The organism is Erwinia pyri, assembly GCF_030758455.1.
GTDB lineage: Bacteria > Pseudomonadota > Gammaproteobacteria > Enterobacterales > Enterobacteriaceae > Erwinia > Erwinia pyri.
Map to the genome: position 1 here is coordinate 3,138,529 of NZ_CP132353.1, position 915,873 is coordinate 4,054,401.

The following is a 915,873-nucleotide window of genomic DNA, read 5'->3' on the forward strand; positions in this document are numbered from 1 at the left end:
ACCACTGCACCGCCAGATTGCTCCAGCAGAGATCAAACTGCGGTGCCGTGAACGGCAGCGCTTCAATATCCCCATTCTGATAATTATCCGCCGTTTGCAGTGAGCGCGCCTGATCCAACATATCTGCTGATAAATCAAGAGCCGTTACCGTATTGCCCGCCTCGCGCCAGCGCTTGCTGAACCAGCCCGGACCGCATCCGGCATCCAGCACGCGTTGCCCCTGCCGTTGACGGGCGAAACCAGCCAGCTGCTCTCCGCTGAGGCGCTGCAGTTCAGCATGCTGATTATAGGTTTGTGCAGCGCGACCAAACGCCCGGGCCACAGCCTGCTTGTTAACGCTTTGCATGATGCAGCCCCTCCAGCAGGCGCTCTATATCTTCCGGCTGATGCGCCGCGCTGAGCGTGATGCGCAGCCTGGCGGTGCCGGGAGGCACGGTAGGCGGACGAATAGCGGTGACCCAGCAGCCCTGCAGACGAAGCGCTTCTGCCAGCGCCAGCGCCTGATGTTCATCGCCCACAATCATCGGCTGGATAGCGGTGCCGGAAGGCAGCAGAGCGAGCCCCAGCGCTCTGGCTCCCTCGCGGAAAAGTGCCACGTTGTGATGCAGGCGCAGTCGTTGTTCATCGCCCTGCTGAACAGCGGTCAGCGCGGCGTGAAGCGCGCAAACCTGAGCCGGAGGCATGGCGGTGCTGTAAATCAGATGGCGGGCAAACTGCAACAGATAATCCGCCGTATCCTCATCGCAGAGCACCGCCGCGCCGCTCAGGCCGAACGCTTTACCAAAGGTCACCACCAAAAGCTCAGGCTTTACCTGTTGCTGCCAGCAGCTGCCGCGCCCCTGCTCGCCGGTGGTGCCAATGCCGTGCGCGTCATCCACCATCAGCCAGCTGCCGTGATGCTTAGCGAGCGTGTGCAGCTCCGCCAGCGGCGCGCTGTCACCGTCCATGCTGAAGACCCCCTCCGTGACGACCAGGGTTTCCCCTTCCGTCTCGCTTTCCAGCAGCCTGCTTAGTGAGGCGGGCTGATTGTGGCTAAAACGACGCAGCGTGGCGGGACTCAGCGAGGCGGCTTCAAGCAGGGAAGCGTGAGCAAGCTTATCAGCAAGGATCCGGTCTGTTTTGCCAGGCATTGCCGTAATAACCGCCTGATTTGCCGCAAAGCCGGAGATAAACAGCAGCGCACGGGAATAGCCGAGCCACGCAGCCAGCCGCTGTTCAAACTCCGCCTGCACCGCATGATAGCCGGTCACATGCCCGGAACCACCAGCGCCCACGCCATACCGTTCAGCGCCCTGCTGCCAGGCGTATTTGATAGTCGGTTCATGGCTCAGTCCAAGATAATCATTGGCGGAGAAATTCAGATAGCGCCTGCCGTCAATTTGCAGGGTTCGCGCATCGCTTTGCTGATTCACTCTGCGCTGGCGAAACTGCCCTTTTTCCCGGCGCGCATTCAGCGCCTGGGTCAGCCGTTGCTGCCAGCTCATTTACAGTGCCGCGTTGTAGAATTGTTCGGTATCGGCATTCAGTAGCTGTCCGGCCAGCGCCTGCTGCTGCTCGTTATCCCCCGCCTCGGTGGTGGTATGGCGTGGGTTCAGTCCCAGCTTACGGAACAGCTGCAAATCTTTGTCTTCTTCCGGATTTGGCGTGGTCAGCAGCTTGCAGCCGTAGAAGATCGAGTTGGCTCCGGCCATAAAGCACATCGCCTGAGTCTGCTCGCTCATCTGTTCGCGTCCGGCAGAGAGACGAACGTGCGAAGAAGGCATCATGATGCGCGCCACGGCGATGGTACGGATAAAGTCGAACGGATCGACATCATCGTTATCGGCCATCGGCGTGCCTTTGACTTTTACCAGCATGTTGATCGGCACGCTCTCAGGCGGCACAGGGAGGTTAGCCAGCTGCACCAGCAGCCCGGCGCGATCGTTAACGCTCTCGCCCAGGCCAACGATGCCGCCTGAACAGACTTTGATACCGGCATCACGCACTTTGCCCAGCGTATCCAGGCGCTCCTGGTAGCTACGGGTGGTGATGACGCTACCGTAGAATTCCGGCGAGGTGTCGAGGTTGTGGTTGTAGTAATCCAGCCCGGCCTGCGCCAGGCGTTGTGCCTGTTCGTCGCTAAGCGTCCCCAGCGTCATGCAGGTTTCCAGCCCCATCTCACGCACCCCTTTCACCATCTGCTCAAGATAGGGCATATCGCGCTCGTGCGGGTTTTTCCAGGCCGCCCCCATGCAGAAGCGATCTGAACCGGCGGCTTTTGCCTTGCGTGCCGAGCTGAGTACCTCCTCAACTTCCATCAGGCGCTCGGAAGCCAGCCCGGTTTTGTAGCGTGAACTCTGCGGGCAATATTTGCAGTCTTCCGGGCAGGCCCCGGTTTTGATCGAGAGCAGCGTGCTGACCTGTACCTGACGGGGATCAAAATGTTGGCGGTGAACCTGCTGCGCTTCAAACATCAGCTCTAAAAAAGGCTTATCAAAGAGGGCCTGTGCCTGAGAAATAGTCCAACGATTTGCCATTGCTTGCTCCAAAAAAGGGTGTGGTGATCCGGCTCTGCCTGGTTATACTTGTAAACTAATTTTTTTAAATTTGGTTTACAAGTTATTTATGACCCCTGCCGATCTCGCCTTTGACCGTGACCATATCTGGCACCCCTATACCTCCATGAGCCAGCCGCTGCCGGTCTATCCCGTGGTGGCCGCACATCAGACCTCTCTGCAGCTGGCCGACGGTCGCAAGCTGGTTGATGGCATGTCCTCCTGGTGGGCGGCGATCCACGGTTACAACCATCCGCGCCTTAACCGGGCGATGACTGCGCAGATTGAACAGATGTCCCACGTGATGTTTGGCGGCATCACCCACCCTTCCGCCGTGGCGCTGTGCCGCAAACTGGTAGAGATGACCCCAGCCGGGCTGGAGTCGGTTTTCTTGGCCGACTCCGGTTCGGTAGCGGTGGAAGTTTCGATGAAAATGGCGCTGCAATACTGGCAGGCGAGAGGCGAGCGCCGTCAGCGCTTTCTTACGCTGCGTAACGGCTATCATGGCGATACCTTTGCGGCGATGTCGGTCTGCGATCCGCAAAACTCTATGCACAGTCTCTATCAGGGCTATCTGCCTTCCCATCTGTTTGCCGCAGCGCCAGCCTGTGGCTTCAGTGATGAGTGGCAGGATAGCGATGCGGATGACTTTGAACGGCTGATCCAGCTGCACGCCGGGGAAGTGGCCGCGGTGATCCTGGAGCCGATTGTGCAGGGCGCAGGCGGGATGCGCTTTTATCATCCACGCTATCTGCAACGCGTGCGCGAGCTGTGCGATCGCCACAATGTGCTGCTGATAGCCGATGAAATCGCCACCGGCTTTGGCCGCACCGGCAAACTCTTTGCCTGTGAGCATGCGGGTATTTCGCCCGATATTCTCTGCGTTGGCAAAGCGTTGACGGGCGGCACTATGACGCTTTCAGCGACGCTGACCACCCGCGAAGTCGCCCATACCATCAGCAACGGCGAGGCGGGCTGCTTTATGCACGGCCCGACGTTTATGGGTAATCCGCTGGCCTGCGCCGTTGCCAGCGAAAGCCTGGCCATTTTGCAGGAGAATCAGTGGCAGCAGCAGGTTTCCGCGATCGAGACGCAGCTGAAGGCCGCCCTGCTGCCGTTGCAGGCGATGCCGGAAGTAGCGAACGCGCGCGTGCTTGGCACCATCGGCGTGATTGAAACGCACCGGCCGGTAAATATGGCCGCCCTGCAGGCCTTCTTTGTTGAGCGTGGCGTCTGGATCCGCCCCTTCGGCAAACTTATCTACCTGATGCCGCCTTACATCATCAAGCCTGAGGCGCTGACGCAGCTCACCGTTGCCATTGCCGCCGCGCTGGATCGCCCTGAACTCTATCTCGGCGCTTAACCTCTTCAGCCCCTCCGGTCTCTACTTTTGACCGGACGGGAGCTTCAACCAATGCCTGATTTTCTCTGTGCTGAGAAGCGCTACAAAGCAGCGAATGCCCTGATGCACTACGCTTTTACGGTGCCAAACCGTAAAGGAGATTATTTATGCCGCAAGATAAACAGACAAATCGCCGGATTGTGCTGGCCTCGCGCCCGCATGGTGCGCCAACTGAAGCCAACTTTCGTCTTGAATCACAGCATGTTCCCGTACCCGGGGAGGGCGAGGTTTTACTGCGCACCGTCTGGCTGTCGCTGGACCCCTATATGCGCGGACGAATGAGCGATGCGCCCTCCTATGTTCCTCCCATCGCCGTTAATGACGTGATGGGCGCGGGCACGGTGGCGGTGGTTGAGCAGTCCAATAATCAGGATTACGCGCCCGGCGACTGGGTAGTCAGCCAGAGCGGCTGGCAGGATTTCGCCCTCTCCGACGGCAAAGATCTCTTTAAGCTCACCGGGCCGGTGTTAAAGCACCCCTCCTGGGCGCTGGGCCTGCTCGGCATGACCGGCTTCACCGCTTATATGGGCCTGCTGGATATCGGTAATCCGCAGCCGGGTGAGACCGTGGTGGTCGCCGCCGCTACCGGAGCCGTGGGTTCAATGGTGGGTCAGATTGCCAAACTCAAGGGCTGTTATGTGGTAGGGATTGCCGGTGGGGAAGAGAAATGCCGCTATGCCGAAGAGGTATTAGGCTTTGACCGCTGTCTCGATCACCGTTCTGACGATCTGGCCGAATCCCTTAAGCGCTATTGCCGTGACGGGATTGATGTCTATTTCGAAAGCGTTGGCGGCAAAGTTTTCAACGCCGTTCTGCCGCTGATGAACACCAAAGGCCGCATTCCGGTCTGTGGGCTGATAGCTGATTACAACAGTACGGAAGCCGCAAGCGGGCCGGACATGCTGCCGCAGTTCCAGAGTGCGATATTGCGTAAGCGCCTGCGGGTGCAAGGCTTTATCATCACCCAGGATTACGGTCACCGTTTTGAAGAGTTCTTCAGTCAGATGAGCCAGTGGGTGGAGCAGGAGCGCTTCGTCTTCCGGGAGGATGTGGTGGATGGACTGGATAATGCGCCAGAAACCTTTATCGGCATGCTGGAGGGAAATAACTTCGGCAAGGTATTGATTCGGGTTGCGGGCGATAACCCCTGAAGGAGCCCTGGAAATGAAACTGTTAATGGTATTAACCTCGCACGATCGTCTGGGCGAGACCGGTAAGAAAACGGGGTTCTGGCTGGAAGAGTTTGCCGCCCCTTACTATGTGTTCCGCGATGCGGGCATCAATGTGGTGCTCGCTTCTCCTGCCGGCGGCCAGCCGCCGTTGGATCCGAAAAGCGACGAGCCGGACGCGCAAACTTCTGACACAGAGCGTTTCCGCCAGGATATTGCGGCTCAGCAGGCGTTAGCCAATACGCAGCAGCTGGAGAATATCGACAGTACTCACTTCGATGCGGTGTTTTATGCCGGCGGACACGGTCCGCTGTGGGATCTGGCCGAAGAGCGCGTCAGCATCGATCTGATTGAAAACTTCTACGCCAACGGCAAGCCGGTTGGGGCCGTTTGCCATGCGCCGGGCGTGCTCCGGCATGTGAAAAAGCCGGACGGGACGCCATTGGTGGCGGGCAAGCGCGTAACCGGCTTCAGCAACACGGAAGAGGAAGCCGTGGGCCTGACGAATGTGGTACCTTTTCTGGTTGAAGATGTCCTCAGATCGCTGGGTGCCAACTATGAAAAAACCAGTGACTGGGGCGTTTATACGCTGACGGATGGTCATCTGGTCACCGGGCAGAATCCCGCATCCTCAGCCGCCGCAGCCGAAGAGCTGCTGAAATTGCTGCACCGATAACACCAGGAGGTGGAATGAAACTGTTTAGCCAGGATTTTAACGATGGCGATAAGCTCCCGGAGCGCCATGTATTCAACGGCATGGGTTACCAGGGTGATAACCTCTCCCCGCATCTGGCGTGGGATGATGTCCCTGCGGGCACCAAAAGCTTTGTGGTGACCTGCTACGATCCCGATGCGCCGACCGGCTCGGGCTGGTGGCACTGGGGCGTGGCTAATTTGTCTGCTGATACCCGCGTACTTCCGCAGGGTGCAGGCTCCGGCGTAGCTGATTTGCCTGCCGGCGCGGTACAAACACGTACGGACTTTGGCAACAGCGGCTACGGCGGCGCAGCGCCTCCGAAAGGCGAAAGCCACCGTTATATTTTTACCGTGTATGCCATTGACGTGGACGCCCTGGAAGTGGATGAGAGTGCCAGCGGCGCTTATCTTGGCTTTAACGTGCATTTCCATCAGTTAGGTAGTGCCTCAATCACGGCGATCTATAGCTAACTTAAACGCTGAGGGGCATAACGGAGCGGAGCTGAGAAAGGCATTGCCAGCTGTTGTGACGTTAAGCTGACTGGCGGGCTTTTACCGGAATGCTGAATTAATTAAGGGGCGAATTTTCGCCCCTTTTCTGTGGCCAGTGAGTTACAGCTGAGTGATAACCACCCACATAGGCCCCTGCCCTACGGCGTAACGCGCCAGCGGCTGCAGTAATCCGCGATCTTCACCAATTTTGTACACTTCAATGTGATGCGATTTCTGCCCCGCCGCGACCACATAGCGGCCAGTATTATCGATATTGAATCCGCGCGGCTGCGTTTCGGTAGGCTGATGCCCTTCAACAGCCAGCACGGCGCCATCCTCGCTCACGCTGAACACGGTGAGAATGCTGGCGGTGCGGTCGCAGCTGTAAAGGAAGCGACCATCTGGCGTCAGATGGATATCCGCCGCCCAGCGCGTTTCACTGAAGCCAGACGGCATCATGTCCAGGCTCTGAACCCGCTCCACTTCGCCATGGGCGTTATTCAACTTCCACACGTCCACGGTGCTGTCCAGCTCATTGATGCAATAGGCATATTGCTGATTGGGGTGGAACACCATATGACGCGGGCCTGCGCCTTCAACGGTGGTGACCTGCGCCTGTTTGTGCGGCAGCAGCTGGCCGTTTTCCTGCAGATCAAACAGGCAGATGCGGTCCTGCTTCAGGGCCGGAACAAACAGCGTCTGATTGCTGAGGTCGATATTGGCGGAGTGGCAGCCATCCATACCGTCAATGACCTGCAGCGGCTCGCCCGGCAGACCGTCGGCACCAATGGGGGTGACGCTGACGCAGGCATCGTTATAGGAGCCGACAAAGATAAAGCGACCCTGGCGATCGGTAGAGATGTGCGTCGGGCTGCCCGGCAGCGAAGCCTGGCCGGCCTCGGTGAGCTTACCCTCACTATCAATCTGATAAGCGACTACGCGGAAGTCCGGGCGCACGCCCACATAGAGAAAACCTTTGTCCGGGCTGACAACCATCGGCTGCACCTGGCCCGGCGCGTCCACTACCTGCAGCAGGGTCAGGGTGCCGTCATCGGCTAACTGCCAGGCGTGGATCTGCTGGCTCTCCGGGCTGGCGGTATAAACGACTTGTTTCATGAATTCTCCTTTTACTGGGTAAGCTGGCCTGTGGCAAAGCGTAGCGTGTTTTTCCCTCCCGCGGGGGGAGTTTTGTGGCGTCTGGTTTTGTTAACCTCGTCACAGGGTGTACACTCACTGGCTCTTGTTTAGCCACTTCCGGAACTGTTTATGAGTTATCGCATCATCGCTTTGGACCTGGACGGCACCCTGTTAACGCCGCAAAAAACCATTCTTCCTGAGTCGCTGGAAGCCCTGAAAAAGGCTCAGCAGGCGGGCGTGAAGGTGGCTATCGTCACCGGTCGTCATCATGTTGCTATCCATCCTTTTTATCAGGCGCTGGCGTTAGATACACCTGCAATCTGCTGTAACGGCACCTACTTGTATGATTATCAAGCAAAAAAGGTCCTGCAGTCCGATCCGCTGCCGAAAGATCAGGCGCTGCGGGTGATTGAGATGCTGGATGAAGCGGCGATCCACGGTCTGCTCTATGTTGATAACGCCATGCTCTACCAGACCGAAACGGGCCATGTCACGCGCACCATCAACTGGGGCCTCTCCCTGCCTGAGCATCAGCGTCCGGTATTCACTAAAGTCGACAGTCTGGCACAGGCCGCCCGTGACGCGGAGTCGATCTGGAAGTTTGCGCTCTCCCATCCTGACACCCGTGCGTTACAGCAGTTTGCCGATCGCGTTGAGCAGGAGATGGGGCTGGCGTGCGAATGGTCCTGGCACGATCAGGTCGATATTGCCAAAGCAGGCAACAGCAAGGGCAAACGCCTTGCGCAGTGGGTAGCCTCGGAAGGGTATCAGATGAGCGACGTGCTGGCCTTTGGCGATAACTACAACGACCTCAGCATGCTGGAAACGGTAGGTCTTGGCGTGGCGATGGGCAATGCCGATGAGGCGATCAAAGCCCGCGCAGGCCGCGTGATCGGCACCAATCTTGAGCCAGGTATTGCGGAAACTATCTACCGGGAAGTGCTGTAAACTAAAGCAGTGAAAGTTGTCACTCGCTTAGCGGCTGCAAAGCAGCGTAAGGGTAGCCGCTGCGAAAAGTGTTCCTGTAGCCGCTTCCCTGCAGCCGCTGCAAAGCCTCTACCTTATGGCGTTATAAGATGAGGCGATAATTGATACGCTTTTGATCTGGGCATAGAGCCACATGCCCGGTTTAATCATCAGCTCATCGCGAGCCCAGGGGGTGATCCGCGCCCACAGCTCGCTCTGCCCTACCATCAGCTTCACCTCTATCTGATCCTCTATCTCCAGCAGTTCCGCTACTTGGGCTGGCACCACGTTGCGAATGCTGCTGTTGACCGGCGGCTGAAGCACCAGCGACACGTCAGCGGACTGAATGCGCAGGCGCAGCGGCGTTTTGGGCGGAGCATCCACCCGGCTGACCCAGATATGCTGATCGCCCAGCGAAAGCGCGGTCATCGCATAGTGCGGATGGTGCTCAAGCACCTGAACCCGCATCACGCTGCTCTGATCCGCTCGCGGCAGCCAGGGCCGCATTGCGCTGCTGGCCCACACTTTTTCAACTGTGCCCAACGCTTTCACGCTGCCGTTGTCCAGCACCAGCACGTTGTCCGCCAGCTGAAGGATCTCCTCCAGGCTGTGGCTGACATAGAGAATGGGCACATCCACCGTTTTTGCCAGCTTCTGCAGGTAAGGCAGCAGCTCACGCTTGCGGGGCAGATCCAGCGAGGCCAGCGGCTCGTCCATCAGCAGGATTTCCGGCGCCGTCAGCAAGGCGCGCCCAATCGCCACCCGCTGCTTTTCACCGCCGGATAACGAGGCGGGAAAACGCGTCAGCAGCGCTTCGATGCCCAGCAATTTCACCAGCGTCTCAAATTCGGCACGCATGCTTTTTGCCATGCCATATTCAAGATTACCGCGGACGCGATAATGGGGAAACAGTCGCGCATCCTGAAATACATAGCCGACCCGGCGCTTTTCCGGCGGAAGGTAGACGGCGTTTTCCGCATCGCTCAGCACCCGGCCATTAAGCTTAATACTCCCCTGCTGCGGTGTTGTCAGTCCGCCAATAGCATTAATCAGCGAGCTCTTACCCGCGCCGGAAACGCCAAAAATCGCGGTGATACCTCTGGCGGGAAGCTGTGCATTCAGAGTCAGCTTGTGGTCGCCAAGCTGCTGCGTAAAATTAAGTTCCAGCATTATAACCCCAGCCGTTTCCGGCCCCAGCGGGCCAGCCATTCAGAGATCAGCAGTGAACAGAGCGCCAGCACAATGGCTATCACACAGAGGCGTGCCGCTGCGCCTTCCGCGCCGGGCGTTTCAATCAGGGTGTACATCGCAGAGGGCAGCGTTCGGGTTTCACCCGGTATATTGGAAACAAAGGTGATGGTTGCGCCAAACTCCCCCAGCGAGCGGGCGAAGGCGAGCACGGTTCCGGCAATGATGCCGGGCAGCGTCAGCGGCAGCGTGATGGTGAAGAAGACTCGCCAGCGACCCGCGCCCAGCGTGCGGGCAGCCAGCTCCAGTTTGCTGTCGACGCCTTCCAGCGCCAGCCGTATCGCTCTGACCATCAGTGGGAAGGCGATAACTGCTGAAGCGAGCGCCGCGCCGCGCCAGCTAAAAGCGAAGGTAAAACCGAACCAGTCGTAAAGGTATTCACCAATAAAACCGCGACGGCCAAAACTGGTCAGCAACAGGTAGCCCACCACCACTGGCGGCAGCACCAGCGGCAGATGGATCACACTGTCCAGCACGGTTTTGCCGGGAAAACGGCAGCGCACTAATACCCAGGCCATCAGGATCCCGAAGGGCAGACTAAAGAGAACCGCCACCGAGGCGACTTTCAGGCTGAGTGCTACGGCCTGCCATTCGGGGTCACTGAGGATCATGATTCAGGCGTAAATCCATATCGTTTGAACACGGCCGCAGCTTCCGGCCCTTTCAGGTAGTTATAGAAGGCGGTGACGGTGGCAGAATTATGATCTTTCACCATCGCCATCGGGTATTCAACCGGCTTGTGGCTCTTCTCCGGGAAGGTACCCACTACCGTGACTTTTTTACTGGCAATGGCATCAGAGCCGTAAACGATGCCATAAGGCGCTTCGTTACGCTCTACCAGCGCCAGGGCAACGCGCACGCTGTTTCCCGGCGCAAGCTGCGAAGAGAGGGTATCCCAGGCACCCAGCTTCTGTAACGCCTCTTTGGCGTAGATACCGGCCGGAACGTGGTCGGGATCGCCCACCGACAAACGCTGCCCTTTCAGCAGGCTTTTCCAGTCGGTATTTTCAGAGAGGGTCACCTGCTGCGGCTTGCTTTCTGTTGGCGCCACCAGCACCAGCTCGTTGCCCAACAGGGTAAAACGGCTGGCTTCATCGATAGTTTTCTTCTGTGCGGCGTAATCCATCCACTGCTGATCCGCAGAGATAAACAGATCTGCGGGCGCGCCCTGCTCTAGCTGACGAGCTAATGTGGAAGAGGAGGCGAAGGAAGAGACAATCTTCACCTCTTTGCCCTGCTGATACTGGTCGGCGATCTCCTGCAGGGCATTAGTCAGGGAGGCGGCAGCAAACACGGTAATCTTCTCTGCGGCGGTCGCCTGCCCCGCCAGGCATGAAAGCGTAGCGGCCACAAATATATGACGTAATGGTACAGACATGGTCTTCTCCAGAGGTTCGTTATGTAGGTTGTAATATAACGATTTTAGTTACCCTGTCATGAAGTTTATCGGCACAAAGCGGGAAAAAGTTAAGCGGGGAAGAAAAAAACGTACGCCCGGCAGGCGCCGGGCGTAGCAGAAGAGATTACTGACGGGTTTTTGCTGGTTGCTCTTTCGAATGACCAATTTTGGAAATCACGTTGAACACTTCACCCAGACCGTAAATCAGGCCAAGGATAATCGCCATCACCACAGGAACCATCAGGATAGCTTCACCCAGACCAATAAGTAATTCCATCATAGGAGCCTCCATTGATGAGCTGGAAAAAAACCATTGTATCTACAGCGGAAAAAAGTGCACTGCCCTTTTTGTGCGTTTTACCTGTTTTTACGCCCGGCAGGCACAAAGGTGTACACTTCCCCCTATTCCTATTCTTGCCGGAGCGAGCGCGACTATGCAGGCTGAACTTTCCCTGATCCTGAAACTACAACAGCGGCTGTTTGCAGACCCAAGACGTATCGAACTGCTTAAGCAGGTGCAGCAGACTGGCTCAATCAGCCAGGGCGCCAAACTGGCCGGTATCAGCTATAAAAGCGCCTGGGATGCGATTAACGAAATGAACACCCTGGCGGACCGCACCCTGGTGGAACGGGCCACCGGCGGCAAAGGCGGCGGCGGTGCGCAGGTCACCCCCTATGGCGAGCGTCTGATCCAGCTGTTTGCGCTGCTGGAACAGATTCAGCAGAAAGCGTTTGATGTGCTCCAGGATGAGGTCCCGCTGGGCAGCTTGCTCGGGGCAATTGCCCGCTTCTCGCTGCAAACCAGCGCGCGTAATCAGCTCTTTGGCACCGTTAGCGAACGCGACACGCAGGCTGTAGTGCAGCACGTTGAGGTTTTGCTGGCCGACGGCAGCACCAGGATTAAGGCCGCGGTGACCGAAACCAGCGCTAACCGGCTGGCGCTGACCAGCGGCAAAGAGGTGCTGGTGCTGATCAAAGCGCCGTGGATTGATGTCACTCCCCACCCTTCAGAGGCGGAGAATCAGCTTGGCGGTACTGTCAGCCAGATCGAAAAAGGCGAGACGCAGAGTGAGGTACTGGTCGCCCTGCCCGGCGGAGAAACGCTGTGCGCCACCCTGCCCAATGAACGGGTCAGTGAACAACAGCTCGAGCAGGGCATGGCGGTGACAGCACATTTCAACGCCGATAAAGTCATTATCGCCACGCTGCTCTGAATCTCACCGCCTGATTTGACAACCAGCACGTCAGGGTTTAATAGTTTCGGTACAGTGCAAAAAATGGAATGAAAAATGGCAACGTTGCATATTTCGCAAGGCACGTTTCACCTTAGCGATACCCGAACCCTTACCCTTGATGACCTGACTCTGCAGGCTGGCGAAAGCTGGGCTTTTGTCGGTGCCAACGGCAGCGGTAAATCCTCTCTGGCTCGCGTGCTGGCGGGCGAACTGAAAAAGGCTAAAGGCGAGCTGAGCAGCAGCTTCGTTCGTCCGGTGCGTCTTTCGCTGGAACAGCTGCAAAAGCTGGTGGCGCAGGAGTGGGAACGAAATAATACCGACCTGCTCAGCCCCGGCGAAGAGGATACAGGCCGCACCACTGCCGACATCATTCAGGAAGAAACGGTCGATCCTGAACGTTGCCAGCAGCTGGCGGCGCTGTTTGGCATCACCCGCCTGCTGGATCGCCGTTTTAAATATCTCTCTACCGGCGAAACCCGTAAAACACTGCTGTGCCAGACGCTGATGGCACAGCCCGATTTGCTGGTGCTGGATGAACCCTTTGATGGACTGGACGTCGCCTCACGCGCGAACCTTGCCCAGGTGCTGGCGGAGCTTCACCAGCAGAACTGCACCCTGGTGCTGGTGCTGAACCGCTTTGATGATATCCCTGACTTTATCGACAACGTTGGCGTACTGGCTGAATGCACGCTGACGCATGTTGGGCCGCGCAAAGCGATCCTTGCAGAGGCGCTGGTAGCGCAACTGGCCCACAGCGAACAGCTTACCGGCATGACGCTTCCCGAGCCTGACGATGCCTCGCTCAAGCCGCAGCTGGCCGCAGATGCCTCGCTTATCGTGCTGCGCGACGGCGTGGTCTCCTACAATGAGAAACCCATTCTCAATCACCTCAGCTGGGAAGTGAAGCCGGGCCAGCACTGGCAGATTATCGGGCCAAACGGCGCCGGTAAATCCACGCTGCTGAGTCTGGTGACCGGCGATCATCCGCAGGGCTACAGCAACGATTTAACGCTGTTTGGCCGCCGACGCGGCAGCGGTGAAACTATCTGGGATATCAAACAGCATATTGGCTATGTCAGCAGCAGCCTGCATCTGGATTACCGCGTCAGCAGCAGCGTGCGCAACGTGATCCTCTCCGGCTACTTCGACTCAATCGGCATCTATCAGGCGGTATCGGATCGGCAGCAGTCGCTGGCCCGGCAGTGGCTGCAGCTGTTGGGCATGGAAAAGCTGGCGGAAGCGCCGTTTCATGGTCTCTCCTGGGGCCAGCAGCGGCTGGTGCTGATTGCCCGCGCGCTGGTAAAACATCCGGCGCTGCTGATCCTTGACGAGCCGTTACAGGGGCTGGATCCGATCAACCGCCAGCTGGTGCGCCGCTTTATCGATGTGCTGATTGCGGAAGGCGAAACGCAACTGCTGTTTGTTTCGCATCATGCAGAAGATGCGCCGCACTGCATCACGCATCGCCTGACCTTTCTCTCTGACGGCGAGAGCTATCGCTACCAGAGTGAGGCGCTGACTCAGGAAGCGCGCTGATAACCGGGCGGCCAGAAAACAGCGCTGGCCGCCATTTCGCCCTTTTCTGAAAATTCTTTTCTCCTGCCTGTTACCCCTGGCTGCCGATAAACCGCGCCACCCCCACTCCGGCCGGACTTTTTTCATGTAACCGCTACCACTAAAATATCGTTCCCGTTATTCAGGCATGGATTTTTTTGCCATCTTTACTGAGAGTTCGGATTATTCAGCTTGTGTAAACGATTCCATTTATCCAGACTTGATCACGCTTTATTCTCCCGCGCTGTGCTATTTTTCTTTAAGGCTATCGACGCATAAAGAAGGTTATCAGGACTCAACATGCAAAAATTTAATCCGGTCGATCACCCGCATCGCCGCTATAACCCACTGTCCGATCAGTGGATTCTGGTCTCTCCTCACCGCGCTAAACGCCCGTGGCAAGGCGCGCAGGAGACCGCTTCCCAGGAAAAACTGCCCGCTCACGACCCGGACTGCTTCCTTTGTCCTGGCAACACCCGCGTGACCGGTGATAAGAACCCCGATTACACCAATACCTACGTTTTTACCAACGACTTTGCCGCGCTGATGACCGACACGCCAGACGCGCCAGAAAGTGAAGATATTCTGATGCGCTGCGAGAGCGCCCGCGGCACCAGCCGGGTTATCTGCTTCTCGCCCGATCACAGTAAAACGCTGCCGGAGCTGACGCTCTCCAATCTGGAGCAGGTAGTACGCACCTGGCAGGAACAGACCGCCGATTTGGGTCAGCACTATCCCTGGGTGCAGGTTTTCGAGAACAAAGGCGCGGCGATGGGCTGCTCTAACCCGCATCCGCATGGCCAGGTCTGGGCCAACAGCTTCCTGCCAAACGAAGCCCAACGCGAAGACGATCTGCAGCGCGATTATTTTGCGCAGCACGGCTCGCCGATGCTGGTGGATTACACCGCCCGCGAGCTGAAAGATGGCAGCCGTACCGTGGTGGAAACTGAACACTGGCTGGCCGTGGTGCCGTGGTGGGCGGCCTGGCCGTTTGAAACGCTGCTGCTGCCGAAGGCGCATATCAAACGTCTGGTCGATTTGAGTGATGCCCAACGCGTCGATCTGGCGCTGGCGCTGAAAAAACTCACCAGCCGTTATGACAACCTGTTCCAGTGCTCCTTCCCCTACTCCATGGGCTGGCATGGCGCGCCGTTTAATGGTGAAGCCAACGACCACTGGCAACTGCACGCTCACTTCTATCCGCCGCTGTTGCGTTCCGCCACGGTGCGAAAATTTATGGTGGGCTATGAGATGCTGGCAGAAACCCAGCGCGACTTAACCGCGGAACAGGCAGCTGAACGCCTGCGTTCCGTCAGTGATATTCATTTCCGCGAGACGGGAGCATAACAATGACCTTACAGACTCTGACCCACCAGATTTTCAGCGACGCTTTTGGCTACGCCGCCGACCACACCATTCAGGCGCCAGGCCGCGTCAATCTGATTGGTGAACATACCGATTACAATGACGGGTTTGTTCTCCCCTGCGCTATCGACTATCAGACGGTTATCGCCTGTGCCAGACGTGACGACCGTCAGGTTCGCGTTATCGCGGCAGATTACGATAATCAGCAGGATATTTTCTCGCTTGATGAGCCGATTGAACCGCTGAAGGATCAGATGTGGGCCAATTATGTGCGCGGCGTGGTTAAGCACCTGCTGAAGCGTAATCAGGACTTTGGCGGCGTAGATATGGTTATCGCCGGAGACGTGCCGCAGGGTGCCGGCCTCAGCTCCTCTGCTTCACTGGAAGTGGCGGTAGGTACCGTGTTCCAGCAGCTCTATCAGCTGCCGTTAGAGGGCGCGGAGATTGCGGTCAACGGTCAGGAAGCGGAGAACCAGTTTGTCGGCTGTAACTGCGGCATTATGGATCAGCTGATTTCCGCGCTGGGCAAAAAAGATCACGCCATGCTGCTGGACTGCCGCACGCTGGGCACGCGCCCCGTGCCGATGCCGGAAGATATTGCGGTGGTGATCATCAATACTAACTTCCGCCGCAGTCTGGTCGGCAGCGAGTACAACGTCCGTCGCGAACAGTGCGAAGCGGGCGCTAAGTTCTTCGGTCAGACCTCTCTGCGTGACGTGAAGCTTGAGCAGTTCCAGGCTCAGGAAGCGAGCCTGGATCCGATGGTGGCGAAACGCGTGCGCCACGTGCTCACCGAGAATGCCCGTACGCTGGAAGCCGCCGACGTGCTGGCAAAAGGCGATCTGGCCAGAATGGCGGTATTGATGGCGGAGTCGCACGCTTCAATGCGTGACGATTTTGAAATCACCGTTCCCCCTGTGGATACGCTGGTTGATATCGTCAAAGCGACTCTGGGCGATCGCGGCGGCGTGCGCATGACCGGTGGCGGTTTCGGCGGTTGCGTGGTGGCGCTGATGCCGCTGGATCTGGTCGAGCAAGTCAAAGCGGCCGTGGTTGAGCAGTATGAAGCTAAATCGGGCATCAAAGAGACGTTTTACGTCTGCAAAGCATCAGAAGGAGCAGGCCTGTGCTGACAGAACAAACTTCCCATGCGCCTGACGGCCAGCCGTGGCACCTCACCACGCTGCGCAACGCGGGCGGCATGGTGGTAACGTTTATGGACTGGGGCGCCACCTGGCTCTCCGCGCGCGTGCCGATGAAAGATGGACACGTCCGTGAAGCCCTTCTGGGCTGCGCCACGCCCGCAGATTACCTGAAGCAGACGGCCTACCTGGGGGCGACCGTAGGACGCTATGCCAACCGCATCGCTAACGCCACCTTCAGCCGGGAAGGCAAAACCTGGACGCTGGCCGCCAATCAAGGGCCGCATCAGCTGCACGGCGGCCCGCAGGGATTCCACAACCGTCGCTGGCAGATTGTGCGTCAGGCAGAACAGGAGGTGGAGTACCAGCTGGACTCGTCAGATGACGATCAGGGCTATCCGGGCAACCTGCTGGTTACCCTGCTCTATCGTCTGGAAGATGACAACACGCTCACCATTCAGTATCACGCCACTTGCGATCGGGCCTGTCCGGTTAATCTCACCAATCATGCCTACTTCAACCTTGATGCGCAGCATGGCGATGCGCGCGGTCATAAACTTCAGCTGCATGCAGATCGCTATCTGCCCGTCGACAGCGAAGGGATCCCTAATGCTGCGCTCAAAGAGGTGGCAGGTACCAGCTTTGATTTCCGTCAGCCAAAAACTGTGGCAGCAGAGTTCCTGCAGGATGAGGATCAGCGTGCCGTGAAGGGCTATGACCACGCTTTTTTACTCAGCCGCCATGATGAGGCTCAGCCTGCGGCTGAACTCTGGTCTGAGGATGGTCAGCTGCAGCTCACCGTATTTACCTCGGCGCCCGCGCTGCAATTTTACACCGGCAATTATCTGCAAGGGACTCCGGCTCGTGAGCAGGGCGTCTATACTGCGTTTCAGGGCATCGCACTGGAGAGCGAGTTTCTGCCTGACTCGCCAAATCATCCGGAGTGGCCGCAGCCTGACTGCTGGCTGAAACCGGGTGAATCGTATCAGTCGGTGACGCGCTACCGCCTGACGGCGGTTTGATACAGCGCATGAAAAACGCGCATCAGCGTCGTCACAGGCTTACGCGGTGCGCAGATTTCCGTTATGGTAATGGCCTGTAAAATTGCCGCCAGGGTGTGACGAGCAATTTCCGGTTTACCATTATCATAGAAACGTCAGATTATTAAGGAGTTAAGCTATGGCTGTAACTAAGCTGGTTCTGGTACGTCACGGCGAAAGCCAGTGGAATAATGAAAACCGCTTTACCGGTTGGTACGATGTGGACCTCTCCGATAAAGGCCGTACCGAAGCAAAAGCCGCAGGTCAGCTGCTGAAAAAAGAGGGCTTTACCTTCGATTTCGCTTATACCTCCGTGCTGAAACGTGCCATTCATACGCTGTGGAACATCCTGGACGAAGTGGATCAGGTCTGGCTGCCGGTTGAAAAATCCTGGCGTCTGAACGAGCGTCACTACGGTGCGCTGCAGGGTCTGGATAAAGCGGAAACCGCCAACAAATATGGTGACGAGCAGGTTAAGCAGTGGCGTCGCGGTTTTGCGGTTACCCCGCCAGAGCTGGATCGTGCCGATGAGCGCTTCCCCGGCCATGACCCACGTTATGCCAAACTGACCCCAGACCAGCTGCCTACCACCGAAAGCCTGGCGCTGACGATTGACCGCGTGCTGCCTTACTGGAACGACTCAATTCTGCCACGCATGAAAAGCGGCGAGAAAGTGATCATCGCAGCTCACGGTAACTCCCTGCGCGCGCTGGTGAAATATCTGGATAACATGAGTGAAGAAGAGATCCTTGAGCTGAATATCCCAACCGGCGTGCCGCTGGTTTATGAGTTCGACGAAAACTTCAAACCAATCAAACACTACTATCTGGGCGATGCTGACGAAATCGCTGCGAAAGCAGCGGCCGTGGCAAACCAGGGTAAAGCGAAGTAATACTCCCCTTCATTGAAGAGAAGTTTCTGAGCAAAAAAAATCCGCCAGTTGGCGGATTTTTTATTTGGCCACTCTGCTAACCGCGACGGGTTTTCACTGCTTCTGCCAGCTGACGAAGCACGGTTTCAGTATCATTCCAGCCGATGCAGGCATCGGTCACGCTCTGACCGTAAACCAGCGGCTCGCCGCTCTCCAGATTCTGATTCCCTTCCACCAGATGGCTTTCAATCATCACGCCGATAATCGCTTTTTCACCCTCTGCAATCTGCTGCGCGACATCATCTGCTACCACCAGCTGCTTCTGAAACTGCTTGCTGCTGTTGGCATGGCTGAAGTCAATCATCACCTGCGGCTCCAGACCCGCCTTCTCAAGACCCGCTTTTACGGCATTGACGTGATGCGCGCTGTAGTTCGGCTCTTTACCGCCACGAAGGATAATATGGCAGTCGCCGTTACCGCTGGTCTCTACGATAGCGGAATGACCATACTTGGTGACCGAGAGGAAACAGTGTGGCGCGCTGGCGGCATTAATGGCATCGATAGCCACTTTAATGGTGCCATCGGTACCGTTCTTGAAGCCAACCGGACAGGAAAGCCCGGACGAGAGCTCGCGGTGCACCTGAGATTCGGTGGTCCGTGCGCCAATTGCGCCCCAGCTCATCAGGTCAGCCATATACTGCGGGGTGATCATATCCAGGAACTCACCCGCCGCAGGCAGGCCGGTGTCGTTGATATCAACCAGCAATTTACGGGCGATGCGCAAGCCGTCATTAATCTGATAGCTGCCGTCCATATGCGGATCGTTAATCAGCCCTTTCCAGCCGACGGTGGTTCGCGGCTTTTCAAAATAGACTCGCATCACTACTTCCAGCGAATCGCTTAACTCTTCACGCAGCTTAAGCAGGCGCGCGGCATATTCTTTTGCCGCTGCGGTGTCATGAATAGAGCACGGGCCAATCACCACCAGTAAACGATCGTCCGTTTTTTTAAGAATATTATGAATGGCCTGACGGGCATCGGAAACGGTCTTTGCCGCCATCTCCGTGGCAGGAAACTTTTCAAGCAGAGCAACAGGGGGGAGCAGTTCTTTTATCTCTTTGATTCTTAAGTCATCATTCTGATAATTCATAATCTTTCCACTATTATAAAAACCGTTCTGCACATCGGGCGCATCAGGCCCAATTTATCGCGTGTACCACGTGCTGTAAATCGACTTTGATTAACTTATTGGTAATCAGATTTGCTGTTTTCCTATCCTGAACTACACTTAACAGCGTGAACATTTAAAAAAAACGCATAAAGATCACCGACTTTCAACAGGGTGAGCCTGTGCGGATGTTATTTCAGCTTTTTTGATATTTTATTCAAACCGCATTTCACAGGGGTTTGGTTAGATCATATTCAAAATTTAACGGAGCATAATGATGAATAAGTTTGCAATCGTATTCCTGACAGCAGCAATGACTTTGGGCAGTGGCGCAGCAATGGCCGCCGGCAGCAACAATGGTACCGCTAACCAGGCAGAAGATGCCGGTGCAGTAGCAGGCAGCGCCAAAGAGAACCTTGCCCCGAATAAAGTCGATAACGATAAAATCAACAACACTGGCGATGCTACTTCCGGTACCCACCAGAAGATGAAGCATCAGAAAAAAATGACGGCCAATGAGATTGACCAGAATACCCAGTGTAAAGATGGTAAATGCCCGGACATCAATAAAAAAGTGGGTCCAGGTGCTGATACCAAAACCGATGGTACTACTCAGTAATACCTGTCTGGTTAACAAGAGGAGAGCGCCAGCTCTCCTTTTTTGTGCCTGTTGCTTCCCCCTGCCATTACGCTATTCTTGAACACCCTGTTTTTGCGCGGATAAATCCATGGTTACGCTACTGCTGATAGACGATCATCCGCTGGTGCAGGTTGCACTTGAAGCAGCCCTGTCGCGCGCTCCTGTTCCCTTTCATCTGTTAGCTGTAGAAGAGGAAAACCGTGCCAGGGAGGTGCTGTCGGCACAGAAGGTGGATGTGGTGGTTCTGGATATTGGTCTGCCTGACGGCGACGGCCTGCAGCTGCTGAAATATATCCGCCGCCACTTTCCGGCGCTGCCGGTGATCGTTTATTCCGCCCAGGAAGAGCGCCTTTATCAACGTCTGGCTGAAGCCGCAGGCGCTACCGGCTATGTCGCCAAGCGTCAGCCAATGGTGCAGCTCCTCTCCGCTATTCTGGCCGTACTTGGTGGCCAGCAGGCTTTCCCCGCCAGCTCCGGTGACGTCACGACCAGCGTGTTGACCAGTAAAGAGCAGCAAATCCTCGGACTGCTGGCAAAAGGCCTCTCTAACCTGCAAATTGCCGCGCAGCTCAATATCAGTAATAAAACGGTCAGCACCCATAAAAAGAACATCATGGATAAAACCGGGGCAAGTTCGGTGGTGGAGCTGGCTGGATTCTGGAAATCCCAGCAGTGAAAGGTCTGGCTCTCTCTCTGTTGCTTATGCTGTGTTGCCTGACCGCTGAGGCGGCGTTACGCCCTGTCAGCAGCGTCACGCTGCCACCGGAGATGATGCCGCTGGAGCAGCCGGCGCACTGGCAGGAGAAGATCCTGCGCGTGGGGATCCTGCGGGATAACAGCACCCCCTGGAATATGGTGGTGGGTCAGGATCTCTATGGGATTAACGCCGATTATCTGGTGGCGCTGACGCAGACTACCGGCATGAAGTTTCAGGTTGAGAGTTATGCTGACTGGCCAGCTCTGCTGCAGGCTTTACAGAAGGGGAAGCTGGATATCGTTTTCGGCGTCCCGCAGCAAACGCTCCCGCCAGGGCTGAGCGCAACGCAGCCCTGGTTTAGCAGCCCGCTGCGCATCTACCGCAGTCGCGATAACCTTCGACCGGTGATGTTTAACTCGGCAGATGCGCAGATTACCGTCAGCCGCGCCACGCTAAGGCTTATTTCTCCTGACTTCGCCAGAAAGCACCACTGGAAAGTCGTGGACAACGATCTGCAGGCGCTTTATGCCCTGCTCAATAATCAAAGCGACTATGTGGTTGCGGATGAAACCAGCGCCGGTTTTTTGCTGAGCCAGCTGCAACAGGGTCAGATTTACCAGCTTGCATCGCCACTCAATCCGGGTGAGCTGCGTTTGCAGGCCGTCACCACCAGCCAGCCGCTCACTGACCGCATCGACACCGCTTTCCGTCAGCTACCCATGGAGGTTGTTAACGGTATCCAGGGCCGCTGGAGCAGCCAGCTTCCCCGCTACCAGGACACCAATACTGCCCACTTATCTCCGATGGAGCGCAGCTGGACAGAACAGCATCCGGTGGTTACCTATGCCGCCATCAGCGATGATTACCCCTGGAGCTACCGCGGTCCCGGCGGCCAGCCCAGCGGTTACAGCATCGAGCTGCTGAATATTATCGGGCAGAACACCGGGCTGCGCTTCCAGCCCTGGTGGGTAAGCAATGCTGAACAGGCGCAGGCGCTGGTTGACCAGGAGCGGGCGATGATCCAGCTTACCCTGCCGCTGACCAGTGACGATGCCATGCGTACCAATACACTGCCGATCTGGCGTGCGCTCTGGGGTGTCTACGTGGGTCAGATGTCACAACCCGTGACCGGCTGGCAGCAGCTTAAAGGATTGAGCGTCGGTATCCGGCGGGGTGATATTGCCCGGCAGCTGATCCCTGCCGGGGTCAACGTTGTCACGTTTGAGGAGAGCAAAACGCTGTACGATGCGCTGGCTAACGGGCAAATCAATGCGCTGGTGGATAACGTTATCTCTGCCCGCTGGCTGATCCAGTCCCGCTACAGCAATACGCTGCGTCTCGCTTTCGCCGCCAGCGATACCGCCTGGCCCATCACGCTTGGCGTCAGCCCTGACTTCCCCCTTTTAAGAACCCTGCTGAACAGCAGCCTGCAGCAAATTCCTGCCGACACCCAGCAGCGTATGCGGGAAAACTGGAGCAGTAACAGTACGGTGCTGGCGGAGAGCGGCGAGAGTCAGATGCGGCCCGTCTCCCTGTTTGTGCTGATAGCCGCGCTGTTTGCCATTCTTTTTCTGTTAATCCTGCTGCTGCGCCGTTATCTGGAGCAGCGCCGGGAGCGGAGACAGCGACGGCAGCTGGAGCTGGAGCGCGAAGAAGCCGAACGGGCTAATCAGATGAAAAGCCAGTTTCTCGCTACGGTCAGCCATGAGCTGCGCACGCCCATGCAGGCGATTCTGGGTCTGCTGGAAGTGGAGGTCTCACGCCAGCCTGCAGCGAAAAATCTCACGGTGATCCACAGCAGCGCCTCCGCCCTGATGACGCTGCTGAACGATCTTCAGGATCACGCCAAGCTGGAAAGCAACAGCTTTACTCTGGTGCCACAGCCGCTGGATCCGGCCAGATGGCTGAACCGTCTTGCGGATTTTTATCATCCTCTGATGCGGCCTGACGGCCCGGTTTTCCGCGTCGAAGCCGTACCACCCTTACCGGCATGGATCCTGATTGACGAGCAGCGGTTGCAGCAGATTGCCTATAATCTGATCGGTAACGCCATTAAATTCACTCGCCAGGGCGAGATACGCGTTACGCTTGCAGCAGATGAGGCGCATCAGCATCTCTGCCTGAAGGTGATCGACACGGGCAGCGGCATCCCGGCGGCTGAGCAAGCTAAGCTGTTTGAACCCTGGTATCAGACCCCTTCCGGTCGTCAGCTCTCGGTACAGGGCAGCGGCCTGGGGCTTTCAATCTGCAAAGAGATTGTGGCCCGTATGGCGGGAGAGATCCAGCTCGACTCTGCGCCAGGGCGCGGTACGACGCTGACGGTTATCCTTCCTCTGCAAACGATTACGGCAGATCGGATCCCCGAAGAACCGCTGCCCGCCGCTTCCTTTAGTCGGCCTCTCAGCCCGCTCAGAGTAGCGATTGTGGATGACCATCCCACCAATCTGCTGGTGATGCAGCAGCAGCTTGCCTGGTTTGGTATTGCAGCAGAGTGCTTTCCTGATGGCCGGGCGCTGCTGGCCGCGCAGCAACACTATGACCTGCTCTTTATCGATTTCAGCATGCCGCAGCCCGATGGCCTGACGGTGGCAAAGATCCTGCGCCGTCGCGAACGTCTGCGATCGCAGCGTAGCCGCATCGTGATCTGTTCTGCCGATGCTGACGTTCTCGCCCGTCCTGCCATAGTGGCGGTAAGCGATAAGGTATTGCTTAAACCCGTTACGCTGCATGAAATTGAGCCGATCCTGGCTGCTCAGTCGATGGCCGGGCTGGAGGAACGACTCTGGACGCTGGCTGGCGAGGATCGCCTCTTTTTCGGCAAAATCCGCGAAACGCTTCAGCGCACAATGCGTGAGGATAGCGACAGGCTGAAGTCGGCGCTGGCTGAACACGCCTGGGATAACGCTGAAAAAGCGGCTCACCGCCTGAAAGGAAGCTGGCAGATGTTAGGCTATGGCGACGGCGAAAACCTGTGCCAGCGCATTATTGAGCAGTGTCGTGCAGGGGAACAAACTGCTGCCGATCTGAATTTATTGATATCATTAACGGAAAGTCTACTCACTGAACTGGAATCTTATGGCGCACACCCACTCTGAAGGAACAGGTAACCGTTCCCGCCTGCTGGCTGCTTTTATCGTCACCGCGCTGTTTATGGTGGCAGAAGTGGCTGGTGGCCTGCTCTCCGGCTCTCTGGCCCTGCTGGCAGATGCTGGTCATATGCTGACCGATGCCGCCGCCCTGTTAATGGCGCTGCTGGCGGTTCAGTTTGCCCAACGTAAGCCGAACGCCCGCCATACCTTTGGCCTGCTCCGGCTGACCACGCTGGCGGCATTTATCAACGCAATAGCGCTGGTGATCATCACCGTGCTGATTGTCTGGGAAGCGGCGATCCGTTTTATGCATCCCGAACCCATTGCTGGCGGCTTTATGCTGGGCATCGCTGTCGCGGGCTTACTGGCTAATTTGCTCTCATTCTGGCTGTTGCATCGCGGGAGCGAAGAGAAGAACCTCAACGTGCGGGCAGCGGCGCTGCATGTTTTAGGCGATTTGCTGGGCTCGGTCGGGGCGATTGTCGCCGCGCTGATCATCATGTACACCGGCTGGACGCCTGTTGACCCGATCTTATCGATTCTGGTCTCTTTACTGGTGTTGCGCAGCGCATGGGCACTGATGAAAGAGAGTTTTCATGAGCTGCTGGAGGGGGCGCCAGCGTCGCTGGATGCGGATAAGCTGAAGCGGGCGCTGACGCTCGGTCTCCCGGAAATTCGTAACGTGCACCATATCCATTTATGGCAGGTTGGGGAGAAGCCGGTAATGACGCTGCATGTCCACGTTATTCCGCCATACGATCATGATGCGCTGCTGCACAAAATTCATCACTGGCTGCATGAGCATTATCAGATAGAGCATGCCACGGTGCAGATGGAATATCAGGGATGTGCAGATGGCGACTGCGAGTTGAGCTGGGGAAGCGGCGGGCACGATCATGCTCATGCCCACCATCATCATTAGACCTCAGGAGAGCGCTCGTGAACCCTGTTCGCGGGCGCTTTTAATCCACAGCCAGCAGCCGTTCAGGGCGATCAGCGTCAGGATGGCGTACTCCAGCGACATCGCATAGACGCCCTGGCGGGCAAAAATCATCACGCTGATGACGTTGATCACCACCCACAGCAGCCAGTTCTCCACATATTTCCGCGTCATCAGGATCATCGCCACAATCGACAACACCATCAGGCAGGAGTCCCAGAACGGGAAGGCGTCCGGCTGCAGTTCTGGCATCGTCACGGTCAGCCCCATGCCCTGCATGACCGCTACCGCTATCTGGGTGAGCCAGGCGAAGACCGGGTTGATATAGAGCGTCATCAGCGCGATCGCCACCACACACACCGCTGCCCAGCCCAACGCTTTCGGCAGCGTCATCCACCGGATCTGCAGCACGTGCTGATTGTCTGCCGTCTGTCTGCTCCAGGCATACCAGCCGTAGATATTGGCGACAAAAAAGAACACCTGTAACAGCAGGCTGGCGTAGAGCTGGATCTGGAAGAAAATCACCGCAAACAGGGTGACGTTAATCAGGCCGAAGGCGTAGTTAATGATCTTTTCCAGGCTGGCCAGCCAGATACAGAGCAGGCCCGCCACGGTGCCGATGGCCTCAATCCAGGAGAGATCGTAACCGCCAGCGCCGACAGGTATATGAACCAAAATATTATGCGTGCTAAAAAAATCCATATTGGCACCTTTTCCTGATCAAGAGGGTCAGGAGTTACCCCTTTAAACTTGCTGCAAAGGTTAACATACGATTCAGCGGGATCAACGCCCCTTCGCGCAGCCCGGCATCCACCTGGATTTCGTGCTCGCTGCCGCCCTGTTCAAGACCTTCGGCAATCGCCTTCAGCCCGTTCATTGCCATCCACGGACAGTGGGCGCAGGTGCGACAGGTGGCACCCTCACCGGCCGTCGGCGCTTCCAGCAACTCTTTCTCCGGGCACGCCTGCTGCATTTTGTAGAAGATGCCGCGATCGGTCGCCACGATCATTTGCGGATGAGGAAGCGTTTTGGCCGCCTGGATCAGCTGGCTGGTGGAGCCTACCGCATCAGCCAGATCCACAATCGCCTGCGGCGACTCCGGATGAACCAGCACCGCCGCATCCGGGTAGAGCGCCTTCATGCGCTGCAGCGCCTGAGTTTTAAACTCATCGTGCACGATACAGGCGCCCTGCCAGCAGAGAATATCGGCACCGGTCTGCCGCGTGACGTATTGCCCGAGATGGCGGTCCGGCGCCCAGATAATTTTCTCGCCCAGGCTGTCCAGATGTTCAATCAGATCCACAGCGATGCTGGAGGTGACAACCCAGTCCGCGCGCGCTTTTACTGCCGCTGAGGTGTTCGCGTAAACCACTACCGTGCGGTCAGGGTGCGCATCACAAAAACGGTTGAACTCTTCGATTGGGCAGCCGAGATCCAGCGAGCATTCCGCCTGCAGGGTGGGCATCAGGATGGTTTTTTCCGGGCTGAGGATTTTAGCCGTCTCGCCCATAAACCGCACGCCAGCCACCAGCAACGTCGTGGCAGCATGCTGGCTGCCGAAGCGCGCCATCTCCAGGGAGTCCGCTACGCATCCGCCGGTCTCTTCCGCCAGCGCCTGAATTTCCGGGTCGGTGTAGTAGTGCGCGACCATGACTGCGTTGCGCTCTTTCAGCAGCCGCTTGATTTTCTCCCGGTAAAACTGCTTATCCTCGCCCGATAAACGGGCAGGCTTGGGCGGGAAAGGATAGATGGCAGTTTCCGGATCGAACATCAGGCTCATATCGCGACTCTCGTTTTTTCAACTTAACCAAATTAGCGGAAATTTGCTTTTCCACGCCAGCCAGTGGCTGGTTTGTTTTATATGCTAAACACGATAGCGGAAATAGTCGCCTGTGTCGCTGAAATTTTCAGGACGATGACGGGATGTGATGGCGATCACTTAAGAACGAAATTGCCAGGCTGCCTGACTTCAATATTGAGCAGGAAGGCTTTGGCCTCCAGGCCGCCAGCAAAGCCCGTCAGCTTACCGTTTGATCCGATAACACGGTGGCAGGGAGCAATAATAGAGATAGGATTTTTGCCGTTTGCCGCCCCTACCGCCCGCACAGCTTTAGGATGGCCGATTTGGCGGGCAATTTCCCCATAGCTGCGCGTTTCGCCAAAGGGAATAGCCACCAGCGCCTGCCAGACTTTTTTCTGGAATTCGGTTCCGACAAAATCGAGCGTAACGGTAAAGGTGGTGCGTTCACCGGCAAAATACTCTTTCAGTTGGCGCTCTGTTTCCAGCAGTATCGGATGCGATGGATTTTCTTCGGTGGCCATCTGCCTGACACGATTGGGGTTTTCATTTTCCCACAGAATAGCGGCCACGCCCCGGTCGCTGGCTATCAGCGTCAGTACGCCCACGGGCGAAGGCATCAATTTATAGAAATAGCTCATTCGTTTTCTCCCTCTGTCACACCCTGTTTCAGGGACAGGCTCTATTATCGCTGAACGCCAGGCTTAAGCTAGCCGTTTTCGGACAGTAAACTCAGATAAGAAGATGTCCGAAAACGGCTAGCGCAGCGCTCTGATTGCCCCTACTCTGCCCTGAAGCCAACATGACGGAACTCGTTTATGATTGATACAGAGATAGCTTACCGGGCCATGACCTCAAGAGATGCGCGTTTCGACGGGGTGTTTTTTGTCGGCGTGACTTCTACCGGCATTTATTGCCGGCCAATCTGCCCGGTGAAACCACCGCGTCAGGAAAACTGCCTGTTTTTTGACAGCGCCGAAGCCGCGGAGAAAGCCGCTTTTCGTCCCTGTCTGCGCTGCCGTCCTGAACTTGCACCCGGTAACGCCCCGGTAGACAACAGCCACCGCGTAGCGGATTTGCTGGTCCAGCGCATCGAGGAGGGGCTGATTGAAGATATCGACAGTCTTGAAGAAATTGCCGCGCAATTTTCGCTGAGTCTCAGGCAGCTGCGGCGCATTGTGCACAAGGAGTTGGGCGTTTCGCCTCTGGAACTGAAGCAGACCCGTCGTCTGCTGCTGGCCAAGCAACTGTTAACCGAGACGATGTTGCCGGTAACGGAAGTGGCCTATGCCAGCGGCTTTGCCAGCCTGCGCCGTTTTAACGAGGTGTTTAATCGTCAGTACCGCATGCCGCCTACGCGATTAAGAAAAGCGGCAAGCGAGGCGGGTCATATGATCAATAGTGAAACCTCTACTTTGCTGCTGAGCTATCGGCCACCCTATAACTGGACCGCCCTGCTCTCCTTCCTGAGCCTGCGTGCGTTAAAAGGGGTGGAGAGTGTGGACAGGCAGAGTTATACGCGTACCGTGCGTCTGGGAGGGCATACGGGCTGGATTCGGGTAACTCAACAGCCTGCGAAGTCGGGGTTGAGCGTCGAGTTCACCCACTCCCTTACGCCTGTGCTGCCTGTATTACTCAGGCGTTTGCGGAATTTGTTTGACCTGGACGCCCATCCCGATCGGATAGCTGCCCATCTTGAGCAGGAGCCTTTGCTGCGGGAGAGTCTGATCAAAGATGCGGGATTGCGAGTGCCGGGCGCCTTTGACGCTTTTGAGATGGTCGTCAGGGCTATTCTGGGGCAGCAGATCACGGTCAAAGCTGCCACCACGATTGGTGGCCGTTTTGCGGAGGCTTTTGGTGAGCCGATCCAGACTCCCTTCCCGGAGCTAAACCAGCTTACACCGCTGGCAGGCAGAGTGGCTGCGGCAACGCTTGATGAGGTAGCCAGCCTGGGGATTGTCAGTGCCCGTGCCCGGACGCTGATAGCGCTGGCGACAGCGTGTGAAAGCGGGGATCTCAGGCTGGATGCCACTACGCATCCTGAACAGGCTATCGTCAGGCTGATGGCTCAGCCCGGTATTGGCGAGTGGACGGCGCACTATATTGCTATGCGTGCGCTTCGCTGGCCTGATGCCTTCCCGCATGGCGATATCGTGATAAGGAAGAATCTGGGCGGCGTGACGGCCAGAGAGGCGGAACGGTTATCACAAGCCTGGCGTCCGTGGCGCAGCTATGCGGTGATGCATATCTGGAAAAATCTGGCGCCGGCTAAGGTTAAGAGCTGAATCGGGGGCGGGAGAAAGGCGACACCGGTTAGCATCGTGGTCGCACAGGTGAAAACCGGCTGTGGGGCCACCCGCCATGTTCGGCTTTGCCGGTGAGTATGATGCTCACACAGGTCAAAACCAGGTGCGGTGCAAAGGCGTCACCATAGGGCACGTTATCCGAGACGCCGTAGTGCAGAATATTAAACCAGCTATCGGGACAGCATTAGCGCAAGCCTGGATGCCACATCCCTGCGGCATACACTCGGCTAATGTGCCCTATGGTGCCACCCAGGAAATTCGGCGTTGTCGGTGAGTTCAGTGCTCACACAGGTCAAAACCAAGTGCGGCCCACCCGCCATCTTCGGCTTTGCCGGTGAGTATGATAGTCACACAGGTCAAAACTAGGTGCGGTGCAAAGGCGTCACCATAGGGCACGTTATCCGAAACGCCGTAAATACATCCATGTAGGCTTGGATGCCGCATCCATGCGGCATACACTCGGCTAACGTGCCCTATGGCGCCACCCAGGAAATTCGGCGTTGTCGGTGAGTTCAGTGCTCACACAGGTCAAAACCAGATTTGCTGCTGGATTCGGATTTGGAAGTTGGTTTGGTTTTCTCTGACAGGCAACACTAACGCTAACGGGAAGGGAGAGGGGGCTGATAAGCAAAAGCTAAGCGGCATGGACGCCGCTTCGCAGCCATCAGGGATGATTTCACGGCGTTTTTGTGTTCAGCCCCCTCTCCCTGACCAGACTACCGGCCCTTCAGGCGACATGCTTTTGAAAATGTAACATCAAGCCTGTATTGGAAAGCTATAAATCGCAGACAGCAAAAATTCTGCGTCGTTAATTGGTTGAGCGTTTACACAGGTCAAAACCAGATTTGCTACGGAGTTTAGATTTAGAAGTTGGTTTGGTTTTCTTTAACAGGCAACGCTAACGCTCAGGGGAAGGGAGAGGGGGCTGATAAGCAAAAGCTAAGCGGCATGGACGCCGCTTCGCAGCCATCAGGGATGATTTCACGGCGTTTTTGTGTTCAGCCCCCTCTCCCTGACCAGGCTACCTGCCCTTTCAGACAGCAGGCTTTTCAGTTCAGGATCCTGTATGTCGCACCGACTATCAGTATTTCAGGCAACAGGCCTTCAATCCATGCAACAGCTGTAAGACAAAGAAAAACCATAAATCGCAGACAGCAAAAAGGCGCCTTTAGGGCGCCTTTCTACACTGGTGGGTCGTGCAGGATTCGAACCTGCGACCAATTGATTAAAAGTCAACTGCTCTACCAACTGAGCTAACGACCCGCTTTCGCGGTAACACTCTGCTTAATGCTTGCTGAAAGACGCTTTGGACAATCTGAACCTGCGGCTCAAATCTCTGACGCTTTACAACTACCACTTAGATAGTGGTGGGTCGTGCAGGATAACTCGGCTACGCCTCGGCCTTCGGCCCGTTGCAACCAGCAACGTTGTTTCGCTTTGCTCTACTCGAACCTGCTGCAGGTTCAAATCCTTCACGCCTGATACCGTATACTGCTTTCAAAGTGGTGGGTCGTGCAGGATTCGAACCTGCGACCAATTGATTAAAAGTCAACTGCTCTACCAACTGAGCTAACGACCCGCATCGAGCGGTTACTGCTGTACTGCTTTTAAAGTGGTGGGTCGTGCAGGATTCGAACCTGCGACCAATTGATTAAAAGTCAACTGCTCTACCAACTGAGCTAACGACCCACTTTTGCGCTGCGAAAACGTTTTAACATATGTCCCGGCAACGGCGGCATATATTACTGATTTACCGATTCAGCGCAACCACTATTTTCAGATAACCTGTTCAACTGACTACCTTTCGTCCGCAAAGACCACAAATACGACGATATCTGGTCAAAGCGTGGCACTTACAGCGCCGCCGCCCGTTTTGCAGCATTTTTCGCAGCATCGGTGTTTGGATAAAGTTTGGACACCTGCTGGTAAACGGCTTTGGCTTTCGCGGTATCGCCCTTCTCCTGCATGATCACCCCAACTTTATATAACGCGTCAGCGCTCTTAGGTGACTTCGGGTAGTTCTTGACCACGGTGGCGAAATAATACGCCGCGTCATCTTTCTTGCCTTTGTTGTAATTCAACTGTCCCAACCAGTAATTGGCGTTGGGCTGATAAGTGGAATCGGGGTATTTCTTCACAAAAGCCTGAAAAGCCGTGATGGCCTGCTCGTTCTGTTTCTTCTCCAGAACCAGCGCAACGGCTGCATTGTAATCCGTATTGGCATCACCGCTCTGTACAGGTGCCGCAGAAGCTCCTGACGCTGCGTTGTTACCCTCTGCGGCATTATCCGCAGTTGCCCCCGCAGAAGCCGCTGCAGCAGCACCAGAGGCGCCCTGAGCGGCGGCACCGCTACTCAACGTATCGATCTGCTGATAAAGATTTTTCTGCCGCTCAGTGACCTGATTCAGCTGATACTGATTTTCCTGAATTTGTCCGCGGAGAGAGTCGATATCGCGCTGTGTGTCGGAGAGCTGTTGCTGAAGTTGCTGAAGAAGTTGCCCCTGAGCATTAGAAATACGCTCAAGAGTCGTGACGCGGTCTTCGACCGAGCCTGAGCCAACGTTACTGATTGACGCCTGGGCATTAGCGGCCCAGGGGGCCGCTACGCCAACCAGTAACGACAGACTCAACAAGTGAAGTCTGAAGTTACTAATCATGTGATTCTCTTAGTATACCAGTACGGCACGACGGTTTTTAGCGTACGCTGATTCGTCATGACCCAGTACAGCTGGCTTCTCTTTACCGTAAGAAACGATAGAGATCTGGTCAGCAGAAACACCTTTGCCCTGCAGGTACATTTTAACAGCAGAAGCACGACGTTCGCCCAGGGCGATGTTGTATTCTGGTGTACCGCGCTCATCCGCATGACCTTCTACGGTCACTTTGTATGATGGGTTGTTACGCAGGAAAGTTGCGTGAGCATCCAGCATCTGAGCAAACTCAGACTGGATGTCATATTTGTCCAGGCCGAAGTAAACGATGTTGTTTTTCTGCAGTTCCTGCATCTGCAGGCGAGCCTGCTCGTCAGATGACATGTTACCGCTGTTCATGCCCATGCTGCCGTTTGCAGAGCCGTCGCCCATACCGCTAGTCTGGTCATTATTGTTATTTTTGTGTGAGCTACAAGCAGCCACTGCGATTACTGGCAGTGCCAGCATTAAGCCTTTCAGCACTTTGTTCAGTTGCATTTCTACAATCCTATTATTGTTTGCCATACATATTTACACATGCATCACAGATACGGCGACCAGGCAGGCGATTTTACCTGTCCATCAGTTGCCGGAAGACGCGCTTTGAACCGCCCATCAGTCGAAACCAACTGCAATATGGATCCCATCCCCTGAGTAGAGCTGTAGATTACCATGGTGCCGTTTGGCGCGAGGCTTGGCGTTTCATCCAGGAACGTGTCCGTTAATTGTTGAACGGCTCCCGTTTCCAGATCCTGTCTGGCGACGTGCTGAGCTCCGCCATTGGAGCTGATCATCACCATTGATTTACCGTCAGAGCTGACATCAGCATCCTGATTCTGAGAACCTTCCCAGGTCAGGCGTTGTGGCGTACCGCCAGCAGCACTGATTTTATAGATTTGTGGACGACCAGCCTGATCGGAGGTGTAGGCCAGGCTCTGGCTGTCCGGGAACCAGGTCGGTTCGGTACTGTTGTAACGGCCATCGGTCAGCTGACGGATTTGACCAGAACCCAGGTCCATCACGTAGAGATTCAGGCTGCCTGTTTTCGATAAAGCGAAGGCCAGCTTGGTCCCGTCCGGTGAGAATGAAGGCGCACCGTTGTGACGTGGGAAGGAAGCAACCTGCCTGATCGCGCCGTTTGCCAGCGTCTGAATAACCAGCGCCGATTTGCCGCTTTCAAAGGTCACATAAGCGAGCTTGCTGCCATCTTTAGACCAGGCCGGAGACATCAGCGGCTGTGGTGAACGGTGGATGGTATTCTGGTTGTAGCCATCATAGTCCGATACACGCAGTTCATATGGGAACTGGCCGCCGTTGGTCTGCACGACGTAGGCGATACGGGTGCGGAACGCGCCCTTAATGCCGGTCAGCTTCTCAAAGGCTTCGTCGCTGGCGGTATGACCCGCATAGCGCAACCACTGTTTGGTCACCTTGTACTGGTTCTGCGCCAGGATAGCACCCGGATTACCCGAGGTGTCTACCAGCTGGTAAGAAACCAGATAGCTGCCATCGGCACCAGGCTGAACCTGACCCACAACCACCGCGTCGATACCTAACGCGGTCCATGCAGCAGGCTGCACTTCAGCGGCAGTAGTCGGCTGCTGCGGCAGACGGGAGCGATCCAGCGGGTTAAATTTACCGCTGTTGCGCAGATCCGCCGCAACGATACCGCCGATATCTTCAGGTGCGGCACCCGGACCATTCCATTTAAACGGCACGACCCCGATAGGACGCGCGGTGTTGACGCCCTGCGTAATTTCAATACGGACTTCTGCATGCGCCACGGCGACAAACAGCAGTAAAAAACTTAGTGCTACACGAAATGCCTGCTTCATCTTTTCTCCCTTACCTGAACGCAATGTCCACGATAATTAGCAGTGTTCCAGCGAATCAATAGTGCATTTATAGAGTATGGCAAGTTGACCTTAGTTCAACCTGCCGGATGTTACCGAATTCTTAAGGCTTGAATCCCAGCGTGACATCTTTAACCGCCTGATAAACATCAGCGCTGGGCGGTTTCGGGATCCGCGCCAAACGGGCTGCGTTTATCGCTGCCTGACAGAGTGCCGGATCGCCCCCTGCCGGAACAGCAGAGATTAACAAGCCATCGGGTGCCAGTTTGATGCGAACATCACAGGTTCTGCCCTTGAAAGTATCCGAATCATAAAACTTGCTCTCAATCGCGCCCCGCACCTGCCCCAGGTAGCTGTCAATTGCCGCCCCGGAAGCACCCGCTTTTTTCTGATTCCCCTGCCCTGCTGCGGCGCCACCGGCTTTGCCCTGCTTAGGCGCATTTTTGCCCGAGCTGAGCCCACCCAGTAAATCGTCAACATCGCTGGTTTCTTTAGCAGCTTCTGCAGCGGCTTTTTTCCTGGCGTCGGCTGCGGCCTTCGCTTTGGCGGCGGCATCGGCTTTCGCTTTTGCTGCAGCATCTGCTTTGGCTTTCGCTGCTTCAGCCGCTTTCTCTTTCGCTTCCTTCGCTGCGGTCTCTTTCGCTTCCTCAGCGGCTTTCGCCTCTTCGGCAGCCTTGGCCTTCGCCTCTGCTGTGGCTTTCGCCTTCGCGTCTGCGGCAGCTTTTACCTTTGCCGCCTCGGCAGCAGCCTGCTTCGCTTCAGAGTCAGCCTGCTTTTTCGCTTCCGCAGCGACTTTTTTCGCCTCTGCTTCCGCTTTTTTCTGGGCATCCGCCGCGGCCTGTTTCGCTTCAGCTTCCGCTTTCTTCTGCGCTTCTGCCGCAGATTTCGCCTGAGCATCCGCCTCAGCTTTGGCATCGGCTTTCGCTTTGGCAGCCGCCGCTTCAGCCTGTTTCTGTTCCTGTTGAGCCTGCTTCGCCGCTTCCTGCGCTTTTTTCTGCTCGGCGGCCTGCTGCTTCGCATCCTGCTGCGCCTGCAGACGCTCTTTCTCTATCTCTTTCAGACGCTGCTGCTCGGCGGCCTGCTTCTGCTGAAGCTCTTCGGCCTGCTGCTGAGCCTGCTTTTTACGCTGCTGCTCGGCGCGTTTGCTGTCGCTCTGCTGGTTCTGCTGCCGATTGTATTGATCAACGATCGCGCCAGGATCGACCATGACGGCATCGATATCGCCACCGCCACCGCCGCTGCTGGCGTCGATGTGTTCGTCAAACGAGCTCCAGATCAGTAACCCAATCAAGATGATATGCAGGATCACTGAAAAGATGATGGCGCGTTTTAACTTATCGTCTTGCTCGGTTGCCTTCGACACTCTCGGTTCCCAAAAACGGTTCGAATGAATTAAATCGGCTGCGTCATTAATCCAACAGACTTAACGCCTGCCTGATGCAGCAAGTTCAGCGCCTTGATGATCTCATCGTAAGGCACCTCTTTAGCCCCGCCGATCAGGAACACGGTCTTCGGATTCGCCTGAATACGGCGCTGAGCTTCGGCCACTACCTGTTCAGGCGGCAGCTGCTCCATCCGGTCGTGATCGACCACCAGGCTGTACTGCCCAACGCCCACCACTTCTACAATCACAGGCGGATTATCGTCGCTGGAGACAGTTTTTGAATCTGTTGCATCCGGCAGATCTACTTCCACGCTCTGAGTGATGATCGGTGCGGTTGCCATAAAAATCAGCAGCAGCACCAGCAGCACGTCAAGCAGGGGAACGATGTTGATCTCGGACTTCATGTCACGGCGTCCGCCGCGACCACGCCTTCTGGCCATGCGTAACCTCAGCTCTTACTTGGTGTTCTCGCTGGAGAACGCCTGACGATGCAGAATAGCCGTGAACTCTTCCATAAAGTTATCGTAATTCTGTTCCAGCTTATTGACCCGCTGATTCAGGCGGTTGTAAGCCATAACGGCAGGGATCGCCGCGAAAAGACCGATTGCTGTGGCAATCAGCGCTTCCGCAATACCCGGCGCCACCATCTGCAGCGTGGCCTGCTTCACCGCGCCCAGCGCGATAAAGGCGTGCATGATGCCCCACACGGTGCCAAAGAGCCCGATATAGGGACTGATAGAGCCGACGGTGCCCAGGAAAGGAATATGGTTTTCCAACGCTTCCAGCTCACGGTTCATCGAGATGCGCATGGCGCGCGTTGCGCCCTCCACTACCGCTTCCGGCGCGTGGTTATTGGCGCGATGCAGGCGAGCGAACTCTTTAAAGCCCGCATAGAAAATTTGTTCAGAGCCTCCCAGCTCATCGCGGCGCGCCTGGCTTTCCTGATACAAACGCGACAGTTCGATCCCGGACCAGAACTTGTCTTCAAAGGCGTCAGCATCACGCCCGGCGGCATTCAGGATGCGCGAGCGTTGAATAATGATTGCCCATGAGGCGATAGAAAAACCAATCAAAATCAACATGATAAGTTTGACCAGAAGGCTCGCCTTCAGGAACAAATCAAGAATGTTCATGTCAGTCACTGCTTGAACTCCGCGACAATAGACTTGGGAAGCGCAATGGGCTTCATTAGATGTGGATTGATGCAGGCGATCAGCACTTCCGCTTCATTCAGCGTCCGTCCTTCTGCATTCACAATTCGTTGTGCGAAAGTCATCGTCGTTCTGGTCATGCTGAGCACCTCACACTGCACCTCAAGTAGATCGTCAAGGCGAGCAGCCGCAAGGTAATCGACCGTGATCCGACGCACGACAAACGCGACCTGCTGTTCCAGCAGAGCCTGTTGGTTGAAATGGTGCTGGCGCAGCATTTCAGTTCGTGCCCGTTCATAAAAAGCGACATAGCTGGCGTGGTAAACCACACCACCGGCATCGGTATCTTCGTAATAGACACGGACCGGCCATCGAAACAGCGTTGTACTCACTCTACATCCCGGTAATGCTTTTTAAACGTTGCTACTATACGCAAGAGCATACGCCTTTGGAATGGATTGCCAGAGGGGAAAGAAAATAATTATCTTTTGGAAACAAACCAGCGAGATTAAGGATAATTCTTAGACGTTTATTGACAAAAACCCACGCAAAAACAGGTTTCTGTTGGTATTAAAGCGCAGGCGGAGAAGGCCTCCACCTGCTGCGCGTCATAAAAAGAAGAAGAACAGCCCGGCAATAAGTACACACCAGGCCGGAAGCGGCGAGAAAAACGTTTGCCAGAGCAGGCGCCGGGGGCGAAAGCCCACACCGTGGATCACCCCGGTACAGACCGCCCACATCATCAGTAAACCCTGCCAGATCGCCAGCGAACTGCTGTTCGCAGCAAACCGTGTCGGATCCCAGAACATACATCCCGCCAGCAGTAGTGCCATCAGCAGGGAGAGAGCCCGCAACGGGCTCTTATCCATCCACTGGTAGAGGCGCCCCTCCCCCATTACGGTTTTCCTTCGTTCTCTTCGATATGTTCAAGGGCCAGCGCGGTGATCACGCCAAATGCACAGGCCAGTAACGTGCCGAGGATCCAGGCAAAATACCACATTGTTCAGCTCCTCAATTAATAGAGAGAATGGGTGTTGGTTTCAATCTGCTCTCTGGTCAGGCGACCGAACATCTTGTAGTAACACCAGGTTGTGTAAGCCAGAATAAGCGGCACAAAAACGATCGCCGCCACGGTCATGATTTTCAGCGTCAGCAGGCTGGAGGTGCTGTCCCACATCGTCAGGCTGGCGGCTGGCACCGTACTGGATGGCATAATAAACGGGAACATCGCCACGCCAGCGGTCAGGATCACGCAGGCCAGCGTCAGTGATGAGAAGAGAAACGCCCATGCCCCCTTTTCCAGCCGCGAACAGAGAATGGTCAGCAGAGGCAATACCACGCCCAGCGCCGGAATAGCCCACAGAACCGGATTCTGGTTGAAGTTAACCAGCCAGGCGCCCGCTTCGCGCGTTACCTCTTTGCCCAATGGGTTAGAGGCCGCATTATGATCCAGTACGGTATTCACAACGTAACCGTCAATACCGTTCACCACCCAGATACCCGCCAGCACGAAGCAGACCAGCATCACCAGTGCGGAGATCTGCGCCGCCGTGCGGGAACGGACATGAAGTTCGCCCACCGTACGCATCTGCAGATAAGTCGCGCCCTGCGTCAGGATCATGGTCAGGCTGACAATACCCGCCAGCAGCGCAAACGGATTCAGCAGCTGGAAGAAGTTACCGGTATAGAACAGGCGCAGATACTCATCCATATGGAACGGTACGCCCTGCAGCAGGTTGCCAAACGCCACGCCGATAACCAGCGGCGGCACAAAGCTGCCGATGAAGATCGCCCAGTCCCACGTCCCGCGCCAGCGCACATCTTCAATTTTTGAGCGGTAATCGAAGCCGATGGGGCGGAAGAAGAGTGAAGCCAGCACCAGGATCATCGCCACATAGAAGCCGGAGAAGGCGGCGGCATATACCGTAGGCCAAGCGGCAAACAGCGCGCCACCTGCGGTGATTAGCCAGACCTGGTTACCGTCCCAGTGCGGCGCAATACTGTTAATCATGATGCGGCGGTCGGTATCTGTCCGCCCCAGGATGCGGCTTAGCATCCCTACGCCCATATCAAAACCGTCCGCCACGGCAAAGCCGATTAGCAGCACGCCAATCAAAACCCACCAGACAAAACGCAACAGTTCATAAGTGATCATGAAAGGACTCCTCTCTGCACGTTATGGGCGGCAGATTGTTCATAGTGGTAACGGCCGGTTTTCAGGCTGCTTGGCCCCAGGCGCGCAAATTTGAACATCAGATACATCTCGGCGACCAGGAACAGCGTGTAGAGCCCGCAAATCAGAATCATCGAAAACAGCACATCGCCCGGCGTCAGCGTGGAGTTCGCCACCGCCGTCGGCAACACTTCCCCAATCGCCCAGGGCTGGCGACCGTACTCCGCGACAAACCAGCCCGATTCAATGGCAATCCACGGCAGAGGAATGCCATACAGGGCGCACTTGAGCAGGAAAGTACTTTTTCCGATGCGGTTACGGATAACGGTCCAGAAGGAGCAGCCGATAATCAGCAGCATCAGCACCCCGGCGCCCACCATGATGCGGAAGGAGAAATAGAGCGGCGCCACGCGTGGAATCGAGTCTCTGGTAGCCTGTTTGATCTGTGCTTCGCTGGCATCGGCAACGTTTGGCGTATAGCGCTTCAGCAGCAGCCCATAACCGAGATCTTTTTTCACCTCGTTGAATTCACTACGTAAGGCAGGATCTTGATTACCGGCACGCAGCTGCTCCAGCAGGCTGTACGCTTTCATCCCGTTACGGATACGCACTTCATGCTGGCCCATCAGCTCTTTCAGGCCTGTGACCTGCTTGTCCACCGATCGGGTGGCAATCAGCCCCAGCGCCCAGGGGATCTGGATCGCGTAGTTATTTTGCTGCGCTTCCTGGTCCGGAAGACCAAACAGCGTAAAGGCTGCCGGTGCCGGCTGGGTTTCCCATTCGGCTTCAATCGCTGCCAGCTTGGTTTTCTGTACGTCACCAATCTCATAACCGGACTCATCGCCCAGCACGATAACGGAGAGGATGGCCGCCATGCCGAAGCTGGCCGCAATGGCAAAAGAGCGTTTGGCAAACGCCATATCACGCCCGCGCAGCAGGTAGTAAGAGCTGATACCCAGGATAAACATCGCGCCGCAGGTATACCCCGCCGCCACGGTGTGGACGAACTTCACCTGAGCCACAGGGTTCAGCACCAGCTCAGAGAAGCTGACCATTTCCATGCGCATGGTTTCGAAGTTGAATTCCGAGGCGACCGGATTCTGCATCCAGCCATTGGCCACCAGGATCCAGAGCGCAGAGAGGTTAGATCCCAGCGCCACCAGCCAGGTTACCGCCATATGCTGCACCTTGCCCAGGCGATCCCAGCCAAAGAAGAACAGGCCAACGAAGGTCGACTCGAGGAAGAACGCCATCAGGCCTTCGATGGCGAGCGGCGCGCCAAAGATATCCCCGACGTAGTGTGAGTAATAAGACCAGTTTGTTCCGAACTGGAACTCCATGGTCAGCCCGGTGGCCACGCCCAGCGCGAAGTTAATTCCAAATAACTTGCCCCAGAATTTGGTCATATCCTTATAAATTTGCTTTCCTGAAAGCACATAGACCGTTTCCATGATCGCCAGTAAAAACGCCAGACCCAGCGTTAGCGGGACAAACAGGAAATGGTACATAGCCGTCAGAGCAAACTGCAGGCGCGACAGTTCGACAATATCCAACATTTTGACTCCTTGCTCCTCACTTGAGGGGGATGACACAGTAAGAGCGGCCCTGAGCCGGGAACGGGACTCTGTTTTTTTTATGAATGCTGTTCGCGGCAGCGCTAAATAAGCGACCAGTAAGATCGAATAAAGCGCTAATATTTAACAATTACGTTAAATAAGGTCGACAAGTGGAAATACTCAACACCCGCGTCTTATCATCCTGATAAAGAACACCTTATGTAGCTGCATCCTTTTTTTGCTACGCAGATCAAATTTGTTCAAAACAGGGGTGAGACGGCAGTATTGATGCAGCACAATTTAATCGAAAAACGCTTTTTATAGCCAGTGATAACAATTGATATATCTCGTAGTTTCTTGATCTGAATTAAAGCTTCGCAGGGTCGCAATATGCTAGAGGGGCTTATTTGTTAATGCGTTGTATTAATTTATGGCGGGAATGAAATATAAAAATAATATCAGATGTTGATTTTTAACCGACAAAAAAAAGGCCACCCGTCGGTGGCCAGTATGCTCTGTTGTCAGCAGCAGATTTACTGTGGCAGAACAGCCTTCACGGCCTCGCCAATATCAGCCAGGCTGCGAACGGTTTTCACGCCAGCCGCTTCCAGCGCCGCAAATTTGTCATCTGCCGTGCCTTTGCCGCCTGCGATGATAGCGCCTGCGTGACCCATACGCTTGCCTTTCGGCGCGGTCACACCGGCAATATAGCCTACTACCGGCTTGGTGACATGCTCTTTGATAAAGGCCGCAGCCTCTTCTTCCGCACTGCCACCGATCTCACCGATCATCACGATCGCTTCGGTCTGCGGATCGTCCTGGAACAGCTTCAGGATATCGATAAAGTTAGAACCCGGGATCGGGTCACCGCCAATACCTACGCAGGTAGACTGGCCGTAACCGATATCGGTAGTCTGCTTAACGGCTTCATAGGTCAGGGTACCGGAACGGGAAACGATACCGATACGGCCAGGCTGATGAATGTGGCCAGGCATGATGCCGATTTTGCACTCGCCTGGGGTAATCACACCCGGGCAGTTCGGACCAATCATACGTACGCCAGCTTCATCCAGCTTCACCTTCACGGTCAGCATATCCAGGGTCGGGATGCCTTCGGTGATGGTGATGATCAGTTTGATACCCGCTTCGATAGCTTCCAGAATGCCATCTTTGCAGAACGGTGCAGGAACGTAGATAACCGAAGCAGTAGCGCCGGTAGCTTCTACTGCTTCACGCACGGTATTGAACACTGGCAGACCCAGGTGCTCGGTGCCGCCTTTGCCCGGGGTTACACCGCCAACCAGCTGCGTACCATAGGCCAGCGCCTGCTCAGAGTGGAAAGTCCCCTGGCCACCGGTGAAGCCCTGGCAGATTACTTTGGTGTTCTTATCAATCAAAATGGACATTATTTCCCCTCCGCTGCAGCAACAACACGCTGCGCCGCGTCACTCAGACTGGTTGCTGCAATGATATTTAATCCGCTGTCGGCCAGTTTCTGGGCGCCCAGCTCGGCGTTGTTTCCTTCCAAACGCACCACAACCGGTACGTTAACACCCACTTCTGCTACCGCGCCGATGATGCCATCCGCAATCAGGTCGCAGCGTACGATGCCGCCGAAGATGTTCACAAATACCGCTTTCACCGCGTCGTCAGACAGGATGATTTTGAAAGCTTCGGTCACGCGCTCTTTGGTTGCGCCGCCGCCAACGTCCAGGAAGTTAGCTGGCTGGCCGCCGCTCAGCTTCACGATGTCCATGGTGCCCATCGCCAGACCTGCGCCGTTAACCATACAACCGATGTTGCCTTCCAGCGCCACGTAGTTGAGTTCCCACTGCGCAGCATGCGCTTCACGGGAGTCTTCCTGGCTTGGATCGCGCATTTCACGCAGCTCTGGCTGGCGGAACAGGGCATTGCCATCGGCACCCAGTTTGCCATCCAGGCAGATCAGATCGCCCTGAGTCGTGATCACCAGCGGGTTGATCTCGACCAGCGCCAGATCGCGCTCCAGGAACAGATTCGCCAGACCCATAAAGATCTTGGTGAACTGGCCAACCTGCTTACCGGTCAGACCCAGTTTGAACGCCAGCTCACGGCCCTGATAAGGCTGAGGACCGGTCAGCGGATCCAGCGCCATTTTGTGGATCAGATGCGGGGTCTCTTCCGCAACTTTTTCAATTTCCACGCCGCCTTCAGTTGAAGCCATGAAGACAACGCGACGGGATGCGCGGTCAACCACAGCACCCAGGTAGAGTTCTTTATCGATATCGGTCGCAGCTTCAACCAGAATCTGGTTGACCGGCTGGCCGTGCGCATCAGTCTGATAGGTGGTCAGGCGTTTGCCCAGCCAGTGTTCGGCGAAAGCACGGATCTCTTCCTTGCTCTTCACCACTTTCACACCGCCCGCTTTGCCGCGGCCTCCGGCATGAACCTGACATTTCACTACCCACGGACCGGCGCCAATCTTCGAGGCGGCTTCTTCAGCTTCACGTGGTGTGGTGCAGGCATAACCGGTGGGTGCCGGTAAACCATACCGTGCAAACAGCTGTTTTGCCTGATATTCGTGTAAGTTCATGATGTTCTATCCATTCAGGTCGGAAAAATCCTGGCCGAATCTGGCAGCTGCCAGCGTGTCGGCCATACAGTAGGTTGGGTGCAGCCGGAGCCGCACCCGACAGGAATTAAACGTCCAGCAACAGCCTTGACGGATCTTCCAGCAGATCTTTAATCGCCACCAGATAGCTGACGGACTCTTTTCCATCGATCAGACGGTGATCGTAAGAGAGGGCCAGATACATCATCGGCTGAATAACCACCTGACCATTAACCGCCATTGGGCGGTCTTTGATCGCATGCATCCCGAGGATCGCGCTCTGCGGCGGGTTGATGATCGGGGTGGACATCAGCGATCCGAACACGCCGCCGTTGGTAATGGTGAAGTTACCGCCGGTCAGTTCATCAACGGTGAGTTTGCCATCACGGCCTTTGACCGCCAGCTCTTTGATTTTCTTCTCAATGTCCGCCATGCCCAGCGCATCAATATCTTTCAGAACCGGGGTCACCAGGCCACGCGGCGTGGAAACAGCGATGCTGACATCAAAGTAATTGTGGTAAACCACATCTTCACCGTCGATAGAAGCATTCACTTCCGGGAAGCGTTTCAGCGCCTCAACGACCGCTTTCAGGTAGAAGGACATGAAGCCCAGACGCACGCCATGACGTTTCTCGAACGCTTCGCCGTACTGCTTACGCAGGTTCATGATCGGCTGCATGTTGACTTCGTTAAACGTGGTAAGCATAGCGGTGCTGTTTTTCGCTTCCAACAGACGCTCGGCAATGCGCTTACGCAGGCGGGTCATTGGCACACGCTTCTCGCTGCGACCAGCCAGGGCTGGTGCAGCAGCAGCCGGAGCTGCCGCAGGAGCTTTAGCGTCGGCGGCTTTCGCTTCTGGTTTCTGTGCCAGATGCTTCTCCACATCTTCACGGGTCAGACGACCACCCACACCGGTGCCTTTAATGGAGGCCGGATCCAGACCGTGTTCAGCGATCAGACGGCGAATAGCCGGGCTGAGGGCATCATTGCTCTCTTCCTCAAGGGAAGCGCTCTGACGCTGTGCCGGGGTGGAGTCGTTGGTTTCCGCTTTAGCAGAACTCTCTTTACCGCCGCTGTTGCCCTCTTTCAGGCGACCCAGCGCCTGACGGGAAGTCACCGTGGCGCCTTCATCTTCCAGAATCGCTTCCAGCACGCCATCGGCTGACGCAGGCACTTCCAGTATCACTTTATCGGTTTCGATCTCGACCAGCACTTCATCACGCTGGACGGTATCACCCGCTTTTTTATGCCAGGTGGCCACAGTGGCATCGGCTACGGATTCAGGCAGGTCGGGAACGAGAATATCTACGCTACTCATTATTGATCCTTTAATTAATTAACGTTCAGCGCGTCATTTACCAGGTCTTGCTGCTGCTGCTGGTGAACGGACATATAGCCAACTGCCGGCGAAGCGGAGGCGGGACGGCCGGCGTAACGTAATGAAGCTCCGAAAGGCACCACTTCACGGAAATGGTGCTGACTGCAGTACCATGCGCCCTGGTTAAGCGGCTCTTCCTGGCACCAGACAAAATCATGCACATGCGAATACTGCTGTAATTTATCCTGTACCGCTTTGTGCGGGAACGGATACAGCTGTTCGATACGCACAATCGCGACATCGGTTTGCTCGTTTTTGCGGCGTTTTTCCAGCAGGTCGTAATAGACTTTGCCGGAGCAAAGCACAACGCGCTTCACGCCTTTCGGGTCGAGATCGTCGATCTCACCAATAGCTGGCTGGAAGCCGCCGTTAGCCAGCTCTTCCAGCGAAGAGATTGCCAGCGGATGACGCAGCAGCGATTTCGGTGACATCACCACCAGCGGACGGCGCATACCGCGCAGCGCCTGACGGCGAAGCATGTGGTAAACCTGAGCCGGCGTGGAGGGGACGCAAACCTGCATGTTCTGCTCGGCGCAAAGCTGCAGATAACGTTCCAGACGCGCGGAGGAGTGCTCCGGTCCCTGCCCTTCATAGCCGTGAGGCAGCAGCATCACCAGGCCACACATACGGCCCCATTTCTGCTCGCCAGAGCTGATGAACTGATCGATAACCACCTGCGCGCCGTTGGCGAAATCACCAAACTGCGCTTCCCAGATAGTCAGGGTGCGCGGCTCTGCAGTGGCATAACCATATTCAAAGGCCAGCACAGCCTCTTCAGAGAGCACGGAATCCCAGACCTTGAAGGTGCCCTGTCCATTATGGACATGCATCAGCGGGGTGTAGGTAGAGCCGTTAGCCTGGTTATGGATCACTGCGTGACGGTGGAAGAAGGTTCCGCGGCCCATATCTTCACCGGAGAGACGACATGGAATGCCCTCATCAACCAGCGTGGCGTAAGCGAGATTCTCCGCTGCGCCCCAGTCGAAGGGTTTGTTACCCGCCGCCATTTCGGCACGATCGTTGTAGATTTTCGCCACGCGAGACTGCATTTCGATCTCTGCAGGCACCGTACTGATACGTTTAGCCAGCTCCTGCAACCGCTTCAGGTCGAGCGTTGAAGGGTAGCTTTCGTCCCAGTCATGATTCAGGTAAGGCGACCAGGTAAAGGAGTGCAGGCTCATCGGACGCCATTCCGGCACCACGCATTCGCCCGCATCCAGCGCGTCACGATACAGATTGACCATTTCCGTGGCATCTTCCAGGCTGGTAATCTGCTCTCTTTCCAGACGGTCGGCATAGAGCTTACGCGGCGATGGGTGTTTTTTGATCTTCTGGTACATCACTGGCTGAGTCGCACTTGGCTCATCCGCTTCGTTATGGCCATGACGGCGATAACAGACCAGGTCAATAAAGACGTCGCGTTTAAAGGTGTTACGGAAATCCAACGCCAGGCGCGTAACAAAAGCTACCGCTTCCGGATCGTCAGCATTCACGTGGAAAATAGGCGCCAGCACCATTTTACCGATATCGGTACAGTACTGCGTTGAGCGGGCGTCTTTAGGATTGGAGGTGGTGAAACCAACCTGGTTGTTGATCACAATGCGAACGGTGCCACCCACCTGGTAACCGCGGGCCTGCGACATGTTCAGCGTTTCCTGAACCACGCCCTGACCGGTCACGGCGGCATCACCGTGGATAGTAATCGGCAGAACTTTATTGCTGACCGGTTCATCCAGACGATCCAGACGCGCGCGCACGGAGCCCATCACTACCGGACTGACAATCTCAAGGTGTGACGGGTTAAACGCCAGCGCCAGGTGCACCATGCCGCCTTCGGTTTCCACGTCAGAAGAGAAGCCCATATGGTACTTCACGTCGCCCGTGCCGAGGTGCTCTTTATGCTTGCCGGCGAATTCGTCGAACAGATCCTGCGGCTTTTTGCCCAGAACGTTAATCAACACGTTCAGGCGGCCACGGTGAGCCATGCCCAGAACCACTTCACGCGTTCCGCTTTTGCCCGCATGACGGATCATTTCGTTCAGCATCGGCACCAGCGCATCGCCACCTTCCAGCGAGAAACGCTTGGCACCCGGGAATTTCGCACCCAGATAGCGTTCCAGCCCTTCGGCTGCGGTCAGCTGCTTCAGGAAGCCTTTTTTCTCTTCGGTGGAGAAAGAAGCCTGCCCCGCCACTGATTCAATACGCTGCTGGATCCAGCGTTTCTCTTCAGTGTTGGTGATGTGCATGTACTCAGCACCAATCGAGCCACAGTAGGTCTGCTTCAGCAAGGCATAGAGATCTGCCAGCTTCATGGTGTCCTTGCCGAAAGCAAAGGAGCCCACGTTGAAGGTTTCCTGGAAATCTGCTTCGGTGAGATCGTGGAAGGCAGGATCGAGATCCGGCACCGATTCCTGCTGCCACAGGCCCAACGGATCGAGGTTAGCCAGCTGATGCCCGCGGAAACGGAAGGCGTTGATCAGCTGAAGCACCTTAACCTGTTTGGCATTGGTATCGGGATCGCTTACGGATGAGGCGTAGCGAGTGGCATCTTTCGCCAGACGGCGGAAGTACTCGCGGGTGCTCGAGTGGAATTGTTCAGGTCTAACCCCAGCACCTGGAAGCTGCTGAAACAGCGATTTCCAGGCAACGTCAACAGAGTCAGGATCGGTTAGAAAGTCCTCATAGAGCTGCTCTATGTAGGTCTGGTTCGCGCCGGCCAGCCAGGAGGAGTCTAGCCAGGGTTTCATCGCGCTGTTCTGCATTGTGATCCCTTAAGCATTGTGTGCTTTATTTCGCCGTGATTATTTAATGGAACATCTCTGCTCCGCGCCGCGTAAGCGGCTTCCCTCGGCCAGGTTCCGCAAAAAGATGCGGGACGCAGCCTGAAAGTTCATCGATACGAGCGCTGTGCGCGACTGCTGGCGCCCGGGCCCGTAAGGGAACCTTGCCAAACCAACCTGAAGATAAGCTTGGCAGGGTTTCCTGGTTAGGTTACCGGGAACCTGATGGTTCCCGGAAGAGAAGCCGTCAGGCGCCTCTCTGCAGCAGCATCGACTTAATGTGGCCGATAGCTCGTGTGGGGTTTAACCCTTTAGGACATACGCTCACACAGTTCATAATGCTGTGACACCGGAATACGCTGAAAGCATCGTCCAGATTATCCAGACGCTCATTCGTCTGGTTATCACGGCTGTCAATCAGGAAACGGTAAGCCGCCAGCAGCCCAGCCGGTCCGATAAACTTCTCCGGATTCCACCAGAAAGAAGGACAGGAGGTTGAGCAACATGCGCAGAGAATACATTCATACAGGCCGTCCAGTTTTTCACGCTGTTCCGGCGTCTGTAAATGCTCGCGAGCGGGCGGATTTTCCCCATTATTCAACAGGTAAGGCTTAATCTTCTCATACTGAGTGTAGAATTGCCCCATGTCCACAACCAAATCGCGGATCACCGGCAGGCCAGGTAACGGGCGAATCACAATTTTTTTACTGCCGCCACCAAGCGCGGAAACAGGCGTGATACAGGCCAGCCCATTTTTACCGTTCATGTTGATGCCGTCGGAGCCGCAAACGCCTTCACGACAGGAGCGACGGAACCCCAGCGTAGGGTCCTTCTCCTTGAGGCGAATAAGGGCATCCAGCACCATCATGTCGCGGCCCTCTTCCGACTCCAGGCTGTACTCCTGCATGCGAGGGGCGTCATCCACATCCGGGTTATAACGATAAATAGAAAATTCGAGTCTCATCGCTTATCTCCGCAAACTAGTAAGTACGTGCTTTCGGCGGGAATGCCGCGCGCAGTTTCGGCTGCATGTTCACCTCACGGCGGGTCATGCTTTCGCTCTGCGGCAGGTAGACGCTGTGGCACAGCCAGTTTGCATCATCACGTTCCGGGTAATCGAAGCGGCTGTGTGCGCCACGGCTTTCAGTACGGAAGTTTGCTGCAACGGCAGTGGCGTAGGCCGTTTCCATCAGGTTATCCAGCTCCAGGCACTCTATACGCTGAGTGTTGAAGTCGCTTGAACGATCGTCCAGACGGGCGCTTTTCAGGCGCTCGCGCAGCACTTTCAGCTCTTCCAGACCTTTCGCCATCGCATCGCCTTCACGGAACACCGAGAAGTTGTTTTGCATGCAGGTCTGCAGGGCTTTACGCAGCTCAGCAGGATCTTCACCGGTGGTGTTATTGTTCCAGCGGTTCATGCGCGCCAGCGAAGCCTCGATATCTTCCTCGGTTGCATCCGCCAGCTCGCCCTGCTCTTTAATGGACTCCTGCAGATGCAGACCCGCAGCACGACCAAACACCACCAGATCCAGCAGCGAGTTGCCACCAAGGCGGTTAGAGCCATGTACGGATACGCAGGCGATTTCGCCTACGGCAAACAGACCCGGCACAACAACGTCTTCACCCTGCTCGTTCACCATCAGCGCCTGACCGGTGACTTTAGTCGGGATACCGCCCATCATGTAATGACAGGTAGGGATAACCGGGATCGGCTCTTTTACCGGATCGACGTGAGCAAAGGTACGTGACAGCTCAAGGATACCCGGCAGACGCGCTTCCAGCACTTCATGGCCCAGGTGGTCCAGCTTGAGTTTGATATGGGGACCCCACGGCCCTTCGCAGCCGCGACCTTCACGGATCTCAATCATCATCGAACGCGCTACCACGTCACGACCCGCCAGGTCTTTGGCGTTTGGCGCATAACGCTCCATAAAGCGCTCGCCGTGTTTATTCAGCAGATAACCACCCTCACCACGACACCCTTCGGTGACCAGCACGCCCGCACCGGCGATACCGGTTGGGTGGAACTGCCACATTTCCATATCCTGCACCGGCACGCCGGCACGCAGCGCCATGCCTACGCCGTCACCGGTATTGATGTGGGCATTGGTAGTGGACTGATAAATACGTCCTGCACCACCAGTCGCCAGTACCGTTGCGCGGGCTTTAAAATAGACCACTTCGCCATCTTCAATATTGAGCGCGGTACAGCCCACAATGGCGCCGTCAGCATTTTTCACCAGATCCAACGCATACCACTCGGAGAAGATAGTAGTTTTGTTTTTCAGGTTCTGCTGATAGAGGGTGTGCAACAGGGCGTGGCCGGTACGGTCAGCCGCAGCCGCAGTTCGGGCTGCCTGCTCACCGCCGAAGTTTTTTGACTGGCCGCCAAACGGGCGCTGATAGATGCGACCATCGTCCAGACGGGAGAAAGGCAGTCCCATGTGCTCCAGCTCCAGAATCGCTTCCGGACCGGTTTTACACATATATTCAATGGCGTCCTGGTCACCGATATAATCGGAGCCTTTCACCGTGTCGTACATATGCCATTCCCAGTTGTCTTCATGGGTATTACCCAGCGCAACGGTGATACCGCCCTGCGCAGAAACAGTATGGGAACGGGTAGGGAAAACTTTTGACAACAGGGCACAGCTCTGGCCCGATTGGGAAATTTGCAGCGCGGCACGCATGCCTGCACCACCAGCGCCGATGACTACGGCGTCAAACTCTCTGACTGGCAAATTCATTACGCACCCCACACTACGACAGTTCCATAAATTGCATAGACCAACACCACTACGATCACCAGCAGCTGCAGCACCAGGCGCATCGCAACTGATTTCACATAGTCCGTCAGTACCTGCCACATCCCAACCCAGCCATGCACCAGAATGCAGAGCAGCGTCAGGAGGGTGAACACTTTCGTAAAGGAGGAGGCGAAGAAGCCGTGCCAGGTGTCATAAGTCAGCGTGTCTGACATCACAACGAAACCAAGGATATAGAGCACGTAGAACGTCATGATAATTGCCGATGCGCGCAGCAGCAGCCAGTCATGGACGCCGTTGCGACCCAGTGCAGAAGCGTTGCTTACCATACGAGGACTCCAGCCAGAATTGAAAGCACGACAGTGATACCAAAACAGATTTGCGCAGAGCGCGTTCCGATCTGCAGCGTTTCACCCAGATAGCCGAAATCCATTAACATATGGCGTACGCCACCGACGATGTGATACGCCAGCGCGGTTAAAATGCCCCACATAATGAATTTGACAATAAAACTGTCCATAACGGCAGCGGCTTGCAGGAAGCCTTCGGGTGAAGAGAGTGACAGGCCCAGTAACCAGAGCAATATGCCAACGGCCACAAAAGTGATCACGCCGGATATGCGATAGAGAATAGACGCTATTGCAGTAACGGGAAACCGGATCGTGGAGAGATCCAAGTTGACAGGTCTTTGTTTTTTCACGGTTTTGCCCACACAGCCTTTCTTATTTTGCTTCCTCCGGTCCTGAAGGTGAAAGCCGATCACTGGCGTGGTCAGACTCAGCACAGGCACCAAAACAGCAACATCCAGTGTTAATTGAAGCGCTAAAACGCTGGGTGGCTCCTGGTGTCAGGGTATTCCGGAGACCTGGCGGAAGTATAGGGGGTTCACAAACTCATTACAATTCCCCTACAAACTTCTTGGGCATATTTAGGTGGAACAGTGATCGCACTCACATTTTTCACAATTTATACAAATTTAATTATCTGATTTGACAAAACTTCAACATTCCTGTTACAAACGGACGATTAAAAGTTCTATGATGCGTAAAAGTTATGGGGATACACTTTCCCCTAAGCACAAGTTATGTAACATTGAAGATATAGTCACATAAAGTATCAGGTAACGGTTACCAACAAGTTACGACCAGACCGGATCTTTAACAACCGCGAAACGCAGTAGTGTTGTGCCCACCCGGTCTGCGCACACGCCCCGTCACTCTGTACCCTGCACGCTAAAAAGATGCCACAGAGTCGATATTTTGCCGTTGTTACGCAGGCGCGGACACAATGCGCTTTTCAGGTGTCAAAGATCTATAGACAAGGCGCAAAGGAGACAGTAAATGGCTGATAAAAAAGCAACGCTAACCCTACCAGGCGAAGCTCCTATTGAACTTGATGTGCTGCAAGGCACGTTGGGCCAGGATGAGATAGATGTCCGCACCCTGGGAGCCAAAGGGTATTTCACCTTTGACCCAGGCTTCACTTCTACTGCGTCCTGCGAATCTAAAATCACCTATATTGATGGTGATGAAGGCATTCTGCTCCACCGTGGTTACCCTATCGATCAACTTGCCGTGCACTCCAACTATCTGGAAGTGTGCTACATCCTGCTGAACGGCGAAGCGCCAACCAAAGAGCAGTTTGAAGAGTTTAAAACTATCGTTACCCGTCATACCATGATCCACGAGCAGATCCATCATCTGTTCCGCGGTTTCCGTCGTGACTCGCATCCGATGGCAGTGATGTGCGGCGTGACCGGTGCGCTGGCTGCGTTTTACCATGACGCCATGGACGTGAACATTGAGCGTCACCGTGAAATTGCCGCGTTCCGTCTGCTGTCGAAAATGCCGACCGTGGCCGCAATGTGCTACAAATATTCCATTGGTCAGCCGTTCGTTTATCCACGTAATGACCTCTCCTACGCTGGTAATTTCCTGCATATGATGTTCTCCACCCCGTGTGAAGAGTATGTGGTGAACCCGATTCTGGAACGTGCGATGGATCGTATTCTGATCCTGCATGCGGACCATGAGCAGAATGCCTCCACCTCTACCGTGCGTACCGCAGGCTCTTCTGGTGCTAACCCGTTTGCCTGTATCGCTGCGGGGATCGCATCCCTGTGGGGACCGGCTCACGGCGGTGCCAACGAAGCTACCCTGCGTATGCTGGAAGAGATCAGCACCGTGGATCACATTCCTGAATTTGTGAAGCGTGCGAAAGATAAGAACGACTCGTTCCGCCTGATGGGCTTTGGTCACCGTGTTTATAAAAACCATGACCCGCGCGCCACCGTGATGCGTGAAACCTGTCATGAAGTGCTGAACGAACTGGGCATGAAGGACGATCTGCTGGAAGTGGCGATGCAGCTGGAAGATATCGCCCTGAACGACCCGTACTTTATCGAACGTAAGCTTTACCCTAACGTCGACTTCTACTCCGGCATTATTCTGAAAGCGATGGGCATCCCTTCTTCCATGTTTACGGTGATCTTCGCCATGGCGCGTACCGTAGGCTGGATTGCCCACTGGAAAGAGATGCATGATGACGGCATTAAAATTGCCCGTCCTCGCCAGCTTTATACCGGCTACGACAAGCGCGATTTTACTTCCAAAACTCAGTAACGATCGCTGCTCTCAACGAAAAAGCGCCGCTTCTGCGGCGCTTTTTTTATGGGGCAAACCAGAACCCGCCTCTCATTCTTAAAGCTGGCAACCGGGGCACCAGTAAAACGGCCGGGATGAGAGCGTGGTTTTCTCAATCACGCCGCCGCAACGTTCGCACTTCTCCCCTGCGCGGTGAAAAACCCTGAAGCGGAACAGTGCGCCATGGTGCTTATTCTCTTTACTCACGCCGCGCGTGTGATAGGAGAGCCGTGGCAGCGCTAACAGCGCTTCTGCCAGCAGCTCAATCTGCTCGCTGGAGAGATCCTGCGCCCGGTGCTGCGGCGCCAGCCCGGCCTGCCAGAGGATCTCCACCCGAAGATAGTTGCCTAAACCGGCCAGAAAAGCCTGATCCAGCAGCAGCGCGCTGAACTGCCGACGGCGGAAACGCGCCGAGAGCAGCCGCTCTTTCACCGCTTCGTTGGTGAGCGTCATATCCAGCACGTCCGGCCCGACCCGCAGCAGAAATGGATGAGCCGCCAACGTATCCCGATCCAGCAGCTCGATCTCTGAGGCGCTGTAAAGCAGGATGGTTTTATCCTCTGCCGCCAGACGCACGCGCAGAATACGACTGGTCGCGGGTTCAGATCCGCTTTTCACCACCCGCCACACCCCATACAGCTGGTTATGGCTGTAGAGCGTCAGGCCGTTAGAGAAGTGGGTCAGCATCGCTTTCCCCCGCGTTTCAATCGCCTCTATCCGCTCGCCAGTCAGCGCCTGTTCGTACGTTTTCATCTGCGGAAAGGCAAACCAGACGTCGGTCAGGGTTTTCCCTTTAATCGCTTTTTCTAACTTGTCCGCCGCGCGGCGAATTTCAGGTCCTTCTGGCATAATTACCTACTGGTTAGTGTGTGGCTCCGCCTTCCAGCCGGATATCCTGATCCACGGTCAGCGCAATACTCAGCGCCATCTCCAGCGCCAGGATCACCGTTGGGGCAGGCATACTGGCGGCACCGGGATGCTTTACTGCCTGCTCAGGCAGATAGGGGATATGAATAAATCCGCCGCGAATGGCATTCTTATGCTGCGCCAGGTAGTGCATTAACCCATACATCACATGGTTACAGACGTAAGTTCCCGCCGTTTGCGAAACCGACGCGGGAATGCCCGCTTCCCGGATCCCCTCCACAATCGCTTTGATCGGCAGCGTGGAGAAGTAGGCCGCCGGGCCGCCTTCTACAATGGGTTCATCAATCGGCTGGTTGCCCGCATTGTCGGGGATGCGGGCATCGTCAACGTTGATGCCAACGCGCTCAATGGTGACGTCGGTTCGCCCTCCCGCCTGTCCTACGGCGATCACCATTTCTGGCTCTACCTCTTCTATCGCGGCGTAAAGCGCCTCCAGCGAAGCGCCAAAGGCACAGGGTAACTGTTTCGCAACGATTTTCGCGCCGCACAGCATGCGCTCATGCAGATGGCTGACCGCCTCCCAGGAGGGGTTGATCTGCTCGCCACCAAAAGGCTCGAACGCGGTAATCAAAACGGTTTTCATCGCAGCCTCACAGGAACATCAGAAAATAGAGAAGGAAGATATTCGCTATTAACAATAGCACGCCGGTAGGCACCTGAGCCTTGATCACCGCGTTGCGGTCGGGCAACTCCAGCAGGGCTGCAGGCACAATATTGAAATTAGCTGCCATTGGCGTCATCAGCGTGCCGCAGTAGCCGGAGAACATGCCGATAGCCGCCATCACCGCCGGATTGCCGTGATGCTGCAGCACCAGGATCGGAATACCAATCCCGGCGGTGACGATTGGGAAGGCGGCAAAAGCGTTGCCCATCACCATGGTTAACAGCGCCATGCCGATGGCATAAGTGGCAACGGCGATAAACCGGTTATCAACCGCAAGATAAGTTTCGGTCAGATGGGAAATTGCCGTCCCTACCCCTGCGCTGGTAAACAGCAGGCCTAACGTTGCCAGGATTTGCGGCAGAATAAAGGCCCAGCCGATAGAGTCAAGCAGACGACGCGCTTCCTGCAACGATTGCGCCGGGCCTTCACGCGTCAGCTTCAGCGCTATCAACCATGCAATCACACAGCCCGTCATCATTGAGAAGAGCGTCACCAACGTGGAGTGATTACCTGCGCCAAATACGCTTTCCTGTAATCCCGGAATATTGTTAAACGCCAGCACGCCGATTACCGTGACCACGGGAATAGCCAGCGCGGGCAGGAAAAGCTTGTTGTGCAGGCGTTTCGCGCTCTCTTCCCGCTGCTCGCTGCTGCGTTGATGATAGGAGCCGAGCTTCACGCCGCCCAGCCCGGCGATCAGCGCCATTACCACTACCATAACGCCAACCACGATATGCAACGAGCGTGCGCCGAGCAGCGTTATCGCCCAGTCGCCAATAAAGAATACCAGGCCATAAAGCGCCCAGAACAGACCGGTAGTCAGGCGCCGCGGATTTGCCTTATCCCGCCATGACATGACCGCCACCACCAGCAGGATAACCCCGGCCAGCCAGAACAGATATTGTTGCTGGAACATTAGCGGCCTCCCTTCGCTTTCAACGCATCGTTATTCAGCGCAGCGAGTTCAGCAGCGATGGTTTTATCCAGGCGCCTCAGGCGCACGGCGTGGATTAAAAAGGCGCAAAGCGCGGTTGGAATGCCCCAGACGGCAATGTGCAGCGGTTCGGTCTGGATCCCGGCCGACTCCTGCATAAAGTTATGCATAAAGATGATTGCGCCAAAGGCGACGAAGATATCCTCGCCAAAAAAGAGGCCGACGTTATCGGTCGCGGCAGACATAGCCCGCAGGCGATGACGTACCTCAATAGGCAATTCGCCATAACGGTTTTCCGTGGCGCCCTCGGCCATTGGTGCCAGAAGCGGACGCACCATCTGCGGATGCCCGCCCAGGCTGGTCAATCCCATCGCGGCGGTGATCTCCCGCACAAACAGATAGACAATCAGCAGGCGCCCCGCCGTGGCGGTTTTAATCTGGGCAATCCACCCCTGTGCGCGCTCTTTCAGGCCGTGACGCTCCAGCAGGCCGATAACCGCCAGCGGCAGCAGCAGGATCAGCGGAAGGTTACGAGTATTGAGGAAACCGGACCCCAGCTTTTCCAGGATATCGCCCAGCGGCATATGGGCAGCCAGCCCGGTGATCAGGCCAGAGACGATCACTACCAGCACAGGGTTAAACCGGAGTAAAAACCCGATCACAATGGCGACAATGCCTGCCAGCGGCCACAAATTCACTGCACTTTCCATTCATCCTCCCGGGTATAAAGTCCTCCGGTATCTGCCGGAGGAGGTCATCGCGTTTTTACGCGTTATTGTTGCCTTAGCGGCTGGTCACCTGAATTTGATGCTGTTCAAAGGCTTTACGCAGCTGGGCAGCAAATGCCAGCGCATGCGCACCGTCACCATGTACGCAGACGGTTTCAGCCTTCACTTTTACCCACTCTCCGCTGAGGCTCTTCACCTGCCCCTGCTGGATCATACTCAACGTCTGACCGATCGCCTGCTCATCGCTCTCAACCAGCGCGCCGGGCTGCGATCGGGGCACCAGCGAACCATCGGCCTGATAGCCCCGGTCAGCAAAAACCTCTTCACGGGTTTGCAACCCCTGCGCCTGAGCGGCACGAATGGATTCGCTGTTCGCCAGCCCAACCAGCACCAGCTGTGGATCGACCGCTTTTACCGCACGGGCAATAGCGTCAGCCAGCTCCGGCTCCCGGGCGGACTGGTTATACAGCATGCCGTGCGGCTTCACGTGAACCAGTGTTCCGCCTTCGCTATGAGCAATCGCCTGGAGTGCGCCAATCTGATAAATCAGCTGCGCATAAATGGTTTCCGGGGGCAGTTGCATCTCTGTGCGGCCAAAGTTCTCCCGATCCGGGAAACTGGGATGAGCGCCAATCGCCACGCCAAACTCCAGCGCCCACAGCACACTTTGCCGCATGGTTTGCGCATCGCCAGCGTGGAAGCCGCAGGCGATATTGGCGGAAGAAACCAGCTGCAACAGCGCGCGATCGTTTTCACACCCTTCGCCCAGATCGGCATTCAAATCAATTTTCATGCTCTACTCCCCATGCCATTTGTTCTAAGGCAAGCTGCTGCTCGCGCTTAGCTTTCAGCGCTTCGTCTAACGTGCAGTAGACAAAATGAATCGGTTCACCGAGGCGGATTTGTGCAAGATGGTAGAGATCGGCTTCGATAACGCAGCCGATGCGCGGGTAGCCGCCGGTAGTCTGCGCATCCGCCATCAGCACAATGGGCTGTCCGTTTGGCGGCACCTGGATCACGCCGGGGATCAGCCCATGCGACAGCATTTCACGTTTGACCGTTCTGGTGAGCGGCCTGCCCTGTAAACGATAGCCCATGCGGTTACTTTGCGGATTGAGTTTCCAGCCGGTGCGCCAGAAGGCTTCGCGGCTTTCAAAACTGAACTCGTGAAATTCCGGCCCCATCATCACGCGAATACGGTTGCCAAAAAGCAGCTGACGAACGCCCACTGGCTTGGTGAAGGTTTTCAGCGGCGTCCCCTGAGGAAGCTGGTCGCCATCCTGCAGCAGGCGGCCTTCAAAACCGCCGAAGCCCGCTTTTGCATCGGTGCTGCAGGAACCCAGCATCGGCTCCAGGGCAAATCCGCCGTCCAGCGCCAGATAGCTGCGCATTCCACGCTGAGGCATTTTTAACGTCAGGCGCTGCCCCTTTTTCACCGCCGTTCGCCAGCCGGTCCAGACCGGCTGGTTATCAATCTCTGCACTGCACCCTGCCCCGGTCAGTGCTATCCAGCCGTCGCGGGAGAACTCAGCGCAAAACTGCCCCAGGGTAATTTCCAGCACCGCGCTGTTTTTGGCATTGCCCACCAGCAAATTTGCGGTCTCCATGGCGGGATGATCCAGCACACCGCTGAGCCCCACGCCATACTGACGCCAGCCGGTGCGCCCGGCATCCTGCAGCGTCGTCGCCATACCTGCACGAATGATTTTCAGCATATCCCCTCCTTTTGCGGCACAAAGCGGACGCTGTCGCCAGGTCTTAAGAAGGTGGGAGGCTGATGATGAGGATTGAACAGCGTGATATCCGTCTGGCCAATAAGCTGCCAGCCGCCAGGAGCGGTAAAGGGATAGACCCCGGTCTGGCTACCACCGATGCCAACCGAACCTGCAGGCACGGCAACGCGAGGCTCAGCGCGCCGCGGCGTATGCAGGCGATCGTCAAGACCTGCCATATAAGGGAAGCCGGGTTGGAAACCGATAAAATAGACCACGTAGTGCGCAGAAGCGTGCGCCTCTACCACCTGCCGGGGTGTCAGGCCGCTAAGCCGGGCCACCTCTTCTAAATCGGGTCCCGCCGCGCCGCCATAAATCACCGGGATCTCTACTTCGCGTGAGGTCATTTCCAGCGCCTCACTGCTCTCCCACCAGGAGTGCAACCACTCAATGGCATCAAGGGCCGTTTTCTGCGGATCGCTCAGCATCACGGTGATGTTATTCATCCCCGGCACTACTTCAATCACTTCCGGGTGGGCAGTCAGTCGTGCTGAAAGCCCCCAGATACGTTGCTGGGCGCTGAGCGTAACGGGGGGTTCAAGCTCAAGCACTACTGCGCGTTCACCTAACAGGTAACAACGAGCTCGTTGCAAAACGCTCCTCCTGACCTGAAATCAAGGCCATCTGAATGATCTGTAAGACAAACAGTTATGCTGAAATGTCAGGAAGGTGTCAACACTGTTGCAGGCGGTTTCACAACCGCCTGCTGAAAATCAGGCAGGATTAGGGATATCGATAAAGGTTACGTCGAGTTCGTAGTGCTCTGCGAGCCACTCTCCGAGCGCCTGAATACCGCAGCGTTCAGTGGCATGGTGACCAGCGGCAAAGAAGTGCAGGCCCTGCTCACGCGCGCTGTGAATGGTCTGTTCAGAAACCTCACCGGAGATAAACGCATCCACGCCAAAAGCGGCGGCGGCATCAATGTAGCCCTGACCACCGCCAGAACACCATGCGATGCGGCGAATAACCTTTGGCGCATTATCGCCACAGTGCAGCGGTTCACGCCCCAGGACCTGACCGATCCGCTGTGCCAGCTCTTCACCAGTCAGCGCATCGGTCAACTCACCCCACGGCAGCAGCTGTTCAATCTGCCCACGCACCTCTATACCCAGTAGCTTCGCCAGTTGCGCGTTGTTGCCCAGTTGCGGATGCGCATCCAGCGGCAGATGCCAGCCAAACATATTGATATCGTTAGCCAGCAGCGTTTTAAGGCGGTTGCGCTTCATGCCCCTGATGATGGCAGGTTCGTTTTTCCAGAAATAGCCGTGATGAACCAGCACTGCATCAGCTTCCAGACGGACAGCTTCATCCAGTAAAGCCTGAGAAGCGGTGACGCCAGTGATGATCTTCTTCACCTCAGCGCGTCCCTCTACCTGAAGCCCGTTGGGGCCATAGTCGCTGAAGGCGGCGCTATTTAACTGCTGATTCACAATCTCTTCAAGTTCTGTATTACGCATAACAATTCCCGGCGTGTTCGTGACCCCACAAGCCCGGCCGCTGTTATCGCGGCGGGCCGGCAGTAAATGTTACAGGCAACAATAGCAAAATTATTTGCGTGCTGCTTCAAACGCCGCAAGCGTACGTTTCCGCGCTTCTTTGTGATCCACAATTGGCGGCGGGTAATCCAGCGACCTCTGATTATTTTCTGCCCAGAGGTGAGGTTGATGAATATATTTTACCGGTACCTCTTTCAGCTCAGGCAGCCATTTACGAATGAATTCTCCCTCTTTGTCGAAACGTTCTCCCTGGGTGGTAGGGTTGAAGATGCGAAAATAGGGGGCGGAATCATTCCCGGTGGAGGCCGCCCATTGCCAGCCGCCATTGTTAGCGGCCAGATCGCCATCTATCAGTTGCGACATGAAATAGCGCTCCCCTTTCCGCCAGTCAATCAGCAGATCCTTGATCAGAAAGCTGGCCGTTATCATGCGCAGCCGGTTGTGCATCCAGCCTGTTGTATTTAGCTGGCGCATCGCTGCATCGACAATGGGATAACCCGTCCTGCCCTGCTGCCAGGCCTGCAGCCGCTTCTCGTCCTCCTGCCACTGCACCTTTTTGGTCCAGCTGATAAAAGGCTGGTTTTTACAGAGCTTCGGCCAGGCAACCAGCAGATGACGGTAGAAATCCCGCCAGATAAGTTCGTTCAGCCAGCTGTAGACGTTGCTGTCGTGGATTCCCTGCGGCTGCTCGGTGAGCAGACGGTGCAGGCACTGACGGGGCGACAATACTCCGGTCGCCAGATAAGCAGAGAGGCGGCTGGTGCCCTCCAGGGAGGGAAAGTCCCGGCTCTCTTTATAGTGCATCACCGGCTGCTGACAAAACTGCCTGAGCTGCTGTAGCCCCGCTTTTTCGCCTGCGGCAAACAATGTGTTGTCGAATTCATCGCAGGGATAGCTGAAGGGGGTAATGGCGGGAATGTCCGTTATCGGGCCATTCTCTCTGGCCCTGGGTGCGGGAACACACTCGGGCAATCCATCCTGAAGGCGTTTGATAAATGCCCGGCTAAATGGCGTGAAGACCTGATACATCTCACGGTTGCCGGTTAACAAACTGCCCGGTGGGAGCAGCAGGCTGTCATCAAAGCCCTGAGTAATGATACCCAGATCGTCCAGGGTTCTTTCCGCTGCGGCATCCCGCTCACGCTCGTTGACTTCATATTGATAGTTGTAGAACAGACGATCGACGTGATGCTGCTGACAAAAGTCCTTCAGCAGTTCAACAGAAGCGGCAAAATCGTGGCACTCAGCGGTATGCAGCGCAATGCCTTTATCGGCCAGCGTCTGCCGAAGCTCCAGCAGGCTCTGATAAATAAATGCTGCCTGCTTCGGGGCCATTGTATGCGCCTCCCACTGCCCCGGCGTGGCGATAAACAGCGCCAGCACCGTGGCATCGGCGTTGCGGCAGGCAGCATGCAGAGCGTAATTATCGTGGCTGCGCAGATCGTTGCGCAGCCAGACTAAATGGGTTGCCATGACTATTCCTGAATAAACTAATGTCCGTAACGCAGGCGCAGCGCTTCGGGATAGGGTTCAAAATAACGCTGCTGCGCCAGATAGGGATCGGGGAACTCGGCCATGTAGTGTTTCAACAGGGTCAGAGGCGCCAGCAGCGGCTGCAGGCCCTGACGATAATGCTCAATCAGCGAGGCCAGTTCCTGCCGCTGTTTGGAAGTCAGCTGCGGGCGGAAGTAGCCCTGCACATGCATCAGCACATTGGTGTGGTTGCCGCGGGTAGCCTGGTTCTTAAGAAGGTCCATCAACCGCTGGCGGTATTCAAAGGCGTAATCCTCAAGGGAGGCCCAGTCAGCCATTGCCGCCACAAAGCGCCCAATTTCGCGATATTCCGGTTGGGAATGGGCAAGCAGAGAGAGTTTGTAACGGCTGTGGAAAGCCATCAGCTTGCTGCGAGTAAGCCCACTGCGCCACATCTCGTTAAACTCATGCAGCGTGTAAATCCGCTCGACAAAGTTTTCGCGCAAAATGGGATCGTGCAGGCGACCATCCTCTTCAACGGGCAGCCACGGCATCTGCGCCATCAGCTCGCGGGTAAATATGCCCACGCCTTCTTTGCGATTGTTGTTATTGTCCGGCTGATAAACCCGCACGCGCTCCATGCCGCAGCTTGGGGATTTGGCACAAACGATGTAGCCACAAAGATGGTGAAGCGTGGCAATACGCTTTTCCGACCAGCTCTGCATTTCATCTGTAAGCGGCTCCCCTTTACCATTACTGAAGCAAAGCGCCGGCGTTCCCTCTTCTCTTTCAGTCAGGCGCAGTGCCGGTCGAGGCGTCGGTAAACCGATAGCCATCTCAGGGCAGGCAGGTTCATAGCGGATGTAAGGGGCGAGATCTTCTGCGGCGAAAGCGCAACGTTTATGGCCGCCATCAAAACGGACAGTATCGCCCAGTAAACAGGCGCTGATACCGACGGGAATTTTCTCGCTCATAGTTGTACAACCTCCAACTTCCTGTAGAGGTTTAAGTGTAGCTGAAAGTTCACTAATAAGCGCGATGTCTCTGAGGAAAGATCGACCTCAGGCGAAAAAAATCCCGCCTTAGCGGGATTTTTTAGTAGAAATCAGAGCCGACGGCTTCCGACTGCGCCAGCCAGACAGGCTGACTGCTGGTTTTCAGCCAGAAACGGTGCAGATAGCTGTAAAAACGGGCACGATCCCGACGAAACAGCATAAAAGGCAAGGCGAGCAAGCCGACCACCAGAACACCTGCGCGACGCAGGACGATTCGGGTTAACGAGTAATGCTGATAAAGATGCATACGTCCTCCGGGAAGCGAAATAATCGTTGAGTAATCTGAGCAAAATAATAGCGCTTACTGTGTAATTTTACTACTCATCCGACCACTAATTTGCTGAAAAAAAGCGCAGCCTGCCGGTTATAGCGTAATTAAGTTACAGAAAAGTTAATTTCAGCCTCAGCCTTAACAATTAATCAACGCCACCGCTCTTAAACTCCCCTGGCAAAAGCAGTAACAGGAATTATGAGGAGAAGGTTTGCAGCCAACAGGCGGCATATTTGATAAATTGAAACCTGTGTCTGAATCTCCGGGCTGGCAGTTCAACAGGATGAAAAGATAGCCGTGACCACTGTGCTGATCGTTGAAGATGAAAAAGAGATCCGCCGCTTTCTGCGTATTGCGCTGGAGGGAGAATCGCTGCGCGTGTTTGACGCCGAGACCCTGCAACGGGGCCTGATTGAGGCTGCCACACGCAAACCCGATCTGGTGATTCTGGATTTAGGTTTACCTGATGGCGATGGCAGCGAGTTTATCCGCGAAGTGCGCCAGTGGAGCGCCATGCCGGTTATTGTGCTGTCAGCCCGCAGCGACGAGCAGGATAAAATTGCCGCGCTGGATGCAGGCGCAGATGATTTTCTCACTAAACCGTTTGGCATCGGGGAGCTGATGGCCAGAGTCCGCGTGGCGCTGCGAAACCGCGACGCCTCCAATGCTGCCACGCCCAGAGAGATCACCTTTGGTGATGTCAGCGTGGATATTGCAGGCAGACGCGTGACTCGGGGTGGAACGGAGTTACATCTGACCCCTATTGAGTTCCGTTTACTGGTAAGCCTGTTGAATCATGCCGGTAAAGTCATGACCCAGCGCCAGCTGCTGAATCAGGTCTGGGGACCCAATGCGGTTGAGCACAGTCACTACCTGCGTATCTACATGGGCCATTTACGGCAAAAGCTGGAAGAAAAACCGGCACAACCCCGCCACTTGATCACAGAAACGGGCGTAGGCTACCGGTTTATGCCCTGAGCGGGCGAGAACGCATAAAAAAAGGCGCTGAATCAGCGCCTTGATAAGTATCGCAGCAATTATGCGTTTTTCAGCACTTCACTGACAATTTCTACTGCTTCTTTCTCAATCTTCTCGCGGTGTTCAGCACCGAGGAAGCTTTCACAGTAAATTTTGTAGGCGTCTTCGGTACCTGAAGGACGGGCAGCGAACCAGCCGTTCTCCGTCATCACTTTTAATCCGCCGATCGATGCGCCATTACCTGGTGCCGCAGTCAGACGTGCAGTGATCGGATCGCCCGCCAGCGTGTCAGCGCTTACCATCTCTGGTGAAAGCTTAGAGAGCGCCGCTTTTTGCGCGGAAGTCGCAGAAGCCTGCAAACGGTTATAGCTTGGTGCGCCAAAGCGTTCTGCCAGCTCGTCATAGTGCTGCTGTGGGTTTTTGCCCGTTACTGCGGTGATTTCCGCGGCCAGCAGGCACATGATGATGCCATCTTTATCGGTAGACCACGGCGTTCCGTCAAAGCGCAGGAAGGATGCGCCCGCACTCTCCTCGCCACCGAAACCGAAGCTGCCATCAAACAGACCATCGACAAACCACTTGAAGCCAACCGGAACTTCAACCAGCTTGCGGCCGATATCATTTACCACCCGGTCAATCATCGCGCTGGATACCAGCGTTTTACCGACGGCAACCTCTTTGCCCCACTGTGGCCGGTTCTGGAACAGGTAGTTGATAGCCACGGCCAGGTAATGGTTTGGATTCATCAGACCAGCCGGGGTAACAATACCGTGACGGTCATAATCGGGATCGTTAGCGAAAGCGAGATCGAATTTATCACGCAAAGCCAGCAGGCCAGCCATCGCGCTTTCTGATGAGCAATCCATACGGATTACGCCATCTTTATCGAGATGCATAAAGCGGAAGGTCTGATCCACTGAATCGTTAACGATGGTCAAATCCAGGTTATAGAACTCAGCGATACGCTGCCAGTAGGCAATACCGGAGCCGCCTAACGGATCTACCCCGATTTTCAGACCGGCTTTCTGAATGGCAGGAATATCAACAATCTGTGCCAGGCCTTCAATGTAGGGCTGGATCAAATCCTTTTCCTGCAGATGGCCACTTTCCCAGGCTTTATCCAGCGCGATGCGCTTCACACCTTTAAGGCCATCCTGGATCAACGCATTAGCACGGTCTTCCACCACTTTCGTGACGTTGGTATCGGCCGGGCCGCCGTTTGGCGGATTGTATTTGATACCGCCATCTTCTGGCGGATTATGTGAAGGGGTGATGACAATCCCGTCAGCCTGCGCGCCACCCGCTTTGTTGTGTTCAAGAATAGCGTTTGAAATTGCAGGAGTCGGCGTATACCCGTTGTCCAACTGTACGATAACATCCACGCCGTTAGCGGCCAGCACTTCCAGAACGGAAATAATGGCTGGCTCAGAGAGCGCGTGGGTATCTTTGCCTACGTAGCAAGGACCGGTGATGCCGTTCTTTTTGCGCTCTTCAGCAATTGCCTGAGCAATAGCCAGAATATGCGTCTCGTTGAAGCTCTGACGCCCTGCACTGCCGCGATGGCCAGATGTGCCGAATTTCACCGCATGCTCTGCGTTGCCCAGATCGGGCTGCAGGACATAATATTGTGACGTTAATTGTGCAACGTTAATCAAATCACTCTGCTGGGCTGGTTGCCCGGCACGGGGGTGATTGGCCATTGGCGATTCTCCCTGACGCTTCTTAATCAGTTAGAGGGTACCGCAAACCTTGTCAGCGAGTTCCGCAGGGAACTGCATTGACTGCATGATATGTTCAACCATGCTGCGTTTGCGATCTGTGTTGGTGTTGGTGATCACCCAATACGGCGTGCCGGGAATATGTTGCGGCTTGGTATGGGTGCCATTCTGTACCAGCGTTTGTTGATTGCCTGCAAAGTAAACGCGCGTGCGGCCAAGCAAAGACTCGGTTGCGGCGGCAAATCCTTTGGGATCCAGATTATATAAAGTCGACAGAATCAGCATAAACCGGTTAACCGCTTTCTTCTGCTCGGCATATTCATCAGAGAGAAGCAGCTCACGCACAGCGCGAACGCGATCGTGTGGGCGACTCTCCGCTTTCACTGATGCGGCCTCTTTGGTCCCCGCCACAGCGCCAGGCGCTACGGGTGCTGCAGGAGCACTCTGACCGGCAGTAAATTTAAGCATGCGGCGCAAAATGTCAGAGGCGCTTTCACCAATATGCTGAGTGTGGCTGGCGATATAACGGTAGAGCTCTTCGTCGACTTCAATAGTTTTCATCTTGATCCAGTACAATTATTGCTGATAAGAGCCGGTTTGCACGGTATGGGAACAGCCCTGCATGACCATCCAGCTCTAACACGAGGATTATAAAGTTAAATCCTGCCGGGGTGTAGCGCCAGCCCCTGATACCGGTAAAAGTCAGAATATGCCGCAAAAAAACTGGCGGGCGGCATCTGGCCGTCACGGCAGGAAAAAGTAAATCTATGATACCCTAACCCCTCGTTTCAACAGTAAGAACTTTGTTATGAAATTGAATAGCCGCTTGCAATCTGAACAATCCGCCCGGTCAGGATCGCCGGTGGTGTTGATCCATGGTCTGTTTGGCAGTCTTGATAACCTTGCGGTATTGGCAAGAGGGCTCAGGGACGATCATCCGCTGATACAGCTTGATCTGCGTAACCACGGCTTATCGGGGCGAGACAGGGAGATGAGTTATCAGGCGATGGCAGAGGATGTGCTGGAAACGCTGGATGCCGAAGGGATCGATCGTTTTATCGTTATCGGCCACTCCATGGGAGGCAAGGTCGCGATGCTGCTGACCGCGCTGGCGCCTGAGCGGATTGAAAAGCTGGTGGTGATCGATATGGCGCCCGTTGCCTATCCTGACCGGCATCATGACGCCATTTTTGCCGCCCTGATGGCCGTGACTGCAGCGAACCTCACTACCCGTAATGATGCCGCCGCGCTTATGCGGGAGACAATAGAAGAAGGCGTTATTCAGTTTCTGCTAAAATCTTTCCATCAGGGAGAGTGGCGGTTCAACGTCCCGGTTCTCTGGGAGAACTACGACAGGATTATCGGCTGGCAGCCGCTGCCGCCATGGTCACATCCGGCGTTATTTATTCGGGGTGAGCTTTCCCCCTACCTGGCTGATGAGCATCGTGAAGCGCTGCTGGCACAATTCCCTGAGGCCCGGGCGCACATTGTTTCCGGCGCTGGTCACTGGGTCCATGCGGAGAAACCTGATGCCGTTTTACGCGCAATCCGTCGTTTTATTGCGCGGTGAAAACAAATCGGTGCCGTTCGGCCTAAATCATTGTCGTCATGACTTTTACTGGGGTATGATGGCGCGCTTAAATTTTGTCGCAGCACAAATTTCAGCCGTCATCAGGCCTGAACCATCAGAACTCCAGCCTTTCAGTATCACGATTCTATGGCAAAAGAAAACACGGACCGCACCACGATCGATCTGTTCGCAGATGACCGTCGTCCGGGGCGACCAAAAACAAATCCGCTGACGCGTGATGAGCAGCTGCGTATCAATAAACGCAATCAGCTCAAGCGGGATAAAGTGCGCGGGTTAAAGCGTGTGGAGCTGAAAATGAACAGCGACGCCGTGGATGCCCTGAACCAGCTTGCCGAGCAGCGAAATATCAGCCGCGGCGAACTGATAGAAGAGATGGTCATGGCGATGTTAGCCAGTCAGAAGCGTTGAAAAGCGGCAGAACCGGCTCTTCAACCTCTTGCTGCTGAAGCACAAAGCGACAAAAGCAGGCGGATTACTCATTTATCCCCCTTGTGCTGTCTGCTATCATTGCCGTTAACTGCAGTAAAGTCGTTACCCTAAATTTTAGTTTCAAGAGGTTATTAAGCGCATGGCACTCGTAGGCATTTTCTTTGGCAGCGATACGGGCAATACGGAAAATATTGCAAAAATGATCCAGAAGCAGCTCGGCAACGAGGTGGCTGAGGTTCATGATATCGCTAAAAGCAGCAAAGAAGACCTTGAAGCCTTTGATATCCTGTTGCTGGGTATCCCTACCTGGTACTACGGCGAAGCCCAGTGCGACTGGGATGACTTCTTCCCTACCCTGGAAGAGATCGATTTCAATGGCAAACTGGTTGCGCTTTTTGGCTGTGGCGATCAGGAAGATTACGCGGAGTATTTCTGCGACGCGATGGGCACCATTCGCGATATCATCGAACCGAAAGGCGCCGTTATCGTGGGTCACTGGCCAACTGAAGGTTATCATTTTGAAGCGTCCAAAGGGCTTGCTGATGATACGCATTTCCTGGGCCTGGCTATTGATGAAGATCGTCAACCGGAACTGACCCGCGAACGTACTGAAAAATGGGTGAAACAAATTTACGATGAGCTCCAGCTGCAGGAAATTCTGCAAGCTTAAGGAGAAGGGGCTGATGTGGGAGGTAACTCACATCAGGCCTCTGACTTTTCCTATAGAAGTAATAGGCACAATTTTGTAACTTTCATCTGCAAAACTGTAGAATATCGCCATCGGTCACCCCGCTTACTTCGTGGCTTTTTCTTAAAGGCACGGCAAAGCGAAATGTAAACCCAGCGCCAGCTTTCCGGACGTAAAGACATCATCATTACCTCCCTTTACAGATTCGCAACGCCCGAGGTGTTCATTTCGAAGCGTGAGTACTATAATGAGGCGTTTTGCGTCGACCGATGTTCAGGGCTTTTCAGCCGCACAGTGACAAGCAAAGTAACAGGACAATATCCGCATGACTGACAATAACACCGCATTAAAGAAGGCCGGCCTGAAAGTCACGCTTCCCCGACTGAAAATTCTGGAAGTGCTTCAGGAACCTGAAGGCCATCATGTCAGTGCGGAAGATTTGTACAAACGCCTGATTGATATGGGCGAAGAAATTGGTCTGGCAACGGTCTACCGCGTGCTGAACCAGTTTGATGATGCGGGGATCGTTACCCGCCACAATTTCGAAGGCGGCAAATCCGTTTTTGAACTGACTCAGCAGCATCATCACGACCACCTTATCTGCCTGGACTGCGGCAAAGTGATCGAATTCAGAGATGAATCGATCGAGGCTCGCCAGCGTGATATCGCCACGCGTCATGGTATTAAGCTCAGTAACCACAGCTTGTACCTTTATGGTCACTGTTCTACTGGCGACTGCCGCGAAGATGAAACGCTGCACGACAAATAATCTGCATTCCTGAAGAAAGCCGGTGAAAATCACCGGCTTTTTTTTGCCTGAAGGAGCAGAACTGCCGACACAAATGCGCTGAGTGATCCCTTCACAGCTGAAGCGTTTACCCTCTGAAACACTCCTCTGCACCATACTGAATGGCAAAAAAAACGCAGCCCTGAGGCTGCGTTGCTTTCAGAAAACCCGGAAGCGCTACTCTCCCGCTTTTGTCCAGGTGTCACGCAGGCCAACCGTGCGGTTAAACACCAGGTTGCTGGCAGAGGAGTATCGGCTGTCAGCACAGAAGTACCCTTCGCGCTCAAACTGATACGGGCTGCTGGCTTCCGCATGCTGCATGCCTGGCTCTACAAAGCCCTGACGAATAACCAGAGATTCAGGGTTGATAGTGGTCAGGAAATCTTCTGCCGCACCCGGATTTGGCACGCTGAAAAGACGGTCATAGAGGCGGAACTCTGCCGGTAAGGCATGAACGGCAGAAACCCAGTGAATGACGCCTTTCACTTTACGGCCATCGGCCGGATCTTTGCTCAACGTCTCTGTATCGCAGGTGCAGAACAGGCAGGTGATATTACCCTCTTCATCCTTCGCCACGCGTTCCGCTTTGATCACATAGGCGTTACGCAGGCGCACCTCTTTCCCCAGTACCAGACGCTTGTACTGCTTATTCGCTTCCTCGCGGAAGTCAGCACGATCGATATAAATCTCACGGCTGAACGGCACTTCACGCGTTCCCATCTCCGGCTTGTTCGGATGATTAGGCATGGTGATGATCTCTTCGTGATTAGCGGGCAGATTCTCAATCACCAGCTTCACCGGATCCATCACCGCCATCGCGCGCGGGGCATTCTCGTTCAGATCGTCACGAATACAGGACTCCAGCGAGGCCATCTCCACGATGTTGTCCTGTTTGGTCACGCCAATACGGCGGCAGAACTCGCGAATAGAACCAGCCGTGTAGCCGCGACGGCGCAGACCGGAAACGGTCAGCATACGTGGATCGTCCCATCCCTCCACAATCTTCTCTGTTACCAGCAGGCTCAGCTTGCGCTTGGACATGATGGCGTATTCGAGATTCAGACGAGAAAATTCGTACTGACGCGGATGGGTTGGAATGGTGATGTTGTCCAGCACCCAGTCATACAGACGGCGGTTATCCTGGAACTCCAGCGTACAGAGTGAGTGGGTGATCCCCTCCAGCGCATCGGAAATGCAGTGGGTGAAATCATACATCGGATAGATGCACCACTTGCTGCCGGTCTGATGATGCTCAGCAAACTTAATACGGTACAGAACCGGATCGCGCATCACGATAAAGCTGGAGGCCATATCGATCTTTGCACGCAGGCAGGCGGTGCCTTCAGCAAAGCCGCCGTTGCGCATTTTGTCAAACAGCGCCAGGTTCTCTTCCACTGAACGGTCGCGGAACGGACTGTTTTTCCCCGGCGCCGTCAGGGTGCCGCGATATTCACGGATCTGCTCAGGGCTCAGCTCGTCAACATAGGCCAGTCCCTTGTTGATCAGCTCAACCGCATAGTGATGCAGCTGATCGAAATAGTCAGAGGAGTAGCGAACGTTGCCCGTCCACTCAAAGCCCAGCCACTGCACGTCATGCTTGATAGACTCCACGAACTCCAGATCTTCTTTGACCGGGTTAGTGTCATCAAAACGCAGGTTGCACTGACCCTGATAGTCTTGCGCAATACCAAAGTTGAGGCAGATAGATTTGGCGTGGCCAATGTGCAGATAACCATTTGGTTCCGGCGGGAAGCGGGTATGCACGCTGTCATGCTTGCCGGTCGCCAGATCTTCGTCGATGATCTGACGAATAAAGTTAGTTGGGCGGGCTTCTGCCTCACTCATCTTAATTTCCTCAGTAATGCTGTCTGATTAGTACGTGAAATAACGGAGTATGATCCACAAAGCCGGGAAGGGAAACAACCGTTTGTTGGGGGAATACGATAAAAAAAGGGCGGGAATTGCTTCCCGCCCTTCTATTGTAACGCAATCAGAGGTTAGCCGTTAATTTCATACAGACGGCTTTCGCCGGCGACAACCGTTTCACCAGCCACCAGCGTAATGCCGGTATAGTCTTCAATGTTGCTGACCACTACAGGGCTGATCATGGAGCGGGCGTTAGCATTCAGGAAGGCCAGATCCATTTCAAGAACGGGTTGCCCGGCAGTAACCTGCGCGCCCTCTTCCACCAGGCGGGTGAAGCCCTTGCCGCCCAGCGCCACAGTATCGAGTCCCATGTGCACCACCACTTCAACGCCTTTCTCTGTTTCCAGACAGAAAGCATGATTGGTATTGAAGATTTTCACCACAGTGCCCGCAGCAGGAGAGACTACCGTGCTGCTTGAGGGTTTGATCGCCAGACCGTCACCCACCGCTTTACTGGCAAAAGCTTCATCCGGAACCTGATCCAGTGCGACCACTTCACCACTCACTGGCGCAACCAGCGTTGCAATAATCCCTTTAGCCGCATTTGGTACGGCCTGAGCCGCAACGGGCGCCACCACCGCTGGCCCAGTACTTGCCGCCGCCACAGAGCCTTTGCTCAGCACCGTCTTCATGGCAGAAGCAATGGTCTCAGCCCGCGTGCCGACAATAATCTGTACGCTCTGCTTGTTCAGACGGATTACGCCTGACGCACCCAGGCGCTTGGCTACAGATTCGTTGACCGCGCTGCTGTCTTTGACGTTAAGGCGAAGACGCGTGATACAGGCATCAATATGGGTCAGGTTTTCTGAGCCGCCAATGGCGCCAATATAGCGACGGGCCAGCGATTCGGTTTCCGTTTCCTTGTTGCCGGTGGTATCGACGTTTACGTCGTAGCCATCAGATTCATCACCGTCAACCGACAGCTCGCGGCCCGGCGTCATCAGATTGAATTTTCTGATGGTAAAGCGGAACACCACATAATAGATAACAAAGAACACTGCCCCCTGCGGGATCAGCATGTACCAGTGGGTTGCCAGCGGATTTCGCGTTGAGAGCACCATATCCACCAGCCCGGCGCTAAAGCCAAATCCGGCAATCCAGTGCATGCTTGCGGCGATGAAGACAGAGACACCGGTTAAGGCAGCATGGATCACATAGAGCACCGGTGCCACGAACATGAATGAGAACTCAAGCGGTTCAGTGATGCCGGTAAAGAAGGAAGCAAAAGCAGCAGCCAACATGATGCCGCCCACTTTAGCGCGGTTTTCCGGACGTGCGCAGTGGTAGATAGCCAGCGCCGCACCCGGCAGACCAAACATCATAATCGGGAAGAAGCCCGCCTGATAACGACCGGTAATCCCCACAATGCCCTTACCATTCTGGATAGACTCTGCGCCGCCCAGGAAGTTAGGAATATCGTTGATACCCGCCACGTCAAACCAGAATACGGAATTCAGCGCGTGATGCAGACCGACAGGGATCAGTAAGCGGTTAAAGAAGGCGTAAACGCCAGCGCCCGCCGAACCCAGCTTCTGAATGCTTTCACCAAAGCTCACCAGTCCGCCGAAAATCAGAGGCCAGATGTACATCAGAATAAAGGCGATCAGGATCATCAGGAACGAAACCAGGATAGGCACCAGGCGACGACCACTGAAGAACGAGAGAGCTTTGGGCAGCTCGACATGACTGAAGCGGTTATAGACTTCAGCTGAGATTATGCCGACCAGAATTCCCACAAACTGGTTGTTGATCTTACCGAATGCAGCGGGCACCTGATCGACGGGAATTTTCTGAATCATTGAGACCGCTGCTGGCGAACAGAGCGTGGTCACCACCAGAAAGCCGACAAAGCCGGTCAGCGCTGCTGCGCCATCTTTGTCCTTTGACATGCCGTATGCCACACCAATGGCAAAAAGCACCGACATATTTTCAATAATTGCCGAACCAGACTTAATAAACAGGGCGGCCAATGCATTACCGGCGCCCCACGCATCAGGGTCCAGCCAGTAGCCAATCCCCATCAAAATGGCGGCGGCGGGCAGCGTTGCTACCGGCACCATCAGCGCCCTACCTACTTTTTGTAAATAACTTAACATTACCTTTCCCCCAGTGAGACCCGTTAAGGCGCCAGTAGTCGTTTTCTGTTTTTATCACGACTGGTTGGTTTCTGAATGACAGTAAAACCACGAACAGAGTGTAAAAAGAAATTAATTCGCTTCGCAAATTAAAACCCTCCTGTTTGTGACTTTTATCACCAAAATAGAGACTATTGTTCGCCTGCTGCTGGCTATCAACCCAAACTTATTTTATGATCCGAATTATCAGCACGGATTTATCCCTCGCGGATAGCGGTCCTGACGCGTTACGCTTTAGTAAACCTGCGCCACAGACACCGTGGAACTCCTTTTTAACTTTGCTTATATGAGGTGACACATGAGACTGATTCCCCTGGCTACGCCGACTCAAGTCGGAAAATGGGCTGCCCGCCATATCGTCAACCGCATCAACGCTTTTAACCCTACAGCCGATCGTCCCTTTGTTCTCGGCCTGCCCACCGGTGGAACGCCACTGGAAGCTTATAAGCATCTTATAGATATGCATAAAGCAGGCCAGGTTAGCTTCAAACATGTGGTCACCTTTAACATGGACGAATATGTGGGTCTGCCAAAAGAGCATCCGGAAAGCTACCACAGTTTTATGTACCGTAACTTTTTCGATCACGTTGATATTCAACCTGAAAATATCAATCTTCTGAATGGCAATGCCCCGGATATTGACGCAGAATGTCGCCAGTATGAAGAGAAGATTCGCGCTTACGGCAAAATTCATCTGTTTATGGGCGGCGTAGGTAACGACGGACATATTGCGTTCAACGAACCCGCCTCTTCGCTGGCTTCCCGTACCCGCATTAAAACCCTGACTCACGATACCCGCGTGGCAAACTCCCGTTTCTTTGATGGCGATGTGGATCAGGTGCCGAAATATGCGCTGACCGTGGGTGTGGGCACCCTGCTTGATGCTGAGGAAGTGATGATTCTGGTGATTGGTCATGTGAAAGCCCAGGCTTTGCAGGCCGCCGTAGAAGGCAACGTGAATCATATGTGGACCATCAGCTGTCTGCAGCTGCATGCCAAATCCGTCGTGGTCTGTGACGAGCCTGCCACCATGGAGCTGAAGGTCAAAACGGTGAAATATTTCCGCGAGATGGAAGCGGAAAACGTAAAAAATCTGTAAGCCATAACGGAACCGGGAGAGAATTATGTACGCTTTAACCCACGGCCGCATCTACACCGGCCACGAAGTTCTTGATAATCATGCTGTGGTCATTGCTGACGGCCTGATTGAGCGCGTCTGCGCCCTGAGCGATCTTCCTGCCGGCGTCACCACGCGTGACGTGGGTGGTGCACTAATTGCTCCCGGATTTATTGACCTGCAGCTTAACGGCTGCGGTGGCGTGCAGTTCAACGATGATATCGCTGCGCTGAGCGTAGAGACGCTGAACACCATGCAGCATGCCAATGAGAAATCGGGCTGTACCAGCTTCCTGCCGACGCTTATCACCAGCACAGATGAGATGATGCATCGTGCCGTAGAGGTGATGCGCGCTTATCTGGCGCAAAACGCCAATACCGCCTTAGGCCTGCACCTTGAAGGCCCGTGGTTAAGCCCTCGCAAGCCTGGCACCCACAACCCGGCGTTAATTCGTACCCCGGATCGGGCGCTGGTGGATTTTCTCTGCGAGAATGCGGATGTCATTGCAAAAATCACCCTTGCCCCTGAGCAGGTGGATGCTGCGGTGATCCGTCAGCTGAGCGATGCGGGTATTATCATCTCTGCCGGCCATTCTCATGCTACTCATGATGAAGCCCGTCGCGGCATTGCCGCTGGCGTAAGCTTCGCCACCCATTTATACAATGCGATGCCGACTATCACCGGGCGTGAGCCTGGCCTGATTGGTGCGCTGTTTGACTCGCCAGAAGTCTACTGCGGCATCATTGCTGACGGTTTACACGTTCACTACGCCAACATCCGCAATGCCAAACGCATTAAAGGTGAAAAGCTGATTCTGGTGACGGATGCCACCGCCCCTGCCGGTGCCCAGATTGACCAGTTCATTTTTGCAGGAAAAACAATATACTATCGCAATGGACTCTGCGTTGATGAGAAGGGGACGCTCAGTGGTTCCGCGCTGACTATGATCGAAGCTGTGGCAAACAGCGTTGAACATGTTGGTATCTCACTGGATGAATCGCTTCGCATGGCAACGCTTTACCCGGCGCGGGCTATGGGTGTGGAGAAAAAGTTAGGTTCTGTAGAAGCCGGTAAAGTGGCAAACCTGACGCTATTCACCCGTGACTATAAAATAATCCAGACTATCGTTAATGGTGACGAAGTCTTAAGCGAGTAGAATCTGAATGACCACTGGCGGCCAGGCTCAAATAGGAAATGTCGATTTAGTTAAGCAACTCAACAGCGCGGCGGTTTACCGGCTTATCGACCAGCAGGGTCCGATTTCGCGCATACAGATTGCTGAGCACAGCCAGCTAGCCCCCGCCAGCGTCACTAAAATTACTCGTCAGCTGATTGAACGCGGCCTGATCAAAGAAGTGGATCAGCAGGCCTCTACCGGAGGCCGCCGCGCGATCTCTATCGTCACCGAAACCCGTGGTTTTCATACTATCGGCGTGCGTCTCGGGCGCAGCGATGCCACATTAACGCTGTTCGATTTAGGCGGAAAGTCGCTGGCTCAGGAAGATTACGCCCTGCCTGAACGCACCCAGGAAACTCTGGAAAACGCCCTGTTTAACGCCATCGCCAGCTTCAGCGAACTGCATCAGCGGAAGTTGCGGGAGCTGATTGCCATCTCGGTGATTTTACCCGGTCTGGTTGACCCGAACAGCGGCATCATCCGCTATATGCCCCATATTCATGTCCACCACTGGCCATTAGTCGCCAATCTGGAGAAACGCTTTAACGTGACCAGTTTTGTCGGGCACGATATTCGCAGCCTGGCGCTTGCTGAGCACTATTTCGGTGCATCACGCGACTGCGCGGATTCCATTTTGGTGCGCGTACACCGGGGTACCGGCGCAGGCATCATCACCAACGGTCACATTTTCCTCGGCAGCAACGGCAACGTGGGTGAGCTGGGACATATTCAGGTCGATCCTTTGGGCGAGCGCTGCCACTGCGGCAACTTTGGCTGCCTGGAAACCATTGCCGCAAACGGCGCCATTGAGAACCGGGTTCGCCATCTTCTTACGCAGGGCTACCCCAGCTCGCTGACCCTTGATGAGTGCCATATGCATCAAATCTGCAAAGCGGCCAATCGCGGCGATGCGCTGGCAGTGGAAGTGATTGACTATGTAGGTCGCCATCTGGGCAAGGCCGTAGCCATTGCCATCAACCTTTTTAATCCGCAAAAAGTGGTTATCGCCGGTGAGATCACCGAAGCTGATAAAGTATTACTGGCGGCTATAGAAGGTTGTATCAATACTCAGGTTCTGAAAGCTTTCCGCAAAAATCTCCCGGTGGTACGCTCAGAAATCGATCATCGTTCTGCAATTGGTGCTTTCGCGCTGGCGAAACGTGCCATGCTTAACGGCATTTTATTACAACATTTACTGGAAGGTTAATGAGCGCTTTGACCCTGACGAGCAGTGAAACCGCCACAATCAAGAATGTTATTTGCGATATTGATGGCGTATTGATGCATGACAATACCGCCGTACCGGGTGCTAATGAGTTCCTGCAGCGTATCCTTGAAAAAGGGATGCCGCTGGTGGTGCTCACCAACTACCCTTCTCAGACCTCGCTCGATCTTGCCAACCGTTTTGCTTCAGCAGGCATTGATCTCCCCGACAGCGTATTTTATACCTCAGCGATGGCAACAGCAGATTTCCTGCGCCGCCAGGAGGGGAAAAAGGCCTATGTGGTGGGCGAAGGTGCGCTGATCCATGAGCTCTATAAAGCGGGCTTTACCATCACGGATATCAATCCGGACTTCGTTATCGTGGGCGAAACCCGCTCCTTTAACTGGGACATGATGCATAAAGCGGCCTTCTTTGTGGCGAATGGCGCGCGCTTTATCGCCACCAACCCTGATACGCATGCCCGGGGGTTTGTGCCCGCCTGTGGCGCGCTCTGTGCCGGCATAGAGAAAATTTCTGGCCGCCAGCCGTTTTACGTGGGCAAGCCCAGCCCGTGGATCATGCGTGCCGCGCTGAACAAAATGCAGGCGCATTCTGAAGAGACGGTGATTGTGGGCGATAATCTGCGTACCGATATTCTGGCAGGCTTCCAGGCTGGCCTGGAAACTATTCTGGTATTATCTGGCGTCTCGACGCTCAGCGATGTGGATGCCATGCCGTTCCGGCCTAGCTGGATCTACCCCTCTGTAGCCGATATCGATATCATCTGATGACTCAACCCGACCTTAGCGTCGGGTTTTTATTACCCGCAACCTGCTCACTATTTAACCCATTTCCGCGCAATATTATCGATTCACTAATAATTACCTCGTTCCACTGACGATCCATCAAAGATTAGCGCAGGCCAACAGACTATTTTTCAGAGAAAAGCTAAAACGCTTGCTCATCGCCTCTGGATAGAGCATTTTCTTATGTATCGGGCGAAACGACGCCCTCTTCATTAACGATTACCATCACCGTTTTGGGATGTTGCAGGAGAGTTAGCTATGTGTTCTATTTTTGGCGTTTTGGATCTTAAAAGCGATCCTGTCGAACTGCGTAAGAAAGCCCTGGAGCTTTCCCGTCTGATGCGTCACCGCGGTCCGGACTGGTCTGGCGTCTATGCCGATGACCAGGCGATCCTGTCGCATGAGCGTCTCTCGATCGTTGACGTGAACAACGGCGCACAGCCTCTCTACAACGCAGACCATACGCATGTTTTAGCCGTGAACGGTGAAATTTATAACCATCAGGCGCTGCGCGCAGAGTTAAGCGATCGTTACGCATTTCAGACCGAATCAGACTGTGAAGTGATTCTGGCGCTCTATCAGGAGAAAGGGGTCGATTTCCTTGACGACCTGCAGGGCATGTTTGCCTTTATCCTGTATGACAGCGTGAAGAAAACCTGGCTGATTGGCCGTGACCATATTGGTATCATTCCGCTCTATATGGGCAATGATGAGCATGGCAACCTGTTTGTCGCTTCAGAGATGAAAGCGCTGGTGCCGGTCTGCAAATCGATTAAAGAGTTCCCTCCGGGAAGCTACATGTCCAGCACCGATGGTGAAATTCACCGCTACTGGCAGCGTGACTGGTTCAGCTATGAGGCCGTTGAGCATAACAAAACCGATGCAGTAGCCCTGAAAGATGCGCTGGAAGAGGCGGTGAAAAGCCACCTGATGTCTGACGTACCTTACGGCGTTCTGCTCTCTGGTGGCCTGGATTCCTCTATTATCTCTGCCGTCACCAAAAAATATGCCGCCAAGCGTATTGAAGATCAGGATAAGAGCGAGGCCTGGTGGCCACAGCTGCACTCGTTTGCGGTAGGTCTGGAAGGTTCACCTGATTTAAAGGCAGCGAAATCCGTTGCTGAGCACCTGGGCACCGTGCACCACGAGATCCATTTCACCGTGCAGGAAGGCTTGGATGCAATCCGTGACGTTATCTATCACATTGAAACTTACGATGTGACGACCATTCGTGCCTCCACGCCGATGTATCTGATGTCACGCAAGATCAAAGCGATGGGCATCAAGATGGTGCTGTCAGGGGAAGGCGCTGATGAAGTCTTTGGCGGCTATCTCTACTTCCATAAAGCGCCTGACGCAAAAGAGTTCCACGAAGAAAACGTGCGTAAACTGCTGGCTCTGCATATGTTTGACTGTGCACGCGCGAACAAAGCTATGTCCGCCTGGGGCGTCGAAGCTCGCGTACCTTTCCTGGATAAAAAATTCCTCGACGTGGCGATGAGCATTAACCCGGCAGATAAAATGTGCGGCAGCAACGGCAAAATGGAAAAACATATCCTGCGTGAATGTTTCTCCTCCTACCTGCCAGAAAGCGTGGCATGGCGTCAGAAAGAGCAGTTCTCTGACGGCGTGGGCTACAGCTGGATTGATACGCTGAAAGAGGTGGCGGCGAAGCAGGTTACTGATCAACAGCTGCAAACGGCTCATTTCCGCTTCCCGTACAACACGCCAGGCTCAAAAGAGGGCTACTTGTACCGTGAGATCTTTGAAGAGCTGTTCCCGCTGGCAAGCGCGGCAGAATGCGTGCCGGGCGGCCCTTCCGTGGCCTGCTCCTCGGCAAAAGCTATCGAATGGGACGAAGCGTTCAAAACCATGGACGACCCTTCTGGTCGCGCAGTAGGCGTTCATCAGTCTGCTTATAAGTAATCCCTGCCTGCAGGTAAAAAAACGGGCCTTTACCGGCCCGTCATTGCGTTGAAATTTGTGGATTACCTTCAGGATTTGTTGCTTTATTCGCCAGGCTGGTTATAAGCCAGACAAACGAAACGTTTCAGGGCAAAAACGGGAAAAAACTTGTTGACGCTTCCAGGTCAACTCCGCATAATGCGCCCCGCAACGCCGATGAAGGTAACGCGCAAAAAGATGGCTACGTAGCTCAGCTGGTTAGAGCACAGCACTCATAATGCTGGGGTCACAGGTTCGATTCCCGTCGTAGCCACCATCTTTTTTGCGGGAGTGGCGAAATTGGTAGACGCACCAGATTTAGGTTCTGGCGCCGCAAGGTGTGCGAGTTCAAGTCTCGCCTCCCGCACCATTTCCGTAAACGGTTTTGCACGGATGGGGTATCGCCAAGCGGTAAGGCACCGGTTTTTGATACCGGCATTCCCTGGTTCGAATCCAGGTACCCCAGCCAGTTTTTTCTGATGGTTTTTGTGCTTTGAAACGGACATTGGGATATCGCCAAGCGGTAAGGCACCGGTTTTTGATACCGGCATTCCCTGGTTCGAATCCAGGTATCCCAGCCAGTCAGGGAAAAGTTTTAACGTTGTAAGCAGTAAAATTAGGCTACTTAGCTCAGCTGGTTAGAGCACAGCACTCATAATGCTGGGGTCACAGGTTCGATTCCCGTAGTAGCCACCAATTTTATTGGGGTGTCGCCAAGCGGTAAGGCACTGGTTTCTGATACCAGCATTCCGGGGTTCGAATCCCTGCACCCCAGCCATAAAAAAGACGATTTGCAGCGCAGATCGCAACACCATAATTGGGGTGTCGCCAAGCGGTAAGGCACTGGTTTCTGATACCAGCATTCCGGGGTTCGAATCCCTGCACCCCAGCCAATAAGTAAAGAAGCCCGCTTTTGCGGGCTTTTTTGCGTCTGGCGTCTGGTGGATATTGCCGCTTCATACCGGCCTGCTGTGGCCCACTTCCTGCATCTGGCAGGCGCTACCACCCGGTGCAGGCAGCAGCTGCTGTCTTTCTGTGTCGCTCTGATGTATGGCCAGCTATGACCTTATCTGCCGGATGAGCGGGACTTTCCCTGCAGCAGCTGGTTTGCTCTGCAGCTACAATCCCAACGCATATTTCAACGCCTGGCGTTTTAACACACCGGAGCGCTCTGCCACCATCAGCCCAAGATTACGTATAACCCGCAGCGGTTTTACCGGCGTGCTGAAGGCAAAATAGAACAGATCCATGCCGCTTTGCATCAGCAGGTTATCCTTCAGCCGTTTGCGCTGATAGCGCTTCAGTACGCCCTCAGAGGCCCACTCTTCCGCCCGATCGCGTGAGGCCACCAGCGTATCAATCAGGGCATCCACGTCACGGTAGCCCAGATTGACCCCCTGCCCTGCCAGAGGATTAATGGTGTGCGCCGCATCGCCCACCAGCGCCAGACCCGGCAACACATAACGGGTGGCATGACGGCGCACCAGCGGGAAGGATCCGGCTGACACTGGAGTGACATGTCCCAACCGCGCGGGGAAATGTGCTGAAATCTCCTGACTGAGCTGCGTCATGGACATTCCCTGAAGCTGGCGAATACGGGCCGGGCTGTCATACCAGACCAGCGAGGCCCAGCGATCGAACAGCGGAAGAAATGCCCGTGGGCCATCCGGCGTAAATTGCTGCCAGGTACAGTCACCCGCCTCCTGTTCACAACGCACGCTAATCAACATACAGGATTGGGCGTAGTTCCAGCCGCGGATCCCCATGCCCGCCAGCTGCCGTACTTTAGAATTGGCGCCATCGGCCCCTACCACCAGTCTCGCCGTATGGCTGTCGCCATTATTCAGGGTCAGCTGCCAGCCCCCGTTGCAGGGCGACAACGTTTCAAGCGAGGCGGGAGAAAGTAGCGTTACGTTCTGCTGCTGAAGGCGCTGCCAGAGGGCGCGCTGCAGCACCGCGTTCTCAACCATGTAACCCAGTTCAGGCAGGCCAAGCGACTGCGCATCAAAACCCACCTGCGCGCTACGCCACTCCCAGGTTTCAAGCTTACGGTAAGGCGTGCTGCGCATAGCCTGTACCAGCGGCCATACCTCAAGCTGCTTCAACAGCTCTACAGAGGCAGCGCCGATAGCGGAGATCCTGATATCAGGATTGCTGGCTGCGTCGAACTCAGCGGGTTCCTGCTGCTCCAACACGGCAACGTTGAATCCCTGCGTGGTCAGGCCGCTGGCGAGCGCCGCGCCTACCATTCCACCGCCTACAATAACGACATCCCATTTTTGCGTTGTGCTGGTCATTAAATTTTTCCTGTCCTGAAAGCGATCCGGGCGCCCTGCACCTACCCTTGTCAGGGCTAATTCTGTTACCCTTAGTGTACCGGATTTTTGGGGGCCGATTGGCATAACCAGCAGAAAAGCCAGCGCGTTGTTCACAACGCCCGCACAGCCTGGCGATATGCCCCCGCACACCCTCCAGTATGATTAATGGCAAGCAGATGACAAAAAAACTCCTGATCAAAACCTGGGGCTGCCAGATGAATGAGTATGACTCATCCAAAATGGCGGACCTGTTAAACAGCACCCACGGCTATACCCTGACAGAGATTGCTGAAGAGGCAGATGTGCTGCTGCTCAACACCTGTTCAATCCGAGAAAAAGCTCAGGAAAAAGTGTTCAGTCAGCTTGGCCGCTGGAAAGTGCTGAAAGCCAAAAACCCCGATATCATTATTGGCGTGGGCGGCTGCGTGGCGTCTCAGGAAGGGGAGCTTATTCGCCAGCGCGCTCCGTGCGTGGATATTGTTTTCGGGCCACAGACACTGCACCGCCTGCCGGAGATGATCAACACCGTGCGGGGGTCAAAAAGCCCGGTGGTCGATATCAGCTTTCCGGAGATCGAGAAGTTTGACCGCCTGCCGGAACCGCGTGCCGATGGCCCGACTGCGTTTGTCTCTATCATGGAAGGCTGTAATAAATACTGTACCTTCTGCGTGGTGCCTTACACACGCGGCGAAGAGATCAGCCGGCCAAGTGATGATATCCTGTTTGAGATTGCGCAACTGGCCTCTCAGGGCGTGCGTGAAGTGAATCTGCTGGGTCAGAACGTTAATGCTTATCGTGGCGAAACCTATGAAGGCGGCATCTGCTCCTTTGCCGAGCTGCTGCGCCTGGTGGCCGCCATTGACGGCATTGACCGCATCCGTTTCACCACCAGCCACCCCATTGAATTTACTGATGATATCATTGATGTCTATCGCGATACGCCTGAACTGGTCAGCTTCCTGCATTTACCGATCCAGAGCGGTTCGGACCGTATCCTGACGATGATGAAGCGTGCCCATACGGCCCTGGAATACAAAGCGATTATTCGTAAGCTGCTGGCCGCAAGACCGACTATTCAGATGAGTTCAGACTTTATCATCGGTTTCCCGGGCGAAACGCAGCACGATTTTGAACAAACCATGAAGCTGATTGGCGAAGTCAATTACGATACCAGCTTTAGCTTTATCTACTCTGCACGCCCCGGCACACCCGCAGCCGATCTGCCGGATGATGTCAGCGATGAAGAGAAGAAACAGCGTTTGTGGATCCTGCAGGATCGCATTACCCAGCAGGTAATGGCCTGGAGTCGCCGCAAGCTGGGCACCGTACAGCGTATCCTGGTCGAAGGGACATCGCGTAAAAATGTGATGGAGCTGACGGGACGTACGGAGTGTAACCGCGTGGTCAATTTTGAAGGAACGCCAGAGATGATTGGTAAATTCGTCGATGTTGAAATCGTCGATGTCTACACCAACTCGCTGCGCGGCGTCGTGGTGCGCACAGAAGAGCAGATGGCACTTCGCGCGGCAGAGACGCCAGCCTCGGTGATTGCGCGTACCCGCAAAGAGAATGAACTGGGCGTGGGCACTTTCCAGCCCTGAACCCCCGAATAAGTGCGGCGCACCTCGCAGAAGCGCCGCCTCAAATCATTGGGTTACCCTTGCTTTGTGGAACTGGTGCCCAAATATCTCCTTCAGTGCTTGCGCCTTTGGCCTGCGCCATAAATACTTTGCTTATGGCTCGCCTGCAAAGGCCGCCCACTATCTCTGAATTGCCATCCTCAACTGGCCCCGAGCGACCCAAAGGATTAGTTTGAATATTGAAACACGCGAAATCACGTTAGAGCCTACTGACAACACTCGTCTGTTGAGCCTTTGCGGCCCCTTTGATGACAACATCAAACAGCTGGAGCGCCGCCTGGGAATAGAGATCAACCGACGCGATCACGCTTTCAAGCTGGTAGGGAAAGCGCTGATAGTTGATGCGGCCGTCCGCATCCTGCGGGATCTCTATGTAGATACTGCGCCCATACGCGGCCATATCCCGGATATCGATCCTGAACAGATTCATCTGGCCATAAAAGAGAGCCGCGTGCTGGAGCAGAGTGCAGAGAGCGTGCCGGAGTATGGTAAAGCGGTAAATATCAAAACCAAGCGGGGCGTCATCAAACCTCGTACGCCGAATCAGGCGCAGTATGTCGCTAACGTACTCGACCACGACATCACCTTCGGCGTGGGGCCTGCCGGTACGGGTAAAACTTACCTTGCCGTCGCCGCTGCCGTAGATGCGCTGGAGCGTCAGGAAGTGCGTCGTATTTTACTGACGCGCCCGGCGGTGGAAGCGGGTGAAAAACTGGGCTTCCTGCCAGGGGATCTGAGTCAGAAAGTCGACCCTTATCTGCGTCCGCTTTATGATGCGCTGTTTGAGATGCTGGGCTTTGAGCGCGTGGAAAAGCTCATTGAGCGCAACGTGATTGAGGTGGCGCCGCTCGCCTACATGCGTGGCCGTACGCTGAATGATGCCTTTATCATTCTGGATGAGAGCCAGAACACCACCATCGAGCAGATGAAGATGTTTCTGACCCGTATTGGCTTCAACTCCAAGGCGGTGATTACGGGAGACGTCACGCAGATTGACCTTCCCCGCAATCTGAAATCGGGCCTGCGTCATGCCATTGAAGTGCTCTCTGACGTAGAAGAGATCAGCTTTAACTTCTTCCACAGCGAAGATGTTGTCCGTCATCCGGTGGTGGCGCGCGTCGTCATCGCTTATGAAGCCTGGGAGGCGGCCGATCAAAAACGTCGCGATGCTCAGGCCGAAGAACGTAAACGTGAAGCGTTGGCCCTGCAACAGGCCGCGCAGGAGCAAAAATGAGCACCGTGATCCTGGATTTACAACTCGCCTGCGAAAAAACAGAGGGCTTACCGGCAGAATCTGATTTTCGTCGCTGGCTGGAAGCGGTGCTGCCGCAGTTCCAGGAAGAGAGTGAAGTCACCATCCGCGTGGTGGATGAAGCGGAAAGCCATGAGCTGAATCATACCTATCGCGGCAAAGATAAACCCACCAACGTGCTCTCTTTTCCGTTCGAAGCCCCGCCGGGCATCGAACTTCCGCTGCTGGGCGATCTGATTATCTGTCGCCAGGTAGTAGAGAAAGAGGCGGCGGAGCAGGAGAAGCCGCTGCCAGCCCACTGGGCGCATATGGTGGTGCATGGTAGCCTGCATTTGCTGGGCTACGACCACATTGAAGATGACGAAGCCGAAGAGATGGAATCGATCGAGACCGAGATAATGCTTGCTCTTGGTTATGACGACCCGTACATTTCGGAGAAAGAGTTACCGTAAGCGGGCCGCTGGCCTGACATTTCCCTGGCTGCGTACTGCAGGCAGGGATCCCTTCACACGACAAGAGTGACAGAAACAAAAACGCCATGAGCGATGACCATTCACAAAACAATGACAGTCCCAGTAGTAAAAAGGGATTTTTCACCCTTATCCTCAACCAGCTGTTTCACGGTGAGCCTAAAAACCGCGACGACCTGCTGGAACTGATCCGCGATTCTGAACAAAACGATCTGATCGACCCGGATACCCGTGACATGCTTGAAGGGGTGATGGATATCGCCGAGCAGCGCGTGCGTGACATCATGATCCCCCGTTCGCAGATGATCACCCTGAAGCGTAACCAGTCACTGGAAGAGTGCCTGGACGTCATCATTGAGTCTGCCCACTCCCGTTATCCGGTGATCAGCGAAGATAAAGACCATGTTGAAGGCATTCTGATGGCCAAGGATCTGCTGCCCTTTATGAGCAGCGGATCGTCACCCTTTAGCATGGAAAAAGTGCTGCGTCCGGCGGTAGTGGTGCCGGAAAGCAAGCGCGTTGACCGTATGCTGAAAGAGTTCCGCTCACAGCGCTATCATATGGCCATTGTGATCGATGAATTTGGTGGCGTTTCAGGCCTGGTGACGATTGAAGATATTCTGGAGCTGATTGTTGGCGAAATAGAGGATGAATATGACGATGAAGAAGATCGTGATATTCGCCAGCTGAGTCGTCACACCTACACCATTCGTGCCCTTACCCCGATTGAGGACTTTAATGAGGTCTTTGAAACCAACTTCAGCGATGAAGAGGTGGATACTATCGGCGGTCTGGTGATGCAGGCGTTTGGTCATCTGCCTGCTCGTGGTGAGAGCATTGAGATTGAGGGCTATCAGTTCAAGGTCGCCATGGCCGACAGCCGTCGCATCATTCAGGTCCACGTCAGAATTCCGGAAAACTCGCCGCAACCGATTTTGGAAGAATAATTCGCAATGGCTATTGCCTCATTATACCAGCGTCAGCGGGTTCGCCTGCTTTTCGCGCTGATAACGGGTGCCCTTGGCACCCTTTCGTTTTCCCCTTACGACTTCTGGCCTGCCGCCCTGGTTTCACTGGCAGGTTTGCTGGCGCTGACGCTTAATCGTTCCACCCGCCAGGCAACCGCCATTGGTTTTGTCTGGGGGATGGGGCTGTTTGGCAGCGGCATCAACTGGGTTTATGTCAGCATCGCAACCTTTGGCGGCATGCCGGGGCCGGTTAACGTCTTCCTGGTGGTGCTGCTCGCCGCCTACCTTTCCCTGTTTACCCTGCTGTTTGCTGCCCTGCTTAACCGGCTGTTCCCGGCCACCTCGCTGGTAAGACTGGTGGTCGCCGCGCCTGTGCTGTGGCAAATCACCGAATTTCTGCGCGGCTGGGTTCTCACCGGCTTCCCCTGGCTACAGTTTGGCTACAGCCAGATTGACGGGCCGCTTAAAGGGCTGGGGCCACTGGCGGGCGTGGAGGGGATCACCTTTGTGCTGATGATGGTGGCAGGGCTGGCAGTCTATGCGGCGATCAAACGTCACTGGGTGGCCGGGCTGGCTGCGCTTGCTCTGCTACTGCTGCCGTGGCCGCTGCGCCAGCTGAGCTGGTATCAGGCGATGCCGGACCGCGCGGTGAACATTGCCATGGTGCAGGGAAATATTCCCCAGTCGCTGAAGTGGGATCCCGAGCAGTTAATCAACACGCTGAAAACCTATACCTCGCTCAGCCGTCCTTACGTTGGCAAAGCGCCGATCATTATCTGGCCGGAATCCGCTATTCCCGATCTTGAGTCTAATCAGCAGCCCTTCCTGAAGTCGATTGATGCCGAACTGCGCGCCAGCGGCAGCAGCCTGATTACCGGGATTGTCGACTCGCGGCTGGAAGATAACCGCTACCATGATTACAACTCAATTATCGTGCTCGGCGGCGAACAGCCTTATAACTACAGCAGCCCAAACCGTTATCAGAAAAACCATCTGGTTCCGTTTGGCGAGTTCGTGCCGCTGGAGACTCTGCTGCGCCCGCTGGCGCCGTTCTTCGATTTACCGATGTCCTCCTTCAGCCGTGGCGCCTATATCCAGCCGCAGCTGAAAGTGGCGGGTTACAATCTTACGGCTGCAATTTGCTATGAAATTGTGCTGGGCCAGCAGGTGCGGGACAATTTCCGTCCCGACACAGATTTCCTGCTGACTATCTCTAACGACGCCTGGTTCGGTCACTCTATCGGCCCGTGGCAGCACTTCCAGATGGCGCGGATGCGTGCGCTGGAGCTGGGCAGGCCGTTGCTGCGGGATACCAATAATGGTGTCACTGCGGTGATCAATGCCGATGGCGATGCTGAAGAGATGATCCCGCAGTTCCAGGCTGCCGTTCTCTCCACCAAAATGACGCCTACGCAGGGGCTGACGCCTTATGCCCGCTTCGGCAACTGGCCAGTCTGGATACTTACACTTCTGTTCGGCTTTGCAGCAGCAATAATGACGCTGCGCAGGCGGCATAAATAACGTTGGCCGCATTTCTGCCAGGGCTGCCGGCAATGCGGATACTTCACTGGCAACCTGAATAGTCATTTTATCTGTAGACTTCTCGCGCTGAACTTCCCGGTTCAGCGTTTTTTTTTGGAACCCTTCCCCTGGCGTCGCCACCAAGTACATCATCCCTCTGCGCTTTATCGAAAACTTTTGGCACGATGATTGCAAAAGATTACGGCGAAATCGCTGAACAGTTTGCACCGCGCCACGGCTAACGCGCCTTCGCACCATTGAGGCACATTGAACGCCCCAGGGCGGAGCATTGTTTAAAAATTGCCTCTCTTTGGTGCGGCATGCTTCGCAGAATAGAAACTTTCTTGTTTCATTGCGTTAACATTCGGCTATGTTAGGGCTGTTCAGAGTGCGATGACGTCTCAGGATAATAAAGAAAAGCAGCAGGATAAAACTACAACCGGCGCAACGAACTGACGCCACTCAACGAAGGAGTTGGAGATGAAATTACGGAAATTGGGGCTGTGCCTGGCACTGGCTGGTCTTGCATCCGGTATCGCCCATGCAGAAGATGCACCACAATCATCCACGTTAGACAAAATTGCCAAAAATGGCGTTGTTGTCGTGGGGCATCGTGAGTCTTCTGTTCCTTTCTCTTACTACGATAATCAGCAAAAAGTAGTCGGCTATTCTCAGGACTACTCCAACGCCATTGTGGCGGCGATCAAAGCCAAACTGAATAAGCCCGATCTGCAGGTCAAAATGCTGCCGATCACCTCGCAGAACCGTATTCCGCTACTGCAAAACGGCACCTACGATTTTGAGTGTGGTTCCACCACCAACAATCTGGAGCGCCAGAAGCAGGCCGCCTTCTCCGACACCATTTTTGTTATCGGCACCCGTTTGCTGGTGAAAAAAGGAAGCCCGATTAAAGATTTCGCGGATCTGAAAGGCAAAACCGTAGTAGTGACCTCAGGCACCACCTCTGAAATTCTGCTGAATAAGCTGAACGACGACAAGAAAATGGAGATGCGCATCATCAGCGCCAAAGATCACGGTGACTCCTTCCGTACGCTGGAGAGTGGTCGCGCCGTGGCCTTTATGATGGACGACGCCCTGCTGGCTGGTGAACGTGCGAAAGCGAAAAAACCAGATAACTGGGAAATCGTTGGGACGCCGCAGTCGAAAGAAGCGTATGGCTGTATGCTGCGTAAAGACGATGCCGGTTTCAAACAGCTGATGGATGAGACCATTGCTAAAGCCCAGACTTCGGGCGAAGCGGAGAAGTGGTTTGGCAAGTGGTTCAGCCAGCCTATTCCGCCTAAAAACCTCAACATGAACTTTGCGCTGTCAGACGACATGAAAGCAACGTTCAAGACGCCAAATGATAAGGCACTGAACTAATAATGAAAATAAGGGCAACCCTGGTTGCCCTCTGATTGTTGAAATCAGGCCCGGACAGACAACAGCCTGACTTATCCGGCGTAACAGCCGGAGAGAGGCGAAGGTGCGAAGTGGTCGTTCCCCATAACGCACAGCAGGGCCTCTCATCAATCTTCAGGGTAGCGTCGCTACCCTTTTTTTCTTCCCGGAGTGATTTATGTCAATCGATTGGAACTGGGGCATTTTTCTGCAAGAGGCCCCTTTCGGTAATACCACCTATCTGGGTTGGCTCTGGTCTGGCTTTCAGGTCACCATCGCCGTATCCGTGTGCGCGTGGATTATCGCCCTTTTAGGCGGGTCGCTATTTGGTATTCTGCGCACCGTCCCTAACCGCCTGCTCTCCACCCTGGGTACCTGTTACGTAGAGCTGTTTCGTAACGTCCCGCTGATTGTGCAGTTCTTTATCTGGTATCTGGTGGTGCCGGAACTGCTGCCGGAAAATATCGGCATGTGGTTTAAATCTGAGCTGGACCCCAATATTCAGTTCTTTACCTGCTCGGTACTCTGTCTGGGTCTGTTTACCGCCGCACGCGTTTGCGAACAGGTGCGCGCCGCGATCCAGTCGCTGCCCTCCGGACAGAAGAATGCGGGGCTGGCTATGGGCCTGACGCTGCCGCAGACCTACCGCTATGTGCTGCTGCCAAACGCCTATCGCGTGATTGTGCCGCCGATGACCTCAGAGATGCTGAACCTGGTCAAGAACTCAGCCATCGCCTCAACCATTGGTCTGGTCGATATGGCTGCACAGGCCGGGAAGCTGCTGGACTACTCTGCTCACGCCTATGAATCGTTTACCGCCATCACCGTCGCCTACATCGGCATCAACATCGTCATTATGCTGCTGATGAGTCTGGTGGAGCGTAAAGTGCGCCTGCCCGGCGGCATGGGAGGAAAATAATGTACGAATTTGACTGGAGCACCATTGCTCCTAACCTTCCCTATCTGCTCAACGGCATGGTGGTCACCCTTAAAATCACCATCACAGCTATCGTGTTTGGCATTATCTGGGGAACCCTGCTGGCGGTGATGCGCCTGTCGAGCTTTAAGCCCATCAGCTGGTTTGCCAGACTCTACGTCAACCTGTTCCGCTCTGTGCCGCTGGTGATGGTGCTGCTCTGGTTCTATCTGGTGGTGCCCAGCTTCCTGCAGCAGGTGCTTGGCCTGTCGCCTAAAACCGATATTCGCCTGATTTCTGCCATGGTGGCGTTCTCCCTGTTTGAAGCGGCCTATTATTCCGAAATCATCCGTGCCGGTATCCTGAGTATCGCCCGTGGGCAGGGGAACGCGGCGCTGGCGCTGGGCATGACCCACTGGCAGTCAATGAAGCTGATCATTCTGCCGCAGGCCTTCCGCGCCATGGTGCCGCTGCTGCTGACGCAGGGGATTGTTCTGTTCCAGGATACTTCACTGGTTTACGTACTCAGCCTGGCTGACTTCTTCCGTACCGCAGACACCATCGGCATCAACAACGGTACCGAAATTGAAATGGTACTGTTTGCCGGTGCGGTTTACTTTGTTATCAGCCTTAGCGCTTCGCTGTTGGTCAGCTATTTAAAAAGAAAAAGGACGGCTTAAATGATTACCCTGAAAAACGTTTCTAAGTGGTATGGTCACTTTCAGGTGCTGACCGACTGCACAACCGAAGTCAAGAAAGGCGAAGTTGTGGTGGTGTGCGGTCCTTCCGGGTCGGGCAAGTCGACCTTGATCAAAACCGTCAACGGACTGGAGCCGATCCAGGAAGGTAAGATCGAAGTGAACGGCACGGGCGTAAACGATAAAGGCACTAACCTTGCTCAGCTGCGCTCTAAAGTTGGCATGGTGTTCCAGCACTTTGAGCTGTTCCCCCATCTGACAATTGTAGAGAACCTGACGATTGCGCAGGTGAAAGTGCTGAAGCGAAATAAAGAAGAGGCGCGGCAGAAAGGGCTGAAGCTGCTGGAGCGCGTGGGCCTGGCTGCCCATGCGAATAAACATCCGGGCCAGCTTTCCGGCGGCCAGCAGCAGCGTGTGGCGATCGCCCGCGCGCTCTGCATGGATCCGATCGCCATGCTGTTTGATGAGCCAACCTCAGCTCTTGACCCGGAAATGATCAACGAAGTGCTGGATGTGATGGTGGAGCTGGCCAACGAAGGCATGACCATGATGGTGGTGACGCACGAGATGGGCTTTGCCCGTAAGGTGGCTAACCGGGTGATCTTTATGGATGAGGGCAAAATTGTGGAAGATTCGGCAAAAGATGACTTCTTCAACAATCCGCAGTCTGACCGGGCTAAAGATTTCCTCGCCAAAATTCTGCACTAAACCCTGTTTCGGGGCGGAAACCTCCGCCCCGGCTTTTACGGCTCGAAAGGCTGACGCTGGAACTGATCGTTGCCGCACTTTGCACAGCGGGTCAGCGTCTCAGGCGTATAGATTGCTCGCGTAAACTGACACTGCTCGCAGACCAGATTTCCCAGCCCCACCACTTCCCCACTCTGGTAGACGCCGTGGTGGTTGAGATCCTGGAACACTTCGCGCCATTCAAGCTGGCTTTTATCGGTGATATCGGCCAACTCCTTCCAGACGCTTTCGCGGATGACCCGCATAAATACGCTGTCGCTGTTATCAGCCTGATTTTCCGTATAGCTGCGGGCAAACTCCTCCAAATCTCTGCGTACCGCGCGGGTGACGTCATCAATCTGGCTGCGGGTCAGCTCGCCCCGATTATTCATCCGCTGCCTGGCACTCTCCACCAGCGCATCGATGTCATGCTCCCCCCGATTGATCCTCTCCGTCAGTGAAGAGACCAGTTCACGATAGTACTGAGCAACCTTGTTCATTTTTTCTCCTGAACGTACCAATACGTTACCTCTCTAATTCTAGCCTCATTCCTCTTTTTGCCACCAGGCGGTGGCGAAATTTGCCTGTGGTATTCCAGCTTGCAGAGAAATGGTGCTTGTCAGGGCGGTTACTGTTGTTGCGCCGGGGCCGAATCAGCTATGCTATGCGGATCTGAACGAACTCATAAAGTTTACAAAGGACCACTGGCTGCCATGCAAGAGCAATACCGCCCGGAAGAGATAGAATCCCATGTTCAACAGCACTGGGATGAGAAGCAAACGTTCAAAGTGACCGAAGAGGAAGGTAAAGAGAAGTACTACTGCCTCTCCATGCTGCCCTATCCTTCTGGCCGCCTACATATGGGCCACGTTCGTAACTACACCATCGGTGATGTGATCTCCCGCTACCAGCGTATGCTGGGCAAAAACGTTCTGCAGCCTATCGGCTGGGATGCCTTTGGCCTGCCGGCTGAAGGGGCGGCGGTGAAAAACAACACCGCGCCTGCACCCTGGACCTACGACAACATCGCCTATATGAAGAACCAGCTTAAACTGCTGGGCTTCGGCTATGACTGGAGCCGTGAACTGGCGACCTGTCAGCCCGAGTACTACCGCTGGGAACAGTGGTTCTTCACCAAATTGTATGAGAAAGGCCTGGTCTATAAAAAGACGTCGGCGGTGAACTGGTGCCCGAACGATCAGACCGTGCTGGCCAACGAGCAGGTTATCGATGGCTGCTGCTGGCGCTGCGACACCAAAGTCGAGCGCAAAGAGATCCCACAGTGGTTCGTTAAGATTACCGCTTACGCCGACGAGCTGCTAAACGATCTGGACACGCTGGAGAGCTGGCCTGAGCAGGTTAAAACCATGCAGCGTAACTGGATTGGCCGTTCAGAAGGGGTAGAGATCGCCTTCGACGTGGCGGAGAGCAGCGAAAAGCTCAGCGTCTATACCACCCGTCCCGATACCTTTATGGGCGTGACTTACCTGGCCGTAGCAGCGGGTCATCCGCTGGCGACACAGGCGTCGGCGTCCAATCCCGCGCTGGCGGACTTTATTGCCGAATGCCGTAATACCAAAGTTGCTGAAGCAGAGATGGCGACAATGGAGAAGAAAGGCATGGCGACCGGCATGTTTGCCATTCACCCGCTTTCGGGTGAAAAGCTGCCGGTGTGGGTGGCCAACTTTGTGCTGATGGAATATGGCACCGGTGCGGTTATGGCCGTTCCGGGTCACGACCAGCGCGACTGGGAATTCGCCACTAAGTACGATCTGACCATTAAGCCAGTGATCCTGAACGCAGACGGCAGCGAGCCGGTGCTGACCGAATCCGCGATGACCGAAAAAGGCACGCTGTTTAACTCAGGCGAGTTTGACGGTCTCTCTTTTGAAGAGGGCTTTAATGCGATTGCAGAGCGCCTGACCGCTAAAGGCGTTGGCGAGCGCAAAGTTAACTATCGTCTGCGCGACTGGGGCGTTTCCCGTCAGCGTTACTGGGGTGCGCCAATCCCGATGGTGACGCTGGAAGATGGCACCGTGATGCCTACGCCAGAAGATCAGCTGCCGGTTATCCTGCCGGAAGATGTGGTTATGGATGGCATCACCAGCCCGATTAAAGCCGATCCTGAGTGGGCGAAAACCACCGTTAATGGTCAGCCAGCCCTGCGTGAAACGGATACTTTTGACACCTTTATGGAGTCTTCCTGGTATTACGCACGTTACACCTGCCCGGATTACGATAAAGGCATGCTGGACCCGGCGGCAGCCAACTACTGGCTGCCGGTAGATCAGTATGTAGGCGGCATTGAACACGCCATCATGCACCTGCTCTACTTCCGCTTCTTCCACAAGCTGCTGCGCGATGCTGGTCTGGTCAACTCTGATGAACCGGCTAAACGCCTGCTGTGTCAGGGCATGGTGCTGGCCGATGCGTTCTACTATCTGGGCGTTAACGGCGAACGCAACTGGGTCTCTCCGGTTGATGTCACCGTCGAGCGCGACGAGAAAGGCCGCATTGTTAAAGCCACCGACGAAGCGGGACACGAGCTGGTCTACGCGGGCATGAGCAAAATGTCGAAGTCGAAAAACAACGGCATCGACCCACAGGTTATGGTGGAGCGCTACGGTGCGGATACCGTGCGTCTGTTTATGATGTTCGCTTCCCCTGCAGAAATGACGCTGGAGTGGCAGGAGTCGGGCGTGGAAGGCGCCAACCGCTTCCTGAAGCGCGTCTGGAGACTCGCCTTCGAGCACAGCGAGAAAGGCCCGACAGCAGCACTCGATATCGCCAGCCTGGACGACGAGCAAAAATCGCTGCGTCGTGAGCTGCATAAAACCATCGCTAAAGTTTCCGATGATATCGGTCGCCGTCAGACCTTCAACACCGCCATTGCGGCGATTATGGAGCTGATGAACAAGCTGGCCCGCGCACCGCAGGAGAGCGAGCAGGATCGCGCGCTGATGCAGGACGCGCTGCAGGCCGTGGTCCGCATGCTCTATCCGTTCACCCCGCACGCCAGCTATGTACTGTGGCAGGCGCTGGGTGGCGAAGGCGATGTGGACAACGCGCCGTGGCCACAGGCTGATGAAGCCGCGATGGTGGAAGATTCTCTGCTGGTGGTGGTGCAGGTTAATGGTAAAGTACGTGGCAAAATTACCGTTCCGGCTGATGCCACGCAGGAACAGGTTCAGGCTCGTGCCGCGCAGGAGCATCTGGTCGCCAAGTACCTTAATGGCGTCACCATTCGTAAAGTGATTTACGTACCGGGCAAATTGCTTAACCTGGTCGTGGGTTGATGTCAGGAGGAATTGTGCGACATCCGATTTTGTCTGTGATGCTGGGTCTTGCGGTGTTGATCACCGCAGGTTGTGGTTTCCATCTGCGCGGTACCACATCGGTGCCGGCAGAGATGAAAACCATGGTGCTGGATACATCGGATCCCTACGGTCCGCTGACGCGTGCCGTGCGTGAAGAGCTGCGCCTGAATAACGTTACCGTGCTGGACGATCCTGGGCTGCGGACAGATATTCCTTCGCTCCGCCTGCAGGGGGCTACTCAGGGCCGCGATACCGCCTCGATTTTCCAGGATGGTAAAACGGCAGAGTATTCTCTGATGATGACGGTTCGTGCGCAGGTTCTGATCCCAAACAAAGGGATCTACCCAATCAGCGCCACGGTCTACCGTTCGTTCTTTGATAACCCGCTGGCCGCGCTGGCGAAAGACTCAGAGCAGAACATCATCTACAGCGAAATGCGTACGCAGGCGGCGGCGCAGCTGGTGCGTAAGCTTCTGACTGTGCATGCCGCTGAGACTGACGCTTCCATCAACACGCTGGACAGCGCACCGGCAGCGATCGAACAGACCTCGCCAGACTCTACGCTGCCAGACGACTCTTACAGCAGATGATCAGGATCTATCCTGAGCAATTAAGCGCGCAGCTCCATGAGGGGCTGCGCGCTTGTTATATTCTGGCGGGTAACGAACCGCTGTTACTGCAGGAATCGCAGGATGCCGTGCGTGCGGCTGCCCAGCAGCAGGGCTTTACGGAACATTTCAGCGTGGCTGTTGATGCCCAGACGGACTGGGACGCTATCTATTCCACCTGTCAGGCGCTGAGCCTGTTTGCCAGCCGCCAGACTTTACTGTTGACGCTGCCAGATAACGGCCCCAATGGTGCCATGGCTGAACACCTTGTCACCCTCTCTTCCCTGCTTCATGCGGATATTCTGCTGCTGCTCCGCGTGGCGAAACTGACTAAAGCCCAGGAAAACAGCGCCTGGTTTAAAGCGCTGAGCACGCATGCCGTACTGGTGCCGTGCCAGACGCCTGAACATGCTCAGCTCCCCCGCTGGGTGGCTACGCGGGCAAAAAGCCTTAAGCTGAACGTCGACGATGCTGCCATTCAGCTGCTTTGTTACTGTTATGAAGGGAATCTTCTGGCGCTGGCCCAGGCGCTGGAACGCCTTTCCCTGCTCTGGCCCGATGGCAAGCTGACGCTGCCGCGCGTAGAACAGGCCGTTAACGAGGCGGCTCACTTCACGCCGTTTCACTGGGTTGATGCCCTGCTGGCCGGAAAAAGCAAGCGGGCGCAGCATATCCTTCGCCAGATGCAGGCGGAAGAAGGCGAGCCGGTGATTCTGTTAAGAACGGTGCAAAGAGAGTTAATGCTGCTGCTGACCCTGCAGCGGCAGATGGCGAGAACGCCAATACGCACGCTGTTTGACCAGCATCGCGTCTGGCAGAACCGCCGGCCGCTGTTCACCGATGCGCTGCAGCGCCTTTCCGCCAGGCAGCTTACGCAGGCCATTCATTTACTGACGCGTATTGAACTCACCCTGAAACAGGATTATGGTCAGTCGGTCTGGTCAGAGCTTGAGACGCTCTCCTTGATGCTCTGCCAGCGCGGCTTCCCGGAGACCTTTTGCGATGTCTGAAAACCATCAGCTACAGGCGTTGTTTGGCGGAACATTTGATCCGATCCATTACGGTCATCTGAAGCCGGTTGAAGCGCTTGCCGGTCAGGTTGGCCTGAAAAAAGTCACGCTGTTACCGAATAACGTGCCGCCCCACCGACCTCAGCCTGAAGCCAGCCCTGAACAGCGCGTTGAAATGGTCAGACTGGCAATAGCAGGCAATGCACTTTTTGATCTTGATCAGCGAGAGATGCAGCGCGATACCCCCTCCTGGACAATTGAGACGCTGGCGGAACTGCGCGCCGAACGAGGCGCTGAGCAGCCTCTGGCATTTATTATCGGCCAGGACTCGCTGCTCTCCCTGCCTAAGTGGCACCGCTGGCAAGAACTTTTGTCGTTATGCCACCTGCTGGTCTGCCGCCGTCCGGGGTATGACGTTAACATGGAGACGCCAGATTTACAGCGCTGGCTGGAAGAGCATCAGGCGGTTTCTGCCACATCGCTGCATCAGATGCCCTGCGGAAAGATTTTTCTGGCAGAGACACCGCTGATTTCTCTCTCCGCTACTGAGATCCGCACCCGCCTTCATCAGGGACAATCTTGCGACGATCTTTTGCCTTCTGCCGTTTCAGCCTATATCTCTGACGCGGGTTTATATCGTAAGCTCTGACCACGTGGTATACTTCGCCGCTCATTTTTTCCAGTAAATCTGGAAGACCCTATTTTGGTTGTCGTCACCCCCGGTGAACGATAACCGCTCCGACTAAAACCCAAGGGGGAACCTTTTGCAAGGTCAAGCACTCCAAGACTTCGTCATTGATAAAATCGACGATTTGAAAGGCCAGGATATTGTTGCTGTTGATGTTCAGGGCAAATCCAGTATTACCGACTGCATGATTATCTGCACCGGTACCTCAACGCGTCACGTAGCGTCGATCGCTGATCACGTGGTACAGGAAACCCGTGCAGCAGGAATGAAGCCGTTAGGCATCTCCGGCAAAGCAACCGCAGACTGGGTGGTTGTGGATCTGGGCGATGTGATTGTCCATGTGATGCAGGAAGAGAGCCGCGAGCTCTACGAACTCGAAAAACTCTGGAGTTAAACGGTGAAGTTGCAGCTGGTCGCCGTCGGCACCAAAATGCCGGATTGGGTGCAAACCGGGTTTCTTGAGTACCTGCGTCGCTTTCCTAAAGATATGCCGCTGGAGCTGGCGGAAGTCCCCGCGGGCAAGCGTGGCAAAAATGCCGATATCAAACGCATTCTTGAAAAAGAGGGCGAGCTGATGCTGGCCGCAACCGGCAAAGGCAATCGTATCGTCACGCTGGATATTCCGGGTCAGCCCTGGGAAACGCCGCAGCTGGCGACCCAGCTTGAACGCTGGAAGCAGGATGGCCGCGACGTCAGCCTGCTGATTGGTGGGCCGGAAGGATTGTCACCTGCCTGTAAGGCGGCAGCCGAACAAAGCTGGTCTCTCTCCTCGCTGACCCTGCCCCATCCGCTGGTTCGGGTGTTGGTTGCAGAGAGCCTGTATCGCGCATGGAGCATTACGGCAAATCACCCTTATCATCGGGAATAGGCATTAAGATCAACCGGATACACAAAAGCAGCGGATGAAATTACAACGTAACTCTTTTCGTGACTACACCGCCGAACAGACACTCTTTGTTCGCCGTGCGCTGATCGCTTTTTTTGGCATCATTGTGCTTTCCGGTATTCTGGTGGTGAATCTCTATCACCTGCAGATCGTTCGCTACACTGATTACAGCACCCGCTCTAATGAAAACCGCATAAAACTGGTGCCCGTTGCGCCCAGCCGCGGCATTATTTTTGATCGTAACGGCCTTCCGCTGGCCCTCAACAGAACCATTTATCAGATTGAGCTGGTGCCGGAAAAAGTCGACGACCTGCAAAAAACGCTGCAGGCGCTGCGCCCCATTGTCGATTTAAGTGATGAAGATCTTGTCGCCTTTGAAAAAGAGCGCAAACGCTCGCGCCGCTTTACCTCTATTCCCGTTAAAACAGGCCTGAACGATGTGCAGGTCGCCCGTTTTGCGGTCAATCAGTACGCTTTCCCCGGCGTGGAAGTCAAAGGCTATCAGCGCCGCTACTATCCCTATAATTCTGCGCTGACGCACGTGCTGGGCTACGTCTCTAAAATCAACGATCGTGACGTAGAGCGGCTCGATAAAGAGGGGAAATGGCCTAACTATGCGGCAACCCACGATATTGGCAAGCTGGGCATCGAGCGCTATTACGAAGATATGCTGCACGGTAAAACCGGTTACGAAGAAGTTGAGGTCAATAACCGTGGCCGCGTGATCCGCCAGCTGCATGAACAGTCTCCGCAGGCGGGTCAGGACATCTATCTCACCATCGACCTTAAGCTGCAGCAGTATATTGAAACGCTGCTGGCGGGCAGCCGCGCGGCGGTGGTGGTCACCGACCCGCGCAACGGCGACATTCTGGCTATGGTGTCGATGCCCAGCTACGACCCGAATCTGTTCGTCGATGGTATCAGCAGCAAAGATTACAATATGCTGCTGAATGATCCTGACCGACCGCTAATCAACCGTGCCACCCAGGGTGCCTATCCACCCGCCTCCACGGTTAAGCCCTACATTGCGGTCTCTGCCCTGACGGCTGGCGTCATTAATAAAAATACCAGCCTGTTTGATCCGGGCTGGTGGCAGCTGCCGGGTTCTGAAAAGCGCTTCCGCGACTGGAAGCACTGGGGCCATGGCCGCCTGAACGTCACCAAATCTCTGGAAGAGTCTGCGGATACCTTTTTCTATCAGGTGGCGTATGACATGGGCATTGACCGCCTGGGCGAATGGATGAACAAGTTCGGCTATGGTCACCTGTCGGGCATCGACCTGGTGGAAGAGACGCCGGGCAATATGCCCACCCGTGAATGGAAAATGAAGCGCTTTAAAAAACCCTGGTATCAGGGTGACACCATACCGGTGGGTATCGGCCAGGGCTACTGGACAGCTACGCCGGTACAGATGAACAAAGCGATGATGACGCTGATTAACGATGGCGTGGTGAAAACACCGCACCTGATGCAGTCCAGTACGGTGAACAATGTTCGCGTGCCCTACCGTCAGCCAGAGAACCCTCCGATTGCGGATATTCACTCTGGTTTCTGGGAAATCGCTAAAGATGGCATGTATGGCGTGGCAAACCGCCCTAACGGAACGGCCAGGAAAAGCTTTTCCGATGCGCCTTACAAAATTGCCGCCAAATCGGGTACCGCGCAGGTTTACGGCCTGAAAGCCAACGAGACCTACAATGCGCATAAAATCGCTGAACATCTGCGGGATCACAAGTTAATGACCGCCTTCGCGCCTTATGACAAGCCTCGCGTGGCTGTCACCATGATTCTGGAAAACGGCGGCGCCGGTCCGGCCGTTGGCACTATCATGCGTCAGATCCTCGACCATATTATGCTCGGGGATAATAATACCAACCTGCCTGACGCCGCCCCTGTGCCGTCAGGTTATGAGGGTGAATAGTCGTGAACGATCGTCACCAAAAACGCACTATCTGGACGCGGATCCACGTTGATCCCACTTTCTTTATTCTGATCTTTGCCCTGCTGGTCTACAGCGCGCTGGTGATCTGGAGCGCCAGTGGCCAGGATCCGGGCATGATGGAGCGCAAAATCGGGCAAATTGCGATGGGTATCGTCATCATGCTGGTGATGGCTCAGATCCCGCCTCGCGTTTATGAAGGGTGGGCGCCCTATCTCTATATCCTCTGTGTGATCCTGCTGATTGCCGTGGATGCCTTTGGCCATATCAGTAAGGGGGCGCAGCGCTGGCTCGACCTGGGCGTTGTCCGCTTCCAGCCCTCGGAGATTGCCAAAATTGCGGTGCCATTAATGGTGGCGCGCTTTATCAACCGCGATGTCTGCCCGCCAACGCTGAAAAACACAGCTATTGCGCTGGTACTGATCTTTATGCCGACGCTACTGGTCGCGGCGCAGCCAGACCTGGGAACCTCTATCCTGATTGCCGCCTCCGGCCTGTTTGTGCTGTTCCTCTCCGGTATGAGCTGGAAGCTGATAGGCGTTGCCGTGCTGTTGGTAGCCGCCTTCGTGCCGATCCTCTGGTTCTTCCTGATGCATGATTATCAACGCGACCGCGTCATGATGCTGCTCGATCCTGAAAGCGACCCGCTGGGCGCGGGCTACCATATTATCCAGTCTAAAATTGCCATCGGCTCCGGCGGGCTGCGTGGCAAAGGGTGGCTGCATGGCACCCAGTCTCAGCTGGAGTTTCTCCCCGAGCGCCACACCGACTTTATTTTTGCGGTACTGGCTGAAGAGTTGGGGTTAGTCGGCGTGCTGGTGCTGCTGGTCCTCTATATTCTGGTGATTATGCGTGGACTGATGATGGCCGCTCGTGCGCAAACCACCTTTGGTCGCGTCATGGCTGGCGGCCTGATGCTGATCTTCTTTGTGTATGTTTTTGTTAATATTGGTATGGTAAGTGGCATTCTGCCGGTGGTAGGCGTTCCGCTGCCGTTGGTCAGCTATGGCGGCTCGGCTCTGATAGTCCTGATGGCCGGATTTGGCATCATTATGTCTATTCACACCCACCGAAAACTGTTGTCGAAAAGCGTTTAAGAGGCGTAAACATGCGTAAGGATTGGCTTTGGATTGCTCTGGCATCGGCGCTGCTGGCTGCCTGTACCACTACCGAACAACAGGCGCCGGTGCCACAGCAACCGGCCTATAACGGCCCCGTTGTGGAGATTGGTGGCGTGGAGCCGCGTTATGAGCCGCAGGATCCCGGTACCAGCCAGGACTATTCGGTGAACGGCAAAACTTACCGCATCGTTAAAGATCCTGCTAATTTTAGCGAAACCGGGCTGGCAAGCTGGTATGGCGAAGAAGCGGCCAGCAATCGCACGGCCACCGGCGAACAGTATGATCCCGACGCGCTGACGGCTGCGCACCCTACCTTGCCACTGCCCGCTTATGTCCGCGTCACTAACCTCGCCAACGGTCGGCAGCTTGTGGTGCGGGTGAACGACCGTGGCCCTTACACGCCGGGACGCATTATCGATCTCTCCCGTGCGGCAGGCGATCGCCTGAATATCTCCAATAATACCCGGGTCAAAGTGGACTATATCAAAGTCGCACCCGATGGCACGCTCTCCGGCCCCGGAACAATTGGTACCACAGTGGCTAAACAGAGCTACGCCCTGCCGCCTCGCCCGGATATTGGTGGTGGCATGACCATAATGGGTGACGGCGCCGCTAACAGCACGCCTGCTGAGCCGGTTGCCACCCAGCAAGCCGACACGCACGCCATTGATAATGCCACCCTGAATGGTGATGGTCTGGGCGCGCCTGTTCGCAGCAGCGGCTTTTTAGGCGCCGCTCAGCCGCTGCGCTCCGGCGTGCTGGAAGGCAGTGAGCCTGCGGTGCCGGTAGCTGCGGCCGCATCAACCGCCGCGGTCGCCGCACCCGCTTCAGCGGCAAGCGGCCATTCCTCTGCAGCTAGCGCTGCTTATGTGGTTCAGGTTGGCGCACTGAGCGATGCGAACCGCGCTAAGCAATGGATGAATACGCTAAGCAAGCAGTTTGGCGTGCCGGGAACGGTGGCAAATAGCGGCAACGTTTATCGGGTTCAGCTCGGCCGTTTCACCTCTCGTCAGCAGGCTACTGCCTTGCAGCAGCGCCTGTTGAGCGAAGCTCAGCAATCCTCTTTTATCACGGTCGCACCTAACGAAATGTAATGCTGCTCCGGCATGCGTTGCCCGTAAATCCTGTGAAGCCTCGCAGGTAAAGACGGATGCCGGGCAGGACTGCTTTTGCTATAGTGAGTCACTTTTTTAACTTAGCCGATGGATGTTGTAGTCCTTAACATGAACAATCTGACCTCTCCCCTGATCAAACGCCTGACGGCAGGTACGCTGATTGCCCTCAGCCTGTCCGCTTTCGCCCACGCCGACGACGTGAATATTAAAACGATGATCCCAGGCGTGCCGGATATTGATGCAGAAGCGTACGTGCTCATCGATGCTAATTCAGGCAAAGTGCTGGCAGAAAAAAATGCGGATGCCCGCCGCGATCCCGCCAGCCTGACAAAAATGATGACCAGCTATGTCATCGGTCAGGCGGTGAAAGCTGGAAAAATCAAGCAGGATGACGTGGTAACCGTGGGTAAAGATGCCTGGGCTACCGGCAACCCGGTCTTTAAGGGTTCCTCGCTGATGTTCCTGAAGCCTGGCGATCGTGTTGCGGTTTCTGAACTGACGCGCGGCATCGTGCTGCAGTCGGGTAACGACGCCTGTGTGGCCATGGCCGACTATGTTGCTGGCAGCCAGGACGCGTTTGTGGGTCTGATGAACAACTACGTTAAAGCGCTGGGCCTGCAAAATACCCATTTCCAGACCGTGCATGGCCTGGATGCGGAGGGGCAGTACAGCTCCGCGCGTGATATGGCGCTGATTGGCCGCGCACTGATCCGTGATGTGCCGGACGAATATGCCGTTTATAAAGAGAAAGAGTTCACCTTCAACAAGATTCGTCAGATGAACCGTAACGGCCTGCTGTGGGACACCAGCCTGCATGTTGATGGCATTAAAACCGGTCATACTGAAGCCGCAGGCTACAACCTGGTCGCTTCCGCAACCGAAGGCCAGATGCGTTTGATCTCTGCCGTGATGGGTGGACACACCTATAAAGGCCGCGAAACCGAAAGTAAAAAATTGCTGACCTGGGGCTTCCGTTTCTTTGAAACTGTCGCACCACTGAAAGCGGGTAAAGAGTTCGCTTCTGAGCCGGTCTGGTTTGGTAACAACGACCGCGTCCAGCTGGGCGTTGAAAAAGACGTTTACCTGACCATCCCCCGTGGCCGCATGAAAGATCTGAAGGCGAGCTACACGCTGAGCAATACGGAACTGCATGCACCGCTGGCGAAAAACCAGGTGGTAGGGACGATTAATTTCCAGCTTGATGGCAAGACCATTGAACAGCATCCGCTGGTGGTGCTGAACGAAATGCCAGAGGGTGGTTTCTTTGGTCGCATCGTTGACTACATTAAGCTGATGTTCCATCACTGGTTTGGCTAAGCGTCACGAGCCTTTCACCTTTTGGCTCTGCACTGCCTCTTGATTTCGGGGTAAATGCACCCCATATTTGAGGTATCACCAGACTCCCGTAGCGTCGGGAGTCTCTGTTTTAGCGTTACCGGAGCCCCTATGAAAACCAATCTTAAAGAACTGCTGGAATTTCCAACCCCCTTTACCTACAAAGTAATGGGTCTGGCGCAGCCGGAGCTGGTTGATCAGGTAGTTGAAGTGGTTCAGCGCCACGCGCCGGGCGACTACTCTCCGGACGTCAAGCCAAGCAGCAAAGGCAACTACCACTCTGTCTCCATCACCATTACCGCGACCCACATTGAACAAGTGGAAACGCTCTATGACGAACTGGGCAAAATCGAAATTGTCCGTATGGTTCTGTAGCCTTAACTGACAAAGGGCGTGGGTTTTGCCCTTTGTCAGCGTTATACTCCCCTTTCTGTTTCCAACCGGACGACGCGTTTTGTCTCAGAATACCTTAATTATCCGCCAGCTGGGCTTACAGCCCTGGGCGCCCATCTCTCAGGCTATGCATGATTTTACTGACCAGCGCGGAGAAACCTCTCCTGACGAAATCTGGCTGGTAGAACATCTGCCGGTATTTACTCAGGGTCAGGCGGGGAAAGCGGAACATTTGCTGGGGCCGGGGGAGATCCCGGTGATGCAGAGTGACCGGGGCGGTCAGGTGACCTATCACGGTCCGGGCCAGCAGGTGATGTACGTTCTGATAAACCTCAAGCGCCGGAAAATTGGGGTAAGGCAGTTGGTAACAGCTCTTGAAGAGACAGTTATCGCCACGCTGGGGCACTTTGGCATTCAGGCTGCGGCAAAAGCCGATGCCCCGGGCGTCTATGTGCAGGATAAGAAGATCTGCTCACTGGGACTGCGCATTCGTAACGGCTGCTCTTTTCATGGTCTGGCACTGAATGTCGATATGGATCTGACCCCGTTTTTACGCATCAATCCCTGTGGCTATGCCGGTATGGAGATGACGCAGCTCAGCGCGCTTAAGCCGGGCGTTACGCTGGCCGATGTCCAGCCGCAGCTGATCGACCACTTTGCCAGAGTGCTGGAGATTACCGCAGTAAGCTGGGAAGCGGCAGAAGCGCTGGTTGAGAAGTAACCTTGCGTGCGGATTTACAATTCCGTCACATTTTATCGTGCTGGCTGGCTGAAACTGCCTCGTCGGGATGATATAATTTTTGCGCTTTTATCAGAAAAGTTGAAATCACTCCCTGAGTTTTATGCGCACGCCAACCTGGAACTTGCAAGATTATGAGTAAACCCATTCAGATGGAACGCGGTGTTAAATACCGTGACGCAGACAAAATGGCCCTGATCCCGGTGAAAACCGTGGTGACCGAGCGCACGGAGATTTTACGCAAGCCGGAGTGGATGAAAATCAAACTCCCTGCGGACTCCAGCCGCATTCAGGGTATTAAAGCTGCCATGCGTAAAAATGGCCTGCACTCCGTCTGTGAAGAGGCTTCCTGCCCTAACCTTGCAGAATGTTTTAACCACGGCACCGCGACCTTTATGATCCTCGGGGCTATCTGCACCCGTCGCTGTCCTTTCTGCGATGTGGCGCACGGTCGTCCGGTGGCACCAGACAGTAATGAGCCACTGAAGCTGGCTCAGACCATCGCCGATATGGCTCTGCGTTATGTGGTGATCACCTCCGTTGACCGTGATGATCTACGCGACGGCGGCGCTCAGCACTTTGCAGACTGCATCACCGCCATCCGGGAAAAAAGCCCCACCATCAAAATTGAGACGCTGGTTCCCGATTTCCGTGGTCGTATGGATCGCGCGCTGGAGATCCTTACCGCTACGCCGCCGGATGTCTTCAACCACAATCTGGAAAACGTGCCGCGCGTCTATCGTCAGGTGCGCCCTGGCGCAAACTATGAGTGGTCATTAAAACTGCTGGAACGCTTTAAAGAAGCGCATCCGGAAGTGCCGACGAAATCGGGTCTGATGGTAGGGTTAGGTGAGACTAACGCTGAGATTGTGGAAGTGATGCGCGATCTGCGCCGCCACGGCGTGACCATGCTGACGCTGGGCCAGTATTTGCAGCCAAGCCGCCATCACCTTCCGGTGCAGCGCTACGTCAGCCCGGCAGAATTTGATGAGATGAAAGATGCGGCAATGGATATGGGCTTTACCCATGCGGCCTGCGGCCCGTTCGTCCGCTCTTCTTATCATGCCGATATGCAGGCAAAAGGACTGGAAGTAAAATAGAGGCACCTGGGCGCTACGCCCGGTCACACTCATTTACAGTTTTCAACAGCAATAAAAAACGGATGACATGGTCATCCGTTTTTTTTATGCACCCGCTGACAATTATTCTTTATGAGCAACCTGTCCCGCAGGTTTTTCTTCAGCAACCGGTGCTTTTTTGGCGGCAGTGTCGTCGTCACTCATAGCCTTTTTAAAGCCTTTGATCGCCGATCCCAGATCGCCACCGAGAGAACGTAACTTATTGGTTCCGAACAGCAACACGATCAGAGCACCAATAATCAGCAGTTTTGCAATACTGATACCTTCCATACTTACCTTCTTGTTTAACCTGACCAGAAACAGGGTCAATGACGTAGAGAATATTAACGCGCAGATTGCGGCTCTTTACAACCGCAATCTGTAACAGAGTACACCCCGGCCCGGGTAGTATCAGATAAAGCGGCTCAGGAAAGCCTGGAAACGGGGGTGCTGAGGATTTACCAGCACCTCTTCCGGCGGCCCCTGCTCTACTACCACGCCGCCATCCATAAAGACCACGCGGTCAGCGGCCTCACGGGCGAAGCCTATTTCATGGGTCACCACTACCATGGTTAACCCCCGATCGGCCAGCGTGCGCATCGTGGCCAGCACTTCGCCCACCAGTTCAGGATCCAGCGCTGAGGTTGGCTCATCAAACAGCATCAGTTTGGGACGAATGGCAAGCGCGCGCGCAATAGCGACACGCTGCTGCTGACCACCGGAAAGATGGCGCGGCCAGGCATCCGCTTTGTCACTGAGTCCTACCGTTGCCAGCAGCTCCGTGGCGTGGCGCGTAGCCTCTTCACGCGACTCTTTATGCACCCCAATCGGCGCCTCAATAATATTTTGCAGCACGGTCATATGGGGATAGAGATTGAACTGCTGAAATACCATGCCGATCTCCTGGCGCTGACGGGCTATTTTACGCGCCGACAGGCGCTGCAAAAGCCCGCTTTTCAGCTCGTAGCCAATCTGCTGCTCGCCCACCATAATCGAGCCCGCATTCATATCTTCCAGATGGTTAATGCAGCGCAGAAAAGTTGATTTTCCCGAGCCGGAAGGACCGAGGATCACCACCACCTCACCCGGCATCACATCAAGATCGATTCCCTTCAGCACTTCATTATCGCCATAACTCTTCTGCACGTTACGTGCCCGTACCAGAGGCTGAACAGAACTCATAGATCCTCCTTACGAACCAGCGGGCGATTGATCATTGGTGTGGTTTTACTGTCGGCGGGCGGCAGACGGCGCCTGGCAACAGTGACGGTCCGCCGCACGCCGCGAGAGTAGTAGCGCTCTATAGCAGACTGCCCGATATTCAGGATTGAGGTAATAAACAGATACCAGATTACCGCCACCATCAACATCGGGATCACCTCGAAAGTGCGGTTATAGACCGACTGCACCGAGTAGAGCAGATCGCCCATAGCGATAACGCTCACCAGCGAGGTTGCTTTAATCATGCTGATAAGCTGATTACCCGTTGGCGGAATAATTGAACGCATCGCCTGCGGAATAATGATGCGGCGCAGCGCACGGGCGCGGCTCATGCCGAAGGCCTGCGTCGTCTCCACCTGGCCATTATCCACCGACTGCAACCCGGCGCGGATAATCTCCGCCATATAGGCCGCTTCATTCAGCGCCAGCCCGGCAATTGCAGCCGTTAATGGCGTGATCAGGTCATTGGTATTCCAGCTGGCGAAAACCGGACCACCGAACGGGATACCAAGAGTGATGTGGGGAAACAGCGTGGACATGTTGTACCAAAAAATCAGCTGCACCAGCAGCGGCGTGCCGCGGAAAAACCAGATATAGAGACCCGACAGCCCTCGCAATAAACGATTATCAGACAGGCGGGCCACGGCCAGCAGCAGCCCCAACAGCGTGCCGAGGATCATCGAGACGACCGTCAGACCGAGCGTCACCTGCAGCCCCTTCAGCACCGATCCTTCGGTAAACCACTCCAGCACCACATGCCACTCAAAATTGGGATTGGTGGCCACCAGCCAGCTTACGTTGGCGGCAATCACCAGCACCACAATCCATGAAACCAGGCGTCCATAACGCGGTGCGCTGCGGGCAGATGCCACGTCACGCTGCTGCACCTCTGCCCTATCCCTGGCTCGTGAATCAGTGGTACTTTTTGTCATTTCGCTGCCCCTTTCGCCAGATTAACCCCCGGCTCCGCGATTTTATTGCCGTCCAGCTTCCATTTTTTCATGATGGCGGCGTAGGTGCCGTTGGCGAACAGCTCTTTATAGCCATCCACCACCACTTTACCCAGCTCAGAATCTTTCGGTACCACAGTGCCCTGGAATATATCGCCAAAACCGTTTTTCTTGCCCTGGCCTGTCAGTTCCAGCTGGCCGTGTGCCTGGTCGACGAAATAGACCAGCGGTGCCTGTGAAGAGAAGAAAGCGTCTGAACGCTTAGAGCGTACCGCCAGAATTGAGGAGGGCTGATCGGTGAAAGACTGCACGGTGACCGCGGGTTTCCCGGCATCGGTACAGAGCTGGGACTGCTTGCGGATCACCTGTTCAGCAGAGCCGGCGGCCATTACGGCAATACGCTTGCCGCAGGTATCCTCCAGACCGTTTATGCTGGCGGGATTGCCTTTCTGCACGGCAAACACCACAAACTCCTGCACGAAGTCGATAAAGTCATTTTTCGCCTGACGATCCGGGTAATCCCCTACCGGGCCAATCGCCAGCTGATAGCGGCCAGATTTAATGCCGGCCAGCACGCCGGAAAGGCCGCTTACCGTGGCATGCTCAATTTTAATCCCCAGCAGCTGCGCCAGCGCCTCGGTCAAATCGGCAGAGGCCCCGCTCATCGAGGTCGGCCCTTCCACAATCTCATAGGGCGGGAAGGAGCCGTTATTCACGGAGGTCATTTTCCCTGCGGATTTAATCTCCGCCGGCAAACGGTCATGCAGAGCCTGGTCCATTTTCTGCGTGGGAATGGCATCTGCAGCCTGGGCCAGACCGGCAGTGATTCCCAAAGCCAGTGCGATGGCGGTGGCGATTTTTTTCATTATCATGTTCCCCGGTGTCGTTATTATTATTTCAGTTCAGGACGGGCAAAACGGCGATTCTCCAGTACCGGCAGAACGTTTCGCGCATGGGCAATCCGGGCCGGATCCAGCTCCGCAAACAGCAGCGCCGGAGCTTCGGCGGCTTTTGCAATTGCCACCCCAAGCGGATCGACCACCAGGCTGTTGCCGATATTGCGTGGGCCGCATTCGCCTACAGCCACCAGGTAACAGGTATTTTCCAGCGCACGGGCGGTGACCAGCACTTCCCAGTGCATCTCTTTCAGCGGACCTTTCACCCAGGCAGCAGGCAGCACCAGCACATCGGCTCCATCCAGCACCAGACGGCGAGCCTGCTCCGGGAAACGCACGTCGTAACAGGTCATCAGGCCAACTTTCATGCCGGCAACGTCAACCAGCGGCGGAACCTCATGGCCCGGCGTGACGTTGCGTGATTCCTGCATCGCAAAGGCATCATAAAGATGCAGCTTGTCGTAGCGAGCCACAATTTCCCCGTTGCGAATGGCGATAAGCACATTCAGCGCCCGGCCATCTTCAGTCGGCACATGGACGGTCATCATGGTGGTTAAATTATTCCCACGGCTGGCGGCATAGACCTCCGTCAGGAAAGGGCCATCCAGCGGCTGGGCAGCCTTCAGCACCAGATCGGGATCGGCGATATCACGTGCCAGCACCCCTTCCGGCAGCACCAGTAGATCCGCGCCGCCCGCTAAAGCCTGAGCCATCAGCCCGGTACAGGTAACGGCGTTTTCCTGCCACTCGCGGCTGACCGCGAACTGTCCTAATGCAACTTTCATCGTTATGCTCCTTTCTTCACGGCCGGAAAGAGATCGTCAGGCGTGAGACGTTGAGAAGTAATACCCTGCTCAAAAAGTTCTTTACCAAAATCGGCAATCATCTTCTTGTTAGCGTCAAAACCTTTTGCGTTCCAGTCAGCAGGTAAATCCTGCGCGGTACGTCGCAAATCATCCAGCAGCCACGGCGTGGTGTCGGCATATTTCTCGCGCTTGTCATTCCACATTTTTGCCGACTCTGCAATCAGCTCGCTGAGCTGCTGTGGCAGTTCCGGGTGCGCTTCGGCAAAGTCAGATTTGAACGCCAGCAGGTGGTGGCCTGGGATATAGCCAACGCGGTTGAAGTACTCCAGCTCAGCCTGACGGAAATCACTCTGCAGCTGACGCAGGCCAGACCCTTTAAGGAAAAAGCCCTGAGGCATAAAGGGGGTGAAAACCGCGTCCAGTTCACCCGCGCGCAGCAGGTCGATCAGCGGGTGTTCTCCCGGCGCGGCTTCAATACGGCCAGAACGACCAAACCCGTTCAGACGATCCACAATCGGATGATCGGCAGTCAGCCGTCCGGCATACCAGTAGGCATCGTCAATATCGACCCCTGCTTCACGGAGCAGCGCACGGGTCCAGGTATTACCGGAGTCCTGCCAGCCCGTGACGCCCACTTTCTTCCCTTTCAGCTGGTCCAGTGAGACGATCGGGTTATCTTCGCTGGTGATAATGCAGCGCTGACGGAACCCACGCATCAGGAAATGAGGCAGCGCCAGCAGAGAGGTTTCCCCTTTCGCAAGGCCCTGCGCATAGCGGCTGAATGAGATCTCAGCGGCGTCATAATCGCTGCTTGCTGCAAGATCGCCGACCAGCGTGCCTACGCGATCAATCTCCAGGGCGAACCCCTGCGGTTTGATGTCGCCAAGTGCCAGCGGCGTGAAGTAATCCCAGTCTCGTACAGCCAGTCTGATGGTGATCATGCTTCTCTCTCTTTGCCCTGAACTGCGCGCCGGAACGGGGCGCATAAAATGTGTGCAATTCCTGCTTGAATTCGATACTAGATCGATAATAATAGCTGTACAATAATTTCTTTGTTACTGAACAAATGGATTTCTTATGACCTCAACGCTGGATCTGCAGTGGTTTGCTGAACGTCTGACTGACGCCTCCGTCAAGGGTATTGCAGGGGTGACGGCAGGATTAATCCGCGAAGGGCAGATCCCGATCGGGACGCATCTCCCCTCAGTCCGTGATTTGGCAGAAGCTTTAGGGATCAGCCCGGCAACGGTTTCGGCTGCCTGGGGCCAGCTGAAAAAGCAAAAGGTGATCGCCGGAAAAGGGCGCAGCGGCGTCTGGGTTTGTGGCGACAACGTTACGCCCAGACCGGTGCGTTTCGAGAAGATCGGTAACTATGGCGATAATATCCGGGCCGATTTAGCCATGGCCTCCCCCGATCCTGCTCTGCTGCCGGATCTGCATCAGGCAATGCAGCAAGGGGTGCAGTGCCCGCAGCTCAACAGCTATCAGCGCGATCCGATATCGCAACCTCTGCTGGCGGCAGTAAAGCCAGGCTGGCCCTACCCCGCTGAAGCCTGGCTCGCTACGGATGGCGGTTTTGATGCGATGAACTGCATTATGCAGACGCTGTTTTCACCCGGCGAGAAGGTCATTATTGAGGATCCAACCGCTACCCGGTTACTGGATATGCTGGATAATGTGGGAGCCGAGGTGATGCCGCTGGCCTGCGATGAGCAGGGGCCGCTGCCCGGCGCGCTCGAACTGCTGCTGAACAAAGGCGCCACGGCGCTGATTTATCAGCCTTCGACACACTCCGCTACCGGGCATGCTGTGAGTGAAGCCCGCAGTGAAGAACTGGCCCGGGTGCTGTCCGGTACACGGACGCTGATTGTGGAAGATGATGGGATTGGCGAGCTTTCAGCGCACCCGGTCTGGAGTCTGGGACGCTATTTCCCCGAGCGCACGTTACATGTGCGCTCCTATTCTAAAGCCTACGGCCCCGATCTCAGGCTGGCAGTGCTGTCGGGGCCTGCCCCGCTGATCAAACGCATACAGTCCTGGCGTAACTTTGGCGCCAGCTGGACCAGCCGTATCCTGCAGCAGGCGGTAGCCTGGATGCTGACCGACCCCACCACCCAGCAGCAGATCCAGCAGGCTAAGCATATCTATGCCCAGCGCCGCCGCCTGTTGCTGGAGGCGCTGGCAAAGCGCGGGCTGTGGCTGCCGGAACGCGACGGGCTGAGCCTGTTCATCCCAGTGGTATCGGAACAGTTTGCGATGATTACCCTGGCGGCAAGAGGGATTGCCGTCCTGCCGGGGGAACGTTGCCGTAGCGGTGGGGGACAGTTTATTCGCGTGAGTATCGCCATGCTCGCCAGTGAACAGGTTGAAAGCATTGCCGAGGCGCTGGTGTTAGCCTGCGGACATGACGCACGATCTACGCTTTCAGATCTTTAATGATGTAACGGGGCGATTCGCTGTAGCCTTCGCGGGCATAGAAGGCATTAGCTTTAATGCGGTGCTCGTGGCAATGCACTTCCATTCTGTCGCAGCCGCGCTGCTTAGCCAGATTTTCAGCATGCTGTAAGAGCTGCTGCCCTGCCCCTTTGCTGCGCTCTCCTTCTGCGATGCAGAAGTAGCTGACGCGTGCAAAATCGCCCTCCAGAGCCAGTTGCGGAATAAAGTGTAAAGAGAGGAAGCCCAGCACGGTGCTGCCGTGAACGGCCACCAGCAGCTCTTCAGTCCGATCATCTATCAGCTGAGCCAGCCGACGCTCGATAAAGGTTTCAGTATTATCATACCCCAGCTCTGTTAACAGGGCGCTCAGGGCAAAACTGTCTTCCGCTTCCGCAAGTCGGATCTTCATCACGCATTCTCCAGGGATGAGCCAGCCACGCCGGGGCTCCTTCGCCTATCTATATAGCCTGAGTGGCAGGATTAGCAAGCATTTAAGTACAGGATAGTGTGACAAGGCTGAGAGAAGATGCGGCGTCCGGCGGTAGAGCATTATTAAGCCTGCTCTCCCTGCATTAATGTTTCCTTAATAATGTTTCGCCACACTCTTTGGTTAACGGGGCCAATGAGATAACGCCATGCATCTGATACCGAAATCACTGAGTGAAGCTTTAGCCGTAGCGATAAGCCTGCTGGCCGTGACGCTTTGGCTAACGCAGTTTCTTTCCCACTGACTTATGACCGCCCTGTCCGCAAGCGAGGCAGGCGGAAAAAGGCAAAAAAAAACCCGCCATCCGGCGGGTTTTTAGAATTCTGTCTGATAACTTAAATAGCGGCAACGTTAGCAGCAGATGGGCCTTTGGCGCCGTTGGTGATTTCGAACTCTACGCGCTGACCTTCAGCCAGAGTTTTGAAACCGTTGCTCTGGATGGCAGAGAAGTGTACGAACACATCTTTGCTACCATCTTCAGGAGTAATGAAACCGAATCCCTTGGACTCATTAAACCACTTAACGCTACCTTTAATCTTAGACATCTATATTACCTTTACATGAAAAATGGACACTAAACTGTGTCGGCAGTTAGTACAGCAATTGCCGAGGCTTTTGTCCAGTAGCGAGTATCGAAAAAGTGATAAATATCGACTTTTTTGCAGATACGCCGCTATTTTATCGCCTTTCCCGCAGCTAAAACTGCCAGCGAAACCAGGCGAAATAGACGTTGCCGTTGTTGTAAGTCCCTGGAATATAAGTCATCTGGAACGTTGCCCTGCTGTAACCGATTGATGCAAGGGGCAGTACCAGAGGCACCGGGATGTACTTCCAGTTATCACGTGCCGTTACCCCCGCCGTGTAGCCCAGGCCGAGGCGAAAATTCGGGTCACTGAGTGGTCGCCAGGTCTTTTCCCAGCCATATCCGCCAATGGGTTCCCACTTGTTATAAGAGTCCTTAAAGGCCATCAGATAAAGACCGTTCCAGTTTCCCTTTTCATCATAATGCGAGATGCCGCCACCCGCTCCCCAGGGACGCTCATTATATTTGTCCGTTTTCTCACGGTCATAGGTCAGCCGGTTATGCCAGGTAACCGCCGGCACGTAAAGATCGTAGCTGTCCGGATTATGCCAGGTCTCACTGACGTTATCGCTTAAGGCCTGCCAGGTGTTGGAAACGGCTGTGGCAACGGTTATCGCCTGTGCGCTATTAGTACAGCCGGCCAGCGTGAGTAACAGAAGGGAGTATTGGATGGGTTTCACAGGTTATCTACCGTTTTACCAGGTGTTGAAAAAGACGTTATTAAACGTCAATAAGTCAGCTCGCAGCGTATTACATCGTCAAAAGGGTATTTTACGCCTTTGGATTAAACGTACCCTGAATAGCGCGTTAAAAAGGCAGCCCTACAGGCTCTGCGCCCTTTGCCCACACAAAATAGTGTCATTTTTAGTTAAGTCATAAGAAAAATCTTTAATCGTCCCTGTAACATCAAACCCGTTTAATATGTAAGGCTATCCTTTGAAATCAGCTTGTTGCAGGTGAATATCACGTAAATGTATTAATTAATAGAATTTATCATTGAGAATGATTTTTTTGATAAAATCTCAGTTACTTGCCACAGGGAGGTCTAAAGCATGAGGTTTTGCTGCTGTCGATGCGGATCGCATAAAATTATCTTTACGACCAAAGGCGATCGCTTCGGGGAACATCATGGTGCGCGCTGTGCATCCTGCAACAAGCCTCTCTCGGTGAGAGATCTCTTTTTCATTACGCATGGCGCCATGATGGATAAGGTGACAGTGCACAAAGCCAGCCTGTCACCTCAAGGTAAATCAGAACAGAACTTTAAAGACGCCGGTGAGAGTCAGTAAGCCTACGATAAAGATAATTGCAATAATCCAGAGAATAATTTTCATTCCATTTCCTTAGCCAAAATAAAAAAAACGACATAGTGCCCCCAGTATAGAAGAAGAATGTTTATTATGCTTAACCCGTTGAAAAACCTCCCTCACTGAACACCGCTGCTCATACCCTGCAATAAATTCTATAAACTCTATTTTTTTCATTGAGTTGCAGTGGCACACCCCGCCCCGGGATGGTGCTATTTTTTTCGCGACAGGGGTCACGATCTGCGCTTTCTTTACAGACAATTCTTAGATAGATGCGCCAGGGATGGCTAGACTGAGGAGTGTCATTTGCTATGGACTCACTTGCTATGACGTATCTGTGACGGTTAACAAGGAGATCTTATGAGCACTATTAACAGCAGTATGGGTCGCTACAGCCTGAAAGCCAAAGAAACCGGCAACCACATTAAAGGCTCCATTGCCATTAACGATGAAGGTGGGTCGCAGTTAACCCTTCAGGAATTTAATGAACACTATCTCGACGACGTGGTAAACAATGTGATTTACCCCGTCACTGGCGGTAACCGGGTTATCGCCAACGCCTTCAGAGAGGAGATGGTAAAAGCCGGGTTTATGCAGCCTCATTAACGCTTTGCGTGACGGGCCCTCAGGGGCCCTTTATCGCGATCGCTGCTGACGCAGGAGGCGATAAAAAGTGCTGCATCTCTCTGCTTATTCCTGATAAAAATCCGGCAGGCCGCTCTGGATTAAGAGACCGCCGCCGGAGAACAACTTATTTACTGCTTTCACTGCCGCCTTGCGCACCTGCGCCACCGCTTCCCTGTATAGCAGAGAGGATCGCGCCCAGGCCAAGCATCTGTAACGCGCTGCCCAGCTTGCCGACCAGGCCATCCTGACCGTTTTGTCCCTCACCGCTGCTGCTCTGCGCGGCAGGCGTGCCGCTTCCGCTACCCGAGCCAGTGCCTGAACCGCTGGCCGAATCAGAACCCTCAGCAGACTGCCCCAGCAATTTCTTAATCATATCCATTATCTGGGTCATGATATCGCCGCTGCCGGCCGTTCCTTCAGAGCCGCTGGTTCCGCTGCCGTTCTCGCTGCCATTTTCTTTGGCAGCGGCGTCTCCTTTGTCGGTGCCGTCAGTCTGCCCCAGCATCTTTTTAATCATCTCCATTAGCTGGGTCAGCATATCGCCATTGCCAGAGGCTTCCTGAGTGTTGCTGTTGCCACTTCCGCTGGCCGCATCCGTACCAGTTTTACCGCCCTCCTCGCCGCCTTTGCTTTTCAGCAGCTGCACGATGGCGTTCAGCAGTTGGGTAATGCTGTTGAGGGTGCTGTTCTGCTCGCCGCTTACCCCCTGACCGCCTTCGCTACCGCTGCTGGATTTTTCTTTCAGGGAGAGCGGGCTTCCACCCTGGTTGCCAAACTCTATGCCATGATCGGCAATCTTACTGAGTGCACTGCTGCCGAAATTTAACGCGCCGTTGGATCCATTTTTTCCGGCAGGGCTGCTTTCGCCATCAAACTTTTTGGCTACGTCGGTAAATTTAGAGCCAATGCCCTCAAGGCCTCCGCCCAATGCGCCATTGGCGCCGCCACCTATTTTCATGCCACTCATGGAAACCTCCAGTGATTGAAACGCGAATTTTAAGTGAGCCAGCCCTGGCTAATGACTAACCATATAAAAGGGCTTGTTCTCATCAGATAGGTGGGGATCCAGCGCTCAGGGTTCCATCCGGACGCAAGAAAGCCTGATTTCATGTAATTAAAATTACGAATGCTTAACGTTTAGCAATCGAAATAATGATCATATTTACATTAGCTTACCTGCAGAAAGCGAAATTTTTGTAGGGATTTCCCTACCTTGTAGCACGGAGATCCCCACAACAACTTCAGAGGAAACTGATAGCCGCCGCATGCCAGGCTAGTAAATAGTGAATGAAATTGAAGGTTCACCGCTGGTCAGGCCGACAGCAGCCAGGTTCTTTTTTGTCTCTAATTTCGCATCAGCTAAATGGTGTAAAAATTCCTCTAAGGGAAGACAGGAGAAAAATATGCTAACGGGTAGTGAAACAAGCGCGAAGAGTGAACTGGTGACCGGGGATATTCATGCAAAACTGCATCCGATGGTCAATACGCTGGCCCCGCTTAAGGTCGATCTGCTGCTGGAAGGGGAAACGGGAACCGGCAAAGACACGCTGACGCGGAGGATCTATCAACTTTCCGGCGCTAAGGGGCCGCTGGTGCCGGTAAACTGTGCCGCCATCCCAGAGAATCTGGCCGAAAGCGAGCTTTTTGGCGTGATGGCCGGTGCCTACACCGGTGCCAGCCACTCGCGCGCCGGCTATATTGAAACGTCAGATAAAGGTATCCTGTTCCTGGATGAGATTGACAGTATGCCTCTTATTCTGCAGGCAAAACTGCTGCGCGTTCTGGAAACGCGCTCTATCCACCGGTTAGGCTCCACGCAGCCTGTCGCGCTGGATTTACGCGTCATTGCCGCTTCCCAAACGCCGCTGGCGGAGCTGGTGGAACAGGGACGTTTCCGCCGGGATCTCTATTTTCGCCTCTCCACAATCAAGATCGAAACGCCTACGGTTCGCTCCCATGCAGAGCTGATTATCCCGCTGTTCCGCCGTTTTACCCAGGAAGCGGCAATGCGTCTGCAGCAGGCTGTTCCGGCACGCTCCCTTGCGTTGGATGAGGCGCTGTTAATGCACAGCTGGCCGGGGAATATCCGTGAGCTGAAAGCTGCGGCTGAACGTCATGTCCTGCGGATGCCGCCGTTATGCCACATCTCCTCAGGAGAAGGAGAGGCTACCCTGCTGAAGGACAGGTTACGCCGGATTGAACGCAGCCTGATCAAAGATTGTTTACACCGCCACGGACACAAAATTGATGATGTCGTACATGAACTAGGGATCCCGCGCCGGACCCTGTATCACCGCATTAAATTACTGAATATTGTCGCCTGATCCCGAGTGCCCTTTACAAAGATAAAAATAAATAGTTTGGAACCCTTTGAATTTTCTTCCCACTTAACCTGTGAATGCGCTGGCATCATCTCCCCTCTGAGGAGAGAAAAACGGACAGCATGATGGCTTCCAGCGCAAATACAGGGCAGCGCTGTCTGCAAGAGACACTGCGATTACCCCACTCCTCCCTTATCAGCACGAGCCAAAAACCATGAAAATAGCCTCCTCACAATCAGGGTTAGCACAACATGACTTTGCTGAGAACTCAGCGCTGCCACAGCCGGAGCAGACCGATATCGACTTTTTCTCTGCACAGCTGAAAGAAGAACCGCAGGTGGAAAAAATCGCTGCGCCTTCAGGGGTAACAAACTTATTTAACGGCCTGGCCAACTCGATGCAAAACAACGAACAGCACCGGAAAGAGACCGTTAAAGATTTGCAGACTGCGGCCCGTTCAAACAACCTGGCCGCCTTCAGCGAAGCCAGCTCCGCGCTCTCTGACTACTACATTGAAAATCTTATGAATGCCAAGATTGTCTCTAAAGGCGTGCAGAGCATTGATAAACTGACCAACCTACAGTAGCGGCTATGATGAAAAATCTTCAGAAATGGTTGCTACTCCTCTCTCTGCTGCTGCTGGCAGGCTGCGGCGACAAAACCGTGCTGTTCAGCGGACTGGCTGAAAATGACGCCAACGACATTGTTGCCGAGCTGAACCAGCATCAGATTGCGGCGCAAAAATTGATCGAGAAAAGCGGCATTTCCGTTTCGGTGGATACGGAAAATATCGAGCGAAGCGTGAAAATTCTCGACTCTGCCGGACTGCCGCGCAAAGCGCGTACCAATCTGGGCGAAGTCTTCCAGAAGAGCGGCGTTATCTCCAGCCCCATGGAGGAGCGTGCCCGCTACATCTATGCGCTGTCGCAGGAGGTGGAATCGACGCTGGCACAGATTGATGGCGTTGTGGTCGCCCGTGTTCATGTGGTGTTGCCCGAGCGGCTGGCGCCCGGCGAGCCGGTGCAGCCCGCTTCGGCATCGGTATTTATCAAATATCACAGCAATCTCGACCCCGACAGTATTGAACCGCGTATCCGGCAGATGGTAGCCACCAGCATTCCAGGCCTGGCCGGGAAAACCAGTAAGGATCTGGCGATTGTATTTGTCCCGGCGCAGACCTATGAAGACCGCATTGAAGTGGTGCAGATGGGGCCGTTCCAGCTAACGCCGGATGAATACTCAACGGTGAAGTGGGTCTCTTCACTCTTCGCCATCATGCTGATGATCGCCTTTGCCATTATGTTCCTGAAACCTGGCAATAAGCTGAAGGTGGGCAAAGCGAAAGATGCCGCCGCGGCTACGGGGAAGTAACTGATGAGCTGGAGCGAGGAGCAGGCCGACCGCTGGCTCGACTGGTGGCAAGTGGGATACTGGCAGCAGGCAGAGAGCAGCTGGCAGGAGAACAGCTTCTTCACCCTGCCCGCTGAGCAGCAGCAGAGACTCGCCTGGCAGCATCCGCAGGCGGTTGCCGCCGCTTTTGGCATTGCTCCTGCTCTGCCGCCGGAGCCGGAGCCGCGGCTGCTGACTTTTATCGAGTTACCTGCCGGTTCGCGCATCCAACTGCTGGCGCTGCTGGCCGGGATCTGTGCCCCGCAGGCTGCACCGGATACGTTGGCTGCCGCCAGCCTTATCTGGTGCCGACGGCTGGCAAAAGCGCTGCGTTGCGAGAGCTGGCTGAGCGCTGACTGTTTTCTTCCCTGGAGTACCGGCAGCCTGATACTGCTGCGCGCGCTGTCAGCGGAGAGCTGGCCGCGTCTGCGGCTGCTGTTTCCGCAGGAGTGGGTAAAACAGGTGGATGAATATCCCGCTGTCGCCCTGCCCTCTTCCCGCCTGAGCGCGCTGTGGGATGCGGCAATCTGGCAAATTCAGCAACCGGAGAGTCCAGCACATGTGGATCCGCAAGAAAATAACCCTGCTGAGTGATCCGCAACTGGCTGAAAGCCGGGTGCTGACGCGTGAAGCGATAGGGGAACATCAGCAGGCGCTGACAGTGATGCAGCTTGCTGAACGGCAGGCGCAACAGCGTCTGGAAGAGGCTAATCGCGAGGCGGAGCAGCTGCTTGCAGAGGCGCAGCTGCGCATCGAGGAAGTGGTAAAAACGCAGGCGGAGCAGCAGCAGCACGATTTTGCTCAGCAGGCGCAGCAGCTGTTTACGCAGTGGCAGGAGCAGGAGCAGCAGTGGCAGCAGGCGCTGATTCCCCGGACGGAAGCGCTGCTGAGCCAGGCGATGAGCGAGCTTCTTGATCAACAGCCGGAGGCGGCCCGTCTGCAGGCGACGCTCGCCCAACTGCTTAAGGCGCAGGGGAGGCAGGCCGCCGCCACGCTGATTTGCGCACCGGCTCACCAGGCCGCTGTGGAAGCCTGGCTTGCCGAACGTCCGCAGCTGGTATGGGAAATCAGCGCTGACGCTGCGCTGGCGCCTGACCAGTTAATTCTCACCACCGGGCAAGGAGAGCTTCATCTCAGCTGGTCACGCATCCGCGAAACGCTGTTACCCACGCATTAACCCGCTTTTCCGCCACCTCTCCTCGCCGTTAACATTTTTTCCATTTATGGGAACCGGCCATCGTTTCGCTCCACTCAACTCCAGACCCCCACAGGAGACACAACGATGAGCAATAACGATGCAATCCAACGTCGCTTAAGTAATCAGTTAAACCATGCCCGCAATGATATGTATCAGTTTGCGGAGCAAAGCCAGAATCAGACCTTAAACGTGGGCGACATCTACGCCTTTCAGAATGAAATGATGCAGGTTTCCAGCGCTAACTGGGCAAGTTCGCAGTATACCCAGTTCAAGCATGGCATTCGTAAGGCAATCATTGATGCCATCAACTGATGTCGCCGTACTGATTGAGCAACAGCTGGATCAGGGCAGCGGCGAGCTGGCGCTGTGGATTGACGACATGCCCGTCAGGCTGCAGCGCCAACCCGGCGGCTGGTTTTACATTATTGAGATGGCTCTGCCGGTGGCGATCAATGGACGGGTACTGGAACTCGCGCTGCGCCTTACTGCCCCTGGGCTGGCCCATTTTGAGCAGGAGAGCGCCGCGCTCTGTTTTAATCCACAGAACGAGACGTTAAATCTGATTTTCCGCCTCAAGAACGATCGGACTGACTATGCCGTCTCGCAACTGGAAAGCCTCTGCAACCAGTGTGAAGTCTGGCAGGAAACTCTGCAAAGTGTGTTAACGCAGCAACGCGTTAAGATGCCCGTATAACAAGGAGAGAAGCGTGCACAAAACGCTGACTGCTTTACGACCGTTTCGCCCGCTGTTACTGGCGGTGGCGATGGGATTATCCGTTTCACACAGCTATGCCAACACCCCCGACGAATGGAAAGATGGCGCTTACGCCTACTCCGCCGATAACACGCCGCTCAGCGTTATTCTGCAGGACTTTGCCAGCAGCCACGGCGTGGATACCAACGTTACCGGCCTGCCGGATACCTTTATTACTGCCCGCCTCCGCTCCGACTCTGCTGAAGCCTTTCTCAACCGTCTGGCGCTGGAGTATCGCTTTCAGTGGTTCGTTTACAACAACACCCTCTACGTCAGTCCCCAGTCTCAACAGACTTCCCGCCGCCTGAAGATCAGCGCCGATGCCGCACCCGATCTCAAACAGGCGCTTGAGGGCGTGGGGCTGCTGGAACCGCGTTTCGGCTGGGGCGAGCTGCCGGATGAAGGGGTGGTGCTGGTCTCGGGGCCGCCGAAATATGTCGATCTGATTGCCGACTTCAGTAAAAAATCGGAACCGGAAGAGCCGAAAGAAGATAAACAGATGATGGCCTTCCCGCTGAAATATGCTGACGTGGCGGATCGCACGATAAAATTCCGCGACCAGACGCTGGTGGTGCCGGGCGTGGCTACCATGCTGAATGAACTGCTGGGGCAGAATTCGGGCGGATCGGCAAGCGGGATGACGATGACCAAAGAGGGTCAGGATGCAGGCGACAGCGCTTCCCAGGCGATGCAGAGTGAAAGTCGCAGCCTGCTTAACCAGATGATAGGCCGCAACACCCGACTGAGTCGTAACAGGGATGAAGCGCGGTCACAAGGCAGCGAGCTGCAGGGCAAAGTTTCCGCCGACGTGCGTAACAACACCCTGCTGGTACGCGACAACAAGAAACTGCGCAGCGAGTATCAGCAGCTGGTGCAGATGATCGACGTGCCGCAGAAGCTGGTTGAGATCGACGCGGTGATTATCGATATCGATCGTAACGAGCTGGCGCGTTTGTCTTCTAACTGGTCAGGTCGCTTCGGCAACGTCACCGGCGGCAGCTCAATGCTGGGCGGCACCAGTACGCTTTTCGTCACCGATTTTAATCGCTTCTTCGCCGATATTGAGGCGCTGGAAGGGGAAGGCACGGCGTCAATTATCGCTAATCCTTCGGTACTGACGCTGGAAAACCAGCCGGCGGTGATCGACTTCAGCAGCACCGCTTTTATCACCGCGATCGGTGAGCGCGTGGCCGATATTCGCGAAATAACGGCGGGCACCAGCCTGCGCGTGACGCCGCGATCTATCGGCAATACGCCAGGCAAGGCGTCGGTCCAGCTGGTGGTAGATGTGGAAGATGGCAAGCTGAATAAAAACACTGATGGCAGCGCGCAGGGTACGGAAAACGGTGTGATCAGTACCCAGGCACTGGTGCAGGAGAAGCGCTCTCTGGTGATGGGCGGCTTCCACACCAAGCAGAGCGGTGATGACGAAGAGCGGATACCGATTTTGGGTAAAATCCCCTTTATCGGCAAGCTGTTCACCTCGAACAACCGCACCGCGTCGCAGCGTGAGCGCCTGTTTATTATTACGCCACATCTGATTGGCGACCAGGTTGACCCTTCCCGCTACGTCGATGCAGAAAACCGTGACCAGGTGAACGATACGTTGCGTGATATCAGCCGTCGCCATCAGTTTGGCGATATGAAGCGCACCATTGAAGGCGCGATGCAGGATCTGGCGGAAGGCCGTGTGCCTGGCGGACTGCAGGCCAGCCAGAACGGTCTGACGCTCAGCTCACTCTGCAACGTCTCGCTTACCTTCCGCAGCAGCGCGAGGCATCAGTGGTACGGCAATGGATCTATGCAGATCGCCGTAGGCGTGCTCACTAACACCAGCGCTAAAGAGGCGCGCTTTGATGAAGCCGCCTGCCGTAACGATCGCACGCTGGCCGTCTCAGCCTGGCCGCATACCTCTCTTAAACCCGGTGAGTCTACCGAGGTTTACGTGGCTTACGATACGCAGATCCCGGCCCGACCTTCACGCGTTTCGCTGTTGAAATCGCAGGATGGCTATCTGCCGGTGGCATCAGGCGCGTCGAACGGCAAATCGTCAACCCGTCTGCTTTCGCGCTGAGAAAAGGAAAAGATAAGATGAGAAAACCGCTGTTGATCCTGGCGCTGGCGCTGTTGCTGACCGCCTGTGCGAAACCAAAGCTGCCCGGCTGTAACGATGTCTCCTGTCGGCCAGTGTCGGACGATCATACGATGACTATCTGGTGGCAGCCCGATATGCGTAATGGCGCGTTCGATTACACCCAGGCTTCGGTTAACGAATGAGTATGAGCATGGCGGCCTTTCTGGATGCCTGGCAGCGCGGCGACGCCTGCTGCCAGGCGTTCCGGCCAGGCAGCGAGCTGAGCTTTTCGCCGCTGCCGCGACCTACTCTTACCCTGCGCATCCACCCTTCTTTCCTGCACGACAAGCTGATTCGCCAGGTTCTGACCTGGCGCTTCCAGCACCCTGCCCGCTACGACGGCTGCTTTATCAGTATGGAGGCGGACGGCTCTCTGGCCGTGCTCTGCCACCCCACGCCCGATGATGAAGCCTATGCGTTAATCGGCAAGCTCACTTCCCTGCTGGATCTGCAGTAGGGCTCCGTCAGGGAAACGGAAATATTGTATGTTGAGGCTAAAATTTAATGATTACCGGGCCGTCCGACTTCCCTGTCCCCGGCAAATTAAGCTGACTTACTGTTTTTCAGACGCTACTTCCTGTTACTATCTGGTTCTTCGTTTATTCAGCAGTAACCAAACAATATAAATACATAGTATTAATGCTGAAATATTCAATATGTTTACCACATAGATAAATGCGCTATGGTATTGCGAAATTATTGAAGCTAAAAGATTATTATCGGCAATATATTTCAACGGTAAAGTAAGATTGCCAGAGGCGACAGCGTTTATCCATTCGGTTATCTGCCCTTCTGAGGGGGTAAACCGGCTGAAGATCGTCGGTAAAGAATCAGTAAGGTATGAAGTTAACAATGAAGCATACAGTGCTACTGCGAGAGCTTCACTGCCGAGGCGAAGCGTGTTAAGTAATCCTGCCGCCATCCCTGCCTGCTCAGGAGCTACGCAACTCAAAGCAAGACCATCAACAAGTCCGGCAGACAGTCCCATGCCTGTACCGATCAGCAAAAGGGGGATAGCCAGTACCCATAGCTCTCTTCCAGGTTGGCTGGCGAAGGTCAGGATAACTCCTCCGGCAATAAAGGAAAGCAGGCTGATAATTAGAATCAGACGAGCCGAAGCGCCATTGGATACCAGTTTACCTGCCAGAACAGGACAGAAAAGAATCGGCAGAGTCAGTGAAACCATCATTAAGCCAGCTTTCGACGGAGGTAATTGCATCACTCCCGTAAGATAGCTTGGATAATAAGTCAGCAACGTGACAAAAATAATGCTGGCAACAACCGGAATAAGAATGAGTCCCACGAATGTATGATTTTTCATAAGGCTGAAATTCAACATCGGATTATCAATCCTGTTCTCGTGGAAATAGAATATTATGGCTGCCACTGCTCCCGCTGCCAGCAATAACAACGTTCTATTCTCTACCCAGCCCCACTGAGCACCTTGCACCAGTGCCAGCATGAACAACAGCAGGCTGACAATAAAGAGAATGGCCCCGGTGATGTCAAAGTGAAATTTTTTACGCGGAACATCACCTGGAATAGCCCGGAAAAGGAGCAGGACTAACGCCAGTATTATTGCATGAACAGCAAATATTGCTCGCCAGTTAATAAAATCCAGAATGAGCCCGGAGATTGTTGGGCCAAAAGTAATACCAATCCCTGCTGTAGTGCCAAACAAGGCAAAGGCCTGAGTTCTCCTGTTTCCTTCAAACTGAGCTATGAGAATGGCACTCCCACACGAGAAAATGGCGGCACCACCAATGCCGGCAAAAGCCCGGGCAAAATCAAGGAACACAGTGCCGGGAGATAATGCTGACATCACGGACGCAACGGTATAAATAGTGGCACCAAGAAGAAAGGCTTTCTTTCGACCGTAAGCGTCGGCCAGTGTGCCCCAGAATAAGGTGAAACAGGCAAAGGTGAGGTTAAAAGCGTTAACCACCCACTGTAAACCCGACAGGCTTGAGTTAATATCAGCGCTAATGGACGGCAGTGCGATAGCTGTTCCTGATATTGAACTGGGCACAACAAATACAGCCAGTAAAATAGCAAATAAAAGAAATTTGTCTCTGCTGTTCTGCGATAAGGACATAACTTTTCCTGATAGTTAAAGAATAACGGGTAATTCATCCGGACGGCGCAGGACAATACCTTCGCTCCATTGCAGATCGTTTAGTCTTTCTGAACGTAATCTCATTTGTGGATACTGGCGAGTCAATACGCCAACCACTACCTTAATTTCCAGACGGACCAGCTCCTGCCCCATGCAGTGATGCATACCGTAACCAAATTGTAAATGTTGCTTGTTTTCACGGCCGGGGTTTATCAGCAATGGGTCGGGAAATATTGCAGGATCACGGTTTGCCAGAAACACATCGGCAAAAATTGCCGCACCGGCAGGAATAAGGCCGGTAGCGAGCTGGATCTCTTGGGTGGCAATACGAGGAAAAGTTGAGGTACTCCCCAGGTTAGTTAAACGCAGCATTTCTTCGACAGCGTCAGGAATTAGAGTTTTTTCCTCATGAAGTTTTTCCCAGAGGTCTGGCATATGGAGCAGTCCGTAGATGATTTTTGTCATCCCCGTCAGTGTGTTTTGATCTCCTCCCAGTAATGCACCCAGTAATATTGCTGTTAACTCGTTATCATTCAGCGGCGGCTGGCAGTTCGCTCTGTTGTTAATAAATCTGGCAATCAAACCATCATCGGTATGGTGTCTTTTACCCTGCACATGCTCCATCACGTAGCTGTAAAGCAATTCAAATTGTCTGACCAGCTCCTGAACATCATCGGGATCAGCAACCTGAACAGTGTGGCTCAGGGCTCGAAAATAACTCTGATCTTCGCATGGGATACCTAACAGGACACAATTGGTATCGGCAGCGACGTGGTCTAGCAGATCAGTGAATAGATCGGGTTGACCGTTACTTTCCATCTCTACGGCATACTTTTGCGTCAACTGTGCAATTTTATCTTCCAGCCACTTCAATCCGCTAAAACTGTAGTCCCTGGCTATAAATTGTTTCATACGAGTATGCTCAGGATAATCGAGATTCAAGAGCATCTCTTTTGGTGTTAGCGTAGGTAATACGCTGGGACCACCTTTTTCATTCGATGGGCTACGGATGCAACTCTTATCTTGCAGTATTTTCTTAACATCGTGGTAATTAATAACATGAAAAGCTTCATGACCACTCAGCAGCCGAATTCTACCCATTCTTTCATAAGTTGCAGCACTAATGACCTCATATCCAGGCTTTGAATCATAATCAGGTATATCTGTAATATAATAATTTTTAACATCCATTTTATTTAACTTCCGTTAGTTTATGTAGCTTATTCAGGCAATCACTGTTACTGATAAAATGAATTGCTCGCCAGCCACGTTTTTCAGCCGACTGACAATTTTCCAGCAAATCATCAATAAGGATGCACCGTTCAGGTGCGACACTGGCAATCTGCTCTGCAATAGAAAAAAACTTATGTTCCGGTTTTCTGCTCTGAACTTTGCAGGAATCAACGATATGCTCAACGACATCATTAAGCCCAATCATTGCCTGCCAGTGGGGCTCCCACTCAATAACATTATTAGTCAAGATACCAACCCGATAACCTGCTTTCTTCATATTTTTAACTTGTTGAATCATAGTTGTATTACCGGGGATTTTATCAAACCATTGCTGTCCAAAATTTTCTAATTCTGCCCGCCTCGTATCTGTAGCAGGAAAGAGGTGAGCCATTGCGGCGCGTAGCCGCGCTCCCCATTGCCGCTCAGTCAGAAAAGCATTTTCAACAGGAGCCAGTACAGGCAGACCCATCTCATCCGCCACAAATTTCATCGCAGCCTGTAATTCCCTGGCTGGAATCCCAGTCTTTTCATAATATATTTCGAACAATTCGGCGATAGGGGGCGATAGAACACCGCCAAAATCGAACCAGTAAAAGTCCGTATTCTTTTTATCAGAAATCATAAGTTGTCCCTTTTATAGAGGGTTTATTTCATGATGATTTTAAAACTAATCACTCCGACAGTATTTTGACTATCATTTTGCATAACAGAAACAGGCACCTGAATGACGTTGTAAGTTGAAATAATATCACTCATGTTAATTACGCATTCAGATATACAACTTAGCTCACAAAAGTGGAGAAAAGATATATCACAGCTATGGAATAAAAGCTGGTTCACTTTAATATCTTCTCGTATAAAAACGGCCATTAGAGCGCTCTGCCGGCACGCCTCTATAATAAACATTGCCGGAACATGGTCCAGAGGATGATCAAATATAGACGAATAAGACTGGTCAACAATCAGAGATGCTTTAAAAAAATTATCGTCTTCCCGAATATCACCAATAACCACATTTCGTGGTATATTGCGCCCTACAGATATGCTACTTACAGGCTTAATATATGAAAACTCAAATGGATGGTGGCTTTCATGTCTGGATCTTAACTTTTTCCAGACCGATTTCTCCATCCAGCCAATATCCATTTTCTTATGAGCACAGAGGGTATTATTTATAAGGATATCCATATCCAGAGTATAACCAAAAAGCACATGCCGACGATATTTATGATTTCTTATTTTAACCTCAACGGTTAAACATTGTGATAATTCACTTATTTGCAGCAGATGGTGATTTATGATACTGAATTTTGCATCATTAAAAATGAATTTGGCAGTTAAGGGCACATCGTAATACTTATGGGTTACGCAAATAGAGGTCTGCCGAAAAATCTCCAGTAGCAGTAAGGCATCATAATATTGATTATCATCGATCAGTTCAGGCTGATCGTTAAAATACATGTGTGATTTTGGCATCACAGCCGTAACCGAAAAGTGGTCAGTTTCGTTCTGATGTGAACTGGTGATGAAAACTTCATTAACTGCCTGCCGGTGTACATACTTTTTATCAATCGTGCAACCGGGGTAAGTTATGGTCGGCGGTTGTTTATTCTTATTTAAATTCTGCACATCATGCATAAGCACTTACTCCATGTAATGTGACACTTATCTCCTGTAATGCTATATTTGATGGTTATCGAACGTTAGAAGAAAATCGAACGTTCGATAACCATCGAACATACAATTATAATAAAAAATTATAAATGTCAATTTTTTTTCAAGATCTCACTTAGAATAAATATTCATAAATATCAAGGGATTAATTTGGTAACTATCAAATGACTAAAGTAAAAAGAGAGAACCATCCGTTGGTTCTGGCGACTGTATTGAAGGCGTTAAGTGACCCAACGCGCCTGAAGATCATTCAGGAACTTATCATTGATGAGGTTGGTGCTGAAAGACACTGTACATCTTTCAGTGGCCTGGCTGATGTTGCCCGGGCGACAAGATCACATCATTTCAAAACCTTGAGGGAAGCTGGCCTTGTTTCATTAATTGACAGAGGTAATGTACTTCTGGCTCAGCTGAGACGAGATGAAATTGAAAAAACTTATCCCGGTCTGCTTGATATCCTTGTAAGTGAACGTCTCCATTCCTGATCTGTTTCTGTATAGGGGAAGTTGAACAGATCTTCCTCAGTGGCTTTGATTTACAGGCTGACACAGTCCCTGTTAGTCCACTGAAGCATCCCGGATAAGGGACATCTGGAGACGTTTCTTAACGGAAAGGGGATCAGAATTGTAATTTACTTTGCGAAGCGGCGGTTGATTCTTTAGAGGAGGCATCCGCTACCGCATTGGTCAGATAATTAGTAAAATCCGTTTTCATTTTCTCCAGCATATCCTGTTGGGATTTCATCTGAATATTTTTCATCTGTTGTGCATAATCAGTCTGGGCACTATCTGATGAACTTAATGATTTAAATGTCATAACATTCTCCCTTCATCACTGGGCGTTGGTATAAAAGAGTGACGCTGTAAAACGGATAAAAAAGGGCCCGAAGGCCCTTTTTTTTACTAATACTGGATTTTATTCTGGTTAGCCGCTGAAGCAGCGGTTGTTGCGCTGTTCGCCTGGCCGTTGGATTTAGCGAGGATACGGTCGGTTTCTGCTTTCTGCAGGTTATCTTCCTGCGACTTCTTCATAATATCAGTCATTTGTGAAGCGTAGTCTGCGCCATTAGTCGCAGTCTCAATCTGATTCTTTGCAGATGAAACAGAGCTGATGCCTTGTGCCACATTGGATGAAATACTTGACATGTTATTATCCTCTCGCTGTTAAAGTATGAATACCCATGCATTCGTAATTTAAGTGGGTAACCGGCCAGAATGGTTCCAAAAAAGAGTAAACTAAATTCACTTTTTTTAATTCCCGCTGCCCACCTGAAAAACTAATCCTCTATCTCCACAATATCGTCCAGCTGCTGATCCTCCAGCTCCTTCAGCAGGCGATAAACCTGCGCTACCGCCTTCAGCGTTTCACGCGGAATATACTCCCCCTCCTCAACGGTGCGGTAGAGCGTGCGCGTCAGCCAGATAAAGCGAATTACTGGCACGTTGCGGCTCTGCGCCTCGGCAATAATATCCTGCGCCTCATAGCCTGCGGCTTTGAACACCATAGAGGGCAGCGGCGTTTCGCCCGGCCGGTAATAGAGGCCGACCGCATAGTGCGTAGGATTGACCAGCACCATATCGGCATCCTCCAGCGCAACTTCCCGCTTTGGTTTTGGCGCTTCGTTGAGGATTTCCTGCGACATTGATCTGCGGTGCCCCTTCATATGCGGGTCACCTTCGCTCTGCTTGAACTCGTTACGGATATCTTCGTGGCTCATACGCTGCTGCTTCAGGAAGAAATATTTTTGCAGGCCAAAATCGATCGCGCTCATCACCAGCAACAGCATCAGCGTTTCCCGCACGATCTTCTTAAAGAGCGCCAGCACGGAAAGCCAGAAGCCGTTAAGATCGTCACCGTACGCCAGCTGAGCCAGCGGCCCTAAATCAGGTTTGATCGCCAGATAGAAGACGGTGCCAATGGCAATCGATTTCAGCACGCTGGTCAGCAGAGTGGTCATCTGCCTGGCTGAGAACATGTTTTTGAGATGCCCGACGGGGTTGATGGCATCAAATTTTGGCTGTAGCGCTTCGGTGGCAAACAGCGGACCAAACTGGATCCAGCCGCCGATTATCCGCAGCAGAAAGATCAGGGCGCAAACGATGCCGCAAAAATAGAGCAGTACCATCAGCCCATCCAGCGCCACCTCCTGCATCGCATGGCCGAACGGATCGTTCAGCCTGCCCAGCGGCAGCATAATCATCGCCTCAAGCCGCTGCATGCCCCCCTCCACCAGGGCAAAAACTGTTTCCATCACGCCGATGCAGATCAGCAGTTTAGGGATATCTGGCGTCTGCCCCACCTGCCCCTTTTTTCGCGACTCTTTGAGCTTTTGCGGCGTGGCGTTTTCGGTTTTCTCGGACACTATTTGCCCCCTGTACCAAACATATCGGCGAGATGCGGGATCAAATCTTTGAGTTCATAAAGTTTTTCGCCGCCCACGTAGTTGAGGATCGGCAGATAGAGCACAAAGAACAGCATGCCCAGCAGGCATTTGGCGGGCATCGCCAGCACCGTTGCCTGCAGCTGAGGGCTGTAGATACTCAGAATACCGACGCTGAAATCCACCAGCAGCAGCAGCGCCACCAGCGGCCCGGCATAGAGCACCATATGCGTGAAGACGCTGCCGAGCAGGTCGAGGTAAACCTTGAAGCCCGCCTCGCTGGGGAACGGCATCCACTGCATGGCGGGCCAGAGGCGATAGCTGTCCCAGATGATCTGCGTGATGGTTGAGAGTCCCAGCCCCACCACCAGCAGCAGAATGATCGACTGCTGCATCAGAAAACCGAGCGGCGTGACGTCCGGCCCCAGCTGCGGGTTAAGCTGGCCGCCCATCAGTGCCCCGCGCTGGTTATCGAACAGCGCGCCCACCGACTCGAACAGCCAGAAAGGCATCGCCATCAGCAGGCCAATCAGGATGCCGATGATCACCTCTTTTACCGCCAGCGCGGCCAGCAGGAACAGGGAGGGATCGTCGATCGAGAGCTGCTGCTGGATCACCGGTGCCGGAAACAGCGCCAGCGCCAGCACGATACCCGAGCGCAGGCCGCCTTTGATGGCGTTGAAGGAGAAGACGGGAGAGAGCAGCAGGCAGGGGAATATTCTCGCCATAGCGAGCGTGACGGCCAGGATAAAATGGTAGCCATCGAACAGGGTGTTATGCCCCATATCAGTACTTCACGTTGGGCATCATGGCAAAGGCGCTCTGCGCCAGCTCCATCAGCTCCACGCCTATCCAGCGGCCGGTCAGCGCCAGCGCCACCCCTACCGCCACCAGCTTGATGGCAAACGGCAGAGTCTGATCCTGCAGCTGCATCACCGCCTGCAGCAGCGAGACAATAACGCCGACGATCACCGCCACAATCAGCGGCGGCGCAGAGAGGACCACCACCAGCAGCATCGCCTGACGAAACAGCGTCAAAATATCCATGCGTCCCTCACATATAGCTGTAGAACAGGCCATCCAGCAGGCGCGTCCAGCCGCTGACCAGCACGAACAGCAAAATTTTCAGCGGCAGCGAGATGGTCATTGGCGACACCATCTGCATACCCAGCGCCAACAGCACGTTAGAGACGATGAGATCCACCACAATAAACGGGATAAAGATCAGAAAGCCGATCTTGAAGCCGTTCTGCAGTTCAGAGAGCACAAAAGAGGGGATCAGCAGCAGTGGGCTGTCATGCTGGACCGAGTCGGCCATCTCCTTTGGCCACATACGCTGGGCGTTCTCCTGCAGGTGAGTAAGAATATCGGGATCGGTATTTTTCACCATAAAGCGCTTTAAGGGTTCAACGCCGTTAGAAACGGTGTAATCGAGTCGGTCGGCAGACTGCGTATCGATCGGCACCGTTTTTACCCGCTGGCTCATCTCGTTAAACACCGGCGCCATAACAAACAGCGAGGCGGCAAGCGCGATGCCGTAAATCGCCATATTGGGCGGTACCTGCTGCACCCCCATCGCGTTGCGGGTCAGCATCAGCACCATCGATATCTTCAGAAAGCAGGTGCAGACAATCATCAGAATCGGCACCAGTGACAAGGCCCCAAGAAACAGGGCCAGCGTCATCGGGTTCAGCGACAGATTCTCCATTGGCTAACGAGCCAGCGGATTGTGGCTGCCGGGTAGCATATGGGTGATTTGCAGGCCCAGCCTGCCTTCCACATCCACCAGCTCCCCCTTGGCTAACGGATAGTCGCCGTGGCAGAGCATAGCTTCCCCTGGCGTCACGTTGCTGATCATTACCATCGAACCCGGGCCAAGTTGCTGTAGCTCCCCCAGCGTGAGCTTCAGCTGTCCGCAACGAACCGACAGGGAGAGCGGTAACGGGGCAAAATCTGTTTCTGCCGCCAGCGGCTCAGCATCCCAGTTGGATTCAGGGGGCGATACGGGCGCGTGCTCAAACTCTTCAGGGGTAAGGGTCACGTTCAATCTCTCCATCTTTGTAAGAATATAATGGGCCATCTGGCCGGGCTGCAGCTGGATCTCCCCATAAAGCAGATGAGAAGCGCAACGGATAACGCCGCGTCCATCCGGGGTGAAACAGGGCTCGGGCGGCAGCAAAACATCGCCTTCACGCAGCGCCAGCAGCGCGTCTGATGAGAGGACGATGTCGCCAACAGCCAGTGGCAAAGTCAGCGTCAAACTTTCCGGTAACGGGCAGAGGGTCCGCTGCCAGCCGCTTTTTGCCAGCAGTGCCGACAGGCTGGTGGCAGAGAGCGCTAACAGGCTTCGCCCCCGCTGGCTGCCCCACTCGACTGACAGGGTCAGCAGCAGGTCGCCAGCTTCCGTTTGGTCTCGCTTATTAGCTAAGTGGCCGAACAGCGCAAGAAGTTCGGCTGAAAGTTGTTGATGCCAGCGCGACCAGTACCAGGCCTGCTCCGGCAGGTCGGCTGGCGCGGTAAAGGTAGGGCAGTGCGACATCAGAGAGAGCACGGACTGAGCATCCGAAAAATGCAGCATACCCACTTCTGACTGCCAGTGGCTCATCTCGCCTGGCTGGCGTCCATCCGCCAGCGCCAGAGAGAGCACGCCCTGCTCTCCCGCCAGCTCAAAGGGGTAAAAACAGCCTGCGCCGATACGCTGACGCAGGCTCGCTTCCTCACTGCTCAGACTTCGCAGAGGCGTTGCTTTCATCCTGCAGACTCCCGATCCTCATCCGCACGGCGCTCAAAGCGTAATTTCACCCGGCAGGCCATTTTCTGACGCAGCGAGAAACGGCAGCGCTCCTGATGGGGCAGCAGCGCCTGCCACGCGCCGGGGTGCAAATGCAGAGCGATATCCCAGCCTCCGCCCGGCAGCGCGGCCATCTGCGCCTGCACATTTCCCAGCTTCGGCAGCATCAGCGTCAGCCGCATCTCCCCCGGCGGCTGCTCTGCCAGGGCGTCTGCCAGCGCAGGCTCTATCTCCTGCCACAACGCCATTGCCGGAGGCGCGCCCGGGAGTGACGGCTCCTCCAGCTGAGCAAATCCCTGCTGCTGATCCGACCCCTGATCCAGCATCAGACGAGGGGCCATCACGTCGTCAGCTTCAAGCAGCGAGCTGAAAAGAGAGCGATCTTCTGCGGCGGGACGACGGGTTTGTTCAGGTTGCAGGCGCCTGCCGGCTGCAGGCGCATTCTGAGCCTGCGCAGGCTGCGGCGCAGCGCGCGGATCGTTGCGTTGGGCTTCGCGATGCTGCAAAAAAAGCTGGCGGCTCTGGCGCTGTTGATCCTTGTGCTGCTGCGCCTGTCGTTCAGTGGCGTGCTGCTGTGCCGCGGTCTGAGAGAGAGAACGGATCATCCTGTTACCTCGTTTTGCTCAAGAAGATATTCCAGCTTCTCAACGTCGCGCTGCCGCAGCCGCGTTTCCTGCTGCGCCTGCTCCACCCGCTGCTGTTGCTCTATCTGCTGCTGCGCCAGCTGATGCAGGCTCAGGCGTTCGTTATCCACCTGCTCCGCCGCCTGCTGCTCGCTCTGCAACGCGCGTTCAAGAAGAAATTTTTGCTGCTGTACGCCACCGTTATTCTGCATAAACGTGGCGCGGATCTGCTGATAGGCGCCCCGCTTTTCCGCAAGGCGCTGCTCCGTCTGATGCGTTTCCCCGATCACGGCCTGCAGCGCCTGCTCCTCTGCCCGCTGCTGGCGCTCGCTGCGGCTGAGCCGCTGGCGGCGAATGGGCAGCAGCAGGTTAAGCGTGCGCTGCAGTTCTGCCGCAGCGGCATCGGTTTCAGCTTCAGGTTCAGGCGGTGAGTGACGGCGCATAGCGGCTTACCTCCGACAGATGAAAACAGGTTTGCTCGAAATCGGACGGGTCGCGCATAGCCTGCTGCAGATAGCCGTTAATGGCGCTCTGCGCCTGCACGGCGGCGTCGGTCAGGCTGTCGTTGCCGGGCTGATACTCGCCAAGACGGATCAGCATCTCCACCTGCTGCCAGGCGGCCATCAACCGGCGTACTGCTGTGGCCTCGCTTACCTGCTGCCTGGCCACCACGTTGGTCATGGTGCGGCTGAGGCTGGCCAGCACATCGATGGCGGGATAGTGGCCCCGCTCCGCCAGTTTACGGGTCAACACAATGTGGCCGTCGATAAGCGACCGCACTTCGTCCGCGACCGGATCGTTCATAGAATCCTGCTCGATCAGCACGGAGTAGAGCGCGGTAATGGCGCCGGTTGAAGTTTGTCCGGCCCTCTCCAGCAGCGTTGGCAACAGCGTATAGACGGAAGGCGGCAAACCGCCGCGCCCTGGCGGTTCGCCCAGTGCCAGACCGATTTCGCGCTGGGCGCGGGCAAAACGGGTCAGCGAATCCAGGATCAGCAGCACGCTTTTCCCCTGGTCACGAAACGCCTCGGCAATGGCGGTGGCGGTAAAGGCGGCACGGGCGCGCTCCATGCTGCTGCGGTCAGAGGTGGCGCAGAGCAGCACCGTGCGGCTGCGCAATTCGCTGTCCAGCTCATGGTCCAGAAATTCGCGCAGCTCGCGGCCACGTTCGCCAATCAGCCCGAAAACAATCACGTCGCACGGCGTATTGCGGGCCAGTTCCGCCAGTAAGGTGGTTTTCCCGCAGCCCGCACCGGCAAAAATGCCGACGCGCTGCCCCACGCCCAGCGTTAACAAGCCGTCGATGGCACGCATGCCGGTAGGCAGCGGGGTGTCGATTCTGGGCCGCTCGGTAGGCGGCGGCGCATCACCCAGCACCGGTTTCACTCCCTCAATCTCGCCCGGCTGCGCAAAGGCGCTGATGCTGCCCGCTTCAATCGGGCGGCCAAAACCATCCAGCACGCTGCCCAGCAGCGCCTCCGAGACCCGAATGCTGTGCGGCTGATAGAGCGGCGTTACCCTGGCGCCCTGGGCAATACCATCCAGCTGGCCCAGCGCGGAAAGCAGCGTGTGGTGCGGATTGAACCCCACCACTTCCGCCAGCACGCGCGTCCCGTTTTTGCCCTCAATGCGGCACAGGTCGCCTATCCTTGCGCCCGGCAGGCTGCTCTCCAGCAGAATGCCGCTGATGCCGGTAATACGTCCGAAGATTTCCACCGGTGCGAAGCGTGCCAGCCGCTGTTGATGTCCATGAAACCACTTATCCAGCTCTGCCTGCATTACCAGTTCACCTTGATATGTTCGCGACCGGCAAATTCGATCTCGCTGGAGGTGATGGCGACCAGGCGAAGGTCATCGACCTCATCACCGATAAAGAGCCGTTCTCCGGCATCGGTCACCACGTTTGCCCGCTTCCCGGTGGTGATCTGCACGATGCGGAAAGGCAGTTTGGCACTGTAGAGTCGGGTGTTATTGACCAGCTTCGGTAGCACGTTGTACTGCGCCTGGAAGCGCACCAGCATGCGTTCCAGAATTTGCAGCTGCTCTTTATTCAGCTCGCCGTTGAGGATCAGCGTGCCTTTACCCATATCGATCTTCACGCCGGGGGTCAGACCCCGATCCCGCAGCATCGCAACCAGCGGCGGGCGGACTTCCTGCAGCGTCTCCAGCACTTTACGGTTAGATCCGGTGGTGGAGGTTTGCGCCACGGTCGGCTGCAGGATCCAGCTGATAATGGTGAAGCTGAGCAGTAAAATCAGGCTGATGGAGAGCGCCTGGACGCCGCGGGAGAAGGTCCGCGAAGGCGCCGGGCTTTCGGCAGTGGCCACTGCGGCAGCAACGGGGGCGGCGGCAACAGGCTGCGGCTCGCGGTTCATCGCTTCCCAGGGCCGGTCCGCCGGCACAAAGCTCAGCCAGGCCTCGCCCAGCGCAAAGGGGGTATCCGCTGGAAGAGGATCGATCGGCTCAGCGCGCTCCTGCTGCAGCGTACGGATGCTGCCTTCCACCGGCTGCAGCAGCCAGCGATCTTCAGCAAAAATCAGCGTGGCATGGTGTGCCAGAACGCCCGCGTCGCTCAGCAGCAGGTCAGCTTCCTGGGCGCTGCCTAACGTCCACTCACCGCCGGTAACGGGTAAGGCCGCCCCCTGATGACGACCTGAAAGTACGCGTAGTTCAAACATAATCAGCTCCTTATGCATCAAAGGACTCGGCTGAATCTTCCAGATCGAGGCGACCCACTACATTAATCGACAGGCTGGACTGCAGTTCTGCAAACGACAGTACCGGCACCTGATGGAATTCATCCTGAAGCAGACCCCGCAGCGGGCTGCGCAGATCCTGCGCCACCAGCAGTACGGCAAAAGCGGGATTCTCCGGCGAGTAGGCGTGACGAAGCTGCGCCAGGATAGCCATGCTCTGCTCCTGGGTCAGGGCGAAAAAGACCTCGCTTTGCGTCTGGCGCAGCGAATCGCGCAGCTGCTCCTCCATCTCCGGCGTCAGCAGCCAGACGTGCAGGCCATCCTCCCGGGTGTACTGGTAGCAGATATGCTCTTTCATCGAGATACGCACCAGGTCGCTCAGCAGGCTGATATCCCGTTCATGCTGGCCATGCTCAATCAGCGCTTCGGCAATGGCGCGAACCGAGCGCAGTGGGATACGTTCCGCCACCAGGTTTTGCAGCACGTTAGAGAAGCGGGCGATCGGCATTACGCGCTGCAGCTCCTGAGCCAGTTCAGGCTGTTCCGCCTCCAGCCAGCCCATTAACGCACGCGTCTCCTGCAGGCCGATAAAATTAGGGGCGCTGGCATGAATGGCATTCTCCATTCGCTGCATCAGCAGTTCATGGAATCCCCAGCGCTGCACCTGCTCATTTTGTAAAAGCGGGTGTTCAGCAGGCAGCCAGATCAGCTCTGCCTCACGCCGCGTCTCTGTACCCACCACCACACCCTCTTCCTCCGCCAGGTGCTCATGCCCCTGACGGCTGACGGCGAACAGCCCGATGTTGAAGGTGCCGATCACGCGGGGAATTTCATAGACCGAGTAGCGGAATTCGTCAGCAGGCAGCGAATCCTGAAACTCGATATCAAAGGCGGGCAGCGTGAAGCCGTAGTTGTAGACAATGCTGTTGCGCATCCGGCGGATAGCCTGAACCAGCTCCAGCGTCTCTGCCGTGCCGCGCGCGCTGCTGGGAAACTGCAGCAGATAAGGCCGCGTCGGGTTGAACTGGCGCAGATCCTCCGTGCCGTTCAGCTCCGGGGGGATCACTTCGTTCTCCATCTGCGGCTGGCTGGAGATCAGCTCCCGTTTCGCCCGCCAGATCTGAAAACTGCCTGTCGCCAGGGTCAGCACCGCCAGTACGATAAAGACGCCGGTGGGCATCCCTGGCAGCACGGCGAAGCCGAACATGCCGATGGAAGAGAGGATCCACGCTTTGGGCTGGCTGGTCAGCTGCTCGGCGATCTCCCGGCCGATATTGTTATCCAGGCTGGTGTCGCTGTCTGAAGAGACGCGCGTGATAATCATCCCGGCGGTCAGAGAGATAAGCAGCGCCGGGATTTGGGCAATCAGCCCGTCACCAATGGTCAGCACCGAGTAGGTGTGCATGGCGTCCCCGGCTGGCATGCCCAGCTGCATAACGCCGATGCTGAAACCGCCAATCAGGTTGATAAACAGGATCACCAGTCCGGCAATAGCATCCCCCTTGACGAACTTCATCGCGCCATCCATCGCTCCGAACAGCTGGCTCTCTTTTGCCAGATCGACACGGCGGCGCTTGGCGGTATTCACGTCGATCATTCCGGCACGGAGATCGCTGTCGATAGACATCTGCTTGCCCGGCATCGCATCCAGGGTAAAGCGGGCTGCCACTTCAGCCACCCTTTCGGAGCCTTTGGTGATCACCAGAAAGTTCACCACCGTCAGGATCAGGAACATTACCATCCCCACGGCCAGGTTTCCGCCAACCACGAAGGTCCCGAAGGCGGCTACGATATGGCCGGCATCCTGCTGCACCAGGATCTGACGGGTGGTAGAGATAGAGAGCGCAAGGCGGAACATAGTGGTCAGCAGCAGCACCGCCGGAAAGCTGGAGAACGCCAGCGGTTTTGGCAGGTACATAGCCAGCACCACCAGCAGCGAAGAGATACAGATATTGAGTGCAATCAGGGTATCAATCAGCCCCAGCGGCAGCGGAATGATCAGCATAAACACGATGGCCATAGCAAACATCGCGCCGATGATTTCAGAACGCCGCATCGCGCCCAGCGCGATGCGGTTCAGGACCAGAAACAGGCTGTTCATTCGCTCGCCCTCACCCTTTCGCCGCGGCTTTGTGCTCGTTATCTACCATTATGCCAATCGCGCTTCGTAACAGCTTCGCCGACTCAGTGCGGTCGTTAAGATTGCGCCAGAGCATCGGCGGTATGGTATTCATCAGCGGCAGCAGACCGTTGAAAAACAGCATTTTTGCGGCGGGCTTTTCTCCGGCAAACTCTTTACCCATACCGGTAATGTCGCGTCCCTGCAATCCGGTTTCGGCGACGTTCAGCAGCCGACGGGTCAGCTCAATACCGCCCAGCGCAGAGAAAGGAATTTTGCCACGGGAACGCAGATCGTCCAGCAGTTTGTCACTGCCAGCCAGCACATGCGTGAGCTGCCCGGCCTCGCTCAGAGCACGATGGATTTTTTGCAGCGAGCGGGAAGAAATAGAGGGTGTCAGCGCGGCAATATCTTCCGAAAGCGCGCGCTGTAACGTATGCAGGCCGGCTTTAAACTGCTCCACGCCATAACGCTCCAGCAGACTGTCGAGCATCACACCAGGCGACTGATGCTTCACAATGCTGTGATAGTAGAGATCGCGCATCCCCTGCTTTTCAGCCGGATCGGTGGTGAAGCTGGCAATAGCGGGCGCGGTATTCAGGCCCGCACGGACTTTATCGCCGAACTTTTCATGCAGCTCATCCAGCCCCTGGCTGGCCGCCGCCGCAGTCTGCATATCGCCGGTGCGGTCGGCTTCCCGCAGCGTCATCCGCAGCAGTAAATCACACCGTGCGGGATCGTTATCTGCCGCCGCTACCAGCGTCTCCGCTTCCGGTTCACTCGTCTTGCTGAGCAGATCCTTCAGCGCGCTCAGGCGGGTCTCCAGCCGATCCTGCTGCTGCCCGTCCAGCATCTGATAAAGCTCGCCCAGCCGTTCAATGCGCTCCACCGCCCCGCGATTACTGCGCAGATGTTGAGTATTGATCTGGCGACGGTTCAACCCTTTGGTTTTTTTCTCCACCTTTTCGCTGAACATCATGCCGATCTCCTCCAGCGAGTCGCTCAGCGAGGCGGCGGCTGACTGCGTATTCACCGGCCGGGCACGGATATCGCTCCCCGTGGCCAGGGGGCTATCCTTCTTGAGCAGCGTTTTTGCCAGGGCCTGCTGATACTGGTAAGCAGATTGAACTTTTATCATCTCGGGCTCGTCATTGATTTCGCGATTCTCTTACGTGGCTAACCCACGCGATAAGTTCCCGAATAAAATGACCTTTAACACCTATTTAAAATGTCTGATTCAGCTGAAACATTAAACCGGCGTTATTAGTGTCAATTGTTGCACAGCTATTTTTCGCTATTGGTCGCTATTTGTCTCAGATAATTCTTAACTCAAATAAAAAATGCTGAAATAATCTGGCGCCGCAGCCTTTTTCTTTTCTGGCACGCTCCTTGCTATATGACAACTCTCAGGCTGTTCATTAATTTCAGGAGCGTAAAGATGTTAACTTCTTCAACCGCAGGAATAGCTGAAGTACCCGTTGTCGTTTTATGGCAGGAGATCCTTTGCCAGCAAAATCGTAAACTGCACAACTTTATTCGTAAGCGTGTTTCCAATCGCGAAGACGTCGAAGATATTGCACAGATGACCTGCCTGGAAGTGCTGCGCAACAGCCATAAATTTCTGGGAGCTTCGCGCCCTGAAACCTGGCTGTTCGGCATCGCCGCCAATCTGATCCGTAACTACTACAAGACCCATCAGAACCGTTTTCTGTTTGACAGTCTGAATGAAGATAATCTGCTGGAGCTGATCCAAGAGTGTGATCCCAGTGACATTATTGCCAATGATGAGCTGCTGGACGTGATGGCGGTATCGATTGGAAAACTGCCGGAAGAGACGCAGCAGATGCTGACTATTCTGGTGGAACGTAACGGCAGCTATCAGGATGTCGCCACCTCACTCGACATCCCTTTGGGTACGGTAAAATCCCGATTGTCCCGCGTGCGCGAAGCGCTGAAAAGCACAATAAGCTGAATAAAGTAAACTTTTCAGACTGAATAACGCCATAAATATTTATCTGCGCGCTGCCTCAACTTTCAGATGAATAACAATGGTCAGCAGAGAAATTATTTGTTGTAATTGTTCCTTACCGACAAATTGTCGGGTGCCCTGTTCTCTGCGGTAATATAATCTATGCTTAGCGTAACGACATTTTTTAACCTTCAGAGAGAGAAATGCTTTCGTCTGAAATATTCAGCCTCAATGTGAGTAAAAATCCTGATGAGAGTCGGGCTATCCTGCCCGACTTTGCGCTTGACAAGGTCAATGACGCTATCTATTTAGTCGGCAAAAATGCCGAGCTGGCCTATATCAATAATAAAGCCTGCGAAATGCTGGGCTACAAATATCAGGAATTGATCCGCTTAAGCTATGCCGATATTGATGGCGAATTGCTGGATCCCGACGTGGCGGGGCTGTGGTGGAAGCTCAGCATGCGCCCGGAAGGGATCCGCTTTACCTCACAGCACAGGATGCGCTCCGGTGAGCTGATCCCGGTTGAGGTCAGCTCCAGCACCTATGAACATCAGGGGCAAACCCTGGTGCTTAACGTGGTGCGCGACGTGCGGGAGCTGAAACAGCGAACCGAACGTTACCTGCAGCAGGAGCAGCAATTTCGCTCTCTGGTTGAAAATTCACCCGATCTTATCGCCCGCTTCGATACTGACATGCGCTGCCAGTATGCTAATCCGCAGGTGCTGGAAGTGATTGGCTGCAGCGAGGAGAAGGCGCGCGGCTGGCGCTTAACCGATACCATTCCTTTTGATGAAGTAGGCATGCGTCTGTTCCGTCTGGTCTCCAATACGCTGGCCAGCGGTGAAAAAAGCGAGGCGGAGCTGGAAGCGCGTTTTGGCGACCGGGCCAGAGTTCTGCACGTTCGCTGCGTACCGGAATATGATTTGCAGGGAGAGGTGATCTCCATTCTGGCGGTAGGCCGCGATATCAGCCGCCTGCGGGAAGTGGAAAATGAGGTGCGTGCTGCGCATCAACAGATGCGGCTGCTGGCGAGCAATCAACAGCAGCGCACCGAAGATGAACGCAAGCATATCGCCCGGGAAATTCATGACGAGCTGGGTCAGCACCTGACCAGTTTGCGCGCCGGCTTGTCGGTGATGGGTATGCAGGCAGATAACCCGGCCCGCGTGGTACAACAAGCGGATTATCTGATGTCGCTGATCGACAGCACGATTCAGGTCGTCAGAGATGTTTCCACCCGGTTGCGGCCCAATATGCTAAACATGGGTCTGGTCCCTGCGCTTGAATGGTTAAGGGATGAGTTTGTGAAAAACAGCGACTGCGCCTGCATGCTGATTGTTCCGGAGGGCAAACCTGTTGCGCTGAGCGATCAGGCTGTGACGGCGGTATTCCGGGTGGTGCAGGAGTCGCTGACCAATATTTCCCGGCATGCGAAAGCGAGCAAGGTCTCGATCATCGTACAGGCGAGCCGCGAGTCGGTGGTGGTACAGATCCGCGATAATGGCCAGGGCTTTAAAATGCAGGCGGTGCGTGAAGACGCTTTCGGCCTGCTGGGCATTAAAGAGCGGGTCGATATGCTGAATGGCTTTGCCTCGATCACCAGCGAACCCGGTCAGGGCACGCAGCTGGAGATCACCCTTCCCCTTTCAGCAAAATAGTCACACTGAGCTGCTATATTCTGCGCTCGAATCAGGCATCTCCAACCAGGGAACCAGCATGAGTGAAGTAATTAGGTTAGTGATTGCCGACGATCACGCGCTGATGCGCGAGGGGCTGAAACAGATTTTTGCGCTGGATGACAAGATAGATGTGGTCGGCGAAGCGGGCGATGGCGGCCAGGTGCTGGAACGGCTGCGGCTCGGCGGGCTGGATCTGCTGCTGCTGGATATTTCGATGCCGGGGATCAGCGGAGAAGATCTGATTAACCGCATCCATTCTCAGTATGCTTCGCTGCCGATACTGGTGCTGAGCATGTTCAATGAGCCGCAGATCGCCCGTCGCGTGCTGAACTGCGGTGCGCTGGGCTATATCACCAAAGATAAGAACCCCGATGCGCTGCTGGCCGCCATCCGTAGCGTAGCCAAAGGCTCTCGCTATATCGATCACGATTTAGCCCAGGAGATTGTCTTTGCTGAATACCAGAACGGCAACCGTGCCTTGCATGAGACGCTAACCACCAGAGAACGCCAGATCCTTCTGATGCTGGCACACGGGGAAACCATCAACGCGATTGCCGATGCGCTGTCGATCAGCAACAAAACCGTCAGCACCTATAAATCGCGCATGATGGAGAAGATGCAGTTCTCAAGCAACGCCGATATTGTGAAATATGCCATCAGCCACCAGCTGGTGCAGTAACCTCAGGCGGCTGGGCTTCAGCCGCTTCCTCTGCGGGCGCTTCCGGCTGGAAATCTCTTCGTAAACGCTTGCTGACCAGAAACACCGGCGAAGCCAGGAACAGCAGCAGGCTGCCAGCCATGCCGCACACTAACAGACTGATGCAGCCTGCCCACCCCTCTCCTGCCGTCACGCCCGCAATCACCAGCGACAAAATAAAGAAAAACGAAAGGGTCAGGCTGACCGGCCAGATGTTGGTGATATCCATATCGCTTAACGCCATTTTTACCGGCTTTTGCGCCCATTTTGCCGCCAGCGCCTCCGTTTTTATCGCTTCATTCACGGCCAGCAGATCGATACAGGGCGCAACAAAATCCTCGGCGGGCAGAGGATTATAGAGCTCGCTGAAGACGCGATCCGTGGGGGGGAACGTCAACGGCCAGCTGCCGCTGTGCACGCCATAAGTGGTCAGCGCGGGAAGAGTGATGCGTGGCCACAGCACAGGTTGCAGATAACGGTCGTTCAGCACGACCCAACTTTGCCGCGTCTGCCCTTTTGTGACGTGATAGAGGCGAAAGCGGTCGGCCGGTGGGTAGTTCAGGTTACTGACGCGTGCGGTAATAAAAGGAATATGACGCTGGCGGCAGTAATTCACCCGGCTCTGTCCCTGGGCGGCCAGCAGCACGCCCAGAGCAGGCAGAAAATACCACGAGGTGCTCTCTGCCGCATGCGGCCCCTCCAGATGCTCCAGCAGTTTGGTTTCACTGGTGGCGCTCAGGTGATCGGGCCACCAGCGCCAGCTTCGCCCGATCACCCGCTCGGTAGGGACGCGGAAAATCCCCAGCGGCTCCGTTTCAGCAGGCAGCATGGCAAAGGGGAAGATTTTGCTGAAAAACGTTAAGGCGTCGTCCGGCCCGTCCCACTCACCGCTCGCTTCCAGACCATGCAGGTTGGCCGTCAGCTCGCCCCACCCCGTTTTGCCCAGCATATCAATCTGGTATTTGGTATCCGCCAGGCGTTTACCCAGCCGCAGGATCTCCTGCGGGATCCCCTTCAGCGGCAGCTCAGGAAGCAGCGGCGCCTGCTCTTTTTCATTTTCCATACTCTTCATCCCCAAAGGCAACTGCCCGCAGACCTGTTAATAAAAAAGGATAATTAACCGTAAAAAAGAAAGGTGTTGGGTGGCCTGCGCCAAAAGGGGCAAAGAGGCTGAACAGCGGTTGTTATAATTATGAGTATAAAATTTGGCTTTAGTCAAAAAAGCAATAACTTTCAAGACGATAGTATACTTAGCAAACCGCTTTGATGGCAACTACCGCAGTAAAATTCGCGTTCCGATCGGGCGAGTTTTTATGGCCCGCCCGGGGAGTTTTAACGACAGCAGCGAATTATTCGTTTAAAAATAAACAGTAAACAGCGCCGCAGGAGAGAGAAATGGCAGATACAGCAGGTGAAATTCGCATCGAGAGCAGCAGGCTTCAACGTTTTGTTCAGGCAATCTGGCAGCATGCGGGCAGCAGAGAGACGGAAGCCCGCCTGGTGGCAGAACATCTGGTCCAGGCAAATCTGGCCGGCCACGATTCACACGGCGTGGGAATGATCCCGAGCTATATGGTTTCCCGTAAGCAGGGCCATCTGCAGCAAAACCAGCATCTGGAAGTGGTGAAGGATGCGGGTGCCGTCCTCACCGTCGACGGGCATAATGGCTTTGGTCAGGTTGCCGCCAGCGAGGCGATGGCGCTGGGGATTGAACGTACGCGGGAATTGGGTATGTGTGCCATTGCGCTACGCCATTCGCACCATATCGGGCGTATTGGTCACTGGGCTGAACAGTGCGCCCGCGCAGGGTTTATCTCTTTCCATTTCGTTAATGTCGTGGGCGACCCGATGGTGGCGCCGTTTAACGGCAGCGATCGTCGGTTTGGCACCAACCCGTTTTGCGCTATCTTCCCCCGCGACGGGCAGCCTCCTCTGCTGCTGGACTTTGCCACCAGCGGTATTGCATTCGGTAAAACCAGAGTGGCTTATAACAAAGGCGTTCAGGTTGCGCCCGGCCATTTAATTGACGGCCAGGGAAACGCCACCACCGATCCCGCCGTGATGCACGAAAAGCCTTACGGTTCGCTGTTAGCCTTTGGGTTACATAAAGGGTATGGGCTGGCAGTAATGTGCGAAATTCTGGGCGGCGCGTTATCGGGTGGCCAGACTACCCATGAAAGCACGCTGCAAAACAGCGTGGAGGCGATCTTCAACAGCATGACCACCATCATTCTTGATCCGAAAGCCTTTGACGCGCCGCAGATGCAGCAGGAGGCGCAGGACTTTATCGACTGGGCGAAAGCCTCGCCTCAGGCGGGCGACCAGCCCATTCAGATACCGGGAGAGTTTGAAGAGGCGCAGCGTGCAGAGCGGTTAAGTCGCGGTATCCCGATCGATGCCAATAGCTGGCAGCAGATCCTTAATGCGGCGCGCGAGGCGGGAATGCCGGAAACGGAAGTAGCGACGTTTTCAGGTTGAGCATCAATGCCAGGCTGGCCCGGCAGCCGCAGCGGGAAAGCTGCGGCTGCATTAAGGGAAGGCCCCGTCTACACCACCATCTGCAACAGCAGACAGCCAATCAGTCCGCACACGGCGATCACCGTTTCCAGTCCGGACCAGGAGCGCATGGTCTCGCTGATGGTCAGGTTAAAGTACTCTTTAAACAGCCAGAAGCCCGGATCGTTAACGTGAGAGAAGATCACGCTGCCAGATCCTACCGCAATCACCATCAGCTCCGGGCTGACGCCGGTGGTGGCGATAATGGGCGCCACAATGCCCCCGGCGGTAATGGCGGCTACGGTGGCAGAACCCAGCGCGATACGCAGCGCAGCAGCAATTGACCAGGCCATCAGGATTGGAGAGATGTTGCTGCCCTCCATCAGGCCAGCGATATATTTGTCCACGCCGCTGTCGACCAGCACCTGCTTGAACGCCCCGCCGCCGCCGATAATTAACAGCATCATGGCGATGATTTTGATCGAATCGGTCAGGGTGCCCATCACCTCATCCATGGTACGGCCACGGTTAAGGCCAAAGGTGAAGAGCGCAATCAGAACCGCAATCAGCGTGGCGATAATCGGGTCGCCGAAAAATTCTGCGTAACCCAGCAGCGGATGGCCCTTTGGCAGCACCATCTCCGCCACGGCTCGCAGCGCCATCAGAATAACCGGCACCAGAGAAGTCCAGACGCTGACGCCAAAGCTCGGCATCTCGGCTTCGGTAAAGGTTTTCTTGTTATAGAGTCCTTCCGGGATCGGCTTGTCGATGCTTTTCAGGAAGCGGGTATAGACCGGACCGGCAAGGATCACGGTTGGGATACCCAGCAGCGTGCCGAACAGCAGCGTTTTGCCCATATCAGCATGGAACAGCGTGGCGATAGCCGTCGGGCCAGGGTGCGGAGGCAGAAAACCGTGGGTGACGGAGAGCGCCGCTGCCATCGGGACGCCCACATAGAGCAGAGGAACGCGGGCAGAAGCGGCGATGGTCAGCACCAGCGGCAGCAGCAGCACAAAACCGACTTCGTAGAACAGCGCAAAACCCACGGTAAAGCCGGTGAGCACCACCGCCCACTGAATATATCTGGTGCCAAATTTTGCAATCATGGTGGTGGCAATACGCTGTGCGCCACCGCAGTCGGCAAGCAGTTTACCCAGCATGGCGCCAAAGCCCATGATCAGCGCCAGGCTGCCCAGCGTGCCGCCGACGCCCGCTTTAATCGAGCCGACAACCTTGTTAACAGGCATTCCCTGCATCACGCCTACCGCCAGCGCGACCAGGATCAGGGCTATAAATCCATTCAGTTTAAAGCGGATCATCAGCAGCAGTAACAGTACTACGCCAATCGCAACGATGACTAATGGCATAAATTCTCTCCGGTGCGTGTTCCTGACCGGAGTCGGGATCACGTAAATTTTCTCCCGCTTTGCGCATGGCGTGACGGGTATCAGTGTCAGGGCAGTCAGCCAGGGCTGACGAGGTGTTACCGGGAACATGTTAACGGTAACACCGTAAGGCTGATACGCCCCCGCAACGGTGAATTTACATTTTGAGATGAAGATCAAACTTTTGTCATCGGAAAGAGAGTGATGAAAATGTCATCTGGAAAGCAGAAGTTTGATGCCTGCAATACCGAAAAACAGCGCGAAGAAACCTTCAATCGCCCGACGACTTTTCAGATAGGCATGACTCAGGGTACGGGTGGAGAAAAGTAAGGCATAACTGCTGAACACCACCACGCCAATACAAGCGCAACCACCTATTATTAACGGCAATATCCAGGGGGAAGCGTCAGCGTGAACACCAAGTGAAATGATTGCCAGCCAGACTAAAATGGCTTTGGGATTGGCGAGATGCAGCAGCAGACCACGCTGATAATATTTTCCTAGCGGTACAAGGGCAGATATTTCATTCGCAGGCATTTCAGCCTCACCTTTTCGCCGGGCGCCCTTTACTGCTTTGCAAGCCATATAAAGAAGATAACAGCCGCCCGCCAGCTTAATAGCAATAAGCGCATGAGTATAAGCTAATAATAAAGATGAAATTCCCGTTGCGACTATCAGTGCCCAAAACAGCGAGCCGGTAATAACGCCAGCAGCCATGCTCAGAGCGGGAAGTCGGCCCTGACGCATAGCGAGGCCCATAATGGCAAGATTGCTGGGACCCGGACTTACCGTACCGAGAAAGTAAGCGGCATACACGGGCAACAACGAGATCAGAAGCGTCATCTTTATCATTCCCTTAACATTCATCAGAAGCACACCTTAGCTGACCAGGTTTTGACCTTCGACAAAAAAATAAGGGTAAAAGCCTGCACAAAAGTAACCAAATGTTTCTTAATGAATCAAAATAAGAAAATAAGCTTTAACATTTACAGGGTTTTTCATATTCACACCTGGCGTAGCGCCTGCTGATGTTTACTGATAACAAGCCACATGGAAACATACAAAATTTACCTCACTAACGGTTAACAATAAAATAACATTACCGTTTACAGAGGGGCTGATTAAGGGATTAATTTCCAATTTGTGCCCTGAGGCAGCGCTATTATGTGCGAAAAAGTTATATATCCGGGAGCTTTTATAAATAAAAGGAAAGTAATTTTCACACCAGTTTTTCACCCTGTCTGCCACCAGCACGGTAAAAAAAGGGTAGCCAGGCAGAAAAATACACTATTTTTACATCACAGCATCATCTGGTATGAATGAGTTAACAGCTTGTCAAAATAATTTAACGCGGTAATGAAACAATTCATCGCAAAGATCTATGCTGTTATAGGCGTGTTCCCGATTACTGTTGCTACTCCTTCACCTGATTTGGTCTTAGGATCAAACCTTCGATGAAATATCCGCTTAACGGCGGCTTCATAAACCTTTTATGTGGCTCTGTTGTTAATAGTCGGTAAATAAAAAAGAAAGGCAATTTTTTTATGTTAGATCGAGGTAAGCAATGTTTGGATTAGATGCGTTCCACCTGGCAAGGATACAGTTCGCGTTTACCGTCTCCTTCCACATCCTGTTCCCGGCTATTACCATCGGGCTCGCCAGCTTCCTGGCGGTGCTGGAAGGTTTATGGCTGAAAACCAAAAATGAGGATTATCGCGATCTCTATCATTTTTGGTCGAAAATTTTCGCCGTTAACTTCGGGATGGGCGTTGTGTCCGGCCTGGTCATGGCGTATCAGTTTGGTACCAACTGGAGCGGCTTCTCGCAGTTTGCCGGAAGCATCACCGGTCCGTTACTGACCTATGAAGTGCTTACCGCGTTCTTCCTCGAAGCGGGCTTTTTGGGCGTCATGCTGTTTGGCTGGAACCGCGTAGGCCGTGGCCTGCACTTTTTTGCCACCTGCATGGTTGCGCTTGGAACCCTGATCTCTACCTTCTGGATCCTGGCGTCTAACAGCTGGATGCAAACGCCTCAGGGCTTTGAAATGCAGAACGGTATGGTTATCCCAGTTGACTGGTTCAAGATTATCTTTAACCCTTCCTTCCCGTTCCGCCTGCTGCATATGTCTACCGCCGCTTTCCTGGCCAGCGCCTTCTTTGTTGGCTCTTCTGCTGCCTGGCATCTGCTGCGCAAAAATGACACGCCTGCAATCCGCAAAATGCTCTCTATGGCGATGTGGATGGCGCTGATTGTGGCACCGATTCAGGCAGTACTGGGCGACGCCCATGGTCTGAATACGCTTGAGCATCAGCCGGCTAAAATTGCGGCGATTGAAGGCCACTGGGAAAACCCACCGGATGAGCCTACGCCGCTGATCCTGTTCGGCGTGCCGGATATGGAACAGGAAAGAACCAAATATGCGCTGGAAATTCCCTATCTGGGCAGCCTGATCCTGACCCACAGCCTGCACAAACAGGTGCCTGCGCTGAAGACTTTCCCGAAAGAGGATCGTCCTAACTCCACCATCGTCTTCTGGTCCTTCCGCGTCATGGCCGGTCTGGGGATGCTGATGATCCTGCTGGGCGTCTGCAGCCTGTGGCTGCGGTTCCGCCATCGCCTCTATACCTCACGTCCATTCCTGTGGTTTGCGCTGCTGATGGGGCCGTCTGGTCTGATTGCGCTGCTGGCGGGCTGGTTCACCACTGAAATTGGTCGTCAGCCGTGGGTTGTTTATGGCCTGCTGCGCACCAAAGATGCCGTCTCGGCGCATGGCGAAATGCATATGAGCATCAGCCTGCTGGCCTTTATTCTGGTTTACTCCTCCGTGTTCGGGGTGGGCTATATCTATCTGATCAACCTGATTAAGAAAGGTCCAAAACCAGGGGAAGGAGGTCATGACGACGAAGGCGGTCCGGGTACACGACACACCCAGGCACGTCCGCTGTCTGCCGTGAAAGAAAAGTTAGCTACGCCGGAAGAGGATAAATAAAGTGGGTATTGATACTTCAATTATCTGGTTTACCATCATCGTCTTTTCGACCCTGATGTATATCGTGATGGATGGGTTCGACCTCGGTATCGGCATTCTGTTTCCGTTCAATAAGGATGCCACCGAACGCGATATGATGGTGAATACCGTTGCCCCCGTCTGGGACGGCAACGAAACCTGGCTGGTGCTGGGCGGCGCGGCGCTTTATGGCGCCTTCCCGCTGGCCTACGCGGTGATTCTGGATGCGCTCTCAGTGCCGCTGACCGCCATGCTGATCGGCCTGATTTTCCGTGGCGTGGCGTTTGAGTTCCGCTTCAAGGCTACAGAAGAGCACCGCGCATTCTGGGATAAATCCTTTATTGCCGGCTCAATTCTGGCGACCTTCAGCCAGGGTGTGGTGCTGGGCACCTTTATCAACGGTTTTGAAGTCACTAACCGCGCCTACAGCGGCCCTGAGCTGCTGTGGCTGACGCCCTTCTCGCTCTTCTGCGGGCTGGGTCTGGTAGTGGCGTATGCTCTGCTGGGCAGCACCTGGCTAATCATGAAAACCGAAAATGAGCTGCATCGCAAAATGACCGCGCTGACCAAGCCTCTGCTGATTGTTCTGTTGGCCATTATCGTGATAGTGAGCATCTGGACACCGCTGGAACATGCGGACATCATGAAGCGCTGGTTTACACTGCCAAACGTCTTCTGGTTTGTTCCTGTTCCGGTACTGGTGGCGCTGGCCTCCTGGGGCCTGATGCGTTCACTGAACCGCCATGCGCACTACTCGCCGTTCCTGTTGACGCTGGCGCTGGTCTTCCTGGGCTTCACCGGTCTTGGCATCAGCATCTGGCCAAATATTATTCCGCCGCATATCACTATCTGGCAGGCGGCCTCTCCGCCGCAGAGCCAGGGCTTTATGCTGGTTGGCGGCCTGCTGATTATTCCATTTATCCTGGCGTACACCTTCTGGAGCTATTACGTATTCCGCGGGAAAATCAACCCGGACGAAGGTTACCATTGATTATTTAGCCGGTATGTAAATGCCGGAAGATGAAAGGTATTAGGAGAAATCTATGAGAGTTGCGACAGAATCTCAGCAAGTGACAAAATCTCCGGCGTGGAAACGCGTCCTGTGGATGATTGTTATCTATGCCTGCAGCGTGATGGCGCTGGGCGTTGTAGCTACCCTGTTCCGCTTTATGATGACCGCTGCCGGCATGAAGTCGCATTGATCCTCTGAATGCCAGTCATGCGCAAAGGGCCGACAATTGTCGGCCCTTTTCTTTACGTTCGTCATAAATAGTCACATAACCGAGGCGGTATAACGCCACGGATGGTCTACGCTTAGAGTTCTTCCATGAGGAATCATGCCAACATAAAGGAGACAGTATGAGTCTTTTAGATAAAGCGAACGATAAAGCAGACGAAGCGCTGGGCAAAGGTCAGGAGCAGTTTGGTAAAGCTGTCGATTCTCCAGAGCATGAGTTCAAAGGGCGTGTGCGCCAGAACGCAGCGAAAGCGACCTATGCTGTGGATGATGCGCTGGACTGCGTGAAAAACAAAACGCAGGAAGCGCCGTTTGTCTCGCTGGCGATTGCCGCTGGCGTGGGCTTCCTGGCGGCGAAGATTTTTGGTCGCCGTTAATCAGCCCGGGGTGGCTTAGCGCCGCCCTCCAGAAAAGGCCGACATTTTCGGCCTTTTTTTATGCCTGCTCTCTGCCACTCCTCTTTTGCCCTACCCTCTTCCCTCCGTCCTGCCACCTCTTCACGTTAAAGTGTGATCCACTTTAAAATTTTGATCTTATTCCATATCTTGCTAATCATTTCAGCACTAATTAAAACAACTAAAACCCCGTTTAATGCTCTTATTCGTTCCGTTAAGGCCGCAGGTTCAGGCTTATGTCAGCACTTCCCCCCTACACAGATCCCCTGAGCAGGAGAAAATGCTTAAGCACGGCCGTAACGTTCCCTGCCCGACGTTATGAAGGACAGTGTTATTCCTATAAAAAGAAGGTGTTTCACAATGAAAAGCAAACTCCCGCAAACCACGTTAAAAAGATCGGTGGCGTTCTGTGGTTTTGGACTGATGCTGGCATCCGGCTCTGCGCTGGCAGATTTTGCGCCGCTAAGCATGGATTCCCCCTATGCATTTGGTGACTGGGAAGGTTACCGCAGCCAGTTAAAAGAGGATGGCGTGGAGTTCCAGGTGAACTACACCATGGAATCCGCCAGTAATTTCTCCGGCGGTTACCGGGACTCGACCACGGCCCGTTATACCGACCAGTGGGGCTTTGGCACCACGCTGGACCTGGACAAGCTGCTGAACTGGAAAGACACGCAGTTTCAGGCCACCATCACCAGCCGTAACGGCCAGAACCTGACGGATCAGATTAACGATCCCCGCTCAGGTGGCCTCTCCTCGGTACAGGAAGTGTGGGGACGCGGGCAAACCTGGCGTCTGACGCAGTTCTGGTTGAATAAAGGCTTCTTTGATAACGCGGTAGAAGTGAAAGCCGGTCGCGTCACCGTGGGCGAGGATTTTGATACCTTCGACAGTAATTTCCAGAACCTGGCGTTTGGCAGCGGCCAGGCAGGGAACTGGCGCGGCGACCGCTGGTTCAACTGGCCAGTGTCACAGTGGGGCGGCCGCGTGAAGTTTAACTTCACGCCAGAGATGTTCTTCCAGGTGGGCTTCTATAATCAGACGGCTTCAAACTACGACACCGCCAACGGTTTCCGTCTGGATACCAGCCCGACGCTTGGCAATATGGTGCCGGTGGAATTAGGCTGGAGACCTTTCCTGGGTGCCGACAAGCTGCCGGGTAACTACCGCATCGGCATGTACTACTCTTCGGTGAAAGGGGACAACTACAGCTCCTACAGCAACGGAGAGTATGGCGAGGAGAACCACGCTTACGGTGGATATTTACTGCTGCAACAACAGTTAACGGCGACAGATGGCGACAATAACCGCGGTCTGGGAATCAATGTTCAGGCCGTAATGAACGACCATAAAACCTCGAAAACGGACAACTACCAGTCGATAGCGTTCGTCTGGAAAGGGCCGTTTGACGCGCGTCCAAAAGATGAGATCGGCGTTGGCGCCGCCCGTATTCACGTTAACGATGACTATGGCAATATGCTGCGCGAAACAAACCGGGAGAATGGGGTAAACGATTACGACAACCCTACTTACCTGCCGATCCAGAGCGGCTCCGAATATAACTATGAAATTTACTACAATGCCCAGGTGACTAACTGGCTGAAACTGCGTCCAAACCTGCAGTATGTCACTTCACCAGGTGCGGTTAGTGAAGTGAAGGATGCCTTTGTCGGCGGCATCAGCGCCAATATCAACTTCTGATTTGGCCCCAGAGGCGGATCGTTCGATCCGCCTCTCTTTTACGTTTAACGCAGCTGCGCCCGCGAGGTAAAGAAGCGGCGGTAGGCCAGATAACCGGCGATAATCGTCGAGAGACTGGCGGTACCCAGCAGCATAAACGTCACCATGATCTGATATTTAATCGCTTTTACCGGATCGATACCGGCAAAGATCAGGCCCGACATCATGCCCGGCAAACTCACCAGCCCCACCGTTTTGGCGGCATCGACCGTTGGGATCATTGCGGCGCGAATGCTGTCGCGGATCAGCTTACCTGAAGCGACTTTCACCGAAGCGCCCAGGCTCAGCATCTCCTGAATTTTCTGCCGGTTATCGGCAAAACGCTGATTAAGATTGCTGTAGCAGAGCCCTACCGCCACCATCGCATTACCGGCGATCATCCCTGAGATAGGGATCACCTGCATCGGCATAAACTCAATTGAGCCGCTCAGCACTAAAATCAGCAGCGTCAGCGTGGTGCTGGTGGTAATAGCGATCAACGACAGCAGAAAAGCATTGCCGATGTTACGACTGCGCTTACGGGCGTTGAGCGCGGCATTGACGCAGATAAACAGCACCATCGCTATCGTTAACAACGCGTTGTTGAGATCGAAGATGTACTTGAGCACATAGCCGACGATAATCAGCTGAACGATGGCGCGGCCAACGCTCCAGACAATATCCTTCTCCAGCCCCAGCTTCTCTCTCTTGCTGACCAGTAGCGCAATCAGCACCAGAACCAGCGCCAGCGCTAGTGACTCGTTGGTAATATTATGCTGACTCATCGTTTCGCTTCCCTGAAGGTGGCATTAATGTCACTACCCGCTGTGCCTGCTCTCTTTCCGCCGCGTCATGCGTGATCCAGATTACCGCCACGTCTTTCTCCCTCACCAGCCCTTTAATCAGCTGGTTAATAGTGCGTTTGTTTTCCTCATCCAGCGCGCTGGTGATCTCATCCAGCAGCAGCACCTGCGGCAAAAACTGCAGATTGCGCAGCAGAGCGACGCGCTGTTTCTCGCCGCCAGAGAGCTGCTCACACTTTTTATCCAGCATCTCTTCGGGCAGATTCACCTTTTTAAGCCACCCCCGGAGTGCCTCCCTGTCCGCTTTTTTCTGCCGGATTTGCCACGGCAGCGCCAGATTGTCATACACCGTCTCGCCAAACAGCGTGGGGGTCTGGAAACAGTAGGAGACCTGCTGACGATAGCGTTCCGGCTTCAGCTCGCTGACAGGCCGACCTTCAAAGCGGATAGCGCCCTGAGAGGGTTCAAGTAATGAGGCGATGATTTTCAGCAGTGTGCTTTTACCGCTGCCGGAGGGGCCGGTCAGCAGGAGAAACTCCCCCTGACTGAGCTGCAGTGAAATGGGGGCCAGCAGCGTCGTGCCATCCTGAGTGTAGCTAATATCCTGCACGTCCAGCAGGGGAGAAGTTTGCGACATGGTCACTCAACCTGATTGAAATAAACGCCCGAATGATAACGCCTGGCGGGGAAAATGCAGGCGTTTTTTCCATTGGAGAAAAGACAAAAAAAGGGCAACCGCCGAAACGGTTGCCTTGGTTCATTCAGCATTCAGTACCCGAATGCCGGGAGGTGCTGTTACTTCGCGTCGTCAGGCAGCGCGTAGGCCACGATGTAGTCGCCCAGCTTGGTGCCGAAGGAGCCATGACCACCCGCTGCAATCAGCACATACTGCTTGCCGTTCACCTCGTAGGTCATTGGGGTTGCCTGGCCGCCAGCGGGCAGGCGGGCTTCCCACAGCGCTTTACCGTTGGTGACGTTAAACGCGCGCAGGTAGTTATCTGCGGTTGCCCCGATAAACATCACGTTACCTGCGGTAGAGATTGGCGCGCCCAGCATAGGCATCCCCATTTTGAACGGCAGTGGGATTGGCGAGCTGTCACGCACGGTACCGATGCGTTTTTTCCACACGATATCGTTCGTTTTCAGATCCACCGCAGAGACATAGCCCCATGCAGGTTGCTTACAAGGGAAGCCCAGCGGCGACAGGAACGGGTTCAGGGTCACGCCGTATGGCACGCCATACTGTGGCTGAACGCCGGTTTCTGTTCCGCTGCCGCCTTTGTCGCCCTCGCCAGGCCAGAGTGGGTTATTTGGACCACGTGGGATCAGACGGGAAACAAACGGCAGCGCCATTGGGTTGGTCACGGCGATCTGGCGATCGGTATCCACAGAGATACCGCCCCACTCGAACATGCCCAGGTTACCCGGGAACACCAGCGTGCCCTGCTCTGAAGGCGGCGTAAACGGACCTTCATAGCGCAGGCTGTGGAACATAACACGACAGATCAACTGATCGTAGATAGTCGCGCCCCACATGTCCGCACCAGAGAGTTTGGCTTTCGGACGGTAGGTCAGCTCAGAGAAGTGCTGAGTAGGATTGACGTGGTCACCCTTCGCAGCGCCCTGCGGCACCGGCGTTTCCGGAGCCGGGACGACTTCCTTACCGCTACGGCGATCCAGAACAAAGATATCGCCCGTTTTGGTTGGAACATACACTACCGGAACGCTGTTGCCGTTTTTATCGGTAATGTCAGCCAGCGTCGGCTGCGCCGGCACGTCCATATCCCACAGATCGTGATGCACGGTCTGGTAGAACCAGGCCAGTTTACCGGTAGTGGCGTTCAGCGCCAGCAAGCCGGTGGCGAAACGCTCCATTTCCGGGGTGCGGTTGCCGCCCCAGATATCAGGCGTTGCCACACCGATTGGCAGGTAAACCAGATCCAGCTTCGCATCATAAGCAGCGGGCGCCCATGAGTTAGGCGAGTTAGCCACGTAATGCTGCTCAGCTTCCGGCAGCACGTTAGGGTCTTTGGCGCCGGTATCGAAGGCCCACAGCAGTTTACCGCTGTTAACATCGAAACCACGGATCACGCCGGAAGGCTCTTTAGTGGAGTAGTTATCGGTGACGGCACCAGCAATCACAATCACTTTATCGGTGATGATCGGCGGTGAAGTTGGCTCGTAAGCACCGGCACGGGCGTTAGGCATGTTCTGCTGAAGGTTCAGCTTGCCATTTTCGCCAAATTCCGGGCAGAGAGCGCCCGTTTCCGCATCCAGCGCATAGAGGTGACCATCGTTCACCGGCAGGATGATGCGGCGTGCGCACATTGCAGGTTTGCTACCCGCTGGCAGCGTTGCCACTTCAGGCGCCTGGTAGTAAGAGACACCGCGGCAGGTCACGTGCTGGAAGGAGGGATCGGTTTTCAGCTGCGGATCAAATTTCCACTTCTCTTTACCGGTAGCGGCATCCAGCGCAAACAGGATCTGGTGCGGCGTACAGAGGTAGAGAGAATCGCCGATTTTGATTGGCGTCACTTCATCGGTAAGCTCGCCCGGATCGGTTGGGCGCTTCATATCACCGGTACGGAAGGTCCATGCTTCCTTCAGCTGGCCAACGTTTTTATCGTTGATCTGCGTCAGCGGCGAGTAGCGCGTTCCGGCCTGAGTACGACCATAAGCAGGCCAGTCTCCGGCAGCGATGCCCTCACCAGACTTCTCAATGTTCGCAGCCTGTTCAGGGCTGAGGGAGCCGTTGATCTCCTGCGGATCGTTAAAGACCGAGTAAGCCAGCGCAATAACGGTCACCACCAGCACCAGGCTCAGCGCGCCACGGGCAAATTTGCCCTGGCTCAGGCCACGGTAGACGAACGGCAGCACCAGCCACAGGCCGAGGAAGAAGGTGACGTCAAGACGCGGCGTCAGCGCCCAGAAATCGGACCCCACTTCCCAGAGCGACCAGACAAGCGTCGCCAGCAGGAATACCGCATAAAGCAGCAGCGCTGAAGAGCGGCGGCGGAACAGCAGCCAGGCGACAACCAGCTCAATCACACCAGCGATGATGTAATAGAACGAGCCGCCGATTTTTGCCAGCCAGATACCCCCAATCAGCAGGTACAACCCGCTGAGGAGGGCGAACACAGCCGTAATCATCACGAGTATCCGTGATAACGGTGTTTTACTTTGCATAGTATGGACCTTACCAAAATTTAACGTCTTCGATTTAGATCGTATGCTAAATCGCAAAAAACACTCGGTTAATACCGCTTATCCATCCCGGTGTTTTGAACCCGCCGCCAGACTTTCGCTGAGCGGCAGGTTGTGCTGGATACTTGATTACAGGAACGTATAAGAGAGCGTAGCGCCCACGCCGTAATTACGCCCTGGCGCCGGCTCGTAGTAACGGCCATTGCCTTCGTTGACGATCACTGAGCCTACATATTCTTTGTCAAAAAGATTATCGACGCGGCTGAACAGGTCCAGAGACCACTTATCCCAGCCAAATTTATAGCCCGCGTTCAGGCCAACCACCGTATAAGAAGGCGCTTTTGCGTTGTTTTCATCATCGGCCTGAATGCTGCTCATGTAGCGAATATCGGCCCCCGCATGCAGCCCCTGCTCCGGCAGCCAGCCCAGCGATGCATAGCCCATGTTTTTCGCTACGCCCGGCAGACGATTGCCGGAAGGGGTACAGTTACCGCTGTCATCGCAGGTTTCATTACGATAGGTGGCATCCAGCCAGGTCCAGGCCATTTTCATCTGCCAGTTTTCAGCAAACTGCTGGTCGAAGGAGAGCTCCACGCCACGGCGGCGCGTTTTGCCTGCGTTCTTATAAACTGAACGCCCCGCTTCACTGTCAGCGACCACCAGCTCGTTGTCGGTGTTGGTCTGGAAGAGCGCGGCGGTCAGCAGGCCATAACCCAGGCGGGTTTTACTGCCCAACTCAAAGGTGTCGCTGGTGGAGGGCTTCAGCCCCAGGTTCAGGCCGGTCTGGCTGCCGTTCACCGAACGGTAGGAGAGTTCATTAATGGTCGGCGTCTCAAAGCCACGCCCCGCTGAGAAATAGAGGTTCCAGGCATCGGTGACCGCATAGTTCAGCGAGCCCATCGGCAGCAGCTTGTGATAGCGTTTGCTGCCGCTGTCATCGCCGTTGCCGGGAGTGACATAGTAGTCTTCAGAATCAAAGCTTACAGTGCTGTAACGCACACCGGCATCCAGCGTCCATTTTGGCGTCAGCGCCCAACTGCTCTGCAGGTAAGGGTCCAGGTTCCACATCACATTCTTTTCGTTGCGACGCTGGCTGCCCTTCTCGCCATATTCCGGCACGCCATTAACCAGGTTGTAGTTTTCAAATCCCTGACGGCGCTCGGTCATGGTCTCGTAATCCAGGCCGCCGATCACGCTGAACGGCACGGAACCGATCTGGTCCTGATGCTTCCAGCGGGTGTCGACGCCGGAATATTTGCGCTCCAGCACAATGACGCCGCCAGCATGGGTTGGATTGCGCTGTGGGGCCTGAGGAATAGACTGATATTGCGTGGTATGGCGCTCCCCGTGCCAGGTGGTCAGGGTGAGCTGGTCGTTCTCGCTCATCTCCCGCTGATAGCGCAGGCCAACCTGGGTCTGGTCAAGACTCTTACGGGTGTTGTAGCTGTCACCGCGTGGCGACTGGCGAGGATCCGCTTTCCACTCTTCGCGGGAGAGGCCGCCCGGATCGTTGGCATCAACCGACACGCTGTTCAGCATCAGGGTGAGCGTGCTGACATCATCCAGGCGCACGCCCAGCTTTGCATTGCCGAGGTTTTTCTGGGTGCCGCTGTGGTCACGGTAGCCGTGCGTGGTAAAGCGTGAGCCGGAAATGGTGTAATTCACATCGCCCGCCTGGGTACCGTCACCGGTAGCGCCGCTGGCTTTAACGCTGTTACGCCAGCTGCCGTAGCTGCCGTAGTAAGTCCCCGCCGTCAGCGTGGTGGGCTGGCTACCGGTCTGGGTATCGATATTGACCACGCCGCCGGAGGCATTGCCATACAGAGCGGAGTAAGGGCCGCGCAGCACGTCGACCTTATCGATGGAGTTAATGTCAATGTTAGAGGTCTGCCCCTGCCCGTCCGGCATAGTGGCGGGGATGCCATCCACATAAACCCGCACGCCGCGAACGCCATACATTGAGCGGCTGCCGAAGCCCCGTACGGAAAGCTGAAGATCCTGTGCGTAGTTCTGACGGTTCTGGATCTGCAGGCCAGGGACGCTGCCTAACCCTTCCGAAAGATTAACCTGCGCCGTGCTGTTGCGCAGATCGTCCCCGCTCACCACGCTGACGGCGGCAGGCGTATCCAGTTCAGACAATCCGCTACGCTGCTTAACAACCATCAGGGTATTGCCCTGGGCAGCAGCATCTCCGCTCTGAACGGTGGGCGATTGAGCATAACTCACGACAGGCTGCAGTAAACACAGCGGCGTAATTAGTAAGGCAGACGTTTTGTTGTTCACAGGATCGGTTCGTTGTTTAAAAGTTTATCCGTCAAAAGCTCCTCAACTGAGTGTACAAAAGGTTTTTTGTACAGCTCATCGCGGTTGAGAAACGCGCACAGCAATGCTGGAAAAGTATACAAGCAGTTTCGAAACTTGCCCGCCAGATCCCCTACAAAATAGAAGGCATTAGCGCAATCAGTCGAGTAAAACGGCTGTTCAAATGCGAAGAATAAGGGGAAAGTGTCAAAATCGGCAAAGAGTGTAGCACTCAATAATTGGTTTGCGAACTTTTGTAGCCTGTTTAGCTGAATTGATTCAGTCACACCCCACAAAATGATAACAAGCTCCTGACAAAGGCGCTCAACGCGCGGTTTCCCCCTCTACTTGCCAGGGTTTTCGGGAGGGGAAATTTAACAAACTCCCCGCTATACTCAACCCATTACACGATGAAAAGGATGCATTATGGAGCGGCAGGATAGAGCCATTTTTAACGAGACGGGATTCTGCCGGCGAGCAGGGAGAATTTCCGTCGCCGCCGCGTTGGTGTTGTTAACAGCCTGTTCATCCGGTGAGCGGGGCATGATCTGTCAGGGAAATCTGCAGACGCTGGATGGCCGCAGCCTGGGCAACCTTGAGGGTAAAATTGTCGATCGTTTCACCTCTTTCAGCGTGACGCTACCGGAAAGCGTAGTGGAAAGCGGCCCTTTGCACTCAGCGGACCGGCAGCAATATGTCCCTTCCGCGGTGACGAAAGAGGGCTGGCTGGCGATGCGGCTCTCTGATACCCGCTTTATGGTGGTGAATGCGCCGCAGGACAAAGTCTTTACCTTTAGCTGCCCTTCCCGCTCGATTTGATCTTTAGCCGCCCGGCAAGGTAGCCTGTCTGCTCTGTTTCTGACCCTACTGGAAAACCGATGAGCACCAGCCAGATGATAGCTAACCGTCACACCTTTTTTGGCCGCGGAAGCCTGCGTGAACTGCTGCCGCTGCTGCAGAAAGAGGTTCAGCCTACCTTACTCTTTTGTGGTCGCTCCTTTCTGCAAAGCGCGACGTGGCAGGCGCTGAAAGACGATCTGACGCCGCTGCTGCTGGGGCATGAGATTGTCAGCCACGAAGCCTCGCCTGATGAGATCGACAGCTGGGTGGCGCGCTGGCGTGGTAAGGTCGCACGGGTAGTCGCCATTGGCGGCGGCAGCGTGCTGGATGCGGCAAAAGCCTTTGCGGCGCTGAGCCAGCATCCGCTCAACACCTTGCGCTATCTGGAAAAAGTCGGCGACACGCCGGTTACTGGCGCTACGCTGCCGCTGATTGCTGTTCCTACCACGGCGGGCACCGGCAGCGAGGTTACGCAGAACGCCGTGGTCACAGACAAAGCCGGGATTAAAGTGAAAGCCTCGCTGCGCCACGCCAACTTTGTCCCTGATATTGCGATTCTGGACCCTGACCTGCTGCGCGGCGCGCCCGATCATGTGCTGGCGTGCTGTGCGATTGACGCCTTCACCCACCTGTTTGAAGCTTACCTTTCCAGTAAAGGCAATTTCTTCAGCCGTCAGACAGCCCTGACGGGAATGCGGGCATTTATCAGCGCCTGGCCGCATCTCAATCGCGATGATGAACAGGGTGACAGAGCGCGCGAGCAGATGATGTTTGCTTCCTGGCAAGGGGGCTTGTCGCTGAGCATGGCCGGTTTAGGGGTGATCCACGGCATTGCCGGAGAGCTGGGGGCGATAAAGGATTACCATCATGGTGAAGTGTGCGGGCGTTTACTGCTGCCCTTCCTGACGATACTCAGTAAGACGGAAGATGAACAGCAGCAGCTGTTAATGGATGATTTAGCCACGGCACTGTTCCCGGGGTTTACCCTGCCGCCAGCCAGAATGTTGCAACACTGGCTCAGGGACAACGCCATCACCCCCTTCTGGCACGATGCGCAGCCGCTGACGGCAGAGGAAGCAGAGTGGATCCTCGCACGCGCCAACAGCAAAAATTCGCTGGTGAGCTACAGCGAAGAGGAGCAGCGATTTATGCTGGAAGAGGCTTACTCGATCGCTTAACAGCAGCGAGCTTATGCCCTCTTTCAACAAGCTGTGGCGTATTGCCTGAATATGCACCCACCCCACTACAAGGCTTTGCCCGCATATAGCGGTTTTATCGCGAAACACACTACGGCGTCCGGGTTGCCTTCCGGACGCCGTTTCTTTACTGTCCGGGCGTTCAGCCCATATTGTTCAGTGTTTCGAGCGCCTCCCCGGACAACGTCAGCCTGACGGCAGCCATATTCTCCTGCAGATGCGTCACCGATGAGGTCCCCGGGATCAACATAATATTTGGCGAGCGCTGCAACAGCCAGGCGAGCGCTACCTGCATTGGCGTGGCATTCAGCGCCTGAGCGACTTCAGACAGCCCGGCAGACTGCAACGGCGTAAATCCACCCAGCGGGAAGAACGGCACATAGGCGATGCCCTGTTTTGCCAGCGTCTCCACCAGCTCATCATCCTGTCGGTTCGCCAGATTATAGAGATTCTGCACGCAGGCGATCGGCGTCATCCGCTGAGCATCTTCAACCTGTTTCGGCGTAACGTTGCTTAAACCGATATGGCGGATCAGGCCACGCTCTTTCAGCTGCAGTAACGCCGCCAGCGGTGCTTCAAGAGAGCCTTCCTGAGGTTTATGCACGTTTAACATGCTCCGCAGGTTGACGACCTCCAGCCTCTCCAGCCCGAGGTTATGCAGGTTCTCCTCTACCGCACGGGTCAGCTCTTCGGCACTAAAAGCGGGGAGCCAGCCCCCTTTTTCGTCCCGACGGCAGCCCACTTTGGTGACCAGAGTGAGCGAGCTGGCATAAGGGTGCAGCGCTTTTTTGATCAGCTGGTTAGTGATATGCGGCCCGTAAAAATCGGACGTATCGATCATTTCAACGCCGGACGCTACGGCTGCGCGCAGTACATTCACGGCGGCAGCTTCATCTGCGGGCGGGCCAAAAACGCCAGGACCGGCGAGCTGCATTGCGCCATAGCCCATCCGGTTAAGTTGTCGATCGCCAAGCGTATAAGTGAGTGAAACAGTCATAGCGGATCTCCTGAGTAAGTGACCCACTGATTGTAGCGACCACGTTACTGTGCAACTATCCGCTAAAATAACGACAGAGTGTACGGGGAGGCGGACAATGAAGCTGGATATCACGCTGTTGCATGCAGTGGTAGCGGTTGCCAAAGCGGGTGGCTTTCGTGAGGCCGCGCGCGTCACCGGCAGTAACCCCTCACGTCTGAGCGATGCGGTGCGGCGTGCGGAGCAGCAGCTCGGCGTGAGGCTGTTCCACCGCACTACCCGAACCGTTGCGCTAACCGAAGTTGGCAGGACGCTGATGGAACGACTGCTGCCCGCCATGAACGAGGTAGAGTCTGCGCTGGATGACATCAATCGTTTCCGTGAAACGCCCGCAGGCACATTAAGGCTCAACGTGCCGGTCAGCGCCTCCCGGCTGATCCTGCCCGCTATCGTCCCCGCCTTTCTGGCCCGCTATCCTGACATTCAGCTGGAAGTGGTGGCGGAGAGCAACGTTCAGGATGTCTTCCGCGACGGATGTGACGCCGGGATCCGCTATGACGAAACGCTGGAGCAGGATGTGATAGCCCTTCCCATTGGTCCACGCCAGCAGCGTTTCGCCCTGGCTGCCTCTCCGGCCTATCTCGACCAGGCCGGGCGCCCCATCCACCCGCACGAGTTGATACAGCACCGCTGCATTCGCGGTCGGTTCGCCAGCGGCGTGGTGCCGGAGTGGGAATTCGAAAAAGAGGGCGAGCTGCTCAAGGTGAAACCGGCGGGCCAGCTGCTGGTAAGTATCGGCAGCGGCATGGATCTGGCCGTGGAGACAGCTATTGCGGGCGGCGGGATCCTCTACCTGTTTGAAGAGTGGCTCAAGCCGGCGTTTGAGAGCGGCAAGCTTGAACCGGTCATGCAGCCCTGGTGGCTGACGTTTCCTGGCCCCTGGCTCTATTATCCTGACCGCCGCCTGATCCCCGCCCCGCTGCGCGCCTTTATCGATTTTGTGCGTGAAGCTGGCAGCTAAAGCCCGCCCTTAGTCAGCTTTTTGCAAGCTAAGCGTAAATTTAGCGTTAAGAAGGCTGTTCTTAAGACTATTCATCTTGTTCTTGGGTGGCGAACTCCCCAAATTGGCTTTATCAACAAAAGGTTGGTCGATACCAACAGGGGAAAAAAGATGAAAAAATCAGGCACTGTTATCCTTTCTGCGCTGCTGTTTGCCACCGCCAGCCTGAGCGCATTTGCTGAAGGTCCGCAGCAGGGTCATGACGAGCAGGTAAAGCGCCCACCGCAGGGCAGCCAGCAGCAGCATGGTCAGCCTGAGGGGCATAACGCACAGCCTCATCAGAGTGAGCATCGCGAGCCGCAGCACCAGCAGTCAAACCATCAGCAGGCACGCCATGCAGAATTCCACCGTGGCCGTCCGCTTCCGAAGAAGTATCGTGGTGAAAGTTATCAGGTTACCGACTGGCATAAACGTGGCCTGAAAGCCCCACCGGCCGGGCATCGCTGGCAGAACGTCGACGGCAACTACGTGCTGATCGCGGTGGCCACTGGCGTAATCACCTCAATTATCACGCATCAGTAACCCAATCTTCTCCGGGAAAGATAAAAAGCCCGCCAGAATCTGGCGGGGCTTTTTTACGGCTATCACCCTGTAGAGCAACGGGTAAATCTGAAGATGCCTGCGCGGGTGATAAGGGAAAGCGCTCTTGAGGGCCGGCACATATTGTCCCAGCCCTCCGGTAAACTTAGTTGAAGGCGTTATTCAGCAGGATAGAGGTAATAATGCCGGTCGCTGCGGCAATCAGCACATAGTTGCCGTCAATATAAGCCCAGTGTTCGCCGCGAGGCGGCTCACGCAGCCCACGCTCGTGCCAGTTACTCACGCGATAATCGTCACCGCGGAAGCGTGGCGGCATGCGTTCCCCACGACGGAAGTCATGGCCCTGCCAGGCAAAGCGGTCGCGCGATTCATAATGACGATCCGGACCCCGTCCACGATCGTCATGGCCATGATAGTCGCCGCGGCCATCATGGCCATGGTCCGGGCCACGACCCGGGCCACCGTGGCCGTCGGGGCCACCGTGTCCACCCTGCTGATGCCACTGCTGTCCCGGAGGCCCATCAGCCTGCGTCACGGCAGAGAACAGGGTGCTCGCTGTAAAGACGGTCATCAAAAGTGCCAGAGTCGTTTTTTTCATGGGTCTGTCCTCAATTTGCTCACGGCTTCTGTTGCGCCGCTGAAGGAGACTATCGACTACTCTGGCCCGGAAAAATAGTTCCTAATGTCTTAAAACCCAGAGACTTACGCTGTTTTACTCCTTCTTATCACTTCCTTAACACTATGAGTGAATTAAGGAGCTGGCTGACAAGAAGGATTTGTGTTAAAGCGGCTCACGCTGGCTGATGGAGCTCCATGATGAACTCCCGGACCTGCTGCGCCTGCAGCATAAACCCCTCCAGGCTTTGTGCAAACAGCCGCTCATCCAGAGTCGCAACGGGAAGCTGGCTGCAGAGCCTGAGGCTCTCTTCAGCATCCAGCGCCAGCCAGCACCCCCGCATGGCATTCATCTCGAAGTTCAGCGCAAGCAGCGTTTTCAACCTCTCAGGAGCGGCATCGCCTTGTAACGTCTCGATCCGGCAGTGAAAGAGCACGCTGTCGCTCCCCTGCGGCAGCTCGATAATCGCCACCTCCTGCTGGTGCCGATCAAACAGGGCGCACACGCCCTCCTTTAAACTCAACGGGGCCTTTATCCTGCGGCCATAAAGGTTCAGAAAATGGTTAAGCTGTTCAGTGGCTGACATGATTATCCCTTGAGTACAAAATCGTTTTCCTGCCCTTGCTGCAAGGCGGCGGCAAGTTCTGTGGTGGCTTTGGCAATGCGTCCATCCAGCGCGTACTGGGTTGGCGTGTTCTGGTTCTCTCCGTAGCTGAAATTGATTTTGCCCAGGTTACGCTTCATGGAAACCGAGGCATTATTCGATCCCCCCAGCAGAAAGGCCGGGGTGGCGAAACCATCCGTTTTGATCTGCGACTTGGTAAAAGCGATCGATTTCAGCCGCAGATTATCCCGGTTGGTCAGCTCGGCCATCATCTCCTCCGGGCTGTTGCCCTGCTCCAGCCAGCGTTGCTCAAGCTGCTCCCTGACTTCATCTTTCAGCTCCAATGTCACGGTAGCGTCGGTGCTGACGTTATCCTGCAGGGTGGCAATCAGCGACTGGAGCTGATGATCGCTGCTCATCAGCTCACGGATTTTGGTGGCGTTGCTGGCGTTCAGCTGTCCATCAAGCAGGTGAGAAAGCTGGTGCCAGAGGCCGTTGCTGTTGACCTTGCTGAGATTGGCATAGGTGGTCTGATACTCGCCGTTCTGCAGCAGTCTCTTGCCCTGCTCCGCCGCTTTTTGCTGACGAAGATGCTTATCCAGATCCCGCAGCACCGCCTGCTGCCCATTATTGAGCGTGGTCCGGTCGCGTGGGGCGAAATGCTCGACCAACTTGTCGAGCTTCTGCCGGGGCGTAAGGGGAACAGCCTGTTGGTCATCGCTTTTGTCCTTGAGCTTCTCCAGCAGCCCGGCGCTGGCGGGATCGCTGAAGCTTTTCCCCAGTGTCTCCATCAGCTTGTCGATATGTACCGGCTCCAGCGGACGGGCATTTTTCGTCTCCAGCGACAGGCTCTGTTTGGTGCGGTTATCGATAGAGAGCTGAACGCTGGCGGCAGGCCCGGCGAACAGCGGCAGGCGCCCGTCGTCGCCTTTTACCAGCACCCCCAGGGGCAGCGCAAAGTTAGCCCCCACAGAGGCTTTATTTAAGCCGCGCGGGCGATTGTTGCTGCGGCTGAAGGTGCTGCTCTCCTCTTTGCTGGTCGTGCCGCGCTCGCGGGTTCCTGAAAGGAGGTTCACCCCGGCATAAGCGCCGCCACCTACCCGGACGCTGGCGGGCGTCTCCTTCTCATGTTTGCTGGTCAGCGGAATACCGGCAGAGGCCAGGGCCGCCGCGGTGGCATCCAGGCTGACGTTCATCACATCGCCATGCTTCACGCTGTGGTTGATGCCGCGATTCATCAGCGTCAGCGGATCCAGCGTCCCTTCGGTCAGCCCCTGAATAAAAGCGGGCAGCTCCGCTTCAGTGATGTCGAAGCTGATGCTGTTCTGCTTTTTCACATCGAACGGCGTTGCCGAGATAGCCCCACCCAGACGCACGGCCGGAGCCAGATTGCGCTCATGATCGATCGGCACGGTGTGCGCAGAATCCTTCATAAAATCGGTCAGCAGGTTATAGCCAATCCCGGTGAAGGCTGTGACTCCCCCGCTACCATCACGGCCAAAGCTGACCGTGACCCCGCCTTCGCCGCGTGTCAGGCTCATGTTGTAGCCGCGATCGAGATTGCCCCTGCCACCCACCCCAGCGACTACCTGCGTCCCTGGCACCCCGGTGATGGTTGTCGCCGCGCCGTAAGCGCGACTGAATGAGATGCTCTCTCCCTTCTCCATCGACAGCACGGTGCCTTCCATACGGCGCGCCAGCGTCTGCTGATCTTCAGCCTGCATCACCGTGCGGGTGGTGACGTTCATGGCATGATTCTCTTTGGTGAAGGCTTTGGTCATGGATTTGATGGCGTCGTAGTTGGACTCCAGCTTGTCGTTACCGGTGAAGCCATGGCTGGTAACCTGCTTAAGAGGATTGCCTTCCCACTCGCTATCCCGTAGCTCGCGAAACTCTCTGCCCAATGCAGTTAACGTTTGTTCACGGGTCTCTCCCTGAAGCGCCATTGCTGTGGTGAGCCGTCCGGTGAGATCGTGCATTTTCGCGTTGGTCAGACCGTCCAGGATCAGACGCGATTTGATCAGCCCCATGGTGTCATGTTTATCACGATGCAGACCGAGGGGGATCTCTTCCGTGGGCTTCTGGTGCGAAAGCCGCACGCCATCAGCCTGCAGCGATGAGAGCGCCAGCTGCGCCAGATTCCCTTTGCCGCTGGGCTGTAATGAGAAGAGCTGGGCCAGTTTTGTCGTTAAATCCTCACGCTGGGTGCTGGCCGGATTCATGCTGCCGGTCAGTGAATCAAGTTGCTCCTTCACTCCGCCCGCTGGCTTACCGTAATGCTGCTGCAACAGGCGAGCCTGATGGGCTGCGCTGTCAGCCAGCGTGGTATTGAATTTCTCCATTTCGCCGAACCATGCGGGCAGGTCAGGTTTGGCGGCAAGGGTTTTGAGCTTCAGGCTCAGCGGCTCTTCCGGCCTGAGCGTGCCCGGCGATTTAAGACGCTGTAGCCGCTGCAAATGCTCGTTAAGCTCCGCCATCTGCTGCTGTTGCTGCTGATAAATCACCGAGAGACCCTGTCGGCCACCGTGGGCATGCTGGATAAGGTTCCCCATATTCTTTAGCGGGCGCGGGGTAGCGATGGTGGGACGAAAGACAAACGTACTGAGACGCGTCCGGAAGGGCGTATGAACTTTATGGCCATCATGGCCGGACTGCCCAAAGGTGTTTACTTCGCGCCTGAAGGTCAGCCCGGTTTTCCCTAATTTTGAGTCACGGGTGGCGGCGCTCAGGCGATCGTAATGCTGATCGGCCAGACTTTCCGCGCTCCGTTCCCCCGGCGAAAGGTCGCCAGAGGAAAGATCGCCAGCCAGCGCTGCCCAGCTACCGTTGTTCAGCGTCAGCGTCTTGCCGTTATCCATTTCCAACAGCAGAGAGCCTTTCTGATTGCCATGAAGCTTCTTTGGCTTCGCCGCTTCAGCCGGTTCGTCGAAAGCGGCCACCGGCAGTGCAGGCATCCGCTCTTCGCGCAGCTGCGAAAGCTCCCCCTTTTCCCATGCCTGCTGCGTCAGGCTGAAAAGCTTGCCCTGGTCGCTGAGCAGAAACAGCTGGTTATCCGGTCCCGTGGCGATATCGCTAAGCTTGTGTGGCTGGGGAGCCTGACGCGAGTCGATAAGGTTCACCGGCCGGTTCATCGCCTGGCTCAGCGCCTGATGGCTCAGCGTATGCGTCATTTTTTTGTCGCGGCGGCTTTCGCTCTCTACCTGATGGAAATGCACGTCGCCGCTCTCCTGCAGCGTCAGGTACCGTCCGCCGTCCAGCACCGCTGCGGCCAGCGTTTTCTGATTTTTATCCAGGCCGGGCAGCGCCAGCTCTTCGCTGACGCTTTTCTTAACCTGATGAAGAGCAAATACATTTTGGTTAAAGTTAAGTTTGTTGCTGGAGAGATTCACTTTAAGGCGCTTGATCTGATTATCTTTGAGCACCCAGGCCTGGCCATCCTGCCCGGCGATAAGACGATCTGCCTTCACTTCTGAAGCTTCCCAGCGGCGGGTGGTTTCATTGAAGAAATGGACTTTGCCCTCCTGCAGGGCCAGTTTGCCCGCCATGGCGATATCCACCACATCCATCCGGCCAGGTGAAACCGACGGCAGCCCTTTCTGGAAATCCATCACCAGGCTGTCGCTGAGATTCCACGCGGATGCAGCCTGTGGCTGACGCGGCGTGAGGTTCAGCGCTATCGCATGCTGCCGATCCATGCCGTCTTTTACCAGCGCATGCAGGCGCCCGCCTTCTCCCTGGATAAAATCGGTGACGTGAAAGCGCTCGCCGGTCACATCCGCAATTTGCTGGTGTAGCTGATTACGCAATACCTGGTTCTGTTCCACGCCGAAATCCAGCGCCGTTCCCTGCTCGCCAGGGCGACTGGCAACCAGCAGACGACCGTTATGATCGGCAGCAATCACCTGGCTGGGGGTTTGGATCAGGCTTGCCAGCGTTGTGCCGGAGGGCGAGAGGGTTAGCGTACGGTGTCTCTCTGCAGGACTGTCTGACTGGGGAAGCCATTTGACACTTTGCTCTTTGCTCTCTTTCCCGCTCAGCAGCAGCAGCGCCTGGCCATCCTGCGCCACGGAAAAGTGGCTGATTTTCTCTTCAAAGCGCGGGCTTTGCGTCTGGTTTTGCAGATTGTGCAGCTGGTGGCTGTCATGAACCAGATAGAGGGCATTATCAGCCTGACGGGTGAGTTTTGAGAGATCCTTCTCTTTATCCAGCAGCGGAAAATCCGCCTGTTTCCAGCCCTCTTCCTGCGACGTCATCTGCCAGAGCTTATCTTTATGCAGGCGAAACTCCGTCGTACCGCTGGCTGTTGTCTGCTGATGCACGCCAGAAAGCTGGCTGAGTATCGCCTTATCGGGCAGCGAGACCTCAGTAGCGGGACGCCCTGCAGGCGCGCCGTTACGGTTGATCCGCACCTTCTGTTGATCCTCATTCAGCGTCAGCGCATGGTCAGTCACTACGGCTGGGCGTCGTCTGGGGAAAGAAGTTCCCGGCGTCTCTTGCCGCTGCCATTCCGGGTTAGCTTTACTGTGCGATAACCCGATGAGACGGCTGGGGGAGGAGTGCAGCGAAAGAAGCCGACCGCTGTCGTCCAGCAGGGCATGCTGCTGCAGATCCGCGCTGGCGGCCACGCTTTGATAGTGCATTTTGGCGTGGCCCAGCGTTTGCCTGACCAGCGCCCGCTGAGGATTGCGCGTTGCCGGTGCCGCAACCAGAATCTGGCGTTTGCTGTCCAGACGCAGAGTGATTGGCGAGGTCGCCCCGGCAGGCGGAGCCAGATGCTGACCGCCTGGCTGCGCGGGTGGAAGTGGAGGCTGCGCAGGTGCTGATACCTGCTGCGCTGCGGGGTGGGCATTTACGTCTGGCGCATTATTCTGCGCAGGCGGCGGAGCAGTCACATCCGGCGCGCTATTCGCGGGTGGCTGAGCATGAAGTGAGTCCAGTCCCGCCTGGAGTTCCCGATCCAGCCAGCCCGCCTGTGAAGTTGAGAGCGAAATATTGAGCCGATCGACTGGCCGCATCTCAATGGCCTCAGCGTTATTTTGCCCCTCCGCTCTGGAGAGGTTGCCTGCTCTGGCGCTGCCTGATGGAGCCGCACTCCGGGCGGCGTTACCCGCCGTGCTCCGGCGGAAAAGTGCATGCTGGGCGAAGGCTTTAAAACGCCCACCTGTCGCTGCCCGCTGCCCGGCGCTCTGGTGAACGCCCTCTCCCGCTGGCGCGCCCTGTTCGCGGGCACTCCTGGCGAGCGTGCCGCCGCCCGTCTGCCTGGCCCGTGCTTCCTGCTGGACCACGGCTCCCTGTCTCTGCTGAACCGTGCCCGTTCGCTGCACGTTTTGCAGTGTTGCTGCGTTGAATGCTGTTCTGATCCCCGATACCACGATTTTCTCCCCGGCGAATGAAAGCGTTTTTTAGCTGATTCTGTGTGGAGAGAAAACCGGGTCGGTTCCGTGACATATTCGTGACAATTACAGATAAGAGTGGCGCTGTCGCGACGAGATCCAGGTCGCAGATTGAGGGGTCAAGGGGAACAGAGTAATTCAGAGGTAAAAAAAGAGAGGCTTTAAGCCTCTCTGTACAGGATGACGAAACGTCTTCAGAGAGAGGTATTGCACCTCTCTCTGAACATGCCCCAAACAGGGGGACCTATTTCTTCAACGTCTTTCTGACTTTCGCCACGTCTTCTGCGGTAACGGCAGAGGCTTTGTTGCTCCAGCCCTGACGAATAAAGGTAGCCAGCTTCGCCACTTCTTCATCGCTCAGACGTTTAGCAAACCCTGGCATCGCCAGCGTGGAAGGCGCTTTCGCGGTGGAAGGCTGCTGCGCACCGGCCAGAATGGTATGGATCAACCCACCCGGATCGCCTGCATTGACAATCGTCGCCTGGTCCAGCTCAGGGAACACGCCCGGCGCGCCTTTACCGTTCACAAAGTGACAGGCATTACAGTTATCCAGATAGAGACGCTCTCCTGCAGAGAGATTTTTGGCTGCCGTCAGCTTCGCTTCCGTTGGGCTGACTGCCGTTTCCTGCGCAGCGGGAGCTGCAGGATTGCCGCCGATAAACTTCACGTAGGCCGCAATAGCTTTCAGATCCGCGTCACTCATATGCGAAGTACTGTGCTCAACGACCGAGGTCATCTCGCCGCCTACAGCAGCTTTATCATTGCGTCCGGTAGCCAGATAATCGACAGTCTCCTGCTCGGTCCAGCGCGGCAGGCCGCGCAGGGATGGCACTTCCCAACCGTTGAGATTACCGCCTGCCAGGAAGCTGCTGTCACTGCTGTCGAGCGCTTTCTCATTCATGCCGAAACCACGAGGCGTATGGCAGCTGCCGCAGTGTCCCAGGCTTTCCACCAGATAAGCGCCACGGTTGACCTCCGCAGAGGCGCCGCCAATAGGCTGGAACGGCTTGTCCGACGCAAAGGCCCAGTTCCAGAAACGCATACCCCAGCGCTGACTGAACGGGAAGCTCAGATCGGTTTCAGGCGCAGCTTCCGCACTTGGCTTCACACCCTGCATAAAGTAGGTGTAGAGCGCATGCATATCCTGATCATTGATTTTGGCGTAATCAGGATAAGGCATCGCCGGATAAAGACGCGTGCCGTCCGGCAGCACGCCTTTACGGACCGCATCATTAAACTGCTGCTCGGTATAGTTGCCGATGCCGTGCTCTTTGTCCGGCGTGATGTTGGTCGAATAGATAGTGCCCAGATTTGACTCAATCGCCAGCCCGCCGGAGAAAGCCGGTTTACCAGGCAGTGAGTGACAGGCGCTGCAGTCACCCAGTCGGGAGATATACTCGCCCTGCTTCACCAGCGCCGCATCATCTGCCTGCGCCATCTGCATAAAACCGGCACCCAGCAGCACCGCATTGGCGATTAAAAAACGCTTCAGTTTCATCTTCATATCGCTTATGCCTGTACCAGTGGACCGGGATTTTTCAGATAGTGCTCTTTGATCGCCTGCGCCGCCATCAGCGTGATTGCGCCAATGGTATCGGTCGGGTTCGCCTGGAAGTTCTGCGGGAACGCATTACCACCCGGCACAAAGACGTTATGAACATCCCAGCTCTGCAGGTATTTGTTCAGCGCAGAAGTCTTAGGATTATCTCCCATCACCGCACCACCCACGTTATGGGTAGAGACATATTTGGTGAGGTCAAAATGCGCATCCATCGGCAGGAAGCTTTCGCTGTAGCTGTCCGGATTCAGCTCTTTGGTGATATTCCCCACAATGCCTTTCAGGTACTGCTGCAGCTTAAGTTCGTTCTCTTTCCAGTCGAACGTCATACGCAGCAGCGGGTAGCCATACTCATCTTTGTAGTTCGGATCCAGGTCGAGATAGATATCGCGATAGGACTGGCAGGTGGTGGTGATGCTGATCTTCATGGAATGGCCGTACCACTCCTCCATCCCCTCTTTCCAGCCCGCTCCCCAGGTTGGCGTGCCTTTAGGCAATGAGGTGCTGATTGGCGTACCCGTTGCCTGAGAACTGTGGATTTTTGCGCCGCCAATGAAGCCCAGTGAAGGACCATCAAAGTTGCCTGGAGAGATATCGTTAAACATCTGTCCGGTTGCGCCAGCGGTAGCAAACGGATTGAAGTTCTTATCTTTAAAGAACAGCGTTGAGCCGCCGTTGCTCAGGAAGGCGTAGTTACGACCCACCACACCCTCTTCGGTAATTGGGTTGTAAGGTTTGCCGATGCCGGAGAGCAACATCAGACGCACGTTACAGAACTGGAAGCTGCTCAGCACCACGATTTTCGCCGGCTGGAAGCACTCGTTACCCTGCGCATCGATATAGATCACCCCTTTTGCGGTTTTCTTATCGTCATGCAGTACTACTTTCATTACGTTGGCATGGACTTCATAAGAGAAGTTATCCATGCGCTTTAACGCATCCATTACCGCAGTTTGCGGCGAGGCTTTAGAGTAGTTCAGGCAAGGATACTTACTGCAATAGCCACAGTAGTTGCATGGCGCGATCTGGTTGCCGTAAGGGTTAGTCCAGGCGCGGGAGACGCAGGCAGAAGGGTTCGGGAACGGGTGATAGCCCATTTTCTTCGTTACTTCAGCGAACATCTTGGTGTTCAGCGTGTCTTCCAGCGCAGGCAGTGGGTACGGCTCAGAACGAGGCCCCTCAAACGGATCGCCCCCTTCCAGGATTTTGCCGCGCAGGTTACCGGTATTACCAGACTGTCCGCAGATACGCTCAAACTTGGTGTAATAAGGCTCAATTTCATCCCAGGTGAAGGGGAAGTCCATGATGCGCATATCTTCCTGCAGAATGCCTGGCTTGTAGGCCTCGTCCGCATAGGTTTTCAGCTTGAGATCGGTTGGGGTTGGACGAAGTAAAACGCCAGTCCAGTGCAGACCCGATCCGCCTACGCCGGTGCCCGGTGCAAAAGCGCCCCATTTACGGGTTGGCAGTGCGGTTTCACTCATGTTGTAGCGAACGGTAACCGCGGCTTCAGCCGGGGTTGCCATCACTTTGTTACGTACGCCGTAGGCGTATTCATCCGCCGGTTTTGGGTAGGCGAAATCTTCGTAAGTTCTGTCGCCGCCGCGCTCCAGCGCGCGAACTGTCAGGCCAGCCATCGCCAGCTCAATGCTCATTAGCGAGCCAGCCCAACCCAGGCCGACGACTACAACGTCGACTTCTTCTTTATTTACAGTTGCCATCTTAAATTAATCACTCTCAAAAATACGGAAATCGCTTACTCAGGCTTGCATGCCCAACAGGCTGACCGGGCCGAGCGGATAAGGCACGTTGTGCTGCTTCACCCATTCGGTAAAGCTGGCCCGTGCGCCAGGGAAGCCGATAGCGATCCACGCTTTCATGCCTTTGTTGCCGCCATAGATAGGATCGGCGAGATAACCATGCTTGGTATCGCTCAGCAGCCCGCTGAAGAACTGCGACCCTTTCAGTGAGGCTTCGCCCAGTTCAGAGAAGTTGATGGTGTTCTTCTGAACCTGAGTCAGCACGGCGTCTTTGTCCGCATCAGAGAGTTCATGGAAGGATTTTTGATGGTTTGTCTGGCACCAGCTCTCAACCAGTTTGATTCCGGTTTTATAGATCTGCTGCGGGCGGAACGGGATCTGATAACCCATAGTGGCGGGAGCGTTAGTATTGAACGGCCCCTGCATATAGATTTCTGAACCCATATCGGTGTGCATCTGCTGATCGATAAAGATCGGCACGTTGGTTTCCAGCGCACCGGGCGCTTTGCCCTTGCCCCCAGCGGGGATCAGACGATCGCAGGCGGCCATGATGAACTGCCACTCATCTGCGCTAAAGAAAATAGGTTTATAATCAACCAATTCAGGGGCGGCCATTTCCGCAGCCTGCGCTGCAGTTATTCCCTTAAGGACCATATCGCCTAGCGGTAAGGCTAAAAGCGATCCTATTAAAAACTTACGACGGGTAGTTTCTTTTTGAAGGAGCATAACACCACGACTCTCACATGCTAATAAAATGTAATTTGAGTTAATTAGTATCGTTATCGACGAATCTTCGCGTAATGTTATGGATACAAGAGTTACAAAATGTAAATTTTAAATTCAACATATATATAGTTAAGTTTTTATCACATTGTTAAATTTTATCCGGGCAATGATAATGCCATGTAATGGTTAAAAAAAGCGCTTAACCCTGGCGTTTATGCTGATTAGCAGCTGAATTCCACTGAAATTACCCGGTTATAATTTATAAGCGTGACAATGCCTGGAGTAAATAAATGGAAAAAACTCGTCTGAGGATAATCTTTAAACTTAACCTCATGAAAACATTTAATTAACAATTAAAGAACATTACCGGTTTATATTTTCCCGGCAACAGATAATTAAAAAATAGCGTGAGGCGATCAGTGGCGATTAAGACGCGAATGAAGGGAGTAAACGTTATTCTCTGGCGTCTGTTCTTCCGGGGGAGCAAAACGAGCGTTATAACGCAGACGAAACGCCTGCATCTCCTGAGCATCCGGCTCCAGCTCACGCAGGAAGGTCATTGCCAGACGAACATGCTCGTTGCTTAGCTCAAGAGGTAACCAGGCATTGCGCAGCACGCCGCGCCAGAACAGCAGGCTCTCTTCTGACTCATCCACAATAAATACCTGATAAATCAGCAGCACGCTGGCGCCGTTAGCGATATGCGCTTCATTATCGCGGGCCAGATACTGTACAAACTCCTCCCCTGCAGTGCGGCCCATGGCGCTGATAAGCGACTCCACATGCACCGGCTCCAGGTTCAGCCGTTTTGTCAGCGCTTTGGTGGCGCGTCGTGCCTGTGAATTAAGCACGCGAAATCCAATGATAAAAACCACGACCAGGGTCGCAAGTATCAGCCAAATCATCAACTATCCTGTTTCAGGCGTGCGCAGCTCCGTTTCATCCGGGCCACGCTGTCAGCGGAGCGTCAGAGTAACAGCAGCCCTGTGGGCCTGGCAACTATGAGAAAAGGCTGCCCTGAGGCAGCCCTGAGTTCACCGTTTCTTCATGCAGCAGAGAGGACATAACCGGCTGCCGCCAAAGCGTTTATTTGCTGTAAGTAGTGCATCTGCTGAAGTGTAAAACGTGCCTAAAAACTCTCTTTGTCTGTTCAGGATACTTAGCTTCAGGCATCCGGATCGGTGGACAACTTTGAGAGCATCCTGGCGCGGTTTCTGCTCCAGATAATAGTAATCGCCCATTGTTATCTCTGTCATAAAGTGCCCGACCAAGAAACAGTACACCCCAGGGCGTGATAAAAATGCCTTTATGTTCAGCTTTTAGCCAGATTCAGAACTATTACCAGGAAAAACTTCAGGTCAACGGCGCAGGGCGGAGGGAGTAATGCCATACACGCTTTTAAAGCGGTTGCTGAAGTGGCTGGAAGAGTTAAAGCCGCAGGCTAACGCAATCTCGGTCAGCGGTTGCAGCGTATGCCGTACCAGCTGGTCGGCCCTGACCATTCTGCGCTGCATAACATATTGATGGGGAGCCAGTTTCAGCGACTGCTTAAACATTCTGGCAAAGTGAAATTCGCTCAGTCCCGCCTGCAGGGCGAGTTCCGCCAGCGTTAAAGAGGAGGCCAGATTCGCTTCGATAAACGCCACAATATTGCGCAGCACCACAGGCGCCAGGCCGCCGCGAACGGCAGGCAGCTTCCACAACACCTCGCTGTAATGCTGCAGAATGTGGGTCATCAGCAGAGAGGAAGCGCTGCTCAGCATCAGATGATTCGCCGGTTGCTGCCAGTCGCAGCTCAGCAGAAAGTGACGGTAGAGCTGCGTAATGCGTTCATCCTCTGCAAAGATCCGCTCATCCAGCGAGAGGGCTGACGGGCTTTTATCCCAGATCTGTTCGGCCAGCTGGCGTAAATGCACGTTGGTGCAGTAGAGGTGCACAAAGGAGAACTCTGAGCGAATATCCCAGGTCGATTCGCTGTTTTCCGGCATCAGGCAAAACCGATCCGGTCCGCCGCCGTTCTGCCAGCCTGCGCGCGTTTTATGCCAGGTATTAAAACCTGCATCCACATAGAGGCTCAGAGTATGGTGATCGCTACGCTGCGTGACGCAGTCAAAATCGTTTCGCCATGCCGCCAGCTGAATACCGGAGCCGAGCTGAATAGTGTCCTGCAGGCGTGTGCGATGCTGACGCAGATTGTCAAAAGCCTGATAAGACATAGCAGGGATTCCTGAAGCAGTAAACAGAGAGTCAGTGTAAGTAGCCTCTGGTTGAGACTCCAGCGCTTATCCCCCTCCCACTAAAAAAAACCGCAAGATTCTGCAAGTCGCCGCAAAGGCGTGAAAGCGCCTTGACGCCTCGCACCCGATACTGACGCCATTGATATGGTGAAAGAGGTAACGATGAACGGACTTTTATATCTGTTGGTGGTGGTGATTTGGGGGACGACCTGGATAGCTATCGTGATGCAGCAGGGCGTGGTGTCGGTGACCGTCTCTGTGTTCTGGCGGTTTCTGGTCGCGGCCCTGATGATGGCTGTAGTGTTGGGGTTGCTGGGTCGGTTACGCAAAATCAGCCTGCAGGATCATCTCTGGTGCCTGCTGCAAGGCTGCTGCGTATTTGGCTTTAACTTTGTCTGTTTTTACCACGCAGCTGCCTATATCAGCAGCGGGCTGGAGTCGGTGATTTTCTCGATGGCGGTGCTCTATAACGCGCTGAACAGCATGCTGTTTTTCCGCCAGCGTCCCCACCCTAACCTTCTTCCGGCCGCCGCGCTGGGTATCATCGGTATTGTTGCGCTGTTCTGGCATGACCTGGCGGCAACCAGCATGGCCCCTTCTCTGCTGACCGGCATTGGCCTTAGCGCGCTGGGCACGTTTGGCTTCTCGCTGGGCAATATGATCAGTACCCGCCACCAGCGACGGGGACTGGAGATCCTCTCCACCAACAGCTATGCCATGTTCTACGGCGCACTGGTGATGGCCGGGATCAGCCTGGTTAACGGCGATAACTTTATTCCCGACCTCTCAGCACGCTATCTGGGATCGCTGTTTTATCTGGCGATATTCGGTTCGGTGGTGGGGTTTGGCGCTTATTTCACGCTGATCGGGCGAATTGGAGCCAGCCGGGCAGCCTACAGCACGCTGCTGTTTCCGCTGGTCGCGCTGACGCTTTCTACAATTTATGAAGGTTATGTCTGGCATAGCAACGCGGTGATTGGCCTGCTGCTGATCCTGCTCGGCAATCTGGTGATGTTTGCTAAACCCGGTTTTTTCAGGCTGCGGCGTCGTGAAGGGGTGCCGAAAGCCTCCTGATGCGAAAAGCTCAGGCTGCTGCAATGGCAGAATATAAAGGCAGAGTGGCTCTCCTTGCCCTACTGAACAAACGGGCCGGTGCTGGCACCAGCCCGTTTGTTTGCAGTGGATCAGCGAGGCGCTTCTTCCAGCACTTTGTGGATCACGGAGGAGAGCTGGTTGATCTCAAATTTCGCCACGTAGCCGTTGGCGCCCACTTTGCGAACGTGATCTTCGTTGGCGCTGCCGGATAAAGATGAGTGGATCACTACCGGGATTTCCCGCAGGGTAATGTCGCTTTTGATATTACGGGTGAGCGTAAAGCCATCCATCTCCGGCATTTCCAGGTCGGTCAGGACCATAGAGATTTTATCGCGGATCGGCACGCCCTCTTCTTTAGCCTGCCGCGCCATCACTTTGATCTGCTCCCAGGCTTCCAGACCGGTGTTGTGCATCTTCGCCGGGATGCCCATCGCTTTCAGCCCCTGCTCCAGCATCTGGCGAGCCACTTTGGAATCCTCCGCCACGATAGCCACAGAACCCGGTTTGATAGCGAACTCTTTCAGCTTGATATCGCCCTCTTTTACTTCACGCACGGAAGGGATAACGTCATGCAGGATCTGCTCAACGTCCAGCACTAACGCCATGGTGACGTTTTGCTTGTCGCTGTTCAGACAGGCGATGCTGGTGATATTACGGCTGCTTACGCCCGCTTCCGCAGCGTGCACCTGGCTCCAGTCCAGACGCACGATATCTTCCACAGACTCCACGGCGAACGCCTGCGTGCTGCGGGCATATTCGGTAACCAGGATCAGGTTCAGCCCCGTAGTTGGCGTACAGCCCACCACGGCCGGAAGATCGATAACCGGGATAATCTGTCCACGGATATTCGCCATTCCCAGCAGCGGCGACTTCATGCCAGCCGCTTTGGTGATGGTGGTCATGGGAACAATTTCACGCAGCTTAAAAACGTTGATGCCGAATAACTCAGATTTTTCTTCGTTGAGATCGGAGCCTAAGCGAAACACCAGCAGTTCAAATTTATTCGATAAGGCCAGATTAGCCCGCTCGTCGATCTCTTTCTGAAAGTTATCCATCGTTACCCTCTACGTTAACAGTGTACGCCGCGGTCTCATGCACTCACGCAGGTCAGGGGCCGGACTCCTGCTTCCTGAACGCCGTTGCGCGCGTCAAATCATTCTTAAAGAGTTATCGGCAGCGCGCGAGAAAAGTACAGGGGAGGTTTATCCCCTGTGAGGGAACAGTGAACAACATCACGACTGGCGCTGTTTACTGCTTTGCCGCGGCCACCAGCGAATCACGCGTTATGTCGGCAATGGTGCTGGCGCTGGTCAGCGTCATGGCAACGCGCATCTCTTTTTCGAACAGGTTAAGTAAATTGGTGACGCCCGCCTCCCCCGCCGTCGCCAGGGCGTAGATAAAAGCGCGCCCCAGCAGAGCCGTGTCTGCACCCAGCGCAATCATGCGCAGTACGTCCAGCCCGCTACGTACGCCGCCATCGGCGAGAATAGCGATCTCTCCTTTTACTGCATCGGCAATGGCAGGCAGCGCGCGGGCTGAAGAGAGCACGCCGTCAAGCTGGCGGCCGCCATGATTGGAGACCACAATGCCATCGGCACCGAAACGCACGGCATCACGGGCATCTTCAGGATCGAGAATGCCTTTGATGATCATCGGCCCTTTCCAGAAATCGCGGATCCATTCCAGATCCTGCCACGAGATAGAGGGATCAAAGTTTGTCGCCAGCCAGCCAATATAATCCTGCAGATTGGTCGGTTCGCCGCGATAGGCGGAGATATTGCCAAGATCGTGCGGCCTGCCGTTCAGCCCCACGTCCCAGGCCCACTGCGGGTGCGTTACCGACTGAAGATAGCGGCGCATCGCGGCGTTTGGCCCGCTCATGCCGGAATGGGCATCACGATAGCGTGCGCCCGGTACCGGCATATCGACGGTAAACACCAGCGTGGAGCAGCCTGCGGCCTGCGCCCTCTCCAGCGCATTACGCATAAATCCCCGGTCGCGCAGCACGTAAAGCTGGAACCACATCGGCCGGTTCATCGCGGGCGCGACCTCTTCAATCGGGCAGACGGAAACGGTTGATAAGGTAAAAGGGATCCCTTTTTTATCCGCCGCACGCGCGGCCTGCACTTCACCACGCCGGGCATACATGCCGCATAATCCCACGGGAGCCAGCGCAACCGGCATCGACAGCGTTTCGTTAAAAAGCCGGGTCTCAAGACTCAGAGAGGACATATTGCGCAGGATACGCTGACGTAACGCAATATCAGCCAGGTCCTCACAGTTGTGCTGCAGCGTATGTTCATCATAGGCGCCCCCGTCGGCATAGTGAAAAAGAAACGGCGGGATCTTGGCTTTAGCCGCTGCGCGGTAATCTTTGGTTGAGGAGATAATCACAGGTGTGCCTCACTTCATAGGGGGAGTAGTCTCTGGAATACGCAGGCTGCGGGCATGGCGCGCTTCCTGCTCGGTCAGGCCATGCAGCGTCCTGGCGACAAATTCAAGATGGAGCAGGGTCGCCTCGCGTGCCGCATCCGCCTCTCCTGCGGCAATGGTGCGGTAGATAGTGAGATGCTGGGCGGAAAGCTGCTCCAGGATATCGGGCTCGGCATACATTTTCTGACGGCTCTGCATCACGGAAGATTGCAGCAGATCGAACAGGCCGCGCATCGCCTGGAGCAGCACCAGGTTATGAGAGGCTTCAGCAATCGCCAGATGAAAACGCACATCAGCGTGCGCCGCAAGATCGGGATCGTCGCGATCGGAGATGATCTGCATCGCTTCGAAACAGAGCTTCAGCCGCGCTTTGTCCTCTGCGGTGGCGCGGCTGGCTGCATGCCAGGCCGTGCTGGACTCAATCGCCATACGCGCCTCCAGCACGTCATACCGGTAGCCGGGATCGTCAGCCAGCAGCGCGCTCAGAGGCGCGACCAGCCGCGCTTCGGTCCAGTCAGCCTGCTCTCTCTGAAGCCAGGTGCCGCCGCCGCGACGGCTGAACAGCACTCCCTGACTGATCAACTGCTGCATCGCCTCACGAAGCGAGGAGCGAGAGACGCCAAACTGCTGCGCCAGCTGGCGTTCTGCCGGCAGCCGGGCGCCGGGTTGAAGCTGGCTTTCATAAATCCAGGCCTGCAGGCGCTCAACAAGAAGCGGGTTGCTCATAGGAGTGGTCCTACCAAAAAGGGCAATTCGCGGAGATTGTTTCTCTTTTAGCGGCTGAGGATCAACAACTCTGTAACATTGCCGGTTGAAAGCATTAGCTCAGTCACAAAGAAGAGGAATTGGTAGGACCAAAAACGGCGTCAGGAAAACCAGAACGGGTAAAAAGGGGGATTTAAATCGGGAGTGAAACTACGCCGGGAGAGCAGGCCCTGCCGGCGTGGAGAGAGTTTATTTCAGTTCGCTGATCATGCAGACAGCGCGAGCGGCTTCCGCGCCCTTTTTGATGAAGTGCTCACTGTAGAAACCGGTGAACTCATCGGCAGGCTGGAAGTTATGCGGCGTCAGAGAGACGGAGAAAACCGGCACATCCGTGGCGAGCTGAACATCCATCAGACCGGTTACCACCGCCTGAGCCACGAAGTCGTGACGATAAATTCCGCCATCGACGACCAGCGCGGCGCAGACAATGGCATCCACATCACCCCGTTTCGCCAGACGCTGCGCCAGCAGAGGCATCTCAAAAGCCCCCGGCACATCCAGCACGGTGATCTGGCACTCTACTTCGCGTGCTGCCATCTCATTTTTAAAGCCGGTCAGCGCCTGATTGACGATATCGGCATGCCAGTTAGCTTTGATAAAAGCCACTTTCAGCGAGGAAACCATTCATTACTCCTGTCAAACGGGCGACGATGACCACCCTGAAGCGGGCTAGTTTAAGCTTCGCCGCCGCAATCGGAAAGCCTGTTTCAAAAACATTTCATAAATGTTGAGGGCTAAGCTACTTATCCTGATAGGGATCGTGCTTGTCATCGTCGCTGTCATCGCGAGTGCGTGGGATCTCGCCATGCTGGTCAGGGGCATCTTTTGCCGGGTGCTGTTGCTCGCCAGGCTGAGGCTTTTTCTCTTCATTACTCATAACATTCTCCTTTAACGTTTTGTTATCTAAGCGTAGTCGATAGTGTCGATCTGCAAAGGACTCTTTGCCTCTCTTCAGCGATGAAAAGGTCATAAAAGACAAATTTATTTACACGTCTGCGAGGCTCAAAGCCTCTGCCATAACAACAGGTTATGAAAAACATGTCCTGACCGCCTTGCACTCCTGAGACAGCATGCCACAGTTAACATGATGTTTTTTAATAGAATTAAAGCCTGACAGGAGGACAATATGCAACGTTTTCAGCAAAAAGTAGTGGTAGTCACAGGGGCAGGCTCAGGAATTGGTGCCGCGGCAGCTAAGCGCTTTGCCAGCGAAGGGGCCTCTGTGGTGCTGGTTGGCCGCACCCGTGAAAAACTCGACAAGATTCTGGCTACTCTCACCGAGGGCGAACATCTGGTCGCGCCCTGCGATGTTGCCGAAGCGGACCAGGTAAAAGCGTTATCAGAAGCCGTGTTAAATAAGTTTGGCAAAGTTGATGTGCTGGTCAACAACGCGGGCGTAATAGTGCAGGGCCGCATTCATGAGGTTGATCTGGATGAATGGAAAAAATTAATGAGCGTGGATTTGGATGGTGTCTTCCACTGCGTGCACTATTTTATGCCGGCGTTGCTGAAAACCCGGGGAAACGTGGTGAATATCTCCTCCGTTTCCGGCCTGGGCGGCGACTGGGGCATGAGCGTCTATAACGCCGCCAAGGGCGCGGTGACCAATTTTACCCGTTCGCTGGCGATGGATTACGGCTCTGACGGCGTGCGGGTTAACGCTATCTGTCCCGGCTTGACGCTGACCGATCTGACGGAAGATATGAAGGATAACCAGCCGTTAATGGAGAAGTTCTACGAGCGTATTCCGCTGGAAAGAGCGGGTCAGCCGGAGGATATTGCCAGCGCCATCGCCTTTATCGCCAGCGAAGATGCCAGCTATATTACCGGCGTGAACCTGCCGGTGGATGGCGGGATTATGGCTTCAAATGGTCAGCCCAAACAGGCCTGATATCCTGGTGAGATTTACTCTGCTACCCTGTCACAGCAGCAGCCCCTGATGCCTCTTTTACCGGCACGGCTGCGGGGCAAAAAAAGGCCCGGCTCTCAAGCCGGGCCTTTTTAATAATGAGCGCAAGCTCTGGCTGCATTACTCAGCAGCGGGTTTACAGTTTGAGTAAACGTAGCTCTCATTTTTGTTTCGCAACACGTAGCTCTCTTTCAGCTTAACAAAGGTGACATCCTTCACTTTTGCCGCCATAGCCGTCTCCCCGTCGTCCATTTTCAGAGGCTGAAGCTCCGGGCTGGTGACTCTTTTCTCTCCGTCGGTTGAGAAAGTGAAGCTGTTACCTTCATCCGTTACAGCGGAATGGGTGTTAACGATGGAAACTTTCGGCTGCTGGCCTGGTGATTCAACGCTGTGCGTCAGGCTGCAAGTTAGCGACTGAGCCGCAGAAGCTGACAGTGAAACAGCGGAAAAAATCGTGATAAGAAGTGCATTTCTTGTACGCATAGGCCTCCCTTAAAGTCTCTGTTAAGGGTAGCAGAGGTTAGCCCCCGACTGACCACCGGATAATTCCGAGAGCGGTCAGCAGGCCGGGGACCCGGTATCCAGGCTCTGACTAGTGGCCCGGCATCCAGGCCCCGCTGGCGATGAACCAAACCAGCAACGCGATGCCCGCAACGCCGACTACCGCCGGGAAGATATAGCCAATTTTCATGCTTTCCTCGTCAACCTCTCAGGGCGGGATTACCAGGGATAATGGCCCCCGGTCATCACCATAAACAGAGCAAAAAAAACCACAATAACCAGTAATGCAGGTATCAGTAAATGTTTCACTGTCACCCCCAGTTTCACGTTTTATTTGTTCAGCCACGTGCCGCCGGAATGCGCCCGTCGCCACAGAAAAAACGAGGTGATAATAGCACAAACGGCGCGCTGCGACCCAAAGCAGATGAGGAGTTGTTCGGTAGGGACGCAGTAGCGGGTGTCAGAAACGAGAGAGGCCGCCCATGGGCGACCTCTGTAATACTGTCCCCACCCGGCGCTTATCTCCGGCACTCTTAATGGCTTAGCTCTTGAAGGGGGCGAAGAGGAGTATCCCGCAAACGCCAGGACCATTCTTAGCGATTATTGCTATTGTTATTATAAACAGACTAATTATTTAAGCGTTAGCACCGGGAACTCTCTAATAAACATCGGTATTATTGCGATTTTATCATTCCGCACTTAAGCTCAATGCCACAGGTTAGGCTGAGAATGGCGCAAGGAGAGTCTTATGTCCGATGAAGAGAGAATCAAAAATTTAGAGGAAACGGTACACCGACTGCGAGTCGAAACCACGGTGCTTAAGGAGATTCTGGGGCAGCAAATTGCGCTGAATAATCTTAACTACAAGGGCAAATTTGACGATGTTCTTGAGGCGCTGGCAAAAGAATATGCAGAGCGGGAAACGGGAGAAGTTGATAATCGCCAAATCCACGACGCTATTCGTGAGTACATCAAATATCAGGCGCCTTCCGTAGAGTAAGAGAAATAAAAAAAGGCCTGCGTCCGGCAGCTTGCCGAACCCAGGCCCTGTTTATCGCTCTCTCTTTACTCTATAGAGTAAAGAGAGGGACCTGACCATTACGCGCTATTACAGCGCCATATCGTGTTGAGCAACAGGTTTTTCCTGCGCTTTGGTCTCAGTCTTCACCGGCTTGCCAGCCTGCATCTCAATAACCGGCGGTTTGGTCAACTGCAGCGCAGCGGCGGTCTCATCCCAGACCTTCTGCGTCAGCGCCACGTTTCCGTTCAGCGTCTGGCCATAGCTTGGAACAATAGTGCGGATCTTGCTCTGCCACTCAGGAGAATTGAACTGCTCCGGGAAGAGTTTTTTCATCACGTTGATAGAGATAGGTGCCGCAGTAGAAGCCCCTGGTGAAGCGCCAAGCAGCGCCGCCAGCGTTTTCTGCTGGTCGGTGACAATCTCGGTGCCCAACTTCAACACGCCACCCTTGTCCGCATCTTTTTTGATGATCTGTACTCGCTGACCAGCCTGAATCAGTTTCCAGTCCTCTTTACGGGCTGAAGGGTAGTACTCTTTCAGCGCGGCAAAGCGGTCATCATCGCTCAACATAACCTGACCGATCAGATATTTCACCAGGTCGAAGTTGTCCAGCCCCACATCAGTCATTGGGATAACGTTTTTGGTGGTGGTTGTGCTCAGCAGATCCAGGAAAGAACCCTGCTTCAGGAACTTGGTAGAGAAGGTAGCGAACGGCCCAAACAGCACCACACGCTTGCCATCCAGGAAGCGTGCATCCAGATGGGGAACGGACATCGGCGGTGCGCCGACGGAAGCCTGGCCGTAAACTTTCTCCGCATGCAGACGGGTAATTTCCGGGTTTTCAGTCACCAGGAACGAACCGCCAACCGGGAAGCCGGCATAGTTATCCGCTTCCGGAATACCGGTTTTCTGCAGCAGCTTCAGCGCCCCGCCGCCTGCGCCGATAAAGACATATTTCGCATCGACCGCGTGAGTTTCACCGCTTTTTACGTCTTTAACCGTGACGTGCCAGGAGTTATCAGCGTTACGGGCGAAGTCAGTGGCTTCGGTGGAAGTTTCGAGCGTGAAGTTATCATTTTTCTTCAGGCTGCCAATCAGCTGACGGGTAATTTCACCGTAGTTAACGTCGGTGCCTGCTGCCGTCCAGGTAGCGGCTACTTTCTGCTGCGGATCGCGACCTTCAATAATCAGCGGCGCCCACTTTTTAATCTGGTTCTGATCGGTAGAGAATTGCATTCCCTGGAACAGGGTGGTTTCCTGCAGCGCTTTATAACGTCTGGTCAGGAAATCCACATTCTTATCGCCCCAGACAAAACTCATGTGCGGCGTGGAGTTGATAAATGAGTGAGGGTTTTGCAGCACGCCGCGCTGAACCTGGCTGGTCCAGAACTGACGGGAGATCATAAACGCTTCGTTGATTTCCAGCGCTTTGCTGTAGTCAATAGAGCCATCCGGGCGCTCAGGCGTGTAGTTTAACTCCATGTTCGCAGAGTGGCCTGTTCCGGCATTGTTCCAGCCGTTAGAGGACTCCAGCGCGACGCCATCAAGTTTTTCAACCATCACCTGTTTCCACTCTGGCTGAAGCTCTTCCAGCAGCGTGCCGAGCGAGGCGCTCATGATACCGCCGCCAATCAGCAGCACATCAGTTTTTTCAGCAGGCGCTTCAGCCTGAACGTTGGCGCAGACCAGCAGGGCCAGAAGAGAGACTACGGGAAGGGCTTTTTTTGTCTGTGACATTTTGGCAACTTACTTAAGCAATAAATGAAAAAAATTAGTCATTTATTTTAACCAAATCATTAACAAATCACAGACGCATTTAGTTACAGATATATTTCTTTAGTTACTTTAATGAAATTACAAATAAAAACAGTGACTTAAATTATTTACCCACTTCTCCCCTGCCATTTGAGATAAGTAAATGCCTGCTCTTAAAATGTGAGTGAAATAAAAGCGTCTTTTGCAGGGTTATATATCTTTTTAACCGTGTAAACATTCAGCCACCATTCAGCACCAGCTTTCAGAGAGCGTCCCGGGCAGCAACCGGCGGCTTGTCAGCGCCGGAAGAGAGAGGAAAGGCGATCCAGATGCCTCAGGGCGACCCCGGATATTTTTTGCGCAGTAAAGCTAGCGGCACTGGCCGGTCACGCTGTCGGTGCCGTTGGGGCAGACGTCGCCAGAGGGCAGTAAGGTGACTAAACCCGATGCGCAGCCTGACAGGATCAGACAGGTGAACAACATCATGATGATTTTCATAAATACCTTTTTAAAAACGGAGTTCTGAGGGGCTGGTCAGCGTGCTGGCAAGGTGCATCTTTGCCTGACACCGGCCTTTTTAGCCCACCAGACATTTATAAGGGGGTTTTGCCAGAAGATCCTTATTTATTGCATTAATCCGCCCTGTTTAAACGCTTGTGGTCAATAAGAGACCAAAAAACCCTGGTTTGTGAAGGCGATCACGCTCGTATTGTTATTGCTTTGTTAAAGTCAGCCCAGGTTACGAATGAAAGTTAATATATTTCGTTCGAAACATAGTTACTCAACCTGGAGGTGTGGTTATGGACGGTACATTTACTTCCGCGAAGCTGCCTGCGGATCACAAGGCGAATATTCGCCTGATGAAGCAGCAGCTGCGTGAGCAGATCGGTGATGTCGAAGGGCTGTTTGAGCAGGTTAAAGCCAAAGTTTTGCGGGCTATTGCTGACGCCAAAGCTGAGGAGGCAGAAACGGGAACCGCCTGGCCGGTGGTTAACTGGAGTGATATTGCCAGTAAAAAGGTCTCAGCAGAGCAAATTGCCGCCATTCATCGCCGTGGCTGTTTAGTGGTGCGGCAAAACTTTGACCGGCAACAGGCGCTTAACTGGGATCGGTCAATGCTGGACTATCTGGATCTGAATGACTTTGACCGCCAGTATCGCGGGCCGGGTGACGCCTTTTTTGGCAGCCTTCAGGCTTCCAGACCGGAAATCTTCCCCATTTACTGGTCAGCAGCGCAGATGGAAGCACGGCAGAGTGAAAAGATGGCTGCTACCCAATCTTTTCTGAACAGGCTGTGGAAGTTTGAAGCTGGCGGCATTCGCTGGTTTGACCCCGATATTAATATCCTTTATCCGGACCGCATTCGCCGCCGCCCGCCGGGAACCACCTCATCAGGGCTGGGTGCACATACCGATTCCGGCGCGCTTGAGCGCTGGCTTTTACCAGCTTATCAGAAAGTCTTTCGTAAAATTTTCACTAATCAGTTCGATGATTACGATCCCTGGGACGCTTCTTACCGCCCTGACGTTAACGAATATGATGTGGATAACACCACTAAATGCTCGGCGTTCAGAACTTTTCAGGGCTGGACAGCGCTTTCCGATATGCAGAGTGGTCAGGGCCTGCTGCACGTTCTCCCCGTACCGGAAGCGATGGCCTGGATCCTGTTGCGCCCCTTACTGAATGACGTACCGGAAGATGAGCTTTGTGGCGTAGAGCCGGGCAAAGTTTTGCCGATTTCAGAAAAGTGGCACCCTGAATTAATGGCCGGATTATGTTCAATCCCCTCTCTTCAGGCGGGTGACTCCGTTTGGTGGCACTGTGATGTCATCCATTCGGTCGCGCCGGTGAAAGATCAGCAAGGGTGGGGAAATGTGATGTATATCCCTGCGGCTCCGCTTTGCCCTAAAAATGTCGCTTACGCAGAGAAGGTTGCACAGGCTTTTGCAGAGGGACTCTCTCCTGGCGATTTCCCTCGTGAAAATTATGAGCAGGCGTGGCAAAACCGCTTTATGCCCGCTGACCTCAATGCTATTGGCCGCAAAAGCTTAGGGCTGGAAGGTTAGCAGGCATCGCCCGACGCAGTAGATCCCGGTCGGGCAAGCTGCCAGAGGAGCGGGTTTTCCCGTATGCACAACGTTGGCAGGCAAACTGCCAGCGCATCAGGTTCTCTGATAAACTGAGCAGGTTATTCTTACAGGTCTTATTGCCGCAATGATGAACAGTCGCCATGAAAAGATAATTCAGCTGGTTAACGAAAGAGGCAGCGTCAGCGTCAGTGAACTCTCTCAGCTTACGGGCGTGTCCGAAGTTACCGTCCGGCAGGATCTCAATACCCTGGAGCGCGGTGATTTTTTACGGCGCGTGCATGGCTCCGCTGTTGCCCCTGAGAGTGAAGATGTCAATTTCCGGATGCGCACCCGCTACAAAATCAAGCAGGCATTAGCCGACTATGCGGCTTCGCTTATTAGCGAGGGCGAAGCGCTCTTTATTGAAGGCGGCAGCACTAATGCCCTTCTCGCCCGCACGCTTGCCTCCCGCAAAGATTTAACCATTATCACCGTCAGTCACGCTATCGCCCATCTGCTACGCGACTCAGAGTGCGAAGTGATTATTCTGGGCGGCCAGTATCAAAAGAGCAGCGAATCTGTGGTAGGGCCGCTGACGCGTTATTGCCTGCAGCAGCTCAATTTTCATAAGGCATTTATCGGCGTGGATGGCTGGCATAAAGAGACCGGGTTTACCGGACGCAACATGCTGCGCTGTGATGTGGTGAATGCCGTGATGGCAAAAAGTACGCACACTATTGCCCTGACCGACTCCTCAAAATTTGGTGTGATCCACGCTTATCCCCTTTCACCGGAACAGAGATTCGATCAGGTGATCACCGACGAGGGATTGCCAGCAGCGATCCGGGAAGAGCTGAAGCTTGAAAACATACCTCTGACGCTGGTTCCGCTCAACGAGCAGCAGTAAGCCTGTTTGAGAAAAGAGAGACTTTTAAAAGAAGACGCACAAGAGGTAACAGGCGCAGTGGACGACTTCGTTCACAACGCTATGTGGCAGGAAACTTGTTACGGTGGATTTATTGTTGATCAGTGAAGCGTGTTATCGCCCCCCTGCTTTTTCTTCACTTCAGGCTGTCTGTTAATTAACGTGCTGTTTTTACGCACTTCCCGGACTGCCTCAAGGCACGCCTTACGTCTGGTATTATCAGATTCACTCGCCGCCATCTGCATCAATTGCCTGATCAGGCTTTCATTACTCAGGGGACGCTGATCGGCGAAAAGGGCAATCACTGCCTCGCCCAGTACGACATCCCTGAGCTGTCGGATCTCGTCATTACTCATAAAACTGTCTCAGGATAAAAATATAAAATACCCTCAGGTCGGGGTCTTATTCAGGTGTTTATCAATTTCCTGCTGTCGATTCATGCTGTACAGACCTGCCTGTCAGCAGGAAATTGATCGCCTGGCCAGATTACTTTTCCCGGCCAAACAGCAGGCTGATCAGTTCCTTGTGGTGTTTTTCCTGATCGGGGGTCGTCGATTCCGATAAACGCGCCAGTAATTTGGTGCAGATTGAAGGCCTGTTTACCGCCATTCCTCCCTGAAGAATCTCCATCACCACCTGGCCCAGCGTTTGCTCAAGAGAAGCGTATTCCCCCTCATTCACGCTGAAATCGTTAGCTGAATCAGAGCTGAGTTCCGCGTTAAACCTGTTGTGATGCATGACCGGATCCTTTTTATCAGATTAATTAACATTTAAAAGGAATAGGAATTTTTTGTACAGCTTCCAAAAACCTGTACAAAATATTAAAAAATATTGCTGAAATTTTAGCATTTAGTGCTGTCTGGTTACCATTTTGTTACTTTTTAGACCTAGCTTTAGATCAGGCTTATTTTAGCTCTTACATAAGGAGTCGCAGTGGACACTGAACTGAAACAAGCAGCAGAAAAAGCAGGTGAACTCCTGCTTAAAGCAGAGTGCAAAGTCGCTACCGCAGAATCCTGCACCGCAGGATTAGTGGGCATGTCTCTGGGTGGCGCCGCGAACAGCGGCGAGTATTTCACCAGCGGTTTTATTACTTATACCGATCACGCCAAACAGAAGTTACTGGGCGTTAATGCAGAGACGCTGGCCATTCACACCGCCGTCAGCGAAGCGGTGGTCAGAGAGATGGTTAAAGGGGCTGTAGCGGTTTCCGGCGAAGCGGTCAGCCTGGCGGTTAGTGGCTACGCCGGACCGGAGGGCGGAGAGGATGGGACGCCAGCAGGCACGATCTGGTTCGCCTGGCACCTCCCCAGTGAACAGGTCCACGCTGAGGTGCGCCATTTTGACGGTGACCCGGAAAAAGTGGTCAAAGAAGCCGCCCTTTTCTCTCTGCAGAGGCTCACTACCCTGCTCTCCGAAGATTCTTCTTTAGCGCAGTAACACGCCATGCAGTAGCGCTATTTCATCTTCCCTTTTCTGCAACCTACAGAGGTTCAGGGAGGGGAGAAGAGATTTGCACAATTCTGAAACTCTTTTCTATGCTTTATAAACCAAACAAGCCGCACAGAAGGAGTAAACGATGAGCAGCAAGAATGGCATCCCCGCCTCACTGAACCAAACCGATGCAGATCGTTTCCCTGCACCGCCGTTTGAACGTCAAAAACAGCCTTTCCCGGGCCTTGCCTGTAAACTGGTGCCGCGTCCCGATCACGGCGAAACCTCTTATAAGGGAAGCGATCGCCTTGCGGGTCGAAAAGCGCTGATTACCGGGGGAGATTCGGGTATTGGCCGCGCAGCGGCTATTGCTTACGCCCGGGAAGGGGCGGACGTCGCTATAAATTATCTGCCTGCGGAAGAAGAAGACGCCCGCGAAGTCATTGAACTTATTCGCGCAGCCGGGCGCAAAGCGGTGGCTATTCCCGGTGATATCAGGGACGAAGCCTTTTGCCAGCAGCTGGTCAAACAGGCCACAACGGAATTAGGCGGCCTTGATATTCTGGTGAACAATGCGGGTCGTCAGCAGTTCCGGGAGTCGATCCGCGATCTGACCACCGAAGATTTCGACGCCACCTTTAAAACCAACGTCTATGCCATGTTCTGGATAACCAAAGCGGCGCTGGACTATCTGCCGCGCGGGGCCTCGATTATCAATACCTCCTCCGTGCAGGCTTATCAGCCAAGCGACACTCTGCTGGACTATGCTCAGACCAAAGCAGCGATTGCAGCCTTCACCAAATCTCTGGCCAAACAGCTTGGTCCGGAGGGCATCCGGGTAAATGCGGTAGCACCGGGACCTTACTGGACGGTACTGCAAGCCTGCGGCGGACAGCCACAAGAGAAACTTGAGCAGTTTGGCGGCTCCGCGCCGCTGGGCCGTCCGGGTCAACCGGCAGAAATTGCGCCGCTCTATGTCACGCTGGCCTCGACGGAAAGCAGCTACAGCTCCGGCCAGGTCTGGTGTTCCGATGGCGGAACCGGCACGCTTTAATCACGCCCTTTCTGCGGCTCTCTTCGGGGAGCCTCAGGTGTAGCCGTAACGGTTACCTCTCCTTCCCCGCTGTTGTTTTTTGGGCAGGTGGTTGCTGGCAGTCACCTCCCGTGAGTGCCTCCCTCCTCTCTGCCGGAAGGTTTTGTTTGCCACAGGAAGCCACTCTGCATGGTTTCCCCCTTACTCTGGAGCACACCTAATGAAAGCCTTAACCTATCACGGACCGCATAAAGTCAGCGTGGACACCATGCCTGACCCGACGATTGAAGCCTCTGACGATATTATTCTGCGGGTGACCGCTACGGCGATTTGTGGCTCCGACCTGCACCTGTATCGCGGGAAGATCCCCGGCACCGGGCACGGTGATATTTTCGGCCATGAATTTATGGGCGAAGTTGTCGAAACCGGCAGAGACGTGACCGCCGTGGCCAAAGGAGACCGGGTGGTTATTCCTTTTGTGATCGCCTGCGGCGACTGTTTTTTCTGCCACCTGCATCAGTATGCAGCCTGCGAAAATACCAATAGCGGTGGCGGCGCCACGCTTAACCGGAAAAAAATTACCCCTCCTGCCGCCCTGTTTGGCTACAGCAAACTTTATGGCGGAATACCAGGCGGGCAGGCTGAATATGTTCGGGTTCCCAAGGCCAATACCGGTCCGTTCAAAGTTCCCGATTCGCTACCGGATGAAAAAGTGCTGTTCCTCTCCGACATCCTGCCTACGGCCTGGCAGGCAGTGAAAAATGCGGAGATCAAACAGGGTTCCAGCGTGGCAATTTATGGCGCAGGCCCGGTAGGATTGCTCAGTGCAGCCTGCGCACGGCTGGCCGGAGCCGAGCAGATATTCATGATCGATCACAATGATTACCGTCTCGCCTTTGCCCGTGAACGCTATGGCGTTATCCCGCTGAATTTTGATGAGAATGATGACCCGGCGGCGTGGATTATTGAAAACAGCGCGGGCCATCGCGGCGTGGATGCGGTCATTGATGCCGTTGGGTTTGAGGCCAAAGGCAGCCTTACCGAAACGGTGTTAAGCAATCTGAAAATTGAAGGCAGCAGCGGCAAAGTGTTACGTCAGTGTATCGCTGCCGTCCGGCGTGGCGGCATCGTCAGCGTGCCTGGCGTCTATGCCGGTTTCATCCATGGCTTTATGTTCGGGGACGCCTTTGACAAAGGGTTAACCTTCAAAATGGGGCAAACGCACGTTCACGCCTTCCTGCCTGAACTGCTGACGCTGATTGAAAAAGGGCACCTGACGCCGGAAGAGATCGTCACCCACCATCTTCCTCTTGAGGAGGCGGCGCGCGGTTACAAGATCTTTGAAAAGCGCGAAGAGGAGTGTCGTAAGGTGATTCTGGTGCCGGGCATGCATACCAGCGCAGCGACTTTGTGAGCAGCTGACAGAAGATGATGCGGGAGGAAAAAATCGACGGCGCGGCTCGGTTATTAACATCAGGTTACAACTCTGCGCCGTTTAATTTTTTAGCTGTGTAAAGAATCGCTCATCTTTAATAATCGGTGGTCCGATAAAAGCTCCTGCATCAAGGGCTTCCCGTAAGAAGAGGCCAAAGCGGAAAAAAATTTGAATATCTCACTTGCAAGGCCTCTCACCTTTGCTAGATTTAATAACGCAAGACGTTCACTGTCTTTAGAAATATGAGACCGTTTTTCTAAGGATATTTTCAGTGGAAACCTTAATCACGAAGAGGAATATTTATGACTCAGCATCGTGGCAATTCAGGTAACTTCGCAGAAGATCGTGAGAAAGCATCAGAAGCTGGCAAAAAAGGCGGACAGAGCAGCAGCGGCAGTTTCAAAAATGACCGCGAAAAAGCGTCCGATGCCGGCAAAAAAGGTGGGCAGAACAGCAAACGTAGCTGACCACTAAGGCGAGGGAACGCCTGTCGGGCGCTGTTTAACCCGAACGCAGCCCGCCATTACTTTACAGGTAATGGCGGGCTTTGTTTTGTCTGGCCCTGACCGGGACGAGAGAGGAAAACAGGCAAAACAAATATTTAACAATAATGCCATTTTTACGGACAAATAGATGTACAGCGCCCAATCTCGCTGTACAAAATTTTCGAATTCATTACGTTACACACTTTGATTTCTGGCGTTTATATGCCACAAACTTATGACCAGGAATAATCCTAATATTATTTAGGCCTTAATACTTTCCCCACACTCTATATTTAGCGTCTATTCTTTAGCTGTAGTCACCCACAGCGTAGCGCTGGGTTTTAAATTATTAACTCTGTATTGGAATGGAGATCAAAATGACAATTAAAACTCTGGAAGACTTGTTTATCCACGATTTATCAGACGTCTACAGCGCGGAAAAACAGATAACTCGTGCTCTGCCTAAAATGGCACGCGCTGCTACTGATGAAAAACTGGTTGCTGCTTTCAAACAGCATCTTGAAGAAACCCAGGGCCAAATTGAACGCCTCGATCAGCTGGTGGAAATCACCGACGGCGTGAAAATCAAACGAATGAAATGCCATGCCCTGGAAGGCCTGGTGGAAGAGGCGCAGGAGATCATTGATTCTGTTGAAGCCGGTCCCGTGCGTGATGCAGGTCTGATTGGGGCGGCGCAGAAAGTAGAACACTACGAAATCGCCACCTACGGCACCCTGTACGCGCTGGCTTCCAAGCTGGGCTACAAAGAGGCCGCCAATTTGCTGGCTGAGACGCTGAAGGAAGAGAAAGCGACGGATGAGAAACTCACCGTTATCGCTGAAAGCCAGGCTTAAGAGAGGAGTTCAACATGACACACGAAGAGAACTATCTGACGTGGGTAAAAGATGCTCACGCCATGGAAAAACAGGCAGAAAGCATGCTGGAAAAGATGGCTTCACGCCTGGAGCATTATCCCGATCTGCGCTCCCGTATCGAGCAGCACATTGAAGAGACCCGTCAGCAGCAGACGCTGGTGCAGTCGGTTATCGATCGCTATGACACCTCCAGCTCAACGCTGAAAGATACCATGGGCAAAGTAGCCGCCTTTGGTCAGGCGATGGGCGGCATGATGGCCGATGACGAAGTAGTCAAAGGTGCTATCAGCGGTTATGTCTTCGAGAATCTGGAAATCGCCAGCTATACCTCGCTGATTGCGGCGGCAGAGCTGGTTGGTGACCATGAAGGCGCGCGTATTTTTGAACAAATTCGCGAGCAGGAAGTGGCAATGGCCGACTGGTCACTGAAGCATCTTCCGGACGTCACGGAACAGTTTATGGTGCGTTCAGCCGCACCCGGTGTGGAAGCAAAAAAATAATCCGCAGCACCAGCGGACGGCCTGCCCTGACGCAGGCCGAATTGATGATTAAACAACCGGAGTGAGCCATGTTCAGACATGTAAAACAATTGCAGTACACCGTACGCGTTGCGGGTCCCAATCCGGGCCTTGCGAACCTTTTACTTGAGCAGTTTGGCGGACCTCAGGGTGAACTGGCAGCAGCCTGCCGTTATTTCACCCAGGGGCTGGGCGATGATGATCCAGGGCGTAAAGATATGCTGATGGATATCGCAACCGAAGAGCTGAGCCACCTTGAAATTATTGGCTCGCTGGTCGGCATGCTGAATAAAGGGGCTAAAGGCGATCTGGCGGAAGGCACCGAAGAAGAAGGTGAACTTTACCGCTCGATTAGCGGCAAAGGTAACGACAGCCACCTGACTCAGCTGCTGTACGGCGGTGGTCCACCGCTGACCAATTCAGCTGGTGTTCCGTGGACAGCCGCCTATATCGATACCATCGGCGAAGTCACGGCTGACCTGCGTTCCAACATCGCTGCGGAAGCACGCGCAAAAATTCTGTACGAGCGTCTGATCAATATGACGGACGATCCGGGCGTTAAAGATGCCCTGGGCTTCCTGATGACGCGTGAAGTGGCGCACCAGATGTCGTTTGAAAAAGCACTCTACTCTATCCGCAACAATTTCCCACCGGGTAAATTGCCGCCGATTGAGCAGTATTCCAACGTGTACTACAACATGTCGGAAGGTGGAGAAGTTCGCGGTAGCTGGAACTCCGATGAAAACTTCAACTACGTGGCCAACCCTACTCCAGCAGTAGATGGCGGCGACGGCAGCGCAAGCGTGATGCTTCCTGCAGAGCAGAAGGCTAATCTGGACAGTATGGCCACCCGTACCGCTTCCGATCCTTCTATCAATCCAGTTACCGGTTCCGATCTCGGTTCCGTAGCGCCGATTGAAAACAAAACGCAGTCCGATACTAAACCTAAGTAAGCACTACTTTTGTTTAAAAGGCGGCCAGCTCTGGCCGCCCTCTTCTGAGATGACTATGTTAAAACTGCTAAAAAACCTCTTCAACAGTCCTGAACAGCTGCTGAGCGTGATGTCGCGTGGCGATATGCAGGAGGCTAAAGATGACAAAGATCGCATCCTGATCGATGAAGATGGCAACGCTGCCGTAAATCTTGAAAGCCCCGAAGTCCATGAAGATTTTGCCCGCCATGTTATGACCCTGCAAAGGGTGAAAATGATCCCTCCGCTAAAATCTGCAAAATCCGATCGTTAGGCTAAGGTTCTAAAGGAATAATAAATTTCTTAAAGGGAATCCTATGCTTCGCCACGTCTGCCTGCTTCTGAGCCTCTGCGCTTTCCCCTTTATTACTTCTGCCAGCACCTTTGTTATGGGTCAGCATCTCCCTCTGGCGGTGATTATTGATGATGGCGTGATCCACTACACTGATGGGAAGTTCAGCTATCAGCCCTGGAACAGTGCGACGCTCACCGGAAAAGTCCGGGTGTTGCTGCATCTGGCAGGCCGCCTCTCGGCAAAAGAGGAGAATGCGGCGCTGACGGAGAGACTGGAGGCGGCAAATTTGCCCAGGGAGCGCTTTCAAACCACCCTTATCGTCAATACTCAGGACGCTATCCCCGGCAGCAGTCTGTTTGTTCGCGCCAGCCTGAAATCGAGTAAAAAGCAGTCGCCGTGGTCACAGTTCATTATTGATAACTCAGGCGAAGCACGACGCACATGGCAGTTAAAGGAAGGGGGGTCGGCCGTGGTGGTATTAGATAAATCAGGGAATATTCGTTTTTATAAAGAGGGTGCCCTGTCCCCTCTGGAAGTGAACCACGTCATCTCCCTGCTCACTACTTTGCTCTCCTGACGCGCTGATTCGTTTTTGCCTGACCGGCACTGAATTGCCTTTTTTTGGCGTGGAATCAGTACAGAAGCGCAATAGTATTCTAGCCTTAGCACTGAGCAACATACTTTTTCCTGATATGGCCATTAATTAAGCACCGGCTTTGACCTTTTTTTGATGCTAATAAGAGTGACCATGAGCTTAACCGCAGAAAAATCTTTTTATTCTGACAGCGAACTGCTGGCAATGCGTGAGGCAGTCAACCTTCGCCTGGATAGCCTGCTGCCTTTAGCGGGGGATCGCGTCAGCGCTGCCATGCGTGAAGGCACGTTAACACCCGGCAAACGCATTCGTCCCCTGCTGCTGCTGCTGGTGGCCCGCGATTTGGGTTGCGCACGGGCGCATTCCGGGCTGCTGGATCTCGCCTGCGCCGTGGAGATGATCCACGCCGCCTCGCTGATGCTGGATGATATTCCCTGCATGGACAATGCCCAGACGCGCCGTGGCCGACAGACTATTCATTTGCAGTTCGGCCAGGATGTGGCCATTCTGGCTGCCGTAGCGCTGCTGAGTAAAGCCTTTGGCACGGTGGCCTCTGCGGAAGGGCTCTCTGCCAGCTGCAAAGCTCAGGCGGTGGCGGAACTTTCAGCCGCAGTGGGGCTTCAGGGGTTGGTTCAGGGGCAATATCAGGATCTGAGCGAGGGGGCAACCCAGCGTTCCGGGGAGGCGATAACGCGCACTAACGATCTCAAAACCAGCGTGCTTTTTGAGGCTTCCCTGCAGCTGGCCGCTCTGGCGGCCGACGTCTCGCCTGCCGTTTCCCAGCAGCTTCGTTATATCGCCCGCGAACTGGGCCAGGCTTTTCAGCTTCTTGACGATCTCTCCGACTGCCATGACGGCACGGGAAAAGATATTAATCAGGATGTGGGCAAATCCACGCTGGTCGCTTTGCTGGGCGTGGAAGAGGTTCATCAGCGCCTGCAAACGCATCTTGAGAATGCCGACCACTATTTTGACGGCGTTTGTCACCACGGTCAGGCAACCCGGCACTTCATGCACAGCTGGTTCAACCAGCAGCTGGCCGCGTTCCGTTAATGCCAGCCAGACCCTACAGGATTTTTTCACCGGAGAGTCAATGAAGAACGCGGAACTGATCCAGCGAAAAAATGATCACCTGGATATAGTATTAAACCCAGCGCAGGCAGTCAGTCAGATTGCCACCGGCTTTGCACAGTGGCGCTTTTCACACTGTGCAATGCCGGAGCTTGATTTCAACGCTGTTGATATCAGCACCTCACTGTTCGGAAAAGCGCTTAAGGCGCCGCTGATGATCAGCTCCATGACTGGAGGTGCCCGGCGCGCGCAGGCTATCAATCTGCATCTCGCGGCCACCGCTCAGGCACTGGGCCTGGCAATGGGCGTGGGATCGCAGCGTGTCGCCCTGGAGAGTAAAGAGGATTATGGCCTCAACAGAAAGCTACGCGACGTGGCTCCCGATATCCCTTTGCTGGCGAATCTGGGAGCAGCGCAAATCAGTGGCCCGCAAGGCCTTGATTATGCCCGCCGGGCGGTAGAGATGATCGACGCGGATGCGCTGATTGTGCATCTCAATCCCCTGCAGGAAGTGCTGCAAACGGATGGCGACCGCGACTGGCGCGGGGTTCTGGCCGCTCTGGGTGAGCTGGTCAACAAACTGGCCGTTCCCGTTGTGGTCAAGGAAGTGGGGGCAGGAATTTCACCTGCGGTAGCGCTGCGGCTTGCTGAAGCAGGCGTGGCGATGATTGATGTGGCGGGCGCGGGCGGCACCAGCTGGGCGGCGGTGGAAGGGGAGCGCGCGCGGGATCCCCGCCAGCGTGCCGTTGCCATGGCTTTTGCCAACTGGGGGATCCCCACTTCTCAGGCGCTTATCGACGTGCGCAAAGCGCTGCCCGGGATGCCCGTTGTCGCTTCCGGCGGCATTCGCGACGGCATCGATGTCGCCAAAGCTCTGCGTCTGGGGGCTGATTTTGTTGGCCTGGCGGCGGCGATATTACCCAGCGCTACCCTCTCCAGCGAGGCGCTGAATGACGCTTTCCTCACGCTTATCGATCAGCTTAAAACGGTCTGCTTTTGCACCGGCAGCGCCGATCTCAACGCGCTGCGCCAGGCTGAGATTTTCTACACGGGAGGCGCAGCATGAGTCACTATGCCGTTATTTCTCCCCCTTTTTACAGCCACCTTCAGGCGCTGGAGGCGTTGGCTCAGGAATTAATGGTGCGTGGCCACAAGGTAACCTTTATCCAGCAGGCTGGAACCATGCCCTGGTTAGGCGAAAAAGGCCCCGCGCTCTATACGCTTAAAACGGATCCACTGCCTGAGGAGACGCTCGCCCGGACGCTTCACCTGGCCTCTCATCCGGGTGGCATGGCGGTGCTGACGCTGATTGAAGATATGGCCCGCCACACGGATATGCTGTGCGAAGCGTTGCCTGCGGTGCTGAATGAGCTGGCGGTAGATGGCTTAATTGTCGATCAAATGGAGCCTGCGGGAGGGCTGGTAGCGGAAGCGCTGGGGCTGCCCTTTATCTCCGTTGCCTGTGCGTTGCCGGTTAACCGGGAGTCGGGCCTGCCGCTGCCGGTGATGCCGTTTAATTACGCCACCAGCCGCAGAAGCCAGAAGATCTATCACTCCAGCCAGCGCGTCTATGACTGGATGATGCGTAGTCACAACAAAGTGATTAATCGTCAGGCCCGCCGTTTTGGTCTCCCTTCCCGCGAAGGATTGCATGAGTGCCTCTCTTCGCTGGCGCAGATCAGCCAGACCATTCCGGCGCTCGATTTTCCCCGTAAGGCGCCGCCAGAAAACTTCTATACTGTCGGCCCGCTGCGCAAAAAAGCCTCCGCTTCCGCCAGCCAGTTCTGGCCCGCCTCTGCGGATCGCCCTTTTGTCTTTGCCTCGCTCGGTACGCTGCAGGGACACCGCTTCAGGTTGTTCAAAACTATCGCTAAAGCGTGCCGCAGCCTGGATGCCCAGTTGCTGATTGCTCATTGCGGCGGGCTGAACAGCGCGCAAGGCGAACAGCTGCAGCAGGCAGGGGCAACCTGGGTAACCGACTTTGCCGATCAACCCGCCGTGCTGCAACAGGCGCAGGCGGTGATCACCCACGGCGGGCTGAACACGGTGGCCGATGCGGTCAGCACCCGAACCCCGATTATCACGGTTCCGCTGGCGTTCGATCAGCCCGGCGTGGCCGCTCGCGTGGCCTGGAGCGGCATTGGCCGCCGGGTCTCCCGCTTTTGCACCAGCGACACGCTGGCGGAGAATCTGCGTAAAGTGCTGGATGATGAAAGTTATCAACAGCGACTATCGGCGATGCAAAAGCAGCTGGCCGCGGCGGGCGGCGCCGCCAGAGCCGCTGAGATTGCCAGCCAGGCGCTCAGCCCGATCACAGAGGCTACGTTTTGAAAAAATGGGACGTCATTCTCGCCGGTGGAGGACTGGCAAACGGACTGATCGCCTGGCGCCTGCTGCAGCGTCAGCCGACTTTATCGATTCTGATGCTGGAGGCGGGCCAGCAGGCAGGCGGTAATCACACCTGGTCATTTCATCAGAGCGATCTCACACCCGAGCAGCTTGCGTGGCTGCTGCCGCTGGTCGCCCATCGCTGGGAAGGCTACGAGGTCGCTTTTCCTGAGCTGAACCGCACTCTGCCCGGCGGCTATCTGACTCTCACCTCGGACCATTTTGCCGTGATGATGAGCCAGGCGCTGGGTGAAAACCTGCGCCTTAACAGCCACATTGTTGACCTTACGCCTGAGCACGTTGTGCTGGACGACGGGCAGACGTTTTATGCCCGCACGGTAATTGATGGCCGGGGCTATCAGCCGAATCCTGCCATGCAGATTGGCTATCAATCCTTTCTTGGCCAGCAGTGGCAGCTTAAGCAGCCGCATGGCCTGAAGTGCCCGATCCTGATGGACGCCACCGTGGATCAGCTAAACGGCTACCGTTTTGTCTATACCCTGCCGCTGACGCCCGACACGTTACTGATTGAGGATACGCACTATATCGACAGTAAAGCGTTTGATGTCGATGAAGGGCGCAAACGCATTCAGCACTATGCCGCAGATAAAGGGTGGGTGCTGCAGACGTTGCAGCGTGAAGAGCAGGGTAACCTGCCAATCACGCTGGCCGGTAAGCCGGAGAGCGTCTGGCAACACGATCGGCGGCAGCCCTGCAGCGGCCTGCGCGCCCTGCTTTTCCATCCCACCACCGGCTATTCACTGCCGCTGGCGGTAGCGCTGGCAGACCTGATCGCCAGCCAGCCGGTGCTGGAAAGCGGCGCGCTGTACGAGACGATCAAAACCTTTGCGCTGCAGCAGTGGCAGCAGCAGCGCTTTTTTCGCCTGCTGAACCGCATGCTTTTTCTGGCCGGTTCACCGGCACGGCGGTGGCAGGTGATGCAGCGTTTTTATCGTCTTGATCAGGGACTCATTGCCCGCTTTTATGCGGGAAAACCCACCTGCTTTGATATGGCTCGCGTGCTCACGGGAAAACCACCGGTTCCGGTTGGTGAAGCGTTGAGCGCCGTGCTGAAGAAAACACCCCGTTTGCGAGCTTTTTAATGAATAAAACGATTGTTATGGGTGCCGGTTTTGGCGGCCTGGCTTTAGCCATCAGATTACAGGCAGCCGGCATTCCCACGCTGTTGCTGGAAGCACGGGATAAACCCGGCGGGCGCGCTTACGTTTATCAGGATCAGGGCTTCACCTTTGACGCCGGTCCCACGGTGATCACTGACCCGACGGCTATTGAAGAGCTGTTCAGCCTGTGCGGTAAACAGCTCGCTGATTATGTAGAGCTGATGCCGGTCACGCCCTTCTATCGGCTCTGCTGGGAGTCGGGCAAGGTGCTGGATTATGATAATGATCAGGCGAAACTCGAAGCGCAGATAGCCCGCTTTAATCCGGCCGATGTGGAAGGCTACCGGCGTTTCCTGAGCTACTCGCAGGCGGTGTTCAGAGAGGGGTATCTTAAGCTGGGCACGGTGCCGTTCCTCTCGTTCCGCGATATGATCAAAGCTGGCCCACAGCTGGCCCGCCTGCAGGCGTGGCGCAGCGTCTACAGCATGGTGGCTTCCTTTATTGAAGAAGATCACCTGCGGCAGGCTTTTTCTTTCCATTCGCTGCTGGTGGGTGGCAATCCGTTCGCCACTTCTGCCATCTATACGCTTATCCATGCGCTGGAGCGTGAATGGGGCGTCTGGTTTCCGCGCGGCGGCACCGGCGCGCTGGTGCAGGGCATGGTAAAACTGTTTGAGGATATGGGCGGCGAAATTCAGCTCAACGCCCGGGTCACCAGACTGGCAGCCAGCGGGAATAAGATCACCGGCGTGGAGCTTGCGGATGGCCGTACCCTTCCCGCTGCGGCGGTGGCTTCAAATGGTGATGTGGTAAACACCTATGCAAAATTGCTTGGTCATACCCCGCAGGGGAAAAGCCGGGCCGGGGCGCTAAAAGGTAAGCGGATGAGCAACTCGTTGTTTGTGCTCTACTTCGGCCTCAATCACGCCCATAACCAGCTGGCGCACCACACGGTCTGCTTCGGCGCACGCTACAAAGAGCTGATCAGCGATATTTTCAACAGCGATATGCTCTCTGAAGATTTCTCACTCTACCTTCATGCTCCCTGCGTGACGGATCCCTCTCTTGCGCCTCCGGGCTGCGGAAGCTACTACGTCCTGGCGCCGGTTCCCCATCTGGGTACGGCAGATATTGACTGGGAGGTGGAGGGCCCGCGGCTGCGTGACCGTATTTTTGACTATCTTGAAGAGCGCTATATGCCTGGTCTGCGGTCGCAGCTGGTTACCCAGCGCATGTTCACCCCCTTCGACTTCCGCGATGAGCTGGATGCCCATCACGGCTCTGCGTTTTCGATAGAGCCCATCCTGACGCAGAGTGCCTGGTTCCGTCCGCACAACCGCGACAGCCATTTTGAGAATCTCTATCTGGTTGGCGCGGGCACCCATCCCGGCGCGGGCGTACCCGGCGTGATTGGATCGGCAAAAGCGACGGCCAGCCTGATGCTGGAGGATGCAGCACGATGAACCAGCAGTTAATGACCCATGCCACGGAAACCATTGAGGCAGGCTCTAAAAGTTTCGCCACCGCTGCCAGACTGTTTGATCCGCAAACCCGTCGCGGTGCACTGATGCTCTACGCCTGGTGCCGCCATTGCGACGACGTGATTGACGGTCAGGCACTGGGATTTGCCGTCCCTACGTCCACGGAGGACCAGCGCTTCCCCGCTCCGGCATCGGTAACCACGCCGGAGCTGCGTTTGCAGGAGCTCCGTCAGCAGACCGCGCGGGCTTTTGAGGGCGCTCCGATGAGCGAGCCAGCCTTCGCCGCTTTTCAGGAGGTCGCGCTGGCACAGGAAATTCCGGCGCGGCTGGCGTTTGATCATCTCGAAGGTTATGCCATGGACGTGCGTGAAGAGACCTATCTCACCTTTGACGACACCCTGCGCTACTGTTATCACGTGGCGGGTGTGGTGGGGTTGATGATGGCGCAGGTAATGGGCGTACGTGATGAGGCTGTGCTGGATCGTGCCTGCGATCTGGGACTGGCGTTTCAGTTAACCAATATCGCCAGGGATATTGTGGAGGATGCCCAGGTTGGGCGCTGCTACGTTCCTCTGGCGTGGCTGGCGGCAGAAAATCTGACGCTGGATAATTACGTTGAACCGTCGCAGCGCAGCGCTCTGGCCCGCGTGGCTCAACGATTGATTGAGGAAGCGGAACCCTATTATCACTCTGCGCAGGCGGGCCTGCACGGGCTTCCGCTGCGTTCAGCCTGGGCGATTGCTACTGCGCGCGGCGTTTACCGGGAAATTGGGGTGAAAATCAGAAACGCCGGAAAAGATGCCTGGCAACAGCGCCAGGGCACCAGCAAGGCGGAAAAAATCAGCTTGCTGATCGCTGGTGCTGGTCAGGCTATCGCTTCGCGCCGGGCTAAGGCCTCCTCTCGTCCTGCGGATCTGTGGCAGCGTCCTCGTTAAACGATTTTGTATGCCGCTGACGAAGCGTCTGCTGGAGCTTAGACAGCGGCGGCGCATAGAGAAAACCAAAAGAGACGCACTCCTCTTTGCCACGCACGGCGTGGTGCAGCTTGTGGGCCATGTATAATCTTTTCAGATAGCCTTTGCGCGGAATATAGCGGAAGGGCCAACGCTGATGAACCAGCCCGTCATGCACGATAAAGTAGAGCGCGCCATAGGCCGTCATCCCTGCGCCAATCCACTGCAGCGGCCAGTACCCGATGCTGCCCAGCCAGATCAGCACCACCGCCAGTACCGCAAAGAGCACAGCATAGAGATCGTTCAGCTCCAGCCCGCCTTCATGCGGTTTATGGTGCGAGTGATGCCAGCCCCACCCCCAGCCGTGCATGATATATTTGTGAGAAACGGTAGCGACAATCTCCATGATGATAATGGTGACGACGACAATCAAAACGTTGCACAGCAGAAGCATAATTCTCTCGCAGATATTTCACATGCCTAAAGCGTAATGCATTCATCTGCGCCTGACAGGATTACTGGCAATAAAGAGCAAAAAAAAGCGCCGTTTGCACGGCGCCTCTTGCTGTTTCGCACTGTTGAGAGCTGAATTTAACTCACAGCCTCACTCTTGATGTTCATATCAGAACTTTTTAGTACCGTTAACATCATCTGTCAGACTTCCGGTCACATTGTCTGTCAGGCGCTCTTCGCCAGCGCGTTCAACTTCCACTTCCTGACGACGCACGCTGTCTTTAACGGTTTCTACACGGGCCGTCTCTTCGCCACGCAGTCCAACTTCTTCTTTAACCCGGGCAGTTTTCGCCACGGTTGGGACTTCGTGAGACTCTTCCACAACAACTGTTTTATCTGACCAGTCCACATCATTCAGATAAGCTGGCTCATCTACCGCTCTGCGGAAGACCTCAGCATGCTGCTCATAAAGCGAGACATCTTCGGCCACTTCATCTTCAACGGTATAACGACGTAATTTCACTGCGCCATCGCTTACCTGACGCTTACCGATTTCAATATTCTCTTCAGCCAGTTTCAGGCCTTCACGCTCAGCATCAACGCTGTTCAGCGAATCACGCCCGGCACCAAACGTTTCACCGACACCTGATAAATTACTGTTCGCTGTTAAAGAGTCATTTTTTTCTGCCAGACTGCCTGTTGGTGAACCCAGACGGTCATTAGTTTCGCCAGCAAACTCACCGCCGCTTAGCGGGCCGCGATCGTTTTCGGTGGAGGCGTAGTCAGCTGCAAAGGCTGAAAGCTCATCTTCAATATGGCTGGCCTGATCTTTAGGCGCTCTTACTGCCAGCAGCACACCGCCTGCCTGCATCGCTTTGCTGTACTCGGCTGCATTATTATCATCAACGTCGTCGCCGAACAGTCGCTGCCAGAAACTTGGATGGCGGATCTCTTTCCCTTCCACCTTCAGGCGCTCACCTGAAATAATATCAATATTTTTTTCTGCAATACCTTCGACGATCAATCTTTGTTTGGCCGATTCTGCCTGCTGAATCTGGTTGAATGCGGTTACGATTTTTTCGTGTGCCATAAAATAGATCCTCGTAGTTTGGTTAATCAGTTTTCGTCTTTGATGATGGTGACTTCCTGATGTCGCAGAGTAACATCCTGCGTATATTTTTCCGATGTCGTGTTTTTAAGGATGTGTATTTCTTCCTTAAGAACTTTCCGACGAACAATTTCAACTTCTTCTTCAATAACAGGAATAATTAGCAGGTCTCCTTCCTGACGCATCTGCGGAATTTCATCATCGGCTAACCTTTTATTAAAAGGAATATGCTTAATATGAACTTCTTCCTGCATCAGTTCAGTGGCCAGCTCCTCCTGCCGGGTGTGGGTAGTGCGGCTTACCTGAACTGTAGCATCCACATGGCGGTGCTTAACAATCTCCGCCTGCTCTTCAGCTAAGGGTAACGTCTCACTGTAATCAGACTGTTCGGCCAATGGCTTTTCACTCTTTCCCATTATATAGAAACTCCTTCAGAGAAAATTTAATCCGCCAGTGGTTGAGTACCCTTTTGCTACCTGCACTACACACTTCGCTTTCACACTTACAATGGTAGACGAGCAAAAAAATAATATTGTGATTAAGAGATGTAAAAATGTAACAACAATTTAATGAGGATATCATCCTGATAAGCGAGACTGAATAAATAGTGTCACCTGAAATTAATCTGAACGAATTATCAATCTTATTGTCCTGAGCAGCTTATTAATGGAGATAAGTATGCCAGGTGAATCATAAAATTACTGGCGGTACTAATTGCTTTGATCGACATTATTCTTCGGCTTTATTCAGACAAGCAATCTAAATGAACTATGCTTTTTTCCTGACTTAAAAACAGGAGAAAGCAATGAAATACAGACAACTTGGCCGTTCCGGTTTACTGGTGTCAGAACTGACGCTGGGAACGCTGACCTTTTGCGGAAAATCGGGTTTTGAAAAAACGGGCAATGTGGATGTCCGCCAGGCACGCCGCTTCCTGGATATCGCGCTGGAACAGGGCGTTAATACTGTAGACACTGCCGATCTCTACTCGCTGGGCGGCGCTGAAGAAGTGGTAGGTGAAGCGCTGGAAGGTCAGCGCGACCGCGTTATTCTGGCGACCAAAGCGCGTAGCCCGTTAAGTGAAGATCCGAATAACAGCGGTGCCAGTCGCTTCCATCTGATCAAAGCGTGCGAAAACAGCCTGCGCCGTCTGAAAACAGACCATATCGATCTCTACCAGATCCATAACTGGGATGGCATTACGCCGGTTGAAGAGACGCTGCGGGCGCTTGAAGAGCTGATCCAGAGCGGCAAAATTCGCTACTTCGGTACCTCTAACTATACCGCCTGGCAGATGATGAAAACGCTGGGCAGCGCAGAACGAAACCATCTCAATAGTCCTGTCAGCCAACAGATCTATTACACGCCGGAATCGCGTGAGGCAGAATTTGAGCTGCTGCCCATGGCGCTGGACCAGAATATCGGCACGCTGATTTGGGGACCAATGGGCGAAGGTTTACTGACGGGTACCGTACAACGTCATCAAAAAACGCCGGACAGCTCGCGCCAGGGTAATGGCTGGCCTGAACCCTACGTTCACGACATGGAGCATGCGTGGAACGTCATTGACGTACTGGGTGAGGTGGCGCAGGAGCTGAATGCCTCTACGGCGCAGGTCTGCCTGGCCTGGCTGCTGACCCGCTCCGGCATCAGTTCGCTGATTATTGGCAACCGTACCGAAGAACATCTGCGGGAAAATCTGGCTGCTGCGGAGCTGACACTGAGTGAAGCGCAGCGCAAACGGATTGAACAGGTTACGCGCCCGGCGCCCCGCTATCCTTACTGGCATCGCTTTACCAGCGGCATGGACCGACTCGATCCCTCGGAAAAAATGTTCCTGGATGAGTATAAAGAGACGCTGGATAACAGGAAGGATCTGGAAGCGAAGTAGCCTTTTCTGCGCGCGATAAATTTTGAAAACATACTTATCGTGCGCATTGCTGGCTAAATATCAATCTACAGTATCTATCTGAACATATCACTGTATGGTGGGGACTCTCATCTCAGATGAGCTGAGAATTTGATTACCCCTTGTACCGATTCTATACCTGTGTAACGCAGGTTTTTTTGTACACACAGAATTCATGAACAGGCAGGATACTCCTACTATCCTGCAAGTGAGAAGAAGCCTGCTCCTGAGCAGGCTTTTTTTCGTCTCTCAGAAAGCCCCGGCTGGTAAACGCCTTAAATCAACGGCGCGACAGAAGCCAGAGATTTGCACCCTGCGGAATTATTTTCAGCGCCGCATCAGACTTCAGGCTCTGAAATTGCACGCTATAATCATTGCCTGGCTAACGATTTTGGAGGCGTGATGAGCGATTATCAGTGTTACTTTCTGGATGGGCAAAACAAGGGAGAGGTAAGAGCCTTCCCCACCCCCCTGAGCGATGGCGGAAAAGTTTCTCCGGTTGAGTTGGAGATACAAAGCCTGGGTGGAAGAAGACCTCCCGGACAGCATCCTACCGTTCCGGAATACAATACCCTCGCCGTTTATCATCAGGGAGAAACCTATTTTCTGGGCACACAAAACGACCGCATTGAGTCCCGACAGCTCGCTTTGCAGGAAGCTATTGAGGCCGGTTTGCAGCCCCATGGTTAGTTATCAAAAAAAGATATAAGACCTGCGATATTTGAATAATCATGATTTTCTTCCAGGCTTAAGGGGTACTTTTTAACGGAGGAGAGATTATGCTTACGCAATATCAGGAGTGTATTGATGCCTGTTACCTGTGTGCTGCGGCATGCGATAACTGTGCGGCCTCATGCCTTAATGAAGAAAACCTTGAAATGATGCGCGACTGCATCCGTCTTGATATGCAGTGCGCGAACATCTGTCGGCTTTCGGCACAGTTTATGGCGCTTGAAAGTGACTCAGCCAAAAAACTGTGCGCGCTCTGCGCCGAAATTTGCCAGCAGTGCGGGGATGAATGCGGTAAACATCAGCACGATCACTGCCAGCATTGCGCCAAAGCGTGCCATGCCTGTGCTGAAGCCTGCAGAAAGATGGCTGCCTGATAGCAGCCTGCCGGTACAGCCCGCCAGACGCGGGCTTTTTTGTGGGCCGATTTCGTAGGGTGATTAACCGTGGCCTGCCCCGGGAATAACATTATTGTCAGAGAGTGAATTTCATCTCACAAAACCACTTCAGCCCCTCTTGAGCACTTTTTGTACCTGTCTCTCCCTCAAGTTTTAGAGGGGATTGTCGATAATGTGTTCGCCTGATGCTGCAAGCTGACGGATGAAAAAATAAAAGATGAACCACAGCAAAACTTAGCCCGCCTCGTTGCGGGCTTTTTTGTCCCTGCTGCAGCAGGTCCCCTCACGTCAGCAATACCTGTCCTCATCACCAGAAAACTCTGAACTTTCAAACCTAAGAATCTCCCTGGAGTATTTGCCCCAGATGCCGCGTAGGCTGGTTAATCTACACACGCAGATGATTGCGGGTGTGGTTCAAGAGTAATAATCACTTCTTTCCCGACCTTTATGGTCGGGTTTTTTTTGACTACAAATGCAGCTCACTCAGCGCAGACTCTACTGACAGATCGTCATCAACCTCACTTAGCAACAGCGCCATCTCACGCACGCTATCGTTTGACAGCTCCCTGCCCTCTGCCAGAACCTGATGCACAGCTTCGCCCAGCACTTTCACCACTTCTTCTTGCGCGTTAGCCATGGTCATAAATCCTCTGTTGGTTGAGTTATAGTCACCAATCAGACCCAGTAAAAAACAAATACTCTTCAATATCAACAATCAGAACTTCGTTCACCGCTATTAAATAGTCAGGAGTTCCGATAAATGGCGTGAGCCGGAGCCACCTGTGCCGAAGATCTGGCAAACTATTCCCCCCTTTTTCCTGGATCACCCCCAGTCCCCACACGTATTCGCCAGCAAGAATCCTGACATGATGAGTCTTTAAGACGATGCAAAAAGCTGATCTTTTATCAGGATCCCTGTTGCCATACTTAAGTGTATATTAACAGTGGGGGCTTTCCCCTTCGGCAAGACTACACAGGAATAATTATGAAAAAAATCACAGCAATCCTTCTGGTTTCAGTGCTGGGCATGATGTCAGCCTCAGCTTTTGCCTGCCCAAAAGGTCAGCATCCACATGGTGGAACTGGCTCACATCATAAAGGCGGCTACTGTTCTTTTGATTAACAGGAGTGTGGGCAGGGAAGCCCGGAGAGTAAGAATGGTCGGGTGACGGGGCGGGCGATTGCAGAAACTGGTTTGGGTTCCTGTCCCTATGAATAGAAAAAGACATTCATACAACAGAGTATATTTTCTGCAGGAATCATAGAGAGCAGCTTTACCGCGAGCGGGAATAGAGGATTTTAGATTTCGCGACCTCAGGTATATCTGGACAAGCTGGTTGATTCAGGCTGGCGTTCTACTATCCGCGTTGCAGGATATGGGGGGATGGGAAAGCATTAAGATGGTACAACGTTATGCTCATCTGGCGCCGAACCATTTGACCGGGCATGCACGTTAAATTGATGCGATTTTTAATGTCCGTGTCCCAAATCTGTCCCACAAGGAAAATTTGAAGTCAGGAGAAGGTGGGTAACTCATTGAAAAGTAATGGTACGCCCTACAGGATTCGAACCTGTGACCTACGGCTTAGAAGGCCGGTGCTCTATCCAACTGAGCTAAGGGCGCATGGAGAACTGAGGCGAATTATACGGTGCGAACCTGCTGAGTCAACGATTTATCGGGCGGAAGCGGTCTGTTGCTGCACTATTGAGCAGTCTTGCCTGAAACTGTGCCTGACAGCAGCGCCCGCTTCTGACAAAATAGGCACCAATCCCCGTATTAACTCAACACAGATGGATCCCCTCTCTGATGGTAGCAAAGATTATTGACGGTAAAACGATTGCGCAGCAGGTGCGTCAAGAGGTTGCGGAAAAAGTTCAGCAGCGTCTGGCGGCCGGAAAGCGTGCTCCCGGCCTGGCAGTTGTGCTGGTGGGTGAGAACCCCGCTTCGCAGATTTATGTCGGCAGCAAACGCCGCGCCTGTGAAGAGGTCGGCTTCCTCTCCCGCTCTTACGATCTGCCCGCCTCCACCAGCGAAGCCGATCTGTTAGAACTGATCGACAAGCTGAATAACGACAGCGAAATCGATGGGATCCTGGTGCAGCTGCCCTTGCCGGCAGGCATCGATAACGTAAAAGTGCTGGAGAGCATCGCGCCCTCGAAAGATGTGGATGGCTTCCACCCTTATAATGTTGGCCGCCTCTGCCAGCGTGCGCCAAAGCTGCGTCCGTGTACGCCTCGCGGCATCGTGACGCTGCTGGAGCGTTACAACATCGATACTTTTGGCATGAACGCCGTTGTGGTTGGCGCCTCTAACATTGTCGGACGCCCGATGAGCATGGAGCTGCTGCTGGCTGGCTGCACTACCACCGTCACCCATCGCTTCACCAAAAATTTGCGCTTCCATGTGGAGCATGCCGATCTGCTGGTGGTCGCGGTAGGTAAACCAGGCTTTATTCCGGGTGACTGGATCAAGCCAGGCGCGGTGGTGATTGACGTGGGTATCAATCGCCTTGAAAGCGGTAAAGTGGTGGGTGATGTCGATTTCGCGGCGGCTTCAGAGCGCGCCTCTTATATCACCCCGGTTCCAGGCGGCGTGGGTCCGATGACCGTGGCGACGCTGATTCAGAATACCCTGCAGGCCTGCGAAGAATTTCATGATGGAGCAGTAAAATAATGGCAACGTTCTCTTTAGGTAAACATCCCCATGTCGATCTCTGCGATCTGCTGAAGCTGGAAGGTCTGGTGGAAAGCGGCGCGCGCGCCAAAACGCTGATTGCGGAAGGCAATGTGACCGTCGATGGCGTGGTGGAAACCCGCAAACGCTGCAAGATTGTAGCGGGCCAGACCGTGGTATTTGAGGGTCAAAGCATCACGGTTACGGCGTAAGCCTGCCGATCACCGGCGGCGTTTCGCTGCCGGTTTCTCTAAAGATCTTCGCGCCGAATCCAGTTTAGTCATTTCCCCTCTACACGCGCTATACCTTACCTCTTCTCAGGCCATTGCCGATCGACTTCAAAGTATCACTATTTCCTCTTGCTCAATGTGAAAATCTTGTTGCAGCAAAATCGCACTTCTCTCACGATAGGTAGAACGTTCTACTAAAACGTTCTACCTACAATAATAGGGTGTGAAAAGCGCCATCAGGGGGAAGAGAGCATGAGTCTGATATCAGGGTTTGTTAGATCGTTATCAAAGTTATCCATGATTGGCCGCGCGTTGATGCTGCCGATCTCATTGCTTCCGGCCGCAGGGCTGCTGCTGGCCTTCGGCGACAAGTTTCACCTACCGCTAATGATGAATGCAGGGGGCGTGATTTTCGATAATCTGCCGTTACTGTTCGCCATTGGTTCAGCTGTAGGTCTGGCTTCGGAGTCAGGTATCGCCGCCCTTTCGGCCGCCGTATCGGTATTTATCACGAATATCACCATCGGGACTCTGTTAGGCATTACGCCGGAGATGGCTTCCCAGGGCGGAAAATACGCCATGGTGGTAGGGATCCCGACACTGCAAATGGGCGTGTTTGGTGGATTGATCTGCGGTATTCTCGCGGCCTGGTGCTATAACCGTTTTCACACCCTGCAACTGCCGGAATTTCTAGGTTTCTTCTCGGGTAAGCGCTTCGTTGCCATTGCAACAGCTTTTCTCTCCTTCGTGCTGGGGCTGTTGCTGCCGTATGTCTGGCAGCATGTCCAGACCGGAATCGATGCGCTCTCCGTGGTCGTTAACGGCAATAACCAGGCCGCCTCAACCTTTATCTTTGGCCTGGTCGAACGCGCGCTGATTCCGCTCGGTCTGCACCATATCTGGTATCCCTCTTTCTGGTACTCGTTTGGCGACTATACAACCCTGAGTGGCCAGGTGATCCACGGCGACCAAACTATCTGGTTCAAAATGCTGGAAGAAGGAAGCAAAACCTTCAGCAGTGATACCTATCAGAATGCGGGCAAGTTTATGCAGGGCGAGTTCCCGCTGATGCTGTTCGCGCTGCCTGCCGCCTGTCTGGCGATGTATCATGAAGCGCACACCAAAAATAAGAAAATCGCCTCCGGTATTCTCTTCTCCGCAGCTCTGACCTGCTTCCTGACCGGGATCACCGAGCCGGTAGAATTTACCTTTATTTTTGTTGCGCCTGTCCTTTACGTCTTTAACGCCATCATGGCTGGCGTGGCTTATATGTCGATGTACCTGCTGCATGCACATATTGCTAAATCGTTCTCCGCAGGCCTGATTGACTATATCTCCTTCGGCATTCTGCCCTCGTTTAACGGCTATCAAACCAACTACCTGGACGCCGTGATTGTCGGCGTGCCGATGGCGTTTATCTATTACTTCACCTTCCGGTTCGTCATCCGTCGTTTAGATGTTAAAACACCAGGACGTTCAGAAGTGACTGCCACGACTGATGATAAAACCGATGACGAACTGGCTACCGAAATTATTACTCTGTTGGGCGGTGCGAAAAACATCGACTCCGTGGGTGCCTGTATCACTCGTCTGCGCCTTGAAGTAGCGGAGAGCGAGAAGGTGGACAGAGACGGGCTGAACAGTCTTGGGGCTCGCGGCGTGGTCTTCGTCGGTGACAATGGCATTCAGGTGATTTTCGGTGCGAGGGCACAATTTATTGCCCAAAGCATGTCTGACAGGACGGGCAAATAATAAGATGTCAGTCTGACACGTCTCCTGTAATCTGGGGGACGTTGTCATTTCAGGCGGACAGGGACGCGATTTCAGGGAGGGGATTTGAAGAAAGTCAGTATCACAGATGTCGCAAAACGCGCGGGCGTATCGGTTTCTACCGTCTCTCTGGTGCTGCGTCGCAAAGGAAAAATTTCGGACGCGACTATAGAGAAAGTTCAGGCCGTTATTAACGATATTGGCTATGTCCATAACGTCGCCGCCGCAAACCTGCGTTCAAATACCTCCAATCTTATCGGACTGATCCTGCGGGATTTCAGCGACAGCTTTTCGGTTAAAGTGATGGCAAGCCTCGTTCAGGAGCTGGAAAAACAGGGTTATATGGTTTTTCTCGGCCAGCCGCTTAACGAGGATGAACATCTTGAGCGCTGCCTGCTCTCGTTCAGGCAGCAGGGGGTGGCCGGGGTGATTTATCTCTCCTGTGACGTGCGGTCATCACATTTGCCCGAAAAAATTCGCGACTGTTCACTACCGCTGGTGGTGGTTTCTCAGCTGAAGCTGGTAGAAGAGTGCAATCTGGTGATGCGCGATAATCGCCAGGCAGCGAGTCTGGCCGTGCGCTATCTGATAGAGCGCGGCCACCGTCAGATCGCCTATATAGGCGGTACCGAAGGCGATCTCATCCGCCAGCAGCGTCTTGCAGGATTTCGCAGTGCCATGAACCAGTATGGTCTGATCTTAAGGGAAGAAGCGACACCCGCCTGTAGTGATGATACGCGTGCAGCGGGTATCGCTACCCGGCAATTGCTGGAAAAACATAACACCTTTACCGCCCTGCTCTGCCACTCTCCCAATGCCATGATTGGCTCGATTGCCGGTATTCATCATGTGGGGCGCACCGTAGGCAAAGATGTGTTTTTAACCCAGCAGGTGGCGCTGATCGGCTTTGAAGATATGCTGCACGTTAATCTGACCTCGCCGTCGTTTACGTATGTTTCTTCTGCCAGTGAAGAGTCAGGACGACAGGCCGCCGCGCTGATGATCCGCAAGCTGCAAGATCCGGAACTGCAAACGCAACGTATCACGCTTTCCGGACAGCTTATCGCACGGGAATCGGCCTGAACCGCATCATTCTTTCTGTTAATAAGCACTTATGTGCTGATGGGCAATTCAGACTGAAATGAAAAAGGGGCTTTCGCCCCTGATAGTGATACGCATTGAGATTACTTGCGGCGCCAGCTGGTTCCCTGCGGGCCATCTTCCAGCACGATGCCCATAGCCACCAGCTTATCGCGGGCCATATCTGCCTGCGCCCAGTTTTTATCTCTGCGGGCTTCCAGTCGCATTCTGATCAACGCTTCGATCTCGGCCACTTCGTCATCATTGCTCTGCGCGCCGTTTTGCAGGAACAGTTCCGGATCCTGCTCCAGCAGTCCCAGCACGCCAGCCAGCTCGCGCAATTTTGCTGCAAGAGCGTTGGCCGCCGCCATATCTTCCGCTTTCAGACGGTTCACTTCACGCGCCATATCAAACAGGGTGGAATAGGCTTCCGGCGTGTTGAAGTCATCATCCATCGCTTCGCGGAAACGGGCTTCAAACACTTCGCCACCGGCTGGGGCTGCCTGAGCGTCAGTATTACGTATGGCGGTATAGAGGCGTTCCAGCGCGGAACGGGCCTGTTTCAGGTTCTCTTCGCCGTAGTTCAGCTGGCTGCGATAGTGGCCGGACATCAGGAAGTAGCGAACGGTTTCCGCATCAAAATATTCCAGCACGTCGCGCACCGTGAAGAAGTTGTTCAGCGATTTGGACATCTTTTCGCGGTCTACCATCACCATGCCGGAGTGCATCCAGTAGTTCACGTATGGGCCGTCATGGGCGCAGGAAGACTGGGCAATTTCGTTCTCGTGATGCGGGAACATCAGATCGGAGCCGCCGCCGTGAATATCAAAATGCTCGCCCAACTGTTTGCAATTCATGGCTGAACACTCGATATGCCAGCCCGGACGGCCTGCGCCCCACGGAGAAGGCCAGCTTGGCTCGTCAGCTTTGGACATTTTCCACAGCACGAAATCCATCGGATTACGCTTGACGTTGGCCTCCACTTCCACGCGGGCGCCAGCCTGCAGCTGATCCAGATCCTGGCGGGATAGCAGACCGTAATCGGGATCGCTGGTGACGGAGAACATCACATCACCATTGCTGGCAACGTACGCATGATCGCGATCGATCAGTTTAGCGACGATCTCGATGATCTCTGCAATATGGCGCGTGGCACGGGGTTCCTGATCGGGTGGCAGGATATTCAGCGCAGCGAAGTCCTTGTGCATCTCCGCAATCATCCGGTTGGTCAGCACTTCCACCGTTTCGCCGTTTTCATTGGCGCGTTTGATGATCTTGTCATCAATATCGGTGATATTACGCACATATTTCAGCGAGTAGCCGAGATAACGCAGGTAGCGAGCCACCACATCAAAGGCGACGAAGGTCCTGCCATGGCCAATGTGACACAGGTCGTAAACGGTAATGCCGCACACGTACATGCCGATCTGACCAGCATGAATAGGTTTAAATTCCTCTTTTTGACGACTCAGGGTATTAAAAATCTTTAGCATTGAGACATTCCGTTTTGACGTGTGCGGGTTAAAACCAGTGGTATATTCTGCCGTATTGTTATCGTAAGCGCCACGCAAAGCAAGCTGGTCCAGCCCGCAACGTGGTGAAACGCCTGATACGTGGTCAGGTTCTGAACACTCATTCAGTCAACAATAAAGCGTATGACTGACGGCAGGCTTCGGCAAAAGATCCTTAATCAGCCAGCATCATTTTCTACCGAAACGGCGGCACCGGGATCGGACGTGAAAGGGGGCGCTTTCTCAGAAAAGAGATCGAAAATTTTATAGATTTTTGTATCAAACAGCGAGACGGTCTCAACCTGTTCCATCGGGATGACATGCCGGAAATGCTGAAGATTAAGGGGAACAGAATCAGCGGTAATATCTTCGCTCAGATAGAGCTCATAGTAGCGATGCTGCTCGTAATAACGAAGCGTGTCTTTATCGCGGTAGCCGCTGATGTAGGGAATAATAGCGAGATGCTGAGTCTGAGAATGTTCAGTTCGCGGAGCTGCGACGTAACCGATATAAACTTTTCGCGATTTCAGGGTGACAAACACCAGCTTGTCTTCATCTATAGCCTGGAGTAACAGTGACTCTACGCCATCCTGCGCAGCCACCTCTCGATAAGCGGCCTGCCGTTTGCTCTCATCCTCAATTTGATGCCTGGCTTTTATTCCCGCCTCATAAGCGATAAGAGCAGAAGCGCCTAAGGAGAGCCAGAAAAAGAGCGGATAAGTCAGGAAGGTGATCTCAGTGAGCCATGAATAGAGATCGGCGTGGAGCGCAGGCCAGATCAATCCGAGCAGTTCGATAATAGCGGTGAGTAACAGCAGCAGCAGAAGAAAGCCCAGCACCAACCCAAATCCCTGAATAGCGAATTTGCAGCCGTGCATGGCAACATAAAAATAGGAGGCCCAGCCGTTGCTTCTTGCCTGACGGATCCGGGATTGATAATGATTTTCCGTATACCAAAACCCACAAACCAGAACAATCATGATAACCAGAGGCCCCATCGGTTAACCTTATCCTTTTCTGGCCAGCTCTTCCATTCGGGCGCGCATAGAAGCCTGCACCTGTCGGTTGTTCATATTTAACGAGGCGTTGCCGTTTGCATCGGTGGTAATTTTACTCTCAACAGATTGCTGCACATCCTGACGTGTAGCGTTTTGCATCATTTTCCCGGGCGCAGCTAACAGTTTGCCCAGCCCACGTCGCAACAGATCGCTCATATATCCTCCTGCCAGGGTATTAACTTTTGGCGATGAAGGTAATATTAGCCCCATCAGCCCTGCCGCATCTTCTGTTTTTTCTTTAATGCGTGGTGTACCGCATTTTATTGTACCGCGCAACAAATAACCACTTGTCAAAGCGCGTTAATAAACAAATAAAGCCAGGCGTGCGCTTTATTCTGTAGGGAATGAGATCAGCCTTTGACCCCGCCAGCTTTATGCAGTGGTGCTGACTCGTCATCACATTTTGTGATATAAAAGCCCTCTGTTAATAGCGTGCTGGCATCGCAAGGTCGCCGGCACCGCCTTCCCATTCACCACTCCAACCTTTACAGGATGAGAATATGGTCACTTTCCAGACAAATCATGGCGATATCGTTATCAAAACCTTCGATGACAAAGCGCCAGCTACAGTTGCAAACTTCCTGGATTACTGCCGTGAAGGTTTCTACGACAACACCATTTTCCACCGTGTTATCAACGGCTTCATGGTTCAGGGCGGCGGCTTCGAGCCGGGCATGATCCAGAAAGCAACCAAAGAAGAGATCCGCAACGAAGCCAGCAACGGCCTGAAAAACACCAAAGGTACGCTGGCTATGGCGCGCACTCAGGCGCCTCACTCCGCTACCGCGCAGTTCTTCATTAACGTGGCAGACAACGACTTCCTGAACTTCCGCGACGAAAGCCTGCAGGGTTGGGGTTACTGCGTGTTTGCTGAAGTGGTTGAAGGCATGGACGTTGTTGAGAAAATCAAAGCAGTGGCTACCGGCCGTAGCGGCATGCACCAGGACGTGCCTAAAGATGACGTTGTGATCCAGAAAGTCACCGTCAGCGAATAATGCCTCACGCGCTGTTTATCGCAGATCTGCATCTGTGCAAAGAAGAACCGGCAATTACTGCCGGTTTTCTTGCTTTTTTACGCCGCGATGCGCTGAAAGCGGAGGCGCTCTATATCCTCGGCGACCTGTTTGAAGCCTGGATTGGCGATGACGATCCTGAGCCGCTGCACGCTGAGATCGCCGCCGCACTGCGCGAGCTTCAGCAACAAAACATCCCCTGCTACTTTATCCACGGTAATCGTGACTTTCTGATAGGTCGTCGCTTTGCGGCTGCCAGCGGCATGACGTTGCTGCCGGAAGAGCAGGTAGTGACGCTCTACAATAAACAGATCCTTATTATGCACGGCGATACGTTATGTACCGATGATGAAGGTTATCAGCGCTTCCGGCGCAAGGTGCAGCAGCGCTGGCTGCAAAAGCTGTTTCTGGCTCTGCCGCTGTTTGTCCGTCAGCGTATTGCGGTAAAAATGCGTGCGGGCAGTAAAGAGGCTAACAGCAGTAAAGCGAGTGCCATCATGGATGTGAATGCTCAGGCTGTAAAAGAGACGATGGCCCGCCAGCGGGTGAACACCTTAATTCACGGTCACACTCATCGTCCTGCCGTTCATCAGCTTGAAGTAAACGGTCTACCCGCTAAACGCCTGGTGCTGGGTGCCTGGCATACTGAAGGCTCGATGATCCTCGTCAGCGAGCATGAAACCACGCTTATTTCCTTCCCTTTCTGACCGGCAAAAAAATGGGGCAAATGCCCGCCTGAAGCCTGGGCAAACGTTTTCCTTGCTGCACAGTCATGCTATTCTCTTTGCCCTTCCCATCTGAGTGCCTGGGCAGTCAGATGATGTATGTCAAATCACAGGAGTCAGACCCGCATGTCATCCAACGCCGCACCGGCCCGCATTGCTATTGTTATGGGTTCCAAAAGTGACTGGGCAACCATGCAATTTGCCGCGGACATTCTCACCAGCCTGGCCGTGCCCTTCCAGTGTGAAGTGGTTTCAGCACACCGTACGCCGGACAAGCTGTTCAGCTTTGCCGAACAGGCTGCGGATAACGGTATTCAGGTGATTATCGCGGGCGCAGGCGGGGCAGCGCATTTACCGGGCATGCTGGCAGCGAAAACGCTGGTGCCGGTGCTGGGCGTGCCGGTGCAGAGTGCGGCACTGAGCGGCGTGGACAGCCTCTACTCTATCGTGCAGATGCCACGCGGCATTCCGGTGGGCACGCTGGCCATCGGTAAAGCCGGGGCGGCCAATGCCGCTTTACTGGCGGCGCAAATTCTGGCTATCCATGATGCCGACCTCTCTTCGCGACTGGCCAACTGGCGTCAGACGCAGACGGATGAAGTGTTGAATAACCCGGACCCGCGGGAGGAAGCATGAAGCCGGTTTGCGTATTAGGCAATGGTCAGCTTGGCCGTATGCTGCGCCAGGCGGGTGAACCGCTGGGTATCGCTGTTTATCCTGTCGGGCTGGACGCTGAGCCGGAAGCGCTGCCAATCCATCAAAGCGTGATTACTGCCGAAATCGAGCGCTGGCCCGAAACCGCGTTGACGCGCGAATTGGCGAACCATACGGCGTTTGTGAACCGCGACATTTTTCCCCGTCTGGCCGACCGGCTGACGCAAAAGCAGCTCCTTGATCAACTGGGCCTGGCAACAGCGCCCTGGCAGCTGCTGGCAGAGAAGGCAGAATGGCCGCAGGTCTTTGCCTCCCTGGGCGAGCTGGCGATCGTTAAGCGCCGTACAGGGGGTTATGATGGCCGGGGTCAGTGGCGTTTACGGGCTGGTGAAACAGAGAGTCTGCCAGCTGACTGTTACGGCGAGTGCATTGTTGAACAGGGTATTAATTTCTCAGGTGAAGTTTCTCTGGTTGGCGCCCGCGCCCACGATGGCAGCACCGTATTTTATCCGCTGACTCACAATCTGCATCAGGAGGGGATCCTGCGCACCAGCGTTGTGTTGCCTGAACCCGATCCTGCCCGGCAAAAACAGGCTGAAACCATGCTGTCAGCCATTATGGATGAGCTGCAGTATGTCGGTGTGATGGCGATGGAGTGTTTCGTGGTGCCGCAAGGGCTGCTGATTAACGAACTGGCTCCCCGGGTACATAACAGCGGCCACTGGACACAGAATGGCGCATCCATCAGCCAGTTCGAGCTGCATCTGCGGGCGATTCTGAACCTGCCGCTACCGACGCCGGTGGTCAGTACCCCATCGGTGATGGTGAACCTGATTGGCACAGCGCTGAACCTGGCCTGGCTGCATCAGCCGCTGGTGCATCTGCACTGGTATGAAAAAGAGGTGCGTCCCGGACGTAAAGTGGGTCACCTGAACCTTTCTGATATCAGTAAACCTTCTCTTCAGAAAGCGTTAAACAACCTGGTTACTCAACTGCCGGAAGAGTATGCCAGCGGCATCGCCTGGGCGGTGGAGAAGCTGGAGGCGTAAATCTGGCGCGGATAAATCGCCCGGCAAAGGGCGATTTTCCTGCCAGGGCAGATAAAGGACAGTGCGCTACTGTACTTAAGTATGGCTATCTATTCGCTTCTGAAAATCGTATTGTATTCAGGAAGAAAAAATATAAATATTCTTGATTATTAGTACATTAGATTTAATTTGCCAACACCAAGGGAACCAGTACCAAGCCGGAAGCGTTACAAAAGGTAAAGTAATCTTTCCTTTTGCTTCCCGAGTGCGATCTGGTTCACCCTCTAAATCTGCCCGTAACACCCCGTTTTTCCTGAATGTTCTCTCCCCTCTCTAACGCTTTATCAAGCGGTGCTGTTGATCCCTCTATGCTGCCCTTAGGGTTATGCGAAAGATTAAATATATGTTAAAGTCGCGCATCATCGATGGAAGCACTATTTTCCCAGGGAGATAATGACATGGCTAAATTATTTTTTAATAATCAGGCTATTAACACGTCAATCAAGGATTATCTGGAAAGAAAACTGGTTCAGTTCAATAACATTAAATATGCCTATGCCATTATGAGTAAAAGAAATCCTGCGGATTTCAGCATTATCTCTAACCGGCAAGAGTGGTTTAAGGTTTATATAGAGAACAACTTCCAGTTTATCGATCCGGTGTTAATGACTGCTCTGTATCGACTGTCGCCTTTCTCCTGGGATGAAAACCTGATGCTGAATCAGGGGGTGAAGGTGCCAAAACTTTTTGATATGGCGCGTAACCACGATATTATCAATGGTTACACCTTTGTGCTGCACGACCATAATAATAACCTGGTTGTGTTGTCGATCATGCTGGATAAGCACTGCGACGACAATATTGAAGAGTTGATTCAGCTTAATAAAAACAAGCTGCAAATGATCTTAATCACCACCCATGAAAAACTGACTCAGCTCTATCAGGAGCAGGCCAGAAAAGCTGATTTTGAAGAGATGAATACCCGTGAGATTTTTTCGAACCGGGAAAATGAGATCATCTACTGGGCCAGCGTGGGGAAATCCTATCAGGAGATCGCTCTTATCCTGGGTATCAAGCTGACCACGGTGAAGTATCACATGGGGAATGCGGTGAAGAAGCTTGGCGTGACCAATGCAAAACACGCCATCCGGCTTGGTATTGAGCTAAATCTGATCAGGCCTGTTCTCCCTGATGGGGAAGGTTAGCGGCCAGCTGTCCAGTTCACAGCGGAGTGAAGGAACCCTGGACTCCACCAGCGACATCAGGGTTTTCTGGTTTCCTTCATCCACCGGCATGAAAATCAGATAGATATTCTCTTGCTTCTCCGATTTGCTCTGCTCCACTACCGAGACATCCCAGCCTGATTTTCTGAAGATCAGATACATGGGATGGCTCACAATGGCGTATATCCCCTCATAGCCATAGTGGCGGGCATAATTAATCATGGAAAGAAACAGCAGAGCACTTACCGGCTGCTGGCGAAGTTCCAGATTTTGAACACGCTCTTTGTCGATAAACAAACGGCTGGCTTCCACATAATTCCCCTGCGGTAGCTCAACATTTTTAAACCAGTTTTTAAATGTGCCGGTAATCATATTAGGGTATTTAATTTCGATAAATCGCAGGCTGCAGATACAGATCTCTTTATAAATACCGAAAATATAAGTCGTGCGGGGATTATCATATTCATCCGACTCCATATTATTTTCAGCATTGACCAGCCAGTTAAGCCGATCTTTAAACACCTTTTTTCTCAGCGTGAATAGCTCTTTTGATTTTAATTCAGAAAGAAAACTATAATTCACATCAAGCAAATGCAACATAATCATTCCATCCTTAGCTTAGCTTGCCGCCAATAATACCCTTATCATTCCTCAGTCACCAAGGATTATCCTGCGCCTTTGCTCCCTCGGCAGGTGAAAAGAGGTTGGGCAGAGCATAGTGTCCGGCAGGAAAGTAAAAGGCCGGTTTGCACCGGCCTTGATAATGGTGGAGTCAGGCTGGCTAAACCCCATTAAAGCCGCGGAACAGCGCTTTGCCTTTCAACAGCCGGACGCCAAGCCAGCCCCCGCACAGGGAGAGCAGGATCGCGCCGGTCAGCGGCAGCGCTAACCACAGCAGGAAGTCTGGCTCCCACGGGAAGTCGAACACCTTGCGTTGCAATCCCCATAATGCCGCTTCCGCACCCGTTGCGGCGGCAACGCCTGCCACTGCGCCCAGCAGCGCGAATTCGCACCACAGCGTCCCCCGCAGCAGCTTTTTGCTGGCTCCCAGCGTACGACAGACCACCAGCTCCTGCCTGCGCTGGCGCATACCTACCTGAATCTGCGCCAGCAGCAGCAGCACGCCGCAGGCGGTGACCAGCACCACCATGATTTCCAGCGCCTGGCTTACCTGCGCCAGCACCTGACCAATCTGGCGCAGGATGCTGCCAATATCCAGTAAGCTCAGCGTCGGGAACTGCCGGTTTAACTCTGCCAGTAGCGTATTGTTGCCTTCCAGATGGAAGCTGGTGAGCCAGGTAGCGGGCTGGCCATCCAGCGCGCCGGCAGGGAAGATAAAGAAGAAGTTGGGTTTCAGGCTCTCCCAGTCTACTTTACGCAGACTGGTGATTTTCGCCGAGAAGTCCTGGGTATCGCCAGTAAAGGTCAGGGTGTCGCCCAGCTTCACCCCCAGCCTGCCTGCCAGCTCCTCTTCGACTGAAACTTCGCCTTTGCCCGGCGGCCAGCTCCCTGCCGTTAACGGATTGTGATCCGGTAATTGTGCCTGCCAGGTCAGATTGAGTTCCCGGTTAAGGGCGTTATCCATCGCCGGATCGGCCGGTTTGCCATTAAGAGAGGTCAACCTGGCCCGGACAATCGGATAGAAGGTTTGCGGCATGACGTGATGTTGTTCCAGGAACGCTTTTACCTGCGGCACCTGGTCCTGAGTCATATTGAGCAGGAAATAGTTCGGGCTGCCTGGCGGAAGCTGCTGCTGCCAGCGATCGAGCAGATCGCCGCGCATCACCAGCAGCAGGGCCAGCAACATAAACGACAGCGAAAAAGCTGCCAGCTGACTGAGGGTGGTCCAGGGCTGTCGCAGTAACCGGTTGATCGCCAGCCGGAACGCCAGATTACGGACGCTAAGCCGACGCAGCAGCAGCAGTCCTGCCCACCCGATAGCGCCCAGTAACAGCGACAGCAGCACGATACCGACGACCAGCGCCCAGAGCAGCTTACTGCCGCCCACCAGCATCGCCAGCAGCCCAATCACCACCAGCGCCATCGCTGGCAGGTAATATTTCAGCGGCCAGACGTTGGCAACCGCATCGCGCCGAAGAACGCGTAAGGGCTGCGTCGCCAGCAGTAAACGGTAAGGGCGCAGCCCCACCAGCAGAGAAATAATAAACAGTGAGCCGATGGCCCACAGCCAGGGCCAGGCGCTGGCTGGCGGTAACTCCCCAGGTAAAACAGGCTTCAGCATCTGCTGCAGCAGCACTTCAAAGCCCATCCCCATCGCGCCACCGCAGAGGGCTGCCAGCAGCAATACCGCCAGCCACTGTCCGACAATGAGTTTTCTTAACGCTGCGCGATTCGCCCCCAGCGTTTTCAGCACCGCCACCAGATCGTAGCGGCTGCGGCAATAGTGACTCATAGCGACCGCTACGGCAGCTATCGCCAGCAGCAGCGTCAGCAGCGCCGAAAGCAGCAGAAATTGTTGCGCCCGCTGCATCGATTTCCCCAGCGCATCTTCCGAGTTCTCAACGCTTATCCAGCGCTGTTCCGGCTTGATGCGGGTTTCGATATAGCGGTCATAGGCGCTGAGCTGCGCTGGCGTACCCGAAAATTTATAGCGCCACGTGACACGGCTGCCGGGCTGTATCGCCCCGGTCTTGCCCACGTCAGCCAGATTCATCAGCAGCCTTGGCGCGGTCTGAAAAGGGTTGAAGCCCGAATCAGGCTCCTGAATCACCTCCCCTGCCACGCGCAGCGTGGTATCACCCACATCAAGGTTCGCCCCGGTCTTGAGATTCAGCAGCGCCAGCAGGCGCGGAGCCGCCAGCACCGTTCCCACTGCGGGTTTCACTCCTGCCGGTTCTGTTGCCAGCTTGCCGAACATCGGATAGAGATCGTCCACCGCTTTAACGGATGCCAGCTGCGGCGTATCAGCAGCAAAGGTCATGGTCATAAAGGTGAGCTGACGCCCTACCTGCAACCCCTCTTTGCGCGCCGCATCCAGCCACTCCTGCGGCACTTCGCGTGAGCTTTGCAGCGTTCTGTCACCGGCCATAAAGTCGCGGCTTTGCTGAGTCAGCCCCTTCTCCATTCTGTCGCTGAGCGAACCTAAAGCCAGCACGCAGGCCACCGCAAGGGTCAGCGCCAGCCAGACTATCAGCAGCGAAGGTGATTTCCATTCGCGCCAGAACCAGCGCCAGATCATGCTTCCTCCCACAGCTTGCCGTCACGCACCCGCAGCCGCCGGTCGCAGCGAGCGGCAAGCTGCTCATCATGAGTCACCAGGATCAACGTGGTGGCAAAATCGCGGTTGAGGGAGAAGAGTAAATCGGCGATACGATCGCCCGTTTTACGGTCCAGATTACCCGTCGGCTCATCGGCAAACAGCAGTGCAGGCCGCCCGTTAAAGGCTCTGGCCAGCGCCACACGCTGCTGTTCCCCACCTGAAAGCTGCGACGGCAAATGCGTCAGTCGCTCTGCCAGGCCAAGCTGGGCCAGCAGTGCCTGAGCCTGCTCACGGCTCTGACGATCGCTCTCGCCTTTTAACAAGGCTGGAAGCTGAACGTTTTCCAGAGCATTTAGCGTGGGCACCAGCATAAAGGACTGGAAAACAAACCCGACGCTTTTTGCCCGTAGTTCAGCGCGCTGCTCTTCATCCATCTGATGAAGCGGCGAGCCAAGCAGAAACACCTCGCCTTCAGAACCGTCATCCAGTCCCGCCAGGATCCCCAGCAGAGTAGACTTCCCGGAACCGGACTCGCCGATCAACGCAATGGTTTCAGCCGGTTTGACAACCAGCTCAACTCCGGTAAGGATGGAAAGCTGATGATCACCCTGACCGACGGACTTACTAAGACGATGAACTTCAAGAATGTTTTCCGCTGGCATTACCCTGTCCTGTTATTACTGGCTTTAATGACGCAGATGGCGACGGCGGCAGACAAGCTGCTGGTGCTGGGCGACAGTTTAAGCGCCGGTTACCGGATGTCTGCCGCCACCGCGTGGCCTGCGTTACTCAATGATAAATGGCAGAAATCCCCGGCCATTATTAACGGTAGCATAAGTGGCGATACCGCCACCCAGGGGCTAGCGCGGCTGCCCTCTTTGCTGAAACAGCATCAGCCGCGTTGGGTACTGATAGAGCTGGGAGGAAACGACGGATTACGCGGATTCCCACCGCAGAAGATCGAGCAGGATCTCAGTAAAATTATTGCTCAGATCAAGGCCGCAAATGCCCAGCCGCTGCTGATGCAAATTCGTTTACCGGCCAATTATGGCCGCCGCTATACCGAATCTTTCAGTGACATTTACCCGAAGCTGGCGAAAGAGTTTTCCGTTCCGCTGGTGCCCTTCTTTATGGAGCAGGTCTATCTGAAGCCGGAATGGATGCAACAGGATGGGATCCACCCTAATCCCGATGCGCAGCCCTTTATTGCCGGCCTGATGGCAAAAGAACTGGCTCCCCTAGTTAAGCACGAGTAACGGGGTTTGCAGACGGCTCACAGGTAAAGTTATGCAAAAAATCATAGTAATAACCGGCTGTTCCAGCGGTATTGGCCTGGTGGCCGCCAACGATTTATTACGCCGTGGCTATCAGATTTTAGCCGCCTGCCGGAAGCCGGAAGATGTACTGCGCATGAACGATCTTGGGTTTACCGGCATCGAGCTGGATCTGAACAGCAGCGAGAGCGTGGAGCGGGCTGCCGCGGAAATTATCGCGCTGAGCGGAAACCGTCTTTATGGCCTGTTCAACAACGGCGGCTATGGCGTTTATGGCCCGCTGGAATCGATCGGCCGCCAGCAGTTGGAACAGCAGTTTGCGACTAACCTTTTTGGCACGCACCAGCTGACAACCCTGCTGCTGCCCGCTTTGCGTGCCAGCGGCGAGGCGAGAATAATCAACACCAGCTCCGTACTGGGGCTTATCTCTACGCCGGGACGGGGCGCTTATGCTGCCAGTAAATATGCGCTGGAAGCCTGGTCGGATGCGCTACGGATGGAGCTGCACGGCAGCGGTGTGCGCGTCAGTCTGATTGAACCTGGCCCTATTCACACCCGCTTTACCGATAACGTCAGCCAGGCTCAGCAGGATAAACCGGTAAAAAATCCCGGCATCGCCGCCCGCTTCACGCTACCGCCTGAGGCAATTTTACCGAAATTACGCCATGCTTTAGAGAGCAGGCACCCCCGCCTTCGCTACCCGGTGACCCTGGTCGCGCAGGGTATGACGGTGTTACGCCGTTTGCTGCCGGGCTGGATGCTGGATCGCATTCTGCGTGGGAAATAAGCACAAAGCGGCGATAAGCCTTGAAGCGCCGCGCTGTGCCCCAATAAAGTAAGAAACCCTGTAAAAGAGACGAATTCATGTCACCACAAGCCGCAATAGTTACGATTAACGAAACCAACCTGCAACAGACACTTGAGCAGTCGATGCAGCTGCCGGTGCTGTTCTATTTCTGGTCCGCCCGTAGCCAGCACTGCCAGGAGCTGACGCCCGTTCTGGAGCGCCTTGCGCAGGAGTATGCCGGGCAGTTTGTGCTGGCAGAGCTGGACTGCGATGCAGAGCCTGCGGTAGCGCAGCAGTTCGGCCTGCGCTCTGTGCCTACCGTCTATCTGTTCCAGGATGGCCAGCCGGTTGACGGCTTCCAGGGGCCGCAGCCTGAAGAGGCGATCCGCGCCCTGCTGCAGAAAGTGCTGCCGAAAGAGGAGGAGCTGAAGGCGCAGGAAGGCATGCAGCTGATGGAAGAGGGTAAAGTGCTGGATGCGCTGCCGCTGTTAAAAGAGGCCTGGCAGCTGAGCAACCAGAACAGCGAGATGGGGTTCCTGCTGGCAGAAGCGCTGATTGCGCTGAACCGTAGCGAAGAAGCTGAGGCCGTGCTTGCCGTGGTGCCGCTGCAGGATAAAGATACCCGCTATCAGGGACTGATGGCGCAGATCGATCTGCTGAAACAGGCTGCCGATACGCCAGAGATCCAGCAGTTGCAGCAGCAGATTGAACAGGAGCCGGAAAATGCCGAGCTGGCGACCAAGCTGGCGGTGCAGCTGCATCACGTAGGGCGTAATGAAGAGGCGCTTGAGCTGCTGTTTGGCTTCCTGAAAAAAGATTTAGGCGCGGCTGATGGCCAGGCGCGCAAAATGCTGCAGGAAATTCTGGCAGCGCTGGGAACGGGAGATGCGCTGGCGGCGAAATACCGTCGTCAACTCTACGCCCTGCTCTACTAAAACTTTACAACCCATCCAGTATGCTGCTGGACGGGACTGGGCCGAATGAATCGGCCCATGTAACAACAATCCGGAGGTTATATGCTGACTGTGATTCCCGTTATTATCGTGCTGGCCCTGATCATCGTCTGGTCAGGGATCAAAATCGTCCCACAGGGCTATCAGTGGACCGTGGAGCGCTTTGGCCGCTATACCAAAACGCTGCAGCCCGGCCTGAATCTGCTGGTGCCTTTTATGGATCGTGTGGGTCGCAAGATCAGCATGATGGAGCAGGTGCTCGATATCCCCTCTCAGGAGATCATCTCAAAAGATAACGCCAGCGTGACCATTGATGCGGTCTGCTTTACGCAGGTGGTGGATGCCCCGCGCGCCGCTTATGAGGTGAGCAATCTTGAGCTGGCTATCGTTAACCTCACCATGACCAATATGCGTACCGTGCTCGGCTCTATGGAGCTGGATGAGATGCTCTCACAGCGCGATAACATCAACACCCGGCTGCTGCGGATCGTGGATGAGGCGACCAATCCGTGGGGGGTGAAAATTACCCGCATCGAGATCCGCGACGTCCGGCCACCGGCGGAGCTGATAGCCTCCATGAATGCGCAGATGAAAGCGGAACGAACCAAGCGCGCCGATATTCTGGAAGCGGAAGGCGTCCGTCAGGCGGCGATCCTGCGGGCAGAAGGTGAAAAGCAGTCACAGATCCTGAAAGCCGAGGGGGAGCGTCAGTCCGCGTTCCTTCAGGCTGAAGCGCGTGAACGAAGCGCCGAGGCGGAAGCGCGCGCTACCAAAATGGTCTCTGAAGCGATTGCCGCTGGCGACATTCAGGCCATCAACTACTTTGTGGCACAGAAGTACACCGATGCTCTGCAAAAAATTGGCACCTCAAACAGCAGCAAAATGGTGCTGATGCCGCTGGAGGCCAGCAGCCTGATGGGATCTATCGCCGGGATTTCCGAGCTGCTAAGCGAGACCAAAAAAGATCGGGGCGTAAAATGATCGCCGAGCTGATAGCCAACCCGTGGTGGCTCTGGCTGTCGGTGGGCGGCATCCTGCTGGCTGCTGAAATGCTGGGCGCCAGCGGCTATCTGCTCTGGAGCGGCGTGGCGGCGGTGCTGGTCAGCGTGCTGGTCTGGCTGGTACCGTTACCCTGGGAGTGGCAGGGACTCAGCTTTGCCCTGCTGACTATCCTTTCCGCGCTCTGGTGGTACAGATGGCTGAAAGGACGCGATCGGCAGCAGCCCCCCTCCTCGCTTAATCAACGCGGCAATCAGCTGATTGGCCGCGAGCTGACGCTGGAGGAGGCGCTGATTGATGGCTTCGGCCACGTGCGAATTGGCGACAGCGGCTGGCGCGTGCAGGCGACAGAAAACCTTCCGGCCGGCACGCCCGTCACGGTGGTGGCCGTGGAAGGCGTGACCCTGAGGATTGTCAGGCGCGCAGGAAATCGTGCCAGCGTCTGACCAGATAGTTATGCTCATCCATCACCGAATTCCAGACGCCAATATGGCTCATCCTCTGCAGGTAACTGCCGCCGTCGCGACGTTCACCTCTGGCGATAAGCGGTTTCCCGTTGGCATCAGGCAGCTCTTCCGTGGCCGCTTTCCCCTCATACCAGAAGTCCCACTCTGCAGCAGAGAGATGTGCGCGCGATCGTTCCGGATTTGAGATGTAATAGCCCTGTCGCGCCATCACCGCGCCGGGCCAGCCCGATTGCCACCAGTTCAGGTAGGCATAAGCCGCATCCCTGATTTCTCCTGTGGCGCAGCGCGACAGAGAAAGCCCGCCGTACCAGGCGCGATACCCTTCACGCGGCGTAGCCAGCCGGTAGCCGCTCTGACGAAAATGGTGGCGGAACCAGGTGGGCGCCCACAGGCTCTGTATGCCGATCTGGTGGTGCTCAGCCAGGGCAAAAGCCTGCTCCGGCGTAGACCAGAAGGCAGCAAAATGCCCCTGCTGCTGCAAACGCACCAGCACGCCGGTCAGGTGGTCTATCTCTTCCAGGCTCAGATTACCCACATCAGCAAACTCACCCAGCCCGGCGCCCTGTACGGCCAGCACCGCGTCCAGCGCGCCAATCGCCGCATCATCCTGCAGCGCAGCCTGCCCGCAAAAAGCGGGATGCAGCAGCCAGCTCCAGCTCTCCTCCTCATGGCTTAACCCGGCGGGTAGCTGGTCTGGCCGCCAGGCAAAGCTGTCAGCGTTGTGAGTCAGCGGCAGCATGCTGATAAGCCCGGATGGCTGCCCGGACAGCGTGCCATCCTGCTGCACATAGAGCCGGTTCACCGGGACGCTGCCCTTGCCCGGTTTTCCGCCCGGAATAAGCGTCCCCAACTTTGGCAGATCGTTAATTTCGTCCCAGTGATGCAGACGGCTAATCTCAAGCGGCTGGATAGCGCGGGCGGGCCAGACAAAATCGATATTGTGGAACCACTGATCGTAGAGATCGTAGCTTTCCGGCTCCATCACCGCGATACGCTGCGCATCTGCCACGCTGTGGAGCAAATACTCTATTTTGATGCCCAAATCGCGCTCTGCCCGCAGCCGGAGCTGCTCCAGCAGGGTTACAGAGGTTCCCAGTACGCGCAGTGTGACCGGATTTTTCGCCATAACAGCGGAGTTCATGACATTTCACCCATAAAAGAAGGCAGCGGAAAACGCATAACGGCGCACCTGCAGTATTGAACTGCGATGACAGTGTATCTCATGCCTGTGGCATAATGCTTTTTTCGGCAGCGGGGGAACAGGATCCGGGATGCTCAACGACAGCGAAAAGGTGAAAATTGAGGCCAGGGGGCCGGCGCGTTATGAAACGATCCGCCAGATCCTGCATGACGCCATCACTTCTCCTCAGGTTCCCCGCGGGCTGGTTCTGCTTGAAGGACCACTGGCAAAGTTGTTTGGCACCAGCCGTGTGCCGGTCCGGCAGGCGCTGAGTCTGCTTCATGAGCAGGGAGTGATTACCCGGTTTGAGGGGCGGGGCTTTATTGCCGCCCGTCAGGATGAAGCGGTTGAGCCGCAGCGTATAACGCTGACCCGCAGCGTGCTGGGGCTGGACCAGCAAAGTGAACTGGTTGATACCCGCAGCACCGGTGAAAAAGTGCTGCAAAGCCTGCAGGAGGCGCTGGCAACCTGCATGGTTTTTGGCCATTACCAGCTGGACGAAGCCCGTGCCGCCGGGTTTTACAACGTCAGCAGAAACAGCATCCGCGAAAGTCTGATGCGCCTGCGTGATAAAGGATTAGTGGAAAAAGAGCCTTATGCGCAATGGCTGGCAGGGCCGCTGACCGCCAGAGAGATCGCTGACCATTATGAGATCCGCGCCAGCCTTGAATCGACAGCATTGCGAAAAGCGGCGCCGCACCTGACGCAGCAGCAGATCCTGCAAAACCTCGCGCGTCTGAATAAGCTTGAAGGAAAACGGGTCAGTTCCGCAGAGCTTGAAGAGATCGAAGATGATCTGCATCTGTTTTGCCTGGCGCCAGCGGGCAACCGCACGATGATGCAGATCCTCCGCCAGAGCCAGTCGCCCCTGATTGTGACCCTGATCTTTTACGAGAGGCTGGCCATCCCGATAGATGACTCGATTATCAGTGAGCATCGCAGGGTGTATGAGCTGCTGCTACAGCAGCAGTGGGATTTAGCCGCTCAGGCGCTGCGCGAACACCTGGAACGGTCGCAAACCAGAACGCTGCAAAAGCTTAAGGTGCTTTCCATTCTTCCGGTGCCGGAACTGCCGCCCTATTTGGTTCGTCTTAGCTGAAGACTCAGGCCGTTTTCGGGGTATGGCAGCAGCCCGCCAGGTCATTGATGATCGGGCACTCGGCGCTCTCATCGCCTGGGCAGCTGGCCGCCAGCGCAAGCAGACGTTCGCGCATCTGCGTCAGCTCCTGAATATGCGCTTCGATCTCCGCTACTTTATCCAGCGTGCGTGCTTTAACATCGGCGCTGTGGCGCTGAGGATTGTTAAACAGCTGTACCATCTCGCGGCACTCTTCCAGGTTGAACCCAACCTGCCGCGCCTGACGCAACAGCATCAGCTCTTCCAGATGCTTCGCGGAGTAGCTGCGATAGCCGTTTTCACTGCGCAGCGGCGGCGTAACCAGCCCTTTCTCTTCATAAAAACGGATAGCCTTACTGGTTAAACCGGTTTTTTTTGCCACCTCGCTGATATTCATCTTCACTCCTTGACCTTCACCTTGATGGAAGGTTTATTCTTTATTACTACTGTAAAACCCCAGTGGGGTCAAACCAGATAAACGGGAGTTCAGAACATGTCACATACTACGATACTGGCGCTGGATGGCTTGTCCTGCGGCCACTGTGTAAAACGCGTGAAAGAGACGCTGGAACAGCGTGCGGATGTGGAGCAGGCGGAAGTCTCGATCGCTGAAGCCCGGGTCACCGGCAACGCCCAGGCGAGCGATCTGATTGCTGCCGTTGAGCAGGCGGGCTATCACGCCAGCCTGGCAGAGGACGCAGCTTCCCCAAAGTGTGAACCGCTGACAGAAACAGAATCTCAGCCGGAAGCGCTGGCAGCGGCCCCTCAACAGCTTCCGGCGACCCAAAGCTTCCATCTGCTGATTGATGGCATGAGCTGCGCCAGCTGTGTCGGTCGCGTTCAGAGTGCGCTGCAGAAGGTGAGCGGCGTCACTCAGGCGCGGGTCAATCTTGCCGAGCGCAGCGCGCTGGTGATGGGCGATGCCGCACCTGAGTCGCTGGTCAGCGCCGTAAAAGAGGCGGGCTATGGCGCAGAGGTCATTGAAGATGACGTCGAGCGGCGTGAGAAGCAGCAAAAAACCGCCCAACAGGCCGTACGCCGCTTTCGCTGGCAGGCGGCCGTTGCGCTGACGCTTGGCATTCCTCTGATGCTCTGGGGGATGGCGGGCGACAACATGATGCTCACCCAGAGCAACCGCGCAGGCTGGCTCGCCGTGGGGATTATCACTCTGCTGGTGATGATAGTGGCTGGCGGCCATTTTTACCGTAGCGCCTGGCGCAGCCTGTTGAAAGGCACCGCGACGATGGATACCCTGGTGGCGCTGGGCACCGCAGCGGCCTGGCTCTACTCCATCACGGTGAATCTGTGGCCTGATGCGTTTCCTGCTGAAGCGCGACATCTTTACTATGAAGCCAGCGCCATGATCATTGGCCTGATCAATCTTGGCCATATGCTGGAACAGCGTGGTCGTCAGCGGGCGTCAAAGGCGCTGGAAAAATTACTCGATTTAACGCCGCCAACCGCACGCGTTATCTCCGATGAGGGCGAACGCGTCCTGCCGCTCAGCGACGTACAGCCCGGCATGACCCTGCGTCTGACCACCGGCGACCGGGTGCCTGTCGATGGAACGATCGCTCAGGGCGAAGCCTGGCTGGATGAGGCGATGCTGACCGGCGAAGCGATGCCGCAGCAGAAACAGAGCGGTGATGATATTCATGCCGGTACGGTGCTACAGGATGGTAGCGTGCTGTTTACCGCCAGCGCTGTGGGTAAGAACACAACCCTTTCACGCATCATAAACAGCGTGCGTCAGGCGCAAAGCAGCAAGCCGGAAATCGGCAGGCTGGCCGACAGAATTTCAGCGGTGTTTGTGCCTGTTGTCGTGGCTGTTGCCCTGCTCAGCGCAGCAATTTGGTTCTTTGCAGGCCCGGCGCCTCAGGTGGTCTATACCCTGGTGATCGCCACCACCGTGCTGATTATCGCCTGCCCCTGCGCCTTAGGGCTGGCCACACCGATGTCGATCATTTCGGGTGTCGGACGTGCTGCAGAGTATGGCGTGCTGGTGCGGGATGCCGATGCGTTGCAGCGGGCCAGCACCCTCTCCACGCTGGTCTTTGATAAAACCGGCACGCTGACAGAGGGAACACCGCGCGTGGTGGATATCACGCTGTTTAACGGCGCTGATGAACAGCAGGTCCTCGCCTGGGCAGCCGCGCTGGAGCAGGGTTCTTCTCATCCCCTTGCCCGGGCGCTGTTGGAAAAAGCGGGCGAGGCCTCCCTGCCCGCAATTGAGCAATTTCGTACAATACCGGGAATGGGCGTAAGCGGTAAAGTTAACGGCAGTGAGCTCTGGCTGGGTAACAGCGCGTTAATGGAACAGCAGCATAGTGTGACAGACGACCTTCGCCTGCAGATTGACGCGCAGGCGGCTAAAGGCATCACCCCGGTGATGCTGGCGGCAGCGGGCCAGATAGTGGCGCTCTTCTCTATTCGCGATCCGCTGCGCAGCGAGAGCGTGTCCGCCCTGAAGCGCCTCCGCCAGCGCGGTTACCATCTGGTGATGCTGACCGGGGATAATAAAATCACCGCTCAGGCCATCGCTAAAGAAGCGGGAGTGGATAACGTCATTGCTGGTGTGCTGCCCGAGGGCAAAGCGGAGGCGATACGCGACCTGCAACGGCAGGGCCACCGCGTAGCGATGGTGGGCGACGGCATCAATGATGCGCCGGCTCTGGCACAGGCGGATGTGGGGATCGCCATGGGCAGCGGCAGCGATGTGGCGATTGAAACCGCCGGAATAACGCTGATGCGTCAGGATCTGAATGCCGTGGCAGATGGCCTGGCGATAGCCAAAGCAACCTTACGCAATATGAAACAAAACCTGCTGGGGGCGTTTATTTATAACGCGCTGGGGATCCCGATTGCGGCCGGTATTCTCTATCCGCTGACCGGCACCTTGCTGAATCCGGTGGTGGCCGGGGCGGCAATGGCGCTGTCATCAATTACCGTGGTCAGCAATGCAAATCGCCTGGTGAGGTATAAACCGCCAGCAGAATAGCGGCGATCTCTCCCGCAGGCCTGCGCCTTTTTTACCTGTTACTCAGTCAGTTAAACCGTTAGCATGAGCTGAACACTGAGAAGGCGGAAAGTATGGGAAAACTCTTGCGAAAGGTGGCGGCGATCTGGCAGAAACTGTCGCCAACGCGCTATGTCTATCCGGCGCAGGATGCGACCACCGGCCAGAGCCAGCTGCATCTGGTGGGCAGTATCCATATGGGTACGCAAGATATGATGCCCCTGCCTGCTTTACTGCAGGCGCGGTTAGCTCAGGCGGATGCGTTAATTGTAGAAGCTGATATCACCGCCAGCACCTCCCCTTTCGGCGAAAGTGAGATCTGTGCGCCGCTGGCGGAGCGTTTAACGGCTGATGAGCTGGCCCGCCTGCAGCATTTCTGCCAGGAGGTGGCTATCAGCCCGGAGGTGATCGATACGCTGCCAGCCTGGCAGGTCGCGCTGATGCTGCAGGCGCAGCAGGCACAGCGTCTGGGCTTACGGGCGGAATATGGTATCGACTTCCAGTTACTGAAGGCGGCCAGGGCGCTGCAAAAACCGGTGATTGAGCTGGAAGGCCCTGAAACTCAGCTGGCCCTGCTGAAAGCGCTGCCGGATAACGGGCTGACGCTGCTTCAGGACACGCTGATCCACTGGCATACCAATGCCCGGCTGCTGCAAACCATGATTGGCTGGTGGCTGGAAAGCCCGCCGGGTCAGAAGCAGAAGGCGCTTCCCACCACCTTTAACAGCACGCTGAACGACGTTCTGATGCTGCAAAGAAACCAGCGCTGGGCGGAGATGTTAGCCGCGTTACCGCAGGGTAAATATGTGGTGGCCGTGGGCGCGCTGCATCTCTATGGCGATGGCAACCTGCCCGATCTGCTGAACGGCAGATAAAAAAAAGGCCAATATCGCTATCGGCCCGTCAAAGAGGAATTTTTTTATGATTTTAGTTATCCGCCAGCAATCAGGTTGCTGACGGGGGGCAGATTGTCGCCTAAAGCCTGGATTTTCGCCACTATTTTTCACCGTGAAAGGGCCACTACGATCGCTGCAGAAGGAGACCATCTATGACGCCCGCCGTAAAACTTCTCGAAAAACAGCAGGTCAGCTTTGAACTGCACGCCTACGAGCACGACAATAATGAAACACATTTTGGTGATGAAGCGGTGCGTAAACTCAACCAGAATGCAGAGCAGGTCTATAAAACGCTGTTGGTGGCGCTGAACGGGGACAATAAAACCCTGGCGGTGGCGGTGACGCCCGTTGCCAGCCAGCTCGATTTGAAGCAGGTGGCGAAGGCGCTGGGAGCGAAGAAAGTGGATATGGCCGATCCGCAGATTGCCCAGCGCACCACCGGCTATCTGCTTGGCGGCATCAGCCCGCTGGGGCAAAAAAAGCGGCTGCCCACGGTGGTGGACAGCCTGGCGCAGCAGTTCCCGACCATTTTTGTCTCTGGCGGTAAGCGCGGGCTGGAAATTGAACTCTCTCCGGCAGATTTAGCCCGGCTGCTGAATGCCCGCTTTGCGGATATTGCCCGCAAAGCATAGCGTTTTGCCAGGCTATCCTTCATACATCTGCGGTAAAAACAGTGGATAGCCTCAGGAAGTCCCGCCAGCCGGGGGAAGCGATTTACTCCGCCGTTTGTGCCAGCAGTTGGTCAATCATCCAGCGCCCGGCGGGGCCTGGCGGCGAGCTTCGTGACCAGGCGACATCCACCGAAATTTTTTGCGGCCAGCCGGTGACCGGAAGCTCCCGCAGGAGCTGATGACCAAACTGCTCCACCAGCCAGCGCGGCAGAATGCTCCAGCCAAAGCCCTGCTCCGCCATCTCCAGCAGCAGCAGATAAGAGGGCGCCGACCAGATCCCCTTCCCGGACTGATAGCGCTCGCTCTCAATCCAGGTATTAAGGCAGAGCTGCCGCACATTTTTCAGCTTTTGCTCGCTGACCCGGGGCTCCTGCGCCAGCGGATGCTCATGATGAAGATAGATCGCCATCTGCGCCTCCACCTGCAACCTTGCCGTGGCGATCTCTTGCGGATAATCAGGCTGCACGCGGATCACGCCGATATGTGCCCTTCCCGCCTGCAGCAGGTCGATCACATCGGCATCTTCAGCGATCATGCATTCAAATTCTATCTCCGGATAGCGGGCATCAAAACGCTTCAGCAACGATTCATGGTAATCCGCCTGCCAGAAGTCAGAAATAGCGAGGCTGAGGCAGGGCTCAACTTCTCCTGCCAGCCTGACAGCCAGTTCATCAAGCTGCGCGCTGGCCCGTAAAATTTCCTGCACCTGAGCCAGTGCGCGCCGTCCGTTGTCAGTGAGGACTGGCGAACGCGCCTCACGGCTGAAAAGAGCGAACCCTAAATCGGTTTCCAGATTCGCCACGGCGGTGCTGATGGTGGACTGGCTTTTGCGCAGCGCGCGGGCGGCGGCAGAAAACGAACCGCTCTCCACAGTCTTCACAAAGGCCAGTAAAGATTCCGGTGAGTATCGCAACGAAGTATCGCTTTTTTCGATAGAACATCATTTTATCTTAGCAAAGAAAACCGGGAAAATAGCGTTCAGTTTCAACCAGGGAGTATTTATGCGTACCAGAACGCTGAAAGAACGTTTTTGTCATGCCGCAGGCTTCGAGGTGCTGGCGATCCTGCTGGTTTCCCCACTTGCCGCCTGGATCATGGAGAAGCCGCTGTTTCAGATGGGTGCGTTAGCCATCATGCTCTCAACGGTAGCTATGGTCTGGAACATGCTTTATAACGCGGGTTTTGACCGGCTGGTGCCCCCTGGGATGAAGCGCGGGCTGAAGCTGCGTATCCTGCATGCCGTGGGCTTTGAAGGCGGCTTTATCGGCATCGGGTTACCGATTGCGGCCTGGATGCTGGGCACTGGAGTGTGGCAGGCATTTTTACTGGAGGTCTCTTTCTTCCTCTTCTTCCTGCCCTACACGGTGGCCTATAACTGGGTGTATGACGCCCTGCGCGCCAAAGTGCTGGCGCGAAAGCAGTGTCAGGCCTAGTCCTCACGATAAAAACGGCACCGTAAAAGGTGCCGTTTTTTTGTCTGCTATTTTATCCCCCTGCTGACTTCAGACGGAGGCGCCGGGAGTTTTTCTGATTCTATCAGCGCTTAATTCATGGCGGTATCAATTCTGAACAGACGCCAGATTTTAGGCTTTGTCGGTTTCTCTTTTACCGGCTCAGGCGCTTTTTTCTGATAAACAATCTCTCCTTTCGGCGCATAAGCTGCGGCTTCCAGCGGTGAATGGGTCTGAATATATTGCTTCAGCACCTCCGCATCAATAAACCCGGTATTCACATAGCTGGGTAACTGGTTAACAGGCGGATAACCGTCGCCCCCTGTGGCATTAAAGCTCAGCGTCGCCATACGGTAAGTTTTTTCTGGATCCAGAGGCTCGCCCTTGATTTTGATCTCGCTCACGCCGCTGCCATCGGCAATCAGGCTGACGTTGGCAAACTGCGCATAGGCGCCGGAATCGACCTGCTTGTTCGCCACCACGGCGAGATATCTCTCCACCTCACTACCTTTCATCTCTACATAGGTCAGCGTATTGCCGAACGGCTGTACCTTGAGCAGATCTTTATAGGTAATGGTGCCGGACTCAATCGAGTCCCGGACGCCGCCGCCGCTCATGACCGCGAAATCAGCTTTAGTCCGCTCTATCTGCGAAGCCAGGAGCACTCTGGCGAGATTGGTCTGAACAAAACGCACCTTGCTGCGGTCGCCCTCAAGATGGCCGTTGACGCTGCCAATTTTCACCCCCAGCTGCGCTTCCCCTTTTTTCTGGAAGGGGGTCAGCAGCTTCATCATCGCCGGGTTTTTGGCGATCTCCGGGGTGTAATTGACCCAGGTTTCACTGCCGTCGGCGTTTTTCACTTTGTGCTTCAGATTTATCGGCACCAGCTCGTAATGTTCCAGAGTCAGCTTACCGTTAAGGAAAGTGAAGTCAGCGCGGCCAATATATTTGCCCCATTCATGAGCCTGGACAATCCAGGTGCCGTTCTGGCGATCTGGCTGACAGGGCGTTCCCGGAACGTAGTCAGCCTGTTTGACATTCTCTTTCGCCATGCAGACCGGGTCCTGCGAATGGCCGCCAACAATCATATCCAGATAGCCTGCGGGCAGCTCACGCGCCATCTCAACATCGCCCGGTGCGTTGGATCCATGATTGCCGTTATCGTAGTGGCCCATATGGGTCGCCGCGATAATCACGTCCGGCTTCTCGTTTTTGCGTAATTCTTCTACCACCGCTTTGGCTTCAGCGGCAGGTTTATGAAATTCCATATCGGTGAAGAATTCGGGATTGCCGATCTTTGCCGTGTCGTCGGTGGTCAGGCCGATAACCGCAATTTTCAACCCGACGCGATTAAACAAGGCATAGGGCTGGAACAGGCGCTTGCCGGTGCTTTTCTGATAAATGTTGGCCGAAAGCAGCGGAAACTTCGCCCATTTTTGCTGCTGGCGCAGTACGGAGAGCGGATTATCGAATTCGTGATTACCGATAGCCATCGCATCGTATCCCACCAGATTCATGCCGCGAAAATCGGGTTCGGCATCCTGCAAATCAGATTCCGGCACGCCGGTATTAATGTCCCCACCCGACAGGATCAGCACCTGCCCGCCATGCGCCTGCACGTCATAACGGATCTGATCCATCATGGTTTTCTGTGCAGCCAGGCCATATTCGTCGCGATCGTTTGGCCAGAAGTGACCGTGATGATCGTTGGTGTGCAGGACCGTAAATTTATAGACCCGATCTTTAACCCAGGCCTGCGCCAGCAGGGGCGTAGTGAGCAGGACCAGCGTCAGGGCAGGCAGAAGCTTTTTTTTCAATGAAAGCACAACGGATCTCCTTGTTATGAATCGCTCAAACGCAAAGCGTTTGTCAAAATTTACGGCATGAATGTCATTTATTTGTGACTATTCGTCGATTATGCCGCAGGATAATCGTGCGGGCCAATGCTGATGCCTTATCTCTGCCCATTTTACCGGCCCGCAAAAAAATAAACGTCATCATCATCCCAACTGTCTGGACGCACGGGTTTCTCATGGCAAGCGAACGTACTTTATCCTCTTCCTCTCTTCCCGCCAGGCGAACAGCCTTTGGCATTCTGGGCGCAATCAGCGTTGCTCATCTGCTTAACGACATGATCCAGTCGTTGATTCTGGCTATTTACCCGCTGCTGCAGAGTGAATTTACGCTGAGTTTTGTGCAGGTAGGGCTGATCACCCTGACTTTCCAGGTGACCGCTTCGCTGCTTCAGCCGGTTATTGGTTACTACACCGATAAACATCCGCAGCCCTGGTCACTGCCGATTGGCATGGGCTTTACGCTTGGCGGGCTGATCCTGTTAGCGATGGCTGGCAACTTCCCCACCATTCTGGTGGCGGCAGCCTTAGTGGGCACCGGCTCCTCAGTGTTCCATCCCGAATCTTCCCGCGTGGCGCGAATGGCCTCCGGGGGGCGACATGGTCTGGCGCAGTCCCTGTTTCAGGTAGGCGGTAACTTTGGCAGTTCACTCGGACCGCTGCTGGCGGCACTGCTTATTGCCCCTTATGGCCGCGGCAACGTCGCCTGGTTTACCCTGGCTGCCCTGCTGGCCATTGTGGTGCTGCTGCAAATCAGCCGCTGGTATCAGGCCCAGCAACGAGTCGCTAAAAGCAGTGCCGCGCCGCAGGAGATAACCACCTTACCCCGCCGTAAAGTTGCGTTCGCCATCTCAATTCTGCTGGTGCTGATTTTTTCAAAATACTTTTATCTCACCAGCCTCAGCAGCTACTACACCTTCTACCTGATGCAGAAGTTCGGCCTTTCGGTGCAAAACGCCCAGTTTCACCTGTTTGCCTTTCTGTTTGCCGTGGCGGCGGGAACGGTGATCGGCGGCCCCATTGGCGACAAAGTTGGCCGTAAGCGGGTTATCTGGGTTTCCATCCTTGGCGTTACGCCCTTCACCCTGCTGCTGCCGCACGCTTCGCTGGCGTGGACAGGCGTGCTGTCGGTCATTATCGGCTTTATACTCGCCTCCGCTTTTTCCGCCATTCTGGTCTATGCCCAGGAGTTAATGCCTGGCCGTATCGGCATGGTCTCGGGGCTGTTCTTTGGCTTTGCCTTCGGCATGGGCGGTCTTGGCGCGGCGGTATTGGGCGTGGTCGCCGATCGCAGCAGTATTGATGTTGTTTATCAAATCTGTGCCTATCTTCCGTTACTGGGCATTCTTACCCTGTTCCTGCCGGATAACAGCAGGAAATAGCCGGTCCCGGCGCGGGATAATTGCGATCCGCGCCGCTTATTTTCTGCAACGAATCTGGCCCCCTTCTGCTAAACGTTGAGAAACGTCGATTACCTCTCTTTTTTCCCGCATACCCTCTTTTTATCCCTGTTATTCCCCTTTATATCAAGCAGTGAAGCGAAATATGCCATACACTTAAAAATTACAACCGGACACATTTGCACACAAAGGAGAGAGGCATGCACCACACCACCCCGCTTATCACCACCCTTGTTGGAGGCCTCGTCCTCGCCTTTCTCTTCGGTATGCTGGCCAACCGTCTGCGTATCTCGCCGCTGGTGGGATACCTGTTAGCCGGCGTTCTGGCTGGCCCTTTTACCCCAGGCTTCGTAGCGGACACCAATCTGGCACCTGAGCTGGCCGAACTGGGGGTGATCCTGTTGATGTTTGGCGTTGGCCTGCATTTTTCTCTGAAGGATCTGATGGCGGTAAAGTCGATTGCCATTCCCGGTGCTGTTGCACAAATCGCGGTAGCTACGCTGCTGGGAATGGGGCTCTCCTGGGCGATGGGGTGGCCCTGGCTCACCGGTCTGGTGTTCGGATTATGTCTCTCAACGGCCAGTACGGTGGTGCTGCTGCGCGCGCTGGAAGAGCGGCAGCTTATTGACAGCCAGCGCGGGCAAATCGCCATCGGCTGGCTGATTGTGGAAGATTTAGTGATGGTGCTGGCGCTGGTGCTGTTACCCGCCATTGCCGGCATGTTTGAGGAAGGCAACGCCAGCCTCTCTATTGTGCTGCTTGACCTGCTGGTCACCATCGGCAAGGTAGTGGCCTTTATGGTGCTGATGATGGTGGTAGGGAAACGCGCGGTGCCGTGGATCCTTGCCCGCAGCGCGGCTACCGGCTCGCGCGAGCTGTTTACTCTCGCGGTACTTGCGCTGGCTTTAGGGATCGCCTTTGGCGCCGTAGAGTTCTTTGACGTCTCCTTTGCGCTGGGCGCCTTTTTCGCTGGCATGGTGCTGAATGAGTCTGAACTCAGTCACCGCGCTGCCCATGACACCCTGCCGCTTCGCGATGCGTTCGCCGTGCTGTTCTTTGTCTCGGTAGGCATGCTGTTCGATCCGATGATCCTGCTTGATGAGCCGCTGGCGGTACTGGGCGTGCTGGCGATTATTGTGCTGGGAAAATCGCTGGTGGCATTAGTGCTGGTGCGGCTGTTTGGCCATTCGCGCCGTACAGCGCTGACGATTTCCGTCAGCCTTGCGCAAATTGGCGAGTTCGCCTTTATCCTTGCCGGGCTTGGCATTTCGCTTAATCTGCTCGCTGCGGAAGGTCGCAATCTGGTGCTGGCAGGCGCGATCCTGTCGATTATGCTTAACCCGGTTCTGTTTGCGCTGTTGCAGCGTTATCTGGATAAAACCGGCCCCCTGGACGATCGCATCCTTGAAGAGGCGATTGAGGAGGAGAAGCAGATCCCAGTGAACCTGTGCAATCACGCCATCGTGGTGGGATTTGGCCGGGTGGGCAGCCTGCTAGGCAAGAAGCTGATGGAAGAAGGGGTTCCTATCGTGGTGGTGGAGAACAGCCGCACCCGAGTGGAGGCGCTGCGGGAGCGAGGCATCAGCGCCGTGCTGGGCAACGCCGCACGCGCAGAAACGATGGACCTGGCACGTCTGGAGTGCGCCCGCTGGCTGCTACTGACCATTCCTAACGGGTATGAAGCGGGAGAAATTGTTACCGCCGCGCGGGAAAAGCGCCCCACTATTGAGATTATTGCCCGCGCGCATCATGACGATGAGGTGGATTATATTACCGAGCGTGGCGCAGATCGGGTGGTGATGGGGGAACGGGAAATTGCGCAAAGCATGCATCTGTTAATGCAGACGGATGCAGAAGAGATCAGGGGCCACTGTCCGGTCTGAACAGCTGCCCCCGTTACGTCCTGCAGATAACGGAGGCGGAAGATTACCGTTCCCAGTAAGACTCTTCCAGACTGTCTTCCCGCTCCGGCAGGCCGCGCGTCAGGCGCGGCGAATGCTGGTTCAACACCTGATAGCTGACGCGGTTGGCATATTTGCAGACCTGCGCCAGCGAGGAGTAGGTCAGGTAGCTGCGCCCGTGCTTGCTGGAGTTAGGGACATTCAGACGGTGATAATTATTCGCCGTAATGTCGTGCAGCATCGCCGCCAGCGCGCCGTCACCCGCACCGTTAGTGTTCATGATTTTTTCCGGCCCGCCCATGTAGGGCGCAATGTGCGAGAAAATGCGCAGCGGCTGCTGGCAATCCTGATGACGCATCGCGCGGCTGAATTCGTACTGGTTGAACTCTGGTATCGCTCCCGGCAGCAGAGGATGCTGCGTAACGCGCTTGCCCTCCTCTTCCGTGAAGCCCGCCATAAACAACCCGTTCGGTCCGGCGGTGCAGAGCACTAAATCGACCCAGTCGAGCGCCATGTCGGCGGCCATTAATGGGTCGCTCAGCCCCGTCAGCGCTTCCGCTTCATCTTCGTTCATCGCCAGGATTGAAACGTGCTCGCGCAGAAATTCACGCCAGAACTGGGGATTGTCGCCAATCACATATTTCGTGCCCAGCGTCAGCACCACCGGGACGTTATGCTTTTTAGCAAAACCGATCGCCTCCATGGTCGCATCCGGCATCGGCTCGCCTGGCGCGCAGCGCACCAGATAGGAGGTCAGTACCAGCGCGGATGCGCCCGCAATCACCTCTTCCGGGATGCTCTCTTTTTTCAGCTGATTCATCAGTCCGGGACTGATGGCAAACGTGCGCTCGCCATTCTCGCCAATCAGCGTAAAACAGCGACCGATAGCGCCGTCCACACCCTGCAGATAGTTGAGATCGGTCCGGCTGGAGGTGTTGCAGAGGTAGCGGTAGGCGTAGCTGCCGATCTGCACGCTGCTGCACATCACGCCAAGCAGTACCGACCGGTCGTCGGCCAGCACCGAATAGTTATGCAGCGTGTTGCCGATGGTGCCGCCGGCAAACTGGTGGGTGATCAGGTTTTCCCGGACCAGCTCAGCGTAGAGCGCCTCTGCAACCTCATCAGTTATCACCAGCGAATGGCCGCTGCTCAGGCCGTAACGGGCCACAAATGCATCATCGACTTTGGCTTCAATATCTACCAGCGTCTGGTCGATCCCCACGATCCAGCTGCCCGTCACCTCCTGCTCAGGCTGCGCCTGTTGCAGCAGCGGATCGCGTGCACTCACCGGGAAATAGTGCTTGGATTTGCGCTTACCGGGAAATTTCATCTGGCTATCTCCGCCCGTTAACCAACTCGACCATCATATCGATATGCAATGCATCATCATTCAGGGCAGGAATATACTCAAATTTGCTGCCGCCCGCATGCAGGAAGAACTCGCGGTTCTGTTCGCTGATCTCTTCCAGCGTTTCCAGACAGTCGGCGGAGAAACCCGGGCTCATGATCTGCACATGCTTAATCCCTTTTGCCGGCAGCGCTTTCATGGTTTCGTCGGTATAAGGCGTCAGCCAGGGCTCCCGGCCAAAGCGGGACTGGAACGTTAACAGCGCATTCTGGCTGGTCAGCCCCAGTGACGTCTTAAGCGCTTCAGCGGTGTCGTAACAGCGCTGTGGATAATCGTCGCCCTCATCGGCGAAACGCTGCGGGATACCGTGGAAGGACATCACCAGCAGATCCGGCTTGCCGTGCGTGGCGAAAGAGCGTTCTACGGAAGCTTTCAGCGCGGCGATATAAGCAGGATGCTCCGCATAATCGCGGATAAAGTCCACCGACGGCAGGCTGCGATACCCGGAGAAGACGCGGGTAATGCCATCCCAGACGGCGGCCACGGTGGAGCAGGAGAACTGAGGATAAAGCGGCAGCACGATCAGACGGTTCACGCCCTGAGCCATCAGGCTGTCCAGCGCGCTTTCCAGGCTGGGATTGCCATAGCTCATGCCCAGTGCAACAGGCATATCCACACGAGCCGCCAGCGCATCACGCTGCCGCTTGCTGTAGACCATCAGCGGAGAACCTTCATCCATCCACACGGAAGCATAAAGCTTTGAGACGCGTGGAGAGCGGATCGGCAGGATCGCGCCATTGAGGAGCGGCCACCATAACCAGCGCGGCGTATCTACAACGCGGGGATCGCTGAGAAACTGTTTCAGGTAGCGTTTAACGGCAGGCGTGGTAGGCGCGTCTGGTGTGCCTAAGTTCACCAGCAGCACGCCGGGTTTGTCTTGCCTCATTACTGTTCCTTATCGGGCATTTCGGGTGATGAAAACGAGACTCATTCTAGCGGAAAAAGGCGGGGGTAAAACCAATTGCTGCAGTAGGGGCCAGGAAAACCTGGCCCCTGACAACTTAACCGAGGATTTTTGCCAGCTCAGCGCTGACTTCAGGCACTTTACGGGTGCCGTCGATTTTGTGATACGCGGTGTTACCGGCTTCAGCTTCTTTGCTGTAGTAAGCAATCAGCGGCGCGGTCATCTGATGATATTCCACCAGACGTTTACGGACGGTCTCTTCCTGATCGTCTTTACGAGTGGTCAGCTCTTCGCCGGTCACGTCATCTTTACCTTCCACTTTAGGTGGATTGAAGGTGACATGATAAACGCGGCCCGAAGGCGCATGCACGCGGCGGCCGACGATGCGCTCAACGATCAGCTCATCCGGTACGGCAAACTCCAGCACGTGATCCACTTTAATTCCCGCTTCCTTCATGGCATCAGCCTGAGGAATGGTACGAGGGAAGCCGTCCAGCAGGAAACCGTTACGGCAGTCTTCCTGAGCGATACGCTCTTTGACCAGCGCAATAACCAGTTCGTCGGTGACCAGTTTACCGGCGTCCATGATCTCTTTGGCTTGTTTACCCAGCTCGCTGCCAGCTTTTACCGCTGCGCGCAGCATATCGCCCGTAGAGATCTGCGGAATACCGTATTTCTCCATAATAAACTGAGCCTGAGTCCCCTTACCTGCACCCGGTGCACCGAGCAGAATAATACGCATTGCGTAAATCCCCTTGCGAATCGCTTAAATTAACTGTTTATCCAAGCCTGGAACCATACCATTATGGTCCTTTATCCACAAGGAACGCAGCCTCTATCCTGCATCGGCATAGCGGGAATGGGCGATCTGACGACGCGCGTACAGCGTTTGCGCAATCACCGCGCTGACAATAACGGCACCACCAATAACTGCCTGAATTGTAGGCATTTCACCCAGAAAAAGCGCCATCCATAACGGCGCCAGCGCGGTTTCCAGCAGCAGAAAGAGTCCGGCATTGGCAGGGGAAACGTAACGGGTCGATAAGGTGATCAAACCCATAGCCAGCGGCATAATCAGCGCCCCTTCGGCCAGTGACCAGCCATATTGCGCAAAAGTCAGCGTTTTCAGACTGGCGCCCAGTTCCGGCCCCATGCAAACCACGATCGCAATGGAAGCCAGCAGGCCGCCCAGCGAAGGCAGACCTACCGTGCCCCCTTTCACCCTGGAGGTGAAAATAAAGGCCAGCGCCATGGAAACAGCCGTGGCCAGCGCGTAGAGATTAGCCAGCGCAGAGTGCTGCTCGCTTCTTCCGGACATCACGATAATCACGCCCACAATGCCGGCTAAAGCGGCAATCATCACGCTTCGGTCGCTTTTGATCTGGAAAAACAGCCGGGATATCAGCGCGGAAATAAAGGGCGTGGAGGAGATGATTACCAGTACGGTGGCCACATTCCCCCGGTTCAGGGCATTAACGAAGCAGGCTGAAGCGATGCAGAAAAAGAGCGTGGAGAGCGCATTATCCCGGGTGAGCCATGGCTGACCCAGTGTGCTGCGGCTTTTGCGCCAGCAGGCCCAAACCAGCAGGCAGACTGCCCACATAAAAAAGCCGCGCAGCGCCACAATCGTCCATGAGTTTTCAATGTTCATCATACGGATAAAGAGGGAGTCGGTACTCAGGATGATGCCGCCCAGGATCCCAATCATATTGCCGTTAACAGGCGGGTTCTGTTTCATTCGCGCTCCCATAACTCTGTGAGTTGTTGTTCGACCTGTGCGGTCACATCAACGGCTTTCCTGCCATCTCCTCTTGCCCAGCATGAGAGGCGGATGGTGCCTGAATGGGGGAAATAACTGGCGCCGGCGGCTTTCACCTTCTGCTGTAACGCCTCGCTTAACGGCGGTACGTTAAAGCAGCTGAAGGGTAAACCGGGATGGCTGACTGAAGTGAAATCCATGCCGCCTACATCCTCCATCTGCACTTTCATTACCCGAGCCACATTGAAAGGCTGCCAGCTCTGACCACAAAGATTACCCAACGCTTCTTCCAGCGGTTTTGAGGAGGCGGTCGACTCTTCAAAAAGCCGGAGTTCGCTGCGCATCAGGGTGCTGAAATGCTCCGGACGCAGGGCAATAATCGCCAGCCCCACGGTTAATGAAGCGTGCTTGTGCATCGGCGCCACAAAGATAGAACTGTTTTCGATCAGCTCACTGTGCAGGTTGGTGGCGAAGCTGTGGGAGCCGTCCACTACGCCTTTGCCTTTGCAGTCGGTCAGGGAGTTCACGGTACCGGTGTAGGGATTAACGTGGGTGATAATCGGAACATTGCCCGGTCCGGTGAACTGCGATGCAGGATGATGAAACAGCTCGCTGATCGGCTGATAGTGGGCATGTTTTGCCAGGCAGAGAGTGGTTTCCTGCTTGTGAAAAAGATGCGAAAGGATCACCAGCCCTACCCGTACTGACTGCACGAAGAAAATATCGTAATCCTGTAGCTTATAGAGGCGGGAGAGCTCTTCCCGTAATTCATCTCTTTGCATACGCGCTCGCTTATAAAATTGCTCGCCGTGGATTTTCTGTAGCTGGGGTGATAATGAGGAGGCGTCCATTAGTTGATCAACTCTTGCTGATAAAGCAGTGGTAAAACGTTATCGCGGAAAATCGATCCTACCGCGATTTCACAAGGTGGCTTGCGATAATTGACCCAGGCAATTTCTTCAATTTCCGATCCGGCACGCGGTTGGCCGGTTATCTCAACGTGATAGACGTGATTTTCAATCGCGGTGGCTTCAAACTCCGCCAGCCCGTGAAAGAGGCCAAAAGGCCGGAAGGCTTTTACCTGCACACCCAACTCTTCCTGCAGTTCACGTTTCAGGCAGGCCAGGTGATCTTCCCCCACCAGCGGTTTACCGCCGGGAGAGATAAAAATGGAGGTGCCACGCTTACGCGTCAGCAGCAGTGAACGCTGCCAGATAATGATGGCCGCGCACTTCACGATGACTTTCATATCAGGCTCCGAAAAAGGACGTAACCCAAAGGTTACGTCTTGGGGTAACGTGGTTTCAGGCTGCTGCACTGGTCGCTTTGTTCATTACCGGCGTGGAGAGCGTTTCACCCGACAGGAAACGGACAATGTTAAGGGCCAGCGGGGTCTTGTCTTTCAGATAAGAGAGGATCACTTCATCGCTTGGCGTGGAGAAGCTGTCGGCAAAAATGCTGATCCCTTCCAGTGATTTGGTAGAGATGCCAAGCTGCAGCAGGCGATATTTCACATCATCCGCCGACTGGGCAAACTCATAAATTGGCGACTGATAGTTGATGTCAAACTGCGCCATCATCTCCATCAGAAACGACTTCGCAACCTGCCGCTGTTCCGGGAACTCCATCTGATAATGGGTGATGCCGTCATTAATGGTGTTGATGTCGTTGCGACGGCAGAAATCGACCAGGTGCGCATGGATGGCCAGTTTCTCGCCCAGCAGCACCAGGTTTTTGCGGTATTTAAGGATATCCTCTTCCAGATGCTCGATAGCGATGGAGCGAAACGCCCCGCTGATATCGGCCACGGTATGGTCCACAACCAGATCGCCAAACCGGTTTTTTAATTCATCTACCCGGTGCGATAAAATGCCACGATGCAGTGAACATCCACTGTTTCCTGACCAGAGGTGTACAGGGATACCCTGTAACATCAGATAACACGCCGCCAGGGTGCTATCCCGACCACCGGTAAACATTACAAGCTGTGTTTTTACGGAATGCTGGTTTGTCATTTTCCTTTCCTTCACGTCGCTGTTGAATGTAATCGTGGGCTAAATTGGGGATAAAATGGCTCTACGGGGAGATTCTGTCGCTTCGCTGTGCCGCAGGCTTTCCCGTCTCCAGAATCAGATTAGGGAAAACAGGCTGGACTTTAAAATGATATAAACAGACACTCACTGTTAGTTTTTCTAACAGAGAATGATTATGTCCGGGCTCCCTTCCCTGCGCGCCCTGCGCTATTTTCATCAGGCCGCGCTGCACCAGAGCTTCAGTCTGGCCGCGCAGTCGCTCAACGTGACGCACAGCGCCGTCAGCCACCAGATCAAACTGCTGGAGGAGTGGCTGGAGAAGCCGTTGTTCTTAAGGGCAAACGGGCGCGTACAGCTCACCTCAGACGGCGAGCGGCTGAAGGTCTGCTGCATGCAGACGTTTAGGGAGATTGAAAAAACTTGTGAGAAGATCCGGGCAAGAAACCTTAACAGCCTGACCGTTTCCTGTGCGCCCAGCTTCCTGGCGCAGTGGCTGATCCCGAGGATCAGCCGCTTCACGGAGCGGCATAAAGATATAGCGCTGACCTTTCAGACGCATGTGGATATTGAGCGGGTGAGAAACGAGCATTCCGATGTGCTGATCCTGAGCCATGAACAGCCGGTGCAGGACGATATCGCCGCGACGCTTATTACCGTAGATTATATTGGCCCGGTTTGTGCGCCCTCTTTCAGCAACCGTTTCACTTATGAAACGGACTTCTCCACGCTGCCGCTGCTGCATGCAGATACCAAGCTGCATGCCTGGGCTGAGTGGGCCAGGAAAACCGGCGCTCGCGGGGATTTTTGGGCGGGCAAGCATTTCGACAATCTTACGCTGGCCATTCAGGCGGCAAGAAATGGGCTGGGGATCATCATGACACCGCAAATTCTGGTCAAAAAAGAGGTCCGTGAGGGCACGCTGATCGCGCCATTAGGCTTTGCGGAAGTAGACAGGGCGACCTGGATGATGGTCAAGGCGTCACGCAAGGAAGAGCGGGAAATTGAGCTGTTTCGCCGCTGGCTGCTGGAAGAAGCGGGAATGGTGGGATAACCGGGATGTGTTCCTGCCCTGGCTTCCGGTGAAACAGTAGGGCGTGATCGGGCAGAGGATCCCTTTACTGCGGGCAAAAAAGGAGCGCATCTCTGCGCTCCCTCAATGCGTTTCGTTGGCTTAGCCCAGCAGCAGCTGGTTCATGCGGCGGATAAACTGGTTAGGATCTTCCAGCGTACCGCGTTCAGCAAACATCGCCTGATCCAGCAGCAGCTCTACCCACTCGGCAAACTGCGCCTCATCCTGCGTATCGGCAGCACGCTTCACCAGCGCGTGATCCGGGTTCAGCTCAAACAGATACTTCACTTCCGGCACAGCCTGACCCGCAGCGGCAAACAGCTTCGCCATCTGCGTACTCATGTCATTGGCTTCGGTGGTGACAATCGCTGGCGTATCGGTCAGACGGTGCGTCAGACGGACCTCCTTCACGCGGTCGCCCAGCAGCGTTTTCACCCGCTCCACAAACGGCTCCAGCGCTTTTTCCGCCTCTTTCTGCTCTTCGCTTTCCTCATCGGCCAGCTTGCTCAGCGCATCGTCGGCTTTACTGACAGACTGGAATGACTTGCCGTCAAACTCGGTGAGATAGCTCATCATCCACTCATCGATACGATCGGAGAGCAGCAGTACCTCGATGCCTTTTTTACGGAAAAGCTCCAGATGCGGGCTGCTTTTCGCTGCGGCATAGCTGTCTGCAGTGATGTAATAAATCTTATCCTGACCTTCAACCATGCGGCTGACATAATCTTCCAGCGACACGGTCTGGGCCGATCCTTCACTGCTGGTGCTGGCGAAACGCAGCAGCTTAGCGATGGTTTCGCTGTTGCTGCTGTCCTCCGCAGGCCCCTCTTTCAGCACCATACCAAACTGCTGCCAGAATTTCTGATACTGCTCTTCATCATCCTTCGCCACTTTCTCCAGCATCTGCAGGGCGCGCTTGCTAAGCGCATTACGCAGCGTCTGAGTGATGCGGCTGTCCTGCAGGATTTCGCGGGAAACGTTCAGCGGCAGATCGCTGGAGTCGATCAGACCTTTCACGAAACGCAGGTAGTTCGGCATAAACTGTTCAGCATCGTCCATGATAAACACGCGCTGCACGTAGAGTTTCAGGCCGTGCTTGTGGTCGCGGTTCCACATATCAAACGGTGCCTGAGTCGGGATATAGAGCAGGCTGGTGTACTCCTGCTTCCCTTCAACGCGGTTATGGCTCCAGGTCAGCGGATCGGCAAAGTCGTGAGAAACGTGCTTGTAGAACTCTTTGTACTCTTCATCGCTGATTTCAGACTTGTTGCGCGTCCAGAGCGCCTGCGCTTTGTTGATCTTTTCCCAGCTGGTGGTGTCATCTTCTTCGTTGTGGCTTTCAATTTCCACCGGCAGCGCGATGTGATCGGAGTATTTGCTGATGATGCTGCGAACGCGCCAGGCATCCAGGAACTCATCTTCACCTTCACGCAGGTGCAGCGTGATCTCTGTGCCGCGATCCTCTTTGGTGATATCCGCCAGGGTATATTCGCCTTCCCCGGCTGATTCCCAGAACACGCCCTGGTCAGCCGCAGCGCCCGCCGCACGGGTGCGCACGGTTACTTTATCTGCCACGATAAACGCGGAGTAGAAGCCGACACCGAACTGACCGATCAGCTGGCTGTCTTTCGCCTGGTCAGATCCCATCGATTCGAGGAAGGATTTGGTACCAGATTTGGCAATGGTACCCAAGTTTTCAATGACTTCGTCACGCGTCATGCCGATGCCGTTATCGCTCAGTGTCAGCGTGCGCTTCTCCTTATCAACGGAAACCCGCACGCGCAGGTCGCCATCGCCCTGATAGAGATCCGGCGTGGAGAGCGCGCGGAAGCGCAGCTTGTCGGCGGCATCAGAGGCGTTGGAGATCAGTTCACGCAGAAAGATTTCTTTGTTTGAATAGAGGGAATGGATCATCAGGTGCAGAAGCTGTTTTACCTCTGACTGGAAGCCACGCGTCTCTTGTCCTTTCATGGTCATTGCTACCTCAACTAATACGGATGGATATAGGTTGAGAAGTAGAGTGGGGGCAAAAGCGAGGATTTCAAGCAGGCACGACGGATCGTGCCGTTGAATGGCTAGAATCTAATCTTGTGACGTCCGGCCAGAGAGTGCGACAGCGTGGTGCCATCGACCATTTCCAGCTCGCCCCCTACCGGCACACCGTGAGCAATGCGGCTGGCTTCCACGCCATATTGCCCGCACATCTCCGCGATGTAGTTGGCGGTTGCTTCCCCTTCCACCGTGGGATTGGTGGCTAGGATCACTTCCTGGATCGTCTCTTTTTCCAGCCGCTGTTCCAGCCTGTCCAGGCCGATATCATTGGGACCAATGCCATCCATCGGCGACAGGTGGCCCATCAGCACAAAGTAGCGTCCGGCAAACTGCCCGGTCTGCTCAATGGCATGAATATCGGCCGGGCTTTCCACAATGCAGATCAGCCCGTTTTGCTGGCGGCGCGGATTGGCGCAGATGGTACAGATCTCCTGCTCGGTAAAGGTCCGGCAGTCGACGCAGTGACCAATCTCTGACATGGCGCGCGTCAAAGCCTGCGCCAGGCGCATGCCGCCGCTACGATCGCGCTGCAACAGCTGGAAAGCCATACGCTGGGCCGACTTCGGCCCAACGCCCGGCAGACAGCGCAGCGACTCCATCAGACTTTCAAGGAGCGGGCTGGTTTGCATCAGAACGGCATCTTGAAGCCAGGTGGCAGCTGCATGCCGTTAGAAACGCCAGCCATTTTTTCTTTCTGCGCTTCTGCAACGCGGCGTGCCGCATCGTTAAATGCGGCAGCGACCAGGTCTTCCAGCATATCTTTGTCATCTTCCAGCAGGCTTGGATCCACTTCCACGCGACGGCAGTTGTGTGCGCCATTGATGGTGACTTTTACCAGGCCTGCGCCTGACTCACCGGTCACTTCCATGGCAGCAATCTCTTCCTGCACCTGAGCCATTTTGTCCTGCATTTGCTGGGCCTGTTTCATCAGGTTACCCAGTCCGCCTTTTCCAAACATAGTTTTCTCTCTCAGATCGGGCCGCATCTCGCTGGCGCGAGCATGCAGCGTTTCAAAGGGGGCGAATACTCTCTTCATCCACGTCTGCATCAAAGAACCGACGCAGCGTCTGAATATGATTATCCGCGATAATCGACTGACGCGCCTGCGCCAGCTTCTCTTCGTAAATTGCCTGACGCCACTCCAGCGGCGTTAACACCGCTGGATTATCATCTTCTGTCACCGTGAGTTCAACCGGCTGACCGGCTGCCTCACTCATTGCTTCTGCCAGCACTTTCAGCGCCGACGGCGAATTAAGGTGGCGCTGGCTGGAACGGAGGTGCAGGCATACGCCGCTTTCCGTCTCCTCTTTCCATGCGTTCAGCGCCATCTGCTGCACCAGTTTCGGTAATGTCAGCGCGGCGATTTCTGCCGCCCAGGCATCGCGTAACACCGATTCGGCGGCCAGTTTCGCCATCAGCTCTGGGGTTTTCTCATGCTCCAGCGCCGTACGCAAGGCCTTTGGTGTGGCAACCGGCTCCGGCTTAACTTCGTTCTGGATCGTCGCTTTCCAGCGATAGGCCTCTTTTTTTACCGGCGCGGCAGGTTCAGCGGCAGCCTGCCGCTTCTGTGCGCGCTCGGTAACTGAAGCCAACCGCTCCAGCGCCGAACTTGCCGGCCGCGCACTTTGCGCTGCCGGCTCACCCTTTTTTGGTTTGGTCGCTCCCTGCTGGCGCATTAACTGCGTTCGCGCCTGCAGTAGCTGACTGGTGGTATCGGGTAAATTGCCGGGTGGTTCCGCCACCTGCCCTGTATGCGGCGGCGTGGCAGCCACCGGCGGCGCAGGCGATGGCGCAGCGGGCTGAGCCTGCGGCGTCATTGCCGGACGGGCAACCGGTTCGGCAATCACCTGTTTCGGATGAAAAGCGAGCGCGCGCAGCAGCGCCATCTCCACGCCCATGCGGCGATCCGGTGCCAGCGGCAGCTCTTTACGCCCTACCAGCAGCGTCTGATAGTAAAGCTGCACATCCGTTGGCGGCAATACGCGCGCGAGTTCGCGCAGGCGCTGCTCAACGGCTGCGTAATCGTCACCCAGTGCAGAAGGAAGCAGCTGGATCATCGCCACGCGGTGCAGCAGGGTCAGCATTTCAACCAGTAACGCTTCCCACTCCACGCCGCGCGATGCTGCCTGATTCAGCAGCGACATCACCTGCTCGCCTTCCGCATTAACCAGCGCTTCAATCAGCGCCAGCGGCTGTTCATCATCCAGCGTGCCGAGCATGGCATTCACGGTGACGGTGGTCACCTGCCCTTGCCCCATGGCAATAGCCTGATCGGTAAGGCTCAGTGCATCGCGCATACTGCCATCGGCGGCACGCGCCAGAAGCTGCAGCGCACGCGCTTCAGCCTCAATCTTCTCTTCGTGCAGCACATGCTCCAGCTGCCCGCGGATCTGCCCGACATCCAGCGCTTTAAGATGGAACTGCAAACAGCGTGAGAGGATCGTTACCGGCAGTTTTTGCGGGTCTGTGGTCGCCAGCAGAAATTTGACGTGCTCGGGCGGCTCTTCCAGCGTCTTTAACAGCGCATTAAAGCTGTGGCGCGAGAGCATGTGCACTTCATCAATCAGATAGACTTTAAAGCGGCCACGGGCCGGAGCGTACTGAACGTTGTCCAGCAGATCGCGCGTGTCTTCAACTTTTGTGCGCGAAGCGGCGTCGATCTCAATCAGATCGACAAAACGGCCCTGCTCAATCTCGCGGCAGTTATCGCACTGACCGCATGGCGTAGCCGTAATGCCCGTCTCGCAGTTCAGGCCTTTCGCCAACAGGCGGGCAATGGTGGTCTTTCCCACACCTCGGGTGCCGGAAAAAAGATAAGCGTGATGGATGCGGCCGAGCGACAGGCCATTAGCCAGCGCTGTCAGGACATGCTCCTGACCGACTACATCAGTAAACGCTTGGGGACGCCACTTGCGGGCCAGTACCTGATAGCTCATTAATTCGCGGAATGTGTTGTGAACCGGAGGGTAATGCTAACACAGCCCCACCTTTACGGCGAGGCTGAACGTCAGGTCTCAGTGACCCGGGAAGTTAACCAGGCTGTAAGAGTCGATGCCCTGCGCCTTCAGGCGGGCTTCGCCGCTTAAGTCGAAAAGATTGATGATGAAAGCGGCGTCATTCACTTCACCACCAGCACGGCGGATCAGCTTAACGGTGGCTTCAATTGTGCCGCCGGTCGCTAACAGATCGTCCACCACCAGCACAACGTCACCGGCGCCAATCGCATCGCAATGCAGTTCCAGCTGATCCGTGCCGTACTCCAGCTCATAGCTTTGAGCAAAGGTTTTGCGCGGCAGTTTGCCTGGCTTACGCACCGGCACAAACCCGACGCCCAGCGCTAAAGCTACCGGCGCGCCGAACAGGAAGCCACGGGCTTCGGTGCCGACAACTTTGGTGATGCCTTTATCACGAAAACGCTCTACCAGCAGCTCGATACTGAGCGCAAACGCTTTAGGATCTTCCAGCAGGCTGGTCACGTCACGAAACAGAATGCCCGGCTTGGGGTAATCCGGGATGCTTTTGATACTGTTTTTAAGAAATTCAAGCTGCTGAGCAGTCGCGGTCATAGTGTTATGCCTGGTAAATACAAATCTGACTCGCGCGGCTTCCTGAGCGCTGACGATCGGAAATCGCAGAGCAAAACGGGTCGGTCAGGGGGAAACCACGCACGAAAACGACCAAATCTATGCAAACCCACGGGCAATTGCAACCATACTCCATAAAATCACCGCTTTTCTTGCCCCTCTTCTACTACCGGTAACCGTAGCATAAAGACGATCAGGGCAGCGAGCAGACAGAGTAACATCAGCCGTACCCACAGGATGTTGACCAGCCACAAGGAAACGGCAAAGGTGATCAGGGTAAAAGTAATCATCCTGCCTTTGGCTTTAGGCGGCAGCGCACGATATTGCTGCCAGTGGCGCAAATAGGGACCAAAAAGGGAACGGTGCAGCAGCCAGTGATGAAAGCGTGGCGAGGAGCGTGCAAAGCACCAGGCCGCCAACAGCAGAAACGGCGTAGTCGGTAACAGCGGTAAAATCACGCCCAGTGTGGCTAACCCCATCGCTAACCAGCCAATAATCAGTAAAATGATACGCTGCATTGCCTGAACCCTCCTCTCGACGAGGTGAGGCTATCATACTCAGCGCAATCTCTGGAGAAACGATAATGAAAAGTGCCCTGCTGCTTCAGCAGCTTGAAGAGAAGCTGGAGCAACTGGCTGAAGCCGTAGCCCCTCACAGTAACCAACGCACGCCCCGCGCCCGGTTCGATGCGCAGCTGTTTCATTCGCACAGCACCCGGCTTGGCGACTATCTGCTGGAGGTCAAAGAGAGCATGGTGATGCTCAGGCAGAGCGTGGCTTATCAGCGCACCGATCGGGTCGCCTGGATGGCAGAGCGCGTGGTGCTGCAAATGAGTGCACTGCAACGTGAGCTGGCCACGCAATCGCTACGGAAAAATGAAGCCGTTGCCGTGCCGGTTAGCGAAAACCTTTATGAAAAACTGGCTAAGCATCAGGATTACGAGCGGCGACTGCAGGGGATGATCGCTGACAGGGAGAGCCAGCTCGGCCACTGCGAGACGCTGATCCAACAGCAAAACATGCAGCGAGAGATCGCCGCGCTGGAGGGCCGTCTTCAGCGATGCCTGCACGCCACCCGGCGTATTGAGCGGGCGATAGAAAAGCGCGAACACTAGAACCGGTTATACTTGGGAAAATTATTGCGTGGAGAGAATGGATGGGCCTGCTTTCGTGGATAATCATTGGATTACTGACAGGTTTCCTCGCCCGACGCTTTTTTCCGGGGCGGCCTGGCGGGCTTATCCCGACGCTGATACTGGCGACGATTGGCGCGCTGATCGGCGGTTACGTTAGCGTGTTCTTTAATTACGGAACGCTGGCTGACCTGGAGCCGCGGGCCATGCTGATCGCCCTTGCTGGCGCGCTGGTAATGGTTTTACTGGTAAAAAAACTGCGGATCTGAACCCGGCCCGCAGAGAGGAACAGAGTATGTCGCTCGAAAGCGCACCTGAAGAGGTTAAACTGGCGGTGGATTTAATTATGCTGCTGGAAGAGAACAATCTGGATCCCCATACGGTGCTGGCCGCGCTGGCGATCGTGCAAAAGGATTTTGAAAAAAAGGTGGCGCGTCAGGATTAAGCCATCACGCCTTACGCAGAGCCGGGCTGTGCTGCAGCATATCAATAAGCACATCAACCAGCTGTGGCGCATCCGCTTCAAGATCAAAGCTTTCCGGCATAAAGAGCCAGTTTTCCATTATTCCCGTGACATAGGCGCGCATCACCACAGCGGTACGCCGTGTTTCGAGGCCAGAGGGTAATTGCCCCGCTTCCACACACTGACGCAGGACATCTTCAATCTTCTCGTAACATTCCAGATAGAGAGTTTGTTGCATCAGCTGCAAAGTCGTCATTTCGCCCACAAACTCACATTTATGGAAAATGATTTCCAGAAGCGCACGTCTGCGCTGGTCCCTCACTGTGGCGACAAGCACATAGGTGATCATTGCGCGCATAACGGAGAGTGGATCAGAAGGGTATTTTAATTGATACTCAAGCTCTAAGTCTTCCAGTCCCGATTCGGACTGTGCCCAGATTTCATTAAGCAAGTCGGTTTTGTTTTTGAAATGCCAGTAAATTGCACCACGCGTCACCCCTGCCGCAGCCGCGATATCAGCCAGTGACGTTTTGGAAACGCCATGCCCGGAAAATCGTTCAATTGCTGCGTCAATAATGTGATTTCGCGTTTCTAACGCCTGTTGTTTGGTTTTTCGTGCCATAGGGTGATTTTTACAAAAAGGTGCACTTACATACATTTGCGAATGTATGTACCATAGCACGACCATAATTTAAACGCAGCAATGGGTTTATGGGTATGTGATCCATTGAACAATCGATATCGGACACTCGAGGTTTATTTATGAACAAAAACAGAGGGATAACGCCTCTGGCGGCCGTTCTGATGCTTTCAGGCAGCTTAGCGCTGACCGGATGTGATAACAAAGAAGCGCAACAGGCCGGGCAACAACAGGCACCCGAAGTGGGTGTGGTAACGCTGAAAAGCGAACCGCTGAAAATCACCACCGACCTTCCGGGTCGCACCTCTTCGTTTCGTATTGCAGAAGTTCGCCCCCAGGTTTCGGGCATTATTTTGAAACGTAACTTTGTTGAGGGAAGCGATATCAAGGCTGGAGAATCACTCTATCAGATTGATCCTGCAACCTATCAGGCAGCGTATGACAGCGCTAAGGGCGATTTAGCTCAGGCTGTGGCAAATGCACAAATTGCGGCGGTAACCGTTAAACGTTACAAACCGCTGTTAGGCACCAAATATATCAGTCAGCAGGATTACGATCAGGCTATCGCCACGCAGAGCCAGACAGCAGCGGCCGCGCAGGGAGCGAAAGCGAATGTCGAGACGGCCCGCATTAATCTCGCCTATACCAAAGTGACCTCGCCTATCAGCGGACGCATTGGTAAATCTTCCGTTACGGAAGGTGCGCTGGTTCAGAGTGGCCAGACCAACGCTCTGGCTACCGTACAGCAGCTTGACCCTATCTACGTTGACGTCACCCAGTCGAGCGAAGACTTTTTGCGTCTGCGCGGCGAGCTGAACTCCGGCAAACTGCAGCAGGTTGATGGTAAAGCTCAGGTCAAACTGTTGTTGCAGGATGGTAGCGAATACGCCCAGGGCGGAACATTAGAATTCTCTGATGTCACCGTGGATGAAACTACCGGTTCCATCACGCTGCGCGCCGTCTTCCCTAATCCGGACCACACGCTGTTGCCAGGTATGTTTGTGCGTGCCCGTCTGGAAGAGGGAACCAATCCAAACGCGCTGTTAGTGCCACAGCAGGCGGTGACCCGTACGCCAACTGGCCAGGCTTCAGCCATGGTCGTGGGCGCGGATAACAAGGTTGAAGCCCGTACGCTGACGGCTGACCAGGCGATCGGCGACAAATGGCTGGTGACCAGCGGCCTGAAAGAAGGCGACAAAGTCATTACTGTTGGTGTTCAGCGAGCTAAGCCGGGTGCGCAGGTTACCCCGCAAGAAGTGACTGCAGACGAGGCCAAAAAGGCTGGTTCTGAACAACCGAAGTCTTAAACAGGAGCCGCTGATACATGGCTAAGTTCTTTATCGATCGCCCCATCTTTGCGTGGGTTATCGCCATCATCATCATGCTGGCGGGCGTGCTGTCGATTCTAAAACTGCCGATTGAGCAATATCCCAATGTTGCGCCGCCGGCCGTGCAGATTCGTGCAACCTATCCGGGTGCCGATGCGAAAACGCTGCAGGACTCCGTTACCCAGGTTATTGAACAAAACATGAATGGTATCGATGGCCTGATGTATATGTCATCGAACAGCGATTCCTCCGGTACCTTGCAGCTTACCCTGACCTTCCAGTCAGGTACCGATCCGGATATCGCGCAGGTTCAGGTGCAGAACAAACTGCAGCTGGCCACGCCATTACTGCCGCAGGAAGTGCAGCAGCAGGGGATTCAGGTTCAAAAATCCTCCAGCAGCTTCCTGATGGTAGCCGGTTTTGTCAGTGATAATAACAACATGACGCAGAATGATATCGCCGACTATGTGGCGTCGAATATCAAAGATCCCATCAGCCGAACCCTCGGCGTAGGGGATACGCAGATATTCGGTGCGCAGTATGCGATGCGTATCTGGATGGATCCGCACAAGCTGAATAACTATCAGCTGACGCCGGTAGATGTGATTAGCGCGATTAATTCACAAAACTCCCAGGTAGCAGCCGGTCAGCTGGGCGGCTCACCGCCGGTGCCGGGGCAGCAGCTTAACGCCTCTATCATTGCGCAAACGCGTCTGACCTCTACGGATGAATTTGGCAAGATCCTGCTGAAAGTTAACGCAGACGGTTCAAGGGTACTGTTAAAAGACGTAGCGAAGATTGAACTCGGCGGTGAAAACTACGAGATTGTCGCGAAATATAACGGTAAACCCGCTTCCGGTATTGGTATCAAGCTGGCAACCGGCGCTAACGCTCTGGATACTGCCGCTGCGGTAAAAGCGGAGCTGGCTAAACTGGAACCTTTCTTCCCGGATGGGATGAAGACCGTTTACCCTTACGATACAACCCCGTTTGTTCAAATCTCTATCAACGAAGTGGTGAAAACCCTGGTTGAGGCGATTGTGCTGGTGTTTATCGTAATGTATCTGTTCCTGCAGAACTTCCGTGCCACCCTGATCCCAACCATAGCGGTACCGGTGGTGCTGTTAGGGACCTTTGCCATTATCAATGCCTTTGGCTACTCGATAAACACCCTGACGATGTTCGGGATGGTGCTGGCGATAGGCCTGCTGGTGGATGATGCCATCGTGGTGGTCGAGAACGTCGAGCGCGTGATGGCGGAAGAGGGCCTGCCGCCGAAAGAAGCGACCCGCAAGTCGATGGAGCAGATTCAGGGCGCCCTGGTGGGGATTGCCATGGTGCTGTCAGCGGTATTTATTCCGATGGCCTTCTTTGGCGGCTCTACCGGGGTTATCTATCGTCAGTTCTCCATAACAATCGTCTCGGCGATGGTTCTGTCGGTGATTGTGGCGTTGATCCTGACGCCAGCGCTTTGCGCCACCATGCTGAAACCGATCAAAAAAGGCGATCACGGTAAAACCACCGGTTTCTTCGGCTGGTTTAACCGCATGTTCGACAAGAGTACCGACCACTACACCAACAGCGTTGGTCATATCATCCGCAGCACCGGGCGTTATCTGGTTATCTACCTGGTGATTGTCGTGGGTATGGCTTACATGTTTGTTAAGCTCCCTTCCGCCTTCCTGCCGGAAGAGGATCAGGGCCTGCTGCTGGCTCAGGCACAGTTGCCTGCTGGCGCTACCCAGGGACGGACGCAGAAGGTACTTGATCAGGTTACCGACTACTTCCTGACCAAAGAGAAAGCCAATGTCCGTTCCGTCTTTACCGTTAACGGCTTTGGTTTTGCGGGTCGTGGACAGAACACCGGTATCGCCTTTGTCAGCCTGAAGCCGTGGGACGAACGTTCCGGTTCTGAAAACAAGGTCGATGGCATTGCCGGGCGAGCCATGCAGGCCTTTGGTGCCATCAAAGATGCGATGGTGATCCCGTTTAACCTACCGGCGATTATCGAACTGGGTAACGCCACCGGCTTTGACTTCCAGCTGATTGACCAGGCTAACCTCGGTCATGAAGCACTGACGCAGGCTCGTAACCAGCTGCTTGGCATGGTCGCCAAACATCCGGATATGCTGGTAGGCGTGCGTCCGAACGGTCTGGAAGATACCCCTCAGTACAAGCTGATGATTGATCAGGAGAAAGCAGAAGCCCTGGGCGTCTCGATCTCCGATATCAATACTACGCTGGGTGCTGCCTGGGGCGGCTCCTACGTTAACGACTTCATCGACCGCGGTCGCGTGAAGAAAGTGTACGTAATGGGCCAGGCCGACTCCCGTATGTTGCCGGACGATATCAGTAAATGGTACGTGCGCAACTCATCCGGTGAGATGGTGCCCTTCTCTGCGTTCTCTTCTGCTAAATGGCAGTATGGGTCGCCGCGTCTGGAGCGCTATAACGGTTTACCCTCGATGGAACTGCTGGGTCAGCCTGCACCGGGCAAAAGCTCGGGTGAAGCAATGGGCCTGATGGAACAGCTCGCCTCTCAGCTTCCGGAAGGGATCGGTTATGACTGGACGGGAATGTCCTATCAGGAACGTCTCTCGGGTAACCAGGCACCGGCGCTCTACGCTATCTCGCTGATTGTTGTCTTCCTCTGTCTGGCAGCGCTCTATGAGAGCTGGTCGATACCCTTCTCGGTTATGCTGGTTGTGCCGCTCGGGGTTATCGGTGCGCTTCTCTTCACCACCATCCGCGGTTTGAGTAATGACGTGTACTTTGTGGTGGGGCTGCTGACAACCATTGGGCTCTCGGCGAAGAATGCGATATTGATCGTAGAATTCGCCAAAGATCTGATGGAGAAAGAGGGCAAAGGGCTGGTTGAATCAACGCTTGAAGCGGTTCGTATGCGTCTGCGTCCGATTCTGATGACCTCACTCGCCTTTATCCTGGGCGTACTGCCGCTGACCATCAGCACCGGTGCAGGCTCCGGTGCACAGAATGCGGTAGGTACAGGGGTAATGGGCGGTATGGTTACCGCGACTATTCTGGCTATCTTCTTCGTACCGGTCTTCTTTGTGGTGGTTCGCCGCCGCTTCGGTAAGAATAAAGAAGAGCTGGAACAGGACCATCCTGTAGAGCATCAACAGCACTAAATCTGATTTACTGCCTGATCAAGAGGCCGCTTATGCGGCCTCTTTTTTTTACCCCTGCCCTGCCCGTTTTCCCGTTGCATTCCTGCACCAGCAGGCGCATACTTATTGTTATGTTATAACATAACCAATTCAGCGAGGATTTATGAAAAAGGGTATCCATCCTGCTTACCGCACCGTCGCCTTTCACGATACCAGTGCAGACACTTACTTCACTGTGGGTTCAACTATCAAAACGGACCGCACTACAGAGCTTGACGGCAAGGTGCTGCCCTATGTGCCGCTGGACGTCTCTTCAGCGTCACATGCTTACTACACTGGCAAGCAGAAAGAGTTTGCTAAAGAAGGTAGCGCGCATCGCTTTAATCAGCGCTTCGGTCGTTTCTTTACTTCCGCAAAATAAGGTCTCGCCATGCAGGTATTAAGCTCGCTGGCTTCGGCCAAAAGACGCCATAAAGATTGCAAAGTCGTGCGCCGTCACGGTCGTGTTTTTGTGATTTGCAAAAGCAATCCACGCTTTAAAGCGGTTCAGGGCGGGAAGAAAAAACGTTAGCTTCTTCTTCACTACCAAAACCGGGCCGCGTTATGCGGCCCGTTTTTTTTTGCCATGTTGATTATTTCATGCTGCCAATCATCGCATTAACGTTGTGCTTAAACGCCGCCACGTAAGTATCCGCCTCGCCACCTTTTTTAGTCAGGGCTTCAGGAAAGAGCTCGCCACCCGGTTTGGCGCCTGAGGCAGAAGCGATCTGCTTAACCAGGTGCGGATCGGTCTGGTTTTCAATGAAGTAGCTATGGATATGCTCGGTTTTAAGCTGTGTGATCAGCCCGGCGACATCAGCAGCGCTGGCTTCAGATTCGGTAGAAAACCCTACCGGTGACATAAAGCTCACGCCGTAACGCTGGCCAAAATAGCCAAAAGCATCGTGGCTGGTAAGCACTTTGCGCTTCGCCCGAGGAATCGCCGCAAAGCGCTCCGCTGCCCAGCTATCCAGCTTATTGAGCTGACTGATGTAGGCCGAGCCACGCTGACGGAAATAGTCTGCATCTTCAGGATCGGCGGCAATCAGGGCATTCATGACATTGCTGGCATAAACCACGCCATTTTTCATGCTGTTCCATGCGTGTGGATCGGTAATGGTTTTTCCCTCCTCTTCCATGGCGCGAGTTGCAATCCCCTGGGAAGCGACGACCGTTTTGCCCTTATAGCCGGAGGCGGTGATAAGGCGATCCATCCACCCTTCCAGCCCGAGTCCACTGACAAACACCACTTCAGTCTGCGCCAGCGCCTGGCTGTCCTGCGGCGTGGGTTCAAAGCTGTGCGGGTCACCGTCCGGCCCTACCAGACTTTTCACCTTAACGTGTTCGCCGCCCACTTCTTTTACAATGTCCGCCAGCACGGAAAAGCTGGCAACGCTATTCACCGTTTTTGCCATCGCCATTGGGGTGAGCATCATTCCCGCCAAGGCCAGTGCTACAGGTAACTTCTTCATACTTTCTCCTTACCAGCTGAAAAGGGGCGCGGACGAAGGATCCCGCCGCATGGCCCCGCTAAAATCGAGATAAAAAACAGAATTGCGGCGCTTAACACCACCGCCGGGCCGGCAGGCAGTGAGAGATAAAAGGAAGCAATCAGTCCGCTAAAGCTTGCCAGTAGCGCCAGAATCATCGCGGCGGCAATCATGGCCGGGAGTTCCCGACCCCAGAAGCGAGCGGCAGCGGCTGGCAGCATCATCAGCCCAACGCACATTAACGTTCCCAGCACCTGGAAACCCGCAACCAGATTAGTGACCACCAGAATCAGAAAGATGCCGTGCACTAACGGAGCGACCCAGCGGTTCTGCGCGCGTAAAAAACCAGCATCAAAGGCATCAATCACCAGAGGACGATAAATCAGGGCCAGCACCGCCATTGATACAGCGGAAATGGTGCTGACCAGCAGAATGGAAGGATTGTCTACAGCCAGAAGTGAGCCAAACAGCACGTGCAGCAGGTCAATACTGGAGCCGCGTAGAGAGACAAGCGTGACCCCTAGCGCCAGCGAGCCAAGATAGAAACCAGCAAAGCTGGCATCTTCCTTTAAGGGCGTATACCGGCTGACCGCACCAGACAACAGCGCCACGGAGAGGCCGGCAATAATCCCCCCGGTTCCCATCGCCACCAGCGACAGGCCAGAAATCAGATAACCAATGGCGGCCCCGGGCAATACAGCATGAGAGAGCGCATCCCCTACCAGGCTCATTCTGCGCAGCAGCAGAAATACGCCTAACGGTGTCGCGCTGAGTGAAAGAGCGATGCAGGCGACCAGCGCCCGACGCATAAAGCCGAATTCAATAAAGGGATGAAGCAGCGCCAGCATCAGGATGCTCCCTGGCTGCGCGGCCGCGTTACCGGTGTGCTACTACCGGACCATTCCGCATGGCTGTTACTGAGACGGAGCGTCTGCGGGAAAAATTTTTCCACGGTGGCCATATCATGCAGCACGACGATAACGGTACAGCCTGCCTGATGGCGCTCCTGCAACAGCTTCATCAACAGTTCACTGGTCTCGCTGTCGATGGCAGCAAACGGTTCGTCGAGCAGTAACAACCCGGCGTTTTGTATCAGCAAACGTGCAAACAGCACCCGTTGCAGCTCTCCACCCGATAAAGTGCCCGGTAATGCAGCGGCAAAATCCAGCATGCCAACTTTACTCAGCGCATCCATAACACGCTGGCGAAGCTCTCTGTTTACCGAGCCAAACCAGCCACATTGCCGCCAGCATCCCATCGCCACCAAATCAAAAACGGTAATGGGAAAAGTCTTCTCGATTTCTGCCTGCTGAGGCAGCCAGCCGAGAGAGGCTTGTGTGCGGGGAAAAATGACTGACCCGCTAACAGGAGGCAGTAAACCAGCCATTGTTTTCAACAAGGTGGACTTCCCGGAACCGTTGGCGCCAATCAGGGCGGTCAGGGATCCTCTCTGGAATTCTCCTTCTAACAGAGGCGTTACTGCTCTGCCCTGATAGCCTGCTCTGAGCTGATTTAAAGTAATCATCAGGCGATTGCCCACCAGGTCAGACCCGTCAGCAGCATAATGATCAATGAAGAGAGGGCCAGGCGCACCAGCGCAGAGTGGGTAAACAACGTGCCGGTATAAAGCAGAGAGTGAGGAAAAGACATAAACGGGACCATTATTATGTTATAACATAACAATTATCATACGTTGACTGCGTGTGAGAGCACTAAAGAAAGTGTATCTAATTATTACTTACTAATAACGTTTAAATTTCTGAGGTTATATAAACTTTTTTCAACTTCCCCCAATGGGAAGTCGCGAAAAAGCGCATTATCTACTAAGATAAATAAGAATCAAATCATTAAGATAGTCAGAATTGTTCCGAACCGACTTGATTAATTCGTCAAGCCGACCAATTATCTCTATAAGCGTTAATTAACTCTATGGGGAAAAAATGCGCAAATCTATTCCCATTCCTGACACTGTTAAAGAACCGGATCTGAATCTCCTTTCGGAAAACATTCAGCGGATTATTCCCAAAATAGAAGCGTCGCTGACCGGTTCGTTGTTGTGGTATTCACAAAATGCGCAATATGTTCCCGACAGCATGAAAATTATTTCTATAGAACATTCAGGGGAATCGCGTTATAAGATGAGATACAGCTTCCGCTGGAACGTTTTTAATGGCTGTCTTGATATTGATGAAGATGAGACCACCACTGAAACCGTGAATTTCGAGTACCAGCCGGGACAACTGATTTTTGATTTCATTCAAACCGAGCAGTCAACGTCAGCGGATGAATTGTAATAGTGCGTAATACCATCCAAATAAAACCGATGACGTTATATTTTTTAATATTTTTAGGTTAAGGTTAATTATCGCTTCCTGGCATACTACACGCTGAAAGCCCGCGCTAACGGCATCTTTCACTCGCTATGGAGGGGAAAAAGATGGACGAATACTCACCAAAAAGGCATGATATCGCCCAGCTGAAATTCGTGTGTGAAAATTTGTATGATGAAAGCCTGGCAACGTTAGGTGACAGTCATCATGGCTGGGTTAACGATCCTACATCTGCAGTCAATTTACAGCTCAACGATTTGATTGAGCATATTGCTGCCTTTACCATGAATTACAAAATCAAACATATCGAAGATAGTGACTTGATTAGTCAGATAGATGAATATCTCGATGATACATTTATGCTGTTCAGTAATTACGGCATTAATGTTCAGGATTTGCAGCGCTGGCAAAAATCAGCGAAACGCTTGTTCAACATTTTCGCAGAGGAATGCGCTCTCGTGCCGATACAGACGAGCCATTCATTTTAGCAACCCTTTATTTTTTCTACGGTTTAACAATGACAGATAAACTCCTTACTAAAACTGATTATCTGATGCGTTTAAGACGGTGTCGTTCTATTGACACGCTTGAGCGGGTGATCGAAAAAAACAAATACGAATTATCCGATAATGAACTGGCCGTATTTTATTCTGCGGCGGATCACCGTCTGGCTGAACTGACGATGAATAAGCTTTACGATAAAATACCGGTATCCGTCTGGAAATTCGTTCGCTAAGGTTTGTTTGATAAGAAAGATAAGGCTGGCAGGTAAAGCAGAATTGGGTGGGGGCCCTGCCAGCTACATCCCGGCACACGCGTCACCTGCTGCGGCTGCTTCCTTCCGGATCTGACCGAGTTCACAAGTTAGCATTGCGGGAGAACCAACCGGGCCCCCATTGAGTGCTCCATCAGATGGAGCGAGGGCATTATCAATGAAGGCTCAGGCAATTGCAAGCCTGTGTCGGATGACCGTTGCTTTCTTGTGCAAATCCCTTCTCTCTGCTATCTGCTTGTTTTCAAAGCCGATGCATCGCGGTATAAGCAGAGTCTGGTAACTTTATGAAATCGCTTCAGATGTTCTGTCGTTTCGATTATTGTTGAGATCGAATCAGGGAGAATTTATGGATCACTTCGATACTTTTCAGCAGCGCATCTACCAAATTCTTGCCGCTATCCCCGCCGGTAAAGTCACCACATACGGCGATATCGCCCGTCTGGCGGGATCTCCACGAGCGGCCCGACAGGTAGGCGGCGTACTCAAACGCCTGCCAGAAGGCAGTAAACTTCCCTGGCATCGGGTTATCAACAGGTTGGGCAAAATCTCTTTAACGGGTGACAATCTGGATCGGCAGCGTCATGCTCTGCTTCAGGAAGGCATTGATGTCAGCGCGGAAGGGAAAGTGGCGCTCAGCCGCTATCGCTGGGAAGGATAACCGCCCCCGCAGGGGCGGAAAAGCTTACATTGAGCTTGGCGCAGGTACCGATGAGGAAGGGGTAATCTGCGTTGGCGAAGTTGAAGGTACGGTGGTCACCGCCCCGCTTTGCGTCGGCATAGCCCTCGAAGGGACCGGAACCAGTAACAACTCCTGCTTATTACCGCCGTTATTAATCACCGGTTTGACGTTATCGGTAATAAACATCATTTTACCGTCCACCGTAATCGCCGCGCTCAGCAGAATGCGCGCGTTTGGCTGAATATCAGCCGGGTTGAACGGCAGAATAAACTTGAAAGGCGCCTGCTTGCCATCCGTCCTGACTGCACGTTGTGACAGAACTTTTGAAGGCTGATCGGCTATAGAAGCATCAGAGAGCGTGACGGTCAGGACCGCATCCGGTGGCAGCGCCACGCGCTGGCGGATATAAACAGTACCACTCACGTTAGGCTGCCGTAGCGTGGCCTGCTCACCCGCTACCTGAGAAGCCAGCGTGGCCGTAGGTACGTCCCTCCCTTTATCAGCACATCCTGAGAGTGCAACCGCCAGCGCGGCACCCGTTAACATTGGCCAGACTTTCATTGATTTAATCTCCTTGCTATCAATGTAGAGGTTGATGTTTCTGTTAGCCTGAAGAGCAGCGGTTTGCTGCCCTGTTGCCTTTAATTCTGGCACAAGTTACTGATCTTTGCCTGGCACCCTTTTTATCCTCCTTTAAGCAAAGATAATTTTTGCTGACCCGTTGACCTTAACTGGTCGGATCTCGCACACTGAAGGCAAGACGATCAATGAGGATGGCCGCCATGAGTCAGGCTTTGCAAAACCTGTTAAATCTGTTGAATCTGGAAAAGCTGGAAGAGGGGCTGTTCCGCGGCCAGAGCGAAGACCTGGGATTGCGCCAGGTGTTTGGTGGTCAGGTGGTCGGTCAGGCGCTCTGTGCGGCAAAACAGACCGTGCCAGCGGACCGGATCATTCACTCTTTTCACAGCTATTTTTTACGTCCCGGCGACAGTCAGAAAGCGATTATCTATGATGTGGAAACGCTGCGTGACGGACAAAGCTTCAGCGCCAGAAGGGTCAGCGCAGTGCAGAATGGACATCCCATCTTTTACATGACCGCGTCATTTCAGGCGCCGGAAAGCGGATTTGAGCATCAAAAATTGATGCCGGAAGTATCCGGGCCAGATAACCTGACCAGCGAAAGCGAGATGGCCAGGCAGTTAGCCCACTTCATTCCAGAAAGAGCGCGCGAGAAGTTCCTCTCTGAAAAGCCTTTTGAGATCCGCCCGGTGAAGTTTCACAACCCGTTAAAGGGTCATGTGGATGAGCCGACCCGGCATGTCTGGATCCGTGCCAACGGCACCATGCCGGCAGATAAGCGGATCCATCAATATCTGCTGGGCTATGCCTCAGACTTCAATTTTCTGCCGGTGGCGCTGCAGCCGCATGGTAAAGGATTCCTGGAGCCTGGTATGCAGGTCGCCACTATCGACCACTCAATGTGGTTCCACCGCCCTTTCGACCTGAATCAGTGGCTGCTCTACAGCGTGGAGAGTACCTCTGCTTCCAGCGCCAGAGGGTTTGTTCGCGGGGAGTTTTATACGCAGGATGGCACGCTGGTTGCCTCTACCGTGCAGGAAGGAGTGATGCGCCTCCGCGAAGCGAAACAGCCATAAAAAAACGGCTCCCGAGGGAGCCGTTCTTCTTTATCTTCTTTCAGCCAGTCTGTTACTGGTTATAAGCATTCTCGCCGTGGCTGTTCACGTCCAGACCTTCACGTTCCTGATCTTCCGGAACACGCAGACCAACAATCATATCTGCCACTTTGAAGGCGACAAAGGCAACCACGCCGGTCCAGACGATGGTGACGCCTACGCTGAACAGCTGGATCCAGACCTGATGGCCCATCGTCACACCCTCTGCGTACCCCACGCCACCCAGTGAAGAGGAAGCGAAGACGCCGGTGAGAATACAGCCAACGATGCCGCACACGCCGTGCACGCCGAACACATCGCAAGGGTCATCAACACGCAGCCATTTCTTCAGGGTGGTCACACCCCAGATACCAGCCAGACCACCCACGATACCGATAATCAGTGCACCGCCCACGCCGACATAGCCACAGGCTGGGGTGATAGCGACCAGACCGGCAATCACGCCAGAGCAGACGCCCAGCAGTGAAGGCTTGCCGCGCAGCGCCCACTCACCGAAGGTCCAGCTCAGCATCGCGCCTGCGGTAGCCATTACGGTGTTAATAAAGGCCAGACCAGCGATTTCGTTGGCTGCACTGGCAGAGCCAGCGTTGAAGCCAAACCAGCCCACGTACAGGATGGCGGTGCCGGTAAAGACCATTGGCAGGTTATGGGGCTTGAAGGCTTCTTTACCGAAGCCAGCGCGTTTGCCTACCAGGTAAGCACCCACCAGTCCCGCAACAGCAGCATTGATATGTACAACAGTACCGCCAGCGAAGTCCAGCGCGCCGTCCTGAGCCAGCAGACCGCCTGACCAGACCATGTGCGCGATAGGCAGATAAGAGAAGGTCAGCCAGATAGCCACAAAGATCAGCACGGCGGAGAAGCGAACGCGTTCAGCGATAGCCCCTACAATCAGCCCCACGGTGATACAGGCGAATGAGGCCTGGAATGAGACGTGGATATATTGATAGAAGGTACCCACCAGCGCCGTCAGCTGAATGTTTTTCAACATAGCCATGCTGAAGCCGCCAAAGAAGGCGTTACCTTCACTGAAAGCCAGCGAATAGCCATAAACCATCCATAAAACGCAGACCATAGCGAAGGTCACGGCAACCTGGGTCATCATGGAGAGAACGTTTTTAGCGCGGATTAAACCGCCGTAAAACAGGGCGATGCCTGGTAAAGTCATAAACAGCACCAGGGCGGTGCAGATCATCATAAAGGCGTTATCGGCTTTATCAGCCACTGCGGGTGCCGCAGCCATCGCAAGCGAGGGTAATAATGCCAGGCTGGCGAGGCCGAATGTAGCAATTTTTTTATTCATTTTATCCCATCCCATCACTATTCTTAGCCCCTACAGCGCAGCTTCGTCCGTTTCGCCAGTGCGAATACGGATGACACGCTGCAGTTCCGCAACAAAAATCTTACCGTCACCAATTTTGCCGGTGTAGGCCGCCTTGCTGATGACATCAACCACTTCATCAAGCTGGTCATCTGCAATGGCAACGTCTATTTTTACTTTTGGCAGGAAGTTCACGCTGTACTCAGCACCGCGATAAAGTTCTGCATGCCCCTTCTGGCGACCAAAACCTTTTACTTCGGTAACGGTAAGCCCTTGAATACCGATAGAGGACAATGCTTCACGCACGTCTTCCAGCTTAAACGGTTTGATTACCACGGTAACCAGCTTCATACGATCCCCTCCAGGTATTGAAAATGGTTGATGCGCCCGACACGGAGGGATTAAAGCAAAGGCTGTGCCATAAATTATAAAATGGCATTTTTCAGACGATTAGTCAGTCCGGCTCTGAGTTTCTTACCTGCATTCTCCTCACACCAGCCAGGCCACAATGAAATCCGGGCAGAAAAAACGCACCATTATGGTGCGTTACGCTTTAATTCTGTGCAGAAGGCGGATTTGAGGGGATCTTTCGCCTGATTGTGGTGCAGCGAAGCGGTAGGAAATTACGCTTCTTCGCCCGCTTCCAGCTCTTCGCCAGCCTGCTGTAACTGGTACATCTGCCAGTAGCGGCCCTGTTTTTCCAGCAGCGCCTGGTGGCTACCCTGTTCCACAGCACATCCACGGTGCAGAACCAGAATGGTATCAGCCTCAACAATCGTGGAAAGGCGGTGGGCGATCACTACCAGCGTGGTCTGTTTACGCACGGCTTTCAGCGCTTTTTGAATCGCCTGTTCAGTACCAGAATCGATATTAGCCGTCGCCTCATCCAGGATAAGGATCTGCGGCGCAGCCACCAGTACCCGAGCCATCGCCAGCAGCTGCTTCTGGCCGACGGAGAGATTATTCCCCTGCTCGCCCAGCCGGGTATGGATGCCGTTGGCAAGGCTGCGGGCGAGTTCGGCGAGCTGCACCGTTTCCAGCGCCTGCCACACCGCCTCCTCGCTGATGTCACGGCCCAGAGTGATATTGGCGAAAAAGGTATCCGCCAGCACCACCGGGTCCTGCTGAACCATCGCCACGCCCTGACGTAACATACTGTGGCTGAGCTGGCTGAGGGGTCTGCCATCCAGAGAGATCTCGCCGTGACGTATCGGGTAGTAGCCCATCATCAGGTTGGCCAGCGTGCTTTTACCGCTGCCCGTGTGCCCCACCAGCGCAACAAAATGACGCGAGGGCACATGGAGCGAGATATCACTTAATACATTGCGCTCGTCACGATAGGCAAAGGTTAGCCCTTTGATCTCTACCTCGCCCGAGGCGAGAGGCCGGGTATCCGCACCATAATGCTGACGGGGCGCGTCGATCAATTCAAAAATTCGTTCCCCGGCAACCACCGCCTGTTGCAGCATAGACTGCTGCGTGGTGAGTTCGATCAGCGGTTCATTAAGGCGGCCCAGGTAATTGATAAAGGCATAGAGTACACCAACCTTTATGCTGCCTTCAGCCGAGAAGCCAAACAGCATCATCAGCCCGCAAAGGATCATGGCAGAGAACAAACTCAGAAGCGGACGCAGTAAAAAGCCATCCAGCTTCAGCGTTTCCATTCTCGCCAGATAGTGTGACCGGCTCGCCTCTCCCATCCGCTCACCAAAGCGGGCCTGCTGGCGAAACTGCTGGATCACGCTCATGCCGTTAATCACTTCATTGAAGCCATTGTTAATATCAGCTAGATAGCTGCGCATCCGACGAACAATGGGGGTGCTGTAACGCTGATAGATCAGCATCACCGTCACCACCGCAGGGAAGATCGCAATCGCTACCAGCGCCATACGCCAGTCAAGGCTGAACATCGCCACCAGCATCGCGCCAATCAACGCTGCGCTGCGTAAAACTGTCGCCACCACTGTGACATAAAGATCGCGGACCACTTCAGTATCATTGGTGACGCGCGAGATAATCTGCCCTACTGGCTGAGTATCAAAAGCGCTTAACGGCTGGCGCAGCGCGGCATCCATCACGTCCATTCGCAGCTGCTGAACCACGCCCACCGCCGCCTGGTTAAACAGTAACGCCTGCCAGTAGTGCAGCGAAGCCGCCAGGATTTGCAACAGAATGAAGCTGACCGCCAGCCCTGCTGCCAGCCCCAGCGGCATGCGGTGTTTAGCCACCATATTATCAATAAAGTAGCTGACCAGAACCGGGCCAAGCACCTCGGCCGCCGCCGCAATCCACAGCAGCAGCACGGCCAGGCCCAGGGATTTTCGCCACGGGGAACCATAGCTTAAAAGACGTTTAAGGGTGGGCCAGAGTTGGGTCATTTTAGCCATGAGGGACCCCCTTTTCGCTCTCTTCATCATCCAGTGCCGCTTCAAGCTGCTGATAGCGGTACATATCCTGATACCATCCTGGCGCAGCCGCCAGCTGCTCATGCTGCCCTCGCTGTGCCACACCGCCTTTTTGCATCACCAGGATTTCGCTGGCTTCCGTCAGGGCAGATAAACGGTGCGCGCTTATGATTACTGTTCTTCCCTGCCCCCAGCGCCGGAGATTATGCAGGATCAGATGCTCTGTCCGCCCGTCTACAGCGGAAAGCGCATCGTCCAGAATCAGGATTTCGGCATCCAGCAACAGCGCACGCGCAATGGAGATACGCTGCTTCTGTCCGCCAGAGAGCATCACGCCCCGCTCCCCCACTTCCGTTTCGTAACCTTCAGGCAGGCGGAGAATATCGTCATGCACGTTTGCCAGCCTGGCCGCCTCTTCAATATCACTCTGCTTAGCGCTGGGCCGCCCCAGCGCGATATTATTGGCAATCGTATCGGAGAAGAGAAAAGGTGTCTGGCTCACTACCGCCAGCCGGCTGCGCCAGCTGTCCAGGCGAAGCTGCGTCAGCGGAATATTGTGATAGCGAATATCCCCCTGATCAATATCGAAATGGCGCTGGATCAGGCTCAGCAGCGTGCTCTTTCCGGAGCCTGTTGGCCCGCAAAGGCCGAGCATCTGGCCCGGCTTCAGGCTGACGTTAACGTGGCGAAGGGAAGGATGCTGAGCGCCAGGATAACAGAATTCCCGGATAGCGATCTGCATCGCCCCGCGCTCTTCAGGCAGCACTTTGGTGCCATCCTCTACCGCAGGCGCTTCAGAGAGCAGAGAGCGGATCCGGCTCCAGGCTGCGCTGCCGCGTTCGACAATGTTAAACATCCAGGCCAACGCCAGCATTGGCCAGATCATCAGGCCAAGGTACATTACAAAGCTGGTCAGCTGGCCCAGCGTCATCTGATCGTGCCAGACCAGCCAGCTGCCGCCGCCAATCGCCAGCAGGTTTGACATGCCAATAGCGATATAGATAGTGGGATCGAAACGGGCATCCACTCTGGCCACCCGCAGATTTTTTTTGCCGGTATCTTTGGCAATGCTGGCGAACTGGCCCGACTGATGATCTTCCAGACCAAAGGCTTTAATCATGCGGATGCTGGTCAGGCTCTCCTGAGTCTGATCGTTCAGAGAGGAGAAAGCCGCCTGGGCAACCTTGAAGCGGCTGTGCAGCTGGTCGCCATAACGTTTGATAACCAGCGCCATAATGGGCATCGGCAGCAGCGCCAGCAGGGTTAACTGCCAGCTGATCTGCGTACTCATAACAAACAGCACAACCAGCCCCATCACCAGCGAATCCACCAGCGTCAGCACGCCCTCTCCAGCGGCAAAAACCACGCGGTCAACATCGTTGGTCGCGCGCGCTATCAGGTCGCCAGTGCGGTGACGAAGGTAAAATTCGGGGTGCTGGCGGCTGAGCTGACGATAGAAATCCTGCCGCAGCTCTACCGCAAGCTGATAGGAGGCGCCGAACAGCAGTACGCGCCAGACGTAACGCAGCAGATAGACCACCACTGCTGTCAGCAGCATCACGCCAACCCACATCATCAGCTGCGAGGTGCTCATTTGCTGCCGGGAAAAGCCGTCAACGATCGTACCCACCACTTTTGGCGGCACCAGTTGTAAAACAGCGATGACGATTAACAGGAGAACCGCCCCAAGGTAGCGGCGCCACTCGCGAATAAAATACCAGCTTAATTGGCTAAACAGTCGCACTGAAAACGTCCCGGTTATGATTGAGCAAGGTCAAAGCAGGCGTCCACCTCATTTCAACGGCAGCGCAGTGGTGTACTTTATCTCTTCCATCGCAAAGCTCGAAGTGACATCCAGTAAACCTGGAACTCCGTTCACTAAACGTTTATAGAAAGCATCATAAGTTTTCATGTCTGCGACCTGAAGGCGCAGCAGATAATCATATTCTCCCGCCATGCGGTAACAGCCCATCACTTCCGGCATTGCCTGCACCACCTCAACGAACTGCTGATACCAGCTGCTGCTGTGCTGTTGAGTTTTGATCAGCATAAAGGCCGTGAGTGACAGATCAAGTTTATCGGCGTCCAGCAGCGCAACACGGGCGCGAATATAGCCCTCATCCTCCAGCCTTTTCAACCGTTTCCAGCAGGGGGTGGTGGTCAGGTGTACCGCATCTGCCAGCGCCTGAAGTGACAGGGTGCAATCCTGCTGCAGCAATGCCAGCAGTTTCAGGTCTGTTTTATCTGTCATTACCGCCTCCGGGAGAAAATTATTCTCTTATCCAGCCATTTTACAGGAAAGAGAGTAAGCCTTTTTTCCGATTAATGCCGTACTCTTAACCAAATTGTTTCGGGGAAAGTACCATGTCAGATCCATGGGTATCACACGCTATTTCAGAGATTAACGCCGATATACAGCGATCGGCAGACACGCATCTTATTCGCCTGCCGCTGAAAGCGTATCCGGGTATCTGGCTTTACCTGAAAGATGAGAGCACGCATCCCAGCGGCAGTCTTAAGCATCGCCTGGCGCGATCGCTGTTTCTCTACGGGTTATGTAATGGCTGGATAAAAAAGGGGACGCCAATTATTGAAGCTTCTTCCGGCAGTACTGCCGTTTCAGAAGCCTATTTTGCCCGTTTACTGGGGCTGCCTTTTATAGCGGTGATGCCTGCCACCACGGCAAAACGTAAAGTCGAACAGATCGCCCTCTATGGCGGACGTTGCCATTTTGTGGACGATCCCTGCCAGATGTATGCTGAGTCTGAGCGGCTCGCCCGTGAGCTGAACGGCCATTTTATGGATCAGTTTACTTTTGCTGAGCGGGCAACGGACTGGCGGGGCAATAATAATATTGCGGACAGTATTTTTCAGCAGATGAAAAATGAGCCGTTCCCGGTACCTGAAAGCATCGTCATGAGTGCCGGAACCGGCGGGACATCAGCCACTATCGGGCGCTATCTGCGTTATCAGGGCTATGCCACAAGGCTTACGGTGGTCGATCCGGAAAACTCCGTATTTTATGACTACTGGCATCAGCGGGATAAGTCGCTGCGCAACACGCGTGGCGGGAAAATTGAGGGCATTGGGCGCTCCCGCCCAGAACCCTCGTTTATCGCCGATGTGGTTGATGAAATGATCCAGGTGCCGGATGCAGCAAGCATCGCCACTATGCTCTGGCTGGAAAAACAGCTTGGCCGTAAGCCTGGCGCATCAACAGGAACCAACGTCTGGGGGGCTTTGCAGGTTGCCAGAAGAATGGCGGAAGAGAAACGTTCGGGCGCGATTGTAACGTTACTGTGCGACAGCGGAGAACGCTATCTGGAGAGTTACTACCATCCTGAATGGGTCGCGGAACAGATTGGTGATATCACACCCTGGCAGCAGATGCTGGAATAAAATGCCGGACTATCCTGTCCGGCAGAGTGCAACAAGCGTCACTGTTCAAACGCCGGACTTCCTGCCCGGCACTAAGGCCTCATTATTCGGGGGAATAGACGAGGTGGGGGGTGGTAAGCCAGTGATTCAGATAGTGCGAAACGCCCTGCGTCTCGCAATGTCCGATAACAGGTAAATGAGGCAACAGCGACTTCAGCTCACTCATCGCATTTCCCATGATGAAACCCCGCCCTACGGTTTCAAGCATTTCGCGGTCATTCATCGCATCACCAAACGCCATGCACTCCGCCAGGGTAAAGCCCAGTGAAGTGGCTAACGAATCAAGCGCCGTGCCTTTGTTACAGCCCGGCGGCAGCACTTCCAGACAATCGCGGGCAGAAAAACAGAGATGAGCGCGGTCGCCCAGCGCATCCCTTAGCTGCCCCTGAAGCCGGCACAGCTCGTTGTGTTCAGCTATAAAACAGATCTTGGTCACCTGATGGGCAGGAATACGCTTGAGATCGGTCAGCGTATAGCGGAATCCACTCATCTGATGCGCCTGCAGAATATGCGGCACGTCGTGCTCCGTCAGCCAGCCTTGATCGTTAAAAACGTGCAGGCTTGCCGTCGTGTTCCAGCGGGTATGGATCACCTCTTCAGCCACCTGAGGAGAGAGATCGCTCGCCGCAAGCAAGTTCCCCTGATGGTCATGCACGCGAGTGCCGTTACCAGAGATAAGCCAGGCGCTCAGCTGGAAATCAGCAATCAGCGGCTGCATCTCCAGCCAGTGTCGACCAGTGGCAAAGGTCAGCAGTACGCCCTTCTCGTTTAGCGCACGCAAGGCGGTAACCGTTTTCTCACCAAGCTGATGATTGGACATCAGCAGGGTACCATCCATATCAAATGCCGCCAGACGCGCCATGATCTCTCCCGTGCCTGTTTTTTCGTCAGGTCAGAGTATCACCTGGTATTTACGGAACTAATAGTGAATACTTTTGCAAAACTATTCCGGGTTTAGAGATGCGCCAGCTTAACCGACTCAATCAGTATCAACGACTCTGGCAGGCGAGCATGGGGGAGATGCAGCAAACCTGCGTGGCAGAAATCGCTTTGCGCTGTATCTGCAGTGAACGCCATGTACGAACGCTGATGAATCAGTGGCAGCAGCTGGGATGGCTAAGCTGGCAGGCAGAGTCGGGACGGGGAAAACGGGGAGAGCTGCTCTTCTTACAGACGCCCGCTCAGCTCAGGGCGGCGCTGCTTCAGCAGCAGCTGGAGCAGGGGTTGTCACACCAGGCGCTTGAACTGGTTCAGCTCGCGCCGGAGCAGCTTAATCATCTGCTAAGACCCTATATGGGCGGACAGTGGCTGGATGACCGCCCCACGCTGCGTATTCCTTATTATCGCCCGCTTGAGGGCCTTAACCCGCTTGAAATGCCCGGCAGAGCGGAGCAGCATCTGGCAGGCCAGATTTTTTCCGGCCTCACCCGCTTTAAAGATGACCAGGTCATACCCGACCTTGCTCATCACTGGCAGTACAGCGCCGATGGCCTGAGCTGGTTCTTCTTTCTGCGTCCCCAGCTTTTCTGGCATGACGGAGAGCGCGTCTCCTCGTTACAGCTGATGAAAAGTCTGCAGCGCATTGTGGCAAGCCCGACAGGCGAACGCCTGCTGGCCAGCGTGAAGTCGGTTTCGCTGCCACAGGCTCTCTGCCTGCGTATCGATCTGCATCAGCCTGACTACTGGCTGACCTGGCGCCTCGCCACCGTTCCCTCTCTGTTAACGCACCCGGACGATCCCCACTCTGGCACCGGCCCCTGGCGTCTGAGCCACTGGTCAGCAGAGCTGGTCAGGCTGGAAAATCATGAGCGTTATCATGGCGCGCAGCCGTTGATGCAGATGATTGAGTACTGGATAACTCCGCCGCTTTTTGACAAAACCCTGGGGACCAGCTGCCGTCATCCGGTACAGATAGCCATTGGCGAACAGCATGAGTTTGCCCTGCTGCGCCCGGTAAGCCGCAGGATCAGCCTGGGGTTTTGTTATCTGGCCCTGAAGCATGGCACCCTCTCCCCTCATCAGGCAGAAAAAATAGTGGCGTTGATCCGCCGTAAAAAGCTGATTGAGGAGCTGCCCCTTGATGAAGGACTGATTACCCCAAGCCAGGGGATGCTGCCGGAATGGCCCCTGCCAGAGGTTAACGAGAGGAAGGATGTCACCTTACCCGCCATGTTGGATCTTCACTATCACCTGCCGGTTGAACTGCATGCCATGGCAGAGAAATTGCGGGAGGTGCTGGCCGGAGAAGGGTGCCAGGTCAGGCTGCATTTTCATCCGACTAAAAACTGGCTGGGTTACACGGAGCTTGATAAGGCTGACCTCATTATGGGCGATCGCCTGATTGGCGAAGCGCCTGAGTTCACGCTGGAAAGCTGGATAAGGCTCGATCCGTTATGGCCTACGGTGTTAGGGAAAGAGGCCTGGTCTCAGCTACTGAATGAGCTGGAACGTATCCAGCGCTGTAGCGAAGAAAGCGAACGCTCGGCAGGGCTGCAGCAGACGTTTCATCAGCTTATGGCTCAGCCTGCTATTACGCCCCTGTTTAACTATCGCTATCAGGTGAGCGCACCGCCCGATGTGGAAGGGATCACGCTGAACGCCTGGGGATGGTTCGACTTTTCCCGTGCGTGGATCCCTCCTCCTCTTCCGCTTGCCTGAGCAGAACTACCCTTATGCCGCCGCAGGCAGTACCATAGGGTGTAACAGATCAATAAGGTGAAAAAATGAAACGTGCAGTGGTGGTTTTCAGCGGTGGACAGGATTCAACAACCTGCCTGATCCAGGCTTTGCAACAGTATGATGAGGTGCATTGCGTCACCTTCGATTATGGTCAACGCCATCGTGCAGAAATCGATATTGCCCGACAGCTCGCCCTTTCGCTCGGGGCACGTGCGCATAAAGTACTGGACGTGACGATGCTCAATGAGCTGGCCGTCAGCAGTCTGACCAGAGAGAACATTCCGGTTCCGGCGTACGATCCGCAAGCCAGCGGCCTGCCCAGCACTTTTGTGCCGGGCCGCAACATTCTGTTTCTGACGCTGGCCGCCGTTTATGCTTATCAGGTTGAAGCGGAAGCGGTGATCACCGGCGTGTGCGAAACCGATTTCTCTGGCTACCCCGACTGCCGTGATGAATTTGTTAAGGCGTTAAATCATGCGGTGGCGCTGGGCATGGCGCGGGAAGTGCGTTTCGAAACGCCGCTGATGTGGCTGAATAAAGCGGAAACCTGGGCGCTGGCTGACTACTGGCAGCAGCTGCCGCTGGTCCGCCATGAGACGCTGACCTGCTATAACGGCATCAAAGGAGATGGCTGTGGCGAGTGCGCTGCCTGCCATCTTCGGGCCAACGGTCTTAGTGAATATCAGGCTGACACTGCCCGCGTGATGGCTGAAATGCAGCGCAAGACCGGCCTACGCTGACAGCATCTCCTCCATCCGGCTTTTAAGCTCCCCCTCCATCGGCTGCGCCTTTTGCGTGCGCAGATCGATACAGACAAAGGTCAGGGTGGCATCCGCAATGGCTTCTCCGTGAGGAGCCAGCGTCACCGTCTGACCGATTACGCCACTTTTACCGCCCAGCTGCACCAGAGTGCTGTGAATATTCAGCACATCCCCCATTACCGCTGGTCGACGGTAATTAATATTGATGTTAACCACCACAAAAGCCAGATGATTCTCCTGCATCCAGTTGAACGACGGCAGCCGCTCTAACCATTCCCATCGCGCCTCCTCCAGGAACTCCAGATAGCGGGCATTATTCACGTGCTGGTAAATATCCAGATGGTAGCCACGGACCTTGATAGTGGTGAACATAACGGCATTGCCCCTTAAAATGAGAGGTCACACCAACTGGTATGACCTCTACAGATTAGCAGCGGTTACTGCCCCAATGCGATCGACAACTCAAACTCGCGAAGGCAGTCACAATTTAAGCCGTGAAAGATTTCTCTCCACCAGCGCATTGCCGATGCCGGGCACCTCCTTTAGCTGTTCTATCGCGGTAAAATCACCGTACTGTTCCCGGTAGCTGACAATGGCCTCCGCCTTTTTTATTCCAACGCCGTTGAGTGCTGCAGCTAACTCTTCCGCGCTGGCCTGATTAAGGCTGATTCGCGCAGCCGCCTCTTTATCCGCAGCGATAGAAACCTGTGACGAAGCGGGGGCTGGTTCTGCTGACTTCACCGGCAGTGCAGCCAGGGTTCCTGCACTCATCATCATCGTGAAACATAACGCTTTGAGTTTATTTTGCATGCTGTAATCCTCCATGTGTTTGACAGCATGGCTACCCTACTGCAGCGAGGAAAAGGAGACAAAGGGAGGAGTAGAAAACTGGAAAAGGCCGCATAAGCGGCCTTTCGGGATACAAATCGTTGCAGGATTTTTGCGAGGCTTACTGGGCCTGTGCCGCTGCACCGTATTTGATTTTTGCTTCTTTACGCAGGTTGCTCAGCAGCGCTTCAAAAGCGATTTGCGCGTTATTCTGCGTCACGCCCTGAACCATTGCTTTCTTCTGCGCATCCGGCAGGGTGCCACTGCGAACTTCATCCAGCGCCAGCAACAGCACGTTGCCTTCACCATCTTCACTGATGCCGTAAGAAGGTTTACCCTTCGCAGGCTGGCTCAGCGTAAAGGCCGCCTGTGTTGCCGCATCCTGACCGTTGCGGGTCAGCGTCTTCTGGCTACCAAAGCTCAGGTTAGCGGCTTTCATCGCCTCATCCCCTTTGCCCGCTTTCAGATCGGCCAGCAGTTTATCAGCCTGAGCTTTCGCTTCTTGCTGTGCCTTCTGCGTCTTCAGCGTATCGGTAATCTGTGCCGTTACCTCAGCCAGCGGCTTCACGGCTTCAGGTTTGTGGGCGCTGACGCGCAGGACAAAGGCGCGATCGCCATCAACGGTAATGATGTCTGAGTTATTGCCCGGCGCGCCGTTCTCACCCACTAAACCACCGTTGAAGATAGCCTGCTCAACCTGCTTAAAATTAAGCTCGGCAGGCGGGTTATCATGGCTGAACCAGCCCGTTTCTACCGCTTTCACGCCGGCGGCCTGTTCAGCACCCACCAGGGATTCGTTGTCGTTGCTCGCTGCATCGCTGACTTTCTGCTGCAGTTTGTAGTAAGCATCAACCGCTTTTTCCTGCTTCACTTTTGCCGCAATATCATCATGCACGGTAGCCAGCGGTTTAATCTGCTGCGGCTGAATATCGTCCAGACGCGCCACCAGGAAACCAACAGAAGATTTGATTACGCCAGAGAGCTGACCTTTCTCCTTCAGCCCGGCGTTTTTCAACTCGTCTGGCGTGGTGTCCGGCTCCAGCCAGCCCATGTCGCCGCCATGACGGGCAGAGATAGGATCAGCAGACTTCTGTTTCGCCAGCGCGACAAAGTCACCGCCCTTTTTCAGCGCATCGAGAACAGCCTGCGCATCCGCTTCAGTTTTGGTCTGAATAATGCTGTAACGGCTGCGCTGGGGCTGGGTGTAATCCCCCTGATGCTGATCGTACCAGCTCTGGATATCCTCTTCGCTTGCTGTTTCCTGCATGGAAGCGGCATCCAGCTTGATGTAGCTGACGCGGAACTGCTCAGGCGACATAAAGCTGTTTTTATTTTGCTCGTAGTAGTTTTTGATCTCTTCCGGGGTAACGCTCTGCTTAGCAGCCAGCGCAGCGACGTTGATCGTAGCCTGACGAACCAGACGCTCCTGAGAAACCAGCGCAGCCAGAGAATCCGTTTCACCGCTGAGCATAAAGTCTGTACCGGTTACGGCTGCAATCAGCTGCTGGGTCGTCAGCTGCTTACGCAGGGCTTCAGCATACTGATCGGCAGAAAAGCCCATCTGATTAATCAGGCCAAGGTATTTAGCATTATCAAATTTACCGTTGGTCTGAAAAGCGGGCTGGCTGAAGATAGCCTGTTTGATTTGATCGTCGCTGATAGCCAGTTTCAGATCTTTGGCATAGCCAGTCAGAAGGGCTTCATCAACCAGCTGAGAGAGCGCCTGCTGGCGGATCTGCTGCATCCAGGCCGGATTGCCAGCGAGCTGTGAGAACTGCTCACCTAACTGCTGCTGCTGACGTGAACGTTCGTTAGAGAAGGCGTTCTCGAGCTGTGCCCGGCTGATTTCCTGTCCGTTAACCTTGGCGGCATAATCTCCGTTTCCCCCAATCAGGTAGTTGCCCACCCCGGTTAACACGAAAGACAGAATGATCAAAGCCAATATAATTTTGAGCACGACATGGTTCGACGCCGCGCGTAAATTGTCCATCATGGTGTGACAACACTCCGCTGTAGTATGAATGTAAACCTTTGCGCTTTCGTCCCCTTTTCCCGGGAACGTTTACGCCTGCGTTGCAAACCGCACGCCGTTAACCGCAACTCGCAAATGTCATTGAAACATAAAAAAAGGCACATCGTGTAGTGATGTGCCCCGTATGGTACATGAGAACGCTCAGACAATCCTCACTCCACCGAAGAAATTGCCGCGGTGGAAGCATACCGCCCTTAGTTTACGGCGTCTTTCAGCGCTTTACCGGCACGGAAGCCTGGTACTTTACCCGCTGGGATGGTGATCTCTTTACCGGTTTGTGGGTTGCGACCGGTACGCTCAGAGCGCTCGCGCACGGAGAACGTGCCAAAGCCAACCAATGCCACTTCATCGCCTTCTTTCAGTGAATCTGACACCGAGCCCATAAAAGCATCAAGTACACGTCCCGCTGCTGCTTTAGAAATGTCGGCGTTTGCAGCAATTTTGTCGATCAACTGTGACTTATTCACTCAATAATCCCCTATTTTATTATTCACCTCGTAGCCGGGCTTCCCACCCGCCACGAACGCGCATCAATTATCTGGATTCAGTCTTGTCATGCCTTACACGGCAGAGCCGTCACTGGCTTAACAGCACTCTAAATTAACGGCACAAAAAAAAGCTGGCAAGTCCCAATTCACCTGCCAGCTCTGGTTTTGGCGTCTTTTTGTCTTATATCACTATTTTGCGGTGGCTACCTGCATCCCGTAAGGGGCATTTTGCAGCGCCAGCGTCAGCACTTCCTCGATGCGCTTCACCGGATGGATATCCAGATCGGCAATCACGTTATCTGGGATCTCTTCCAGATCGCGCTTGTTCTCATCAGGGATCAGCACCGTTTTAATGCCACCACGGTGTGCAGCCAGCAGCTTCTCTTTAAGGCCACCGATTGGCAGAACCTGACCGCGCAGGGTGATCTCACCCGTCATGGCCACATCTGCACGCACCGGGTTGCCTGTCAGGCAGGAAACCAGGGCGGTACACATGGCGATACCCGCACTTGGGCCATCTTTCGGCGTAGCACCTTCCGGAACGTGAACGTGAATATCACGTTTTTCGTAGAAGTCACCATTGATGCCCAGCTTCTCTGCACGAGCACGCACCACGGTCAGCGCCGCCTGGATAGACTCCTGCATCACCTCACCCAGCGAACCGGTATAAGTGAGCTTGCCTTTACCCGGCACGCAGGCGGTTTCAATGGTCAGCAGATCGCCGCCCACTTCCGTCCACGCCAGACCTGTTACCTGCCCAACACGGTTTTCGTTATCAGCACGACCGTAGTCGTAACGCTGCACGCCGAGATAATCTTTCAGGTTATCGGCGTTAATCACGATATGCTTGACGGTTTTATCCATCAGCAGCGTTTTAACCGCTTTACGGCAGAGCTTGGAGAGCTCACGCTCAAGGCTACGCACACCCGCTTCACGCGTATAATAACGAATGATGCTGACAATGGCGCTGTCTTCGACAGTGATTTCATTGTCTTTCAACGCGTTACGCTCAATCTGCTTGGAGAGCAGATGCTGCTTGGCAATGTTAAGCTTTTCATCTTCGGTGTAACCGGAAAGACGAATCACCTCCATACGGTCCAGCAGCGGCGCAGGGATGTTCATGGAGTTAGAGGTCGCCACGAACATCACGTCGGAAAGATCGTAATCCACTTCCAGGTAATGGTCGTTAAAGGCGATGTTCTGTTCCGGATCCAGCACTTCCAGCAGTGCCGAAGCGGGATCGCCACGCATGTCAGAAGACATTTTGTCAATTTCATCCAGCAGGAACAGCGGGTTTTTCACCCCTACTTTTGCCATTTTCTGGATCAATTTGCCCGGCATAGAGCCGATATAGGTCCGGCGGTGACCACGGATTTCCGCTTCATCACGCACGCCGCCCAGTGCCATACGGACATACTTACGTCCGGTCGCTTTAGCGATCGACTGTCCCAGCGAGGTTTTACCCACGCCTGGCGGTCCTACCAGACAGAGGATAGGGCCTTTGATTTTGCTTACGCGGCTCTGGACTGCCAAATATTCCAGGATGCGGTCTTTTACGCGCTCCAGACCAAAGTGGTCGGTATCCAGCGTTTCCTGCGCTTTCACCAGGTCTTTCTTGACCTTGCTACGGGCATTCCACGGAACCTGAACCATCCAGTCGATATAGCCACGCACCACGGTGGCTTCTGCCGACATCGGGGACATCATCTTCAGCTTCTGTAACTCAGCTTCAGTTTTGTCGCGTGCCTCTTTCGGCATTTTCGCTGCATCAATTTTGCGTTTCAGCGCTTCGTTTTCGTCAGGCGCATCGTCCATTTCGCCCAGCTCTTTCTGAATCGCCTTCATTTGCTCGTTCAGATAGTATTCGCGCTGGCTCTTTTCCATCTGTTTTTTGACGCGATTGCGGATACGTTTTTCCACCTGGAGCAGATCAATCTCTGACTCCATCATCGCCATCAGATACTCCAGACGTTCGTTGACGTCTGACATCTCCAGCACAGACTGCTTGTCCGCCAGCTTCAGCGGCATGTGCGCCGCCACGGTATCAGCCAGACGCGCAGCATCTTCAATGCTGTTCAGCGAGGTCAGCACTTCAGGCGGGATCTTCTTGTTCAGCTTGATATAGCCTTCAAACTGATTGATCGCGGTCCGCACCAGCACTTCCTGCTCGCGCTCATCGATATCAGGTGAAGCCAGGTATTCCGCCTGGGCAGTGAAATGATCGCCATTGTCCGCAAGCGTCGTGATATGCGCACGCTGCAGGCCTTCTACCAGCACTTTTACAGTACCGTCCGGCAGCTTCAGCATTTGCAGAATAGAGGCCACAGTGCCTACAGAGAAGAGATCGTTAATGCCTGGCTCATCCGTTGAAGCTTCTTTCTGAGCGACCAGCATGATTTTTTTATCATGATCCATGGCGGCTTCAAGGCAGCGAATCGATTTCTCACGACCGACGAACAACGGAATTACCATGTGCGGATAAACCACTACGTCACGCAACGGCAACACAGGGATTTCAATGCGTTCAGAACGCTCAGGATTCATAGAGCTCTCTCTTAGTTTAATTTCCGCCAGGGTGATGGGAACCGCAACAGGCGAGTAGCAGTTTTACCCACAGGTAGTTGAGTATATGGGGATGAATGTAAGAGATTCAATGTTATCTGCGAGAGAAAAGCAAAAGGGGGAATAAATTCCCCCTTTTAATGATAACTAACTGGAAAGATGTGGTTATTTATTCACCAGAAGCCTGTTGCGCTTCCTGTTTTCCGTAGATCAGCATCGGTTCGGTTTGACCGTCGATCACTGAATCGTCAATCACCACTTTTTCCACATCATCCATTGAAGGAAGGTCATACATGGTATTCAGCAGCGCGCCTTCAACGATTGAACGCAGGCCACGGGCGCCGGTTTTACGCGACATCGCTTTTTTGGCAATCGCCGTCAACGCTTCGTCACGGAACTCCAGGTCTACCCCTTCCAGATTGAACAACGCCTGATATTGCTTGGTCAGGGCGTTTTTCGGCTCGCGTAAGATCTGGATCAGCGCTTCTTCACTCAGTTCGTTCAGCGTTGCCACTACCGGCAGACGGCCGATGAACTCAGGGATCAGGCCAAACTTGATCAGATCTTCTGGCTCCACCTGCTCCAGCAGCTGACCTTCGGTGGCTTTCTCCGCCTTGCCCTTCACCGTGGCACCAAAACCGATACCGGATCCGGTCTCCACGCGCTGAGAAATGACTTTATCCAGTCCGGCAAAGGCACCACCACAGATAAACAGGATCTTGGAGGTATCAACCTGCAGGAACTCTTGCTGCGGATGCTTACGTCCACCCTGCGGAGGCACAGCCGCCACGGTCCCTTCAATCAGCTTCAGCAGCGCCTGCTGAACGCCTTCACCCGACACATCGCGGGTAATGGATGGGTTATCGGACTTACGAGAAATTTTATCAATTTCATCGATATAGACGATGCCGCGCTGCGCTTTCTGCACATCATAATCACATTTTTGCAGCAGCTTCTGAATGATGTTTTCAACATCTTCACCCACGTAACCCGCTTCGGTCAGCGTGGTGGCATCTGCCATGGTGAACGGCACGTCCAGCAGGCGAGCCAGCGTTTCAGCCAGCAGCGTTTTACCGCTACCGGTTGGACCGATCAACAGGATGTTACTTTTGCCCAGTTCAATACCGTTGCTGGTGTCGCCATTGCGCAGGCGCTTGTAGTGGTTATAAACCGCCACGGCGAGCACTTTTTTCGCCCTCTCCTGGCCGATAACGTAATCGTCGAGGTGATGGCGGATTTCATGCGGCGTCGGCAGTGCACTACGCTCACGATGCGGTGCGACTTCTTTAATCTCTTCGCGAATGATGTCATTGCATAAATCGACACACTCATCGCAGATATACACTGACGGGCCGGCAATCAGCTTGCGCACTTCATGCTGGCTTTTGCCGCAGAAAGAGCAGTACAGCAGCTTTCCTGAACCGTCTTTGCGCTTATCTGTCATCAGTTAACCTCTTCTATTATCTTCGTCCGCACTCTGTTGCGGCGATGATGCCGCCTTGCGGCACCCTCATTCGTAGCTCAATCCCATCTTTTACTATAGACGACGGAGAGGCATCGGGCTTACGTGCGATGCGTCAGAATGGAATCTACCAGCCCATACTCTACAGCTTCGCTCGCAGAGAGGAAACGATCGCGTTCCGTGTCTCTCTCTATTTCTTCAAGAGTTTTACCCGTATGTTCAGCCATCAGCTCGTTCATACGCTGCTTCACTTTAAGAATTTCACGCGCGTGGATTTCAATATCCGTCGCCTGGCCCTGATAGCCGCCCAGCGGCTGGTGGATCATCACACGGGAGTTCGGCAGGCAGTAACGCTTACCTTTGGCGCCTGCCGTCAGCAGGAACGCGCCCATCGAGCACGCCTGGCCCATACAGATGGTGCTGACGTCTGGCTTGATGAACTTCATGGTGTCATAAATCGACATCCCTGCAGTGATCACGCCACCAGGAGAGTTGATATAGAGGTGAATATCTTTTTCCGGGTTCTCAGCTTCCAGAAACAGCATTTGGGCGACGATCAGGTTCGCCATATGATCCTCGACCTGACCGGTCAGGAAAATAATCCGCTCTTTAAGCAGGCGAGAAAAAATGTCGTAAGAACGCTCTCCGCGAGAGGTTTGTTCGACCACCATCGGCACTAAAGCCATATGAGGTGCAGTTTGTTCACGTTCGCCACTGTATGACATTACCGTCTCCTGGATTTTTCATTAGGCAACACTCCGTACCAATTCTACTTGAGTGCGATCCGGAACACTATGTTTCCATTACACTCCCCACTTTTTACGGGGACAATCAAGACAGAGGGTGATACGCCATAACGTTCTATTTGGGGATGCTGCCCCGCTGATTCAAGCATAACAACGTTTTAAGCAACTGCTAACCAGGAAAAGTAGCTTAGTCGATATTTTGCCGGTTTAATGAACGAATAGAGGTCAAATGGCACATCCGGGCAACGGATAAAATAAAAAAGCCCGCGGTCATCACAACCGCGGGCTTTCAATTAGCTTTCAGATTCAGTAAATCAGGCTGGTTGCGCCTGGTTCATCAGTTCCTGGAAGTTAGTGGCTTTTTCGGTCACTTTGGCTTTTTCCAGCACGGCTTCAACAGCCTGCTCTTCCAGCGCAACGTTACGCATATTGTTCATCAGCTCGTTGTTCTTGCTGTAGAACTCAACCACTTCAGACGGATCTTCGTAAGCGGAAGCCATCTCTTCGATCAGCTCTTTTACGCGATCTTCGTCAGCTTTCAGTTCGTGGGTACGAATCACTTCGCCCAGCAGAAGGCCAACCACAACACGGCGCTTAGCCTGCTCTTCGAACAGCTCGCGAGGCAGCTCTAAAGCCTGCTTCTCGTTGCCGCCAAAGCGCTGTGCAGCCTGACGACGCAGCACGTCGATTTCGCCGTCGATCAGTGCCGCTGGCACTTCGATGTCGTTAGCGCTGACCAGGCCGTCAATAGCCTGAGTCTTAACACGGTTACGCACGGCGCCTTTCAGCTCGCGCTCCATGTTTTTACGCACTTCGGTACGCAGACCAGCAACCGAACCATCTTCCACGCCGAAACGCTTGATAAACTCTTCGGTGAATTCTGGCAGCTCACGCTCTTCCACTTTCTTCAGAACGATTTCAAACTTCGCTGCTTTCCCTTTCAGGTTTTCAGCGTGGTAATCGTCCGGGAAGTTAACGTCGATAGTGAAGGTTTCGCCCGCTTTGTGGCCTACCACACCCTCTTCGAAGCCTGGGATCATACGACCCTGGCCCATAGCCAGTACGAAGTCAGTCGCTTTGCCGCCTTCGAACTCTTCACCGTCTACAGAGCCGTTGAAATCGATAGTGGCACGATCTTCTGCTTCTGCTGCGCGGTCGGTCTCTTTCCAGGTGGCCTGCTGCTTGCGCAGGGTATCCAGCATGGTGTCAACGTCGGCGTCAGTCACTTCTACAACCGGTTTTTCAACTTCGATTGCGTCCAGACCTTTCAGCTCTACTTCCGGGTACACTTCGAACTCAACCGTAAAGGTAAAGTCTTCACCCACTTTGTATTCGCCTGGCATGTAGCTTGGCGCGCCAGCCGGATTAATTTTCTCTTTGATGATGGCGTCAACGAAGTTGCGCTGCATCAGGTCGCCCAGAACGTCCTGGCGAACAGAAGCACCGTAGCGCTGAGCTACGACAGTCATCGGCACTCTCCCTTTGCGGAAACCGTCGATACGTACCTTTTTCGATACGTTGACCAGCTCACTTTTCACCGCATTTTCAATCACGTCTTTATCAACGGTAATCGTAACGCGACGGCCCAGGCCCTGAGTTGTTTCTACTGAAGCTTGCATCTTATTACCTCAAAAAATCACGTGCTCGGTCAACTTCAGACCCTCCCTGCTCCGCAAGAAACAGGATAGAGACTAAGAACCGGGACGGCTTCTGATGTCAGAACCGCATTCCCTGTTACCAGAAGCGTCCCGAAGACATTCCGGAAAAATAGACGCAGCATTATAGCGGCATCGTCAGGGCTAGTCGAGGCTGCTTACCGCCGACATTCCGTCAACTTCACACCTTTTAGCGGATTAACGGCAGAAAAGTGGAAGCCCGCAACGATTTTGCCTCAGAAATGACAAAGCGGCCCGCAGGCCGCTTCAGGTGAAAAATGTGCAATCAGGCCAGCATTCCTGCTCCACGACAGTTTGGTGATGAAGGAACGGTATCCTGCAATCCTTCCCACTCCTTGACGGTATAGGTATGTAATGCCAGCGCGTGAACGCTTCCAGCCAGCTCATCCGCCAGTGCACTATAAATAGTACGATGACGCATAAGAAACCGCTGGTTGATAAAGCAATCGCTGACGATAATCACTTTAAAGTGGCTTTCTGCTCCCGCCGGGACGTTATGACGATAGCTTTCGTCATGCACTTCCAGATGAACAGGCGCAAACGCCGTTCTTAACTTTTCTTCTATTTCTTCGCGGATCATATCTGGACTCCTCTGCGATGATGAGCTTTGCCCCATCCCCCTAAATATTAGCTGGTTTTTTATCTTTTCCGACACATTTTGATAAAAATAACCGGGACCCGATCCCCGCTACCCTGCCCTTTCCGCCAGAATAGCAGCAGGTTGATGATGCTGTGCAACAACATTTTTTGCCGGGCTGGCGTAAAAAAAGTGCAAGGCGATGAATTTACGCGCTATCAGGGCTTCCTCTTGATACAGGCGATGATATGATGACCGCAGTTTTGTCAGCATCACACCTTTTGTCATCGAGAAAATAAGCATGTTAAAAAAAATAATTTTCCCTCTGCTGGCCCTGTTTGTTCTGGCTGGCTGTGCAAGCAACAGCAATACGATCACCGTTTCCCCTAAAATCCAGCTTCCGCAGCAGGATCCAAGCCTGACAGGCATCACTGTCAGCATCAACGGCGCCGATCAGCGTAGCGATCAGGCGCTGGCTAAAGTTAACCGTGACGGACAGTTAGTTACCCTGACGCCTTCCCGCGATCTGCGCTTCCTGCTTCAGGAAGTTCTGGAGAAGCAGATGGGCGCTCGCGGTTATATGATTGGGCCGAATGGCGCAGTTGATTTACAGATCATCGTTAATAACCTCTATGCCGACGTAACCCAGGGTAACGTGCGTTACAGCATTACCACCAAAGCGGATATCTCTATCGTCGCTACGGCTAAAAACGGCAACAAGCAGGTCAAGAACTACCGGCAGACCTACAGTGTTGAAGGCGCTTTTTCAGCCACCAACGCGAAAATCACCAACGCGGTTAACTCAACCGTTAGCGACGTGATTGCAGATATGGCTCAGGACACCAGCATCCACGAGTTTATCAAGCAAAACGCCCGTTAATTGGCCTGCGCCCGTCGGGATCCCGACGGGCTCTGTTTTAAGGTTTGTATGCCCAGCCACTACCTCCAGATCTTCACCCAACGTAATGCCGCCCTTCTTCTTATCCTTGGCTTCGCTTCCGGTTTGCCGCTGGCGCTCACCTCCGGCACGTTGCAGGCCTGGATGGCGGTTGAAAATGTTGATATCAAAACAATAGGCTTCTTCTCTCTGGTCGGACAGGCTTACGTCTTCAAATTTCTCTGGTCTCCGCTGATGGACCGCTACACCCCCTCGTTTCTGGGACGTCGTCGCGGCTGGCTGCTGATCACCCAACTTCTGCTGATTGTTGGCATCGCTTTAATGGGCTTTATGCAGCCCTCTGCAGATCTGACGCTGCTGGCGGCCCTGGCTGTGCTGGTCGCTTTCTGCTCCGCCTCGCAGGATATCGTTTTTGACGCGTGGAAAACGGATGTGCTGCCACCGGAGGAGCGAGGAAGCGGCGCGGCGGTGAGCGTACTGGGTTACCGGCTGGCCATGCTGGTTTCAGGTGGGCTGGCACTCTGGCTGGCTGACCGCTATCTGGGCTGGCAGGCGATCTGGTGGCTGATGGCGGCCATGATGGTGCCCGGAGTGATAGCCACGCTGTTAGCGAAAGAGCCCGCCGATGTCATCAACCGGCCGCACACGCTGGAGGAGGCGGTAATCGCCCCGCTTCGCGACTTTTTCAACCGCAATAATGCGTGGCTGATCCTCTCTCTGATCGTTCTTTATAAGCTTGGTGATGCCTTTGCCGCCAGTCTGACCACGATCTTCCTGATTCGGGGAGTGGGATTTGATGCCGGCGACGTTGGTTTGGTCAATAAAACGCTGGGGTTAATCGCTACGATCATCGGTGCCCTCTACGGCGGCGTATTAATGCAGCGCCTGAGCCTGTTCAGAGCGTTAATGCTGTTCGGTATTCTGCAAGCTATTTCCAACCTCGGCTACTGGATCCTGGCCGTGACGGATAAACATCTTTACAGCATGGCGGCAGCCGTATTTGTGGAGAATCTTTGCGGCGGTATGGGAACCGCAGCGTTTGTGGCGCTACTGATGACGCTCTGCAATAAATCTTTCTCCGCGACTCAGTTTGCCCTGCTCTCCGCGCTCTCTGCCGTTGGCCGCGTCTATGTCGGCCCGGTAGCAGGCTGGTTTGTTGAGGGATGGGGATGGCCAACCTTTTACGCGTTCTCCGTCGTAGCGGCGTTGCCTGGGCTACTTCTGCTTGCAGGGTGCCGTAAAACGCTGGAGCATGCGCAAACGCATCAATCCTTCCTGCCACGTACCCGTTTCCAGACTGGCTACCGCTGGGCATTAGGGGCGTTAAAAACCGGGGCGGTTCTGGTCATCTCCGGGCTGCTCCTGCTCGCTTTACGCGCAACGGATGTTCTGGATGCGGGTGCACTCATTAGCGTTCTGCTTGAATCAGGTACGCTTCTGGCGCTGTCAGGGATTGTGGCCGGAAGCCTGCTGGACTTTTTTGCCCAGCGTAACGGAGAGAGCGAAAATTAAAATTACTTTTTGTCACTCTATAAAATTATCCCGCTACGTGAGCACAAATTTTTAACAATCTCACCCGTTAGCAGAGCTGGAAAAACGGTGGCATCGTACGATATGCTGCCGTTTTTTTACAATCAGCGAGGCGCACTTTTTCAGCTGTTCCATTATTTCCCTGAACGTTTTCATCTTTACATTAGAATCTCTGTCTATATTAAAAACCGGTGCGTTATTAGTATTGTTTAAAGTAAATCTCACAAATGATGCAGAGATGTTAAATATTTGAGTGACAGGTTCGCTGTTTATAGCAGAGGGCATCCCAAATGCAGGGTTATCATTGGTTTTTGTTATATTAGTAGCAAACCCTTGCTGCGATTCATAATTTGTCACCCCCAGCAACATCTGTGACAGTGTTTGCAAAAGGTGTCAACACGGCGCTGACACAAGATGTTGCTGGTTTACAGTACTGAAACGTTCCCGTAAAATGCCGCCACACTTAAACGACAATAGAGCCCTTGTCATTGAGGTCGTTAAATGAGACTCATGAAATACAATAAAAGTTTGGGGATTTTGTCATTAATTGCAGGCACTTTATTGTTAAGTGGCTGTGATAGTGCGTTATTGAATCCCAAAGGACAGATTGCACTGGAGCAACGCTCGCTGATCCTGACAGCCTTCGGCTTGATGATGATCGTCGTTATTCCCGCAGTCTTAATGGCCGTGGTGTTCGCCTGGAAATATCGGGCATCCAATACCAATGCAAAATACAGCCCTAACTGGTCACACTCGAATAAAGTGGAAGCCGTGGTCTGGACTGTTCCCATCTTAATTATTCTTTTCCTGGCTATCCTGACGTGGAAATCTACCCACGCGCTGGAACCGGGTAAGCCTATAGCTTCAGATGTGAAGCCAATTGAGATTGATGTGGTTGCACTGGACTGGAAGTGGTTGTTCATTTATCCGGAACAGGGTATTGCGACCGTGAACCAGATCGCGTTCCCGGCCAACACGCCGGTGAGCTTCAAGATCACGTCTAACTCCGTTATGAACTCCTTCTTCATTCCAACCCTCGGTAGCCAGATTTACGCTATGGCGGGGATGCAGACTAAACTGCACCTGATTGCGAATGAACCAGGTACGTTTGACGGGATCTCCTCCAACTTCAGTGGTCGCGGCTTCTCTGGTATGAAGTTTAAAGCGATTGCCACCCCTGACAATGCTGCATTTGAGCAGTGGGTAGCGAAAGCGAAACAGTCACCTAACACGCTGACGACTATGGATGATTTCGAGAAATTGGCCGCGCCAAGCGAAAACCATCCGGTGCAGTTCTTCTCAACGGCGAATCCTGAATTGTTCACCGAGGTGATTGGTAAATTCAAGATGAACCACGGGAAAATGGACATGTCTGAGCACGAAGGCATGGACATGAGCGAATCCGCTAAAGCGGGAGCCGAGGAATAATACGATGTTGGGAAAATTAACCCTTGATGCAGTACCGTATCACGAACCTATTATCGTGGTTACGATTGCAGCCATCATTCTTGGTGGTCTGGCTGTCGCCGGAGCAATAACTTACTTCGGTAAGTGGCAATATCTGTGGTCAGAATGGCTGACGTCTGTTGACCACAAACGACTCGGTATCATGTATATCATTGTGGCTTTCGTGATGTTGCTGCGCGGCTTTGCCGATGCGGTGATGATGCGTAGCCAACAGGTGCTGGCTTCGGCTGGCGAGGCCGGATTCTTACCGCCCCATCACTACGACCAGATCTTCACCGCCCACGGCGTGATCATGATCTTCTTTGTAGCGATGCCGTTTGTTATTGGTCTGATGAACATTGCTGTTCCTCTGCAGATCGGTGCGCGCGACGTGGCCTTCCCGTTCCTGAACAACCTGAGCTTCTGGTTCACGGCTGTGGGTGTGGTGCTGGTTAACCTGTCACTGGGCGTGGGCGAATTTGCTCAGACCGGCTGGCTGGCCTATCCGCCGCTTTCCGGCGCGGAATACAGTCCGGGGGTCGGCGTTGACTACTGGATATGGAGTCTGCAGCTTTCGGGTATCGGTACGACATTAACAGGTATTAACTTCTTCGTTACTATCCTGAGAATGCGTGCGCCTGGCATGACCATGTTCAAAATGCCGGTGTTCACCTGGGCTTCGCTCTGTACTAACGTGCTGATCATTGTCTCCTTCCCGGTTCTGACCGTGACGCTGGCACTGCTGACTCTGGATCGTTATCTGGGCTTCCATTTCTTCACTAATGAAATGGGCGGCAACATGATGATGTACGTAAACCTGATTTGGGTTTGGGGACATCCGGAAGTGTACATCCTGGTTCTGCCGGTCTTCGGGGTCTTCTCTGAAGTGGTGGCTACCTTCTCTAAAAAGCGCCTGTTTGGTTACACCTCACTGGTATGGGCGACGGTGGTTATTACCGTTCTCTCCTTTATCGTGTGGCTGCACCACTTCTTCACCATGGGCGCCGGTGCGAACGTTAACGCCTTCTTCGGTATCATGACGATGATTATCGCCATTCCGACCGGTGTTAAAATCTTCAACTGGCTGTTCACTATGTACCAGGGCCGCATTCAGATGCACTCTGCTATGTTGTGGACCGTAGGCTTCCTGGTCACCTTCTCTGTAGGTGGTATGACCGGTGTTCTGCTGGCGGTGCCGGGTGCGGACTTCGTGCTGCACAACAGTCTGTTCCTGATTGCTCACTTCCATAACGTGATTATCGGTGGTGTGGTCTTCGGTTGCTTTGCTGGTGTGACTTACTGGTTCCCGAAAGCGTTCGGCTTCTGCCTGAATGAAAAATGGGGTATCCGCGCCTTCTGGTTCTGGATTATCGGTTTCTTCGTTGCCTTTATGCCGCTGTATGCACTGGGCTTCATGGGGATGACCCGTCGTCTTAGCCAGGAAATCGATCCACAGTTCCACTCTCTGTTGGTGGTTGCTGCGGGCGGTGCCGCGCTGATTGCTTGTGGCGTGCTGTGCCAGATTACACAGTTCTGGGTCTCTGTACGTGACCGTGAGCAGCTGCGTGATGTGACCGGTGACCCATGGGGCGGTCGTACGCTGGAGTGGGCAACCTCTTCACCACCACCGTTCTATAACTTTGCTGAAGTACCTGTGATTCACGAGCGCGATGCGTTCTGGGAAATGAAGGAAAAAGGCGAAGCTTACAAACAGCCTGCGCGTTACGAAGAGATCCACATGCCGAAAAACAGCGGCGCTGGTGTGGTTATCGGTCTGTTCAGCCTGATATTTGGTTTCGCGGCTATCTGGCACATCTGGTGGCTGGTAGGTCTGTCGTTCTTCGGTATGATCTTAACCTGGATCATCAAGAGCTTTGACGAAGACGTTGATTACTACGTTCCCGTTGCCGAGATCGAAAAAATCGAGAATCAGCACTTTGACGAAATTAGCAAAGCAGGTCTGAAAAATGTCGACTGAAACTCTGACTAAACACCACGACGCCCATGCGGAGCATGGGCATCACGATGCAGGAGCCAATAAACTCTTTGGCTTCTGGATCTACCTGATGAGCGACTGCATCATCTTCGCAACGCTGTTTGCGACGTATGCAGTCATGGTCAACAGCACCGCTGGCGGCCCGGCAGGTAAAGATATCTTTGAGTTACCGTTTGTGTTGGGCGAAACAGCGCTGCTGCTGTTCAGCTCTATCACCTACGGATTTGCGGTAATCAGCATGGAAAAAGGCACCAAATCAACCGTACTGGGTTGGCTGGCGCTGACGTTCCTGCTGGGTGCAGGCTTTATCTCAATGGAAATCTATGAGTTCCATCATCTGATTACCGAAGGCTTCGGTCCGCAGCGCAGCGGCTTCCTTTCAGCATTCTTCACGCTGGTAGGTACGCATGGTCTGCACGTGACTTCCGGTCTGATTTGGATGCTGGTACTGATGTATCAGGTTGCCACTAAAGGTCTGACCTCTACCAACCATACACGTGTGATGTGCCTGAGCATGTTCTGGCACTTCCTGGACGTTGTCTGGATTTGTGTATTCACCATCGTATATCTGCTGGGGGCCATGTAATGAGCAAGACATTAAGCGATCATGGTACCTCGCACGGTAGCGTGAAGACCTACATGATCGGCTTTATTCTGTCGATCATTCTGACTGCCATTCCTTTCTGGATGGTCATGAGCGGCGGCGCGTCTAAGGGAACTATCCTGGCCGTTGTTATCGTGACTGCAGTCATTCAGGTGCTGGTGCATCTCTATTACTTCCTGCACCTCAGCACCTCTACCGACCAGCGTTGGAATCTGGTGGCAATTATCTTCTCTGCCGTCATCATTCTGATCGTTGTAGTGGGCTCTATATGGATTATGTGGAACCTCAATTACAACATGATGGTCCACTAAAGAGCTGCCGTGATGATGAAGCAATACCTGCAAGTAACGAAACCAGGAATTATTTTCGGAAATTTAATTTCTGTAATCGGGGGATTCCTGCTCGCCTCTAAAGGCAGCATCGACTATCCCCTGTTTCTCTCCACCTTGGTTGGTGTCTCGTTGGTGGTCGCATCAGGTTGTGTCTATAACAACTTCATCGACCGTGACATCGACGTAAAAATGGAGAGGACCAGGAATCGAGTGCTGGTAAAAGGCCTCATTTCTCCGACAGTCTCTCTGGTTTATGCAACCGTTCTGGGTATTGCTGGATTCGCGTTGCTGTATTTCGGAGCAAATCCGCTGGCCATGTGGCTGGCGGTGATGGGCTTTGTGGTTTATGTCGGCGTTTACAGCCTCTATATGAAGCGCAAGTCTGTGTATGGCACGTTGATTGGTAGCCTTTCCGGCGCTGCGCCGCCGGTGATTGGCTACTGCGCTGTCACCAACCAGTTTGATGCTGGCGCGTTAATCCTGCTGGCTATCTTTAGCCTGTGGCAGATGCCGCATTCCTATGCGATTGCTATCTTCCGCTTTAAAGATTACCAGGCAGCGAATATCCCGGTTCTGCCGGTGGTAAAAGGTATTTCGGTCGCAAAAAATCATATTACGCTCTATATCCTGGCGTTTATGATTGCTACCCTGATGCTGACGCTGGGAGGTTATGCGGGCTACAAATATCTGATTGTTGCTGCAGCGGTTAGCGTGTGGTGGTTGGGCATGGCGCTTTCAGGCTATAAAACGCAGAATGACCGCGTTTGGGCCCGTAAGCTGTTTGTCTTCTCCATTGTGGCCATCACGGCGCTCAGCGTCATGATGTCAGTAGACTTTATGGCTCCGGCCTCGAAAGATCTGCTGACGATGGTCAGATAGCACAGACCTCATCACAAAGGGCGCGATTATCGCGCCCTTTCTTTTTGTTACCACTTCTCGATAAGTATCATTTTACCCGCCCTGCCCCGCCGCCTAAAATACGTCGACCAGATAAACTGAGGTAGTAATGAACGATAATAAAATGACTCCAGTCGAGCTGCGTGCGACATGGGGTTTGGGGACGGTATTTTCCCTGCGCATGCTGGGCATGTTTATGGTACTGCCGGTCCTGACGACTTATGGCATGGCATTACAGGGAGCAACAGAAGCATTAATTGGACTCGCCATTGGCATCTACGGTTTAACGCAAGCCGTATTCCAGATCCCCTTCGGGCTTTTATCGGACCGTATTGGCCGTAAGCCTCTTATCGTTGGTGGATTACTTATTTTCGTTCTCGGCAGCGTGATTGCCGCCTGCACCACCTCCATTTGGGGCGTCATTCTGGGCAGAGCATTGCAGGGTTCGGGCGCTATCGCTGCGGCGGTAATGGCTTTGCTCTCCGATCTGACCCGGGAACAGAACCGTACTAAAGCGATGGCCTTTATTGGCATCAGCTTCGGCGTTACCTTCGCCATCGCTATGGTGTTGGGGCCGATCATCACCCACGCCTTAGGCCTGCATGCTCTGTTCTGGATGATTGCGATCCTGGCGAGCTGTGGGATCGTTATTACGCTTCTGGTGGTACCTTCTGCGCCGAATCATATTCTGAACCGTGAATCGGGCATGGTTAAAGGGTCTATCAAAGATGTGCTGGCAAACAGCCGTCTGGTAAAACTGAACTTCGGCATTATGTGTCTGCATATTTTATTGATGTCGAGTTTTGTTGCCCTGCCGGGCGAATTTGAGCGGGCCGGCTTCCCGGCGGAGCAGCACTGGAAGGTTTATCTGGTCACCATGCTTATCGCCTTCTGCGGCGTTATCCCTTTTATTATTTATGCAGAAGTGAAGCGCCGCATGAAGCGGGTATTTGTCTGCTGCGTGGCGCTGATGCTGATTGCTGAAATTGTGCTGTGGGGTGCAGGTAATCACTTCTGGACGCTGGTAGTTGGCGTGCAGCTGTTCTTTATTGGTTTCAACCTGATGGAAGCTATTCTGCCATCATTGGTGAGTAAGGAATCTCCTCCGGGTTATAAAGGCACGGCGATGGGGCTCTATTCCACCAGCCAGTTTATTGGTGTAGCCATCGGCGGCAGCATGGGCGGTTGGGTCTTTGGTCATTTTGACGCGCAGAGTGTGTTCCTGGTGGGTACCCTGGTAGCGGCGCTCTGGCTGATAGTCAGCTGTACGATGAAAGAGCCGCCTTATGTCAGCAGCCTGCGAATTATGCTGACTGAGAGTTCGCTGGAAAAAGCGGAGCTGGAACAGAGGATTAGATCGCAACCGGGCGTGGCAGCAGTATTTATCGTCCCGGAAGAGAAAAGTGCCTATGTGAAGATCGACAGCAAGGTGACTAACCGGGCGGAGATCGAGAAGCTGGTGGCTGACGCGGCTTAGTAATTAATGTGAGTAAGGGATTACTCACAAGCGAGTTATCCGGGTGCTGTTATACCTTGCCCGGCCAAATCCGGGTGCGATGGTAAGGTGTCACCCTGTTGCTGGTTTCCAGTATGTTGTAATTAAACTGCATGTCAGAAGCGGGTTCAGTGACATGGCGTCACCCAGAAGATTCGTCGTTGTCTTTGATTTCAGCGTTCGCACAGGTCAAAACCAGCTGCGGTCCACCCGCCATGTTCGGCTTTGCCGGTGAGTATGATGGTCACACAGGTCAAAACCGGCTGCGGTGGAAAGGCGTCACCATAGGGCACGTTATCCGAGACGCCGTAAATACCTCCCTGTAGTCTTGGATGCCGCATCCCTGCGGCATACACTCGGCTAACGTGCCCTATGGTGCCACCCAAAAATCCGGCGTTGTCGGTAAGTTCAGTGCTCGCACAGGCCAAAACCAGCTTTGAAGCTAGGTTTGGATTTTGATGTAGGTTCGGAATTGGAATTGGAATTGGATTTTGTCGTGGGTTTGGGTTCTCTAACAGGCAACACTAACGCTCAGGGGAAGGGAGAGGGGGCTGATAAGCAAAAGCTAAGCGGCATGGACGCCGCTTCGCAGCCCCCACGGATGGGTTCACGGCGTTTTTGTGTTCAGCCCCCTCTCCCTGACCCTATTACCCTGCCGTCCAGACAACGTGCATTGCGCTACTTATCCTGGCAAGGCTAACACTTCAGACTTTTTCCCTTAGCCGCTCTCCCAGCCTTCAAGCGTCGTCAATCAGTCGCGGAAGTTTTTAAACTGGAAAGGCTGGCCCAAATCACCGCCACGCACCAGCGCCATTGCGCCCTGCAGATCATCGCGTGATTTGCCCGTTACACGGATTTCATCGCCCTGAATCTGCGTCTGCACTTTCATTTTGCTGTCTTTGATCAGCTTAATCAGCTTTTTCGCTACGTCAGAGGGAATGCCTTTTTTCATTTTGGCTTCCACACTCCAGGTTTTTCCGCTGTGCTCAATCTCTTCCGGGATCTCCAGCGCTGCGCCTTCAATACCACGCTTAAGCAGTTTTTCACGCAGAATATCTACCAGCTGCTTGACCTGAAAATCAGATTCGCTGAGGACTTTGATCGACTCATTGTTTTCAATCAGCTCGTAGCTGGCCGTTACGTTACGGAAATCGAAGCGCGTGGCCAGTTCACGGTTGGCATTTTCTACCGCATTTCGAACTTCCTGCATGTCAATTTCTGAAACGATATCGAAAGATGGCATGATGTATTCTCCAGATCGTAAAGTGACATGCATAATACCCACTTAGGCCCGGTAAAAAAACCATCGTTGATGAAAGCTATAATAAGAATATCGACCTGCGGGTTCCCGGTAAAAGTCGGCAGCCTGGTTGAACTCACGCAACCCGTAAGCGGGGAGGATGAATGAAAATTACCGTATTGGGATGCGGTGCATTAGGGCAAATCTGGTTAGCCGCCCTCGACGCTCAGGGCCACGAGGTCCAAGGGTGGTTGCGTGTCCCCCAACCCTATTGCTCGGTAAACGTCATCGACCTGAACGGCACCGCCATTAATAAGACCTGCATTGCCAACGATCCAAAATTTCTCGCCGAAAGCGACCTGTTGCTGGTTACGTTGAAAGCCTGGCAAGTGTCAGAAGCGGTTAAAAACCTGCAGGGAATAATGCGTGAAACGTGCCCTGTCCTGCTGCTGCACAACGGAATGGGAACGCTGGATGAGCTGAGATCGCTTCCTCAACCTTTGCTGAGGGGCATCACCACCCATGCCGCTAAGCGTGATGGCACGGTTATCGTGCATGTTGCCGCAGGCATCACCCATATTGGCCCCACCTCCCCCGCTGCGGCTGCCCTTAGCGATATAGCGGAGGTGCTTCAGCACGCTTTACCGGATGTGGCCTGGCATAACAATGTAGCCTCTGCGGCATGGCAGAAACTGGCGGTGAACTGCGTCATTAACCCGCTGACCGTACTGTACGACTGCCCCAACGGCGAGTTGCTAAACCATCTGCCGGAAGTAACCGCCTTGTGTAATGAAGTGGCCATGGTGATGGAGCGGGAGGGCCAGCATACTTCACGTGAGGCGTTACTCGACTATGTGCTGGATGTGATCAACACCACCGCCGCCAACACCTCTTCCATGCTGCAGGATATTCGCAGCGAACGCAGGACGGAGATTGATTACATCACGGGCTACGTGATTCGCCGGGCGCGGGCGCAGGGTCTGGCGACGCCTGAAAACAACAGGCTTTATGAAATGATTAAGCGAAAGGAACAAGATTATGAGCGAGAACGTATCGGTACTGGTTTGCCTGGCACCTGGGAGTGAGGAGACGGAAGCCGTCACCACTATCGATTTGCTGGTGCGCGCAGGGATCGCGGTTACTACGGCCAGCGTCACTGACGATGGCAGCCGCGAGATCCGCTGCTCGCGCGGCGTACGGCTTTTGGCAGATGCTCCATTAGTTGAAGTAGCCGATAATGATTTTGCCGCTATCGTATTGCCGGGCGGTCTGAAAGGCGCCGAAGCTTTCCGGGACAGCCCCTTGCTGGTTGAAACCGTGCGTCAGTTCCACCTTTCAGGCAGGATTGTGGCGGCGATTTGCGCCGCACCTGGCACCGTACTGATCCCGCACAATCTGTTTCCCGTAGGGAATATGACCGGTTTTCCTGGCCTGAAAGAGACTATTCCCGAAGAGAAATGGATGGATAAACGCGTGGTATGGGATCCACGGGTGAATTTGCTCACCAGTCAGGCACCCGGCACCTCCATCGACTTCGCTCTGAAGCTGATAGATCTGATCCTGGGTAAGGATAAAGCGCATGAGGTAGCAAAAGAGCTGGTACTGGCAGCGGGAATTTATGATTACCGGGAGTGGATAGAATAGGCTGGAACATCTGAGGCGTCTCATACGCCTTCGCCACACCGCACGGGATATGTTGCCAGGGCTATTAAAAAATAACCGCTGGCAACAAAGAGGTTTGCACAGGAAGTTGTGCAAACCTTCTCAGGCTAGGGGCGATAAACCTTCACGTTTTTAAAGCCCTGCTCGTGCAGATAGAGCGCCTGCAAGCGGCTCATTACGCCACGTTCGCAGTAGAGCAGCCAGGTTTTGCTCTGGTCCAGATTGCCAAACTGCGTACTCAGCTTGTAGAACGGCAGCCCTTTGACCTCCACGCCTTCCAGATCAAGCGGACGATCGTCCTGCTCATCCGGCGAACGGATATCCAGCACCACATCATTCTCAGCGAAAGAGACCACCGTTTCTACTTCCACCACTTCCTGCTCGGTCTCTTCCGCAATCTGGCGGATATCAACGTTAGTGGCTTCGGCGACCATCTGGTCCAGGATAGCGAAATCGAAGTTCTGCTCTTCCGCCTCAATTTTGGCTTTCACCGCTTTCACGGTTGGGCTTTTTGAAATCACGCCGCAATATTCCGGCATGGTGCGGGCAAAATCTTCCGTGCCGATATGGCGCGCCAGATTAATGATGTGCTCTTTATCATGGGAAATCAGCGGACGCAGGATCAGCGTATCGCTGGCGTTATCGATCAGACGCAGATTGGTCAGCGTCTGGCTGGAGACCTGCCCCAGCGCTTCGCCCGTCACCAGCGCCTGTACGTCGTAGCGCTCGGCAATTTTGGAGGCGGCGCGCACCATCATACGCTTCAGCACCACGCCCATCTGGCCATCTTCCACCTTCTCCAGGATCTCGCCCACCACCGGCTCGAAATTGATCGCCACAAAGCGCACTTTGTGCGAGCGGCCAAAACGATTCCAGAGATAGTGCGCGACCTGACGCACGCCAATTTCATGCGCCGCGCCGCCCAGATTAAAGAAGCAGTAATGCACGCGACAGCCGCGACGCATCAGCATATAGCTGGAGACGCCGGAGTCAAATCCGCCGGAAATCAGCGACAACACATCTTCCTGCGTCCCAATCGGGAAACCGCCAATGCCTTCATAGCGTCCGGTAACCAGAATCAGACGATCGTCTTCAATCTCCAGATTTACCGTTACCTGCGGGTGGTTAAGCTTCACCTGGGCGCTTTCAACGTGCTGATTCAACCCGCCGCCAACGTAACGCTCAACGTCCTGAGAGCTGAAATCATGCTTGCCACGACGCTTCACGCGTACGGAGAACGTTTTCCCTGCAATACGATCGCGGTTAAGCTCCAGCGTCTGCTCAAAGATATTGTGCATATCCGTATAGACGCGATCTTCCACCGCCAGCACGTGGTGAATGCCCGGGATGCGCTGCAGCTCGTCGACAATCACGGCCCGCTTGCTTTCATCTTTGGAACGCACTTCGATATGGTCCCAATGACGTACAACGGCCAGCGTTTCGTCGCTATACTTGAGAACATTACGGATGTTCGTTGTCAGGATTTTGATAAAGCGCAGGCGGACGGTCTGGCTTTTGATAGTAATTTCGGGGAATAACTTAATGATAAACTTCATGGCGGCATGGGTTCGTTGAGCAATTAAGTGCTGAAATGAAGCGCACTTAGCTGGTAAAATCATCGTATTGCAAAGCAGCCTTCGCCCCTTTACATCCAGGCCCGAAGTGTATCACGTCTGACTGCTTCTTCATCCGTTAGCAGCATCATTATTTTGCTAATCATTTCGAGTCGGCTACCATGAGCGACTCCCTGGTAAAAACCGACTGAGCAGAAAGCCATTATGCCAAAAAAAGCCGAACCGCCAGCCAGCTTCGAAACCTCTCTCGCGCAGCTGGAACAGATTGTTTCCCGTCTTGAAAGCGGCGACCTGCCGCTGGAAGAGGCGCTCAATGAATTTGAACGCGGCGTGCAGCTGGCCCGCGCAGGCCAGCAAAAATTGCAGGCTGCGGAACAGCGTGTACAGATCCTGTTAAGCGACGATAAAGAAGCTGACCTGCAGCCCTTCACGCCGGAAAATGATTAATGGATTTTAGCGCTCTTCTGACCGCACACCATGCGCGGGTAAACCAGGCTTTACAACGATTTATCGCGCCGCTGCCGTTTCAGAATTCCCCGCTGGTGGAAGCGATGGAATATGGGGCATTATTAGGGGGTAAACGCCTGCGTCCTTTCCTGGTATATGCCACCGGCGAAATGCTCCACGCTGATAGTGCGGCGCTGGATGCCCCAGCGGCGGCCGTGGAATGTATTCACGCCTATTCACTGATCCATGACGATCTGCCCGCCATGGATGATGACAGCCTGCGCCGTGGCCAGCCTACCTGCCATATTAAGTTTGGTGAGGATACGGCTATTTTAGCTGGCGATGCGCTACAGACGCTGGCCTTCTCTATACTGGCTGATACGCCAATGCCGGGCGTGAGCGCTGAATATCGCGTGGCGATGATCTCTGAACTGGCGCAGGCCAGCGGCGTCGCGGGCATGTGCGGCGGCCAGGCGCTTGACCTCGCGGCGGAAGGCCAGCAGGTTAATCTGGCGGCGCTGGAACAGATCCATCGTCATAAAACGGGGGCATTAATCCGCTCCGCCGTGCGCCTTGGTGCGCTGGCAGCGGGTGAACGCGGCCGGGAAGCATTACCTGCGCTGGATCGCTATGCTAACGCAATAGGATTGGCGTTTCAGGTACAGGACGATATTCTTGACGTGGTGGGCGATACCGCCATCCTTGGCAAACGTCAGGGAGCCGATCAGGATTTAGGCAAGAGCACCTACCCGGCCCTGATGGGACTTGAGAGTGCGCGCGCCAAAGCGTGGGACCTCTATCAGGAGTCACTCAGCGCATTAGATACACTTGCAGCGCAATCCTTTACTACAACATCACTACAAGCGCTTGCAAGTTACATAATTGAACGCAATAAATAACTTTCACAATGAGTCTCTGATGAGTTTTGATACTGCAAAATATCCGACGCTGGCGCTTGCCAGCACGGTAAAAGAATTACGTTCGCTTCCCAAAGAGAGCCTGCCGACACTTTGTGATGAACTACGCCAGTATTTACTCGACAGCGTAAGCCGCTCCAGCGGCCACTTTGCCTCCGGGCTGGGCGTGGTGGAACTCACCGTCGCGCTGCATTATGTCTATAACACGCCATTTGATCATCTGGTGTGGGATGTGGGCCATCAGGCCTATCCCCATAAGATCCTGACCGGGCGTCGTGACCGCATCGGCACCATTCGCCAGAAAAATGGGCTGCATCCGTTCCCGTGGCGCGATGAGAGCGAGTTTGATGTGCTGAACGTCGGGCACTCCTCCACCTCGATCAGTGCCGGTCTGGGCATGGCCGTTGCCGCGGATAAAGAAGGAAAAGGTCGCCGTACTGCCTGCGTGATTGGCGATGGGGCGATCACCGCTGGTATGGCGTTTGAGGCGATGAACCACGCCGGTGATATCAAATCCGATCTGCTGGTGGTGCTGAACGACAATGAAATGTCGATTTCCGAAAACGTCGGCGCGCTGAACAATCGCCTGGCGCAGATCCTGTCGGGCAAAACCTATTCACGTCTGCGGGAAGGCGGCAAAAAAGTGCTCGGTGGCCTGCCTCCTATCAAAGAGCTGGTGAAAAGAACTGAAGAGCACCTGAAAGGGATGGTGGTTCCCGGCACGCTGTTTGAAGAGCTGGGCTTTAACTATATCGGCCCGGTTGATGGCCATGATGTGCTTTCTCTGGTACACACGCTGAAAAATATGCGCGACCTGAAGGGGCCGCAGTTCCTGCATATCATGACCAAAAAGGGCAAAGGTTACGCCCCGGCTGAAAAGGATCCGATCGCCTGGCACGCCGTGCCTAAATTTGATGCCGCCAGCGGCCTGCTGCCGAAAGCTGTTGAGGGCCTGCCGAGCTACTCCAAAGTGTTTGGTGAGTGGTTAAGCGAAACGGCGAAGGATGACCCTAAGCTGATGGCAGTCACCCCCGCGATGCGCGAAGGCTCTGGCATGGTCAGTTTCTCTCGCGACTATCCGGCGCAATATTTTGACGTGGCGATCGCCGAACAGCATGCCGTGACCTTTGCCGCAGGTCTGGCCATTGGCGGTTACAAGCCGGTGGTCGCTATCTACTCCACCTTCCTGCAGCGCGCCTACGATCAGTTGATCCATGATGTGGCGATCCAGAAGCTGCCGGTGCTGTTCGCTATCGATCGTGGCGGCATTGTAGGTGCTGACGGACAGACGCACCAGGGCGCGTTTGATATCTCCTTCCTGCGCTGCATCCCCAATATGGTGATCATGACGCCAAGCGATGAAAACGAGTGTCGTCAGATGCTCTATACCGGCTATCACTACTCGCAGGGGCCAAGCGCGGTGCGCTATCCTCGCGGAACAGGAACCGGTGCAGAGCTGAAGCCGCTCGCCTCCCTGCCGTTAGGCAAAGGGGTAGTGAAGCGTGAAGGTGAGAAGCTGGCGATCCTGAACTTCGGGACCTTGCTGCCAGAAGCGGCGGCAGTGGCCGACTCCCTGAATGCTACCCTGGTTGATATGCGCTTTGTGAAGCCGCTGGACGAGGCGCTGATTGTCGAGCTGGCGGCCAGCCATGAAGCCCTGATCACTCTGGAAGAAGGGGCGATCAAAGGCGGCGCGGGCAGCGGCGTTATCGAATCCCTGATGGCGAAGCGGGTGCTGGTTCCGGTGCTGAATATCGGTTTACCTGACGAGTTCATTCCCCAGGGCACTCAGGATGAGATCCGTCATGATTATCAGCTGGATGCTGAAGGAATCGAACAGCAAATCAGCCGCTGGCTGAATTAATATTCTGCTTTTGCTAAAAAACCGGTGGAAGAAATGGATGACTTCCCCTGTTTTTTAAATACCCCTCTCATTCTTTCCAAAAAATACCTAAAATAACCCTTTCCCCTCGCTCAAGTAATAGCAAATGCTAACATGCACTTTTAAATGATTTACTATTTTATTTAAGACCCTGCTGATGTAACCTCCAGCCTGTTAACTAACAAAGTTAACTATTAAGAAACCAAACATAAGGAATTGTAAAATGAAAGAGCTTAACATTATCGAAATTAATTCCGTCTCTGGTGCCAGCTGGACAAGTGCGTTTGATGGTGCAGTAGTTGGTGCAACTACTTATGCTTTTATTGGCGGTAAATGGGGTGGCTTGAGCATTCTTAACTTCGGTATCGGTCAGGCTGTTGGCGTTGCCTTAGGCGTGATTATTGGTGGTGTTGGCGGTGCTCTTTACGGTGCCACACACACATCCGAGCAGGCAGAGAACTTCTTCAATAATATTGCCATTAACGCAGGTTAATTCCCTTTATTCTTTTAATGTCATGAGGATGTGAATAGATAACCTTATATTCACATCCTTTTAATTAAATAACGAATCAGAAAAGATATTATGAGAAACTTAATAGCTAGCGAAATAAACCATGTTGCAGGTGCTGCCCCCATAACAGGTGCTGAGCTTAATGATTTTTGCCTTAGCGTGTACAATGGAGCGGTAATTGGCGCTACAACGTATGCTTTTCTGGGTGGTAAGTGGGGTGGGCTGGCGGCGGTATTAACCTTTGGTGTCTCCCAACTTATTGGTGTAGGCTTGGGCATTATAATTGGCGGTATTGATGGTGCTATCTATGGGGCAACGCATTCAGCAGAGGAATCAGAAGCCTATTTTATGAATATTGCCAAAAGCTCCGGTTGACTTTAATTAATTTTCAGTTACGGGCGATTGTTTCACACTCTTTCGCCCGATTATTTTTGTTTTGTTCACAGTAAATCAGATAGCTTTAATATAAAAAAGTGATTACTCTCCCATTATATTTCAAACTATTAACACCGTTAAATCATGCTTCCTTGTGCTTAATTCTTATCGACCCACAGTTTTCTGCTGCTATCCTTAGACAAATCTGACTGCGAAAGCCGCCAGTTTGCTAACAGGAGATCACATGAAAACCATTCAACTGGGAACCACGGACCTTACCGTTTCCCGCCTTTGCCTCGGCTGTATGACGTTCGGCGAGCCCGATCGTGGCCGTCACGCCTGGACATTACCCGAAGAGAGCAGCCGCCCGTTGATAAAGCAGGCGCTGGAAGCGGGCATCAACTTTTTTGATACGGCTAACAGCTACTCCGACGGCAGCAGCGAAGAGATCGTAGGCCGCGCGCTGAAAGATTTCGCCCGCCGCGATGAAATTGTGGTCGCCACCAAAGTCTATTTCCCGATGAGTAATCTCTCCGGCGGGCTGTCACGCGCCAACATTATGCAGTCCATTGATGACAGTCTTGGCCGTCTGGGTATGGATCATGTTGATCTGCTGCAAATCCACCGCTGGGATTACAACACGCCGCTGGAAGAGACGCTGGAAGCGCTGCATGACGTGGTTAAATCCGGTAAAGCGCGTTACATCGGCGCCTCATCCATGTTTGCCTGGCAGTTCGCTAAAGCGCTCTATACCGCCGATAAACATGGCTGGACGCGCTTTGTCAGCATGCAGGATCAGTACAACCTGATCCAGCGTGAAGAGGAGCGTGAGATGCACCCGCTGTGTCAGGCTGAAAACATCGCCGTTCTGCCGTGGAGTCCGCTGGCGCGCGGCCGTCTGACTCGTCCGTGGGGTGAAACTACAGCGCGTTCCGTTTCGGATGAGTTTGGCGGCACGCTGTATGACAAAACGGAAGAGAATGACGGCGCGATAGCGGCGCGCGTGGCGGCGATTGCCGAAGACCGGGGCGTCAGCCGTGCGCAAATTGCACTCGCCTGGATGCTGGCGAAACCAGCCGTTACCGCACCGATTATTGGGGCATCACGGGCTGAACAGCTGGATGACCTGGTAAAAGCCACGGAGGTTGAGCTGACCCGGGAAGAGATTATCGAGCTGGAGAGCGCCTATCAGCCCCATGCTGTGGTGGGATTTGAATAGCTGAACTTTGCCGTACAGATCAAAAAGGGCGACCTGCGTCGCCCTAATTATCGCTTTCCGCCTGAAAGGTGAAGCGCAATGTTACCTTCGCGCACGGCAAGACACGCCCCTACCACGCCATATGGTGACCGGCATAGTAGAGGATACCGGCAGAGAGGATGCCGGCAATAATATCATCCACCATGATCCCCATACCGCCATGCACGTTGCGGTCAAACCAGCGGATTGGCCACGGCTTCCACATATCCAGAATACGGAAGATAACAAACCCCGCCAGCACCCACTGCCAGCTGTTCACCGGGATCGCCATCAGCGTTATCCACATGCCGATAAATTCGTCCCAGACGATGCTACCATGATCGTGTACGCCCATATCCTTTGCCGTGCGATGGCAGAGATAGACGCCAAGACAGATACCGAACATCACCAGCAGCGAGTAGATATCCTGCGGCAAAAAGGTCATCAGATACCAGAACGGAATAGCCGCCAGCGATCCCATCGTTCCCGGCACATACGGGCTTAAACCGCTGCCAAAACCCGTTGCCAGCAGGTGCCAGGGATTGCTCATCTTCAGGCGACTTTTCGCCACATCTTTATTTCGCGTCAAAATGATCAAATCCTTTCAGGCTCTTTTCCACGGGCTTGCCCTCCTGCAGCAGCACCAGCCCTTCCGACTGTGGTGCCATCTGTCCGATGCAGGTAAACGGCACGCCGTAGTGTCCCAGCGCTACATCCAGCGCGCCACGGTTAATTTCCGGTACCGTGAAGCAGAGTTCGTAGTCTTCACCACCGCTCAACGCCCAGTTCAGCGCCTGCTCTGGCTCAAAATGGAGCTTCATCACTTCTGAAAGCGGTAAGGCATCCAGATTCAGCCGTGCCCCGCAGTCGCTCGCTTTGAGGATATGGCTCAGATCGGAGATCAGCCCGTCAGAGAGATCGATCGCCGCGCTGGCGAGATCGCGCAGCGCCTGTCCCTGCAAAATACGCGGCATCGGGCGCAGATGACGTTTGATTAGCATCTCATGGGCAACAGGATCGTCAATCTTCATGTGGTGCTGTAACAGCGCTAATCCGGCAGCGCTGTCGCCGAGCGTGCCGGTAACGTAGATCCAGTCGCCGGGACGTGCGCCAGAGCGCTTCAGCGCCCTGCCCTGCGGCACCAGACCGTGGATGCCAAGCGTCAGACTGAGCGGCCCGCGCGTAGTATCTCCCCCGATCAGCTGCATATCGTAATAATCCAGCAGCTCAAACAGGCTGTCGCTGAACGGCTTCAGCCAGCTCTCATCCACGGAAGGGAGCGTAATCGCCAGCGTCAGCCACGCGGGATCGGCGCCCATGGCTGCCAGGTCGCTGAGGTTCACCGCCAGAGCTTTATAGCCGAGATCGGCTGGATGAATATCACGAAGGAAATGAACGCCCTCCACCAGCGTGTCGGTGCTGATAGCCAAAGTCTGTTTTTCAGACAGCGTAAGTAGTGCGCAGTCGTCGCCGATGCCCTTTTCCACATCGCGACGGGAGCTAGTCACGCGATCAAAATAGCGCGTGATAAGTTCAAATTCGCCACATGCCATACAATGCATTCCGGGTTTGAAAAATAAAGAAGGCCGGAAAAACCGGCCTGGGAGGATTACTTCTTGTTGGGGCGGATATAGGGAGCGGCTTTATCCAGTACGCCGTTGACAAACTTATGGCTGTCTTCAGCACCAAATATTTTCGCCAGCTCGATGCCCTCATTGATGGCCACCTTGTAGGGAACATCGGCACGCTTGCTCAGTTCATATAACGAAATGCGCAGGATAGCCTTTTCTACCTGTCCCAGCTCTTCCAGCTGACGGGAGAGGTAAGGCTTCATCAGGCCGTCGAGATACGCGCTGTTGGTTGCAACGCCGCCCAGCAGCTCGCGGAAATAGCTGATATCGACGTCCTTGACGTCTTGCTCCGCCAGAAACTGGTATTCGACATCAGCGATGTCGTTTTTAGACAACTGCCAGGAGTAAAGCGCCTGGACAGCACATTCACGGGCGCGGCGACGAGCAGCAGGTTTCACGAAATTCCCCTTAAAATCAGGCTTTGATGGCTTTCAATACGTTAATCATTTCAAGTGCGGTCAGGGCAGCTTCTGCGCCTTTGTTTCCCGCTTTGGTACCGGCACGTTCGATGGCCTGTTCGATGTTTTCCGTCGTCAGGACACCAAATGCAACCGGGATATCGCTGTTCATAGCGACACTGGCCAGGCCAGAGCTGGCTTCGCCAGCCACATATTCGAAGTGGGCAGTCCCGCCACGAATAACGGTTCCCAGAGCGACAACGGCATCATGCTTGCCAGCTTTCGCCAGCGCACGAGCAGTCATTGGCATTTCATAAGCGCCCGGTACCCAAACCACGGTGATGTTTTCATCTTTCACCTGGCCGATGCGCTTTAACGCATCAAGGGCACCGCTCAGCAGGCTGTCGTTGATAAAGTTGTTGAAACGCGCAATGACAATGGCAACGCGCGCATCAGGAGTAGCAACAGCAGCTTCAATAACGTTCATAATCTTCCTTTCCGGGTTCAGTTATGGCCCCGCAGGGGGGCGGATTCTATCATACTCTTTCCGGGTCTGCTCCGCTTTTAAGCAGCCCGTTGCTTCACGCCGCGCATTGCCGTCAGGCTGCATCCTGCTGGCATGAAGGAGAACAAAATCAGGCTTTAAGCGTCAGGCGTAAATCTGGCCCAACCTGACGAATATCGCTGAAGGTGAAGGCCGGCGCTTCAGCAAGTTGTGCTATGCCGGGTAAATGGCACAAACCGCGCGCCGCATCGCCCAGCAATTTTGGCGCAATATAGAGGATGAGTTCATCAACCACGCCTGCAGCCAGCAGCGCGCCAGCGAGCGTGGCGCCCGCTTCAACCCAGACGCTGTTGATCTGCTTGCGTCCCAGCAGCATCATCAGTGAGACCAGATCCGCCTGGCCGTTATGGCGGGGAACGGTAAACTGCTCTACATTCTCTGGCCAGTTCAGGCCATCGATCTGCTGACGAGCCAGCCAGGTTGCGCCAGGCTGAGAAATTAAACGATGAGCTGGCGTCACCTGATTATGGCTGTCAATAATCACCCGTACCGGCTGACGCAAATCCTGCTGTGCATAAGCTGCCCGGGTATCCGCATCCAGCTCCTGCCAGCGAACGGTAAGAGAGGGATCGTCCGCCAGAACGGTGGCGCTGCTGCTCAGAATGGCAGAACTTTGCGCCCGCAGCCGCTGTACGTCGCGGCGCGCTTCCGGCGAAGTAATCCACTGGCTCTCGCCGCTGGCCATTGCCGTGCGGCCATCCAGAGAGGCGCCCATTTTCAGCTGCACCCAGGGGAAACCGGTGCGCATCCGTTTTAAAAAACCGCGGTTGAGCGCTTCCGCTTCCTGCATCATCAGCCCATGGCTGACCTCAATCCCGGCCTGCTGCAGACGATAGAGCCCACGCCCGGCAACTTCAGGATTAGGATCCTGCATGGCTACCACTACCCGGCTTACGCCTGCGGCAATTAAAGCCTCGCAGCAGGGAGGCGTGCGACCATGATGGCTGCACGGCTCAAGGGTGACGTAGGCCGTTGCTCCCCGGGCCTTTTCGCCCGCCATGCGTAGGGCATGCACTTCCGCGTGCGGTTCGCCTGCACGGAAATGATAGCCTTCACCCACCATTTGCCCGTCGCGGACGATGACGCAGCCTACGTCAGGATTCGGCGTAGTGGTAAAGCGTCCGCGTCGCGCAAGCTCAAGCGCACGCGCCATCCAGATTTCATCAACCATGATTTAGTCCTGTAAACGGGCGATCTCTTCGCCAAACTCACGAATATCTTCAAAGCTGCGGTAGACCGAGGCAAAGCGGATATAGGCGACTTTATCGAGCTTTTTCAGCTCATCCATCACCAGGTTGCCGATCATCTTGCTGGGAACTTCACGCTCGCCCGTAGAGCGAAGCTGGCTTTTGATATGGCTGATGGCCGTTTCCACATCATCTGAACTGACCGGACGCTTCTCCAGCGCTTTCATCAGCCCGCGACAGAGTTTGTCTTCATTAAAGGGCTCCCGGACATCATTGCTTTTCACCACCCTGGGCATTACCAGCTCAGCCACCTCAAAAGTGGTAAAGCGCTCGTGGCAGACCAGACACTGGCGACGACGGCGCACCGACGTTCCCTCCCCCACCAGGCGGGAGTCGATGACTTTGGTATCCACAGCAGAACAGAACGGGCAATGCATGATGCTTCCTGATAAGTCTGGAAATTGATTCACAGTGTAGCGCGAAGTCGCGGGCAACAAAATATCGCGTTGCCCATTTGCCCGCCTTTGTAGCTTATCCCCCCTCTGGCGTGATTAAGCCTGGTTCTTAACGGTAAAAATCGACTTAAGCGCTATAATCAGGGGGCAGTTAAGCGAAATTTTTTCTTTAAACAAGGATTAACCGGAGGATATATGGGTTTGTTTAACTTTGTAAAAGAAGCGGGCGAGAAGCTGTGGGACTCGGTAAGCGGCGGCGACGATCAGAGTAAAAAGCTGAAAGAGTACATTGATAAGCTGGGGCTGCCGGGCAGCGATAAGGTTGATGTCAGCGTGAAAGATGACAAAGCCAGCATCAGCGGCGACGCTATCTCACAAGAGCTGAAAGAAAAAATTCTGGTCGCGGCCGGTAACGTTGCTGGTATCACGTCGGTGGAAGATAACGTTAACGTGCAGCAGGCAGCCACCGAAGCGAAGTTCTATACCGTGAAGAAAGGCGACACGCTCAGCGCCATCTCCAAAGAAGTGTATGGCGATGCAGGCAAGTACAATAAGATCTTTGAAGCTAACAAGCCTATGCTCACCCATCCGGACAAAATTTATCCGGGACAGACACTGCGCATTCCTGAGTAAAAAGCCGGCAAGGAGCTGCATCAGCTATGGCAATTGACGTGAAGATGAAACCTCTGTGGGCAATGGCGGCTTTGATACTGGCAGGCTGTACGACTCCGGCACAGCAGCCGGAGCTGAACAAACTGCATAATCAGGTCGGCAAGCTCAATACCGAAATGCGTCAGCTGACGACGCAGGCGGCCAGCCTTGAACAGCAGAACATGCTGAACAGCGGCTCGGAAAGCGGTGCCTGGCTGCTGCCTGCCACCAATACCGCCGTGCCGCTTAAAAGCCAGCTTGGCGAGGTTCGTCTTTCCCTGAGTCATGTTGAAAGTGAAGCTAACGGCACGCGGGCTGTACTGCATATCCGTTCAGCTGCGGAGAACACTCTCCCCGCCTTCAGTTTCCAGATTGAGTGGGGAGAAATGGATGCCACAACCGGTAAGCCACTGCAGGCAGTCAGCCAGAGCCAGGCAATCAGCATTGCTGATTCTCTGCTGCCACGCAGTGAAATTACCGTGCCTTTACGCCTCAGTAATATCAGCCCCGAGCAGTTGGGCTACCTCAGAGTGCACGACATTGTGGCAAAAAACGCGCCGCCAGCACCATAAAAAAAGGGCCGCTTTCGCGGCCCTTGTTACACACTTTCACCCTTAAGGCAGAATAGAAGGCTGATCTGCACCCTCTTTTTCCACTTTTTGCTGGATCATGTGTTCACGCTTCATCCCCAGTTTCAGCGCCAGCGCTGAAGCGACATAGATAGATGAAACCGTACCGATAGAGACACCGATAAGCATGGTCAGCGAGAAGCCTTCCAGCAGCGCGCCGCCGAAGATAAACAGCATCAGTACCACCACCAGCGTAGTCGCCGATGTCATGATGGTACGGCTCAACGTCTGCGTCAGCGAAACGTTAACGATATCGTAAGGCGTACCGCGACGGATCTTGCGGAAGTTCTCACGGATACGGTCCGAAACCACGATACTGTCGTTCAGCGAGTAGCCGATAACCGACATCAGCGACGCCACAATGGTCAGATCAATCTCAATATGGAACAGAGAGAGAATGCCCATGGTGATGATCACGTCGTGCGCCAGAGCCAGTACGGCCCCCAGCGCCAGTCGCCACTCAAAGCGGAAACCGACGTAGATCAGGATCGCAATCAGCGCCACCAGCAGCGCCATGCCGCCAGCCTGCGCCAGATCGCTCCCCACGCTTGGGCCGACAAACTCAATACGCTTGACCGTGGCGTTCTGCTGGCTCGCCTGGTTGATGATGGTCACCACCTTGTTGCCCAGCTCCTGGCCCGCATTGCCCTCGTTAGGGGACATACGTACCAGCACGTCACGGCTGCTGCCGAAGTTCTGTACCTGAGGATCCACAAAGCCGGACTTCTCCAGCGCACCGCGCAGGGTGTCCAGTTCCGCTGGCTTCTCCAGGGTGATTTCAATCACGGTACCGCCGGTGAAATCCAGACCCCAGTTAAACCCTTTTACGCCCATTACCAGAAACGAGGCGATCAGCAGCAGAGCAGAAATAGTAAAGGCCAGTTTGTCCCAGCGCATAAAGTCATGAACTTTACGCCCGTAGTTTAGTTGTTCAACGCTATAGTCCTGTGCCACAACGCACTCCTCAGATAGACAGCTTGTTGATGCGTTTGCCGCCGTACAACAGGTTGACGATGGCACGGGTACCGACGATGGCGGTAAACATAGAAGTCACCACGCCAATAGCGGTGGTGATAGCGAAGCCTTTGATCGAGCCGGTGCCTACCGCATAGAGAATGATGGCGGTAATCAGCGTGGTGACGTTGGCGTCGATAATACTGGAGAACGCGCCTTTATAGCCTTCATGGATAGCCTGCTGAACGGAACGTCCGTTCTTCAGCTCTTCCTTGATACGTTCATTAATCAGTACGTTCGCATCCACCGCCACCGCAAGCGTCAGGACGATACCTGCAATCCCCGGCATGGTCAGCGTGGCGCCAGGCAGCAGCGACATGATGCCGACAATCATCACCAGGTTAGCCACCAGTGCCGTAGTCGCAATTACCCCGAACTTACGGTAGTAAACCACCATAAATACGATAGAGGCGATCAGGCCCCACAGGCACGCTTCCAGACCCTGAGTAATGTTCTGCTGACCCATAGTTGGGCCAATCGTCCGCTCTTCCACAATCTGGATAGGCGCAATCAGCGCACCGGCACGCAGCAGCAGAGAGAGCTGGCGGGCTTCATTCGGGTTGCTGATACCGGTGATGCGGAAGCTGTTCCCCAGACGAGACTGGATATTCGCAACGTTAATCACCTCTTCCTGCTTCGCCAGGATCGCCCGGCCGTTGGCATCTTTCTTGCCGCTGTCTTTATATTCGACAAACAGCGTAGCCATTGGCTTACCGATATTATCCTTGGTGAAGTTGGACATGATGTTGCCGCCCGCGCTGTCCAGCGAGATGTTCACCTGTGCCTGGTTGTACTCATCCTGGCTCGAGGTGGAGTCAGTGATGTGGTCACCGGTCAGGATCACGCGCTTGTACAACGTGACAGGCTGACCATCACGGGTGTTTTTCACTTCCGAATCACCCGGGACGCGGCCATTAGCCGCCGCGGTTGGATCGACAGTGGTGTTCACCAGACGGAATTCCAGCGTGGCCGTTGCGCCCAGAATCTCTTTCGCACGGGCCGTATCCTGAATACCAGGCAGTTCAACCACAATGCGATCCGAACCCTGGCGCTGAACCAGCGGCTCGGCGACGCCGAGTTGGTTAACACGGTTACGTAGGATAGTGATGTTCTGCTGAACCGCATATTCACGGGCTTCACGCAGACGCTCATCAGTCATCACCGCTCGCAGGGCAGTCTCGCCGGTGCCGTTAATCACCAGATCGCGATGGCGGCCTGACAGATAGCTGACGGCATCATCACGCGCGGCGGCATCACGGAAACGAATTTCCAGACCGTAATTGTCGGTTTTGCGAACGTTGGTATAAGGAATGTTTTTGTCACGCAGATCGCTTCTGAGGTTGTCGATGTTCTGCTCCTGGAGTTTACCCAGAGCGGTATCCATATCGACTTCCATCAGGAAGTGTACGCCGCCACGCAAATCAAGACCGAGTTTCATCGGCTCTGCGGCCAGCATGCTCAGCCAGGTTGGGGTGGCCGGGGCAAGGTTAAGCGCCACGACGTAGTTCTCGCCAAGCACTTTTGTTATGGCATCACGGGCGCGTAACTGCACGTCACCGTTAGCAAAGCGCGCCATAATAGCGCCATTTTCCAGGGCAATTGATTTGCTCTGAATATTCTCTTGTTTTAAGGCATCTTGGATCTGAACCAGCGTCTGCTCACTGGCGGCGCTTCCGCGCGCGCCAGTGATCTGAACAGCCGGATCCTCACCATAAAGGTTGGGAAGCGCGTACAGCAGACCGACGAGTAATACGACGATCAGCATGATGTACTTCCACAAAGGATAACGGTTTAACACGGCAGTTCCCTTAGGGAAAACAAAAAATTAAAGCGCCTTCATCGTACCTTTCGGCAGAACGGCAGCCACGAAATCACGTTTCACCACAACTTCCGTTGTGTCGTTCAGCGCGATAGCCACATAGCCAGTTTCAGCCACTTTAGTGACGCGACCTACCAGGCCACCCGTTGTCAGCACTTCATCACCTTTGGAGATGGAATCCATCAGTTTTTTGTGCTCTTTAGCGCGTTTCTGCTGTGGACGCAGGATCATGAAGTAGAAAATCAGACCAAAAACCACCAGCATAATAACCAGTGAATAGGGGCTTCCCTGAGATGGCGCCGCTGCTGCCACTGCGTCAGAAATGAACAAGCTCATTAAATTTCCCTCATTGTTTAATTATCAGACGTTTAACGGCGGTACCGCCTTGCCCGTCCGCTCATAGAATTCCGCCACAAACTGCTCTAATTTACCCTCTTCAATAGCCTGGCGTAAACCGGCCATCAGTCGCTGGTAATAGCGCAGATTATGGATAGTGTTCAGACGTGCGCCCAGTATTTCGTTACAACGGTCGAGATGATGCAAGTAAGCACGGCTGTAATTGCGACAGGTGTAGCAATCACACTCCGCATCCAGCGTTGCGGTGTCATCTTTGTACTTCGCGTTACGAATTTTCACCACGCCGTCAGTGACAAAAAGATGGCCGTTACGGGCGTTACGGGTTGGCATCACGCAGTCAAACATATCGATGCCGCGACGCACCCCTTCAACCAGATCCTGAGGTTTGCCCACGCCCATCAGATAGCGCGGTTTGTCTTCCGGGATCTGCGGGCAAACGTGCTCCAGAATACGGTGCATATCTTCTTTCGGCTCGCCGACCGCCAGGCCGCCCACAGCGTAACCATCAAAGCCAATCTCTACCAGTCCTTTTACCGAGACATCTCGTAAATCTTCGTAAACCCCGCCCTGGATTATGCCGAAAAGCGCATTTTTATTCTCAAGGGAATCAAAGCGATCGCGGCTACGCTGCGCCCAGCGCAGCGACATCTCCATGGAACGTTTGGCGTAATCCCAGTCCGCCGGATAAGGCGTACATTCATCGAAGATCATCACGATATCGGAGCCGAGATCGTACTGGATCTCCATCGACTTTTCCGGGTCCAGGAAGATCGCATCGCCGTTTATTGGGTTGCGGAAGTGAACGCCTGCTTCGGTGATCTTACGAATGTCGCCCAGGCTGAACACCTGGAAGCCGCCGGAGTCGGTGAGGATCGGCCCTTTCCAGTTCATGAAATCATGCAGATCGCCATGCAGCTTCATGATCTCCTGGCCGGGACGCAGCCAGAGATGGAAGGTGTTGCCAAGAATGATTTGCGCGCCGGTATCGATAACTTCTTCCGGCGTCATGCCTTTCACGGTGCCGTAGGTGCCCACCGGCATAAACGCAGGCGTTTCAACCACCCCGCGATCGAAGATCAGGCGGCCGCGACGTGCGCGCCCGTCAGTAGTGTCTAATTCGAACTTCACAGTGCCTCCACCAGAGAAACAGTCTGATGTTAAGTGTTAACAGCCGTACACCATGTGCGGCCGCGTCTTCACAGGCCCGGAGGCCTGCAGAAAAATTATTCGCCCACTTTTTCGCTGACAGCGTCCGGATTGCGGGTGATATACATCGCATCGCCATAGCTGAAGAAGCGGTACTGCTCTGCTACTGCCTGTTGGTAGGCGTGCATCGTATGGCGATAGCCAGCAAAGGCGGAGACCAGCATGATCAGCGTGGATTCCGGCAGGTGGAAATTGGTGATCAGCGCATCAATCACCTGATAGTGGTAGCCCGGATAGATAAAGATTTTGGTATCGTCGAAAAACGGCGCGATAAGCGCTTCACCGGCCGCCTGTGCCGCACTCTCCAGCGAGCGTACCGATGTGGTGCCTACCGCCACAACGCGATTGCCGCGCGCTTTACAGGCCAGCACCGCATCCACGACCTCCTGCGGCACTTCCGCATATTCGGCGTGCATAATGTGATCTTCAATGCTTTCAACCCTGACCGGCTGGAAAGTCCCTGCGCCAACATGCAGCGTGACGAAGGCCGTCTCAACGCCTTTTTCCCGCAGCGCGGCCAGCAGCGGCTCGTCAAAATGCAGACCGGCGGTGGGAGCGGCAACGGCGCCAGGCTTCTCGCTATAAACCGTTTGGTAGAGTTCGCGGTCAGCATCTTCATCGGGGCGATCGATATAGGGCGGCAGCGGCATATGCCCAACCGCGTTAAGGATATCCAGTACCGCGCGCTCATCATCAAAGCGCAACTCAAACAGCGCGTCATGACGAGCGACCATAGTGGCCTTCACGCTTTCATCGTCCCCCAGCAGCAGCTCTGCGCCAGGCTTGGGCGCTTTCGAGGCGCGAACATGCGCCAGCACACGATGCTCATCCAGCATACGTTCGACCAGCACTTCAATCTTGCCGCCGCTGACTTTGCGGCCAAACAGGCGAGCCGGGATCACCCGCGTATTGTTGAAGACCAGCAGATCGCCCGGATTGAGTTTATCCAACAAATCAGTAAAGACCCCGTGCGACAGCGCCCCGTCCGGCCCGTTCAGGGAGAGAAGGCGGCATCCGCTACGCTGAGCCTGCGGATAGTGGGCAATCAAAGATTCGGGCAACTCAAAAGAAAAATCGGCAACGCGCATGGTCATTCACAGTCAGGGAAATCAGGGCGCACATTCTAGCTGAAAAGCTGCCATTTCTAAACAAGCTAATGCCTGGCGCCCCCAGAACATTCTCAGAGCCGCCTTGATACAGACCTCTTCGCGTCAGCCAGCGCCCCTGGCGTTGTACCTAAGCAGCAAGAGAAGCTGTTCTGGATGGGCTTAAGTGATTCAGGTGAGAGAGCACAGCTAACGCAGGTACAACGTTAATGAATAAGACGATATACTGGTGAGATGAATTTTCTTGCGCATTTACATCTGGCCTCGCTGGCCCAAAGCTCCCTTCTGGGTAACCTGATGGCCGATTTCGTGCGCGGGAATCCGCACAATGAGTGGCCTGAAGCGGTTGCGGAAGGCATTCTGCATCACCGCCGCATCGATGTGATGACCGACTCTCTGCCTGAAGTTCGCGCAGCGCGGGACTTTTTCCGTCCCGAGACCCGTCGCGTCTCCCCTATTACTCTTGACGTAATTTGGGATCATTTTTTGTCACGACACTGGGACAGCATTCAGCCGGAAATTTCTCTGCCAACTTTTCTGGCTCAGGCGAAATCTGTGATCGAACCCGATTTAGCCTCTACGCCGGAGCGGTTCCAGAATCTTAACCGTTACTTATGGAGCGAGCGCTGGATGGAGAAGTATGCCGAGGCGGACTATCTGCAGCCGGTACTGCGCGGCATGGCAAGCCGCCGTCCTCGTCTGGCGGCGCTGGAGGAGTCCTGGCAGGATTTCATCACGAACTATCAGCAATTTAACGATTTTTTCTGGCAGTTCTATCCGGTTATGATGGAAAAGGCTGCCCGCCAGGCGCTTTAAGGGCGCCAGCGGCAATTCTGCTTGTCCTTTTGCTGAAAAGGGCTATTGTATTGAGCTGCTTTAGTAATTTTAATTTTTTGATAGGTTTAACCTATCACAGTAATCGGCGTTTAACGCTGGTGCCTCTACGGGCGTCGCTTTTATACTCCGCGTTGTCTCTTTAATCTAACTACTTCTACAGGAGTGAACATGGTCCTGGTAACTCGTCAAGCCCCAGATTTTACCGCCGCAGCCGTGCTGGGCAACGGTGAAATTGTTGAGAACTTCAACTTCAAAAAACACACTGCTGGTAAAGCTACCGTTGTGTTCTTCTGGCCAATGGACTTCACCTTCGTTTGTCCTTCTGAGCTGATTGCCTTCGACAAGCGTTACGAAGAGTTCCAGAAGCGCGGCGTGGAAGTTGTCGGCGTTTCTTTCGATTCTGAGTTTGTGCATAACGCATGGCGCAAAACCCCAATCGACAAAGGCGGCATCGGCGAAGTGAAATATGCCATGGTTGCTGATATCAAGCGTGAAGTGCAGAAAGCTTACGGTATTGAGCATCCGGATGCAGGCGTTGCGCTGCGTGGTTCATTCCTGATCGACAAAGCCGGTGTGGTTCGCCACCAGGTTGTTAACGATCTGCCACTGGGCCGTAACGTTGACGAAATGCTGCGCATGGTTGACGCGCTGCAGTTCCACGAAGAGCACGGCGAAGTGTGCCCGGCTCAGTGGGAAAAAGGAAAAGAAGGTATGGGCGCATCGCCAGACGGCGTGGCTAAGTACCTCTCTGAGAACGCGGCTAAGCTGTAACAGCCCCGCTTCTGAAAGGCTCGCTTCGGCGGGCCTTTTTTATTTCTGCTTTATTTATTCTGCCGCTTTGCTGGTGGTGCTTTCCCATTCCGGCGTGGCTGAGTTAAGCGGCGATTTCATTGCCGCCAGGATTGCGTTACTGTCGGAGAAGCCGGAGCCGTCAGGTTTCGCCCCCGGACTTTATTCAAGGCAATAACTGAACATGGATGCAAGAGTACTCGTTCTCACCACGCTGGTAACACTGTTTCTGCCCCTCTCCTTCAGCCACTCTGCACAGCCTCCTGATTACAAGCTGGAAAAAGTGGTGGAAATCAGTCGCCACGGGGTGCGTCCGCCCACCGCTGGCGATCGTAAGCTGATGGAAGCGGGAAGCCAGCGTGCCTGGCCTCGCTGGCTGACAGAGGATGGTCATTTAACCGGACATGGCTACACCGCTGCCTGGCTGAAGGCCCGCTACGAAAGCCAGCGTTATCGTCAGCTTGGGCTGCTCCCTGCCGGCTGCCCTGGCCCGCAGGATGTTTATCTGCGTGCCAGCACGCTGCAACGCACCCAGGCTACCGCAGAAGCCTGGTCTGCTGCGGCCTTTCCCGGCTGCGGCGTGCCGGTTCATGCTCTGAGCCATGAGGATCCGCTGTTTTCTTATCCCTCCGGTAAGGCGACCGCGGCAGAAAAGGCACGTAGCAGGCAGGAGGCGCTGGCCGCATTGGGCGGCGATCTGCAGCAGGCCGAAAAGCGTTTGCAGCCTCAGATTGCCGCGCTCAAAAAAGCAGTTTGCCGGGAGAATCAGCCCTGCCCTGTTTTTGAACAACCCTGGGCGCTTAAGGTCTGGTCAAACGGCGGCGTGGCGATAGAGGGGCTGGATACGCTGGCCGCGATGGCGGAAACGCTCAGGCTGGCCTGGAGCGAAAATCAGCCTGCGCCCCTGGTTGCTTTTGGCCATGCCCACTCTTCTGCGGAACTCAGCCAGCTCCTGCCGTTACTCACGGCGAAATATGACTACACCAACGATTTGCCTTCTGCCGCACTCAGGGGAGGCTCGCTGCTGCTGAACCAAATCGTGCAGGCGCTGAAGCTGGATCGCCAGCCGACCCTGGCATCGGATAAAGGTCAGGATCAGGCCGACCTGCCTCCGGACGTTCGCTGGCTGCTCTATGTGGCGAGCGATATCAACATCGCTTATCTGCGTACGCTGATCGACTTCAGCTGGCAGCAGGGAGAGTATCCGCGAGGAAATATTCCGCCTGCCGCCAGTCTGGTGTTTGAACGCTGGCAGAGCAGCCACGGCGAGCGCTTTCTCAGGATCTATTTCCAGTCGCAAAGCCTGGATCAGATTCGTCAGCTGACGCCGCCAGGCCCGCAGGCCCCTCTGCTGGTCACCGAGTGGCAGGGTAAAGGGTGCCGCGTTACCTCTGTGGGGACACTCTGTCCGTTTGACACAGCGCTGCAACAAATTGAGAAGAATATAGATCCGCCTGACGTATCGGTCAGTTACCCACAAAATGCAAGCCAGCGCCATTATTGATGTGTCTGGCTCGCTCAACCTTAGCGGCTTTCGTCACTAAGCAAGCCGGATGCAGGGTGCCTGGCTGGAAGCAGCACGCGGTGATCAGCTACCCGCTAAAGCAGGCCGATGGCATAAGGGGGAACGCCGGTTGGCAGGCATAAAAAAACCGCCCGCCAGGTTTAACCTGAAGGGCGGCTGTTTTCACCGTAAAGCCGTTATGCTCTGGCGATCTTCTTCTTCACAAATCCCCAGCTCGCCAGCAGCAATACTATCCAGCCTGCCCCCACATAGAGCGAGATGCGGGTATCGGGGAAGTAGCCAATCAGGCCGATGATAAAGACCAGGAACAGAATCCCCACCAGCGCGGTAAAGATGCCGCCCGGCATGGCAAACTTCAGCGCTTTAGCCTGCTCTTTGCTTAAGGTCCGGCGGAAACCAATCTGTGCGAACAGGATCATGATCCATACCCAGACGGTGGCAAAGGTCGCCAGCGAAGCGATCACCAGAAACACTTTTTCCGGCATCAGGTAGTTAAGATAAACCGCGACCAGCATCGCCGCCATCATCACCAGTACCGTCACCCACGGAATACCGCGACGTGAGACGGTGGCAAACATTTTTGGCGCGTGTCCCTGTTCAGCCATCCCGTGCAGCATGCGCCCTACGCCAAAGACATCGCTGTTGATGGCGGAAAGAGAGGCGGTGATCACCACAAAATTAAGGATAGTGGCGGCTGCCGCAATGCCCATATGCTGGAAGGTCAGCACAAACGGGCTGCCGTTGGTGCCTACCTGGTTCCACGGAAACACAGACATAATCACAAACAGCGTGCCGACGTAAAACACCAGAATACGCAGCGGCACGGTGTTAATGGCTTTCGGAATAGAGGTTTCCGGATCCTTCGCTTCCCCGGCGGTAATACCGATAATCTCAATGCCGCCATAGGCGAACATCACGATTTGCAGTGACAGCACCATGCCCACTACGCCGTGGGCAAAGAAGCCGCCGTTGGTCCAGAGATTATGGATGCCGGTTGGCTGGCCGCCGTTGCCGATACCCCAGAAGATGATACCGATACCGGCCACGATCATGATGATAATAGTCGCGACTTTAAACAGCGAGAGCCAGAACTCCACTTCGCCAAACACCTTTACCGTGGCCATATTGATAGCGCCGATGATCAGCACCACACTGAGCACCCAGATCCAGTGCGGGACGTCCGGGAACCAGACGCCCATATAGATGCCGAACGCAGTGACGTCCGCGATAGCGACAATCAGAATTTCGAAGCAGTAAGTCCAGCCGGTAATGTAACCCGCCAGCGGGCCAAGATAGTCCTGGGCATAGCGGGAAAAAGAGCTGGCCTGAGGGTTGTTGACCGACATTTCGCCCAGCGCGCGCATGATGATATAGGCAACAGCGCCGCCGATAATGTAAGCGAGGATCACGCTCGGCCCCGCCATTTTCATGGCATCTGCCGAACCGTAAAAAAGCCCGGTGCCGATAGCTGACCCGAGTGCCATAAAGCGAATGTGGCGGGTACTCAGTCCCTTTTTGAGGCTATTTTTTGTCATCTTTCTACTTCTGTTTTTACTCTGTCGGCCTTCTCTGCCCGGGCAGAGAAGGCGTGCTGAAACATTACTCTGCGGTCTTACTGCTGATGCGCATTCACCTGCTCGCGGGCGTAGAAGCGGTCACAGATCGCTACCAGCACCAGCATTGCCAGAGAAGGAGGCAGCCAGGCGAGGCCCTGCTCCGCCAGCGGCAGATGCTGAGTAAAAGCGGGCAGCGATCCTTTCCAGCTGGTGGTTTTCACCGCATCAATAATACCAAACAGCAGGCTGACCAGCATGGTGGGGGCAATAATGCGGGTGCTTTTCTTCCACCAGCTCAGCGTAAAGCTCAGCAGAATCAGCACAATGCAGGGCGGATAAATTGCGGTCAGCACCGGGATAGAGATTTGAATCAGGTGGCTCAGGCCAAGGTTAGAGACCAACATGGAGAAGAGGCCCAGCACAAAGACCAGCTGACGGTAAGAGAGCGGCAGATACTGCTCAAAGAACTCCGCACAGGCGCAGGTCAGGCCGACCGCCGTCACCATGCAGGCGACGAAAATCAGTGCGGCCAGGAAGAGGCTGCCCATGTCGCCAAAGGTCTGCTGCACATAGGCATGCAGGATGGCTGCGCCGTTGGCATTTTGATCCACGATTGAGGAGCTGTCTGAACCCAGTTTGAACAGCGCCAGGTAGACCAGCGTCAGCCCCACACCAGCAATCAGCCCTGCCAGCACGGTATAGCGGGTAAGCAGCTTCGCATCGCTGACGCCGCGTGAGCGTGCCGCATTAACAATAACAATCCCGAAGACCAGCGCCCCTAAGGTATCCATGGTCAGATAGCCATTAACGAAGCCGCTGGAGAAGGCTGCATGCTGATAGGCCTCGGTGGCGGGGGCCAGGCCGCCAGCCGGCCAGATCAGTGCCGCTACGCCCAGTACGGCCAGCGCAATGATTTTCAGCGGCGCAAGAAAGTGCCCTACGGTATCCAGCAGCTTGCCCGGATAGAGAGAGATGCCGATCACAAGTGAAAAATAGACCAGGCTGTAGATTAACAGCGGCAGCGGGCCCTCACCTGTTAAAGGGGCAAGGCCCACTTCAAAAGAGACGGTCGCCGTGCGTGGCGTGGCGAAGAGCGGCCCGACGGCCAGGTAACAGACGGTCGCCAGCACGATACCCGCCGCTTTGCCGATGGGTGTGCTCAGCGCATCAATACCGCCACCAACGCGTGCCAGTGCAATCACGGTAATGACCGGAAGGCCGACTGCGGTAATCAGGAAGCCCAGGGCGGCAATCCAGACGTGTTCGCCAGACTGAATCCCTACCATAGGGGGAAAAATAATATTGCCTGCACCCACAAACAGCGCAAAGGTCATAAAGCCCAGCGCAAGGATGTCTTTGGAAGTTAAACGATTAGTCATAAGCAGAAAATTAACCCGTACTGGTGTTCAGTGAAGTCGCGATGTCAGCTTTATCACCCTGCCCGCACTAAAAACGCCAGAATCGCCGCGCGATACGGAGAAATGTTTTTCCTGCTGTCGTTCTGGTAGCGGATATGTGCTGATTTTTGATCTTTTTACAGGGGGATAACGTAAAAACGGCGCTAAGTAAACCGTTTATAGGGGAGAAAGGCAAGGTGCGATCGGAAAAGCAGAGTGATATGTTGCAAAAATTACTGCATCCAGTGATTCACTTCAGTTTATCGGCTGGATGCCTTACATGATTTGTATTTTTTCCGCGCGATGCGGGGTTATTTTCTGCATGGAGAGAGGCAAAGATGCACGAAAGGCGCGAATAGTCGCGCCTTTTGCACAGAGTAACGCCGCGTTACCAGACTTGTTTAGCGATATCCACTACCAGACGCAGCTTGGCCCACTGCTGCTCTTCGCTCAGGCTGTTGCCCTCTTCCGTTGAGGCAAAACCACACTGTGGGCTGAGGCAGATCTGATCAAGACTGACATACTGCGCCGCTTCAGCGATGCGCTGTTTCACGGTTTCCGGGTTTTCCAGCTCGCCATTTTTGGTGGTGATCAGACCCAATACTACCTGCTGTTTGCCAGGCTTGATGAAGCGCAGCGGTTCGAAACCACCAGAACGCTCGTTATCATATTCCAGGAAGAAGGCGTCGATATTGACGGTGCCAAACAGAATTTCCGCTACCGGCTCATAGCCCCCTTCAGAGATCCAGGTGGAGCGGAAGTTGCCGCGACAGACATGCAGACCAATGGTCAGATCGTCCGGCTTACCTTCGATCGCTTTGTTCAGCACCTGCGCATAGATGTGCGCCAGCTCTTGCGGATCCTCGCCACGCTCAACGATCTGTTTCTTCTGATCTTCCGAGCAGAGATAGGCCCAGACGGTGTCATCCAACTGCAGATAGCGGCAGCCTGCGGCGTAAAAGGCCTGGATGGCGTCACGGTAAGTCTGCGCCAGATCGTCAAAATAGACGTTAAGATCGGGATAAACTTCAGCGTCGATAGCTTTACGTCCGCCGCGGAAGTGCAGCACGCTTGGGCTGGGAATGGTCATCTTCGGCACGGCGTCGCCGCTGATGCTTTTCAGGTAACGGAAATCTTCCAGCATCGGATGTTTGCCAAAACCGAGTTTGCCGGTAACGCGGATGCTGTGTGCTTTGGTCTGCACACCGTTAAACTGAATGCCCTGCTCAGACTCGTAGCGCTCCACTCCTTCCAGACCGTCGAAGAAGTCAAAGTGCCACCAGGCGCGACGGAATTCACCGTCCGTCACCACTTTCAGCCCGCAGGCGCGCTGGTGTGTGACCACATCACGAATGGCTTCGTCTTCGATGCGCTTAAGCGCAACAGCATCGATCTCACCCGCCTGGAACTGCTCGCGAGCCTGTTTGATGGCTGCAGGGCGAAGGAAGCTGCCGACCACTTCGGCACGATACTGGGCTGAATCTCTCTGCATGGTATGTCACTCCTGGCACGCCGATTGTAATTTACCGGCGAAATTATCACGATTCGTTATATGTAGACTTCTGGATGTCTATATGGCTGTGATACAGAGTGTCATGAGAAAGATTCAGCTGCAACCGAGGAAATTTCATCATGCATGAAAAAAATTCATGTTGGTGCTCACTTATTTGGCATCCAGCAGCAGACGCGCCTCGCGACGCTGCTGGTCAGAGAGAGGCAGATAACCCGCCTGAGTCACCCACGCCTGGCCCCGATCGGAAAGCACGTGCTGAAGGAAAGCAGCCGCAATCGGCTCCAGCGGTTTACCGGGCGGTTTATTAACATAAAGATAAAGCTTACGCGCATAGGGATAGCTACCGCTGCGAATAGTCTCTGCATTTGGCGCAATCCACGCCGTTCCGTCACGAGATACCGGCAGCGTTTTTACGCCGGAGAGGTGGATCCCCATACTGGCATAACCAATGGCATTCAGCGTGTCGGCCACGGCCTGCACCACGGCCGCGGAACCCGGATACTCGCTGACATCATTGCGGAAATCACCGTTACAGAGCGCCTGCTGCTTGAAGAAACCCCAGGTGCCGGAAGCGGAATTACGGCCAAAGCGTTGCAGCGGACGTTCAGGCCAGCCGGATTGTGTCAGGTTGAGATCGCCCCAGTGATTGATGGCCGCAGCGGCTCCGCAGCGGCGGGTCACAGAGAAAATGGCATCGAGCTGTTTGGTGTTAAGCCCCTGCAAGGGGTTGTCCTGATTCACCACCACCACCAGCGCATCCATAGCCACCGGCACAGCCAGCGGCGGATAACCATAGCGCGCTTCAAACAGCTGGCGCTCCACAGCCTGCATGGGACGGCTCATCGCGCCGATCTGTGCCGCGCCTGCAGCGAGGGCGGTAGGCGCAGTAGAGGAGCCGGCTGCCTGAACCTGCACATTCACGCCGGGATATTGTCGGTTGAAACTCTCGCCCCACAGCGTCATCAGATTGCCGAGCGTATCTGAGCCGACGCTGGTCAGATTCCCGGCCAGCATCCCCTCTTCGGCCTGCGCCATCAGGCTGAAACAGGTCAGGGCGAGCAGAAACAGCTTTTTCATCTCAGGTATCCGGTTCGATCAACGAACCGCATTCTGAGCCAACTCGCGGCTGACAATCAACCTTGGCGGCAGGATGAAGCTGAAACAGGTCGCCACGCCCGGCTCGCTGGTGATATCGAGACGGGCGTTATGGTGACTCAACGCGTGTTTCACAATGGCCAGGCCAAGCCCGCTGCCGCCGGTTTGCCGTGAACGCGCTTTATCCACGCGATAAAAACGTTCCGTCAGGCGGGGAATATGTTCAGGCGAAATGCCCGGACCATTATCCTTCACCCTGAACAGCGCGCCCTGCGGGGTTTGCTGCCAGCTGATATCAATGCGTGTACCGGGCGGCGTGTGGTTAACCGAGTTATAAACGAGGTTGGAGATGGCGCTTCGCAGCTGCTCGTCGTTGCCGAAAACCCGCAGATGTTGATCGCTGTGGAAATGGATTTCGTGCCGCCCCTGGCTCAAGGTTTCTGCTTCACGCTGCAACAGCTTCAGCATTAACGGCACGTCGACTTTTTCCTGCAGATCGAGCGCTGGCGCGGCTTCAATACGGGAGAGCGTCAGCAGCTGTTTAACCAGCCCATCCATGCGGCGGGTCTGCTCCTGCATCGTATGCAGCGCTTTATCCCGCAGCGGCCCCTCCATGACGGAGTCATTCATCATCTCCAGGTAGCCCTGCAGCACCGTTAACGGCGTGCGCAGCTCATGGCTGACGTTGGCGAAGAAGTTACGGCGGGCGCCTTCCAGCTGATGCATCTGCGTCACGTCGCGCGCCACCAGCAGCCACTGCCCTTCTGAATAGGGCATCACGCGGAATTCAAGATGGCGATGGCTGTTAAGCACCAGGGTCAACGGTCGGGTAAAATCGCGCTGGCGGAGGTAGCGGGTAAATTCGGGGTAACGAAGCAGGTTAAGGATGTTCTGACCGTTATCCTCCGGCCAGCGCAGCCCCAGCATCTGTTGCGCCAGCCCGTTGCACCAGAAGATGGTTCCCTCTTCGGTGGTCAGTACCACGGCATCGGGCAGCGACTCCGCTCCGCTGCGGAAACGCTTAATCAGATGGCCAAGCTCGCGCCGACGCCGACGATTTCTCGCCTGCATCTGGTAGAGGCCATAAAAGAGCGGCTCCCAACTTCCGCGACCGGCTGGCGGCGTCATGCTGCGATCGATCCAGAGCCAGTGGGACAAACGGAGTAAATTAGCGAAGTGCCAGCCCATTACGGCCAACACGGCGATCAGCAGCAGCCAGGGCAGGTAGCCTACCAGCAGCCCCAAAATCAGGGCAGGCAGGCAGGCCAGCAGCAGCTCCAGCAGCAGTCTCTTCCAGGAGAGGCGTTCCAACACGGTAAAGGCTCCAGTGCGAACGATCAGTAACGTGCAGAGAAACGGTAACCTGTTCCGCGAACCGTCTGCACCATGCGATCGTGCCCGGTCAGTTCCAGCGCCTTGCGTAAGCGGCGAATATGGACGTCAACGGTACGATCTTCGACGTACACGTTAGTGCCCCACACATGATTAAGCAACTGCTCGCGGCTGTAGACCCGCTCCGGGTGCGTCATAAAGAAGTGCAGCAGCTTGTACTCTGTCGGCCCCATCTCCAGCGGCTGAGTCTCAGACATCACGCGGTGCGAAGAGGGATCGAGGCTCAATCCCTGTATTTCAATAACCTCTTCCACCGCCATTGGCGAGATGCGGCGCATCACCGCTTTAATCCGCGCCACCAGCTCTTTCGGCGAAAATGGCTTGGTAATATAGTCGTCGGCCCCCACTTCCAGACCGCGAACGCGATCCTCTTCTTCGCCACGCGCCGTGAGCATCATCACTGGGATCTCCCGGGTCATCGCTTCACGCTTCAGGTGCTTAATAAACTGAATGCCCGATCCTCCCGGCAGCATCCAGTCCAGCAGGATCAAATCAGGCCAGGGTTCGATAAGCATACTGACCGCACTGTCATAATCTTCCGCTTCTATCGGTTGATAGTCATTTTGCTCCAGAACGAAACACAACATCTCACGGATTGGGGCTTCATCTTCGACTACCAGAATGCGCTTAGCCATTATTGCTCCTGCTACTGTGACGGAATGCCACTGGATATGCGGCGCCATTATGCGTCAGTTTTATGACAGTTTTATGAAAAAAAGAGCCCCCAGCCCGCCGATTTATAACACTTTTATGAAGGTAGCGGCTGGGGTTTTGCGCAGGGCTGTTTATAATCGTCGGCACTGCTTTGCGCCTCAGAGGGATCCCATGCGAATACTCCACACGTCAGACTGGCATCTGGGCCAGTTCTTTTACACCAAAAGCCGCGCTCCGGAACATCAGGCTTTTATTGACTGGCTGCTGGAACAGGCGGTGGAAAAGCAGGTGGACGCCATTATCGTTGCGGGTGATATCTTCGATACGGGTTCGCCGCCCAGTTATGCACGTGAACTCTACAACCGTTTTGTGGTGAAGCTGCAGCAAACCGGCTGTGAGCTGGTGGTGCTGGGGGGAAATCATGACTCTGTGGCCACGCTGAACGAATCCCGCGAGCTGCTCGCCTGTCTTAATACCCGGGTAATTGCCGCAGCCAGTGACGATCCCGCGCAGCAGGTGCTGATGCTCAACACGCGCGAAGGCAAGCCCGGCGCGCTGCTCTGTGCGATCCCTTTCCTGCGGCCGCGCGACATTACCCTCAGCAGGGCAGGCCAGTCTGGGCGGGAAAAACAGCTGACGCTGCTGGAGGCGATAACCCAGCACTACCAGCGCTGTTGGCAGGCGGCACTGGTAGTGCGTGAACAGCATAATCTGCCGCTCCCCATTATCGCCACCGGCCATCTGACCACCGTTGGCGTCACCAAAAGTGATGCGGTCAGGGATATCTACATCGGCACGCTTGATGCCTTTCCGGCGCAGGCTTTTCCGCCAGCAGACTACATTGCGCTGGGGCATATCCATCGTGCGCAACGCATTGCTGACAGCGATCATATCCGCTACAGCGGCTCCCCTATTCCGCTCAGCTTTGATGAGCTGGGCCGTGAGAAAAGCGTCTTTCTGGTCGATTTTGCCGAAGGCAGGCTCAGTAACGTTGAAGCGTTGCCGATCCCGCTCTTTCAGCCCATGCAGATGATCAAAGGCTCGCTGGAAGAGATTGAGCAGCAGCTTGCGGCGATCCTGCCGCGTGAAGATGGCAAAACCGTGTGGCTCGATATCGAAATTTCCACCCATGCCTGGCTGAACGATCTGCAGCGTCGTATTCAGGAGCTGACGGAGCAGCTGCCTGTGGAGGTGGTGCTACTGCGTCGCAGCCGGGAGCAGCGTGAGCAGGTCATTAACCGTCAGAATAATGAGACGCTGAGCGAGCTGAGCGCGCAGGAGGTGTTCAGTCGCCGACTGGCGCTTGAGGAGCATGAGGATCCGGAACGGCTGGCTCGCGCTACCACGCTGTTTAAACAGACGCTGGCCGAGATAGATGATGAGGAGCAGGCATGAAGATCCTGACGCTGCGTTTTAAAAATCTCAACTCCCTGAAGGGGGAGTGGAAGATCGACTTCACCGCCGAACCTTTCGCCAGCAATGGCCTGTTTGCCATTACCGGGCCTACGGGCGCGGGCAAAACCACACTGCTCGACGCCATCTGCCTGGCGCTTTATCACGAGACCTCAAGGCTGGGTAAGCTCTCGCAGTCGCAGAACGATCTGATGACGCGTGACACCTCCGAATGTCTGGCAGAGGTTGAATTTGAGGTAAAAGGGGTGGCCTGGCGGGCATTCTGGAGCCAGAACCGGGCGCGTGGCGCAGTAGAGGGTAACCTGCAGGCGCCGCGCGTAGAGCTGGCCCGCTGCGAAGACAATAAAATCGTTGCCGACAAGGTCAAGGATAAGCTGGAGATGCTGACCGCCCTCACCGGCCTGGACTTTGAGCGCTTTACCAAGTCGATGATGCTGTCACAGGGACAATTTGCGGCGTTTCTGAACGCCGACGCCAACAGCCGCGCGGAGCTGCTTGAAGAGCTGACCGGCACCGAAATTTATGGCCGTCTCTCCGCCAGCGTGTTTGAACGCCATAAAACGGCTAAAGCGGCGCTGGATACCCTGCGCGCGCAGGCGAGCGGCATGGCCTTGCTGGAAGAGCAGCAGCTCTTACAACTCACAACCCAATTGGATGAACTGATCACAGCGGAGCAGGTGCTTACTTCGCAACATCAGCGGCACCATTTTTTATGGCAGTGGCAGCAGCAGTATCAGGCTGCCCAGCAGGCCGTGAAAGGCGCGGAACAGGCCAGCCAGCAGGCGGAAATCGCCTGGCAGCAGGATGGTGCAGAACTCTCCCGTCTCACCCAGGCAGAGCCAGCAGAAAAGGTGCGCCCGCTCTGGCAGCAGCGCGAGCAGTATCAGCAGGAGTGGCAGCAGCTGGAGAGGCAGCAACAGCAGCTTTCGCAGCAAAAAGCGCTGGCGCAGCAACAGCTTGAGGAGTGTACCCAACAGCTGAAAGTCGCCGATGACGCGCGTCAACAGCATGAGGCGTATCGCCTGCAGCAGGAGACGCTGATTGCCGACAGGGTACTGCCGCTGGATAACCGCATCGCCTCAATAAGGCAGCAGACAGAGGGGCTGGCTAAAGAAGTAAGTGAGTACCAACAATCACTCAAACGCCGTCAGGTTGTGCTGCAACAAAATCAGCAGGCGCAAACTGACAAGCAGGCACAGCAGCAGCTCCACCGGGAATGGCAGCAAAAGCATCCGCATTTTGCCCGCTGGGGAGAATCTCTGCCGCTGTGGCGCGTTCGCTTTGAGCAGCAGCAGCAGAGCGAGAAGGCGCTGAAAGTCCGGCAAACGCGAACGGAAGAGCAGCGAAACAGCGTTCTCCAGCTTCAGCGTCAGCTTCTGCAGGCGGAGCAACAGGCCAGACCGCAGCAACAGCTGCTGGAGCAGGCGCAGGCACGCTTCGCCGGAGCGGAGAAGAGCGCAGCGGCGCAGCGGCAGCGGCATGCAGAAAGCGAGCTGGAGCAGTCGCTGGCGCGGCTCAGCCAGCAGCGCCCACAGCGGCAGCAGCTGGCTCTGCTCTCTGCACAGTGGCAACAGCTTGCGGCCCGCCAGGCACGCCAGCAGGCCAGCCAGCAGGAGAGCCTGAAGCAGCAGCAGCAGGAAGAGCTGCAGCTGGCCGCGCTGCGCAACGACTGGAAAGAGAAATATCAGCATCTTCAGGATCTGGAAAAGCGCTGTGAACTGGAGCAGCGGATCGCCAGCCTGGAGCAGCAGCGCGCCCTGCTTGAAGCCGGGCAGCCCTGTCCGCTCTGCGGCTCCTGCGAGCACCCGGCGGTGGCGGATTACCAGGCGCTTGAACTCTCAGAAAACCAGCAGCGTCTGGCCAGGCTGAGAGCCGAAGTTGAGCAGCTGAAAGATCGGGGCACAGCGAAGCGCGAGCAGTTGAAAAACCTGCAGGCACTGGCCGAAAAAGAGCAGCAGGCGGCAGATGAGGATCGGCGGGAAGCCGGGCAGTTACGCACGCAGTGGCAGACGATTATCACCGCCCTCGCCCTTACGCTGACGCCCGAGCAACCTGAACAAACGCAGGCGTGGCTGGCAGAACAGGAGCGGCTGGAAACAGAGCAGCAGTCGCTGCTGCACAGCCTGCAGCAGAGCGCGCGCGAGCTGCAGCAGCATAAAGATGCCGTAACAAAGCAGCAAAATGCGCTGATGACTTTGCAGCAGCAGCAGCAGTTGACCAGTCAGCAACTGCTTACTGCGCAACAGGCGCTGGAGGAGCAGGAAGGCCTGCTGGCGCAGGAGCAGAAGAGCGTTAACCAGCAGCGCGACCTGTTGCAGACCTCTCTTCATGAAGCGGGGTTAACGCTGCCGCAACCGGGCCAGCAGGAGTCGTGGCTTGCAGAGCGTGAAAATGAGTGGCAGCAATGGATAAAAGCGGAGCAGGCGCTAACTGACCTCCTTCCCCAGCTCACCACGCTGGTGACCCAGCATCAGGCGCTGACGGAAGAGATAGCCAGCGAGCAGAACCGACTGACGCTGCTGGAACAGCGGCTTAAAACCGATCGCGAGTCGCTGGAAAAACTCAGGGAAGAGCGCTTCACGCTGTTTGGCGAACGGGATACCGTGGAGGTCCAGCAACAACTCCGCGCCCGCTCAAAACAGCATGCTGACAGCAGCGAAACCTGCCTTAAGCGCTGGCAGACGCTACAAGGCCAGTTAAATACCCTGAACGGACAGCATAACTCACTAAATGAACACGCTGTTGCACTATCTCAACGTCTGAAAACGGCTCAGCAGACGATGGCCGAAGCGCTCTCAGCCAGCCCCTTCCCGGATGAAGCGGCCTTTATCGGGGCGCTGCTTGATGAGGAAGCGATGCTACGGCTGCGTGCGTTACAGAAACAGCATGAGCAGCGGCGCCAGCAAGCTGCCGTGCTGCTGCAACAGGCGCAGCAGACGCTGGAAAATCTTGTCCGGGCCACGCCAGAAGATATGCCGGAACAGCCAGAAGGTTTGAGTGAAGTTGTTGCCAGCCTGTCGCAGCAGCTGCGGGAAAATGCCCGTCAGCAGGGGGAGACGCGCCAGCAGCTCAACAGTGATGCCGCCCGTCGTCGTCAGCAGCAGGATCTGCTGAGTCAGATAGCGGACAATGAAAAAGAGGTTGAAGAGTGGGGCTACCTGAACCAGCTGATTGGCTCGCGCGACGGCGATAAGTTCCGTAAGTTCGCGCAGGGCCTGACGCTGGATCATCTGGTCTGGCTGGCAAATAACCAGCTTAACCGCCTGCATGGCCGTTACCTGTTGCAGCGTAAATCGCAGGAGGCGCTGGAGCTTCAGGTCGTCGATACCTGGCAGGCAGATTCGCTGCGCGATACCCGTACGCTTTCCGGCGGCGAAAGCTTCCTGGTCAGCCTGGCGCTTGCCCTGGCGCTCTCCGATCTGGTCAGCCATAAAACCAGAATAGAGTCGCTGTTTCTTGATGAGGGTTTCGGCACGCTGGATGCCGACACGCTGGACAGCGCGCTGGATGCGCTGGATGCGCTGAATGCCAGCGGGAAAACCATCGGCGTGATCAGCCACGTAGAGGCGATGAAGGAACGCATCCCGGTGCAGATTAAGGTCAGGAAAGTTAACGGACTGGGTTACAGCAAGCTGGAGACGCCAACCGCGTAAGCGCAGTAGCAGAGTGCGGCTGGCGGCCATTTTCAGAGCCGCCAGTCTCACGGGGCCAAAGCCGCCCGCAGGGTTTTGCAGACTCAGCGTGCAGGAGAGAGATCAGGGCGCCATAAAGGCGCCCTGCGGATCAGATTTTTGCTGCCTTCGCACGCGGGCCAGGCAAGATGCCGCCGTTGCTGTTAGCAGTCAGTAATCTGTTGCTGGTGACGAAAGCAATTTTATGCGCACTGTCGCTGACGTTACTGGCTATCTGCTTCACCGCAGCGGCGATCAGTATCCCGATGACGCCCTGGTTACTGTTGTTCTGCTCGTTGTCGGTAGCGGTGGCCAGGCCACTCCAGATCTGCTTCCCGGTACGAAGATCCACCAGTCTGGCGGTTGCCGACACCTGCGTCACGCTGTCGACCACAATATATTTTGTGCCGTAATCGGTGATATCAATATAGAGTGCCGCGTCCGCATTAAAGATGCTGCGAAGCTTCGCAGCGCTCACGGAGCGGATATCCGTGGCGTTGTTCAATCCATTCTGCTTAAAGGTCTCTTCTACCACCGCTACCGGGAAAACATAGTAGCCCGACTCCGCCAGAGGCTGGGTGACCAGCGAGGTAAAACTGTGCGCGGCGTTGATATCCGGCGTATGGTTTTCAGCCGGCAGTACCAGAATAGAAGCGGGCTTGCTTTCGCGGAAAGCCGAGTAGTCATAAGGCGTTTTTTTGGCGCAGCCGGTCAGCGTCACCACCGCCAGCAGTGCGGCAATTGCTAAGATTTTCTTCATTGTTGTGCTCCTTGCTTGTTACGCATCAGGAAATCCATATAGCCCGCAGATTCAGGAAAAGCGGTTTTTTCAGCGGTAAATTGCTGGAAAGCCAGGTCAGGGTGGCCGGTATCCACATAGAGTAACCCCAGCTGGGCATGCAGCCCTGGCGCCACGGGTTTATTTTTGGCGTGTGCCTGCTGAATAACAGCATTCAGCGTTTCAATCTCTTTTTCCGGCGCTGCCGTATGCTGGTAATAGCTGTACAGAGAAGGCTGGTAATCGCCCCAGTAATAGGTGGTGGTCGATTTTCCGGCGCAGGCCGTTAATAACAGCGCCGTAGCCGCTGCCAGAGTATATTTAATAACGCGCATCTCTTTCTCCTTCTCTTATTTAACCGCGCGCCAGGCGCCCGATTCAATTCCGCTGACCAGATGATTCAGCGCTTCGCGGATCGCCAGATCCATTACTTTGCCATTCAGCGTCGAGTCGTAACTGGCGGTGCCGCCGAAACCGATCACTTCGCGATTGGAAAGCGCATATTCCCCTGCGCCCTGAACTGAATAAACCACTTCAGAGGTGGTGACATCGACAATATTCAGGTTCACTTTGGCGTAAGCGACCTGCGTTTTTCCGCGACCCAGGATCCCCCACAGCTGCTGGTCGCCTGTCTCTTTGCGGCCAAACTCGGTGATATCACCGGTGACGACGTAGTTGGCGCCTTTAATGGACTGTGCGCTGCCTTTGTAGCCCGCTTCCGCCTTGAGCTCCTCAAGGTTGGCGCGGTCCAGCACGTTAAAGCGGCCGGTCTGCTGCAGATGAGTAATAAGAATGGTTTTGGACTGATTGCCCAGACGATCCACGCCGTCGGAGAAAATTCCGTTCATATAGGAGGAGCGGTTATCAAACTTGCCTACCGCGATCGGGCTTTTCACGCCCTGATAAGCAGGCTGGCTGGCGGCAGTGACCTGCGGAGCCTCTATAGAGCGGGAAGATTCGGTGGCGCAGCCGCTGAGAACAGCGCTGCTGAGTAACGTCAAAGCAACAAGGTGATAATGGCTTTTCATTTCTTATCCATGAATAAAGTAAAAACAATCCCGCACCCATTTTACATTTTCGGCAGCCCGCTAAACTCAGCGGCAGAAATAAAACAAACTTCTTGTTATTAACCTAATCATTCATTCTGCCTGGAAAATAGTTTATTTCCGTTACTAAGTAATCTGTTCTATTATGGCAACTGCTCAATGGCGAGGTGGGCGATCGATAAATAGCCTGTGAGTGCTGGAATAATCTGTCAGCGAAAAGCTAACTCTGTAGACTATCGGCTGACATTAAATAATCTTTAGTAATTTGGATAATAAAATGCGTTCAGCTAAACGGAATAAGAGTCTGATCGGGGGCGTGCTGATGCTCTCTCTTGCAGGTTGCCAGATGCCAGATTCCCCGCGTCATCCTAAACTGCCTCCGCCCGGGGATCGGGAGATACAGGCGAATGCGGAAAAAGCCTGCGTGAAGCCGGCAGCGGGATTTACCCATTCTGACTGCCTTTATTTCGCTGCGCTGCAGTACGGCATTCAGCGTAATTTTTATGATTCAGAGCAGTATGCGGGGCGCGAATGCATCCTGACCATTCGTTACAACGAAAAGGGGCACTACGATGTCCAGAGCACCTCAGGGGATGAACGGCTGTGCAAGAAAGCCTGGAGCACGGTCAGCTCGGCAGAAAATTTGCCGCCGCCGCCGCCAGGCATACCAAAAAGTATGATACTGGATTTCAAACCAGGCGGTTAACCCGCCTTTTCATGCTGACGCCACTGCCGCGGACTGATGCCAAACCAGCGGCGGAAAGCGCGGGAAAAGGCGCTCACCTCTGAATAGCCCAGCAGCAGCGCCATTTCAGAGATTGGCAGCTGACGCTGCTGCAGATAGTGTGTCGCCATCTCGCAGCGAACCTTGTCCACCAGCGCGGTAAAACTCAGGTTCTCGTCGCGCAGACGGCGTTGCAGTGACCAGCTCGACAGCCCCATTTTCTCCGCCACCTCTTCCAGTACCGGTTCCCCTTTCAGCAGCACCAGATGAACCTGAGCGCGCGCCTGATCGACAATATTTTGCTGTGAGGTGGTGCTGTTGAGGCGACGGATGGCGTCCTGCATCACCATCAGCAGCATGGGATCGCTCTCCGGCATGGCCCGCATCAGATCGCGCTTAGGGATAACCAGCGAATTAAAGGGTTGATCAAAATAGACAGGCGCATCAAATACTTTGCAGTGCTCATGCCACTGAGAAGGTCGTGGATGTTCAAAATGCACTTCACGCGGCGCCCAGTTTTTGCCAGCGACGTGGCGGATCAGATTCATAAACATACCCAGCGTCAGCTCAGCATCCTGACGCCGACAAAGGATCGCGCCGTGGCGCACCTGATAATCCAGCCGCCAGCAGTCGCCTTTATTGGCCAGGCGGGTCAGCGTATCGTGCTGATGCCAGGGAAAAGCGTTAACCACGTTATGTAACGCCTGCTCCAGCGTGCCTGAACAGAGACCCACATAGCCGATCAGACCTAATGACTGCGGTTTAAACTGCTTGCCGTAATGTAAACCGAAGTTATCAAATCCCGAACAGCGCGCCGCTTCCTCCATGACGCGACAATAATTGATCAGCCCCAGGCTCAGGGTCGGGCTGGCGAGCAGTTCAGGATCGATGCCGCTTACTCCGAAAATCCGATCGACATCGCCACCTTTGTCACTGATAAAATCACTTAAGCCGCTGGCCGCAGCGGCCAGCACGCCGCGATTACTGGCGACGCTGGCCTGCAGCGCCGTCGCCATATCAGGCTGTTTGATCACTCCGGTTTCCATTATCATCGCCTCGGCAGGGGAACACACCCTGCTTATGCAGCAATAATCATACCAATCAGGCCCCCACGGGCAGGTCGCTGGTTTCCAGATAGCGGCGACAGAGGCGCACGGAGTGATCGGCCCAGTGAGGCCCCAGACTCTGCGCCATCTCCGTCTCCGCGTGCGATCCCACCCAGGCCAGCAGCTGGATCCGCCGCTGGATCAACAGGGTGGGCACCCTTGCCATCTCCCGATCGCTGATATGCGCCACCTGCTCATAGCCCCTGATCCAGTGATCGATCCATTCGGCTGCACGGGGATGGTGCTCCACAAAACTGATCGCTGCCGCAAGATCGTGCAGATACCAGCCCATGCCGCAGTCGTCGAAGTCGATTACCCGCGTTTCCCCTTTATGCAGCAGCAGGTTTGTCAGGCGCAGATCGGCATGGATCAGGCCGTAATGGGCAGGATCTTTGCCGAACGCCTGCAGATCTTCACCCACGCGGCCAATGGCTTCTTCAACAACCGGACGATCCTCAGGGCGTAAATTGGGCGCATCCCGCCAGTCTCCCCAGTGGCTCTGCGGGCTGACCATGCTGTGATGATCCCAGATAATACGCTGGAAACCGGCAGGCTTCTGCCAGCTTCTGCTGTGCTGATGCAGCCGGGCGGTAATATGGCCCAGCTGCTGAAAAGCACGGGGATCAACCTCCGTGGTGGGCATCTCGCCCTCAATCCAGTGAAACAGGACGGCGTGGCGCCTGCTGCCGTCCGGCAACAGCAGCGTCTGGACGGTTTCACCCTCTTTATCCGCCACCGCTTCAGGGACGACGATCCCCGTTTCCCGCAGCGCGTCGAGCCAGTGCAGCTCGCTTTCGATATCCGCACGCGCATGATAGTTGCCCCGATGCAGCCGTAACGCATAACGTTTGCCTTCCGCCGCCAGCAGAAACGTGGCGTTCTCTGAGCGGCAAAGCAGGCTCAGCGTTCCCTGCAGCGAAGCGGGATAGCGGGCGACCGCTTGCTGCGCAAGCGTAAACAGCGCGGTGTTATCCAGGTCATCATATTGTGTGGCAGTCATAGTCTGGCTCCTGAGAGGTTAGCGCCGGTTGTGTTACCAGCATGGCGTCGCCAGGCCTGCACCGCTTGACCGCAGACGACCCTCTTTTGACTGTAGCGTGCATCCGGCGCTTTTCTTGCCGCTGAGTTGACAGCAGAGCACAAAATTCCTTACGCCCGCGTCAAGTTTCCCCCCGGCCCCGGCTGCATTATCGACTGACAATAAAATTCATCACGGGGATATCACTATGACAGGCAAGCTGAAGCCCACCCTGGGCACAATACATCTGTGGGGCATTGCGGTAGGTCTGGTCATTTCCGGCGAATATTTTGGCTGGAGTTATGGCTGGGGCGTGGCGGGAACGCTGGGTTTCCTGGTGACCACCGCGCTGATCGCCACCATGTACACCTGCTTTATCTTTAGCTTTACCGAACTGACCACGGCGATCCCCCATGCCGGTGGGCCTTTTGCCTACAGCCGTCGTGCGTTCGGCGAGACCGGTGGCCTGATCGCCGGTATGGCTACCCTGATTGAATTCGTTTTTGCGCCCCCCGCCATCGCCATGGCTATCGGCGCTTATCTCAACGTGCAGTTTCCTGAGCTTAACCCCAAATATGCCGCCGTGGGCGCCTACGTCATCTTTATGACGCTGAATATCCTGGGCGTGAAGCTGGCGGCGATGTTTGAACTGGTGGTCACCGTACTGGCGGTGCTTGAGCTTCTGGTGTTTATGGGTGTGGTGGCGCCGGGCTTCAGCGTGGCGAACTTCGCCGCCAACGGCTGGTCGGGCGGCGAGCACTTCGGTATGCCTGCCCTCTCCGGTATTTTTGCCGCCATCCCATTTGCTATCTGGTTCTTCCTGGCGATTGAAGGGGCAGCGATGGCGGCGGAAGAGGCGAAAGATCCGAAACGGACGATCCCCAAAGCCTATATCAGCGGTATTCTGACGCTGGTGATCCTGGCTATCGGCGTGATGCTGCTGGCGGGCGGCGCGGGCGACTGGCGCAAGCTGTCAGATATCAACGATCCGCTGCCGCAGGCGATGAAAATGGTGGTGGGTGAAAACTCTGGCTGGATGCATATGCTGGTCTGGATCGGCCTGTTCGGCCTTGTTGCCAGCTTCCACGGCATTATTCTCGGCTATTCCCGCCAGTTCTTTGCCCTCTCCCGCGCTGGCTATTTACCTGCGGGCCTGGCAAAACTCTCCCGCTTCCAGACGCCTCACCGGGCGATTATTGCAGGTGGGCTGATTGGCATAGCGGCAATCTTCAGCGACAGCTGGATTAATCTGCAGGGCATGACGCTGACGGCAGCGATGATTACCATGGCGGTATTTGGCGCCATCGTGATGTATCTGATGAGCATGCTGAGCCTGTTCAGGCTGCGCCGCATCGCACCCGAGATGGCGCGCAGCTTCCGGGCGCCGGGCTACCCGATTGTGCCGGGTATTGCGCTGGTGCTGGCGCTGGTCTGTTTGATTGCGATGCTCTGGTTTAACCCGGTCATCGGCGCGCTTTTCATAGCCTTTATGGTGGCTGGCTATATTTACTTCCTGATGACCAGAAACCAGCGTGACAGCGCCCCACGTGACGCTATGCTGACAGGCGAGTAACAATAACGGGCGGCGGAAGCTCCCTTTGATAACAACGTCTGGCGTAGAAAAATGATTACGCCGGGCAGACTCTACAGAGCGGCGGTTGCAAAGGGGATCGCCGCTCTCACCAGTGGTGAACCGTCCGACCTGGGATTACGCCTGCGGCCAGAGCCAGGCAGCGCCGCGGACGCCGCTGGAGTCGCCATGGGCGGCCTTACGCAGGGGTGTTTCGCACTCCCCGCCAAAGACCCATTTTTTCATCAGCTGCGGCACAGTCTGGTAAAGCCGGTCGTTATTGCTCATGCCGCCCCCCATGACAATCACGTCGGGGTCGAGAAGATTCACTACCTGTGCCAGTGCTTTCGCCAGGCGCAGCTCATAACGGCTCATCGCCAGCTCGGCTACCGGATCCTGCTGCTCAAGCAGCCTGATAATCTCTGCGCCCTTAAGCGCCACTCCGCTCAGGCGATGGTAATCGATGGCGAAGCCGGTACCGGAGATAAAGGTTTCGGTACAGCCCTGTTTGCCACAGTAGCACGGCACCTCTTCACGGTAGCGCAGCTCATCTTCATCCATCCACGGCAGGGGGTTATGCCCCCACTCGCCCGCATTGCCGTTGCCGCCAATGTGCGCCTGGCCCTGCAAAGCGATCCCGGCTCCGCAGCCGGTACCGATAATCACCGCAAAAACCGTCTGCTGACCTGCGGCTGCGCCATCAATGGCTTCCGAGACTGCCAGGCAGTTGGCATCGTTGGCGATGCGGACTTCGCGGTTGAGCAGTTTGTGCAGATCTTTATCCAGCGGCTGACCATTCAGCCAGGTTGAATTGGCGTTTTTCACCCGTTGGGTAAAGGGCGACAGCGTACCGGGAATGCCTATACCTACGCTGCCCCGCTCACCCGTTTTCTCTTCCGCCAGCGTCACGAGATCGGCAATCGCTTTTAACGTCTGCTGATAATCATCGCGCGGGGTGGCAACACGGTGGCGAAACAGCGTCTCTCCTGATTCCGCAAGCGCGATCACCTCAACTTTCGTTCCACCTAAATCAATCCCGATACGCACTTGTTATTCCTCATTATTTAACGGTCTCTCTTTTACCTTAGAAGGCCAGAGGCGGAAAGGCAATGAAACGCCGCCGCCGATTCGCTATCATGCGCGCTGACTTAAAATTAGCGCGCCTGATGCGCGCCAGAGAGGGAAAGCATAATGCTGTGGTTTAAGAATTTAATGGTCTATCGTCTGAATCGCGAGATCCCGCTGGCGGTGGATGAAATGGAAAAACAGCTTGAGGCATTCACTTTCACTCCCTGTGGCAGCCAGGATATGGCGAAAACCGGTTGGGTGTCGCCGATGGGTCCGCGTGGCGATGCGCTGACCCACGTTAATAACGGTCAAATCCTGATTTGCGCACGTAAGGAAGAGAAGATCCTGCCTTCGCCGGTGATCAAACAGGCGCTGGAGGCTAAAATCAGCAAGCTGGAAGCTGAGCAGCAGCGCAAACTAAAAAAGACAGAGAAAGACTCACTGAAAGATGAGGTGCTGCACAGCCTGCTGCCGCGTGCCTTCAGCCGTTTTAACCAGACCTTCGTGTGGATCGATACCGTCAATAATCTGATTATGGTTGACTGCGCCAGTGCCAAAAAAGCGGAAGATACGCTGGCGCTGTTGCGTAAAAGCCTGGGTTCGCTGCCGGTGGTGCCGCTGACGCTGGAAAGTCCTATCGAGCTGACGATGACCGAATGGGTTCGCTCGGGTGAAACGCCTGCGGGCTTTGCGCTGATGGATGAAGCGGAGCTGAAAGCGCTGCTGGAAGATGGCGGCGTGATCCGCTGCAAGAAGCAGGATCTGGTTTGTGATGAGATTGCCAACCATATCGAAGCGGGCAAGCTGGTGACCAAACTGGCGCTGGACTGGCAGGAGCGCGTACAGCTACTGCTCTCTGATGACGGCTCGCTGAAACGCCTGAAGTTTGCCGACACGCTGCGTGAACAGAATGACGATATCGATCGCGACGATGTTCAGGCGCGGTTTGATGCAGACTTTATTCTGATGACCAGCGAACTGGCCGCGCTGGTGAGCAATACCGTTGAAGCATTAGGTGGCGAAGCGCAGCGTTAACCGCTGCGTCATTCAATGCGTCAACTCCCCGGCTACAGCATGGTAGCCGGGTCTGCCGCGAGGCAAAAAGTAATTAGTCTTTCAGGTAACGGCAAAGGTAGGAGGAAGGCTCCGCAACCTGCAGATGGAATTCGCTGTGACCCGGCACGTTAAAGATCTGGCCCGGTTCATAGAGTTTCCACTCCGTTTCTCCCTGAAGCAGCACCTTCAGCGACCCGCTGACCACCGTCATCTCTTCCGCCTGGGCCGTGCCAAACGTATATTCGCCTTCCGCCATCACGCCTACGCTGGCGCGCCCGGTACTGGCACTGTCGAAACCAATTGATTTCACTTTTCCGTCGAAGTACTCACTGACGTTGAGCATATAAGCATCCTTAAATTCAGAGAAAACAGAACAGTGTAAAGGGCCGGGAAGGTCTCGTTTACACAAGCAGTTCCGCTGCCAGTTTGGCTATCAGCACATTGGACAGCAGCACGGGGATTCCCAACAATTTCTGTAAAAAATCACGGTGCCGCTGATGGTAGCCCAGGCAGTCCAGTACCACGACATCTGCGCCCTGCTCCTGCAGCAGCAGCGCCGCATCTATCAGGTCGTCATCGCTGTGGTGCCACGGGCTGGCCACGGCAAAATGGGGCTGCTGCGCCAGGCTTTTCCATTTACGTGCCTGCTCAGCAATATACTCCTCCCTGGCCACCACAATCCCTACCTGGTGCCCATCGGTTATCGCATCGACCAGCGGCGGCAGAATACGGTAAGGTTCAAGCAGAATAGCGCTGTCGGTAAAGAGGTTGCTGTACTGTCCGCTGCACAGCATCAGAATAGTCTCGAAGCCCTGCCGTTCAAGCTCGCGGATCTGATTTTGCAGTGCCACTTCAACTTTTTCAGCCGAAAGCACCACATGCGTCCCATCGTTAAGACGCGTCATCACCACTTTTTCATTCTCTGTCGCCGCATAGTGCCGGGCGATCCCCTCTGCCGTCAGGCCATCGAGCAGGCCGACGTGCGTAATCTGTTCTTCGGGCAGGTGTTCAAGTAAAAGGGGGTGGAGATCGCTGCGTGCTGCATGGCCCAAAGTGAGCGCTGCAAGTGAGTGTTTCATCGTTTTACTTTCCGCGTAAGTCGCTTTTTCAGCGGGTGCAACCGTTGGATCCTTAAAGGGAGAGCTAAAGCTTTACTCTGCGGGAATCAACGTTTAAGGCAGTGAAAAAAAATATGATGATGCAGCTATCGGGTCAAGCACTAATCTCAGGCATTCTTGCCTGGCTTCCCTGCCAGACCGGGATCACTCTTTTTCCTGATCCTCATACCGGGCTTTAGCATCCTGCGCTTCCTGCTCCGTTTCATGCTCGCTGATAAGGGTATCCGTTCTCGGGTGATCGGCACGCAGTTCATACCGGGTCACGGTTTCTTCAGTGGTGCCTTTTTTTACCGGAACAATTCGAGCTTCGCGTGGATAGGGCGGTCTACCTGCCATAAATCTCTCCTTAGTCAGAATGAAACAATCTGCCCAGCGGAAACGCCCGGACAAGCTGATGTAACACTAAGTATAGACAAAGACAGGAAAATCCTGAGATAAACCTCGCGGAGTTTGGTGCGCTTGCCAGAAACGTTAGCTGGCACGCGCCAGAGAGAGCATGGTGATAATATCTTCCACCACCCCTTCAGGAGGCTGCATGGCGTTGATCACATAATGTGCCGCTTGCTGGTAAAGCGCATCACGCGCAGCCAGCACGTCAACCATTTCATCAGCGATGGGTCTGCCTGTCAGCGTCGGACGCTGTGCCTGCTCAGGATAAGCCTCCAGCCGCGCGGCCAGAACGCTCGCTTCCGCATGCAGATAGATCACCTGCCCGTGCTCACGCATAAATTTTCTGTTTTCCGCCGCCAGCACCATGCCTCCGCCGGTGGCGATCACCGTGCCGGGCGCCGTTACGGCTTTTAATGAAAGCGTTTCACGCTGGCGGAACCCTTCCCAGCCTTCAGTGGAGACAATTTCAGCCACGGTACGCTGCGTGATCTCCTGAAGGTAACGATCGGTATCACTGAAGGCGTAACCCAGCGCATCAGCCAGTGCCTGGCCAACGGTGGTTTTTCCGCAGCCGCGTGCGCCAATCAGATAAAGGGGTAACGACATAACCTGCAGGTCCTCAGCCTTCACGTCGCGGGGGCTCCACGGCGGCTGGCAGATAGTGATTAACTTTGCGTCGCATCATACCGATAATTTAATCCCGCCACCAGTAGTCCATTTTTGTTTACACCTCCACCCGGCTGAGGTTGTATAAAAAGATTATTTATCAAAAAGTTAAATACCGTAAAATTTACTTTACATAGATAGCGAAGGCGGACGCAGCTTGCAACATTTCCTTACCCGAAGCGCGTTTACTTTCCGGCGGCTGGCCCCAATATAGTAGTTATCATCCGTATCGGAGTAAGCCTCATGCAGAACCAGGAACAACAACTCATTGAAAGTCTGTTCAGCCGTTTAAAACAGGCGGAAACGCAATCCGGCCCTCGTGATGCAGCGGCAGAGAAACTGATTCAGCAGCAGCTGCAGGCGCAGCCGGGAGCGCCCTATTATATGGCGCAATCGATTCTGATTCAGGAAGCCGCCCTGAAGCAGCTCAACAACCGGGTGAGCGAGCTGGAAGCCAGGCTGGCACAGTCGCAGCAGCCCCAGCAGAGCAGCGGCAGTTTCCTCTCTAACCTGTTTGGCGGCGGTAATCAGCGTCAGCAACAGCCTGCCCAGCCGCAGCAGCCGGCGTGGAACAGCGCTCCGCCGCAACAGCAGCCAGCTTATGCTCCCCCGCAGCAGGCCGCCGCGCCTTCAGCTACGCGTGGTTTCCTGGGGGGCGCCCTGCAAACCGCAGTCGGCGTTGCCGGTGGTGTAGTGATGGCAGATATGCTGACCAGCATGTTCCACCACTCTCAGCCGGAAGAGATCGTTAATATCATCAATGAACCGGCGATGCCGCAGGAGAGCTTTGATAATAATCTCGATACCTTCAACGGGAATGATGGCCAGTTTGCCAGTCAGGATGCGGGTTTCCAGCAGGATAACGGCAACGACTTTGGCGGCTTTGGCACGGATGGTTTCGACAACGATGATTTCGGCGACGACGACAGTTTTCTGTAAGTCGCCTGGCGGGTGGGGCTCCCCACCCGTTTGCTCTACTTCTTCTTCTGGTTCTGCAACCATTTATCCAGTTCGTTAGCAAACTGCTGCCGGTCACGCTGATTCAGCGTGGCGGGCCCCCCGGTTTGTACGCCGCTTGCGCGCAGGGTATCCATAAAGTCACGCATCGTCAGCCTTTCGCGGATGGTGGCTTCACTGTAGCGCTCGCCGCGAGGATTCAGCGCAATGGCACCCTTCTCCATCACTTCAGCCGCCAGCGGAATGTCCGCCGTGATCACCAGATCGCCCGCTTCGGCACGCCGGACAATTTCATTGTCCGCCACATCAAAGCCAGCGGGGACCTGCAGAGTAGTGATAAATCGCGAAGGCGGCACGCTAAGCGGCTGATTGGCTACCAGCGTGACGCTCATCTGCGCACGGTCGGCAGCGCGGTAGAGTACTTCTTTGATTACTTTCGGGCACGCATCGGCATCCACCCAGATTGGCATCGCCATTTTCCTTATTCATTGGCTACGGGAATGATGGAGATCTTGCCGTTCTTTTCAAGAATGGCAAATTTAATCTGATCCAATCGTTCCAGGCCACCCGCACTGCGGGCGGAATTCATGATGTCATCTTGTGAAATCCCCGCTTTTCTCGCTCTTTCCGGCAAAAAACGCCCGTTCTCTACCAGAATCAGCGGAACACCGTCAATCAGCATATCGAGCCGGGGAAAACGGGACTTCAGCATGCCGAACAGGATATCCACTACGATCAGCGTGATGATAGTCAGAGAAGCACCGGTAACCGAGAAGTCATTGCCCAGCAGCGCCTGTTGGGTCGCCTCGCTGATAATGAGCAGTAAAATCAGATCAAAGGAGGTCATCTCCAGCAGCGTTCGCCGCCCGGCAACCTTCAGCACTACCATCAGCACCAGATACATACTGACCGCGCGTAATACTGTCTCCATGTTGGCTCCTTAAGGATAAATCCAGTGGGTAAAGTGCACGCTGGTGTCGTCGTCAAGCGTGACCGTAACGGGATAGCGCCCAAATTCCTGCGCCTGAGATCCAATCCAGACGGTAGCGCCATCCTTAAAGCTTGATGAGGAGTAGATCAGCACCAGGCTGTTACTTTTACTCACCGCCTGCTGCGGCTGCGGCTGCAGAGACTGGATCTGGAAGTTATCCATCTCTTCGCCGCTCAGCGTCAAGGTGAAGCGATCGTGATGAGGAGGTTTAACCCGGATGGCCATGGCGATATCGCTGTCGCGCAGGCCAAAACGCTGATACTCCACGCGCAGCGCGCCGTCTGAAGAGGTGACCACGCCATCGCTCAGAAAGCCTTTAGAAAAGAGTCCGCAGGCACCGAGTATCACCAGTGCGAAGAGCAGGAAGCTGCCAATTTTCTGGATACGCCACTCCACGCGCTGCCAGTGCATATTTTCCTGGATCGGGTAGTCACGACTGCGCTCTTCATCTTCTCTGTCAGGATTCATACGCCCTCACTCCTTACACCTTTAGTCGCTTAAGCTTAGCTGAAGGTGGATTACGGTGGGGAATGACGTAAGCTAGAACCCAATGAAAAACTGACAGAAACAGGGAGCACTACCGTGGAAAAGAAAATCGGCTTCATTGGCTGCGGCAATATGTCCAAAGCCATTATTGGCGGGCTGGTCTCAGCCGGAGAAGTTAAGCCTGAAAACATCTGGGTATTCGACCGTAAGCCCGAAACAAACCAGGCGATGCAGGAGAAGTACGGCATCACGCCCGGCTCCAGCGCGGAAGAGGTAGCTAAGCAGGCGGATATTCTGTTTGGTGCGGTTAAACCTAATGTGATTCTGAACGTGCTGAAAGAGATTTCGGGCAGCCTGAATAAAGAGACGGTCGTGGTCTCCATTGCCGCTGGTGTCACCCTGGAGTCGCTGGCAGCGGTGCTGGGCCACGATCGCAAACTGGTGCGGGTGATGCCAAACACGCCAGCGCTGGTGAACCAGGGGATGACGTCGGTCACGCCAAACGTGCTGGTGACCAAAGAAGAAGCAGATGAGATCGTCGCTATCTTCAGCGGATTCGGCAAGGCAGAGCTGGTACCGGAATATATGATCCACGCGGTGGTTGGCGTGAGTGGTTCAGCTCCAGCCTACGTCTTTATGTTTATTGAGGCGATGGCTGATGCGGCGGTGCTGGGTGGCATGCCCCGGGCGCAGGCGTATCAGTTTGCGGCGCAGGCGGTGAAAGGGTCGGCTCAGATGGTGCTGGAGACCGGCAAGCATCCTGCAGAGCTCAAGGATATGGTCTGCTCTCCCGGCGGCACCACAATAGAAGCGGTGAAAGTACTGGAGGAGAAAGGATTCCGTGCGGCGGTAATAGAAGCGATGCAGCAATGCATGGCGAAATCGGAACGAATGAGTAAAAATTGACGCGCGCCACAAACCGGGGGCGATTTAACACCGCCCCCAACGCCCTCAGTAGAGTGCTTTTTCCACCAGCGCAGCTGCTTCCGCCAGGGTCATCGGCTTCTGCATTCTCAGCACCAGCTCTGCGGTAAAGGTGTACATTCCACAGGAGGTGACAGCAGCCAGCTGCCCTTTTTGCCCGTAAAGCGCCACAAACTTCTTCTCCTGCAGCGAGCCGAGGAGCTGATAGTCATCCCACTCCCCTGCGTGACCAACGTACTCATAGCGCGTACCAAACTGGGTTGTCCAGAAGAACGGCACCCGATCCCAGCGATCGTTCTCTCCCAGCATATTTTTCGCCGCAACCCGCCCTTGCTGTTCCGCGACGCGATAATGTTCAATGCGCAGCGTGCCGGAGGCAGTCGGGAAAGTAGCAATATCGCCGGCGGCCCAGACCTCGTCAGCAACCGTCAGCGTCTCACTGGTGGTCAGACTGCCATCCTCATTAAGTGGGATATCATGAATAAAGGATGTGCCTGGCGCGACGCCGGTGGCCAGCAGTACGATATCCGCCGGAACGATCTGCCCATCCTTGAGTTCAACGGCGCTGACATGCCCGTTGCTCTCTTTAAGCGAGGCGATCTCCCCTTCTGTAAACTTCACGCCGTTCTCTTCATGAAGCTCGCGGAAATAGCGCGCTATTTGCTCACCAAACTGCTTTTTAAAGGGAAGCGGGTCGCGAGCAATCACCTGAACCTCGATCTCCTGCGCCCGCAGTGCCGAGGCGAGCTCCATGGCGATAAAACTGTTGCCGATAATCACCAGCCGCCTGGTTTTATCCACCTCTTTCAGCAGCGTGTCGGCCTGCTCTATGCTGCGCAGCACGTGAACGCCAAACAGCGCTTTGCCCTCAAAATCGGGGCGCTGCGGGATTCCGCCAGTGGCGATTAGCAGTTTGTCGTAGCTTAACGTGGCGCCATCAGCAAAATGAAGCAGTCGCCTGGCGGTTTCCAGCCGTTCCACATCAGCCTGAATACGCTCAGCAAAGGGCGCAAAATCCTCCTGCAGCAGCGGCGGCACCTCGCTGATTTTCATCTTGCCTGAGGGAACAAACTTAGTCAGAACAGTGCGGTCATAAGGCGCTTCGCTTTCGCGATCCACCAGAATCAGCTTGCCCGTGAAGCCTTCACGGCGCAGCGTCCAGGCCGCTGCCGCACCCGCAGCGCCCGTTCCCAGGATCACATACACAGGCTGCTGCTGGTTGGCGGCGAATGAGACCAGCGGCGGCAGCGGTTCGGGATCCACCTGTACCATGCCATTCTCTACTCTGACGGGATAGCGCTTGAGATCGCTCAGCGCCAGCGGCTCACACATGCTGCCATCTTCCAGACTGAAATTCGCTTTGTGCCACGGGCAGACCAGCCTTCCCTCATAAATTGCGCCTTGTTCAAGGGGGGCGCCGGAGTGGGGACAGTTGCTCTGGAAAGCCTTCACGGTTTGCTGCTCACGAATCAGAATAATGCCCGTTTCGCCAATCGGCACTCTCACCGGCTTAAGCTCGGGTAAATCCTGTAATACGATGGCATTTTGATAGCTCACGGCAGTTCTCCCTTCTTTATTCTTATTTAGCATCACGGCTAATAAGCCTGGCATTTACCGGGAGAGTGACCAGCAGCAAAAATAACCGAACCGGAAAACAGGAAATAACCCCATGTTTTATAGTAATTTTAAATCTTTAAGAAAATATTAACAGCAGCGTAAAGCTGATCAATAAACCAGCAGGAAAGGGGGGCTAACAGCAGATTGCCCCGCCACCGCTTACAGTGGACGGGGCGGAGAAACTTACTGGCGGGGATGGAGCAAAAGGCGCTGGATATAATTTTCCAGCAAAGTTGTATCTTCGGGATTGACCGCAGGGGTATGTGCCGCAGTTTCCATTGCTGAGGTAATACTCTGGGTCATCTCCTGGAATTGCTGACTATCCAGCTTACGGACCAGCGCCGTAACGACGATTTCTAACGCTTCAACCTGCGCTACCAGCTCTTTGGACTCAGCTTCCTTTGCCGCCAGCTTAACAAGGAGTTCTGCAATAAGATTTTTCATGCGGACGTCTCAGCAAGATAAAGCATGAAGTTATCACCGCGCTAAAAAAAAGAAAACTGATAATCGTGATATATTTTCGTCACTTAAGCAGTTAACCGCTTTCATTTTTACGTTTTGTGAAACGCCGCGCGCTTTAGTGTCATCGAAACGTTTTGCTGGCGTTTTGTTTCACCCGTGACGCCTGTAAGCAGAATAAACCAGAGGCTGTTGACCTCCGGTTCAGGAAGTTAGTAACCCTGGCTGAAACCACCACGCGGGCCGCCGCCGTGACCGCCGCCGCCCCAACCGCCCCCTTGCGGAGGTGGGAAGATACAGCCGCTCAGCGCAGTGACCAGTGCAACAATACTTACAACTTTAATGACTCGACTCATCGTTATTTCCTCATGGTAACGTTGGCGCTGATAGTAAGCGTGCTCTCACCCCCCTTCAAGGCAGAATCATCCTGTTCAGGGCCAATTTTACCGCCGGAAACCACGCTTAACGTTTTCCTGTGAGAACCCTGCAGCAATGCTTAAGAAGCTCCGCATGCGCGCGTTTTAAGCGTGTCTGTTAAAGCGATCTGCTTCGCATGCTGCTGACGAATCTCTTTACATCAGCCTGAACTCAGCGCAATGTGAGCGCATAACATTTAAGGGGATCGTTGATGAAAACAGCCGCTTTACCTGGCCTGCAGCAGCAGCTCTTACGACGCGAGTGGGAAAATCCCAACGTCACGCAGCTCAATCGCCTGCCGATGCATCCGCCTTTTTCGAGCTGGCGCAGTACGGAAGCGGCCAGGGAAGATATTCCCAGCGCCAGCCGGCAGTCTCTGAATGGCGCCTGGACATTCAGCTATTTCACTCAGCCTGAAGAGGTCCCCGATAGCTGGCTGTGGCAAGATCTTGCTGATGCCACCTCTCTGCAGGTGCCCTCTAACTGGCAGCTGGCAGGCTTCGACGCCCCTGTCTATACCAACGTTCAGTATCCGATCCCCGTTACGCCTCCCACTGTGCCTGTAGCAAATCCTACCGGATGCTATTCGCTGCGGTTCCAGTGCGATCCCAACTGGCTGCTCAGTGGCCAGACGCGTATTCAGTTTGAAGGGGTGAACTCGGCCTTTTATCTCTGGTGCAACGGCCAGTTTGTCGGCTATTCCCAGGACAGCCGGCTTCCAGCCGAGTTTGATTTAACCCCGGTGCTGAGTGCCGGAGAGAACCGCCTGGCGGTGATGGTGCTGCGCTGGAGCGATGGCAGCTACCTGGAAGATCAGGATATGTGGCGAATGAGCGGCATCTTTCGTGATGTCAGCCTGCTCCACAAACCCCTGGCGCACTTAACGGACGTTCAGATTGAAACGCACCTGAGTGCGGAATATCACTCAGCCCAGCTCCAGGTTCTTGCCGTCTGTTCTGCCGCTGCTTCTCCGGCCAGTAAAATAGAAGTGCAGTTATGGCGTCAGGGCGTTCTGGTGGGAAGCGCGCGTCAGCCGCTGGGTAGCTGCATCATTGATGAGCGGGGCCGGTATACCGACCGCACAACGCTGGCGCTTAAAGTCGAACAGCCTGATTTATGGAGTGCCGAAACGCCGCATCTTTATCGTGTTACCGTGGCGCTGCTGAATGCCGAGGAAGCGCTGGATGAAGCGGAAGCTTTTGACGTCGGTTTCCGAAAAATAGAGATCGATCGCGGCCTGCTGAAGCTTAACGGCAAACCTTTGCTTATCCGGGGAACCAATCGTCACGAGCATCATCCCGAGCGGGGCCAGGTAATGGATGAAGCGACGATGATCCAGGACATCAGGCTGATGAAACAGCATAACTTCAACGCGGTGCGCTGTTCCCATTATCCGAACCATCCGCTCTGGTACCGGCTGTGCGATCGTTACGGGCTGTACGTGGTGGATGAAGCGAATATCGAGACGCACGGCATGCAGCCGATGAACCGCCTCGCTGACGATCCGATCTGGTTCAATGCGTTCAGCGAACGTGTCACCCGAATGGTGCAGCGCGATCGTAATCATCCCTGCATTATTATCTGGTCGCTGGGCAACGAGTCTGGCCACGGCAGCACCCACGATGCGCTGTGGCGCTGGGTAAAAAGCAGCGATCCCACACGTCCGGTACAGTATGAGGGCGGCGGCGCAGCTACCTCCGCCACTGATATTATCTGCCCGATGTATGCCAGGGTCGATCAGGATCAACCTTTTGCAGCCGTGCCGAAATGGTCACTGAAAAAATGGATTGGCCTGCCGGAAGAGAGCCGTCCGCTGATCCTTTGCGAATATGCGCACGCGATGGGCAACAGCCTGGGCGGCTTTGCTAAATACTGGCGCGCTTTTCGTGATTTCCCCCGCCTGCAGGGTGGATTTGTCTGGGACTGGGTCGACCAGAGCCTGACCCGTTACGACAGCCAGGGGGATGGCTGGCAGGCCTACGGCGGCGATTTTGGCGATACGCCTAATGACCGGCAATTCTGCATGAACGGGCTGGTTTTTGCCGATCGTACTCCCCACCCTTCGCTCTTCGAGGCGCAGCATGCGCAGCAATTTTTCCAGTTTAAGCTGCTTGGCAGTGACCCGCTGAAGTTCCATATTCAAAGCGAGTATCTGTTCCGCCATAGCGATAACGAAATTCTGCGCTGGAGCCTGGAGCATAACGGGATGAAAGTGGCTGGCGGCGAGCAGGAGCTGGCGCTTTCACCGGAAGGCAGCCTGATTGTCGAGCCTGGAGAGCGACCTGACCTGAGCGGAGAAGTGTGGCTGAATGTGGAAGTTATTCAGCCTCACGCAACTGACTGGTCAGCAGAAAATCATCGCGTGGCGTGGGATCAGTGGAAACTGCCATCCCGCCTGGCTATTCCGTCGTTAGCGCTGCCACCTGTTACGCCAACGCTTGAGAGTACGGAGGAGCTTATTCTTATCCGGCATCTTAACCAGACCTGGCAGTTCTGCCGCCGTAGCGGTGAACTGACACAATGGCAGATTGAGGGAGAGCCGCAGTTACTGACCCCACTGCGTGACTGTTTTATCCGGGCGCCGCTGGATAACGATATCGGTATCAGCGAAGTGAGCAATCCTGATCCGAATGCCTGGGTTGAGCGCTGGCAACGGGCCGGTTTTAACCAGCTTGAGAGCGAGCTGCTCGATCTGCAGGCGGACAGCCTGAGCCGGGGTGTCCAGCTTACCTCTGTTCATGCGTGGCAGGTCCGGGGCGAGCTGAAGTTCCTCAGCAAAAAAACCTGTCTTGTTGATGAGTCAGGTCAGATGCATATCTCGGTGAAGGTTTCCCTGGCTGAAGGGGTGCCGCCGCCGGCCAGGATAGGCCTTCGTTGCCAACTCACTGAAGAGATTGAGGAAGTAAGCTGGCTGGGGATGGGGCCGCATGAGAATTATCCCGACCGCCAGAGCGCCGCCCAGTTTTCCCTCTGGAGAAGGCCGCTGGCGGATCTCCACACCCCTTACATCTTCCCTGGTGAAAACGGGTTGCGCAGCGGTACTAAAAGCCTGGCTGCCGGTAAAGTAAACGTCGACGGGAATTTCCATTTTTCACTCAGCCGCTACAGCCTGGAGCAGCTGCGGGAAGTGACCCATCGCCATCTGTTACGGCAGGAGGAGGGGTGCTGGTTACATCTGGATGGCTACCATATGGGCGTGGGCGGAGATGATTCCTGGAGCCCGAGCGTCAGCCCGGAATTTTTGCTCTCCGCCAGCCATTATGCTTACGAGCTGACCCTGAAAGCACGCTGAACAGCCGTGGCCTGACGGTTGATCCGTCAGGTCTGGCTGGCCACCACCCTTTTGCGATTACGCCAGCTTACAATGAGCTGCACGGTGTTAATAAACACCACTGCCGCCGTGGCGGCAAAAACCCAGCGAAAGCCACCTATCGCCGAGACGCCAGAACCGATCAGCGGCCCCACCACATTCCCCAGATACATAAACGACTGGTTATAGCCGAAAATACGCCCGGTTACCCGATCGCTGGAGTAACGCAGCAGCATCGTCTGTACCGCTGGCATCATGGCGCCCTCTGCAAAGCCGAGCAGGAAACGTAACGCACCAAGCTGGAAGGCGCTGCCTGCCCAGGACATCGCCATAAACAGCACAAAAGTCAGCATCAACGCCGCAAAAAGAATCCGTTCCGCCCCAATCCTGTCGCCCAGTTTTCCCAGCTTAGGCGCTGAAAAGAGCGCCGAAACGCCGGGAATGGCGGCTACCACCCCGCTGATAAAGGCGATATTTTGCACATCGGGTTCCAGCTGGCGGACAAACAGCGTCAGAATCGGACTGACAGAGCCGTTACAGAGCTGGATCACCAGCGTAGTCAGGAACAGGCTGATAATCAGGCCGGGATTGCCCAGTGACCGGAACACCATACTGCCGGTCATGTTGTCCTCTTTTTTAACCCGCGGCTGGCCGCCCTCTTTAATCAGGAACAGAGTAATCAGAAAACTGGTGAGCAGCAGCGCAGAGGTGATCAGGAAGACGGCGCGCAATCCTACCCAGTCCGCAAGGAAGCCTCCCATCATCGGCCCCATGATCACCCCGCAAATCTGCGCGGTAGTGACCATACTCATCGCCCAGCCGCTGCGCTCCCGCGGTACCTGAGTCGCTACCATCGCCATTGCATTAGGAATATAACCTGAGGTCAGCCCCATTAGTGCCCGCAGCAAAAACAGCTGCCAGACATCGGTAACAAAGGCCTGCAGGAAAATCACTATGCCCATGCCGAGCGAGGCGCGGAGCAGCATCAGCTTACGACCTTTGCGATCGGCAAGGCTGCCCCACATCGGCGCAACAATAGCAGAGACTAAAAAGGTAACGCTGAAGATAAGCCCCGACCAGAGCGTCAGGGTGCTGGGATCGGTTACCCCGAGTTGCTCAACATAGAGGGGCAGAAAGGGAATAATTTGACTGATGGCCAGGCCGGTAAACAGGCAGCCGAACCAGACTGAGATGAGGTTAACCTTCCAGGATTCCATCTTGTTGTACAAAAAGCCTTATGGCAAAAGTGCGAGAGCAAAGTGTAACAAGCAGGTTTTAGCAGCGAGTGGCAAATAACGCGGTAAGGGTAACTTTGAAGTTTTAACCTGGAATGATGCGCAGTGGCGCAGACGATCCCCTCAGTAACAGGCGAATTATGCCGGTAACGCCCTATTTCTTGCTACGACGTCAGGAAGGATGGTGCGGCAGAGCAGGCGCCTTAAACGCAAAAAACCCGCCACAGGGGCGGGTTTTCGTATTCTCACCGGTCAGCTCAGGCAACCTGGCCGCTGGCGAAAAGTTCTCTGATTACAGCGCAGTTACGTTAGCAGCTGCTGGGCCTTTCTGGCCGTTTTCGATAGAGAACTCAACTTTCTGACCTTCTTCCAGCGTCTTGAAGCCGCCGTTCTGGATTGCAGAGAAGTGTACGAATACGTCTTTGCTGCCGTCGGTTGGGGAGATGAAGCCGAAACCTTTCTCAGCGTTGAACCATTTTACTAAACCAGTCATTTTGTTAGACATATGTCTTTCCTTCAATAAGTATTAAGCCGCAAAGGGCACGGGGTTTGTCAACAGGGTGGACTTATGAGGCACTTAAGAAGGAAGTCAGGAAGAAGAGATATCAAAGATAACCTTTAACTGAAAACTGCTTTACTAAAATTGCTCGCATACGTTGTCTGTTTCAAAACCGACGGTGCATTTACTCATAACCCCGGATGCAGTACAAGCCCTTATCGACAAAAAAAACCAAATAATACTTAACTTAATGTTTTTAAAGAAAAATTATTTTAGCGTGATTTTTGAGCGAGTGAAAATTAACAACCCAGACTACAGTTTCATTACAGTTACCTAACGATTTAGCCGCTTTTCAGCGCCCCAGCCTGCCGCTCAGGGTGGCCATTTTCCGCACAGGCTACGCAATCAGGCCAGCTTAAGGCATGATGATTTCCTGGTAATCTGGCAACAAGGAAAAAAGCATGTTTGAGCTTTTTAAAGCGATTGGTCTTGGTTTAGTCGTTCTTCTGCCGCTGGCAAATCCGTTAACCACCGTTGCGCTGTTTTTAGGGCTGGCGGGTGATATGAATTATCGCGAGCGGAATCGCCAGTCTCTGCAGGCCTCGATTTACGTTTTTATTATCATGACCGTGGCCTACTATGCGGGAAATGCCGTGATGAATACCTTTGGCATTTCCATTCCGGGTTTGCGCATGGCTGGCGGCCTGATCGTGGCGTTTATCGGTTTTCGCATGCTGTTTCCGCAGCAGCAGGCAGGTCATTCCATGGAGGCTGACCATAAGCTGGATGAGATCACGGAACGCAAGGCGGTAAATATTGCCTTTGTCCCTCTCGCCATGCCCAGTACCGCAGGCCCGGGTACGCTGGCGATGATCATCAGCGCCGCCTCGACCATCCATCATGGCAACACCTTCTCTCCCTGGGTTATTACCGTTGCGCCGGTTTTAATTTTTCTCAGCGTCAGCGTTATCCTCTGGATCTGCCTGCGCAGTTCCGGCGCCATTATGCGCCTGGTCGGTAAAGGAGGAATTGAAGCTATTTCTCGCCTGATGGGATTCCTGCTGGTCTGTATGGGAGTGCAGTTCCTGATCAACGGGGTAACGGAAGTGATCCTCAACTGGCCCGGGCAGGGATAATTTTCTCTTTTATCGCGAGCTGACGAGAGAGCGGGCCGTGGCTGGCCTGCTCCACTGCGCTGATAAAAAAAGCATAATGAAAAATATTTCTGATTGTTACTGGATTTCCTGTCGCCGCCATCTAGAGTAATTAAATTCCCCGCCTGATTATTATTCAGGCTAAGTTGCGAATGCCTGTTCTGGCGAATCGGATCGAATTTAAGAAAAGTTTAATTTCCTGATCACATCAGATAGCCGCTGGGCTCTCGATGGCGCATTTCCGGAGGTTTACTATGGCACATTACTCACCAGGCGCAGGCCGGGCAATCACAGACTATTTCAACAGTCCCGCCTTTCACGCGCCCAAAGAGAGTGAACTTCTGGCGGCGATAATGACCGAATTAATGCGTCATGGCAGGCCAACTAACAGCAAAGTGATTATTGCCACGGTAATAGCCAAACTTGAGGGCGAAGTAGATGAAGCGATGCTGCAGGGCTATCGTAATTTGCTGACCCAGCTGTTGGAAGAGAAAGAGCCTTAAGCGGCCCCAACGCGCTTTTCTTTTATTCACGGCAAAAAAAACCCGCACAAGGCGGGAATAAGACGAGTATTGCTTCTGTTTCGCAGTGACCAGAGATCACTTTTATTGCTGCTACCCTACGTAAGGCTTATTGCATTCGTGTGACACGCTAATCCCCTTTCCTGCAATAACGTCTCTCTACAGGCAGGATTGAGGCCACAGGTCATGCATTCTCAATCCCTGCGTACGGGCATGGCTGCAATCAGAGAGCTTTATCCGCAATAGGCACGAGTAATGTTGCCCTGTGAATCACCCATAAAGTTCAGCCGGTTGAGGTTGAAATCCATGGTAACAGCAGAGTTGTAGGGAATGGCCCGGACAGGATGCTCAAAACGCAGGCCATCTATTGAGGAGAGTGGCTTACCCACATAGCGCTGATAGTCAGAGGCGCCGCAACGATCCGCTTCCGGGTCCACCGAGGCAGAACTCCCTCCTTTTTGTGCCGCTGTCTGACAGCCTGACAAAGCAACAAGCGTAGCGATGATGGCTAATTTTCCATATAACTTCATGATTTCTCTCCTGTGCGTTTAGTTCTTAACTCCCCAAAGCCTAACAGAGCCGGGCGACGGATGATAATCGCATTTTCCAGCAGCGGTTTGTTTCTGTGATCCGGGTCGAAATGGCACAAACTGCGCCTTTTTTCACCGTTACCCAGCGCTATAATTTAAGAATAATCTCAGAAAGGAGGAAATATGGAACTGACAATATTTGTCCTTTTCGCGGTCGTTATGACTTTTGTAGCGGTTCGTGTCCGCTAAGTAAAAAAGCCCGTTTCCACGGGCTTTTTTGTTTCTGCGCTTTGCTATCAGACCGTCAGAACCGGCTCCTCCTGCAGCAGCAGCTGGAAGCGTTCAAGGGGCATCGGTCTCCCAAGATAGTAGCCCTGCCCTTCCTGACAGGCGATCGCCTGCAGCTCTTTCAGCTGCTCCCGGGTTTCAATTCCTTCCGCCGTCACCGTCAGAGAGAACGCTTTGCCCAGCCCGATAATCCCTTCCACAATCGACAGCGCCTGCGGTGAATGGGGGAAATCGTTCATATAAGAGCGATCCATTTTCATGCCGTCAAACGGGAAGGTTTTCAGATAGCTCAACGAAGCGTACCCTGCGCCAAAATCATCCACCGTCAGCCTGACGCCGAGGTTTTTCAGCGCCTGCATCACTTCCAGTGCGCTTTGCGGGTTCTCCAGCGTAATGTTCTCGGTAATCTCCAGCTCAAGTCGATCCGGCGCCAGGCCGCTGGTGTTAAGCGCATTTGCCACGCGAGCGGCGAGCTGGCCGCTACGAAACTCAACGGGAGAGATATTCACCGACACATACATCGGCGGAGGCCAGCTCATGGCGTCAGCACAGGCACGGTTAAGCACCCAGTCACTGATATCAATAATCAGGCCGGTCTCCTCGGCCAGCGGAATGAAGCCGTCCGGCATAATTATTCCTGTTGCCGGATGCAGCCAGCGAATCAACGCTTCTCCTCCTTCAAGGCGCCCTTTTTTCAGATCGTAGCGAGGCTGATAAAACAGCTTAAGCTCATCCCCGCTAATGGCCTTGCGTAAGTTGCACTCCAGCTCGCGCCGGTTAACCAATTGTTCAGCCATTTCCGCCGTGTACCAGGTCCAGCGATTCCGCCCTTCGCGCTTCGATTTATAGAGGGCAATATCGGCCAGGCGCAGCAGCTCTTCTGCCTGCATGGCATCTTTCGGCGCCAGCGCAATGCCAAGACTGGCACCGATAAAGATCTCGTGCTGCCCCAGAGTGAAGGGACGCTGAATTTCATCCAGCAGCTGGCGACAGCAGTTACCAATCTCCTCCTCGCCGTGAAGGTTAGAGACGATCAGGATAAACTCATCACCTCCCTGACGGGAGACCAAATCCCCAGCCTTCAACACGCTGCGCAGACGGTGCGAAACCTCGTTCAGCACACAATCCCCGGCAGCGTGTCCCCAGGTATCATTGATCGGTTTGAAGTTATCCAGATCAAGGCTGATCAGCACCAGAGGGCGCTCTGGAGTCGGCTGCGCCTGTAGCCTGCTGAGTAAAAATTCACTCATATAAAGCCGGTTAGGTAAGCCTGTCAGCGCGTCATGCTGCGAAAGATAGTGGATCCTGGCCTGCGCCTCCACCTCACGCGTCACGTCCGAAACCGTGCCGCGATAGCCCACAATCTGCCCGTTAAGCTCTACGGGATTGGCGATCAGATTGCATAACCGGGTTGCTCCCAGCGCCGTGACCGAAAAGCAGCGCAACACGTGTCGTTGTCCATCCGCACGCTGCCGGAAAAGCCATTCTGAGACTGCCTGCTCCTCCTGCTGCAGGATCTCGTCAATGGAGTGACCCAGCATGCGGGAAACATCATAATGCGTAACGGCAGCAAATCGCTTCGACAGGTAGATCAGGATCCCCTGAGCATTGGTTTCCCAAATCCAGTCGGAGGCCGTTTCCGCCACGTCCCGAAAGCGCGACTCGCTGGCTGCAAGTTCACGCTGGCTGTGTACCAGCTGATCGAAGCGGTCATCTGACAGCGCAGCACTGTGCATCGCATGATAAATAACGCGCCTGGCCACCAGCCCGATGATCGCTACCGTTATAAACAGCATCGGCAGCAGAAACAGCAGCAGGCTGCCGCCCGGCTCGCTGGAGTCCCAACGAATGACAACAGGGGCGTCATCAGGGATATCTTCGTTCAGCAAAGGCGGCAGGAAAGCATCCTCCACGCTGTTGGGGATGCGGGCGTTAAGTACCCCGACGCTGGTGCCGAACGCTTTCAGTTTTTCAGGCGTGAAGCGGTTGACGAAGACCATTACCGAAGGCGGGCCCTTTTTCATTTCAAGACCCGGCACTTTGCCCGTAGTAATAGGGGCTGCAGCCACGATGGCTGGCGTAGAGCCAATCATCGCATTTTGCGTCAGCGCACTTTGCTCTTCTGCCAGCGCACGGGCGTGGCGGATCAGGGGCGCAGTATGGATCCCCAGCCAGCTTTCCAGCTGAACATCAGAGAGCTTGCCGTTGATCACCGCATAACTGGTCCTGCCCTGCCCATCAACAACAAAGACGCCTTCATAGTGATATTCAGTAAACAGGCCGGGACCGAAGTTTTGCTCATCAAACGCCCAGACGCGATCGACTTTCAGATGCAGGTTATTCCAGGCTTCGCCCCAGAAAGCGTAATCACGGATGTCAGTCAGAATGTTCTGGCGGCTCTCCTTCCAGGCATTCTGCAACAGGAATGTTTCCTGCTTCACGGCATCCTCGTTCTGGCGCCAGGCAATGCCCGTCACCATCAGCATGGAAAGCAGCAGCACGCTGCTTAACAGCAGCGTCAGCGACATTAACAATCGTCGGGTAAAAAATGTTGTTTTCTGCCCGTCTGCGACGGGCAGCGGGCTAAGTACAGGGGGGTATTTCATTAACTCGGGACCTTATCAAGCAGGCTACTCAACCCTCCATGTTGGTTATGGCCCGTATGGCGTAAAAGAAATCGCTGGTCCTCTCGTCCTCCAGACGCGATCGTCTAATCACTATCGGCCTGGAAGAGCAACAATTTAGGACGTTTTTACAGGAATGCGGGCGCCTCGACAGCTTTGCCGACGCTTGTTACCATCCACCGATCGCCCTCAGAGAAACAGTGCAATGAACAATCATGCCGACAAAGTGACCTGCACCTTACTCTGCATGGGAATGTGCCTGGTCTGGTACACCCTTACCGTGATCGTGAGTGCATTACCGGGCTATTCCGTTCTGGCAGAAACAGGCATGCTGATGCCGCTGCTTTGCGCGGTGGAGTTTTCTGCGTTGGTACCGCTCTATCGCTGGTATAGCAGCCGTTATGCCAATATACCGATCGGCACGTTTTCATGGCGCCAGGCAGTGCTGTTTAGCGTGCTGCTGCTCGGTCTGATCGCTTCACAATCCTTTTATCTGCAGCAGGAGAGCTGGACGGGCGGCCAGTTTGGCGAAGGGCGGAGCAAAGTGATCCTTTTCTCCCTGGCCGTGGTGTTGCTGGCGCCGGTTTTTGAGGAGATCTTATTTCGCGGATTCGTGATGCAGGGGCTGTTGCTCTGGGCGCCGAAGCAGCGTCTGGCCTGTGCCTTACTCACCTCAATCGGTTTTGCGGCTATGCATACGCAGTACACCCATTTTCAGACGCTGATTGCGCTGATCGCCCTCTCGCTGCTGCTCTGTTATGCCAGACTCTTATCAGGCGGACTTCGGCTCCCCATCTTTCTGCATATGTTGAATAACCTAATCGGCGTCTCTCCATGGCTCTGGATAACGTTGACGCAGTAAAGGCCTTGCGCTGAGCGAATATAACCATTCCGGTTTGTTTATAACTTTTTCATCTATCGATAGCGGATAATCTACTATTTGTCTTAGCTACGGGTACTCTACACTCGCAAACAACTTAAAGGTAAGGAAGCGTCATGAAAACTTTAGTTCCCTCAGTTCTCGCCCTTGCGCTGGCCGGTTCGTTTGCCGTGCAGGCGGCGACGCCACCCGATACGCTGGTGATTGCTCAGTCAATCGATGATGCCAGCAGTTTTGATCCGGCAGAAGGCTTTGAGCTGACTTCCGTGCAGGCTTTCACCAATCTTTATCAGCGTCTGGTGCAGTCAGACCCGCAAAACCCGACCGATTTGAAACCCACGCTGGCGACGGCCTGGCAGCCCGGCAGCGATAACCGCAGCATGACCTTTACCCTGCGTGACGGGGCGAAATTTGCTTCCGGTAATCCGCTGCGTCCTGAGGATGTGATCTTCTCGCTGAGCCGCGTGGTGAAGCTGAATCTGGATCCCTCCTTTATCCTGACCCAGCTGGGCTGGACCAAAGAGAACGTGGACGCGCAGCTGGTTAAAGTGGATCAGAACCATGTCAAAATCAGCTGGACGGCTGACGTCAGTCCTACCTATGTTCTGAGCCTGCTGGCAGCGCCGGTCTCCTCTATCGTTGATGAAAAAACCGCGATGGCGAATGCCAAAAACAGTGACTTCGGCAATAAATGGCTGGCCGTTCACTCCGCAGGCAGCGGTCCTTTCCAGATCCGTAAATATATTCCGCATGAAGTGGTGCTGCTCTCCGCTAACCCAACTTCTCCTGGCGGTGCCCCTAAGCTGAAAAACGTCCTGATTAAAAATGTGCCGGAGCCTGCTGCGCGCCGCCTGCTGCTTGAGCAGGGCGATGCGGATATCGCCCGTAACCTGGGCGCTGACCAGATGGCCGCGCTGAAAAACAAAGCGGGCGTAAAGCCGATGGCGATCCCGATGGCTTCGCTCTATTACATGCAGTTTAATATTGACGCTAATCCGGCGCTGAAAAACCCTGCTCTGTGGGAAGCTTCGCGCTACCTGTTTGATTATCATGGTATTGCCGACGATCTGTTGAAAGGTCAGTTCCAGGTGCATCAGGCGTTCCTGCCGGAAGGCTTCCTGGGCGCGCTGAACGACAATCCCTACACCTTTGATCCTGAGAAGGCTAAAGCCATTCTGAAAAAGGCGGGTCTGAACAACGTCAGCTTTAAGCTCAGCGTCAGCAACCAGCCCCCCTACCTGGATATTGCTCAGGCTCTGCAGGCCAGCTTTGCCAAAGGCGGCATTAAAGTTGAGCTGATCCCAGGCCTCAGCAGCGAAGTCGCCACCTCAGTCAAGGCGCACAAATATGAAGCCACGCTGAACGCCTGGGGAGCGGACTATTTTGATCCGAACACCAACGCGGCCGCCTTTGCCTATAACCCGGAAGATGGCAGCAAGACGCTGGCATGGCGTTCAAACTGGCATATTCCTGAGCTGAACAAGCAGACGCTGGCAGCCACCGCGGAGAGCGATAAGGCTAAACGCGTTGAGCTTTACCAGAACATGCAGCGTGAAGTGCAGAAGAATTCGCCTTATGTGGTGGGTCTGCAGGCGCGTAACCTGATCGCGCTGCGCGATAACCTGAAAGGCTACGTTCAGGGGATCAACCCGGATATGGTTTACTACAGCCAGGTCAGCAAGTAATGACGGTTTCTGTTTCCAAAGCCGGGTCCGCCCGGCTTTTCTGGTTGCGAAGTGGACGTCTGTTCACCGGTCTGGCTTCTCTGGCGGTGACGCTGCTGGGCCTGCTGGCGTTCACCTTTATGCTCTCTCATCTGTCGCCGGTTGATCCTGTTTTGCAGATTGCCGGCGATCACGCCAGTGAATCTACCTACGCCCAGGTTCGTCACGATTTGGGTCTGGATGAGTCGTTGCCGATGCAGTTCTGGCATTACGTTACCCATCTGGCCACCGGCGATCTGGGGATTTCACGCCTGACCAATCAGGCGGTGAGCAGTGATTTGCTGCGCACCTTCCCGGCCACCATTGAACTGGCCACCTGCGCCATGATTTTTGGCGCGCTGTTTGGCATTCTGCTGGCGCTACTGGCCGCGTGGAAACCAGGCAGCGTGGTGGATAATCTTGCCCGTCTGATCTCGCTGCTCGGCTATTCAGTGCCGGTGTTCTGGCTCGGGCTGCTGGGGCTGCTGCTGTTTTATGCCGTGCTGCACTGGTCAGCCGGACCAGGGCGCCTGGATGATATCTGGATCTACACGCTGGAACCCAAAACCGGGCTGGTGCTGGTAGACAGCTGGCTTTCCGGTGACCCGGAGATGTTCCGCAATGCGATCGCCCACCTCTGGCTCCCGGTAGTGGTCCTGGGGCTGCTGGCCATGGCCGGGATCACTCGGCTGCTTCGCGCGGCGCTGCTGGAAGAGAGTGGAAAAGAGTATGTCACCCTGGCGCGCGCCAAAGGTGCCGGCCGTGGGCGCATTCTTTTGCTGCACGTTTTCCCTAACGTGCGGGGCACGCTGATTACCGTGCTGGCTCTCTCCTATGCCACGCTGCTGGAGGGATCGGTATTAACCGAGACGGTCTTTGCCTGGCCGGGAGTGGGACGCTATATGACCACCGCCCTCTTCGCTTCCGATACGCCTGCCATTCTGGGTTCAACGTTGCTGATTGGCGGCTGTTTTATCACGCTGAATGCGCTGGCGGATGCTTTAACCTGGCTCACAGACCCGAGAACCCGATGACGCAAAATCTCACCGACCTCGACGTTGCCGCCCCTGTGCGCCGACGTCGTCCCCGCATGACCTCGCTGGCTATTGGCGGCACGCTGGTGGCCGTGCTGCTGCTGGCAGCGCTGCTGGCCCCGCTGCTGGCGCCTTACGATCCCAATGCGCAAATGATGTCGGCACGCCTGCTGCCCCCCTCTGCTGCCCACTGGTTTGGCACCGATGGCTTTGGCCGCGATCTGCTTTCCCGGGTGATTTACGGTTCCCGCCCTACGCTGCTGCTGGTGTCGCTGATCCTGGTACTGACCATCCCGGTGGGGATGCTGATTGGCATCAGCGCCGGTTACCTGGGCGGCTGGACGGAGCGCGTGCTGATGCGCATTACCGATATCTTTCTGTCGCTGCCTAACCTGGTGATCGCCCTCGCGCTGGTCGCCATGCTGGGTCCGGGACTGATGAACGGCGCGCTGGCGCTGGCGCTGACCAGCTGGCCGCCATTTGCCCGCCAGGCGCGGGCGGAAACGCTGGCGCTACGCCGTAGTGATTATCTGGCCGCCGCCCGCATGCAGGGTATTAATGGCCTGCGGCTGATGTTCGGCCATATTCTGCCGCTTTGTATGCCAAGCGCGGTGGTCCGCGCCGCGCTGAGTCTGGGCGGGATCATTCTCTCTGCTGCCGGCCTGGGCTTTCTGGGCATGGGCGTTCAGCCGCCTACCGCAGAGTGGGGATCGATGGTAGCTGAAGGCAGTAAAGTAATTTTCGACCAGTGGTGGGTAGCGGCAGCCCCTGGTGGCGCTATTTTGTTTGCCAGCCTGGCCTTTAACCTGACGGGCGATGGCCTGCGTGACCGACTGGATACCCGAAATGGCAACTGAAACCCCTCCTCTTATCGTCGCCGACAGCCTGCGGATTGCCAGCGCCTCCGGCCAGCCGCTGGTGAAAAACATCAGCTTTACGCTGGGCCGCGAGCGCGTGGCGCTGGTGGGCGAATCCGGTTCGGGCAAGTCGCTGACGGCGCGCAGCCTGATGGGCCTACTCTCGCCGGGTCTTGATCTGCAGGCCGCCACGCTGAGCGTAGCGGGCGAAAACGCCCTGACCCTGAGCGAACGCCGCTGGAGCCAGCTCCGAGGCAGCAGTATGGCAATGGTGATGCAGGATCCCAAATATGCGTTGAATCCTATGCGCACCATCGGCTGGCAGGTTGCCGAACCGCTGAAGTTGCACACCCGACTGAGCCGCGCGGAGATCAAAGAGAAAGTTTGTGACATGCTGGATGCGGTTGGATTACCGGATCCTAAGCAGTTGATGCAGCGCTATCCGCACCAGCTTTCTGGCGGGATGGGTCAGCGCGTCATGCTGGCGATAGCGCTGATTGCCGATCCGCACTGTCTGATTGCCGACGAACCGACCTCGGCACTCGATCACGCCATGCGCGACCAGGTGCTGGCGCTGATCCGTCGTCTGGTGGAGCAACGCAACATGGGATTACTGCTGATCAGTCACGATCTGCAGCAGGTTTCCGAACATTGTGAGCGGGTAATGGTGATGTATCAGGGCGAAATCCTGGATACGCTGCCCGCCGCAGACCTGCCGCGGGCAACCCATCCCTATACCAGTACGCTCTGGTCCTGCCGCCCGAGTAAGGCGACGCAGGGGCAGACATTACCGGTACTGGACCGCACTGCGCTGGAGGCCTGGCGTGAACATGATTGAACTGGCTGAAGTCAGCGTTTCCCATCGTCAGGGATATGAACAACGTACCGTGGTGCATGACGTGACGCTCACTGTACAACCTGGCGAATGTTTTGGTCTGGTCGGCCCCTCTGGCTGCGGCAAGTCTTCGCTGCTGTGGGTGCTTGCCGGACTGAACCCCAACTGGCAAGGCGCGATGTCGCTGGCTGGCCATGCTGTGAAGCCGGGTAAAGCCTTTACCGGCCAGCTGCGTCAGGATGTGCAGATGGTGTTTCAGGATCCTTACGCCTCGCTGCATCCCCGCCATCGTCTTCGTCGTACCCTGGCGGAGCCGCTGAAGCTGCTGAAAGTGGCCGATATCAACGATCGTATCGATCAGGGATTCCGCCACGTGGGGCTGGATCCTGCGCTGGCCGACCGTTACCCGCATCAGCTCTCTGGCGGCCAGCGTCAGCGTGTGGCGATTGTGCGTGCGCTGCTGCTGCAGCCAAAAATCCTGCTGCTGGATGAACCCACCTCGGCCCTGGATATGTCAGTTCAGGCTGAAATTCTCAATTTGCTGAACAGCCTGAAGGCGCAGGATAATCTGACCATGGTGCTGGTGAGTCACGATCCCGATGTGATCGATCATATGTGCGATCGCGCCGTGCGGATGGATAAAGGGTTTATCGTCAGTTAACGGGTTGTGGCTTTACAGGGAGTGAAACGGGCGGCAAAGTGCCGCCCTTGTTTCAGGAGAGGGGCGAACTCCTGAAAATTAAAGCGCTTCAGGAGATGGCGGAGTCTGAAGCGTGCTTGTGCTTATCAGCCTCAAAATGGGCTTTGAACTGCTCGTAAATAGAGATCATATTTGCTGCGTCACCCTGCAATGGGCTGAGTTTGCCGGCACGTACCAGTTCAATTACCAGTTGCAGCGCAGCCTGCTTTGGGCTGCTGGCAGGATGGGAGATTTCAGTTGTCATCGTGGCTTCCATGAAAAGGAGTAAAAGGTAATTTTAACAACATTCCTCCATTCTGGTTAACTTTTTCCAGCTCTTACGCGGGCTGCTTTTACTCAGCGACCTCTGCCCTGAGGCGTTGCCTTTTGCCGGGCAATGTTGATTTATTGAGCCAATTTTTGCCGTACTCCAGCTCCCTTTTCAAAGTTGTACAATTTTCCAAATAAACTTGTACAACATGCAAAAAGCGACTACCTTTCTACGCTGTAACGAATTATGCATTTGCATGTCCTCAGGAAGTGATAGTGGGTTTCCCACTTCCCGAGGCAGCTTTTTGCTGAAAATAATAAATCGATCGTTTAAAAACTATTACCTGCATCCTGCCGTTGTCCTGGCCGGATATTTGGAGAGAAAATGATGCATGCAGAATTACCGTCTTCCCCTCATGAATTAATGGACTATTTTAAAGCCGAAATGCAGGAAGCTGAAAGCGAAGTCGCTATTCTCGGTTCGATTGTTGTTGAAATTTTGCAAAGCGGTAGGTCTGTTACCAATAAAACGATCATTGCGCAACTGCTTCACCGCCTGGAAACCACCAGCGATGTCGTTTCGCTGGATACCTACCGGCATGTGCTGGAGATGGTCGTGCATCAGACGGAAGATGACTTTATTGGCTAATCTCTGCCGCTGCAGCAGGCACTTACTTCTGTAGCGGCTTTACTCCTTAACTCAAATCCTCTTTTGCTGAAAAAAATGTGCAGCAATCTGGTCCTTTTTTTTGCCAACGATCTCTCCTGCTTTATTCACTAATTCACTTTTTTCAGCTTATCAATCATCTAATAAAGCCAAAACACCCCTTCGATCACATTAGCGAAATTAAGACCAGGTAAAATAAGAGTAGTCTGCTGGTGCGCCCCCAGGCTTCGTCCGATATTGACCAGCTGAACTTGCAGTCCCCCCTGCGATAATGCCAGGGTCAATAACGCTGACAACCTTTCCCCGCAAAGCTTGCCAGTCAGGGTAATCTCTTTTTAAACTTTTTCTGGCTCTCTGATATGAATGGATTAACGAAAATTGTTCTCGCCTTCGCGTTTAGCAGCTCCTTAGCGCAGGCTGAGCCCGTTACGCTGACGCTTTCGCAGGAGCAGGATGGTGGCGACGCCGGACGCGCCTGTATGTATATTCACCAGGGGAAAGCGGAATACCGGCTGGTGCAGCCTCAGCAAACCTGCCCTTCCACCCTGACGCTGGAGGTATCAGGCACGCATACCTGATAACGGGCAGTTTTTTTCTTGTCTGGAGATACGTCCGGCTCGGGGAATATGTTACCTTTAGCCGGATGGCGATAATCTGACTCTTATTCTCAGATTATGCTTTTTGACAAGGAGTTAGGCATTGAAAACGATCAATATTAAGCTGCTAACTCTGGTGGCAACATTTTTCGTCATTTTGTTGCATACTGCAGCGCTGCCGTTTGCCCGCTTTCACACCGGCTGGTCCGTAGCGGTAATGTATGAAACGCTGGGCCGTATTGCTTTTCCGCTTTTCCTGCTGATAGCGGGCTACGTTTCACTCAATAAAAATGAGTCGCTGCTCAGCACGCTTAAAACCCGCGTACTTGATCTGGTGATCCCACTGATTGCCTGGTCAGCTATTTATCTGGCTTACAGCAACCTGGTTCACGCTAATAAGGCGCCCGTCAGCCTGCTGGATCTGCTCAGTACTCCCGCTTATCCGCATATGTGGTTCATTTATACAATGATCCTGCTCTATCTGGTGACGCCGCTGCTTAACACGTTCATCACCCATGGCAGCCAGCAGCGGGTAAACTACACGCTGACGGTCTGGTTTGTTCTCGCCTCAGTCTATGTGCTGCTGGATAATGTGAAAGCGAGCCTGCTGGAAAATAGCGTGCTCCCTATACCAAGCAATATTGACATGGTGGTTTATCTCTCTGGTTTTTATATTCTGGGTGGCGTGGTTCGTCGTTTTAATATCACCCCGAAGGTAACCATTTCGGCCATTATTTTTGTGCTGGCTGCGGTACTGACCGCCGTAATGGCTTACTCCTTCTCTAAAAGCATCTACAGGCCAAACGATCTCTTCCTGTTCTATTCGGCACCAACGATGGTCATCATCTCGCTGGGCTGCTTTTTCATGCTGTTAAACGCCTCATTCCGCTATAACCGGCCTGTTATTAAAGCGCTGAGAATTCTTTCACGGTTGAGTCTGGGGATCTTCTTTGTTCATGCCATAGTCCTGGAAGCTCTGGTAGCGGTACTGAAGCTGGATTTCACCGGTTACTCCTCCATCATTACCATTCCTCTGGTGGCGCTGGCCTGCTTTGCCATCTCTGCGGGCATAATTTTTCTGCTCCAGCGCATCCCTTATGTGCGACGCGTGACCTGAACAGACAAAAACGGCCGCTCAGTTGAGCGGCCGTTTTTTCGGCAAAGAGCCGGATTGCCACCTGCCATCAATAGAGTGATGAGGCAAATCTGTGTGGCTGGTTGATCGCTTTCCGCGCGATCCAGTAGAGCAAAATGCGTTCTTCATCGCCATCCTGATCTGCCATCGCCAACAATTTTAGTGCCAGCGTAGCCTTGTTAACCGGCTGTCCCGTGATGCTCAGGTCAACCACCGCTTTGCCTATGATATTACAGACTTCATCTTCACTTGAGGTTGGTAGCTCGCTTTCAATACTCATTCTCTCCTCCTGTTGTGGGTAAACATTAAGCCTGGCAGAGCGCGCGGAGAATGCCATCTCATGGTCACACTCTCTTCACACAACCGTGCTAAGTCCAGCCAAACCCGGCATTTTTTTGCGGTAAATTATCGAGCGAGTGGCAGCGGTACACCCATGCAGGCGGCAGATTGCACAGCACGCGGGTCCGGTTCCAGGCAAAGTATTCAGAAATGAGCGGCTCTGACAGCGAGGTGTACTGGAACTGAACAAAGACGCCCTGCGGACTCAGTAATGAGGCTGCGCGCTCCAGGATGCCGTGACGCACCGCCTTCGGCAGGGATAAGAGCGGCAAGCCTGAAAATATAGCGTCATACTCTTCATTAAGGGCTTCGGCAGAGGCGCCGGTCACCCTCAGCCTTTCATCCTGAAGAGCTGCCAGCTTAGGGTGGAAGCGGCTGTTAGTTTCAAAGGCCAGCAGTTCTGCATCCGGCCGCATCCGCGTCAGCAGATGTCGGGTTAACACACCATCTCCTGCGCCAAGCTCGGCAATGCGTGTGCACTGGCTCCAGTCAACGGCATTTGACATCGTTTTGCACAGAGCCAGAGAAGAAGGTGCAATGGTACCTGTTTTCCGCGGATCGGAGATGAATTCCTTCAAGTAACCGGTTTTATCTTTGATATAAGAAAACGCAGATAACAACATAGTTGAGCCTCTGGCTAAAGGGTGACTTGCAGTAGGCCACAATTAACTTCGTGAGTTCTTAAAACCCTTCACTTCCGCTGTAAAACCAGGAGTAATCGCATAAATTTTTTGCCTTTTATTTCAATGTGTTTATATCTGGCAACAGCTGAAAATATTGGCTCACATCCTGTTCATGTAATAATAAATTTGAGTTAGGAGAAAATAACGGGAAAAGCGGGGAAAAATGTAGCGGTATTTATTCTTAAAACAGCGGAAATAATAAAGTCTGAAATGGCTGCGTATTATGGCCACCCTGACCCAATATTCCATTCCGTCAGCGGCGGCCGGCTCTGAGATAATTCTGTCTTTATCTGAAGATATTCACCTCACCAAAGGCCCTGCAAAGAAAACGCCGTTTTTACTGCGATAAATCACTCTTAAAATCAACGGATCTGTTTCTGTAACCTCTTAATCAGACTGATAATATTCCCTTGTCAGTCGTCCTCTGTTCAACCCTGAACTTTAAAATTATGCTCTGCTTCCTGGCCCCCTGACACCTTCCCGAGGAGCGATAAAATGAGAAAAATGAACGCGCTTGCGCTGTTACTGATGATGGCCACCAGCGCCAGCGTTTATGCTGCACCTACTACTGGCGCAGCGGCAGGAAGTGAAGCCACTGCGATGTCTGATGGCAACTCCAATGCGGTAGGTATCGGCGCAGTGGGTGCTTTACTGGGTATTGCTCTGGCTACCATGGGCGGCGGCGGCGATGGCTCTAACACCGGTACCACCACCACCACTACCGGCACCCAGGCGCACTAAAGCGCATTGCCTGTCTCTTTGACCGTTTACCGGACACTGAGACAGGCCGCTTTTCCCTTCCTCTGCCTTCGGGTTACACGCTCTTCAGTTCACGCAGCACCGCTTCCACTTTTCGACACTCCTCCGCTCTCAGCGGTAACAGAGGCCGTGGTAAGACGGGCGTACAGATCCCCATAATCTCCACTGCGCAATACATGACGCGCAGGCTGCTGAGCGTTTTAAACAGCGTCCACATTGGCTGAAGTTCGGCATTCAGCAGGGCAAGCCGATCGCCATCCCCCTGGCGCGCTGCTAAAGCCAGCGACATCGCCTGCGCGGGCAGTAAACCGCCCAACACGCTATACCAGGTATCGCCTCCGGCTAACATCGCTTCAGGTGCGTGCCAGTCCACGCTGAACCCCAGAGCAAAATCCCGAGGAAAGTGCGCTCTCAATGAGGAGATAAAAGCGCTGTCGGTCCGCTCTGAAGAGGGATACTTCAGCGCCTTGACGCCAGGCAGACTGGCAAGCCGGGCCAGTAAAGCGGGCGTAAAGGTAAAGTGTGTTGTCCCCGGATTGTTATAGATACAGAGAGGTAATGAAGTGCTCTCAGAGACTGCAACAAAATGCTGAAAGACCTCTTCTTCGGTTAGCGGCGTATAGGAAACAGGGGCCAGCAGCAGTGCATCGGCACCTGCCTCTTCAGCATCCTGCGCCAGGGCAATTGCCTCATCGGTGCGGAGTGCACCCGCGCTGACCATAACCGGCACGCTGCCCTGCAGGCAATTTACCGTAGCCTCAATCGCCCTTCGCTTCTCTTCCCGGCGAAGAAAGGCATAAAGCCCCGTACTGCCAAGAAGCCCCACTGAATCGACATCAGCCTGCCTGAGCCGTAGCACGATTTTTTCAAGCGCTGCGACATCAACCTCACCTCCCGTGTTAAGCGGTGTGACAGGAAAAGCAGAAAGCCCATGAAATTGCATTATCACCTCCCTCCTGAGTAGAGACTTTTGTTATATCACCTCTACTCAGGAGGGGAAACGTGCGGCTCATAGCCTATACTTACCGCTGGGTCTGTTTCATCACAGGAGCGAGCGATGTTGATTGGGTTTGTTCTGCTTGTCAGCGCCTGCGGTTACGATGCCTGCGATGCACTGCCCGTGTCAGAGCATATTTTTCCTACTCAGGTAGCGTGTGAGCAAATGGCGGGACGTATTCATCAGCGGAGGCCTGATGCCGTGCTGCTGTGCGGTGAGGTGCACCGGCAGGAAGGTACCGAGATGACGGTGGTGAAGGGAGAGAAATGATCTGCCCGGTAGCTTAACGCCGCAGCAGCTCGTCTCTGCAGGTGAACCTGCAGAGACGGCAAGATTTTATTTAGTCGCGCGGTGCCGGGTGAGGTAATGCTTCACCAGCACAAAGAACAGCGGCACAAAAAATAGTGCCAGTACGGTACCTGCCAGCGTGCCCCCGATAATGCCAGTGCCGATAGCAATACGGCTGTTGGCCCCGGCTCCGGTGGCCACCGCCAGCGGGATAACGCCAGCAATAAATGCCAGAGAAGTCATCATAATGGGTCGTAAGCGCGTCCGCGCCGCCTGCAGCGCGGCACTACTCAGCGAGCTGCCTTGTCTGACGGCCTCTTCAGCAAACTCAATAATCAGGATCGCATTCTTGGAGGTTAGCCCGACAGTGGTTAACAACGCCACCTGAAAATAGATGTCATTGCTCAATCCTCGCAGTGCGACAGCCAGCACCGTCCCCAGCACGCCGAGCGGAACCGCTAACAGTACCGAGAAGGGCACTGACCAGCTCTCATACAGCGCAGCCAGACAGAGAAAGACCACCAGGATCGAAATCGCATACAGCGTGGTTGACTGGCCGCCAGCCTGTTTCTCCTGCAGTGAAAGGCCGCTCCATGCGCCCGTCGTGCCGGCAGGCAGCTGGTTTGCCAGCCGCTCAATGGTATTCATCGCCTCCCCAGAACTGTAACCCTCTGCATTCTGTCCCTGGATCTCATAGGAGGCGGAGCCGTTATAACGGTTAAGACTTTCCGGCCCCATACTCCAGCGGGTAGATGCAAAGGCAGAGAATGGCGTCATGCCGCCCTCGCTGTTACGGATATACCATTTACCCAAATCAGAGGGGGTCGAACGATACTCTCCCTCGCCCTGGACATACACGCGCTTAACGCGTCCACGGTCGATAAAGTCGTTGATATAGGCACCGCCCCAAGCGCTGGTTAAAGTATCGGTCACATCGTCCAGTTGCAGGCCCAGGGCGACCGCTTTATTGGTATCAATATCGACCTGCAGCTGCGGTGTTTGCGGCAGGATATTAGCCCTTACCGCCATCAGCTCCGGACTCTGCGCGGCGCCTTGCAGTAGCCGATCCCGCAGACTTTCCAGCTCGCTACGGGTAGTGCCGCCACTCGCTAACAATTCATAAGTAAAGCCGCTGTTCTGTCCCAGCCCCGGTACAGAAGGCGGCGTCAGGGCAAAGATCTGGGCATCGCGTATTGTTGACAGCGCAGCGGTTGCGCGACCGGCTATCGCATCAGCGGAGTTTTCACGGCCTGGTCGTTGATCCCAGTTTTTGAGCTTGATAAACGCCATGCCTGCGTTTTGCGCCGCACCGCTGAAGTTGAAACCGTTGATGGTGAATACCACATCAATGTTCGCTTTCTCTTTACTCAGGAACCAGTCAACAATCTGTTTGTTTACCGCTTCGGTGCGACTGGCCGTCGCGCCGGCAGGGAGTGTCGCCTGCAACATAATACTGCCCTGATCCTCGCCAGGCAGGAAACTGCCTGGCAGGCGGGTAAACATCACAAACAGCACCACCCCTATTGCCGCATAGAGTGACACCATAATCAGCGGACGGCGCAAGGTACTCACTACTTTGCGGCGATATTTGCGCTCTGTGGCGGAATAGAAGCGGTTAAAGCCGCCGAAGAGCCCTTTACGGTGCGGTGTTCCGGGCCGGAGCAACAGGCCACACAGCGCCGGCGTTAAGGTGAGCGCTACCAGCACTGAAAAGGACATCGCGGCAATAATCGTGACGGAGAATTGTCGGTAAATTACCCCCGTTGAGCCGGCAAAAAACGCCATGGGTAGAAACACGGCTGACAGCACCAGGGCGATTGCGATCAGCGCACCGGAAATCTCTTTCATCGACTTCTCGGTCGCTTCTCTGGCGGGCAGGCCTTCATCGTGCATGATGCGCTCTACGTTCTCCACGACCACAATGGCGTCATCCACCAGCAGCCCGATCGCCAGCACCATAGCAAACAGCGTCAGGGTATTGATGGTATAGCCACCGAGAGCCAGCACGCCAAAGGTTCCAAGCAGCACCACCGGCACCGCTAACGCAGGGATCAGTGTGGCGCGAATGTTCTGCAGAAACAGATACATCACCACCACCACCAGCGCAATAGCTTCAATCAGCGTGATAACCACATCTTCGACTGAGATTTTAATAAAGTCAGTGCTGTCTAATGCGTAAGCCACTTCGTAGCCCGCCGGCATAGAGTGGCGGTACTCCTCCACTTTATTTTTCACCAGCGTAGCGGTATCGAGCGCGTTGGCGCCCGGCGCGAGCATCACCCCGACCCCGGCAGCAGGATGACCGTTTAATCGGGTGGTCATATCATAGGATTCACCGCCCAGTTCAACCCTGGCTACGTCGCCAACGCGCACGATGGCGCCACTTTTATCGCTTTTAACGATAATGTTGCGAAACTGCTCGGGTGTCTGTAATCGCGACTGGGCTCTGACAGTGGCAGTGAGCTGCTGATTTTCAGGAGAAGGCAGGCCGCCGATTTTACCGGCTGAAACCTGAATATTCTGTGAGTGAATAGCCGACGTCACGTCAGAAGGTTGCAGAGAGTAGGAACTTAGCTTGAACGGATCCAGCCAGATACGCATCGCATACTGGCCGCCAAAAACCTGGATATCCCCCACTCCCTCGGTTCTCGCCAGCGGCTCCTGCATATTGCTCACCAACCAGTCGCCAATATCGGTGCTGTTGCTTCTGCCGCTGGTGTCATACAACCCCATCACCAGCAAAAAGTTCGACTGCGATTTGGTTACCGTGACGCCAAGCTGCTGCACTTCGCTGGGCAGACGTGAGAGCGCCTGCTGCACCTTATTCTGTACCTGAACCTGTGCAGTATCAGGATCGGTTCCCTGGCTGAAGGTCACGGTCACCGTGACGTTTCCCTGCGAGCTGCTGCTGGAGGTGAAATAGAGCAGGTGATCCAGCCCGGTAAGCTGCTGCTCAATCACCTGCGTAACGCTGTTTTCCAGCGTCTCCGCCGAAGCGCCAGTATAGGTCGCGCTGATATTCACCGATGGCGGCGCCACATCAGGATATTGCTCAACGGGTAACAAGGTGATGGAGAGTGCGCCAAGCAGCATGATTAAAATGGCGACAACCCACGCGAAGACGGGACGATAAATGAAAAAGCGAGAAAACATCAGAGGGGTCTCTTCCTTTTTAGACGAGCGCTAAGCCTGCATTCCTGCAGATTGTTTATCACAATGGCTGCGCTGATTATAGTGCGTAACCTTCCTGCTAAACACCCTGATGATATCTTTTCTTAATCCACCGCAATAACGCGGCTACGCTACGCCTTGCCCGGTGAACAACGCGCTTAATCTGGTTTTGATACTTAAGTCTTAATCATGTAATCAGTAACTTTTTATTACGTCTGTTACTGCTGCCACTAAGTAAACCCTGCCTAAACAGACCTTATCAATTAGGCTTTTAGTGCGAAAATAGCCGCTCATTTACGCTTGAACTTATACCAGCACTAAACGCATTCTTTTTTCTTCAACAGAATAAATAGCCATTTTCTCTTAAGCTTTCTGTTCATTCCTGAGGACGTTACAAATATGTTAAACGCTTAATTCTTTCTCTGTTTATAACGGTATGGCAGGCGAACGACTGCCTCTCACCGATTAACAGAGAATGGAGTAACGTTAATGACGACATTATCCAGAAGACGTTTTATGGCCTTTGCCGCAGGCGGCACGGTCGCGCTGGCTGCCGGTCAGGTGCATGCTCATGATAACAGCATTAAGGCTTATCCGGCGGGTGGCCAGCCGGGTGGCCGCGATCCTGGCCCTCACGATCCGATACGTGAAGCAGAAAATCCCGATATCGTTGATCCTCCGGCGACCGACAGCGGCACATTGCCTAATCTGCGTTACTCATTCAGTGATGCCCATGTCCGCAAGGGCAGCGGTGGCTGGACAAGGCAGGTATCACAGCGCGAATTAGGCATCTCCACCACCATCGCCGGGGTCGATATGCGTCTGAACGCTGGTGGCATCAGAGAGCTACACTGGCATAAGGAGGGGGAGTGGGCCTACATGACTTTTGGCACGGCACGCGTCACGGCCTTTGATACTCAAGGCGGGTGGTTTGTTGATGACATTGAAGCTGGCGATCTCTGGTACTTTCCACCTGGCATACCCCACTCCATTCAGGGACTGGGACCCGATGGATGCCAATTCTTAATAGCCTTTGATAACGGTAATTTCGATGAGGACAGTACCTTTCTTCTCTCCGACTGGTTTAAACATATCCCGCCAGAGATCCTTGCCAAAAACTTCCAGCTACCGGTGTCGACTTTTTCAAAGCTCCCTTCCCCTGATGAGGAGTATATTTTTGCCGGCCAGGTTCCGGGCTCTCTCTCGTCTGACACTATCCAGGGAGCGGCAAAATCCAAAATCAGTTTCACTCACCGAATGTTAGCGCAGGAGCCTGTTAAGTCCGCTGGCGGCACAGTGAGAATTACCGACTCCTCAAACTTCCCGGTTTCAAAAACGATTGCTGCAGCCCTGGTCGAAATTGAGCCTGGCGGACTCCGTGAGCTGCACTGGCATCCCAATAATGATGAGTGGCAATATTATCTGGAAGGGGAAGGACGCATGGGGGTGTTTGCCTCGTCGGGCAAGGCCAGAACCTTTGACTACCGGGCAGGGGATGTTGGCTATGTTCCCTTCGCCATGGGTCATTACATTGAAAATACCGGCAAAGGTAAGCTACGTTTCCTTGAGTTATTCAAAAGCGATTATTACTCGGATATCTCTCTGAATCAGTGGCTGGCCAGCACGCCGCCGGAACTGGTGAAGCAACATCTGCAGCTTGACGACACATTTATCAGTGCCCTCTCACTGAATAAACAGCCGGTGGTGAAGTAGAGAGATCCACTGAATGATGCACAGGGATATTACAGTCCCAGCTCACTCAGGCCCGGATGATCGTCCGGGCGCCTTCCCAGCGGCCAGTGATATTTGCGTTCCGTCTCGTCGATCGGCATATCGTTGATGCAGGCAAAGCGCTTCGCCATCAACCCATTGTCGTCAAACTCCCAGTTCTCGTTGCCGTAAGAGCGGAACCAGTTGCCTGAGTCATCATGCCATTCATAGGCGTAGCGTACGGCAATGCGGTTGCCTTCAAAGGCCCATAGCTCTTTGATCAGGCGGTAATCCAGCTCTTTTCTCCACTTCCGGCTGAGAAACGCTTCCGCTTCCTGGCGGTTAGTGACAAATTCTGCGCGATTACGCCACTGGGTCTCCAGCGTATAGGCCTGAGCCACTTTTTGCGCGTTACGGCTGTTCCAGCCATCCTCGGCTAATCTCACTTTTTCGATAGCGCTCTCGCGGGTGAAAGGCGGTAACGGCGGGCGGTTTTCAACGTCAGACATTCTCATCTCCTTCAGAATCAACTCGGTTCTGCCGCATTAGCTTTCTCATCGACATAACGCGTAACGGCCAGCAGTCTGTTTACATGCGTCAGCAGCAGATCAACGTCTGACTGCAGAAAGCCTTTGCCAGAGCTTGAGGCCGCCACGATGGCGTTCTGAATGTTTTCAGAAATATTTGATGCACCTTCTTTGCCTGCAGTCAGTAACAGCGCGGCAATCAATAAAGACTGGGCCTCAACTTGTGCAGTCAGTTCCTTCGCATCCACGTCAATTTTGGCAATCTTCATCAACATGTCGATTACTAACTGTTTCATAACCCAGCTCCTGAGATGATTTTTTCATGAAATTACCACCACCTCAGGTAAAGAGTAAACAGGATTTAGCGGTTTACGAAGACTATGAGTCACGTTTTCTCCACTCTTTCAATACGTTAACCTGGCAGGTTAATGAAAGAATATGACATCACTCCCTGCAAATTTTCTGAAAAATGGTGGCAGCAATGGCGAAGCGGCAAAATTAGTCTAGATTTAATCATCCACACGGCCTTCCATCCGGCGTGGTGCTATCCCTCATTTTAATTATTTGCACGACGACGTTATTCCGCCCGCTGTCCAGGGCGGTTTTTTTGAACTACACACAGAGAAAAACGGAGAGGTTAATCCGTCATGGATAAAATGCATTTTTATCAGAGGCTCACGCGCTGGCAGCATCTGCGCTTCAATGACGTTGTTCTGCGCGAGCGTCCCGATACGCAGGCCTGGAACAAAAAGTATGAAATTTACATCCAGGATAAAACCAAACTATCTGCTCAGCTTTACATTCGTACCACGCAACCTGGCGAAGATGTCACTCTCGTCATGGCGGAGTACCTTTCATGGCTGGAGGATTATAACGATGATGAGAGTGTTGTGACCGCAGCGCAGGAGAGCGCACCCGCCTCGCTTAACAAGCTCAAAGAGAGCTGTCGGCCGCGCTCGGGAACGCATCAACCCCGTATTCATACCCCGACACCTGCGGCAAGATATACCCGAAGCCTGTCGTGACCGTCAGGCTGCCGGAAGCTATTCCGGCAGCCTGCTTAAGGCGTTTATCTCATTGCATTCCAAAACTGCTGTCACTGCTCCATCGTCCCCGCCCCTGCCCGGCATCCTGCCAGAATGAAATTTAATTACGTTTTTTCCTGTCAAATTCCCGTTCCTGGATTAGATTAAAAGGTCTGTGATCCCCATCACAGCCAATCAGAATAATTACATAATTCCAGGGAGTAACTTGTGACTGATTCATCTAACAGCGGCAAATCGGGCACGGCAGCGGCTTCACCGCAGTCAACCGAGCCGCTGGTTAAAGTAATTGCGTTTATTGCCACGCTGGGCGGCCTGCTTTTCGGCTATGACACCGGCGTGATTGCTGGTGCTTTACTGTTTATGAAGCACGACCTGCACCTGACCTCGCTGACCACCGGCATGGTGACCAGCTTCCTGATTCTGGGATCGGCCATTGGCGCCATCTGCGCGGGACATTTAGCCGACCGTTTCGGCCGTAAAAAAGTGATCCTGGTAATGGCGGTGATCTTTATGTGCGGCTCGTTGGGATGCGCAATGGCGCCCAACGTCGTGATGATGATTATCTTTCGCTTTATTCTGGGCCTGGCCGTGGGCAGCGCGGCGGCGATTGTGCCGATCTATATCGCGGAAATCGTTCCGGCCAACCGCCGCTGGCAGTTTGTCACGCTGCAGGAGCTGATGATTGTCTCCGGCCAGCTGATCGCTTACACCAGCAACGCGGCGATCAATGAAGTCTGGGGTGGAGAGACCACCTGGCGCTGGATGCTTGGCGTAGCCTGTGTGCCGGCGGTTATCCTCTGGGTCGGTATGCTTTTCCTGCCGGATACGCCGCGCTGGTACGCCATGCATGGCCGCTACCGTGAAGCCCGCGACGTGCTGGAGCGAACCCGCCAGTCCCGTATGGTGGAAAAAGAGATGGGCGAGATCCGCAAATCCATGGACTCCAAAAGCCAGAAGCATGCCCGTCGTCAAAAAACCATTTCCGTCTGGATGAAGCGGCTGGTGGCGCTGGGCATCGGTATTGCCATGCTGCAACAGCTCTCCGGCGTGAACACCATCATGTTTTATGCGCCCACGATGTTGCAGGCTACTGGCCTGGGCACCAATGCATCGCTGCTGGCCACCATCGCCAACGGTGTGATTTCGGTGGTGATGACCTTCGTCGGCATCATGATGCTGAGCCGCTTTGGCCGTCGTCCGCTGCTGCTGGTGGGGCAAATTGGCTGTACCTGTACGCTGCTGGCTATCGGACTGGTCACCTGGCTGATGCCGGAAACGGTGCAGGGAGAACCAGACGTGTTACGCAGCTATCTGGTCCTGGCAGGCATGTTGATCTTCCTCTGCTTCCAGCAGGGCGCACTCTCACCGGTCACCTGGCTGCTGCTGTCAGAAATTTTCCCGATGCGTATTCGCGGCATGGCCAACGGGATTTCCGTCTTTGCCATGCAGATGACCAACTTTTCCATCGCGTTTATGTTTCCGATCCTGCTGGAAGCTTTTGGTCTGACGACCTGCTTCTTTGCTTTTGCCGCTATCGGCGTCGCTGGCGGCATCTTTGCTATTATTTTTGCGCCTGAAACGCAGGGCAAAACGCTGGAGCAGATTGAGAAGCATTTCAAAAAACATCTTCAGGACGAGCCCGCCCCGCAATCAGGGAGCTAAAAATCTGTGCCACGGAGGGCACCTTCGCCTGCTTTCACACTATTCTGATAGAAGTCTGCCGCACTGGCGGCCAGGCTTACTCTCTGTTCATCAGGAAGGATTGCTATGTTCAAGCTTTTGTTTTCCCTTTTCTCCAGCCCTGAAGCGTTGTTGCAGGTTATGAGCCAGCGCGATATCGAAGAGTCGATCGAAGAAGGTGAGCGCATTCTTATTGATGAAGATGGCGGCGCTACGGTCAATATCGCCAGCGCTGAGGTTCATCAGGATTTCGCCCGCCACGTTAATGCGCTGAAGAGGGCCTGAGATGGGAACGGCAATATTTATGGTGCTGATGGTGTGCGGTTACTGGTACACCAGCCGGGACCTCTCCACCCGCTTTAAAGTAAAACGTTCATTTGGCTGGGATGTCTACTTCCTGGTTGCTCTTTATGGCTGTATTTTTGTCCTGCAAGGGGTGATTGCTACCGGTCTTGTCTGGCTGGTGCTACTGGCCGTTTCCGCCCTCTTTAACGCCATACCTGAACTGAGCGACGGCCTGCACCGCCACTGGCAGATTGAGTTTATGAACTGGAGCTTTCTGGGTATCCAGGCGCCGGTGGTTATCATGCTCGCTTTCGCAGTGGCGTTCTGTATCTATCGCTCAAGCTGGTCCGGCAGCGCCAGGCTTAACAGTACAGGCCGTAAAAAACTCTATAAGAAACTGACCCGCGCCAATGGCGTCGAAGGGCTGCTGTTTCAGTGCATGGAGGAGGGAGAACTCGCCTGGGTGACCCTGAAATCCCGCCGCATCTATATCGGCATGATCCATACGGCCACCTATGAAACGACTTCCACTTCAAATTTAGTGCTTATTCCCATGCTGAGCGGTTATCGCGATGGCAAGACGCTAAACCTCAATATTGAGCACAACTACAGCAAATGGTATGCCGAGCACAACATCACCATGGACTCTGAACCCAAGTCCGCCATGGCCTTTCGCAAGGTAATTATGCTGGATCAGGTCGAAAGCCTGTCGCTGTTTGATGCAGCCAGCGCCAGCGCGCTGGCGCTGGAGCCGGAAGAGCCCAAAGTTGAAATTACCCTAGACCAGAAGTGAAACCAGCCAGAAGCCGGCAAAGGTCATCAGCAGCGACCCAATCACATGCGTGAACACAGAAGTCATCGCCCAGAGATAATTGCCGGAGTGCATCAGGGTGACGATCTCCAGCGAGAAGGTGGAGAACGTGGTTAATCCTCCGCAGAAGCCGGTAATGATTAACAGCTTCCAGGCGGGATCGAGTTCAGGATTACGCAGGAAAAAGGCCATCGCGGCCCCGATGATAAAACCGCCGGCCAGGTTTACCGTCAGCGTGCCGGGAGGAAGGCTTGGGAAGAGCGCATTCAGACGAAGCGAGAGCAGCCAGCGAAGCAGGCTGCCTGCGGCTCCACCCACGGCAATTGCAATTAACGACTTGATCATAATCTCCTCAAAAGGGTACACCCCTGCTCTGGAGCACCAGCCTACTCAGCAAAGATTTTTTTGCAAGCGGCATCTGAGGGAGAGGTAAAACAGCTTTCAGAGAGAACCCATTCCTGCTTTTTATTTTCTGCAACAGTGAGTTGATTATGCTTCTTCCCGCCGCGCTAAAACAGGATATGTTACTTGGCCTCTGTTGCCTGCCCGCGATCGTGGTGATTTATCTGGTAGGGTTCAGGTTGGATCAGGTTCCGGCAGCCAGCGTGATGGCCAGCGGCGCGCTGACGCTGGCGTTCGGTGCCAGTAAAACCTGGGGAGGCTCCGCCTTCTCTCTGCTTCTGACCACCTGTATTGGCCTGGCCATCTCTACCTGGCTTGGCTGCCTGACCGGCAACGTGATGCCGCTCTATATTGCAGGCGCCATGCTTTATGCTGGCGTGTATGTCGCCCTCGCCAACGTGGATAACAGCGCCTGGTGGATGGTATTGCAGTGGTCAGTGGCCTACCTGGTGTCGGGGTATTATGCCGGAACGCTGGAGCACGCCTCCGGACGCGCCGCACTGACCGGCTCGGGCGGCCTGTTGCAAATGGCCTTCCTTTATCTGGTTTTCCGGCGCTATCCGTTTCATCGCAAAGATATCAGCCCTTACGCCTGGCTGATGTTTTTCCGGGTTACGCTGCGTAAGTACAAACACAAAATTCATCTGCAATGGTCCGTTTTCTACGCCCTGCTGACGATGTGTCTGGCGTTGAGCACCGTGGAGATTTTTCAGATGAAAAATGGCTACTGGGCGGGAATGACGCTGCTTTTCTGCCTGAGGAATAATTACAAAGATACTTTTTCACGGGTCCAGGCAAGAGTGCTGGGAACGTTGATGGGCACCATTCTGGCGGCGACGCTGATTAGCTACTGGCACAGTCCGCTGTTCCTGGTCTGTGGCTTTATTTTCAGCGGCTATATCGCGTTCACCTTCTCCTATTCGCTGATCTCAAAATCCTATTTTGTCTTTACCTTTTTTGTCACGCTGATGGTGGTGTTTATGATCTCAAGCCTGGGCCTGTCGCAAACGGAAGTGGCCACCCACCGGCTGGAGGCCACGGCGCTGGGCGGCGTATTTGCGCTGATGGGGGTACCGATGACGCGGCTCTTTACCCGCAGACAAATCGTTAAAAAGTCTTCCGGCGATTAGCGTGACTGAGTGTGCGGATCCCACCGGTCGCAAAATGCCTCGATATCAGAGGATTTGAACGCTCCCAGATGCGCCATGATGTCGCTCATCGGCCACTCCCACCAGGCGATTCGTGAAAGCCGCTGAGCTGTCTCACGCGAGAACCGCTCTTTGATCGCCCGCGCGGGCACGCCCCCTACAATCGTGTAGGGGGCAACATTTTTGGTGACCACTGCACCAGCGGCCAGTACCGCGCCATCACCCACCACGACGCCCGGTAACACCGTCACCCCATGACCAATCCAGACGTCATGACCAATAACCACTTTGTCCGCCCGGCGGGCAGCAAAGAACTCCCGGTCGCGCTCTGCGGTGGTGCTGTAATATTCAGGACAGTAGGTAAAGCGGTGCTGCGAGGCGCGACTGATCGGGTGATTCGGCGCGCCCAGACGCACGTTGGCGGCAATAGCGGTGAATTTGCCGATGATCGTATCCGCCACGGTGCAATAAGGGCCGAGATAGGAGTAGTCACCCAGGCTGGCGTACTCAAGGTGAGTGTGAGCCAGAATTTCGCAACAGCGGCCGATCTGAGTCTCGCGCAGGGTCACGCTCTCATCGATAAAGGTCTCGGCTAATTTCGGCTGATGCAGTTCAATAACGGTCATGTGCGCCTCATCTGGTTGGACATCTGGATGAGTGCCGTCCGCTGGCGCTCATCAGGTTACTTTCAGAAGAGGCTACTCTGGCATAGCTTGATGACAGCTTTGTGGAGAGGAGATGACAGAATCATCCCGGGCAGGGCTTCTCTCCTCAGGCGGCAGCTCAGGCGAGGCTGTTGAAGAATGGAATAACAGAACGCCATCGGCCAGTCAGTCTCACCCGCTGTTCTGGCTGGCAGGTGGAGAGGAATCTCTGTCGTTTTCCGCAGCATCTGACCAACAGAGTTCTAAAAATGTCTGCTGTTTTGGTGTCAGTAACCATCCCGCAAAGGGGCCTGTCTCTACCTCCTGGGCGCGATCTTCTGCACTTTTGTCACTCATCTTTAACTCCCCCACCAGATAAGCAGGGCCCAACAGGCAATGCATCCTGCGATGACCCCCAGCCAGACTAATCCTCTGATTGACATGCAATCCCCTATTCGGACCATCTATTACTGTAAAGTGGTAACAGTATAAACAATCACCAGAAGTGATCAACTTTAGGATTAAACTGAAGGCAAAAGAGCGCGTTTTGGTCTCTGTTCTGGCGGCAATTAAAATATCAGCAACTTTGCAGGTTGAATAATGTTCACCCTGTTTACGAGTCAGGAAATCAGCGAGTATCGGGGCTGGTTTCCGCTTCCCCAGTTTCCGCCTCCGTATCAACCATCGCCGCCTGGATATCTTCTTCCGTAATGGTAGGATTCAGCGCTGCGGCTAATGGCGAGCTGGTTAAACTGTCCGGCAAAGCGACATGGGGGATAGGCGCTTCAGTCACGATCTGTGGCGTTCTGCTGGTAAACCAGCTGGTTACGGCGATCACGCCGCCGCAAAGGCAGAAAAAGGCGTAGAGCATATTGCCCCCCAGCGGCTGCATAATCGCCCCGGTGATCAGCGGACCAATACAGGCACCTATCCCAAAGGCCATCAGCAGGCATGCGGTGAGCGAGACCCTTCTCTCCGGCGCGACGCTGTCGTTCGCCATCGCTACGATCAGCGGATAGAGCGAGAACTGCATCATGCTGGTGACAAAGGCTGCAGCCACGGCCCAGAGAAAACTTATCTGCAGACCCAGCGTCAGAGGCAGCGCGGCCAGGGTATAGAGCGCTGCGGTGTACATCAGCAGGCGGTTGCGATCGATGCGGTCAGAGAGCCAGCTCAGCGGGAATTGGGAGATTAACCCGGCAAAAATGGTAATGGCCATAAACAGGCCGGTTTGCTGCGTGCTGAATCCCAGCTGGCTGGTATAGACCGGCGCCATGCCGTAAAAAGCGCCGACGGCCATGCCGGTGGCCAGCGTATTCAGCAGGATTTTAGGGATAGCGCGGAAGAAATAGCCCAGCTCCATAGGGGCTGGCGTCATGGGATGCGCATTGGTGCGGGTAGTCAGGGCAATGGGTACCAGGCAGAGCGCAAAGCAGAGCGCCACAATCAGCAGGCTGGAGCTGCCCGAGCCAATCTGCGTCATCAGCATCACCTGCCCTGCTGAAAGCCCCAGATAAGTCGCCACCATGTAGAAACCAAAAATCAGCCCGCGCTGTCCGGTTTCAGCCCCGTCGTTCAGCCAGCTCTCCAGCACCATATACTGGCACATCATGCAGAGACCGATAATCAGCCGCAGGAATATCCACATAGGCAGGAAATCGGTCAGGCCGTGACCCAGCACAGAGGCGGTGATAATCCCGGCACAGGAAACATAGGCACGGATATGCCCCACGCGGGCGATCAGGTTATGTCCAACCTTGCCCCCCAGCACCAGCCCAAAATAGTTAGCGGCGGTGATGGCGCCAATCAGGCTGCCGCTAACCTGCTCGTGGGCCAGACGCAGCGAAACGTAAGTGGTTAACAGGCCGGAGCCCAGCAGCATTAACAACGTGGTGCTATAAAGCGGTAAAAAAGTGCCGAGGACTTTTTTCATGACGGCTCCCTGTCGCAGTCGTTCCGGGAAAACTCAACCTGAACCGTCAACAGTAGTCGCTATTGCGACAGACAGGCAAGTTGGTAAGCGATCTTGCAGAGCATTCCCAGCGGAGAGAAAAAAGAGCAGAGAGGGCTAAAGTTTTCGGCCAATCTTACCGATGTAGTGGTTACTTAACCTAAACCGCCAACCAAAATCATGTACTTTTTTAAACCTATCGAACTCGTCTTGCTCTCTGTCACGCTGGCCTACTGCTTCACGATGTCTTCCTGGTTCTGGTAGCCTGAGCGTGGCGGGCTGCCCTTCGGCAGGTCAGCGTTCAGGGAATACCGGCAAAGCGCAACAGGGCTGTTACCAGCGCAGCAGCCACGATCACCACAATCAACGGCATTTTTCGCCAGGCAAGCACTACCGCCACCGCCACGCCAAATACCCGTGCCGTGCCGGCAAAATGGTCACCTTCATAGAAAGTGTTTCCCAGCGCTACCGCAAACAACAGCGTGGTGGCAGCATCCGACAGCAGTGCCCGGGAGCGATCCGACAGCGCCATCCGGCTCCCTAACTTCACTCCAGCAAACCGCATCAGGTAAGTTCCAACCGATAAAACGGCGATGCCTGTCACCAAAAGCGCGGCAGATGTCATTATTTCTTCCTCGTCAGTAAACCGAGCATAGAGAGTAAAACCGGCAGGCCGGCAGCCACAAACGGGGTAGCCAGTAGTGAGAGCGCAGCGCCGCTGGAGGCGCGGATCAGCGTGGTCCGGGATTTAAAAGAAGGGATCACCAACGCCAGTAAAATGGCGGGAAATACGGCATCCAGGCCGGTAGCACTGATATCCGGCACCCGTTTGCCAACCGCACTGCCAAGCAGCGCCCCCAGGGGCCAGATGGTCGCCACGCCAAGCCCACAGAGCCAGTAGGCCGCTTTACGCTGCGCAGGCGTGGATTGGGACAAACCAAAGACCACGCTCTCATCATTCATGATGTGGCAGCCAAGCAGCCCCTGCAGGCGTGTACCGACCAGATCGCGAACGGCGATCCCAAACGGGAAATGGCGGGCGTTGACCAGCAGACCCGCTACCGCCGCCGCCAGAGGATTGCCGCCGCTGGCCACAATGGCGATAAACATAAATTCAGAAGCGCCAGCCAGCACAAAGAGGGTTGAGGTTATGGGTACCCACAAAGGAAAACCGTAGGCGCTGGCAAGGGATCCATAGGAGGCGCCCACCACACCAACCGCCAGACAAACCAGGAAAATGGCTTTTTTCGTCTCCGCAGATAAACAGGCAAAACGGGAACTCATCATCAAACAATTACCCAAGCGAACGAATCAGCCATTATAATGAACGCGACCAAACACCTAATCAAGCGAACATTTTGTTCGTTTTAATGAACGATAAGGGCAGGCATGACTCAGCCGATCAGCATAATTGCCAAAAGTCTGGTTCGGGAACGGACGCGGACTGGCCTCTCTCTGGCTGAAATTGCCAGAAGAGCGGGCATAGCAAAATCAACGCTGTCCCAGCTGGAAGCAGGTAACGGCAACCCCAGTATTGAAACGCTGTGGGCGCTCTGCGTCGCCCTGAATATTCCTTTCGCCAAATTACTGGAACCTGCCGCCCATACGACGCAGGTCATCAGGCGTGGAGAAGGGAACAAAGTGGTGGCTGAACATGCCGACTATCAGGCTATTTTGCTGGCAAGCTGCCCGCCGGGCGCACGAAGGGATATCTATTTATTGCTCACCGAACCCGGTTCCGACCGGTTATCCCATCCGCATACGCCAGGATCGGTAGAGCATATTATTGTCACTCAGGGGCGCGCCTTGTTAGGGCTAAAAAGCTCGCCAGAGATATTAACGGCAGGTGACTATATTTGCTACCCGGGCGATCGGGAACATATTTTTAAAGCGCTGGAGCCCGGAACCGTGGCGATTCTGGTTGCAGAGCAGAATTAAGCTTTATTAAGGGCGACTTTCAGAAGCGTCGAACTGGAAGAGCAGCAATCGGAAGCGCTGGGCAGGATGCGCCACCGTGTTAAATGATTATCTCTTGAGGTGGGTAACGCTGGTTGCGTTATAAAGTGACGACCCTGGCCGCAACAGGCGGACCCGTTGCGGCCAGGGGCAAAACGACGCGCTTAAGGCCTTCTGAACAGGGCGATGCTGCGCCCTTCCAGCTCAAAATCCTTCTCTTTATTGATAACCAGACCACGTTTAGCGGTATCTGAAGTGGTTAACTCCAGCACCCACCCCCCTTCCCCGAACTGCGGGATCAGGAACGGCACGTTGCCTTCAAACGGGTTGATCAGCATCAGCACATCGTGCCAGATACCCTCCTCCGCCTGCAGATCGGGACGGCCAAGATAGACACCCAGCGTCAGCCCTTCATCCCACTGCTCCGACTGCTGGAAGCCTCCGCCCGCGTTGAACCACTTGATATCCATGCCATCCCGCCAGTTCTCCCGGCGTAGCAGAGGCTGCTCTGACCGTAGCTTGATGACATGGCGGGTAAACTCACGCAGCGCCTCGCCGGACTCCGTCATATTCTTCCAGTTAATCCAGGAGAGTTCGTTATCCTGACAATAGCCATTATTGTTGCCATCCTGACTCCGACCGAACTCATCTCCTGCAAGCAGCATCGGCGTACCGTGAGAAAAGAGCAGCGTGGCGAGGAAATTGCGCTTCTGACGTTCACGCACCGCATTGATGCCCTCATCATCCGTTGCTCCTTCCGCCCCATAATTATAGGAACGGTTATCGTTGTGGCCGTCGTTGTTGTCCTCGCCGTTGGCGTCGTTGTGCTTCTCATTATAAGAGACGAGATCGTTAAGCGTGAAGCCATCATGAGCGGTGATAAAGTTAACGCTCGCCCAGGGACGACGGCCACGAAGATCGTAGAGATCGCCGGAGCCGAGCAGGCGTGCAGCAAAGTCGGTAGAGACATTGTTGCCTTTCCAGTATTCGCGCACCGTATCGCGATATTTGTCGTTCCACTCCGCCCAGCCAGGCGGGAAGCCGCCCACCTGATAGCCGCCGGGGCCGATATCCCACGGCTCCCCGATCAGCTTCAGCTTAGAGAGGACCGGATCCTGCATCATGGCGTCGAAAAAGCCGCCGCGTTCATTAAACCCTTCCGGCTCGCGGCCCAGAATAGTGCCGAGATCGAAGCGGAAACCATCAATATGCATCGACTCTGCCCAGTATCGCAGCGAATCCATCACCATCTGCAGCACGCGCGGATGGGAGGTGTTCACCGTGTTACCGGTACCGGTATCGTTGATGTAATAACGGTGCTGGTCCGGCAGCGTGCGGTAATAGGAAAAGTTGTCGATGCCCTTGAAGGAGAGGGTCGGACCCAGTTCATTCCCTTCCGCCGTGTGGTTGTACACCACATCCAGGATCACCTCGATCCCCGCATCGTGAAACGCCCGCACCATGTCGCGGAATCCCTGAATGCCCTTCGGACCGAAATAGCGTGAAGCGGGCGCAAAAAAGCCCAGGGTGTTATAGCCCCAGAAATTTTTCAGCCCTTTATCCAGCAGATGCTGATCGTCCGGGAACCAGTGGATCGGCAGCAGTTCAACCGAGGTGATGCCCAGACTTTTGATGTAATCGACCGAGGCGACATGGCCCATCCCTTCATAGGTGCCGCGAAGCTCCTCAGGAATAGCGGGATTTAGCTGCGTAAATCCTTTCACATGGGCTTCATAAACCACGGTTTCCGGCCAGGTTACGTTGGGGCGGTTATTATCCTGCCAGTCGAATTCGTTGGGATTGATAACCCGGCATTTCGGCATAAAGGGCGCGCTGTCCTGCGTGTCATAGGTCAGGTCTTTATCTTCATGCAACAGCTCATAGGCAAAGTGCGCCTCATTCCAGTCGATATCGCCAGCCAGCTCGCGCGCATAAGGGTCCAGCAGCAGCTTGTGCGGATTAAAGCGGTGACCGTTTTCCGGATCGTAAGGGCCATGTACGCGATAGCCATAGAGCGCACCGGGTTGCAGGCCCGGAACAAATCCATGCCAGATTTCATTGGTATACTCCGGCAGCTCCAGCCTTGCGATCTCCGTTTTGCCGCTGGGATCGTAAAGGCAAAGCTCAACGCGCTCGGCGTGGGCGGAGAAGAGCGCAAAATTCACCCCTTCCCCTTCAAAATTGGCACCCAGAACCAGGCCGTGCCCTGCCGTAATTTCATAAGAATGACCGTTTGACATCTCTGGCTCTCCATTAGGTAACAGAAATTCACCTGCAAAGGTAAGTTATTATGTTTTAATCTTTCTATATCAGACTGTTACAAACGTCACGGGCAGATAACCCCGGGCGGTGCCCAGCGCTGTCCGCTCGCTCAGTATCTTCTCTTCTCCGGTCAGAATGTTGCGATAGCGACGATTAGCGAGCCGTTCCGGCAGGAGCAGCTCAGTCTCCGCGCACCAGTCGGAAGCGGCCAGGCTGCCCAACTCGTTAAATACCAGCCGCGGGGCAATAACTATTACCGCCTCATCCCCCTCCGCGCGTGCAAACGCCAGCACGTTTTCCGCCCGCTTACCGGCAGCAGTTAGCGGTAGATAGTCTCCCCGGCGAAACAGCGCGCGCTTCTGCTGACGCAGTTGCAGATGCGTGGCAATGATCTGCTGCTTGAGCTGGCCACTGAGCCAGTGCTCTTGCGTGAAGGCAACAGGTGAAGAGAGCTGTTGCGCAAGCTGCGTGAAATCGGGTTCACGACGGTTATCGGGGTCCACCAGGCTGAAGTTCAGCCCCTCGCTACCCTGATAGATATCCGGCACGCCAGGTGCCGTGAGCTTAACCACCGTCTGGGTAAGGCTGTTAACCAGCCCGGCGTGAATAAAGGGTTGCATCGCCTGGGTAAAATCTTGCAGGAAGGTATGATTCGCTGGTGAAAGCAGGTTCCTGGCATAGCTGAACACCGCCTCTTCATAGACTTCGTTACTGTCTGCCCAGTCCGTGCGCAGCTTGGCTTCCCGCAACGCTTTTTCCACAAATGCCAGGAACCGCTCTTCCAGCGCTTTCAACCCTGATGAATCATCCGGTTGCAGCATCACCGGCCAGGCCCCTGCCAGCGCCTGATAGAGCATCCATTCCACGGCTGGCTTTGGTGCCGGGCCATCTTCAAGCTGGCTGATTTCTGCCTGGTTCATCTTACGCCAGCGGGCGATGCACTCCGCCCAGCGATTCGGGGCTTCTGTCAGCGTATAGAGTCGCGCTCGCGCATCTTCGCCACGTTTGGTGTCGTGCGTTGAGGTACCAGAGAGGGCATCCGGCTGCGTTTCCAGCCGCGTAGTCATCTCTTTATGGAAACGATCCAGCGAGAAGGTGCGCGGTATCGGCTCTGCGCCAACCTCGTTGAGCGCCAGCTCCATGTTTTGCCGGAAGAAGAGCGTATCCTCTACCGATTTCGCCATCAGCGGCCCGGTAAGCTGCTGGAAGCGGGTGCGGAAAAGCGCAGCCTCTGCTGAAGCTTGCTGAGCAACGTCGCCAGAGAGGATCCGGGTCAGGAAATTCAGCGCTTCAGGATCGGGCGCACTCTTGCCGGTGGCGATCCTTCTGGTGATTTTTTGCAGAAGATCGCTGTCTGCCACAGTCAACCCTTCAGGTGTGCCGTAGGTACGGTAAACCGGGAAAGCTACCAGCAGTTCACGCAGAGCAGCCCGAACAGCTTTCTCCTCCAGCGCCGCACCATCATCGCTGGCGACATTCATCGCCAGCTTAAGCAGCGTGGTGAATTCACCCTCAAAGTTTCTGTCCGCCATCAGCAGCTTGGCCAATCGCAGTTCAGCCTGCATATCTACCGGCTTGCCCACCAGCTGGTCATACGCCTGGCGCAGCTCGCTGATCTTGCTGCCATCCACTAACGCCTCAGAAAGCGCAGCGATAAATTCATAACCAGTGGTACCGGAAACGGGCCAGTCAGCCGGAAGCTGCTCCCCTTCGCCGAGGATCTTCTCCACGGTGATGTAACACTCCGGCCCCGCTTCCTGCCGCAGACGCTCAAGGTAGCTTTTCGGATCGGCCAGGCCATCGACATGATCCACCCGCAGCCCGTCAACGATGCCGGAATGCACCAGTTCCAGGATTAACCGGTGCGCATCGTCAAAGACACCCTTATCTTCTACTCGCACGCCCGCAAGACCGGTGATCTCAAAGAAGCGGCGGTAGGAGAGATCGTGCGGGGCATCCCGCCACGACATCAGACGCCAGGGCTGCTGCTCATGTAATTCGGCAATCGCGCTCTTATCGGTAAGGGCGAGAACTTCCGCCTCCCTTCCCTGCCACGACGCGGGCGTGAGGGGGTAAAAATTATCAAAATAGGCCAGCGCAGGCCTGCCGGTTTGCGGATCGGGCCTGATGCTAATCTCGCCATTTTCCAGCACGGTGGCAAAATCATCCCCCAGGAAAGGCAGGGTCAGGCGGCGCGACCAGTTGATATCAAAATAGTGGGCGTAGCGGCTGCTTTCACCATGCTCAATCACGTCGCGCCACCAGGAATTCTCCAGCGAAGCGGCCATATGGTTGGGTACGATGTCGAGGATCAGCCCCAGGCCAGCCTGCTTCAACGCGCTGACCATACGGTCAAACCCTTCCCGGCCGCCAATTTCAGGCTCTATCTCATTGGCGTTGGTCACGTCATAGCCGTGGGTTGAGCCGGTTGTGGCGGTAAAAATGGGCGAAGCATAAAGATGGCTGATGCCAAGCTGTTGCAGATAGGGCACTAGCGCTGCGGCACGGTCGAAAGTCATGCCGTTACGGAACTGAATCCGGTAGGTGGCGGAAGGAATATTCACCTGGCCTCTCCTGTAGCAAAGCGGACAAGAATGCTGTTTTGCGGCAGGCTGTCCTCTTCCGGCCAGGCGAAAAGCGTCTTGCCGGGCTGAAGCGGGATCGGCTGCGCACGCTCGCCAATATTAAACGCCATCGACAGCGTTCCCTGCGGGAACCGCCAGCTGACGGCAACGAAACCTTCTGCTGTTTTCACGATCTCGCCGCTGGCTCTCTCACCGGTGGCAAGCAGCGGCACAATGTGCTGCTGGCGCAGCGCCAGCAGCTTTTTACTGAACGCCAGCCACTCAGCGCCTTGCGGGGCGTGCGGCTTTGACCAGTCCAGTTTCGACATCGTGAACGTCTGCTCTGCGTTAGGATCGGGCACGCTTTCGCCCTCAAAATCGCCGTGGCCTGCAAACTCGCGCGCACGCCCCTCCCGCACCGCTTTGGCCAGATCGCCGTGGAAATCGGTGAAGAACAGGAATGGGTTGGTTTCCCCATACTCCTCGCCCATAAACATCAGCGGGATGTGTGGCGATAAAAGCAGCGTGGCGAGCATCACTTTAGTGCGCCCGGTACCCGCCAGCTCGATCAGCCGTTCTCCCTGAGAGCGGTTGCCGATCTGATCGTGGTTCTGAATAAAATCAACAAAGGTTTCCGGCGGCTGCCCGGTGCTGACTACGCCGCGCTTTTCTCCTGACTGCGGTGAGATTTCACCCTGATAAGCGAAGCCTTCTGTGAGAATACGGGCCACCAGTTTTTCCGGCTCTTTAGCGAAGTCCTGATAATAGGCCTGCGTTTCGCCCGTGGCGAAGACATGGACGGCATTGTGGAAATCATCATTCCACTCCCCGGTAAACAGCGGAACGGAGCCATCCTCACCGCGAGGGTGCAGGAAGATAACGTTGCGGCTGTCTTCGGTAGTGAGATGAATGGGCCTGTCGCTGATTTCAGCGCGGATATGTTCAGCGATATCGATCAGCACATGTTTATGGGAAACGTCTTCAATCTGGTCAATGGCATCAAAGCGGAGACCGTCCAGGTTGAACTCCTTCAGCCAGTAGAGCGGCGCTTCCAGGATATAGCGCCGCACGGCATCCACATCATAAGCGATACCCGCGCCCCATGGCGTCATGCGCTCTTTATGGAAGAAGTCTGGCGCCAGCAGCGGCAGATAATTGCCCTCAGGGCCAAAATGGTTAAGCACGATGTCGAGCACCACCGAAAGACCAACGCCATGGGCAGCATCAACAAATGCCTTCACATCATCCGGCGAACCATAAGCCGCATGGGGTGCATAGAGCAGCACGCCATCGTAGCCCCAGCCCCGGTTGCCGCCAAAGTGCGACAGGGGCAAAAGCTCGATCTGGGTAATGCCGAGGTCGGCTAAATAGGGTAATTTTTCCATCGCGGCCTGAAAGGTCCCTTCAGGGGTGAAGGTACCGACATGCATCTCGTAAACCACCGTTTCCGCCCACGGACGGCCGCGCCAGCCGTTGTTTTTCCACGTGTAGCTGGTGGGATCGATGACCAGCGAAGGGCCATTTACCTCTGACTTTTGCGCGCGCGAGGCTGGATCCGGCACAACCATCCCGTCGCTTAAGACAAAATTATATTCTGCGCCAGGCGGAACGTCCGCAACCAGCAGCTCAAACCAGCCCTCACCCGCTGGCTGCATCTCTCTCTCCTGGCCTGCCAGTCTGAGTGTGACCTGGCGCTGCCCTGTTGCCCAGAGGCGAAAACGCACCTCACCGGAGGCGAGATATTCGGCTCCCCAACTTTTTTGATACGATCTGGACCCCATTCAATTGCCTCGCTTGACTCATAAGTGATCAACGGATGGCACCAGCAGAACAGGGTTCCGCTGATGCGAGCATGCATTGCCTGACGCGATCTGAAGGCCGTAGGGGTTGGCGCTGCTCTGGAAGCCGTGAAGCGGCTGTTCCACAGAGTGGGAACGCTGACCCCTTGTCCGGAAAACCGGGATAAAGCCAGCATACGCAGAGTAATCATAGACCATGGCGTAGGGGTTTGAACTGCCGCTGCGCTTTGCTGAAGCTGTTATGCCGGTTCAGGTACGTGACCCCGTACCACCCGTAGCTGGAAGAGGGAGAAAAGATTCCAGTTCCTTAAGGTCATGACTGCAAAACAGCCTTACGTTGGCAGAAGGCATACAGGCCAGCTCCCGCAACCGCTGCTGATTTTTGCGCCGGGCGTGCTGGTCCGCTGCCATGAACCACTGATAAAACCGCAGCCCTGGCGTACAGTGGCGCTGAAGTCCCTGCATTTCACCGCGGTAAAACCAGGCATCTCCTCCATGCAATAACCAGCCTTCCGCGGTCTTGATGGCGATGCCCGCATGCCCCAGCGTGTGGCCGGCAAGCGGAATCAGCAATATTTCAGGAGGAAGCCCCTCAAGCGCGTTAACCGAGTCAAAGCCAAACCACTTTTCACCCTGTGCCTGATAGCCCGCCCAGCCTGACGATCCGCTCCATTGCGCCGGGCGATAACGTGAACGCGCCAGCCAGCTGTGGCGGGACTGAGCAGTATCAATTTCCTGCTGCATCAGATGTATTTTCGCCTCCGGGAAATCGGTGAGGCCGCCGGCATGATCGAAATCAAGATGGGTAAGAATAATATGTCTGACATCGCTGGCTGAATATCCCAGCGCCTTAATCTGAGATAAAGCCGTTAGCGTTTCTCTTCGCTGAATATTATTCAAAAAGCGGAAAAAACCTGCAATACGGTTATCCGCCATTCTGATGTCATCCCGCCCAAAGCCGGTATCCACCAGAATCAGGCCGTGCGCATCTGTTTCAATAAGCAGGCAATGGCAGGCCAGGTGAGCCTTAATCCCTTTACTGAATCCATCATAAAAGGCGCCACCGTAGGGGCACATGCAGCCACAATTAAGGTGTCTGATTTTCATATCACTCCTTATGCTCCTGACTGAGACCCGAATTTACGGGCAGCGCCAGCGAGTTCACTCTTTCAGCCGTCCCGGCGATCGTTCCCGCCGGGTTTCCGGCTTGCCAGAACAGGCGCAGAGCAGAGATAAAATGCTACCTGGTTATCAGGATTAATAGCCTGCTGACTTAACGCAATGAGGATCATAAATTCACGGTTATCTTAAAGCAGCAATGACGTTTATTAGCCTGAGACTTAGCTGTAAGGGTATACAAAACGGTCGTGGCTGCAGATTGATTAGGATTATTCTTATTCAGCCCGAACGTGCTGATGGAAAAGGACTATTTTTTGCAGAGATAAAGGTGTGAGGTTATTTTAAGTCAGGGCTTTAATATAAATTCCGGCGGGAGAGAGGCAAAAGTATCGGAACATAACGGGTTAATTTCTGATATTACGTTTTTGCTCTCGCCGCCACATAAAGAGAGCCTTAAAAACTCCCGCGTCAAAAAAAGAAGCTGACCTTGCGTCAAAAAGAATTTTGGAGGCGATCACGGAAAGGATCTGACCTGTCGCTGCCCTCTACTTCCTGCCCTCGAACACCATCCTGACCGCCAGGCTCGCCAGCACGGTCCCCATCAGCCAGCGCTGAATTTTTTGCCACGTTGGCCGCTGTGCCAGGAAGCTGGCAACGGTGCCTGCGGCAAAAATAATCATGCCGTTCACCACCATGCTGGTGACAATCTGCGTGGAGCCGAGCGTTAACGACTGTACAAGCACGTGGCCCTGTTCCGGCCTAATAAACTGCGGCAGCAGCGACAGATAGATCACTGCGGTTTTAGGGTTCAGCAGATTGGTAAGCAACCCCATGGTAAACAGCTTGCGTGAGCTGTCCGGCGGCAGCTCGCGCAGCTGAAATGGCGATTTACCGCCAAAAATTGCCTGCCATGCCATATAGAGCAGGTAACAGGCCCCCGCGAAGCGCAACGCATCATACGCCAGCGGCACCGCCATGATCAGCGCGGTGATCCCCAGCGCGGCACAGAGCATATAAAACATAAAACCCAGCGCTACGCCGGTCAGGGAAATATAGCCCGCTTTACGTCCCTGGCAGAGGGAGCGGGAGATGAGATAGATCATATTCGGCCCTGGCGTCAGCACCATACCGAGTGAAATAGCGGCAAAGGGGAAAAGCTGGGAAAGCGTAACCATCGAAATATCCTTATGATGTTGAGCAACCATTACCTGTTACTTCTCCCTGGATAAACCAGAAGCACATCCCTGTGCTGTCCCCTTATCTGCTGGCCCATCCGGCGTGCATACCTGCCCCGCCTTAACCGGCTCAGCGCCAGGCTAGCTTCGTACCGTATCGTTGCCGAATGCGACCCACTTGTAGGTGGTCAGCGCTTCCAGCCCCATCGGGCCGCGAGCGTGCAGCTTCTGCGTGCTGACCGCCACCTCTGCGCCCAGACCAAACTGTCCGCCATCGGTGAAACGGGTGCTGGCATTGACGTAGACCGCCGAGGAGTCAACCTCATTCACAAAGCGATCGGAATGATGGATGCTGCGGGTCAGGATGGCGTCTGAATGCTGGGTGCCATATTCACGGATATGGGCGATAGCCTCATCGAGATCGTCCACCAGCTTCACGTTCAGATCCAGCGCCAGCCATTCGTCACGATACTGTTCATCCGTGACCGCGCTGACCTCAGCCGGACCATTTTGCAGCTGCGGCAGTGAGCGTGGATCGGCATGCAGTCTGATGCCCTCTTCTGCCATGCGGGCGCTCAACACCGGCAGAAAACGTCCGGCAATCGCCGCATGTACCAGCAGCGTTTCCAGCGAGTTACAGGCGCTCGGGCGCTGCTTTTTGGCATTGACGATCACTTTCATCGCTGCCGCCATGTCGATATCCTGGTCAACAAAGATGTGGCAAACGCCAATGCCGCCGGTGATCACCGGAATGGTTGACTGCTCGCGGCACAGCTTGTGCAGGCCAGCGCCGCCGCGGGGGATCAGCATATCGACGTAGCGATCCAGCTTCAGCAGCTGATTCACCAGCTCGCGGTCCGGGCTTTCAATCGCCTGCACCGCGCTTGGCGGCAGGCCATGCTCCTGCAAGGCTTGCTGGATCACGCGAACCGTGGCCCCGTTAGTCCGGTACGTTTCTTTGCCGCCGCGCAGGATCACCGCATTGCCGGTTTTCAGACAGAGGCTGGCGACATCCACCGTTACGTTAGGACGCGCTTCATAAATCACCCCGACAACGCCCAGCGGCACGCGGCGGCGCTCAATCCGCAGCCCGTTATCTAACTGGCCGCCATCCATCACCACGCCAACCGGATCGGCCAGGCGGCAGACCTGACGCACATCGTCAGCAATGCCTTTCAGCCTGTCGGGATTGAGCATCAGCCGGTCCATCAGCGCTTCGCTCATGCCGTTCTGACGCGCATCGGCCAGATCCTGCTCGTTGGCGGCCAGGATCTCTGCGCTCTGCGCTTCAAGACGATCGGCAATGGTCATCAGGACCCGATTTTTTTGCGCGGTAGAGAGCACCGACAGCTGATAAGAGGCCACTTTAGCGGCTTTACCCATTTCTTCCAGCATTTGCTGCTCCTTAACTGACGATCATATCGTCACGGTGAACCGCAACCGGACCATATTCATAACCGAGGATATCGCTGATTTGCTGGGAATGGTGCCCGGCAATCATACGCATCGCGTCACTGTTATAACGGCTTACGCCGTGCGCCACATCGCGCCCCTGCAGACTGCGGATGCGGATAACTTCACCGCGTGAAAAGTTGCCGCTGATCTCACGGATCCCTTTTGGCAGCAGCGAGCTGCCGCGCTCCAGAATGGCAGAGAGCGCGCCATCATCCACGATAAGCTCTCCTGCGGGCGGCGCGCCGAAGATCCAGCGCTTACGATTTTCCAGCGGCGTTTGCAGCGCATGGAAACGTGTGCCCACCGGCTGGCTGTTGATCACATCGCCGATCACTCCTGGACGGCTTCCGGCGGCAATAATCGTATCTATACCGGCACGGCAGGCAACGTCAGCTGCCTGCAGTTTGGTCGCCATGCCGCCGGTGCCCAGACCGGAGACGCTGTCTCCCGCCAGCGCACGCAGCGCATCATCGATGCTGTGAACGTTGTTGATCAGCTCCGCTTCCGGGTTATTACGCGGATCGGCGGTAAACAGCCCGGGCTGATCGGTCAGCAGCAGCAGCTTATCTGCGCCCGCAAGAATCGCGGCCAGCGCAGAGAGGTTATCGTTATCCCCTACTTTGATCTCCGCCGTGGCCACCGCATCGTTCTCATTAATCACCGGGACGATGTGGTTGTCCAGCAGCGCCCGCAGCGTGTCGCGGGCATTCAGAAAGCGTTCCCGATCCTCAAGGTCTGCGCGCGTCAGCAGCATCTGGCCGATATGTATGCCGTAAATAGAGAACAGCTGCTCCCAGAGTTGAATTAACCGGCTCTGCCCCACCGCAGCCAGCAGCTGCTTTGAGGCGATGGTGGGCGGCAGTTCCGGGTAGCCAAGATGCTCACGCCCGGCGGCCATGGCGCCAGAGGTGACAATCACAATTCGGTGGCCTGCCGCATGCTGCTGCGCGCACTGGCGCACCAGCTCGACGATGTGTGCCCGGTTCAGCCGACGCGATCCGCCGGTTAATACGCTGGTCCCCAGTTTCACTACCAGGGTCTGGCTGCTGCTCATTATTTCCTGCCATTACAAAAAAATAAGGTCGAACTGACTTTTTAACAGGTGTGGTGCTGGAAGCCAACAGGGCGCGGCGTAAAAGGGAGAAAAACCGCTGACAGCGGGGTAGACCAAAAGTTCGGCAATAACAAGAAACGTATAGAAATGTAATAAAACTTTAATGTTCGCAGGGTAAAACGTTCCTGCCTTAGGAGAAGTCTGAAGGCCACAAAAAACTTACTCATTCGGGATTGATAGCAAAATGAAGAAAAGCGCACTGGCCATTTTAACCGCCGTACTGGCTCTGTCCACCGCTGCTCAGGCCGCAGAAGTTTACAACAAAGACGGCAACAAGCTGGATCTGTACGGTAAAATCAAAGGCCTGCATTATTTCAGCGATAATGATGGCAGCAACGGTGACAAGTCTTATATGCGTATGGGCTTTAAGGGTCAGACGCAGATCAACGACATGATGACCGGTTACGGTCAGTGGGAATATCAGTTCAATACCAATAACAGTGAAGGCACCGATGCGAACACCGGCAACAAAACCCGTCTGGGCTTTGCTGGTCTGCGGTTCGGTGACTTCGGCTCAATCGACTACGGTCGCAACTACGGCGTTCTGTACGACGTGGAAGCCTGGACCGATATGTTCCCGGAATTCGGCGGCGACGGCACCGCGCGCAGCGATAACTTCATGACCCAGCGTACCACTGGCGTGGCGACCTACCGTAACACTAACTTCTTTGGTCTGGTTGATGGCCTGAAGTTTGCTCTGCAGTATCAGGGTAAAAATGATGACAGCACCGGTCGTACAACGACCTCCAGAGGCAACGGCGACGGCTACGGTATGTCAGCTGTCTATGCCCTGCCTGACACAGGCGTGAGCATCAGCGGTGCCTACACCAGCTCAGATCGTACTAATGCGCAGCAGGCGCAGGCATTTGGTTCTGGGGACAAAGCGGATTCCTGGGGTGCAGGTCTGAAATATGATGCCAACAGCGTTTACCTGGCAGCGATTTATACCGAAACCCGTAATATGACGCCTTTCACCCAGAATACCGTTGTTAACGGTGAGTCTGTATCAATCTCTGGTGCAGCAAACAAAGCACAAAACATTGAGCTGGTTGCGCAGTATCAGTTCGACTTCGGTCTGCGTCCTTCTATCGGCTACGTGCAGACCAAAGGCAAAGATATTGAAGGACTGGGTGACGTTGACCTGGTTAAATACATTGATGTGGGTGCGACTTACTACTTCAACAAAAACATGAACACCTATGTTGACTACAAAATCAACCAGCTGGACGACGACAACAAACTCGGCCTGAACAACGATGACGTTGTAGCGGTTGGCCTGGTCTATCAGTTCTAATTTTCACCCCGTATCCCGCCACTGATACGGTTGCTTTACCCTCGTTATGTGTCTGAAACAAAGGCTGGCAATTGCCAGCCTTTTTTAGTGCTTATTCCGCCTCAGGCGGTCAGCTTGACCGGCTCATCATTGAAACCGGCAGCGGGTTTCAGCCCCAGCTTCATCTCTTCCAGCAGCGCTTTCAGCCGCACGTGGAAATTCCGCAAGGTCTCTTCAAGCCGTTCGTTATTCTCTTTTCCTTTAACCGTCGATGGCTTCCAGTTGCCTTCTTTATCGAACAGTCCAAAGTGGTATTCGTAGGTGAAGTGGTCGCTCTGCGCTTCCAGCTCCATCCACCAGCCCCAGAACTCGCGCAGCTCAGGTGAGGGTTTAACGTTGACGCAAACGGCCAGGCAGTCAAAGAAAAAACGCTCCTCTTCACATTTCGCTTCGCGAATATAGGGACCCAGCGATCCAAAGCGCTTCATTAAGCGGCTTTTAGGATGCCCACTTGGTAACGTCATCGTTTACTCTCCTGTAATGCACCTGTTAATCAATCCGTTAACCCGCTGGCGGCAGGCGATCGGCGAGTTAAGTCTGCTTGTTATAGCAAAGGTTTGAATTATAGCAACTCATCGCGTTAACCGCTTCGCTAACCAGTCGACAATATCACGTAACGCTTTATCAAAGTTGTGCATGGCGGGTGAGAGCGCGATCGGCAGCAGCTTCCCGTCTGCGGAAGAGTTAACTATCAGCTTTGACTCCTCTTCCGGGCTGAAGGGATCGTTGGGCCAGTAGCCGGCAAGCATCGGCGTTGGGCAACGGCGCCCCAGCAACCCTTGTAGCTTGAGGGAGTAGCGGTTCAGTTCGACCCGCAGCGCAGAGTCAGAGGCGGTAGCCATGCCTAAACGGCTGGCAAGCACATCCATATACATTTCCGGTACCCGGTCCTGAACGGCTTTATCGCACAGCAGGGTATGAACTACCGGTCCAAGGCAGGCCACCGCTTTCAGGCGTGGCGATTCAAGATAGGCGAGCCGCACCGCCACGTTTGCGCCGAAGCGAAAGCCGAATGCGCCAACGCGGGTATGGTCCACCCAGGGCACATTCTCTAAATGACGCAGCACCTGTTGATGGAGAAAGCTGGCATCCTGGGTAAGGGTCCACTTCGCTGAGAAACCGACCGAAGGCATATCAATAGTCAGCATGGCAATGCCGCGCGGGGCAAGATAGTCGTGGAACAGACGGTAATGGTCGGTTTGCAGCGAGTCCAGGCTGCCGCAGAGCAGCACGGTCGGATAGGGGGCGCTGACGCCGGGCGGCATATGCAGGAAGCCAAAAATCGGGCTGCCGCCGGGAATGGGAAACTCCAGCTCTTTTAACTCCCCGGAGAGCCGCGAGGTAGCCTCTTCATAGGCACGATTTGCCAGCAGCTGTGCCTGCTCCGCCAGCTCATCCCCTTTCAGATGGGGGTAGCCCGCCACGCCATAGAGGTTGGCGGCATGGAGCCAGCACTGCCCCGCCGCCTCAGGGGTAGCGACTTCGCCCGCTTTCTGCTGCCAGTGGGCAGCCTGCTTCGACCACTCATAGATCCAGTTTCCGCCCCGATAACCAATTACCGTATCGAGCAGCTTATCATCAGTGTGTTCAACCCGACTGTTAGCTATGCGGGCCAGCACTTCACTGATCTCCTGTGTGGGTAATCCCCGCCAGGTCCAGAGCAGCCGGTTGATCATACGATACCAGCCCGCGTGACTCTCGCCCTCCAGCGCAGAATGGATCGGCAGCGGCTTATGGTGATGCAGACGGCGGATTAATGATGAGGTTTCGGGATGCTTAAAACGAGGTTTGAACAGCTCCTCGCTCAGGTTCTTTGGTGACATGGCGTGACGTTCCTCCAGCACAGGGCGTGGGATGAGTCTATCGCAGCCTGCAGCAGTGCGCTAACCGTAAAAACAAAAACGCCCGGCAGAACCGGGCGTTGCTTTGATGCGGGTCAATCAACCTTTCACCAGCGGCGGAATATAGACCACGCCCATATCCCACGGCTGTTCAATCCAGGTGTTCTGCGGGATATCCACCACATAATCATCTACCAGCGGGCGACCGGCTGGTTTGGCAAAGATAGTCACGAAGTGAGCTTTTGGATACATCTCGCGGATCGCCTGCGCGGTTCCGCCGGTATCAACCAGGTCATCAATCACGATAAAACCTTCACCGTCGCCTTCTGCACGCTTCAGCACTTTCATTTCGCGCTGGTTGTCGTGGTCGTAGCTGGAGATGCAGACGGTATCGACATGGCGAATGCAGAGCTCACGAGCCAGCAGAGAAGCAGGGACCAGGCCACCGCGGCTGACCGCGATAATACCTTTCCACTGTTCGGCAGGGAGCAGGCGCTGAGCCAGTTTACGGGCATGAATTTGCAGCATGTCCCAGGTGACGACGTATTTTTCACTCATAAAAGGAGTCCCGACCAATGGTGTTGGCTTAAAAATGTACAATGGGAGAGGTTGCGCGGAATTATAGAGATCTGAGCGGCTAAAAACCAGCGCCGGGCGGCTTTTTTCCATGTGTGAAGTAAGCAACGCCACGGAAACGATGATATTCTTTGCCCATCGCGTCAGAGAGTCTGACGGGAGTCATCCACTTGCTCAATATGCTCGCTATTGGCAGCGCTGCTGGCCGATGGCGTTGGCACAGGAGATTTATCGTGTCTGAATTATCTCAACTCTCCCCCCAGCCTCTGTGGGATATCTTTGCCAAAATCTGCTCTATTCCCCACCCCTCTTATCATGAAGAGGCGCTGGCAGAACACATTCTGTCCTGGGCCAGAGAGCAGGGTTTCTTCACTGACCGCGATGCCGTGGGCAATATTCTGATCCGCAAACCCGCCACGCCGGGTCTGGAAAATCTCAAGCCGGTAGCGCTGCAGGCGCACCTGGATATGGTGCCGCAGAAAAACAACGACACGGTGCATGACTTCACAACGGATCCTATCCAGCCGTGGGTTGATGGCGAATGGGTGAAAGCGCGCGGCACCACGCTGGGCGCGGATAACGGTATTGGCATGGCGTCGGCGCTGGCGGTGCTGGCTGATAAAAGCGTGGAGCATGGCCCGCTGGAAGTGCTGCTGACCATGACCGAAGAGACTGGCATGGTGGGCGCCTTTGGGCTGCAGCCTAACTGGCTGCAGGCTGAAATCCTGATCAATACCGACTCGGAAGAGGAAGGTGAAATTTACATGGGCTGCGCGGGCGGGATTGATTTCACCACCACGCTGGCCGTGACGCGTGAAGCGGTGCCGGCCGGCTACGAGCCGCTGAAGCTGACCCTGAAGGGGCTGAAAGGCGGCCATTCCGGCTGTGATATTCACGTCGGTCTGGGCAACGCTAACAAGCTGCTGGCTCGCTTCCTGTTTGCCCACGCCAAAGCGCTTGACCTGCGTCTGGTCGATTTCACCGGCGGTACGCTGCGTAACGCCATTCCGCGTGAGGCAGTTGCCACGCTGGCGGTGCCTGCGGAGAAAGTGGACGAGCTGAAAAGCCTGGCGCTGGGCTATCTGGAGACGCTGAAGGCTGAACTGAGCCTGAAAGAGAAAAACGTCAACGTCGTTGTTGAAAACGTGGCGGCTGGCGGCCCGGCGCTGACGGCACAAAGCCGTGATGCGTTTTTTGCGCTGCTGAACAGCACGCCAAACGGCGTAATCCGCAATTCAGACGTGATGAAAGGCGTGGTTGAAACTTCGCTGAACCTTGGCGTGGTGTCGCTGAAGGAAGAGGAGGCGAAAATCAACTGCCTGATCCGCTCCCTGATCGACAGCGGTAAAGAGTACGTGGTGGAAATGCTGACCGCGCTGGGTGACCTGGCTGGAGCCACTACCGTGGCGAAAGGCAGCTACCCGGGCTGGCAGCCTGATGCTTCCTCGCCGGTCATGGCGCTGGTAGGCGAAACCTACAAAAAACTGTTTGGCAAAACGCCGAACATTCAGGTGATCCACGCGGGTCTGGAGTGCGGCCTGTTTAAGAAGCCTTATCCTGAGATGGATATGGTCTCTATTGGCCCGACGATTACCGGCCCCCACTCGCCGGACGAGCAGGTGCATATTGAAAGCGTTGGCCTCTACTGGCAACTGCTGACGGCGCTGCTGAAGGCGATCCCTGCTAAGTAAATCGTAGCGGGGCGGAAGATCTTCCGCCCCGATTCAGAGCCCCAGCAACAGCTGCCGCTCAAGCTGAGGATCCAGCAGGGTAACGTGCAGCCCCACCAGCCTGACGCCCCGCTCTGCCCGCCGCTCATCCCAGGTTTTTTTCGCCACCGCGATCAAATCATCCTTATTCAGCTCCTGCCAGACGTGTTCCTGGGTGGTTTGCTGGAAATCGTCGAACTTGAGTTTTACCCCCTGACGCGCAATCTGCCGGTCAGGTTTGATTTTGATTAGCCTGCGCTCCAGCTCCTCAAAAAGCCTGTCGATAACCTCCAGGCACGCTTCCCAGCTGTGAATATCTTCCGAGAGCGTGCGCTCCACGCCCAGCGATTTGCGCAGCCGCTCCGTGATCACTTCCCGCTCATCGATGCCGTTGCTACGCTCCCAGATTACGCGACCAAACTTGCCAAAGCGCTTTAACAGAGCTGCCAGATCGGTTTTCTGCACGTCTGCACAGGTCTTTAGCCCCATCTCCTCCAGCTTCTTTGCGGTCACTTTTCCTACCCCCGGGATCTTCGACAGCGGCAGCGTCACCAGAAACCCGGCGAGCGCATCGGGGGTGATCACAAACTGTCCGTCGGGTTTATTTAAGTCGGAGGCGATTTTGGCCACGAATTTAATGGGAGCGATGCCGGCAGAGGCGGTGAGATTCAGCTCGCGCGCAATGGTCTGGCGGATTTCACGGGCGATAAGCGTTGCCGAGCCGTGGCAATGCGGGCTATCTGTGACATCCAGATAGGCCTCATCTAATGATAGCGGTTCAATCAGTGAGGTATAGCGCGAGAAAATTTCACGAATATGCTGGCTGGCTTCTTTATAGGCGTCAAAGCGGCCGGGGATCACTCTTAAATGCGGACAGAGCTTCAGCGCCATCGCAGTAGACATCGCGCTGTGCACGCCAAATTTGCGGGCGGGATAATTCGCCGTGCTGATCACCCCGCGCTTTAAGTGACTGCCGCCAATGGCAATGGGGATATCACGCAGACTGGGATCGTCGCGCATTTCCACCGCGGCGAAAAAGCAGTCCATATCAACGTGAATGATTTTACGCATATCCCCCTCCAGATGCACTGGATAAGTATACAGTCAACCAGAACGATTTCAACTTGCGTTTGGTGCCGCAAAGCGCAGCGGTAGTGGCGTGCAGGGGAATTTTATTTCTCATTTTCACCTGCACTCTCTTGATAAAAAAATAGACAATGCTAATGTGGCGCAGCGATAGCGGAATTCTCCGATATTGCAAGTAACAGCGCCTGCGGGCGTAGCATCCACCCCTCTTTTCAAGGGAACCAGAATGGGCAAAATCGCACTGCTGTTTGCGATGTTTTTACTGCCAGCCGTCGCTATCGCCAGCGTACCCGTCACACCGGTAACGCCGCTCGCCCCGGTAAGCAAAGAGTTGAAGAAACAGTTACTCGGCACCCCCGTCTATATTCAGATCTTTAAAGAAGAACGTACGCTGGAGCTGTATGGCAAAATCGGTAACGACTACCGTTTGCTCAACAGCTATCGCATTTGTAATTTCTCGGGCGGCTTAGGTCCAAAACGTCGTCAGGGTGATTTTAAAAGTCCGGAAGGATTTTACAGCGTGGGCCTTTCCCAGCTAAAACCGGACAGCCGTTTCTATCGCGCTATAAACGTCGGCTTCCCCAACGAGTACGATCGCCAGCAGGGTTATGAGGGAAAATACCTGATGATCCACGGCAGCTGCGTCTCTATTGGCTGCTATGCGATGACCGATGCCAACATCGACGATATTTATCACTATGTGGAAGCGGCGCTGCGTAACGGCCAGCCACGTGTGGAAGTGAGCATTTACCCGTTCCGCATGACTGACAGCAATCTGCAGCGTCATCGTAACTCGGTTTATTACAGCTTCTGGCAGCAGCTACAGCCGGGCTATGCGCAGTTTGTGCAGAACCGCCTGCCGCCCTCCGTCAGCGTCAACGCGGGCCGCTACGTGCTGAACGGCCCGCTGCTCAGCACGCCCGGATCGGGATCAGCGCTCGCGCTCACCGAGACAAAATAGCGCCCAGTCGCCTGGCTCAATCTTGTGCCAGGTTTCATTGCCCGTCAGGGGCTGAGTGGCGATCACCGTGACCACGTCGTTTGGCGTGGTCTGCTTCTGAAAATCAATTTCCACATCCTGATCCAGCAGCGTCGCTTTGCCAAAAGGCGCGCGTCGGGTTATCCAGAACAGATTGGTGGAACAGAAGGCCATCAGATAACGCCCATCTGACAGCAGCATGTTGAACACCCCTTTTTCACGTAGCTCCCCCGCCAGCTCAGCAATATAGCGGAACACCGCAGGCCAGTTACCCGGCGTGCGCGGATAGCGCGTGGTCAGCTTGTGCAGCAGCCAGCAAAACGCCTGCTCGCTGTCCGTCTCCCCAACCGGCCTGAACTGCCCGGTATCCAGCCCGCGATAGCCTTTCAGCTGGCCGTTATGGGCATAGGTCCAGTTACGTCCCCAGACTTCACGGGTAAATGGATGGGTATTTTCCAGCGACACTTCCCCCCGGTTAGCCTGACGGATATGGGCTACTACCGAGCAGGACTTGATGGGGTATTCCTGCACCAGGCGGGCAATCGGCGAGTTAAAGCTGGGCTGAGGATCTTTAAATGTACGGCACCCTTTTCCTTCATAGAAGGTAATGCCCCAACCATCTTTGTGCGGCCCCGTCCCTCCCCCGCGCTGCACCAGGCCGGTAAAGCTAAAGCAGATATCCGTTGGCACATTCGCGCTCATCCCGAGCAGTTCGCACATAGAAAACCCTCACGTAGCGGCCAGCGGCGCTGGCCTGAATGCTTACTCAGCCATCTCTTTTTCGATCAGCAGGATCAGAATATGGATAACTTTGATGTGGATCTCCTGAATACGATCGGCATAACCAAAGTGTGGCACACGAATTTCCACATCAGCCATGCCATCCATCTTGCCGCCATCTTTGCCGGTCAGGGTAATCACTTTCATGCCCTGCGCACGCGCCGCCTCGACCGCTTTGATAACGTTAGCGGAGTTACCGGAGGTTGAGATGCCGAACAGCACATCGCCCGCTTTACCTACCGCTTCCAGATAGCGGGAGAAGACAAAATCGTAGCCAAAATCGTTGCTGACGCAGGAGAGATGGCTGACATCAGAGATAGCGATAGCCGGATAGCCCGGACGATTTTCGCGGTAGCGACCGGTCAGCTCTTCCGCAAAATGCATGGCGTCACAATGCGAACCGCCGTTGCCGCAGGAGAGCACTTTCCCCCCCGCCTTGAACGAGTCAGCCAGCAGCACCGCCGCGCGCTGGATGGCGTGAATATTCGCTTCATCGCTGAGAAATTTATTCAGCGTCTCTGCGGCTTCGTTGAGCTCTGCACGAATGATGTCCTGATACATAGGGGAAGTCCTTTATAGGTGAGGTTATTGTCAGTTTACCAAGTTGGGAGAGGGGCGAAAAGCGCCCTGCGCCCTGCGCCCTCGCTTTGACTTTTGGTGCGACCGGTTTGTGAGCCAGGTTGTAATTATTATGTAAACAGATTGCTAAGCAAGATTATCTCGATTAAACCTGTAACCAACAGGTCAGACCTCTTACTACTTATGGAGCAACAGTTATGATGGTTCTCAGTATAGTCGCGACGATCGTGCTGATCGGCGCTCTGCTTTATCACCGCGTTCCGCTGCTGTTGAGCAGCGCGATCCTGCTGATCTGGACCGCAGCGTGGGCGATGGCCCACCTCTGGACGCCGTGGCTGCTGATCCCGCTGATCCTTGTCCTGCTGCCCTTTACGCTGCTTTCGCTGCGTCGGGAAATATTTTCGAAGCGGATGCTGAAAACCTTCCGTAAAGTAATGCCGCCGATGTCGCGTACGGAAAAAGAAGCGATTGAGGCTGGCACCACCTGGTGGGAAGGCGATCTGTTTCGCGGCACGCCAGACTGGAAAAAACTGCACAACTATCCGCAGCCACGTCTGACGGAAGAGGAGCAGGCTTTCCTGAGCGGGCCGGTTGAAGAGGCCTGCCGCATGGCTAACGATTTTCAGATCACCCATGAAATGGCCGATCTGCCCCCGGAGCTTTGGGCCTACCTGAAAGAGCAGCGCTTCTTTGCGATGATCATCAAAAAAGAGTATGGCGGGCTGGCTTTCTCAGCCTATGCCCAGGCGCGCGTGCTGCAGAAACTGGCTGGCGTCTCCGGCATTCTGGCCATCACCGTTGGCGTGCCTAACTCACTCGGCCCGGGCGAGCTGTTGCAGCACTATGGTACCGATGAGCAGAAAAATCGCTATCTGCCGCGTCTGGCACGCGGAGAGGAAATCCCCTGCTTTGCGCTTACCAGCCCGGAAGCGGGCTCGGATGCAGGCGCCATTCCTGATACCGGCGTGGTCTGTATGGGCAACTGGCAGGGAGAGCAGGTGCTGGGCATGCGCCTGACCTGGAACAAGCGCTACATTACCCTTGCGCCTGTGGCTACGGTGCTGGGTCTGGCCTTCAAGCTTTCAGATCCTGAACATCTGCTCGGTGAAACTGAGGAGTTAGGTATTACCTGCGCGCTGATCCCGACCGATACGGCGGGCGTGGAGATAGGCAGCCGCCACTTCCCGCTGAACGTACCGTTCCAGAATGGCCCGACGCGCGGCAAAGATATCTTTGTCCCCATCGACTACATCATTGGCGGGCCAAAAATGGCCGGTCAGGGGTGGCGGATGCTGGTGGAGTGTCTCTCTGTAGGACGGGGTATAACCCTGCCCTCTAACTCTACCGGCAGCCTGAAAAGCATTGCGCTGGCTATTGGCGCTTATGCCCATATTCGTCGCCAGTTCCGCCTGCCTATTGGCAAAATGGAGGGAATCGAAGAGCCGCTGGCACGCATCGCCGGGAATGCTTATGTGATGGATGCCGCCGCCACGCTGATCACCTCCGGGATTATGCTGGGTGAAAAACCGGCGGTGCTTTCCGCTATCGTGAAATACCACTGCACCCATCGCGGCCAGCGCGCCATTATGGATGCGATGGATATTGCAGGCGGCAAAGGCATTATGCTCGGCAAAAGCAACTTCCTGGCCAGGGCTTATCAGGGCGCACCGATTGCCATCACGGTGGAAGGGGCGAATATCCTGACCCGCAGCATGATTATCTTCGGCCAGGGCGCTATCCGCTGCCATCCCTACGTGCTGACAGAGATGGCAGCCGCGCAGAACAACGATCTTATCGCGTTTGATAAAGCGCTATTCAGCCATGTTGGCCATGTGGGAAGCAATACTGCGCGTAGTCTGTGGCTTGGAATTACCGGCGGTCTTACCAGCGCTTCGCCCACCCGCGATGCCACACGGCGTTATTATCAGCATCTGAATCGCCTGAGCGCCAACATGGCGCTGCTGTCGGACGTCTCCATGTCGGTGCTGGGCGGCAGCCTGAAGCGTCGTGAACGTATCTCTGCGCGGCTCGGCGATCTGCTGAGCCAGCTCTATCTGGCCTCTGCGGCGCTGAAGCGCTATGAGGATGAGGGACGTAACGAGGCTGACCTGCCGTTACTGCACTGGGGCGTACAGGATGCGCTGAATCAGGCGGAAGTAGCCATTGACGATTTGCTGCGTAACTTCCCAAATCAGCTGGTTGCGGGCATGCTGCGCACGGTAGTGTTCCCGCTGGGCCGTCACTGCCGCGCCCCTTCCGATCGTCTGGATCATCAGCTGGCGCGAATGCTGCAGCTCCCCTCCGCGACCCGCAGCCGTTTAGGACGCGGTATGTACCTGACGCCAGGTGAAAACAATCCGGCAGGTCAGCTGGAAGAGGCGCTGGCAGACGTGATGGCGGCAGAAGCGATCCACGATCGTCTTTGCAAGCAGTTTAAAAAGCCTCTGCCGTTCACCCGTCTTGACGAGCTGGCAAAACAGGGGCTACAGGAAAAATGGATCACCGAACAGGAAGCCAGCGTGCTTATGCGCGCGGAAACCAGTCGCCTGCGCTCTATCAATGTGGATGAATTCGATCCTGAGGAGCTGGCCACGCAACCGGTAAAGCCTGCAGAACCGATAAGAAAGAGTGAAGCAGCTTAACCAGCCAGTAAAATAAGAAAGCCGGGGAAAAACCCGGCTTTCTTATATAAAATAATCACCTGACTTATTATTACCTGCATTAACACCTGCCATAAATATTCACTTTTATTTCTCTCTTAATTTAAAACTAATAAATCCTCTCTAAAGTAATCCTCAAGCGGGAACCTCCAGACACCGGCCTTACTGGCCACAGGTTTTAGGCGATATAAAAAAACAGATAATACCTTTGGCGAGAGATGCCCCATGACTAACACACAACAAGCCATAACCAAAATTCCCGCTGTTACAGCAATATTCTGGTTAATCAAAATAGCGGCAACAACGCTGGGTGAAACCGGCGGTGATGCCGTGACCATGTCTATGGATCTGGGATATTTAACCGGCACACTGATTTTTGCCGTGATTTTTTTAATTGCCGTCACCGTGCAAATTAAATCACCACGATTTAATCCCTTTATTTACTGGTTCACGGTTATTGCTACCACCACAGTGGGTACTACGCTTGCCGACTTTGCCGATCGCTCTTTAGGCATAGGTTATCTCGGCGGCTCAATCATTTTAAGTACCCTGTTAGCCACCTCGCTGTTCTTCTGGTGGGCACTGTGCGGCACGGTAGCCGTTCATTCCGTGAATAACCGCCGTACAGAGATATTTTACTGGATAACTATTATGTTTTCCCAGACGCTGGGCACCGCATTGGGTGACTGGACGGCGGATTCTGCCGGGCTGGGCTATGCCGGCGGCATTGTGCTCTTTGCCGCAGCGCTGATTATTCTGATCGGCTGCTATCTGTTTACCCGCTGGTCCCGCACGGCCATTTTCTGGGCCGCTTTTATCCTGACGCGTCCATTAGGAGCAGTGGTGGGCGATTTTCTGGATAAGCCGCTGGCGCAAGGAGGCCTTGAACTCAGCCGCTACAGCGCATCGCTGGCGCTGATGCTGTTTATTATCGCCGCTATTGCACTCTTGCCGCAGCGCTCTGCCAGTCCGTTGCCAGAGGCCGCATAAATCTCCCGCCAGCACGGATAATGTTCGCTAAAACAGAAAACGCCTGATGCACTGCATCAGGCGTTTCAGAGGCTCGAAGGCGTTAATCTCTCCCGGTGCGTGACCTGCGTTCAGCCGTTCTGACGAACGCGGGCAATCAGCGCATCGCTGTCAGCGATACGATCGGCCGCCAGGATCAGGGTACGGCCCAGAGTAATTGCCTGGCGCACGCACTCAATACGCATGGCGTCATCGTTGATGCTCTTGATATCAGCGACCTGTGACATCCCCACCGTACGTCGTATCACTTCCGTTCCGCAGAAGCCCAGCGTATCGCGCCAGATTTTTTGCAGGAACTCAGCGGCGTAGCCCGGGTAAGCCAGCGCCCGATCCTGCGTTTTTTCTGCCGCCAGCGCCAGAAAACCTTCGGCAAAACTCTGCCAGGTGGCGCTGACGTCTCTGAGACGTTTTTCGCGCGCGTCCGCCGCTTCACGTGGTGCCAGCAGGCCCGGTAGTGCGCAGTAGTTGATCAGGATATTGCCTATCGCGCTGCCAACGTCAAACCCGATGGGACCGTAATAACCAAACTCCGCATCAATCACTTTCAGGCTGCCTTCGGCAACAAAAATCGACCCGCTGTGAACATCACCATGCAGCAGCGCTTCAGCGTGAGAGAGAAAATGGTGCTTAAGCCCGGCCACCTTTTGACGAAGCTCATCGTCATCACGCAGCGAGGCGACCAGCGGCTCCAGGGCGCGGGGATAGCCGTTGCGCTCGTGCACTTCGTAAGGCTCGTTGAAAAACAGCTCTTCCGTGATATCGCACAGTTCAGGGTTGGTAAAACGGATAACATCCGCTTTTTTCTGGTGAGGATGTTGGTAAAAGTCTGAGGTGTGGAACAGCGTCTGCGCCAGATATTCCCCCAGTTGCGAAGCCGCCTGCGGATAATCAACGCCTTTCACCTGCTCGCCGCGCCAGATGGCATGGCTGGAGAGATCCTCCATCACCATCACCGCCAGCGCCGGATTGTAATGCAGGATCTTTACCGTGTGTTGGGGACAATATTGCCCGTGAATTTGCAGCACTTCAGCTTCAATGCGGGCGCGGTCCAGCGTCAGGGGCCAGGATTCGCCCACGCAGCGTACATAAGGCAGCGCCTGCTTGACGATGACGCGGCTGACGCCCTGGCTGTCGAATATCTTGAAGACAAGATTAAGGTTACCGTCACCAACTTCCTGCGACTCAACCAGCGTTTCTGGCTTTTCAACACCACCGAACTGGCGGGCATATTCCACAGCATCTGCTGCCGTGAAGGTACGGTATTGCGACATTCACTCACCCTCTTCGAAACGTTCCAGCCTGACCGACGCGCCCGTCACTTCAGCGCAAATTCCTGGCATAAAAGCCGTTCAGACGTCTATACATCCGTTCAGCATGTTGGCACAATATGCCCTGACTACGCAACCAGGATTTAACCTCTATGCAGACCCTCAGCACAACCAGCTTACAAGTTCGTGATAACCAGCTCTGGATCCTCGATCAGCAGGCCCTGCCGCAGAAAAAAATCTGGTGCCCCACGCCCGGTGTCGCAGAGCTGGTTGGCCATATAAAGGCGCTGAGAGTTCGCGGCGCCCCGCTGATAGGCCTCTCTGCCAGTCTGCTGCTCGCCTTGCTGGCAGAGCAGGGGCTCACCCGGGCTGAGCTGGCGGAAGCGCTTGAAGTGCTGCGGGCTTCGCGCCCTACTGCCGTTAACCTGATGAACAATCTTGATCGGATGAAGCTGGCTCTGGCGCAGGAGAACTACGTTACCGCACTGACCTTTGAGGCGCTGCGCCTGATCGAGGAAGATAAAGCGCTGTGCGACAACATCGCTGCAGCCGGGGCAAAACTGATCCCCCGCGGTAGCCGTTTACTGACGCACTGTAATACTGGCGGACTGGCAACCGCAGGCGTTGGCACCGCTCTTGGGGTGATTTCGCGCGGCTGGCAGGAGGGCAACGTTGAACAGGTCTGGGTGGATGAAACCCGCCCGCTGTTACAGGGGGGTCGTCTGACGGCGTGGGAGCTGGGCGAGTTGGGCGTGCCTTATCGCCTGATCTGCGACAGCATGGCGGCCAGCCTGATGGCGAAAAAACAGGTCGATGCTGTCTGGGTGGGCGCAGACAGAATTGCGGCCAACGGCGACGTGGCGAACAAAATTGGTACCTACAGCCTGGCCGTGCTGGCGCATTACCACGGCGTGCCTTTTTATGTTGCCGCTCCGCATACCACGCTCGATTCGGCCTGCCCGGACGGCAACGCCATTCCGATCGAGCAGCGTGCAGCCAGCGAAGTGACCGGCGTGGCGGGCAGCTTTGGCGAGGTACAGTGGGCCCCTGAAGAGGCGCAGGTTTACAATCCTGCTTTTGACGTGACGCCAGCAGCAATGATTAGCGGCTGGGTGTTGGATACGGGCGTAGTCACCCCTGCACAGGTTGAGGCAGGTATTTTTCAGCCCCACCGTTAACGGCCCAAATCAGGCGTTTTCAGGTAAGAAGCCGCGCGGCGGCACAGGCACTGCTGAATCGATGAAGTTACTGCGCTCGCTTGTGCGCCTTCTCTCACGGGCGATCGGGTCTGACTGGTATGCGGGCTTAGCTTTGTGATTTAATAGTGAATTCAAAGAGTGATTTTTTAGCAAAAAACATTCCCTGTTCCCTGCCAGGCAACAATTTGGTGATCCATGCCTTTTGAAAAATTATTTTCAGCTCTCTCCCTTTCCCACAAAGATGAAATCAAGGTAGCGAGTGAAAGAGATCGGTATGGCACGATTTTTGTGGTCGATAAGAGAAATTATCGGATTATGCGATTCGACAGTATCTTTGAGCAGAGCAAAATGAACAGGAACCATCCTGAGGTGCCGGTTCATAACTACATCAAAGCTATGATGATGTCGACAGCGCTTGAGAAGCCCCAGTCAGCGCTGATCCTCGGGCTTGGCGGTGGCAGCCTGGTTCGCGCTCTTCACGCTTGTGATAGTGATATCCGCATAGATGTGGTTGAGCTGAGAAAAAAAGTTATCACTATCGCCAGGAAACACTTTTTTATTCCTGACGTTAATAATATCGCTTATTTTGCTCAGGACGCCGGATCCTTCATTGAAAAGAATAAAATAAAGTACTCTCACATATTTTCCGATTTGTATTCGGCAGAAGATATGGTTTCCCTGCAGAAAATGGGTGACTTTATTAAAAACTGTGCTGCATCGCTGATGCCTGACGGCTGGCTGGTGATGAATTATCATATTTCCCCCATTCGCTCCCCCTCCCTTTTAGCGCTTTTCAGCGACTATTTTGGCACTCTCTTATATTGCACTACGCCCAGTGGTAATGTGGTCATCTATGCAACCCAATCGGCGAAAGTCGCTGAGACAGAGGTATTAAGAAAACAATGCTATTCTGCCTCTCCCTCTTCGCTTTACGATTTCAGGCTATTATCCACTAAACTTTCTCGCTGGGTCTGAACCTGCAACAGCCTGGCAATTCTCCCCACGATTATCTTTTCTCAGGCTTGATTAGTGAAAAGACGACCTGATAAATAGCACTTAAACGCCCTTTTCCTGTAATAGACAAAAACATTTAAAGCATCATTATTTCAGGCGGCGCTACGGCCAGAGAGGGCTGCCGTAATTTGCATTTTCTTTAATGAAATAATCCTCTGCTCACGATTAAAATTTCTGCCAGAGATACTGTTTCATTTTCTCCGGGATGTGCCAGGATACATCTCATAGCGCACTATTTAAGAGCGCTCTATATAAAACTAATAATGATTAGCGACACCATTTACCAGTCAACACCGGGGAAAACCGATGCAACTTCTCAGAAACTTCACAATACGCCGCGTCGTATTGTGGATACTTATCGCCGTTCTGAGCCTGATGGCACTGGCAACGGGCTACGGAACGCTGCTTATGCGTGAAATTAACCGTCATGCAGACCATACCAATGTCCTGGCACAACAGCTGGTATTTCTGAATCACGCCGGGGCCGTGATGCAGGAAGGCTCAGCAGCAGAAAAGGCGTCATTGTTGTCAGACGTACCAACCGGCGCGGCGTGGGATAATTACAGAAACGCGATCGGCACGACTGCCGGTTATGCGACGGCGGCGCAGGAGCGCCTCACTACACTGCAACAGGAGCTTGTTACCGGTCATGCCGCTTTACAGGCAGAGAGTACCCGGCTTGATCGGGTCTTCCTGATTGCATTGGGTGCCGCCGCGGCGCTGCTGCTATTTTGCGATCGCTATCTGGTCGTGCATCTGGTTCGGCCTGTGGCGAAAATCCGCGCCCATTTCCGGGTTATTGCCGATGGCGATCTGACCCAGGAAGTGGAAGATTTCGGGCGGAACTGCGTTGGGCAGCTGGTCCCTCTGGTCAGGGAGATGCAGCGCAGCCTGCTTGATACCGTGGTTGCCCTGCGTGACAACGCCGTGCTGTTGCACCGTGAGGCGGGAGAGATTGCCGGAGGTAACAGTGACCTTTCCGGCAGAACGGCTACGCAGGCCGCCGCAGTGGAGCAGACCGCTGCCAGTATGGAAGAGATTACCGCAACGGTTAAGCACAGCGCCGAAAATGCCCGCCAGGCGAGTGAGCTGGCTGGCGTTACCACCCGCACCACGCAGAAGGGTGAGCAGATGGTGAAAACTGTGGTCTCCGCCATGGACGGTATTGAGCAGGGATCGGAAAAAATCAGGCAGTTTACTGCCACTATCAACGGCATTGCTTTTCAGACCAACATTCTGGCGCTGAATGCAGCGGTTGAGGCTGCACGGGCTGGCGAGCAGGGTCGCGGTTTTGCTGTGGTGGCTTCTGAAGTGCGGACTCTGGCTCAAAGAAGCGCCACGGCCGCTAAAGAAATTGAGGGACTGATCGCCGATACCCTGGCGCGTATTGGTGAGGGCAGCCGCGCCGCCACCAGCGCAGGTCACTCTATGGATGAGATCCTGCGCGGCGTGGGAAGCGTTAACGAGCTTATCGGGCAGATTGCCCTTGCCTCTGATGAGCAGAGTAAAGGAATTTCCCAGGTGACCCTCGCCGTGGCCGAACTGGACCGCGTTACGCAGCAAAATGCCACGCTGGTTCAGGAGGTATCCGCTTCTGCCGGCAGCCTGAGCGGCAGGACAGAGGCGCTTGGCAGCGTTATCAGCCGTTTCACGCTGCCAGCGATGTGACCTGCTCCGCTATCTGCCGTCACTGTTGTCAGACTTCCTCTGCAACAAAGAGTACAACCGGTTACTCTTAACCTATCGTCAGATCTTATTTTCACTCTGTCAGCGCGCCGCTCTCGTGAGCAGCGCGCTTTTTTAAGAAGAGGCTTCAACGCATGAACTCTCTTCGCTTTAAGGAGCATCCTTTGAAAAAACTTGCCCCCGTTCCCGTCATGGCCAACGTGCGTGAATTGCGACAGGCCGCCGATTTCTCGCAGGAAAACGCCGCAGAACGTTTTGATGTCAGCCTGCGTGTCTGGCAAATGAAAGAGACGCCTAAAAACCCCTCCATGCTCAGCCAGGGCGAATATGAGCTCCTGCTGCTGCTGGCTGGCCGTCATCCCCACTACAGCCTGCTGCCGCACCCGAAAAAATAGCGCGGAACTCTGCAACACCTCTGTTCTTCCCTGGCCCCGGACGGGTACGGATCGGCTATTTCAACGCTTCCCCGCCCTGCCGAAGGTTACGGAAGACGCGGATAGGCATCCGCAATAGTGTCGCCGGTGAAGTTAGCGATCCACCCTTCCTGATTATCGAAGATACGGATGGCGGTGAAATGGGGTGAAGAGCCCATATCAAACCAGTGTGGCGTACCAGCCGGAACGGAGATCAGATCGTTCTTCTCACAGAGGATCTGGTAAATATGCCCATCCAGATGCAGACAGAAGAGCCCGGCGCCCTCGACAAAGAAGCGGACTTCATCTTCGCCATGGGTATGCTCAGAGAGGAATTTTCCCCTCAGCGCCTCTTTCTGGGGATTGTCGGCACGCATGCTGATCACATCCCAGCTCTGATACCCCTTCTCGGCCACCAGCTTGTCGATCGCATGCTGATAAGCGGTGATCACCGCCTCGGGCGCGGGATTTTCACCCAGATCGCGGTCAGCTTCCCAACGTTCGAAACGCACTTCTCTGGCGTTGAGTCTCTGACGAATTTCTTCAGCATCAGTGCTGTGCCAGATCGGCGTGGTCGCTTCGCTGTCAGTAAAAATAGTGAGTGCACTCATGAGGAAAAGAGCTCCAGGTTGATTTGATCAAAGCGGTTTACCTGACGATGGCGGCTTTGCGCATCCGTGTCGCCACGAAGTAACTGCACGGTGTTCCAGCCCGCCTCCTGCGCGGCATCCAGCTCCTGATGAATATCAGATAAAAACAGCAGCTCATGGGCAGGCAGGCCAATTTCAGCCGCAATATTTCGGTAGGCGTGCACTTCACGCTTGGCGCCGACGTGCGTATCAAAATAGCCGCTGAACAACACAGTGATATCACCTTCATCGCTGTAGCCAAATAACAATTTCTGCGCCGCGACCGAGCCGGAGGAATAAACATAGAGATCGATTGATTGCTGGCGCCACTTCTCCAGAGCGGGCAGAACGTCCGGATAGAGATGGCCGGTAAAACTGCCGCTGACGTAGCCATCGTGCCAAATCATTCCCTGCAGGGCTTTCAGCGCGGTGGATTTTCGGTCTTCATCCATAAAACCAAACAGCACGGTAATCAGATCTTCAACCGGCGCCTGAGGCTGTGCAATCTCATCACGCAGATCGGTCAGCGCCTGCGCCACATCTTCCCGATGCTGGAAGGCGGCAATAAAGGCAGCCAGATTCTCCCTTGCATAGGGGAAGAGTACGTTGTGAACAAAGCGGATATCGCTGGTCGTTCCTTCAATATCGGTAATAATCGCGCGGATCATTTGGCCTCCAGCACACGACGTTGTAATTCACACTGGAACAGGAATTCCAGACCTTCAAGATGACGACGCGCTTCGCTCACATCTTTTCCCCAGCAGGTCAGCCCATGCCCCCGCAGTAAAAAACCGTAACGCAGCGGCGTGGCCTCTGCAAACCGGGCGATACGTTCCGCCAGCGCATCAATATCCTGATCGTTATCAAACAGCGCAACCGCTACGGCATCAAGATGCGAGCGCTGTCCGGCCAACGTTTTCTGCATTTCATAACCCTGCAAAACAACCGCGTCGCTTTTCTCAACGCGCGAAAGCACCGTTGCGTTAACGGTGTGGGTATGCAGCACCGCGCCCGCCTCAGGAAACAGGCGATAGATCAGCGTATGCAGTCCGGTTTCGGCCGAAGGCTTGCGCCCGGAGGGAACCCGATTACTGGCAATCTCTACCTGAATGAAATCATCATTTGTCAGTGCGCCTTTGTCTTTGCCCGACTCACTGAGCAGGCAATATTCCCTGTCCTGACGTACGGACATATTGCCGCCCGTTGCGGGCGCCCACCCTTTCGCACCGATCCAGTGACACGCCTCCACCAGCTGATCCAACTGCGGGATTATGCTCATACCTTTCCTTATTATGCCGGGCCTTTTTCCGCCCGGTTAGCGCCATTTGGACGTCTAAGCGTCTCGATTGCCAAATAGTAGCATCGACGCTATAGTGGCAGCAACACAGGGCTGCCAGATCTTAAAAACCGCCAGGACCACTCTTTATGAGCCAGACTTCGCTAATTCCCGAGAGCAAACTGCCTGCACTGGGCACCACCATCTTCACGCAGATGAGCGCGCTGGCGCAGCAGCATAACGCCATCAATTTGTCACAGGGCTTTCCCGATTTTGACGGCCCCGATTATCTGAAAGCGCGTCTGGCACATCATGTCAGCGCTGGCGCGAATCAGTATGCGCCCATGACCGGCGTCCAGCCGCTGCGCGATGCGATTGCCGCCAAGACTGCGGAACTCTATGGCTACAGGCCAGACAGCAATAGCGAAGTTACCGTAACCTCCGGCGCGACTGAAGCGCTCTATGCGGCGATTACCGCGCTGGTGCGCCCGGGTGATGAGGTTATCTGCTTCGATCCCAGCTACGACAGCTATGCGCCAGCCATTACTCTGGCGGGCGGCGTGACCAGGCGTATTGCCCTGCAGCCCCCTTCGTTCCGCGTTGACTGGCAGGCGTTTGCCGCTCTGCTTTCGCCACGCACCCGCCTGGTGATCCTGAATACGCCCCACAACCCTTCAGCCACCGTCTGGCAGAAAAGCGATTTTGCCTCGCTGTGGCAGGCGGTGAAAGAGCAGGAAACTTACATCCTGAGCGATGAAGTGTATGAGCATATTTGTTTTGCCGAAGCGGGCCATGCCAGCGTGCTGGCACATCCGGAGCTGCGTGAGCGCGCTATTGCGGTCTCCTCTTTTGGCAAAACCTTCCATATGACCGGCTGGAAAGTAGGCTACTGCGTGGCACCCGCCGCACTGACCGCTGAAGTACGCAAAGTGCATCAGTACCTTACTTTCTCGGTCAATACGCCGGCGCAGCTGGCGCTGGCGGATATGCTCAACGCTGAACCAGAACATTACCGTGAGCTGCCGGCGTTCTATCGTGCCCGCCGTGACCGCTTTGTGCAGGCGCTGGCCAGCAGTCGGCTGGAAGTTCTGCCGTGTGAAGGCACTTACTTCCTGCTGGCTGACTACAGCGCCATTTCCGATCTGAATGACGTGGCATTCTGTGAGTGGCTGACCAAAGAAGTGGGCGTGGCGGCTATTCCGCTCTCAGTGTTCTGCGCCGACGCCTTTCCTCATAAACTGATCCGCCTGTGCTTTGCCAAGCAGGAAGCCACGCTGGATGCCGCTGCGGAGCGCCTGTGTCAACTTTAAACCTCACCGTGTTACAACAGCCGCTGGTCTGGATGGAGGGCGAAGCGAACCTCGCCTTCTTCGATACGCTGCTGGCGGATCTGCAGGGACGCGATCTGATCATCCTGCCGGAAATGTTTACCACCGGTTTTGCGATGGAAGCGGCGAAAAGCTCGCTGCCGCAGGCGCGCGTGATCGAATGGCTGCATGAGAAGGCTAAAGCCTGCAAAGCGATGGTCGGTGGCAGTGCGGCTATCCAGACGGAAAAAGGGGCGGTGAACCGTTTTCTGCTGGTAGAGCCGGAGGGCAAAGTTCACTATTACGACAAGCGTCACCTCTTCCGCATGGCTGATGAGCATCATCACTACCTGGCGGGCGATCGTCGCGAAATTGTTGAGTGGCGCGGCTGGCGCATTCTGCCTCAGGTCTGTTATGACCTGCGCTTCCCGGTGTTTTCACGCAATGCCAACGACTATGACCTGGCGCTCTATGTCGCTAACTGGCCCGCACCGCGCGCCGCTCACTGGCAGGCGCTGCTGTTGGCGCGCGCTATTGAAAATCAGGCTTATATCGCCGGCTGTAACCGTGTCGGCAGTGACGGTAATCATCATCACTACAGCGGCGACAGCCGGATTATCAGCCCTCAGGGCGAGATCCTGGCATCAGGCGAGGCGCATCAGCCCGCCATCCTTAACGCCGGGCTGTCGCTGGAAACGCTGCGGGAGTACCGCGAGCGCTTTCCTGCCTGGCGTGATGCAGATCCTTTCAGCCTGTGATGCTGAACTAAAGAGTAAAAAAACCCGCTTCCGGCGGGTTTTATTTTGCCGCCCCACGGCTCCTTTCCTGAGAGGGCTGCACGCTTACCGGCTGTTTTGCCACGCTGTTAAAAACGATATTGAGCAGCACGGAAACCAGGCAGGCGGCGCTGATGCCTGAATGGAAAATAGTGCGTACCCAGCCAGGGAAGTGATCATAGAACGACGGCATCACCACCGGGATCATGCCAAAAGCCAGGGAGGTGGCGACGATCACCAGGTTCATGTTCTCTTTGTAATCCACCTTTGCCAGGGTACGGATCCCGCTGGCGGCTACGGTGCCAAACAGCACCACACCTGCTCCGCCCAGCACCGGCATCGGCACTGCCGCCACTATTCTGCCGAGTACCGGCAGGCACCCTGACAGCACCAAAATCACCCCGCCTGCTGCCACCACATAGCGGCTTTTGATCCCGGTAATCGCCACCAGGCCAATGTTTTGCGCAAAAGCGCTTTGCGGGAACGAGTTAAACACCGGGGACAGCGCGCTGGTCAGCATATCGGCCCGCAGGCCGCTGGCGATACGTTTGCCATCCACTTCGGTGCCCACAATCTCGCCAATGGCGATCAGCCCTGCGGTGGTCTCCGTCAGCAGAACCAGCACGATAAGCGTCATCGACAGGATTGCCGCCACGTCGAACACCGGCAGGCCAAAGGTCAATATGCCAGGCATGGCTACCAGATCGCCCTGCAGCACCGCAGAGAAGTGTGTGCTCCCCTTCAGCACCGCAAACAGCGTCCCCAGCACCATCGCCAGCAGCACCGCTAATCGCTTCACCGCGCTGTTTCCTATGCGGTTAAGCAGCAGCACCAGCCCGAGAGTTATCGCAGCCAGGCCAATATTTGCCGTTGAGCCCCAGTCGGGGGTCGTGGGGTTACCGCCCATCGCCCAGCGGGCCGCTACCGGCATCAGTGAAAGGCCGATGGCAGTAATCACCGTGCCGGTAACGACAGGAGGAAAGAAGCGAATGATCTGGGCAAACAGCGGGGCAATCAGCAGGCCAATCAGGGAAGAGGCGATAACCGCACCAAACACCACCGGCAGGCCGCCGCCGCTGGTGACCAGCGTGACCATTGTTGCCACCCCGGCAAACGACACCCCCTGCACCAATGGCAGCCGCGAGCCGAAACCTGGCATGCCCAGCGCCTGTAACAGGGTGGCGAAGCCGCTGACAAACAGCGCCGCCGTAATCAACAGCCCCAGGTCTGCGCCGTGCAGTCCGGCGGCAGAGCCAATAATCAGTGGCGGAGCGATAATACCGCCATACATTGTCAGCACGTGCTGCAATCCCCAGGCAAAGGTTTTCCCTGCCGGATAACGCGTATCTTCTGGCCTGACGCTCATCATGACACCTTTTACTGTTTACCTGTCGCAACAGGCGTTTGTCTTGCCCTCCCTGTGGGCCAGGAGTCAGCCACAGGGAGAGATTGAGTAGCTCAATCAGCTGCCGCGGTAGGTGGACCACGACCAGGGAGAGATCAGGAACGGCAGATGATAGTGACCGCCTGCTTCAGGAAGGAGGAAATCGATCTGCGCGCTGACGTAAAGCGCTTCACGTCCGCTGGCGGCAAAATAGCTGGCGAGATCGGCAACCAGACGATAGCGCCCAGCCGCCAGACCGTCCGGCGTCAGATCTTTAATGCGCCCGTCGCCATCAGTTGCGCCGCTGGCAACGGTTTGCCAGCTTTGTGCAATCTGCTGTTCCAGCAGGATAGTGACGCCAGCCGCCGGTTTTCCCAGGGCGGTATCCAGCACGTGGGTAGTTATTGTGTTCATACGAAAGTCTCCTTAAGGCGCAGCAGGGTGATTTCACGCAGCTGATCCAGCGCTTCCTGCTGCTCCTGCTGCGGATCGTTAGTCAGCCGCCGCCGCAGCTCTGCCAGCATCTCTTCCCCGCTGCGCCCTTTTGCGCGGATCAAAAAAACGCGGCCAAAACGCTGCTCGTAGGCAGCGTTTCCCGCCTGCAGCGCCTGCTTTAACTCCCTGTCCTGCGCATTGACGCTGGCCTGCTCGCCGCGGGAGAGCCCCGCTTCTTTGCTGTTGCCCTGCGCTTTTTCGCCAATACGCGGATGCGCCGATAGCGCCTGATTCAGCGACTGCTCATCCCACTGGCGTGCCAGCGTATCTCCCTGGTTCAGCAATGCCGCCAGCGAAGAAAACGGCCTTGCTGCCACCAGCGCGTCTCGCCAGTCCGGGATTGCCACGCAGTGCGCCAGCTTCTCGCCCGCCTCCGCCACGGGGGCCTGATTGAACTCATCCAGCGTCATTCTCTGCCTCCTGATGCCACCGCAAACACTGCCCGGGCGTAAGCCTGAATGGCCAGAGCAACATCTTTCTCCTGCACCGATTCCGCCGGATGATGGCTGATACCGCGATCGCAGCGCACAAACAGCATGCCGACCGGCCAGCGTTCCGCAATGGCAATGGCATCATGTCCGGCACCGCTCGGCAGCGCCAGGCTGCGGCCCTGTACTTCTGAAACCGCCTGCGTTAAGGCAGCCTGCAACCCTTCATCGCAACGCGTGGCGGGGATGCGGTAATATTCGTCTGAACGGAACGTCAGCCCGCGCCGCAGCGCGATCGCTTCCGCCTGGGTCAGCAGGTCAGAGAGCAGCTCTGCCAGCGGCTGATCTTCAGGCCCGCGCACGTCCAGCGTCAGCGCCACAGCGCCCGGAATGACGTTGACCGCGCCCGGCGAACACTGCAACGTGCCTACTGTAGCCACCAGCTGTGGGCCATGCTTTGGCGCAGCCTGTTCAACGTACACTATCCATTCCGCTGCGGCGGCCAGCGCATCTTTACGGTGCGTCATCGGCACCGTACCGGCGTGGCCCGCTTCGCCGACAAACTCGCAGTTAAGCCGACGCGCGCCGTTGATGGCGGTGACCACGCCCAGCGCAAGGTTCTCCTGCTCCAGGCAAGGCCCCTGCTCGATGTGCAGCTCAAGATAGGCCACAATATCGCTGACTTCACGAGCCGCCTGCTGCACGGCATCCCCATCCAGCCCCACGTCCGCCATCGCCTGCGCCACGGTGATACTGTTGCCATCGGGATGGGTTATCCAGCTTTCCGGCCAGCTGCCGGTAAGACCCCGGCTGCCCAACAGGGTGATGCCGAACCGCGTGCCCTCTTCATCACCAAACCCGACAATTTCAATCGCCAGCGGTAAGCGCATTTGCTGTTGATGCAGCGCCTGCACGGTTTCAATCGCCGTCACCACGCCGAGCATGCCGTCGTAGCGTCCCGCGTTACGAACCGTATCCAGATGAGAGCCGAGCAGCAGCGCCGGTGCGCCTGGCTCAAGCCCCTCATAGCGGCCGCAGATATTGCCCACGCTATCCTGCCAGACGCGCATACCGGCTGCGCGCATCCACTCACCGACCAGCGCGTTAGCCTGCAAATGTTCCGGCGAGAGATAGACACGCGTCAGAAAGCCCGGCGTTTCGGTGATCTCCGCCAGACAATCGCAGCGCGCCATCACTCTGGCGGCCGCCTCTGCCGCGCTGGCGGCACTTATCAGGCCGTCGCTCATCAGCAGCTCCCGTTGGCGTAATGATCCCAGGCTGACTGCATCGCGGCGCCCTGGGTGCTTTTGAAACCCAGATAGTTGAGCACCGACTCCAGCGCGCTCAGGGTCTGCATCACACAATCTTTGCGGGCGTTATAGCCCATGGTGCCGATGCGCCACACTTTGCCGTGCAGCGGACCAAAGGAGGTGCCGATTTCAATACCGAAATCTTCCAGCATCAGCTTGCGAGCCTGGTCGCCGTTAACGCCCTGCGGGATCATCACCCCCAGCACATTGTTCATTTTGTATTTCAGGTTGCCGAAGGTCTCCAGCCCCATGCCCTGAATGCCTTTTAACAGCGCATCGCCGTGCAGCTTGTGCCGCGCGATGCCGTTATCCAGCCCCTCCTGCAGGATCAGTCGGGCGCATTCGCGGGCGCCAAACAGGGCGCTGGTCGCTTCGGTATGGTGGTTCAGCCGCTCCGGGCCCCAGTAATCCATGATCATCCCGAGATCGAAATAGTTCGAGTAGATCATCTCATCATCCCCATCCTGATGCGCCGCCGTGCGGATCCCCTCCTCCACGCATTTACGCTTGCGGATCGCGGCTTCCATCTGCGGGCTGAGGGTGACAGGTGAAGTGCCTGAAGGGCCACCCAGACATTTCTGCATTCCGGCGGAGACCGCATCCAGCCCCCATGCGTCCGTTTCCAGCACGTTACCTGCCAGCGAGGCGGTAGCGTCGGTATAGAACAGCACGCCATACTTTTTGCAGATAGCGCCCAGCTCTTCCAGCGGTTGCAGCATGGTGGTGGAGGTGTCGCCCTGCACCGTCAGCAACAGGCGCGGGCGGACGGTTTTAATGGCATCCTCAATCTGGTCAGGGGTGAACACTTCGCCCCACGGCACCTCGATGGTGTGTACTTCAGCACGACAGCGGCGGGCTATCTCGCACAGCAGATGGCCGAAACGGCCAAATACCGGCACCAGCACTTTATCGCCAGGGCGGATAGCGGAAAGCAGGATAGCTTCAATCCCGGCGCGGGAGGTGCCGTCGATCAGCATCGTCCATCTGTTTTCGGTGCGAAACACGCCGCGATAAAGCTCCATCACTTCGTTCATGTAGTGCGTCATCGCCGGATCGTATTGCCCCAGCAGCTGGCTGGACATGGCGCGCAGCACGCGCGGGTCGGCATTGATTGGCCCAGGCCCCATCAGCAGACGCTGCGGCGGGTTAATCTGTGAGTATTTCATCCATTTTTTCCTTCTCTGACCGAAGCGGCGCTCAGCTCAGGCCGCGCACCGATGAGATAAATTGTTTGAGTTCCTGCGACTGCGGGTTGGCGAAGACGCTTTTGCTGTCGCCCTGCTCCCACACGCGCCCCTGGTGCATAAACACCACGCGGTCGCCCACTTCACGGGCAAAATTCATTTCGTGGGTCACCAGAATAAGCGTCATGCCCTCTCTGGCTAACTGCTCCAGCACCTTGAGCACTTCGCCCACCAGTTCCGGGTCCAGCGCCGAGGTAATTTCATCACACAGCAAAACTTTCGGGGACATCGCCAGCGCACGGGCTATTGCCACCCGCTGCTGCTGGCCGCCTGAGAGGTTCGACGGGAAGTAGTCCATCCGGTCACCCAGCCCCACTTTTTCCAGCATCTGCGCCGCCAGCGTCCGGCATTCCGCTTCGCTCTTTTTCAGCACCCGCCTGGGTGCCAGCATGACGTTTTCCAGCGCGGTCATATGCGGAAACAGGTTGAAGTTCTGGAACACCATGCCAACGGAGCGGCTGATTTCACGCGCCTGAGAATCCCTGTCGGTGATGGTCATGCCGCCCAGCTTGATGCTGCCTTCCTGATAGCCTTCCAGCCCGTTGATGCAGCGCAGCAGAGTACTTTTTCCCGAGCCGCTGCGGCCAATAATAGAGATGACCTCCCCCATATCGACATCGAGATCCACGCCTTTCAGCACGTGGTTCTCGCCATAATATTTCTGCACCTGATTAATGGTGATGAGCGGCATTAAATTTCTTCTCCAGGTACTGGCTGTAGCGGGACAGCGGATAACACATCAGGAAGTAGCCCGCGGCCACCAGCCCGAAAACCTTAAACGGTTGATAGGTGACGTTGTTCAGAATGGTGCCGGCTTTGGTCAGCTCGACAAAGCCAATGATTGAGGCCAGCGCGGTGCCTTTGATCACCTGTACGGCAAAGCCCACGGTTGGCGCAATGCCGATACGTAGCGCCTGCGGCAACACCACGCGGTATAACGTCTGGCCGAAGTTCAGCCCCAGGCAGCGTGATGCTTCCCACTGCCCTTTTGGCAGGGCAAGGATGCTGCCGTGCCAGATATCAACCAGAAAAGCGCTGGTGTAAAAGGTCAGGGCCAGCGAGGCGGCGGTCCACGGCGAAACGTCAATGCCAAACAGCGCCACGCCAAAAAAGGCCAGGAAGAGCTGCATCAGCAGCGGCGTGCCCTGAAACAGCTCAATGTAGGCGCGGATCAGGCGCATCGGCCAGCGACGGCGGGTCAGCCGTACCATCACCAGCGGCAGAGCCACTACGGTGCCGCCGACGAAAGCGGTGAGTGACAGCAAAATTGTCCAGCGGGCAGCCAGCAGCAAATTGCGCAGGATGTCCCAGTCGGTAAAGGTATTCATCCCTGCGCGCTCCCTAACCATTTACGGCCCGCGGCCAGCAGCAGCTGGCGCATCACAATCGACAACGCCAGGTAGATAAGCGTGGTCACCAGATAAACTTCAAAACTCAGGAAGGTGCGCGACTGGATCAGGTTGGCGGCAAAGGTCAGCTCTTCATAAGAGACCTGAGATACCACCGACGAGCCCAGCATCACGATAATGCACTGGCTGACCAGCGCCGGGTAGATCCGCTTCAGGGAAGGCGGCAACACAACGCGCATAAAGGTTTGCCCCCGGCTTAATCCCAGCACGCGTCCCGCTTCCCACTGCCCTTTTGGCGTGACCTGGATCCCGGCACGAATGATCTCCGTGCTGTAGGCGCCAAGGTTAATCAGCATTGCCAGCAGCGCCGCTTCCCCGGCGGTAAGCTTCAGCCCCAGATTGGGCAGGCCAAACACAATAAAGAAAAGCTGCACCACAAACGGCGTGTTACGGATCAGCTCCACATAACCGCCCCAAAGGCGGCTAATCAGAGAAGGTTTTCCGCTGCGCAGGGCGGCGCCAAGGATACCCAGCGCCACGCCGCCAGTGGTAGCCAGAACAGTAAGCTGGATAGTGATCCAGAGGCCGGAAAGCAGTTCCGGCCAGTAAGGCCACAGCGCAGGAAAATCAAGTTGCCCAATCATCAGCAACCCTTACGCGCCGAGGTCTGCAGGCAGCGGCGCTTTCAGCCACTCTTCCGAGAGCGCGTTCAGGGTTTTATCTTTGATCGCCTGCTCAATCAGCCCGTCCACTTTGGCTTTCAGCGCAGGTTCATCCTTACGCATGCCGATAAAACATGGCGAATCCTTCAGCATAAATTTTGGCACCGGCGCTTTATCTGCGTTCTGACGGGCAATGGCGGCTACCACCAGGTTACCGGTCGCCACATACTGCACCTGACCGGAGAGGTAAGCCGAGAGCGTGGTGTTGTTATCTTCATAGCGCTTGAGCTGGGTATCTTTTGGCGCCAGATCGGTTAACACCATGTCTTCCACCGCCCCACGGGTCACGCCGATGGATTTACCGCTCAGCGCAGCGGCGTCTTTCAGCTCAGCCTCTTTCGGGCCGAAAACGCCCAGGAAGAACGGCGCATAAGCGCGGCTGAAGGCGATCGCTTTTTCACGTTCCGGGTTTTTACCCAGGCTGGAGATCACCAGATCCACCTTGTCGGTTTGCAGATAGGGTACGCGGTTGGCGCTGGTAACGGGCACCAGCTGCAACTTAAGTTTCATCTGTTTCGCCAGGTATTTCGCCATATCAATGTCGTAACCCTGCGGCTGCAGATCGGTGCCGACTGAACCAAACGGCGGAAAATCCTGCGGTACGGCAACACGTAAAACGCCACGCTTTTCAATATCCTGCAGCTGGTCGGCCCTGGCCGTCACCTGCGTTAACATCAGAGCCGCGCCCACTACTGCCAGTAATACTTTTTTCATCTGCTCTTCCCCGAATAATAAAACCATGAAACGAAAGATTCTTGAAGAGTTTATTTGCAACTAATGTGCCAGCGAGAAGCGAAGGTGGTGAAAATTTGTTTCTGCCGGGGAAGAAGGTCTGGCGGGAAGGAAATCGTCAGGGAAAAAGGGTGTGGAAACGGGCGGTTAAGCAATTAAGGGTGAAAACCTGCCAGGCAAACGATTGCATTCCTCTTAAAAAAGGTTCCAATCGCGCTCAGGAAGAAGGGGGAGATCGCTGGAGCGATCTGCCCCAAAAAAAGGCAAAGCACCAAAAAGGTGCCCCATTACCGCTGTTCCAGCTCATCCAGCTGGCTGTAAAGATCGGCTATCTGATGGATGCGCTGGCGGCCTTCGCTTAAAAGTTCATGCAGCACAGCGTTCGCCAGCAGATTTATTAAACTATTGGCTGAAGCGTAGCTATCAAAAGCGGAAACGCTGTCCAGCGGCGCGCAGAGCTGCCAGCGGGCCAGCGCGATAACAGCCTGGGCCTGGGGTTCGCAAACCACCACCGTGGGGATAGCGTCCAGCTGTAACTGCTGAAGTAAGGGCTTGATAATGCGTGGGCGGCGACGGAAAGCGAGCACCACCACCATGTCGTTCTGCGTCACTTCCACCAGCTCTTCAGAGAGCGTCTGGCCTGGCTGAGGCAGCACCTGAACGCCCCCTCTTGCCTGCAGCAGCTGCTGCCGCAGGTGCAGCGCAACCGGGTAGGCGTTGCGCAGCCCGACGATAAACACGCGCTTGCTGCTGGCCAGCTGCTGCACCACTTCACCAAACTGCGTGGCGTCGATGCCGTTCACCCACTGTGTCAGATTCGCCATCTCCTGCTTGTAATGCCGGGCGAGTAAGGTGTTGCCCTGCACTGCATCACGGTTATCGGTTAACGGCATCCCGCTCTGACGAAGCGTACGCAGCTCGTCGCGCATATCTTTATATTTTTCATACCCAAGCCGCTTGAACAGACGGCTGACGGTGGCCTTGGAGACACCGCTGAGCCTGGCCAGTTCGGCGCTGTTGTAGCTGATCAGATCGTCAAAATGATCGAAGACAAAATCCCCTACCCGCTGCTCCTGAGGGGAGAGCTGGGGATAGTGGCTTCTCAGACGTTCATCGAGCTGCTTCATAGCGTTGACCTTGTAACTTTTGTTTCAGAGAATCTGCAAACTGCGTGCCGGACGGAAAACTTATTTTGCCGTCAGCCAGCAATTTTGTCTCGCCCTTATGATCAGAGAGGCAATTAACCTTTTCTTGCTGACAAACTGGAACAGCTCTTGCTTCCCTACTCCCCTGTAACCCTAAAATAAGAGACTGGAATGATTCAGAGTAATATCGCCCCGTTGGGTATGGCCGTCGCTCCCCATCATCTTGCCAGCGAAAGCGCCCTGGCCGTCCTGCGTAAAGGAGGCAATGCCATTGAAGCGATGGTTGCCGCTGCTGCCACCATCGCGGTGGTCTATCCGCATATGAATGGCCTGGGCGGAGACGGCTTCTGGCTGATCGTTCCTCCTCAGGGTGAGCCGGTTGCCATTGATGCCAGCGGTGCTGCCGGCTCGCTGGCCGATCTCGCTTTTTATAAGAACGCCGCCGCCATTCCCCATCGAGGCCCTGAAGCCGCCCTGACAGTAGCTGGCACCGTGAGCGGCTGGGCGGAAGCGCTGGCGGTTTCAGCCGAATTTGGCGGTACGCCGACGCCGGTTGCCAGGCTGCTGGCCGATGCCATTCGCTATGCCGCCGACGGTATTCCGGTCACCCAGTCGCAATCCTCCGCTACCGCAAGCAAATACCATGAGCTGGCGGATCAGCCCGGCTTTGCGCAGACCTTTCTTCCCGATGGTGAAGTGCCGAAGGCGGGCAGCCGCTTCACGCAGCCGGCGCTGGCCAATACGCTGAGCCTGCTGACCGAAGAGGGGCTGGAGAGTTTTTATCGCGGCTCTCTTGCCAGAAAAATGGCGAGTGAAATGTCCCGTCTGGGGATGCCGGTTACCCTTGAAGATCTGAATAATCACCGGGCAAAACGCCGGACGCCGCTGCGTATCCAGCATCAGTGCGGCGAAGTTTACAACATGACGCCGCCCACGCAGGGGCTGGTTTCGCTGGCGATCCTTGGTATTACCGACAGTTTAAATATGCGCGATGCCACGGAAACGCAGACCATTCATCGCATTGTAGAAGCGACCAAGCTCGCTTTCAGCCTGCGCGATCGTTATATCACCGACCCGCTGCATATGCAGGAAGAGATGCAGGCGTTGCTGAATTCAGACCTGCTGGCGCAGATGGCAGAAAAAGTCAGTGACCAGCAGGCCGCGCCCTGGGGTACTGGTAAAGGTCCTGGCGATACCGTCTGGATGGGCGTCATGGACAGCAGCGGCCTGGCCGTGTCGTTTATTCAGAGTATTTATCATGAATTTGGCAGCGGTGTAGTGCTGCCAGATACCGGCATTACCTGGCAGAACCGCGGAGCGGCTTTCAGCCTCGATCCCGACCATCTTCTGGCCTTGAAGCCAGGCAAACAGCCTTTCCACACGCTGAATCCCGCCGCCGCGCGGCTGAACGATGGCCGCACCATGGTTTATGGCTCAATGGGCGGCGACGGGCAGCCGCAAACGCAGGCCGCCATTTTTACCCGCCACGTTGTCCAGGGGATGCCGCTTCAGCAATGTGTCAGCGCGCCACGCTGGCTGCTGGGCCGTACCTGGGGCCAGGCCTCTGACTCTCTGAAGCTGGAGAGCCGTTTTCCCCAGGAAACCTTTGAGCAGCTTCGTGCCCTGGGCCACGAAGTGGAGGCGCTGCCCGACTTCAGTGAAGCGGTAGGCCATGCAGGCGCCATCGTGCGGCACACCAACGGCATGCTGGAAGGGGCATGTGACCCAAGAAGCAACGGCAGCGCAGCCGGTTTTTAACAGGAGAAGAGCATGAATCAACATTCGCCCGACTGGGCAGCGTATGTGGCACAGATGGAGCAGGTTCTCGGCGTGACGTTAGATGACCAGCGCCGGGCCGAGCTGCTGGTGCAGTTTACCCGTATTGCCGGTATGGCGACGCCGCTGATGGCTTTTCCGCTGGACGATCGTCTTGAAGTGGCTGGAGTGTATAAAGCATGAATCCAGCCTCCTTGAGTATCAAAGAGTTACAGGGCGCGCTAACCAAAGGTGAGCTTAGCGCGCGGGATATTGCGCAGCAGACGCTCAGCCAGATTGAGCAGCTGAATCCGGCGATTAACGCATGGACTGAGGTGACTCAAGATCGCATGCTTAATGAGGCCGATCGTCTGGATCGTCTGCGTAAAGAGGGGCCGCTGCCTCCGCTGGCCGCAGTGCCCTACGCGGTGAAGAATCTGTTTGACGTGGCGGGCCATGTCACGCTGGCGGGTGCCAGCCTGTTCAGCGATCGTCAGGCGGCGAAGCAGGATAGCTGGGCAGTGAGCAGGCTGGGCAATGCGGGCGCCCTGCTCTCCGGCATGCTGAATATGGATGCCTATGCTTATGGCTTTACCACCGAGAACAGCCATTACGGCGCCACAAGAAACCCGCATGATGTGCAGCGTATTGCAGGCGGCTCCTCTGGCGGTTCAGCGGCGGCGGTGGCTGCCGGGCTGGTCAACTTCTCCTTAGGCACCGATACCAATGGTTCTATCCGCGTGCCGGCTTCGCTGTGTGGGATTTTTGGCCTGAAGCCGACCTTTGGCCGCCTTTCCCGCAGCGGCAGCCAGCCGTTTGTAGCGAGCCTCGATCATATCGGGCCATTTGCCCGCTCCGTTGAGGATCTGGCCGTGGTTTATGACGCCCTGCAGGGGCGCGATCCGCACGACAGTTTCCAGGCTGAGAAAGCGACTCATCCCGCCCACCGGTTACTGGAACATGGTCTGGAAGGCCTGCGCTGCGGCGTGCTGGGCGGCTATTTCCAGACCTGGTGCAGCGATGAAGCCCGCGCCGCCGTTGCGGTAGCGGCCAGAGCGCTGAACGCCGGAGATGAGGTTCTGTTCCCGGAAGCTGAACTCGCCCGTACCGCCGCCTTTATCATTACCGCTTCGGAGGGGGGGAATCACTATCTGCCTGCATTGCGCACTCAGCCTGAGCGGTTTGAGCCGCTTTCGCGAGAGCGTCTGCTGGCTGGGGCGATGATCCCTTCCGCGTGGTATGTGCAGGCTCAGCGCTTCCGCCACCATTTCCGGCAGCAGGTTTTACCGCTGTTCGATCGGTTTGACGTGCTGATTGCGCCCGCCACGCCAGCTACCGCCACGCTGATTGGCGAGGAAACCATGTATATCAACGGTACTGATTTGCCAATTCGCGCGAGCATGGGGATGTTAACGCAGCCCATCTCTTTCCTAGGGCTGCCGGTCACTACGGTGCCGCTGCAAACGCCGGGCGGTTTGCCGATCGGCCTGCAGCTGATTGCTGCGCCATTTAAAGAGGAGGCGTGCCTGCGCGCGGCCTGGGCGTTGGAAAAAATGGGTATTGCGAAAGCGGCGCCCGCCACGTTGAGTGCACAATAATGAAAAGTGAATATATCGATCGTCCGGCAATTTTAGCTGAAGTGACCGCGGCTTTTTACCGCTATGAAGAGGCGCTGATCAGCAATGATACCGTGGAGCTGGATGAGCTGTTCTGGCATGACGAGCGCACGGTGCGTCTGGGCGCCGGAGAGAATCTGTACGGCATTGAAGAGATCAGAGCTTTTCGGGCGTCTCGTCCGGCAAAAGGGCTGGATCGCGAGTTGCGTAATACGGTGATCACCACGTTTGGTGAAGATTATGCCGTGTGCAGTACCGAGTTCATCCGCGAAGGCAGCGATAAAATCGGTCGTCAGCAGCAGACCTGGGTCAAGCTGCCCTGCGGCTGGCGGATTGTGGCTGCGCAGGTCAGTTTGATGAGCTGATTGGGATCTGTTTAAAGGTCAAAACCGGGTGCGGTGGCAAGGCGTTTGTTCAGGAGGCGTTATTCAAGGTCAAAACCTGGGCCGGGGGCAAGGCGTCACCACAGGGCACGTTATCCGGGACGCCGTGAACCCGTCCGTGGGGGCTTGGCTGCCGCATCCCTGCGGCAGACACTCGGCTAACGTGCTCCGCGGCGCCACCCATCATCTTCAGTTTTGCCCGTAAGTATGGTGGCCGCACAAGTCAAAAGCTGACAGTGCCAAATTTATGGCGGCGTTCAATACTTTGCTTTGGCTTTGGCTCTGATTTTGGTTTTTCAAACAGACAACACTAAAGCTATTGGGAAGGGAGAACGGGCTGATAAGCAAAAGCTAAGCGGCATGGACGCCGCTTCGCAGCCCCCATGGAAGGGTTCACGGCGTTTTTGTGTTCAGCCCGTTCTCCCTGACCGGATTGCCTGAACTCGCAGACGACCTGACTTTTCTGTGCACCTTACTGCAAAACTCATAGTAGAAAGGCATACCCCTGGAGACATATTGGGGAGTTTAGTGCTTATACAGGTCAAAACCGGATTCGGGGGCAAGGCGTTTGTTCAGGAGGCGTTATTCAAGGTCAAGACCGGGTGCTGTGGTAAGGCGTCACCACAGGGCACGTTATCCGAGACGTCGTGAATCCATCCCTGGAGACTTGGATGCCGCATCCCTGCGGCATACACTCGGCTAACGTGCCCTGTGGTGCCACCCATCAGATTCAGTTTTGCCCGTAAGTATGGTGGCCGCACAGGTCAAAAACTGACGGTGCCAAATTTGTGACGGCGCAATACTTTGGTTTTGCTTTTAGCATTAGCTTTAGCTTTGGCTTTGATTTTGGTTTTTCAAACAGGCAACGTTAAAGCTATCGGGAAGGGAGAATGGGCTGATAAGCAAAAGCTAAGCGGCATGGACGCCGCTTCGCAGCCCCCATGGAAGGGTTCACGGCGTTTTTGTGTTCAGCCCGTTCTCCCTGACCGGATTGCCTGAACTCGCAGACGACCTGAATGCCGCATCCCTGCGGCATACACTCGGCTGACGTGCCCTGTGGTGCCACCCATCATGTTCGGTGTTGCCTGGGAGTCCAGTGCTCATACAGCTCAAAACAATACTCATTGCTGACAATGGGTTTATTACAGACCACACAGAAGCCTACGGAAAATTACGCCTCCGGCGCAGGATGATGTTCCACCCAGTGATCGGCTATCTGCTGACGTGTGCAGATCCAGACATTGTCATGTTGTTGAATATGATCCAGGAACCGCTGTAGCGCTTTAAAACGCCCCGGACGACCCAGCAGGCGGCAGTGCATCCCTATCGACAGCATCTTAGGCGAACTTTCACCCTCTTCGTAGAGCACGTCAAAACTGTCTTTCAGATAGGTGTAGAACTGCTCTGCAGTATTGAAACCTTGCGGCGTCGCGAAACGCATGTCGTTGGTTTCCAGAGTATAGGGAATAATCAAATGGGGTTTGACCGTGCCGTCCTGGCAGGTAACCTGCGACCAGAAAGGCAGATCGTCGCCGTAGTAGTCGCTGTCATAGGTGAAACCGCCCTGCTCAACCACCAGCCTGCGGGTATTCGGGCTGTCGCGACCGGTGTACCAGCCGGTTGGCGCTTTGCCGAACAGATCGGTCAGCGTGTCTATTGCCTGCTGCATATGCTGGCGCTCTGCTTTGGCCTCCATCGACTGATAGTGGATCCAGCGCCAGCCGTGGCTGACCACGTCATAATCCGCTGCTTTAATCGCTTCCACGATTTCAGGATGACGAGCCAGTGCCATCGCCACGCCGAAGACGGTTAATGGCAAGCCGCGCTTTTGAAACTCATTGTGAATACGCCAGAAGCCTGCGCGTGAGCCATATTCATAGAGCGACTCCATTGACATATGGCGCTCAGGATAGCTGGCAGCGCCGATGATATCAGATAAAAACTGCTCGGAACCTGCGTCGCCATGCAGCACGCTATTCTCCGCGCCCTCTTCATAGTTCAGCACGAACTGCACGGCAATCCTCGCATTACCCGGCCAGGCAGCATGCGGCGGATTGCCCGCATATCCCCGGAGGTCGCGCGGGTAGTTCTTGTTAAAGCTGTACTCTTTTTTCTCTGCGGCATCAGTCATAGTCAAAGTCCTTGCGTCGGTACGCTCACTCCAGCTTCAGGCTGGCAAACTGTCCCGACAGGGTTTTTCTTACAGGATAGTCCAAATCACCATATTTACTGGTGGAGAGACCCAAAGCCACCAGCGACTCGACCATTTTTACGGCGGCGCCGACGCCATCAATCACCGGGATCCCTAACTCAAGCGTCAGCTCACGGGCCAGGGTCGCCATGCCGCCGCAACCAAGCACGATAGCGCCACTGCCATCCTGTCGCTTCGCTTGTATACAGCCCTCTCGTACCTTCTCCTGGGCCAGACCGGTTCCATCCTCCAGCGCCAGAACCGGCAGATCGATGGCATGCAGCGCTGCACAATGGTGCTCAAAGCCATACTGCTGTAGCAAATGCCGGGCAATGATCACCGTTCGCGGCAAGGTGGTGACGATAGAGAAGCGCGTCGCCACCATTGTCGCCATATGCATAGCGGCTTCGGCAATGCCAATAACCGGTCCCTGCGCCAGTTCCCGCGCGGCCAGCAGCCCAGGATCGCCAAAGCAGGCAATCACATGCCCGCTCACGCCCTGTTCGCGGCCCGCCTTGATCTGTTCCAGCACGCCTATCGCTGCAACAGCCTCGTCAAAATGCCCTTCGATGGAGGGCACGCCCTGGCTGGGGCAGACGGCAATAATCTCTGTACCCGGCCCGGCAACTGCCCGTGCGGCCGCGCCGATTGTTTCGGTCATCGCAAGGCTGGTATTAGGGTTGATCACCTGGATGAGCTGTCTCGCTGTCATGCTTTGACTCCAAAATCTGAAAACAGGCGGGCAAAGTCCGGCAGCATTTCACCCCCACGCTCGAAGTGCAGACTGCTTACGATATGATCGAAATGTTGCTGCATTGCGTCAGCCAGCGGTGGTAAGGCTTTTTCTCTCACCAGCTCAATTAACCGGTCATGATCGTCGCAGCGGCAACCCTGCTGCCACGGCGCGCCATATGCCGCAATCACTAAAGAAGAGCGTTGCGACAGGCGGGTCACCATATCGGTCAGCACCTGATTACCGGAGATGGCCTGTAGCTGGATATGAAAAGCCGCTGAAAGCCGGATAGCTGCCGGGCCATCGTGCGCCTCATGCGCCTGCTGCTCCTGCTGGTTAAGCTTCTCCAGCGCCACCAGATGCGGCGGCTGGCAGCGCTCCAGCACCGCTGGCAGATTGGCGCACTCAATCAGCGCCCGTGTGCGAAAGATATCTCTGGCTTCCTCAACGGAAGGCGTGGCGACTTGCGCACCACGTTTGGGCGTCAGCACAATCATTTGCACCGCGGCGAGGCGTTGCAGCACCTTACGGATGCCGGTACGACTGATACCAAATACTTCCGCCAGCGCTTCTTCCGGCAGCTTGCTGCCCGGCGGCAGCTGGCGCTCAACAATCGCCGACATCAGCGCCTGATAGATAGGTTCGTCCTTGTCGGTCAGGTCAGAGGCCGTTTTCAGGCCGGTTTCACTCTTCATTCCCTACTCCGGTAAACATCAGTTCCATAAAGAATCGTACACACGAACTTTAAGTTTTGTATACAAGAAAACGATTTTGGCCTGGATCCTGCAATACCTTGTCACAACCAATTTGCGTTTATCTCTCTTCACAGGAGCAGGTTTCATGCCAGAAAATCAGAATGTCACCCCGGCGTCGGCGGTTGAAGCCCACGCGAACTACAGCCCACGGCTTTGTAACGAAGATCTGGCCCCCACGCGTGACCAGAACTGGAACTGGTACAACATCTTCTCTTTCTGGATGTCCGATGTGCACAGCATGGGCGGCTATGTGGTGGCCGCCAGCTTCTTTACCCTGGGTCTTGCCAGCTGGCAGGTGCTGCTCTGCCTGCTGGTCGGCATCTGTATCGTACAGATTTGCGCCAACCTGGTTGCCCGGCCCAGCCAGATGACCGGCGTGCCTTATGCGGTGATTTGCCGTCAGGCGTTTGGCGTGTTCGGGGCAAATATTCCGGCAGTGATCCGTGGCCTGATTGCCTTCGCCTGGTACGGCATACAGACTTATCTGGCGGCGAACGCCCTGATGCTGGTCTCGCTGAAGTTCTGGCCTGCGCTGGCTCCGATGACGCAATCTGCCTGGCTTGGCCTCTCTCAACTAGGCTGGATTTGCTTTGGCATTATGTGGCTGGCGCAGGCAATGGTGTTCTGGCACGGCATGAATGCCATCAAACGTTTTATTGATGTCGCCGGACCGGCGGTCTATGTGGTGATGGTCGCACTGGCGGGCTGGATTGTGTACAAAACCGGTTTCGACGGCATTTCCCTGACTCTGGCCAGCAAGCAGCTTACCGGTAGCGAACAGGCGTGGCAGATGATTACCGCCACGGCGCTGGTGGTCTCTTACTTCTCGGGTCCGCTGCTGAATTTTGGCGACTTCTCCCGTTACGGAAAAAGCATGGGCGAAATCCGTCGCGGTAACCGCTGGGGCTTGCCGTTCAACTTCCTGCTCTTCTCTGTGGTCACCGTGGTGATTGTCTCCGGCACCCAGTCGCTGTTCGGCCATATGATCACTGACCCGATCGAAACGGTCAGCCGCGTGGGTAACGATCTGGCGGTGGCGATTGGCCTGCTGACGATGATTACGGCCACTATCGGTATCAACATTGTGGCTAACTTCGTCTCACCAGCTTTCGACTTCTCCAACTGTTCACCACAGAAAATCAGCTTCCGCACCGGCGGCATGATTGCCGCCGTGGGATCGGTGTTGCTGACGCCGTGGAACCTGTTTCAGTCACCGGAGCTTATTCACTATACGCTGGATGTGCTGGGCGCCTTTATCGGGCCGCTATTCGGCATCCTGCTCTGCGACTTTTATCTGATTAAGCGCAGCCAGATCTCCGTTAACGATCTGTTCGACGATACGCCAAAAGGCAAATACTGGTATCGCGGGGGCTTTAACCCAAAAGCGATTGCTGCGCTGGTGCCTTCGGTAGTGATTGGTCTGGTGATCAGCTTTATCCCTTCTCTGCATGAGGTGGCGAACTTTAGCTGGTTTATCGGCGTGGCGCTGTCGGCAGGCTTCTATCGCTGGATCGCCCGCGAAGAGCGCGTGGTCAGCAGCCAGGGCTATGGACGCAGCGTGGCCGTAGAGAAGAGGTAACGAAGTGGGGGCGGCTACTCTACTGCCCCAGAAACGACGAAAGCCTGATTCATTGCTGAATCAGGCTTTCTGGATACTTGGCGGAACGGACGGGGCTCGAACCCGCGACCCCCTGCGTGACAGGCAGGTATTCTAACCAACTGAACTACCGCTCCGCGCTTTGTTCCCCGTCGGGAACGGGGCGAATATTACGGGCAGGCCCTCATGCCGTCAACGCTTTTTATGGCAGTTTACGACTGACTGCCTGTTTTTTCACCTTAATAGTGATAACCGCCGCCGCTACGCCCGCCAGAGGCAGCTGCCGCCCTTTTTCATCACTAAGTCCAGACGCGCTTCGTGGGCGCTGATTTCAGCCTCGCTCGCAGCCAGAACGCGCAGACCTGAAGCAGGACGGGTGATGCGGTGAACGGTATCGCCATTGCTCTGCTGCTGCTGATCCCCCTCCATTGAGAAGGTCAGCGACGTTTGTCCGCCGGTCATCGCCAGGAACACTTCGGCCAGAATTTCGGAGTCGAGCAGAGCGCCGTGCAGGGTTCGCTTGGTGTTGTCTATTTCATAGCGTGAGCAGAGCGCATCCAGGCTGTTACGCTTGCCGGGAAACATTTTTCGCGCCATCGCCAGGCTGTCGGTGATCTGGCAGAAGGTCTCCGTCTTGGGAATATTGCGGTTCAGCTTGCTGAACTCATAGTCCATAAAGCCGATATCGAACGAGGCGTTATGGATCACCAGCTCCGCACCGTCGATATAGGCGATAAACTCGTCGGCAATCTCGGCAAAAGAGGGCTTGTCCGCCAGAAACTCGTCGGCAATCCCGTGAACGCCGAAGGCTTCAGGATCCACCAGCCGATCGGGTTTCAGATAGACATGGAAGTTATTGCCGGTCAGACGGCGGTTAACCACCTCCACAGCACCGATTTCAATAATGCGGTGCCCTTCATAGTGCACCCCAATCATATTCATACCGGTGGTTTCGGTATCAAGGACGATGATCCTGTCAGAAGATTTTTGTAGGCTCATGGGTGATAACTCAATGTAAGTGAAGATCTGCGCAGCCAGCTGAGGCACTAAATTAACGCACTGATGGCGCAAAGAATACCACTCGTGACCTGCGCCAGCCATGTTTCTCGCGCTGTTGAAACGTCAGATTTGCTCACCATTTTTTACCCTGACGATGTCAGCCATAATCGACAGAGCGATCTCGGCAGGCGTTTTGCTGCCAATCCGCAGGCCTACTGGCGCGTGGATACGGTCAAGATCGTCCCGACTCATACCGGCAATTTGCTGTAACCGCTTTCTGCGCTTTTCGCTGTTCCGCTCAGACCCCATCACACCCAGGTAAAAGGCCTGGGTATTGATCGCTTCCATCATCGTCAGCTCATCAATACGCGGGTCGTGCGTTAATGAGACGATAGCTACGCTGGCCCCCGCGCCGTTAATTTCCAGCCAGCGCGCGGGATGCTGCGGCACAATAGTGACATTGTCAGCGCCGGTAAAATAGCGTTCAACCTCGCTCAGGCTTTCAGAGCGGTGTTCGCAAATGCGGACATGAAAACCGAGTATCTGCCCGAGGCGGATGCATTCAAAAGCCACCGGCGAATAGCCCGCCACCAGCAGTTCCGGCACGGAACCCACCGGCAGCAGGATGCGGTCTGGTGTGATGCTTAAGAGCGGCAACATTCTCTCCGCGCCCATTACCTCAAAATCTGCCCGTTGAGTCACGACAAGCGTTTTGACCAGCCGCTGTTTGCCCAGTAATGCAGCCTGCATCGCCTGTAACAGCGCCGCGGTTTGCTCATCGGGCGGAAGATATTCGATCACGATTTCCAGGCTGCCACCACACGGCAGCTCAACGGAGGGACGCATTCCCCCTTCGCCATAGCGAATGACCTGGCTGCTCTCGCGATAGCTTCCCGCCGAGAGCTGCGCCAGAAAATCCTCTTCGATGCAGCCACCGGAGAGCGATCCACAATGCTCCCCTTTACTGTTCACGCTCATCATGGTGCCGGGTGCGCGGGGAGAAGAGCCATAGGTGCGTAAGACCGTACAGAGCCAGACCGGCTGCGCCTCTTTATGCCAGCGCAGCGCCTCGTTGATCACCTGTTGATCCAGTCTGATCATGTCCGCTCCTTAGCGGAGAGTGCCGCCGGATAATCCACGTCCAGCAGACAGCCTTCATCTGTAAGCTCGATGCAATGCGTGGGAAAGTTCTGCAACAACTTTTTTGCTCCTGTGTCGCCGCTTAAGGAAGAGAGGTCGGCATAAAACTGTCGCCGAAAGCCAACCGGATGGCCGGGCTGCCCATTAATAACGGGCCGGACAAGCGGATAGTTTTCCAGCGCCTGAATAACCGCCTGGTAGCTGGTTGTCTGTAGCCACGGCATATCCCCCAGGGTAATCACCCAACCGTCATAGTCTGCACAAGCCCTGATACCGGCCGCCAGCGACTCCCCCATTCCCTGGCTTGCGCAGAGGATCAGGGACGCTTTTTCTGTAAGCTGATGGATAGCCCGATCTGAAGGTTGCGAAACCACAAATACCGGCCGCCCCGTCGCCCGTGCGTTTTCCAGCGTGTGCTGCAGAACGGGCTTGCCGTTAAGCCTTGCCAGCAGTTTATTCCCGCCGCCCGACTGACGAAAACGGCGGCCGAAACCGGCCGCCATAACCAGAATTGCACTGTTGATACTCATGCAGAACGCGTTAAATTATTTTGTCGAGGGTAATGGGCAAATCCCGCACCCGCTTGCCGGTGGCGTGGAACACGGCATTACTGATTGCCGCCGCAACGCCAACTATGCCGACCTCGCCCACCGCTTTACCGCCCATTTTGGTGGCCTGATAATCTGGCTCGCCCACATTGATTGTGGTGATGTTGGGGACGTCAGCGTTAACCGGTATCAGGTAATCCGCCAGATTGTTATTGATTACCCTTCCCGATCTCGGGTCGACAATGCCCTCTTCCAGCAACGCCTGCCCCAGCCCCATGATCATGCCGCCAATCCACTGGCTGCGCGCCAGCGTAGGGTTGTAGAGTTGGCCGCAGTCAAAGGCGGCTACCATCCTTCTGACCCGGACGGTACCAAAGTCTTCATCAACCGCCACTTCAACAAACTGCGCGCTCCAGCTGTGGGCTGAGAGATCTTCAGGGCGTCCCATGCTGTTCAGGCTGCCGACCATCTCATCTTTCTCTTTAGCGGAGAGATGGTCGGGGAAGGTGCCGCCCTCTACTTCCAGCGCCTCACTGCCTGCCAGCTCCAGCAGTTGGCTGAACGAGATCTCCCGTGCGGGCGTAACGCCCATCCGAATTGCCCCCTCTCCCAGCGAAAGCTGCTCCAGGCTTGCGCCCTTCAGCGGAGAGCCTTCCAGCTCGGTTGCCAGCGCCAGCAGGCGATCCCGCATTTTATGCGCGGTGACGTTAACTGCCGCCGTGAGGTTCCCGGCCAGCTGCGATCCGCCCGCCACGCCAGCTCGCGGTAATCGCGTATCGCCAAGCTGCACCGAAATAGTTTCGGAGGGGACGTGCAAAATGTCCGCTGCGGTTTGCGCCAGAATGGTATAGGTGCCGGTGCCGATATCTGCCCCCGCGCACTGCACAATAAACTCGCCTTGCGGCGTGAGGATGATTCGTGATTCCGCAGGGAGACGGTTCACCGGATAGGTACCGGTTGCCATTCCCCAGCCGATCAGCTCCCTGCCTTCGCGCATCGACCGGGGTGCCATCGACCGCTTCGCCCAGCCAAACGCTTCTGCGCCTTTCTGGTACGCCTCCTTCAGACGGCGTGAACTCCAGGGTTTGTTCTGCTGGTAATCGTGATCCGCCCAGTTGCGCAGACGCAGCTCCAGCGGATCGATATTCAGGGCGTAGGCCATTTCATCCATTGCCACTTCCAGCCCGAAGGCGCTGGGGTTTTCACCCGGTGCGCGCATCCAGCCTGGCGTCACGGTATTGATCGGCACGATCTGATGCTGGGCAGAGAGGTCAGGAATGGCATACATGCGGGCCGTCACATGGCTGCAGTTTTCCGCAATCATGTCCTGGAGCGACGTTTCATTAAAGCTGCGAAGAATAATTGAGAGAATTTTCCCGTCGCGCGTCGCCCCCATCGCCAGCTGTTGTGAAGTAGCCGGACGCCCGCCCAGCCCGGTAAAGGTTTGCGGACGGGTCAGCGACACTTTCACCGGCCGGTTGAGTTCGCGAGAGGCTACGCAGGCCAGGGCTACGTGCGTATAGGGCACCGGCTTGGAGCCAAATCCGCCGCCAACGTAAGGGGAGATAATCCGTACCTGTTCTCTCTCAATTCCCATCCATTCGGCAATTTCTACCTGCGCCCCGCTCACCCACTGGCTCGGCTCCCAGACGGTCATGCTGCCGTTATGCCAGTGGGCGATACAGGCGTGTGGCTCCATCGGCATGTTGTATTCACGCGGCGTGGTGTAACGCTCGTTAATCCGCACCTCCGATCGCACCATTTCCGCCTGCGCCTGGCCCAGCTCAATATCCTGATCGGGCAGAGGTTTTGGTTCAGCGCCTTCGTCGGTGGCAAAAATCAGCGCAGGGGTTTCCTGATAGCTGACCTCTATCAGCGAGGCGGCATAGGTCGCCTGCTCGAAGGTTTCTGCCACCACCAGCCCAATGTTTTGCCCGTTATGCAGGATGATATCGTCCTGGATGGGCGTGTAAGTAGACTGGGCCGCGCCGCCGTCAGCGATGGCCGTCGGCTTATTGATTTTCAGCCCGTTTTGATGGGTATACACAGCGATCACGCCGGGTACCGCCTGCGCCTTCTCGGTGGAAATATGCGTTATTCGCCCGCTGGAGATGGTGGACTGGATCACCACACCATGCGCAGCGTTTTCAATCTGATATTCAACAGCGTAAGTGGCCCGTCCGGTCACTTTCACTTCTCCGTCACCCCGCGAGCGGGGTGCGCCTAAGCCCTTGACACTCTGCGTCCGTTGCTGCCCCTGAGCGGCTGTCTCGCTGGCCTGTTGGCTCTGCGACGCCCCTTCCAGTCTCTCTTCTGCTGAACGCGCGAGGGGAGCTTGCAACACATCCCGGCGCACTGTAGTTGTCGGTTTGCTCATGCTGTTTCTCCTGCGGCCATCAGCGCCCGGGCGATCACGCGCGGAACCAGTTTTATTTTGTGTGCATTATCAGCAAGGGGCTGAGCCTCGGCGATAACCCGCTCTGCGGCCTGGTTAATCAACGTTTCATCAAAACGCTGCCCTTTCAGCGCCTGTTCAACCGTGTGGGCGCGCCAGGGTTTGGTGGCTACGCCGCCCAGTGCAATACGGACATCCACCATGATGCCATTCTCTACCACCAGCCCAACGGCCGCACTGGCCGCTGCAAACTCATAGGAGCTGCGATCGCGCACCTTCAGATAGGTGGAGTTTTGTAGCGCTGCGCTCTGTGGGATCTCGATTGCGGTAATCAACTCGTCATCCCCCATATCGTGCTCTTTGTGCGGAGCGTCGCCCGGCAGTAAATAGAACTGTTCAATGGGAACCCGACGCTTGATGCCCTGCGCATTTTCAAGGATGACAACAGCATCAAATGCCGTTAAAGCCACGGCCAGATCGCCCGGATAGACCGCCACGCAACTCTCGCTTCCGCCCAGAATGGCATGGCTGCGGTTTACCCCTTTCAGCGCGGCACAGCCGGAACCGGGATTACGTTTGTTGCAGTCGGAGAAAGTGTGCGGGTCACGGTAATAGCCGCAGCGGGTACGCTGGCATAAATTGCCGCCCAGGGTAGCCATATTGCGGATTTGCGGCGAGGCAGCCTGCCACAGGCTGTCATAAATAGCGGGTGCCTGACGCTGGCACGCTTCGTGGCTCGCCAGCTCACTCATATAAACCATCGCACCAAGCGTGATGGTCTCCTCGCTGAAGGTAATGGTGTCCATTCCGGTTAACTGTGTTACCGGGATCAATCTGGTGGGCTGAAACACGTCACACTTCATTAAGTCCAGCTGTGTGGTGCCGCCAGCCAGCAGCTGCGTGCCGGGCTGCTTTTTGAGAGCAGCCGCCTCGGTGACCGAGGCGGCGGTTTGCCAGCTAAAAGGATTCATGCGGACTCCTTAGCCAGCTGTTCAGCGGCTTCTTTGATCGCGTCGACGATATGCGGATAAGCGCCGCAGCGACAGAGATTGCCACTCATGTATTCGCGTATCTCACTTTCGGAGCCAGCGTGTCCCTCTTTAATACAAGAGACGGCAGACATGATCTGCCCGGGAGTACAGTAACCACACTGGAAGCCATCGTGTTTCAAAAAGCTCTGCTGCACCGCATGCAGCGTGCCGTCCGGCTTCTCAAGCCCTTCAATAGTGGTGATCTCTGCGCCTTCTACCTGTGCCGCCAGTGTCAGACAGCTCAGCACTCTACGGCCATTAACGTGCACGGTACAGGCACCGCACTGTCCCTGATCGCACCCTTTTTTGGTGCCCGACAGCGCAAGGTGCTCTCTGAGGGCGTCCAGCAAAGTGACGCGTGGGTCGAGAGAAAGGTGTTTTTCCTGCCCGTTAATCTGCAGGTTAAGGGTGATTTTATCCGACATTGCAAACTTCCCATCGTTAGGGTTGGAAAGGTTCTCAAAAGAATGTGTTGAGAGCGGGGGGTACAGTCACAATATTTATTTTTTTAGACTCAACCTTAAGGTTTAGCACTTCTGGCGTGGTCTGCCGATCTCTTTACCCGACCAACGCACAGCAAGTGACATTTTCACTGGATACGCCGGAAGGGAAGGTGTCGGCAAACATGAAATTAAAGAAGAGGTTATCAGGGCATCAGCGGCTGAATCAGCCAGAAAAAAGGCGTGCAGCTATCAGCAAAATTCGTTCATGCCGCAAGGCGCGTCCTGCAGCGACTAATCCAGTGCTCCGCAGCGCCATTTATGTCAGACTTGCCGTTTTTACGCAGAGATCCCACCAGAAATGACCAAGCAGGTAGAAATATTCACCGACGGTTCCTGCCTCGGTAACCCCGGCCCAGGCGGCTATGGCGCAATTTTGCGCTACGGCAAGCACGAAAAAACGTTCAGTGCCGGCTATTTTCTTACCACCAATAACCGCATGGAGCTGATGGCGGCTATCGTGGCGCTTGAAGCGCTGTCGCAGCCCTGCGAAGTGGTGCTCAGTACGGACAGCCAGTATGTTCGCCAGGGCATTACCAGCTGGATCCATAACTGGAAAAAACGTGGCTGGAAAACCGCCGATAAAAAGCCGGTGAAAAATGTCGACCTGTGGAAAAGACTGGACAGCGCATTAAGCCATCATCAAATCAAATGGGAATGGGTAAAAGGCCATGCGGGCCACGAGGAGAACGAGCGCTGTGATGTGCTGGCCCGGGCGGCAGCTGGCAGCCCGGCGTTTGAAGATATCGGCTATCAGTCCGGATCCTGATGCCCTGCTCCTGTGCGAAACTGACGGGTGGCCCCGACGGCCTGGCTTAATCTTTGCTTAGCGGCGGCCTTCCTGGCTGGGTTAATGATCAGCGGGAAGGTACGCTTGCGGGCCACAATGATGCTCAGGCAGCCAAGCGCAGGAAAATGCGTACTGATCACCTTCCCGCCCTGACGGTTCCAGGGCACCACCTGAAAACGGGTGCGCTGTACCACTTCGTAGTTCAACAGGCTGAGCCAGTCCATTAACCGCATCTGGGTAAACATCCGGCTGTTCCAGGGTATACGTCGATGAATACCGGGGATCAGCTTGCCAATGCCCAGCACGCTGAAGGGGTTGAAGCCGCTAATAATAATCCAGCCATCATCTATCAGGACCCGATCGACTTCCCGCAGGATACGGTGCGGATCGCTGCTCCAGGCCAGGCAGTGAGCCAGCAGGCAGGCATCAACGGACTTTGACTCAAAAGGCAGGCTGATGGGATCGGCCCTGACCTGCAGCGGCTCACCGCTTAATCCCACGCTAACCTGATGGGAGATAGCACAGTTTTCCGTGTCGATCTCCGCACTCAGCGGCCCCACTTTCAGCAGGTGAAAGCCATACATCCGGGCGAGGCAGGGCTGCAGGTGTTTGTTGAGGGCATCGCGGTAAAACTCTCCCCAGGGGATATCGGCCCAGGAGTCAGGTACCTGACGAATTTGGCGTGTTTTAGCGGGCTTCATGCTTTACCATCTTCTTTCCATTTCGGGCAATTCAGAGGCGATGATGAATCTTACCAGCATTCCGGCACTTCAGGATAACTACATCTGGACATTAAATAACGACCGGGGAGAGTGCCTGATCGTTGACCCAGGCGAAGCGGCTCCGGTGCTCTCGGTACTGGAAAAAAATCAGTGGCAGCCGGTAGCGATTCTTCTGACACATCATCATCACGACCACACCGATGGCGTGAAAACGCTGGTAGCGAGATATCCTCATTTAGTGGTGTATGGCCCGCAGGAAACAGCTGACAAAGGCGCGACGGAAATTGTTGTTGAAGGAGATAGCTTTACCCTGCTCGGTAGCACTTTTTGCGTCTTTCATACCCCCGGCCACACTTTAGGACATATCTCATATTTTAGTGCCCCTTATCTTTTCTGTGGCGATACTCTGTTCTCTGGCGGCTGCGGACGTTTGTTCGAGGGAACACCTGAGCAAATGTTTGAATCATTTCAAAAGCTTAAAGAGCTTCCTGACGACACGCTGGTTTGTTGCGCGCATGAATACACATTATCAAATTTGACCTTTTCACATGCCCTTTTTCCTGGGGATAGCGAGATAGCGAGCTATTACCGTGAAATTAAAGAGTTACGGGCAAAAAAGCAGGTTTCCCTGCCCACAAAGCTGGCCACAGAGCGACGAATAAATGTTTTTCTGAGAACTCAAGAGCATGAATTGCAACGACAAATCGGTTATGAAACATCTCCACAACATGAATGGCAAGTATTTGCAACTCTACGCGAGAAGAAAGACCGTTTTTGATTTTTCGGGTTGTGTTGCTATAGACGAGCAAGTATAGTTGCTCGTCTTTTAAGCGAAGAATGACACACACATGAAGGCTAAAGCGATATTACTCGCCTCGGTCTTGCTGGTGGGTTGCCAGGCGTCGAAGCATGACACCAACGTTCCCGAGCAGCATGCACAGAGTTTGTCTTCAGCAGGTCAGAATGAAGCAGAGCAGGACACAGATCGGTTGTTATCACCGCGCTGGCAGGATGATGGAACCCGCCTTACGCAGGATCAAGATTTGTGGAATCTCATCAGTACCGAGCTGAAGATGAAGGTTCCGGAAAACCCCCGGATACGCGAACAAAAGCAAAAATATTTAAGAAACAAGAGCTATCTCCACGATGTAACATTACGGGCAGAGCCGTATATGTACTGGATAGTCGAGCAGATTAAGAAACGTAAGATGCCGATGGAACTAGTACTACTACCCATAGTGGAGAGCGCTTTTGACCCCCATGCGACCTCAGCCGCCAATGCCGCAGGCATCTGGCAGATTGTACCGCAGACGGGGCGAAATTATGGTCTCAAGCAGAACCAGTGGTATGACGGACGTCGCGATGTCGTGGCTTCCACCAAGGTTGCGCTGGACATGATGGAACGTCTGAACAAGATGTTTGACGGCGACTGGTTACTGACCATTGCCGCCTATAACAGCGGTGAAGGACGCGTCATGAAAGCGGTAAAGGTCAATAAAGCCCGCGGGAAACCCACGGATTTCTGGCACTTATCGCTGCCGCGTGAAACCACCATCTACGTGCCAAAAATGTTGGCTTTGGGTGAAATCCTGAAGAACAACAAGCGTTACGGTGTTCGTCTGCCGGCGCCTAACGAATCACGTGCTCTGGCACGCGTGGAAGTAGGCCAGCAGATTGAGCTGACGCAGGCGGCCGAGATGTCGGGCATGTCACTGAGTAAGCTGAAAAGCTATAACGCGGGCTACAAGCGCGGAACGACAGCACCAAAAGGTGGTCCTCAATACATCATGGTGCCGAAGTCGAACGTGGCTAAGTTACGCAACTCGCTGGCAACAGGCGATATAGCGGCGGTACAGCCAACGGCGTTGGCGAACAATACCACCGCCGGTTCTTACAAGGTTCGCAATGGCGATACCCTGTCAGGCATCGCAAAACGTCTGAACGTGACGGTGAAAGATCTGCAGCGCGCCAATAACCTGCGTGGCGCAAGCATCAAACCGGGACAGACCCTGAGCACGGGCGGAAGCGGTAACGCAACCAAACTGGCCGATAATGGCAACAGCATCACCTATAAAGTGCGTAAAGGTGATTCTCTGGCCAGCATTGCTAAAGGGCACGGTGTGAACATCAAAGATGTGGTGCGTTGGAATAACAGCGACGCCTCCACGCTACAGCCAGGCGATAAGCTGACACTGTTTGTGAACACCACTACCACGCCAGACAGTTAAGGTCTCTGCTGACCGATAAAAGCCAATCTACGGATTGGCTTTTTTTATGTATTAATTCTTCCCGCTCTCCTGCAAACGCTCTGTGACCCTCTCTGCGCTTTCGGCAAACTTCCCCGTACAACTGTGATCAAGATCCAGTATCAGCACACCGCCTCTTGTATGGTAGTAATCTCACTGTCTATGTTATCAGCTTGTTTACTTTTTGATCACCCCGGCATTACAAACATAACAACAACAACGATAACCAGGGCGCAGGCCGCTTAATGATGGCGACTGCAGATGACCATGACACTGAAAGGCACCAGATATGACTCTCCCCTCTTCTGAACTGGCTTCACGACAAACGACTGAAGAAGCAAAAGGCGCTACTGGAGAACAGGCCCCCAGGCGTGGGCTGATGCGCCTGCTGCCCAGAGCGCACCCTCTCTCCTGGTGGATGCTGGTTATCACCACGCTGGCGATCCTGATGAACTCTATCGACAGGATTATTCTGCCGACGCTGCTTCCCGCTATCATGACCTCTTTTCATCTGACTGAAGTTCAGGCGGGCTGGCTTAATTCCCTGAGTTTTGTGGGCACTCTGACTGGCGCAGTGGTATTTGGCCTCTTTTCTGACTGGGTTGGCACCGGCCATAAACGCTGTTACAGCTGGTGTGTGGCCGTGCTGGTGGAAATTGTCTCGGGTATTGCTACCGCGTTCTGTAAGTCATTTGGGGCGTTTCAGGCGCTCAGAGTGGCAATGGGCATGGGCACCGGTGGCTCGGAACCCATTAATGTCGCGCTGCTGGGTGAATGGTGGCAGAAAGAGAACCGGGGATTTGCTATTGGTGTACATCATACCGGTTTCCCGCTGGGGCAATTTATCGGCCCCATCCTGATTGCGGCAATTCTCGCTTTTGCAACCTGGCGTGAAGCGTTTCTGTTTATTCCGCTGATTGGCCTGGCAATATTAGTCGCCCAGCTGATTATCGGTACCCGCAAGAATCACCAGAAGGTCAATGACTGGATCCTTGATAATAACCTGACGCCGCCAGTTACTGACTCCTTACAGCAAACCGTAGAGAACGCTTCTCTCTGGGGCAATGCGCTCTCCTGCCTGAAAAACCGTAACTGCCAGCTGGCGATAGTCCTGATTTTTGGCTTTACCTGGGCGGAAATGGGCATCGCCAACTTCCTGACTTTGCAGTTGACCCGTGAAGTGGGCCTGGATCTTTCAACGGCGGCCATTATCTCAGGCGCTTCCGGCCTTACCGGCTGGATAGGTCAGATTTTGTGGGGCAGCTTTTCAGACGTGAAAGGCCGTAAACGATCGCTGAGCTTTATTATCGCTGGCTGGATCCTGGCCGCTGCCCTTTGCATGTTTATCCATTCTGCCGCGCTGGGCTGGGCAATCCTGATCTTCTGGGGGCTGTTCCGCAACTCTCCCTACCCCGTTGCCTACGCTTTACTGATCGACTCTTCACCCCGCGCGGCTGCTTCCAGCATGGGTCTGATGATTGGCCTGGCGGTGGGGATTGCCGGTATTCTGGTCGCCCCGGTCAGCGGATGGATTATTCATAGTTATGGCTTCACCGTTCACTATATGGTGATTGTCGGCGTGCTGCTGCTCTCCTGCGCACCACTCTGGTTTATTAAAGAAACCGTTATCCTGAAAAAGGCCTGATATGACCAGCGATCTGATTACTCTATTGCGTCAACGCCGCCTCATTGAGCTGAATCATCTGTATGAGGAATTTATGCCGGTGTGGCCCACGCACGGGAAGTTTTTCTGCAGCCGTGCGGAGGATTACAGCGCTGGTGATGGCAATTATAACTGCCAGCTAAGTCTGGGCGATCACTGCGGTACGCACGTTGACGCACCCGTGCACTTTATTGAAGGGGGCAAGAGTATTGAGCAGGTGGATGTGCAGCAGCTGACCGGGCGCGGGCGCTGTCTGGATATGTCTCATCTGGCTGAAAACGCCGACATTACCCGTGAGATGATCCAGCGCTGGGAAGCGGACAATGGTGGGATCCTCGCTCAGGATATTGTGATTTTTCGCACGGGTTACGATGAAAAATGGCGATGCCGCCCCCATCAGGCTGCCTTTTTACAAAACTGGCCGGGGCTTTCAGGAGAAGGGGCTGGTTATCTTATTGAGAAAGGCGTGACGGTTTTTGGAACGGATGCCATGTCACTGGATCGCTACAGTAATGAAGAGCACCCCGCTCACCTTGCGGTGCTGGGCGCGGATTGCCTGATAATTGAGAATCTGGCAAACCTGAAAAGCCTGCCGACGGAGTTTATCTTTATGGCGCTGCCGCTGAGGATCAAGGGCGCGTCAGCCTCGCCGATTCGGGCGGTGGCCCTGGTGTAATAACGGCCCCGGTAAGGGGCCGCCTGATTCAGGGCTTAAACGCTTCGATAAAAATAACATCCGTACTGAAACTGCCATCAGGCTGCTGAGCATAGTAACGCTGTACTTCCTCAGAAGCTGATTGCTGATAGGCGCGAATAGCGGCCACCATCACGGCTGGTGTGCGCATGCGCTCAATCCAGCTGCTGAATTCCAGCTGCAGGCGGTGGTGGCTGACGCCGCTGATTGCCAGCCCCGCTTCAGTAAACATTGTCAGCCACTCGCCGGGGTTATAATCACGAACGTGAGAAGTGTCCCGCAGCGCTTCAACGGTTTGTAACCAGATATCCAGCACTGCGTTGCCCGGCGCATTCACATCGATAAAGATAACCTTCCCGCCTGGCTTCAGGACTCGCTTAACCTCGCGCAGTGCCCTCCCCACATCATGCCAGTGGTGGGCAGAATAGCGGCTGATAACGATATCAAAACTCTCCTCTTCAAAAGGCAGGTATTCTGCATAGCCTTGCTGAGTTGTCAGGTGTTCATAACCCCGCTCTTTGGCAGTCTGAGCGACGACGCTCAACATTTTTGCCGAAAGATCGTAAGCCACTACGCTTTTAACATGCTGCGCGGCTACATAGCTGGCATGCCCACCACCACAACCTAAATCGAGTACCCGGGCCTCCTTCTCCGCAAACAGGCGTTCACCTAAACGGAGCAAATCATGCCCGCTGGCATGCACTTCGCTGTTCAGATAAGCGCTGGCCTGGTCACCAAACTGTTTGTCGACGTTATCATGATGATGTGATGTCATATCTCTGCGTTCCTTACTGATGGTTTTGAGTGGTGGGCAGAGCGATGGAATGACCTGCCCGTGACGGCAGGCCAGACATTTCCTAGAGGAGCGCAGGCTTACCGGGATGGAATTCAACGAGTAGGGGATTATGATCGGAGGCGCGGGTCACCAGCACGGAGGCTTCAGCCACGCCCATTCCGCGATAAAAAACAAAATCTAAAGGACGCCCGAACGCTTTCCGCCGGTGGCCGTCTGTGAAGTTGACCTCTTCCAGCCCCATGTCGCGGGCAAAGGTATACAGGGCATTAATACGCTGGCGGCTCCACGCATTAAAATCTCCGGCCATGATCACCGGGCCATTATGATGGATAATCTGTTCGCCTATCGGCCCCAGCTGTTTGCTGTAGACATCAATTCCCAGGCTGAAATTGACGGCATGAATATTCACTACCATCAGCATTTCGTTGTTAGGTAAGGGATAAGCGGTGACCAGCGCGGATTTCGCCAACCTCAACAAAGGTTCGCGCTCGCGCAGCGGGCAGCAGTAAACAGGATGGGCGGAGGCCAGCGTCATAACGCCGGAAGGATGCTGTGGCAGGACAAATGCCGGCACCTGATCGGCAGCCAGATAGTTAGTGGTGGCAAAACGCACCAACTCCGGCGTGGTTTGCGCTTCCTGTAACAGAACCAGATGCGCGTCCTTACCAAAATTTTGCAGCACGGAGAGCCACTCAGCACGCTGCTGTTTGAAAATATTCCATACCAGCACACGCAGCGTGGATTCGCTGGTCAGCGGCGCTCCGGGCGGCAAGGCTTTGCCGACGTGCAGCATTGCACCGGGCGGAAAAATACGTTCCGCTGGCTGCCCTGCTACATATCTCATGGCATAGGTCTTCTTTCGCACTCTACCGGGCCTTAGCAACTGCTGAATGAATCATAGTGTCATTCAGTTATAGGGGCTTTACCGCTGAGTTTCAATCGGATCAGACTAATAACTCATGCCAGTCAGTAAACAAATGCAAACAGCTCCCCGGCACCGCTCCGGAAAGCATACGCTGAACCGCCGGGTTTTTACTCAGGTTACGCCGTTGTATTTTTAAAAGAGAGTAGCTGTACCTTATGCCGCTTTCACTATTTCTGTAGCAACATCACCCTTTGCTGAGCCTTATCACTTTCTTTTACCGTCCCCTGTACTGGCGCACGGTTTCAGCGCATGCTTCAATAACAAAAAGATCTAAAATGCATACAGAGTTTTGCTGCGGGAGCAACAGTGAAGAGTACCTCAGAAGAACTGACTATTTTTGTCGCCGTGGTAGAAAATGGCAGTTTCAGTCGTGCGGCAGAACAGCTGGAGATGGCGAATTCTGCCGTGAGTCGTACGGTGAAAAAGCTGGAGAATAAGTTAGGTGTTGAGCTGCTTACACGCACTACCCGTCAGATCAAACTGACGCAAGAGGGGGAAACATATTTCCGTCGCGTGCAGTTTATTCTGCAGGAGATGGCAGCGGCTGAAAATGAGCTGATTGAGCAGCGACTGATGCCGCAGGGCGTGCTGAGAATTGATGCAGCAACGCCCGTGGTGCTGCATCTGCTGATGCCCATGATCAAGTCTTACCGCGAACGTTATCCGGAAGTCACGCTGTCGCTGGTCTCTTCTGAGACTTTTATTAATCTGATTGAAAGGAAAGTAGACGTGGCGATCAGGGCCGGTAACCTGACTGACTCCAGCCTTCGCGCCCGTCACCTTTTTAACAGTTACCGCAGAATTATTGCCAGCCCGGCTTATCTTCAGCAAAACGGGGTCCCGCAGACGCCTGAGGATCTGATAAACCATGCCTGTCTGGGCTTTGTAGAGCCCTTACACCTCAACCGCTGGCCAGTCGCCAAAAGTGACGGTGAACTTTACGATATTTCCCCTTCCTGCACTTCCAACAGCGGCGAAACGCTTAAATATCTCTGCCTTACCGGGAACGGTATCGCCTGTCTCTCTGACTTTATGATCGATCGGGAGATAGCTGACGGAACGCTGGTGGAGATCTTTGCGGACAGAGTACTGCCCATAGAGATGCCGTTTAACGCCGTCTATTACAGTGACCGGGCGGTCAATATGCGGATCCGCTCGTTTATCGATTTCCTGGGCGAGTGGATCGAAAATGGCAATCAGGGTGCTTAAGGAAGTGGAGACGGTTTAGCCAGTTGAGGGGATTATGAACACTGTCGTTCAGATTTTGCATACAAAAAAGCCCTGAGTCTTATGACTCAGGGCCTCATGTTAAGTGGCGGAACGGACGGGGCTCGAACCCGCGACCCCCTGCGTGACAGGCAGGTATTCTAACCAACTGAACTACCGCTCCACCGATTCTGTACTGACTTCAGAAAAATGCTTCTGATTTCAGGTGTTTCGCCCTTTCCGCGTCACCGGAAGGTCATGATCCCGGAGGATCTAAATTAATGCCTGGCAGTTCCCTACTCTCGCATGGGGAGACCCCACACTACCATCGGCGCTACGGCGTTTCACTTCTGAGTTCGGCATGGGGTCAGGTGGGACCACCGCGCTAAAGCCGCCAGGCAGATTCTGTCATTCACGCCGCCCTCCCAGGCCGCGCAAATCAATCCGTCACAAGCTGAAAATCTCTGTTGCGTCTCTCAGACGCTCACCAGAACGCTTCTGGTGTTGTAAGGTTAAGCCTCACGGGTCATTAGTACCGGTTAGCTCAACGCATCGCTGCGCTTACACACCCGGCCTATCAACGTCGTAGTCTTCAACGTCCCTTCAGGGGTCTCAAGGACCCAGGGAAGATTCATCTCGAGGCAAGTTTCGCGCTTAGATGCTTTCAGCGCTTATCTTTTCCGCACTTAGCTACCGGGCAGTGCCATTGGCATGACAACCCGAACACCAGTGGTGCGTTCACTCCGGTCCTCTCGTACTAGGAGCAACCCCTCTCAATCTTCCAGCGCCCACGGCAGATAGGGACCGAACTGTCTCACGACGTTCTAAACCCAGCTCGCGTACCACTTTAAACGGCGAACAGCCGTACCCTTGGGACCTACTTCAGCCCCAGGATGTGATGAGCCGACATCGAGGTGCCAAACACCGCCGTCGATATGAACTCTTGGGCGGTATCAGCCTGTTATCCCCGGAGTACCTTTTATCCGTTGAGCGATGGCCCTTCCATACAGAACCACCGGATCACTAAGACCTGCTTTCGCACCTGCTCGAGCCGTCACTCTCGCAGTCAAGCTAGCTTATGCCTTTGCACTAACCTCACGATGTCCGACCGTGATTAGCTAACCTTCGTGCTCCTCCGTTACTCTTTGGGAGGAGACCGCCCCAGTCAAACTACCCACCAGACACTGTCCCCACGCCGGATCACGGCGCCAGGTTAGAACATCAAACGTTAAAGGGTGGTATTTCAAGGTTGGCTCCACGCAGACTGGCGTCCACGCTTCAAAGCCTCCCACCTATCCTACACATCAAGGCTCAATGTTCAGTGTCAAGCTGTAGTAAAGGTTCACGGGGTCTTTCCGTCTTGCCGCGGGTACACTGCATCTTCACAGCGAGTTCAATTTCACTGAGTCTCGGGTGGAGACAGCCTGGCCATCATTACGCCATTCGTGCAGGTCGGAACTTACCCGACAAGGAATTTCGCTACCTTAGGACCGTTATAGTTACGGCCGCCGTTTACCGGGGCTTCGATCAAGAGCTTCTCCTTGCGGATAACCCCATCAATTAACCTTCCGGCACCGGGCAGGCGTCACACCGTATACGTCCACTTTCGTGTTTGCACAGTGCTGTGTTTTTAATAAACAGTTGCAGCCAGCTGGTATCTTCGACTGGCTTCAGCTCGGGGAGCAAGTCCCTCCACCTACGCGCCAGCGTGCCTTCTCCCGAAGTTACGGCACCATTTTGCCTAGTTCCTTCACCCGAGTTCTCTCAAGCGCCTTGGTATTCTCTACCTGACCACCTGTGTCGGTTTGGGGTACGATTCTGTGTTACCTGATGCTTAGAGGCTTTTCCTGGAAGCAGGGCATTTGTTGCTTCATCACCGTGGTGACTCGTCATCACGCCTCAGCCTTAAAGCGTTCCGGATTTGCCTGGAACGCAAGCCTACACGCTTAAACCGGGACAACCGTCGCCCGGCCAACATAGCCTTCTCCGTCCCCCCTTCGCAGTAACACCGAGTACAGGAATATTAACCTGTTTCCCATCGACTACGCCTTTCGGCCTCGCCTTAGGGGTCGACTCACCCTGCCCCGATTAACGTTGGACAGGAACCCTTGGTCTTCCGGCGAGCGGGCTTTTCACCCGCTTTATCGTTACTTATGTCAGCATTCGCACTTCTGATACCTCCAGCAGACCTCACAGTCCACCTTCGACGGCTTACAGAACGCTCCCCTACCCAACAACACATAGTGTCGCTGCCGCAGCTTCGGTGCATGGTTTAGCCCCGTTACATCTTCCGCGCAGGCCGACTCGACCAGTGAGCTATTACGCTTTCTTTAAATGATGGCTGCTTCTAAGCCAACATCCTGGCTGTCTGTGCCTTCCCACATCGTTTCCCACTTAACCATGACTTTGGGACCTTAGCTGGCGGTCTGGGTTGTTTCCCTCTTCACGACGGACGTTAGCACCCGCCGTGTGTCTCCCGTGATAACATTCTCCGGTATTCGCAGTTTGCATCGGGTTGGTAAGCCGGGATGGCCCCCTAGCCGAAACAGTGCTCTACCCCCGGAGATGAGTTCACGAGGCGCTACCTAAATAGCTTTCGGGAAGAACCAGCTATCTCCCGGTTTGATTGGCCTTTCACCCCCAGCCACAGGTCATCCGCTAATTTTTCAACATTAGTCGGTTCGGTCCTCCAGTTAGTGTTACCCAACCTTCAACCTGCCCATGGCTAGATCACCGGGTTTCGGGTCTATACCCTGCAACTTAACGCCCAGTTAAGACTCGGTTTCCCTGCGGCTCCCCTATACGGTTAACCTTGCTACAGAATATAAGTCGCTGACCCATTATACAAAAGGTACGCAGTCACACCACGAAGGTGCTCCCACTGCTTGTACGTACACGGTTTCAGGTTCTGTTTCACTCCCCTCGCCGGGGTTCTTTTCGCCTTTCCCTCACGGTACTGGTTCACTATCGGTCAGTCAGGAGTATTTAGCCTTGGAGGATGGTCCCCCCATATTCAGACAGGATGTCACGTGTCCCGCCCTACTCATCGAACTCACAGTAAGTGCAGCTTCGTGTACGGGAGTATCACCCTGTACCCTGCGACTTTCCAGACGCTTCCACTGCTGCACAAACTGATTCAGGTTCTGGGCTGTTCCCCGTTCGCTCGCCGCTACTGGGGGAATCTCGGTTGATTTCTTTTCCTCTGGGTACTTAGATGTTTCAGTTCCCCAGGTTCGCCTTGCAGCACTATGTATTCATGCTGCAATGATGCACGAGTGCACCGGGTTTCCCCATTCGGGTATCGTCGGGTATAACGGTTCATATCACCTTACCGACGCTTATCGCAGATTAGCACGCCCTTCATCGCCTCTGACTGCCTAGGCATCCACCGTGTACGCTTAGTCACTTAACCTCACAACCCACAAGCGTCCCGAAGAACACTGTCTGTTGTAAGCATTTGAGAGACTCGAACGCATCGCTTATTCATTCTTATTACGGAGAATGAACACGACGCGTCGTTTCAATTTTCAGCTTGTTCCGGATTGTTAAAGAGCATAATACTTCGCAGCACACCGTTGCCGGTACGCTCTGAAGTATTTTTGAGTAAACTGCATGGTGGAGCTAAGCGGGATCGAACCGCTGACCTCCTGCGTGCAAGGCAGGCGCTCTCCCAGCTGAGCTATAGCCCCATACAGTTACTGCAGAGACCATCTACTACCACTCAACTGATTACGTTCTTTTCCTTACGGAAAACACGTTGAGGACATCACTCTTTGGGAGGAATGTAATTCTTTTCTGAACAAGGCGTGGCTTCGCGCCGCACAGCTCGCTATGCAAGTGAAGTCACAACGCGGGACAGGAAAGAATTTGGTAGGCCTGAGTGGACTTGAACCACCGACCTCACCCTTATCAGGGGTGCGCTCTAACCACCTGAGCTACAAGCCTGTAGAGGTTTTTTCTGCTCGTTACTTTTTCATCAGACAATCTGTGTGGACACTACGCGGGAAAGTATCTTCAGGTAAGGAGGTGATCCAACCGCAGGTTCCCCTACGGTTACCTTGTTACGACTTCACCCCAGTCATGAATCACAAAGTGGTAAGCGCCCTCCCGGAGGTTAAGCTACCTACTTCTTTTGCAACCCACTCCCATGGTGTGACGGGCGGTGTGTACAAGGCCCGGGAACGTATTCACCGTAGCGTTCTGATCTACGATTACTAGCGATTCCGACTTCACGGAGTCGAGTTGCAGACTCCGATCCGGACTACGACGCACTTTATGAGGTCCGCTTGCTCTCGCGAGGTCGCTTCTCTTTGTATGCGCCATTGTAGCACGTGTGTAGCCCTGGCCGTAAGGGCCATGATGACTTGACGTCATCCCCACCTTCCTCCGGTTTGTCACCGGCAGTCTCCTTTGAGTTCCCGCCATTACGCGCTGGCAACAAAGGATAAGGGTTGCGCTCGTTGCGGGACTTAACCCAACATTTCACAACACGAGCTGACGACAGCCATGCAGCACCTGTCTCACGGTTCCCGAAGGCACTAAGGCATCTCTGCCGAATTCCGTGGATGTCAAGGCCAGGTAAGGTTCTTCGCGTTGCATCGAATTAAACCACATGCTCCACCGCTTGTGCGGGCCCCCGTCAATTCATTTGAGTTTTAACCTTGCGGCCGTACTCCCCAGGCGGTCGACTTAACGCGTTAGCTCCGGAAGCCACGCCTCAAGGGCACAACCTCCAAGTCGACATCGTTTACGGCGTGGACTACCAGGGTATCTAATCCTGTTTGCTCCCCACGCTTTCGCACCTGAGCGTCAGTCTTTGTCCAGGGGGCCGCCTTCGCCACCGGTATTCCTCCAGATCTCTACGCATTTCACCGCTACACCTGGAATTCTACCCCCTCTACAAGACTCTAGCCTGCCAGTTTCAAATGCAGTTCCCAGGTTAAGCCCGGGGATTTCACATCTGACTTGACAGACCGCCTGCGTGCGCTTTACGCCCAGTAATTCCGATTAACGCTTGCACCCTCCGTATTACCGCGGCTGCTGGCACGGAGTTAGCCGGTGCTTCTTCTGCGGGTAACGTCAATCGGTAAGGTTATTAACCTTACCGCCTTCCTCCCCGCTGAAAGTACTTTACAACCCGAAGGCCTTCTTCATACACGCGGCATGGCTGCATCAGGCTTGCGCCCATTGTGCAATATTCCCCACTGCTGCCTCCCGTAGGAGTCTGGACCGTGTCTCAGTTCCAGTGTGGCTGGTCATCCTCTCAGACCAGCTAGGGATCGTCGCCTAGGTGAGCCGTTACCCCACCTACTAGCTAATCCCATCTGGGCACATCCGATGGCGTGAGGCCCGAAGGTCCCCCACTTTGCTCTTGCGAGGTTATGCGGTATTAGCTACCGTTTCCAGTAGTTATCCCCCTCCATCAGGCAGTTTCCCAGACATTACTCACCCGTCCGCCACTCGTCACCCGAAGAGCAAGCTCCTCTGTGCTACCGTCCGACTTGCATGTGTTAGGCCTGCCGCCAGCGTTCAATCTGAGCCATGATCAAACTCTTCAATTAAAAGTTCGATTTGCTTAAACAAGTTAAGCGATGCTCAAGTGTAAAACACTCATAATGAATTTCATTATGTGTTCACTCTTAAGACTTGATATTTTCTGCGCCTTGCGGCGCTGATATCAATCCTGCGAGTGCCCACACAGATTGTCTGATAAATTGTTAAAGAGCGTTGCGGTAAGCACCCTGAGGCGTTACTGCGAGGTGGCGTATATTACGCTTTCCTCTTTCAGAGTCAACCCCTTAATCAGGAATTTTCTCTTCATCTTTCAGCACGCTGAGCGTTTGCTCGTTGCCGTTCGATGGAGGCGCATTATAGGGATGCGCCGTGGGAAGGCAAGCATAAATCTGAACTTTTTTATCAACCGCTGAAACTTCGCGCAGAACGCTGCTTTTTAGCCCTGTTTGATGCGTGCAGGCAGGTCAGCAAGGCTGTTAATTACCCAATCAGCTGCCTTTTCGCCCTCTTCCGTTACCGGCTTTCCGCTGCGAACTAATACATTTATTCCTACACCTGCCGCCTTGCCAGCCAGCACATCATCAATTTTGTCGCCAACCATATAAGAAGCGGCCATATCGATGTTCAGTTCTTTCTGTGCTGCCAGCAGCATGCCCGGCGCTGGTTTACGGCAGTCGCACTGCTGACGATACTCTTCTACTACTGCTTCAGGATGATGCGGGCAGAAATAGATGCCATCCAGATCGACATCGCGATCGGCGAGCGACCAGTCCATCCATTCGGTCAACTGCATAAAGGTATCTTCAGAGAACATGCCGCGCGCGATACCAGACTGATTAGTTACCATCACCAGCGCGTAACCCATCTTTTTCAGTTCCTGCATCGCCTCAATAGCGCCATCTATAAACTGAAAGTTGTCGATCTCATGGACGTAACCATGATCCACATTCATCGTGCCATCACGATCCAGAAATATGGCGGGGACTTTGTCTGTCACGTAGAAACTCCTGCTACTAATGTTGTCGTAGAGTATCGCATGATTGCGCGTAAGGTGAGAACGGCAGTTTGAATGACTTTGATTGATTTAGCCATCTGGATGCCTTAACATCCACTCGCCTTTGCCCCGAGCGAGGCACTCAATACACGCCACGGATAACTGCACTACGATAATAAAATGATAAAACTTAACTCTATCACCAAAGTGTTCCAGCAGGGGACGCGCACGATCACCGCGCTGTCTGATGTCAGCCTGCACGTGCCTGCCGGACAAATTTATGGCGTTATTGGCGCATCGGGTGCCGGGAAAAGTACCCTGATCCGCTGCGTTAACCTGCTTGAGCGACCAACCTCTGGCAACGTTCTGGTTGACGACCAGGAGTTGACCAGCCTGTCAGAAAGCCAGCTGACTCAGGCTCGCCGCCAGATTGGCATGATATTCCAACATTTTAACCTGATGAATTCACGCACCGTGGCCGGCAACGTTGCCCTGCCGCTGGAGCTGGGAAAACTGTCACGCGGCGAGATTAGCGCACGGGTAAAAGAGCTGCTTGAGCTGGTTGGTCTGGCCGACAAGCACGATTCCTGGCCCGCTAACCTCTCCGGCGGACAAAAGCAGCGCGTGGCCATTGCCCGTGCGCTGGCAACCAACCCTAAAGTCCTGCTGTGTGATGAAGCCACCAGCGCGCTCGATCCCGCTACCACACGTTCAATCCTTGAACTGCTGAAAGACATTAACCGTCGCCTGGGCATCACCATTTTACTGATCACGCATGAGATGGACGTGGTGAAACGCATTTGTGATCAGGTTGCCGTCATCAGCAACGGTCAGCTCATTGAGCAGGACACGGTTAGCGAAGTGTTCTCCCATCCCAAGACGCCTCTGGCGCAGAAGTTTATCCAGTCCACGCTGCATCTGGATATTCCGGAAGATTACAGCCTGCGTCTCTCTGCGGAGAATAAGTCCGGCAGCGTACCTTTATTGCGCCTGGAATTTACCGGTCAGTCTGTGGATGCTCCGCTCCTCTCCGAGTCGGCTCGTCGTTTCAACGTGAATAACAATATTATCAGTGCCCAGATGGATTACGCCGGTGGCGTGAAGTTCGGCATCATGCTTACCGAAATGCATGGTACCGACGCCGACACCCAGGCGGCGATTACGTTCCTGAAAGAGCATCATGTAAAGGTTGAGGTATTAGGTTATGTCTGAGGCAATGATCCTTCTTCTCTGCCGGGGTGTCTGGGAGACGCTGGTCATGACCTTTGTCTCTGGCTTCTTCGGCTTCGTGCTGGGTTTACCGCTTGGCGTCCTGCTTTATGTCACCCGTCCGGGACAGATTATTGAGAGCCGCTCTCTTTATCGCTTTCTCTCTGCGGTGGTGAATATCTTCCGCGCTATCCCTTTTATTATTCTGCTGGTCTGGATGATTCCATTCACGCGCATGATTGTCGGGACATCGATTGGTCTGCAGGCCGCTATCGTGCCGCTGACCATCGGCGCTGCGCCATTTATTGCCCGCATGGTGGAGAATACGCTGCTGGAACTGCCAACCGGCCTGATTGAGGCTTCGCGCGCAATGGGCGCCACGCCGCTGCAAATAGTGAAGAAAGTCCTGCTGCCTGAAGCGCTGCCGGGCCTGATTAACGCCGCGACTATTACCCTGATTACGCTTGTCGGCTACTCTGCGATGGGCGGTGCTGTAGGCGCCGGTGGTCTGGGGCAGATCGGTATTCAGTATGGTTATATCGGATATAACGCAACGGTGATGAATACGGTATTAGTGTTGTTAGTTGTTTTAGTGTATTTGATTCAATTCTGTGGCGACCGCATTGCACGTGCTGTCACACATAAATAACAGCTCATTGAAATTAAGGAAGGGATATGTCTTTTAACTTTAAAACATTTGCCGCTGTGGGCGCGCTGATTGGTACTCTGGCGCTGGTAGGTTGCGATCAGAAAGAGAAAGATCCAAACCATATTAAAGTCGGTGTGATTGTGGGTGCCGAGCAGCAGGTTGCTGAAGTGGCTAAGCAGGTCGCCAAAGATAAGTATGGTCTGGACGTTGAGCTGGTCACCTTTAACGATTACGTTCTGCCGAATGAAGCGCTGAGCAAAGGCGATATCGACGTTAACGCCTTCCAGCACAAGCCTTATCTCGATCAGCAGATCAAGGATCGGGGCTACAAGCTGGTGTCGGTCGGCAACACCTTCGTTTACCCGATTGCAGGTTACTCGAAAAAAATCAAATCGCTGGATGAGCTGCAGAACGGCGCGCAGGTTGCTATTCCTAACGATCCAACCAACCTGGGCCGTTCACTGCTGCTGCTGCAGAAAGTGGGCCTGATCAAGCTGAAAGAGGGTACCGGCCTGCTGCCAACCTCTCTGGATGTGGTTGAGAATCCCAAGAACATCAAGCTGGTTGAGCTGGAAGCCCCTCAGCTGCCACGTTCACTGGATGACCAGCAGATCGCGCTGGCTGTTATCAACACCACCTATGCCAGCCAGATCAATCTGACGCCGGCAAAAGACGGTATTTTTGTTGAAGATAAAGATTCGCCTTACGTGAATATGATTGTGGCGCGTGAAGAGAACAAAGATGCAGAAAACGTGAAGAAATTCGTTCAGGCCTACCAGTCTGACGAAGTGAACGATGCGGCTAACAAGATTTTCAATGGCGGTGCCGTTAAAGGCTGGTAAGCGGGCCTTTCTGCGGTTACGACTGCAGCCCCTGCTCTCCACAGTGCAAAAGCGGGCTTATGCCCGCTTTTGCCTTCTTAAGCGCTTGTTATTTCCCCGAAGGCTTGTTTCAATAACGCCCACTTTATCCGAACCAGAGGATTGTCCCATGCGTGTTTTACCGCTCTGTTTGTTAGCCCTCTCGCTGACAGGGTGTTCGTTGCTGCATAAGCCTTATAAGCCTGTCGAACCCTTTAAGAAGACGACGCAAACTCAGTCCGGAGCCAGTAAACCGCAGCCACGCCCTGTTCCGGTAAAATTGTATACGGATGCCAGCGATCTGGTCAGCAAGCCGTTCCGCGATCTGGGCGAAGTATACGGTGATGATTGTCAGGCAACGGCACAGAGTTCGCCGCCCAATCTCAATACCGCCCGTAAAAGAATGCAGATCCGCGCATCAGCCATGAAAGCGAATGCGGTGCTGGTCCATCAGTGTGAAGTCGTCAGCAATGCTCAGGGCTGCTACCGTCAGGCCGTATGCCAGGGCTCTGCACTGAAAGTTTCCAGTCAATGAGTGCGTTTTCCTTCCAGCAAATCGGCACCATACACTCGCCCTGGAAGGAGAAGTTTGCCGTTCCCCGTCAGCCCGGCCTGATTCAGGATGGCGGCGGAGAACTCCATCTGTGCGCCCCCTATAATCAGCCCGAAGCCGTTCGTGGACTGGAAACGTTCAGCCACCTGTGGCTGCTGTTTGTTTTTCATCAGACCATGGAAGGCGGCTGGCGGCCGACCGTTCGCCCTCCCAGACTGGGCGGCAATGCCCGAATGGGCGTTTTTGCCACGCGCTCTACCTTCCGGCCAAATCCCATTGGTATGTCGCTGGTCGAGTTGAAAGGCGTCCGTACGGAAAAAGGGGAGGTGGTGCTGGAGCTGGGGAGTCTGGACCTGGTGGACGGCACGCCGGTCGTCGACATCAAGCCTTACCTACCTTTTGCCGAAGCCATACCGGATGCGCAGGCAGGCTTTGCTCAACAGGCTCCGGCAGCCGCTATGCCGGTAACGTTTTCTCCCCTGGCTCAGCAACAGCTTGCGCTGCATAGCAGGCAATACCTGCATCTGGAACGCTTTATCACTCAGGTTCTGGCACAGGATCCGCGCCCCGCTTACCGGAAAGGCGAAGAGCCGGAGCGTGAGTACGCTGCCTGGCTGCTCGATTTCAACGTGCGCTGGTGCGTTAACGCCACGGGAACCGTAGTGATCGCTCTCGATCCCCGTTAATTTGTTACCCTGCATCTTTTGACTCTTTGGACACGCTGGTACACTAGCCGCCAGAATTTTTTTGGCCCTGCTGTCTTCGTATAGCTTTCCGCTTAAATGGAATCGTAACTCATGCGTACTACTCAATATCTGCTCTCCACCCAAAAGGAGACGCCTGCCGATGCAGAAGTGATCAGCCACCAGCTGATGCTGCGTGCCGGGATGATCCGTAAGCTGGCCTCAGGATTGTATACCTGGTTGCCAACCGGCCTGCGCGTTCTGAAAAAAGTTGAAAACATCGTGCGTGAAGAGATGAACAACGCCGGTGCGATTGAGATCTCCATGCCGGTGGTACAGCCAGCCGATCTCTGGCAGGAAAGTGGACGCTGGGAACAGTATGGCCCGGAGCTGCTGCGCTTCGTGGACCGTAGCGAGCGCCCTTTCGTTCTGGGGCCAACGCATGAAGAGGTGGTGACCGATCTGATCCGTAACGAGCTGAGCTCTTACAAACAGTTGCCGCTGAAGGTGTTCCAGATCCAGACTAAATTCCGTGATGAAGTCCGCCCGCGTTTTGGCGTGATGCGTTCACGTGAATTCATTATGAAAGATGCCTACTCGTTCCACACGTCGCAGGAGTCTTTACAGGCTACCTACGATGATATGTACCGCGCCTACAGCCAGAGCTTCAAACGGATGGGATTAGATTTCCGTGCAGTGCAGGCTGATACCGGCTCTATCGGCGGCAGCGCCTCACATGAGTTCCAGGTGCTGGCACAGAGCGGTGAAGACGATGTGATTTTCTCTACTGAATCTGACTACGCAGCCAACATTGAGTTGGCCGAAGCGGTTGCGCCTGCGGGCGGGCGTGCCGATGCCAGGCAGGAGATGCAGCAGATTGATACGCCAGATGCGAAAACCATCGCGGCGCTGGTCGAGCAGTTCAACCTGCCGATTGAGAAAACGGTGAAGACGCTGATGGTGAAAGCGACCAAAGAGAGCGGCCATTCGCTGGTTGCCCTGCTGGTTCGTGGCGATCATGAACTCAACGAAATCAAAGCTGAAAAGCTCGATCTGGTTGCGGCGCCGCTCACCTTCGCCACCGAAGAGGAGATCCGCGCTATCGTGGGTGCCGGTCCGGGTTCACTGGGTCCGGTTGGCCTGACGATGCCGATCGTGGTGGACCGCACCGTGGCGGTAATGAGTGACTTCTGCGCAGGCGCCAACATTGACGGCAAGCATTTTACCGGCATCAACTGGCAGCGTGATTTACCTTTGCCGCACGTGGCGGATATTCGTAACGTGGTGGAAGGCGATGCCAGCCCGGATGGGAAAGGGACATTGCAGATCAAACGCGGCATCGAAGTCGGCCATATCTTCCAGCTGGGTGCCAAGTACTCTGAAGCGATGAAGGCCTCGGTGCAGGGTGAAGATGGGCGCAATCAAACCCTGATGATGGGCTGCTACGGTATCGGCATTACCCGCATCGTGGCGGCGGCGATCGAACAGAATCACGACGATCGCGGCATTATCTGGCCTGCTGCCCTGGCACCGTTCCAGGTCGCGATTTTGCCTATGAACATGCACAAATCTTTCCGCGTGAAGGAGCTGGCAGAAGAGCTTTATGCTCAGCTGCGCGCCAAAGGGATTGAGGTAATCTTAGACGATCGTAAAGAGCGTCCTGGCGTGATGTTTGCGGATATGGAACTGATTGGCGTGCCGCACACCATCGTGATTGGCGACCGCAATCTCGACAGCGAAGAGATTGAGTATAAATCGCGTCGTGAAGGCGAGAAGCGAATGATTAAAACCAGCGAAATCCTTGATTTCCTGTTGGCTGAAATCAACGGCTAAAACGCTCACTCCCTCGCACTGGGGAGTATAAAGCAGAGAGTAAAACGGGGCGGCTGATACTTTAGCCTCCCCGTTTTTTTCAGGCTGATTGCAGCTTATACGGTACCCGGCCGGATGCAGTGTGGGCTGATATTTTAGCCATCCTGTTTCTTTACGGCTAATTACAGCTGATACGGTTACCCGGCCGGGTGCAGCGTGAGCTGATATTTTAGCCACCCTGTTTCTTTACGGCTGATTAAATCTGATACGGTTATCTGGCCGGATGCAGCGTGTTATGCCCTACCACTTTCACCAGTCACCAGTCACCAGTCACCAGTCACATCTTACCTGTCACCAGAACCTGCTCATTAACGCCGCGATTAAATTTGTACCGGCGCCAGTCGGTAGCTGTTAGCGGTCTCAATGGGTTTCCCCTGGGTATCCATCATCTCCAGCCCATTATCCACCGGGCGGAAATAGCGTTTCTCTCCCTGGTCTGAAACCAGCACCAATTTTTCAGCGGTTCTGCTCCAGCGTCCCTGCTGCCGGGTCTGAACATTATCAGAACCGAGGTATTTCTCGTTCAGGCTGTAACGCCCACCCTGCTGAAGCAGCAATGACACCTCAATACCTTCGCAATCGGCACAGGGGATCACCCCTTTAAACTGTTGTACCGTTGTTTCTGGCTTCTGGCTGGCAGAGACAGAGTCGTGGTTCTGGCAGCCGAGAAGTGAGCCAAAAGAGAGCGTTACCAGCATCGTTATCACAAGTTTTTTCACACAGCCTCTCCGTTTATCAGGGTTATTCCGGCGTGCCGCGCATTTTGCCGCGCAGTGACTTGGTTGAGGCCTTACGCGCCTTTCCTTCAAGCCGGCGTTTTTTAGATGCCAGCGTCGGGCGCGTGGCCCGCCGCGTTTTCTCAACGACGGTCAGCTCCTGGATCAAATTCTCCAGCCGCTTCAGCGCCGCTTCACGGTTCATCTCCTGGCTGCGGTACTCCTGCGCTTTGATAATCACCACCCCTTCCGGGGTTATCAGGTGATGGCTGGCCGCCAGCAGTTTCTCTTTATAGAACTCCGGCAGGCTGGAAGCGCGGATATCGAAGCGCAGATGAATGGCGGTCGAGCTTTTATTGACGTTTTGTCCGCCGTTGCCCTGCGCCCTGATAGCCGTCAGCTCAAGCTCACCGTCTGGAATAGTGACGTTGCGTGACAAAATAATCATGCCAGCTTGCCGTTATTCAGCCAATCCGTAAAGCGCAGCTCCAGATGGTTTTGATCGTCGGAGAGCCAGATCGTACCGTCCTGAATGGTCGCCTGTAAGGTCATCGAGCGTGAAGCCAGCTGCGTCAACGCTTTAAGCTGCTCATCATCCAGGAACCGTACCGTCAGATTATCCTGCTGAGCGAGTTTGCTCTGGTTCTGCTGCCACCAGATCTGCGCTGCACGTCCATTATAGGTATATAACACTACGCTGGCTGAGCGATTACAGGCTCTTTTCACCCTTCTCTCTTCCGGCAGGCCCAGCTCAACCCAGACCTCAATCCCGTTATGATCGTTCAGCAGCCAGATTTCCGGCTCATCTTCCGCGCTTAAGCCTCGGGTAAAGGTGAGTCGTTCATGGGCATTAACCAGCCACGCCAGCAGCCGCAACATCAGCCGCTCCTCGGTTTCTGAAGGGTGCCGGGCCAGAGTCAGACTGCTGTCGAGAAAAACATTTCGGTCCATATCTGCAACGTTTACCGTCGCTTTATAAATGGTCGCTTTAAGTGCCATGGGGATCCTTATCATCAATACCTGCCATTGTAACCCGTTGCGGGAGCAAATCACTCGCCGGTGGGCTGATTTCCCGCAAAAGCCTGTGTTATAGTCGTTAAAGAGCAACCCTGAGTGAGGTGCACATGCAAAAGTATTGTGAATTAGTTCGCCGTAAGTACGCTGAAATCGGCAGCGGCGATCTGGGATACGTGCCGGACGCGTTAGGTTGCGTCCTGAAAGCACTTGATGAGGTAGCGGCAAATTCCGAGCTACACTCTTCCATCAGGGAACAGGCAGCGTTTGCTGCTGCAAACTTATTGGTGAGCGATTATGTTGATGAATGAAGCCTACAAACCGATAAACTGCGATGATTATGACAACCTGGAACTCGCCTGCCAGAACAGCTGGATGCTGGCGCTGGAACTGAAAGATGGTGAAAAATTGAAGGCGAAAGCGACTGACATGGTGTCACGCAAAAATGTGGAATATCTCGCCATCGATCTTTCCGGTGAAGTCCGCGAGCTGCGGCTGGACCATATCGTCAGCTTCAGCCATCCCGACTTAGGCACCGTCGTCGTCAGCGAATCTGACTAATCTCCCGGGCGGAATAGATTCCGCCCCTGCCCTTCTCAGGGTTGCAGCGTGGCGTAATATGCCGCTAAATCGTCAATATCTTCGTCACTCAGTCCCGCGACAAACGCCTTCATCACCTCTGCCTGCCCGCCGTTACGCTCCCCTTTCTTGTAAGCCTGTAAAGCATGCGCCAGATAGGCAGCATTCTGCCCGGCCAGATGCGGATAAAGCGGCACGCTGGCCTTTCCGGCGGCGCCATGGCAGGCCTGACAGGCGCTGGCTTTTTGCTGCCCCGCCTGTACATCGCCCGCGGCCCAGCATACGCCAGGCATAATTAACGCCATCATTAACACGACTCTTTTCATTTATTGCTGTTCCTTTTTCCAGCTAAGGTGCCTGCAGGAGTAGTTTTCCGGATCGCCTTCCCGGGTCACAAACACGCCTGCTGCGGCGATCAACGTGTCGCCATAAAAAAGTAAGGGGGTACGGTCTCGCTGCCAGGGTGGGATCCCTTTCTCCTGCCAGATTTTTTTCAGCGACCGGCCACCCGCCCGGTCGGTCAGATGGAACTTTCCCTGTGCCTGAAAGCGTACGCTGACCTCTTCCTCTTTGAACGGTGCGCGGACCTTCATGCCCTCTTCATCCCACTGCAGCCAGCCTGATTTCTGGGGAAGAGCGAGCGTTTTCTCTTCCTGTGGCCAGGGCAGCACCAGCCCGGCCAGCGGCTGATGCAGGGGCAGCCAGTAAAGCCTGTCGCGAAAGCGGCGGACTTCGAACTGACCCAGGCGCACGCAGGGTTCTGCATCTTGCCGACTACAGGCCACTTCCCGCCAGATACGCACCAGCGCCTCACGCGAGGGCATCAGGCCGTGCTGTAACGCTATCCAGCGCCGGATCAGCGCAGCACGCCGGGCCTCACTCATCGCCAGCAGAGGCGGCCAGGCCAGACCATTTTCCCTGTCCACCAGCTCGTGCAGCGAATCTGCCAGTAACTCATCTAACAGCTGCTCCTGTTCTGCGCAAAGCGCCGCGCTGCGTGCTGCGGCCTGGGAGAAATGGGGCCAGCGGCTGGCCAGCTGTGGGATCACGGTTTGCCGCAAAAAGTTCCGGTCAAAACGGGTATCCTGATTGCTGTCATCCTCTATCCAGCTCAGCGCATGCTCTGCGGCCCAGGCTTCCAGCTGCTGACGGGTATGAGAGAGCAGCGGCCTTAGCAACCTTTGGCCACGGGCAAAGGATTCAGCCGGCATGCCGGATAAGCCCGCTGGCCCGCTGCCGCGTTTCAGCGCCAACAGCAAAGTTTCACACTGATCGTCCTGATGTTGCGCGGTCAGCAAACACTCCGCAGGCTGCAGATGCTGCCTGAAAGCGTGATAGCGTGCAGCCCGTGCCGCTGCCTCGATCCCTTTCCCTTGCGGATCCAGCGTTACGTGAACCACCAGCAGCTCCACCTGCCAGCGGCTGCACTGCTGCCGACAATGCTCCACCCAGCTGTCTGCCAGAGGATTAAGGCCGTGATGAATGTGAATCGCCCGGATCTGCAGCTCAGGATGCTGCTCACGCAGCGTCACCAGCTGGTGCAGCAATACGGTGGAATCCAGCCCACCGCTGTACCCAACCAGCAGCTGCTGGTGGCCATTAAGATGGTGGGCAAGAGAGTGCAGTGACATGAAGGTTCCGTAAAAATTGGCGACCCGGCCAGAGCTGACCGGATCAGAATGGCCCTATCTTACGCCTGATAGAGCTCCAGCGGCAAACCGTCCGGATCGGAGAAGAAGGTATAGCGCTTGTCGGTGACAGGATCGATGCGCACCGGCTCGCATACCACGCCGTGTGCTTCCAGATGCTGTTTCGCCGCGTCAACGTCATCCACGCTGAAGGCCAGGTGGCGCAGGCCGCAGGCTTCAGGCTGCGTAGGACGCGCTGGCGGAAACGGAAAGGAGAAGAGCTCAATAGTGTAATCGCCATTCAGGGCCAAATCCCCTTTCCAGGAGTCCCGCGCTTCACGGTACACTTCGCCCATCAGGGTGAACCCCAGGATGTCACAATAGAAGGCCTTACTGACCTGATACTGATCGGTAATAATGGCGATATGGTGAACCTTTTTAATACCTAACATAATAATTCCTTGATAATGGCTTCCATGCCTTACCTTACGTAGCCGCTGCGGCGCCCACAATGGCACAATTCTGGATTTAGCCCGCTTTGAGTACCCGCACCAGATACTGCCCTTCTTCGGTCAGAGTTGCGCCGTGAATATCCGTCTCGAAACCAGGGTAATGTCGGCCAATGGTGCACAGCATCAGTAGGAAATCGAGCACGGCCCGGCTCTCTTCGGTGATCATCTCTCCCGGCATCACTACCGGAACGCCGGGTGGATAAGGCAGGATCATATTGGCAGAGACGCGTCCCACCATCCTGGCGATATCGACCGTTTCAACGTTACCCTTTACCTGCTGCTGAAACATCTGATGCGGCGTCATTTTCATCTCTGGCAGCGTGGCAAAAGCCTGTAGCATCAGCCGCGGCAGATCGTGCTGGCGGATCAGCGTATGGATCCCCTGCGCCAGATCCTGAATGCGCATATTACGGTAGAAATCAGGATCCTCGGCGTAGAGATCCGGCAGCATATTTTTGACCCGCAGATTAAGATCGTAAGCGCGCTTGAATTCGGTCAGTCCGCGCAGCACGCTCATGGCTTTGGTTTTATCAATGCCAATACTGAACAGGAACAGCAGGTTATAGGGACCGGTTTTTTCCACCACCACCCCGCGCTCGTCCAGAAATTTAGCCACCAGTGCAGCAGGAATCCCCTCGTCCGCCATCACCCCCTGCTCGCTCATGCCAGGGGTCAGGATCGTCACTTTGATCGGATCGAGATACATATGATCAGCATCAGCTTCCGTAAAGCCGTGCCACGCCTCGTCTCCCGGCTGGATCGGCCAGCATTCCGGCTCATCCACCCCTTCCGGCTGCCAGATATCAAAGAACCAGCCGTCGGACTCTTCCCGCAGCCGCTGCACTTCACGACGGAAATGCAGCGCGCGCTCAACCGAGCGGTTAATGAGTCGTTTCCCTGGATTTCCGCGCAGCATAGCCGCAGCTGTCTCAATCGAAGCCACGATAGCGTAGTTGGGTGAGGTGGTGGTGTGCATCATGTAGGCTTCATTAAAGGTTTGCTCGTCATACTCCCCTTTAATATGGATCAGCGAAGCCTGAGAAAAAGCAGCCAGCAGTTTGTGGGTCGACTGCGTTTCATAAATGACTTTTCCCGGCGTGCGCTCGCCGCTCATTCCACTCAGGCCTGCATAGATAGGATGGAAATTGGTATAGGGAACCCAGGCTGAATCAAAATGGATGGAAGGAACCTCCAGCGTCTCTTTAATATATTGGGTTTTATAGAGCAGCCCGTCATAGGTGGAGTTGGTGATCACCGCATGCACCGGCCAGGTTGCCCGTTCCGTCTGCGCCACCTTCAGCGCGATGTTCTCTTTCGTGAATTCACGCTTGGGAATGCCGCCAAGAATACCCAGCGCATTGCGCGTAGGCTTCAGCCAGATGGGGATAATGTCGCTCATCATCAACAGATGGGTCAGAGACTTGTGGCAGTTACGGTCAATCAGCACGGTGCTGCCTGCCGCTGCTGCGTACATCCCGACAATTTTGTTGGAGGTAGAGGTGCCATTAGTGACCATGTAGCTCTGCTCTGCGCCAAACGTGCGCGCCACATACTCTTCGGCATCCAGGTGCGGGCCGGTATGGTCGAGCAGTGACCCCAGCTCGGTGACCGAAATAGAAACGTCAGCCTTCAGGGTATTCGCGCCAAAAAAATCATAAAACAGCGTGCCAACCGGGCTTTTCTGAAAGGCCGTACCCGCCATATGCCCCGGCGTACAGAAGGTGTACTTCCCCTCTTTCACATAGGTAAACAGCGCTTTGGTCAGCGGAGGCGTAATCGTATCAATGTATTCGTCGGTGTACTGGCGGATACGCTGGCCAATCTCTTCCGCTGCCCCCAGGCCATATTCAAAGAACCAGATAGCCATGCGCAATTCATTGACGCTTACATCCATCGTGGAATGGGTATTGATAAACGCATAGAGCGGCAGGTATTCATTCAGCAGCTGAACCTCGCTGCATAAATCCATTCCGTGTTCATCCCAGTCGAAGATGACGCCACAGATGCGGGGATTATGCTCAATCAGCTTCAGCAGATCGTTGGCATCTTTTGGGTAGATGGTCTGGAATCCCTGGCTGTTCAGCGCTCCGTCCAGTTCACGGATGGGTTCATCTTTGTAGAATGCGTTATGCGGTCCCATGATCGCGATAATATTCAATGCTTACCTCCTGGTAAAAATGCTGCAGCGGTAAGCATAGCGAAGATTGCTGCCTTGCAGATGCAAAGCGTTCCAAAGATTGGCCTTATCTCATCACGTTGCCGCAGGGGTAACCAGTAGCCACCAGCCAGAGAGCGCCAGGCAGGGGCCGAACGGTAGCGGTTCACCCCGCTGGCTTCGCCCTGTCAGGCGTAACAGCAGAACAGCCACTATCCCCATTAACGCAGCGCAGAGCAGCAGTGCTGGCAAACGCTGCCAGCCGCACCAGGCCCCCAACGCAGCCAGCAGCTTGATATCGCCATAGCCCACGCCTTCTTTTCCGGTTACCAGCTTAAATCCCCAACAGACAAACCACAGGGAGAGATAGCCCGCCGCGGCGCCAGTTACGGCATCGCTTAGCGGTACCAGCGCTCCCTCCAGATTCGCCAGCAGGCCCAGCCAGAGTAGCGGCAAGGTCAGGAGATCGGGCAACTGCATGTGCTGGATATCGATCGCTGCCAGCGCTATCAGCAGCCAGGCACAGAGCGCGAGAGCAAACGCCGTTTCTCCCGGCGGCCAACAGAGCGCAATCCAGCCGCTGCACAGAGCGGCCAGCAGTTCCACCAGCGGATAACGCCAGCTGATACGCTGCCGGCAACTGTGACAGCGGCCCAGCAGCAGGAGCCAGCTCAGCAGGGGAATATTATGATAAAAAGCCAGCGGGCTGCGACAGCGGGGGCAGCAGGAACGGGGCAGAAACAGGTTAAAGCGCACCGGCTCCTTAGCTTCCTCCGGCGGCAGAGCGCAGAGCTGATGCAGTTCTCTCTGCGCCTGTTGTTGCTGCATCACCGGCAGGCGCCAGATCACGCAGTTCACTACGCTGCCAGCCACTACACCCACTCCGCACATCATTATCAGCCATAGTGACAGCGTCATTGCCTCTACTCCCTGTGAGATTTACCGGTCATCCTAATCCTTCTCAGGGAAGAGAAAATAAGCGGGGTAAAAAACTGGAAGGCGTATTCCAGAGTGATGGCATCCTGGGGTTGTTTGATAAAAAAGGAGGAGTAAAGAGGAAAAAGTGGTGAGCCTGGCAGAGGCATTAGCAGCAGGCAGGCTGCTGTAGTTGGTACAGGATCCGCAGAACGGCTGTTTCCATTCACCGCAGAAGAGCGAACTCAGGCAATAAAAAAAGCGGGTTCTGAACAGGCTCTGGCGGAGATCGTTCCTCTCCGCCGTTCACCCTTCAGAACCCGCTTTTGGCGGTTACACCCTGTCAGGCGTAGCCGTAGTTCATCAGACGCTGGTAACGGCGATCTAACAGCTCTTCTTTACTCAGCATATCAAGTTCAGCCAAATCAGCCAGCAGCTGCGCTTTCATCGATTCGCCAATAGCCAGCGGATTGCGATGCGCCCCGCCTAACGGCTCCGGAATAACCGTATCGATCAGCTTCAGCTCTTTCAGGCGCGGTGCAACAATGCCCATCGCCTCTGCAGCCAGCGGCGCTTTATCGGCGCTTTTCCACAGAATAGAAGCACAGCCTTCCGGCGAAATGACCGAGTAGGTGCTGTACTGCAGCATGTTGACTTTGTCGCCCACGCCGATAGCCAACGCCCCGCCCGAACCACCTTCACCGATAACGGTACAGATGACCGGCACTTTCAACCCTGACATCTCACGCAGATTGCGTGCGATAGCCTCAGATTGTCCGCGCTCTTCAGCACCCACGCCCGGATAGGCGCCAGGTGTGTCAATAAAGGTGACGATCGGCATATTAAAACGCTCGGCCATCTCCATCAGACGCAGGGCCTTACGGTAGCCTTCTGGTGCCGGCATGCCGAAGTTACGACGAATTTTCTCTTTGGTTTCGCGACCTTTCTGGTGACCAATGATCATCACCGGGCGACCTTCCAGACGAGCAATACCGCCAACAATGGCTTTATCATCCGCATAGGCGCGATCGCCAGCCAGCTCGTCAAAATCAGTAAATACGTTGCGGACATAGTCCAGCGTGTAAGGGCGCAAAGGATGGCGCGCCAGCTGCGCGATCTGCCAGGCACCCAAATCGGAGAAGATCTTGCGGGTCAGCTCTACGCTTTTTTCACGCAGCCGCTGCACCTCTTCATCCAGATTAATATCCAGTTTTTCATCCTGACGGCCAACCGACTTGAGTGAATCAATCTTCGCTTCAAGTTCTGCGATTGGCTGTTCGAAATCCAGGTAATTAAGACTCATAATATTCCTGTTTTAGTCAAACTCCAGTTCCACCTGCTCCGACCCTATCAGCGACCGCAATTCATTTAATAAACGATCGCTGGGCGACACGCGCCACGCTGCGCCAAAGCGCAGCTTCGCCCGCGCATCCTCTCTCTGATAGTAGAGATGTACCGGAATGGTCCCAGAACGATGGGGTTCCAGGGATTGACGGAGACGGTTCAAAAGCTGGTCATCAATTTGCCTGTCCGTCAGCGAGATAGCAAGCCCGCGTGCATATTTTTCACGGGCTTCATCAATGTCCATCACATCGCGGGCGGTCATTTTGAGCCCCCCGCTGAAGTCATCGAAGCTGACCTGTCCGCTGACGATCAGGATACGGTCTTTTTCCAGCAGATGCTGGAACTTGTCTAACGCATCTGTAAATAACATCACTTCAAGCCGACCAGAGCGGTCGTCCAGCGTACAGATGCCAATCCGGTTACCGCGTTTTGTTACCATCACGCGGGCCGCCACCACCAAACCGACAGCCATGGTCATTTTGCCACGGTCGGTTGGGTGCATGTCTTTCAGGCGCATTCCACCCACGTAGCGCTCGATCTCTTTCAGATACTGATTGATCGGGTGCCCGGTTAAGTAAAGCCCTAATGTTTCTCTCTCGCCATCAAGCTGAACCTGTTCAGGCCACGGCGTGACGTCGGCATACGACTTTTCAATGTGTTCCGGCTCTTCCGCCAGTACGCCAAACATATCTGCCTGGCCAATCGCCTCTGCTTTGGCATGCTGATCCGCAGCCTTGAGCGCTTCTGGCAGCGCGCTCATCAGCGCGGCGCGATGCGGCCCCAGGCGGTCAAACGCGCCAGACATGATCAGTTTCTCTAACACGCGGCGGTTAAGCTTTTTGGTATCAGTGCGTGCGCAGAGATCGAACAGCTCGCGGAAATAGCCATCCTGATTACGGGCTTCGATAATGGCTTCAATCGGCCCTTCACCCACGCCTTTAATCGCCCCGATACCGTACACGATTTCACCGTCGTCATTAACGTGAAACTGATACAGGCCGGAGTTGATATCCGGCGGCAGCACTTTCAGCCCCATGCGCCAGCACTCATCTACCAGCCCCACCACCTTCTCGGTGTTATCCATATCGGCGGTCATTACCGCCGCCATAAACTCGGCAGGATAGTGGGCCTTCAGCCACAGCGTCTGGTAGGAAACCAGCGCATAGGCGGCAGAGTGGGATTTGTTAAAACCGTAACCGGCAAACTTTTCTACCAGATCGAAGATTTTAATCGCCAGTTCGCCATCTATTCCGCGAGATTTGGCACCATCTTCAAAGCCCCCGCGCTGCTTGGCCATCTCCACCGGGTTCTTTTTACCCATGGCGCGACGGAGCATATCTGCGCCGCCCAGGCTGTATCCTGCCAGCACCTGAGCAATCTGCATGACCTGTTCCTGATAGAGGATGATGCCATACGTCGGCTCCAGCACCGGCTTCAGCGACTCATGCTGCCACTGAATATCGGGATAGGAGATCGCCTCACGGCCATGCTTACGGTCGATAAAGTTATCTACCATGCCGGACTGCAGCGGGCCGGGACGGAACAGCGCCACCAGGGCGATCATATCCTCAAAGCAGTCGGGCTTAAGACGCTTAATCAGATCTTTCATGCCGCGCGATTCAAGCTGGAATACCGCTGTGGTTTCCGAGCGCTGCAGCATATCGAAACTTTTTTTATCTTCAAGCGGAATGGCCGCGATATCGATCGGCGGCTCGCCCTGCTTCTTACGCCGGGCGTTAATCATCTCCAGCGCCCAGTCGATGATGGTCAGCGTACGCAAGCCCAGGAAGTCAAACTTCACCAGCCCGGCATATTCCACATCATTCTTGTCAAACTGGGTAACCGGATGATTACCGTTTTCATCACAATAGAGCGGCGCGAAATCGGTAATTTGCGTGGGGGCAATAACCACCCCTCCGGCGTGCTTACCGGCGTTACGCGTAACCCCTTCCAGCTTACGCGCCATATCAATCAGCGCTTTAACTTCTTCATCAGCTTCGTAAATTTCCGGCAGCTGAGGCTCGGCCGCGAACGCTTTTTCCAGCGTCATCCCCGGATCCGGCGGGATCAGCTTGGAGATGCGATCGACAAAGCCATAGGGGTGACCCAGCACGCGGCCAACGTCACGGATAACCGCTTTAGCCGCCATGGTACCGAAAGTAATGATCTGCGATACCGCTTTACGTCCGTACATCTCCGCAACGTGCTCAATCACCAGATCGCGCTTCTCCATGCAGAAGTCGACGTCGAAGTCGGGCATCGAGACGCGTTCCGGGTTCAGGAAACGTTCAAACAGCAGGTCAAACTCCAGCGGATCGAGGTCGGTGATTTTCAGCGCGTAGGCCACCAGCGACCCGGCACCAGAACCACGGCCCGGCCCTACCGGCACGTCGTTATCCTTGGACCACTGGATAAACTCCATCACGATCAGGAAGTAGCCGGGGAAGCCCATCTGGTTGATAACGTTAAGCTCAAGCTCAAGGCGCTCATCATATTCCGGCCGTTTTTCCGCGCGAACGGTTTCATCCGGGAACAGGAACTCAAGACGCTCTTCCAGGCCTTCACGCGACTTCATAACCAGGAAATCTTCCGTGCTCATATCCCCCGTAGGGAACTGCGGCAGGAAGTATTCACCCAGGCGGATGGTCACGTTACAACGCTTAGCAATCTCTACGCTGTTTTGCAGCGCTTCAGGGATGTCTGAGAAGAGCTCGCACATCTCCTCTTCAGTACGCAGATATTGCTGAGGACTGTAGTTTTTCGGCCGTTTAGGATCGTCCAGCGTAAAGCCGTCGTGGATCGCCACGCGAATTTCGTGCGCGTCGTAATCCCCCTCTTCCAGGAAACAGACCTCATTGGTGGCCACCACGGGAATACCGTGAGCAATGGCCAGATCCACCGCAGCATGCACCCAGGTCTCTTCATCCGGACGCCCGGTACGGATCAATTCCAGATAGTAGCTCTCCGGGAAATGCTCCTGATAGAAGGCCAGGCACTCCCCTACCTGCGCATGGTTGCCGCGCAGCAGCATCTGGCCGACGTCGCCGCGTCTGCCGCCTGAAAGCAGGATTAGCCCCTCTTTCAGCTCAATCAGCCAGTCACGATCGATGATCGGCCCGGCCGCGCCATAGCCACGCTGGTACGCTTTGGAAATCAGCAGCGTCAGATTCTGGTAACCCGTGTTATTCGCAGCGAGCACCGTGAGCTGCGCCAGCTCGTCGCCCATCGCCTCAGAACTGACTTTGAAATCTGCGCCAATAATCGGTTTCACGCCCTGCGCGTGCGCGCCACCGTAGAATTTCACCAGGCCGCACAGGTTAAGGTAATCGGTAATCCCGATCGCGGGCATGCCCATAGAGGCAGCTTTTTTCACCAACGGACCGGTTTTAGCTAATCCATCTACCATGGAGTAGTCGCTGTGCACGCGTAAATGAATAAAACGAGGTTCGGCCATATCGGGATCCCACTTAAGACTGAGGGGTGAAAATTACAGAATCTGTCCGGCTGATGCCGCTACTTCCGCATCCAGTATCGCATTTCTCACCGGCGCAAAACTGCGACGGTGGTGCGGGGTGACGCCATGAAGCGCCAGTCTCTCCATATGCAGCGCAGTCGGATAACCTTTATGCCGGGCAAAACCGTACTCCGGGAATTGCAGGTCCAGCTCGGCCATCTCCCTGTCGCGCGTCACTTTCGCAATAATTGAGGCCGCGCTGATTTCACGCACCAGGCTGTCGCCTTTTACCACGGCCTGAGCAGGCATGGCCAGCGCCGGGCAGCGATTGCCGTCAATCAGGACGAAATCAGGTGTGATATGCAGACCGGCTACCGCCCGCTGCATCGCCAGCATGGTGGCATGCAGAATATTAAGCTGGTCGATCTCTTCCGGCTCGGCGCGCCCCAGGCTCCAGCTTAACGCTTTTTCGGTGATCTCATCAAACAGTGCCAGACGACGCTTTTCCGAGAGTTTTTTGGAGTCGGCCAGGCCAACAATCGGTCTGGCAGGATCGAGGATCACCGCAGCGGTAACGACTGCGCCAACCAGCGGTCCGCGCCCTACTTCGTCTACGCCCGCAATGCAGGTGGCCACAGGATAGATAAAGTCACTCATGGACAGAGCTCCAGTACGGCTGCCGCGGCCTGCTCATCGGCATTCCAGCGGATTTGATGGTGAAGCTCGGTAAAGGTAGCCAGCAACTGGTCACGGGTTTCGCCTTCGGCCAGCAACGGCTCCAGCGCCGCGGCAAGCTGCTCAGGCTGACACTCATCCTGCAACAGTTCTTTCACCAGCTCGCGCCCTGCCAGCAGGTTAGGCAGCGACACATAATCCGTTTTCACCAGACGCTTTGCCAGCCAGAAGGTAAAGGGCTTCATGCGGTAACCCACCACCATCGGACATTTGGCAAGCATACACTCCAGCGCGGCGGTACCTGATGCCAGCAAGGCTGCATCGCTGGCGATCATCGCCTGGCGACCTTTGCCATCCAGTAAATGCATGGGCAGATCGGGTGCGACCTCAGCCTTAATGCGTTCAAACTGTTCACGACGGCGTGGGTTTACCAACGGCACCACGATCTCCAGATCCGGCCATTTTTTCCGCAGGATCACCGCCGTTCTCAGGAAGTCCGCGCTGAGCATCTCAACTTCAGCATTGCGGCTGCCGGGCAGCAGAGCAAGGCAAGGTGTGCCCTCGGCAATCCCCAGCTCCCGCCGCGCTGCCTGTTTATCTGGCTGGACAGGCATCGCATCGGCCATGGTATGCCCGATGAAACGGCACGGCACGTTGAAGCGATCGTAGAAGGCTTTTTCAAACGGCAAAAAGGCCAGCACCAGATCGGTTGAGCGGCCAATTTTAAATACGCGCTTCTGTCGCCAGGCCCAGACAGAGGGGCTGACGTAATGAATAGTGCGAATGCCCTTCTGCTTGAGGCGCCCTTCAAGCGTGATATTGAAATCAGGTGCATCAATGCCGACGAACACATCGGGTTGCAGCTCGGTGAAACGCTGCGTCAAATCGCGGCGAATTTTCAGCAGCCGGGGCAGACGTTCAACCACCTCGACAATGCCCATCACTGCCAGCTCTTCCATCTCATACCAGGCTTCACAGCCTTCGGCCTGCATCAGCGGCCCCGCGACGCCTACAAATCGGGTGTCGGGGTGCTTCTCTTTCAGCGCGCGAATAAGACCGGCACCAAGAATATCGCCGGAGGTTTCTCCGGCGACAAGGGCAATCGTTAAAGGATGCTTTGGCATGAGTTAACGAATCAGACCCCGCGTGGAGCGCGTGAAGAAGTCGTAGAAAGGCTGCACTTCCGGATGCTGCCGCGCAATCTCTTCGATTTCAGGCTTGGCTTCATCCAGCGTTTTGCCGCTGCGGTAAAGAACCTTATACGCGTTACGGATCGCGTGTAGCGCTTCCTTACTGTATCCACGACGCTGCAGGCCCACCAGGTTGATGCCAAATGGTGTAGCGTGGTTGCCCTGGGCGATCACAAATGGCGGCACATCCTGAGCAACGCCAGAGCAGCCGCCGACCATGACGTGCGCGCCGATAATGCAGAACTGATGAACGGCTGTCATCCCACCAATAATGGCAAAATCATCCACTACCACATGCCCGCCCAGCGTTGCGTTGTTGGCGAGGATACAGCGATCGCCAATGATGCAGTCGTGGGCAACATGAGCATTGACCATCAACAGGTTATCGCTGCCGACTTTGGTCAGTCCTTCAGCCTGAGCGGTACCACGATGAATGGTGACGCTCTCACGAATGCTGTTGCGGTCGCCCACCTCAACGCGAGTAGGCTCACCAGCATATTTCAAATCCTGGTTAGCTTCACCGATGGTGGCGAACTGATAGATGGTATTGTCTTTGCCAATACGGGTATGACCATTGATCACCACATGAGACTTGAGAACGGTACCTTCCCCAATCTCAACGTTCGCCCCAATAAAGCAGAAGGGACCGATGTGGACACGAGCGCCAATAGTGGCGCCCTCTTCAATGACGGAACTTGGATGGATTACAGCAGTTTCATCAATCACGGATTATGACTCCCGGCTGCGGGCACACATCATCGTTGCTTCGCAGACAATTTTACCGTCTACGGTCGCCACGCCTTTAAAGCGCGTCAGACCACGGCGGGTTTTCTCGAAGGTGACTTCCATGATCATCTGATCGCCAGGCACCACTGGACGCTTAAAGCGTGCATCGTCAATACCGGCAAAATAGTACAGCTCACCCGGTTCCAGTTTACCCACGCTTTTAAACGCAAGGATGCCGGTTGCCTGAGCCATAGCTTCTAAAATCAGTACGCCTGGGAAAATCGGTTTACCAGGGAAATGGCCCTGGAAAAACGGTTCGTTAACCGATACGTTTTTTACCGCGCGAAGGAACTTGTGCTCTTCAAACTCGAGTACGCGATCGACCAGCAGAAACGGATAGCGGTGCGGCAGCAGTTCAATAATCTCTTCAATTTTCAGAGTATGAGTTTCAGTAGTCAAAATACTCTTCCTGTCCTAAAAATTCTGATGGCATCAATAACACGGCCTGCAAAGATCGTAAGATCACTCGCAGGCCGCAAATCAGTTTCCGTGCGCAAGCCTTCCCTGCTTAGCTTTCTAATTCTACCCTAAGGGTACTGAAGGCTGCTCAGGCTGCTGGCAAGGCGTTTAGTCTTTGTCGACTTTACGCTCGATGGCTTTTAAGCGTTTGCTTATTTCATCGATATTCATGACCAGCGCGGCCGTTTTGCGCCAGGCTTTGTTGGGTTGCAGCGGAATCCCGGAGGAGTATACCCCAGGTTCGGTAATTGGTCGCATGACCATTCCCATTCCGGTGACCGTCACTTTGTCACAAATTTCCATGTGGCCATTAATGACGCTTGCACCGCCAATCATGCAGTAGCGGCCGATTTTCAGGCTACCAGCCATGATGACGCCACCCGCAACCGCGGTATTGTCGCCAATCACAACGTTATGTGCAATCTGGCACTGGTTATCAATGATAACACCATTCCCGATCTGAGTGTTATCCAACGCACCGCGATCGATAGTGGTACAGGCACCGATTTCTACCCGATCGCCAATGATTACGGTACCCAACTGCGGGATCTTCACCCAGTTGCCGCGATCGTTGGCGTAACCAAAACCGTCCGCGCCGATCACCGTGCCGGACTGGATCAGGCAGTATTCGCCAATCTGAATTTCATGGTACACAGAGACATTCGCCCACAGACGGCTGCCTTTACCAATGCGGGTATTCTTCCCGATAAAACAGCCGGCGCCAATGACCACGTTATCGCCCAGCTCTACGCCAGATTCGATAACGGCATTCGCCCCGACAGAAACATGCTGACCCAGCTTAGCGCTGGCATCGATCACCGCGCTGGGCGCGATGTTAGTGGCCGGCTGCGGGGTAGTGTCCAGAATCTGCGCCATGCGGGCATAGGTCAGATAAGGATCTTTTACCACCAGCGCAGCACCCTGAGCGCATTCCAGATCCGCAGCCAAAAGCACCACGGCAGAGGCCTTACAGGTGACGAGCTGCTCGCGGTAACGGCTGTTAGAGAGAAAAGTGATTTGACCGGATTGGGCGGATTGCATAGAAGCAATGCCGGAGATGACGAGGTCGCCATCTCCGTGCAATTCTGCATCCAACTGCTGGGCTAAATCAGCCAGTCGAATTGATGACATCGATTATTTAACCTGTTTCAGAACATCAGCAGTGATGTCTTTAGATTTAGCTGCATACGCCACGGCGTTAGCATCAACAACGACATCGTAGCCTTCATCATCTGCAACTTTCTGCACGGCATCCTGAATACGGCTCAGGATTTTATTGCGCTCTTCTGCCTGACGACGACGGTTATCCTGCTCGAAAGCCTGAGCTTTAGAAGAGAAGGCTTCACGCTGCGCCATCACGTCTTTTTCCATGCGGCTGCGTTCGCTGGCCTTCATGGTAGAGCCGTCACGCTGCAGACGCTGCATCTTGGTTTGCAGATCGCGCTCCATACCCTGCAGTTCAGTTGCACGGCCTTTGAACTCGTTTTCAAGCTGTTTCGCAACTGTCGCACGCGCCGGTAACTGTTGGAAAATGCTGGAAACGTTCACCACTGCAATCTTATCTGCAGCCTGAGCACCAGCGGAAACCGCCAGAGCAATTGAGAGGCCTGCGGCACACAACAACTTTTTCACTATAAACTCCTTACCATCAACGTTTGTGTCTGAGACACATGTGTTGCGCGTTAAGGCAACCGCACAGGTTGCCTTTAAACGGCGCGATACTCACTTAGAAGCTTCCTTGCTGAACCGCGTTACCAGGTTTTACCAATGTTAAACTGGAACTGTTCGGCTTTATCTCCATCATACTTTTTGAACGGCTGGGCGTAAGAGAAGACCAGCGGCCCCAGCGGAGACATCCACTGCAGCGCCAGACCAGCCGACATACGGATATTACCTGGGTCACTGTAGTCAGGAATGCCGGCTGCACGCGTATCAGCGGTGTTTTCCCACTTGGTGTCCCACACTGTACCGGCATCAACAAACAGCGATGTCCGCACAGAGTTTGCATATTTCTCGCTCAGGAACGGCGTCGGGGTGATCAGCTCTGCACTGGCTGTAGCCATGGCGTTACCGCCAACCGCATCGTTAGAATCACACAGTACGCCGGTTGAGCAGGTGTCTGAGTTATTGTTGTAGTAAGCCGCTTTTGGACCAATGGTATTTGAGCGGAAACCACGTACGGTGCTGGAACCACCGGCATAGAAGTTCTCATAGAACGGCAGTTCTTTGCCGCTCAGGCCCTCGCCGTATCCGACTTTACCGCGACCCAACAGCACCCAGGTACGATCCTGATTCAGCGGCACATACTGCTGCGTGTCCAGCGTCGCTTTGTAGAAGGCGTTATCGGAGCCAGGGATAGTCACTTTACCGTTCAGGTTGGTACGGTTACCGGCCGTTGGGAAGAATCCGCGGTCCAGGTTGTTGTATGTCCAACCGTAGTTAAAGGTAAAGTCATCGGCAGCATAATCAGCATCGCTGTTGCGATCCGGGTTCTGACCCACAGAGTTCAGATAGCGGAACATCGCCACCTGCGGCTGCATGTTGGAGAGGTCGTTATGAACATAGCCCAGACCCACACGCAACGTGTTGTTTTCGTTTACCGGGAAGCCCAGCGTACCGTCTAAACCATAACTTTTGTTGGTATAGTCAGAGAGGTCAGCGTCATCCGCTTTAAAGTCGTTATAGAAGACGCGTCCGCCGAGGCTCACACCATCGACCGTGAAGTACGGGTCGGTCAGTGAGAATTCAGCATAGGTCTGATAATCATTTTTCGTGCCGCTGATGCCGACGGTATTACCGGTGCCGAGCCAGTTTTCCTGGGTCACGCCAACCTGGAAGCTCACGCCACTTTCCGTGCCGTAGCCGACGCCAAAGTTGAAGGTACCGGTGTTACGCTCTTTCACCTTATAGACCACGTCAACCTGATCCGGCGAACCCGGCACGCGCTGCGTATCGGTATCTACCGTTTCAAAATAGCCGGTACGGTTCAGACGCTCTTTGCCCTGATCGACCAGGTCGCTGCCCAGCCAGGCGCCTTCCATCTGGCGCATTTCGCGGCGCAGGACGGAATCTTTCGAGGTGTCATTCCCTTCAAAGCGCACTTTACGCACGTAGTAGCGGTTGCCCGCATCGACGTTGACGTGCAGCTTCACGGTTTTATCGGCATCGTTGATTTCTGGCTGCGTCACTACGCGTGGATACGCATAGCCGTAACGGCCCAGCATCTTCTTGATGTCATCTTCCATTTTGGTCACTTTGGCGCCGTTATAGAGCTCGCCTGGCTTAACCTTAGTCAGCGTTTCCACTTCCGCTGAGTGGCCCGCCATGCTGCCGTTAACCACAACGCCGGAAAGCTTGTACTGATCGCCTTCGGTGATATTGATGGTGATGTAGATGCCTTTTTTATCCGGCGTCAGGCTGACCTGCGTCGAATCGATATTGAAACGGGCATAGCCGCGGTCCAGGTAGAAGCTGCGCAGGGTTTCAAGGTCACCGGCCAGCTTTTGCTTCTGGTACTTACGATCGCCTACCACGTTCCACCACGGTACTTCATCACGCAGCTGGAAGCGGGAGATCAGCTCATCAGACGAGAAAGCCTTGTTGCCCACTACGTTGATTTGCTGGATCTTGGCAGAGACGCCTTCGGTAAAGACCAGCTTCAGGTCTACGCGGTTACGCGGCAGAGGAGTAACCACCGCCTTTACGCTGGCGCTGTATTTACCCACGCTGTAGTAGAAGTCCTCCAGCCCCTTCTCAATGGAAGAGATGGTGGTGCGGTCCAGGGCTTCGCCCACGCGCACGCCAGAGGCTTCCAGATTCTGCTTCAGCATGTCATCTTTCACCGCTTTGTTACCGGAGAAGGTGATGCTGGCAATCGTCGGGCGCTCTTTGACCTGAACGATCAGCGTATCGCCGTCGCGCAGGACCTGTACGTCTTCGAAGTTTCCGGTCGCGAAGAGAGCACGAATAGTATTACTGATATCATCATCGGAGACGGTGTCTCCCACGCGGACAGGCATACTCAGCAATGCCGCGCCGACGGCGACTCGCTGCAGGCCTTCGAAATGAATATCCTTCACTACGAAGCCGTCTGCCGCGTATACGGTAGCGCTGCTAAACAGCAGCGACGCTATGAGCAACTTTTTCATCGCCATCGTTGTTATGCATTCTTCCTAACTGGTTCTCACGGTCAGCGGGCACCAGGCCTGCTAAAGACGTGAGAAATCATTGAATAGTGCAAGCCCCATTAACAGCACCAGCAATATAGAGCCAATGCGATAACTGAAGTCCTGAACTCGCTCAGACACCGGCCCACCTTTGATCTTTTCGATCGCCAGGAACAGCAAATGTCCACCATCTAATACCGGCAACGGGAACAGATTGATTATCCCGAGGTTCACGCTGATCAAAGCCAGAAACATCAGGTAGTAGATCAAACCATATTCCGCCGACATCCCAGCACCCTGGGCGATTGAAATCGGCCCGCTGAGATTGTTTAACTTCACTTCGCCGACAATCAGTTTGCCCAGCATGTTTACCGTCAGCTTCATCAGCTGCCAGGTTTTGGCACTCGCCTCACCCACTGCGGCAAACGGGCCATACTGCCTTACCGTTTTAAATTCATCCGGCAGAGGAATAATGCGCGGGATAACCCCAGCGAACCCTTCTGCTTTGTTGCCAGGCTTCACGTCGGGCGTCAGGGTTAAGCGAACAGGGGAACCCTCTCGTTCAACCTCTACAACCAGCGCCTGCCCCGGATTATCACGAACCAGCGCAACAAACCGCTGCCACTGCTCCACCGGCTGACCATCGACTTTAACGATCCTGTCGCCCGCTTGCAAACCCGCCTTACTTGCTGCCGAGTTCGCCTGCACTTCTGCCAGCACCGTTTCGATCTGGGGGCCGCGAGGCTGAATACCCAGCGACGCTACCGGATCCTGCTTATCCGGTTCGAACTGCCAGTTGCGCAGATCGAGCCGCTTTTCTGTGACCAGAGAAGAGCCAAATGGCGCCACGCTCAGCGTCGTTTGCTGGTCGCCAATTTTCGCCACCAGCGCCATACGCACAGCATCCCAGTCAGGCGTTTCGATACCGTCGACGGCTTTAAGTTCCATCCCAGGCGTAATTTGAGCCTCTGCTGCCTGCGATCCGCTTACTATTTCACCAACTACCGGGCGCACGCCGGGGACGCCGATGATAAACACCAGCCAGTAAGCGAAGATGGCAAACAGGAAATTGGCGATGGGCCCGGCACTGATGATGGCCGCGCGCTGCAGGACGGTTTTGTTATTGAAAGCGTGATGGCGGAGTTCTGGCGGCACGCTTTCAACACGCTCATCGAGCATTTTGACGTAGCCGCCCAGCGGGATCAGCGCAATGACGTATTCGGTTCCCTGCTTGTCGCGGCGGCGCCACAACGCCTTACCAAATCCCACAGAGAAACGTTCAACTTTGACACCACAGCGACGGGCCACCCAGAAGTGGCCAAACTCGTGCACGGTGATCAATACGCCAAGGGCAACAATAAATGCCCCCAGGCTCCAGAGAATGCTCAGCATAACGTCCCTTATAGCGTCCTGAAGACCAGCAACAGCAGACAGGCAAAGACCGGCACGGCGGCGGTCAGGCTGTCGATACGGTCAAGGATCCCGCCATGACCGGGGATAAGATTTCCGCTGTCTTTTATACCCGCTTCACGTTTGAACATACTCTCGGTTAAATCGCCCAGCACAGAAGCGAGCGCGGCAACCAGCGAGCAGATCAACAGCGTAGTGATGGGCACGCTCAGCGGCGCCCAGAGGCTGAAGAGCCAGGCGATAATGGCCGAGGTCACCAGCCCTCCAAAGAAGCCTTCCCAGGTTTTACCCGGTGAAACTTTTGGCGAGAGCTTATGCTTACCAAACAGGCGGCCAAACATATATGCCCCTGAATCCGCGCCCCACACCAGCAGCATCACATACAGCAGCCACCAGGCACCGGCAAAATGATCGGTATCGTAGTGATACTGGCGCAGCGTGAGCATGCCCCAGAAAAACGGCACGATGGTCAGGATACCGAACAGCAGACGAAGAGGTTTAGAGGAGCGCCACAGAGCGGCAGAGCCGGGATAGCGCAGCACCAGCAGCAGCGCCACCCCCCACCAGCACAGCGCCGCCCAGAGCGAGCCAGCCACCTGAGGCAGATGCACGGAGTGCTGATAAGCAGGAAGGGTGAACATCATGAAGGCGAGAAGCAGCCCGCACAGGACCGCCAGCCAGATGCGTTGCGATTTGGCGGCGAAGCCCGCAAACTGCCCCCACTCCCAGGCGGCAAGCATGCATACCGCCAGGGTGACAATGGCAAATCCAGGAGGCGGCAGCAAAAACAGCGCTGCAATCACAATCGGGATAAGTATAAACGCGGTAATCAGGCGTGACTTCAGCAAAGATTACCCCCAGTGCGCTCAGGCGCCGCCGGGTGCTGCACCGCCAAAGCGACGCTCTCGTTGTGCAAACGCATTCAGTGCACCTTCAAAGACTTGTTCATCAAAATCAGGCCAGAGAACATCGGTAAAAAAGAACTCTGCGTAGGCGACCTGCCACAGCAAAAAGTTACTGATTCGATGCTCTCCCCCTGTCCTTATTACCAGATCCACGGGAGCCAGTTCATTGAGGCAGAGATAGTCACCGAGGGTTTCTTCCTCGATCTGATCGGGACGGAGTAGACCTTCCTGAACCTGTTCTGCAATTTTTCTGACACCATGAATGATATCCCAACGTCCGCCATAATTCGCGGCAATGTTGAGGGTTAGTCCATTATTTTGTTGAGTAAGTTCCTCGGCGCGGCGAATGCGCTCCTGCAGACGGGCATTAAAACGACCGGTGTCGCCAATAATCCGCAGACGAACGTTATGCTTATGCAGACTTTTTACTTCGCTGTCGAGCGCCCAGACGAAGAGCTCCATCAACGCCAGCACTTCCTGCGGCGGACGGTTCCAGTTCTCACTGCTGAATGCATAAAGCGTCAGCGCATCAAGCTTGTTGCTCACAGCAAAGCTCACCGCCCGACGAACTGACTTCACACCGGCTTTATGGCCCGAGATGCGCAGCTTGCCACGGTTTTTAGCCCAACGGCCATTGCCATCCATAATGATGGCCACGTGACGGGGATTCTCCCCTTGCAGGTCATCGGTTTTTAATTGATTTTCGGACGACATAACGCGTAATGATTTCCTTTAATCAGAAATACAACGGCTTCTGAAATATCTTACCCGCTCGACGTAAAAAAGCCGTGTCTCGCACGGCCTGCGTTACCGCTTCATCGCAACGTGATACTCAAACAGCGGCGGAAGACTATACCATCTCCGCCCCCGCCTCACAAATGGCCGCACGCTAATTGGCTGAATTACCGGGCTTCAGAGAAGCGTGACAGCATGGCGCCTGCCGAGGCGCGCGCCTGCCTGTCAATCTCCAGTACCGCCTCAACGCTGTCAGGTTCCGCACAGGATAACGTCTCCAGCACGGCCGTATTCACTGCGGCTATATCGGTGAAGCGAATTTGCGAATCCAGGAAAGCGGCAACCGCAATCTCATTGGCTGCATTCAGCGTCGTGGTCGCGGCCTGCCCGGCAGAGCAGGCATCGATCGCCAGCTTCAGGCAGGGATAGCGAGCAAAATCTGGCTCGGCGAAGGTCATCGCCCCCATGCGGGTGAAATCCAGTGGCGTAGCCCCAGACGGCACTCGCTGCGGCCAGGCCATCACATGTGCGATAGGCGTCCGCATATCAGGTGAACCTAACTGAGCCAGTACGCTGCCATCACGGTAACGCACCATAGAGTGGATTACCGACTGGGGATGCAGGATAACTTCCATCTGAGCATCGGTCGCATTAAACAGCCAGCGGGCTTCAATATATTCCAAACCTTTGTTCATCATGGTGGCAGAATCAACGGAGATTTTTCGCCCCATTGACCAGTTCGGATGCGCACAGGCCTGATCTGGCGTCATGCGCTCAAGCAGGTGTAACGGCGTCTCGCGAAACGGGCCACCAGACCCCGTGAGGATAATGCTGTCAATGCCATTATCTTCCAGAGAAGCGTACCCTAACTGTTGCTGGAGGGAAGCAGGCAAACTCTGAAAAATGGCGTTGTGCTCGCTGTCCACGGGCAGCAGCTGCGCTTTTGACGCGCTCACCGCCTCCAGAAAAAGCTGGCCGCAGGTCACCAGAGACTCTTTATTAGCGAGAAGCACCTGTTTTCCTGCCCGAATTGCGGATAACGTAGGCATTAATCCTGCGGCACCGACAATTGCCGCCATAACCTGATCAACCTCATCCAGCGCCGCCAGGTCGCAGGCAGCCTGCTCCCCGCTCAATACCTCGGTTGCTACATTCAAACTTTTCAGACGTATTCGCAGGGCCGCGGCGGACCGTTCATCAGACATTGAGGCATAGGCCGGGCGAAACGCCAGACACTGTTCAGCCATCCGCTCAACGTTGTGACCGGCGACCAGCGCCTTCACGGCAAACAGATGCGGATTAGCGCGAACTACCGCCAGCGTGCTGGTCCCGATTGAACCCGTTGAACCGAGGATCGTCAATTGCTTCATGAGGGTGCTCTGTGTGATCACCGACGGCCTGGCTCTCCCGGCCATCAGCTAAGCGAATAAATGCAAAACGCCGTAAGACTGACCACTCAATAGAACGGCAATCTGTACGGCGTTTCATCGGAAAATGACGAACTCAGAAGTCCATCAGCTCCGCTTCTTTTTCTGCCAGCGCTGTATCAACTTTCTTGATAAAGACGTCGGTCATTTTCTGGATATCATCCTGAGAACGACGCTCTTCATCTTCGCTGATCTCTTTGTCTTTCAGCAAAGCTTTGACTTTGTCGTTCGCGTCACGGCGGACGTTACGCACGGAGACGCGGCCCTGCTCTGCTTCGCCACGGACGATTTTAATCAGGTCTTTACGACGCTCTTCCGTCAGAGCAGGCAGCGGAACGCGAATATCTGTGCCAGCTGAGCTTGGGTTCAGTCCCAGGTCAGAGGTCATGATCGCTTTTTCAACAGCGGCGCTGATAGAGCGGTCAAACACGTTGATTTTCAGCGTGCGGGAATCTTCAACGGTGACGCTGGCCAGCTGGCGCAGCGGCGTGGAAGAGCCGTAGTAGTCGACCATGATGCCATCAAGAATGGTTGGCGAGGCGCGGCCAGTACGGATCTTGCTGATAGTATTTTTAAATGCTTCCACGCATTTATCCATGCGCGTTTCAGCATCTTTTCTGATTTCGTTAATCACGTTGGAACCCTTGGATTCTGGTTAGCACGGGTCTTACAGCACCCGTGTCAACATAGTCTTGGTGAATCTGATTATAGTGCGCAACACACTACAAAGGCAGAATATACCTTATTTTACGCAGCGGCGGATATTATTGCGTAATCAGGGTGCCTTCTTTTTCGCCCATTACCACGCGACGCAGTGCGCCTGGCTTATTCATGTTGAAGACACGAATCGGCAGTTTGTGATCGCGAGCCAGCGTAAAGGCTGCCAGATCCATTACCTTCAGCTCTTTATCCAGCACGTCAGTGTAACTGATCTGATCGTACAGGGTCGCATCCGGGTTTTTCACCGGATCGGCTGAATAGACACCATCTACTTTGGTGGCTTTCAGCACCACATCTGCTTCAATTTCGATGCCACGCAGGCAGGCGGCGGAGTCGGTAGTAAAGAACGGGTTACCCGTACCGGCGGAGAAGATCACCACGCGGTTGTTGCGCAGCAGGCTAATCGCTTCTGCCCAGCTGTAGTTATCGCACACGCCGTTCAGCGGGATCGCGGACATCAGGCGGGCGTTCACATAGGCACGATGCAGAGCATCACGCATTGCCAGACCGTTCATCACGGTCGCCAGCATGCCCATATGGTCGCCAACGACGCGATTCATTCCAGCCTGCGCCAGACCAGCGCCACGGAACAGATTACCACCACCGATAACCACACCCACCTGAATGCCCAGTTCTACCAGTTCTTTCACTTCCTGAGCCATACGATCCAGTACGCTTGCGTCGATGCCGAAGCCCTCCGCACCTTGCAGCGCTTCGCCACTCAGTTTAAGCAGAATACGTTGATATACAGGTTTTGCATTGGTCGCCATGGTGTTTTTTCCTGGATGGTTTGGTCGATGTGAGGAGTTAAATCTGATCTATCATCCTCTTAGCACCGGAGAAATGCTATTGGGATGAGACTGAAAATGCGTGGTGCTTACGGCAGACAAAAAAGAACCGCCGATTGGCGGTTCTTATCAATCATTAAGACTGCTTGGACATCGCTGCAACTTCTGCGGCGAAATCGGTTTCAGCTTTCTCAATGCCTTCGCCCACTTCAAAGCGGATGAAGTTAACCACGTCTGCATTTTTCTCTTTCAGCAGCTGGCCCACAGTTTTTGATGGGTCCATCACGAAAGGCTGACCAGTCAGAGAGACTTCGCCGGTGAATTTCTTCATGCGGCCTTCAACCATCTTCTCTGCGATCTCTTTCGGCTTACCAGACTGCATGGCGATGTCCAGCTGAACCTGGAACTCTTTCTCAACCACGTCAGCAGAAACGTCTTCTGGCTTAACGAATTCTGGCTTGCTTGCCGCAACGTGCATCGCCAGCTGCTTAACCAGCTCTTCGTCAGCACCTGTTGCAGAAATCAGAACGCCGATACGCGCGCCGTGCAGGTAGCTGCCCAGTGCATCGCCTTCCAGTGAAGATACGCGGCGAATATTGATGTTTTCACCAATTTTTGCCACCAGCGCAACGCGCTCTTCTTCGAACTGCGCTTTCAACGCTTCAACATCGGTGATTTTGCCGGCAACAGCAGCATCCAGCACTTTGTCAGCAAAGGCCTGGAAACCGCTATCTTTAGCCACGAAGTCAGTCTGGCAGTTTACTTCCAGAATCACACCGTAGTTGCCTTCAATCTTGGTTTTGATCACGCCGTCAGCAGCAACGTTGCCTGCTTTCTTGGCTGCTTTGATCGCGCCAGATTTACGCATGTTCTCGATTGCCAGCTCGATGTCGCCATTGGCTTCGGTCAGCGCTTTCTTACAGTCCATCATGCCAGCGCCAGTGCGCTCACGCAGTTCTTTTACCAGAGCCGCAGTAATATCAGCCATTCTCTAATCCTCGGTTATTCAGCATTTGTTGGCATCCCGCCGGAACGGGGGATACAAATGTCTCTTCTCGGGAGAAACATTCTGCCCCGCCGATTGTGACAATCGGCAAAGCGAATTCGAATAAAATAAAGGGGCCATCCGGCCCCTTACAGATTTACATCTGATCAATAAGGGCTCTCTGAGGAGCGATCCTTATTACTCAGCTTCGGCGAAGGTTTCTTCAGCCTGCTGAGCCAGGTCCTGAGAGCGACCTTCACGCACAGTGGTAGCCACTGCGGTCAGGTACAGGCTCACAGCACGGATTGCATCGTCATTACCAGGAATGATGAAGTCAACGCCGTCTGGATCAGAGTTAGTATCAACGATAGCAAAGACTGGGATACCCAGGTTGTTTGCTTCTTTGATTGCGATGTGCTCGTGGTCTGCATCAACAACGAACAGAGCGTCAGGCAGGCCGCCCATGTCCTTGATTCCGCCCAGGCTGTTTTCCAGCTTGCCCAGTTCACGGGTGCGCATCAGCGCTTCTTTCTTGGTCAGTTTATCGAAGGTACCGTCCTGAGACTGGGTTTCCAGATCTTTCAGACGTTTGATGGACTGACGAACGGTTTTCCAGTTAGTCAGCATGCCACCCAACCAGCGATGGTTTACGAAGAACTGGTCACAGCTCAGCGCAGACTCTTTTACCGCTTCGCTTGCAGCGCGCTTGGTACCGACCATCAGGATCTTTCCTTTGCGGGAAGCGATCTTGTTCAGTTCAGCCAGAGCTTCGTTGAACATTGGTACGGTTTTTTCAAGGTTGATGATGTGAACTTTGTTACGAGCGCCGAAGATGAATGGCTTCATTTTCGGGTTCCAGTAACGGGTCTGGTGACCGAAGTGTACACCGGCCTTGAGCATGTCGCGCATGGAAACAGTTGCCATGATTACCTCTATAGAGTGATTTGGGGTTAAGCCTCCATGTATCCCATACAACCGACCCGTCAGACTGCTTGCGCAGGCTTTAAGGCACCCCGGCGTATGTGTCGATACATGTGTGTTATTTACACATAATGAGAGTTATGCGTTTCCCTGCGAAAACTTCCTCGCAGAGAATCGTCGGCGCGCTTTATACCACAAAGCGGCCTGTGAAGCCAAATTTTGTTAGCAACGCTTTCTCCTGCCACAAACTGCAATTGGCAGAGCAAAGGTGGGCTGCTACCATTGCTGCACTTCCTTTATTATTGTCGAAAATAGCGGCAACTGCGGACAAAATTAATGGCGATTACAATTAAAACCCCTGAAGAAATCGAAAAAATGCGCGTGGCGGGCCGTCTGGCTGCTGAAGTGCTCGAAATGATTGAAGAACATGTTAAGCCCGGTATCAGCACTGGCGAGCTGGATCGCATTTGTAACGATTACATCGTTAATACCCAGAAAGCGGTTTCTGCCAGCCTGGGCTATCACGGTTTTCCGAAATCGGTCTGCATCTCCATCAACGAAGTGGTTTGCCACGGTATCCCAAGCGATGAGCGCATCCTGAAGGATGGCGACATCGTGAATATCGATGTCACCGTGATCAAAGATGAATACCACGGCGATACCTCAAAAATGTTCATCGCTGGCAAACCCACCATTCTGGGCGAGCGTCTGTGCCGTATCACCCAGGAGAGCCTTTATCTGGCTCTGCGGATGGTGAAGCCAGGCATCCGCCTGCGCACTATAGGCCGTGAAATCCAGAAGTTTGTTGAAGCGCAGGACTTCTCTGTGGTGCGCGAATATTGCGGACACGGCATCGGCAAAGGTTTCCATGAGGAGCCGCAGGTTCTGCATTACGATGCGGATGATGGCGGCGTGGTGCTGCAGGCTGGCATGGCCTTTACCATTGAACCGATGGTCAACGCCGGTGATTACCGCATTCGCAGCATGAAAGATGGCTGGACGGTAAAAACCAAAGATCGCAGCCTCTCCGCTCAATATGAGCACACCATTGTGGTAACAGAAAACGGTTGCGAAATTATGACGCTGCGTAAGGATGACACTATTCCGGCCATCCTGACCCACGACGCATAATGCGATTGAAATAAAAAAACCGGCTCCGGCCGGTTTTTTTTGATCTCAGGCTGCTGCTGGCGCTATTGTCGATGTTCTATTCTGACCCGCAGAGCATTGAGCAGGAGCACTGGCGTGACCAAAACCCTTAAGGATTATAAGAAGTCTGGCTCCCCTGCCCACTGGGCAGATGCGGAACTGACGCGCGACTCCCTGAAGCAACACCTTGAGCAGTTCAATCTGCTGCTGGCAAACGCCTTTGACCAGGGCGAAAATGTTGAAACATTGATTGATGCCCGCACGCTGTTTATCGATCGTTTGCTGCGACGCCTCTGGCGCTTTTACGGCTTCCCGGAAAAAGAGGGCATTGCTCTTGTGGCGGTGGGCGGCTATGGCCGCGGTGAGCTGCATCCGCTTTCCGATATTGACGTGCTGATCCTCAGCCGTCGCACCCTCTCTGAACAGGATGCCCAGCGCACCAGCGAGCTGCTGACGCTGATGTGGGATCTAAAACTGGAAGTGGGGCATAGCGTCCGCACGCTGGAAGAGTGCCTGCTTGAAGGGCTGTCTGACCTGACCGTCGCCACCAACCTGATTGAATCGCGTATGTTAACCGGTGACGTGGCGCTGTTTCTGGAGCTGCAAAAGAACGTATTCAGCGACGGATTCTGGCCTTCAGACCAGTTCTTCGCAGCAAAGATTGAGGAGCAGCAGGAGCGTCACAGTCGTTACCACGGCACCAGCTACAATCTGGAGCCGGATATCAAAAGCAGCCCCGGCGGCCTTCGCGATATTCATACGCTGTTGTGGGTTGCCCGCCGCCATTTCGGGGCGACCTCGCTGGATGAGATGGTTGGATTTGGCTTTCTGACGGAAGTGGAGCGCAACGAGCTGAACGAGTGCCAGAGCTTCCTGTGGCGCATCCGGTTTGCCCTGCACCTTACCCTGCCCCGCTACGATAACCGCCTGCTGTTCGATCGTCAGCTTACCGTGGCCCAGCGCCTGAACTACCAGGGTGAAGTTAACGAGCCGGTTGAGCGGATGATGAAGGATTTCTATCGGGTGACCGCGCGTATCAGCGAGCTTAATCATATGCTGCTGCAGCTGTTTGATGAGGCGATCCTGGCGCTCGGCGAAGATGAGAAGCCGCGTCCCATTGATGAAGAATTCCAGCTGCGCGGTTCGCTGATCGATTTGATCGATGAAACGCTGTTCTCACGCCAGCCGGAAGCGATTATGCGGATGTTCTATACCATGGTGCGCATGCAGAACATCAGCGGTATCTACTCCACCACGCTACGCCAGTTACGCCATGCCCGCCGTCATCTTGCACAGCCGCTTTGCACCATTCCGGAAGCGCGCCGCCTGTTTATGTCGATCCTGCGTCATCCGGGCGCCGTCAGCCGGGCGCTGCTACCCATGCATCGCCATAACGTGCTCTGGGCCTATATGCCGCAGTGGGGCAATATTGTCGGGCAGATGCAGTTCGATCTGTTTCACGCTTATACGGTGGATGAACACACCATCAGGGTGCTGCAGAAGCTGGAGAGCTTCGCCAACGAGGCGACGCGCCCGCGCCATCCTCTCTGCGTGGAAATCTGGCCACGCCTGCCGCAGGTGGAGCTGCTGTTGATGGCCGCGCTGTTCCATGACATTGCGAAAGGACGCGGCGGCGACCACTCTGTTCTCGGGGCGCAGGATGTGCTGGAGTTTGCAGAGCTGCACGGGCTGAACTCGCGTGAAACCCAGCTGGTTGCCTGGCTGGTGCGCCATCATCTGCTGATGTCGGTCACGGCGCAGCGGCGTGATATTCAGGACCCGACAGAGATCCAGCAGTTTGCCGAAGTGATGCAAAACGAGAACCGGCTGCGTTACCTGGTCTGCCTGACGGTGGCGGATATCTGCGCCACTAACGAGAATTTATGGAACAGCTGGAAGCAGAGTCTGCTGCGGGAACTCTTCTTCGCCACAGAGAAGCAGCTGCGTCGCGGCATGGAAAACAGCCCGGATCTGCGCGAGCGGGTCCGCCACCATCGCCTGCAGGCGCTGGCGTTATTGCGGATGGATAATATTGATGAGCGCGCGTTGCACCCTATCTGGAGCCGCTGCCGCGCTGACTATTTCCTTCGCCATACGCCAAATCAGCTCGCCTGGCATGCCCGCCATTTGCTGCAGCATGACTTAACGCAGCCGCTGGTGCTGGTCAGCCCGCAGGCAACGCGCGGCGGCACGGAGATTTTTATCTGGAGTCCGGATCGTCCTTATCTCTTCGCCACCGTGGTGGGAGAGCTGGATCGCCGTAATCTCAGCGTGCATGACGCGCAGATCTTCACCAGCCGCGACGGCATGGCGATGGATACCTTTATCGTGCTGGAGCCGGATGGCAGCCCGCTGGCCGCCGATCGCCATGAAATGATCCGCCAGGCGCTGGAACAGGCGATCGGCCAGACCAGCTGGCAGTCTCCGCGCACCCGGCGACAGTCCGCCAGGCTTAAACATTTCAGCGTGGACACCCAGGCGAAGTTTTTACCGGGCCACACAGATCGCCGCACCTATATGGAGCTGATCGCGCTGGATCAGCCAGGCCTGCTGGCCCGCGTGGGGGAGGTCTTCGCCGACTTAGGTATTTCGCTACACGGTGCACGTATCAGCACCATCGGCGAACGCGTGGAGGATCTCTTTATCCTTGCGAACAGTGAGCGACGAGCCCTGGAGCCGGAATTGCGCGAACAGTTACAACAACGGTTGACAGACGCCCTTAATCCAAACGATAAAGTGTGACCCAGATTTAATTTTTAATACCCGTGTGGGCCAACGTGGCGGGGCTGAAACCCGCCTTCCCGCATCGGGAATATGAGTGAAACAGGAAGAAATAATGCAACAATTACAGAATGTTATTGAGAGCGCTTTCGAGCGTCGCGCTGAGATCACCCCGGCTAATGCAGATACCGTTACCCGCGAAGCGGTTAGTCAGGTTATTAGCCTGCTTGACAGCGGTGCCCTGCGCGTCGCTGAAAAGATTGACGGTGAGTGGGTAACGCATCAGTGGCTGAAAAAGGCCGTACTCCTCTCCTTCCGCATCAATGACAATCAGGTGATTGAGGGTGCAGAAAGCCGCTTCTACGACAAAGTGCCGATGAAGTTTGCCGACTATGACGACGCGCGCTTTAAAAAAGAGGGCTTCCGCGTAGTGCCGCCAGCCGCCGTTCGTCAGGGCGCGTACATCGCCCGTAACACCGTGCTGATGCCTTCTTACGTCAACATCGGCGCCTATGTGGATGAAGGGTCGATGGTAGATACCTGGGCAACCGTGGGCTCCTGTGCGCAGATTGGTAAAAACGTGCACCTTTCTGGCGGCGTGGGTATCGGCGGCGTTCTTGAGCCTCTGCAGGCTAATCCAACCATTATCGAAGATAACTGCTTTATCGGCGCACGCTCAGAGATTGTGGAAGGAGTGATCGTTGAAGAGGGCGCGGTTATCTCGATGGGCGTCTATATCGGTCAGAGCACCAAAATTTACGATCGTGAAACGGGCGAAGTGCATTATGGCCGCGTACCAGCCGGTTCTGTAGTGGTTTCAGGTAACCTGCCTTCAAAAGATGGCAGCTACAGCCTCTACTGTGCGGTGATCGTGAAGAAAGTTGACGCGAAAACGCGTGGTAAAGTAGGCATCAACGAACTGCTGCGCACCATCGACTGATCCTCTGCGGGTCACGCCCTGTGGCCCGTAATCTTTTCTTTACAGTCAGCCCACCAATAACCTCTTTCGCGTAACGAAATAACGGATGCTATTGCGCAACAACTGAGCGATAATCCGCGCCGTTGATTCAGAACATTAACCAATATCGCGATCCGGACTGCTATTTCCAACGTTTATCGCTGGAGAACGGGACGAGCGAGCTAAGTGAAGACGAGGCGTAAGCGCGGGCCGCTCGGGGGATTATCTCCATGAGCTTGGCGAGCACTGCACAACGCAGTATTCACGACGCGCAGCCGGAACGACACCAACTTCATTTAGGAGCAAAACTTATGTATGACAATCTGAAAGGCCTTGGTATCTCTTCTCCTGACGACATCGACCGTTACAGCCTGCGTCAGGAAGCAAACAACGACATCCTGAAAATCTATTTCCGCAAAGACAAAGGCGAATTTTTTGCCAAAAGCGTGAAATTTAAATATCCGCGCCAGCGTAAAACCGTGGTGGCTGATAACGCCAGCCAGGGATATAAAGAGATTCAGGAAATCAGCCCGAACCTGCGTTATGTGATCGATGAGCTGGACCAGATTTGCCAGCGTGACCAGGTTGAAGTGGATCTGAAACGTAAAATTCTGGAAGACCTGCGCCATCTGGAGCATGTGGTTTCTAACAAAATCAGCGAGATTGAATCCGATCTTGAAAAGCTGACCCGCAACGGCCGTTAATTTACGGTAAGTTGGCAAAAAGGGCGGAGTGCGAACTCCGCCCTTTTTTATTTAAGGCTGTTCATCCAGCTGCAGCGCAACATAGAGCAGCAGCCTGTCGTCGAAATTACTCAGATTGAGTCCGGTCAGTTCAGAAATCCGGTTGAGCCGATATTCCAGCGTATTGCGGTGGATATAGAGCGCTTTCGCCGTTGCCGAGGGCTGGACGTTATTGCTGAACCACGAGGTCAGCGTTCTGCGTAACAGCCCGTTATTATCCATCGACTTTAGCCTGGCCAGCGGGCGAGAGAGTTCGCCAGCCTGCCAGCCGCCGCGCAGGCTGTCGAGCAATACGGGCAGCACTAAATCCTGATAGAAATAGCTACGCTGTTCAGGCATCCGCTGCTTGCCAACCAGCATCGTAGTGTGGGCGGTACGGTAGGAGCGCGCAATGCTGCCCGGCCCGGTGAAAAAATTCCCCAGTGCAATACGCATCCGCAGATGCCCGCTCTCCTTCATGCGCGACTGCAGCAGCTCCACTCGTTTGCGGTGGTCGTCCGCGTCATACCGACCATGCGCGTTAAACGCCGGTTTTAATACCACCATCTCCGTCAGCGAAACAATCGCAATCAGGTTATCTCTCTCCGGCGTGGTAAGCAGCGTTTGCAGCTGCTGCAGCTCAGACATCGCGCTGTCCACCCCCAGCTGGCCGCTGTCCACTTCTACCACCGCCACTACTCTGGGCTGATTAAGATCGATACGCAGACGCTGAGCCCATTCCACTAATGCGGGTGAAAGCGTATCGCTGCGGATCAGGTTAAGCACCAGCTCTTCACGAAGACGGCTATCCTGCGCCAGCATATGCAGCAGACGCGCCTGCTCCAGCATCATCTCCGCCGTCATGCAGACCAGTTCCCCATAATGCCGCAGCGTTTCCGGCTCGCCAGTCAGGCCAATAACGCCCACGATGTCGCCATCAATGCGCATCGGCAGATTAATCCCCGGCCGCACACCGTGCAGGTGCTTAGCCACGCCCTCATCAATGTCCACAACCCGTGCCTGAGAGAGCGCCAGCAGCGCCCCTTCGTGCATTTCACCAATACGCTCATGGTCGCCGCTGCCGATGATGCGGCCGCGCGCGTCCATCACGTTGACATTGCTGTCAATAATTTGCATCGTGCGGGCAACAATTTCCTGCGCCAGCCGGGCATCCAGATGATAGGTAGCCATTTACCTCTCCAGCAAAGCATCATTCTTTCAGCATACCTGTGGCGCCAGAGCGAAACATTGTGCAACTGCACTAAGCGCGGTGCGGACTGTGAAAATTGCGGGGAGTATCACAAAGAGAAGGGGTAATAACCGGGATTGCAAAACAGCAGTGCCGACGACGAGCGTCGGCACTGAGGAGATTACTGCATCAACAGATAGATGGAGCTGTCGCCACGCTGGATATTCAGAGCCAGTACGGAAGGCTTGGTATCCAGAATTTTACGCAGTTCGCCCAGATTAGCGATCGCCTGCTGATTAACGCCCAGGATCACATCATCTTTCTTCAGGCCAATGCGCGCAGCGGCAGAGCCCGCCTTCACATTATCAACCTTGACCCCTTTAACGCCCTTCTCGTCAAAGTTACTCAGGTCAGCACCTTCAATACCGGTATAAATCGTGGCAGATTCAACCTTGGTCTGAGTGCTTTGCTGCAGCTCGACATTTACGGTCAGAGGCTTGCCGTCGCGGATCAGGCCAAGCGCCATTTTGGTGCCAACCGGCAGCGAGCCAACCTGAGCACGCAGCGCGGCAAAGCTGGAGATCTGCTTACCGTTGATGGAGGTGACCACATCGCCCGCCTTCACGCCCGCTTTGGCAGCAGAGGAGTTAGGCAGAACCTGGCTGACAAACGCGCCACGCTGCGCATCCACTTTCATCGCTTTCGCCAGCTCAGAGTTCAGCTCGGTGCCCATGATGCCCAGCTCGCCGCGTTTCACCTGGCCATATTCCACCATCTGCGCCGTCAGGTTTTTCACCATGGTACTTGGAATGGCGAAGCCGATACCAATGTTGCCGCCGTCCGGTGCCAGGATCGCGGTGTTGATCCCAATCAGCTCGCCGTTAAGATTAACCAGCGCGCCACCGGAGTTGCCGCGGTTGATGGCGGCATCGGTCTGAATAAAGTTTTCGTAGTTTTCAACGTTCAGGCCGCTGCGGCCAAGCGCCGAGACAATCCCGGAGGTGACCGTTTCACCCAGACCATACGGGTTACCGATGGCTACGGTGTAATCACCGACGCGCAGATCGTCAGAATCCGCAATTTTGATGGCCGTCAGGTTTTTCGCATCCTTCAGCTGGATCAGAGCGATATCGGAACGCGGATCTTTTCCGATCACTTTCGCGTCGTACTTGCGGCCGTCGCTGAGCTGCACCTGAATTTTAGTAGCGTTATCAACCACATGATTATTGGTGACGACATACCCTTTAGCGGCATCAATCACCACACCCGATCCCAGCGCGCGGAATTTCTCCTGCTGAGTGTCGGCTCCACCCTGATCCTGCCCCTGTCCACCGCCGCCCTGACACATAGGGGAGCTCTGGAAAGGCGAGCCGTCCTGGCAGAATGGCGAGTTGTCGCCAAAGAACTGCTGGAACTGCTGTGGCATCCGTGGCGTTTTCACCGTGGTACTGCCTTCAACATTGATACTCACTACCGAAGGCATCACTTTTTCTAACATAGGGGCCAGGCTCGGAAGCTGCTGGCTGGAGGAAGAAGCGGTTTCTGCGGCCGAAGCAGTAAGGGGGGTCATCGCCATTCCCAGGCTCAGAGCCAACGCGCCAGCTAAAAGTGTTTTTTTCATGCGTCTGTTTCTCTATATGTCCAATTATGCAACCATTGCTGTGGTCGTGATGATGAGAGTGAAGTTTTAGCGCTAAGTTCATGAAAAAGATTGCGCTAAAGGTAAATATTTATTCTTCATCTTTACAATTCAAGGGGGCAACGTTATTCCACCGCCATCAGACGGCGATACTCATCCCAGGCAAACAGATCTGTCATGCCGCTAACATAATCCTGTAGCATTCTCGCCCGGTAATAATATTCCCAGATGGCGATATCGCCCGCGCGATTATCCAGCCGCCCCATCGCTTCACTATAAGCCAGGCGAAAGCGCGTGGAAAGTTTGTGAAAGAGGCGCGTTTCTATCGGATACCCTTTTAAATAATCTTTTTCAATCAGCTCGCCAAATTCCTGCTGAGTCAGCGCTAATAAAGGCTGATAAATATCTAATAAACCGCTGATAACGCGGTATCCCTGCAGCTCCAGTTGCTCAACGTCCGGATGGTTAAACACATGACGGAAAGCGACTTTTTTGAAAATTTCCAGCAGCTGATTTTGTGCTGTGCCATCCTCCAGCAGCGCCTGATTGAATTTGCCATCAAAAACTTCCGCTAAATTATCGATAAACCGGTTAGCGGCATGCGGTACCAGGCGGGCAACGGTATTCACCCGCAAATACATAAAGAACTGATCTTCACTGCTGCGGCTGGTTTGTGAACTTCTGGATTTATCCAGCGCGTTTGTGACAACCAGGCTAAATAGGTCGCCCGGCTGATGGGCAGGCCACAGCGCAAATAAGTGTTCATAAAGTTGCTCGACGGTGAAAATATTTTTCTCAACCGCATCTTCCAAATCGGCCACACAATAGGAGATGTCATCCGCCGCTTCCATAATATAGGTCAAAGGAAAACGACAATGCGGCTGAAGATCCAGCTCTTTGCATAACCGGGCGACATATTCCGCTTCAGCCAGATAATAGCCCGGCTTTTTCATCAGGTAATCGTGGCCCGGCGGGATGTTTCCTTTGTGCCAGGCGGGACGAGTATATTTCAGGATACAGCCCACCTGCGCCCAGGTCAGGTTCATCCTCAGCAGCGAATGCACCATGCGGATAGCCTGCGCATTACCCTCGAAGTGGGATAAATCTTGACGAATCTTTGCACGAAGATCGTTAAAACCATCCGTCTGATAACGCAGCGCTTCCGGTTCACAGCGATCGGTACGTGCATTTTCGGGCTGATAATCGTTATCCAGCCGCTGGCGGAACCAGTCGTTGATCGCCGATTCGCCAAAATGACCAAAAGGCGGATTGCCGATGTCGTGCATCAGGCAGGCCATCTCGACGATACTCTCAAAAGGCCCGGTTAACTGAGCAAGGCCATAATTTTCCAGCTGTCCCAGCTCTTTCAGCCGGGTCAGGATCTCTTTGGCGATATAGCGCCCCACCTGCTGAACTTCCAGCGAATGGGTCAGCCTTGAGCGGACGGCGGCATTGCGCTCCAGCGGGAAAACCTGGGTTTTCTGTTGCAGACGGCGAATGGCCGCTGAATTGATAATGCGTCCGCGATCGCTCTCGAAGATCCGCAATATTTCATGCTCGCTTTTCACCCCCTGCAGAGGACGATAACGGCGCTGGTAATTGATTTTTTTCCTGAAGTCGATGTCGGTCATGCCTGCTTCCCATTCTGCGGCACCAGATCCATGCCTGTACGCCTCTTGCGGATTATGTCCTTCATCCTGCCATGATAGACTATGCGCCGAAAGCACAGTTTACTTCCACAACATTAGCGAGTATCCCTATGAAAGCAGGCATTATTGGTGCAATGGAGCAGGAAATTACCCTGCTGCGCGACAAAATCGAAAATCGTCAAACGCTGGCCCTGGCAGGCTGTGAAATTTACACCGGCACGCTGAACGGTGTTGAGGTCGCTCTGCTGAAATCGGGCATTGGCAAAGTCTCTGCCGCGCTGGGCACCACTCTGCTGTTACAGTTGTGCAAGCCTGACTTTATTATCAATACCGGCTCCGCTGGCGGTCTGGCTTCTTCGCTGAAGGTTGGCGATATCGTGGTGTCAGATGAAGTGCGTTATCACGATGCCGACGTCACCGCGTTTGGCTATGAGCCTGGCCAGATGGCGGGCTGCCCTGCCGCCTTCACCGCCGATACCGCCCTGATTGAAGCCGCAGAAACCTGCATTAAACAGCTTGGCCTGCATGCCGTGCGCGGTCTGGTAGTGAGTGGCGATGCCTTTATCAACGGCGCAGAGCCGCTGGCACGCATTCGCTCAACCTTCCCGCAGGCCATTGGCGTGGAGATGGAAGCCACGGCTATCGCGCACGTTTGTCACCAGTTTGGGGTGCCGTTTGTGGTGATCAGAGCCATTTCTGACGTGGCCGATCGGGAATCGCACCTGAGTTTTGATGAATTCCTGGTGGTGGCGGCGAAGCAATCCTCTCTGATGGTTGAGACGCTGCTGACCAACCTGTCGCGTGGCTAGGTTCCTTGTTGCCCTGCTGCTGCTGACCTGCTTCAGCGCAGCCGCCGCGCCCAGGGTAATTACCCTGGCTCCGGCCCTGACGGAGCTGGCCTTTGCCGCAGGCATCAGGCCTGTGGCCGTCAGTGCTTACTCAGACTATCCGCCTGAAGCTAACCAGCTGGAGCAGGTCGCCAACTGGCAGGGTATCAACGTGGAACGCATTCTGGCGCTCAAGCCTGATCTGGTGCTCGCCTGGCGTGAAGGCAATCCTCAGCGTCAGGTGGATCAGCTCCGCGCTTTCGGCATCAAAATCGTCTGGATCAATCCCGTTACGATCCGGGAAGTGGCAGACAGCCTGCGTCAGTTAAAGGCCTGGAGTCCGGCGCCGGAAAAAGCCGATCGTGCCGCTGAAGCGCTGTTAAACCAGCAGGCCGCGTTGTACCAGCATTACGCCAGCCTGCCGAAAAAGAGGGTTTTCCTGCAGTTTGGCCAGCGCCCTCTCTTCACCGCCTCTGGCAACACATTGCAGAATGAAATTCTGCAGCTCTGCGGCGGAGAAAACATTTTTGCCGACAGCCGCGTTGCCTGGCCTCAGGTGAGCCGCGAACAGGTGTTGATGAGGAGACCGCAGATCGTCATAACCACAGGCGATGCGCAACGTATCTCTGAAACAGAGGCCTTCTGGCGCCCGCAGTTAGCGATGCCAGCGATCGCCGTCAATGAGGACTGGTTTAGCCGGCCAGGCCCGCGTATTATTCAGGCAGCTCAACAAATATGCAGTCAACTGCACCCGGGCTGAAGGCGTGAAACCGTAAGACCGCAGCAAAGTCGGTTAAAGTTTCAGCAGAAAGTGTCGTTAATCAAATAACGAGGCGGCGAAATATTTTATTCTCGCTGCCCGATTTTGGGCTGATGCCCCTATTTTATCTACACCAGGATAACAGCAAAAATGAAAGCCGTTTATCTGGCCTTTGGCCTAATGATGGCTGGTCACGCCTGTGCTGCATCCATTACGGGCAGCATCGGGGTCAAATTGACCATTTACTCGCAATGTCACATTGACGGGCAAAGTCTTACACCAGCAAAAGCACCTAAAGTCAGCTGCGGCCAGCAGCAATCTGCCCAGCCTAAAGTCACTGAATCGGTAATTTCACAAAATAGTGGAGGCCGCACGGTAGCGAAACTAGTTACGGTAGAGTGGTAAGCGCCCCGGCAGCGAACGTGCCGGGGCAGCAGCATCAGATGCTGAACGAAGAACCGCAGCCACAAGTGGTTTTGGCGTTCGGGTTGGTGACGATAAACCGGGAGCCTTCAAGGCCTTCGGTGTAATCGACTGCGCCACCCACCAGATATTGCAGACTCATCGGGTCCACTACCAGCGCAACACCCTCTTTCTCAATGGTCATATCGCCATCATTTACCTTGTCATCAAAGGTAAAACCGTACTGGAAGCCACTACAGCCGCCACCGGTGATATAGACGCGCAGTTTCAGATCCGGGTTCTCTTCATCTGAAATCAGGTTTTTGACTTTACTGGCCGCTGCTTCAGTGAATTGCAGGGGCAGAGCTATATCGTCACTCATTTAATACTCCAGTATGTATTCGGGCGACTGGTCATAATTCGACCATCTCTGGCACCATTATCTTATATACCAGTATAGCAATCAAGTATCCGCCGTTTTCCCTTCCGGCTGCGTGGCACTCTGTGCTGCCACTTTCTCATCATCTTTTTGCTGCTGGCTGGCCAGCGTGCGCGCCAGCAGCGAGGAGTAGAGCGGCTGGCCGCCAAGAAACTGTGCCAGTAAGGTTGCGCCCAGGCAGGTGATAATCATCGGCAGAATAAGCTGATAATTGTCGGTCATTTCCAGCACCAGCACGATCCCGGTCAGCGGAGCTCTGACTGAAGCGGCAAAGAGCGCCCCCATGCCCGCAATGGCAAACGTTCCCGCTTGCAGGTGATAAGCTGGGAACAGCGAAGCGCTGGCCATACCGTAGGCGGTGCCCAGCAAGGTGCCCAGCGCCAGCATAGGCGCAAAAATCCCGCCCGGCGCACCGGAGCCAAAGCAGAGCAGCGTAGTGGCAACGCGGGTAATAAAAATAAACAGCAGCATCCCGACCGTGTAATTGCCCGCTGCCGCAATCGGGATCAGGTTAAAGCCGCCCCCTGCCGCTTCCGGCTCGATAACGCCCAGTACGCCACATACGCCGCCCAGCACGCCGCCAATAAGCAGAATTTTACGCAGATTACCGCCATGCAGTCGCTTAAACATATCCTGGGTACGGAAAATCAGCGCGTTAAACGCCACGCCAACCACGCCAAACAGCATCCCCAGCAGCAGATAGAGCCAGAGCGTATTGACCGGCGCAATAGCCAGTTTACCCACTTCAATTACCGCCCCTTCCCCGTTGAAGATGCGGAATACCACGCTGGACATGATCACGCCGATAAAGACGGCCTTAATGGAAATAACGCTGTAGCGGAACTGGAGCCGCATCTCTTCGATAATAAACAGGATGCCCGCCAGCGGCGCGTTAAAGGCGGCGGAGAGTCCGGCTGCGGCACCGGTCGCCAGCAGCGAGTGGCGCGCCTCGGTGCTTTTCATGCGGAAAATATCCAGCACCATCCGGCCGATATTGCCACCGAGTTGCACCGTCGGCCCTTCCCTTCCCAGCACCATGCCCGCGCCTAACGCGCCCATGCCGCCGATAAATTTAACCGGGATAACTCGCCACCAGCGCACGGGACGCAGCTCTTCCAGCGCCCCTTCGATTTCAGGAATGCCGGATCCGGACGCTTCCGGCGCAAACTGTCTGACAAGGTAATAGCCCACCATCGCCAGCAGCCCGGAGAGAATAAAGGCCAGCGGGAAAACCAGCACCCAGTGCTGCTCAACAGTCGCCAGCATAGTCAGGCGCTGCGTGCTGACGGCGTTGACGGCCTTCTCGAAAGCGACGCCAACAAGGCCAGCCAGCGTGCCGACGATGCCCGCCAGAATAAGGACCGCTACGGGCGTTTTATCTCCCCGGATCAGCAGGCGTAAAAAATCGCCCCGCCGCACCGGGACGCTGTTTAACTGCTCAGTAGATGACGTAGGTTCGTTCATATCCTGTTCATTTCTCGGTAAAGATAGGTCAATATCTTACCCTTCCCGCTGGCGAAGTCCCGGAAAAATTTCCACTCTGTGGTGGCAAAAGCGCGACTTGCCTTTTATCCCAGCCCCATGTTCCCTTAGAATGGCGAGGTTTTTCTAAATGCATTCTCAGGAGCGGAACCATGAGTAAGTCTGAAAATCTGTATGCCCAGGCGCAGCAGTTAATTCCCGGTGGCGTGAACTCGCCGGTGCGTGCGTTTAGCGGCGTTGGCGGCGTCCCGCTCTTTATTGAACGAGCCGACGGCGCTTACCTGTACGATGCCGACGGCAAAGAGTACACCGACTACGTAGGCTCCTGGGGGCCGATGGTACTGGGACATAACCACCCTGCCATCCGCAACGCAGTCATTGAAGCGGCTGAACGCGGCCTGAGCTTTGGCGCGCCGACGGAGATGGAAGTAAAAATGGCGCAGCTGGTCACCGAGCTGGTGCCCACCATGGATATGGTGCGCATGGTGAACTCCGGTACTGAAGCCACCATGAGCGCGATTCGCCTGGCGCGCGGCTACACGCATCGCGACAAAATCATCAAATTTGAAGGGTGCTATCACGGCCATGCGGACTGCCTGCTGGTGAAAGCGGGCTCCGGCGCCCTGACCCTCGGCCAGCCCAACTCGCCGGGTGTGCCAGCTGATTTCGCCAAACACACTCTGACCTGCACCTACAACGATCTCGATTCCGTGCGCGCGGCCTTTGAGCAATATCCGCATGAGATCGCCTGTATTATCGTCGAGCCGGTAGCCGGCAACATGAACTGCATCCCGCCGAACGATAACTTCCTGCCGGGCCTGCGCGCGCTGTGCGACGAGTTTGGCGCCCTGTTTATCATTGATGAAGTGATGACCGGCTTCCGTGTCGCGCTGGCTGGCGCACAGGCGCACTATGGCGTGAAGCCCGATCTCACCTGTCTGGGCAAAATCATCGGCGGCGGCATGCCGGTTGGCGCCTTTGGTGGACGTCGTGACGTGATGGCTGCGCTGGCGCCTACCGGGCCGGTTTATCAGGCTGGTACGCTTTCGGGTAACCCGATTGCGATGGCGGCAGGTTTTGCCTGCCTGAGCGAAATTGCCAAACCCGGTAGCCATGACAAACTTACCGCGCTGACCACGCAGCTGGCGGAAGGCCTGCTGGCGGCAGCGAAAGAGACCGGCATCCCGCTGGTAGTGAACCACGTGGGCGGTATGTTTGGCCTGTTCTTCACCTCAGCCGACAGCGTAACCTGCTACCAGGATGTCACTGAATGTGATGTGGAACGCTTTAAAAAGTTCTTCCATCTGATGCTGGCAGAGGGCGTTTATCTGGCGCCTTCCGCTTTCGAAGCGGGCTTTATGTCTCTGGCGCACAGCCAGCAGGATATTGAACGCACCGTAGAGGCGGCACGCCGCAGCTTTACAAAATTAGCCTGAGCCCTGGCGGCTGAACCGCCCCGCTCTGAGGTATAAAAAAACGCCTGACTCAGCAGTCAGGCGTTTTTTTTATGCGGTTATTACTCAGGCAAGCAACCTTCCCGCGATCTTCAACAACTTTGCCCCATGCTGTGCTCCCTTCCGGTTCAGCCTGTCAGACTTTACGCAGCAGATAAACAAAGTAGGGGGCACCGATAAACGTTGCCAGCAGCCCGGCCGGGATCTGGTTCGGGAAAGCGACAATCCTTCCGCACCAGTCCGCTATCGCCATCAGGATGCCGCCCATCACCGCTGCCATTACCAGCTGTGGCACAGCGCGACGGAAGCCCAGCATCCGCACAATGTGCGGCGCCATTAAGCCAATAAAGCTCAGCGGCCCAATGGTCAGCGTGGCGGCAGCCGTCAGCGCGGCGGCCAGTAGCAGCAGCGTAAAGCGTGAAGGTTTCAACGCCACCCCCAGCGAGCGCGCCGTCTCGCCTCCCAGCGGCAACAGGGTCAGCCAGCGGCGGCAAAGCGGTACCAGCGCCAGCAGCACCGCGGCCACCACCACCGTCCGCCATGCCTGCGCGGCATCGACGCCATAGGTTGAGCCAGAGATCCAGGTCATCAGGTTTGCCATTCGCGGATCGCCGCTGGCCAGCAGCATCAGCAGCAGGGTAGCGAAGGCGGTGCTGAGCGCCATGCCGGCTAACAGCATGCGTTCAGGGGAAAAGCCGCCGCGTCCGCCTGCCACCGTGATGATCAGCAGCGTCAGCGCCGCGCCCAGACTTCCGGCGGGCAGCAGCCAGCCGAAAGCATCCCCCGGCACCAGGAACAGCATGATCACCACGCCAAAAGCGGCACCGGAGCTGATACCCAGCACTTCCGGGCTTGCCATAGGATTTCCCGTCAGGCGCTGCACAATGCAGCCAGCCACACCCAGCATCATGCCGGTGGCAACGGCAGCCACCAGGCGCGGCATACGCCACGGCAGCAGCTGCTGCCAGAGATCGCCGGATACCCAGCTCCAGCCCTGGGCATCGCGTCCGAAGCTCAGCGCCACAGCACTGACAAGCAGCAGCACTACTGCACCCGCTGCCGCCCAGTACAGCACATGGTGACGTTCCACAGGAACACGATCGCCCTGATCCATCGCCGGTGGCACCGCCGCCGTCCGCAGGCGGGGCAGCAACCAGAGCAGCAGCGGCGCACCAATCAGCGCCGTTGCGGTACCGGTAGAGACCTCACGCCAGTTATCGGTCAGCCAGAGCACCACCTGATCCGCCAGCCAGAGCAGCAGCATGCCAATCAGCGGAGCCAGCAGCAGACGACTGAGCAGGCGTCGTGCGCCCAGCATCTTCGCCAGCAGCGGCGAAAACAAACCGATAAAGCCAATTATTCCCGCGGCGTTAACCAGCTGGGCGCTCAATATAATCGCCAGCGCCAGTACCGCGAGGCGCGCGGCAGAGAGCGCCAGACCGAGGTTTTTCGCTACGCCATCGTCCAGGCCCATTAACGCCATCTGACGCAGCAGCAGCAGAGAGATCGCAAATCCCACCAGCAGCTTCGGCCAGATAAAGCTGACGCTGTGCCAGTCCATCTGGTTCAGCGTGCCGGTACTCCAGAGAAACATGCTCTGCAGCCGTTCATGATTAAACAGCCCCAGGATCTGATTCACCGCCCCGCAGTACATCGACATCACCAGACCCGCAAGGATCAGCGTCACCGGGGAGAGACGTTTTCCCCAGGCGATGCCAAAAACAATAAGGCCCACCGCAATCGCGCCCGCCATCGCCGCAATCTGCTGGGTCACTAACCCGCCGGGCAGGCTCCAGAGCGTCACTACGGTGAGGCCAAGCTGCGCACCCGTAGCCACCCCCAGCGTGGCAGGCTCCGCCAGCGGATTGCGCAGCACCTGCTGGAACAGTAATCCCACCAGGCCAAGCCCGGCGCCCACCAGTAGCGAAAGGCTCAGCCGCGGCAGCAGGCTGTAATGAAACACCATCTGATCCACGCTTTGCGGATCGGCGGACCAGAGCGCGCTCCGCCACAGCGCAACGGGCAGATGCTGGCTGAAGTTGTAATAAGTCAGGCCAGCAGCAAAGAGTATCAGCACCGATAACAGCAGGGCCGGGAAACGTACAGTCGTTTTCATGTTGCCCCCAGCGCGTTATCCAGCACCCGGCAGAAGCGCATTGCCGAGAGCGTCCCGCCGTAGAACCAGACCTGAGGCACCAGGCGGAAACGGTTTTCCCGCACAAACGGCATCGACTGCCAGAGTGGCGCAGCAGCGATCTGCTGCATAATGGCATCATCGCCATGACCGAAACAGACAACTTCTGCTTCGCGGATAGCAGCCAGTCGCTCAATGCCTACCACGGTGCTTCCCCAGTAAGTGGTTTCGCCATGCCAGGCATTTTCAATGCCCAGCGCTTCCATCACTTCCAGAAACAGGCTCCCTTTGCCAAACACCATTGCATGTCGGGTATCCAGGAAGGAGATCAACAGCATGGGCCGCTGTACTCTGGCAGCCTGCCGGGCTTTGGCCTCGGCAATAAACGCGTCAAATTCAGCAAGGTGTTGCCGGGCCTGCTCAAGGCGACCGATTTTTTCAGCGAGCTGCAGCAGCGATTCGCGGGCAACGGTCAGCGGCTTACCGCTCTCATTGCTGAAGGCAAATCCCATGCCGGGTGCAATTTTCTCAAGGGTTTCAGGAGAAGGCCCATAGCCTGAGGAGTAGACGATCAGCGACGGTTTCATCTGGATCATCAGTTCGATATTGGGTTCGGTACGCAGCCCCACATCCACCGTCGAGGCGGGTAATGCTGGCTCCCCCACCCACAGCTGATAATTGTACAGCTCTGCGGCCCCCATCGGCGGCACGCCCAGCGCCATCAGCATCTCGGTGGGACGCCACTCCAGGCTGATAATACGTTTAAGATCCACCGGCTGCTCCGCCTGAGCACGCCAGGCAGGAACAAGAGGAGCGAGCGCCATCGCCATCAGCAGGCGGCGACGAAAATAATCTGGCATAAACAGACCCATCCGTCAGTAAACAAAACTCACCGGCGAACCGCCATTAGGGTGAGGCAGGATCCCCATAGGGATGCCGTAAATTTTATCCAGCACGCTGCTCTGCATAATCGCCGGAGCGTCGCCCTGTGCAATCATACCGCCGTGACGAAGCGCTATCAGGTGGTCACAGTAGCGAGCCGCCATGTTGATATCATGCAGCACCGCTATCACCGTCAGGCCGCGCTCGCGGCTCAGACGCTGGATCAACGCCAGCACCTCAACCTGATGCGCAATATCTAACGCCGAGGTTGGTTCATCCAGCAGCAGGCAGCGGCTGTTTTGCGCCACCAGCATCGCTATCCAGGCACGCTGGCGCTCGCCGCCGGAGAGACTGTCGACCAGACGTTGTGCAAACGGCTTGAGTCCCACCAGCGAGATCGCCTCCTCCACACGCTCACGATCTTCTGCGCCATAGCGGCCCAGCGCCCCATGCCAGGGATAGCGGCCCATCGACACCAGCTCACGCACCGTCATTCCTTCTGCCGCAGGCAGCTGCTGCGGCAGGTAGGCGACCTCACGGGCAAACGCTTTACCTGGCCACTCAGCAAGGGCTTTACCGTTCAGCAGCACCTGCCCTTTTGAAGCTGGCTGATGCCGCCCAAGTAGCTTGAGTAAGGTCGATTTTCCGGAGCCGTTATGGCCGATCAGCCCACAAACTTTTCCGGCGGGAAAAGTCAGCGACAGCGGTTGCAATAACGTCCGCCCAGGGACGGTAAAAGCAGCGTTATCCAGCGTGAAGGTTGTTTCTGTAGCATGCGGATGAGACATAGCGGTCTTCTGATTGGAGGGCGCAGCGAACCGCGCCCGATATAAAGATTAGAAACGGAAGGTTGCGGTACCGACCACCTGACGTTCTGCGCCCCAATAGCAGGCATAGTCACGATAGCAGCTCGCAACGTAATCGCGATCGAACAGATTGTTGACGTTCACCGCTAAAGAAGAACCCGGCAAACCAAAACGTCCGAGGTCATATTTGACCAGGGCGTTAACAGTGGTATAGCTGGCTACGTTGAAGTTTTGGTTGTTATTAGCGCCGGTGCTGTAAAGCCCTTTGCTCTCCCCAACGTAACGTACGCCAGCACCTACCGTCAGGCCAGACAACGCGGTTTCATTGAAGGTGTAATCTGTCCACAAAGAGGCCATGTTCTCAGGCACCTGAACCGGCGTTCTCCCTTTGAGCAGCGTATCGTGAGTATATTCAGCATCGGTGTAGGTATAAGAAGCCATAACGTTAACGTTGGCGTTAACCGCAGCTTTCGCTTCAAGCTCAACACCACGGGAGCGGATTTCTCCTCCCTGATTACTAAACTGCTGCTGCTGCGGATCGGCCGTCAGATTTTTGGTTTTCGTCAGCTGATAAACCGCACCGGTAATAACGATGGGACGATCTTTCGGTACATATTTCACCCCGGCTTCATACTGTTTGGCCCTTGAAGGATCAAACGGCTGCCCCTGGGCGTTGGTGCCGGAAGTAGGAATAAAGGATTCGCTGTAGCTGAAGTAAGGTGCAACGCCGTTATCAAAGACGTAATTCAGGCCACCGCGCCAGGTGAAAGCCTGATCGTGATTTTTCGTCAGGCTGTCGCCGTTACGGTTAAGGGCGGATGTCATCGCATAATCGTAACGGCCGCCCAGCGTCATTACCCAGCGATCCCACTCCAGCTGATCCTGCGCGTACAGGCCGGTCTGTTCCTGCTTGTTGAGATAGTGGTAAGGGAAGTTCAGCGCATAGCTGTCGTTACCATATTGCGGATTCAGTGCGCTCAGCGAAGCAGCGGAGCCAAAATAGCCGTCAATATCATTCCGGGTACGCTGATAATCCACGCCCAGCAATAACGTATGATCCACAGCACCGGTAGCAAATTTGGCCTGCACCTGATTATCGAGCGCAAACTGGTTTAGCGTCTCTTCAGAAAGCGCCACACCGCGGGTAATGGCGTTAGTGGTGGTATCAAAACCGTTACCGTAGATGCTGCGATAGTCGGTACGCAGGTCGGCATAACGTAAATTCTGACGCACGGTCCAGGTATCGTTGAAGCTGTGCGAGAAGTTATAGCCAATCATCTTGGTGTTGCGGGAGATTTTGTTGCTGGCTTCGCCTTCATCAAAATCGGTTGGCAACTTATGCTGATTACCATTGCCATCCGTGATAGGGACAACGGTGCCCTGACGAGGCAACCAGCCGTAATAACCCGTTTGAGGTTCGTTCTGGAAATAGGTCAACAGCGTAAAATTGGTATTCGCATCAGGCTGCCAGCTGAAGGAAGGCGCAACGGTGTAACGCTTCTCCTTCTGCATATCCTGCTGTGCATCCTGGCTGCGCGCCAGGCCGGTCAGCCGGTAGGAGTAAACGCCGTCATCATCAATGGCGCCACCAAAGTCAAAACCGGTTGAAAACAGGTTATCGGTGCCCATCCTGAACTGTACTTCACGCAGCGTTTCTGTTGTTGGACGCTTGCTGACCAGGGAAACGACACCGCCTGGGTTACTTTTGCCATAAAGCACGGAGACAGGACCGCGAAGCAGTTCAGCGCGCTCAAGGAAGTAGGGATCGATGGCAAACTCAGAGTAGTTATCTCCCTGAAGTTTAAGCCCGTCTAAATATTGATTGGTATTTGTCTCGCTGAAGCCACGAATAGACAGGGCATCAATGACGTCAGAGCTGCCGCGATTGCCTGTGAGAACACCCGGCGTATAGTCAAACGCGCCTTTTACGGTCGTGACCGCATGCAGATCCATCTCTTCTCTGGTCACCACAGACACGGACTGGGGGTTCTTCTCAATCGGCGTGTCGGTTTTGGTGCCCGTCGCGCTCTGCTTTGCAGCGATGGTCGGGGCGGGACCCCAGGCACTCTCCTGCGGCACGGCGCTCCCGGCGCTGGCATTCACGGTAATAGTCTCTTCGCCAGCAGCAAAAGCGGAGGAGGAGAGGCTCAGCGCAACAAGCACTGCCAGCCGACGTTTTGAGGTTTTCACTGGCAAAAGCAAAGGATTAAAAGACAAAGTAGCCATTTTGCATTTCTCTGGATGAGATTAACGGAATGTAAACGTAAACGAGAATTATTATTATAACGATTGGATAATATGCGAATTAACGGCGCTACTGCAAGCAGAAATCCCTTGCCAGCAGGCCAAATGCCGCAGGAATAACCCGATGTAAAATGTGGGAAATAACGGGGTAACTGTGAGGTTAAGCTGAAACGTACAAATGTGAGGTTTTCGTAACGGCTGTGCAGAGTAGCGGGCAAAAAAAACCGGCTCACCAGGAGCCGGCTTGTTCAGGTGGGGAAATTACTTGCCGAACATATCCTTGATCCAGCCCGCCACACCGTCGCTGTCTTTCTGCTCGTCCTGCTGCTGCTGTTGCTGCTGAACCTGCTGTTGCTGCTGCTGGCAGAGTGCGTTGGCATCAGTGGTCCAGACCGGCAGAGTGCGCCAGGCGCTGCTGCCCGTACCACAAACGAAGTTACCCGCTGAGTCCACGGTCATCGGCGCAATATCCTCCGGCGGCGTTGGGTTCAGCGGCATGGGTGCCTGATTATCCAGATAGCGACGGTAAATCTGCATCGCCCCGCTTGCTCCGTAGAGTTTGGTCGGCTGGTTGTTGTCACGGCCTACCCAGGTGATAGCCACTTCTTTGCCATCCACGCCGGCAAACCAGCTGTCAACCAGGTTGTTGGTGGTACCGGTTTTGCCTGCCAGATGCGCCTTAGGATAGCGGGCACCTAACGCGCGCGCCGTACCGTGATCGGCGACCTGCTGCATGGTATAGAGCGTCAGATAGGCTGCCTGAGCCGGAACGGCGCGTTCAGCCTGAGGGAAGCTCTGATAGAGCACCGTGCCATCTTCAGCAATCACTGAACGCAGCGCCGAGAGTGGCGCCCGGTTACCGCCGCTGGCAATGGTCTGGAACGCCTGAGCCACTTCAATCGGCGTCAGGTTCAGCGCCCCCAGCAGCATGGCGGGTACCGCCTGCAGCTGATCTTTGTTCACGCCCAGTTTGGTCCAGGTATCCACCACCTGTGGCAGACCCAGCGTCATCCCGAGGTTAACGGTTGGCACGTTCATGGAGTTGGTTAACGCATCCACCAGCATTACCTGCCCGCTGAAGCGCTTGTCATCGTTCTGCGGTTTCCAGATCGAGCCGTTAGGCTGTTTCAGCGCAATCGGGTTATCGGCAATCCAGCTGTTCAGACGATACTTGTCCGGCTGGCTGAGTGCTGTCAGATAGGTCGCTGGTTTAGCCAGAGAACCAATAGAGCGGCGAGCCTGCAGCGCACGGTTATAGCCCGCAAACTGCGGATCGGCTCCGCCTACCATCGCGCGCACTTCACCGCTGAAGCGGTCAACCACCACCATCGCTGTTTCCAGGTCTTTCAGCCCACGCTGCTTACGCAGCGTCGGGATACCATCCTCTACCGACTTCTCGGCAGCATCCTGGGAAACCGGATCCATCGTGGTGAAGATTTTCACGCCGGAGAGATCTTTTACCTTGTCGCCAAGCTTAGCCTGCAGTTCGTTACGTACCATCTGCATAAAGGCTGGCTGCGGGGTGATCACCCCACCCTTCGGCTGTACCCCCAGCGGCCGTGCACTGAGCATGTCGTACAGCTCCTGGTCGATCACTTTCTGCTGTTGCAGCAGGCGCAGCACCAGATTGCGGCGCTCCAGCGCCAGTTGCGGGTTACGCCACGGGTTATAGAGCGAGGCCCCTTTCACCATTCCTACCAACAGCGCCTGCTGATCGAGGCTCAGCTCATCAACCGGACGACCGAAGTAGTAGAGGCTCGCCAGCGGGAAGCCACGGATCTGATCGTTACCCGCCTGACCGAGATAGACTTCGTTCAGGTAGAGTTCAAGGATGCGGTCCTTGCTGTAACGTGCATCCATGATCAGCGCCATGTACGCTTCGTTGGCTTTACGCCACAGCGAACGTTTGTTGGTCAGGAAGAGGTTTTTCACCAGCTGCTGCGTTAAGGTACTGCCGCCCTGCACCGCTCTTCCGGCGGTAATGTTTGCCAGGAACGCGCGACCAATCGAGTAGAGGCTGATGCCATCATGCTGATAGAAGTGACGATCTTCCGTAGCAACCAGCGTATCCACCAGCAGATCGGGGAAGCCAGCACGCGGCACAAACAGACGCTGCTCGCCGTTTGGCGACTGCAGCATGGTGATCAGTCGCGGATCGAGACGGAAGAAGCCGAAATCACGGCCGCTGTCGAGGTTTTTGATCTCGCTCAGGGTGTCGCCGCTGAAGCTGAGCTGCGCGCGGATCTGCCCTTCTTTACTGTCCGGGAAATCAAACGGACGACGGATCATCTCAATGCTGTTGGCCTGCACGGTGAATTCGCCGGGACGAGTCATCTTGGTGACCTGGCGATACTGCGTGCCTTCCAGCAGAGCGATCATCTCTTTCTTGTTGTAGGACATGCCCGGCTCAAGATTGACCATGCGGCCATAGACCGTGGCCGGAAGCTGCCAGACTTTGCCATCAATGCGGCTGCGAATTTGTGAGTCGAGGTAAACCCCGTACACGGCCATCAGCACGATAAAGACCAGCAGCAGCTTAATCAGCAAGCTCAGCCAGCCTCTTTTCTTACCCGATGGTCGCCCTTTTCCTTTACGTGGCACCGGTTTTACCTCCTCGTTATCGTTGTCATCATCCTGAAAATCATCAAAATCATCGTGCTCCTCGTCCCTGCGGCGACCTCGGCCCGCCACTTTGCGCGGGGGTTTGGGCTGTTTTCCTTTGCGCCCAATAGGTTCGCGATCGTCAGACATGCGTTTTCATTCTCCAGGAACTGCCGTCGGCAGGGCCGACTACTTTGTTCTTCGTCAGTTGGCTTCGGAACGGGAACCTTCCGAAACAGGAACTCCGGCGTCTTCGTTCAGGAAGGCGCAGAAAACTTTTTAGTGCGCCGCGTGGGCAGCGCGGTGGCCGGATCGTCCGGCCAGGCGTGTTTGGGGTAGCGGCCTTTCATCTCTTTCTGCACCTCACGGTATGCGCCCTGCCAGAACCCGGCTAAATCGCGGGTAATCTGCAATGGTCGCTGCGCGGGTGAGAGCAGCTCAAGCACCAGCGGTACACGCCCATTGGCTACCAAAGGGGTTTGCGCTTCGCCAAACATCTCCTGCAGGCGAACGGCCAGCGCCGGGGGCTTCTCTTCGTCATAGCGAATGGGAAGCCGGCTTCCGGTCGGCACAGTGTAATGAGTTGGCAGACGACTATCCAGTTGCTGGCGCTGTGACCATGTGAGCAATTGTAATAAAGCGCCGAAGGCATCAAGCTGTTTCAGCCCCCTGGCATCACGCACGCCGCGCATCGCAGGCAGCAGCCACTGCTCCAGCGAGTCCAGCAGATCCGCCTCGCTGGCCGCTGGCCAGTTCTCTTCCGGCAGCCACTGGCGAGCACACACCAGACGGATACGCAGCTGTTCCGCCTGCGGGCTCCAGTTGAGTACCGAAAGACCTTTGCTGCGGATCCAGCGAAGCATGGCCGGATGCAGCTCCTCCTCATCCGGTTTATTCAGCGGCTGCGATTTTATCACCAGCTCGCCAATCTGCTCGCGCCTCCAGGCACGCAGCGTGCCCCTCTCATCATCCCACTCCACTTCCGTTCGCTGTTTCAGCAGCTGAGGAGAGTGGCGGGTCAGCGCCTCTATTTCTGTCGGCAGGGCCTGAAGAATGCGGGCATCAGGCTGCGTGCTGCTCTGTAAAAGCTGCGGCACTATCAGCCATTCATAGCGGGTTAATGCTTCGTCGGTATCGAGCATCGCGCCCATGCCGTTAGCCAGCTGGTAGCGCCCTTGCGTGCCGCGCCGCCGCGCGATCCGGTCCGGAAACGCGCCCGCTAACAGGGGAGCAATAAGGTCGTTGTCCGGCGTGCCACCCTCGCTCTTGAGGCGCCGTTGCAGCTGCCTGGCCCGCTGCTGCCAGTTGGGCTGGCGGCGATGAAAACTGTCACGGAGATCGGCGCTGCCCCGCGCCGGCTCTTCCAGCATCGCGACCAGAAGCGAGGCAGTAGCCACGCTGTCCGCCTCTTTTCCGGCATCAATCAGCATCGCGGCGAAACGGGGTTCGCTGCCCAGCGTGGCCATGCTTCGCCCTTTGGTGGTCAGCATCCCGGCTTTATCCGTGGCGCCAAGCTGGTGCAGCAGCGCTCTTGCCTGGTGAAGATTGTGCTCTGGCGGCGTATCAAGCCACTGGAGCTGGCTGACGTCATGACAGCCCCATTGCAGCAGATCCAGCCAGAGTGAGGCCAAATCACTGTGCAGGATCTCTGGTTCCGCATGGGAAGCGGCACGTTCAGCCTGATCCTTCGCGGTAAGATGCAGGCAAATTCCCGGCTCCAGTCGCCCTGCTCGTCCGGCCCGCTGCGTCATGGAAGCCTGGCTGATGCGCTGCGTCTGCAGGCGGGTCAATCCGGTGCGGGTATCAAACACGCCGGTTCTTTCCAGAGTACTGTCGACAACCAAGCGGATGCCTTCAATCGTCAGGCTGGTTTCCGCAATATTGGTTGCCAGCACCACCTTACGCCGACCTGACGCGGCCGGAAGAATCGCTTTGCGCTGTTCGCTGAGCGACAGCGCGCCATATAAAGGCGTGAGATCAACATCGCTGCCCACCAGGGAGGAGAGATGCGTCTGTACACGCTGAATTTCCCCGACGCCCGGCAGAAACAGCAGCAGGGATCCGCTCTCTTCCCGCAGCAGTTGACTGACCTGGCGCGCCACGGCTTCATCAAAGCGATAATTGGCTGCCAGTGAGGCGTAACGGCGCTCAACGGGCCAGGCGCGGCCTTCGGAAGCGATCGCTGGCGCATCGGGCAGCAGAGTCTGCAACCGCTGATTATCCAGCGTTGCGGACATCAGCAAAATTTTCAAATCGTCACGCAGCCCCTGCTGAACATCCAGCAGCAGCGCCAGCGCCAGATCCGCCTGCAGGCTGCGCTCGTGAAATTCATCCAGGATCACCAGCGACACCCCTTCCAGCATCGGATCCTGCTGAAGCATGCGGGTGAGGATCCCCTCGGTCACCACTTCAAGACGCGTAGCGCTGCCCACCCGGCTCTCCGAGCGCATGCGGTATCCCACGGTTTCACCCGGCTGCTCGCCCAGTATCTCCGCTAATCGCTGGGCGACATTACGCGCCGCCAGGCGGCGCGGCTCCAGCAACAGGATGCGACCAGTGAAGTCCGCCTGTTGCAGGATTTGCAGCGGCAGCCAGGTTGATTTCCCCGCACCGGTCGGGGCCGCCAGCAGCACCTGCGAAGAAGATTGCAGCGCCGCCAGCAGATCGGGTAGCACCACGCTGACCGGTAATGAACTCACGTATTTGCTCCAGAACGTCATGGTCTAAATTTGCCGGGCATTGTAGCATTCCTGTTTCTGGAAAACCGGAGAGCACCATGAGTGAGCAAAAAAGGCTGTTTTTCGGCATCACTCTGCCCGAAGAGAGCCGACAGAGCTTAATCAGATGGCGGGCCGAAACGTTTCCCGCCGAAGCGGGCCGCCCGGTGGCCGCCGATAATCTGCATCTGACGCTGGCGTTTCTGGGCGAGATAAGCGAGGAGAAGGCGCACGCGCTAAAGCAGCTCGCGGGCCGCATCCGTCAGCCCGCCTTTACGCTGACGCTGGATGATGCCGGGCACTGGGCCCGCTCTGGCGTAGTCTGGCTGGGGCCAAAACAATCGCCCCGCGGGCTGCTGCAGCTGGCAGAGCTGCTGCGTTCTCAAGCCGCCCGCAGCGGCTGTTATCAAACTCCGCTGCCCTTTCATCCCCATGTCACATTACTGCGCAACGCTACGCAGCCAGTCTCGCTACCGCCGCGTAATTTTAGCTGGCGGTTTCGCGTCGAACGGTTTGCGCTGTTTGAGTCCCGCTATGCTCAGGGCAAAACGCGTTATAAGCCGCTCGCTGAGTGGGAACTTTCACAGGAAGTGCTATGATTTTTACCCCTGCGTTGCGTCCGGCTACGCTGATTAAACGTTACAAACGTTTCCTGGCCGATGTCATTACGCCAGAAGGCGAAATGTTTACCCTGCACTGCGCGAATACGGGAGCAATGACCGGCTGTGCCACGCCAGGCGACACCGTGTGGTACTCCACATCGGCGAGCCTGACGAGGAAATATCCCCACAGCTGGGAGCTGACGGAAACGCAAACGGGTGACTGGATTTGTGTGAATACCTTACGCGCCAACAGCTTAGTAAAAGAGGCGTTGACGCTGGGGACAATTCCAGAATTTTCCGGTTACGACAGCGTGCGGGCTGAAGTGAAATACGGCGCAGAAAAAAGCCGCATCGACTTTCTGTTACAGGCAAGTGACCGGGTAAACTGCTATATTGAAGTCAAATCCGTGACGCTGTTACAGCAAGGTATTGGGTATTTTCCGGATGCGGTTACCGTTCGTGGCCAAAAGCACCTTCGTGAACTGGCGAAGATTGCTGAAAATGGCGAACGTGCGGTTCTGTTTTTTGCCGTTCTGCACACGGGGATTGAGGACGTTTCCCCGGCGCGTCATATTGACGCACGCTACGCAGAACTACTGGCACAGGCTCGGCAGAGCGGGGTTGAAGTGCTTTGTTATAAAGCCCAATTATCACCAGACGGCATGACGCTGAAAAAGCCGTTAGTTGTGAAGTTGTAAATTCAGGCGCAATTTGCTGTTATAGCATTGCTCATAACGGGCGCCTGAATACGCTTTTCCTCACAGGCTTGTCAAGGCATGTTCAGGAATAATTGCCAACCTTGATCGCTTCTGCTATTTATAGCGACCTGTTTTTATCCCCGATGGGGATCGATAGTGCGTGTTATCCAGGAGAAACAACATGCAAGAAGGGCAAACCCGTAAAACCTCGTCCCTGAGTATTCTCGCCATCGCTGGGGTGGAGCCATACCAAGAGAAGCCGGGCGAAGAGTACATGAATAAAGCCCAGTTGGAGCATTTCAAGAAGATCCTTGAAGCCTGGCGCAACCAGCTTCGGGATGAAGTTGATCGCACGGTGAGTCATATGCAGGATGAAGCCGCCAACTTCCCCGATCCGGTTGACCGCGCTGCACAGGAAGAGGAATTTAGCCTTGAACTGCGTAACCGTGACCGCGAGCGCAAACTGATCAAAAAGATCGAGAAGACGCTGAAGAAAGTGGAAGACGACGATTTTGGCTACTGCGATTCCTGCGGTGTTGAAATCGGTATCCGTCGCCTTGAAGCACGTCCTACCGCCGATCTTTGCATCGACTGTAAAACGCTGGCGGAAATCCGCGAAAAACAAATGGCCGGTTAATGGCTACTGGATTGTGCAGTGAAGCACCTGCTTCACTGCCGGTCTCTTCCTCTATGTTTTCTTCCTATATCGGGCGTTTTGCCCCCTCTCCTTCTGGCGAACTGCATTTTGGCTCCCTGATTGCCGCGCTTGGCAGTTATCTGCAGGCTCGTGCTCAGCATGGGCAGTGGCGCGTGCGCATTGAGGATATCGACCCGCCGCGTGAAGTGGCTGGGGCAGCCAGCCGCATTCTTGCGCAGCTTGAACAGCATGGGCTGACCTGGGATGGCGACGTTCTCTGGCAGTCGAGCCGTCATCAGGCCTATCGCGAAGCATTAAACTGGCTTTCCCGGCAGCAGCGCAGCTATTACTGCACCTGTACGCGTAGCCGCATCCAGCAGATTGGCGGCATTTACGATGGCCACTGTCGGGATCTCAACGCTGGCCCGGAAAATGCAGCGTTACGGTTGCGGGTAGATCATCCGGTAAGCGAATTTCAGGATAAGCTCAGAGGCACTATTCAGGCGGATGCTGGCCTTGCGAGGGAAGATTTCATTATTCATCGCCGCGACGGCCTGTTTGCCTATAACCTGGCGGTGGTAGTGGATGACCATTTCCAGGGCGTCACCGAAGTGGTCAGGGGAGCCGATTTGATCGATCCCACGGTGAGGCAAATTGCGCTCTGTCATGCGTTCGGCTGGACGGCTCCCGATTACCTGCATCTGCCGCTGGCTATCGGTGCGGATGGCCAAAAATTGTCAAAACAGAACCATGCCAGCCCCCTGCCGTCGGGTGATGCCCGCCCTGCTATTGTGCAGGCGCTGCGTTTTCTGCGGCAGCCGGTCAGCGAGGGTTGGCAAGATTTGCCGCTGGCAGAAATCTTGCAGCAGGCGATAACCCACTGGAAGGTAACAGCGATACCGGCAGAGAATGCGCTGTACACGAAAGCGGAAACCCAATAGGTTTACGCTATTACTCATCTTCGCCCGTGGCTGATTTATCGGCTTTCGGGCGGCGTCAGCCCCTTTCCTGCCTGAAAGATGACGCGGATGAGAGATGAAGATTCTCAAATTGGCTTCTCTGAGCTATGATTAGCCGCTGTTTTTTTAACGTTAAGCGTAAATGTCACTATCGAGGTGTCCCATTTTTACCCGAGTTGCTAATTTTTGCCGAAAAGTTCTGAGTCGTGAAGACGAAGCGCCCGCCGAGGTCGGTGAAGTGCATCAGATGACCGTTGTCCCTCGCGATCGTCATACTATCTCGCGTAAAGACATCAGTGAAAATGCCCTTAAGGTGCTCTATCGCCTGAATAAAGCGGGTTATGAAGCCTATCTGGTAGGCGGCGGCGTTCGCGACTTATTGCTGGGTAAAAAGCCGAAAGACTTCGATGTGACCACCAACGCCACGCCGGAGCAGATGCGTAAACTGTTCCGTAACTGCCGCCTGGTTGGCCGCCGTTTTCGCCTGGCACACGTGATGTTTGGCCCGGAAATTATTGAGGTCGCCACCTTCCGTGGCCATCACGAAGCTGAACAGGTGGTGGAAGATCGCAACAGTTCGCAGCGCGGCCAGAACGGCATGCTGCTGCGCGACAATATTTTTGGCACCATCGAAGACGATGCGCAGCGCCGCGATCTCACCATTAACAGCCTCTACTACAGCGTCTCCGACTTCTCGGTGCGCGACTACGTTGGCGGCCTGAACGATCTCCAGCAGGGCATCGTGCGCCTGATTGGCGACCCGGAAACCCGCTACCGTGAAGATCCGGTGCGCATGCTGCGCGTGATCCGCTTCGCCGCCAAGCTGGATATGTCTGTCGCTGCCGAAACGGCAGAGCCCATTCCACGTCTGGCCACGCTGCTGCATGACATTCCTCCTGCGCGTCTGTTTGAAGAGACGCTGAAGCTGCTGCAGGCTGGCTACGGTTACAGCACCTATCTGCAGCTGCGTGAATATCAGCTGTTCCAGCCTCTGTTCCCGACTATTACCCGTTACTTTACGGAGAAGGGTGACAGCAACATGGAGCGGATGATTGTGCAGGTGCTGAAAAACACCGATCACCGTATTCATAACCAAATGCGCGTTAATCCCGCCTTCCTGTTCTCCGCCATGTTCTGGTATCCGCAGCTGGAAGCGGCGCAGAAAATTGCTCAGGAGAGTGGGCTTGCCTATTACGACGCCTTTGCGCTGGCGATGAATGATGTGCTGGATGAAGCCTGTCGCTCGCTGGCCATTCCTAAACGCATCACCACGCTGGTGCGTGATATCTGGCAGCTGCAGCTTCGTCTCTCCCGTCGCCATGGCAAACGCGCCTGGAAACTGATGGAACATCCAAAGTTCCGTGCCGCTTATGACCTGCTGGCACTGCGTGCAGAAGTGGAAAACAACCATGAGCTGCAGCGTCTTACCACCTGGTGGAGCGAATTCCAGGTCTCGGCTCCGCCACAGCAGAAAACGATGCTGAATACGCTGGGGGACGATCCGGTTCCACGCCGTCGTACCCGCAGACCCCGTAAGCGCGTTCCCGGCCCACGCGGCAGCAACAGCAACGTATGACCCGCGTTTATCTCGCCCTGGGCAGCAATCTTGCTGACCCGCTGCATCAGGTGCAGGCCGCACTTGATGCACTGGCGGCGATCCCTGAGACCACGCTGGTGGTCTCTTCTGCTTTTTACCGCACGCCGCCTTATGGCCCGCCCGATCAGCCCGACTACCTTAATGCTGCCGTAGCGCTTGATACCGCCTTACTGCCTGAAGAGCTGCTGGATCAGACGCAGCGTATAGAGCAGGAACAGGGACGCGTAAGGAAAGAGGAGCGTTGGGGGCCGCGCACGCTGGATCTCGATATCATGCTGTTTGGCGACCAGACGCTGGCTACGCCGCGCCTCACCGTGCCCCATTACGATCTCGCTAATCGTGCTTTTATGCTGGTGCCCCTGCTGGAAATTGCGCCAGAGATCGCCTTACCTGACGGCGTAAAAGCCGCTGAGCTTCTCTCTAAGCTGGATGCAAGCGCCATACAGCGCTGGTAGTGCAAACCCCTTCCCCTTCCATTAAGATACGCCCACGAAAACTCGCTTAAAGAGGTTGTCATGAAACCGACCACGGTCTCTACCCTTCGCCAGTGGAAAAAAAGTGGCCGAAAATTTGCCTCGATCACCGCTTATGATTTCAGCTTTGCCAGACTGTTTGCCGACGAGGGCATTCAGGTGATGCTGGTGGGCGATTCGCTTGGCATGGTGGTTCAGGGGCACGACTCTACCCTTCCGGTAACCCTCGCAGATATTGTCTACCATACGCAAAGCGTCAGACGCGGCGCCCCTTCGGCGCTGCTGCTTTCTGACCTGCCGTTCATGACCTATGCCACCCCGGAACAGACCTTTGACAGTGCGGCTCAGCTGATGCGCGCCGGTGCCAATATGGTCAAACTGGAAGGCGGCAAATGGCTGGCTGAGACGGTGAAGCAATTAACCGAGCGTGCCGTCCCCGTTTGCGGCCATCTGGGCCTGACGCCGCAGTCCGTTAATATCTTCGGCGGTTACAAAATTCAGGGGCGCGAGAGCGAGGCCGCAGAGACGTTGCTGGCGGATGCGCTTGCGCTGGAGGCAGCAGGCGCACAGATGGTGGTGCTGGAATGTGTGCCGGTGGCGCTGGCTAAGCGGGTGACCGAAGCGCTCACCATTCCCGTGATCGGTATTGGCGCGGGCAACGTGACCGACGGCCAGATCCTGGTGATGCATGATGCGTTTGGCATTACCGGCGGCCATATTCCTAAATTCGCCAAAAATTTCCTCGCTGATACCGGCGATATCCGCGCTGCCGTCAGGCAATACCTGATGGAAGTGGAAGCAGGGACCTACCCTGCCGAAGAACACAGTTTTCACTAATACAGGAGAAGGTCTGTGCTGATTATTGAAACATTGCCCATGCTGCGCCGGGAAATTCGTCGCTGGCGCCAGGATGGCAAACGCATCGCTCTGGTTCCCACTATGGGTAACCTGCATGATGGCCATATGACGCTGGTAGATGAAGCACGTGAACAGGCGGACATTGTGGTGGTCTCTATCTTTGTGAACCCGATGCAATTTGAGCGCCCTGACGATCTGGCCCGCTATCCGCGCACGCTGCAGGAAGATTGCGAGAAGCTGAATCGCCGCAAGGTGGATCTGGTCTTCGCGCCCGCGCCTGGCGATATCTACCCTACGGGCCTGAGCGAACAGACGTTTGTTGAAGTGCCGGGCCTCTCCACGCTGCTGGAAGGCGCCAGCCGTCCGGGTCACTTCCGTGGCGTATCAACCATTGTCAGTAAGCTCTTTAATTTGGTGCAGCCGGACATGGCGCTGTTTGGCGAAAAAGATTATCAGCAGCTGGCGCTGATCCGCAAAATGGTGGCGGATATGGGCTACGACATCACCATTATTGGCGTGCCGACCGTGCGGGCGAAAGATGGTCTGGCACTCAGCTCCCGCAACGGCTATCTCACCGCAGATGAGCGCAAGCTGGCACCTGCGGTCAGCAAAGTGATGAACAGCATGGCGGCGCGCTTGTCCAACGGTGAACGGCATATTGAGGAGATCGTTGCCGAAGCGGAAACCGCGCTCGCCGTACAGGGCCTGCGGGCTGACGGGTTGGCAATTTGCGATGCTGATACGCTGCTGCCGCTCAATGTCGACAGCCAGCGGGCGGTGATCCTGATGGCGGCCTGGCTGGGTAAAGCTCGCCTGATTGATAATCAGCAGGTTGATTTAACGCAGTAACAAACTTCCGGACGCGGCGATGCTGGCGTCCTTTTTGTTCTCCGGGAAAGGTAACAAGGTTATGAACCGTACTATGCTGCAGGGCAAACTCCACCGGGTGAAAGTGACCCAGGCGGATTTGAACTATGAAGGCTCCTGCGCCATCGATCAGGATTTTCTCGACGCTTCCGGCATTCTGCAATATGAGGCGATCGACATCTACAACGTGACCAACGGTCAGCGTTTCTCAACGTATGCCATCGCGGCTGAGCGCGGCTCGAAGATCATCTCCGTGAATGGCGCAGCCGCCCGCTGTGCCTGTGAGGGGGATATTCTGATTATCTGCTCTTACGTCACGATGCCCGATGCAGAGGCCCGTGAGTGGCAGCCTAAAGTGGCCTACTTCGAAGGCGACAACGTAATGAAGCGCCTGGCAAAAGCCGTTCCGGTACAGGTTGCCTGATCCTCGGGCGGGGGATCGCTCCCCCGCTCTTCTCACGGCAGACTCTGCCTCCTCTGTTTCACACTGTCATACCTTCAAATTCAGGCCTGCTTACTTTTCCCCAGGGGCTGCATCTCAATGTTTTCGCCTGCGGGCGGTGCGGCGGTGCGGGAACTGCCCGGTGCAGCTGAAGAGGATGCTGTTTGTGCGGCAGGCTGGGATGGTGAAGACTGAGCGGAGGGCTGCGGTCTCGCCTGCGCCGTAGTTTGTGAAGCAGAAGCCTGAGCGGAAGGCTGTGGTCTCGTCTGTGACGTGGCCTGTGACGCTGAAGCCTGTGCGGCTGACGGCGGCGGTGCCGCGGGGCGAGAGGTTGAAGCCTGAAACGTCGGCTGAGGCATCGCCGGTGCACTGGGCTGCGATGAGGCCTGAAGCGTTGGCTGCGGTGCGGTCGGTGCCGCAGTCTGACCCGCGGTGGCTGGCATTGCCTGTCCCGGTTGTGACGAGGAAGTTAACCGCTGCCTGACCTGCTCGCTCGTCCACTGCCGGGCATTGCTCATGGTACCAGAAACACTACTTTTCGCGCTGCTCAGGCCACTCCCTACTGCATTGCCGGTTTTGACTGCCCCATCTGCAAATGCGTTAGCCTTTTTTATAAACTGACTTTTGGTCGCTACTGCCGTTTCTACGGTAAACTGCCCCGTTGCTTTCGCCCCACGTTGCACCACATCCACGCTTTTATCCCTGATTTCGCCGGTTTTCTGCCCTAACACGCTATTTACTACCTTATCCGCAAGGTGATCTACCGCCTCATCATTACGTGTGGGAGCCGGTCCTGCCAGCGCCCCTGCCACCCCCTGGAAGGCATAAGCCAGTCCCGCGCCTACCAGATTGATAGCCTGATCCGCAGCAATGTCTTTCATGTTTGTGAGGTCTCCTGCCCCTAATCGATTGGTCAACTCATCGATCGCGGCGGAAGAAGCGGAACTCACTGCCTCACCTACTCCAGTGTTGCGCGCGGCATACCGCACTGCGGCATTTAAGCCAAGCCCCAGGGCTAAAGCGCCGATTTCTGCCAGCATATTTCCTGAAACGACGTTTAACACTCCCTTTGCATAGTTACTGGGCTTTGCCACGCTGACCAGCAGCGTTTTTAGTCTTTCCGCTCCGCCTGAGCTCATCTGCTGTTTTACACTGGTGTTTTTCAACGCCACATATTGTGCTTTCCAGTCGGTTCTTCCCAATAAGTATTCGGGACCATGAGAAGCACTGAATTTGTTCGTTAACACGCCACCCGCTGCTCCAGCCGCCAGACTCAGTACGTTACTGGTATGGGAGACGGCCTGCGGATTATTGTGCGTTAACGTAGCCACGGTTCCGACAACGGCGTTACGGCCGTTAAAACCCTGACTACCTAATGGGGCCAGTCTCAGGCTTTCCCCCAGCCCCTGACGTTTTTTAAGCATTTCCTGCATCTCTGGTTCCAGTTTTTCCGCATCGGCTGCCATCCACAGGGAATCCTTGACCACCGGAGCAAAGACCTTATCGCCTACCGATTTGAGCACCATTGCCGTGGCGCCATCAATCGCTGCCCCCTGCCCCTCTGACTTCATAGAAGCCCCGGCAATATTGGCCCCTAATTTAATGGCACCCGCAGGGTAGCCAGAAATGGAAAATGGAAAAGCTTTAACGGCACTCCCCACCGCCTCACTGATATTATCCATTTTCAATCCTTTCGCCATCGTGGCAGCAACGTCTTCCGCTGTTTCCCCCATCTCGTGCAGTTCACTGGCACGATCCTGAACAAGATGATTCAGATCGCCGCCGCCAGGAAAATAGTGATGCAGCTGGGTAGCAATATTATTAATGGCCTGCTGACGCGCAGCGTCTGCGGGAGTGGGAGCCGCGGTCGAGGGACCGGCGGTGGCGGTGTGTCGGGCACGGGTTCCGCTGGATGTCGCCTGTCCTGAAGCGTGGGTGACAGAAGTAGGTAATGAGTTGATACCAGCCATAAGCATGTTCCAATGTTAAGCAAGTGGATAACAGGCTTGCAGCCTGCCTGAGTTATCGTGACAACACCGGCGCACACTAAGACCAGTACTACGTATTCGCGATATGTGTGTGTGGCGTCAAAAGAGAGAAAGTTTGCGGCGGGATAAGGTTTACTTATATTTAGTGATCGACATCAAATAATCGGGCAGGTTTTCGCGGCAAACAACAGGCGCCCACTCAGGGGTGCCTGTTGAAAGGGGGAGACTAATGAGCAAGCGTGGCGGTATTTTTTGGCGTTTTCTTCAGGGTGAAGAGGAAGTTCAGCATGCCTCTTCGGCGTAACCAGCAAATACTTAACGGCAGCAGCAGGGCACACAGGAAAGCGGCAACAAATTTAAGATCGTTAATCACCATTTTCTCACTGGTGAACTTCACCGCTTTAGCAAATACCTGGATCGCCAGATAGTGCGAAAGATAAAACACAATGGAGTTGACGCCGACAAAGTGCACCAGCTTCACATTGGTATGTAATGCCACAAAGATAAACAGTGGAATGGAACAGAGCGCCAGCGGGGCCATCAGCTGCCACTCCATACCGCTCTCTGAAAGAAAATTAACGGAAGACAAAGCGATAAAGCAGAGCGCCGAGGGCAGCAGCACCATTTTTTTGCTCACTATGCCGGGAATATCGACCTGCCGGTGTACCAGTAAATCCCCAAGATAAAAGAATGGGAAGAGGTAAAATGAGCGGTTGATATGGCCGTTATCAAAACTGGAAAAGAGGCTGCCGGCGGGAATTTCAGGGAGCGTATAACTGAGGATCAGCGCCACTGGAATAACGATATAAAAAGGAATGCGACGCACCCAGGGAATAACGAGGAAAAAGATAAACAGCGAGTGCAGAAACCAGGTAATATCACCGCCGCCGCTTAAATGTGACAGGACAATATTAAGGGGGGACTGCGGATTATTAGAGACCGAATTAAAGAGCAGCTTCAGCCCGCCATAAATCCCTACCCAGATAATAAAGGGGTAGAGAATGCTCTTCACTTTGTTTTTCACAAAGAGATCAAGGCCTTTTCTCAGTCCGCTCTCGACAAAAAGGCCCGAGACAAAGAACATCAGTCCTAATCTTACCGGCTCCAGCAGATGGTTAACGACGTCCGTTACTACGGTGAGGTGCCCGGCATTGCCGTTAACAGCAATTGTGCTGTGCAGGAAAATCACGGCGAGCACACTCATCCCCCGCAGGTTATCCACCCATGTCAGTCTGTTCATATTTTTCCCCGAGCCAGAATTTTTTCAAAAAAAAGCGAGCCGCCTTATGGCTGAAATTATTATGGCCATAAAGTTATACAGACTCTGATAAGCAGGGTTTATTATACATATCCTGACAATCGATAAAATGATCCGAACCGATATTCACAATAAATGAGAATATGCTTAATTGACCCATAATATTGTTTAAAATAATTACTCAGTTAATTCTTAGAATAAGAGAATAAGATTAAACATTATGAACAATACCTTATAAGTCAGGTTCAGCTTAATTTAAAGTGGTACTGTTAATTTTATTACCAGCGGTATGATAGTCATTGCCAGTGAGAAAATAAGTGAAAGAGAAAATCAGGAAAGAAAAAAGAATCGGGAGGTGAAGCGAATGATTTTGTTTACTATCCCTTCCCGTGGCGGGAAGGGATTAACGGAAACGTTTAGGTACGTAAGCCTCTGCCGCGCTGGATTAGCACCCAGACCAGAATGTAAAACACCACAATAAAGGCCACTAATACGCCCAGCGTAAACACCAGCGGCACGTCAGAAATACCCAGGAAGCCATAACGGAAGCCGCTGATCATGTAGACGATGGGATTCAGCTTTGACACCATCTGCCAGAAGGGCGGCAGCAGCGTCAGGGAGTAGAATACCCCGCCCAGATAGGTAAGCGGCGTCAGCACAAAGGTGGGGATCAGGCTGATGTCGTCAAAAGTCCGTGCAAAGACCGCATTCAGCAGGCCCGCCAGCGAGAAAAGGATCGCCGTCAGCAGCAGCGTTACGGCGACCATTGACCATGAATGGACATGGAAAGGAACAAAGAACAGTGAAATAGCCGTAACCAATATGCCCACGCAAACGCCACGCGCCACCCCACCACCTACGTAGCCAGCGATGATTACATGAGTGGGCACCGGGGCCACCAGCAGCTCTTCAATGTTGCGCTGGAATTTAGCGCTGAAGAAGGAGGAAGCGACGTTGGCATAGGCATTGGTGATCACCGCCATCATAATCAGGCCAGGCACGATAAACTGCATGTAGCTGAAGCCGTGCATATCACCAATGCGGGAACCGATTAAGTTGCCGAAGATAATAAAGTAGAGCGTCATGGTGATCACCGGCGGCACCAGCGTCTGGATCCAGATACGGGCGAAACGGTTGATCTCTTTACCCCAGATGCTCTTCAGGGCGACCCAATAAAGATGTGTCATGCTTTCTCTCCTTTGCGACCGTTGACCAGATCGACAAACAGCTCCTCAAGGCGGTTAGCCTTGTTGCGCATACTTAAAACCTGCACGCCCTGATGGCTCAGCTGGCTGAACACGCTGTTCAGCCCCTGCTCGCGCAGCACTTCCACTTCCAGCGTGGCGGTGTCCACCAGCCGGTACTGAAAACCATCCAGCTCGGGTAACGGACTTTTAGGCGCGAGATCGAGAATAAAGGTTTCGGACTTCAGCTTAGAGAGCAGCCCTTTCATAGTGGTGTTTTCCACCAGTTCACCGCGCTGGATAATGCCGATATTGCGGCACAGCATCTCCGCTTCTTCCAGGTAATGGGTGGTGAGAATGATGGTGGTGCCCCTGGCATTCAGATCCTGCAGGAATGTCCACATAGAGCGACGTAGCTCAATGTCTACTCCCGCCGTAGGCTCATCAAGGATCAACAGCTTTGGCTCATGCATCAGCGCACGGGCGATCATCAGGCGCCTCTTCATCCCGCCGGAGAGCATGCGCGCGCGTTCGTTGCGCTTCTCCCAGAGATCGAGCTGCTTGAGGTACTTTTCCGCCCGCTTCAGCGCATCCGGCTTTTCCACGCCATACAGACCAGCCTGGCTGACCACGATTTGCATCACCGTCTCAAACTGGTTGAAGTTGAACTCCTGCGGCACCAGGCCAAGCTGGCGTTTGGCGTTGACCACATCCTGCTGGAGGTCGTAGCCAAACACCCGCACCTTGCCGGCCGTTTTGTTAACCAGCGAGCTGATGATGCCGATGGTAGTGGATTTGCCTGCCCCGTTGGGGCCAAGCAGCGCATAGAAGTCACCGGCTTCTACGTTAAGATCAATTCCCTTGAGGGCCTGAACGCCGCCTGCATAGGTTTTGGTCAGTTTTTCAAGTTCCAGTGCATAAGTCATAGGTAAAAGAGTGCCCTGTTTTGTGTGGTTTTCTTGTTTGCCGTTTTAAATCACGCCGCATTGTCCTATATTACCGCAACGCATTTCGAGTTTTGGTCGACACTAACATGAAAGATATTGATACCCTTATCAGCAACAATCGCCAATGGTCCAAGCTGCTGAAAGAAGAAGATCCTGGCTTCTTTGAGCGTCTGTCACTGGCGCAAAAGCCCCGTTTTCTCTGGATTGGCTGCTCTGACAGTCGCGTTCCTGCCGAGCGCCTGACGGGGCTGGAGCCGGGCGAACTGTTCGTTCACCGCAATGTGGCCAACCTGGTCATTCACACGGATTTAAACTGTCTCTCCGTGGTGCAGTACGCCGTTGAGGTGTTAGAAGTGGAACACATCATCATCTGCGGACATTACGGTTGTGGCGGCGTGCAGGCTGCGGTGGAAAATCCGGAGCTGGGCCTGATCAACAACTGGCTGCTGCATATCCGCGATCTGTGGTACAAGCATAGTTCGTTACTGGGTGAACTGCCGCCAGAAAAACGCTTCGACAAATTGTGTGAAATCAACGTGATTGAACAGGTTTATAACCTGGGCCATTCAACGGTCATGCAGTCAGCGTGGAAGCGCGGTCAGAAAGTGACTATTCATGGCTGGGTTTACGGCATTCAGGACGGCTATCTGCGTGACCTGGAAGTGGCGGCCACTAACCGTGAAACCCTTGAGCAGCGCTACCGTCACGGTATTGCTAACCTGCTCAACGATCTGGAAAGTCCTCGCGACGGCGACGCATAATATAACAGGCCGGGATCGCCGGCCTTAGTCGTTTGTGCGGTGATGCTGAGCGGAAACCTCCGCTCAGTTCAGCTACTCATCCAGCATGACCACTTTGCCCACGTAAGGCAGATGGCGATAGCGCTGCGCATAATCGATGCCATATCCCACCACAAACTCATCCGGAATGGTGAAGCCCACATACTCGACGCCCACCTCCACTTCCCGGCGCTCAGGCTTGTCCAGCAGCGTACAAATAGCCAGGGATTTCGGCTGACGCAGGCTGAGAATTTCACGCACTTTGCTCAGGGTATTGCCTGAATCAATGATGTCCTCAACGATCAACACATCTTTGCCCCGGATATCTTCATCCAGGTCCTTCAGGATTTTCACATCCCGCGTGGTGGACATGCCGCTGCCATAGCTGGAGGCCGTCATGAAATCAACTTCATGCGACACCTCAATTTTACGGCAGAGATCGGCCATAAACATAAAGGAGCCGCGCAGCAGGCCAACCAGCACCATGTCGCTGCCGCTGTCGCGATAGTGTTCGGTAATCTGCTGGCCCAGCTCAGCAATGCGCTCTGCAATCTCCGCTTCGGAGATCATCACTTCTACGGTATGTTTCATAACTTTTGTCGGTTTTGATGGCTTAAGGAAGCAGCGAAGTCTATCACATCTTGCCGCCCCGTTTCCTGTTGTTGCGCAGCACGGGACGGCAATCTTAAAATAGACGTACAGACTTCCAAAGAGGGCATTAGCGATATTTCATCATGCAAAAGGTTTTAACCTTAGAACGATAATTTATTTATTCCCCCCCACCCGCACAGGGTAACGTAAGCTGAACTTACCCCTCTCAGCATGCCTGTCGGCAGGAGATTGCATGGCTTCCTCTCATTCTAAAAAGACCCATATTGGCGCGCGTGAGCTGCATCCGGAAACCCAGATGCTTAACTACGGCTATGATCCCACCTTATCGGAAGGGGCCGTTAAGCCGCCGGTGTTTTTAACTTCAACCTTCGTGTTCACTTCAGCCGAAGAGGGAGAAGCCTTCTTTGATTATGTCTCTGGCCGGAAAGAGCCGCCCGCAGGTGAAGCAAACGGTCTGGTCTATTCCCGTTTTAATCATCCCAACAGCGAAATCGTGGAAGACCGGCTCGCTATTTATGAACGAACCGAGAGCGCGGCCCTCTTCTCCTCCGGCATGTCCGCTATCTCCACCACCCTGCTCACTTTTATCGAACCCGGCGATGCGATTCTGCATTCGCAGCCTCTCTATGGCGGAACCGAAACGCTGCTCAGTAAAACGTTCCGCAAGCTGAACGTGTCGGCGGTGGGTTTTGCTAATGGGCTGGATGAAGAGATCGTCCAGGCAGCAGCCGAACAGGCGATGCAGCAGGGTCGCGTCTCTGTGATCCTGATCGAGTCTCCGGCTAGCCCAACCAACAGCCTGGTGGATATTGCGTTAATCGCGCGGGTGGCGGATGCCATTGAGCGCAAACAGCAGCATCGCCCGATTATTGCCTGCGATAACACGCTGCTGGGGCCGGTTTTCCAGCGCCCCACTGAGCACGGCGCCGATCTGTCGCTCTATTCGCTGACCAAATATGTTGGCGGCCATTCCGATTTAATTGCCGGGGCGGTGATGGGCAGTAAAGCGCTGGTCAGACAGATTAAAGCGTTGCGCAGCGCAACAGGCACGCAGCTTGATCCGCACTCCAGCTGGATGATTGGCCGCTCGCTGGAAACGCTGGCGCTGCGTATGGAGCGGGCAAACGACAATGCTGTTGCCGTGGCTGACTTCCTGCGGGGACATCCCAAAATTGCAAAGCTTCACGCCCTCTCCTTCCTTGAACCCGGCTCTCCGGCTGAAGTGGTCTTCAGCAAGCAGTGCAGCGGAGCAGGGTCAACCTTCTCGTTTGACCTGGCAGGCGGTAAGCAGGCCGCTTTCAACCTGCTGAATACCCTGCAGCTGTTCAAGCTGGCGGTAAGCCTGGGCGGTACGGAATCGCTTGCCAGCCATCCGGCCAGCACCACGCACTCCGGCGTCCCTGCCGACGTACGGGCAAGAATAGGCATCAGTGAATCAACCGTCAGGGTCTCTATTGGGATCGAGAATAAAGAAGATTTGATCGAGGATTTACGGCTGGCGCTGGATCGGCTCTGACCGGGCTTGCTCCGGGTGTAAAGGCTGCACGGGCAGCCTTTACACCGTTTTGCTGCGCAGCTTTTTCGCGATAAATTGATACGTTGAAACAGTCAGCCACCAGGAAGCGAGCACCGGCTGTTTCTTATGCAGCAATTTTTTGGCGTAGTGAAAGGATTCGAAGGCTTTTTTCGGCGGCTCAAGGGGAACATCTTTCCACGGCGACCTGCGGTACATATCGATATAATTTTTGTTATAGCCCGTCTCTTCAATCGAAATACTCCAGGGTTTGGTCTGCCCGGCGTAGTGAATAAAAACGGGCTTTTTCTGGGTGCTTTTGTTCTTTGGAATAAAGTTATACTCCTGCTCCAGGAAAAAGACCTCATCATCCAGAATGATGTTCAGGCAATCCTGATCGGGGAAAGTATATTTTTTATCTTTGATTTTAACAAAGAATTGTTCCGTTACCCCATGATCCCTCCAGGCTTTGGTATTAATCATCATCACACCGGAATTAAAATACTTTTTCTCGCGAGCCAGTCCCAGATAAGTCAGGTACTCTTTGTTCATCCCCTTATCCTGCACTGCAGCGATTGTATAGTCAGCCATATCAATGGCTAACAGCGGTTTAATGCTGCCATTACAGACAATATCGCAGTCCAGATAGAGCAGTTGGCTGACCTCATCATGCAGGATAGTTGAGGCAACGACCCGATAATAGATCGATTTTGGGTAAAAGTCGTACACCTGCAGCCCGTCAAAAACCTTGTTATTTAACAGGTAGATAACCACGCTGATATTGGGGTGGTCAGTAAAGAAAGAGGCGGGAAAAAGCTTGCTGTACTCATCAGTAAAGATATGGAAAGTCAGGTTCAGCTCTGGGTTCATCTGCGCGATGGAAAAGAGGCAGACGCCACAATAGGTGAGATATCGCTTGTCAGTGGTAAATAAAATATTTATATCCGCAACAAAATTCTTGTTGTCTGCATAGACGATCCTTTCCTTTACCAGATCATGTTTATTCATAAGGAGGGTAACTTCAGGTTGCTGAATTTGAGTTAACGTTATGGCTGCTCATCTTATGAGTCAATGTAAAAACCAGCGGGTAACTTAATGCAAATCAGGCAAATAAGAAAATACTCAGGCAGGGCCAGTTTATTACAGAGTCGCCAGCATCTTCAGACTCTGATTATAAATAATGGAATAAATAATAAGGCAAAATTAATTAACAGCTTAAAACTATTAACAGCGCCATTCTAAATTTCTTCCTTCTCAGGCTAATCCTAACCAGTAAACAGTGGCCCTCTTTTAAAGAGGGCCAGAAGCTGGACGTTTTTAGGATTTTTCATTAGGGGTCTGGCTAACAGAGAAAGCCGTTTTATCATCTGCTTCCTTACGCATCCCCTTATCAACGACTGTACAAATTATGCCGTCCCTTCGTCACTCACGGTGAACCCGGTCATCATACCGGTATCCTCATGCTCCAGCAGGTGGCAATGCGCCATATAGGCGTGCTCTTTGCTGGCCGTGTGATCGAAACGGACCAGAACCTCGCTGCGCCAGCCCTCCACACGTACGATATCCTTCCAGCCGCTGCGGTGCGGTGCCGGCGGCTTGCCATTTTCAGAGAGAATGCGGAACTGCATGCCATGTATATGGAACGGGTGCAGCATCTCATCCCCTTCACCAGAGATCGTCCACTTCTCGACAACGCCACGCTTTACGTCAAATGCGGGCTGCGACATATTGAAGGCCGTCCCGTTGATCTTATTGCCGTTGTGGAAATCATAAGCCGCCGTCCGCGATTTTGCCTCTGCCGACGAATGATCCATACCGGCCTGATTCATCTGGCTGTGATCCATGCCGCCCGCAGCACTCTGATTCGCCATTGTGCCGTGGTCCATACCGGCCATCTCGCTCTCTCCGCCAGCAGACTCATCATCATGCGCATCGCCACTCATCCCCGCCATGGCCGCATGACCATATTTCTCCATCAGCGCCAGCATGCCGCGGCGATCGAGTTCAGGATCCATCGTCAGCTGAAGCCAGCGCTCTTTTATTCCCTGCGTTGCCGGTAAGGCTGGCAGATCGACCAGCTTATCCGGCAGCGTACCGCTGGCTAAAATTTGCAGCGGAACGATATGCAGCACCGGCAGCGGCTGATTGAAAGGCGCCAGCGACATGCCCATCTGACGGACGGGCAGCGTCTGTAAATCGAAGGCTTTGCCGTCGTGAGTATCAACAAGGATTTCAAAGCGCTCACCGGGCATCATCGCCAGCTCGCTCATCTGCACCGGCTCAGCAAGCAGCCCGCCGTCGCTGGCAATGACATACATCGGGCGACGATCGCTGGTTGTCAGATTCAGCGAGCGGGCATTGCAGCCGTTCAGCAACCGGAGACGTAGCCAGCCCCGCGGCACCGCGTGCTGAGGAAAGATCTCGCCGTTGGTGAGCATGGTATCGCCAAACCAGCCTACCGCCGCGCTCATGACGTCCAGCTCGTACTCTATTTTGCTGCCGTCGCTGTTTAACCGCTTATCCTGCAAGATGACCGGGATGTCATCCACGCCCCAGATTTTGGGCAGCAGCAGCTTTTCACCCGCGATATCTTTAACGACGATCAGCCCCGCCAGCCCCTGTGCGACCTGATACCCTGTTCTGCCATGCAGATGGGGATGAAACCAGCAGGTTGCTGAAGGTTGACTGGGAGTGAAGGTCACCGTACGGCTCTCGCCTGGCGCAATGACCGCCTGTGGCCCACCGTCCACGTCGCCCGGGATAGCTAAGCCATGCCAGTGAACAGTGGTGGCTTCCGGCAGCGTATTGCGCACGTTAAGCGTCACCGGCTTACCGCTTTCCAGCTCTATAGCAGGGCCAAGCAGATCGCCGTTGTAGCCCCAGGTTGGAACGGTTTTGCCACGCCACACTTTACTGCCGGTACGGGCAGTAATGTTCATCACGCCGCGTGGATCGGGCGTTAAAAGCTGCGGAATGGGCAGTTCCGGACGACGATCGTCAGCGAGGGCAGTGCGGCTCCATAAAGGTAGCGCGCTGGCAGCACCCATTGCGGCGGTTAGCTTAATAAAATCACGACGTTGCATAATCCTAATCCAGACTTAGCAGGAAATTCTTATCGGGAAGCATAAACCCTTCCCTACCGGGAAGGTCAAGCGTTGCTGTCCGGCGGCAGAGAAAATGACCTTATCCGGCGTTTTCTGCCGCAAAATTGTCTGAACCCTGCGAATAACTGTGCTAACGTCACTCTATTACAATCGATTGAGATCAATTATGAAGAAGAGCATCAAGGCTCTGTTGTTACTGAGTCTCTTTGGCTTCTCGTCGACAAGTTTCGCACTTAGTGAGTCAGAAGCTGAAGATTTGGCGGATTTGACGGCGGTCTTTGTCTACCTGAAAAATGACTGTGGTTATCAGGATCTCCCGGATGGCCAGATCCGCCGGGCGCTGGTCTTTTTTGCTCAGCAGAATCGTTGGGATTTGGCGAACTACAGCAGCTTTAATATGAAAGCGCTGGGTGAAGAGAGCTACCGTGACCTCAGCGGTATTGCCGTGCCTAACGACACTAAATGTAAATCTCTGGCACGTGATTCACTCAGCCTGCTCGCCTACGTGAAGTAATCCCCGCTTTTCACCCCACACTGTTGATAATTTGACCGTGCAACCACGGTCAGAGTTAGCTACTATATTGCGCCCATTTTTCGTGGCAGTAATAAGGAGAATTCCACCTTGGCCGATAAAGAGATGTGGTATGAAACCCTTCATACCGGATTTGGACAGTATTTCTCTGTTGATAAGGTTCTGTACCGTGAGCAAACCGCTCATCAGGATCTGGTTATCTTTGAAAATGCCGCTTTAGGCCGCGTTATGGCGCTGGACGGCGTGGTCCAGACCACCGAGCGCGATGAGTTTATCTATCACGAAATGATGACGCACGTTCCCCTGTTTGCGCACGGCAACGCCAGGCGCGTGCTGATCATTGGCGGCGGCGATGGCGCCATGCTGCGTGAAGTGAGCCGCCATAAAGGGATAGAGCAGATCACCATGGTGGAGATCGACGCGGGCGTGGTGACCTTCTGCCAGCAGTATCTGCCAAACCACAGCGCAGGCGCCTATGACGATCCGCGTTTCAGGCTGGTGATTGAGGATGGCGTCAACTTTGTCAGTAGTTGCCGTGAAAAGTTTGATGTGATTATCTCTGACTGTACTGACCCAATTGGTCCGGGCGAAAGTCTGTTTACCTCTGAATTTTATCAGGGCTGCCATCGCTGCCTTAATGAAAATGGCATCTTTGTGGCGCAGAATGGCGTCTGTTTCCTGCAGCAGGATGAAGCCGTTAACAGCCACCGTAAGCTGAGCCACTACTTCAGCGACGTCAGCTTTTATCAGGCCGCGGTCCCGACCTATTACGGCGGCATCATGACCTTTGCCTGGGCCAGCAACAACCCGGCGCTGCGCCAGCTTGATACGACTACGCTGCAGTCGCGTTTCGACGCGGCAAATCTGACCTGTCGCTATTATAATCCGGCGATCCACACTGGCAGCTTTGCCCTGCCGCAATATTTGTTGAATGCGCTGGCTGACCAGCCGGGCATTTAAGGGGGTGAACGAAATTGCAAAAGCTTAAACTACATGGCTTCAACAACCTGACGAAAAGCCTGAGTTTTTGTATCTATGATATCTGCTACGCCAACACAGACGCAGAGCGTGACGGATACATTGCCTACATTGATGAGCAATATAATGCTAACCGCCTGACGGAGATCCTGAGCGAGACCTGTTCGATTATCGGGGCCAACGTCTTGAATATCGCGCGCCAGGATTATGAACCGCAGGGTGCCAGCGTGACCATTCTGGTCAGCGAAGAGCCCGTTGATCCGAAAGATATCGATAACTCGGAACACCCTGGCCCGCTGCCAAACTCGGTGGTGGCGCATCTGGATAAGAGCCATATCTGCGTGCATACCTATCCGGAAAGCCATCCGGAAGGCGGACTGTGCACCTTCCGTGCCGATATTGAAGTCTCCACCTGTGGCGTGATTTCGCCGCTCAAGGCGCTGAACTATTTAATACACCAGCTTGAATCTGACATTGTCACCATCGACTATCGCGTGCGTGGTTTTACGCGTGACGTCAACGGCGTGAAGCACTACATCGATCACCAGATCAATTCGATCCAGAACTTTATGTCTGAAGATATGAAAGCGATGTATGACATGCTGGACGTCAACGTCTATCAGGAAAATATGTTCCATACCAAGATGTTGCTGAAAGAGTTCGATTTAAAACACTATCTGTTCAACACCAAACCGGAAGAGCTGAGCCCGCAGGAGCACAAGCGTATTACCGATCTGTTGTGGAAAGAGATGCGCGAGATCTACTACGGTCGTAACATTCCGGCTGTGGGATTAAAAACGTAGTAAGCATGATAAAACGCAGTAAGCATAAGAAGCGGGTGGCCTGAGGCCGCCCGTTTTTTTGCTTCAGGAATGGGTGAGCGTCAGGCTGAAGGCCTGCCCTCGCAGCGCCGCAAGCCCCTCTTCGCTGAGATGCGAATCGGTAATAATATCGGTGAGATTTTGCAGCGGCGTGACGCAAAACAGTGACCAGGAGCCATATTTACTGCTGTCTGCCAGCAGCACGCGACGGCGGGCATTCCCCAGCAGATCCTCTTTCAGCACCGCCTTCTCCTCCGTAGGTGTGGTAATGCCCTTCTCCAGGCTCCAGGAGTTACAGCTGACAAAGGCCACGTCCGGATAGATGTTCTTCAGCAGCCGTCGGCCATGATCGCCCACGCAGGACTGGCTGGAGTCATCGATGCGTCCGCCAATAATCGTCACCTCTATTTGCTTAAATTCTGACAGGAACAGCGCAATGTGCAGATCGGAAGTGATGACCCGTAGCTGCAGATGGGTCAGCTGACGGGCCAGCTCCAGCATGGTGGTGCCTGCATCCAGAACCACAGAGTCGCCGGACTTCACCAGACTGGCGGCGGCCTGCGCAATGGCCTGCTTTTCAACCAGATTGCGCTGCATCTTCTCAAGCGTGGTGGGCTGCGCAGGAATAAAGCGGTTCAGCGTAACGCCGCCGTGCGAGCGGCTGATAACACCTTCCCGATCTAGCTTGATTAAATCCCGCCGGATGGTAGCTGGTGAGGCAGAAATGGCTGCCACCAGCTGATCGACGGTGACCAGATTATGGCTTTTCAGATAGTCCATAATCTGATCGAGGCGACTTTGTCCCTTCATAGGTCCTTATGCGAGCTGCATAGCTAGCTGAATGGAAATTGCCATGCTCTCAGACTTCGCTTTACCTGTCCAGGCAATATCAAAGGCCGTTCCGTGGTCTGCCGAGGTCCTGATAAACGGCAGTCCGGCGGTGATATTCACCCCATCATAGAAGCCCAGAAGCTTCAGCGGGATATGCCCCTGATCGTGATACATCGCCACCACGATGTCATACTGTCCCTCGTAACACTGCAGGAAAACCGTGTCCGGTGGGCAGGGTCCAGCCACGTTCAGCCCTTTAGCTTTCATCGCCGCAACCGATGGAGCAACAATCTTGATCTCCTCGTCGCCAAACAAGCCATTTTCGCCAGCATGCGGATTGACGCCGGCGACGGCAATGCGGGGATTTTCAAATCCGACGCGCCTCAGGAAGGTGTCTGCCATGCCGATAACCGTTTCAATGCGCTCGCGGCCCAGCGTGTCCAGGAACTTACGCAGCGCAATATGGGTAGTAACGTGAATGACCTTGAGACGGTCGGTATAGAGCACCATCGCATAGTCTTTGCTGTTGGTGAGCTTCGCCAGCAGCTCCGTGTGTCCCGGATAGATATGCCCGGCGGAGTGCAGCGCCTCTTTATTCAGCGGCGCGGTAGCGATCGCCTGAACTTCCCCCGCCATTGCCAGCTCCGTCGCGCGTTTGACGCAGCGGTAGGCTAAATCGCCCGCCTCTCTCTGCACAACGCCCGGCTTCAGCGCCTCCGGATCGGCCAGCGGCTCGTCGATGACGTTGATGATGCCTGGCGCAAAATGGGCGTCGCTGACCTTATCCAGCACGCGTAACTCTGCCTGCGGAGTGATGCCCATCGCCATGATGCGGCGCAGCGTACTGGCGCAGCCTACCACCACGGCTGGCGCCCCGGAAAGCTCGCCTTCAGCCAGTGATTTGATGATGATTTCCGGGCCAATGCCCGCCGGGTCGCCCAGGGTAACCGCAATAATTTTACTCACTCGCCTTCTCCTCAATAAAACGAAAAACGTCCACCAGAGTGGTGTCATCACCAAAACCGCCAGCCTTAGTGAGCACCAGCAGATCGTCTCTTACCTTCAGCAGATGGCCATACGGCACGCAGCCAGCCACCTGCCCTTTAATCTGAAAGCCCTCTGCGCCCAAACCTTTAGCAACAGCGATAGCCACGTCACCGCCTGAGAGATAGAGGGCGGAGGGGGAAAACGCCTGCAGCAGCTCGCGCGTTGAGTCCGCAAGAAAGGCGCAAATCTGGTCGCCCAACTGCTGGCGGCTCAGGTTATAGCGTTCACAGAGTGCGGTAATTTCCTGCCGCTGACCGGACTGCTGGCAGGTTCGGATCACGCAGTGCTCCCCCCGCTGCAGGGCGCTCAAAGCTCGCTGTCGCCAGCGTCCGGCATCCGGCCAGCCGGTAAAAAGTTGTCGGATATCAACATCAACGACGGTAAAGGGGTGATGTGAATCAAGCCTGGCTATCTGCCGTTGCGAGATCTCACTCATCGACCCGATAACAGCCAGCACGGGCGCGCGCCCGATCGCGGGCATCACCACAGGGGCCTCATGGCCTCCGCCCGACAGGGAAAGACTCAGGGCATCGCTCAGCCCGGCAGCCCCCGCCAGCAAGGGACGCTGAGGTAGCTCTGCTGCCGCTGCCATGATGCGCTGCAGATCCTCTTCGCTTTCGGCGTCGATCACGATAAACCGTTCGCCACGCGCCATCGCCCTGGCCAGGACTTGACAGAGATCGGGCTGGCGAACCTGCTGCAAAGAAATCAGCCCGCTGACAAGCCCGCTCTGCTCCGCCAGCCGCTTGCTGACGCTGGCATGAAGGACCGGGGTTTTAGGATCGCTGGCATATTCCGTTTCGGTCAGCAGCACGCCGTTGATAAAGCATTGACCGGCTACCGTGGTGCGCCCCAGCTTAGGTACAGCGGGCACCACCAGTGCAGCAGGCGCCCCGCTGGCAAGCAGCGCTGCTTCAATTTCAGCGCCCGGATTACCGCGCAGCGTGGAGTCCATTTTCTTGAATACCCAGCCCGCCCGGGCGATAGCCTGCCAGCGCTCTACCGCTGAAGAGGTTCGTTCAGCCGCCACCCCGGCGCTGACAGCCCGGCTGTCGGTGCTGATCGCCCAGACGTCCGCCTGCTCGCCCGCAGCCTGCGTAGCAACATCAAACAGGACGTTAACTCTTGCACCCGCGCTGGCAAACCCGCTGCCGGCATCGTTGGCACCGGTAAAGTCATCAGCGACTACCAGCACAGGTGTGCTCCACTGCTGCAACATTTCTTCTCCTGCAATCCTGGCTGAGCGAGAGTCGCTCCGACTGATAATGATTATATTCAATCACGATTGATTATATGTGAGCAAGATCAAATTAATCGAAATCGATTTGTCCTATAAAATTAGGCACTGCTCGTGAGGCTAAGGCGAGTAAATGACGAAATACAATCACCCAGCACCTCCGGGGCGTGGGCAGAGACAAGGTAAGATGAATGAATATCAACAGCACGGTAATCAGTGGCTATCAGACGCTCAATGATATTGGCTATCTGCTTGAGCATAAACAGCACGTCCTGTTAGTGACGGACAAAAACATTGCCGGGATCCCGGTCGTACAGGCGTTGATCAAACAGATCTGCGCAAAAGTGGCAACGGTCAAACTGATCGACTCCGTGCCGCCAGAACCGAGCCAGCACGATGTCGCCGCTATTCTCGCCACCCTGAACACCCAGGGCGTTGATATGGTGATCGGCGTCGGTGGCGGCAGCGTCCTGGACGTGGCCAAGCTGCTCTCTGTGCTGTGCGTGGAGCAGCCTCCAACGCTGGAAGCGCTGCTGGCGGGTGAAAAACCGCAGAGCCGCACCGCTTCCTTACTGATCCCGACGACGGCAGGCACCGGTTCAGAAGCCACCCCAAACGCGATTCTCGCCATTCCGGAAAAAGAGACCAAGGTCGGGATTATCTCTCCGGTGATGCTGCCTGATTACGTGGTGCTGGCACCCGAGCTGACCACCAGTATGCCTGCCCATATCGCCTCTTCCACCGGCATTGATGCGCTGTGTCATTTGATCGAATGCTTTACCGCAACGGTCTCTAATCCGGTCAGCGACAACTATGCGCTGATTGGCCTGAGAAAGCTGTTTACCAGCCTTGAGACGGCGGTGGCCGAACCGCACAACCTGGCGGCACGTCTGGATATGCTTTGGGCCTCTTATTATGGCGGCGCAGCAATTGCCCATGCCGGAACGCATCTGGTGCATGCCATGTCCTATCCGCTGGGCGGCAAATATCACATTCCGCACGGCGTGGCGAACGCCATCCTGCTGGCTCCCTGCATGCGGTTTGTCCGTCCGGCCGCCGTAGCCAAATTCGCTCAGGCATACGATCTGATCCCGCAGGCAGATCTCTCGCTGAGTGAAGAAGAGAAATCCGTAGCGCTGGTGGACTATTTCTCCGCGCTGGTGAAACGGCTGCAGCTCCCTGCCAGCCTGGATGAACTGGGTATCAACGCCGATCACCTGCCCTACCTGGTCGAAGCCGCGCTGGAGGTACAGCGCCTGATGAAAAATGTTCCGGCTCCGGTCACTGCCAGCGACGTCCGCGACGTCTACCTGACGCTGTTCCCGACCCTGACCCACTAACCGATTACGAGGACACCATGAGCAAAAAAATTACCGGCGTGCTGACCGCTATCGTCACTCCGTTCACTGCGGAAGGCGACTACAACGAACCGGCAATGCGCCAGCAAATTCAGCGTCAGCTGGCGGCCGGCAACGGCATTTTCTGCGGCGGCACCAACGGCGAGTTTTTCGTACTGAATGAGCAGGAAAAGCTGGCCGTTACCAGAACCTGCGTGGAAGAGGTGGCAGGAAAAGCCTTTGTTGTGGCGCATATTGGCGAGATCTCCACCCGTGAAACAATTCGCCTTGGCAGGCAGGTGGCGGCGCTGGGCGTTGACGCTGTGTCAGTCATTACGCCCTATTTTGTCCCGCTTAAGCAGCAAGAGCTGATCGCCCATTACGAAGCGGTGGCAGACGCGCTGGATGTGCCGGTTTTCCTCTACAACATTCCGGCTCGTACCGGCAATACGCTGCAGCCAGAGAGCGTGCGTACCCTGGCAGCACACCCGAACATCATTGGTATTAAAGACAGCGCGGGCAGCTATGAAAGCCTGAGCGGCTTCCTGAAGGCGGCAGAAGGCATGGAGAATTTCGACGTACTCAACGGCCCCGACTCGCTGATCCATCAGGGCTTTGTTGAGGGTTGTTCCGCCTGCATCTCCGGGTTGGCTAACGTGGCCCCCAAAGAGATCAACGCTATCTGGGCGCACTTCAGCGCCGGGGATATTGAGGGGTCACGCAAGGCGCAGGAGAACGTCACCGGCCTGCGTACCGATCTCTACAGCGTCGCCTTCTCCCCTGCCGCGGTGAAAAAAGCCGTGGCGTTAATGGGCCATGATGTGGGTGAAAGCCGCTATGCCGTGCGCTTCAGCGCTGAAGAAGAGCAGCGCATTCGCCAGATCGTGAATCAGTATACCCAATAATTTTGCGCCAGCGCGCGGGCGCTGGCTGCCTGACACCAGGGAACACTCTAATGAAAGTGATCTGTACTTCACCCTCATTCGCTAAATATGACCAGCAGCCGATCAGGGATCTGCAGGCGCAGGGATTTGAACTGATCGCCCTGCCTGCCGATGCTCCGCTTAGCGTACTGGCGCCGCATCTGCCCGATACCGTGGCAATGATAGTGGCGTTTACCGAGGTTAACGAGGCGCTGCTGGCGCTGGCGCCGCAGCTGAAGATCGTCTGCAAGCATGGCGTGGGCGTCGATAATATCGACCTGAAGGCTACGCAGGCCCGGGAAATCTTTGTCACCAACGTGCCGGACGCCAACAAGCATGCGGTCGCTGACTTTGCCTTTGCCCTGATCCTCAACGCCGCCCGCCAGATTACCACCGCGGTGACGGAAACCCGGGCGGGCAACTGGCCGCGTATTTTTGCCACCGATGTTTATGGCAAAACGTTAGGGATCATCGGCCTCGGTAACATTGGCAAGCAGGTCGCGCTGCGCGCCAGCGGCTTCGCTATGCGGGTTATCGCTTTTGATTTTTACCCGGACGAAAAGTTTGCTGCTGAACACAATATTGAGTTCGTCACTCTGGACGAGCTGACCGCACAGAGCGACTTCATCACGCTGCACACGCCGTTAACCGATGAAACCCGTAACCTGTTTGATGCCGCCCGCATCCGGCAGATGAAGAAATCGGCGTTTCTGATTAACGTCTCACGCGGTGGTGTAGTCAGCGAAACCGATCTTTATCAGGCGCTGCTAGACAATGTTATTGCCGGTGCCGCAGCCGATGTGTTCGACCATGAGCCTCTGGCGGAACATCCCCTCTTCTCGCTGCCAAACTTTACGCCGACCTCCCATATCGCGGGCTATACCGACGGGGCGATCAGCGCCATTGGCGAGCGCTGCGTGCAGCAGATTATTGCCTGTATTAAGCAGCAGCAGCGTCCGCCGAACGTGATGAATTCGCTTTAACGATCCCGGAGCGCCGTTCCCGCTCCCGGCAAGAAAGCTGAACAACGATTCAGCCAATAATAACCTCTGTACCGGGCTATAACTATGAAAACTCAAGCAGGTAACACCCGTATCCGCTGGTGGATCGCAGGCCTGATGTGGCTGGCGATCGCCATTAACTATATCGACCGTACCGTGCTCTCCGCCGCTGCGCCTCATCTGATTGATGAACTCAGCCTGGATCCGGAGATGATGGGCTTTATCATGGCCGCGTTTTTCTGGTCCTACTCGCTGCTGCAAATTCCGGCAGGCTGGTTTGCTGACCGCTTCGGCCAGAAGAAAGGTCTCGGCCTGGCCGTAGCCTGGTGGTCCATCGCTACCTCGATGATGGGCCTGGCCACCGGCTTCAAATCGCTGCTGGCGCTGCGTCTGGCGCTGGGCGTTGGCGAAGCGGCGGCCTATCCGAGCAATGCCGGGATCACCGCGCGCTGGTTCCCGGACAAAGAGCGGGCAACCGTCTCCGGCCTGTTTGACAGCGCCTCTAAGTTTGGCGGTGCCGTGGCTATGCCGCTGATCGTCTGGATGATCTACATGTTTGACTGGCGTCTGACCTTCCTGATTATTGGTGCGGTCGGGCTGTTCTGGGTTATTGCCTGGTACTTTATCTACTCTGAGAACCCGGAAGAGCACAAGAGCATCAGCCAGCAGGAGGTGCGGCTGATCCGCGACGGTCAGGTACGCAAGCATGGCGACAAAGGCGTCCGGCCCATGAAGTGGTACAAGCTGCTGCGCTACCGCAATATCTGGGCGATGTGTATTGGCTTCTTTACCATCAACTACACCTCCTACTTCTTTATCACCTGGTTACCAACCTATCTGGTGAAAGAGAAAGGCATGGACTTCATTAAGATGGGGATGATCGCCGCGCTGCCGTTACTGTGTGGCATGGTGATTGAGGTGATTGCTGGCTGGGCATCTGACCGTATCGTGCATAAAAAGATCCTGTCGCTGACGGCTACCCGTAAGCTGTTCCTGACCATTGGTCTGCTGATGGCGCTCTGCATCGGTTTCGCGCCGTTTACCGACTCTGTCTTTATGACCGTGCTGCTGCTCTGTATTGCCAAGTCCGGCACTACCGTTGCCGCCTCTCAGGTCTGGGCACTGCCAGGCGACGTGGCGCCGCAGAACAGCGTCTCTATCGTCGCCGGTCTGCAAAATACCGTTTCCAATATGGGCGGCGCTATTGGCCCTATCGTCACCGGAGCTATCGTTGCCGCCACCGGCTCCTTCACCTGGGCGCTGGTCTTCTCCGCCGCGCTGGTGGTGATCGGCATCCTTAACTATCTGTTCCTGCTGGGCAAAGTCGAACCTATCGTGGACCACGAGCAGGTTCATAAACATCAGGCGGTGACCAGCGGAGTCTGATCGCCCCTGAGCTGAAATATTCCCCACCAGACCCACAGCGCTACTCTGTAGCGCTTTTTTACCTTAAACCCCTACCGTGAACGACAAAAGAGCGCAAAGCCATGCCGTTCACCCTCATCGTGAGGTGTCACCATGAGTACATCGCAACAGGAAGTGAACATCCCGGCGGCAGATCACCAACTGCCCACCACCGTGCGCGGCTACGTGCGCAGCTTTGGGCCAGGATTAGTGCTGGCCATGACCTTTTTAGGCACCGGCGATCTCGTCGCCTCCACCGTGGCGGGCGCCAACTATGGCTACGATCTGCTCTGGACGCTGGTGATAGCCCTGCTGGCCCGCGGGTTTATGATCTCTTATATCGCCAAATACACGCTGATGAACCGCTTCGGTGATAACGATATTGTGCAGGGTTACAAGCGGGTCTGGCGCGGGTTTCCGCTGTTTTTCGGTATCCTGATCGCCATTGTGGCGCTGGTCGTGCAGATGAGTTTTCTGCGCGCAGGCGCGGTGGGTCTCTATCAATTGTTCAATAAGACGGGCGGAGAAACCTGGGGCGTCTTTTTGTGGAGCGTGGTGATTGTGGCCATCACGCTGCTGATGATGATGACCCGCAATCAGTATCGCCATCTGGAAACGCTGGCGCGCATCGCTTCGGTGATCATGATTGGCTCATTCCTGTTTGCGATGTACAAAGTCGGCCATTTTGATTTCAGCGGCTTTATGAACGGGCTGACCTTCGGCCTGCCGGAAAATGCCGGCCCCTTCTTTGCGGTGTTTATCGCCGTCTCCACCATCGGCGCCATCGGGGGCTCCACCAGCAATCTGCTCTACCCCGGTTTTATGCGTGATAAGGGCTGGACCGGCCCGAAATACCGTAAGCTTCAACAGCTCGATCTGCTGTTTGGCATGCTGCCGATGCTGGTGATCAACGTGCTGTTCTGGAGCGTGGCGGCGGAGGTTGTGCATGGCTCCGGCAACACTATCGCCGATGAAAATAACCTGTCGGCCATGATGTCCAGCGTGGTGGGGCCAGCCGGACCCTATCTGCTCTGGACCTGCATCTTCCTTGCCAGCTTTACCAGCTTCCCTTCTCAGGCCCGGGGTTTTTGCTCCCTGATTTTCAGCTGCGTGCATCATTCAGGCAAGCTGAGCGAACGGTACGCCACGCCGGATGATAACCCCTGGTTCAAGCGGGTACAGATTGCGGTCTATATTATTCTGCCGGTGATCGTCACCTTGCCAGGCGCGCCGGATTTAGTGGTGCTTAATATCCTGGGCACCAGCGTGGCTACGTCGCTGGTCCTGCCACCGCTGCTGATTGGGCTGTTTATCATGACCAGCCGTAAATCCTTTATGCTGGCAGGCCAGGCAAACCGTCTCTGGGAGCAGGCGCTGCTGGGGATTATCTCTCTGATTGGTATCTGGTCGACGTTCGAAATTGTGCGCAACTTCTTCCGTCAGGTGCTGCATATTCTCTGAGACCAGGTTTCGGCGCGCTCTGCGCGTAAGCCGTGATAACAGAACAGACAGAGGGCGGCTATCCGCTCCCTGTTTTATCGCCCCTGCAAAAACGCCCGGTAAGCGGCGATCACCGCCAGGAAATCCTCCACGCCGCAAAAGCACAGGCTCTCTTCGTCGTAGTAATTCATTCCCTCCTCCATCTCGTCGCCTTCCACGCTGAGCAGGTTGGCCCGGACGATAACCTCTTCTTCATCCAGCCACAGCGTATATTCATGGCCGATGCGCTGCCACTGCCGTTCGCTGCCTTTCACCTCTTTAACGGCGGCCTCTACCTCATCCAGCAGCGCCAGGTTGCCTTCCACTTCCTCATTAAACCAGTGGCCGACCGCTTCATGTCCCATCGACATGCGTACCTTCACCCCGCCGGTAAGGTCGCGTAAAAATTCATATTCCATGCTGCTCTCCTGTTGCCTGCCTGACTTTTCCTGCACTGACAGAGTGCATTTTCCGCGCGCTGTGCGCTTTTAATGGCGGATATCCCGCATTATCGCAGTCTGACCAACGAAAAACAGCGATTTCAGGGCCGTTTCTCACAGTGGCGCGTTTTTTGCGTGTTTCCTGCGTCAGTTGAAAACCCCTTCCCTTTTCATCCAGAACGAGGCTTGACTATGGAATTGAAATGGTTCGAAGATTTCCTGAGTGTTGCACGCTGCTCTACCTTCACCCGCGCCGCCGACGAGCGGCACATTACCCAGTCCGCGCTCAGCCGTCGTATTCGTCAGCTGGAGGAGTGGCTGGGCGTCCCGCTCTTCTGTCGCAAGACTTACCCGGTAACCTTAACGCCTGAAGGTCAGGCCTTCCTGATCACCGCCAGCGAAACGGTCTTCTCCCTGAGCCATCTGCGCAGCGATCTGCATCAGCGCTATGAAAAACGCACCTCCGTATTGCGCTTTGCCATGCTGAATACCCTGTCGCTGACCTTTTTCCCCGACTGGATAGAGCAGCTGAAGCAACAGAGGCAGCTGGGCTACATCCGGCTTTGCGATCAAAAACCCACTTTTGTAGAGCATATTGCTCTGCTGCATTCGGACGAGACTGACTTCCTGCTGACCTATGCCCACGACTCGGTGGCGTTGATCCAGCAGTTAAAACACTATCCGATGCTACAACTCGGCACGGAGCGGGCCATTGCGGTCTGTCGTCCGGACAGTGCAGGCAAGCCGCTCTATCCCATTGGCGTGAATAACGATCCCATACCGTTCCTCAGCTATGGCCATCACTCCTTCTTCGCCCATGCGCTGGCCCACTCCGAGCCGATCAACTCGCTGCCGCTGGAAGCGATTTATGAAAACGGTATGTCGATCAACCTCAAGGCGATGGCGATGGCTGGCAGCGGCGTGGCCTGGCTGCCGGAGAGCCTGCTCACGGCCGAACTAGCCAGCGGCGCGCTGGTGCGGGCAGGCGGCACCTGCTGGGATATGCCGCTGGATATCCGGCTTTATCGCCAGCCGGTGCTGCGGGCGGGATCTGCAGAAACGTTCTGGCAATGCGCGCGGGAGTGCGAGCAAACGCCCTCTGCCGCCTGATGAGCAAAAACTATGCAGTTCCGGAATGGGTCAGGCAAATTGCTCATTGGTAATTGGCCGCCACTCTCTTGCATGCTGAAACCAGCCGGGCCATTCCGGCTCCCTTCTCACCCAATCACGTTCTCTGGGGACAGCCATGCAAAACAAAGAGTTAGTCTGGAAGTTAGTGGATGAACACCGTACCGAATTCTGCGAACTGAGCGATCGCGTCTGGGGCATGCCTGAGATTTGCTATACCGAATACCGGTCGGTGGCGGAACATACCGCCATGCTGAAACAGCAGGGCTTCCGCGTCACGGAAAACGTGGCCGACATTCCCACGGCAGTGATGGGTGAAGCGGGAGAAGGCGGCCCAGTCATTGCCATTCTGGGTGAATATGATGCGCTGCCGGGGCTGAGCCAGCAATCGGGCGTGGCCTATTACTCGCCATTGCCGGGCAACGGTCAGGGCCACGGCTGTGGTCATAATCTGCTGGGTTCTGCGGCGATGCTGGCAGCAACGGCGCTGAAAGAGTGGCTGGCAGAGAGCGGCCTGCCGGGGCGCGTGCGCTATTATGGCTGCCCGGCGGAAGAAGGCGGCGCGGCGAAATCATTTATGGCGCGGGCAGGCGCCTTTGATGGCGTTGACGTAGCGATCACCTGGCACCCCAGTGGGCATCATGAGGTGGCTAAAGCGCTGTCGCTGGCGAACACCCGGATGGACTTCTTCTTTACCGGCCGATCTTCGCATGCGGCCGCCTCTCCTCATCTGGGCCGCAGCGCGCTGGACGGCGTTGAGCTGATGAACGTGGGCGTCCAGTTCCTGCGTGAGCATGTGCCGCAGGATTCGCGTATTCACTATGCGATGCTGGATTCAGGCGGCATTGCGCCGAACGTCGTGCAGGCTAAAGCGGCGGTACGCTACGCCATCCGCTCCCGTGATGTGCAGGGCATGTTCGATCTGAACGAACGCGTGAAGCGTGTCGCCCAGGGTGCCGCGATGATGACCGATACCCAGGTCGAGATCAGCATAATGAGCGCCGTCTCTAACCTGCTGGGCAACCGTCCGCTGGAAGAGGCGATGCAGCGTAATTTTGAAGCGCTGGGAACCGTGCAATTTGACGAAGCAGATCTGGCGTTTGCCGCCGAGATCCAGGCCACCCTCAGCGCAGAAGAGATCGCCAGCGATTACCGCAAAGCCGGGGTTAAACCCACCGATCCAAAACCGCTCAGCGACTTCATCATTCCTCTGGATACCCATGGCGAAACCATGATCGGCTCTACTGACGTTGGCGACGTAAGCTGGGTGATCCCAACCGTTCAGGCGCATGTGCCTACCATGGCGCTGGGCACGCCGGGCCACTCGTGGCAGTTAACAGCGCAGGGCAAGATGCCTGCTGCGCATAAGGGCCTGACCCACGTGGCCAAAATTATGGCCGCCACGGCCATTGACGTGCTGACCGACAAGGTGCTGCTGGCGCAGGTGAAAAAAGCCCATTTTGAGCAGACCAGCGAAACCCCCTATCACTGTCCTATTCCTGCAGAGGTGAAGCCGCCGGTTCAGCCGCGTCCCGAAACCCTGTAATTCGCCTGTCCTCTGGGAGTTATCAATGCCTAAAATAACGACGCCTGCCGCAGCTCTGATGGCTACGGCTGTTTTCAGCGCGGCCTCTCACGCCGCCACGCCGCCAGATTCGCTGGTGATGGCCTGGAATATTGATGCAATCAGTACCTGGGATCCGGCACAGATTGGTGAAGTAGTGACCAATGAAATTGTGCTGAATACCTGCGATACCCTGGTTGCATTTGACGCTAAAGATGAGAAGAAAGTGGTGCCGGATCTGGCGAAAAGCTGGGACGTTTCTGACGACCGTAAGCAGATCACGTTCCATCTTCAGCCCAACCTGAAATTCCCGGACGGCTCCGCCGCCAGCGCCGGTGATTTTGCCTGGTCGCTGCAACGCGCGGTGAAGCTGGGGTATGGCAACGCCGCCACCCTGAAGGAGTATGGCTTCACCAAAGAGAACGTTGATCGGACTATCCTCGCACCGGACGCCTCCACGCTGGTGATGAAGTTCGACAAAGCCTATCCCACCACTCTGATCCTTCAGGCGATTGCCGCTAATAACGTTGCTACGCTGCTGAACCGCAAGCTACTGGAAAAAGAGGCGGTCGGTGATGACCTTGGACATAAATATCTCTCCACGCATACCGCCTGCGTTGGCCCTTACCAGCTGATGCGCTGGAACGCGGGCGAAGGGGTGGTGTTACAGGCTACCGCTAACTACTGGGGCACCCAGCCTGAGCTGAAGCGCATCCTGATCCGTCACGTAGCCGAAACCGGCACGCAGCGTCTGCTGTTAACTCAGGGGGATGTGGATATCGCCCGCGACCTCTCCGCCGATGACCTTAAAACGCTGGATGAAGGCGGCAAGGTGAAGGTGGAGAAAGTCCTCAAGCCGCAGCTCTTCTTCTGGACCTTCAACAATGAAGATCCCATCTTTAAAAATGAGAAGGTCCGGCTGGCGATGCGCTATTTGATCGATTACGACGGTCTGGCAAAAAGCGTCATGCCTTATCTGGGCGTGCCGCGCGCCAGCTTTGCGCAGCAGGGGGCGTTTGGCGCGCTGGATGCCAAAGAGGGGCAGCCGTTCAAACTCGATTTGGTTAAAGCCAAACAGCTGCTGACCGAAGCGGGCTATCCCGATGGCTTCTCGGCCTCGGTGATTTTCGGCACCCTTCCCCACTCCGCGCCTATTGCGCAGAGCATTCAGCAAAACGCGGCAAAGGTCGGCGTGAAGCTCACGCTGGAACGTATGGCGAATGCGCAGCTCTTCAGCCGTGCGCGCGGGCGTGAGTTCCAGAGTGCGATGATGGCCTGGCAGACCTCCGTACCGGACGCCTACGGCAACGCCTCCCGCCTGGTGTATAACCCGGATAATCGCAAAGAAGCCCGCGCCACGCAGTATCCGAGCTGGCGCGCCGCTTACTACGATGAAGCGATGAACAAAGCGGTCAACGACGCACTGCTGGAGCCGGATGAGAACAAACGTGTTGCCATGTATGCCGACCTGCAGCGTGAGCAGATGCAGAAAGGCCCGATGGCGATCATGTTCCAGATGTACAACTCCGCAGGCATCAGCCCGGCGGTGAAGAACTGGACGTGGAACGGGTTCCGCGTGTGGTACGGCGCTGCGGCTAAATAAAGGGGGCGGTCATGTCGCAAGTCTTCACTGAGGTGTCAGAACCTTCGCCGGTGTTCAGACGGCTGAAACGGCTGCTGAAAGGCGCATTCTCCATCTTTTGCACGCTGCTGGGACTGGCGGCACTGACCTTCTTTATTGGCCGTTTGTTGCCGATCGACCCCGTGGTGGCGGTTATCGGCGACAATGCCAGTCAGGAAGCTTACAACCAGATGTTCCATCAACTGGGGCTGGACCAGCCGCTGTGGAAACAGTTTACCGACTATCTGTGGCAGCTGGCGCAGCTGGATTTTGGCACCGCGCTGACCACCAGCCAGCCGGTGGCGCAGGATATCGCCCGCGTCTTTCCGGCTACGCTGGAGCTGGCGACGGTTGCGGCTATTATCGGCGTGGGGCTGGGGATCCCGGCGGGCGTGCTCTCCGCTATGTACCGCAACTCCTGGTTTGACCATCTGATCCGCTTTATTGGCCTGCTCAGCTACTCCACGCCGCACTTCTGGCTGGGGCTGATGGGGCTGCTGCTGTTCTACGCCTCGCTGGGCTGGACTGGCGGGCCGGGGCGCATCGATTTCATGTATGAATTCGACCTGCAACCGGTGACCGGCTTCTGGCTGATCGACAGCATCCTGAGCGGCAACATGGCGGTCTTCAGAAACGTCTTTGGCCATATCATCCTGCCCGCCTCCATTCTGGGGCTCAGCTCGCTGGCCTATATCAGCCGCATGGTGCGCAGCTTTATGATCGAACAGCTGTCGCAGGAGTACATCATTACCGCCCGCGTCAAAGGCCTCTCCTGGGCGCGCTGCGTGTGGATCCATGCGCTACGGAATATCGCCGTTCCTACGCTGACCGTGGTCGCGCTCTCCTGGGCCTGGCTGCTGGAGGGCGCCGTGCTGACGGAAACGGTGTTCGCCTGGCCGGGATTTGGCCGCTACCTCACCAATGCGCTGCTGGCAGGAGATATGAATGCCGTTGTCGGCTGCACCTTGCTGACCGGGGCGATTTTTGTGGCGCTTAACCTGGTTTGCGACCTGCTTTATCGCCTGTTCGATCCACGTACACGTCAGGAGGATCAATGACCGACTCTGTGAACAAATCGCTGCCGGTGCCTGCCCGTTCAACCTTACGCAGCTGGCTCAGCGCGCCCGTACCCGGCTCCCCTTTTCAGGCACGGATGCAGCAGCTCTGGATCCAGTGGCTGCGCTTTTGCGCCAACCACTCCGCGCTGTTTGGTCTGGTGGTACTGCTGGTGATCCTCTTTGCCGCGCTGTTCGCGCCCTGGCTCACTCATCACGATATCTTTGCGCAGGATCTGACGCATCGCCTGCAGCCGCCCAGCGCCAGCTTCTGGCTGGGCACCGATGAGCTGGGACGCGATATCTACAGCCGCCTGCTCTATGGCGCGCGGATTACGCTCTATATCGCCTGTCTGACCGCCGTCATTATCACGCCGCTTGGTCTGATCGTCGGCACCAGCGCAGGGTACCTGGGCGGCTGGGTGGATACGGTGCTGATGCGCCTGGTTGATATTTTCCTCGCCTTCCCCAGTCTGATCCTTGCGCTGGCGTTTGTGGCCGCCCTGGGGCCGGGGATCGAGAATGCAATTATTGCGATTTCGCTCTCTTCCTGGCCGCCGATTGCGCGTCTGGCGCGGGCCGAAACCCTCTCTATCCGCAAAATGGATTACATTGCCGCCGTACGTTTGCAGGGCGCCAGCTCGCTGCACATCATCCTGCGTCACATCATTCCGATGTGCCTGCCTTCGGTGGTGGTACGCGTTACGCTGAATATGGCCGCCATTATTCTGACCGCGGCGGGACTCGGTTTCCTTGGCCTGGGCGCGCAGGCACCCAGCCCGGAATGGGGAGCGATGCTCGCCTCTGGCCGTGAATTTATGCTGAACAATGGCTGGATAGCCGCCATTCCGGGGCTGGCTATTTTGTTCACCAGCCTGGCCTTTAATCTGCTGGGCGATGGCCTGCGTGACGTAATGGATCTCCGCCATGACTGATACTCTGCTGCAGGTCGAGAACCTGAATATCATTTTCAAAGGGGCGCATCAGGATCACCATGCGGTGCGCAACGTCTCTTTTACCGTGGGCCGCGAGAAGCTGGCGATTGTTGGCGAGTCCGGCTCCGGCAAGTCGCAAACCTGCCGGGCGCTGCTGAAACTGACGCCGAAAATCGGCCGCATCAGCGCCGACGTCATGCGCTTTGGCGACATCGATCTGCTGAACGCCAGCGAACGGCAGATGCGAACCGTACGCGGCAACCGCATTTCGATGATCCTCCAGGATCCAAAATTTTCCCTTAACCCCTTGATGCGCATTGGCGACCAGATCACGGAAGCGTACCGTCTGCACAGCAAAGCTTCTAAAAGCGTAGCGAAAGCGCGGGCGCTGGCGATGCTGGAGTCGGTCCATATTCGCGAGGTGGAGAAAGTTTATCGCCTTTATCCCCATGAAATTTCCGGCGGCATGGGTCAGCGCGTGATGATTGCGATGATGCTGATCCCTGAACCCGATCTGATCATTGCCGATGAGCCTACCTCCGCGCTGGATGTCACCGTGCGTCAGCAGGTGTTGAGCATTCTGGACGAGCTGCTGGCGCGGCGAAACACCGGGCTGCTCTTTATCACTCACGACCTTAATCTGGTCTCGCGCTTTTGCGATCGGGTGCTGGTGATGTATGCCGGACGCATCGTCGAAGAGATAGCCGCAAACCGGCTGCATGAAGCGCAGCATCCTTACACCCAGGCGCTGTTAGCCAGCCAGCCGCGTCTGTATCAGCCCGTTGATACGCTGAGCGTACCCACACGCGATCCGGCGTGGCTGAATGGCCCCGCTTTCCGTCATGGAGTCGCGCTATGATCCCTACTCATCAACGCAGTATCGAAACCGTAGATCTTAGCATCGCGTTTGGTCAGGGCAGCCAGCGTCGTAACGTGGTGGACAGGGTCAGTTTTACCCTGGCTACAGGTGAAGCCTACGGATTAATTGGCGAGTCCGGCTGCGGTAAATCCACCATTCTGCGCGCGCTGGCCGGGTTGAACAGCGATTATAAGGGCGCGATCCTCTTCGATAACAAAGAGCAGCAGCCGCTGCGCGATAAGCCTTTTTACCGGCAGGTACAGATGGTGTTTCAGGATCCCTATGCCTCCCTGCATCCGCGCAAAATGGTCTGTAACACGCTGCTGGAGCCGCTCAGGCTGCACGGGATGGACAGGCAGGAGCAGCGCGTCAGCGAGGTTCTGCACTCGGTTGGGCTGAGCGACGCCTTTCGCTATCGCTACCCACACCAGCTTTCCGGCGGTCAGCGGCAGCGCGTGGCTATCGCTCGTGCGCTGATTATGGAGCCTTCCGTCCTGCTGCTGGATGAGCCGACCTCGGCGCTGGACGTCTCGGTGCAGGCGGAGATCCTGAACCTGCTCTCCAGCATGCGCAAACAGCGGCAGCTTACCTATCTGCTGGTGACGCACGACCTGGCCGTCGTCACCCATCTCTGCCAGCGGGTAGCCATTATGCATCAGGGAAAACTGCTGGAGGAGCTGACGGCGGAGGCGATACGCCACGGCAACGCCCGTGAGGCCTACACGCAGCGCTTCCTTGCCGCCAGCGAAGCCTGAGGAGGCCATTCGCCAGACGGGAAGTGAACCCTCTGCGGATGAGCCTGCTGCAACCGCTGTTGAACGATCCTGAGGATGAATGATGACCGTGATTGAAACCATTGCCGCCTGGTGCGCCCGTGAACCCCGCTTCAGCGCCACCGCTCACCGGCTGGCACGTGAAGCAATCAGCGACACTCTGGCCTGTCTTTGCGCCGGAAGGGGAGATTTTTCCACCCTGGCGGTGAAGCAGGCGTGGAAATATGATGCTCATTCTCCGGCGGCTGTGATGGCGCTGGTCAATGCCACCGCTGCCCATGCCATTGACTATGATGATAATTTTGGTCCGGGTATGAGCCACGCCTCGGCGGTGCTGGTCCCCGCCCTGCTGGCCGTGGCGCTGGAACAGAAGGCCAGCGGCGAGGCGCTGGTAAAAGCTTATCTGACTGGCCTTCAGGCCCAGGCCTTTGTCGGCGACCTGGTCAGCCCTTCTCACTACACTGCTGGCTGGCACGGCACCTCCACCATTGGCTGCATTGGCACCGCGGCAGGCGTCGCCTGGCTGAAAGGGCTGGATGAAGCGGGGATCGCCAGAACGCTCAGCATTGCCGTGAGCCTGGCCAGCGGCGTTAAAGGCCAGTTTGGCACGCCGCTCAAACCCTTTCATGCGGGCATGGCGGCACGCAACGCGGTGGAAGCGGCCCAGCTGGCGGCGACCGGCATGAGCGGAAGGCTCGATATCCTCGAAGGTGAAATGGGCTTCTACCAGCTCTTTGCCGGCTCTGAGTTTTCGTCAGAAAAAGTGCAGGCGTGGGCAGCAACCGATCGACATATTATTGAAACCGTTGGCGTGATGCCGAAGAAGCATCCCTGCTGCGGCTCTACGCATCGGGTGCTGGATGCGATTGCCGATCTGCAGGCACAGCACCGTTTCAGTGCCGCAGAGGTTGAGTCGGTGAGCTGCAAAGTCGGCCTCTCTAACCTGCGCAATCTCGCCTATCCCGCGCCGGAAGATGAGATGCAGGCGCGCTTTTCCATGAACTACTGTGTGGTAAGAATGCTGGAGGCTGGCTCACTGAGCGTGGCTGATTTCACCCCTGAGCAGGTGAGCGTGCAGGCCCGCCATCCACTGATGACGCGGATAACGATGCAGAGCTGGCAGCCAAAAGAGGAAGCGGGAGGGGCGAATCTGCCGCATCTGGTCAAAGTAACGCTGCTGGATGGGCGCGTACTGCACCATCAGCGGTTCAGCGCGAAAGGATCGTTGTCCGAGCCGTTCAGTGACCAGGAACAGTGGGAAAAATTCGCCGACTGCTGTGCGCAGTTATCGGATTCGGAAGCGCTTTATCAGCGTATCGGGAAGCTGGAGAAAGAGGTCGATCTGGCATTTTTGCAAGAGATGCTGGTCTGACAGGCGAAAAAAAGGGAGGTCAGCGACCTCCCTTCTCGGTTACACGGCGGTCTGGAAGATCACGCCGTCAGCTTTGTCCGTATACTGCGACAGCTGATCGAAGTTCAGATAGCGATAGGTGTCTACCGCAGTCTTATCTACCTGTAACATAAACTGCTGATACTCATCCGGGGTCGGCAGCTTGCCCAACAGCGAAGCCACGGCAGCCAGCTCGGCTGAGGCCAGGAACACGTTGGCTCCCGTACCGAGACGGTTCGGGAAGTTACGGGTTGAGGTGGAGACCACCGTCGCGCCGTCTGCCACGCGCGCCTGGTTACCCATGCACAGTGAACAGCCCGGGATCTCAATACGCGCACCGCTCTTACCGAAGACGCTGTAGTAGCCCTCTTCCGTCAGCTGCGCGGCATCCATCTTGGTTGGCGGAGCCACCCAAAGACGCGTCGGCAGCTGGCCTTTATGGCTGTCCAGCAGCTTACCGGCCGCACGGAAGTGGCCGATATTGGTCATGCAAGAGCCGATAAATACTTCATCGATCTTCTCGCCCTGCACATCGGAGAGCAGACGGGCATCATCAGGATCGTTTGGCGCGCACAGAATTGGCTCTTTGATTTCAGCCAGATCGATCTCGATCACTGCCGCGTACTCTGCATCCGCATCGCCTTCCAGCAGCGTTGGCGCAGCCAGCCATTTTTCCATGCCCTGGATACGACGCTCCAGCGTACGACGGTCGCCGTAGCCTTCGGAAATCATCCACTTCAGCAGCACGATGTTGGAGTTCAGGTACTCGATAATCGGTGCCTGACCCAGCTTGATGGTACAACCGGCAGCAGAACGCTCGGCAGAGGCATCGGAAAGCTCAAACGCCTGCTCTACTTTCAGATCCGGCAGTCCTTCGATCTCCAGGATGCGGCCAGAGAAGATGTTTTTCTTGCCCTTCTTCTCAACGGTCAGCAGACCCTGTTTGATAGCGTAAAGCGGGATGGCGTGAACCAGATCGCGCAGGGTGATCCCCGGCTCCATTTTTCCTTTGAAGCGCACCAGCACCGACTCAGGCATATCCAGCGGCATGACGCCGGTAGCCGCCGCAAAGGCCACCAGACCGGAACCAGCCGGGAAAGAGATGCCGATAGGGAAACGGGTGTGGGAGTCGCCGCCGGTGCCGACGGTATCCGGCAGCAGCATACGGTTCAGCCAGCTGTGGATAATGCCGTCGCCAGGACGCAGCGAAACGCCGCCGCGGTTCATAATAAAGTCTGGCAGCGTGTGGTGCGTGGAAACGTCCACAGGCTTAGGATAGGCCGCGGTGTGGCAGAAGGACTGCATCACCAGATCCGCAGAGAAGCCCAGACACGCCAGGTCTTTCAGTTCATCACGGGTCATGGGACCGGTGGTGTCCTGAGAGCCAACCGAGGTCATTTTCGGCTCGCAGTAGGCGCCGGGACGAACACCTTCGGTGCCGCAGGCGCGGCCAACCATTTTCTGTGCCAGCGAGTAGCCACGGGTACTTGGCGCCACGTCTTTCGCGATGCGGAACACCTTGCTCTCTGGCAGACCCAAAGCTTCACGGGCTTTGGTCGTCAGGCCACGGCCGATGATCAGTGGGATACGGCCACCAGCGCGAACTTCATCCAGCAGCACTTCGGTTTTCAGCGCGAACGTTGCCAGCACTTCGCCGGTTTCATGGTTCTTCACTTCACCTTTGTAGGGATAGATGTCGATGACATCGCCCATGTTCAGGTTTGCCACATCCACTTCAATCGGCAGTGCGCCTGCGTCTTCCATGGTGTTGAAGAAGATAGGCGCAATGTTGCTGCCCAGCACCACGCCGCCGCCTTTTTTGTTCGGCACGTGAGGGATGTCATCGCCCATAAACCACAGCACCGAGTTGGTGGCGGATTTACGGGAAGAACCTGTTCCGACCACGTCACCCACGTAAGCCAGAGGGAACCCTTTGGTCTTCAGCGCTTCAATCTGTCTGATTGGGCCTACGTTGCCCGCCTCGTCTGGCTCAATGCCTTCACGGGCATTTTTCAGCATCGCCAGCGCGTGCAGCGGAATATCAGGACGTGACCAGGCATCCGGTGCCGGAGAGAGATCATCAGTGTTGGTTTCGCCAGTGACTTTAAAGACGGTAACGGTGATTTTCTCTGCCAGCTCGGGACGTGACAGATACCATTCCGCTTCAGCCCAGGACTTCAGGATTTGCTGAGCGTGCGGGTTACCGGCTTTGGCTTTTTCTTCAACATCGTAGAAGTTGTCAAACATCAGCAGCGTATGAGAGAGCGCTTTCGCCGCAATGGGGGCCAGCTTCTCATTATCAAGCGCGTCGATCAGGGGATGTATGTTGTAACCGCCCTGCATGGTACCCAGCAGTTCTACGGCTTTTTCCGGCGTAACCAGAGGAGAGGTCGCTTCACCTTTCGCGACAGCAGCCAGGAAGCCGGCTTTCACATAGGCCGCTTCGTCAACGCCCGGCGGGACTCGATTGATTAACAGATCGGACAGGAATTCTTCTTCACCCGCTGGCGGGTTTTTCAGCAGTTCAACCAGCGCGGCCATTTGGGAAGCATCTAAAGGCTTAGGAACGATCCCCTGGGCAGCACGCTCGGCAACGTGCTTACGGTATTCTTCTAGCACGACGTTCTCCTCGCTCACATTGTAATTGCTACCGGGTGCCCTCAGGTTCATGGTGTCGATATGCCGTAGGGTAAAGCGCCCGGTTTCGCGAGGGGCAGCATAGCAGCATTTCGCATGTTTGTTAATCTGTTTACAAAAAAGCAACATTATTTGCGCAGTAAAGGCTATCAGCTGGGAGCCGTCGGATATGCTGGTAGCCCGCTTTCTTAGCTGCCTGTACGGCAGTGAACACGTTGCCCCCACCTGCATCAATACCACGGGATTTCTTAGCTGCCTGTACGGCAGTGAACGTAATGTGGTGGGTACTTTTCCAATAATCGTATTTCTAAGCTGCCTGTACGGCAGTGAACTGGAGCGAAAACATCATAACACCGCGTTTTACAAAAACATTTGACCCATATTGCCAAAATACCCTCTTTTTTCACCATTAAATCTAACCATGAAAAATCAGTAAGTTAAAAATATTCGTAAAAAAAGGGTCGGGAAAAGGGTTACTGCGATTGCCGACTGGAAAGCAGAAGCCACTACCCCATATCTGTCTGGAATATTATCCCTGACTCGCCAGCGTTATGGCGATCCACAACATCCACTTGAGCTGCTGAATTTTCCCCCTTCATTCATTCGAATGAATTTCAAATGGGAGTTCTGCGAACAAGGGTAATCTTTTGACGTTGCCTTAACAAGAGATCTGATGCTGGACAGCGATATCATAATAATTTAAGCCGCCAGCGCCGGAGAAAGGTCATCGGTGTTGGTTTTGCCTGTGACTTAGAAAACGATAACGATGATTTTTGCCCCCAGGGACGAGACAGATACCATTCAGCTTCAGCCCAGGACTTCAGGATTTGCTGAGCATGCGGATTCCCGGCTGTGGCTTTTCTTCAAGAACCAGCAATCAGAAGAGCTCATGATGAGCTCTTCTGACCACGCTTAATTTTTCAGGTTGGCGGGAAAATCGGCAGGTAGTTCGCTGGCCGGGCAGTCAATCACGCTGTCATTATTTTCGCCCGCGTCGCGGATAAAGGTCAGGATCGCGAACTCATCAATTACTTCAGTGGGATACGCTGGACCCGCATCACGGTATTTTGCCATCTCTTCCAGATGCTCGTTCTGGAAGCAGACAGTTTTTTCCGGGTTATTCATTACCCAGCGTGGGAAGAAGATGGTGCCGTGAAAGATCTTATCAGTCAGGTTAACGGCCAGGCTGACATCCGTCCCGGTAGGCTCAGTCCAGGAGACTTTATAAACGTCCTGTGCCAGGCGGACGATAAAGGCGTGCTGATTTTTAACCCAGCGATTACCCACCATGCCGCTGTGGATACGATAATCGACGGTGTCGGCATTTTTTATATAGAGCTCGTAGTTCCAGCCGTTGTCATAGGTGTAGACCAGATGTTTGCCGACCAGACCTGACAGGTTGTGTTTATCAAAAGTGCTCATGATTATTTCCTCATTTGTTTGCCTTGAGGTAATTATTGCGCGTTACAAAAACGATTAATAACGCTATTTTTAGCCCATATTCATTCAATTTTTAGATGAGTTGTCATGTACAAAACGACGCTTGAACAGTGGGTTCTCCTCGACTCGGTGGTTAACGAGGGAAGTTTTGCGTTGGCGGCGGAGAAAAATAACCGCAGCCAGTCTTCAGTCAGTTATCAGATTAGTTTGCTGCAGCAGCGGCTCGGCGTGGCATTGCTACAGCCGGAGGGACGCCGAGCCATTCTGAGTGCCGAAGGCCAGCAGTTGCTGGCGCAGGCACGTCCGCTGCTGGCAGGTTTCAATAGCCTTGAGGCGCAGGCTAACGCGCTGCAGCGCGGCGAACCTACCCGCATTGATCTGATGGTTGATGCGATTGTGCCCAAACCGCTGCTGTTTACTGTGCTGCAGCAGTTTCAGCAACGTTATCCGCATGTCCGGGTCTGGTTCAGTGAAATCGTACGCAGCGAAACGGCCGCCAGGCTGGCAGAGCAGCAGGCCGATCTCTGGTTAGTGGCACACGACGGCAACGAACAGTTCGTTGGGGAAAGCCTGTTGAGCGTAGATTTTATCGCTGTCGCTCATCGCCATCATCCGCTACACCAGCAGCCCGCCCCGCTTAGCGCGGCCACGCTTGCCCGCTGGCCCTGCATTACGATCCTCGATCGTCAACAGCAGCAGCAGTCTGAAATCAGCGGTGAGCAGGCGGAAAACTGGTCTTTTACCACGTTGTCGGCAGCCATTGAGGCAGTTCAACATCAACTGGGCTATGGCTGGTTACCGGAGAAGAATATTGAAGCGTTACTGCATAGCGGCGAGCTTCTCCCGCTTCAGCTACTACAGGGTCGGCGGCGCTCTACGCCGCTGGTCCTTCGCATCAATGAGCAGAGGCTGCCCGGAAATATGACCATCGCCGTGCTGGCGCAGATGTTTATCGATCGGGTCGCGGAGGAAAAGCGCCTTGCTGCAGAATAGAAAATGGCTCTTTACGGGCCATTGGTAGCTGCGGGGTGAGCATTATTTTGGGTTATCTCCGTATATGCGGGGTGAGCATTGCTTTGGGTTATCCCCGTATATGCGGGGGAACACTCTAAAGCTAACCACATGATTAAAATCATAATTTAGCCCCAATAAGATCTACCGCGCGAAACCCTTAAATTAAACCCTGTCCAACCTCTCTGATTTGATGCAAAACAGGGCAGCGGTATTTCCCATAAAAAATCCAAAAACAGAGAAAAGGCAGGAATTCGCACGTTAAAAAACAGGCATAAAAAATCCGGAAACGAGGATCGTTTCCGGATTCTGATACGACTGCCAGGCTAACTTAACTTGTCAGCGATGACTATCGGGCAGCCGTATGTCTGCCCAGGCGGTTTATCTCCGCACGCTGAGATAATAACGTTGGTGGTTTTGCTGTCTCGGTGTTCCCTATGCCCGGGGATAAATCACTTTATCAGCTCTTCATAAAGAGCGGGTGTCGGGTATTCCATGCGTGTTCAGATGAAAATTTTCGTCCTTATGATCTTAAGGTCGTCCTCTTACTCCTGTGCAGGAGTTGACTCATTTCAGCCTGAATAACATAATAGCTTCATCAGATGAAGCCATGGAAAGGCTGTAAACTATGAAGCAACTAAGAAAAAAACATCAGGCCACATTAGAGAAAATTTTTGATGTACCAGTGTCCGCTAATCTCAAATGGTCTGATATCGAATCACTGATCCGGGCATTGGGGGGTGAAATCAGTGAAGGGAAAGGCTCTCGGTGCCGTTTCATTCTTAACGGAAGTATTGCTAAATTTCATCGACCACATCCTTTACCCGAGACGGATAAGGGCGCGGTTATCAGCCTTCGTGAATGGTTAGAAAGTACAGGAATAAAGCCATGAGCACAGTAAATCCGAAATACAAAGTCGCGGGACAGCCAGCAGTGATTAGCTTTGTGCCAGAGATTAATGCATTTCGCGGGAAATTTTTAGGTCTGAGCGGTTACTGTGATTTTGTTGCCGATAGTGTTGAAGGTTTAATTAAAGAAGGGGAGCTCTCGTTACGTGAGTATCTTGAAGACTGCCGCGAAGCAGGAATAGATCCTTATGCCCGGAAAGAAAAAATCAAAACACTTACGTTACGTTATAATGAGTCTCTTGCTGAGAGGCTTACCCACGCTGCTGCTGAGAATAATAAATCATTGAATACATTTATTATTGAAACGCTTGAAGAACGTGTGGGCCATGCCTGACGTGCAATGTTTTCTCAGTAGCAAAACAGGGCAGCGGTATTTCCCATAAAAAATCCAAAAACAGAGAAAAGGCAGGAGTCCGCACGTTAAAAAGCAGGCATAAAAAAATCCGGAAACGAGGATCGTTTCCGGATTCTGATACGACTGCCAGGCTAACTTAACTTGTCAGCGATGACTATCGGGCAGCCGTATGTCTGCCCGGGCGACTTACTTCTTCTTCGCTTTCGGGTTTGGCAGGTCAGTGATGCTACCTTCGAAAATCTCGGCAGCCAGACCCACAGACTCATGCAGCGTCGGGTGAGCATGGATGGTCAGCGCGATATCTTCGGCGTCGCAACCCATCTCAATAGCCAGACCGATTTCACCCAGCAGCTCGCCGCCGTTGGTGCCGACAACCGCACCACCGATAACACGATGCGTCTCTTTGTCGAAAATCAGCTTGGTCATGCCGTCTGCACAATCGGAAGCGATAGCACGGCCTGAAGCGGCCCACGGGAAGGTCGAGGTCTCATAGCTGATCCCTTTCTCTTTCGCTTCTTTCTCGGTCAGACCCACCCAGGCAACTTCTGGCTCAGTGTAGGCAATGGATGGGATCACTTTCGGGTCGAAGTAGTGCTTCTTACCTGCGATCACTTCAGCCGCTACGTGGCCTTCATGCACGCCTTTGTGGGCCAGCATCGGCTGACCGACGATGTCGCCAATCGCATAGATGTGCGGCACGTTGGTACGCATCTGCTTGTCGACGCGGATAAAGCCGCGGTCGTCCACTTCCACGCCCGCTTTACCTGCATCCAGGCCTTTACCGTTTGGCACACGGCCAATCGCTACCAGCACCGCGTCATAACGCTGCGCTTCTGCAGGGGCTTTCTTGCCTTCCATAGAAACGTAAATGCCATCGTCTTTGGCTTCAACGGCGGTGACTTTAGTTTCCAGCATCAGATTGAACTGCTTAGCGATGCGCTTGGTGAAGACTTTCACTACGTCTTTATCGGCAGCCGGAATAACCTGGTCAAACATCTCAACCACGTCAATCTGCGAACCCAACGCGTGATAGACGGTTGCCATTTCCAGACCGATGATGCCTCCGCCCATTACCAGCAGGCGCTCAGGCACCTCTTTCAGCTCCAGCGCGGAGGTAGAATCCCACACGCGAGGATCTTCATGAGGAATGAACGGCAGCTGAATCGGACGAGAACCCGCAGCGATAACGGCGTTGTCGAAGTTGATGGTGGTGGCACCATTCTCGCCTTCAACCACCAGTGTGTTAGCGCCGGTGAATTTACCCAGACCGGTGACCACTTTAACTTTGCGGCCCTTCGCCATGCCAGCCAGACCGCCGGTCAGCTGGTTAATGACTTTCTCTTTCCAGGAACGAATCTTGTTGATATCAGTTTGTGGCTTACCAAACACGATACCGTGCTCTTCCAGCGCTTTAGCTTCTTCAATCACTTTCGCGACGTGCAGCAGCGCTTTGGAAGGGATACAACCCACGTTCAGACAAACCCCACCCAGGGTGCTGAAACGCTCAACGATGACGGTCTCCAGACCTAAATCGGCTGCGCGGAAGGCTGCAGAGTAGCCTGCAGGACCTGCCCCAAGTACCACGACCTGAGTTTTAATTTCTGTACTCATCATGACCTCTTAGTTAACCGCTGGGATATTCATTCATCCACCGGTACGTATTCACCGCAAGAGTTTACAGAATTGTTAATGAACTGCAAACCGCTTGATACGAAACGTTTTCAACTACCTTGTCGACTCAACACATCGCAAGTCGGCTATGAGAAGGCCGGCAAACGCCGGCCTTAAGACTTCTTACATCACCAGACGGCGGATATCAGCCATGATAGTGGCGATATAGGCCGCAAAGCGAGCGCCTGCCGCACCATCGATCACACGGTGATCGAAGGAGAGAGACAGAGGCAGCATCAGGCGAGGAACGAACTCTTTGCCGTTCCAGACCGGCTCCATCGACGACTTGGAGACGCCGAGGATCGCCACTTCCGGCGCGTTGACGATTGGGGTAAACGAGGTACCGCCAATGCCGCCAAGGCTGGAGATGGTGAAGCAGCCGCCCTGCATATCGCTGGAGGTCAGCTTGCCTTCACGCGCTTTCTTCGAAATCACCGACAGCTCATTTGACAGCTCGACGATGCCTTTGCGGTTCACATCTTTAAAGACCGGAACCACCAGGCCGTTTGGCGTATCAACGGCCACGCCGATGTTGATATATTTTTTCAGCGTCAGCTTCTGTCCATCTTCAGACAGCGAGCTGTTGAAGCGTGGGAACTCTTCCAGCGCTTTGGCAGCCGCCTTCATGATGAACACCAGTGGGGTGATCTTCAGATCCAGCTTCTTCTTCGCGGCTTCGTCATTCTGCTGCTTACGGAAGTTTTCCACTTCGGTAATGTCGGCCTTGTCGTGCTGGGTTACGTGAGGGATCACGATCCAGTTACGGCTCAGGTTGGCACCAGAAATTTTCTGGATGCGGCCCAGCTCGACTTCTTCAATCTCACCGAACTTGCTGAAATCAACCTTCGGCCACGGCAGCATGCCAGGCATTCCGCCACCGGCGGCAGCTGCTGGAGCTGACTCGGCACGCTTAACCGCATCCTTCACGTAAGACTGGACGTCTTCTTTCAGAATACGACCTTTACGACCGGTGCCTTTAACCTTCGCCAGGTTGACGCCGAACTCACGCGCCAGACGACGAATAACCGGTGTTGCATGTACGTAAGCGTCGTTCTCAGCGAACTCGCTGGACTCAGCCTTAGCTGGCGTCGAGGCTGGCTTAGCCTCCTGCTTAGCTTCCTGTTTGGCCGGAGCAGCTTCTTCCTGTTTCGCAGCAGGCGCGGCGGCTGGCGCTGCACCTTCCACTTCAAAGACCATGATCAGGGAACCGGTGCTGACTTTGTCGCCGGTGCTGATTTTGATCTCTTTTACGGTTCCCGCGAACGGCGCAGGCACTTCCATTGAGGCTTTGTCGCCTTCAACGGTGATCAGTGACTGTTCGGCAGCCACTTTATCGCCCACTTTCACCATCACTTCGGTAACTTCAACCTCGTCGCCACCGATATCAGGAACTTCAACATCTTTTACGCCGCTGGTAGCCGTTGGTGCCGCTGCTGCTTCTTCTTTCATCGCAGGTTTAGGCGCTTCAGCCGGCGCTGAGCCTTCCGCTTCAAAGACCATGATCATGGAACCGGTGCTGACTTTGTCGCCGGTGCTGATCTTAATCTCTTTCACGATACCGGCGAACGGTGCAGGCACTTCCATCGAGGCTTTGTCGCCCTCAACGGTAATCAGCGACTGCTCCGCTTCAACTTTGTCGCCTACCTTGACCATGATCTCGGTGACTTCAACTTCATCAGAACCGATATCCGGCACGTTCACGTCTTTGCTTTCTGACGCGGCCGCGGCGGGTTTCGCCTCTTCTTTTTTCTCTTCAGCTTTAGCTGGTGCAGCTTCTGCTGCACCTTCAGCGGCTTCGAAGATCATGATCAGTTTGCCGGTTTCAACTTTGTCGCCGGTGCTGATTTTGATCTCTTTTACCACGCCAGCCTGCGGGGAAGGCACTTCCATAGAGGCTTTATCGCCTTCTACGGTGATCAGCGACTGCTCTGCTTCAACCTTGTCGCCCACCTTGACCATAATCTCGGTGACTTCCACTTCGTCTGCACCGATATCCGGTACGTTAATTTCGATAGCCATTAATCTTTACCTCTTATGCCAGACGCGGGTTGACTTTATCGGCATCGATATTGAATTTAGCGATCGCTTCCGCCACCACTTTTTTATCAATCTCACCGCGTTTAGCCAGTTCACCCAGAGCCGCTACCACCACGTAAGACGCATCCACTTCGAAGTGGTGACGCAGGTTTTCACGGCTGTCAGAACGTCCGAAACCATCGGTGCCCAGTACGCGGTAGTCGCTGGCTGGCATGAAGGTACGGATCTGCTCGGCGAACAGTTTCATGTAGTCGGTTGACGCAACGGCAGGTGCATCGTTCATGATCTGCGCAACGTAAGGCACGCGTGGCTCTTCCGTTGGGTGCAGCATGTTCCAGCGCTCACAATCCTGACCATCACGCGCCAGCTCGGTGAAGGAAGTCACGCTGTAGACGTCTGAACCTACACCATAATCTTTCGACAGGATCTCAGCCGCTTCACGCACATGACGCAGGATAGAACCTGAACCCAGCAGCTGCACTTTGCCCTTGCTGCCTTCCAGCGTATCCAGCTTGTAGATACCTTTACGGATACCCTCTTCTGCACCAGCGGGCATCGCAGGCATGTGGTAATTTTCGTTCAGCGTGGTGATGTAGTAGTAGATGTTTTCCTGCGCTTCGCCGTACATACGCACCAGGCCGTCATGCATGATGACTGCCACTTCGTAAGCATACGCCGGATCGTAAGAGATACAGTTCGGGATAGTCAGCGACTGAATGTGGCTGTGACCATCTTCGTGCTGCAACCCTTCGCCGTTCAGGGTAGTACGACCTGAGGTACCGCCCACCAGGAAGCCGCGCGCCTGCTGGTCGCCTGCTGCCCAGCACAGGTCGCCGATACGCTGGAAACCAAACATTGAGTAGTAGATATAGAACGGGATCATCGGCAGGTTGTTGGTGCTGTAAGACGTTGCCGCCGCCAGCCAGGATGCGCCTGCGCCCAGTTCGTTGATCCCTTCCTGCAGGATCTGGCCTTTCTCATCTTCTTTGTAGTAAGCAACCTGCTCGCGGTCCTGCGGGGTGTACTGCTGACCGTTCGGGCTGTAAATACCAATCTGACGGAACAGACCTTCCATACCAAAGGTACGCGCCTCATCGGCGATGATTGGCACCAGACGATCTTTGATCGACGGGTTTTTCAGCATCACGTTCAGGGCACGCACGAAGGCGATGGTGGTAGAGATCTCTTTGTTCTGCTCATCCAGCAGCTGACGGAAATCTTCCAGCGCAGGCATCGACAGCTTCTCGCTGAAGTTTGGCTGGCGGGTAGGCAGGTAGCCACCCAGCTTCTCGCGCTGACCATGCAGGTACTTGTACTCTTCAGACTCTTTGTCGAAGGTAACGTACGGCAGGGTTTCGATGCTGGCATCGTCAACTGGCACGTTGAAACGATCGCGGATATAGCGCACGCCATCCATGTTCATTTTCTTGACCTGGTGCGCGATGTTTTTGCCTTCTGCGGATTCACCCATACCATAGCCTTTGATGGTGTGGGCCAGAATGACCACAGGTTTCCCTTTGGTATCCTGCGCTTTTTTCAGCGCCGCATAGACTTTCTTCGGATCGTGACCGCCACGGTTCAGTGACCAGATCTCATCGTCAGACATATCTTTAACCAGCGCTGCGGTCTCGGGGTATTTACCGAAGAAGTGCTCGCGCACGTACGCGCCATCGCGGGATTTAAAGGTCTGGTAGTCGCCGTCAACGGTTTCGTTCATCAGCTGCACCAGCTTGCCGCTGGTATCTTTGCGCAGCAGTTCGTCCCAGCGTCCGCCCCAGATAACTTTGATCACTTCCCAACCGGCGCCAGCAAAGATGCCGTCCAGTTCGTTGATGATTTTGCCGTTACCGGTGACCGGGCCATCCAGGCGCTGCAGGTTACAGTTGATGATGAACACCAGGTTGTCCAGCTTCTCACGGGTGGCGATGGTGATCGCCCCTTTAGATTCTGGCTCATCCATTTCACCGTCGCCCAGGAAGGCGTAAACGGTCTGCTGTGAGGTATCTTTCAGCCCGCGGTGCTCAAGGTATTTCAGGAATTTCGCCTGATAGATCGCGCCGATTGGCCCCAGCCCCATCGACACGGTCGGGAACTGCCAGAAATCAGGCATCAGTTTAGGGTGCGGGTAAGAGGAGAGGCCTTTACCATGCACTTCCTGACGGAAATTGTTCATCTGCTCTTCGGTCAGACGGCCTTCCAGGAAGGCACGAGCATAGACGCCCGGAGAGATGTGGCCCTGGAAGTAAACCAGATCGCCGCCATCTTTTTCGCTACGCGCACGGAAGAAGTGGTTAAAGCACACTTCATAGATGGTGGCAGAAGACTGGAAGGAGGACATGTGGCCACCCAGCTCCAGATCTTTCTTCGATGCACGCAGAACGGTCATGATAGCGTTCCAGCGGATCGCGGAACGGATACGACGCTCTAAAGAAGTATTGCCCGGGTAGTCCGGCTCGTCTTCAACGGCAATAGAGTTGACGTAGTTGCGGGGGCTGAGACCTGCCGCCACTTTTACGCCACCTTTACGTGCTTCATTCATGACCTGGTCGATCAGGAACTGTGCGCGCTCAACACCTTCTTCACGGATGACCGATTCGATCGCCTGTAGCCAGTCGCGAGTTTCGATCGGATCCACGTCATTGTGTAAACGTTCTGACATGGGGGTATTCCTTATCTGTGTCTAATACGTTGAATTGTCTGGAGCCTGTCTCGCTGTGCTCACCCTGAAGTAAAGCACACTGAGACAGGCTCGTCGTTTATGCCTTGCCTGCGACAAGGCACAGTTCCGCGTTATGGTTACGCGTTAGTCCTTACGTTGCTGTAATCGTCGTAAGGAGCGCTCTCGGCGACTCTGCTCGCGACTTCTGTCCAGCAATATTTCCTCGATAAACGCCAGGTGACGGTGTGAGGCTTCGCGGGCCTTTTCCGGCTCACGTGCCACAATCGCCTCGAAAATACTGGCGCGATGACCGCTCACTTTTGCCAGCATTTCCCGGCGCGAGTAGAGCAATTCAAAATTCTGTCGGACGTTCTGTTCCAGCATCGGCCCCATACTGCGAAGGAGATGCAGCAGTACCACATTATGCGCGGCCTCTGTGACAGCGATCTGATACTGCATCACCGCATCCGCTTCCGCATCGAGATCGCCGCTATCCTGCGCAGTCTGGATCTGAACATGGCAGTGGCGAATGCGTTCTAAATCTTCGTCTGTACCACGCAGTGCCGCGTAATAGGCCGCTATCCCCTCCAGCGCATGGCGGGTTTCCAGCAGATCAAACTGGGATTCCGGATGCCCCGCCAGCAGCTCGACCAGCGGATCGCTCAGGCTTTGCCACAGGTTGGTTTGTACAAAGGTCCCGCCGCCCTGACGGCGTAACAGTAAACCTTTGGCCTCCAGACGCTGGATAGCTTCACGCAGAGAAGGACGGGAGACATCAAACTGTTTAGCAAGCTCGCGTTCTGGGAGCAGCTTTTCACCCGGACGCAGGGTCCCTTCCATAATCAGGGACTCGAGCTGCTGCTCGATAGCATCGGATAGCTTTGGTTGGCGGATTTTGCTGTAGGCCATCATCCCTTCTTCTGCCAGTTGCATGAGTAAATTGGTAATACCAATTGCAAAAAGGTGCCCGTAAAGTAACAAAGTATTCACCTCATGTCCATATGGCAACCTGGTGAAACAGGACGCTGGTCTCGTTTTGCCATAAAGGTTTACACCTCCTCAAACGGCGAAAAAACCGTCTGATTTAAATGTTAAATTTTTTAATTTTTCTCAAATCCGGCAGACGGTTAGTGCACAAAAAAACGGCTTCCTATAAGAGAAAAATATGCCCTGTTTCGTACCCGGGAGACAAAAGCAGGTAATCTCACTGAGCGCCTTTTTTTTAAGCACTCTGCCGCACAAAAAGAGAAAGCGAGTGCATTAGAGGGCGCTTATCACTATTCTTGTCGCGAAGGTAGCCTGAACCTCTTTTTCATGCCTCTGGCACTGTAAATTTTTCAATACGTTACCTGGCAGAACTCTCTTACGAAGGCGCGCCTTTGTAGAGAATAATAACGACATCATGAGGTTTACTATGGAACAACTTCAGGGCGACACGTTGAAACGGGGGTTAAAAAACCGTCATATTCAGCTTATCGCATTGGGCGGTGCCGTGGGCACCGGCCTGTTTCTGGGCATTGCCGATACCATTCGTATGGCCGGCCCTTCGGTACTGCTGGGCTACGCCATCGGCGGCTTTATTGCCTTTCTGATTATGCGTCAGCTCGGTGAAATGGTGGTGGAGGAGCCGGTAGCGGGATCGTTCAGCCACTTCGCCTATAAATATTGGGGCAATTTTGCTGGTTTTGCCTCTGGCTGGAACTACTGGATCCTCTATGTACTGGTAGCGATGGCGGAACTCACCGCCGTGGGCAAATATATTCAGTACTGGTATCCCGAGATCCCGACCTGGGCTTCCGCAGCGGTATTCTTTGTACTGATTAACGCCATCAACCTGACCAACGTAAAAGTTTACGGTGAGATGGAGTTCTGGTTCTCCATCATTAAAGTGGCTGCCGTGGTGGGCATGATCCTGTTCGGCTGCTGGCTGCTGTTTGGCGGCCATGCTGGCCCGGATGCGAAAGTCTCTAACCTCTGGGACCGGGGCGGCTTCTTCCCTAACGGCATCTCCGGGCTGGTGATGGCGATGGCGGTTATTATGTTCTCCTTTGGCGGTCTTGAGCTGGTGGGGATCACCGCCGCAGAAGCTGATGACCCGGAAAAGAGCATTCCCAAAGCGACAAACCAGGTGCTCTACCGCATCCTGATTTTCTATATCGGCTCACTGACCGTACTGCTTTCGCTTTATCCCTGGACCAAAGTGATTGGTGGCGCCAGCCCGTTCGTGATGATTTTCCACGATCTCGGCGACAGCCTGGTGGCGAATGCGCTGAACGTGGTGATCCTGACGGCGGCCCTCTCGGTCTATAACAGCTGCGTTTACTGTAACAGCCGTATGCTGTTCGGCCTGGCGCAACAGGGCAATGGCCCGAAAGCGTTGCTGAAGGTTGATGCCCGCGGCGTGCCGGTGATGGCCATTGGCGTTTCTGCCGCTGCCACCGCGCTCTGCGTGCTGATCAACTACCTGATGCCGGGTGAGGCCTTTGGCCTGCTGATGGCGCTGGTGGTCTCTGCCCTGGTGATCAACTGGGCAATGATCAGCCTGGCGCACCTGAAATTCCGCCGTAAAAAGGATCAGCAGGGTGTGGAAACCCGCTTTAAAGCGCTGCTCTATCCGCTGGGTAACTGGATCTGCCTGCTGTTCCTGGCGGGTATTCTGGTGATCATGGCCATGACGCCGGGTATGGCGATTTCCGTCTGGTTAATTCCGGTCTGGATAGCCATTCTGGGCGTGGGCTATATGATTAAGTCCCGCACGCAAAAAGCATAAGGGTCAGAGGGCACTCCGGTGCCCTCTTCTTTGCCTGCTCGTCTCTACTCCCGGACCGCCACCATCGCTTTGCTTTCCGTTGTCACCTCCCCCTATTCTCCAGCCACTCTTACTAATGCTCCTGCCTCCATTAGCGGCAAGACTTAAGTGTTATCCTTCTCACACTTTTAACTCCACAGGCGATTTATCCATCTCTGCGACGCTTTCTGCCAGCACAAAACAGCGCTAAGCCATTAATAATGCACTCCATGATTCCAGTGAGAGAAAAATCCATGAAGAGCGCGGCGCTGACGGTTAGAGAAAAGATTGGATACGGCATGGGCGATGCAGGCTGCAACATGATTGGCGGTGCCATCATGCTGTTCCTTAATTATTTCTACACAGATGTGTTTGGCCTGGCGCCGGCGCTGGTTGGCGTGCTGCTGCTTTCGGTGCGGGTACTGGATGCGGTTACCGACCCCATTATGGGCGCGATTGCCGACCGGACGCAGAGTCGCTGGGGACGTTTTCGTCCATGGCTGTTGTGGATCTCCCTGCCTTATGTGCTGTTCAGCGTGCTGATGTTTACCACGCCCGACTGGACTTATAACAGCAAAGTTATCTATGCATTTGTGACCTATTTTCTGATGTCGCTGACCTATACCGCCATCAATATTCCTTACTGCTCGCTGGGCGGCGTGATCACCAACGATCCTGGTGAGCGTGTCTCCTGTCAGTCCTACCGTTTTGTGATGGTCGGCATTGCCACGCTTATCCTCTCCCTTTCGCTCCTGCCGCTGGCGGAATGGTTTGGCGGCGAGAACAAAGCGCGCGGTTATCAGATGGCGATGAGCGTGCTGGCTCTGATTGGCCTGTGCATGTTCCTGTTCTGCTTTGCGACCGTGCGTGAACGTATCCGCCCCGCCGTGCCAAGCAACGATGACATGAAGGCGGATTTACGCGACGTATGGAAAAACGATCAGTGGGTCCGCATCCTGCTGCTGACCTTCTGCAACGTCTGTCCGGGCTTTATCCGCATGGCCGCGACCATGTACTACGTTACCTGGGTGATGGGCCAGTCCACGCACTTTGCCACCCTGTTTATCAGCCTTGGCGTGATTGGTATGATGGTAGGCAGTACGTTGGCAAAAGTGCTCACCGACCGCTGGTGCAAACTCAAAGTCTTTTTCTGGACCAATATCGCCCTGGCGATCTTCTCCAGCGGATTTTACTTCCTTGACCCGCAGGCCACCGTGCTGGTGGTCGTGATGTACTTCTTCCTCAATATCCTGCATCAGATCCCTTCGCCGCTGCACTGGTCACTGATGGCCGATGTGGATGACTATGGCGAATGGAAAACCGGCAAGCGCATCACCGGCATCAGCTTCTCCGGCAACCTCTTTTTCCTGAAAGTGGGCTTGGCGGTAGCGGGTGCCATGGTTGGCTTCCTGCTCTCTTACTATGGTTACGATGCGGGAGCAAAAACGCAGGCACCGAGCGCCATTAACGGTATCGTGCTGCTGTTTACGGTGATCCCTGGCGTAGGTTATCTGATTACCGCTGGCGTTGTCCGCCTGCTGAAAGTTGACCGTCCGATGATGAAACAAATCCAGCAGGATCTGGAAAAACGCCGCGCCAGCTTCCAGGAGCTTAATGACTATCACGACAGCAAATCCGCTGTTAAACCGGTGAATACATAATGACGACTTCCCTTTGGCAAAATCCGTTTATTGAGCAACGCGCCGATCCGTTTATCCTGCGTGAAAACGGCCGTTATTACTTTATTGCTTCCGTCCCGGAATACGATCGGCTGGAGATCCGCAGTGCGGACACGCTTAATGGCCTGGCCGCCGCCACTCCGGTTGTGGTCTGGCGCAAACCTGAACAGGGCCCAATGAGCGAGCTTATCTGGGCGCCAGAACTGCATAAAGTCGGCGGAACCTGGGTGATTTACTTTGCCGCTGCGCCTACCCGGGCGATTAAAGATGGCCTGTTCCAGCACCGGATGTTCGCGCTGGCCTGCACGGATAGCGACCCGATGACCGGGGAGTGGCGCGAATGTGGGCAAGTTGTCACGCCGATCGACAGCTTTGCGCTGGATGCCACCCATTTTGTGCATCAGGGGAAGAACTGGTATCTGTGGGCGCAAAAAGATCCGCATATTGCCGGTAACTCCAATCTCTATCTGGCCGAGCTGGCGTCACCCTGGGCGATAAAGGGCCAGCCGGTGATGCTCAGCAAGCCAGAATATGAGTGGGAATGCAGAGGGTTCAGCGTTAATGAGGGGCCTGCGGTGATCCGACACGGAGAGCGGCTGTTCGTCAGCTATTCTGCCAGCGCAACCGATGAGAACTACTGCATGGGCTTACTCTGGATTGAGGCGGAGGCGGATCCGCTGAATGCGGAGAACTGGCAAAAATCCCCGCATCCCGTATTCACCACCAGCAATGAAAACCGCCAGTTTGGTCCCGGGCACAACAGCTTTACGGTGACGGAGCAGGGAGAGGATGTGCTGGTCTATCATGCCCGTAATTACACGGAGATTGAGGGCGATCCGCTGTATGACCCTAATCGTCATACGCGCCTCAAAACCTTTAGCTGGAATGCGGAAGGCATGCCGGAATTTGGCACGCCTCCTGCCGACACGGTGTCAGACTAATGTGCCGTAAATCGTCAACAGCGCGACCACCACGACCATAACCAGCGAAACCTTCTTCGCCAGCGCCACGGCCACGCGAGGGGTTTCAACTTTGTCGGTATGCGGGTCGCGGGCCAGCGAGAACTGGGCAAGGCGTGTCAGTACCTGGTACTGCGGCGTATGACGATCGGTGAGTGAGGCAAACCAGGCGGGAAGCGCCCGCTCACCGTGCCCTAACAGCGCATAGGCCACGCCAACCAGCCGTACCGGCACCCAGTCAACCAGATGCAGTACGGCATCCACGCCCGACTGCGAGCGCTCCAGTGGCGAGTGGTGGCGCGCCAGCCAGGATTGCCAGGCGCGAAGAAAAGCGTAGCCCACCAGCAGCACCGGCCCCCAGGGGCCACCCACCACAAACCAGAACAGCGGGGCCAGATAGTAGCGATAGTTAATCCACAGCAGCGCATTCTGCAGCGCACAAAGGTACTCACGCTCATCACATTCCACAGGCAGCCCGTGGATCAGCGACAGCTCTTCCGCCATCGCCTTATGGGTATCCTGATCGTTACGGCTCGCCGCTTTAAGATAAGCGTGATAGTGCAGACGAACAGAACCGGCGCCGATACAAAGCAGACCCACAGCAATCCAGAACAACAGCTGCAGCACGCCAAAAAACAGCCCTCTTAACGCCAGCAGGCACACCAGTACCACCGCCATTGCCGCCAGCGTCATCAGCAGCGTGCGAAACAGGCTGTATTTGTGGCGACGACGAAACATCCCCGCAAGGTGGTGATCGAACTGCCAGTGCTCACCCATCTTGAAAAGACGTTCCCATCCCAGAACTAACAACAAACTAAAAAGCGTCATGCCTGTGGCTCCTTTACTGACGCATCCGGCGTTAAGCCTGACGCGCCCCGAAATCGGATCCAGTCAAAAGCCGGACCGGGGTCAGTTTTTCTGACCGGCGCAATATCACTGTGTCCGGTAATATGCTCAGCCATTTGTGGATAGTGTGCGATCAGCAGCCGGGTAAGAGCCTGCAGAGCCTGATACTGCTCGTCGGTATAGGGCAGCGTATCGGTGCCTTCCAGCTCAATGCCTATCGAAAAATCGTTGCAGGCTTCACGGCCCTGATAAGTTGAAACGCCGGCATGCCAGGCGCGGAGATGGAACGGTACGTACTGAATAATTTCGCCATCACGGCGGATAAGGCAGTGTGCAGAAACCTGCAGATGCGCGATTTCGGCAAAAAAGGGATGAGCCTGCGGATCAAGGTTTCCGGTAAACAGCGCATCGATCCACGGACCGCCAAATTCGCCCGGCGGTAAACTGATGTTGTGAATAACCAGTAACGATGGCGTTTCATTACCCGGACGCTCGTTGAAATGCGGCGAAGGAACCCGCTTCACTCCCGCAATCCAGCCCGCTTGCAGCTGCATGCCCTGCTCTCCTTTTATAACGTAATCATCAGAGTAGCATGAATCATTTTCAGAAAACCAAACTTCTGGTGCGCCTGAAAATGGGCGCTGAAAAATAAAATCGTTTTTTCTGCATCCGGTTTGCCGCCCCCGCCGTAAATAGCTTTGTAAGGCAACCCTGCCTTCTCTTACCCTCAAAGGAATAGCGGCGCCCTGGCTGGCAAGCCGAGGCTAAAAAGGCTAGCATGGCCGGACTCTCTTCCCGACTTTTCGGAGTTCGACCATGACGACCCGCCGCTACGATCCGGACAGCCGCCGCACGGCGTTGCTGGAGCGTATTGAGGATGATATTCCACCAAGCGTTGCTCAGGCCCTGCGTGAAGACCTGGGCGGCGAAGTGGATCCCTGTAAAGATATCACCGCCAGCCTGCTGCCCGCTGAGGCTATCTCTCATGCCATCGTGATTACCCGTGAAGCGGGCATTTTTTGCGGTAAGCGCTGGGTTGAAGAGGTGTTTATTCAGTTGGGTAATAAAACCGAGATTACCTGGCACGTTGATGATGGCGATAAGGTCACGGCCGATCAGCCCCTTTTCGAAATTACCGGCCCCTCTGCTTTGATCCTCACGGCTGAACGTACCGCGCTGAACTTTGTCCAGACGCTTTCCGGCGTGGCGACCGAAGTCAGCCGTTACGTGGCGATTCTGGAAGGCACCCGCACTCAGCTGCTGGACACCCGAAAAACGTTGCCTGGCCTGAGAACCGCCCTGAAATATGCGGTGCTTTGTGGTGGCGGCGCAAACCATCGCCTCGGGCTGTCCGACGCTTTCCTGATCAAAGAAAATCACATCATTGCCACCGGCTCGATTCGTGACGCCGTGGAAAAAGCGTTCTGGCTGCACCCGGACGTACCGGTTGAAGTGGAGGTGGAATCCCTGGATGAGCTGACTCAGGCTCTGGATGCGGGCGCAGATATCGTCATGCTCGACAACTTTACCGTTGAGCAGATGCGTGAAGCGGTAAAACTCACCGACGGACGCGCGCAGCTTGAAGTCTCTGGCAACGTCACGGATGAGACGCTTCGCACCTTTGCCGAGACCGGCGTGGACTACATCTCGGTTGGCGCGCTGACCAAGCACGTCCGAGCGCTGGATCTGTCGATGCGTTTCAAATAGGTTTATCCCTCACGCCATCCTTTCGTGATGGCGTGACTCTTTAGCGCATTCTGCGCATTCGCTTCCAGAAAACCTGCCGCCTGCTGCAATAACCGCTGATTCTTTTCGGCACGCCACGGCGTTGTCTGCTTTGCCGATGGCTCAGCGTTCCCGCTGGCGCTATTTTGCCAACCTCTTTACTACACGGAGGTTCAGCATGAAACAGCAGCAAGGATTTACCCTGATTGAACTGATGATTGTGATTGCCATCATCGCCATCCTGAGCGCCATTGGCCTGCCCGCTTACCAGAGCTACCTGCAGAAAGCCGCCCTTACCGATATGTTGCAAACCGCCATCCCGTATAAAACGGCGGTCGATCTCTGCATCATTGAGCAGGGAGGAAGCGGCAACTGCAGCGAGGGCAGCAACGGTATCCCGGCGGGCAAAGGATCACGCTATGTCAGCGCCCTTAGCGTCTCCGCAGGTGTGATTACCCTTACCGGCCAGGAGAGCCTGAACGGGCTCAGCGTAGCGATGAATCCCGCCTGGGACGCAGTCCAGGGGCAAATCAGCTGGCAACGCAGCTGCACCAGCGATCAGGCCAGCCTGAAGGAAGCGTGTCAGAACGTCTTTCGCTTTGAGGATGATACGGAGGTGGCAGAGTGATCCCGCCATCCACGCAGCGGGCGGTGGAAGCCCTCTGTCTACGTCATCAGGCGGTGATCCTGGCGTTTACGCCTGACAAGCTCCACCTGGCGATGGCAGAGACGCCGGATGATGCGCTGATTGCAGCGCTGCGCTTTGCCACGCAGAGCACGCTGGAGATTGAATGCTGGCCGCAGGCGCAGCTGGAACAGTTTCGCCAGGTTGCGGGTGCCACCAGCAGACTCGCACCGGAAACTGAATCGGGTGAAGCCGCACCGGGGAAGATTCAGGCTCTGCTTCAGCTTGCGGTTCAGCGGCGCGCTTCCGATATCCATATTGAACCGCAGCGGGATACGCTGCGGGTGCGGTTTCGTATTGATGGCGTACTGCAAAGCGTTCCCGGTAGTGAGCATCACAATGGCGCGGCACTCCTCGCCCGCCTGAAAATTCTGGCCAACCTGGATATTACCGAGCGCCGCACGCCGCAGGATGGGCAATTTACCACTGAGGTTGAGGGAAAATCCGCCTCTTTCCGCCTCTCCACTCTGCCGACGCAGTATGGCGAGAAAGCGGTAATACGCCTGCTGCAAAGTGAGCCTCACGCCGTTGCGCTGGAAAAACTGGGCATGCCCCCCACCGCGCTGAGGCTCTATCGCCAGGCGCTGGCCCGTCCACAGGGTCTGATCCTGGTAACTGGGCCAACGGGCAGCGGCAAAACGTTCACGCTCTACAGCGGACTGAGCTCGCTCAATTCCCCGGCGCGCAATCTGTGCAGCGTTGAAGATCCGATAGAAATTCCGCTGGAGGGGATTAATCAAACCCAGATCCATCCCAAAGCTGGCCTGGATTTCAACCGGGTTCTGCGCGCCCTGCTTCGTCAGGATCCGGATGTCATTATGCTGGGCGAGATCCGGGATCGGGAAACGGCAGAGACCGCCATCAAGGCTGCGCAGACCGGGCATCTGGTTTTATCAACGCTGCACACCAACTCCACCACGGAAACGCTGACGCGCATGGGGCAAATAGGCATTCCGGGCTATTTGCTCGCTTCGGCGCTGGTATTGATTATCGCTCAGCGGCTGGTCAGGCGGCTTTGCCCGCATTGCCGTAAGCCGGGTGAGGCGGTTGCCCATTTTCCGCCAGCAATCTGGCCCGGCACGGTGCAGAACTGGCAGGCTGTGGGCTGTGAACGCTGCTATTCAGGCTATTACGGCAGGCTGGCACTGTTTGAAATGCTGCCAGTCACTGCCCGCCTGCAAAACGCCATTGCCGCTGAGAGCAGCGCTGAACATCTGGCAGCTATTGCCCATCAGCAGGGACGCAATTCGCTTTTTGTGGAAGGTCTTCACTGTGTAAACCGGGGAGACACCACGCTGGCAGAGCTTAACCGTATTGTGGGAGAAGATAAGGAATGAGGTCAGAGAGCCGCAATGAGTGAGCGCTTTTTGTTTCGCTGGCAGGCGTTGAATAAGCAAGGAGAGCTGCACCGGGGCGCCTGTTTTTGTCAGGATCAGCAGGAGGTGATGGAAAAATTGCTGGCCAGCGCGTTGACGCCGCTGACGCTTTCATCCGGCAGGCGGGTGCGGACAACTGAGTGGCAACTGCAGCATAAAATCACGCTGTTTCGCCAGTTAGCGACGTTGCTGAAAGCTGGAATGACGCTCTCTGCCAGCCTGAACCTGATTGCAGAGGATCATGTGATTGTGTGCTGGCAGGCCTTGCTTGGTCAGCTGCATGACGATGTTGCTGAAGGCGTCCCGTTTTCTGAGGCGCTGGCCCGCTGGCCCGGGGTATTCCCCCCGCTCTACCCCGCGTTGATGTCGGTAGGGGAGATGACCGGACGCATTGATGAGTGCTGCCTGCAGCTGGCAGGCCAGCAGGAGCGGCAGCATCTGCTGCAGAAAAAGGTCACTAAGGCGCTGCGCTACCCGCTGTTTATTCTGGCCCTGGCGCTGGTGGTCACTATTGGCATGCTGGTTTTTGTCCTGCCTGAATTTATGGCGGTCTATCACACTTTTGACGCGCCGCTTCCGGCGTTCACAGTTGCCGTTGTTGCCCTCTCGCAGCTGCTGCAGCGACACGGGCTGGTGTTACTGACGGTAATTGCGGCAGCAGGGATAGCATTACGATGGCAAACCAGACGTTCACCCTACTGGCAGAGGCGTCTGCAACGTTGGCTGTTAGCGCTACCTCTGATCGGCAGATTGTATCAGGGCGGGATGCTCAGCCGGATCTTTATGACCATGGCGTTGACGCAGCATGCCGGACTGACGCTGTTGCAAAGCCTGCAGGCTGTTGAGAAAACGCTGGGCGATCTGCTGTGGCGGGAAGCCATTCAGCAGCTTCAGCATCATATTGCTGGCGGCCATCCGCTACATCAGGCGCTGAAGCAGCACACCCTTTTTACGGCTCTCTGCTATCAGTTGCTTAAAGTTGGGGAAGAGTCCGGTTCACTGGAGAGCATGTTAATCCGGCTGGGAAACCTGCATGAGGAAACGACGCAGGAGTTGGCAGATAATCTGGCAGCCGCGCTGGAACCGCTGATGATGGTAGTGACCGGCTTACTGGTAGGCGCGCTGGTGATCGCCATGTATCTGCCAATTTTCAATCTGGGTGATGCGCTGGGGTGATGTTTATTCCGGGCGATGCCACAGAAAGATTTTTAACCGGGCTGAGGCATGGGTAATGATGTTGCAGCACACATGCCCGGCCCATCCTGATGATGTCGATCTGCCGGGCATATAAGGAGATTAGCGATTAAACACGCGGTTTTCCTGCTCCGCCACACGGATAAACGTGGTGCGTTTGGTCAGCTCTTTTAAACGCTCGGCACCTACGTAGGTGCAGGCCGAGCGTAAGCCACCAAGAATATCCCTGGCGGTGAACTCAACCGGCCCACGAACAGGAAGCTTAACCGTCTTGCCCTCAGCGGCCCGGTAATCCGCCACGCCGCCGACATGCCGCTTCATTGCAGACTCAGAGCTCATACCGTAAAACAGCATAAACTGTTCACCCTGCTCCTCCACCACCGTGCCTTCACACTCGTCGTGTGCAGCCAGCATGCCGCCCAGCATCACAAAGTCCGCTCCGCCGCCAAAAGCCTTAGCCACATCGCCAGGTACAGAACAGCCGCCGTCGCTGACGATCTGTCCGCCTAAACCGTGAGCCGCATCTGCGCACTCAATCACTGCGGAAAGCTGAGGATAGCCCACGCCCGTTTTCACGCGCGTGGTGCAGACCGAGCCGGGTCCGATCCCCACCTTAACGATGTCAGCGCCTGAGAGAATAAGCTCTTCGACCATTTCGCCGGTGACCACATTTCCGGCACAGATGGTTTTGCCCGGACAGGCTTCACGCGCCCGCTTGAGAAACTCAACAAAATGTTCTGAGTAGCCGTTCGCCACATCGATACAGATAAAGTTCAGCGCAGGTGAGAGCGCCAGAATTTGCTTCATTTTGATGAAATCGGCCTCTGAGGTGCCGGTCGAAACCATCACATGCCGCAACACATTTTCCGGCACGCGCGAGACAAATTGCTGCCATTGCTCAACGCTGTAATGCTTGTGCACGGCGGTGAGCACGTCAAAGGAGGCCAGCGCCTCTGCCATGGTGAAGGTGCCCACGGTATCCATATTGGCGGCGATAACCGGCACGCCAGACCAGGCAACACCGGAGTGTTTAAAGGTGAAATGGCGGGTGAGTTCAACCTGAGAACGGCTTTTCAGCGTGGAACGCTTTGGCCGGATGAGGACGTCTTTAAAGCCTAACTTGATATCTTCTTCAATACGCATGGTAGATTTCCTGGTTGATGGCGCAATAGTCAGCAGTAGCCAGCTCCAGTGACGCTATCATACGCACTAAATTCGCGCCGACAAGGGTGCGAATTCAGGTTTTTTTACGCTAAACTCTGCTGACTGTAACTGCTATTCGCTCTTGTGAACTGTGCCTCATTTTTACATCCGTTGCTGCTAATCGTTTGCTACCAACCGCACTGACATCAGAGCCGCGAGAAAAGAGGCTTATGCGCTATACTGTTGCGCTGACCGGTGGGATCGGCAGCGGAAAAACCACCATCGCTAACGCGTTTGCGGATCGGGGCATAGACCTGGTCGATGCCGACGTTATAGCCCGCCAGGTCGTTGAACCAGGCCAGCCTGCCTTAGCGGCTATTGAATCCAGGTTTGGCAGGGAGGTCATGGTTGATGGCCGCCTCGATCGTAAAGCGCTGCGTCAGCGTATTTTCACCTCGGTGGAAGACAAGACCTGGCTCAATGCGCTGCTGCATCCGCTTATTCAGGCAGAAACACGCCGCCAGCTTGCGCAAACCCACTCCGTCTGGTGCTTATGGGTTGTGCCGCTGTTGGTGGAAAATAATCTTCAGCATCTGGCGAACCGGGTGCTGGTCGTCGATGTGGATCGCGAAACACAGATAAGACGCACCGCTGCCAGGGATGGTATCAGCCGCGAACAGGCAGAACATATTCTGGCCGCTCAGGCAACGCGCGAACAGCGCCTTGCCGTGGCGGACGACATTATTGATAACGGCGGGTCACCCGATTCGGTGGCCGCGCGCGTTGCCCAGCTTGACCAGTATTATCGCCAGCTGGCAGGGGCAACTGACCAGGATTAACAGCATGAGCACAACCGTACTATTTGAATATCCGCTGAATGAAAAGATGCGGACCTGGCTACGAATTGAATTTTTAACCAATCAGTTAGAGAGCAGCAGAACTATCACCGACCATCTGGGCGCGTTAACGTTCTTCCGCAACGCAGCGGAACTGCTGGATGTCTTTGAACGGGGTGAGCTGCGCACTGAAATTGTAAAAGAGCTGGAAAAACAGCAGCAAAAACTGCGCGCCTGGGCGGAAATTCCGGGGGTGGATATGGAGTTGATCGCGGCGCTGCGTGACAAACTCAAAGCCTGCTCCACCACCCTGATGGCTGCGCCAAGAATGGGCCAGCTGATGCGTGACGAGCGCCTGATTGGGCTGGTGCGTCAGCGCCTGAGCATTCCCGGCGGCTGTTGCAGTTTCGACCTGCCTACGCTGCATATCTGGCTGCACATTGAGCAGTCACTGCGTGATGCGCAGGTTGCCGTCTGGATGGAGTCGCTGATGCCGATCAGGGAAGCGCTCACCCTGCTGCTTGATTTGATCCGTCAGTCCGGGGAGTTCCGTATGCAAACCAGCCTGAACGGTTTCTTCCAGGATAACGCTGAAGGAGCGGAACTGCTGCGTCTTCAGCTGTCGCTGGAGGACTCGCTCTATCCGCAGGTTTCTGGTCACAAGAGCCGCTATGCAATTCGCTTTCTGCCGTTAGACAGCGAGCGCGGCGAAGTACCGGCACGCCTGGATTTTGAACTTGCCTGTTGTTAAGGGTCTTGCGCTATGAATAAAGATGATGTGATGGTTGTTAACTGCCCCACCTGCTCGAAAAAGGTAATTTGGGATGAGCTGAGCCCATGGCGCCCGTTTTGCAGCAAGCGCTGCCAGCTGATCGATTTAGGTGAGTGGGCGGCAGAAGAGAAACGTATCGCCAGCAGCGGCGATCTTTCAGAGAGCGATGAGTGGAGCGAGCAGGAACCGCATCGCGATTAATGCGCTCCCGCCCAAGCGGGCGGGAGAAGGGTTACTGCACTTCTGCTAACAGCTTCAGAACGATGCTGGCGTTGGCAGGAGGGAACTCCTCCGCCACTAATTCCCGCTGCGCCACCCAGCGCTGGGGCTGTCCTTCACGGCCCCAGGGCTCGCCCTGCCAGCGATCGACAATAAAGAAGTGCAGCGTAACGCGGAAGTTGCTGTCTGCATGCTCCCCCTGGCCATAAGCCGTCGCCTGTTCAACCTCAATGCCCGTCTCTTCCTGTAATTCGCGTTTCAACGCCTCTTCCGGCGTTTCGCCCGGCTCTATTTTTCCGCCCGGGAACTCCCACATATTCGCCATATGAGAACTGGCCGAACGCCGTGCGAGAAAAATATTGTGTTGCCGATCGCGGATAATGCCTACCGCCACTTGCAGATGCTTCATTGCCTTTCACTCTGAGAAACTTAACACTGCGCCACTATTCCAGCGTTGTGCCGGAATGGCAATAAAAAAGGGCTGGAGAAGCTCCAGCCCTTGTTGACTCACCTGCCGTTAAGCAAGACGGCCATGGCACTGCTTGAATTTCTTACCTGATCCACAAGGGCAGGGATCGTTACGGCCCACTTTACGTTCGCCCGTGGCTTCAGCGAGATCTATAGCGGCTTCGGTGTCCGTATCCACATGGCTCAGCTGCTGCTGCTGTGCAAGGCGCTCAGCCTCTTCACGGCGCTGCTCTTCCATCGCTTCCACTTCTTCCGGCATACGCACCTGAACTTTGCACAGGGTGCTGATCACTTCGTACTTCAGGGATTCCAGCATGGCCGCGAACATGGCGAACGATTCACGCTTATATTCCTGCTTGGGATCTTTCTGCGCGTAACCACGCAGGTGAATACCCTGACGCAGATAATCCATCGCTGCCAGGTGCTCTTTCCACAATGAGTCCAGCGTTTGCAGCATTACCCCTTTTTCGAAGTTGCGCATCATCTCAACGCCGACCACTTCCTCTTTGCGATGATACTGCTCTTTCGCCTGCTCCATAATGCGTTCACGCAGCGTCTCTTCATGCAGCTCTGGCTCTTTGTCCAGCCACTCTTTCACCGGCATATCGAGGTCGAAATCGTTTTTCAGCCGCTCTTCCAGACCAGCCACATCCCACATCTCTTCCAGTGACTGCGGTGGAATATAGGTATCGATAGTGGTTTTAAAGACGTCATCACGGATGCTGCTGATAGTTTCAGAGACGTCAGAGACATCCAGCAGTTCGTTACGCTGGCTGTAGATAGCACGGCGCTGGTCGTTAGCAACGTCATCGTACTCCAGCAGCTGCTTACGGATATCGAAGTTACGGCTCTCGACTTTACGCTGTGCGTTGGCAATCGCTTTGGTCACCCACGGGTGCTCAATCGCTTCTCCTGGCTTCATGCCCAGTTTACGCATCATGTTGGAGACGCGATCCGAGGCAAAGATACGCATCAGCGCATCTTCCATCGACAGGTAGAAGCGGGAGGAGCCGTTATCGCCCTGACGACCTGAACGGCCACGCAACTGGTTATCGATACGGCGCGATTCATGGCGCTCGGTGCCGATAATGTGCAGACCACCGGAGGCCAGCACGGCATCGTGACGAATTTTCCAGGCGCTCTTGATAGCTTCAATCTGTTCAGCGGTTGGCGCTTCCAGCTCGGCAATCTCTGCCTGCCAGCTGCCGCCCAGCACGATATCCGTACCACGACCCGCCATGTTGGTGGCAATGGTGACTGCGCCCGGCTGTCCCGCCTGTGCCACAATGTCCGCCTCGCGGGCGTGGAATTTGGCGTTCAGCACTTCATGCCGGATACCTGCACGCGTCAGCTCCTCAGAGACCACTTCTGATTTCTCAATCGAGATAGTCCCCACCAGCACCGGCTGGCCGTTGGCGGTACGCTCACGGATATCTTCGATGATCGCGTCGATCTTCTCTTTCTCGGTCATGTAGACCAGATCCGCCAGATCTTTACGTACCATCGGACGGTTGGTAGGCACCACGATGGTTTCCAGCTTGTAGATAGAGCTGAACTCAAAGGCTTCGGTATCTGCCGTACCGGTCATACCGGCCAGTTTGTCGTAGAGACGGAAGTAGTTCTGGAAGGTAATGGACGCCAGCGTCTGGTTCTCATTCTGGATTTCCACACCCTCTTTGGCTTCAATCGCCTGGTGCAGACCATCGGACCAGCGACGACCCGACATGGTACGCCCGGTGTGCTCATCCACAATAACCACTTCGCCATCTTTGACGATGTAGTCTACGTCGCGGGTAAACAGGACGTGAGCGCGCAGCGCAGCGGTAACATGGTGCATCATCATGATGTTACCCGGCGAGTAGAGAGACTCGCCCTCTTCCATAATGCCTTCGCTGACCATCAGCTCTTCAATGGCGACCAGACCACGCTCGGTCAGGTGAACCTGGCGGGCTTTCTCATCCACGGAGAAGTGGCCTTCGCCCTGGAAGGTATCTGAATCTTCCTTTTCCTGACGGATCAGGCTTGGGATGATTTTGTTCACCCGAATATAGAGTTCGGAGCTGTCTTCAGCCGGACCGGAAATGATCAGCGGCGTACGGGCCTCATCGATCAGGATGGAGTCAACCTCATCCACCAGCGCATAGTTCAGCTTACGCTGTACGCGGTCTTCCGGGCTGAACGCCATGTTATCGCGCAGATAGTCAAAACCATATTCGTTGTTGGTACCGTAGGTAATATCGGCAGCGTAAGCTTCGCGCTTGGCCGGAGCCGGCATGCCAGGCAGGTTGATGCCGATGCTCAGGCCCAGGAATTCGAATAACGCCCGGTTGTTTTCTGCATCACGCTGCGCCAGATAGTCATTCACCGTTACCACGTGAACGCCTTTGCCGCTCAGAGCATTCAGGTAGGCTGGCAGCGTTGCCGTCAGGGTTTTACCCTCACCGGTACGCATCTCTGCGATGCAGCGATCATTCAGCACCATACCGCCCAGCAGCTGCACGTCAAAGTGACGCATGCCAAATACGCGCTTACTGGCTTCACGCACGGTTGCAAAGGCTTCAGGGATCAGGTTTTCCAGCTCTTCGCCTTTCTCAAGACGCGCGCGGAACTCTACGGTTTTCGCTTTCAGCTCATCATCAGAGAGCCTCTCAAAATCGGGTTCCATCTTGTTGATCTGATCAACAACTTTGCGCATGCGGCGCAGGGTACGGTCGTTACTGCTACCAAAAACTTTGGTTAATAATTTGATTAACATAGTAAATACATTCTCTCGGCCACCACCTGATGGGGTGAAGCACTCTGTTTTTTGAAGGGGTTAACTGAACGTAACGTTATGCGAGAGAGCGGGGTCCGGCACGAATGCCCTGAACCTGAGCCAGCCAGAGGCCTGTCTGATAGTGCGTATTAGCTGCAACCTGACGACCGGTCGTCTGACGAATGATCGTCGGCGGCCTGGCTTCGTGGGTCAACAGCGCATTCAGCGTGTCCAGCAGCGCCAGTTTTTGCACTTCAAGCGGGATAACCCGTTCGGCGGTGGGCTGCCTTGCTGGCGTCAGCGTAAAGGAGAGATGGCGGATAACGGTGCGGATGGCATGCTGATGCCAGTAATCCACATTGAAATTAGGACGGCGGACGCTCTCCTGCAGCAGCGCCAGGCTGTCGAAGCGCGCAGCGCTGCTGATATTCAGACTTCGGGAGGCGGTTTCTGGTAAAGTTGTTCTCTCGCTGGCAGCGTGAGGCAGGCCAAGACCGGCCGCGACCATCCCCAACAGGAGATGCGGCCAGAAATAACGTCTGCCAAATTGTCGCCAACGATTTAGAATACCGATCACTGTTTCCGCCGGAGCCTGCTATGCGTGATAGTCGCCCGCAATCAATTGAAAATTTATTCGAAACCACCGAAGGCCAGGGCGTGCTGCAAACTATTCAGCAGCGCGCGATTGCGCTCAATAAGCTTAACCGCGCCGTGCAGGGCATACTTCCTGCTCAGATGCATCCCTGGTGCCGCGTGGCGAATTTCCGCCAGGGCATTCTGGTGCTCGAAACCGCTAATGCCAGTTGGATGATGCGCTTACGCTACGAACAATCCAGCCTGCTGTCAGCTCTACGAGCGCAAATATTACCATCATTGACGGCGATCGACATCACCATAAATCCTTCCCTGGCTGCAAAAGGGCAGGAAAGCGTGCAAAAAAGCGGCAGTCAGTCGGCAGCGGAAGAAAATGCGCCAGGACGTCAGTTGAGCGAACAGAGTGCGGAAATATTGCGGAGTGTAGCGAGCCGGAGCCCGGAAAAACTGAAGAGAATAATAGAACGACTGGCCTCACTGGCCGGAGAGAGTACCAGCTCAACCAGTCGTAATAAGTAGTTCTGACCTATGCCAGAACCAGATTAGGTGCCCTGAAGGTCACCGGCAACTCAGCTTCGTCTTCAAACGTTGCCCATTCCCAGGCTTCCTGCTTAGCCAACACCGCCTGCAGCAGCTTGTTGTTTAACGCATGACCAGACTTGAATGCAGTGAATGCACCAATGATGTTATGGCCACACATAAACAGGTCACCAATTGCGTCCAGCATTTTGTGACGCACGAACTCGTCTTCGAAACGTAAGCCATCTTCGTTAAGAACGCGGTAATCATCTACCACGATGGCACAATCAAAGCTGCCGCCCAGGCAAAGGCCACGGGACTGCAGTGCTTCGATATCACGCATGAAGCCGAAGGTACGGGCACGGCTGATCTGACGGGCGAAGGCTTCAGCAGAGAAATCCATGCTGTAGCGCTGTGAGCTGGCATCGATCGCCGGATGGTTAAAGTCGATGGTGAAATCCAACGTAAAACCATTGTGCGGCCGGAATTCTGCCCATTTGTCACCATCTTCAACCCGGACTGGTTGTTTGATGCGGACAAATTTCTTCGCCGAGTTCAGTTCTTCAATGCCCGCGTCCATCAGCAGATAAACAAAGGGGGCGGCGCTGCCATCCATAATAGGAATTTCAGGCGCGTTCACTTCCACCACGATGTTATCGATGCCCAGACCCGCTAAAGCTGCGTTCAGGTGTTCGACTGTCGAAATACGCACGTCATGCTCATTAACCAGGCAAGTACAGAGCATGGTATCACGCACGGATTTGGCATCAGCCGGGAAATCAACCGGTGGATTCAAGTCAGTGCGACGATAGATGACCCCGGTATTAGCCGCAGCAGGGCGTAACGTAAGCGTGACTTTTTTGCCGGTATGCAAACCGACACCAGTCGCCTGAACAATACGTTTTAATGTCCGTTGTTTGATCATCGTATTATCTCGCAAAATTACTCATCCGACCGCCAGTATAACTTACTGACGGGCGAAGATTTTAACACAAAGAGCGGAGATTCCCAATTCTCAGGAAATTCTTAATCCGCCTGCTTACGCAGGAAGGCCGGAATATCAAGATAATCAGGCTCTTTGTTAGGCTGCGTGCCCGGATCGTTGACCACTTTTGCCGCAGGTTTTTGTTCCTGTGGCAGCGGTGCCATACCGTGCTGCTGATAACGATGATCCATCACTGGCTGAGTCTGCTGCTTGTTGGTTACCAGGGTAATCTCTGGACGTTTGTCCATGCCAATACCGGTAGCAACCACGGTCACACGCAGTTCGTCATTCATTTCTGGATCCAGTGACGTGCCGATAACCACGGTCGCATTGTCAGAAGCGAATGCACGGATAGTGTTACCTACCGTTTCGAACTCATCCAGACGCAGATCGAAGCCAGCGGTGATGTTAACCAGCACACCACGCGCGCCAGAAAGGTCGATATCTTCCAGCAGCGGGCTGGAGATAGCCATCTCTGCCGCTTCTTCCGCACGGTCTTCACCGCAAGCCACGCCTGAACCCATCATCGCGTAGCCCATTTCGGACATCACGGTGCGCACGTCAGCAAAGTCGACGTTCATCAGACCAGGGCGGGTAATCAGCTCTGCAATACCCTGCACCGCGCCTTTCAGCACGTCGTTAGCCGCGCCAAACGCGTCCAGCAGGGAGATACCACGACCGAGCACTTTCAGCAGCTTGTCGTTTGGAATAGTGATCAGAGAATCGACATGCTTGGAGAGCTCAGCAATACCCTGCTCGGCAAACGCCATGCGCTTCTTGCCTTCAAAATTGAAAGGCTTGGTCACCACGGCAACCGTCAGGATACCCAAATCTTTGGCAACTTCAGCGACCACTGGCGCAGCACCGGTTCCGGTACCACCGCCCATGCCGGCTGCGATAAACACCATGTCTGCACCTTCCAGTGCCTGACGCAGTGCTTCACGATCTTCTTCTGCAGAGTTACGGCCCACTTCCGGGTTTGCACCCGCACCCAGACCTTTGGTGATGCCGTTACCGATCTGGATAGTCTGACCCACGGCCGTTTTACGCAACGCCTGAGCGTCAGTATTCACCGCGAAAAACTCTACGCCTTCGATGCGTTCGCGCACCATGTGCTCTACGGCGTTACCGCCGCCGCCGCCGACGCCGATGACTTTAATCACCGCGTCATTGGTTAATTCCATTGGTTCAAACATAATTTCTCTCCGTTATGTGCCTGTCGCCTGGAGATCATAAAAACTCTAGCATGATCCCCTTTTCTCTAAATTAAAACTCTTTTCTCAGCCAGCTGTTGATTCGTTTGAACCAGTTGCCCACTGAGGCTCTTTTTTCTACATCCGCCTCACCGTTAAGGTGAGACTCTTTTCCGTAGTGCAGCAAGCCTACCGCCGTTGAGTAGTAAGGCTCCTGCGCGTAATCCGTTAGTCCTGTGATGTTCAGCGGCTGTCCGATACGCACCTGGGTGTGGAACACACGCTGGGCGCAAGCCGCTAAACCTTCAATCTGTGCCGCACCGCCGGTCAGAACAATGCCTGCCGCAAGATGGTGCTTAACGCCCTGCTGGCGAAGCTGCTCCTGCAGCTGCAGAATCTCGTCGTTGACCAGATTCAACAGCTCGGTGTAACGAGGCTCAATCACCTCTGCCAGCGTCTGCCGCTGCAGACTGCGTGGTGGACGCCCACCTACGCTTGGCACTTCCACGTTTTCGTCTTTGCCCACGATAGAGCCCAACGCGCAGCCGTGACGCACTTTAATCGCTTCAGCATCGGTCGGCGGCGTACCAAACGCGTAGGCAATATCGCTGGTGACCACGTTCCCTGCATAGGGGATCACTTTGGTATGGCGCAGCGCGCCGCCGGTATAGACCGCGATATCCATCGTGCCGCCGCCCACGTCTACCACGCAGACGCCCAGCTCACGCTCATCTTCGGTCAGCACCGCAAAGCTGGAGGCCAGACCGGCGAAAATCAGTTGGTCAACTTTCAGGCCACATCGTTCAACCGCTTTCACGATGTTTTTCGCCATATCATTGTGACAGGTGATCAAATGCACTTTTGCCTGCATCCGCACGCCGGACAAGCCGACCGGGTTTTTGATCCCTTCCTGATAGTCGATCGCATATTCTTGCGGAATAACATGGAGGATCCGGTGCTCATCACGAACACGGACGGATTTGGCGGTATGTACCACATTCTCCACATCTTCCTGGGTCACTTCCTCTTCGGAAATAGGAACCATCCCTATTTCGTTCTGGCAGCTGATGTGTTTGCCCGATAATGCAAGGTAAACCGAGGAAATCTGGCAGTCAGCCATCAGCTCTGCCTGGTCGATGGCGCGCTGCACGCACTTCACCACCGACTCCAGATCGTTCACGCCGCCTTTATCCATGCCGCGGGACGGACAGCTGCCTACACCAATGATATTGACCATGCCATCGGGCAGAATTTCACCTACCAATGCGGCAACCTTCGCGGTGCCAATCTCGAGTCCAACTACCAGTTTTCTGTCCGTCGACTTGATCATTATTGTTTAACCTGTGCCTGATTCTGTTGCTGATTACTGTCGGGGGTCTTGATTTCTGCCGGTGCCCATCCTACTGCTGCGCCAGAGTCATAGCGCAGATCCACGTAGCTGATACGCTTATTCTCTGCCTGTGCCTGTTGCTGCAGCGTGGGATAGAGCTGAATGAAACGTTTTAGCCGCTTCATATCTTCGTTGCGGCCCAGCTCCAGCCGGACATCATCGCTCAACACCAGTTGCCAGGACCGCCGTGCGGTCATCGACGCCACCTTCAATTTAAATTTACTCGCCGCCAGCAGATCGCTCATCTGGTGATAACCAGTCAGCACCTCTGTCTCGCTGCCCTCAGGCCCATACAGCATCGGCATCTCTTCCTTGCCGATGTGGCTGGCTGGCACCGTGAACGACTTACCGTCGGCATCAACCATATGCAGGTCGTTCCAGCGCGCCACGGGCACATACTCAACCAGATGAATCTTTAACTCGTCGGGCCACTGTTTACGGACGCTGACCTGCTGGATCCACGGCAGACGTTCAATCTGCTGTTGGATAATGTCCACATCCTGCGACATGAACGTACCCGGCGCGCCGAGTGATAAAATAGCCTGACGAATATCATCGTTAGTGGTGTAGTGCGTCTGCCCGGTCACCACCAGCCGCGAGAGCGGCAGACGGGAAGCATCATCCATCCACTTCACCACCACAAACCCGCCGGCGAGCATCACGCCCAGTACCAGCGACAAAAAGAGGATACCCGCCAGCCGTGAACCATTACTGCGCCCGGAGCGCGCTTTTTCCTGCGCTTCACGGTTTCGGACATTCAGAGCGGCCTGGGACATATCAGTCGGCCAGCTCCAGAATGCGCGCCACCAGCTGAGAGAAGCTCATGCCAGCTTGCTTTCCAGCCATCGGCACCAGACTGTGGCCGGTCATCCCTGGCGAGGTGTTCACCTCCAGCAGATAAAACTGACCATCTCCGCCCATCATCACGTCTACGCGACCCCAGCCGCTGCAGCCTAATGCGCGCCAGGCTTTAATGACGATGCCGCTGAGTTCCGCTTCCTGTTCAGCAGAGAGTCCGCTTGGACAGAAGTATTCAGTATCGTCAGAAAAATATTTTGCTTCATAGTCATAGAACTCAGAAACCGCGTTTATGCGTATTGAAGGCAATATTTCGTCGCCAATCACCGCTACGGTATACTCAGGTCCGCTTAAAAAGGCTTCCACCAGTACTTCGTCATCGTGGCGGAAAGCTTCGGTCAGCGCAGCCTGAAGCGAGTCAGCCTGGTTAACCCGGCTGATCCCGACGCTGGAACCTTCGCTGCTCGGTTTAACAAAAACCGGTAATCCAAGCGCTGCGATTTTTGCTTCCGTTTCCGCACTCAGTCCGGCATCCATCTCCTGACGGCCAATCGCCACATAAGGCGCGATGGGCAGACCACACCCCTGCCAGAGCAGTTTGGTACGCAGTTTGTCCATGGTGATCGCAGAGGCCATGACGCCACTGCCGGTGTAAGGGATATTCAGGAACTCCAGAACGCCCTGCAGCGTACCGTCTTCCCCGCCGCGGCCATGCAGTGCGATAAAGGCTTTTTCAAAGCCCTCCTCTTTCAGACGCATTACCGGGAAATCACGGATATCAACGGCATGTGCGTCAATACCGGCTTCAATCAGCCCCGCCAGCACCGCCTTTCCCGACATCAGCGACACTTCGCGCTCCGCAGAGGTGCCACCCAGCAATACCGCTACTTTCTCAGCCATGATGTTCCCCTTCTTTCATCTGCGGTTGTAACTTAAGTTCTGACAGCGTACGGGCAATGCGTCCGACGTTGCCGGCCCCCTGGACCAGGATTAAATCGTTGCCGGAGAGCTTAGGCGCCAGCATATCCAGCACGGCATCGTGGTCAGAGACCAGGATAGGATCGACCTTGCCACGTCCACGAATGGTGCGGCAAAGCGAGCGGCTGTCCGCGCCCGGAATTGGCGTCTCGCCGGCTGAATAGACATCCAGCATCAGCAGGACATCTACCTGCGACAGCACATTGGCAAAATCGTCATATAAATCACGGGTACGGGTATAGCGATGCGGCTGGAAAATCATCACCAGCTGCTTGTCCGGCCAGCCCGCCCTTGCGGCCTGAATAGTCACATCGACTTCAGTGGGGTGATGACCGTAATCATCCACCAGCATGGCGGTGCCAGGCTTACCGTTCACATCCTGAATCGGATACTCGCCGAGGAAATCAAAGCGGCGACCGGTTCCCTGGAAGCTCTCCAGCGCGCTGAGGATCTCCTCGTCCTCAATGCCTTCTTCAGTGGCTACGGCCACCGCCGCAGCTGCGTTCAGCGCGTTATGACGGCCAGGTGCATTCAGGGTAACGCGCATCAGCGGCTTGTCATGACGGGCCAGGGTGAAATGTCCCTGCGCGCCATACTGCTCATAGCTTTCAATACGCACGTCAGCATCTTCACTGAAGCCATAGGTGGTTATCTGCCGTCCGACGCGTGGGATCAAATCCCGGATCACCACATCATCAACACAGAGCACCGCACGGCCATAAAACGGCAGGTTATGCAGGAAGTTGATGAATGTCTGCTTCAGGTTCTCAAAGTCGCCCTGATAGGTGTCCATATGGTCAGCTTCAATATTGGTGACAATCGCCACCATTGGCTGAAGGTGCAGGAAAGAGGCATCGCTCTCATCCGCTTCAGCAATCAGATAGCGGCTGCTGCCCAGACGCGCATGCGTTCCCGCCGCCTTGACCAGGCCACCGTTCACGAACGTGGGATCCAGTCCGCCTTCGGCATAAATACTGGAGACCATCGCCGTGGTGGTTGTTTTGCCGTGCGTACCGGCAACGGCGATGCCGTGGCGGAAACGCATCAGCTCCGCCAGCATCTCTGCACGGCGAATAACCGGAATACGTGCTTCACGCGCAGCAATGATCTCCGGGTTATCCTGAGAAACCGCGGTAGAAACCACCACCACACTGGCATTGCTGACGTTTTCAGCGCGATGATTAAAATAGATTGTTGCGCCAAGCTTGCTCAGATGCTGGGTCACCGCGTTAGGGGCCAGATCTGAACCGCTGATTTCATACCCTTCGTTAGCCAACACTTCGGCAATACCGCCCATGCCGGCACCACCGATGCCAACAAAGTGAATGTGCCGGACGCGACGCATCTCGGGCACGATAGAACGCAGTTTTGCCAGTTGTTGTGTATTCATCTCTTCTGCCTGTCAGCACCTGTGGGTGCCGGGTTGCGGGCCGAACCTTGTCGTCCCGTAAATTCTCAGTTAAAGCGCAGCCTTGCTGACTTCCAGTGCGACCCTTTCGGTCGCATCTGGGATCGCTACGGCACGAGCTTTGGCTGCCATTTGCAGTAAAGTCGGACGATCCCAGTGAGCCAGCGTCTCTGCCACTACCTCCGCAGTAAACTGCGGCTGTTCATAAATTTTGGCGGCGCCCGCCTGCTCCAGCGGCAACGCATTCCAGTACTGCTGGCGATCTTTATGCTGGAACGGCACAAAGATCGCCGGAAGGCCTGCGGCGGCCACTTCGCTTACGGTCAGCGCGCCGGAGCGGCACACCACCACGTCAGCCCAGGCGTAAGCCGCAGCCATATCATCGATAAATTCGGTGACCTTATGCTGCGTCTGGTTAACCTGCTCATACGCCTGATTAACCTCAGCCAGTGCGCCCTTCCCTACCTGATGCCAGAGGGAAACCGCATTACCCAGTTTCGCTGCAACCTGCGGCATCGTCTGATTAAGAACGCGAGCGCCCTGGCTGCCACCAATAATCAGCACGCGAACCGGGCCGCTGCGATCGGCCAGGCGCGCTTCAGGAAGAGGCAGCGCCAGCACATCAGTACGAACCGGGTTGCCCACCACTTCCGCATCGGGAAAAGCACCCGGAAACGCCTGCATCACTTTTTTAGCAATTTTCGCCAGCCACTTATTGGTTAAGCCAGCAATACCGTTCTGTTCATGCAGCACCACCGGGATGCCGCAGCTCCAGGCGGCTAATCCGCCCGGACCGGAAACGTAGCCGCCCATGCCTAACACCACATCAGGCCTGTACGCTTTCATAATCGCTCTGGCCTGGCGCACTGCATTAAAAATGCGCAGCGGCGCGCTCAGCTGGGCCTTCAGCCCTTTGCCGCGCAGGCCGCTGATACGAATGAAATCGATATCAATGCCGTGTTTAGGCACCAGCTCAGCTTCCATCCGGTCGGCGGTACCGAGCCAGCGAACCTGCCAGCCCTGCGCCATCAGATGGTGCGCAACTGCCAGCCCCGGAAAAACGTGTCCACCGGTGCCGCCAGCCATCACCATCAGTCGCTTCCCTGTCATCGACTACCTCGCGTAAAGGCCTGCGCTTTCGCCAGGCGCGTTTCATAATCAATTCGTAACAAAAACACGATAGCCGTCGACATAATAATCAGGCTGGAGCCGCCGTAACTGATCAGCGGCAGCGTCAGCCCTTTGGTGGGCAGCATGCCCGCAGCCGCGCCGACGTTGACCAGCGCCTGGAAGCTGAACCAGACGCCGATAGAGCATCCCAGAAAGCCGGCGAAACGCTGGTCGAGCTCAAGCGCACGACGGCCAATGGACATCGCGCGAAAAGCGACGAAGAATACCATTAACAGGGCTAAAACCACACCGATATAACCCAGCTCCTCCCCGATAATCGAGAAGATAAAATCGGTGTGCGCTTCCGGTAAATACTCCAGTTTCTGTACGGAATTGCCGAGGCCCTGGCCCCAGAATTCACCTCGTCCAAAGGCCATCAGCGACTGCGTCAGCTGATAGCCGCTGCCGAAGGGATCTTCCCACGGGTTCCAGAACGATGTTACGCGGCGCATACGATAGGGTTCAGCCACAATCAGCAGGCAGACGGCGAAGATCCCGGAGCCGATAATGGCCAGGAACTGCCAGAGCTTGGCGCCCGCCAGGAACAGCATCGCCAGCGTGGTCACAAACAGCACCACCACGGTGCCGAGGTCTGGCTGAGCCAGCAGCAGCACGGCCAGCACCACCATCACTCCCATCGGCTTACAGAAGCCCCAGAAGTTGTTACGCACCTCTTCCACCTTGCGTACCAGATAGCTGGCGAGGTAACAGAACAGCGACAGCTTTGACAGTTCTGCCGGCTGAATACGCAAAGGCCCTAAAGCAATCCAGCGCGAGGCGCCGTTTACTGAGCTGCCCACCACCAGCACCACCAACAGCATCAGTATCGTCACCATCAGCATGATATTGCTGTAGCGCTGCCAGAACGCCATCGGGACGCGCAGAGTGACCAGAGCCATACACAGCGCCAGCACAATATAGAAGGCGTCACGCTTGGCGAAATAGAACGGATCGTCCGACAGTCGCTGCCCTACCGGCATTGAGGCGGAGGTCACCATAACAAATCCCAGCACCGCCAGACCGATGGTCAGCCAGAGCAGCGTGCGATCATAAAGAACCATTGAGCTGGCGTCGCTCTCTCGCGGGCCCATGACCCACTCTTTCAGACGATTCGTGATGCCGCCGGCCAGACTTAAACCAGGAACACGCATTAGCCAAGCTCCTTAGCCAGTTGAGTAAACGCGTCGCCGCGCTGCTCGAAGTTTTTAAATTGATCCAGGCTGGCGCAGGCTGGCGACAAGAGCACCATATCGCCCGGCTTCACCTGGCGGGCGATTTGCGCCATCGCTTCTGCCAGCGTAGCGGTCTGAACGGCAATCTCCGGACGGAGCGCAGCTAATGCTTCTGCATCGCGTCCAAAGCAGTAAGTTCGTACGTTGTCGCCCTGCAGATAACGGCTCAGCGGGCTGAAATCAGCAGACTTGCCGTCGCCCCCCAGCAGCAGCCACAGGGTGCCCTGCACCTGCAATCCATTCAGGGCGGCTTCGGTACTGCCCACGTTGGTGGCCTTGGAGTCGTTGATCCAGCGGACGCCGTTACGATCCAGTGCGATCTGGAAGCGGTGAGCCAACCCGTTAAATGAAGTTAAAGCCTGCAGGCAGGCGGCACGCGGCAGGCCAACGGCATCAGCCAGCGCCAGCGCGGCCAGCGCATTGGTGTGGTTGTGCTGCCCGACCAGCGTCATTTCGCGGCTGTTCAGCAGTTGTTCACCTTTAAATGCCAGCCAGCTCTCACCAGACTGCGTGGTGAGATGGTAATCCCCCGCTTCCACACCAAAGCTGACGCAGCGGCTGTCCTGGCCCCGCACGGGCAGGGTCAGGGCATCATCAGCATTCACCACACAAACTTCGGCCTGCTCATACACCCGCAGCTTGGCGGCGCGGTACTGCTGCATGCCAAGGGGATAGCGATCCATATGATCTTCAGTAACGTTAAGCACCGTAGCGGCGGCCGCTTTCAGACTGTGCGTGCTCTCCAGCTGGAAGCTGGAAAGTTCAAGCACGTAGAGCTGTGCAGGCTGGTCGAGCAGCATCAGCGCGGGCAGCCCGATATTGCCCCCGACACCAACCTGCCATCCTGCTGCTTTCGCCATCTCACCCACCAGCGTGGTCACGGTGCTCTTGCCGTTTGAACCGGTGATCGCCACCACAGGTGCCTGCGCTTCCCGGCAGAAGAGTTCGATATCGCCAACGATTTCCACGCCAGCCGCGGCAGCATCCATAAGCGCGGGGTGCGCCAGCGCCATACCCGGGCTGGCGACAATCAGATCGGCAGCCAGCAGCCACTCCTCATTCAGGGAGCCGGTCCAGCGCTCAACGCTCTCCGGCAGCTTCTCCAGGCCTGGCGGGGAGACACGGGTATCCATCACGCGTGGCGTCACGCCGCGCGCTAAAAAGAACTCAACACAGGAGAGCCCGGTCAGGCCCAACCCGATGATGACCACTTTTTTACCCTGATAGTCAGCCATTCTTACCGCACCTTCAGCGTTGCCAGGCCAATCAGCACCAGCATCAGAGAAATAATCCAGAAGCGCACGATAACGCGCGGCTCCGGCCAGCCTTTCAGTTCGTAGTGGTGATGAATCGGCGCCATGCGGAAAATACGCTGGCCGCGTAACTTGAAGGAGCCGACCTGCAGGATCACCGACAGCGTTTCCACCACGAATACGCCGCCCATAATCACCAGCAGGAACTCCTGACGAAGCAGCACCGCGATGGTACCGAGCGCGCCGCCCAGCGCCAGAGAACCGACGTCGCCCATAAAGACCTGAGCCGGATAGGTGTTGAACCACAGGAAGCCGAGACCGGCCCCCACAATGGCGGTACAGACAATCACCAGCTCGCCCGCATGGCGTAAATAGGGGATGTGCAGGTATTCAGCAAACTTGACGTTACCGGTGGCCCAGGCCACCAGAGCGAAGCCAGCTGCGACAAATACGGTAGGCATAATCGCCAGACCATCCAGACCATCCGTCAGGTTAACGGCGTTGCCCGTCCCCACAATCACGAAATAGGCCAGCACCACGTAGAACAGGCCCAGCTGCGGCATCACGTCTTTAAAGAAGGGAACCACCAGCTGAGTGGCCGGGGTTCCTTTACCGGCAGCATATAATGCAAAGGCAACACCCAGCGAGATCACCGACATCCAGAAATATTTCCAGCGCGCAATCAGACCTTTAGTGTCTTTACGCACTACTTTGCGGTAATCATCCACAAAGCCAATGATGCCAAAGCCCACCAGCACCACCAGCACGCACCAGACATAAGGGTTGGAGGGATAGGCCCACATCAGCACGGAAACGGTGATGGAGAACAGGATCATAACCCCGCCCATGGTTGGCGTGCCGCGTTTGCTGAAATGCGATTCAGGGCCGTCGTTACGCACTACCTGGCCAAAAGACATCTCCTGCAGGCGGGCAATCATCCGCGGCCCCATCCACAAGGAGATAAACAGAGCGGTCAGCAGGCTGACAATGGCGCGAAACGTCAGGTAGGAAAAGACGTTAAAGCCAGAATAAAAAGTGACCAGATGCTCGGCCAGCCAGACTAACATGTTCCATTCTCCTGTAAGCTCTGTACTACCTGCTCCATGGCGGCACTACGTGAACCTTTAACTAAAATAGTGATAACGGCATGCTCAGCGAGCAGCGCCTGAAGGCGTGCGGTGATGGCCGCCTTGTCCTGAAGATGTTCGCCTGTTCCGCTGGCTTTACTAATGATGTGACTCAACTTTCCGGTGCTTAATACTTTATCGATGCCTGCCAGGCGAGCCGCTTCGCCCACCTCACGGTGACACTCTTCAGCCTCATCACCCAGCTCAGCCATGTCGCCTACCACCATCACCCGGTAGCCAGGCATCTCGGCCAGCACCTGAGCTGCCGCAGTCATTGACCCTACGTTGGCGTTATAGCTGTCATCCAGCAGCAGTTTATTTTCCGCTAACAGCACCGGGAACAGACGGCCAGGTACCGCTTTAAGATGGGTTAAGCCTTTCTGAATGGCGCTTAACGGCGCATCGACCGAGAGGGCCAGCGCCGCTGCCGCCAGCGCATTGGCGATGTTATGGCGCCCCGGCAGCGGCAGCTGGATGGCAACGCTGCCCGCAGGCGTCATCATCACGAAATGGGTGCCGGTACTGGTGACCTGGACATCTGTCGCGGTGAAATCACTGTCGGCCTGCGGTTCCGATGAGAAACGCCACACGGTTTTACTGTGCAGGGTGTTCTGCCAGTGCGGCCAGTCGTTGCTGTCCGCATTTAAGATAGCCGTGCCGTTAACCGGCAAGCCCTGGAAAATCTCCCCTTTGGCTTTCGCCACGCCCGCCAGCGAACCAAATCCCTCCAGATGCGCCGCCGCCAGGTTATTCACCAGCGCGGACTCAGGCCGGGTAATATTGGTGGTGTAAGCGATCTCGCCCTGATGGTTAGCGCCTAACTCAATCACCGCATAGCGGTGCTGTTCGTTAAGACGCAGCAGGGTAAGCGGAACGCCGATATCGTTATTAAGGTTGCCCGCGGTATAGAGGGTTTCACCACATTCCCGCAGAATAGCGGCGGTCATCTCTTTGACAGAGGTCTTACCGGAAGAGCCGGTCAGCGCCACGATACGGGCCTGGGACTGCTGGCGAACCCAGCCCGCCAGCTGGCCGAGCGCGATACGTGTGTCCGCCACAACCACCTGCGGCACAGCAACGGGTAAGTGCTTACTAACCAATAGAGCTGCCGAACCGGCGGCCATCGCATCGCCTGCGAAGTCATGAGCATCAAAACGCTCACCTTTCAGGGCAACGAACAGGCAACCGGCGGTAACTTTGCGCGTGTCGGTAGTGACTTCAGCAATAGAAAGGTCGCTACCGTACAGCGTACCTCCCGTCAGCTCTGCCAGCTTTTGCAAAGTGATTGCGATCATGCCATCACCCCCAATAAACGGGCGACCGTGTTACGGTCTGAGTAATCCAACCGACGCGTGCCGACAATCTGGTAATCCTCATGGCCTTTTCCGGCCACCAGCACGATGTCCCCTTCCTGCGCCTGCATAACCGTGTTAGTGACGGCTTCCGCCCGGCCTGAGACAACGCGGGCACGGCCTGCATCCAGCAGCCCGGAGAGAATATCGGCCACGATGGCGGCAGGATCTTCGCTGCGCGGGTTGTCGTCGGTAATCACCACAATGTCAGAAAATTGCTCGGCAATGGCACCCATTAACGGACGCTTGCCTTTGTCACGATCGCCGCCGCAGCCAAAGACGCACCACAGTTTACCGGTGCAGTGCAGACGGGCCGCCTCCAGCGCTTTTTCTAAAGCATCAGGCGTATGCGCGTAATCGACCACTACCGTCGGCTTACCCGGCGCATTGAACACTTCCATACGCCCGGTTACCGGCTGAAGCTGACTCCCGGTGGCGATTAACGATGCCAGCGGATAGCCCAGCGCCAGCAGCGTGCCCAGCGCAACCAGCAGGTTGCTGACGTTGAATGCGCCCATCAGGCGGCTTTCAATTTCCCCTTCGCCCCAGCTGGAGTCGAAGCGGAGGGTGGCACCGTTGTCGTGATACTTCACGTTAGTGGCTTTCAGCCAGCGCCCATGACAACCCGGCTGCAGGTTATCTTCCAGGGTCACGGCCACGGCGTCCGGCAGCTGTTGCAACCAGCGGCGGCCCACTTCATCATCGGCGTTGATAATCGCCTGGCCTACCTGATGCTCGGAGAACAGCAGCCATTTCGCGGCTTCGTAGCGCGTCATGTCGCCGTGATAATCGAGATGGTCGCGGCTCAGATTGGTAAAAGCAGCGGCAGCAAAAGGCAGCGCAGCCACACGGTGCTGAACCAGCCCATGAGAGGATATTTCCATGGCGGCCAGCGTCGCGCCCTGCTCAACCAGTGCGTGCAGCGTGTGCTGGATATCCACTGCCGATCCGGTGGTATTTTCCGTCGGCACAAGATGGCCATACAGTCCGTTGCCAACGGTTCCCATCACCGCGCCCGTTTCTCCCAAAAGCTGGCCCCACTGCGCCAGCAGCTGGGTGGTGGTGGTTTTCCCGTTGGTGCCGGTCACGCCAATCAGACGAAGTTTTTCGCCCGGCTGCTGATAGAAGCGGCCTGCCAGCGCGGAAAGACGCTGTGAAAGTTGTGCGAGATAAATGACCGGAACACCATGTTTTTCAGCGATATGACCATCTTCGGCCTCACCTTCCGCTTCGGCAATGACGGCAGCTACGCCCTGAGCGATAGCCTGTGAAATAAAGCGGCGCCCATCTGCCGCATGGCCTTTAATAGCGACAAACAGATCGCCGGATGCCGCCAGACGGCTGTCCAGGATCATTTCATGCAGCGCCCGCTCAGGTGCCGCAGGCACCCACGGGGCAAGTAAGTCGCGCAGGCTACGATCGGTCACTGGATCCCTCTCTTCTGTTCTCTGCCATCTCGTTTTTATCTGTCGGGGCGGGTGGCAGCGCATCAGGCTCGATGTTCATGGTGCGCAACACGCCGCCCATGATGGCGCCAAACACCGGTGCAGAGACTGCACCACCGTAATATTTGCCAGCCTGGGGATCGTTGATCACCACAACCAGCGCAAAACGAGGACGGCTTGCAGGCGCAACGCCTGCGGTATAAGCGATATATTTATTGACGTAACGCCCATCCGGCCCAACTTTCTTCGCCGTACCGGTCTTGATGGCGATGCGATAACCTTTGATAGCTGCCTTCACGCCGCCGCCGCCCGGGAGCGCTACGCTCTCCATCATGTGCATCACGGTACGAACCAGCTCTTCAGGGAAGACGCGCTGACCCGACACAGGCGGATCAACTTTGGTAATCGACAGCGGGCGGAAGACGCCATAGCTGCCGATCGTGGCGTAGACTCGCGCTAACTGTAACGGCGTTACCATTAGCCCATAGCCGAAAGAGAAGGTGGCCCTCTCTATGTCAGACCACCGTTGTTTTTGAGGATATAAGCCACTGCTTTCTCCGACCAACCCCAAATTGGTCGCCTTTCCCAATCCAAAGCGCGCGTAAGTATCTACCAGCGCTGAGGATGGCATCGCTAACGCCAGCTTTGACACACCGACGTTACTCGATTTCTGCAAAACCCCGGTCAGGGTCAGTTCGTTATAGCGCGCCACATCTTTGATTTCATGGCCGTTAACGCGATAAGGAACGGTATTCAGTACGCTATTTTCTTTTACCACACCGTGCTGCAGGGCGGTCATCACCACCATCGGCTTGACGGTTGAACCCGGCTCGAAGATGTCGGTGATGGCGCGGTTACGCATCACATCTTTGGTCGTACCGGTGAGGTTGTTCGGGTTATAAGCCGGACTGTTAGCCATCGCCAGCACTTCACCGGTATTAACATCCACCAGTACCGCCGTGCCAGACTCCGCTTTGTTAAAAGCAACGGCATTGTTGAGTTCGCGGTAGACCAGCGCCTGCAGGCGCTCATCAATGCTCAGGGCAAGATTGTGTGCAGCCCGGCTGTCCACAGAGGAGATATCTTCAATAACGCGGCCAAACCGGTCTTTACGCACCGTGCGCTCGCCGGGCTGGCCGGTCAGCCACTTATCAAAGCTTTTTTCAACGCCCTCAATGCCCTGACCATCAATGTTGGTAAAGCCGATCAGATGCGAGGTTACCTGGCCCGCCGGATAATAGCGGCGGGACTCTTCACGCAGGAAGATACCAGGCAGCTTAAGCTTTTTGATGTAGTCGCCAATTGCCGGGTTCACCTGACGGGCCAGATAGACAAACCGCCCTTTAGGGTTGGCGTTAACGCGCGCAGCGAGCTGATCAAGGGGGATAGAGAGCGCATCTGAAAGGGCTTTCCAGCGGCTGTCGAGCGTAATACCGCCCTTATCGTGAAGTTCTTTCGGATCGGCCCAGATAGCATTCACCGGGACACTTACCGCCAGAGGGCGACCCGCGCGGTCGGTAATCATGCCGCGGGCGGTGGGAACGGCCTGGACGCGCAGCGAACGCATATCACCTTCCCGAACCAGCTTATCGGGATTGATAACCTGCAGATAAGCGACGCGGGAAAGCAGCCCGCCCAGTGCGAGTAAAATGCAGCCGCACAGCAACGCAAAACGCCAGCTGACAAAGCTGGCCTGATCTTCATTGCGCTTTAACTTCTTAGCTGCGGGTTTCATTCCATCCCTTATGGTTGTACCACGATGTTTTCCTGCGAAGGATCGACGTGCTGCATTTGCAGTTTTTCCGTTGCCGTCCTCTCCACGCGGCTGTGATCGCCGAGGGCATTCTCTTCCAGAATCAGGTTGCGCCACTCAATATCGAGCGCATCCCGTTCCAGCACTAACTGTTCGCGCTGAGCGGTCAGCAGGCGCGTTTTATGCGCCGTGGTAACCACCAGAACCGCGGAGACCAGCACGGCAACGGCCAGGATAAGCGGGATTTTACCGTGACGAAGAATATCGCCGCCGATAACGCCCGGCAGGCTGTGCCGCTCGTTGCCAATCATGACGCCGTCCGTTCAGCAATACGCAGAACCGAGCTGCGGGCGCGCGGGTTTTCCGCCACTTCCCTTTCACCAGGCATCATTTTGCCCAGCGCCTTCAGATGACGGCCACCCAGCTTGCTCAGCTGCGCTTCTGTCATCGGGATCCCGGCGGGGATCTGCGGACCGCGGCTCTGCTCACGCATAAAGCGTTTTACGATCCGATCTTCCAGCGAATGGAAACTGATCACAGAGAGACGCCCCTCGGGCGCCAGCGCGGAAAGCGATCCTTTCAGCGCCTTTTCAATTTCTTCCAGCTCGCTGTTCACCCAGATACGGATCGCCTGAAAACTGCGCGTGGCTGGATGCTTGAACTTATCTTTCACCGGTGTTGCGACGTAAATCACATCAGCAAGCTCTTTTGTCCGGGTCATGGGCTGTTCACGATTGCGCTCAACGATGGCGCGGGCGATACGTTTGGCAAACCGCTCTTCGCCGAAGGTCTTCAATACAAAGGCAATGTCGCTCTCTTCCGCCTGAAGAAGCCACTGTGCGGCAGAGAGACCTTTGGTCGGATCCATGCGCATATCCAGCGGACCGTCGCGCATGAAGGAGAAGCCGCGTTCAGCATCGTCAAGCTGCGGTGAAGAGACGCCAAGATCCAGCAAAATACCGTCGATCTTTCCGCTCAGCCCCCGCTCTTCAACGTACTCTGCCAGCGCCGAAAATGGACCATGAATAATAGTAAAGCGTGGATCTGAAATCTCCGCTGCGGCGGCAATAGCCTGTGGGTCACGGTCAATAGCATAGAGACGGCCCTGCTCTCCCAGCTGTGAGAGGATCAGGCGCGAATGTCCACCCCGGCCAAAGGTGCCATCGAGATAGATGCCGTCAGACTTGATCTTAAGGCCGTTGACCGCCTCATCTAACAGCACCGTGGTATGTTTGAAATTTTCCTGCATAGCTATAATGACAAATCCTGCAAGCGCTCAGAAAGCGGGTCCTGAGTCGACTGCTCTGCGTCAATATCCTCCCTGACTTGTTGATACCAGGTCTGTTCATCCCACAGCTCAAATTTATTGAACTGCCCAACCAGCATCACTTCTTTGGTCAGGTTCGCATGCTGGCGTAGCGTGGTAGCTACCAACAGGCGCCCTGCATTATCCATCTGACACTCGCTGGCATGTCCCAGTAACAGGCGCTGAACACGGCGCTCTGCGGGATTCATGCTCGATAAGCGAGCCAGTTTACGTTCAATAATTTCCCATTCGGGCAGGGTATAAAGCAGCAGGCATGGCTGGTGAAGGTCAATGGTACAGACCATTTGCCCCTGTGATTCCCCGATCAGCGTTTCGCGATAGCGCGTAGGTACGGCGAGCCGACCTTTACTGTCGAGATTGACTAACGTTGCCCCACGGAACATGCCAGTCTCACCCTCCGATTTCCCCTGTTCACCACTTTACACCACAAATTCCCACCGAGGGAGTTTACGGAGCGGAGGAAATCATTGTCAAGCCGCCAGCTCCCGCAAAGAGAATTATTTCTTTAGCCGTTAAAATGAGGGAGGAGTTAAAAAGAATGGGATTTCGTAAAGAATTCAAAAATAAACTAATGAATAGTGGCAGGAATTTTTGCGCAAAAATGAGTTTGTTCAAAAATATGCCACCGCTGCACTTTCAGGCCTGGGCCTGTAGCGCTGCGACGTGGGCGGCATTTTAGGGTATTTCCTAAGGTAAGCCTACCCTCTTCACGCCGCGCCTGCGCTTAAGCCGCGCTGATTGTCCTGAATTTTTAATAATTGCACGGATTTAGATAAAGACAATCAGGCAGGCTTGTTGCCTTTACTTTTATTTACGTGAAAAAGTGAGAATGAAAAGTACAAAAACTATTAAAGGGAAAAATTTCATCACTGGCGAGAAGTTAATTGAAATGAAAAAAAGGCAGCGGGCTGCCTTTTTATGTAGAAATGTTAACTAACCTTGCGGCTTAACCGTCCGCGACGATAAAGATTACGGCGAATGCGCGTTAATCCCGGCTTCGGTTTACGCGGCTCATCCAGGCTTGCCAGCACTAACTCCAGCACCCGTTCAGCTACATCCCGGTGACGCTGGCCCACCGCAAGCACAGGACAATCAAGGAAATCCAGCAGCTCATGATCGCCGAAAGTGGCGATGGCTAAATCGCTGGGCAGGCGCCCTTCACGCTTAAGCGTGACGTCCATTACGCCCTGCAGCAGACCAAAGGAGGTGGTGAAGAGCGCATCGGGCATCTCATGGGTTTCCAGCCATTTTTCAAACAGCGCCGCGGCAGCTGTGCGTTCGAAGCTGTTAGCGTAGATATAATCGATGGTTCGCTCATCCCCTTTCCACGCCTCCCGGAAGCCCATCTCGCGCAGAAAACTGACAGAAAGCTCCGGTAAAGCGCCCATAAAGAGCACGGAATTTACCGGCTGCTTACGCAATTCAGCTGCCAGCATCTCCGCATCATCCTGATCGGCCCCTACTACGCTGGTGAAGTGTTCACGATCCAGCGCACGGTCCAGCGCAACAATCGGTAAGGGATCGTTAACCCAGCGCTGATAGAAAGGGTGTTCAGGCGGTAACGAGGTTGAGACAATAATGGCATCGACCTGCCGCTGAAGCAGGTGCTCTACGCAGCGCATTTCGTTATCAGGCTGATCTTCAGAACAGGCAATCAGCAGCTGATAGCCACGCTGGCGAGCCTGTCGCTCCAGATAGTTAGCGATACGTGTATAGCTGGTATTCTCCAAATCGGGAATAACCAGTCCTATTGAACGGGTCCGTCCTGCACGAAGGCCTGCCGCCACCGCATTGGGGTGGTAATTATGCTCACGCACCACCGCCATAACTTTCTCGACAGTTTTGTCGCTGACACGATACTGCTTGGCTTTGCCATTGATAACATAGCTGGCCGTCGTGCGCGACACACCGGCCAGGCGCGCAATTTCATCCAGTTTCACAATATCCCCACGCTTACGCCAGAATGGCGCAGAAAATAGCCGCGTCGCGGCTATGGATAAGACATTTGTTACATCTAACAGCAGAATAGTTTAGCGAGCAACCGCTTTTGCTTCTGCGACAGCTTTCAGACAAAAATAAAAAACCCAGCATTACGCTGGGTTAGCAGAAAGCAAAGCGATACCGTGGCCGCTTTTACCGCATGATACGGTCGCCGCGGGAAACGCCAACGATGCCGGAACGGGCAACTTCGACAATTTCCGCCACTTCACGAACGGTGTTCAGAAACGCATCCAGCTTGTCGCTGGTACCGGCAAGCTGAACCGTATAAAGCGAGGGGGTGACATCAACGATTTGCCCGCGGAAGATTTCGGCGCTGCGTTTCACCTCTTCACGGCCGTAGCCGGTTGCCTGGATTTTCACCAGCATTACTTCACGCTCCACGTAAGCGCCCTGGCCCAGTTCGGTAACGCGCAGAACGTCCACCAGCTTGTGCAGCTGCTTTTCGATCTGCTCCAGCACTTTCGCATCGCCTACCGTCTGGATAGTCATGCGCGAGAGCGTGGGATCGTCAGTGGGGGCCACGGTCAGGCTCTCAATGTTGTAGCCACGCTGAGAGAAGAGCCCTACCACGCGGGACAATGCGCCAGATTCGTTTTCCAGCAGTACTGATAAAACACGACGCATAATTAAGTCCTCTCCGTTTTGCTAAGCCACATTTCGTCCATTCCCCCACCGCGGATCTGCATCGGGTAAACGTGTTCCGTCCCGTCGACGTTGACGTCCACGAAGACCAGTCGTCCTTTGCCCAACGCTTCCAGCGCCTGGGTCAGTTTTGCCTCAAGCTCTTCGGGATGAGTGATGCCAATGCCGACATGGCCGTAGGCTTCCGCCAGCTTCACAAAATCGGGCAGCGACTCCATATAAGACTGAGAGTGACGGCCTGAGTAGATCATATCCTGCCACTGTTTCACCATGCCCAGGAAGCGGTTGTTCAGGCTCAGCACCAGAACCGGCAGGCCGTACTGCAGCGCCGTCGACAGCTCCTGAATGTTCATCTGGATACTGCCGTCACCAGTCACGCAGACCACGGTCTCTTCAGGCAGCGCCAGCTTCACGCCCAGCGCAGCAGGCAGGCCGAAGCCCATCGTGCCGAGGCCGCCTGAGTTGATCCAGCGACGCGGCTTATCAAACGGATAATAGAGCGCGGCGAACATCTGATGCTGGCCCACGTCCGAGGTCACATACGCCTCGCCTTTGGTCAGCCGCCAGATAGTTTCAATCACCGCCTGAGGCTTGATTTTCTCGCTCCCGCGATCGAACTCCAGGCAGTGACGCGAACGCCACTGGTCGATGCTCTGCCACCAGTCGCGAAGGCTGTCGAAATCCTGCTCTTTATCGCTCTGCCCTAACAGCTCGATCATCTGCGTCAGAACCTGTTTCGCATCGCCGACGATCGGCACATCTGCCGCCACCGTTTTGGAGATAGAAGTCGGATCGATATCGATATGCAGCACCGTGGCGTTCGGGCAATATTTGGCTAAATTATTGGTGGTACGATCGTCAAAACGCACGCCCACGGCAAAAATCACGTCGGCGTTATGCATGGTCATGTTGGCTTCATAGGTGCCGTGCATGCCGAGCATCCCCACGCACTGGCGATGAGTTCCCGGGAAAGCGCCAAGCCCCATCAGTGAACAGGCCACGGGCAGATTCAGCGTTTCCGCTATCTGACGCAGTTCGCCATGACACTCCGCATTAATCACGCCGCCGCCCGCATAGATAACCGGTTTCTTTGCAGCAAGCAGCGTTTGTAAAGCGCGCTTGATCTGGCCCTTGTGCCCCTGAGTCGTGGGGTTATAAGAGCGCATGCTCACTTCATCTGGCCAGGCGTAAGGCAGTTTATTGGCCGGATTCATCATATCTTTCGGCAGATCGATAACTACCGGTCCCGGGCGTCCGCTGGCGGCGAGCCAGAACGCTTTCTTCATAATGGTGGGAATATCTTCCGCCTGCTTCACCATAAAGCTGTGCTTCACCACCGGGCGGGAGATGCCGACCATGTCGCACTCCTGAAAGGCGTCATAACCAATCAATGAAGAGGGAACCTGCCCGGAGAGCACCACCAGCGGAATAGAGTCCATATAGGCGGTAGCGATACCGGTAATGGCGTTGGTTGCGCCCGGGCCGGAGGTGACCAGCACCACCCCGACGTCGCCGGTAGCACGGGCATAGCCGTCCGCCATATGCACTGCGCCCTGCTCGTGACGGACCAGCACATGATCAATTCCGCCTACGGTTTGCAGCGCATCATAGATATCAAGTACTGCCCCGCCGGGGTAGCCGAATACATGCTTAACGCCCTGATCGATTAACGATCGGACGACCATCTCGGCTCCTGACAACATCTCCATTTTTGCCTCCAGGCTTTAAGGTGGTGATTTATCCGCTCAGCTCCTGAAAATGGAGAACGAGGGCGAATAAGGTCAAAACCTGTGTTTATGCAAAGACGCTGGAAATCATTTCCAGCGTCCGGGTACAGGGTGAATCCCTGGCTATTTTTATGCGTTGATGAAATACCATAACCGTAGAAAAGTTAGCAGGCAAACGCCTGACGCCCGCTTTTACTGAATATCTTCATCGCAAGGCACTGCTGCTTAGCGGGAGTTGTCGACAATTACACTGAACAAAGGGCGAAAGAAAAGCGGTTTCTTCTGGTAAGGAATTCTTTTGCAGTGCGATCGTTTTGTTATTACTGCGGCCCGCGCGCTAATTCAAGTTGACCTGTTCAAACATCGCCGCTTATTTAGCTTTATCTGCTGAGATGAATAATTTTCTAAAGATAATTATCTGAACGCAGCGTGATTACCCTGCTGATTTACCCATAAGTTTTTCCTATGCAACCTATTGATTAAAAAGTTATTCCTCTGAATCTGATTCCTCTTCCGCCCTCTTTAAAGCGCTGCAGATAAAAGCGAAGCCGGCCCCTCTTCCTTTTTGTTCTGCCTTTAGCCGCAGCGCCAGAATAATTTTCCCGCCCCTTTTCAGGCTGAACGATTTTAACCTTACAGCTCAGGTTGACATCGCCCCCGCAAATCAAGTATCAATAAGGGAACAGCAAATTAATGAGGTCTGATTCAATGATTCGTACCGCTCGCCTACTCGGTCTACTACTAAACGCATCTCCATTGCGCGGTAGACTTGTGGGCGAAGAAATGAATCACTGATTCAGGCTTGCAAAACTAAAGAACCCGCGCCAATGCGCGGGTTTTTTTATGCTCGTTTTATGGCGAGGCAAACACGACAAGGAATATGCATATGAGCCAACAAGTTATTATTTTCGATACCACGCTGCGTGATGGCGAACAGGCCTTACAGGCCAGCCTGAGTGTGAAAGAGAAACTGCAAATAGCGCTGGCGCTGGAACGTATGGGCGTTGACGTGATGGAAGTGGGCTTCCCTATCTCTTCCCCTGGTGATTTTGAATCCGTGCAGACCATTGCCCGTCAGGTAAAAAACAGTCGTGTTTGCGCCCTGGCCCGCTGCGTAGAAAAAGATATTGATGCGGCCTATGAAGCCCTGCGCGTTGCCGAGGCTTACCGCATCCACACTTTCCTGGCGACCTCGCCGATGCATATCGCTACCAAGCTGCGCAGCACTCTGCCGGAAGTGATTGAGCGCGCAGTGACGATGGTGAAACGCGCCCGCAACTACACCAACGACGTAGAGTTCTCCTGCGAAGATGGCGGCCGTACGCCAATTGATGATCTGTGCCGCGTGGTGGAAGCCGCGATTAATGCCGGTGCGACCACCATCAACATCCCGGATACCGTGGGTTACACCCTGCCGGAAGAGTACAGCAACATCTTTACCCAGCTGCGCAACCGCGTGCCTAACATCGATAAAGCGATTCTCTCCGTGCATACCCATGATGATTTAGGCATGGCAACCGGTAATGCCGTCGCAGCCATTCAGGCTGGTGCGCGCCAGGTGGAAGGCACCATCAACGGCCTGGGCGAGCGTGCCGGTAACTGTGCGCTGGAAGAGGTGATCATGGCGATTAAAACCCGCAGCCAGTTGATGAACCTGCAAACCCGCATCAACCATCATGAGATCTACCGCACCAGCCAGATGGTCAGCCAGATTTGTAATATGCCTATCCCGGCCAATAAAGCCGTGGTCGGCACCGGCGCTTTCGCCCACTCCTCTGGTATCCACCAGGATGGCGTGCTGAAAAACCGCGAAAACTACGAAATCATGACGCCGGAATCGATCGGCCTGAATAAAATCCAGCTGAACCTGACTTCACGCTCTGGCCGCGCCGCCGTGAAACACCGCATGGATGAGATGGGCTACAAAGAGAATGATTACAACCTGGACAACCTGTATGACGCCTTCCTGAAGCTGGCTGACAAAAAAGGCCAGGTGTTTGACTACGACCTGGAAGCGCTGGCATTTATCAACAAGCAGAACGAAGAGCCGGAATATTTCCGCCTGGATTACTTCAGCGTGCAGTCTGGCTCAAGCGTCATGGCTACAGCCTCGGTAAAACTGGCCTGCGGTGATGAGGTGAAATCAGAAGCGGCTACCGGCAACGGTCCGGTTGATGCGGTTTACCAGGCGGTGAATCGTATTACGGAATTTGATGCGGAACTGGTTTCCTACCAGCTCACGGCTAAAGGCCAGGGCAAAGACGCGCTGGGTCAGGTGGATATCGTGGTGAAATACAACGGCCGCAAATTCCACGGCGTCGGTTTAGCTACGGATATCGTGGAATCTTCCGCCAAAGCGATGATTAATGCCCTGAACAACATCTGGCGTGCCCGCCAGGTTGAGCAGGAACTGCAGCGCAAAGCGCAAACCAACGACCAAAAGGAAGCGGTGTAATCATGTCAGGGACTTACCATATTGCAGTACTGCCGGGTGACGGTATCGGCCCGGAAGTGATGGCTCAGGCCAGCAAAGTGCTGGATGCGGTGCGTGAGCGCTTCAACATGCGCATCACCACCAGCGAATATGACGTAGGCGGCATCGCCATTGACCGCCACGGCGAGCCGCTGCCGCCCGCAACGGTGGCGGGCTGTGAGCAGGCCGATGCGATCCTGTTTGGTTCTGTAGGTGGCCCGAAGTGGGAACACCTGCCGCCTGCTGAGCAGCCTGAACGAGGCGCCCTGCTGCCGCTGCGTAAGCATTTCAAGCTGTTCAGCAACCTGCGGCCCGCCAGCCTGCATCAGGGCCTGGAGGCTTACTGCCCGCTGCGTGCGGATATCGCGGCTAAAGGGTTTGATATCCTGGTGGTGCGTGAACTTACTGGCGGCATCTATTTCGGTCAGCCGAAAGGCCGTGAAGGCAGCGGTCCGCACGAACGCGCCTTTGATACCGAAGTCTATCACCGTTTTGAGATTGAGCGCATCGCCCGCATCGCTTTTGCCTCCGCGCGTAAACGCCGCAACAAAGTGACCTCAATCGATAAAGCCAACGTGCTGCAGTCTTCTATTCTGTGGCGGCAGATTGTTAATGAAGTGGCGAAGGATTATCCGGATGTTGAGCTGAGCCATATGTACATCGATAACGCCACCATGCAGTTGATCAAAGAGCCTTCACAGTTTGACGTGATGCTCTGTTCTAACCTGTTTGGCGACATCCTTTCCGATGAGTGTGCGATGATCACCGGTTCAATGGGCATGCTCCCTTCTGCCAGCCTGAACGAGCAGGGCTTTGGTCTGTTTGAGCCTGCAGGCGGTTCAGCGCCGGACATCGCCGGAAAAAATATCGCCAACCCGATTGCCCAGATCCTGTCGCTGGCGCTGCTGCTGCGCTTCAGCCTGAATGCCGCTGAGGCCGCCGATGCCGTTGAGCAAGCCATCAGCCGCGCGCTGGCGGAAGGTCACCGTACCGGAGATTTAGCCGGTGGCGGCGCCTCGGTCAGCACCGGGGAAATGGGTTCGATTATCGCCCGATTCATTCGCGAAGCCTGACTATGAAAACATTATACGAGAAACTGTTTGATGCCCATGCAGTGGTAGAGACGCCCGGTGAAACGCCGCTGCTCTACATTGACCGGCATCTGGTGCATGAAGTGACCTCGGCACAGGCTTTTGACGGCCTGCGGGCGCATCATCGCCCGGTGCGTCAGCCCGCCAAAACCTTTGCGACGATGGATCACAACGTTTCCACCCAGACGCGGGATATCAATGCCAGCGGCGAGATGGCGCGTATTCAGATGTCGATGCTGATCAAAAACTGTGAAGAGTTCGGCGTCCGGCTCTATGACCTCAAGCACCCTTTCCAGGGCATTGTGCATGTCATTGGCCCTGAACAGGGCCTGTCACTGCCGGGCATGACCATCGTTTGTGGCGATTCCCATACTTCCACGCACGGCGCTTTCGGCGCGCTGGCCTTTGGTATCGGCACGTCGGAAGTTGAGCATGTGCTGGCGACGCAGACGCTGAAGCAGTCCCGTGCGAAGACCATGAAAATAGAAGTGGTTGGGCAAACGGCCCCGGGCATCACCGCCAAAGATATCGCGCTGGCAATTATCGGTAAAACCGGCAGCGGCGGCGGCAACGGCCACGTGGTGGAATTTTGCGGCCCGGCGGTGGAAGCGCTCAGCATGGAAGGCCGCATGACATTGTGCAACATGGCGATTGAGCTGGGTGCCAAAGCGGGCCTGGTTGGGCCCGATGAGACGACCTTCAACTATGTGAAAGGTCGCCAGTTTGCGCCGAAAGGTGCGGAGTGGGATGCAGCCGTAGCCTACTGGCGCACGCTGAAAACCGACAGCGACGCGCGTTTTGATAAAGTGGTGACGCTGGATGCCGCCGATATTGCCCCGCAGGTGACCTGGGGCACCAATCCGGGTCAGGTTATCGCCGTCGATGCGCTTATCCCCGATCCCGCTTCTTTCCAGGATCCGACCGAGCGTGCTTCTGCTGAAAAAGCGCTGGCCTATATGGATCTCAAGCCGGGCATCAAAATGACCGACGTCAGGATCGATAAAGTGTTTATAGGATCCTGTACTAATTCACGGATCGAAGATCTGCGTGCCGCCGCGCTGGTAGTGAAAGGCCATAAGATTGCGGCAGGCGTTCAGGCCTATGTGGTGCCTGGCTCAGGGCCGGTGAAAGCGCAGGCGGAAGCGGAAGGACTGGATAAAATCTTCCTCGACGCGGGATTTGAATGGCGCCTGCCCGGCTGCTCTATGTGTCTGGCGATGAACAATGACCGGCTGAATCCGGGAGAGCGCTGCGCCTCTACCAGCAACCGCAATTTCGAAGGTCGTCAGGGCCGCGGTGGGCGGACGCATTTGCTGAGCCCGGCAATGGCCGCCGCGGCTGCGGTCGCCGGCCACTTCGCTGACATTCGCGAATTACGCTAAGGAATCTCTATGGCAAAGAAATTTACCCGGCATACCGGCATCGTGGTGCCGATGGATGCGGCAAACGTCGATACCGACGCCATTATCCCCAAGCAATTTTTGCAGATGGTGACGCGTACCGGTTTTGGCCGCAATCTGTTTTACGACTGGCGCTATAGCGATGCCGAAGGCCAGATCCCCAATCCCGATTTCGTGCTGAACAAACCCGCTTTTCAGGGCGCCAGCATCATGCTGACCCGTGAAAACTTCGGCTGCGGATCCTCCCGCGAGCATGCACCCTGGGCGCTGACCGATTATGGTATTCAGGCGATTATCGGCAGCGATTTTGCCGATATCTTCGGCAATAACTCGTTTAATAACCAGCTGTTGCTGGTGACATTAAGCGAAGAGGAGGTTGAGGAGTTATTCCAACTGGTCGCCAGCCAGCCCGGCGTAAGCATTACCGTTGATCTTGAACAGCAGGAGGTGATCGCCGGTGAAAAGCATTACCCCTTCACCATCGATGCCTTCCGCCGCCACTGCCTGATCAACGGGCTGGATAACATCGGCCTGACGCTGCAGCATGATGCTGACATTACGGCATACGAGCAGAAGCAACCCGTGTTCTTACGCTAGGGCCTTAATGAGGAGTGTCTGATACAGGGTCAGCCACTCCTCAGACATCCTTCACCTTTGCCGACATCACCAGCGCGCCGAGTGCAAGCACCAGCGCTGCCCAGTAGACCGAATAGTGCCCAAACGTCTCCGCCAGCGCGCCCTGCAGCAGTCCGGCAAGGATCACGCCAGTAGAAATGCTGTTGGTAAACAGCGTGGTCGCCGCGCCTGGCCTGCCAGGCATCAAATCCTGAAAATAGAGCATGCCAATGCCGGCCACAATGCCAATAAAGATGGCGTTGAAAATCTGCAAAGCCATCAGCGCAGCACGCGACTGGAACAGCACCAGTCCCAGATAAAATAGCGCGCCAGCCGCCACGGCAAACAGCATCATTTTTCGTTTGCCAAAACGTTTTACATAGTGACCCGCCAGCAGCATGGCGGGAATTTCCAGCCCCGCCGCTACGCCCATCAGCAACCCCGCCAGCCGGTCAGGCATGCCCAGTACGCTGCTGATATAGAGCGGCATATCAATGATATACATGGTGTTGCAGGTCCACATCAGCAGCGAGGCCAGAAACAGCAGCCGCACATCCCGGTTCTTCCATGCGCTGATTTGCGTAATCACCACTTCCGGCGGCTGTTCCACGCGTGGCACCGAAGGCAGTGCAAACCAGATCAGCGCGATACAGACCACAAACAGGCCTGCGGCGATGGTAAACATGGTGGTAAAGCCGTAATTGAGCGCCAGCGCAAAGGAGAGCGGCGGGCCAATAACCCAGGCCAGCGAGAGCTGCGCACGCATCACCGAGCTGAACATCACCACTTCCCTTGCGGAGCTGTCGGCATACTCACGCGCCAGCGCAAAAATTTGTGGCATCGACACGCTGGCCAGCGCAGAGAGCAGCACGCCGAACGTGATCAGCGTCAGATAGTCCCGGCTGAAGGCAAACAGCAGCGCATTGCCTATCGCCATTACGCAGCAAAACAGGATCAGCATACGGCGATCGCCGCGGTTGTCCGACCGCTTCGCCAGCAGAATACTTACCGCAATGCCGGCTATCGCATTCACGGTGTAGAACAGCCCGACCCAGAATGGCCGCACCGCAACTTCACGCGTGAGGAACAGGCTCAGGGTGGGTGCCTGCAGCGCACCCGCCACCCCGACCATAAACGAGACGGCCATAAAAGCCAGATAAACAGGATTAATACGACGGCGACGCGTAAGCAGCAATTTCATGCCGGGTCCTTCAGGAAGATTAAGCCGCCCCAGCTGAGGCGACAAACAGCAAGCATAGAAGAAAACATGAACCCACGAAAAAAGCCAGCCGGGGTAGCCGCGGCTGGCAGGTGAAACTGCACCTTACTCAGAATGATAAGTGGATGTCAGAGCGCCATTCCGGGGAATGCCTCCCGCTCTTTCATCTTCAGCCAGTATGATCTTAATATAGGGCAAGAAAAACAGACTGAATTTTTTCAAAGGTTCCCCTTTTATGTCCTCTGCCCGTCTGCAACAACAGTTTATCCGGCTCTGGCAAAGCTGCGAAGGCGAGTCTCAGGAGACAACGCTTAACGATCTCGCTCTACAGTTAAACTGTTCGCGGCGGCATATGCGCAATCTTCTTAACGCTATGGAGGCGGAAGGCTGGCTGGCGTGGCACTCCGTCGCGGGCCGCGGCAAGCGTTCAACGCTCCGCTTTTTCTGTACCGGCTTGGCTCTGCAGCAGCAGCGGGCCGAGGCGCTGCTGGAAAACGATCTTATTGACCAGCTGGTGCCGCTGGTCGGCGATAAAAAAGCGGTGAGAAGCATGCTGCTCTCCCATCTTGGCCGCAGTTTTCGTCAGGGAAAGCATATTCTCCGCGTGCTCTATTATCGTTCGCTGCTTAATCTGGCACCCGGCAAGCCGTTACGCCGTTCAGAGACGCACCTCGCCCGACAGATCTTCAGCAGCCTGACCCGTATAAATGAGGAAAATGGGGAAATCGAACCCGATATCGCCCACCACTGGCAGCAGATCACGCCGCTGCACTGGCGCTTTTACCTGCGCCCCGCTATCCATTTTCATCATGGTCGTGAACTGGAAACGGACGATATCATCGCTACGCTGGTGCGTTTAAAACCGCAGCCGCTCTTTTCTCATTTCGATACGATTACCTCTTCAGCGCCCTGGACACTGGATATCACTCTTAACCAGCCCGACGGCTGGCTGCCCTGGCTGCTGGGCAGCGTCAGCGCCATGATCCTGCCGAGAGAGTGGCAATCCCTGCCAGACTTCGCCCGACAGCCGATCGGCACCGGCCCCTATGCCGTGGTGCGCAATCAGCCCTCCCAGCTCAGGATCCAGGCTTTTGATGACTATTTCGGTTTCCGCGCGCTGATTGATGAGGTCAATATCTGGGTCTTACCGGAAATCAGTGAAGAGCTGGTCTATTCCGGCGTGAAGCTGGAAGGCAGCAGCCTGGAAGAGAAATCGGAAGAGAGCCGTCTGGAAGAGGGATGTTATTTTTTGCTGTTTGACCAGCGCTCACCCCTGGGCCGGGATGAAGAGGTGCGCCGCTGGGTCAGCATGCTCTTCAACCCTATCGCCCTGTTGAACCAGGCGGGGCCGGGCTACCAGCGCTACTGGTTTCCTGCCTGGGGACTGCTGCCGCGCTGGCATCATCGGCGGGAGGTGAAGACCCCAGCCAAACCCGCCGGGCTGACTACGCTGACCCTGACCTGGTATAACGACCATGTTGAGCATCAGGGCATCGCCAATGCATTGCGCCCCCTGCTGGCGGAACAGGGCGTGGAGCTGATCGCTCAACAGGTGGATTATGACATCTGGCACCGCGGCGAAGCGGAGAGCGATATCTGGCTGGGCAGCGCCAACTTCACGCTGCCGCTGGAGTTTTCCCTGTTTGCGCTGCTGTATGAAATTCCGCTGGTTCATCACTGCGTGACGCTGGACTGGCAGCAGGATGCCAGGCGCTGGCGTGAGCAGAAGCTGCCGCTGGCGGAGTGGAGTCAGCAGCTTATTAATACCTGGACTCTGCATCCGCTGTTTCATCACTGGCTGCTGCTGGAGGGCCAGCGCAGCATGCGCGGCGTCAGGATGAATACGCTTGGCTGGTTTGACTTCAAATCTGCCTGGTTCGCGCCGCCGGAATCATGAGGCTTTCGCTAAAGCCGGTAAATCACTAGAATGAACCGTTCTCAACGGGGTGCGTTAGCGGTGTTTCATCGCCAGCGCTGAGAAAAACCCGTCGAACCTGATCCGGATAATGCCGGCGTAGGGATTTGAGAGTGTGTTACCTACTCAGATCCTTTGCGACCTCTCACCTTCAAGGAACGCAAAGTGTTAAAAAAAGTACTGCCCCTGCTGCTGCTCAGCGCCCCGGTTTTCGCGGCGAAACCTGTTTTAACCGTCTACACCTATGACTCCTTCTCTGCCGACTGGGGTCCCGGTCCCGCCATTAAAAAAGCCTTTGAAGCCAACTGCGGCTGCGAACTGAAATATGTTGCGCTGGAGGATGGCGTGTCGCTGCTGAACCGTCTGCGGATGGAAGGCAAAAACAGTAAAGCGGATGTGGTGCTGGGCCTGGATAACAATCTGCTGGATGCCGCTGAGAAAACGGGTCTGTTTGCACAAAGCCAGGTGGATACCAGCCAGACAACGCTGCCTGGCGGCTGGCATGATAAAACCTTTGTGCCCTATGACTATGGCTGGTTCGCCTTCGTCTATGACAAAACCAAGCTGCAAAATCCGCCCAAAAGCCTGAAGGAGCTGGTCGAGACCGATCGCCCGCTCAAGGTGATTTACGAAGATCCCCGCACCAGTACGCCAGGGCTGGGGCTGCTGCTGTGGATGCAGAAAGTCTTTGGCGACCAGACGCCGGAAGCCTGGCAGAAGCTGGCGAAGAAAACGGTCACCGTGACCAAAGGGTGGAGCGAAGCCTACGGCCTGTTCCTTAAAGGGGAAGGTGATATGGTGCTGAGCTACACCACCTCTCCCGCTTACCATCTGATCGAAGAGAAAAAAGAGCAGTATGCGGCGGCTAACTTCAGTGAAGGGCACTATCTGCAGGTCGAGGTAGCCGGAAAGCTCAAGGCCAGTAAGCAGCCTGAACTGGCGCAGAAGTTCATGAAATTTATGCTGGAAAAGCCGTTCCAGCAGAGCATTCCAACCGGCAACTGGATGTATCCGGTGGTAAAAAGCACGCTGCCTGTCGGGTTTGATACGTTAACTGTGCCCGCCACCTCGCTACAGTACACGCCGCAAGAAGTCGCCAGCCAGCGCAGCCAATGGATCAATGCATGGCAACGCGCCGTCAGCCGCTGATAGCTGGCTGGCTGGTGCCCGGTACGCTGGCAGCCTTGCTGCTGGTCGCCGTGGCCCTGCTGGCCTTTGCTGCGCTCTGGGCCAGCGCGCCGGAAATCGATCCGGCTCAACTCTGGCAGGATGACTACCTCTGGCACGTGCTGCGCTTCTCTTTCTGGCAGGCTTTCCTTTCCGCCATGCTGGCGGTTGGGCCTGCCATTCCCCTTGCGCGGGCGCTCTACCGACGGCGTTTTCCCGGCAGAGAAACGCTGCTGCGACTTTGCGCAATGACGCTGGTGCTGCCGGTGCTGGTGGCCGTCTTTGGTCTGCTCAGCGTTTACGGGCGTACCGGCTGGCTTGCGGGGCTCTGCTCGTTACTGGGCATCCAGTACACCTTTACCCCTTATGGCCTGCAAGGCATTCTGCTGGCGCACGTGTTTTTTAATCTGCCTCTGGCTACCCGCCTGCTTTTGCAGGCGCTGGAGCAGATCCCCGCCGAGCAGCGGCAGCTGGCGGCGCAGTTAGGCCTGCGGGGCTGGAACCATTTCAGCGTGGTGGAGTGGCCCTGGCTGCGGCGGCAGATGCTGCCTGCGGGCGCGCTGATCTTTATGCTTTGCTTTGCCAGTTTTGCTACCGTGCTGTCGCTGGGCGGCGGCCCCAAAGCCACCACTATTGAGCTGGCTATCTTCCAGGCGCTGAATTTTGATTACGATCCCGGCCGGGCCGCACTGCTGGCGCTGATCCAGATGGTTTGCTGTCTGGGCCTGGTGATGCTGAGCCAGTGGCTGAGTAAAGTGCTGCCTTCGGGTACCGCCAGCCTCAGCGGCTGGCGAAATCCTGAAGACAGCCTGCCGGCAAAAGTGTGGGACGTGCTGCTTATCGCCTGCGCGCTGATTTTACTGCTTCCTCCCCTGCTCGCCGTGATTGCCGACGGCGTAAATCAGGGGCTTCCTGCCGTGTTAGAGCAACCCGCGCTCTGGCAGGCAACATTGACCTCTTTACGCATTGCGCTGGGTGCTGGCCTGCTCTGTGTGATCCTCACAGTGATGCTGCTGTGGAGCAGCCGCGAGCTCAGGCTCCGTCAGCGCCCCGTCTCTGCCCACGCCCTTGAGCTCAGCGGCATGCTGATCCTGGCGATGCCGGGTATCGTGCTGGCCACCGGCTTTTTCCTGCTGCTCAATACCACCGCAGGCCTGCCGGACTCTGCGGACGGCATCGTGATCTTCACTAATGCGCTGATGGCCATTCCCTACGCCATGAAGGTGATGGAAAACCCGCTGCGCGATCTGGCCGAACGCTATAACCGCCTCTGCCTTTCGCTGGATATTCGCGGCCTGAACCGCCTCAGGCTGATTGAAGTCAGAGCCCTGAAGCGCCCGCTCGCTCAGGCGCTGGCGTTTGCCTGCGTGCTGTCGATTGGGGATTTTGGCGTGGTCGCGCTGTTCGGCAATGAGGGCTTTCGCACGCTGCCATTTTACCTTTATCAGCAGATGGGCTCCTACCGTACCCAGGATGGCGCAGTCACGGCGCTGCTGCTGCTGCTGCTCTGTTTCCTTCTCTTTACCCTGATTGAAAAACTGCCGGGACGCCATGCTGACGCTGACTAATCTGACTTATCTCTACAACCATCTGCCGATGCGTTTTTCCCTGAGTATGCAGGCCGGAGAGAGGCTGGCGATTCTGGGGCCCAGCGGCGCCGGGAAAAGCACACTGCTCAGTCTGATAGCGGGTTTTTTGCAGATTAACAGCGGCGAGCTGCGGCTTAGTGGCGAAGATCACAGCCATACGCCCCCCGCCCGTCGCCCGGTATCCATGCTTTTTCAGGAGAACAATCTGTTTCCCCATCTGACGGTGGCGCAGAATATTGGCCTGGGCTTACATCCCGGCCTGAAGCTGAGTCAGGCTCATAAGCAGACTTTGCAGCAGATTGCGCAGCGCGTTGGGTTGGAAACCTATCTGCAGCGCCTTCCGGGCCAGCTTTCCGGTGGTCAGCGGCAGCGTGCTGCCCTGGCCCGCTGTCTGGTGCGTCAGCAGCCGATCCTGCTGCTGGACGAGCCTTTTTCTGCCCTGGATCCTGCTCTGCGCAAGGAGATGCTGCAGCTGGTGGATGAAGTGTGCCGGGAGCGGCAAATCACGCTGTTGATGGTCTCGCACAGCATTGAAGACGCCGCGCGCATTGCGCCGCGCAGCGTGCTGATTGTTGACGGACGGGTTTACTGGGATGGCAGCACCGAAATGCTGCTGAAAGGCGAAGTCGCTGAGGCGGAAGTATTGGGCATCAGCCTGCGCTGAAAGTTACGTCGCCCATAAGCCACCCTTAATGCCCGATAAAGACCTGCCACAACAGCTGGCGGAAAACCGGCATCATCGGATGGAATTGCAGGGCGACAAGGCTTGCCAGGGCGGCCACTATCATCAGCGGCGCCAGCCAGCGCAGACGGCTTGGCGGCAGGTAAGCTGTCGCCCAGTCGCTCTGTTTTCTGGCCCGCAACCAGCGCCAGCCAAGCCAGCCGCCCAGCCATACCAGCAGCGCTACCGCCAGCAGGATCCATTTGAACAGGCTGCTGCTGGCCCCTTTCGGCACATCAATCGCCACGCCAGCCAGAATGCCCGGCAACAGATAGAGCGGCGGCCAGAGCAGGCAGCCAATGATGTTTGGCGGGATAAACTTCTTGACCGGCAGCTCCAGCATTCCCGCTACCAGCGGGATCAGGGGGCGTGTCGGCCCCACAAAACGCCCGACAATAATGGTAAACATACTGTGCTGATGCAGCGCGTGTTCGGTTTTATCCATCAGCCCCTGGTGCTTTTTGATAAAGGACCAGCGGTGCAGCGGACCCTTGAACTGCCAGCCAATCAGATAGGAGATCCAGTCCCCTACCAGACAGCCGATCGTCCCTGCCAGCCAGGCGGGATAGAGGCCAATCTGTCCGCTGCCAATCAGCGCACCGAAAGAGGCCATCAGAACGGTGCCGGGCAGCAGCAGGCCGACCAGCGCCAGCGACTCCAGAAAGGTGATCAGCCCAACGGCCATCAGCGACCAGGCCAGCGATTGCGTGATTAAATGTTCCAGCCAGGCTTCCATACTTTCCATATTCTCTTTCTGTTTGAGGTCGGATTGTCCTGAGCCACCCCCGATCCGTCAAGGTCTGAATTGTATGGAATACTGACAGAGCCGTTGCCGGTCACGAGAACTGTATAAATAAACATGCTATTATTGCTTATTGATTCAGCAAACGGGCTTTCAGGTGAACGACGCACGCGCAGGCTTTCTGCTTACCCGCCACTGGCGGGATACCCCTTCCGGTACTGAGGTGGTGCTGTGGCTGGCAACGGACCAGGGCCCGCAAAGAGTGGTGCTGCCGCCGCAGGAATCGGTGGCGTTTATCCCGCAGGCGTATCAACAGCAGGCTGAAGCGCTGCTGCAACAGGAGCGCCAGATTCGTTTTGCGCCGCTGACCCTGAAAGATTTTCGCCAGCGTCCCGTCGTGGGGCTTTATTGCCGTCAATACCGGCAGCTGCTTAAGCTGGAAAAGCTGCTGCGTGAAAACGGCATCATGGTGTACGAAGCTGATATCCGCCCGCCGGATCGCTTTTTAATGGAGCGGTTTATTACCGCGCCTGTCTGGTTCAGCGGTCAGAAGGCGGGTAACAGCCTGATTAATACCCGCCTCAAGCCTAACCCTGACTATCGCCCGCCGCTGAAGTGGGTTTCGCTGGACATAGAAACGACCCGCCACGGCGAGCTTTACTGCATCGGGCTTGAGGGGTGCGGACAGCGCATCGTCTATATGCTGGGGCCTGAAAACGGCGATGCCAGCAGGCTGGATTTTACGCTGGAGTATCTCTCCAGCCGCCCGCAGCTGCTGGAAAAACTCAACGCCTGGTTTGCACAGCACGACCCGGACGTGCTGATTGGCTGGAACGTGGTGCAGTTTGACCTGCGCGTGTTGCAAAAGCATGCCGATCGTTACGGCGTTCCGCTAAAATTAGGCCGTAATAATGAAGCGCTGGAGTGGCGGGAGCACGGTTTCAAACCCGGCGTATTTTTCGCTCAGGCCACCGGCAGGCTGATCGTTGACGGCATCGACGCGCTGAAATCCGCCTTCTGGAACTTTGACTCTTTCAGCCTGGAAGCCGTCTCGCGCGAGCTGCTGGGCGAAGGCAAAGCGATCAATAATCCCTGGGACAGAATGCAGGAGATCGATCAGCGCTTTGCCGAAGACAAGCCTGCGCTGGCCCACTACAACCTGAAGGATTGCGAGCTGGTTACGCGCATCTTTGAGAAAACGCAGATCATGCCTTTCCTGCTGGAGCGCGCCACGGTGAACGGGCTGGCGGTGGATCGTCACGGCGGCTCGGTGGCGGCCTTCAGCCATCTCTATCTTCCCCGTATGCACCGCGCAGGCTTCGTGGCGCCGGGCATGGGAGAAGTGGCGCCGGAGGCGAGCCCCGGCGGCTACGTGATGGATTCACGGCCTGGCCTGTATGATTCGGTCCTGGTGCTGGATTACAAAAGCCTTTATCCCGCTATTATTCGCACCTTCCTGATCGATCCCGTCGGCCTGGTGGAAGGTCTGGCGCATCCTGATGAAAAGGATTCCGTTGCCGGCTTCCGCGAAGCGCGCTTTTCCCGTACCACTCACTGCCTGCCGGAAATGGTAAACCAGATCTGGCAAGGGCGGGAAGCGGCCAAAAAAGAGGGTAACCAGCCCCTCTCGCAGGCGCTGAAAATCATTATGAATGCCTTTTACGGCGTGCTGGGCACCAGCGCCTGCCGCTTTTTCGATCCCCGGCTGGCTTCCTCTATTACTCTGCGCGGGCACGAGATCATGCGGCAAACCCGGGAGCTGGTAGAAGCAGAAGGTTTTGATGTGATTTATGGTGATACCGACTCAACCTTTGTCTGGCTGAAATCCCCACACGATCACCAGTCGGCTGCGGCAATTGGTCAGCAGTTAATCACTAAGGTGAATGCCTGGTGGCGTGACCATCTGCAGCAGACGCTTGGGCTGGAAAGCGCACTGGAGCTGGAGTTTGAAACGCATTTCAGCCGCTTCCTGATGCCGACCATTCGCGGGGCAGAACAGGGCAGCAAAAAGCGCTACGCCGGGATGATCCGGGAAGGGGAAACGGAGCGAATGGTGTTTAAGGGGCTGGAGACGGTGCGCACCGACTGGACACCGCTGGCGCAGCATTTCCAGCAGGAGCTCTACCGCCGCATATTTAAGAAACAGCCCTATCAGGATTACATTCTTGAAACCGTGCGGCAGCTGCTGGACGGCGAGCTGGATGACCAGCTGATCTACCGTAAGAGGCTGCGCCGTCCGCTGGATGACTACCAGCGCAACGTTCCGCCCCACGTGCGCGCGGCCAGAATCGCCGACGAGCAAAATCAGAAGCTGGGCCGCCCTTTGCAGTATCAAAAAGGCGGGAAAATTCGCTACGTGATGGCAACTTCGGGTCCGGAACCGCTGGAAGCAAGGAGCACCCCGCTCGACTATGATCACTACCTCACAAAGCAGCTTCAGCCGGTGGCCGAGGGGATACTTCCTTTCCTTGAAGATGACTTTGCTACACTGGTAACAGGTCAGTTGGGGCTTTTTTGACAGGTGACGAACGCGCCACCTTCCAGTACCATAGCGCCCTTCCTGACCCTCTGAATATTTCTGCCGGGCATTGAATGCCGGGCGGTCGTGCTATTGCCTGCAATAACCTCTAAGAGAATCGAGCCGAATATCTATGCCTTTTACACTTGGTCAACGCTGGATCAGCGATACGGAAAGCGAATTGGGATTGGGCACTATCGTCGCGGTTGATACGCGTATGGTGACCGTACTGTTTCCTGCCACCGGCGAAAACCGTCTTTATGCCAGAAATGATTCTCCTATCACCCGCGTGATGTTTAATCCGGGCGATACCATCACCAGCCATGAAGGCTGGCAGCTTGAAGTTGAAGAAGTCACCACGGAAAATGGCCTGATGACCTACATCGGCACGCGTCTGGATACCCAGGAAACCGGCGTGGTGATGCGTGAAGTGATGCTCGACAGCAAGCTGGTGTTCAGCAAACCCCAGGATCGCCTGTTCGCCGGTCAGCTCGACCGCATGGATCGCTTTGCCCTGCGCTTTCGCGCGCGTAAATATCAGAGCGAGCAGTATCGCCTGGCGGTCAGCGGCCTGCGCGGAATGCGTACCAGCCTGATCCCGCACCAGCTGCATATCGCCCATGACGTGGGCCGTCGCCATGCGCCACGCGTCTTGCTGGCGGATGAGGTGGGCCTGGGGAAAACCATTGAAGCGGGGATGATCATCCACCAGCAGTTGCTGGCAGGCCGTGCCGAGCGCGTGCTGATTGTGGTGCCGGAAACGCTGCAGCATCAGTGGCTGGTTGAGATGCTGCGCCGCTTTAACCTGCGCTTCGCGCTGTTTGACGATGAGCGTTATGCGCAGGCGCAGCTCGACAGCGACAACGCGTTTGAAACCGAACAGCTGGTTATCTGCTCGCTCGACTTCGTGCGCCGCAACAAGCAGCGCCTGGAGATGCTGGCCGAAGCCGCCTGGGATCTGCTGATCGTCGATGAAGCGCACCACCTGGCGTGGGAAGAGGGCAAGCCGAGCCGTGAATATCAGGTAATCGAACAGCTGGCTGAACAGATCCCCGGCGTGCTGCTGCTGACCGCAACGCCAGAGCAGCTGGGTATGGAGAGCCATTTTGCCCGTCTGCGCCTGCTGGATCCCAACCGCTTTCACGATTTCGCCGCCTTTGTTGAAGAGCAGCAGCATTTTCGTCCCATCGCCGATGCGGTAACCGGCCTGCTGGCGGATAAAGCGCTGAGCCAGGATGAGCTGAATATGCTCAACGATCTGGTGGGTGAACAGGATATCGAACCGCTGCTGCAAACCGCCAACAGCGATCGCGAAGAGAAACTGGAAGCCCGCCAGGAACTGATCAGCATGCTGATGGATCGTCACGGTACCAGCCGCGTGCTGTTCCGTAACACCCGCAACGGCGTGAAGGGCTTCCCGAAACGCGAACTGCATGAGATCCGCCTGCCGCTCCCTTCGCAATATCAGACCGCGATCAAAGTCTCCGGCATCATGAGCGCGCGGAAAACTGTCGACGAGCGCGCGCGCGACATGCTCTATCCGGAGCAGATTTATCAGGAATTTGAAGGCGACAGCGGCACCTGGTGGAACTTCGATCCCCGCGTCGAGTGGCTGATGGGCTTCCTGACCAGTCACCGCGAGCACAAGGTGCTGGTGATCTGCGCCAAAGCCGCTACTGCGCTGCAGTTAGAGCAGGTCCTGCGCGAGCGCGAAGGGATCCGTGCCGCCGTGTTCCACGAGGGCCTCTCCATTATTGAACGCGACCGCGCGGCAGCCTGGTTTGCCTCCGAAGAGGAAGGCGCACAGGTTCTGCTCTGTTCGGAAATCGGATCGGAAGGCCGTAACTTCCAGTTCGCTAACCAGATGGTGATGTTCGATCTGCCGTTTAACCCCGACCTGCTGGAGCAGCGTATTGGCCGTCTTGACCGTATTGGTCAGGCGCACGATATTCAGATCCACGTGCCTTATCTGGAAAAAACCGCGCAGTCCGTGCTGGTGCAGTGGTTCCATGAAGGGCTGGACGCTTTTGAGCACACCTGCCCTACCGGCCGCGCCATCTATGACAACGTTTACGCTAAGCTGGTGGACTATCTCGCCTCGCCGGAAAACACCGACGGCCTGGATGAGTTTATTGCCGACTGCCGTAAGCAGCATAACGCGCTGAAAAGCCAGCTTGAGCAGGGGCGCGATCGTCTGCTGGAGCTGAACTCTAACGGCGGCGAGAAAGCGCAGGCGCTGGCTGAAAAAATTGCCGAGCAGGATAACGACACCGAGCTGGTCAACTTTGCGCTCAACCTGTTCGACATCGTGGGGATCAATCAGGAAGATCGCAGCGATAACATGATCGTGCTGACCCCTGGCGATCATATGCTGGTACCGGACTTCCCGGGTTTGCCGGAAGATGGCTGTACCATCACCTTTGACCGTGGTCAGGCCCTGTCACGCGAAGATGCGCAGTACGTCACCTGGGAACACCCTATCGTGCGTAACGGCCTGGATCTGATCCTCTCCGGCGATACCGGCAGCTGCGCCCTCTCCCTGTTGAAGAACAAGGCACTGCCGGTGGGCACGCTGCTGGTGGAGCTGATTTATGTGGTTGAGGCGCAGGCGCCGAAACATCTGCAGCTCACCCGCTTCCTGCCGCCTACGCCAGTCAGAATGCTGGTGGACCGTAAAGGCACCAACCTGGCCGGCAAGGTGGAGTTTGAAAGCTTTAACCGCCAGCTTAATGCGGTAAACCGCCACACCGGCAGCAAACTGGTCAACGCTGTTCAGCAGGATGTCCACGAGATCCTGCAGCTGGCTGAAGAAGAGGCCGCAGCCCTGGCTCGTGAGCTGATTGACGCGGCCCGTCAGGAAGCGGATGAAAAGCTGAGCGCGGAACTCTCGCGTCTGGATGCTCTTAGCGCCGTCAACCCGAACATCCGTCAGGATGAAATCGAGGCGCTGGAGAGTAACCGAGAGCAGGTTCTGTCGGCGCTGAACGAAGCGGGCTGGCGTCTTGACGCGCTGCGCCTGATTGTCGTGACGCATCAGTAACCCACAAGGGGGCGGTTTACGCCGCCCCGGATAAAACAAGATGATGGAACCCTACAACCCTCCGCAGGAACCCTGGCTGCATATCCTCTATCAGGATGCGCATATTATGGTGGTGAACAAGCCCAGCGGCCTGCTCTCCGTGCCTGGTCGTCTTGCCGAGTATAAAGACAGCGTGATGACGCGGATTCAGCGCGATTTTCCGGCCGCGGAGTGCGTGCATCGTCTGGATATGGCTACCAGCGGTGTAATCGTGGTGGCCATGACCAAAGCGGCGGAGCGTGAACTCAAGCGCCAGTTTCGCGATCGTGAACCGCAGAAAACCTATGTCGCCAGAGTATTCGGGCATCCCGGACAGGAGAAAGGGCTGGTCGATCTGCCGCTGATTTGTGACTGGCCGAACCGGCCTAAGCAGAAAGTCTGTTTTGAAACGGGAAAAGCGGCGCAAACGGAGTATGAAGTGCTGGAGTATGCGGCAGATAATAGCGCTCGCGTACGGTTAAAGCCGATTACCGGGCGCTCTCATCAGCTCCGGGTTCATATGCTGGCGCTGGGGCATCCCATCCTTGGCGATAATTTTTATGCCCATGATGAAGCCAGGGCGATGGCGCCTCGCCTGCAGCTGCATGCGGAAAGGTTAAGCCTCACCCACCCGCAGTACAAGACGCCTGTTACCTTTTACCAGCCAGCCGATTTTTGATCTCAACGCGCGGGATTATTTAAACCCTTTCTCGCGCTTGATCAGATCGTAAGCGGCCTGGATCTCCTGCGCTTTCTGCTTCGCCATCTCCATCATTTGCGGTGGTAAGCCCTTCGCCACCAGCTTATCCGGATGATGCTCGCTCATCAGCTTGCGGTAGGCACGCTTGATGGTGGTGCCATCATCGCTGCTTTTCACGCCCAGCACGCTACAGGCATCTTCCAGCGTCGGCCCACGCCGCGCCTGGCCAAAACCGCCCTGCGAGCCTGCGCCGCCCTGATAGTGCCCACCGCCGCCAAACTGCTGGCCGCTTTCCATCATGCGCAGGAACTGATCGAACTGCGTCTGCGAAATGCCCAGCTCCTCGGCAATCACAAACAGCACTTTTCTCTCATTAGGATGCAGTGAGCCATCCGCGAACGCTGCCTGAATCTGGATCTCCAGAAACATTCTGATCAGATCAAAACGGCCAAAGCAGGCGCTGCGCAGCTCTTGCAGTTTGCTGCGAAGAGGATAGTCGCCCTCTTTTCCTTCGCGAAATGCGCGCTGTGCCGAGTTTCTGGCTTCGCCATGCAGCTGCATGCGATCCATTAACAGAGACGCCATTTGAATATCCGCATCGGTCACACGCCCTTTTGACTTGGTCAAATGGCCCATTACCTGAAACGTAGTGCGGAAAAACAGCGTCTGTCGGGTTTGCTGATTCGCAAAATAGCCCTGTCCCTGAACCGCTCGCGCTTTATCAATCAGGTGGCCGATCAACAGGCCAAACGCTAACCCCCAAAACCCGGTGCCGCTCAATAATCCAAGCACAAGGCCAATTACTTTACCCCAATAGCGCATATACTCCTCAATTCGCCATGCTGAAGGCCAGAAATTGCATTATCATACCTGTCATTCATCCCAGAGCCTAACGCCCAGCTACCAAACCCAGGGATTAACACTAGCGCAACGCAGTTGAGTACGTTAGTCTCTGACCGTTTGTCGGCATGATGCCAGTTATCACGGAATTTTCGATACCGCGTATGAAAAAACGACTACCTACTTTGCTGGCCACGCTTATCGGTTCAGCGCTCTACAGCCAGCAGGGTCTGGCCGACGACCTTGCATCACAATGTATGCTGGGTGTGCCAAGCTATACACGTCCTCTGGTTCAGGGAAAAAATACCAATGACCTGCCGGTAACGATTAACGCGGATAAAGCCAAAGGCAACTACCCGGATAACGCCGTTTTTTCAGGCAATGTCGATATCCAGCAGGGTAACAGCCGCATGCTCGCGGACGAAGTACAGCTGCACCAGAAACAGCAGCCCGGTCAGCCGGCGCCGGTGCGCACCGTCGACGCGTTGGGTAATGTGCACTATGACGACAATCAGGTCATCCTGAAAGGTCCGAAAGCCTGGTCAAACCTCAACACCAAAGACACCAACGTCTGGAATGGTGAGTATCAGATGGTTGGCCGTCAGGGCCGGGGTAGCGGCGATCAGATGAAGCTGCGCGGTCAGAACCGCTATACCATTCTGGAAAACGGCACCTTTACTTCCTGTCTGCCTGGCGACAACAGCTGGAGCGTGGCGGGGACGGAAGTTATCGAAGACCGCGAGGAGCAGGTAGCGGAAATCTGGAACGCCCGCTTTAAAATTGGCTCGGTTCCGGTGCTCTACAGCCCCTATCTTCAGCTGCCTATCGGTGACCGCCGCCGCTCAGGCTTCCTGATCCCGAACGCAAAATATGGCAGCTCCAACGGCTTTGAATTCATTCTGCCCTATTACTGGAACATCGCGCCGCAGGCAGATGCCACCATCACGCCGCACTATATGAGCAAGCGCGGCACGCAGTTGCAGAATGAATTCCGTTACCTGACTCAGGCTGGAGCTGGCCTGATGGAGCTGGATTACCTGCCGAGTGACGATCAGTATGAGAAAGATGCCACTTCGCGCAATATCAAAGATGGCGATGACTCCAAGCGCTGGTTGTTCTACTGGAAGCATGCCGGTGTCTATGACAAAAACTGGCGCTTCAACGTCGACTATACCAAAGTCAGCGATCCGTACTACTTCACGGATCTCGACTCCACTTACGGTAACTCCACCGACGGCTACGTGACGCAAAAATTCAGCGTCGGCTACGCCGAGAAAAACTGGGACGCCACGCTCTCCACCAAACAGTTCCAGATCTTCTCTACTAATGCGTCCCGCGATGTCTATCGTGCAGAGCCGCAGTTTGACTTTAACTATTACCAGAACGACGTTGGTCCGTTCGATACGCATCTTTATGCGCAGGCGGTCAAGTTCACCAACGTTAATGAAGCGCTGCCGGATGCAACCCGTTTGCACCTGGAGCCAACTATCAACCTGCCGATGTCCAACGGCTGGGGAAGCCTGAATACCGAAGCGAAACTGCTGGCTACGCATTATCAGCAGGATGATATCGAGTATTACAACAGCCTGAGTGCCAACCAGGACAATCAGCTGAAAAGCAGCGTGAACCGCGTGATGCCGCAGTTCAAAGTTGATGGCAAGATGGTCTTTGACCGCGATATGGACTGGTCTCAAGGCTACACGCAGACGCTGGAACCGCGTATGCAGTACCTTTATCTCCCGTACCGGGACCAGAGCGATATCCGCGCCTACGACTCCACGCTTCTACAAAGTGACTATACCGGCCTGTTCCGCGACCGCACCTACAGCGGTCTGGATCGCATCGCTTCCGCTAACCAGCTGACCAGCGGCGTCACCACGCGAATTTTTGATAACGATCTGGTTGAACGTTTTAATGCTTCCGTAGGTCAAATCTACTCGTTTACTCCGTCACGTACCGGTCTGGACAGTGCGGACAGTGACGATCGGGGTAGCCTGGTATGGGCTGGTGATACCTATTACCGGATCAGCGACCGTTGGAGCACCCGCGGTGGCATTCAGTATGACACCCGCCTTGATAACATTTCGCAAGGCAACGCCGTACTGGAATATCGCCGTGATGCCGACCGTATGGTGCAGTTGAACTACCGCTACACCAGCCCGGAATATATTGAGCAGACGCTGACCCGTATCAGAAACCCGGGTTATCAGGATGGTATTTCTCAGGTGGGCGCAACGGCAAGCTGGCCGATTGCGGATGCCTGGTCAGTGGTGGGCGCCTGGTATTACGATACCAAAGCAAAACAGGCTGCCGATCAGCTGCTGGGCGTGCAGTACAGTTCCTGCTGCTACGCAATCCGGTTGGGATACGAGCGTAAAATCACCAGTTGGGATACCGACAATCTTAACAGTAAGTATGACAACAAAATCTCGTTCAACATTGAGCTACGTGGCCTGAGTCCGTCTTATAGCCTCGGCACCGGTCAAATGCTGCGTCAGGGCATACTGCCTTATCAGCGCTCTTTCTGATGTTGTGATTATTACTATGCAAACCCGCAGTGCGGATAGAAGAATGGAAAAAGTATGATGAACTGGAGAATGCTGATCCTCGGTGCAGCGCTGACAGCCAGCACCGCGTTTGCAGCACCGCAAGTTGTTGATAAAGTTGCCGCCGTAGTCAATAACGGCGTGGTTTTAGAGAGTGATGTAGAGAGCATGATGCGCTCGGTGAAAAGCCAGGCACAGCAGGCTGGTCAGCAGCTTCCCGATGACAAAACGCTGCGTCATCAGATTGTTGAGCGTCTGGTTATGGATAACATTCTGCTGCAGATGGGGAAACAGGCCGGGATCCAGATTTCGGATGCGCAGGTCGATCAGGCGATTCAGAATATCGCTGCGCAAAATAAGATGTCCACGGATCAGCTGCGTAGCCGCCTGGCTTACGACGGCATGAACTACGGCACCTACCGTGAGCAGATCCGCAAAGAGATGACGCTGTCAGAAGTGCGTAACAATGAAGTGCGTCGTCGCGTCACTATCCTGCCACAGGAAGTGGATTCTCTCTCCAAACAGGTTGCTTCACAGAACAACGCCAGCACCGAGTTAAACCTCAGCCACATTCTTCTGCCGCTGCCGGAAAACCCAACTCAGCAGCAGGTTGATGATCAGGAAACGCTGGCGAAGCAGTTAGTCAGCGAAAGCAAAAACGGCGCGGACTTTGGTAAGCTGGCGATCACCTACTCTGCCGATCCGCAGGCGCTGAAAGGCGGCAATATGGGCTGGGGCCGTATTCAGGAGCTGCCGTCACTGTTTGCTCAGGCGCTGGTGACTGCGAAAAAAGGCGATATCATCGGCCCGATCCGTTCCGGCGTTGGTTTCCATATCCTCAAGGTGAACGATGTCCGTGGCGACAGCCAGAACATCTCCGTTACCGAGGTACATGCCCGCCATATTCTGCTGAAGCCCTCTCCGGTCATGACCGACGAGCAGGCGCGTCAGAAGCTGGAGCAGGTATCTGCGGATATCAACAGCGGCAAAACTACCTTTGCTGAAGCCGCTAAGCAGCTTTCCCAGGATCCTGGCTCTGCCAATCAGGGTGGCGACTTAGGCTGGAGCTCACCGGAGATGTACGACCCGGCGTTCCGTGATGCACTGATGAAGCTGAAAAAAGGGCAGATGAGCACGCCAGTGCACTCTTCCTTTGGCTGGCATCTGATCCAGCTGCTGGATACCCGTCAGGTGGATAAAACTGATGCGGCCCAGAAAGAGCGCGCATACCGCCTGCTGTTCAACCGTAAGTTTGCGGAAGAAGCACAGACCTGGATGCAGGAGCAGCGTGCTGCCGCCTACGTAAAAATTCTGGATCCTAATGCTCAGTAACGTACGCGTTGCGATCACGCCCGGCGAACCCGCCGGGATTGGTCCTGATGTAACCCTTCAACTGGCCCAGCGCGACTGGCCAGTTGAACTGGTCGTGTGTGCCGATCCAGCTTTGCTGCGCGAGCGTGCGGCAAAGCTGGGTTTACCCCTGACGTTAAGAGAGTACCAGCCCGGTATTGCCGCCCAGCCGCAAAAAGCGGGCACGCTGACCGTGCTCCCTGTCTCCACGCCTCAGCCGGTAAAAGCGGGCGAGCTCTGCGTGGCTAACAGCCACTACGTGCTGGAAACCTTGAGCCGCGCCTGCGATGGCTGCCTGAACGGCGAATTCGCCGCGTTGATCACCGGCCCGGTGCACAAAGGCGTGATTAACGATGCGGGCATCCCTTTCAGTGGCCACACAGAGTTCTTTGCCGACCGTTCGCAGTGCGAACGCGTGGTGATGATGCTGGCAACGGAAGAGCTGCGCGTTGCGCTGGCAACCACCCATTTACCGCTGAAAGCCGTTTCAGACGCCATTACCCGTGAAAGCCTGCATGAAGTTATCGCTATCCTGCATGCCGATTTGCAAAGCAAGTTCGGCCTGGCTTCCCCGCACATTTTTGTCTGCGGCCTGAACCCACACGCGGGAGAAGGCGGCCATATGGGGCGGGAAGAGATCGATGTGATTATCCCCGCACTGAACGAGCTGCGTCAGCAGGGTATGCAGCTGACCGGCCCGCTGCCGGCAGATACGCTGTTCCAGCCAAAATATTTGCAGCATGCCGATGCCGTCCTGGCGATGTATCATGACCAGGGGCTTCCGGTGCTAAAATACCAGGGATTCGGGCGCGCGGTGAATATCACCCTCGGCCTGCCCTTTATCCGCACGTCCGTTGACCACGGCACCGCCCTTGAGCTGGCAGGCCAGGGCAACGCCGATGCGGGCAGCTTTATTACGGCGCTTAACCTCGCCATCACCATGATCAAGAGCAGTAATGAATAATCGCGTCCATCAGGGCCATTTCGCCCGCAAACGTTTCGGCCAGAACTTCCTTAACGACCAGTACATTATCGACAGCATCGTTTCCGCTATTCATCCGCAAAAAGGCGAGGCGATCGTGGAAATCGGTCCCGGTCTGGGCGCGTTAACCGAACCGGTTGGCGAGCGTCTGGATGCCATGACGGTTATCGAACTTGACCGTGATTTAGCGGCGCGCCTGCAAACCCATCCATTTTTAGGTCCCAAGCTGACGATTTTTCAGCAGGATGCCATGGCCTTCGACTTCGCGGAGTATGCCCGCGAAAAAGGCCAGTCGTTGCGCGTGTTTGGCAACCTGCCCTACAATATCTCCACCCCCTTGATGTTCCACCTTTTCAGCTATACTAATGCGATCAAAGATATGCATTTTATGCTGCAAAAAGAGGTGGTAAACCGGCTGGTAGCCGGGCCGGGCAGCAAAGCCTATGGCCGTCTGACGGTGATGGCGCAGTACTACTGTCAGGTTATCCCAGTCCTTGAAGTGCCGCCGGAATCCTTTACGCCAGCGCCTAAAGTGGAGTCTGCCGTGGTGCGCTTAATGCCCCATGCGAAGATTGCTAACCCGGTGCAGGATATGCGCCTGCTGAGCAGAATTACCACCGAGGCCTTTGGCAAACGTCGTAAAACGCTGCGTAACAGCCTGGGGCATCTCTTCTCTGCCGAAGCGCTGGCGGAGATGAATATCGACGCAACGCTGCGTGCGGAAAATATCTCCGTGGCGCAATATTGTCAGCTCGCTAACTGGCTGTCTGCGCATCCTCAGCCGCAGGAGAATTAACACAATGATCGATACGCCCCGAGTCTGTGTGCACGTACAGAGTGCTTATATTCCCTCGCAATCTGTACCTGATGAAGAACGTTATGTGTTTGCTTATACCGTTACCATACGCAATCTGGGGCGTACCGCTGTGCAACTGCTGGGCCGTTACTGGCTGATTACCAACGGTAACGGGCGCGAGACAGAGGTGCAGGGGGAAGGTGTGATCGGAGAACAGCCCCATATCGCCCCCGGCAGCGAGTTTCAGTACACCAGCGGTGCCGTTCTCGAAACGCCTATGGGCACCATGCAGGGACACTATGAGATGATCGACAGTGAAGGGGAAACTTTCCAGGTCGATATCCCAGTGTTCCGGCTGGCCATTCCCAGCCATATTCATTAATTCACTTGATTGCACTGGCGCGTCCCGGCTTCGCGGCCCGGACGCGTCCGTCGCCTTTTCCGGAAAGGTTTAATGAGCACATATCTGATCGGCGACGTTCACGGTTGCTATGATGAACTTCACTCTCTGCTGGATCAGGTCGCGTTTGATCCGCAGCAGGATACGCTGTGGCTGACTGGCGATCTGGTCGCCCGTGGCCCGGGCTCGCTGGATGTCCTGCGCTATGTTCGCTCGCTGGGCGATTGCGTCCGGTTAGTACTGGGCAACCACGACCTTCACCTTCTGGCGGTTTTTGCCGGGATCAGCCGCAATAAACCCAAAGATCGTCTTAATCCCTTGCTGGAAGCGGACGATGCGGATGAGCTGATTAACTGGCTTCGCCGTCAGCCGCTGCTGCAGGTGGATGAAGAGAAAAAGCTGGTGATGGCGCACGCCGGGATCACGCCGCAGTGGGATATCGAAACGGCCCAGATGTGTGCCCGCGAGGTGGAAGCGGTGCTTTCCAGCGATACCTATCCGCTGTTTCTGGATGCCATGTATGGTGACATGCCGAACAACTGGGTACCGGAGCTTACCGGTCTTGCCCGTCTGCGCTTCAGCACCAATGCGCTGACCCGGATGCGCTACTGCTTCCCTAACGGTCAGTTAGATATGATCTGTAAAGAGGCACCGGGATCGGCTCCGCCACCGCTCAAGCCGTGGTTTAACATTGCGGGGCCGGTCGCTCGTGATTACACCATAGTCTTTGGACACTGGGCTTCACTGGAAGGTAAAGGGACACCGGAAGGCATTATCGGGCTGGATACTGGCTGCTGCTGGGGCGGGCCGCTGACGATGCTGCGTTGGGAAGATAAAACGTGGTTCGCTCAGCCCTCCAACCGCGAACGGGCGGTGGAAGAGTAGTTGCCGGCTTAACAAAACGCATCCTGCCAGAAAGAGCTCCGGCAGAATGCGTTTCATCACTCTGAAACTAGCGACGCTCCAGAATTTCGAAACAGAAGCTGTGGCTGTTCTTGTCATCCGCATCGTGGAATTCGCTGAACGTTGACTGCCACTCTTCCGGCTCAAAGTCCGGGAACGTCGTGTCGCCCACCACTTCAGCATCAATATGCGTCAGATAAAGCTTGTCGGCCTGCGCCAGAAACTGTTCATAGATCCGTCCGCCGCCAATCACCATCACCTCTTCAGCCTCACCGGCTGCCTGCAACGCTTCTTCGATTGAAGCGACCCAGGTGACGCCCTCAGCCGTAGAGGGCTGGCTGCTGATGACGATGTTCAGACGGTCCGGCAGCGGTCGTCCGACAGACTCCCAGGTACGGCGTCCCATGATCACAGGTTTATTCAGGGTGTTGCGTTTGAACCAGGCTAAATCCGCTGGCAGGTGCCACGGCATAGCGTTATCCATCCCTATCACACGGTCGGCCGCCATAGCGGCAATCAGGCTTATCATCTTGGAAACTCGGTAAGGTGTAAAATTGGCGCCATCATACGTAAAGGCGAAACTTTCGTCGATACCCCTGCAGCGGGATTTGCGTAAAGCTTTTGCAGGGTAACGTTTGCGTGGTATTTGCGCTGGCCAATAGCTGAAAAGTGGTGCGAACGTGCTAGAATCCGCACCTTAATTGCTACAGGACACCACCATGTTAGAGACCAGCTTGATTATCGCCACGATTGCGGCCCTGGGCATGCTTTCGCCCGGCCCCGATTTCTTTCTGATTATCAAGAATGCCGCCCGCTATCCCCGTACTGCAGCCATGTTTACCGCGCTGGGCGTCACCTGCGCCGTGGCCACACATATGGCTTATTGCGTGGCCGGTCTGGCCGTGGTGATCACCACCACGCCGTGGCTGTTTATGCTGCTGAAATATGTCGGCGCGGCTTATCTGATCTTTATTGGTATCCAGGCTTTGCTCTCACGCGGCAGCAGCAAAATGGATCTCAGCAACGTAGCGCCGGAAACCACCTCGCTGAAGAGAGCGTTTCTGCAGGGCTACCTCTGTAATCTGCTGAATCCTAAAGCCACGCTGTTCTTCCTGTCGATGTTTACTCAGGTGCTGAACGTGCATACCGGCCTGGGTGAGAAGATCTGGTACGCGGGGATTATTATTGCTCTCTGTGCTCTCTGGTGGCCTCTGCTGATCGTGATTATTCAGAGCGCTCCGGTGCGCCGTGGTCTGGCGAAGGCGCAGAAGCTGATCGACAAGCTGCTGGGCGGCGTGCTGATCGCGCTGGGCATCAAAGTCGCACTTTCCTGATCTCCCCTGCCCCACCGCGCTCCGATAACCAGAGAAAATACCTCAGCCAACTGCCGCTGGCTGAGGTGAGCGGATTACGCTCCTGATTTAGTCAGACCGGCAAATTCTGCTTTCGCTTTCTGTAACTGCTCTGCAAACGCCGGTTCCGCATGCAGCCTTGCAACCACAGCAGAGGCGACAAGGCGGGCAGCAGTCACGTCGCTCTGCCAGTGGTAGCCGCAAATGACCCGGCTTTGCCCCATTTCATACCCCCGCTTAAGGATCTCCCCCTGCCTGCTGGTATTCACTTCCGCCAGCACCAGCGCCGTTGCCCAGCCGATGGTGGTATGCCCTGAAGGATAAGAGCCATTTTTAGAGAGGGTACTCTCTTCATCCTGGCGGCAGGTTGGTTCGTTATAAAAGGCAAAAGGCCGGATGCGCATATAGTGATCCTTGGCGGAACGGGTAGCCAGATCGCCAGCGTCCTCGCGCATTTTCATCACCAGCCGGTAAATTTCAGGCGTTTTCTGCTTATCAATGGTCATCCCAAACGCCTCTGATAACGCTTCAGCCACGCCGTCACCCGCTACATGAGCATCTTTCCAGGCCTGCTTGCCTCTTGGCGTGTTCCGCAACATTTTGCCCACGTCATACTGAGCTTTGTCATTGAGAAAATCCAGGCTGTCCATGGCGGGCGGCGGTGGCAGCAGCGCCAGGCTGTCGGGGGCCTGCCCCTCTTGCAGATAAAACCGGTCCGGTTGAGTAGTGACATCTTTTGCAGCCAGCGCCGACTGCCCTGCCGCCAGGCAGACCATAACCGTTAACAGTAATTTCTTCATTTTTTATTATCCCAGAGTGTTGTGATACCGCTTCGGTGCGGAATTATGTAACCCATTGAAAAGATTATGCCGAAGAATAATATCGAAGCTAGGGCGTGGAAAACCGTAGCGGGATCACAGGCAAAAAAAATCCCTGCCTGAGCAGGGATTTTTTTACGATCTGGCTGGCTGATGCCGGTTAGCGCATTCCGCTCCCGCTAAAAGCAGGAGCCAGCGCTTACTTAGCCTTTGATCTGCGCATGCATTTCCTGCACGGAGATAACCTGCTCCGTTGGATCTGCACTCAGCGAGTTCGCGGTAGCGAAACCGCCGTTCAGCGTGGTGTCGTAATGCACTTTGTACTGCAGAGCACTGCGGCGGATGAGTTTGGAATCCGCAATCGCCTGGCGTCCTGCCGTGGTGTTGACGATATAAGCGTACTCGCCGTTCTTCAGGCGGTCCTGAATATGCGGACGCCCTTCATGCACCTTGTTCACCAGGCGTGGATTAATCCCCGCTTCACCCAGCACCACGGCGGTGCCGTGGGTGGCATCCAGCTCAAAGCCCAGCTTCTGCAGCCTCGCGGCCAGGTCAACGATGCGCTTCTTGTCGCCATCACGCACCGAGAGCAGCGCACGACCCGACTTCTTCATGTTGCTCTGCGCGCCCAGCATCGCTTTAGAGAACGCTTCCGCAAAGGTGCGGCCAACGCCCATCACTTCACCGGTTGAGCGCATTTCCGGGCCAAGGATAGGGTCAACGCCCTGGAACTTGTTGAACGGCAGCACCACCTCTTTTACCGAGTAGTAAGGCGGGATGATCTCTTCCGTTACGCCCTGCTCTGCCAGCGTTTTGCCAGCCATGACGCGCGCGGCTACTTTCGCCAGCGGCATGCCGGTGGCTTTGGAGACAAACGGCACGGTACGCGCAGCACGTGGGTTCACCTCAATCAGGTAAACTTCGTTATCTTTCACCGCGAACTGCACGTTCATCAGACCGCGCACGCAGAGCTCGAAGGCCAGCTTCTCAACCTGCTGACGCATCACATCCTGGATCTCTTTGCTCAGCGTGTAGGCTGGCAATGAACAGGCGGAGTCACCGGAGTGCACGCCAGCCTGCTCGATATGTTCCATGATGCCGCCAATCAGCACGCGCTCGCCGTCACAGATAGCATCCACATCCACTTCTACCGCGTCATCCAGGAAGCGGTCCAGCAGCACAGGCGCATCGTTAGAGACAGAGACAGCCGTGTGGAAGTAACGTTTCAGATCGATTTCGTCATAGACGATTTCCATTGCACGACCGCCCAGCACATAAGAAGGACGTACAACCAGCGGGTAACCGATGCTGGCAGCTTTCTCTACGGCCATTTCAATAGCGGTCACGGTGGCGTTAGCAGGCTGCTTCAGGCCCAGACGCTCAACGGCCTGCTGGAAACGTTCACGGTCTTCTGCCCGGTCAATGGCATCCGGGCTGGTGCCGATAATCGGCACGCCAGCGGCTTCCAGATCGCGCGCCAGCTTCAACGGCGTCTGGCCACCATACTGCACGATAACCCCTTTTGGCTTCTCGATGCGTACGATTTCCAGCACGTCTTCCAGCGTTACCGGCTCGAAATAGAGGCGGTCTGAGGTGTCGTAATCGGTTGAAACGGTTTCCGGGTTACAGTTGACCATGATGGTCTCGTAACCATCTTCACGCAGCGCCAGTGAGGCGTGGACGCAGCAGTAGTCAAACTCAATGCCCTGCCCGATACGGTTTGGTCCGCCGCCCAGCACCATGATTTTTTCGCGGTCGCTGTTAGGGTTGGATTCGCACTCTTCCTCGTAGGTTGAGTACATATAGGCGGTGTCGGTAGAGAACTCTGCCGCGCAGGTATCAACGCGCTTGTAAACCGGATGCAGATTGTACTGTTCGCGCAGCTTACGGACTTCTGATTCCGAGACGCCAGCCAGCGCAGAGAGACGCGCATCCGCAAAGCCTTTACGCTTCAGGGTACGCAGGAAGTCAGCGGTCAGGCCGTTGACGCCTTCATGAGCAACCTGCTCTTCCAGCTGCACCAGCTCCTCAATCTGTACCAGGAACCAGCGGTCGATATTGGTGAGGCTGAACACTTCTTCCACGTTCATACCAGCGCGGAAGGCGTCAGCTATGTACCAGATACGATCTGAACCGGCATCTTTCAGCTCGCGGCGGATAAGGGTCATCGCTTCCGGATCGTTGCGGTCCACTTTCGGGTCGAAACCGTGAGCGCCCACTTCCAGACCGCGCAGCGCTTTCTGCATCGATTCCTGCAGCGTGCGCCCAATCGCCATCACTTCGCCTACCGATTTCATCTGCGTGGTGAGACGGTCGTTAGCGCCCGCAAATTTCTCGAAGTTAAAGCGAGGAATTTTGGTCACAACGTAGTCGATAGAGGGTTCGAACGAGGCTGGCGTACGGCCGCCAGTGATATCGTTCATCAGCTCATCCAGCGTATAGCCCACGGCCAGCTTGGCGGCGATTTTCGCAATCGGGAAGCCGGTTGCTTTAGAAGCCAGCGCCGAAGAACGGGAAACGCGTGGGTTCATCTCAATGATGATCAGACGGCCATTTTCCGGGTTTACCGAGAACTGCACGTTAGAGCCGCCGGTTTCCACACCGATTTCACGCAGTACCGCCATCGAGGCGTTACGCATGATTTGGTACTCTTTGTCGGTCAGCGTCTGGGCAGGCGCCACGGTGATGGAGTCGCCGGTGTGGATCCCCATCGCATCGAAGTTTTCAATAGAGCAGACGATGATGCAGTTGTCGTTTTTATCGCGCACCACCTCCATCTCATACTCTTTCCAGCCAATCAGCGACTCATCAATCAGCAGCTCGTTGGTTGGCGACAGGTCGAGACCGCGTTCGCAAATTTCTTCAAACTCTTCGCGGTTGTAGGCGATACCGCCGCCCGATCCGCCCATGGTAAAGGAGGGACGAATGATGCAGGGGAAGCCTACATCCGCAGCAACCGCCAGCGCTTCTTCCATGGTATGAGCGATACCGGAACGCGCGGTTTCCAGACCGATTTTTTTCATCGCCACATCAAAACGACGACGGTCTTCCGCTTTATCAATGGCATCAGCCGTGGCGCCGATCATGGTGACGCCAAACTCTTCCAGCACGCCCTGACGCTCCAGCTCCAGCGCACAGTTCAGCGCAGTCTGGCCGCCCATGGTCGGCAGAACGGCATCAGGACGCTCTTTTTCGATAATTTTGCGCACGACTTCCCAGTGGATAGGCTCAATATAAGTTGCATCAGCCATATCCGGGTCGGTCATGATGGTTGCCGGGTTAGAGTTCACCAGCACCACACGGTAGCCTTCTTCACGCAGGGCTTTACAGGCCTGAGCGCCAGAGTAGTCGAACTCGCAGGCCTGGCCGATAACGATCGGGCCAGCGCCGAGGATCAGGATACTTTTTATGTCGGTACGTTTTGGCATGTTGGCTCCTGATTATTTAGCGGTAGAACGGTAAGCTTCGATCAGTTCGATAAAGTGATCGAACAGCGGGGCGGCATCGGCCGGTCCCGGGCTGGCTTCAGGGTGGCCCTGGAAGCTGAATGCCGGCTTATCGATGCGGTGGATCCCCTGCACCGTATTGTCAAACAGTGAGGTATGCGTCACTCGCAGATTGGCAGGCAAGTTGCTGTCATCTACCGCAAAACCGTGGTTCTGTGCGGTGATCATAACGGTACCTCTTTCCAGGTCTTTCACCGGATGGTTACCACCGTGGTGGCCCAGCTTCATCTTCACGGTTTTAGCCCCGCTGGCCAGCGCCAGCAGCTGGTGGCCCAGACAGATGCCGAATACCGGGACGTCGGTTTCCAGGAACGCTTTGATCGCCTCGATAGCGTAATCACAAGGTTCCGGATCCCCGGGACCGTTGGAGAGGAAAATGCCGTCCGGGTTCATCTTCAGAACCTCTTCCGCTGGGGTCTGTGCCGGAACCACGGTCAGGCGGCAGCCGCGGTCCACCAGCATCCGCAGGATGTTGCGCTTCACGCCATAGTCGTAAGCGACAACGTGGAAAGGCAGCTCAGCTTCCTGTTTCGCTTCCGGCAAACCGTCCAGCGTCCAGCTACCCTGCAGCCAGCTGTAGCTTTCACCGATGGAGACTTCTTTCGCCAGATCCATTCCCTTCAGGCCCGGGAACGCCTTAGCCTGCTGCAGAGCAAATTCTGCATCTGGCGCATCGCCGGCAATGATACAGCCGTTCTGCGCCCCTTTTTCGCGCAGCAGGCGGGTCAGCTTACGCGTATCGATATCGGCAATCCCCACGATGTTCAGGCGCTGCAGATAGTCTGACAGCCCCTCTTCATTACGGAAGTTGCTGGCAATCAGCGGCAGGTCGCGGATAACCAGACCCTGAGCGTGTACCTGAGAAGATTCTTCATCAGCGGAGTTGGTGCCGACATTGCCGATATGGGGATAAGTAAGAGTAACGATCTGGCGGGAATAGGAAGGATCAGTGAGGATTTCTTGATAACCGGTCATTGAAGTGTTGAAAACAACTTCTCCCACTGCCGAACCTGTTGCCCCGATGGCCCGACCGTGGAATTGGGTTCCGTCTTCCAGAACCAATAGCGCTGACTTAATCAAAACATCCTCCTGAGAATAAACAGTCACATTATTTGCATATTAATTCATGAGGACCCCATAAATCAATGCAAAAACCGCCTGAGTTCTCGATTTTTGGCAAATTGCGCGCATTCTAATGATCGCCCACCCCATTGTCTACCCTGCAGGTGAGTTTTTCATAGGTTTTTACTCAACTGGTGAGTAAATCGGAAGATTTACTGCAAAAGGAGCACTCATTACGGTCATAAAACCGGTTGCGTTAACAAATGCGCATAAGAAGGGTACTAAGCGGAGGAAAAAGTGGACCAAATGGTCAAAATTAACCTTATAGCGAGATAAAAATGGAAGATAACTTAAGATAATAAAGGTGAGGGAACAAAATATGATAATTAACGCTATTATTACAAAATAAAAAGGGCAATAAAATTATTGCCCATCCAATCAGAACGTTATGATTGAAATAACCACATCACGATGGTGCACAACACTTATAAATTTTCAAGATTAAGCACGCTTCTCATATCATAAAGACCATGATTATGACCGCTTAACCACTCAGCCGCACGAACCGCCCCTTTTGCGAAGGTCATCCGGCTTGAAGCCTTATGGGTTATCTCTACACGTTCGCCAATATCAGCAAAGATAGCGGTATGCTCGCCGACAATGTCGCCAGCACGAACGGTGGCAAAACCGATGGTCTGCGCTTTACGCTCACCCGTATGACCTTCCCGGGCATAGACGGCATGGTCATTAAGATCCCATTCCATCGCATCAGCAATCGCTTCACCCATTGCCAGCGCAGTGCCCGAAGGGGCATCCACTTTATGGCGATGGTGCGCTTCAACAATTTCGATATCAGCGTAATCACCCATCACTTTGGCGGCTTTCTCCAGCAGTTTGAGTACCAGATTAACGCCCACGCTGAAGTTAGCAGCAAATACGATAGCAATATCTTGTGATGCTTCTTTGATGGCCGCTTTACCTGCCTCATCAAAACCGGTGGTGCCGATCACCATCGCTTTCTGATGCTGGCGGCAGAATGTCAGGTAAGCCAGCGTGCCTTCAGGACGGGTGAAGTCGATTAGCACGTCAAAATCGTTCACTACAGCCTGCAGGCTGTCACTGATTTTCACGTTCAGCGTTCCTGTCCCGGCCAGCTCACCAGCATCAACCCCCACCAGCGAAGAGCCTTCACGCACCAGCGCTGCGCCTAAGCACACGCCTTCCGCCTCCTCTGCTGCCTGAATTAACTGACGCCCCATGCGTCCTGAGGCGCCCACAATAGCGAGGCGGATTTGTGCATTGTTCATTTTGAATCCCTGTATAAAGTCTGTGCATGCAAAGCGAAGACAGGTTAACCATGCGCTAACCCTCGCGCCACCTTAAAAGCAGCATAATAAGAATTTTATGCCAGCCGCGATGGATTATCAGTAAAACAAATTTTAGAGGGGTTTTATGGTGTGCCCACTCAAGTCAAAACCGGGTTCGGTGGCAAGGCGTCACCACGGAGCACGTTATCCGAGACGTCGTGAATCCATCCCTGGAGACTTGGATGCCGCATCCCTGCGGCATACACTCGGCTAACGTGCTCCGTGGTGCCCCCCCATCAGAATCAGCTTTGGCAGTATGTTCGGCGATCAAACAGATCAAAAGCTGACAGTGTCAAGCTTGTGCCAGCGCTCAATATTTTAGCTCTGGTTTTGGTTTTTCAAACAGGCAATGCTAAAGCTATTGGGAAGGAAGAGCGGGCTGATAAGCAAAGCATCTGCGACATGGACGTCGCAGCTGAGCCTCCAGGGAGGATTCACGGCGTCTTTGTGTTCAGCCCGCTCTTCCTGACCAGGCCACCATCAACACAGACGACATGCCTTTCTTTAAAAGCAAACTGAAGTTTTCCTGAGAGTGTTGTAGCAAAGTCAACGGCGGTTTTGGCGACTGGCGTCACCGGTAAGCGTGGTATCCGGGACGGCGTAAATCCTCCCTGGAGCCTTGGATGCCGCGTCCATGCGGCATACACCCGGCTACCACGCTTACCGGCGCCACCCTCAAACTCCACTGCTGTTGATAAGCCGGGTGAACACACAGGTCAGAGTCGGGCTTTAAAACAGGCAACACTGAAGCTTGTAGGAAGGAAGAGCGGGCTGATAAGCAAAGGCGAAGCGACATGGACGCCGCTTCGCAGCCCCCACGGATGGATTCATGGCGTCTTTGTGTCCAGCCCGCTCTTCCTGACCAGGCCACCATCAACACAGACGACATGCTTTTATTCAAAGGTAATATTAACGAGCTGATAGCTGTCCTGGCTATTACTCGACCTGACGCACTTCCACACGCAGCTCTTTAGGCACCTCGAAGACGATATTCTCTTCGCGGCCAATCAGCTCAATGGCTGCTTCGCCACCCAGCTCACGCAGACGCTGGATCACTTCCTGAACCAGAATGTCCGGCGCTGAAGCACCTGCCGTCACGCCCACACAGCTCACGCCCTTGATCCACTCTTCCTGAATATCTTCCGCAGAGTCGATCAGCCGCGCCAGCTTCCCGGCACGCTGTGCCAGCTCCGCCAGACGGTTAGAGTTTGACGAATTACGCGACCCCACAACCAGCACCACATCGGCATCTTTTGCCAGCGTGCGAACGGCTTCCTGCCGGTTAGTGGTGGCGTAGCAAATATCATCTTTACGTGGGCCAATGATTTTCGGGAAACGGGCGCGCAGCGCATCGATAACGTCGTAGGTATCATCGACGGAAAGCGTAGTCTGCGTCATAAAGCTCAGGTTGTTCTCATCCTTCACCTGCAGCTTGTAAACGTCTTCCGGCGCTTCAACAAGATACATGCCCCCTTTCGGATTGCTGTACTGCCCCATGGTGCCTTCCACTTCCGGGTGCCCGGCATGACCAATCAGGATCGCTTCTGTGCCCTTACGGCTGGCGCGTGCCACTTCCATATGCACTTTGGTGACCAGCGGACAGGTCGCATCGAACAGCATCGTCAGATCGCGCGCTTTGGCTTCTGCCCGCACCGCCTGGGATACACCGTGCGCCGAGAAAATCAGGATCGAGCCATCCGGCACTTCCCCGATATCCTCGATAAAGATTGCGCCACGCTCGCGCAGACTGTTTACCACATAGCGATTATGCACCACTTCATGCCGCACGTAGATCGGTGCGCCGTACATCTCCAGCGCACGCTCCACAATGCTGATGGCGCGGTCAACACCGGCACAAAAACCGCGAGGATTAGCCAGCAGGATTTGCATTTTTCGCCTCCAGTACCGGATCGATTTCCAGTACTTCAACATCGAAGTGGATAGTCTGCCCGGCCAGCGGATGGTTGAAATCCACGGTGATCGAATCGCCGGAAATTTCGCGGATCACGCCCGGCATTTCATTTCTGTCCATGCCGCTGAACAGCATGATGGCGCCGATTTCAGGCTCGCCCGCCTGAGTAAAATCGCGGCGGGAGAAGTATTGGATCAGGTCCGGGCTACGCTGACCAAAGGCGTCATCTGCGTCGAGCGAAAAAGCGCTCTTCTCACCGACTTTCAGCCCCAGCAGGTGCGACTCCAGCCCTTCAGAGAGACTGCCGTCCCCCAGACTGAACAGGGCTGGTTTGCCATTGTTACGCGTGGATTCCGCCGTAGAGCCATCTTCCAGCTTTAAGGTGAAATGCACCAGCACCGCGCTCTCGCGCTGCACAGAATCAGTCATACCCTGCCCTTAGTTTTTAGCCTGTTTGCCGGACGGGCTGAAAAAACCTTCCAGCACGATCAGTGCGGCACCAATACAGATGCCGCAGTCAGCGATGTTAAAAGTGGCGAAATGCCAGTCGCCCACGTAGAAGTCGATAAAATCGACCACAAAGCCATGATACGCCCGGTCAAACAGGTTGCCCAACGCGCCGCCAGCGATCAGTGCGTAAGCAATATTGTTCAACTTATTGCTGGCTGCGGTGCGGTACATCATCACCAGCAGCGCCACCACAATCGCCACGGCAATGCCGGCAAAGAACCAGCGCTGCCAGCCGCCTTTATCGGCGAGGAAGCTGAACGCCGCCCCGTAGTTATGCGCATAGAAGAAGTTGAAAAATGGCATCACTGACATCGACTCATGCAACATCAGCGTGTTCATAATCCACTGCTTGCTGGCGAAGTCGATGGCAATCACCACCACTATCAGCCAGACCCAGCGTAAACCGGTCGAGAAAATAGGTTTACTCATCAGGCAAACTTACGCTGTTCGCCAGCGCCAGCAATATTAGTGGCACAACGGGCGCACACGTCCGGATGCTCAGCATTCTGACCAATGTCCGTAGTGTAATGCCAGCAGCGTGGGCATTTCTCGCCTTCCGCTTTGTGCAGCGCGATTTTCAGACCTTTCACCAGCTCGCTCTGCTGCGCTTCTTCGTTAGCCAGCGCATAGTCAGCGACCTGAGCACCTGAAGTCAGGAGCACGAAACGCAGCTCATCACCCAGGCTGGTCAGCTTCTGCGCCAGATCCGCATCGGCATACAGCGTCACGGTAGCTTCCAGCGAACCGCCCACGCGCTTGTCAGCACGCGCCTGCTCAATCACCTTGTTGACTTCGCCGCGCACTTTCAGCAGCTCAGCCCAGTAGCTGTCGTTCATCGGCTCGTTATCCGCCAGGCCAAACAGCCCGTCGAACCACTCTTCGGTGAAGACATACTTCGCGCGCTTGCCTGGCAGTTCACCCCAGATCTCATCGGCGGTAAAGGACATGATCGGTGCCATCCAGCGCACCAGCGCCTCGGCGATGTAGTAGAGCGCGGTCTGGCAGCTACGGCGCGCCAGGCCATCCGCTTTCGCGGTGTACTGACGATCCTTGATGATATCGAGATAGAACGAGCCCATCTCAATGGAGCAGAACTGCATCAGACGCTGTACCACTTCATGGAAGTCATAGCTCTCATAAGAGGCGATGATCTCTTCCTGCGCCGCTTTCGCCCGTCCTACAGCCCAGCGGTCCAGCACCACCATCTCTTCTGGTTTCACCAGATCGGTTTCAGGATTGAAGCCGTTCAGGTTCGCCAGCAGGAAGCGCGCGGTATTACGAATACGGCGATAGGAGTCGGCAGAGCGCTTAAGGATCTCGTCAGAAACGGCCATCTCGCCCGAATAGTCGGTAGAGGCGACCCATAGACGCAGGATGTCGCCACCCAGTTTGTTCATCACATCCTGCGGGGAGACGGTATTGCCGATCGATTTTGACATCTTGCGGCCCTGACCATCAACGGTGAAACCGTGCGTCAGCACCTGACGATAAGGCGCTTTGCCTTTCATCGCCGTAGAGATCATCAGAGATGACATAAACCAGCCGCGATGCTGATCTGAACCTTCCAGATACATATCCGGCGTATGGCCGCCAAATTCCGGACGCGCATCCACCACCGAGTAGCTGGTAGATCCTGAGTCGAACCATACATCCAGAGTATCCGGGACTTTAACGTAGTTTTCCGCATCTGCGCCCATCAGCTCTTTGCTGTCCAGATCCCACCAGGCCTGGATGCCATCCTGCTCCACACGCTGTGCCACTTTTTCCATCAGCTCAAGGGTATCCGGGTGCAGCTGTTCAGTCTCTTTATGAACGAACAGCGCCATCGGCACGCCCCAGGTACGCTGGCGGGAGATACACCAGTCCGGACGGTTAGCCACCATCGACTCAATACGCGCCTGGCCCCAGTCCGGGATCCACTGCACGCCTTTGATCTCTTTAAGCGACTGCGCCCGCAGGCCTTTCTGATCCATGCTGATAAACCACTGCGGGGTAGCACGGAAGATGATTGGCGTTTTGTGGCGCCAGCAGTGTGGGTAGCTGTGTAGCAGTTTCTCAACGTGCAGCAACGCGCCCTTTTCACGCAGCAGCTCAACGATCATGTCGTTGGCTTTAAAGACGTTTACGCCATCCAGCGTCGGGTAAGTACCCGGCAGGAATCTGCCGTCCGGCCCTACCGGATTCGCGGTTTCGATGCCATATTTCTGGCCAATAACGTAGTCATCAGGACCGTGGCCAGGCGCTGTATGCACCGCACCAGTACCCGCTTCCAGCGTAACGTGCTCGCCCAGTACCACCGGCGAGGTATGATCCAGGAAAGGATGCTGGAAAGGCTGCAGCTCAAGCTCGGCGCCTTTGGTCTCGCCAAGCACCTGCCACTGTGCAATACCAGCGCGCTTCATCACGCTTTCAACCAGATCTTTTGCCAGGATCAGCGCGCGGCCTTCGATCTGCACCAGCTGGTAGTCAAATTCCGGATGCAGAGAGATGGCGCGGTTAGCCGGCATGGTCCACGGCGTGGTGGTCCAGATAACCAGTGAAATCGGTCCTTCAACGCTGGAAACGCCAAATTTGGCCTGCACTACCTCTTTGTCGACCGCATTGAACATCACATCGATAGAGGGAGAGGTTTTGTCGTAATACTCAACTTCAGCCTCAGCCAGCGCAGAACGGCAGTCCATGCACCAGTGCACCGGCTTGGCGCCTTTGTGCAGATGGCCGTTACCGATGATCTTACCCAGCGCACGAATGATATTGGCTTCGGTTTTGAAGTTCATGGTCAGGTAGGGACGATCCCAGTCGCCCAGCACGCCCAGACGGATGAAGTCCTTTTTCTGGCCTTCAACCTGTTCGGCCGCATATTCACGGCAGGCAGCACGGAATTCAGCCGCGGTGACTTTCTCACCCGGCTTGCCGATCATCTGCTCAACTTTGTGTTCAATCGGCAGACCGTGGCAGTCCCAACCCGGCACGTAAGGCGAATCAAAGCCCGCCAGCCCTTTGGACTTGACGATAATGTCTTTCAGAATCTTGTTAACTGAGTGACCAATATGAATGCTGCCGTTCGCGTAGGGAGGGCCATCATGCAGGATAAAGGTTTTTTTCCCTTTCTTGGCTTCGCGGATGATGCCGTAAAGATTGTCATCATACCAACGTTGCAGCATTCCCGGTTCGCGTTTGGCCAGATCGCCACGCATCGGGAACCCCGTTTCCGGCAAATTCAGGGTAGATTTATAGTCACTCATCAGATTCTCGATTCCGTATTTCGGTTCTGTTTAAACCGGTGTTTTCAGCCCAAAAAACGTTCGGGCGCTCACCACATCTTTAGCAATTTGCTCTTTGAGCGCGTCCAGCGAGGCAAAACGCTGCTCATTACGAATTTTTTTAGCGATCGCCACCTCTATATGGCGACCGTACAGGTCCATTGCAACGTCCAGCAGGTGAACTTCCAGCTGCTGACGCAGGCCGGCGACCGTGGGACGCGTGCCAATATTGGCAACGCCCGGCAGCGGCTTATCGCCCAGGCCATAAACTTCAACGGCATAGACCCCTTTCACCGGCGAGAGATAGCGTCTTAGCGGCAGGTTCGCGGTAGGAAAGCCCAACGTGCGGCCCAGCGCATCACCATGCACTACCCGACCCGAAATAGTGTAGGGATGGCCAAGAAGCGAGGCTGCCAGCGGCAGGTCATCTTCCGCCAGCGCCTGACGCACGGCCGTACTACTGATGCGGATGCCGCCATCACAAAAGGTCTGGGTGCTGATGACGTCAAAGCCATAGTTAACACCAGCCGTCTGTAATAGCAGGAAATCTCCCTGACGACCAGCACCAAAACGGAAGTCATCACCCACGGCGAGAAACTTCACGTCAAGCTTGTCCACCAGCAAATCGGCGACAAAACTGTCCGCGGTCTGCGCGGCGAAATGGCGATCGAAACGCACGCAGAGCACCGCATCCACGCCCGCTTCGCTAAGGTAACGGACTTTGTCCCGCAGGCGGGTAAGCCTGACAGGCGCTTTGTCGGCCGCAAACAGCTCAAGCGGCTGCGGCTCAAAGATCATTACCACCACCGGCAAATTGCGCTGGCGGCCCTCTTCACACAGTCGGGAAAGCAGCGCCTGATGGCCGCGGTGAACGCCATCGAAATTGCCGATGGTGAGTACGCAGCCGCGATGCTGCTCCCTAAGGTTATGTATGCCGCGGATAAACTTCATGGCTGGCTCAAATTTGTGGAAATCGGCGGATTATACCAACTACCGCCAGGAAGGTTAACCCGCGAATGCGGCTTTACTCTGTTTATCCCGGCATTTTCTCCGGCAAACCGCCCCGGCGCGTGGCGTTGACATTTATCTTGTGAATAAGCTGTATTCATTGGCATGAAGCTGGTAGAATCTTGCGCCATCGAAACGTAACCAAGTGTCGTTTGTTTAGCGACGCTTATTTGCACAAATCCATTGACAACCATGGGCGAAAGAGGCATATTCCTCGGCCTTTGAATTGTCCTCATAGAACTATTTGGGAGTTGGACCTTGGCTAATATCAAATCAGCTAAGAAACGCGCAGTAACGTCTGAGAAGCGTCGTAAGCACAACGCTAGCCGTCGTTCAATGTTGCGTACTTTTATCAAGAAAGTCTACGCGGCTATCGCTACTGGCGATAAAGCGGCTGCGCAGAATGCATTTAATGAAATGCAACCAATCGTGGACCGTCAGGCAGCTAAAGGCCTGATCCACAAAAACAAAGCTGCACGTCATAAAGCAAATCTGACTGCACAGATCAACAAACTGGCTTAATCGCCACGCTGTTAATCGGCTTTGATAAAGAAACCGGCGCTGCCGGTTTTTTTATTGGTAATTAAAAATTTGTGAGAAGTCCTTCTGACAAATGCGCTGTACGGCGGGATGCTGGATCATCCGCTCGGCAAAAATTACGTGATACTCCTCCACTACGCTCTCAATCCTGCCCAGTTCGACAATCTCTTTTTCCGCATAAATGTCAGCACCGTAACGGGATGGCGCAACAAAAATCGCATTGTGGCTAGTACCAAAGGCTGTCATCAGCGCGGCATCATCAAACTCGCCCAGAATATCCACTTCCAGTCCCTGCGTCTGAAACCAGTTCAGTAACTGGCGTCCCAGCATGTAACGCCGACCCGGGATCAGCAATTTACGCTGCTCAAGACAGGCTGGGAATGGGAGATCGGGTACCGGCGCCTGACACCAGAAGCTGACGCCACACTCGCCCAGCTTGACGGAAAACAGCCCCGCCTGCTGCGTGGAGTCTATCGGGCAGTCGGAGAGGATCATATCCAGCTTGTGCTGGCTGAGCTGCTCCAGCAGCATCTCATGGGTGGACTCAAAACAGCGCAGATGGATTTTTTCGTCCTCCACTACCGCCGTTTTCAGTACCTGACTCACCAGCCGCTTGGACAAGACATCCGCTACGCCGACATCAAACAGCAGGCTGGCCTCTTTGCGGTAATTAACGATATCCAGCATCTCCTGGCTGAGCTGGAACATCCGGTCGGCATAACGAAAAACTAACTGCCCCAGCTCAGAGGGCACCAGACCTCTTCCCTGCCGTTTAAACAGTTTGCCCTGTAACCGCTCTTCCAGCGCCTTGATCTGGCCGGTAATGGTCTGAGGCGTCAGATTCAGGGCATCTGCTGCTCCCACCACCGACCCGGCTTTGCAAACCTGCCAGAAGTAGTAGAGATGGTTGAAATTGATGTGTGACATACGCGCCTCCCTGATGGCGACATCAAGCGCGACCAGCAAAGGCTGGCCGCGCGCTCATTACCTGAGTTTGGCCCGCAGCAGCGAGTAGCCCACCACGGCTGATACAATCGAACCGGCAAGGATACCCAGCTTGGCCAGCGTCACCATCTCTTCATGGGCGGCATCAAAGGCTAGCGAAGCGATAAAGATCGACATGGTGAAACCAATACCGCAGAGCAGACCAATGGCAGCGATATCCTGCATGCGGGTGCCTTCAGGCAGCGCGGCAACCCGCAGCCTGACCGCCAGCCAGCAGATCAGTGTGATCCCCAACGGCTTTCCGATAAACAGACCAAGAATGATCCCCAGCGGAACATTCGAGAACAGCCCGTCGAAGGAGACGCCAGCCAGCGAAACGCCCGCATTGGCGAAAGCAAACAGCGGCAGAATCAGCCAGCTCACCCAGGGAGCCAGACCATGTGCCAGATGCATGGCCGGTGAATGGCCATTCTCTTTTTTCAGCGGTACGCAGAAACCGATGATGACGCCTGCCACCGTGGCATGAATGCCCGATTTCAGCACCGCCACCCACAGCACCACACCTACCAGCATGTAGAGCGAAATGCTGCGCACGCCCAATTTGTTCAACAGGATCAGCACCGCTGTGGCGGCACCGGCCACGGCCAGCGAGGTCAGAGAGAGATCCTGGGTGTAGAAGAAAGCGATAATCAGAATGGCGCCGAGATCGTCGATCACCGCCAGCGCCATCAGGAACATTTTCAGGGCGGGCGGCACGCGGCTGCCTAACAGGGCCAGGATACCCAGCGCAAAGGCAATATCGGTGGCGGTGGGGATTGCCCAGCCGTTGCTGGCGAGCGGATCGCTATGATTCAGTGCAGCGAAGATCAAACCCGGTGCCAGCATACCGCCCAGGGCAGCAATCAGGGGAAACATCGCCCGCTCCCGGGTGGCGAGCGAACCTGATACCAGCTCATGTTTTACTTCAAGGCCAATCATCAGGAAAAAGATCGCCATCAGCGCGTCGTTGATCCACAACAGCAGATTTTTACTGATATCCAGGCTGCCGAAGCGGAACTCAACGGGCACGTTCAGGATTGAGTGATAAACCTGTTGAGTGCCGGCATTATTCGCCAGGAACATCGCCACTGCCGCGGCGATGATCAGAACCACGCCGCCGGTGGCTTCATTTTTCAATAGTCGTTTTAAAGCTGAATTCATCAGAGCATTCCGTTAACAAAGTGATGAAGGAAAGTACCCTTAGCATACGCCTTTTAACTGCTCGTAAAAAACAGTTTATACCCGGTTATCACCTCAGTATTTCCGAAGTATAACCACAGACTGGTCAATATGCGTTTCTCCAGCGGCGGCCAGACACAAAAAAAAACGGACAGCCTGAGCCGTCCGTTTTATCTCTCTGATCTGAAGTTAGCGGGTCAGATCGTCGAAGAATTTCTTCACGCCGTCTAAGAAGCTTTTCGAACGCGGGCTGTTTTTCTCGCCGCTTGGTCCGCCAAAGCTCTCTTCCAGCTCGCGCAGCAGTGCTTTCTGCTTGTCGCTGAGGCTGACCGGCGTTTCTACCACTACGCGGCACAGCAGGTCGCCCTGCGCACCGCCACGGACAGACTTAACGCCTTTACCGCGCATGCGGAACAGCTTACCGGTCTGCGTTTCGGCCGGCACTTTCAGCTTCACGCGGCCATCCAGAGTCGGCACTTCAATTTCACCGCCCAGCGCTGCCATGGCAAAGTTGATCGGCACTTCGCAGTAGAGGTTATTCTCTTCGCGTTCGAAGATTGGGTGCTTGCGCACCTGTACCTGAACATAGAGATCGCCTGCTGGCGCACCATGCTCGCCCGCTTCACCTTCGCCGGTAAGACGAATACGATCGCCGGTGTCCACACCTGCCGGGATTTTCACCGACAGTGTTTTAGACTTCTCAACGCGGCCGTGACCGTGACAGGCGTTGCACGGATCTTTGATAACCGCTCCACGACCGTGACAGGTCGGACACGCCTGCTGCACGGTAAAGAAGCCCTGGCGCATTTGCACCTGGCCCTGACCGTGACAGGTTGAGCAGGTCTGCGGCTTAGTGCCTGGTTTTGCGCCGCTGCCGTCACAAACTTCACACTCTTCCAGCGTAGGAATGCGGATCTCTTTGGACACGCCGCGGACGGCTTCTTCAAGCGTCAGCTCCATGTTATAGCGTAAATCGGCACCGCGCGCAGCACGCTGCTGACGGCGTCCTCCGCCGAAGATATCGCCGAACACGTCGCCAAAGATATCGCTGAAATCTGCCCCGCCGCCGCCGCCAAAGCCGCCGCCCATGCCGCCCTGTTCAAAGGCCGCATGACCATACTGGTCGTAAGCCGCGCGTTTCTGTCCATCGGTCAGAATTTCGTACGCTTCCTTCACCTCTTTAAATTTGGCTTCGGATTCTTTATCGCCTGGATTGCGGTCAGGGTGGAATTTCATCGCCAGGCGTTTATAGGCCTTTTTGATTTCACGCTCATCCGCTGAATTGGAAACGCCTAAAATCTCGTAATAGTCTCTCTTCGCCATTCTGGTGGTCCTGCCCTTAATATGCATGAACGGGCGTGGAGAAAACTCCTACGCCCGTCAGGTTTCATCAGTGGCCTTTTTCAGGCCACCGTGCCCGCTCAAGGGCGATTATTTTTTGTTGTCTTTCACTTCTTCGAATTCGGCGTCAACAACGTCGTCCTCTTTCTTCGCGGAAGCATCACCGGCATCGGCTGCGCCGCCTGCGGCCTGCTGCTGCTGAGCGAACTCCATCAGTTTGCTGGAGACTTCCATCAGCGCCTGCATTTTCGCTTCGATTTCCGCTTTATCTTCGCCTTTCAACGCCGTGTTCAGCTCGGCCAGAGCCGCTTCGATCGGTGCTTTGTCATCGGCTGGCAGTTGTTCGCCAGCTTCGTCCAGCTGCTTACGGGTGCTGTGCGACAGATGATCGGCCTGGTTACGGGTCTGTACCAGCTCTTCAAATTTGCGGTCAGACTCAGCGTTAGCTTCGGCATCGCGCACCATTTTTTCGATCTCTTCGTCATTCAGACCGGAAGAAGCTTTGATGGTGATCTTCTGCTCTTTGCCGCTGTTTTTATCTTTCGCGGAAACGTGCAGGATACCATCGGCATCGATATCGAAGGTGACTTCGATCTGCGGCATGCCGCGTGGCGCTGACTGAATGCCGTCCAGGTTGAACTGACCCAGTGATTTGTTATCAGCAGCGCGTTTACGCTCACCCTGCACCACGTGAATAGTCACCGCAGACTGGTTATCTTCAGCAGTAGAGAACACCTGGCTGTGCTTGGTTGGGATAGTGGTGTTCTTGTTGATCAGCGGAGTCATCACGCCACCCATGGTTTCGATACCCAGGGAGAGAGGCGTAACGTCCAGCAGCAGCACGTCTTTCACGTCGCCTGCCAGAACACCACCCTGAACCGCAGCACCTACAGCTACCGCTTCATCCGGGTTCACGTCTTTACGTGGCTCTTTGCCGAAGAACTCAGCCACTTTCGCCTGCACCATTGGCATACGAGTCTGACCACCGACCAGGATCACGTCGTTGATATCAGAGACAGAGAGACCTGCATCCTGCAACGCAACTTTCAGCGGTGCGATAGAGCGGCTGACCAGATCTTCTACCAGCGATTCCAGCTTCGCACGAGTCACTTTGATGTTCAGGTGTTTAGGACCTGTTGCATCTGCAGTGATGTACGGCAGGTTCACGTCGGTCTGCTGAGCAGAAGAGAGCTCAATTTTCGCTTTTTCTGCCGCTTCTTTCAGACGCTGCATCGCCAGCGGATCGTTGTGCAGATCGATGCCTGAATCTTTCTTAAATTCAGCGACCAGGTAGTTGATCATGCGGCTGTCGAAGTCTTCACCACCCAGGTGGGTATCACCGTTGGTAGCCAGTACTTCGAAGGTTTTTTCGCCGTCCACTTCATCGATTTCGATGATTGAGATATCGAAGGTACCACCACCCAGGTCATAAACCGCGATAGTGCGGTTGCCCTGACCTTTATCCATACCGTAAGCCAGCGCGGCTGCGGTTGGTTCGTTGATGATACGCTTAACGTCCAGACCGGCGATACGACCAGCATCTTTCGTTGCCTGACGCTGCGCATCGTTGAAGTAGGCTGGTACGGTGATAACCGCTTCAGTTACTGGCTCACCCAGATAATCTTCAGCCGTTTTCTTCATTTTTTTCAGCACTTCCGCAGAAATCTGCGGCGGCGCCATTTTCTGGCCTTTCACATCGATCCAGGCGTCACCGTTGTCAGAACCGGCAATTTTATAAGGCATGATTTTAATATCACGCTGCACTTCTTCGTCCTGGAAGCGACGGCCAATCAGGCGCTTGATCGCAAACAGGGTATTCTGTGGGTTGGTCACAGCCTGACGCTTAGCCGGTGAACCGACCAGAATCTCGCCGTCCTGGGTGTAAGCAATAATAGACGGGGTGGTGCGATCGCCTTCTGCATTCTCCAGTACGCGCGCTTTACCGCCATCCATAATAGCGACACAAGAGTTAGTCGTACCCAGGTCAATACCAATAATTTTACCCATTACACATCTCCCACTTAAATTCATGTCAAATCAGTTTATGAACACTTAATGCGGGCTTTTTTTACCGTTTCAACTGCTGGCGCCGCGCTTTTTTTCCAGGTCCATAACCTTGGATGCCAACTAAGATGGGGCCATCCACCACGGCATCAAGGGGCAGCGATAAAAAAAAGTCATTTTTACCGCCAGCCAGCTCGTGGTTTCCCCTCCCCCGGATCTTCGGGATCCCGCGCCACCAGAAAACACCGGGAAAAATATTGCGGAAAATCAGCAAGATTCGCTAAAAAATCATTTTATCTCTGACTGAAGGACTCAACGAACGGTTGGGCCGAACCGTACAGCCTCTGGAGCAAGCTATGCAGGCTTAACAGTGCACTGGAAACAGAAAAGGCCCCGCGGGGCCTTTTTAAAATGGAAATCTTCTGCTGACATCAATCCTGAATCCCGCTCCTCAGGACGGTTACCTGCAGCGAGGTTGACCATGGCTGATGATAATTTTTATCACGGCCTGCTTTATTAACTGAAGGTATCTGCGCTACCGGCAAGCCGTTGACGGGCGAAATCGCGCTTAAGGCAGAGACCAACCAGTAAGCCCATTGCGGAGAGTGCCAGCACGTAGTAAGCCGGGGCCAGCGGCGTCAACTTCATAATCAGCGTCACGAATATCGGCGTCAGCCCGCCAAAGATGGCATAAGCCACGTTGTAGGAGAAGGCGATACCGGTGAAACGCACTTCGGCAGGAAAGGCCCGGACCATCACATAAGGCACGGCACCGACCACCCCAACGCTGAAGCCAGCCAGTGCGTAACAGGGGAAAAGCATCCCGGGATGCTCACCAACGGTGCGGTAAAACAGCCAGCTGCAAATAGCCAGCAGCAGGCTGCCAACAATCAGCGTTTTGCTGGCGCCAAACCTGTCGGCCGCCAGCCCGGAGCAGATGCAGCCAGCCAGTAACATCACCGTTGCCAGGCTGTTGGCCTGAAGCGCCGACGCTGCCGCAATGCCAAACTGTTTTTGTAACAGGGTGGGCGTCATCAGGATCACCACCACAATTCCTGCCGACAGCAGCCAGGTCAGCAGCATGCTTATCGCGACCTCCTTTTTGCAGTTCAGGATCACCGTTTTAAGAGGAAGTTCAGCCGCCAGCGCTTTACGTGACTGCATTTCGATAAAGATCGGCGTTTCATGCAGCCAGCGGCGCAAATAGAGGGCAATAAAGCCAAAGACGCCGCCCAGCAGGAACGGGATCCGCCAGCCGCCTTCAACAATCCCCTGCGCACCCAGGGTGGTGTTAACAAGGGTGGCCACAACCGAACCCAGCAGAATGCCTGCGGTGAGTCCCGCAGTGAGCGTACCGCAGGCGAAACCGATGCGTTTTTCCGGCACGTGTTCAGCCACAAATACCCAGGCACCCGGCACTTCTCCGCCAATAGCTGCGCCCTGCAGAACGCGCAGCAGCAGCAGCAGGATCGGTGCGGCAATGCCCAGAGTGGCATAGGTTGGCAGCAGCCCCATCGCCAGCGTAGGCAGGGCCATCAACAGAATACTGAGGCTGAACATTTTCTTACGGCCCTGGCTGTCACCAAAATGGGCCATGATGAGGCCGCCTAACGGGCGCGCCAGATAACCTGCGGCGAAAATAGCAAAAGTCTGGAGCTGGCGCAGCCAGTCGGGAATATCCGCCGGGAAAAAGAGATCGCCGATAACGGCCGCAAAAAAGACGAAAATAATGAAGTCGTAAAACTCCAGCGCGCCGCCCAGCGCCGCCAGAGAGAGGGTTTTATAATCCTGTCGGTTTAACCGACGCGCGTTATCGGGAGGCATAATTGTTCAGGCATATCCAGAAGTAGAAGAAAAAAGTATAGTTCGTCAATGTAAAGCTATGCGTACTATACCGTTCATTTCCTGACACACCAGCGCCGCTGGATCTTATGCCTGAATTACGCCATTTTTAGCCGTTTGTTTCGCGCCTGGCACTTTTGGGGCGAAAAGCTGCTACCACCGCCTCGTGCGTTTCCACATAAGGGCCTTCCAGCAGCTGAATACAGTAAGGCACGCTGGCAAAAATGCCGTGAACTTTGGTTTTGCCCTCCGCATCCTTAAGGCCTTCCAGCGTCTCCTGAATCGACTTCGGCTGGCCGGGAAGGTTGATAATCAGCGACTGTTTACGGATCACTCCCACCTGACGGGAGAGGATCGCTGTCGGCACGAAGTTAAGGCTAATCTGGCGCATCTGTTCGCCAAACCCCGGCATCTCGCGGTCAGCAATTGCCAGCGTCGCATCGGGCGTCACGTCACGACGAGCCGGTCCGGTTCCGCCAGTGGTCAGTACCAGCGGGCAGAATAATTCGTCTACCAGTTCGCAGATAGCCTGCTCAATCATCGGCTGTTCATCCGGTACCAGCCGCTTTTCAATGGTGAATGGCGTAGCCAGCGCCTGCGAAAGCCAGGCCTCAAGCGCAGGCAAGCCCTGATCCTGATAGATGCCGTTGGCGGCGCGATCGGAAACTGAAATCAATCCTATACGTAGTGTATTCATCGTGTCGTCACTGTAGTTACGGCCACGCTTTAAGGGCGGACGCGGGTGTCGGGGGGAGTAAGAGGAAAGGATAAACTATTGCAAAGCGGGATGTACAGCGAGTGAAAAGAGTGGCCGGTATGCCAGCCACTCTCAGCGGTTTACAGCAGGTCGGCAATCATCTTGTCGAGTTTGCCCTGGTCGAGAGCAAAGTTACGAATGCCCTGCGCCAGTTTATCCACGGCCATTGGATCCTGGTTATGCTGCCACAGGAACTCAGACTCGGTCATCTTCGCCGGACGCGCTTTCACTTCGCCAGCCCAGGAGAGTTTACGCTCCAGCGTGCCTTCAGTTTCCGCCAGCTCTTTCAGCAGACCTGGGGAGATGGTGAGACGGTCGCAGCCAGCCAGCTCAACGATTTCGCCGGTGTTACGGAAGCTTGCGCCCATCACCACTGTTTCATAGCCGTGCTGCTTGTAGTATTCGTAGATTTCAGTGACGGAAACCACGCCCGGATCTTCATGCGGCGCGTACTCTTTCTTGTCGGTATTCGCTTTGTACCAGTCCAGAATACGGCCAACGAAAGGAGAGATCAGGTAGACGCCAGCTTCGGCACAGGCACGCGCCTGAGCGAAAGAGAAGAGCAGCGTCAGGTTACAGTTGATGCCCTCTTTCTCCAGCTGCTCAGCGGCACGGATGCCCTGCCAGGTGGAGGCCAGTTTGATCAGGATACGGTCGTTGCTGATGCCCGCGTCGTTATAGAGTTTGATCAAAGAGCGGGCTTTGTTGATGCTGCCTTCAGTATCGTAAGAGAGGCGGGCATCGACTTCAGTGGAGATGCGGCCCGGGACCAGCTTCAGGATTTCCAGACCGATGTTGACGGCCAGTTTATCCGCGGCAAAGTTGATCTGCTCTTCTTTTTTGCTGCTCTGATCGCGCGCCCAGCTCACCGCATCATCAATCAGCTTGCGGTATTCAGGGATCTGCGCGGCGCTCAGGATCAGGGAAGGGTTAGTGGTTGCATCTTGCGGCTTGTAGAGCTTCATCGCTGCAATGTCGCCGGTATCGGCAACAACGGTAGTGAGTTGACGCAGGGAAGTCAGTTTGTCCGTCATAGTTGTCATTCTCATCAGAGTAGAGTTATCGGGTTCTTGAAAATCTCTGCCACGGATAATATCACGCGAAACCCGCCATGCAAGGTAAGGTTTCCCGCAGGCCACGCAGTGCTAAATCGTGAATAAATGCGCAGAGAAATCAGCGGTAGCAATGGCAGCGATTACTCCTTTCGCCGCCTGTTTTTTGCTAAAGTAGTGCGCTACTTCGGCTTATTCACACAAGGACTCAGGCATGTTGATGGTTATCTCCCCGGCCAAGACGCTGGATTTTGACAGCCCGCTGGCGACCAAACGCTTCACCCAACCGGCGCTACTGGATGATTCCCAGAAACTGATTGAGATCGCGCGGCAGCTTACGCCTGCACAGATCGCCTCGCTGATGAGCATCAGCGATAAGCTGGCGGAGCTGAATGCCAACCGCTTCAATGACTGGCATCCCCCTTTTACGCCTGACAATGCCCGTCAGGCCATTCTGGCGTTTAAAGGCGATGTCTATACCGGCCTGCAGGCGGAAACGTTTAGTGAGAAAGAGTTCGATTTTGCCCAGCAGCATCTGCGTATGCTTTCCGGCCTCTATGGCCTGCTGCGGCCGCTCGATTTAATGCAGCCTTACCGCCTGGAAATGGGCATCAGGCTGGATAACCCGGCCGGGAAAGATCTCTACGCCTTTTGGGGCGACAGGCTGACTGAAGCGCTGAACGCCGCGCTGGCTGGACAGGGCGATGATGTGCTGATCAACCTGGCTTCCGATGAATATTTCAGAGCGGTGAAGCCGAAACAGCTCAATGGCCGCATTATCAAACCGGTTTTCCTGGATGAGAAAAACGGCAAATTCAAAGTCATCAGCTTCTACGCCAAAAAAGCGCGTGGCCTGATGAGTCGCTATGTGATCCAACAGGGCCTGACCAAACCCGACCAGCTGAAAAACTTTGATGTTGCTGGATACCTCTATTCAGCTGAAGAGAGTAATGAAACCGATCTGGTGTTTAAACGCCGCGAACAGCCATAACTTCTGCATATAGTTGGGGCGGCTCAGCGCCCCTAATCGCCCCTTTTTCTCCTCCAGCCATAGCCTTTTTTTATAAGCCATTTTGTGACAGAACCATTACAACCTGCGGGTCACTCAAGGCGTAATCAGCTATGGGGGGGAAGAGTATGGATCAGCAGGGGTTAGAGAGAACCATCCGCGATCGGATGTGGCAGGCGAGCCATCAACAGGATGAAAACACCCGGGCGGGCGACTGGCACAATCCACTGCCAGAGTCGGCCAGAGAGTGGCTGATAGCTGCGGCGGCGCAGTTTGGCGTGGATGAGGCGCAGCAGCAGCAGTTTGCCGCCAGCGGCGTGATCCGGCTGGATGCGCTGCACATCATTCTGATTTGCCAGAGCGAGGCGCCGGTGCCAATGTGGCTGGCGGTGGGTATTCTGCCTGCGCCAGACGCGCTTCATCCTGAGGTCTGGCAGGAGGCGCTGCTGCGGGCCAACGATGTGGCGATGGCGATGAACGGCATCAGCCTTGCTCTCGATCGGCAGGGTTCAGCCCTGCTGACCAGGCCGCTGGCATTTGATCTGCCTGACCAACCGGATGCGCTGGCGAGCGTGATGAATGATTTTAATTCACTCGCTTCAAGCCTGATTGATCTGCTGCTTTCGCTGGGTCAGCCACCGGCCGTTGCACCAGAAGAAGCTCTGCCGCTTCCCGGCTGGATTGCTGGCTGGCAGCAGCAGTTAACAGAGCGTATGGATGCGCTGGCCCGGGAGGCCATTACCACCAACTGGCACTATCCCCTTCTTCAACAAACATTCGCCCTGTTGGACCTGTCACAGGAAAGCTATCTGCTGGATGGCTGCTTCTGCAAACTCTCCTTCCCGGAACGTCCAGTCTCGGTGCTTGCCGACGGCGATCAACGCCACCTTTTGATCTCTGCGCCGCTGGATCTGGCGATAACGCCAGGCGATGAGCAGCGGCACTATCTGGCTGCTAACCATGAGCTTCGGCTGTTCACCCACTGCTCGCTGGCGCTGTGCGGAGAGAGCATCTGCCTGGTGAGCCGCTGGGATTCGCTGGGGCTGACTGCTGCCGATTTCGCCAGCTGGCTGGCCGATTTTATGACGCTAACCGTGGCGTTTGATCGCCGCCATCAAAGTGCTGCCTGAACGGAGGAGAGAGGCCATGAGTAATTCAATTCAACAGGTTCCCGGTCAGTTTCAGATGAACAGGCCCGGCTCACGCGGTGATGAGGAGAGCGGCCCCCGGCCCGACAATGGCCCCGGGCGCGCCGCCAGAGCTGCTGCCAGCGCAGGGCAGTTTTTCTCCGGGCTGGCGGAAGGAGGCACTGCCCTTGCGGGCCGGGGATCCACTGCCGCCTGGAACGGCATGAAATCGGGAGGAAATGTTGCCTGGGAAAGCACCAAGACGGTGGGGAATGCCACCTGGGGCGGAGTGAAAAGCAGCGGCAACCTGGCTTTAACCGGTGCCAAAATAGCGAGCAATGCCGGTCTGAAAGGAGCAAAAATAGCCGGAAAAACAGGCTGGAACGACACCAAATCATCGGCTGTTGCCCTGGGTAAATTCACCCTTGCTCCGCTACAAAATAAGGCCTGGGGTGCGCTGGGCGGCCATGCCTTACAGCAGATGATTACCTGCGGCCTGCCCACCATGATGCGCGAGGAGGCTTTTATCGAAGCCTACAATATGTTGCTGCCTCATCTGGCAGAAAAACATCCCGCTGCCGCTGTTGGCCTGCAGGCTGCCGTCTCGCTTGCCAATATCGCGGCTCAGATCCATATCCGTGAACCCCGCCTGGAAAGGGATCCGCAGCAAAATCAGGTGGCGGTGCGCGGGCAGTTTGGCCTCAGCCCCGATCGGGCCGGGGTGATGCAGCGCGATAAACCCGCGGAATGGAATCGCCTCAGCGAACAAACGAAAACCGACTCAAAACGCGTTACCGGGCAGCAGATTGCAGCAGAACTGATGAATGTGGGCATGTCGATGGCGGGCGCGCTGACCGGGAATCCCGGCCTGACGGCGCGCGTGCTCAGCACCCAGCTGCGTAATGTTATCTACGCCGGTACGCGGGAATCTTTGCAGGCCACCGGCAGCATGGTCGCCTCCCGTGACGGCAAAGCCAGCTACGGCGTCAGCGATGCCAATATGAGCACCAATGGCGCCTGGTACACGCTGAATACGCTGGCGATGGGCATGCTGCAGGATGGTCTGATTCAAAAAGCGCTGCCGAAAGGCTATACCGTCTCCGGCCCGGAGATCCGCGATGCGTCGGGCCAACGTCTGAGCGGTAAAGCGCTGCATGAGATGGGCGCGATCGTCTCCGCCCTGCGCGCCGCCTGTAATACGGTGATTGAAACCGGCGATGCTTTTTTAGGTAAGCATTACGACGCTAAACAGGTCGGCGATTCGCAAAAGTTCTCCCCTTCCCTGCCGATGAAAGATTATGGTCGCCTGCTGGACCACTCCATTGCCCGTCTTAGCTGGAACAATTTTGCCAACGGCAGCACGCTCGCCTCCCAGCAGATTATGAATGCCATAACCAAAGGGAATATGTCGCCGCTGCTTTCCAGCCTGTTCAACAATGCCGGCACCGCCGCCGCGTTTGGGCTGACCTATAAGGTGGTAAACCAGATCTATCAGGCGCACAGCAAGGTTCGTGGCGCCGTTGCCGCAGAGAGTCAAAACCCGACCAGCACCCAGAACCAGGCTTCGCTCACTGCCGCCGCTGGAAACCAGGCTACCACCAGTACAGGCAATCAGAACCAGGTTACGCTTACCGCCGCCCCGGCAAACCAACCCACGACCACGGGTACGCTGGCCTCATCAGGGCAAAATCCCACAGGTAACTCATCGGCCATTGCAACAGCCGGCGGCAGCTCATCGGGTACAGCACAGCAGAGGATTACTGGAGGGTCGGACAGTTGAAAAAACGGCCCTGTGCAGGGCCGTTGGAGATCGTTGACGCTGTGTTACGCGATTGAGGTTACTTGTGCAGCAGGAAATCACGCAGCGCAGCGAAATCTGCTGCCATCTTGTGCGACAGCAGCGGCAGGTTAGCGCGATCCGCCAGCTCCTGCGGAACAGGCAGCTTGCGGTCGAGGATCTCTTCCACGCTTTCGATAAACTTAGCGGGATGCGCGGTGCCCAGGAACAGACCAAACTCCCCTTCCTCAAGCTGATCGCGCAGCATACGGTAAGCGATGGCTGCGTGAGGTTCAGAGATATAACCCAGGTCAGCCAGCTCGCGCATGGTGGCTTTGGTGGTTTCGTCATCCACCGCGCCGTAGCCGAGATCGGTCAGGCGCCAGGTCTTACGGCGGAAAATCTCTTCCACACGCGGCCAGTTGTTTGGCTGGCTGACATCCATGGCGTTTGACAGAGTGGAAACGGTTGCGTTAGGCAGCCATTCGCTGTTTACCAGAAAGCGCGGTACGGTATCGTTGGCGTTGGTCGCCGCGATAAAACGCTTCACCGGCAGGCCAAGCGACTTCGCCAGCAGGCCCGCCGTCAGGTCGCCAAAGTTGCCGCTCGGGACGGAAATCACCAGCTGATTGCGCTTCTCCTGCGGTAGCTGAGCAACCGCTTCAAAGTAGTAGCAAATCTGCGCCAGCAGGCGGCTGATGTTGATGGAGTTAGCGGAGTTCAGGCCAATCGCCTTTTTCAGCGGCTCGTCATCAAACGCCTGCTTCACCAGAGACTGACAGGCGTCAAAGTCCCCTTCAATGGCGATAGTCTGGATGTTGCCGCCCAGAGTACAGAACAATTTTTCCTGCAGCGGACTGATTTTGCCCTGAGGATAGAGGATCACTACCCGCACGTTATCCATGCCGTAGAAAGCGTGGGCGACCGCTGCGCCGGTATCCCCGGAGGTGGCGGTGAGGATAGTAATCTTCTCATCGGCTCCGCTGACGTAAGAGAGCATCTGCGCCATAAAGCGGCCGCCAAAGTCCTTAAAGGCGAGCGTTGGCCCGTGGAACAGCTCCAGCGCGGAGATATCATCAGTGACTTTTTTCACCGGCGCCGGGAAGCTGAAGGCCGTTTTCAGGCGATCGTGCAGCTGATGCGGCGCAATTTCATCACCAATATAAGCAGAGAGAATTTTGCTGCTGCGGGTAACGAAATCCATTTCCAGCATCTCATCGATGTCGGTGAGCTCAAACTCCGGCAGCTCCAGCGGAAAGAACAGCCCCTGCTGGCTGCCCAGACCCTGTTTAACGGCCTGCGAGAAGCTGACCTGCTCGTTGTGATCCTTCAGATTATACAGTTTCATGCGTTATCCCAGTTTACGTGCGCCTGCCGTATCAATGCGGCAGATGTGAACGAAGCCTTCATCATTTTGCAGATAGTGCTGGCTGAGCCAGTCGGCCATGCGCTGTGCGGTATCCGGTTGGTCACAAACCGCGAACAGCGTAGGGCCGGAACCCGATATGCCGCAGGCCAGCGCGCCAATATCCTGCGCGGCCTGGCGGGCTTCTGCAAATCCCGGTAACAGCCTGGTGCGGTAAGGCTCGGCGATCACATCGCGCATCAGCTTTGCCGCCAGCGCTGGCTGCTGCGTATGGCAGGCATGAATAAACCCACCCAGGTAGCGACCATGCTTAATAATCTCTTCTTTACGGTACTGTGCGGGCAGAATAGCGCGCGCTTCCGCGGTAGAAACCTTGATACCAGGGTAAGCCATCACCCACAGCCACTCCTCAAAGCCTGGCACCTGCTGGCTGATAATCCCATTTTCCTCCAGCATCAGCTGAATGCCGCCGAGGAAGCAGGGGGCTACGTTATCATAATGCACGCTACCGGAAATACGCCCTTCCAGCTCGCCCATCAGCGCCAGCAGTTCGGTGTCGCTGAGCGGCTTGCCGCAGTGTTCATTCATCGCCATCAAACCCGCCACTACGGAGCAGGCGCTGGATCCCAGGCCCGATCCGATCGGCATATTTTTTTCCAGCGTCATCGCCACCGGCACGCGTTTGCCAATCGCTTCACAGAAGCGATCCCAGCATTGCCAGACAATGTTCTCTTCTGCTTTATCAGGCAGCTTGCTGACAAAGCGCCCCTCGTTGCGCAGGCTGAATTCGCTGGCCGCTTCCACCGTGACGCAATCCCCTAACAGGGAACCATCCACCGGTGAGACTGCCGCACCCAGTACATCAAAGCCCACGCTGACGTTGCCAATTGAGGCAGGGGCATAAATCTTGACCATTCTTAAACTCCCAACTTCCATGACAAGGTGCGTAACAGGTCGGCAAATACGCCTGCTGCGGTCACATCGTTACCTGCGCCATAGCCCCTGAGTACCAGCGGGATGGGCTGATAGTAGCGGCTGTAGAACGCCAAGGCGTTCTCGCCATTTTTCACTTTATACAGCGGATCGTTGCCGTCCACGGCATCAATTTTCACCCGGCAGCGCCCGCCCTCTTCAATGACCCCGACAAAGCGCAGCACTTTGCCCTCTTCACGGGCTTGTGACACGCGGGAAGCAAACGCGTCATCCAGCTCCGGCAGTCGCGCCATAAATGCTTCCACATCCGTTATCGCGGTTAGCTCTTCCGGCAGCACGGCCTCAATCTCGATGTCGCTCAGCTCCAGTTGATAACCCGCTTCACGGGCTAAAATCAGCAGCTTACGCGCCACGTCCATGCCGGAGAGATCGTCACGCGGATCGGGCTCGGTGAAACTCAGCTCCCGCGCCGTTTTGGTGGCTTCAGAAAGCGATACGCCCTCGTCCAGCTTGCCAAAGATATAGGAGAGTGAACCGGACAAAATGCCGGAGAAGCGCAGCAGTTCGTCACCCGCATTCAGCAGATTTTGCAGGTTTTCGATAACCGGCAATCCGGCACCTACGTTGGTGTCGTAAAGGAACTTACGGCGCGACTTCGCGGCGGCGGCACGCATCTGCTGATAGTAATTGTATGAAGAGGTATTGGCCTTTTTGTTCGGCGTGACCACATGGAACCCTTCGGCAAGGAAGTCGGCATACTGATCGGCCACTGCCTGGCTGGAAGTACAGTCCACAATCACCGGGTTAAGCAAATGGTACTCTTTCACCAGCCGGATCAGCCGTCCCAGATTGAACGGTTCATTGGCTTTCGCCAGCGACTCCTTCCAGTTCTCCAATGGAATACCGTGCACGTTGGTCAGCAGCGCTTTTGAATTAGCGATGCCGCAGACGCGGAGATCGATATGCTTATTCTTCAGCCAGCTCTGCTGACGATGGAGCTGGTCGATCAGCGCTGCGCCCACGCCGCCCACGCCAATGACGAAGACTTCGATAACCTGATCGGTAGCGAACAGCATCTGGTGCACCACGCGTACGCCGGTGGTGGCCTGGTCATTATCAACCACCACAGAAATAGAGCGTTCGGAAGAGCCCTGAGCGATAGCAACGATATTGATATTGGCTCGCGCCAGCGCCGAGAAGAATTTGGCGGAGATGCCGCGCAGGGTACGCATGCCGTCGCCCACAACGGAAATCACCGCCAGATGCTCCATTACGTCCAGCGGCTCCAGCAGGCCATCCTTCAGCTCCAGGAAGAACTCCTCTTCCAGCACCCGACGGGCACGGGCCTGATCGCTTTGCGGCACGCAGAAGCTGATGCTGTACTCGGAAGAGGATTGGGTGATTAACACCACGGAGATACCGCTGCGTGACATTGCGGCAAAGACTCTGGCAGCCATCCCCACCATGCCTTTCATTCCCGGCCCGGAGACGTTAAACATCGCCATGTTATTTAAGTTGGTGATGCCTTTCACCGGGGTCTCTTCGTCCGAGCTGTCGCCACCGATTAGAGTGCCAGGCGCCTGCGGATTGGCGGTGTTTTTGATCAGGCAAGGGATCTGGAACTGGGCAATGGGGGTAATGGTACGCGGATGCAGAACCTTAGCGCCAAAATAGGAGAGCTCCATCGCTTCCTGGTAGGACATTGACTTCAGCAGCCGGGCGTCAGGCACCTGACGAGGATCGCAGGTGTATACGCCATCAACGTCGGTCCAGATTTCGCAGCAGTCCGCCCGCAGGCAGGCGGCCAGCACGGCGGCGGAGTAGTCTGAGCCATTGCGCCCCAGCACCACCAGCTCACCCTTATCATTACCGGCGGTAAAACCGGCCATCAGGATCATATTCTCAGAGGGGATCTGGCTGGCGACGATGCGGCGAGTGGATTCAGGAATATCCACGGTAGATTCGAGATAGTGGCCCACGGCGAGCAATTTTTCTACCGGATCGATAACGGTGACGCCATGTCCGCGAGCCCGCAGCAGCGCTTCCATTATCGCAATCGACAGCTTTTCGCCGCGACAGATAATCGCCGCATTGACGCTGTCGGGACACTGCCCCAGCAGGCCGATGCCGTGCAGGATCTGCTTAAGCTGTGCAAACTCCTGATCGACAACCGTTTTCAGCCTGTCGTACTGAAAACCGGGCTGCGCTTCTGCGAGGCCTTTCAGCAGGGAGGAGAAGATGTTTTCCGCGTCGCTGATGTTGGGCAAAGCATCCTGACCGCTGATGGTTTTCTCAATCATCGCCACCAGATGGTTAGTGATTTTCGCTGGCGCGGACAATACGGTAGCAACCTGTCCCTGCTTAGCATTACTTTCCAGAATGTCAGCCACGCGCAAGAATCGTTCCGCATTGGCTACTGAGGTTCCACCGAATTTCAGCACTCGCATTATCAAATTCTCCTGAATTTTTGCCGAAAAAAAAGCCCGCACTGTTGAGGTGCGGGCTTTTTTTTGATTTTTCCTTTATGCGTCAGCCCGCACCGTTACCTGGGGTAATGGTGGTGGTAATAATGATTGTTGTCATCAGGCTCTGTTTACGCATTTTAGATTTATCGTCTGTCTGTCTATGAATTCTGTCGGCTTTCAGAAGTAAAGCAAACCGCCAGCCAAGTCAATTTTTTTATCGCTTTGCGGCGGCTGCCAGCCCGATCGACCCGTGAGGGATTTAAAGCAAAAACAGGTCCATTCTGTTAGTGACCGAAATAAACCCAGTAAGAGTCACTACTGAGACGCTATTATTCAGCTTTTTTATCTATAAGTTTTTTTTCTACATCGTGCAGCAGGCGGTGCAGCATCGCGCTGTCGCGCTGTTCCAGCAGGCCCAGACGCTGGGAGAGCCACTCTGCCAGCTTGCGGTCATTACTGACCTCAAGCCGTTCAAGCAACCGATCCAGCCTCTGGCGCAAGGCTGTTAATTGCAGGGCGTCTGCGGGAGCTTCTTTAGAGGCGGTCACCTGCCTGATAGCAGAAAGTTGATAACAGTAGACCATCACCGCCTGCCCCAGATTCAGCGAGGGATAGTCTGCCGCCATCGGGATCCCGGTTAACAGATCCATCAGATCCAGCTCTTCATTGGTCAGGCCCGTATCTTCGCGACCAAACACCAGCGCCACGCTGCTGACCCACTGCTGCTTCTCTTCTATTACTCTCTCTACCTGCTGCGGCGTCGCATAGTAGCGGAACTTTGCCCGGCTGCGGGCGGTGGTGGCGATGCTGAAATCGATATCTGCGAGCGCATCGGCCAGCGTCTCCCAGTGGGTGATCCCGTCCAGGATCTCCCCTGCGCCATGCGCTACCCAGCGTGCCGCAGGTTCAAGATGAGCCTGGCTGTTGACGATCCGCAGCTCATCAAACCCCATGGTTTTCATGGCGCGTGCGGCCGCGCCAATATTTTCTGGTCGGCGCGGAGAAACAAGAATCAAAGGAAAGCGCATAACGTCCTTAATCAGATGGCCCGGAGCCTGGCTTCACGCCCCGGGATGTAAAAACAATTGCCCTGAAAGCAACAAATACATAACATTTCAGGTGCATAGGGTAACTGGTCATAATCAAATTATATGATGGCTTTGCGCTGAATACCTTAATAAAAACAATTATCAAGATATAAACCCATACGCTTCAAGTAATTATCAAATGTTAAATTTGGTGCCATTATCTTTTCAGGTTTGAGCCATCTCGCCGGTAAACAGAGCATATTTGTGAGCTAAGCTGGCATTCTGGTAAGAGTTTTTCACAAAACGGTTAACGTGCTACAATTGGTTTGATATAAGTCAACTTAGCGTTGTTTATTACATTTTGGCCAGGTCTTGTGCTGTTATATTGCTGTTAATGCGGATAAGATATACCCCCATTTTTAAGCGTGCCGGGACAGGGTGCAACCACGATTTACAGGATGCGCAGCCTGGTCTTTAATGACTCAAGAACATATTCTGTACAGCTGTTGTTTTTCTACCGGATAACTTCCCTGCTTTATCTGGTTTCTTTACGGCTGTATGCCCTGTTTCGATTTTGTTGGCAATTTTAGGTAGCGAACACATGCAGACCCCGCACATACTTATCGTTGAAGACGAATTAGTGACTCGCAATACTCTCAAAAGTATTTTTGAGGCCGAAGGCTACATGGTTCATGAAGCTACGGACGGTGCAGAGATGCACCATATATTGACCGAAAATGACATTAACCTGGTGATTATGGATATCAACCTGCCAGGGAAAAACGGTCTGCTGCTGGCTCGTGAGCTGCGTGAACAGGCCAACGTTGCGCTGATGTTCCTGACCGGTCGTGATAACGAAGTGGATAAAATTCTGGGGCTGGAAATCGGCGCTGATGACTACATCACCAAGCCGTTCAACCCGCGTGAGCTGACTATCCGCGCGCGCAACCTGCTTTCCCGGACCATGAACCTGGCCCCGCACAGCGAAGAGCGCAAGCTGGTTGAGAGCTATCGCTTTAACGGCTGGGAGCTGGACATCAACAGCCGCTCGCTGGTCAGCCCACAGGGAGAGCAGTATAAACTGCCCCGCAGCGAGTTCCGCGCGATGCTGCACTTCTGTGAGAACCCAGGTAAAATCCAGACCCGTGCTGATTTACTGAAAAAAATGACCGGCCGCGAGCTGAAGCCGCACGACCGTACGGTTGATGTAACCATTCGTCGTATCCGTAAGCATTTCGAATCCACGCCGGATACGCCAGAGATCATCGCCACTATTCATGGCGAAGGCTACCGCTTCTGTGGCGATCTGCAGGATTAAGTCCACTCAGTGTGTGCTATAGAGGGCCGGAAATCCGGCCCTTTTCTATGCAGCACGCTATTTCCACGGCATAATAGGCACGGCGCTCAGGGCGTTCTTAGGCGAACCATCCACCACTTTATCGGAATAGCTCAGATAGATGAGTGCATTACGTTTTTGATCGTAAAACCGCACCACCTGCAGCTTTTTAAAGACCAGTGAGGTCCGCTTGCGGAAGACCACTTCGCCCTCAGCTTTGCCTTTGGCAATTTTATCGCTCAGTTCAACTGGCCCTATCTGCTGACAGGAAATCGCAGCGTCAGAGGTGTCTTCAGCTAAACCGAGTCCACCTTTAATGCCGCCAGTTTTGGCACGGCTGATATAGCAGGTTACATTTTTGACGTCAGGATCATCAAAGGCTTCTACCACAATCTTATGATCGGGGCCGAAGACTTTGAAAACGGTATCCACCGAGCCAACCTGCTCCGCCCGGGCGGCCATTGACGTTAAAATTACCGACGTGACTATTAACAATTTTTTCATTGTCATAACGTTACCATTGCTTAGAAAATAGATGACATTGTAAGGTAACCTCTTCAGGCACTTGCCGCATGGTAACACCCCCCGTTGTTTGATGTGTATCGGCAGAGGGTATTTATCAGTTCGATATGCAGTCGTTGTATGAGTCAGTAGTGGAATTTTTCCCTGCACCACTTTTATCAGGTAAGGATGATTTATGGATCAAGCCGGTATCATTCGCGATTTGCTTGTCTGGCTTGAAGGCCACCTCGATCAGCCGTTGTCGCTCGACAACGTGGCGACCAAGGCTGGCTATTCAAAATGGCATCTGCAAAGAATGTTTAAGGAAGTCACCGGTCATGCGATTGGCGCCTATATCCGTGCACGGCGCCTCTCTAAGGCTGCAGTGGCGCTTCGCCTGACCAGCCGTCCGATTCTGGACATTGCCCTGCAGTATCGTTTCGATTCTCAGCAGACGTTTACCCGGGCGTTCAAAAAACAGTTTAACCAGACGCCTGCGTACTATCGCCGCTCTTCCGACTGGAACTCCTTCGGCCTGCGTCCGCCGATCCGTCTGGATGATTATCGTCTTCCTGAAGCGACCTATATTACGCTGCCCGAGACCGTGCTGGTGGGTCAGACGCAGAGCTATACCTGCACACTGGAACAGATTTCCAGCGCCCGCGACGAAATGCGGCTGCATTTCTGGCGGCAGTTCCTGACAGAAACCGATATGATCCCGCCCGTGCTCTACGGCCTGCACCAGTCGCGCCCAAGCATGGAGAAGGATGATGAGCAGGAGATCCTCTATACCACAGCGGTGCCGATGGACCAGCTTTCGCAGGCGATGCAGTCCACGCAAACGGTGCTGCTGGAGGGGGGAGAATATGTGCAGTTTTTCTACGAAGGGCCTCGTGCCAGTCTGCAGGAGTTCATTCTGCTGATCTACGGCACCTGTATGCCAATGCTGCAGCTGACCCGACGTCACGGGCAGGATATTGAGCGCTTCCTGACGCACGGCGGCAAAAAGCGCCCTGAGCCGCCGGTGGATATCCGCTGCGAATACCTGATCCCAATTCGCAGCGCGACGGAAACGGCAACAGCATAACAGAGCGGGCGGATTTTCCTTCTGCCCGCGGCCTGAGCCATTCAGCGCTTATCCTGTAGTCAGGCGCTGCTTCCTTCGCCCTCTTCCCGGCACTCTCTTAACGCTGCAGTTCGTCCAGCGCAGGCTGCTCAAGATGCGAGATGTCTCCTGCCGTCTCCACTACCCATCCTTCCGCAAGCCAGGCACTTTGCTGGTGATCCACACGGGAGACAGAGCAGTTACGCAGACGCAGACGACGTTCCGCATGGGCCGGCAGACCCAGCAGCGTACTCACCAGCACCCCCAGCGCCATGCCGTGGCTGACAATCAGCGGGCGGCTGCCCTCGGGCAGTTCCAGACAGGCATTCAGCGCCTGCTGCATACGCCCAGCCAGTTCGGTCATCGACTCGCCCTGAGGAATACGGCCATTTTCGGTGCCGTCTACCAGCGTTTTGCGCCAGCGCTCCTCCTCCTCACTCAGCTCATCCAGCGGCCGCTGCTCCAGCACGCCCATATTCAGCTCACGCAGGCGCGGGTCGAGCTTTACGCCGCAACCACAAGCATCAGCGATGATTTCCGCAGTGTGTCGGGTTCGCCCCAAATCACTGGCAATAACGTGGGTGATGCCGAGATGTTTCATCCGCTCCCCCACCTGATGTGCCTGCTGCACTCCTTTCTCCGTCAGCGCGCTGTCCGACTGTCCCTGAATGCGTCGCGCTGCATTCCAAAGCGTTTCTCCGTGGCGAACAAGATAGACCTGTAACATGCGATTTTCCGTTATACTGCGACAAATTTGCCTGAAGGGTTCAAACAATTATGTACCATGTTGTCGCTGCCACCATCAATCCAGCCAAAATTAAGGCAATTTCTCAGGCATTCAGCGATATATTCGGGGAGGGATCCTGCCATATCGAGGGTGTCGAGGTCGACAGCGGCGTGGCCGCGCAGCCGGTTTCAAACGTTGAAACGAGAACTGGCGCACGTCACCGGGTGATGAATGCCCGTCAGGTTCGGCCTGAGGCAGACTTTTGGGTCGCCATTGAAGCCGGGATTGAAGAGGAGAGCGCCTTCGCCTGGATGGTTATCGAGAACCATAAGCTGCGCGGTGAGTCGCGCTCTGCCAGCTTCACCCTGCCCGCTATCGTGCTGAAAGGCATTCATGAAGGCCGCGAACTGGGCGAAGAGATGGCCAGGCTCACCGGCATTGAGAATATCAAACACAAAGGTGGCGCTATCGGCGCATTCACTGCCGGGCTGCTGACGCGTACCAGCGTCTACCATCAGGCGCTGATCCTGGCACTCTGCCCGTTTCATAACGATATCTACCAGATGAAGCCTGGCGAGGGGTCAGACTTTATCTGATCCGGTCAGCAGCTGCGCCTCCAGCCAGGCCTTCAACGCTGGCGGCGCGCTTTTCAGGCTGTTGGAGCCGCGCGTGATGGTAGCAATACCCACCCCCAGATCGTTTTTCAGCTCGCGCTGGCTCAGCTCACCCCGCATCAGCTCTTCAATGATCCGCAGCCGGGTGCCCAGCGCCTCGCGTTCGTCTGGCGTCATCATCAATTGCAGCAGCGGCAGATGTAATCCATTGCCAAAGGCTCGTTGCAGCAGCGTCACAAAACGCTGCCACTCTTCATTGTGCGGTTCCATGGTAACAGGAACGGAAGATTCGCTCATAGGTAGCCCATACTATTCAACTAGTACAGTAGCATAGCATAGCCCGGAGGGGATCAGTAGCGCCGTTCCCACTCGCCATCCGCCAGAATCTTGTCCGACTTGCCCATGAAATGACGATAATAAGCGTCGTAGGCCAGCACATTTTTCACGTAGCCGCGCGTTTCTGAAAACGGGATGGTTTCAATAAAGGCTACCGAATCAATCCGGCCTGCGCTGTTGCCCAGCCAGGTTTTCACCCTGGAAGGCCCGGCGTTATAGGCGGCGGAAGAGAAAATGCGGTTCTGACCAAACTGCTGATAGACCGACTCCAGATACTGCGTACCAATCTGGATATTGGTTTCCGCATCCAGCAGTTGGCTGCTGTTACTGTAGCCCGGCAGGCTGTAAACCTTCACCGTGTGCTGTGCGGTAGCGGGCATCACCTGCATCAGACCTGATGCGCCCACCGGCGAACGGGCTTTAGGATTCCAGGCGCTCTCCTGCCGGGCGATCGCCATCGCATAGCTCACGGGAATGGCTTTACCAACAGCATAACGCTCAAACTGTTCCTGATAGGCGAGCGGGAAACGCTCTTTGAGGTTATCCCACAATTTGCCGGTAATGGTGGCCTGAACGCTCAGCACCCACCAGTTCTGTTCCCAGGCAAAACGGGCAAGCTGCTGCTGTTGAATACTCGGTTTACTGGCTACCAGATAGCTCCACTCGGTGCGTGCCAGGTTATCCATCCCCCAGTACATCAGCTCCCGCACGCGAGCGATTTCCGCGCCCTGCGTCAGGCTGCCCTCTGGTTCAGGCGCTTGATTTATCTGCAATTGGTAATCCTCACCCAGACGCTGCGCGGCCACCATGGGGTAGAATCCCCGCTCCTGCATCAGCGCATGCAGGATTTTCTGCGCTTCCTCTTTACGCCCCTGCTCCATCAGCAGGTCAGCCTGCCAGTATTGCCACTCATCTTTCTGTTTTGCTTCAATCGGCAGGCGGGCGATCCAGGTATTGAGTCCGCGACGATCGTTGATCCCCAGCGACATTCTGACTCGCCGTTCAATCAGCGAGGTAGAGCCGCTGCGCATCACCACATTATCGCGCCAGCGCGCCTGTTCCGACGTCACATCATTCCCCATCAGACGCCAGGCGACAGCTTCACTGAGATCCTGCTGCTCCTGTTCACTCATCTTTTGCGCAGCGACCAGGGAGGGGATCATTGCCCGCGCATTTTCTGCATCTTCACGCGCTACCCGGGCGAAGGCGAGAGAGGTAGCCTGATGGGTAAAATTGGTTGGCCCCACGGCGCGGGCAAAGGTCACCACGTTCTGCGGATTGTTCTGCAAATCCATCACCGCGTTCGCCATCGTCTGGTAATCTTCCGGCAGCTGTTTAGCGAGGAAATTCACCAGGCTGGTATTCCCCTCTTTCATCGCCAGGCGGATCCGTTCCAGCGTGGTGATAGGCGTTTGCTCACCGGCAGCCTGCCAGACGTTGAACAGCTTGTCACAGGTGGCGGGCAGCGAGGTTCCGCGCAGCCAGATGGTTTTCGCCCCTTCCCAGGCAACCTGCTGTTGCCCGGTGGCCCATTTAGCGTAATACCAGTTACAGCGCGCCGAAACGGGCTTAGGCTCCTCCGGGCTGAACACCAGCAATCCCCGCCAGTCTTCACGGCGGGCCAGTTCATTAACGAAGCGCGTTGAAAGAGAGCGAACCGGCGGCAATGTGGGGTAGCGTTTGATAAAGGCGTTCACCGCCAGACCAGTTTCCTGATCGAGGTGCTGAGCAAATTCGCGGTATTCAAGATAGGGGTAGAGAGGATAGTCACGCAGCGTGGGCATCAGTTGCGCCACGGTCTCCATCTGATTGCTGTCCCAGGCCTGTTTGATTTCAAGATAACGACTGCGCTGGGCCTCCAGAGAGTCCGCCTGCGCCATTCCTGTTACGGCCAGTAAACAGGCCCCTGCTGTCCACAACTGCCACTTGTCCGCCATGACTTTCCCCACGTTACCGCCTCTCTTTATCCTGAACTTACCGAAAAACCTCCTTCATGCTAACCAGGCTTACGCACTCCTGCACGGTTCTGCACAAAAATTTACTTAACTGCGGCCTTTTAAAATGCATTTATGCAGCAAATGTTGCTTTTATTTGTCTGACCTGACTCCCTATCGCCCCTTTTTTGTTCATTCGCTGCCCGCTCAACGTGCACGCTTTCAGAGCCACTAATAATAAATTCATTAAATACAGTGCATTACCATTATGGCACAGCTTTTGCTGTAGTGAATTCAATCTTGTATACCAGATGGAATTCAACTCATGGCCCTGACCACCGGATTCACCCTTAGCGACTGGCAGCAGCATTATCAGCAGCACCCGGACGCCGTTCTCGCCACACTGGAAAGCGTGCTGGACGGTCTCTCTACGGAGGATAACGCCTGGATCTACCTCGCCACTCCGGCGCAAATCCGCGCCCAGGTGGAACCGTTGCTGGCGGCCTGGCATCAGGACCCGTCGTCGCTGCCGCTGTTTGGCGTGCCGTTTGCCGTCAAGGACAACATCGATGTTGCGGGCTGGCCGACTACCGCAGCCTGCCCTGCCTTCTCTCATGAAGCTGCCGCTGACGCCACCGCCGTTGCCAATCTCAAGGCCGCCGGTGCGGTGGTAATAGGTAAAACTAACCTCGACCAGTACGCCACCGGGCTGGTCGGCACGCGATCTCCGTTTGGTGCGGTGAAAAATACCTTTAATCCTGACTACGTCAGTGGCGGTTCCAGTTCCGGCTCCGCCTCCGTTACCGCACGCGGGTTAGTCTGCTTTGCGCTGGGAACGGATACCGCAGGATCGGGGCGCGTTCCGGCTGGCTTTAACAATATCGTTGGCCTGAAGCCGACCAAAGGGTGGTTATCCGCCACTGGCGTGGTGCCCGCCTGTCGCCTTAACGACACCATCTCTCTGTTTGCCCTGACCGTTGAAGATGCCTTTCTCGCTGCAAGCTGCGCAGGTGGTTATGACGCCAGCGATGCCTACTCACGCAGTAATCCGGGCCTGGCCCCCGCGGCTTTACCCGCCGCGCCAAGTCTGGCCGTGCCCGCCACGCTGGAATTTTATGGCGATGCGCAGGCCGAGGCTGCCTGGGAAAAAGCTGTCGCCGCGCTGCAGGCTACTGGCGCCACGCTGCACCCCATCGACTTCTCTGCGTTCCATCAGCTGGCCGAACAGCTCTATTACGGCCCCTGGGTTGCCGAACGTACCGTTGCGGTGGGCGACATGCTGGATCGCCCGGAAGAGATGGATCCGGTGGTGCACGGCATCGTTGCCAGCGGCAATAACTACAGCGCGGTCGATGCTTACAAAGCGGAATATCTGCGTGCGGAACTGACCCGCCAGATCCAGCAGACGCTCAGCCAGTTTGATGCGCTGGTGGTGCCCACCTCGCCCACCATCCATACGCTGGAAGAGATGAAGCAGGAGCCGGTGCGCTTTAACTCCCAGTTTGGCACTTATACCAATTTCACCAACCTGGCGGATTTGTCCGCGCTGGCGCTGCCCGGCCCGTTCCGTGAGGACGGCTTACCGGCGGGGATCACCCTGATTGCTCCCGCCTGGTATGACCGCGCGCTGGCCACTTTCGGCCAACGCTGGCAGGCCAGCCAGGCGCTGAGCCTGGGCGCGACGGGCAAGGGGACTCCCGCCGCTCATGCAGCCCTGCCCCCCTCTTCTCTGCATGTGCGCGTGGCGGTAGTGGGCGCTCATCTGACCGGCATGCCGCTGAACCACCAGCTCACCAGCCGTGATGCGGTGCTGGTTGAAGAGACCACCACCGCAGCCTGCTACCGCCTCTACGCCCTGGCTAATACCAAACCACCGAAGCCTGGCCTGGCGAAAGGCAGCGACGGCGCGGCAATCACCGTTGAGCTGTGGGATATCCCGCTGGCGCGCTTTGGCGAATTTGTTGCGGAGATCCCGGCCCCGCTGGGGATCGGCACGCTGGCGCTGGCCGACGGCCGCCAGGTGAAAGGCTTTATCTGTGAACCCGCCGTGCTGGCTGAGGCGACTGACATCACTGACTTTGGCGGCTGGCGTAACTGGCTGGCGCGCAAGGAGACCCCGAATGTTTAATACCGTTCTGATCGCCAACCGTGGCGAAATCGCCTGCCGGGCTATTCGTACCCTGAAACGTCTGGGGATTACCAGCGTGGCCGTCTACTCCGCAGCTGACAAAAATGCGCAGCATGTGAAAGATGCCGACATTGCCATCGCACTGGGAGGCGAAAAAGCCAGCGACAGCTATCTGCGCATCGATAAAATTCTGGCCGCGGCCCAAGAGACCGGCGCAGAGGCGATCTGGCCCGGCTATGGCTTCCTGTCAGAAAGCCTGCCGTTCGCCGCCGCCTGTGAGGAAGCGGGCATCGTTTTCGTGGGGCCAACGGCCCACCAGATTGGGGAGTTTGGCCTTAAGCATCGCGCGCGTGAGCTGGCCGCGGCGGCAGATGTGCCGATGACGCCAGGCACGCCGCTGCTCAACTCTCTTGAAGAGGCGCTTGGCGCGGCCGACACCATCGGCTATCCGGTGATGCTGAAAAGCACCGCGGGCGGCGGCGGCATTGGCCTGACGCGCTGCGCGGATGCAGAGGCGCTGCGCAACGCCTGGGAAAGCGTGCGCCGCCTTGGCGAACAGTTCTTCAGCGATGCTGGCGTCTTCCTGGAGCGCTGTATCGATCGTGCCCGCCATGTGGAAGTGCAGATCTTTGGCGACGGCAAAGGCAGGGTCATTGCTCTGGGCGAGCGTGACTGCTCGCTGCAACGCCGTAACCAGAAAGTGGTGGAGGAAACCCCTGCGCCACAGCTGCCGCAGGCGACTCGCGAGGCGCTTCTGGCCTCTGCCGTGAAGCTGGGCGAGCTGGTCAGCTACCGCAGCGCAGGTACCGTAGAATATATCTATGACGCTGAACGCGATGAGTTTTACTTTCTGGAGGTGAATACCCGCCTACAGGTTGAACACCCGGTAACGGAGTGCGTGACCGGGCTGGATCTGGTGGAGTGCATGCTGCGGGTTGCCGCAGACGAAGAACCAGATTGGTCCCGGCTGACGCAGGCCCCTCAGGGCGCCTCCATTGAAGTGCGTATCTATGCGGAAGATCCGCTGAAGAACTTCCAGCCAAGCCCGGGCGTGCTGACCGAAGTCTGCTTCCCGGACAACGTGCGCGTCGATGGCTGGATCGATACCGGTACAGAAGTCTCCGCCTTCTACGACCCGATGATCGCCAAACTGATCGTGCACGCGGAAAATCGCGAAGCCGCGCTTCTGAAGATGCAGCAGGCGCTGAGCGAAACGCGCCTGCACGGTATCGCCACAAACCTGGATTATCTGCGTCAGATTGTGGCAACTGAAGCTTTCCGCACGGGTAAAGTCTGGACGCGCATGCTGGACAGCTTTACGCCGCTCTCACCCGTAGTTGAGGTCCTACAGCCCGGCACCTGGAGCAGCATTCAGGATTACCCTGGCCGCCTGGGCTACTGGGATATTGGCGTGCCGCCCTCTGGCCCGATGGATGATTTTGCTTTCCGTCTGGCAAACCGCATTGTGGGCAACGCCGAAGAGGCCGCAGGGCTGGAATTTACGCTACAGGGGCCAACGCTGCGTTTCCACAGCGACACGCTGATTGCCCTGACCGGGGCTGAATGCCCTGCCGCGCTGGATGGCGAGAGCGTGGCTTACTGGCAGCCGGTTGCCGTAAAAGCGGGTCAGACGCTGACGCTGGGCCGTGCCCTGATGGGCTGCCGGACCTACCTGGCGGTGCGCAACGGGTTTGACGTGCCGGAATATCTGGGCAGCCGTTCAACCTTTGCGCTGGGACAGTTTGGCGGCCACGCCGGACGCACCCTGCGCGTTGCGGACATGCTGGCCATCTCTCAGCCAGCGCTGCCGGCCTGTACCACGCCCGCGCCGGTCAGTGAACCGCAGGCCGTTGATGCTTCGCTGGTGCCGCGCTATGGCGATGAGTGGAAGATCGGCGTGCTCTACGGGCCACACGGCGCGCCAGACTTCTTTACCCAACAATCCATCGACGAATTCTTTGCCGCTGAATGGCAGGTCCACTACAACTCCAACCGCCTGGGCGTTCGCCTTGTCGGGCCGAAACCAGGCTGGACGCGCGCCAACGGCGGCGAAGCGGGGCTGCACCCTTCCAACGTTCACGACTGTGAATATGCCATCGGCGCGGTGAATTTTACCGGCGATTTCCCGGTGATCCTCACCCGCGACGGACCAAGCCTGGGCGGCTTTGTCTGTCCGGTGACTATCGCCAAAGCTGAATTGTGGAAAGTCGGCCAGGTTAAACCAGGTGACCGCATTCGTTTCCAACCGATCAGTTTCGAGGAAGCGCACGCGCTGGAGCAGGCGCAGGCGAAAAGCGTGGAGAAGCTGCACGCCACCACGCTGCCCGCTTACGAGGTGCCCTCGCTGGCGGAAACCGAACAGGGTTCAGCAACCGTGCTGGCGGCCATTAAAGCCACTCCCCTCACCCCTACCGCCGTTTACCGCCAGGCGGGCGATAACTACATCCTGATGGAATATGGCGACAACGTGCTGGATCTGGCGCTGCGCCTGCGCGTGCACCTGTTGATGACGGCACTGCGCGAAACCGGCCAGCCGGGGATTGAGGAGCTGTCGCCGGGCGTGCGTTCGCTGCAAATTCGCTACGACAGCCGCATTCTCAGCCAGAAACAGCTGCTGGCCCTGCTGCTTACCCTGGAGAAAGAGCTGGGTGACGTCAGCCAGATGAAGGTGCCCTCGCGCATTGTGCATATGCCGATGGCATTTGAAGACAGCGCCACGCTGGGTGCGGTAGAGCGTTACCAGCAGACGGTGCGGGCAAACGCGCCGTGGTTGCCGAACAACGTTGATTTTATCCAGCGAATCAACGGACTGAGCAGCCGCGAAGAGGTCCGGCAGACGATTTTTGACGCCAGCTATCTGATCCTGGGCCTGGGCGACGTTTATCTCGGCGCACCGTGCGCGGTGCCTGTCGATCCCCGCCACCGCCTGCTGAGTTCGAAATATAACCCGGCACGAACCTTTACCGCAGAGGGAACGGTCGGCATTGGCGGCATGTATATGTGCATCTATGGCATGGACTCTCCTGGCGGCTATCAGTTGGTTGGGCGGACATTGCCAATCTGGAACAAATTCCTGAAAAACGAGCAGTTTGCCGCCAGCGAGCCCTGGCTGCTGCACTTCTTCGATCAGGTTCGCTTCTACCCGGTCAGCGAAGCGGAGCTGGAGGTCCTGCGCGAAGATTTCCGCGAGGGCCGCGCCACTATCACCATTGAAGAGACGGTGTTCGATTTCGCCGAACATACGCGCTTCCTCAGCGAAAATGCCGGCTCTATTGCTGAATTCCGCGCCAGCCAGGCCACCGCCTTTGAGGCTGAAGTGGCGCTGTGGGCGCAGGAGGAGGAAGGCGCCCCATTGACCAGCGAAGAGACATTGCAGCCGCAAGAAGCTGACGATGACGCGCTGCAGGTCAGTGCGGACCTGAATGGCAACATCTGGAAAGTGCTGGTGAAACCGGGCGATCTGGTGGCTGCTGGCGATCCGGTGATTATCGTGGAAGCGATGAAAATGGAGCTGGTTGTCCATGCCCCTCAGGCGGGACGGGTGAAGCGTATCGCCTGCCAGCCTGGCCGCGCCGTCAGCCCGGGTGATGCCCTGCTGTGGCTGGAATAAAGGAGGCAGAATGCAGGAACTTCACGCCAGACGCGGCAGGGCCAGACCGGAAGCACTGGCCGGAAAGGTCTACCAGACGATCAAAAACGACATTTTCGACTTTCGCCTGATGCCGGGCGACCGCTTCAGCGAAAGCGAAATGGCCGAACGTATGGATGTCAGCCGCACGCCGGTGCGGCAGGCCCTGTTCTGGCTGGAGCGGGAGGGCTATGTCGAAGTCTATTTTCGCAGCGGCTGGCAGGTTCGCCAGTTCGACTTTGAATATTTTGAAGAGCTTTACGATTTGCGGATCGTGCTGGAGTGCGAAGCGGTACGCCGCCTCTGCAGCATGCCGCCGGGGCGTGCCAGCGAGTTGCTGAGCGACCTGCAGCTTTTCTGGGCAGAGGCGCCGCGCCTGGAGGACGGCAAGGCGGTGTCACTGCAGGATGAAGCCTTCCATATGGCGCTGGTTGCCGCCGCAGGCAACAGCGAAATGGCGCGCATTCATGCCGAGCTGACGGAAAAAATTCGTATCATCCGCCGCCTCGACTTCACCCGCGAGGAGCGGATTGACGCGACCTATAACGAGCACGCCCGGATTTTGCTGGCGGTTCTGCATCAACACGCTGAGGAGGCCCAGCGCATTCTGACCGACCACATCTCTGTGAGTAAAGCCGAGGTCAGAAAGATCACATTACACAGGCTGCAGCAGGCAAGACTTCAACCGGATTCACCAACATAACCAGTAAAACTCAGGAGTTCGCCAGATGAAAAGACGTTCATTGCTCAAGGTTTTTGCTCTCTCCGCTACGGTTGTCAGTATGGGTTTAGCCTGGGGCGCGCAGGCTGCGGATACCATTAAAGTCGGGATCCTCTCCTCGCTCTCCGGCACGATGGCGATTTCCGAAACGCCGCTGAAAGACGTGGCGCTGATGACCATTGATGATATCAATGCCAAAGGGGGCGTGCTGGGCAAAAAGCTGGAGCCGGTGGTGGTGGATCCCGCCTCCAACTGGCCGCTGTTCGCGGAGAAAGCGCGCCAGCTGCTGACGCAGGACAAAGCCGCCGTGGTGTTTGGCTGCTGGACCTCTGTTTCCCGTAAATCGGTGCTGCCGGTGTTTGAAGAGCTGAACGGCCTGCTCTTCTATCCGGTGCAATATGAAGGGGAAGAGATGTCGCCAAACGTGTTCTATACCGGCGCGGCGCCCAACCAGCAGGCGATTCCGGCAGTGGAGTATCTGATGAGCGAAGATGGCGGCAGCGCTAAGCGCTTCTTCCTGCTGGGCACCGACTACGTCTATCCGCGTACCACCAATAAAATCCTGCGTGCTTTCCTGCACTCAAAAGGGGTGAAGGATAGCGATATCGAAGAGGTGTACACGCCGTTTGGCTACAGCGATTACCAGACTATCGTGTCAAACATCAAAAAATTCTCGGCTGGCGGCAAAACGGCGGTGATCTCCACCATCAACGGGGACTCCAACGTACCCTTCTACAAAGAGCTGGCGAACCAGGGCCTCAAAGCCACGGATGTGCCGGTCGTGGCCTTCTCCGTGGGTGAAGAGGAGCTGCGCGGCATTGATACCAAACCGCTGGTAGGCAACCTGGCCGCGTGGAACTACTTCGAATCGGTTGATAACCCGGTCAACAAGCAGTTCGTTGCCGACTACCGCGCTTACGCTAAGTCGCACAACCTGCCGAACGCCGCCACTGCGGTGACCAACGACCCGATGGAGGCCACCTATGTCGGCATCCATATGTGGGCGCAAGCGGTAGAGAAAGCGGGCACCACCGACGTGGATAAAGTGCGTGCGGCGATGGCGGGACAAACCTTCAAAGCGCCGGATGGCTTCACTCTGACCATGGATAACACTAACCATCACCTGCATAAGCCAGTAATGATTGGCGAAATCGAAGAGAACGGTCAGTTCAACGTGGTCTGGCAGACCGACAAACCGGTTCGCGCCCAGCCGTGGAGCCCGTACATTGCCGGTAATGACAAAAAGCCCGATCACCCGGTGAAATCGACGCAGTAATCCCTCTGACGGGCGGCCTCTTTGCCGCCTGTTCAGGCACGCGCCGGGCGAAAGTATCCGCCCGTGTGGGTTAACTCTGTAGGGGCCGATATGCCGGCCCGTTTCCTGCAACCCTGAGATGGACGGGCATTGCGATGACGATTCGCCCTTTTCTTACCCTGCTGTTTGCGCTGTGCCTGCTGGCACCGCTGGCAGCCTCTGCCGGGCCCGCTGCAGATTTCGCGGCGGCCAGCCGGACAGATCAGATTAAATTACTGCAGGCCTGGGCGGCCACGCCGGATCCCACGCGCCTGCCCTTTCTTCAGGCGCTGCGTAAAGAGCACGTGGTGCTGGATGAGAACAAACAGCCTTTTAGTGACACCGCAGGCAAGCTCACGCCGCTGGATAGCGCGGCCCAGCCTGCTGGTAGCACCAAAAAGCTCTTTATGAATAACCGTCTGCGGGTGATGGTTGCGACCACGCTGGCTGCCCATCAGCTGGTGAGCGACGACGTGGCGACCCGGCTAAGCGCAGCACGTGCGTTGCAAAACGACGCGCAGGCCGATCAGCTGCCGCTGCTGACCCAACGTCTGGCGGCAGAGAAGGATGCTGACGTGCACAGCGTGCTGGCGCAGGCTGTGGCAGGGCTGCAAATTGCCGACGCCAATCCTCAAATTCGCCTGCAGGCGGTGAAGCTGCTGGGTGAAACCAGCGATCCGCAAACTCAGGCAGCGCTTGAGCACTTAACGCAGCCGCAGAACGAGCCGGATGCTGGCGTCCGCGCCGCCGCCGCCGAAAGCCTGAAGCAGATCAAACAGCGCCTGGTGCTGGGCGACCTGCTCGGCCAGGCGTTTACCGGTCTGTCGCTTGGTTCGGTGCTGCTGCTGGCGGCGCTGGGTCTGGCCATTACCTACGGCCTGCTGGGGGTGATCAATATGGCTCACGGCGAAATGCTGATGCTGGGTGCCTATGCCACCTGGATGGTTCAGACGCTGTTCCAGCGGTTTGCTCCTGACTGGCTGGCCTTCTATCCGCTGCTTGCGCTGCCGGTCGCCTTTTTCATCACCGCAGCCACAGGAATGGCGCTGGAGCGCACCATCATCCGCCATCTCTATGGCCGCCCGCTGGAAACCCTTCTCGCTACCTGGGGCATCAGCCTGATGCTGATCCAGCTGATGCGTGTGCTGTTCGGGGCGCAGAACCTGGAAGTGGCCAATCCGCCCTGGCTCTCCGGCGGCGTGCAGGTGCTGCCAAACCTGGTGCTGCCTTATAACCGCCTTGCGGTGATTCTGTTTGTCTTTGGCGTGCTGTTCCTGACCTGGCTGCTGCTGAATAAAACCCGGCTGGGCATGAACGTGCGTGCTGTGACGCAGAACCGCGCCATGGCCGACTGCTGCGGCGTGCCGACGGGCCGCGTGGATATGCTGGCGTTTGGGCTGGGATCGGGCATTGCCGGTCTGGGCGGCGTGGCGCTGTCGCAGCTGGGCAACGTCGGGCCGGAGCTGGGCCAGGGCTACATCATCGACTCTTTCCTGGTGGTGGTGACCGGCGGCGTGGGCCAGCTGGCCGGTACCGTGGTCGCCGCCTTTGGGCTGGGGATCCTTAATAAAGTGCTGGAGCCGCAGATTGGCGCGGTGCTCGGCAAGATCCTGATTCTGGTGCTGATCGTGCTGTTTATTCAGAAACGACCGCAGGGGCTGTTCGCCTTTAAAGGAAGGGTGACCGACTGATGACGCAACCCATAACGCTTACCGTGGTGCAGAAGGCGCCACGCCTCAGCCTGATCGCTGGCCTGCTGGCGCTGACAGCGCTGCTGGTGCTGCCTTTTCTGGCGCTGCTGCCGGTGGATAATCCGCTGGCGATCTCCACCTATACGCTGACGCTGATCGGCAAGATCCTCTGCTACGCCGTCGTGGCCGTGGCGCTGGATCTGGTCTGGGGCTATGCCGGGCTGCTGTCGCTTGGTCATGGCCTGTTCTTTGCGCTGGGCGGCTATGCAATGGGCATGTACCTGATGCGACAGGCTTCCGGCGACGGGCTGCCCGCCTTTATGTCCTTTCTCTCCTGGAACGAGCTGCCGTGGTTCTGGGCAGGCACCCAGCATTTTGCCTGGGCGCTCTGCCTGATCGTGCTGGTTCCGGGCGCGCTGGCGCTGATCTTTGGCTGGTTCGCTTTCCGCTCAAAGATCAAAGGCGTTTACTTCTCGATCATGACTCAGGCGCTGACTTACGCCGGTATGCTGCTGTTCTTCCGTAATGAAACCGGCTTTGGCGGCAACAACGGCTTCACCGGTTTTACCACGCTGCTGGGCTTTCAGGTCACCGCCACCAGCACGAGGATCGGCCTGTTTGTCGCCACCGTGCTGCTACTGCTCGCCAGTCTGACGATCGGCTTTGCGCTTGCCCGCAGCAAGTTTGGCCGCGTGCTGACGGCAGTGCGCGACGCGGAAAACCGCCTGATGTTTTGCGGTTACGATCCCAAAGGCTTCAAGCTGTTTGTCTGGACGCTCTCCGCCGTGCTGTGTGGCCTGGCGGGCGCGCTCTATGTGCCGCAGGTAGGCATTATTAATCCCAGCGAGATGTCGCCGACCAACTCCATCGAAGCGGCTATCTGGGTTGCGCTGGGGGGACGTGGCACCCTGATTGGCCCGCTGCTGGGCGCGGGGATCGTGAACGGTGCCAAAAGCTGGTTTACCGTCGCCTTTCCCGAATACTGGCTCTTCTTCCTGGGGCTGGTGTTTATTCTGGTGACCCTGTTCCTGCCTCGTGGCGTTATTGGGCTGCTGCGCAGGAGGCGTCATGACTGATCAACTTTTCACCCAGCCGCACCCGGCAGACCGCCACCGGGAGCAAACCGATCCGGTGCTTTTGCTTGAGAATATCAACGTCTCCTTCGACGGTTTCAGGGCGCTGACCAACCTGTCGCTGGAAATTGGCGTGGGGGAATTACGCTGCGTTATCGGCCCCAACGGCGCAGGGAAAACCACCCTGATGGATGTGATCACCGGCAAAACGCGGCCGGACAATGGACGGGTGCTGTATGACCAGAATACCGACCTCACCACGCTCTCCCCGGTAGAGATCGCCCGCATCGGTATTGGCCGTAAATTTCAGAAGCCGACGGTGTTTGAAGCACTGACGGTCTTTGAGAATCTGGAGATCGCGCTGAAAACCAACAAATCCGTCTGGGCCTGCCTGCGCAGCCGCCTCAACAGCGAACAGCAGGATCGCATTGATGAGGTACTGAAGCTGCTGCGGCTTGGCGCGGAGCGTTATCGTCCGGCGGGCTTACTCTCTCACGGACAGAAGCAGTTTCTGGAGATCGGTATGCTGCTGGTGCAGGACCCGCATCTGCTGCTGCTGGATGAGCCGGCGGCAGGCATGACCGATGCCGAAACGGAGTACACGGCAGAGCTGTTTCGCAGCCTGGCCGGGCAGCATTCGCTGATGGTGGTGGAACACGATATGGGCTTTGTGGAAACCATCGCCGACCATGTGACCGTGCTGCATCAGGGGCAGGTTCTTGCCGAGGGCTCGTTGCGCGATGTACAGGCGAACGAGCAGGTTATCGAAGTTTATCTGGGGCGCTGAGATGTTACAGGTATCGCAACTCAATCAATATTATGGCGGCAGCCATATCCTGCGCGGCCTCTCTTTCGAGGCCAGGCCGGGCGAAGTCACCTGCCTGCTGGGACGAAACGGCGTTGGCAAAACCACGCTGTTGAAATGTCTGATGGGGCTGATCCCGGCGAAGTCCGGCACCATCAGCTGGCAGGATAAACCGATTAACAACCGCAAACCGCACCAGCGCGTGCAGGCAGGGATCGCCTACGTGCCACAGGGGCGCGAAATCTTCCCCCGGCTTACGGTGGAAGAGAATCTGCTGATGGGGCTGGCGCGCTTTTCCGGTGCTGATGCAAAACAGGTACCGGAAGAGATCTATCAGCTGTTTCCGGTGCTGAAGGAGATGAAGCTGCGTCGTGGCGGCGATCTCTCCGGCGGCCAGCAGCAGCAGCTGGCGATTGGCCGCGCCCTGGCCTGTAAGCCTCAACTGCTGATTCTGGACGAACCTACCGAGGGCATCCAACCTTCGGTAATCAAAGAGATCGGTGCCGTGATCCGCCAGCTCGCCCAGCGGGGTGATATGGCGATCCTGCTCGTTGAACAGTTCTACGACTTTGCAGCCGAGCTGGCCGACAGCTATCTGGTGATGTCGCGAGGCGAGATCGTCCAGCGTGGCCTGGGTGGGAACATGGAAGCAGAGGGCGTGCGGGGTCTGGTGGCTATTTAGCCGCAGCCTCTTCATCCCCGGTATTCATCCACGCTGATGCCATGCTTTTTAAGCTTGTTGTAGAGTCCGGCGCGGGAGACGCCGATCGTCTGCGCCGTCCGCCGCAGGTTGCCTTTTAGCGATGAGAGGACAGCGATGATGTGCGCACGTTCGCTGCTCTCCAGCCGGTGGGGATCGCTCTGTTCCGGAGTGCTGCCGATCTCTTCCGGCAGATCTTCGGCATGGATCAGCAGTTTGTCGCTGAGGTTGATCGCCCGTTCGACAATATTCTCCAGCTCGCGCACGTTGCCAGGCCAGGGGTAACGGCTTAAGGCCACCATCGCCGCAGGCGTAAACTGCACGCTGGCTTTTTTCAGCCGGGTGCACATCTTTTCGCTGAACCACTCCACCAGTTGAGGCACATCCCCTGTACGCTCACGCAGCGCAGGGATCCGCAGCGAGAGGACGTTCAGGCGGTAGAAGAGATCGCGCCGAAACGCGCCTCTCTCAATCGCCCGCAGCAGATCGCAGTTGGTGGCCGCAATGATCCTGACATCAACTTTAACCGGCCGCTGTGCGCCAATGCGCATCACTTCCGCCTCCTGCAACACCCGCAGCAGGCTGGTCTGCGCCTCCAGCGGCATATCGCCGATCTCATCCAGGAACAGCGTGCCCCCTTCAGCCAGCTCGAATTTACCTGCCGCACCGCCGCGCCGGGATCCGGTAAATGCACCGTCCACGTAGCCAAACAGCTCGCTCTGAACCAAATCTCGCGGCAGCGCTGCGCAGTTCACCGCGATAAATGGCCCGCCCTGACGGTCGCTGCCGTTATGGATCGCCTGCGCAAACAGCTCTTTTCCGGTACCGCTTTCACCGGTCAGCAGCACTGTGCTGTCGCTTCTGCTGCTGATCCTCGCCTTCTCCAGCACTTCGGTCAGCGCCGGTGAACCGCCACAAATCATCTCAAAGGTGTAGCTGGCGCCGATACCCATCACCTGGCGGGTGATGGCGCGAATGCGCTGATTATCGCGCAGCGAAACGATGCGTCCGCCATCAGGAGCGGGCATTACCGAGACCAGACAGGCAACGCGAGGCCGCTCCGACGGCTGAAATATCACCTCTCTGTCGTTGCAGAACGTCATATCAGTCAGCCTCAGCCCCTCCGGCAGCAATGCCTCATCGAGATCCCTGCCGGTCAGCTGCAGGCCGCGAAAAATCTGCCGGGCATAGCGATTGATGGTTTTGATCGTGCCGCTGGCATCGGTCACGATCACCCCTTCATTCAGGGTTTCCAGAATTGAGCGCTGCTCGGCCAGCAGACTGCGCAGAACCAGCTGGCGGCCAATGGCTTCCGCCGCCGCCTGCACTGTACCCAGCGTGTGATAGTGAAAATTATCCTGGCTGGCAGTCAGCGTCAGTACGCCGATCATTCTGCCTTCGGCATTACGTACCGGCGCAGCGGCACACTGCCGGTGCCGCTGGCGCAGCTCCTGTTTCCAGTTTTCGCCGCTCAGCAGATAGACCAGCCGCTGCTCATTCAGGCAGCGACCGGTGCAGTTGGTCCCCATCACTGACTCGCGCAGGATACTGCCTACGGGGGTCATATCCAGCCCGCAGTAGCAAAGGGTGACGCCATCGGCATCGGTAAGGTTGATGTGTCCGTCCGGATTGTAAGCCAGCAGGCTCTGCATAATGCCGCCCGCGACCTCAATCAGCTCAGCCTGCTTTTGCAGGATCGCCTTTAACTCGGCTTCAGCCGGGAAAACATAATTGATTGCGCCTGCATCGATCCCCGCCTCACGGCTGGTCTGCCATGAGCGCCGGATCGCCGGGCGGATAGCGTCAGGTTCCAGCCCGGCATTAAAATCCTGCCAGCCCTGCTCCAGCTGCGCGTCACGCAGGCTGGCCTCTGCGCCTTCCGGCAGGCTAACCAGCCCCTCGCACTCTTCGCCCATCGCGTTGAGCAAATCAGGTATATGCATTTTGTTTCCCTCCATTCTGGAATGTCCATTTTATCTACATGTTGAGTTTACATGTCTATTTTGTGTGCACTTTGTGATCGAAAGCCCGCGGATAAGCCGCGGGGCATGGGCTTTTGTGGCTGGCATAACAATTGCTACTCCTTCTGTGGCCGCGTGGCCTTGTGATTTTGCTGTTAACTGCGGAGGCAGAAGATGACCCTTTTTACTCTTTCCGTATGCGCTGAAATGGTTTTTCTGGAATTGCCCTTTATTGAACGGGTGAAGCGCATCCACCAGCTCGGTTTTGGCGTGGAGATCTGGAACTGGCAGAACAAAGACATTCCGGCCTTAAAAGCCACGGGGGCAAAATTTACCTCTATGACGGGGTACCTTTCCGGCAACTTAACCGACGATCGGGAGATAGCCGCGCTGTTAGCGAGCGCAGAAGTGTCGCTACAGGTGGCGGAACAGCTGGGCTGCCCTTCGCTTAATCTGCACGGCACCGGGCTGAATGAGCAGGGTCTGCCGGTAAAGCCGGTAGAGCAAGTGAGTGGCGCAATGTGGCTGAAAGCGGCAGAGACGCTGGGCAAGCTGGCCGCCCTGGCGGAACGCGCCGGGAAGGTCTTTACCCTGGAGAACCTCAATACTGCCGTTGACCATCCTGGCACGCCGTTTGCCAAAGCCAGCGAGGTGCTGACTCTGGTTGAAGCGGTCAACAGCCCCCATCTGCGTATCAATCTGGACCTCTATCACGCCCAGATTGGCGAGGGAAACTTAATCGAGCTGGTGAAACGCGCTGGCAACGCTATTGGTGAAATCCAGGTAGCGGACGTGCCTGGCCGCCAGGAACCCGGTACAGGAGAGATCAACTACCGGGCCATCGCCAGTGCGCTGAGAGCAATGAACTATCGCGGCGTGGTGGCGATGGAAGGCTGGGCCTCAGGTGACAGCGAGAGCGCCCTGCTGCGTTTTAAAGAGCAGTTTTTGTCCTGACCTCATAAATAAAATCGCCCTCAATGAAGGGACGTACCCTACAGGAAATAACACCATGAAAATGACCAAACCTTTACTGCTGATCTGCACCATGCTGCTGACTCCTCTCAGCCAGGCCAAAGAGCAGACCGTTGGCGTGGCGCTGGCGAACTTTGACCTGAATTTTGTCTCTATCCTGCGCACGCAGATGATGAAAGAGCTGGCTAAAGAGAAGATGACCGGTCAGTTTGAGGATGCCAAAGGGGATGTGGCGATCCAGGTGCAGCAGGTAGAGAATTTTATCAATCAGGGGGTGGATGCCATCATCCTGAATCCGGTCGATACCCAGGCGGTGAAGCCGATGATGGAAGCCGCCAGCCGGGCAAAAATCCCGCTGATCTTCGTTAACCGCAAGCCAGAAGTTCCGCTGGGCGCCAATATGGCCTACGTCGGCTCAGACTCTGCCCTGGGAGGCAAAATGGAGATGGAAGCGCTGGCGAAAAAGATGAATTACAAAGGCAACGTCGCCATTCTGATGGGGGCGCTCTCTGCCGAGGAGGCCCGCCAGCGTACCAAAGCCACCGAAGAGGTGATTGCTAAATATAAGGATATGAAGGTGGTGGAGAAACAGTCTGCAAAATGGATGCGTAACGAAGCGGTGGATGTCACCTCCGGCTGGCTGCTGAACGGCGACAAAATTGATGCTATCGCCGCCAACAACGATGAGATGGCGATTGGCGCTATCATGGCGCTGCAGCAGGCGGGCAATAAAGAGGTGCTGGTGGCGGGCATTGATGGGACGCCCGATGCGCTCCAGTTTGTGAAGTCCGGCAAACTTGCGCTGACCATTTTTCAGGACGCAGCAGGCCAGGGGATTGGAGCGGTACAGACGGCTAAGAAGATGCTGGCTGGCGGGAAAGTCGAAGGGACGATCTGGATCCCTTATCAGACCGTCACGCCGGAAAACTACACCAGCTTTATGACGAAAAACGTGAAGTAGCCAGACGCGCGGCTAAGTCCTGCAAAAAGGTCGCCGGTTTCCTTACCGGCGGCCTTTTACGCTTCAGCCAGCCCGGTCTCCACCCTGAAGCTGCGCTGTTCGCCAGGCTCCAGGGTAATCAGGGTGCCCGCCTTTTCCGCCGCACTGGCTCCTTCAGGACGGCAGGTTGCCGGTAACACAAAGGCTGCAACCTGCTGGTCGCTGTTGTGCAGGATCCAGCGGGTAGCGAAATTGAACTCTGCCGTATCGAAGCTGGTGCTGAAACCGTACCCGTCGGGAGAGTGCAGCGAAAACGTCGCCTGTCGGCCATACTGCGCCAGATTATCAGCAAAGAAGACGATCTCCGGGTCATACATTTCCGGGCGCGTCAGCCCGCCGAATGCCTGCGGATCCTCCTGCAGCTGACGGGTATATTCCAGCCAACCCGGCGTAGGATGGACGTGACCCGGAATGGATCTGCGGAGCTGGAACGCACTCTCCGGGATCGTCTGGCTGAAGGTGCCATTCTCCACATAGGCATAATTCATATGGCACATATACTGCAGCGGCATGGCCGCACCTGAGAGATTGGTCACCGCCATTTCAATGAGTAGTCGGGGTCTTTCCGCCAGCAGCGTTACGCCCGGCAAAGCGCGATAGTGGTGCCCGAAGCCTTTGATATATTCCGCTTCTCCCCGCAGGGCAAGGCTCTCTTCATCCAGTACCAGCCAGGCGCTGTCCATGCGCGCACAGGCCATTTCACCGTGTAGCGGGTGATCGTCGTCTGCTCCCGGGCAGCCGTTAGCCAGCAGGCCGGAGTGAAACGCGAAGCAGCCATAAGTATCGATAATATCCTTACCGGGCAGCGGCTGTTTAAAACCGCTGCCCATGGTCAGCCTCTGACCGTCAAACGCCGCATCCCAGACCATCTGGCCGTAAAAGGGCAGCACGATGACGTAGCCGCGGCTGTTTACCATCCGTACCGCTTCGATCCCGGAAGGATAACGGAACAGTTCAACCTTAAAATGGGCGTTATCCAGCAGCGTGCGCGGGGTGTCGCCAAACAGCGCCGGACTTAGTGGCAGCGTGGTTTTCATCGTGCCTCCTCAGCCAGACGACCGCTGGTGGCAACCGGCTCTTTTTTGTGGCGCAGTTCGCCCCAGAAATAGAATCCCACCCAGGCAAAACAGAGTAACGAGACGCCGAACGCCATCTGCATCGAGCCCAGACGGTCAGAGACCAGCCCCTGCAGCGCCGGGACAAAGGCCGCGCCCACAATCGCCATCACGATAAAGGCACCGGCGACCTCAGTATATTTGTTATCCACGGTGGAAAGCGTTCCCGCGTAGATGGTCGCCCAGCAAGGCCCGAACAGCACGCTGACGAAAACGGCGGCATACACGGCGGTGAAGTTGGGCACCAGCATCACATACGCCAGGGTGATCACCCCGACTACCGAATAGGCGATCAGCACCTTTTCAGCACGGAAACGGGTCATCAGGAAGTTGGCGACAAATTTTCCGATAAAGAAGCAGATAAAGCTGTAGATCATAAAGTTAGAAGCGTGCCGCTCGTTAGCCGCCCCCAGGTTCAGCGCCAGACGGATGGTGAAAGACCAGACGGCAACCTGCATGCCAACATAGAGGAACTGAGCGACGATCCCACGCTTAAAGTGACGGTTCTTAGCCAGGTAGCTGAAGGTTTCTCCCAGGCTCGGCAGCTTTTTCCCGGCGCTCTGCGGCTTGCAGTGTGGGTAACGCGTCAGCAGGAACAGCACCATCACCACCACTAACACCATCACCAGATATTTATAGGGCTCCAGCGTGTGCTCCAGCATGCTCAGACGGAACTGATGCAGCTGCTCCGGGTTCATCCCCGCCATCTGGCTGTGCAGGCTGTCGCCATCCTGAAACACCAGATATTTGCCCAGCACAATCCCCATCAGCGCCCCGACAGGATAGAAGGTCTGGCTGACGTTAAGGCGCAGCGTAGCGTGCTGCCGCTGCCCAATCATAGAGCTGTAGGTATTTGCCGCCGTTTCGAGGAAGCTCAGGCCAATGGCGATGGCGAAGATAGCCGCCAGAAACATGGTGTAAGTTGCCATATGGGAAGCGGGATAGAAGAGGACGCACCCGACAATATAGAGCGCCAGGCCCAGCAGGATCGCCACCTTATAGCTGCTGCTGCGGATCACCAGCGAGGCGGGGATCGCAATCAGGAAATAGCCGCCGTAAAAGGCGCTCTGCACCAGCGCGCTGGCGAAATCGCTGAGCGCAAACACGCTTTTGAACTGGGTAATCAAAATGTCATTCAGGCTGGCTGCGCATCCCCACAACGGGAACAGGCAGGAGAGCAGAATAAACTGCAACAGCGGGGTCTTATTTAAATAGCCATCAGGCTGCTGAACGATGCTCTGGTGCATAGCGGATCCTCAGTTAACGGGTGAGAAAACGGTGAAAGGTATCGGCATCGGGATAGGAAAGCTGAGTTCCCCGTCCGGTGACGCTACAGGCGGCATAGGCGGAGGCAGACTCCATCGCCTTAGCCACATCGCCATGCTGGATCAGGAAGTGGGCGAAGCAGCCGATAAAGGCATCTCCGGCGCCGCTGGTATCCACAGCACTGACCGGCGTTGGGCCAACCCGGTGGACTTCATCGCCATGCATCCAGACCGATCCCCGGCTTCCCAGGGTAATGATCAGGTTTTTCAGGCCGCGTCCCAGCAACATCTGCCCTGCCCTGATCACCTCCTCATCCGTAGCGACGGGCAGGCCGGTGAGGATCTCCAGTTCGGTTTCGTTGGGCATGAAGTAGTCGCACTGGCAGGCATACTGAATATCAAGCCCCGCCACTGCTGGCGCAGGATTAAGGATCACCTGAATACCGTGCTGACGTGCAAAGTCGATGGCGTAATAGACCGTTGGCAGCGGAATTTCCAGCTGCAACACCATCAGTCGACAACGCTTAAGCGCTTCAGCCGCGGCATCGATATCCGCTGGCGCAAGGTGTGCATTCGCTCCTTTGATAATCAGGATGCGGTTTTGCGACTGGTCGTCGACAAAGATAGGCGCAACCCCGCTTGAGGTGCCTGCTGCCACGGTGACGTTGTCAGTGTTCACGCCAAACTGCTGTAGATTTTTAACCGTATTCTCCGCGAAGAGATCTTCGCCCACCTTGCTGACCATCATCACCGCAGCGCCAAGCTTTGCCGCCGCAACGGCCTGGTTTGCGCCTTTGCCACCGCAGCCCAGCGCGAAATCGGGCGCTTCTAAGGTCTCACCCGCTTTTGGCATGGTGTTGGTATAGGTGATCAGGTCGACCATATTTGAGCCAATGACGGCAATATCCATGACGTTTTCCCCGTGTAAATTTTCTTCATTAAATGTTGTAGAAATAACAATAACAATCATCTTGTGTGATTTTTGTGACACCCGTCTCAGCCTGAAAATCGTGTTATCAGCGTGATGATTAGAGATTGACGGCCAGCCTGAAATGTTATTATTTTAACAAAACACCCGATCTGCTGAGGAACTCCCCTGTGCAAAACGTTGACTATGCCCGTTATATTGACCACACGCTGCTGGCGGCAAATGCCACCGCGCAGCAAATTATCGCCCTGTGTGAAGAGGCGATGGCCCATCGCTTCTACGCCGTTTGCGTCAACTCGGGTTATGTGCCGCTGGTGGCAAAAACGCTGGAGAAGAGCGGTGTGAAGGTCTGTTCCGTAATCGGTTTTCCGCTGGGCGCGGGGCTGACCAGCGCTAAAGCGTTTGAAGCGAAAGCGGCTATTGAGGCGGGGGCGGAAGAGATCGATATGGTGATTAACGTCGGCTGGCTACAGAGTGGCGAGATTGCCGCTGTGCAGGCCGATATTCAGGCGGTGCGCGAGGTTTGCGGCCCGATCCCATTGAAGGTAATATTAGAGACCTGCCTGCTCAGCGATGCGCAAATCGTTCAAATCTGTGAAATTTGTCGCGCACTCAGCGTAGCCTTCGTTAAAACCTCCACCGGCTTCAGCACCGGCGGCGCGCGCGAAGAGCACGTTCGTCTGATGCAGCAGACAGCCGGTCCGGAGGTGGCGGTGAAAGCCTCGGGCGCGGTTCGCGATCGCCAGACAGCGGATATCATGATCAACGCGGGCGCCACCCGCATTGGCACCAGTTCCGGCGTCGCCATCGTCAACGGCAGTCATCCCGCCGGCGAGGGATATTAACCGTTCTTAAAGGAGTGACTGACCATGGAAACCCGGCGCGATGAGCGCGTAAACAAGCTGTCGTCTGCACTTAAGCGGACCGACAAAATCCACCTGCGGGAAGCCGCGCGTCTGCTGGGTGTCTCTGAGATGACCATCCGGCGGGATCTCAACGAACAGCCTTCGGCGGTGGTGTTACTCGGGGGCTACATTGTCAGCGATCCTAAAAACAGTCAGGGACACTATTTTGTCACCGATCAGCAGGCGCACAACGTCGAGAAAAAACGGCGACTGGGGCAGCTGGCAGCTTCGCTGATAGAGTCTGGCGACACGGTATTTTTCGACTGCGGCACTACCATGCCGTGGATTGTCGATGCCATTGACAACGAGCTGGCTTTTACCGCTATCTGCTGCGCAATGAATACCTTTCTGGCGCTGAAAGAGAAACCCGCTTGTCAGGTTATCCTTAACGGCGGCGAGTTCCATGCCGACAATGCGATCTTTACCCCGCTGGGGCACGGCTCGGTCATGGACAGCCTCTGTCCCGGCAAGGCGTTTATCTCTGCCGCCGGGATTGACGCCGTTCAGGGCGCAACCTGCTACAACCTGAACGAGCTGCCGATGAAGCATCAGGCGATGCAGCGCGCCCGCCACAAAATTCTGGTGGCGGACAGCAGCAAGTTCGGCAAAGTGCTGCCCGCCCGTATTGACGAACTCAGCGCCTTCAGCACGCTGGTCAGTGACGAGACGCCACCGAAGGATCTGGCGAGCAAACTGAAGAGTCTGGGAATAGAGCTGATTACCGCGCAGAAGTAGAGGCTTCAGGCCCAGCGGTTAAGGATCTCCTCACCATCCCGCAGGCGGCGAAGATTTTCACAAACGCCTGCGACGTTGCCACTCAAAGAGTTATCCGTGACGCCGCCAATATGTGGCGTGGCGATCACATTGTAGTGAAACAGTGAGTCCTGCGGGTCCGGCGGCTCCTGCCAGAAGACATCCAGCCCGGCGCCCGCCAGGTGCCCTACTTCCAGTGCGGCCAGCAGCGCCTCTTTTTCAATCAGCCCACCGCGCCCCAGATTAATCAGGAAACTGCCCTGCTTCATCTGGGCCAGCGCCGTTTCATCAATGATATTCCGCGTCGCGTCGTTATCCGGCAGGCTGAGGATCACAAAATCCGCCTCGCTCAGCAGCGCGGGCAGATGCGCCATGTTGCCCAGCCAGTCCAGCTGATGCTCTTTGGCAAAACTCTGGTCGGCGGTTCTTTTCACGCCAATCAGACGGACGCCAAACGGCACCAGCCGCTTCGCCAGCGCCTTACCGATGCCGCCCAGTCCCACCAGACCGACGGTTTTTCCCGTCAGCCCCATGCCTACCGGCAGGCCGAGCTGACGGGTGGCGATCATCTCCGGCAGTTCACTGGCCTTGCGCGCCAGCCCAATCATCATCCAGATACCGAGTTCTGCAACGGAGTCGGCATTGCCGGAGCTGTCTGAGGGGACATTCGCCACCTGCACGCCTTGTGCCTTTGCGCTGGCAATATCCACGCCCTCCAGCCCGGCACCGGCCTGCTGAATAAGCCTGAGCCTGTCGGCGGTTTTCAGCAGCTCCGGCGTCACCTTCGCCATCCCCGGGATCAGCACATCATAGCCTGCCAGGCTTTCTGCGGCGTGGCCTGCAGAAGCGGTGAACTCGACGTCGGGCAACAGCTGACGACACTGCTGAATCATCCCGCCCCAGGCGTTCTCTTCCGCCGCTATCAGAACTTTCATCGATATGCTCCTGCTTTATAAGGCAAAAAATCAGCATAATCTGCTCAGCTCGAAAATCAAACAGTTATCTGATAAATCCTTTTTATCATTAAAAGGATCCGCGCGGCAGAAAGAGAGCCAGCAGGCAACCTCCCGAAAGTTTACTTAAGTCAGCGGCAGAATGGCGCGCATGCAGGCAACGAATTTGCGGCGGGAAGTATGACGGATATCGGCATAATCCGCGGTGGATGGCTGTGATTACCTGCCGAAACCAGTTAAACTTCGCTATCTGAGTGGGCACCCGCTGCCCCAATTAACACACAGACACCAAGAGGCTCATCCTACGTGGCTCAATTCGTCTATAGCATGCATCGCGTCGGCAAAGTCGTCCCGCCGAAGCGTCATATCCTGAAAAACATCTCCCTGAGCTTTTTCCCGGGCGCCAAAATCGGCGTGCTGGGTCTGAATGGCGCAGGTAAATCCACCCTGCTGCGCATCATGGCGGGCATCGATAAAGATATCGAAGGGGAAGCGCGTCCGCAGCCTGGCCTGAAAATCGGTTACCTGCCGCAGGAGCCGCAGCTGAACCTGGAGCACACCGTCCGTGAATCCGTTGAGGAAGCGCTGGCGGAAGTGGTTGGCGCGCTGAAGCGTCTGGATGAAGTCTACGCGCTCTACGCTGAAGAAGATGCGGACTTCGACAAGCTGGCCGCAGAACAGGGCCGGCTGGAAGAGATTATCCAGGCTCATGACGGCCACAATCTTAATACCCAACTGGAACGCGCTGCCGATGCGCTGCGTCTGCCAGACTGGGATGCCAAAGTGGCTAACCTCTCCGGTGGTGAACGCCGTCGCGTTGCGCTCTGCCGCCTGCTGCTGGAAAAACCGGACATGCTGCTGCTGGACGAACCGACCAACCACCTGGATGCAGAATCCGTGGCCTGGCTGGAGCGCTTCCTGCACGACTTCGAAGGCACCGTGGTGGCGATTACCCACGACCGTTACTTCCTGGATAACGTAGCGGGCTGGATCCTGGAGCTGGACCGTGGCGAGGGCATTCCGTGGGAAGGCAACTACTCTTCCTGGCTGGAGCAGAAAGATGCTCGTCTGGCGCAGGAAGCCTCAAGCGAAGCCGCGCGCCGCAAATCCATTGAGAAAGAGCTGGAGTGGGTGCGTCAGGGTGCGAAAGGCCGTCAGTCTAAGGGCAAAGCCCGTCTGGCACGCTTTGAAGAGCTGAACAATACCGATTACCAGAAGCGTAACGAAACCAACGAACTGTTTATTCCACCAGGCGCACGTCTGGGCGATAAAGTGGTGGAAGTCAGCAACCTGCGTAAGTCTTACGGCGACCGCTTACTGATTGACGATCTGACCTTCTCGGTGCCGAAAGGCGCGATCGTCGGGATTATCGGTCCGAACGGCGCCGGTAAATCCACGCTGTTCCGTATGATGTCTGGTCAGGAAGAGCCCGATTCCGGCAGCATCGTGCTGGGCGATACCGTGAAGCTTGCCTCTGTCGATCAGTTCCGCGACAGCATGGATAACAGCAAAACGGTGTGGGAAGAGGTTTCCGGCGGCCAGGATATTATGCGTATCGGTAACACCGAGATGCCAAGCCGCGCCTACGTGGGCCGCTTCAACTTTAAAGGTGTGGATCAGGGCAAGCGCGTTGGCGAGCTTTCTGGTGGCGAGCGTGGCCGTCTGCATCTGGCTAAGCTGTTGCAGGTTGGCGGCAACATGCTGCTGCTGGATGAACCTACCAACGACCTGGATATCGAAACCCTGCGAGCGCTGGAAAACGCCCTGCTGGAGTTCCCGGGCTGTGCGATGGTTATCTCGCATGACCGTTGGTTCCTTGACCGTATCGCCACCCACATCCTCGACTATCAGGATGAAGGCAATATCGAGTTCTTCGAAGGTAACTTTACCGAATATGAAGAGTACAAGAAGCGTACGCTGGGCGCCGAAGCGCTGGAGCCAAAACGCATCAAGTACAAGCGCATGACCAAATAGTGTAAAAACGGCGGTAGCCGTTGGTAACAGGTATATGCGAGATAGATCTTTGAGAGACCGTGAAGTAAGGGCCTGAATGCAGTTACGCTGAAAAAACAGTTCGGGTTTCTGCTGTCTCGTGTACCCAATTACCATCCGAATCAAAAGTACCCTAACTATTGATTCGGCGATCAACCCGCCCCGGCGGGTTTTTTCGTTTCCGGGTACGAGACGACTCGCCGAATAAAAGGATCTTCCGGATCACTTTTCAGATCCCTGAAAGCAATCGCCATTCCCTTACCCGTAAAACCACACTATTATTGCGCCTTACTGATCATACAAGGAAGAATATGATGCAGGGAAAAAGTCGGCTACTCCTTCTGGCGCAGGCCACGCTGACGCTTACCGGCTGTGAGGCCATGCGGCCCGACGACACGCTGGCAGGTGACGTCGACGCTTACAACCACACCGCAAAAGCCATCAACTGGTTCCGCGTCAATGGGGCCGGTGCGCCCGGTATGAATGCCTACGGCGAATCTGGCGGCGCGTGCTGTATTGCCTATTCCCGCACATGGACGCCGGGCCTCAAAGCACGCGTCGAGTGGGAGGCAGATCCTAATCCTTATGAAATTATCCCCAGAGTAAAACAAGGCGCAGGGTTCGAACCCGAGGCCTACGCGCGCCATGCAGTAAAATACCAGCACTTTGTCCGCACCGTGGATATTCCCCGGTACGGCCCTGAGGGCACCTGCGGTATCACCGTTCACTTCCTGCCCTGCGACCAGGTGGAGGTCACCCAGTCCTGCCATAGCCCCAACCATCCCGACAGCCTGATAAAATATCCCAGAAAGATGAAGGAGCCCGCCACGTGCCCACGCTCATAACCCAGCCCGCCTGTGCCCCACCGCCGTTTCCACTGGAATCTGCTGACCGCCGAAAGCTGACGCCCGAAGCCGTGATGCAAAATTACAGGCTCCTGATGCAGGAAGAGCGCGCTTCATTTCCGGGCACGAGAAGACTCGCCGAATAAAAGGATTTTCTGGATCACATTTCAGATCCTTGAAAAATAATCGCCATTCCCTTACCCGTAAAACCACACTATTATTGTGCCTTACTGATCATACAAGGAAGAATATGATGCAGGGAAAAAGTCCGCTACTCCTTCTGGCGCTGGCCACGCTGACGCTTACCGGCTGTGAGGCCATGCGGCCCGACGACACGCTGGCAGGTGACGTCGACGCTTACAACCACACCGCAAAAGCCATCAACTGGTTCCGCGTCAATGGGGCCGGTGCGCCCGGTATGAACGCCTACGGCGAATCTGGCGGCGCGTGCTGTATTACCTATTCCCGCACATGGACGCCGGGCCTCAAAGCACGCGTCGAGTGGGAGGCAGATCCTAATCCTTATGAAATAATTCCTAGAAAAAAGAACGGTTTTCATGAATACGAACCCGAAGCCTACGCCCGCCATGTGGCAAGATACCAGCACTTTGTCCGCACCGTGGATATTCCCCGGTACGGCCCTGAGGGCACCTGCGGTATCACCGTTCACTTCCTGCCCTGTAATCAGGTAGAGGTCACCCAGTCCTGCTATGGTCCACAACACCCTGACAGCCTGATAAAATACCCCAGAAAGATGAAGGAGCCTGCCACGTGCCCACGCTCATAACCCAGCCCGCCTGTGCCCCACCGCCGTTTCCGGTAGAGTCAGCTGGTCGTCGAAAGCTGACGCCCGAAGCCGTGATGCAAAATTACAGGCGCCTGAAGCAGGAGGAGCGCGACTACCATACCCGGAAGTGCGTTGAGGCCGGGTCACGCGGCGTCTACACCTGCAGCAAATGTCTCCATATCAGCCTGTTTTTTGACGGCACCGGCAACAACGAAGCGAACGACACCAAAACGGCCAGGCCGCCGCACCCGACCAATATCGCCAGGCTTTACCACGCCACCACGCAGGACAGGGAACGCGGTTATTATAATTACTACATGCCTGGCGTCGGCACTCCCTTTCCCAAAATTGGTGAACCGGACTATGACAGCATGGGGCTGGCGCATGCGCTCGGGGGAGAAAACCGCATCAACTGGGCGCTACTGCGTCTGGTCGATGCACTAATTCACACCTTGACCGGCGGCAAGCTCGATGATGACGTGGCAAAAAAAGAAATCATCGGCATGGCCGCTCACTGGCCGGTGACCGGCGAGGTGCCGCGCCGCCTCGTCATTAACCGGCTGCTGTCGCCACTGGCCAGGAAGGTTCAGTACCACAAGCCCACGCTGCTTGGCATTAAACTGTTTATTTACGGATTTTCACGCGGCGCGGCCGAGGCCCGGACCTTCGTCAACTGGCTTACCCAGCTTTCTCCCCCGCAAGAGAACGGGCAGTACCCACCTGTCATCACCCTGCTGGGGCTGCCGGTAACCGTCGAGTTTCTGGGCATCATTGATACCGTGCCGTCCGTCGGCTTGCCCAATCTGGTACCGGGCTTTAACGGCCATCAGGGCTGGTCTGACAATACCCAGCACCTGCCGGACGAGGCCGCCTTTCCCGGCTTTGTTAAACGCTGCGTACATATGGTCTCGGCCCACGAGCAGCGTCAGTGCTTTCCGCTCGACTCTGTGCGCCGCGCAGACGGCCGCTACCCGACATACGCCACCGAGGTCATTTATCCCGGCGTTCACTCCGATCTCGGCGGCGGCTATCCGCCCGGCGAGCAGGGCAAAGCCTGCAACGACGTCGGACTGCTGCTCTCACAGATCCCGTTGCATGACATGTACGCTGCAGGCTTTGAGGCCGGGGCTCCGCTCGCCATTCTGCCGGAGCACATTCCTGAGCAACTAACCCAATTGCTCAATTTCCGGGCATTCCCTTCAGGATTTGAGGAAGAATTTAAGCTCACTCACGAGCTGATCGTACGCTTTAACGCATGGCGCACCACGCTGGGCATAACCCCGGAACCCTCATCGACGCAGGTAGGCGACTATCAACCCATCAGGCTGGTTCAGGGACTTGAACACCTCGTGCGTGAGCAGATGGGCTGGCTGACCGCATGGCGCATTGGCCGCTACGGTAAAAATACCTACCTTACGCAGCCCTTTTATCTGCACCAGACCCGTGAAGACGAAGACCCGAAGGTGCTGAAGGCCAATCAGGATGCCCGGCTTGCCGAGCAGAAAATACGCCGCCGCGCCCGGATGCAAAAAGGCGGGGAGGAGGTGCAGGGACTGCCCGACTACGCCCCCAGGACCGAGCAACGCCAGTCCCGCGAAGCCGCTGCTGAGTTTCAGGCTGACTATTTCGGCTGGGATCGGGATCAGCATTCATGGCAACAGGTAGTGCTCGACACAATTCCCGGTCACGCTGTTTATCTGATGCGCAGCCGCGATCGTAAAACCGAATATGAAGCCATGAAGCGTGACGGAGAACGCCTCTTTCCCCGGCTCTACCGGGATAAAATGGGCTGGGTAACCTTTGATGCGACCAGCAAACTTATCATGGCGCTGTTCGACGATCATGTGCATGACTCCCGCGCATGGTTTATGCGCGAAAGCGGCTTACAACAGCGAGAAATGTGGGCCAGTTACTTCCTCTACCGGCTGATTTATTTCGGCCTGACGACCAGCCGCGAACTGTCGCTGGTCTCCGTCAATCGCCAGTTGGTCGGTACCGGTATCGTGCAGGGGGCCGTCACGGTAAAACAGCAGGAGATGACCGCCAACGGAGAGGAAATGCTGGAACGCAGGTTCATTGCCATGAATGGCGATCCGGTAGTCGCCGAACCCGGTGCGCTGGCACTGTGGTCGCCATCAATTTATGCACCCACGATCGCCGAATCACAAAAAGAGATCATCCAGGAGAAAATGTTCGAGCACGGTAAACGGTCGATCCTGGCGCATTGGGTCTAACCCTCGTCACCTTGAAGGCGGGCTGGCGCGCCCGCCTTTACCCCAGTGCGGGCCTTTGTTAGCCGCTCTGACGCGCCCTCACCCGTTCAAGACTGATACTATTTTTGATGGTGCGCACCACGTCAAAATCTGACGTCCTAAGCGCCCTAATCACATCCTGACGCGTTTTTAATCTTACCTGCCAATAGTGAACACGCGGCTAAGTGGGTAAACTCTCAATCAGAGATGACTTATGATAAAAACAGCAAATCATTGATAAAACTCCCGAAAAATGGGTGACTGCAACGCGAAGTCGATAAACCGCGCCAGCGCGGGCGAATTCAGCTTACGACTTGGGTAGACCAGCCACAATTCGTTGCCTTCGACCTGCCACTCTGGCAGCACCTGCACCAATCCCCCATCCGGCACGATATCCTCGGTAAGGAATCTCGGCAGCAGGGTGATTCCTGCATCGCCCAACGCGCACTCGCGCGCATAGACCAGGTTGTCGGTCATATGGATGGGCGGCAGCAGCCAGCGGTAATACTCCTCTTCCCGCTTCAGTAACCACTCGCTCCAGGCGCGATGAGCAATACAGCGATGCGTTGAAAGCTGTTGCGGATGGGTTAACGCTTCATGTTTATCCAGATAACCTTTTGAGGCCACCAGCAGCCTTTCGCAGTAGCCGATGCGCCGCCCAATCAGCGATGAGTCCTGCGGCTGTCCGGTACGCAGCGCCACATCGTAGCCCTCCTGCACCAGATCCCGGACCTCATCCGAGACGGAAACTTCAAGCGTGACGTCCGGATATTCCTGCTGAAAAGCAGCATTAAAGCGCGCCAGTAGCGTGGCGCCAATCCCCGCTGGCGAGGTAATGCGCAGGCGTCCGCTGGGGTTATCCCGCAGGCGTTGTATAGCCATGTTGGCACGTTCGCTGGCCTGCATCATCTCCTGACAGTGCACCAGGTAGCGTTCGCCGGCAAAGGTCAGATTGAGCTGACGCGTGGTACGGTTGATCAGCCGAATACCCAGCGCCTGCTCAAGCTGGCTGATGCGCTGGCTGACGCTGGATTTCGGTAATCCGGCACGCTTTGCCGCCCCGGTGAAACTGCCGCATTCGGCCACCAACGCAAACAGGGCCATATCCTGCAGCTGTTTAAACATAATTGTTCACCTGAAACGAACACTTCGTTAGTTATTGTACGGCTTATCATGAGTCCGCTTAGCTTCTACACTGAATATCACACCTTAAAGGAGATGCGCCATGAGTATTAAAGCGATTGCTATCAATCCAGAAAAACCGCAGCAGTTTATTGAAATTCAGCCGGAAAAACCGACGCCGGGCGAATACGATATGTTGGTTGAAGTAAAAGCCGCTTCGGTCAATCCAGTGGATACCAAAGTCCATAAAGGCGCGCAAAAGAGTGGTTTGCAGCAGCCCCGGATTCTCGGTTGGGATGCCAGCGGCGTGGTGCTGGAAGTGGGTAGCAAAGTCAGTGGCTTCAAGGCTGGCGACGAAGTCTATTACGCGGGTGATCTTACCCGTCCGGGCAGCAATACCACGCATCAGCTGATCGATGCCCGCATCACCGGCCACAAACCTGCCTCACTGAACTGGGCGGAAGCGGCAGCCATCCCGCTGACGGCGCTGACGGCCTGGGAAGGTCTGTTTGACCGCCTGCAGCTTGATAAGGTGGAAGAAGGCAAAACGTTACTGATCGTTGGCGGCGCAGGCGGCGTAGGCTCGCTGGCTATTCCGTTTGCCAAACTGCACAGCAAAGTGAAGGTGATTGCCACCGCTTCCCGTCCAGACTCCGTACAGTGGTGTAAGGATCGCGGCGCGGACCTGGTGATCGATTATAAAGATATGGTCGGCGAGCTGGAGAAGCACGGTCTGAAGCAGGTCGATTACATTTTCTGCCTGAATGACACCGATGGTCACTGGGAGGCGATGGCAAAATTGATTGCGCCGCAGGGGCATATCTGCACCATCGTAGAGAATGAGAAGCCGCTGGAAATGAATCAGCTGAAGCTGAAAAGCGCCGCGCTGCATTTCGAGCTTATGTATACCCGCAGCATGTTTAACACGCCGGATATCGCCCGTCAGGGTGAGATTCTGGATGCCACGGCGAAGCTGCTGGATGCAGGGAAAATCACGACCACGCTGAACAAAACGCTGCAGGGGCTGAGCGTGGAAACCCTGACAGAAGCCCATAAATTGGTGCTGGAAGGCCATATGCGCGGGAAAGTGGTGATGGTTTACTGATCTGTGCGTCGCCAGGATGGCGTTGATATTGTCAGAAGCTTTTGCCTGCTGCGAAGAGCCCAGAGCTTCTGATTATTCAAGCATCCTTTGGCATATCTCCCGGGAAAAAACCTTACGTAGCTTGCAGCATCTGCTTATGGCGTAAAGGGATCCGGGCTGCCAGGCAGAGCGCCAGATGCAGTAATAAATGCCCTCGAAGGAACGGATTCGGTTTGGCCAGCGTTTTACTCAATCTCCAAAGACTGGATAAAACGTCTGGCCGTCAACCTCACAGTGGCGTTCACTCCCTGAAGCCAGCGATAGTCACTCTACTTCGTCACAACCTCAATATACCAGGGCAGGCTAACTGTACAAACATACATAAATATTCGTTGTGTTCGCTTCACATCGGCATACCATTAAGCAAAGATGCTGCTTCGCTTCTTACTCATTAAATCATCCTCTCTAATGCGATCCTGTGCCTACTTAAGCTGACAATGGCCTCGCTGAAGGTTTCCCGTCCAACCCATTGCACTAAATTTCCAAAAATCTGTGCAGTACCTTCCAGTTTTTATTCTTACTTGTCCACTCTGCTGGAATCGCTCCACAGCCGGATCGGCGCGCTGCTGGAAATGCACAATTTTCTTAGCCCGGCCGATCTCTCGGCGTCGCTGGGCTATCCCGATAATGCTGGCCACCCCGACGTGCAGGCGATTATTGAGCAGGCTATCCGCAAGATCTGCGCAGCGGGTAAGGCCGCCGGTTTCCTGGCTGTGGATCCCGCCATGGCAAAAAGATGTCTTGAATGGGGAGCCACTTTTGTTGCCGTTGCCGTAGGCGTAGGCGTAGGCGTAGATACCATGCTTTACAGTGAGGCGCTGGATCGTCGCCTCCCGCTGTTCAAATCCATGGCGCCGGATAAGGCAAAATTAACCTACTGATTTTTCCTGAATATGCTTTCTGCTATTGCAGAAAGGCAGCCGCGGCCAGCCATAAAGGCCGCGCCGCTGCCGCTTCGTAAGGCGTTTTTGTGACCCGTCCCGCAGCCCCTTATCCAGATGCCAAAATTTCCCTCATCCCGCTCCGGTATCCTTGTGCGACTGAACGATGCTCCCCGCCGCTCCACTTTTTATACTGATTTGGCATTACTCTTGTCTCGCCAGTCAGCACGCACCCTTAACCATAACTTCAAACGGCTGACTGCCCTACTTTATGAGGTTTATGGAATGAAAATCAGTCATGTTGAGGTAATCCGCCTCGCCGTTCCCTTTGCCAGCGATCGCCGCTCTATCACGGTGGATGAAACGGCATGGAACGCCGCCTCCCCCGCGCTAAAAAAGATGGAAACGCTGCTGGTGCGCATCGAAACCGATACCGGCCTGCAGGGCTGGGGAGAAGGCTTTGGTCATCTCTGTAACCCTGTGACCGCTCAGGCGTTGCAGAGCCTGGTTGTTCCTTTTTTTCTGAATAAAAACGTGCCGGAAAGTCGTGAAGCACTGGTCGCATTGATGGCGGAAGCGGAACAGGCGCTGCACGCTTTTGGCCGCGGCGGGCCGGTGCGTTACGCCCTGTCGGCGGTGGATATCGCGCTGTGGGATCTGCTGGGTCAGCATCTCGCCAAACCCTTGTGGCAGCTGCTTGGAGCTGAACGTCAACAAATTGGCCTCTATGCCAGCCTGGTGAGCTACAACAACCAGCCGGAAGAGGTGGCATGGCAGGTCAGGCGTGCCTGGCAGGCGGGCTTTCATATGCTCAAACTACACGAAACCGAGTATACCGCCATCGCCGCTGCACGAGCCGCGCTGCCGGAGGAGGCTACGCTGATGGTCGACGTCAACTGCCCATGGACGGTTGACGAAGCAGGCAACCGCGCCCGGCAGCTGGCGGAGCTTAAGCTGGGCTGGCTGGAAGAGCCGGTCTGGCCGCCAGATGACATTGCTGGCCTGGCGGAAGTACGCCGCGCGGGAACGCCGATTGCGGCCGGAGAAAACGCTTCGGGCGAATGGGATTTCGAACAGTTTTTTGCCTGCCAGGCGGTAGATATCGTGCAGCCCAGCGTGGCAAAGGTAGGCGGCATTACTGCTTCGCTGCGCGTTTTTGAACGCGCCAGGCTACACGGGGTAAAAGTGGTACCGCACTGTTTTTACTACGGCGCGGGCCTGCTGGCGACGGCACACCTCGTGGCCACGTTACCTGCCGACATCAGGCTGGAAGTTCCATGGATCCGCTTCACGCCGCTGCTTTATCCGCAGCTTGATTTTGCGCCCACGCTCCGCCTGCCGGACACACCGGGCCTGGGATTCGTTCCCGACGCACAGGTGCTGAAGGCTCATACCCACAGCCATATCAAAATCACTCCGGAGGGCGTTACCCATGTTTAAAAACTATCGCAGCGTTGTAGCGCTGCTCCTGTTCTTCGCCGGGATGCTGAACTATCTCGATCGCGCCGCGCTGTCGGTGATGGCGCCGCTGGTCAAAACAGATCTGCAGATTAACGATGCGCAGATGGGCATTCTGTTCAGCTGCTTTTTTATTGGCTACTGCCTGTTTTGCTTCCTGGGCGGCTGGGCAGCCGACCGCTTTGGGCCGCGCAAGGTGTTTGGCTGGGCGGCCGCCATCTGGTCGCTGTTCTGCGGCGCAACGGCACTCGCCGGTAACTTTGTCCACTTGCTGATTGTCAGGGTGCTGTTTGGCATCGGCGAAGGCCCGATGGGCACCACCACCAATAAGTCGATCTCCAACTGGTTCCCCCGCAAGGAAGTTGGTCGCGCCGTTGGCTTTACCAACGCCGGCCAGCCTCTTGGCGCCGCTGTCGCTGCGCCAATTGTCGGTCTGGTCGGGCTGCAGTTCGGCTGGCGCGTCTCCTTCGTGGTGATCGCCGCGCTCGGCTTTGTCTGGCTGGCGTTCTGGCTGTGGCTGTTTCGCGACAGGCCGGAGCAGCATCCCCGCGTCAGCGAGCAGGAACGTATCGTGATTACCGCTCAGCGCCCGGCCACGCGTGCCGTCGAAGCGGGGGCGGCTCAGCCAACCCGCCTCTGGCACTACGTGCTCTCCCTGCCGGTGCTGGGCGTAGCCGCCGCCTTTTTCTGCTTTAACTACATTCAGTTCTTCTTTCTCTCCTGGCTGCCAAGCTATCTGACCGATTTCCAGCATCTGGATATTAAAAGCATGAGCCTGATCGGCATCCTGCCATGGCTGGGCGCGACGATTGGTTTTATCGGCGGCGGAGTGATTTCGGACGCGCTTTATCGGCGCACCGGCAATTTTCTGCTTTCCCGCAAGCTGGTGATTTTTTGCGGCCTGGCGGTCGCGGCGGTGTGCGTGATGCTGACGGCTTGGGCCAGCAGCGTTACGCTGGCGGTATCGCTGATTACGCTGGCCAGCGTGTTCGCCTATATGACGCCACAGGCCTGCTGGTCGCTGCTGCAGGATATCGTGCCGGCCGAACGCATCGGTACGGCGGGCGGATTTGTGCATCTGCTGGCAAACCTGGCGGGCATTCTTTCGCCCGGCATCACCGGCTTTCTGATTCAGTATGGCGGCGGCTATTCTTCCGCCTTCCTGCTGGCAAGCGTGCTGGCGCTGACCGGGATGCTGCTGCTGGCGCTGTTTGTTCGCCAGCGGAACGTTAACGAACTGCGGGCGCTGGCATAAAGGCTGGAAAAGCTGGCGACGTTGCTGTCGCTGCTGATGGGCCGGAGAGCTCTGACAGCATAAAAATACCTGCCGGAAAAACAAACGGCCCGCATTGATGATGCGGGCCGTTTTATTATCGGGCGTCAGGCTATCGGACCGCTATGCGTCAGGATGCCCCTGCTTCGCGCCCAGCATCTCCTGAACCAGCTCAACGCAGCGCAGGAAGCGTTCATCGTAGCTATCCTGCTCAACGTGCACATAGCTGATGTTATTCTCTTCCAGCATCGACACCAGCAGCGTCTGAAACTCTTTGCGATCCACCGAACTGCCCAGGCTGCGCAGGCCGTCAGCTACCCACGGCACGTTGTTCTCCACCAGAATCACCAAATCAAAGCGATACTCATCAATCAGCGCCTGCACAAACGGGTGCTCACGCCCCTCATATTTCTTGCAGAATGCCTGCGTGGTGACGAAATCGGTATCGATAAAAGCGACTTTGTTGGCGTACTTCACCGCAAAATCGATGTACTGTGCCTGACCCAGCGCGATCTTGTCGTAGTCGGAATACTGCAACGCCATCTCATCGCCGCCAAGATGCGAGAAAACATAATCGCGGCCAAACTCCCAGGCGCTGGTCGTATTAAAGATATTGGCTAACTTGTTGACCAGAGTGGATTTACCGCTCGACTCACCGCCCAGAATTGCCACCGTACGCACAAAGAACGGCTTGACCTCGGTGGGAATATATTCCCAGTAGCGGAACGGATCCTGACGAATTTGCGCGCCGCTGATGCTCATAAACGATCGTTTGGGATCGATAACCACCGCCTCGATCCCCAGATGCTGCTGATACTGCGGTGCATCAAGCTCTTCACTGGTGTAAACCCGGTTCGGCACGATACCGTGATTTTCCATAAAATCGTTGATGCCCCGGCTCCAGACGTCCCAGCCATGCGGATAGGGCTCCATGCCCTCTTCGTTAAACGAATGGATACGGATGTTCTTCTGGTATTTAAATGTCTGCAGCAGCCAGCGCAAGCGGTCGCTGATGGTGGGCTGCTGCGACATGGCGCTGGCTTCAAACAGCTGGCGATCGCGCGGCTCATCATAGCCCATCACGATATGCAGCTCGTCAACCTGGCTACAGGCGCGCTGGATCAGATAGATATGACCGGTATGCAGCGGATAGAATTTCCCGAATACCACGCCGATGGTCTTTTCACGGCGGGGAAACTCCAGCCCCAGAAAACGGTGCAGGGCTTCCAGCTTCTGTGCGCTGGGACTTTTGATTTTGGCGTTAAGGAGCTGGCTGAGATAGCCTTTGGTCATGCCGCTGGCATCCGCAACCTGCTGCAGCGTACACCCCTGCTGGCGGATAGCGCTCTTCAGATAATCGAACGTCGACATCAAATGCCTCCTGCATAACGGGCGGAACCGCGTCCGCCACTATGATGAAAATGCGCTTAAATAACCCGCTGTCTGGCCGGGCCAGACGCCGGTCAAAACAGGCCACAGCCCTTAAAGATCTTCCAGGATTGCCAGCGCATCGGCCAGTTTCTTCACGCCGTAGACCTTCATGTTCTCCGGCGGTTTTTTCGGCACGTTAGCAGCCGGTACGATGGCGCGACGGAAGCCGTGCTTCGCCGCTTCAGAAATTCGCTCCTGCCCGCTCGGCACCGGGCGGATCTCGCCCGCCAGACCCACTTCGCCAAATACCACCAGATCCTGAGGTAAAGGGCGATCGCGCAGGCTGGAGACCATCGACAGCATCAGTGCCAGGTCAGCACTGGTCTCCGTTACCTTGACACCGCCGACGACGTTCACAAACACATCCTGATCGGCCATCTGCAGGCCGCCGTGACGGTGCAGCACCGCCAGCAGGATCGCCAGACGGTTCTGCTCCAGCCCCACCGCTACGCGACGCGGATTGCCCATCATCGAATGATCTACCAGCGCCTGGATCTCCACTAGCAGCGGACGCGTTCCCTCCCACAGCACCATCACCGAGCTGCCCGAAGTGACCTCCTCGCCGCGGCTGAGGAAGATAGCAGAAGGATTGCTCACTTCCCGCAGCCCCTGCTCCGTCATCGCGAAGACACCCAGCTCATTCACGGCACCAAAGCGGTTTTTATGGCTGCGCAGCGTGCGGAAGCGGGAATCGGCATCGCCATCCAGCAACACGGAGCAGTCGATACAGTGCTCAAGCACTTTCGGCCCGGCCAGCGAGCCATCTTTGGTTACGTGGCCGACCATTACGATCGCCACGCCACGGGTTTTCGCAAAGCGGGTCAGGTAAGCAGCGGTTTCGCGCACCTGCGCCACGCTGCCTGGCGATGACTGGATATCGGCCATGTGCATCACCTGAATGGAGTCGATCACCATCAGCTTCGGCTCCTCCTGCTCGGCGATCTGACAGATCTGCTCGATGCTGGTTTCCGACAGCATATTGAGATTTGCCGTCGGCAGGCCCAGACGGTGCGCGCGCATCGCCACCTGCTGAAGCGACTCCTCTCCGGTGACATAGAGCGTTTTCATGCCCTCGGCAAGTTTGCACAGGGTTTGCAGCAGCAGGGTACTTTTCCCGGCACCGGGACTTCCCCCGATCAGGATGGCACTGCCCGGCACGACGCCGCCGCCCAGCACGCGGTCAAACTCTTTGAAGCCGGTAGAAAAGCGCGGAAGCGCTTCGAGGCTGATTTCAGAAAGTTTCTGCACGCGGCTGGGGCCTGCGCTGCCCGCATAGCCAGAGAGGCGCTCGTTACGCGCCACGGCAGGAGAAGCCGCTAAACGCACTTCCGTAATGGTGTTCCAGGCGTGACAGGCGCTGCATTGCCCCTGCCAGCGTGGATAATCGGCGCCGCATTCATTACAAACAAAGGCGCGTTTTACCGCTTTGGCCAAATTGGTTCCTTAACGTTCTTCGTGGATCAGGCTGCCGCTGAGAATGCAGAACACGCCCATTAAATCCGCATGGCGGATGATCACTTCGGTCTGTTGATTCACTTTCGGCTTGGCGTGATAGGCAATGCCCAGACTGGAAGCCTTAATCATCAGTAAATCGTTGGCGCCATCGCCAATGGCGACGGTTTGATCGGCTGCAATTTCAAAGCGTTTTGCCAGCTTATGCAGCGTGTCCGCTTTATATTGTGCATCGACGATGTCGCCCAGCACTTCGCCCGTCAGCTTACCGTCGCGAATTTCCAGCACGTTGGCGGCAATCGCAGAGAGGTGCAGCTTATCCCGCAGGTACTCGGCAAAGAAGGTAAAGCCACCGGAAGCGATCGCCACATGCCAGCCCAGCGCCTGCAGCTTGTGCACCAGTTCAGTCAGACCAGGCATCAGCGGCAGCGCATCACGCACTGTAGTAAGAATAGTGGCATCCGCGTCTTTTAGCGTGGCGACACGCTGCCGCAGGCTGGCGGCGAAATCCAGCTCTCCGCGCATTGCCCGCTCCGTCACCTCGGCTACCTGCTCACCGCAGCCAGCGAGTTTGGCTATTTCATCAATGCACTCAACTTCAATCGCCGTAGAGTCCATATCCATTACCAGCAGGCCTGGCGTTTTCAGATGCGGGATTTTGCCCAGCGGCGCCACATCTAACCCAGCCTCGTGTGCCAGTTGCATAGCCCGCGGCGTGAGAGAGCCAGCCAGGCGCACCACGTGATACTCTTCAACGCGCCAGGCGCTGACAATCACCATCGCCGCACCTAACTGATGCTGAAGCTGCGTCAGGCTCTCTTTTGTCAGTTCGCGTCCATACAGAAGCCAGCCGGTGCGGCCAGCGCGGTAGTCCAGCGGCATCACTTCATCGCCACTGAGAGAAAGAGGTAAACCCGGCCAGAGAGAGACATCGGATGGCAGGTCGCACCAGGTGAGACTATTTGGCATTACAGCTCCTGTAGGGACATATTAACCACGCAAGAGGCTACCTTGTCAGCCCCGCTTCTGGCAACATAAAGCTAAGAGCCAGGGGAGTTAGTTAAGCGTGAAGGATAAAGATGGCAAAGGCCAAACTTAAATTTCGTCTGCATCGTACGGCAATCGTGCTGATCTGCCTCACCTTACTGGTGGTGCTGATGCAGGGTGCCTCCTGGTTCAGCCTCAGCCATCAGATGGCGCGTTCTGAGCAGGTGGATGAGCTGGCGCGAACCCTCACACGCCAGGTGGCTTTCAGCCTGACGCCGCTGATGGAAAACAGCGACGACAATCATCAGCAGATCGCCAATATCATCAGTCAGCTGACCCGCGACAGCCGTATTCTGGATGCCTCGGTTTATGACGATGACGGCACGCTTTTAGCCCACAGCGGCGAAACCATTAACGTGCGCGACCGCCTGGCGCTGGATGGACAGCGTGCGGGCAGCTACTTTAACCATCAGCTGGTGCAGTCGCTGGACAGCGCAGAGGGCCCTCGCGGTTTTCTGCGCGTGACGCTGGATACGCACGTGCTGGTCACGGAATCCAAGCAGGTGGATAACACCACCAATATCCTGCGGCTGATGATGCTGCTGGCGCTGGCTATCGGCATTATTCTGAGCCGGACCCTGCTGCGCGACCGCCGCACCCGCTGGCAGCAGTCGCCTTTCCTGCTGACGGCTAATAATCCGGTAAAAGAAGATGATGATGAGACAAGCGAAGAGGCCGCTCCGCAAGCCGACAAACCGTAATCGGGCCATGCGGTGGAGCGGGCGCATCTTCCCGCATATAGCCCGCGCTGTTTGGCGCAAAGCTCATCGGCAACATATCACAGGCCGGCGTCAGCGTGAGCCCTGACGCCGTCAGGAAAAGCGTAGTAAGCCCGGCCATAATGAATAGATTCCTGAATAGATAATTAGCACTTAATTACCTGAAAATAAAGAAAAGATAAGCAGGAATACGCAGGAATATGAATAGATATTTATAGAGAACGGCAAGTGTATGAGGTCAGTTCTGGCCGGATTGCCCGGCCAGTTTTTACCCCTTAATCAGCCTTGTCGCCCAGCAGTACGGACTCCAGCGCGATCTCAATCATCTCGCTGAAAGTGGTCTGACGTTCAGCGGCGGTAGTCTGCTCACCGCTGCGGATATGGTCAGAAACGGTACAGATAGCCAGCGCTTTCGCACCAAACTCTGCAGCCACGCCGTAGATGCCAGCCGCTTCCATTTCCACGCCCAGAATGCCGTATTTCTCCATGACATCAAACATCTGCGGATCTGGCGTGTAGAACAGATCGGCAGAGAAGATGTTGCCTACACGGGCGCTTACGCCCAGCGCTTTAGCGGCATCCACCGCGTTACGCACCATCTCAAAATCAGCAATGGCGGCGAAGTCATGATCCTTGAAACGCATGCGGTTTACTTTAGAGTCGGTAGACGCGCCCATGCCAATCACCACATCACGCAGTTTGACATCAGCACGCACCGCGCCGCAGGAGCCTACGCGAATGATTTTTTTCACGCCAAAATCGGTGATCAGCTCTTTCGCGTAGATGGAGCAGGAAGGAATACCCATGCCGTGGCCCATGACGGAGATTTTGCGGCCTTTATAGGTGCCGGTATAGCCCAGCATGCCACGCACGTTGTTCACTTCTACGGCGTCCTGCAGGAAGGTTTCCGCGATGTGTTTAGCACGCAGCGGATCGCCCGGCATCAGAACCACGTCAGCGAAGTCACCCATTTCTGCATTAATATGAGGCGTAGCCATCATTCATCCTTTTTAAGTCTTGCCAGCGTCGGTGCGCTGGCCGGTTACGTTTTCGCTGATTACAGCATGCTTTTGCCATATTCCATATCGGAAAGGCCAAAATAGTTAGCGATGGTCTGGCCGATATCGGCGAAGGTTTCGCGATAGCCCAGCGAACCTGGCTTCACGCCTGGCCCATAAATCAGCACCGGAATGTGCTCGCGTGTATGTTCCGTCCCTTCCCACGTTGGGTCACAGCCGTGGTCAGCGGTTAAGATCAGGATATCGCCCTCTTTCACTAAGGCCATCAGCTCCGGCAAACGGCGGTCGAACAGCTCCAGGCCGCCTGCATAGCCCGGCACGTCACGACGGTGGCCCCAGGTGGAGTCGAAATCCACAAAGTTAGTGAACACGATGCTGTTGTCCGGCGCGATTTTCATCTCTTCGATGGTGGCGTCAAACAGCGCATCCAGCCCGGTCGCCTTCACTTTTTTGGTGATGCCGACGTGCGCATAGATATCCGCGATTTTCCCCACTGAAATGACCTGGCCGTTCTGTTCATCAACCAGCTTTTTCAGGATGGTTGGCGAAGGTGGCTCAACGGCGAGATCGTGACGATTCCCGGTACGTTCGAAGTTTCCGGCTTTATCACCCACAAACGGGCGGGCGATCACGCGGCCAATGTTATAACCGCCTTCGGTCAGGGCCTCACGGGCGATTTCGCACAGCTTATAGAGGCGTTCCAGCCCAAATGTCTCTTCATGGCAGGCAATCTGGAACACCGAGTCGGCAGAGGTATAGAAAATCGGCTTGCCGGTTTTCATATGCTCTTCACCTAGCTGGTCAAGGATCACCGTACCCGATGAGTGGCAGTTGCCCAGATAGCCCGGCAAATCCGCTTTCTCTACCAGCAGATCTAACAGCTCCTGCGGGAAGCTGTTCTCTTTGTCGCTGAAGTATCCCCAGTCAAACAGCACAGGAACACCGGCAATTTCCCAGTGGCCCGACGGCGTGTCTTTGCCGGAAGAGAGTTCGCTGGCGTAAGCGTAAGCCCCGATAATCTCCGCGTTCTCATCCAGGCCTGCGGGGAACTTACCCGTCGACTCTTGTGCCGCTTTGCCTAAGCCTAATGCGGTCAGATTCGGCACATGCAGCGGTCCTTTACGGCCTTTGTCCGCTTCACCTTTGAAGCACGCTTCGGCAATGTGTCCGAGGGTATCTGAACCCTGGTCGCCAAATTTGTGGGCGTCTTTGCTGGAGCCGATCCCGAAGGAATCAAGCACCATGATAAATGCACGTTTCATTCTGATCTCCTGCGTCTGTGACGCGATAAGCTTAAATTTTATCGATCGGAACAGTATGACGCTTATCCGGTAATTCTGCGATAGATAACGGGCGTCTCCTGCGGAGCCGTTTCACTGAGTGTGATGGCGCGCGTTACCGCCAGCGCCGCTTCCTGCCAGTCTGCTTCTGTTGCAGCATGGATCACCGCCAACGGACGCTGGCTGTCGGCCATGTCGCCCAGCTGCGCCATCTCGCTTAAGCCAACGCTGTAGTCAATCTGATCGCTGGCCTGACGGCGACCGCCGCCCATCGAGACCACTGCCATCCCCAGTGCCCGCGTATCCATAGCGCTGATAATACCCGGCTTTTCGGCATAGAGCGCTTTGCTGAGCATCGGCGCAGGCAGGTAGCTCTCCATTTTTTCGATAAAGTCAGCCGGGCCTTTCTGCGCAGCCACCATCTTCGCGAAACATTCTGCGGCTTTGCCGTTATCCAGCACCGCCTGCAGTTTGCGGGTAGCTTCCGCCGTGTCCGCTGCCAGCCCGCCGGAAACCAGCATCTCTGCACTCAGGGCCAGCGTGACCTCCAGCAGGCGTGGGTTGCGGTATTTCCCGGTCAGGAAGTTAACCGCTTCACGCACTTCCAGCGCGTTACCGGCTGTGGAAGCCAGCACCTGATTCATATCGGTCAGCAGGGCTGTGGTTTTGCAGCCCGCGCCGTTTGCCACGCCAACGATGGAGTGAGCCAGCAGCTCAGACTGCTCAAAAGTTGGCATAAAGGCGCCGGAGCCTACTTTGACATCCATCACCAACGCATCCAGCCCTTCCGCCAGCTTTTTCGCCAGGATAGAAGCGGTGATCAGCGGGATAGAGTCGACCGTTGCGGTGATATCACGGGTAGCGTAAAAACGCTTGTCGGCAGGGGCCAGGGAGTTAGTCTGGCCAATAATCGCTACGCCCACCTCTTTGATGATCCGTCGGAACGTTTCATCATCAGGAAAAATATCAAAGCCGGGGATCGCTTCCAGCTTATCCAGCGTGCCGCCAGTATGGCCCAGCCCGCGGCCTGAAATCATCGGCACGTAGCCGCCGCAAGCCGCCACCATCGGTCCCAGCATCAGCGAGGTGACATCGCCCACGCCACCGGTGGAGTGTTTGTCCACCACCGGACCATTCAGATTAAGCGCCTGCCAGTTGAGCACCGACCCGGAATCGCGCATGGCCATGGTCAGCGCTACCCGCTCCTGCAGGGACATATCGTGGAAGTAGATGGTCATCGCCAGCGCAGCGATTTGCCCTTCGGAAACGGTATTATCACGCACACCTTTGATGAAGAAACGGATCTCTTCTTCACTCAGCGCCAGGCCGTCTCTCTTTTTTCGAATGATTTCTTGTGGCAGGAACACGTTGCCCCCTGGGGTTTATCTTTGATGAGGACGGCAGATCTGCCGTCCTGATACCGGTTGCGAGGGCGAAAAAGTTCGCCCTACGCTCAGTAAGCTGAATCGCTTTTTGCGCCGCTATGTCCGGCGGCTGTCAGCAGGCTGGCTAACAGGCTGGAGGCACCAAAACGGAAATGACGCGCATCCGCCCAGTCGCTACCCAGAATCTCATCGGCCAGCTTCAGGTAAATAGCGGCATCTTCAGCCGTGCGTACGCCACCGGCAGGCTTAAAGCCAACCTGATGCTTTACGCCCATCTCAGCAATGACGTTGAGCATAATCTCAGCAACTTCCGGTGTGGCGTTGACCGGCACCTTACCCGTTGAAGTTTTGATGAAATCGGCACCCGCTTTGATGGCGATTTCGGACGCTTTGCGGATCAGTTCAGGATCTTTCAGCTCGCCGGTTTCAATAATGACTTTCAGCAGAACGTCTGAATCTTCGCACGCCTCTTTGCAGGCGCTGACGATGTCATAACCAATATCTCCATTACCCGCCATCAGGGCGCGATAAGGGAACACCACATCCACCTCATCAGCGCCATAGGCGATGGCGGCATGGGTTTCTGCCAGCGCAATTTCCAGATCGTCGTTACCGTGCGGGAAGTTAGTCACGGTGGCGATGCGGATATCTGGCGTGCCCTGCTCACGCAGCGTTTTGCGCGCAATCGGGATAAAGCGTGGATAGATGCAAATAGCTGCGGTATTACCCGCCGGGGATTTGGCCTGATGGCACAGCGCGATCACTTTCTCGTCGGTGTCATCATCATTCAGGGTGGTTAAATCCATGAGTTTGAGCGCGCGTACGGCAGCTGCGGTGACGTCGGTCATAGTGTTCTCCAGGCATTGTTCAGGCGGCTTGCCCGTTTCGCGACAGCGAAAGCCGGGGTCCTTGCCGCCAGCGCCCGTTTACCGGGCTGGAATGTTAAAATAATAACGGAAAAGGCAGCACCTCTTCCGTGATGAAATTCACGATCTAAAGAAATAGCACTGCAAGCGAAACCCTTTTGATGTGATTAATATCACATAAAATTGGTTACTGTTGCTGCTCCGGCTCTCTGGTAAGGCTGAAAAACAGGCTGAAACAGGGTTTTGCCAGCAAATGTTATAATAATAACATTTATGGCGCAGTGTAGCAGCGGCAAATGACACCTCGCGCAGCGAAGTTGTCAGCCAGTCAGATTTAAGAGTTTAGCTACTCAGAGCTGAAAAAGGGTGCGGGTGTTCTCACGCAGGGTTTCGGCAATCTCCTGCGGAGATTCTTCCCGCAGTTCACACAGGCTTTGCCAGACGTTTTTCACGCGCTCAGGCCGGTTCGCCTGGCCCTGAAAACCCTGCAGCGGCATATCGGGCGAATCCGTTTCCAGCAGTAAAGAAGAGAGAGGAAGTCGGGAGATCGTGTTGCGGGTTTTACTGGCGCGTTCATAGGTGATAGTACCGCCCACGCCGATGGCGTAGCCCGCGCGGATAAACGCCAGCGCCTGCTGTTCGCTTCCGGCAAAACCATGCACCACGCCACGACGCGGCAGCGCCAGGCGCTTAAGATGCTGTGCTAATTTGTCATGAGTACGGCGGGAATGAAGGATCACCGGCAGGTCATAGCGTTTTGCCAGCCGTAGCTGGGCATCCAGCAGCTGCTCCTGCTTGTCGAACTGAGGATCTTCAATAAAGAGATCCAGGCCAATTTCGCCGATCGCCACCAGCTTTTCCGGCTTCAGCTTCAACCAGTTTTCAAGCTGCTCCAGGTGCGAGTCACGATGCTGAGCGATCGCCATCGGATGCGTGCCCAGCGCGGCATAGAGAGGCTGCCAGCGTTCCGCCAGCGCCATCACGCCAGCATACCGGTCTGCTGAGACGCCCACCACAATGATTTTCTCCACGCCAGCGGCGGAAGCGAGCCTCAGGCTCTCCTCCTCATGCCCGCAAAAGGGGGCGAAATCAAAATGACAGTGCGTATCAACAAATCCTGCAGTCATGCCAGCGAGCCCTCATTGTAATCAGCATCGTTTCCCGCCAGCGGATCCAGAATCACGCCATCACGTACCGGCTCGTTTGCCACTGGTGCAGGCGGGATAACTGGCTGCTGACTGGTCAGCGTATCGTTCTCATTCAGCCATTGACCCAGTGTAGCCAGGAAATAACGCCCGCAGCGACGGCCCAGATGATAATCCTGGTTCAGCGACGCCACGCGGCTGCCCAGTGCCATGCTGGCCAGCACATGCGGCGGAAAGATCTCAATGATATTCAGCTTGCCCGGCGGGTTATCGATGAACGCTTGCGTGGCCCGGTAGCTCTCTTCATGCAGATGCATGATATTCACCAGCGGCTGCAGCGCGCTATCCGTAAGCCAGCGCTCGATTCGCTTCAGCCACTGCGGCGTATAGGTCATCTGTGAGGGTACGGTACGAATAACCACGATGGTTTCCGCACCCCGGCGCGCCGCTTCACGCACCGGAATCGCATCGCTGATGCCGCCATCCAGATAGCTGATCCCTTCCAGATCCACGCCGGGACGGTAAAGCCCGGGGATGGCGCTGGAGGCCTTGATGATATTCAGCCAGTTCGCCGCCGTCGGAGCAAAATAGCCTGGCGAATAGTCATCGCTGCGGCAGGCGCACATATAAAATTCCCGGCCGGAAGAGAACATCTTCTCTCCCGCTTCCATCGCCAGCGGAAACTCCTGGGCAGTAATGTTCACCAGCCAGTCAAGATCGATCAAGTGCCCGCCCCGCACAAAACGCAGCGGATCAAAAAAGAGTTTACTGGTGGTATAACGCGTAATCACCCGGCGGGCATAACCCGGCTGACCGCAGATATAGGCCGATAAGTTTTGTGCGCCCGCAGAGGTGCCCAACATCAGGTCGAAGGGATTGAAGTTAGCCCGCTGAAATTCATCCAGCACGCCAGCGGTGAAAATACCGCGCTGCCCGCCGCCTTCGCAAACCAGGGCGAGTTTACCCGGACGAAAAGGTGTTAACGCCAGCGGCTCAATGTTGCCGAGAGTAACAGGGATGCGTCTGCCCACAGGCGGTATCCTGATGAAGGGGGAATGCGGTGAGGATACAGGGGAAAGAGACGGGCCGTTTGGCGTAATTTGCGGTTGATCAATTTTTGTCTTAAAACGCCGGAGGCCAGTCAGTGACTGGCCTCCGTTGATGCTGTTTTTATTCTCGGGTCTATAACTTCTTGCGGCCGGTGAACAGGCTGATCAGGAAGATAATGATACCGACAACAAAGACGATTTTAGCTGCCCATGCGGCTGTACCAGCAAGACCACCAAAACCTAACGCTGCTGCAATGAGCGCGATAATCAGAAAAATAATGCCCCAACGAAACATAAGCTTCTCCTTACCCTATTGTAGAAATCTTGCTGCCTGATTTATTAAATCCGCCTTGTCCGGCGTGACTCGATTATTGTCTTCAACACTATCGATTCAGGCCACCTGGGGTGGCCCGTCTCAATTTTATGACTTCACAGTCAGATCGTTCTTAACGCTTTTCACGCCATCAATGGCTTTGGCAATCCCTTCGGCACGTTCAGATTGTGCCTGACTTTTCACCGTACCGGAAAGCTGAACCACACCATTGGTGGTTTCCACTTTCACATTACGTGACGGGACGATGTCGTCTGCTAACAGTTTAGCTTTAATTTCGCTGGTCGTTGCCGCATCTCCGGCATAACCGCTGACGCTCGATTTTGTGCTGTCTTTCGCGTGCAGTTTATCGCTGACAGACTTAACGCCTTCAACTTTTTTCGCCGCCGCTACAGCCTTTTCGGCCTGATCCTGCGAAGGAACAAAACCACTCAGTGTCACAACGCCAGAATGGGTTTCTACGGAAATATCTGTGCTTTTGATTGCGTCGTCATCTACCAGAGCGGCTTTCACCTTGGCAGTCACGCCGCTGTCATCCATGTACCCGCCGACTTTTTTCATAGAGCTATCGATTTTTGAACCCGCGCTGTCGGTAGTGGACTGCACTTTAGGAGTCGTGGTGTCTTCTGCCATTGCAGCACCACTTACCAGAGCAGAACCAACCAGTACAGCCATCAGAGTTTTATTCATCTTAGTCATATTCATCGATCATTCCTTCTTCATGTGATTGCACTCACAACTGTGAGCTTTCAGCCACAAACGGCGTGACTGTAGTAGGTAAGACGTTGCAGCAACCGCGCCGCATATTTTGCGTCCGTCAGAATTCAATATAGACGCTAATCAGGATTTCACCGCTGCTTGTGGTTGATATGATGGATAAATGCGCAATAAGCAGGTTTTTTAAGAGCAGTCTGTATAATCAGGACCAGATGGAACCAGAGCAGCCGGGCCAAAAAAAAAGCGATGCACAGAGCATCGCTTTCACAGTATAGACCAGCAATCCCCTGCTGTTAGTGTTCGCGCGTTTTGCGGAACACCACTTCAGGATAACGCTCCTGGGTGATATTAAGGTTAACCATGGTCGGTGCGATGTAAGTGAGGTTGTCCCCGCCATCCAGCGCCAGGTTAACTTCGTTTTTACGCTGGAACTCATCAAATTTCTTCACGTCGCTGCACTCTACCCAGCGCGCGGTAGAGACGTTGACGGACTCATAGATCGCTTCCACGTTGTATTCACTCTTCAGGCGCGCCACAACCACATCAAACTGCAGCACGCCCACGGCGCCTACAATCAGGTCATTATTGTGTACCGGACGGAATACCTGCACTGCGCCCTCTTCCGACAGCTGAACCAGCCCTTTCAGCAGCTGCTTCTGCTTGAGCGGATCGCGCAGGCGGATACGACGGAACAGCTCCGGCGCGAAGTTCGGAATACCGGTGAACTTCATGTTTTCACCCTGGGTGAAGGTATCGCCGATCTGGATCGTGCCGTGGTTATGCAGGCCGATGATATCGCCAGGATAGGCTTCTTCAACGTGCGAACGGTCGCCCGCCATAAAGGTCAGCGCATCGGCAATCACCACATCTTTGCCCAGACGAACCTGGCGCAGCTTCATGCCTTTTTCATATTTGCCGGAAACCACGCGCATAAACGCCACGCGATCGCGGTGTTTCGGATCCATGTTTGCCTGGATCTTGAACACGAAACCGGTGAACTTATCATCCGCCGCGGTGACGGTACGCAGATCAGTCTGGCGCGGCATCGGTGAAGGCGCCCAGTCGACCAGGCCATCCAGCATATGATCCACACCGAAGTTACCCAGTGCGGTGCCGAAAAACACCGGCGTCAGCTTGCCCGCCAGGAACGCTTCTTTATCGAACTCATGGGACGCGCCCTGCACCAGCTCCAGCTCTTCACGCAGCTGGCCGGCAAGCTCTTCACCGATCGCTTTATCGAGATCCGGGTTATCCAGACCTTTTACAATGCGCACTTCCTGGATGGTGTGCCCTTTACCGGTCTGATAAAGGTAGGTTTCGTTTTTGTAGAGATGATAGACGCCCTTGAACAGCTTGCCGCAGCCAATAGGCCAGGTAATGGGCGCGCAGGCAATTTTCAGCTCGCTCTCCACTTCATCCATCACCTCCATCGGGTCACGAATATCGCGGTCCAGCTTGTTCATAAAGGTGATGATTGGCGTATCGCGCAGACGGGTCACTTCCATCAGCTTGCGGGTACGATCCTCAACGCCTTTCGCAGCATCAATCACCATCAGGCAGCAGTCCACCGCCGTCAGGGTACGATAGGTATCTTCAGAGAAGTCTTCGTGCCCCGGCGTATCCAGCAGGTTTACCAGACTTTCGCGGTAGGGAAACTGCATCACCGAGGTGGTGATGGAGATCCCACGCTGCTTCTCCATTTCCATCCAGTCCGATTTGGCGTGCTGGTTAGAGCCACGCCCTTTTACTGTACCGGCAGTCTGAATCGCCTGCCCGAACAGCAGCACTTTTTCGGTGATGGTGGTTTTACCGGCATCCGGGTGAGAAATAATGGCAAAAGTGCGGCGACGGGCCACCTCTTGCATAAAGGGTGCATTTGACATGAAAAAACTCAGTTAGGTGCTGTGCCGCCGCTGCGCAGACGGCGCGGGGCGTATCACAGACAATTAATCATTAATGGCCGGCATTTTCGCCGATCCGGCGGTTATAAACAATGCAGAAGGCCGCGTAATCCCCATAAATGCGTGCAGCGCCGGAAGCACAGGGCACCGGCTGCGGTTTTTTCACCCATTTTGCGGCGGGGAGTCAGGATCTACACTGGCGCGGCCTCTTAATGACTGGACGGAGACTTTAGCATAAGGGATTCAGCCAGGGCGATTAAGCGTTTCCCTGGCCTGCTCAAATTTTTCCCGACACTGGCAGCCTGTAATATGGTCGTTGATCAAGCCTAACGCCTGCATCAGGGAATAGGTGGTGACCGGCCCGACCCACGTCCAGCCCCGCTTTTTCAACGCTTTCGACATGCGGATCGATTCGGGCGAGGTTTTAGCGCTCTGCCACCAGGCCAGGTCCACGACCGGCGGCCGATCTTTCGCTTCCGGCTCAAACTGCCAGAACCAGGCTGCCAGCGAACCCGCCTCCTTAATCAGTTCCTGAGCGCGCTTTGCGTTATTGATGGTGGAGAGGATTTTCGCACGATTGCGCACAATGCTTTTATCTTCCATCAGCCTCGCCACATCCTCTTCGGTAAACTGCGCCACCGCATGGAAATCAAAATCTTTAAAGGCGCGGCGAAAGTTCTCCCGTTTGTTATAGATCAGCTGCCACGACATGCCGGAGTGAAAACCTTCCAGACAAACCTTTTCGAACAGGCGGCGGTCATCCACCACCGGCTGGCCCCACTCGTTATCGTGATAATCGGGCATAGAGGGCTGCCAGTAGCAGCAGACGCGGCCATCTTCAGTCAGGGTCAGACCCGCTTCTTTCAGGTCTGCCAGATAGTGTTCATCCATTCTGTGTTCCTGTTAATGCTGCTAAGAGTGCTCTGTAAAGATAAACGGCGGTCACAGCCCGATGCTATACCTGACATCCGGTGTAACAACCGCATTTGGTTTTTTGCTGAGACAGCAGCTATTTTTAGACCATCAACGGCGAGACGTCTGTGGGCTTTGCTCCAGGATGCGCCATTTTTTATCAGAAAGAGGACTTTCGGTTATGAGCAACACGGATTATCAGCCAGCAAAAGTGTGGTCAGAAAACAAAGAAGCGGGCGGAACCTGGGGAAGCATCAACCGACCCACCGCCGGTGCGCGTCATGAAGCAACCCTGCCTGTAGGCAAACACCCGCTGCAGCTCTATTCCATGGGAACGCCAAACGGCCAGAAGGTGACCATCCTGCTGGAAGAGCTGCTGGCGCTGAACGTCAACGATGCTGAATATGACGCGCATCTGATCCGCATCGGCGAGGGCGATCAGTTCTCCTCAGGCTTTGTGGACGTGAACCCTAACTCCAAAATCCCTGCGCTGCTGGACCGCTCAACCACGCCGCCAACCCGCGTGTTTGAGTCCGGCGCCATCCTGCTTTATCTGGCAGAAAAATATGGCCATTTCCTGCCGAAAGATCCGGCTGGCCGCACTGAAACGCTGAACTGGCTGTTCTGGCTGCAGGGTTCTGCCCCTTACCTTGGCGGCGGCTTTGGTCACTTCTATAACTATGCGCCGGTAAAAATCGAGTATGCGATTGACCGCTTCACCATGGAAGCCAAGCGTCAGCTCGACGTGCTGGACCGCCAGCTGGCAGAACATCGTTATATCGCCGGTGAAGATTACACCATTGCCGATATCGCTATCTGGCCATGGTACGGCGCGCTGGTGAAGGGAATGGTCTATAACGCCGCAGAATTCCTGGATGCGGGTTCCTACAAAAATCTGCTGCGCTGGGCGGATGAAGTGGCGCAACGCCCTGCCGTTCAGCGTGGCCGCATCGTTAATCGCACCTTCGGCGAGCCTTCCGAACAGCTGCACGAGCGCCACGATGCGTCAGATTTTGATCTGCGCACTGAGGATAAGCTGGCTAAGTAACGACGCGCTTCCGGCGAAAGCTGCTGTCAGACCGGAAGGTTGCAGCAGCTTTTTTTTCAGCCAGCCTCAGCTCTGGGCGCTAACCCGCATCAGGCATGCAGGATCACTTCCAGCTCCTGGAGCGTTTTGACCTGCCAGGTAGGCTGGAGACCTTCCGGCCGCGGACGGTTATCGGCATTCAGCCAGCAGGTTGCCAGCCCGGCGTTAATGCCGCCAAGAATGTCTGAGTCAGGATTATCGCCCACCATCATCACGCGGTCGCGCGGCGGGTTACCCATCTGATCCAGGGCGTAGTCGAAGATAGCCGGATGCGGCTTGGCATGGCCAACCTGTTCGGAGATCACCAGCAGATCGAAATAGTCCAGGAAACCTGTACGCTTGAGTCTTGCCTGCTGAAGGGCGGTAAAACCATTGGTGATAATACCCATTTTTACCTTCCCTTTCAGGGAATTAAGCAGATTTACCGCGCCGGCAAGCGGCACGCACAGCTCAGCCATGGCGGCAAGAAAACCGTCGTTCAGATCGAGCGGCGTGACCTTCAGCTTATCTGCCCAGTTCTGAAAACGCTGATGCTGCAACTGCAGCGCGCTGATGGCGCCATTCTGATAATCCACCCACAATGGTTTATTGATCGCCTGATAATCGTCGTAATCGTCAGGACTGAAGACCACGTCATACTGCTGAAACAGACGCTGCAAACCCGCAAACGCGTCGAAGTGAAACAGCGTATCGTCAGCGTCAAACAAGATCCAATCCCACTCTTTAAGCATCTCTTACTCAATCCTTATAAGGTCAGTGCCATGATAATGGCATCTTCTTTGCCGTCCGCCGTTGGGTAGTAATTACGGCGCACCGACACTTCGTTGAAATCCAGCTGTTCATAGAGCGCAATGGCGGGACGGTTTGACGCCCTGACTTCCAGCCACAGGGTCTGGATGCCGCGGCTTTCAAGCTCCGTAATCACATGCTCAAGAAGTTCACGCCCAATCCCACGACGCTGAAAGGCGGGATCCACGGCCAGATTAAACAGCGTGGCTTCGTCCAGCACCACCTGAGTAATGGCAAAACCAGCCATCTGTGCATCTACAGTAAGCTGATAGTTCAGATAACGCTCACCCTGGTTGCTGATAAAAGTTTTTTCACTCCAGGGAAAAGCGTGGCTGCGCTGCTCAATGGCAAACGCGGGCTCAAGATCTTGCGGGGTCAGTAAAGAAATCTGATTCATGTTGAGAAATCTGCTGCCACAGGGCGCGCTTGGCACCGGCATTATGATAAAGCTCCGCAAGAACAGGCGAAGCGATCTGCGATCCGTTCAGTGCAGCCGGGGGCGTAATGCCCAGGTACCAGCTTGCACAACGGGTCTCTGGCAACATCGCCAGTTGGTCAGGGGTCAGGACGGCGACTTCATCTTCGTGCATCAGCATGGCATGCAGCACATCGCGAATCAAAGGATCGGTCAACAGCGGCGGGACTTCCGCCACAATCAGCAGGCGCGTCTGCTCGGGTAAAGAAACCGCTACTTCCCCCTGTAGGGCGCGCGGACGCCGCAGCGTATACTGCGTGATGCCCATTTGCTCTAATAACCAGTCACGTCTGGAAGACATCATTATTCCTGTCTGGTCGCCCGATTGCGACGCTATGCTAGCAAACCCATCGCTTCTGCGCCAACGTTGCCATGCCTGTGGTAGCAACTCGCAATGAAAAGGAATGCAGCTTCTCCGCAGGCTTTGCTGCAACTCCGGCTAATTTGGGTATAATCGCCGCTCTGATTCGTAAGGAGCCACCGATGTCTGCATTTAGCCCGGCCAGTGAAGTGATACTGCGCCACAGTGATGAATTTACTCAACGCCGCGTACTGTTTGCTGGCGATCTGCAGGATGACCTGCCCGCGCAGCTGGACACCGTATTGAGTCGGGTACACACCCAGCAATATCATCACTGGCAGATCCTGAGCCGCACGATGAATGAGCACGCTCAGTATGGCCTGGTGGCGACAGCGGAAACCGTAGCCGGGTGCGACACGCTGGTCTACTTCTGGCCGAAGAACAAACCCGAGGCGCTTTTTCAGCTGGAAAACCTGCTTTCGCTGCTGCCGGTGGGCAGTGACATCTTTGTGGTGGGTGAAAACCGCAGCGGCGTACGCAGCGCAGAACAGATGCTTGAATCCTGGGCAACCCTGAACAAAATCGACAGCGCCCGCCGCTGTGGTCTCTATCACGGTACTCTCGACAAGCAGTCAACGTTTGATGCTGAAGCTTACTGGGATGAGTATCCGCTTGCGCATCTGACCATTAAAACGTTGCCTGGCGTATTCAGCCGTGACGGTCTTGACGCTGGCAGCAACCTGCTGCTCTCCACGCTGCGCCCGCACATGAAAGGCAAAGTGCTGGATATCGGCTGTGGCGCAGGCGTGCTCTCTGCCATGCTGGCCAGCTTCTCGCCGAAGGTTCGTCTCTTTATGACCGACGTTAACGCCGCCGCTGTGGAGGCCAGTAAAGCTACGCTGGCGGCTAACGGTCTGGAGGGCGAAGTGTTTGCCAGTGACGTCTACTCAGAAGTGAATGGCCGTTACGACATGATTATCTCCAACCCGCCGTTCCATGATGGGATGCAGACCAGCCTGGACGCAGCGCAGACGTTGATCCGCGGCGCGGCAAAACATCTGAATATGGGCGGCGAACTGCGCATCGTAGCCAACGCCTTCCTGCCCTATCCGCAGGTGCTGGATGAGACCTTTGGCAGCCATGAAGTGCTGGTGCAAAACGGCCGCTTCAAAGTGTATCGTGCTGTCCTGCAACGCGCAGCGAAAGCGAAGCGCTAAAGAGAGAGCGGCGAAAAAATCGCCGCTGTTTTACCCAGCAAGTTCCTGATTCCCCACCTCAAGCCGCAGAAAGTGACTTTTTACAACGATTCTGGCAACAGCGCTAAATAACTGTTGACGTCCCCCGGAAAATCTCTAGAATGCGCCTCCGTGGTTGCAATACAGTTTACCTGTATTGAAGGTATGCGAAGGTGGCGGAATTGGTAGACGCGCTAGCTTCAGGTGTTAGTGTCCTAACGGACGTGAGGGTTCAAGTCCCTCTCTTCGCACCAACAATCACGTTGTTCATATTACGCAGCATTAGAGCGATGGTGGCGGAATTGGTAGACGCGCTAGCTTCAGGTGTTAGTGTTCTTACGGACGTGAGGGTTCAAGTCCCTCCCTTCGCACCAATGCGGTGATATGAATAAAGAAAGTTCAACAGGATGCGAAGGTGGCGGAATTGGTAGACGCGCTAGCTTCAGGTGTTAGTGTTCTTACGGACGTGAGGGTTCAAGTCCCTCTCTTCGCACCAAGTTGATTCTCTCTGTTTTGCCTCGCTTACTGCCTCTTTTACCTTATGTAACACCTCCTTTTTCCTTAAGCTTTGCCACTACGTTTCTCTTTAATCCTTGTCAGTTCTCTTATTACAGTGCCCTTTCCCTCTGTTTATAGCGCCCCAAATTTCAGGGTTATTGCCGCCACGCCTCCGGCCAGCGCCAGACAGGAAGGCAGCAGCAGATAATGGCGCAGACGTTTGTGAAACAGCATCACTAACGTGGCTAAAAGAGCACTCACCATGACCACTCTCCACCCGGAGAACGAGAGATTCATCAGGGCGATAAGGGGCATCAGTGCACAGGGCAGCAAAACTCCCCAGCCGCTATCAAGCCGTTTACCTGACATCCAGCTGATTCCCCAAAGTCCGCATGCGGCGATCATTGCTGTCAACATCGCTCTACCCACACCTTTTCAAATGATAATGATTACCAATAGCATATAAGAATATTTATCACTCTGCAGCACTTTTGTTGTCATACTGCTGAAACTTTGCGCTCGCTGATGACACTTCTGATGTTAAGTGATAGATTGAAAGCGATTACAATTAAGAAAATCCAAATAATAACAGACAGAAACTATTCCAGGCACGAAATAGTCCACCGTTGCAGATTACCGGTGCGGCTTTTTTCAATGCAGTCACGAGTAGAAAATAATGAAATTACAAAGTTATGATGAATTGCTTAACAGCAAGCATCGGCTGTCGCTGATGCTCTTTCTTTTTTTAAACTCAGTAACGTCCCTATTTTGTTTATGCAGCATCAATGGAAAAATGGCGACTTTCCAGTATTCCCCGCCCACGGTAATTATTGCGTTATTCAGTGCTATAATTGTGGGGTGGATGCTTTTAAAGCCTTCAGGCAAATTTCCGATATTAAATATCGTCGCGATCGTTACCGGTTTACTCTGGACATGGCAAATATACCTTAAGTATGAGTCGGTATTTTATTTCGACGGCAGCTTTTTAGTGATAAGCCTGGTCAGCGTCTTTTTTATCAGCGCAATTGCGTTAGGCGATCACCTGCTGGCTTTCTGTCTGCATACGGCGCCGCCCTCCGTGGCGGTACTGCTGCTGGATCATGGCCAAAACACGGTGCTTATTCTGTTTACCATCGCCTTGCCGCTGATAGGCTTCACGCTGCACCATCTGATGCAGCGCCGCCGCGACAGGTTTACCCGCCGTCTGATGCGCCAGCTCTATGAAGAGAAAGAGACCTACAGCGATCTCAGTATGCTGGACCCGCTGACTGGCCTCTATAACCGCCGTGGGTTAAAAAACCGGCTGGAAAATATTCTTGAAAATCATGCGGGAAGCCACTTTGTCCTGCTGCTGGATATCGACCATTTTAAAGCCTATAACGACAACTATGGCCATGCGATGGGCGATCAGGCGCTGGCTCGCGTCTCTGTTGCCATTCGGGATGCCGTGCGGTCCAGGGACATTGTGGCGCGCTATGGCGGAGAAGAATTTCTGGTGCTGTTAACTAACGTCAATGAGTCGATCGCCCGCAAGCTTTCAGAGCGGATCCGTCAGTATGTCCTTAACCTTGAGATCCCTCATCGCTTCAACGATCGGGTAGCGACCCATGTCACGGTCAGCGCCGGATTTGCGCCATTGTATGAAGAGGATTTTGACAGTGCGCTCGCTAATGCCGATCGCGCGTTATATCTGGCTAAGAATCGTGGGCGTAATACTATTCTTTCCTATGAAGATATTGCCAAAAGCAGCCTGGCTCAGCCAGCTGATGCCATGTAGTTTCCTGCTATGGCCCAGGGATATGGGCCAATACTTTTATTAATCTGATCATTAATTTTAATGCAAATGCCAGAAAAAACGGGAGAGTTTGGGTTAATGAAGCCCGGGTGCAGAAAAATACATTATTACTCTGAATCAAAAATAACCCCCTGACGGATCCCTTTTAATGAAATGCATCTCATTTAATAATGCCCGCAAAAAAAGTACTCTTGATTATTCCTGAAATTGGGAATTAATGGTGATATACCTTTTATTTCCTCCCTGCTCTTTTCTGCAGCTGTTGTTATAAAAAATAAGAAACGTTTCCCTGCCCTTTGCCTACTGTTAAACGCAGCCCGTGCGATCGTCCCCGGCACAAAATGAAGCTTGTTTGTGCAATTTTCCTCAGATAGAATCAAGAACGATTATCGTTTGCACTTCGATTCACTCTGGAAACCTTATGGCTACTCTCATCCGTCAGGCAGTTGAGTATGGTTCACATCCGCTGATCTTTTTGCAGAGCAGCCGTCCGCTGGCGCATTCGCTGCGGGCACTGTTCAGTGAAAACCGTGCATGGTTTCTGGAAAGCGTAAAGCTGGGCGAGGAAGCGCCCGCCAGCAGTATGACGCTGGACCGCTGGTCTGCCCCGGAGAGTTTTGCCCGGCTGAACGCGCTATATGGTGATTTTATCTATCGTGAGCAGCCTGAGCTGGCTCGCGAGCAGAAGCCGCTGCAGTCGCTCTGGGCGCAGTGGTACTTCGGCCTTGTTCTGCCGCCGATGATGATGGCCCTGCTGCTTGAGGAGCGTGCGCTTGATTGCTCCCCTGAGCACTGCCACGTCGAATTCCACGAAACCGGCAGACCGGCGACCTTCTGGTTTGACGTCCGTGAAGATGAAGAGGCGCGCTATCTCTCTCCCCGCCGCCGCATGGATCGCCTGATCCAACAGCATCTTATCCCGGTAGTACGCGGCATTGAGCAGCATGGCGAGATCAACAGCAAACTCATCTGGAGTAATACCGGCTTCACCGTCTGGTGGTTCCTTGGAGAGATAGCTTCCCTGCTGGGCGAACCGCTTAAGGTCGAACTGGAACACGCCTTCTTCTTCTCTAAAACCCTGCTCGATGGGTCAGAAAATCCTTTCTACCGCACCATGCTGCCGCGTGAGGGTGAAATGCAGCGGCGCACCTGCTGTCAGCGCTATCGCCTGCCTGATGTCCAGCGCTGCGGTAACTGCACGCTAAAACCGGTCTGATTTCGCCCCTTCCCGTTTACAGTTCGTCTGCTCTGTGGCAACTTTATGCGCTTCGTTATGTGGGAGAGAAGCATGAGCCTGGAGTCTGTACGGCAGTTCTTTGCCGAGCGCGCCCCCGATATTGGCATTATTGAACTGAGCGAAAGCACCGCTACGGTTGCGCTGGCGGCCCGCGCCCACCATGTGGAACCGGGCCAGATTGCCAAAACGCTGTCGCTGAAGGTGAAAGATCGGGTGATCCTGATTGTGACTCGCGGCGATGCCCGACTGGATAATCGCAAGCTGAAGGCGACCCTGGGTGCCAAAGCACGCATGCTGAGCACGGATGAAGTGGTGAACTGGACAGGCCATCCGGTGGGCGGCGTTTGTCCTTTCGGCCTGGAAACGCCGTTGCAGGTATTTTGCGATGTGTCGTTAAGGCATTATAACGAAGTGCTGCCTGCAGCTGGCTCCATCAACAGCGCGGTTCGCATCGATCCGGAAACGCTGGCTAAGCTGACCGATGCCACCTGGATTGACGTCTGCGAAATCCCTGCCTGACTGGCAGCCCCGGGCGTACACCGTTGCGCCCTCTTATATCCGCTGCATCATTAGCTGGTTGACTGTCGGATCGCCTCCCGCATTCCGTCAAGCTGCGTGCCTTCCGACGGCGTAACCAGCGCATAGTTGTAGTGGTTGTCACTCCAGTATTGCGCCATCAGGTCGCTGGCCCGGCGTTCGCCATGAGGCAGCTTAACGGGTTCGATCGGGCGAATATACCAGGCGACACGGCTCCCTTCCGGGCTCTGATACATCACCAGCGCCGCCGGGCCGTTATCGGTCGCCATCAGTCTTGCCCCCAGTAACCGGTAGCCAAACTGTTCAAGATTGGGCGGCAGCGTGCCGTTGATAAAATAACGCTGCACCCAGGAGGCCAGTTCACCGTTCCCCGCAGACACCACATCCAGATTCGCCGCCGTTGCGCTGCCGAACAGCTTGTAGGCCTGCATCGCATCCTCCATTGGCAGGCGGGTCTGCGCCATCTGCACATTCTTCAGCTGCCAGCCAGACCAGCCGCCCACGCCAAGCGTCATCACCAGTGCAAACGCTGCAGCAGCCTTCCATTGCCGCTGCTGACGAACCCGCTGACGAAGCTGCGAAGGCTCCGGCGTTTCCATCGGCACTGGCTGCTGATGAAGTGCAAGGCGTAGCTGCCGGGCATCCTGCCGCCACCCTTCCACCTTCGCCGCCTCTACAGGATTCTCCGCCAGCCAGCGTTCCACACGCCGGGCGGTTTCTGCATCGAGCTGGCCGTCCAGCCAGGCGTGCAGTTGCTCTTCATCGGGTTGCTGGCCCCTCATTTTACCCTCCTGAATGCGACAGCGGGCGTTTGCCCGTCAAGATGCTGATGCAGTTGTTTACGCGCCCGTGACAGGCGTGACATCACCGTTCCCAGCGGAATAGCCAGGGCCGTCGCCGCTTCCTGATAACTCATCCCCTCCACGCTTATCAGCAGCAGCAGTGCCCTGGCATCCGCAGAAAGTTGTGCAAACTGCTGCAGAGTCTCATCGGCTATCGCCAGCGTTTCCGCAGAGTCGCCGGCGGGCTCCTCACCGGTGAAAAAGCCCAGGATCCGCTGATAGCGTTTGCGCCGCCGCTCACCGTCAATAAACTGCCGGTAAAGAATGGCGAACAGCCAGGCCCGCAGGCTCTCCTCTCCCCGGTAGCCCGGCCAGCGGCTGAGCGCTTTGGTCAGGCAGCCCTGAACCAGATCTTCGGCGCTGTGAGGATTGCGGGTCAGCCACAGCGCAAAACGCTGCAGATGGGGCAGGACGTCCCGGATCTGTTGGTCTGTAAGCGGCGGCATAGCGACTTATCCCCGGCGTTTCGAACCCGTCATACTGCTGAACACGCCGTCCCGCAGGATCAGCCCATGGAGCAGCGCAGCGGCCAGATGCATCATCACCGTGATAAACAGGATCAGTGCAACCCAGGTATGGAGCGGACGCAGCAGTGCGTAAAGATCGTTACTGATCGGTACGATCGGCGGCAGTAAAAAACCCGTCCCCAGAGTAACAGGATATCCTGCCGCCGACAGCATTGCCCAGCCAATCAGCGGCTGCGCCAGGATCAGCGCATAGAGTACCCAGTGAGAGAGATGCGCCGCCGCTTTTTGCAGCCCGGGGATGCTGTCAGGCAAAGGCGGTTTCGCCGTAGTGAAGCGTATCACCAGCCGCACAACTACCAGCAGCAGGATCGCCACCCCCAGCGGCTTATGGATAGCCACCAGCAGGCCGTGCAGAGAGGAGACGGTAGAGACCATCCCCACGCCAATAAACAGCATGGCCAGAATAGCCAGCGCCATCAGCCAGTGCAGCACGCGGAGTGCCGGATGAAAATAGGTGACCTGTTTCATAAGTGTGCTCCCGATGCGCCGTGGGCTTCTTCCTGCGTGCGGCGATTATATGATTTGGCATAAGCGGCAGAACGCGCGTTCAGCAAAGGATCGTCAGAGGCTGCAATACCATCCGGCAGGATCAGCGGATCGTAATTAATGTTATTGCAGGGCCCGCCCTCCTGCGGCACGGTACGGTTCAGAACCAGAGTGCCGGCATTCAGCGTCTGGCGGTCGGCTGGCCAGACCTGGCTGGCATCGTTGCTCACATCCCCCTGTGCTGCCACGGTGAAGATCAGATCCCACTTCAGGGGACCCTGCGCCAGGCGTTTTTCCAGATCCTGCTGAAGGAAATCTTTACTCTGCTTGTCCTGCGGGGAAAGAGCTTGCCAGGCCTGCTGCGGCACCATGCTCCAGCGCACCAGATGGCTTTGCCCGCTTTTGTCGATCAGACGGAAGGCGTTGAGGCTGTTGTAGCGATCCACCGCCCAGCTTCCGGAAGGAATATACTGTTTAACCCAGGTACCAAATGCTTTCGCTTCAGGATGCGCGGCGGCAAATGCCTGCATCTTTTGCGGATCGGGTTTGCCCGTAGCGGGGTCCGGCTTTGAGGCAACAAGCTGATCGTAAAAACCCTGCGGCGTGGCAACCGGGAAAAACGGCATCGCATTCATCCCGGTGCGCCACTGCTGGCCGGAGGCGGCAGTGAAAGCCAGCGCCATACTGCGAATCGGCACAGCGTAATCTGGCGCGCCGGCATTACCGCCAGCAATGGCAAAGCGCCCGATTACCGGCGTGGTGGTGGAGGCTGCAAACAGGGCGGCACGGGAAAGCGAGCTGGCGTTGCCGTTAGCCTCGAATTCTCCAATCACGCACAGACCTTTAGCATGATTGCGCCTGAACCCTGGTTTTTCTCCCGGGCCGTGTTGCAGCGTGTTCACAATTTTATCGGCGGAGAGACGCTGGGGCGCAAGCCAGCCGCCCGCCCATAAAAACAGCAGTACCAGCAGCAGCGGGATCCCTCCTACCAGCGCCAGGCGCAGGATACGCGGAAGTGTTGTCGTGGGTTGGGTCATATTGAGTGCTCACAAATTTAGCCAATGAGCAGATAAAACGAACCAGCAGCGGCTTTATTCCCTCGGGAAAAAAATAATTTTTTGCTACACTCCCCGGCGTTGAGTCCTCCAGGATATTCATGGTTTGTCGCTGATTCAGATGCACCGCTCACCCAACCGCTTCGCAGCCTGGCTCGCGGTGTGCGCCATTTTGCTGTTATTTATTGCTCCGGTGATTTCCAAATCGCTGGTCTCTGAGGCTGGGCGTCACGCCATGATGATGCCCGGCATGGTGATGGCCGACGACGATGGGATGAGCATGCCAGCGGGGGAAGCAATGCCCGCCGGCGATGAGAGCATGACGCCCGCTCATGCTGTGACCCACCAACATGCGATAAGCACGGCATCAGATCGTTCCCTCTCCCACCCTGATGGGATCGACCCGGGTATGATGACCACCATGTCGCCGCTTGAGCATGCGCGAATGATGCAGCATCACCCCATGTCGATGATGGACGACAGCGCCTGTGGTTACTGTGTTTTGCTGGCGCATCTACCGCTCGATCTGACCAACTTACCCGCTCTCTGGTCGGCCCTTCAGGCCGCCAGACTGCCCGACCTGCCGCTGTTCCGCCCCGTGGTGGCGCGGTTTATACCCCGTTTTTTCCATCCTCGCGCCCCGCCCGTTTACTGAGCCCGTGTCGCTTTAACTACACTGCTGCCGTGATTACGGCAGACACCTGCTCATGCCTGATCACAGGCGGATGGAATAATTATGTCAGATAAAATCCTGGCGCACTCTGCACGCGCCGAACAATCCCGGAGCGCACTTCTGCCGTTGCTGCGCCGTTTGCACTTCTATATTGGTCTGTTTATCGGCCCGTTCATCTTTGTCGCTGCGCTGACTGGCGCTCTGTACGTTATGACGCCGCAGCTTGAAGCGGCGTTATATTCCCATCAGCTCTTTACCACCAGCCAGGGGCCGGAAAAAACGCTGGCGGAACAGGTTCGCGTGGCGGAGGAGTATATCGGCCCGGGCGCGACCCTCACCGCCCTTCGCCCAGCGCCCACGGCGGGTGAAACGACGCGCGTGATGTTTACCATGCCGACCAAAGGCCCGGTGACCACGGCGGTATTTGTCGATCCGCATACGCTGGAAATTCGCGGGATGCTGGATGTCTACGGCACCAGCGGCGTGCTGCCGTTACGTACCACGCTCGATTACCTGCACCAGAGTCTGTTGCTGGGCGATTTTGGCAGGAACTACAGCGAACTCGCCGCCAGCTGGTTATGGGTAGCGTCACTGGGAGGTTTGCTGTTATGGGCCACCAGCCGGGCACCGGGAAAAATCAAAAAGGGTAGCCGATCACGCGGGCAAAGCGTGCTGCGGCATCGTTACTGGCACAGCACCCTGGGGATAGCTCTGCTACTGGGATTACTGTTTTTCTCGGCAACCGGCCTCACCTGGTCACGCTGGGCTGGCGAAAACATCTCCTCAATGCGCAGCCATTTTGGCTGGCTGACCCCTTCCGTTAATACAGTGCTGGCTCCCTCTCCTGAAAGCACGTCGACGATCTCAGCTCACGATGAGGTCAGGGAACAGGCTGAGCACCCTGAGCCGATGGGCAGCGGAAGCGCTCACAGCAACCATGATCATCCTGCACCTCTGAACAGCCCTCCCCGGGCGCCAGCGGATGAGCATGCAGAGCACAAGATGCAGGGCATGAAGATGGCTGATGATTCCATTGCCAAAGTCGCTATTTTGCCCGAGCAGTTTGATGCGGTGGTGAAAACTGCGCGTGAGGCAGGCATCTCGGCAGGAAAAATTGAAGTACGCCCCTCAACCCACGCTGATAAAGCCTGGACCGTCAGTGAAATCGATCGTCGCTGGCCTACGCAGGTCGACAGCGTGGCGGTCGATCCGCGCAATTATGCCTTGCTTGATAAAGTGGAGTTCGCGCAGTTTGGTCTGCTGGCTAAGCTCACGCGCTGGGGAGTGGATGCGCATATGGGCGTCCTGTTTGGCCTGCCGAATCAGCTGATTCTGGCGGTATTTGCGCTGGGGCTTTGTGTGATGATCGTGATGGGATATCGCCTCTGGTGGCTGCGCCGTCCGGCCGCAGGCCAGGGAGCCCATCCGGCAGAAACGCTGATGTATCACTGGCGAAGGCTTTCCGTCAGCGCCCGGTTTCTTCTGCTGGTGGCAGCAGCGGCACTGGCTCTGAGCCTGCCCTTAATGGGGATTACTCTACTGATAATGCTGGTGATCGATCTGTTCCGCTGGCAGCGGGCAAACAGGCTAGCGGCTTAGCGAACTGCCAGGCGGCTTTTGCCCGGGCGGCGGTGTCTGCCCGGAGAGCCATTGCCTGTGCGGAGATAGCAGCCTGACTTACAGAAGCTGTGATGCCAGCCTCTGCCTGAAGAATATTGTCAGGCAGATTAACAGGAGTAATTCTCTCCCAGCTTCAGCTCCTGGAGCTGGGATCATTACGCCAGCGCTTTCTCAAGCATGGCTATCAGCAGCCGGTTATCCACCGTTTGCAGCACGTGTACCAGCCCGCCGCCCGGCGCATCAATCCCGACGTTTACCAATAGTGGTTGACGATAACGCCATGACTTGCCACGCGTCTGACCGGGGCGCAGTTCAACATCCACATAGTAATCGGCTGCCGTGGCAACCTGCTGATTCAACAGCCAGGCGATAACCAGCGCATCATGGATCCAGCAGCCGGGAAGTTTGCGCGTCTGAATGGAGTAATCTATCCAGGGTCGCAGCGTTTCGGTGACAAAGTGCGCCAGCGTGGTGTTCAGTTTAGCGATCCGGTTGAGGTCATTATGGGTCATCAGCGTCTGGGTAGTGACATCCATCGGCACCAGCGTAATGCTGGCCCCGCTGGTTAACACCTTCCGCGCCGCCTCCGGATCCAGTCCAAAGTTGGTATCCTTAATGTAGTCATCCAGGGCAAAAACTCCGCCCATGATGGCGATTTCCTGCACCGCATCAATCATCTCGGGATAGCGCTCCATCGCCAGCGCCACATTGGTCAGAGGACCGATCGCCACCAGAGTTATCTGCCCTGGATTTGCGCAAATCAACTTTGCGATAGCCTCTGCCGCTTCCTCTTCCGGGGGCGAAAACCGGCGTGGCTGGCGGACACCTTGCCAGAGGTGCGCGAGGTTGCTGTTGTGAACACGGTTATCCAGCGCTTCCCGCCACGGCTCTGGCGGCTCCACCAGCGCGCGATCGGCGCCTTTTACCACCGGCACGGAAAGGCCCAGTCGCTCCACCAAATCCTTTGCCACATTGAAGCCCTGTTCGCAGGGCGTATTGCCTGCCACAGTGGTAATCAGTTCAAGTGAAACATTGGCCGACCCAAGCGCGAGCGCAAGAGCCAGACCGTCATCTACATTGGCACCGGTAATGCCGTTTCCTGGGTCACAATCAATAATCAGTCGTTTCATTTTTTATTATCATATTTTACGGCTTTGCTCGCGCTTGTTAAAAACGCAGCCGCAGGATTCACCAATTTCCAGCTGATGAGAAAACTCACTCAGCTGCGCCTCGCCTTCCGGGGCGGACAGCATTGCAATGGCCCTTTTCGCCATTTCCTCTACCGGCTGACGCACGGTGGTTAATGAAGGGACATGAAACGCTGACTGTTCCGTTCCATTAAAACAGACCAGAGCAACCTGCTCTGGTACGGAGATGTTGTGCTCTGCCAGCGCACGAATGCAGCCGATCGCCTGCGTTTCGTTAGTGGCAAACAGGGCGCGGGGCAAAGAGCCATTTTTCAGCATCTGTTTTGCCGCTTCATAGCCGCCCTCACGCGAATAACTGGTAGGGAAGATCCATTCCGGGCGTTCGGTAACGCCAAAATCTGCCAGCGCCTGACGCCATCCGGTCAGGCGATCCTGAGTATTAAGCCGCTCAAGCGGGCCGCAAATAATTCCCACCTCTTTGTAGCCATGACTCAGCAGATGCGAGGTGACCTGGTACGCCGCGTCACGCTCATCCACGCGCAAAATATTGACCTTCAGCGCCGGATCGACACGGTCCAGCATCACCAGCGGCGTGCCGGTGGCCTGAATAATATCGATATAGGGATGGCGGTCGACGCTGTTATAAAACAGCCCGTCAACCTGCTGGCTCAAAAGCGTATTAATCAGCTCCAGCTCGCGCTTGCGGCAGTCGCCTGCATCGCCCAGCAGCATAACCATGCCGTTGCTTAACGCTTCCTGCTGTAGAGCATGGGCAAAAGAGGCAATAAAGGTATTGGAAATATTGGGCACAACCAGACCGTAGGTTTTACTGGTTCCGGAAGCCAGCGCTCTGGCCACGCTGTTGGGGCGATAGCCCGTTTTTTTGACCGCCTCAAGAACGCGAAGCCGCGTTGCTTCCGCAACCGGCCTCGGTCCATTATTGATAACGTAACTCACAACCGCTACGGAGGTGCCGGCCTCTCTGGCCACATCTTTACGGGTCGCGCGATTAAGCGTGGTTTTTGCCAATTTTTCGCCTTGTGTCGTGGCGAGCCGTGCGGCCCGCCCTGTTCCCGTCAGATTGCATCTTCAGGGGCATTAAGATCGCGCCCACGGGTTTCCGGGGCAACAAATGTGGTCAGGAAACCGATCCCGGCCATCACCGCAAAATAGGTGGCAATCGGCCACCAGTGCCCGGTCCAGGACAACAGCGCGGCGGCAACCAGCGGTGCCGTTCCACCAGAGAGAATGGAACCCAGCTCTTTCGCCGTCGCCATTTTAGTATAGCGATGGTTCACGCCAAACATCTCCACCCCCCAGGCCGCCTGCACGCCGTAAATACCGAGCGAGGCCAATCCCATGCCTGTAACAATTGTAGCAATCACAATGGCTGGCTCACGGGAATCAAGCATCATAAAGGCCGGGAAAGCGTAGAGGATCAGTAGCAGACAGAAGCAGCGGTAGGTGATGCGGCGGCCAAAGCGGTCGGAAAGCCAGCCGGCAAACGGGATGATCAGGAAGCCGAGCAGCGAGGCGAGAAAAACGGCCGTGGTGGCGACGGACTTATCTACCGCCAGAACCTTAACCACATAACCGATCATAAAGCCCTGCGCCAGATAAGAGGGGCCATTTTCACCCACACGCAGGCCTACCATCACAAAGAACGAACGGCTGCGCTGCCAGAAGCTGCGGTTATCGGCAGGCTGTACGGGAAGCGTGCTTTCACGCTGCGCCAGTACTTCCGCTTTTTTCCGTTCGAATACCGGCGTTTCCTTCAGGTGACGGCGGATCCAGAGCGCCACCAGCGCAATCAGCGAGCTGCAAAGGAAGGGAATACGCCAGCCCCACTCCTGCAGCTGCTGTTGATCCATCTGTACCACCGCCAGCCAGACCAGCGATGCCACCAGCGTGCCGCTGTTTGATCCCAGAGCGATAATTGAGGAGACCAGGCCACGTTTTTTTGCCGGGGCGTATTCACCCAGCATCACCGTGCCCCCGGACAGCTCCGCCCCTGCGCCAAAGCCCTGGCTGAAACGCAGCACCACCAGGCAGGCCGGGGCCCACAATCCAATGGAAGCGTAGCTGGGAATAAGACCAATTAAGGTAGTGGAGGCACCCATCAGAATGATGGTGGAAACCATCACCACTTTGCGGCCTTTACGATCGCCCAGCCAGCCAAAGAAGAGTGCGCCAATAGGCCGGGCGATAAAGCCCACGGACCAGGTAGCAAAGCTGGAGAGAAGCGCCATGGCGGGGGTGGCTTCAGGAAAGAAAACGTCGCCGAAGATGATGCCGGCTGCCAGGCCATAGAGTGCGAAATCCGCATACTCCATCGCTGTGCCAAGCCAGCATGAGAGGGTTGCGCGCCAGAAATCCTTGCGCCCTTCTGCTGTTGTCAGAGACTCATCTGCCGCCGAGGAGGCGGAGAGCGAAACCTTTTGTTGAATTCCTTGAGGAGTAGACATAAAAATTCCCTGATGTGCTGCTGTCTGAATTGCCCTCCCTGGCATGCCCGAATAAACGGGTAAATCCGCCAGCGAGAGCGCTCTTTTTCTGAGCCAAAGGTCAGTAACAGGTCCCCTGGTGTTGGGATGTATTATTCGCTTCCCGTTCGTTGGTTTTCGTAACCAATCGCATAATTAACGTGAAACAAAGTGACCTTCACTAAGCAGTTGAGCAACATGCACCGTGAATTTTTAGTATGGCCTCATTGTATCTACGCGCGTAGATAAAGCAATAGTTTACTGAAAATAAATTAGCATTACTTCACATTGCTAGCTGATGTACATATTAAAAAATCAATAAATTCAAAATGTTAATAATATTCAGAAAGGGAATCACTTATACATAAACCTGTAACACAGCTAATAAACTGTACTAACGATCGAAAACCATACAGCAGTGACTGGCTCAGTCCGGGCCAGTGTAAACAGCAGTATGTTGCAGCAGCATGACGTAAAAGGAATGGAGAGCACTCTTAAAAAGAGGGCGACGATTTGTCTTAGTGAACGTGGCGACATATTCTTGATAAAAGTTACCGGAGGGAAAGGCATGAGCATAATTCTGATGCGTCACGGGAAACCCGATCACCGGGTCGGCGGGCGCTTACCGGCGCTGGCTATGGCGCAATGGTGCGAAGCCTATGACCTCTCTGAGGTCCAGGATTTTCCGCCCGAAAAGAGTCAGTGGGTCGCGGCGATGGCAGATTATGTCGTGACCAGCCCTCTGCCCCGCGCCCGTTCGTCGCTGAAAAAGCTGGGGCTGGAACCCGCCTGTGTTGATGACGTCTTCAGCGAAGTCTCTCTTCCAACCGTATCACTGACCTATCCTCATCTGCCGCCGTCGCTCTGGCTTTCTCTGCTCCGCCTGCTGTGGTTTTGCGGATATGCCGGATCGGTTGAGTCCTTCCAGCAGGCTGAACAGCGCGCCAGCCAGGCTGCAGAGAGGCTGATCGCCTTTTCCAGCCATGGCAACGTTCTGCTGCTGGGGCATGGCATCATGAATAAAATGATTGCCCGTCATCTGCGTAAAGCGGGCTGGCTGGCGGAGAAACATGGCAGCAGCCGCCACTGGAGCACCGCTATTTACCATCCCCCGGTGATCCCGCCGGGTCAGCATTAGCGGCAAATGACTTCAGCACATCAATAAAAGCCCGCAAGGCGGCCGGAACATACCGGTGGCCGGGATAGTAAAGGGCAAGCCCGGGTGAAGGCGGGCTCCACTCTTCAAGCAGCATCCGCAGCCTGCCATTTTCCAGCCAGGGCCTCGCCACGCTATCGGGTAACCAGGCAATGGCCTGACCAGCCGCCGCCGTTTCCGCCATCAGTTCGAGATGATCCAGCATCAGCCTGCCCGGTACGTCAATATGGCGCTCGATGCCGTGACGGGAAAACTCCCAGCGATACCGTTTACCGCTGGGCAGCCGAAAACGGATACATTGATGGCGCAGCAGATCGTCTGGCGTGGCGGGCGTACCGCAGCGCTGAAGATAGTCTGGCGACGCCACGGCGATAAACCGCAACTCCCCGCCAAACGGCACGGCCACCATATCCTGAGGCACATCGTCCAGCAGGCGTACACCGGCATCAAACTTTTCGCTGACGATATCAATCAGCCTTCCTTCCGTAACCAGATCAAGCGAGATAGCCGGATACCGGCGCAAAAACTCAGGCACCACCTGCTGCAACACCTGGCGCGCAGCGCTCTCGCTGGCATTAATGCGCAGAGTGCCTGCTGGCTGCTGGCGGTACTGCTCGACGGAACTCAGTGCGTTATCCAGCCCCTGCAGCACTGGCCGTAGCTGGCCTAACAACTGCGCGCCCGCTTCGGTTGGCGATACGCTACGAGTGGTGCGATGCAAAAGCCGCACGGCCATTTTCTCCTCCAGCGTCCGCAGCATATGGCTGAGGGTTGAAGGCGACAGCCCCAGCTCATCGGCAGCCTGCCGGAAACTACCCCGGGTTGCTACCAGCACAAAAGCGTTCAGGGCGGCCAGATCGGGTTTCTGATTCATGGGTAATTTTCACCAACGCATGCATGACTGGACGGATAGTAGCACTAATCGTGACGGCGTAAGGTTAAGGCTCACCTGAGAGGAGAAGCTTTATGTCTAAAACATGGTTTATTACCGGCACTTCATCGGGCTTCGGCCTGGAAATGACCGAACGCCTGCTGGAGTGCGGCGACCGCGTTGCCGCCACGCTGCGCAATCCCGCCCAGCTGACCTCACTGCAAGCGCGCTATCCTTCCCGGCTCTGGCTGGCGCAACTGGATGTCACCAGCGCAGATAATGTGCGGAAGGTGATGGATGATGCGTTTGCCGAGCTGGGGCAGATTGATGTAGTGGTCAGCAATGCAGGCTATGGCCTTGCAGGAGCGGCGGAAGAGCTTAGCGATGCGCAGATCGTCCGACTGTTAAACACCAATGTTCTTGGCTCGATTCAGGTTATTCGTGCCGCGCTGCCGCATCTTCGCCAACAGGGAGGCGGGCGTATATTGCAGCTCTCTTCGATGGGCGGCCAGGTAACCTTTCCAGGGCTGAGCCTCTACCACACCAGCAAATTCGCTATGGAGGGATTTGTGGAGGCGGTTGCGCAGGAAGTGGCTGAATTCAATATTCAGTTCACGCTTGTCGAGCCAGGCACCGCGCAAACCTCGTTTACCAGAGGCATGGAGATGGCCGAGCCGCTGGCGGCCTATGATCACAGCGGCATCCGTCAGCTGCTGGCAAGCTGGCCGAACGTGGGCGATGCGAAAAAAATGGTGCGTGAAATGATCGCCTCAGCCGACCGCTCCCCTGCTCCACGCAGGCTTACGCTCGGCAGCGATGCCTGGACGCTGGTTCACGCTGCCCTGACGGCGCGCCTGGCAGAACTGGAAGCACAGCGGGGGACAGCCTTCTCTACAGACAGTGATTAACTCACTGCTGATTCATTTTCAGAGGAACAGGCAAGCATCGCAGAGTCCCGGATATTCGCAGACGGACGGGAACATTTTAAGCTTGTGTCAGCTGCCGGAGAGGCCGTCAGCAAGTCCTCTGAAGGAGAGTACTGTGTCTGAACTGAATACAAAAGTTGTGGCTATTACCGGGGCCAGCAGCGGCATTGGAGAAGCAACTGCCCGCCTGCTGGCCGCCAAAGGTGCGCGCGTTCTGCTGGGCGCCCGGCGTACTGAGCGTCTGGCGAAAGTGGTTGATGAGATCCGTGCTGCGGGAGGAGAGGCCCACTTTATGTCGCTGGACGTCACCAGCCTGACGGAGATGGAAGCCTTTGTTGAAAAAGCAAAAAGCCATTTTGGTGGGCTGGATGTCTTTATCAATAATGCCGGGATCATGCCGCTTTCTCCACTCTCTTCCCGCAAGGTTGAAGAGTGGGACCGCATGATTGACGTTAACATCCGTGGCGTGCTGTACGGCATTGCTGCTGCACAGCCACTGATGGAACAGCAGCAGCATGGTCATATCATCAATATCTCTTCCATTGGCGGGCTGGCAGTTTCGCCCACCGCCGCGGTCTATTGCGCCACCAAATTTGCCGTGCGGGCGCTCTCTGACGGCCTGCGCCAGGAGACTGACAGGCTCCGCGTAACGGTAATTTCGCCGGGGGTGGTGACGTCTGAACTGGCCGACACCATCAGTGATGATACTGCACGTGAGGCGATGAAAGCGTTCCGCCGCGTTGCGCTTGAGCCGGAAGCTATCGCCCGTGCCGTTGCTTACGCTATTGAACAGCCGGCGGATGTGGATGTCAGTGAAATCGTTGTGCGTCCAACGGCCAGTCCCTATTAATCCTGCCTCTGCCCGCCACCTGAGCGGGCAGACTTACTATCCTGCCGTGCTGACAGCGGGTTCAAGCCGCAAAATATTCTGCATATAGATCGCCTCCTGCACCGGGCTGCGGCCAAAAAACCGTTTAAATTCGCGGCTGAACTGCGAAGGACTTTCGTAACCCACTTCCGCTGAAGCGGTCGCGGCGGAGATGCCGCCGCGCACCATTAATAATCTGGCATGATGCAGGCGGGTCGATTTTAAATACTGGATAGGCGAACTCTGCGTCACCTTTTTGAAATGCGCATGGAAGGTGGCGACGCTCATCCCTACTTCGCTGGCCAAATCGGCCACCTCAAAATGCTCCTGAAAACGGTTTTGCTGGATATTCATTGCACGGGCAATCTGCGCAAAAGAGCCCTTCTGCGCCAGCGCAGCACGCAGCGTTGCGCCCTGCTCGCCGACCAGCACCCGATAGTAAATCTCCCGCAGCAGCCCGCCACTCAGCACCTGCGTTTCCTGCCTTGACTGAAGTGCCTGTAGCAAGCGCACCACGCTTTCCCCCAGCGCAGGATCCAGCGGTGAAGAGAACATACTGACCGGTTCGCTGCTGCGCGGAGCAGAGAGCGATAAGGTGAGCATCAGTTCAGCCAGCAGCTGAAAATTGAGCCGGAAAGCGACCGCCAGCATCGGTTCTTCCAGGGTGGCTTCGGTCTGGCTGATAAACGGCAGCGGCACGGCGACGACCAGACAGTGCTGGGCATCATAAACGTAAGCCTCATCCCCCAGAAAACCGCGTTTGCGCCCCTGACAGACAATAACGATGGAGGGTTCATACAAAACCGGCGTGCTGTCGAGCGGCATGTCTGAACGCAGAAAGCGCACATCCTCCAGCGCCGATTGCGTATAACCGTTGGTCGGCGCCAGCGCGGTGATCAGCGCAGCCATCTTTATCCGGCGCTCTTCGTTTTGATCGGTTGTCATGTTGAGCTTCCCTGGTCTGTTTCAGCGTGGTGATCAGCCGCGTAATCTTTCTTTAGCCGTGCTGCTTTTCAGCCATGTCAGTCATCCGGGCTGGTATCAGCGTTGTTAAGCGCGTCAGCTTATTGCCTGCGGCTTATTCTGATCTTCAGCCTTGATGATCGTCTTCAATGCCCAGCCGCTGTTTTAGCTGAGTGCGGGAGTCTGCCAGTTTTTTTTCAGCAAGCTCATCATCCTGAATGGCGCGGGCCAGCGCCATGGCCCCAATCAGTTCTGCCTGCACGGAGGAAGCCAGCGAATCTGGCTCGGCATGATCCATCGCCTTTAGTGAACGGGCAATCATCCCATGCATCTCTTCAATTCCCAGCGTAAAGCGATCCCGGGCTTCCTGCGGCAAACGCCTGGCTTCACCCGCCAGCGAAGGCATGGGGCAATTGTGCTCCGGCGTTTTTCGGGTTTCTGCTGCAAGATACCTGTCGATCAGGAAAGAGAGCTGAGCCGCACCTTCCTGCAAAGTGGATAAGCCATTAAGCCTCTGCCTGGTTTCAATAAACATACGATCGATAACATTGGAGACCAGATCGTCACGGGAAGCGAAATGAGCATAAAAACCGCCGTGGGTCAGCCCTACCCGCTTCATCAGCGCCGCCACGCCAATACCTTCTGTCCCTACCACCCGCATAATCGCGGCGGCTTCATCCAGAATACGCTGGCGGGTACGTTCTTTATGGCTGATAACTTCGGACACGGCTCCTCCTTCAGGAACGTTTTTTATAGCAACTGGCTGATAAATAAGTATGTGGCTTTCGGGCGTCTGAGAAAAGCGGACGGCCATTTATTTGCGAAGCGGATTCCGGAGAAAATTATCAGCCTCTTCAGCCTCTTCAGCCTCTCCTGCTTCTTCAGCTTCTTCAGCTTCTTCAGCTTCTTCAGCTTCTTCAGCTTCTTCAGCTTCTTCAGCGCGAGTATACGCATCAGGTCGATAGAATATGACGATGATAATAATTATGATTGTCATCATATTCAACTTTTCAGTTCGTTACAGGCGAATAACTCATTGAAATAAAAATACTTTTAAGAAACACCCTTTCTTTATTTTTGCATTTCAGAGGGAATTGAGCAGCTTGACAGATAATATGATGACCATCATATTAAGCCTCACCATCAAATGATGGCCATCATATTCAGGAGTGCAGCATGTCCATTTCATCAGGCAAAAAAGGTACGGCAATGGTTACTGGCGCATCCGCAGGCATTGGGGCCGTTTACGCCCACCGACTGGCAGAGCGCGGTTATGACCTGCTGCTGGTAGCACGGGATAAAGCCAAACTCGACGTTTTGGCGGCGCGTCTTTCGTCTGAGTATGGCGTACACAGTGAAGTCCTCGCGGCTGATCTGATCAATCAACAGGATCTGCTTCAGGTCGAACAGCGCCTTGCCGGTGATAATGCCATCACCATGCTGGTGAATAACGCGGGAATGAGCGTAGCGGGCGAGTTTCTGGATAATGAGATCGAGAGCGTGCAACAGATGATTATGCTGAACGTGCTGGCCCCTACCCGCCTTGCACATGCGGCAGCTAACGCTTTCAAAATCCGCAGGCAGGGAACCCTAATCAATGTCGCTTCCGTGCTTTCGCTGGTGCATGAGATGGCTAACGGCGCTTATAACGGCACTAAATCTTTTGTTCTGACCCTCACCCGTTCGCTGGAGGCCTCGCTGCAACCGCACGGCGTCCGCGTGCAAGCCGTTTTGCCAGGACTGACCCGCACTGAGATCTTTGAACGCTCCGGCAGCTCTGTTGATGAACTCCCACCACATATGGTGATGGAGGTCGACACAATGGTGGATGCTGCGTTAGCGGGTCTGGATCTGGGGGAAAGCGTCACCATTCCTTCACTGGAGAAAATTGAGAACTGGCACACTTATGACACAGCCCGCGCCGCGCTACTGCCGGATCTGTCGTTAAGCCAGTCTGCGTCTCGCTATCGTCAGGGCTGAGCAGTATTAGAAAAGAGGAGGTGATATTGTTGTCCCTCACCTTTTCCAGGTAAGAAGTGAAGCAGCTCCTTACCTCTGAAAGAAGAAGCGAAGGCATTCCTTATCTCTTGTTTAAGGTAACGATGCTACCTTCCCGAAATATTATCAATGATGATCGGGATGTCACTGACTAAAGCGAAGCGGTTGCGGAAATGAGATTTTGTGGAAGCGGTTGTTAATCAATCAGTTCGGCTGAAGGCCTGAGTGCCTGGAAAACAGCCAACCGGATGATAACTGCTGGATTGCATGCCCAAGTTACATTATAATCCTGCGCCGCAGGCCCCTTAGCTCAGTTGGTTAGAGCACGCGACTCATAATCGCTTGGTCACTGGTTCAAGTCCAGTAGGGGCCACCAAATTTATCAAGGACTTAGACAGGAAACTGGCTGAGTCTTTTTTGTTTTCTGGCATTACAGTTGACGTAATGGGTGATGTAATCCACATGCTACATCACCTGTTATCAGGACACAGAGTACTGAAAGGTATCCTGCGAGTTGAGCCATGTCGTTGTCATTTCCGTGCCGTAGACCTTCAGAGCAGTGGTAACTTAAAATGAACCCTCTCTGTTCAGAAGCGGACCGTAAAGCGTGCCGGCAGCTGCATTATCTGCTCAGCAAAGCGGCTTTATTACGTCCGAAAGTGCCCGGATATCGCTGACCACAAAATCGGGAGCCGGCGCCAGCGGATAAAGAGACTGTCCCTTACGAGTAATGAACGCTGTTTTCAGGCCTGCCCGTTTTGCCCCTCCTACATCCCAGCCATGCGCAGCCACCATCATACAATGCGCGGCGGGTCTGCCCCCCTCGCGTATAGCCCACTGATACACTCTCAGATCAGGTTTATAGACTTGGGGTTGTTCAACGCTTAGAACTCTGCTGAAAAATGACATGAGGCCCGCTGAAACGAGCTGCTTTTCCGCCAGCGCTGCAGAGGAGTTGGTCAGCGCAATAAGGGTAAAGCCCTGTTGCCTTAATGCAGACAGCCCTTCAGCAACATCAGAATGCGCAGGCATTGATGCCAGAACATCTGCAACTGAAACGGGGTCTTCTGTGAGGGTAATATCATAACGTCCGGCCGTCATGGTAAGTACTGCTTCCGCTATATCTCCGAAACTGTGCCAGCTGCCTGTCACCGATTCCACCAGGGAGTAGTGCAACAATGATGTAAACCAGGATTCAGCTATATCAGGCCTGTTCCCCAGTCGTCTCGCCAGATAATTTTTTAATTCAGTGGTGTCCAGAAGTGTCTCATTTACATCGAAGAATATAATGCCACTACTTTTTACTGTCTCATGACTGCATGTCATCTGACCTCCGGTTAATTAACGTTTTTGAAACAAAGAGATGCTAACCCGCAGGTAACGTATCTTAAGGGTAGATTGCTTTATGTGTTTGCTCAACAACGACTACTGGAGCGGCAGGACATGGGTGCCATCCTTATATCAGTGCGCGCCAGAAATGATAACGGCTTCCGGTGGAGAGATGTGGCGTGAGAAACCACGCACAGTGCCCAATTCACAGCACTCCATCGGCTGGAAGCCAGTTCATGCGGGCCCCCCTGCTTCAAAATCCACAGATCATAAATATAAAAAAAGCAGCCCCAAAGGGCTGCTGCATCTGACTCAAGTAAACCCCACCTTAATCAAGTCTCAGGTGGTGCCTTCCCTTCCTCGATGAAATCTTCATCAATCTCATCGCTGTTATTACGGTTATCGCGGCCGGAAAGCAGGTTCCAGCAGGCGATAAACATGGCGGCAATCAGCGGGCCAATAACGAAACCGTTAATCCCGTAAATCTCCATTCCACCCAGCGTGGTGATGAGAATAAGGTAGTCCGGCATTTTGGTGTCTTTGCCCACCAATAATGGGCGAAGAATGTTATCAACCAGGCCGACAACCACCACAAAGAAGCCGACGATAAACAGCCCTTTCCACAGCATGCCAGAAGCAAAAAAGAAGATGGCTGCCGGTACCCATATAATGGCGGAGCCAACTGCAGGGATCAGGGAGAGGAAGGCAATTAATGCACCCCACAGCAAGATACCTTCGATACCGGTGATCCAAAAGGCCAGCGCCCCTAACGCGCCCTGCACGACGGCTACTACAACAGTTCCTTTCACCGTGGCACGAGAAACGGCAGCAAACTTCATGAAGAGATGGTGCTTCACATATTTTGATAGCGGTAACGCCTGGAGGATGACGTTCACCAGGTAAGCGCCATCTTTCAACAGGAAAAACAGCAGGTACAGCATGATCCCGAAACCTACGGTAAAGCTGAACGTACTTTTACCGATCAGGAAGGCGCTGCCGGCAAGATACTGGCTCCCCTGCAGAGCGAACTGCGACAGCCTTTGTTGAATGTTCGTTGCTGTATCCAGCTGATGTTCTGAAAGGAAATGACGCGCCCAGTCAGGCAGATGCTGCATCACTTCTGCAAAGATCACCGGAAGCTGGGTATTGTTATTTTGCAGCTTGGTGTAAACAACGTTGAATTCAATCGCCATTGATGACGCAATCACCACCAACGGCGTGAAGACGATCACACAGATCACCACCAGGGTTAAAAACGAGGCCAACCCGTTTCTTTCACCAATCAGCTGTCTGATTTTCGTTTTCATCGGATGGAAGATCACTGCCAGGATAGCAGCCCATAATACCGAGGAGTAATACGGCCCCAATACATCAAGAAAAGCCACTGTCACAATAAACAGGATCAGAATAAAAAATCCCTTTGTCAGGCCGTTAAATCTCATTTTAGTCCCTCTACACTGCAATTTTGCTCACGAAGCATAGAGCGCATTATACCTTTTGCAATGAAAGAGTTCAGGGACAGTTTTTAGCACCCTTGTTGAAGCAGGCTACAGGCAGGATTAAGTGAACTAAAAAGACTAATTGAGGCGGAAAAATACATCGGCATTATGCAATGCCAGCAGGACTTAACCTGGCTGAATAAGGAGGGTGCCGCTGGATCATGCCGCAACATCCAACAGGCGGGAACGAGTCCCGCCGTTGGGTTGCCTTACCTTACGGCTTCGTAAGCCAGGCTGGCGACAACCTCTGTTCCTCCCTGTTTGATATGCAGTTCGCACAGCGAGCCGCGGGTCAGCCAGGTGAAGATTAACACCGTCACGCAGACCACCAGCAGGCTCAGGAAGAGCAGTTTATGTGCCATCGTTGGCTTCCTTCTTCCGTTGCTTTTCAGCAGGTAAAAGGCTACCTTTATGTTGCTACGCATAAGGGTTGGCCTCACTCAGATTAACATCGTGTGGGGCCTTTCTCTTTCTGTCCCTTACGCATGCTCAGGACAAAAAGATCCAGAGCACCCGCCGTGTAGTTTACCCAATCCCCCTCACCTGTTAATGAGCAGCTCGTGAAAACCCGAGGCGGATCCGCTATTTATGCAACACATATGAAAGTCTGAATAAAGACCGTTAGTGGCAAAATGGCCAGCATCTGAAAGACGACTCATAATAGTGGCTTTACCGTCCATTCCGGGGAAGAAAAATGCTGATAGCACAAGTCTCTGATATTCATGCTTCCCAGGATAACGACAATCTGAGTCGGTTTGACAGAGCGCTTGAATGGCTGGATCAGCTGAGTCCGGATGTTCTGGTGCTGACAGGCGATCTTATTGACGCTGGATGGGGTGAAGGGTACCACCTGATTTCTGAGCGGCTGAAGCTGAAAAAATGGACATCCCTGATTCTGCCAGGCAATTCTGACGATCGCCACCTGATGCGTTCGGTATGGGGAGCGAACCAGTGGGCCAGTGATGCGCCTGGAGACTCCCTGCATTTTGTCTATGAAACCGAGCATCTGCGCCTGACAGGCCTGGACACAACCGTTGAAAACAAAATCTCTGGTAATGTCATCAATCATCTTGCATGGCTGAAAAAACAGCTCCAAAGTGTAACTACACCGCCATCGCTTCTGTTCCTGCACCATCATATTTTTGAATCTGGCATACCTACACTGGATAGCACTATGTGTGACGGTTCCAGCCAGCTTGCCGAACTGCTCAGGCAAATACCCGATAAGCCGCTTGCCATCGCCTCCGGGCACGTCCACCGGCCGGTTGCGGGAATTTTTGCTGGTATACCCGCTTTCATCAGCGGCTCAATTTGTCCGGCCAATCCTCTCTGGTTTGGTTCAGCGAATGTCCCACCGGTAAACGATCCGCCTTCGCTGATGATCCACAGATATGCGGGAAACGTTCTGACCAGTCATCATGTTTCAATTTAATGCTGAAGCCACGCTAAGTTCAGATATTCTGTTTACCACACTGGAGAAGATGTCATGGAATGGTACAGCCAGCAGGGATTTGAAGTTCGTCTTGAATGGAGTCTGTCTGCCGTAGACTATCTCGCTGACGAAACTGACTGTGTGATAGTGGTGGATGTGATGTCATTTTCAACATGTGTGAGTCTGGCCGTTGATAACGGTGCCCATATCTATCCCTATCCGTGGAAAGATGAATCAGCACTGGAATATGGGATCAGTATGGGAGTGAATACGGCCAGCTTTGACCGAAGGTTCAGCGGTAAGGGCTACAGCCTCTCCCCGTTATCAATACAGAATATAAAAAAGGGCGAAAGCCTGGTGCTACCCTCTCCTAATGGTTCAACAATTTCATTCAGGGCAAAAGAGGCAGGGATAGCGGTGTTCAGCGGCTGTTTCAGGAATATCTCTGCAACGGCCAGGGCATGTAGCGCTTTCAAACGTATTCTGGTTATTCCCTGCGGAGAGCGCTGGCCCGATGGCAGCCTCCGCCCTGCGATTGAAGACTATGTAGCTGCAGGAGGCATCACAGAGGCACTGGGGCGTAAAAGCCTCTCACCAGAGGCTCTGACTGCTCTGGCCGCATACCGTTATCATCAGGAACATCACCTCTCGCTACTTCACAACTGTGCATCAGCAGCAGAACTTCGCCTGCGAGGGTTTGAAGAGGACATTGCCCTCTCTCTTGAGGTAGATGCTGGCAAGCTTGAATGCAGAATGTATGGCAACTTTTACAGCTCAGGACAAAAAGATCCAGAGCACCCGCCGCGTAGTTTACCCAATCCTTTCTCCTGATGAGCAGATCGTGAAAACCTGTGGCGGATCCTCTGTTTATGTCAGAACGTTGAAACCTCTTTTTCAGGCAAGCTGGACTGGCCACTGGTTCAGGACAATGCCCCTTTTACGAGCGCCTTCACCAAAGTCTTTCAGCACCGCTTTCACATCCGGATCGATATATTCCGCATTGTCATGATCGACAATCACCACGCTGTTTTCCGGGATCTCTGCCAGCAGACCTTGCAGACGTGGATTATGCATAAAGGTCAGGTTTTGCTGGAAGCGCAGAACAAAGTGGTCGTCATAGCGCGTCAGCTGCATCGCGTTGCGGTGGCTTTTGTAGATGCTGAACAAAATCTGGGTCGCCAGACCGATACCGATACCGGCCAGCATGCCGAATACCAGAATGCCGCCGATGGTTGCCAGGAAAGGAACAGACTGCTGCGCACCCTGCCGGAAATGCTCCACAAACAGGCGGGGCGTCGCCAGCTTATAACCGGTATAGAGCAGCACGGCGGCCAGGCTCGCCAACGGTATAGCATTCAGCAGATCGCTGAAGAGCAGTCCACAAACCAGTAGCAATACGCCATGCAGCAGAATAGAAATTTTACTCTGCGCGCCCGCACTGACGTTAACCGAACTGCGGACGATAACCGCCGTAATAGGCAGGCCACCTAAAAAGCCACTGATCAGGTTACCAATGCCCTGCGCGCGCATCTCTTTATCCGGCGACGGTGCCGGGTTCTGCGGGCGTAGTTTTTTCAGCGCTTCCTGACTGAGCAGCGTTTCAAGGCTGGCGACGATGGCAAGCGTTACCGCCACCATATAGACCGCCGGATTCTGCCAGACGCTCCAGTCAGGGCGTACCAGTTCGCCAGTCAGCGCTGAAATGCTGTCGAAAGAAGGCAGAGAGATACGTGGCAGCGCACTGACAATTTCCGGGAACATCCTGCCTCCGATCACCGTCACCAGGCAGCCGAAGAGTACGGCAACCAGCGGGCCGGGCATCCAGCTCAGCGCCTTGATCTTTTTCAGCGTCGGCGTCGACCAGAACCAGAGGATAAACAGACCAATCCCCGCTACGGCGATGGCCGGGATCGAGACGCTGAAGGCACCGCCGGTGATCATCGAGCTGAGCTCGCTCTCTTCAGAAGACCCTAAAGCCACAGGAATTTGCTGGATTATCAGCAAAATACCGATGGCCGCCAGCATGCCCTTAATTACCGTTCCCGGCACCAGCGTGATAAATCGCCCTGCCCGCATCACGCCCAGCAAGAATTGCAGCACGCCAGCGACGATCAGCGCAAACAGTAACGCTGAGAAAGAGCCGAGCGTTTCAATAGCGCCGGTAACGATAGTGACCAGACCTGCAGCCGGACCGCTGACGGCAAATTTTGACGGGCTGAAGGTGGTGACGACCAGACCGCCGATCACGCCAGTCAGTAAGCCCACAAACGGCGGCAGTCCGCTGGCTTGTGCAATCCCCAGGCAGAGGGGTAAAGCCACCAGAAACACAACCAGACCAGCCGGGATGTCCCGGCGAAGCGTATTCAGATTCATGGAGAAGGTTCCTCTGCACTGTGTTGAATTAACTCTTTCAGATGCCCGGACTGCAGATCGTAGACGCAGCCAAACACGTCCAGTTGCACACCGGCACGCCACGCGTTAAGAACAGGCTCTGCGGCGATAAGGTGAGTGAACTGTGCCAGGACATTCGCCTCGACCAGCTGATTAAGTTTCTCAGTTTCATCCTCGATGCTTGCGGTCTTAGCCAGGCCGGGAGCGAGAGCTTCACGCAGTTGTGTTATGCGCCGCGCCAGCGGGGAGTTTTCGTCGGATAAGGGAATGCCAGGCAGAGCGAACGCCGCCTGTACGCCGCCACAGCCATAGTGACCGCACAAAACAATGCGTGAAACCTTGAGGTATTCCAGCGCATATTGCAGCACGCTCATAAAGTTATCGTCCCCCTCCACCACCATATTGGCGATGTTACGGTGAACGAAGAGTTCTCCCGGATGGGCACCGGTAAGCACTTCTGCCGGTACGCGGCTGTCAGAGCAGCCTATCCAGAGCGAATGGGGCTTCTGCGAATGCACATTCTGATGAAAGTACTGTGGATTGCGTTGGCGGCGCTGTAAGGCCCAACTGCGGTTTTTCACTAACAGGGGTTTAAGTGTCGTCAAAATACAGTCTCTCTTTGCTGGAATCAGGGATCGGGTCAGGCGTTAATAGTTTGAAATAAGTGTTAATCGGGAATTACTCTCTGCATCAGTATGTACATATCTGATGTAATAAGTTCTGACATTTTAGAATGGACTTAATTATTAGGATTTATCCTGGCAGATTAAAATAAAGTGAAATGTAATCTTTTTTAAATTAATTAATAAAATATTGATTTTTTAACTTCAGGAAAAAACAAGTTAAAAAGCAGAAATTCAAGCTACATTAAATCATTATTTTCAATAAGTTATAATAACCACTTATTTTTTATTGTTATTGAGATATAAGTAAAAGTTATTCCTGAAAAGAAAATTCATGAAACAGTCGTCTCATTTTAATATTGTCCTATTAAGGGTTCTGTAACTGCCTGAAGGGAATTAAAACGAGAGGGAATAAGGCTTTTCATCTGTTTCACTATGGACAGATAAGTCAGGTAGTAATAACGCTATTTATCAAGTATCGTCAGAAACACTCTGAAATTTTTTAACATCTTTACACAGAATAAACCCCGCAGATCGCGGGGCTTTATAAACAAGGCTGGGGTGACTGAACTTTTGCCGGTCCTGTTTTTGCCTTAACCAGGGCCAGAAGGCATCAGTGGATCACGGCATTCAGGATCAATACGCCCGCCAGTCCCAGGAATGAGATCAATGTTTCCATCACCGTCCAGGTTTTCAACGTCTCGACCACCGTCAGATTAAAGTACCCTTTAAACAGCCAGAAGCCCGGATCGTTCACGTGGGAGGCGATAACGCTGCCCGAACCTACAGCCAGCACCATCAACGCTGGATCGGTATGGGTAATGGCGATGATTGGCGTAACAATCCCGGCGGTAGTAATAGCCGCGACGGTGGCCGAGCCGAGCGCCACCCGCAGCATCGCCGCCACGGTCCAGCACATCAGCAGCGGTGACAACGACGAGCCTTTCATCAGATCGGCAATGTAATTACCCACGCCGCTGTCCACCAGCACCTGCTTGAATGCGCCACCGCCCGCAATAATAAAAACAATCATCGCGATAGCGGCAATGGAGCTGCCGCACATCTCCATCACCTCTTCCATCTTACGCCCGTTACGCAGTCCCAGCGTCAGCACGGCGACCACCACAGAGATAAACAGCGCAACGGCCGGGTTGCCGATAAATTCAAAGAACTGCCTGACCCCATTTTCCTTCGGCATGGTCAGCTCGCAGACGGCGGCAATCGCCATCAGGATCACCGGGATCACCGCCGCGAAGATGCTGATCCAGAAGCCGGGCATCTCATGCTCTTCGAAGATCTTCGGATTAAATAATCCTTCAGGCGGTTCACGCTCGAAACTTTTCAGGAAGCGGGAGAAAATCGGCCCGGCGACAATCACCGTTGGGATAGTGATAATCAGGCCATAGAGCAGCGTGGTGCCAATATTTGCCCCAAAGATGGTGGCAATGGCCGTGGGGCCGGGATGGGGCGGCAGAAAACAGTGCGTTACCGAAAGTGCTGCCACCATGGGCACGCCTACGTAGAGCAGCGGCATCTGCGCGGCAGCCACAATAGTAAACACCAGCGGCAGCAGCAGGACGAAGCCCACTTCGTAAAACATCGCCAGCCCGACAATCAGCCCGGTTACCACCAGCGCCCACTGCAGATGTTTTTTGCCGAAGGCGGCGATCAGCGTGGTCGCCACCCGCTGCGCTGCGCCGGTGTCCGAAACTAATCTGCCCAGCATAGCGCCGAAACCGAGGATCATTGCCAGGCCTCCCAGCGTGCCGCCAATCCCTTTTTGAATCGATGCCACTACCGCCAGCGGCGTCATCCCTTCCGCCACGCCAACCACGGCAGAGACAAACACCAGGGCAATAAAGCCGTTCACTTTAAAGACGATCATCAGCACTAAAAGCAGGATCACGCCAACCGCTATAATGGTTACAGGCATTGTATTTCCTTGAAGAAAGTCGCCAGAAGATGAATCAGGTGTAGCTGCTTTTCACCGCCTGCGCCGCCTGGCAGGCTAAATAGTTGGCGGCGCATCACACTCCGGTTAACAACACTTTCCGAACGGGCTTTTCGCCGCTACAGTACAACTCATCCGACCACTCACTTCAGGCTCCTATGAACCCTTCTCTGTTCTCGCCGCTGGATCTGGGTTTTACCCAACTGAAAAATCGTCTGCTGATGGGCTCGATGCATACCGGGCTGGAAGAGCATGCTGACGGCCCGCGCCGTCTGGCCGCTTTTTATGCCGAGCGGGCAGCCGCTGGCGTGGCGCTGATTGTGACGGGCGGCATTGCTCCTTCACCTGAAGGGGTAGTTATGGCGGGGGCAAGCGTGCTGAACCACCGGGAGCAGCTTGATAACCATCGCCAGGTGACTCAGGCGGTACACCAGGCTGGCGGCAAAATTGCGCTGCAAATCCTGCACGCCGGCCGCTACAGCTATCAGCCCTCTTTAGTGGCGCCCTCCCCGCTTCAGGCGCCGATCAACCCTTTTAAGCCGCTTGAGCTGACGGCAGAGGCTATTCTGGCGCTGATTGGGGATTTTGCCCGCTGCGCCGCGCTGGCAAAAGAAGCGGGCTATGACGGGGTGGAAATCATGGGCTCGGAAGGCTATCTGATTAATCAGTTTCTCGCCGCGCGAACCAACCATCGTGATGATGAGTGGGGCGGAGATGAAACCCGCCGCATGCGGTTTGCGATAGAAATTGTCAGGGCGGTGCGGGAAGCTGTCGGACGCGAATTTATCATTATTTTCCGGCTCTCCATGCTGGATTTGGTGGAACAGGGCAACACGCTGCCGCAAACGGTGCGGCTGGCAAAGGCTATTGAGTCCGCAGGCGCAACGCTTATCAACACCGGCATTGGCTGGCATGAGGCACGGATCCCGACTATCGCCACCTCGGTGCCTCGCGCTGCCTTTGGCTGGGTGACGAAACAGCTCCGGCAGCATCTGCATATTCCACTCATCGCCACTAACCGCATCAATCATCCCGATGTCGCCCAGGCGCTGCTGGATGAAGGCTGTGCCGATATGATCTCGATGGCGCGCCCTTTTCTTGCCGATGCGCAGTGGGTGGAAAAAGCGCAATCTGGCCGCAGCAGTGAGATCAACACCTGCATCGGCTGTAATCAGGCCTGCCTGGATCAAATTTTTGCCGGGAAGATAACGTCGTGCCTGGTGAACCCCCGCGCCTGCCATGAAACGGAGATGCCCGTTCGGTCAGCGAAGATAACAAAACGTCTGGCAGTCGTTGGCGCTGGCCCCGCCGGCCTGGCTTTTGCCGTGAATGCTGCCTCCCGCGGGCATCAGGTCACGCTGTTTGATCGCGCTGCCGAGGTCGGTGGTCAGTTCAATATTGCCCGGCAGATACCGGGAAAAGAGGAGTTCAGCGAAACGCTGCGCTACTACCGCACTCAGCTGGCGCTGACGGGCGTCAGGCTCAGGCTGAACGAAACGGCGGCGGCGGACCAGCTCGCTGATTTTGACGAAGTGGTGCTGGCAACCGGCGTGACGCCGCGCTGGCCAGACATTCCAGGCATCGATCATCCTTGCGTATTGAGCTATCTGGATGTGCTGCGGGACAAAAAACCGGTAGGGAAACGCGTGGCCTTAATTGGCGCAGGCGGCATTGGCTTTGATACAGCGGAGTATCTCAGCCAGCATGGCGAGTCAACCAGCCTGAACGTGGCGGCGTTTTGTCGGGAGTGGGGAATTGACCAGACGTTGCAGCACCAGGGCGGAATAGTGCCGCCTGTTCTGCCCGAACCAGAACGCGAGATCTGGCTGCTGCAGCGCAAACCCGGCAAACCGGGCGCCGGGCTGGGTAAAACCACCGGCTGGATCCATCGTGCCAGCTTGCAAATGCGGGCGGTAAAGATGTGGGGCGGCGTGCAGTATCTGCAGATTGACGATCGTGGGTTACAGATCCTGCGCGACGGCGAGCCGGTACTACTTGAGGTAGACAACGTGGTGATTTGTGCCGGACAAGAGCCTGAACGGGCGCTGGAAGAGGCGTTACGGGCAGCGGGCAAGCCGGTGCATATTATCGGTGGGGCTGACGTGGCGCTGGAACTGGATGCGCGGCGGGCGATCGCTCAGGGCACAAAGCTGGCGCTGGCAATCTGAAGTCGGCCGCCTTAATCCAACGTAGGTGATGGCAGGATACCTTTGTTCTTTAACGATATCCTGCTCGACAGACTAAGATTTTCACCCCGCGCTGGTTTCGGCCAGTTCTCTCTTTCATCTCAGCATGCTGGTAACAACTTGCCTCCTGCCAGCGTGCCGATCGCTACTTTCCGCTCCACGCCTTCAAATTGGCATCACGGGTTTGCAGCTTCTGTTCTGGCGTGAGCTTGTTATACCCTTCGCCTAACCCGCTTTCCCAGTCTCCGTAGAGCGGATTAGGCAGAATGATAAATTGCGTGCCAAAGAGGCGGTTGTTCTGGTTCACGAAAGCCCGGCGCTGGGCATTGCCCTGATGATAGGTCGCTGCGCCGTAATCGTTGAGATTATCTCCCACATACAGCACCACGTTGTACCCTTCTGCTCTGATGGCATCGAACCGCGCCTGCTTGTTGGAGCTGTCGGTTTTCAGACGCAGCGTTTTGTCATTTACGCCGGTAAAGCCCAACTGCCGGAGATTTTCTGCCGTGGCGGCAGCATCCTGATTATCACGGTTGGAGACATAGAACATCGTGCCACCGTGGCTGTTGACATAGTTGGCAAAGTTGACCGCGCCCGGTACGGCGAGAGCCTGTTTTGCCTGCGTCCAGCCTGACCAGGTTTTATCGGAGAAGGGTTGGTTCGCTTTGACCTGCCATGCGCTGTAGGCGCTGTTGTCGATCATCGTTTCATCCAGATCGACAATCACCGCTTTAGGCTTACCGGTCAGCGACGGCGCTTTATCAAAAGCGAGCGTGGCGAAGTTAAACGCCTGATAAGCCAGCGCCTGATATTCACCCGACTGCTGGAACCAGTTGAGCGCCATAACCGACTGCTGGTTGAGCTGATTAGCGGCATCCGTTTTCTGCTGCGCGCAGCCGGAGAGGGCCAGCGCCATCAGGGCGGCCACGCTTAACGACGTTTTCAATTTCAAAATGCAGGATCTCCTGTCAGGGATAGCGGAAAGGCTTTTAAATAAGTGCCTTAAAACTGTAGCATCTTCCTCATATTGTGAAGAAAATGTTAGTCCGCCGACCGCTGATAAGGACCGGATCATGCCGCAACCCTACTATTCCCCACTCTTATCCCGGCTGACGTGGCTTGAGCACGCTTTCCAGGTTGCCGGAGAACGCCCCCCGGAAGAGAGTATTTATAATCAACAGCGCCACAGCGCCACGGTAGTGCTGGACACAGAGGCGCTGCCGGTCAAAAGCCGCGAGGCGGACGGGCTGATTGGCACAGGCACGCGCCCGGTGACGGTCTATACCGCCGACTGCCTGCCGATTTTGATTGCGGATATCCGCCACAAGCAGGTCGCAGCGGTACATGCCGGTCTTAACGGCGCACTCTCTGGTGTGCTGGTTAATACGCTTCGCCTGTTGATTGAGCGGGGCGCAACGCCAGAGAGCCTGATAGTTGCGGTAGGCCCCGCTATTGGCCCCTGCTGCTATGAGCTGGGTGAAGAGCGCCTTGCCCGCATCGGGCAGGAGACGCCGGATATTGCCCCCCTTCTCGCCTTCACCTCCTCTCAGCCCACCAATCCAAAAGCCCTGCGGCCGCAGGCAGTGGCAACCACACAGGGAGAGTGGTTCGATTTGCCGCTGCTGGCTAAAAGAGTGGCGATGCGTGAAGGCGTGCCGGAAGCGCAGATTGAGCTGAGCCAGATCTGCACCTATTGCATGGCGGAGGAGAAGGCCAGCTATCGCCGTAATACCCATTTTGATCACGGCTATCAGCAGCGCTTTTCCTGGATCCGTAAGCTCAGCTGACTGCACCGAATTCCACGCAGTAAAAAGGCGGAGCGTTAACACGGCCCGCCTTTTTTACGCTGAACCCAGTTGCGATTTAGCGCATCTTCACTGAACGCAGAATAACGAATTTCTGATTAGAGGCGACGGTAGTGCAGTTGCCGAACAGTTTCTTCATTTTGCGGTAGTAATCCAGATGACGGTTACCCACCACACGCAGTTCCCCGCCCTGCTGCAGGCAGCGATAAGAATCGCGCATCATCTGCCAGGCAATATAGTCAGTCAGCGTATTCTGCTGATGGAACGGCGGGTTGCATAACACCGCGTGGAAGGTATTCGACGGGAAACCAGCCAGCGAATTGTTGACCGAGAAGTGGCAGCGATCCATATCGTCCGGACGGTTCACCTCCACGTTCATCTCACTGGAGGCAACAGCCATCCAGGACTCATCAATAAAGTGCACTTCTGCCGCCGGGTTCTGATCCAGCGCCGTCAGGCCAATCACGCCGTTACCGCAGCCCAGGTCGGCGATTTCGCCCTCGATATTCTCCGGCAGATTAGCCATAAAGAAGCGCGCGCCTACGTCCAGGCCGCTTCGCGAGAAGACGTTAGCGTGATTATGGATCTCGTATGGCGTGTCATCCAGCGGCCAGATGGAGGTCATGGGGGCCTCTTCCAGCGCAGGCAACGTTGGCTGGCAGAAGATCAGCCTGGCCTTTTTCACCGCCAGCGAGGTGGTGGTAACGCCCAGCACACGTTCAAACAGGTTGAGTGTGGAAGTATGAATATCTTTGGCTTTACCTGCGGCGATGATCTGCGTCTCTGGCGTCACAACGCTGCGCAGAGAGCGGAGCTGGTGCTCCAGCAAGGCCAGCGTTTTGGGGATCTTCATCAGCACGCGTGCTGGCGCAACCGGCAGCGGAGCAAGGCTGTTGATAAACTTCACGTCGCCTTCATCCATCGCATTCAGATTCAGGTTCTGCCGCGTAGCCAGCTCGCCCATCAGGGAGTCGCTGATGCTGTAGAGCTCTTCGCCGTAAAGCCCACAAGCCAGCGCACCAAAGGTGTCGTTGAACAGGAAGGTCGGTCCGGTAGTCTGGTCGTCTGCCACGTGCTGCAGCAGATATTCATCAGCGGCATCCCACGCCTGCAGCGGGCTCTCTTCGCGCGTTTGAGGGAAACGGTGCAGCGTCAGCGTGCGGTGGCTCAGTTCGAGTTGGCTCATGGGATGACCTTAATGGTAAAATTCCCGCGTTTTATCCCCTAAAACGGGCTAACAGTAAACTTTTTTCTTTCCTGGAGTCTGCATGTCGTCGCTTATTTACCTGCAAGGTTACCCTGAAACGCTGTTGTCACAGGTGCAAACGCTGATCGATCAGCAGCGTCTGGCGGAGGTCCTGCAAAAGCGCTATCCGGCCAGCCACGCCATTACCAGTGATAAAGCGCTCTATGACTATGCGCTGGAGTTGAAGAATCAGAGCCTGCGCAATGCGCCGCCGCTGAATAAAGTGATTTACGACAGTAAAATCAAGGTGATGAAGCATGCTCTGGGCCTGCATACGGCCATTTCCCGCGTTCAGGGCGGCAAGCTGAAGGCCAAGGCTGAGATCCGCGTGGCGACCATTTTCAAACAGGCACCGGAAGCCTTTCTGCGTATGATCGTGGTGCATGAGCTGGCGCACATCAAAGAGAAAGATCACAACAAGGCGTTTTACCAGCTCTGTTGCCATATGGAACCGGACTATCATCAGCTCGAATTCGATACCCGCCTCTGGCTGACCGAACAGGCTCTGCGGGGACGTGAGGGCTGATCGCCCTGCAAGCAGCCGCGGAACGTGGCACGGCACCACTTTCAGGCTACAGGAATTCTTTTGCCTTCTGGATCAGGCTGGTTTTGGTCAGCGCTCCCAGATATCTCTTCTCCTGCGGATTATTCAGCACCGGCAAGCGCTCCAGCGTTACTCTGGCAAACGCTTCCCACCCTTCGGTGATGGTTTGGTTCTCATAAATATAGGGGAATGAATCATCCATGACGCAGCTCACCGGCGAATCCAGCGTGATCTCTTTATCCAGCACTTTCCTGGCGATATCGTGCATCGAGACTGCGCCCATAAACTGACCGGTATCGCTGATGACATAGACAAAACGTTCACGCTTCAGTGAGCTGACCGCCAGCGCTTTTCCCACGGTATCGCCGGGCTTCAACGCGGCGCCCGACACAATGAACTGCGAGATAATGCCGTTATCGAAATCGAATTTAGCGTCGGAGCGGCTGAAGTGATTGCCAATCACCGGATAGGTGCTGCTGGACTGCAGCCGGTAGACGGTCATTGAGGCCAGCACGCAGGCGATCATGGTGGGGAACAGCAGGCTGCTGTTGAGCGTCATCTCCAGCACCATCAGCATCGCCATCAGCGGGGCCTGGCTGACCGAAGCGAGCACCGCCCCCATTCCCACCGCGGCAAAAATCACCGTGTTGCTGACCGGCCAGCCAGCCAGGCTGGCCAGCGTTGCCACTATCACGCCAAGTACCGCCCCTATCAGTAACGAGGGAGTAAACAGGCCGCCAACGGCGTTGGACCCCACTGAAACTGCCGTAGCGATCATCTTCAGCACCAGCAGCACAATCAGCCCTTTCAGCACAAAGCTTCCGGCCATGATTTCCACAATCACTTCATAGCCGTTTCCCAGAATATTGCTGCTGCCTACCGCCATCGCGCCGACGATAACGCCCCCTAATCCCAGCCGGAACGGCAGGCTTTTGATGCGGCCAAAACGTTGTTTGCTCTGGCCGATCAGCCAGATCATCGACCAGCCCACCAGGCCCGCCAGCAGACCCACGATCACCGTCAGCAGAATATTGCCGGGCGTCAGGTCAAACTGAGCGTGGGAAAAAGGGTAGATGGCGGAACGGTAACCCAGCGTCCACATGGTCAGCACCGCCACACCAGAGGAGATAATCAGCGGGATCAGACGCTGTAAGGCGGAGATGCCAAACGCAATCTCCGCCACAAAAATAGCGGAGGCCAGCGGCGCATGATAGACAGAGGAGAGCCCGGCGGCGGCGGCCATTGCCACAATATCGCTGTTTTTCAACGCCAGACGGCGGAAGCAGAACCGCCCCATCAGGCTGCCGCTGAGCGCAGAAAGCTGCACCATCGGCCCCTCTTTACCGATAGAAGCGCCGCTGCTGATGCTGGCAACAGAAGAGAGTGCGCGGAACAGGGAGGTTTTGGTGGGAACGGCGTCGAGCCTGGCGTTGATCACCTCCAGGTAGTCGGTGCGGACCGTCTCTTTCTGTTCAATAGCGGTAGCATAACGCAGGAAAAAACCGGCAATTACGCCGCCCAGCCCAACCACCACCGGCCAGAGATACCACGGGTAGACGCCGATCGCTTGGGTCACATCCTGCTGCGTACCAAAGAGTACGGAGTTGATAAGTTCAATCAACTGGCGGAACCCCAGCGTCACCAGCGTGGCCACCAGACCTACCGGGATAGCAACCAGAATGCTGGTCCAGTTCAGTGCGTGTTTACTGCCCGTCGTCATTATCTTTGCTCACCCTAATGCGCGCATTTTCTCTTATCGTGAAAGAGGATACGGTAAAAATCAAACTGCCTGAGGCAGGATAACAGAGTGCCACACTGCGCGGCGCGCTTCGCTTTTTTTAGCCATTGCCCGCGGCAACTCACGTGCTACTCTGATCGATAACGCCGTGGGCAGGGTCCTCTCCTGCCCCAATTTCGCCCAAAACGTGTGGAGACTGAAACACGCATGATACGCTTCGCAGTTGTAGGGACGAACTGGATAACCCGCCAGTTTGTCGATGCCGCCCATGAAACCGGCAAAATGAAGCTGACCGCCGTCTACTCCCGCTCGCTGGAACAGGCTCAGGCCTTCAGCAAAGATTATCCCGTTGAACATCTTTTTACCTCGCTGGAGCAGATGGCGCAGTCAGAGGCGATAGATGCGGTCTACATCGCCAGCCCCAACGCCCTGCACTGCCAGCAGTCGCTGCTGTTCCTGCAGCATAAAAAACATGTGATCTGTGAAAAACCGCTGGCTTCTAACCTGCGGGAAGCGGAGGCGATGATCGCCTGCGCACGAGACAATCAGGTGGTGCTGTTTGAAGCCTTCAAGACCGCCAGCCTGCCTAATTTCCTGATTTTACAGCAGGCGCTGCCTAAACTGGGCAAGCTGCGTAAGGCGCTGTTGAGCTATTGCCAGTACTCTTCGCGTTATCAGCGCTACCTTGATGGCGAGAACCCCAACACCTTTAACCCTGCCTGGTCAAACGGCTCCATTATGGATATCGGTTATTACTGCCTGGCTACTGCCGTCAGTCTGTGGGGCGAGCCTGAGCGTGTTACCGCTACCGCCTCTCTGCTGGAAAGCGGCGTGGATGCACACGGAACAGCGATCCTGGAGTATGGCGACTTTGACGTCACCATTCTGCACTCCAAAGTCAGCCAGTCTGGGGTGCCGAGCGAGATTCAGGGCGAACAGGGGTCGCTGGTGATTGAGCAGGTCTCTGAATGTCAGCGCGTCAGCTTTATGCCACGCGGTGCAAAAAGCCAGGATCTCAGTTATCCGCAGCATATCAATACCATGCTGTATGAAGCCGAAACGTTCGCCCGGCTGGTGGAAACGAACGAGATCGACCATGCGGCTCTTGCCACCTCACGGACAACGGCAAAGCTGCTGACCGAAATCCGTCGTCAAACTGGCGTCGTCTTCCCCGCTGACGATCTTGCGTCTGTGTAAATATTTCTAAATATGTCCAGTTGTGATTGACCTATGCTGCGCCAGCCCTTATCTTCTGGCGCAGCATAGGGGAGTAACTTCAACGCCGAACGATCGTCAGCACGATATCCACAGATATCCGGTCGTCGGGCAACAGGACGATGTGCCTGCTGTGAGTGAGACCTGGCCTTAACGGAACCTGTTCACCTTCTCTGAAGGAGGCAGCCTTCCACTGAAAGCCAATTCTCATTTTACAGGATATCGCTATGCAATCTGTTGGCACGCCTCTGCTGTGGGGCAGCTTTGCCGTCATCGTCATCATCATGCTGGCTATCGACCTCTTCTTACAGGGGAGACGCGGCGCACAAACCATGTCAATGAAGCAGGCCGCGCTCTGGTCGCTGCTGTGGATCACCCTTTCTCTGCTTTTCGCCGCCGGTTTCTGGTGGTATCTCGACGGCAATATCGGCCGTGAAGTCGCCAATACGCAAACTCTGGCGTTCCTGACAGGCTACGTGCTGGAAAAAGCGCTGGCTGTTGATAACGTTTTTGTCTGGCTGATGCTGTTCAGCTACTTTGCAGTGCCTGCTGCCATCCAGCGCCGCGTGCTGATCTACGGCATTCTTGGCGCTATCGTCCTGCGTACCATTATGATCTTCGCCGGAAGCTGGCTGGTCTCTGAGTTCAGCTGGATCCTTTACCTGTTCGGTGCGTTCCTGATCTTCACCGGGATCAAGATGGGCATGGAGGGCGGCAGCGATGAAGAAAGCAACGTCGGCGACAAGCCGGTTGTGCGCTGGCTGCGGGGCCATCTGCGCATGACGGAAAATATGGAAGGCGAGAAGTTCTTTGTGCGCCGTAACGGCGTGCTGTTCGCCACGCCGCTGCTGCTGGTGTTGATTATGGTGGAGCTGAGCGACGTTATTTTTGCCGTTGACAGTATCCCTGCCATCTTCGCCGTCACTACCGATCCCTTTATCGTGCTGACCTCCAATCTGTTCGCTATCCTGGGCCTCCGCGCAATGTACTTCCTGCTGGCTAACGTCGCAGAGCGCTTCCACATGCTGAAGTATGGCCTGGCTGTGGTGCTGGTATTTATCGGTGTGAAAATGCTGATCGTCGATTTTTATCACATCCCGGTGTCGATCTCGCTGGCAACCGTGGGGGGCATTCTTGCCGTCACGCTGCTGGTTAATGCCTGGGTGAATCATCGCAACGACCAGAAGCAGCTAAGCAAATAATCGTGCCGCTGGCGAAGGGCTGGCTAAGACCAGCCCTCCGTATCGCTTACCGCCAGATCTTCCTTTAATGCCCGCCAATTCTTACCGACCTCAATTTTTCGAGACTTTTCCCTTCCCCTGCCATCACATTTCCTTATACTCACCCGCGCAAACACACCGATGCCGCACTATCCAGCGCAAACGATGCTGGTGCGCATTGTTATTAATAACAAAAATGGTTTTTTATTATGAGTATGGAAAAAAGTCGTCCCGGACTGGTGCAGCGCCTGATGCAGGGAAGCCTGGTGAGCCAAATCATGATCGGCCTGGTGGCCGGGATTGCGCTGGCGTGGTTCTCCAAAGAGAGCGCGCTCTCCGTTGCCCTGCTGGGTACCCTGTTTGTCAACGCGCTGAAGGCGGTTGCGCCGCTGCTGGTGATGGTTCTGGTGATTGCCTCTATTGCTAACCATAAGCACGGCAATAAAACCAGCATCCGCCCCATCATCATCCTCTATCTGCTGAGCACCTTCTGCGCCGCCGTGGTCGCCGTAGTGTTCAGTCATCTGCTGCCGCAGACCCTGACGCTGACCGATGCCAGCCAGCAAATCACGCCGCCCTCCGGGATTCTGGAAGTGCTGAACGGCCTGCTGATGAGCATGGTCTCGAACCCTGTTGATGCGCTGATGCACGCTAATTACATCGGGATCCTGGTCTGGGCAATTGGCCTGGGCTTTGCGTTCCGCCACAGCAGTGACACTACGCGCGCTTTTCTGAATGATGCCTCCAACGCCGTGACTTATCTGGTGCGCATTGTGATCCGCTTTGCCCCCATCGGTATCTTTGGCCTGGTGGCCTCGATTCTGGCTTCGACCGGATTCTCTGCATTGTGGGATTACGCGCACCTGCTCTGCCTGCTGATTGGCTGTATGCTGCTGATGGCGCTGGTGTTTAACCCTCTGCTGGTCTACTGGAAAATCCGCCGCAATCCCTATCCGCTGGTCTTTACCTGCCTGCGCGAAAGCGGCGTAACCGCCTTCTTTACCCGCAGCTCTGCGGCGAATATTCCGGTGAATATGGCGCTGGCGAAAAAGCTCAATCTGAATGAGGATACCTACTCGGTTTCGATTCCCGTTGGCGCGAACATCAGTATGGCGGGTGCCGCAATCACCATTACCGTGCTGACGCTGGCGGCAGTCAACACGCTGGGTATTCAGGTCGATATCAGTACCGCGATCCTGCTGAGCCTGGTGGCTTCCATTTGTGCGTGCGGCGCCTCTGGCGTGGCGGGCGGCTCGCTGCTGCTGATCCCGGTAGCCTGTAATATGTTTGGTATTCCGAACGAGGTTGCCATGCAGGTGGTCGCGGTGGGCTTTATTATCGGTGTGCTGCAGGATTCCGCAGAGACCGCGCTGAACTCCTCGGCGGATATTCTCTTTACGGCCGCGGCCTGCATGGCTGAAGATCGCCATCAGGAACGCCGCGCCTGAAAGGCTGTTGAAGCAGCATTGAGATGCAAAGCGGGCTTCTGCTGAGGAATTTTCACTCTGAGTGAGCTTTGGCAGAAGAGTCAGCCCAGCACCGCTTTACAGCAGGCTCGTCACCCGAGGTGGCGAGCCTGCTCTGTTTCCCTGCTGTGGCCTTATGCCCTCTTCAGAGCGTGACGCCGCTTTTGAAAATCGCCAGCTCCCTGAAATCGTTCTGTTCATTACGGGTCTGGCGACCATTGGCAATCTCCACCAGCGTATCGACAAACTTCTCCAGCAGCACCGACATCTCCGTTCCTTTGATCAATACCCCGGCATCAAAATCAATCCAGTGCGGTTTTTTCGCGGCCAGCTCGCTGTTGGTGGAAAGTTTAACCGTGGGCACAAAACCGCCGTAAGGCGTGCCGCGTCCGGTACTGAACAGCACCATATGGCAGCCTGCGCCTGCCAGCGCGCTGGTTGCCACCGCATCATTACCTGGCGCGCTGAGCAGGTTCAGGCCCGGCTGATGAAGGCGTTCACCATATTTCAGTACATCAACCACCTGACTTTCTCCCGCCTTCTGCGTACAGCCAAGAGACTTTTCTTCCAGCGTGGTGATGCCGCCCGCTTTGTTGCCTGGCGACGGGTTTTCGTAGATCGGCTGATTGTGGTCGATGAAATAGCGCTTAAAGTCATTGATCATACTTACCGTTTTGGCAAACGTCGCTTCGTCGCGGCAGCGGCTCATCAGGATCCGCTCAGCACCAAACATCTCCGGCACTTCGGTCAGCACCGTGGTGCCGCCGTTGGCGATCATCTGGTCGGAAAAACGCCCCAGCAACGGGTTGGCGGTAATACCGGACAAGCCATCCGAGCCTCCGCACTCCAGGCCAAATTTCAGTTCGCTCAGGCGGCCTGGCTGGCGCTGGTCGTGTCGCATAACCTCAAACAGCTGGCGAAGATGTTCCAGCCCGGCCTCGACCTCATCATCATGCTGTTGCAGCGCCATAAAATGTACGCGCTCAGCATCATAATCGCCCAGCGTTTCCCGGAAGATATCCACCTGATTGTTTTCGCAGCCCAGCCCAATCACCAGCACCGCGCCCGCGTTGGGATGGCGCACCATATTTTGCAGCATGGTGCGGGTATTTTCATGATCCTGCCCGAGCTGCGAGCAGCCAAAAGGGTGAGTGAAGAGGTGGACGCCATCAATGCCCGCCGCGTCATTACTCTCTTTCAGAAAGCGGGTAACCATCTGCCTGGCAATACCGTTTACGCAACCTACCGTTGGCAATATCCACAGCTCGTTGCGGATCCCGACGTCGCCATTCTTCCGCCGGAAAATTTGCACCTCACGGTCGCCAGCCTGAGGCGGTAAGGTAGCGAAGTCGGGCTGATAGCTGTACTCATCCAGATCGTTCAGATTGGTACGGGTGTTATGGGAATGCAGCGTCTCACCGGCCGCTACCGGCACGGTGGCATGACCGATGGGCAGGCCATATTTCACCACCAGATCGCCCACGGCCAGCGGCTGAAGCGCACATTTATGCCCCCGCTCCATGCTCTGCTTCAGGATCACCTCCAGCCCTTCCAGGCTCAGACGTTCGCCTTCAGCGAGATCGGTTAAAGCTACCGCCACGTTATCGTTTGGATGAATTTTAATGTAACGCTGCATCTGTTGTTCCTCAGTTCAAACGCATCAATGCCTGACGCATGCCATCGCCGACAATGCGCTGCAAATGTTCTGTCAGCGTGGCGGTCAGGCCGCTGACGCTGTTTAACTCTTCGCCCCAGTGACCCGATGCGCTCAGCACCGCTTCAACCAGCTGCTGCGGCGCCATTTTTCCACTATCGACCTGCTGCCACAGCGTGGCGAACGTTGTCAGCCAGGCTTCATCATCCTGCAAAGCAAAGCTCTCTTCTCCCCGCTTGCCGCGGTAATAAGCCAGCAGGGCGGCAAAAGCAAAGGTGAGACGCGCAGGCGGTTCGCCATGCAACTCACAGTGCCTCAGGATTTGGGGCAGTAAACGGGTGCGAAACTTGGCCATGCTGTTCAGGGCGATAGCCTGTAACTGATGACGGATAAAAGGATTACGGAAGCGGCTCAGCACCGCATCGGCAAAGCTGTTGAGCTCATCAGGATGCTGGGAAAGCGCAGGGATAATCTCCTCTCTCAGCGTGCTGTCAACGAAAGCGGCAATCTCTGCATCGGCCATCGCTTCCCCAACCGTATCCAGTCCGGCGAGGTAAGCGACCGGCATCATGGCCGTATGCGCTCCGTTCAGTATCGCTACCTTCTGCTCTTTGTAGGGTTTGATGTCATCCACCAACCGGATATTCAGTGGAAACTTATCCAGGCAAAGCGCCTGTTCCAGCCAGGCTGGCCCCTGGATCGCCAGCAGATAGTAGATCTCTCCCGCCACCAGGTACTCATCCTGATAGCCCAGCTGCTGCTGGATTTCAGCGGCGTCCTGCGGATAGCCAGTGACAATTCTGTCGACCAGCGTTGAGCAGAAGGTGTTGTGCTGCTCAAGCCACTGCACAAAGGCAGAGGGAAGCGCCCAGTAGTGCGCATAGCGCAGCACCAGTGCCTTCAGCGCCTCGCCGTTGTCATCAATCAGCTCACAGGGCAGCATCACCCACCCTTTATCGCTGGCGCCGGAAAAGTGCTGCCAGCGGGCAAACAGCAACTGCGTCAGCCTGGCGGGAAAACTGGCGGGCGGCGTATCTTCCAGACCGTCGTTTGGGTCATAGTGAATACCGGCTTCGGTGGTATTAGAGAAAACGAAGCGGATGTCCTCCTCCCTGGCCAGCGCCATAAAGGCTTCGTATTGCCGCCAGGGGTGGATCTCTGCATTAACTGAGCGGATAAGCCGCGGTTCGCTCACCACTTCCCCCTGCTCGTTCACTCCACGGATCAGGGTGGTATAGAGCCCATCCTGGGCATTAAGGCTCCGCGTGCTCTGGCTGTTGCGCGGGCGCACTACAACAATGCCCGCATCAAGGTCGGTATGTTCATTCAGCAGGTCAATTTGCCAGCCAACAAAAGCGCGCAGAAAATTGCCCTCACCGAACTGAATGATTTTTGTCGGGTGAGCCCGCCCCGGGAAATTTTTGCGGTTCAATGCTGGCATAGCCCTATCCTTTACCTGAAACCTGAGAGTAAGTCAGCGCTACAGAATGGCCGACCAATGGCTTCATGTTTAAAAGGGAACAGCAGGGTTGTCCCTCTCCTCGCCGGGTAATTGCAGGTTCGATCACACATTCAGGGTTTAATTGTGTATAAAAAACCGTTGTGGAGAGATTTTCGCCAGCAGTAAATAAGGAAAATGGAATACGACTCTGGAAACAGGCCACTCAAAGCTTTTTACAGCCCAAATGCTGATAAATCGCTTTTTTCTAAATATCGTTTTCCCGCCATTCTTTTCAAAATAAGCGCTATAATGTCAGCCTGTGTAAAACTTCTTTTACCTGACTCCCAGGCCCTGTAAAACAACCTTGGCGACGAGTTTCTCCTGTCTCATTCGCCGGTATTTTGTTACAGTTAAGCGCCTTTTCTTATCGTTTGAGACGGTATTCAGGGGGCGTTCCGTTTTTGCCTGTTAACCATAATAGTCTCTGTGTTCAGACTGGGTGCCGCGCTCATAATAACGATTAACTCTTCGCGCCGGCCTCGTGCAGAACACCGTAAACAATGATGTTCGGGAACACCCAATGGATATTTTTAAAGCCCTGGTTCAAGCGCTTTGGCAACAAGATTTCGTCACTCTTTCCGACCCTACTCTGGTGTGGGCCATCTATTTTGTCCTGTTTATGATCCTTTTTCTGGAAAATGGCCTGCTTCCCGCTGCTTTCCTGCCTGGTGACAGCCTGCTGGTATTAGTGGGCGTACTGATTGCTAAAGGGACCTTAACCTTCCCTATGACCTTGTTTATTCTTACCACGGCGGCAAGCCTGGGATGCTGGGTCAGCTATTTACAGGGAAAATGGTTGGGCAACACCCCTACCGTGCAAAAGTGGCTGTCGCACCTGCCCGCGCAATATCATCAGCGGGCGCATCAACTTTTCCACAAACATGGTCTTTCTGCGCTGCTTATCGGCCGCTTTATTGCCTTCGTCAGAACGCTGCTGCCCACTATCGCTGGCCTTTCAGGCCTGAGTAATGCCCGCTTCCAGTTTTTTAACTGGATTAGCGCACTGCTGTGGGTGCTGATTCTGACGGTGCTGGGCTTCGCGCTGGGCAAGACCCCTATTTTTCGCAAATACGAAGATCAGCTGATGTTCTGTCTGATGCTGCTGCCGCTGGTGCTGCTGGTCTTTGGTTTGGTTGGCTCACTGGTCGTGCTCTGGCGCAAAAAGCGCAGCGCGAACAATGAGAAAGGAAATTCATAATGCTGGCTCTGCTCAAACCTTATCTCTCTGTGCGGGTGTTCTCTATCCTCATAGTTTCTCTTGCGGCGCTGATGATGGTGATATTTGTCCCTTCACTTTTCCGTAATGAGACCGCCCTGCAAATTCGCGTCTCGCGTCAGGGCACTACGCTGCCCGATGGGTTTTATGTTTATCAGCGGCTGAATGCCGAGGGGATCCCCATCAAGAGCATCACGCCGGACAATAACTCGCTGGTGATACGTTTTGATACCGAAGAACAGAGCATTGCGGCGGAGAAGGTCCTGCACCAGATGCTGCCCCATGGCTTCGATATTGGCCAGATCGATCCCTCTGGCTCCTCACAGTTAATGAACCGCCTTACCCTGCGAAAGCAGTCGGTAGGCTAATTTTTCGCCGGTTCAGCAAGCTATCCCTAAGAATCTTCTCTCTTTTTGAGCTTTTCAGGTTTTCTGACTATGCTTATCAGGCCAGAGAGACCCGATTCGTTTTTCAGGACTACCGGGTCGTCCAGCGACCCAACACAATGGAAGGTAACAATAAGCATGAAATACCGCACTCTCCTCGGACTCAGTCTGTTTACTCTGACCACATTTGCCAGTGCTGCGGACACATTGTGTCTGCAAAAAGAGCAGGAAATTCAGCATGAAATCGACCTGGCCCAGAAACATGACAATCAACGTCGTGTCACCGGCCTGGAGCGCGCGCTGACGGAAGCGAAAGCGGGCTGCACCGATGAAAAGCTGAAGGCGCAGCATCAGGATAAGATTGCTGAGCAGAAGCAAAAAGTGGCCGAGCGGCAGAAAGAGCTGGAGAAAGAAAAAGCGGACGGCGATGACAGTAAAAAAATTGCCAAGCGTGAAAGGAAACTGGCAGAAGCAGAACAAGAACTGAAGGAAGTTCAGGCTGCACCTTACTAAAGTAAGGGCACCGGACTCTCATTACTGACCATCAAAGGAGTTTGTCATGTCAAAAGATACTACGTCTGAACATCTGCGTGCAGAACTGAAAACCCTGGCGGATACGCTGGAAGAAGTGCTGAGCAACACCGGTGACAAATCCAAAACCGAGCTGGACAAGCTGCGCAGCAAAGCGCAGAGCGCGCTAAAAGATACCCGTGCACGCCTGGGCGACTCTGGTGAGCGTATTGCTCAAACCTCACGTGAAGTAGCCGATCAGGCTGATGTTTACGTGCGTGAAAACCCCTGGACCAGCGTAGGAATTGGTGCCGCCATTGGTGTGGTACTGGGCGTCCTGCTGACGCGCCGTTAATTATGGCAGATTCTCAACAACGCCACGGCCCCGGCAAAGGGGTCATTGACATCGGACAGCGTATCGTCACTACCATAGTGGGGATTGTGGAAACGCGTGTGCGGCTGGCAGTGGTCGAGCTTGAGGAAGAGAAAGCCAATCTGATCCAGATGCTGATCATGATTGGCCTTACTATGCTCTTCACCGCGTTCGGTCTGATGAGCCTGATGGTGCTGATCATCTGGGCAGTCGATGCACAGTATCGCCTGATGGCGATTGGCGTCACTACCGCCGTGCTGTTTGCCCTGGCCCTTATCTTTGGACTCTGGACGCTAGCCAAATCACGCCGCTCTACGTTGTTAAGCGTCACCCGTAAAGAGTTGAAGTCTGACCGGAAGCTCCTGGAGGATGATTGATGAGCCGCGAGCGTGATGAACGCAAAGCAGAGCTGCTGCGTGAAATCCAGCAGCAGCGGCTTGACCTGAGCGCCGGTAAAAAGCGTTTTCTGGCCAGCACGGCCCGCTATGACCATGGCTGGCTGACGCTGGTTGGACTGCGGCGCTATGTGGCTGTGGGAAGCGGCCTGATGGCTATCTGGTCTGTGCGCAACCCGCGCTTTATTACCCGTTGGGCGAAGCGCGGCATTGGCGCGTGGAGCACCTGGCGCATGGTTCGTACCTATCTTCCCCGTCGTTAGCCCCTTCAGCCCTCGCTGAGAGGGGCTTTTTTATTTCTTCCCCCCGTCAGAGTCCAGCAACGTCTGGATCGATCCTGCTATTCAATTTTCCTGAAGAACATCGACAGTTTATCTCGCTTACAATACTCCCCTTTCGCGAATATTATCTCCTGCAACGAACGGTACTGAGCGGTAAACACGCGTCGGGCCTGAATAAAACGTCGCAGGTAAAATTACCTGCCTGATAAAACTTGTTAGGGTGAATCATGAAAAAATTAGAAGATATCGGCTTTTTGGTTGCGCGCATTCTGATGCCAGTGCTGTTTATTGTCGCAGGCTGGGGAAAAATTAACGGCTATGCCGGTACTCAGCAATACATGGAGCACATGGGCGTTCCGGGCTTTTTCCTGCCCCTGACTATTCTGCTTGAATTTGGCGGCGGCCTGGCAATTCTGTTCGGTCTTCTGACTCGCTTTACCGCGATCGTGACTGCCCTGTTTACCCTGATTACTGCGTTTGTCTTCCACGCTGATTTCTCTGTGGATGGAAACTCTATCAACTTCATGAAAAACCTGAGCATTGCCGGTGGCTATCTGCTGCTGTTCATTACCGGCCCTGGCGCAATCAGCCTGGATCGCATCCTGAACAAAAAGTGGTAAGAAACACCCGCTATACTGAGTAGCATCGAAGCGAGGAGACGAGATCCTCGCTTTTTCATTTGTATGAGGGAAGGATCATGGGACAACTGATTGACGGTGTCTGGCACGATAACTGGTACGATACCAAATCCACCGGCGGACGTTTCAAGCGCTCGGAATCGGCATTCCGCAACTGGGTGACTGTGAATGGCGAAGCAGGCCCAACCGGCAACAGCGGCTTTCGTGCTGAAGCAGATCGTTATCATCTCTATGTTTCTCTGGCCTGCCCCTGGGCGCATCGCACGCTGATTATGCGCTCGCTGAAAGGGCTCGAATCACTGATTTCCGTTTCCGTGGTTCATCCACTGATGCTGGAAAATGGCTGGACATTCGACGATGACTTCCCGGCAGCCACGGGCGACAGCCTCTATCAAAACGAATATCTTTATCAGCTCTATCTGCATGCGGACAAAGAGTATACCGGCCGCGTGACCGTTCCCGTGCTGTGGGACAAGCAGCAAAATACCATCGTCAGCAACGAGTCTGCCGACATCCTGCGTATGTTCAACAGCGCTTTTGATGCTGTTGGAGCAAAAGCGGGAGATTACTATCCTGCCGATCTGCGCAGCAAAATTGATGAGGTGAACAGCTGGGTTTACGACACCGTGAATAATGGCGTCTATAAATCTGGCTTTGCCACTTCCCAGCAGGCTTACGATGAAGCGGTTACCGCGCTGTTCCGCTCGCTGGATCGCCTTGAGCAAATGCTCGGCCAGCACCGTTATCTGACCGGTGACAGGCTGACAGAGGCCGATCTGCGGCTGTGGACGACGCTGGTAAGATTTGACCCGGTCTACGTGACGCATTTCAAATGCGACAGGCACCGTATTAGTGACTACCTGAATCTGAATGGCTTCCTGCGGGAAATCTATCAGATGCCAGGCCTGGCAGAAACGGTCAATCTGCCGCATATCCGCCATCACTATTACTGCAGCCATAAAACGATCAACCCGTCCGGGGTGATCTCTCTCGGCCCCGCCTTCAACTGGGATGAGCCGCACGGTCGCGACGAGCGATTCCGTTAATCTTTATGCTGCCGGCAGCAACGAAAACGGCCTCCTTTTCCAGGGAGGCCGTTTTTTATCGGTTTTCAGGCGGCTTGAGTACCTTACCTTGCTTTCGCCGTTGCACGCGGCCAGATTACTGCGCCTTGCCTTGATTCAGGCACGGCACGGCACGTGATTGCTGCGCCTGGCCTTGATTTCGTCGTTGCTTGCGGTTTAGTTGTTTCGCTTTGCCATCAGTTTTGGGATCTCACGCAGGCACCAGGCTTTTGCTTCGCCCATGCTGTCACGCCGCCAGGCCATGATAATGTCAACCTCGCGGGTATATTCCGGGCTGACAACGCGCAGCCGGCCTTCAGCAATATCCTGTTCCACCATCGGATAGGGCATGGAAGCCACCCCCAGCCCGGCAAGCAGCGCACGGTGCTTGTCTTCGATTGAGCTGACGGTCAGCCGTTGTTGTTTGTCCAGCAGCTGCACAGTGAGTACCGGCCGCTCCCGCGCGGTATCTGCGACGGCAATCCCGCGATATTTCACCCTGGTGACCTCTGAGAGCGGCTCTGGCTCGTCATGAATGGGATGATCCGGGCTGGCAACTATCACGCTGATCATGCTGTAGAGCTTGCGGGTATTGATCTCCGACGAGGCGCGAAAATGCATATCCGGTGCAATCACAATATCCGCCCGGCCTTGCTCAAGCCGCTCCCAGGCACCCGCCAGCACCTCAGTGACCAGCGAAATTTGCGTATTGGCTTTTTCGGCCAGCTTATCCAGCAGCGGAAACAGATGGCGGCTGGGCACCAGCGCTTCCGTAACAATCGTCAGGTGGGTTTCCCACCCTCTCGCCAGCGCCTCAGCATCTGTCGTCAGCTTATCGGCCGCTTCCAGCAACACTCTTCCGCGCTCAAGCAGCATCCGGCCTACGTTGGTAAATTTGGTACGATGGCCGGAACGGTCAAACAGCACCACATCCAGCTCCTCTTCCAGTTTCTGCATCGTGTAACTCAGGGCAGAAGGGACGCGGCCCAGCTCATCCGCCGCAGCCGCAAAACTTCCCCGCCGATCAATCGCATCCATTACTCTCAGCGCTTCCAGCGTCAGGGCGCGGTCTTTAGCCATAGCAGTTCTCTGTCAGGAATTTTGAATATACCGAGCAGATTAACTGGCTAACAATCTGCCGTCCAGAAACTTACCATAGAAGGATAATAAACGGTCAGCGAAATGCGCTGACCGGGGAGGATATATGATTACCAGTCGCACCGCGCAAGCGTGTGGCAAGGCTGATTATGGCTGGCTGCAAGCGCGTTACACCTTTTCCTTTGGCCACTATTTTGACCCTAAATTACTGGGCTATGCGTCGTTACGCGTGCTCAATCAGGAAGTGCTGGCACCAGGGGCTTCCTTTCAACCAAGAACCTATCCAAAGGTCGATGTACTGAACCTGATCCTGCAGGGCGAGGCGGAATATCGTGACAGCGAAGGCAATCATGTCACCGCCGGTGCGGGCGAGGCTTTGCTGTTGTCTACCCAGCCTGGCGTAAGCTACAGCGAATTCAATCTCAGTAAAGAGCAGGAGCTGACGCGCATGCAGCTGTGGCTGGATGCCTGTCCTGAGCGTGAGAACGCCGGAGTGCAGCGGATAGCGATGGCTGAGAAGGCCCGTTATATGCTGCTTGCTTCACCTGACGGCGCGGAGCGGAGCCTGCAGCTGCGTCAGCAGGTCTGGGTTCACCACGTGGTGCTGAAGCCAGGAGAGACGCAGACCGTGAAGCTTCACGGGCCGCGCGCCTATGTGCAGTCGATCCACGGCAGTTTGAATGCAGTTGCCAGCTCACAGGCTAAAGAAGAGTTAGTCTGTGGCGACGGTGCCTTTGTCTGTGACGAACAGAGCGTGACGCTGGTAGCTGAGACACCGCTGCGCGCGCTGATTATTGATTTGCCTGTTTAATTTAAGCCGGCACCAGGGAAACTTAGCGACCTGAAACAGAATCAGGCGAAAACAGAGCTGTGCGTTTTTGGTGTGCAGCTATTGCAGCACCAGGGAAAAATTTCATCATCAAAGCAAAACCCCGCTGACGCGGGGTTTTCTTTATGCAGCACAGCGGTAAAAATCAGGCGTCAGATTTACGCAGCGCCGACCAGTAACCATAAAGCTGCAATGCGGCGGGGCTGATCGCAGCCTGACTGCGTTCGTACTCTTCCGGCGTCATTTTATCGATGATCGCAGTCCCCTCTTCTGAAGCATGCAGCGCTATCGCGTCAAGTGCGGGTAGCAGGGTTTCCGGCAGGGTTGACCAGTCATCCAGCCCCACACCTCGCAGATAGCCGAAGCACCACTCTTCCACCACGATGTAATCTTCATCATCAACGGTGCTGTAACCAAACAGCGGATCGAACTGGTCAGGCGCCGTTGCGAGTCTTTCAGCAATATCGTTCTTGTGCTGGAACAGGAGGTCGTTGAACCGGGCCTCTTCCGCTTCATCAGCCCAGCGGGGAATATGCTGCTGTCCGCCCCACATCGCCGTGAGCCAGACCGAGTTCTCCAGCTTATTTGGCCCGGAGAGCACCGCAGTCAGCATGCCGTCCAGCTCAGAGATATCGAGCACCGATTCATCGTTGCCATACTCCAGCAACACTTCATCCAGCCATTCCAGTTGCTCTTCGTTAAGCGGTCCCGTATTCATACTCTGCTCCCCACAAGGATTTACGAACGATCCCTGAAGTTTACCTGCTAATCCTCTTTCCCGTAACGAAGAAAGCAGAAAGCTTGCGTTACCCTGCCCGTTGAAACGCAAAAACCCCGCCGGAGCGGGGTTTCATTGATTGTTGAAGCTGACCGGTAAGCCGCGTTCTTTTCATGGAGAGCGTCGTGGACAGTCATTCATCTACGCTGCTGAAACGCAAAAACCCCGCCGGAGCGGGGTTTCTTTGATTGTTGAAGCTGACCGGTAAGCCGCTTTCTTTTCATGGAGAGCGTCGTGGACAGTCATTCATCTTCATCTACGCTGCTGAAACGCAAAAACCCCGCCGGAGCGGGGTTTCATTGATTGTTGAAGCTGACCGGTAAGCCGGGTTCTGTCGTGGACAGTCATTCATCTAGGCCAGCAATCGCTCACTGGCTCAAGCAGCCTACCCGGGTTCAGTACGGGCCGTACCTGGTGAACCCCTATTTGGCCTTGCTCCGGGTGGAGTTTACCGTGCCACGAACTGTTGCCAGCCGCGCGGTGCGCTCTTACCGCACCCTTTCACCCTTACCTGATCCCACAAGTGGGCCATCGGCGGTTTGCTCTCTGTTGCACTGGTCGTGGGCTTGCGCCCCCCAGGCGTTACCTGGCACCCTGCCCTATGGAGCCCGGACTTTCCTCCCCTCTGTCTGTCTCCCCCGAAGGAGGACGGCAACAAAGCGGCGACTGTCTGGTCAGCTTCGGCGCGGATAATAGGGTATTCCGCGCGGTTTGTCACCCCTCTTGCTGCTCCAGGGCGTACTTATAGAGGGCATTCTTTTTCACGCCGTGGATTTCAGCGGTGATCTGGGCTGCTTTTTTCAGCGGCAGCTCTTTCTGCAGCAGGGCCAGCGTACGCAGCGCTTCCGGGGGCAGCGCATCCTCCTCCGCATGGAATCCTTCCACTATCAGCACCATCTCGCCTTTACGGCGGTTCTCATCTTCCAGCACCCAGGCCAGCAGTTCGCCCACCGGCGCGCCCTTAATGCTCTCCCACGTTTTGGTGATCTCACGGGCGAGCACCACATAGCGATCCGTTCCCCATACCGTCACCATATCCTGTAGACTCTCCAGCAGACGGTGGGTGGATTCGTAGAAAATCAGCGTGCGGGGCTCCTGTTCAAGGGCGCGCAGAGTATCGCAGCGACCTTTGCTTTTGGCCGGCAGAAATCCTTCGTAACAGAATCGATCGGACGGCAATCCGGCCGCGCTTAATGCTGTAATTGCCGCACAGGCGCCTGGCAGCGGTACAACGCGAATGCCGGCTTCGCGGCAACGACGGACCAGATGATAGCCGGGATCGTTGATCAGCGGCGTGCCGGCATCGGAAACCAACGCTATGCTTTGCCCTTCCTGGAGCTTAGCCAGCAACGTTTCTGCCTTATGCTGCTCATTGTGATCGTGCAATGCGAAGAGCCGCGCATTGATGGCGAAATGTTGTAGCAACAGCCCGGTATGACGTGTATCTTCCGCTGCGATCAGGTCGACGCCTGCAAGCACCGCCAGCGCACGTTGGGTGATATCGCCCAGGTTACCAATCGGTGTTGGAACGATATAAAGCGTGCTGGAAGAAATATCATCGCGTTGTTTCATTGTTTGATCCGAATTGCCGATTTAATATTGAGCATCTTGAAAAAAACATCACTGGATACAGTATGCTTCCTTCGAAAGTCATTCATAACAAAGCAGGACGCTGCATGCCTGTTCTGCTGGCCGCCCTGTTTTTTGCCGGGTGTACCAGCCAGGGCCCGCAAACGCCAACGGCGAATGTGCAGGGCGCAGCTACAGGCACCTCTGACTACTACCTGCAACAGATGCAGCAAAGCTCAGATGATAACAAGGTTGACTGGCAATTACTTGCAATCAAAGCGCTGCTTAACGAAGGGAAGGTCCCTCAGGCTAATGACCAGTTCTCCAGCCTGCCGCAGACGCTGAACGATACGCAACGTCAGGAAGCCCTGCTGTTAGAGGCGCAGTTAAAGCTGACGCAGCAGGACGTTAATGGCGCTACAGGGCTGCTGAAACAGGTGGATGTCGCTTCGTTATCGAAAGAGCAGCAGTCGCGTTACTATCAGTTGCAGATTGCTGTGAACCAGGGGCGTCCCTCTCTGGATGTGCTTCGCGCCTACATTGCGCAGGAGCCGCTGCTGGGTAATCCGGCCGATAAGCAGAAAAATATCGACGCCACCTGGCAAACGCTGGTGCAGCTGACGCCCGATCAGGTCAACAATATGGTGATCAACGCGGACGAAAACATTCTGCAGGGCTGGTTAGACTTATTGAGCGTCTACAAGGCTAACAGCAACGATCCGGATATGTTAAAATCGGGCCTTGCCGACTGGCAAACGCGCTACCCTAACAATCCGGCGGCCAAAATGCTGCCAACGGCGCTGAGCCAGGTGCAGAACTTCCAGCAGTCTTCAACCGGTAAAATTGCGTTGCTGCTGCCATTAAGCGGCCAGGCACAGGTTTTTGCCAACGCGATCCAGAAAGGCTTCAACGACGCTAAAAATGGCGTGCTGGCTCAGGCTGCCGCGCCTGCTCCTGCTGACAGTGCGCCTGCGTCGACAGATGCCGCTGCTCAGCCTGCCGCGCAGACTGACACTAACCCGGCAGATCCCGCTGCGGCAGTAAGCCCTTCAGCCGCGCCGACAGAAGCGAACGCCAATGCCGCACCGGAGAGCAACCCTGCTCAGCCACAACCTGCCGCGCAATCCGCTAACGTAGCTGACACCGCGCCGCCTTCCAGCTCTACGCAGGTGCAGGTGTATGACACCAGCACCCAGCCTGTTGATCAGGTTCTGGCGCAGGCGCAGCGGGATGGCGCCACATTAGTGGTCGGCCCGCTGATTAAAAGCAATGTAGAGAAACTTGCTTCTCTTCAGACGCCGCTCAATATCCTTGCGCTGAACGAACCAGAGTCGGTACAGAACCATCCGAATCTTTGCTATTTTGCGCTTTCTCCTGAAGACGAAGCCCGTGATGCCGCTCATCATATGTGGGATCAGGGTAAACGTTCGCCCCTGCTGTTGGTGCCACGCAGCTCGCTGGGCGACCGGGTCAGCAAAGCCTTTGCGGCTGAATGGCAGAAGCTTGGCGGCAACACGGCCCTGCTGCAGCAGTTCGGCTCCATTGGTGAGCTGAAGCAGGGGATCAACAGCGGTGCAGGCTTGCGCCTGACCGGTACGCCGATTACGCCGCAGCCAGAGCAGCCGCAGGGCGTGACCATTGCCGGGCTGACTATTCCAGCCCCGGTGCAGGAACCGGCAGCAACCACAGGTGACAACGGCAGCGTGGATGCGGTCTATATCGTGGCGACGCAGAGCGAAATGGAGCTGATCAAGCCGATGATCTCTATGCGTGTCAGCAGCCGTAACATGGTGCAGATGTATGCCAGCTCGCGCAGCTATCAGGCAGGCGCAGGCCCGGACTACCGTCTGGAGATGGAAGGGATGCAGTTCAGCGATGCCCCTCTGTTGTCCGGCGCAAATCCTGCGCTGATGCAGCAGGCAGCGAAAAATTTCAATAATGACTATTCGCTGGTTCGTCTCTATGCCATGGGCGTGGATGCCTGGACACTGGCTAACCACTTTAACGAAATGCGCCAGCTGCCAGGCTTCCAGATCAAAGGAGAAACCGGCAACCTGAGCGCTTCACAGGACTGCGTTATCAACAGGAAGTTGACATGGAGCCAGTATCGTCAGGGACAAATCGTTCCGGCAACCTGAGTCGCCAGCAAACGGGGGCGGGCTATGAGCAGCAGGCCCGCCGTCTGCTGGAGAATGCAGGTTTGACCTTTGTGGCGGCAAATGTCCGCTATCGCGCAGGAGAGATAGATCTGATCATGCGCGACAGGATGACATGGGTATTTGTCGAAGTCCGTTATCGCCGCAACGCGCTTTTTGGCGGCGCGGCGGCCAGCGTGACCCGCAGCAAGCAGCAAAAGCTGCTCCGTGCTGCGGCGCTGTGGCTCCGAAGCCGCAACAGCACACTGGAGACAGCGGACTGCCGCTTTGATGTGGTAGCGATAACCGGCACCCAGGTCGACTGGTTACCCAATGCCTTTACGGCAGAGTAGTGCTCTCTCAACGACTTACCAGGTGAATGAAGTGCTGGAAAGAATAAAAGTTTGTTTTACCGAAAGTATTCAGACGCAGATTGCAGCCGCAGAGGCGTTGCCGGATGCCATCGCTCACGCCGCGATGACGATGGTACAGTCGCTGTTAAACGGCAACAAAATTCTGAGCTGTGGCAATGGGACCTCCAGCGCCAATGCCCAGCATTTTGCGGCCAGCATGATCAACCGCTACGAGACAGAGCGCCCCAGCCTGCCCGCGATTGCACTCAGCGCGGATAACGTGCTGCTGACCGCTATCGGCAATGACAGGCTGCATGAAGAGATTTACGCCAAGCAGGTCCGTGCGCTGGGCCATGCGGGCGACATTCTGCTGGCTATCTCAACGCGCGGTAACAGCCGTGACATTGTGAAAGCCGTAGAAGCAGCGGTGACGCGCGACATGACAATCATAGCGCTAACCGGATATGACGGCGGCGAGCTCGCCGGTTTATTGGGACCGCAGGATGTGGAAATTCGCATCCCCTCGCACAGAAGCGCGAGGATTCAGGAAATGCATATGTTAACCGTGAATTGCCTGTGCGATTTAATCGATAACACGTTATTTCCCCACCAGGACGTTTGAAGGAGCTTAAATGAAGGCATTATCTGCAATGGCCGTGGTGCTGACCGCACTGATGTTACAGGGCTGCGTGGCAGCGGTTATCGGCAGTGCTGCGGTAGCGACCAAATCCGCCACTGACCCGCGCACCGTTGGCACCCAGGTGGATGACAGCACCTTAGAACTGCGCGTCAGCAATGCGCTCTCCAAAGATGAACAAATCAAAACGGATGCCCACATCGTTGCTACCGCTTACCAGGGCAAAGTGCTGTTGACGGGTCAGGCGCCTTCTGCGGATATAGCCAGCCGTGCGAAACAGATCGCCGTAGGCGTGGATGGTGCAACCGAGGTGTATAACGAGATTCGCACCGGCGATAAGGCGTCGTTCGGTACAGCCTCTTCAGATACCTGGATTACCACCAAAGTCCGTTCACAGCTGCTCTCCAGCGACCAGGTGAAATCGTCCAATGTGAAGGTGACCACCGAAAATGGCGAAGTCTTCCTGCTGGGCCTGGTGACTGAAGCTGAAGCGAAAGCGGCGGCAGATACGGCCAGTCGGGTCAGCGGCGTGAAGCACGTGACCACAGCCTTCACTATTCTGAAATAGCGCAACGCGCCCGTACAGGCCGGAGTGGAGTAGAGACTTAACGTCCCGCTCCCCCGGCCTGCACGCAAGCGTAAACCACGCTGGCACTGCAGGCAGCGACCAGGCGCCAAAACCTGATGTTTCAGCAGAGGCAGAGAGTCAAAGCCTGCTCAGACAATCCATCGCCACCGCCTTGAAGCTGGCGAAATCTCCGCTGTCACGCAGCCTTGTCATCGCCCTTTCACGCATAAACGTCACGAAGAGATCGTAGATAGCCATCGCCTCTTCATACTCCGTTTTGCTGATGGCCAGCAGAAAAATGACGTAAGCCGTCTCATCACCCCAGGCAATGCCCTGTGGAGCCAGCACGGTATAGACCACCGTTTTCTTCGCCAGCAGCCCCAGCGAGTGCGGTAAGGCAATCCCCTCGCCCAGCATGGTACTGACAATCGCCTCACGCTCTTCCACCGAAGGCCAGAAATCGCTCTCCACCACCCCTTCCCGCTCCAGCTGTTGGCACAGCGTCTGGAACAGGGTGGCCTGAGTCATGGGCTGGTCGATAACGCAGAAATGCGCAGCATCGAAGTACTTTTCCAGCATATAGGGGCGGGTGCGATCCACCAGCACCAGCTTGCCGATCTGCTCAAGCTGATACTCCGTGGGAAAAGGCGACATCACCACCACCGGTTTGCCTTTCTCGCTCAGGCGCGCCGTGGAGATCACAAAGTCCTCCTCAACGCTGCTCTTCTGCTCATATTCACGCAGCGAAATGATGCTGCTGAGAACGATCTGCGGATACTTACGGGTCAGCATGGCCTGAATCATACGTACCGTCGAGTTGCCGGTATCACAGACCAGCAGGATCTGCGGATGGCGCTGATAGCCCACGTTATAGTGCCGCTCCAGCCCGACGCCAATATGCAATACCAGAAAACCGATCTCATTTTCGCTAATCACGTAGGGGGTATATTTCCCCCAGCTGGAAACGGCCGCCAGGGTAACGTCATAAGCCATCGGATAGTGCTGTTTGATGTTGCTCAGCAGCGGGTTGGGAATATTGATCTGATAGCGGACGCGGGTGATCATCGTTTTGATATGCGTCAGCAAATCCGCCCGCAGCTGAGGATCGTTTTGCAGATTGAAATTGTAGTGGTTGTTGATGTAGCTGAGGATATAGTCCACCAGCGACTCGCCATCATCGGGGCTGATGGCGCTGGGCGCAATCTCCTCCACCCGCCGTGCGGCAATATTGACACGCAGATAGGCCTCTTCCGCAGGCGAAATCGCCTTGCCGGTAATAGGCCGCATCAGATTGATGATATGGCGGGCGGCATCGCGCACATCCTCATCCACATCCTCTGCGCTGAAGTCCGACAGTGGATAGCCTTCGCTGATACGTCTGACCGCCACGGCGCAATAGAGGCGCAGATAAAATTCGCTGTCATCCGTCATGCGGATATGGAAGCGGCTGAAACACTGATGCAGCAGCGGCTGAAGCGTTCCCAGCATGCCGCTGTTCAGCGCCTCGAGATTTAGCAGCGGATCTTCGCTGTCCTCCTGGGCAATCTGATAGAGCAGATCGGTCAGGCAGGTCCGCATCGCCACTTCGCTGCCAAACAGCTTCATGCCGTAGCGGGGCTTGGTTTCAATTGCCAGCTGATAGCGCCCCAGCCACTCTCTTACTTCAGCCATATCGCTCTGCAGCGTGGCCCGGCTGACAAACCACTCGTCGGCCAGGTCCTCCAGCTTCAGAGAAAAGGCTGAAGTAAGAAATCGGGTTAACAGATAATGTACGCGCGCGGCTGAAGTGCGGGGTACCCGGAGATGTGAAGGTGACTGCTGCTGTAGCAGGCTGTAGCGATCTGCATCCTCAATTTTTAGCTGATAGCCCTCACCGCGTGACAGCACAAAACGCACGCCGTGATCGGCCAGCAGCTCGTTCAGGGTGGTGATGTCCGTACGGACGGTACGCGTGGAAACAGCAAAGCGTCGCGCCAGCTCGTCCTGGGGCAACGTCTCGTTTTGTAACAGATCAAAAAGCTGAGCAAGGCGTTGGTTAGGGAATCTCACAAATGTTCCTGTTGTCAGGGAAGCCTGAAGCGGCCGGAAGACCCCGGCCACAATAGCATTAAGGTGTTAAAACTAACTGCGAAGGCGCGCCCACAGCGGTGTAATCATTGCTGAACGTCAGGGCACCGCTGGCAGCATCCACCTGGAAACGGGTGATGTTATCGCTGCGCTGGTTCATGGCATACAGCGTCTTACCATCTGGTGACAGCGTCAAGGTACGCGTGTAGTCGCCCCGCGTCCACACGTCATCTTTATGACTCAGCGTGCCGTTCGCTTCAATAGCAAAATGGCCGATACTGTTGTGTAAGCGGTTGGCGACATAGAGGTTTTTACCGGCTCTGTCGATCGCCAGACCGGCAGCAAAACTGGTGCCTTTATAGCCCGCAGGCAGTGCGGAGACGGTGGCGGCTTCAGTCAGCCTCCCGGTTTTGCGGTTCAGCAGATAACGGGTCAGCGTGGAGGCCTCTTCGTTGATCAAATAGATCGATTTGCCATCCGGGTGGAACACAAAATGCCTTGGCCCTGCGCCGGTTGAAGAGGCGGCAATCCAGGGCGGGCTGTTAGCCTGCAATTTGCCGTCGCTGCTCAGTCGGTACTGATAAAGGCGATCCAGTCCCAGATCCGTTGAGAAGACAAATTTACCGGTGGGATCGCTGGCGATCATATGCGCATGGGGACCGTTGTGATCGCTGATGGCAAAGCTTCCCTCCACTGCCGCTGCTGGCTTGCCTGCACCCGGCGGGCCCTGATCCTGCTGTGAGTCACTGGCTTCTGCAAGACGACCATCCGCCCTGACCGGCAGCACAGCTTTACTGCCGCTAACGTAATTTGCTACCAGCAGAAATTTCCCGTCTGGCGTCAGGGAGAGGTAGACCGGCCCCGCGCCCTGCGAACTGACCTGATTGAGCTTGCTCAGGCTGCCATCCGCCGCAATGGCATAGGCCACGACAACCCCCTTCTCGCTCTCACTGGCGACATAAAGGGTTTTGCCCTTCGCATCAATGGTGAGCTGAGCAGGATTGGGCAGATCGCTGACCAGCGTTTTACCGCTGAGCGCGCCGCTGGCGGCATCAACCTGAAAACGGTAGACCCCTTCGCCGTTGGGATTATAGCTGCCGACATAGGCAAATTGCGCCTGGGCGACCAGGGGAACCGTCGCCATCAGCGCGACAGAGACGGCAGAGATCAAAGACCAGTTACGCATGGTGTTCCTCGCAGCAGAAGTTCAGGAAAGAGGGATAACGGCGGGCAGAGCGCCCGCCGGTTTAGCTTAACCAACCAGCTTTTTGGTCATCGCCAGCAGGGTGCTGACGTCGGCCGGGCGCGTGTTGCCGCTCTCTTTATCAATAATGGAGCTGTAGATATGCGGGATGATTTTCGGCACGCCCGCCTCAAGCGCGATCTGCAGGATCGCTTCATAGTTTTCCAGATCGATGCCGCCGGTAGGTTCCAGCCAGAAGTCGTGCTCTGCGCACGCTTTTGCCACGGCTTTGAACTCATCAATCGATTTCAGACCGCCCATCGGGAAATATTTTACCGAGCTTGCGCCCATATCCTTCAGCATGGCGATGGCGGTTTCCACCGGCACAATCGCATCGGCGGCCTGAGAACTCAGCGGTCCGGTAGAGATTTTTACCTGGCCCACGCTGCCGGTTGGGGAGATCAGCGCATTCACCACGGTCTGGCTCTGGCCCAACAGTGCGCGGCTGGTTGCTGCACCGGTGAAGACCTGATTAACGTGCTGCGGCTGGATCTCAGCGGAAATGGCGCTGACCATCGCGGACTGGTTAGGATCGCCCGCGCCCAGGCCAACAGAGATCGCATTATCAATCAGAGCGGCATATTCACGCATATCCGCTACGGCACTCTCCACGCTGTCGTAGTTTTTCGACAGCACGCCCACCAGCACATGGCCTTCAGCCGCTTCCCAGATCTCACGGGCATTCTCTTTGGAACCGGCCAGCACGTTCAGACAGACGCGCTCCTGATAAAATTTAGGGGTCAGCGTCATGCGTTTTTTTCTCCTGATAACAATGATTTGATGCAAACATAGATCGTATTCAGCTGCGCAGGGGAGACGCTGCGGACGTCTACCTCAACGATGCCTTCATTGGCTTTATAGCCGCGGAAATAGATGGCGATGTCGCCGGTTTTCAGCGCCTGCACCACTTCGCCAGTGGTATGGCCAATCACCGCTTCATCAAAATGGATTTCGGTGCGGGCGATGTCACGTCCTGCTGCATCCCATACCACGCGGGAAGTAATGCCAGGAAGAGAGTTCAGGCTGTTGATAAACGGCGTCATTTTCTCCACCATCTGTGCACCGGAGACTTTCTCCTGCACCAGATAGTTTTCAATCGCCTGGGTCAGCCCCAGAATGCCCTCTTTCCCTACCTTCATCGCCCGGCCAATACCCATCGACTGGCGCTTCACCCACTCAACCGGCTGTTTACGCCCCATCACCAGCCCGCTGGTTGGCCCTTCAATAGCTTTGGCACCGCTGTAGATCACTAAATCAGCGCCATACTGGTAGTAACACTGCAGATCTTCTTCTGCGGCGGCATCCACAATCAGCGGCACGCCATGCTTGCGGGCAACAACCGCAGCCTGTTCAACGCTGAGGTGGCTCTTCTGCACGCAGTGGTGAGATTTGATATAGAGAATAGCGGCTGTCTGCGGCGTAACCGCAGCAGAGAGCTGATCGGCTGAGCACTCGTTGGCATAACCAGCCTCTACCAGGCGACCACCGCCCAGCGCAACCATGGTGCCCACCGGCGCGCCATAGTTCACGTTATGCCCTTTTGGCACCACAATGTCGTGAGGAACAATCAGCGGGGCGGCGTGCAGATTCTCCAGCAGCCACTCATCATCCTTAACGATCACCGCCGCCACGGATTGCGCAATCCCCGCGGAAGCGCAGGAGACCACCACGGCATCTTCCGCACCCAGCAAATTAGCGATGTACGCGCCGGTTTTATCGACCAGATCCTTCATTTCGAAATAGTGATTCAGGCCATAGTTTACCGTTTCAACCACGTCGGCACTCGGCGTGGAAACGCCCAGGATGGTCATGCGGCCAGAGGCGTTAATCACCTGTTTCAGGCCATATTTTTCATAAATCGAAGACATGATGCTTTTTCCCTTCGTCGGTAATGAACCATTGTCCCGCCACGATGGCGGCCAGCGGCACCAGCTGTTTCTCGCCTGCCACGGACTGCCCTTCGGAGTCGGTAAACAGGCAGGTTTCCTCTTTGAGGTCAAAAATAGTCAGGTCAGCGTCCATGCCTGGCTCAAGCCGGCCTTTGCTGTGCAGTCGCAGCCCTTCTGCCGCCTGGTGCGTAACGCAGGCGATAATTTGCGGCAGGGTCATGCCTACGTTGAAGAATTTGGACATCACATGCGCCAGGGTATAGACCGGGCCATGTAGCCGGTTACGGCAGTAGATATCGGAACTGATGCTGTGCGGCAGAATGCCCCGGGCAATCGCCACGCGAGCCACCTCAAAGCTGAAGCTGGCGCTGCCGTGCCCCACATCCAGCCGGACGCCGCGCTGAATAGCCCGGCTTACGGAAGCGCGAAGCTCCCCGGCAGGCGTCAGGATGCGGTTAGGCTTGCCGTTGTAACAGTGGGTAATAATGTCGCCACCGGTCAGCAGATCGGCTATCTCATCCAGATCCGGCGGGTTGTTGCCGATATGCACCATCAGCGGTAGATCGCCGTTCTCGTGCTGGATCTCTTTCGCACGGATCAGCGGATTGATGCCGTTGGCTCCCACCACGCTGCTGCTCATGCGCGCCTTGATGCCGATGATAAAACCAGGCAGGCGCTGCACCGCATCGCGTACGCCAACCTTGTCTATCTGCTTCATGTCGGCCAGCTCGTTCTGCGTCACGATGCCGGTACGGGCAATGTTCAGCAGCGCATAGACCTGGGTGCTGGCGTTGCGGGTTAGCTGATAAAATTCGTCTACGTCATCGGCGCCGGTACTGCCTGCATCCACCACGGTGGTGACGCCGGTAGATACGCCGATCTTGTCCGCTTCATCATGATAAATAGGGGATTTTGGATAACAGTGGACGTGGGAATCGATCCAGCCAGCGCTCAGCCAGTAACGCCCCGCCAGATCACGTTCCTGGGCAACGCTGCCGCTTACTTCGCCCACTGCAGCGATTTTCCCCTGCTGCACGGCGATGTCGGTCAGGCTGCCATCGGGCAGTCGTGCACGACGGATAATGAGGTCAAACATGGCAAACTCCTTCTTTCACCGGATGCTGTGGCACCCGTCACAGCGGCTTGCCCACTACTTCAGGCAAGCCGCCGTCTCTTCTAGAGAGCAACCGGGAAGAAAGCTCCCAGCAGCATGGCACCCAGGATTGCGCCACCGGTAATCGGCTTGTTCCAGAGATAAAACAGCAGCGCGCCAATCAGCGACCCTAAGCCGATCGGAATCGACGCGGTCATCGCAGAGAGGATGATCAGCGGCCCCAGGAAGCGGCCGGAGGAGTTACCCGCCCCCATCATCACGTCCGCACCGTAGGTGGAGTCGCTGTTATTGATGGTGAACTTACGCGCCAGGATTATCAGATAGCCGATAGCCAGACCAATTACCAGGCCGGTGACCAGCGAAGCGCCAAAGTTGGCGACCGGGTAAACAATGCCCGCCCCCAACAGCAGCGCGGGAACGCCAAGGCCCACGCCGGTCTGGATCGCGCCACCAATGTCCAGGATCCCCACCAGCGAACCCTCAATAATACGGGCAAACAGGAAGCTGGCACCGAAAGCCGCGACCGCGCCGTAGACGCCAGTTTCCATCCCTGCGCGCAGCATCGATACGAAAGCCACTTCGTTAAAGGCACCCAGGCCGTAGGTGTAATACATGTGCGTACCGGCAAAAACCCCGGCTGAGAGCAACCCGACAAAAATCGGGAAAGACCAGTCGGCATACCAGAAACCGCTTTTTGACTCTTCCATTATCATTGTCCTCGTCTTATTTGCCGCTCAGGGAGTTGTGGATCATCTCCAGCCACCCTGGCACGCCAAGCTGGAAGGATTGCAGCATCTTCATATCAAAGCCGCGGAAGAAGCCGCTCAGCACGAACAGCAGGACAATCGCCACCATCATGATTTTGGTCACTTTGTTCCAGCCGCTCTCCTCCACGCCTTTACCGATCAGGATGCCCAGCACCAGACCCGGTACGGCGTTACCCATAATAAGCTGCGCGAGACCGCCGAAGATGGTTGCCCAAAAGCCCGATTTTTTGCCCGCGTCGATAGCTGCCAGCCAGAAAATCACCGGCATCACCGTATTCACCAGCAGGTTTGCCGCTGGCACCAGCACTTTAACGGCGGTGACCTGCAGCGCTGCCGGAACGGCGGAAGCCGTGGAGTTCAGGAAAGCCACGACGATCATGCCGATGATGCCGCAGGCAATCGCCATTTTTTTCGGATCGTGCAGGGTTTCCGCTACGTTGCGGTTTTTCACCATCAGTGCCGACGCGCCCCAGTGTGGGATGATGCGGTGGTCAACATCCTGCGTGAAGGAACCGGCGGCCACAGAGGAAGCCCAGGCGTTAAAGAAGAAGCCCAGGCCAAAGGAGAAGTGAGAGGCGGGATCGCCTTCACAGGAATTCAGTTCACCCAGTGTACGAAACGCCCCCATCCCCTGCGTTGTTGGTGCGTGAAACATACGCGCTGCACCAGCGCCGACGCCCACACCGACAAGACCGCCGATGATGAGCGACTTAAAGAGAATAATTAAAAACATCAGTCTTTCCTTTCAGGCTTGCGCCAACGTTTTTAAGTCATGGTTATTGCTGCCCTTACAGGCAGTGCTTTATTGCGTAATGAAATTGACTTTGTCAGTGTCAATCACCGTTACGTTGACGGTAATATCCAGCTCTACGCTGTAATTCCGTCGCTCTCTTGCCAGAAAGAAAAACAGGAACTTCTCCTTTCTGACACTCTCCCGGGCGTGAACCACGACGACATCCTGGGGTTCAATCCGCAGCAGAACTTTGTTGGTCGCTTTCAGGACCGTGTTCTGTACCCGGCTCAGCGCATCGGCAAAGGCGCGCTCTTTACTGTCACCCTTGCCGCTGACGTTCACCGTGGTGGTGAAGTGCTCCTTCATCAATTAGCTACCGTGCTTCTTGGTCCAGGCCTGCACCAGACGCTCACCTAACTCCTCTTTATCCATAAAACCGAAGCCCAGCACCGTGGCACCTTCATTGATGGCGGTAACGCCCTCGTCAACCGAGCGCATGCCGTGTTTCGCTTTGTAGCCATATTTGTTCTGCGCAGTGATTGCACCTGCACCGCCGCTGCCGCAGAAAGAGATGCCGAATGAGGCGTTCTCAGCCTTCATCACGTCGCCCAGCTTCATATCTGCCGCCACGCCCGGCACAACCACCGCTTTGCCGCCAGCTTTCTCAACGCCCGCTGCCACTTTCTGCCCTTTCCCTAAACGATCGCCGATAACTACGATGACTTGTGACATGCTCTGTTCCTTAATTAATTGAATTTGTAAGTTTTTAATCCGGGATGGCGCCTGCGGTTAGTCGTTCTCTTTTGCCACTTCAAAGTGAACAGAGAGCAGCCAGGCCTCCTCTTTCGGCAGGTTGCCGAACAGATCCACGACCTGCTGCGCCAGCGCCATCGACTCAGGGGAGATATCTTCAAACAGCTCCTCCTCCACTTCCGGCAGCGGTTCGCCGGTCAGGGAGCGCAGCGCCATCGCCTTAACATGCGAGGCGAGCATCTGCTGCTGCACCGCATTGGGGACGATCGCTTTTGCCGCAAACAGGTCAGCAATCTGCGCCATTACTCTCTCTGCCAGCGTCTGAATCGCCTGCTCACTTTCAGCCCCGTTCACGGATACCGCTCCATTATTCACACTGCGCTCCTCGTATTTCGCTCTGGTCCAGCCAGAACGGTGTTTTTTCGCGTTAAAAATAAATTAGCCCCAGCCGGGAAAAGTGTATAGACCGACTTTTTCCACTTCGAAGTGGAAATAGAGCCAGCGGGTGTGGGTCAGGCCACAAAATGGTTATTTCATGCAGAAAGAGGATAAAAATGAGAGATAAGTCACGTTATTCCCGCCAGCCGCGATAATTTCGCGCAGCAGGAAAGAAAAAAGGCATACAGGAAAGCCCCATCAGGCTGATGAGATAGGTAAAACTTATAATGGCGAGGAGGCGCGGAAAACAGGATGGAAATGACGAAATTAAATGGGCCCGGCTGAGCCCTTAAATACCAATACTACTCCAGAGAATTTAACGGAATTTCTTATGATTCTCGTTACGCGTGTCGGCAAATTTTTTCGCTTCTTCTTTCGCGCCCGCCAGGTCGCCACTATTTGCCAGCTTCATGCTGGTATCTATCTGACTTATCAGCTTATCCAGTCCAGCATGAAAGTCTTTCATCTGGGCGCTGTCGGCAGGCTGCCCTTTTAACTTATCGGGCGTTTGCGTTTTGGCATCTTCAGCGGCGGCGCGCATATCGGTCAGCGCTTTTTTAAATTCTGCAACATCATCCGTTTTCGTGACGGTACGCAAGTTGCCATTCAGAATATCCATATCCTCTTCCAGGCTGGCCAGCGCCGAAACGCTGGAGAATAACAAAGAAGCCGTCAACAAAGTCAGTAACGTTCTACGCATGGCGCAATTCCTTATTTTTATGTGAAAAGCACGACAAAAAGGGGTGACCTGTGGCCACCCCATAATAATACGCTTAAATGACGGAATTACTGCCCGGCTATTTTCATTTCTGGCAGCAGCACCGAGCCGCACTGGATATTACTGCGCAGCTCAATATCGCTGCCGACGGTGACCATATTGCGCCACATATCTTTAAGATTACCGGCGATGGTTATTTCACTGACGGGATACTGGATCTCGCCATTTTCCACCCAGAAACCTGCCGCACCGCGGGAATAGTCGCCGGTGATGCCGCTGACGCCCTGCCCCATCAGCTCAGTAACTACCAGACCGGTGCCCATCTTTTTCAGCAGCTGCTCAAAGCTGTCGCCCTGACCAGCTATGCGCCAGTTATGGATCCCACCAGCGTGCCCGGTGCTCTGCAGCCCCAGCTTGCGTGCAGAATAGTTGGTCAGCAGCCAGGTTTGTAGCACGCCATCTTTGATAATATCGCGCTGCTGGGTACGTACTCCTTCGCTGTCGAACGGCGTGGAGGCTAGCCCTTTCAGCAGATGCGGCTGCTCCTGAATGGTCAGCCACTCTGGCAGGATCTGCTGGCCCAGGGAATCGAGCAGGAAAGTGGATTTACGGTAGACGCTGCCGCCACTGATGGCCCCAACCAGATGACCAAACAATCCCGTTGCCACTTCCGCAGCAAAGATGACCGGCGCTTTCATGGTGGAGAGCTTGCGCGGCGAGAGGCGCGACAACGTGCGGCGCGCGCACTCTTCGCCAACCCATTCAGGCGACTGCAAATCCTCAATAGCGCGGCCAATGGTATAGGCATAATCACGCTCCATATCGCCATTGGCTTCCGCAATCACGCTGCTGGAGATGGAGTGGCGGCTGGAAGAGTAGCCCTGGATCATGCCGTGGCTGTTACCAAACACTTTCATGCCGATGTGGCTGTTGAAGCTGCCCCCTTCGGTGTTAGTAATGCGTTTGTCCGCCTTCAGCGCCGCCTGCTCTGCGCGAGCGGCCATCTCAATAGCGCGATCGGGGTCGAGATCGGTCGGGTGATAGAGATCCAGATCGGGGGCATCAAAGGCCAGCAGTTCACGATCGGCTACGCCAGCATAAGGATCGGGCGAGGTAAACTTGGCGATATCGATCGCCGCCTGTACGGTGCGTTTAATCGCCTCGGGGCTGAGATCGGTAGAGGAGGCGCTGCCTTTGCGGTTTTGATGGTAGACGGTGATGCCGAGTGCGCCATCGCTGTTGAATTCTACGTTTTCCACTTCACCAAAACGGGTGCTGACGCTGATACCGGTGGTTTTGGTCACGGCAACTTCCGCCCCATCGGTGCTGACTTTTGCCAGTTCGAGTGCTGTCGCTACCGCCTGTTCGAGGGTTTTACGCTGTTCTGCAACTTGGGAGAGTAATTTCATGGACCTACCATATAATTGATTAGGGCTGCTCTGGCCGCGGTGAAAACGGCAGATTTCCAGATTCATTCGGGATAAGGGTTCATTTGAGTCTAACAGACTCAGAGAACAATTTCGCAGTAGCCTAAGTTTCCTGATAGCATTAGCCTCTTTTTTAGGAACCTCCCATGACTAAACAGCCCGACGACTGGCTTGATGATGTACCCGATAATCAAGAAGAAGAAGATGAAGAGATTATCTGGGTCAGTAAAAGTGAAATAAAACGTGACGCCGAGGAGCTCAAGCGCCTGGGTGGAGAACTGGTTGAGTTAAGCAAGAACTCGCTGGACAAGATCCCGCTGGATGAAGATCTGCGCGCCGCGATTGAGCTGGCGCAGAAGATCAAGAAAGAGGGCCGCCGCCGTCAGATGCAGCTGATTGGTAAAATGCTGCGCTCACGCGATGAAGAGCCGATCCGCCTGGCGCTGGACAAGCTGAAGAACCGTCACAACCAGCAGGTTGCGCTGTTCCACAAGCTCGAAGTGCTGCGTGACCGTCTGGTTGCGGAAGGCGACGATGCCGTGCCGGACGTGCTGGCACTCTATCCCGATGCGGATCGCCAGCAGCTGCGTGCGATGATCCGTAATGCACAGAAAGAGAAAGCCGCCAACAAGCCGCCCAAAGCCTACCGTCAAATCTTCCAGTACCTTCGCGATCTGGCTGAGGCTTGATCCTGAACGGGCGGAATAACCCCGCCTTCAGGAGAGATGCCCCACACCTGCGATCGTTAAGCTTACTGGCGCCGCGGATCTCCCCCTACGGATATAACGAGGGGGCGAATTTCTCCGCCCCCTTTACTCTCTTCACTGCGCCCGGCGCGCTTACTTCGCCAGTCTTTCCAGTAGCTTCTGATGAATGCCGCCAAACCCACCGTTGCTCATCACCAGAATGGTGTCGCCCGGCTGCGCCGTTTTAGCAATCATCTCCACTAATGTATCCACATCCGCGCTCCAGTGAGCAGGCTGCACGCACGCCTCGGCTACTTCTGAAACCTGCCACGGAATGTGGTGCGGCTGGAACAGGAACACTTCATCGGCTCTGGCCAGCGCAGGCGCCAGATCGTCCTTGCTGATCCCCATTTTCATGGTGTTGGAGCGCGGTTCCAGCACGGCAAGAATGCGCGCCGTGCCGCCCACTTTGCTGCGCAGCGCCGTCATGGTCGCCAGAATAGCGGTAGGATGATGGGCAAAATCGTCATAGACCTTGATGCCATTCGCTTCACCACGCAGCTCCAGACGACGGCGGGCATTGATAAAGTCGTTCAGTGCCAGGCCCGCATCTTCCGGTTTAATGCCCACGTGCCGCGCGGCCGCAATCGCCATCATGCCATTATGCATGTTGTGCTCGCCCACCAGCGCCCAGTTCACTTCCGCCACGCGTTCACCGTCCAGCCAGACTTCCCAGCGAGAGGCATCTGGTGTCAGCTTTTTCGCCTGCCAGCGGCCGGACTCACCCACGCTCTCCTGCTCGCTCCAGCAGCCCATGGAGAGCACCTGTTTGATGTTGACATCATGTTCAGGCAGCAGGATCTTACCCTGTCCCGGCACGATACGGATCAGATGATGGAACTGACGCTGAATAGCTTTCAGGTCGTCAAATATATCCGCGTGATCGAACTCAAGATTGTTGAGGATCAGCGTGCGCGGGCAGTAGTGCACGAATTTCGACCGCTTATCAAAAAAGGCGCAGTCGTACTCGTCCGCTTCGATGACGAAGAATGGGCTTTTTCCTAAAGTTGCTGAAACATCAAAGTTTCCCGGCACGCCACCAATAACAAAGCCGGGTTCGAGGCCGCACGCCTGTAAAATCCATGCCGCCATGCCTGCCGTAGTGGTTTTTCCATGGGTTCCGGCGACGGCGATGACCCAACGGTCGCGCAGTACGAAATCATGCAGCCACTGGGGGCCAGAGAGGTAAGGAATGTTACGTTCAAGCACCGCTTCCACGCAGGCATTTCCGCGCGTCATGGCATTGCCGATGATCACCAGATCGGGGGCCGGGTCGAGCTGGGAAGGATCGTAACCCTGAATTAAATCAATGCCTTGTTTTTCAAGCAGCGTGCTCATCGGCGGATAAACGTTGGCGTCTGAACCGGTCACCTCATGGCCGAGCGCGCGGGCCAGCATGGCCAGGCCGCCCATAAAAGTGCCACAGATACCGAGGATATGAATACGCATAATAGATCCGTTAACAGGAAAGTCCGGCGCACAGTGTAGCGTCCCCGCTGCGAGGAAGAAACGGATTTGCCCTATGTTCTTTAGCGTTCAATCGGCTAAACTGCGTACGCATACGTTGGCAGTTTGTAAAGCAGGCTGCTGTTCAACCGCAGATTCAGGGATAGTGTTATGAAAACGTTAGGCGAATTCATCGTCGAGAAGCAACACGACTTTCCTCACGCCACAGGTGAGCTGACCGCGCTGATTTCAGCCATTAAGCTGGGCGCGAAAATCATTCACCGTGATATTAACAAAGCTGGCCTGGTGGATATTCTGGGCGCCAGCGGCGTCGAAAACATTCAGGGCGAACAGCAGATGAAGCTCGATCTGTTTGCCAATGAAAAACTCAAAGCGGCCCTGAAAGCGCGCGGAATCGTTGCCGGTATCGCCTCTGAAGAAGAAGATGAGATTGTGATCTTCGAAGGGGTGGAAAACGGGAAATATGTGGTGCTGATGGATCCTCTGGATGGCTCGTCAAACATTGACGTTAACGTCTCTGTTGGCACCATCTTCTCTATCTACCGCCGCATTACCCCGGCAGGCACGCCGGTCACTGAGGAAGATTTCCTTCAGCCTGGCAACCAGCAGGTTGCTGCCGGCTATGTGGTTTACGGCTCCTCAACCATGCTGGTATACACCACTGGCTGCGGTGTTCACGCCTTCACTTACGATCCGTCACTGGGCGTATTCTGCCTCAGCGCGGAAAAAATGGAGTTCCCGGAAAAGGGTTACACCTACTCCATCAACGAAGGAAACTACATCCGTTTCCCGCAGGGCGTGAAAAAGTATCTGAAGTTCTGTCAGGAAGAAGATCAGCTTACCCGCAGACCTTACACCTCACGGTATATTGGCTCGCTGGTAGCGGACTTCCACCGCAATCTGCTGAAAGGCGGCATCTACCTCTACCCAAGCACTGCCAGCCATCCGCAAGGCAAGCTGCGCCTGCTGTATGAGTGCAACCCAATGGCGTTCCTGGCCGAGCAGGCTGGCGGTAAAGCCAGCGACGGTCAAAACCGTATTCTTGATTTAACGCCAGAGACGCTGCACCAGCGTTCACCGTTCTTTGTTGGTAATACCGACATGGTGAACGATCAGGAGCGCTTCCTGCGCGAATTCCCGGACGCGTAACGCTTTCAGGTCAGCATTGAAAAGGGCGATCTCAGGATCGCCCTTTTTTACGTCGGTTCTCAGGCCGCACTGACCCTGAACGCTGCCATCGACTGCACCAGCTGCTGAGACTGCTCTTCAAGAGACTGGGTAGCGGCCGCAGCCTGCTGAACCAGTGCCGCATTTTGCTGCGCGACCTCATCCATCTGCGTGACGGCCTGGTTCACCTGCTCAATCCCATGGCTCTGTTCCTGAGAGGCGCTGGAGATCTCTTTCATCAGCGTTGTAACCCGCATTACCTCGGTAGCGATTTCATCCATGGTCTCCCCGGCCCGGGTCGCCATTTGCGATCCTTCATTCACTCTGGACTGTGATTCACTGATTAATTCACGGATCTCTTTTGCAGCCGTTGCGCTACGCTGCGCCAGGGTGCGGACTTCGTTAGCAACCACCGCAAAGCCCCTGCCCTGCTCGCCCGCACGTGCCGCTTCCACAGAGGCGTTCAGCGCCAGGATATTGGTCTGGAAGGCAATACCATCAATCACGCCCAGAATGTCGCCGATGCGTCTGGAGCTGTTGGAAATATCCTGCATTTTCTCCATCACGTAGCTGACCACTTCACTGCCCTTATCGGCACTGTCCGACACCGATCTTGCCAACTGGTGCGCCTGACTGGCATTTTCCGCATTCAGCTTCACGGTAGCAGTAAGCTGCTCCATGCTGGCCGCCGTTTGCTCGAGCGAAGCGGCAGACTCTTCCGTACGCTGGGCAAGGTTGAGGTTGCCTGAAGAGAGCTCCCGACTGCCGATATCAATTTGCAGGCTGGCATCCCGCACGCGGCTGACCGACTGTTGCAGAGAAGCCTGCATTTCAGCCAGTGCGGTGTTCAGCCTGCCCAGCTCATTTCGGCCGCCTTCTGGTAACAGCTGCGTCAAATCGCCAGCCGCCACAAATTCCAGGTGCTCAATAGCTGAATCCAGTGGCTTTAGCAGGATCGCCCGCAATAACAGCCAGGAACCAGAGAGCAGAATAACCGTCAGAATGCCGCAGAAAACGATCAGGAGAGTGAGCATCTGCTGGTTTTTTGCTGTTTCTGCCAGCTGAGAATCTGAAACCTGATTCGCAAAGAGGTTGAAGTCTTCCACTGATTTATTGAAGGCAGAGTTCAACGGCGTGAATTTTTCTTCCAGAAGAGTGTAATAAGCATCGGTATTCTGCTGCTTCAGGGCAACCATCATCGGTTGAATACCCTGCTCAAGATAGGTGCTGTAGCTGGTTACGATGGCATCCGCCAGCTTTTTACCTTGTGCGGTTATGGTGCCCGCATCAACAAACTTTTTTAGTTCCTGCCGTGACGTATTAAGGTAGCTTTCGGCCCTGTTTGTCGTGGCGGTCGCGTCATCGATCATGCCGATCTCCATCTTTCTTACCGCTAACGCAGCTGTGGCGCGCGAACGAAGCAGACCGTTATTGGCAAGAAAAAGGCTGTTTAACTCGACGCCCTGAATGCGGTTAACGACGTCCAGCGAGCGATTTCCTTTATTAATGGCACTGATGCCCATCAGGCTGACGCTTAGCAGCATTAACGTCATCAACGTTAGCAAGGCTAATAACCCGTTTCTGATTGAGATTTTTTTAAGCATGATGTTGCGTAATCCTCACTAAAGTTGTTAATCCATGAACCCCCAAAGCGATGAGATTATCGGCAACGAATTCGGCAATCTTTAGCAAAAATGAAGTAAAAACGATCAGAGGTCATACGAGATTGATATAGATCAATTTTGCTTTCTGTCTGAAGAAGCGAGCTTTATCAACGTATAAGACCGGCCGGGCAAAAGGGGTTAACATCATGGCAAAACCGGTTCGGCTGAATTTTTTTTAAACATTATTAAGAGTATTTTTATGAAAAAAATTGCCCTGGCCATCGCGGCCCTGCTGTTTATGTTTAACGCTCATGCCACTATTCATCCGATTGATGCTGCCCAGCAGAGCTGCCTGAATAAAGCCGCAACCACTCTGGCGATGCAGCGCTGTTTTAGCGCGGCGACTGTCGCCTGGGACAAAGAGATGAATCAGCAGTACGCCAGACTTACCGCCCTCCTGAATTCAGAACAGCAAGCCAAATTAAAAAGTGCTCAGCGTGCCTGGCTTAAATACCGTGACAGCTGGCTGGAAGCCGCTAAAGCCCGACTGAGTGATGGCGGTACTCAGGCTTCGCTACAGGCAGGGGCTCAGGAGGTGACGCTGGTTAAAAACCAGGCGCTGGCGCTGAAATCTCTGGCTCAAAGCTGCGGCAATCCGGATGAGTGCAATTAAGCTGTTGCAGCCGTTTGCCCGGCGCAGCCGTCAGCCCAGTACTGGAGCATTCCGAAAGGGTAAAAAGGGGGGATACTTTCACTTTCAGTTGGCTATAATGAGCGTCACTCGATTAAGACTGAATAAAGGAATTAACCATGAGTTTGAACCTGGTTCCAGCGGGCAAAGATATGCCAGAAGACATCTATGTTGTTATCGAGATCCCGGCCAATGCCGATCCGATCAAATATGAAGTCGACAAAGATTCCGGCACTCTGTTCGTGGACCGCTTTATGTCTACCGCGATGTTCTATCCGTGCAACTACGGTTACATCAACCACACTTTGTCTTTAGACGGTGACCCGGTAGACGTGCTGGTCCCTACCCCTTACCCACTGCAGCCAGGCTCGGTAATTCGTTGCCGTCCGGTTGGCGTGCTGAAAATGACCGACGAGTCTGGCGAAGATGCCAAACTGGTTGCCGTACCGCACACCAAGTTGACCAAAGAGTACGATCACATCAAAGATGTGAACGACCTGCCAGAACTGCTGCGTGCACAGATCACTCACTTCTTCGAGCAGTATAAAGCGCTGGAAAAAGGCAAATGGGTGAAAGTGGAAGGCTGGGACAACGCTGAAGCGGCTAAAGCTGAAATTGTTGCCTCTTTCGAACGCGCTGCGAAAAAATAACCTTTCGTATCGTGATAAAAAAACACCGCTCAGTGAGCGGTGTTTTTTTTATGGGTAGTATGCCTCATCAATTATCTGGTCCCATTCCCAGGGGCAGACCTGCGGAAACTGTTTCGCTTCTATGCCGGTCTCTCGCGCAGCAGACAAAATAGCATCACCATAGGCATCATTTACCAGTTCAGGCAGCTCTTTCCTGAGGCTGGGATTTCGACTCAAACGGCGAATAATTTTCCGACGTTGTTCTGCAAGTGTTAATTGCCAGCTACGCCCCTGATATGAGGGCTGATATTGCCATTTCAGTAAATGCTGAAGCAGGACTTCCAACCGTGATTCCAGTTCACGTCGCTCACTGTTACCCATGCTCGCAATTTCCTCAAGCAGGTTCCCTGTGTCTAATTGATCCAGATTACCAGTACGCAGTAATTCAGCCTGCTCAAGTGTCCATCCATAGAAATCATTTTCATAATGAGTAGTCATGATAGGCTCTGCTACAGAATCAAAAGTGGTGGGGTGAGTTTCTCAGCTTCGCTTCTCTTAGTCAAAAAACAGCTGTTTTTTTACACACTGCTTCGCAAATTACTGATAAAAAAACACCGCTCAGTGAGCGGTGTTTTTTATGATTTCTCTTCGGTGGGATCGACCGCATCGCGCAGCAGCCAGTCGCCGCTGACAATCTGTTTTTTCCCGACAACCGAACGCTGATAAACGTAGAGCCACGCGCTACCATAAGGCGTTTGCATCAGCTGACGTTTGTACTCCCCGCCTTTGGTTCTGAGCGCATCCAGCTCACCCAGCATGGACGCATCAATGCGGTAAACTTCGCAATAAACCCGTCCGTTTCCCGGCACCACGCCGGGATAAAGACCCAAACTGTAAAGCTCATAGCCGTCGATCTGATGATCGCCCAGCCACTGCCCGTTGGTCATCCAGTGACTGTTGCCTTGCTTACGCCTTAAGCTGCCATAGACAATTATTCGCATTGCTAGAACTCAAACTGATAGAGCAAATCCAGAGCCTGGTCGAGACCAGACACCGCTTCCAAATAGAGCTTGGGCATCAGGCGATAACGCAAGGTTAACGTCGCCAGTGAATCAAATATGCCAACACCGTATTTTACCTGTAGACCCGGCAGAACATAGCCACTGACCTGGACCTGCTGACTGTCACCGACGCCAGCCGTGTCCAGGGCCAGGTTACTCACACCGAAGGTCTCCCCGATTTTACCCACAACCTGCCCACTTTGCGCAAGCCCCAATCCCACTAAAGCGGAGGTTACTGCACTGCTGTCGCTGCCGGTAGAGTCCAGACCCTGCCCGCGAAGCAGATAGGACAAGGCTTCCTGCTGCGACATCGCCGGGTCAGAAAAGACTTCTGCCTTGGGTTCATCGGCCAGCCCGGTCACTCTGACGCCTGCGGTTACATCATCTTCGGTCGCTTCAGGATTACGGATCGCCTCAATATTAAGATACGGCTGGTCCGGTGGACCGGCAAACTGCAGCTCACCTTTGCGCACAATCAAGTCCTGTCCATACGCATGGAAGCGGCCGGATGGGATGTTGATCTGCCCGTTAAGGCCCAGGCCACGTCTGTCCTGCACCATTTTCAGATCGCCATTCAGTTTAGCTTTCAAGCCAAAGGCGCTGAGCCGCACGTCGTCACCCACATGGATAACCAGATTGCTGTTGATCGGGATCGCGGTGGATTTCGGCGCGATGGGCTTGAGGTTTTTATCCAGCAGCACTTCATCGGAGGAGACCCCCACGGCGCTCTCCGGCACTTCCTGCACGGTAATCCGCGCCCAGGGAATGTCCACGCGACCGTCCAGGTTGAACAGCTGCGGCGTGGCTTCAAACACCAGATCGGGTGAAACGTCCATGCGCACCATTGGCGGCACCGTTACGCGGATTTTGTCCCCTTTCGCCGCTATGCGTGCGCGCCATGCGTCCAGCACGTTCCAGTCCGCGCCGCCACTGAGGGTGAGCTGCCCTTTGGAAGTCTGCACCAGCCCTTCCAGCGTGGAGCTCATGCCGTTGAAGACCATATTCAGGTTGGCGGCGGTGAGGTCAACCGGCATAAAGCTGCCATCGACATCCACATCCTTCAGGCCGAGCTGGCCAAACACCTGCGGCTTTTGCAGAGAGCCGCCGAGCCGCAGCCTGGAGTTCACCATCCCGGCCACCTTCTCACCCTTCATCAGCGCCGGATTAAGCAGCGCCAGCGACAGGTTGGCGATATTGACGTTACCCGACAGCGTGCGCCTGCCCTCCGGATCGGCAATCTGCACGTTGCCATCCAACTGACCGTTATTCGCAATATGGATCAGCCAGTCGAGCTGGGCGCGACCGTTACGCAGCACCGCGTTCAGGTTCAGCGTGTCAAATGCGATCGGCAGCGTGTTGCCTTCCACATCCTGCTCCACCTTCACGCCGTTGCCCTTCAGCGAGACGCGGCCCTGCGGCAGACCGCCGCCAGCGCTCCAGCTTACGTCAGCATCGCCAGTGAAGATGCCGCTGAGCTGCGTCCCCTCGCCGAGGAACGGCTTTGTCATCGCCAGATCGAAGCGGTTAAGCGCCACTTTTGCATGCCCGGAAGGGCCTGCCTCAATGGTTTGCGGCACGCACAGCTCCGCGTTGGGGTTTTGCCAGCAGTGCGGCCCGACAGTGACGGTCTGGCTGCTGTTGAGGTAATCCAGCGCGATAGCGCGGGTTAAGCGCCATTCCCCTACCGGCGTGTCGAAACGGGTATTGTTCAGTGACCCTTTCCAGCGCTGAGTAGCGCGATCGAAGCTGCCGTTCAGGGCGAGCTGGCCGGAAACCGGTTCGCCGATCACGTTCAGCTTCAGCTGATGCTGCTTTTCACTGCCGCTGGCGTCCAGCGTGATTTTTGAGAGAGCCAGCGCATCCTGTTGCAGTCGATCCACCTCAAGAGCCAGCTTGCCCTGTATTTGCTCACCTGAACTGACATCCCCTTTCAGCATCACACGGGCGATAGTGAGCGCCTGCCAGCGCAGGCCGGTTGCGGTCAGGTCAGCGAGTAGCTGCGGCGTTTTCAGGTCGCCGCGCGCTTTGATGGTGCCTTTCGCTACGCCGCCAAGCCCTGGCAGGGCATTATCCAGATGCTGTGCATCAATGTTGGCATCCAGATTAAGCTTGTCGCCCAGCGATCCTTTGAGATCGATATTATTACGACCCAGCACCAGCTTCAGGCCCGGGATATCCCACTGGTTATAGCTGTTGCCGTACAGCGAGCCGTCCGCAGTAACGGCATTCTGCTTAACGTTGCCGCGCAGCTTCAGCTCCGGCACGCGCATCTGCCAGCTTCCGCCGTACAGGCTGCCGCGCGTGGTAATTTTACCTTCCAGCTTCGCAGGCCAGTCCGGGTATTGTTTCACGGTATTGATGCCGGAAAGCGTCAGCTCGCTGCGCCAGCTGATCGCTTTGCTCCAGTCCACCAGCGCGGTGAGCTCGGTATTCCCTTCCAGCGCCGCAAGCCGCAGCTTATCCAGCGCGAACTGTTCAACGTTGCCTTTGCCATCCAGCGTCACGGTGGCAGGTGGAATGCCCTGCCCCTTCAACGCGGTTTTCAGCGACATCACGTAATCCGTCGCTTTTCCTTTAAAGCTGAAGTTAACGTTATCGGCCTGATACTGCGTTTCGCCAGTCAGCGGCCAGCGCAGCTGCGGACTCTGCACATTTATCGAGAGCGGTAAACCCACCTCTGCCAGCCGGGTAGTGGCGTCCATTTGTACCCGCACCGGGCCAGAGAGATTCAGCGCAAGGTTGAGCTGCTCACGCAGACCGCCCTCTACCGTCATTTTGATCTTCTCGCCTTTGATCGGATCGACGTTGAGCGCGCTGTAAAGCGTGAGGTTCACCGGCCAGTTATCGGCAAGCGTGGCCTGGCCCTGCGCGTTCAGCTGGCCCTGTGGCGAATCCACATCCAGCGTCTCCAGATGCAGCAACCTCTCCTGCGTTTTGGCTTTCAGCAGCAGTCGGTTCACGGTGATATCTGTGTCGCCGGTAATACGCAGCTGCTCGCCGAGGAGTTGCTGAACATCAACATCCAGCGGCATTTTGAAGTCCGGCAGATCCGGCAGCAACGGTTTAGCGAACATCGCCTTCAGGGTTTCGCCCAGCGGCTGTTCATCCGGCTTCGGCTGCTGCACTTTCGGCTGTACGACCTCTTCATTAGCTACCTTCGCCGCTTTGGGCAAGGCGATCAACAGGCCCTGAATATGGGTGGGATTCAGCGTCAGCGCCCGTCCCTGCCAGTTGAGTCCCGAGGTGAAATCGGCCAGCGAGATTGCCGTGTCATCGACTTTTACGTTGATGTTATGCAGCGCCAGCTGACGCAGCGTGATGGGATAAGGCGTACTCAAATCGCCGGAGGAGGGTTCCTCTTCTTCTGGCGCAGGCGCAGCGGGCGCCATTTTTTTGCTGTCCACCACCACGTTGACATCTTTCAGCGCCAGGTCATTCACGCAGAAGGCACTGTTTTTCAGACAGCCCAACTGGAGAGCCAGGTGAAATTCCCCGGCGTTAACGGTGACGCCCGGCATCTCATACTGCACGCCTTTCAGCGTAAGATTACGCCAGCCGCCGTCCACCTGTTTGATCGCCAGGCCAGGAACCCAGCGCGCCGCGCCGTTCAACACCAGATGCAGTCCGGTCGTGGTGCCAATTAAAAATGCGATGCCGCCCAGCAGCAGCAGCAGGAAAATCAGGATGCCAATAAGGACCTTTTTCCAGCGACTCATAGTTCAGGCCCCAATCCGATGTAAAACTGTATATCCCGATCTTCATCATCCCCAACCGGTCGGGCAATATCGAGCTTGATCGGCCCCACCGGCGACTGCCAGCGCACGCCGAAGCCTGCGCCAGTTTTCCAGTTACTTTGCTTGATATCATTCACCGCTTCACCAGAGTCAATAAAGACCGCTCCCCACCATTTGCCCGTTACGTTGTACTGATACTCCAGCGAGCCGGTAGCCAGTTTAGAGGCACCGGTCAGCTTACCGTCCTCATCTCGCGGCGAAATACCTTTGTATTTATAGCCGCGAATGCTGCGGTCGCCCCCGGCAAAGAAGCGCAGATCCGGCGGGACTTTGTCAAAGTCATTGGTCTCAATCCAGCCGAGGTTACCGCGCGCCACGAAGCGGTGCTTATCGGCCAGCGTGCGTATCCAGACGTTCTGGGCCTGCACCACGGCGAAGTCGATATCTGAACCCCAGGTGGTATCAGAGACGTCGAGAGAGTAGCGTTGTGAATCACCCCACGTCGGCATTAATCCCCCTCTGGAGCGGGTGCGGTTAACGCTTACACCCGGATAGAGCAGCATGGTGGTGTTGGTGACGTTACCCTGGGTAAAGTGATCCAGACTCCAGCGCAGGTTAATCGCGCGTTGCCAGCCGGAGGAGGATTCCCAGTAGCGGGACGCCGCCAGCGTGGAGGAGTCAGATTTGGTGTCGTTAAGGTCAGTTCTTTTCAGCCCTCCCTGAAGCAGGTAATACTGCTCAATAGGGTTTTTCAGCAGCGGGATCTTGTAGCTGAAATCGAGCTGCTGCTCCGGTGCCGAGACGTTGGCACTGGTAGTAAGGCTGTGCCCGTAGCTGTTGACCCAGGGCTTTTTCCAGGTTGCTTTGACCCGTGGCCCTACATCTGTTGAGTAGCCCACGCCGGTTTCAATGGTGTTTTCCGTGCGTGGACTGACCACACCGTGCAACGGCAGAATTTTGTTTTTACGGGATTTGTCGAATTCAGGCGCCACCACCACAGAGTTAAACCAGCCGGTTGCGGATAAACGGCGGTTCAGCTCGGCCAAATCGCGCGAGCTGTAATAATCCCCTTTTTTAAAGGGCACCAGATTCTGCAGATACTCTTCGCGGATTTGCGAACCTTCAAAACTGACGTCGCCAAAGCGATAACGTTGCCCGCTGTCGTAATCGATGTCCCAAAAGGCCTCCCGCCGCTCCACAGAGACGCCCAGCTGGCTTTTGGCATAGTCACCATCAAAGTAACCTTTGCGCAGCGCCATGTTGCTCAGGGAGCTTTTAAAGCCGTCATAGTCACTGTGGTTCAGAACGCCGCCGATCTTTCCGCGGCCGTTTTTCACCAGCGCCTGATAATCTTTATCTTCACGCGCTTCGCCACGGATGATCACCGTTTCACCCGCCAGCTTCACTGGCTCGCCCGGCGTCACTTTGGCGATCAATACCGGTCTTTTACCGCCTGCAGGCGGAGGCTGAAGATCGAACTCAATGGTTGGATCGTAATAACCCAGCGCTTTAAGGCCCTCTTTAACGGCATCGCTGACGCGGGCGCGAAAACGACCATCGGCCGAAATCTCATCACTTGAGATGGTGGAGAGCCGCGCACGGACGTTTTTTTGTAAATCCCCGGATAACCCTGTCACCTGCAGTCGCACGGTGGCCGCTTCAGCAAAGGGTGCAGCAGCTAAAAGACCTAACATGCAATAGACATGAATTCGTGGCACGCTCACTCCTGATTATGTTGCCGGCCCTGATTCCAGCTGGGCACAACGTCTTCTTAATTTTATTTACTGGCTCTGGATCCTAAGCATGGCAACTTTTTGCCGCTTATCGACCTCTTTTTCCGCGTAAAGCCAAATTGTTGGACTTATTGTGTGCAAAGAGAGCATGGGTTACAACAAGGGATTGTCAATGAATGGTCGCGTCTGAGACGATCCATTGGCAGAGCCGGATTAATCTCATGCTGATCGCTGCCGTAATTGTAAGCGTTGGACACCACGGCTATAATCCACAGCACAGGTGCTGTTACCGCCTGTTAACTGACTTCTGCACCGGCTTTATGCCGATGGCGCAGACATTTTTGGCACGGATAGCCGAGCATCTCATACCGGAACAGGATGTTCGCAGATCCTCATGCGCTGCCCAGGCCAAAAATGACAAGTAATTAACTCAAGGTCGGTTTCGAGCGCTTTCACCTGATAGCCACTGAACCGGGCCATTTTATGGATGTTTTATGTTAGACAGCTTGCTTGTCATCGTACTGCTGATTGCGATCAGTTCATTTTTCTCTCTTTCGGAAATCTCGCTTGCCGCCGCGCGCAAAATTAAGCTGAAGTTGCTGGCCGACACGGGCAATATCAATGCCCAGCGAGTGCTGAAGATGCAGGAAACGCCAGGGATGTTCTTTACCGTGGTGCAAATCGGACTTAACGCAGTGGCTATATTAGGCGGTATAGTGGGCGATTCCGCCTTCTCACCCGCTTTTCGCTCCCTTTTCGAACGTTTTACCAACCCGGTTCTGGCAGAACAGCTCAGCTTTATCTGCTCGTTTACCGTCGTTACCAGTCTGTTTATCCTGTTTGCCGATCTCTTCCCTAAACGCCTGGGGATGATCTCCCCGGAAGTGGTGGCGTTGAAAATTATCAACCCAATGCGCTTTTGCCTGTTTATCTTTCGCCCTCTGGTCTGGTTCTTTAACGGCGGGGCTAACATCATTTTTCGCCTGTTTAAAATTCCGCTGGTGCGCAAGGATGACATTACCTCTGACGATATCTATGCGATAGTTGAAGCTGGCGCGCTGGCGGGGGTTTTGCGTAAACAGGAGCATGAGCTGATTGAAAATGTCTTTGAGCTGGAGTCCCGTACGGTTCCCTCTTCAATGACCTCACGTGAAAATGTGGTGTGGTTTAATCTGCATGAAGATGAAGCGAGCCTGAAAGAGAAGATCGCCAATCATCCTCACTCCAAATTCCTGGTGTGCAATGATGATATCGACCACATCGTTGGCTACGTCGACTCGAAAGAGCTGCTGTTAAGGGTGCTGGGGCATCAGAGCATGGCGCTGAACAGTGGCGTGCAGATCCGCTCGGCGCTGATAGTACCGGACACGCTGACCCTCTCTGAGGCGTTGGAGAGCTTTAAAACCGCCGGTGAAGATTTTGCAGTAATCATGAATGAGTATGCGCTGGTGGTGGGGATTATCACCCTGAATGACGTGATGACGACGCTGATGGGCGATCTGGTCGGTCAGGGTATGGAAGAGCAGATTGTGGCGCGTGATGAGAATTCCTGGCTGGTCGAGGGCGGCACGCCGATTGACGACGTGATGCGCGTACTGGATATCGATGAATTCCCGCAGTCCGGCAACTATGAAACCATTGGCGGCTTTATGATGTTTATGCTGCGCAAAATCCCGAAACGCACCGATTTCGTGAAGTTCCACGGCTATAAGTTTGAGGTGGTCGATATTGACAGCTACCGTATCGATCAGCTGCTGGTGACCCGCATTGATGCGCGTCCAACGGCGGCGGCTGTACTGACTAAAGTGGCTGAAGAGTAAAGGCAGGACACAACAAAAAGGCGCGAACATTCGCGCCTTATTTTTTAGTTGAACTCGGTCTGCAAGCGCAGTACCTGACGGTTCACTTCTGACATCACGCTGTAGTGCTGCTTATCTTTAATTCGTGGGATCAAGATCTTGCCTTTATCGAATTCGAAAGCGCCTACGTCTTTGATATATATCCTGCCGCGAAACAGCGTTTTTACGTATTTGGCTACCTGCAGCGGGTTGTATCGCTGGAAGATCTTCATGCTAATTAATACTCCTGAAAATGATGCGCGCTGCGTCGTGTCCAATCTCGGTACGAATCCTTGCAGCGCAAAGTGGATTCACTATAGACCAACATCGCCTTCCTGAAGTCCGAAAAATGAATTTTTTTACTGTTTTTACACATCATGACAGAGGTCTCTGTGCTTTGGACATGTGCAAACAGTATAAACCTTCAATTGAAAGCGAATTGTGCAGTGTGTTGCAAAGATGTTAGCCCGATGCGACAGCAGCATCTTCTGCGCTTATTATTGCAGGAACATGACTAACTGGTCTGATCACCTTAAAAGGAGAAGCCGATGGCTGCCGTTCGCTTACTTTTTGTTCTTATCTCACTTTCACTGCCTTTTGTTGCTGGCGCGCATGCCTTTAAAGAGGGTCAGCGCGTTCCTGCTATCGGTATTTCCGACAAAGGCGAGATGCTGTTGCAGCAGGATAAATTTAGTTATCAACGGTGGAACAGTGCGAAATTGCCAGGCAAGGTACGGGTGATCCAGCATATCGCTGGCCGCTCCTCCTCCAAAGAGAAGAACGCTTCGCTTATAGAAGCGATTAAGTCAGCAATGTTTCCACACGATCGTTACCAGACTACCACCGTGGTCAACACCGATGATGCGATCCCCGGCACAGGAATGTTTGTTCGCAGCAGCATCGAAAACAACAAAAAGCAGTTCCCCTGGTCGCAGTTCATCGTAGACAGCAACGGCGTGGCTAAAAAGGCCTGGCAGCTGGAGGATGGCGGTTCCGCGATTGTGGTGCTGGATAAAAAAGGGGAGGTGCGATTTGCAAAGGATGGCGCGCTGACACAGGAGGAGGTGAAGCAGGTGGTGGCACTGGTGCACAGGCTGCTGGAGTAAAAGGTGAGATCAAGGCCTGAAGTATAAAGACAAAAGCAAAATAGCTGCGCTGCCTCCCTTCAGCCAGACAACAGTGAGAGTTTCGGGAGGAGAGTGGGCTGATAAGCAAAGGCTAAGCGGCATGGACGCCGCTTCGCAGCCCCCACAGATGGGTTCACGGCGTCTTTGTGTTCAGCCCACTCTCTTCGACCATGCAGCCCGGATTCCAGACTACGAGCGTTTTATCGATCCAGACCAAATGTCCTTCAGCATTTCCGATTCATGCATCTTGCAAAACTTCCCAACCACGAACTTAACTGTCAGAAAATCGACACGCGGAAGCCGGGGTTCAGGAATGATTCGCGCGGCGCATAATCGAGATCCTTGCCCTGCCAGTCATGAACGTGCGCGCCTGCCGCTACAGCAACAGCATGCCCTGCGCCGGTATCCCAGATATTGGTAGGCCCGAAGCGGGGATAGAGCTGCGCTTTTCCTTCCGCCACCAGGCAGAACTTCAGCGAAGAGCCAATCGCCGTGGTCTGATGCTCGCCTAACTGGCTGAGATAATCCTCCAGTTCCGTGTCGGAATGGGAACGGCTTACCACCACCAGCGGCGGACGGGCTTCCCGTACCTGAATCTGCTCGCGGTTTCCGCCCTCTTCTTTCCACGCTTTGCCCTCCGCTGCGGAGTACATTACGCCCAGTACCGGGGCATAGACCACGCCCAGCACCGGCTTGCCCATCTCAATCAGAGCGATGTTTACAGTGAACTCGCCGTTACGCTTGATAAACTCTTTGGTGCCATCAAGGGGATCGACCAGCCAGTAGCGCTGCCAGTGCTGGCGAACCGACCAGCCCGGCGGATCCTCTTCCGATAACACCGGGATCTCTGGAGAAAGTGCGGAAAGCCCCTGAACAATCACCTTATGAGCAGCGATATCTGCCGCAGTAACCGGTGAATCATCTGACTTGTGAGAGACATCAAGCGGCGCCTGTCCGTCATACACCACCATGATAGCATCGCCCGCTTCCCGAGCCAGCTGGCAGATTTTGTCTAACATTTTACACCTCATGATTAGCATCTTAAGACCGCGAATTACCGGCCAGTCTATATCTGCAGACCGATGGCTGAAACCTTAACCGATCATAGCAGCTGAGCGTAACCCCCTCTGGCCCGCATCCTGAATCTGCACGGGGTGAATGATAAAGAGAGGGCTTAATTATCAACAGCATAATGCATATCTTCTTCAGGAACCTCTGCTTTTTATCCCCAGTGGTATAAGCAGTAAATATTTGTAGCCGATCACATTTATATGAGACACAAGGTAACAAGTTCATAAAACTTTGAGATGTTAGAAGGCTGTCGCCCCTGACTAACGGAGAAATGATGTTTTACGGAAAAATAACCTTTCAGACCACGCTCTCTCTTTCGGCCCTTTTTGTCGCAGCTTCGCTTCATGCCGCTACGGTCGATTTCCGCCTGCTGGAAACAACTGACCTGCACAGCAACATGATGGATTTTGACTACTACAAAGATACCCCCAGCGAGAAATTTGGCCTGGTGCGTACGGCCACGCTGATTGAAGCCGCCCGCAAAGAGGCCCCTAACAGCGTGCTGGTCGACAACGGTGATATTATTCAGGGCAGCCCGCTCGGCGACTATATGGCAGCCAAAGGGCTGCAGCAGGGCGAGGTGCATCCTGTCTATAAGGCGATGAACACCCTGGATTATACGGTCGGCAACCTGGGCAACCATGAGTTTAACTATGGCCTCGATTATTTGCACAAGGCGATCGGTGGCGCCAGCTTCCCCTATATCAATGCCAATATCATTGATGTCAAAACCGGTAAGCCGCTTTTCACCCCCTGGCTGATTAAAGCGGTGACAGTCACCGACAGAGAGGGGAAATCCCACCAGCTTAAGATTGGTTATATTGGATTTGTGCCGCCGCAGATTATGGTCTGGGATAAAACCAACCTCACCGGCAAGGTCACGGTGAATGACATCACTGAAACCGCCCGCAAATGGGTTCCGGAGATGCGCAAAGCGGGTGCCGATATCGTGGTCGCCATTCCCCACTCCGGTCTCTCTGGCGACCCCTATAAAGCGATGGCGGAAAACTCGGTCTACTACCTCAGCCAGGTGCCGGGCATTGATGCGATCCTTTTCGGCCATGCGCATGCCGTATTCCCCAGCCAGGAGTTTGCCGGCATTAAGGGCGCGGACATCAAACAGGGCACGCTGAACGGCATTCCCGCCGTGATGCCGGGAATGTGGGGCGATCACCTTGGCGTGGTCGATCTGGTACTGGATAATCAGCAGGGGCGCTGGCAGGTGAGCAGCGCCAGAGCGGAAGCCCGTCCGATCTACGACAAAACGGCGAAGAAGTCGCTGGCCGCTGAAGATCCGGCCCTGCTGCAGGTCATGGAACAGGATCATAAAGCGACGCGCGACTTTGTCAGCAAACCGATCGGCAACTCTGCCGATGTGATGTACAGCTACCTGTCGCTGGTGCAGGATGACCCAACCGTGCAGATTGTGAACAACGCCCAGCGCGACTACGTGCAGCGGTACATTCAGGGCGATCCCGATTTGGCCAATCTACCGGTACTGACGGCGGCTGCGCCGTTTAAAGCGGGCGGTCGTAAAAACGATCCCTCCAGCTACGTTGAGGTGGAAAAAGGCCCCCTCACCTTCCGTAACGCCGCCGATCTCTACCTTTACCCCAATACGCTGGTGGTGATGAAAGTCAGTGGTAAAGAGGTGAAAGAGTGGCTGGAGTGTTCCGCCGGCCAGTTCAATCAGATCGATCCGCACAATAGCCAGCCTCAGTCGCTGATTAACTGGGATTTTCGTACCTACAATTTTGATGTGATTGATGGCGTTAACTACCGCATCGACGTTACGCAGCCGGCCCGATACGATGCCGAATGTCAGATGAGTAATGAAAAGGCATCACGTATCAGAGATCTGACCTTCAAGGGTAAGCCGATCGATCCGCAGGCAACCTTTCTGGTAGCAACCAATAACTACCGGGCCTATGGCGGTAAATTTGCAGGAACGGGAGAGAGCCATATCGCCTTTGCTTCCCCGGATGAGAACCGGTCCGTTGTCGCAGCCTATATCAGCGCGCAGACCAAAGTGCATGGCGAAGTGAAGCCGCAGGCGGATAACAACTGGAAGCTGGCGCATATTGAGAGCAGCACGCCGCTGGATATTCGTTTTGAAACCTCTCCCGGCGAGAAAGCAGAAAAATTTATCCGTGCGCAGGCGCAGTATCCGTTACAGCAAAAAGGAACGGATGAAACGGGCTTTGCTCTTTATCAGGTAGATTTGCAGAAATAACGGGGAATGGGCCAGGCGTACCTGGCCCTTTATCTTACAGGATCTCTAACAGCTCCACTTCAAACACCAGGGTGCTGAAAGGAGGAATTGAGGCGCCTGCGCCACGCTCGCCGTAGGCCAGCTCATGAGGGATAACCAGCTCCCACTTTGAGCCCACTGGCATCAGCGTCAGCGCTTCGATCCAGCCTGGGATCACGCCGCTTACCGGGAATTCAGCCGGCTCGCCGCGCTGTACGGAACTGTCGAATACGCTGCCGTCAGTGAGTTTGCCGGTGTAGTGCACGCGTACGCGGTCCTGACGGGAAGGGATTGCGCCCTCGCCCTGCGTGATCACGCTGAACTGCAGGCCAGACTCGGTGCTGCTCACGCCGTCGCGCTTGATGTTCTCTTCCAGGAATTTCTGACCTTCAACTGCCATTTCCTGCTGGCGCTCACGACGCACCGCATCAGCGCGCTCATGAACTTCGCGCAGCGCACGGTGAACAACATCTACAGGTACAGCAGGGGCGTTCCCTTCCAGCGCATCGCGCAGGCCCGCCAGCAATGCTTCTGGTTGCAGACCCTGCAGACCAGATTCCAGCAGCTGCTGGCCAACCTGTAAACCGATACCGTAACTTGCTTGCGCTTCTACGCTGTCAAAAGAAGGGGTAGTCATGGATTTTCCTTTCATCATTGATAAAACCAGTGCAGAGCATAACAGCGCAGACATCGGGCGTAAAATGGCATCTTCTTCAGGTGACTTTTCGCGGCTAAAAGGAAACAATACCCGGATCCCACGGGCGGAATAAACTCCGCACGCACAATGCGTTATCAGCTATATTTTAGTCGAGGTTAACATGGGCCATCTTGCCCGCAGGCGAAGGAAAAGCCAGTCGCTTTCTCTGAACGGTTGGTTAAACCGGGTAGTAAAAAGCTCACTATTAGCGCGAGGTTCGCGCCAGGAGGAGGACCCCATGCCCAAAGCGTCTTCATCATCACGAGTCCCGCACTGGTTGAGCTGGATTTGGCATCTGCCGGAGTCCGTGCGCTGGATGGATCCGCTGCCGCCGTTTCACCGTCGCGGTATCATCCTCGCTCTGATTGTGATGCTGCTGGCCTTTCTCTGGCCTGCGCCGTCACCCGAACGGCCCCCGATAACGTCTGGCCAGCCTTCGGAGACCAGTATACCGATGCAGGCTGAACTCGAGCCCACAGCACCGGTGCAGAGGCCTTCAACGCCAGCACCAACTACCAACGACTCGCAGGGCACATGGCATAATTATGAAATTGCCGCAGGGCAAACGCTGGCGCAGCTGTTTCGCGATAATAATCTGCCGGTCAATGATGTCTTTGCAATGGCGCGGGTAGAGGGCGACGATAAGCCGCTGAGCAATTTACAAACCGGACAGGCTGTTCGCATTCGTCAGAATGCGCAGGGTGTGGTGAATGGCTTAACGGTGGATACCGACAGCGGACAGATATTATTTACCCGTCAGCCAGATGGATCCTTTGTTCGCGCACAATAAGGCGGCGGGGACAAAAACAAAAACGCCGGCACATGGCCGGCGTTTTTCAGCAGTAACGTCAGCGATTAAGCTTCAGAAACTACGTTTACAATCAGTTTAGCGAAGACTTCGCTGTGAACCTGGAAGTCCACTTCGTGCTCACCGGTGGTGCGCAGAACGCCGTTCGGCAGACGAACTTCGCTCTTAGCCACTTCAACGCCAGCTGCAGTTACAGCGTCAGCGATGTCGCGGGTACCGATGGAACCGAACAGTTTACCTTCGTCGCCTGCTTTAGACGCGAGAGTAACGGTGCCCAGTGCGTTGATTTTCTCAGCACGTGCATTAGCTGCAGAGAGAACGTCAGCCAGTTTGGCTTCCAGTTCTGCACGGCGTGTTTCGAAGAACTCAACGTTTTTCTTGGTAGCAGGAACAGCTTTACCCTGTGGAACCAGGAAGTTACGAGCGTAGCCCGCTTTAACATTAACCTGATCACCCAGGCTGCCCAGGTTTGCTACTTTATCAAGCAGAATAACTTGCATTACCTTATCCTCTTAAAGTCGTTAATAGACAGCGGCCAGTTACTGATGACGATCGGTATATGGCAGCAGGGACAAGTAGCGAGCGCGCTTGATGCAACGAGCGAGCTGACGCTGGTATTTTGCACGAGTACCGGTAATACGGCTCGGGACAATTTTACCGCTTTCGGTAATGTAGTTTTTCAGCGTAGCGATATCTTTGTAATCAATCTCTACAACGCCTTCCGCGGTGAAACGGCAGAACTTGCGACGACGGAAATAACGTGCCATTAGGCTAGTCTCCAGAATCTATCAATTCAATCTGCTCGGCATGCAGTACCGTTTTGTTCAGTCCATTGCGGCCTTGATGGCAGCTAATAAAGCCTGAAACGGTAAGGTGCGTGCCGACCGTTATACTAAGAGTAAGGGCCTGATGGGCTTTGCCGCTGATAATCACCGGCATCCGACACCAGGCTTGCCGGCTGAAACCGGCTTCCACCTGCGATGAACGGTGCTCAAGCACGAACTGGCAGTGTGGAATACCTGACGGGCTTATTTTACGCATCGGCGTCTTGCACACGGTGCCAGACAGCGTCAGCCGATTAGCCGTCACGGTCAATTACTCTTCAGAATCCCCAGTATCTGCATCATCAGAGGTTTCGTTAGCAAAATCTTCGCGACGATCACGACGCTCATCTTTCGCTTTAACCATCGGAGATGCTTCGGTAACCGCGTGCTTAACGCGCATAACCATGCTGCGGATAACGGCGTCGTTGAAGCGGAAGTTAGTTTCCAGCTCATCGATCGCTTCCTGCGGAGCTTCCACGTTCATCAGAACGTAGTGTGCTTTGTGCAGTTTATTGATCGGGTAAGCCAGCTGACGACGGCCCCAGTCTTCCAGACGGTGGATCGTGCCTTCTGCACCAGTGATAGCACCAGTGTAACGCTCGATCATGCCCGGAACCTGTTCGCTTTGGTCAGGGTGAACCATAAATACGATTTCGTAATGACGCATCGAATTTGCTCCTTACGGATTATTCAGCCTCCTGTCAGGGTCAGCCGCGGCCCACGGAAGCAAGGAACGTTATAAGCTGTGCCCCAAACTGTTTACTGGGTCACAACCTGAGAATGCGGCTGAAAAATTGACGCGTAATCATACTGGCGGCTCTGCAGAAACTCAAGGTAAAGTCGAGGCAGGGTGTAAATTATTTGTCAGCGGGGCGCTGCTCAAAGCAGGCATTTCGTGCTTACTGAGTGAGATCAGTCTGTTAGAGAAAAGTCATTCAAAAAAGCTGATCTAAAACAGCAAGAATTACTAATACCTTTTAGCGCGGAAGGGGCTAAACTATACCTGTTGCTTATGACACGACCCTGACGTCAGCGTCAGACGGTTACCTGATTGTGGAGTTCACTATGAAAACCATCGCAATCGCCACTTTACTCGGTCTATTCCTTTCCACATCCGCCCTTGCCAGTACCTCTGGCTGCGAGCAGCAGGTGAAAAGCTACACCAGCAACGCGGCGAACAGTTACGTCTATATAAACCGGATTGCGTCTCCGTTAGACAAAACATCGCATAAAGCCCCGACCACCGCAGCAGAGCGGCTCTCCGGGCAGCTTTGAGAACCTGATTGCATCAGGGCACTCAATATCAGCAGAAACGGCACAGATCCCCGGCCAGGGTTTACCTGAACGGGGCTGCGCGATCGCTGCTGATCGGAATATGCACCACCCAGAGTTACCCGGCGGCTATAAATGCTGCTTATAAAAGGCCGTTATCGCCGTCAGCGCAGGCGGGGTGATGCGATGCCCGACGCCCTGCTCGGTAATAAATGTCAGATTTGCATCGAGCTTCGCTTCACGCAGCGCTTTTTCTAACCTGAAGCTTTCTGCCGCTGGCACCACCTCGTCCGCTTCGCCGTGCCAGACCAGCAGAGGCCGGTTGGCGATCTTGTCCAGCTGTTCGCTGATATCATAACTCGCCAGCGGCGCCATTCTTTCAGCAATCTCTTGTTTCTGCTGCGGCGTTTTTGCCTCCAGCGGAGGAAACAGCGTCTGTGACAGCGACATGAAATAGCCCGAACCCATCATACAGGCCACGCTGGTAATATGAGCGTATCGCGCCATCGCCCCCAGTGCGGTCATGCCGCCCATTGACGCGCCCGCTACCGCAAATCGCCCCTCTTCCACCAGCTGTTGTTCGCGTAACGCCTCCTCAATGATCGCTACTTCATCAATATTGCTTTTGAGGATCTCCCAGAAACGGGTCAGCCTTAATTCTGTGTCGCCGTTGAAGCGTGAGCCATGCATATCTGCATCAGGCATAACTACGCGAAACCCTGCCTTTGCCAGTGCAACGGCAAAATAGGCGTAGACCTCTTTCGAGGAGGCAAATCCGTGCCAGAAAACAAGGGTGGGCAGCGGCGTAGAGCGTTTCCCTGTTGGCGTGGCGTGCAGACACTCAATGCCTGCAAAAGAGTCCGTCGCTATCTCAATCATTAAGCCTCCGGTTGAGAGAAGGTGGCGATGAGGGGCCAGCTCAAAAGCTGGGATTTGAGTTTATTCGCTAAATGGTTGCCCTGCTCACAAAATTAAAAATTAAATGTTTCATGAATGTTGCCGTTAACCGATTCAACCCCCCTAAAAAAATAACAGGTCATCCATGAAAAATTTCTCATTCCGGCGCTGGAGCCTTGGCGTAAAGCTCTCGGTGATCACCTCGCTCAGTGTCGCTATGCTTTTACTTATTCTGACGTTAGCCTTAACGCACAATGCCGCTAAGCAACTGCAAACGTTAACCCAGGAAAATATGGATAACCAGGTCAGCGGTATTGGCGATATGGCGGCCATGTTCAACAGTACGCTTAGCGAAGAGGTGGCCAACTATACGGCGCTCTTCCAGAGTTTTTTGCCCAAACGTTTTACCCTGGATGAAACGCAGCAGATTGCCATTGGCGCAGAACAGACGCCAACCCTGCGCGCAGGCCTGAAAACCCTGAACCTGGATCAGGTGCTGGTGGATGACTTCCAGCAGCGCACCGGCGCCATCTCCACGATTTTCGTGCGTACGGGCGACGACTTTATGCGTATCTCCACCTCGCTACGTAAAGAGGATGGCGAGCGTGCCATCGGCACCCGCCTGGATCACGCCAGCCCGGCCTGGAAACGTGTCCAGAAAGGAGAAATTTATCAGGGCGTAAGCATGCTCTTTGGCAAGCGCTATATCACGCAGTATCAGCCGGTGACGGATGCCAGCGGTAAAGTTATCGGTATTCTGTTTGTTGGCGTCGATATCAGCAAACAGTATGCCGAAATCCGGCAAAAAGTGCTGGATAAGAAGCTGGGTGAAACCGGGCATTTTGTGGTGCTGGATAACGCTGAAGGCAAAAACCACGGTAAATTTGTTTTCCATCCTTCCGAAGAAGGAAAAACGCCGCGCTGGTCAGAAGCATTACAGCAGCAGCTGCTGAGCACCCCTGCCGGTATGGTGGAAGCGCCTGATGAAAATGGCTCGACGCAGATCATGACCTGGCATCAGCTGCCTGAGTGGAACTGGGTTATTCTGGGCGAAGTGAACAAATCGAGCCTGCTGGCGCCGATTGAGCACACCCGCGATCTGTTCCTGATGATTGGCGCCGCGCTGGTGCTGGTGTTCGCGCTCGGCTTTGTGATCACCACCCGTAGCTGGGTCAGCAAGCCGCTGCAGGAAGTCATTGAGCTGGCCCGGCATTATGCCGCTGGCAACCTGCTGGCCACGCTGAATACCCGTCGTCATGATGAGGTGGGCCAGTTGATTATCGCCATCAACGGAATTGGTGACGGACTGGAGCAGATTGTCGCTCAGGTGCGTGAAGCCGCACAGGAGATCAGCACCGGTACCGATGCCATTGCGCTGAGTAGTGAGAATATCAGCGAACAGATCTCCCGTCAGGCCAGTAGCGTGGAAGAAACCTCAGCCAGCATGGAGCAGCTTAGCGCGACGGTGGCACAGAACGCGGCCAACGTCTCTCAGGCTCTGACGCTGGTAGATGAAGCAGCCTCAGCGGTGAGCAATGGTGGCGAAACCGTGTCGCGCTCGGTGGTAACCATGACCGATATCAAGAGCGCCTCACAGAGCATTGCTGACATCACGCATGTGATTGAGTCTATCGCTTTCCAGACCAATATTCTGGCGCTTAACGCAGCCGTTGAAGCCGCACGCGCGGGCGAACACGGTAAAGGTTTTGCCGTGGTAGCGGCAGAAGTCCGGGCGCTGGCCCAGCGCAGTGCGCAGGCGGCAAAAGAGATTGACGGATTAATCGAAAACTCGCTGAGCAAAGTGGTGCAGGGTCACGATCTCTCCGAGCAAACGCGTCAGGCGATGGAAGATATTGTCGGGCGCATCGGGCAGGTTAAAGTGCTGATGAGTGAAATAAACGTCGCCTCGAAAGAGCAGTCTGCCGGCATCGGCCAGGTGAACATTGCCATGAACCAGATAGGCCATGCCACGCACCAGAACACCGAGCTGGTCTCCACCTCCGAGGCAACGGCGCAGGAGCTGAGTCGCAAAGGTCATCATCTGACGGAGCTGGTCAGCGTATTTACGCTTAAAGGCTAAACTCTGTGGGATAGTTTACACTTTTAGCTATCCCACTGGAGGAGCCGCCATGAGCCGTGTAGTCATCTTGCTGTTAGTTTTGCTGACCGCTGGTTGTAGCCAGCTTAAAACGAAACCTGAATCGCCGCCGCCGCCCACTTCACAGGCACAGGAGGTCAACCGCGCGCAAAGCCTGAACCTCACAAAGCTTGGCTCCATCACCGTTAATGAACGGGGATCGCCAGACGATGCGGAACGGGCGATAGCGGCTAAAGCCAACCAGGCTGGCGCAAGCTACTACTACATTCAGATGATCAGCGAAACCGTGATGCCGGGACTCTGGTACGCCAGCGCGATTCTTTACGGTCCTTCAACCACCGGCAGCGCGCAGTAGCAGGCGCGCGGCTACGCTTTCCGGCACGCGCGCGTGGCCTCTGGCATCGAGCATCTGGCGGCACCATGCGTCCGCCAGACCCGGTTCCAGATGCGTCATCACCTGCGCGCCGCAGGCAAGAGCAAACAGCGCTTCACACAGGCTTCTGGCCTGCGCCTCCTGTGGCTTACGCAGCCAAAGTTTTGTCTGCCGCCACAGTCTGTCGTAATGACGATTCTGCCCTTTCACCGCGTCAAATTCCGTGCAGAGCATCTCCATGACGCCCGGCTGCCTGGCCACTACGCGCAGCACATCCAGACACATCACATTTCCTGAGCCTTCCCAGATGCTGTTTACCGGCATTTCACGATAGAGGCGCGGCAGCTCGCTCTCTTCGCAATAGCCGATGCCGCCCAGCACCTCCATCGACTCGGCAACAAAAGCGCTGCCTCGTTTGCAGACCACATACTTGGCTGCAGGCGTAAACAGGCGGCTGAAAACTTTCTCCTGTTCACTTTTATCAAACGACCAGGCGCGGGCAAGGCGCATCAGCATGGCAGTCTGCCCTTCCAGCATCAAAGCCTGAGAAGATAAAACCTGTCTCATAAGCGGCTGATCCACCAGATTTTTGCCCAGCACCTGGCGCTGATGCGCATGATAAAGCGCGACCGAGAAGGCCCGTCGCATCATTGCATGGCTGCCCAGCACGCAATCGAAGCGGGTATAGCCGCCCATTTTCAGGATCTGACGAATGCCCTCCCCCTCTTCGCCAAGCAGCCAGCCGCTGGCATTAAAAAACTCCACCTCGCTGCTGGCGTTGGAGCGGTTACCCAGCTTCTCCTTCAGCCGTTCAATATGCACCGCATTTCTTTCGCCGCCGGGCAGCAGGCGCGGCATGAAAAAGCAGGATAAACCGCCTTTCGCCTGCGCCAGCACCAGGTGAGCATCACTTTGTGGTACCGAGAAGAACCATTTGTGCCCGGTAAGGTGATAGCACTCGCCATTGCCGCGCGAGGCGGCTGGTTCCGCCCGGGTGGTATTACTCAGCACATCCGTACCGCCCTGCTTCTCGGTCATTCCCATGCCGATCAACAGCCCTTTCTTCAGCGGCGCTTCCTGCAAATGCGCATCGTAGCGATCCGAAAGCAGCGGCTTCAGCCACGACTGAAAAGGCGCGGGAAGATGCTTTTGCAACAGAGGAATTGCCCCGAAGGTCATGGTGATGGGGCAAAGGCTGCCCGCCTCAACCTGCCCATGGACGATAAAACGGGCGGCGCGGGCCACAAAGGCCGCTTCGGGCGCATTTTCCTGCCAGGGAAGGTTATGGACGCGATTGGCGCACAATCCCTGCATCAGCAAATGCCAGGCAGGATGAAAACGCACCTCATCCAGCCGTTCGCCTCTGGGGTCGAAACGCAGCAGCTCAGGCGGAGAAACGTTCGCCAGCCGCCCTAATTCCAGTGATTCTGCACTGCCCAACTGCTGCCCGACAGAAGCGAGCAGATCGAGATCCCAGCCAGCCCCTTCACGCAGTACGGCCTCGCGCAGCGGCGTATCAGAGAGAAACAGATTGCTGTTTGCCAGAGAGAGAGGTTGATTAAAAACGGTATGGGTTTTCCACTCCATTGCGGCATCCTTTTCATTAACACAACACACAGTGAGTATGCGTGACAGAGCAGAACTGGCGAGGAAAAGAGGGGGAATTCGGGGCGCAGGTCACGCCCCGGAACGCTTACTTACGGCGCTGGCGCACCGCTTCATACAGGCAAACACCCGTAGCAACAGAGACGTTCAGAGAAGAGACGCTGCCCGCCATCGGGATACTGATCAGCTCATCACAGTGCTCGCGGGTGAGACGGCGCATACCTTCGCCCTCTGCGCCCATCACCAGCGCCATCGGGCCGGTCATTTTGCTCTGATAGAGGTCGTGATCGGCTTCGCCCGCGGTCCCGACGATCCACACGTTCGCTTCCTGCAGAACACGCATGGTTCTGGCCAGATTCGTTACGCGGATCAGGGGAACATTTTCCGCCGCGCCGCTGGCAACTTTTTTCGCCGTGGCATTCAGCTGGGCAGAACGATCGCGTGGGACGATAACCGCGTGAACGCCAGCGGCATCAGCGCTACGCAGGCAGGCGCCCAGGTTATGCGGATCGGTAATGCCATCCAGAATCAGCAGGAACGGCGACTCCAGGCTCTCCAGCAGAGCCGGCAGGTCGTTTTCCTGATACTGACGGCCAGGCTTCACGCGGGCCACGATGCCCTGATGCACGCCCCCTTCTACCTGGCTGTCCAGCCACTGGCGGTTAGCCATCTGCACCACAATGCCCTGCGCTTCCAGCTCTTTTACCAGCGGCTGCAGACGTTTATCATCACGTCCTTTCAGGATAAACACTTCCTGAAAACGTTGAGGATCGCTATCCAGCAGCGCCTTTACGGCGTGGATCCCAAATACAATTTCACTCATTGATCGGTTACTCAGTTGGTCTTTATGCGCGTGCGGAACGGGGTCCATCATGCGTTGTAGAGAGGGGCAGAAAGATCTCTGCCCCCTGGTAATTCTCTGGCTCACAGCACGCGAAACGCTCGCCCCCTGTGGCCAGGGCTTAAGCGCTACTTATGCTCAGGCCGGATTATCCGTTTTTTTCTTTGGCGCACGGCGTGAACGGCTGCCAGAGGTGCTTTTACGGTTTCTGTCCGCAGGCTTTCTCGGTTTTTTCTCTTTTTTGGCTCCCGCCTCAGCGCTGGCGTCATTGGCCTTCGGCTCACGGAAAGCGCTGTCCGGCTCAAAATTGCCTTTTCGCGGTGCCTGACGACGTTTGCCGCTGTTAGCGGAGCCGCCTTTCTTGGCACGGTCGCGCTCTGTTTTGCCTTCGCCACGCGGTTTACGGCTGCTTGAGATCATCGCAAAATCAATTTTGCGCTCGTCCATATGCACCGCTTCCACGCGCACTTCTACCGTATCGCCCAGGCGATAGGTTTTGCCGCCGGACTCACCAATCAGACGCTGCCCTACCGCATCGAAGCGGTAGTAATCATTGTCCAGCGTAGAGACATGCACCAGGCCGTCGATAAAGAGATCGGTTAAGCGAACAAAGAAGCCAAAGCCGGTAACGCTTGAGATAACCCCGGAGAAGGTTTCACCCACGTGGTCGTGCATAAAGTCACACTTCAGCCAGTCGGCCACGTCACGGGTTGCTTCATCTGCACGGCGCTCGGTCATGGAGCAGTGCTGGCCTAACTGCAGCATCTGCGGCAGGTCGTAGTGGAAGCCGCCTGTCGGCGTGGTATTCCCTTGCAGCGTGCCGTTCTCTTTCGCCAGCAGATACTTGATGGCGCGATGCAGCAGCAGATCGGGGTAGCGACGGATAGGCGAGGTAAAGTGCGCATAGGAAGCCAGCGCAAGGCCGAAGTGGCCACGGTTTTCCGGGTCGTAAACCGCCTGCTTCATCGAGCGCAGCAGCATGGTTTGCAGCATCTCTGCATCGGTACGGCTGGAGATCTGCTTCAGCAACTCGGCGTAGTCCAGCGGATGCGGTTTGTTGCCGCCTCCCAGCGTCAGTCCCAGCTCGTTGAGCACGGAGCGGAAGCTTTTGATGTTCTCTTCGCTTGGACGATCGTGGTCACGGAACAGGGCCGGCTCGTTATTTTTCTCAACATAACGGGCAGAGGCGATATTCGCCAGGATCATGCACTCTTCAATCAGCTTGTGCGCGTCATTGCGGGAAACCTGTTCAACGCGTTCAATACGGCGCTCGGCGTTGAAGACAAATTTGGCCTCATCGCTTTCAAACGAGATACCGCCACGCTGCTCGCGAGACTTCTCCAGCACCAGATACATGCGGTGCAGCTCTTCCAGGTCTTTAACCAGCGGCTGATATTGCTCGCGCAGCTCCTGGTCACCTTGCAGAATGCTCCACACTTTGTTGTAGGTCAGACGCGCCCAGGAGTTCATCACCGCTTCATAATGCTTGTAACCGGTTAATTTACCGGTGGCGGAGATGGTCATCTCGCAGACCATACAGAGGCGATCGACCTGCGGGTTCAGCGAGCAGAGGCCGTTTGAGAGCACTTCAGGCAGCATCGGTACAACCTGGGAAGGGAAGTACACTGAGGTGCCGCGGTTAACCGCTTCGTCATCAAGCGGCGTGCCCGGACGAACGTAATAGCTCACGTCGGCAATCGCCACCCACAGACGCCAGCCGCCGCCGCGTTTGCGCTCACAGAAGACAGCATCATCAAAGTCACGGGCATCTTCGCCATCAATGGTGACCAGCGGCAGATCGCGCAGATCCACACGGCCCGCTTTGGCTTCTTCCGGCACTTCTTCTTTCAGTTTGGCAATCTGCGCTTCCAGCTCGGGAGACCAGGAGTGCGGAATATCGTGGGTGCGCAGCGCCATTTCTACCGCCATGCTGGTGCCCATATTATCACCCAGCACTTCCACGACTTTACCCACGGCCTTGCTGCGGCGGGTCGGACGCTGAACCAGCTCCACCACCACCACATAGCCCATCCGCGCGCCCATCAGATCTTCAGCAGGAAGCAGAATATCAAAGCTCAGGCGGCTGTCGTCTGGCACCACAAAGCCCACGCCCGCTTCGGTGAAGTAGCGACCAACAATCTGGTTATTACGCGGCTCAAGCACCCGGACTACGCGGGCTTCACGGCGACCTTTACGATCTGCGCCCATGGCCTGTGCCAGGATCACATCGCCATGCATACACATTTTCATCTGTTCAGCAGAGAGGTAGAGATCGTCTTTGCTGCCTTCAATTCGCAGGAAGCCAAAGCCGTCGCGGTGGCCGATTACCTTTCCGCGCAGCAGATCAAGACGCTCTGGCAGGGCGTAGCACTGGCGACGGGTGAAGACCAGCTGGCCATCACGCTCCATGGCGCGCAGGCGGCGGCGTAAGGCTTCAGTCTGCTCTTCGCCAGAGATAGAGAGTTCTGTAGCCAGCTCTTCACGGCTGGCAGGTTTTTCGCGTTTATCCAGATGAGCCAGAATAAATTCGCGACTGGGAATGGGATTATCATATTTTTCAGCTTCCCGTTCCTTAAAAGGATCTTTTGACATAGCGGTTCCTCCGTTGTCATCAACTGCTGAATGAAGGGTGTTCAACCAGCAATAATTTGTAGAGCGGATGGTTATCTTCCAGCAGATCTGCCAGCGTGTAGCCATCCAAAACGGCCAGAAAACTCTGTACCGCATCGTGCAGCGCCTTTTTCAGGCGGCAGGCCGGGCTGATATGACAGGGGCTACAGTTTACTATCTGCAGGGGTTCCATATCGCGTACCACCTGACCAATCACAATTTCCGCAGCCGGTCTACCTAAGCGGATGCCGCCATTTTTCCCGCGTACCGCCGCAACATAGCCAGCCCGACTGAGCTGATTGATGATTTTGACCATATGATTACGTGAAACGCCATAGGCTTCTGTCACTTCGGTAATACTGGCCATCTGGCCCGCGGGCAAAGCGGCCAGATAGATCAGCGCACGTAGACCATAGTCGGTAAAACTCGTTAGCTGCACAGTAACCTCAGAGCCCTGGCTGACGCCAGAAGCGATGCCGTAATCCGCTCAAAATGAGTGAGTTATCAATGATGATAAACCAGCCTCTGCGTTTGAGGCCATTTTATTTAAGCAAGCGTTGATAATGAGAAAATAAGGCGGGAAGCGCAGACGGAAGAGTAAGGCCGGGCAAAGCCCGGCCTTTTTTAACATTATGCGTCAAACGGGTCGCGCAGGATCATGGTTTCGCTACGATCCGGACCGGTAGAGATGATATCAACCGGCACGCCGGTCACTTCTTCTACACGCTTAATGTAATCACGCGCGGCCTGTGGCAGGCCTTCCAGCGTCTTCACGCCAAAGGTAGTTTCAGACCAGCCCGGCATGCTTTCATAGATTGGCTCGATCCCTTCCCAGCCTTCGGCTGCCAGCGGGGTAGTCGTGACTTCACGGCCATCCGGCATACGGTAAGCCACGCAGATTTTCACCTCTTTCAGACCATCCAGCACGTCCAGCTTGGTCATGCAGAAGCCAGAAAGGGAGTTGATCTGCACCGCACGACGTACGGCCACTGCATCCAGCCAGCCGGTACGACGACGGCGGCCAGTGGTGGCGCCAAACTCGTTACCCTGCGCGCAGAGGAATTCGCCAGTTTCGTCGAATAACTCCGTCGGGAAAGGACCTGCGCCCACGCGGGTTGAGTAGGCTTTAACGATACCCAGCACGTAATCCACATAACGTGGGCCAATGCCTGAACCCGTTGCCACGCCGCCGGCAGTGGTGTTGGAAGAGGTCACATAGGGATAGGTACCGTGGTCGATATCCAGCAGCGTGCCCTGAGCTCCTTCAAACATGATCAGATCGCCACGCTGACGCGCGCCATCCAGCAGTTCAGAAACGTCAACCACCATGCCGGTCAGGATGTCGGCAATAGCCAGCACATCGTTCAGCACTTTGTCGTAATCAACCGCTTCTTCTTTGTAGTAGTTCACCAGCTGGAAGTTGTGATATTCCATCACCTCTTTCAGCTTCGCGGCGAAGGTTTCCTTGTTGAAGAGGTCGCCTACGCGCAGGCCACGGCGAGCCACTTTATCTTCGTAAGCAGGGCCGATACCACGACCGGTGGTGCCGATCGCTTTCGCGCCACGCGCTTTTTCACGCGCTACGTCCAGCGCTACGTGATATTCCAGGATCAAAGGACAGGCTTCAGAAATAAACAGACGTTCACGTACCGGGAAGCCGCGATCTTCCAGACCTTTCATCTCTTTCATCAGCGCAGCCGGAGAGAGCACCACACCGTTGCCGATGATGCTGGTCACGTTTTCACGCAGAATGCCTGATGGAATTAAATGGAGGACGGTTTTCTCACCGTTGATGACTAGCGTATGGCCAGCGTTATGGCCGCCCTGATAGCGCACAACATATTTTGCACGTTCAGTCAGGAGGTCAACAATCTTACCTTTACCTTCGTCACCCCATTGGGTGCCCAGTACGACGACGTTCTTACCCATTTCTCAAAATCACCGATTGCTTAAAAAAGGATTCTACCACCGTAAAACCCGTCTTTCAGCTCTTTTAGCATACGATTGCGCACTTTTTTATCTGCAATTAGCCACCGCTATGGGTGCTGATCATGTAGTAGATCACCGCGCCGGCTACCACCAGGCCACCGCCAAAACGGCGCAGCAGGGTGTCCGGTAACTGCGCCATCGATAAGATCATCCGTCGCCAGATACGCGGCAGCAGTACCGGGCCCAGACCTTCTAAAACCAGCACTAAGGCCAGCGCCATCCAAATGGTTGGGTTCATTATGTTTTCCGCTGATAAGCATAAAAAAGGGGCCGGAAAAATCCGGCCCCTTGCTTTATAACAGATTCTTAGCGGGTGGCGTTAGAGGGCGATTTCATAAAGCGGAAGAAATCGCTGTCCGGGCTCAGCACCATCACATCCTGGTTGCTGTTGAAGCTGTTTTCGTAGGCACGCAGGCTACGAATAAAGGCGTAGAAGTCCGGATCCTGGCTGAAGGCATCAGCAAACAGTTTTGCCGCTTCGGCATCCCCTTCACCCTGAGTGATCAGCGCCTGGCGACGTGCTTCCGCCAGCGTACGCGCCACTTCATAGTCCGCCTGCGCTCTGACTTTGGCCGCTTCTTCCGCACCCTGAGCACGCTGGCTACGGGCTACCGATTCACGCTCAGCACGCATACGGGCATAGATAGCATCGGAAACTTCGGTTGGCAGGTTGATCTGCTTGATGCGAACATCCACAACCTGAATACCTAATGCTGCCATGCTGTTCGGATTGAGAGCGGGCTCATTACTGGTAGTTTCACGCTCAACGCGCGCTGCCGCAGAGGCGATGGCATCATCTGCCGCTGGCGTCGCCAGCTCATCATCCTGACCGGCACTACCGGTATTCAGCGCATCACGCACATCGGTGGTCAGACGGCCACGGGAATCAGTAACGATATCCTTCACGTCCAGACGACCAATTTCAGAACGCAAACGGTCACTGAACTTACGCTTCAGCAGCACTTCCGCCTGAGAGACGTCGCCGCCGCCGGTAGCCAGATAGTAACGGCTGAAGTCACTGATACGCCATTTGATATAGGAATCGACGATCAGATCTTTCTTCTCTTTGGTAACGAAACGGTCGGCCTGGTTATCCATGGTCTGAATACGGGCGTCCAGCGACTTTACAGATTCCAGGAACGGGATCTTGAAGTGCAGACCTGGCGCATAGACCAGCGGTTTGTTTTCATCATCACGCAGAACCTTGCCGAAACGCATCACAATGCCGCGCTGGCCTTCCTGCACCACAAACAGTGACGCGTAAAGCACCACCAGCACAACAATCAATACAACGATTAATGGCTTACGCATCGCTTACTCTCTCCCTTCGCGCTGGGTATCGTTACGCTGAGCATTCACCCGGCGCTGATCCATGATGTCGTCCGGGCTGAACGACGAACTGCCGGTGGCGCGATCGTTACTGCTCGCCGGTGGCATGCGCAGCAAGCTGGTGCCGCCGTCCCGGTTATTACTCGTGGTTCCGCCAGACTGACCACGCATGATCTGATCCAGTGGCAGCACCATCAGGCTGTTGCCTTTATCATTGACCAGAATCTTGCGGGTATGACCCAGCACGCGCTCCATGGTCTCGATATAGAGACGTTCACGGGTAATCTGCGGTGCGGCCTTATATTCCGGCAGGATGCGGGCAAAGCTGTCCACTTCCCCCTGAGCTTCCAGCGTTACGCGCGCTTTATAAGCTCGGGCTTTTTCTAAAATTCCCTGCGCATCACCACGTGCGCGTGGCAGTTTGTCATTGGCATAGGCCTCAGCCTCACGAACGGACTGCTCGCGGTTTTCACGCGCAGCGATGGCATCATCAAACGACGCCTTCACATCTTCCGGTGGGCGTGCTGTCTGGAAGTTAACGTCCAGCAGCGTGATGCCCATATCGTAAGGACGGATAGTCTCTTCCAGCTCGCGCTGGGTGTCGCTACGCACCACGGTACGCCCTTCGGTGAGAATGCGGTCCATGGTTGAACGGCCAATCACGCCACGCAGCGCGCTGTCCGTTGCCTGACGCAGACTGTCATCCGCGCTGGTTACCGCAAACAGGTAGCGCTCTGGGTTAGTGACGCGGTACTGCACGTTCATTTCAACGCGTACAACGTTTTCATCAGAGGTCAACATAGTGCCGGAAGCCGACAGCTCGCGCACCGCCTCCACGTTTACCGCACGGACCTGATCGATAAAGGTCGGTTTCCAGTTAAGACCAGGCTCAACCAGATGACTGAATTTACCGAAGCGTGTGACCACACCGCGTTCCGCTTCTTTGATGGTGTAGAAACCGCTACCGGCCCAAATCACTACCGCCGCAACCACGACAATACCAATCAGACGACCACTGCGATTCGGACCAGGTTGTCCGCCGCTGTTATCGTTTTTACCACCGCCAAAACCGCCAAGCTTTTTGCTCAGCTTGCGAAAAATATCATCCAAATCAGGAGGCCCCTTATCGCGCCCTCCCTTATTTCCCCCAGAGTTGCCGCCTTGATTATTGCTGCTTCCCCACGGGTCGCGGTCCTGTCCGTTATTCCCGGGCTGATTCCACGCCATGTTTATACTCCATATAATTGTGTGTGCGGTGGTATCCCAAGGCCGGGATACGCGTGTCAGGCAAAATCAGTCAAACAATGTAATCCACCAGCGCCGGTTCCTGTTTGCACAGGCGGTGCCAGTCAACGATTGGCATGCGTATCTGTAAACTTACGCTACCATCGTCTTCGGTCCACTCTTTTTCTATCGCCTGAAGCTGATAAAAACGGCTGCGTAACCGCCCGGCTTCTGGCGGCAGACGCAAATCATACTGCGCGATTTCGCCCGCCAGCCGCTCGGTCAGCGCCTGGAACAGTAGCGAAATCCCCTCTCCCGTCTGGGCGGAAAGCCAGACGCGGACCGGTAAATTCTCTTCATCGCGATCGATTCTCGGCACAAACTCCTCGAGCATATCGATCTTATTCATCACCTGAAGCGTCGGGATCTCATTGGATTCGATCTCTTCCAACACCTCTTCAACGGCTTCAATATTCTCATCAACACGCAGGTCAGAAGCATCAATCACGTGAATCAGGAGCGTTGCTTCGCGCGTTTCCTGCAGCGTGGCTTTAAATGCCGCCACCAGGTCATGCGGCAGATGACGAATAAACCCAACGGTATCCGCCAGCACCACTTCGCCCACATCCCCGACGTCAATGCGCCGCAGCGTGGGATCCAGCGTGGCAAACAGCTGGTCAGCGACATAGACCTCAGCGGAGGTCAGGCGATTAAACAGCGTGGATTTTCCGGCGTTGGTATACCCCACCAGTGACACGGTAGGCACATCGGCCTTATTACGCGCCTGACGCCCCTGTTCGCGCTGTTTCGCCACGCGCTCAAGGCGCGAGAGAATCAGCGTGATACGGTTGCGCAGTAAGCGACGGTCAGTTTCCAGCTGCGTTTCACCCGGACCGCGCAGACCAATCCCGCCTTTCTGGCGTTCAAGGTGAGTCCAGCCACGCACAAGACGCGTAGCCAGATGGCGAAGCTGTGCCAGCTCCACCTGCAGTTTACCTTCATGGGTACGGGCGCGTTGGGCAAAGATATCCAGGATCAGACCTGTTCGGTCGATGACGCGGCATTCACAAAGGGCTTCCAGGTTTCGTTCCTGGGCCGGGCTCAGGGCGTGATCGAACAGCACCACCGATGCACCGCTGGCTTTTACCGCCTCTGCAATTTCAACTGCCTTTCCTTCACCGACGAAATATTTTGGATGGGGCGCTTTTCGGCTACCGGTTACGACTCGCAGCGCTTCGACACCCGCAGAAGAGACCAGGGTTTCGAATTCCTGCAAATCTTCCATATCCCGGTCTTGGGAAAAATAGATGTGTACCAGTACGGCCTGCTCACCGGCATCATAACGGTCAAACAAACTTAAAACCTCTCAGAACCTTGTTAAACCTGCTACACGGATGGCCATACTGCGTGAATATCAGATTTTAAATGCGCGCCTGCTCTGCAGACGGCGTTTTTTGCGCGATACGTCCTCGCTTGTCAGCGAAGAACCTTTCGGGCGGACTGCCAGGACGGGGAACCTGGTTAAAGAGGTGCCCCCGTCATGGAAGCGCAGTAATTACTCTGCGTCGTCGCTCTCTTGCTGAGGCTGAGTAGAAGCCCCCTGGGTGCTGCCATGATGATAGTTGCTGCTTCCGCCACCCGTATTGTTGCTATGATGGGAGACCGGGCGGGACGGGACAACAGTAGAGATAGCGTGCTTGTACACCATCTGGCTAACCGTGTTCTTTAATAAAATTACAAATTGATCAAACGACTCGATCTGACCCTGAAGTTTGATGCCATTCACCAAATAAATCGAAACCGGAACACGTTCACGACGCAGCGCGTTTAAGAACGGATCTTGCAATGATTGCCCCTTAGCCATTCTATCTTTTCCTTATATGCTTGTTGTTTACTACTTAAGAGCATGAACGCTCTGAAATACTGCGTAAAAATTTGCGCAAGATAATGCACTAATTGTACACAATCACCCAGGCTTCGCACTAAGAACCTGTAACAGGGTGTCGTGCGCGGCTTCCGGTTGTTCGCTATCCAGCCAGTGAACATCCTTCCAGCCGCGCAACCAGGTTATCTGTCGCTTAGCCAGCTGCCGGGTCGCACAAATTCCCCGATAAACCATGTCATCGTAAGTGATTTCGCCCGCTAAATATGACCACATCTGGCGATAACCCACACAACGAATGGAAGGCATGTCCGTATGCAAATCACCTCGTGCGTATAACGCCCGAGCCTCCGCTTCAAACCCCGACGCCAACATCTGCTGAAAACGCAGCTCAATACGTTGATGGATCACTTCGCGCTGCTGTGGAGCAATCGCGAACTGTACAACATCATAGGGCAGCGCTTCGCCAGCGGTTTTAGTCAGTTCCGTTAAAGTTTTACCCGAAATAAAAAAAACTTCCAGTGCTCGCGAGAGTCTCTGGGGATCATTCGGATGAATACGATTTCCAGCAACGGGATCTATCTCACATAATTGACGATGAAGGGCATCCCATCCCCGTTCATTCGCCTGCTGCTCAATACGCTGACGCACTTCCGGATCCGCCGGGGGCAACGGCGATAATCCTTCCAGCAAAGCCTTGTAATAGAGCATGGTGCCACCAACAAGCAACGGAATACGACCGCTTTGGGTAATCTCCGCCATTTCTGCCAGCGCATCCCGACGAAACTCTGCGGCGGAATAGGCCTCAGAAGGGTCGCGGATGTCCAGCAAACGATGGGGTGCCAACGCCAGTTCCTCAGCGGAAGGTTTGGCAGTACCAATATCCATTCCGCGATAAATCAGAGCGGAATCGACGCTGATTAACTCAACCGGCAGCTGCTGGCGTAATGCAATCGCCAGCGCGGTTTTACCGGAAGCCGTTGGCCCCATCAAAAAAATTGCCTTTGGCCGGCCAGCCTTGGATGTTTCACTCATGCTTCAGGGCGTTCATCGCCAGTTCTGTATCGATGTGCTGTAAAAAACCAGAAGGTGGCGATTTCAGTAACTGCGGGCAGAGTCTTTCAACTTCAGCCAGCAGAGCAATCGCCTGCGAGTGATTCCAGTGTGGATGCTCTGCCACAGCGTGGCGCGCCAACCATTGCGCCACCTGCGTTGCCGACGCATCCTGCTGCCGGGCGAGATAGCCTAACAGGTCTGGAATCAAGTTTTGTAAATTTTGTTGGCGTAATGGTAAAGGTACGGCGCGAAGCGTCACATGATGCGAATCGGTCTGCAGATCGATCCCCATTCTCACTAATAAATCGGCATGCTGGCCTATCGCTTCCCGCTCCGGCTTCTCCATCTTCAGCCGTACCGGAATCAGCAGCGGCTGCGGTTTAAGCCCCTCCACGCCTGGTTCCAGCTGCGCCTGCTTCAACCAGCGCTCCGCCACCGGCAGATTGATCAGTGCCAGCCGCTCCTGCGCCTCAACCACGGCATAGGACTCTCTGAGCACGGTCAGCACGCGGCCAAAGCTCTGGCTGTGGGCGCTGAGCGGCGTCTCCCGCGCGCTTTCAGGCAGAGGCTCTTTAGCTTTGGAGCTTTCCGGGGTTTGCAGGAGCTGCTGATACGCTTTTCCTTCCCTTTTCTGGTAGGCCGGCTCCTGACGCTGCCAGTGAGGAGAAGCGGCGCCCGCCTTTGCGCTTCCACCTGTACCTGATGAAGCGCCAGTTGCAGGGCGCCTGTCCGAAACAGAAGAGGCGCCATGTGCAACGGAACTGCCTTGCACATAAGGGCCTGAACTCTCGCCCTGTCCTGACCTGTTGTCCGGGGCCGGAGCGGCGAAATGGTTTCCGCCCGCTGCCTGACGATTTTCAGGCTGCCAGCGGGCAGGATCCTCTGTCTGGCTGGCGGGCGCGCCCGTCTCCTGCAGCACGCTCACCACCCCCTGATAGATAAAGTCGTGCACCAGCCGCGATTGATGAAAACGTACTTCATGCTTGGCGGGATGGACGTTCACGTCTACCTGATGCGGATCGATTTCCAGATAGAGCACATAGGCGGGCTGGTGATTCTCTCCCAGCTTGTCCTGATAGGCCTGGCGGATGGCATGGTTGATCAACCGATCGCGCATCATCCGGCCATTCACATAGCAATATTGCAGATCGGTAATAGTGCGCGATCCCACAGGGTCAGCCACCCAGCCCCGCAGGCTCAGATCGCCATGCTGCCACTCAATCGCCAACGCATGCGCCAGGAAACCCGTCCCGCATATTGCGCCAAGCCTGCGTTCACGCTGGCTGCTCTCTTTCACGCCGCGATACTGGCGGATCAATTTCCCGTTGTGGGTCAGTGAAAAGGCGACATCAAACCGCGCCAGCGCAATACGGCGGATAATTTCATCTATGTGGGTGAATTCAGTTTTCTCGGTGCGCATAAATTTGCGCCGGGCTGGCGTGTTGTAGAAGAGATCCAGCACCTCCAGCGTGGTTCCTACCGGGTGGGCCGCGGGCTTCAACGTCACCGCCATCTCCCGGCCTTCGGCATAGGCTTGCCACGCTTCCGCCTGCGCCTCTGTGCGCGAGGTGAGCGTAAGCCTTGATACTGAACTGATACTGGCCAGCGCCTCACCCCGGAACCCCAGGCTGGTAATCGCTTCGAGATCGTCCAGCGTGGTGATTTTGCTGGTGGCGTGACGCGCAAGAGCCATCGACAGCTCATCTTTACCAATACCGCTGCCGTTGTCGCGGATGCGGATCAGCTTCGCGCCACCTTTATCAATTTCGATATCGATGCGCGTGGCACCAGCGTCCAGACTATTTTCCACCAGCTCTTTAACTACCGACGCTGGCCGCTCCACCACTTCACCAGCGGCTATCTGGTTAGCAAGCTGAGGAGGCAACACCTGAATCGGCATAGTTAAATCCTTGTGATGAATGAAATTGCCCGAACGGCCTGCAAACGTTGGGGAACAAGACACTGCCGCCAGTTTTACGAGGCTGGGATAGTCAGCGTCTGCCCCAGCATAACGTTTTGCGACTTCATTTTATTCGCCTGCTGTATCGCCTTTGGGCTGACGCCATAGTGGGCGGCAATGGCGGTGAGCGAGTCGCCACGCACCACTTTATGCCGCGCCGGCGACTTCGCGACGCTGCCGCCCGCCGGGACTTTCAGCCGCTGCCCGATCCAGACTACATCGCGCTTCAGGGTATTGAGTGAGCGCAACGTCGACATACTCACGCCATAGTGCGCGGCGATGCCGGAAAGCGTCTCTCCCCGTTTTACCACATGGCGCTGAGTCGCCCCAGTGTATTGGGTCGATTCGGGTGCCGGATTGGGTTCAACATTAACCGCCGTTGCGGACTGCAAGGGACGGTTTTCCTCCTTTGGGATAGATTGCAGCGGGTGCGCCAGGAAGTAGTTGCGGAGTCCTTTGTAAATCGACTCGGCAATCTTCTGCTGGTATGCGCTACTGCCGAGCAGTCGCTCCTCCGAAGGATTACTGATAAAGCCGGTTTCCACCAGCAGAGAGGGAATATCCGGCGAGCGAAGAACGCCCAGGCTGGCATGTTCCGGCCGACGCTTATGGAGCGATCCCACGCGCTGCAGCTGCGCAATGACCTTTACAGCGACATCATAGCCAACCCGCTGCGAGTGGCCGAACTGCAGGTCCAGTACCGCCTGGCTGAGGTAAGGATCTGCCTGGCTGTTCGCCAGCAGGTCTCCCGCCCCGCCCAGTAGCTCAGACTGCTTTTCATGCTGTTCCAGCCAGCCCGCCATCTCACTGTTGGCACGCCGGTTAGAGAGCACCCAGACAGAGGCGCCAGAGGCGCTGCGGTTAGGCGCGGCATCGGCATGCACCGAGACCAGGACGTTGGCATTCTGCTTGCGCGCAACGTCCGAACGTCCCATGACCGAAATAAAGTAGTCGCCGTCGCGGGTCATTACGCCTTTGAACATCGGATCAGCGTTCAGCAACGCCTTCAGCTTGCGGGCAATGGCGATGGTCACATTCTTCTCTTTCAGGCCACCTGCGCCAATCGCACCGGGATCCTGACCGCCATGACCGGCATCAATCGCCACAATTACCTGCTCATTGACCGAGCGAGGCGTTCTGCCAGGCGCCACAACCTGATTGCCGCTGGTAACGGTTGTCACAGGATTGGCTTTAAAAGGATTCTCTTTCGGGGAAGAGGGGGCGCTTCGGGAAGCGCTGCTCACTTCAGCCGTGCTACGGGTTGATGACGTGGCGGATTTAGTGCCGTTGATAGTGAACACCACGTTGTAGTTATTGCCGTTACGCTGCGTGACGGCCCGGGTTTTGCCCGACTGCGTCAGCTCAAACACCAGCCGGATACTTTGATTATCCTTGGGCTGGCTGGAGCGGATGCGCTTAACGATGTTCTCGCCGCTGAAGCTCAGCGGCAGCCCTTTCACCACGCCGCTCTGACGAATATCCAGCACTACCCGATCCGGATTGTGCAGCGGAAAAAAGCCATAGATGGGCTGTCCGCTGAAACTCAGCGTGACGGTCGCTTTGTTATCACCGTTGGAGACCTGGATATCGGATAAATTGGCTGCAAGCGTGCTGAAAGTTGACAGTAAAAGCGCCAGTACCAAACCAAACTTCATGCGCAATCTCATCGCCAATCCTTTTCCGACGCAACTTGCTGGACCATCTTTTCCCCAACGGCGCTGCAGGCGATGAGTTCCGCCTGACGCGCGCTGCCCTGATAGCTCAGGGATAACTCAATATCCGGCACGGGCAGGAAGCCGGCACCCTGTTGCGGCCACTCTACCAGGCAGATGCTTTCGCCGGTGAAATAGTCGCGAATGCCCATAAACTCCAGCTCTTCCGGATCGGCCAGGCGATAGAGATCGAAGTGGTAAATCTGCCGGTCGGGCAGAAGATAGGGTTCCACCAGCGTATAGGTAGGACTTTTGACGTTGCCCTTATGACCTGACGCCTGCAGAAAACCGCGGCTGAAGGTGGTTTTTCCGGCACCCAGGTCGCCATACAGATAGAGGGTCACCGCGCCCTGACTGGCACGGGCCAGAGTGGCACCTAAAGCGAGGGTTGCAGCCTCATCGGGCAATGCGATTACACAGGTCTTCATGCTTATTTATTCAGAATCTCTGGATTAACAAAAAGATACAGCTCGGAAAAAAGATCGGTCGCCACCATTCCCCTCGTGCCATAGCGGGCCGAAACCGCTTCAGCCGCCGCACCGTGGGCTACGCATCCTGCACAGGCGGCATCGAACAGTGAGAGCTTTTGCCCCAGCAAGCTGCCAATGATACCTGACAATACATCTCCCATACCGCCGGAAGCCATGCCTGCATTCCCCACATCGGCAAACGCCATCTCACCGCTTTCACTGGCGATAAGAGTACCGGCACCTTTCAGTACCACTACACCACCGAAGCGATTTGCCAATTCTCTGGCTGAATGTAAGCGGTCACTCTCGATTTTACTGGTCTTAACGTTCAGTAAGCGAGCCGCTTCACCCGGATGGGGGGTAATTATCCGATTTTGACGTTTATCGGGTCTGATTGCCAGCAGGTTAAGCGCATCTGCGTCCCAAAGCATCGGTTTCTGAGAATTTTCCACCTTTTGCAGCGCTTTTTTCCCCCATTCACCCTGACCCAGGCCGGGACCGATGACGATCACGTCCGCCCACTCCAGCGATTCGTCAATGGCCTGAGCGGTTAATTCCTGCACCATCAGTTCGGGCCGCGCCGTCAGCAGCGGCGTAATATTGTCTTTGTGAGTAAGTACTCGCACTAATCCAGCTCCGGCTCGCAGCGCCGCCTCTCCGGTCATGCGAATGGCGCCAGCGGTGCCGTGATCGCCGCCAATAATCACCAGCTTGCCATGATCGCCTTTATGCGAGGTGGGCTTGCGGGGCTGCAACCACCCTGAAAGCGAGGAGGCATCAAAACGTGCGAGAGGCGCCTCCTGCCCGGCAAGCCAGCTGTCGAGGCTCAGGGCGTGAAAATGCAGTTGACCGATATAGTCGCGCGCTTTACCCGTCAGCAAGCCCGGCTTCAGGGCTATAAATGTCAATGTATGCGTGGCGGAGATTACCGCGCCAGGGGCTGTACCGTTAGCGGCTACTAACCCTGAAGGAATATCTACGGCAAAAACATCGGCCCGATGCGCATTCGCTTTATCGATCAGTTCGGCGTAAGGCGTTTTTGGCGGCCGGTTCAACCCGGTTCCCAGCAACGCATCAACAATCACATCCACCTTTTCCGGCCATGCCGTCGCCGGATCGTGAATGATGCCGCCTGCCGCCAGCCAGGCATCCCGTGCCTGTGCCGCTTCTTCAGGCAACGGTTTGCTGCCTTCGCAGGCGATTACCGTGACGGAGAGTCCCGCCGACTGGGCGAGTCTGGCGATGACAAACCCATCGCCGCCGTTATTACCGTGCCCGCACAAAATCAACCAGTGACGGCTATCGGGCCACTGTTTGCGCAGCGTGGCAAAAGCCGCTTCCCCTGCCCGCTGCATCAGTTCAAACAGCGTTAAGCCCAGCGCATCTGCGGCTTCCTGCTCAAGCTGAGCCATCGCCTCTACAGGCCAGACAGAATAGGGTAAACTGGTAGGGTTAATTTGTTGGTTTAGGTTAGTCATGTCGCATCCTCTCGATCTCCATCAACTTGCCCGGGATATTAAACAGTGGGGGCAGGAACTCGGCTTTCAGCAAGTAGGTATCTGTGATACCGATTTAAGCCCTGAAGAGCCGCGCCTGCAGGCCTGGCTGGACAACCAGTATCATGGCGAGATGGCGTGGATGGCGCGTCACGGCATGATGCGCGCCCGTCCCCATGAACTGCTGCCCGGCACGCTGCGGGTCATCAGCGTGCGGATGAATTATCTTCCCGCCAAAGCGGCCTTCGCCAGCACCCTGAAAAACCCTCAGCTGGGCTATGTCAGCCGCTATGCTCTCGGGCGCGATTACCACAAAGTATTACGCAATCGACTGAAAAAGCTCGGAGACTTGATCCGCGAGCGCTGTTCAGAAGCGCAGTTCCGCCCTTTCGTGGACTCCGCACCGGTTCTGGAAAGGCCGCTGGCGGCCAAAGCGGGGCTGGGCTGGACAGGCAAACATTCGCTGATTCTCAACCGTGAAGCGGGATCGTGGTTTTTCCTCGGTGAGCTGCTGATCGATCTGCCGCTGCCCGTGGATCAACCGCAGGAAGAGCAGTGTGGGCGCTGCGTCGCCTGCCTGACTATCTGCCCCACCAATGCCATTGTCGAACCCTATAAGGTTGACGCCAGGCGCTGTATTTCCTATCTGACCATTGAGTTGGAGGGCGCAATCCCTGAAGAGTTCAGGCCGCTGATAGGTAACAGGATCTACGGCTGCGATGACTGCCAGCTGATCTGTCCCTGGAATCGCTATGGTCAGTTGACCGATGAAGAGGACTTCAGCCCGCGTGCTGTCCTGCACGCCCCGCCGCTGACGGAGCTGTTCGCCTGGGATGAGGCAAAATTCCTGCGGATAACGGAGGGCTCAGCCATCCGGCGTATTGGTCACCTGCGCTGGTTGCGCAACATTGCAGTGGCGTTAGGGAATGCCCCCTGGTCGGCAGAAAATGTTGCCGCGCTGGAAGCCAGGCTGGGGGAAAATGCGATGCTGGATGAACATATTCGCTGGGCGCTTAACCAGCAGCTAGTCCGCCGCAGTGAAAATGCCATAGAGATAAATGGACAGCAGAAAAGGCTGGTAAGGGCAGTAGAAAAAGGATTAACACGCGATGCATAAGTGTACAGCCGGATTGTGGCTAAAGTTGTCCACACGCTGTGTATAAAAATAAAAACCCGTTGTCATTCAATTGTCACAGAAAGCACAAGCGATCCGGATAACAATTTGAAATATTAATATAAGCAGTAAAAACAGAGAATTACATAATAAACGCAAACATTTACGACTTAGCAGAACGCGTTACAGGCAGGATTAACTTGTGGATAACTCTGTTAAAGAACTTTTGCAAAGGTTGATGAAAAGCGAAGCGCAGGCGGCTTATCGCTGTGGATAAATCGTCTGTAGAAAGAGAGGTGATGTTTTGGAGCGGGAAACGAGACTCGAACTCGCGACCCCGACCTTGGCAAGGTCGTGCTCTACCAACTGAGCTATTCCCGCTTAGATATCTGGTGACGGACTGCAAAAACATTTGGAGCGGGAAACGAGACTCGAACTCGCGACCCCGACCTTGGCAAGGTCGTGCTCTACCAACTGAGCTATTCCCGCTTGGGTGCTTACTGCGATACTACAAAATCAATTTGGAGCGGGAAACGAGACTCGAACTCGCGACCCCGACCTTGGCAAGGTCGTGCTCTACCAACTGAGCTATTCCCGCTCTGCGTAACGAGTAAAAACTGTCTCGGTACGGGGTGCGCATTATACGAGAAAACAGACCTGCCGCAAGCCTGTTAACGGAAAAAATTTCTCTTTTTCGCTCGACTGCTGATTAAATCAACAAAGTGGCAATTTAATCAGCAACGACAGGCAGTCTGGTTTACAGCTGGATAAAATGTTCGCGGTAATAGGCCAGTTCCGCTACCGATTCACGAATATCATCCATCGCCTGATGGGTGCCCTGCTTTTTAAAACCAGGCAAAATAGCGGGCTTCCAGCGGCGTGCCAGCTCTTTCAGCGTGCTGACGTCAAGGTAACGGTAGTGGAAGTAAGCTTCCAGTTCCGGCATGTATTTAAACAGGAAGCGGCGATCCTGGCCGATGCTGTTGCCACAAATAGGTGAACTGTTGGCAGGTACCCACTCTTTCAAAAATTCGATGGTCGCCAGCTCTGCCGCACGGTCATCATACTGGCTCGCCTTAACGCGCTCGACCAGGCCGCTGTTGGTATGTGTGTTTACATTCCACTCATCCATCAGCGCAAGCTGAGCATCGGACTGATGAACCGCAAAGACCGGGCCCTCCGCCAGGATATTGAGATCGGCATCGGTTACCAGGGTGGCAATCTCAATAATACGATCCTGTTCCGGGTCCAGCCCGGTCATTTCAAGGTCAATCCAAATCAGGTTACTGGCATTTGCAGGCATAGGGATCCTCACCGTGGCTTATATCATCAAACATTAGGGTGTATCATAAACGTTTTGCCCTGTCAGGGCGAAGCCTGCCAAACCGTGTGAGGAAGAGTGAGTAAAAACAAACTGTCCAAAGGTCAGCAACGTCGCGTGAGTGCCAACCACGACCGCCGTCTTAAACAGCGTGCGGATAAACCAGAACCCGATGACAGCCTGTTTGGCGAAGCGCGGGACGGTGTGGTCATTAGCCGTTTTGGCATGCACGCTGATGTGGAAGATGCGGATGGTTCAGTGCACCGCTGCAACATCCGCCGGACCATTCGTTCACTGGTGACCGGCGACCGCGTGCTCTGGCGCCCGGGTGTGCAAGGCGGCGCAACCGTAAAAGGTATTGTAGAGGCCGTCCATGAGCGCACCTCGGTCCTGACGCGCCCCGATTTTTATGATGGCGTAAAGCCGATTGCCGCCAATCTCAATCAGATTATTATTGTCTCTGCAATCCTGCCCGAGCTGTCGCTGAACATCATAGATCGCTATCTGATAGCCAGTGAAACGCTCGACGTGGAGCCGCTGCTGGTGCTGAACAAAACGGATCTGCTGGATGATAAAGGCCGTGAGTTCGTTGATAAGCAGATGGAGATCTACCGGAACATTGGCTACCGCGTGCTGATGGTTTCCAGCCATCAAAAAAACGGTCTGGAAGAGCTGGAAGCTGCCCTGACCGGACGAATCAGCATCTTTGCCGGGCAGTCTGGCGTGGGTAAATCAAGCCTGCTGAACACCCTGCTGGGCCTGGAGCTGGGCACCAATGAGATCCTGACCAACGACGTATCAGACGTTTCCGGCCTGGGCCAACATACCACCACCGCCTCTCGCCTCTATCATTTCCCGCACGGCGGCGATGTGATCGACTCCCCAGGCGTTCGTGAATTCGGTTTATGGCATCTTGAGCCGGAACAAATCACCCGGGGATTTGTCGAATTCCGGGAGTATTTAGGCCACTGTAAATTCCGTGATTGTAAACATGATAACGATCCGGGCTGTGCCATTCGTGAAGCCGTAGAAAAAGGCGAAATCGCTGAAGCACGCTTTGAAAGCTACCACCGGATTCTGGATAGCATGTCTGATATGCAACTGAAAACACGGCGTAGTTTCTCAGAAAACAGTGACTGATACTGGCCCGCCTGCAATCAGCGGGCGGGCACCATAGCCTAATCACCAGGGCGCTGTTACAATCCGCCCCGTTTCTCTATTTGTCTGAGCAAGCCAGGAGGCTACTGTGTTGGATCGTCTTAAACTCGGCCTGAACGCTGTTTTACCTAAAAAAGGCCTGACTGAACTCGCCGGCTGGGGCGCAGGAAAACGCGCAGGCTGGTTGACTAAAGCGGTTATCGATACCTTCGTCTGGTTCTATAAAGTCGATATGAAAGAGGCTCAGAAACCAGATACAGCAAGCTACCGCACCTTTAACGACTTCTTTGTCCGCCCACTGCGCGATGAAGCCAGACCGATTGAAACCGATCCGAATTTGCTGGTGCTGCCTGCCGACGGCGCGATCAGCCAGTGTGGTCATATTGAAGGCGACCAGATTTTCCAGGCGAAGGGGCATACCTATTCGCTGGAAGCGCTGCTGGCGGGTAACGCGGCCATGACCGAGATGTTCCGCGACGGCGAGTTTGTGACCATTTACCTGGCACCGCGGGATTATCACCGTGTGCATATGCCCTGCAACGGCATCCTGCGTGAAATGATCTACGTGCCTGGCGATCTCTATTCGGTTAACCCGCTGACGGCACAGAATATTCCAAACCTGTTTGCCCGTAACGAACGCGTTATCTGCCTGTTTGATACCGAATTTGGGCCGATGGCGCAGATTCTGGTGGGTGCAACCATCGTTGGCAGCATTGAAACCGTCTGGGCCGGCACCGTAACGCCGCCGCGTGAAGGCGTAATCAAACGCTGGAGCTGGCCGGGTGCTGAATCAGAAGAGTCGGTGGTGCTGCTTAAAGGCCAGGAAATGGGCCGTTTCAAGCTGGGATCGACGGTGATCAACCTGTTCGCCAAAGATCGGGTTAAGCTGGCCGAGAGCCTGACGCCAGAAACCGTCACGCGCCTTGGCCAGACGCTGGCTATCGCACTGCAGAAAACCAGTGCCGAAGATGTTCTCCACCACTCATAGCAGACACGCATGTTACGCCTGATTCTCACCGTTTTATTGGGCTGGAGCCTTCTCCAGCCAGCCTGGGGTGCCAGTGCACCCGACGCCGCCCCGATCAAGCAGCAGCTTGATGAGGCGAAGTCGGACAAAAATATGCCGAATCAGGCGGACGTCGTGGATGCGCTGCAGACGGCGCTGAACTGGCTGGAGGAGCGGGAAAAATCACTCGCCAATTCAGATGACTATCAGCAGGTTATTGACGGCTTCCCCAAACTCTCCCGCGATCTTCGCCAGCAGATTGTCGCGCTGGCGGAGAGTCCTAAAACCCTCAGCAACACCATCACCGCGCCAGAACTGGATCAGGAGATCCTCCAGGTCAGCAGCCAGCTACTGGAAGAGGGTCGCCAGGCGCAGCAGGAGCAGGACCGCGCCCGCGAAATCAGCGACTCTCTGGCTCAGCTTCCGCAGCAGCAGACGGAAGCGCGCCGGGCGCTGAATGAGATTGAACGCCGCCTGCAGGGACAGCCCTCGGCCACTACACCGCTTGCGCAGGCGCAGCTTGCTGCCCGTCAGGCTGAATCCGCCGCGCAAAAAGCCAAAGTGGATGAGCTGGAGCTGGCTCAGCTTTCAGCTAATAATCGCCAGGAGCTGGCCAGAATGCGCAGCGAGCTGCATCAGCGCAAGGCTGCTCAGCTTGATACCTATCTGCAGGATCTCCGCAATCAGCTCAACAGCCGCCGTCAGCGCGAAGCGGAAATTGCGCTGGAGCGCACCGAGCAGCTGGCGGAAAACAGCGGCGAGCTGCCGAAAAATATCAGTAGACAGTTCCGCGTCAACCGCGAGCTTTCCAATGATCTGAATCAGCAGGCGCAGCGCATGGACCTTGTGGCTTCCCAGCAGCGTACGGCCACCAACCAGACCATTCAGGTGCGCCAGGCGCTGAGCACCATTCGCGAGCAGTCGCAGTGGCTGGGCGTCTCTAACGTGCTGGGCGAAGCGCTGCGCGCGCAGGTTGCGCGCCTGCCGGAGATGCCCAAACCCCAGCAGCTTGATATCGAAATGGGTGAGCTGCGGGTACAGCGGCTGCGCTATGAAGATCTTCTTGAGCAACAGCAGCAGCTGCGTAAGCTGAAGCAGGATGATGGCAGCCCGCTCACCAGCGAGCAAAGGCGTATTCTGGATGCGCAGATCAAGACCCAGCGTGAGCTGATAAACTCTTTACTCTCCGGCTGTGACAACCTGATCCTTGAGGTTACCAAGCTCAAGGTCGCTAATGGCCAGCTGGAGGATGCGCTCCACGAAGTGAAAGAGGCCACGCACCGCTATCTGTTCTGGACAGCGGACGTGAATGCGTTAAGCCTGAACTTCCCGCTGGATCTGGCGCGCGATCTGAAAAGCCTGCTTTCTCTGGATACTCTCGGCCAGATGGGCGGCGCGCTGGTGATGATGTTTACCAGCCGTGAAACCGTGATCCCCATTATCGGCGCCGTGTTGCTGGTGGGCTTCAGCCTGAGTTCCCGCCGTCATTACCGCGAATTTATGGCTCGCTCGGCCAGCAAAGTGGGCAAAGTCACGCAGGATCGGTTTGGCCTGACCATGCGTACCGTGTTCTGGTCAATCCTGGTTGCCCTGCCCCTTCCTGTGCTCTGGATGGCGCTGGGCTACGGCCTGCAGCATGCCTGGCCCTACCCTATCGCCGTTGCCATTGGCGATGGCGTCACGGCGACGGTGCCGCTGCTGTGGGCATTTATGATTAGCGCCTCTTTTGCCCGCTCTCAGGGGCTGTTCATCGTGCATTTCCGCTGGCCCCAGGCGCGGGTTGCCCGCGCGATGCGTTTTTACACGCTGTGCGTCGGGCTGGTAGTGCCGCTGATTATGCTGTTGATCAGTTTTGATAATCTGGATGACAGGCAGTTCTCCTCCACGCTGGGCAGGCTCTGCTTTATTCTGATCTGCGGCGCACTGAGCCTGGTGACGGTCAGCCTGAAGCGGGCCGGCATTCCGCTGCATCTCGACAAAGAGGGCAACGGCGAGAACCTGATCAATACGCTGCTGTGGAACCTGATGATCTGCATCCCGCTGATCGCCGCGCTGGCCTCCTGCATTGGCTATCTGGCGACGGCGCAGGCGCTGCTGGCAAGGCTGGAAACCTCCGTGGCTATCTGGTTCCTGCTGCTGGTGATCTACCACATTATTCGTCGCTGGATGCTTATTCAGCGCAGACGCATCGCCTTCGATCGCGCCCGTAACCGACGGGCGGATATCCTGGCGCAGCGGGCAAAAGGAGAAGAGGAGGCCGCGACGCCTCAGACCAACTCCGACACGCTGGAAGTGGAAGAGCCGGTGATTGACCTGGATGCTATCAGCGCGCAGTCGCTGCGGCTGGTGCGCTCGATTCTGACGCTGATCGCCCTGATCTCGGTCATCGTGCTCTGGTCAGAAATCCATTCGGCGTTTGGTTTCCTGGAAAACATCCGGCTGTGGGATGCCAGCACCACCGTGCAGGGCGTTGAAAGCCTGCAGCCGGTCACGCTGGGTTCGGTACTGATTGCGGTTCTGGTGCTGATTATCACCACGCAGCTGGTGAGAAACATGCCCGCGCTGCTGGAGCTGGCGCTGCTGCAACACTTAAGCCTGACGCCGGGCACCGGCTACGCCATCACAACTCTGACCAAATATGTGCTGATTTTTGTCGGCGGCCTGGTGGGCTTCTCGATGATTGGCGTGGACTGGTCGAAGCTGCAATGGCTGGTCGCGGCGCTGGGTGTGGGATTAGGGTTTGGTTTGCAGGAGATCTTCGCCAACTTTATCTCTGGTCTGATCATTCTGTTTGAGAAGCCGATACGCATTGGCGATACCGTCACCATCCGCGATTTAACCGGCAGCATCACCAAAATCAACACGCGCGCTACCACCATTACCGACTGGGACCGCAAAGAGATCATCGTGCCGAACAAGGCCTTTATCACCGAGCAGTTTATCAACTGGTCACTCTCTGACTCGGTGACGCGCGTGGTCCTCACCATTCCTGCGGCGGCGGAAGCTAACAGTGAAGAGGTTACCAACGTGCTGCTTACTGCCGCGCAGCGCTGCCAGTACGTGCTGGACACACCGCCAGCAGAAGTTTATCTGGTCGATCTGCAGCAGGGCATACAGCTGTTTGAGCTGCGTATTCATGCCGCCGAAATGGGTCACCGTATGCCGCTACGCCATGAACTGCATCAGCTGATCCTTCGCGGTTATCAGGAGCACGGGCTGGAGATGCCGTTCCCGCCGTTCCAGGTGCGGATGGAAACCATTGGCCGCAAGACGCCTGCGCAAAACGGCGCGCCCGCGGCAAGAACTTACAAATCGGGTGGATTGTAGAGCCAGTGGCCGGGGCGGAATAACAGCTCAGAAAACGGAGGCGGTGGAGAACCGCCTCCGGTAGCGGGTCAGCAGCGATCGACGGAGAAAGCGATCACTTCACTCAGCGTTTCCGCTTTCAGTGCCAGCATCACAATGCGATCCACGCCTAACGCCACGCCTGAACAGTCCGGCATGCCGTGCGCCAGCGCATCCAGCAGATTAGTATCAACAGGATGCTGCGGCAGGCCACGCGCGGCGCGTTTCCGGTTATCCTGCTCGAACCGCTGACGCTGTTCACGGCTGTCGGTCAGCTCGCGGAAGCCATTTGCCAGCTCAATTCCCCGGAAGTAAACCTCAAAACGCTCCGCAACGCGGTGATCCTCAGTACTGATCTCCGCAAGAGCCGCCTGGCTTGCCGGGAAATGATAGACAAAGGCGGGTTTATCTTTACCAATCTGCGGCTCCACGCCCATCATAAACAGCAGTTGCAGCAGCGTGTCGCGGTCTTCTTCACGGTTCGCCAGCTCGCCCACGCCCAGCTTTTCAGCGACTTCACGCAGCTGCGTTTTGTCTGCTGAGAGCGGGTCGATCTCCAGGTGACGGATAAAAGCCTGCTGATAAGAGAGCGTTTCTGCCGGTGCGCATTCCAGCACCTGCTGCAGCAGATCGTCCACCTCATTCATCAGCCGGTACATATCGTAGTGTGGTCGGTACCATTCGAGCATGGTGAATTCAGGATTATGATGGCGCCCTGCTTCTTCGTTACGGAAGCTGCGGCAGAGCTGAAAGATGGGACCGCTCCCCGCCGCCAGCAGACGCTTCATATGGTATTCCGGGCTGGTCATCAGATAGAGATCCAGCCCCTGCGCCGCGCCTGGCCCGACGAAACGGGTCTGGAAAGGAAACAGATGAACATCGGTCACCGTCGCCTGGCTCATGGCAGGGGTTTCCACTTCTAATACCCCTCGATCGGCAAAGAATCGCCGAATTTCCGCCATAATCGCCGCACGCTTCAACAAATTGGCAATGGGTGCGCTCGGCAGCCAGCTGGCCGTATCGCTCATCATCTTTACTCCTCATCAGACAGGGTGAAGCAGTCTACCTGTACCGGCAGGAACACACAAATTTGCGCGGAGAAATTCCCCTTAAGCGCTAAACAGCCTGACAAACAGCGGGTAAAAACCCTGACGCCGCTCCCGTTTTTTCTGTTTATTTCCCGACCAAATACCGGAACATATCAAGTTTAGCGGTGATGGGCAGTTTTATACTGATGCCCCTGGAAAAAATAAGGGCATGCCCTTTTTTCCACTCTGACAGTCTGACAGGGAGAACACTGTGCACACTTGTACTGCCGATCTGGTCATTGTCGGCGCTGGCGGGGCTGGCCTGCGCGCCGCCATTGCCGCTGCCGAAGCAAATCCCACCCTCTCTATTGCGCTGGTTTCCAAAGTCTATCCCATGCGCAGTCACACGGTCGCCGCTGAAGGCGGCTCTGCTGCCGTTACTCAGGCCCATGACAGTTTTGACCTGCATTTTCAGGATACCGTTGCAGGCGGTGACTGGCTTTGCGAGCAGGATGTCGTCGACTATTTTGTTGAACACTGTCCGCGTGAGATGACGCAGCTTGAGCTATGGGGCTGCCCCTGGAGCCGCAAGGAGGATGGCTCGGTTAACGTTCGCCGCTTTGGCGGCATGAAGATTGAGCGCACCTGGTTTGCTGCGGATAAAACCGGTTTTCATATGCTGCATACGCTCTTTCAAACCTCGCTGAAATATCCGCAAATCCAGCGTTTCGACGAGCACTTCGTGCTTGATTTACTGGTTGATGAAGGCAAAGCGCGCGGCCTGGTGGCGATGAACATAATGGAAGGGACGCTGGTGCAGATCCATGCGGCGGCGGTGGTGCTGGCTACCGGCGGCGCTGCCAGAGTCTATCGCTATAACACCAACGGCGGCATCGTCACCGGCGACGGCATGGGCATGGCGCTGCGTCACGGCGTACCGCTGCGCGACATGGAGTTTGTGCAGTACCATCCCACCGGACTTCCCGGATCGGGGATCCTGATGACCGAAGGCTGCCGGGGCGAAGGCGGCATCATGGTCAACAGACACGGCTATCGCTACCTGCAGGATTATGGCATGGGGCCGGAAACGCCGCTGGGTCAGCCAAAAAATAAATATATGGAGCTGGGCCCGCGCGACAAAGTTTCTCAGGCTTTCTGGCACGAATGGCAGAAGGGCAACACTATCGCTACGCCACGCGGAGACGTGGTTCATCTTGACCTGCGCCACCTTGGCGAGAAGAAGCTGCACGAACGGCTGCCGTTTATCTGCGAACTGAGCAAGGCCTACATCGGCGTCGACCCTGCAGAGGCCCCGATCCCCGTCAGGCCTACCGCCCATTACACCATGGGAGGAATAGAAACCAATACCGGGTGTGAAACACGTATCTCCGGGCTGTTCGCCGTGGGTGAATGCTCATCCGTGGGGCTGCATGGCGCCAACCGTCTGGGTTCCAACTCGCTGGCGGAGCTGGCCGTCTTTGGCCGGTTAGCCGGGGAAAATGCGGCCGCGCATGCCCTGCAACATCCGGCTAAATTCACCAGCGTGGTGGAGGCTCAGGCAAGGGACTGCGAAAGCCGCTTAAAAGGTCTGGTCAATCAGCAGGGTAAAGAGAGCTGGTCTGCTCTGCGCGATGAGATGGGGCTGGCAATGGAGGAAGGGTGCGGCATTTACCGCACGCCTGAGCTGATGCAGAAAACCATCGATAAACTGGCCGAGCTGCAGGAGCGATTTAAACAGGTGCATATCAGCGATACCAGCAGCGTTTTCAACACCCAGCTGCTTTACAGCATCGAACTTGGTCACGGCCTCAACGTAGCGGAGTGCATGGCGCATTCGGCGATGCAGCGCAAAGAGTCCAGAGGGGCCCACCAGCGTCTGGATGAAGGTTGTACCACGCGCAATGATGAGCAGTTCCTTAAACATTCGCTGAGCTACTACACCCCGGCAGGCGCGCCCGTTATTGCCTGGGATAAGGTGAACATCACCCGTCTGCCGCCAGCAAAACGCCTCTATGGCGCAGAGGCGGAACACAAGGAGGCTACTCATGGCTGAACTCGCCCGCTGTAGAATCGATATTCAGCGCTATAACCCGGAAACCGATCTGCTGCCGCGCAATGAAATTTTCGAGGTTCCCTGGGATGAGCAGACCTCATTGCTGGACGCGCTGGGCTATATCAAAGATAACCTGGCTTTCGATCTCTCCTGGCGCTGGTCATGCAGAATGGCGATATGCGGCTCCTGCGGCATGATGGTGAACGGCGTCCCCAAGCTGGCGTGCAAAACTTTTCTGCGCCACTACCCGCAAGGAATGAAAATTGAGCCGCTGGCCCATTTTCCCGTTGAACGGGATCTGATTGTGGACATGAGCCGCTTTATTGAAAGCCTGGAAGCGATCAAACCGTGGATTATTGGTAATCCGCGCGAGGCGGCAAAAGGACCCAACCGGCAAACGCCTTCGCAGATGGCGAAATACCACCAGTTTTCCGGCTGTATCAACTGCGGCCTCTGCTATGCCGCCTGCCCACAATTTGGTTTAAATCCCGAATTCATTGGTCCGGCCGCTATTACCCTGGCGCACCGTTATAACCTCGACAATCGCGATAAAGGGCGGGCGCAGCGTATGCCTCTGCTCAACGGCGATAACGGCGTCTGGCCCTGCACCTTTGTGGGTTACTGTTCAGAAGTATGCCCCAAACATGTCGATCCGGCTGCCGCTATTCAGCAGAGCAAAGTGGAAAGCACCAAAGACTTTATGATTGCCACCCTCAGACCGCAATAAGGAGCCGCCAGATGAGTACCAAGAGGAAACCTTATCATAAGCCGATTGCCGCTAACTGGTGGCAACAACTGGGCTTCTACCGCTTTTATATGCTGCGCGAAGCCACCGCCATTCCGGCCGTCTGGTTCAGCCTGGAGCTGATTTACGGACTCTTTGCGCTGAAAAAGGGTGAAGAGAGCTGGCTCGCCTTTGTTGCTCTGTTGCAGTACCCGGTGCTGCTGGTGATAAACGTGCTGGTGCTGGCCGCCGCCCTGCTGCACAGCAAAACCTGGTTCGACCTGGCCCCCAAAGCGCAGATCCTTGTGATGGGTGGTAAAAAAGTCTCCCTTGGCCCAATTGTTAAGGGGCTATGGGCGGTAATGATTCTGGTCAGCCTGATCCTGCTGACTTGGGTACTGGTACAGGAGCAGTAATGAAAAAGCTGACAACACGTTCAGACGAACCTATTTTCTGGAGCCTGTTTGGAGCAGGCGGCATGTGGGCGGCGATTGTCTCGCCAGTAGTGGTTTTGCTGGTGGGGATCTTTTTACCGCTGGGGATTGGCACCAGCGGCGGGCTGAGCTACGAACGGCTGCTGCATGCCGCTCACACTCTGCCTGGCCGTCTCTTTCTTTTTCTGGTGATTGTGATGCCGCTCTGGTGTGGCCTGCACCGGCTCCATCACGGCATGCATGACCTCCGCCTGCACGTTCCTGCCGGCAAATGGGTGTTTTATGGGTTTGCTGCAATCCTCACCGTGGTCACGGCTATCGGCGTGATGACACTGTAAATCTCAGGCGGCCTACCGCCGCCTGATAAAAATCTTCTATACTCAAGCCATTCATACTTAAAGGAATAGCTTATGTCTCTGTGGAAATTTCTGGCGGCCGGTACCGGCGCCCTGCTCTCGGTAGCCTGTAGCACCACGCCGCCCAAAGGCGTGACGCCGGTCGAAGGCTTTAACGCTGACCTCTATCTGGGAAGCTGGTATGAAATCGCAAGATTAAATCATCCCTTTGAGCGGGGCCTGGATCACGTTACGGCTACCTACAGCAAACGGGACGATGGCGGCTTAAAAGTGGTGAATCGTGGCTATAACAGTAAAAAAGAGCGCTGGCAGGAGAGCGAGGGGAAAGCCTATTTTACCGGCGAGCCAAGCCGGGCCGCGCTGAAGGTTTCATTCTTCGGCCCGTTTTACGGTGGCTATAACGTAATTGCGCTGGATAACGCCTATCAACATGCGCTGATTTGCGGGCCCAACAGAGACTATTTGTGGATCCTCTCACGCACGCCGCAGATTAGCGACCAGGTTAAAACAGCACTGCTGGAGAAGGCTCGAACGGATGGATTTGCGGTGGATAAGCTGATTTGGGTGAAGCAGACGCATTAAGGAGTACTGGACGGAAGAGATTGCGTAAGCGGGTTTCCCGGAAGGTCAATGAGGCCGGTGCAGAGCACCGGCACCCGGGATTACTGAGCGCTTCGCTGGATCGCCTGCCCACCGGCAGAGACATCTTCACCCACGCCACGCGTAGTATTACAGGCTGTGAGCACCGAAGAGAGCACCAGAACAGAAAGAATCGAAATAATACTTTTCTTTAACATGGGAATGTCCTTTTAAGGTGAAGTAAAGTACTGCGATCAAAGCATAGCCGTAATTTAGCCATATGCGCCTGACAGAAGTAACAAAAAGGACATTTTAGGACATGGAGAATTTATTTGGCGGCGTGTGAGATGGCACCACCGAGGTGCTGAACGTCCTCACCAAAACCGTGGAAGGTATTACAGGCGCTGAGCGCGCTGGTCATTAACAGTGTGACAACAAGGCGTTTTATCCACTTCATCATCTGAATCGGCTCACATCATTAAAGAAAAGGGCCTGAAAACAGGCCCACTTCCCGGCGGTTATTTTACGCGAGAAACGTATTCACCTGAACGGGTATCCACACGAATAACTTCACCAATCTGCACGAACAGCGGCACTTTCACCACGGCACCGGTAGAGAGCGTAGCGGGCTTGCCGCCGGTTCCTGCGGTATCGCCTTTCAGACCTGGATCGGTATCAGTGATCTCCAGCTCCACGAAGTTTGGTGGCAGCACCTGGATCGGCTTGCCGTTCCACAGGGTCACGATACATTCAGCATTATCCAGCAGCCATTTAGCCGCATCGCCAACGGTCTTCTCTTCAACAGGGTGCTGTTCAAAGGTTTCCGGGTGCATGAAGTGGTAGAACTCACCGTCGTTGTACAGGTAGTTCAGGTTGGTATCTACTACGTCTGCGCCTTCGGCGGAGTCGGTAGATTTAAACGTTTTCTCAACGCGGCTGCCGGTCAGCAGGCGACGCATTTTCACGCGAGCAAAAGCCTGGCCTTTGCCTGGTTTAACGAACTCGCTCGATTCGATAGCGTAAGGTTCGCCTTCGAACATGATTTTAAGACCGGGACGGAAATCGTTGCTAGAATAAGTCGCCATAAAGGCCCTCTACAATTTAATACTGGTACTTAGCCAAAAAAATGGCACACATTGTAACCCTAAATACCCCTTCGCGAGAAGAATGGTTGCATCAACTTGCAGATGTAATCACCGATCCTGCTGAATTACTGCAACTGCTAGGCCTCGATTCGCACCCGGAGCTGACGGCGGGCAATGCTGCACGCCGTCTGTTTGCCCTGCGCGTCCCGCGAGCCTTTGCGTCCAGAATGCAAAAAGGCGATCCACAAGATCCGCTCCTGCTGCAGGTCATTACCGCCAGCCAGGAGTTTATTGATGCTCCGGGTTACAGTACCGATCCGCTCGATGAGCAGAGCAGCGTGGTGCCGGGTCTGTTACATAAATATCGCAATCGTGCGCTGTTGCTGGTTAAAGGCGGCTGTGCGGTTAACTGCCGCTACTGTTTCCGCCGCCATTTTCCCTATTCTGATAACCAGGGAAACAAGCGCAACTGGCAGCAAGCCCTGGAGTATATCCGAGAGCAGCCAGAACTGGATGAGATTATTTTCTCCGGTGGCGATCCCCTGATGGCAAAAGATGCGGAACTGGCGTGGCTGATTGACCAACTGGAGCAGATCCCACACCTGAAACGCCTGCGGATCCATAGCCGTTTACCGGTGGTGATCCCAAGCCGCATCACGCATACGCTCTGCCAGCGGCTGGCACAGTCGCGATTTCAGGTGCTGCTGGTGACCCATATCAACCACGCGCAGGAAATGGATGATGAGCTGCGCGCTGCGCTGCATCAGCTGAAGCAGGCGGGTGTAACCCTGCTTAACCAGAGCGTTCTGCTGCGTAATATCAATGATAACGCCGTCACGCTGGCAGAGCTGAGTAATGCGCTGTTTGATGCCGGTGTCCTGCCCTATTACCTGCACGTGTTGGATAAAGTTCAGGGCGCGGCGCACTTTTACGTCTCCGACGACGAGGCCAGGGCCATCATGCGCGAGCTGTTGAGCCAGGTTTCGGGCTATCTGGTGCCAAAACTGGCCAGAGAGATTGGTGGCGAGCCAAGCAAAACGCCGCTGGATTTGCAGCTAAGACAGGTTTAAGCCGACGAAAAACAACAGGGGAGGATCATTGATCCTCCCCTGTTTCACTCTTAAGCGTGCGGGCTATGTTGCCTGGCGCTTATCTGACGCCATTAAGGGCACTTATAAACCTGGCCGCTCATCTTGCTGTCCAGCGGGGCAAAGCTTGACCAGATATTTTGCGTTGGGCTGGTGGCGCCATAAATCACGTTGCCGCCCATCTCTGCCGCACGGTTGCGCAGGTCGTTGGCTGCACCACGCAGCGAGCTGCTTTCGCCGCCGCCTGCACCGCTAAACCAGTTGCTCTGTTCGCCGGTCAGATTGCCCAGCATCTGGCACTCTTTTGCAGGCTGCTGGTCAGTAAAGGTAACGCGTTGACCCGCAGGGCTCAGCTCGTTTGAAGTACTGCTACAGCCTGCCAGCAGCAGGGCTGCCAGAGAAAATCCCAGCAAGACGTTAGTCCGCATTTTAATCCCCATTATTATCATCAGAGTCAGTTCTGAGCGTACCGGAATTGGAGCACTTTGGGTAAGCTTCCGTTGCCCAAAAACAGATAAATCATTGTTCGGGTTACTTCTTGCGCCATAACTTTACTATTTTCCCCCCAAAAAGAAAAACCCCCGTTAAAAAAACGGGGGTTTATCAGCGAGCTGAACCTTTTGTCTGCGACGCCAGGTTCTTTTGCCGGGAGGCGGGGATTACATCATGCCGCCCATGCCGCCCATACCACCCATGCCGCCGCCAGCACCTAAATCAGGCGCGTCGCCTTTAGGCATGTCGGTAACCATGCACTCGGTGGTGATCATCAGACCGGCTACAGAGGCCGCGTACTGCAGAGCAGAACGGGTCACTTTAGTTGGGTCCAGGATACCGAAGTCGATCATGTCGCCATACTCTTCGGTCTGAGCGTTGTAACCGTAGTTACCTTCGCCCGCTTTCACGTTGTTGGTGACAACAGAAGGCTCTTCACCGGCGTTAGAAACGATCTGACGCAGTGGCGATTCCATCGCGCGCAGCGCAACTTTGATACCTACGTTCTGGTCTTCGTTCTGGCCACGCAGCGCGCCCAGTTTAGAAGCAACTCGTACCAGTGCAACACCACCACCAGCAACCACGCCCTCTTCCACTGCAGCACGGGTAGCGTGCAGAGCATCTTCAACACGAGCTTTCTTCTCTTTCATTTCTACTTCAGTCGCTGCGCCTACTTTCAGTACGGCAACGCCGCCTGCCAGTTTAGCCACACGCTCCTGCAGTTTTTCACGGTCGTAATCAGAAGTTGCTTCTTCAATCTGCTGGCGAATCTGAGAAACGCGGCCAGAGATAGTTGCTTCTTCGCCAACGCCATCGATGATGATGGTGGTGTCTTTGTTGATTACAACGCGTTTCGCCTGACCCAGATCTTCCAGGGTCGCTTTTTCCAGCTCCATACCGATCTCTTCAGAGATAACGGTACCGCCAGTCAGCACAGCGATATCCTGCAGCATCGCTTTACGACGGTCGCCAAAGCCTGGTGCTTTAACAGCAGCCACTTTCACGATACCGCGCATGGTGTTGACCACCAGGGTAGCCAGCGCTTCGCCTTCAACATCTTCAGCAACGATCAGCAGTGGTTTGCCTGCTTTCGCTACGGCTTCCAGAACTGGCAGCATTTCGCGGATGTTGGAGATTTTTTTGTCAGCCAGCAGGATGAACGGGGTTTCCAGTTCTACTGCGCCGGTTTCTGGCTTGTTGATGAAGTACGGAGAGAGGTAGCCACGGTCGAACTGCATACCTTCAACCACGTCCAGCTCGTCCTGCAGGCCGGTGCCTTCTTCAACGGTAATCACGCCTTCTTTACCCACTTTCTCCATCGCCTGGGCGATCAAAGTACCCACGGTTTCATCGGAGTTAGCGGAGATGGTGCCTACCTGAGCAATGGCTTTGGAATCGGAGCAAGGTACGGAGAGGTTTTTCAGTTCTTCAACCGCCGCGATAACGGCCTGGTCGATACCGCGCTTCAGATCCATCGGGTTCATGCCCGCAGCGACGGCTTTCAGGCCTTCGGTGATGATGGATTGAGCCAGTACGGTTGCGGTGGTGGTACCGTCGCCCGCTGCGTCGTTCGCTTTAGAGGCAACTTCTTTCACCATCTGCGCGCCCATGTTCTCGAACTTGTCTTCCAGTTCGATTTCACGTGCTACGGAAACGCCATCTTTAGTGATGGTCGGTGCACCAAAAGATTTATCCAGAACTACGTTACGGCCTTTAGGGCCCAGGGTAACTTTTACTGCATCTGCCAGTACGTTAACGCCACGCAGCATTTTTACGCGTGCGTCATTACCGAATTTTACGTCTTTAGCTGCCATCTTAAATATCCCTTAAATTCGTTTCGTTCAATGAGTTACGCGTAATTACGCTTCAACAATTGCCAGAATGTCGCTTTCAGAAATGATCAGCACTTCCTGGTTGTCAATTTTCTCAGTTTTCGCACCGTAGCCTTCGCTGAAAATGACCACATCGCCCACTTTCACATCCAGCGGCTTAACTTCACCACTTTCCAGGATACGGCCATTGCCAACAGCCAGCACTTCGCCACGGGTAGATTTGCCAGCTGCGGAGCCGGTCAGCACGATGCCACCAGCTGATTTGGATTCCACTTCTTTACGCTTGACGATAACACGGTCGTGCAATGGACGAATTTTCATTGATAACTCTCCTTTGAGAAGTCCAATCAGGTTTTTTGGGATGAACGCCGGGCTTCACTGGCCCCGCCTCGTGACGAGAGAGATAGGGGTGGACAACACCCCTTTCAAGGGGAAAAAAATAAAAATTTTGCTTCTGCGTCACTTTTGCACAAATAATGCGCAATCCCATGCTGTAAAAAGCAAAAAGGCGGGAAATCTCCCGCCTTACGTTTCGTTACCGGCGATCCTCAGGATCGTCATGTTCAATGAGTTTGCTCTCTTTTCGCTCATACTCACCATCAACGGTGAAACCGCTATCCGGGCCTGCGCCTGCCCCGCGCCACACCTTGAGATGGGGCATCAGTTTCAGGGTCAGATGCTTCTGTACCGGTGGCAATAACAGCAATAAGCCGAGGAAGTCGGTAAAGAAACCGGGTAACAGCAGCAGGAAACCCGCCAGGATCAGCGAAACGCTTTTAATCATCTCAGCGGCGGGACTTTCCCCCACCGCCAGTTTCTGCTGCATCAGCATGAAGTTCTTCATCCCCTGGTTCTTCACCAGCGAGATGCCAATCAGGGAGCTGAACACCACCAGAAGCAGCGTCAGCAGCACGCCCATGACGTGGGCAACCTGGATGAAAATCGTAATCTCGATCCAGGCGAGAAGAAATAGGACTAAAAACGGTAACCAGCGCACCGCACACTCCTGTCAGTCAGGGCCGTCTCGCTAAAACGCGACGACAAAAAAGGGATCGTTACCGATCGTATCTTTCAGAGATGGGCTCGCCCGCCTCTGTTTTCAACCGCCGCCAGCGAATTTCATGCTGAAAGGGGATTTGTGATCCAGATCACGCTAAGCCGGACCAGCCTGAAAATAAACGCAATTTAAGTGATCTCTCTTCAGGCTTTTTGCTACTAACAGAATATGATCGTGCTCCCTCAGCCGCAAATAGATAACATGTTCGCCGAGATGTAGCAGTACCAACGATCACATTGATTGTGACCACCCATGCCCCCTGAACTTCACCTGCAGAAGGCGCCCGGCAAGGGAAGGGGCATTAACAAGAAGGTTCCCATGACTAATAACATTCGTATCGAAGAAGACCTGTTAGGTATGCGTGAAGTTCCGGCAGATGCTTACTACGGTGTTCATACTCTGCGTGCGATTGAAAATTTCTACATCAGTAACAGCAAAATCAGCGACATTCCTGAATTTGTGCGCGGCATGGTGATGGTCAAAAAAGCGGCGGCCATGGCCAATAAAGAGCTGCAGACCATCCCACGCAACATCGCTAACACGATTATTCAGGCCTGCGATGAGGTGCTGAACAACGGTAAATGTATGGATCAGTTCCCGATTGACGTCTATCAGGGCGGCGCGGGGACCTCGGTTAACATGAACACCAACGAAGTGCTGGCCAACATCGGGCTGGAGCTGATGGGGCATCAGAAAGGGGAGTATCAGTTCCTCAATCCGAATGACCACGTCAACAAATGCCAGTCGACTAACGATGCTTACCCAACCGGTTTTCGTATTGCGGTCTACACCTCAATTTTAAAGTTACTGGATGCTATCGGTCAGCTGAGCGAAGGATTCCAGCGCAAGGCTGTGGAATTTGAGTCGATCCTGAAAATGGGGCGTACCCAGCTGCAGGATGCCGTTCCCATGACGTTAGGCCAGGAGTTCCATGCCTATAACGTGCTGCTGAATGAAGAGATTAAAAATCTGCTGCGCACCGGCGAGCTGCTGCTGGAAGTCAACCTGGGCGCCACGGCCATTGGCACACGCCTGAATACGCCTGACGGTTATCAGGCGCTGGCCGTGCAGAAGCTGGCGGAAGTCAGCAACCTGCCCTGCGTCCCGGCAGAAGATTTGATTGAAGCAACCTCTGACTGCGGCGCCTATGTCATGGTGCACAGCGCCCTGAAGCGCCTCGCGGTGAAGCTCTCTAAAATCTGTAATGACCTGCGCCTGCTCTCTTCCGGCCCGCGTGCGGGACTGAACGAGATCAACCTGCCGGAGCTGCAGGCGGGCTCCTCAATCATGCCCGCCAAGGTCAATCCGGTGGTGCCTGAGGTGGTAAACCAGGTCTGTTTCAAAGTGATCGGCAACGACATGACGGTCACCATGGCTTCTGAAGCGGGCCAGCTGCAGCTGAACGTTATGGAGCCGGTGATTGGTCAGGCGCTGTTTGAATCTGTTCATATCCTGACGAATGCCTGCTCCAACCTGCTGGAAAAATGCGTTAACGGCATCACCGCTAATAAAGCGGTTTGTGAAGCCTACGTGTTTAACTCCATCGGCATTGTGACCTACCTGAACCCCTATATCGGCCACCATAATGGCGATATCGTCGGCAAAATTTGCGCCGAGACGGGCAAAAGCGTACGGGAGGTGATACTGGAGCGCGGCTTACTGACCGAGGCGGAGCTGGATGACATTTTCTCTACGCAAAACCTGATGTTCCCGGTTTACAAAGCGAAACGCTATACCGATGAAAATGAACATTAGCGGTTCAGCCCGTTAGGCCCTGAAGGCACGCCAGTTGCAAAACGGCGTGCCTTTTTTATGACACCCTACAAATTATTAACGGTTGATTATCATTTTTGACCAAGGAGAGCAGTATGTTAATACCAGAGCTGATTGTCGTGCTGATGGCGATCTATCTTGGGGCGCGGCTGGGCGGCATTGGCATTGGTTTCGCCGGAGGATTGGGCGTGCTGATCCTGACACTGGGATTCCAGCTTAAGCCGGGCGCTATCCCTTTTGATGTCATTGAGATCATCATGGGGGTTATCGCGGCTATTGCAGCAATGCAGGTCGCAGGCGGCATGGATTACCTGGTCAGTCTGGCAGAGCGCCTGTTGAGAAAGCATCCGCGACATATTACTTTTCTTGCACCGCTGGTTACCTGGTCCATGACCTTGCTGGCCGGAACGGGCCATACCGCCTTCTCTACCCTGCCGGTGATTGCGGAAGTTGCCAAGGAACAGGGCGTTCGCCCTTCCCGTCCGTTATCTATCGCCGTGGTCGCTTCGCAGATCGCTATCACCGCCTCGCCCATCTCTGCCGCCGTGGTGTTCCTGGCCGGTATTCTGGAACCCAAGGGGGTCAGCTATCTGGCCCTGCTTGCCGTCTCGATCCCCTCAACCCTGATCGCCGTTTTGCTCGCTGCGCTGGTCACGAATTTCCTGGGCAAAGAGCTGAAAGATGATGCGATTTATCAGCAGCGGCTGACAAAAGGAGAAACGGTATTAAGAGGGAGTGGCGTATTTGAGGCAAAACCCGGCGCGAAACTTTCCGTGCTGCTGTTCCTGCTGGGCATTGTGGCCGTGGTGCTCTATGCCACCGCCATCAGCGATGCGGTGGGCCTGATCGCCAACCCGGTTCTGCCCCGTAACGAGGCCATCGTGGTCTTTATGCTGACAGTTGCCGCGCTTATTTGCTTCACCTGTAAAGTGGATACGGCGAAAATCCTCTCTGCCAGCACGTTTAAATCGGGAATGAGCGCCTGTATCTGCGTGATGGGCGTGGCCTGGCTGGGCGATACCTTCGTCAAGGCGCACATCGGTGAAATTCAGCAGGTGGCGGGCGAACTGCTTAATGACTATCCGTGGATGCTGGCGGTGATCCTCTTCTTTGCCTCCACGCTGCTCTATTCCCAGGCCGCTACCACTAAGGCGCTGATGCCTGCGGCGCTGTTGCTGGGCGTATCGCCAGTCACCGCTGTTGCCTCTTTTGCCGCCGTTTCCGCGCTGTTCGTGCTGCCAACCTACCCTACTCTGCTGGCTGCCGTGGAGATGGATGACACAGGCTCAACGCGTATTGGCCGGTTCGTTTTCAACCATTCGTTTATCGTCCCCGGCACAATCGCCATTGCACTCTCCGTGCTGTTTGGCTTCCTGTTGGGCAACCTGATTTTGTAGCGCCAGCAGGGATGGCCCGCCAGGTTAAGGGGGAAATGAGGAAGATAGCGCAAGGCCTGGTTACGTCCTGACAAACCTCCCCCTGCGCCGTCATGATATAGTCTGCCTCTTAGTCAGGATTGCCATGCCGCGCTCAGGCTGAGCACGGCATGGCTCCTGCCCGATTGACTGTAACATGGAACCCGTAATGGCTAAGCGCTTTACCCACCTGCTGTTTATTCTGTTTATTTCTCTGCTAAGTACGAGCGCTTCTGCGTCACTGTTCGGACAAAACCGCACGCAGTTCGTTACGGTTGATCAGGCTTTCGCGTTCGACTTCACACAGCAGGCGAACAAACTGACGCTGAGCTGGCAGGTCAAACCGGGCTATTACCTCTATCGTCAGCAAATTAAAATCACCGCTCAGGGTGCCCAACTGGCCACATGGTCGCTCCCGGCGGGTAAGCCGCATGAAGATGAGTTCTACGGCAAAACGGAAATTTACCCCGACAGCCTGACGCTGCCGCTCACGCTGCAACAGGCAGGACAAGGTTCGACGGTCACCGTCACCTGGCAGGGCTGCGCGGCGGCGGGATTTTGCTACCCGCCGGAAACCCGTTCGGTTCCACTGAATGCCGTAAGCGCTTCGCATGACGCACCGATTACAGCGCGGAACACGGAGGCAGATGCAGCAACCGCTTCACAAAACAGCGAGGCATCGCCCACAGCGCTGAGCACACAGCCCTCTGTGCCTGAAAAGCTGCCGTTTTCACCGCTGTGGGCGTTGCTGATTGGTATTGGCGTAGCCTTCACGCCCTGCGTTCTGCCGATGTACCCCCTGATTTCAGGCATCATCCTGGGAGGGAACCGGAAATACTCCCTCTCACGCCTGTTTGCGCTGGCAATGGTCTATGTACAGGGAATGGCGCTGACTTATACGGTAATGGGCGTGATTGTTGCCGCTGCAGGGCTGCGCTTTCAGGCCGCTTTACAGGCACCGGCTATTCTGATCGGCCTCTCCGTACTTTTCATCCTGCTGGCGCTGTCGATGTTTGGCCTGTTCACGCTACAGCTTCCCTCCTCGTTGCAGACCCGGCTGACCTTGTGGAGCAATCGCCAGCGGGGCGGTTCGCTGCCGGGCGTATTTCTGATGGGCGCGCTGGCAGGCCTGATCTGTTCGCCCTGCACTACCGCGCCGCTTAGCGCCATTCTTCTCTACATCGCCCAGAGCGGAAATATGCTGGCTGGTGCAGGCACGCTCTACCTCTATGCGCTGGGAATGGGCCTGCCGCTGATCGTGGTCACCCTGTTCGGTAGCCGTCTGCTGCCGAAAAGCGGCGCCTGGATGCAAACGGTCAAGGAGGGCTTTGGCTTTGTGATCCTCGCGCTGCCAGTGTTCCTGCTGGAGAGAGTAACGGGCGAGGTGTGGGGGTTGCGTCTCTGGAGCCTGCTGGGCGTTGGCTTCTTCGGCTGGGCGTTTCTCTGCCTGCAATCTAAAAACGGCTGGCTGCGTCTGGGACAAATTTTGATGCTGACGGCGGCGCTGGTAGCGGCACGGCCCCTGCAGGATTGGGTCTTCGCTACTCCGCCGCAAACGGCGGCTGCCACCCTGAAATTTGGGCGGATAACCAATACCGCGCAGCTTAATCAGGCGCTACAGAACAGTCAGAACCGTATCACCATGCTCGATCTCTATGCAGAGTGGTGCGTGGCCTGTAAAGAGTTCGAAAAAGAGACCTTCAGCCAGCCTCAGGTTCAGCAGGCGCTTAGCCATACCCAGCTGCTTCAGGCCGATGTTACGGCAAATAATGCGCAGGACAGCGCGCTGTTAAAAGAGCTGCAGGTACTGGGGCTGCCGACCCTGCTTTTCTTTGATGCCAACGGCAAAGAGATCCCCCACTCACGCGTGACGGGCTTTATGGATGCGGCTGCGTTTGTGCAGCATTTGCAGAAACTGCCGCAGTAAACGACACTACACTGTGATTTCCCGGCCCTGAGCCCGGAAAAGGCATTCAAGAGGAGAGTCACTTGCAACGTGAACAGGTACTCGAGCATGCACTGAATATACTCGAGCAAAATGGCCTGGCGGCCTCTACCTCCTTTGCCATGATGGCGGATGGGGTAAACTGTCAGGAAGAAGATCTGCAGCGCTACTGGCCAGACCGTGAAGCGCTGCTGTATGACGCGCTGCGCTACCACAGCCAGCAGATTGATCTCTGGCGGCGCAAACTCATGCTGGATGAGACGCTGAATGCAGAGCAGAAGCTGCTGGCGCGCTATCAGGTGCTGGAAGAGGCGGTGAAAAACAACCGCTATCCGGGCTGTCTGTTTATTGCTGCCTGTAGCTTCTACCCCCAGCCCGATCACCCTATCCATCAGGTAGCGGATCTGCAAAAGCGTGCTTCATGGCAATATACGCACGATCTGCTCTCTCAGCTTGGCACTGACAACCCCACCCTGGTCGCCCATCAGATGGAGCTGATTCTGGAAGGTTGCCTGAGCCGTCTGCTGGTGAAGCGCAACGTGCAGGAAGTGGTTACCGCCCGCACGCTGGCGGAAGATGTGTTGAGCTTTGCCCTCTGCAGGAAGAATGGCGCATTAACCTGAGTAAGATTCACACTTTCTGTTTGAAAAGCAGCCAGTCAGCTGCCCTTTAGCAGATTTTTGTGACAAAGCCGTTGACGCAAGACGGCCTTTACGGTTTAATGCGCCCCGTTGCCCGGATAGCTCAGTCGGTAGAGCAGGGGATTGAAAATCCCCGTGTCCTTGGTTCGATTCCGAGTCCGGGCACCATATTCAGAAAAACCAGCCTGCGGGCTGGTTTTTTGCTTTCTGGCGTTCCTGAAACTCTCTCTTTCCCTGCTTTTTCTGCCTCTCCCCTGCTCCGCGCTGATAATTCCTCTGCTTAAAATAAATTTCCTGCCAAAGCGTTGCCTGGCAAGCCCTGCCGCCGCGTCCGCAAAAAAAAGCCGCAGCCGGACTTGATCGATCCCTGCAAATGATAATACTGTATTTATATACAGTCATTTTACGAGCTACTAACATGAACCTTCTCCAGCTTGCCGAGGTGCGGGATACCCTCTCTCTCCCGCTTTTTCTGGCCCGCGTACCCTGCGGTTCGCCTTTCTCTGCCGAGGATGACGTCGGGCAGCCTATGGACCTGAATAACCTGCTGGTCCAGCATCCCGACGCCACCTATTTTATCAAGGTGAGTGGTGAATCAATGAAGGATGCCGGCATCAACGACGGTGATTTACTGGTGGTGGATAACTCGTTGACGGCCGGTCACGGCGACATTGTGGTGGCGGCCATCGACGGCGAGTTCACGGTGAAAAAATTGCATCTGCGGCCGGTGGTTCAACTGGTGGCGATGAACGAAGCCTGGCCACCGATTGTGCTGGCCGGGGAGGAGAAGCTGGACATTTTTGGTGTGGTTACCTTCACCATTAAAGCAATGGAATAACAGAGGAATAATGCATGACGGATCGTATCAGACAGTATGTCACCGGTGAGGTTTTGTCTTCTCACGCCGCCCGTTTCCGCTCGCCTGCCAGGCGGGAAGTAAAATTTCTGTTCAGTAAATTACAGGATTTGGTACCGACCAATCACGACTGCTACCTTACCGCCTGTAACGGCAGTCTCTGTATCATCGACCGTTATCGTCCTGCCGTCGCTGGCAGCCGCGTGCTGATAGAGCTGAATGGCAAATGTGACTGGGCGAAAGTGCGGCTGCACCCGCATCAAATGGTCACGGACGATGGGGAGATTATTCAGGGTGAACAGCTGGATGAGGTGACGGTGATTGGCGTGGCGATCCGTGAAGTGGTCTCAACCTATCTGCACGCCCGGCCCTCTCTGTAACCGCTGCCACCCTCCTGTCGGGCTGATGGTAATACGCACAGAAATCACTGTTTTACGCAGCCCGGCACGGTAGACTTCCTGATTCATACCCACCAAGCCGCCGCTGCACAAACAACGGCGGCCGGGAGAACCAGGAGCAGTGTTGATGGTAAAGGATTCAGAGATCATTATCCGGCTGGAGCAGGTGCTGGGTAAAGAGCAGGTGCTGACCAGTGAGGACAGCAAAGCGTATTACACCAAAGGGTATCGGGTAGGCAGCGGCAAGGCGTTAGCGGTGGCCGTTCCACAAACTCTGATGCAGCTCTGGCAGGTTCTGCAAGCGTGCGTCGCCTGCGATAAAATTATCCTTATGCAGGCTGCTAATACCGGTGTCACCGGAGGGTCAACACCGGATGGGACGGAGTATGATCGTGAAGTCATTATCGTCAGCACCCGCCGCCTGAAAGGCGTGCAGGTTATTGACGAGGCGCGTCAGGTTATTGCTTTCCCCGGCAGTACGTTAACCGAACTGGAAAAAGCCCTGCTTCCTCACGGCAAAGAGCCCCACTCCGTCATCGGCTCATCCTGCATTGGCGCCTCCGTTATCGGCGGTGTCTGTAATAACTCGGGCGGTTCGCTTATCCGCCGTGGCCCCGCTTTTACCGAGAAATCCCTGTTTGCCCGCATCAATGCGGAGGGTTCTCTACAGCTCGTCAATCATCTTGGCATTGAGCTGGGCAGCACGCCGGAAGAGATGATTGCAAATCTGGAGTCCCACCACTACAGCACCGGCACGGCAGCAGACTGGCAGGGAAAAATCTGGGCGGATGATTACGCCGGGATCCTGCGGGACATCGAAGCCGATACCCCAACCCGCTACAACGGTAACGTTCAGTATTTGCATGACAGCTCAGGCAGCGCCGGTAAGGTCGCCGTGTTTGCCGTGCGCCTCTCCACCTTTGCTGCCAGCGAGAAAACCCGCACCTTCTATATCGGCACCAATGATGAAGCGGAGCTGGTTGCCCTGCGCCGCACGCTGCTGGCCGGGCTGACAGAATTACCCCTTCAGGCTGAGTATATTCATCGCGATGCCTTTGATTTGACCCTGCGTTACGCCAAACATATGTGTTGGGCTATCAGCCGTTTTGGTCCCGAAGCGTTGCCAGGGCTGATGACAAACAAAGCGAAATGGGATATCCGGGTTAAGAACCTGAAAATCCTCCCGTCTAATTTTGTCGATAAAGTGCTGCAGTTTGCCAACAACGTGACGCCAAAAGGGGTTGCGCCGCGCATTCTGGCCTGGCGGGATCGGTTCGAGCATCATCTGATGATCAAGGCTGAAGCGCGTCATGCCGGTGAGTTAGAGCAGCAGCTTGAGCATTTCTTCAGCGACAGGTCTGGCCGCTACTTTGCCTGCGATGCACGTGAAGAGCGGGATGCTTTCCTGGTCCGTTTTGGCGTGGGCGGCTGCACTATCTCATACTGCGATTATAAAGGGATTGATGCCGACCAGCGGCTGATTGCTTTTGACGTGGCGCTGCGCCGCAATGATACGGAATGGCGAATAAAGTTGCCGAAGGCACTGCGGGATCAGGTGCAGGAGGAGTCCTGCTGCGGGCATTTCTTCTGTTTCGTTAATCATCAGGACTATATCCTGAAGCCTGGCGTGGATGCCGCGGCGTTCAAACATGCCGTGCTTGAATATCTGGATCGGCGCGGCGCGAAGTACCCGGCAGAACACAACGTTGGGCATCTCTATCATGCCTCGTGTGAGTATGAGTCGCACATGCGTCAGCTGGATCCAACCAACAGCTGCAATCCCGGCATCGGCAAAACCAGCAGGAAGAAGTTCTGGCAGTAAACGCTGGAGGATGAGAGAAGAGCGCGGAGGCCTGGCCATCCGCGCTGACAAGGCTTACTTCGCGTAAGCCTCGGTAGAGATAGTCAGCTTCACTTCATCGCCGACGGCCGGAACATATTTATCCAGCTTAAAGTCTGAACGCTTGAAGGTGGTGGTGGCATCAAAACCTACCGCCTGCTTCTTCACCATCGGATGCATGCCCTGCTTATTCAGCACCGCATGCAGGATAACCGGTTTGGTAATATCTTTGATGGTCAGGTCGCCATACACGTCCATTTTGTTTTTCCCTTTACTGACAACTTTGGTGCTTTTAAAGGTTGCCGTCGGGAATTTGCTCACGTCGAAATAGTCTGCGCCTTTGAATTCTGTGGTCAGCGCATCAACGTGGGTATTAATGGTTTCTACCGGAATGGAAACGTCCACTTTTGATTTGGCGACATTGCTGGCATCGAAATCGATATTACCGGTGATATTGGAGAGATCGGCCGTTGGATGGGAGAAACCGAAGTGGTCCCAGGCTACCACAACCGAGGTGTGACCTGAATCCATCGCATAGCTCTCAACCGCCGCAGCAGAAAACTGGGAGTAGAAGGCGGCGGTAACCAATAACGGTAGGGTAATTTTTTTCACTAATGACATCAGACTTGCCTTTATTTTCTCGAAATGTGGTTACGATAGTGCAAGATTATTCCCGCTGCCGATAGTGAAGATATTTGACCGGGTTGGTCAAAAAGATTAGACGACAGGCAGGCGCTATTTCTCCCCCGGCCTGCCGTCGTCCATCGCTGATGCCCAATCAGCTGTTAAGTTGCGGCTTAGCCTTGCACGAAAGCTTTTACCACCTCCTGCCAGGGTGTGGTTGGGCGACCAATCAGTCTGCTGAGAGTCTGGCTCTCATCAAACAGCGCACCTTTGGCCGCGTTAGCATCGGAGTCAGCCAACATCTCTGCCAGCCCCGCCGGCAGACCTGCTCCTTTCAGCGCCTCTGCAAACGCCTCCTGAGAAAGATTGATGTACTGCACCTCTTTGCCGCTCTGCTTAGCAATCTCCGCAGTGAATTCCGCCAGCGTATAGGCCGTATCCCCCGCCAGTTCGTAAATCTTGCCTGCCGCATCACTGCTGGTGAGCACTGCGGCGGCGGCTTCCGCGTAATCCTGACGGCTGGCAGAGGCAATTTTTCCCTCTGCCGCAGCCCCAATAAAGGCGCTGTGGGTGAGCGCGGGCGCAATGCTGGCGGCATAGTTTTCAGTGTACCAACCGTTGCGCAGAATGGCGTAAGGGAGGCCGGAAGCGATCAGTGCCTGCTCGGTGGTACGGTGCTCGCCGCCCAGCCCCATGGGCGTGGTGTCCGCATGCAGCAGACTGGTATAGGCCAGCAACGACACGCCTGCTTCCTTCGCCGCTGCAACCACCGCCAGGTGCTGAGCCTCACGAGCGCCCACCTCATTCGAGGAGATTAACAACACTTTATCCACGCCGCTGAAGGCGCTGACTAAGGTTTCAGCATCGCTATAGTCCGCTTTACGTACCTGCACTCCCAGACCAGCAAGGTCAGAAGCTTTCTCCGGTGAGCGCACGGCGGCAACTATTTCAGCCGCAGGCACTCTCTTCAGTAAAGCGTTGATCGCTAAACGGCCCAGCTGGCCAGTTGCTCCGGTTACAGCAATCATGTTGATCTCCTTATTGGCTTTTCAAATGCGTTAACAGCCTGCAGGCCACTAAATCGCTTTCACCCCACCACCCTATGCCATACACTAATTAAAAGTAAGTACTTACAGGAATGTTAGTGTGATAAAAAATGAAAATAGCCCGACCCTGTCGCTCAGTGAAAAGTTCCGCCGTGGCGAACTGTTTGACGCCAACTGCCCCTCAAGGGAGGTGCTTAAGCGTCTGACCAGCCGCTGGAGCCTGCTGATTCTGGTGGCGCTGGAGGATGACACCTTAAGGTTTAGCGAGCTCAAGAGAAAAATTGGCGGCATCAGCGAAAGGATGCTGGCGCAAACCCTGCGTTTTATGGAGGAAGATGGCTTTGTCGAGCGCATCGCTTATGAGGTGATCCCGCCGCACGTAGAGTACCGGTTGACGCCAATGGGTCAGGAAGTACGCGGCCAGGTGGTCGGTCTGGCCGACTGGGTTGAGATGAATTTGCAGCAGATTATGGTGCATCGCCAGCAGTTTTCCGGCGGCTGATCCCGCTTTCTGTGCCGGATAAGAGCAGACTTACAGCGTATAAGAGCGCTAAAACGAGGAGAAAAATGAGTTATCCAAGAACAGGCGTAGGCATTCTGATTGTGCGGGAAGGCAAGCTGCTGCTGGGCAGGCGCACTGGAAGTCACGGTGCCGACAGCTGGTCAACACCCGGCGGTCATCTGGAATTTGGTGAAACGCCGGAACAGTGCGCGCGTCGGGAAACGCAGGAGGAGACTGGCCTTCAGATTGGAAAAGTGACAAATCTTGCCTTCACTAACAATTTCTTTACCGCTGAGAATAAACATTACGTGACGCTTTTTATGCTGGCGGATGAGGTTACCGGAACGCCAGAGCGCTGTGAGCCTGAAAAGTGTGCCGGCTGGGCGTGGTTTTCCGCTTCTGAATTACCGCATCCTTTGTTCGCCCCGCTTGAGACATTGCTTCAGGAAGGCAGTCTGCTGCCAGTATTAAACGGCGCGCTTAACTGCGCCTGAGCCTGTTAATTTCCTTTGCGTGGGTGACGTCCGTCAGTGAAATGAATAATTTATAGTTAAGTTTTAATAGGTTAACCAAAATAGAGCCGATCTATAAGGCGAACATCTGGTGAGCCGGGCTGACTGGCAGTAGAGTGAAGATCCCCTTTATTGACGAGCACGTGCGATGACCAGCCTGGCCCCGATTATCAATTTATCTGCCCACCCGATTAACGATGCTGACTACCAGGCGCGCTGCAAACAGTGGCTTGATGAGAGCGGTGCACTGGTGCTGCGAGCGTTTCTGACAGAGGATGCGCTGAAGCGTGTTCGTCAGGAAGGCGAGGAGCATCAGCATCTTTCCTACTACGCGGCCAGCAAACACAACGTTTATCTGAAAGCGCCAGACGAGGCGTTTGCCCCCGATCATCCGCGTAATTACCAGATCACCTCTTCCAAAGGGTGCATTACAGATGAGGAAGTGCCGGAGAACTCACCGCTGCGTACGCTTTACAACGCGCCAGCGTTTAAGGCTTTCCTCTGCAGCGTACTGGGCGAACAGCAGCTCTATCCCTATGCTGATTCCCTCTCCTCCATCAATCTGCACTATGCGCATACCGGGCAGGAGTTGGGCTGGCATTTCGATAACTCCTCCTTTGCCATCACGCTGCTGATCCAGAAGCCTGAAGCGGGCGGCGTATTTGAATATGTCAGCAATCTGCGGGATGCCGAAGCGGGAGAGATGAATTTCGACGGCGTGGAGCAGGTGTTGCAAAACAAGCGGGCCGTGGAGAAGCTGGCGATCAATCCGGGCGATCTGGTGCTGTTTCGCGGCCGTAATGCGCTGCATCGCGTGACGCCAACCGAAGGCGAGACCAGCCGCATGCTGGTGGTGCTGGCCTATAATGCTCAGCCCGATATTGCCCTCTCCGAAACCGCCCGAATGACATTTTACGGGCGCCTGTAACCGTCTGAGCGTGGTGGGAAAGATACCTGTTACGGGCGTCTGTAACCATTAAACCCAGGGAAAAGGTCTGAACTCTCTTTTCCCTGGCACCCGGCAAATTTCCCTCTCCGGTATCGCCCCTTTTCTGACCACTGCACCACAACGGCGCACCGTTTTAAGGCATTGAGACTGACTGGCGCGGCAAGGTGCTCTGTAAATCAACAGGTTATTTTTGGCACTTATTTTGCAATCTCATTTAATGGAACTTAATCCCATTTTTTGAGACTTGCCTATGTCCATTCTGGAGACCACCGCCAGCATTTTAAAATTGATGGTATCGCTACAGGGCGGTATCCGCATCAGCGATCTCACTACCCAGCTGGGCATGCCGAAAAGCACCGCCTCACGGGTAATGAATCAGCTGGAATCCTACGGCTACGTTGAACGTGATGAATCCAGAGGTGTGTTTCTGCCTGGCCCGCTGATCCTCTCCGCTTCTCACCTGGTTAACCGCCAGGCGCCGCTGAGTGAGCTGGTGGATAACGCGCTGCGCTCACTGTGCGAGCAGACCGGCTACACCGGCTATATCTCCATGCTGGACGATCAGGAGATCCTGGTTTTACGGGTGATCCACGGGCGACAGGCGCTGCCGGTAGTGACCTGGCCCGGTTCCCGCTCTCCGGCCTGGGGCACCTCAACCGGACGGGCTTTACTGGCGCGACTGACTGACGCGCAGCTGCGGACTTTTTTCACCAGCCCGCAGGTGCAGGCCCAGCTTAGCGGAACAGACCACACCATTGAGACACTGCTGGCCGCTGTCAGCCAGACCCGGGAGGCGGGTTTTGCCACTGCGGTGAATGAATCGGTAGCGGATACCGCCTCGGTCAGCTGTGCCGTTGGCGACCCCACGACGCATGAGGCGGTCGCGTTTTGCCTCTCTTTTCCCCAGACGCTGGCACAGCCGGAAGAGCTGCAGCGCATCGCCACCCTTTTAAAAGAAACCGCCCTGCTTATCGCCCAAAAAACGGGTGACGTGCTGGTAACCCACCAGCCTTAACTTTTGCCAATACCAGGAGAATCACCGTGAGCCAGACTGTGCGTTCAAAAACATCACACGACGAAACGGGGGAACACCCCCGTACCTTCGCCCCTGCCACGCTGCTGCTCCTGCTGGCGCTCAGCGTGTTTGGTGCGATCATCGGGGTTCAGCTGTTAACGACCCTCGGCGTGACGCCGAATACCTCCATCATTGGCGCGATGGTCGCGATGGTTATCGCCCGCATTCCGCTGCAGTATTTTGCGCGCTTCCGTTCCATACATATTCAGAATCTGGCCCAGAGCGCCACCTCCGCCGCGACGTTTGGTGCAGCCAACTCCCTGCTGCTGCCCATTGCCATTCCCTGGCTGTTTGGGCGTCAGGATATGGTGATGCCGATGTTTATCGGCGTGGCCTTAGCGATGCTGCTGGATGGCTATCTGCTTTATCGCCTGTTCAATACCCGCATTTTCCCGGCAGAGGGGGCCTGGCCTCCTGGCGTGGCTGCTGCGGAATCGATCAAAGCGGGCGATCGGGGCGGAAAGCATGCCGCGCTGCTGGGCGTGGGCATTGCTATAGGTGCTGTTGGCTCCTGGTTTAAATTCCCCATGGCGGCGCTCGGTACCGCCTTTATCGGCAATATCTGGGCGCTGGGCATGCTGGGCATCGGCTTCCTGCTTCGCGGCTACTCGCTGCCGATGTTTGGCCTTGATATCAACAAGCTCTATATCCCGCACGGCATGATGGCCGGTGCCGGTCTGGTGGCGCTGTTCCAGATCGTCAGGCTGGTGCGAAGCGGCAAAACCGAGGCGTCACCTGCCGCTCAGCAGCAGGCGACTTTGCCAGAAGCGCAAAATATGCAGATCGGTAAAACGCTGCGTTTCGGTGCGCTCGGCTTTGCGCTGATCTCGGTGCTGATTGCGCTGACCAGCGGTCTTTACGCCCACCTCTCTCTGCCCTGGCTGCTGGCATTTATGGTTTACGCCGCCTTCGCCGCCTTCCTGCACCAGATGATTGTGGGTCTGGCGGCGATGCATTCTGGCTGGTTCCCGGCCTTTGCCGTGGCGCTGATTACGCTGCTGACAGGCATTCTGATTGGCTTTCCGCCGGAAGCGCTCGCCATGCTATGCGGCTTCTCGGCAGCAACCGGACCAGCCTTTGCGGATATGGGCTATGACCTGAAAGCTGGCTGGATCCTGCGCGGTAAAGGGGAATTTACCTCTTTCGAACTGGATGGCCGACGTCAGCAGCTGCTGGCCGCGATGCTCGCCTTTGTGGTGGCTATCCCGGTGGTGTTTTTCATCTACAAAGGCTATTTCGCCCAGGGACTGGTGCCGCCGGTTGCCAAAGTTTATGTCGCCGCCATCAATGCGGGCGTGTCGATGGAGATCGCTAAATCACTGCTGATCTGGGCCATTCCCGGCGCGCTGATCCAGCTTATCGGCGGCCCGGGTCGCCAGATGGGCGTCCTGCTGGCGACCGGCCTGCTGATCAACAACCCGCTGGCGGGCTGGGCGGTGCTGATCGGTATCGCCATCCGCACGGTCTGGATCCGCGTTGGCGGTGAACCGGCGCGCAACAAGATGGAAGTGCTGGCCGCCGGCCTGATCGCGGGTGACGCGCTGTTCAGCTTCTTTAGCTCGGTGCTACCGGGCGGAAAAAAATAATTCAACATTAAGGGAAAATCATGAGCTTATATCAAACTTTGCAGGTATTTGAGTTGCTGGACAGCGCCTGGGCCAGCGGAGAGAAAGTGCGGGAGCTGCTGGCGGGTTACGCCAACGTAGAGGTGACCGTAAAAGAAGTTAAGGGCGAGAAAGGCACCACCGATTTTATCAAAATCTTTATTCCGGGCTTTGAAGGCAAGCGACTGGGCGGCTCCGCGCCTACGCTGGGTATTGTAGGACGACTTGGCGGAATTGGCGCCCGTCCGGGACGTATCGGGATGGTTTCCGATGCGGATGGCGCGGTAGCGGCGGTCGCTTCCGCGCTTAAACTGGCGGAGATGCAGCGCCAGGGGGACAGCCTGCCGGGCGACGTGATTATCACCACCCATATCTGCCCGGATGCGCCTACGCGCCCGCATGAGCCGGTCGACTTTATGGATTCGCCGGTAGAAACCGAAGAGATGAACCAGCAGGAAGTCTCTGAAGAGATGGATGCGGTGCTCTCTATCGATACCACCAAAGGCAACCGCATCATCAACCATAAAGGTTTCGCCATTTCCCCGACGGTGAAGGAGGGCTATATCCTGCGCGTCTCGGAAGATCTGCTGCGGGTAATGGAGATGACTACCGGTAAACTGCCCGTCACCTTCCCGATCACCACCCAGGATATCACCCCTTACGGCAACGGCGTTTACCATCTGAACAGTATTCTGCAACCTTCCATTGCTACCCGCGCGCCGGTGGTTGGCGTAGCGATCACCGCCGAAGGCATCGTGCCGGGCTGCGGCACCGGTGCCAGCCACGAAGTGGATATCGCGCTCGCCTGCAAATTTGCAGTGGAGGTTGCGAAAGAGTTCTCCCGGGGTAGCTGTCAGTTCTTTGATGCCACTGAATACCAGCACCTGCTGGATCTCTACGGCTCGCTGGCTCACCTGCAGAAGCGCCAGCCGGGGGCCTGAGATGAAAGCTCGCAAAATTGGCACGCTGACCATAGGCCAGGCGCCGCGCAGTGATATCACGCCCATTCTGGACAAGGCATTGCCGGACCATGTTACCTGCCTGCACGCGGGCGTACTGGACGGCCTGGATGACGCCACCATTGCTGCCCGTTTCCCGGTTGAGCCTGGCGAGGCGGTGCTGACTTCACGCCTGCTGGATGGCCGGGCGATAGTGATGGGAAAAACGGCGGTTGGCATTGCCGTCCAGCAGAAAATTAGCGAGCTGGCGGCGGCAGGCTGCGAAATGGTGGTTCTGCTCTGTACCGGAGAGTTCCACGGGCTGCATGGCGATGGCGCATGGTTGATCGAGCCGGATCGTATTTTACCGCCAACGCTTAATGCGCTGGTGGGCGATCGTCAGGCCGGGATCCTGGTGCCGCTGGCTTCACAAATCGCCAGCGAACTGGAGAAGTGGAAAGGGGCTGCGAGGAAGCCGGTGTTTGCCGTAGCCTCGCCTTATACCGCGACAGAAGAAGAGATCGCCGCCGCTGCCCGCTCGCTGGCTGAACAGGGCGCAGAGATCATTCTGACCGACTGCATGGGCTACACTGGCTGGCATCAGGCCATCTGCGCCCGTCACGTCGACCAGCCGGTGGTGCTCTCTAACCAGCTGCTGGCCGATCTGCTACGCAACGTATTGTAAAAGGAGCCATCATGAAACTGCTGTTATTAAGTAATTCTGCGTCACCCGGTTTGCGCTACCTTGAGCATGCCGTCCCGCTGGTCGGACGCGATCTGAAACCGGGACAGAAAGTGGTGTTTATTCCTTTCGCCGGGGTTACGCAGAGCTGGGATACCTACACCGATAAAGTGCGTGACGCTTTTCGCGATCTGAATATTGAGATCGTCGGGGTCCACACGCTCTCCGATCCGCAGGCGGCGATCGCAGCAGCTGATGCCATTATGGTAGGCGGCGGCAACACCTTTAATTTGCTGAAAGAGTGCCGTGCACGCGGCCTGCTGCAACCCATTGCCGAAGCGGTGAAAACGGATACCTTCTATGTTGGCTGGAGCGCTGGCTCCAACCTCGCCTGCCCCACTATCCGCACCACCAACGATATGCCCATTGTCGATCCGGGCGGCTTTGATGCGCTGAACCTCTTCCCACGCCAGATCAACCCCCATTTCACCAATGCGCTGCCAACGGGGCATCAGGGCGAAACGCGCGAACAGCGCATCCGCGAGCTGCTGGCGCTCTCGCCAGAGCTGGAGGTGATTGGCCTGCCGGAAGGAAACTGGATCGAGATGAACGGTGACCAGGCTTATGCTTATGGCCCTCATCCGACGCTGCTGTTTAAAGCGGGTGAAGAGGCTATCACGCTGCCAGCCGGCGAGCCGCTGCTCTGAGAGGAAAATTATGCTGGGGATTATCCGGGTGACCTATGACGCTCCTCATCCTTTCAAAACATTGTTGTAGCACCAGCTTGCTCCCCGCTAAGCCTGAGGGCTGAAATCTTCAGCCCTCACTTATCAATAAACAGCTCAACCGGCACCCCGAAACGGCGGGATAATGCCCTGATATGTTCAATTGTCAGCTTGCGATCGCCGCTTAAAATACGGCTCACCAGCGACTTTTTACCTATTTCCTGCTCGAAATCACTCAGTTTAAGCTGATACTGATCGATCAGGGTACGAAGTACCCCAACGCCTGTATGAATAGCTTTGAGACGAGCATTGAAGGCCGCAAATTCCGAAGAGAGGCTTTCATAAAGATCGATTTTATCGCACAGCAATGCCAGCAATGGGTTATCCGGATCGTTCTCCACCAGATATTCGGCCAGCTGCAAAGCCTGTTCATAATCTTCACGTTGCTGGCTTCCGGCCAACAGGGGAACCCTGTTCATAAGCTGCTGCGAACTGGCAAGCGCTTCAGAGATCATTGATGAGACTCCCGATACTTTTTGATTAATTTGTCATACTCCGCATGTGAACAAATGTGCTTAATGAAAATTTTCCCCCGCTCAAAATCAGCAAAAAACAGCACCCGAATATGATTTCCCTGCAGATCAATTACCCACCATTTATTCCGATACTTCATTCAGTCAAGACTGGGATACAGACGCTTCAACTCCTCAGGCGTTGCGAAATCATGTTTACACAACTGGCGATAGAGTAACGTTAATGCCGAAGCGGCCTGGGGATAAAGCCTTGCCGCTACATTGAACGGATTTCTTGAGATGACATGCACTCCCTGCCCTCGTTCGTTTCCATGTTGGAAACAGTCTGGCATAAAGCATCAATGTTGACAACAAGGAAACTTAACGCACAGGGTGAGCATCGGGCTGCGTTAACGCCGTCCATGCCCTGACGAAGATCTGTCGGGTACGCAGCGCGATCGTTACCTGCCAGTCAGGATCGTCAGGATAGAAGCCGTCGAAAAGATCCCGCTTGATCTGCAATCCCTGTTCGCTGGCCGGATCGCCAAACAGATGCAGCCAGTGATCGTTACGCACGCGGCGATGCATCTCTTCGCCTTCCAGCGTCCCGCACTCTACCACCAGCTGAAGCAGCTGCGTTTGCGGCAAATTATCCAGCATAAACTGAGAGAGGTAGCCGGTGGCCGTGGCGGTTACGCCCGTTTCGCTGTCGCGGCCTGCGCCGGTAATCAGCACCGTTAACCAGGCGCCAAAGATCGCTCTGGCCTGCTGCAGCGCCGGATAGTCATGCTCTGCTATCGCCATCAGCATCGGATGACCGTAAGCGCCCGCGCCGGTATGCAGGTCGAAACTGACGATCTCTTTCGCCCGGGACAGATGATGGTCAATAATGGTTTTCATCGTAAGATGCGACCAGCTCGCCTGCTGCCCGCCATAGAAGATGCCGTCGGCATACTGATACTGTCCGGCCTCAACAATGCGCTTAACACCTGCCCAGCCCAATGTTTGCCGTTTCTCCAGCAGCAGCGCATCCGCCTGCGCCCGCTCCGGCCCGTCAATATCGCGGCAGGTATACACGGCGTGCAGTTCACCATATGCGTGATTATCGGGCGGCCCAGCCACGAAATTGATGAAGTTACGGTTGAGATCGGCATTATCTTCATTCACCCGACGTAAATGGGCGGTGCCCCAGGGGTTAATCAGATGCACCATCACCAGCGCCACGTTGTCCGGCATCGCTGCAGCCTTAACCGTTTCCAGCCAGGCTATCTGGCTCTCTGAGCCGTAATAGCCCTCCACGCCATGCGTGCCGGAGACAATAAGCATCAGCTTTTGCGCGGCGGGATCGCCCACTACCGCAACATCGGTAAATAATGTTTCGCCATGCGGTCCGGAGAGAGGATGCGGATAAGCGGTATTCGCCCCACCCGCTCTCGCTACGGCGGCCAGAAAGCGCGCCCGCTGCGCGCTGTAATCAGGAAGAGATCGCATCAGGCTCACTTCTGCAGGTGGTAAACATCAAAGCTGAAATATTTCTTCGCCAGCTTGTCGTAAGTGCCATTTTTATGCAGTTCCGCCAGCGCGGCGTTAATCTCGGCAACCCGTTTGGTATCCTCTTTACGCAGACCAATCCCCACGCCTTCACCAAAATACTCTTTGTTATAGAGCGTGTTGCCGCTGATCTGGTAATCCTTGCCCTGCGGAGATTTCAGGAAGCCCGTTTCCGCCGCTGCGGCACTGGTCAGCGTCGCCTCCACGCGTCCGGAAGCCAAATCTGGCCAGATCTCTTCCTGATTAGGATAAGAGACCACCTGGATGCCTGCGGAAGCCCAGACAGCTTTAGCGTAAGTTTCCTGCGTCGTGCCCTGCGCCACGCCGACCGTTTTGCCTTTTAGCGCAGCAGCATCCGGCGTCAGACCGCTATTCTTTTTCGTCACCAGCGCGCTGGGGGTGTTGTAAAGCATATCGGTGAACGCTACCTGCTGGCGGCGCTTGTCGGTCATCGCCATTGCCGAGAGGATGGCATCAAATTTACGCGCCTGTAGGGCGGGAATAATGCCGTCGTAACCCGTTTGTACCCAAACGCACTTCACCTGCATCTGATGGCAAATTGCGTTGCCCATCTCAATATCAAACCCGCGCAGGCTGCCATCCGGCGCTTTGGATTCAAAAGGGGGAAAAGTGGGGTCAACGCCAAAGCGCAGCGGCTCGGCGGCAGAGGCGCTGGCGGCAAACAGCACCAGAGCAGTGAGGACAAATTTTTTCATTCAGGGCTCCCGGGAGAAAAAGCGTAAAAAACGTTCATATCTTTCATACCATGATTTATTTGCCCGGAGGGGATATTTTCCGCTTATAGCTGATTTTACAGGCAAAAAAAGGGCCTTCATCAGAAGGCCCTTATTGTTCTTTTTCGCCTGGTTAACGCTGTGGTGCGGCGTCCGGATACATCGCTAACAGACGGCGCGTCACGCCGTTGGTCCAGCCAAATCCATCCTGCAGCGGGTATTCACCGCCGCCTGCCAGTACCGGCGCACGTCCGGCAACGTTATATTTTTCAACCATTTTATGGTGGCGATGGTAGGTTGCACCCACTACCTGCAGCCAGCGGGTGGCAATTTCCTTCGCCAGCAGCTCTTCGCCATAATTGTTGAAGCCCTTGATCGCCATCCACTGCATTGGTGCCCAGCCGTTAGGTCTGTCCCACTGCTCGCCTGTCTCTTCAACTGTGCAGAGCACACCGCCAGGGGCAAGCAGATGCGAACGGATAGCGGCCGCGGTCTGCGTGGCCTGATCCAGGCTCGCCATTCCCACATACAGAGGCGTCACTGAAGCTGCAGAAAACGCACCCTTTTCGCGTTCACGCCAGTTGTAATCGCGGTACAGACCCGCTTCGGCATCCCAGAGATATTTGTCCAGGATCTCACGGCGGCGCACAGCCTTCTGCTGGAAAAGTTCAGCCGTTACCTGGTCTTTCTTCTCCGCCGACAGCCGCGCAATGGTGGTTTCCAGCTTGTAGAGAAACGCATTGAGATCCACCGGCACGATGCTGGTGGTCTGGATACTCTCCAGACGGCCAGGCTCACTCAGCCAGCGTGAGGAGAAGTCCCAGCCAGAGGCAGCCCCTGCGCGCAGGTCACGATAAACCTCGCCGGAAGGACGCGCGGAATTTCTGGCTGTTTCGACATCCTCAATCCACGACTCATCACGCGGCGTATCGCGATCGTCCCAGTAGCGGTTCAGCACCGAGCCGTCAGAGAGCATCACCACGTGGCGATACGCTTCGTTTGGCGTCAGCGACTCCTGGCCATCCATCCAGAACGCATGTTCCCGCTTAAGGTGCTTCAGATAGCGATGCGCTTCATTCACGCCATCCTTCTCAAACAGCTCCACCATCATGGCAAAGACCGGTGGCTGTGAGCGGCTCAGATAGTAAGTCCGGTTGCCGTTCGGAATATGCCCGTAGGTATCGATCATCCAGGCGAAATTGTCCGCCATGTTTTTAAGCAGATCGGTGCGGCCGCTGGCGGCAAAGCCCAGCATGCTGAAGTAAGAGTCCCAGTAATAGGTCTCGCCAAAGCGGCCACCCGGCACCACATAAGGCTCGGGCAACGGCAGCAGCGAAGAGAATTCTGAATGCTTCTCCGGCTGACGGGTTAATACCGGCCACAACGAGTCAATATGCTCACTCATGCTCTTATTGGGATCGGAAACATATCGGCTGTCATGCACCCGCGGCAGATCGAAATTCTCCAGCACAAACGCCAGAAGGTTAAAATCTTCGCGCTCACGCTGAATAAAATAGCGATATAAAATTCTTTCCGGTTCGATTTTCGGTGCGCAGTCCGCAAACGTTTTACTGTCGGTAAATATCCGCGACGTTTGCACTGCCTCAAACAGTTCCTGATAGCGATCGGAAGGCGTCAGGATATCTGGAGCGGGGAGACCGCGAATCGGCTCCGGTTGTGGCTCAATGTTAGCGTCCAGACCAGCTTCGTAGTCATGATAATAAGCTTCAAAGTCAGTCTGATTATTGTCAATGATTAGGTCATTTTGGTTAAAAGTGATAAAAACCTCCTGATGCCAATTGATATCGACAATGTTATCGCTGTAATTTCGAAAGAAGCGCTTAGTATAGTACTCTGGTCTCACAACGCAACCCGCTGTATTTATTACCAGTAATAACACTATATTTCAAAAAATGAATCACTTCCCCGCTCAGTTATATTTTTACGCCTTTATTTATATTTATTCTTATCCACAGACATAAACTGACAGAAATGGGCAGAGGCTGAGAAATTTATTGGTTTAGCGCAGCGGGAAAGGTCACAAAAAAGAGCGGCGAAAGCTGGCCCAGCCCCAGCTGTAGCGCAGAAAAGCAGCAGAGGATGACTTAAGGAAAATTCTTAGCGCGCCTGCCTTTTGTTCATGAGCAAAATTAACCAGGCAAGAACGAAAAGTAAGTAAAAATATTGGCATTTATCATTTACATTATTTTAAAAGAGTCGAATACTGTCTCAGCCAGATCGTCGTGCAGCCCTTGCCACGCCTGGCATCAATAAGTTTATCTGATAGCAAACCAGACACGTTAATTAATAGTTAAGGAACTCTTGTGGCACCGGTAGTAAATAAATCCGCAGCGTTGCACTCGGAAAGTCTTGCTGATGAAGATGACAGTTTAGTTTCCTCCCCCGAAATCGATTCCATCAATAAAACCTATATTACCCGCGGCACGCGTCGCTTTATGCACGCCACGCTGGCACTGTTTTGTGCCGGGCTTTCAACATTTGCCGTCCTCTACTGTGTCCAACCGATCCTTCCTGTCTTCTCCCAGAGCTTTAACCTGACGCCTGCCCAGAGCAGCCTGTCGCTCTCGGTGACCACAGCAATGATGGCGCTGGGTCTGCTGGTGACCGGCCCGCTGTCAGACGCCATCGGGCGGAAATCGGTGATGTCGGTGTCGCTTTTGCTGGCGGCGTTCTTCACCCTGATCTGCGCCATGATGAGTAGCTGGGAAGGCGTGCTGGCGATGCGCGCGCTGACCGGACTTGCCTTAAGCGGCGTTGCTGCGGTGGCCATGACCTGGCTCAGCGAGGAGCTGCATCCCGTCTTCCTCTCCTTTTCGATGGGGCTCTATATCAGCGGCAACTCCATTGGCGGGCTGGTTGGCAGGCTCTCGACAGGGATGCTGGCCGATCACTTTTCCTGGAACGTCTCGCTGTTTGTTGTAGGCCTGTTTGCGCTGGCAGCCGCAGCGCTGTTCTTCCGTCTGCTGCCTCCTTCTCAGCACTTTCGCGCCTGTTCGCTGCGGCCCCATAAGCTGCTGGTAAACTTTATGTTCCAGTGGCGGGATATGGGGCTGCCGATGCTGTTCCTGATCGGGTTCGTGCTGATGGGCAGCTTCGTCACGCTGTTCAACTATGTCAGCTACCGTTTTCTGGCCGCCCCTTTTTCTCTCAGCCAGACGGTGGTTGGTCTGCTCTCAGTGGTTTACCTGACCGGCACCTACAGCTCGCCGCGCGCCGGGATGATGACGGTAAAATATGGTCGCGGCGTCGTCCTGATGGGATCGCTGATGCTGATGCTGACTGGCCTGCTGGCTACCCAGTTCACCACCCTGGTGCTGGTGCTGCCCGGGCTGATGTTGTTTGCGGCGGGCTTTTTTGCTGCGCACTCTGTGGCCAGTAGCTGGGTTGGGCATCGCGCACGTCGTGCCAGAGGCCAGGCTTCCTCTCTCTATCTGTTCTTTTATTATCTCGGCTCCAGCGTTGCGGGCACGCTGGGCGGCGTGTTCTGGCACGGTTGGGGCTGGATGGGCGTCTCGGCATTTGTCGCCGTTATGCTGCTGGGCGGCCTGTGGCTGGCTAACAGGCTGCGCAAGATCCCCGTTCTGGTGAAAAAAGTGCGATAACGTATGGGCGGAGGTGCTCCTCCGCCCTTGCGCCTTCTCCTGCCCTGACGATTTACATCCCTCTGCTCAACCATTAAGCTACCGCCCTGATCAAGCCCAATCCCCTGCCAGCTGCCCTTTTCAGGCCGGGAACTGACTTCAAAGGAGCAGTGATGAGCGACATGGAAAACCTGCATGCCATGGTGATCTTCGCCAAAGTGGTGGAGACGCTCAGCTTTACCGAAGCGGCGAAACTGGTGGGCGTGTCGAAATCCTCCGTCAGTAAAGAGATCGCTGCGCTGGAAGTCCGGCTGGGCACCAAACTGCTGCAACGCACCACCCGTAAAATCGCGGTGACCGAGGTCGGCATGACCTGGTATCACTACTGCGCCCGCATTCTCAGTGAAGTGAAGAGCGCTGACCTGTTTATCCGTCAGTATCATGAAGAGCCAACCGGCAGCCTGCGCGTGGTGGCGCCGGTCACCTTCGGCTGCCAGTGCATAGTGCCGGTGCTTAATCAGTTTGTAGCGAATAACCTGCATGTCAGCGTCGATCTTGACCTCACCGACCGCCCTGTGAATCTGGTGGATGACAATGTGGACCTGGCGATTGTGATCCGGCGCGATCCGCCTGAACATCCCCACGCTACGCCGCTGATGGATATCAGCTGGGGCTTGTATGCCGCGCCTGACTATCTCAGGCGCCACCCGGCGATTACCCAACCGGACGACCTCCCCCGTCACGACTTTGTTCTGTTTCGCGGCCCGGCCCATACGCTTTCGCTGCCTTTTCGTCGTGACAAGCTCAGGCGGGACATTGAGGTGCGCAGCCGCTTTCGCGCCAACAACAGCACTGCGCTGGTCAACTCCGCCATTGCGCAGACCGGCATCGCCTATCTTCCGGCCTATATTGCCAGGGAAGCCGTCAATGAGGGCAGGCTGTGTGCTGTGTTACCCGACTGGGAAATGGATCTCTACAAATCGTGGATCCTGACTAAAAGCGAGAGTCTGATTTCACCGCGCGTCAGGGTGTTTATTGAGGATTTAAAGCAGGCTTTGCAGCAGGAGAGATAAAGGCGGAAGCGCTGTTCCGCCTTTTTAAACTTAGTAGTAGTTACCGTGACGGTAATCCCAGGTGGTAAAGGTGTCTGACAGCATCGACATAATTTTGTCCACATCCAGCCCTTTACGGATCAGTACCGGGCACGGCGTGATATTACGCTCGCCTTTCTGCTCCGGCACCAGTTTGCCCTGATCATCGACCATTGCCACCATCACACCCTGCTCGTAACGGGTTTTCTCAGACTCGTTCGGCTGGATAGATTTTACGTAGTCGTTAGCTTCAATGATCAGGTCAGCCTGCGACTCAATACGCTCGCCGATCCCTTCAACCAGGCCACGGTTGCCTTTGCCTGACGGGTTAGCGGAGCTGGCGAAGGAGAATTTACCGTGGTTTTCCCACAGCTCTTTCGCCAGGTTTTCGCCGGGCACGCCAAACTTGATCACGAAGCAGCTGGTCTGACGGCGATCCATCATCAGCTCTTTGGAACCATCTTCCGGGATGCGGGCCACCGCTTCTTCTTTCCACGGCAGAATGCAGCCTAACAGCACATCCTGATCCCAGTGCTGCTGGTAGAGCGACTCGATTTCCGGGTTCAGCTGCGCCAGCTCTTTCAACTGCTCCAGGGAACCACACAGCACCACGCCCGGCTTGTTACGGTTGCGCTGCTTGGCATCAAACTTACGCTCCAGACCTTTAGCATCTGAGGTCATAATGATGTAGCCCACTTTCGTCGGACAGACGATCATGCCGCCCTCGGCGGACAAAATGTTAACTGCTTCTGGCTGTAAGCCGCCGTTCCAGTGGATAGTTTTATTGCTCATGGTGGCACCTGTTCTCAAAGGTTCAAATTTAGCGGTCAGCGTTGAAGGTAGCACAGCTTTCACCGGCTGGCCCCGAACTGGCCTGTTGCCACCATCCTGCCGTTACCCCACCCGTTACGCAACAGTTATGCACCCGGAAGCATGATTGTTTTCACCAGGAAACAATTGTTGCTTTACGCCCACTCTGGCGAACTTCATCCTCTTCCGCTCCACTCAACTTTTTTAAGTACCCATCCGGAGGCTCTATGCAGCTCGACTTTTTTCAGGAACAGGATAAACCCCTACTCAGGAGCTGGTTTGCCTCGCAGCGCGAGGTGACGCAGTGGGCAGGCCCGGGGGTAGAATGGCCGTTAAGTGACGCCTTCCTGGAGACGCTGCTGGATTCTGCCAGCCAGAAGCCGGCACGTCTGCTGACGTTTGCTGCGCGACAAGAAGAGGATCTGGCAGCAGTGGCGCAGCTTGGATTTGACTGGGATAACCATTTTGCCTGTCTGTGCCGCGTGGTGGTGAACCCCGCACTGCGCGGGCAAAAGCTGGCGGAAAGAATGGGCAGCATGCTGGTTGAGAGCGCCTTTCTGCACCTGCAGCCTGCGGTTGAACGGATTGAGCTTCACGTCTATCCGTTTAATAAGGCAGCGGTAAGGACATATGAAAAACTGGGTTTTGTGCATGAGGGCGTGCGGCGGGCTTGCGTGGCGGTGGGAGATGAACGCTGGGACTGCGCCTTTTACGGCCTGCTGCGCACGGAATATACCGGGCGCGGCGCGGACCTGTCAGCGCAGGAGAAGGTTTTTAGCGCTGACTCTGTTTGATATCAGGCGCGCTAAAAATCCTGGCGGTACGACACTAAAGCAGTGCCGTTCAGACATGGCTGAAACCAGGCCCGCCAGATAGCCTTAACGGCAAGACACCAAAGCAGTGCCGTTAAGGCTTCTCTGACCCTCAGGCTGGGATCAGTTTTTCCGCTTTCAGACGGTCAAACAACGCGATAAAGGCATCGCGGGTACACTGATAGCCCGTAAATCCTGCCTTGCGGCTCTTGCTGATGTCGGTAAACACCTCCATCGGCCGCCCCAGATCGGCGTCGGTATGCCACCAGGAGACCAGCTTGCTGATATCAGCTTCTTTCAGGCCAAACTGTTTTGCAATGGCCTGCCACTCGGCGGGAGCGGCATCCATACGCCCTTCCAGCGGCTGCATTTCGCCCGGGAACGGCGCGGCTTCAATGCCAAAGTAGTCGGCAATCTCACCCCACATCCACTTCCAGCGGAAGACGTCACCGTTCACGACGTTGTAATCCTGATTCTGTGCGGCAGGAGTGGTAGCAGCCCATTCCAGCTGCTGCGCCAGAATATGCGCATCCGTCATATCGGTCACCCCTTCCCACTGCGCCTGTGAACCCGGGAAGACAAATGGCTGCCCGGTTTGCTTGCAGAGGGTCGCATAAACCGCCAGCGTCTGGCCCATGTTCATCGCGTTGCCGAGGGCAAAGCCGATAATGGTGTGCGGGCGGTGAACGCTCCAGGTGTAACCATATTTCTCTGCGCCAGCGAAGAGTTCATCTTCCTGAGCATAATAGAAGTTATCCACTGGCTGACGCCCCTGCTCTTCGCGGAACGGGGTCATCGGCACTGCGCCCTTGCCGTACGCATCGAACGGGCCAAGGTAGTGTTTAAGGCCGGTGATCAGAGCAACATGGCCGCCTTTCAGACGATCGCCCAGCGCTTCTATCACGTTACGTACCATCGCCCCGTTAACGCGAATATTCTCTTTCTCATTAGCCTGACGAGCCCAGGCGCTGAAAAAGACTTTGTCTACGCTGACCCCTTCAAGGGCTTTCTGTACAGAGTCGCTGTCAGTGAGATCGGCGGTAAGCGCCGTACAGCCTGCGGGAACAGCCGTCCGCCCGCGAGACAAGCCATAAACCTCCCACCCTTCACCGGTGAGCTGCTCTGCGAGGGCGGTACCATTAATGCCACTGATACCAACGATGAGTGCGCGCTGTTGCATAACTTGTCTCCTGAAAATGGGCAGACAATAAGCATAATAGAGAAATTAATTCCTATTATGGGTATATTTTCACATCATTTGCGAAATGAAGTCTTAAATCATGATGAACCAGGATCGCCTTAAGGGCATCACCCCCTTTGTTGCCAGCGTGGAACAGGGCAGTTTTACCGCGGCGGCTAAAAGCCTGCATCTGACCAGTTCTGCCGTCAGTAAGAGTGTAGCGCGTCTGGAGGCCCGACTTGGCTCGCAGCTTTTTGAACGCACGACCCGACGCCTGACGCTGACGGATGCAGGGCAGGCGTTTTATGACACCTGTACACGGGTATTAAACGAGCTGTCGGAAGCGGAATCCGTGCTGGCTGCACAGCGCAGCATTCCGGTCGGGCGGCTCCGGCTGGCGGTACCCAATACCTTTGGGCGGATGCGGGTAATGCCTTTACTGAATCAGTTCTGCCTGCAAAATCCAGAGATGCAGATCAACCTCTCATTCTCCGACCGCTTTGTGGATCTCTTTGAAGATGGCATTGATATCGCGGTGAGAATTGGCGGCCCGGCAGAGTACCCCGCTTCGCTGGGTTTTCGTTATCTGGGAAGCGAGAAACTAATCTTTTGTGCCTCTCCCGACTGGATCGCCCGGCAGAGTATGCCCGCTTCTCTGGAGGAGCTGGCATCGCATCGCGCTATCGTTTATGACCGCATTGACGGCAGCACCACTCCCTGGCGCGTGATGTCGCCCGACGGGCGCATAGCCACCCGAACTGTACCGCACCGTATGGCATTAGGTGATGGTGAAGCGCAGGTCGCGGCCGTAGTGGCCGGTCTTGGCGTGGCACAGATGGCAACCTGGCTGATGGAAAAGGAGCTTTCAGGGGGGGAACTGCTGCCCATCCTGCCAGAGCTGGCGGTGGATGGGCTGCCGCTGACCGTGATCTGGCCGCGAAAAAAGCAGCTGACACCCAAAGTCGATGCGCTGCTTTCCGTGCTGAATCAGCTCAGGATTGATTAATTGCTGGCGGGTTTGTTAACGCTTATCCGCCATGGAATACCGAATTTATCCACCAGCGTACCGAATCCCAGCGCCCAGAAGGTCTCTTTCCACGCCATCGTCACCGAGCCGCCTTCGGCAAGGTTGTCGAACCAGCGTTTGCCTTCATCAACATCATGGCTGGAGAGGCTGACGGCAAAGCCGTTGTAGCTTACCGCTTCCGCACTGTCGCTCAGCTGCAGTTCGCCATCGCCGATATGCAGTAATGCATGCATGATTTTATCATCAGCAGGCTGCTCTCCAGCGGGGCTGTTCTGTTTTTCAGGCTGCTGATGCTGGTCAGACGGGACATCTCCCCAGGTCATTTTAAACGCCAGTTTGGCGCCGGTCGCCTGCTGATAAAAGGCCAGAGCTTCTTCGCAGTTGCCAGCAAAATAGAGATAGGGTGAAAGCTGCATAACGTCTCCTTGGTTTGAAAAGGGGGCAAAATTTCAGACTCAGGAGCAAGTGTAGTAGAGGAAAAAAGCAGGGGATCGGAAATCTCGGGAATTGCGTCTGGTTATTTATCCCGTAAGGCCCGGCTGTAGAAATAAAAATGGCCGGATTTCCCGGCCATTGAAGAAGATAAAACGGATGCTGCTGTTTGCCCGGCATCCGTTTTTCGCCCTGCGCGGAACGTATAAAACCGCTGCCGCTATTTGCCCTGCATCAGTTTTTCTGCGTCCGCATTGCCCTGGTCCGGCACCGTTTTACGCACTTTTGCCACATCGCTGGCGCTGACCTGCGCTTTAGCTGTATTGCCCCAGCTGGTGCGGATAAAGTTCACCACATCCGCCACCTGCTGGTCCTTCAGACGCCAGCCGAAAGCGGGCATGGTGATGCTGGAGGGCGCGTCTTTCACGCCGGGCAGCGTAGCGCCGCCAAGCACAATGTGGATCAGAGAGGTAGGATCTTCAGCCTGAACCACAGGATTACCCCGCAGCTCCGGGAAGAAGCGCTGATAGCCGCTGCCGTCGGTTTTATGGCAGGCGGCGCAGCTGTCCACATAGAGAGAGGCACCCGGCTTGCTCTCATCCCCTTGCCACAGCGCTTTCGCTACCCTCTTATCCTCTTTAAAACCAGCCTGATTGGGATCGCGAGCGCCTAACGACTTCAGATAGCGGGCAATAGCGGTGGCATCTTCCGCAGAGAGATGCTGCAGACTGTGCTCCACCACGTCGGTCATGCCGCCAAACACGGCGGTCCGATCGTTGCAGCCGGTACGCAGGAACTGCACAAGATCCTCTTCGCTCCAGCTGCCCAGACCATCCCGGTTGTCGCCACGCAGATTACTGGCAGTCCAGCCATCAATCGGCGCGTTGCTGCCGGAGAGGTAGTCACTGCCTTCGCTGTCGTTGAGCGCTTTTTCCTGCATAGTCAGACTGCGCGGCGTATGGCAGGCACCACAGTGCCCCAGCCCTTCCACCAGATACTGGCCGCGAGCCAGCACGGGATCCTGACCTTTTATCGGCTGGAAGGCCTTCACATCCGGCGCAAATATGCCGCGCCAGACAGCCAGCGGCCAGCGCATAGAGAGCGGCCACATGATGTCGCTCTCCTGATTGGGCTGCTCCACTGGCTTTACGCCATGCATAAAGTAAGCGTACAACGCCCGCATATCGCTGTCGCTGACCACGGCATAGGAGGGATAGGGCATCGCCGGATAGAGCGTGTCGCCATTCTTAGCTACGCCATGACGTACCGCTTTCTGGAAGTCATCATAGCTGTAGTCGCCGATACCGGTTTTCTTGTCGGGGGTAATGTTAGTGGAGTAGATATTGCCAATCGGCGTTGCCATCGACAGGCCACCCGCAAACGGCTCGCCGCCCGCTTTGGTATGGCAGGCCACGCAGTCGCCGGCTCGCGCCAGATATTCACCACGTTGGATCTGCTCTGCGCCGTTATCATCTGCCAGCGCGGCAAAACTCGCCATGCCCAGGAACAGGGCCGGGATCATCTTCATCATCAGGGTTCTCCTTACGCCTGCACCAACGGACCTGGGTTTTTCAGGTACTGTTCACGAATCGCTTTCGCTGACCAGTAGGTCAGAGCCGCCACCATACCGGTTGGGTTATAGCCCAGGCCTTGTGGGAAGGCAGAAGCGCCGGGCACAAAGACGTTCGGCACGTCCCAGCTTTGCAGATAGCGGTTCACCGCGCTGGTTTTGGGATCTTCCCCCATGATCGCGCCGCCGTTCATATGCGTGGTCTGGTAGACCGTGGTGTCGAAATGGGTGCCTGGCTTTTTCGGTGAGCCGCTGATCAGCTTCGGGTTCATCGCTTCGGCAATTTTGTGCATCCGATCGTGCATGAACTGCGACATTTTGATGTCGTTATCCTGCCAGTCGAAAGTCATACGCAGCAGTGGCTGACCAAACGCATCCTTGTAGTTGGGATCGAGGTCCAGATAGTTGTTGCGGTAAGACTGATGGGCGCCGTGGGCATCCATCGACACATGATGGGTATAGTGATCGGCTACTGCCGCTTTCCACTTGCTGCCCCAGTTTGGCGTGCCCGGAGGCGTCGGCAGCCCGGAGACAGGCTTCACGCCCGCCTGGTTGACCCAGAAAGGGGACCCGCCGACAAAACCATATTTACCGTGGTCGAAGTTATCCGCATTGAAGTCATCCACGCCCACGCCCGCGCCGCCCGCGCCAATAAAGTTATTGGTGAAAACATCTTTATCGAAGAACGCTTTGATGGTGGAGATGTTCTGATAGGCGAAGTTACGCCCTACGGTACCCTCATTGGTCACCGGATCGTAAGGCTTACCAATGCCGGAGAGCAGCATCAGATGCACGTTGTGGAACTGGAAGGCGGAGAGGATCACCAGGTCCGCAGGCTGTTCGATCTCACGGCCCAGCGCATCGACGTAAGTCACGCCGGTAGCGCGCTTTTTGTCGGCGGTGAGGTTAACGCGCAGGACATTGGCGTTTTCACGCAGTTCGAACTTCGCTTCCTGACGCAGGGAAGGCAGCACGTTTACGTTTGGCGAGGCTTTGGAATACATATAGCAGGCGTAGCCGCTGCAGTAGCCACAGAAGTTACACGGCCCCATCTGCGCGCCATAGGTGTTGGTATAGGGGCCAGAGGTGTTGGCGGAGGGCAGATCGTAAGGGTGATAGCCCACCTTTTCTGCCGCCTGAGCAAACATCTGGGCAGAGAAGGTGCGTTTCTGCGCAGGCAACGGGAATTTGTCTGAACGGTCTGGCGCAAACGGGTTGCCTTTGCCCTGCCCAATCACTTTCCCTTTCACGCTCCATTCTGAACCTGAGGTACCAAAGACTTTTTCCGCTTTGTCGAAAAACGGCTCAAGCTCGTCGTAAGTGACGCCAAAGTCCTGAATGGTCATGCCTGCGGGGATAAAGTTTTTGCCGTAGCGCTCTTCATAATGGCTGCGCATCCGCAGTTCGATCGGATCGACGCGGAAATGGACGCCGGACCAGTGCAGGCCAGCGCCGCCGGTGCCGGTGCCGGGCAGAAACGCGGCAAGCTGACGGTAAGGCTGGGCCGTCTGCGCCGCATTGTGACGGATAGTCACGGTGCTTTTCGACAGATCCTGGAACAGCTTTTTACGGATGTTATAGGTCAGCTCGTCAATCACCTGCGGGTAAGCGCCATCAGGATAGGTGTCGCGATGCGGGCCGCGCTCCAGCGCCACCACGTTCAGCCCTGCTTCGGTCAGCTCTTTAGCCATGATCGATCCTGCCCAGCCGAAACCGACGATCACCGCATCCACTTTTTTCATTTCATTTGCCATGATTATGCTCTTTCCCCACGAATCGATACCGGCGGGAACGGATAGCGCTCGCCACGTTCAACCCAGTCCATAAAGTCCGCACGTGCGCCCGGGAAGCCAATCAGCGTCCAGCCAACCATGCCCTGATTGCCGCCGTGGATCGGATCGCTGAAGAAACCTTCACGGGTATTCTGCAGCAGGAAGGTAAAGAACACGTTTGCCGGAACCTGCTTAAACGCCACGCTTCCCGCTTCAAACGCCTGCAGCAGCGCATCCTGCTGGTCGCCGCTGAGTCTGGCGAAGACGTTGCCATGCCGGGCTTTTGCCACGGCATCGGCATCTTCCAGGCCAAGACGGTAAATCTGACGTGGCACTAAGGGATACTGGAACCCCAGCTCTTTATCCGCATCGGGGTGGAACGGTCCCTGCATATACCAGTTGGAGCCGGTGGCATAAGGGGTGTTCATCTGGCGGTCAATATATTCCGGTACGCCCGCTTCCAGCGCGCCCGGACCGCGTTCGTCAGCCGGGATCAGACGGGCAACGGCCGCCTGGATAAAGGCATACTCTTCTGGTGTGAACCAGACAGGCTGGTAATCACGCGCTTTCTGTGGGCCTGCGGGGGCGGTCTCTTTTGCGGCGGCCGGTACGGGGGCGGTCAGAGCGCCAAGGCCAGTGCTGCCAATCGCTACAGCGGGGGCGAGGGTAATGGTTTTCAGCAAAAAGTCCCGGCGGGAACTTCCTGTTTTTTCATTCGACATTGAGATTGCCTTATCAAACTTACGCCTGGTGTTACGGCTAAGGATTCACGGTTGCTTGCGGTCATTATTTTTTTGAGCAGGGCGGATAACGGGGTTACCGCGCAAATGTTACCGGTAACAATGGCGCGCAGTTTAACAGGTCTTTTAGCAAAAATTTAGCGACAGGAAACAAAATGGCACAAAATCATTAACAAAGAAGGCGATTGAGCCAGTAAATACAGTGCTTAAGCCTTAGGATGATGAGTTACTGCACTGTAATAACGAGGTTAATAATTAAATGAGTGAAGTCATATCCACAGGGATGCCTCCGTACCAGCTGGTTAATAACGGCAGACTTTCAGAACGTATTGATGCCCTCCCCGCTTCTGCCGGTCTCTGGCGCTTTATCGCCCTGCTCTCGCTGGGCGGCTTCTTCGAGCTTTACGATCTGTTCCAGACGGGTTACATCAGCGGCGGCCTGGTAGCGGAGAATATTTTTCACCTCGGTACGCTGGGAGTGTTTGGCATTTCCGATCAGGCGGCTTTTGCTTCCTCTACTTTTCTTGGCTTATTTATCGGGGCGAGCCTGCTGGCGCCTTACGCCGACCGCTTTGGTCGTCGCCTGACCTTTATGTGCGCGCTGGCCTGGTACGGCTTCTTTTCCCTGCTGATGGCGTTTCAGCATCAGGCTGAATGGATTATTTTTTTCCGCCTGCTGGTGGGGGTTGGACTGGGTATTGAGCTTGTCACTATCGACACCTACCTGACGGAATCGGTGCCGAGCTATTTGCGTAGCAGAGCCTTTGCTTTCGCCTTTTTTGTGCAGTTCCTGTCGGTACCCGCCGTGGCGCTGATGTCGTGGTGGCTGGTGCCGCAGACTATTTTGGGGTTAACCGGCTGGCGCTGGGTGGTGATCGCCGGTGCGCTCTGCTCGCTGGTGATCTGGATCATCCGTAAAAATCTGCCTGAGTCGCCCCGCTGGCTGGCGCAGCAGGGGCGCCATCTGGAAGCACATCAGGGCGTCACCCGCATGGAGCTACGCTGTGGAAAACCCTCCACCGAACCTGCGCCGGATGCTATTGATACCGGTGAAATCATTCAGCAAAAAGGCCGCTTTCGCGATATCTGGCGGCCAGAATATCGTCAGCGCACGCTGATGCTGGTGGTGATGAATATCTTCCAGGCGATAGGCTTTTTCGGCTTCGGTAACTGGCTTCCGGCGCTGCTCTCGGGCAAAGGCACCAGCATCACCCACAGCCTGCTGTACGCTTTTTTTATCACGCTTGCCTATCCGTTGGGTTCACTGATCTGCAGCCGCTATGCCGACAAAATCGAGAATAAATGGCAAATTGTCTTTGCCTCCCTGATGACTGTGGTGTTCGGCACGCTGTTCGCTTTGCTGAGTAATCCCATCCTGCTTATCGTGTGTGGCTTCTGCATTACTTACTCCAACGCCTGGCTGACCTACAGCTATCACGCCTATCAGACGGAAGTGTTCCCGACGTTTATTCGGGCGCGCGCCGTGGGCTTCTGTTATTCGTTCAGCCGCCTCTCTACCGTGTTCAGCAGCATTCTTATCGGCCTGATCCTGCAGGTGGCGGGAACGCCGGGAGTGATTGCCTTTATCGTGGTCAGCATGCTGATTGTGATGCTGGTGATTGGTCTGTTTGGGCCAAAGACGCGCGGCCTTGACCCGGAGAAGATCTGAGAGAAACCAGCCGGTACCGGCTGGTTTTCGTTACTTATCTGAAAGCGAATCTTGCGTGAAATGCAGGTCAGCCGTGCCCGGCGGCGCTGCCGTTCCCATTACCCCGGCGCTATCATGCCGATCGGGGGAGTGCTGCGCAAAACGTTCTGCAGGGTGGAACACCTTCAGGCGGGTCTCCGGAGGCTGCGGGCGGCCAAAGAAGTAGCCCTGGAACAGGGTGCAGCCCTCGCTTTTTAACTGCTCAAATTGTTCGCTGCTTTCCACCCCTTCTGCGGTGATCTGAATATCCAGACTGCGGCTCATTCCGGTGATGGCGCGAATAATCGCCAGCGCCTCGCGACTCTCCTTCATGTCGTTGATAAAGGACTTATCAATTTTTATCTTATCGAACGGGAAGGATCGCAGGTAGCTGAGCGACGAATAGCCGGTGCCGAAGTCATCCAGCGCAATCCGCACCCCTAATGCCTTTAATTTTTGCAGCGTGCGGATGTTTACCAGCGTGTTGTCCAGCAGCACGGACTCGGTTATCTCCACTTCAAGGCGATGCGGTTCCAGCCCCGACTCCTTCAGCGCTGCCTCAACTACTGAGACCAGCGAGCTGTTTTTGAACTGCAGCGGCGAAAGGTTGACCGCCACGCTCTGATGCGCAGGCCAGCCTGCCGCCTCCCGGCACGCCTCATACAGCGCATAAGCGCCAAGGCTGTGGATCAGGCCGGTCTCCTCCGCAATTGGTATAAACTCCAGCGGCATAATCAGCCCTTTCACCGGATGATGCCAGCGCATCAGCGCTTCATAGCCGATGATTTCACGACCATGGTTATTGGTGATGGGCTGATAGTAGAGCCGCAGATGCTTACTGGTGATCGCCTCACGCAGATCGTTTTCAATCAGCCTGCGCAGGCTGGCGGCTTCACCCATCTCTACGGAGAAGTGCTCAAACCGGTTGCGCCCGTTACGCTTCGCTTCATAAAGCGCCATATCGGCACAGCGCAGCAACTGCTCCGGCGTGGTGAGTTCGCGGCCACCGATAGCGATACCGATACTCAGGCCGACCGAGAGGTTATGGCCGTCAACGTTGAAGGGCGCGCGGATCACTTCAATCAGCCGGCGGGCTACCGCTTCAGCCTCTTTCTGGTGCGAAAGCGAGGGGAGCACAATGGAGAATTCATCGCCACCGTTACGGGCCAGCGTGTCAACATCCCGCAATACGCCCCGTAACCGGCTGGCGACCGCACGCAGCAGATCGTCCCCTACCTGATGACCGAGGGCATCGTTAACGTTTTTGAAGTTATCGAGATCCAGACCCAGCGTGGCGGTCAGCTTGCCCATCTCCCGGTCTTGCCGCAGCGCTTCATTAAGCCGCTGGCTGAACAGGACGCGGTTGGGCAGGCTGGTCAGGTTGTCGTGATGCGCCATATGATGAATGCGGGCATCCGCCGCCCGCTGGTCGGTGACATCATCCGCAATCAGCAGGACATAATTATTGCGCGCATCGTTACCGCGAATGATAGAGGCAGAGGCAGAGATAATCCGCTCTCCGCCGCGGGTATTTAACAGCTGTTCGTTTTTATGCAGCCCCTCATTACGCTGCGCCGCTGAGGAGAGCTGGGCGAAATATTCACCCATTTCTGGCGTCAGGCACTCAACAAGCTTTTTGCCGTTGACCTGATTCTGCGACAGGCCAAGCAGCTGCTCTGCCTTGTTGTTTATCAGCAGGATCTCTCTGGAGACCACATCCTCCACAATCACCAAAGAGGGGATGTTGGCGATGATGGTATCGAGGAATTTAGAGAGCGAAGCCATTTTAGTGCTGTTCTGTTCGGCGAGATCTTTCGCCCGCAGGATCTGCTGCTCATACTCGCGCACTTCGGTACAGTCACGAGTGATCTTGGCATAACCCAGCAGCTGGCCCTTTTCATTACGGATGGCATCTATCACCACATGTGCCCAGAACGCACTGCCATCTTTACGATAGCGCCAGCCCTGATCGTTAAAACGACCGGTGGTTTCGGCCAGTTTCAGGTTAGTTTCAGGCAGGCGTGCCAGCCGGTCCTGTGCGCTATAGAAGCAGGAGAAATGTTTGCCCACGATTTCGTCGGCGGTGTAACCCTTGGCGCGGTGCGCGCCAGCGTTCCAGTTAACCACCATTCCCTTAGGGTCCAGCATATAGATGGCGTAATCGGTGACGCCTTCCACCAGCAGACGGAAAACCTGCTCACGTTCGCGCTGCTCATCCAGCAGCCGCTGCTGCTCTGTGCAGTCACGGGTGATCTTGGCGTAGCCGATCAGCCTGCCGTCGTCGTCATGCACCGCGTCAATCACCACATGCGCAAGGAAGGAGCTGCCATCCTTACGATAACGCAGCCCCTGCTCTTCAAAACGTCCGGTGCGATAAGCGGTTTTCAGGTTGGCTTCCGGCACTTTGGCCAGCCTCTCCTGAGTGCTGTAAAACACAGAGAAATGTTTGCCGACGATCTCGTCTGCGGTATAGCCTTTGGAACGCTTTGCGCCAGCGTTCCAGTTGACGACGTGGCCATCCGGGTCAAGCATATAGATGGCGTAGTCCGTGACGCCCTCCACCAGCAGACGAAATTTTTGCTCCTGCGCGCGCTGCTCTGCCTGCAAGGCTTTCTGCTCTGTGCAGTCGCGGGTGATTTTGGCGAAGCCGATCACCGTGCCATCTTCAGCATACACGGCATCAATGATCACGTGCGCCCAGAACGCGCTGCCATCTTTGCGGTAGCGCCAGCCCTCCACTTCGTAACGCCCCGTTCTGGCGGCGGTGGCAAGGCCTTGCTCAGGCAGCCCTTTAGCGCGATCCTCCGCGCTGTAGAAGGTGGAAAAATTCTTGCCGATAATCTCTTCCGGCAAATAGCCTTTGGCTCGTTGCGCACCCGCATTCCAGTTGGCTACAGTGCCATCCGGTTTGAGCATGTAAATTGCGTAGTCAATTACGCTCTGCACCAGTAACCGGTACATCACATCGCTATTTTCTGTCATGGTCTTTTTCGCCTGGTTGCTGAGGACGTTATGGGCTTTTGCTGATACGTCACCAGCTTTCAACTGCGTCAGGGCCTGACGCCAGGAGGCTTAACGCTGCCTCAGTTCTGCAGGCCGCCTGTTTTTTCTAAGAAAAATCTTAATAGCTATAGACTGAAAGGCGCAATAATTTCAAGAGATTTCCTTTTCTCCGTCAGAGGTTCTTTTCTCTATATCGGCATTGTTTAAAAATTATTCAGCATTTATTTAACACTGACACTTATCGAAACAACCGCGATAAGATTGTTCACAGTAAAAAGCGTTATAAAAAAGAGCACACTTTCTGGAGTCATTATGTTCAAATCTTTTTTCCCCCGACCGGGGCTGTTTTTTGGCAGTGTCGTGCTCTGGAGCGCCCTGGCTATTTTGTTCTGGTTTGCCGGCGCCAGTAACTGGATCGCTCATTTTCCCGCCTTTGCCGCCAACGCCCACCAGCCGCTACCGAATAATGCCTGGCGTTTTATCGCGCCATCCGCGCTGGCCTTTTATCTCTACTATCTGGCGGTCACCGCGCTCTTTTACGCCTTCTGGGCCATTGTCAGCCCGCACCCCTGGCAGCGCTGGTCCGTTCTGGGTTCCGCGCTGATTATTTTCGCCACCTGGTTTTCAGTGCAGGTGAGCGTGGCGGTAAACGCCTGGTATGAACCTTTCTATGATCTGATTCAGAAGGCGATGTCGCATCCCAATACCATCAGCATTGAAGCGTTTTATGTGCAGCTGCAGGGGTTTTTGAGCATTGCGATGATTGCGGTGGTCGTAGGCGTGCTGAATATGTTCTTTGTCAGTCACTACATCTTTCGCTGGCGCACGGCGATGAACAACTACTACATGGAGCACTGGCCGGAGTTGCGGGGCATTGAAGGTGCTGCACAGCGTGTGCAGGAAGATACCATGCGATTCTCCTCCACGCTTGAGGATATGGGCACCAGCTTTATCAACTCCATTATGCTGCTGATCGCTTTCCTGCCGGTACTTGTGGCCCTCTCAGTGCATGTGAAAACCATCCCGATTCTGGGCAGTATTCCCTATTCACTGGTGATTGCGGCGCTGCTGTGGGCAGTGCTGGGAACCGGCCTGCTGGCGGTGATCGGCATTAAGCTGCCGGGACTGGAGTTCCGCAATCAGCGGGTAGAGGCGGCTTACCGTAAAGAGCTGGTCTATGGTGAAGACGATCCCCATCGCGCCCGTCCGCCAACCGTTCGCGAACTGTTTTCCAACGTGCGCAGGAACTATTTCCGCCTCTATTTCCACTATCTCTACTTCAATATTGCCCGCATTCTTTATCTGCAGCTTGATGCCGTATTCAGCCTCTTTGTGCTGTTCCCGTCGATTGTGACCGGGGCAATTACGCTTGGGTTGCTGACACAGATAACTAACGTCTTCGATCAGGTTCGCGGCTCGTTCCAGTATCTGATTAACTCCTGGACGACGCTGGTAGAACTGCTGTCGATCTACAAACGTCTGCGCAGTTTTGAACGGACGCTCGACAGTTTACCCGACCCGCAAGATGCCACGGTGGAGTAAGGGTCAGGCTGTAAAAAAAGCCCCATTCGGGGCTATTAAAATGATTGATTGGCTTAATGTCGGATCTGCGCAAGGTCATCCGCGGACAGGCCGGTCATTTTCATGATGGTATTGCGGTCGAGGCCGTTCTGCAGCATGGTGCGAGCGATTTTCAGAGTGGCCTCACGCTCACCTTTTTCAATACCTCGCTGTTCACCAAGCTCAATGCCTTCCGCGCGGCCTTTTTCAATACCTTTCTGTTCAAGTTGCTGTGCAATGGTCATCAGTGCGTCTCCGTGTTGTGGCACCCGCTGTGCCAGTTCGCGAACGAAAGCTTCGTAGTCAGCTGACTCACCTGCCTGCAGTAAATAGTGTATCAGCGCCGTTACCTGTGGTGAAGAAAGATAATCTGCCATCAGTAACGTGGCCAGACGATCGGTTAGAGTTGCAATGTCGCGCTGATGAATATGTTTTTGTAACAGAGTCAGCGCGGCCATGCTGCGATGGGTCATGATTTCGTCATCCGGCATGACTGTCACGTCAACCAGGGGAAAGGCGCTTCCATAAAGCCTTTCCGCCAGCGCCGGATCGTCGAACTCGTCAAACCAGCGTGTTGAATAAGGATAGGGGCTGCGCTTGCCGGTATAAAACAGCACAGGTATTACCAACGGCAGCTTTTTATGACCCGTCTCAAGGTGACGCTGCATCGCGGCGACCGCATAGCGGATCAGGCGAAAGGCCATATGCCTGTCAGGCGTGGACTGGTGTTCAATCAGGACGTGAATATAGCCGTCGCCAGCTGAGGTTTTGAGGCTGTAAAGCACGTCACTGAAATACTGGCGCAGGTCATCCTCAACAAAGGAGCCGGATTCCAGTTTCAGGGTGCTGAGATCGCAGATAGCACGCAGTTCTGCTGGCAGATGCAGTTGCATAAAATCCCGAGCTATATCCGGCTGCGTCAGGAACTGGCGAAAGGTAGCGTCATGGGGCGTAGGGTTGCTTTTCTTTTTCATCGATTCAGTCTCTGAAATCTGAAGTGATGATATCACAGCTGAAGGGCGATATATCGGACGCATACACCAGATTTCAGTGAGGTAATTTCTTGCTATTCAGATAATAACATCCTCAAAGAATGCATTAATATTGCAAAAAAGTTATTATTAATAGTTATCTATTAATATTTAACTCTGAAGGATCAGTACTGAGAAGCATTATATCGCTTCTAATAAACTTAAAAAAAATTTTTCTAATATCTTTTTACCTTAATGTTGATAATGGATTATGCAAATATTACTGGATGAAATGGGCAGTAAAACCTGCTGATGAAGGAAAGAGAGCCGCGCAGGCGTTGTCTGACAGTGAGTTACTCAAAAATTATGCGATGACCAAATGAGAGGTGATCAAATTGCTTCTTCAGAGTGCAGACATCAAGTTAAAAAATGAACATGGCATAAAGAACGAAACAGACTTTGACAGAATAGGTTTATAACTATACCTGACACCTGACATTTCTTTGTGATTTAGCTGCAGAAGAAACTTCAGCGGCACTTCAACATTCCGCCAGACAACTCACCCTGGCGGAGATGAAGGGGCTTTCCGATCGCATCTCAGCTTTACAGCTTCAGCGTTTTCTCTTTTTATAAAGCCTTAGCACTACTGCTTCAGGGCTTTGCCTCTTTCGCCAGCGCAGCAAAGACCTGCTCAACGGCCCAGGCACCCGGGTCTTTTACGCCGTTCAGGCTATCCTGATTCAGATAGGAAGAGCGCCCCGCCTGTGCTTTCACCATTTTTGCCGTTTCGTCAGCGCCTCTCTTCGCCGCAGCGGCCACACTGGCGAGATCTTTACCGGCTACCAACGCTTCAAAGGCAGGATGCAGCGCGTCGATCATCGTGCGGTGCCCCGGACGTGCGCCGCCATAATGCTGCATGCGGTCCAGCCCCCAGCTCAGCGCCTGCGGCAGAGATTCGCCCTCTTCCAGCTTCTGCCCGGCAGCGGTAAACATGATCGACATCAGCACGCCGCTGGAGCCGCCCATCACCATGGCAAGCTGCTCCCCCACCAGGGTTAGCAGGCTGTGCAGTTCATTTAAGGGCAGCTTTTTCTCCTGCAGCTCCTTCAGAATTTTGCCCGCGCCCGCGGCAAAGGTTGAGCCGGTATCACCATCGCCAACTTTGGCATCCAGCTGATTCAGCTCGCTTTCCAGCCCCACCAGCGTGGTACAGATGGTGCGGAGGGCGGCCGCCACGCCAGCATTTTCAGACGGGGTTGTCTGTTGATGCGAAGCGGTTTTCTCGCCCTTAACAGGCTTCGGCGCCTTTACCTCCACGGCCGGTTGCCAGCCGCTGGCTTCCACTGGTGCAAGCAGCGCCTCTTCCAGTTCTGGAGAGAGCAGCAGCGTTGAAAGGGAAAAACCTTTCATATCCAGCGCGCTGACCAGTGTGGCCGGGCCAACCAGGTGCTTTACCGATTTCCCCAGAGAGGAGTTCAGCGTCTCACGCGTCAATACCGCCATCTCTAAGGCGGAAAAACCGCCCAGATTATTGATCAGCAGAGCCACTTTTTGACCCTTTGCATTATGCTCCGCCAGCTTTTCCGTCAGTACGTTAACGATCTCCACGCTGTTTTGCGTTTTCAGCGTAGAGGCGCCTGGCTCGCCATGAATGCCCATCCCCAGCTCGCTCTGCCCTTCACCTACCCGATCGTCACGTTTTTCACCCGGTACATGACAGGTGGAAAAAGCCAGGCCGATACTGGCCGTCGCGGTAATCGCTTCCGTTGCCAGTGCCGTCACCTCTTTCAGAGAGTGTCCCTGTTCGGCTGCAAAGCCCGCCACTTTATGCACCAGCGCCGTTCCGGCGATGCCGCGCGGCTGGGGATTATCCGGCAGAGCAATATCATCCGTTACCATCACCAGCTCAACATTGAATCCCAGCTTTTTTGCTTTCTCGGCCGCCAGGCCAAAATTGAGCCGGTCGCCGGTGTAGTTTTTTACAATCAGCAGGCAGCCTTTCTCACCGGTCACGTTCACGATGGCGCTGAGCACCGCATCCACGCTGGGTGAGGCGAAGATATCGCCACAGACTGCCGCAGTCAGCATCCCTTTGCCCACAAATCCTACGTGAGCAGGCTCATGGCCCGATCCCCCACCGGAAATCAACGCGACGTTCGATTTATCCCAGTCATTACGGACTACTACCCGGATATCTTCCCCTACCTCTAACTGGCTCAGATTATGGTACCGGCTACTAACCAGTGCCCCTTCGATCGCTTCATTAACCAGGCTGCTCTTCTGATTCATAAAAAACTGACTCATGCTGCTTCTCTCTCTGATGAAATGAAAAGGAATCTAAGTCACTAACTGTAGCTGAATTATTCTGGTAAACAGGGAGAAAAGAGCATGATGTAAGGTGGATAGAGCAGAAGAATTAAGATAAAGCTTAAGACATTAATTTAATGCCATTAATTGAACAATTAACTTATCAGGTTACATATTATTCTACTCAGGCAATATTCCCGTTTTTATTTATTCTTCAGACCAGCGCGAGCCAGAGAGTTTATTGTCACGTTTTGACACAAAATTTCAATCTACTGATAGATAAAAGAATTATTTCTTAACACTTTCTTATCAAAATGAATATCACCAAAAATTCTGTGCGCTGTAATGCCGGCTTAGTCACATTTTTCTGCTAATTTTTTTTACCCGAGTGCGAAATGACTTAAAATAAGCATGATTTTTAAGAAATGCTTGTGGCAAACATAATTTTCCATTAAAAAGAACTGAGCGGATAAGTTATAGCAGTTATTAAAATACCGCTCACAGCAAATACATTGGGTTCCATCACGCCAACACCAGGGCGTTCAGGAAGCAGACCATCAGGTCTGCTTTTTTTTGTCAAAAGAGGGATGTCGGGTAAGCGTTAACGGAAAACAGTGATCGCTTCTACCAGACGCGTTGCCTGATGGGTCATCCGTCCGGATGCCTGTGCGCCCTCTTCTACCCGGGCCGCATTCTGATGGGTAATATTATCGAGATCCTCTACCGCCAGGCTGACTTCACTTAGCGCCGTCGCCTGCTCGGAAGTCGCCGCGCTGATCTGCGCAATCAGCGTGGTCACGTTCTGTACCTGCGAAACAATGTTATCCATAGTTTGTCCGGCATCGTTAACGTGTTCGCTGCCCAGCCGCACTTTGGTGGCGCTGTTCTCCACCAGATTCTTGATCTCGCTGGCGGCTTTGGCGCTGCGCTGCGCCAGGCTGCGGACCTCGCCAGCCACCACCGCAAAGCCTTTGCCCTGCTCACCGGCGCGCGCGGCCTCCACGGCCGCATTCAGCGCCAGAATATTGGTCTGAAAGGCGATGCCGTCAATCACACTGGTAATGCTGGCAATTTTCTTCGAGCTTTCGGCGATTTCGGCCATCATGGTGACCATCTCTTTCATCGCTTTGCCGCCCTTGCTGGCCACATCACTGGTGCTTTTCGACAGTGAATTCACCTGCTGCGCCGTTTCGGTATTACTTTGCACCGTCGCGGTCATCTCATTCATCGTGGCGGCAGTCTGCTGTACGTTAGCCGCCGCCTGTTCTGTACGACGGCTCAGCTCATTGTTGCCCTGCGCTATCGCATCACTGGCGCTGAGCACGTTGATCGCCTGACCGCTGACATCATCCACCAGCCAGCGGAACATCAGGCCCAACTGATCGATCGCCCGTAGCGTGGTACCGACTTCATCCACATGATCGACCTGGTCAACCTGATGGCTGGCGCCCGTTGCCACGCGCAGCGCCTGCTGGCACATCTTTTCAATCGGACGCGAAATCTTCTGCTCCAGCCAGGCCGAAGTCAGAATCAGTAACAGCGCCATGATGCCGCTGAAAATAGCCAGAGATTGCACAGGCAGACCCAACATCCAGACGGCCGCTAATGAAAGAGGTAACAGAGCAATCAGGGTTGTACGGATACGCCAGCGCAGCGGCAGCGTTTTGAGCAGGGATGCCCAGCGCAATATGCCGGTTCTGACCAGCAGTCCTTTATGGAAACGCCACCCTTTACGTTTGCCCTCGCGGAATTCGCGGTAAAGCCGTTCGGTTGCCTGAATTTCCTGCGCGGTGGGTTTAATGCGCACGGACATAAAGCCCTGCACTTTGCCCTCTCTGACCACAGGAATGGCATTAGCCCGTACCCAGTAGTAGTCGCCATTCTTACGGCGATTCTTCACCAGTGCCGTCCAGGGCTCACCCAGTTTCAGCGTTGCCCACATATCCTCGAAGACCTCTGACGGCATATCAGGATGCCGCACTATGTTATGCGGCTGGCCGTTAATCTCTTCCGGCGTAAAGCCGCTAATTTCAATAAACGCATCATTGGCATAAGTGATGTGACTACTGGTATCAGTAATCGTCATCAGTGTAGCCCGATCGTCAAACATATACTCTTGCTGAGTGACGGGTAAATTTGTACGCATGAATGGATACCCTTGAGGCTGCCGCCTGAATTGACTTAGTAAGATAAATTACGGTTTTTTATATTTTCGGCGGCTGAGGAGTGAACTTTAGCGGCCTGAAGGAAATTACGTGATTCTTGTCGCAAAACGGGAATCCAGGCGGGGCGTGCATTGCGCAGAAAACGAACCGGTTCCAGAGCAGAGATACCCCTGCATCTGCCAGGTCATTATTATCAAGAGGAACTTCAGGATATTGCGGAGATATCTTTGCAGAAGAGCAGCGACTGGAAAAAAAAGCGGGGAAACTGAAGGTTATTAAAGGGTGCTGAGGGCGGGTTTTCCTGCCCTCAGCACCCGCTTATCATCAGGTTGCTGGCGCGAATTTCTTCATTTTTGATTCATATTCCACAGCCTGTTTAGCATCGAACTGGTTTTCCCATTTGGCAATAACCAGCACGGCCAGCGCATTCCCCACCACGTTCAGCGCGGTACGCGCCATGTCCATGATGCGGTCTACGCCAGCAATAAACGCCAGGCCTTCCAGAGGAATACCTACGCTGCCCAGCGTAGCCAGCAGCACCACAAAGGAGACGCCCGGTACGCCCGCGATGCCCTTTGAGGTCACCATCAGCGTCAGTACCAGCACGATTTCCTGCCCCACAGAGAGGTCGATACCGTAAAGCTGAGCGATAAAGATGGCCGCGATGCTTTGGTACAGCGTTGACCCGTCCAGGTTAAAGGAGTAACCGGTCGGCACCACAAAGCTGGTGATCGATTTCGGCGCACCATAGGCTTCCATCTTCTCCATGATACGCGGCAGCACGGTTTCCGAACTGGAGGTGGAGTAAGCGAGGATCAGCTCATCTTTCAGAATCCGCATCAGCGTGGTGATACGCAGTTTGCAGAGCCGCGCTACGGCACCCAGCACCACAAAAGCAAAGAACAGGATCGCGACATAGACCAGGATAACCAGCTTCGCTAACGGCCAGAGCGAGGCGAAACCGAAGTTGGCGATAGTCACCGAAATCAGCGCAAACACCCCAATCGGCGCGTAACGCATGATCATATGCGTGACTTTAAACATCGCTTCAGAGGTAGAGCGGAACACCTTCAGCAACGGATCGCGGTGTTCGGCAGGCAGCGAAGAGAGCCCCAATCCAAACAGCACCGAGAAGAAGATGATCGGCAGCATGTCGCCTTTGGCGATGGCGGCAAAGATATTCTGCGGGATCAGCGACAGAATGGTGGTGACCAGGCTGTGCGCCCCGCCCTGCACCTGCGCCGTGGTTGCTTCATACTTAGAGATGTCCACCGTTGCCAGCGTCGACATATCAATGCCGTAGCCGGGTTGAAACACGTTCGCCAGGGTAATGCCTACCACAATGGCAATGGTGGTTATCACTTCAAAATAGACGATGGTTTTTACGCCAATGCGCCCGAGTTTTTTTGCATCGCCCACGCCGGCAATACCGACGATCAGCGTGGAGATAACGATGGGTACCACTATCATTTTGATCAGGTGAATAAAGATGTCACCGGCCGGGCTGAGAATGTTAGTGATTAACCATTCACGTTCTCCCGGCTGGTTATGCAATATAGCGCCGACGATGATCCCCAGTACTAACGCCGTCAGTATTTGCCAGGCAAGGCTGAATTTTGCTTTCATAACTTGTCTTTTTCCTTAACAAAACCCGTTCTCCGCGCAGGTTGGCGGAATGAATCACTCTCAAGGGGAGTAGGCCGATGTCGGCTAATTCGCGGATAATGGATGGTTGAAACCTGAATTTCAGGCGCGTAATCAGTACCATTTTCACTGGTATAAATGCAACCCTAAGCGACATGTGGCTACTTTATGGGCAGGGAACAGGATAAAGCTCTGAAACGCCCCCACTTATAGTAACCTGTTGTTATACTTAGAAATAATTGCATCTTATTAAGCATATCTATGCAATTTGTGTCATTGAGCTGAAATAAAGACAGGTTTCAGTTGTCTCTTTTATGACCAGTGATTTTCGCTGATGCGCCGCTTTGGTGGACAAAAAGGCGAAAAGGTTCCAGCTTCTGGGGGCCGTTCAGAGCCATTTCATGCGCTGAATCATGACGTGATCTGTGGCGCAAAAAGCAAACAAAACTCCCCGGCTCGCTTTAATTAACCTTTGATTGACATATCATTAACATCTTCAAGGAGATTTGCCATGAGCCAACAACACCGACATCCTGTTCCCGCCAATATTGCGGAAAATACCCTGATCACTGCTCAGCAGTACCAGTCCATGTATCAACAGTCTGTCCAGGACCCAGAGGCGTTCTGGGGCGAACAAGGCAAAATACTCGACTGGATCAAACCCTTTTCTGCGGTGAAGAACACCTCGTTCGCGCCGGGTAATATTTCGATCCGCTGGTATGAGGATGGCACGCTGAACCTGGCGGCTAACTGCCTTGACCGTCATCTGCACAACCGTGGCGATCATCCCGCCATTATCTGGGAAGGCGATGATGCTAATGAGAGTAAAACGCTGACATTCCGCGAGCTTCATCGTGAAGTCTGTCGCTTTGCCAACTCCCTGACCGAGCTTGGGGTGAATAAAGGCGATGTGGTGGCTATCTATATGCCGATGGTGCCGGAAGCTGCGGTTGCCATGCTGGCCTGCGCGCGCATTGGTGCGGTGCACTCGGTGATTTTTGGCGGCTTTTCCCCGGAGGCGGTGGCGGGCCGCATTATTGATTCCAGCGCGAAGCTGGTGATCACCGCCGATGAAGGGGTTCGTGCCGGCCGTACTATCCCGCTTAAAAAGAATGTTGATGATGCGCTGGCTAATCCCGGCGTTAAGACCATTACCAATGTGGTGGTGTTCAGGCGCACCGGCAAAGAGACGGGCTGGGTTAATGGCCGCGACGTCTGGTGGCATGAGTTAATGAACAAGGCCAGCGCGCACCATCAGCCGGAAGAGATGAACGCGGAAGATCCGCTGTTTATCCTTTATACCTCAGGTTCTACCGGCAAACCCAAAGGGGTCTTGCACACCACCGGCGGTTATCTGGTCTATGCAGCCACCACCTTTAAATATGTTTTTGATTACCATCCTGAAGATATCTACTGGTGCACCGCTGATGTGGGCTGGATAACCGGCCACAGCTACCTGCTGTATGGCCCGCTGGCCTGCGGCGCGACCACGCTGATGTTCGAGGGGGTGCCAAACTGGCCGAAACCGAGCCGGATGGCAGAAGTCGTCGATAAACACAAAGTGACCCTGCTCTATACCGCCCCTACCGCCATTCGCGCCCTGATGGCCGAAGGCGACAAAGCGATTGCCGGAACCGATCGCTCCAGCCTGCGCATTATGGGTTCAGTGGGAGAACCGATTAACCCGGAAGCGTGGGAGTGGTATTACAACAAAATTGGTGACGGACGCTGCCCGATTGTGGATACCTGGTGGCAGACCGAAACGGGCGGCTTTATGATCACCCCGCTGCCTGGCGCAACCGAACTGAAAGCGGGTTCAGCGACCAAACCCTTCTTCGGCGTACAGCCTGCTCTGGTAGACAATGAAGGGCACGCTCAGGAAGGCGCCTGTGAAGGCAACCTGGTGATTGTGGACTCCTGGCCGGGCCAGGCCCGCACCCTGTATGGCGATCACGACCGCTTTGAACAGACTTACTTCTCTACCTTCAAAAATATGTACTTCAGCGGTGACGGCGCACGCCGGGACGAGGATGGTTACTACTGGATCACCGGACGGGTTGACGATGTGCTGAACGTTTCAGGCCATCGCCTTGGCACGGCAGAGATCGAATCGGCGCTGGTGTCGCACCCGAAAATTGCCGAGGCTGCCGTGGTAGGGATCCAGCACAGCATCAAAGGCCAGGCGATTTATGCCTATATCACCCTGAACAGCGGCGAAGAGCCCTCTGCTGAGCTTTATACCGAGGTGCGTAACTGGGTGCGCAAAGAGATTGGTCCGATTGCCACGCCGGATGTGCTGCACTGGACCGACTCGCTGCCGAAAACCCGCTCGGGCAAGATTATGCGCCGCATCCTGCGCAAAATTGCCTCGGGCGATACCAGTAATCTGGGCGACACCTCCACGCTGGCCGATCCTGGCGTCGTGGAGAAACTGCTCGAAGAGAAGCAGTCCATTAAAATGCCGTAAAGGCAGAGAGTTTAAATAGCGTCATAGCGGTAAACGGGCAGCGTAATAAAAAGAAGTTAATAACGCTGCCCATTATTCATTTCACTAACAGTCATTGAATGTTTTAAACCTATCCTGCCGACCCTGAATAATTCGAGGTTTGGTGCTGCGAACGTATTCCTGGAGCCTGCTCCAGGGCACATTCGTGCACTATCCGCAGCCTGAAATATGACGGGAAATACCCCTGGAGACTCTGTGATGAATGACATTATTTATCAACGGATAGAAAAGAGTGCACGCTTTAAAGAACTGGTGAGAAAGCGCCAGGCCTTTGCCACTCTGCTCTCCGTTATCATGCTTATTCTGTATGTGGGCTTTATTCTGCTGATTGCCTTTGCGCCCGGCTGGCTGGGTACGCCGCTACATGCCGGAACCAACGTTACCCGGGGTATTCCGATTGGCGTGGGGCTTATTGTGATCTCTTTTGTACTGACAGGCGTTTACGTCTGGCGCGCTAACGGTGAATTTGACCGTTTAACCCGTGAGTTGCTGAATGAGGTAAAAGGATGAAATATCGTCATCTGTTATTTAGCCTGCCCGCTCTTTTGCCTTTTACCGCGCTGGCTGCCGATGCAATAACCGGCGCGGTGGAGAAGCAGCCGACCAATTACGAAGCGATAATTATGTTTATTATCTTCGTGGCGGCTACGCTCGGCATTACTTACTGGGCCTCTAAACGCACCCGTTCCCGCAATGATTATTATACGGCCGGCGGCAATATCACCGGCTTCCAGAACGGACTGGCCATGGCGGGTGACTTTATGTCAGCCGCCTCTTTTTTGGGCATCTCCGCGCTGGTTTATACCTCTGGTTACGACGGACTGATCTACTCGCTGGGCTTCCTGGTGGGCTGGCCGATTATTCTGTTTCTGATTGCCGAACGCCTGCGTAATCTTGGACGCTATACCTTTGCTGACGTGGCCTCTTACCGCCTGAAGCAGTTGCCGATCCGCACGCTTTCCGCCTGCGGCTCGCTGGTGGTTGTCGCGCTCTATCTTATTGCTCAGATGGTAGGCGCAGGCAAACTCATCCAGCTGCTGTTTGGCCTGGATTACCACATTGCGGTGGTGCTGGTAGGAATATTGATGGTGCTCTACGTGCTGTTCGGCGGCATGCTGGCCACCACCTGGGTACAGATTATTAAAGCCGTACTGCTGCTGTTTGGCGCCAGCTTTATGGCGATTATGGTAATGAAGACGGTAGGTTT

Annotated in this window: 855 protein-coding genes, 23 tRNA genes, 3 rRNA genes, 3 other RNA genes, 3 pseudogenes, 1 riboswitch and 2 other annotated features (2 of these 890 cut by a window edge); of the genes and pseudogenes, 402 read left to right on the forward strand and 485 right to left on the reverse strand. The window is 55.2% G+C overall.

Annotation, left to right across the window (positions count from 1 at the left end; translation table 11 throughout):
• The 3 genes in view from bioC to bioB are tightly spaced (each overlapping or abutting the next) and all read right to left on the reverse strand, a layout consistent with a single transcriptional unit that may run on beyond the window.
• On the reverse strand, positions 1-349 hold the 5' end (the start) of the coding sequence (gene bioC / locus Q3V30_RS14780; RefSeq protein WP_306213221.1) for a malonyl-ACP O-methyltransferase BioC. 410 nt of this gene lie to the left of the window's left edge; only the first 349 of its 759 coding nucleotides appear in the window; its start codon is at positions 347-349; the stop codon falls past the left edge of the window.
• Positions 333-1,484 carry an 8-amino-7-oxononanoate synthase gene (gene bioF, locus Q3V30_RS14785; RefSeq protein WP_306206854.1) on the reverse strand — a complete coding sequence of 384 codons (1,152 nt, stop codon included), beginning with the start codon at positions 1,482-1,484 and terminating at the stop codon, positions 333-335. The genes bioC and bioF overlap by 17 nt, the downstream gene beginning before the upstream one ends.
• Positions 1,485-2,516, reverse strand: a complete 1,032-nt coding sequence (gene bioB, locus Q3V30_RS14790; protein WP_306206856.1) for a biotin synthase BioB — start codon at positions 2,514-2,516, stop codon at positions 1,485-1,487.
• An 88-nt stretch (positions 2,517-2,604) separates the two neighbouring features.
• On the opposite strand from bioB, the gene bioA reads away from it, so the two are divergent.
• The 4 genes from bioA to Q3V30_RS14810 all read left to right on the forward strand — a co-directional run bounded on the left by bioA (position 2,605) and on the right by Q3V30_RS14810 (position 6,272).
• Positions 2,605-3,897 carry an adenosylmethionine--8-amino-7-oxononanoate transaminase gene (gene bioA / locus Q3V30_RS14795; protein ID WP_306206858.1) on the forward strand — a complete coding sequence of 431 codons (1,293 nt, stop codon included), beginning with the start codon at positions 2,605-2,607 and terminating at the stop codon, positions 3,895-3,897.
• 146 nt (positions 3,898-4,043) lie between these two features.
• Positions 4,044-5,087, forward strand: a complete 1,044-nt coding sequence (locus Q3V30_RS14800) for an NADP-dependent oxidoreductase (RefSeq protein WP_306206860.1) — start codon at positions 4,044-4,046, stop codon at positions 5,085-5,087.
• A 13-nt stretch (positions 5,088-5,100) separates the two neighbouring features.
• Entirely contained in the window at positions 5,101-5,781 is a 681-nt protein-coding gene (locus tag Q3V30_RS14805; RefSeq protein ID WP_306206862.1) for a type 1 glutamine amidotransferase domain-containing protein, read from the forward strand.
• A 14-nt stretch (positions 5,782-5,795) separates the two neighbouring features.
• The gene (locus tag Q3V30_RS14810) at positions 5,796-6,272 is read left to right on the forward strand and encodes a kinase inhibitor (RefSeq protein ID WP_306206864.1); all 477 of its coding nucleotides are present in this window, start codon (positions 5,796-5,798) and stop codon (positions 6,270-6,272) included.
• A gap of 141 nt (positions 6,273-6,413) precedes the next feature.
• On the opposite strand, the gene pgl is transcribed toward Q3V30_RS14810, so the two are convergent.
• On the reverse strand, positions 6,414-7,409 hold the full coding sequence (pgl, locus tag Q3V30_RS14815) for a 6-phosphogluconolactonase (RefSeq protein WP_306206866.1): 996 nt from the start codon (positions 7,407-7,409) through the stop codon (positions 6,414-6,416).
• 150 nt (positions 7,410-7,559) lie between these two features.
• On the opposite strand from pgl, the gene Q3V30_RS14820 reads away from it, so the two are divergent.
• Positions 7,560-8,378 carry a pyridoxal phosphatase gene (locus Q3V30_RS14820; protein ID WP_306206868.1) on the forward strand — a complete coding sequence of 273 codons (819 nt, stop codon included), beginning with the start codon at positions 7,560-7,562 and terminating at the stop codon, positions 8,376-8,378.
• 108 nt (positions 8,379-8,486) lie between these two features.
• Here the strand turns inward: Q3V30_RS14820 and modC are convergent, their stop codons facing one another.
• The 4 genes from modC to Q3V30_RS14840 all read right to left on the reverse strand — a co-directional run bounded on the left by modC (position 8,487) and on the right by Q3V30_RS14840 (position 11,323).
• A complete protein-coding gene (modC, locus tag Q3V30_RS14825; protein WP_306206870.1) occupies positions 8,487-9,566 on the reverse strand; it encodes a molybdenum ABC transporter ATP-binding protein ModC in 1,080 nt (359 codons plus the stop codon).
• The gene (modB, locus tag Q3V30_RS14830) at positions 9,566-10,255 is read right to left on the reverse strand and encodes a molybdate ABC transporter permease subunit (RefSeq protein ID WP_306206871.1); all 690 of its coding nucleotides are present in this window, start codon (positions 10,253-10,255) and stop codon (positions 9,566-9,568) included. The genes modC and modB overlap by 1 nt, the downstream gene beginning before the upstream one ends.
• Entirely contained in the window at positions 10,252-11,022 is a 771-nt protein-coding gene (gene modA, locus Q3V30_RS14835) for a molybdate ABC transporter substrate-binding protein (protein WP_306206873.1), read from the reverse strand. Before modA ends, modB begins: the two co-directional genes overlap by 4 nt.
• Positions 11,023-11,167: 145 nt before the next feature.
• Positions 11,168-11,323, reverse strand: a complete 156-nt coding sequence (locus Q3V30_RS14840) for an AcrZ family multidrug efflux pump-associated protein (protein WP_306206875.1) — start codon at positions 11,321-11,323, stop codon at positions 11,168-11,170.
• A 154-nt stretch (positions 11,324-11,477) separates the two neighbouring features.
• Between Q3V30_RS14840 and modE the strand changes: the two genes are divergently transcribed.
• From modE to gpmA, 6 genes are all read left to right on the forward strand, one after another.
• Positions 11,478-12,257: a molybdenum-dependent transcriptional regulator gene (modE, locus tag Q3V30_RS14845; RefSeq protein ID WP_306206877.1), complete on the forward strand. Its 780-nt coding sequence runs from the start codon at positions 11,478-11,480 to the stop codon at positions 12,255-12,257.
• Positions 12,258-12,332: 75 nt separating this feature from the next.
• Positions 12,333-13,814 carry a molybdate ABC transporter ATP-binding protein ModF gene (gene modF, locus Q3V30_RS14850; RefSeq protein WP_306206879.1) on the forward strand — a complete coding sequence of 494 codons (1,482 nt, stop codon included), beginning with the start codon at positions 12,333-12,335 and terminating at the stop codon, positions 13,812-13,814.
• A 318-nt stretch (positions 13,815-14,132) separates the two neighbouring features.
• Positions 14,133-15,179: a galactose-1-phosphate uridylyltransferase gene (galT, locus tag Q3V30_RS14855; protein ID WP_306206880.1), complete on the forward strand. Its 1,047-nt coding sequence runs from the start codon at positions 14,133-14,135 to the stop codon at positions 15,177-15,179.
• Positions 15,180-15,181: 2 nt separating this feature from the next.
• Positions 15,182-16,330, forward strand: a complete 1,149-nt coding sequence (galK, locus tag Q3V30_RS14860) for a galactokinase (protein ID WP_306206882.1) — start codon at positions 15,182-15,184, stop codon at positions 16,328-16,330.
• On the forward strand, positions 16,324-17,361 hold the full coding sequence (gene galM / locus Q3V30_RS14865) for a galactose-1-epimerase (RefSeq protein ID WP_306206884.1): 1,038 nt from the start codon (positions 16,324-16,326) through the stop codon (positions 17,359-17,361). The genes galK and galM overlap by 7 nt, the downstream gene beginning before the upstream one ends.
• Positions 17,362-17,518: 157 nt before the next feature.
• Complete coding sequence (gene gpmA / locus Q3V30_RS14870; RefSeq protein WP_306206886.1) at positions 17,519-18,271, forward strand: 2,3-diphosphoglycerate-dependent phosphoglycerate mutase; 753 nt, start codon at positions 17,519-17,521, stop codon at positions 18,269-18,271.
• 76 nt (positions 18,272-18,347) lie between these two features.
• Here the strand turns inward: gpmA and aroG are convergent, their stop codons facing one another.
• Positions 18,348-19,400: a 3-deoxy-7-phosphoheptulonate synthase AroG gene (gene aroG / locus Q3V30_RS14875; RefSeq protein ID WP_306206889.1), complete on the reverse strand. Its 1,053-nt coding sequence runs from the start codon at positions 19,398-19,400 to the stop codon at positions 18,348-18,350.
• 292 nt (positions 19,401-19,692) lie between these two features.
• Between aroG and Q3V30_RS14880 the strand changes: the two genes are divergently transcribed.
• From Q3V30_RS14880 to zitB, 4 genes are all read left to right on the forward strand, one after another.
• The gene (locus Q3V30_RS14880; protein ID WP_306206891.1) at positions 19,693-20,037 is read left to right on the forward strand and encodes a YbgS-like family protein; all 345 of its coding nucleotides are present in this window, start codon (positions 19,693-19,695) and stop codon (positions 20,035-20,037) included.
• A gap of 109 nt (positions 20,038-20,146) precedes the next feature.
• Positions 20,147-20,734 (forward strand): response regulator, encoded by a 588-nt coding sequence (locus tag Q3V30_RS14885; protein ID WP_306206893.1) that lies wholly within the window; start codon positions 20,147-20,149, stop codon positions 20,732-20,734.
• Entirely contained in the window at positions 20,731-23,850 is a 3,120-nt protein-coding gene (locus Q3V30_RS14890) for an ATP-binding protein (RefSeq protein WP_306206895.1), read from the forward strand. The genes Q3V30_RS14885 and Q3V30_RS14890 overlap by 4 nt, the downstream gene beginning before the upstream one ends.
• On the forward strand, positions 23,831-24,766 hold the full coding sequence (gene zitB / locus Q3V30_RS14895) for a CDF family zinc transporter ZitB (protein ID WP_306206897.1): 936 nt from the start codon (positions 23,831-23,833) through the stop codon (positions 24,764-24,766). The genes Q3V30_RS14890 and zitB overlap by 20 nt, the downstream gene beginning before the upstream one ends.
• A 3-nt stretch (positions 24,767-24,769) precedes the next feature.
• Here zitB and pnuC read toward each other — a convergent pair whose 3' ends face one another.
• The 3 genes from pnuC to Q3V30_RS14910 all read right to left on the reverse strand — a co-directional run bounded on the left by pnuC (position 24,770) and on the right by Q3V30_RS14910 (position 27,223).
• A complete protein-coding gene (gene pnuC, locus Q3V30_RS14900; protein ID WP_306206899.1) occupies positions 24,770-25,486 on the reverse strand; it encodes a nicotinamide riboside transporter PnuC in 717 nt (238 codons plus the stop codon).
• Between the two features lie 34 nt (positions 25,487-25,520).
• Positions 25,521-26,564 carry a quinolinate synthase NadA gene (nadA, locus tag Q3V30_RS14905; RefSeq protein WP_306206901.1) on the reverse strand — a complete coding sequence of 348 codons (1,044 nt, stop codon included), beginning with the start codon at positions 26,562-26,564 and terminating at the stop codon, positions 25,521-25,523.
• A gap of 155 nt (positions 26,565-26,719) precedes the next feature.
• Positions 26,720-27,223, reverse strand: coding sequence for a methylated-DNA--[protein]-cysteine S-methyltransferase (locus Q3V30_RS14910; RefSeq protein WP_306206903.1), 504 nt, complete (start codon positions 27,221-27,223; stop codon positions 26,720-26,722).
• 177 nt (positions 27,224-27,400) lie between these two features.
• Here Q3V30_RS14910 and Q3V30_RS14915 point away from each other — a divergent pair, with 177 nt between their 5' ends.
• On the forward strand, positions 27,401-28,867 hold the full coding sequence (locus tag Q3V30_RS14915) for a DNA-3-methyladenine glycosylase 2 family protein (RefSeq protein ID WP_306206905.1): 1,467 nt from the start codon (positions 27,401-27,403) through the stop codon (positions 28,865-28,867).
• 1,208 nt (positions 28,868-30,075) lie between these two features.
• Here the strand turns inward: Q3V30_RS14915 and Q3V30_RS14920 are convergent.
• From Q3V30_RS14920 to sdhC, 23 genes are all read right to left on the reverse strand, one after another.
• Positions 30,076-30,151, reverse strand: a tRNA-Lys gene (locus Q3V30_RS14920).
• Between the two features lie 102 nt (positions 30,152-30,253).
• Positions 30,254-30,378, reverse strand: a non-coding RNA gene (locus tag Q3V30_RS14925) — RtT sRNA.
• 13 nt (positions 30,379-30,391) lie between these two features.
• Positions 30,392-30,467 (reverse strand) — tRNA-Lys (locus Q3V30_RS14930).
• 34 nt (positions 30,468-30,501) lie between these two features.
• Positions 30,502-30,577 (reverse strand) — tRNA-Lys (locus Q3V30_RS14935).
• A gap of 164 nt (positions 30,578-30,741) precedes the next feature.
• A complete protein-coding gene (gene cpoB / locus Q3V30_RS14940) occupies positions 30,742-31,545 on the reverse strand; it encodes a cell division protein CpoB (protein WP_306206907.1) in 804 nt (267 codons plus the stop codon).
• 9 nt (positions 31,546-31,554) lie between these two features.
• Entirely contained in the window at positions 31,555-32,076 is a 522-nt protein-coding gene (gene pal, locus Q3V30_RS14945) for a peptidoglycan-associated lipoprotein Pal (RefSeq protein WP_306206909.1), read from the reverse strand.
• A gap of 44 nt (positions 32,077-32,120) precedes the next feature.
• Positions 32,121-33,413, reverse strand: a complete 1,293-nt coding sequence (tolB, locus tag Q3V30_RS14950) for a Tol-Pal system beta propeller repeat protein TolB (RefSeq protein ID WP_306206911.1) — start codon at positions 33,411-33,413, stop codon at positions 32,121-32,123.
• 121 nt (positions 33,414-33,534) lie between these two features.
• On the reverse strand, positions 33,535-34,794 hold the full coding sequence (gene tolA / locus Q3V30_RS14955) for a cell envelope integrity protein TolA (protein ID WP_306206913.1): 1,260 nt from the start codon (positions 34,792-34,794) through the stop codon (positions 33,535-33,537).
• Between the two features lie 29 nt (positions 34,795-34,823).
• Complete coding sequence (tolR, locus tag Q3V30_RS14960) at positions 34,824-35,255, reverse strand: colicin uptake protein TolR (protein ID WP_306206915.1); 432 nt, start codon at positions 35,253-35,255, stop codon at positions 34,824-34,826.
• A gap of 15 nt (positions 35,256-35,270) precedes the next feature.
• A complete protein-coding gene (gene tolQ, locus Q3V30_RS14965) occupies positions 35,271-35,948 on the reverse strand; it encodes a Tol-Pal system protein TolQ (protein WP_306206917.1) in 678 nt (225 codons plus the stop codon).
• A 5-nt stretch (positions 35,949-35,953) separates the two neighbouring features.
• Positions 35,954-36,358: a tol-pal system-associated acyl-CoA thioesterase gene (gene ybgC / locus Q3V30_RS14970; protein WP_306206918.1), complete on the reverse strand. Its 405-nt coding sequence runs from the start codon at positions 36,356-36,358 to the stop codon at positions 35,954-35,956.
• 216 nt (positions 36,359-36,574) lie between these two features.
• A complete protein-coding gene (ybgE, locus tag Q3V30_RS14975) occupies positions 36,575-36,862 on the reverse strand; it encodes a cyd operon protein YbgE (RefSeq protein ID WP_306206920.1) in 288 nt (95 codons plus the stop codon).
• Complete coding sequence (gene cydX / locus Q3V30_RS14980) at positions 36,862-36,966, reverse strand: cytochrome bd-I oxidase subunit CydX (RefSeq protein ID WP_306206922.1); 105 nt, start codon at positions 36,964-36,966, stop codon at positions 36,862-36,864. Before cydX ends, ybgE begins: the two co-directional genes overlap by 1 nt.
• 15 nt (positions 36,967-36,981) lie before the next feature.
• On the reverse strand, positions 36,982-38,121 hold the full coding sequence (cydB, locus tag Q3V30_RS14985; RefSeq protein ID WP_306206925.1) for a cytochrome d ubiquinol oxidase subunit II: 1,140 nt from the start codon (positions 38,119-38,121) through the stop codon (positions 36,982-36,984).
• Positions 38,118-39,695: a cytochrome ubiquinol oxidase subunit I gene (gene cydA, locus Q3V30_RS14990; RefSeq protein ID WP_306206927.1), complete on the reverse strand. Its 1,578-nt coding sequence runs from the start codon at positions 39,693-39,695 to the stop codon at positions 38,118-38,120. The genes cydB (Q3V30_RS14985) and cydA overlap by 4 nt, the downstream gene beginning before the upstream one ends.
• A 533-nt stretch (positions 39,696-40,228) precedes the next feature.
• A complete protein-coding gene (gene sucD / locus Q3V30_RS14995; protein ID WP_306206929.1) occupies positions 40,229-41,101 on the reverse strand; it encodes a succinate--CoA ligase subunit alpha in 873 nt (290 codons plus the stop codon).
• Positions 41,101-42,267 (reverse strand): ADP-forming succinate--CoA ligase subunit beta, encoded by a 1,167-nt coding sequence (gene sucC, locus Q3V30_RS15000; RefSeq protein ID WP_306206930.1) that lies wholly within the window; start codon positions 42,265-42,267, stop codon positions 41,101-41,103. The genes sucD and sucC overlap by 1 nt, the downstream gene beginning before the upstream one ends.
• Before the next feature lie 106 nt (positions 42,268-42,373).
• On the reverse strand, positions 42,374-43,603 hold the full coding sequence (gene odhB / locus Q3V30_RS15005; protein WP_306206932.1) for a 2-oxoglutarate dehydrogenase complex dihydrolipoyllysine-residue succinyltransferase: 1,230 nt from the start codon (positions 43,601-43,603) through the stop codon (positions 42,374-42,376).
• Positions 43,604-43,617: 14 nt separating this feature from the next.
• The gene (sucA, locus tag Q3V30_RS15010) at positions 43,618-46,425 is read right to left on the reverse strand and encodes a 2-oxoglutarate dehydrogenase E1 component (RefSeq protein ID WP_306206934.1); all 2,808 of its coding nucleotides are present in this window, start codon (positions 46,423-46,425) and stop codon (positions 43,618-43,620) included.
• Between the two features lie 265 nt (positions 46,426-46,690).
• Positions 46,691-47,407, reverse strand: a complete 717-nt coding sequence (locus Q3V30_RS15015) for a succinate dehydrogenase iron-sulfur subunit (protein ID WP_306206936.1) — start codon at positions 47,405-47,407, stop codon at positions 46,691-46,693.
• Between the two features lie 16 nt (positions 47,408-47,423).
• On the reverse strand, positions 47,424-49,190 hold the full coding sequence (sdhA, locus tag Q3V30_RS15020; RefSeq protein ID WP_306206938.1) for a succinate dehydrogenase flavoprotein subunit: 1,767 nt from the start codon (positions 49,188-49,190) through the stop codon (positions 47,424-47,426).
• On the reverse strand, positions 49,190-49,537 hold the full coding sequence (sdhD, locus tag Q3V30_RS15025; RefSeq protein WP_306206940.1) for a succinate dehydrogenase membrane anchor subunit: 348 nt from the start codon (positions 49,535-49,537) through the stop codon (positions 49,190-49,192). Before sdhD ends, sdhA begins: the two co-directional genes overlap by 1 nt.
• On the reverse strand, positions 49,531-49,920 hold the full coding sequence (sdhC, locus tag Q3V30_RS15030) for a succinate dehydrogenase cytochrome b556 subunit (protein ID WP_306213222.1): 390 nt from the start codon (positions 49,918-49,920) through the stop codon (positions 49,531-49,533). The genes sdhD and sdhC overlap by 7 nt, the downstream gene beginning before the upstream one ends.
• Positions 49,921-50,548: 628 nt before the next feature.
• On the opposite strand from sdhC, the gene Q3V30_RS15035 reads away from it, so the two are divergent.
• A complete protein-coding gene (locus Q3V30_RS15035) occupies positions 50,549-51,829 on the forward strand; it encodes a citrate synthase (protein WP_306206942.1) in 1,281 nt (426 codons plus the stop codon).
• A 78-nt stretch (positions 51,830-51,907) separates the two neighbouring features.
• On the opposite strand, the gene nei is transcribed toward Q3V30_RS15035, so the two are convergent.
• The 11 genes from nei to Q3V30_RS15090 form a co-directional block, all read right to left on the reverse strand.
• A complete protein-coding gene (nei, locus tag Q3V30_RS15040; RefSeq protein ID WP_306206944.1) occupies positions 51,908-52,699 on the reverse strand; it encodes an endonuclease VIII in 792 nt (263 codons plus the stop codon).
• A gap of 13 nt (positions 52,700-52,712) precedes the next feature.
• On the reverse strand, positions 52,713-53,360 hold the full coding sequence (pcp, locus tag Q3V30_RS15045) for a pyroglutamyl-peptidase I (protein ID WP_306206946.1): 648 nt from the start codon (positions 53,358-53,360) through the stop codon (positions 52,713-52,715).
• 7 nt (positions 53,361-53,367) lie between these two features.
• Positions 53,368-54,357, reverse strand: coding sequence for a DUF979 domain-containing protein (locus Q3V30_RS15050; protein ID WP_306206949.1), 990 nt, complete (start codon positions 54,355-54,357; stop codon positions 53,368-53,370).
• Positions 54,357-55,085, reverse strand: a complete 729-nt coding sequence (locus tag Q3V30_RS15055) for a DUF969 domain-containing protein (protein WP_306206951.1) — start codon at positions 55,083-55,085, stop codon at positions 54,357-54,359. Before Q3V30_RS15055 ends, Q3V30_RS15050 begins: the two co-directional genes overlap by 1 nt.
• A 73-nt stretch (positions 55,086-55,158) precedes the next feature.
• Positions 55,159-55,896, reverse strand: coding sequence for a 5-oxoprolinase subunit PxpA (pxpA, locus tag Q3V30_RS15060; protein ID WP_306206953.1), 738 nt, complete (start codon positions 55,894-55,896; stop codon positions 55,159-55,161).
• Positions 55,886-56,818: a 5-oxoprolinase subunit PxpC gene (pxpC, locus tag Q3V30_RS15065; protein WP_306206954.1), complete on the reverse strand. Its 933-nt coding sequence runs from the start codon at positions 56,816-56,818 to the stop codon at positions 55,886-55,888. Before pxpC ends, pxpA begins: the two co-directional genes overlap by 11 nt.
• Positions 56,812-57,468, reverse strand: a complete 657-nt coding sequence (gene pxpB / locus Q3V30_RS15070; RefSeq protein ID WP_306206956.1) for a 5-oxoprolinase subunit PxpB — start codon at positions 57,466-57,468, stop codon at positions 56,812-56,814. Before pxpB ends, pxpC begins: the two co-directional genes overlap by 7 nt.
• 120 nt (positions 57,469-57,588) lie before the next feature.
• Entirely contained in the window at positions 57,589-58,332 is a 744-nt protein-coding gene (locus tag Q3V30_RS15075; RefSeq protein ID WP_306206958.1) for a type 2 GTP cyclohydrolase I, read from the reverse strand.
• Positions 58,333-58,422: 90 nt separating this feature from the next.
• Entirely contained in the window at positions 58,423-59,844 is a 1,422-nt protein-coding gene (gene phrB / locus Q3V30_RS15080; protein WP_306206960.1) for a deoxyribodipyrimidine photo-lyase, read from the reverse strand.
• A 17-nt stretch (positions 59,845-59,861) separates the two neighbouring features.
• Positions 59,862-60,818 carry a YbgA family protein gene (locus Q3V30_RS15085; protein ID WP_306206962.1) on the reverse strand — a complete coding sequence of 319 codons (957 nt, stop codon included), beginning with the start codon at positions 60,816-60,818 and terminating at the stop codon, positions 59,862-59,864.
• A gap of 121 nt (positions 60,819-60,939) precedes the next feature.
• Positions 60,940-61,146 carry a YbfA family protein gene (locus Q3V30_RS15090; RefSeq protein ID WP_306206964.1) on the reverse strand — a complete coding sequence of 69 codons (207 nt, stop codon included), beginning with the start codon at positions 61,144-61,146 and terminating at the stop codon, positions 60,940-60,942.
• A gap of 321 nt (positions 61,147-61,467) precedes the next feature.
• Between Q3V30_RS15090 and kdpE the strand changes: the two genes are divergently transcribed.
• On the forward strand, positions 61,468-62,148 hold the full coding sequence (gene kdpE / locus Q3V30_RS15095; protein ID WP_306206966.1) for a two-component system response regulator KdpE: 681 nt from the start codon (positions 61,468-61,470) through the stop codon (positions 62,146-62,148).
• A gap of 59 nt (positions 62,149-62,207) precedes the next feature.
• Here kdpE and pgm read toward each other — a convergent pair whose 3' ends face one another.
• Both pgm and seqA read right to left on the reverse strand, forming a co-directional pair.
• Positions 62,208-63,848, reverse strand: coding sequence for a phosphoglucomutase (alpha-D-glucose-1,6-bisphosphate-dependent) (pgm, locus tag Q3V30_RS15100; protein WP_306206968.1), 1,641 nt, complete (start codon positions 63,846-63,848; stop codon positions 62,208-62,210).
• A 30-nt stretch (positions 63,849-63,878) separates the two neighbouring features.
• On the reverse strand, positions 63,879-64,427 hold the full coding sequence (gene seqA, locus Q3V30_RS15105) for a replication initiation negative regulator SeqA (protein WP_306206970.1): 549 nt from the start codon (positions 64,425-64,427) through the stop codon (positions 63,879-63,881).
• 247 nt (positions 64,428-64,674) lie between these two features.
• On the opposite strand from seqA, the gene ybfF reads away from it, so the two are divergent.
• From ybfF to fur, 4 genes are all read left to right on the forward strand, one after another.
• Positions 64,675-65,436, forward strand: a complete 762-nt coding sequence (gene ybfF / locus Q3V30_RS15110; RefSeq protein WP_306206972.1) for an esterase — start codon at positions 64,675-64,677, stop codon at positions 65,434-65,436.
• A 147-nt stretch (positions 65,437-65,583) separates the two neighbouring features.
• Complete coding sequence (gene ybfE / locus Q3V30_RS15115; protein WP_306206974.1) at positions 65,584-65,865, forward strand: LexA regulated protein; 282 nt, start codon at positions 65,584-65,586, stop codon at positions 65,863-65,865.
• A 160-nt stretch (positions 65,866-66,025) separates the two neighbouring features.
• Complete coding sequence (gene fldA, locus Q3V30_RS15120; RefSeq protein WP_306206976.1) at positions 66,026-66,556, forward strand: flavodoxin FldA; 531 nt, start codon at positions 66,026-66,028, stop codon at positions 66,554-66,556.
• 343 nt (positions 66,557-66,899) lie between these two features.
• Positions 66,900-67,343, forward strand: a complete 444-nt coding sequence (fur, locus tag Q3V30_RS15125) for a ferric iron uptake transcriptional regulator (RefSeq protein WP_306206978.1) — start codon at positions 66,900-66,902, stop codon at positions 67,341-67,343.
• 195 nt (positions 67,344-67,538) lie between these two features.
• Here fur and glnS read toward each other — a convergent pair whose 3' ends face one another.
• Positions 67,539-69,206 carry a glutamine--tRNA ligase gene (gene glnS / locus Q3V30_RS15130; RefSeq protein ID WP_306206980.1) on the reverse strand — a complete coding sequence of 556 codons (1,668 nt, stop codon included), beginning with the start codon at positions 69,204-69,206 and terminating at the stop codon, positions 67,539-67,541.
• Between the two features lie 152 nt (positions 69,207-69,358).
• Complete coding sequence (nagE, locus tag Q3V30_RS15135; RefSeq protein ID WP_306206983.1) at positions 69,359-71,383, reverse strand: N-acetylglucosamine-specific PTS transporter subunit IIBC; 2,025 nt, start codon at positions 71,381-71,383, stop codon at positions 69,359-69,361.
• A 337-nt stretch (positions 71,384-71,720) separates the two neighbouring features.
• Here nagE and nagB point away from each other — a divergent pair, with 337 nt between their 5' ends.
• The 12 genes from nagB (at position 71,721) to Q3V30_RS15195 (ending at position 78,563) form a co-directional block, all read left to right on the forward strand.
• The gene (nagB, locus tag Q3V30_RS15140) at positions 71,721-72,521 is read left to right on the forward strand and encodes a glucosamine-6-phosphate deaminase (protein ID WP_306206985.1); all 801 of its coding nucleotides are present in this window, start codon (positions 71,721-71,723) and stop codon (positions 72,519-72,521) included.
• Positions 72,522-72,546: 25 nt separating this feature from the next.
• Positions 72,547-73,695 carry an N-acetylglucosamine-6-phosphate deacetylase gene (gene nagA, locus Q3V30_RS15145; RefSeq protein WP_306206987.1) on the forward strand — a complete coding sequence of 383 codons (1,149 nt, stop codon included), beginning with the start codon at positions 72,547-72,549 and terminating at the stop codon, positions 73,693-73,695.
• A 7-nt stretch (positions 73,696-73,702) separates the two neighbouring features.
• Positions 73,703-74,923, forward strand: a complete 1,221-nt coding sequence (nagC, locus tag Q3V30_RS15150) for a DNA-binding transcriptional regulator NagC (protein ID WP_306206989.1) — start codon at positions 73,703-73,705, stop codon at positions 74,921-74,923.
• Positions 74,923-75,708 carry an HAD-IIA family hydrolase gene (locus Q3V30_RS15155; protein WP_306206991.1) on the forward strand — a complete coding sequence of 262 codons (786 nt, stop codon included), beginning with the start codon at positions 74,923-74,925 and terminating at the stop codon, positions 75,706-75,708. Before nagC ends, Q3V30_RS15155 begins: the two co-directional genes overlap by 1 nt.
• A 276-nt stretch (positions 75,709-75,984) precedes the next feature.
• On the forward strand, positions 75,985-77,652 hold the full coding sequence (gene asnB, locus Q3V30_RS15160) for an asparagine synthase B (protein WP_306206993.1): 1,668 nt from the start codon (positions 75,985-75,987) through the stop codon (positions 77,650-77,652).
• Between the two features lie 218 nt (positions 77,653-77,870).
• A tRNA-Met gene (locus tag Q3V30_RS15165) sits at positions 77,871-77,947 on the forward strand.
• 8 nt (positions 77,948-77,955) lie between these two features.
• Positions 77,956-78,040: transfer RNA gene (locus Q3V30_RS15170), tRNA-Leu, on the forward strand.
• A 24-nt stretch (positions 78,041-78,064) separates the two neighbouring features.
• A tRNA-Gln gene (locus Q3V30_RS15175) sits at positions 78,065-78,139 on the forward strand.
• A gap of 37 nt (positions 78,140-78,176) precedes the next feature.
• Positions 78,177-78,251: transfer RNA gene (locus tag Q3V30_RS15180), tRNA-Gln, on the forward strand.
• Positions 78,252-78,289: 38 nt separating this feature from the next.
• Positions 78,290-78,366, forward strand: a tRNA-Met gene (locus Q3V30_RS15185).
• Between the two features lie 7 nt (positions 78,367-78,373).
• Positions 78,374-78,448 (forward strand) — tRNA-Gln (locus tag Q3V30_RS15190).
• A gap of 40 nt (positions 78,449-78,488) precedes the next feature.
• Positions 78,489-78,563 (forward strand) — tRNA-Gln (locus tag Q3V30_RS15195).
• A gap of 225 nt (positions 78,564-78,788) precedes the next feature.
• On the opposite strand, the gene ubiF is transcribed toward Q3V30_RS15195, so the two are convergent.
• Positions 78,789-79,967, reverse strand: a complete 1,179-nt coding sequence (gene ubiF / locus Q3V30_RS15200; RefSeq protein WP_306206995.1) for a 3-demethoxyubiquinol 3-hydroxylase — start codon at positions 79,965-79,967, stop codon at positions 78,789-78,791.
• A 197-nt stretch (positions 79,968-80,164) separates the two neighbouring features.
• On the opposite strand from ubiF, the gene miaB reads away from it, so the two are divergent.
• The 9 genes from miaB (at position 80,165) to Q3V30_RS15245 (ending at position 89,562) form a co-directional block, all read left to right on the forward strand.
• Positions 80,165-81,589 (forward strand): tRNA (N6-isopentenyl adenosine(37)-C2)-methylthiotransferase MiaB, encoded by a 1,425-nt coding sequence (gene miaB, locus Q3V30_RS15205; protein ID WP_306206997.1) that lies wholly within the window; start codon positions 80,165-80,167, stop codon positions 81,587-81,589.
• Positions 81,590-81,800: 211 nt separating this feature from the next.
• Positions 81,801-82,862: a PhoH family protein gene (locus Q3V30_RS15210; RefSeq protein ID WP_306206999.1), complete on the forward strand. Its 1,062-nt coding sequence runs from the start codon at positions 81,801-81,803 to the stop codon at positions 82,860-82,862.
• Complete coding sequence (gene ybeY, locus Q3V30_RS15215) at positions 82,859-83,332, forward strand: rRNA maturation RNase YbeY (protein ID WP_306207001.1); 474 nt, start codon at positions 82,859-82,861, stop codon at positions 83,330-83,332. The genes Q3V30_RS15210 and ybeY overlap by 4 nt, the downstream gene beginning before the upstream one ends.
• A gap of 86 nt (positions 83,333-83,418) precedes the next feature.
• Complete coding sequence (corC, locus tag Q3V30_RS15220; RefSeq protein WP_306207003.1) at positions 83,419-84,297, forward strand: CNNM family magnesium/cobalt transport protein CorC; 879 nt, start codon at positions 83,419-83,421, stop codon at positions 84,295-84,297.
• Positions 84,298-84,303: 6 nt separating this feature from the next.
• Entirely contained in the window at positions 84,304-85,839 is a 1,536-nt protein-coding gene (gene lnt / locus Q3V30_RS15225) for an apolipoprotein N-acyltransferase (RefSeq protein ID WP_306207005.1), read from the forward strand.
• Between the two features lie 480 nt (positions 85,840-86,319).
• Positions 86,320-87,222 (forward strand): amino acid ABC transporter substrate-binding protein, encoded by a 903-nt coding sequence (locus Q3V30_RS15230; protein WP_306207007.1) that lies wholly within the window; start codon positions 86,320-86,322, stop codon positions 87,220-87,222.
• 196 nt (positions 87,223-87,418) lie between these two features.
• Positions 87,419-88,159 carry an amino acid ABC transporter permease gene (locus Q3V30_RS15235; RefSeq protein ID WP_306207009.1) on the forward strand — a complete coding sequence of 247 codons (741 nt, stop codon included), beginning with the start codon at positions 87,419-87,421 and terminating at the stop codon, positions 88,157-88,159.
• Positions 88,159-88,836, forward strand: coding sequence for a glutamate/aspartate ABC transporter permease GltK (gene gltK / locus Q3V30_RS15240; protein WP_306207011.1), 678 nt, complete (start codon positions 88,159-88,161; stop codon positions 88,834-88,836). The genes Q3V30_RS15235 and gltK overlap by 1 nt, the downstream gene beginning before the upstream one ends.
• The gene (locus Q3V30_RS15245) at positions 88,837-89,562 is read left to right on the forward strand and encodes an amino acid ABC transporter ATP-binding protein (protein WP_306207013.1); all 726 of its coding nucleotides are present in this window, start codon (positions 88,837-88,839) and stop codon (positions 89,560-89,562) included.
• Between the two features lie 35 nt (positions 89,563-89,597).
• On the opposite strand, the gene Q3V30_RS15250 is transcribed toward Q3V30_RS15245, so the two are convergent.
• Positions 89,598-90,080 carry a zinc ribbon-containing protein gene (locus Q3V30_RS15250; RefSeq protein ID WP_306207015.1) on the reverse strand — a complete coding sequence of 161 codons (483 nt, stop codon included), beginning with the start codon at positions 90,078-90,080 and terminating at the stop codon, positions 89,598-89,600.
• 213 nt (positions 90,081-90,293) lie between these two features.
• Between Q3V30_RS15250 and leuS the strand changes: the two genes are divergently transcribed.
• The 13 genes from leuS to lipA all read left to right on the forward strand — a co-directional run bounded on the left by leuS (position 90,294) and on the right by lipA (position 103,831).
• Positions 90,294-92,876: a leucine--tRNA ligase gene (gene leuS / locus Q3V30_RS15255; RefSeq protein ID WP_306207016.1), complete on the forward strand. Its 2,583-nt coding sequence runs from the start codon at positions 90,294-90,296 to the stop codon at positions 92,874-92,876.
• 14 nt (positions 92,877-92,890) lie between these two features.
• Positions 92,891-93,487: an LPS assembly lipoprotein LptE gene (gene lptE / locus Q3V30_RS15260; protein ID WP_306207018.1), complete on the forward strand. Its 597-nt coding sequence runs from the start codon at positions 92,891-92,893 to the stop codon at positions 93,485-93,487.
• Positions 93,484-94,515 (forward strand): DNA polymerase III subunit delta, encoded by a 1,032-nt coding sequence (gene holA / locus Q3V30_RS15265; RefSeq protein ID WP_306207020.1) that lies wholly within the window; start codon positions 93,484-93,486, stop codon positions 94,513-94,515. The genes lptE and holA overlap by 4 nt, the downstream gene beginning before the upstream one ends.
• Positions 94,508-95,164, forward strand: a complete 657-nt coding sequence (gene nadD, locus Q3V30_RS15270) for a nicotinate-nucleotide adenylyltransferase (protein ID WP_306207022.1) — start codon at positions 94,508-94,510, stop codon at positions 95,162-95,164. The genes holA and nadD overlap by 8 nt, the downstream gene beginning before the upstream one ends.
• 115 nt (positions 95,165-95,279) lie before the next feature.
• On the forward strand, positions 95,280-95,597 hold the full coding sequence (gene rsfS, locus Q3V30_RS15275; protein WP_306207024.1) for a ribosome silencing factor: 318 nt from the start codon (positions 95,280-95,282) through the stop codon (positions 95,595-95,597).
• A 3-nt stretch (positions 95,598-95,600) separates the two neighbouring features.
• Positions 95,601-96,071, forward strand: a complete 471-nt coding sequence (gene rlmH, locus Q3V30_RS15280; protein ID WP_306207026.1) for a 23S rRNA (pseudouridine(1915)-N(3))-methyltransferase RlmH — start codon at positions 95,601-95,603, stop codon at positions 96,069-96,071.
• A gap of 34 nt (positions 96,072-96,105) precedes the next feature.
• On the forward strand, positions 96,106-98,010 hold the full coding sequence (gene mrdA, locus Q3V30_RS15285) for a peptidoglycan DD-transpeptidase MrdA (RefSeq protein WP_306207028.1): 1,905 nt from the start codon (positions 96,106-96,108) through the stop codon (positions 98,008-98,010).
• 2 nt (positions 98,011-98,012) lie between these two features.
• Entirely contained in the window at positions 98,013-99,125 is a 1,113-nt protein-coding gene (gene mrdB / locus Q3V30_RS15290; RefSeq protein ID WP_306207030.1) for a peptidoglycan glycosyltransferase MrdB, read from the forward strand.
• A gap of 11 nt (positions 99,126-99,136) precedes the next feature.
• Complete coding sequence (rlpA, locus tag Q3V30_RS15295; RefSeq protein ID WP_306207032.1) at positions 99,137-100,243, forward strand: endolytic peptidoglycan transglycosylase RlpA; 1,107 nt, start codon at positions 99,137-99,139, stop codon at positions 100,241-100,243.
• A 129-nt stretch (positions 100,244-100,372) separates the two neighbouring features.
• Complete coding sequence (gene dacA, locus Q3V30_RS15300) at positions 100,373-101,581, forward strand: D-alanyl-D-alanine carboxypeptidase DacA (RefSeq protein ID WP_306207034.1); 1,209 nt, start codon at positions 100,373-100,375, stop codon at positions 101,579-101,581.
• Positions 101,582-101,710: 129 nt separating this feature from the next.
• Positions 101,711-101,974, forward strand: a complete 264-nt coding sequence (ybeD, locus tag Q3V30_RS15305; RefSeq protein ID WP_013201269.1) for a DUF493 family protein YbeD — start codon at positions 101,711-101,713, stop codon at positions 101,972-101,974.
• Positions 101,975-102,053: 79 nt separating this feature from the next.
• Entirely contained in the window at positions 102,054-102,713 is a 660-nt protein-coding gene (gene lipB, locus Q3V30_RS15310; protein ID WP_306207040.1) for a lipoyl(octanoyl) transferase LipB, read from the forward strand.
• A gap of 152 nt (positions 102,714-102,865) precedes the next feature.
• Positions 102,866-103,831, forward strand: coding sequence for a lipoyl synthase (lipA, locus tag Q3V30_RS15315; protein ID WP_306207042.1), 966 nt, complete (start codon positions 102,866-102,868; stop codon positions 103,829-103,831).
• A 102-nt stretch (positions 103,832-103,933) separates the two neighbouring features.
• Here lipA and tatE read toward each other — a convergent pair whose 3' ends face one another.
• The 6 genes from tatE to Q3V30_RS15345 form a co-directional block, all read right to left on the reverse strand.
• A complete protein-coding gene (gene tatE, locus Q3V30_RS15320) occupies positions 103,934-104,140 on the reverse strand; it encodes a twin-arginine translocase subunit TatE (protein ID WP_306207044.1) in 207 nt (68 codons plus the stop codon).
• A 120-nt stretch (positions 104,141-104,260) separates the two neighbouring features.
• Complete coding sequence (locus Q3V30_RS15325) at positions 104,261-105,031, reverse strand: amino acid ABC transporter ATP-binding protein (RefSeq protein WP_306207046.1); 771 nt, start codon at positions 105,029-105,031, stop codon at positions 104,261-104,263.
• Positions 105,028-106,002 carry an amino acid ABC transporter permease gene (locus Q3V30_RS15330; protein WP_306207048.1) on the reverse strand — a complete coding sequence of 325 codons (975 nt, stop codon included), beginning with the start codon at positions 106,000-106,002 and terminating at the stop codon, positions 105,028-105,030. The genes Q3V30_RS15325 and Q3V30_RS15330 overlap by 4 nt, the downstream gene beginning before the upstream one ends.
• Entirely contained in the window at positions 105,999-106,886 is an 888-nt protein-coding gene (locus Q3V30_RS15335; protein WP_306207050.1) for an ABC transporter substrate-binding protein, read from the reverse strand. Before Q3V30_RS15335 ends, Q3V30_RS15330 begins: the two co-directional genes overlap by 4 nt.
• Before the next feature lie 26 nt (positions 106,887-106,912).
• Positions 106,913-107,701 carry a deaminated glutathione amidase gene (locus tag Q3V30_RS15340; RefSeq protein WP_306207052.1) on the reverse strand — a complete coding sequence of 263 codons (789 nt, stop codon included), beginning with the start codon at positions 107,699-107,701 and terminating at the stop codon, positions 106,913-106,915.
• A 2-nt stretch (positions 107,702-107,703) separates the two neighbouring features.
• A complete protein-coding gene (locus Q3V30_RS15345; RefSeq protein ID WP_306207054.1) occupies positions 107,704-108,663 on the reverse strand; it encodes an ABC transporter substrate-binding protein in 960 nt (319 codons plus the stop codon).
• A 136-nt stretch (positions 108,664-108,799) separates the two neighbouring features.
• On the opposite strand from Q3V30_RS15345, the gene Q3V30_RS15350 reads away from it, so the two are divergent.
• Positions 108,800-110,158 (forward strand): aminotransferase-like domain-containing protein, encoded by a 1,359-nt coding sequence (locus tag Q3V30_RS15350; RefSeq protein WP_306207056.1) that lies wholly within the window; start codon positions 108,800-108,802, stop codon positions 110,156-110,158.
• Here the strand turns inward: Q3V30_RS15350 and Q3V30_RS15355 are convergent.
• From Q3V30_RS15355 to Q3V30_RS22830, 4 genes are all read right to left on the reverse strand, one after another.
• On the reverse strand, positions 110,139-110,567 hold the full coding sequence (locus Q3V30_RS15355; RefSeq protein WP_306207058.1) for a GNAT family N-acetyltransferase: 429 nt from the start codon (positions 110,565-110,567) through the stop codon (positions 110,139-110,141). The two genes, Q3V30_RS15350 and Q3V30_RS15355, sit on opposite strands and share 20 nt — an antisense overlap.
• Positions 110,568-110,980: 413 nt before the next feature.
• The gene (cspE, locus tag Q3V30_RS15360; protein ID WP_004156612.1) at positions 110,981-111,190 is read right to left on the reverse strand and encodes a transcription antiterminator/RNA stability regulator CspE; all 210 of its coding nucleotides are present in this window, start codon (positions 111,188-111,190) and stop codon (positions 110,981-110,983) included.
• 151 nt (positions 111,191-111,341) lie between these two features.
• A complete protein-coding gene (gene pagP, locus Q3V30_RS15365) occupies positions 111,342-111,908 on the reverse strand; it encodes a lipid IV(A) palmitoyltransferase PagP (protein WP_428979212.1) in 567 nt (188 codons plus the stop codon).
• Between the two features lie 570 nt (positions 111,909-112,478).
• On the reverse strand, positions 112,479-112,562 hold the full coding sequence (locus Q3V30_RS22830; protein WP_445084017.1) for a small membrane protein YohP: 84 nt from the start codon (positions 112,560-112,562) through the stop codon (positions 112,479-112,481).
• Positions 112,563-112,895: 333 nt separating this feature from the next.
• Here Q3V30_RS22830 and Q3V30_RS15370 point away from each other — a divergent pair, with 333 nt between their 5' ends.
• A complete protein-coding gene (locus Q3V30_RS15370) occupies positions 112,896-113,141 on the forward strand; it encodes a hypothetical protein (RefSeq protein WP_306207102.1) in 246 nt (81 codons plus the stop codon).
• A gap of 145 nt (positions 113,142-113,286) precedes the next feature.
• Here Q3V30_RS15370 and Q3V30_RS15375 read toward each other — a convergent pair whose 3' ends face one another.
• Entirely contained in the window at positions 113,287-114,129 is an 843-nt protein-coding gene (locus tag Q3V30_RS15375; RefSeq protein ID WP_306207104.1) for a hypothetical protein, read from the reverse strand.
• A gap of 436 nt (positions 114,130-114,565) precedes the next feature.
• Between Q3V30_RS15375 and Q3V30_RS15380 the strand changes: the two genes are divergently transcribed.
• The 10 genes from Q3V30_RS15380 (at position 114,566) to Q3V30_RS15425 (ending at position 121,415) form a co-directional block, all read left to right on the forward strand.
• Positions 114,566-115,486 carry a sigma 54-interacting transcriptional regulator gene (locus Q3V30_RS15380; RefSeq protein WP_306207106.1) on the forward strand — a complete coding sequence of 307 codons (921 nt, stop codon included), beginning with the start codon at positions 114,566-114,568 and terminating at the stop codon, positions 115,484-115,486.
• Between the two features lie 211 nt (positions 115,487-115,697).
• Positions 115,698-116,069, forward strand: coding sequence for an EscF/YscF/HrpA family type III secretion system needle major subunit (locus Q3V30_RS15385; protein WP_306207108.1), 372 nt, complete (start codon positions 115,698-115,700; stop codon positions 116,067-116,069).
• Positions 116,070-116,074: 5 nt separating this feature from the next.
• Positions 116,075-116,854, forward strand: coding sequence for a type III secretion system inner membrane ring lipoprotein SctJ (gene sctJ, locus Q3V30_RS15390; protein ID WP_306207110.1), 780 nt, complete (start codon positions 116,075-116,077; stop codon positions 116,852-116,854).
• Between the two features lie 3 nt (positions 116,855-116,857).
• Positions 116,858-117,466: a hypothetical protein gene (locus Q3V30_RS15395; protein WP_306207112.1), complete on the forward strand. Its 609-nt coding sequence runs from the start codon at positions 116,858-116,860 to the stop codon at positions 117,464-117,466.
• Positions 117,432-118,049 (forward strand): type III secretion system stator protein SctL, encoded by a 618-nt coding sequence (gene sctL / locus Q3V30_RS15400; RefSeq protein WP_306207114.1) that lies wholly within the window; start codon positions 117,432-117,434, stop codon positions 118,047-118,049. The genes Q3V30_RS15395 and sctL overlap by 35 nt, the downstream gene beginning before the upstream one ends.
• Before the next feature lie 105 nt (positions 118,050-118,154).
• Positions 118,155-118,382, forward strand: a complete 228-nt coding sequence (locus tag Q3V30_RS15405; protein ID WP_306207116.1) for an HrpF protein — start codon at positions 118,155-118,157, stop codon at positions 118,380-118,382.
• On the forward strand, positions 118,369-118,764 hold the full coding sequence (locus tag Q3V30_RS15410) for a type III secretion system chaperone family protein (RefSeq protein WP_306207118.1): 396 nt from the start codon (positions 118,369-118,371) through the stop codon (positions 118,762-118,764). Before Q3V30_RS15405 ends, Q3V30_RS15410 begins: the two co-directional genes overlap by 14 nt.
• Before the next feature lie 70 nt (positions 118,765-118,834).
• A complete protein-coding gene (sctC, locus tag Q3V30_RS15415; RefSeq protein ID WP_428979266.1) occupies positions 118,835-120,898 on the forward strand; it encodes a type III secretion system outer membrane ring subunit SctC in 2,064 nt (687 codons plus the stop codon).
• Positions 120,899-120,915: 17 nt separating this feature from the next.
• On the forward strand, positions 120,916-121,101 hold the full coding sequence (gene hrpT, locus Q3V30_RS15420; RefSeq protein ID WP_306207122.1) for an HrpT family type III secretion system protein: 186 nt from the start codon (positions 120,916-120,918) through the stop codon (positions 121,099-121,101).
• Entirely contained in the window at positions 121,098-121,415 is a 318-nt protein-coding gene (locus Q3V30_RS15425; protein WP_306207123.1) for a hypothetical protein, read from the forward strand. The genes hrpT and Q3V30_RS15425 overlap by 4 nt, the downstream gene beginning before the upstream one ends.
• Positions 121,416-121,541: 126 nt before the next feature.
• Here the strand turns inward: Q3V30_RS15425 and Q3V30_RS15430 are convergent, their stop codons facing one another.
• The 4 genes from Q3V30_RS15430 to Q3V30_RS15445 are packed head-to-tail and all read right to left on the reverse strand — an operon-like array spanning position 121,542 to position 125,945.
• On the reverse strand, positions 121,542-123,053 hold the full coding sequence (locus Q3V30_RS15430) for an MFS transporter (protein WP_306207125.1): 1,512 nt from the start codon (positions 123,051-123,053) through the stop codon (positions 121,542-121,544).
• Positions 123,054-123,068: 15 nt separating this feature from the next.
• Positions 123,069-124,265: a cytochrome P450 gene (locus Q3V30_RS15435; protein WP_306207127.1), complete on the reverse strand. Its 1,197-nt coding sequence runs from the start codon at positions 124,263-124,265 to the stop codon at positions 123,069-123,071.
• A gap of 1 nt (position 124,266) precedes the next feature.
• Positions 124,267-124,929: an HAD-IA family hydrolase gene (locus Q3V30_RS15440; protein WP_306207129.1), complete on the reverse strand. Its 663-nt coding sequence runs from the start codon at positions 124,927-124,929 to the stop codon at positions 124,267-124,269.
• Positions 124,930-124,952: 23 nt separating this feature from the next.
• Entirely contained in the window at positions 124,953-125,945 is a 993-nt protein-coding gene (locus Q3V30_RS15445; protein ID WP_306207131.1) for an AfsA-related hotdog domain-containing protein, read from the reverse strand.
• A 200-nt stretch (positions 125,946-126,145) separates the two neighbouring features.
• Here Q3V30_RS15445 and Q3V30_RS15450 point away from each other — a divergent pair, with 200 nt between their 5' ends.
• Positions 126,146-126,466: an ArsR/SmtB family transcription factor gene (locus tag Q3V30_RS15450; RefSeq protein ID WP_306207132.1), complete on the forward strand. Its 321-nt coding sequence runs from the start codon at positions 126,146-126,148 to the stop codon at positions 126,464-126,466.
• A 133-nt stretch (positions 126,467-126,599) separates the two neighbouring features.
• Here the strand turns inward: Q3V30_RS15450 and Q3V30_RS15455 are convergent, their stop codons facing one another.
• From Q3V30_RS15455 to sctW, 13 genes are all read right to left on the reverse strand, one after another.
• The gene (locus tag Q3V30_RS15455; protein ID WP_306207134.1) at positions 126,600-126,797 is read right to left on the reverse strand and encodes a hypothetical protein; all 198 of its coding nucleotides are present in this window, start codon (positions 126,795-126,797) and stop codon (positions 126,600-126,602) included.
• 86 nt (positions 126,798-126,883) lie between these two features.
• Positions 126,884-127,126, reverse strand: coding sequence for a hypothetical protein (locus Q3V30_RS15460; protein ID WP_306207136.1), 243 nt, complete (start codon positions 127,124-127,126; stop codon positions 126,884-126,886).
• Positions 127,127-127,257: 131 nt separating this feature from the next.
• Positions 127,258-128,343: a type III secretion system export apparatus subunit SctU gene (gene sctU, locus Q3V30_RS15465; protein ID WP_306207137.1), complete on the reverse strand. Its 1,086-nt coding sequence runs from the start codon at positions 128,341-128,343 to the stop codon at positions 127,258-127,260.
• Complete coding sequence (sctT, locus tag Q3V30_RS15470) at positions 128,343-129,146, reverse strand: type III secretion system export apparatus subunit SctT (RefSeq protein WP_306207139.1); 804 nt, start codon at positions 129,144-129,146, stop codon at positions 128,343-128,345. The genes sctU and sctT overlap by 1 nt, the downstream gene beginning before the upstream one ends.
• A gap of 1 nt (position 129,147) precedes the next feature.
• A complete protein-coding gene (sctS, locus tag Q3V30_RS15475; RefSeq protein ID WP_306207141.1) occupies positions 129,148-129,408 on the reverse strand; it encodes a type III secretion system export apparatus subunit SctS in 261 nt (86 codons plus the stop codon).
• Between the two features lie 7 nt (positions 129,409-129,415).
• Complete coding sequence (gene sctR / locus Q3V30_RS15480; protein ID WP_306207144.1) at positions 129,416-130,069, reverse strand: type III secretion system export apparatus subunit SctR; 654 nt, start codon at positions 130,067-130,069, stop codon at positions 129,416-129,418.
• A gap of 3 nt (positions 130,070-130,072) precedes the next feature.
• Positions 130,073-131,113: a FliM/FliN family flagellar motor switch protein gene (locus Q3V30_RS15485; RefSeq protein WP_306207146.1), complete on the reverse strand. Its 1,041-nt coding sequence runs from the start codon at positions 131,111-131,113 to the stop codon at positions 130,073-130,075.
• On the reverse strand, positions 131,110-131,757 hold the full coding sequence (locus Q3V30_RS15490; protein WP_306207148.1) for a type III secretion system HrpP C-terminal domain-containing protein: 648 nt from the start codon (positions 131,755-131,757) through the stop codon (positions 131,110-131,112). Before Q3V30_RS15490 ends, Q3V30_RS15485 begins: the two co-directional genes overlap by 4 nt.
• A complete protein-coding gene (locus tag Q3V30_RS15495; protein WP_306207150.1) occupies positions 131,754-132,218 on the reverse strand; it encodes a type III secretion protein in 465 nt (154 codons plus the stop codon). The genes Q3V30_RS15490 and Q3V30_RS15495 overlap by 4 nt, the downstream gene beginning before the upstream one ends.
• Positions 132,196-133,554: a type III secretion system ATPase SctN gene (sctN, locus tag Q3V30_RS15500; RefSeq protein ID WP_306207152.1), complete on the reverse strand. Its 1,359-nt coding sequence runs from the start codon at positions 133,552-133,554 to the stop codon at positions 132,196-132,198. The genes Q3V30_RS15495 and sctN overlap by 23 nt, the downstream gene beginning before the upstream one ends.
• Positions 133,554-134,453, reverse strand: a complete 900-nt coding sequence (locus Q3V30_RS15505; protein ID WP_306207154.1) for an FHA domain-containing protein — start codon at positions 134,451-134,453, stop codon at positions 133,554-133,556. Before Q3V30_RS15505 ends, sctN begins: the two co-directional genes overlap by 1 nt.
• A gap of 10 nt (positions 134,454-134,463) precedes the next feature.
• Complete coding sequence (gene sctV, locus Q3V30_RS15510; RefSeq protein ID WP_306207156.1) at positions 134,464-136,572, reverse strand: type III secretion system export apparatus subunit SctV; 2,109 nt, start codon at positions 136,570-136,572, stop codon at positions 134,464-134,466.
• 10 nt (positions 136,573-136,582) lie between these two features.
• Positions 136,583-137,728, reverse strand: coding sequence for a type III secretion system gatekeeper subunit SctW (gene sctW / locus Q3V30_RS15515; protein ID WP_306207158.1), 1,146 nt, complete (start codon positions 137,726-137,728; stop codon positions 136,583-136,585).
• Between the two features lie 300 nt (positions 137,729-138,028).
• Here sctW and Q3V30_RS15520 point away from each other — a divergent pair, with 300 nt between their 5' ends.
• From Q3V30_RS15520 to Q3V30_RS15530, 3 genes are all read left to right on the forward strand, one after another.
• A complete protein-coding gene (locus tag Q3V30_RS15520) occupies positions 138,029-138,562 on the forward strand; it encodes an RNA polymerase sigma factor (protein ID WP_306207160.1) in 534 nt (177 codons plus the stop codon).
• 200 nt (positions 138,563-138,762) lie between these two features.
• Entirely contained in the window at positions 138,763-140,220 is a 1,458-nt protein-coding gene (locus Q3V30_RS15525; RefSeq protein ID WP_306207162.1) for a PAS domain-containing sensor histidine kinase, read from the forward strand.
• A gap of 58 nt (positions 140,221-140,278) precedes the next feature.
• Positions 140,279-140,920: a response regulator gene (locus Q3V30_RS15530; RefSeq protein ID WP_306207164.1), complete on the forward strand. Its 642-nt coding sequence runs from the start codon at positions 140,279-140,281 to the stop codon at positions 140,918-140,920.
• On the opposite strand, the gene Q3V30_RS15535 is transcribed toward Q3V30_RS15530, so the two are convergent.
• Positions 140,898-142,001, reverse strand: a complete 1,104-nt coding sequence (locus Q3V30_RS15535; RefSeq protein WP_306207165.1) for a hypothetical protein — start codon at positions 141,999-142,001, stop codon at positions 140,898-140,900. The genes Q3V30_RS15530 and Q3V30_RS15535 overlap by 23 nt on opposite strands.
• A gap of 332 nt (positions 142,002-142,333) precedes the next feature.
• Here Q3V30_RS15535 and Q3V30_RS15540 point away from each other — a divergent pair, with 332 nt between their 5' ends.
• The gene (locus tag Q3V30_RS15540) at positions 142,334-143,416 is read left to right on the forward strand and encodes a malate/lactate/ureidoglycolate dehydrogenase (RefSeq protein WP_306207167.1); all 1,083 of its coding nucleotides are present in this window, start codon (positions 142,334-142,336) and stop codon (positions 143,414-143,416) included.
• A 68-nt stretch (positions 143,417-143,484) separates the two neighbouring features.
• Here Q3V30_RS15540 and gntT read toward each other — a convergent pair whose 3' ends face one another.
• Both gntT and Q3V30_RS15550 read right to left on the reverse strand, forming a co-directional pair.
• The gene (gene gntT, locus Q3V30_RS15545; protein WP_306207168.1) at positions 143,485-144,801 is read right to left on the reverse strand and encodes a gluconate transporter; all 1,317 of its coding nucleotides are present in this window, start codon (positions 144,799-144,801) and stop codon (positions 143,485-143,487) included.
• A gap of 231 nt (positions 144,802-145,032) precedes the next feature.
• The gene (locus Q3V30_RS15550; protein ID WP_306207170.1) at positions 145,033-145,662 is read right to left on the reverse strand and encodes a LysE family translocator; all 630 of its coding nucleotides are present in this window, start codon (positions 145,660-145,662) and stop codon (positions 145,033-145,035) included.
• 721 nt (positions 145,663-146,383) lie between these two features.
• Between Q3V30_RS15550 and Q3V30_RS15555 the strand changes: the two genes are divergently transcribed.
• The 5 genes from Q3V30_RS15555 to Q3V30_RS15575 all read left to right on the forward strand — a co-directional run bounded on the left by Q3V30_RS15555 (position 146,384) and on the right by Q3V30_RS15575 (position 151,159).
• The gene (locus tag Q3V30_RS15555; protein ID WP_306207172.1) at positions 146,384-147,808 is read left to right on the forward strand and encodes a cytochrome ubiquinol oxidase subunit I; all 1,425 of its coding nucleotides are present in this window, start codon (positions 146,384-146,386) and stop codon (positions 147,806-147,808) included.
• Position 147,809: 1 nt separating this feature from the next.
• The gene (gene cydB, locus Q3V30_RS15560) at positions 147,810-148,817 is read left to right on the forward strand and encodes a cytochrome d ubiquinol oxidase subunit II (RefSeq protein WP_306207173.1); all 1,008 of its coding nucleotides are present in this window, start codon (positions 147,810-147,812) and stop codon (positions 148,815-148,817) included.
• 52 nt (positions 148,818-148,869) lie between these two features.
• Positions 148,870-149,028, forward strand: coding sequence for a DUF2474 domain-containing protein (locus tag Q3V30_RS15565; RefSeq protein ID WP_306207175.1), 159 nt, complete (start codon positions 148,870-148,872; stop codon positions 149,026-149,028).
• 157 nt (positions 149,029-149,185) lie between these two features.
• Positions 149,186-149,440 (forward strand): CsbD family protein, encoded by a 255-nt coding sequence (locus Q3V30_RS15570; protein ID WP_306207176.1) that lies wholly within the window; start codon positions 149,186-149,188, stop codon positions 149,438-149,440.
• A gap of 378 nt (positions 149,441-149,818) precedes the next feature.
• On the forward strand, positions 149,819-151,159 hold the full coding sequence (locus Q3V30_RS15575) for a carbohydrate porin (protein WP_428979213.1): 1,341 nt from the start codon (positions 149,819-149,821) through the stop codon (positions 151,157-151,159).
• 44 nt (positions 151,160-151,203) lie between these two features.
• On the opposite strand, the gene fetB is transcribed toward Q3V30_RS15575, so the two are convergent.
• The 4 genes from fetB to pqqU all read right to left on the reverse strand — a co-directional run bounded on the left by fetB (position 151,204) and on the right by pqqU (position 157,467).
• Entirely contained in the window at positions 151,204-151,962 is a 759-nt protein-coding gene (fetB, locus tag Q3V30_RS15580; protein ID WP_306207178.1) for an iron efflux ABC transporter permease subunit FetB, read from the reverse strand.
• Positions 151,949-152,617 (reverse strand): iron efflux ABC transporter ATP-binding subunit FetA, encoded by a 669-nt coding sequence (gene fetA / locus Q3V30_RS15585; RefSeq protein WP_306207180.1) that lies wholly within the window; start codon positions 152,615-152,617, stop codon positions 151,949-151,951. Before fetA ends, fetB begins: the two co-directional genes overlap by 14 nt.
• Before the next feature lie 158 nt (positions 152,618-152,775).
• Positions 152,776-155,166: a glucose/quinate/shikimate family membrane-bound PQQ-dependent dehydrogenase gene (locus tag Q3V30_RS15590; RefSeq protein ID WP_306207182.1), complete on the reverse strand. Its 2,391-nt coding sequence runs from the start codon at positions 155,164-155,166 to the stop codon at positions 152,776-152,778.
• 147 nt (positions 155,167-155,313) lie between these two features.
• Entirely contained in the window at positions 155,314-157,467 is a 2,154-nt protein-coding gene (gene pqqU / locus Q3V30_RS15595) for a TonB-dependent receptor PqqU (protein ID WP_306207184.1), read from the reverse strand.
• Between the two features lie 561 nt (positions 157,468-158,028).
• Between pqqU and Q3V30_RS15600 the strand changes: the two genes are divergently transcribed.
• Both Q3V30_RS15600 and Q3V30_RS15605 read left to right on the forward strand, forming a co-directional pair.
• Positions 158,029-158,304, forward strand: coding sequence for a hypothetical protein (locus tag Q3V30_RS15600; RefSeq protein ID WP_306207186.1), 276 nt, complete (start codon positions 158,029-158,031; stop codon positions 158,302-158,304).
• A 59-nt stretch (positions 158,305-158,363) separates the two neighbouring features.
• Positions 158,364-159,503, forward strand: a complete 1,140-nt coding sequence (locus tag Q3V30_RS15605; RefSeq protein ID WP_306207188.1) for an iron-containing alcohol dehydrogenase — start codon at positions 158,364-158,366, stop codon at positions 159,501-159,503.
• Between the two features lie 160 nt (positions 159,504-159,663).
• Here the strand turns inward: Q3V30_RS15605 and Q3V30_RS15610 are convergent, their stop codons facing one another.
• On the reverse strand, positions 159,664-160,518 hold the full coding sequence (locus Q3V30_RS15610) for an aldo/keto reductase family oxidoreductase (RefSeq protein ID WP_306207190.1): 855 nt from the start codon (positions 160,516-160,518) through the stop codon (positions 159,664-159,666).
• 97 nt (positions 160,519-160,615) lie between these two features.
• Between Q3V30_RS15610 and Q3V30_RS15615 the strand changes: the two genes are divergently transcribed.
• Positions 160,616-161,518: a LysR family transcriptional regulator gene (locus Q3V30_RS15615; protein WP_306207192.1), complete on the forward strand. Its 903-nt coding sequence runs from the start codon at positions 160,616-160,618 to the stop codon at positions 161,516-161,518.
• Positions 161,519-161,668: 150 nt separating this feature from the next.
• Positions 161,669-162,079: an RcnB family protein gene (locus Q3V30_RS15620; protein WP_306207194.1), complete on the forward strand. Its 411-nt coding sequence runs from the start codon at positions 161,669-161,671 to the stop codon at positions 162,077-162,079.
• A 163-nt stretch (positions 162,080-162,242) separates the two neighbouring features.
• Here the strand turns inward: Q3V30_RS15620 and Q3V30_RS15625 are convergent, their stop codons facing one another.
• The 8 genes from Q3V30_RS15625 to Q3V30_RS15660 all read right to left on the reverse strand — a co-directional run bounded on the left by Q3V30_RS15625 (position 162,243) and on the right by Q3V30_RS15660 (position 174,970).
• Positions 162,243-162,695, reverse strand: coding sequence for an RcnB family protein (locus Q3V30_RS15625; protein ID WP_306207196.1), 453 nt, complete (start codon positions 162,693-162,695; stop codon positions 162,243-162,245).
• Between the two features lie 193 nt (positions 162,696-162,888).
• The gene (locus Q3V30_RS15630; protein ID WP_306207198.1) at positions 162,889-163,299 is read right to left on the reverse strand and encodes a type III secretion system chaperone; all 411 of its coding nucleotides are present in this window, start codon (positions 163,297-163,299) and stop codon (positions 162,889-162,891) included.
• 2 nt (positions 163,300-163,301) lie between these two features.
• Positions 163,302-168,689, reverse strand: coding sequence for an AvrE-family type 3 secretion system effector (locus Q3V30_RS15635; RefSeq protein WP_306207200.1), 5,388 nt, complete (start codon positions 168,687-168,689; stop codon positions 163,302-163,304).
• A gap of 265 nt (positions 168,690-168,954) precedes the next feature.
• On the reverse strand, positions 168,955-170,208 hold the full coding sequence (locus Q3V30_RS15640; RefSeq protein ID WP_306213225.1) for a c-type cytochrome: 1,254 nt from the start codon (positions 170,206-170,208) through the stop codon (positions 168,955-168,957).
• 11 nt (positions 170,209-170,219) lie between these two features.
• Positions 170,220-171,989 (reverse strand): GMC family oxidoreductase, encoded by a 1,770-nt coding sequence (locus Q3V30_RS15645; RefSeq protein ID WP_306207202.1) that lies wholly within the window; start codon positions 171,987-171,989, stop codon positions 170,220-170,222.
• 39 nt (positions 171,990-172,028) lie between these two features.
• Entirely contained in the window at positions 172,029-172,754 is a 726-nt protein-coding gene (locus Q3V30_RS15650) for a gluconate 2-dehydrogenase subunit 3 family protein (RefSeq protein WP_306207204.1), read from the reverse strand.
• A gap of 416 nt (positions 172,755-173,170) precedes the next feature.
• Positions 173,171-173,659: a DUF1198 family protein gene (locus Q3V30_RS15655; RefSeq protein WP_306207206.1), complete on the reverse strand. Its 489-nt coding sequence runs from the start codon at positions 173,657-173,659 to the stop codon at positions 173,171-173,173.
• A gap of 453 nt (positions 173,660-174,112) precedes the next feature.
• Complete coding sequence (locus tag Q3V30_RS15660) at positions 174,113-174,970, reverse strand: AraC family transcriptional regulator (RefSeq protein ID WP_306207208.1); 858 nt, start codon at positions 174,968-174,970, stop codon at positions 174,113-174,115.
• 183 nt (positions 174,971-175,153) lie between these two features.
• Between Q3V30_RS15660 and Q3V30_RS15665 the strand changes: the two genes are divergently transcribed.
• Entirely contained in the window at positions 175,154-176,065 is a 912-nt protein-coding gene (locus Q3V30_RS15665) for a DMT family transporter (RefSeq protein WP_306207210.1), read from the forward strand.
• Positions 176,066-176,175: 110 nt separating this feature from the next.
• Here the strand turns inward: Q3V30_RS15665 and Q3V30_RS15670 are convergent, their stop codons facing one another.
• From Q3V30_RS15670 to Q3V30_RS15690, 5 genes are all read right to left on the reverse strand, one after another.
• Positions 176,176-177,141 (reverse strand): chemotaxis protein, encoded by a 966-nt coding sequence (locus tag Q3V30_RS15670; protein ID WP_306207212.1) that lies wholly within the window; start codon positions 177,139-177,141, stop codon positions 176,176-176,178.
• A 193-nt stretch (positions 177,142-177,334) separates the two neighbouring features.
• The gene (lldD, locus tag Q3V30_RS15675) at positions 177,335-178,480 is read right to left on the reverse strand and encodes an FMN-dependent L-lactate dehydrogenase LldD (RefSeq protein WP_306207214.1); all 1,146 of its coding nucleotides are present in this window, start codon (positions 178,478-178,480) and stop codon (positions 177,335-177,337) included.
• A 9-nt stretch (positions 178,481-178,489) separates the two neighbouring features.
• On the reverse strand, positions 178,490-179,245 hold the full coding sequence (gene lldR, locus Q3V30_RS15680; protein ID WP_306207215.1) for a transcriptional regulator LldR: 756 nt from the start codon (positions 179,243-179,245) through the stop codon (positions 178,490-178,492).
• A 228-nt stretch (positions 179,246-179,473) separates the two neighbouring features.
• A complete protein-coding gene (locus Q3V30_RS15685) occupies positions 179,474-179,908 on the reverse strand; it encodes a 6,7-dimethyl-8-ribityllumazine synthase (RefSeq protein WP_306207217.1) in 435 nt (144 codons plus the stop codon).
• 115 nt (positions 179,909-180,023) lie between these two features.
• Positions 180,024-180,161, reverse strand: coding sequence for a hypothetical protein (locus tag Q3V30_RS15690; RefSeq protein ID WP_306207219.1), 138 nt, complete (start codon positions 180,159-180,161; stop codon positions 180,024-180,026).
• Positions 180,162-180,410: 249 nt separating this feature from the next.
• Here Q3V30_RS15690 and budC point away from each other — a divergent pair, with 249 nt between their 5' ends.
• Positions 180,411-181,175: a meso-2,3-butanediol dehydrogenase gene (gene budC / locus Q3V30_RS15695; protein ID WP_306207221.1), complete on the forward strand. Its 765-nt coding sequence runs from the start codon at positions 180,411-180,413 to the stop codon at positions 181,173-181,175.
• A 138-nt stretch (positions 181,176-181,313) separates the two neighbouring features.
• On the opposite strand, the gene Q3V30_RS15700 is transcribed toward budC, so the two are convergent.
• Both Q3V30_RS15700 and Q3V30_RS15705 read right to left on the reverse strand, forming a co-directional pair.
• Positions 181,314-181,676 carry a hypothetical protein gene (locus tag Q3V30_RS15700; protein WP_306207223.1) on the reverse strand — a complete coding sequence of 121 codons (363 nt, stop codon included), beginning with the start codon at positions 181,674-181,676 and terminating at the stop codon, positions 181,314-181,316.
• A gap of 109 nt (positions 181,677-181,785) precedes the next feature.
• The gene (locus Q3V30_RS15705) at positions 181,786-181,884 is read right to left on the reverse strand and encodes a YoaK family small membrane protein (protein WP_306207225.1); all 99 of its coding nucleotides are present in this window, start codon (positions 181,882-181,884) and stop codon (positions 181,786-181,788) included.
• Between the two features lie 558 nt (positions 181,885-182,442).
• Here Q3V30_RS15705 and Q3V30_RS15710 point away from each other — a divergent pair.
• Positions 182,443-182,694, forward strand: coding sequence for a hypothetical protein (locus Q3V30_RS15710; RefSeq protein ID WP_306207226.1), 252 nt, complete (start codon positions 182,443-182,445; stop codon positions 182,692-182,694).
• A gap of 108 nt (positions 182,695-182,802) precedes the next feature.
• Here the strand turns inward: Q3V30_RS15710 and mqo are convergent, their stop codons facing one another.
• Positions 182,803-184,452 (reverse strand): malate dehydrogenase (quinone), encoded by a 1,650-nt coding sequence (mqo, locus tag Q3V30_RS15715; RefSeq protein WP_306207228.1) that lies wholly within the window; start codon positions 184,450-184,452, stop codon positions 182,803-182,805.
• Between the two features lie 387 nt (positions 184,453-184,839).
• Complete coding sequence (locus Q3V30_RS15720; RefSeq protein ID WP_306207230.1) at positions 184,840-184,968, reverse strand: hypothetical protein; 129 nt, start codon at positions 184,966-184,968, stop codon at positions 184,840-184,842.
• A 302-nt stretch (positions 184,969-185,270) separates the two neighbouring features.
• On the opposite strand from Q3V30_RS15720, the gene Q3V30_RS15725 reads away from it, so the two are divergent.
• Both Q3V30_RS15725 and Q3V30_RS15730 read left to right on the forward strand, forming a co-directional pair.
• Positions 185,271-186,536, forward strand: coding sequence for a DUF1479 domain-containing protein (locus Q3V30_RS15725; protein ID WP_306207232.1), 1,266 nt, complete (start codon positions 185,271-185,273; stop codon positions 186,534-186,536).
• A gap of 151 nt (positions 186,537-186,687) precedes the next feature.
• A complete protein-coding gene (locus Q3V30_RS15730) occupies positions 186,688-187,446 on the forward strand; it encodes a DeoR/GlpR family DNA-binding transcription regulator (protein WP_306213226.1) in 759 nt (252 codons plus the stop codon).
• A gap of 119 nt (positions 187,447-187,565) precedes the next feature.
• Here Q3V30_RS15730 and Q3V30_RS15735 read toward each other — a convergent pair whose 3' ends face one another.
• On the reverse strand, positions 187,566-187,820 hold the full coding sequence (locus Q3V30_RS15735) for a hypothetical protein (protein ID WP_306207234.1): 255 nt from the start codon (positions 187,818-187,820) through the stop codon (positions 187,566-187,568).
• Positions 187,821-187,950: 130 nt separating this feature from the next.
• On the reverse strand, positions 187,951-188,202 hold the full coding sequence (locus tag Q3V30_RS15740) for a biofilm development regulator YmgB/AriR family protein (RefSeq protein WP_306207236.1): 252 nt from the start codon (positions 188,200-188,202) through the stop codon (positions 187,951-187,953).
• A 195-nt stretch (positions 188,203-188,397) separates the two neighbouring features.
• On the opposite strand from Q3V30_RS15740, the gene Q3V30_RS15745 reads away from it, so the two are divergent.
• From Q3V30_RS15745 to crtB, 15 genes are all read left to right on the forward strand, one after another.
• The gene (locus Q3V30_RS15745; RefSeq protein WP_306207238.1) at positions 188,398-188,904 is read left to right on the forward strand and encodes a CinA family protein; all 507 of its coding nucleotides are present in this window, start codon (positions 188,398-188,400) and stop codon (positions 188,902-188,904) included.
• 139 nt (positions 188,905-189,043) lie between these two features.
• Positions 189,044-189,952, forward strand: a complete 909-nt coding sequence (locus Q3V30_RS15750) for an SDR family oxidoreductase (protein WP_306207241.1) — start codon at positions 189,044-189,046, stop codon at positions 189,950-189,952.
• A 199-nt stretch (positions 189,953-190,151) separates the two neighbouring features.
• Complete coding sequence (locus tag Q3V30_RS15755) at positions 190,152-191,345, forward strand: zinc-dependent alcohol dehydrogenase (protein WP_306207242.1); 1,194 nt, start codon at positions 190,152-190,154, stop codon at positions 191,343-191,345.
• A gap of 323 nt (positions 191,346-191,668) precedes the next feature.
• Positions 191,669-191,833 carry a con-10 family general stress protein gene (locus Q3V30_RS15760; protein WP_306207244.1) on the forward strand — a complete coding sequence of 55 codons (165 nt, stop codon included), beginning with the start codon at positions 191,669-191,671 and terminating at the stop codon, positions 191,831-191,833.
• 395 nt (positions 191,834-192,228) lie between these two features.
• Positions 192,229-192,705, forward strand: coding sequence for a YciE/YciF ferroxidase family protein (locus tag Q3V30_RS15765; RefSeq protein WP_306207246.1), 477 nt, complete (start codon positions 192,229-192,231; stop codon positions 192,703-192,705).
• Positions 192,706-192,719: 14 nt separating this feature from the next.
• Positions 192,720-193,226, forward strand: coding sequence for a ferritin-like domain-containing protein (locus tag Q3V30_RS15770; RefSeq protein WP_306207248.1), 507 nt, complete (start codon positions 192,720-192,722; stop codon positions 193,224-193,226).
• Positions 193,227-193,294: 68 nt separating this feature from the next.
• Positions 193,295-194,197 (forward strand): manganese catalase family protein, encoded by a 903-nt coding sequence (locus Q3V30_RS15775; RefSeq protein ID WP_306207250.1) that lies wholly within the window; start codon positions 193,295-193,297, stop codon positions 194,195-194,197.
• Between the two features lie 55 nt (positions 194,198-194,252).
• The gene (locus tag Q3V30_RS15780; protein WP_306207252.1) at positions 194,253-194,489 is read left to right on the forward strand and encodes a hypothetical protein; all 237 of its coding nucleotides are present in this window, start codon (positions 194,253-194,255) and stop codon (positions 194,487-194,489) included.
• Between the two features lie 43 nt (positions 194,490-194,532).
• Positions 194,533-195,087 carry a YtfJ family protein gene (locus tag Q3V30_RS15785; RefSeq protein ID WP_306207254.1) on the forward strand — a complete coding sequence of 185 codons (555 nt, stop codon included), beginning with the start codon at positions 194,533-194,535 and terminating at the stop codon, positions 195,085-195,087.
• Positions 195,088-195,258: 171 nt separating this feature from the next.
• On the forward strand, positions 195,259-196,158 hold the full coding sequence (locus Q3V30_RS15790) for a polyprenyl synthetase family protein (protein ID WP_306207256.1): 900 nt from the start codon (positions 195,259-195,261) through the stop codon (positions 196,156-196,158).
• 40 nt (positions 196,159-196,198) lie between these two features.
• Positions 196,199-197,242 (forward strand): type 2 isopentenyl-diphosphate Delta-isomerase, encoded by a 1,044-nt coding sequence (fni, locus tag Q3V30_RS15795; RefSeq protein WP_306207258.1) that lies wholly within the window; start codon positions 196,199-196,201, stop codon positions 197,240-197,242.
• Positions 197,239-198,507 (forward strand): glycosyltransferase, encoded by a 1,269-nt coding sequence (locus tag Q3V30_RS15800; RefSeq protein WP_306207260.1) that lies wholly within the window; start codon positions 197,239-197,241, stop codon positions 198,505-198,507. The genes fni and Q3V30_RS15800 overlap by 4 nt, the downstream gene beginning before the upstream one ends.
• Positions 198,504-199,667: a lycopene beta-cyclase CrtY gene (gene crtY / locus Q3V30_RS15805; protein ID WP_306207262.1), complete on the forward strand. Its 1,164-nt coding sequence runs from the start codon at positions 198,504-198,506 to the stop codon at positions 199,665-199,667. The genes Q3V30_RS15800 and crtY overlap by 4 nt, the downstream gene beginning before the upstream one ends.
• Positions 199,667-201,148, forward strand: coding sequence for a phytoene desaturase (locus Q3V30_RS15810; protein WP_306207264.1), 1,482 nt, complete (start codon positions 199,667-199,669; stop codon positions 201,146-201,148). The genes crtY and Q3V30_RS15810 overlap by 1 nt, the downstream gene beginning before the upstream one ends.
• Entirely contained in the window at positions 201,145-202,101 is a 957-nt protein-coding gene (gene crtB / locus Q3V30_RS15815; RefSeq protein WP_306207266.1) for a 15-cis-phytoene synthase CrtB, read from the forward strand. Before Q3V30_RS15810 ends, crtB begins: the two co-directional genes overlap by 4 nt.
• On the opposite strand, the gene Q3V30_RS15820 is transcribed toward crtB, so the two are convergent.
• From Q3V30_RS15820 to Q3V30_RS15830, 3 genes are all read right to left on the reverse strand, one after another.
• Positions 202,055-202,573 carry a sterol desaturase family protein gene (locus tag Q3V30_RS15820; RefSeq protein ID WP_306207267.1) on the reverse strand — a complete coding sequence of 173 codons (519 nt, stop codon included), beginning with the start codon at positions 202,571-202,573 and terminating at the stop codon, positions 202,055-202,057. The two genes, crtB and Q3V30_RS15820, sit on opposite strands and share 47 nt — an antisense overlap.
• Before the next feature lie 168 nt (positions 202,574-202,741).
• On the reverse strand, positions 202,742-203,662 hold the full coding sequence (locus Q3V30_RS15825) for a YsnF/AvaK domain-containing protein (protein ID WP_306207268.1): 921 nt from the start codon (positions 203,660-203,662) through the stop codon (positions 202,742-202,744).
• 26 nt (positions 203,663-203,688) lie between these two features.
• Positions 203,689-204,096, reverse strand: coding sequence for a YsnF/AvaK domain-containing protein (locus Q3V30_RS15830; protein ID WP_306207271.1), 408 nt, complete (start codon positions 204,094-204,096; stop codon positions 203,689-203,691).
• Between the two features lie 389 nt (positions 204,097-204,485).
• Between Q3V30_RS15830 and Q3V30_RS15835 the strand changes: the two genes are divergently transcribed.
• The 3 genes from Q3V30_RS15835 to Q3V30_RS15845 all read left to right on the forward strand — a co-directional run bounded on the left by Q3V30_RS15835 (position 204,486) and on the right by Q3V30_RS15845 (position 206,695).
• Positions 204,486-205,571: an aldo/keto reductase gene (locus tag Q3V30_RS15835; RefSeq protein WP_306207272.1), complete on the forward strand. Its 1,086-nt coding sequence runs from the start codon at positions 204,486-204,488 to the stop codon at positions 205,569-205,571.
• Positions 205,572-205,991: 420 nt separating this feature from the next.
• Positions 205,992-206,279 carry a hypothetical protein gene (locus Q3V30_RS15840; RefSeq protein WP_306207274.1) on the forward strand — a complete coding sequence of 96 codons (288 nt, stop codon included), beginning with the start codon at positions 205,992-205,994 and terminating at the stop codon, positions 206,277-206,279.
• Between the two features lie 89 nt (positions 206,280-206,368).
• Positions 206,369-206,695 carry a four-helix bundle copper-binding protein gene (locus Q3V30_RS15845; RefSeq protein ID WP_306207276.1) on the forward strand — a complete coding sequence of 109 codons (327 nt, stop codon included), beginning with the start codon at positions 206,369-206,371 and terminating at the stop codon, positions 206,693-206,695.
• 487 nt (positions 206,696-207,182) lie between these two features.
• On the opposite strand, the gene Q3V30_RS15850 is transcribed toward Q3V30_RS15845, so the two are convergent.
• Complete coding sequence (locus Q3V30_RS15850; RefSeq protein ID WP_306207279.1) at positions 207,183-207,353, reverse strand: hypothetical protein; 171 nt, start codon at positions 207,351-207,353, stop codon at positions 207,183-207,185.
• A gap of 348 nt (positions 207,354-207,701) precedes the next feature.
• Between Q3V30_RS15850 and Q3V30_RS15855 the strand changes: the two genes are divergently transcribed.
• Together Q3V30_RS15855 and Q3V30_RS15860 are read left to right on the forward strand one after the other, a co-directional pair.
• A complete protein-coding gene (locus Q3V30_RS15855) occupies positions 207,702-207,839 on the forward strand; it encodes a hypothetical protein (RefSeq protein ID WP_306207281.1) in 138 nt (45 codons plus the stop codon).
• Positions 207,840-207,981: 142 nt separating this feature from the next.
• Positions 207,982-208,170, forward strand: a pseudogene (locus Q3V30_RS15860) (tyrosine-type recombinase/integrase); the annotation flags it as partial.
• Between the two features lie 93 nt (positions 208,171-208,263).
• Here the strand turns inward: Q3V30_RS15860 and Q3V30_RS15865 are convergent.
• Positions 208,264-208,340 (reverse strand) — tRNA-Arg (locus Q3V30_RS15865).
• A gap of 183 nt (positions 208,341-208,523) precedes the next feature.
• On the opposite strand from Q3V30_RS15865, the gene folD reads away from it, so the two are divergent.
• From folD to malI, 4 genes are all read left to right on the forward strand, one after another.
• A complete protein-coding gene (gene folD, locus Q3V30_RS15870; RefSeq protein WP_306207283.1) occupies positions 208,524-209,390 on the forward strand; it encodes a bifunctional methylenetetrahydrofolate dehydrogenase/methenyltetrahydrofolate cyclohydrolase FolD in 867 nt (288 codons plus the stop codon).
• Positions 209,390-209,602 (forward strand): ribosome-associated protein YbcJ, encoded by a 213-nt coding sequence (gene ybcJ / locus Q3V30_RS15875; RefSeq protein ID WP_306207285.1) that lies wholly within the window; start codon positions 209,390-209,392, stop codon positions 209,600-209,602. The genes folD and ybcJ overlap by 1 nt, the downstream gene beginning before the upstream one ends.
• A 270-nt stretch (positions 209,603-209,872) precedes the next feature.
• On the forward strand, positions 209,873-211,372 hold the full coding sequence (locus Q3V30_RS15880; protein ID WP_306207288.1) for a PTS transporter subunit EIIC: 1,500 nt from the start codon (positions 209,873-209,875) through the stop codon (positions 211,370-211,372).
• A gap of 84 nt (positions 211,373-211,456) precedes the next feature.
• Complete coding sequence (gene malI / locus Q3V30_RS15885; protein WP_306207290.1) at positions 211,457-212,473, forward strand: Mal regulon transcriptional regulator MalI; 1,017 nt, start codon at positions 211,457-211,459, stop codon at positions 212,471-212,473.
• 101 nt (positions 212,474-212,574) lie between these two features.
• On the opposite strand, the gene cysS is transcribed toward malI, so the two are convergent.
• From cysS to Q3V30_RS15900, 3 genes are all read right to left on the reverse strand, one after another.
• Positions 212,575-213,963 (reverse strand): cysteine--tRNA ligase, encoded by a 1,389-nt coding sequence (gene cysS / locus Q3V30_RS15890; protein ID WP_306207292.1) that lies wholly within the window; start codon positions 213,961-213,963, stop codon positions 212,575-212,577.
• A 197-nt stretch (positions 213,964-214,160) separates the two neighbouring features.
• Positions 214,161-214,979, reverse strand: coding sequence for a hypothetical protein (locus tag Q3V30_RS15895; RefSeq protein WP_306207294.1), 819 nt, complete (start codon positions 214,977-214,979; stop codon positions 214,161-214,163).
• 9 nt (positions 214,980-214,988) lie between these two features.
• The gene (locus Q3V30_RS15900; protein ID WP_306207296.1) at positions 214,989-215,195 is read right to left on the reverse strand and encodes a hypothetical protein; all 207 of its coding nucleotides are present in this window, start codon (positions 215,193-215,195) and stop codon (positions 214,989-214,991) included.
• A gap of 344 nt (positions 215,196-215,539) precedes the next feature.
• Here Q3V30_RS15900 and ppiB point away from each other — a divergent pair, with 344 nt between their 5' ends.
• The 5 genes from ppiB to Q3V30_RS15925 all read left to right on the forward strand — a co-directional run bounded on the left by ppiB (position 215,540) and on the right by Q3V30_RS15925 (position 219,664).
• The gene (gene ppiB / locus Q3V30_RS15905) at positions 215,540-216,034 is read left to right on the forward strand and encodes a peptidylprolyl isomerase B (protein WP_306207298.1); all 495 of its coding nucleotides are present in this window, start codon (positions 215,540-215,542) and stop codon (positions 216,032-216,034) included.
• Positions 216,034-216,759 carry a UDP-2,3-diacylglucosamine diphosphatase gene (locus Q3V30_RS15910; RefSeq protein ID WP_306207300.1) on the forward strand — a complete coding sequence of 242 codons (726 nt, stop codon included), beginning with the start codon at positions 216,034-216,036 and terminating at the stop codon, positions 216,757-216,759. The genes ppiB and Q3V30_RS15910 overlap by 1 nt, the downstream gene beginning before the upstream one ends.
• Positions 216,760-216,903: 144 nt before the next feature.
• Positions 216,904-217,413, forward strand: coding sequence for a 5-(carboxyamino)imidazole ribonucleotide mutase (gene purE, locus Q3V30_RS15915; RefSeq protein ID WP_306207302.1), 510 nt, complete (start codon positions 216,904-216,906; stop codon positions 217,411-217,413).
• Entirely contained in the window at positions 217,410-218,480 is a 1,071-nt protein-coding gene (gene purK / locus Q3V30_RS15920; protein ID WP_306207304.1) for a 5-(carboxyamino)imidazole ribonucleotide synthase, read from the forward strand. Before purE ends, purK begins: the two co-directional genes overlap by 4 nt.
• 437 nt (positions 218,481-218,917) lie before the next feature.
• On the forward strand, positions 218,918-219,664 hold the full coding sequence (locus Q3V30_RS15925) for a helix-turn-helix transcriptional regulator (RefSeq protein ID WP_306207306.1): 747 nt from the start codon (positions 218,918-218,920) through the stop codon (positions 219,662-219,664).
• Here Q3V30_RS15925 and Q3V30_RS15930 read toward each other — a convergent pair.
• From Q3V30_RS15930 to ybbA, 3 genes are all read right to left on the reverse strand, one after another.
• The gene (locus tag Q3V30_RS15930; protein WP_306207308.1) at positions 219,623-220,282 is read right to left on the reverse strand and encodes an acyl-homoserine-lactone synthase; all 660 of its coding nucleotides are present in this window, start codon (positions 220,280-220,282) and stop codon (positions 219,623-219,625) included. The two genes, Q3V30_RS15925 and Q3V30_RS15930, sit on opposite strands and share 42 nt — an antisense overlap.
• Before the next feature lie 181 nt (positions 220,283-220,463).
• Entirely contained in the window at positions 220,464-222,881 is a 2,418-nt protein-coding gene (gene ybbP / locus Q3V30_RS15935) for a putative ABC transporter permease subunit YbbP (RefSeq protein WP_306207310.1), read from the reverse strand.
• Entirely contained in the window at positions 222,878-223,564 is a 687-nt protein-coding gene (ybbA, locus tag Q3V30_RS15940; protein ID WP_306207312.1) for a putative ABC transporter ATP-binding protein YbbA, read from the reverse strand. Before ybbA ends, ybbP begins: the two co-directional genes overlap by 4 nt.
• Here ybbA and tesA point away from each other — a divergent pair.
• From tesA to Q3V30_RS15965, 5 genes are all read left to right on the forward strand, one after another.
• A complete protein-coding gene (gene tesA, locus Q3V30_RS15945; protein ID WP_306207314.1) occupies positions 223,535-224,158 on the forward strand; it encodes a multifunctional acyl-CoA thioesterase I/protease I/lysophospholipase L1 in 624 nt (207 codons plus the stop codon). The two genes, ybbA and tesA, sit on opposite strands and share 30 nt — an antisense overlap.
• A 31-nt stretch (positions 224,159-224,189) precedes the next feature.
• Positions 224,190-224,963, forward strand: a complete 774-nt coding sequence (locus Q3V30_RS15950) for an SDR family oxidoreductase (protein ID WP_306207316.1) — start codon at positions 224,190-224,192, stop codon at positions 224,961-224,963.
• Positions 224,964-225,040: 77 nt separating this feature from the next.
• Entirely contained in the window at positions 225,041-225,898 is an 858-nt protein-coding gene (locus Q3V30_RS15955) for a co-chaperone YbbN (protein WP_306207318.1), read from the forward strand.
• 81 nt (positions 225,899-225,979) lie between these two features.
• Positions 225,980-226,897 carry an SPFH domain-containing protein gene (locus Q3V30_RS15960; protein WP_306207319.1) on the forward strand — a complete coding sequence of 306 codons (918 nt, stop codon included), beginning with the start codon at positions 225,980-225,982 and terminating at the stop codon, positions 226,895-226,897.
• Positions 226,894-227,361 (forward strand): NfeD family protein, encoded by a 468-nt coding sequence (locus tag Q3V30_RS15965; protein ID WP_306207321.1) that lies wholly within the window; start codon positions 226,894-226,896, stop codon positions 227,359-227,361. The genes Q3V30_RS15960 and Q3V30_RS15965 overlap by 4 nt, the downstream gene beginning before the upstream one ends.
• Here the strand turns inward: Q3V30_RS15965 and Q3V30_RS15970 are convergent.
• Complete coding sequence (locus Q3V30_RS15970) at positions 227,330-228,523, reverse strand: ABC transporter substrate-binding protein (protein ID WP_306207323.1); 1,194 nt, start codon at positions 228,521-228,523, stop codon at positions 227,330-227,332. The genes Q3V30_RS15965 and Q3V30_RS15970 overlap by 32 nt on opposite strands.
• 130 nt (positions 228,524-228,653) lie before the next feature.
• Between Q3V30_RS15970 and Q3V30_RS15975 the strand changes: the two genes are divergently transcribed.
• Positions 228,654-229,661, forward strand: a complete 1,008-nt coding sequence (locus Q3V30_RS15975; RefSeq protein ID WP_306207325.1) for a GntR family transcriptional regulator — start codon at positions 228,654-228,656, stop codon at positions 229,659-229,661.
• Between the two features lie 4 nt (positions 229,662-229,665).
• Here Q3V30_RS15975 and cueR read toward each other — a convergent pair whose 3' ends face one another.
• Positions 229,666-230,076 (reverse strand): Cu(I)-responsive transcriptional regulator, encoded by a 411-nt coding sequence (gene cueR, locus Q3V30_RS15980; protein WP_306207328.1) that lies wholly within the window; start codon positions 230,074-230,076, stop codon positions 229,666-229,668.
• A gap of 96 nt (positions 230,077-230,172) precedes the next feature.
• Here cueR and copA point away from each other — a divergent pair, with 96 nt between their 5' ends.
• From copA to ybaK, 3 genes are all read left to right on the forward strand, one after another.
• Positions 230,173-232,677: a copper-exporting P-type ATPase CopA gene (copA, locus tag Q3V30_RS15985; RefSeq protein ID WP_306207330.1), complete on the forward strand. Its 2,505-nt coding sequence runs from the start codon at positions 230,173-230,175 to the stop codon at positions 232,675-232,677.
• A 92-nt stretch (positions 232,678-232,769) separates the two neighbouring features.
• Positions 232,770-233,570, forward strand: coding sequence for a TraB/GumN family protein (locus tag Q3V30_RS15990; RefSeq protein WP_306207332.1), 801 nt, complete (start codon positions 232,770-232,772; stop codon positions 233,568-233,570).
• A gap of 173 nt (positions 233,571-233,743) precedes the next feature.
• Positions 233,744-234,223 carry a Cys-tRNA(Pro)/Cys-tRNA(Cys) deacylase YbaK gene (gene ybaK / locus Q3V30_RS15995; protein WP_306207334.1) on the forward strand — a complete coding sequence of 160 codons (480 nt, stop codon included), beginning with the start codon at positions 233,744-233,746 and terminating at the stop codon, positions 234,221-234,223.
• Positions 234,224-234,305: 82 nt separating this feature from the next.
• Here the strand turns inward: ybaK and Q3V30_RS16000 are convergent, their stop codons facing one another.
• On the reverse strand, positions 234,306-235,175 hold the full coding sequence (locus tag Q3V30_RS16000) for a LysR family transcriptional regulator (protein ID WP_306207336.1): 870 nt from the start codon (positions 235,173-235,175) through the stop codon (positions 234,306-234,308).
• 88 nt (positions 235,176-235,263) lie between these two features.
• Between Q3V30_RS16000 and Q3V30_RS16005 the strand changes: the two genes are divergently transcribed.
• Positions 235,264-235,695 (forward strand): multidrug/biocide efflux PACE transporter, encoded by a 432-nt coding sequence (locus Q3V30_RS16005; RefSeq protein WP_306207338.1) that lies wholly within the window; start codon positions 235,264-235,266, stop codon positions 235,693-235,695.
• A gap of 110 nt (positions 235,696-235,805) precedes the next feature.
• Here Q3V30_RS16005 and ushA read toward each other — a convergent pair whose 3' ends face one another.
• The gene (gene ushA / locus Q3V30_RS16010) at positions 235,806-237,530 is read right to left on the reverse strand and encodes a bifunctional UDP-sugar hydrolase/5'-nucleotidase UshA (RefSeq protein ID WP_428979267.1); all 1,725 of its coding nucleotides are present in this window, start codon (positions 237,528-237,530) and stop codon (positions 235,806-235,808) included.
• 215 nt (positions 237,531-237,745) lie between these two features.
• Between ushA and Q3V30_RS16015 the strand changes: the two genes are divergently transcribed.
• Together Q3V30_RS16015 and ybaL are read left to right on the forward strand one after the other, a co-directional pair.
• On the forward strand, positions 237,746-238,948 hold the full coding sequence (locus tag Q3V30_RS16015) for an MFS transporter (RefSeq protein WP_306207342.1): 1,203 nt from the start codon (positions 237,746-237,748) through the stop codon (positions 238,946-238,948).
• 218 nt (positions 238,949-239,166) lie between these two features.
• On the forward strand, positions 239,167-240,849 hold the full coding sequence (gene ybaL, locus Q3V30_RS16020) for a YbaL family putative K(+) efflux transporter (protein ID WP_306207344.1): 1,683 nt from the start codon (positions 239,167-239,169) through the stop codon (positions 240,847-240,849).
• A gap of 43 nt (positions 240,850-240,892) precedes the next feature.
• Here ybaL and Q3V30_RS16025 read toward each other — a convergent pair whose 3' ends face one another.
• The 7 genes from Q3V30_RS16025 to Q3V30_RS16055 all read right to left on the reverse strand — a co-directional run bounded on the left by Q3V30_RS16025 (position 240,893) and on the right by Q3V30_RS16055 (position 246,953).
• Entirely contained in the window at positions 240,893-242,197 is a 1,305-nt protein-coding gene (locus tag Q3V30_RS16025; RefSeq protein WP_306207346.1) for an inosine/guanosine kinase, read from the reverse strand.
• 4 nt (positions 242,198-242,201) lie between these two features.
• Positions 242,202-243,161: a ferrochelatase gene (gene hemH, locus Q3V30_RS16030; RefSeq protein WP_306207348.1), complete on the reverse strand. Its 960-nt coding sequence runs from the start codon at positions 243,159-243,161 to the stop codon at positions 242,202-242,204.
• 115 nt (positions 243,162-243,276) lie between these two features.
• Complete coding sequence (gene adk, locus Q3V30_RS16035; RefSeq protein ID WP_306207350.1) at positions 243,277-243,921, reverse strand: adenylate kinase; 645 nt, start codon at positions 243,919-243,921, stop codon at positions 243,277-243,279.
• A gap of 93 nt (positions 243,922-244,014) precedes the next feature.
• Complete coding sequence (locus Q3V30_RS16040) at positions 244,015-244,917, reverse strand: DMT family transporter (protein ID WP_306207352.1); 903 nt, start codon at positions 244,915-244,917, stop codon at positions 244,015-244,017.
• Positions 244,914-245,789: a DUF6024 family protein gene (locus Q3V30_RS16045; protein ID WP_306207354.1), complete on the reverse strand. Its 876-nt coding sequence runs from the start codon at positions 245,787-245,789 to the stop codon at positions 244,914-244,916. Before Q3V30_RS16045 ends, Q3V30_RS16040 begins: the two co-directional genes overlap by 4 nt.
• On the reverse strand, positions 245,789-246,187 hold the full coding sequence (locus tag Q3V30_RS16050; RefSeq protein WP_306207356.1) for an NUDIX hydrolase: 399 nt from the start codon (positions 246,185-246,187) through the stop codon (positions 245,789-245,791). The genes Q3V30_RS16045 and Q3V30_RS16050 overlap by 1 nt, the downstream gene beginning before the upstream one ends.
• Before the next feature lie 55 nt (positions 246,188-246,242).
• Complete coding sequence (locus tag Q3V30_RS16055; RefSeq protein WP_306207358.1) at positions 246,243-246,953, reverse strand: hypothetical protein; 711 nt, start codon at positions 246,951-246,953, stop codon at positions 246,243-246,245.
• A gap of 193 nt (positions 246,954-247,146) precedes the next feature.
• Here Q3V30_RS16055 and Q3V30_RS16060 point away from each other — a divergent pair, with 193 nt between their 5' ends.
• Complete coding sequence (locus Q3V30_RS16060; RefSeq protein WP_306207360.1) at positions 247,147-248,022, forward strand: LysR substrate-binding domain-containing protein; 876 nt, start codon at positions 247,147-247,149, stop codon at positions 248,020-248,022.
• Positions 248,023-248,142: 120 nt separating this feature from the next.
• On the opposite strand, the gene htpG is transcribed toward Q3V30_RS16060, so the two are convergent.
• The 6 genes from htpG to Q3V30_RS16090 all read right to left on the reverse strand — a co-directional run bounded on the left by htpG (position 248,143) and on the right by Q3V30_RS16090 (position 254,194).
• A complete protein-coding gene (gene htpG, locus Q3V30_RS16065; protein WP_306207362.1) occupies positions 248,143-250,017 on the reverse strand; it encodes a molecular chaperone HtpG in 1,875 nt (624 codons plus the stop codon).
• 98 nt (positions 250,018-250,115) lie between these two features.
• The gene (recR, locus tag Q3V30_RS16070) at positions 250,116-250,721 is read right to left on the reverse strand and encodes a recombination mediator RecR (protein ID WP_306207364.1); all 606 of its coding nucleotides are present in this window, start codon (positions 250,719-250,721) and stop codon (positions 250,116-250,118) included.
• Positions 250,721-251,050 carry a YbaB/EbfC family nucleoid-associated protein gene (locus Q3V30_RS16075; protein ID WP_147195861.1) on the reverse strand — a complete coding sequence of 110 codons (330 nt, stop codon included), beginning with the start codon at positions 251,048-251,050 and terminating at the stop codon, positions 250,721-250,723. Before Q3V30_RS16075 ends, recR begins: the two co-directional genes overlap by 1 nt.
• A 52-nt stretch (positions 251,051-251,102) precedes the next feature.
• Positions 251,103-253,028, reverse strand: a complete 1,926-nt coding sequence (gene dnaX, locus Q3V30_RS16080) for a DNA polymerase III subunit gamma/tau (RefSeq protein WP_306207366.1) — start codon at positions 253,026-253,028, stop codon at positions 251,103-251,105.
• Positions 251,700-251,761 (reverse strand) — a sequence feature (DnaX frameshifting element). (Overlaps the previous gene by 62 nt.)
• Before the next feature lie 78 nt (positions 253,029-253,106).
• Positions 253,107-253,658 (reverse strand): adenine phosphoribosyltransferase, encoded by a 552-nt coding sequence (gene apt, locus Q3V30_RS16085; RefSeq protein ID WP_306207368.1) that lies wholly within the window; start codon positions 253,656-253,658, stop codon positions 253,107-253,109.
• Between the two features lie 158 nt (positions 253,659-253,816).
• On the reverse strand, positions 253,817-254,194 hold the full coding sequence (locus tag Q3V30_RS16090) for a DUF454 family protein (RefSeq protein ID WP_306207370.1): 378 nt from the start codon (positions 254,192-254,194) through the stop codon (positions 253,817-253,819).
• Positions 254,195-254,259: 65 nt separating this feature from the next.
• Between Q3V30_RS16090 and priC the strand changes: the two genes are divergently transcribed.
• Genes priC through rsmS form a run of 3 tightly spaced genes read left to right on the forward strand, consistent with a single transcriptional unit; the run spans position 254,260 to position 255,253 of the window.
• Positions 254,260-254,790, forward strand: a complete 531-nt coding sequence (gene priC / locus Q3V30_RS16095) for a primosomal replication protein PriC (RefSeq protein WP_306207372.1) — start codon at positions 254,260-254,262, stop codon at positions 254,788-254,790.
• Positions 254,791-254,831: 41 nt separating this feature from the next.
• On the forward strand, positions 254,832-255,077 hold the full coding sequence (locus tag Q3V30_RS16100; protein ID WP_306207375.1) for a GlsB/YeaQ/YmgE family stress response membrane protein: 246 nt from the start codon (positions 254,832-254,834) through the stop codon (positions 255,075-255,077).
• A 26-nt stretch (positions 255,078-255,103) separates the two neighbouring features.
• The gene (rsmS, locus tag Q3V30_RS16105) at positions 255,104-255,253 is read left to right on the forward strand and encodes a pleiotropic regulatory protein RsmS (RefSeq protein WP_306207377.1); all 150 of its coding nucleotides are present in this window, start codon (positions 255,104-255,106) and stop codon (positions 255,251-255,253) included.
• Positions 255,254-255,257: 4 nt separating this feature from the next.
• On the opposite strand, the gene acrR is transcribed toward rsmS, so the two are convergent.
• On the reverse strand, positions 255,258-255,893 hold the full coding sequence (acrR, locus tag Q3V30_RS16110) for a multidrug efflux transporter transcriptional repressor AcrR (protein WP_306213227.1): 636 nt from the start codon (positions 255,891-255,893) through the stop codon (positions 255,258-255,260).
• A gap of 140 nt (positions 255,894-256,033) precedes the next feature.
• Here acrR and Q3V30_RS16115 point away from each other — a divergent pair, with 140 nt between their 5' ends.
• The 4 genes from Q3V30_RS16115 (at position 256,034) to ykgO (ending at position 260,938) form a co-directional block, all read left to right on the forward strand.
• Positions 256,034-257,218 carry an efflux RND transporter periplasmic adaptor subunit gene (locus Q3V30_RS16115; RefSeq protein WP_306207379.1) on the forward strand — a complete coding sequence of 395 codons (1,185 nt, stop codon included), beginning with the start codon at positions 256,034-256,036 and terminating at the stop codon, positions 257,216-257,218.
• A 17-nt stretch (positions 257,219-257,235) separates the two neighbouring features.
• A complete protein-coding gene (locus Q3V30_RS16120) occupies positions 257,236-260,388 on the forward strand; it encodes an efflux RND transporter permease subunit (protein WP_306207381.1) in 3,153 nt (1,050 codons plus the stop codon).
• A gap of 142 nt (positions 260,389-260,530) precedes the next feature.
• On the forward strand, positions 260,531-260,788 hold the full coding sequence (locus Q3V30_RS16125; protein WP_306207383.1) for a type B 50S ribosomal protein L31: 258 nt from the start codon (positions 260,531-260,533) through the stop codon (positions 260,786-260,788).
• A gap of 9 nt (positions 260,789-260,797) precedes the next feature.
• Positions 260,798-260,938 carry a type B 50S ribosomal protein L36 gene (gene ykgO, locus Q3V30_RS16130; RefSeq protein ID WP_306207385.1) on the forward strand — a complete coding sequence of 47 codons (141 nt, stop codon included), beginning with the start codon at positions 260,798-260,800 and terminating at the stop codon, positions 260,936-260,938.
• Between the two features lie 61 nt (positions 260,939-260,999).
• Here the strand turns inward: ykgO and Q3V30_RS16135 are convergent, their stop codons facing one another.
• From Q3V30_RS16135 to Q3V30_RS16150, 4 genes are read right to left on the reverse strand one after another with little or no spacing between them, the layout of a single operon-like run.
• Positions 261,000-261,878 (reverse strand): metal ABC transporter substrate-binding protein, encoded by an 879-nt coding sequence (locus Q3V30_RS16135; RefSeq protein ID WP_306207387.1) that lies wholly within the window; start codon positions 261,876-261,878, stop codon positions 261,000-261,002.
• A complete protein-coding gene (locus Q3V30_RS16140) occupies positions 261,875-262,741 on the reverse strand; it encodes a metal ABC transporter permease (RefSeq protein ID WP_306213228.1) in 867 nt (288 codons plus the stop codon). Before Q3V30_RS16140 ends, Q3V30_RS16135 begins: the two co-directional genes overlap by 4 nt.
• Positions 262,742-262,743: 2 nt before the next feature.
• A complete protein-coding gene (locus tag Q3V30_RS16145; protein ID WP_306207389.1) occupies positions 262,744-263,421 on the reverse strand; it encodes a metal ABC transporter ATP-binding protein in 678 nt (225 codons plus the stop codon).
• The gene (locus tag Q3V30_RS16150) at positions 263,421-263,546 is read right to left on the reverse strand and encodes a hypothetical protein (RefSeq protein WP_306207391.1); all 126 of its coding nucleotides are present in this window, start codon (positions 263,544-263,546) and stop codon (positions 263,421-263,423) included. The genes Q3V30_RS16145 and Q3V30_RS16150 overlap by 1 nt, the downstream gene beginning before the upstream one ends.
• 290 nt (positions 263,547-263,836) lie before the next feature.
• Between Q3V30_RS16150 and Q3V30_RS16155 the strand changes: the two genes are divergently transcribed.
• From Q3V30_RS16155 to Q3V30_RS16165, 3 genes are all read left to right on the forward strand, one after another.
• Positions 263,837-264,190, forward strand: coding sequence for a hypothetical protein (locus Q3V30_RS16155; RefSeq protein WP_306207393.1), 354 nt, complete (start codon positions 263,837-263,839; stop codon positions 264,188-264,190).
• 143 nt (positions 264,191-264,333) lie between these two features.
• Positions 264,334-264,714 (forward strand): Hha toxicity modulator TomB, encoded by a 381-nt coding sequence (gene tomB, locus Q3V30_RS16160; protein WP_306207395.1) that lies wholly within the window; start codon positions 264,334-264,336, stop codon positions 264,712-264,714.
• Positions 264,715-264,743: 29 nt separating this feature from the next.
• Complete coding sequence (locus tag Q3V30_RS16165) at positions 264,744-264,962, forward strand: HHA domain-containing protein (protein ID WP_034889649.1); 219 nt, start codon at positions 264,744-264,746, stop codon at positions 264,960-264,962.
• 54 nt (positions 264,963-265,016) lie between these two features.
• On the opposite strand, the gene ffs is transcribed toward Q3V30_RS16165, so the two are convergent.
• Positions 265,017-265,113, reverse strand: an RNA gene (gene ffs / locus Q3V30_RS16170) — signal recognition particle sRNA small type.
• Between the two features lie 234 nt (positions 265,114-265,347).
• Here ffs and Q3V30_RS16175 point away from each other — a divergent pair.
• A complete protein-coding gene (locus Q3V30_RS16175) occupies positions 265,348-265,659 on the forward strand; it encodes an MGMT family protein (RefSeq protein ID WP_306207397.1) in 312 nt (103 codons plus the stop codon).
• Between the two features lie 24 nt (positions 265,660-265,683).
• Here the strand turns inward: Q3V30_RS16175 and Q3V30_RS16180 are convergent, their stop codons facing one another.
• Positions 265,684-266,241, reverse strand: a complete 558-nt coding sequence (locus Q3V30_RS16180; protein WP_306207399.1) for a YbaY family lipoprotein — start codon at positions 266,239-266,241, stop codon at positions 265,684-265,686.
• Between the two features lie 221 nt (positions 266,242-266,462).
• On the opposite strand from Q3V30_RS16180, the gene tesB reads away from it, so the two are divergent.
• Positions 266,463-267,335, forward strand: coding sequence for an acyl-CoA thioesterase II (gene tesB / locus Q3V30_RS16185; protein ID WP_306207401.1), 873 nt, complete (start codon positions 266,463-266,465; stop codon positions 267,333-267,335).
• A gap of 52 nt (positions 267,336-267,387) precedes the next feature.
• On the opposite strand, the gene amtB is transcribed toward tesB, so the two are convergent.
• From amtB to Q3V30_RS16210, 5 genes are all read right to left on the reverse strand, one after another.
• Positions 267,388-268,692, reverse strand: a complete 1,305-nt coding sequence (gene amtB, locus Q3V30_RS16190; RefSeq protein WP_428979214.1) for an ammonium transporter AmtB — start codon at positions 268,690-268,692, stop codon at positions 267,388-267,390.
• 15 nt (positions 268,693-268,707) lie between these two features.
• A complete protein-coding gene (gene glnK, locus Q3V30_RS16195) occupies positions 268,708-269,046 on the reverse strand; it encodes a P-II family nitrogen regulator (protein WP_038627577.1) in 339 nt (112 codons plus the stop codon).
• Positions 269,047-269,318: 272 nt separating this feature from the next.
• A complete protein-coding gene (locus Q3V30_RS16200) occupies positions 269,319-271,082 on the reverse strand; it encodes a SmdB family multidrug efflux ABC transporter permease/ATP-binding protein (protein WP_306207408.1) in 1,764 nt (587 codons plus the stop codon).
• Complete coding sequence (locus tag Q3V30_RS16205) at positions 271,075-272,844, reverse strand: SmdA family multidrug ABC transporter permease/ATP-binding protein (RefSeq protein ID WP_306207410.1); 1,770 nt, start codon at positions 272,842-272,844, stop codon at positions 271,075-271,077. The genes Q3V30_RS16200 and Q3V30_RS16205 overlap by 8 nt, the downstream gene beginning before the upstream one ends.
• A gap of 48 nt (positions 272,845-272,892) precedes the next feature.
• The gene (locus tag Q3V30_RS16210; protein ID WP_306207411.1) at positions 272,893-273,351 is read right to left on the reverse strand and encodes an Lrp/AsnC family transcriptional regulator; all 459 of its coding nucleotides are present in this window, start codon (positions 273,349-273,351) and stop codon (positions 272,893-272,895) included.
• A gap of 113 nt (positions 273,352-273,464) precedes the next feature.
• On the opposite strand from Q3V30_RS16210, the gene Q3V30_RS16215 reads away from it, so the two are divergent.
• A complete protein-coding gene (locus tag Q3V30_RS16215; RefSeq protein WP_306207413.1) occupies positions 273,465-274,499 on the forward strand; it encodes a PLP-dependent cysteine synthase family protein in 1,035 nt (344 codons plus the stop codon).
• An 82-nt stretch (positions 274,500-274,581) separates the two neighbouring features.
• On the opposite strand, the gene cof is transcribed toward Q3V30_RS16215, so the two are convergent.
• Positions 274,582-275,400 (reverse strand): HMP-PP phosphatase, encoded by an 819-nt coding sequence (gene cof, locus Q3V30_RS16220; RefSeq protein ID WP_306207415.1) that lies wholly within the window; start codon positions 275,398-275,400, stop codon positions 274,582-274,584.
• Positions 275,401-275,498: 98 nt separating this feature from the next.
• Here cof and Q3V30_RS16225 point away from each other — a divergent pair, with 98 nt between their 5' ends.
• Both Q3V30_RS16225 and queC read left to right on the forward strand, forming a co-directional pair.
• Positions 275,499-277,196 carry an SgrR family transcriptional regulator gene (locus tag Q3V30_RS16225; protein WP_306207417.1) on the forward strand — a complete coding sequence of 566 codons (1,698 nt, stop codon included), beginning with the start codon at positions 275,499-275,501 and terminating at the stop codon, positions 277,194-277,196.
• Between the two features lie 65 nt (positions 277,197-277,261).
• Positions 277,262-277,957: a 7-cyano-7-deazaguanine synthase QueC gene (gene queC / locus Q3V30_RS16230; protein WP_306207419.1), complete on the forward strand. Its 696-nt coding sequence runs from the start codon at positions 277,262-277,264 to the stop codon at positions 277,955-277,957.
• Here queC and Q3V30_RS16235 read toward each other — a convergent pair.
• The 10 genes from Q3V30_RS16235 to Q3V30_RS16280 all read right to left on the reverse strand — a co-directional run bounded on the left by Q3V30_RS16235 (position 277,949) and on the right by Q3V30_RS16280 (position 288,622).
• Positions 277,949-278,350, reverse strand: a complete 402-nt coding sequence (locus tag Q3V30_RS16235) for an acyl-CoA thioesterase (RefSeq protein ID WP_306207421.1) — start codon at positions 278,348-278,350, stop codon at positions 277,949-277,951. The two genes, queC and Q3V30_RS16235, sit on opposite strands and share 9 nt — an antisense overlap.
• Positions 278,351-278,458: 108 nt before the next feature.
• A complete protein-coding gene (locus tag Q3V30_RS16240; RefSeq protein WP_306207423.1) occupies positions 278,459-278,788 on the reverse strand; it encodes a helix-hairpin-helix domain-containing protein in 330 nt (109 codons plus the stop codon).
• Between the two features lie 139 nt (positions 278,789-278,927).
• Positions 278,928-280,799, reverse strand: coding sequence for a peptidylprolyl isomerase (gene ppiD, locus Q3V30_RS16245; RefSeq protein ID WP_306207425.1), 1,872 nt, complete (start codon positions 280,797-280,799; stop codon positions 278,928-278,930).
• Positions 280,800-281,032: 233 nt separating this feature from the next.
• Positions 281,033-281,305 carry a nucleoid-associated protein HU-beta gene (hupB, locus tag Q3V30_RS16250; RefSeq protein ID WP_306207427.1) on the reverse strand — a complete coding sequence of 91 codons (273 nt, stop codon included), beginning with the start codon at positions 281,303-281,305 and terminating at the stop codon, positions 281,033-281,035.
• A gap of 210 nt (positions 281,306-281,515) precedes the next feature.
• Positions 281,516-283,870, reverse strand: coding sequence for an endopeptidase La (gene lon / locus Q3V30_RS16255; protein ID WP_306207429.1), 2,355 nt, complete (start codon positions 283,868-283,870; stop codon positions 281,516-281,518).
• Between the two features lie 187 nt (positions 283,871-284,057).
• The gene (gene clpX, locus Q3V30_RS16260; RefSeq protein ID WP_306207430.1) at positions 284,058-285,332 is read right to left on the reverse strand and encodes an ATP-dependent protease ATP-binding subunit ClpX; all 1,275 of its coding nucleotides are present in this window, start codon (positions 285,330-285,332) and stop codon (positions 284,058-284,060) included.
• A gap of 119 nt (positions 285,333-285,451) precedes the next feature.
• On the reverse strand, positions 285,452-286,075 hold the full coding sequence (gene clpP, locus Q3V30_RS16265; protein WP_024967267.1) for an ATP-dependent Clp endopeptidase proteolytic subunit ClpP: 624 nt from the start codon (positions 286,073-286,075) through the stop codon (positions 285,452-285,454).
• A gap of 335 nt (positions 286,076-286,410) precedes the next feature.
• Positions 286,411-287,715, reverse strand: a complete 1,305-nt coding sequence (gene tig / locus Q3V30_RS16270) for a trigger factor (protein WP_306207433.1) — start codon at positions 287,713-287,715, stop codon at positions 286,411-286,413.
• A 322-nt stretch (positions 287,716-288,037) separates the two neighbouring features.
• A complete protein-coding gene (bolA, locus tag Q3V30_RS16275; protein ID WP_306207435.1) occupies positions 288,038-288,352 on the reverse strand; it encodes a transcriptional regulator BolA in 315 nt (104 codons plus the stop codon).
• Positions 288,353-288,460: 108 nt separating this feature from the next.
• Complete coding sequence (locus tag Q3V30_RS16280; RefSeq protein WP_306207437.1) at positions 288,461-288,622, reverse strand: hypothetical protein; 162 nt, start codon at positions 288,620-288,622, stop codon at positions 288,461-288,463.
• A 28-nt stretch (positions 288,623-288,650) separates the two neighbouring features.
• Between Q3V30_RS16280 and Q3V30_RS16285 the strand changes: the two genes are divergently transcribed.
• From Q3V30_RS16285 to Q3V30_RS16320, 8 genes are all read left to right on the forward strand, one after another.
• Complete coding sequence (locus Q3V30_RS16285) at positions 288,651-289,229, forward strand: lipoprotein (protein ID WP_306207439.1); 579 nt, start codon at positions 288,651-288,653, stop codon at positions 289,227-289,229.
• A gap of 48 nt (positions 289,230-289,277) precedes the next feature.
• Positions 289,278-290,759, forward strand: coding sequence for a muropeptide MFS transporter AmpG (gene ampG, locus Q3V30_RS16290; protein ID WP_306207441.1), 1,482 nt, complete (start codon positions 289,278-289,280; stop codon positions 290,757-290,759).
• A gap of 519 nt (positions 290,760-291,278) precedes the next feature.
• Positions 291,279-292,205, forward strand: a complete 927-nt coding sequence (gene cyoA, locus Q3V30_RS16295; protein ID WP_306207443.1) for a cytochrome o ubiquinol oxidase subunit II — start codon at positions 291,279-291,281, stop codon at positions 292,203-292,205.
• Between the two features lie 4 nt (positions 292,206-292,209).
• On the forward strand, positions 292,210-294,201 hold the full coding sequence (gene cyoB / locus Q3V30_RS16300; RefSeq protein ID WP_306207445.1) for a cytochrome o ubiquinol oxidase subunit I: 1,992 nt from the start codon (positions 292,210-292,212) through the stop codon (positions 294,199-294,201).
• Complete coding sequence (locus tag Q3V30_RS16305) at positions 294,191-294,805, forward strand: cytochrome o ubiquinol oxidase subunit III (RefSeq protein WP_306207447.1); 615 nt, start codon at positions 294,191-294,193, stop codon at positions 294,803-294,805. The genes cyoB and Q3V30_RS16305 overlap by 11 nt, the downstream gene beginning before the upstream one ends.
• On the forward strand, positions 294,805-295,134 hold the full coding sequence (locus Q3V30_RS16310) for a cytochrome o ubiquinol oxidase subunit IV (protein WP_306207449.1): 330 nt from the start codon (positions 294,805-294,807) through the stop codon (positions 295,132-295,134). The genes Q3V30_RS16305 and Q3V30_RS16310 overlap by 1 nt, the downstream gene beginning before the upstream one ends.
• 12 nt (positions 295,135-295,146) lie before the next feature.
• Complete coding sequence (cyoE, locus tag Q3V30_RS16315) at positions 295,147-296,034, forward strand: heme o synthase (protein ID WP_306207452.1); 888 nt, start codon at positions 295,147-295,149, stop codon at positions 296,032-296,034.
• A 127-nt stretch (positions 296,035-296,161) separates the two neighbouring features.
• Positions 296,162-297,529, forward strand: a complete 1,368-nt coding sequence (locus Q3V30_RS16320; RefSeq protein ID WP_306207454.1) for an MFS transporter — start codon at positions 296,162-296,164, stop codon at positions 297,527-297,529.
• Between the two features lie 769 nt (positions 297,530-298,298).
• On the opposite strand, the gene Q3V30_RS16325 is transcribed toward Q3V30_RS16320, so the two are convergent.
• A complete protein-coding gene (locus Q3V30_RS16325) occupies positions 298,299-298,790 on the reverse strand; it encodes a YajQ family cyclic di-GMP-binding protein (protein WP_306207456.1) in 492 nt (163 codons plus the stop codon).
• 161 nt (positions 298,791-298,951) lie between these two features.
• Between Q3V30_RS16325 and panE the strand changes: the two genes are divergently transcribed.
• Together panE and yajL are read left to right on the forward strand one after the other, a co-directional pair.
• Complete coding sequence (panE, locus tag Q3V30_RS16330; RefSeq protein WP_306207458.1) at positions 298,952-299,872, forward strand: 2-dehydropantoate 2-reductase; 921 nt, start codon at positions 298,952-298,954, stop codon at positions 299,870-299,872.
• Positions 299,826-300,431 carry a protein deglycase YajL gene (yajL, locus tag Q3V30_RS16335; protein ID WP_306207460.1) on the forward strand — a complete coding sequence of 202 codons (606 nt, stop codon included), beginning with the start codon at positions 299,826-299,828 and terminating at the stop codon, positions 300,429-300,431. Before panE ends, yajL begins: the two co-directional genes overlap by 47 nt.
• A gap of 125 nt (positions 300,432-300,556) precedes the next feature.
• Here the strand turns inward: yajL and thiI are convergent, their stop codons facing one another.
• Positions 300,557-302,005, reverse strand: a complete 1,449-nt coding sequence (thiI, locus tag Q3V30_RS16340; protein WP_306207462.1) for a tRNA uracil 4-sulfurtransferase ThiI — start codon at positions 302,003-302,005, stop codon at positions 300,557-300,559.
• Between the two features lie 222 nt (positions 302,006-302,227).
• Between thiI and xseB the strand changes: the two genes are divergently transcribed.
• The 6 genes from xseB (at position 302,228) to Q3V30_RS16370 (ending at position 307,374) form a co-directional block, all read left to right on the forward strand.
• A complete protein-coding gene (gene xseB / locus Q3V30_RS16345; RefSeq protein ID WP_306207464.1) occupies positions 302,228-302,470 on the forward strand; it encodes an exodeoxyribonuclease VII small subunit in 243 nt (80 codons plus the stop codon).
• Positions 302,470-303,369, forward strand: coding sequence for a (2E,6E)-farnesyl diphosphate synthase (gene ispA, locus Q3V30_RS16350; RefSeq protein ID WP_306207466.1), 900 nt, complete (start codon positions 302,470-302,472; stop codon positions 303,367-303,369). Before xseB ends, ispA begins: the two co-directional genes overlap by 1 nt.
• A gap of 19 nt (positions 303,370-303,388) precedes the next feature.
• Positions 303,389-305,251: a 1-deoxy-D-xylulose-5-phosphate synthase gene (gene dxs / locus Q3V30_RS16355; RefSeq protein ID WP_306207469.1), complete on the forward strand. Its 1,863-nt coding sequence runs from the start codon at positions 303,389-303,391 to the stop codon at positions 305,249-305,251.
• A gap of 241 nt (positions 305,252-305,492) precedes the next feature.
• On the forward strand, positions 305,493-305,762 hold the full coding sequence (locus Q3V30_RS16360) for a hypothetical protein (protein WP_306207471.1): 270 nt from the start codon (positions 305,493-305,495) through the stop codon (positions 305,760-305,762).
• 90 nt (positions 305,763-305,852) lie between these two features.
• Positions 305,853-306,155: a hypothetical protein gene (locus Q3V30_RS16365; protein WP_306207473.1), complete on the forward strand. Its 303-nt coding sequence runs from the start codon at positions 305,853-305,855 to the stop codon at positions 306,153-306,155.
• Between the two features lie 244 nt (positions 306,156-306,399).
• Entirely contained in the window at positions 306,400-307,374 is a 975-nt protein-coding gene (locus tag Q3V30_RS16370) for an aldo/keto reductase (protein ID WP_306207475.1), read from the forward strand.
• A 109-nt stretch (positions 307,375-307,483) separates the two neighbouring features.
• Here Q3V30_RS16370 and pgpA read toward each other — a convergent pair whose 3' ends face one another.
• The 6 genes from pgpA to nrdR all read right to left on the reverse strand — a co-directional run bounded on the left by pgpA (position 307,484) and on the right by nrdR (position 311,610).
• On the reverse strand, positions 307,484-307,990 hold the full coding sequence (gene pgpA, locus Q3V30_RS16375; protein ID WP_306207477.1) for a phosphatidylglycerophosphatase A: 507 nt from the start codon (positions 307,988-307,990) through the stop codon (positions 307,484-307,486).
• Positions 307,968-308,945, reverse strand: a complete 978-nt coding sequence (gene thiL / locus Q3V30_RS16380; protein WP_306207479.1) for a thiamine-phosphate kinase — start codon at positions 308,943-308,945, stop codon at positions 307,968-307,970. The genes pgpA and thiL overlap by 23 nt, the downstream gene beginning before the upstream one ends.
• Before the next feature lie 56 nt (positions 308,946-309,001).
• Positions 309,002-309,421 carry a transcription antitermination factor NusB gene (gene nusB, locus Q3V30_RS16385; protein ID WP_306207481.1) on the reverse strand — a complete coding sequence of 140 codons (420 nt, stop codon included), beginning with the start codon at positions 309,419-309,421 and terminating at the stop codon, positions 309,002-309,004.
• Positions 309,422-309,437: 16 nt separating this feature from the next.
• On the reverse strand, positions 309,438-309,908 hold the full coding sequence (gene ribH / locus Q3V30_RS16390; protein ID WP_034889697.1) for a 6,7-dimethyl-8-ribityllumazine synthase: 471 nt from the start codon (positions 309,906-309,908) through the stop codon (positions 309,438-309,440).
• Between the two features lie 148 nt (positions 309,909-310,056).
• Entirely contained in the window at positions 310,057-311,157 is a 1,101-nt protein-coding gene (gene ribD, locus Q3V30_RS16395; RefSeq protein ID WP_306207484.1) for a bifunctional diaminohydroxyphosphoribosylaminopyrimidine deaminase/5-amino-6-(5-phosphoribosylamino)uracil reductase RibD, read from the reverse strand.
• Between the two features lie 3 nt (positions 311,158-311,160).
• Positions 311,161-311,610, reverse strand: a complete 450-nt coding sequence (gene nrdR / locus Q3V30_RS16400) for a transcriptional regulator NrdR (RefSeq protein WP_306207486.1) — start codon at positions 311,608-311,610, stop codon at positions 311,161-311,163.
• Between the two features lie 213 nt (positions 311,611-311,823).
• Between nrdR and lysM the strand changes: the two genes are divergently transcribed.
• Together lysM and Q3V30_RS16410 are read left to right on the forward strand one after the other, a co-directional pair.
• Positions 311,824-312,261, forward strand: a complete 438-nt coding sequence (gene lysM, locus Q3V30_RS16405; protein ID WP_306207488.1) for a peptidoglycan-binding protein LysM — start codon at positions 311,824-311,826, stop codon at positions 312,259-312,261.
• A gap of 26 nt (positions 312,262-312,287) precedes the next feature.
• Positions 312,288-312,851 (forward strand): SadB/YajI family lipoprotein, encoded by a 564-nt coding sequence (locus tag Q3V30_RS16410; RefSeq protein WP_306207490.1) that lies wholly within the window; start codon positions 312,288-312,290, stop codon positions 312,849-312,851.
• A gap of 42 nt (positions 312,852-312,893) precedes the next feature.
• Here the strand turns inward: Q3V30_RS16410 and secF are convergent, their stop codons facing one another.
• The 5 genes from secF to queA all read right to left on the reverse strand — a co-directional run bounded on the left by secF (position 312,894) and on the right by queA (position 318,392).
• Positions 312,894-313,862 carry a protein translocase subunit SecF gene (gene secF, locus Q3V30_RS16415; protein ID WP_306207492.1) on the reverse strand — a complete coding sequence of 323 codons (969 nt, stop codon included), beginning with the start codon at positions 313,860-313,862 and terminating at the stop codon, positions 312,894-312,896.
• Positions 313,863-313,872: 10 nt separating this feature from the next.
• Positions 313,873-315,720, reverse strand: a complete 1,848-nt coding sequence (gene secD / locus Q3V30_RS16420) for a protein translocase subunit SecD (protein WP_306207495.1) — start codon at positions 315,718-315,720, stop codon at positions 313,873-313,875.
• A 27-nt stretch (positions 315,721-315,747) separates the two neighbouring features.
• A complete protein-coding gene (yajC, locus tag Q3V30_RS16425; protein WP_306207496.1) occupies positions 315,748-316,077 on the reverse strand; it encodes a preprotein translocase subunit YajC in 330 nt (109 codons plus the stop codon).
• 24 nt (positions 316,078-316,101) lie between these two features.
• Entirely contained in the window at positions 316,102-317,226 is a 1,125-nt protein-coding gene (gene tgt, locus Q3V30_RS16430; RefSeq protein WP_306207498.1) for a tRNA guanosine(34) transglycosylase Tgt, read from the reverse strand.
• A gap of 95 nt (positions 317,227-317,321) precedes the next feature.
• Entirely contained in the window at positions 317,322-318,392 is a 1,071-nt protein-coding gene (gene queA, locus Q3V30_RS16435) for a tRNA preQ1(34) S-adenosylmethionine ribosyltransferase-isomerase QueA (protein ID WP_306213229.1), read from the reverse strand.
• A 252-nt stretch (positions 318,393-318,644) separates the two neighbouring features.
• Between queA and Q3V30_RS16440 the strand changes: the two genes are divergently transcribed.
• From Q3V30_RS16440 to Q3V30_RS16450, 3 genes are all read left to right on the forward strand, one after another.
• Positions 318,645-319,226, forward strand: a complete 582-nt coding sequence (locus Q3V30_RS16440) for an ACP phosphodiesterase (RefSeq protein WP_306207500.1) — start codon at positions 318,645-318,647, stop codon at positions 319,224-319,226.
• A gap of 189 nt (positions 319,227-319,415) precedes the next feature.
• On the forward strand, positions 319,416-320,018 hold the full coding sequence (locus tag Q3V30_RS16445; protein WP_306207502.1) for a peroxiredoxin C: 603 nt from the start codon (positions 319,416-319,418) through the stop codon (positions 320,016-320,018).
• 202 nt (positions 320,019-320,220) lie between these two features.
• Positions 320,221-321,540, forward strand: a complete 1,320-nt coding sequence (locus tag Q3V30_RS16450) for a histidine-type phosphatase (protein ID WP_306207504.1) — start codon at positions 320,221-320,223, stop codon at positions 321,538-321,540.
• Positions 321,541-321,737: 197 nt separating this feature from the next.
• Here Q3V30_RS16450 and proY read toward each other — a convergent pair whose 3' ends face one another.
• The 6 genes from proY to phoB form a co-directional block, all read right to left on the reverse strand.
• Complete coding sequence (gene proY, locus Q3V30_RS16455) at positions 321,738-323,096, reverse strand: proline-specific permease ProY (RefSeq protein ID WP_306207506.1); 1,359 nt, start codon at positions 323,094-323,096, stop codon at positions 321,738-321,740.
• Between the two features lie 77 nt (positions 323,097-323,173).
• On the reverse strand, positions 323,174-324,496 hold the full coding sequence (gene brnQ / locus Q3V30_RS16460; protein WP_306207508.1) for a branched-chain amino acid transport system II carrier protein: 1,323 nt from the start codon (positions 324,494-324,496) through the stop codon (positions 323,174-323,176).
• A 406-nt stretch (positions 324,497-324,902) separates the two neighbouring features.
• Positions 324,903-326,006, reverse strand: coding sequence for a cobalamin-independent methionine synthase II family protein (locus Q3V30_RS16465; protein ID WP_306207510.1), 1,104 nt, complete (start codon positions 326,004-326,006; stop codon positions 324,903-324,905).
• 171 nt (positions 326,007-326,177) lie between these two features.
• Positions 326,178-327,104, reverse strand: coding sequence for a PstS family phosphate ABC transporter substrate-binding protein (locus tag Q3V30_RS16470; RefSeq protein WP_306207512.1), 927 nt, complete (start codon positions 327,102-327,104; stop codon positions 326,178-326,180).
• An 18-nt stretch (positions 327,105-327,122) separates the two neighbouring features.
• Positions 327,123-328,436: a phosphate regulon sensor histidine kinase PhoR gene (gene phoR / locus Q3V30_RS16475; protein WP_306207514.1), complete on the reverse strand. Its 1,314-nt coding sequence runs from the start codon at positions 328,434-328,436 to the stop codon at positions 327,123-327,125.
• A gap of 23 nt (positions 328,437-328,459) precedes the next feature.
• On the reverse strand, positions 328,460-329,149 hold the full coding sequence (gene phoB, locus Q3V30_RS16480) for a phosphate response regulator transcription factor PhoB (protein WP_306207516.1): 690 nt from the start codon (positions 329,147-329,149) through the stop codon (positions 328,460-328,462).
• A gap of 190 nt (positions 329,150-329,339) precedes the next feature.
• On the opposite strand from phoB, the gene sbcD reads away from it, so the two are divergent.
• Positions 329,340-330,563 (forward strand): exonuclease subunit SbcD, encoded by a 1,224-nt coding sequence (sbcD, locus tag Q3V30_RS16485; protein WP_306207518.1) that lies wholly within the window; start codon positions 329,340-329,342, stop codon positions 330,561-330,563.
• On the forward strand, positions 330,560-334,234 hold the full coding sequence (locus Q3V30_RS16490) for an AAA family ATPase (protein WP_306207520.1): 3,675 nt from the start codon (positions 330,560-330,562) through the stop codon (positions 334,232-334,234). Before sbcD ends, Q3V30_RS16490 begins: the two co-directional genes overlap by 4 nt.
• 130 nt (positions 334,235-334,364) lie before the next feature.
• Here the strand turns inward: Q3V30_RS16490 and Q3V30_RS16495 are convergent, their stop codons facing one another.
• The 3 genes from Q3V30_RS16495 to Q3V30_RS16505 are packed head-to-tail and all read right to left on the reverse strand — an operon-like array spanning position 334,365 to position 336,058.
• A complete protein-coding gene (locus tag Q3V30_RS16495; RefSeq protein WP_306207522.1) occupies positions 334,365-335,012 on the reverse strand; it encodes a DUF799 domain-containing protein in 648 nt (215 codons plus the stop codon).
• Positions 335,009-335,365 (reverse strand): DUF4810 domain-containing protein, encoded by a 357-nt coding sequence (locus Q3V30_RS16500; RefSeq protein WP_306207524.1) that lies wholly within the window; start codon positions 335,363-335,365, stop codon positions 335,009-335,011. Before Q3V30_RS16500 ends, Q3V30_RS16495 begins: the two co-directional genes overlap by 4 nt.
• Before the next feature lie 15 nt (positions 335,366-335,380).
• On the reverse strand, positions 335,381-336,058 hold the full coding sequence (locus tag Q3V30_RS16505) for a CsgG/HfaB family protein (protein ID WP_306207525.1): 678 nt from the start codon (positions 336,056-336,058) through the stop codon (positions 335,381-335,383).
• Positions 336,059-336,353: 295 nt separating this feature from the next.
• Here Q3V30_RS16505 and Q3V30_RS16510 point away from each other — a divergent pair, with 295 nt between their 5' ends.
• Positions 336,354-336,782, forward strand: a complete 429-nt coding sequence (locus Q3V30_RS16510) for a cell envelope integrity TolA C-terminal domain-containing protein (protein ID WP_306207527.1) — start codon at positions 336,354-336,356, stop codon at positions 336,780-336,782.
• Here Q3V30_RS16510 and qhpR read toward each other — a convergent pair.
• The gene (gene qhpR / locus Q3V30_RS16515) at positions 336,779-337,816 is read right to left on the reverse strand and encodes an AraC-like transcriptional regulator QhpR (protein ID WP_306213230.1); all 1,038 of its coding nucleotides are present in this window, start codon (positions 337,814-337,816) and stop codon (positions 336,779-336,781) included. The two genes, Q3V30_RS16510 and qhpR, sit on opposite strands and share 4 nt — an antisense overlap.
• A gap of 85 nt (positions 337,817-337,901) precedes the next feature.
• Positions 337,902-338,906 carry a phosphotransferase enzyme family protein gene (locus Q3V30_RS16520; protein WP_306207529.1) on the reverse strand — a complete coding sequence of 335 codons (1,005 nt, stop codon included), beginning with the start codon at positions 338,904-338,906 and terminating at the stop codon, positions 337,902-337,904.
• Between the two features lie 226 nt (positions 338,907-339,132).
• On the opposite strand from Q3V30_RS16520, the gene eat reads away from it, so the two are divergent.
• Entirely contained in the window at positions 339,133-340,497 is a 1,365-nt protein-coding gene (eat, locus tag Q3V30_RS16525; RefSeq protein WP_306207531.1) for an ethanolamine permease, read from the forward strand.
• A 135-nt stretch (positions 340,498-340,632) separates the two neighbouring features.
• Here the strand turns inward: eat and mak are convergent, their stop codons facing one another.
• Entirely contained in the window at positions 340,633-341,541 is a 909-nt protein-coding gene (mak, locus tag Q3V30_RS16530) for a fructokinase (RefSeq protein ID WP_306207533.1), read from the reverse strand.
• 144 nt (positions 341,542-341,685) lie between these two features.
• On the opposite strand from mak, the gene rdgC reads away from it, so the two are divergent.
• Positions 341,686-342,597 carry a recombination-associated protein RdgC gene (gene rdgC, locus Q3V30_RS16535; RefSeq protein WP_306207535.1) on the forward strand — a complete coding sequence of 304 codons (912 nt, stop codon included), beginning with the start codon at positions 341,686-341,688 and terminating at the stop codon, positions 342,595-342,597.
• Positions 342,598-342,670: 73 nt separating this feature from the next.
• Here rdgC and ppnP read toward each other — a convergent pair whose 3' ends face one another.
• The 4 genes from ppnP to aroL form a co-directional block, all read right to left on the reverse strand.
• On the reverse strand, positions 342,671-342,961 hold the full coding sequence (gene ppnP, locus Q3V30_RS16540) for a pyrimidine/purine nucleoside phosphorylase (RefSeq protein WP_306207537.1): 291 nt from the start codon (positions 342,959-342,961) through the stop codon (positions 342,671-342,673).
• A 58-nt stretch (positions 342,962-343,019) separates the two neighbouring features.
• Positions 343,020-343,697 carry an AroM family protein gene (locus Q3V30_RS16545; protein WP_306207539.1) on the reverse strand — a complete coding sequence of 226 codons (678 nt, stop codon included), beginning with the start codon at positions 343,695-343,697 and terminating at the stop codon, positions 343,020-343,022.
• A gap of 183 nt (positions 343,698-343,880) precedes the next feature.
• Positions 343,881-344,072, reverse strand: coding sequence for a YaiA family protein (locus Q3V30_RS16550; RefSeq protein WP_306207541.1), 192 nt, complete (start codon positions 344,070-344,072; stop codon positions 343,881-343,883).
• 135 nt (positions 344,073-344,207) lie between these two features.
• On the reverse strand, positions 344,208-344,732 hold the full coding sequence (gene aroL, locus Q3V30_RS16555) for a shikimate kinase AroL (protein WP_306207543.1): 525 nt from the start codon (positions 344,730-344,732) through the stop codon (positions 344,208-344,210).
• 303 nt (positions 344,733-345,035) lie between these two features.
• On the opposite strand from aroL, the gene Q3V30_RS16560 reads away from it, so the two are divergent.
• Positions 345,036-345,731: a DUF2076 domain-containing protein gene (locus Q3V30_RS16560; RefSeq protein ID WP_306207545.1), complete on the forward strand. Its 696-nt coding sequence runs from the start codon at positions 345,036-345,038 to the stop codon at positions 345,729-345,731.
• A gap of 35 nt (positions 345,732-345,766) precedes the next feature.
• Here the strand turns inward: Q3V30_RS16560 and Q3V30_RS16565 are convergent, their stop codons facing one another.
• The 3 genes from Q3V30_RS16565 to Q3V30_RS16575 are packed head-to-tail and all read right to left on the reverse strand — an operon-like array spanning position 345,767 to position 347,208.
• Positions 345,767-346,219 (reverse strand): YaiI/YqxD family protein, encoded by a 453-nt coding sequence (locus Q3V30_RS16565; protein WP_306207546.1) that lies wholly within the window; start codon positions 346,217-346,219, stop codon positions 345,767-345,769.
• 11 nt (positions 346,220-346,230) lie between these two features.
• On the reverse strand, positions 346,231-346,680 hold the full coding sequence (locus Q3V30_RS16570) for a DUF421 domain-containing protein (protein ID WP_306207548.1): 450 nt from the start codon (positions 346,678-346,680) through the stop codon (positions 346,231-346,233).
• Between the two features lie 9 nt (positions 346,681-346,689).
• Positions 346,690-347,208, reverse strand: a complete 519-nt coding sequence (locus Q3V30_RS16575; RefSeq protein WP_306207551.1) for a hypothetical protein — start codon at positions 347,206-347,208, stop codon at positions 346,690-346,692.
• A gap of 114 nt (positions 347,209-347,322) precedes the next feature.
• Between Q3V30_RS16575 and proC the strand changes: the two genes are divergently transcribed.
• Positions 347,323-348,132: a pyrroline-5-carboxylate reductase gene (proC, locus tag Q3V30_RS16580; RefSeq protein ID WP_306207553.1), complete on the forward strand. Its 810-nt coding sequence runs from the start codon at positions 347,323-347,325 to the stop codon at positions 348,130-348,132.
• A 45-nt stretch (positions 348,133-348,177) separates the two neighbouring features.
• Here proC and Q3V30_RS16585 read toward each other — a convergent pair whose 3' ends face one another.
• The 3 genes from Q3V30_RS16585 to Q3V30_RS16595 form a co-directional block, all read right to left on the reverse strand.
• Positions 348,178-349,707 (reverse strand): FAD-dependent oxidoreductase, encoded by a 1,530-nt coding sequence (locus tag Q3V30_RS16585; RefSeq protein WP_306207555.1) that lies wholly within the window; start codon positions 349,705-349,707, stop codon positions 348,178-348,180.
• Between the two features lie 243 nt (positions 349,708-349,950).
• Positions 349,951-350,211, reverse strand: coding sequence for an anti-adapter protein IraP (iraP, locus tag Q3V30_RS16590; protein ID WP_306207557.1), 261 nt, complete (start codon positions 350,209-350,211; stop codon positions 349,951-349,953).
• Between the two features lie 227 nt (positions 350,212-350,438).
• Positions 350,439-350,582 carry a hypothetical protein gene (locus tag Q3V30_RS16595; protein WP_306207558.1) on the reverse strand — a complete coding sequence of 48 codons (144 nt, stop codon included), beginning with the start codon at positions 350,580-350,582 and terminating at the stop codon, positions 350,439-350,441.
• Positions 350,583-350,854: 272 nt separating this feature from the next.
• Between Q3V30_RS16595 and Q3V30_RS16600 the strand changes: the two genes are divergently transcribed.
• A complete protein-coding gene (locus Q3V30_RS16600) occupies positions 350,855-353,935 on the forward strand; it encodes a beta-galactosidase (protein ID WP_306207560.1) in 3,081 nt (1,026 codons plus the stop codon).
• A gap of 26 nt (positions 353,936-353,961) precedes the next feature.
• Here the strand turns inward: Q3V30_RS16600 and Q3V30_RS16605 are convergent, their stop codons facing one another.
• Both Q3V30_RS16605 and cspE (Q3V30_RS16610) read right to left on the reverse strand, forming a co-directional pair.
• Complete coding sequence (locus Q3V30_RS16605; protein ID WP_306213231.1) at positions 353,962-355,170, reverse strand: multidrug efflux MFS transporter; 1,209 nt, start codon at positions 355,168-355,170, stop codon at positions 353,962-353,964.
• 310 nt (positions 355,171-355,480) lie between these two features.
• On the reverse strand, positions 355,481-355,693 hold the full coding sequence (gene cspE, locus Q3V30_RS16610; RefSeq protein ID WP_013200976.1) for a transcription antiterminator/RNA stability regulator CspE: 213 nt from the start codon (positions 355,691-355,693) through the stop codon (positions 355,481-355,483).
• Positions 355,694-356,148: 455 nt separating this feature from the next.
• Here cspE (Q3V30_RS16610) and Q3V30_RS16615 point away from each other — a divergent pair, with 455 nt between their 5' ends.
• Together Q3V30_RS16615 and Q3V30_RS16620 are read left to right on the forward strand one after the other, a co-directional pair.
• Entirely contained in the window at positions 356,149-356,823 is a 675-nt protein-coding gene (locus tag Q3V30_RS16615; RefSeq protein ID WP_306207569.1) for a MarC family NAAT transporter, read from the forward strand.
• A gap of 272 nt (positions 356,824-357,095) precedes the next feature.
• Positions 357,096-357,344 carry a biofilm development regulator YmgB/AriR family protein gene (locus Q3V30_RS16620; protein WP_306207571.1) on the forward strand — a complete coding sequence of 83 codons (249 nt, stop codon included), beginning with the start codon at positions 357,096-357,098 and terminating at the stop codon, positions 357,342-357,344.
• A 251-nt stretch (positions 357,345-357,595) separates the two neighbouring features.
• Here the strand turns inward: Q3V30_RS16620 and Q3V30_RS16625 are convergent, their stop codons facing one another.
• Together Q3V30_RS16625 and Q3V30_RS16630 are read right to left on the reverse strand one after the other, a co-directional pair.
• A complete protein-coding gene (locus Q3V30_RS16625; protein ID WP_306207573.1) occupies positions 357,596-357,892 on the reverse strand; it encodes an I78 family peptidase inhibitor in 297 nt (98 codons plus the stop codon).
• A gap of 296 nt (positions 357,893-358,188) precedes the next feature.
• Positions 358,189-360,786, reverse strand: coding sequence for a bifunctional diguanylate cyclase/phosphodiesterase (locus Q3V30_RS16630; RefSeq protein WP_306207575.1), 2,598 nt, complete (start codon positions 360,784-360,786; stop codon positions 358,189-358,191).
• 223 nt (positions 360,787-361,009) lie between these two features.
• Here Q3V30_RS16630 and Q3V30_RS16635 point away from each other — a divergent pair, with 223 nt between their 5' ends.
• From Q3V30_RS16635 to Q3V30_RS16660, 6 genes are all read left to right on the forward strand, one after another.
• Positions 361,010-361,666 (forward strand): CPBP family intramembrane glutamic endopeptidase, encoded by a 657-nt coding sequence (locus Q3V30_RS16635; protein ID WP_306207577.1) that lies wholly within the window; start codon positions 361,010-361,012, stop codon positions 361,664-361,666.
• A 134-nt stretch (positions 361,667-361,800) separates the two neighbouring features.
• Complete coding sequence (locus tag Q3V30_RS16640; protein ID WP_306207579.1) at positions 361,801-363,369, forward strand: ABC transporter substrate-binding protein; 1,569 nt, start codon at positions 361,801-361,803, stop codon at positions 363,367-363,369.
• Positions 363,369-364,421, forward strand: coding sequence for an ABC transporter permease (locus Q3V30_RS16645; RefSeq protein ID WP_306207581.1), 1,053 nt, complete (start codon positions 363,369-363,371; stop codon positions 364,419-364,421). Before Q3V30_RS16640 ends, Q3V30_RS16645 begins: the two co-directional genes overlap by 1 nt.
• Positions 364,418-365,278, forward strand: a complete 861-nt coding sequence (locus Q3V30_RS16650; protein WP_306207583.1) for an ABC transporter permease — start codon at positions 364,418-364,420, stop codon at positions 365,276-365,278. The genes Q3V30_RS16645 and Q3V30_RS16650 overlap by 4 nt, the downstream gene beginning before the upstream one ends.
• A complete protein-coding gene (locus tag Q3V30_RS16655) occupies positions 365,238-366,116 on the forward strand; it encodes an ABC transporter ATP-binding protein (protein ID WP_306207585.1) in 879 nt (292 codons plus the stop codon). Before Q3V30_RS16650 ends, Q3V30_RS16655 begins: the two co-directional genes overlap by 41 nt.
• Positions 366,109-366,774, forward strand: coding sequence for an ABC transporter ATP-binding protein (locus Q3V30_RS16660; protein ID WP_306213232.1), 666 nt, complete (start codon positions 366,109-366,111; stop codon positions 366,772-366,774). Before Q3V30_RS16655 ends, Q3V30_RS16660 begins: the two co-directional genes overlap by 8 nt.
• An 88-nt stretch (positions 366,775-366,862) precedes the next feature.
• On the opposite strand, the gene Q3V30_RS16665 is transcribed toward Q3V30_RS16660, so the two are convergent.
• Complete coding sequence (locus Q3V30_RS16665) at positions 366,863-367,057, reverse strand: hypothetical protein (RefSeq protein WP_306207587.1); 195 nt, start codon at positions 367,055-367,057, stop codon at positions 366,863-366,865.
• A gap of 390 nt (positions 367,058-367,447) precedes the next feature.
• Between Q3V30_RS16665 and Q3V30_RS16670 the strand changes: the two genes are divergently transcribed.
• The 3 genes from Q3V30_RS16670 to Q3V30_RS16680 all read left to right on the forward strand — a co-directional run bounded on the left by Q3V30_RS16670 (position 367,448) and on the right by Q3V30_RS16680 (position 369,442).
• Entirely contained in the window at positions 367,448-367,711 is a 264-nt protein-coding gene (locus Q3V30_RS16670) for a biofilm/acid-resistance regulator YmgB/AriR (protein WP_306207588.1), read from the forward strand.
• Between the two features lie 377 nt (positions 367,712-368,088).
• Positions 368,089-368,307, forward strand: coding sequence for a hypothetical protein (locus Q3V30_RS16675; RefSeq protein ID WP_306207590.1), 219 nt, complete (start codon positions 368,089-368,091; stop codon positions 368,305-368,307).
• A gap of 121 nt (positions 368,308-368,428) precedes the next feature.
• Complete coding sequence (locus Q3V30_RS16680) at positions 368,429-369,442, forward strand: acyltransferase (RefSeq protein WP_306207592.1); 1,014 nt, start codon at positions 368,429-368,431, stop codon at positions 369,440-369,442.
• Positions 369,443-369,509: 67 nt separating this feature from the next.
• Here Q3V30_RS16680 and Q3V30_RS16685 read toward each other — a convergent pair whose 3' ends face one another.
• Both Q3V30_RS16685 and Q3V30_RS16690 read right to left on the reverse strand, forming a co-directional pair.
• A complete protein-coding gene (locus Q3V30_RS16685) occupies positions 369,510-369,740 on the reverse strand; it encodes a hypothetical protein (RefSeq protein WP_306207594.1) in 231 nt (76 codons plus the stop codon).
• An 88-nt stretch (positions 369,741-369,828) separates the two neighbouring features.
• On the reverse strand, positions 369,829-370,422 hold the full coding sequence (locus Q3V30_RS16690) for a class I SAM-dependent methyltransferase (RefSeq protein ID WP_306207596.1): 594 nt from the start codon (positions 370,420-370,422) through the stop codon (positions 369,829-369,831).
• 555 nt (positions 370,423-370,977) lie between these two features.
• On the opposite strand from Q3V30_RS16690, the gene yjbE reads away from it, so the two are divergent.
• The gene (gene yjbE / locus Q3V30_RS16695; RefSeq protein ID WP_306207598.1) at positions 370,978-371,223 is read left to right on the forward strand and encodes an exopolysaccharide production protein YjbE; all 246 of its coding nucleotides are present in this window, start codon (positions 370,978-370,980) and stop codon (positions 371,221-371,223) included.
• Between the two features lie 73 nt (positions 371,224-371,296).
• On the opposite strand, the gene Q3V30_RS16700 is transcribed toward yjbE, so the two are convergent.
• Positions 371,297-372,184: a dihydrodipicolinate synthase family protein gene (locus Q3V30_RS16700; RefSeq protein WP_306207600.1), complete on the reverse strand. Its 888-nt coding sequence runs from the start codon at positions 372,182-372,184 to the stop codon at positions 371,297-371,299.
• A 114-nt stretch (positions 372,185-372,298) separates the two neighbouring features.
• On the opposite strand from Q3V30_RS16700, the gene Q3V30_RS16705 reads away from it, so the two are divergent.
• Positions 372,299-372,508: a hypothetical protein gene (locus Q3V30_RS16705; RefSeq protein ID WP_306207602.1), complete on the forward strand. Its 210-nt coding sequence runs from the start codon at positions 372,299-372,301 to the stop codon at positions 372,506-372,508.
• Positions 372,509-372,574: 66 nt separating this feature from the next.
• On the opposite strand, the gene Q3V30_RS16710 is transcribed toward Q3V30_RS16705, so the two are convergent.
• Positions 372,575-375,679 carry an efflux RND transporter permease subunit gene (locus Q3V30_RS16710; protein ID WP_306207604.1) on the reverse strand — a complete coding sequence of 1,035 codons (3,105 nt, stop codon included), beginning with the start codon at positions 375,677-375,679 and terminating at the stop codon, positions 372,575-372,577.
• 507 nt (positions 375,680-376,186) lie between these two features.
• On the opposite strand from Q3V30_RS16710, the gene Q3V30_RS16715 reads away from it, so the two are divergent.
• The gene (locus Q3V30_RS16715) at positions 376,187-377,410 is read left to right on the forward strand and encodes an oxalate decarboxylase family bicupin (RefSeq protein WP_306207606.1); all 1,224 of its coding nucleotides are present in this window, start codon (positions 376,187-376,189) and stop codon (positions 377,408-377,410) included.
• A 29-nt stretch (positions 377,411-377,439) separates the two neighbouring features.
• Here Q3V30_RS16715 and Q3V30_RS16720 read toward each other — a convergent pair whose 3' ends face one another.
• Together Q3V30_RS16720 and iraP (Q3V30_RS16725) are read right to left on the reverse strand one after the other, a co-directional pair.
• The gene (locus tag Q3V30_RS16720) at positions 377,440-377,916 is read right to left on the reverse strand and encodes a nuclear transport factor 2 family protein (protein ID WP_306207608.1); all 477 of its coding nucleotides are present in this window, start codon (positions 377,914-377,916) and stop codon (positions 377,440-377,442) included.
• A 17-nt stretch (positions 377,917-377,933) separates the two neighbouring features.
• Positions 377,934-378,230 carry an anti-adapter protein IraP gene (gene iraP, locus Q3V30_RS16725; RefSeq protein ID WP_306207610.1) on the reverse strand — a complete coding sequence of 99 codons (297 nt, stop codon included), beginning with the start codon at positions 378,228-378,230 and terminating at the stop codon, positions 377,934-377,936.
• A gap of 351 nt (positions 378,231-378,581) precedes the next feature.
• Between iraP (Q3V30_RS16725) and Q3V30_RS16730 the strand changes: the two genes are divergently transcribed.
• From Q3V30_RS16730 to Q3V30_RS16745, 4 genes are all read left to right on the forward strand, one after another.
• On the forward strand, positions 378,582-378,959 hold the full coding sequence (locus Q3V30_RS16730) for a hypothetical protein (protein WP_306207612.1): 378 nt from the start codon (positions 378,582-378,584) through the stop codon (positions 378,957-378,959).
• Between the two features lie 228 nt (positions 378,960-379,187).
• Entirely contained in the window at positions 379,188-380,642 is a 1,455-nt protein-coding gene (locus Q3V30_RS16735; RefSeq protein ID WP_306207614.1) for a sugar porter family MFS transporter, read from the forward strand.
• Positions 380,643-380,747: 105 nt separating this feature from the next.
• Complete coding sequence (locus tag Q3V30_RS16740; RefSeq protein WP_306207616.1) at positions 380,748-380,945, forward strand: hypothetical protein; 198 nt, start codon at positions 380,748-380,750, stop codon at positions 380,943-380,945.
• A 1-nt stretch (position 380,946) separates the two neighbouring features.
• On the forward strand, positions 380,947-381,738 hold the full coding sequence (locus Q3V30_RS16745; RefSeq protein WP_306207618.1) for a hypothetical protein: 792 nt from the start codon (positions 380,947-380,949) through the stop codon (positions 381,736-381,738).
• Here Q3V30_RS16745 and crcB read toward each other — a convergent pair.
• On the reverse strand, positions 381,724-382,101 hold the full coding sequence (gene crcB / locus Q3V30_RS16750) for a fluoride efflux transporter CrcB (protein ID WP_306207620.1): 378 nt from the start codon (positions 382,099-382,101) through the stop codon (positions 381,724-381,726). The genes Q3V30_RS16745 and crcB overlap by 15 nt on opposite strands.
• Positions 382,102-382,247: 146 nt before the next feature.
• Between crcB and Q3V30_RS16755 the strand changes: the two genes are divergently transcribed.
• Positions 382,248-383,288: an FUSC family protein gene (locus Q3V30_RS16755; protein ID WP_306207622.1), complete on the forward strand. Its 1,041-nt coding sequence runs from the start codon at positions 382,248-382,250 to the stop codon at positions 383,286-383,288.
• On the opposite strand, the gene Q3V30_RS16760 is transcribed toward Q3V30_RS16755, so the two are convergent.
• The 5 genes from Q3V30_RS16760 to Q3V30_RS16780 form a co-directional block, all read right to left on the reverse strand.
• Positions 383,285-383,932, reverse strand: coding sequence for a DapH/DapD/GlmU-related protein (locus tag Q3V30_RS16760; RefSeq protein WP_306207624.1), 648 nt, complete (start codon positions 383,930-383,932; stop codon positions 383,285-383,287). The two genes, Q3V30_RS16755 and Q3V30_RS16760, sit on opposite strands and share 4 nt — an antisense overlap.
• A 210-nt stretch (positions 383,933-384,142) precedes the next feature.
• On the reverse strand, positions 384,143-384,307 hold the full coding sequence (locus tag Q3V30_RS16765) for a hypothetical protein (RefSeq protein ID WP_306207625.1): 165 nt from the start codon (positions 384,305-384,307) through the stop codon (positions 384,143-384,145).
• 271 nt (positions 384,308-384,578) lie between these two features.
• Positions 384,579-385,883, reverse strand: coding sequence for an MFS transporter (locus Q3V30_RS16770; protein ID WP_306207627.1), 1,305 nt, complete (start codon positions 385,881-385,883; stop codon positions 384,579-384,581).
• A gap of 319 nt (positions 385,884-386,202) precedes the next feature.
• Complete coding sequence (locus Q3V30_RS16775) at positions 386,203-386,526, reverse strand: AzlD domain-containing protein (protein WP_306207629.1); 324 nt, start codon at positions 386,524-386,526, stop codon at positions 386,203-386,205.
• Positions 386,526-387,185, reverse strand: a complete 660-nt coding sequence (locus tag Q3V30_RS16780) for an AzlC family ABC transporter permease (protein ID WP_306213233.1) — start codon at positions 387,183-387,185, stop codon at positions 386,526-386,528. The genes Q3V30_RS16775 and Q3V30_RS16780 overlap by 1 nt, the downstream gene beginning before the upstream one ends.
• 105 nt (positions 387,186-387,290) lie before the next feature.
• Between Q3V30_RS16780 and Q3V30_RS16785 the strand changes: the two genes are divergently transcribed.
• Complete coding sequence (locus Q3V30_RS16785) at positions 387,291-387,839, forward strand: helix-turn-helix domain-containing protein (RefSeq protein WP_306207631.1); 549 nt, start codon at positions 387,291-387,293, stop codon at positions 387,837-387,839.
• 182 nt (positions 387,840-388,021) lie between these two features.
• On the opposite strand, the gene glgX is transcribed toward Q3V30_RS16785, so the two are convergent.
• The 7 genes from glgX to proB form a co-directional block, all read right to left on the reverse strand.
• On the reverse strand, positions 388,022-390,097 hold the full coding sequence (glgX, locus tag Q3V30_RS16790) for a glycogen debranching protein GlgX (protein ID WP_306207632.1): 2,076 nt from the start codon (positions 390,095-390,097) through the stop codon (positions 388,022-388,024).
• A 69-nt stretch (positions 390,098-390,166) separates the two neighbouring features.
• On the reverse strand, positions 390,167-392,638 hold the full coding sequence (gene treY, locus Q3V30_RS16795) for a malto-oligosyltrehalose synthase (RefSeq protein ID WP_428979268.1): 2,472 nt from the start codon (positions 392,636-392,638) through the stop codon (positions 390,167-390,169).
• A gap of 41 nt (positions 392,639-392,679) precedes the next feature.
• Complete coding sequence (gene treZ / locus Q3V30_RS16800) at positions 392,680-394,464, reverse strand: malto-oligosyltrehalose trehalohydrolase (protein WP_306207636.1); 1,785 nt, start codon at positions 394,462-394,464, stop codon at positions 392,680-392,682.
• 267 nt (positions 394,465-394,731) lie between these two features.
• Entirely contained in the window at positions 394,732-395,589 is an 858-nt protein-coding gene (locus tag Q3V30_RS16805) for an MBL fold metallo-hydrolase (RefSeq protein ID WP_306207638.1), read from the reverse strand.
• A 557-nt stretch (positions 395,590-396,146) separates the two neighbouring features.
• On the reverse strand, positions 396,147-396,776 hold the full coding sequence (locus Q3V30_RS16810; protein ID WP_306213234.1) for a LysE family translocator: 630 nt from the start codon (positions 396,774-396,776) through the stop codon (positions 396,147-396,149).
• Between the two features lie 141 nt (positions 396,777-396,917).
• Positions 396,918-398,171 carry a glutamate-5-semialdehyde dehydrogenase gene (gene proA / locus Q3V30_RS16815; protein WP_306207640.1) on the reverse strand — a complete coding sequence of 418 codons (1,254 nt, stop codon included), beginning with the start codon at positions 398,169-398,171 and terminating at the stop codon, positions 396,918-396,920.
• Between the two features lie 10 nt (positions 398,172-398,181).
• Positions 398,182-399,285, reverse strand: coding sequence for a glutamate 5-kinase (gene proB / locus Q3V30_RS16820; protein WP_306207642.1), 1,104 nt, complete (start codon positions 399,283-399,285; stop codon positions 398,182-398,184).
• Positions 399,286-399,529: 244 nt separating this feature from the next.
• Between proB and ompC the strand changes: the two genes are divergently transcribed.
• A complete protein-coding gene (gene ompC / locus Q3V30_RS16825; RefSeq protein WP_306207644.1) occupies positions 399,530-400,639 on the forward strand; it encodes a porin OmpC in 1,110 nt (369 codons plus the stop codon).
• 101 nt (positions 400,640-400,740) lie between these two features.
• Here the strand turns inward: ompC and crl are convergent, their stop codons facing one another.
• From crl to gpt, 3 genes are all read right to left on the reverse strand, one after another.
• Entirely contained in the window at positions 400,741-401,142 is a 402-nt protein-coding gene (gene crl, locus Q3V30_RS16830) for a sigma factor-binding protein Crl (RefSeq protein ID WP_306207646.1), read from the reverse strand.
• A 108-nt stretch (positions 401,143-401,250) separates the two neighbouring features.
• The gene (gene frsA, locus Q3V30_RS16835) at positions 401,251-402,501 is read right to left on the reverse strand and encodes an esterase FrsA (protein WP_306207648.1); all 1,251 of its coding nucleotides are present in this window, start codon (positions 402,499-402,501) and stop codon (positions 401,251-401,253) included.
• Positions 402,502-402,618: 117 nt separating this feature from the next.
• Positions 402,619-403,077, reverse strand: coding sequence for a xanthine phosphoribosyltransferase (gpt, locus tag Q3V30_RS16840; protein ID WP_306207650.1), 459 nt, complete (start codon positions 403,075-403,077; stop codon positions 402,619-402,621).
• A 251-nt stretch (positions 403,078-403,328) separates the two neighbouring features.
• Between gpt and pepD the strand changes: the two genes are divergently transcribed.
• The gene (pepD, locus tag Q3V30_RS16845; protein ID WP_306207652.1) at positions 403,329-404,786 is read left to right on the forward strand and encodes a beta-Ala-His dipeptidase; all 1,458 of its coding nucleotides are present in this window, start codon (positions 403,329-403,331) and stop codon (positions 404,784-404,786) included.
• A gap of 33 nt (positions 404,787-404,819) precedes the next feature.
• Here the strand turns inward: pepD and dinB are convergent, their stop codons facing one another.
• Positions 404,820-405,875, reverse strand: coding sequence for a DNA polymerase IV (gene dinB, locus Q3V30_RS16850; RefSeq protein WP_306207654.1), 1,056 nt, complete (start codon positions 405,873-405,875; stop codon positions 404,820-404,822).
• Between the two features lie 241 nt (positions 405,876-406,116).
• Here dinB and dpaA point away from each other — a divergent pair, with 241 nt between their 5' ends.
• Positions 406,117-406,851 (forward strand): peptidoglycan meso-diaminopimelic acid protein amidase, encoded by a 735-nt coding sequence (gene dpaA / locus Q3V30_RS16855; RefSeq protein ID WP_306207655.1) that lies wholly within the window; start codon positions 406,117-406,119, stop codon positions 406,849-406,851.
• Here the strand turns inward: dpaA and Q3V30_RS16860 are convergent.
• Both Q3V30_RS16860 and lpcA read right to left on the reverse strand, forming a co-directional pair.
• Positions 406,822-407,589 (reverse strand): class II glutamine amidotransferase, encoded by a 768-nt coding sequence (locus Q3V30_RS16860; protein WP_306207657.1) that lies wholly within the window; start codon positions 407,587-407,589, stop codon positions 406,822-406,824. The two genes, dpaA and Q3V30_RS16860, sit on opposite strands and share 30 nt — an antisense overlap.
• Positions 407,590-407,631: 42 nt before the next feature.
• Positions 407,632-408,210 carry a D-sedoheptulose 7-phosphate isomerase gene (lpcA, locus tag Q3V30_RS16865; protein WP_306207659.1) on the reverse strand — a complete coding sequence of 193 codons (579 nt, stop codon included), beginning with the start codon at positions 408,208-408,210 and terminating at the stop codon, positions 407,632-407,634.
• Between the two features lie 215 nt (positions 408,211-408,425).
• Here lpcA and fadE point away from each other — a divergent pair, with 215 nt between their 5' ends.
• Both fadE and Q3V30_RS16875 read left to right on the forward strand, forming a co-directional pair.
• Positions 408,426-410,870 (forward strand): acyl-CoA dehydrogenase FadE, encoded by a 2,445-nt coding sequence (gene fadE, locus Q3V30_RS16870; protein ID WP_306207661.1) that lies wholly within the window; start codon positions 408,426-408,428, stop codon positions 410,868-410,870.
• A gap of 243 nt (positions 410,871-411,113) precedes the next feature.
• On the forward strand, positions 411,114-411,878 hold the full coding sequence (locus tag Q3V30_RS16875; RefSeq protein WP_306207663.1) for a COG4705 family protein: 765 nt from the start codon (positions 411,114-411,116) through the stop codon (positions 411,876-411,878).
• Between the two features lie 110 nt (positions 411,879-411,988).
• Here Q3V30_RS16875 and mtnK read toward each other — a convergent pair whose 3' ends face one another.
• The gene (mtnK, locus tag Q3V30_RS16880) at positions 411,989-413,188 is read right to left on the reverse strand and encodes an S-methyl-5-thioribose kinase (protein WP_306207664.1); all 1,200 of its coding nucleotides are present in this window, start codon (positions 413,186-413,188) and stop codon (positions 411,989-411,991) included.
• Positions 413,189-413,337: 149 nt separating this feature from the next.
• Here mtnK and mtnA point away from each other — a divergent pair, with 149 nt between their 5' ends.
• The 4 genes from mtnA to Q3V30_RS16900 all read left to right on the forward strand — a co-directional run bounded on the left by mtnA (position 413,338) and on the right by Q3V30_RS16900 (position 417,479).
• Positions 413,338-414,363: an S-methyl-5-thioribose-1-phosphate isomerase gene (gene mtnA / locus Q3V30_RS16885; protein ID WP_306207666.1), complete on the forward strand. Its 1,026-nt coding sequence runs from the start codon at positions 413,338-413,340 to the stop codon at positions 414,361-414,363.
• A gap of 216 nt (positions 414,364-414,579) precedes the next feature.
• Entirely contained in the window at positions 414,580-415,359 is a 780-nt protein-coding gene (locus Q3V30_RS16890; protein ID WP_306207668.1) for a spermidine synthase, read from the forward strand.
• Between the two features lie 345 nt (positions 415,360-415,704).
• Positions 415,705-417,066: a methyl-accepting chemotaxis protein gene (locus Q3V30_RS16895; protein WP_306207670.1), complete on the forward strand. Its 1,362-nt coding sequence runs from the start codon at positions 415,705-415,707 to the stop codon at positions 417,064-417,066.
• Between the two features lie 209 nt (positions 417,067-417,275).
• Complete coding sequence (locus tag Q3V30_RS16900; protein ID WP_428979269.1) at positions 417,276-417,479, forward strand: transcriptional regulator; 204 nt, start codon at positions 417,276-417,278, stop codon at positions 417,477-417,479.
• An 86-nt stretch (positions 417,480-417,565) separates the two neighbouring features.
• Here Q3V30_RS16900 and Q3V30_RS16905 read toward each other — a convergent pair whose 3' ends face one another.
• The 3 genes from Q3V30_RS16905 to Q3V30_RS16915 are packed head-to-tail and all read right to left on the reverse strand — an operon-like array spanning position 417,566 to position 419,405.
• Positions 417,566-418,108, reverse strand: coding sequence for a 1,2-dihydroxy-3-keto-5-methylthiopentene dioxygenase (locus Q3V30_RS16905; RefSeq protein WP_306207674.1), 543 nt, complete (start codon positions 418,106-418,108; stop codon positions 417,566-417,568).
• Entirely contained in the window at positions 418,105-418,794 is a 690-nt protein-coding gene (mtnC, locus tag Q3V30_RS16910; protein ID WP_306207676.1) for an acireductone synthase, read from the reverse strand. The genes Q3V30_RS16905 and mtnC overlap by 4 nt, the downstream gene beginning before the upstream one ends.
• On the reverse strand, positions 418,791-419,405 hold the full coding sequence (locus Q3V30_RS16915; protein ID WP_306207678.1) for a methylthioribulose 1-phosphate dehydratase: 615 nt from the start codon (positions 419,403-419,405) through the stop codon (positions 418,791-418,793). The genes mtnC and Q3V30_RS16915 overlap by 4 nt, the downstream gene beginning before the upstream one ends.
• Positions 419,406-419,551: 146 nt before the next feature.
• Between Q3V30_RS16915 and Q3V30_RS16920 the strand changes: the two genes are divergently transcribed.
• Both Q3V30_RS16920 and Q3V30_RS16925 read left to right on the forward strand, forming a co-directional pair.
• Positions 419,552-420,712, forward strand: coding sequence for a pyridoxal phosphate-dependent aminotransferase (locus Q3V30_RS16920; RefSeq protein WP_306207681.1), 1,161 nt, complete (start codon positions 419,552-419,554; stop codon positions 420,710-420,712).
• Positions 420,700-421,467 (forward strand): amidohydrolase, encoded by a 768-nt coding sequence (locus Q3V30_RS16925; RefSeq protein ID WP_306207683.1) that lies wholly within the window; start codon positions 420,700-420,702, stop codon positions 421,465-421,467. The genes Q3V30_RS16920 and Q3V30_RS16925 overlap by 13 nt, the downstream gene beginning before the upstream one ends.
• A 40-nt stretch (positions 421,468-421,507) precedes the next feature.
• Here Q3V30_RS16925 and Q3V30_RS16930 read toward each other — a convergent pair whose 3' ends face one another.
• The 9 genes from Q3V30_RS16930 to Q3V30_RS16970 all read right to left on the reverse strand — a co-directional run bounded on the left by Q3V30_RS16930 (position 421,508) and on the right by Q3V30_RS16970 (position 429,131).
• On the reverse strand, positions 421,508-422,851 hold the full coding sequence (locus Q3V30_RS16930) for a nucleobase:cation symporter-2 family protein (RefSeq protein WP_306207685.1): 1,344 nt from the start codon (positions 422,849-422,851) through the stop codon (positions 421,508-421,510).
• Positions 422,852-422,947: 96 nt separating this feature from the next.
• The gene (uraH, locus tag Q3V30_RS16935; RefSeq protein ID WP_306207687.1) at positions 422,948-423,283 is read right to left on the reverse strand and encodes a hydroxyisourate hydrolase; all 336 of its coding nucleotides are present in this window, start codon (positions 423,281-423,283) and stop codon (positions 422,948-422,950) included.
• Positions 423,280-423,774, reverse strand: a complete 495-nt coding sequence (uraD, locus tag Q3V30_RS16940) for a 2-oxo-4-hydroxy-4-carboxy-5-ureidoimidazoline decarboxylase (protein WP_306207689.1) — start codon at positions 423,772-423,774, stop codon at positions 423,280-423,282. Before uraD ends, uraH begins: the two co-directional genes overlap by 4 nt.
• Positions 423,771-425,039, reverse strand: a complete 1,269-nt coding sequence (hpxK, locus tag Q3V30_RS16945) for an allantoate amidohydrolase (RefSeq protein ID WP_306207691.1) — start codon at positions 425,037-425,039, stop codon at positions 423,771-423,773. The genes uraD and hpxK overlap by 4 nt, the downstream gene beginning before the upstream one ends.
• Entirely contained in the window at positions 425,039-426,268 is a 1,230-nt protein-coding gene (locus Q3V30_RS16950; RefSeq protein WP_306207693.1) for a pyridoxal-phosphate-dependent aminotransferase family protein, read from the reverse strand. Before Q3V30_RS16950 ends, hpxK begins: the two co-directional genes overlap by 1 nt.
• A 31-nt stretch (positions 426,269-426,299) precedes the next feature.
• On the reverse strand, positions 426,300-427,037 hold the full coding sequence (locus tag Q3V30_RS16955) for an amino acid ABC transporter ATP-binding protein (protein WP_306207695.1): 738 nt from the start codon (positions 427,035-427,037) through the stop codon (positions 426,300-426,302).
• Positions 427,018-427,674, reverse strand: coding sequence for an amino acid ABC transporter permease (locus Q3V30_RS16960; protein ID WP_306207697.1), 657 nt, complete (start codon positions 427,672-427,674; stop codon positions 427,018-427,020). The genes Q3V30_RS16955 and Q3V30_RS16960 overlap by 20 nt, the downstream gene beginning before the upstream one ends.
• A complete protein-coding gene (locus Q3V30_RS16965) occupies positions 427,671-428,339 on the reverse strand; it encodes an amino acid ABC transporter permease (protein ID WP_306207699.1) in 669 nt (222 codons plus the stop codon). Before Q3V30_RS16965 ends, Q3V30_RS16960 begins: the two co-directional genes overlap by 4 nt.
• A 9-nt stretch (positions 428,340-428,348) precedes the next feature.
• A complete protein-coding gene (locus tag Q3V30_RS16970; RefSeq protein WP_306207701.1) occupies positions 428,349-429,131 on the reverse strand; it encodes a transporter substrate-binding domain-containing protein in 783 nt (260 codons plus the stop codon).
• 41 nt (positions 429,132-429,172) lie between these two features.
• Between Q3V30_RS16970 and Q3V30_RS16975 the strand changes: the two genes are divergently transcribed.
• Entirely contained in the window at positions 429,173-429,511 is a 339-nt protein-coding gene (locus Q3V30_RS16975) for a hypothetical protein (RefSeq protein ID WP_306207703.1), read from the forward strand.
• Here Q3V30_RS16975 and hpxU read toward each other — a convergent pair.
• Complete coding sequence (hpxU, locus tag Q3V30_RS16980) at positions 429,437-430,276, reverse strand: MurR/RpiR family transcriptional regulator HpxU (RefSeq protein WP_306207705.1); 840 nt, start codon at positions 430,274-430,276, stop codon at positions 429,437-429,439. The two genes, Q3V30_RS16975 and hpxU, sit on opposite strands and share 75 nt — an antisense overlap.
• Positions 430,277-430,465: 189 nt before the next feature.
• On the opposite strand from hpxU, the gene Q3V30_RS16985 reads away from it, so the two are divergent.
• From Q3V30_RS16985 to hpxZ, 4 genes are read left to right on the forward strand one after another with little or no spacing between them, the layout of a single operon-like run.
• Positions 430,466-432,052 carry a gamma-glutamyltransferase family protein gene (locus Q3V30_RS16985; protein WP_306207707.1) on the forward strand — a complete coding sequence of 529 codons (1,587 nt, stop codon included), beginning with the start codon at positions 430,466-430,468 and terminating at the stop codon, positions 432,050-432,052.
• Positions 432,053-432,064: 12 nt separating this feature from the next.
• Positions 432,065-432,253 carry an oxalurate catabolism protein HpxX gene (gene hpxX / locus Q3V30_RS16990; protein WP_306207709.1) on the forward strand — a complete coding sequence of 63 codons (189 nt, stop codon included), beginning with the start codon at positions 432,065-432,067 and terminating at the stop codon, positions 432,251-432,253.
• The gene (locus Q3V30_RS16995) at positions 432,250-433,647 is read left to right on the forward strand and encodes an AtzE family amidohydrolase (RefSeq protein WP_306207710.1); all 1,398 of its coding nucleotides are present in this window, start codon (positions 432,250-432,252) and stop codon (positions 433,645-433,647) included. The genes hpxX and Q3V30_RS16995 overlap by 4 nt, the downstream gene beginning before the upstream one ends.
• The gene (gene hpxZ, locus Q3V30_RS17000; RefSeq protein WP_306207712.1) at positions 433,647-434,030 is read left to right on the forward strand and encodes an oxalurate catabolism protein HpxZ; all 384 of its coding nucleotides are present in this window, start codon (positions 433,647-433,649) and stop codon (positions 434,028-434,030) included. Before Q3V30_RS16995 ends, hpxZ begins: the two co-directional genes overlap by 1 nt.
• 1,189 nt (positions 434,031-435,219) lie before the next feature.
• Here hpxZ and puuE read toward each other — a convergent pair.
• The 3 genes from puuE to Q3V30_RS17015 are packed head-to-tail and all read right to left on the reverse strand — an operon-like array spanning position 435,220 to position 437,667.
• Positions 435,220-436,179, reverse strand: a complete 960-nt coding sequence (gene puuE / locus Q3V30_RS17005) for an allantoinase PuuE (RefSeq protein WP_306207714.1) — start codon at positions 436,177-436,179, stop codon at positions 435,220-435,222.
• A 25-nt stretch (positions 436,180-436,204) separates the two neighbouring features.
• On the reverse strand, positions 436,205-436,951 hold the full coding sequence (hpxA, locus tag Q3V30_RS17010; RefSeq protein WP_306207716.1) for an allantoin racemase: 747 nt from the start codon (positions 436,949-436,951) through the stop codon (positions 436,205-436,207).
• Complete coding sequence (locus Q3V30_RS17015; protein ID WP_306207718.1) at positions 436,948-437,667, reverse strand: GntR family transcriptional regulator; 720 nt, start codon at positions 437,665-437,667, stop codon at positions 436,948-436,950. Before Q3V30_RS17015 ends, hpxA begins: the two co-directional genes overlap by 4 nt.
• Before the next feature lie 145 nt (positions 437,668-437,812).
• Between Q3V30_RS17015 and Q3V30_RS17020 the strand changes: the two genes are divergently transcribed.
• Positions 437,813-439,306, forward strand: a complete 1,494-nt coding sequence (locus tag Q3V30_RS17020; protein WP_306207720.1) for an NCS1 family nucleobase:cation symporter-1 — start codon at positions 437,813-437,815, stop codon at positions 439,304-439,306.
• A 78-nt stretch (positions 439,307-439,384) separates the two neighbouring features.
• On the opposite strand, the gene Q3V30_RS17025 is transcribed toward Q3V30_RS17020, so the two are convergent.
• The 7 genes from Q3V30_RS17025 to Q3V30_RS17055 all read right to left on the reverse strand — a co-directional run bounded on the left by Q3V30_RS17025 (position 439,385) and on the right by Q3V30_RS17055 (position 445,862).
• A tRNA-Asp gene (locus Q3V30_RS17025) sits at positions 439,385-439,461 on the reverse strand.
• A gap of 124 nt (positions 439,462-439,585) precedes the next feature.
• Positions 439,586-440,323 carry a DNA polymerase III subunit epsilon gene (gene dnaQ, locus Q3V30_RS17030; protein ID WP_306207723.1) on the reverse strand — a complete coding sequence of 246 codons (738 nt, stop codon included), beginning with the start codon at positions 440,321-440,323 and terminating at the stop codon, positions 439,586-439,588.
• A 123-nt stretch (positions 440,324-440,446) separates the two neighbouring features.
• Positions 440,447-441,424 (reverse strand): XdhC family protein, encoded by a 978-nt coding sequence (locus tag Q3V30_RS17035; protein WP_306207725.1) that lies wholly within the window; start codon positions 441,422-441,424, stop codon positions 440,447-440,449.
• The gene (locus Q3V30_RS17040) at positions 441,421-441,993 is read right to left on the reverse strand and encodes a nucleotidyltransferase family protein (RefSeq protein ID WP_306207727.1); all 573 of its coding nucleotides are present in this window, start codon (positions 441,991-441,993) and stop codon (positions 441,421-441,423) included. Before Q3V30_RS17040 ends, Q3V30_RS17035 begins: the two co-directional genes overlap by 4 nt.
• A gap of 10 nt (positions 441,994-442,003) precedes the next feature.
• A complete protein-coding gene (locus Q3V30_RS17045) occupies positions 442,004-444,388 on the reverse strand; it encodes a xanthine dehydrogenase family protein molybdopterin-binding subunit (RefSeq protein WP_306207729.1) in 2,385 nt (794 codons plus the stop codon).
• Positions 444,385-445,377: an FAD binding domain-containing protein gene (locus Q3V30_RS17050; RefSeq protein ID WP_306207731.1), complete on the reverse strand. Its 993-nt coding sequence runs from the start codon at positions 445,375-445,377 to the stop codon at positions 444,385-444,387. The genes Q3V30_RS17045 and Q3V30_RS17050 overlap by 4 nt, the downstream gene beginning before the upstream one ends.
• The gene (locus Q3V30_RS17055) at positions 445,374-445,862 is read right to left on the reverse strand and encodes a (2Fe-2S)-binding protein (protein ID WP_306207733.1); all 489 of its coding nucleotides are present in this window, start codon (positions 445,860-445,862) and stop codon (positions 445,374-445,376) included. The genes Q3V30_RS17050 and Q3V30_RS17055 overlap by 4 nt, the downstream gene beginning before the upstream one ends.
• Positions 445,863-446,238: 376 nt before the next feature.
• Between Q3V30_RS17055 and rnhA the strand changes: the two genes are divergently transcribed.
• Entirely contained in the window at positions 446,239-446,706 is a 468-nt protein-coding gene (gene rnhA, locus Q3V30_RS17060; protein WP_306207734.1) for a ribonuclease HI, read from the forward strand.
• On the opposite strand, the gene Q3V30_RS17065 is transcribed toward rnhA, so the two are convergent.
• The gene (locus Q3V30_RS17065; RefSeq protein WP_306207737.1) at positions 446,691-447,428 is read right to left on the reverse strand and encodes a class I SAM-dependent methyltransferase; all 738 of its coding nucleotides are present in this window, start codon (positions 447,426-447,428) and stop codon (positions 446,691-446,693) included. The genes rnhA and Q3V30_RS17065 overlap by 16 nt on opposite strands.
• Positions 447,429-447,471: 43 nt before the next feature.
• Between Q3V30_RS17065 and gloB the strand changes: the two genes are divergently transcribed.
• The 4 genes from gloB (at position 447,472) to Q3V30_RS17085 (ending at position 452,034) form a co-directional block, all read left to right on the forward strand.
• Entirely contained in the window at positions 447,472-448,227 is a 756-nt protein-coding gene (gloB, locus tag Q3V30_RS17070; RefSeq protein WP_306213235.1) for a hydroxyacylglutathione hydrolase, read from the forward strand.
• Between the two features lie 70 nt (positions 448,228-448,297).
• Positions 448,298-449,677: a murein transglycosylase D gene (mltD, locus tag Q3V30_RS17075; RefSeq protein ID WP_306207738.1), complete on the forward strand. Its 1,380-nt coding sequence runs from the start codon at positions 448,298-448,300 to the stop codon at positions 449,675-449,677.
• 307 nt (positions 449,678-449,984) lie between these two features.
• A complete protein-coding gene (locus tag Q3V30_RS17080) occupies positions 449,985-451,340 on the forward strand; it encodes an MFS transporter (protein ID WP_306207741.1) in 1,356 nt (451 codons plus the stop codon).
• A 1-nt stretch (position 451,341) separates the two neighbouring features.
• Positions 451,342-452,034, forward strand: a complete 693-nt coding sequence (locus Q3V30_RS17085) for a cyclase family protein (RefSeq protein ID WP_306207744.1) — start codon at positions 451,342-451,344, stop codon at positions 452,032-452,034.
• Between the two features lie 28 nt (positions 452,035-452,062).
• On the opposite strand, the gene Q3V30_RS17090 is transcribed toward Q3V30_RS17085, so the two are convergent.
• Both Q3V30_RS17090 and Q3V30_RS17095 read right to left on the reverse strand, forming a co-directional pair.
• The gene (locus Q3V30_RS17090; protein WP_306207746.1) at positions 452,063-452,827 is read right to left on the reverse strand and encodes a class I SAM-dependent methyltransferase; all 765 of its coding nucleotides are present in this window, start codon (positions 452,825-452,827) and stop codon (positions 452,063-452,065) included.
• Positions 452,828-452,909: 82 nt separating this feature from the next.
• Positions 452,910-453,713: an endonuclease/exonuclease/phosphatase family protein gene (locus tag Q3V30_RS17095; protein WP_306207747.1), complete on the reverse strand. Its 804-nt coding sequence runs from the start codon at positions 453,711-453,713 to the stop codon at positions 452,910-452,912.
• Positions 453,714-454,079: 366 nt separating this feature from the next.
• Here Q3V30_RS17095 and yafC point away from each other — a divergent pair, with 366 nt between their 5' ends.
• Entirely contained in the window at positions 454,080-454,982 is a 903-nt protein-coding gene (yafC, locus tag Q3V30_RS17100; RefSeq protein WP_306207750.1) for a DNA-binding transcriptional regulator YafC, read from the forward strand.
• 104 nt (positions 454,983-455,086) lie between these two features.
• Here yafC and Q3V30_RS17105 read toward each other — a convergent pair.
• From Q3V30_RS17105 to gmhB, 7 genes are all read right to left on the reverse strand, one after another.
• A tRNA-Asp gene (locus Q3V30_RS17105) sits at positions 455,087-455,163 on the reverse strand.
• Between the two features lie 99 nt (positions 455,164-455,262).
• Positions 455,263-455,378: ribosomal RNA gene (gene rrf, locus Q3V30_RS17110) — 5S ribosomal RNA — on the reverse strand.
• Between the two features lie 109 nt (positions 455,379-455,487).
• Positions 455,488-458,391: ribosomal RNA gene (locus tag Q3V30_RS17115) — 23S ribosomal RNA — on the reverse strand.
• A 201-nt stretch (positions 458,392-458,592) separates the two neighbouring features.
• Positions 458,593-458,668: transfer RNA gene (locus Q3V30_RS17120), tRNA-Ala, on the reverse strand.
• A 179-nt stretch (positions 458,669-458,847) separates the two neighbouring features.
• Positions 458,848-458,924: transfer RNA gene (locus tag Q3V30_RS17125), tRNA-Ile, on the reverse strand.
• 74 nt (positions 458,925-458,998) lie between these two features.
• Positions 458,999-460,540 (reverse strand): 16S ribosomal RNA (locus tag Q3V30_RS17130).
• Together the 16S, 23S and 5S rRNA genes with 3 tRNA genes alongside form the textbook arrangement of a ribosomal RNA operon.
• Before the next feature lie 389 nt (positions 460,541-460,929).
• Positions 460,930-461,490: a D-glycero-beta-D-manno-heptose 1,7-bisphosphate 7-phosphatase gene (gene gmhB / locus Q3V30_RS17135; protein ID WP_306207752.1), complete on the reverse strand. Its 561-nt coding sequence runs from the start codon at positions 461,488-461,490 to the stop codon at positions 460,930-460,932.
• A 177-nt stretch (positions 461,491-461,667) separates the two neighbouring features.
• Between gmhB and metN the strand changes: the two genes are divergently transcribed.
• From metN to proS, 6 genes are all read left to right on the forward strand, one after another.
• The gene (gene metN / locus Q3V30_RS17140) at positions 461,668-462,699 is read left to right on the forward strand and encodes a methionine ABC transporter ATP-binding protein MetN (RefSeq protein ID WP_306207754.1); all 1,032 of its coding nucleotides are present in this window, start codon (positions 461,668-461,670) and stop codon (positions 462,697-462,699) included.
• Entirely contained in the window at positions 462,692-463,345 is a 654-nt protein-coding gene (locus tag Q3V30_RS17145; RefSeq protein ID WP_306207756.1) for a methionine ABC transporter permease MetI, read from the forward strand. Before metN ends, Q3V30_RS17145 begins: the two co-directional genes overlap by 8 nt.
• Before the next feature lie 26 nt (positions 463,346-463,371).
• On the forward strand, positions 463,372-464,187 hold the full coding sequence (locus Q3V30_RS17150) for a MetQ/NlpA family lipoprotein (RefSeq protein WP_306207758.1): 816 nt from the start codon (positions 463,372-463,374) through the stop codon (positions 464,185-464,187).
• Between the two features lie 148 nt (positions 464,188-464,335).
• A complete protein-coding gene (gene rcsF, locus Q3V30_RS17155; protein ID WP_306207760.1) occupies positions 464,336-464,740 on the forward strand; it encodes an Rcs stress response system protein RcsF in 405 nt (134 codons plus the stop codon).
• Positions 464,737-465,444, forward strand: a complete 708-nt coding sequence (gene tsaA / locus Q3V30_RS17160) for a tRNA (N6-threonylcarbamoyladenosine(37)-N6)-methyltransferase TrmO (RefSeq protein WP_306207763.1) — start codon at positions 464,737-464,739, stop codon at positions 465,442-465,444. The genes rcsF and tsaA overlap by 4 nt, the downstream gene beginning before the upstream one ends.
• Before the next feature lie 111 nt (positions 465,445-465,555).
• On the forward strand, positions 465,556-467,274 hold the full coding sequence (proS, locus tag Q3V30_RS17165; RefSeq protein WP_306207765.1) for a proline--tRNA ligase: 1,719 nt from the start codon (positions 465,556-465,558) through the stop codon (positions 467,272-467,274).
• 359 nt (positions 467,275-467,633) lie between these two features.
• Here the strand turns inward: proS and Q3V30_RS17170 are convergent, their stop codons facing one another.
• The 3 genes from Q3V30_RS17170 to Q3V30_RS17180 are packed head-to-tail and all read right to left on the reverse strand — an operon-like array spanning position 467,634 to position 469,028.
• Entirely contained in the window at positions 467,634-468,032 is a 399-nt protein-coding gene (locus Q3V30_RS17170; RefSeq protein ID WP_306207767.1) for a copper resistance protein NlpE N-terminal domain-containing protein, read from the reverse strand.
• Positions 468,033-468,054: 22 nt separating this feature from the next.
• On the reverse strand, positions 468,055-468,477 hold the full coding sequence (arfB, locus tag Q3V30_RS17175; RefSeq protein ID WP_306207769.1) for an alternative ribosome rescue aminoacyl-tRNA hydrolase ArfB: 423 nt from the start codon (positions 468,475-468,477) through the stop codon (positions 468,055-468,057).
• Positions 468,474-469,028 (reverse strand): YaeQ family protein, encoded by a 555-nt coding sequence (locus tag Q3V30_RS17180; RefSeq protein ID WP_306207771.1) that lies wholly within the window; start codon positions 469,026-469,028, stop codon positions 468,474-468,476. The genes arfB and Q3V30_RS17180 overlap by 4 nt, the downstream gene beginning before the upstream one ends.
• Before the next feature lie 125 nt (positions 469,029-469,153).
• Between Q3V30_RS17180 and Q3V30_RS17185 the strand changes: the two genes are divergently transcribed.
• Together Q3V30_RS17185 and rof are read left to right on the forward strand one after the other, a co-directional pair.
• Positions 469,154-469,354: a YaeP family protein gene (locus Q3V30_RS17185; RefSeq protein WP_306207773.1), complete on the forward strand. Its 201-nt coding sequence runs from the start codon at positions 469,154-469,156 to the stop codon at positions 469,352-469,354.
• Positions 469,341-469,604, forward strand: coding sequence for a Rho-binding antiterminator (gene rof, locus Q3V30_RS17190; RefSeq protein WP_306207775.1), 264 nt, complete (start codon positions 469,341-469,343; stop codon positions 469,602-469,604). Before Q3V30_RS17185 ends, rof begins: the two co-directional genes overlap by 14 nt.
• A 35-nt stretch (positions 469,605-469,639) precedes the next feature.
• Here rof and Q3V30_RS17195 read toward each other — a convergent pair whose 3' ends face one another.
• The 22 genes from Q3V30_RS17195 to rpsB all read right to left on the reverse strand — a co-directional run bounded on the left by Q3V30_RS17195 (position 469,640) and on the right by rpsB (position 494,800).
• On the reverse strand, positions 469,640-469,948 hold the full coding sequence (locus Q3V30_RS17195; protein WP_306207777.1) for a c-type cytochrome: 309 nt from the start codon (positions 469,946-469,948) through the stop codon (positions 469,640-469,642).
• Positions 469,949-471,253: a tRNA lysidine(34) synthetase TilS gene (gene tilS, locus Q3V30_RS17200; RefSeq protein ID WP_306207779.1), complete on the reverse strand. Its 1,305-nt coding sequence runs from the start codon at positions 471,251-471,253 to the stop codon at positions 469,949-469,951.
• Positions 471,254-471,312: 59 nt separating this feature from the next.
• Positions 471,313-471,702 carry a VOC family protein gene (locus Q3V30_RS17205; RefSeq protein ID WP_306207781.1) on the reverse strand — a complete coding sequence of 130 codons (390 nt, stop codon included), beginning with the start codon at positions 471,700-471,702 and terminating at the stop codon, positions 471,313-471,315.
• 76 nt (positions 471,703-471,778) lie between these two features.
• Entirely contained in the window at positions 471,779-473,920 is a 2,142-nt protein-coding gene (locus Q3V30_RS17210; RefSeq protein ID WP_306207783.1) for a lysine decarboxylase LdcC, read from the reverse strand.
• Between the two features lie 93 nt (positions 473,921-474,013).
• On the reverse strand, positions 474,014-474,835 hold the full coding sequence (locus Q3V30_RS17215; RefSeq protein ID WP_306207785.1) for a prepilin peptidase: 822 nt from the start codon (positions 474,833-474,835) through the stop codon (positions 474,014-474,016).
• 340 nt (positions 474,836-475,175) lie between these two features.
• Positions 475,176-476,135, reverse strand: a complete 960-nt coding sequence (gene accA / locus Q3V30_RS17220; RefSeq protein WP_306207787.1) for an acetyl-CoA carboxylase carboxyl transferase subunit alpha — start codon at positions 476,133-476,135, stop codon at positions 475,176-475,178.
• 12 nt (positions 476,136-476,147) lie between these two features.
• On the reverse strand, positions 476,148-479,630 hold the full coding sequence (dnaE, locus tag Q3V30_RS17225) for a DNA polymerase III subunit alpha (protein WP_306207789.1): 3,483 nt from the start codon (positions 479,628-479,630) through the stop codon (positions 476,148-476,150).
• A gap of 33 nt (positions 479,631-479,663) precedes the next feature.
• Complete coding sequence (gene rnhB / locus Q3V30_RS17230; RefSeq protein WP_306207792.1) at positions 479,664-480,287, reverse strand: ribonuclease HII; 624 nt, start codon at positions 480,285-480,287, stop codon at positions 479,664-479,666.
• Positions 480,284-481,429 (reverse strand): lipid-A-disaccharide synthase, encoded by a 1,146-nt coding sequence (gene lpxB / locus Q3V30_RS17235; protein WP_306207794.1) that lies wholly within the window; start codon positions 481,427-481,429, stop codon positions 480,284-480,286. The genes rnhB and lpxB overlap by 4 nt, the downstream gene beginning before the upstream one ends.
• Positions 481,430-481,432: 3 nt before the next feature.
• Positions 481,433-482,221: an acyl-ACP--UDP-N-acetylglucosamine O-acyltransferase gene (gene lpxA, locus Q3V30_RS17240; RefSeq protein WP_306207796.1), complete on the reverse strand. Its 789-nt coding sequence runs from the start codon at positions 482,219-482,221 to the stop codon at positions 481,433-481,435.
• A gap of 3 nt (positions 482,222-482,224) precedes the next feature.
• Positions 482,225-482,680, reverse strand: a complete 456-nt coding sequence (fabZ, locus tag Q3V30_RS17245; RefSeq protein WP_306207798.1) for a 3-hydroxyacyl-ACP dehydratase FabZ — start codon at positions 482,678-482,680, stop codon at positions 482,225-482,227.
• Positions 482,681-482,848: 168 nt separating this feature from the next.
• Entirely contained in the window at positions 482,849-483,871 is a 1,023-nt protein-coding gene (lpxD, locus tag Q3V30_RS17250; RefSeq protein ID WP_306207800.1) for a UDP-3-O-(3-hydroxymyristoyl)glucosamine N-acyltransferase, read from the reverse strand.
• Between the two features lie 3 nt (positions 483,872-483,874).
• Positions 483,875-484,372, reverse strand: a complete 498-nt coding sequence (skp, locus tag Q3V30_RS17255; RefSeq protein ID WP_306207802.1) for a molecular chaperone Skp — start codon at positions 484,370-484,372, stop codon at positions 483,875-483,877.
• 119 nt (positions 484,373-484,491) lie between these two features.
• The gene (bamA, locus tag Q3V30_RS17260; protein WP_306207804.1) at positions 484,492-486,894 is read right to left on the reverse strand and encodes an outer membrane protein assembly factor BamA; all 2,403 of its coding nucleotides are present in this window, start codon (positions 486,892-486,894) and stop codon (positions 484,492-484,494) included.
• A gap of 54 nt (positions 486,895-486,948) precedes the next feature.
• Positions 486,949-488,298, reverse strand: coding sequence for a sigma E protease regulator RseP (gene rseP / locus Q3V30_RS17265; RefSeq protein WP_306207808.1), 1,350 nt, complete (start codon positions 488,296-488,298; stop codon positions 486,949-486,951).
• An 8-nt stretch (positions 488,299-488,306) separates the two neighbouring features.
• The gene (cdsA, locus tag Q3V30_RS17270; protein WP_306207810.1) at positions 488,307-489,164 is read right to left on the reverse strand and encodes a phosphatidate cytidylyltransferase; all 858 of its coding nucleotides are present in this window, start codon (positions 489,162-489,164) and stop codon (positions 488,307-488,309) included.
• 18 nt (positions 489,165-489,182) lie between these two features.
• A complete protein-coding gene (ispU, locus tag Q3V30_RS17275) occupies positions 489,183-489,935 on the reverse strand; it encodes a (2E,6E)-farnesyl-diphosphate-specific ditrans,polycis-undecaprenyl-diphosphate synthase (protein WP_306207812.1) in 753 nt (250 codons plus the stop codon).
• Between the two features lie 188 nt (positions 489,936-490,123).
• Complete coding sequence (ispC, locus tag Q3V30_RS17280) at positions 490,124-491,326, reverse strand: 1-deoxy-D-xylulose-5-phosphate reductoisomerase (RefSeq protein ID WP_306207814.1); 1,203 nt, start codon at positions 491,324-491,326, stop codon at positions 490,124-490,126.
• Between the two features lie 133 nt (positions 491,327-491,459).
• On the reverse strand, positions 491,460-492,017 hold the full coding sequence (gene frr / locus Q3V30_RS17285) for a ribosome recycling factor (protein ID WP_306207816.1): 558 nt from the start codon (positions 492,015-492,017) through the stop codon (positions 491,460-491,462).
• Positions 492,018-492,147: 130 nt separating this feature from the next.
• On the reverse strand, positions 492,148-492,873 hold the full coding sequence (pyrH, locus tag Q3V30_RS17290; protein ID WP_013200846.1) for a UMP kinase: 726 nt from the start codon (positions 492,871-492,873) through the stop codon (positions 492,148-492,150).
• Between the two features lie 154 nt (positions 492,874-493,027).
• Positions 493,028-493,879, reverse strand: a complete 852-nt coding sequence (gene tsf / locus Q3V30_RS17295) for a translation elongation factor Ts (protein ID WP_306207820.1) — start codon at positions 493,877-493,879, stop codon at positions 493,028-493,030.
• A gap of 195 nt (positions 493,880-494,074) precedes the next feature.
• Positions 494,075-494,800 carry a 30S ribosomal protein S2 gene (rpsB, locus tag Q3V30_RS17300; RefSeq protein ID WP_306207822.1) on the reverse strand — a complete coding sequence of 242 codons (726 nt, stop codon included), beginning with the start codon at positions 494,798-494,800 and terminating at the stop codon, positions 494,075-494,077.
• A gap of 333 nt (positions 494,801-495,133) precedes the next feature.
• Between rpsB and map the strand changes: the two genes are divergently transcribed.
• The 4 genes from map (at position 495,134) to Q3V30_RS17320 (ending at position 500,329) form a co-directional block, all read left to right on the forward strand.
• A complete protein-coding gene (gene map / locus Q3V30_RS17305; protein WP_306207824.1) occupies positions 495,134-495,928 on the forward strand; it encodes a type I methionyl aminopeptidase in 795 nt (264 codons plus the stop codon).
• A gap of 114 nt (positions 495,929-496,042) precedes the next feature.
• Positions 496,043-498,688 (forward strand): bifunctional uridylyltransferase/uridylyl-removing protein GlnD, encoded by a 2,646-nt coding sequence (gene glnD / locus Q3V30_RS17310; RefSeq protein ID WP_306207826.1) that lies wholly within the window; start codon positions 496,043-496,045, stop codon positions 498,686-498,688.
• 94 nt (positions 498,689-498,782) lie between these two features.
• On the forward strand, positions 498,783-499,607 hold the full coding sequence (gene dapD / locus Q3V30_RS17315; protein WP_306207828.1) for a 2,3,4,5-tetrahydropyridine-2,6-dicarboxylate N-succinyltransferase: 825 nt from the start codon (positions 498,783-498,785) through the stop codon (positions 499,605-499,607).
• Positions 499,608-499,936: 329 nt separating this feature from the next.
• Positions 499,937-500,329: a DUF3461 family protein gene (locus Q3V30_RS17320; RefSeq protein WP_306207830.1), complete on the forward strand. Its 393-nt coding sequence runs from the start codon at positions 499,937-499,939 to the stop codon at positions 500,327-500,329.
• 51 nt (positions 500,330-500,380) lie between these two features.
• Here Q3V30_RS17320 and Q3V30_RS17325 read toward each other — a convergent pair whose 3' ends face one another.
• From Q3V30_RS17325 to dgt, 3 genes are all read right to left on the reverse strand, one after another.
• A complete protein-coding gene (locus Q3V30_RS17325) occupies positions 500,381-501,538 on the reverse strand; it encodes a CdaR family transcriptional regulator (RefSeq protein WP_306207832.1) in 1,158 nt (385 codons plus the stop codon).
• A 179-nt stretch (positions 501,539-501,717) separates the two neighbouring features.
• Positions 501,718-503,157 carry a serine endoprotease DegP gene (gene degP / locus Q3V30_RS17330; protein WP_306207834.1) on the reverse strand — a complete coding sequence of 480 codons (1,440 nt, stop codon included), beginning with the start codon at positions 503,155-503,157 and terminating at the stop codon, positions 501,718-501,720.
• 143 nt (positions 503,158-503,300) lie between these two features.
• Positions 503,301-504,806, reverse strand: a complete 1,506-nt coding sequence (gene dgt, locus Q3V30_RS17335; RefSeq protein ID WP_306207836.1) for a dGTPase — start codon at positions 504,804-504,806, stop codon at positions 503,301-503,303.
• 128 nt (positions 504,807-504,934) lie between these two features.
• Between dgt and mtnN the strand changes: the two genes are divergently transcribed.
• From mtnN to Q3V30_RS17350, 3 genes are all read left to right on the forward strand, one after another.
• On the forward strand, positions 504,935-505,633 hold the full coding sequence (gene mtnN / locus Q3V30_RS17340) for a 5'-methylthioadenosine/S-adenosylhomocysteine nucleosidase (RefSeq protein ID WP_306207838.1): 699 nt from the start codon (positions 504,935-504,937) through the stop codon (positions 505,631-505,633).
• The gene (gene btuF / locus Q3V30_RS17345; protein ID WP_306207840.1) at positions 505,626-506,411 is read left to right on the forward strand and encodes a vitamin B12 ABC transporter substrate-binding protein BtuF; all 786 of its coding nucleotides are present in this window, start codon (positions 505,626-505,628) and stop codon (positions 506,409-506,411) included. The genes mtnN and btuF overlap by 8 nt, the downstream gene beginning before the upstream one ends.
• Positions 506,412-506,561: 150 nt before the next feature.
• Complete coding sequence (locus Q3V30_RS17350) at positions 506,562-506,816, forward strand: hypothetical protein (RefSeq protein WP_306207842.1); 255 nt, start codon at positions 506,562-506,564, stop codon at positions 506,814-506,816.
• A gap of 34 nt (positions 506,817-506,850) precedes the next feature.
• Here Q3V30_RS17350 and erpA read toward each other — a convergent pair whose 3' ends face one another.
• Both erpA and clcA read right to left on the reverse strand, forming a co-directional pair.
• The gene (gene erpA / locus Q3V30_RS17355) at positions 506,851-507,195 is read right to left on the reverse strand and encodes an iron-sulfur cluster insertion protein ErpA (protein ID WP_306207844.1); all 345 of its coding nucleotides are present in this window, start codon (positions 507,193-507,195) and stop codon (positions 506,851-506,853) included.
• Positions 507,196-507,276: 81 nt separating this feature from the next.
• Entirely contained in the window at positions 507,277-508,716 is a 1,440-nt protein-coding gene (gene clcA, locus Q3V30_RS17360; RefSeq protein ID WP_306207846.1) for a H(+)/Cl(-) exchange transporter ClcA, read from the reverse strand.
• A 170-nt stretch (positions 508,717-508,886) separates the two neighbouring features.
• Between clcA and hemL the strand changes: the two genes are divergently transcribed.
• Positions 508,887-510,170, forward strand: coding sequence for a glutamate-1-semialdehyde 2,1-aminomutase (gene hemL, locus Q3V30_RS17365; protein ID WP_306207848.1), 1,284 nt, complete (start codon positions 508,887-508,889; stop codon positions 510,168-510,170).
• A 154-nt stretch (positions 510,171-510,324) separates the two neighbouring features.
• On the opposite strand, the gene fhuB is transcribed toward hemL, so the two are convergent.
• From fhuB to hrpB, 6 genes are all read right to left on the reverse strand, one after another.
• Positions 510,325-512,304 (reverse strand): Fe(3+)-hydroxamate ABC transporter permease FhuB, encoded by a 1,980-nt coding sequence (gene fhuB, locus Q3V30_RS17370; protein ID WP_306207850.1) that lies wholly within the window; start codon positions 512,302-512,304, stop codon positions 510,325-510,327.
• Positions 512,301-513,182, reverse strand: a complete 882-nt coding sequence (gene fhuD / locus Q3V30_RS17375) for a Fe(3+)-hydroxamate ABC transporter substrate-binding protein FhuD (protein WP_306207852.1) — start codon at positions 513,180-513,182, stop codon at positions 512,301-512,303. The genes fhuB and fhuD overlap by 4 nt, the downstream gene beginning before the upstream one ends.
• Before the next feature lie 15 nt (positions 513,183-513,197).
• The gene (gene fhuC, locus Q3V30_RS17380) at positions 513,198-513,992 is read right to left on the reverse strand and encodes a Fe3+-hydroxamate ABC transporter ATP-binding protein FhuC (RefSeq protein WP_306207854.1); all 795 of its coding nucleotides are present in this window, start codon (positions 513,990-513,992) and stop codon (positions 513,198-513,200) included.
• A 48-nt stretch (positions 513,993-514,040) separates the two neighbouring features.
• Positions 514,041-516,236: a ferrichrome porin FhuA gene (gene fhuA, locus Q3V30_RS17385; RefSeq protein ID WP_306207857.1), complete on the reverse strand. Its 2,196-nt coding sequence runs from the start codon at positions 516,234-516,236 to the stop codon at positions 514,041-514,043.
• A gap of 279 nt (positions 516,237-516,515) precedes the next feature.
• Entirely contained in the window at positions 516,516-519,005 is a 2,490-nt protein-coding gene (gene mrcB, locus Q3V30_RS17390; protein WP_306207859.1) for a bifunctional glycosyl transferase/transpeptidase, read from the reverse strand.
• Positions 519,006-519,112: 107 nt separating this feature from the next.
• Positions 519,113-521,554: an ATP-dependent helicase HrpB gene (hrpB, locus tag Q3V30_RS17395; RefSeq protein ID WP_306207861.1), complete on the reverse strand. Its 2,442-nt coding sequence runs from the start codon at positions 521,552-521,554 to the stop codon at positions 519,113-519,115.
• Between the two features lie 77 nt (positions 521,555-521,631).
• Here hrpB and thpR point away from each other — a divergent pair, with 77 nt between their 5' ends.
• The 9 genes from thpR to panD all read left to right on the forward strand — a co-directional run bounded on the left by thpR (position 521,632) and on the right by panD (position 528,687).
• The gene (gene thpR, locus Q3V30_RS17400; RefSeq protein ID WP_306207862.1) at positions 521,632-522,171 is read left to right on the forward strand and encodes an RNA 2',3'-cyclic phosphodiesterase; all 540 of its coding nucleotides are present in this window, start codon (positions 521,632-521,634) and stop codon (positions 522,169-522,171) included.
• A complete protein-coding gene (sfsA, locus tag Q3V30_RS17405; RefSeq protein ID WP_306207864.1) occupies positions 522,168-522,872 on the forward strand; it encodes a DNA/RNA nuclease SfsA in 705 nt (234 codons plus the stop codon). The genes thpR and sfsA overlap by 4 nt, the downstream gene beginning before the upstream one ends.
• A 181-nt stretch (positions 522,873-523,053) precedes the next feature.
• A complete protein-coding gene (dksA, locus tag Q3V30_RS17410; protein WP_034897431.1) occupies positions 523,054-523,509 on the forward strand; it encodes an RNA polymerase-binding protein DksA in 456 nt (151 codons plus the stop codon).
• Positions 523,510-523,562: 53 nt separating this feature from the next.
• Positions 523,563-524,450 (forward strand): tRNA glutamyl-Q(34) synthetase GluQRS, encoded by an 888-nt coding sequence (gene gluQRS, locus Q3V30_RS17415; protein ID WP_306213236.1) that lies wholly within the window; start codon positions 523,563-523,565, stop codon positions 524,448-524,450.
• Positions 524,451-524,631: 181 nt separating this feature from the next.
• Positions 524,632-526,044, forward strand: a complete 1,413-nt coding sequence (gene pcnB, locus Q3V30_RS17420; RefSeq protein WP_306213237.1) for a polynucleotide adenylyltransferase PcnB — start codon at positions 524,632-524,634, stop codon at positions 526,042-526,044.
• Complete coding sequence (gene folK, locus Q3V30_RS17425; RefSeq protein ID WP_306207867.1) at positions 526,041-526,520, forward strand: 2-amino-4-hydroxy-6-hydroxymethyldihydropteridine diphosphokinase; 480 nt, start codon at positions 526,041-526,043, stop codon at positions 526,518-526,520. The genes pcnB and folK overlap by 4 nt, the downstream gene beginning before the upstream one ends.
• 60 nt (positions 526,521-526,580) lie before the next feature.
• Positions 526,581-527,375 (forward strand): 3-methyl-2-oxobutanoate hydroxymethyltransferase, encoded by a 795-nt coding sequence (gene panB, locus Q3V30_RS17430; RefSeq protein WP_306207869.1) that lies wholly within the window; start codon positions 526,581-526,583, stop codon positions 527,373-527,375.
• Between the two features lie 15 nt (positions 527,376-527,390).
• Positions 527,391-528,245, forward strand: a complete 855-nt coding sequence (panC, locus tag Q3V30_RS17435; protein WP_306207871.1) for a pantoate--beta-alanine ligase — start codon at positions 527,391-527,393, stop codon at positions 528,243-528,245.
• Positions 528,246-528,306: 61 nt separating this feature from the next.
• Positions 528,307-528,687: an aspartate 1-decarboxylase gene (gene panD / locus Q3V30_RS17440; RefSeq protein WP_306207873.1), complete on the forward strand. Its 381-nt coding sequence runs from the start codon at positions 528,307-528,309 to the stop codon at positions 528,685-528,687.
• 80 nt (positions 528,688-528,767) lie between these two features.
• Here the strand turns inward: panD and Q3V30_RS17445 are convergent, their stop codons facing one another.
• The 4 genes from Q3V30_RS17445 to Q3V30_RS17460 form a co-directional block, all read right to left on the reverse strand.
• Positions 528,768-530,675, reverse strand: coding sequence for a hypothetical protein (locus tag Q3V30_RS17445; protein ID WP_306207875.1), 1,908 nt, complete (start codon positions 530,673-530,675; stop codon positions 528,768-528,770).
• A gap of 244 nt (positions 530,676-530,919) precedes the next feature.
• On the reverse strand, positions 530,920-531,933 hold the full coding sequence (locus tag Q3V30_RS17450) for an acyltransferase family protein (protein ID WP_306207877.1): 1,014 nt from the start codon (positions 531,931-531,933) through the stop codon (positions 530,920-530,922).
• Between the two features lie 434 nt (positions 531,934-532,367).
• A complete protein-coding gene (locus Q3V30_RS17455; protein WP_306207879.1) occupies positions 532,368-533,138 on the reverse strand; it encodes an ABC transporter permease in 771 nt (256 codons plus the stop codon).
• Complete coding sequence (locus Q3V30_RS17460; protein ID WP_306207881.1) at positions 533,135-534,061, reverse strand: ABC transporter ATP-binding protein; 927 nt, start codon at positions 534,059-534,061, stop codon at positions 533,135-533,137. The genes Q3V30_RS17455 and Q3V30_RS17460 overlap by 4 nt, the downstream gene beginning before the upstream one ends.
• A 107-nt stretch (positions 534,062-534,168) precedes the next feature.
• On the opposite strand from Q3V30_RS17460, the gene can reads away from it, so the two are divergent.
• On the forward strand, positions 534,169-534,843 hold the full coding sequence (gene can, locus Q3V30_RS17465) for a carbonate dehydratase (protein ID WP_306207883.1): 675 nt from the start codon (positions 534,169-534,171) through the stop codon (positions 534,841-534,843).
• 72 nt (positions 534,844-534,915) lie between these two features.
• Here the strand turns inward: can and hpt are convergent, their stop codons facing one another.
• The gene (gene hpt, locus Q3V30_RS17470; RefSeq protein WP_306207885.1) at positions 534,916-535,452 is read right to left on the reverse strand and encodes a hypoxanthine phosphoribosyltransferase; all 537 of its coding nucleotides are present in this window, start codon (positions 535,450-535,452) and stop codon (positions 534,916-534,918) included.
• Between the two features lie 253 nt (positions 535,453-535,705).
• On the opposite strand from hpt, the gene Q3V30_RS17475 reads away from it, so the two are divergent.
• Positions 535,706-536,989, forward strand: a complete 1,284-nt coding sequence (locus Q3V30_RS17475) for a cystathionine gamma-synthase family protein (protein WP_306207888.1) — start codon at positions 535,706-535,708, stop codon at positions 536,987-536,989.
• Between the two features lie 39 nt (positions 536,990-537,028).
• On the opposite strand, the gene Q3V30_RS17480 is transcribed toward Q3V30_RS17475, so the two are convergent.
• Positions 537,029-537,994 (reverse strand): glycosyltransferase family 8 protein, encoded by a 966-nt coding sequence (locus tag Q3V30_RS17480; protein WP_306207890.1) that lies wholly within the window; start codon positions 537,992-537,994, stop codon positions 537,029-537,031.
• Positions 537,995-538,392: 398 nt separating this feature from the next.
• Positions 538,393-540,069, reverse strand: a complete 1,677-nt coding sequence (gene cueO / locus Q3V30_RS17485; RefSeq protein ID WP_306207892.1) for a multicopper oxidase CueO — start codon at positions 540,067-540,069, stop codon at positions 538,393-538,395.
• 187 nt (positions 540,070-540,256) lie between these two features.
• Between cueO and Q3V30_RS17490 the strand changes: the two genes are divergently transcribed.
• From Q3V30_RS17490 to speD, 3 genes are all read left to right on the forward strand, one after another.
• The gene (locus tag Q3V30_RS17490; RefSeq protein ID WP_306207894.1) at positions 540,257-540,604 is read left to right on the forward strand and encodes a YacC family pilotin-like protein; all 348 of its coding nucleotides are present in this window, start codon (positions 540,257-540,259) and stop codon (positions 540,602-540,604) included.
• Between the two features lie 108 nt (positions 540,605-540,712).
• Entirely contained in the window at positions 540,713-541,582 is an 870-nt protein-coding gene (speE, locus tag Q3V30_RS17495) for a polyamine aminopropyltransferase (RefSeq protein ID WP_306207896.1), read from the forward strand.
• A 14-nt stretch (positions 541,583-541,596) separates the two neighbouring features.
• Positions 541,597-542,403 (forward strand): adenosylmethionine decarboxylase, encoded by an 807-nt coding sequence (gene speD / locus Q3V30_RS17500; protein ID WP_306207898.1) that lies wholly within the window; start codon positions 541,597-541,599, stop codon positions 542,401-542,403.
• 63 nt (positions 542,404-542,466) lie between these two features.
• Here speD and Q3V30_RS17505 read toward each other — a convergent pair whose 3' ends face one another.
• The 3 genes from Q3V30_RS17505 to dtnK are packed head-to-tail and all read right to left on the reverse strand — an operon-like array spanning position 542,467 to position 545,518.
• Positions 542,467-543,231 carry a DeoR/GlpR family DNA-binding transcription regulator gene (locus Q3V30_RS17505; RefSeq protein WP_306207900.1) on the reverse strand — a complete coding sequence of 255 codons (765 nt, stop codon included), beginning with the start codon at positions 543,229-543,231 and terminating at the stop codon, positions 542,467-542,469.
• A gap of 6 nt (positions 543,232-543,237) precedes the next feature.
• On the reverse strand, positions 543,238-544,218 hold the full coding sequence (locus Q3V30_RS17510; protein WP_306207901.1) for a D-threonate 4-phosphate dehydrogenase: 981 nt from the start codon (positions 544,216-544,218) through the stop codon (positions 543,238-543,240).
• Positions 544,211-545,518, reverse strand: coding sequence for a D-threonate kinase (dtnK, locus tag Q3V30_RS17515; RefSeq protein ID WP_306207903.1), 1,308 nt, complete (start codon positions 545,516-545,518; stop codon positions 544,211-544,213). The genes Q3V30_RS17510 and dtnK overlap by 8 nt, the downstream gene beginning before the upstream one ends.
• 209 nt (positions 545,519-545,727) lie before the next feature.
• On the opposite strand from dtnK, the gene Q3V30_RS17520 reads away from it, so the two are divergent.
• The 5 genes from Q3V30_RS17520 (at position 545,728) to Q3V30_RS17540 (ending at position 551,662) form a co-directional block, all read left to right on the forward strand.
• The gene (locus Q3V30_RS17520; protein ID WP_306207904.1) at positions 545,728-546,876 is read left to right on the forward strand and encodes an iron-containing alcohol dehydrogenase; all 1,149 of its coding nucleotides are present in this window, start codon (positions 545,728-545,730) and stop codon (positions 546,874-546,876) included.
• 17 nt (positions 546,877-546,893) lie between these two features.
• The gene (locus Q3V30_RS17525; RefSeq protein WP_306207906.1) at positions 546,894-547,778 is read left to right on the forward strand and encodes a dihydrodipicolinate synthase family protein; all 885 of its coding nucleotides are present in this window, start codon (positions 546,894-546,896) and stop codon (positions 547,776-547,778) included.
• A gap of 50 nt (positions 547,779-547,828) precedes the next feature.
• Complete coding sequence (locus Q3V30_RS17530) at positions 547,829-548,779, forward strand: phosphoglycerate dehydrogenase (protein WP_306207908.1); 951 nt, start codon at positions 547,829-547,831, stop codon at positions 548,777-548,779.
• A gap of 84 nt (positions 548,780-548,863) precedes the next feature.
• The gene (locus Q3V30_RS17535; RefSeq protein WP_306207909.1) at positions 548,864-550,183 is read left to right on the forward strand and encodes an MFS transporter; all 1,320 of its coding nucleotides are present in this window, start codon (positions 548,864-548,866) and stop codon (positions 550,181-550,183) included.
• 132 nt (positions 550,184-550,315) lie between these two features.
• Complete coding sequence (locus Q3V30_RS17540; RefSeq protein WP_306207911.1) at positions 550,316-551,662, forward strand: Nramp family divalent metal transporter; 1,347 nt, start codon at positions 550,316-550,318, stop codon at positions 551,660-551,662.
• A gap of 74 nt (positions 551,663-551,736) precedes the next feature.
• On the opposite strand, the gene yacL is transcribed toward Q3V30_RS17540, so the two are convergent.
• The gene (yacL, locus tag Q3V30_RS17545) at positions 551,737-552,099 is read right to left on the reverse strand and encodes a protein YacL (RefSeq protein ID WP_306207913.1); all 363 of its coding nucleotides are present in this window, start codon (positions 552,097-552,099) and stop codon (positions 551,737-551,739) included.
• Between the two features lie 213 nt (positions 552,100-552,312).
• On the opposite strand from yacL, the gene Q3V30_RS17550 reads away from it, so the two are divergent.
• From Q3V30_RS17550 to Q3V30_RS17585, 8 genes are all read left to right on the forward strand, one after another.
• Positions 552,313-553,230: a LysR family transcriptional regulator gene (locus Q3V30_RS17550; protein WP_306207915.1), complete on the forward strand. Its 918-nt coding sequence runs from the start codon at positions 552,313-552,315 to the stop codon at positions 553,228-553,230.
• 136 nt (positions 553,231-553,366) lie between these two features.
• The gene (locus Q3V30_RS17555; RefSeq protein ID WP_306207917.1) at positions 553,367-554,794 is read left to right on the forward strand and encodes a M20 family metallopeptidase; all 1,428 of its coding nucleotides are present in this window, start codon (positions 553,367-553,369) and stop codon (positions 554,792-554,794) included.
• 25 nt (positions 554,795-554,819) lie between these two features.
• The gene (locus Q3V30_RS17560; RefSeq protein ID WP_306207919.1) at positions 554,820-556,415 is read left to right on the forward strand and encodes an ABC transporter substrate-binding protein; all 1,596 of its coding nucleotides are present in this window, start codon (positions 554,820-554,822) and stop codon (positions 556,413-556,415) included.
• A gap of 11 nt (positions 556,416-556,426) precedes the next feature.
• Positions 556,427-557,491 carry an ABC transporter permease gene (locus Q3V30_RS17565; RefSeq protein WP_306207920.1) on the forward strand — a complete coding sequence of 355 codons (1,065 nt, stop codon included), beginning with the start codon at positions 556,427-556,429 and terminating at the stop codon, positions 557,489-557,491.
• Complete coding sequence (locus tag Q3V30_RS17570) at positions 557,488-558,423, forward strand: ABC transporter permease (RefSeq protein ID WP_306207922.1); 936 nt, start codon at positions 557,488-557,490, stop codon at positions 558,421-558,423. The genes Q3V30_RS17565 and Q3V30_RS17570 overlap by 4 nt, the downstream gene beginning before the upstream one ends.
• Entirely contained in the window at positions 558,416-559,282 is an 867-nt protein-coding gene (locus Q3V30_RS17575) for an ABC transporter ATP-binding protein (RefSeq protein ID WP_306207924.1), read from the forward strand. Before Q3V30_RS17570 ends, Q3V30_RS17575 begins: the two co-directional genes overlap by 8 nt.
• A complete protein-coding gene (locus tag Q3V30_RS17580; RefSeq protein ID WP_306207926.1) occupies positions 559,279-560,037 on the forward strand; it encodes an ABC transporter ATP-binding protein in 759 nt (252 codons plus the stop codon). The genes Q3V30_RS17575 and Q3V30_RS17580 overlap by 4 nt, the downstream gene beginning before the upstream one ends.
• A gap of 82 nt (positions 560,038-560,119) precedes the next feature.
• Complete coding sequence (locus tag Q3V30_RS17585) at positions 560,120-561,427, forward strand: MmgE/PrpD family protein (protein ID WP_306213238.1); 1,308 nt, start codon at positions 560,120-560,122, stop codon at positions 561,425-561,427.
• A gap of 39 nt (positions 561,428-561,466) precedes the next feature.
• Here the strand turns inward: Q3V30_RS17585 and acnB are convergent, their stop codons facing one another.
• Positions 561,467-564,064, reverse strand: a complete 2,598-nt coding sequence (gene acnB, locus Q3V30_RS17590) for a bifunctional aconitate hydratase 2/2-methylisocitrate dehydratase (protein ID WP_306207928.1) — start codon at positions 564,062-564,064, stop codon at positions 561,467-561,469.
• Between the two features lie 930 nt (positions 564,065-564,994).
• Positions 564,995-565,507, reverse strand: coding sequence for a phenolic acid decarboxylase (locus Q3V30_RS17595; RefSeq protein ID WP_306213239.1), 513 nt, complete (start codon positions 565,505-565,507; stop codon positions 564,995-564,997).
• A 102-nt stretch (positions 565,508-565,609) separates the two neighbouring features.
• Here Q3V30_RS17595 and Q3V30_RS17600 point away from each other — a divergent pair, with 102 nt between their 5' ends.
• The 3 genes from Q3V30_RS17600 to Q3V30_RS17610 all read left to right on the forward strand — a co-directional run bounded on the left by Q3V30_RS17600 (position 565,610) and on the right by Q3V30_RS17610 (position 567,775).
• Positions 565,610-566,515 (forward strand): LysR family transcriptional regulator, encoded by a 906-nt coding sequence (locus Q3V30_RS17600; RefSeq protein WP_306207930.1) that lies wholly within the window; start codon positions 565,610-565,612, stop codon positions 566,513-566,515.
• A 646-nt stretch (positions 566,516-567,161) separates the two neighbouring features.
• On the forward strand, positions 567,162-567,425 hold the full coding sequence (locus Q3V30_RS17605) for a type II toxin-antitoxin system HicA family toxin (RefSeq protein ID WP_306207932.1): 264 nt from the start codon (positions 567,162-567,164) through the stop codon (positions 567,423-567,425).
• Entirely contained in the window at positions 567,422-567,775 is a 354-nt protein-coding gene (locus tag Q3V30_RS17610; RefSeq protein ID WP_306207934.1) for a type II toxin-antitoxin system HicB family antitoxin, read from the forward strand. The genes Q3V30_RS17605 and Q3V30_RS17610 overlap by 4 nt, the downstream gene beginning before the upstream one ends.
• Positions 567,776-567,982: 207 nt before the next feature.
• Here the strand turns inward: Q3V30_RS17610 and lpdA are convergent, their stop codons facing one another.
• The 4 genes from lpdA to pdhR all read right to left on the reverse strand — a co-directional run bounded on the left by lpdA (position 567,983) and on the right by pdhR (position 575,072).
• Positions 567,983-569,407: a dihydrolipoyl dehydrogenase gene (gene lpdA, locus Q3V30_RS17615; protein WP_306213240.1), complete on the reverse strand. Its 1,425-nt coding sequence runs from the start codon at positions 569,405-569,407 to the stop codon at positions 567,983-567,985.
• 183 nt (positions 569,408-569,590) lie between these two features.
• On the reverse strand, positions 569,591-571,486 hold the full coding sequence (gene aceF, locus Q3V30_RS17620) for a pyruvate dehydrogenase complex dihydrolipoyllysine-residue acetyltransferase (RefSeq protein ID WP_306207937.1): 1,896 nt from the start codon (positions 571,484-571,486) through the stop codon (positions 569,591-569,593).
• Between the two features lie 13 nt (positions 571,487-571,499).
• A complete protein-coding gene (aceE, locus tag Q3V30_RS17625; RefSeq protein ID WP_306207939.1) occupies positions 571,500-574,163 on the reverse strand; it encodes a pyruvate dehydrogenase (acetyl-transferring), homodimeric type in 2,664 nt (887 codons plus the stop codon).
• Positions 574,164-574,307: 144 nt separating this feature from the next.
• Positions 574,308-575,072 carry a pyruvate dehydrogenase complex transcriptional repressor PdhR gene (gene pdhR / locus Q3V30_RS17630; RefSeq protein WP_306213241.1) on the reverse strand — a complete coding sequence of 255 codons (765 nt, stop codon included), beginning with the start codon at positions 575,070-575,072 and terminating at the stop codon, positions 574,308-574,310.
• A gap of 505 nt (positions 575,073-575,577) precedes the next feature.
• Between pdhR and aroP the strand changes: the two genes are divergently transcribed.
• The 3 genes from aroP (at position 575,578) to Q3V30_RS17645 (ending at position 579,571) form a co-directional block, all read left to right on the forward strand.
• Complete coding sequence (gene aroP, locus Q3V30_RS17635; RefSeq protein WP_306207941.1) at positions 575,578-576,933, forward strand: aromatic amino acid transporter AroP; 1,356 nt, start codon at positions 575,578-575,580, stop codon at positions 576,931-576,933.
• A gap of 272 nt (positions 576,934-577,205) precedes the next feature.
• Positions 577,206-578,612, forward strand: a complete 1,407-nt coding sequence (locus Q3V30_RS17640) for a glycoside-pentoside-hexuronide (GPH):cation symporter (protein ID WP_306207943.1) — start codon at positions 577,206-577,208, stop codon at positions 578,610-578,612.
• Positions 578,612-579,571: a glycoside hydrolase family 43 protein gene (locus Q3V30_RS17645; RefSeq protein ID WP_306207945.1), complete on the forward strand. Its 960-nt coding sequence runs from the start codon at positions 578,612-578,614 to the stop codon at positions 579,569-579,571. The genes Q3V30_RS17640 and Q3V30_RS17645 overlap by 1 nt, the downstream gene beginning before the upstream one ends.
• Here Q3V30_RS17645 and ampE read toward each other — a convergent pair.
• Together ampE and ampD are read right to left on the reverse strand one after the other, a co-directional pair.
• The gene (ampE, locus tag Q3V30_RS17650) at positions 579,563-580,417 is read right to left on the reverse strand and encodes a beta-lactamase regulator AmpE (RefSeq protein WP_306207948.1); all 855 of its coding nucleotides are present in this window, start codon (positions 580,415-580,417) and stop codon (positions 579,563-579,565) included. The two genes, Q3V30_RS17645 and ampE, sit on opposite strands and share 9 nt — an antisense overlap.
• Positions 580,414-580,989, reverse strand: a complete 576-nt coding sequence (gene ampD, locus Q3V30_RS17655) for a 1,6-anhydro-N-acetylmuramyl-L-alanine amidase AmpD (protein WP_306207950.1) — start codon at positions 580,987-580,989, stop codon at positions 580,414-580,416. The genes ampE and ampD overlap by 4 nt, the downstream gene beginning before the upstream one ends.
• Before the next feature lie 262 nt (positions 580,990-581,251).
• On the opposite strand from ampD, the gene nadC reads away from it, so the two are divergent.
• The 4 genes from nadC to hofC all read left to right on the forward strand — a co-directional run bounded on the left by nadC (position 581,252) and on the right by hofC (position 585,397).
• Positions 581,252-582,142, forward strand: a complete 891-nt coding sequence (gene nadC, locus Q3V30_RS17660) for a carboxylating nicotinate-nucleotide diphosphorylase (protein WP_306207952.1) — start codon at positions 581,252-581,254, stop codon at positions 582,140-582,142.
• Between the two features lie 196 nt (positions 582,143-582,338).
• Positions 582,339-582,788 carry a prepilin peptidase-dependent pilin gene (gene ppdD, locus Q3V30_RS17665; protein ID WP_306207954.1) on the forward strand — a complete coding sequence of 150 codons (450 nt, stop codon included), beginning with the start codon at positions 582,339-582,341 and terminating at the stop codon, positions 582,786-582,788.
• Positions 582,785-584,182 carry a type II secretion system protein GspE gene (gspE, locus tag Q3V30_RS17670; RefSeq protein WP_428979215.1) on the forward strand — a complete coding sequence of 466 codons (1,398 nt, stop codon included), beginning with the start codon at positions 582,785-582,787 and terminating at the stop codon, positions 584,180-584,182. The genes ppdD and gspE overlap by 4 nt, the downstream gene beginning before the upstream one ends.
• Before the next feature lie 15 nt (positions 584,183-584,197).
• Positions 584,198-585,397 (forward strand): protein transport protein HofC, encoded by a 1,200-nt coding sequence (gene hofC / locus Q3V30_RS17675; RefSeq protein ID WP_306207956.1) that lies wholly within the window; start codon positions 584,198-584,200, stop codon positions 585,395-585,397.
• Positions 585,398-585,517: 120 nt separating this feature from the next.
• Here hofC and Q3V30_RS17680 read toward each other — a convergent pair whose 3' ends face one another.
• Positions 585,518-586,558: a GMP reductase gene (locus tag Q3V30_RS17680; RefSeq protein ID WP_306207958.1), complete on the reverse strand. Its 1,041-nt coding sequence runs from the start codon at positions 586,556-586,558 to the stop codon at positions 585,518-585,520.
• Between the two features lie 230 nt (positions 586,559-586,788).
• Between Q3V30_RS17680 and coaE the strand changes: the two genes are divergently transcribed.
• From coaE to yacG, 3 genes are read left to right on the forward strand one after another with little or no spacing between them, the layout of a single operon-like run.
• Positions 586,789-587,397 (forward strand): dephospho-CoA kinase, encoded by a 609-nt coding sequence (coaE, locus tag Q3V30_RS17685; protein WP_306207960.1) that lies wholly within the window; start codon positions 586,789-586,791, stop codon positions 587,395-587,397.
• A gap of 4 nt (positions 587,398-587,401) precedes the next feature.
• Positions 587,402-588,145 carry a cell division protein ZapD gene (gene zapD / locus Q3V30_RS17690; RefSeq protein ID WP_306207962.1) on the forward strand — a complete coding sequence of 248 codons (744 nt, stop codon included), beginning with the start codon at positions 587,402-587,404 and terminating at the stop codon, positions 588,143-588,145.
• Between the two features lie 12 nt (positions 588,146-588,157).
• Positions 588,158-588,367: a DNA gyrase inhibitor YacG gene (gene yacG, locus Q3V30_RS17695; protein WP_306207964.1), complete on the forward strand. Its 210-nt coding sequence runs from the start codon at positions 588,158-588,160 to the stop codon at positions 588,365-588,367.
• Positions 588,368-588,398: 31 nt separating this feature from the next.
• On the opposite strand, the gene mutT is transcribed toward yacG, so the two are convergent.
• The 3 genes from mutT to secM form a co-directional block, all read right to left on the reverse strand.
• Entirely contained in the window at positions 588,399-588,794 is a 396-nt protein-coding gene (mutT, locus tag Q3V30_RS17700) for an 8-oxo-dGTP diphosphatase MutT (protein WP_306207966.1), read from the reverse strand.
• A gap of 108 nt (positions 588,795-588,902) precedes the next feature.
• Positions 588,903-591,608, reverse strand: coding sequence for a preprotein translocase subunit SecA (secA, locus tag Q3V30_RS17705; RefSeq protein WP_306207968.1), 2,706 nt, complete (start codon positions 591,606-591,608; stop codon positions 588,903-588,905).
• 76 nt (positions 591,609-591,684) lie between these two features.
• The gene (secM, locus tag Q3V30_RS17710; RefSeq protein ID WP_306207969.1) at positions 591,685-592,185 is read right to left on the reverse strand and encodes a secA translation cis-regulator SecM; all 501 of its coding nucleotides are present in this window, start codon (positions 592,183-592,185) and stop codon (positions 591,685-591,687) included.
• A gap of 20 nt (positions 592,186-592,205) precedes the next feature.
• Here secM and Q3V30_RS17715 point away from each other — a divergent pair, with 20 nt between their 5' ends.
• Positions 592,206-592,721: a DUF721 domain-containing protein gene (locus tag Q3V30_RS17715; RefSeq protein WP_306207971.1), complete on the forward strand. Its 516-nt coding sequence runs from the start codon at positions 592,206-592,208 to the stop codon at positions 592,719-592,721.
• A gap of 7 nt (positions 592,722-592,728) precedes the next feature.
• On the opposite strand, the gene lpxC is transcribed toward Q3V30_RS17715, so the two are convergent.
• The 19 genes from lpxC to ilvI all read right to left on the reverse strand — a co-directional run bounded on the left by lpxC (position 592,729) and on the right by ilvI (position 614,484).
• On the reverse strand, positions 592,729-593,646 hold the full coding sequence (gene lpxC / locus Q3V30_RS17720) for a UDP-3-O-acyl-N-acetylglucosamine deacetylase (RefSeq protein WP_306207974.1): 918 nt from the start codon (positions 593,644-593,646) through the stop codon (positions 592,729-592,731).
• Between the two features lie 101 nt (positions 593,647-593,747).
• Positions 593,748-594,902 carry a cell division protein FtsZ gene (gene ftsZ / locus Q3V30_RS17725; protein WP_306207976.1) on the reverse strand — a complete coding sequence of 385 codons (1,155 nt, stop codon included), beginning with the start codon at positions 594,900-594,902 and terminating at the stop codon, positions 593,748-593,750.
• Between the two features lie 70 nt (positions 594,903-594,972).
• Entirely contained in the window at positions 594,973-596,229 is a 1,257-nt protein-coding gene (ftsA, locus tag Q3V30_RS17730) for a cell division protein FtsA (RefSeq protein WP_013200760.1), read from the reverse strand.
• Positions 596,229-597,065, reverse strand: coding sequence for a cell division protein FtsQ (gene ftsQ, locus Q3V30_RS17735; protein WP_306207980.1), 837 nt, complete (start codon positions 597,063-597,065; stop codon positions 596,229-596,231). The genes ftsA and ftsQ overlap by 1 nt, the downstream gene beginning before the upstream one ends.
• Position 597,066: 1 nt before the next feature.
• Entirely contained in the window at positions 597,067-597,987 is a 921-nt protein-coding gene (locus Q3V30_RS17740) for a D-alanine--D-alanine ligase (RefSeq protein ID WP_306207983.1), read from the reverse strand.
• On the reverse strand, positions 597,980-599,455 hold the full coding sequence (gene murC, locus Q3V30_RS17745) for a UDP-N-acetylmuramate--L-alanine ligase (protein ID WP_306207985.1): 1,476 nt from the start codon (positions 599,453-599,455) through the stop codon (positions 597,980-597,982). Before murC ends, Q3V30_RS17740 begins: the two co-directional genes overlap by 8 nt.
• 69 nt (positions 599,456-599,524) lie before the next feature.
• Complete coding sequence (murG, locus tag Q3V30_RS17750; RefSeq protein ID WP_306207987.1) at positions 599,525-600,583, reverse strand: undecaprenyldiphospho-muramoylpentapeptide beta-N-acetylglucosaminyltransferase; 1,059 nt, start codon at positions 600,581-600,583, stop codon at positions 599,525-599,527.
• Positions 600,580-601,794, reverse strand: a complete 1,215-nt coding sequence (ftsW, locus tag Q3V30_RS17755) for a cell division protein FtsW (protein WP_306207989.1) — start codon at positions 601,792-601,794, stop codon at positions 600,580-600,582. The genes murG and ftsW overlap by 4 nt, the downstream gene beginning before the upstream one ends.
• Positions 601,794-603,110 (reverse strand): UDP-N-acetylmuramoyl-L-alanine--D-glutamate ligase, encoded by a 1,317-nt coding sequence (gene murD, locus Q3V30_RS17760; protein WP_306207991.1) that lies wholly within the window; start codon positions 603,108-603,110, stop codon positions 601,794-601,796. The genes ftsW and murD overlap by 1 nt, the downstream gene beginning before the upstream one ends.
• 2 nt (positions 603,111-603,112) lie before the next feature.
• Positions 603,113-604,195 carry a phospho-N-acetylmuramoyl-pentapeptide-transferase gene (mraY, locus tag Q3V30_RS17765; protein ID WP_306207993.1) on the reverse strand — a complete coding sequence of 361 codons (1,083 nt, stop codon included), beginning with the start codon at positions 604,193-604,195 and terminating at the stop codon, positions 603,113-603,115.
• Positions 604,189-605,550 (reverse strand): UDP-N-acetylmuramoyl-tripeptide--D-alanyl-D-alanine ligase, encoded by a 1,362-nt coding sequence (gene murF, locus Q3V30_RS17770; protein ID WP_306207996.1) that lies wholly within the window; start codon positions 605,548-605,550, stop codon positions 604,189-604,191. Before murF ends, mraY begins: the two co-directional genes overlap by 7 nt.
• On the reverse strand, positions 605,547-607,034 hold the full coding sequence (murE, locus tag Q3V30_RS17775) for a UDP-N-acetylmuramoyl-L-alanyl-D-glutamate--2,6-diaminopimelate ligase (protein WP_306207998.1): 1,488 nt from the start codon (positions 607,032-607,034) through the stop codon (positions 605,547-605,549). Before murE ends, murF begins: the two co-directional genes overlap by 4 nt.
• Positions 607,021-608,787: a peptidoglycan glycosyltransferase FtsI gene (locus tag Q3V30_RS17780; protein WP_306208000.1), complete on the reverse strand. Its 1,767-nt coding sequence runs from the start codon at positions 608,785-608,787 to the stop codon at positions 607,021-607,023. Before Q3V30_RS17780 ends, murE begins: the two co-directional genes overlap by 14 nt.
• An 8-nt stretch (positions 608,788-608,795) precedes the next feature.
• Entirely contained in the window at positions 608,796-609,116 is a 321-nt protein-coding gene (ftsL, locus tag Q3V30_RS17785) for a cell division protein FtsL (protein WP_306208002.1), read from the reverse strand.
• Positions 609,113-610,054: a 16S rRNA (cytosine(1402)-N(4))-methyltransferase RsmH gene (rsmH, locus tag Q3V30_RS17790; RefSeq protein ID WP_306208004.1), complete on the reverse strand. Its 942-nt coding sequence runs from the start codon at positions 610,052-610,054 to the stop codon at positions 609,113-609,115. The genes ftsL and rsmH overlap by 4 nt, the downstream gene beginning before the upstream one ends.
• Positions 610,055-610,056: 2 nt before the next feature.
• Complete coding sequence (mraZ, locus tag Q3V30_RS17795; protein WP_306208006.1) at positions 610,057-610,515, reverse strand: division/cell wall cluster transcriptional repressor MraZ; 459 nt, start codon at positions 610,513-610,515, stop codon at positions 610,057-610,059.
• A gap of 546 nt (positions 610,516-611,061) precedes the next feature.
• Complete coding sequence (gene cra, locus Q3V30_RS17800; RefSeq protein ID WP_306208008.1) at positions 611,062-612,072, reverse strand: catabolite repressor/activator; 1,011 nt, start codon at positions 612,070-612,072, stop codon at positions 611,062-611,064.
• Between the two features lie 193 nt (positions 612,073-612,265).
• The gene (gene ilvN, locus Q3V30_RS17805; protein ID WP_306208010.1) at positions 612,266-612,757 is read right to left on the reverse strand and encodes an acetolactate synthase small subunit; all 492 of its coding nucleotides are present in this window, start codon (positions 612,755-612,757) and stop codon (positions 612,266-612,268) included.
• Between the two features lie 2 nt (positions 612,758-612,759).
• On the reverse strand, positions 612,760-614,484 hold the full coding sequence (gene ilvI / locus Q3V30_RS17810; RefSeq protein WP_306208012.1) for an acetolactate synthase 3 large subunit: 1,725 nt from the start codon (positions 614,482-614,484) through the stop codon (positions 612,760-612,762).
• 904 nt (positions 614,485-615,388) lie between these two features.
• On the opposite strand from ilvI, the gene leuA reads away from it, so the two are divergent.
• The 4 genes from leuA to leuD are packed head-to-tail and all read left to right on the forward strand — an operon-like array spanning position 615,389 to position 620,063.
• Complete coding sequence (leuA, locus tag Q3V30_RS17815) at positions 615,389-616,957, forward strand: 2-isopropylmalate synthase (protein WP_306208014.1); 1,569 nt, start codon at positions 615,389-615,391, stop codon at positions 616,955-616,957.
• Positions 616,958-616,959: 2 nt separating this feature from the next.
• A complete protein-coding gene (gene leuB, locus Q3V30_RS17820) occupies positions 616,960-618,048 on the forward strand; it encodes a 3-isopropylmalate dehydrogenase (protein WP_306208016.1) in 1,089 nt (362 codons plus the stop codon).
• Between the two features lie 2 nt (positions 618,049-618,050).
• On the forward strand, positions 618,051-619,448 hold the full coding sequence (gene leuC / locus Q3V30_RS17825; protein WP_306208018.1) for a 3-isopropylmalate dehydratase large subunit: 1,398 nt from the start codon (positions 618,051-618,053) through the stop codon (positions 619,446-619,448).
• A 9-nt stretch (positions 619,449-619,457) separates the two neighbouring features.
• Positions 619,458-620,063, forward strand: a complete 606-nt coding sequence (gene leuD, locus Q3V30_RS17830; RefSeq protein ID WP_306208020.1) for a 3-isopropylmalate dehydratase small subunit — start codon at positions 619,458-619,460, stop codon at positions 620,061-620,063.
• A gap of 40 nt (positions 620,064-620,103) precedes the next feature.
• On the opposite strand, the gene Q3V30_RS17835 is transcribed toward leuD, so the two are convergent.
• Complete coding sequence (locus Q3V30_RS17835; RefSeq protein WP_306208022.1) at positions 620,104-621,282, reverse strand: sugar efflux transporter; 1,179 nt, start codon at positions 621,280-621,282, stop codon at positions 620,104-620,106.
• A gap of 253 nt (positions 621,283-621,535) precedes the next feature.
• On the opposite strand from Q3V30_RS17835, the gene sgrR reads away from it, so the two are divergent.
• From sgrR to thiQ, 4 genes are all read left to right on the forward strand, one after another.
• Positions 621,536-623,197, forward strand: coding sequence for an HTH-type transcriptional regulator SgrR (gene sgrR, locus Q3V30_RS17840; protein ID WP_306208024.1), 1,662 nt, complete (start codon positions 621,536-621,538; stop codon positions 623,195-623,197).
• Positions 623,198-623,232: 35 nt separating this feature from the next.
• Positions 623,233-623,339: riboswitch (TPP riboswitch) on the forward strand.
• Between the two features lie 41 nt (positions 623,340-623,380).
• A complete protein-coding gene (thiB, locus tag Q3V30_RS17845) occupies positions 623,381-624,364 on the forward strand; it encodes a thiamine ABC transporter substrate binding subunit (protein WP_306208026.1) in 984 nt (327 codons plus the stop codon).
• Positions 624,340-625,950, forward strand: a complete 1,611-nt coding sequence (gene thiP, locus Q3V30_RS17850; protein WP_306208028.1) for a thiamine/thiamine pyrophosphate ABC transporter permease ThiP — start codon at positions 624,340-624,342, stop codon at positions 625,948-625,950. Before thiB ends, thiP begins: the two co-directional genes overlap by 25 nt.
• Complete coding sequence (thiQ, locus tag Q3V30_RS17855) at positions 625,934-626,635, forward strand: thiamine ABC transporter ATP-binding protein ThiQ (RefSeq protein WP_306208030.1); 702 nt, start codon at positions 625,934-625,936, stop codon at positions 626,633-626,635. Before thiP ends, thiQ begins: the two co-directional genes overlap by 17 nt.
• A gap of 25 nt (positions 626,636-626,660) precedes the next feature.
• Here the strand turns inward: thiQ and Q3V30_RS17860 are convergent, their stop codons facing one another.
• Positions 626,661-627,428 carry a DedA family protein gene (locus tag Q3V30_RS17860; RefSeq protein WP_306213243.1) on the reverse strand — a complete coding sequence of 256 codons (768 nt, stop codon included), beginning with the start codon at positions 627,426-627,428 and terminating at the stop codon, positions 626,661-626,663.
• Between the two features lie 163 nt (positions 627,429-627,591).
• On the opposite strand from Q3V30_RS17860, the gene polB reads away from it, so the two are divergent.
• The 3 genes from polB to rluA all read left to right on the forward strand — a co-directional run bounded on the left by polB (position 627,592) and on the right by rluA (position 633,689).
• Positions 627,592-629,952: a DNA polymerase II gene (gene polB, locus Q3V30_RS17865; RefSeq protein ID WP_306208032.1), complete on the forward strand. Its 2,361-nt coding sequence runs from the start codon at positions 627,592-627,594 to the stop codon at positions 629,950-629,952.
• Between the two features lie 133 nt (positions 629,953-630,085).
• A complete protein-coding gene (rapA, locus tag Q3V30_RS17870) occupies positions 630,086-632,992 on the forward strand; it encodes an RNA polymerase-associated protein RapA (RefSeq protein ID WP_306208033.1) in 2,907 nt (968 codons plus the stop codon).
• Between the two features lie 43 nt (positions 632,993-633,035).
• Positions 633,036-633,689 carry a bifunctional tRNA pseudouridine(32) synthase/23S rRNA pseudouridine(746) synthase RluA gene (gene rluA / locus Q3V30_RS17875; RefSeq protein WP_306213244.1) on the forward strand — a complete coding sequence of 218 codons (654 nt, stop codon included), beginning with the start codon at positions 633,036-633,038 and terminating at the stop codon, positions 633,687-633,689.
• Positions 633,690-633,704: 15 nt separating this feature from the next.
• Here rluA and djlA read toward each other — a convergent pair whose 3' ends face one another.
• The gene (gene djlA / locus Q3V30_RS17880; RefSeq protein WP_306208035.1) at positions 633,705-634,532 is read right to left on the reverse strand and encodes a co-chaperone DjlA; all 828 of its coding nucleotides are present in this window, start codon (positions 634,530-634,532) and stop codon (positions 633,705-633,707) included.
• A 146-nt stretch (positions 634,533-634,678) separates the two neighbouring features.
• Between djlA and lptD the strand changes: the two genes are divergently transcribed.
• The 6 genes from lptD to apaH all read left to right on the forward strand — a co-directional run bounded on the left by lptD (position 634,679) and on the right by apaH (position 641,509).
• Positions 634,679-637,078: an LPS assembly protein LptD gene (gene lptD / locus Q3V30_RS17885; RefSeq protein WP_306208038.1), complete on the forward strand. Its 2,400-nt coding sequence runs from the start codon at positions 634,679-634,681 to the stop codon at positions 637,076-637,078.
• A gap of 54 nt (positions 637,079-637,132) precedes the next feature.
• Positions 637,133-638,428: a peptidylprolyl isomerase SurA gene (gene surA, locus Q3V30_RS17890; RefSeq protein WP_306208040.1), complete on the forward strand. Its 1,296-nt coding sequence runs from the start codon at positions 637,133-637,135 to the stop codon at positions 638,426-638,428.
• Complete coding sequence (pdxA, locus tag Q3V30_RS17895) at positions 638,418-639,410, forward strand: 4-hydroxythreonine-4-phosphate dehydrogenase PdxA (RefSeq protein WP_306208042.1); 993 nt, start codon at positions 638,418-638,420, stop codon at positions 639,408-639,410. The genes surA and pdxA overlap by 11 nt, the downstream gene beginning before the upstream one ends.
• A complete protein-coding gene (gene rsmA, locus Q3V30_RS17900; protein ID WP_306208044.1) occupies positions 639,403-640,224 on the forward strand; it encodes a 16S rRNA (adenine(1518)-N(6)/adenine(1519)-N(6))-dimethyltransferase RsmA in 822 nt (273 codons plus the stop codon). The genes pdxA and rsmA overlap by 8 nt, the downstream gene beginning before the upstream one ends.
• 4 nt (positions 640,225-640,228) lie before the next feature.
• Complete coding sequence (gene apaG, locus Q3V30_RS17905; protein WP_306208046.1) at positions 640,229-640,606, forward strand: Co2+/Mg2+ efflux protein ApaG; 378 nt, start codon at positions 640,229-640,231, stop codon at positions 640,604-640,606.
• A gap of 72 nt (positions 640,607-640,678) precedes the next feature.
• Positions 640,679-641,509 (forward strand): bis(5'-nucleosyl)-tetraphosphatase (symmetrical) ApaH, encoded by an 831-nt coding sequence (gene apaH, locus Q3V30_RS17910; RefSeq protein ID WP_306208048.1) that lies wholly within the window; start codon positions 640,679-640,681, stop codon positions 641,507-641,509.
• A 67-nt stretch (positions 641,510-641,576) separates the two neighbouring features.
• Here apaH and folA read toward each other — a convergent pair whose 3' ends face one another.
• Complete coding sequence (gene folA / locus Q3V30_RS17915; RefSeq protein ID WP_306208051.1) at positions 641,577-642,056, reverse strand: type 3 dihydrofolate reductase; 480 nt, start codon at positions 642,054-642,056, stop codon at positions 641,577-641,579.
• 190 nt (positions 642,057-642,246) lie between these two features.
• Between folA and Q3V30_RS17920 the strand changes: the two genes are divergently transcribed.
• Positions 642,247-642,861 (forward strand): LysE family translocator, encoded by a 615-nt coding sequence (locus Q3V30_RS17920; RefSeq protein ID WP_306208053.1) that lies wholly within the window; start codon positions 642,247-642,249, stop codon positions 642,859-642,861.
• 74 nt (positions 642,862-642,935) lie between these two features.
• On the opposite strand, the gene Q3V30_RS17925 is transcribed toward Q3V30_RS17920, so the two are convergent.
• The 9 genes from Q3V30_RS17925 to ribF form a co-directional block, all read right to left on the reverse strand.
• Entirely contained in the window at positions 642,936-643,679 is a 744-nt protein-coding gene (locus Q3V30_RS17925; RefSeq protein ID WP_306208055.1) for an acid phosphatase, read from the reverse strand.
• A gap of 221 nt (positions 643,680-643,900) precedes the next feature.
• Positions 643,901-647,125: a carbamoyl-phosphate synthase large subunit gene (gene carB, locus Q3V30_RS17930; RefSeq protein WP_306208058.1), complete on the reverse strand. Its 3,225-nt coding sequence runs from the start codon at positions 647,123-647,125 to the stop codon at positions 643,901-643,903.
• 12 nt (positions 647,126-647,137) lie between these two features.
• The gene (gene carA, locus Q3V30_RS17935; RefSeq protein WP_306208060.1) at positions 647,138-648,283 is read right to left on the reverse strand and encodes a glutamine-hydrolyzing carbamoyl-phosphate synthase small subunit; all 1,146 of its coding nucleotides are present in this window, start codon (positions 648,281-648,283) and stop codon (positions 647,138-647,140) included.
• A 467-nt stretch (positions 648,284-648,750) separates the two neighbouring features.
• Positions 648,751-649,572 (reverse strand): 4-hydroxy-tetrahydrodipicolinate reductase, encoded by an 822-nt coding sequence (gene dapB, locus Q3V30_RS17940; RefSeq protein WP_306208062.1) that lies wholly within the window; start codon positions 649,570-649,572, stop codon positions 648,751-648,753.
• Between the two features lie 996 nt (positions 649,573-650,568).
• A complete protein-coding gene (gene ispH / locus Q3V30_RS17945; RefSeq protein ID WP_306208064.1) occupies positions 650,569-651,522 on the reverse strand; it encodes a 4-hydroxy-3-methylbut-2-enyl diphosphate reductase in 954 nt (317 codons plus the stop codon).
• On the reverse strand, positions 651,503-651,973 hold the full coding sequence (gene fkpB / locus Q3V30_RS17950) for an FKBP-type peptidyl-prolyl cis-trans isomerase (protein ID WP_306208065.1): 471 nt from the start codon (positions 651,971-651,973) through the stop codon (positions 651,503-651,505). The genes ispH and fkpB overlap by 20 nt, the downstream gene beginning before the upstream one ends.
• 9 nt (positions 651,974-651,982) lie before the next feature.
• Complete coding sequence (gene lspA / locus Q3V30_RS17955) at positions 651,983-652,483, reverse strand: signal peptidase II (RefSeq protein ID WP_306208068.1); 501 nt, start codon at positions 652,481-652,483, stop codon at positions 651,983-651,985.
• On the reverse strand, positions 652,483-655,299 hold the full coding sequence (ileS, locus tag Q3V30_RS17960; RefSeq protein ID WP_306208070.1) for an isoleucine--tRNA ligase: 2,817 nt from the start codon (positions 655,297-655,299) through the stop codon (positions 652,483-652,485). Before ileS ends, lspA begins: the two co-directional genes overlap by 1 nt.
• A gap of 30 nt (positions 655,300-655,329) precedes the next feature.
• The gene (gene ribF, locus Q3V30_RS17965) at positions 655,330-656,268 is read right to left on the reverse strand and encodes a bifunctional riboflavin kinase/FAD synthetase (RefSeq protein WP_306208073.1); all 939 of its coding nucleotides are present in this window, start codon (positions 656,266-656,268) and stop codon (positions 655,330-655,332) included.
• A gap of 315 nt (positions 656,269-656,583) precedes the next feature.
• Between ribF and rpsT the strand changes: the two genes are divergently transcribed.
• On the forward strand, positions 656,584-656,847 hold the full coding sequence (gene rpsT / locus Q3V30_RS17970; RefSeq protein WP_025901190.1) for a 30S ribosomal protein S20: 264 nt from the start codon (positions 656,584-656,586) through the stop codon (positions 656,845-656,847).
• A 51-nt stretch (positions 656,848-656,898) separates the two neighbouring features.
• Here rpsT and nhaR read toward each other — a convergent pair whose 3' ends face one another.
• The 7 genes from nhaR to tal form a co-directional block, all read right to left on the reverse strand.
• The gene (nhaR, locus tag Q3V30_RS17975; protein WP_306208078.1) at positions 656,899-657,792 is read right to left on the reverse strand and encodes a transcriptional activator NhaR; all 894 of its coding nucleotides are present in this window, start codon (positions 657,790-657,792) and stop codon (positions 656,899-656,901) included.
• Positions 657,793-657,849: 57 nt separating this feature from the next.
• Positions 657,850-659,010: a Na+/H+ antiporter NhaA gene (gene nhaA, locus Q3V30_RS17980; RefSeq protein WP_306208080.1), complete on the reverse strand. Its 1,161-nt coding sequence runs from the start codon at positions 659,008-659,010 to the stop codon at positions 657,850-657,852.
• 207 nt (positions 659,011-659,217) lie between these two features.
• Positions 659,218-660,351 (reverse strand): molecular chaperone DnaJ, encoded by a 1,134-nt coding sequence (dnaJ, locus tag Q3V30_RS17985; protein WP_306208082.1) that lies wholly within the window; start codon positions 660,349-660,351, stop codon positions 659,218-659,220.
• 108 nt (positions 660,352-660,459) lie between these two features.
• Positions 660,460-662,376, reverse strand: coding sequence for a molecular chaperone DnaK (dnaK, locus tag Q3V30_RS17990; RefSeq protein WP_306208084.1), 1,917 nt, complete (start codon positions 662,374-662,376; stop codon positions 660,460-660,462).
• 513 nt (positions 662,377-662,889) lie between these two features.
• Complete coding sequence (locus Q3V30_RS17995) at positions 662,890-664,197, reverse strand: MFS transporter (protein ID WP_306208086.1); 1,308 nt, start codon at positions 664,195-664,197, stop codon at positions 662,890-662,892.
• Between the two features lie 127 nt (positions 664,198-664,324).
• Entirely contained in the window at positions 664,325-664,912 is a 588-nt protein-coding gene (mog, locus tag Q3V30_RS18000) for a molybdopterin adenylyltransferase (protein ID WP_306208088.1), read from the reverse strand.
• A 140-nt stretch (positions 664,913-665,052) separates the two neighbouring features.
• Positions 665,053-666,006 carry a transaldolase gene (tal, locus tag Q3V30_RS18005; protein ID WP_306208090.1) on the reverse strand — a complete coding sequence of 318 codons (954 nt, stop codon included), beginning with the start codon at positions 666,004-666,006 and terminating at the stop codon, positions 665,053-665,055.
• A gap of 232 nt (positions 666,007-666,238) precedes the next feature.
• On the opposite strand from tal, the gene yaaA reads away from it, so the two are divergent.
• The 3 genes from yaaA to Q3V30_RS18020 all read left to right on the forward strand — a co-directional run bounded on the left by yaaA (position 666,239) and on the right by Q3V30_RS18020 (position 669,940).
• Entirely contained in the window at positions 666,239-667,015 is a 777-nt protein-coding gene (yaaA, locus tag Q3V30_RS18010) for a peroxide stress protein YaaA (RefSeq protein WP_306208092.1), read from the forward strand.
• Between the two features lie 146 nt (positions 667,016-667,161).
• Entirely contained in the window at positions 667,162-668,163 is a 1,002-nt protein-coding gene (locus tag Q3V30_RS18015) for a type III secretion system chaperone (RefSeq protein ID WP_306208094.1), read from the forward strand.
• A gap of 16 nt (positions 668,164-668,179) precedes the next feature.
• Positions 668,180-669,940: a hypothetical protein gene (locus tag Q3V30_RS18020; protein ID WP_306208096.1), complete on the forward strand. Its 1,761-nt coding sequence runs from the start codon at positions 668,180-668,182 to the stop codon at positions 669,938-669,940.
• Between the two features lie 58 nt (positions 669,941-669,998).
• Here the strand turns inward: Q3V30_RS18020 and thrC are convergent, their stop codons facing one another.
• The 5 genes from thrC to Q3V30_RS18040 all read right to left on the reverse strand — a co-directional run bounded on the left by thrC (position 669,999) and on the right by Q3V30_RS18040 (position 675,729).
• Positions 669,999-671,285 carry a threonine synthase gene (gene thrC / locus Q3V30_RS18025; RefSeq protein ID WP_306208098.1) on the reverse strand — a complete coding sequence of 429 codons (1,287 nt, stop codon included), beginning with the start codon at positions 671,283-671,285 and terminating at the stop codon, positions 669,999-670,001.
• A gap of 3 nt (positions 671,286-671,288) precedes the next feature.
• Positions 671,289-672,218, reverse strand: coding sequence for a homoserine kinase (thrB, locus tag Q3V30_RS18030; protein ID WP_306208100.1), 930 nt, complete (start codon positions 672,216-672,218; stop codon positions 671,289-671,291).
• Between the two features lie 2 nt (positions 672,219-672,220).
• Complete coding sequence (thrA, locus tag Q3V30_RS18035) at positions 672,221-674,683, reverse strand: bifunctional aspartate kinase/homoserine dehydrogenase I (protein WP_306208102.1); 2,463 nt, start codon at positions 674,681-674,683, stop codon at positions 672,221-672,223.
• Between the two features lie 25 nt (positions 674,684-674,708).
• Positions 674,709-674,830: a sequence feature (Thr leader region), on the reverse strand.
• Entirely contained in the window at positions 674,766-674,837 is a 72-nt protein-coding gene (thrL, locus tag Q3V30_RS22775; protein ID WP_412916644.1) for a thr operon leader peptide, read from the reverse strand. Its footprint overlaps the feature before it by 65 nt.
• Positions 674,838-675,030: 193 nt before the next feature.
• Positions 675,031-675,729, reverse strand: a complete 699-nt coding sequence (locus Q3V30_RS18040; RefSeq protein WP_306208104.1) for a tRNA/rRNA methyltransferase — start codon at positions 675,727-675,729, stop codon at positions 675,031-675,033.
• A 601-nt stretch (positions 675,730-676,330) separates the two neighbouring features.
• Here Q3V30_RS18040 and arcA point away from each other — a divergent pair.
• Positions 676,331-677,047, forward strand: coding sequence for a two-component system response regulator ArcA (gene arcA, locus Q3V30_RS18045; protein WP_306208106.1), 717 nt, complete (start codon positions 676,331-676,333; stop codon positions 677,045-677,047).
• Between the two features lie 57 nt (positions 677,048-677,104).
• On the opposite strand, the gene creA is transcribed toward arcA, so the two are convergent.
• Positions 677,105-677,575 (reverse strand): protein CreA, encoded by a 471-nt coding sequence (gene creA, locus Q3V30_RS18050; protein WP_306208108.1) that lies wholly within the window; start codon positions 677,573-677,575, stop codon positions 677,105-677,107.
• 187 nt (positions 677,576-677,762) lie between these two features.
• On the opposite strand from creA, the gene robA reads away from it, so the two are divergent.
• Complete coding sequence (gene robA, locus Q3V30_RS18055; protein ID WP_306208110.1) at positions 677,763-678,653, forward strand: MDR efflux pump AcrAB transcriptional activator RobA; 891 nt, start codon at positions 677,763-677,765, stop codon at positions 678,651-678,653.
• 97 nt (positions 678,654-678,750) lie between these two features.
• Here robA and gpmB read toward each other — a convergent pair whose 3' ends face one another.
• Positions 678,751-679,398, reverse strand: a complete 648-nt coding sequence (gpmB, locus tag Q3V30_RS18060) for a 2,3-diphosphoglycerate-dependent phosphoglycerate mutase GpmB (RefSeq protein ID WP_306208112.1) — start codon at positions 679,396-679,398, stop codon at positions 678,751-678,753.
• 50 nt (positions 679,399-679,448) lie between these two features.
• Here gpmB and yjjX point away from each other — a divergent pair, with 50 nt between their 5' ends.
• Positions 679,449-679,994 carry an inosine/xanthosine triphosphatase gene (gene yjjX / locus Q3V30_RS18065; RefSeq protein ID WP_306208114.1) on the forward strand — a complete coding sequence of 182 codons (546 nt, stop codon included), beginning with the start codon at positions 679,449-679,451 and terminating at the stop codon, positions 679,992-679,994.
• Here the strand turns inward: yjjX and trpR are convergent.
• Positions 679,980-680,309: a trp operon repressor gene (gene trpR / locus Q3V30_RS18070; protein ID WP_306208116.1), complete on the reverse strand. Its 330-nt coding sequence runs from the start codon at positions 680,307-680,309 to the stop codon at positions 679,980-679,982. The two genes, yjjX and trpR, sit on opposite strands and share 15 nt — an antisense overlap.
• A gap of 53 nt (positions 680,310-680,362) precedes the next feature.
• Positions 680,363-682,285 carry a murein transglycosylase gene (gene sltY / locus Q3V30_RS18075; RefSeq protein WP_306208118.1) on the reverse strand — a complete coding sequence of 641 codons (1,923 nt, stop codon included), beginning with the start codon at positions 682,283-682,285 and terminating at the stop codon, positions 680,363-680,365.
• 322 nt (positions 682,286-682,607) lie between these two features.
• On the opposite strand from sltY, the gene atzF reads away from it, so the two are divergent.
• The 8 genes from atzF (at position 682,608) to urtE (ending at position 694,304) form a co-directional block, all read left to right on the forward strand.
• A complete protein-coding gene (atzF, locus tag Q3V30_RS18080) occupies positions 682,608-684,410 on the forward strand; it encodes an allophanate hydrolase (protein WP_306208121.1) in 1,803 nt (600 codons plus the stop codon).
• A complete protein-coding gene (gene uca, locus Q3V30_RS18085; protein WP_306208122.1) occupies positions 684,403-688,020 on the forward strand; it encodes an urea carboxylase in 3,618 nt (1,205 codons plus the stop codon). The genes atzF and uca overlap by 8 nt, the downstream gene beginning before the upstream one ends.
• Before the next feature lie 10 nt (positions 688,021-688,030).
• Positions 688,031-688,741, forward strand: a complete 711-nt coding sequence (locus tag Q3V30_RS18090; RefSeq protein WP_306208124.1) for a GntR family transcriptional regulator — start codon at positions 688,031-688,033, stop codon at positions 688,739-688,741.
• 25 nt (positions 688,742-688,766) lie between these two features.
• On the forward strand, positions 688,767-690,035 hold the full coding sequence (urtA, locus tag Q3V30_RS18095) for an urea ABC transporter substrate-binding protein (RefSeq protein ID WP_306208126.1): 1,269 nt from the start codon (positions 688,767-688,769) through the stop codon (positions 690,033-690,035).
• A gap of 134 nt (positions 690,036-690,169) precedes the next feature.
• A complete protein-coding gene (gene urtB, locus Q3V30_RS18100) occupies positions 690,170-691,744 on the forward strand; it encodes an urea ABC transporter permease subunit UrtB (protein WP_306208128.1) in 1,575 nt (524 codons plus the stop codon).
• Positions 691,744-692,820: an urea ABC transporter permease subunit UrtC gene (gene urtC, locus Q3V30_RS18105; RefSeq protein ID WP_306208130.1), complete on the forward strand. Its 1,077-nt coding sequence runs from the start codon at positions 691,744-691,746 to the stop codon at positions 692,818-692,820. Before urtB ends, urtC begins: the two co-directional genes overlap by 1 nt.
• Positions 692,813-693,604, forward strand: coding sequence for an urea ABC transporter ATP-binding protein UrtD (urtD, locus tag Q3V30_RS18110; RefSeq protein ID WP_306208132.1), 792 nt, complete (start codon positions 692,813-692,815; stop codon positions 693,602-693,604). Before urtC ends, urtD begins: the two co-directional genes overlap by 8 nt.
• A gap of 1 nt (position 693,605) precedes the next feature.
• The gene (gene urtE, locus Q3V30_RS18115; RefSeq protein ID WP_306208134.1) at positions 693,606-694,304 is read left to right on the forward strand and encodes an urea ABC transporter ATP-binding subunit UrtE; all 699 of its coding nucleotides are present in this window, start codon (positions 693,606-693,608) and stop codon (positions 694,302-694,304) included.
• A gap of 11 nt (positions 694,305-694,315) precedes the next feature.
• Here urtE and Q3V30_RS18120 read toward each other — a convergent pair whose 3' ends face one another.
• Complete coding sequence (locus Q3V30_RS18120) at positions 694,316-696,265, reverse strand: sigma-54-dependent Fis family transcriptional regulator (RefSeq protein WP_306208136.1); 1,950 nt, start codon at positions 696,263-696,265, stop codon at positions 694,316-694,318.
• Positions 696,266-696,457: 192 nt separating this feature from the next.
• Here Q3V30_RS18120 and Q3V30_RS18125 point away from each other — a divergent pair, with 192 nt between their 5' ends.
• Both Q3V30_RS18125 and Q3V30_RS18130 read left to right on the forward strand, forming a co-directional pair.
• Positions 696,458-697,237: a TIM barrel protein gene (locus Q3V30_RS18125; protein WP_306208138.1), complete on the forward strand. Its 780-nt coding sequence runs from the start codon at positions 696,458-696,460 to the stop codon at positions 697,235-697,237.
• 55 nt (positions 697,238-697,292) lie between these two features.
• Positions 697,293-698,216 carry a sugar ABC transporter substrate-binding protein gene (locus Q3V30_RS18130; protein WP_306208140.1) on the forward strand — a complete coding sequence of 308 codons (924 nt, stop codon included), beginning with the start codon at positions 697,293-697,295 and terminating at the stop codon, positions 698,214-698,216.
• Between the two features lie 56 nt (positions 698,217-698,272).
• Here the strand turns inward: Q3V30_RS18130 and Q3V30_RS18135 are convergent, their stop codons facing one another.
• Genes Q3V30_RS18135 through rbsK form a run of 3 tightly spaced genes read right to left on the reverse strand, consistent with a single transcriptional unit; the run spans position 698,273 to position 701,545 of the window.
• Positions 698,273-699,292 carry an aldose 1-epimerase family protein gene (locus tag Q3V30_RS18135; protein WP_306208142.1) on the reverse strand — a complete coding sequence of 340 codons (1,020 nt, stop codon included), beginning with the start codon at positions 699,290-699,292 and terminating at the stop codon, positions 698,273-698,275.
• A complete protein-coding gene (fucP, locus tag Q3V30_RS18140) occupies positions 699,289-700,617 on the reverse strand; it encodes an L-fucose:H+ symporter permease (RefSeq protein WP_306208145.1) in 1,329 nt (442 codons plus the stop codon). The genes Q3V30_RS18135 and fucP overlap by 4 nt, the downstream gene beginning before the upstream one ends.
• 13 nt (positions 700,618-700,630) lie before the next feature.
• Positions 700,631-701,545 carry a ribokinase gene (rbsK, locus tag Q3V30_RS18145; RefSeq protein WP_306208147.1) on the reverse strand — a complete coding sequence of 305 codons (915 nt, stop codon included), beginning with the start codon at positions 701,543-701,545 and terminating at the stop codon, positions 700,631-700,633.
• 188 nt (positions 701,546-701,733) lie between these two features.
• Between rbsK and deoC (Q3V30_RS18150) the strand changes: the two genes are divergently transcribed.
• Together deoC (Q3V30_RS18150) and deoR are read left to right on the forward strand one after the other, a co-directional pair.
• The gene (gene deoC / locus Q3V30_RS18150; RefSeq protein ID WP_306208149.1) at positions 701,734-702,408 is read left to right on the forward strand and encodes a deoxyribose-phosphate aldolase; all 675 of its coding nucleotides are present in this window, start codon (positions 701,734-701,736) and stop codon (positions 702,406-702,408) included.
• Positions 702,409-702,432: 24 nt separating this feature from the next.
• Positions 702,433-703,203, forward strand: coding sequence for a DNA-binding transcriptional repressor DeoR (deoR, locus tag Q3V30_RS18155; RefSeq protein WP_306208151.1), 771 nt, complete (start codon positions 702,433-702,435; stop codon positions 703,201-703,203).
• A 5-nt stretch (positions 703,204-703,208) separates the two neighbouring features.
• Here the strand turns inward: deoR and Q3V30_RS18160 are convergent, their stop codons facing one another.
• The gene (locus Q3V30_RS18160; protein WP_306208153.1) at positions 703,209-704,156 is read right to left on the reverse strand and encodes a 2-hydroxyacid dehydrogenase; all 948 of its coding nucleotides are present in this window, start codon (positions 704,154-704,156) and stop codon (positions 703,209-703,211) included.
• 324 nt (positions 704,157-704,480) lie between these two features.
• Between Q3V30_RS18160 and ettA the strand changes: the two genes are divergently transcribed.
• The 4 genes from ettA (at position 704,481) to Q3V30_RS18180 (ending at position 710,032) form a co-directional block, all read left to right on the forward strand.
• Positions 704,481-706,148, forward strand: a complete 1,668-nt coding sequence (ettA, locus tag Q3V30_RS18165) for an energy-dependent translational throttle protein EttA (RefSeq protein ID WP_306208155.1) — start codon at positions 704,481-704,483, stop codon at positions 706,146-706,148.
• Positions 706,149-706,477: 329 nt separating this feature from the next.
• Positions 706,478-707,011: a Tli1a family immunity protein gene (tli1a, locus tag Q3V30_RS18170; protein WP_306208158.1), complete on the forward strand. Its 534-nt coding sequence runs from the start codon at positions 706,478-706,480 to the stop codon at positions 707,009-707,011.
• A 250-nt stretch (positions 707,012-707,261) separates the two neighbouring features.
• Positions 707,262-707,798 carry a Tli1a family immunity protein gene (gene tli1a, locus Q3V30_RS18175; RefSeq protein WP_306208160.1) on the forward strand — a complete coding sequence of 179 codons (537 nt, stop codon included), beginning with the start codon at positions 707,262-707,264 and terminating at the stop codon, positions 707,796-707,798.
• 74 nt (positions 707,799-707,872) lie between these two features.
• Complete coding sequence (locus tag Q3V30_RS18180) at positions 707,873-710,032, forward strand: T6SS phospholipase effector Tle1-like catalytic domain-containing protein (RefSeq protein WP_306208162.1); 2,160 nt, start codon at positions 707,873-707,875, stop codon at positions 710,030-710,032.
• Positions 710,033-710,281: 249 nt separating this feature from the next.
• Here Q3V30_RS18180 and Q3V30_RS18185 read toward each other — a convergent pair whose 3' ends face one another.
• Positions 710,282-711,178 carry a LysR family transcriptional regulator gene (locus Q3V30_RS18185; protein WP_306213245.1) on the reverse strand — a complete coding sequence of 299 codons (897 nt, stop codon included), beginning with the start codon at positions 711,176-711,178 and terminating at the stop codon, positions 710,282-710,284.
• 97 nt (positions 711,179-711,275) lie between these two features.
• On the opposite strand from Q3V30_RS18185, the gene Q3V30_RS18190 reads away from it, so the two are divergent.
• The 4 genes and pseudogenes from Q3V30_RS18190 (at position 711,276) to Q3V30_RS18205 (ending at position 715,910) form a co-directional block, all read left to right on the forward strand.
• The gene (locus Q3V30_RS18190; protein ID WP_306208164.1) at positions 711,276-712,277 is read left to right on the forward strand and encodes a zinc-binding alcohol dehydrogenase family protein; all 1,002 of its coding nucleotides are present in this window, start codon (positions 711,276-711,278) and stop codon (positions 712,275-712,277) included.
• Positions 712,278-712,897: 620 nt separating this feature from the next.
• Positions 712,898-713,197: pseudogene (locus Q3V30_RS18195) on the forward strand (aldolase/citrate lyase family protein); the annotation flags it as partial.
• Between the two features lie 285 nt (positions 713,198-713,482).
• Entirely contained in the window at positions 713,483-714,637 is a 1,155-nt protein-coding gene (locus tag Q3V30_RS18200) for a mandelate racemase/muconate lactonizing enzyme family protein (RefSeq protein WP_306208166.1), read from the forward strand.
• A complete protein-coding gene (locus Q3V30_RS18205; protein WP_306208168.1) occupies positions 714,630-715,910 on the forward strand; it encodes an MFS transporter in 1,281 nt (426 codons plus the stop codon). Before Q3V30_RS18200 ends, Q3V30_RS18205 begins: the two co-directional genes overlap by 8 nt.
• A gap of 141 nt (positions 715,911-716,051) precedes the next feature.
• On the opposite strand, the gene nadR is transcribed toward Q3V30_RS18205, so the two are convergent.
• From nadR to serB, 3 genes are all read right to left on the reverse strand, one after another.
• A complete protein-coding gene (gene nadR, locus Q3V30_RS18210) occupies positions 716,052-717,299 on the reverse strand; it encodes a multifunctional transcriptional regulator/nicotinamide-nucleotide adenylyltransferase/ribosylnicotinamide kinase NadR (protein ID WP_306208170.1) in 1,248 nt (415 codons plus the stop codon).
• Between the two features lie 111 nt (positions 717,300-717,410).
• On the reverse strand, positions 717,411-718,793 hold the full coding sequence (gene radA, locus Q3V30_RS18215; RefSeq protein ID WP_306208172.1) for a DNA repair protein RadA: 1,383 nt from the start codon (positions 718,791-718,793) through the stop codon (positions 717,411-717,413).
• Positions 718,794-718,802: 9 nt separating this feature from the next.
• Positions 718,803-719,780 carry a phosphoserine phosphatase gene (gene serB, locus Q3V30_RS18220; RefSeq protein WP_306208174.1) on the reverse strand — a complete coding sequence of 326 codons (978 nt, stop codon included), beginning with the start codon at positions 719,778-719,780 and terminating at the stop codon, positions 718,803-718,805.
• A 110-nt stretch (positions 719,781-719,890) separates the two neighbouring features.
• Here serB and Q3V30_RS18225 point away from each other — a divergent pair, with 110 nt between their 5' ends.
• Positions 719,891-720,559: a YtjB family periplasmic protein gene (locus Q3V30_RS18225; protein WP_306208175.1), complete on the forward strand. Its 669-nt coding sequence runs from the start codon at positions 719,891-719,893 to the stop codon at positions 720,557-720,559.
• 293 nt (positions 720,560-720,852) lie between these two features.
• On the opposite strand, the gene deoD is transcribed toward Q3V30_RS18225, so the two are convergent.
• From deoD to Q3V30_RS18275, 10 genes are all read right to left on the reverse strand, one after another.
• Positions 720,853-721,575, reverse strand: a complete 723-nt coding sequence (gene deoD / locus Q3V30_RS18230; protein WP_306208178.1) for a purine-nucleoside phosphorylase — start codon at positions 721,573-721,575, stop codon at positions 720,853-720,855.
• A 59-nt stretch (positions 721,576-721,634) separates the two neighbouring features.
• Entirely contained in the window at positions 721,635-722,858 is a 1,224-nt protein-coding gene (gene deoB / locus Q3V30_RS18235) for a phosphopentomutase (RefSeq protein ID WP_306208180.1), read from the reverse strand.
• Between the two features lie 62 nt (positions 722,859-722,920).
• Entirely contained in the window at positions 722,921-724,243 is a 1,323-nt protein-coding gene (deoA, locus tag Q3V30_RS18240; protein ID WP_306208182.1) for a thymidine phosphorylase, read from the reverse strand.
• An 86-nt stretch (positions 724,244-724,329) separates the two neighbouring features.
• Positions 724,330-725,109, reverse strand: coding sequence for a deoxyribose-phosphate aldolase (deoC, locus tag Q3V30_RS18245; RefSeq protein WP_306208184.1), 780 nt, complete (start codon positions 725,107-725,109; stop codon positions 724,330-724,332).
• Between the two features lie 368 nt (positions 725,110-725,477).
• Positions 725,478-726,254, reverse strand: a complete 777-nt coding sequence (locus Q3V30_RS18250; protein ID WP_306208186.1) for a TatD family hydrolase — start codon at positions 726,252-726,254, stop codon at positions 725,478-725,480.
• Positions 726,251-727,303 carry a patatin-like phospholipase family protein gene (locus Q3V30_RS18255; RefSeq protein ID WP_306208188.1) on the reverse strand — a complete coding sequence of 351 codons (1,053 nt, stop codon included), beginning with the start codon at positions 727,301-727,303 and terminating at the stop codon, positions 726,251-726,253. Before Q3V30_RS18255 ends, Q3V30_RS18250 begins: the two co-directional genes overlap by 4 nt.
• A 151-nt stretch (positions 727,304-727,454) precedes the next feature.
• The gene (locus Q3V30_RS18260; RefSeq protein ID WP_013200641.1) at positions 727,455-727,616 is read right to left on the reverse strand and encodes a DUF1328 domain-containing protein; all 162 of its coding nucleotides are present in this window, start codon (positions 727,614-727,616) and stop codon (positions 727,455-727,457) included.
• 126 nt (positions 727,617-727,742) lie between these two features.
• Positions 727,743-728,357, reverse strand: a complete 615-nt coding sequence (gene osmY, locus Q3V30_RS18265; protein WP_306208194.1) for a molecular chaperone OsmY — start codon at positions 728,355-728,357, stop codon at positions 727,743-727,745.
• 305 nt (positions 728,358-728,662) lie between these two features.
• Positions 728,663-730,252, reverse strand: a complete 1,590-nt coding sequence (prfC, locus tag Q3V30_RS18270; protein ID WP_306208196.1) for a peptide chain release factor 3 — start codon at positions 730,250-730,252, stop codon at positions 728,663-728,665.
• A gap of 261 nt (positions 730,253-730,513) precedes the next feature.
• The gene (locus tag Q3V30_RS18275; protein ID WP_306208198.1) at positions 730,514-731,161 is read right to left on the reverse strand and encodes a DNA-3-methyladenine glycosylase I; all 648 of its coding nucleotides are present in this window, start codon (positions 731,159-731,161) and stop codon (positions 730,514-730,516) included.
• Positions 731,162-731,363: 202 nt separating this feature from the next.
• Between Q3V30_RS18275 and yghU the strand changes: the two genes are divergently transcribed.
• Positions 731,364-732,230, forward strand: coding sequence for a glutathione-dependent disulfide-bond oxidoreductase (gene yghU, locus Q3V30_RS18280; RefSeq protein WP_306208200.1), 867 nt, complete (start codon positions 731,364-731,366; stop codon positions 732,228-732,230).
• An 89-nt stretch (positions 732,231-732,319) separates the two neighbouring features.
• On the opposite strand, the gene yjjG is transcribed toward yghU, so the two are convergent.
• Genes yjjG through Q3V30_RS18295 form a run of 3 tightly spaced genes read right to left on the reverse strand, consistent with a single transcriptional unit; the run spans position 732,320 to position 733,837 of the window.
• A complete protein-coding gene (yjjG, locus tag Q3V30_RS18285; protein WP_306208202.1) occupies positions 732,320-733,000 on the reverse strand; it encodes a pyrimidine 5'-nucleotidase in 681 nt (226 codons plus the stop codon).
• Positions 733,001-733,014: 14 nt separating this feature from the next.
• Complete coding sequence (rimI, locus tag Q3V30_RS18290) at positions 733,015-733,455, reverse strand: ribosomal protein S18-alanine N-acetyltransferase (protein WP_306208204.1); 441 nt, start codon at positions 733,453-733,455, stop codon at positions 733,015-733,017.
• Complete coding sequence (locus tag Q3V30_RS18295; protein WP_306208206.1) at positions 733,418-733,837, reverse strand: DNA polymerase III subunit psi; 420 nt, start codon at positions 733,835-733,837, stop codon at positions 733,418-733,420. Before Q3V30_RS18295 ends, rimI begins: the two co-directional genes overlap by 38 nt.
• Positions 733,838-734,016: 179 nt before the next feature.
• Between Q3V30_RS18295 and rsmC the strand changes: the two genes are divergently transcribed.
• The 4 genes from rsmC to Q3V30_RS18315 all read left to right on the forward strand — a co-directional run bounded on the left by rsmC (position 734,017) and on the right by Q3V30_RS18315 (position 735,565).
• Positions 734,017-735,051, forward strand: coding sequence for a 16S rRNA (guanine(1207)-N(2))-methyltransferase RsmC (rsmC, locus tag Q3V30_RS18300; RefSeq protein ID WP_306208207.1), 1,035 nt, complete (start codon positions 734,017-734,019; stop codon positions 735,049-735,051).
• A 185-nt stretch (positions 735,052-735,236) separates the two neighbouring features.
• Positions 735,237-735,323 (forward strand) — tRNA-Leu (locus Q3V30_RS18305).
• 33 nt (positions 735,324-735,356) lie between these two features.
• Positions 735,357-735,443: transfer RNA gene (locus tag Q3V30_RS18310), tRNA-Leu, on the forward strand.
• A 35-nt stretch (positions 735,444-735,478) separates the two neighbouring features.
• Positions 735,479-735,565, forward strand: a tRNA-Leu gene (locus Q3V30_RS18315).
• A 134-nt stretch (positions 735,566-735,699) separates the two neighbouring features.
• Here Q3V30_RS18315 and Q3V30_RS18320 read toward each other — a convergent pair.
• A complete protein-coding gene (locus Q3V30_RS18320) occupies positions 735,700-735,984 on the reverse strand; it encodes a DUF1435 domain-containing protein (protein ID WP_306208209.1) in 285 nt (94 codons plus the stop codon).
• 259 nt (positions 735,985-736,243) lie between these two features.
• Here Q3V30_RS18320 and Q3V30_RS18325 point away from each other — a divergent pair, with 259 nt between their 5' ends.
• The 3 genes from Q3V30_RS18325 to Q3V30_RS18335 all read left to right on the forward strand — a co-directional run bounded on the left by Q3V30_RS18325 (position 736,244) and on the right by Q3V30_RS18335 (position 739,118).
• Positions 736,244-737,344: a GGDEF domain-containing protein gene (locus tag Q3V30_RS18325; protein ID WP_306208211.1), complete on the forward strand. Its 1,101-nt coding sequence runs from the start codon at positions 736,244-736,246 to the stop codon at positions 737,342-737,344.
• A gap of 439 nt (positions 737,345-737,783) precedes the next feature.
• Positions 737,784-738,578, forward strand: a complete 795-nt coding sequence (fhuF, locus tag Q3V30_RS18330; RefSeq protein ID WP_306208213.1) for a siderophore-iron reductase FhuF — start codon at positions 737,784-737,786, stop codon at positions 738,576-738,578.
• Between the two features lie 72 nt (positions 738,579-738,650).
• The gene (locus Q3V30_RS18335) at positions 738,651-739,118 is read left to right on the forward strand and encodes a YbaK/EbsC family protein (RefSeq protein WP_306208215.1); all 468 of its coding nucleotides are present in this window, start codon (positions 738,651-738,653) and stop codon (positions 739,116-739,118) included.
• Between the two features lie 50 nt (positions 739,119-739,168).
• Here the strand turns inward: Q3V30_RS18335 and Q3V30_RS18340 are convergent, their stop codons facing one another.
• From Q3V30_RS18340 to Q3V30_RS18355, 4 genes are read right to left on the reverse strand one after another with little or no spacing between them, the layout of a single operon-like run.
• Complete coding sequence (locus Q3V30_RS18340; protein ID WP_306208217.1) at positions 739,169-739,918, reverse strand: anti-sigma factor family protein; 750 nt, start codon at positions 739,916-739,918, stop codon at positions 739,169-739,171.
• Positions 739,915-740,424, reverse strand: coding sequence for an RNA polymerase sigma factor (locus Q3V30_RS18345; RefSeq protein ID WP_306208219.1), 510 nt, complete (start codon positions 740,422-740,424; stop codon positions 739,915-739,917). The genes Q3V30_RS18340 and Q3V30_RS18345 overlap by 4 nt, the downstream gene beginning before the upstream one ends.
• Before the next feature lie 6 nt (positions 740,425-740,430).
• The gene (locus Q3V30_RS18350; protein ID WP_306208220.1) at positions 740,431-740,973 is read right to left on the reverse strand and encodes a cytochrome b; all 543 of its coding nucleotides are present in this window, start codon (positions 740,971-740,973) and stop codon (positions 740,431-740,433) included.
• Positions 740,970-742,028, reverse strand: coding sequence for a catalase family peroxidase (locus tag Q3V30_RS18355; RefSeq protein WP_306208222.1), 1,059 nt, complete (start codon positions 742,026-742,028; stop codon positions 740,970-740,972). Before Q3V30_RS18355 ends, Q3V30_RS18350 begins: the two co-directional genes overlap by 4 nt.
• A gap of 139 nt (positions 742,029-742,167) precedes the next feature.
• Between Q3V30_RS18355 and Q3V30_RS18360 the strand changes: the two genes are divergently transcribed.
• Positions 742,168-742,701, forward strand: a complete 534-nt coding sequence (locus Q3V30_RS18360) for a DUF2946 domain-containing protein (protein WP_306208224.1) — start codon at positions 742,168-742,170, stop codon at positions 742,699-742,701.
• A gap of 81 nt (positions 742,702-742,782) precedes the next feature.
• Positions 742,783-744,318 (forward strand): PepSY-associated TM helix domain-containing protein, encoded by a 1,536-nt coding sequence (locus tag Q3V30_RS18365; protein WP_306208226.1) that lies wholly within the window; start codon positions 742,783-742,785, stop codon positions 744,316-744,318.
• A gap of 176 nt (positions 744,319-744,494) precedes the next feature.
• Here the strand turns inward: Q3V30_RS18365 and Q3V30_RS18370 are convergent, their stop codons facing one another.
• The 3 genes from Q3V30_RS18370 to Q3V30_RS18380 are packed head-to-tail and all read right to left on the reverse strand — an operon-like array spanning position 744,495 to position 747,952.
• Complete coding sequence (locus tag Q3V30_RS18370; protein ID WP_306208229.1) at positions 744,495-745,469, reverse strand: nucleoside hydrolase; 975 nt, start codon at positions 745,467-745,469, stop codon at positions 744,495-744,497.
• Between the two features lie 9 nt (positions 745,470-745,478).
• A complete protein-coding gene (locus Q3V30_RS18375; protein ID WP_306208231.1) occupies positions 745,479-746,516 on the reverse strand; it encodes a LacI family DNA-binding transcriptional regulator in 1,038 nt (345 codons plus the stop codon).
• A gap of 47 nt (positions 746,517-746,563) precedes the next feature.
• Positions 746,564-747,952 (reverse strand): MFS transporter, encoded by a 1,389-nt coding sequence (locus Q3V30_RS18380; RefSeq protein WP_306208233.1) that lies wholly within the window; start codon positions 747,950-747,952, stop codon positions 746,564-746,566.
• A gap of 586 nt (positions 747,953-748,538) precedes the next feature.
• Here Q3V30_RS18380 and Q3V30_RS18385 point away from each other — a divergent pair.
• A complete protein-coding gene (locus Q3V30_RS18385; protein WP_306208235.1) occupies positions 748,539-749,108 on the forward strand; it encodes a histidine phosphatase family protein in 570 nt (189 codons plus the stop codon).
• Here Q3V30_RS18385 and Q3V30_RS18390 read toward each other — a convergent pair.
• Positions 749,068-750,000, reverse strand: a complete 933-nt coding sequence (locus Q3V30_RS18390; protein WP_306208237.1) for a LysR family transcriptional regulator — start codon at positions 749,998-750,000, stop codon at positions 749,068-749,070. The two genes, Q3V30_RS18385 and Q3V30_RS18390, sit on opposite strands and share 41 nt — an antisense overlap.
• A gap of 92 nt (positions 750,001-750,092) precedes the next feature.
• Between Q3V30_RS18390 and Q3V30_RS18395 the strand changes: the two genes are divergently transcribed.
• Entirely contained in the window at positions 750,093-750,905 is an 813-nt protein-coding gene (locus tag Q3V30_RS18395; RefSeq protein WP_306208239.1) for an SDR family oxidoreductase, read from the forward strand.
• Between the two features lie 133 nt (positions 750,906-751,038).
• Positions 751,039-751,773 carry an SDR family oxidoreductase gene (locus tag Q3V30_RS18400; protein ID WP_306208241.1) on the forward strand — a complete coding sequence of 245 codons (735 nt, stop codon included), beginning with the start codon at positions 751,039-751,041 and terminating at the stop codon, positions 751,771-751,773.
• Positions 751,774-751,809: 36 nt separating this feature from the next.
• Here Q3V30_RS18400 and Q3V30_RS18405 read toward each other — a convergent pair whose 3' ends face one another.
• From Q3V30_RS18405 to Q3V30_RS18415, 3 genes are all read right to left on the reverse strand, one after another.
• Positions 751,810-752,736 (reverse strand): AraC family transcriptional regulator, encoded by a 927-nt coding sequence (locus Q3V30_RS18405; protein ID WP_306208244.1) that lies wholly within the window; start codon positions 752,734-752,736, stop codon positions 751,810-751,812.
• Between the two features lie 145 nt (positions 752,737-752,881).
• On the reverse strand, positions 752,882-753,481 hold the full coding sequence (locus Q3V30_RS18410; protein WP_306208247.1) for a TetR/AcrR family transcriptional regulator: 600 nt from the start codon (positions 753,479-753,481) through the stop codon (positions 752,882-752,884).
• Between the two features lie 87 nt (positions 753,482-753,568).
• Entirely contained in the window at positions 753,569-753,754 is a 186-nt protein-coding gene (locus Q3V30_RS18415; RefSeq protein WP_306208249.1) for a hypothetical protein, read from the reverse strand.
• Between the two features lie 176 nt (positions 753,755-753,930).
• Between Q3V30_RS18415 and Q3V30_RS18420 the strand changes: the two genes are divergently transcribed.
• Positions 753,931-754,734 carry an SDR family NAD(P)-dependent oxidoreductase gene (locus Q3V30_RS18420; RefSeq protein WP_306208251.1) on the forward strand — a complete coding sequence of 268 codons (804 nt, stop codon included), beginning with the start codon at positions 753,931-753,933 and terminating at the stop codon, positions 754,732-754,734.
• 317 nt (positions 754,735-755,051) lie between these two features.
• Positions 755,052-755,128: transfer RNA gene (locus tag Q3V30_RS18425), tRNA-Ile, on the forward strand.
• 254 nt (positions 755,129-755,382) lie between these two features.
• On the opposite strand, the gene Q3V30_RS18430 is transcribed toward Q3V30_RS18425, so the two are convergent.
• From Q3V30_RS18430 to Q3V30_RS18440, 3 genes are all read right to left on the reverse strand, one after another.
• On the reverse strand, positions 755,383-756,078 hold the full coding sequence (locus Q3V30_RS18430) for a haloacid dehalogenase type II (protein WP_306208253.1): 696 nt from the start codon (positions 756,076-756,078) through the stop codon (positions 755,383-755,385).
• 335 nt (positions 756,079-756,413) lie between these two features.
• A complete protein-coding gene (locus tag Q3V30_RS18435; protein ID WP_306208254.1) occupies positions 756,414-757,523 on the reverse strand; it encodes an AI-2E family transporter in 1,110 nt (369 codons plus the stop codon).
• Between the two features lie 266 nt (positions 757,524-757,789).
• Positions 757,790-757,942, reverse strand: a complete 153-nt coding sequence (locus Q3V30_RS18440; protein ID WP_306208255.1) for a Hok/Gef family protein — start codon at positions 757,940-757,942, stop codon at positions 757,790-757,792.
• Positions 757,943-758,274: 332 nt separating this feature from the next.
• Here Q3V30_RS18440 and Q3V30_RS18445 point away from each other — a divergent pair, with 332 nt between their 5' ends.
• Complete coding sequence (locus tag Q3V30_RS18445; protein ID WP_306208256.1) at positions 758,275-759,012, forward strand: metallophosphoesterase; 738 nt, start codon at positions 758,275-758,277, stop codon at positions 759,010-759,012.
• 54 nt (positions 759,013-759,066) lie between these two features.
• Positions 759,067-759,843 (forward strand): 2-phosphosulfolactate phosphatase, encoded by a 777-nt coding sequence (locus Q3V30_RS18450; RefSeq protein WP_306208258.1) that lies wholly within the window; start codon positions 759,067-759,069, stop codon positions 759,841-759,843.
• A gap of 63 nt (positions 759,844-759,906) precedes the next feature.
• Here the strand turns inward: Q3V30_RS18450 and Q3V30_RS18455 are convergent, their stop codons facing one another.
• The 3 genes from Q3V30_RS18455 to Q3V30_RS18465 all read right to left on the reverse strand — a co-directional run bounded on the left by Q3V30_RS18455 (position 759,907) and on the right by Q3V30_RS18465 (position 763,959).
• Positions 759,907-761,385, reverse strand: a complete 1,479-nt coding sequence (locus Q3V30_RS18455; RefSeq protein WP_306208260.1) for a SulP family inorganic anion transporter — start codon at positions 761,383-761,385, stop codon at positions 759,907-759,909.
• Complete coding sequence (locus Q3V30_RS18460) at positions 761,382-762,008, reverse strand: carbonic anhydrase (protein WP_306208262.1); 627 nt, start codon at positions 762,006-762,008, stop codon at positions 761,382-761,384. Before Q3V30_RS18460 ends, Q3V30_RS18455 begins: the two co-directional genes overlap by 4 nt.
• 631 nt (positions 762,009-762,639) lie before the next feature.
• Complete coding sequence (locus Q3V30_RS18465) at positions 762,640-763,959, reverse strand: gluconate:H+ symporter (protein WP_306208264.1); 1,320 nt, start codon at positions 763,957-763,959, stop codon at positions 762,640-762,642.
• Between the two features lie 176 nt (positions 763,960-764,135).
• Here Q3V30_RS18465 and Q3V30_RS18470 point away from each other — a divergent pair, with 176 nt between their 5' ends.
• The gene (locus Q3V30_RS18470; protein ID WP_306208266.1) at positions 764,136-766,145 is read left to right on the forward strand and encodes an NADPH-dependent 2,4-dienoyl-CoA reductase; all 2,010 of its coding nucleotides are present in this window, start codon (positions 764,136-764,138) and stop codon (positions 766,143-766,145) included.
• A 163-nt stretch (positions 766,146-766,308) separates the two neighbouring features.
• Here the strand turns inward: Q3V30_RS18470 and Q3V30_RS18475 are convergent, their stop codons facing one another.
• Positions 766,309-767,115 (reverse strand): 5'-nucleotidase, lipoprotein e(P4) family, encoded by an 807-nt coding sequence (locus tag Q3V30_RS18475; protein WP_306208268.1) that lies wholly within the window; start codon positions 767,113-767,115, stop codon positions 766,309-766,311.
• A 121-nt stretch (positions 767,116-767,236) separates the two neighbouring features.
• Between Q3V30_RS18475 and Q3V30_RS18480 the strand changes: the two genes are divergently transcribed.
• Positions 767,237-767,950: a purine nucleoside phosphorylase YfiH/LACC1 family protein gene (locus Q3V30_RS18480; protein ID WP_306208270.1), complete on the forward strand. Its 714-nt coding sequence runs from the start codon at positions 767,237-767,239 to the stop codon at positions 767,948-767,950.
• A 76-nt stretch (positions 767,951-768,026) separates the two neighbouring features.
• Here Q3V30_RS18480 and rlmG read toward each other — a convergent pair whose 3' ends face one another.
• On the reverse strand, positions 768,027-769,154 hold the full coding sequence (rlmG, locus tag Q3V30_RS18485) for a 23S rRNA (guanine(1835)-N(2))-methyltransferase RlmG (protein ID WP_306208272.1): 1,128 nt from the start codon (positions 769,152-769,154) through the stop codon (positions 768,027-768,029).
• A gap of 82 nt (positions 769,155-769,236) precedes the next feature.
• On the opposite strand from rlmG, the gene Q3V30_RS18490 reads away from it, so the two are divergent.
• Positions 769,237-769,740: a M48 metallopeptidase family protein gene (locus Q3V30_RS18490; RefSeq protein WP_306208274.1), complete on the forward strand. Its 504-nt coding sequence runs from the start codon at positions 769,237-769,239 to the stop codon at positions 769,738-769,740.
• 46 nt (positions 769,741-769,786) lie between these two features.
• Here the strand turns inward: Q3V30_RS18490 and Q3V30_RS18495 are convergent, their stop codons facing one another.
• Positions 769,787-771,478 (reverse strand): chloride channel protein, encoded by a 1,692-nt coding sequence (locus tag Q3V30_RS18495; protein WP_306208276.1) that lies wholly within the window; start codon positions 771,476-771,478, stop codon positions 769,787-769,789.
• A gap of 225 nt (positions 771,479-771,703) precedes the next feature.
• Between Q3V30_RS18495 and Q3V30_RS18500 the strand changes: the two genes are divergently transcribed.
• The 3 genes from Q3V30_RS18500 (at position 771,704) to sstT (ending at position 775,379) form a co-directional block, all read left to right on the forward strand.
• A complete protein-coding gene (locus tag Q3V30_RS18500; RefSeq protein ID WP_306208279.1) occupies positions 771,704-772,693 on the forward strand; it encodes a Gfo/Idh/MocA family protein in 990 nt (329 codons plus the stop codon).
• 245 nt (positions 772,694-772,938) lie between these two features.
• A complete protein-coding gene (locus tag Q3V30_RS18505) occupies positions 772,939-773,913 on the forward strand; it encodes a TerC family protein (RefSeq protein ID WP_306208281.1) in 975 nt (324 codons plus the stop codon).
• Positions 773,914-774,146: 233 nt separating this feature from the next.
• Complete coding sequence (gene sstT / locus Q3V30_RS18510) at positions 774,147-775,379, forward strand: serine/threonine transporter SstT (protein WP_428979270.1); 1,233 nt, start codon at positions 774,147-774,149, stop codon at positions 775,377-775,379.
• Positions 775,380-775,542: 163 nt separating this feature from the next.
• Here sstT and Q3V30_RS18515 read toward each other — a convergent pair whose 3' ends face one another.
• Together Q3V30_RS18515 and Q3V30_RS18520 are read right to left on the reverse strand one after the other, a co-directional pair.
• The gene (locus Q3V30_RS18515) at positions 775,543-777,033 is read right to left on the reverse strand and encodes a UxaA family hydrolase (RefSeq protein WP_306208285.1); all 1,491 of its coding nucleotides are present in this window, start codon (positions 777,031-777,033) and stop codon (positions 775,543-775,545) included.
• A gap of 10 nt (positions 777,034-777,043) precedes the next feature.
• Positions 777,044-778,492: a tagaturonate reductase gene (locus Q3V30_RS18520; RefSeq protein WP_306208287.1), complete on the reverse strand. Its 1,449-nt coding sequence runs from the start codon at positions 778,490-778,492 to the stop codon at positions 777,044-777,046.
• A gap of 580 nt (positions 778,493-779,072) precedes the next feature.
• Between Q3V30_RS18520 and Q3V30_RS18525 the strand changes: the two genes are divergently transcribed.
• From Q3V30_RS18525 to Q3V30_RS18560, 8 genes are all read left to right on the forward strand, one after another.
• Positions 779,073-779,750: a DedA family protein gene (locus Q3V30_RS18525; protein ID WP_306208289.1), complete on the forward strand. Its 678-nt coding sequence runs from the start codon at positions 779,073-779,075 to the stop codon at positions 779,748-779,750.
• Positions 779,750-780,136, forward strand: a complete 387-nt coding sequence (mzrA, locus tag Q3V30_RS18530; RefSeq protein ID WP_306208292.1) for an EnvZ/OmpR regulon moderator MzrA — start codon at positions 779,750-779,752, stop codon at positions 780,134-780,136. Before Q3V30_RS18525 ends, mzrA begins: the two co-directional genes overlap by 1 nt.
• 156 nt (positions 780,137-780,292) lie before the next feature.
• A complete protein-coding gene (locus tag Q3V30_RS18535) occupies positions 780,293-780,667 on the forward strand; it encodes a DUF1090 domain-containing protein (RefSeq protein WP_306208294.1) in 375 nt (124 codons plus the stop codon).
• Positions 780,668-780,713: 46 nt separating this feature from the next.
• Positions 780,714-781,019, forward strand: a complete 306-nt coding sequence (locus Q3V30_RS18540) for an ElaB/YgaM/YqjD family protein (RefSeq protein ID WP_306208296.1) — start codon at positions 780,714-780,716, stop codon at positions 781,017-781,019.
• A 2-nt stretch (positions 781,020-781,021) separates the two neighbouring features.
• Positions 781,022-781,414 (forward strand): phage holin family protein, encoded by a 393-nt coding sequence (locus Q3V30_RS18545; protein ID WP_306208297.1) that lies wholly within the window; start codon positions 781,022-781,024, stop codon positions 781,412-781,414.
• Positions 781,414-781,695: a YqjK-like family protein gene (locus Q3V30_RS18550; RefSeq protein WP_306208298.1), complete on the forward strand. Its 282-nt coding sequence runs from the start codon at positions 781,414-781,416 to the stop codon at positions 781,693-781,695. Before Q3V30_RS18545 ends, Q3V30_RS18550 begins: the two co-directional genes overlap by 1 nt.
• 245 nt (positions 781,696-781,940) lie before the next feature.
• Positions 781,941-782,333: a DoxX family protein gene (locus Q3V30_RS18555; protein WP_306208300.1), complete on the forward strand. Its 393-nt coding sequence runs from the start codon at positions 781,941-781,943 to the stop codon at positions 782,331-782,333.
• A 77-nt stretch (positions 782,334-782,410) separates the two neighbouring features.
• A complete protein-coding gene (locus Q3V30_RS18560; protein ID WP_306208302.1) occupies positions 782,411-783,397 on the forward strand; it encodes a glutathione S-transferase family protein in 987 nt (328 codons plus the stop codon).
• Positions 783,398-783,592: 195 nt separating this feature from the next.
• On the opposite strand, the gene Q3V30_RS18565 is transcribed toward Q3V30_RS18560, so the two are convergent.
• On the reverse strand, positions 783,593-784,495 hold the full coding sequence (locus Q3V30_RS18565) for a LysR family transcriptional regulator (protein ID WP_306208304.1): 903 nt from the start codon (positions 784,493-784,495) through the stop codon (positions 783,593-783,595).
• 124 nt (positions 784,496-784,619) lie between these two features.
• Here Q3V30_RS18565 and Q3V30_RS18570 point away from each other — a divergent pair, with 124 nt between their 5' ends.
• Positions 784,620-785,324, forward strand: a complete 705-nt coding sequence (locus Q3V30_RS18570; RefSeq protein ID WP_306208306.1) for a pirin family protein — start codon at positions 784,620-784,622, stop codon at positions 785,322-785,324.
• A 163-nt stretch (positions 785,325-785,487) separates the two neighbouring features.
• Here the strand turns inward: Q3V30_RS18570 and Q3V30_RS18575 are convergent, their stop codons facing one another.
• The 3 genes from Q3V30_RS18575 to rsmI form a co-directional block, all read right to left on the reverse strand.
• Positions 785,488-786,060 (reverse strand): UPF0149 family protein, encoded by a 573-nt coding sequence (locus Q3V30_RS18575; RefSeq protein ID WP_306208308.1) that lies wholly within the window; start codon positions 786,058-786,060, stop codon positions 785,488-785,490.
• A gap of 364 nt (positions 786,061-786,424) precedes the next feature.
• Positions 786,425-786,802: RNase P RNA component class A (gene rnpB, locus Q3V30_RS18580), an RNA gene on the reverse strand.
• A gap of 32 nt (positions 786,803-786,834) precedes the next feature.
• Positions 786,835-787,692, reverse strand: a complete 858-nt coding sequence (gene rsmI, locus Q3V30_RS18585; RefSeq protein WP_306208310.1) for a 16S rRNA (cytidine(1402)-2'-O)-methyltransferase — start codon at positions 787,690-787,692, stop codon at positions 786,835-786,837.
• 62 nt (positions 787,693-787,754) lie between these two features.
• Between rsmI and Q3V30_RS18590 the strand changes: the two genes are divergently transcribed.
• Genes Q3V30_RS18590 through dolP form a run of 4 tightly spaced genes read left to right on the forward strand, consistent with a single transcriptional unit; the run spans position 787,755 to position 791,382 of the window.
• Positions 787,755-789,827: a penicillin-binding protein activator gene (locus Q3V30_RS18590; protein ID WP_306208312.1), complete on the forward strand. Its 2,073-nt coding sequence runs from the start codon at positions 787,755-787,757 to the stop codon at positions 789,825-789,827.
• Positions 789,785-790,177, forward strand: coding sequence for a YraN family protein (locus Q3V30_RS18595; protein ID WP_306208314.1), 393 nt, complete (start codon positions 789,785-789,787; stop codon positions 790,175-790,177). Before Q3V30_RS18590 ends, Q3V30_RS18595 begins: the two co-directional genes overlap by 43 nt.
• The gene (gene diaA, locus Q3V30_RS18600) at positions 790,158-790,799 is read left to right on the forward strand and encodes a DnaA initiator-associating protein DiaA (RefSeq protein ID WP_412916637.1); all 642 of its coding nucleotides are present in this window, start codon (positions 790,158-790,160) and stop codon (positions 790,797-790,799) included. Before Q3V30_RS18595 ends, diaA begins: the two co-directional genes overlap by 20 nt.
• 10 nt (positions 790,800-790,809) lie before the next feature.
• The gene (gene dolP / locus Q3V30_RS18605; protein WP_306208316.1) at positions 790,810-791,382 is read left to right on the forward strand and encodes a division/outer membrane stress-associated lipid-binding lipoprotein; all 573 of its coding nucleotides are present in this window, start codon (positions 790,810-790,812) and stop codon (positions 791,380-791,382) included.
• A 138-nt stretch (positions 791,383-791,520) separates the two neighbouring features.
• Here dolP and Q3V30_RS18610 read toward each other — a convergent pair whose 3' ends face one another.
• From Q3V30_RS18610 to pmbA, 12 genes are all read right to left on the reverse strand, one after another.
• Complete coding sequence (locus Q3V30_RS18610) at positions 791,521-793,431, reverse strand: BglG family transcription antiterminator (RefSeq protein ID WP_306208318.1); 1,911 nt, start codon at positions 793,429-793,431, stop codon at positions 791,521-791,523.
• A 58-nt stretch (positions 793,432-793,489) separates the two neighbouring features.
• Positions 793,490-794,593 carry a lactonase family protein gene (locus Q3V30_RS18615; protein WP_306213247.1) on the reverse strand — a complete coding sequence of 368 codons (1,104 nt, stop codon included), beginning with the start codon at positions 794,591-794,593 and terminating at the stop codon, positions 793,490-793,492.
• A 108-nt stretch (positions 794,594-794,701) separates the two neighbouring features.
• Complete coding sequence (gene dagF / locus Q3V30_RS18620) at positions 794,702-795,442, reverse strand: 2-dehydro-3-deoxy-phosphogluconate aldolase (RefSeq protein WP_306208320.1); 741 nt, start codon at positions 795,440-795,442, stop codon at positions 794,702-794,704.
• Complete coding sequence (locus Q3V30_RS18625; RefSeq protein ID WP_306208322.1) at positions 795,439-796,560, reverse strand: DgaE family pyridoxal phosphate-dependent ammonia lyase; 1,122 nt, start codon at positions 796,558-796,560, stop codon at positions 795,439-795,441. Before Q3V30_RS18625 ends, dagF begins: the two co-directional genes overlap by 4 nt.
• Entirely contained in the window at positions 796,544-797,677 is a 1,134-nt protein-coding gene (locus Q3V30_RS18630) for an amidohydrolase/deacetylase family metallohydrolase (protein WP_306208323.1), read from the reverse strand. The genes Q3V30_RS18625 and Q3V30_RS18630 overlap by 17 nt, the downstream gene beginning before the upstream one ends.
• An 80-nt stretch (positions 797,678-797,757) precedes the next feature.
• Positions 797,758-798,402, reverse strand: coding sequence for a DUF4310 family protein (locus Q3V30_RS18635; RefSeq protein ID WP_428979216.1), 645 nt, complete (start codon positions 798,400-798,402; stop codon positions 797,758-797,760).
• Positions 798,403-798,418: 16 nt separating this feature from the next.
• Positions 798,419-799,195, reverse strand: coding sequence for a DUF4311 domain-containing protein (locus Q3V30_RS18640; RefSeq protein WP_306208327.1), 777 nt, complete (start codon positions 799,193-799,195; stop codon positions 798,419-798,421).
• 69 nt (positions 799,196-799,264) lie between these two features.
• Complete coding sequence (locus Q3V30_RS18645) at positions 799,265-799,561, reverse strand: DUF4312 family protein (protein WP_306208329.1); 297 nt, start codon at positions 799,559-799,561, stop codon at positions 799,265-799,267.
• Positions 799,562-799,564: 3 nt separating this feature from the next.
• Positions 799,565-799,927 carry an SFCGS family glycine-rich protein gene (locus Q3V30_RS18650; protein ID WP_306208331.1) on the reverse strand — a complete coding sequence of 121 codons (363 nt, stop codon included), beginning with the start codon at positions 799,925-799,927 and terminating at the stop codon, positions 799,565-799,567.
• Positions 799,928-799,984: 57 nt separating this feature from the next.
• On the reverse strand, positions 799,985-800,323 hold the full coding sequence (locus Q3V30_RS18655; protein ID WP_306208333.1) for a glycine dehydrogenase: 339 nt from the start codon (positions 800,321-800,323) through the stop codon (positions 799,985-799,987).
• Between the two features lie 379 nt (positions 800,324-800,702).
• Positions 800,703-801,086, reverse strand: coding sequence for a cytochrome b562 (gene cybC, locus Q3V30_RS18660; protein WP_306208335.1), 384 nt, complete (start codon positions 801,084-801,086; stop codon positions 800,703-800,705).
• An 86-nt stretch (positions 801,087-801,172) separates the two neighbouring features.
• Positions 801,173-802,513 carry a metalloprotease PmbA gene (gene pmbA / locus Q3V30_RS18665; RefSeq protein ID WP_306208337.1) on the reverse strand — a complete coding sequence of 447 codons (1,341 nt, stop codon included), beginning with the start codon at positions 802,511-802,513 and terminating at the stop codon, positions 801,173-801,175.
• 164 nt (positions 802,514-802,677) lie between these two features.
• Here pmbA and yjgA point away from each other — a divergent pair, with 164 nt between their 5' ends.
• The gene (gene yjgA, locus Q3V30_RS18670; RefSeq protein WP_306208340.1) at positions 802,678-803,220 is read left to right on the forward strand and encodes a ribosome biogenesis factor YjgA; all 543 of its coding nucleotides are present in this window, start codon (positions 802,678-802,680) and stop codon (positions 803,218-803,220) included.
• A gap of 150 nt (positions 803,221-803,370) precedes the next feature.
• On the opposite strand, the gene mpl is transcribed toward yjgA, so the two are convergent.
• Positions 803,371-804,726, reverse strand: a complete 1,356-nt coding sequence (mpl, locus tag Q3V30_RS18675) for a UDP-N-acetylmuramate:L-alanyl-gamma-D-glutamyl-meso-diaminopimelate ligase (RefSeq protein ID WP_306208342.1) — start codon at positions 804,724-804,726, stop codon at positions 803,371-803,373.
• A 168-nt stretch (positions 804,727-804,894) separates the two neighbouring features.
• On the opposite strand from mpl, the gene fbp reads away from it, so the two are divergent.
• A complete protein-coding gene (fbp, locus tag Q3V30_RS18680) occupies positions 804,895-805,893 on the forward strand; it encodes a class 1 fructose-bisphosphatase (RefSeq protein WP_306208344.1) in 999 nt (332 codons plus the stop codon).
• Positions 805,894-805,952: 59 nt separating this feature from the next.
• Here the strand turns inward: fbp and Q3V30_RS18685 are convergent, their stop codons facing one another.
• Entirely contained in the window at positions 805,953-807,515 is a 1,563-nt protein-coding gene (locus Q3V30_RS18685) for a methyl-accepting chemotaxis protein (protein ID WP_306208346.1), read from the reverse strand.
• A 259-nt stretch (positions 807,516-807,774) separates the two neighbouring features.
• Here Q3V30_RS18685 and Q3V30_RS18690 point away from each other — a divergent pair, with 259 nt between their 5' ends.
• Together Q3V30_RS18690 and ppa are read left to right on the forward strand one after the other, a co-directional pair.
• A complete protein-coding gene (locus Q3V30_RS18690; RefSeq protein ID WP_306208348.1) occupies positions 807,775-808,188 on the forward strand; it encodes a lysozyme inhibitor LprI family protein in 414 nt (137 codons plus the stop codon).
• A gap of 137 nt (positions 808,189-808,325) precedes the next feature.
• Positions 808,326-808,856 (forward strand): inorganic diphosphatase, encoded by a 531-nt coding sequence (gene ppa / locus Q3V30_RS18695; protein WP_306208349.1) that lies wholly within the window; start codon positions 808,326-808,328, stop codon positions 808,854-808,856.
• Positions 808,857-808,904: 48 nt separating this feature from the next.
• Here ppa and Q3V30_RS18700 read toward each other — a convergent pair whose 3' ends face one another.
• The 4 genes from Q3V30_RS18700 to tamA all read right to left on the reverse strand — a co-directional run bounded on the left by Q3V30_RS18700 (position 808,905) and on the right by tamA (position 815,324).
• Entirely contained in the window at positions 808,905-809,333 is a 429-nt protein-coding gene (locus Q3V30_RS18700) for a DUF29 domain-containing protein (protein WP_306208351.1), read from the reverse strand.
• A gap of 137 nt (positions 809,334-809,470) precedes the next feature.
• Entirely contained in the window at positions 809,471-809,836 is a 366-nt protein-coding gene (locus Q3V30_RS18705) for a gamma-glutamylcyclotransferase family protein (RefSeq protein ID WP_306208353.1), read from the reverse strand.
• Between the two features lie 2 nt (positions 809,837-809,838).
• Positions 809,839-813,612, reverse strand: a complete 3,774-nt coding sequence (tamB, locus tag Q3V30_RS18710; RefSeq protein ID WP_306208355.1) for an autotransporter assembly complex protein TamB — start codon at positions 813,610-813,612, stop codon at positions 809,839-809,841.
• On the reverse strand, positions 813,609-815,324 hold the full coding sequence (tamA, locus tag Q3V30_RS18715) for an autotransporter assembly complex protein TamA (protein ID WP_306213248.1): 1,716 nt from the start codon (positions 815,322-815,324) through the stop codon (positions 813,609-813,611). Before tamA ends, tamB begins: the two co-directional genes overlap by 4 nt.
• A gap of 533 nt (positions 815,325-815,857) precedes the next feature.
• On the opposite strand from tamA, the gene paeA reads away from it, so the two are divergent.
• A complete protein-coding gene (paeA, locus tag Q3V30_RS18720; protein ID WP_306208357.1) occupies positions 815,858-817,183 on the forward strand; it encodes a polyamine export protein PaeA in 1,326 nt (441 codons plus the stop codon).
• A gap of 44 nt (positions 817,184-817,227) precedes the next feature.
• On the opposite strand, the gene Q3V30_RS18725 is transcribed toward paeA, so the two are convergent.
• Positions 817,228-817,434, reverse strand: a complete 207-nt coding sequence (locus tag Q3V30_RS18725; protein WP_246760837.1) for a DUF1107 domain-containing protein — start codon at positions 817,432-817,434, stop codon at positions 817,228-817,230.
• Between the two features lie 315 nt (positions 817,435-817,749).
• On the opposite strand from Q3V30_RS18725, the gene Q3V30_RS18730 reads away from it, so the two are divergent.
• Positions 817,750-818,307 (forward strand): YtfJ family protein, encoded by a 558-nt coding sequence (locus Q3V30_RS18730; RefSeq protein ID WP_306208361.1) that lies wholly within the window; start codon positions 817,750-817,752, stop codon positions 818,305-818,307.
• Positions 818,308-818,606: 299 nt separating this feature from the next.
• Here the strand turns inward: Q3V30_RS18730 and cysQ are convergent, their stop codons facing one another.
• A complete protein-coding gene (gene cysQ / locus Q3V30_RS18735) occupies positions 818,607-819,347 on the reverse strand; it encodes a 3'(2'),5'-bisphosphate nucleotidase CysQ (protein WP_306208363.1) in 741 nt (246 codons plus the stop codon).
• A gap of 326 nt (positions 819,348-819,673) precedes the next feature.
• On the opposite strand from cysQ, the gene Q3V30_RS18740 reads away from it, so the two are divergent.
• On the forward strand, positions 819,674-821,632 hold the full coding sequence (locus Q3V30_RS18740) for a bifunctional 2',3'-cyclic-nucleotide 2'-phosphodiesterase/3'-nucleotidase (protein WP_306208365.1): 1,959 nt from the start codon (positions 819,674-819,676) through the stop codon (positions 821,630-821,632).
• Positions 821,633-821,666: 34 nt separating this feature from the next.
• Here the strand turns inward: Q3V30_RS18740 and bamJ are convergent, their stop codons facing one another.
• On the reverse strand, positions 821,667-822,287 hold the full coding sequence (bamJ, locus tag Q3V30_RS18745) for a BamJ family beta-barrel-assembly machinery protein (protein ID WP_306208367.1): 621 nt from the start codon (positions 822,285-822,287) through the stop codon (positions 821,667-821,669).
• Here bamJ and Q3V30_RS18750 point away from each other — a divergent pair.
• On the forward strand, positions 822,286-822,420 hold the full coding sequence (locus Q3V30_RS18750) for a hypothetical protein (RefSeq protein WP_306208368.1): 135 nt from the start codon (positions 822,286-822,288) through the stop codon (positions 822,418-822,420). The genes bamJ and Q3V30_RS18750 overlap by 2 nt on opposite strands.
• Positions 822,421-822,585: 165 nt before the next feature.
• Entirely contained in the window at positions 822,586-823,137 is a 552-nt protein-coding gene (locus tag Q3V30_RS18755) for an OapA family protein (protein WP_306208370.1), read from the forward strand.
• Positions 823,138-823,202: 65 nt separating this feature from the next.
• On the opposite strand, the gene rplI is transcribed toward Q3V30_RS18755, so the two are convergent.
• From rplI to rpsF, 4 genes are read right to left on the reverse strand one after another with little or no spacing between them, the layout of a single operon-like run.
• On the reverse strand, positions 823,203-823,655 hold the full coding sequence (rplI, locus tag Q3V30_RS18760; RefSeq protein WP_306208372.1) for a 50S ribosomal protein L9: 453 nt from the start codon (positions 823,653-823,655) through the stop codon (positions 823,203-823,205).
• A gap of 39 nt (positions 823,656-823,694) precedes the next feature.
• Entirely contained in the window at positions 823,695-823,922 is a 228-nt protein-coding gene (rpsR, locus tag Q3V30_RS18765; protein WP_002210155.1) for a 30S ribosomal protein S18, read from the reverse strand.
• Positions 823,923-823,926: 4 nt separating this feature from the next.
• The gene (gene priB, locus Q3V30_RS18770) at positions 823,927-824,244 is read right to left on the reverse strand and encodes a primosomal replication protein N (protein ID WP_306213249.1); all 318 of its coding nucleotides are present in this window, start codon (positions 824,242-824,244) and stop codon (positions 823,927-823,929) included.
• A gap of 6 nt (positions 824,245-824,250) precedes the next feature.
• On the reverse strand, positions 824,251-824,646 hold the full coding sequence (gene rpsF, locus Q3V30_RS18775; RefSeq protein ID WP_306208375.1) for a 30S ribosomal protein S6: 396 nt from the start codon (positions 824,644-824,646) through the stop codon (positions 824,251-824,253).
• Positions 824,647-825,044: 398 nt separating this feature from the next.
• Between rpsF and Q3V30_RS18780 the strand changes: the two genes are divergently transcribed.
• Positions 825,045-825,254 carry a hypothetical protein gene (locus Q3V30_RS18780; RefSeq protein ID WP_306208377.1) on the forward strand — a complete coding sequence of 70 codons (210 nt, stop codon included), beginning with the start codon at positions 825,045-825,047 and terminating at the stop codon, positions 825,252-825,254.
• Positions 825,255-825,380: 126 nt separating this feature from the next.
• Here Q3V30_RS18780 and yjfP read toward each other — a convergent pair whose 3' ends face one another.
• The gene (gene yjfP / locus Q3V30_RS18785; protein WP_306208379.1) at positions 825,381-826,130 is read right to left on the reverse strand and encodes an esterase; all 750 of its coding nucleotides are present in this window, start codon (positions 826,128-826,130) and stop codon (positions 825,381-825,383) included.
• 163 nt (positions 826,131-826,293) lie between these two features.
• Between yjfP and Q3V30_RS18790 the strand changes: the two genes are divergently transcribed.
• A complete protein-coding gene (locus tag Q3V30_RS18790) occupies positions 826,294-828,228 on the forward strand; it encodes a methyl-accepting chemotaxis protein (protein WP_306208381.1) in 1,935 nt (644 codons plus the stop codon).
• 49 nt (positions 828,229-828,277) lie between these two features.
• Positions 828,278-828,601, forward strand: a complete 324-nt coding sequence (bsmA, locus tag Q3V30_RS18795; RefSeq protein WP_306208383.1) for a biofilm peroxide resistance protein BsmA — start codon at positions 828,278-828,280, stop codon at positions 828,599-828,601.
• Here bsmA and Q3V30_RS18800 read toward each other — a convergent pair.
• The 15 genes from Q3V30_RS18800 to nnr form a co-directional block, all read right to left on the reverse strand.
• Positions 828,578-830,206 carry an isovaleryl-CoA dehydrogenase gene (locus Q3V30_RS18800; protein WP_306208385.1) on the reverse strand — a complete coding sequence of 543 codons (1,629 nt, stop codon included), beginning with the start codon at positions 830,204-830,206 and terminating at the stop codon, positions 828,578-828,580. The genes bsmA and Q3V30_RS18800 overlap by 24 nt on opposite strands.
• A 106-nt stretch (positions 830,207-830,312) precedes the next feature.
• Positions 830,313-831,047 carry a 23S rRNA (guanosine(2251)-2'-O)-methyltransferase RlmB gene (gene rlmB, locus Q3V30_RS18805; RefSeq protein WP_306208387.1) on the reverse strand — a complete coding sequence of 245 codons (735 nt, stop codon included), beginning with the start codon at positions 831,045-831,047 and terminating at the stop codon, positions 830,313-830,315.
• A 156-nt stretch (positions 831,048-831,203) separates the two neighbouring features.
• On the reverse strand, positions 831,204-833,657 hold the full coding sequence (gene rnr, locus Q3V30_RS18810; protein ID WP_306208389.1) for a ribonuclease R: 2,454 nt from the start codon (positions 833,655-833,657) through the stop codon (positions 831,204-831,206).
• Positions 833,658-833,676: 19 nt separating this feature from the next.
• Positions 833,677-834,114 (reverse strand): nitric oxide-sensing transcriptional repressor NsrR, encoded by a 438-nt coding sequence (gene nsrR / locus Q3V30_RS18815; protein ID WP_306208391.1) that lies wholly within the window; start codon positions 834,112-834,114, stop codon positions 833,677-833,679.
• 191 nt (positions 834,115-834,305) lie between these two features.
• Positions 834,306-835,604 carry an adenylosuccinate synthase gene (locus tag Q3V30_RS18820; protein WP_306208393.1) on the reverse strand — a complete coding sequence of 433 codons (1,299 nt, stop codon included), beginning with the start codon at positions 835,602-835,604 and terminating at the stop codon, positions 834,306-834,308.
• A gap of 97 nt (positions 835,605-835,701) precedes the next feature.
• Positions 835,702-835,902, reverse strand: coding sequence for a DUF2065 domain-containing protein (locus Q3V30_RS18825; RefSeq protein ID WP_034891432.1), 201 nt, complete (start codon positions 835,900-835,902; stop codon positions 835,702-835,704).
• A 68-nt stretch (positions 835,903-835,970) separates the two neighbouring features.
• Entirely contained in the window at positions 835,971-836,975 is a 1,005-nt protein-coding gene (hflC, locus tag Q3V30_RS18830) for a protease modulator HflC (protein ID WP_306208396.1), read from the reverse strand.
• A 3-nt stretch (positions 836,976-836,978) separates the two neighbouring features.
• On the reverse strand, positions 836,979-838,220 hold the full coding sequence (gene hflK, locus Q3V30_RS18835) for an FtsH protease activity modulator HflK (protein WP_306208398.1): 1,242 nt from the start codon (positions 838,218-838,220) through the stop codon (positions 836,979-836,981).
• Positions 838,221-838,290: 70 nt separating this feature from the next.
• Positions 838,291-839,571, reverse strand: coding sequence for a ribosome rescue GTPase HflX (gene hflX, locus Q3V30_RS18840; RefSeq protein ID WP_306208400.1), 1,281 nt, complete (start codon positions 839,569-839,571; stop codon positions 838,291-838,293).
• 201 nt (positions 839,572-839,772) lie between these two features.
• On the reverse strand, positions 839,773-840,081 hold the full coding sequence (gene hfq, locus Q3V30_RS18845) for an RNA chaperone Hfq (RefSeq protein ID WP_306208402.1): 309 nt from the start codon (positions 840,079-840,081) through the stop codon (positions 839,773-839,775).
• A 102-nt stretch (positions 840,082-840,183) separates the two neighbouring features.
• Positions 840,184-841,134, reverse strand: coding sequence for a tRNA (adenosine(37)-N6)-dimethylallyltransferase MiaA (miaA, locus tag Q3V30_RS18850; protein WP_306208404.1), 951 nt, complete (start codon positions 841,132-841,134; stop codon positions 840,184-840,186).
• Positions 841,127-843,055: a DNA mismatch repair endonuclease MutL gene (mutL, locus tag Q3V30_RS18855; RefSeq protein ID WP_306208406.1), complete on the reverse strand. Its 1,929-nt coding sequence runs from the start codon at positions 843,053-843,055 to the stop codon at positions 841,127-841,129. The genes miaA and mutL overlap by 8 nt, the downstream gene beginning before the upstream one ends.
• Positions 843,056-843,129: 74 nt before the next feature.
• Complete coding sequence (amiB, locus tag Q3V30_RS18860) at positions 843,130-844,782, reverse strand: N-acetylmuramoyl-L-alanine amidase AmiB (protein WP_428979217.1); 1,653 nt, start codon at positions 844,780-844,782, stop codon at positions 843,130-843,132.
• A complete protein-coding gene (tsaE, locus tag Q3V30_RS18865) occupies positions 844,779-845,255 on the reverse strand; it encodes a tRNA (adenosine(37)-N6)-threonylcarbamoyltransferase complex ATPase subunit type 1 TsaE (protein ID WP_306208408.1) in 477 nt (158 codons plus the stop codon). The genes amiB and tsaE overlap by 4 nt, the downstream gene beginning before the upstream one ends.
• 2 nt (positions 845,256-845,257) lie before the next feature.
• Positions 845,258-846,775: a bifunctional ADP-dependent NAD(P)H-hydrate dehydratase/NAD(P)H-hydrate epimerase gene (gene nnr / locus Q3V30_RS18870; protein WP_306208409.1), complete on the reverse strand. Its 1,518-nt coding sequence runs from the start codon at positions 846,773-846,775 to the stop codon at positions 845,258-845,260.
• Here nnr and queG point away from each other — a divergent pair.
• Positions 846,774-847,910 carry a tRNA epoxyqueuosine(34) reductase QueG gene (gene queG / locus Q3V30_RS18875; protein ID WP_306208412.1) on the forward strand — a complete coding sequence of 379 codons (1,137 nt, stop codon included), beginning with the start codon at positions 846,774-846,776 and terminating at the stop codon, positions 847,908-847,910. The genes nnr and queG overlap by 2 nt on opposite strands.
• 302 nt (positions 847,911-848,212) lie before the next feature.
• Here queG and Q3V30_RS18880 read toward each other — a convergent pair.
• The 4 genes from Q3V30_RS18880 to orn form a co-directional block, all read right to left on the reverse strand.
• A tRNA-Gly gene (locus Q3V30_RS18880) sits at positions 848,213-848,288 on the reverse strand.
• Between the two features lie 32 nt (positions 848,289-848,320).
• Positions 848,321-848,396: transfer RNA gene (locus tag Q3V30_RS18885), tRNA-Gly, on the reverse strand.
• 33 nt (positions 848,397-848,429) lie between these two features.
• Positions 848,430-848,505, reverse strand: a tRNA-Gly gene (locus Q3V30_RS18890).
• A 159-nt stretch (positions 848,506-848,664) separates the two neighbouring features.
• Complete coding sequence (gene orn, locus Q3V30_RS18895) at positions 848,665-849,210, reverse strand: oligoribonuclease (protein ID WP_306208414.1); 546 nt, start codon at positions 849,208-849,210, stop codon at positions 848,665-848,667.
• A gap of 96 nt (positions 849,211-849,306) precedes the next feature.
• Here orn and rsgA point away from each other — a divergent pair, with 96 nt between their 5' ends.
• The 3 genes from rsgA to mscM all read left to right on the forward strand — a co-directional run bounded on the left by rsgA (position 849,307) and on the right by mscM (position 854,719).
• On the forward strand, positions 849,307-850,368 hold the full coding sequence (gene rsgA, locus Q3V30_RS18900) for a small ribosomal subunit biogenesis GTPase RsgA (RefSeq protein WP_306208416.1): 1,062 nt from the start codon (positions 849,307-849,309) through the stop codon (positions 850,366-850,368).
• 106 nt (positions 850,369-850,474) lie between these two features.
• Complete coding sequence (gene asd / locus Q3V30_RS18905; RefSeq protein WP_306208418.1) at positions 850,475-851,374, forward strand: archaetidylserine decarboxylase; 900 nt, start codon at positions 850,475-850,477, stop codon at positions 851,372-851,374.
• A gap of 9 nt (positions 851,375-851,383) precedes the next feature.
• The gene (gene mscM, locus Q3V30_RS18910) at positions 851,384-854,719 is read left to right on the forward strand and encodes a miniconductance mechanosensitive channel MscM (RefSeq protein ID WP_306208420.1); all 3,336 of its coding nucleotides are present in this window, start codon (positions 851,384-851,386) and stop codon (positions 854,717-854,719) included.
• Between the two features lie 68 nt (positions 854,720-854,787).
• On the opposite strand, the gene epmA is transcribed toward mscM, so the two are convergent.
• The gene (epmA, locus tag Q3V30_RS18915; protein ID WP_306213251.1) at positions 854,788-855,765 is read right to left on the reverse strand and encodes an elongation factor P--(R)-beta-lysine ligase; all 978 of its coding nucleotides are present in this window, start codon (positions 855,763-855,765) and stop codon (positions 854,788-854,790) included.
• Positions 855,766-856,036: 271 nt separating this feature from the next.
• Here epmA and frdA point away from each other — a divergent pair, with 271 nt between their 5' ends.
• The 5 genes from frdA (at position 856,037) to Q3V30_RS18940 (ending at position 859,914) form a co-directional block, all read left to right on the forward strand.
• Positions 856,037-857,818 carry a fumarate reductase (quinol) flavoprotein subunit gene (gene frdA / locus Q3V30_RS18920; RefSeq protein ID WP_306208422.1) on the forward strand — a complete coding sequence of 594 codons (1,782 nt, stop codon included), beginning with the start codon at positions 856,037-856,039 and terminating at the stop codon, positions 857,816-857,818.
• A complete protein-coding gene (locus tag Q3V30_RS18925; RefSeq protein WP_306208423.1) occupies positions 857,811-858,545 on the forward strand; it encodes a succinate dehydrogenase/fumarate reductase iron-sulfur subunit in 735 nt (244 codons plus the stop codon). The genes frdA and Q3V30_RS18925 overlap by 8 nt, the downstream gene beginning before the upstream one ends.
• 11 nt (positions 858,546-858,556) lie before the next feature.
• A complete protein-coding gene (gene frdC / locus Q3V30_RS18930; RefSeq protein ID WP_306208426.1) occupies positions 858,557-858,958 on the forward strand; it encodes a fumarate reductase subunit FrdC in 402 nt (133 codons plus the stop codon).
• Positions 858,958-859,314: a fumarate reductase subunit FrdD gene (gene frdD, locus Q3V30_RS18935; protein WP_306208428.1), complete on the forward strand. Its 357-nt coding sequence runs from the start codon at positions 858,958-858,960 to the stop codon at positions 859,312-859,314. The genes frdC and frdD overlap by 1 nt, the downstream gene beginning before the upstream one ends.
• A gap of 72 nt (positions 859,315-859,386) precedes the next feature.
• On the forward strand, positions 859,387-859,914 hold the full coding sequence (locus tag Q3V30_RS18940) for a lipocalin family protein (protein WP_306208430.1): 528 nt from the start codon (positions 859,387-859,389) through the stop codon (positions 859,912-859,914).
• 80 nt (positions 859,915-859,994) lie between these two features.
• On the opposite strand, the gene Q3V30_RS18945 is transcribed toward Q3V30_RS18940, so the two are convergent.
• From Q3V30_RS18945 to efp, 3 genes are all read right to left on the reverse strand, one after another.
• On the reverse strand, positions 859,995-860,129 hold the full coding sequence (locus Q3V30_RS18945; RefSeq protein ID WP_306208431.1) for an entericidin A/B family lipoprotein: 135 nt from the start codon (positions 860,127-860,129) through the stop codon (positions 859,995-859,997).
• Positions 860,130-860,239: 110 nt separating this feature from the next.
• Positions 860,240-860,371 (reverse strand): entericidin A/B family lipoprotein, encoded by a 132-nt coding sequence (locus Q3V30_RS18950; protein ID WP_306208433.1) that lies wholly within the window; start codon positions 860,369-860,371, stop codon positions 860,240-860,242.
• Between the two features lie 58 nt (positions 860,372-860,429).
• Positions 860,430-860,996, reverse strand: coding sequence for an elongation factor P (gene efp, locus Q3V30_RS18955; protein ID WP_034891518.1), 567 nt, complete (start codon positions 860,994-860,996; stop codon positions 860,430-860,432).
• Positions 860,997-861,037: 41 nt separating this feature from the next.
• On the opposite strand from efp, the gene epmB reads away from it, so the two are divergent.
• On the forward strand, positions 861,038-862,066 hold the full coding sequence (epmB, locus tag Q3V30_RS18960) for an EF-P beta-lysylation protein EpmB (protein WP_306208436.1): 1,029 nt from the start codon (positions 861,038-861,040) through the stop codon (positions 862,064-862,066).
• A 92-nt stretch (positions 862,067-862,158) separates the two neighbouring features.
• On the opposite strand, the gene Q3V30_RS18965 is transcribed toward epmB, so the two are convergent.
• From Q3V30_RS18965 to Q3V30_RS18980, 4 genes are all read right to left on the reverse strand, one after another.
• Positions 862,159-862,512, reverse strand: a complete 354-nt coding sequence (locus tag Q3V30_RS18965) for a DUF4156 domain-containing protein (protein ID WP_306208438.1) — start codon at positions 862,510-862,512, stop codon at positions 862,159-862,161.
• A 231-nt stretch (positions 862,513-862,743) separates the two neighbouring features.
• Complete coding sequence (gene groL / locus Q3V30_RS18970) at positions 862,744-864,390, reverse strand: chaperonin GroEL (RefSeq protein WP_306208440.1); 1,647 nt, start codon at positions 864,388-864,390, stop codon at positions 862,744-862,746.
• 45 nt (positions 864,391-864,435) lie between these two features.
• Positions 864,436-864,729 (reverse strand): co-chaperone GroES, encoded by a 294-nt coding sequence (locus tag Q3V30_RS18975; protein ID WP_034891529.1) that lies wholly within the window; start codon positions 864,727-864,729, stop codon positions 864,436-864,438.
• A 214-nt stretch (positions 864,730-864,943) separates the two neighbouring features.
• Positions 864,944-865,405, reverse strand: a complete 462-nt coding sequence (locus tag Q3V30_RS18980; RefSeq protein ID WP_306208443.1) for an FxsA family protein — start codon at positions 865,403-865,405, stop codon at positions 864,944-864,946.
• A gap of 378 nt (positions 865,406-865,783) precedes the next feature.
• On the opposite strand from Q3V30_RS18980, the gene aspA reads away from it, so the two are divergent.
• From aspA to Q3V30_RS19005, 5 genes are all read left to right on the forward strand, one after another.
• Positions 865,784-867,220: an aspartate ammonia-lyase gene (gene aspA / locus Q3V30_RS18985; RefSeq protein WP_306208445.1), complete on the forward strand. Its 1,437-nt coding sequence runs from the start codon at positions 865,784-865,786 to the stop codon at positions 867,218-867,220.
• 113 nt (positions 867,221-867,333) lie between these two features.
• The gene (locus tag Q3V30_RS18990) at positions 867,334-868,635 is read left to right on the forward strand and encodes an anaerobic C4-dicarboxylate transporter (protein ID WP_306208447.1); all 1,302 of its coding nucleotides are present in this window, start codon (positions 867,334-867,336) and stop codon (positions 868,633-868,635) included.
• Between the two features lie 187 nt (positions 868,636-868,822).
• Entirely contained in the window at positions 868,823-870,580 is a 1,758-nt protein-coding gene (locus Q3V30_RS18995) for a protein-disulfide reductase DsbD (RefSeq protein ID WP_306208449.1), read from the forward strand.
• A gap of 62 nt (positions 870,581-870,642) precedes the next feature.
• Positions 870,643-871,221, forward strand: coding sequence for a transcriptional regulator (locus Q3V30_RS19000; protein ID WP_306208451.1), 579 nt, complete (start codon positions 870,643-870,645; stop codon positions 871,219-871,221).
• A gap of 110 nt (positions 871,222-871,331) precedes the next feature.
• Positions 871,332-871,407, forward strand: a tRNA-Phe gene (locus Q3V30_RS19005).
• A gap of 3 nt (positions 871,408-871,410) precedes the next feature.
• Here the strand turns inward: Q3V30_RS19005 and Q3V30_RS19010 are convergent.
• Positions 871,411-871,659: a hypothetical protein gene (locus Q3V30_RS19010; RefSeq protein WP_306208453.1), complete on the reverse strand. Its 249-nt coding sequence runs from the start codon at positions 871,657-871,659 to the stop codon at positions 871,411-871,413.
• Between Q3V30_RS19010 and umuD the strand changes: the two genes are divergently transcribed.
• From umuD to dld, 3 genes are all read left to right on the forward strand, one after another.
• Positions 871,658-872,077 carry a translesion error-prone DNA polymerase V autoproteolytic subunit gene (gene umuD, locus Q3V30_RS19015; RefSeq protein ID WP_306208455.1) on the forward strand — a complete coding sequence of 140 codons (420 nt, stop codon included), beginning with the start codon at positions 871,658-871,660 and terminating at the stop codon, positions 872,075-872,077. The two genes, Q3V30_RS19010 and umuD, sit on opposite strands and share 2 nt — an antisense overlap.
• 14 nt (positions 872,078-872,091) lie before the next feature.
• Entirely contained in the window at positions 872,092-872,475 is a 384-nt protein-coding gene (locus Q3V30_RS19020; protein WP_306208457.1) for a hypothetical protein, read from the forward strand.
• Between the two features lie 145 nt (positions 872,476-872,620).
• Positions 872,621-874,315 carry a D-lactate dehydrogenase gene (gene dld / locus Q3V30_RS19025; RefSeq protein WP_306208459.1) on the forward strand — a complete coding sequence of 565 codons (1,695 nt, stop codon included), beginning with the start codon at positions 872,621-872,623 and terminating at the stop codon, positions 874,313-874,315.
• 54 nt (positions 874,316-874,369) lie between these two features.
• On the opposite strand, the gene Q3V30_RS19030 is transcribed toward dld, so the two are convergent.
• Positions 874,370-874,954 carry a YceI family protein gene (locus Q3V30_RS19030; RefSeq protein WP_306208461.1) on the reverse strand — a complete coding sequence of 195 codons (585 nt, stop codon included), beginning with the start codon at positions 874,952-874,954 and terminating at the stop codon, positions 874,370-874,372.
• A gap of 176 nt (positions 874,955-875,130) precedes the next feature.
• Positions 875,131-875,985, reverse strand: coding sequence for an SDR family oxidoreductase (locus tag Q3V30_RS19035; RefSeq protein ID WP_306208463.1), 855 nt, complete (start codon positions 875,983-875,985; stop codon positions 875,131-875,133).
• A gap of 118 nt (positions 875,986-876,103) precedes the next feature.
• On the opposite strand from Q3V30_RS19035, the gene Q3V30_RS19040 reads away from it, so the two are divergent.
• The 8 genes from Q3V30_RS19040 (at position 876,104) to pepE (ending at position 882,972) form a co-directional block, all read left to right on the forward strand.
• Entirely contained in the window at positions 876,104-876,505 is a 402-nt protein-coding gene (locus tag Q3V30_RS19040; RefSeq protein ID WP_306208465.1) for a winged helix-turn-helix transcriptional regulator, read from the forward strand.
• 65 nt (positions 876,506-876,570) lie between these two features.
• Entirely contained in the window at positions 876,571-876,999 is a 429-nt protein-coding gene (locus Q3V30_RS19045) for a nucleotide triphosphate diphosphatase NUDT15 (RefSeq protein WP_306208467.1), read from the forward strand.
• Between the two features lie 166 nt (positions 877,000-877,165).
• Positions 877,166-877,945, forward strand: coding sequence for a HalD/BesD family halogenase (locus Q3V30_RS19050; RefSeq protein WP_306208469.1), 780 nt, complete (start codon positions 877,166-877,168; stop codon positions 877,943-877,945).
• A 271-nt stretch (positions 877,946-878,216) separates the two neighbouring features.
• On the forward strand, positions 878,217-878,981 hold the full coding sequence (locus Q3V30_RS19055) for an IclR family transcriptional regulator (protein WP_306208471.1): 765 nt from the start codon (positions 878,217-878,219) through the stop codon (positions 878,979-878,981).
• Positions 878,982-879,007: 26 nt separating this feature from the next.
• Positions 879,008-880,627, forward strand: a complete 1,620-nt coding sequence (locus tag Q3V30_RS19060) for an OPT/YSL family transporter (protein WP_306208473.1) — start codon at positions 879,008-879,010, stop codon at positions 880,625-880,627.
• Between the two features lie 20 nt (positions 880,628-880,647).
• Positions 880,648-881,586, forward strand: a complete 939-nt coding sequence (locus Q3V30_RS19065) for a DUF1177 domain-containing protein (RefSeq protein ID WP_306208475.1) — start codon at positions 880,648-880,650, stop codon at positions 881,584-881,586.
• A gap of 1 nt (position 881,587) precedes the next feature.
• The gene (locus tag Q3V30_RS19070; RefSeq protein WP_306208477.1) at positions 881,588-882,268 is read left to right on the forward strand and encodes an AroM family protein; all 681 of its coding nucleotides are present in this window, start codon (positions 881,588-881,590) and stop codon (positions 882,266-882,268) included.
• 11 nt (positions 882,269-882,279) lie between these two features.
• The gene (gene pepE, locus Q3V30_RS19075; protein WP_306208479.1) at positions 882,280-882,972 is read left to right on the forward strand and encodes a dipeptidase PepE; all 693 of its coding nucleotides are present in this window, start codon (positions 882,280-882,282) and stop codon (positions 882,970-882,972) included.
• A 116-nt stretch (positions 882,973-883,088) separates the two neighbouring features.
• Here pepE and Q3V30_RS19080 read toward each other — a convergent pair whose 3' ends face one another.
• The 5 genes and pseudogenes from Q3V30_RS19080 to Q3V30_RS19100 form a co-directional block, all read right to left on the reverse strand.
• Positions 883,089-883,505 (reverse strand): helix-turn-helix domain-containing protein, encoded by a 417-nt coding sequence (locus Q3V30_RS19080; protein ID WP_306208481.1) that lies wholly within the window; start codon positions 883,503-883,505, stop codon positions 883,089-883,091.
• Positions 883,502-883,813, reverse strand: a pseudogene (locus Q3V30_RS19085) (type II toxin-antitoxin system HigB family toxin). Before Q3V30_RS19085 ends, Q3V30_RS19080 begins: the two are co-directional and overlap by 4 nt.
• A gap of 70 nt (positions 883,814-883,883) precedes the next feature.
• The gene (locus Q3V30_RS19090; RefSeq protein ID WP_306208483.1) at positions 883,884-884,993 is read right to left on the reverse strand and encodes a DUF2817 domain-containing protein; all 1,110 of its coding nucleotides are present in this window, start codon (positions 884,991-884,993) and stop codon (positions 883,884-883,886) included.
• Between the two features lie 5 nt (positions 884,994-884,998).
• Positions 884,999-885,769 carry an ABC transporter substrate-binding protein gene (locus Q3V30_RS19095; protein WP_306208484.1) on the reverse strand — a complete coding sequence of 257 codons (771 nt, stop codon included), beginning with the start codon at positions 885,767-885,769 and terminating at the stop codon, positions 884,999-885,001.
• Between the two features lie 151 nt (positions 885,770-885,920).
• Positions 885,921-887,687 carry an alpha,alpha-trehalase gene (locus Q3V30_RS19100; protein ID WP_306208486.1) on the reverse strand — a complete coding sequence of 589 codons (1,767 nt, stop codon included), beginning with the start codon at positions 887,685-887,687 and terminating at the stop codon, positions 885,921-885,923.
• Positions 887,688-888,111: 424 nt separating this feature from the next.
• Here Q3V30_RS19100 and Q3V30_RS19105 point away from each other — a divergent pair, with 424 nt between their 5' ends.
• Both Q3V30_RS19105 and Q3V30_RS19110 read left to right on the forward strand, forming a co-directional pair.
• Positions 888,112-889,410: an MFS transporter gene (locus Q3V30_RS19105; RefSeq protein WP_306208488.1), complete on the forward strand. Its 1,299-nt coding sequence runs from the start codon at positions 888,112-888,114 to the stop codon at positions 889,408-889,410.
• A gap of 152 nt (positions 889,411-889,562) precedes the next feature.
• Complete coding sequence (locus tag Q3V30_RS19110) at positions 889,563-890,462, forward strand: LysR family transcriptional regulator (protein WP_306208490.1); 900 nt, start codon at positions 889,563-889,565, stop codon at positions 890,460-890,462.
• Between the two features lie 30 nt (positions 890,463-890,492).
• Here Q3V30_RS19110 and Q3V30_RS19115 read toward each other — a convergent pair whose 3' ends face one another.
• Entirely contained in the window at positions 890,493-891,272 is a 780-nt protein-coding gene (locus Q3V30_RS19115) for an L-threonylcarbamoyladenylate synthase (RefSeq protein WP_306208492.1), read from the reverse strand.
• 245 nt (positions 891,273-891,517) lie between these two features.
• Here Q3V30_RS19115 and Q3V30_RS19120 point away from each other — a divergent pair, with 245 nt between their 5' ends.
• Positions 891,518-892,084, forward strand: coding sequence for a GNAT family N-acetyltransferase (locus Q3V30_RS19120; protein ID WP_306208494.1), 567 nt, complete (start codon positions 891,518-891,520; stop codon positions 892,082-892,084).
• 130 nt (positions 892,085-892,214) lie between these two features.
• Here Q3V30_RS19120 and Q3V30_RS19125 read toward each other — a convergent pair whose 3' ends face one another.
• Positions 892,215-893,282 (reverse strand): SDR family oxidoreductase, encoded by a 1,068-nt coding sequence (locus tag Q3V30_RS19125; protein ID WP_306208496.1) that lies wholly within the window; start codon positions 893,280-893,282, stop codon positions 892,215-892,217.
• A gap of 100 nt (positions 893,283-893,382) precedes the next feature.
• Between Q3V30_RS19125 and Q3V30_RS19130 the strand changes: the two genes are divergently transcribed.
• Positions 893,383-894,288 carry a LysR family transcriptional regulator gene (locus tag Q3V30_RS19130; protein WP_428979218.1) on the forward strand — a complete coding sequence of 302 codons (906 nt, stop codon included), beginning with the start codon at positions 893,383-893,385 and terminating at the stop codon, positions 894,286-894,288.
• Here the strand turns inward: Q3V30_RS19130 and yjdN are convergent.
• The 4 genes from yjdN to Q3V30_RS19150 form a co-directional block, all read right to left on the reverse strand.
• Complete coding sequence (yjdN, locus tag Q3V30_RS19135; protein WP_306208497.1) at positions 894,285-894,725, reverse strand: VOC family metalloprotein YjdN; 441 nt, start codon at positions 894,723-894,725, stop codon at positions 894,285-894,287. The genes Q3V30_RS19130 and yjdN overlap by 4 nt on opposite strands.
• 236 nt (positions 894,726-894,961) lie before the next feature.
• Positions 894,962-896,272: a c-type cytochrome gene (locus tag Q3V30_RS19140; protein ID WP_306208499.1), complete on the reverse strand. Its 1,311-nt coding sequence runs from the start codon at positions 896,270-896,272 to the stop codon at positions 894,962-894,964.
• Positions 896,273-896,283: 11 nt separating this feature from the next.
• On the reverse strand, positions 896,284-898,065 hold the full coding sequence (locus tag Q3V30_RS19145; protein ID WP_306208501.1) for a GMC family oxidoreductase: 1,782 nt from the start codon (positions 898,063-898,065) through the stop codon (positions 896,284-896,286).
• A 2-nt stretch (positions 898,066-898,067) separates the two neighbouring features.
• A complete protein-coding gene (locus Q3V30_RS19150; RefSeq protein ID WP_306208503.1) occupies positions 898,068-898,805 on the reverse strand; it encodes a gluconate 2-dehydrogenase subunit 3 family protein in 738 nt (245 codons plus the stop codon).
• 277 nt (positions 898,806-899,082) lie between these two features.
• Here Q3V30_RS19150 and Q3V30_RS19155 point away from each other — a divergent pair, with 277 nt between their 5' ends.
• Positions 899,083-900,492: an MFS transporter gene (locus tag Q3V30_RS19155; protein WP_306208504.1), complete on the forward strand. Its 1,410-nt coding sequence runs from the start codon at positions 899,083-899,085 to the stop codon at positions 900,490-900,492.
• Between the two features lie 30 nt (positions 900,493-900,522).
• Here Q3V30_RS19155 and Q3V30_RS19160 read toward each other — a convergent pair whose 3' ends face one another.
• Positions 900,523-903,492, reverse strand: coding sequence for a sensor domain-containing protein (locus Q3V30_RS19160; protein ID WP_306208506.1), 2,970 nt, complete (start codon positions 903,490-903,492; stop codon positions 900,523-900,525).
• 333 nt (positions 903,493-903,825) lie between these two features.
• On the opposite strand from Q3V30_RS19160, the gene sbmA reads away from it, so the two are divergent.
• Positions 903,826-905,055: a peptide antibiotic transporter SbmA gene (gene sbmA, locus Q3V30_RS19165; protein WP_306208509.1), complete on the forward strand. Its 1,230-nt coding sequence runs from the start codon at positions 903,826-903,828 to the stop codon at positions 905,053-905,055.
• Between the two features lie 53 nt (positions 905,056-905,108).
• Here the strand turns inward: sbmA and Q3V30_RS19170 are convergent, their stop codons facing one another.
• The 4 genes from Q3V30_RS19170 to gltP all read right to left on the reverse strand — a co-directional run bounded on the left by Q3V30_RS19170 (position 905,109) and on the right by gltP (position 912,142).
• A complete protein-coding gene (locus Q3V30_RS19170) occupies positions 905,109-906,047 on the reverse strand; it encodes an Rpn family recombination-promoting nuclease/putative transposase (protein WP_306208511.1) in 939 nt (312 codons plus the stop codon).
• A gap of 648 nt (positions 906,048-906,695) precedes the next feature.
• Positions 906,696-908,348, reverse strand: coding sequence for a dihydroxyacetone kinase subunit DhaK (locus Q3V30_RS19175; RefSeq protein WP_306208513.1), 1,653 nt, complete (start codon positions 908,346-908,348; stop codon positions 906,696-906,698).
• A gap of 604 nt (positions 908,349-908,952) precedes the next feature.
• The gene (locus Q3V30_RS19180; protein WP_306208515.1) at positions 908,953-910,497 is read right to left on the reverse strand and encodes a methyl-accepting chemotaxis protein; all 1,545 of its coding nucleotides are present in this window, start codon (positions 910,495-910,497) and stop codon (positions 908,953-908,955) included.
• 343 nt (positions 910,498-910,840) lie between these two features.
• The gene (gltP, locus tag Q3V30_RS19185; RefSeq protein ID WP_306208518.1) at positions 910,841-912,142 is read right to left on the reverse strand and encodes a glutamate/aspartate:proton symporter GltP; all 1,302 of its coding nucleotides are present in this window, start codon (positions 912,140-912,142) and stop codon (positions 910,841-910,843) included.
• A gap of 529 nt (positions 912,143-912,671) precedes the next feature.
• Here gltP and acs point away from each other — a divergent pair.
• From acs to Q3V30_RS19200, 3 genes are all read left to right on the forward strand, one after another.
• A complete protein-coding gene (gene acs, locus Q3V30_RS19190) occupies positions 912,672-914,627 on the forward strand; it encodes an acetate--CoA ligase (protein ID WP_306208521.1) in 1,956 nt (651 codons plus the stop codon).
• A gap of 237 nt (positions 914,628-914,864) precedes the next feature.
• The gene (locus Q3V30_RS19195) at positions 914,865-915,176 is read left to right on the forward strand and encodes a DUF485 domain-containing protein (RefSeq protein ID WP_306208523.1); all 312 of its coding nucleotides are present in this window, start codon (positions 914,865-914,867) and stop codon (positions 915,174-915,176) included.
• Positions 915,173-915,873, forward strand: the 5' end (the start) of a protein-coding gene (locus Q3V30_RS19200) for a cation acetate symporter (protein ID WP_306208525.1). 958 nt of this gene lie beyond the right edge of the window; only the first 701 of its 1,659 coding nucleotides appear in the window; it begins with the start codon at positions 915,173-915,175; its stop codon lies beyond the right edge, outside the window. Before Q3V30_RS19195 ends, Q3V30_RS19200 begins: the two co-directional genes overlap by 4 nt.

Coding starts and splice junctions, on each gene's coding strand:
- gluQRS (WP_306213236.1), top strand. CDS start 523,563: ATGTTTTCTTCCTATATCGGGCGTTTTGCCCCCTCTCCTTCTGGCGAA.
- Q3V30_RS18645 (WP_306208329.1), bottom strand. CDS start 799,561: ATGAAGGAGCACTTCACCACCACGGTGAACGTCAGCGGCAAGGGTGAC.
- Q3V30_RS15495 (WP_306207150.1), bottom strand. CDS start 132,218: ATGCGCCGTCACTCACCGCCTGAACCTGAAGCTGAAACCGATGCCGCT.
- Q3V30_RS17560 (WP_306207919.1), top strand. CDS start 554,820: ATGCCTAAAATAACGACGCCTGCCGCAGCTCTGATGGCTACGGCTGTT.
- Q3V30_RS18505 (WP_306208281.1), top strand. CDS start 772,939: ATGCAATCTGTTGGCACGCCTCTGCTGTGGGGCAGCTTTGCCGTCATC.
- Q3V30_RS17015 (WP_306207718.1), bottom strand. CDS start 437,667: ATGAAGAGTGAAACCGGCCTGAAAACGGCCTCTGACCTGACCGACAAG.
- atzF (WP_306208121.1), top strand. CDS start 682,608: ATGGCCCTGACCACCGGATTCACCCTTAGCGACTGGCAGCAGCATTAT.
- fadE (WP_306207661.1), top strand. CDS start 408,426: ATGATGGTTCTCAGTATAGTCGCGACGATCGTGCTGATCGGCGCTCTG.
- cueO (WP_306207892.1), bottom strand. CDS start 540,069: ATGCAACGTCGTGATTTTATTAAGCTAACCGCCGCAATGGGTGCTGCC.
- Q3V30_RS15055 (WP_306206951.1), bottom strand. CDS start 55,085: ATGGAAAGTGCAGTGAATTTGTGGCCGCTGGCAGGCATTGTCGCCATT.
- bioF (WP_306206854.1), bottom strand. CDS start 1,484: ATGAGCTGGCAGCAACGGCTGACCCAGGCGCTGAATGCGCGCCGGGAA.
- ybeY (WP_306207001.1), top strand. CDS start 82,859: ATGAGCACCGTGATCCTGGATTTACAACTCGCCTGCGAAAAAACAGAG.
- sctS (WP_306207141.1), bottom strand. CDS start 129,408: ATGGATATTTTGACGCTGTTTCGTCAGGCGATGCTGCTGGTGGTGGTC.
- Q3V30_RS16760 (WP_306207624.1), bottom strand. CDS start 383,932: ATGACCGTTATTGAACTGCATCAGCCGAAATTAGCCGAGACCTTTATC.
- Q3V30_RS17055 (WP_306207733.1), bottom strand. CDS start 445,862: ATGTCGGATAAAATCACCCTTAACCTGCAGATTAACGGGCAGGAAAAA.
- Q3V30_RS15445 (WP_306207131.1), bottom strand. CDS start 125,945: ATGCATGATGTGCAGAATTTAAATAAGAATAAACAACCGCCGACCATA.
- Q3V30_RS16235 (WP_306207421.1), bottom strand. CDS start 278,350: ATGTTCACCACTATCAAGGTCCGTGGCTACCATCTGGATATTTACCAG.
- fhuF (WP_306208213.1), top strand. CDS start 737,784: ATGGCTACTCTCATCCGTCAGGCAGTTGAGTATGGTTCACATCCGCTG.
- Q3V30_RS15350 (WP_306207056.1), top strand. CDS start 108,800: ATGACCTCAACGCTGGATCTGCAGTGGTTTGCTGAACGTCTGACTGAC.
- Q3V30_RS17555 (WP_306207917.1), top strand. CDS start 553,367: ATGCAAAACAAAGAGTTAGTCTGGAAGTTAGTGGATGAACACCGTACC.
- adk (WP_306207350.1), bottom strand. CDS start 243,921: ATGCGTATTATTCTGCTCGGTGCACCGGGTGCAGGTAAGGGGACTCAG.
- Q3V30_RS18365 (WP_306208226.1), top strand. CDS start 742,783: ATGTCAGATAAAATCCTGGCGCACTCTGCACGCGCCGAACAATCCCGG.
- Q3V30_RS15640 (WP_306213225.1), bottom strand. CDS start 170,208: ATGAAACTGAAGCGTTTTTTAATCGCCAATGCGGTGCTGCTGGGTGCC.
- umuD (WP_306208455.1), top strand. CDS start 871,658: ATGAACCTTCTCCAGCTTGCCGAGGTGCGGGATACCCTCTCTCTCCCG.
- Q3V30_RS15600 (WP_306207186.1), top strand. CDS start 158,029: ATGATCTGTCAGGGAAATCTGCAGACGCTGGATGGCCGCAGCCTGGGC.
- secA (WP_306207968.1), bottom strand. CDS start 591,608: ATGTTAATCAAATTATTAACCAAAGTTTTTGGTAGCAGTAACGACCGT.
- crcB (WP_306207620.1), bottom strand. CDS start 382,101: ATGATCAAGTCGTTAATTGCAATTGCCGTGGGTGGAGCCGCAGGCAGC.
- Q3V30_RS15340 (WP_306207052.1), bottom strand. CDS start 107,701: ATGAAAGTTGCATTAGGACAGTTCGCGGTCAGCCGCGAGTGGCAGGAA.
- Q3V30_RS17550 (WP_306207915.1), top strand. CDS start 552,313: ATGGAATTGAAATGGTTCGAAGATTTCCTGAGTGTTGCACGCTGCTCT.
- pxpC (WP_306206954.1), bottom strand. CDS start 56,818: ATGCTGAAAATCATTCGTGCAGGTATGGCGACGACGCTGCAGGATGCC.
- Q3V30_RS15900 (WP_306207296.1), bottom strand. CDS start 215,195: ATGAGCGATCTGTTGCGACGTGGGCTGGGCAAACTGTTAGCTGCGCCC.
- rsmC (WP_306208207.1), top strand. CDS start 734,017: ATGTCTGCATTTAGCCCGGCCAGTGAAGTGATACTGCGCCACAGTGAT.
- Q3V30_RS16810 (WP_306213234.1), bottom strand. CDS start 396,776: ATGGTTACGCTTTCCCAGCTTTTCCCCTTTGCCGCTATTTCACTCGGT.
- Q3V30_RS15550 (WP_306207170.1), bottom strand. CDS start 145,662: ATGACGCTTCTGATCTCGTTGTTGCCCGTGTATGCCGCTTACTTTCTC.
- dnaK (WP_306208084.1), bottom strand. CDS start 662,376: ATGGGTAAAATTATTGGTATTGACCTGGGTACGACTAACTCTTGTGTC.
- cysQ (WP_306208363.1), bottom strand. CDS start 819,347: ATGTTAGACAAAATCTGCCAGCTGGCTCGGGAAGCGGGCGATGCTATC.
- nagA (WP_306206987.1), top strand. CDS start 72,547: ATGTACGCTTTAACCCACGGCCGCATCTACACCGGCCACGAAGTTCTT.
- yghU (WP_306208200.1), top strand. CDS start 731,364: ATGAGCAACACGGATTATCAGCCAGCAAAAGTGTGGTCAGAAAACAAA.
- Q3V30_RS18325 (WP_306208211.1), top strand. CDS start 736,244: ATGAAATTACAAAGTTATGATGAATTGCTTAACAGCAAGCATCGGCTG.
- Q3V30_RS16500 (WP_306207524.1), bottom strand. CDS start 335,365: ATGCGCGTTATTAAATATACTCTGGCAGCGGCTACGGCGCTGTTATTA.
- Q3V30_RS16175 (WP_306207397.1), top strand. CDS start 265,348: ATGGATCACTTCGATACTTTTCAGCAGCGCATCTACCAAATTCTTGCC.
- Q3V30_RS16620 (WP_306207571.1), top strand. CDS start 357,096: ATGGCACATTACTCACCAGGCGCAGGCCGGGCAATCACAGACTATTTC.
- sgrR (WP_306208024.1), top strand. CDS start 621,536: ATGTCCTCTGCCCGTCTGCAACAACAGTTTATCCGGCTCTGGCAAAGC.
- Q3V30_RS17605 (WP_306207932.1), top strand. CDS start 567,162: ATGAAGCAACTAAGAAAAAAACATCAGGCCACATTAGAGAAAATTTTT.
- puuE (WP_306207714.1), bottom strand. CDS start 436,179: ATGACTGATGCCGCAGAGAAAAAAGAGTACAGCTTTAACAAGAACTAC.
- Q3V30_RS18205 (WP_306208168.1), top strand. CDS start 714,630: ATGTTTAAAAACTATCGCAGCGTTGTAGCGCTGCTCCTGTTCTTCGCC.
- panD (WP_306207873.1), top strand. CDS start 528,307: ATGAACCGTACTATGCTGCAGGGCAAACTCCACCGGGTGAAAGTGACC.
- Q3V30_RS19090 (WP_306208483.1), bottom strand. CDS start 884,993: ATGCGATCTCTTCCTGATTACAGCGCGCAGCGGGCGCGCTTTCTGGCC.
- crtB (WP_306207266.1), top strand. CDS start 201,145: ATGAACCAGCAGTTAATGACCCATGCCACGGAAACCATTGAGGCAGGC.
- Q3V30_RS16700 (WP_306207600.1), bottom strand. CDS start 372,184: ATGCAATTTCATGGGCTTTCTGCTTTTCCTGTCACACCGCTTAACACG.
- aroG (WP_306206889.1), bottom strand. CDS start 19,400: ATGAATTATCAGAATGATGACTTAAGAATCAAAGAGATAAAAGAACTG.
- ftsZ (WP_306207976.1), bottom strand. CDS start 594,902: ATGTTTGAACCAATGGAATTAACCAATGACGCGGTGATTAAAGTCATC.
- tli1a (WP_306208158.1), top strand. CDS start 706,478: ATGATGCAGGGAAAAAGTCGGCTACTCCTTCTGGCGCAGGCCACGCTG.
- sdhD (WP_306206940.1), bottom strand. CDS start 49,537: ATGGTAAGCAACGCTTCTGCACTGGGTCGCAACGGCGTCCATGACTGG.
- Q3V30_RS19050 (WP_306208469.1), top strand. CDS start 877,166: ATGACCAGCCTGGCCCCGATTATCAATTTATCTGCCCACCCGATTAAC.
- dnaX (WP_306207366.1), bottom strand. CDS start 253,028: ATGAGCTATCAGGTACTGGCCCGCAAGTGGCGTCCCCAAGCGTTTACT.
- nagE (WP_306206983.1), bottom strand. CDS start 71,383: ATGTTAAGTTATTTACAAAAAGTAGGTAGGGCGCTGATGGTGCCGGTA.
- Q3V30_RS17645 (WP_306207945.1), top strand. CDS start 578,612: ATGACGACTTCCCTTTGGCAAAATCCGTTTATTGAGCAACGCGCCGAT.
- Q3V30_RS16900 (WP_428979269.1), top strand. CDS start 417,276: ATGGCCAACGTGCGTGAATTGCGACAGGCCGCCGATTTCTCGCAGGAA.
- Q3V30_RS16050 (WP_306207356.1), bottom strand. CDS start 246,187: ATGAAAGTCATCGTGAAGTGCGCGGCCATCATTATCTGGCAGCGTTCA.
- dtnK (WP_306207903.1), bottom strand. CDS start 545,518: ATGTTGCAGCAGTGGAGCACACCTGTGCTGGTAGTCGCTGATGACTTT.
- apaH (WP_306208048.1), top strand. CDS start 640,679: ATGAGCACATATCTGATCGGCGACGTTCACGGTTGCTATGATGAACTT.
- Q3V30_RS19020 (WP_306208457.1), top strand. CDS start 872,092: ATGACGGATCGTATCAGACAGTATGTCACCGGTGAGGTTTTGTCTTCT.
- Q3V30_RS16550 (WP_306207541.1), bottom strand. CDS start 344,072: ATGGCAGGTAGACCGCCCTATCCACGCGAAGCTCGAATTGTTCCGGTA.
- lysM (WP_306207488.1), top strand. CDS start 311,824: ATGGGTTTGTTTAACTTTGTAAAAGAAGCGGGCGAGAAGCTGTGGGAC.
- tig (WP_306207433.1), bottom strand. CDS start 287,715: ATGCAAGCTTCAGTAGAAACAACTCAGGGCCTGGGCCGTCGCGTTACG.
- Q3V30_RS17150 (WP_306207758.1), top strand. CDS start 463,372: ATGTCTTTTAACTTTAAAACATTTGCCGCTGTGGGCGCGCTGATTGGT.
- Q3V30_RS16060 (WP_306207360.1), top strand. CDS start 247,147: ATGTCCGGGCTCCCTTCCCTGCGCGCCCTGCGCTATTTTCATCAGGCC.
- Q3V30_RS15540 (WP_306207167.1), top strand. CDS start 142,334: ATGGCAGATACAGCAGGTGAAATTCGCATCGAGAGCAGCAGGCTTCAA.
- crl (WP_306207646.1), bottom strand. CDS start 401,142: ATGACGTTACCAAGTGGGCATCCTAAAAGCCGCTTAATGAAGCGCTTT.
- Q3V30_RS18975 (WP_034891529.1), bottom strand. CDS start 864,729: ATGAAAATTCGTCCATTGCACGACCGTGTTATCGTCAAGCGTAAAGAA.
- modB (WP_306206871.1), bottom strand. CDS start 10,255: ATGATCCTCAGTGACCCCGAATGGCAGGCCGTAGCACTCAGCCTGAAA.
- Q3V30_RS19150 (WP_306208503.1), bottom strand. CDS start 898,805: ATGTCGAATGAAAAAACAGGAAGTTCCCGCCGGGACTTTTTGCTGAAA.
- Q3V30_RS15650 (WP_306207204.1), bottom strand. CDS start 172,754: ATGCTCCTTCAAAAAGAAACTACCCGTCGTAAGTTTTTAATAGGATCG.
- pepE (WP_306208479.1), top strand. CDS start 882,280: ATGAAACTGCTGTTATTAAGTAATTCTGCGTCACCCGGTTTGCGCTAC.
- Q3V30_RS15770 (WP_306207248.1), top strand. CDS start 192,720: ATGACACACGAAGAGAACTATCTGACGTGGGTAAAAGATGCTCACGCC.
- Q3V30_RS15845 (WP_306207276.1), top strand. CDS start 206,369: ATGCTTACGCAATATCAGGAGTGTATTGATGCCTGTTACCTGTGTGCT.
- sctN (WP_306207152.1), bottom strand. CDS start 133,554: ATGCAGGCAGAGCTGGATAAGTGGTTTCATGGACATCAACAGCGGCTG.
- Q3V30_RS15435 (WP_306207127.1), bottom strand. CDS start 124,265: ATGGATGTTAAAAATTATTATATTACAGATATACCTGATTATGATTCA.
- Q3V30_RS18730 (WP_306208361.1), top strand. CDS start 817,750: ATGGCTGCCGTTCGCTTACTTTTTGTTCTTATCTCACTTTCACTGCCT.
- Q3V30_RS16150 (WP_306207391.1), bottom strand. CDS start 263,546: ATGTCTTTTCCTCACTCTCTGCTTTATACCGGCACGTTGTTTACCCAC.
- Q3V30_RS15630 (WP_306207198.1), bottom strand. CDS start 163,299: ATGTCAGCCACTGAACAGCTTAACCATTTTCTGAACCTTTATGGCCGC.
- pdhR (WP_306213241.1), bottom strand. CDS start 575,072: ATGGCCTACAGCAAAATCCGCCAACCAAAGCTATCCGATGCTATCGAG.
- Q3V30_RS15625 (WP_306207196.1), bottom strand. CDS start 162,695: ATGAAAAAAACGACTCTGGCACTTTTGATGACCGTCTTTACAGCGAGC.
- Q3V30_RS16745 (WP_306207618.1), top strand. CDS start 380,947: ATGGGAACGGCAATATTTATGGTGCTGATGGTGTGCGGTTACTGGTAC.
- Q3V30_RS18965 (WP_306208438.1), bottom strand. CDS start 862,512: ATGCGGACTAACGTCTTGCTGGGATTTTCTCTGGCAGCCCTGCTGCTG.
- Q3V30_RS17195 (WP_306207777.1), bottom strand. CDS start 469,948: ATGAAAAGAGTCGTGTTAATGATGGCGTTAATTATGCCTGGCGTATGC.
- Q3V30_RS16765 (WP_306207625.1), bottom strand. CDS start 384,307: ATGAGTGACAAAAGTGCAGAAGATCGCGCCCAGGAGGTAGAGACAGGC.
- serB (WP_306208174.1), bottom strand. CDS start 719,780: ATGCCAAATAGTCTCACCTGGTGCGACCTGCCATCCGATGTCTCTCTC.
- Q3V30_RS17835 (WP_306208022.1), bottom strand. CDS start 621,282: ATGAAATTGCTGCTTACGCGTCGCCGTCGTATTAATCCTGTTTATCTG.
- leuC (WP_306208018.1), top strand. CDS start 618,051: ATGAAAACATTATACGAGAAACTGTTTGATGCCCATGCAGTGGTAGAG.
- Q3V30_RS16180 (WP_306207399.1), bottom strand. CDS start 266,241: ATGAAAGTCTGGCCAATGTTAACGGGTGCCGCGCTGGCGGTTGCACTC.
- Q3V30_RS18590 (WP_306208312.1), top strand. CDS start 787,755: ATGCTTCCTTCGAAAGTCATTCATAACAAAGCAGGACGCTGCATGCCT.
- diaA (WP_412916637.1), top strand. CDS start 790,158: ATGCCTTTACGGCAGAGTAGTGCTCTCTCAACGACTTACCAGGTGAAT.
- aceF (WP_306207937.1), bottom strand. CDS start 571,486: ATGGCTATCGAAATTAACGTACCGGATATCGGTGCAGACGAAGTGGAA.
- Q3V30_RS16025 (WP_306207346.1), bottom strand. CDS start 242,197: ATGAAATTTCCCGGTAAGCGCAAATCCAAGCACTATTTCCCGGTGAGT.
- Q3V30_RS18945 (WP_306208431.1), bottom strand. CDS start 860,129: ATGTTAAAGAAAAGTATTATTTCGATTCTTTCTGTTCTGGTGCTCTCT.
- Q3V30_RS15330 (WP_306207048.1), bottom strand. CDS start 106,002: ATGACAAAAAGTACCACTGATTCACGAGCCAGGGATAGGGCAGAGGTG.
- Q3V30_RS18420 (WP_306208251.1), top strand. CDS start 753,931: ATGTCCATTTCATCAGGCAAAAAAGGTACGGCAATGGTTACTGGCGCA.
- Q3V30_RS15835 (WP_306207272.1), top strand. CDS start 204,486: ATGAAATACAGACAACTTGGCCGTTCCGGTTTACTGGTGTCAGAACTG.
- apt (WP_306207368.1), bottom strand. CDS start 253,658: ATGACCGCGACTGCTCAGCAGCTTGAATTTCTTAAAAACAGTATCAAA.
- queG (WP_306208412.1), top strand. CDS start 846,774: ATGTCGCATCCTCTCGATCTCCATCAACTTGCCCGGGATATTAAACAG.
- Q3V30_RS19145 (WP_306208501.1), bottom strand. CDS start 898,065: ATGGCAAATGAAATGAAAAAAGTGGATGCGGTGATCGTCGGTTTCGGC.
- mtnN (WP_306207838.1), top strand. CDS start 504,935: ATGAAAGCAGGCATTATTGGTGCAATGGAGCAGGAAATTACCCTGCTG.
- queC (WP_306207419.1), top strand. CDS start 277,262: ATGAAACGTGCAGTGGTGGTTTTCAGCGGTGGACAGGATTCAACAACC.
- Q3V30_RS16755 (WP_306207622.1), top strand. CDS start 382,248: ATGCTTCTTCCCGCCGCGCTAAAACAGGATATGTTACTTGGCCTCTGT.
- bioA (WP_306206858.1), top strand. CDS start 2,605: ATGACCCCTGCCGATCTCGCCTTTGACCGTGACCATATCTGGCACCCC.
- Q3V30_RS19030 (WP_306208461.1), bottom strand. CDS start 874,954: ATGTCATTAGTGAAAAAAATTACCCTACCGTTATTGGTTACCGCCGCC.
- recR (WP_306207364.1), bottom strand. CDS start 250,721: ATGCAAACCAGCCCGCTCCTTGAAAGTCTGATGGAGTCGCTGCGCTGT.
- Q3V30_RS16660 (WP_306213232.1), top strand. CDS start 366,109: ATGATTGAACTGGCTGAAGTCAGCGTTTCCCATCGTCAGGGATATGAA.
- bsmA (WP_306208383.1), top strand. CDS start 828,278: ATGAGCCGTGTAGTCATCTTGCTGTTAGTTTTGCTGACCGCTGGTTGT.
- galK (WP_306206882.1), top strand. CDS start 15,182: ATGACCTTACAGACTCTGACCCACCAGATTTTCAGCGACGCTTTTGGC.
- mraY (WP_306207993.1), bottom strand. CDS start 604,195: ATGTTAGTCTGGCTGGCCGAGCATCTGGTCACTTTTTATTCTGGCTTT.
- Q3V30_RS16905 (WP_306207674.1), bottom strand. CDS start 418,108: ATGAGTGCACTCACTATTTTTACTGACAGCGAAGCGACCACGCCGATC.
- Q3V30_RS17600 (WP_306207930.1), top strand. CDS start 565,610: ATGTACAAAACGACGCTTGAACAGTGGGTTCTCCTCGACTCGGTGGTT.
- Q3V30_RS14810 (WP_306206864.1), top strand. CDS start 5,796: ATGAAACTGTTTAGCCAGGATTTTAACGATGGCGATAAGCTCCCGGAG.
- lldR (WP_306207215.1), bottom strand. CDS start 179,245: ATGAGCAACCCGCTTCTTGTTGAGCGCCTGCAGGCCTGGATTTATGAA.
- Q3V30_RS18320 (WP_306208209.1), bottom strand. CDS start 735,984: ATGTTGACAGCAATGATCGCCGCATGCGGACTTTGGGGAATCAGCTGG.
- Q3V30_RS16005 (WP_306207338.1), top strand. CDS start 235,264: ATGCGTACCAGAACGCTGAAAGAACGTTTTTGTCATGCCGCAGGCTTC.
- Q3V30_RS19125 (WP_306208496.1), bottom strand. CDS start 893,282: ATGCAACAGCGCGCACTCATCGTTGGTATCAGTGGCATTAATGGTACC.
- Q3V30_RS18385 (WP_306208235.1), top strand. CDS start 748,539: ATGAGCATAATTCTGATGCGTCACGGGAAACCCGATCACCGGGTCGGC.
- Q3V30_RS15975 (WP_306207325.1), top strand. CDS start 228,654: ATGCTCAACGACAGCGAAAAGGTGAAAATTGAGGCCAGGGGGCCGGCG.
- urtE (WP_306208134.1), top strand. CDS start 693,606: ATGTTACAGGTATCGCAACTCAATCAATATTATGGCGGCAGCCATATC.
- lpxC (WP_306207974.1), bottom strand. CDS start 593,646: ATGATCAAACAACGGACATTAAAACGTATTGTTCAGGCGACTGGTGTC.
- holA (WP_306207020.1), top strand. CDS start 93,484: ATGATCAGGATCTATCCTGAGCAATTAAGCGCGCAGCTCCATGAGGGG.
- ubiF (WP_306206995.1), bottom strand. CDS start 79,967: ATGACCAGCACAACGCAAAAATGGGATGTCGTTATTGTAGGCGGTGGA.
- modA (WP_306206873.1), bottom strand. CDS start 11,022: ATGTCTGTACCATTACGTCATATATTTGTGGCCGCTACGCTTTCATGC.
- Q3V30_RS18090 (WP_306208124.1), top strand. CDS start 688,031: ATGCAGGAACTTCACGCCAGACGCGGCAGGGCCAGACCGGAAGCACTG.
- rbsK (WP_306208147.1), bottom strand. CDS start 701,545: ATGGATATTGCCGTCATTGGCTCAAATATGGTCGACCTGATCACCTAT.
- fetB (WP_306207178.1), bottom strand. CDS start 151,962: ATGAGTCAGCATAATATTACCAACGAGTCACTAGCGCTGGCGCTGGTT.
- yacL (WP_306207913.1), bottom strand. CDS start 552,099: ATGGAATATGAATTTTTACGCGACCTTACCGGCGGGGTGAAGGTACGC.
- Q3V30_RS15565 (WP_306207175.1), top strand. CDS start 148,870: ATGAGAGTTGCGACAGAATCTCAGCAAGTGACAAAATCTCCGGCGTGG.
- clpP (WP_024967267.1), bottom strand. CDS start 286,075: ATGTCATACAGTGGCGAACGTGAACAAACTGCACCTCATATGGCTTTA.
- Q3V30_RS19095 (WP_306208484.1), bottom strand. CDS start 885,769: ATGAAAAAATTTGTCCTCACTGCTCTGGTGCTGTTTGCCGCCAGCGCC.
- thrC (WP_306208098.1), bottom strand. CDS start 671,285: ATGAAACTGTATAATCTGAAGGATCACAACGAGCAGGTCAGCTTCTCG.
- copA (WP_306207330.1), top strand. CDS start 230,173: ATGTCACATACTACGATACTGGCGCTGGATGGCTTGTCCTGCGGCCAC.
- Q3V30_RS16605 (WP_306213231.1), bottom strand. CDS start 355,170: ATGGAATCCTGGAAGGTTAACCTCATCTCAGTCTGGTTCGGCTGCCTG.
- mutL (WP_306208406.1), bottom strand. CDS start 843,055: ATGCCGATTCAGGTGTTGCCTCCTCAGCTTGCTAACCAGATAGCCGCT.
- hpxZ (WP_306207712.1), top strand. CDS start 433,647: ATGAAAAGTGAATATATCGATCGTCCGGCAATTTTAGCTGAAGTGACC.
- miaA (WP_306208404.1), bottom strand. CDS start 841,134: ATGAGTGAAACATCCAAGGCTGGCCGGCCAAAGGCAATTTTTTTGATG.
- arcA (WP_306208106.1), top strand. CDS start 676,331: ATGCAGACCCCGCACATACTTATCGTTGAAGACGAATTAGTGACTCGC.
- Q3V30_RS18750 (WP_306208368.1), top strand. CDS start 822,286: ATGGATTTTCCTTTCATCATTGATAAAACCAGTGCAGAGCATAACAGC.
- Q3V30_RS18565 (WP_306208304.1), bottom strand. CDS start 784,495: ATGGCTAAAGACCGCGCCCTGACGCTGGAAGCGCTGAGAGTAATGGAT.
- pxpA (WP_306206953.1), bottom strand. CDS start 55,896: ATGAAAATTGATTTGAATGCCGATCTGGGCGAAGGGTGTGAAAACGAT.
- mog (WP_306208088.1), bottom strand. CDS start 664,912: ATGAATACACTACGTATAGGATTGATTTCAGTTTCCGATCGCGCCGCC.
- yajC (WP_306207496.1), bottom strand. CDS start 316,077: ATGAGCTTGTTCATTTCTGACGCAGTGGCAGCAGCGGCGCCATCTCAG.
- ampD (WP_306207950.1), bottom strand. CDS start 580,989: ATGCAGCTGCAAGCGGGCTGGATTGCGGGAGTGAAGCGGGTTCCTTCG.
- Q3V30_RS17535 (WP_306207909.1), top strand. CDS start 548,864: ATGAAAACTCAAGCAGGTAACACCCGTATCCGCTGGTGGATCGCAGGC.
- Q3V30_RS17445 (WP_306207875.1), bottom strand. CDS start 530,675: ATGGCTGGTATCAACTCATTACCTACTTCTGTCACCCACGCTTCAGGA.
- sucA (WP_306206934.1), bottom strand. CDS start 46,425: ATGCAGAACAGCGCGATGAAACCCTGGCTAGACTCCTCCTGGCTGGCC.
- Q3V30_RS15700 (WP_306207223.1), bottom strand. CDS start 181,676: ATGCGTACAAGAAATGCACTTCTTATCACGATTTTTTCCGCTGTTTCA.
- Q3V30_RS18465 (WP_306208264.1), bottom strand. CDS start 763,959: ATGCCTGTAACCATTATAGCGGTTGGCGTGATCCTGCTTTTAGTGCTG.
- rimI (WP_306208204.1), bottom strand. CDS start 733,455: ATGAATCAGATTTCTTTACTGACCCCGCAAGATCTTGAGCCCGCGTTT.
- Q3V30_RS16720 (WP_306207608.1), bottom strand. CDS start 377,916: ATGTCTGACGTTGAAAACCGCCCGCCGTTACCGCCTTTCACCCGCGAG.
- Q3V30_RS15245 (WP_306207013.1), top strand. CDS start 88,837: ATGATTACCCTGAAAAACGTTTCTAAGTGGTATGGTCACTTTCAGGTG.
- Q3V30_RS18345 (WP_306208219.1), bottom strand. CDS start 740,424: ATGCCGCCGCTTACAGACCAACAGATCCGGGACGTCCTGCCCCATCTG.
- Q3V30_RS18200 (WP_306208166.1), top strand. CDS start 713,483: ATGAAAATCAGTCATGTTGAGGTAATCCGCCTCGCCGTTCCCTTTGCC.
- hrpT (WP_306207122.1), top strand. CDS start 120,916: ATGAGAAAACCGCTGTTGATCCTGGCGCTGGCGCTGTTGCTGACCGCC.
- Q3V30_RS18690 (WP_306208348.1), top strand. CDS start 807,775: ATGAAAAAAATTGCCCTGGCCATCGCGGCCCTGCTGTTTATGTTTAAC.
- Q3V30_RS18040 (WP_306208104.1), bottom strand. CDS start 675,729: ATGCGCTTTCCTTTGATTCTTGTTTCTCCGCGCCGACCAGAAAATATT.
- Q3V30_RS15380 (WP_306207106.1), top strand. CDS start 114,566: ATGCTAACGGGTAGTGAAACAAGCGCGAAGAGTGAACTGGTGACCGGG.
- robA (WP_306208110.1), top strand. CDS start 677,763: ATGGATCAAGCCGGTATCATTCGCGATTTGCTTGTCTGGCTTGAAGGC.
- Q3V30_RS18525 (WP_306208289.1), top strand. CDS start 779,073: ATGGATATTTTTAAAGCCCTGGTTCAAGCGCTTTGGCAACAAGATTTC.
- Q3V30_RS19065 (WP_306208475.1), top strand. CDS start 880,648: ATGAGCTTATATCAAACTTTGCAGGTATTTGAGTTGCTGGACAGCGCC.
- Q3V30_RS14840 (WP_306206875.1), bottom strand. CDS start 11,323: ATGATGGAATTACTTATTGGTCTGGGTGAAGCTATCCTGATGGTTCCT.
- ppiD (WP_306207425.1), bottom strand. CDS start 280,799: ATGATGGACAATTTACGCGCGGCGTCGAACCATGTCGTGCTCAAAATT.
- dapD (WP_306207828.1), top strand. CDS start 498,783: ATGCAACAATTACAGAATGTTATTGAGAGCGCTTTCGAGCGTCGCGCT.
- folK (WP_306207867.1), top strand. CDS start 526,041: ATGACCCGCGTTTATCTCGCCCTGGGCAGCAATCTTGCTGACCCGCTG.
- surA (WP_306208040.1), top strand. CDS start 637,133: ATGATGAACTGGAGAATGCTGATCCTCGGTGCAGCGCTGACAGCCAGC.
- Q3V30_RS16875 (WP_306207663.1), top strand. CDS start 411,114: ATGACTAACACACAACAAGCCATAACCAAAATTCCCGCTGTTACAGCA.
- zapD (WP_306207962.1), top strand. CDS start 587,402: ATGAGCACAACCGTACTATTTGAATATCCGCTGAATGAAAAGATGCGG.
- Q3V30_RS18370 (WP_306208229.1), bottom strand. CDS start 745,469: ATGAAACGACTGATTATTGATTGTGACCCAGGAAACGGCATTACCGGT.
- epmA (WP_306213251.1), bottom strand. CDS start 855,765: ATGAGCGATACGGCCAGCTGGCTGCCGAGCGCACCCATTGCCAATTTG.
- phrB (WP_306206960.1), bottom strand. CDS start 59,844: ATGGCAACCCATTTAGTCTGGCTGCGCAACGATCTGCGCAGCCACGAT.
- Q3V30_RS18780 (WP_306208377.1), top strand. CDS start 825,045: ATGAAAACCATCGCAATCGCCACTTTACTCGGTCTATTCCTTTCCACA.
- Q3V30_RS15910 (WP_306207300.1), top strand. CDS start 216,034: ATGCCTCACGCGCTGTTTATCGCAGATCTGCATCTGTGCAAAGAAGAA.
- thiL (WP_306207479.1), bottom strand. CDS start 308,945: ATGGCATGTGGCGAATTTGAACTTATCACGCGCTATTTTGATCGCGTG.
- thiI (WP_306207462.1), bottom strand. CDS start 302,005: ATGAAGTTTATCATTAAGTTATTCCCCGAAATTACTATCAAAAGCCAG.
- Q3V30_RS17920 (WP_306208053.1), top strand. CDS start 642,247: ATGTTAGAGACCAGCTTGATTATCGCCACGATTGCGGCCCTGGGCATG.
- Q3V30_RS16040 (WP_306207352.1), bottom strand. CDS start 244,917: ATGAAACAGAACCCGCCTGTTAACGGCAATATGATTGGGATCCTGGGC.
- mqo (WP_306207228.1), bottom strand. CDS start 184,452: ATGTCACAGACAAAAAAAGCCCTTCCCGTAGTCTCTCTTCTGGCCCTG.
- ybcJ (WP_306207285.1), top strand. CDS start 209,390: ATGGCAACGTTCTCTTTAGGTAAACATCCCCATGTCGATCTCTGCGAT.
- Q3V30_RS19035 (WP_306208463.1), bottom strand. CDS start 875,985: ATGATTGCTGTAACCGGAGCAACTGGCCAGCTGGGCCGTTTAGCGATC.
- Q3V30_RS19110 (WP_306208490.1), top strand. CDS start 889,563: ATGAGCGACATGGAAAACCTGCATGCCATGGTGATCTTCGCCAAAGTG.
- Q3V30_RS15605 (WP_306207188.1), top strand. CDS start 158,364: ATGAGCACCAGCCAGATGATAGCTAACCGTCACACCTTTTTTGGCCGC.
- Q3V30_RS18395 (WP_306208239.1), top strand. CDS start 750,093: ATGTCTAAAACATGGTTTATTACCGGCACTTCATCGGGCTTCGGCCTG.
- Q3V30_RS16445 (WP_306207502.1), top strand. CDS start 319,416: ATGGTCCTGGTAACTCGTCAAGCCCCAGATTTTACCGCCGCAGCCGTG.
- priC (WP_306207372.1), top strand. CDS start 254,260: ATGAAAAGTGCCCTGCTGCTTCAGCAGCTTGAAGAGAAGCTGGAGCAA.
- dnaE (WP_306207789.1), bottom strand. CDS start 479,630: ATGGCCGAACCTCGTTTTATTCATTTACGCGTGCACAGCGACTACTCC.
- Q3V30_RS16120 (WP_306207381.1), top strand. CDS start 257,236: ATGGCTAAGTTCTTTATCGATCGCCCCATCTTTGCGTGGGTTATCGCC.
- Q3V30_RS16410 (WP_306207490.1), top strand. CDS start 312,288: ATGGCAATTGACGTGAAGATGAAACCTCTGTGGGCAATGGCGGCTTTG.
- fhuC (WP_306207854.1), bottom strand. CDS start 513,992: ATGTCTCATCCGCATGCTACAGAAACAACCTTCACGCTGGATAACGCT.
- ppiB (WP_306207298.1), top strand. CDS start 215,540: ATGGTCACTTTCCAGACAAATCATGGCGATATCGTTATCAAAACCTTC.
- Q3V30_RS15895 (WP_306207294.1), bottom strand. CDS start 214,979: ATGGGGCCTCTGGTTATCATGATTGTTCTGGTTTGTGGGTTTTGGTAT.
- Q3V30_RS15050 (WP_306206949.1), bottom strand. CDS start 54,357: ATGTTCCAGCAACAATATCTGTTCTGGCTGGCCGGGGTTATCCTGCTG.
- odhB (WP_306206932.1), bottom strand. CDS start 43,603: ATGAGTAGCGTAGATATTCTCGTTCCCGACCTGCCTGAATCCGTAGCC.
- hflC (WP_306208396.1), bottom strand. CDS start 836,975: ATGCGTAAGCCATTAATCGTTGTATTGATTGTTGTGCTGGTGGTGCTT.
- Q3V30_RS18405 (WP_306208244.1), bottom strand. CDS start 752,736: ATGACAACCGATCAAAACGAAGAGCGCCGGATAAAGATGGCTGCGCTG.
- uca (WP_306208122.1), top strand. CDS start 684,403: ATGTTTAATACCGTTCTGATCGCCAACCGTGGCGAAATCGCCTGCCGG.
- xseB (WP_306207464.1), top strand. CDS start 302,228: ATGCCAAAAAAAGCCGAACCGCCAGCCAGCTTCGAAACCTCTCTCGCG.
- Q3V30_RS18380 (WP_306208233.1), bottom strand. CDS start 747,952: ATGTCTACTCCTCAAGGAATTCAACAAAAGGTTTCGCTCTCCGCCTCC.
- yacG (WP_306207964.1), top strand. CDS start 588,158: ATGAATAAAGATGATGTGATGGTTGTTAACTGCCCCACCTGCTCGAAA.
- Q3V30_RS16955 (WP_306207695.1), bottom strand. CDS start 427,037: ATGCCGCTCATCACCATTAATCAGGTGCAGAAATATTATGGCGAGAAC.
- Q3V30_RS19130 (WP_428979218.1), top strand. CDS start 893,383: ATGATGAACCAGGATCGCCTTAAGGGCATCACCCCCTTTGTTGCCAGC.
- deoB (WP_306208180.1), bottom strand. CDS start 722,858: ATGAAACGTGCATTTATCATGGTGCTTGATTCCTTCGGGATCGGCTCC.
- Q3V30_RS15505 (WP_306207154.1), bottom strand. CDS start 134,453: ATGTTTGAACTACGCGTACTTTCAGGTCGTCATCAGGGGGCGGCCTTA.
- Q3V30_RS18275 (WP_306208198.1), bottom strand. CDS start 731,161: ATGGATGAACACTATCTGGCAGACCTGAAAGAAGCGGGTCTGACCCTG.
- Q3V30_RS15335 (WP_306207050.1), bottom strand. CDS start 106,886: ATGAAAAAAATCGCCACCGCCATCGCACTGGCTTTGGGAATCACTGCC.
- aroL (WP_306207543.1), bottom strand. CDS start 344,732: ATGTCGTTACCCCTTTATCTGATTGGCGCACGCGGCTGCGGAAAAACC.
- rsmS (WP_306207377.1), top strand. CDS start 255,104: ATGTCGCTCGAAAGCGCACCTGAAGAGGTTAAACTGGCGGTGGATTTA.
- Q3V30_RS15665 (WP_306207210.1), top strand. CDS start 175,154: ATGAACGGACTTTTATATCTGTTGGTGGTGGTGATTTGGGGGACGACC.
- proA (WP_306207640.1), bottom strand. CDS start 398,171: ATGCTGGAAGAAATGGGTAAAGCCGCTAAAGTGGCCTCTTATCAGCTG.
- Q3V30_RS18340 (WP_306208217.1), bottom strand. CDS start 739,918: ATGAGGGGCCAGCAACCCGATGAAGAGCAACTGCACGCCTGGCTGGAC.
- dapB (WP_306208062.1), bottom strand. CDS start 649,572: ATGAACAATGCACAAATCCGCCTCGCTATTGTGGGCGCCTCAGGACGC.
- dgt (WP_306207836.1), bottom strand. CDS start 504,806: ATGACCGACATCGACTTCAGGAAAAAAATCAATTACCAGCGCCGTTAT.
- Q3V30_RS18180 (WP_306208162.1), top strand. CDS start 707,873: ATGCAAAATTACAGGCGCCTGAAGCAGGAGGAGCGCGACTACCATACC.
- Q3V30_RS17480 (WP_306207890.1), bottom strand. CDS start 537,994: ATGAATAAACATGATCTGGTAAAGGAAAGGATCGTCTATGCAGACAAC.
- Q3V30_RS16370 (WP_306207475.1), top strand. CDS start 306,400: ATGAAAACCATTCAACTGGGAACCACGGACCTTACCGTTTCCCGCCTT.
- Q3V30_RS16780 (WP_306213233.1), bottom strand. CDS start 387,185: ATGAGTTCCCGTTTTGCCTGTTTATCTGCGGAGACGAAAAAAGCCATT.
- cydX (WP_306206922.1), bottom strand. CDS start 36,966: ATGTGGTATTTTGCCTGGATCCTCGGCACGTTACTGGCCTGTGCATTT.
- Q3V30_RS17540 (WP_306207911.1), top strand. CDS start 550,316: ATGAGTACATCGCAACAGGAAGTGAACATCCCGGCGGCAGATCACCAA.
- Q3V30_RS15960 (WP_306207319.1), top strand. CDS start 225,980: ATGCTGACTGTGATTCCCGTTATTATCGTGCTGGCCCTGATCATCGTC.
- Q3V30_RS15090 (WP_306206964.1), bottom strand. CDS start 61,146: ATGCATCTTTATCAGCATTACTCGTTAACCCGAATCGTCCTGCGTCGC.
- sfsA (WP_306207864.1), top strand. CDS start 522,168: ATGATTTTTACCCCTGCGTTGCGTCCGGCTACGCTGATTAAACGTTAC.
- Q3V30_RS15855 (WP_306207281.1), top strand. CDS start 207,702: ATGAAAAAAATCACAGCAATCCTTCTGGTTTCAGTGCTGGGCATGATG.
- tilS (WP_306207779.1), bottom strand. CDS start 471,253: ATGTCACTGCACTCTCTTGCCCACCATCTTAATGGCCACCAGCAGCTG.
- Q3V30_RS17860 (WP_306213243.1), bottom strand. CDS start 627,428: ATGGAAGCCTGGCTGGAACATTTAATCACGCAATCGCTGGCCTGGTCG.
- urtD (WP_306208132.1), top strand. CDS start 692,813: ATGACTGATCAACTTTTCACCCAGCCGCACCCGGCAGACCGCCACCGG.
- Q3V30_RS16045 (WP_306207354.1), bottom strand. CDS start 245,789: ATGGACGCCTCCTCATTATCACCCCAGCTACAGAAAATCCACGGCGAG.
- mrdA (WP_306207028.1), top strand. CDS start 96,106: ATGAAATTACAACGTAACTCTTTTCGTGACTACACCGCCGAACAGACA.
- Q3V30_RS16630 (WP_306207575.1), bottom strand. CDS start 360,786: ATGAAATACCCCCCTGTACTTAGCCCGCTGCCCGTCGCAGACGGGCAG.
- cyoB (WP_306207445.1), top strand. CDS start 292,210: ATGTTGGGAAAATTAACCCTTGATGCAGTACCGTATCACGAACCTATT.
- Q3V30_RS18740 (WP_306208365.1), top strand. CDS start 819,674: ATGTTTTACGGAAAAATAACCTTTCAGACCACGCTCTCTCTTTCGGCC.
- Q3V30_RS16670 (WP_306207588.1), top strand. CDS start 367,448: ATGATGCATGCAGAATTACCGTCTTCCCCTCATGAATTAATGGACTAT.
- murD (WP_306207991.1), bottom strand. CDS start 603,110: ATGGCTGACTATCAGGGTAAAAAAGTGGTCATCATCGGGTTGGGCCTG.
- galT (WP_306206880.1), top strand. CDS start 14,133: ATGCAAAAATTTAATCCGGTCGATCACCCGCATCGCCGCTATAACCCA.
- Q3V30_RS18700 (WP_306208351.1), bottom strand. CDS start 809,333: ATGACTACTCATTATGAAAATGATTTCTATGGATGGACACTTGAGCAG.
- Q3V30_RS15925 (WP_306207306.1), top strand. CDS start 218,918: ATGGCTAAATTATTTTTTAATAATCAGGCTATTAACACGTCAATCAAG.
- Q3V30_RS15755 (WP_306207242.1), top strand. CDS start 190,152: ATGAAAGCCTTAACCTATCACGGACCGCATAAAGTCAGCGTGGACACC.
- Q3V30_RS15840 (WP_306207274.1), top strand. CDS start 205,992: ATGAGCGATTATCAGTGTTACTTTCTGGATGGGCAAAACAAGGGAGAG.
- Q3V30_RS18350 (WP_306208220.1), bottom strand. CDS start 740,973: ATGAAACAGGTCACCTATTTTCATCCGGCACTCCGCGTGCTGCACTGG.
- ybgE (WP_306206920.1), bottom strand. CDS start 36,862: ATGGGGGAGGGGCGCCTCTACCAGTGGATGGATAAGAGCCCGTTGCGG.
- Q3V30_RS15490 (WP_306207148.1), bottom strand. CDS start 131,757: ATGATCCGTTCTCTCTCTCAGACCGCGGCACAGCAGCACGCCACTGAA.
- gpt (WP_306207650.1), bottom strand. CDS start 403,077: ATGAGTGAAAAATACGTCGTCACCTGGGACATGCTGCAAATTCATGCC.
- fbp (WP_306208344.1), top strand. CDS start 804,895: ATGAAAACGTTAGGCGAATTCATCGTCGAGAAGCAACACGACTTTCCT.
- Q3V30_RS15800 (WP_306207260.1), top strand. CDS start 197,239: ATGAGTCACTATGCCGTTATTTCTCCCCCTTTTTACAGCCACCTTCAG.
- dacA (WP_306207034.1), top strand. CDS start 100,373: ATGAACAATCTGACCTCTCCCCTGATCAAACGCCTGACGGCAGGTACG.
- degP (WP_306207834.1), bottom strand. CDS start 503,157: ATGAAAAAAACACTTTTAGCTGGCGCGTTGGCTCTGAGCCTGGGAATG.
- fetA (WP_306207180.1), bottom strand. CDS start 152,617: ATGTCGCAAACTTCTCCCCTGCTGGACGTGCAGGATATTAGCTACACT.
- urtC (WP_306208130.1), top strand. CDS start 691,744: ATGACGCAACCCATAACGCTTACCGTGGTGCAGAAGGCGCCACGCCTC.
- panE (WP_306207458.1), top strand. CDS start 298,952: ATGAAAATTACCGTATTGGGATGCGGTGCATTAGGGCAAATCTGGTTA.
- Q3V30_RS14880 (WP_306206891.1), top strand. CDS start 19,693: ATGATGAATAAGTTTGCAATCGTATTCCTGACAGCAGCAATGACTTTG.
- Q3V30_RS15485 (WP_306207146.1), bottom strand. CDS start 131,113: ATGAAAGCAACGCCTCTGCGAAGTCTGAGCAGTGAGGAAGCGAGCCTG.
- hemH (WP_306207348.1), bottom strand. CDS start 243,161: ATGAGGCAAGACAAACCCGGCGTGCTGCTGGTGAACTTAGGCACACCA.
- fhuD (WP_306207852.1), bottom strand. CDS start 513,182: ATGCCAGATTATTTTCGTCGCCGCCTGCTGATGGCGATGGCGCTCGCT.
- ybaK (WP_306207334.1), top strand. CDS start 233,744: ATGACGCCCGCCGTAAAACTTCTCGAAAAACAGCAGGTCAGCTTTGAA.
- Q3V30_RS16240 (WP_306207423.1), bottom strand. CDS start 278,788: ATGCAAAATAAACTCAAAGCGTTATGTTTCACGATGATGATGAGTGCA.
- gpmB (WP_306208112.1), bottom strand. CDS start 679,398: ATGTTACAGGTCTATCTTGTTCGCCACGGAGAAACGCTTTGGAATGCA.
- tsaA (WP_306207763.1), top strand. CDS start 464,737: ATGAGTGCGTTTTCCTTCCAGCAAATCGGCACCATACACTCGCCCTGG.
- Q3V30_RS18335 (WP_306208215.1), top strand. CDS start 738,651: ATGAGCCTGGAGTCTGTACGGCAGTTCTTTGCCGAGCGCGCCCCCGAT.
- Q3V30_RS16280 (WP_306207437.1), bottom strand. CDS start 288,622: ATGCTGACAAAACTGCGGTCATCATATCATCGCCTGTATCAAGAGGAA.
- frdC (WP_306208426.1), top strand. CDS start 858,557: ATGAGTACCAAGAGGAAACCTTATCATAAGCCGATTGCCGCTAACTGG.
- Q3V30_RS19115 (WP_306208492.1), bottom strand. CDS start 891,272: ATGAGCAATAAAACTATCCACTGGAACGGCGGCTTACAGCCAGAAGCA.
- ispA (WP_306207466.1), top strand. CDS start 302,470: ATGGATTTTAGCGCTCTTCTGACCGCACACCATGCGCGGGTAAACCAG.
- deoD (WP_306208178.1), bottom strand. CDS start 721,575: ATGGCTACGCCTCATATTAATGCAGAAATGGGTGACTTCGCTGACGTG.
- Q3V30_RS16985 (WP_306207707.1), top strand. CDS start 430,466: ATGATTCAGAGTAATATCGCCCCGTTGGGTATGGCCGTCGCTCCCCAT.
- tal (WP_306208090.1), bottom strand. CDS start 666,006: ATGACGGACAAACTGACTTCCCTGCGTCAACTCACTACCGTTGTTGCC.
- seqA (WP_306206970.1), bottom strand. CDS start 64,427: ATGAAAACTATTGAAGTCGACGAAGAGCTCTACCGTTATATCGCCAGC.
- htpG (WP_306207362.1), bottom strand. CDS start 250,017: ATGACCATGAAAGGACAAGAGACGCGTGGCTTCCAGTCAGAGGTAAAA.
- rnhA (WP_306207734.1), top strand. CDS start 446,239: ATGACCAAGCAGGTAGAAATATTCACCGACGGTTCCTGCCTCGGTAAC.
- deoC (WP_306208184.1), bottom strand. CDS start 725,109: ATGACCGACGTCACCGCAGCTGCCGTACGCGCGCTCAAACTCATGGAT.
- mtnC (WP_306207676.1), bottom strand. CDS start 418,794: ATGATCCGCGCGATTATTACCGATATTGAAGGAACGACCAGCGATATC.
- nagB (WP_306206985.1), top strand. CDS start 71,721: ATGAGACTGATTCCCCTGGCTACGCCGACTCAAGTCGGAAAATGGGCT.
- proS (WP_306207765.1), top strand. CDS start 465,556: ATGCGTACTACTCAATATCTGCTCTCCACCCAAAAGGAGACGCCTGCC.
- Q3V30_RS16740 (WP_306207616.1), top strand. CDS start 380,748: ATGTTCAAGCTTTTGTTTTCCCTTTTCTCCAGCCCTGAAGCGTTGTTG.
- Q3V30_RS16805 (WP_306207638.1), bottom strand. CDS start 395,589: ATGAAAATCAGACACCTTAATTGTGGCTGCATGTGCCCCTACGGTGGC.
- nadA (WP_306206901.1), bottom strand. CDS start 26,564: ATGAGCCTGATGTTCGATCCGGAAACTGCCATCTATCCTTTCCCGCCC.
- Q3V30_RS15375 (WP_306207104.1), bottom strand. CDS start 114,129: ATGAGTGGCATGAAAATAGGTGGCGGCGCCAATGGCGCATTGGGCGGA.
- Q3V30_RS18550 (WP_306208298.1), top strand. CDS start 781,414: ATGAGCCGCGAGCGTGATGAACGCAAAGCAGAGCTGCTGCGTGAAATC.
- rsmH (WP_306208004.1), bottom strand. CDS start 610,054: ATGCAGGAAAATTTCAAACATACCACGGTGCTGTTAGATGAGGCGGTC.
- Q3V30_RS19055 (WP_306208471.1), top strand. CDS start 878,217: ATGTCCATTCTGGAGACCACCGCCAGCATTTTAAAATTGATGGTATCG.
- Q3V30_RS16100 (WP_306207375.1), top strand. CDS start 254,832: ATGGGCCTGCTTTCGTGGATAATCATTGGATTACTGACAGGTTTCCTC.
- sctV (WP_306207156.1), bottom strand. CDS start 136,572: ATGAACAGCCTGTTTCTGGTCCTGAACCGCATCGCGCTGGGCGCGATG.
- ppnP (WP_306207537.1), bottom strand. CDS start 342,961: ATGCTCAACGTCAGTGAGTACTTCGACGGAAAAGTGAAATCAATTGGT.
- rapA (WP_306208033.1), top strand. CDS start 630,086: ATGCCTTTTACACTTGGTCAACGCTGGATCAGCGATACGGAAAGCGAA.
- lpxB (WP_306207794.1), bottom strand. CDS start 481,429: ATGCCAAAGCATCCTTTAACGATTGCCCTTGTCGCCGGAGAAACCTCC.
- Q3V30_RS15765 (WP_306207246.1), top strand. CDS start 192,229: ATGACAATTAAAACTCTGGAAGACTTGTTTATCCACGATTTATCAGAC.
- lpdA (WP_306213240.1), bottom strand. CDS start 569,407: ATGAGTACAGAAATTAAAACTCAGGTCGTGGTACTTGGGGCAGGTCCT.
- rlmB (WP_306208387.1), bottom strand. CDS start 831,047: ATGAGTGAAATTGTATTTGGGATCCACGCCGTAAAGGCGCTGCTGGAT.
- Q3V30_RS17780 (WP_306208000.1), bottom strand. CDS start 608,787: ATGAAACCCGCAGCTAAGAAGTTAAAGCGCAATGAAGATCAGGCCAGC.
- Q3V30_RS18615 (WP_306213247.1), bottom strand. CDS start 794,593: ATGGCGACGGTTCCCCTGGTCGCCCAGGCGCAATTTGCCTATGTCGGC.
- nrdR (WP_306207486.1), bottom strand. CDS start 311,610: ATGCATTGCCCGTTCTGTTCTGCTGTGGATACCAAAGTCATCGACTCC.
- Q3V30_RS14885 (WP_306206893.1), top strand. CDS start 20,147: ATGGTTACGCTACTGCTGATAGACGATCATCCGCTGGTGCAGGTTGCA.
- Q3V30_RS15405 (WP_306207116.1), top strand. CDS start 118,155: ATGAGCAATAACGATGCAATCCAACGTCGCTTAAGTAATCAGTTAAAC.
- thiP (WP_306208028.1), top strand. CDS start 624,340: ATGGCAACGCGCCGTCAGCCGCTGATAGCTGGCTGGCTGGTGCCCGGT.
- Q3V30_RS17520 (WP_306207904.1), top strand. CDS start 545,728: ATGAATATCAACAGCACGGTAATCAGTGGCTATCAGACGCTCAATGAT.
- rluA (WP_306213244.1), top strand. CDS start 633,036: ATGGAACCCTACAACCCTCCGCAGGAACCCTGGCTGCATATCCTCTAT.
- Q3V30_RS16960 (WP_306207697.1), bottom strand. CDS start 427,674: ATGAATACCTTTACCGACTGGGACATCCTGCGCAATTTGCTGCTGGCT.
- gltK (WP_306207011.1), top strand. CDS start 88,159: ATGTACGAATTTGACTGGAGCACCATTGCTCCTAACCTTCCCTATCTG.
- nadR (WP_306208170.1), bottom strand. CDS start 717,299: ATGTCGACGTTCGATTATCTGAAGAGCGCTATCCGCCAGCAGGGGTGT.
- proY (WP_306207506.1), bottom strand. CDS start 323,096: ATGACAAAAAATAGCCTCAAAAAGGGACTGAGTACCCGCCACATTCGC.
- Q3V30_RS17320 (WP_306207830.1), top strand. CDS start 499,937: ATGTATGACAATCTGAAAGGCCTTGGTATCTCTTCTCCTGACGACATC.
- hflK (WP_306208398.1), bottom strand. CDS start 838,220: ATGGCGTGGAATCAGCCCGGGAATAACGGACAGGACCGCGACCCGTGG.
- Q3V30_RS15760 (WP_306207244.1), top strand. CDS start 191,669: ATGACTCAGCATCGTGGCAATTCAGGTAACTTCGCAGAAGATCGTGAG.
- acrR (WP_306213227.1), bottom strand. CDS start 255,893: ATGGCACGAAAAACCAAACAACAGGCGTTAGAAACGCGAAATCACATT.
- panB (WP_306207869.1), top strand. CDS start 526,581: ATGAAACCGACCACGGTCTCTACCCTTCGCCAGTGGAAAAAAAGTGGC.
- Q3V30_RS15930 (WP_306207308.1), bottom strand. CDS start 220,282: ATGTTGCATTTGCTTGATGTGAATTATAGTTTTCTTTCTGAATTAAAA.
- Q3V30_RS15455 (WP_306207134.1), bottom strand. CDS start 126,797: ATGACATTTAAATCATTAAGTTCATCAGATAGTGCCCAGACTGATTAT.
- Q3V30_RS19170 (WP_306208511.1), bottom strand. CDS start 906,047: ATGAAAAAGAAAAGCAACCCTACGCCCCATGACGCTACCTTTCGCCAG.
- Q3V30_RS18790 (WP_306208381.1), top strand. CDS start 826,294: ATGAAAAATTTCTCATTCCGGCGCTGGAGCCTTGGCGTAAAGCTCTCG.
- aspA (WP_306208445.1), top strand. CDS start 865,784: ATGACTAATAACATTCGTATCGAAGAAGACCTGTTAGGTATGCGTGAA.
- apaG (WP_306208046.1), top strand. CDS start 640,229: ATGATCGATACGCCCCGAGTCTGTGTGCACGTACAGAGTGCTTATATT.
- Q3V30_RS18015 (WP_306208094.1), top strand. CDS start 667,162: ATGGATCAGCAGGGGTTAGAGAGAACCATCCGCGATCGGATGTGGCAG.
- Q3V30_RS14915 (WP_306206905.1), top strand. CDS start 27,401: ATGATTGATACAGAGATAGCTTACCGGGCCATGACCTCAAGAGATGCG.
- map (WP_306207824.1), top strand. CDS start 495,134: ATGGCGATTACAATTAAAACCCCTGAAGAAATCGAAAAAATGCGCGTG.
- nnr (WP_306208409.1), bottom strand. CDS start 846,775: ATGACTAACCTAAACCAACAAATTAACCCTACCAGTTTACCCTATTCT.
- Q3V30_RS16705 (WP_306207602.1), top strand. CDS start 372,299: ATGTTGATTGGGTTTGTTCTGCTTGTCAGCGCCTGCGGTTACGATGCC.
- Q3V30_RS17215 (WP_306207785.1), bottom strand. CDS start 474,835: ATGACGCTGTCACTATGGCTGATAATGATGTGCGGAGTGGGTGTAGTG.
- hfq (WP_306208402.1), bottom strand. CDS start 840,081: ATGGCTAAGGGGCAATCATTGCAAGATCCGTTCTTAAACGCGCTGCGT.
- Q3V30_RS16595 (WP_306207558.1), bottom strand. CDS start 350,582: ATGAGTCGAGTCATTAAAGTTGTAAGTATTGTTGCACTGGTCACTGCG.
- Q3V30_RS16575 (WP_306207551.1), bottom strand. CDS start 347,208: ATGAATCCTGACAGAGAAGATGAAGAGCGCAGTCGTGACTACCCGATC.
- cspE (WP_004156612.1), bottom strand. CDS start 111,190: ATGTCTAAGATTAAAGGTAGCGTTAAGTGGTTTAATGAGTCCAAGGGA.
- Q3V30_RS16325 (WP_306207456.1), bottom strand. CDS start 298,790: ATGCCATCTTTCGATATCGTTTCAGAAATTGACATGCAGGAAGTTCGA.
- Q3V30_RS16730 (WP_306207612.1), top strand. CDS start 378,582: ATGGATAAAATGCATTTTTATCAGAGGCTCACGCGCTGGCAGCATCTG.
- sucC (WP_306206930.1), bottom strand. CDS start 42,267: ATGAACTTACACGAATATCAGGCAAAACAGCTGTTTGCACGGTATGGT.
- hpxK (WP_306207691.1), bottom strand. CDS start 425,039: ATGAGCGACGGCCTGATAAGTGCCGCCAGCGCGGCAGAGGCGGCCGCC.
- Q3V30_RS14805 (WP_306206862.1), top strand. CDS start 5,101: ATGAAACTGTTAATGGTATTAACCTCGCACGATCGTCTGGGCGAGACC.
- amtB (WP_428979214.1), bottom strand. CDS start 268,692: ATGGGATGGGATAAAATGAATAAAAAAATTGCTACATTCGGCCTCGCC.
- Q3V30_RS16950 (WP_306207693.1), bottom strand. CDS start 426,268: ATGAAATACTCACAGATTAACCCGCCGCAGCGTCTGCTGATGGGGCCT.
- murG (WP_306207987.1), bottom strand. CDS start 600,583: ATGACAGGGAAGCGACTGATGGTGATGGCTGGCGGCACCGGTGGACAC.
- Q3V30_RS15385 (WP_306207108.1), top strand. CDS start 115,698: ATGAAAATAGCCTCCTCACAATCAGGGTTAGCACAACATGACTTTGCT.
- Q3V30_RS18390 (WP_306208237.1), bottom strand. CDS start 750,000: ATGAATCAGAAACCCGATCTGGCCGCCCTGAACGCTTTTGTGCTGGTA.
- Q3V30_RS19120 (WP_306208494.1), top strand. CDS start 891,518: ATGCAGCTCGACTTTTTTCAGGAACAGGATAAACCCCTACTCAGGAGC.
- mutT (WP_306207966.1), bottom strand. CDS start 588,794: ATGAAGCATCTGCAAGTGGCGGTAGGCATTATCCGCGATCGGCAACAC.
- Q3V30_RS17580 (WP_306207926.1), top strand. CDS start 559,279: ATGATCCCTACTCATCAACGCAGTATCGAAACCGTAGATCTTAGCATC.
- Q3V30_RS15725 (WP_306207232.1), top strand. CDS start 185,271: ATGGACGGTACATTTACTTCCGCGAAGCTGCCTGCGGATCACAAGGCG.
- Q3V30_RS15950 (WP_306207316.1), top strand. CDS start 224,190: ATGCAAAAAATCATAGTAATAACCGGCTGTTCCAGCGGTATTGGCCTG.
- miaB (WP_306206997.1), top strand. CDS start 80,165: ATGACAAAAAAACTCCTGATCAAAACCTGGGGCTGCCAGATGAATGAG.
- hofC (WP_306207956.1), top strand. CDS start 584,198: ATGAGTGAGCGCTTTTTGTTTCGCTGGCAGGCGTTGAATAAGCAAGGA.
- Q3V30_RS17680 (WP_306207958.1), bottom strand. CDS start 586,558: ATGCGTATTGAAGAAGATATCAAGTTAGGCTTTAAAGACGTCCTCATC.
- Q3V30_RS16200 (WP_306207408.1), bottom strand. CDS start 271,082: ATGGCTAAAATGACCCAACTCTGGCCCACCCTTAAACGTCTTTTAAGC.
- dksA (WP_034897431.1), top strand. CDS start 523,054: ATGCAAGAAGGGCAAACCCGTAAAACCTCGTCCCTGAGTATTCTCGCC.
- fhuB (WP_306207850.1), bottom strand. CDS start 512,304: ATGAAAACGACTGTACGTTTCCCGGCCCTGCTGTTATCGGTGCTGATA.
- Q3V30_RS15730 (WP_306213226.1), top strand. CDS start 186,688: ATGAACAGTCGCCATGAAAAGATAATTCAGCTGGTTAACGAAAGAGGC.
- Q3V30_RS17585 (WP_306213238.1), top strand. CDS start 560,120: ATGACCGTGATTGAAACCATTGCCGCCTGGTGCGCCCGTGAACCCCGC.
- acs (WP_306208521.1), top strand. CDS start 912,672: ATGAGCCAACAACACCGACATCCTGTTCCCGCCAATATTGCGGAAAAT.
- Q3V30_RS16545 (WP_306207539.1), bottom strand. CDS start 343,697: ATGAAACACTCACTTGCAGCGCTCACTTTGGGCCATGCAGCACGCAGC.
- Q3V30_RS19070 (WP_306208477.1), top strand. CDS start 881,588: ATGAAAGCTCGCAAAATTGGCACGCTGACCATAGGCCAGGCGCCGCGC.
- Q3V30_RS18950 (WP_306208433.1), bottom strand. CDS start 860,371: ATGATGAAGTGGATAAAACGCCTTGTTGTCACACTGTTAATGACCAGC.
- Q3V30_RS15775 (WP_306207250.1), top strand. CDS start 193,295: ATGTTCAGACATGTAAAACAATTGCAGTACACCGTACGCGTTGCGGGT.
- ybfF (WP_306206972.1), top strand. CDS start 64,675: ATGAAATTGAATAGCCGCTTGCAATCTGAACAATCCGCCCGGTCAGGA.
- Q3V30_RS18430 (WP_306208253.1), bottom strand. CDS start 756,078: ATGACATGCAGTCATGAGACAGTAAAAAGTAGTGGCATTATATTCTTC.
- Q3V30_RS15230 (WP_306207007.1), top strand. CDS start 86,320: ATGAAATTACGGAAATTGGGGCTGTGCCTGGCACTGGCTGGTCTTGCA.
- Q3V30_RS16665 (WP_306207587.1), bottom strand. CDS start 367,057: ATGACAACTGAAATCTCCCATCCTGCCAGCAGCCCAAAGCAGGCTGCG.
- leuD (WP_306208020.1), top strand. CDS start 619,458: ATGGCAAAGAAATTTACCCGGCATACCGGCATCGTGGTGCCGATGGAT.
- Q3V30_RS19160 (WP_306208506.1), bottom strand. CDS start 903,492: ATGACAGAAAATAGCGATGTGATGTACCGGTTACTGGTGCAGAGCGTA.
- Q3V30_RS18925 (WP_306208423.1), top strand. CDS start 857,811: ATGGCTGAACTCGCCCGCTGTAGAATCGATATTCAGCGCTATAACCCG.
- Q3V30_RS18545 (WP_306208297.1), top strand. CDS start 781,022: ATGGCAGATTCTCAACAACGCCACGGCCCCGGCAAAGGGGTCATTGAC.
- Q3V30_RS16450 (WP_306207504.1), top strand. CDS start 320,221: ATGGATGCAAGAGTACTCGTTCTCACCACGCTGGTAACACTGTTTCTG.
- Q3V30_RS15615 (WP_306207192.1), top strand. CDS start 160,616: ATGAAGCTGGATATCACGCTGTTGCATGCAGTGGTAGCGGTTGCCAAA.
- Q3V30_RS15970 (WP_306207323.1), bottom strand. CDS start 228,523: ATGAACTCCGCTGTTATGGCGAAAAATCCGGTCACACTGCGCGTACTG.
- Q3V30_RS18820 (WP_306208393.1), bottom strand. CDS start 835,604: ATGGGTAAGAACGTCGTCGTACTGGGCACCCAATGGGGTGACGAAGGT.
- arfB (WP_306207769.1), bottom strand. CDS start 468,477: ATGATTATTTTGTCACGCAACGTCACTATTCCAGACGGTGAGCTTGAG.
- Q3V30_RS18595 (WP_306208314.1), top strand. CDS start 789,785: ATGGAGCCAGTATCGTCAGGGACAAATCGTTCCGGCAACCTGAGTCGC.
- zitB (WP_306206897.1), top strand. CDS start 23,831: ATGGCGCACACCCACTCTGAAGGAACAGGTAACCGTTCCCGCCTGCTG.
- Q3V30_RS16785 (WP_306207631.1), top strand. CDS start 387,291: ATGACTCAGCCGATCAGCATAATTGCCAAAAGTCTGGTTCGGGAACGG.
- Q3V30_RS15570 (WP_306207176.1), top strand. CDS start 149,186: ATGAGTCTTTTAGATAAAGCGAACGATAAAGCAGACGAAGCGCTGGGC.
- Q3V30_RS18560 (WP_306208302.1), top strand. CDS start 782,411: ATGGGACAACTGATTGACGGTGTCTGGCACGATAACTGGTACGATACC.
- pdxA (WP_306208042.1), top strand. CDS start 638,418: ATGCTCAGTAACGTACGCGTTGCGATCACGCCCGGCGAACCCGCCGGG.
- Q3V30_RS16930 (WP_306207685.1), bottom strand. CDS start 422,851: ATGAGCGTCAGGCCAGAAGATACGCGTTATCCGGCAGGGAAAACCTTT.
- ispC (WP_306207814.1), bottom strand. CDS start 491,326: ATGAAGCAATTGACGATCCTCGGTTCAACGGGTTCAATCGGGACCAGC.
- Q3V30_RS16920 (WP_306207681.1), top strand. CDS start 419,552: ATGAGCCAGACTTCGCTAATTCCCGAGAGCAAACTGCCTGCACTGGGC.
- Q3V30_RS15450 (WP_306207132.1), top strand. CDS start 126,146: ATGACTAAAGTAAAAAGAGAGAACCATCCGTTGGTTCTGGCGACTGTA.
- yjbE (WP_306207598.1), top strand. CDS start 370,978: ATGAGAAAAATGAACGCGCTTGCGCTGTTACTGATGATGGCCACCAGC.
- leuS (WP_306207016.1), top strand. CDS start 90,294: ATGCAAGAGCAATACCGCCCGGAAGAGATAGAATCCCATGTTCAACAG.
- uraD (WP_306207689.1), bottom strand. CDS start 423,774: ATGACGCTGGATGAGTTCAATCAGGCCCCCGTGGCGGAGGCGGGCGAG.
- cysS (WP_306207292.1), bottom strand. CDS start 213,963: ATGCTAAAGATTTTTAATACCCTGAGTCGTCAAAAAGAGGAATTTAAA.
- bioB (WP_306206856.1), bottom strand. CDS start 2,516: ATGGCAAATCGTTGGACTATTTCTCAGGCACAGGCCCTCTTTGATAAG.
- pal (WP_306206909.1), bottom strand. CDS start 32,076: ATGCAACTGAACAAAGTGCTGAAAGGCTTAATGCTGGCACTGCCAGTA.
- pgm (WP_306206968.1), bottom strand. CDS start 63,848: ATGGCCAATCACCCCCGTGCCGGGCAACCAGCCCAGCAGAGTGATTTG.
- Q3V30_RS18445 (WP_306208256.1), top strand. CDS start 758,275: ATGCTGATAGCACAAGTCTCTGATATTCATGCTTCCCAGGATAACGAC.
- Q3V30_RS16965 (WP_306207699.1), bottom strand. CDS start 428,339: ATGATTGGGCAACTTGATTTTCCTGCGCTGTGGCCTTACTGGCCGGAA.
- Q3V30_RS15740 (WP_306207236.1), bottom strand. CDS start 188,202: ATGCATCACAACAGGTTTAACGCGGAACTCAGCTCTGATTCAGCTAAC.
- ybbP (WP_306207310.1), bottom strand. CDS start 222,881: ATGATCTGGCGCTGGTTCTGGCGCGAATGGAAATCACCTTCGCTGCTG.
- lpcA (WP_306207659.1), bottom strand. CDS start 408,210: ATGTATCAGGACATCATTCGTGCAGAGCTCAACGAAGCCGCAGAGACG.
- ppa (WP_306208349.1), top strand. CDS start 808,326: ATGAGTTTGAACCTGGTTCCAGCGGGCAAAGATATGCCAGAAGACATC.
- ribD (WP_306207484.1), bottom strand. CDS start 311,157: ATGGTTGATGAAATCTGGATGGCGCGTGCGCTTGAGCTTGCGCGACGC.
- Q3V30_RS15535 (WP_306207165.1), bottom strand. CDS start 142,001: ATGGAAAATGAAAAAGAGCAGGCGCCGCTGCTTCCTGAGCTGCCGCTG.
- can (WP_306207883.1), top strand. CDS start 534,169: ATGAAAGATATTGATACCCTTATCAGCAACAATCGCCAATGGTCCAAG.
- cyoE (WP_306207452.1), top strand. CDS start 295,147: ATGATGAAGCAATACCTGCAAGTAACGAAACCAGGAATTATTTTCGGA.
- folD (WP_306207283.1), top strand. CDS start 208,524: ATGGTAGCAAAGATTATTGACGGTAAAACGATTGCGCAGCAGGTGCGT.
- metN (WP_306207754.1), top strand. CDS start 461,668: ATGATAAAACTTAACTCTATCACCAAAGTGTTCCAGCAGGGGACGCGC.
- pyrH (WP_013200846.1), bottom strand. CDS start 492,873: ATGGCGACCAATGCAAAACCTGTATATCAACGTATTCTGCTTAAACTG.
- Q3V30_RS18435 (WP_306208254.1), bottom strand. CDS start 757,523: ATGAGATTTAACGGCCTGACAAAGGGATTTTTTATTCTGATCCTGTTT.
- Q3V30_RS18355 (WP_306208222.1), bottom strand. CDS start 742,028: ATGACCCAACCCACGACAACACTTCCGCGTATCCTGCGCCTGGCGCTG.
- queA (WP_306213229.1), bottom strand. CDS start 318,392: ATGCGCGTTGCCGATTTTTCTTTTGAGTTGCCCGAATCTTTGATTGCC.
- Q3V30_RS18440 (WP_306208255.1), bottom strand. CDS start 757,942: ATGGCACATAAACTGCTCTTCCTGAGCCTGCTGGTGGTCTGCGTGACG.
- Q3V30_RS18295 (WP_306208206.1), bottom strand. CDS start 733,837: ATGATGTCTTCCAGACGTGACTGGTTATTAGAGCAAATGGGCATCACG.
- Q3V30_RS17455 (WP_306207879.1), bottom strand. CDS start 533,138: ATGACACATCTTTATTGGGTCGCCCTGAAGAGCATCTGGGGTAAAGAG.
- Q3V30_RS15015 (WP_306206936.1), bottom strand. CDS start 47,407: ATGAGACTCGAATTTTCTATTTATCGTTATAACCCGGATGTGGATGAC.
- Q3V30_RS18470 (WP_306208266.1), top strand. CDS start 764,136: ATGAACCCTTCTCTGTTCTCGCCGCTGGATCTGGGTTTTACCCAACTG.
- tsf (WP_306207820.1), bottom strand. CDS start 493,879: ATGGCTGATATTACTGCGGCTCTGGTAAAAGAACTGCGTGAGCGCACT.
- dolP (WP_306208316.1), top strand. CDS start 790,810: ATGAAGGCATTATCTGCAATGGCCGTGGTGCTGACCGCACTGATGTTA.
- lpxD (WP_306207800.1), bottom strand. CDS start 483,871: ATGTCATCAATTCGACTGGCTGATTTAGCCCAGCAGTTGGATGCAGAA.
- Q3V30_RS16645 (WP_306207581.1), top strand. CDS start 363,369: ATGACGGTTTCTGTTTCCAAAGCCGGGTCCGCCCGGCTTTTCTGGTTG.
- osmY (WP_306208194.1), bottom strand. CDS start 728,357: ATGAATATGACTAAGATGAATAAAACTCTGATGGCTGTACTGGTTGGT.
- Q3V30_RS16145 (WP_306207389.1), bottom strand. CDS start 263,421: ATGATTACTTTAAATCAGCTCAGAGCAGGCTATCAGGGCAGAGCAGTA.
- nei (WP_306206944.1), bottom strand. CDS start 52,699: ATGCCAGAAGGACCTGAAATTCGCCGCGCGGCGGACAAGTTAGAAAAA.
- Q3V30_RS19045 (WP_306208467.1), top strand. CDS start 876,571: ATGAGTTATCCAAGAACAGGCGTAGGCATTCTGATTGTGCGGGAAGGC.
- mtnK (WP_306207664.1), bottom strand. CDS start 413,188: ATGTCGCAATACCGTACCTTCACGGCAGCAGATGCTGTGGAATATGCC.
- mtnA (WP_306207666.1), top strand. CDS start 413,338: ATGCAGACCCTCAGCACAACCAGCTTACAAGTTCGTGATAACCAGCTC.
- mpl (WP_306208342.1), bottom strand. CDS start 804,726: ATGCGTATTCATATCCTCGGTATCTGTGGCACTTTTATGGGCGGCCTG.
- Q3V30_RS18555 (WP_306208300.1), top strand. CDS start 781,941: ATGAAAAAATTAGAAGATATCGGCTTTTTGGTTGCGCGCATTCTGATG.
- Q3V30_RS18160 (WP_306208153.1), bottom strand. CDS start 704,156: ATGAAAGTTCTGATAGCGGCGGAAGAGAACGCCTGGGGCGGGATGATT.
- purE (WP_306207302.1), top strand. CDS start 216,904: ATGTCATCCAACGCCGCACCGGCCCGCATTGCTATTGTTATGGGTTCC.
- nagC (WP_306206989.1), top strand. CDS start 73,703: ATGACCACTGGCGGCCAGGCTCAAATAGGAAATGTCGATTTAGTTAAG.
- Q3V30_RS16890 (WP_306207668.1), top strand. CDS start 414,580: ATGCCTTTTGAAAAATTATTTTCAGCTCTCTCCCTTTCCCACAAAGAT.
- Q3V30_RS15705 (WP_306207225.1), bottom strand. CDS start 181,884: ATGAAAATTGGCTATATCTTCCCGGCGGTAGTCGGCGTTGCGGGCATC.
- Q3V30_RS16655 (WP_306207585.1), top strand. CDS start 365,238: ATGGCCTGCGTGACCGACTGGATACCCGAAATGGCAACTGAAACCCCT.
- Q3V30_RS18190 (WP_306208164.1), top strand. CDS start 711,276: ATGAGTATTAAAGCGATTGCTATCAATCCAGAAAAACCGCAGCAGTTT.
- Q3V30_RS18570 (WP_306208306.1), top strand. CDS start 784,620: ATGATTACCAGTCGCACCGCGCAAGCGTGTGGCAAGGCTGATTATGGC.
- epmB (WP_306208436.1), top strand. CDS start 861,038: ATGGCACACATTGTAACCCTAAATACCCCTTCGCGAGAAGAATGGTTG.
- rpsB (WP_306207822.1), bottom strand. CDS start 494,800: ATGGCAACTGTTTCCATGCGCGACATGCTCAAGGCCGGTGTACACTTC.
- urtA (WP_306208126.1), top strand. CDS start 688,767: ATGAAAAGACGTTCATTGCTCAAGGTTTTTGCTCTCTCCGCTACGGTT.
- erpA (WP_306207844.1), bottom strand. CDS start 507,195: ATGAGTGACGATATAGCTCTGCCCCTGCAATTCACTGAAGCAGCGGCC.
- thiQ (WP_306208030.1), top strand. CDS start 625,934: ATGCTGACGCTGACTAATCTGACTTATCTCTACAACCATCTGCCGATG.
- Q3V30_RS17180 (WP_306207771.1), bottom strand. CDS start 469,028: ATGGCACTTAAAGCGACCATTTATAAAGCGACGGTAAACGTTGCAGAT.
- Q3V30_RS16225 (WP_306207417.1), top strand. CDS start 275,499: ATGCGCCAGCTTAACCGACTCAATCAGTATCAACGACTCTGGCAGGCG.
- Q3V30_RS16860 (WP_306207657.1), bottom strand. CDS start 407,589: ATGTGCGAACTGCTCGGGATGAGCGCGAATGTGCCAACGGATATCTGC.
- Q3V30_RS17085 (WP_306207744.1), top strand. CDS start 451,342: ATGACCAGCGATCTGATTACTCTATTGCGTCAACGCCGCCTCATTGAG.
- ybfE (WP_306206974.1), top strand. CDS start 65,584: ATGGCAAAAGAAAACACGGACCGCACCACGATCGATCTGTTCGCAGAT.
- Q3V30_RS18705 (WP_306208353.1), bottom strand. CDS start 809,836: ATGCGAATAATTGTCTATGGCAGCTTAAGGCGTAAGCAAGGCAACAGT.
- Q3V30_RS19010 (WP_306208453.1), bottom strand. CDS start 871,659: ATGTTAGTAGCTCGTAAAATGACTGTATATAAATACAGTATTATCATT.
- uraH (WP_306207687.1), bottom strand. CDS start 423,283: ATGAACACAATAACTACCCACGTGCTGGATACCGCCCTGGGAAAACCG.
- ribH (WP_034889697.1), bottom strand. CDS start 309,908: ATGAACGTTATTGAAGCTGCTGTTGCTACTCCTGATGCGCGCGTTGCC.
- Q3V30_RS15430 (WP_306207125.1), bottom strand. CDS start 123,053: ATGTCCTTATCGCAGAACAGCAGAGACAAATTTCTTTTATTTGCTATT.
- Q3V30_RS16775 (WP_306207629.1), bottom strand. CDS start 386,526: ATGACATCTGCCGCGCTTTTGGTGACAGGCATCGCCGTTTTATCGGTT.
- cpoB (WP_306206907.1), bottom strand. CDS start 31,545: ATGATTAGTAACTTCAGACTTCACTTGTTGAGTCTGTCGTTACTGGTT.
- mrcB (WP_306207859.1), bottom strand. CDS start 519,005: ATGTCTGACGATCGCGAACCTATTGGGCGCAAAGGAAAACAGCCCAAA.
- Q3V30_RS16365 (WP_306207473.1), top strand. CDS start 305,853: ATGAGAAACTTAATAGCTAGCGAAATAAACCATGTTGCAGGTGCTGCC.
- Q3V30_RS15955 (WP_306207318.1), top strand. CDS start 225,041: ATGTCACCACAAGCCGCAATAGTTACGATTAACGAAACCAACCTGCAA.
- nhaR (WP_306208078.1), bottom strand. CDS start 657,792: ATGTCACACATCAATTTCAACCATCTCTACTACTTCTGGCAGGTTTGC.
- Q3V30_RS17640 (WP_306207943.1), top strand. CDS start 577,206: ATGAAGAGCGCGGCGCTGACGGTTAGAGAAAAGATTGGATACGGCATG.
- Q3V30_RS16470 (WP_306207512.1), bottom strand. CDS start 327,104: ATGAAAAAGCTGTTTCTGCTCGCCCTGACCTGTTTCAGCCTGATGGCG.
- cydB (WP_306206925.1), bottom strand. CDS start 38,121: ATGATCACTTATGAACTGTTGCGTTTTGTCTGGTGGGTTTTGATTGGC.
- ileS (WP_306208070.1), bottom strand. CDS start 655,299: ATGAGTGACTATAAATCTACCCTGAATTTGCCGGAAACGGGGTTCCCG.
- Q3V30_RS19175 (WP_306208513.1), bottom strand. CDS start 908,348: ATGAGTCAGTTTTTTATGAATCAGAAGAGCAGCCTGGTTAATGAAGCG.
- Q3V30_RS15590 (WP_306207182.1), bottom strand. CDS start 155,166: ATGCAAAGTAAAACACCGTTATCACGGATACTCGTGATGATTACGGCT.
- corC (WP_306207003.1), top strand. CDS start 83,419: ATGAGCGATGACCATTCACAAAACAATGACAGTCCCAGTAGTAAAAAG.
- Q3V30_RS18990 (WP_306208447.1), top strand. CDS start 867,334: ATGTTAATACCAGAGCTGATTGTCGTGCTGATGGCGATCTATCTTGGG.
- Q3V30_RS18995 (WP_306208449.1), top strand. CDS start 868,823: ATGGCTAAGCGCTTTACCCACCTGCTGTTTATTCTGTTTATTTCTCTG.
- murC (WP_306207985.1), bottom strand. CDS start 599,455: ATGAATACACAACAACTGGCAAAACTGCGTTCTATCGTGCCCGAGATG.
- rlmG (WP_306208272.1), bottom strand. CDS start 769,154: ATGAGCCAACTCGAACTGAGCCACCGCACGCTGACGCTGCACCGTTTC.
- orn (WP_306208414.1), bottom strand. CDS start 849,210: ATGCCTGCAAATGCCAGTAACCTGATTTGGATTGACCTTGAAATGACC.
- fucP (WP_306208145.1), bottom strand. CDS start 700,617: ATGCACCAGAGCATCGTTCAGCAGCCTGATGGCTATTTAAATAAGACC.
- Q3V30_RS16640 (WP_306207579.1), top strand. CDS start 361,801: ATGAAAACTTTAGTTCCCTCAGTTCTCGCCCTTGCGCTGGCCGGTTCG.
- ampG (WP_306207441.1), top strand. CDS start 289,278: ATGCCCAGCCACTACCTCCAGATCTTCACCCAACGTAATGCCGCCCTT.
- cyoA (WP_306207443.1), top strand. CDS start 291,279: ATGAGACTCATGAAATACAATAAAAGTTTGGGGATTTTGTCATTAATT.
- cydA (WP_306206927.1), bottom strand. CDS start 39,695: ATGTTGGATATTGTCGAACTGTCGCGCCTGCAGTTTGCTCTGACGGCT.
- Q3V30_RS16135 (WP_306207387.1), bottom strand. CDS start 261,878: ATGAAGAAGTTACCTGTAGCACTGGCCTTGGCGGGAATGATGCTCACC.
- Q3V30_RS22830 (WP_445084017.1), bottom strand. CDS start 112,562: ATGAAAATTATTCTCTGGATTATTGCAATTATCTTTATCGTAGGCTTA.
- Q3V30_RS18225 (WP_306208175.1), top strand. CDS start 719,891: ATGGCAAAGGCCAAACTTAAATTTCGTCTGCATCGTACGGCAATCGTG.
- dxs (WP_306207469.1), top strand. CDS start 303,389: ATGAGTTTTGATACTGCAAAATATCCGACGCTGGCGCTTGCCAGCACG.
- budC (WP_306207221.1), top strand. CDS start 180,411: ATGCAACGTTTTCAGCAAAAAGTAGTGGTAGTCACAGGGGCAGGCTCA.
- modC (WP_306206870.1), bottom strand. CDS start 9,566: ATGCTGGAACTTAATTTTACGCAGCAGCTTGGCGACCACAAGCTGACT.
- aroP (WP_306207941.1), top strand. CDS start 575,578: ATGGAACAACTTCAGGGCGACACGTTGAAACGGGGGTTAAAAAACCGT.
- Q3V30_RS15395 (WP_306207112.1), top strand. CDS start 116,858: ATGAGCTGGAGCGAGGAGCAGGCCGACCGCTGGCTCGACTGGTGGCAA.
- gntT (WP_306207168.1), bottom strand. CDS start 144,801: ATGCCATTAGTCATCGTTGCGATTGGCGTAGTACTGTTACTGCTGCTG.
- coaE (WP_306207960.1), top strand. CDS start 586,789: ATGCGCTATACTGTTGCGCTGACCGGTGGGATCGGCAGCGGAAAAACC.
- Q3V30_RS16215 (WP_306207413.1), top strand. CDS start 273,465: ATGTCAGATCCATGGGTATCACACGCTATTTCAGAGATTAACGCCGAT.
- Q3V30_RS18250 (WP_306208186.1), bottom strand. CDS start 726,254: ATGACTGCAGGATTTGTTGATACGCACTGTCATTTTGATTTCGCCCCC.
- cybC (WP_306208335.1), bottom strand. CDS start 801,086: ATGCGTAGAACGTTACTGACTTTGTTGACGGCTTCTTTGTTATTCTCC.
- bolA (WP_306207435.1), bottom strand. CDS start 288,352: ATGATCCGCGAAGAAATAGAAGAAAAGTTAAGAACGGCGTTTGCGCCT.
- hpxA (WP_306207716.1), bottom strand. CDS start 436,951: ATGACAGCGAGACAGCTCATCCAGGTGATCAACCCTAATACCAGCCTT.
- Q3V30_RS16495 (WP_306207522.1), bottom strand. CDS start 335,012: ATGAAGAAAATCTTAGCAATTGCCGCACTGCTGGCGGTGGTGACGCTG.
- Q3V30_RS15085 (WP_306206962.1), bottom strand. CDS start 60,818: ATGAGCGAGAAAATTCCCGTCGGTATCAGCGCCTGTTTACTGGGCGAT.
- Q3V30_RS15555 (WP_306207172.1), top strand. CDS start 146,384: ATGTTTGGATTAGATGCGTTCCACCTGGCAAGGATACAGTTCGCGTTT.
- Q3V30_RS15880 (WP_306207288.1), top strand. CDS start 209,873: ATGAGTCTGATATCAGGGTTTGTTAGATCGTTATCAAAGTTATCCATG.
- nhaA (WP_306208080.1), bottom strand. CDS start 659,010: ATGAATTCAGCTTTAAAACGACTATTGAAAAATGAAGCCACCGGCGGC.
- Q3V30_RS16560 (WP_306207545.1), top strand. CDS start 345,036: ATGCAGAACCAGGAACAACAACTCATTGAAAGTCTGTTCAGCCGTTTA.
- gltP (WP_306208518.1), bottom strand. CDS start 912,142: ATGAAAGCAAAATTCAGCCTTGCCTGGCAAATACTGACGGCGTTAGTA.
- Q3V30_RS17565 (WP_306207920.1), top strand. CDS start 556,427: ATGTCGCAAGTCTTCACTGAGGTGTCAGAACCTTCGCCGGTGTTCAGA.
- clcA (WP_306207846.1), bottom strand. CDS start 508,716: ATGAACGAACCTACGTCATCTACTGAGCAGTTAAACAGCGTCCCGGTG.
- yjjX (WP_306208114.1), top strand. CDS start 679,449: ATGTACCATGTTGTCGCTGCCACCATCAATCCAGCCAAAATTAAGGCA.
- tesB (WP_306207401.1), top strand. CDS start 266,463: ATGAGTCAGGCTTTGCAAAACCTGTTAAATCTGTTGAATCTGGAAAAG.
- Q3V30_RS17715 (WP_306207971.1), top strand. CDS start 592,206: ATGCGTGATAGTCGCCCGCAATCAATTGAAAATTTATTCGAAACCACC.
- Q3V30_RS17080 (WP_306207741.1), top strand. CDS start 449,985: ATGACTCTCCCCTCTTCTGAACTGGCTTCACGACAAACGACTGAAGAA.
- mscM (WP_306208420.1), top strand. CDS start 851,384: ATGTTACGCCTGATTCTCACCGTTTTATTGGGCTGGAGCCTTCTCCAG.
- urtB (WP_306208128.1), top strand. CDS start 690,170: ATGACGATTCGCCCTTTTCTTACCCTGCTGTTTGCGCTGTGCCTGCTG.
- rsmI (WP_306208310.1), bottom strand. CDS start 787,692: ATGAAACAACGCGATGATATTTCTTCCAGCACGCTTTATATCGTTCCA.
- Q3V30_RS16125 (WP_306207383.1), top strand. CDS start 260,531: ATGAAAAAGGGTATCCATCCTGCTTACCGCACCGTCGCCTTTCACGAT.
- Q3V30_RS15410 (WP_306207118.1), top strand. CDS start 118,369: ATGCCATCAACTGATGTCGCCGTACTGATTGAGCAACAGCTGGATCAG.
- ppdD (WP_306207954.1), top strand. CDS start 582,339: ATGAAACAGCAGCAAGGATTTACCCTGATTGAACTGATGATTGTGATT.
- sbcD (WP_306207518.1), top strand. CDS start 329,340: ATGCGAATACTCCACACGTCAGACTGGCATCTGGGCCAGTTCTTTTAC.
- Q3V30_RS15690 (WP_306207219.1), bottom strand. CDS start 180,161: ATGAGTAATGAAGAGAAAAAGCCTCAGCCTGGCGAGCAACAGCACCCG.
- Q3V30_RS18725 (WP_246760837.1), bottom strand. CDS start 817,434: ATGAAGATCTTCCAGCGATACAACCCGCTGCAGGTAGCCAAATACGTA.
- Q3V30_RS15965 (WP_306207321.1), top strand. CDS start 226,894: ATGATCGCCGAGCTGATAGCCAACCCGTGGTGGCTCTGGCTGTCGGTG.
- fkpB (WP_306208065.1), bottom strand. CDS start 651,973: ATGACTGATTCTGTGCAGCGCGAGAGCGCGGTGCTGGTGCATTTCACC.
- Q3V30_RS17325 (WP_306207832.1), bottom strand. CDS start 501,538: ATGGCTACCTATCATCTGGATGCCCGGCTGGCGCAGGAAATTGTTGCC.
- lipA (WP_306207042.1), top strand. CDS start 102,866: ATGAGTAAACCCATTCAGATGGAACGCGGTGTTAAATACCGTGACGCA.
- dld (WP_306208459.1), top strand. CDS start 872,621: ATGGTAAAGGATTCAGAGATCATTATCCGGCTGGAGCAGGTGCTGGGT.
- tomB (WP_306207395.1), top strand. CDS start 264,334: ATGGACGAATACTCACCAAAAAGGCATGATATCGCCCAGCTGAAATTC.
- rpsR (WP_002210155.1), bottom strand. CDS start 823,922: ATGGCACGTTATTTCCGTCGTCGCAAGTTCTGCCGTTTCACCGCGGAA.
- Q3V30_RS15345 (WP_306207054.1), bottom strand. CDS start 108,663: ATGATCACCATCAGACTGGCTGTACGAGACTGGGATTACTTCACGCCG.
- qhpR (WP_306213230.1), bottom strand. CDS start 337,816: ATGGCGACGGCGCTGCAGGCCAGCGTCGCCAGTAATCGCGGCGTGCTG.
- Q3V30_RS15325 (WP_306207046.1), bottom strand. CDS start 105,031: ATGAGTTCTGTTCAGCCTCTGGTACGGGCACGTAACGTGCAGAAGAGT.
- nadC (WP_306207952.1), top strand. CDS start 581,252: ATGACGACCCGCCGCTACGATCCGGACAGCCGCCGCACGGCGTTGCTG.
- Q3V30_RS16210 (WP_306207411.1), bottom strand. CDS start 273,351: ATGACAGATAAAACAGACCTGAAACTGCTGGCATTGCTGCAGCAGGAT.
- dagF (WP_306208320.1), bottom strand. CDS start 795,442: ATGACGCTGACCCCTAAATTTTATCAGGAGCGCGTCTGTCTGAACGTG.
- yjfP (WP_306208379.1), bottom strand. CDS start 826,130: ATGATTGAGATAGCGACGGACTCTTTTGCAGGCATTGAGTGTCTGCAC.
- Q3V30_RS15735 (WP_306207234.1), bottom strand. CDS start 187,820: ATGAGTAATGACGAGATCCGACAGCTCAGGGATGTCGTACTGGGCGAG.
- Q3V30_RS16570 (WP_306207548.1), bottom strand. CDS start 346,680: ATGGAGACAGTATTACGCGCGGTCAGTATGTATCTGGTGCTGATGGTA.
- yjjG (WP_306208202.1), bottom strand. CDS start 733,000: ATGCTTAAAGAGTGGGATTGGATCTTGTTTGACGCTGACGATACGCTG.
- Q3V30_RS16635 (WP_306207577.1), top strand. CDS start 361,010: ATGAACAATCATGCCGACAAAGTGACCTGCACCTTACTCTGCATGGGA.
- sucD (WP_306206929.1), bottom strand. CDS start 41,101: ATGTCCATTTTGATTGATAAGAACACCAAAGTAATCTGCCAGGGCTTC.
- rof (WP_306207775.1), top strand. CDS start 469,341: ATGTTGATGAATGAAGCCTACAAACCGATAAACTGCGATGATTATGAC.
- Q3V30_RS17045 (WP_306207729.1), bottom strand. CDS start 444,388: ATGAGCAAACCGACAACTACAGTGCGCCGGGATGTGTTGCAAGCTCCC.
- ompC (WP_306207644.1), top strand. CDS start 399,530: ATGAAGAAAAGCGCACTGGCCATTTTAACCGCCGTACTGGCTCTGTCC.
- Q3V30_RS17185 (WP_306207773.1), top strand. CDS start 469,154: ATGCAAAAGTATTGTGAATTAGTTCGCCGTAAGTACGCTGAAATCGGC.
- Q3V30_RS16505 (WP_306207525.1), bottom strand. CDS start 336,058: ATGAAAAGCCATTATCACCTTGTTGCTTTGACGTTACTCAGCAGCGCT.
- ribF (WP_306208073.1), bottom strand. CDS start 656,268: ATGAAGTTTATCCGCGGCATACATAACCTTAGGGAGCAGCATCGCGGC.
- cueR (WP_306207328.1), bottom strand. CDS start 230,076: ATGAATATCAGCGAGGTGGCAAAAAAAACCGGTTTAACCAGTAAGGCT.
- Q3V30_RS16685 (WP_306207594.1), bottom strand. CDS start 369,740: ATGAGTATTGAAAGCGAGCTACCAACCTCAAGTGAAGATGAAGTCTGT.
- rcsF (WP_306207760.1), top strand. CDS start 464,336: ATGCGTGTTTTACCGCTCTGTTTGTTAGCCCTCTCGCTGACAGGGTGT.
- pnuC (WP_306206899.1), bottom strand. CDS start 25,486: ATGGATTTTTTTAGCACGCATAATATTTTGGTTCATATACCTGTCGGC.
- bamJ (WP_306208367.1), bottom strand. CDS start 822,287: ATGACTACCCCTTCTTTTGACAGCGTAGAAGCGCAAGCAAGTTACGGT.
- amiB (WP_428979217.1), bottom strand. CDS start 844,782: ATGAGATTGCGCATGAAGTTTGGTTTGGTACTGGCGCTTTTACTGTCA.
- yajL (WP_306207460.1), top strand. CDS start 299,826: ATGAGCGAGAACGTATCGGTACTGGTTTGCCTGGCACCTGGGAGTGAG.
- Q3V30_RS15785 (WP_306207254.1), top strand. CDS start 194,533: ATGCTTCGCCACGTCTGCCTGCTTCTGAGCCTCTGCGCTTTCCCCTTT.
- ftsW (WP_306207989.1), bottom strand. CDS start 601,794: ATGCGTGTTCCTGGTTTAAGTCTGGCCGGCGGCATCACGAATCGTCTG.
- hpt (WP_306207885.1), bottom strand. CDS start 535,452: ATGAAACATACCGTAGAAGTGATGATCTCCGAAGCGGAGATTGCAGAG.
- Q3V30_RS16075 (WP_147195861.1), bottom strand. CDS start 251,050: ATGTTTGGAAAAGGCGGACTGGGTAACCTGATGAAACAGGCCCAGCAA.
- Q3V30_RS19155 (WP_306208504.1), top strand. CDS start 899,083: ATGAGTGAAGTCATATCCACAGGGATGCCTCCGTACCAGCTGGTTAAT.
- carB (WP_306208058.1), bottom strand. CDS start 647,125: ATGCCAAAACGTACCGACATAAAAAGTATCCTGATCCTCGGCGCTGGC.
- tolB (WP_306206911.1), bottom strand. CDS start 33,413: ATGAAGCAGGCATTTCGTGTAGCACTAAGTTTTTTACTGCTGTTTGTC.
- yaaA (WP_306208092.1), top strand. CDS start 666,239: ATGTTGATGGTTATCTCCCCGGCCAAGACGCTGGATTTTGACAGCCCG.
- glnS (WP_306206980.1), bottom strand. CDS start 69,206: ATGAGTGAGGCAGAAGCCCGCCCAACTAACTTTATTCGTCAGATCATC.
- treZ (WP_306207636.1), bottom strand. CDS start 394,464: ATGGGGTCCAGATCGTATCAAAAAAGTTGGGGAGCCGAATATCTCGCC.
- Q3V30_RS17090 (WP_306207746.1), bottom strand. CDS start 452,827: ATGACATCACATCATCATGATAACGTCGACAAACAGTTTGGTGACCAG.
- rpsF (WP_306208375.1), bottom strand. CDS start 824,646: ATGCGTCATTACGAAATCGTATTTATGGTTCACCCTGACCAAAGCGAA.
- sctT (WP_306207139.1), bottom strand. CDS start 129,146: ATGGGGCATAACACCCTGTTCGATGGCTACCATTTTATCCTGGCCGTC.
- prfC (WP_306208196.1), bottom strand. CDS start 730,252: ATGTCAAATGCACCCTTTATGCAAGAGGTGGCCCGTCGCCGCACTTTT.
- yjdN (WP_306208497.1), bottom strand. CDS start 894,725: ATGCAGCTTTCACCCTATCTCTATTTTGCTGGCAACTGCGAAGAAGCT.
- sctC (WP_428979266.1), top strand. CDS start 118,835: ATGGGATTATCCGTTTCACACAGCTATGCCAACACCCCCGACGAATGG.
- Q3V30_RS16600 (WP_306207560.1), top strand. CDS start 350,855: ATGAAAACAGCCGCTTTACCTGGCCTGCAGCAGCAGCTCTTACGACGC.
- hpxU (WP_306207705.1), bottom strand. CDS start 430,276: ATGAAGCAGCTCGATGAACGTCTGAGAAGCCACTATCCCCAGCTCTCC.
- Q3V30_RS16115 (WP_306207379.1), top strand. CDS start 256,034: ATGAACAAAAACAGAGGGATAACGCCTCTGGCGGCCGTTCTGATGCTT.
- Q3V30_RS16895 (WP_306207670.1), top strand. CDS start 415,705: ATGCAACTTCTCAGAAACTTCACAATACGCCGCGTCGTATTGTGGATA.
- Q3V30_RS18130 (WP_306208140.1), top strand. CDS start 697,293: ATGAAAATGACCAAACCTTTACTGCTGATCTGCACCATGCTGCTGACT.
- Q3V30_RS16675 (WP_306207590.1), top strand. CDS start 368,089: ATGAATGGATTAACGAAAATTGTTCTCGCCTTCGCGTTTAGCAGCTCC.
- folA (WP_306208051.1), bottom strand. CDS start 642,056: ATGATAAGCCTGATTGCCGCTATGGCGGCCGACCGTGTGATAGGGATG.
- tolR (WP_306206915.1), bottom strand. CDS start 35,255: ATGGCCAGAAGGCGTGGTCGCGGCGGACGCCGTGACATGAAGTCCGAG.
- mraZ (WP_306208006.1), bottom strand. CDS start 610,515: ATGTTCCGTGGGGCAACGTTAGTCAATCTCGACAGTAAAGGTCGGCTC.
- creA (WP_306208108.1), bottom strand. CDS start 677,575: ATGACAATGAAAAAATTGTTAATAGTCACGTCGGTAATTTTAACGTCA.
- Q3V30_RS19195 (WP_306208523.1), top strand. CDS start 914,865: ATGAATGACATTATTTATCAACGGATAGAAAAGAGTGCACGCTTTAAA.
- Q3V30_RS15655 (WP_306207206.1), bottom strand. CDS start 173,659: ATGATTTGGCTGATACTTGCGACCCTGGTCGTGGTTTTTATCATTGGA.
- Q3V30_RS18125 (WP_306208138.1), top strand. CDS start 696,458: ATGACCCTTTTTACTCTTTCCGTATGCGCTGAAATGGTTTTTCTGGAA.
- Q3V30_RS17475 (WP_306207888.1), top strand. CDS start 535,706: ATGGCTTCCTCTCATTCTAAAAAGACCCATATTGGCGCGCGTGAGCTG.
- paeA (WP_306208357.1), top strand. CDS start 815,858: ATGTTAGACAGCTTGCTTGTCATCGTACTGCTGATTGCGATCAGTTCA.
- phoB (WP_306207516.1), bottom strand. CDS start 329,149: ATGGCTAAGCGCATTCTGGTAGTCGAAGATGAAGCCCCAATCCGTGAG.
- Q3V30_RS16285 (WP_306207439.1), top strand. CDS start 288,651: ATGTTAAAAAAAATAATTTTCCCTCTGCTGGCCCTGTTTGTTCTGGCT.
- djlA (WP_306208035.1), bottom strand. CDS start 634,532: ATGCGCTATTGGGGTAAAGTAATTGGCCTTGTGCTTGGATTATTGAGC.
- Q3V30_RS18940 (WP_306208430.1), top strand. CDS start 859,387: ATGTCTCTGTGGAAATTTCTGGCGGCCGGTACCGGCGCCCTGCTCTCG.
- rlpA (WP_306207032.1), top strand. CDS start 99,137: ATGCGTAAGGATTGGCTTTGGATTGCTCTGGCATCGGCGCTGCTGGCT.
- Q3V30_RS15370 (WP_306207102.1), top strand. CDS start 112,896: ATGAGCACTATTAACAGCAGTATGGGTCGCTACAGCCTGAAAGCCAAA.
- Q3V30_RS18480 (WP_306208270.1), top strand. CDS start 767,237: ATGCCGCAACCCTACTATTCCCCACTCTTATCCCGGCTGACGTGGCTT.
- clpX (WP_306207430.1), bottom strand. CDS start 285,332: ATGACAGATAAGCGCAAAGACGGTTCAGGAAAGCTGCTGTACTGCTCT.
- Q3V30_RS16565 (WP_306207546.1), bottom strand. CDS start 346,219: ATGCCAATCTGGGTGGATGCCGATGCGTGCCCGAAAGTAATCAAAGAA.
- Q3V30_RS18490 (WP_306208274.1), top strand. CDS start 769,237: ATGTCGTCGCTTATTTACCTGCAAGGTTACCCTGAAACGCTGTTGTCA.
- Q3V30_RS14910 (WP_306206903.1), bottom strand. CDS start 27,223: ATGAGCTATTTCTATAAATTGATGCCTTCGCCCGTGGGCGTACTGACG.
- tolQ (WP_306206917.1), bottom strand. CDS start 35,948: ATGAACATTCTTGATTTGTTCCTGAAGGCGAGCCTTCTGGTCAAACTT.
- Q3V30_RS15075 (WP_306206958.1), bottom strand. CDS start 58,332: ATGCGTAATACAGAACTTGAAGAGATTGTGAATCAGCAGTTAAATAGC.
- Q3V30_RS15525 (WP_306207162.1), top strand. CDS start 138,763: ATGCTTTCGTCTGAAATATTCAGCCTCAATGTGAGTAAAAATCCTGAT.
- Q3V30_RS14820 (WP_306206868.1), top strand. CDS start 7,560: ATGAGTTATCGCATCATCGCTTTGGACCTGGACGGCACCCTGTTAACG.
- pmbA (WP_306208337.1), bottom strand. CDS start 802,513: ATGAAATTACTCTCCCAAGTTGCAGAACAGCGTAAAACCCTCGAACAG.
- Q3V30_RS18520 (WP_306208287.1), bottom strand. CDS start 778,492: ATGCCAGCATTGAACCGCAAAAATTTCCCGGGGCGGGCTCACCCGACA.
- dinB (WP_306207654.1), bottom strand. CDS start 405,875: ATGCGTAAAATCATTCACGTTGATATGGACTGCTTTTTCGCCGCGGTG.
- rplI (WP_306208372.1), bottom strand. CDS start 823,655: ATGCAAGTTATTCTGCTTGATAAAGTAGCAAACCTGGGCAGCCTGGGT.
- bamA (WP_306207804.1), bottom strand. CDS start 486,894: ATGGCGATGAAAAAGTTGCTCATAGCGTCGCTGCTGTTTAGCAGCGCT.
- groL (WP_306208440.1), bottom strand. CDS start 864,390: ATGGCAGCTAAAGACGTAAAATTCGGTAATGACGCACGCGTAAAAATG.
- Q3V30_RS19180 (WP_306208515.1), bottom strand. CDS start 910,497: ATGCGTACAAATTTACCCGTCACTCAGCAAGAGTATATGTTTGACGAT.
- ybaL (WP_306207344.1), top strand. CDS start 239,167: ATGCACCACACCACCCCGCTTATCACCACCCTTGTTGGAGGCCTCGTC.
- gpmA (WP_306206886.1), top strand. CDS start 17,519: ATGGCTGTAACTAAGCTGGTTCTGGTACGTCACGGCGAAAGCCAGTGG.
- Q3V30_RS15440 (WP_306207129.1), bottom strand. CDS start 124,929: ATGATTTCTGATAAAAAGAATACGGACTTTTACTGGTTCGATTTTGGC.
- thrA (WP_306208102.1), bottom strand. CDS start 674,683: ATGCGAGTGCTGAAATTCGGTGGAACCTCAGTAGCCAATGCGGAACGA.
- fni (WP_306207258.1), top strand. CDS start 196,199: ATGAAGAACGCGGAACTGATCCAGCGAAAAAATGATCACCTGGATATA.
- Q3V30_RS16165 (WP_034889649.1), top strand. CDS start 264,744: ATGACAGATAAACTCCTTACTAAAACTGATTATCTGATGCGTTTAAGA.
- Q3V30_RS15685 (WP_306207217.1), bottom strand. CDS start 179,908: ATGGTTTCCTCGCTGAAAGTGGCTTTTATCAAAGCTAACTGGCATGCC.
- Q3V30_RS18825 (WP_034891432.1), bottom strand. CDS start 835,902: ATGAACCCAACCATTTGGATGGCGCTGGCCTTAGTGCTGGTTTTAGAA.
- Q3V30_RS18515 (WP_306208285.1), bottom strand. CDS start 777,033: ATGCAGCGTTACATTAAAATTCATCCAAACGATAACGTGGCGGTAGCT.
- lon (WP_306207429.1), bottom strand. CDS start 283,870: ATGAATCCTGAGCGTTCTGAACGCATTGAAATCCCTGTGTTGCCGTTG.
- hpxX (WP_306207709.1), top strand. CDS start 432,065: ATGAATCAACATTCGCCCGACTGGGCAGCGTATGTGGCACAGATGGAG.
- Q3V30_RS15670 (WP_306207212.1), bottom strand. CDS start 177,141: ATGGATAACTTTCAGAAAGAGATCGACGAGCGGGCTAATCTGGCCTTA.
- Q3V30_RS17995 (WP_306208086.1), bottom strand. CDS start 664,197: ATGCCTCCCGATAACGCGCGTCGGTTAAACCGACAGGATTATAAAACC.
- ilvN (WP_306208010.1), bottom strand. CDS start 612,757: ATGCGTCGTGTTTTATCAGTACTGCTGGAAAACGAATCTGGCGCATTG.
- mltD (WP_306207738.1), top strand. CDS start 448,298: ATGAAGGCTAAAGCGATATTACTCGCCTCGGTCTTGCTGGTGGGTTGC.
- Q3V30_RS18755 (WP_306208370.1), top strand. CDS start 822,586: ATGCCCAAAGCGTCTTCATCATCACGAGTCCCGCACTGGTTGAGCTGG.
- murF (WP_306207996.1), bottom strand. CDS start 605,550: ATGATCGCAATCACTTTGCAAAAGCTGGCAGAGCTGACGGGAGGTACG.
- tesA (WP_306207314.1), top strand. CDS start 223,535: ATGAACTTCAAGAATGTTTTCCGCTGGCATTACCCTGTCCTGTTATTA.
- Q3V30_RS18360 (WP_306208224.1), top strand. CDS start 742,168: ATGCACCGCTCACCCAACCGCTTCGCAGCCTGGCTCGCGGTGTGCGCC.
- sbmA (WP_306208509.1), top strand. CDS start 903,826: ATGTTCAAATCTTTTTTCCCCCGACCGGGGCTGTTTTTTGGCAGTGTC.
- Q3V30_RS17505 (WP_306207900.1), bottom strand. CDS start 543,231: ATGAAGGGACAAAGTCGCCTCGATCAGATTATGGACTATCTGAAAAGC.
- Q3V30_RS18455 (WP_306208260.1), bottom strand. CDS start 761,385: ATGAATCTGAATACGCTTCGCCGGGACATCCCGGCTGGTCTGGTTGTG.
- tamA (WP_306213248.1), bottom strand. CDS start 815,324: ATGTTAGGTCTTTTAGCTGCTGCACCCTTTGCTGAAGCGGCCACCGTG.
- rsmA (WP_306208044.1), top strand. CDS start 639,403: ATGAATAATCGCGTCCATCAGGGCCATTTCGCCCGCAAACGTTTCGGC.
- ispU (WP_306207812.1), bottom strand. CDS start 489,935: ATGTCGTCCGAAAATCAATTAAAAACCGATGACCTGCAAGGGGAGAAT.
- Q3V30_RS16995 (WP_306207710.1), top strand. CDS start 432,250: ATGAATCCAGCCTCCTTGAGTATCAAAGAGTTACAGGGCGCGCTAACC.
- rnhB (WP_306207792.1), bottom strand. CDS start 480,287: ATGAGTGACTTTATCTATCCTGTGGCCACCTGCATTGCGGGCGTAGAC.
- Q3V30_RS16710 (WP_306207604.1), bottom strand. CDS start 375,679: ATGTTTTCTCGCTTTTTCATTTATCGTCCCGTCTTCGCGTGGGTTGTC.
- Q3V30_RS18575 (WP_306208308.1), bottom strand. CDS start 786,060: ATGAATACGGGACCGCTTAACGAAGAGCAACTGGAATGGCTGGATGAA.
- accA (WP_306207787.1), bottom strand. CDS start 476,135: ATGAGTCTTAATTACCTGGATTTCGAACAGCCAATCGCAGAACTTGAA.
- cof (WP_306207415.1), bottom strand. CDS start 275,400: ATGGCGCGTCTGGCGGCATTTGATATGGATGGTACCCTGCTGATGTCC.
- leuB (WP_306208016.1), top strand. CDS start 616,960: ATGTCAGGGACTTACCATATTGCAGTACTGCCGGGTGACGGTATCGGC.
- Q3V30_RS16650 (WP_306207583.1), top strand. CDS start 364,418: ATGACGCAAAATCTCACCGACCTCGACGTTGCCGCCCCTGTGCGCCGA.
- aceE (WP_306207939.1), bottom strand. CDS start 574,163: ATGTCAGAACGTTTACACAATGACGTGGATCCGATCGAAACTCGCGAC.
- deoR (WP_306208151.1), top strand. CDS start 702,433: ATGGAAACCCGGCGCGATGAGCGCGTAAACAAGCTGTCGTCTGCACTT.
- lspA (WP_306208068.1), bottom strand. CDS start 652,483: ATGAGTAAACCTATTTTCTCGACCGGTTTACGCTGGGTCTGGCTGATA.
- Q3V30_RS16625 (WP_306207573.1), bottom strand. CDS start 357,892: ATGAAGTTATATGGAAAATTAGCCATCATCGCTACGCTTGTTGCTTTG.
- Q3V30_RS17575 (WP_306207924.1), top strand. CDS start 558,416: ATGACTGATACTCTGCTGCAGGTCGAGAACCTGAATATCATTTTCAAA.
- Q3V30_RS17035 (WP_306207725.1), bottom strand. CDS start 441,424: ATGATCAGACTGGATCAACAGGTGATCAACGAGGCGCTGCGCTGGCAT.
- ftsA (WP_013200760.1), bottom strand. CDS start 596,229: ATGATCAAGTCGACGGACAGAAAACTGGTAGTTGGACTCGAGATTGGC.
- ybeD (WP_013201269.1), top strand. CDS start 101,711: ATGAAAACCAATCTTAAAGAACTGCTGGAATTTCCAACCCCCTTTACC.
- rnr (WP_306208389.1), bottom strand. CDS start 833,657: ATGTCAAAAGATCCTTTTAAGGAACGGGAAGCTGAAAAATATGATAAT.
- Q3V30_RS15850 (WP_306207279.1), bottom strand. CDS start 207,353: ATGGCTAACGCGCAAGAAGAAGTGGTGAAAGTGCTGGGCGAAGCTGTG.
- Q3V30_RS17610 (WP_306207934.1), top strand. CDS start 567,422: ATGAGCACAGTAAATCCGAAATACAAAGTCGCGGGACAGCCAGCAGTG.
- trpR (WP_306208116.1), bottom strand. CDS start 680,309: ATGAGCGAATCTTCCGTTCCTGTTACCATGGAACCGCACAATGAAGAG.
- Q3V30_RS19140 (WP_306208499.1), bottom strand. CDS start 896,272: ATGATGAAGATGATCCCGGCCCTGTTCCTGGGCATGGCGAGTTTTGCC.
- Q3V30_RS18020 (WP_306208096.1), top strand. CDS start 668,180: ATGAGTAATTCAATTCAACAGGTTCCCGGTCAGTTTCAGATGAACAGG.
- Q3V30_RS17525 (WP_306207906.1), top strand. CDS start 546,894: ATGAGCAAAAAAATTACCGGCGTGCTGACCGCTATCGTCACTCCGTTC.
- iraP (WP_306207610.1), bottom strand. CDS start 378,230: ATGAAACAGTTAGTAATCGACATGTTGATGAAGATTGCCAAAATTGAC.
- Q3V30_RS18120 (WP_306208136.1), bottom strand. CDS start 696,265: ATGCATATACCTGATTTGCTCAACGCGATGGGCGAAGAGTGCGAGGGG.
- asnB (WP_306206993.1), top strand. CDS start 75,985: ATGTGTTCTATTTTTGGCGTTTTGGATCTTAAAAGCGATCCTGTCGAA.
- lptD (WP_306208038.1), top strand. CDS start 634,679: ATGATGCCAGTTATCACGGAATTTTCGATACCGCGTATGAAAAAACGA.
- Q3V30_RS17050 (WP_306207731.1), bottom strand. CDS start 445,377: ATGAATCCTTTTAGCTGGCAAACCGCCGCCTCGGTCACCGAGGCGGCT.
- sltY (WP_306208118.1), bottom strand. CDS start 682,285: ATGGCGGACAAGTGGCAGTTGTGGACAGCAGGGGCCTGTTTACTGGCC.
- Q3V30_RS15820 (WP_306207267.1), bottom strand. CDS start 202,573: ATGCTTCTGCTGTGCAACGTTTTGATTGTCGTCGTCACCATTATCATC.
- Q3V30_RS15790 (WP_306207256.1), top strand. CDS start 195,259: ATGAGCTTAACCGCAGAAAAATCTTTTTATTCTGACAGCGAACTGCTG.
- proB (WP_306207642.1), bottom strand. CDS start 399,285: ATGAGCAGCAGCCAGACCCTGGTAGTGAAACTGGGGACCAGCGTATTA.
- Q3V30_RS15520 (WP_306207160.1), top strand. CDS start 138,029: ATGTTAACTTCTTCAACCGCAGGAATAGCTGAAGTACCCGTTGTCGTT.
- Q3V30_RS15660 (WP_306207208.1), bottom strand. CDS start 174,970: ATGTCTTATCAGGCTTTTGACAATCTGCGTCAGCATCGCACACGCCTG.
- Q3V30_RS15720 (WP_306207230.1), bottom strand. CDS start 184,968: ATGAAAATCATCATGATGTTGTTCACCTGTCTGATCCTGTCAGGCTGC.
- Q3V30_RS16090 (WP_306207370.1), bottom strand. CDS start 254,194: ATGCAGCGTATCATTTTACTGATTATTGGCTGGTTAGCGATGGGGTTA.
- tli1a (WP_306208160.1), top strand. CDS start 707,262: ATGATGCAGGGAAAAAGTCCGCTACTCCTTCTGGCGCTGGCCACGCTG.
- Q3V30_RS16310 (WP_306207449.1), top strand. CDS start 294,805: ATGAGCAAGACATTAAGCGATCATGGTACCTCGCACGGTAGCGTGAAG.
- frdD (WP_306208428.1), top strand. CDS start 858,958: ATGAAAAAGCTGACAACACGTTCAGACGAACCTATTTTCTGGAGCCTG.
- Q3V30_RS15610 (WP_306207190.1), bottom strand. CDS start 160,518: ATGACTGTTTCACTCACTTATACGCTTGGCGATCGACAACTTAACCGG.
- Q3V30_RS17040 (WP_306207727.1), bottom strand. CDS start 441,993: ATGAGTATCAACAGTGCAATTCTGGTTATGGCGGCCGGTTTCGGCCGC.
- Q3V30_RS16055 (WP_306207358.1), bottom strand. CDS start 246,953: ATGACAAACCAGCATTCCGTAAAAACACAGCTTGTAATGTTTACCGGT.
- gloB (WP_306213235.1), top strand. CDS start 447,472: ATGAATCTTACCAGCATTCCGGCACTTCAGGATAACTACATCTGGACA.
- Q3V30_RS14800 (WP_306206860.1), top strand. CDS start 4,044: ATGCCGCAAGATAAACAGACAAATCGCCGGATTGTGCTGGCCTCGCGC.
- yjgA (WP_306208340.1), top strand. CDS start 802,678: ATGACTAAACAGCCCGACGACTGGCTTGATGATGTACCCGATAATCAA.
- rseP (WP_306207808.1), bottom strand. CDS start 488,298: ATGCTGAGCATTCTCTGGAGCCTGGGGGCATTTATTGTTGCCCTTGGC.
- sctR (WP_306207144.1), bottom strand. CDS start 130,069: ATGGAGAATCTGTCGCTGAACCCGATGACGCTGGCCCTGTTTCTTGGG.
- modE (WP_306206877.1), top strand. CDS start 11,478: ATGCAGGCTGAACTTTCCCTGATCCTGAAACTACAACAGCGGCTGTTT.
- ilvI (WP_306208012.1), bottom strand. CDS start 614,484: ATGGAGATGTTGTCAGGAGCCGAGATGGTCGTCCGATCGTTAATCGAT.
- Q3V30_RS16490 (WP_306207520.1), top strand. CDS start 330,560: ATGAAGATCCTGACGCTGCGTTTTAAAAATCTCAACTCCCTGAAGGGG.
- Q3V30_RS16510 (WP_306207527.1), top strand. CDS start 336,354: ATGCGTTCAGCTAAACGGAATAAGAGTCTGATCGGGGGCGTGCTGATG.
- fhuA (WP_306207857.1), bottom strand. CDS start 516,236: ATGGCTACTTTGTCTTTTAATCCTTTGCTTTTGCCAGTGAAAACCTCA.
- Q3V30_RS15250 (WP_306207015.1), bottom strand. CDS start 90,080: ATGAACAAGGTTGCTCAGTACTATCGTGAACTGGTCTCTTCACTGACG.
- Q3V30_RS15810 (WP_306207264.1), top strand. CDS start 199,667: ATGAATAAAACGATTGTTATGGGTGCCGGTTTTGGCGGCCTGGCTTTA.
- Q3V30_RS18625 (WP_306208322.1), bottom strand. CDS start 796,560: ATGTCTTCGATTTATGAAAAATATGGCCTGAAACAGGTGATTAACGCC.
- ftsQ (WP_306207980.1), bottom strand. CDS start 597,065: ATGTCCCAGGCCGCTCTGAATGTCCGAAACCGTGAAGCGCAGGAAAAA.
- ykgO (WP_306207385.1), top strand. CDS start 260,798: ATGCAGGTATTAAGCTCGCTGGCTTCGGCCAAAAGACGCCATAAAGAT.
- Q3V30_RS18540 (WP_306208296.1), top strand. CDS start 780,714: ATGTCAAAAGATACTACGTCTGAACATCTGCGTGCAGAACTGAAAACC.
- Q3V30_RS17145 (WP_306207756.1), top strand. CDS start 462,692: ATGTCTGAGGCAATGATCCTTCTTCTCTGCCGGGGTGTCTGGGAGACG.
- Q3V30_RS16440 (WP_306207500.1), top strand. CDS start 318,645: ATGAATTTTCTTGCGCATTTACATCTGGCCTCGCTGGCCCAAAGCTCC.
- sdhA (WP_306206938.1), bottom strand. CDS start 49,190: ATGAATTTGCCAGTCAGAGAGTTTGACGCCGTAGTCATCGGCGCTGGT.
- dpaA (WP_306207655.1), top strand. CDS start 406,117: ATGGGCAAAATCGCACTGCTGTTTGCGATGTTTTTACTGCCAGCCGTC.
- Q3V30_RS18535 (WP_306208294.1), top strand. CDS start 780,293: ATGAAATACCGCACTCTCCTCGGACTCAGTCTGTTTACTCTGACCACA.
- Q3V30_RS16915 (WP_306207678.1), bottom strand. CDS start 419,405: ATGAGCATAATCCCGCAGTTGGATCAGCTGGTGGAGGCGTGTCACTGG.
- Q3V30_RS16715 (WP_306207606.1), top strand. CDS start 376,187: ATGACGACATTATCCAGAAGACGTTTTATGGCCTTTGCCGCAGGCGGC.
- Q3V30_RS18500 (WP_306208279.1), top strand. CDS start 771,704: ATGATACGCTTCGCAGTTGTAGGGACGAACTGGATAACCCGCCAGTTT.
- Q3V30_RS15990 (WP_306207332.1), top strand. CDS start 232,770: ATGGGAAAACTCTTGCGAAAGGTGGCGGCGATCTGGCAGAAACTGTCG.
- Q3V30_RS18630 (WP_306208323.1), bottom strand. CDS start 797,677: ATGTTTGACCTCATTATCCGTCGTGCACGACTGCCCGATGGCAGCCTG.
- mzrA (WP_306208292.1), top strand. CDS start 779,750: ATGCTGGCTCTGCTCAAACCTTATCTCTCTGTGCGGGTGTTCTCTATC.
- nadD (WP_306207022.1), top strand. CDS start 94,508: ATGTCTGAAAACCATCAGCTACAGGCGTTGTTTGGCGGAACATTTGAT.
- tatE (WP_306207044.1), bottom strand. CDS start 104,140: ATGGAAGGTATCAGTATTGCAAAACTGCTGATTATTGGTGCTCTGATC.
- dnaJ (WP_306208082.1), bottom strand. CDS start 660,351: ATGGCGAAGAGAGACTATTACGAGATTTTAGGCGTTTCCAATTCAGCG.
- tamB (WP_306208355.1), bottom strand. CDS start 813,612: ATGAGTCGCTGGAAAAAGGTCCTTATTGGCATCCTGATTTTCCTGCTG.
- rdgC (WP_306207535.1), top strand. CDS start 341,686: ATGCTGTGGTTTAAGAATTTAATGGTCTATCGTCTGAATCGCGAGATC.
- Q3V30_RS18450 (WP_306208258.1), top strand. CDS start 759,067: ATGGAATGGTACAGCCAGCAGGGATTTGAAGTTCGTCTTGAATGGAGT.
- Q3V30_RS17350 (WP_306207842.1), top strand. CDS start 506,562: ATGAAAGCCGTTTATCTGGCCTTTGGCCTAATGATGGCTGGTCACGCC.
- Q3V30_RS18685 (WP_306208346.1), bottom strand. CDS start 807,515: ATGCTTAAAAAAATCTCAATCAGAAACGGGTTATTAGCCTTGCTAACG.
- Q3V30_RS17740 (WP_306207983.1), bottom strand. CDS start 597,987: ATGGCTGAGAAAGTAGCGGTATTGCTGGGTGGCACCTCTGCGGAGCGC.
- Q3V30_RS17490 (WP_306207894.1), top strand. CDS start 540,257: ATGAAGAAGAGCATCAAGGCTCTGTTGTTACTGAGTCTCTTTGGCTTC.
- Q3V30_RS18800 (WP_306208385.1), bottom strand. CDS start 830,206: ATGGAGTGGAAAACCCATACCGTTTTTAATCAACCTCTCTCTCTGGCA.
- modF (WP_306206879.1), top strand. CDS start 12,333: ATGGCAACGTTGCATATTTCGCAAGGCACGTTTCACCTTAGCGATACC.
- Q3V30_RS15425 (WP_306207123.1), top strand. CDS start 121,098: ATGAGTATGAGCATGGCGGCCTTTCTGGATGCCTGGCAGCGCGGCGAC.
- Q3V30_RS16770 (WP_306207627.1), bottom strand. CDS start 385,883: ATGAAAAAAGTCCTCGGCACTTTTTTACCGCTTTATAGCACCACGTTG.
- Q3V30_RS17925 (WP_306208055.1), bottom strand. CDS start 643,679: ATGAAGAAATTACTGTTAACGGTTATGGTCTGCCTGGCGGCAGGGCAG.
- Q3V30_RS15460 (WP_306207136.1), bottom strand. CDS start 127,126: ATGTCAAGTATTTCATCCAATGTGGCACAAGGCATCAGCTCTGTTTCA.
- Q3V30_RS17020 (WP_306207720.1), top strand. CDS start 437,813: ATGCCAGAAAATCAGAATGTCACCCCGGCGTCGGCGGTTGAAGCCCAC.
- tsaE (WP_306208408.1), bottom strand. CDS start 845,255: ATGAAGACCTGTGTAATCGCATTGCCCGATGAGGCTGCAACCCTCGCT.
- Q3V30_RS15710 (WP_306207226.1), top strand. CDS start 182,443: ATGTCCGATGAAGAGAGAATCAAAAATTTAGAGGAAACGGTACACCGA.
- Q3V30_RS16305 (WP_306207447.1), top strand. CDS start 294,191: ATGTCGACTGAAACTCTGACTAAACACCACGACGCCCATGCGGAGCAT.
- sctW (WP_306207158.1), bottom strand. CDS start 137,728: ATGATAAAAGTTCAATCTGCTTACCAGTATCAGCAGGCCCTGGCAAAA.
- leuA (WP_306208014.1), top strand. CDS start 615,389: ATGAGCCAACAAGTTATTATTTTCGATACCACGCTGCGTGATGGCGAA.
- sctJ (WP_306207110.1), top strand. CDS start 116,075: ATGATGAAAAATCTTCAGAAATGGTTGCTACTCCTCTCTCTGCTGCTG.
- iraP (WP_306207557.1), bottom strand. CDS start 350,211: ATGAAAAATCTTATTGCAGAACTCCTTGTTAAGCTGGCGGCAAAGGAA.
- Q3V30_RS18650 (WP_306208331.1), bottom strand. CDS start 799,927: ATGTCACAAGTCATCGTAGTTATCGGCGATCGTTTAGGGAAAGGGCAG.
- Q3V30_RS17065 (WP_306207737.1), bottom strand. CDS start 447,428: ATGAAGCCCGCTAAAACACGCCAAATTCGTCAGGTACCTGACTCCTGG.
- ftsL (WP_306208002.1), bottom strand. CDS start 609,116: ATGATTGGCAACGAGCGGCACAGCCTGCCGGGCGTTATCGGCGGCGAT.
- thrB (WP_306208100.1), bottom strand. CDS start 672,218: ATGGTCAAGATTTATGCCCCTGCCTCAATTGGCAACGTCAGCGTGGGC.
- Q3V30_RS15155 (WP_306206991.1), top strand. CDS start 74,923: ATGAGCGCTTTGACCCTGACGAGCAGTGAAACCGCCACAATCAAGAAT.
- Q3V30_RS15355 (WP_306207058.1), bottom strand. CDS start 110,567: ATGAAGATCCGACTTGCGGAAGCGGAAGACAGTTTTGCCCTGAGCGCC.
- Q3V30_RS18640 (WP_306208327.1), bottom strand. CDS start 799,195: ATGTTTTTAATTATTCTCTTTAAGTCGCTCATCATCGGCGGTCTTGTC.
- Q3V30_RS15575 (WP_428979213.1), top strand. CDS start 149,819: ATGAAAAGCAAACTCCCGCAAACCACGTTAAAAAGATCGGTGGCGTTC.
- Q3V30_RS16615 (WP_306207569.1), top strand. CDS start 356,149: ATGTTTGAGCTTTTTAAAGCGATTGGTCTTGGTTTAGTCGTTCTTCTG.
- Q3V30_RS18260 (WP_013200641.1), bottom strand. CDS start 727,616: ATGTTTCGTTGGGGCATTATTTTTCTGATTATCGCGCTCATTGCAGCA.
- Q3V30_RS17460 (WP_306207881.1), bottom strand. CDS start 534,061: ATGACTTATGCACTGGAACTTGAAAAACTGACCAAAACCTATGCAGGC.
- thpR (WP_306207862.1), top strand. CDS start 521,632: ATGAGTGAGCAAAAAAGGCTGTTTTTCGGCATCACTCTGCCCGAAGAG.
- glgX (WP_306207632.1), bottom strand. CDS start 390,097: ATGTCAAACGGTCATTCTTATGAAATTACGGCAGGGCACGGCCTGGTT.
- Q3V30_RS17570 (WP_306207922.1), top strand. CDS start 557,488: ATGACCGACTCTGTGAACAAATCGCTGCCGGTGCCTGCCCGTTCAACC.
- Q3V30_RS16970 (WP_306207701.1), bottom strand. CDS start 429,131: ATGAAAAAAGTATTACTGGCAGTAGTGGGCGCGGCTCTGATGTTAACG.
- Q3V30_RS15645 (WP_306207202.1), bottom strand. CDS start 171,989: ATGGCAACTGTAAATAAAGAAGAAGTCGACGTTGTAGTCGTCGGCCTG.
- pgl (WP_306206866.1), bottom strand. CDS start 7,409: ATGAAACAAGTCGTTTATACCGCCAGCCCGGAGAGCCAGCAGATCCAC.
- Q3V30_RS15825 (WP_306207268.1), bottom strand. CDS start 203,662: ATGGCACACGAAAAAATCGTAACCGCATTCAACCAGATTCAGCAGGCA.
- Q3V30_RS15235 (WP_306207009.1), top strand. CDS start 87,419: ATGTCAATCGATTGGAACTGGGGCATTTTTCTGCAAGAGGCCCCTTTC.
- Q3V30_RS15620 (WP_306207194.1), top strand. CDS start 161,669: ATGAAAAAATCAGGCACTGTTATCCTTTCTGCGCTGCTGTTTGCCACC.
- Q3V30_RS17530 (WP_306207908.1), top strand. CDS start 547,829: ATGAAAGTGATCTGTACTTCACCCTCATTCGCTAAATATGACCAGCAG.
- glnK (WP_038627577.1), bottom strand. CDS start 269,046: ATGAAGCTGGTTACCGTGGTAATCAAACCGTTTAAGCTGGAAGACGTG.
- fur (WP_306206978.1), top strand. CDS start 66,900: ATGACTGACAATAACACCGCATTAAAGAAGGCCGGCCTGAAAGTCACG.
- Q3V30_RS18415 (WP_306208249.1), bottom strand. CDS start 753,754: ATGATGACAATCATAATTATTATCATCGTCATATTCTATCGACCTGAT.
- Q3V30_RS18135 (WP_306208142.1), bottom strand. CDS start 699,292: ATGAAAACCACGCTGCCACTAAGTCCGGCGCTGTTTGGCGACACCCCG.
- brnQ (WP_306207508.1), bottom strand. CDS start 324,496: ATGACTAATCGTTTAACTTCCAAAGACATCCTTGCGCTGGGCTTTATG.
- Q3V30_RS16465 (WP_306207510.1), bottom strand. CDS start 326,006: ATGCAGAGAGATTCAGCCCAGTATCGTGCCGAAGTGGTCGGCAGCTTC.
- eat (WP_306207531.1), top strand. CDS start 339,133: ATGACAGGCAAGCTGAAGCCCACCCTGGGCACAATACATCTGTGGGGC.
- Q3V30_RS17450 (WP_306207877.1), bottom strand. CDS start 531,933: ATGAACAGACTGACATGGGTGGATAACCTGCGGGGGATGAGTGTGCTC.
- sstT (WP_428979270.1), top strand. CDS start 774,147: ATGGAAAAAAGTCGTCCCGGACTGGTGCAGCGCCTGATGCAGGGAAGC.
- efp (WP_034891518.1), bottom strand. CDS start 860,996: ATGGCGACTTATTCTAGCAACGATTTCCGTCCCGGTCTTAAAATCATG.
- Q3V30_RS15750 (WP_306207241.1), top strand. CDS start 189,044: ATGAGCAGCAAGAATGGCATCCCCGCCTCACTGAACCAAACCGATGCA.
- Q3V30_RS19080 (WP_306208481.1), bottom strand. CDS start 883,505: ATGATCTCTGAAGCGCTTGCCAGTTCGCAGCAGCTTATGAACAGGGTT.
- dnaQ (WP_306207723.1), bottom strand. CDS start 440,323: ATGAGCCTACAAAAATCTTCTGACAGGATCATCGTCCTTGATACCGAA.
- hemL (WP_306207848.1), top strand. CDS start 508,887: ATGAGTAAGTCTGAAAATCTGTATGCCCAGGCGCAGCAGTTAATTCCC.
- cspE (WP_013200976.1), bottom strand. CDS start 355,693: ATGTCTAACAAAATGACTGGTTTAGTAAAATGGTTCAACGCTGAGAAA.
- Q3V30_RS15830 (WP_306207271.1), bottom strand. CDS start 204,096: ATGGGAAAGAGTGAAAAGCCATTGGCCGAACAGTCTGATTACAGTGAG.
- purK (WP_306207304.1), top strand. CDS start 217,410: ATGAAGCCGGTTTGCGTATTAGGCAATGGTCAGCTTGGCCGTATGCTG.
- Q3V30_RS16015 (WP_306207342.1), top strand. CDS start 237,746: ATGGCAAGCGAACGTACTTTATCCTCTTCCTCTCTTCCCGCCAGGCGA.
- ampE (WP_306207948.1), bottom strand. CDS start 580,417: ATGACGCTTTTTAGTTTGTTGTTAGTTCTGGGATGGGAACGTCTTTTC.
- sctL (WP_306207114.1), top strand. CDS start 117,432: ATGTGGATCCGCAAGAAAATAACCCTGCTGAGTGATCCGCAACTGGCT.
- Q3V30_RS17205 (WP_306207781.1), bottom strand. CDS start 471,702: ATGTTAGGTATTAAAAAGGTTCACCATATCGCCATTATTACCGATCAG.
- Q3V30_RS16155 (WP_306207393.1), top strand. CDS start 263,837: ATGCGCAAATCTATTCCCATTCCTGACACTGTTAAAGAACCGGATCTG.
- Q3V30_RS15035 (WP_306206942.1), top strand. CDS start 50,549: ATGGCTGATAAAAAAGCAACGCTAACCCTACCAGGCGAAGCTCCTATT.
- Q3V30_RS16690 (WP_306207596.1), bottom strand. CDS start 370,422: ATGTTGTTATCTGCGTTTTCTTATATCAAAGATAAAACCGGTTACTTG.
- Q3V30_RS16320 (WP_306207454.1), top strand. CDS start 296,162: ATGAACGATAATAAAATGACTCCAGTCGAGCTGCGTGCGACATGGGGT.
- treY (WP_428979268.1), bottom strand. CDS start 392,638: ATGACTTTCGACCGTGCCGCAGCGCTAGTGCCCTATCTGCAACAGCTT.
- Q3V30_RS16520 (WP_306207529.1), bottom strand. CDS start 338,906: ATGACTGCCACACAATATGATGACCTGGATAACACCGCGCTGTTTACG.
- lnt (WP_306207005.1), top strand. CDS start 84,304: ATGGCTATTGCCTCATTATACCAGCGTCAGCGGGTTCGCCTGCTTTTC.
- Q3V30_RS15780 (WP_306207252.1), top strand. CDS start 194,253: ATGTTAAAACTGCTAAAAAACCTCTTCAACAGTCCTGAACAGCTGCTG.
- frsA (WP_306207648.1), bottom strand. CDS start 402,501: ATGTCACCAAAGAACCTGAGCGAGGAGCTGTTCAAACCTCGTTTTAAG.
- pcp (WP_306206946.1), bottom strand. CDS start 53,360: ATGAAAACCGTTTTGATTACCGCGTTCGAGCCTTTTGGTGGCGAGCAG.
- ybbA (WP_306207312.1), bottom strand. CDS start 223,564: ATGCCAGCGGAAAACATTCTTGAAGTTCATCGTCTTAGTAAGTCCGTC.
- Q3V30_RS15530 (WP_306207164.1), top strand. CDS start 140,279: ATGAGTGAAGTAATTAGGTTAGTGATTGCCGACGATCACGCGCTGATG.
- ispH (WP_306208064.1), bottom strand. CDS start 651,522: ATGCAAATCCTGCTGGCTAATCCTCGCGGTTTTTGTGCCGGTGTTGAC.
- Q3V30_RS18495 (WP_306208276.1), bottom strand. CDS start 771,478: ATGACGACGGGCAGTAAACACGCACTGAACTGGACCAGCATTCTGGTT.
- fldA (WP_306206976.1), top strand. CDS start 66,026: ATGGCACTCGTAGGCATTTTCTTTGGCAGCGATACGGGCAATACGGAA.
- Q3V30_RS16360 (WP_306207471.1), top strand. CDS start 305,493: ATGAAAGAGCTTAACATTATCGAAATTAATTCCGTCTCTGGTGCCAGC.
- Q3V30_RS18635 (WP_428979216.1), bottom strand. CDS start 798,402: ATGGAAGAGTCAAAAAGCGGTTTCTGGTATGCCGACTGGTCTTTCCCG.